The 684,722-nt window shown below is 36.9% G+C and carries 570 protein-coding genes, 2 tRNA genes and 2 pseudogenes (1 of these 574 running past the window's edge); 272 read left to right on the top strand and 302 right to left on the bottom strand.

Annotation, left to right across the window (positions count from 1 at the left end; all coding sequences use genetic code 11):
• The first annotated feature begins 846 nt into the window (after nt 1–846).
• The 14 genes from J0L69_07770 (at nt 847) to J0L69_07705 (ending at nt 12,750) form a co-directional block, all read left to right on the top strand.
• Nucleotides 847–1,359 carry a hypothetical protein gene (locus J0L69_07770; GenBank protein ID MBN8693081.1) on the top strand — a complete coding sequence of 171 codons (513 nt, stop codon included), beginning with the start codon at nt 847–849 and terminating at the stop codon, nt 1,357–1,359.
• 182 nt (nt 1,360–1,541) lie between these two features.
• Nucleotides 1,542–2,030: a hypothetical protein gene (locus J0L69_07765; GenBank protein ID MBN8693080.1), complete on the top strand. Its 489-nt coding sequence runs from the start codon at nt 1,542–1,544 to the stop codon at nt 2,028–2,030.
• A gap of 11 nt (nt 2,031–2,041) precedes the next feature.
• A complete protein-coding gene (locus J0L69_07760; protein MBN8693079.1) occupies nt 2,042–2,575 on the top strand; it encodes a hypothetical protein in 534 nt (177 codons plus the stop codon).
• A gap of 264 nt (nt 2,576–2,839) precedes the next feature.
• Nucleotides 2,840–3,145, top strand: coding sequence for a hypothetical protein (locus J0L69_07755; GenBank protein MBN8693078.1), 306 nt, complete (start codon nt 2,840–2,842; stop codon nt 3,143–3,145).
• A gap of 282 nt (nt 3,146–3,427) precedes the next feature.
• Nucleotides 3,428–4,165 (top strand): hypothetical protein, encoded by a 738-nt coding sequence (locus J0L69_07750; GenBank protein ID MBN8693077.1) that lies wholly within the window; start codon nt 3,428–3,430, stop codon nt 4,163–4,165.
• Nucleotide 4,166: 1 nt separating this feature from the next.
• On the top strand, nt 4,167–4,505 hold the full coding sequence (locus tag J0L69_07745) for an SWIM zinc finger family protein (GenBank protein MBN8693076.1): 339 nt from the start codon (nt 4,167–4,169) through the stop codon (nt 4,503–4,505).
• A gap of 200 nt (nt 4,506–4,705) precedes the next feature.
• On the top strand, nt 4,706–5,914 hold the full coding sequence (locus tag J0L69_07740; protein MBN8693075.1) for a hypothetical protein: 1,209 nt from the start codon (nt 4,706–4,708) through the stop codon (nt 5,912–5,914).
• Between the two features lie 182 nt (nt 5,915–6,096).
• Nucleotides 6,097–6,297 (top strand): hypothetical protein, encoded by a 201-nt coding sequence (locus J0L69_07735; GenBank protein ID MBN8693074.1) that lies wholly within the window; start codon nt 6,097–6,099, stop codon nt 6,295–6,297.
• 270 nt (nt 6,298–6,567) lie between these two features.
• Nucleotides 6,568–7,497 carry a hypothetical protein gene (locus J0L69_07730; protein ID MBN8693073.1) on the top strand — a complete coding sequence of 310 codons (930 nt, stop codon included), beginning with the start codon at nt 6,568–6,570 and terminating at the stop codon, nt 7,495–7,497.
• A gap of 265 nt (nt 7,498–7,762) precedes the next feature.
• The gene (locus tag J0L69_07725) at nt 7,763–8,440 is read left to right on the top strand and encodes a hypothetical protein (GenBank protein ID MBN8693072.1); all 678 of its coding nucleotides are present in this window, start codon (nt 7,763–7,765) and stop codon (nt 8,438–8,440) included.
• A gap of 347 nt (nt 8,441–8,787) precedes the next feature.
• Nucleotides 8,788–9,294: a hypothetical protein gene (locus tag J0L69_07720; protein MBN8693071.1), complete on the top strand. Its 507-nt coding sequence runs from the start codon at nt 8,788–8,790 to the stop codon at nt 9,292–9,294.
• 317 nt (nt 9,295–9,611) lie between these two features.
• Nucleotides 9,612–10,418, top strand: coding sequence for a hypothetical protein (locus J0L69_07715; protein ID MBN8693070.1), 807 nt, complete (start codon nt 9,612–9,614; stop codon nt 10,416–10,418).
• A 1,531-nt stretch (nt 10,419–11,949) separates the two neighbouring features.
• A complete protein-coding gene (locus J0L69_07710) occupies nt 11,950–12,150 on the top strand; it encodes a hypothetical protein (protein ID MBN8693069.1) in 201 nt (66 codons plus the stop codon).
• Nucleotides 12,151–12,501: 351 nt separating this feature from the next.
• Nucleotides 12,502–12,750 carry a hypothetical protein gene (locus J0L69_07705; protein ID MBN8693068.1) on the top strand — a complete coding sequence of 83 codons (249 nt, stop codon included), beginning with the start codon at nt 12,502–12,504 and terminating at the stop codon, nt 12,748–12,750.
• Nucleotides 12,751–12,794: 44 nt separating this feature from the next.
• Here the strand turns inward: J0L69_07705 and J0L69_07700 are convergent, their stop codons facing one another.
• A complete protein-coding gene (locus J0L69_07700) occupies nt 12,795–13,073 on the bottom strand; it encodes a hypothetical protein (protein ID MBN8693067.1) in 279 nt (92 codons plus the stop codon).
• Between J0L69_07700 and J0L69_07695 the strand changes: the two genes are divergently transcribed.
• The 3 genes from J0L69_07695 (at nt 13,074) to J0L69_07685 (ending at nt 14,764) form a co-directional block, all read left to right on the top strand.
• Nucleotides 13,074–13,682 carry a hypothetical protein gene (locus J0L69_07695; protein ID MBN8693066.1) on the top strand — a complete coding sequence of 203 codons (609 nt, stop codon included), beginning with the start codon at nt 13,074–13,076 and terminating at the stop codon, nt 13,680–13,682.
• Between the two features lie 409 nt (nt 13,683–14,091).
• Nucleotides 14,092–14,358 carry a hypothetical protein gene (locus J0L69_07690; GenBank protein MBN8693065.1) on the top strand — a complete coding sequence of 89 codons (267 nt, stop codon included), beginning with the start codon at nt 14,092–14,094 and terminating at the stop codon, nt 14,356–14,358.
• 13 nt (nt 14,359–14,371) lie between these two features.
• Nucleotides 14,372–14,764, top strand: a complete 393-nt coding sequence (locus J0L69_07685; protein MBN8693064.1) for a hypothetical protein — start codon at nt 14,372–14,374, stop codon at nt 14,762–14,764.
• Between the two features lie 880 nt (nt 14,765–15,644).
• Here J0L69_07685 and J0L69_07680 read toward each other — a convergent pair.
• Nucleotides 15,645–16,301, bottom strand: a complete 657-nt coding sequence (locus J0L69_07680) for a hypothetical protein (protein ID MBN8693063.1) — start codon at nt 16,299–16,301, stop codon at nt 15,645–15,647.
• Between the two features lie 275 nt (nt 16,302–16,576).
• On the opposite strand from J0L69_07680, the gene J0L69_07675 reads away from it, so the two are divergent.
• From J0L69_07675 to J0L69_07625, 11 genes are all read left to right on the top strand, one after another.
• A complete protein-coding gene (locus tag J0L69_07675; protein MBN8693062.1) occupies nt 16,577–17,512 on the top strand; it encodes an ATP-binding protein in 936 nt (311 codons plus the stop codon).
• Nucleotides 17,513–19,168: 1,656 nt separating this feature from the next.
• Nucleotides 19,169–19,915 carry a hypothetical protein gene (locus tag J0L69_07670; protein MBN8693061.1) on the top strand — a complete coding sequence of 249 codons (747 nt, stop codon included), beginning with the start codon at nt 19,169–19,171 and terminating at the stop codon, nt 19,913–19,915.
• 224 nt (nt 19,916–20,139) lie between these two features.
• Nucleotides 20,140–20,814 (top strand): hypothetical protein, encoded by a 675-nt coding sequence (locus tag J0L69_07665; GenBank protein MBN8693060.1) that lies wholly within the window; start codon nt 20,140–20,142, stop codon nt 20,812–20,814.
• Nucleotides 20,815–21,049: 235 nt separating this feature from the next.
• On the top strand, nt 21,050–21,844 hold the full coding sequence (locus J0L69_07660) for a cation transporter (protein MBN8693059.1): 795 nt from the start codon (nt 21,050–21,052) through the stop codon (nt 21,842–21,844).
• Nucleotides 21,845–22,081: 237 nt separating this feature from the next.
• On the top strand, nt 22,082–23,122 hold the full coding sequence (locus J0L69_07655) for a hypothetical protein (protein MBN8693058.1): 1,041 nt from the start codon (nt 22,082–22,084) through the stop codon (nt 23,120–23,122).
• 257 nt (nt 23,123–23,379) lie between these two features.
• A complete protein-coding gene (locus J0L69_07650) occupies nt 23,380–24,270 on the top strand; it encodes a hypothetical protein (GenBank protein ID MBN8693057.1) in 891 nt (296 codons plus the stop codon).
• Between the two features lie 296 nt (nt 24,271–24,566).
• Entirely contained in the window at nt 24,567–25,238 is a 672-nt protein-coding gene (locus J0L69_07645; GenBank protein ID MBN8693056.1) for a hypothetical protein, read from the top strand.
• Nucleotides 25,239–25,391: 153 nt separating this feature from the next.
• Nucleotides 25,392–25,991 (top strand): hypothetical protein, encoded by a 600-nt coding sequence (locus J0L69_07640; protein MBN8693055.1) that lies wholly within the window; start codon nt 25,392–25,394, stop codon nt 25,989–25,991.
• A gap of 12 nt (nt 25,992–26,003) precedes the next feature.
• A complete protein-coding gene (locus J0L69_07635; GenBank protein ID MBN8693054.1) occupies nt 26,004–26,726 on the top strand; it encodes a hypothetical protein in 723 nt (240 codons plus the stop codon).
• Between the two features lie 206 nt (nt 26,727–26,932).
• Nucleotides 26,933–27,409, top strand: a complete 477-nt coding sequence (locus J0L69_07630; protein MBN8693053.1) for a hypothetical protein — start codon at nt 26,933–26,935, stop codon at nt 27,407–27,409.
• Between the two features lie 47 nt (nt 27,410–27,456).
• The gene (locus tag J0L69_07625) at nt 27,457–27,639 is read left to right on the top strand and encodes a hypothetical protein (GenBank protein ID MBN8693052.1); all 183 of its coding nucleotides are present in this window, start codon (nt 27,457–27,459) and stop codon (nt 27,637–27,639) included.
• Nucleotides 27,640–27,665: 26 nt separating this feature from the next.
• Here the strand turns inward: J0L69_07625 and J0L69_07620 are convergent, their stop codons facing one another.
• The 5 genes from J0L69_07620 to rsgA are packed head-to-tail and all read right to left on the bottom strand — an operon-like array spanning nt 27,666 to nt 34,165.
• Nucleotides 27,666–29,288: an alkaline phosphatase family protein gene (locus J0L69_07620; GenBank protein MBN8693051.1), complete on the bottom strand. Its 1,623-nt coding sequence runs from the start codon at nt 29,286–29,288 to the stop codon at nt 27,666–27,668.
• Between the two features lie 42 nt (nt 29,289–29,330).
• On the bottom strand, nt 29,331–30,581 hold the full coding sequence (locus tag J0L69_07615) for a DEAD/DEAH box helicase (protein ID MBN8693050.1): 1,251 nt from the start codon (nt 30,579–30,581) through the stop codon (nt 29,331–29,333).
• A gap of 5 nt (nt 30,582–30,586) precedes the next feature.
• On the bottom strand, nt 30,587–32,476 hold the full coding sequence (locus tag J0L69_07610) for a polysaccharide biosynthesis protein (protein MBN8693049.1): 1,890 nt from the start codon (nt 32,474–32,476) through the stop codon (nt 30,587–30,589).
• Between the two features lie 13 nt (nt 32,477–32,489).
• Entirely contained in the window at nt 32,490–33,245 is a 756-nt protein-coding gene (locus J0L69_07605) for a hypothetical protein (protein MBN8693048.1), read from the bottom strand.
• Nucleotides 33,230–34,165, bottom strand: coding sequence for a ribosome small subunit-dependent GTPase A (rsgA, locus tag J0L69_07600; protein MBN8693047.1), 936 nt, complete (start codon nt 34,163–34,165; stop codon nt 33,230–33,232). The genes J0L69_07605 and rsgA overlap by 16 nt, the downstream gene beginning before the upstream one ends.
• A gap of 57 nt (nt 34,166–34,222) precedes the next feature.
• Between rsgA and gldA the strand changes: the two genes are divergently transcribed.
• Nucleotides 34,223–35,125 carry a gliding motility-associated ABC transporter ATP-binding subunit GldA gene (gene gldA, locus J0L69_07595; GenBank protein ID MBN8693046.1) on the top strand — a complete coding sequence of 301 codons (903 nt, stop codon included), beginning with the start codon at nt 34,223–34,225 and terminating at the stop codon, nt 35,123–35,125.
• 61 nt (nt 35,126–35,186) lie between these two features.
• Entirely contained in the window at nt 35,187–35,507 is a 321-nt protein-coding gene (locus J0L69_07590; protein ID MBN8693045.1) for a protein tyrosine phosphatase, read from the top strand.
• A gap of 37 nt (nt 35,508–35,544) precedes the next feature.
• On the opposite strand, the gene J0L69_07585 is transcribed toward J0L69_07590, so the two are convergent.
• Together J0L69_07585 and pfkA are read right to left on the bottom strand one after the other, a co-directional pair.
• A complete protein-coding gene (locus J0L69_07585) occupies nt 35,545–36,960 on the bottom strand; it encodes a tetratricopeptide repeat protein (GenBank protein ID MBN8693044.1) in 1,416 nt (471 codons plus the stop codon).
• Nucleotides 36,961–36,963: 3 nt separating this feature from the next.
• Complete coding sequence (gene pfkA / locus J0L69_07580) at nt 36,964–37,932, bottom strand: 6-phosphofructokinase (GenBank protein ID MBN8693043.1); 969 nt, start codon at nt 37,930–37,932, stop codon at nt 36,964–36,966.
• A gap of 58 nt (nt 37,933–37,990) precedes the next feature.
• Between pfkA and ruvX the strand changes: the two genes are divergently transcribed.
• The 10 genes from ruvX (at nt 37,991) to J0L69_07530 (ending at nt 46,778) form a co-directional block, all read left to right on the top strand.
• Nucleotides 37,991–38,407, top strand: coding sequence for a Holliday junction resolvase RuvX (ruvX, locus tag J0L69_07575; GenBank protein ID MBN8693042.1), 417 nt, complete (start codon nt 37,991–37,993; stop codon nt 38,405–38,407).
• Nucleotides 38,408–38,455: 48 nt separating this feature from the next.
• Nucleotides 38,456–39,169 (top strand): TIGR00730 family Rossman fold protein, encoded by a 714-nt coding sequence (locus J0L69_07570; protein ID MBN8693041.1) that lies wholly within the window; start codon nt 38,456–38,458, stop codon nt 39,167–39,169.
• A 12-nt stretch (nt 39,170–39,181) separates the two neighbouring features.
• Nucleotides 39,182–41,695, top strand: coding sequence for a YfhO family protein (locus J0L69_07565; GenBank protein MBN8693040.1), 2,514 nt, complete (start codon nt 39,182–39,184; stop codon nt 41,693–41,695).
• A gap of 108 nt (nt 41,696–41,803) precedes the next feature.
• Nucleotides 41,804–42,001, top strand: a complete 198-nt coding sequence (locus J0L69_07560; protein MBN8693039.1) for a 30S ribosomal protein S21 — start codon at nt 41,804–41,806, stop codon at nt 41,999–42,001.
• A 94-nt stretch (nt 42,002–42,095) separates the two neighbouring features.
• Nucleotides 42,096–42,989 carry a tyrosine-type recombinase/integrase gene (locus J0L69_07555; GenBank protein MBN8693038.1) on the top strand — a complete coding sequence of 298 codons (894 nt, stop codon included), beginning with the start codon at nt 42,096–42,098 and terminating at the stop codon, nt 42,987–42,989.
• Between the two features lie 26 nt (nt 42,990–43,015).
• Nucleotides 43,016–43,315, top strand: a complete 300-nt coding sequence (raiA, locus tag J0L69_07550) for a ribosome-associated translation inhibitor RaiA (GenBank protein ID MBN8693037.1) — start codon at nt 43,016–43,018, stop codon at nt 43,313–43,315.
• 86 nt (nt 43,316–43,401) lie between these two features.
• Nucleotides 43,402–44,574 (top strand): MFS transporter, encoded by a 1,173-nt coding sequence (locus tag J0L69_07545; protein MBN8693036.1) that lies wholly within the window; start codon nt 43,402–43,404, stop codon nt 44,572–44,574.
• A 1-nt stretch (nt 44,575) separates the two neighbouring features.
• Nucleotides 44,576–45,691: a chromate efflux transporter gene (gene chrA, locus J0L69_07540; protein MBN8693035.1), complete on the top strand. Its 1,116-nt coding sequence runs from the start codon at nt 44,576–44,578 to the stop codon at nt 45,689–45,691.
• Nucleotides 45,692–45,735: 44 nt separating this feature from the next.
• A complete protein-coding gene (locus tag J0L69_07535) occupies nt 45,736–46,209 on the top strand; it encodes a hypothetical protein (GenBank protein MBN8693034.1) in 474 nt (157 codons plus the stop codon).
• 2 nt (nt 46,210–46,211) lie between these two features.
• Nucleotides 46,212–46,778: a GNAT family N-acetyltransferase gene (locus tag J0L69_07530; GenBank protein ID MBN8693033.1), complete on the top strand. Its 567-nt coding sequence runs from the start codon at nt 46,212–46,214 to the stop codon at nt 46,776–46,778.
• A 1-nt stretch (nt 46,779) separates the two neighbouring features.
• On the opposite strand, the gene J0L69_07525 is transcribed toward J0L69_07530, so the two are convergent.
• Nucleotides 46,780–51,189, bottom strand: a complete 4,410-nt coding sequence (locus J0L69_07525) for a PKD domain-containing protein (GenBank protein MBN8693032.1) — start codon at nt 51,187–51,189, stop codon at nt 46,780–46,782.
• A 106-nt stretch (nt 51,190–51,295) separates the two neighbouring features.
• Between J0L69_07525 and J0L69_07520 the strand changes: the two genes are divergently transcribed.
• Complete coding sequence (locus J0L69_07520) at nt 51,296–52,147, top strand: hypothetical protein (protein MBN8693031.1); 852 nt, start codon at nt 51,296–51,298, stop codon at nt 52,145–52,147.
• A 297-nt stretch (nt 52,148–52,444) separates the two neighbouring features.
• On the opposite strand, the gene J0L69_07515 is transcribed toward J0L69_07520, so the two are convergent.
• The 4 genes from J0L69_07515 to J0L69_07500 form a co-directional block, all read right to left on the bottom strand.
• Nucleotides 52,445–54,778, bottom strand: coding sequence for a T9SS type A sorting domain-containing protein (locus J0L69_07515; protein MBN8693030.1), 2,334 nt, complete (start codon nt 54,776–54,778; stop codon nt 52,445–52,447).
• 109 nt (nt 54,779–54,887) lie between these two features.
• Complete coding sequence (locus J0L69_07510) at nt 54,888–55,601, bottom strand: response regulator (GenBank protein ID MBN8693029.1); 714 nt, start codon at nt 55,599–55,601, stop codon at nt 54,888–54,890.
• Between the two features lie 3 nt (nt 55,602–55,604).
• Nucleotides 55,605–56,585, bottom strand: coding sequence for a histidine kinase (locus J0L69_07505; GenBank protein ID MBN8693028.1), 981 nt, complete (start codon nt 56,583–56,585; stop codon nt 55,605–55,607).
• A gap of 82 nt (nt 56,586–56,667) precedes the next feature.
• On the bottom strand, nt 56,668–57,321 hold the full coding sequence (locus tag J0L69_07500; protein MBN8693027.1) for a 7-carboxy-7-deazaguanine synthase QueE: 654 nt from the start codon (nt 57,319–57,321) through the stop codon (nt 56,668–56,670).
• A gap of 40 nt (nt 57,322–57,361) precedes the next feature.
• Between J0L69_07500 and bshA the strand changes: the two genes are divergently transcribed.
• On the top strand, nt 57,362–58,492 hold the full coding sequence (gene bshA / locus J0L69_07495) for an N-acetyl-alpha-D-glucosaminyl L-malate synthase BshA (protein MBN8693026.1): 1,131 nt from the start codon (nt 57,362–57,364) through the stop codon (nt 58,490–58,492).
• Here bshA and J0L69_07490 read toward each other — a convergent pair whose 3' ends face one another.
• The 8 genes from J0L69_07490 to gatB form a co-directional block, all read right to left on the bottom strand.
• Nucleotides 58,493–59,329 carry an MBL fold metallo-hydrolase gene (locus tag J0L69_07490; protein MBN8693025.1) on the bottom strand — a complete coding sequence of 279 codons (837 nt, stop codon included), beginning with the start codon at nt 59,327–59,329 and terminating at the stop codon, nt 58,493–58,495. It abuts the gene before it with no gap.
• A 10-nt stretch (nt 59,330–59,339) separates the two neighbouring features.
• Nucleotides 59,340–60,251: a DUF2279 domain-containing protein gene (locus J0L69_07485; GenBank protein MBN8693024.1), complete on the bottom strand. Its 912-nt coding sequence runs from the start codon at nt 60,249–60,251 to the stop codon at nt 59,340–59,342.
• On the bottom strand, nt 60,248–61,216 hold the full coding sequence (locus J0L69_07480) for an alpha/beta hydrolase (protein MBN8693023.1): 969 nt from the start codon (nt 61,214–61,216) through the stop codon (nt 60,248–60,250). Before J0L69_07480 ends, J0L69_07485 begins: the two co-directional genes overlap by 4 nt.
• A gap of 4 nt (nt 61,217–61,220) precedes the next feature.
• A complete protein-coding gene (locus J0L69_07475; GenBank protein MBN8693022.1) occupies nt 61,221–61,973 on the bottom strand; it encodes a UDP-2,3-diacylglucosamine diphosphatase in 753 nt (250 codons plus the stop codon).
• Nucleotides 61,973–65,014: a M1 family metallopeptidase gene (locus J0L69_07470; GenBank protein MBN8693021.1), complete on the bottom strand. Its 3,042-nt coding sequence runs from the start codon at nt 65,012–65,014 to the stop codon at nt 61,973–61,975. The genes J0L69_07475 and J0L69_07470 overlap by 1 nt, the downstream gene beginning before the upstream one ends.
• Before the next feature lie 60 nt (nt 65,015–65,074).
• On the bottom strand, nt 65,075–66,205 hold the full coding sequence (locus J0L69_07465) for an AhpC/TSA family protein (protein ID MBN8693020.1): 1,131 nt from the start codon (nt 66,203–66,205) through the stop codon (nt 65,075–65,077).
• Between the two features lie 97 nt (nt 66,206–66,302).
• A complete protein-coding gene (gene tnpA, locus J0L69_07460) occupies nt 66,303–66,764 on the bottom strand; it encodes an IS200/IS605 family transposase (protein ID MBN8693019.1) in 462 nt (153 codons plus the stop codon).
• A 467-nt stretch (nt 66,765–67,231) separates the two neighbouring features.
• On the bottom strand, nt 67,232–68,683 hold the full coding sequence (gene gatB, locus J0L69_07455) for an Asp-tRNA(Asn)/Glu-tRNA(Gln) amidotransferase subunit GatB (GenBank protein ID MBN8693018.1): 1,452 nt from the start codon (nt 68,681–68,683) through the stop codon (nt 67,232–67,234).
• 33 nt (nt 68,684–68,716) lie between these two features.
• Here gatB and J0L69_07450 point away from each other — a divergent pair, with 33 nt between their 5' ends.
• The 16 genes from J0L69_07450 to J0L69_07375 all read left to right on the top strand — a co-directional run bounded on the left by J0L69_07450 (nt 68,717) and on the right by J0L69_07375 (nt 88,873).
• Nucleotides 68,717–70,633, top strand: a complete 1,917-nt coding sequence (locus J0L69_07450) for a hypothetical protein (GenBank protein ID MBN8693017.1) — start codon at nt 68,717–68,719, stop codon at nt 70,631–70,633.
• Nucleotides 70,634–71,161: 528 nt separating this feature from the next.
• Nucleotides 71,162–73,585: a UvrD-helicase domain-containing protein gene (locus J0L69_07445; GenBank protein MBN8693016.1), complete on the top strand. Its 2,424-nt coding sequence runs from the start codon at nt 71,162–71,164 to the stop codon at nt 73,583–73,585.
• A gap of 142 nt (nt 73,586–73,727) precedes the next feature.
• Nucleotides 73,728–74,570, top strand: coding sequence for an HNH endonuclease (locus J0L69_07440; GenBank protein MBN8693015.1), 843 nt, complete (start codon nt 73,728–73,730; stop codon nt 74,568–74,570).
• Between the two features lie 468 nt (nt 74,571–75,038).
• Nucleotides 75,039–75,434, top strand: coding sequence for a hypothetical protein (locus J0L69_07435; GenBank protein ID MBN8693014.1), 396 nt, complete (start codon nt 75,039–75,041; stop codon nt 75,432–75,434).
• A gap of 169 nt (nt 75,435–75,603) precedes the next feature.
• Entirely contained in the window at nt 75,604–76,176 is a 573-nt protein-coding gene (locus tag J0L69_07430; GenBank protein ID MBN8693013.1) for a Crp/Fnr family transcriptional regulator, read from the top strand.
• A gap of 76 nt (nt 76,177–76,252) precedes the next feature.
• A complete protein-coding gene (locus J0L69_07425) occupies nt 76,253–76,945 on the top strand; it encodes a hypothetical protein (GenBank protein MBN8693012.1) in 693 nt (230 codons plus the stop codon).
• A gap of 118 nt (nt 76,946–77,063) precedes the next feature.
• Entirely contained in the window at nt 77,064–77,573 is a 510-nt protein-coding gene (locus J0L69_07420; GenBank protein MBN8693011.1) for a phospholipase D family protein, read from the top strand.
• A 3-nt stretch (nt 77,574–77,576) separates the two neighbouring features.
• On the top strand, nt 77,577–77,882 hold the full coding sequence (locus J0L69_07415; protein ID MBN8693010.1) for a hypothetical protein: 306 nt from the start codon (nt 77,577–77,579) through the stop codon (nt 77,880–77,882).
• Between the two features lie 34 nt (nt 77,883–77,916).
• A complete protein-coding gene (locus J0L69_07410; protein ID MBN8693009.1) occupies nt 77,917–78,456 on the top strand; it encodes a hypothetical protein in 540 nt (179 codons plus the stop codon).
• A 328-nt stretch (nt 78,457–78,784) separates the two neighbouring features.
• A complete protein-coding gene (locus tag J0L69_07405) occupies nt 78,785–80,983 on the top strand; it encodes a tetratricopeptide repeat protein (GenBank protein MBN8693008.1) in 2,199 nt (732 codons plus the stop codon).
• 158 nt (nt 80,984–81,141) lie between these two features.
• Nucleotides 81,142–81,732 (top strand): HPP family protein, encoded by a 591-nt coding sequence (locus J0L69_07400; GenBank protein MBN8693007.1) that lies wholly within the window; start codon nt 81,142–81,144, stop codon nt 81,730–81,732.
• 143 nt (nt 81,733–81,875) lie between these two features.
• The gene (locus tag J0L69_07395; protein ID MBN8693006.1) at nt 81,876–84,737 is read left to right on the top strand and encodes a histidine kinase; all 2,862 of its coding nucleotides are present in this window, start codon (nt 81,876–81,878) and stop codon (nt 84,735–84,737) included.
• Nucleotides 84,738–84,758: 21 nt separating this feature from the next.
• Nucleotides 84,759–85,556 carry a response regulator transcription factor gene (locus J0L69_07390; protein ID MBN8693005.1) on the top strand — a complete coding sequence of 266 codons (798 nt, stop codon included), beginning with the start codon at nt 84,759–84,761 and terminating at the stop codon, nt 85,554–85,556.
• A 98-nt stretch (nt 85,557–85,654) separates the two neighbouring features.
• On the top strand, nt 85,655–86,590 hold the full coding sequence (locus J0L69_07385) for a hypothetical protein (protein MBN8693004.1): 936 nt from the start codon (nt 85,655–85,657) through the stop codon (nt 86,588–86,590).
• 58 nt (nt 86,591–86,648) lie between these two features.
• Nucleotides 86,649–88,334, top strand: a complete 1,686-nt coding sequence (locus J0L69_07380; protein MBN8693003.1) for an SBBP repeat-containing protein — start codon at nt 86,649–86,651, stop codon at nt 88,332–88,334.
• A 59-nt stretch (nt 88,335–88,393) separates the two neighbouring features.
• Entirely contained in the window at nt 88,394–88,873 is a 480-nt protein-coding gene (locus J0L69_07375; protein MBN8693002.1) for a GyrI-like domain-containing protein, read from the top strand.
• On the opposite strand, the gene J0L69_07370 is transcribed toward J0L69_07375, so the two are convergent.
• The 16 genes from J0L69_07370 to J0L69_07295 form a co-directional block, all read right to left on the bottom strand.
• Nucleotides 88,874–90,847: a PD40 domain-containing protein gene (locus J0L69_07370; protein MBN8693001.1), complete on the bottom strand. Its 1,974-nt coding sequence runs from the start codon at nt 90,845–90,847 to the stop codon at nt 88,874–88,876.
• 167 nt (nt 90,848–91,014) lie between these two features.
• The gene (locus tag J0L69_07365) at nt 91,015–92,097 is read right to left on the bottom strand and encodes an acyloxyacyl hydrolase (GenBank protein MBN8693000.1); all 1,083 of its coding nucleotides are present in this window, start codon (nt 92,095–92,097) and stop codon (nt 91,015–91,017) included.
• Nucleotides 92,098–92,117: 20 nt separating this feature from the next.
• Nucleotides 92,118–94,973, bottom strand: coding sequence for an excinuclease ABC subunit UvrA (gene uvrA / locus J0L69_07360; GenBank protein ID MBN8692999.1), 2,856 nt, complete (start codon nt 94,971–94,973; stop codon nt 92,118–92,120).
• A 10-nt stretch (nt 94,974–94,983) separates the two neighbouring features.
• On the bottom strand, nt 94,984–96,240 hold the full coding sequence (locus J0L69_07355) for a transglycosylase SLT domain-containing protein (GenBank protein ID MBN8692998.1): 1,257 nt from the start codon (nt 96,238–96,240) through the stop codon (nt 94,984–94,986).
• Entirely contained in the window at nt 96,237–97,304 is a 1,068-nt protein-coding gene (locus tag J0L69_07350) for an undecaprenyl/decaprenyl-phosphate alpha-N-acetylglucosaminyl 1-phosphate transferase (protein ID MBN8692997.1), read from the bottom strand. The genes J0L69_07355 and J0L69_07350 overlap by 4 nt, the downstream gene beginning before the upstream one ends.
• On the bottom strand, nt 97,304–97,846 hold the full coding sequence (gene rfbC / locus J0L69_07345) for a dTDP-4-dehydrorhamnose 3,5-epimerase (GenBank protein MBN8692996.1): 543 nt from the start codon (nt 97,844–97,846) through the stop codon (nt 97,304–97,306). Before rfbC ends, J0L69_07350 begins: the two co-directional genes overlap by 1 nt.
• Nucleotides 97,833–100,283, bottom strand: coding sequence for a polysaccharide biosynthesis tyrosine autokinase (locus J0L69_07340; GenBank protein MBN8692995.1), 2,451 nt, complete (start codon nt 100,281–100,283; stop codon nt 97,833–97,835). The genes rfbC and J0L69_07340 overlap by 14 nt, the downstream gene beginning before the upstream one ends.
• Nucleotides 100,284–100,289: 6 nt before the next feature.
• Entirely contained in the window at nt 100,290–101,039 is a 750-nt protein-coding gene (locus tag J0L69_07335; GenBank protein ID MBN8692994.1) for a polysaccharide biosynthesis/export family protein, read from the bottom strand.
• A gap of 55 nt (nt 101,040–101,094) precedes the next feature.
• Nucleotides 101,095–103,029 carry an HDIG domain-containing protein gene (locus J0L69_07330; protein ID MBN8692993.1) on the bottom strand — a complete coding sequence of 645 codons (1,935 nt, stop codon included), beginning with the start codon at nt 103,027–103,029 and terminating at the stop codon, nt 101,095–101,097.
• 143 nt (nt 103,030–103,172) lie between these two features.
• Nucleotides 103,173–105,602 carry a TonB-dependent receptor gene (locus J0L69_07325; protein ID MBN8692992.1) on the bottom strand — a complete coding sequence of 810 codons (2,430 nt, stop codon included), beginning with the start codon at nt 105,600–105,602 and terminating at the stop codon, nt 103,173–103,175.
• Nucleotides 105,603–105,661: 59 nt separating this feature from the next.
• Entirely contained in the window at nt 105,662–106,675 is a 1,014-nt protein-coding gene (locus J0L69_07320) for a PCMD domain-containing protein (GenBank protein MBN8692991.1), read from the bottom strand.
• Nucleotides 106,676–106,747: 72 nt separating this feature from the next.
• On the bottom strand, nt 106,748–108,913 hold the full coding sequence (locus tag J0L69_07315; GenBank protein ID MBN8692990.1) for an OmpA family protein: 2,166 nt from the start codon (nt 108,911–108,913) through the stop codon (nt 106,748–106,750).
• A gap of 3 nt (nt 108,914–108,916) precedes the next feature.
• A complete protein-coding gene (locus J0L69_07310) occupies nt 108,917–109,912 on the bottom strand; it encodes a PorP/SprF family type IX secretion system membrane protein (protein MBN8692989.1) in 996 nt (331 codons plus the stop codon).
• A gap of 4 nt (nt 109,913–109,916) precedes the next feature.
• Nucleotides 109,917–113,702, bottom strand: coding sequence for a PKD domain-containing protein (locus J0L69_07305; protein ID MBN8692988.1), 3,786 nt, complete (start codon nt 113,700–113,702; stop codon nt 109,917–109,919).
• A 21-nt stretch (nt 113,703–113,723) separates the two neighbouring features.
• On the bottom strand, nt 113,724–114,830 hold the full coding sequence (locus J0L69_07300; GenBank protein MBN8692987.1) for a type IX secretion system membrane protein PorP/SprF: 1,107 nt from the start codon (nt 114,828–114,830) through the stop codon (nt 113,724–113,726).
• Complete coding sequence (locus J0L69_07295; protein MBN8692986.1) at nt 114,830–118,273, bottom strand: gliding motility-associated C-terminal domain-containing protein; 3,444 nt, start codon at nt 118,271–118,273, stop codon at nt 114,830–114,832. Before J0L69_07295 ends, J0L69_07300 begins: the two co-directional genes overlap by 1 nt.
• A 97-nt stretch (nt 118,274–118,370) precedes the next feature.
• Here J0L69_07295 and J0L69_07290 point away from each other — a divergent pair, with 97 nt between their 5' ends.
• From J0L69_07290 to J0L69_07270, 5 genes are all read left to right on the top strand, one after another.
• Nucleotides 118,371–119,282, top strand: coding sequence for a DUF58 domain-containing protein (locus tag J0L69_07290; GenBank protein ID MBN8692985.1), 912 nt, complete (start codon nt 118,371–118,373; stop codon nt 119,280–119,282).
• 212 nt (nt 119,283–119,494) lie between these two features.
• Nucleotides 119,495–125,773 (top strand): PKD domain-containing protein, encoded by a 6,279-nt coding sequence (locus tag J0L69_07285; protein MBN8692984.1) that lies wholly within the window; start codon nt 119,495–119,497, stop codon nt 125,771–125,773.
• A 9-nt stretch (nt 125,774–125,782) separates the two neighbouring features.
• Entirely contained in the window at nt 125,783–126,775 is a 993-nt protein-coding gene (locus J0L69_07280) for a PorP/SprF family type IX secretion system membrane protein (GenBank protein MBN8692983.1), read from the top strand.
• A 4-nt stretch (nt 126,776–126,779) separates the two neighbouring features.
• The gene (locus J0L69_07275; protein ID MBN8692982.1) at nt 126,780–128,984 is read left to right on the top strand and encodes an OmpA family protein; all 2,205 of its coding nucleotides are present in this window, start codon (nt 126,780–126,782) and stop codon (nt 128,982–128,984) included.
• 80 nt (nt 128,985–129,064) lie between these two features.
• Nucleotides 129,065–129,724: a cation transporter gene (locus tag J0L69_07270; GenBank protein ID MBN8692981.1), complete on the top strand. Its 660-nt coding sequence runs from the start codon at nt 129,065–129,067 to the stop codon at nt 129,722–129,724.
• Between the two features lie 121 nt (nt 129,725–129,845).
• Here the strand turns inward: J0L69_07270 and J0L69_07265 are convergent, their stop codons facing one another.
• The 4 genes from J0L69_07265 to J0L69_07250 all read right to left on the bottom strand — a co-directional run bounded on the left by J0L69_07265 (nt 129,846) and on the right by J0L69_07250 (nt 136,651).
• Complete coding sequence (locus J0L69_07265) at nt 129,846–134,444, bottom strand: SBBP repeat-containing protein (protein ID MBN8692980.1); 4,599 nt, start codon at nt 134,442–134,444, stop codon at nt 129,846–129,848.
• A gap of 113 nt (nt 134,445–134,557) precedes the next feature.
• Entirely contained in the window at nt 134,558–135,265 is a 708-nt protein-coding gene (locus J0L69_07260) for an SAM-dependent methyltransferase (protein ID MBN8692979.1), read from the bottom strand.
• Between the two features lie 3 nt (nt 135,266–135,268).
• The gene (fbp, locus tag J0L69_07255; GenBank protein ID MBN8692978.1) at nt 135,269–136,288 is read right to left on the bottom strand and encodes a class 1 fructose-bisphosphatase; all 1,020 of its coding nucleotides are present in this window, start codon (nt 136,286–136,288) and stop codon (nt 135,269–135,271) included.
• An 87-nt stretch (nt 136,289–136,375) separates the two neighbouring features.
• Nucleotides 136,376–136,651, bottom strand: a complete 276-nt coding sequence (locus J0L69_07250) for a hypothetical protein (GenBank protein ID MBN8692977.1) — start codon at nt 136,649–136,651, stop codon at nt 136,376–136,378.
• Between the two features lie 272 nt (nt 136,652–136,923).
• On the opposite strand from J0L69_07250, the gene J0L69_07245 reads away from it, so the two are divergent.
• The gene (locus J0L69_07245; protein ID MBN8692976.1) at nt 136,924–137,349 is read left to right on the top strand and encodes a hypothetical protein; all 426 of its coding nucleotides are present in this window, start codon (nt 136,924–136,926) and stop codon (nt 137,347–137,349) included.
• Here the strand turns inward: J0L69_07245 and J0L69_07240 are convergent, their stop codons facing one another.
• The 5 genes from J0L69_07240 to J0L69_07220 all read right to left on the bottom strand — a co-directional run bounded on the left by J0L69_07240 (nt 137,350) and on the right by J0L69_07220 (nt 141,361).
• The gene (locus J0L69_07240) at nt 137,350–137,820 is read right to left on the bottom strand and encodes a GNAT family N-acetyltransferase (GenBank protein MBN8692975.1); all 471 of its coding nucleotides are present in this window, start codon (nt 137,818–137,820) and stop codon (nt 137,350–137,352) included. It abuts the gene before it with no gap.
• Nucleotides 137,817–138,173, bottom strand: a complete 357-nt coding sequence (locus J0L69_07235) for a hypothetical protein (GenBank protein MBN8692974.1) — start codon at nt 138,171–138,173, stop codon at nt 137,817–137,819. The genes J0L69_07240 and J0L69_07235 overlap by 4 nt, the downstream gene beginning before the upstream one ends.
• Nucleotides 138,173–138,481, bottom strand: a complete 309-nt coding sequence (locus tag J0L69_07230; GenBank protein ID MBN8692973.1) for a (2Fe-2S) ferredoxin domain-containing protein — start codon at nt 138,479–138,481, stop codon at nt 138,173–138,175. The genes J0L69_07235 and J0L69_07230 overlap by 1 nt, the downstream gene beginning before the upstream one ends.
• A 123-nt stretch (nt 138,482–138,604) precedes the next feature.
• Nucleotides 138,605–140,110 carry a hypothetical protein gene (locus J0L69_07225; protein MBN8692972.1) on the bottom strand — a complete coding sequence of 502 codons (1,506 nt, stop codon included), beginning with the start codon at nt 140,108–140,110 and terminating at the stop codon, nt 138,605–138,607.
• A gap of 18 nt (nt 140,111–140,128) precedes the next feature.
• Complete coding sequence (locus tag J0L69_07220) at nt 140,129–141,361, bottom strand: hypothetical protein (GenBank protein MBN8692971.1); 1,233 nt, start codon at nt 141,359–141,361, stop codon at nt 140,129–140,131.
• A gap of 165 nt (nt 141,362–141,526) precedes the next feature.
• Between J0L69_07220 and J0L69_07215 the strand changes: the two genes are divergently transcribed.
• Genes J0L69_07215 through J0L69_07205 form a run of 3 tightly spaced genes read left to right on the top strand, consistent with a single transcriptional unit; the run spans nt 141,527 to nt 144,679 of the window.
• The gene (locus tag J0L69_07215; protein ID MBN8692970.1) at nt 141,527–143,002 is read left to right on the top strand and encodes a proline--tRNA ligase; all 1,476 of its coding nucleotides are present in this window, start codon (nt 141,527–141,529) and stop codon (nt 143,000–143,002) included.
• A gap of 24 nt (nt 143,003–143,026) precedes the next feature.
• A complete protein-coding gene (locus J0L69_07210) occupies nt 143,027–143,734 on the top strand; it encodes a hypothetical protein (GenBank protein MBN8692969.1) in 708 nt (235 codons plus the stop codon).
• A 6-nt stretch (nt 143,735–143,740) separates the two neighbouring features.
• Nucleotides 143,741–144,679 (top strand): UDP-3-O-(3-hydroxymyristoyl)glucosamine N-acyltransferase, encoded by a 939-nt coding sequence (locus J0L69_07205; protein ID MBN8692968.1) that lies wholly within the window; start codon nt 143,741–143,743, stop codon nt 144,677–144,679.
• On the opposite strand, the gene J0L69_07200 is transcribed toward J0L69_07205, so the two are convergent.
• On the bottom strand, nt 144,676–145,752 hold the full coding sequence (locus J0L69_07200) for a glycosyltransferase family 4 protein (GenBank protein ID MBN8692967.1): 1,077 nt from the start codon (nt 145,750–145,752) through the stop codon (nt 144,676–144,678). The two genes, J0L69_07205 and J0L69_07200, sit on opposite strands and share 4 nt — an antisense overlap.
• A gap of 119 nt (nt 145,753–145,871) precedes the next feature.
• Between J0L69_07200 and J0L69_07195 the strand changes: the two genes are divergently transcribed.
• From J0L69_07195 to J0L69_07180, 4 genes are read left to right on the top strand one after another with little or no spacing between them, the layout of a single operon-like run.
• Nucleotides 145,872–147,311 carry an oligosaccharide flippase family protein gene (locus tag J0L69_07195; protein MBN8692966.1) on the top strand — a complete coding sequence of 480 codons (1,440 nt, stop codon included), beginning with the start codon at nt 145,872–145,874 and terminating at the stop codon, nt 147,309–147,311.
• Complete coding sequence (locus tag J0L69_07190) at nt 147,312–148,325, top strand: hypothetical protein (protein MBN8692965.1); 1,014 nt, start codon at nt 147,312–147,314, stop codon at nt 148,323–148,325.
• Between the two features lie 4 nt (nt 148,326–148,329).
• Nucleotides 148,330–149,256 (top strand): hypothetical protein, encoded by a 927-nt coding sequence (locus J0L69_07185; GenBank protein ID MBN8692964.1) that lies wholly within the window; start codon nt 148,330–148,332, stop codon nt 149,254–149,256.
• Nucleotides 149,249–150,715, top strand: coding sequence for an O-antigen ligase family protein (locus tag J0L69_07180; protein MBN8692963.1), 1,467 nt, complete (start codon nt 149,249–149,251; stop codon nt 150,713–150,715). The genes J0L69_07185 and J0L69_07180 overlap by 8 nt, the downstream gene beginning before the upstream one ends.
• Here J0L69_07180 and J0L69_07175 read toward each other — a convergent pair.
• Genes J0L69_07175 through J0L69_07155 form a run of 5 tightly spaced genes read right to left on the bottom strand, consistent with a single transcriptional unit; the run spans nt 150,702 to nt 154,863 of the window.
• Nucleotides 150,702–151,931, bottom strand: coding sequence for a SpoIIE family protein phosphatase (locus J0L69_07175; GenBank protein MBN8692962.1), 1,230 nt, complete (start codon nt 151,929–151,931; stop codon nt 150,702–150,704). The two genes, J0L69_07180 and J0L69_07175, sit on opposite strands and share 14 nt — an antisense overlap.
• A gap of 3 nt (nt 151,932–151,934) precedes the next feature.
• Nucleotides 151,935–152,438, bottom strand: coding sequence for a phosphoribosyltransferase (locus tag J0L69_07170; protein MBN8692961.1), 504 nt, complete (start codon nt 152,436–152,438; stop codon nt 151,935–151,937).
• Nucleotides 152,438–153,319: a 4-hydroxy-tetrahydrodipicolinate synthase gene (locus J0L69_07165; protein ID MBN8692960.1), complete on the bottom strand. Its 882-nt coding sequence runs from the start codon at nt 153,317–153,319 to the stop codon at nt 152,438–152,440. Before J0L69_07165 ends, J0L69_07170 begins: the two co-directional genes overlap by 1 nt.
• A 22-nt stretch (nt 153,320–153,341) precedes the next feature.
• Entirely contained in the window at nt 153,342–153,848 is a 507-nt protein-coding gene (locus tag J0L69_07160) for a hypothetical protein (protein ID MBN8692959.1), read from the bottom strand.
• Between the two features lie 4 nt (nt 153,849–153,852).
• On the bottom strand, nt 153,853–154,863 hold the full coding sequence (locus J0L69_07155; GenBank protein ID MBN8692958.1) for a bifunctional oligoribonuclease/PAP phosphatase NrnA: 1,011 nt from the start codon (nt 154,861–154,863) through the stop codon (nt 153,853–153,855).
• A 145-nt stretch (nt 154,864–155,008) separates the two neighbouring features.
• On the opposite strand from J0L69_07155, the gene J0L69_07150 reads away from it, so the two are divergent.
• Both J0L69_07150 and J0L69_07145 read left to right on the top strand, forming a co-directional pair.
• Nucleotides 155,009–155,428 (top strand): nucleoside-diphosphate kinase, encoded by a 420-nt coding sequence (locus tag J0L69_07150; GenBank protein MBN8692957.1) that lies wholly within the window; start codon nt 155,009–155,011, stop codon nt 155,426–155,428.
• Between the two features lie 111 nt (nt 155,429–155,539).
• Nucleotides 155,540–157,003, top strand: coding sequence for a glyceraldehyde-3-phosphate dehydrogenase (locus J0L69_07145; protein MBN8692956.1), 1,464 nt, complete (start codon nt 155,540–155,542; stop codon nt 157,001–157,003).
• 38 nt (nt 157,004–157,041) lie between these two features.
• On the opposite strand, the gene J0L69_07140 is transcribed toward J0L69_07145, so the two are convergent.
• Together J0L69_07140 and J0L69_07135 are read right to left on the bottom strand one after the other, a co-directional pair.
• Entirely contained in the window at nt 157,042–158,913 is a 1,872-nt protein-coding gene (locus J0L69_07140) for an Nramp family divalent metal transporter (GenBank protein MBN8692955.1), read from the bottom strand.
• Nucleotides 158,910–159,578 carry a metal-dependent transcriptional regulator gene (locus tag J0L69_07135; protein ID MBN8692954.1) on the bottom strand — a complete coding sequence of 223 codons (669 nt, stop codon included), beginning with the start codon at nt 159,576–159,578 and terminating at the stop codon, nt 158,910–158,912. The genes J0L69_07140 and J0L69_07135 overlap by 4 nt, the downstream gene beginning before the upstream one ends.
• 221 nt (nt 159,579–159,799) lie before the next feature.
• Here J0L69_07135 and J0L69_07130 point away from each other — a divergent pair, with 221 nt between their 5' ends.
• The 12 genes from J0L69_07130 (at nt 159,800) to argH (ending at nt 173,079) form a co-directional block, all read left to right on the top strand.
• On the top strand, nt 159,800–163,120 hold the full coding sequence (locus J0L69_07130) for a glycosyl hydrolase (GenBank protein ID MBN8692953.1): 3,321 nt from the start codon (nt 159,800–159,802) through the stop codon (nt 163,118–163,120).
• Nucleotide 163,121: 1 nt separating this feature from the next.
• Entirely contained in the window at nt 163,122–163,550 is a 429-nt protein-coding gene (locus tag J0L69_07125) for a DUF2147 domain-containing protein (protein ID MBN8692952.1), read from the top strand.
• Between the two features lie 27 nt (nt 163,551–163,577).
• On the top strand, nt 163,578–164,006 hold the full coding sequence (locus tag J0L69_07120) for a DUF2147 domain-containing protein (protein ID MBN8692951.1): 429 nt from the start codon (nt 163,578–163,580) through the stop codon (nt 164,004–164,006).
• A gap of 12 nt (nt 164,007–164,018) precedes the next feature.
• Nucleotides 164,019–164,441 (top strand): DUF2147 domain-containing protein, encoded by a 423-nt coding sequence (locus J0L69_07115; GenBank protein ID MBN8692950.1) that lies wholly within the window; start codon nt 164,019–164,021, stop codon nt 164,439–164,441.
• A gap of 378 nt (nt 164,442–164,819) precedes the next feature.
• Nucleotides 164,820–165,488, top strand: a complete 669-nt coding sequence (locus tag J0L69_07110) for a GNAT family N-acetyltransferase (protein ID MBN8692949.1) — start codon at nt 164,820–164,822, stop codon at nt 165,486–165,488.
• Nucleotide 165,489: 1 nt separating this feature from the next.
• Nucleotides 165,490–166,713 (top strand): argininosuccinate synthase, encoded by a 1,224-nt coding sequence (locus J0L69_07105; GenBank protein MBN8692948.1) that lies wholly within the window; start codon nt 165,490–165,492, stop codon nt 166,711–166,713.
• Nucleotides 166,706–167,683 (top strand): N-acetyl-gamma-glutamyl-phosphate reductase, encoded by a 978-nt coding sequence (locus J0L69_07100; GenBank protein ID MBN8692947.1) that lies wholly within the window; start codon nt 166,706–166,708, stop codon nt 167,681–167,683. Before J0L69_07105 ends, J0L69_07100 begins: the two co-directional genes overlap by 8 nt.
• Nucleotides 167,684–167,775: 92 nt before the next feature.
• Complete coding sequence (locus J0L69_07095) at nt 167,776–168,921, top strand: aminotransferase class III-fold pyridoxal phosphate-dependent enzyme (GenBank protein ID MBN8692946.1); 1,146 nt, start codon at nt 167,776–167,778, stop codon at nt 168,919–168,921.
• 55 nt (nt 168,922–168,976) lie between these two features.
• Nucleotides 168,977–169,975, top strand: a complete 999-nt coding sequence (locus J0L69_07090) for an acetylornithine carbamoyltransferase (protein ID MBN8692945.1) — start codon at nt 168,977–168,979, stop codon at nt 169,973–169,975.
• A complete protein-coding gene (argB, locus tag J0L69_07085; protein MBN8692944.1) occupies nt 169,972–170,748 on the top strand; it encodes an acetylglutamate kinase in 777 nt (258 codons plus the stop codon). The genes J0L69_07090 and argB overlap by 4 nt, the downstream gene beginning before the upstream one ends.
• On the top strand, nt 170,720–171,805 hold the full coding sequence (locus J0L69_07080; GenBank protein MBN8692943.1) for a M20 family metallo-hydrolase: 1,086 nt from the start codon (nt 170,720–170,722) through the stop codon (nt 171,803–171,805). Before argB ends, J0L69_07080 begins: the two co-directional genes overlap by 29 nt.
• 80 nt (nt 171,806–171,885) lie before the next feature.
• Complete coding sequence (gene argH, locus J0L69_07075; protein MBN8692942.1) at nt 171,886–173,079, top strand: argininosuccinate lyase; 1,194 nt, start codon at nt 171,886–171,888, stop codon at nt 173,077–173,079.
• Nucleotides 173,080–173,118: 39 nt separating this feature from the next.
• Here the strand turns inward: argH and clpB are convergent, their stop codons facing one another.
• From clpB to folK, 3 genes are all read right to left on the bottom strand, one after another.
• Entirely contained in the window at nt 173,119–175,716 is a 2,598-nt protein-coding gene (gene clpB, locus J0L69_07070; protein ID MBN8692941.1) for an ATP-dependent chaperone ClpB, read from the bottom strand.
• A 255-nt stretch (nt 175,717–175,971) separates the two neighbouring features.
• Nucleotides 175,972–176,586, bottom strand: a complete 615-nt coding sequence (locus J0L69_07065) for a deoxynucleoside kinase (protein MBN8692940.1) — start codon at nt 176,584–176,586, stop codon at nt 175,972–175,974.
• Nucleotide 176,587: 1 nt separating this feature from the next.
• The gene (gene folK / locus J0L69_07060; GenBank protein MBN8692939.1) at nt 176,588–177,070 is read right to left on the bottom strand and encodes a 2-amino-4-hydroxy-6-hydroxymethyldihydropteridine diphosphokinase; all 483 of its coding nucleotides are present in this window, start codon (nt 177,068–177,070) and stop codon (nt 176,588–176,590) included.
• Between the two features lie 71 nt (nt 177,071–177,141).
• On the opposite strand from folK, the gene sppA reads away from it, so the two are divergent.
• Both sppA and J0L69_07050 read left to right on the top strand, forming a co-directional pair.
• The gene (gene sppA / locus J0L69_07055) at nt 177,142–178,935 is read left to right on the top strand and encodes a signal peptide peptidase SppA (protein MBN8692938.1); all 1,794 of its coding nucleotides are present in this window, start codon (nt 177,142–177,144) and stop codon (nt 178,933–178,935) included.
• Nucleotides 178,936–179,245: 310 nt separating this feature from the next.
• Entirely contained in the window at nt 179,246–179,443 is a 198-nt protein-coding gene (locus tag J0L69_07050) for a hypothetical protein (protein ID MBN8692937.1), read from the top strand.
• Nucleotides 179,444–179,640: 197 nt separating this feature from the next.
• On the opposite strand, the gene J0L69_07045 is transcribed toward J0L69_07050, so the two are convergent.
• From J0L69_07045 to J0L69_07035, 3 genes are all read right to left on the bottom strand, one after another.
• Entirely contained in the window at nt 179,641–180,018 is a 378-nt protein-coding gene (locus J0L69_07045) for an endonuclease domain-containing protein (protein MBN8692936.1), read from the bottom strand.
• Between the two features lie 159 nt (nt 180,019–180,177).
• Nucleotides 180,178–182,178, bottom strand: a complete 2,001-nt coding sequence (locus J0L69_07040; GenBank protein MBN8692935.1) for an OmpA family protein — start codon at nt 182,176–182,178, stop codon at nt 180,178–180,180.
• Nucleotides 182,179–182,206: 28 nt separating this feature from the next.
• Entirely contained in the window at nt 182,207–183,214 is a 1,008-nt protein-coding gene (locus J0L69_07035) for a PorP/SprF family type IX secretion system membrane protein (protein MBN8692934.1), read from the bottom strand.
• 128 nt (nt 183,215–183,342) lie between these two features.
• Between J0L69_07035 and J0L69_07030 the strand changes: the two genes are divergently transcribed.
• Nucleotides 183,343–185,787: a carbohydrate binding family 9 domain-containing protein gene (locus J0L69_07030; protein ID MBN8692933.1), complete on the top strand. Its 2,445-nt coding sequence runs from the start codon at nt 183,343–183,345 to the stop codon at nt 185,785–185,787.
• Between the two features lie 43 nt (nt 185,788–185,830).
• Nucleotides 185,831–186,754 (top strand): tRNA epoxyqueuosine(34) reductase QueG, encoded by a 924-nt coding sequence (gene queG, locus J0L69_07025; protein MBN8692932.1) that lies wholly within the window; start codon nt 185,831–185,833, stop codon nt 186,752–186,754.
• Between the two features lie 42 nt (nt 186,755–186,796).
• On the opposite strand, the gene gldN is transcribed toward queG, so the two are convergent.
• The 12 genes from gldN to miaB form a co-directional block, all read right to left on the bottom strand.
• The gene (gldN, locus tag J0L69_07020; GenBank protein ID MBN8692931.1) at nt 186,797–187,651 is read right to left on the bottom strand and encodes a gliding motility protein GldN; all 855 of its coding nucleotides are present in this window, start codon (nt 187,649–187,651) and stop codon (nt 186,797–186,799) included.
• Between the two features lie 7 nt (nt 187,652–187,658).
• Nucleotides 187,659–189,314 carry a gliding motility protein GldM gene (gldM, locus tag J0L69_07015; GenBank protein ID MBN8692930.1) on the bottom strand — a complete coding sequence of 552 codons (1,656 nt, stop codon included), beginning with the start codon at nt 189,312–189,314 and terminating at the stop codon, nt 187,659–187,661.
• Nucleotides 189,315–189,407: 93 nt separating this feature from the next.
• On the bottom strand, nt 189,408–190,205 hold the full coding sequence (gldL, locus tag J0L69_07010) for a gliding motility protein GldL (GenBank protein ID MBN8692929.1): 798 nt from the start codon (nt 190,203–190,205) through the stop codon (nt 189,408–189,410).
• A 78-nt stretch (nt 190,206–190,283) separates the two neighbouring features.
• The gene (locus J0L69_07005; protein MBN8692928.1) at nt 190,284–191,828 is read right to left on the bottom strand and encodes an SUMF1/EgtB/PvdO family nonheme iron enzyme; all 1,545 of its coding nucleotides are present in this window, start codon (nt 191,826–191,828) and stop codon (nt 190,284–190,286) included.
• A 137-nt stretch (nt 191,829–191,965) separates the two neighbouring features.
• Nucleotides 191,966–192,928 carry a type IX secretion system membrane protein PorP/SprF gene (locus J0L69_07000; protein MBN8692927.1) on the bottom strand — a complete coding sequence of 321 codons (963 nt, stop codon included), beginning with the start codon at nt 192,926–192,928 and terminating at the stop codon, nt 191,966–191,968.
• Nucleotides 192,929–193,066: 138 nt separating this feature from the next.
• A complete protein-coding gene (locus tag J0L69_06995; GenBank protein MBN8692926.1) occupies nt 193,067–194,335 on the bottom strand; it encodes an aspartate kinase in 1,269 nt (422 codons plus the stop codon).
• 113 nt (nt 194,336–194,448) lie between these two features.
• Nucleotides 194,449–194,835: a preprotein translocase subunit SecG gene (secG, locus tag J0L69_06990; GenBank protein ID MBN8692925.1), complete on the bottom strand. Its 387-nt coding sequence runs from the start codon at nt 194,833–194,835 to the stop codon at nt 194,449–194,451.
• Between the two features lie 10 nt (nt 194,836–194,845).
• A complete protein-coding gene (locus tag J0L69_06985) occupies nt 194,846–195,829 on the bottom strand; it encodes a hypothetical protein (protein ID MBN8692924.1) in 984 nt (327 codons plus the stop codon).
• A gap of 32 nt (nt 195,830–195,861) precedes the next feature.
• Complete coding sequence (locus J0L69_06980; protein ID MBN8692923.1) at nt 195,862–196,365, bottom strand: LptE family protein; 504 nt, start codon at nt 196,363–196,365, stop codon at nt 195,862–195,864.
• Entirely contained in the window at nt 196,366–197,616 is a 1,251-nt protein-coding gene (locus J0L69_06975) for a sigma 54-interacting transcriptional regulator (protein MBN8692922.1), read from the bottom strand.
• 44 nt (nt 197,617–197,660) lie between these two features.
• On the bottom strand, nt 197,661–198,023 hold the full coding sequence (locus J0L69_06970) for a four helix bundle protein (GenBank protein ID MBN8692921.1): 363 nt from the start codon (nt 198,021–198,023) through the stop codon (nt 197,661–197,663).
• A gap of 71 nt (nt 198,024–198,094) precedes the next feature.
• Nucleotides 198,095–199,528: a tRNA (N6-isopentenyl adenosine(37)-C2)-methylthiotransferase MiaB gene (gene miaB / locus J0L69_06965; protein MBN8692920.1), complete on the bottom strand. Its 1,434-nt coding sequence runs from the start codon at nt 199,526–199,528 to the stop codon at nt 198,095–198,097.
• Between the two features lie 284 nt (nt 199,529–199,812).
• On the opposite strand from miaB, the gene topA reads away from it, so the two are divergent.
• The 3 genes from topA to J0L69_06950 all read left to right on the top strand — a co-directional run bounded on the left by topA (nt 199,813) and on the right by J0L69_06950 (nt 204,278).
• Entirely contained in the window at nt 199,813–202,338 is a 2,526-nt protein-coding gene (topA, locus tag J0L69_06960) for a type I DNA topoisomerase (GenBank protein MBN8692919.1), read from the top strand.
• Between the two features lie 115 nt (nt 202,339–202,453).
• Nucleotides 202,454–203,806, top strand: coding sequence for a magnesium transporter (gene mgtE / locus J0L69_06955; protein ID MBN8692918.1), 1,353 nt, complete (start codon nt 202,454–202,456; stop codon nt 203,804–203,806).
• Nucleotides 203,796–204,278: a hypothetical protein gene (locus J0L69_06950; protein MBN8692917.1), complete on the top strand. Its 483-nt coding sequence runs from the start codon at nt 203,796–203,798 to the stop codon at nt 204,276–204,278. Before mgtE ends, J0L69_06950 begins: the two co-directional genes overlap by 11 nt.
• Here the strand turns inward: J0L69_06950 and J0L69_06945 are convergent.
• From J0L69_06945 to J0L69_06935, 3 genes are all read right to left on the bottom strand, one after another.
• Complete coding sequence (locus J0L69_06945; GenBank protein ID MBN8692916.1) at nt 204,275–205,543, bottom strand: adenylosuccinate synthase; 1,269 nt, start codon at nt 205,541–205,543, stop codon at nt 204,275–204,277. The genes J0L69_06950 and J0L69_06945 overlap by 4 nt on opposite strands.
• A 101-nt stretch (nt 205,544–205,644) precedes the next feature.
• Nucleotides 205,645–206,127 carry a 6,7-dimethyl-8-ribityllumazine synthase gene (locus J0L69_06940; GenBank protein MBN8692915.1) on the bottom strand — a complete coding sequence of 161 codons (483 nt, stop codon included), beginning with the start codon at nt 206,125–206,127 and terminating at the stop codon, nt 205,645–205,647.
• Between the two features lie 64 nt (nt 206,128–206,191).
• Nucleotides 206,192–206,965 carry a tetratricopeptide repeat protein gene (locus J0L69_06935; protein MBN8692914.1) on the bottom strand — a complete coding sequence of 258 codons (774 nt, stop codon included), beginning with the start codon at nt 206,963–206,965 and terminating at the stop codon, nt 206,192–206,194.
• A 109-nt stretch (nt 206,966–207,074) separates the two neighbouring features.
• Between J0L69_06935 and recF the strand changes: the two genes are divergently transcribed.
• From recF to J0L69_06915, 4 genes are read left to right on the top strand one after another with little or no spacing between them, the layout of a single operon-like run.
• On the top strand, nt 207,075–208,181 hold the full coding sequence (gene recF, locus J0L69_06930) for a DNA replication/repair protein RecF (protein MBN8692913.1): 1,107 nt from the start codon (nt 207,075–207,077) through the stop codon (nt 208,179–208,181).
• Complete coding sequence (locus J0L69_06925; protein MBN8692912.1) at nt 208,181–208,471, top strand: DUF721 domain-containing protein; 291 nt, start codon at nt 208,181–208,183, stop codon at nt 208,469–208,471. The genes recF and J0L69_06925 overlap by 1 nt, the downstream gene beginning before the upstream one ends.
• A gap of 6 nt (nt 208,472–208,477) precedes the next feature.
• On the top strand, nt 208,478–209,848 hold the full coding sequence (locus tag J0L69_06920; protein ID MBN8692911.1) for a M20/M25/M40 family metallo-hydrolase: 1,371 nt from the start codon (nt 208,478–208,480) through the stop codon (nt 209,846–209,848).
• Between the two features lies 1 nt (nt 209,849).
• Nucleotides 209,850–210,422, top strand: a complete 573-nt coding sequence (locus J0L69_06915) for a DUF1572 domain-containing protein (protein ID MBN8692910.1) — start codon at nt 209,850–209,852, stop codon at nt 210,420–210,422.
• Here the strand turns inward: J0L69_06915 and ung are convergent.
• Both ung and J0L69_06905 read right to left on the bottom strand, forming a co-directional pair.
• Complete coding sequence (gene ung, locus J0L69_06910; GenBank protein ID MBN8692909.1) at nt 210,419–211,093, bottom strand: uracil-DNA glycosylase; 675 nt, start codon at nt 211,091–211,093, stop codon at nt 210,419–210,421. The two genes, J0L69_06915 and ung, sit on opposite strands and share 4 nt — an antisense overlap.
• Nucleotides 211,094–211,389: 296 nt before the next feature.
• Nucleotides 211,390–211,797, bottom strand: a complete 408-nt coding sequence (locus J0L69_06905; GenBank protein ID MBN8692908.1) for an OsmC family protein — start codon at nt 211,795–211,797, stop codon at nt 211,390–211,392.
• Between the two features lie 65 nt (nt 211,798–211,862).
• Here J0L69_06905 and J0L69_06900 point away from each other — a divergent pair, with 65 nt between their 5' ends.
• From J0L69_06900 to J0L69_06890, 3 genes are read left to right on the top strand one after another with little or no spacing between them, the layout of a single operon-like run.
• Entirely contained in the window at nt 211,863–212,621 is a 759-nt protein-coding gene (locus J0L69_06900) for a hypothetical protein (GenBank protein ID MBN8692907.1), read from the top strand.
• Between the two features lie 2 nt (nt 212,622–212,623).
• Nucleotides 212,624–213,490, top strand: a complete 867-nt coding sequence (gene lipA, locus J0L69_06895; protein ID MBN8692906.1) for a lipoyl synthase — start codon at nt 212,624–212,626, stop codon at nt 213,488–213,490.
• Nucleotides 213,491–213,495: 5 nt separating this feature from the next.
• Complete coding sequence (locus tag J0L69_06890; protein ID MBN8692905.1) at nt 213,496–214,566, top strand: DUF4421 family protein; 1,071 nt, start codon at nt 213,496–213,498, stop codon at nt 214,564–214,566.
• Here the strand turns inward: J0L69_06890 and J0L69_06885 are convergent.
• Genes J0L69_06885 through J0L69_06870 form a run of 4 tightly spaced genes read right to left on the bottom strand, consistent with a single transcriptional unit; the run spans nt 214,563 to nt 217,519 of the window.
• Entirely contained in the window at nt 214,563–215,756 is a 1,194-nt protein-coding gene (locus J0L69_06885; protein MBN8692904.1) for a hypothetical protein, read from the bottom strand. The two genes, J0L69_06890 and J0L69_06885, sit on opposite strands and share 4 nt — an antisense overlap.
• A 2-nt stretch (nt 215,757–215,758) precedes the next feature.
• Nucleotides 215,759–216,181 (bottom strand): hypothetical protein, encoded by a 423-nt coding sequence (locus tag J0L69_06880; GenBank protein MBN8692903.1) that lies wholly within the window; start codon nt 216,179–216,181, stop codon nt 215,759–215,761.
• 1 nt (nt 216,182) lies between these two features.
• Nucleotides 216,183–216,971 carry a hypothetical protein gene (locus J0L69_06875; protein ID MBN8692902.1) on the bottom strand — a complete coding sequence of 263 codons (789 nt, stop codon included), beginning with the start codon at nt 216,969–216,971 and terminating at the stop codon, nt 216,183–216,185.
• Between the two features lie 32 nt (nt 216,972–217,003).
• Complete coding sequence (locus tag J0L69_06870) at nt 217,004–217,519, bottom strand: RNA polymerase sigma factor (GenBank protein ID MBN8692901.1); 516 nt, start codon at nt 217,517–217,519, stop codon at nt 217,004–217,006.
• Between the two features lie 112 nt (nt 217,520–217,631).
• Between J0L69_06870 and J0L69_06865 the strand changes: the two genes are divergently transcribed.
• Entirely contained in the window at nt 217,632–217,964 is a 333-nt protein-coding gene (locus tag J0L69_06865) for a hypothetical protein (GenBank protein MBN8692900.1), read from the top strand.
• On the opposite strand, the gene J0L69_06860 is transcribed toward J0L69_06865, so the two are convergent.
• Both J0L69_06860 and lpxK read right to left on the bottom strand, forming a co-directional pair.
• Nucleotides 217,947–218,762, bottom strand: coding sequence for a purine-nucleoside phosphorylase (locus tag J0L69_06860; GenBank protein MBN8692899.1), 816 nt, complete (start codon nt 218,760–218,762; stop codon nt 217,947–217,949). The genes J0L69_06865 and J0L69_06860 overlap by 18 nt on opposite strands.
• Nucleotides 218,710–219,807 (bottom strand): tetraacyldisaccharide 4'-kinase, encoded by a 1,098-nt coding sequence (lpxK, locus tag J0L69_06855; GenBank protein ID MBN8692898.1) that lies wholly within the window; start codon nt 219,805–219,807, stop codon nt 218,710–218,712. Before lpxK ends, J0L69_06860 begins: the two co-directional genes overlap by 53 nt.
• A gap of 130 nt (nt 219,808–219,937) precedes the next feature.
• Between lpxK and J0L69_06850 the strand changes: the two genes are divergently transcribed.
• The 5 genes from J0L69_06850 (at nt 219,938) to J0L69_06830 (ending at nt 224,241) form a co-directional block, all read left to right on the top strand.
• A complete protein-coding gene (locus tag J0L69_06850) occupies nt 219,938–220,555 on the top strand; it encodes a hypothetical protein (GenBank protein ID MBN8692897.1) in 618 nt (205 codons plus the stop codon).
• 67 nt (nt 220,556–220,622) lie between these two features.
• The gene (locus J0L69_06845; GenBank protein MBN8692896.1) at nt 220,623–221,717 is read left to right on the top strand and encodes a Nif3-like dinuclear metal center hexameric protein; all 1,095 of its coding nucleotides are present in this window, start codon (nt 220,623–220,625) and stop codon (nt 221,715–221,717) included.
• 26 nt (nt 221,718–221,743) lie between these two features.
• On the top strand, nt 221,744–222,484 hold the full coding sequence (locus tag J0L69_06840) for a hypothetical protein (protein ID MBN8692895.1): 741 nt from the start codon (nt 221,744–221,746) through the stop codon (nt 222,482–222,484).
• Nucleotides 222,485–222,577: 93 nt separating this feature from the next.
• A complete protein-coding gene (locus tag J0L69_06835) occupies nt 222,578–223,219 on the top strand; it encodes a class I SAM-dependent methyltransferase (protein ID MBN8692894.1) in 642 nt (213 codons plus the stop codon).
• A gap of 2 nt (nt 223,220–223,221) precedes the next feature.
• Nucleotides 223,222–224,241, top strand: a complete 1,020-nt coding sequence (locus tag J0L69_06830) for a threonine aldolase (GenBank protein MBN8692893.1) — start codon at nt 223,222–223,224, stop codon at nt 224,239–224,241.
• Here the strand turns inward: J0L69_06830 and J0L69_06825 are convergent.
• Nucleotides 224,231–225,640 (bottom strand): T9SS type A sorting domain-containing protein, encoded by a 1,410-nt coding sequence (locus tag J0L69_06825; GenBank protein ID MBN8692892.1) that lies wholly within the window; start codon nt 225,638–225,640, stop codon nt 224,231–224,233. The genes J0L69_06830 and J0L69_06825 overlap by 11 nt on opposite strands.
• Nucleotides 225,641–225,784: 144 nt before the next feature.
• Here J0L69_06825 and J0L69_06820 point away from each other — a divergent pair, with 144 nt between their 5' ends.
• The 5 genes from J0L69_06820 (at nt 225,785) to J0L69_06800 (ending at nt 234,474) form a co-directional block, all read left to right on the top strand.
• Nucleotides 225,785–227,392 carry a hypothetical protein gene (locus J0L69_06820; protein MBN8692891.1) on the top strand — a complete coding sequence of 536 codons (1,608 nt, stop codon included), beginning with the start codon at nt 225,785–225,787 and terminating at the stop codon, nt 227,390–227,392.
• A gap of 1 nt (nt 227,393) precedes the next feature.
• Nucleotides 227,394–228,650, top strand: a complete 1,257-nt coding sequence (locus J0L69_06815; protein MBN8692890.1) for a hypothetical protein — start codon at nt 227,394–227,396, stop codon at nt 228,648–228,650.
• A gap of 1 nt (nt 228,651) precedes the next feature.
• Complete coding sequence (locus tag J0L69_06810; GenBank protein ID MBN8692889.1) at nt 228,652–230,103, top strand: T9SS type A sorting domain-containing protein; 1,452 nt, start codon at nt 228,652–228,654, stop codon at nt 230,101–230,103.
• A 15-nt stretch (nt 230,104–230,118) separates the two neighbouring features.
• Nucleotides 230,119–232,377, top strand: a complete 2,259-nt coding sequence (locus J0L69_06805) for a hypothetical protein (GenBank protein MBN8692888.1) — start codon at nt 230,119–230,121, stop codon at nt 232,375–232,377.
• A 114-nt stretch (nt 232,378–232,491) separates the two neighbouring features.
• Nucleotides 232,492–234,474 carry a PD40 domain-containing protein gene (locus tag J0L69_06800; protein MBN8692887.1) on the top strand — a complete coding sequence of 661 codons (1,983 nt, stop codon included), beginning with the start codon at nt 232,492–232,494 and terminating at the stop codon, nt 234,472–234,474.
• 11 nt (nt 234,475–234,485) lie between these two features.
• Here J0L69_06800 and J0L69_06795 read toward each other — a convergent pair whose 3' ends face one another.
• Both J0L69_06795 and J0L69_06790 read right to left on the bottom strand, forming a co-directional pair.
• A complete protein-coding gene (locus J0L69_06795) occupies nt 234,486–235,178 on the bottom strand; it encodes an NAD-dependent deacylase (GenBank protein ID MBN8692886.1) in 693 nt (230 codons plus the stop codon).
• Between the two features lies 1 nt (nt 235,179).
• Nucleotides 235,180–237,351: a S9 family peptidase gene (locus J0L69_06790; protein MBN8692885.1), complete on the bottom strand. Its 2,172-nt coding sequence runs from the start codon at nt 237,349–237,351 to the stop codon at nt 235,180–235,182.
• Between the two features lie 162 nt (nt 237,352–237,513).
• Here J0L69_06790 and J0L69_06785 point away from each other — a divergent pair, with 162 nt between their 5' ends.
• The 3 genes from J0L69_06785 (at nt 237,514) to J0L69_06775 (ending at nt 242,180) form a co-directional block, all read left to right on the top strand.
• Entirely contained in the window at nt 237,514–238,257 is a 744-nt protein-coding gene (locus tag J0L69_06785) for a response regulator transcription factor (GenBank protein ID MBN8692884.1), read from the top strand.
• A gap of 34 nt (nt 238,258–238,291) precedes the next feature.
• The gene (locus tag J0L69_06780; GenBank protein MBN8692883.1) at nt 238,292–241,186 is read left to right on the top strand and encodes a histidine kinase; all 2,895 of its coding nucleotides are present in this window, start codon (nt 238,292–238,294) and stop codon (nt 241,184–241,186) included.
• 64 nt (nt 241,187–241,250) lie between these two features.
• Nucleotides 241,251–242,180 (top strand): gliding motility-associated C-terminal domain-containing protein, encoded by a 930-nt coding sequence (locus tag J0L69_06775; protein ID MBN8692882.1) that lies wholly within the window; start codon nt 241,251–241,253, stop codon nt 242,178–242,180.
• Here the strand turns inward: J0L69_06775 and J0L69_06770 are convergent.
• The 7 genes from J0L69_06770 to J0L69_06740 all read right to left on the bottom strand — a co-directional run bounded on the left by J0L69_06770 (nt 242,169) and on the right by J0L69_06740 (nt 247,532).
• A complete protein-coding gene (locus J0L69_06770; GenBank protein MBN8692881.1) occupies nt 242,169–242,738 on the bottom strand; it encodes a DUF2179 domain-containing protein in 570 nt (189 codons plus the stop codon). The two genes, J0L69_06775 and J0L69_06770, sit on opposite strands and share 12 nt — an antisense overlap.
• Before the next feature lie 71 nt (nt 242,739–242,809).
• A complete protein-coding gene (locus J0L69_06765; GenBank protein MBN8692880.1) occupies nt 242,810–243,082 on the bottom strand; it encodes an acylphosphatase in 273 nt (90 codons plus the stop codon).
• Between the two features lie 5 nt (nt 243,083–243,087).
• Nucleotides 243,088–243,627, bottom strand: coding sequence for a hypothetical protein (locus J0L69_06760; GenBank protein ID MBN8692879.1), 540 nt, complete (start codon nt 243,625–243,627; stop codon nt 243,088–243,090).
• The gene (locus J0L69_06755; protein ID MBN8692878.1) at nt 243,627–244,598 is read right to left on the bottom strand and encodes an SDR family oxidoreductase; all 972 of its coding nucleotides are present in this window, start codon (nt 244,596–244,598) and stop codon (nt 243,627–243,629) included. The genes J0L69_06760 and J0L69_06755 overlap by 1 nt, the downstream gene beginning before the upstream one ends.
• Nucleotides 244,599–244,603: 5 nt before the next feature.
• A complete protein-coding gene (locus tag J0L69_06750; GenBank protein MBN8692877.1) occupies nt 244,604–245,926 on the bottom strand; it encodes a UDP-glucose/GDP-mannose dehydrogenase family protein in 1,323 nt (440 codons plus the stop codon).
• A gap of 9 nt (nt 245,927–245,935) precedes the next feature.
• Nucleotides 245,936–247,051, bottom strand: coding sequence for a DegT/DnrJ/EryC1/StrS family aminotransferase (locus J0L69_06745; GenBank protein MBN8692876.1), 1,116 nt, complete (start codon nt 247,049–247,051; stop codon nt 245,936–245,938).
• 73 nt (nt 247,052–247,124) lie between these two features.
• Nucleotides 247,125–247,532 (bottom strand): acyl-CoA thioesterase, encoded by a 408-nt coding sequence (locus J0L69_06740; protein ID MBN8692875.1) that lies wholly within the window; start codon nt 247,530–247,532, stop codon nt 247,125–247,127.
• Between the two features lie 35 nt (nt 247,533–247,567).
• On the opposite strand from J0L69_06740, the gene J0L69_06735 reads away from it, so the two are divergent.
• The 3 genes from J0L69_06735 to dnaA all read left to right on the top strand — a co-directional run bounded on the left by J0L69_06735 (nt 247,568) and on the right by dnaA (nt 250,797).
• Entirely contained in the window at nt 247,568–248,314 is a 747-nt protein-coding gene (locus J0L69_06735) for a 5'-nucleotidase C-terminal domain-containing protein (GenBank protein MBN8692874.1), read from the top strand.
• A complete protein-coding gene (locus J0L69_06730) occupies nt 248,289–249,221 on the top strand; it encodes a metallophosphatase (protein ID MBN8692873.1) in 933 nt (310 codons plus the stop codon). Before J0L69_06735 ends, J0L69_06730 begins: the two co-directional genes overlap by 26 nt.
• A gap of 139 nt (nt 249,222–249,360) precedes the next feature.
• The gene (gene dnaA, locus J0L69_06725) at nt 249,361–250,797 is read left to right on the top strand and encodes a chromosomal replication initiator protein DnaA (protein ID MBN8692872.1); all 1,437 of its coding nucleotides are present in this window, start codon (nt 249,361–249,363) and stop codon (nt 250,795–250,797) included.
• A 30-nt stretch (nt 250,798–250,827) separates the two neighbouring features.
• On the opposite strand, the gene J0L69_06720 is transcribed toward dnaA, so the two are convergent.
• The 3 genes from J0L69_06720 to rbfA form a co-directional block, all read right to left on the bottom strand.
• Nucleotides 250,828–250,986: a hypothetical protein gene (locus J0L69_06720; protein ID MBN8692871.1), complete on the bottom strand. Its 159-nt coding sequence runs from the start codon at nt 250,984–250,986 to the stop codon at nt 250,828–250,830.
• Complete coding sequence (locus J0L69_06715) at nt 250,979–252,067, bottom strand: ABC transporter permease (protein ID MBN8692870.1); 1,089 nt, start codon at nt 252,065–252,067, stop codon at nt 250,979–250,981. Before J0L69_06715 ends, J0L69_06720 begins: the two co-directional genes overlap by 8 nt.
• Nucleotides 252,068–252,205: 138 nt before the next feature.
• Nucleotides 252,206–252,544 carry a 30S ribosome-binding factor RbfA gene (gene rbfA, locus J0L69_06710; protein ID MBN8692869.1) on the bottom strand — a complete coding sequence of 113 codons (339 nt, stop codon included), beginning with the start codon at nt 252,542–252,544 and terminating at the stop codon, nt 252,206–252,208.
• A 78-nt stretch (nt 252,545–252,622) separates the two neighbouring features.
• Between rbfA and J0L69_06705 the strand changes: the two genes are divergently transcribed.
• Nucleotides 252,623–254,470, top strand: coding sequence for an ATP-binding cassette domain-containing protein (locus tag J0L69_06705; GenBank protein MBN8692868.1), 1,848 nt, complete (start codon nt 252,623–252,625; stop codon nt 254,468–254,470).
• Nucleotides 254,471–254,485: 15 nt separating this feature from the next.
• Here J0L69_06705 and J0L69_06700 read toward each other — a convergent pair whose 3' ends face one another.
• Both J0L69_06700 and J0L69_06695 read right to left on the bottom strand, forming a co-directional pair.
• Complete coding sequence (locus J0L69_06700) at nt 254,486–255,817, bottom strand: MATE family efflux transporter (GenBank protein MBN8692867.1); 1,332 nt, start codon at nt 255,815–255,817, stop codon at nt 254,486–254,488.
• A 56-nt stretch (nt 255,818–255,873) separates the two neighbouring features.
• A complete protein-coding gene (locus J0L69_06695; protein MBN8692866.1) occupies nt 255,874–256,236 on the bottom strand; it encodes a cytochrome c in 363 nt (120 codons plus the stop codon).
• Nucleotides 256,237–256,269: 33 nt separating this feature from the next.
• On the opposite strand from J0L69_06695, the gene J0L69_06690 reads away from it, so the two are divergent.
• A complete protein-coding gene (locus J0L69_06690) occupies nt 256,270–256,872 on the top strand; it encodes a 2OG-Fe(II) oxygenase (GenBank protein MBN8692865.1) in 603 nt (200 codons plus the stop codon).
• Between the two features lie 30 nt (nt 256,873–256,902).
• Here J0L69_06690 and J0L69_06685 read toward each other — a convergent pair whose 3' ends face one another.
• The gene (locus J0L69_06685) at nt 256,903–257,253 is read right to left on the bottom strand and encodes a 4Fe-4S dicluster domain-containing protein (protein MBN8692864.1); all 351 of its coding nucleotides are present in this window, start codon (nt 257,251–257,253) and stop codon (nt 256,903–256,905) included.
• 48 nt (nt 257,254–257,301) lie between these two features.
• Here J0L69_06685 and J0L69_06680 point away from each other — a divergent pair, with 48 nt between their 5' ends.
• The 4 genes from J0L69_06680 (at nt 257,302) to J0L69_06665 (ending at nt 260,672) form a co-directional block, all read left to right on the top strand.
• The gene (locus tag J0L69_06680; protein MBN8692863.1) at nt 257,302–258,339 is read left to right on the top strand and encodes an acyl-CoA reductase; all 1,038 of its coding nucleotides are present in this window, start codon (nt 257,302–257,304) and stop codon (nt 258,337–258,339) included.
• Between the two features lies 1 nt (nt 258,340).
• On the top strand, nt 258,341–259,183 hold the full coding sequence (locus J0L69_06675; GenBank protein MBN8692862.1) for a gliding motility-associated C-terminal domain-containing protein: 843 nt from the start codon (nt 258,341–258,343) through the stop codon (nt 259,181–259,183).
• Between the two features lie 108 nt (nt 259,184–259,291).
• Nucleotides 259,292–260,161 carry an ABC transporter ATP-binding protein gene (locus J0L69_06670; GenBank protein MBN8692861.1) on the top strand — a complete coding sequence of 290 codons (870 nt, stop codon included), beginning with the start codon at nt 259,292–259,294 and terminating at the stop codon, nt 260,159–260,161.
• 79 nt (nt 260,162–260,240) lie between these two features.
• Nucleotides 260,241–260,672, top strand: coding sequence for a hypothetical protein (locus J0L69_06665; GenBank protein ID MBN8692860.1), 432 nt, complete (start codon nt 260,241–260,243; stop codon nt 260,670–260,672).
• A 67-nt stretch (nt 260,673–260,739) separates the two neighbouring features.
• On the opposite strand, the gene J0L69_06660 is transcribed toward J0L69_06665, so the two are convergent.
• The 3 genes from J0L69_06660 to J0L69_06650 are packed head-to-tail and all read right to left on the bottom strand — an operon-like array spanning nt 260,740 to nt 264,279.
• The gene (locus J0L69_06660; GenBank protein MBN8692859.1) at nt 260,740–262,221 is read right to left on the bottom strand and encodes an amino acid permease; all 1,482 of its coding nucleotides are present in this window, start codon (nt 262,219–262,221) and stop codon (nt 260,740–260,742) included.
• Between the two features lie 50 nt (nt 262,222–262,271).
• On the bottom strand, nt 262,272–263,234 hold the full coding sequence (locus tag J0L69_06655) for a site-2 protease family protein (GenBank protein ID MBN8692858.1): 963 nt from the start codon (nt 263,232–263,234) through the stop codon (nt 262,272–262,274).
• Nucleotides 263,218–264,279, bottom strand: a complete 1,062-nt coding sequence (locus J0L69_06650; protein MBN8692857.1) for a COX15/CtaA family protein — start codon at nt 264,277–264,279, stop codon at nt 263,218–263,220. The genes J0L69_06655 and J0L69_06650 overlap by 17 nt, the downstream gene beginning before the upstream one ends.
• A 278-nt stretch (nt 264,280–264,557) precedes the next feature.
• Between J0L69_06650 and J0L69_06645 the strand changes: the two genes are divergently transcribed.
• From J0L69_06645 to J0L69_06610, 8 genes are all read left to right on the top strand, one after another.
• Nucleotides 264,558–265,157 (top strand): hypothetical protein, encoded by a 600-nt coding sequence (locus J0L69_06645; GenBank protein MBN8692856.1) that lies wholly within the window; start codon nt 264,558–264,560, stop codon nt 265,155–265,157.
• A gap of 42 nt (nt 265,158–265,199) precedes the next feature.
• Nucleotides 265,200–266,060 carry a glucose-1-phosphate thymidylyltransferase RfbA gene (gene rfbA, locus J0L69_06640; GenBank protein ID MBN8692855.1) on the top strand — a complete coding sequence of 287 codons (861 nt, stop codon included), beginning with the start codon at nt 265,200–265,202 and terminating at the stop codon, nt 266,058–266,060.
• Nucleotides 266,061–266,084: 24 nt separating this feature from the next.
• Nucleotides 266,085–267,041, top strand: a complete 957-nt coding sequence (locus J0L69_06635; GenBank protein MBN8692854.1) for a polyprenyl synthetase family protein — start codon at nt 266,085–266,087, stop codon at nt 267,039–267,041.
• A 4-nt stretch (nt 267,042–267,045) separates the two neighbouring features.
• Nucleotides 267,046–267,468: an acyl-CoA thioesterase gene (locus J0L69_06630; GenBank protein ID MBN8692853.1), complete on the top strand. Its 423-nt coding sequence runs from the start codon at nt 267,046–267,048 to the stop codon at nt 267,466–267,468.
• A 203-nt stretch (nt 267,469–267,671) separates the two neighbouring features.
• Nucleotides 267,672–268,856 (top strand): class I SAM-dependent RNA methyltransferase, encoded by a 1,185-nt coding sequence (locus tag J0L69_06625; protein ID MBN8692852.1) that lies wholly within the window; start codon nt 267,672–267,674, stop codon nt 268,854–268,856.
• Between the two features lie 25 nt (nt 268,857–268,881).
• Nucleotides 268,882–270,066, top strand: coding sequence for a cation:proton antiporter (locus J0L69_06620; GenBank protein ID MBN8692851.1), 1,185 nt, complete (start codon nt 268,882–268,884; stop codon nt 270,064–270,066).
• 54 nt (nt 270,067–270,120) lie between these two features.
• Nucleotides 270,121–270,627: a hypothetical protein gene (locus J0L69_06615; protein ID MBN8692850.1), complete on the top strand. Its 507-nt coding sequence runs from the start codon at nt 270,121–270,123 to the stop codon at nt 270,625–270,627.
• A 20-nt stretch (nt 270,628–270,647) separates the two neighbouring features.
• Nucleotides 270,648–271,262, top strand: a complete 615-nt coding sequence (locus J0L69_06610; protein ID MBN8692849.1) for a hypothetical protein — start codon at nt 270,648–270,650, stop codon at nt 271,260–271,262.
• A gap of 20 nt (nt 271,263–271,282) precedes the next feature.
• On the opposite strand, the gene J0L69_06605 is transcribed toward J0L69_06610, so the two are convergent.
• The 4 genes from J0L69_06605 to J0L69_06590 form a co-directional block, all read right to left on the bottom strand.
• A complete protein-coding gene (locus J0L69_06605; GenBank protein MBN8692848.1) occupies nt 271,283–271,576 on the bottom strand; it encodes a hypothetical protein in 294 nt (97 codons plus the stop codon).
• A gap of 296 nt (nt 271,577–271,872) precedes the next feature.
• Nucleotides 271,873–272,361 carry a hypothetical protein gene (locus J0L69_06600; GenBank protein MBN8692847.1) on the bottom strand — a complete coding sequence of 163 codons (489 nt, stop codon included), beginning with the start codon at nt 272,359–272,361 and terminating at the stop codon, nt 271,873–271,875.
• A gap of 1 nt (nt 272,362) precedes the next feature.
• Nucleotides 272,363–273,022, bottom strand: a complete 660-nt coding sequence (locus J0L69_06595; protein ID MBN8692846.1) for a hypothetical protein — start codon at nt 273,020–273,022, stop codon at nt 272,363–272,365.
• Nucleotides 273,019–274,248 carry a hypothetical protein gene (locus tag J0L69_06590; protein MBN8692845.1) on the bottom strand — a complete coding sequence of 410 codons (1,230 nt, stop codon included), beginning with the start codon at nt 274,246–274,248 and terminating at the stop codon, nt 273,019–273,021. The genes J0L69_06595 and J0L69_06590 overlap by 4 nt, the downstream gene beginning before the upstream one ends.
• A 257-nt stretch (nt 274,249–274,505) precedes the next feature.
• Here J0L69_06590 and J0L69_06585 point away from each other — a divergent pair, with 257 nt between their 5' ends.
• The 7 genes from J0L69_06585 (at nt 274,506) to J0L69_06555 (ending at nt 279,810) form a co-directional block, all read left to right on the top strand.
• The gene (locus J0L69_06585) at nt 274,506–274,700 is read left to right on the top strand and encodes a hypothetical protein (GenBank protein ID MBN8692844.1); all 195 of its coding nucleotides are present in this window, start codon (nt 274,506–274,508) and stop codon (nt 274,698–274,700) included.
• A gap of 17 nt (nt 274,701–274,717) precedes the next feature.
• Complete coding sequence (locus J0L69_06580; GenBank protein MBN8692843.1) at nt 274,718–275,137, top strand: hypothetical protein; 420 nt, start codon at nt 274,718–274,720, stop codon at nt 275,135–275,137.
• Nucleotides 275,137–275,796 (top strand): hypothetical protein, encoded by a 660-nt coding sequence (locus J0L69_06575; protein MBN8692842.1) that lies wholly within the window; start codon nt 275,137–275,139, stop codon nt 275,794–275,796. Before J0L69_06580 ends, J0L69_06575 begins: the two co-directional genes overlap by 1 nt.
• 481 nt (nt 275,797–276,277) lie before the next feature.
• Entirely contained in the window at nt 276,278–277,804 is a 1,527-nt protein-coding gene (locus J0L69_06570) for a bifunctional GNAT family N-acetyltransferase/carbon-nitrogen hydrolase family protein (GenBank protein MBN8692841.1), read from the top strand.
• A 45-nt stretch (nt 277,805–277,849) separates the two neighbouring features.
• On the top strand, nt 277,850–278,785 hold the full coding sequence (locus tag J0L69_06565; GenBank protein MBN8692840.1) for a calcium/sodium antiporter: 936 nt from the start codon (nt 277,850–277,852) through the stop codon (nt 278,783–278,785).
• Nucleotides 278,786–278,938: 153 nt separating this feature from the next.
• Nucleotides 278,939–279,283 carry a DHCW motif cupin fold protein gene (locus tag J0L69_06560; protein MBN8692839.1) on the top strand — a complete coding sequence of 115 codons (345 nt, stop codon included), beginning with the start codon at nt 278,939–278,941 and terminating at the stop codon, nt 279,281–279,283.
• An 8-nt stretch (nt 279,284–279,291) separates the two neighbouring features.
• Nucleotides 279,292–279,810: a GNAT family N-acetyltransferase gene (locus J0L69_06555; GenBank protein MBN8692838.1), complete on the top strand. Its 519-nt coding sequence runs from the start codon at nt 279,292–279,294 to the stop codon at nt 279,808–279,810.
• Between the two features lie 147 nt (nt 279,811–279,957).
• Here the strand turns inward: J0L69_06555 and J0L69_06550 are convergent, their stop codons facing one another.
• Entirely contained in the window at nt 279,958–282,168 is a 2,211-nt protein-coding gene (locus J0L69_06550) for a tetratricopeptide repeat protein (protein MBN8692837.1), read from the bottom strand.
• Between the two features lie 116 nt (nt 282,169–282,284).
• Here J0L69_06550 and J0L69_06545 point away from each other — a divergent pair, with 116 nt between their 5' ends.
• Entirely contained in the window at nt 282,285–283,040 is a 756-nt protein-coding gene (locus J0L69_06545; protein ID MBN8692836.1) for a class I SAM-dependent methyltransferase, read from the top strand.
• A 4-nt stretch (nt 283,041–283,044) separates the two neighbouring features.
• On the opposite strand, the gene J0L69_06540 is transcribed toward J0L69_06545, so the two are convergent.
• The 3 genes from J0L69_06540 to J0L69_06530 all read right to left on the bottom strand — a co-directional run bounded on the left by J0L69_06540 (nt 283,045) and on the right by J0L69_06530 (nt 287,476).
• Entirely contained in the window at nt 283,045–283,641 is a 597-nt protein-coding gene (locus tag J0L69_06540; protein MBN8692835.1) for a pseudouridine synthase, read from the bottom strand.
• A complete protein-coding gene (locus J0L69_06535) occupies nt 283,641–284,825 on the bottom strand; it encodes a DUF2062 domain-containing protein (GenBank protein ID MBN8692834.1) in 1,185 nt (394 codons plus the stop codon). Before J0L69_06535 ends, J0L69_06540 begins: the two co-directional genes overlap by 1 nt.
• 440 nt (nt 284,826–285,265) lie before the next feature.
• Nucleotides 285,266–287,476: a bifunctional (p)ppGpp synthetase/guanosine-3',5'-bis(diphosphate) 3'-pyrophosphohydrolase gene (locus J0L69_06530; GenBank protein ID MBN8692833.1), complete on the bottom strand. Its 2,211-nt coding sequence runs from the start codon at nt 287,474–287,476 to the stop codon at nt 285,266–285,268.
• 112 nt (nt 287,477–287,588) lie between these two features.
• On the opposite strand from J0L69_06530, the gene J0L69_06525 reads away from it, so the two are divergent.
• The gene (locus J0L69_06525; protein ID MBN8692832.1) at nt 287,589–288,182 is read left to right on the top strand and encodes a class I SAM-dependent methyltransferase; all 594 of its coding nucleotides are present in this window, start codon (nt 287,589–287,591) and stop codon (nt 288,180–288,182) included.
• A gap of 85 nt (nt 288,183–288,267) precedes the next feature.
• On the top strand, nt 288,268–289,377 hold the full coding sequence (locus tag J0L69_06520) for an acyl-CoA desaturase (GenBank protein ID MBN8692831.1): 1,110 nt from the start codon (nt 288,268–288,270) through the stop codon (nt 289,375–289,377).
• Here the strand turns inward: J0L69_06520 and J0L69_06515 are convergent, their stop codons facing one another.
• The 4 genes from J0L69_06515 to J0L69_06500 all read right to left on the bottom strand — a co-directional run bounded on the left by J0L69_06515 (nt 289,378) and on the right by J0L69_06500 (nt 295,698).
• Complete coding sequence (locus J0L69_06515) at nt 289,378–291,390, bottom strand: OmpA family protein (GenBank protein MBN8692830.1); 2,013 nt, start codon at nt 291,388–291,390, stop codon at nt 289,378–289,380. It lies immediately after the preceding gene.
• A 122-nt stretch (nt 291,391–291,512) separates the two neighbouring features.
• On the bottom strand, nt 291,513–293,009 hold the full coding sequence (locus J0L69_06510; GenBank protein ID MBN8692829.1) for a DUF5106 domain-containing protein: 1,497 nt from the start codon (nt 293,007–293,009) through the stop codon (nt 291,513–291,515).
• Between the two features lie 49 nt (nt 293,010–293,058).
• Nucleotides 293,059–294,570, bottom strand: coding sequence for a DUF5106 domain-containing protein (locus J0L69_06505; GenBank protein ID MBN8692828.1), 1,512 nt, complete (start codon nt 294,568–294,570; stop codon nt 293,059–293,061).
• Between the two features lie 114 nt (nt 294,571–294,684).
• The gene (locus tag J0L69_06500) at nt 294,685–295,698 is read right to left on the bottom strand and encodes an aminopeptidase (protein MBN8692827.1); all 1,014 of its coding nucleotides are present in this window, start codon (nt 295,696–295,698) and stop codon (nt 294,685–294,687) included.
• A 27-nt stretch (nt 295,699–295,725) separates the two neighbouring features.
• On the opposite strand from J0L69_06500, the gene J0L69_06495 reads away from it, so the two are divergent.
• The 4 genes from J0L69_06495 to J0L69_06480 are packed head-to-tail and all read left to right on the top strand — an operon-like array spanning nt 295,726 to nt 298,700.
• Nucleotides 295,726–296,493, top strand: a complete 768-nt coding sequence (locus J0L69_06495; protein ID MBN8692826.1) for a YdcF family protein — start codon at nt 295,726–295,728, stop codon at nt 296,491–296,493.
• Nucleotides 296,493–297,761, top strand: a complete 1,269-nt coding sequence (locus J0L69_06490) for a DUF2851 family protein (protein ID MBN8692825.1) — start codon at nt 296,493–296,495, stop codon at nt 297,759–297,761. The genes J0L69_06495 and J0L69_06490 overlap by 1 nt, the downstream gene beginning before the upstream one ends.
• Before the next feature lie 20 nt (nt 297,762–297,781).
• Nucleotides 297,782–298,024, top strand: coding sequence for a PspC domain-containing protein (locus J0L69_06485; GenBank protein MBN8692824.1), 243 nt, complete (start codon nt 297,782–297,784; stop codon nt 298,022–298,024).
• A gap of 10 nt (nt 298,025–298,034) precedes the next feature.
• Entirely contained in the window at nt 298,035–298,700 is a 666-nt protein-coding gene (locus J0L69_06480; GenBank protein ID MBN8692823.1) for a hypothetical protein, read from the top strand.
• Here the strand turns inward: J0L69_06480 and J0L69_06475 are convergent.
• Entirely contained in the window at nt 298,697–299,509 is an 813-nt protein-coding gene (locus tag J0L69_06475) for a TerC family protein (GenBank protein MBN8692822.1), read from the bottom strand. The two genes, J0L69_06480 and J0L69_06475, sit on opposite strands and share 4 nt — an antisense overlap.
• 180 nt (nt 299,510–299,689) lie before the next feature.
• Between J0L69_06475 and J0L69_06470 the strand changes: the two genes are divergently transcribed.
• The 4 genes from J0L69_06470 to J0L69_06455 all read left to right on the top strand — a co-directional run bounded on the left by J0L69_06470 (nt 299,690) and on the right by J0L69_06455 (nt 304,678).
• Entirely contained in the window at nt 299,690–300,043 is a 354-nt protein-coding gene (locus J0L69_06470) for a hypothetical protein (GenBank protein ID MBN8692821.1), read from the top strand.
• Nucleotide 300,044: 1 nt separating this feature from the next.
• Nucleotides 300,045–300,386 (top strand): PadR family transcriptional regulator, encoded by a 342-nt coding sequence (locus tag J0L69_06465; protein ID MBN8692820.1) that lies wholly within the window; start codon nt 300,045–300,047, stop codon nt 300,384–300,386.
• Between the two features lie 27 nt (nt 300,387–300,413).
• The gene (locus J0L69_06460; GenBank protein ID MBN8692819.1) at nt 300,414–302,258 is read left to right on the top strand and encodes a PspC domain-containing protein; all 1,845 of its coding nucleotides are present in this window, start codon (nt 300,414–300,416) and stop codon (nt 302,256–302,258) included.
• Nucleotides 302,259–302,557: 299 nt separating this feature from the next.
• Nucleotides 302,558–304,678 (top strand): T9SS type A sorting domain-containing protein, encoded by a 2,121-nt coding sequence (locus tag J0L69_06455; protein ID MBN8692818.1) that lies wholly within the window; start codon nt 302,558–302,560, stop codon nt 304,676–304,678.
• Between the two features lie 56 nt (nt 304,679–304,734).
• Here the strand turns inward: J0L69_06455 and J0L69_06450 are convergent, their stop codons facing one another.
• Nucleotides 304,735–305,676 carry a hypothetical protein gene (locus J0L69_06450; GenBank protein ID MBN8692817.1) on the bottom strand — a complete coding sequence of 314 codons (942 nt, stop codon included), beginning with the start codon at nt 305,674–305,676 and terminating at the stop codon, nt 304,735–304,737.
• 104 nt (nt 305,677–305,780) lie between these two features.
• On the opposite strand from J0L69_06450, the gene accC (J0L69_06445) reads away from it, so the two are divergent.
• Nucleotides 305,781–307,259: an acetyl-CoA carboxylase biotin carboxylase subunit gene (gene accC, locus J0L69_06445; protein ID MBN8692816.1), complete on the top strand. Its 1,479-nt coding sequence runs from the start codon at nt 305,781–305,783 to the stop codon at nt 307,257–307,259.
• Nucleotides 307,260–307,314: 55 nt separating this feature from the next.
• Nucleotides 307,315–307,965 (top strand): DUF4294 domain-containing protein, encoded by a 651-nt coding sequence (locus J0L69_06440; protein MBN8692815.1) that lies wholly within the window; start codon nt 307,315–307,317, stop codon nt 307,963–307,965.
• On the opposite strand, the gene J0L69_06435 is transcribed toward J0L69_06440, so the two are convergent.
• From J0L69_06435 to J0L69_06415, 5 genes are read right to left on the bottom strand one after another with little or no spacing between them, the layout of a single operon-like run.
• Nucleotides 307,962–308,711 carry a DUF481 domain-containing protein gene (locus tag J0L69_06435; GenBank protein ID MBN8692814.1) on the bottom strand — a complete coding sequence of 250 codons (750 nt, stop codon included), beginning with the start codon at nt 308,709–308,711 and terminating at the stop codon, nt 307,962–307,964. The two genes, J0L69_06440 and J0L69_06435, sit on opposite strands and share 4 nt — an antisense overlap.
• A 4-nt stretch (nt 308,712–308,715) precedes the next feature.
• Nucleotides 308,716–310,197 (bottom strand): hypothetical protein, encoded by a 1,482-nt coding sequence (locus J0L69_06430; protein ID MBN8692813.1) that lies wholly within the window; start codon nt 310,195–310,197, stop codon nt 308,716–308,718.
• A 50-nt stretch (nt 310,198–310,247) separates the two neighbouring features.
• Nucleotides 310,248–311,378, bottom strand: coding sequence for a glycosyltransferase (locus J0L69_06425; protein MBN8692812.1), 1,131 nt, complete (start codon nt 311,376–311,378; stop codon nt 310,248–310,250).
• Between the two features lie 28 nt (nt 311,379–311,406).
• Nucleotides 311,407–312,612 carry a glycosyltransferase family 4 protein gene (locus tag J0L69_06420; protein MBN8692811.1) on the bottom strand — a complete coding sequence of 402 codons (1,206 nt, stop codon included), beginning with the start codon at nt 312,610–312,612 and terminating at the stop codon, nt 311,407–311,409.
• The gene (locus J0L69_06415) at nt 312,612–314,039 is read right to left on the bottom strand and encodes an LptF/LptG family permease (GenBank protein ID MBN8692810.1); all 1,428 of its coding nucleotides are present in this window, start codon (nt 314,037–314,039) and stop codon (nt 312,612–312,614) included. Before J0L69_06415 ends, J0L69_06420 begins: the two co-directional genes overlap by 1 nt.
• Before the next feature lie 82 nt (nt 314,040–314,121).
• Here J0L69_06415 and J0L69_06410 point away from each other — a divergent pair, with 82 nt between their 5' ends.
• Together J0L69_06410 and J0L69_06405 are read left to right on the top strand one after the other, a co-directional pair.
• Nucleotides 314,122–314,871, top strand: coding sequence for a glycosyltransferase family 2 protein (locus tag J0L69_06410; protein MBN8692809.1), 750 nt, complete (start codon nt 314,122–314,124; stop codon nt 314,869–314,871).
• A gap of 7 nt (nt 314,872–314,878) precedes the next feature.
• A complete protein-coding gene (locus tag J0L69_06405) occupies nt 314,879–315,595 on the top strand; it encodes a hypothetical protein (protein MBN8692808.1) in 717 nt (238 codons plus the stop codon).
• A 69-nt stretch (nt 315,596–315,664) separates the two neighbouring features.
• On the opposite strand, the gene J0L69_06400 is transcribed toward J0L69_06405, so the two are convergent.
• Together J0L69_06400 and J0L69_06395 are read right to left on the bottom strand one after the other, a co-directional pair.
• On the bottom strand, nt 315,665–316,024 hold the full coding sequence (locus J0L69_06400) for an HU family DNA-binding protein (protein MBN8692807.1): 360 nt from the start codon (nt 316,022–316,024) through the stop codon (nt 315,665–315,667).
• Nucleotides 316,025–316,167: 143 nt separating this feature from the next.
• Nucleotides 316,168–317,109 (bottom strand): methionyl-tRNA formyltransferase, encoded by a 942-nt coding sequence (locus J0L69_06395; protein MBN8692806.1) that lies wholly within the window; start codon nt 317,107–317,109, stop codon nt 316,168–316,170.
• 31 nt (nt 317,110–317,140) lie between these two features.
• Between J0L69_06395 and J0L69_06390 the strand changes: the two genes are divergently transcribed.
• A complete protein-coding gene (locus J0L69_06390; protein ID MBN8692805.1) occupies nt 317,141–318,604 on the top strand; it encodes an SLC13/DASS family transporter in 1,464 nt (487 codons plus the stop codon).
• A gap of 2 nt (nt 318,605–318,606) precedes the next feature.
• Entirely contained in the window at nt 318,607–319,260 is a 654-nt protein-coding gene (locus J0L69_06385) for an ABC transporter ATP-binding protein (protein ID MBN8692804.1), read from the top strand.
• Here the strand turns inward: J0L69_06385 and J0L69_06380 are convergent.
• Nucleotides 319,252–319,830 (bottom strand): DUF479 domain-containing protein, encoded by a 579-nt coding sequence (locus J0L69_06380; protein ID MBN8692803.1) that lies wholly within the window; start codon nt 319,828–319,830, stop codon nt 319,252–319,254. The genes J0L69_06385 and J0L69_06380 overlap by 9 nt on opposite strands.
• Nucleotides 319,831–319,909: 79 nt before the next feature.
• On the opposite strand from J0L69_06380, the gene J0L69_06375 reads away from it, so the two are divergent.
• The 3 genes from J0L69_06375 to J0L69_06365 are packed head-to-tail and all read left to right on the top strand — an operon-like array spanning nt 319,910 to nt 320,517.
• Entirely contained in the window at nt 319,910–320,119 is a 210-nt protein-coding gene (locus tag J0L69_06375; GenBank protein MBN8692802.1) for a hypothetical protein, read from the top strand.
• Between the two features lies 1 nt (nt 320,120).
• The gene (locus J0L69_06370; GenBank protein ID MBN8692801.1) at nt 320,121–320,321 is read left to right on the top strand and encodes a hypothetical protein; all 201 of its coding nucleotides are present in this window, start codon (nt 320,121–320,123) and stop codon (nt 320,319–320,321) included.
• Nucleotides 320,299–320,517, top strand: a complete 219-nt coding sequence (locus J0L69_06365) for a hypothetical protein (protein MBN8692800.1) — start codon at nt 320,299–320,301, stop codon at nt 320,515–320,517. Before J0L69_06370 ends, J0L69_06365 begins: the two co-directional genes overlap by 23 nt.
• 1 nt (nt 320,518) lies before the next feature.
• Here J0L69_06365 and J0L69_06360 read toward each other — a convergent pair whose 3' ends face one another.
• Both J0L69_06360 and J0L69_06355 read right to left on the bottom strand, forming a co-directional pair.
• Nucleotides 320,519–321,370 (bottom strand): DUF3108 domain-containing protein, encoded by an 852-nt coding sequence (locus J0L69_06360; protein ID MBN8692799.1) that lies wholly within the window; start codon nt 321,368–321,370, stop codon nt 320,519–320,521.
• A gap of 58 nt (nt 321,371–321,428) precedes the next feature.
• Complete coding sequence (locus J0L69_06355) at nt 321,429–322,727, bottom strand: 1-acyl-sn-glycerol-3-phosphate acyltransferase (GenBank protein MBN8692798.1); 1,299 nt, start codon at nt 322,725–322,727, stop codon at nt 321,429–321,431.
• 88 nt (nt 322,728–322,815) lie between these two features.
• Here J0L69_06355 and J0L69_06350 point away from each other — a divergent pair, with 88 nt between their 5' ends.
• The 7 genes from J0L69_06350 (at nt 322,816) to J0L69_06320 (ending at nt 332,720) form a co-directional block, all read left to right on the top strand.
• Entirely contained in the window at nt 322,816–324,552 is a 1,737-nt protein-coding gene (locus J0L69_06350) for an ABC transporter ATP-binding protein (GenBank protein MBN8692797.1), read from the top strand.
• Between the two features lie 11 nt (nt 324,553–324,563).
• Nucleotides 324,564–325,472 carry a heme o synthase gene (cyoE, locus tag J0L69_06345; protein MBN8692796.1) on the top strand — a complete coding sequence of 303 codons (909 nt, stop codon included), beginning with the start codon at nt 324,564–324,566 and terminating at the stop codon, nt 325,470–325,472.
• A gap of 4 nt (nt 325,473–325,476) precedes the next feature.
• A complete protein-coding gene (locus tag J0L69_06340) occupies nt 325,477–326,082 on the top strand; it encodes a cytochrome c oxidase subunit 3 (protein ID MBN8692795.1) in 606 nt (201 codons plus the stop codon).
• Nucleotides 326,083–326,120: 38 nt separating this feature from the next.
• Nucleotides 326,121–326,846, top strand: coding sequence for a cytochrome c oxidase subunit 3 (locus tag J0L69_06335; GenBank protein ID MBN8692794.1), 726 nt, complete (start codon nt 326,121–326,123; stop codon nt 326,844–326,846).
• Nucleotides 326,847–326,924: 78 nt separating this feature from the next.
• Nucleotides 326,925–327,359 carry a cytochrome C oxidase subunit IV family protein gene (locus tag J0L69_06330; protein ID MBN8692793.1) on the top strand — a complete coding sequence of 145 codons (435 nt, stop codon included), beginning with the start codon at nt 326,925–326,927 and terminating at the stop codon, nt 327,357–327,359.
• A gap of 105 nt (nt 327,360–327,464) precedes the next feature.
• Nucleotides 327,465–329,519 (top strand): PD40 domain-containing protein, encoded by a 2,055-nt coding sequence (locus tag J0L69_06325; protein ID MBN8692792.1) that lies wholly within the window; start codon nt 327,465–327,467, stop codon nt 329,517–329,519.
• Between the two features lie 60 nt (nt 329,520–329,579).
• On the top strand, nt 329,580–332,720 hold the full coding sequence (locus J0L69_06320; GenBank protein MBN8692791.1) for a UvrD-helicase domain-containing protein: 3,141 nt from the start codon (nt 329,580–329,582) through the stop codon (nt 332,718–332,720).
• Between the two features lie 50 nt (nt 332,721–332,770).
• On the opposite strand, the gene J0L69_06315 is transcribed toward J0L69_06320, so the two are convergent.
• The 4 genes from J0L69_06315 to eno all read right to left on the bottom strand — a co-directional run bounded on the left by J0L69_06315 (nt 332,771) and on the right by eno (nt 340,997).
• The gene (locus J0L69_06315) at nt 332,771–336,682 is read right to left on the bottom strand and encodes a T9SS type A sorting domain-containing protein (protein MBN8692790.1); all 3,912 of its coding nucleotides are present in this window, start codon (nt 336,680–336,682) and stop codon (nt 332,771–332,773) included.
• A gap of 112 nt (nt 336,683–336,794) precedes the next feature.
• Entirely contained in the window at nt 336,795–338,180 is a 1,386-nt protein-coding gene (gene mnmE, locus J0L69_06310; GenBank protein ID MBN8692789.1) for a tRNA uridine-5-carboxymethylaminomethyl(34) synthesis GTPase MnmE, read from the bottom strand.
• A gap of 56 nt (nt 338,181–338,236) precedes the next feature.
• On the bottom strand, nt 338,237–339,562 hold the full coding sequence (locus J0L69_06305) for a citrate (Si)-synthase, eukaryotic (GenBank protein ID MBN8692788.1): 1,326 nt from the start codon (nt 339,560–339,562) through the stop codon (nt 338,237–338,239).
• Between the two features lie 145 nt (nt 339,563–339,707).
• On the bottom strand, nt 339,708–340,997 hold the full coding sequence (gene eno, locus J0L69_06300; protein ID MBN8692787.1) for a phosphopyruvate hydratase: 1,290 nt from the start codon (nt 340,995–340,997) through the stop codon (nt 339,708–339,710).
• A 144-nt stretch (nt 340,998–341,141) separates the two neighbouring features.
• Between eno and J0L69_06295 the strand changes: the two genes are divergently transcribed.
• Entirely contained in the window at nt 341,142–342,113 is a 972-nt protein-coding gene (locus J0L69_06295; protein MBN8692786.1) for a hypothetical protein, read from the top strand.
• On the opposite strand, the gene J0L69_06290 is transcribed toward J0L69_06295, so the two are convergent.
• The 6 genes from J0L69_06290 to J0L69_06265 form a co-directional block, all read right to left on the bottom strand.
• Complete coding sequence (locus tag J0L69_06290) at nt 342,103–344,493, bottom strand: hypothetical protein (GenBank protein MBN8692785.1); 2,391 nt, start codon at nt 344,491–344,493, stop codon at nt 342,103–342,105. The two genes, J0L69_06295 and J0L69_06290, sit on opposite strands and share 11 nt — an antisense overlap.
• A gap of 112 nt (nt 344,494–344,605) precedes the next feature.
• A complete protein-coding gene (nusB, locus tag J0L69_06285; protein MBN8692784.1) occupies nt 344,606–345,541 on the bottom strand; it encodes a transcription antitermination factor NusB in 936 nt (311 codons plus the stop codon).
• 38 nt (nt 345,542–345,579) lie between these two features.
• Entirely contained in the window at nt 345,580–346,683 is a 1,104-nt protein-coding gene (locus J0L69_06280; GenBank protein ID MBN8692783.1) for a Glu/Leu/Phe/Val dehydrogenase, read from the bottom strand.
• A gap of 86 nt (nt 346,684–346,769) precedes the next feature.
• Nucleotides 346,770–347,630 (bottom strand): UbiA family prenyltransferase, encoded by an 861-nt coding sequence (locus tag J0L69_06275; protein ID MBN8692782.1) that lies wholly within the window; start codon nt 347,628–347,630, stop codon nt 346,770–346,772.
• On the bottom strand, nt 347,627–347,890 hold the full coding sequence (locus J0L69_06270) for a hypothetical protein (GenBank protein MBN8692781.1): 264 nt from the start codon (nt 347,888–347,890) through the stop codon (nt 347,627–347,629). The genes J0L69_06275 and J0L69_06270 overlap by 4 nt, the downstream gene beginning before the upstream one ends.
• A complete protein-coding gene (locus J0L69_06265; GenBank protein MBN8692780.1) occupies nt 347,891–349,399 on the bottom strand; it encodes a DEAD/DEAH box helicase in 1,509 nt (502 codons plus the stop codon).
• 131 nt (nt 349,400–349,530) lie between these two features.
• Between J0L69_06265 and J0L69_06260 the strand changes: the two genes are divergently transcribed.
• The 4 genes from J0L69_06260 (at nt 349,531) to J0L69_06245 (ending at nt 352,500) form a co-directional block, all read left to right on the top strand.
• The gene (locus tag J0L69_06260; GenBank protein ID MBN8692779.1) at nt 349,531–350,730 is read left to right on the top strand and encodes a pyridoxal phosphate-dependent aminotransferase; all 1,200 of its coding nucleotides are present in this window, start codon (nt 349,531–349,533) and stop codon (nt 350,728–350,730) included.
• A gap of 1 nt (nt 350,731) precedes the next feature.
• A complete protein-coding gene (locus J0L69_06255) occupies nt 350,732–351,343 on the top strand; it encodes a GyrI-like domain-containing protein (protein MBN8692778.1) in 612 nt (203 codons plus the stop codon).
• Nucleotides 351,344–351,406: 63 nt separating this feature from the next.
• Nucleotides 351,407–352,138: a rhomboid family intramembrane serine protease gene (locus J0L69_06250; GenBank protein ID MBN8692777.1), complete on the top strand. Its 732-nt coding sequence runs from the start codon at nt 351,407–351,409 to the stop codon at nt 352,136–352,138.
• Between the two features lie 14 nt (nt 352,139–352,152).
• Nucleotides 352,153–352,500, top strand: coding sequence for a Rieske 2Fe-2S domain-containing protein (locus J0L69_06245; GenBank protein MBN8692776.1), 348 nt, complete (start codon nt 352,153–352,155; stop codon nt 352,498–352,500).
• A gap of 2 nt (nt 352,501–352,502) precedes the next feature.
• Here the strand turns inward: J0L69_06245 and J0L69_06240 are convergent, their stop codons facing one another.
• From J0L69_06240 to folP, 3 genes are all read right to left on the bottom strand, one after another.
• Entirely contained in the window at nt 352,503–353,300 is a 798-nt protein-coding gene (locus J0L69_06240; protein ID MBN8692775.1) for a response regulator transcription factor, read from the bottom strand.
• Between the two features lie 24 nt (nt 353,301–353,324).
• Nucleotides 353,325–354,002, bottom strand: a complete 678-nt coding sequence (locus tag J0L69_06235) for a hypothetical protein (protein ID MBN8692774.1) — start codon at nt 354,000–354,002, stop codon at nt 353,325–353,327.
• A gap of 79 nt (nt 354,003–354,081) precedes the next feature.
• Nucleotides 354,082–354,939, bottom strand: coding sequence for a dihydropteroate synthase (gene folP, locus J0L69_06230; protein MBN8692773.1), 858 nt, complete (start codon nt 354,937–354,939; stop codon nt 354,082–354,084).
• On the opposite strand from folP, the gene J0L69_06225 reads away from it, so the two are divergent.
• Entirely contained in the window at nt 354,940–355,476 is a 537-nt protein-coding gene (locus J0L69_06225) for a DUF1599 domain-containing protein (protein ID MBN8692772.1), read from the top strand. It begins immediately after the preceding gene.
• 89 nt (nt 355,477–355,565) lie between these two features.
• Nucleotides 355,566–356,885 carry a DoxX family protein gene (locus J0L69_06220; protein MBN8692771.1) on the top strand — a complete coding sequence of 440 codons (1,320 nt, stop codon included), beginning with the start codon at nt 355,566–355,568 and terminating at the stop codon, nt 356,883–356,885.
• 28 nt (nt 356,886–356,913) lie between these two features.
• On the opposite strand, the gene J0L69_06215 is transcribed toward J0L69_06220, so the two are convergent.
• Nucleotides 356,914–358,326 (bottom strand): FAD-binding protein, encoded by a 1,413-nt coding sequence (locus J0L69_06215; GenBank protein MBN8692770.1) that lies wholly within the window; start codon nt 358,324–358,326, stop codon nt 356,914–356,916.
• A 70-nt stretch (nt 358,327–358,396) separates the two neighbouring features.
• On the opposite strand from J0L69_06215, the gene J0L69_06210 reads away from it, so the two are divergent.
• The gene (locus J0L69_06210) at nt 358,397–359,044 is read left to right on the top strand and encodes a TatD family hydrolase (protein MBN8692769.1); all 648 of its coding nucleotides are present in this window, start codon (nt 358,397–358,399) and stop codon (nt 359,042–359,044) included.
• A gap of 1 nt (nt 359,045) precedes the next feature.
• Entirely contained in the window at nt 359,046–359,780 is a 735-nt protein-coding gene (locus tag J0L69_06205; protein MBN8692768.1) for a tRNA threonylcarbamoyladenosine dehydratase, read from the top strand.
• Between the two features lie 12 nt (nt 359,781–359,792).
• Here J0L69_06205 and J0L69_06200 read toward each other — a convergent pair whose 3' ends face one another.
• On the bottom strand, nt 359,793–360,560 hold the full coding sequence (locus J0L69_06200) for a hypothetical protein (GenBank protein MBN8692767.1): 768 nt from the start codon (nt 360,558–360,560) through the stop codon (nt 359,793–359,795).
• A 74-nt stretch (nt 360,561–360,634) separates the two neighbouring features.
• On the opposite strand from J0L69_06200, the gene J0L69_06195 reads away from it, so the two are divergent.
• Nucleotides 360,635–362,215 carry a peptide chain release factor 3 gene (locus J0L69_06195; protein ID MBN8692766.1) on the top strand — a complete coding sequence of 527 codons (1,581 nt, stop codon included), beginning with the start codon at nt 360,635–360,637 and terminating at the stop codon, nt 362,213–362,215.
• A gap of 86 nt (nt 362,216–362,301) precedes the next feature.
• A complete protein-coding gene (locus tag J0L69_06190; protein ID MBN8692765.1) occupies nt 362,302–365,031 on the top strand; it encodes a gliding motility-associated C-terminal domain-containing protein in 2,730 nt (909 codons plus the stop codon).
• Here the strand turns inward: J0L69_06190 and recG are convergent.
• The gene (recG, locus tag J0L69_06185) at nt 365,028–367,136 is read right to left on the bottom strand and encodes an ATP-dependent DNA helicase RecG (GenBank protein MBN8692764.1); all 2,109 of its coding nucleotides are present in this window, start codon (nt 367,134–367,136) and stop codon (nt 365,028–365,030) included. The genes J0L69_06190 and recG overlap by 4 nt on opposite strands.
• An 88-nt stretch (nt 367,137–367,224) precedes the next feature.
• Here recG and J0L69_06180 point away from each other — a divergent pair, with 88 nt between their 5' ends.
• Nucleotides 367,225–367,905 carry a hypothetical protein gene (locus J0L69_06180; protein MBN8692763.1) on the top strand — a complete coding sequence of 227 codons (681 nt, stop codon included), beginning with the start codon at nt 367,225–367,227 and terminating at the stop codon, nt 367,903–367,905.
• A gap of 25 nt (nt 367,906–367,930) precedes the next feature.
• Here the strand turns inward: J0L69_06180 and J0L69_06175 are convergent, their stop codons facing one another.
• Nucleotides 367,931–368,476 (bottom strand): hypothetical protein, encoded by a 546-nt coding sequence (locus J0L69_06175; GenBank protein ID MBN8692762.1) that lies wholly within the window; start codon nt 368,474–368,476, stop codon nt 367,931–367,933.
• Between the two features lie 58 nt (nt 368,477–368,534).
• Here J0L69_06175 and J0L69_06170 point away from each other — a divergent pair, with 58 nt between their 5' ends.
• On the top strand, nt 368,535–369,977 hold the full coding sequence (locus tag J0L69_06170; GenBank protein MBN8692761.1) for an amino acid permease: 1,443 nt from the start codon (nt 368,535–368,537) through the stop codon (nt 369,975–369,977).
• Complete coding sequence (locus tag J0L69_06165; GenBank protein MBN8692760.1) at nt 369,974–370,855, top strand: helix-hairpin-helix domain-containing protein; 882 nt, start codon at nt 369,974–369,976, stop codon at nt 370,853–370,855. Before J0L69_06170 ends, J0L69_06165 begins: the two co-directional genes overlap by 4 nt.
• Before the next feature lie 2 nt (nt 370,856–370,857).
• Here J0L69_06165 and J0L69_06160 read toward each other — a convergent pair whose 3' ends face one another.
• From J0L69_06160 to J0L69_06145, 4 genes are all read right to left on the bottom strand, one after another.
• A complete protein-coding gene (locus tag J0L69_06160) occupies nt 370,858–371,145 on the bottom strand; it encodes a hypothetical protein (GenBank protein MBN8692759.1) in 288 nt (95 codons plus the stop codon).
• Nucleotides 371,146–371,198: 53 nt separating this feature from the next.
• Nucleotides 371,199–372,986, bottom strand: a complete 1,788-nt coding sequence (locus J0L69_06155; protein ID MBN8692758.1) for a tetratricopeptide repeat protein — start codon at nt 372,984–372,986, stop codon at nt 371,199–371,201.
• Between the two features lie 110 nt (nt 372,987–373,096).
• The gene (mdh, locus tag J0L69_06150; GenBank protein MBN8692757.1) at nt 373,097–374,035 is read right to left on the bottom strand and encodes a malate dehydrogenase; all 939 of its coding nucleotides are present in this window, start codon (nt 374,033–374,035) and stop codon (nt 373,097–373,099) included.
• Between the two features lie 80 nt (nt 374,036–374,115).
• Entirely contained in the window at nt 374,116–374,337 is a 222-nt protein-coding gene (locus tag J0L69_06145; protein ID MBN8692756.1) for a DUF4834 family protein, read from the bottom strand.
• Nucleotides 374,338–374,473: 136 nt separating this feature from the next.
• On the opposite strand from J0L69_06145, the gene J0L69_06140 reads away from it, so the two are divergent.
• On the top strand, nt 374,474–374,812 hold the full coding sequence (locus J0L69_06140; GenBank protein ID MBN8692755.1) for a hypothetical protein: 339 nt from the start codon (nt 374,474–374,476) through the stop codon (nt 374,810–374,812).
• Nucleotides 374,813–374,844: 32 nt separating this feature from the next.
• Here the strand turns inward: J0L69_06140 and carB are convergent, their stop codons facing one another.
• Both carB and ppsA read right to left on the bottom strand, forming a co-directional pair.
• Nucleotides 374,845–377,661: a carbamoyl-phosphate synthase large subunit gene (gene carB, locus J0L69_06135; GenBank protein ID MBN8692754.1), complete on the bottom strand. Its 2,817-nt coding sequence runs from the start codon at nt 377,659–377,661 to the stop codon at nt 374,845–374,847.
• Nucleotides 377,662–377,854: 193 nt separating this feature from the next.
• Nucleotides 377,855–380,245 carry a phosphoenolpyruvate synthase gene (gene ppsA, locus J0L69_06130; protein MBN8692753.1) on the bottom strand — a complete coding sequence of 797 codons (2,391 nt, stop codon included), beginning with the start codon at nt 380,243–380,245 and terminating at the stop codon, nt 377,855–377,857.
• A 302-nt stretch (nt 380,246–380,547) separates the two neighbouring features.
• Here ppsA and J0L69_06125 point away from each other — a divergent pair, with 302 nt between their 5' ends.
• The 7 genes from J0L69_06125 to J0L69_06095 all read left to right on the top strand — a co-directional run bounded on the left by J0L69_06125 (nt 380,548) and on the right by J0L69_06095 (nt 385,936).
• Entirely contained in the window at nt 380,548–381,867 is a 1,320-nt protein-coding gene (locus J0L69_06125) for an aspartate kinase (GenBank protein ID MBN8692752.1), read from the top strand.
• Nucleotides 381,868–381,873: 6 nt separating this feature from the next.
• Complete coding sequence (gene lysA, locus J0L69_06120) at nt 381,874–383,040, top strand: diaminopimelate decarboxylase (protein ID MBN8692751.1); 1,167 nt, start codon at nt 381,874–381,876, stop codon at nt 383,038–383,040.
• Nucleotides 383,041–383,142: 102 nt separating this feature from the next.
• Nucleotides 383,143–383,379: a 50S ribosomal protein L28 gene (locus J0L69_06115; protein MBN8692750.1), complete on the top strand. Its 237-nt coding sequence runs from the start codon at nt 383,143–383,145 to the stop codon at nt 383,377–383,379.
• Nucleotides 383,380–383,396: 17 nt separating this feature from the next.
• Nucleotides 383,397–383,579 (top strand): 50S ribosomal protein L33, encoded by a 183-nt coding sequence (rpmG, locus tag J0L69_06110; protein ID MBN8692749.1) that lies wholly within the window; start codon nt 383,397–383,399, stop codon nt 383,577–383,579.
• Between the two features lie 21 nt (nt 383,580–383,600).
• The gene (locus J0L69_06105) at nt 383,601–383,756 is read left to right on the top strand and encodes a DUF4295 domain-containing protein (protein MBN8692748.1); all 156 of its coding nucleotides are present in this window, start codon (nt 383,601–383,603) and stop codon (nt 383,754–383,756) included.
• A 73-nt stretch (nt 383,757–383,829) separates the two neighbouring features.
• Nucleotides 383,830–384,792, top strand: a complete 963-nt coding sequence (ftsY, locus tag J0L69_06100; protein ID MBN8692747.1) for a signal recognition particle-docking protein FtsY — start codon at nt 383,830–383,832, stop codon at nt 384,790–384,792.
• 43 nt (nt 384,793–384,835) lie between these two features.
• The gene (locus J0L69_06095) at nt 384,836–385,936 is read left to right on the top strand and encodes a hypothetical protein (protein MBN8692746.1); all 1,101 of its coding nucleotides are present in this window, start codon (nt 384,836–384,838) and stop codon (nt 385,934–385,936) included.
• Nucleotides 385,937–385,970: 34 nt separating this feature from the next.
• Here J0L69_06095 and J0L69_06090 read toward each other — a convergent pair whose 3' ends face one another.
• From J0L69_06090 to J0L69_06055, 8 genes are all read right to left on the bottom strand, one after another.
• Entirely contained in the window at nt 385,971–386,333 is a 363-nt protein-coding gene (locus tag J0L69_06090; protein MBN8692745.1) for a hypothetical protein, read from the bottom strand.
• 22 nt (nt 386,334–386,355) lie between these two features.
• On the bottom strand, nt 386,356–386,760 hold the full coding sequence (locus tag J0L69_06085; GenBank protein MBN8692744.1) for a four helix bundle protein: 405 nt from the start codon (nt 386,758–386,760) through the stop codon (nt 386,356–386,358).
• A 56-nt stretch (nt 386,761–386,816) separates the two neighbouring features.
• The gene (gene rfbB, locus J0L69_06080) at nt 386,817–387,869 is read right to left on the bottom strand and encodes a dTDP-glucose 4,6-dehydratase (GenBank protein MBN8692743.1); all 1,053 of its coding nucleotides are present in this window, start codon (nt 387,867–387,869) and stop codon (nt 386,817–386,819) included.
• A 70-nt stretch (nt 387,870–387,939) separates the two neighbouring features.
• On the bottom strand, nt 387,940–389,226 hold the full coding sequence (locus J0L69_06075; protein ID MBN8692742.1) for a nucleotide sugar dehydrogenase: 1,287 nt from the start codon (nt 389,224–389,226) through the stop codon (nt 387,940–387,942).
• A 16-nt stretch (nt 389,227–389,242) separates the two neighbouring features.
• Nucleotides 389,243–390,277, bottom strand: coding sequence for a Gfo/Idh/MocA family oxidoreductase (locus tag J0L69_06070; protein ID MBN8692741.1), 1,035 nt, complete (start codon nt 390,275–390,277; stop codon nt 389,243–389,245).
• Nucleotides 390,277–390,861 (bottom strand): N-acetyltransferase, encoded by a 585-nt coding sequence (locus J0L69_06065; GenBank protein MBN8692740.1) that lies wholly within the window; start codon nt 390,859–390,861, stop codon nt 390,277–390,279. The genes J0L69_06070 and J0L69_06065 overlap by 1 nt, the downstream gene beginning before the upstream one ends.
• Before the next feature lie 65 nt (nt 390,862–390,926).
• Nucleotides 390,927–391,337: a hypothetical protein gene (locus J0L69_06060; GenBank protein MBN8692739.1), complete on the bottom strand. Its 411-nt coding sequence runs from the start codon at nt 391,335–391,337 to the stop codon at nt 390,927–390,929.
• Nucleotides 391,288–391,536, bottom strand: coding sequence for a hypothetical protein (locus J0L69_06055; protein MBN8692738.1), 249 nt, complete (start codon nt 391,534–391,536; stop codon nt 391,288–391,290). The genes J0L69_06060 and J0L69_06055 overlap by 50 nt, the downstream gene beginning before the upstream one ends.
• Before the next feature lie 82 nt (nt 391,537–391,618).
• Here J0L69_06055 and J0L69_06050 point away from each other — a divergent pair, with 82 nt between their 5' ends.
• Entirely contained in the window at nt 391,619–395,182 is a 3,564-nt protein-coding gene (locus J0L69_06050) for a T9SS type A sorting domain-containing protein (protein ID MBN8692737.1), read from the top strand.
• A gap of 147 nt (nt 395,183–395,329) precedes the next feature.
• Here J0L69_06050 and J0L69_06045 read toward each other — a convergent pair whose 3' ends face one another.
• Genes J0L69_06045 through J0L69_06030 form a run of 4 tightly spaced genes read right to left on the bottom strand, consistent with a single transcriptional unit; the run spans nt 395,330 to nt 400,268 of the window.
• Nucleotides 395,330–395,818: a hypothetical protein gene (locus J0L69_06045; protein MBN8692736.1), complete on the bottom strand. Its 489-nt coding sequence runs from the start codon at nt 395,816–395,818 to the stop codon at nt 395,330–395,332.
• Nucleotides 395,818–399,003 carry a M1 family peptidase gene (locus J0L69_06040; GenBank protein MBN8692735.1) on the bottom strand — a complete coding sequence of 1,062 codons (3,186 nt, stop codon included), beginning with the start codon at nt 399,001–399,003 and terminating at the stop codon, nt 395,818–395,820. Before J0L69_06040 ends, J0L69_06045 begins: the two co-directional genes overlap by 1 nt.
• 31 nt (nt 399,004–399,034) lie before the next feature.
• On the bottom strand, nt 399,035–399,904 hold the full coding sequence (gene nadC / locus J0L69_06035; GenBank protein MBN8692734.1) for a carboxylating nicotinate-nucleotide diphosphorylase: 870 nt from the start codon (nt 399,902–399,904) through the stop codon (nt 399,035–399,037).
• The gene (locus J0L69_06030) at nt 399,897–400,268 is read right to left on the bottom strand and encodes a DUF4783 domain-containing protein (protein ID MBN8692733.1); all 372 of its coding nucleotides are present in this window, start codon (nt 400,266–400,268) and stop codon (nt 399,897–399,899) included. The genes nadC and J0L69_06030 overlap by 8 nt, the downstream gene beginning before the upstream one ends.
• A gap of 50 nt (nt 400,269–400,318) precedes the next feature.
• On the opposite strand from J0L69_06030, the gene J0L69_06025 reads away from it, so the two are divergent.
• Nucleotides 400,319–400,792, top strand: a complete 474-nt coding sequence (locus J0L69_06025; protein MBN8692732.1) for a 23S rRNA (pseudouridine(1915)-N(3))-methyltransferase RlmH — start codon at nt 400,319–400,321, stop codon at nt 400,790–400,792.
• A 135-nt stretch (nt 400,793–400,927) separates the two neighbouring features.
• On the top strand, nt 400,928–402,028 hold the full coding sequence (locus tag J0L69_06020) for an acyl-CoA desaturase (protein ID MBN8692731.1): 1,101 nt from the start codon (nt 400,928–400,930) through the stop codon (nt 402,026–402,028).
• On the opposite strand, the gene J0L69_06015 is transcribed toward J0L69_06020, so the two are convergent.
• The 3 genes from J0L69_06015 to J0L69_06005 form a co-directional block, all read right to left on the bottom strand.
• Nucleotides 402,025–404,631, bottom strand: a complete 2,607-nt coding sequence (locus J0L69_06015) for an AsmA-like C-terminal region-containing protein (protein MBN8692730.1) — start codon at nt 404,629–404,631, stop codon at nt 402,025–402,027. The genes J0L69_06020 and J0L69_06015 overlap by 4 nt on opposite strands.
• 88 nt (nt 404,632–404,719) lie before the next feature.
• Complete coding sequence (locus J0L69_06010; protein MBN8692729.1) at nt 404,720–405,166, bottom strand: hypothetical protein; 447 nt, start codon at nt 405,164–405,166, stop codon at nt 404,720–404,722.
• Nucleotides 405,166–406,350, bottom strand: coding sequence for a T9SS type A sorting domain-containing protein (locus J0L69_06005; protein MBN8692728.1), 1,185 nt, complete (start codon nt 406,348–406,350; stop codon nt 405,166–405,168). The genes J0L69_06010 and J0L69_06005 overlap by 1 nt, the downstream gene beginning before the upstream one ends.
• Before the next feature lie 232 nt (nt 406,351–406,582).
• Between J0L69_06005 and J0L69_06000 the strand changes: the two genes are divergently transcribed.
• Nucleotides 406,583–407,200, top strand: coding sequence for a redoxin family protein (locus J0L69_06000; protein ID MBN8692727.1), 618 nt, complete (start codon nt 406,583–406,585; stop codon nt 407,198–407,200).
• A gap of 56 nt (nt 407,201–407,256) precedes the next feature.
• Nucleotides 407,257–407,448 (top strand): hypothetical protein, encoded by a 192-nt coding sequence (locus J0L69_05995; GenBank protein ID MBN8692726.1) that lies wholly within the window; start codon nt 407,257–407,259, stop codon nt 407,446–407,448.
• Here J0L69_05995 and J0L69_05990 read toward each other — a convergent pair.
• Nucleotides 407,445–409,853, bottom strand: coding sequence for an LPS-assembly protein LptD (locus J0L69_05990; protein MBN8692725.1), 2,409 nt, complete (start codon nt 409,851–409,853; stop codon nt 407,445–407,447). The genes J0L69_05995 and J0L69_05990 overlap by 4 nt on opposite strands.
• A 172-nt stretch (nt 409,854–410,025) precedes the next feature.
• On the opposite strand from J0L69_05990, the gene J0L69_05985 reads away from it, so the two are divergent.
• Complete coding sequence (locus J0L69_05985) at nt 410,026–411,549, top strand: N-acetylmuramoyl-L-alanine amidase (GenBank protein MBN8692724.1); 1,524 nt, start codon at nt 410,026–410,028, stop codon at nt 411,547–411,549.
• 68 nt (nt 411,550–411,617) lie between these two features.
• Here the strand turns inward: J0L69_05985 and yidC are convergent, their stop codons facing one another.
• The 4 genes from yidC to J0L69_05965 all read right to left on the bottom strand — a co-directional run bounded on the left by yidC (nt 411,618) and on the right by J0L69_05965 (nt 417,100).
• Entirely contained in the window at nt 411,618–413,528 is a 1,911-nt protein-coding gene (gene yidC / locus J0L69_05980) for a membrane protein insertase YidC (GenBank protein MBN8692723.1), read from the bottom strand.
• A 149-nt stretch (nt 413,529–413,677) separates the two neighbouring features.
• On the bottom strand, nt 413,678–414,121 hold the full coding sequence (locus J0L69_05975; protein ID MBN8692722.1) for a DinB family protein: 444 nt from the start codon (nt 414,119–414,121) through the stop codon (nt 413,678–413,680).
• An 11-nt stretch (nt 414,122–414,132) separates the two neighbouring features.
• Nucleotides 414,133–415,668 carry a WG repeat-containing protein gene (locus tag J0L69_05970; protein ID MBN8692721.1) on the bottom strand — a complete coding sequence of 512 codons (1,536 nt, stop codon included), beginning with the start codon at nt 415,666–415,668 and terminating at the stop codon, nt 414,133–414,135.
• Between the two features lie 97 nt (nt 415,669–415,765).
• On the bottom strand, nt 415,766–417,100 hold the full coding sequence (locus tag J0L69_05965; GenBank protein ID MBN8692720.1) for a dicarboxylate/amino acid:cation symporter: 1,335 nt from the start codon (nt 417,098–417,100) through the stop codon (nt 415,766–415,768).
• 67 nt (nt 417,101–417,167) lie between these two features.
• Here J0L69_05965 and J0L69_05960 point away from each other — a divergent pair, with 67 nt between their 5' ends.
• Together J0L69_05960 and J0L69_05955 are read left to right on the top strand one after the other, a co-directional pair.
• A complete protein-coding gene (locus J0L69_05960) occupies nt 417,168–417,494 on the top strand; it encodes a nucleotide pyrophosphohydrolase (protein MBN8692719.1) in 327 nt (108 codons plus the stop codon).
• Between the two features lie 37 nt (nt 417,495–417,531).
• Nucleotides 417,532–418,398 (top strand): ChaN family lipoprotein, encoded by an 867-nt coding sequence (locus tag J0L69_05955; GenBank protein ID MBN8692718.1) that lies wholly within the window; start codon nt 417,532–417,534, stop codon nt 418,396–418,398.
• A 179-nt stretch (nt 418,399–418,577) separates the two neighbouring features.
• On the opposite strand, the gene J0L69_05950 is transcribed toward J0L69_05955, so the two are convergent.
• From J0L69_05950 to mtgA, 6 genes are all read right to left on the bottom strand, one after another.
• Nucleotides 418,578–418,817, bottom strand: coding sequence for a hypothetical protein (locus J0L69_05950; GenBank protein ID MBN8692717.1), 240 nt, complete (start codon nt 418,815–418,817; stop codon nt 418,578–418,580).
• Nucleotides 418,818–419,091: 274 nt separating this feature from the next.
• Nucleotides 419,092–420,795, bottom strand: coding sequence for a gliding motility-associated ABC transporter substrate-binding protein GldG (gene gldG / locus J0L69_05945; GenBank protein ID MBN8692716.1), 1,704 nt, complete (start codon nt 420,793–420,795; stop codon nt 419,092–419,094).
• Entirely contained in the window at nt 420,789–421,529 is a 741-nt protein-coding gene (gldF, locus tag J0L69_05940; protein MBN8692715.1) for a gliding motility-associated ABC transporter permease subunit GldF, read from the bottom strand. The genes gldG and gldF overlap by 7 nt, the downstream gene beginning before the upstream one ends.
• A 39-nt stretch (nt 421,530–421,568) precedes the next feature.
• A complete protein-coding gene (locus tag J0L69_05935; GenBank protein ID MBN8692714.1) occupies nt 421,569–422,243 on the bottom strand; it encodes an alpha/beta hydrolase in 675 nt (224 codons plus the stop codon).
• Between the two features lie 2 nt (nt 422,244–422,245).
• On the bottom strand, nt 422,246–423,409 hold the full coding sequence (locus J0L69_05930) for a beta-lactamase family protein (GenBank protein MBN8692713.1): 1,164 nt from the start codon (nt 423,407–423,409) through the stop codon (nt 422,246–422,248).
• 2 nt (nt 423,410–423,411) lie between these two features.
• Entirely contained in the window at nt 423,412–424,140 is a 729-nt protein-coding gene (gene mtgA / locus J0L69_05925; protein MBN8692712.1) for a monofunctional biosynthetic peptidoglycan transglycosylase, read from the bottom strand.
• Nucleotides 424,141–424,229: 89 nt separating this feature from the next.
• Between mtgA and J0L69_05920 the strand changes: the two genes are divergently transcribed.
• The gene (locus J0L69_05920; GenBank protein MBN8692711.1) at nt 424,230–424,718 is read left to right on the top strand and encodes a TlpA family protein disulfide reductase; all 489 of its coding nucleotides are present in this window, start codon (nt 424,230–424,232) and stop codon (nt 424,716–424,718) included.
• A 34-nt stretch (nt 424,719–424,752) separates the two neighbouring features.
• On the opposite strand, the gene J0L69_05915 is transcribed toward J0L69_05920, so the two are convergent.
• The 11 genes from J0L69_05915 to J0L69_05865 all read right to left on the bottom strand — a co-directional run bounded on the left by J0L69_05915 (nt 424,753) and on the right by J0L69_05865 (nt 436,306).
• On the bottom strand, nt 424,753–425,280 hold the full coding sequence (locus J0L69_05915; GenBank protein ID MBN8692710.1) for a hypothetical protein: 528 nt from the start codon (nt 425,278–425,280) through the stop codon (nt 424,753–424,755).
• An 18-nt stretch (nt 425,281–425,298) separates the two neighbouring features.
• A complete protein-coding gene (locus tag J0L69_05910; GenBank protein ID MBN8692709.1) occupies nt 425,299–425,814 on the bottom strand; it encodes a hypothetical protein in 516 nt (171 codons plus the stop codon).
• Nucleotides 425,815–425,891: 77 nt separating this feature from the next.
• A complete protein-coding gene (accC, locus tag J0L69_05905; protein ID MBN8692708.1) occupies nt 425,892–427,232 on the bottom strand; it encodes an acetyl-CoA carboxylase biotin carboxylase subunit in 1,341 nt (446 codons plus the stop codon).
• 67 nt (nt 427,233–427,299) lie between these two features.
• Nucleotides 427,300–427,800 carry an acetyl-CoA carboxylase biotin carboxyl carrier protein gene (gene accB / locus J0L69_05900; GenBank protein MBN8692707.1) on the bottom strand — a complete coding sequence of 167 codons (501 nt, stop codon included), beginning with the start codon at nt 427,798–427,800 and terminating at the stop codon, nt 427,300–427,302.
• A 158-nt stretch (nt 427,801–427,958) separates the two neighbouring features.
• On the bottom strand, nt 427,959–429,191 hold the full coding sequence (locus tag J0L69_05895) for an isocitrate dehydrogenase (NADP(+)) (GenBank protein MBN8692706.1): 1,233 nt from the start codon (nt 429,189–429,191) through the stop codon (nt 427,959–427,961).
• Nucleotides 429,192–429,308: 117 nt separating this feature from the next.
• The gene (locus J0L69_05890) at nt 429,309–429,590 is read right to left on the bottom strand and encodes a hypothetical protein (protein ID MBN8692705.1); all 282 of its coding nucleotides are present in this window, start codon (nt 429,588–429,590) and stop codon (nt 429,309–429,311) included.
• Nucleotides 429,591–429,663: 73 nt separating this feature from the next.
• Complete coding sequence (locus tag J0L69_05885) at nt 429,664–432,138, bottom strand: SPOR domain-containing protein (GenBank protein MBN8692704.1); 2,475 nt, start codon at nt 432,136–432,138, stop codon at nt 429,664–429,666.
• Nucleotides 432,139–432,167: 29 nt separating this feature from the next.
• Nucleotides 432,168–433,640 (bottom strand): hypothetical protein, encoded by a 1,473-nt coding sequence (locus tag J0L69_05880; protein MBN8692703.1) that lies wholly within the window; start codon nt 433,638–433,640, stop codon nt 432,168–432,170.
• 7 nt (nt 433,641–433,647) lie between these two features.
• Nucleotides 433,648–434,907: an outer membrane beta-barrel protein gene (locus J0L69_05875; GenBank protein ID MBN8692702.1), complete on the bottom strand. Its 1,260-nt coding sequence runs from the start codon at nt 434,905–434,907 to the stop codon at nt 433,648–433,650.
• A gap of 183 nt (nt 434,908–435,090) precedes the next feature.
• Nucleotides 435,091–435,879 carry an SDR family oxidoreductase gene (locus J0L69_05870; protein ID MBN8692701.1) on the bottom strand — a complete coding sequence of 263 codons (789 nt, stop codon included), beginning with the start codon at nt 435,877–435,879 and terminating at the stop codon, nt 435,091–435,093.
• Complete coding sequence (locus J0L69_05865; protein ID MBN8692700.1) at nt 435,869–436,306, bottom strand: regulatory protein RecX; 438 nt, start codon at nt 436,304–436,306, stop codon at nt 435,869–435,871. Before J0L69_05865 ends, J0L69_05870 begins: the two co-directional genes overlap by 11 nt.
• Before the next feature lie 106 nt (nt 436,307–436,412).
• Between J0L69_05865 and J0L69_05860 the strand changes: the two genes are divergently transcribed.
• Entirely contained in the window at nt 436,413–437,762 is a 1,350-nt protein-coding gene (locus tag J0L69_05860; protein MBN8692699.1) for an RNA methyltransferase, read from the top strand.
• On the opposite strand, the gene J0L69_05855 is transcribed toward J0L69_05860, so the two are convergent.
• Nucleotides 437,759–439,714 carry a glycosyltransferase gene (locus tag J0L69_05855; protein MBN8692698.1) on the bottom strand — a complete coding sequence of 652 codons (1,956 nt, stop codon included), beginning with the start codon at nt 439,712–439,714 and terminating at the stop codon, nt 437,759–437,761. The genes J0L69_05860 and J0L69_05855 overlap by 4 nt on opposite strands.
• A gap of 316 nt (nt 439,715–440,030) precedes the next feature.
• On the opposite strand from J0L69_05855, the gene J0L69_05850 reads away from it, so the two are divergent.
• Nucleotides 440,031–440,104: transfer RNA gene (locus J0L69_05850), tRNA-Arg, on the top strand.
• A 319-nt stretch (nt 440,105–440,423) separates the two neighbouring features.
• Nucleotides 440,424–443,093 carry a DNA translocase FtsK 4TM domain-containing protein gene (locus J0L69_05845; GenBank protein MBN8692697.1) on the top strand — a complete coding sequence of 890 codons (2,670 nt, stop codon included), beginning with the start codon at nt 440,424–440,426 and terminating at the stop codon, nt 443,091–443,093.
• On the opposite strand, the gene J0L69_05840 is transcribed toward J0L69_05845, so the two are convergent.
• Together J0L69_05840 and J0L69_05835 are read right to left on the bottom strand one after the other, a co-directional pair.
• A complete protein-coding gene (locus tag J0L69_05840) occupies nt 443,090–443,500 on the bottom strand; it encodes a hypothetical protein (protein MBN8692696.1) in 411 nt (136 codons plus the stop codon). The genes J0L69_05845 and J0L69_05840 overlap by 4 nt on opposite strands.
• Nucleotides 443,501–443,522: 22 nt before the next feature.
• Nucleotides 443,523–444,470: a threonylcarbamoyl-AMP synthase gene (locus J0L69_05835; GenBank protein MBN8692695.1), complete on the bottom strand. Its 948-nt coding sequence runs from the start codon at nt 444,468–444,470 to the stop codon at nt 443,523–443,525.
• Nucleotides 444,471–444,509: 39 nt separating this feature from the next.
• On the opposite strand from J0L69_05835, the pseudogene J0L69_05830 reads away from it, so the two are divergent.
• Together J0L69_05830 and obgE are read left to right on the top strand one after the other, a co-directional pair.
• A pseudogene (locus J0L69_05830) lies at nt 444,510–446,120 on the top strand (adenylate kinase).
• Between the two features lie 55 nt (nt 446,121–446,175).
• Nucleotides 446,176–447,183, top strand: a complete 1,008-nt coding sequence (gene obgE, locus J0L69_05825) for a GTPase ObgE (GenBank protein MBN8692694.1) — start codon at nt 446,176–446,178, stop codon at nt 447,181–447,183.
• A 49-nt stretch (nt 447,184–447,232) separates the two neighbouring features.
• Here obgE and J0L69_05820 read toward each other — a convergent pair whose 3' ends face one another.
• Nucleotides 447,233–448,951 (bottom strand): T9SS type A sorting domain-containing protein, encoded by a 1,719-nt coding sequence (locus tag J0L69_05820; protein MBN8692693.1) that lies wholly within the window; start codon nt 448,949–448,951, stop codon nt 447,233–447,235.
• Nucleotides 448,952–449,076: 125 nt separating this feature from the next.
• Entirely contained in the window at nt 449,077–449,694 is a 618-nt protein-coding gene (locus J0L69_05815) for a hypothetical protein (protein MBN8692692.1), read from the bottom strand.
• Nucleotides 449,695–449,862: 168 nt separating this feature from the next.
• Here J0L69_05815 and dusB point away from each other — a divergent pair, with 168 nt between their 5' ends.
• Both dusB and J0L69_05805 read left to right on the top strand, forming a co-directional pair.
• Complete coding sequence (dusB, locus tag J0L69_05810) at nt 449,863–450,855, top strand: tRNA dihydrouridine synthase DusB (GenBank protein ID MBN8692691.1); 993 nt, start codon at nt 449,863–449,865, stop codon at nt 450,853–450,855.
• Nucleotides 450,855–454,007 carry a CHAT domain-containing protein gene (locus J0L69_05805; protein MBN8692690.1) on the top strand — a complete coding sequence of 1,051 codons (3,153 nt, stop codon included), beginning with the start codon at nt 450,855–450,857 and terminating at the stop codon, nt 454,005–454,007. Before dusB ends, J0L69_05805 begins: the two co-directional genes overlap by 1 nt.
• Here the strand turns inward: J0L69_05805 and J0L69_05800 are convergent.
• The 8 genes from J0L69_05800 to mutL form a co-directional block, all read right to left on the bottom strand.
• Nucleotides 454,004–455,356, bottom strand: coding sequence for an insulinase family protein (locus J0L69_05800; protein MBN8692689.1), 1,353 nt, complete (start codon nt 455,354–455,356; stop codon nt 454,004–454,006). The two genes, J0L69_05805 and J0L69_05800, sit on opposite strands and share 4 nt — an antisense overlap.
• 1 nt (nt 455,357) lies before the next feature.
• The gene (locus J0L69_05795) at nt 455,358–456,674 is read right to left on the bottom strand and encodes an insulinase family protein (GenBank protein ID MBN8692688.1); all 1,317 of its coding nucleotides are present in this window, start codon (nt 456,672–456,674) and stop codon (nt 455,358–455,360) included.
• A gap of 100 nt (nt 456,675–456,774) precedes the next feature.
• Complete coding sequence (locus tag J0L69_05790; GenBank protein MBN8692687.1) at nt 456,775–459,237, bottom strand: carboxypeptidase-like regulatory domain-containing protein; 2,463 nt, start codon at nt 459,235–459,237, stop codon at nt 456,775–456,777.
• Nucleotides 459,238–459,331: 94 nt separating this feature from the next.
• Nucleotides 459,332–460,063, bottom strand: a complete 732-nt coding sequence (locus J0L69_05785; protein MBN8692686.1) for a DUF4159 domain-containing protein — start codon at nt 460,061–460,063, stop codon at nt 459,332–459,334.
• Nucleotides 460,023–461,597, bottom strand: coding sequence for a PD40 domain-containing protein (locus tag J0L69_05780; GenBank protein MBN8692685.1), 1,575 nt, complete (start codon nt 461,595–461,597; stop codon nt 460,023–460,025). The genes J0L69_05785 and J0L69_05780 overlap by 41 nt, the downstream gene beginning before the upstream one ends.
• A 42-nt stretch (nt 461,598–461,639) precedes the next feature.
• A complete protein-coding gene (locus J0L69_05775; GenBank protein MBN8692684.1) occupies nt 461,640–462,458 on the bottom strand; it encodes a rhomboid family intramembrane serine protease in 819 nt (272 codons plus the stop codon).
• Nucleotides 462,458–463,315 carry a rhomboid family intramembrane serine protease gene (locus J0L69_05770; protein ID MBN8692683.1) on the bottom strand — a complete coding sequence of 286 codons (858 nt, stop codon included), beginning with the start codon at nt 463,313–463,315 and terminating at the stop codon, nt 462,458–462,460. Before J0L69_05770 ends, J0L69_05775 begins: the two co-directional genes overlap by 1 nt.
• A gap of 2 nt (nt 463,316–463,317) precedes the next feature.
• Nucleotides 463,318–465,141, bottom strand: coding sequence for a DNA mismatch repair endonuclease MutL (gene mutL, locus J0L69_05765; protein MBN8692682.1), 1,824 nt, complete (start codon nt 465,139–465,141; stop codon nt 463,318–463,320).
• 267 nt (nt 465,142–465,408) lie between these two features.
• Between mutL and J0L69_05760 the strand changes: the two genes are divergently transcribed.
• The 10 genes from J0L69_05760 to J0L69_05715 all read left to right on the top strand — a co-directional run bounded on the left by J0L69_05760 (nt 465,409) and on the right by J0L69_05715 (nt 488,219).
• Nucleotides 465,409–465,876, top strand: coding sequence for a hypothetical protein (locus J0L69_05760; protein MBN8692681.1), 468 nt, complete (start codon nt 465,409–465,411; stop codon nt 465,874–465,876).
• Nucleotides 465,877–465,907: 31 nt separating this feature from the next.
• Nucleotides 465,908–476,062, top strand: coding sequence for a gliding motility-associated C-terminal domain-containing protein (locus tag J0L69_05755; protein ID MBN8692680.1), 10,155 nt, complete (start codon nt 465,908–465,910; stop codon nt 476,060–476,062).
• A gap of 20 nt (nt 476,063–476,082) precedes the next feature.
• Nucleotides 476,083–477,036 (top strand): type IX secretion system membrane protein PorP/SprF, encoded by a 954-nt coding sequence (locus J0L69_05750; GenBank protein MBN8692679.1) that lies wholly within the window; start codon nt 476,083–476,085, stop codon nt 477,034–477,036.
• An 8-nt stretch (nt 477,037–477,044) separates the two neighbouring features.
• Entirely contained in the window at nt 477,045–479,258 is a 2,214-nt protein-coding gene (locus tag J0L69_05745; GenBank protein ID MBN8692678.1) for an OmpA family protein, read from the top strand.
• A gap of 72 nt (nt 479,259–479,330) precedes the next feature.
• Nucleotides 479,331–480,362, top strand: a complete 1,032-nt coding sequence (locus tag J0L69_05740; GenBank protein MBN8692677.1) for a patatin-like phospholipase family protein — start codon at nt 479,331–479,333, stop codon at nt 480,360–480,362.
• An 11-nt stretch (nt 480,363–480,373) separates the two neighbouring features.
• A complete protein-coding gene (locus tag J0L69_05735; protein MBN8692676.1) occupies nt 480,374–482,263 on the top strand; it encodes a hypothetical protein in 1,890 nt (629 codons plus the stop codon).
• 440 nt (nt 482,264–482,703) lie between these two features.
• Nucleotides 482,704–485,604 (top strand): SBBP repeat-containing protein, encoded by a 2,901-nt coding sequence (locus J0L69_05730; protein ID MBN8692675.1) that lies wholly within the window; start codon nt 482,704–482,706, stop codon nt 485,602–485,604.
• Between the two features lie 413 nt (nt 485,605–486,017).
• Entirely contained in the window at nt 486,018–487,004 is a 987-nt protein-coding gene (locus J0L69_05725; GenBank protein MBN8692674.1) for a deoxyhypusine synthase family protein, read from the top strand.
• Nucleotides 487,005–487,213: 209 nt separating this feature from the next.
• On the top strand, nt 487,214–487,783 hold the full coding sequence (locus tag J0L69_05720) for a DUF502 domain-containing protein (GenBank protein ID MBN8692673.1): 570 nt from the start codon (nt 487,214–487,216) through the stop codon (nt 487,781–487,783).
• Between the two features lie 43 nt (nt 487,784–487,826).
• The gene (locus J0L69_05715; GenBank protein MBN8692672.1) at nt 487,827–488,219 is read left to right on the top strand and encodes a rhodanese-like domain-containing protein; all 393 of its coding nucleotides are present in this window, start codon (nt 487,827–487,829) and stop codon (nt 488,217–488,219) included.
• A gap of 114 nt (nt 488,220–488,333) precedes the next feature.
• On the opposite strand, the gene J0L69_05710 is transcribed toward J0L69_05715, so the two are convergent.
• Complete coding sequence (locus J0L69_05710) at nt 488,334–490,982, bottom strand: T9SS type A sorting domain-containing protein (protein ID MBN8692671.1); 2,649 nt, start codon at nt 490,980–490,982, stop codon at nt 488,334–488,336.
• A gap of 65 nt (nt 490,983–491,047) precedes the next feature.
• Nucleotides 491,048–493,315 carry an aconitate hydratase gene (locus tag J0L69_05705; GenBank protein MBN8692670.1) on the bottom strand — a complete coding sequence of 756 codons (2,268 nt, stop codon included), beginning with the start codon at nt 493,313–493,315 and terminating at the stop codon, nt 491,048–491,050.
• Between the two features lie 222 nt (nt 493,316–493,537).
• Between J0L69_05705 and J0L69_05700 the strand changes: the two genes are divergently transcribed.
• Nucleotides 493,538–494,701: an ABC transporter permease gene (locus J0L69_05700; protein MBN8692669.1), complete on the top strand. Its 1,164-nt coding sequence runs from the start codon at nt 493,538–493,540 to the stop codon at nt 494,699–494,701.
• On the opposite strand, the gene J0L69_05695 is transcribed toward J0L69_05700, so the two are convergent.
• Entirely contained in the window at nt 494,702–495,508 is an 807-nt protein-coding gene (locus J0L69_05695; protein MBN8692668.1) for a mechanosensitive ion channel, read from the bottom strand.
• A 38-nt stretch (nt 495,509–495,546) separates the two neighbouring features.
• On the opposite strand from J0L69_05695, the gene J0L69_05690 reads away from it, so the two are divergent.
• Nucleotides 495,547–496,653: a DUF4421 family protein gene (locus tag J0L69_05690; GenBank protein ID MBN8692667.1), complete on the top strand. Its 1,107-nt coding sequence runs from the start codon at nt 495,547–495,549 to the stop codon at nt 496,651–496,653.
• On the opposite strand, the gene J0L69_05685 is transcribed toward J0L69_05690, so the two are convergent.
• On the bottom strand, nt 496,654–497,019 hold the full coding sequence (locus J0L69_05685; protein ID MBN8692666.1) for a nuclear transport factor 2 family protein: 366 nt from the start codon (nt 497,017–497,019) through the stop codon (nt 496,654–496,656). It abuts the gene before it with no gap.
• A gap of 29 nt (nt 497,020–497,048) precedes the next feature.
• Here J0L69_05685 and J0L69_05680 point away from each other — a divergent pair, with 29 nt between their 5' ends.
• Nucleotides 497,049–498,728, top strand: a complete 1,680-nt coding sequence (locus J0L69_05680) for an amidohydrolase (protein ID MBN8692665.1) — start codon at nt 497,049–497,051, stop codon at nt 498,726–498,728.
• Between the two features lie 89 nt (nt 498,729–498,817).
• On the top strand, nt 498,818–500,656 hold the full coding sequence (locus tag J0L69_05675; protein MBN8692664.1) for a UbiD family decarboxylase: 1,839 nt from the start codon (nt 498,818–498,820) through the stop codon (nt 500,654–500,656).
• A gap of 145 nt (nt 500,657–500,801) precedes the next feature.
• Here the strand turns inward: J0L69_05675 and J0L69_05670 are convergent, their stop codons facing one another.
• Together J0L69_05670 and J0L69_05665 are read right to left on the bottom strand one after the other, a co-directional pair.
• Entirely contained in the window at nt 500,802–502,544 is a 1,743-nt protein-coding gene (locus J0L69_05670) for a caspase family protein (protein ID MBN8692663.1), read from the bottom strand.
• A gap of 102 nt (nt 502,545–502,646) precedes the next feature.
• Nucleotides 502,647–503,234 carry a hypothetical protein gene (locus J0L69_05665; protein MBN8692662.1) on the bottom strand — a complete coding sequence of 196 codons (588 nt, stop codon included), beginning with the start codon at nt 503,232–503,234 and terminating at the stop codon, nt 502,647–502,649.
• A 223-nt stretch (nt 503,235–503,457) separates the two neighbouring features.
• Here J0L69_05665 and J0L69_05660 point away from each other — a divergent pair, with 223 nt between their 5' ends.
• From J0L69_05660 to J0L69_05635, 6 genes are all read left to right on the top strand, one after another.
• Nucleotides 503,458–505,179, top strand: coding sequence for a DNA polymerase III subunit gamma/tau (locus J0L69_05660; protein ID MBN8692661.1), 1,722 nt, complete (start codon nt 503,458–503,460; stop codon nt 505,177–505,179).
• Between the two features lie 16 nt (nt 505,180–505,195).
• Complete coding sequence (locus J0L69_05655) at nt 505,196–508,159, top strand: insulinase family protein (GenBank protein ID MBN8692660.1); 2,964 nt, start codon at nt 505,196–505,198, stop codon at nt 508,157–508,159.
• A gap of 10 nt (nt 508,160–508,169) precedes the next feature.
• Nucleotides 508,170–509,573, top strand: coding sequence for an MBL fold metallo-hydrolase (locus tag J0L69_05650; protein MBN8692659.1), 1,404 nt, complete (start codon nt 508,170–508,172; stop codon nt 509,571–509,573).
• A 146-nt stretch (nt 509,574–509,719) separates the two neighbouring features.
• A complete protein-coding gene (locus tag J0L69_05645) occupies nt 509,720–510,934 on the top strand; it encodes a PAS domain-containing sensor histidine kinase (protein ID MBN8692658.1) in 1,215 nt (404 codons plus the stop codon).
• 14 nt (nt 510,935–510,948) lie between these two features.
• Nucleotides 510,949–512,007: a response regulator gene (locus J0L69_05640; GenBank protein ID MBN8692657.1), complete on the top strand. Its 1,059-nt coding sequence runs from the start codon at nt 510,949–510,951 to the stop codon at nt 512,005–512,007.
• 160 nt (nt 512,008–512,167) lie between these two features.
• Nucleotides 512,168–512,908 carry a nuclear transport factor 2 family protein gene (locus J0L69_05635; protein ID MBN8692656.1) on the top strand — a complete coding sequence of 247 codons (741 nt, stop codon included), beginning with the start codon at nt 512,168–512,170 and terminating at the stop codon, nt 512,906–512,908.
• Nucleotides 512,909–512,948: 40 nt separating this feature from the next.
• Here J0L69_05635 and J0L69_05630 read toward each other — a convergent pair whose 3' ends face one another.
• From J0L69_05630 to J0L69_05620, 3 genes are read right to left on the bottom strand one after another with little or no spacing between them, the layout of a single operon-like run.
• The gene (locus tag J0L69_05630) at nt 512,949–513,314 is read right to left on the bottom strand and encodes a hypothetical protein (protein MBN8692655.1); all 366 of its coding nucleotides are present in this window, start codon (nt 513,312–513,314) and stop codon (nt 512,949–512,951) included.
• Nucleotides 513,315–513,333: 19 nt separating this feature from the next.
• Nucleotides 513,334–514,155 (bottom strand): universal stress protein, encoded by an 822-nt coding sequence (locus tag J0L69_05625; GenBank protein ID MBN8692654.1) that lies wholly within the window; start codon nt 514,153–514,155, stop codon nt 513,334–513,336.
• 2 nt (nt 514,156–514,157) lie between these two features.
• Complete coding sequence (locus J0L69_05620; protein ID MBN8692653.1) at nt 514,158–514,586, bottom strand: DoxX family membrane protein; 429 nt, start codon at nt 514,584–514,586, stop codon at nt 514,158–514,160.
• A gap of 142 nt (nt 514,587–514,728) precedes the next feature.
• Here J0L69_05620 and J0L69_05615 point away from each other — a divergent pair, with 142 nt between their 5' ends.
• The 3 genes from J0L69_05615 (at nt 514,729) to J0L69_05605 (ending at nt 515,985) form a co-directional block, all read left to right on the top strand.
• Nucleotides 514,729–515,109, top strand: a complete 381-nt coding sequence (locus tag J0L69_05615) for a hypothetical protein (protein MBN8692652.1) — start codon at nt 514,729–514,731, stop codon at nt 515,107–515,109.
• Between the two features lie 64 nt (nt 515,110–515,173).
• The gene (locus J0L69_05610; GenBank protein MBN8692651.1) at nt 515,174–515,554 is read left to right on the top strand and encodes a lactoylglutathione lyase; all 381 of its coding nucleotides are present in this window, start codon (nt 515,174–515,176) and stop codon (nt 515,552–515,554) included.
• Nucleotides 515,555–515,664: 110 nt separating this feature from the next.
• Nucleotides 515,665–515,985: a hypothetical protein gene (locus tag J0L69_05605; GenBank protein ID MBN8692650.1), complete on the top strand. Its 321-nt coding sequence runs from the start codon at nt 515,665–515,667 to the stop codon at nt 515,983–515,985.
• Between the two features lie 71 nt (nt 515,986–516,056).
• On the opposite strand, the gene J0L69_05600 is transcribed toward J0L69_05605, so the two are convergent.
• The 15 genes from J0L69_05600 to paaA all read right to left on the bottom strand — a co-directional run bounded on the left by J0L69_05600 (nt 516,057) and on the right by paaA (nt 525,919).
• Nucleotides 516,057–517,022, bottom strand: coding sequence for a tryptophan 2,3-dioxygenase (locus J0L69_05600; protein ID MBN8692649.1), 966 nt, complete (start codon nt 517,020–517,022; stop codon nt 516,057–516,059).
• Nucleotides 517,023–517,031: 9 nt separating this feature from the next.
• Entirely contained in the window at nt 517,032–518,381 is a 1,350-nt protein-coding gene (locus J0L69_05595; GenBank protein MBN8692648.1) for an FAD-dependent monooxygenase, read from the bottom strand.
• Nucleotides 518,378–518,917 carry a 3-hydroxyanthranilate 3,4-dioxygenase gene (locus J0L69_05590; GenBank protein MBN8692647.1) on the bottom strand — a complete coding sequence of 180 codons (540 nt, stop codon included), beginning with the start codon at nt 518,915–518,917 and terminating at the stop codon, nt 518,378–518,380. The genes J0L69_05595 and J0L69_05590 overlap by 4 nt, the downstream gene beginning before the upstream one ends.
• A gap of 85 nt (nt 518,918–519,002) precedes the next feature.
• Complete coding sequence (gene hppD, locus J0L69_05585; protein ID MBN8692646.1) at nt 519,003–520,160, bottom strand: 4-hydroxyphenylpyruvate dioxygenase; 1,158 nt, start codon at nt 520,158–520,160, stop codon at nt 519,003–519,005.
• A 13-nt stretch (nt 520,161–520,173) separates the two neighbouring features.
• Nucleotides 520,174–521,349, bottom strand: coding sequence for a homogentisate 1,2-dioxygenase (locus tag J0L69_05580; GenBank protein ID MBN8692645.1), 1,176 nt, complete (start codon nt 521,347–521,349; stop codon nt 520,174–520,176).
• Nucleotides 521,350–521,427: 78 nt separating this feature from the next.
• Complete coding sequence (locus tag J0L69_05575; GenBank protein MBN8692644.1) at nt 521,428–521,829, bottom strand: thioredoxin family protein; 402 nt, start codon at nt 521,827–521,829, stop codon at nt 521,428–521,430.
• Between the two features lie 3 nt (nt 521,830–521,832).
• Nucleotides 521,833–522,126 (bottom strand): thioredoxin, encoded by a 294-nt coding sequence (trxA, locus tag J0L69_05570; protein MBN8692643.1) that lies wholly within the window; start codon nt 522,124–522,126, stop codon nt 521,833–521,835.
• A gap of 1 nt (nt 522,127) precedes the next feature.
• Nucleotides 522,128–522,349, bottom strand: a complete 222-nt coding sequence (locus tag J0L69_05565) for a hypothetical protein (GenBank protein MBN8692642.1) — start codon at nt 522,347–522,349, stop codon at nt 522,128–522,130.
• Nucleotides 522,350–522,352: 3 nt separating this feature from the next.
• Nucleotides 522,353–522,664, bottom strand: a complete 312-nt coding sequence (locus J0L69_05560; GenBank protein ID MBN8692641.1) for a rhodanese-like domain-containing protein — start codon at nt 522,662–522,664, stop codon at nt 522,353–522,355.
• Entirely contained in the window at nt 522,654–523,064 is a 411-nt protein-coding gene (locus J0L69_05555; GenBank protein ID MBN8692640.1) for a DUF983 domain-containing protein, read from the bottom strand. The genes J0L69_05560 and J0L69_05555 overlap by 11 nt, the downstream gene beginning before the upstream one ends.
• 11 nt (nt 523,065–523,075) lie before the next feature.
• Nucleotides 523,076–523,285, bottom strand: coding sequence for a hypothetical protein (locus tag J0L69_05550; GenBank protein MBN8692639.1), 210 nt, complete (start codon nt 523,283–523,285; stop codon nt 523,076–523,078).
• Nucleotides 523,286–523,418: 133 nt separating this feature from the next.
• Nucleotides 523,419–523,910, bottom strand: coding sequence for a phenylacetate-CoA oxygenase subunit PaaJ (gene paaJ / locus J0L69_05545; GenBank protein ID MBN8692638.1), 492 nt, complete (start codon nt 523,908–523,910; stop codon nt 523,419–523,421).
• On the bottom strand, nt 523,904–524,662 hold the full coding sequence (paaC, locus tag J0L69_05540) for a phenylacetate-CoA oxygenase subunit PaaC (protein MBN8692637.1): 759 nt from the start codon (nt 524,660–524,662) through the stop codon (nt 523,904–523,906). Before paaC ends, paaJ begins: the two co-directional genes overlap by 7 nt.
• Before the next feature lie 10 nt (nt 524,663–524,672).
• On the bottom strand, nt 524,673–524,963 hold the full coding sequence (paaB, locus tag J0L69_05535; protein ID MBN8692636.1) for a 1,2-phenylacetyl-CoA epoxidase subunit B: 291 nt from the start codon (nt 524,961–524,963) through the stop codon (nt 524,673–524,675).
• 11 nt (nt 524,964–524,974) lie between these two features.
• Nucleotides 524,975–525,919, bottom strand: a complete 945-nt coding sequence (paaA, locus tag J0L69_05530) for a 1,2-phenylacetyl-CoA epoxidase subunit A (GenBank protein ID MBN8692635.1) — start codon at nt 525,917–525,919, stop codon at nt 524,975–524,977.
• Nucleotides 525,920–526,080: 161 nt separating this feature from the next.
• On the opposite strand from paaA, the gene J0L69_05525 reads away from it, so the two are divergent.
• Nucleotides 526,081–526,299, top strand: a complete 219-nt coding sequence (locus tag J0L69_05525; protein ID MBN8692634.1) for a DUF2892 domain-containing protein — start codon at nt 526,081–526,083, stop codon at nt 526,297–526,299.
• Here J0L69_05525 and J0L69_05520 read toward each other — a convergent pair.
• Nucleotides 526,296–527,492, bottom strand: a complete 1,197-nt coding sequence (locus tag J0L69_05520; GenBank protein ID MBN8692633.1) for a TIGR03862 family flavoprotein — start codon at nt 527,490–527,492, stop codon at nt 526,296–526,298. The genes J0L69_05525 and J0L69_05520 overlap by 4 nt on opposite strands.
• A 103-nt stretch (nt 527,493–527,595) precedes the next feature.
• Here J0L69_05520 and J0L69_05515 point away from each other — a divergent pair, with 103 nt between their 5' ends.
• The 3 genes from J0L69_05515 (at nt 527,596) to J0L69_05505 (ending at nt 533,524) form a co-directional block, all read left to right on the top strand.
• Nucleotides 527,596–527,979: a hypothetical protein gene (locus tag J0L69_05515; GenBank protein ID MBN8692632.1), complete on the top strand. Its 384-nt coding sequence runs from the start codon at nt 527,596–527,598 to the stop codon at nt 527,977–527,979.
• A 72-nt stretch (nt 527,980–528,051) separates the two neighbouring features.
• On the top strand, nt 528,052–532,395 hold the full coding sequence (locus J0L69_05510) for a CusA/CzcA family heavy metal efflux RND transporter (protein MBN8692631.1): 4,344 nt from the start codon (nt 528,052–528,054) through the stop codon (nt 532,393–532,395).
• A 1-nt stretch (nt 532,396) separates the two neighbouring features.
• Entirely contained in the window at nt 532,397–533,524 is a 1,128-nt protein-coding gene (locus tag J0L69_05505; protein MBN8692630.1) for an efflux RND transporter periplasmic adaptor subunit, read from the top strand.
• 22 nt (nt 533,525–533,546) lie between these two features.
• Here J0L69_05505 and J0L69_05500 read toward each other — a convergent pair whose 3' ends face one another.
• The 12 genes from J0L69_05500 to J0L69_05445 all read right to left on the bottom strand — a co-directional run bounded on the left by J0L69_05500 (nt 533,547) and on the right by J0L69_05445 (nt 546,201).
• On the bottom strand, nt 533,547–535,136 hold the full coding sequence (locus J0L69_05500; protein MBN8692629.1) for a T9SS type A sorting domain-containing protein: 1,590 nt from the start codon (nt 535,134–535,136) through the stop codon (nt 533,547–533,549).
• Between the two features lie 42 nt (nt 535,137–535,178).
• On the bottom strand, nt 535,179–535,685 hold the full coding sequence (locus J0L69_05495; protein ID MBN8692628.1) for a carboxypeptidase regulatory-like domain-containing protein: 507 nt from the start codon (nt 535,683–535,685) through the stop codon (nt 535,179–535,181).
• Nucleotides 535,686–535,743: 58 nt separating this feature from the next.
• A complete protein-coding gene (gene hemN, locus J0L69_05490; protein MBN8692627.1) occupies nt 535,744–537,096 on the bottom strand; it encodes an oxygen-independent coproporphyrinogen III oxidase in 1,353 nt (450 codons plus the stop codon).
• Between the two features lie 4 nt (nt 537,097–537,100).
• Nucleotides 537,101–537,835: a sulfite exporter TauE/SafE family protein gene (locus tag J0L69_05485; GenBank protein ID MBN8692626.1), complete on the bottom strand. Its 735-nt coding sequence runs from the start codon at nt 537,833–537,835 to the stop codon at nt 537,101–537,103.
• Complete coding sequence (locus J0L69_05480; GenBank protein MBN8692625.1) at nt 537,835–538,272, bottom strand: FixH family protein; 438 nt, start codon at nt 538,270–538,272, stop codon at nt 537,835–537,837. Before J0L69_05480 ends, J0L69_05485 begins: the two co-directional genes overlap by 1 nt.
• A gap of 5 nt (nt 538,273–538,277) precedes the next feature.
• On the bottom strand, nt 538,278–539,723 hold the full coding sequence (ccoG, locus tag J0L69_05475) for a cytochrome c oxidase accessory protein CcoG (protein MBN8692624.1): 1,446 nt from the start codon (nt 539,721–539,723) through the stop codon (nt 538,278–538,280).
• A gap of 2 nt (nt 539,724–539,725) precedes the next feature.
• A complete protein-coding gene (locus J0L69_05470; GenBank protein ID MBN8692623.1) occupies nt 539,726–540,940 on the bottom strand; it encodes a c-type cytochrome in 1,215 nt (404 codons plus the stop codon).
• 11 nt (nt 540,941–540,951) lie between these two features.
• Entirely contained in the window at nt 540,952–541,122 is a 171-nt protein-coding gene (locus J0L69_05465; GenBank protein MBN8692622.1) for a CcoQ/FixQ family Cbb3-type cytochrome c oxidase assembly chaperone, read from the bottom strand.
• Nucleotides 541,123–541,133: 11 nt separating this feature from the next.
• Nucleotides 541,134–543,263, bottom strand: coding sequence for a cytochrome-c oxidase, cbb3-type subunit I (gene ccoN, locus J0L69_05460; protein ID MBN8692621.1), 2,130 nt, complete (start codon nt 543,261–543,263; stop codon nt 541,134–541,136).
• Nucleotides 543,264–543,274: 11 nt separating this feature from the next.
• A complete protein-coding gene (gene ccoS / locus J0L69_05455) occupies nt 543,275–543,445 on the bottom strand; it encodes a cbb3-type cytochrome oxidase assembly protein CcoS (protein MBN8692620.1) in 171 nt (56 codons plus the stop codon).
• A 127-nt stretch (nt 543,446–543,572) separates the two neighbouring features.
• On the bottom strand, nt 543,573–543,788 hold the full coding sequence (locus tag J0L69_05450; protein MBN8692619.1) for a heavy-metal-associated domain-containing protein: 216 nt from the start codon (nt 543,786–543,788) through the stop codon (nt 543,573–543,575).
• Complete coding sequence (locus tag J0L69_05445; GenBank protein ID MBN8692618.1) at nt 543,757–546,201, bottom strand: heavy metal translocating P-type ATPase metal-binding domain-containing protein; 2,445 nt, start codon at nt 546,199–546,201, stop codon at nt 543,757–543,759. The genes J0L69_05450 and J0L69_05445 overlap by 32 nt, the downstream gene beginning before the upstream one ends.
• Nucleotides 546,202–546,352: 151 nt before the next feature.
• Here J0L69_05445 and J0L69_05440 point away from each other — a divergent pair, with 151 nt between their 5' ends.
• A complete protein-coding gene (locus J0L69_05440) occupies nt 546,353–546,754 on the top strand; it encodes a TerB family tellurite resistance protein (protein MBN8692617.1) in 402 nt (133 codons plus the stop codon).
• 69 nt (nt 546,755–546,823) lie between these two features.
• Here the strand turns inward: J0L69_05440 and J0L69_05435 are convergent, their stop codons facing one another.
• The 3 genes from J0L69_05435 to nhaD form a co-directional block, all read right to left on the bottom strand.
• Nucleotides 546,824–547,255, bottom strand: a complete 432-nt coding sequence (locus J0L69_05435) for an Hsp20/alpha crystallin family protein (GenBank protein ID MBN8692616.1) — start codon at nt 547,253–547,255, stop codon at nt 546,824–546,826.
• Between the two features lie 42 nt (nt 547,256–547,297).
• Nucleotides 547,298–548,122: a universal stress protein gene (locus J0L69_05430; GenBank protein MBN8692615.1), complete on the bottom strand. Its 825-nt coding sequence runs from the start codon at nt 548,120–548,122 to the stop codon at nt 547,298–547,300.
• Between the two features lie 139 nt (nt 548,123–548,261).
• Nucleotides 548,262–549,524, bottom strand: a complete 1,263-nt coding sequence (gene nhaD, locus J0L69_05425; GenBank protein MBN8692614.1) for a sodium:proton antiporter NhaD — start codon at nt 549,522–549,524, stop codon at nt 548,262–548,264.
• A gap of 449 nt (nt 549,525–549,973) precedes the next feature.
• On the opposite strand from nhaD, the gene J0L69_05420 reads away from it, so the two are divergent.
• From J0L69_05420 to J0L69_05410, 3 genes are read left to right on the top strand one after another with little or no spacing between them, the layout of a single operon-like run.
• The gene (locus tag J0L69_05420; protein MBN8692613.1) at nt 549,974–550,555 is read left to right on the top strand and encodes a hypothetical protein; all 582 of its coding nucleotides are present in this window, start codon (nt 549,974–549,976) and stop codon (nt 550,553–550,555) included.
• Nucleotides 550,548–551,030, top strand: a complete 483-nt coding sequence (locus J0L69_05415; protein MBN8692612.1) for a helix-turn-helix domain-containing protein — start codon at nt 550,548–550,550, stop codon at nt 551,028–551,030. Before J0L69_05420 ends, J0L69_05415 begins: the two co-directional genes overlap by 8 nt.
• Nucleotides 551,031–551,035: 5 nt before the next feature.
• Nucleotides 551,036–551,491 (top strand): hypothetical protein, encoded by a 456-nt coding sequence (locus J0L69_05410; GenBank protein MBN8692611.1) that lies wholly within the window; start codon nt 551,036–551,038, stop codon nt 551,489–551,491.
• Nucleotides 551,492–551,672: 181 nt separating this feature from the next.
• Here J0L69_05410 and J0L69_05405 read toward each other — a convergent pair whose 3' ends face one another.
• Both J0L69_05405 and J0L69_05400 read right to left on the bottom strand, forming a co-directional pair.
• Nucleotides 551,673–552,905, bottom strand: coding sequence for a hypothetical protein (locus J0L69_05405; GenBank protein MBN8692610.1), 1,233 nt, complete (start codon nt 552,903–552,905; stop codon nt 551,673–551,675).
• A gap of 198 nt (nt 552,906–553,103) precedes the next feature.
• Nucleotides 553,104–553,175: transfer RNA gene (locus tag J0L69_05400), tRNA-Arg, on the bottom strand.
• A gap of 170 nt (nt 553,176–553,345) precedes the next feature.
• On the opposite strand from J0L69_05400, the gene J0L69_05395 reads away from it, so the two are divergent.
• The gene (locus J0L69_05395; GenBank protein MBN8692609.1) at nt 553,346–556,798 is read left to right on the top strand and encodes a SpoIIE family protein phosphatase; all 3,453 of its coding nucleotides are present in this window, start codon (nt 553,346–553,348) and stop codon (nt 556,796–556,798) included.
• Between the two features lie 14 nt (nt 556,799–556,812).
• On the opposite strand, the gene corA is transcribed toward J0L69_05395, so the two are convergent.
• The 6 genes from corA to J0L69_05365 form a co-directional block, all read right to left on the bottom strand.
• Complete coding sequence (gene corA / locus J0L69_05390) at nt 556,813–557,862, bottom strand: magnesium/cobalt transporter CorA (protein MBN8692608.1); 1,050 nt, start codon at nt 557,860–557,862, stop codon at nt 556,813–556,815.
• On the bottom strand, nt 557,859–558,536 hold the full coding sequence (gene rsmI, locus J0L69_05385) for a 16S rRNA (cytidine(1402)-2'-O)-methyltransferase (GenBank protein MBN8692607.1): 678 nt from the start codon (nt 558,534–558,536) through the stop codon (nt 557,859–557,861). Before rsmI ends, corA begins: the two co-directional genes overlap by 4 nt.
• Nucleotides 558,537–558,603: 67 nt before the next feature.
• Nucleotides 558,604–559,278, bottom strand: a complete 675-nt coding sequence (tsaB, locus tag J0L69_05380; protein MBN8692606.1) for a tRNA (adenosine(37)-N6)-threonylcarbamoyltransferase complex dimerization subunit type 1 TsaB — start codon at nt 559,276–559,278, stop codon at nt 558,604–558,606.
• Nucleotides 559,279–560,640, bottom strand: coding sequence for an efflux RND transporter periplasmic adaptor subunit (locus tag J0L69_05375; GenBank protein MBN8692605.1), 1,362 nt, complete (start codon nt 560,638–560,640; stop codon nt 559,279–559,281).
• 93 nt (nt 560,641–560,733) lie between these two features.
• Entirely contained in the window at nt 560,734–562,290 is a 1,557-nt protein-coding gene (locus J0L69_05370; protein MBN8692604.1) for a hypothetical protein, read from the bottom strand.
• An 8-nt stretch (nt 562,291–562,298) separates the two neighbouring features.
• The gene (locus tag J0L69_05365) at nt 562,299–563,303 is read right to left on the bottom strand and encodes a ketoacyl-ACP synthase III (protein MBN8692603.1); all 1,005 of its coding nucleotides are present in this window, start codon (nt 563,301–563,303) and stop codon (nt 562,299–562,301) included.
• 162 nt (nt 563,304–563,465) lie between these two features.
• Here J0L69_05365 and J0L69_05360 point away from each other — a divergent pair, with 162 nt between their 5' ends.
• Nucleotides 563,466–565,487, top strand: a complete 2,022-nt coding sequence (locus J0L69_05360; GenBank protein MBN8692602.1) for a thioredoxin domain-containing protein — start codon at nt 563,466–563,468, stop codon at nt 565,485–565,487.
• 160 nt (nt 565,488–565,647) lie between these two features.
• On the top strand, nt 565,648–566,448 hold the full coding sequence (locus J0L69_05355) for a hypothetical protein (GenBank protein ID MBN8692601.1): 801 nt from the start codon (nt 565,648–565,650) through the stop codon (nt 566,446–566,448).
• Here the strand turns inward: J0L69_05355 and J0L69_05350 are convergent, their stop codons facing one another.
• The 4 genes from J0L69_05350 to surE are packed head-to-tail and all read right to left on the bottom strand — an operon-like array spanning nt 566,449 to nt 569,803.
• Nucleotides 566,449–567,606: a SpoIID/LytB domain-containing protein gene (locus J0L69_05350; protein ID MBN8692600.1), complete on the bottom strand. Its 1,158-nt coding sequence runs from the start codon at nt 567,604–567,606 to the stop codon at nt 566,449–566,451.
• Nucleotides 567,607–567,609: 3 nt separating this feature from the next.
• Nucleotides 567,610–568,728: a lipid-A-disaccharide synthase gene (gene lpxB / locus J0L69_05345; GenBank protein ID MBN8692599.1), complete on the bottom strand. Its 1,119-nt coding sequence runs from the start codon at nt 568,726–568,728 to the stop codon at nt 567,610–567,612.
• Complete coding sequence (locus tag J0L69_05340; protein MBN8692598.1) at nt 568,725–569,039, bottom strand: hypothetical protein; 315 nt, start codon at nt 569,037–569,039, stop codon at nt 568,725–568,727. The genes lpxB and J0L69_05340 overlap by 4 nt, the downstream gene beginning before the upstream one ends.
• On the bottom strand, nt 569,036–569,803 hold the full coding sequence (gene surE / locus J0L69_05335; protein ID MBN8692597.1) for a 5'/3'-nucleotidase SurE: 768 nt from the start codon (nt 569,801–569,803) through the stop codon (nt 569,036–569,038). Before surE ends, J0L69_05340 begins: the two co-directional genes overlap by 4 nt.
• 219 nt (nt 569,804–570,022) lie before the next feature.
• Between surE and J0L69_05330 the strand changes: the two genes are divergently transcribed.
• The 5 genes from J0L69_05330 (at nt 570,023) to J0L69_05310 (ending at nt 578,511) form a co-directional block, all read left to right on the top strand.
• Nucleotides 570,023–570,727: a zinc metallopeptidase gene (locus tag J0L69_05330; GenBank protein ID MBN8692596.1), complete on the top strand. Its 705-nt coding sequence runs from the start codon at nt 570,023–570,025 to the stop codon at nt 570,725–570,727.
• 154 nt (nt 570,728–570,881) lie between these two features.
• Complete coding sequence (locus J0L69_05325; protein MBN8692595.1) at nt 570,882–571,262, top strand: RidA family protein; 381 nt, start codon at nt 570,882–570,884, stop codon at nt 571,260–571,262.
• An 84-nt stretch (nt 571,263–571,346) separates the two neighbouring features.
• Nucleotides 571,347–571,619, top strand: coding sequence for an RNA-binding protein (locus tag J0L69_05320; protein MBN8692594.1), 273 nt, complete (start codon nt 571,347–571,349; stop codon nt 571,617–571,619).
• A gap of 178 nt (nt 571,620–571,797) precedes the next feature.
• The gene (locus J0L69_05315) at nt 571,798–576,441 is read left to right on the top strand and encodes a fibronectin type III domain-containing protein (GenBank protein ID MBN8692593.1); all 4,644 of its coding nucleotides are present in this window, start codon (nt 571,798–571,800) and stop codon (nt 576,439–576,441) included.
• Between the two features lie 90 nt (nt 576,442–576,531).
• Nucleotides 576,532–578,511, top strand: a complete 1,980-nt coding sequence (locus J0L69_05310) for a DNA primase (GenBank protein ID MBN8692592.1) — start codon at nt 576,532–576,534, stop codon at nt 578,509–578,511.
• Nucleotides 578,512–578,555: 44 nt separating this feature from the next.
• Here the strand turns inward: J0L69_05310 and J0L69_05305 are convergent, their stop codons facing one another.
• The 6 genes from J0L69_05305 to ychF form a co-directional block, all read right to left on the bottom strand.
• Nucleotides 578,556–581,240 (bottom strand): DNA gyrase/topoisomerase IV subunit A, encoded by a 2,685-nt coding sequence (locus J0L69_05305; protein ID MBN8692591.1) that lies wholly within the window; start codon nt 581,238–581,240, stop codon nt 578,556–578,558.
• Between the two features lie 22 nt (nt 581,241–581,262).
• Complete coding sequence (locus J0L69_05300) at nt 581,263–583,125, bottom strand: type IIA DNA topoisomerase subunit B (GenBank protein MBN8692590.1); 1,863 nt, start codon at nt 583,123–583,125, stop codon at nt 581,263–581,265.
• A 3-nt stretch (nt 583,126–583,128) separates the two neighbouring features.
• Nucleotides 583,129–583,917, bottom strand: coding sequence for a tetratricopeptide repeat protein (locus tag J0L69_05295; GenBank protein ID MBN8692589.1), 789 nt, complete (start codon nt 583,915–583,917; stop codon nt 583,129–583,131).
• A 135-nt stretch (nt 583,918–584,052) separates the two neighbouring features.
• Entirely contained in the window at nt 584,053–584,844 is a 792-nt protein-coding gene (locus tag J0L69_05290; protein MBN8692588.1) for a TIGR00266 family protein, read from the bottom strand.
• A gap of 10 nt (nt 584,845–584,854) precedes the next feature.
• On the bottom strand, nt 584,855–585,298 hold the full coding sequence (locus J0L69_05285; protein ID MBN8692587.1) for a four helix bundle protein: 444 nt from the start codon (nt 585,296–585,298) through the stop codon (nt 584,855–584,857).
• Between the two features lie 68 nt (nt 585,299–585,366).
• On the bottom strand, nt 585,367–586,467 hold the full coding sequence (ychF, locus tag J0L69_05280) for a redox-regulated ATPase YchF (GenBank protein ID MBN8692586.1): 1,101 nt from the start codon (nt 586,465–586,467) through the stop codon (nt 585,367–585,369).
• 222 nt (nt 586,468–586,689) lie between these two features.
• Between ychF and J0L69_05275 the strand changes: the two genes are divergently transcribed.
• The 5 genes from J0L69_05275 (at nt 586,690) to J0L69_05255 (ending at nt 590,970) form a co-directional block, all read left to right on the top strand.
• The gene (locus J0L69_05275) at nt 586,690–587,538 is read left to right on the top strand and encodes a transketolase (GenBank protein ID MBN8692585.1); all 849 of its coding nucleotides are present in this window, start codon (nt 586,690–586,692) and stop codon (nt 587,536–587,538) included.
• A gap of 68 nt (nt 587,539–587,606) precedes the next feature.
• Nucleotides 587,607–588,974, top strand: coding sequence for a VWA domain-containing protein (locus J0L69_05270; protein ID MBN8692584.1), 1,368 nt, complete (start codon nt 587,607–587,609; stop codon nt 588,972–588,974).
• A gap of 6 nt (nt 588,975–588,980) precedes the next feature.
• Complete coding sequence (locus J0L69_05265) at nt 588,981–589,934, top strand: transketolase family protein (protein MBN8692583.1); 954 nt, start codon at nt 588,981–588,983, stop codon at nt 589,932–589,934.
• A gap of 9 nt (nt 589,935–589,943) precedes the next feature.
• On the top strand, nt 589,944–590,408 hold the full coding sequence (locus J0L69_05260; protein ID MBN8692582.1) for a hypothetical protein: 465 nt from the start codon (nt 589,944–589,946) through the stop codon (nt 590,406–590,408).
• Between the two features lies 1 nt (nt 590,409).
• Nucleotides 590,410–590,970 (top strand): tetratricopeptide repeat protein, encoded by a 561-nt coding sequence (locus tag J0L69_05255; protein MBN8692581.1) that lies wholly within the window; start codon nt 590,410–590,412, stop codon nt 590,968–590,970.
• Here the strand turns inward: J0L69_05255 and J0L69_05250 are convergent, their stop codons facing one another.
• From J0L69_05250 to J0L69_05235, 4 genes are all read right to left on the bottom strand, one after another.
• Nucleotides 590,971–591,522: a hypothetical protein gene (locus tag J0L69_05250; GenBank protein ID MBN8692580.1), complete on the bottom strand. Its 552-nt coding sequence runs from the start codon at nt 591,520–591,522 to the stop codon at nt 590,971–590,973.
• An 81-nt stretch (nt 591,523–591,603) separates the two neighbouring features.
• Nucleotides 591,604–592,047 carry a GatB/YqeY domain-containing protein gene (locus J0L69_05245; protein MBN8692579.1) on the bottom strand — a complete coding sequence of 148 codons (444 nt, stop codon included), beginning with the start codon at nt 592,045–592,047 and terminating at the stop codon, nt 591,604–591,606.
• A 141-nt stretch (nt 592,048–592,188) separates the two neighbouring features.
• On the bottom strand, nt 592,189–592,536 hold the full coding sequence (locus J0L69_05240; protein MBN8692578.1) for a HigA family addiction module antidote protein: 348 nt from the start codon (nt 592,534–592,536) through the stop codon (nt 592,189–592,191).
• Nucleotides 592,529–592,840 (bottom strand): type II toxin-antitoxin system RelE/ParE family toxin, encoded by a 312-nt coding sequence (locus J0L69_05235; GenBank protein ID MBN8692577.1) that lies wholly within the window; start codon nt 592,838–592,840, stop codon nt 592,529–592,531. Before J0L69_05235 ends, J0L69_05240 begins: the two co-directional genes overlap by 8 nt.
• 471 nt (nt 592,841–593,311) lie before the next feature.
• Between J0L69_05235 and J0L69_05230 the strand changes: the two genes are divergently transcribed.
• Nucleotides 593,312–593,644, top strand: a complete 333-nt coding sequence (locus tag J0L69_05230) for a type II toxin-antitoxin system HigB family toxin (GenBank protein ID MBN8692576.1) — start codon at nt 593,312–593,314, stop codon at nt 593,642–593,644.
• 9 nt (nt 593,645–593,653) lie between these two features.
• Nucleotides 593,654–594,088: a transcriptional regulator gene (locus tag J0L69_05225; GenBank protein MBN8692575.1), complete on the top strand. Its 435-nt coding sequence runs from the start codon at nt 593,654–593,656 to the stop codon at nt 594,086–594,088.
• Between the two features lie 309 nt (nt 594,089–594,397).
• Here J0L69_05225 and J0L69_05220 read toward each other — a convergent pair whose 3' ends face one another.
• From J0L69_05220 to mraZ, 15 genes are all read right to left on the bottom strand, one after another.
• Complete coding sequence (locus J0L69_05220) at nt 594,398–596,788, bottom strand: hypothetical protein (protein MBN8692574.1); 2,391 nt, start codon at nt 596,786–596,788, stop codon at nt 594,398–594,400.
• Nucleotides 596,789–596,982: 194 nt separating this feature from the next.
• Nucleotides 596,983–597,552, bottom strand: a complete 570-nt coding sequence (locus J0L69_05215) for a hypothetical protein (protein MBN8692573.1) — start codon at nt 597,550–597,552, stop codon at nt 596,983–596,985.
• 265 nt (nt 597,553–597,817) lie between these two features.
• A complete protein-coding gene (gene ftsZ, locus J0L69_05210; protein ID MBN8692572.1) occupies nt 597,818–599,395 on the bottom strand; it encodes a cell division protein FtsZ in 1,578 nt (525 codons plus the stop codon).
• A 94-nt stretch (nt 599,396–599,489) separates the two neighbouring features.
• Nucleotides 599,490–600,839 carry a cell division protein FtsA gene (ftsA, locus tag J0L69_05205; GenBank protein ID MBN8692571.1) on the bottom strand — a complete coding sequence of 450 codons (1,350 nt, stop codon included), beginning with the start codon at nt 600,837–600,839 and terminating at the stop codon, nt 599,490–599,492.
• 5 nt (nt 600,840–600,844) lie between these two features.
• The gene (locus J0L69_05200; protein MBN8692570.1) at nt 600,845–601,654 is read right to left on the bottom strand and encodes a hypothetical protein; all 810 of its coding nucleotides are present in this window, start codon (nt 601,652–601,654) and stop codon (nt 600,845–600,847) included.
• Nucleotides 601,651–603,042: a UDP-N-acetylmuramate--L-alanine ligase gene (locus J0L69_05195; protein MBN8692569.1), complete on the bottom strand. Its 1,392-nt coding sequence runs from the start codon at nt 603,040–603,042 to the stop codon at nt 601,651–601,653. Before J0L69_05195 ends, J0L69_05200 begins: the two co-directional genes overlap by 4 nt.
• 32 nt (nt 603,043–603,074) lie before the next feature.
• Entirely contained in the window at nt 603,075–604,202 is a 1,128-nt protein-coding gene (gene murG / locus J0L69_05190) for an undecaprenyldiphospho-muramoylpentapeptide beta-N-acetylglucosaminyltransferase (GenBank protein ID MBN8692568.1), read from the bottom strand.
• Nucleotides 604,171–605,271, bottom strand: a complete 1,101-nt coding sequence (locus J0L69_05185; GenBank protein ID MBN8692567.1) for an FtsW/RodA/SpoVE family cell cycle protein — start codon at nt 605,269–605,271, stop codon at nt 604,171–604,173. Before J0L69_05185 ends, murG begins: the two co-directional genes overlap by 32 nt.
• Nucleotides 605,272–605,375: 104 nt before the next feature.
• Nucleotides 605,376–606,725: a UDP-N-acetylmuramoyl-L-alanine--D-glutamate ligase gene (gene murD, locus J0L69_05180; GenBank protein MBN8692566.1), complete on the bottom strand. Its 1,350-nt coding sequence runs from the start codon at nt 606,723–606,725 to the stop codon at nt 605,376–605,378.
• Nucleotide 606,726: 1 nt separating this feature from the next.
• Entirely contained in the window at nt 606,727–607,986 is a 1,260-nt protein-coding gene (locus tag J0L69_05175) for a phospho-N-acetylmuramoyl-pentapeptide-transferase (GenBank protein MBN8692565.1), read from the bottom strand.
• 1 nt (nt 607,987) lies between these two features.
• The gene (locus J0L69_05170; GenBank protein MBN8692564.1) at nt 607,988–609,451 is read right to left on the bottom strand and encodes a UDP-N-acetylmuramoyl-L-alanyl-D-glutamate--2,6-diaminopimelate ligase; all 1,464 of its coding nucleotides are present in this window, start codon (nt 609,449–609,451) and stop codon (nt 607,988–607,990) included.
• Nucleotides 609,452–611,563, bottom strand: coding sequence for a transpeptidase family protein (locus J0L69_05165; GenBank protein ID MBN8692563.1), 2,112 nt, complete (start codon nt 611,561–611,563; stop codon nt 609,452–609,454). It lies immediately after the preceding gene.
• On the bottom strand, nt 611,564–612,019 hold the full coding sequence (locus tag J0L69_05160) for a hypothetical protein (GenBank protein ID MBN8692562.1): 456 nt from the start codon (nt 612,017–612,019) through the stop codon (nt 611,564–611,566).
• A gap of 28 nt (nt 612,020–612,047) precedes the next feature.
• The gene (rsmH, locus tag J0L69_05155; GenBank protein MBN8692561.1) at nt 612,048–612,956 is read right to left on the bottom strand and encodes a 16S rRNA (cytosine(1402)-N(4))-methyltransferase RsmH; all 909 of its coding nucleotides are present in this window, start codon (nt 612,954–612,956) and stop codon (nt 612,048–612,050) included.
• On the bottom strand, nt 612,949–613,419 hold the full coding sequence (gene mraZ, locus J0L69_05150) for a division/cell wall cluster transcriptional repressor MraZ (GenBank protein MBN8692560.1): 471 nt from the start codon (nt 613,417–613,419) through the stop codon (nt 612,949–612,951). The genes rsmH and mraZ overlap by 8 nt, the downstream gene beginning before the upstream one ends.
• Before the next feature lie 273 nt (nt 613,420–613,692).
• Between mraZ and J0L69_05145 the strand changes: the two genes are divergently transcribed.
• The gene (locus J0L69_05145; protein ID MBN8692559.1) at nt 613,693–614,544 is read left to right on the top strand and encodes a 1-acyl-sn-glycerol-3-phosphate acyltransferase; all 852 of its coding nucleotides are present in this window, start codon (nt 613,693–613,695) and stop codon (nt 614,542–614,544) included.
• A 71-nt stretch (nt 614,545–614,615) separates the two neighbouring features.
• Entirely contained in the window at nt 614,616–615,263 is a 648-nt protein-coding gene (locus J0L69_05140) for a SprT-like domain-containing protein (GenBank protein ID MBN8692558.1), read from the top strand.
• On the opposite strand, the gene J0L69_05135 is transcribed toward J0L69_05140, so the two are convergent.
• Complete coding sequence (locus J0L69_05135) at nt 615,246–616,256, bottom strand: LacI family DNA-binding transcriptional regulator (protein MBN8692557.1); 1,011 nt, start codon at nt 616,254–616,256, stop codon at nt 615,246–615,248. The genes J0L69_05140 and J0L69_05135 overlap by 18 nt on opposite strands.
• 376 nt (nt 616,257–616,632) lie before the next feature.
• Here J0L69_05135 and J0L69_05130 point away from each other — a divergent pair, with 376 nt between their 5' ends.
• On the top strand, nt 616,633–617,895 hold the full coding sequence (locus J0L69_05130) for a pyridoxal phosphate-dependent aminotransferase (GenBank protein ID MBN8692556.1): 1,263 nt from the start codon (nt 616,633–616,635) through the stop codon (nt 617,893–617,895).
• 69 nt (nt 617,896–617,964) lie between these two features.
• On the opposite strand, the gene secDF is transcribed toward J0L69_05130, so the two are convergent.
• From secDF to J0L69_05080, 10 genes are all read right to left on the bottom strand, one after another.
• Nucleotides 617,965–621,105 carry a protein translocase subunit SecDF gene (secDF, locus tag J0L69_05125; protein ID MBN8692555.1) on the bottom strand — a complete coding sequence of 1,047 codons (3,141 nt, stop codon included), beginning with the start codon at nt 621,103–621,105 and terminating at the stop codon, nt 617,965–617,967.
• Nucleotides 621,106–621,283: 178 nt separating this feature from the next.
• The gene (locus J0L69_05120; protein MBN8692554.1) at nt 621,284–622,654 is read right to left on the bottom strand and encodes a VWA domain-containing protein; all 1,371 of its coding nucleotides are present in this window, start codon (nt 622,652–622,654) and stop codon (nt 621,284–621,286) included.
• 78 nt (nt 622,655–622,732) lie between these two features.
• Nucleotides 622,733–624,745, bottom strand: coding sequence for a gliding motility-associated C-terminal domain-containing protein (locus J0L69_05115; GenBank protein MBN8692553.1), 2,013 nt, complete (start codon nt 624,743–624,745; stop codon nt 622,733–622,735).
• 157 nt (nt 624,746–624,902) lie between these two features.
• Nucleotides 624,903–625,931: a T9SS type A sorting domain-containing protein gene (locus J0L69_05110; GenBank protein ID MBN8692552.1), complete on the bottom strand. Its 1,029-nt coding sequence runs from the start codon at nt 625,929–625,931 to the stop codon at nt 624,903–624,905.
• Nucleotides 625,932–625,975: 44 nt separating this feature from the next.
• Nucleotides 625,976–627,034, bottom strand: coding sequence for a T9SS type A sorting domain-containing protein (locus J0L69_05105; GenBank protein ID MBN8692551.1), 1,059 nt, complete (start codon nt 627,032–627,034; stop codon nt 625,976–625,978).
• Between the two features lie 81 nt (nt 627,035–627,115).
• Nucleotides 627,116–627,814 carry a hypothetical protein gene (locus tag J0L69_05100; GenBank protein MBN8692550.1) on the bottom strand — a complete coding sequence of 233 codons (699 nt, stop codon included), beginning with the start codon at nt 627,812–627,814 and terminating at the stop codon, nt 627,116–627,118.
• Nucleotides 627,798–628,382 carry a sigma-70 family RNA polymerase sigma factor gene (locus J0L69_05095; protein MBN8692549.1) on the bottom strand — a complete coding sequence of 195 codons (585 nt, stop codon included), beginning with the start codon at nt 628,380–628,382 and terminating at the stop codon, nt 627,798–627,800. The genes J0L69_05100 and J0L69_05095 overlap by 17 nt, the downstream gene beginning before the upstream one ends.
• Before the next feature lie 79 nt (nt 628,383–628,461).
• Nucleotides 628,462–628,926, bottom strand: coding sequence for an LEA type 2 family protein (locus tag J0L69_05090; protein ID MBN8692548.1), 465 nt, complete (start codon nt 628,924–628,926; stop codon nt 628,462–628,464).
• Nucleotides 628,916–629,173, bottom strand: coding sequence for a hypothetical protein (locus J0L69_05085; GenBank protein ID MBN8692547.1), 258 nt, complete (start codon nt 629,171–629,173; stop codon nt 628,916–628,918). The genes J0L69_05090 and J0L69_05085 overlap by 11 nt, the downstream gene beginning before the upstream one ends.
• Nucleotides 629,173–630,567 (bottom strand): dipeptidase, encoded by a 1,395-nt coding sequence (locus J0L69_05080; protein MBN8692546.1) that lies wholly within the window; start codon nt 630,565–630,567, stop codon nt 629,173–629,175. Before J0L69_05080 ends, J0L69_05085 begins: the two co-directional genes overlap by 1 nt.
• A 177-nt stretch (nt 630,568–630,744) precedes the next feature.
• Between J0L69_05080 and J0L69_05075 the strand changes: the two genes are divergently transcribed.
• On the top strand, nt 630,745–631,344 hold the full coding sequence (locus J0L69_05075; protein ID MBN8692545.1) for a T9SS type A sorting domain-containing protein: 600 nt from the start codon (nt 630,745–630,747) through the stop codon (nt 631,342–631,344).
• Here J0L69_05075 and J0L69_05070 read toward each other — a convergent pair.
• Together J0L69_05070 and J0L69_05065 are read right to left on the bottom strand one after the other, a co-directional pair.
• Complete coding sequence (locus J0L69_05070) at nt 631,341–632,411, bottom strand: PA0069 family radical SAM protein (GenBank protein ID MBN8692544.1); 1,071 nt, start codon at nt 632,409–632,411, stop codon at nt 631,341–631,343. The two genes, J0L69_05075 and J0L69_05070, sit on opposite strands and share 4 nt — an antisense overlap.
• A 116-nt stretch (nt 632,412–632,527) precedes the next feature.
• Nucleotides 632,528–633,526, bottom strand: coding sequence for a hypothetical protein (locus J0L69_05065; protein MBN8692543.1), 999 nt, complete (start codon nt 633,524–633,526; stop codon nt 632,528–632,530).
• Between the two features lie 48 nt (nt 633,527–633,574).
• Here J0L69_05065 and J0L69_05060 point away from each other — a divergent pair, with 48 nt between their 5' ends.
• Entirely contained in the window at nt 633,575–634,027 is a 453-nt protein-coding gene (locus tag J0L69_05060) for a D-tyrosyl-tRNA(Tyr) deacylase (protein ID MBN8692542.1), read from the top strand.
• Here J0L69_05060 and J0L69_05055 read toward each other — a convergent pair whose 3' ends face one another.
• Nucleotides 634,028–634,894 (bottom strand): sigma-70 family RNA polymerase sigma factor, encoded by an 867-nt coding sequence (locus J0L69_05055; GenBank protein ID MBN8692541.1) that lies wholly within the window; start codon nt 634,892–634,894, stop codon nt 634,028–634,030.
• 180 nt (nt 634,895–635,074) lie between these two features.
• Between J0L69_05055 and recN the strand changes: the two genes are divergently transcribed.
• From recN to J0L69_05035, 4 genes are all read left to right on the top strand, one after another.
• Nucleotides 635,075–636,733, top strand: coding sequence for a DNA repair protein RecN (gene recN / locus J0L69_05050; GenBank protein MBN8692540.1), 1,659 nt, complete (start codon nt 635,075–635,077; stop codon nt 636,731–636,733).
• 57 nt (nt 636,734–636,790) lie between these two features.
• On the top strand, nt 636,791–637,603 hold the full coding sequence (locus J0L69_05045; protein ID MBN8692539.1) for an SDR family oxidoreductase: 813 nt from the start codon (nt 636,791–636,793) through the stop codon (nt 637,601–637,603).
• 124 nt (nt 637,604–637,727) lie between these two features.
• On the top strand, nt 637,728–639,236 hold the full coding sequence (locus J0L69_05040) for a HAMP domain-containing histidine kinase (GenBank protein ID MBN8692538.1): 1,509 nt from the start codon (nt 637,728–637,730) through the stop codon (nt 639,234–639,236).
• 89 nt (nt 639,237–639,325) lie between these two features.
• A complete protein-coding gene (locus tag J0L69_05035; protein MBN8692537.1) occupies nt 639,326–640,483 on the top strand; it encodes a GAF domain-containing protein in 1,158 nt (385 codons plus the stop codon).
• Here J0L69_05035 and J0L69_05030 read toward each other — a convergent pair.
• The 4 genes and pseudogenes from J0L69_05030 to J0L69_05015 form a co-directional block, all read right to left on the bottom strand.
• Nucleotides 640,480–641,229 (bottom strand): cyclase family protein, encoded by a 750-nt coding sequence (locus J0L69_05030; GenBank protein MBN8692536.1) that lies wholly within the window; start codon nt 641,227–641,229, stop codon nt 640,480–640,482. The genes J0L69_05035 and J0L69_05030 overlap by 4 nt on opposite strands.
• Nucleotides 641,229–642,545 carry a UDP-N-acetylmuramoyl-tripeptide--D-alanyl-D-alanine ligase gene (locus J0L69_05025; GenBank protein ID MBN8692535.1) on the bottom strand — a complete coding sequence of 439 codons (1,317 nt, stop codon included), beginning with the start codon at nt 642,543–642,545 and terminating at the stop codon, nt 641,229–641,231. The genes J0L69_05030 and J0L69_05025 overlap by 1 nt, the downstream gene beginning before the upstream one ends.
• 668 nt (nt 642,546–643,213) lie before the next feature.
• A pseudogene (locus J0L69_05020) lies at nt 643,214–644,290 on the bottom strand (SUMF1/EgtB/PvdO family nonheme iron enzyme).
• Nucleotides 644,291–644,349: 59 nt separating this feature from the next.
• Entirely contained in the window at nt 644,350–645,297 is a 948-nt protein-coding gene (locus J0L69_05015) for a type IX secretion system membrane protein PorP/SprF (protein MBN8692534.1), read from the bottom strand.
• Between the two features lie 115 nt (nt 645,298–645,412).
• Here J0L69_05015 and porU point away from each other — a divergent pair, with 115 nt between their 5' ends.
• Together porU and porV are read left to right on the top strand one after the other, a co-directional pair.
• Nucleotides 645,413–649,336, top strand: coding sequence for a type IX secretion system sortase PorU (gene porU / locus J0L69_05010; protein ID MBN8692533.1), 3,924 nt, complete (start codon nt 645,413–645,415; stop codon nt 649,334–649,336).
• Between the two features lie 35 nt (nt 649,337–649,371).
• The gene (gene porV / locus J0L69_05005) at nt 649,372–650,631 is read left to right on the top strand and encodes a type IX secretion system outer membrane channel protein PorV (protein MBN8692532.1); all 1,260 of its coding nucleotides are present in this window, start codon (nt 649,372–649,374) and stop codon (nt 650,629–650,631) included.
• Here the strand turns inward: porV and J0L69_05000 are convergent.
• The 3 genes from J0L69_05000 to J0L69_04990 form a co-directional block, all read right to left on the bottom strand.
• Complete coding sequence (locus J0L69_05000; GenBank protein MBN8692531.1) at nt 650,615–652,105, bottom strand: DUF2779 domain-containing protein; 1,491 nt, start codon at nt 652,103–652,105, stop codon at nt 650,615–650,617. The genes porV and J0L69_05000 overlap by 17 nt on opposite strands.
• Nucleotides 652,106–652,118: 13 nt before the next feature.
• Entirely contained in the window at nt 652,119–652,772 is a 654-nt protein-coding gene (locus tag J0L69_04995) for a ribulose-phosphate 3-epimerase (GenBank protein ID MBN8692530.1), read from the bottom strand.
• Between the two features lie 78 nt (nt 652,773–652,850).
• Complete coding sequence (locus tag J0L69_04990; protein ID MBN8692529.1) at nt 652,851–654,035, bottom strand: acyl-CoA dehydrogenase family protein; 1,185 nt, start codon at nt 654,033–654,035, stop codon at nt 652,851–652,853.
• 87 nt (nt 654,036–654,122) lie between these two features.
• Between J0L69_04990 and J0L69_04985 the strand changes: the two genes are divergently transcribed.
• From J0L69_04985 to J0L69_04960, 6 genes are all read left to right on the top strand, one after another.
• Nucleotides 654,123–655,145 (top strand): PorP/SprF family type IX secretion system membrane protein, encoded by a 1,023-nt coding sequence (locus J0L69_04985; GenBank protein MBN8692528.1) that lies wholly within the window; start codon nt 654,123–654,125, stop codon nt 655,143–655,145.
• A 2-nt stretch (nt 655,146–655,147) separates the two neighbouring features.
• Nucleotides 655,148–657,127 carry a hypothetical protein gene (locus tag J0L69_04980; GenBank protein ID MBN8692527.1) on the top strand — a complete coding sequence of 660 codons (1,980 nt, stop codon included), beginning with the start codon at nt 655,148–655,150 and terminating at the stop codon, nt 657,125–657,127.
• A gap of 57 nt (nt 657,128–657,184) precedes the next feature.
• On the top strand, nt 657,185–659,266 hold the full coding sequence (locus J0L69_04975) for a T9SS type A sorting domain-containing protein (GenBank protein ID MBN8692526.1): 2,082 nt from the start codon (nt 657,185–657,187) through the stop codon (nt 659,264–659,266).
• Between the two features lie 301 nt (nt 659,267–659,567).
• Nucleotides 659,568–661,640 (top strand): T9SS type A sorting domain-containing protein, encoded by a 2,073-nt coding sequence (locus tag J0L69_04970; GenBank protein ID MBN8692525.1) that lies wholly within the window; start codon nt 659,568–659,570, stop codon nt 661,638–661,640.
• Between the two features lie 149 nt (nt 661,641–661,789).
• On the top strand, nt 661,790–662,104 hold the full coding sequence (locus tag J0L69_04965) for a PUR family DNA/RNA-binding protein (protein ID MBN8692524.1): 315 nt from the start codon (nt 661,790–661,792) through the stop codon (nt 662,102–662,104).
• 261 nt (nt 662,105–662,365) lie between these two features.
• Nucleotides 662,366–662,989, top strand: a complete 624-nt coding sequence (locus J0L69_04960; protein MBN8692523.1) for a T9SS type A sorting domain-containing protein — start codon at nt 662,366–662,368, stop codon at nt 662,987–662,989.
• 67 nt (nt 662,990–663,056) lie between these two features.
• Here J0L69_04960 and J0L69_04955 read toward each other — a convergent pair whose 3' ends face one another.
• Nucleotides 663,057–665,258 (bottom strand): PD40 domain-containing protein, encoded by a 2,202-nt coding sequence (locus J0L69_04955; protein MBN8692522.1) that lies wholly within the window; start codon nt 665,256–665,258, stop codon nt 663,057–663,059.
• A gap of 98 nt (nt 665,259–665,356) precedes the next feature.
• Here J0L69_04955 and J0L69_04950 point away from each other — a divergent pair, with 98 nt between their 5' ends.
• Nucleotides 665,357–667,348: a SpoIIE family protein phosphatase gene (locus tag J0L69_04950; GenBank protein MBN8692521.1), complete on the top strand. Its 1,992-nt coding sequence runs from the start codon at nt 665,357–665,359 to the stop codon at nt 667,346–667,348.
• Here the strand turns inward: J0L69_04950 and J0L69_04945 are convergent.
• From J0L69_04945 to J0L69_04935, 3 genes are read right to left on the bottom strand one after another with little or no spacing between them, the layout of a single operon-like run.
• Entirely contained in the window at nt 667,345–670,137 is a 2,793-nt protein-coding gene (locus tag J0L69_04945) for a S8 family peptidase (protein MBN8692520.1), read from the bottom strand. The genes J0L69_04950 and J0L69_04945 overlap by 4 nt on opposite strands.
• Before the next feature lie 48 nt (nt 670,138–670,185).
• Complete coding sequence (locus J0L69_04940) at nt 670,186–670,767, bottom strand: leucine-rich repeat domain-containing protein (GenBank protein MBN8692519.1); 582 nt, start codon at nt 670,765–670,767, stop codon at nt 670,186–670,188.
• Nucleotides 670,768–670,769: 2 nt separating this feature from the next.
• Nucleotides 670,770–671,708, bottom strand: a complete 939-nt coding sequence (locus J0L69_04935; GenBank protein MBN8692518.1) for a bifunctional riboflavin kinase/FAD synthetase — start codon at nt 671,706–671,708, stop codon at nt 670,770–670,772.
• 109 nt (nt 671,709–671,817) lie between these two features.
• Between J0L69_04935 and J0L69_04930 the strand changes: the two genes are divergently transcribed.
• From J0L69_04930 to J0L69_04905, 6 genes are all read left to right on the top strand, one after another.
• A complete protein-coding gene (locus J0L69_04930) occupies nt 671,818–673,332 on the top strand; it encodes a F0F1 ATP synthase subunit beta (protein MBN8692517.1) in 1,515 nt (504 codons plus the stop codon).
• Nucleotides 673,332–673,568 (top strand): ATP synthase F1 subunit epsilon, encoded by a 237-nt coding sequence (gene atpC / locus J0L69_04925; protein ID MBN8692516.1) that lies wholly within the window; start codon nt 673,332–673,334, stop codon nt 673,566–673,568. The genes J0L69_04930 and atpC overlap by 1 nt, the downstream gene beginning before the upstream one ends.
• A 95-nt stretch (nt 673,569–673,663) precedes the next feature.
• On the top strand, nt 673,664–674,158 hold the full coding sequence (locus J0L69_04920) for a hypothetical protein (GenBank protein ID MBN8692515.1): 495 nt from the start codon (nt 673,664–673,666) through the stop codon (nt 674,156–674,158).
• Between the two features lie 10 nt (nt 674,159–674,168).
• On the top strand, nt 674,169–677,366 hold the full coding sequence (locus J0L69_04915; protein ID MBN8692514.1) for a gliding motility-associated C-terminal domain-containing protein: 3,198 nt from the start codon (nt 674,169–674,171) through the stop codon (nt 677,364–677,366).
• Between the two features lie 178 nt (nt 677,367–677,544).
• On the top strand, nt 677,545–681,429 hold the full coding sequence (locus tag J0L69_04910; GenBank protein MBN8692513.1) for a gliding motility-associated C-terminal domain-containing protein: 3,885 nt from the start codon (nt 677,545–677,547) through the stop codon (nt 681,427–681,429).
• 299 nt (nt 681,430–681,728) lie between these two features.
• Nucleotides 681,729–684,722, top strand: partial view of a gliding motility-associated C-terminal domain-containing protein gene (locus J0L69_04905; protein ID MBN8692512.1) — the 5' portion only. The gene runs 2,796 nt beyond the window's last position; 2,994 of the gene's 5,790 nt are visible here — the first part of the coding sequence; it begins with the start codon at nt 681,729–681,731; the stop codon falls past the right edge of the window.

Raw genomic sequence — 684,722 nt, 5'->3', positions numbered from 1 at the left:
CGCTAACAGCACCTAAAAAAAATGGCGGGCGAAGTGCGAATATAAACAGTTGTGCAACTAATAAACATTGTGCGTTTAGACAGTTTAGTGTTCCAAAGCCGCCACTTCTTTTAGCCGCAACCCGTTAGGTAAAATTTTAGGCGCGGCATTTGAGCGAACTCGGGGCAGTGTGCTTCTAAAGTTGGTTGTAGGTAGACGACAGAGAGGAAGAGGGTTAATTTCCATCGCCAAAAAAATCAATCAAGGTCAGGACAAAAGATTCTGGAAAGGTTTAACAACAGTTAGCTCCATAGAGCGTTTTGTTGTAAACAAAACAAACATTTGACTGTTTTTGATCGTTGCAAACCCGTGTTTGCATAAGAGAGAAAGCAGTTCAAATGTTTTAACTGTTGTTAAAGGTCTGGATTTTGGCTGACTTTTTCAAGACGGCTAGACCTATTGGTGTTATTTTTGAATCTTTTGTTCCTGTAATTTTTGTTCACTTTTTTTTGCGCGATGTCGCTTTTAAAACACTGCGACAATCTGGTGACATTGTCGACAATATTTCAACGCTAAATTAACCCTCTTTGGCAATAACTGCGCCTAAAACACGCTTTGCGAGGTGGCCGTTTTTTATGCCTGCGGCGCAAAGCTTTCACCTAACAGCTTATGGCCGGAGCGCTCTTACGCACAAGCCAAACCTAGCGCTGACAATAATTTAATGCGAACAGGGCATTAATCGGCGAGCGACCGCTTGGTTAATTCTTTTTTTGCTGCCGTAACATTTAGGCAGACAATTTAATTTGTATCTTTAAATAAACGTTTCGGTAGTTCGCATTAAATTACTGCGCCCATAAGCGGAACGTTATGCGTAAGTGGGCGGACGGACATTCCGTAAGACAAAAATATTTGGTTGACAAAATGCGACAACAGACTTTAATATTTCTCCTGACAATTTTCTCTACGACAATTTTCAGTCAGACAAATAGCATTCAAGACGACTCAACTCATAGCGACTGGAAAAGAATATTAGTTTATCATTCCTTTGACGTGACTAAACAGAAAGAAAATATTCCGACCTGGATTCTTAAAAATATTGTAGACACAATTTCGGACATTGCAAACCCAAAAGAAAAATGGAATTCAACTTGCAACGCTAGCGGATCTCTTCCACGGGCAAAACTCAATTGGGCTGCCTTCATACCCGACAAAATAGCGTGGGTGGTTTCAGTTACAAGAGGCGGCTATTCAGCAACGACAACTTACTATTTAATAGACCCAGACGGCGTCATAACAATTCGAAATTCTGGCTGGACAGGCGAAGAATTTAAAGGCTTTAAGAAAAAATATCTTAATGACACGCTCAAAAAAGGTCGGTAATTTGCAGACACGTCAACATGACGTATCTGCGTGCGCCCACCATACGCATAACAGCACCTACTTCCAATTTTTTGCGGGTTACGCTCAAATGCGTAACTTGACAAAGCAAAAAACTGTAAGTAGCTGCAAAACGTTAGTGGTAAGCGCTGCGCACAGATTTTGTACGACAAAGAACATTATAAATGACAAAAATACTTTCTCATACAATAACTTTTCTTGGGACAGTTTTATTACTTTTAAGTTGTGCGGACAGTACAGTAGAAAAAACAATAACGGGTGAATTTGCCATAACTAGTTTTCAATTTAAAGAGGACAACGATTTGTTATATTGCCTAACTCTAAATTACATAGAGTTTTACTCAAACGGAAGTGCAAAAATACCAGGAATCATAGATAGACAAAAGTGGGGAATAGTTCCTGACTCTAATACTAATGCAAAATGGCAATTATCAAAAAAAGACAATAAATATCTACTCACAATCATTTCAGATAATAAGTATTTTAATGGCGAATACGTTATTACTTTTGGTAAAAATGAAAAAGAAAAACATTTGATTTTAAATCTAAAAGGCAATACTACAATGTTCTCCGCGGAAAAAAGCTGGTTTAATTACTCAGAAAATAAGGTTGACGAACTAATTAAAATAACCAAACAAAGTAATTTAAAGTAATTTATTAGGCAGTGAAAAAACTTATATTTTATTTTGCAGTTATTGGTTGGGTGTTAGGACTTACCGTTCATTTACTTTCGCTTGCCGATTTTGACACAACGGCCAAATTTCCATTTGTTTGGCTTTTACATGTAGGTATTTTTGTTGTTTGGTTTCCTGCAGTTTATGGTTTGACCAAAAACGAAGAGCTAAAAGCATATCGACAATCAGCAACCTTAACTAATTCCTTCGGTTTTTATAAAATAATTTTCCGTAAAACACCTACTTGGTTGACAATAATTGCGGGCTTAGGCTTCTTCTATGCTATAATTAATTTCATGCTGTTTTTGACATCACAACATGGCTCACCAGACATTAGAGACGGACAATTTATTTTACGCGATCACGGAAAATTAATTAGAACCTTGACTGAACACGAATATCATCACTATCGAGCAAATGAAGTAAGAGGATTTTCGGGACACTGGTTAGCATTTTATGGCCTCGCTGCCGCAATATTGTTTCCATTTTCCAAAGACAAAGAAAATTATAAAGCAGACACTTAAACGAAACGTAGCTAAGTAGCATCGCCAACCACTAACACGGGGCGTAGCGGTCAGCGGGCAGAGCGGTATATCGCGGCGAGCAAATATTTTGGCCGCTGACGCGTTTTTTTTTGCTGCCGCTAATTTTGTTGAGTATCTTTAATAAAACATTTGGGGTTGTATTTCGGGACGAGCAATAAAGCCCGCCGAACGCCAGCCCCGAGAACGTTATAAGCAATAAGTGCGGACAATCCGTTAGACAAAAAACATTCTAATATAAATTAAATGGTTGCTCCAGACATCATCGGAAATGCAAAAGTTCTACTTTATACCACAATTGACGGCAGACATTCATTCACAAATAATACTAAGCATCTTATTGTAAATAAAACCCCCGGACAAATAAATTCACCCGAACCAATGCATGGACTTGCAATATGTAAGTATGACAATGAAAATAGCTTTTATTTATTCGGTTGCAATTCAAAATGGGAATCAATAACGGACACTTGCCACGACACAATTGAAGACGCAATCGACCAAGCAGAGTTTGAATATAAAGGCTCAATAAATACTTGGACAAAAAAATAAAACACGGCGGACACTTAAGCGTAACGCACCTTTGTGGCACTTACAGCTTATAACACCACATTTGCTCCAGCGGGGGGACGTGCAAGTTTTTTGCTTATAATTTGTCCGCCGACGGCGGAATGTTTATTTTTACTATAAGCAAAAAAAGAGGCAGCGTTTCGGCAGTTTATTTTGTTTGGCGGGTGCAGACAGGAAAGTGTTTCATAAACCCGCCGGACGCAAATCTGGAAAACGTTATAAGTAATAGGGCGGGACAATTCCCGTAGACAAAAACATATCGACATGGAAAATAAAATTGACGGCTTCAAATGGACTCTATCTCCTGCTTATAAAGACAGCGTTGCTCAATGCAAATTTGAGCAAGGTGACGTAATTTACAAGACAAGGACATCAGGAAAAAATTGGGGCGAAGAAATAAAAGAAATCGACTTTATGGTTCAAGTCAAAAGCCCGACCCGTGCAATTAACAGTACAAAAGGTGACATGGATGTGTTCGGTTCAAATTGGAATACTAAAATCATCTTTGAAAAAGTTTATCCAAATGACCTGACTTCAAATAAAGTAATAGAAACTACTCAAGGCGCTTTCTTTTCATTCCTATGGAAAGACGATGAATCCTTACTTTCAACAAACGATTTAAAACCTTGCTTGACTTCTATTCGACCAAAGTATATTAATTCTGACTTCATAAAATCAAAAGTTCCTGCTGGCTCGACTGGCTTCGCAATCATAACCGACAGCGTAAGTGATTTACTAATCTCAAAGAAATCGGATGTTATCAAAGTTCTTAAAGACAGTTTCACTTATCATTCCAAGACTTTTACTTGCGACGAAGCAATTCTTAAAAGTGCTTTAGACGAATCCCCTAACTCTGGTTTTAGTCCGACGCTTGGTGTTGAATTATTCGTTATCAATTCAACAGACACAAATAAAATAACCGAAGAAATAAAAAAGGTATTATTCAAAGGTAAAAAAGACCAGTTCAGTATTCAATCTCACGGTTTGCTAATCACCAATTAACATGGAATATAAATTTGACATTAAAAGCAGTAGCAGTGACGAAATTTATACTGTGGCTTTCAAGTTTGATAAACTGACATCTATAAGTTGTACCTGCCAAGCTGGCTTGAATAACTTGCTTTGCAAACATCGACTGAATCTTATGGACGGAGACATTACTGCTCTGGTAAATAAATCGGACGCTTCAATTCTTCCCGAGGTTCTTAATAAGATTGACAAAACAAAAGTGTCCGCTTTGTACACAGACCTAAATGCAATTGAAGCCGAACTTAAAACTCTCGAAGCGACAAGAAAAAAATTGAGAAAAGAAATAGGACTAAAGTTCTCTAAAGGTTTTTAACGGCGGACACCGACAGCAAAACGTACTGAGCTGTGTGCCGCCCTACTACTTATAACAGCACCTACTGGCAATTTTTTGCGGGTTAACGCTCAAATGTATAACTTGGATTTAGCAAAAAACTGCCAGTAGCTGCAAAACGTTAGCAGTAAGTGGCGGGACATTCCTCCGGACAAAAATCTCATCCAGACAAATAAATTAACGTGACAGAAATAACAGACGACAAGGGAGCCGAGGCTGAAAAATTTGCATACGACTTATCAAAAGACAAGTTGCTTGAAGAGTATTGCCTTTTAAATCCCTTCATTAAAAACTCGGACAACAAAGAGGTTTGCGACCTCTTAATACTATTCAAAGACAGTTGTATATTAGTTTCCGTAAAAAACTACGCTTTTACAGGCAACCAGGCACGGTTTGACAAAAAAGTATTTGGCAAATCAAAAGACCAATTATTAGGCGCAAAAAGAACTCTTCTACTGAAAAAAAAGTGCATTCTCGTTGACAAAAATGGGAAAGAAAAAGAATTTGATGCCGACATAATTAATAATTACATTCTTATTACGTTAAATTATGGTCACGACCCTGACGCATATAAAATAGTTGAATCGGAAAAAGACACAATCGTTCATAATTTTGACAAAGAAACATTTGAAACAATTTTATTTGAAATTGATTCTGTTCCTGAAATCATTGACTACTTAAAAAAGAAAGAGACTTTATACCGAAAAGATATCGCCATTAACTTAATTGGAAAGGAAAAAGATCTTTTGGCTTGGTTTGTAACAAACAAAAGAGAATTCCCGAAAGAGTGGTTTGAACACGACGCTAAACAAATGATGCTGGATATCGATGGTCGATGGGATTTTTACAATACCAACGACCAGACACTTTTAAAACGAAAGGCCGACAAAATAAGTTATTTCGTTGATGAAATGGTGAAAAATGACATTGCAAGTTTACCTCAATGCAAAATTATTGGCGACTATTTGATGAGCCTGAACAGAACAGAAAGGCGACTTTTTGCCCATACATTTTTCGAGCATTGTCATGCACACAAGAATAAATCTTCCAATTTCTTGAGCAGACGACTTATGCACAACGCATTTCACGATGCAAGTTGCTTAATGCTATTTTATAATTCAACACTGAAAGAAGAAGAGTTAGATGAGTTTATTAAATTGACTGCCGAAATTTATTTGTACAAAAAATTCAGTCCGCATAATAAGTTGATTGTAATTGGGACATCTAAAGAAATTTTTCCTTTCAAATATGGCTACCTTGAAAGAATAGACCCATATTCAGACGAAGAGATCGAATACTATGAAACTGTTATAAAAAATTTCGGCTGGTTCACGGACTTAAAATATACAAACATTGGAACAAAAGAATACCCCAATCAGGACAATCAGTAGACTAATCAACTGTGTGCCGCCACCATACTGCTAACAGCACCTACTTGCAATTTTTTGCGGGTTAGCGCTCAAATGCGTAACTTGACATAGCAAAAAACTGCAAGTAGCTGCAAAACGTTACTGGTAATTGCCGCGGGACAATTCTCCGTAGACAATTTTACAGTTGACAAAAACACAATCACATGAAAAATCTTTTAATAACAACTTTGACAATCTCTCTTTTGACTGCTTGCGAGAAAAATTATACTTGTGTATGCCAAAATCCTGGCGGCACAAACGAACAATGGACTGTCAAGACAACGAAACAGCAAGCAAAAAAAGATTGTGACAAACTTAACGAAACAAGTGAACCGTTTTCTGAGACAAGTTGCTATTTAAAATAATTTGTGCAGACACGCAATCTGCTCGCACCTGTGTGGCGGCAACAACCAGTAACACCACATTTACGCTATGCGGGCGGACGCGGGTTATCGCTTCAGCCGCAAAGCCTGCTACGCAGACTGAAAATTTGTTGCGGCTTTCGCTAAAAAGCATTTATCTTTAAATATAGTTTTTCGGGTATAGACTGTTGAGGGCAATAAAGCCGCACAGCGTAAATCTGGGGAACGTTAGCAGCAACAAAGGCGGACAGACATTACGTTAGATAAAACTTCATGAAATACGGACTGACTTTCATAATATTTGTTTTTCTGTCGGGTTGCGGACAACAAACTTCACAGACGACAGACTCAAACAAAGAAGACACCCTTTTTCATAAGGTCGTCTTTCTCGACAAATATTACACTGACTTTCTCACGACAGTAAAGTCCGACTTTCAAAATCGCGACAAGATTTACGCCGAAAAAATAAAAGACGCGATAATTAAAGACCATTTTTCAAACGCAGAATATCCAGACTTTGTAAGCGAAAATTTTTCACATCCCATTGCCGACACTTCAGGACTGACAATATTTATCGCAGACTTGAAAGCGCACAAAAATGAAATTGAAAAAATCATTTCATCGGCGTTTAACCTTTGTAACAAGCACCTTAAAAATAATAACGTAACATTTTACATTATCCCTTTGTCTTCCGACGATAAAGAAATAATAAACAAAATGGGAGGCGTTACTGGCCTCACTATTGGTAGCAAGCAAATATTCCTTACAATTGACTTTACAATAAATTCTTGGCAGGAAGTTCTTGAATATGCCGTTGCTCACGAATTTAACCATAGTTATCATTTTAGCATTAGTAGTAACGCTTTACTTGAGTTTACTTTGCTCAGAAACTTAATTTCCGAAGGCATGGCTGACTCATTTGCTCATTTATTATATCCTAAAGTAAGCGTGCCGTGGACTTCAGCATTAAGCAACAAAGAAAAAGCAGAGCTTTGGAGTAAAATAAAACCCGACCTACAAAGCGACGATCCAACTTTACTTAATTCAGTAATGTTTGGTTCTAAAGACTATCCTATTTGGGGCGGTTATACTTTAGGCTACGACATAATACAAACGGTGTCTAAAAATCGTCCCGACTTCTTCAAAACAAAGTTGACAATTTCAGACGACAAACAAATATTAGAACTGAGCGACTATAAGTAAGCTGGGTGCGCCTTTGCAGCTGCTAACAGCACCTACTGGCCATTGGGCGGAAGTATAAGTGCAGCGCGCGCTGACAATCGGTCGCTTCGCGAATTTTATTGCGGCGCTGCAAAAACATTTGTATCTTCATATAAACATTTGTGGTTATAGACAGTTGATGCTTCGAAAGCCCAACGGCCAGTAGCCGCCAAACGTTATGCGGCATGCGACTGCAGACGATTAAACACTTAAAAAAGACAATATGTATTTGGGCAACGACCTTACAATGGACTACGGACGCTTTCAGCAGTTAGCCAGACTTCAGTACGGCAATATCAACGACTACATAAAACAGCTTAAGACATTTCTTGAAGAAAAAGCTGAGCGTGTAAATAAAGCCTCAAACGAAGGAGAAGTTATTGCTTCAATAGACGTTACGGACAGCGACATGAATGACTTACTTAATGACTTAGTTAAATGGTCAGACGTCAATTCAAAACAGTTCATTTATAACGCACTTTTCATCAAAACAAATTCCTTCCTCGAATGGGGCTTAATTGAATCTTGTAGACTCGGTGCAATTTATATTGGCGACAAATTCATTGAATACAATAAAGACCGTGGAATTGATAAGGCTAAAAACTATCTGCAAGAAAAATTAAATATTACAATAAACTCAGGTAAGGAATGGAGCCGTTTCAAAGTAAATCAAGACGTAAGAAACATGATTGTACACAATGGCTCAAACATTGTTGTTGACTACACAAAAGACGTAAAAGATCAGCCAATATATAAAACAGTTATAACAAACAAAAAGGCTTTTTACCTGACAGAAACTGGCTTCGTGTACATAAACGACATGGACTACATTCAAGAAAGCCACAATTGGGCAGTAGACTTTGTACAACAGACATTGGACGCTGTAACCAACGAGCTAAAAAAAAGAGGAATTCGTTGGACCTAAACTGAAACGCACGACCGCATAACAGCACATTTACCCAATGCGGCGGACGAGGTAGCGCGCCGCGCGCCTGACAAGCGGCCCCTTCGGGACATTTTTGGCGGCGGCGCAAAAAACAGTTATCTTCGATATAACCATTTGTGGGTATAGACACAGGAAGCTCCGAAAGCCGCACTGGGTAAATCCGCAAAACGTTAGTACCAATGGGGGCGGACAAATCCTCATAAATAAAATTCGTCGGACAAAAAAGTATGCAGACATTCAAAAAATTGACAATAATACTTTTCCTCTCGACAAGACTTCACGGACAGGACGCGGAAATCGACAGACTTATTAAAAGCGAACTTAAAATGACTTTTCCAAGTATTCATTTTAAACACAAGTCGACTGACTATGCACCAATGCCTTATTCGACGGACTCCTGTTTTAAATTCATCGCAAATCATTTCAAGGACAACATTAATGGCCTTGTAATTTGGCGCGACACTCTAGAGAAAGAAGAGCTAACAAATAAACGTATTTCAATACTAAAAGCGGATTTGAGAAAATATATAAAGAATGGAAAAATTGAGATTCAATCTATGGATGGCGCACAAAAAGTTTCCAGACAGATAATCACAATGACTTCCGACAGTACAAAAATTAAATACTTATTGACTTTAAATAGTGTGTTTGACATTTCTAAAACTCGTTCTCCAAAAGACAAATCTACTGCACTGAATCATTATTTACGTCCGAAAATATGGTGCTGGAATTGCTGGATAACCGGATTCCACATGGATAAGACTAGTAGAAATTTACGTAAAATGGAAAGATATAAAAAGAAGAAATTAAAAACGCAAAACAAAGGTGAATAAAACTGAGTGCGCCCCCACAGGTACTAACAGCGTGCAGCCGTCACCTGCGGACAGCGACGCACAAGCCTTCCCTACTCTCACGCACGGACACATTAATGTTTGCGGCAGTCGGCGCGCGGCTTCGGGCTGACAAATTTATTGCCGGCGCCTAGCATCTAATATTGGGACGGAGGTAAAATTTTTATTTGTATCTTTAAGTAAACGTTTCGGTAGCCGCAATCATTAACGTCGGCTGCACGCGGAACGTTATGCCGCATGCGCCCCGGACGACAAACTAACGGTTGACATGCGCTCGGACTCATTACAAATAGTAGAATTTGGACATGCATATAAATTATGATAAAAAGTATATCGCGTTTATTGACGTTTTAGGATTTACTGAACTGGTCGGCAATCCTGCAGACACAAATAAACTTGAGAGCTATTTTGACTCTCTTGAAGAAATATTTAGAGTGCTCGAAGCAGACAAATCAAAGGCGGAATTGAAAATGCTATCAATCAGCGATTCGGTAATCCTTATGACACCCGGTTCGGAAGATGGCTTAAAAACACTTTTAAGAGCAATTCAAACACTACAATCTTCCCTTGCGCAAAAAGACATATGGATGCGCGGAGGGCTGGCTTTTGGTAGCGTATTTTATGATGAACAAAAAAGGATTATTGTTGGTCCAGGATTTATTCGTGCTTTCAAACTTGAAGGCCAGGCAATATTTCCAAGAGTAATAATTGACCCTATAATACTTCGGGAGTTAAACATGACTCTTCCTCAATTCAATAATCATTTTAATGGAAACATCGCTGACAAAAACTCACTTAAACTCGTACACAATTATGCAAATAACATTCCGCGATTAACTGACGACGATGCAATTTTTGTATGTTACGCCAACAAACTTATTCGGCGTTCAATGAATGATCAAGAAAATTCCGGCACAACAGTGATGGACAAGTTATGCAATGACCTAAACAATAGACTTTACGGAAAACACGAACATTACCATAAGTACCTCTGGACTAAAAAATACTTTGAAGAAGTCTTTAAAGAAGAGGCCGCTACTTTCGTAGACGACAATTCAGTAAAAAGTTTCCTAAAAAAGTATTGGGTAAAAATCAGTGACCTTTAAGGCACTATAACTATACTGACACCTCTGACGACAATGGAAAGGGCGCACGACTGCATAACAGCACCTACTGGCCATTGGGCGGAATCGGTCATCGTTCGCGCGCAGACAATAAGGTCACTTCGTGAAATTTATTTGCGGCTCACTAAAAACCTAAGTATCTTTAAATAAACATTTGAGGTTATAGACAGTTGATGCTTCGAAAGCCCAACGGCCAGTAGCCGCCAAACGTTAGTACCAATAGGGTCGGACATTCCGCACTTTAGACAAATGCTCATGACAAAAAACATTATCAGACAATTAATTTTCACTTTCATTGTATCTTTGACAACTTCATCAGTCTTCATTTGGACAAAATATAAGGGAAGTATTGGGTGTCTTGACGCAAGTCAAAGTTTCTATATACTTTGGTTTATAAACATTGGAATATGTTTGTTAAGCTTTCTTTTATCCTTAACTGCGCTCTTCAATTCTAAAAATACCGTCAGACAAAATTTCGGGACAAGCTTATTATCCTTTATTGGTTTACCTTTTTTAATACTTTTTTCAGTGCTAATTCTTTTCGTAGTAAAAAAAGACAATGACGACGGCGTTTCAGACTTTCTTGACATCGGACTTTCAACTTTAACGTTTTGTTTAATCTTACTTTATCAGTTTTACCGTTTCAGACAAAAAGTAAAATCTCTAGACGCGTAAGCTGTGTTTTATCTTTGTGCGCCCCTACTCGGTACTAACAACGTGCAGCCGTCACCTGCGGACAGCGACGCACAAGCCTTCCCTACTCTCACGCACGGACACATTAATGTTTGCGGCAGTCAGCGCGCGGCTTCGGGCTGACAAATTTATTGCCGGCGCCTAGCAACTAATGTTGGGACGGAGGTAAAATTTTTATTTGTATCTTTAAGTGAACGTTTCGGTAGCCGCAATCATTAACGTCGGCTGCACGCGGAACGTTAGCGGTCAGTTTGCGGACAGACCTCTCGGTAGACAAAAAACTTTTAGACAACGACAGACATGAAAAATTTTAACGCTTTGACCTTGCTGACATTTCTTGCGCTGACATCGTGCAAAAAAAATTATGACTGTCTTTGTTCAACACCGACACTCGAAACCTCGGCGACAATTAACGACACAAAGAAGAATTCGAAAAATAAGTGCGCAGACATCGAAAAAAATTCTCAGACACAACATCCGGACATGAAATGCACCTTACATTGACAAAAGACATACTACCAGATTTATTATCGGCGGACACGCAAGCAAGACGTAAACTGTGTACGCAAACCGAACCGCTAACAGCAAATTCGCGCAAGCGGGCGGACGAGGTCATCGCAAAGTAAATTTTTTGCGTGGCTGACGCCACAACTTTTTTAGTTTTACTTTGCTAAAAAACATTTATCTTTAAATAAACATTTGTTCGGGCAGACACATGAATTTTCAAAAGCCCGCCTGCGCAAATTCGCAAACCGTTACTGGTAATTGCCGCGGGACAATTCTCCGTAGACAATTTTACAGTTGACAAAAACACAATCACATGAAAAATCTTTTAATAACAACTTTGACAATCTCTCTTTTGACGGCTTGCGAGAAAAATTATACTTGTGTTTGCCAAAATCCTGGCGGCACAAACGAACAATGGACTGTCAAGACAACGAAACAGCAAGCAAAAAAAGATTGTGACAAACTTAACGAAACAAGTGAACCGTTTTCTGAGACAAGTTGCTATTTAAAATAATTTGTGCAGACACGCAATCTGCTCGCACCTGTGTGGCGGCAACAACCAGTAACAGCGTGCAGCCGTCATCTGCGGACAGCGACGCACAAGCCTTCCCTACTCTCACGCACGGACACATTAATGTTTGCGGCAGTCGGCGCGCGGCTTCGGGCTGACAAATTTATTGCCGGCGCCTAGCAAAAATATTGGGACGGAGGTAAAATTTTTATTTGTATCTTTAAGTGAACGTTTCGGTAGCCGCAATCATTAACGTCGGCTGCACGCGGAACGTTAGCACTCATAGCGGGGACAAATTCTCCGTAGACAATTAATCGGTAGACAAGAACATTTTGGTTTCTTTAAATTACAGACATGAAAACAAAAACAAATAATAACATTGTAACTGCGACAATTCTAATTTTATTCGCTTTGACAATTTATTCTTGCAAAAAACATACTTGTGAGTGCGTGGCAACCCGACCGACTTATAATCCCGGTGACGGACCTACCACTACAATCATTTATTTTAAAGGAAGAAAAGCCCGGGCAAAATCTTCATGTGAAAGTCTTTCTGAACCACCGGACACTTATGGTAACGAGACAAAGTGCGTTCTTAAATAAAGTTTTATCTGCGGACACGTAGCTGGGGTGAACCTGTGTGTCCGCTACGAAGTGCTAACACGGGTCAATGGCGCAATGCGAGCGGACGCGGTAGTTTTTTTGCTTTGCTTTTGTCCGCCGACGGCGGATCTTAATTTGTTTAAAGCAAAAAGAAAAACATTTGTATCTTTATATAAAGGTTTTAGGGTGCAGACAGGTGATTTTTCAAACCGCACTGCGCCAGCCCCGAAACCGTTAGCAGTAATAACGGCGGACATTAACAGTAAAAAAGAAACGACATGAAAAAACATTTTTTGACTTTGCTCATCGGACTTCTTTTCCAAATGACTTACGGACAAGACGCATCCGACAAGTTTGAGCTTGGCTCGACTTTGGTGACCGTTAATTCATTTAACGACCAACATTTCTATTATCGTGACAAACCTTCTGTCGAATATTTAAACGGACTTTTCTTACGGTACACACATAAGAGAATTGGTATTCGCGCTCAAGTTAGTTATTCAGAGAATTATCAATCCTATTCTTCACCTCCAGGGACGCGAGACGGCGGTGGTGGTGATGCGTTTAACAAAGACTTCCGACTTGGACTTGGCGGACAGTTTTCGATTTTTAAAAATAAGACGCTCCTATACCCTTTCGTTGACGCTTCATATAGAAATGTTTTTTCAACAGGGCATTATTACGGCGGTTTCGGCGGCGCAAACAACGCATTGACATCAATGACAACGGGACTATTGCTTAATATTGGTCTTGGTTCAAAAATAAAAATCTATAAAAGCGTTTATGTTTCTCCAGAAATTGGTTATAGCTATTTTAATGGTCTCAAGAAAGAAACATCGACGCATGTTCCAAACGGTAGTTCAATAAAATATAGCGACCCAACAGTTTACTGGAGCCCGTCAATTAAATTACATTTGACTGTTGCGTTTTAAAATATGCAGACACGCAAACAAGACGTAAGCTGGGTGTGCCGTTACAACTGCTAACAAGGGGTTAGCGTCTTTTCCTTCGTGGACAGACTTTCGCTTGACAAAAAGCCGTTCTTTTCTTTCAAGTTCTCGTTGGACGTCCATTTTTGCCTGCGCCCCGTTTGGCATCGCGGTGGACAAGCGGCCTGCAAGCAGACTTTTTAACGCTAGCCTCATAACGGGCCGACACAAACAAATTTTTTAGTACCTTCATTCAACGAATTTCTGGAAAGCGCAGGCAAAAACGGCGCTAACCCCGAAACCGTTAGTGGTAATAAGCGCAAGGACATCGAAATAAAAAATGACACCTCCAAAGACGACATTGACTTTTCTAAAAATTTGCTTGTACTTAAATGTTCTGGCTTATATAAATATGTTTATTCTTGTTCCGACAGCTTTTTCGAGCACACTTTCTCCACATGAATTTGTTGCCACGACGCAATATAAAGTTCTCGCCGGACTTAGTGCCTTCTTTTCACTTGGCGCAATGATCCTTTGGGGTTATTGCATTTATTACTATTACAAGTTTGACAAATACTATAAAGGCGGGCTTGGACTACTCTTTCTTCCTGGACTTATTTCACCGTTTTACTTCTATAAAGTTATCTGGAAACAAAAACGCGCTTTAACAAATAAATAAGATATTAATTACCATGGAGAATTTTGATAGAAATCTCGCAAAAGTTTCCCTTGAGACAGCAAGAATGTGCGTTAAAAAAGACGAGCTACTTGAGGCGTATATAAATTATACAATTGCTTTTTCAAACGCTGACATATATTCAGACAAGGTGTTTATCCTAAAAGAAATAATAAACTTCTCCGAAGAAAAATATCATCTTGACATGCCTTCAATCGAAAAATTATTTGACGACCTATTTGAAATCGAAGAGAATAACGCCGACGCTTTAGTTTTACTTTTAAAATATTTCAAGAAAAATAATGACGATAGAGTTAAGGAATTAGCCCTCGAAATCCACATAAAAGATTATGATGGTAAAATTAAACTGACACAAGAACAATATGAAGTTGTTTACGGCGGTTCTTAATATACTGTGTGGCGCTTACAACCACTAACAGCACATTTGCCTTATGCGGGGACAGCAGGTCATCGCAGCGAGCTAAATTATGGTCGCTGACGCGAAAGTTTTTTTGCTGCCGCTAATTTTGTTGAGTATCTTTAAATTAACTTTTGTAGGTGCAGACAGGTGAGGCTTCGAAATCCGCACAAGGCAAATCTGCAAAACGTTAGCACTAATTGCCGCGGACAGACTTTCGGCAGACAAAAGACATTTCGTTGGACGAATACCCTTTATAACCAACACAGGACAAAAACTTATTTTATGACCCGAATAAAAATAATTGGAACAATTGTAATATTACTTTCCGTTCTATCACCATATTTTTCTTTCTTCTTTTTTTCTGTTACAATTGAACCGCTCCTTCTTGCTATTCTCTTGCGGACAATTTGTGTTGCTATGAACTTGTCATTAATAGTTGGCATATTAACATTTACAAAGACAAAACTATCTGACAGTACCTTACTGTTGATAAATCGTGTCGCCTTGACTATTTTGATAATCGGTTATATTTTTGGGTTCATACTTATCTATGGGTTTGCAAACGATAAGCCTTAATAAAAAACAAAGCCCTTGGTTGGCGGACACTTAATCGCAACGTACCTGTGTGGCGGCAACAAGTGCTAACAGCACATTTACCCAATGCGGCGGACGAGGTAGCGCGCCGCGCGCCGGACAGTCGGCCCCTTCGGGACATTTTTGGCGGCGGCGCAAAAAACAGTTATCTTCGATATAACCATTTGTGGGTATAGACAGTGGATGCTCCGAAAGCCGCACTGGGTAAATCTGCAAACCGTTACTACCAATAGCGGGACGACATTCGGTTTGACAAACATTCAGACATTTAGAGTCAATTTGATTCGTAAGACATTGCAACTAAAAAGACCTTTCGCTCATTAAATTCGTTGTTCCTTAACCATTCAGACCCTTTATCTTTCGGCTTATTACCTAAGTGCGTTAGACACGAGTAATACCAATAATCTTTGTATGTTAAATCTTCTATAGCGAATTCAACATCAACTGGCAAACATTTACGTACACAATAGCTATCGTAATCATTTGCGACAATTCTTTTCAATTGTTCCCTATTCACAATTATCATACAATCAATATCGTTCGGTGCAGTGTTCTCTGCCTCGACAAAACTTCCACCGATCAAAACATTAAGAGTATTGACCTGAAATTCTTCCATTCGCGCTTTGACATAGCCAAGAAAGTGTTCATAAATCTCATTTCTTTTCCCATTAGTACAAAATCTATTTTTAAACTCCTCTGCTGACAACATTAAAACATTAGGTACTATTGGTTTATTTATTTCTACAGGGTATACAGACATATCATGAAAATTTAACCAACATAAATACTTATATCCTTGTTCTCGAATTTCATTTCCAGCGGACAATTCATCAATCAAATTCTTATAGATTTTTTGCTGCAGCTTGCTTGTTGCATCGTAGACCTTAAAGCGTTCCTTTAAAAATGAATCTATCTCGTCGTTATAAGTCATGACAACATAAAAATACTCAATATTTATGCGGACACCTAATCAGGACTTAGCTACGTGTCCGCTACTGGTAGTAACACCACATTTACGCTATGCGGGCGGACACGGGTTATCGCTTCAGCCGCAATGCCTGCTACGCAGACAGAATATTTGTTGCGGCTTTCGCTAAAAAACATTTATCTTTAAATATAGTTTTTCGGGTATAGACAGTTGACGGCAATAAGCCGCACAGCGTAAATCCGGGGAACGTTATGCGCAAGCTATAAAATGACAGACTAATGAGCTTTTTCGATCAAGACCAATACACTATTGCAGACATTCAGTCTCTTATTGACAATTCTATTGAAGAATCCATAAATCTTGACTTTAAAGCCGCAGACGCATTACAAAACACCGACGGTAAAAAGAAAGAAGTCGGCAAAGACATTTCTGCCCTTGCAAACTCAGACGGCGGAATTATTGTATACGGGCTTTCCGAACAAGGCCATGTTGCTCATGCTTTATCTTACATAAACGGAAATATATTTACAAAAGAATGGTTAGAACAAGTTATTAATACAAACATTCATAGAAGAATTTCTGATATAAAAATATTTCCTATTCGCAATAATGAAAATATAGCAGAAAGTATTTACGTTGTAAGAGTGCCCGCAAGTAAAAATGCGCCACATATGATGAAAGACAATCGCTTCTATAGGCGCTTTAATTTCGAGTCCGTTCCTATGGAAGAATACGAAGTTCGTTGGCTATACAATCAAAAAGAAAAAACAGACCTTGAAATATTAGATCCAATTATTACCGGTGGCGGAAGAGCAGGCGAATTAAATAGTTTAACCTTCATCGACTTTCATGTTTCTTTCCAAGTAAAAAATATTAGTAACGCTATTGAAGACAAATTCAAAGCTGAATTAAAGGTTCCTATTCTCGTTTATCTTTCTGCTGAAAACAATCCAAATTTAGGGGCTAATACAAGACGTGATGGCGACTTCATGATTTGTTCAATACCTTCGACTAGTTCTCTGTTTCAAGACGACCAGACAACCTGTTGTCAATTAAACGTTCGAATAAGAAATCATAACAAAGATGCTGCCTGTAATAATCCTGTTGTTCTCAAATTATATTATTCCAACGGGACAAAAACTAAGGAATTTAATCTTGGCGACATTTTACAATTTAGCGGACATACGGTTAGACAATTGGACTTTAGACAATAGCCAGCGCATAACAGCACATTTAACTTATGCGCGCGGACGTCGGTTATCGCTCAAGCCTTTTGCCCCTTCGGGACTTTTAAATTTGTTTCGGCTTTCGCTAAAAAACAGTTATCTTCGATATAGACTTTTGTCGGTTTAGACAGGTGATGCTTCGGAATGCGCACAAGTTAAATCTGCCAAACGTTAGCTGCAAGTGCCGCGACAGACCGGTAGACAAAACAATGACAACGACAAGACTCTTCATCATCCAGACAATTTTAGTCATTGCCTTCGTCATTTTCTTCCACTCGACCATTGTGCGTTTAGACGGCAATGTTCACGACAACTATTTTATTGACAGGTTTAATTTAGCTTCAATTATCTTCGTGACATACGGACTTGTTTTTTCAGTAGTTTATTACATCGTTAGACAAAGGACAAATAATAAACTCGGACTCGCTCACTTTGCACTGGGACTTCCGCTTTTCCTCTTGACATTCGCAGAACAATTGGGTTTTTATAATCACGACCCTCTTCCAAGACGTTATTACACAAACTATGAATCAAAGCTCCTCGACATCTTTCCTATTTTCGGTTCTGTAATTTACCAAGTGACGTTAGTGCTATTCATCTTGGGTATAGCGACCTTTATAATAAACCTGACAATAAAAAAACATCAAAAAGCGGACACGTAAGCGAAACGCACCTGTGGGGCGGCACCAGACAGCTAACAGCACATAGCACTTATGCGGGGGACGAGGTAGCGCGCCGCGCGCCAGGACAAGCGGTCGCTTCGCGGACATTTTTGGCGGCGGCGCAAAAAACAGTTATCTTCGATATAACCTTTGTAGGTAGTAGACAGTGGATGCTCCGAAAACCGCACAAGTGCTATCTGCGAAACGTTAGTACGCATTTTGGTGAGACAAAAATATTTCATACTTATTCTTTTCTTATTCTTGTTCCAGGACGACTTCGCCTTTCAACTATTACCTGCGACAAAAGACACTAGCTCAAACAGTGTGGTGGACAAAAATTCATCTTTCAAGACTAAAAAACTATTTGGTAAAGAAATAACACGTATCTATGACGGTGAAAATAGACTCGTCTATAAAAGCAAGAAAAGACATTTAGGGTCGGATTCATACAAAATCACTTATTTTAAAAAGCGATATAATTCTGACAATAAATTAATAAGCTATACTCGAAGTAAAGAAATAGTTACCGCTCAGACACGCTTTATTAAAAAGAAAAAGAATATTGAATACTTTAATAACGGCAAGTTACAATCAAAAAAAATTGTCAGAAACAAAGAAACTTCCATCCATAAGAAAATACGCAGAAATCATAAACGAAAACGTAAAGAGGACAAGCTAATTGCAAGGTAACAAAAAAACGCGTACTAACAGCGTGCAGCCGTCACCTGCGGACAGCGACGCACAAGCCTTCCCTACTCTCACGCACGGACTACATTAATGTTTGCGGCAGTCGGCGCGCGGCTTCGGGCTGACAAATTTATTGCCGGCGCCTAGCAACTAATGTTGGGACGGAGGTAAAATTTTTATTTGTATCTTTAAGTGAACGTTTCGGTAGCCGCAATCATTAACGTCGGCTGCACGCGGAACGTTAGTGGTCATAGGGCGGACCGACATTCTCGTCAGACAATGAAATAATTACAGCATGAAAAGATATATTGCTTACTTCGACTATCTCGGATATAAAGACTTTATATTCAATAATGACTCGACACATTTAAAAAGAAGAGTCGAACACATTCTCCGCGACATCGAAAGGGCTTTAGGACAAGGACAATTTCAAGAGCCACAAAATGGTATAATACTTGCCGACCTAAGTAGATCAACAATAAATTGTCTTAATGTTTCCGACACAGTTATTTTTTGGACACAAGACGACTCCGTTCAAAGCCTTGAGGAACTATTGTCGGTTGCTAACCAATTTAATTGGGAGCAAATGCGTTTTAATATGCCAGCAAGGGGTGTAATATATTTTGACGATTTTGAAATGATCTCTGGGCAACAAAGAAATCCTGGAGGTGCATTATACAGTGCAAATATAATTTACGGCAAGGGGCTTGCTCTTGCCCACATGAAAGGAGAAACTCAAAGCTGGGCGGGCTGCGTTATTGATCAAACTGTTATTGAACATATTCAAACCAAAGTGACCGTCGCGACTTTTTTAGCTCCCCATGCAAAATTATATAGGGTTCCATATAAAAAACCTGCTGCTGGCCAACAAGACGAATACGTTTTGACAATTGTAAAAGGAACTTTAAACGAACAGGCATTTAAAAGTTATCATGACAATATAGTTGCGACATTCAAGGCCGACAATAAATCAATTGAAGACCCAAGAGTCAAAACAATTCTTGACAACACTATAAAATTTCTCGAATCTTTTAAAGCGTAAACTGTGTGCGCCCTACGTCCACTAACAGCACCTACTGGCCATTGGGCGGAAGTATCTCATCGCCGCGCGCTATTAATAAGGTCGCTTCGCGAAATTTAATTTGCGGCGGCTAAAAAACTTGGGTATCTTTAAATAACCTTTGGTAGGTTAAAGAAAGTTGATGCTTCGAAAGCCCAACGGCCAGTAGCCGCCAAACGTTAGTGGTAAGCTGGCGGACATCGATAATGAAAAGACTATTTTATATATTAATCTTTAGTTCCTCCTTGACAATATTTGGGCAGACCCATGACATTTCCTCCAAAACAATTTTCGGCTCTGTTATTGACAGCTCGACCAGCAAGCCAATTGCTGGAGCAAGCATATGGGTCAATTTCTCCATTGAAGCAACAACCGATTCAATCGGACGGTTTAAACAAGTAGTGACGTCAGACAGTTTTCTTTTATGGGTATCAGCAAAAAACTACGAGAGAAAATATGTAAAGAATTATTCAATCAATAAACCAATGACTATTGGGCTAGTTCCTTATGATGTAGAAAAAGAATTTATTATCACTGGAAAGCCGCTTGACACGATTTACTTTAAAAACAAAACAATTTCCAAAATAATCTACCAATTTAAAGACGAAATAACATACTATCCAAATGGACAAATTAAATCCAAAACAGTTCGAGACTCTTATCGTGAATGGTATCAAAATGGGAAATTAAAATATCAATCGATTTCTAATTCACCTCACTTAAGGACTGAAACAGCATGGTACCAAAACGGACAAATAAAAGAGCAAGGTTCCGTTCATTGGGGCAATAATCCTAAGACAAATGCAGGCGACTGGTTTAAGTCAGCGGATTATAAATATTGGACTGAAGATGGAAAAGAAACAAAAAGGACGACGAAATAAACTGTGTGCGCCAGCCAACCACTAACAGCAAATAAACGTAAGCGGGCGGACTCGGTCATCGCTCGGTGCGGAAAAGTGGTCGCTAACGCGTTTTTATTTTGCACCTCTCTAATAAACATTTATCTTTAAATAACCCTTTGTGGGTATAGACACAGGAAGCTTCGAAAGCCCGCCTACGTCTATTCGCAAAACGTTAGCAGTAATGGTAGGACGACCCAACAGACAATGAAGTGATATGCAAAAAACGACATTTAAGATAACAAAAATGGACTGTCCATCCGAAGAACAAATGATTCGGATGAAACTTGACGATTTGACAAATATTCAATCGTTAGAATTTGACATACCCAACCGACTTTTACACGTTTTTCATATAGACAATAATGAACAAATTTTTCAGCGACTTGACACATTAAAATTTGACACTTCAATTCTCTCGACTGTTTCGGTTGACAATTTTACAGCAACTGACAATCAAAATGACGAAAGAAAAACCTTATGGACTGTTTTAATAATAAATTTTTTGTTTTTCGCCATTGAAATTGTAACAGGACTTATATCAAACTCAATGGGCTTGGTTGCCGACAGTTTAGATATGCTGGCTGACAGTATTGTTTATGGACTTGCATTAATTGCTGTTGGCGGAACAGTAGTCAGAAAAAAGAATATCGCAAAATTTGCAGGATACTTTCAAATCCTTCTTGCTGTAATTGGTTTTATAGAAGTAGTCAGACGATTTATTGGAGTCGAGAAAATGCCTGACTTTCAAACAATGATTTTCGTTTCGATTGTAGCGTTAATAGCTAATGTTATTTGTCTGTATTTATTGCAAAAGAGAAAAAGCAAAGAAGCTCATATGCAAGCAAGTATGATTTTTACTTCAAATGACATAATCATAAATTCGGGAGTAATTACAGCAGGACTTTTGGTTAATTGGCTCAATTCAGGTTATCCCGACTTAATTATTGGAGCAATTGTATTTGTCATTGTAGCGAGAGGAGCTTACAGAATTTTACAGCTATCAAAATGACGACTAACAAGACAACGGAAGAAACCACTACTGCTAACAGCACATTTACCTTATGCGCGGGGACGTCGGTCATCGCGGCGCACAAGTTTTAAGGCCCCTTCGGGACAATTTATTTGCGGCCGCTAAATTTGTTGAGTATCTTTAAATAAACGTTTGTGAGTACAGACAGGTGATGCTTCGTAAGCGCACAAGGTAAATCTGCGGAACGTTATAGGCAATAAGCGCGGACAGACCCGAATGAAAATAATTCTCTTCATAATATTCTTCTTGCCGTTAATATCACGTGGACAAACTTCGACTCTTCCTGCCGACAGCGTTCTTTATTTACAATATGACACAATCATAGGCAAAGACACTGTTTGGGTTTATCCTTATTATTTCGACAACATACATTATCAAGGCTTGTACATTGACAGCACAATGCCAGACGGACAATACAACGGATATCTTAATGACAGCGTGACCTTATTGGCTAAGTTCCGATATCAAAACTATCGACCTGAAGGAATCGTTTATTATTATCGAGACGGCAAAATCAGATCAACATATACTTACAAAAATGGAGAATGGGACGGACCTTATACTTATTACAATGACAGAGGGGAACTTGATGCTACTGGTTCACATGTTAACGGAAAAAAACACGGGTGGTCCTATGAGTTCTGGGATAATGGAAGATTAAAGCGTCTTGAATACTCCGACATGGGAACAACTACTGGTCCTTACAAATACTATCATTCAAATGGACAAATCGACACCGAAGGTAAATATGATAAAGCTGGAGAAGACCTTGGATATTGGACTGGATACAATGTTGGTAAATGGGTTTGGTATTATGAAAATGGACAAATAAAGGAAATACAACATTATGTAGACTCAATCGGTGCAAAAGAAAAAGTGCGAATTGCTGAATATCGAGCAGCAAAACACACAAGGCCTGACTTCCCAATAGACACCTCGTTTACTTTTGACAAAAACGGTAATAAAGTCTCCGAATTCATTTACAAGGACTATATGTTAGTGAAATCCGTAAAGTATTTTGCTAATGGCAAAGTAAAAGAGGTCTTGAATTACAACAACTTTCACCAAGGTTATTGTAGTCAAAATCCAAGCTATTACATTAAGGGCGGACAATATTTAGAGTATTATGAAAACGGTAACAAAAAAACTGAAGGCAATTATTTAAATAATGAAAAAGAAGGCGAATGGTTATCATGGTCGGACAACGGACAACTCGTTAAAAAAGAAAAATACAAGAACGGTAAATTAAAAAAATAACGTGCCGACACGGACAAAACAAACTGTGTGGCGCTTACAGCCTATAACAGCACCTACTGGCCATTGGGCGGAATCGGTCATCGTTCGCGCGCAGACATAAGGTCACTTCGTGAAATTTATTTGCGGCTCACTAAAAACCTAAGTACCTTTAAATAAACATTTGTGGTTAAAGACAGTTGAAGCTTCGAAAGCCCAACGGCCAGTAGCCGCCAAACGTTAGCGGTAATTTTAAAAGACAGACAGGAATTATGAAAAATATGACTTCAAAGATTATCGGACTCTTCGTATTGACATTACTAGGTTGCGCAGCGACTTATAAAAACAATGAAAAAATCACCGGCTACAATTTGAGTAAGCCTGATTTTACCTTCGTTCTTCCTGACACCTTAAGAGAAATTTCAGGCTTGACTGACATCGACAGCACAACCTTTGCTTGCATCCAAGACGAGAACGGAATACTTTTCATTTATGACATTGGAAAAAATAATATACAAAAACAGTATAGCTTCAATATTGATGGAGATTACGAAGGGATAACACGAGTTGACAGTTCAATGTATATCTTAAGGAGCGATGGAACCTTATTCGAAATTTCCAATTATCAATCCTCGAATTTCAAGCTAAATTCATTTACCACAGGTATTCCGGCTAATAATAACGAAGGGCTTTGTTACGACCCCGACAACAACAGACTGTTAATTGCAAGCAAAGGAAAAATTGCGAAAGGCCCTGAATACAAAGACAAAAGAGTAATATATGGGTTCGATTTGAAAGAGAAAAAATTGACGGAAAAACCTGTATTTGAATTTGACCTTCAAAACATTAAACAGTTTGCTACATCAAATAAAATTGACGTTCCCACCAAGACAAAAAAGAATGGTCAAATTACTGAACCATTTATTAAATTCATGACTTCTGCTATTGCAATTCATCCGATAACGAAAAAGCTATACTTACTTTCAGCATCTGACCATTTGTTCTTTATATTCAATATCAAAGGTGAAATTGAACATATGGAACCGATGAATCCAGACATTTTCAATAAAGCAGAAGGCATAACATTTTTAGACAATGGCGACATGATTATTACTAATGAAGGACAAAACAAAAAACCGACTTTATTGAGATTTAATTATAAAAATAAATAAAAACTACCGCTAACAGCGTGCAGCCGTCACCTGCGGACAGCGACGCACAAGCCTTCCCTACTCTCACGCACGGACTACATTAATGTTTGCGGCAGTCGGCGCGCGGCTTCGGGCTGACAAATTTATTGCCGGCGCCTAGCAACTAATTTTGGGACGGAGGTAAAATTTTTATTTGTATCTTTAAGTAAACGTTTCGGTAGCCGCAAAACATTAACGTCGGCTGCACGCGGAACGTTAGGGGCAAGTGGCGGACAGACATTTCGGTAGACAAAAGGCATTTAAATATATAGACAAATATGAATCCCATTTATATCAATTCCCTCGACGAAGACCACAGTTTTCAAAGCTTTTACGACAGACTCATTGACATATGTAATTCACATATTCGTGACAATCGCGCATTTTGCTTTTGTTTATTTCTTTACGACGAGACAAACGCCTCGTTTATAAAAGCAGTTACTGACAAAGTTTATTGGGACGCTTTACACCATACTTCTGGCGACTTGCTGACAATATTCAGCATTCATAAAAAGCATAGAGGACGAATGCGTGCAAACTCTTCACCTTATCAAACGATGCGCATTCAACTTCATTCGCATAAAGTATATTCTAAAGAAGAGTTGCCCAAAGAAAATCAAAAGCTCATTGAAAAATTCTTCAAAGACGTTGCGGACATCAATTATCCTTCTTTATTATTCTTCCAAATTGACGACGAAAAAATATCAGACCATTTAATCGTTGAATTAAGAGAGAAAAAGGCTGAAGAAACATATTTAGAATTAAAAGAAATAATTGATGCCGCTGTGACTGGTTTAAAGCGACTCGACAGGGCAAACAAAGAAAATCGACAAGGAGCTTTTGACCAAGTTGTTGGCGAATTGACAAAAATGCAAAACAAGTATACATTAATCAGACTTGCGAAAAAGTTTGTTAGTGCAAAGGAATTTATAGACTCATTTAAGGACTAAAACTGTGTGCCGCCACCAGACCCCTAACAGCACCTACTTGCAATTTTTTGCGGGTTAACGCTCAAATGCGTAACTTGACATAGCAAAAAACTGCAAGTAGCCGCAAAACGTTATAGGTAACCAGCCGGACGACATCCCGGTCGACAGACAGACATGAAACATTTAATATCGACAATAATTCTTTTATTTTGTTTTGGGTGTTCTAGCGACAAGACAACTGCTGACGATCAACAGTCCCTCGACTCTACAGCGGGAAATAAGTTAATCTCGGCCGACTTTCTACTTTATGCGGACAGCCTTAAAATCGACTCGTTGACAGAGCAAGTAAAAAAGTCGTTTTACATTTACGACGAGAGGAACCATAAAAATCTTCACATAGACGCTGAAGAATTAGCGGAATTTCAATTTGACTTTTTCTTGCCTCAGTTAAATTTAATTTTGAGTAAACGCAACTTTACATTGGACGTCAAAACAACCGACAATTATGAAACCTCAAATGAAATCTTTCTTAACGGCGAAAAAATACAACTCTACACAAAAGAAGAACTTGAAAAAAACGACTTCTGGGACAAAGCCTCAAGAACTTTTTTCAAAAAACTAAACGAGCTTCTAAAAAAGCAAAATATCCAAGAGTCATTCTTTCTAGTTTATGGTGGGAACGACCTACACGCTCTTCTTCTCACTGACAAACAATTCGACATTATCGCTGACAGGTACAAAAATGAACCCAAAGAAATTCCTTATAAACCTTAAGCGTACAGTTATATGGACAATCAAATTGATAGGCTTAGAAAAATGCTGGAATTGTGGTTAGACAAAAATGACCTAAACGGAGACTTACGTATTTATACCCCAAAAGAATGGCAAGCACGAAATGAGAAGTATTGTAAAAGTGCTGAGTTAGTAATCACAACGGAGGGACAGCTTTACTCCTTAATCACTTACAACAGTGATAACGAACTATATGAAGAATTCGAAGAATTATTGGAGTCGTTTAATTATTACTACGAAAAAGGGGAACATTGGTACTTTGGTCTATATAAAATAGACGAAACACAAAGACAAAATATCAAATCAACTTATTCGGAAAAACTAAAGGACGAAAGGTGGATTAAAAAACGTAACCTTGTTCGACAAAGAGCAGAAAACAAATGTGAAGACTGTGGAGAAAGTAGTAATGGTCTCGAAATTCATCACTGCTATTATCTTTACGGCTACGAGCCATGGGAATATCCTACGGGTTCGCTAAGGTGTCTTTGTAAAGCTTGCCATAAAAGCCGTGACCCTATTGAAAAAAAACTTCGAGGGCAATTAGCTCATTTAAAACAAAACGAACTAGAAACGTTAAATGAATTCTTAAGCAAAGCGACATATTGGTTTCCGCAAAAGGACGTTTTTGAATTTATTAAAACAATCGGTTACGACACTAAGGCAACAAAAAATGCTTTAGACAACCTACTGTCAAAGCAACGTGACTCGCATGATTAACTGTGTGCGGCTGGCAACCTATAACAGCACCTACTGGCCATTGGGCGGAAGAGGGTCATCGCCGCGCGCTATTAACAAGGTCGCTTCGCGAAATTTAATTTGCGGCGGCTAATAAAGTTGGGTATCTTTAAATAACCTTTGGTAGGTAAAGGAAAGTTGATGCTTCGAAAGCCCAACGGCCAGTAGCCGCCAAACGTTAATTTTATTTGAAAAAAACAATTCCGATACTCCTCCTTTTCATCCTTAGCTTTTATAATAAAGCTTTCGGACAAGTTGTTTGGACAGCAGGCCCCATGTTGCATTATAGTTTTGGTGGTGAAAAAAGGCATTTTTCTTTTGCTTTTGAAATTGCTTACTGGAATTTTAAAAATGTACCCTACAGTTTTGACGGTGGTATTGAGTTTAGCAAAAAACGCACCCGTCTTTACTGCGAAGCACAAACAGGCATTGGCTTTACCGGTGTCTCTGCCGGCCCTGTTATTGAATACAATAAAGAAGAGCGTAAATTACACGCAGGTTATCAAGCGACGTTCTGGATGAATTACTTTCTTGGTTTTGATTATCGTTACCGTCGTATTGATAAAACACATTTTAATTGCATCGGCACCTATGGTAAGCTTCCTGTTGCCACTAAAGACATGAAATCTTCCAATGGAAGTAATTATCATAGTTGGGATGATTAGGTTTTTATTTCTTTCTTCAACATATAATTTTAATCACTAAACGCGCCATGAAACAAATTTCAATTTTATTACTACTAATGAGTTTAATTTGCTGCGAAAACGAACCTTCTGTTACTGAAAGATTAAAACGCGTTGAAACAAAAGAGTTGATTTTATTGGATCAAAACGGGAAATCATATGAACTACGTGTTGATGATTCCGGAAATGTAAAGGCAATTCAAGTGAATTAGGAGAAATAAAAGATCAAACAACACAATTACTTATTAAACACCTCTTCAATTGGCTTACTGGTGCAACCATTTGGAAAAGGATTATTTAGTAAAATGCTTATTGTTGGAGCAACTTCCGTGATGTAATAATTTCTTACACTTTCTCCCTTTTTAATTCCTGCTCCATAAAATATTAATGGAACATGCGTATCATAAGTAAATTCAGAACCATGCGTTGTGCCGGTTTCGGGTATATCTAACCAACCAGGCATATAAGAGAATGCCACATTACCACTGCGCTTGTGATTATACCCATTCGCAATTAAGCTTTTAAAACTATCCCCCTTGTAACCTTCAAATTTCAAAACAGAAGAAGGATACGCTTCAGAAATACCTTCCATTTGAATTAATTTGCTCGCTAATGCCTTTTCAACTTCATCACTATTCAACTTCAACTCAGTTAATTTAATGGATGATAAGAACACTTGTTGATTGCTCATGTTCACTATTAAAGAATCGCTATAGATTTTCTTACAAAAAATTTTTAATTCCTTTTCAATGTTTTTTTCTTTCAGGTATCCCGCAGGAATCTTTAAATCTTTCAAATAAGCTGCTACATCAGCCGCACCGTGGTCAGCAGTTAAAAACACAACGTAATTCTCTTGTCCCACTTCAGCATCGAGTGTATTTAATAATTCTTCCAAATCTTTATCCAAGCGTAAATACACATCTTCCGTTTCAACAGCTCTTAATCCATATGAGTGACCTACGTAATCCGTACTGGAGAAACTGATGCATAACATATCACTGACTTCATCCTTGCCCATCGATTCATTCTTCAAGCATTCAATTGCAATATCCTTTGTAATGGTATTTCCCCAAGGTGTTGCTTTTAAAATTCCCCAAGAATTTTTCTCAATCTGACTTTTGTAATCATAGGGAAATACCGGTCTTTCTTTTTTGTTTGGGGCCTTCTCGTATTTATTATCATCGGCAATTGAACTTGTATATGTTTCAATACCGTATAAAGTATTCCATCCCTTTTCTAAATATGATTTTGGTAATTTTTTTGCGTTGAAATTATTCAACCACATAGGAAGTTCCTTCACATACCAATCGGAGCTAACAAAATTTCCGGTTTCTTCATCAAACCAAAAAGCCGCATTACCTGCATGTCCTACGGGAAGTACAGAGCTTCTATCTTTTAATGCAACGCCGTATACTTTCGATTTTCCATTGGTAAATAATTTTAATTCATCACCCAATGTTGTAGTCAACTGTTTGTGCGGCGACATCTTGCCGTTTTTGCTTGTAGTCCCGATTGGTTTTACTTTATCATCAGAAACACAGTAGGTTTCTCCGCCTGTTTCTTTCACAAACCAATCATTAGCGATGATACCATGTACATTTGGCGCGGCACCGGTATAAATACTGGAATGACCGGGTCCTGTATAGGTTGGCACATAATTGTAGTGAGTGTTTTTACAGAAAAATCCATCATTCACCAGACGTTTAAATCCACCTTCACCAAAACGGCTCCAATAACGATAAATATAATCTGTACGCATCTGGTCGACTACAATACCAACTACCAATTTCGGTTTCGAATTGTTTTGCGAAAAGCCAATTAAACTAAGGCTTAAAAAAAGTAAAACTAGTTTTGATTTCATCCTGCAATTTTATTCGTTTAGGATTAAATAAGTATTAAGAAATTATTTTCTTTTGTTTTTTTTACCGGGCTTTTTGAATTTCGGGTTATTCATTTCCTTCTCCGCTTCACGCATCAGGAGTTTCCAATTATCATTGGTATCCTCAGTAAATAATAAAGTTTCTTTATAATCGTCCTTAGCTACTTCCAACACCTTAATCGGATTATGTAAATACTTTTCAATCAACTTAAGCATTGGTTTTTCTTCTTCGCTGCAAAACGAAACAGCATTCCCGCGTTTGTTACCACGCCCCGTACGCCCTACTCTATGCACGTAATTTTCTTCTTTATCGGGCAAATCATAATTCACTACAAAATCTACATTATCGATATGCACACCGCGCGCAGAAACATCCGTTGCGATTAAAACATTTACTTCCCCTTCTTTAAAGGCTTTCATCACGTTTAACCTGTCGGCCTGCTCCTTGCCCCCATGCATCGTAATAGTTTTAATTTTCACGCGCTCCATAGCAGCAGCTACACGTTCGGCGCGTACTTTGGTTCTTACAAATACTAAAATACGTGTATCGGGATTTTCATTGATTAATCTTTCAAGAAAAAAGCGTTTATCATCCATACTCACAAACATCACCGAATGGTCAATGTTTTTTGATACAGGGTCTTTTGGTGAAATCTGAATACGAATAGCGTTTCTAACAATACTGTATGCTAAATCTTTAATTTTTTCACTGATGGTTGCCGAAAAGAACAAGGTTTGTCGCTCACGAGGAAGTCGCTTAATTAAATCGCGGATGTCGTTATAAAAGCCTAAGTCAAGCATATGATCGGCCTCATCCAAAATCAAAATTTCCACCTCACGCAAATTAATATGTCCCTGACTGGCTAAATCAAATAATCGTCCGGGTGTTGCAACCACCACATCGGCTCCGTCTTTCAATGCCATGATTTGAGGATCTTGCGCCACGCCACCAAAAATTCCAACTGTTCTAATATCTGTATGTTTGGCAATACTATCAAAAACACCAGAGATCTGTATTGCTAACTCATGTGTTGGCACCATCACTATACACTTCAATCCTTGCGGCTCACGTTGCTTACGGCGCAATAAAATATCAATCACAGGAATTGCAAATGCTGCTGTTTTACCGGTTCCTGTTTGCGCTATCGCTAAAACATCTTCACCCTTTAAAATACTGGGAATGGCTTTAAACTGAATATCTGTTGGGCGTTTAAAACCCAATTCATCCAAACTTTGCTTAATGTGAGGCGAGATATGATAAGATGCAAACTTCATGATTTTTATTTTGTCGCATCCAGTTGTTCGTACACCGAGTTGTTACTCTTAAACTCAGGTACTAATTCCTTCATGCATTGTACAATTTTTAAATTGTTTTGTGTATCAAACAATTTAATTAATTCATTGATTACTTTGGCTACATCCGCGTAATCGTATTCGCGTACTTTACCAATTAAAATTTGTGTGTGATGCGTTGGCAAGGTATTTTCACTGTCTGCCAAAAGTTCTTCGTATAATTTTTCACCCGGACGTAAACCCGTGTATACAATTTTTATATCACGACCTTCTTCCAATCCTGACAGCTTAATCATTTTACGGGCGAGGTCAATAATTTTTACCGACTTCCCCATATCAAATACAAAAATTTCGCCACCCTTGCCCATACTACCTGCCTCCAATACTAACTGACAAGCTTCAGGGATAGTCATGAAGTAACGGGTGATTTCAGGATGTGTGATGGTGATTGGTCCGCCCTGCTCTATTTGCTTTTTAAAGCGAGGAATTACCGAACCGTTAGATCCTAACACATTACCAAAACGTGTGGTCACAAATTTGGTGGACGATTGCTTACCTAAACTCTGAATGTAAATCTCAGCAATGCGTTTGGAAGCACCCATCACATTGGTTGGATTCACAGCTTTATCTGTACTCACAAAAACAAATTTGTTGACTTTATACTCTACACTTAAGTCGGCTGTGATTTTTGTACCGAGAATATTAGTAAGAATAGATTCAGAAGGATTATTCTCCATCATGGGAACATGCTTATAAGCTGCAGCATGGAAAACAATTTCCGGCTTAAAAGTGCGAAACACATTGTGCATACGATCTTCGTTACGCACGTCACCAATCACTGTTTCAAATTTATCTTTTGAAAATTTGTCACTGAATTCAAGTTCCACATCATGCAATGGACTCTCTGCCTGATCGAGTAAAATAATTTTCTTTGGAGCATACTTCATACATTGGCGTGATAATTCACTTCCAATAGAACCCGCAGCTCCTGTTATTAAAACTATTTTATCTTTTATTTGCGAAGAAATTAAATCGTTATCCAACTTAATCGGATCACGCTCGAGTAAATCTTCAATATTAATAGCACGAAGCTGATTGAAACTTAACTCGCCATTGATCCATTTTTTAGCCGGTGGCACATTCAATAAACGTACATTATGATTTAAACACCAGTCGGTGATGTCATTTAATTTTTGTGGCGGCAAGTTTTGAATACTGATGATGATTAGCTCAACCTCATTTTCCTTCACCAGACTTTCCATTTTGTCGGGCGTGTAAATGAATGCGCCTTCCAAACTACGACCTTTCTTTTTGTTATCATCATCAATAAATCCCACCACTTTGTATTTAATGGCAGCATCTCTGTCGAGTGTACGCTTGGTTATGATGCCGCTTTCTCCTGCGCCGTAAATCAAAACGTTAACTTTTCCACCTTCCGGATTTTTACTCTCAAAATAAATGGCTTTTACGGCGAGACGGGAGCAAATCATCAGGAACATAGTAACTAAAGCATCTATGATGATAATGGCTGTTGGAAAAATAAAATAGCCGATGGTAAAATAAGTAATTGCGTTAACGACAATTAAAGAAACGCTTCCTAAAATAACCACAGCCAGAATTCGCATGGCATCGCGCGTGCTGGTATAACGAACTACACCTTTGTAAGTTTTTGAAATAAAAAATGAAACGCCACGGATTAAAAGTAAAGCGGCATAATCAAGCGGTAAATTTTTTAAATCCGCATCCGGAATGTTTTCAAAATTAAATCGAAGGAAAAAAGCAAGGGTTAATGAAAAGGCACAAATCACCAAATCGATGATAAGAATTGACCATCTTGGCAAGTTGTATTTCCAGAAGAGGCTCAGTAACCTTGACATAGCGTAAAGTTAACTATTTTTTTGGAGTGGCAGTGTCGCGGGGAATGCTATTCGTTGGTGTAGTTACAGTCTTAGGTTTATCGGCTGCTTTAATGGGAGCTACGGGTTTCACGACCGTCTTAAAAGGTTTATCGGAGGCAACAATTTCACATTCGGTACAAATTTCTTTCAATTTCACACGCATTTCGCAGTCGGTGGGCTGAACATAAATTTTCTTTTTGGTGCTATCCGGCATGGTAAATTCCATATCGGTAGCCAGTGTTTTTGGTCCTTCGAAAACAAAAGGCTCTTTAAAATGATCTTCGAGGTGAATATCTTTAATGTGAATCTTCTTATCAAAAATAACCGTATACAACTCGAAAATAGCGCGTGAAATTTTAATGATGATTTCATTCTTCTTTGCATCATAACTCACTTTTACATTACCAATTACTTGAGTACTGTAGTTAAACGGACCCACTTCTACTTTTGCATCGCAGGTAAAATCGCTGCTATCCGGTTTGAGATTTATTTTAGGATTGATGATTTTCCAATAGTATTTCCCTTTTATAAGCATGACTTCATAATCACTGCTACCTTTTATTTCTCCAACTGCAGCAAATACCTTATTGATGGCCTCTTCGTGTAGTGAAACAGCAAAGTCGTTATACTTTTGAGGGAAGAGCGAGTTGCTGAAACATACAAAAAACAAAAACAACGCGCGTCCAATATTTCGGCCTGACGATTGTAACGGGAAACTCTTATTTGATATAATTACCTTAACTCCCATTCTTTCCAATCCATTTCTTCACCATTCAGAATTCCTAAATAACTATGATAGCGCTCCTCGGAAATTTCACCGTTTTCTACAGCCTCCTTAACAGCGCATTTAGGTTCATTCACATGTAAACAATTATTGAATTTGCAATTATTCATCACCTTTCTGATTTCAGGAAAGTAATGTCCTACCTCCTCCTTCTTCATTTCCACTAAACCCAATTCTTTTATTCCGGGCGTATCAATGATAAATCCTCCAAAACTTAAGGGATGAAGTTCAGCAAAAGTAGTGGTATGCATTCCTTTTAAATGAACCGATGAAATATCTCCGGTTTTTAAATCGAGCCGGGGCTCAATTGCATTTATTAAAGTGGATTTCCCTACACCGGAATGTCCCGAAATAAGAGTGGTTTTATCTTTCAATAAATCTTTTACTTCGTCCAGGTTTTGTTTTTTCAAACTACTAACTACAATACATTTGTAACCCGCATTTTCGTAAATAGAAATTATCTCTTGTTGAAGCCCCAGTAATTCTTCATCTAAAACATCTGATTTATTAAACACCAAAATAGCCGGAATGGAATAAGCTTCAGCGGTGATTAAAAATCGGTCAATAAATCCTAAACTGGTACGTGGTGCTACGAGGGTAACTACCAGCATGGCCTGATCGAGATTACTCGCTAAAATCTGTGCTTGTTTGGAAAGGTTAATAGACTTACGGATGATGTAATTTTTTCGCGGGTGAATGTTGGCAATCACATAATCGCCATTTTCATCACTTTCCACATCCACTACATCACCTACAGCCACCGGATTGGTTGTTTTGCGTCCGTCGAGACGTATTTTTCCCTTGAGTACACAATCAATTATTTCGCCATTGGGAAGTCTAACGAGATAACGACTGCCGGTGGATTTAGTAAGTATTCCAATCATTTCAACACAAATCTACAAAACGGTTTAATTTTATTAGATTTGTACAAGCAATAATTTATGTCAATAGTTGTTAATAATATCACCAAGTTATACGGCGAGCAAAAGGCTCTCAATAACGTATCATTTACCGTGAATACCGGTGAAATTGTTGGATTTCTTGGTCCGAATGGCGCCGGAAAGAGTACCATGATGAAAATTATTACCTGTTATATTCCGCCCACACACGGTGCAGTTAAAGTTTGTGGTTTTGATATCCTGGAGCAAAGCTTGGAAGTAAAAAAGCAAATTGGCTATTTACCGGAGCATAACCCACTTTACCTCGATATGTATGTAAAGGAATTTTTGGAATTTGTAGGCGGACTTTACAAAGTGGATAATATCAAAAAACGCGTGGCCGAAATGATTGAACTCACCGGCTTACAGGTGGAACAAAAGAAAAAAATCGGTGCTTTGTCAAAAGGTTACCGTCAGCGTGTTGGTTTAGCGCAAGCGATTATTCACGACCCAAAAGTGTTGATTATGGATGAGCCTACTACAGGATTAGACCCGAATCAATTGGAAGAAATCAGAGGGTTGATTAAAACTTTGGGCAAGGAAAAGACCGTTATGTTGAGCACACATATTATGCAGGAAGTAGAAGCTGTTTGTGATAAAGTCATCATCATTAACAAAGGAGAAATTGTTGCTAACGAAAGCACACAAAATTTACAGAAGAACACAAGCAAACAAGTTTATACAGTAGAGTTTGACGCAAGTGTTTCAAAAAATAGTTTAAAGACAATTAGTGGTGTTAGAGAAGTTGAACAAATTTCGGAGAACACCTGGAAGATAAGTTCAACTGAAGATAGAGACATCCGTAAAGAAATTTTCGACTTCGCGGTTCAGAATAAATTATCTGTACTTACACTTAATAAGGAAGAACAAAAGCTGGAAGATGTGTTTAAGCAGCTGACGAAGTAGTTTTACAGTTGGGAATTCGGGGTTGGGAGTTGATAGTATAAAAATCAAAAACTATAACTTAATGAATGTTCTTTTTGTATGTAGTCGAAATCTTTGGCGCAGTCCTACTGCTGAAGAAATCTATAAAAAACATAGCGGCATTCAAGTTCGTTCGGCAGGAACTGAATCCTCGGCGCGAATTAAATTATCTGCAAAAACCCTAAATTGGGCAGATCTAATCTTTGTGATGGAAAAAAAACACAAAGAAAAAATCAATGCAAATTTTCCACTAGAATCAGAAAATAAACGAATAATTATTCTCGAGATTTATGATGATTACAAGTTTATGGATCCGGAATTAATTGATGAAATTAGATCGAAGGTTGAGCCTTATTTTGTATAACGTTTAACTTCGAACTCCCCACTACGAACTCTTTCCTCTACTTACAAACCTCAGCCATTTTAACAGCGGCCTTTTCGTATTTGAAATCAATAGCTTTTTTAAAGTCTTTACAGCTTTCGTCTTTTTTACCCGAATAGTTTTCCGATAAAGCACGGTAGTAATAAGCCTCGCCGTAATCCGGTTTTATTTCAATCGCTTTGGTGAATTCCATAATCGCCATGTTATCGATTTGCTGTGTGTAATAACAAATCCCTCTCTCTAAAAATGCGCGCGCATACTTAGGATTTAACTTAATAGCCTCATCATAATCCAATAAAGCTCCGTTATAATCTTTCATTTGGTATTTGCTTAAACCGCGTTGCAAATAAGTATCGTAACTTTTGCGGTAACTAAGCGCAACATTACAATCATTAATCGCTCCCGTATCATTTACCAGCATGTATTTAATCATTGCGCGATAGTAATACGAACTCTCATAATCCTTTTTAATGGTAATGGATTTATTTAAATCAGCCAAAGCATCCTGATATTGTTTTAAATGATACAAAGCGGCACCACGGTAGGTATAAGCTTTATAAAACTTCGGACTCAAATCGATTGCGGCATTAAAATCTGTTATAGCATCCTTATACGATAACAAATAATATTTACAGAGCGCTCTATTGTGATATGCATCCGATTTAGTGGGATTAATTTCAATGGATTTATCAAAATCGAATTTTGCTTCTTCATATTTCTTTAAATCCAATTTACATAAACCGCGATTATACCATGCGTCGGCATCCTTTACATTATGTTTAATTACCGTATCATAATCTACGACTGATGCTTCGTAATTTTTTAATTCCAACTGTACAAATCCCCTCTGAAAATAAAACTCATTATTAGGCTTTATCTCTATTGATTTTTGCGCATCCGCTAAAGCACCTTTTAAATCATTGGTGTAAAATTTAATTTTACTTCTGTAAAAATAACCCCACTCGTATTTCGGATCTAATTCAATTCCTTTGTTTACGATTGGTAAAGCCTCTTTGTTTTTATCCTGAATATGCAAAGCAGCTGCTTTGAAAATATAAGATTTACCATGAGATGGATTAATAGCGAGAGATTTATCAAATTCTTTAATGGCATCATCATAATTCTTTAAATAAAACCAACACAATCCTTTTCCGTAAACAGCATCAAACTTTTTACGACCTTTTTCTATACTGGTATTATAATCAATGAGAGCATCTTTATAATCCGTCATCATGTATTTCGCCAAAGCGCGGTTGTAATACGCCGCCTCATCATCGGGATTCTTTACTAAATAGGTGCTGTATTCAATAATCGCATCCTGATATTTTCCAGATTCATACAAATCAAATGCCGTTTTAAAATGATCACGAACATCAGGAGTTTGTGCCGCTAAATTCAACGACAATAATAAACTAATTACAAAAATTTTCTTCATAGATTAACTTGATAATATTTCTATCATATTCAGTAAACCATCGTCTAATTTCTCGATATGTTTTACCGCTTTCTCAAATGGTGTGTAAGTGATTTTTTTATTGACAATTCCAATCATTTCGTTTTTATGTCCGTTCATTAATGCCAAAACCGCATTGTATCCTACCAAACTTGCGTTTACCCTTTCCATACAGGTTGGATTGCCTCCACGTTGAATGTGACCCAATACAGTCACACGCACGTCAAACTCCGGACATGTTTTTCTGATTAAGTCACCCACTTTATACGCACCACCAAATTCTTCGCCTTCCGCTACAATGACAATTTTACTCGACTTAGAACTTCGCCAATTTTTTATTTTGGTCATTAAAGTATTAATATCGTTTTTCATTTCCGGAACCAATAAAGCTTCCGCACCGCATGCAATCGCGCTTCTCAAGGCAATTAATCCTGCATCCCGCCCCATCACTTCAATTACAAAAACACGATCATGACTTTCAGCTGTATCGCGGATTTTATCCACAGCTTCCACAACTGTATTGATGGCAGTATCGTAACCAATCGTAAAATCCGTTCCAATTAAATCGTTATCAATTGTACCCGCACAACCCACAATTGGAATATTGATGTGTTTCGATAATTCGATAGCGCCTTTAAAGCTTCCATCACCGCCTATGATTACCATTCCTTCTATGCCGTTTTGCTTTAAATTATTTGCTGCTTGGTTTATCCCTTCCTCGGTCATGAAACGCTGACTACGCGCCGTTTTTAAAATGGTACCGCCGCGTTGAATAATACCGGAAACAGAAGTTGTATCGAGCTTCACAAAATTGTTATCAATAATTCCTTCATAACCCTTATAAAATCCCAGCACTTCGATATTTTGATGTACAGCAGTTCGCACAACAGCACGAATACAAGCGTTCATTCCGGGTGAGTCGCCGCCTGATGTTATGATTCCGATTTTTTTCATGGATTTTCTCTAGTCAAAGATAAACTTAATATCGCCAAAAAACACTTAAATTTACGGAATGCCGCGTATTTTAGCCATTGACTACGGAAGTAAACGTGTTGGATTAGCCGTTACCGATCCATTACAAATGATTGCGAGCGGACTTACAACTGTACACAGCAAAGATTTAATACAGTTTTTAGAAGACTATTTAAAAAAAGAAGCGGTTGAGTGTATTGTTGTGGGAGAACCTAAAACCTTAATGAATGAGGCTTCAAACAGTGCGCGTTTTATTGAACCTTTTGTGAAACATTTAACGAAGAAATTCCCTTCAATAAAAATTGAACGTTACGACGAAAGATTTACCTCAGCTCTTGCACAGCAGGCTATGTTGATGGGCGGTTTAAAGAAAAAAGACCGTCAAAACAAGGAAACGGTTGATATGGTGAGCGCAACCATCTTATTGCAGGATTATCTTGAATTTATTAAGCGATAAGTCCCTCCCTATTAGAATTAATTTTTGTACTTTTAAACTTAATTTTTTATGAGCGAAAAATCAGAAGAAAAAATACGTAAAGCCTTTGCAGAAAAGGATTGGAACGATATAAAAGCATCCGACAGCTGGCAGATTTTCAAAATCATGAGTGAGTTTGTAGAGGGTTTTGAAAAGATGAGTAAAATTGGACCGTGTGTATCCATTTTTGGATCTGCACGCACAAAGCCGGATAATAAGTATTTTCTTCTAGCCGAAGATATTGCTTACAAATTAACACAAGAAGGTTACGGTGTTATCACCGGTGGCGGTCCGGGTATTATGGAAGCCGCCAACAAAGGTGCAAAACGCGGGGGAGGAAAATCAGTAGGCTTGAATATTGAATTACCCTTCGAACAGAAGCCCAATGATTTTATCGACCGAGATAAGAGTATTGACTTTCATTATTTCTTTGTGCGCAAAACCATCTTCTTAAAATACTCACAAGGATTTATTGGTATGCCCGGAGGAATGGGAACCATGGATGAATTATTTGAAGCTTTAACCTTAGTACAAACACATAAAATCGCGCAGTTTCCTGTTGTTTTGGTAGGGAAAGAATATTGGACCGGATTAATTGAATGGATGAAACACACCATGCTGGAAAAGGAACATAACATTAATGCTGTCGATCTTGAATTGTTTAAAATTGTAGATACCGCTGATGAAGCTGTGAAGCATATTGTGGATTTCTACAGCAAATACTTATTGAAACCAAACTTCTAACTCTATTTTTTTATGGCTGTAAAAAAAGCAAATACAAATGCCACAACCAGCGAACCCGTTATAAACACCCCTGATTTTTTTGAGAATCTGGGAAGTAAAGCCATTTGGGTTTGTTTTGGTTTAATTTCACTGATTGCATTTTTTGTTTTTAAAGATTACTTACTTCAAAATAAAATATTCTTATTTAAGGATATTGGAAGTGATACCCTGAATGGTACTTTGCCTTACCACTATTACATGGCGAATTACTTCGCGCAAAACGGTGTACCAACCTGGTCGTTTGCAGAGGGAATGGGACAAAGTGTATTTGCAGGATTAACACGTGATCCGTTTATAATTATTTCGTATTTGTTCGGCACGAAGTACATTCCGCAATCCTTTATTTATTTAGAGTTAAGCAAACTTATTTTAGGCGGAGTGGTTTTCTTTATGTTTTTAAAAACATTAAAGGTTTCTAACTTCTCTGCGATTTTAGGCGGTGTTTTATTTTCATTCTGCGGCTTCATGATTATCGGCGCATGCTGGTATTTATTTACCTATGAAGCGTTAAACGTAGCGATGTTGTTATTAGGCTTCGAGTTATTTTATCAGAGAGGAAAATGGTTTTTATTTGTTCTAACCATCTTTTTAGTGGCGATTTCCATGCCATTTAACTTATACATTTTCGGATTATTCTTAGCCGTATACATTGCTTTCCGAATCATGCAAGACCCAACAAAAACCTACAAAGATTTATTAATCATGTACGGTAAACTTATTTTATTGGGAGGAGCAGGATTATTATTAAGCGGTCCGTTTTTATTGGAAACAATGATTCAGTTATTGGAGAGTCCGCGCGGTAGCGGCGGTAACTCTTACTTTGATAAACTGGCCGGACAATCCATTTTTCATTTAGCGGAAAAAGAACAATTCGGTGCTTCCATCATGCGATTATTTTCGAGTGATTTATTAGGAAGCGGGAATGATTATTCGATAAATGGTGTCGTTGAAAACGGACAATTTGTACAAAAAAATTGGGGTAATTTTTTGGAAGCCCCATTATCTTATTGCGGAATTATATCCCTTCTTTTGTTCCCGCAAGTATTTGGATTTATTGAAAAGAAAAAACGCACCTGGTATATTGTGTTAGCAGCGTTTGTCATTCTTCCAACCATTTTCCCTTATTTCCGTTATGCGATTTGGTTATTTACCGGTGATTACTACCGTGCTTATTCCTTCTTCATTTCCATTGTCTTCATTTTATTTTCTGTTTACTCGCTTGATATTATACTAAAACACAGAAAAATCAATTTAATGGTATTAGGCGGTACATTATTACTATGGTTAATTCTGGAAATGTATCCTTATTTTAAAGAATACCAACGCATGGCAGGCGGAAAACAATTGGTAGATGAAACTGTATCTACTGTTGTAAAAGTTTTATTGCTTGCGTACGCCGCTTTAATTTTTGTATTAGGAAAATCGAAAAACGTAAACAATTTAAAATATGTGATTCTGGCTGTTGTATCATTTGAAGCCATTTACATGGCAGGATTATCTGTGAATCGCCGTAATCCAATTTTAAAGCGTGAATTAACCGAGAAAGTGGGTTATAACGATTACTCTAAAGAAGCTGTAGCCTTTATCAAGAGTATCGAAAAATCACCATTCTACCGGATTGATAAAAGTTATTATTCTTCCGGTGCAATGCACGGTAGTTTAAATGATCACAAATACCATGGGTATTACAGTACCTCATCATATAACTCATGGTCTCAGATGCATTTCATTAATTACATGCGCTCCTATGGTGTGATTAACAAAGAAAATGAATATGAGTCGCGCTGGGTTCCTGGATTAATTAATAAGCCTTTCATGGAATCACTTAATAACGTGAAGTACATTATGACGAAAGTGACGAATAATCCAATGTGGAAAATGAGTCATGATTCTTTAAATAAATTTGGTGATGTAGTTGTATTGAAAAGCAAATTTGATTTACCATTCGGCTATACTTACGATACTTACATGACCCAAAGCGAATTCGAAAAAATCTCCATGGGACTACGTGAATTTGTAAGCTTTAGTACATGCGTGATTAAAGATGAAGAAGTAGCGAATGCTCCGGGATTAAAACATTATAATCTTGCCGATACCATGTTGGCACGAACTTTTAATTGGGATACTTATAGAGCAAGTTTAAATAATTTGAGAAAGGATTCGTTAAACGTTACTTTATTCAGCGAAAAGAAAATTACAGGAACAGCGAATGTATCCGAAAACAAAGTGATGTATTTATCGTTTCCATGGGATAAAGGATGGCATTTAATAGTGGATGGAAAAGAAGTAGAAAAGCTGTATTTGAACTGCGGCATGACCGGCATTTATCTAGCAAAAGGCAATCATCAGATTGAGTTAAACTATGAATTGAGATTAGCCGTAAAAGGCACCTATATGAGTATTGGCGGAATAGTGTTTTGCGGGATATTATTTGTGTTTTTCAGGAGGCTAAAACCGAAGGGATCACAAGAAAATGACAATCAATAAGTTAAGCATAGTGTAAGTTTTCAACTTTTTACCAAAAAACAGAGGAAAAATTCTTGCACTAATTCTTAATTTACTTATATTTGCAGTCCTAATTTAAAGGAGAAAATAATGTTAATAGTACAAGTTAAAGAAGGCGATACCATTGAAAAGGCCTTAAAAAAGTTTAAGAAGAAGTTTGAAAAAACCGGTGTTGTAAAGCAATTACGCGCTCGTCAAAAGTTTACTAAGCCTTCTGTTCGTCGCCGTGAAGAAATCATTAAAGCGGTTTACAAGCAAAAGCTTCAAAACGGAGAAATCGAAAAATAACAGTTAAAAACTGTTTAATATCATATTGCCTTTGGGCATTCTCATTGCATTCCTGAATTGAATTCTATAACTTCGATTCAGGAATTTTTATTTTATGGCCGATACGCTTCTACATAACTTTTTAGATTATATCGCGCACGAAAAGAAGTTCTCCAAGCACACCGCTCTCTCCTACCAAAACGATTTACAGCAATTTCAAGCATACTTAGAACGGGAAATTAATCCCGCCGATTTTACCCTTGTTTCCTATCTTAACATCAGAGCCTGGATTGCTGAACTCATTGATTCCGGACTAACAGCCCGCACCGTTAACCGTAAGATCTCTGCTTTAAAATCGTTCTACAAATTCTTACTCCGAAACAATCATATAAGCATCAATCCTTTACAAAAAATACAAGGACCAAAAACACCAAAAAAGCTCCCTGTTTTTGTGGATGAAAACCAAATGAGCGACCTGTTTTCCAAAATTTCTTTTGAAGAAGGCTTTGAAGGACAGCGTGATAAATTAGTATTGGATATTCTGTATCAAACCGGATTCAGAAGAGCTGAACTTTGTAGCCTTAAAGAGCAAGATATTGATTTTTACAACCTTACTATTAAGGTATTGGGGAAACGAAATAAAGAAAGAATTTTACCGGTTTCTTTAGAGCTAAAACGCAACCTGGAAGCCTATTTACAAGTAAAAAAGAATGAGGGTTTAGTGAACTCATTTCTATTTGTAACTAAAAAAGACAAGGCATTGAAAGAGGCAGAGGTTTATAAAATCGTAAACAAGTATTTAGGCACTGTGACTACCCTCGGTAAAAAAAGTCCTCACGTTTTGCGCCACACATTCGCTACACATTTATTGAATAACGGAGCCGATATTAATGCGGTGAAAGAATTATTGGGTCATAGTAACTTATCCGCTACTCAGATATACACACACAATTCGATTGACAAACTAAAAAAAACATACAAACAAGCGCACCCGCGTTCGGGTGATTAATTAAAAATAAAAGGAGGAAAAAAATCATGGAAACAAACATTCAATCAGTACACTTTGATGCAGACAAAAAATTAATTGCTCACGTTGAAGAAAAAGTAGGAAAACTTAAAACCTTTCATGAAGGCTTAATTAATTGTGATGTTATTTTACGATTAGATAAAGCAGATAACAGTAACAATAAAGTGGCGGAGATTAAATTGCACGCTCCGGGTCACGAATTATTCGCAAAGAAACAATGCTCAACATTTGAAGAAGCTGTAGACACGGCTTGTGATGCGCTTAAAACACAAATCAAAAAACATAAAGAAAAAGATTTCGCTAAATAATATATTCCGAAATTAAATTTTAAAGCCGTGATGAATTCGCGGCTTTTTTTATGCATTAAACATTACATTTGTAAAAATAGCAAGCATTGAAAGGCATTACTAGAACAGTTTGGATTTTATCGTTGGTAAGTTTATTTACTGATGTTGCCAGTGAAATGCTTTATCCCATTATGCCGGTGTATTTAAAAAGCATTGGCTTTTCGGTTGTACTCATTGGTGTTTTAGAAGGCATTGCAGAAGCAACTGCAGGATTAAGCAAAGGTTATTTCGGAAAACTATCCGACGTTACGGGAAAACGTATGCCTTTTGTTCAATTGGGATACGCCTTAAGTGGTATCTCGCGCCCAATGATGGCGATGTTTACGTTTCCGATTTGGATATTTTTTTCACGTACACTGGATCGTTTGGGAAAAGGAATACGAACCGCAGCGAGAGACGCTATTTTATCGGATGAATCCACCAAAGAAAACAAAGGAAAAGTTTTTGGCTTTCACCGGGCTATGGATACTACCGGCGCATTTATTGGTCCCTTATTAGCTTTACTCTATCTCTACTTTTTTCCGGAAGATTATATTACTTTATTTTACATTGCCTTTATTCCGGGCGTATTGGCCGTTGCCGCTTCTTTTTTACTAAAAGATAAACCAAAAGCTAAACATCCCGATAAACCCATTGTAAAATCACTTTCCTTTCTAAATTATTGGAAAACCGCACCTGATCAATACCGCAAATTAATTATTGGTCTTTTGGTTTTCACCTTATTCAACAGCTCTGATGTTTTTCTATTATTGAAAGCCAAAGAATCCGGATTAAGCGACACCATGGTGGTTGGGGTATATATTTTCTACAATTTAATTTATGCGCTGTTTGCTCTTCCGGCAGGAATCATTGCCGATAAACTGAATTTAAAAACGGTTTATATATTTGGTTTGTTTTTATTCACCATTGTTTATTTTGGTATGTCGATGAGTACTAATATTTACTTTACGCTGTCAATGTTTTTTGTTTACGGTGTTTACTCGGCCTCTACAGAAGGAATTTCCAAAGCCTGGATTACCAATATTGCCGATAAAAAAGATACCGCTACGGCGATTGGATTATATACAGGCTTTCAAAGTGTATGCACCATGCTGGCGAGTTCTATTACCGGTATTGTATGGTATAATTTTGGTGGTTTTGAAGCATTCTTGACAACCGCCTTAATGACCTTGATGGTTGCCCTTTATTTAATCATGAGCGTTCCAAAGCCTGAGAAATAAAATGCAAAACACAGCATTAAAAGAAATAGCAACACTTTTTTTAAAATTAGGTGTAACGGCTTTTGGTGGACCCGCAGCTCACATTGCCATGATGCGCGATGAAGTGGTACAAAAAAAGAAATGGATGAGTGATCAGCATTTCCTTGATTTACTCGGTGCTACCAATTTAATTCCCGGACCTAATAGTACTGAAATGGCCATTCATATTGGTCATGAGCGCGGCGGATTAAAAGGATTGCTTTTAGCAGGCCTTTGTTTTATTGTTCCGGCAGTTATTATCACCGGATTTTTTGCCTGGTTATATAAAACTTACGGTGTGCTCCCAGCGGTACAACAATTTATTTACGGAATAAAACCTGCCATCATTGCGGTTATCTTATCAGCCGTGTACCCAATGGCCAAAGCTTCACTCAAAAATGTTCAGCTCATTGTAATTGGATTGTTTGCTCTACTATTTTGTTTCTTAGGATTTAACGAAATACTGGTGCTCTTTTGCAGCGGAGCCGCGGCACTTTTACTGCACCGCTTTAAGAAAACCGAAAACATCAATGGCGTTGCACCTCTTTTACTTTTACAAACGAATGTTTGGTTTAGCGGCACAAACCTCAAATTATTTCTGAGCTTTTTAAAAATTGGTTCCATCTTATACGGAAGCGGCTATGTATTATTCGCGTTCTTGGATGAAGAATTAGTGAAGCAAGGTTTATTAACCAAACAGCAATTAATGGACGCAGTGGCAGTGGGACAATTTACGCCGGGTCCGGTTTTTTCGGCTGTCACATTTATCGGGTATCAAATCAACGGATTAAGCGGGGCCATTGTAAGCACAATCGGTATTTTCCTCCCCTCCTTTTTATTGGTGTGGTTATTAAATCCGCTAGTACCGAAAATGAGAAAGAGTAAACAATTAGCTGTTTTTTTAGATGCCGTGAATGTCGCTTCTGTTGCACTCATTGTTTTTGTATGTTTTGGCATGGCCAAAGAAAGTATTAGTGACTGGCGCACGATTGTAATTGCAGTGTTAAGTATTATAGTTTGTTTTGGTATCAAAAAAGTAAACTCTGCGTTTGTGGTGTTGGGCGGAGCGGTATTAGGTTATGTATTGGCCATGTTTTAAACTTGACATTGTCTTTTTTCCTTCTTAACTTGTAAATAAAAATCATGAAATCATTTTTGTCGGCGGTTTTTACGCTCATGCTATTGAATTGTTTTTCGCAAGCACAATCCTACGAACTAGGAGGGCCGGCAGGAAAAGACACCCTAAATCTAATTGATATAAATAATTGGAAGCAGGGGAAATGGATAACGAGAGGAATGAACCAACCCACCAAAGGATATAAAGGCGATCAAAATATCGAATCCGGAAGATATAAAGACAATCGAAAAGTGGGCGAGTGGATTTTCTACTACAACAATAGTAATATCAAAAACAAAATTATGTTCGTTAATGGGAGCATGAATGGCTCTTACATGGCCTATCACCGCGATGGCAGTGTGTTTTTAGAAGGTGAAAGAATCTCTACTCGTTGGAAAGGAAAACTAACTATTAATGATAAATTCGGAAATACATTAATAATTCATCACGATGAAAACGGAAATGAAATTTCCAAAGAATTCATCAAAGCCACCAAATAAGTATGATAGAAGTAAATTTCACACCCTTCCCCACTCTTAAAACTTCCCGTTTAATCTTACGCAATGTGAAATTAAGCGACGGACCTGAAATGCAATTCATGCGTAGCGATGAACGCGTGATGCGTTATATTGACAGAGAGCGCGCTAAAACAATTAAAGAGGCGGAAGATTTCATACACCTGATTAACAATCTCGAAAAAGAAAATAACGCAGTCACATGGGCGATTTGTACACCGGAAAACTCAAAACTTCAAGGAACCATTTGCTTATGGAATTTCAAAAAGCCACATTACAGAGCTGAAGTTGGTTATGCACTACATCCCGATTTACAAGGCAAAGGATTGATGAATGAAGCACTCAACGCAGTTTTGGATTACGGATTTAACTCATTAAAACTTCACTCTATAGAAGCGATTGTTAATCCTGCGAACGACGCATCGATTGGCATCTTACAGAGGAACAATTTTAAACAGGAAGCTTATTTCAAGGAAAACTTTTATTTCAACGGGAAATTTCTCGACTCAGCAGTTTACTCGCTTCTCGCGCGCGATTTTAAATTAAAACCCTAGACTAGCGTATTAATTTAAAGGTCCCTGTTTTAAAGATAGGTTCTTTATCCACATATGTTTCTACTGATACCTGATAAACATATGTTTCCATGTTTTGTGGTGCGCCATTATAATAACCGTCCCATCCGATTTTAATGTCGTTAGACTCAAATAATAATTGTCCCCAACGATTATAAATCCGGAAGTAATTCAATTTACGGATTCCCCAACCATCCACATAAATCACATCATTCACCCCATCACCATTCGGTGTAAAGGCTGTTGGAACATCTACACTGGATAATGGATCAATGTGTATGGAGAATGTATTAGTCACAGTAAAACATCCCATGCTATCTGCGATTAGAACAGTATAAACAATATCCACAGTTGTACTTGATACAGGAATCGGACACGTGGTACAATTCAGATCTGTGCCCGGCGTCCAGAAATAGGTGAAGCCGGTTCCGGCATAGCCCGGTACATTAACTTGTTGACCTATTACCACGCTGGTATCCCAATTTACAGATGGCGGTGGTTGTTGAATATATACCTGATGCGTTACCGCGGTTGTACAACCGTTAGGATCAGTTACCATCACCGTAAATGTAGTTGTATTACTAAATGTTCCTACAGGATTCGTTATTGTAGAATCATTTAAGTTTTTACCCGGATGCCAAACGTATGTATAACCGGGCTGACCAATTACACCCAATTGAGATGGTTTCCCTGCACAGGTATCCTGTCCTGTTACGGTAGCACTTGGTGGAGGTACAATTTGTATAGGTTTACGGATAGTATCCTTACAACCATATTGTGTATCGGAAATCGCTAATAAAACTGTATAAGTTCCAACTGAAGAATAAGTATGATTTGGGTTCACGGAAGTACTGGTGTTTCCATCACCAAAATTCCAATACCAACTCGTAGCATTGGTAGAAGTACTTGTAAATACATCCTGAATTCCTAAACAGTGAATAGTATCCGCTTTAATGCTTTCGCCATTCCTATCAAAATCAGCAATAATGTTTCTGATATTAATAGGCAATACAACCGAATATCTGCAAGCCGAATCACTTGTCCAGTAAGTTAACGAAGCATTGGTAGTTCCTCCCGGTGGATGGAAAGTATAAGAATGTGATGTAGGCGAAACCGGACCTCCATTTGTTCCATCACCAAAATCCCAACTCCATGTATAAACATTATTGGTATCCTTAATCGTAAATTGAATAGCTTCCCCTTTACAAACTGTATTTTTATCTATGGAGAAATCAGCATCTGCTCCCAATACAGTTATTGTTTGTGACACTGTAGCCGGACAACCAAACGAACTCGTCACAGTTAATGTTATCGGATAATTACCGGGTGAGGTATACGTGTTACCTACAGTAGCAGTACCTACAACCGGACCTCCGCTGGATAAATTCCAATTACGAGGACCAGGTACAGGATTAATAGATGTATCCTGAAATACAATAGCGCATCCTGAACAGGCAACCGTACTTGTTGCATTACATTGATTGGTATAGAAGAAACCGGGAACAGGATAATTCTGCACATATACCGGGAAAGTAGTGTTGCCCTTACATCCAAAAGCATCCGTTGTAGTTAAAGAAACTGTATAGGCTCCTGCATTTGTAAACGTATGAACCACAGAAGAAGTAGATAAAGTTTGTGTAGGAGAACTGTCATTAAAATTCCAAACATAACTCACGGCACCACCTGCATTATTTACATTTAACGTAATGCTACTATTTACACAAATTGAATTTGAAGCTGTAGGTAATACAAACGGATTTGGCGCGTTAACAGTTACTACTTTTCTAATTGTATCCTTACAGCCATTTGCATTGTTGGCTAACAAGGTAACTGTAAAATTCTGCGAAGGTGCGGTAGCGGCAGTGTAATTATGCGTGCCATTAACTGAAGTTGACGTATTATTTGAGCCAGAGCCGGGATCACCGAAATTCCACGTAAAAGTTATGGTTGTATCAGATGTGGATGTATTAGTGGTGGTCATAACGTATAACGGTAAGCAACCAACGGTTCCGGATGAAATACTAAAGTTAGCAGTAACGCTACTTATTTTAATAACACCACGAGCTGTATCAGCGCAATTATTGGTATCTCGCACAACCAACATGACATTATGCACACCGGCAGGCAAAGCATAAAACACAGAATCATTTGGTGTTACTACAGGTGGATAAGTGCCAAAAAACCAGTTGTAGCCGATACCACATCCTTTCATAACATCTTGCGACATTGAAGCATCATAAACCGTACTTACCGATTTACAGGCGATTGCCTGATTGGAAAACTGCGCTTTAATTTTTCTGACTGTTACAATTAAAGTATCTCTGAAAAGCGAACATCCTGTACTTGCATTGTACCCTGTTAATATTGCAGTATAGTTTCCTGATGCGGTATATGTATGCGCAGTTGTAAACGAGCCAACACCAGTTAACGTTTGAGTCGGAGATCCATCACCATAATCCCATGTGGCGTATTGTGTATCCATTAAATTAGCGGAGAACTTTACCTTATAAGAGGAATCGCACCTCGTATAATAACGTCCACGTGCAATCGGACCTCTAACTGTAACTGAAGAACTGGAAACCACATCGGCCTTACAACCGTTTGTGTAAGCTGTCATAGTAAATCCAAACACACCCGTATGATTAAATGTCCAAGAAGGATTCGGATCGGTTATACAGCCCGAGAAATAACCCGCATCACTTGTAATGTGCCAATGATTTACCGAATCGGCCGGATTGGTTGTATTAATAATTTGCACAGGTTGATTCCAACAGACGACTGATGGCGTGAATGTAAAACTAGGATTAGGAGGATTAACAACTTTAATAGTGTATTGAAATGAGGTATCCCTGCAACCCGGAACATTTTGTATAATGTGAATGACGGTATATGTTCCAACAGCGGTGTAGGTATGCACAACTGAAGTAGCAGTTGGACTTGCTACATTCGGTGAACCATCACCGAAATTCCATTGATAAAAATTAATAGGTGCTGAGGAAAAACTACTATCCGTGAATTTTACCGTTAAAGGCACACAACCTTCTTTTTTGTCTGTATAGAAATACGAGGTAATTTTCATTAACGAATCGAAAGCATTTGTTACTGTGTCTCTGCATCCGAAATTTGAAATGGCAATTAATGTAACAGGAGGTGCTATTGTATCATAAATAGTATATGGATTATTACTTCCTTGGGTAATGGAATAGGTAAAGGAGGCACCACTCGCGGTAAAAGTAGGTGGAGTTCCATTGGTAGGAATGGACCAAATAAAGGTACTTCCCCACGTGGATGTATTGTTTAAATTAATCTGAAACGGACTATTACAACTAAACGAAGGAGGGGTTGCCGTATAACTTGCAACAACTTTTTGTACATAAACAGCAAATGTTTGAGTAGAGACACAGCTACCTATATAGGCCGAAACAGTTATGGTTTGATTTCCCGGCGTATAAAAACCGTGCATGATGGTATCATTCGGCACATTAGTATTATTCGGCGTAGCATCTCCCCAATTCCATGTAGTATAATTGGCAATAGAGGTATCCTTAATTATAACTTTATATCCATAACAAATCGTATCCGGAATTTTAACTTTTACCTTCGGTTGTAAAAGATTAACCGTTGTACTAACGGTCTTCGCACAGCTGTTATTATCAGTTGCTGTCAAAGAAACTGTATAAGCACCATTGGTAGTATACGTAATAGCGGATGGATTCATTAAGGTGGATGTTTGTCCATTACCAAATCCCCAATTATAGGTTAGTGGTCCGCCACCCGGAGCGCCACTTACACAATTTGAACCGCTAAATGTGGCGGTAAACGGAACTGTACATGAATTAAGCGATAGCGGGTTACTATTTATCACCACAGTAGGTTGCGCAGATACTTTAATTATTCCTTTTGTCATTGCAGAGTCGCAACCATTGGCATCTTTTGCAATTAATGTTACACTAAAACTACCCGGAATAGTATAAACATAACTGGGGTTTTGTGTATTTCCTATCCCACCATCTCCAAATGCCCATTGCCAACTTGTAATAGGCGTTGTACCACTACCAACAGATAAATCGGTAAACGGAACTGTCATAGGAGCACAATGACTGGCCGGTATTGTAAAAGAAAAATTGGGTGTAGGTTTACCGAATACTTTTACCAATAAAGTATATGTAACAGGATTTCCTGAAACAATGGCATTATAAGTTACAGTAAAGTTACCGGCAGTAGCATAAGTGTGTGTTGGATTATTAATATTGGAGGAAGTGGCATCACCAAAACTCCACAATATGCTTGAAGCACCAGGCGCACCGGTAAAGCTTACCCCTACCAAAGGCACACAACCCGAGGTTGGTGTACAAGCAATCTGAGAAAATCCGTTTGAAAAGAAAAAGGACATCAGGAAAACGAAAAATAATTTGAGCCCTCTTTTAATCATTCAAAAAATTAATTAGATTTGATGTATATACAAATATAAAAAAATATTGTATTTATACTAAAACGTAATGAGGTTTAATTTTTATTTGTTGGTAATTTGCTGCTTACTTTCCATGAAAGTACTTTCTCAGAAAGAATGTGGAAGTGAACTAATGCCTAATTACGCGGCAGAAAAAACAAAGTACCAATCACTCTTAGCCAGCAATGCCTTATTACCGCACGATACCTGTCTTAAAAAAACTTTGTCAATTGTATTTTATGTTTTCTTAGACAGTCTCGGAAACCCCAATGTAACGGCGGCAAACATCAATGCCTGTATTAGCATACTTAACAAATACTTCGACCCTATTTGTTTGAAATTTCAAGCCTGTAGCACTAAATACATACCCGAACACGAGTATAATAAATGGGATAGGCCCAACCATGAATTCAAAATAGTGGGTAATTACAATTATTATACCGACAAGACCATAAATATTTATTTGGTAGATAATTTGATTGTGCCTGCTGCAAATGGTTATGCACACGGGCCGGGTGGAAAAGACATTATAGTTATGCGTAAATCGGCCTTTACAGGTATGACTGCCGTTCACGAAATGGGCCATTTTTTTGGCTTACCTCATACTTTTGCGGAAATTTCAACAGCCTCAGAGGATGGACCCAGCAGCGAATTGGTTTTAAGAAGCAATTGCACGACAATGGGTGATGGCTTTTGTGATACAGATGCCGACCCTTATCCTACAGGTATAGGAACCGCTCCTTGTGGTTTTGTTTACGGACCAAAGGATGCTGCCAATAATTATTATTTACCGCCTGTAGATAACATAATGAGTTACTGGAATTGCAGGTGCAGGTTTACACAAGAACAATATAACTGGATGGCTTATATTTACGTTACAATCCGTAATTACTTACACTAATCTAATCTCTTTCTATATCTGCTTTAGAAACGATAATTAAACACAACACTAGCTTTATTTTGGTTTGTATTTGACACGCAGGATTACGTATTCAATATATACATATAGGTATTTAAACTCGAGAAAGCACTTTTGCATTTCCACATCGTTAAACACCCTCGCTAAAACTTAATTCATCAATACTTTATAGTATTAGGTATATCATATTTCTTTAGCACTATCATGGGAGTCTTCACTCATATACAAACAAAAAGCCCCTCGCGTTTGCGAAGGGCTTTTATATGAATCAGTTTGTGATTACTTCGTTAAAATCACGCGCTTGGTAACTTTCTCACCACCGCTTGTAATGCTAATAAAGTACACACCATTTTCTTTACCTGTTAAATCAACGGTAAACGCGTTGTTTCTAACATTTGTAAAGCTGGTTTCAGAAATGATTTGACCTAATGCATTTGTAACTGTAATGTTCATATCAGCAACGTTAGGTAAAGTAGCTGCAACAGTTACTAACCCTGTAGTTGGATTTGGCATTAAAACAACATTGTTTTCTAAAGCCATTTCGTTAACTGAAGTTGCAGAACATGTCATAATAGGTAAAATAGCCATTGAAGCGTTGAATCCACCCCAGGTTGGAGATATATTGTACCATCCGCTAGGTGACCATAATTCCCAGTTTGTACCTGCAGTGTTTCCACCATCATCCATTACAACGATTGTGTCACCTGCTGCAGTAGGACATGTAATAGACGCAAAGAATCCATTTGTTGCAGGAGCATTAACAGCCGTCGCAAAGTTGAATTTATAAGGTAAAATGATTGGTAAAGAATAAACAATACCAGGAGCACCGCAATAGTTCACAGAAGTTGTAGTTACACCTGAAGTAATGTTACCTAAATTTGAAGCAGAAACACCTAATGGAGTTGTTGTTCCTGTCGGACCACCTGCCATTGTACCATTGTATAATTTTAATGATACCGGAGTTGAAGCATTACCACCTGTACCTTGTGAACCGTTCTTAAAGAACAATACGATTGCACTGGTGATTTTTGGAGTTGAAATTGTACTATACTTTGAAACAGGGAAAAACTCTGCTTTTTCTAAATCATCATAACAGTTAGATCCGAAGATATAACCTGCCTTTGGATTACAACCCGGAGTTGTTGTATCAGTCCCAGCTACACTTAAATCAAGAGTTGAAGTATTAGATACATTCATGATAGTGTCATTACAAATACCTGCACATGCTGTAATACTAATTACCTTATTACTTGAATTATTACCAACTGAGTTAGTAGCCACGCAAGAAATAGTATAAGTACCAGGATTTGCAAACGTAATACCAGGATTAGTAGCGGTATTATTTGGACTAAATGTTACACCGGTTGCAGGATTTGAAGACCATAAGTAAGTTGGTGCCGGAGTACCATTAGAGTTGTTAGTTGGAGTAATAACTGCACCTGTACAACCAGAAGTTGCCAAAGCAAAGTTAGATGTTGGTGTTGCTGCAGATAAAGTACATAAAGTAGCTGAACTTGTAGTTAACTGGCTACGGTAAGTACCGTTTGCCATAGCAGTTTGCATACGAGCTCTTTGATCTGTTGTAAACATATACATACAAGCATCATCAGTATAATCCATGAAGTTCATGAACATTTCGCCGTTTGGTGTATTACCGCTACACTGAGTTGTATGGTATGGGAAAGTTGGACATCCAAAGTGCAACTGATCTTGTGTAGGCGTATCATTACAGAAATCGTTGCTGCAATTAGCATCACCGTTAATGTGACGTAAACCTAACCAGTGACCAACTTCATGAGTTGTAGTACGACCTTTGTTATATGGAGCTGAACTTGCTGCAGAACCAATACTACCAAAATAGTTATGCCCCATTACAACACCATCAGTTGTAGCAGAACCACTTCCTGTGATACCTGTTAAACCTGTACCAATTGGAAATGTTGCATAACCCAATAAACCTCCACCTAATTGACAAACCCACATGTTGCAATAACGGGTTGGATCCCAAATAGTGTTAGGCTTAATTGTTCCATCAATAGTTCCTGAAGTGTATCCCGAACCCGGAGCAGATAACCCCGGAATTGTATTGTAATGACGACGATCAATACCCGGCTCTGCCAAGGTTACTCCTGAAGGATTTTTTGTAGCTAAACAAAAAGTAATGTTTACGTTAGCTTTTAAACCTGACCATACTGAAGGGACATTTGTAGCATTTAAACCTGTTCCGGCAAAGTCAGCATTTAAGATATTGATCTGATCTTGTACCTGAGCTGCTGAAATATTAGCACCGGAACCTACAGAGGTTCCCGAGTGAATAACGTGTACTACAACAGGAATAGTGTAATTAGGCATCTGAGTTTTGTTGGCATTCTGTGCCTTAAACTCTTCTACCTTTTGATTAAACCAAGCATCCCACTCTGCCGATGGCTGTGGTGTAGCACAACGAATATGTCCGCTAGGACTTCTCTCGCCTTCTGAGTGAGAATGAGAGTGACTGTTGATAGACTGAGTTTGCAATGGCGTTTTCACACCAGCCACTCGGCCTGTTTGCGCAGTTAAAGTGGCACATCCTAGAACAAATGCCATTGCTGCTAATTGTAGATTCTTTTTCATGTGTTTGTGTTTATTTTTAATTATCATAAAAATAGTTAATACACATGGCAAAAACAAAAAAAAGAAAAGAATTGAGGTCAATTTTAATTAACAAATTGAACTCCTAATGTTATAAACTCATGATGTCTTTTAGTTTAACCGCTTGTCGTCGCGAAATCTCAACTTCCTGCCCACCCTTTAATTTCACCATTAAACCACCATTAAACCAGGTTTCAATTGAATCAACCCATTTCAAATTAATAATGTGTTTACGGCTTGCTCTAAAGAATGATTTTTCAGGTAAACGGGTTTCTAAACTATTTAGACTTCTCAGAATCAAGGGTCTGAAATTATCGAAATACACTCTTACATAGTTTCCTTCCGATTCAAAGAGTCGAATATTGTTTAAAGAAACAAACCAACATTTCTCACCATCCTTAACAAATACCTGATCATTATCTTCTAAAGGTGTGTTGTTTTCCTTCTTCTCGCCCACCTCTTTATTCAGCAATTTTTTAACAGTTTCAGCTAATCGCTGGGGTTGAACCGGTTTTAATAAATAATCCAAAGCATTTATTTCAAATGCACGAATCGCATATTCATCGTAAGCCGTCACGAATACGACTTCCGGTAAAGCAGAAATTTCTTCCAATAACTCTAAACCTGTTTTACCCGGCATTTGAATGTCGAGAAAAATAACATCCGGACTAATCTCCGCGATTTTTGCTTTTGCCTCCTCCGCATTGGCACACTCGGCCACTACTTCAATTTCTTTGTGCACCGCCAATAAATTTTTTAATTCCTGGCGCGCTAATCTTTCGTCATCAATAATAATTGCTTTCATATTTTAATTATAAGATATTTTTATTCTAACGGTTACCTCATTACTATTTTCTTCACTAATCTCAATACTTGCCTTCCCTCCATATAAAAGATCCAATCGTTGTTTACTGTTAGCGAATCCAAAACCCGTATCGCTTTTTTCATTGCTCAATGAACCGGTATTCTTCACTTCCAACAATAAATTATTATCCTCCAATTTTGTTTTCACCTTCACTACTCCTCCACCCGGAATTTTCGAAATCCCATGCTTAATGGCATTCTCCACTTGCGCTTGAACAATTAGTGGGGGGACTAACTTAGTGACAGAGGATGGATCAATGTCCATCTCATAACGCAAGCGCTCTTCATAGCGTATCTGTTCCAAATCCAAATAATCCTTAACTATTCTTAACTCTTCCTCTAAAACAATTTCTTTGTTTTTATTCATAAGTAAAGTGTTTCGTAAAATATTACTCAACTGAGTTACGGCTTCCTTTGCCTTAGCCGGATTTTCATCAATTAATGCGCGGATACTATTCATACTGTTAAACATGAAATGAGGATTTAACTGCGACTTTAGCTTATTCAACTCTATATCCTTACTGGCAGCTTCCCATCTTAAATTTTGAATTTCTGTTTTCTTGTAATTTTCCAAATAATGAAAGCCAAAATAAATAATCGACCAAAACAAGAACGGAACGATGCCATTAATTACTTCTTCGAGTGACAAAACAAAAAAAACAGAGCCTGCCACACAAAAAATTACCGATAACATTAAACTCGAAACAGCAATAAAAAAAAGCTGATATACAATCTTTAATTTTAAAATCCTGAATTGCAATATCAAATAACGGTAGGCATGCGTGAGCGCAATTCCCACCACTAATAAGAACAAATAATTGAGTAGAATTTTTAAAGACGGCGTGTTAAACAAAAGATTAACAAGTACAAAAAACGACCATCCGCTTATTTGACACAACCAATATATTCTCTGTTTGTTTAACACCTAATAAAAGTACAGATTTTACTTTGTAGGCTAAAAAATTAATGATGGATGGTTATTAGCTTGTATACACAAACTATAAACCTTATGGAATATTCATGTATTTGTGAGTTTGTAAAGAAACCATCCAATTTTGATGCTCTTTTACAAAGTCTACAATAACAGGCGTCGTGCTTTCACGCTTACTCCATTCGGGTTGAAGGTATAAATAACACGACGACGAAACTTTGGAAGCTTGTTCTTGTGCCCATTCAAAATCATTCTTGTTGTACACAATAATTTTTAATTCATGGGCTACTGCATAAACCTCACTTAAAGGAGGCATTGTTTTCTTTGGCGATAAACAAATCCAATCCCAGTATCCGCTCAAAGGATAAGCGCCCGATGTTTCAATATAGGTTTCGATGCCTTTGGATTTAAAGGCTTCCGTGATATAATCTAAATTATATTGTAAAGGCTCACCGCCGGTAATTACTACAGCTTTAGCTTTCGACTCAACTACTTTCTGCACCACGTCGCTCACTTTAACAAGAGGATGTATCGATGCATCCCAGCTTTCTTTTACATCACACCAGTGACAACCCACATCGCATCCGCCAATACGAATGAAATAGGCTGCCTTCCCGGTATTAAATCCTTCTCCCTGAATGGTATAAAAATCTTCCATTACCGGCAACAATTCACCCTTATCCAGCAGTTCTTTATCTTCTTTATTTAAGCCCTGTACTTTGTAGTTCATGCGTGCGTAAAGGTAGCGGTTTAATTTGTAATTTTACCGAATGAACATTGGAATAGTTTGTTATCCTACTTTTGGCGGAAGCGGCGTTGTAGCAACTGAATTAGGAAAAGCTTTGGCAAAGAAAGGTCATCGCGTGCATTTTATGGCCTATAATCTTCCCTTTCGTTTGAATCCTTTTAACGAAAATTTATTTTACCATGAAGTAAGCGTGAATGATTATCCGCTTTTCGAGTACCAACCTTACGAGTCGGCTCTAGCCAGTAAAATTGTGGATGTGGCTACCTACGAAAAGTTAGATGTTCTCCATGTACATTATGCCATACCTCACGCCTCTGTGGCCTATTTGGCTCAGCAAATTTTAAAATCAAAAAAAATTACGCTTCCTTACATCACTACTTTGCACGGAACAGATATTACTTTGGTTGGACGTGACCCTTCCTTCGAACCGGTGATTCGTTTCTCACTTAACAACAGTAATGCCATCACATCTGTTTCTGAAAGTTTAAAGAAAGACACCCTCACTATTTTTAAAATCGACAATAAAATTGATGTGATTCCAAATTTTATCAATTTAGACGATTATGCTAAAACGGGTACGCATTGCGAAAAGAAACATTACGCGCCGAATGGCGAAAAAATAATGATTCACGTTTCCAATTTCCGTAAAGTAAAACGTGTGGAAGATGTTTTGAAAGTGTTTGACAAAGTACGAAAAGAAATTCCTTGCAAACTTATTTTGGTGGGTGATGGTCCGGAGCGCCCCGCTATTGAAAAATTATGCCGCGAACTTCAAACCTGTAACGATATTATCAGTTTAGGAAGAATTAATGATCCTACAGAAGTGCTCGGACTTGGTGATTTATTTATTTTACCGAGTGAAACCGAAAGTTTCGGATTGGCGGCTTTAGAAGCAATGGCCATGAAACTGCCTGTTATTTCAACCAACACCGGTGGTTTGCCGGAAGTAAATATAAACGGAGAAACCGGTTTTGTAAGTAATGTTGGTGATGTGGATGATATGGCTGCTAACAGTATTAAACTTTTAAGCGATGATAAATTGTATGCTGAATTTAGCAACAACGCTTACAAACAAGCTCTGAAATTCGACATAAATCATATTTTACCGATGTACGAAAAGCTGTATCAAAATGTAATTGCTAAATCACACTAATTACAGCTCACTCATTTTTATTACATCTTTCATTCGTACTCCGCGCTCTGTTTTTTGAAGAGAACACAATTCTACTTTAGGATCGTGTTCAAAAAACAAGAGCCAATTATTATCAACGGCTTTATTCAGCATTTCTTCCTTTTCATTGATGGTATTCAACGGACGCATATCATAACCCATTACGTATGGAATCGGAATATGTCCGGAAGAAGGAATTAAATCGGCCATGTAAGCAATGGTTGTATCCTTGTATTTTATCATCGGTAACATCATCGCTTCTGTGTGTCCGTACACTTCTTTAATTTCAAATCCCAATAAAGATTCGCCTTCTTTCGTGAATTTTAATTGTCCGCTCTCCTGAATTGGCATAATATTTTCTTTTAAGAAACTGGCCTTTTCGCGCGCGTTGGGCTTTACTGCCCAATCCCAATGCTTTTGATTGCTCCAATAGGTTGCGTTTTTAAATGCCGGCTCATATCCGGTTTTGTCTTTATTAAATTGTATACTGCCGCCACAATGATCGAAATGCAAATGCGTTAAAAAAACATCGGTGATATCATCCACACCAAAACCATGCTGCGCCAATGATTTTTCGAGGGTATCATTCCCGTGTAAATAATAAAATCCGAAAAACTTTTCACTCTGTTTATTACCCATGCCGTTATCTACCAATATCAAACGGTTGCCATCCTGAATTAACAAACAGCGCATGGCCCAACTGCACATATTATTTTCATCGGCCGGATTTAAATCTTTCCAAATGCTTTTCGGAACCACGCCAAACATAGCGCCACCGTCTAATTTAAAATAACCTGCATTGATCGAGTAAAGTTTCATAGTTCTGATTTTAAAAATAAAAGTAATAAAATTTAGTTTTCCCATTCTGGAATTCGAGCGTTGGCGCCGGAATTTTCAAAATATTAAACGCGTTTAGCACTGCATTCACAAATTTATATTTGGTTTTGATTTTTGATAAATCCACATCCAGCGATAAATAATATTGCCGCTCGCGATTCACCTTTTTTACAAAACCATTTGCATCTACTATGGCGATATCATTGTAAAAACCTCCAAGCATTCCATCCGCACCATAACCAATCGATAGTCCTAACCATTTCGGTAATTTTTTGTCGGATTTAATAAAGGTAAACGGACTCACCGTTAGCCAATATGTTTGTCCGTTATAATCTTTCAAAACCTGTTCACTTAAATTTTTCCCGAGGAGATCAGGATTATATTGTGCCCATTCGGTTTGGTGAAAAGAGATTTTCAAATTCAACCGCTGCTCCTTCCAGGCAGCATGCTGACCAATTGCTAAAGCCGTACCTAAAGTATTTGAGCCCATATCCGCCCATGAAAATCCCCAACCATTACTATAACCATCCATAATTTCGATAGCTGTCATGTAGGCATAGCCCATCGTTCCGCCAATGAACAAAGATTGTTTTTTAGTAAAGCCGGCCCAATCAAAAGCCTTCATTGTTAAATTGGCCATTTGAAAAGTACTATGAACATGCCCCGCTTTATCCATTTGCAACCATTCTTTTGAATCATCAAAAAAATGAAACTTTCCGGTGTTATACTGACTATACCAAACCTGATTAAGATAAATAATGGAACCTCCAGCTAATGCACCGCAGCCGCTGAGTAAAAATATTTTTTTGGGTTTATTGTTAGATAGAGAATCAGAAGAAGTTTGCGCCGTCGAATTCAGCATGAATGCTAAACCTAAAAACACATATGCGATTCGCTTGGTCAATTCCTTATAAAGTTAATCAAAATTTCACTTACCTCTTTTGGATGTGTTTCCTGCGGAATATGTCCGGCCGAGTCAATCATTTTGAACGTAATTGCATCGAAAGCCTTGATATTAAAATCTTCCTCATTAAAAGGAACCCATGTATCGTTTCGTCCCCAAATAACAAGTGTTGGCTTCTTATAAACTATATCCGGATTCACTTCGACACAAGGATCGGAAGATGCCCATTTAAAAACAGAAGATCCCGACTGCGCATATTCAAATGGTTTCTTGTACGCAGAAACTTCTTCTGCAGTGGCCTTGCGCCCGTAAGCCGACTCTAACAATTCAGCAAACTTCGCATCACTCAGATAATACTTTTCGAGTAACACATCAGACCCCTTCATCAAAGGAGGATACAAAGCGAATTTATTCCAATTACTTTTCGGATTACCAAAATAATAACCGTCGATATACACCTGCTTAGTAAACAAATCAGGATAGCGACTCACCATTTTCGCGACGTAATTAACACCTAAGCTGTGTCCGGCTATTATCCAGGGCTGTTCGGATTTAAGAGAGGAATCGGTTTGATTAATTATTTGGCGGATCATGGTTAAAATGAGCGTATCGGTATAGTGTAAATCGTTGTTCTTGACACTAAATCCGAATGGAGGAATATCAACGGCCAACACCATACAATGATTGCTGATTAACGAATCAAATAAATGATGATACGAAAAAGTACTGCCTGAAAATCCGGGCAATAAAATGATTTTATTTTTTACTTTTTCAGGATGGAATGTCCGATAATGTATAAAAAACTCATCCCTTATAAGGTACGCACTGTTATCATAAGGTTTTTCCTTTGTGGAAAGCTCTTTATTCTTTAACGAAAAAAAGTAAGGGACAAGCGTAACTAATAAAAAAACAAAAAGAAGGAGGTAAAAAACAAACTTGATGAGATTCTTCAGTAAAGTAAACATTCACTTATGATTTATAGTACTTTAATTCGAGTTTTTCGCCGTCAAATACAGCGTATGAATTGTATTGTAACCAATCGCCCAAATTAATATAGCGGGCTTTGTCATCTACATTTAAATCAAGTGGCAAATGACGGTGACCAAACACAAAATAATCGACTTTTTCTTTCGATAAAAAATCTTTGCAATAAGCATAAAGCCATTCCTTATCCTGACCTAAAAATATTTCGTCTTTATTGCCTGTAACAGCACGGCTTTTTAAACTGGAACCTCGCGCAATCCAAAATGATAAATTAGGATGTAAGCGGGAATACAACCACTGACAGGTTTTACTTCTGAAAATCCATTTTAAAATCTTGTACCAATTGTCACCAGGACCTAAACCATCACCGTGACCGATATGAAAGACTTTACCATTATAGGTTTTTGTAATCGGAACATGATTAACACTCACACCAATCTCCTTCTGGAAATAATCTTTCATCCACGTATCATGATTACCGGAGAAGAAATGTACAGGAATGCCGTTATCAACTAATTCGGCGATTTTTCCGAGTAATCTCACAAATCCTTTTGGAATTGTGTATTTGTGTTCGAACCAAAAATCAAAAATATCACCAACCAGATAAATTTCTTCAGCATCTGCTTTAATTTCATCCAGCCATTTACAAATTAAACGCTCACGCTCCGGACTCTTCGCATCGTTAGGAGCGCCTAAATGAAAATCAGAAGCAAAATATATTTTTTTACCGGCTTTCATTACATGAAATTACTAAATAATAAATCCTTAGGGCGAATTTTATTAATGTTAAACGTAAATCGTAAGGTTTCAAAAAATGTATCCTTACCATTTAACTTCAATGTGTTTTTTATGTCTTTACTGTAAACCAATGGCACGTACATTTCAAAGATATCTTTCCATAAACAAATTTCAAAACCCGCGCAGTACAATACTTTGTCGGTTACTAAGCTGTTCGCGTCGGTTAATACAACATCAGCAAACACTTTAATTGGCAACTTGAAAAACTTTGGTGATTTAATATTCAACGAAGTTAACCAGGTATTACTTTGTCCTAAAGGTGTCCACACTTTCATAGCGCCATCTTCATCTGCGAATTGCGCAAAGCTTACACCATCAAACTCACTTCTTCCCATGAAATTATAATCGTACATGTAATCGTGGTAGCCATTTAAACCGGAAGCTCTGAAACGATAAGGGCCTTTGTTGTTACCGCCAATAAATGTTCCGGCAAATAACCGAAACTCTGCTGAATAATTATTTTTGAAAGTGAGATAATAATGCGCTGTTAAACTTGCTTTTGAGAAATCATCGTTTTGCTGAAATTTTACATTAAACTTAAACGGATTGATGGCGCGTGTACAATTAAAATCATAAGACAATTCATTCACGTAATTAGTCACTTGCTTTTTATAAGGCGATTGCTGAATCGTGGTGAAAACCGTTGTGTATGTATGATCAACATCCATCTGCGTAATAACACTGCGTAACTTCACAGACTGAGAAATTTTACTGAGCGGGTCACGTTTTTTAATCGCAAAATTTAAAAACGGTTCCACCTTCATGTAATTGAAAGCAAAAAAGCTTGGGTCGCTAATACTTGAGTTGGGGAAAAATTTATCACGGTCGGAAAAATCGTAGGCAAAGGTTTTGAATTTAACACCGGGTGAAATCGTTTGAAATATTTTCTTTGGATGAAAATTAAATTGAAAATCAGCAAAACCAACCGGCGTGTTACTTCCAAAAGCATACATAGGGGCTATGGTATATTCAAACTTACGCTGCATTAAACTGTAATTGTAAAATGCCATACCCAACATAAATTTATTATACATGTTATATCCAACAATAGGCATGTAATTTATTTGTGTACGACGCGGGTCATCAATTTTAGCTATGAAATTTAATTGTAGCGGTTCCAGTTTTTTAAATAAACCTTTTGTTCTAAGCGTATTATTCTGCCTGTTAATCTCCGGCATGCAATTAAGTCCGTCAATTTCAAATTTATCCACGTCTGCAATTGGGAATTCCATTTTTTTAGTGCCATCAAAACCACTGTACCAAACATGTCCAACTGTTTTACCTTTGAAATACGCTGTTAAAACAACCGGACCTCTTACATCTCCAATATTCTTCACCAATACTTCATGTGCGCCGCTCGCTAGTTCTTTATGCTTTACAATCTTAAAATCGGCTTTATTATTTGTGAGAATTAAATCCTGAATAAACCAATCCATATCCATGGAACAATGATACTCGAGTGTGTTTTGTAAATCGGCGCTATTAGGATGTTTAAATTTCCAATTCTCGAAATAGAAACGCATCGCTTCATCAAAACGATCGGCACCCACCGAATTCAGCAAGTAATTAAACACCACAGCGGTTTTGCTATATACAATAGCGCCGTAATTATAACTCGTAAAAGCAGGCGATTCATTGGCAATGGCCTGATCGGTGTTTCTGGAGGCGGCAAGTAAATAAGCTAAGCGATAACTCTCTTCATGTTTAAATTTATTTAATCCCAGAAATTTGAAAGTGCTATCTTTTCCAATGTAAGAAGCTAAGGTTTTTTCGGGATACTTCGCTTTGATATAACGCATTTCGTACAAAGAGTTTAAACCTTCATCCAAAGCCGGGAAATCTCTTTCGTTAGTTCCCAAAATTCCATAAAACCAGTTATGCCCTACTTCATGCATGATGGTTGTCTCCAATGTAAAATCATTTCCACTCTCACCAATCACCGTAATGTTTGGATATTCCATTCCTCCACCCGCGGCAATAACTCCGTCGATAGCTGTAACATGATTGTAAGGATAATCACCAATCATATACGAATAATACAAAGTGGCATCATTGATATACTCCAATGATTTCTTCCAAAGCGAAGCTTCATTATCCGTAAAAAACACCCAGGTATCAACAGCTCTTGATGTATGTGGTAATTGCACTCTGTCTTTTAATACATGAAAACGTTTATCTGCAAACCAGGCAAAATCGTGTACGTTCGACTGACGGAAGCGCACTGTTTTGGTTTCTGTGGATGACTCCGGAAATTCCGCTTTTTTAGAAACCAATTTATTATTCATCATTAACTGCTCCGTCTCCTGAACTTTACGCATTAACCACTGCTCTTCTTCCTGCGCGTCTATCCTATCGCCGGTGGCCGCTAGCAAATAATTTTTAGGTAAAGTAATGCTTACGTCAAATGTTCCAAATTCACTGTAAAATTCACCTTGATTTAAATACGGCATGGGATGCCAACCTAAATTATCAAATACCGCCGGCTTCGGATACCATTGCGTAATGTAATACGCTTGTCCGCTATGACCTAAGCGTGAAAATTTTGCATCCGGTAATTTTACATGGAAGGGCGTTGTAATTGTAATTGTATCGTGTGATTTGAGCGGACTCGCTAAAATGAGTTTACAGATATCTTCGTTCTCCTTATCCCACTCTACTTTTACACTTTCACCGTTGACTTTAAAATCCAAACTATCAATAAATCCTCTCTCCTCCGGTTTGGAATAATAAAAATCCGTTTCACCTTGCTGTAATTTCTGCTTAGCTAAAGCTGTTTTATGATTTTTATACGCGTTTGGCCATAAGTGAAAATAGATATATGGCAAAGATGTGCTGGAGTTGTTGATGTATTGAATCTCTTCAAAAGCCGACAACTCATGTGTTTTATCATTTAAACGAACGTATATTTTATAATTGACTTCTTGCTGAAAATAGGGCGATTGTGCCTGAAGTCCGTTATAAAAACCGACGGCTAATAACATAAAAATCGCCACAAGTAAGTTGCGGCGATTCTTATTAAGTATGTTTACTTCGAAACTCAATTAATTCCCTAATACTTCCTTTAATTTCGCTTCCAATTCAGCACCACGTAAATTTTTCGCGATGATTTTACCTTCTTTATCCAATAGAACGGTGAACGGAATACTTTGAACATTGTATTGCTTAGCCGCTACACAGTCCCAAAACTTTAAATCGCTTACCTGTGGCCAGGTAATTCCATCCTTCTTCACGGCATCCATCCAGTCGCTTAATTCTCTATCTAGAGAAACGCCATAAATTTCAAAACCTTTTGATTTATATTTTTCGTAGGCTGCTTTCACATTCGGCATTTCTTTACGGCACGGACCGCACCAGCTTGCCCAAAAATCAACTAACACCACTTTACCTCTTAACGAAGAAAGCGCAATGTTCTTACCGTAAGGATCCGGCAAATTAATTTCAGGAGCAACTTCACCCGACTTTGTCGTTACCATTTGTGTTACCATTTGATGGAACATGCCTACATTTTCATTCCCCGGAAATTTCTTCACTAAACCTTGATCCAACGCGATGAACACATCACTGTATTTATCCGGATCTAAAGGCTGAATCGCCATAATAGAGCTAAACATATTTGTATTTCTCTTGATTTTCTCAGCTACCTGAGACGCATACGCATCAATGATTTTATTAAATACACCTTCAAACACTTTGCTTAACGAATCCATACGTAATGAATCCATTTGCACCATGGTCATCGCCATTTTGAAAGCCTCTTGTAAAGAGTCAACTCTGAAACGGTTGGCCTTTGCTAAATCATTATACTCTAAAAACAAAGTAGTTTCAGGTGATCCTTTTACTTTATAGGTATTTCCTAAATCCTTTGCACTTCCGGTAATTGAAATCTTATCGGTAGAATCCATCACCAACATACCGAAATTCTGTTCCGATAATTTGATGCGGTAAAAACCAATAGACGGTGTGTAGTTACTGAATTCGAAATTTCCGTTTTCATCAATCACACAACTGTCAACAACAACCGGACGTTGCGAAGCTAATTTTTCGAGCACTAAAGTCTCGCCATTAGCATCTTTTAATGTTCCTTTTAATTCGAAATTTGAATTTCCTTTTTTGTCACCATTACAAGCACTCAGAATAAGCGCTGCAAAAGCCAATTTTAATATCTGTTTCATTAATCTTTATAATAAAAGCTTAAAGATAACAAAAATGGAGGCTCTAAAGCCCTAATAATTGTGAATTATTCACAATGGAAAATGGATAAAGTACCCGCTATTCTATCTCCTCAAACAAATACTTTTCATCGTACTCGATATAAAACTCCTTGAGAAACTGAATATATTCTTCCCTGAAACTCTTCTTCTTATGATGTTCTTCCTGATTAAGAATGTAATTTATCACATTATCTAAAGACGACCCTGAATAAGAAAAGGCGCCATACCCCTCTTGCCAGCTGAATTTACCTTTTACCCATCCCTTTTCATTAATAAAACCGGATGATGATGCTTTAACATCTCGAACTAAATCGGAAACTGATTGTGTAGGCTTTAACCCAATGAAAATATGAACATGATCCGGATTACAATAAATAGCCAACATTTTATGTCCGCGATTTTGTACTATCCCTGTCATATACTTTTGTAGCTCTTCGCGATTCTCTTTCGCTATTAAACTCTTTCTTCCCTTAACCGCGAAAACAATTTGTATATATAACTGTGTGTATGAATTCGGCATGATAAATAGGTCGTCCCTACGGGACTTTTTTGTATTTATATTTTCTTCTTTAAATAGGTCGTCCCTACGGGACTTTTTGGATTGTTATTGTTTTTTTATCTATAAACAGGTCGTCCCTACGGGACTTTTTGGATTACATTTATCTTGTGTTTTATTTAGGTCGTCCCTACGGGACTTTTTGGATTACATTTATCTTGTGTTCTATTTAGGTCGTCGCTAAGGGACTTTTTGGATTGTGTTTTCTTGTGTTTTTTAGACCGTAATTGCAGGGCTATTTGTATAAATTTTTGTTCTGTTCAATTTAAATCCTCACTGCGGGACTTTTTAGAACTAATTCATTGCACGTATCCTCACCTCATTTCAACAAGCTCCGTAGGAGCGTCCTATCTATAACCCTAGAGCAACCTTCTTCTGTAGCCCCGGAGGGGCGACCTGTAAAACCATTAAGAAAAACTGTTTAAGAACTCTTACTTCTCCAACTGTTCTTTTACCAGCTGATTCACCACTTTTGGATCGGCTTTACCCTTGCTTAACTTCATCACTTCACCAACAAATAAGCCAAGTAAACCTACTTTCCCATTCTTGTATTCAGTGATTTTTTCAGGGAATTTGTTAACGGCTTGCTCTACCAAAGCCTGAATTTCGCCTGAGTTACTGTTTTGGATAATATCTAATTCGGTAGCCAGCGACTCCGGACTCTTCGTCGGATTGGCTACTAAAGCAGGGAATAATTTTTGAGAAGCCGCAGCATGACTGATTTTACCACTATCAATTAAATCGATAATCTGCGCTAATACCTTTGGCTGAATAGGAAAATCATTAATGTGCAAAGCATTCTCATTTAAAAATGACTTCACATTTACCATTACCCAATTGGCTGCCGACTTGTAATTTTTTGTACTTGAAATAAGCTCATTAAAGTAAAGAGCAATTTCCTTCGACTCCGTTAACACCGAAGCATCGTACTCACTTAATTTTAATTCGTTCACATATTTGTTATACAAATCATTTGGCAAAGGAGGTAAATTCTTTTTTACACCCTCAATATAATCTGCCGTTACAAACACCGGTTGTAAATCCGGCTCCGGAAAATAACGGTAATCATTCGCGCTTTCTTTACTACGCAAAGTAAAAGTGGTACCGTTTACCGCGTCGAAGCTGCGTGTTTCAACCGATATAGTTTCTCCCGCTTCAATTAAATCAATCTGACGTTTAATTTCAAAATCAATCGCGCGTTGTACGTTTCTGAAAGAGTTCATGTTTTTCACTTCCGTACGTCGGCCATATTCCTTCGCGCCTTTTAATCGTACAGAAATATTCGCATCACAACGTAAAGAACCTTCTTCCATGTTACCATCGCAAATATCTAAATAGCGAACCAGCTTACGCACCTCATTTAAGTAAGCATAGGCCTCTTCGCCGCTTCTGAAATCCGGTTGTGTTACAATCTCCAATAAAGGTGTTCCCGCGCGGTTTAAATCAATTAATGTTTCGAACGGATCAATATCATGCATACTCTTCCCCGCATCCTCTTCCATGTGAATACGAATCAAATTAATCTTCTTCTCTTGTCCGTCTTTTAATTTAAATCCAATATATCCGCCTGTGCAAATCGGCGTTTTGTCTTGCGTAATTTGATATCCTTTTGGTAAATCGGCATAAAAATAATTCTTACGGGCAAATTGATTTTCGGTGGTGATAGTACTCTTGGTAGCAATACCTAATTTCACCGCAAATTCAATGGCACGTTTGTTTACCCGCGGTAACGTTCCGGGGTGACCCAAAGTTACCACACTTACGTTCGTATTTGGCAAAGCACCGTATTCAGCCGCATCGTTACTGTACATTTTTGTTTTTGTAAGTAATTGTACGTGACACTCCAAACCTATTACTGCTTCGTATTTATCGTAAACACTCATTTTTTTGCTTTATTTTGCGTAAAATTACAAATAGTGGTGGATATTTTTAATAATAACAGGATAAATTACCTCATTTTATTCATCATTTCCATTGTTACACTCAATTATCAGGATCATAGCATCTATGGCGGCTTAGACGGCTCTTACTTCTGGGCCTTTAATTATATTGTGAGTCACCAACCACAAGACCTCGATAAAATCACCAATATTTACGGTCCCCTTGCCTTTTTGCACAACCCCGTACATTACGGCTATCTCATCATCATAGGAACCGTGTTTCAGATTTTGGTAAAATTCACGTATGGATTTGCCATTCTTAAAGCCGGCAAACAATTTGAGACAAGTACAAAAACCGCTTTAATTTTATTCGGATTAAGCAGTTTGGTTGTGTTTAGCACAGAAGCTTATTTCAGTTTGATTTGCATTTTGTTTTTACTGCTTTACCATAAAGAGAAGAAACAAAGTTATCTGGTGTTCATCGCGTTATTTACCATTTTAGGTTATTATTACAAATGCGCCATTGGATTATCCTGCGCACTCTATCAGGGATTGTATTATTTATACGCTGTATTCACCAACAAAAAACCGGAGTTAAAACTTTTCATCACCATTCTTGGCTACAATGTTTTGTTTTTTGTACTCATCGGACTGGCACTCTTCAGAAGCTTTACACCCATTGCCGATTCATTGGTGATTTATTTCCAAAACATCATCATGTTTAACGAAATCAGTTCGGTTTACAACCGCAATGAAAGTGCTTTCTTATTGATTTTATCTTTAGTGTCGGCTATTTCGGTGTTTTGGTTCAATAAAAACGCCGACTTCCGTTTATTCTGGCTCTTTGGCATTTTCTTTTTGTATACCGGCTATACACACAGCATTGTAAGAATGGATAACTCGCATTACATGGGATTCTTAGTGTGTTTAGCTATGCTCATCATTTGCTGCGGTTTGTTTTACAAACTCATTTCTAAATACACCTTCCCCTTATTAGCGGTTTCGTTTTTCAGTTATTATGGCAACCTCATTAACAAAAAAGATTACGGTGAATTTATTCTAAGCATTCCAAACGGACCGGCGTATTTTGTGAATGCGGTATTCAATCACGAACAACATGTTAAGTTGAACAGCAAAAAAACGTACAAGAATTTAAAATACCCTTACAAACTTTCGAATGTGATATTACACAAGATAGAAGATGGCAGCGTGGATTTCTTCCCTTGGGATTTTGGTTATGTGGAAGCCAATCATCTCAGCAATTGGAAGCCGCGTCCCTTTTTACAAAACTTAAACATGTCGGTTTACTTTGACAAAAAAACCGCCGAGTATTTTAATTCAGCGGAGGCACCGGATTTTCTAATATGGCACGATGGTTATTTTGCGGGACAGTTTTTAAGCGGCATCGACAATTCTTATTTACTCAGCAATGAAATCAACTCCATACAAGCCATCTTAAAAAACTACCATGTGATAAAAAAACAGGATAATTCATTGATCTTGGAAAAAAATAAAGAAGCCGTAAAAATCACCATCAGCGATTTAGCGGCCCCGCAGGAAATCAACAGTGCCGAATGGATTCCTTTACCGGAAGACAAAGACATTTTAGCCTGTAATGTGGTGTATGATTTCAATGCCTGGAGAGGGATAAAAAAACAAATTTACCGCGATGATGAATTTTTTATTGAATACCGTGATAAAAGCAAAAAGCGCATTCGTAAACGCATATGGCCAAGTGATGCCAAAGAATTTATCTGGTTAAATCCATATATTTCTAATCCCTTTGATTCTACTGCGTATAAAGACATTCAGGAAATACGTTTCATCAATACCAACAAATCCATTCATTCGGGTAAGCTGAAAATTCAGTTTAAATCTTTAAAGATTCATTCAGCAGATACTACTTCTACCACCACTTTTTTATATAAGTGGTTTAATGCGGGTCGTGAGTAGTTAACTCCCGAACCCCCTCGCCCTGCGGGCACTCCCCCTTAGCAGGGGGAGAGACTGTCCGTTGCTATAGAAACTTAATTACATCACGAAAAATTTCTCCCTTTAAAAACAAAAGCTAAACGTAATTAATACAGTTGAATTTGTTTACGAAAAATCTCTCCCCTGCCAAGGGGAGATGTCCGAAGGACAGAGGGGTTTTGTGATAGAGGGGATTGTAACAGAAGGTTGATTATAAAAAACCCCCTCCCGCTGCGCGGACTCCCCCTTAGCAGGGGGAGAGGCTGTCCGTTGCTAGAAACTTAAATACATCACGAAAAATTTCTCCTTTTAAAAACAGAATTTACACGTTGTATGTGTAGCTCAATTCTACCACGACTGATTTCTCCCCTGCTAAGGGGAGATGTCACGTAGTGACAGAGGGGTTTTCTGACAGAGGGGTTTGTGACAGAGGGGTTATAAACCGTCATTAAATTTTATCAACACCAAATCATCCCCCTCACAATTCCCGTATATTTGTAATCCCCAATTATGAGCTATATTAATGAACTAAATCCCGCGCAACGTGAAGCCGCCCTCGCCTCTGATGGTCCGGTGATGATTATTGCCGGTGCCGGTTCAGGAAAAACGCGGGTACTCACCTACCGCATCGCTCATTTAATTGATAAAGGTGTGGATCCCTTCAATATTCTGGCTTTAACTTTTACCAATAAAGCCGCCCGCGAAATGAAAGAACGTATCGCGAAAATTGTAGGCTCCCAAAATGCCAAAAATATCTGGATGGGGACCTTCCACTCTATCTTCGCGAAAATTTTACGCTACGAAGCAGAAAAAATCGGTTACCCCAATAACTTTACCATTTACGATACCGACGACAGCAAAAGCGTTATCAAAGAAATATTAAAACAATTTAATCTCGACGAGAAAGTATATAAACCATCCCTGGTTTTAAACCGCATCTCCGACGCGAAAAACAAACTCATCTCCGCACAGCAATACGCCAACAATCCCATTACCCAGGCCGAAGACCAATCGAGTAACAAACCATTACTCGGACAAATTTTTGTGGCGTATCAAAAAAGAAATTTCAAAGCCGGGGCCATGGACTTTGATGATTTGTTGTACAACACCAATGTGTTGTTGCGTGACTTTCCGGATGTGTTATTGAAATACCAGAATAAGTTCCGTTACATTTTGGTGGATGAGTATCAGGATACCAACTTCTCGCAATACGTTATCATCAAACAATTAGCCGCGCGCTTTCAGAACATTTGCGTGGTGGGCGACGATGCGCAGAGTATTTACGCCTTCCGTGGGGCGAACATTCAGAATATTTTAAATTTTGAAAAAGATTATCCGGATTTAAGAACCTTTAAGCTCGAGCAGAACTACAGAAGTACCAAAACCATTGTAGGCGCTGCCAATCACATTATCGCCAATAACAAAGAACAGTTTAAGAAAAACGTTTTTACCGAGAATGAACACGGCGAAAAAATAAAAGTGATACGCGCCAATACCGATAACGAAGAAGGACAAAAAGTGGTGAACAGCATTTTTGAAACCAAAATGCAATTACAGGCCCACAACCACGACTTCGCTATTTTGTACAGAACCAACGCGCAATCACGTTCGTTTGAGGAAGCCTTAAGACGTTTGAATTTACCATATAAAATTTACGGTGGCGTTTCCTTTTACCAGCGTAAAGAAATTAAAGATGCTCTAGCCTACTTCAGGTTAACGATTAACAATAACGACGATGAATCATTGCGCCGCATCATTAACTATCCGGCCAGAGGCATAGGACAAACCACCTTAGATAAAATTACCGTAGCCGCCGCGGAACACGACACCAGTATGTGGACCGTTATATCGAACCTCAAAGATTTTAATTTGGGGATTAGCGGAGGCATTGCGAGTAAGATAGGTGATTTTGTAACCGCGATTAAAAGCTATTGCTTACTGCTGCCGATTAAAGACGCCTTTGATTTAGCCAATCATATTTTAGTGAACTCTGGGCTGGTGCGTGAATTATACGCCGACAAAACGCCGGAAGGTGTGAGCCGTTATGAGAACATACAGGAATTATTAAACGGTATTAAAGATTTTACCGAGCAACCGCGCACGCCGCAGGAAGAAGAACTCAACGAAGTTACCAAACTGAGTTTACCTAAAGACGAGAGTAATTTATTTGCGGAAACAAGCGACAACAGCATAAAAACGCTGGACGAGTTTATGCAGGAAATTACCTTAATGACCGGCACCGACGAAGCCGATGAAGATGAAGACCAGGACAAAGTAAGCTTAATGACCATACATGCCGCCAAAGGATTGGAATTTCCTTATGTGTATGTGGTGGGATTGGAAGAAAATTTATTTCCATCGCAGTTGAGTTTAAATAGCAGAAGTGATTTGGAAGAAGAGCGCCGTTTGTTTTATGTAGCCGTAACACGCGCCGAGAAAAAAGCCACCTTGAGTTATGCCCTCACTCGTTACCGTTTTGGAAACATATTGTATTGTGAGCCCAGCCGCTTTATTGAAGAGATAGACCAGCAATATGTAGAATTACCCGAAAGCAACGAAGGCCTGTCATTTGAAGAAGATACTTTTAGCGCCTTAAGAAAAAACTTTAACGAGACCTCTAAGCGCGAAATAAAATTCAATAAAGGCAGCGGCACACCGAGCCCTAAGCAAACACCGCAGCAAGGCATCAACTTCCAGCCGGCAAAAAAATTAGTGAGCTTAAACTCACGCATTGTGAATACACCGCCTAAGCCCATTGATACCGAGTTAAACAAAAGTTTACAAAAAGGCGATGTAGTGCTGCACGAAAAATTTGGACAAGGCACCATTAGCGATATTGAAGGCAATTGGCCGGAAAGCAAAGCCACCATCCACTTCTCTCAAGCCGGAGAAAAGAAACTTCTCCTCAAATTTGCCAAGCTCATGAAGGTGTAAGATATAACACCCTTTTCTTATTTGGATATTAGCTAAATTTTTATATTTTTGAATAGTGCTTACAAGCGTTTTAAAATATTTGCTTTTGGCCCAAACACACTAATTACCTGCAAGCGTTGGACAGACAACACACAATGACATTATGGAATATATAACAAGTAGGGGCTACGAATTACCATCCGACAAAGACGAAATGGAAAATGCTGACTGGTTTAATATGTGGCGTAATAGAAATTTTCCTTACACCGAACTTTTAAGTGGCGACACTCTCTATTGGTTCGACACAATAAATCAAAAACTTGTTTGGAAAACCGAAGTTGTTTCCGTTGACCGCTATCCTTATGCAGATAAGAAGAAAATTTTCCACCGCTTTAAAAAATCTCTCGGACATGAATACTATGAGAGCAGACCAACAAAAGGATATTTTGTGGGTTATAAAATTAAAGTTGTCAAAAAAATCGACATCGACAAACCAAAGGGTTTTAAATTCCCGCAACTCGGTTGGCTAAGAGTAGACAATAGTGTTTCAAACCTTTGGTTTAACAGAAATCCTTTTGACGACAACCAGACACTTGACAACTATATTTCTTCAAACAATAAATCTATTATAGAACAACTGGCTGAAATAAACAAGCAAATGCAAAATGTTTCACCTGAGAGAATAAACAAACTTGTTTCGGTTACAATTCGCAAAGACACTAAAATGATAAACGCTCTGAAATTAGCAACTAATTTCAAGTGCCAGTTTCCCAACTGCAGGCAACAAATCAAAAAAAAGAACGGTGGATTTTATATTGAAGTAGCGCATATTAAACCAGTAAGCAAAGGCGGACAAAGTATTTTAGGTAATCTTTTAGTTCTTTGTCCAAATCATCATAAAGAATTTGACTTCGGTGACCTTCACATAACAGAACAGACAAATAACAAAGTAAAGGGGCAACTGAATAAAAATCATTTTGACATTGACGTTGCAAACTATGGGTGACAAAACGCCAGCTGGTAACAGCACCTTTCCGTTATGACGAGGGAAGTGCGGATATAAACAGTTGTGCGTTTAATAAATATTGTGCGAACAGACAGTTTAGTGTTTCAAATCCGCCACAACGCAAGGCTGCCAACCATTAGTGTCCATATGGCGACATTGCCGCAAGACAAGAAAATTACTTCAAAATAGAAATTATGACTATAGACGAAAAAATAAAGAATTAGCAATGTATGTTGCAAAATATCAGGGCAAAACAATCAAGAACAAATATAACGACGAGGCATTTGAAGTTCTTCTTGTCGGCGTTTTTACAAATGCTTTAAATGAGGATGATCAATACACTCTTTGTTGCATAGCAGACACTGCAAATAATAAGGACTTAAGGGCAACTCCATGTTGGGTAGACAAATACTTTGACATTATATAATTTTCAGACATCAAAGCCGAATAAAATTAATAACAGACAAAATGACTTTAAAACCAGAAAATGTAACCGGAAATATTGAATTATTAGAATCTAATTATTTTGAGAAAGTTACTGGGACATTTAATCCTATCTATGGTATTTTAATAACCGACGGAAACCCAATTACGATTTCCATATCAATTTCATTGTTAAACGAACACAAAGAAGTTAAAGCTAACGTTAGATTTAAATCAACCCACACATTAAAAGACAAGTTGAAAGGAAAATTTACTGCTGAAGAAACTGAATTTCTTATTAAAATAGCAATAACAAATACAAATGGCAAATTTATTAACTTCGTATTTGAGGACTCAAATAAAACTTTATTATTGACATTAGAATCAGCAGACATAATCTATTCAAATATGATATCAGAAAATCTTATTTCTTTAAATTAAAGTTTAAACTGCCCTACTTGACAACTCAAGATGTATCTGTGTGCGCCATACGAAACACTAACACAGGTCTTGCTCCATTTTTTGCATGCTAACGCTCAAATGCATAACTTGGACAAGCAAAAAACTAGCCCTGCTTGCAAAAAGAACTACACCCTCTCAAAAAACAAAAATGGAAAAGATTAAGCTCATTAATTTTATTTTAAGTATAGTACCGATTCCGTTGGAAGATGCAGAATACATTTCAAACTATTTTCATCATTTCAAAATAAAGAAAGGTGATTTTATATTGCAAAAAGGAAATGTAAGTGATGACTATATTTTTCTACAAGAAGGCTTAATCCGTTCTTACTTGCATGATTTGGAAGGCAATGAGGTAACCACTGATTTCTTTATTGAAAATAATGTTGCCTTTGAAATAACTTCCTTTTTTAACCGTACTCCTTCTGAAACAAACATGGAAGCGGTAACAGATTGTGTAGGTTATAAAATAAACTATTCTCATTTAAACGAATTGTTTCACAACAAACCTGCCTTTCGTGAATTCGGAAGATCAATTCTGGTCCGAGAATTTATTGCTACGAAAAAAAGGAACTACTCCATGATTAACCAAACAGCCGAAGATCGCTATAAAAATCTACTTTTAAATAAACCTCAAATCCTAAAACACGCTCCTTTAAAACAGATTGCTTCGTATTTAGGAATTACCGATAGCACTTTAAGTCGCATACGAGCCAAATTATAACCTAACTATTTCTTGCCTTTTGTCAAGTGTATCCGAATAAATGTTTTCCAAATTTGCATAAAAAACAAATTTAACCATGGAAAATTTACCTGCATACATTAGTGTTGTTTTCGGACTAACAACATTCTTAACCGTTGGACTTATTTATAGGGCAACGAATAATTCTAAAGCGACAATCGTAATTTTATTGAGTTGGTTGGCGTTACAGACACTCATTGCACTCTCCGGTTTTTATACAGTAACTGATACAATTCCCCCACGATTTTTGCTGTTGGTTCTACCCCCTATCCTTTTTATCATCGGACTATTTACTACTTCCAAAGGCAGACAATTCATTGATAGTTTAGATGTAAAGAGATTGACGTTTTTGCATATAATTAGAATTCCCGTTGAAATTGTTCTATTTTGGCTGTTCGTCAATAAAACCATTCCTGAACTTATGACTTTTGAAGGAAGAAACTTTGATATTTTATCCGGACTAACTGCTCCATTTATTTTTTACTTCGGTTTTATAAAAAAGCAATTAGATAGCCGAATTATCTTGATTTGGAATTTCATCTGTTTGGGACTTTTAATAAATATTATTGCAAATGCCGTTCTATCAGCACCATTCCCATTTCAAAAATTTGCGTTTGACCAGCCCAATATTGCTGTATTATACTTTCCTTTCAACTGGCTGCCATCTTGCGTAGTTCCCTTAGTTTTATTCTCACACTTGGTAACAATCAGACAATTAATTAATGTCAGGCGAAAGAAAAACAACAGCTAACAGCAATAAACCTAAGCGGTCGGAATCGGTCATGGCTCGGTGCAGAATAGCGGCCATTTCGTGAATTTATTTTACACCTCGCTAAAAACATTTATCTTTAAGTATATAATTAAGAAAAATGGCAAAGTTTTTAAAAGGCAATGAACTTAATACGGAAGTAGGCAAAATATTTGAGAATGCGGAACAAAAACTAATTCTTATTTCTCCTTACATTAAGCTTCATCATCGATATGCAGATGAACTAAAATCAAAGGTTAAAAATGATGATTTAGAAATCATTATCGTTTTTGGTAAAAACGAACAAGACATAACAAAAAGTTTAACTGCTGCTGATCTGGATTTCTTCAAACAGTTTCCTAAGATTGAAATCCGCTATGAAAAAAGATTGCATGCTAAATTCTATGCCAATGAATCTTCACAGATAATCACATCCATGAATCTCTATGATTTCTCACAAGATGAAAATATAGAAGTAGGAGTAAAAACGGAGTATAGCCTATTAAGTAACTTCACAAGCACCGTAATAATTGGTGAGAAAAATTTAGACCAAGATGCCTGGGATTATTTTGGTAAAGTCATTGAGAATAGCGAACTGCTTTTCAAGAACGTACCAGAGTATGAGGGTTGATTTTTGGGAATTGGCAAGAAATTTAAAGGTAATCAAAACATCAAAGATAATTTATCTGAACATTTTTCTAAATCCACGAATTCAAAAACACCTATTAACAAATCAGTTGAAAATCCCACATCTAACTTTGGCTATTGTATTAGAACAGGTGAAAGAATTCCATTTAATCCTTCAAAACCATATTCAGATAAAGCTTACAAAAGCTGGTCACAATATAAAAATTCAAATTATAAGGAAAAGTATTGTCACAAAACAGGTAAAGAATCAAATGGAAAAACATCAATGGCTAATCCAATATTAAATGATTAATTAACTATTTTACATTAGTTAGTAATCGTAAGCAATGAATTTTGAAGTCTTGGATATTAACAAAAAATATAGTTTTCGAACTATAAAAGGTATTTTAAGCTTAATCCTTCTTTCAAGCGTTGAACCTAATAATGGACGGATGCTTTATGAAGTATCTTTAATGCTCGATGATAAAGACGTAACTGCAACATATTTTGAAAACTGGCCACACATTAATTTTAATCTTAACAATTACAATCCTATGTCGGCCGATGGCAATTGGATTTATATACCAAAAGAAGGAGACCATTTTTTAATAAACAGTCAAACATTAGACAAAAGCATCCTTCCCTATTTATCGTTTTCAGCAGCTACTTTTATTGGCAATTACTTTATTGATAATTCCTTAATAGTATTAAGCTACGATGAAGTAATTCAAAAAGACTTAATTAATAAAACTACCAAGAAGATTAAGAAACCTAGCAATAATTTAAGTTTTCAAAGCATTCAATTTGAAAACAACAATACAGCAAAACTCATGTTTAGCGATGGTTCCCAAAAATCAGTCGATTTAGATACACTTGAATACCAATAAATTTTCAGAATAGAGAGACCTTTTAAAAAATAAAACATCACCCGCGAGGAGTTTAATCAATAAAACTTAGCACTATAGGCTTCGTTTACATTTAATTCGTATATTTAAGAAAATCAATTCTACTAATTAACGTAACTATTTGTACTGTACTTTATGTCCTCCCTTTCTCTCAGCTCGCTCTACTTCCTTCTTTTATTTTTATTCGGAATTGGGAAAGGTTCCTTAGAAATAGTTTATGTTAGAATAAACGAGTCTTTAAGTAGATATAGTAAAAATAATTATAGAAATTTAAGCGTTTTAATCTCACAACAATACTTATAGTAATTCAATGAAAAAGGAACTTATTCTGTATTATTTTGTTTGTTTTTGCTTATTAATAAACATACTTGTTGGTCAAAACAAAAAGCTGGACTCTCTTTTAAAACTTAATAATACCACTAAAGAGGATACTATTAAAGCCCGTAATTTATTTTTAATAGGTGAATATTATCGTTCAAACTACTCTTTCGATACTGCTCTGCAATTCTATAACCAAAGTTTAAAACTAAGTGAAAAGATAAATTCTAAAAGAGTAATTTCAAAATGCTTTAATAGCATCGGCGGTATTTATGAGGCGCAAGGTGATTATTCGAAAGCATTAGAATATTATTTCAATGCTTTAAAAATAAATGAAAAACTGAGGCATAAAAAGGGAATCGCTACTTGCTACTCCAATATTGGTATTATATATGAGAACCAAAGCAATTTTCCTAAAGCAGTTGAATATTATACAAAAGCCTTAAAAATAAATGAAGAGCTAAAGGATAAAAAAGAGATCGCGGCAAGTTATTCTGACATTGGTATTGTTTATGAAAATCAAAGTATCCTCCCCAAGGCTTTAGAATACTATTTTAAATCATTAAAAATTAATGAGGAGATTGGAAATAAAAAAGGAGCGTCTGCCTGCTATAATAACATTGGTAATATCTATGAAGATCAGGGTAATTACAGCAAGGCAATAGATTATTACAACAAAGCTCTAGCCATAAAACAAGAAATCGGAGACAAAAAAGGACTCTCGTTTTGCTATAATAATATTGGTGGTATTTATTATTTACAAAACAACTATCCAAATGCATTAGAATACTTCAACAAATCAATAAAAATAAAAGAGGAATTAGGGGATAAAAAAGGTATAGCAACAACATTATTAAACATTACTACCATCAATATTGAACTGTCAAACTATAAATTAGCTATAGAAGAAGCTAGAAAAATAATTTCGATTTCTAAAGAAATCAACAGTCTTGATCTTTTAAAGGATGGTTACAATCTTTTATCTGAAGCAGAATTTAATCTAGGTAATTTCAAATCTGCATATTTAAATTACAAAACATTTAAGCAAATAAACGACAGCATATTTAACGCAGAGAACAGCAAACAATTAGGAGATTTAATAACAAAATTTGAAGTTGAAAAAAAAGAAACGGAGTTGAAAGCTCAAGCACAGGAACAGGCCTTAATAAATTCGGAAGAAAAGAAAAGACAGCAATTAATAATTTACTCAATTGTAAGTCTTCTACTTATTGTTGTAATATTCTCCGCATTACTTTATAAACGCTTTATTCTTGCTAATAAACAGAAAGCCATTATTGAGTTAAAAGAAAAAGAAACGCACGCGCAAAAAGAAATCATTGAAGAAAAGCATAAGGAAATTACCGATAGTATTAACTATGCCGAGAGAATTCAACGGAGCTTCCTGGCCACTAAAGAATCATTAGATACTTATTTAAAACCTAACAATTACTTTATACTGTTTAAACCCAAAGATGTGGTAAGCGGTGACTTTTATTGGTCGCACACTTTGCTGAATGGAAATTTCGCTTTTGTAACGGCCGACAGCACAGGGCATGGTGTACCCGGTGCTATTATGAGTTTACTTAACATTACCAGTTTAGAAAAAGCCGTGGAGCAAACCTCCAACCCTGCCGAGATTTTGGATTTAACCCGCAGAAACATCATTAACCGTTTAAAAAAAGACGGTAGCGCCGAAGGTGGAAAAGACGGAATGGATTGCAGTTTAATTGTATTTGATAACAAGAACAAACAACTATTGGTTGCAGCCGCGCATAATCCGGTGTGGATAGTAAGACCGGTCACTGTCATTTCGAGCGAAGTCGAGAAAGACAGCGAAAACGGAAAAGGTCTCGACTTCGCTCGACCCGACAAGAGCTCCGCCTCCATTATTGAAATTAAAGCCGATAAAATGCCGGTAGGAAAACATGATCGCGATACGGAAGCCTTTACCTTACATACCATCGATTTACAAAGCGGAGACATGATTTACGCCTTAACAGATGGTTTCCCTGACCAATTTGGCGGACCAAAAGGCAAAAAGTTTATGAGCAAAAATCTGAAAGAACTTTTAGTAAACAACGCTCACCTTAGTCTAAGCGAACAACAAGCTTTACTGAATAAAACTTTCAGTGAATGGATAGGTAATATTGAGCAGGTAGATGACATTACTTTGGTTGGTATTAAGGTTTAATGTTTTACTCTCCAAAAACTGACGAAGAACTGGTAAATCGCTCAGCCCCAGACCTAAAAAAACCTACTCGTTGAGTTAGCACTCATAAATTAAGTTAGTTGTTAATTCTATGATTTAAATCATATTTTTGCTATTTTTACGCGAAATATTTCGTTTTTATGCCCAAAGAGACGCTTCAAAAAACGTACCGACGTACTAAATATATTGTGTACAAGGAAACCACCTGGAACTTTCAGGAAAAGCTCTTTGCCTTCATAGGCGCTTTCCTTTCCATAGGAATTGTTGCTTTTTTACAATCCACCATATTAGATCATCAAGAAAATTTCTTTTTAATCGGTTCTTTCGGCGCGTCCTGTGTTTTAGTTTTTGGCGCTGCTAAAAGTCCGCTTGCTCAAACAAGAAGTTTAGTTGGCGGGCATTTAATTTCCGCTCTGGTTGGTGTTACTATTTATAAACTCATACCAGATCCTTTATGGTTAAATGCTCCTTTGGCCGTGGCTTGCTCAATTGTTTTAATGCAATTCACCAAAACATTACATCCGCCGGGCGGCGCCACTGCTCTCATTGCAGTAATTGGTACCGAAAAAATAAAATCCCTTGGCTACTTATTTGTCCTCTCTCCCATTCTAAGCGGATGTTTAATTCTTACCTCAGTTGCTTTTCTTTGTAATTATGTTCCAAACATAAAAAGATATCCGTTATTACTTAAGAGACCAAAATTTCAAAACATGAGAATTACTAAATTCTGATGCTTTCATGTTTTTATTTACTCTATTTTCCACATAAAACTGTTTCAGATTCTCTAAATTCATTAGCATAGACTACTTAAGCAACAGCTATTTCAATTCAGCAACGGATTCATCCATTATCCCGATTAATTTTATCTTTGCTTGTGCGCTTAAAATTAGTCTTATTTACGCTTATTTGTTGTTGTCTCTCGCTTCGGGCACAACAGGCCGCTTATTTTATTTTAGGCGAAAATCAATTTAAAGGCATTCAGGTATACGATGTAGTGCAAGACAAGGATTTGAATTACTGGATTGCGACTAATGAAGGTCTGTTTTATTTTAACCATTATACCTATCAAAAAATAGAATGCGATAAAGCCAAGAGTAATGCCGTTTTTAATTTTGTCATAACAAAAAACGGAACTATTTATTGCCATAACCTCAATCATCAGGTTTTTCAAATAAATAACAAAACCTGCAGTTTATTTTATGAATTAAAAGAAGATGAAATAAATTCCGATATCAGTTTAAGTGTTACAAATGACAACTTACTTTTAATTGGCGCAAAAAAAATAATTCAGTTAAACGAAAAAGCTCAGGTACTTCAACGTTTCCCAATTAATAAACATTATTTAGGTCCGCCTTACTATGACGGAAAACAATACACCTTTTACCATTTAAATGGCGACGATTCGCTCTTGGTCATCGATAGTCATAAAGCAGAAAAGCATCCTTTAATTCTTAAAAACAACTCCTTGGAAAAAGATTTTGTTTTAAAATTCTTTGCCTTCAATAAAAAAAATTATGCTTTAAGTTTAAAAACAAAAGCCCTTTACGAATTTAACAGTGAAACCTTTGAACTAAATCCAATTCCACATAATCCTGCCTTTGAACATAGCCAATCCATTCGATTATATTTCACAGACAATGAAATGTGGATTGCCGGAACCTTGCCGGGCGTGGCCATGTTAAATAAAGATTTAGTGGTGCAGCAAGACAATTTATATTACGAAGACTACTACATTTCTGATGTTTATAAAGATGCGGAAGGAAATATATTACTCAGCACCTTTGATAAAGGTATTTTGGTAATTCCGGATATGCGCATCCCGGATGTGATTCACTCTTTTAAGGATGATCCCATTTCATCCCTTGTTTATGATGCAGAAAATGGTTTATGGATGGGTTCATCGAAAGGAAAACTGTTTAATTACACAAATAAAACATTAAGCATCATTAATGATCAGGGAAAACGTTCGATTGAAAAACTCTATCAGAAAAACGGATTTCCATTCGTGATATTTGATAATGGCAAAATCAGAGCCTACAATAAAAAATCGAAAGTTATCATTGATTTGGCAGATGCTTCCTTAAAAGATGCTGTGATCGTATCCGAAAATCTATTTTATCTTGGCACCAATCGCGGCATCATCAAATGTATGTGGAAAGGCGGTACTGAATTTAGCTGTGAGTACTTAAAAGATTTTATGTTCAGGATTTACGGCATGGCGTACAATACAAATAGCGGAGTGATGTATGCATCCACTTCCAATGGTTTGTTTGCCATTTATAATAACGGCGCTTCGCAAAAAGTCCTTTACAACAATGAAGCTGTATTCCCGAATACATTAGCATATAATAATGGTATAATTTATGCGGCTCATAAAAAAGGTGGTGCTCTACTAATTAAAAACACTACGATAAAACAGTCTTTACCACTTCTTCTGAATGGGGTTCCGGAAGCTTTCAGTAAAATGATTGTCTACGATAATAGTATAATTTCAAAATCATTAAAAGGTCTCTTTCAATTCGATTTAAAAGGGAATCTGATAAATGCGTTGAGTACTTCACAAGGTTTTTCAAGTAATCGCGTTATAGATTTCACCCTACATGAACATACTTTATGGGTAAGTCATACCCAAGGTGTGCAACAAATCAATTTAAATAAGTTGCAGCAAAAAACCGGTAAGCCTTCCGTTTATCTTTCACAAATAGCTGTGAACGATATTCAACAACCTGCTTCAACAAAAGATTTTTCCAATGCACAACGAAAAATTCAATTTACGCTAAGTTCACCCACCCTGCGTAATCGCGAGAGCATTCGTTATCATTATAAATTGGAAGGCAACGATGATAATTGGTCGGTCAATGATTATTCTTCCAATCAAATAATTTATAATGCGTTAGCGCCCGGCAATTATACTTTTTTAGCCAAAGCCGAAAAACAAGGTGTGTTTAGCGATACTGTTTCGTATTCGTTCAGCATTGCTTCGCCCTTTTACGCGCGCTGGTGGTTTATTTCAATTGCCGTACTGATTTTTTTAGGAAGTGTTTACAGCATTTACAAATGGCAATTAAGCATACAACGAAAAAAGTCGCAACGCATCAACGAATTAAATGCATCCAAACTTACCGCCATTCAGTCGCAGATGAATCCGCATTTTATTTTTAATTCGCTGAACTCCATTCAGGATTTAATTTTAAAAGGTGATGTGGAGCATTCGTATTCATACATTACCACCTTCTCTAATTTAGTACGAAGAACATTAAGTTACTCGGATAAAGATTTTATCGACTTTGAGCAGGAGATTAAACTCATAGAATTGTATTTATCACTGGAACAACTTCGCTTTAAAAAAGATTTTAGTTTCAGTATCGATACAAAGGATATTGTGGATATACAAATTCCGCCCATGCTGATTCAACCTTTTATTGAAAATGCCCTGGTGCACGGATTACTCCATAAAGAGGGTGAAAAGAAACTTAGCATAAAATTTGAATTGAAAGAGGTGTTGATTTGTACAATAGAAGACAACGGAATAGGCAGAGAAAAAGCCAAAGCCATTAAGTTACGTCAGCGTTCGGAGCATGAATCTTTTTCGGTGAAGGCTATTCGTAAACGTTTTGACATTTTAAGTGAAGTATTTGAAGGTGCCTTTGGTTTTACGTATACGGATTTAAAAAACGGAGAGGAAACGCTCGGCACACGCGTAACCTTAAACATACCGATAAAACATAAGTATTAATCTGTTAATGAATAAAAACAGGTGATTGCTGAAATCGACTTGCAGGAACCTGAGGCAAAAAGTAATTTTACACCCGTGAGTAAATTAAGAACCATATTAATTGATGATGAAGAAAGTGCGCGCGATGTGCTCGAAAATTTATTATTACGTTTTTGTCCGGAAGTTGAATTACTCGCCAAATGTGAAAATCTGACGAAAGCGGTAGAAGTGATTAACCAATACAAACCTGATGTTGTTTTTTCAGATATTGAAATGCCCAATTACGCGGGTTATGAAATTGTTAACTTTTTCAAGGAAATAAACTTTGAGCTCATTTTTGTGACGGCTTATGATCAGTATGCTATTCGTGCTTTTGAAGTAGCCGCTATCGATTATTTACTCAAGCCTATTGATATCGAGCGTTTAAAATCGTCGGTGAAACGTGTGCAGGAAAAACGCAATGTTTCACAACAAAATGAAAGACTATCACTGTTAAGCAACACTTTGGAAACAAAGCAACTTAAAAACATTGTCATTACCGATAAAGGTCAGCAAAACATTGTCGCCATTCATAGCATCATCGCCATTGAAGCGCAGGAATCCTATTGCGTGATTCATACCACCGATAAAAAATACGTGGCGAGTAAAAACTTAAAGCATTTTGAGACCGTTTTAGAAAGTTTACCACAGTTTTTTAGGGTACATAAATCCTGGTTGGTAAACAAGAATTTTATTAAAAATTACTCCAAATCCGATTTATCCATTCAGCTTTCCAACGGTTTAATCACCAAGCTTTCCAAATACAAAAAAGCCGAATTTGAAGCCGCTATCCTGGCTTGAATCATCCATTCCTGAACTTTATTGGCTGTTGCTGAGTTTTTACTGATTTATGAATGCAGTCTCAGTAATATTGTGCAATATTTATTTAAAACAACTTTATGAAAAAACTATTTGCAACAATTGCGCTTATTGCATGCTCTATTCAAATCACCTTTGCTCAAGTTAAAGGGCAGTTAACTTCGCTTGAAGAATTAGGTGAAGGTTCTGTATTTAAACAATATTGGGGCATCACAAAAGAAGGTAATACTTATTCGGCTCAAGCATCACAGCAGTGCGAACTGAAATTCGTGAATAACGTTAACAATAAACTTTCCGCCTTTCAATTAAATAAAGAAGGAAAAAGTGACCCGCTTATTAATTGTGGTTTCGGATTTTTAAAACCTAATCATTATACAGAGCCTTCTTTATTCCATTCGAAGACACATAGTTTGGCTTATGTATACATCAATGGTTTATTGTACTGCATTCAGAAAGTATCTAATCCTTTAGCTGTAGAGAGCATCGTATTAGAAAATGTGTACGTACTAATGAAGCCGGCCAAAGGCGAACATACCAGCGGTAAAGCAGCCTTAAAGGAATTAAAAACTCGTAATCATGAAGAGGCTATTAAAAATTATTTTAATGAAATGAAGGCTGTGCAGGAAAAAGCAACTGCCAATTTTACGGATGAAATTAAAGCAGAAATTGACGCGGTAGAAAATAAAGCCTCAGCCGATAAAGCAGCGATTAAAGCAAAAAATGATGCGTATTGGTTATCGGAGGAAGGTCAAAGAAAACTAGCTGAAATGAATAAAGATAAAGACGTGCCTTCAAAAATAACGATTAAAAATACAGGTACCGGAATTCTAACTGTGATTCGCGATAACGGTGCGACCAATCACATTAATGGTGGAAGTTCCAGTCAGTTTTCATGTAAAGACAATCTATACTACGCCGTAAAAGATAAGCATGGTAATTACACGCTGAAGGGTCAGCTTATTTCTGGCGCTAACAACAATTGTGGAGGAACCGTTTCAGCGGTGGGAGGTAATTAATTATCTGTTGCAGAAAAAAATATTAGAAATTTTTAGTCTAGAATAAAAAACACAAATCATGAAACACAAACTACTTTTAAGCGCATTATTACTGGGTGCATTAGCCACTCAGGCGCAAACTTTACAATGGGCACACGGCATTGGTTCAACCGGAATTGAAGAGGGAATTGCTGTAACAACCGACGCTACCGGCAACGTTTATAACACAGGAGGCTTTATGGGCACCGTTGATTTTGATCCAAGCAGCAATGTTGCTAACTTAAGCAACACTACGGGCATCGATATTTTTGTAAGTAAGTACGACGCGAATGGGAATTATCTTTGGGCAAAACAAATTGGCGGAAGTAATTTAGACAGCAAACCTCGCGCTATCGCGGTTGATGCAACAGGTAACGTTTATATTACAGGTTTCTTTATTGGGACTGTTGATTTCGACCCTAGTGCGGCCAGTTTTAATATGACTGCCACCAATCAGGATATTTTTGTTTGCAAGTTAGATGCCTCCGGAAATTTTGTTTGGGCAAAGGCAATGAGTGGCATATCATCAGAAGCAGGACAAGCGCTTACATTAGATGCGACAGGAAACATTTATCTAACCGGTTATTTTAATTCAACTGTTGATTTTGATCCGAATGCAGGTGTAGCTAATTTAAGTAACTCTACAGGCGCAGATATTTTTGTTGCGAAGTACGATAACAATGGAAACTATATTTGGGCAAAACAATTGGGTGGTTCAAGTTCTAACTGTTACGGAAATGGTATAGATGTTGATGGTAGTGGTAATGTTTATACAGTAGGATCGTTTCAAGGAAATGTAGATTTTGATCCGAGTGCCGCAAGCGCTCCACTTGGTTCAATAGGTTTTCAAGATGGTTTTATCAGCAAGTTAGATGCCGGTGGAAATTATGTTTGGGCTAATCGTATCGGCGGCTCAACAAGCGATGAAATTTTAGGTATAGATATGGATGCAAGTGGAAACATTCATATAACCGGTTTCTTTGAAGGAGCTTGCGATTTTGATCCAAGCGCAGGTATTGCCAACTTAACTAATTCTGCCGGTTTAGATATTTTCGTCGCGAAATATGATATTAACGGGATTTATTTATGGGCTAAACAAATTGGAGGAAGCAGTTTTGACGCGAATGGTAAATCAATAAAAGTAGATGCTTCAGGTAATGTTTACTCAAGCGGTTTCTTTGCAGGTACTGTAGATTTTGACCCAAGTGCAGGAACCAATAATTTAATTGCGTCAGGTCCCTCAGGAAATAACAACGCGTATGTTTCTAAATTAGACATGAACGGAAATTTTGTTTGGGCTGCTAATTTAGGTGGCACAGGTGGTGATATCGGCAACTGCGTTACTGTTGATGCAAGCGGGAACATCATTACAACAGGTAATTTCTCAGGCACCGCTGATTTCGATCCATATCCTGCTATTTATAATCTTACATCTGCCGGTTCAACAGATTTGTTTTTAGTAAAACTACATCCTGCCATTACATTAAACATTCAGGAAGCGGCTGCGGGATTTGAAGCTTTAGTTTATCCGAATCCGGCTACAAGTGAAATTACTATCAGAACAGCAGAAAACCTTGAAAGTGTTTTAGTGTATAATTTGTTGGGAGAATTGGTTCAGCAAGAAGGCACAAATACATTCTCAGTTGAACAATTACCTGCGGGAATTTACACCTTACAAATTAAAACCGTAAAAGGAATTGGCACCACACGTTTTGTAAAACATTAATTTCAAAACAATTTATAAAAAAGGGATGCAGTTGTGCATCCCTTTTTTATTTTTACAACATGGAATTTAAAACGATAACACTCCCAAAAAAATTATTTATTGGCCTGAGCAAAGAAATGAGTTTTGCTAACAATCAAATCCCTGAATTGTGGCGTAGTTTCATGCCAAGAAAAAAAGAAATTACCAATACTATTGGCATCGAGTTATATTCCGCCGAAATTTATCCAAGCGATTTTTTTAAAGCATTTAATCCCACTACTCCATTCATAAAATGGGCAGCGGTTGAAGTTGCTGATTTTGATTCTATTCCAGAAGGCATGCACACTTTAGTTTCTCCGGAAGGACAGTATGCAGTTTTTAATTACAAAGGAACAAGTGCCTCAGCTCCTGCTTTCTTTAATAAAATTTTTACGGAGTGCTTGCCACAAGCGGGACTTACAGTAGATAACCGTCCGCACTTTGCAGTTATGGGTGCCAAATACAAAAACAATAATCCGGAATCGGAAGAAGAGATTTGGATACCGGTAGGAAAAGTCTGATTACTTATATACACCCTCTTTAATTAAATCCACCAGATAACGGTATTTATTGCGATGGAACACAATGATGAATGCGTCTTTAATTCCCTGCCCCTTCAGAACTTTCAATTTTTCTTCAGCTTCATTAAAGGTTGAATAATTTCCCACAGTAAAACGGGTTACTAAATCATTGGAAGAACGACGGATTTTCATTCCTATACGCAGACAAGTTGAATAATCGTAATTCTCAATGAATTTATAGGCTGCAATCTGCACAAAATATGTGGTGCTGTCTAAAACCAAATTACCATACTTACTTCTAAAGTCATCGAAGTTTACCTTTTTGTTGGCTGCCAATGCTACGGCGTTTATACTATCGCGACTCTTTTCCATTTGCTTTAGCACAGCATCTGAATAAAAATCTGCAATAACAGTTAAATATTTGGTTGAATCAACTCCCTTAGTAATTAATACTTTTGTTTGCGGCTCTAAATTCTTGTATGTAAACTTCAACTCATATTCTTCATTCGCGGCTAAATTGGCTAAAAATTTTCCGTTACCCGAGTTCGAATAATAGATTAAAGGTTTAACCTCAGTCTTACTTATGTTTTTAACTTCAAGCTTTCCTCCCACCGGTTTATTATTATAGGTGATGTTCCCTGATACTTGTACTACTCTCACCGGTTTTTCGGGAATACCGGGTGTAATACAGTAAATATCCTGCTCACCATAACCTCCCGGCATCATGGATGAATAATATCCTTTTTTAGAGTCGGCAGTTACCATGTAAAATTTATCATCATTGGGGGTGTTCACCGGCTTTCCGATATTAAATGGAATTCCCCAACCTTTCTCACTTAAATCACTTCGTAAAATATCATAACCACCCGTACTTAACTTTCCGTTGCTGGCAAAGAATAAAATTTTACCGTCAGCTGTAATAAACGGTGCGTCTTCATCTGCGGAAGAATTAATTGTACTTCCCAAGTTTACAATATTCCCCCAGGTATTTTCCGCGATTTTTTCCGCCATATACAAATCCTTTCCTCCGAATCCGCCTTTACGCTCACTCGAGAAAACAATTTTATTATTGTCAGGAAAAAAAGCCGCGCTTCCATCCCACTTTTCTGAATTTAATCCGATTTGAATTACCGGAACACTCCAAGTAGTACCAACTAATTTACTTAAGTACAAATCTCCATTTCCCTTACCGGTATTTTTATAAATAAACAACAAAGTACCATCAGCAGATAGCGTTACCGCGGCATCGTGTAAAGCGGTATTGATGTTTTTAATGGGCTTTGGTTCACCCCAAACACTATCGTTTACTTTTTGTGAAATAAACACATCTTCAAAATAAATTTTCTCTTCTGCTTTGGCATTACTTATTCCCATTACTGCCGTTACATCCTGCTTACCTCCTTTAGAAAATTTGCCGCGATAGGTAAATATCATAAATGATTCATCGGATGGAACTAAGGGCACGTATTCGGAAGCATCTGTATTTAATGGATAACCCAAATTTTTTATACTCGCAAAATTGGAATAGTTTTTTAATTGCCCGGCTGCTTTGAGATTATCTAGACTCTTTTGAGCATTTTGAATCAACTCCTTCTCCTCTTGAGTTACAGCCTTCTTTTCATTGATAAATTTATTATAAAATAATGTAGCCTTGCTTATACTGTCATTTTTTTCGTAAGCACGCGCCAGCCAATAATTATAATCAGGTAATTCAACACTTCGTACAGCTGCCCTTTTAATCTCAATTAATCCCTGCTTCTTTTGAGACTCAATAAACGTTTTTGAAATTCCACTTAAAAAATTAAGACTACTTAAGTTGGGGTAGATTTTAAGTAAAGAATCGAGAGGCGCAACAGCTTCATTGTATTGTCTGGTTTCAATGGATAATTTTGCTTTGTTATAAAACGGTATGTGCTTTTCGGCTACGTTAATCTCGATTTCAGTAAGCACATAAGAGTTAAACTGCCCGCTCATAACCAACGAACCAGTCAAAAACAAAATTATTAAACCTGTAACTCTCAACACTAATTTCCTATCTTAAATTTAATATTTTAAATGATACCACAAAGAACAGATTATGAAATCTTAACAACTATCTAATTTAATTTAGACTAACACAATAGCTAGGAATGAGAAACGCATCACAATCTCATTCCTATTCCCCATGCTATTTCATCGGAAATTTCTAAATTATAAAATTTAGCGGTGAAGGTGGTGAAAAACACATCGTTTAAGTAATACTTGAATCCAAACTTTTGGTAAAAATTAGAATTAGAGGGAATCAGACTATAAACATAACATCCTAATTGAGTTAACAAGCCTACATTTCCTAGAAATAATTCATTTCCGACCGAAACGCCTATTCGCCTATAATCTTTTCCTTCATAAACCGCGTAACTCGATGCCACTTGCTTCTCGGCTCCATTCACATAAACATCCAAGCCAATATTTAATGCATTGACGCGCGTAAGCATTTTATCTGCGTACAAACTAAAAGTAAAAAGCTGGTATTTTACATTATCATTTCTGTTTTGTTGTTTAAATCCTACGCCGGGATTAATGTTGAATTTTATTCTTTTATCAAACTCGGGTTTTTCAGGATCCAGAAATTCAACAGCATTTCCATAACAATAAGAAACCCCTGCATTAAACATAAGTAAATTTAAACCGTCATTTGGCTGCGCCAGGGATCCATTAGAAAAATGAATGCCCGTTGCTCCAAGATTTATGGCTAATTTTTTAGTTGGATAAACGGTAATTCCTAAACCAATCTCCTCAGAGAAATTCACATACTGTCCGATGGCATTATTATAACGCTCATTCTTATCACTTCCTTTTTCATAAACACTCGTTGCAAACATAACGCCTTGCGCCAGTTTCAAATACATGTTAAAATACTTCCTACGTAAAAAAACGCAATGAATGTAACGGTTGAGGGCTATTGTGTGTTTAAGAAATTCGTTCCGATGATTAATCCACGAAACGGACCAACCTGTCTGCGGATAATTTAAATGCTTTTCCCAATACTTCTCGCCTATTCTTTGTTTATTAAATCGGAATTCAACACCGATTGGATTTGTTTCACCAAACTCTCTGTCGCCCGCTTTATTGATGTTTATTCCTTGAATATGAGATGCGCCAATATCAAATGAAGTTTGAGAAATAACCACTCCACAGGACGCTACGATGAAAAAAATAAAAATATTCAATTTTGTTTTTCTCATTGCTGTATCAATTAACCAATCTACATTTCCTTTTTAAGAAAAGCCGCCGTATGTCCGATTTTAGTTTTAATGAGCTGCTCCGGTGTTCCTTCAAATAGCACTTGTCCACCACCTTTACCGCCTTCCGGTCCCATATCAATTATATGATCTGCCATTTTAATTATATCCATATTATGCTCAATAACTAAAACTGTATTTCCATTATCCACCAAACGATTTAATACATCCAATAAAATACGTATATCTTCAAAATGTAATCCGGTGGTTGGTTCATCCAAAATATAGAATGTATTTCCGGTATCGCGTTTGCTTAATTCGGTAGCGAGTTTTACGCGTTGTGCTTCGCCTCCACTTAAGGTTGTTGCTTGTTGTCCGAGTGTAATATAACCCAACCCCACATCCTGCAATGTTTTAATTTGTCGGTATATGCTTGGAATGTTTTCAAAAAATTCACAAGCCTGATCGATGGTCATGTTTAATACATCACTGATGGATTTACCTTTAAATCTTACTTCTAATGTCTCGCGATTGTAGCGCTTGCCATTGCATTCATCACAATTCACATATACATCCGGCAGAAAATTCATTTCGATGGTTTTTACGCCTGCTCCACCACAGGTTTCGCATCTTCCACCCTTCACGTTAAATGAAAAGCGTCCGGGTTTGTATCCTCTAATTTTCGCTTCGGGAAGTTCTGAGAATAAATTCCTAATATCGGAGAACACGTTGGTATACGTTGCTGGATTGGAGCGCGGTGTTCTACCAATAGGCGATTGATCGATGTCAATTACTTTATCAATGTTATCGATACCTGTAATGGATTTATACGCTAAAGGTTTCTTTTCACTGTTATAAAAATGTGCTGATAAAACAGGATACAATGTTTCGTTGATTAAACTTGATTTTCCGCTGCCACTCACACCGGTTACACAAATAAATTTTCCGAGAGGTAAATCAACAGAAACATTTTTAAGGTTATGACCGCTACAGCCCTTAATGCTTATCTTTTTTCCATTCCCCGCACGGCGTTGCTTCGGCACTGCAATTTGTTTTTTACCGGTGATGTATTGCGATGTAATGGTATCAAACTTCAACATTTGCTTTGGCGTAGAAGCGGCTACCACTTTACCTCCGTGTACTCCTGCGCCTGGACCAATATCAATCACGTAATCACTTTCCACAATCATGTCTTTATCGTGCTCCACTACCAACACACTATTTCCCACATCACGTAAATTTTTTAAGGCTTCAATTAAACGGGCATTGTCGCGCTGATGTAATCCGATACTTGGTTCATCGAGAATATACAACACTCCAACCAATTGCGAACCGATTTGCGTAGCTAAACGAATACGCTGCGCTTCACCCCCGCTTAAGGAACGGGAAGAACGATTCAACGTTACATAATCCAATCCTACTTCCAATAAAAAACCGATGCGGGCACGTATTTCTTTTAAAACTTCTTTTGCAATAACGTTTTGATGTTTGCTTAATCGCTTTTCAATGTTCTTAAACCAATCGTTCAATACATTGATATCCATCTCCGATAATTCAGCAATGTTCTTCCCATCGATTTTAAAGTATAGTGCTTCCTTTTTGAGACGTGTGCCGTGGCATTGCGGACAATGAATTTTATTAGTGAATCCTTGCGCCCAACGTTGCGCGGCAGGAGACGGATTTTCTTCGGCATGCTTTACAATAAAATTAGCGATGCCTTCAAACGCTACATTATAAGCGCTGTTGTTATCGGTTTTTACTTTTATTAATTCATCGGTGCCGAATAAAATGACATTAACAGCATCATCCGTTAATTCACCAAACGGAGTATCCAAATCAAAATCATGAGTTTCTCCCAAGGCCTCTAATTGCTTAAAAATCCAACTTCCCTTGGCTTCACCTAACGGAACAATAGCTCCCTTCTTAATGGACAGTTTTTGATTAGGAACAATTTTATTAATATCAATCTCCGCAATTTCACCGAGTCCGTTACATTTACTGCAAGCGCCATATGGCGAGTTGAAAGAAAACAGATTTGGGGCCGGTTCATCGTAACTGATTCCGCTGGTAGGGCACATTAAAAAGCGACTGAAGAATCTCACTTTGCCAAATCCAAACTCCTGTGTTTTCTTTTTTGTTTTTGTTGTTTCTTCAGAATGCTCCATCACCATCATAGTTCCCTTACCATGTTTCATGGCTGTTTGCAATGACTGATTTAATCGTGTTTTTGAATTTGCATTCACTTCAATGCGATCAATGACAATTTCAATATCATGAATTTTGTATCGGTCGACTTGCATTTTTGCTACAATGTCTTTTATCTCACCATCTACTCTCACTTTGGTAAAACCCTTTTTACGGATTTCCTCAAACAATTCGCGGTAGTGACCTTTACGTCCCTTTACAACAGGCGCTAATAAATTTATTTTTTTGTTTTTGTATTGATCGGAAATTAAATCAACGATTTGTTCATCGCTGTAACGCACCATTTTCTCACCACTTACATAAGAGTAGGCATCTGAAGCGCGGGCAAACAACAAACGAAGGAAATCATAAATTTCGGTAATGGTGCCAACTGTAGAACGTGGATTTTTATTCACTGTTTTTTGTTCGATGGAAATAACCGGACTTAAACCTGAGATTTTATCGACGTCGGGGCGTTCGAGATTTCCTAAAAACTGACGGGCATAAGAAGAAAAACTTTCAATATAACGGCGTTGACCTTCAGCATAAATAGTATCAAATGCCAAAGAAGATTTTCCACTTCCACTCAAACCGGTAATCACTACCAATTGGTTTCGGGGAATGTTAATTGAAATATTTTTTAAGTTGTGCGCACGTGCGCCTATGACTTCAATGTTTTCTTCGGCCTCCGCCAAATAAACGTCTTCATTCTTGTTTTTCACTCTTAATCTCCTTCTTAGTGCGAATGGTTAGGAGTTGTCCGGGTTGAATGTCTTTCTCGCTTTTTAAATTATTCCAGTTTAAAATATTCACCACGGTAACACCGTATATCTCCGCTAACTCTTTTAATTTTTCACCTTCGCTGAAGTTGTGTAGAATTTCAACACCCTCTTCAGCTTTAATTTCTTTATTTGTTTCACTTTCGGAAGAAGATAAAGTATCAGAGTCCTCTTCCTCGGGTTTATTTTGTTCTAACAAATCTGCATAATAATTTGAATAATCTGCATTCAACTTTTTAGGAATTTTAAACTCAAATGTATGTCCGTTTGGGTTATCGAGATAATCATTTAACAACCAAGGATTAAATAATTTAACAATTGCCGTATTACATTTAATTACTTTAGCAAAGTCGCTGATATCACTGATGGCTGTATCTATTTTTATTACTTTAACCGGTATTTTTGGCAAATACTTCATTGTTTTTCTTTTTACACCAAAATGTTTGGGGTCGGAGAAAAGCGTTTTATAAGCCAGTATTCGGTAAACAAAGCTTCCTGTTTCTTTGTTCAGTAACAGGTCGTAATAATTATTACTTTTTTGTTTCGCCAGAGCGCGTTGTATACCGCCGATGCCCAAATTATATGCTGCTGCGCAGAGAGTCCAGTTATTAAAAATTTTATACGCATCTTTAATCAGCTTACAGGCCACCCGCGTCGATTTCTCCACATCTAATCTTTCATCCACATTATCATTCACGATTAATCCATAATTACGGGCAGTGGCAGGCACTAATTGCCAAAATCCGGCAGCCCCTTGTGAAGAGCGGGCATTTGAGAGATGACTTTCAATAACGGCTACATATTTAAAATCATCGGGTACACCTTCTTGTTTTAAAATAGGCTCAATGTAAGGAAACCACTTCTGTGCTTTACTGTAAAGGTAACCGGCACTTCTTTTCCATTGTTTGTTTTTGAAAAATTCCTTTTCCAGATTATCGCGCAGAGCATAATCGTTGGTTGGAATTTTTTCGCCACAAAAAGAAAGATTGCGCGGGATATTTAATCCAAATGCACTGAAATTATAATTGGTGTAGGAAGGATAGTTAAAAGTAATGGAATCCTCGGGAGACTTTAAATATTTAACAGTAATATGTAAGGCAAAAACAAGCACCAGAGCGATGATAATTCGCCAGTAATTACTTTTTAAGTAATTAATGAATGATTGTGAATACCGTGTAATCACTTACGTTTAATTATGGTATTCAGATACAGCCCCGCAAATACTAACGCAACAAAAGCAATACCGGTATAGAACAGCGTGGCTGTATAAGTTAATACCAGGTTATATGCTATTATTATACCGACAATTGACAGAAAAAGATACAAAATTGCTATTTTTTTTTCGGTTATACCCCTAAAAAAAAGATGGTGAGTGGTATGATCTTTGCCGCCAACAAAGGGAGATGCTCCGCGTAAAGTACGGTTAATCACTACGGTAGTTGTATCTACTAATGGAAGTAAAAACACCAAGCCCACAATTACAAAGTGATAAAAATAATCATCGGCCTGAATAAGATTATTCGGATAAACATTCCAGCAGAAGTGAATGGATATGGCACCTAAGAATGCGCCAAGAAATTGTGAACCGGTATCGCCCATAAACATTTTAGAGGGGTGAAAATTGTAGATCAGAAAGCCTAATAAGGAAGAAACAACACCAATAGCTAAAATAGAAAAGGGATGTAAGGTTTGATTAAGGGCAATATTAAGAAAGATTACAAAAGTGCATATACTGATTGAAATGATGGTTGTTATTCCATCCATATTATCCAGCATATTTATTGAATTCATAATACCCACCATCCAAATAATGGTAATGACGTAATTAAAAACTTCGTTGTCGAAAATCTTAATATAGGTACCTGTAAATAGCAGCACCAGCGCGCATGTGATTTGAGTGATGAACTTTAATAATGGTTGTGTATTAAATGCGTCGTCGGCCAATCCCATCAAGAAGGCCATGGTACAAGCCGCAAGCAATCCTGTTAAACGAACTCGGTAACCCGTATCCAGTGTTTCGAGAAGATTTAGAAATATGTAAGAGAAAAGGAAAACCACAAAAAAGGAAATACCTCCAAGTGATGGTTTGATATTTGGATTCCATCGTACCTGATTAATCTGCTTACCGCGTACTCCTAACGTTTGAGAAAATTTTAGAAGCAGGCTATTAATAAGAACAGAAAAAATGAAACAGATAAAAAAGAATACTGTTAGTACTAAAGGTGTATTATCTAAGAATTCAATCATCAAAATTGACTTATATACGAGGCGAATTCTTTTCCATTAAGGTCCTTTTCAGAAAGTAGCGGGTTTTCTACATTCCATTTAATTCCAATTGTTTTATCGTCCCATTTAATACAATCTTCTGAAGCCTTGTTATAAAGATTCGTACACTTATAAGAAAAAACGGTGTTATCGCGTAAGGTTAAAAAACCGTGAGCAAAACCTTCGGGAATGTACATCATAAGTTTGTTTTCTTCACTTAGTTCAGCACCAAAATATTTACCGTAGGTTGGTGAGTTTTTACGAATATCAACTGCCACATCATACACTGCTCCTGTAATAACGCGCACTAATTTGCCTTGTGCATACGGTGGATTTTGAAAATGGAGTCCACGCAAAACGCCTTTGTGCGACAATGATTGATTATCCTGAACAAAATTTAAATTGAGTCCGTTAGAGGCAAATAACTCTTTATTATAGCTCTCAAAAAAGTAACCGCGGGCATCTGCAAACACTTTAGGTTTTATTACCCATAAGTCGCTTATGCCTGTATTAATTAGCTCCATCTTTTTTACTTAAAAATTTTCTTTTCTTTTTTACAATATCATCACCGTAATAACCCGATCCGTATGTGTATCCATAGCCATAACCATAGCCATAGCCGTAATTATATCCGTAAATATTTTTCTTTAAATCCACACCATTAAGAACAATGGATAAATGTTGAATCTTGTTTTCGTTTTTTAATCTGTCAATGATTTGCGCAAAAGAACGCTTTGAATAATCAGCTCTGAAAACATAAATAGGATAGTCTGCCATTTGCAAAGTTGTTAAACCATCGGTAACCAAACCTACCGGAGGGTTATCTACAATCACATAGTCGAATTTCGTTTTCAAGTAATTAATCACTTCCTTAAGGGTATCACTCATTATTAATTCGGATGGATTTGGAGGGATGGGTCCGGCAGTAATATATTTTAATAAAGGTAAATTGCTATCACGGATACACTCATCGATTTCAGTCATGTGAGTTAAGATAGTACTCATACCTTTATTATTATCCACCTCAAATCCACGATGGATTTTTGGTTTACGCATATCCAAGTCGATAATAATTGTTTTTTTACCGGAGAAGGCTAAAATACCTGCGATATTAATAGCCACAAACGTTTTTCCTTCTCCGGAAATAGTGGAGGTAATGGAAATAATTTTTGGTCCGGGTTCATTATTAATAAACTGCAAATTAGAGCGAATAGCTCGGAATGATTCGGCAATCAATGATTTCGGACTTTTATCGATGATTAGCTGCGATACGGGAATGTTTTTATCAAATTTAGGCACTATACCGAGTGTATTGATATTTGCGCTGGTATGACGAATTACTTCATTTAAAGAAGAAATTTTATCATGCAAGAAATATTGTATAATTACAAGAAGTAAACTAAGAGCAAGAAAAGAAACGATTGAAATATAAACTGTGTTCTTTTTATTTGGAGACACAATGGAGCCTTTATTTACAGCCGTTTCCAAAATAATATTTTTAGAAACAAATCCTGCTTTAGAAATAGAGAACTCTGTTTTCTTTTCCAATAGCATGGTGTAATACTTCTCGCTAATTGAATAAACACGCATTAATCGAGACAACTCTACTTCATCTTCAGGATTCTGATCAAATTTGGCCTTGTAATCGACTGACTTCTCTAATAGATTTTTGTAACGTGTTTTATATTTCAATCGAACAGCATCCAAACTCTTTAAAAGTAAGTCTTTTTGAATTTCGATTTGATAATTTACCTGTTTTATGTTTTCGGAATTTGGTGTAACCGCATAAAGCATGTTTTCCTTTTCCACTAATAGCTTTTGAATATTCTCAACAATATCCTTCACCATACTTTCCTCTTCAGTTCCTGCCAACATCGATACGAGTTGATACACATCGATATTTTTGTTTGAAGTGATATTTTTCTGAATCTGATCCAGAATCTTCTCTTCCATTTCAACACGCATTAATTGCTCTTCAAGATTTCCGTATCTAAGCAGGTTTGAACTTAATATAACTTCATTATTATTAATGTTTTTATCCTTTTTAAAGGTTTCCAATTTAGTTTCAGCCAATTTAAGTTCATTGTATACTTCTGCCAACTGATCATCAATGAATTTTAAAATATTCAGTGAGCTTTCACTTTTATGTTCGCGGTCGAAATCTAAAAATTCGCTGCAAATAGCATTAACAATATCTTTTGATTTTTCGGGATTAACGTCCTTCACCATCAATAAAACTGTCATTGCTAACTCACTTAATACGCGGGTTTCAAGTTTGGTTTGTAATTCGGCTGTTACTTCATCGGAACTTTTGACAATAAAATATGATTTATTGCCATTAAGAATTGATCTGATTTGAGAAGTCTCAAATTCAGGATTAAGATAAATATTAACATCAAAGTCTTTTGTCTTAAGCCATGCTCCGGTTTTAAACTCAATGCTCACCGGTGTTGCGCCATTCATGTAAGTAATTTTACCTCCGGATAAATCATCTTTAAAATCTACTTGTTGCTTTACGCCTTGCAAATACGGTTTTTTAAGGTTGACTTTTGCAAAGTAAGGTGACGCTGTATAAAGCTCATTGCTCTTAAATGTTCCTTCCGTAAAATAACTTACTTCGATTGCTAGTTTTTCCACAACGCGTTTCAAAAACACCTTCGAACGAATTTGTTCAATGGCTTCCGCAATTTTATTTCCGTTAGCCTCTACCTGTCCGAATTGTAAAACCTTTGAAGCTGTATTATCACTTATAATTTGAATCTTTGATTTTGACTCATAGATTGGCTGACTATATCTCAAATAAAGAAAGGCTAATGAGAAAATGATAACAAAAAAAGCGACAATGACATATTTACTTTTAAGCAGTAAGTACAAAAAGAGACTAAAGTCAATACTGCTACTGAATCTTTCAACCCGCTCTTTGTAACGGTCAACTTCGCTATCTACCTTTGCATTTAGCATATCGAATTATTTGGCAAATAAACTATATAATAAAACGGTGGTTGAAACAAGCGTTACAATTGGTGTTAATTCGCTCACCAATGTTCTTGCCAAACGATAGCGAGGTTCAACATAGATTATATCATTAGCCAACACAATTGTATTAGCAGAAGCCAAACCTTCTATTTTAGACAAATCCATTAAAAAAACCTGTGGCTTCACATTTTTATAATTTCGAATCAATTTAACCTTGTAAGCTTTACCATCTTCAGTAATACCACCGGCTAGTGCAATCGCTTCCATAACTGTTGTATTGTTATTCGCTAAAGGCAACACTTTAGCAACTCCGTTGTTACCGGGAAAAACAATAACGCGCTTATTTGTTACTCGAATCGTAACAAACGGTTTTACATAAACATCCGAATATTTTTCTTGTAGCAAAGCCTCTGCCTCACGAATGGTTAAGCCTGCCAGTTTTGTATATCCTAACATTGGCATTTTCACATTACCATCACTCTCCACCAAAACGTCTAAATCATTTCGAAAAACCACATTCATTTGATTGGCTAAGTCTAATAGCTTGAAACCATCGTTCGTAAAAACACGATATTGCAACATGTCGTTCGGGGCAATTTTATAATCTAACAAGGTCAGAGAATCTGACAGTTTATCGTAAGGATAATCCTTTTTAGTCTGTAACATTAAATTCGACCGCATAATTTTGCAGGAAGATAAGCCCAGTAAAAGCACAGGAATCAGTAGTAAGAGTTTACGCATAATTATAATGATACAAAGTTAAAATTATTTACGAAAAATACTAAAAAACAGCACTTTACCTTGGATATTCAATCCGAACGTGATACATGTTCATCAGACGCTTTTTAAAGATCTTTTTCACCAGATTGATGTCCTTAAAGGTAATCTCCGCATTAATTAACTGATTCTCGCTGATCTTATACTCTATAATCCTGTCAACCAGCTCGTTTATGGCCAAAGCATCGTATTTTTTCAGCGACCTGGAAGCTGCTTCTACCCCATCCGCCATCATTAAAACAGCTGTTTCTTTGCTAAACGGAATGGGGCCGGGATACCTAAAATCATCCTCATTTACCAGCTCGCCCTTATGCTCTTTTTTAAAGTTATTTAAGAAAAAACCCGCTGTAGTAGTACCATGATGGGTGCGTATAAAATCAATAACCGATTCAGGCAAATTATTTTTTTTCGCAATCTCAATGCCTTTGATGACGTGTGAGATGATGATTTTCGCACTCTCTTCCGGTAAAATTTCGGTATGAGGATTGATTTCTCCAACTTGATTTTCGGTGAAATATCTGGAGTTTTCCATTTTACCTATATCATGGTACATAGCTCCTGCGCGCACCAACAAAGCATTTCCTCCGATATGAAAAATAGCTTCCTCCGCTAAATTAGCCACCTGCAAAGAGTGCTGGAAAGTGCCGGGAACTTTTAAAGATAATTCACGAAGCAGAGGCGTATTTAAATCACACAATTCCATCAATGTAAAATCTGACACAAAGCCAAATACTTTCTCCGCTAAAAACACAAACGGATAAGCTAATAAAATCAATAGCGAACTTATTATTATTGGAAGGTACAACGTTTTTTGAAGGAGAACTTTTTCATTACCGTTAACTAAATGGAAGGCGATGAATGCGAAAAGATAAAACACAAACACAACCAATGCCGAAGTTAAGAGTTCTTTTCTCCTTCGCATTTGAACAACGCTAAATACGGTGCCCATACCAACAATTAACTGTATAAATACAAATTGAAATTTATCGTTGGCGAAAAAAGACGAAAACAAAATGGTAATTAAAAAAGTAAACAAGGCTGTTCGGCTGTCAAAAAATATTCGGATTAAAACAGGTATTAACGCGAAAGGCAACGACCAAAAAAACAAAGTACCATAGGTAGAAACGATGGATGAAATAACAGCGGATAAAATCACCACTAAATAAATGAAACTGATTTGCTTGTTTTGTCCGAATATATTTCTTCTGAAAAACGCGAGGTACAACATCAGTATTCCAAATAACATTGCGGATATAATAAACCTTCCTGAAAAATTATAAAAATTGCTCTGCGTAATTTGTTTTGACGCCTGCAAATATGAAAGTAACAATGCCTTCTTTTCAGAAGAAAGGCTTTCCATTTGTTTCACCAATAAATCACCCGGAAGAAATGTGGACTTTATATGAGAAATTCCTGTTACCGCATCCGCTTTACTTTTTTCTGTTAAAGCTTTATCGTAACGAACTGTTAAGGCAAGATGCTTTATACACTCCTGAATTAATTCATCTTTATCTGCTTCACTTGATAATTTTTGATTGAAGTACCTGATGGCCTCCTGAATGGTAAAGAAGTCGAAACGGGAATTTTGTTCAGCAATTCCGTTAATAATAACAAATATGACCGATGAAGTATCGGCTCCTTCCACTCTTTCAATTACTCCCCTGGCATAAACCGAATCCAATACTTGCTGTATAAGAACATATTTTTTAGAAGAACCGGATGACTTCATCAATTCATCCAACATTCTAAGATTGTTATTTCTTTCTTCTAATGAAAGTCTGAAATACAATGGAGATTCCTTCAGTAATTTTTGTTTTTCGTTTTCAATTTCAATCGCTGACTTTTTAAAATCAAAAACAAACTCCGCATGCAAATCTTCATAAGGCCAAAAGTTAAGAGTGTACAGGGTCTTTTCTGAAATACGTTTATCGGAAGGAAGCAACCACGTTAACAAAAGGGTCGAAAACAAATACAAGCTCAGCTTAAAAACAAGCGCATGTTTGTCACGTATGAGATTCCATAAATTCACTTCTACAAAGTAAAAATACGCTTAGTCAGCTGTAACAACTCACTAGCTTTGTTATTAACAAAACTGTATTAATTAATGGTATAAACGTACTGAAGAGAAACCGTACGCGGGGCCTCAATTTTCATTGGGCGTAACGAATAAGCAGCGTTTAACAGATTGTTAACGATAAATGATACTTTATGACTCTTGCTTAATTTACAACCAATACGTAAATCCAAAATTTCAAATCCGTGATGCATTTTCCAATAGCGGGTTGCTTTGATTGGGTAAAAATAAGGACTCTCGGATGTAAGCACTTCCAAACTTTCAAAAGCTCTGTCAATATTTTGCATACGACTATAATAACGGTAACTAAACCCTACTGTAAATCCATAAATTTTCAGTTCAGCATCTGCTTTAAACATATGCTTGAAACGATACTTTAAAATATTATCGGTCGTATCCATACTGGCACTTTTGTAACTCAAATCCTGACCAATACCTCCAAGTGATTTATCTCTTGCGTAAACACTATCCGGAGTTAAACTTACCGGTTCAATGTATGTGTATCCTATCATAGCCTGAATGCCGATTTTTTTAGCTTCATCACTTGTCAAACCTAAAGAGCAATCGATACCTCTTACACGTGAATCCCCCGTGTTTACAAATTTAAATCCAATGATGGCGATTTCAGGATCCCAGGCACCAAACAAATATTCAATGGTATTTTTATATTTCTGATAAAATCCGGCCACATCCAAAAATCCTTTTACACCAAATAATCTAAATCCTTGTTTCAATCCCATTTCAAAACTTTTACTTTGCTCAGGTTGCAAATCCGGATTTGGAAACACACCAAAAATCCCGGCCTTTGTTGTAATATAACGCTCTGTAATAGTAGGGTAACGAAAACCTTGTCCGTATGACGCGCGCACCCATGTTCCTTTTAATACCTGTAAGCTGGCGCCTGCTCTAAAAATTGGAGCTACTACACTTTGGAGGTTATTCATTTTAAAATACTCATAGCGCACACCACCGGAAACGTTCAATACATCCCACAATTTTTTATCTAATTGAATAAAACCCGAAGCATTAACGATTTTGTTATTGGGCGTACCACTTGAAGCATATAATTTCGCGAAGGAAGAAGATATATTTCCTACTAATCCGCCGGTAAATACTAAATCAATGTTTTTAAAATCGCGCTGCAATTGATATTCGCCATAATACATGGTGCCGCGATTGGATTGATTATTGGAAATATAATTATCCGAATGAAAAATACGAGTCACTAAACTATGACTTACTCCTTTTCCTGGATTATACTTTATAAATGGGTCCACATTAAACAAGGTTTGGTTTTGCATAAACACAGCACCGGGGTAACCTCTGTAAATTCCCGTTGAATCATCCATCCATGCTAATACCATATTACCTTTACTGGCCATGAAATTTCCGTTAATGCCGGCATTGAGTCCAACTATTTTTTTGAAACGATAACGCAAATTAAAATTAACACGTCCTCTTAGTTTCATCATATCCTCATTGGTAAAAGTTGGAATTGTATCTGTTACTTTTAAAGCATTCTTTACATCAGATGGAATGTATTTTGCAGGGGGCGGCGGACCAATATAGCCTTGATCAGCATTTAAATTTCCACCAATAACCAAATCCAAATTATTCTTCACAATACGTGAGTGCAAAAAATTCAAATTCGTAAATCCGGGAATAGAACCATTATACCAACTTTGTGCAGGTTTATCCGGAATGCTATATTGTCCTAATGAATAATTTATGATTGTTTTAGGTTTACTTCGCGGATAAGCGGTGCGTACATTGATCACACCATTTAAGGCCGATGAACCATACAAAACAGAAGATGCTCCTTTAATGATTTCAACTTGCTCAATATTTTCTATTGGAATATAACTCCATTCAGGACGGCCTGCATCACCACTTAACAATGGAATTCCATCCACAACAATAGCCACACGACTCCCAACACCAAAAGTAAATCCACTTCCCCCGCGAATCTGAGGATCATTATCGATGATGGATAGTCCGGGTGCTTGCTCCAGAGCTGATTCAATACTTGTACTGTTTTTATTATGGATTAAATCCGGTTTAATGACCTCCATGGAAACAGTAAGCTCTTCTAACTTTTGTTCAAACTTTCCGCTCGACACAACGATAGTCTCTAGCATTTTTGCAATAGGCTTTAACATTACATCTTGATTCGTAGTTTGATTAGGAAATATAGTTACCTCAACGGTATCACTTTTTAAACCTACAAAGCCAAAAATAACAGCGTGACTACCTGAATCTAATTCGAGGATATAATTCCCATCAATATCAGATACTGTTCCTATCGAAAGATTGTGTAATAGTTGTATGGTGGCTCCGGGTAAGGTTTCCCCGGTTGATTTATCTTTTATTACACCCTTTAAAGTTCCTTTGTTTTGAGCAAAAGAATACACTGAGATAAGTAAAAGAAAAGAAAATAATCCGCGTTGAAGCATGGACAAAAATAAGAAAATCCGCCCCTTTGCAAGAGCGGATTTAAAATAATTACAAATTATTATTCAATAACTAATTTTCCGGTTTTAGAAACACCTGCACCTGAAAGTTCATATAAATATACACCTGCTGTCATAGCGCTAAAATCGATAGCGTTTAATTTATCGCCTTCAATTTTGTGACTAGCAACTTGCTTACCTGTAATGTCAAAAATATTTAAAGTTGATTCATTTGATTTTCTTGCAGTGAAATCAACGTAAATAATTTTATCGAATGAGTAAACACGGATGTTTCCTTCAGGCACCACTGATTCGTTTACACTGGTAGGATTATAAACTACTGCTAAATCATCTAACCATAATTTTGAACCGCTTCCTGAAGAACCAGGTGCAGATGTCATTTGATCAGCAGAAGAAGTTACATTTATCATGATGTAGGCCGGCATGGCCGCACTTGCGTATGTAAACGGAACACTGAAACGCTTCCATGTTGTATTATTAGCTTTTGCAGTTAAAAACAAAGCGTCACCAATTTTATTTGCAGATAAATTAGGATGATTGCTATTTACAGGAACTTCAGGATCGTAATAATGTCCGGTATGCAAAATAGCTCTTACTTTACCTTGCTCGTTGGTTGGGTTTGTACCGCTTGTTGCTTGCGTATATTGATACCATCCTACTAAACTATCCGGACGACCAACAAATGCCATTCGGCGAATATCTGTAGCGCTGTTTGGATTTAAAGTTCCGATGTAACCTTCAGCTTTGTTTGAACTGGGTGCGCAAACAATTCCGGTTGTCATATTTCCATTTACTACGGCTAAAAAAAAATATTTTGTTTCAATACGTGCAGAAGAAGTTCCTGTATTTTTAATGGTCATATCCTGATAACAGGTTTGCGGACCTGATGAGGCCAAGCCTGAACCTGATTTATTGGAATACCAATTATTTGGTTCTGTACTTACACCGGGAGATGGATTCCCTCCCCAAGTTTCAAAGCCGCCATTTAAAATTGTTGTTTGACCAAAAGCCAAAGTAGTAAGTGAAAATGATAAAAGAGTAAAGATTTTTTTCATGGGAGGATTATTAAAGTTTAACCAAAACTAATAAAAAAAGGCGGTCTTCCAAATGAAAACCGCCTTTTTTAATTACTTAGTCTTGTTAATAATGTTAATATCTGTCTCTCCTATAACCTTAAAGGCGGTTCGTCGGTTCTTCTGATGAGCCGCTTCAAACTCTTCACTCTTAGGCACCATTTTATCAATAGCATCCTGCTTAATCAACGGGTCTGTTTCACCCCAACCTTTAGCAATTAACCTTTCCTTTTTTATCCCTTTAGAGATCAAATAATCTACGCAAGATTGTGCACGCGCCTGTGATAAACGCAAGTTATAATCATCACTTCCACGAGAATCGGTATGTGAGTTAATCATGATGGAAAGGTTATCGTTCAAGTTTAAGAGATCAACAATTTTATCCATGTTTTCTTTTGATTTCGGACGAAGTGTTGCTTTGTCGAAATCATATTCAATACCTTCAATTTCAATTTCACTGTCAGGAATTTTATTTAAGAAGAAGTCTTGTTCAAAATGTGTTGTCTCCGATTTACCTTTTGTAGCCACGCTCGCCGCATCTGCAAAGTATTTGTTTTTCTGCGCCTTCATAAAATATTCTTTATCCGGCTTTAATTCAGAAAAATAATATCCCTTATCGTCCGACACTACAAAGAAAGGCTCATCTTCCCCATGTACATCGCGAATGGTAACTAAGGCTCCTTCTATCGGATCGTTTGTTTGCGCATCAAACACATAACCGCTGATATCAAAATGAATGGGCTCATTAACAAACTCATAAATATTATAACAATGCCCATTTTCACAATCTTTTCTATCACTGGCAAAGAAACCGCGTTGTTGTGTTCTCTCCATGATGAAGTAAGCATCATCCTTACTGGAGTTCACAGGACCTCCCATGTTTTTTGGAAATGTATATACAGAGTCGTCGGAATTAAAGTATGACTTAAACACATCTAATCCGCCCATGCCTGGTAATCCGCTTGAACTAAAGTATAAGGTGCTTGATACCGCGTGGAAGAAAGGCGACACCTCATCACCCGGTGTATTAATTGGCGCACCTAAATTCTTTGCAGGGCCGATAAATCCATTTTCATCAATTACACTGCACCAAATATCAAATCCTCCTAAACCACCCGGACGATTAGACGAGAAAAACAAATGAGTGCCATCGAAGTTAACGAATGGCTGCATGGATTTGTATCCGGCCACATTCACATTTTGATTGAGCTTAAATGCTTCGAAGAATTTACCATCAGTCATTTTAGCCATGTAAATAAACGTTTCCTCACGGTTGGCATCACTCCACCTCGTAAATAGCATCACATCATCAGGTGTTACATAACCAGCACCTTCATGCAGTGCAGAATTTACTGGGCGACCAAAATTCACCGGACGCTGCCAAATACTATCTAAACACTCTGAATAATAAAGGTCACATAAAAATTTAGAATCTTGCTTCTCCGGATCATTTACTACTCCATTACGTCGTGCGCTAGTGAAAATGATTTTATTCGGACTCAAATAATACATCGGCGCAAAGTTGGACGTTCCTTTATTAAAAATAAGGGTATCCATCAATTTTACCTTAACGGCACGTCGAACATTTGTCATAGAGTCTAAAGCAAAATAACAACTAGCTTCCTTCTTCTGCGCTACTTTCTTTAACGAATCGTTATCGGGATTAGATGTAACGAAAGCTTCAAATTCATCTAATGCTTCCTTGTGTTTTTTCACACTCATTAAAGAGAGGGCATGATAAAAACGAGCGTCCGGATAAGAATTTCGTTCAACGCATACCTTAAAAATTTTAGCTGCATGATTATAATCGGAATTTAAAAAGTATGAATGACCCAACTTATAATAAACATAATCGATACTATTCATTGGTTTATACTCCGTCTTCGGCTTCTTAGTGCTATCTGTAGTGTTTGTCACAGAGGTGCTATCCTTTTTGAAAGGATTTTTAAGTTTTAGTTCAGGAACCTTGATCAAATTCTTAATTCGAAGGTTCACCATCTGTGCCTCATAGGGTAAAACAAAAGTTTCGAGAATGGTTGTGTCGTCAAGTACTTTAGAATAAAAGTAAGCCGCCGAGGCGTAATCTTTTTTAGCATAGGCATTTTCACCTTCAATCATCCAAAGCTTTTTGGATTGACCATAAGAGTTCATACTAAAGAAAAAAAGCAATAATAAAGATGCCTTTAAACAACCAATGATATAACGGGGATAATATTTCATATACTATAAACGAGGACAGTTTTTAATTTCGGTTACACTTTTCTTACCGGCTAAATAGGTAAATGATAATTCAAACGCACCTCTGGTTTTTGAAGCTGTTTTTAATGTGGATGTATTAAAATCATAACCCAATTTAAAAATATAATTATCTTTTCTTAAGCCCGCATAAACTATGCTTGCATCTTTAGCTCGATAGGTAAATCCTGCTAATAAAAAGAATTTATCATTTTTAAAGAAATAACCTGCATCCAACGCATAGGTTTGTTCAAATGCTTTGCCTTGATTCATAATTAAAATTTTAGGAATCGCAAAAAGCAACTCACTTACATTAATACGTACACCCGCATGAGTGTAAACACGAATTGGTAAGTAGTTTGCTTGATCAAAAAAAGTTTCTTTAGGTCGGGTTAAATTAAAGCCGGAAACACCTAAAAACGGATTGATGCGCGACTGCTGCTTTGCATAATAATATAAAACGCCCGCATTTAATTGCGGTAACATTTGAGATTGACGCTTGAAGTTTTCATTACTGGAAACTTCTGTATTGAATGATCCTCCATTAGCACCGGTATATTGATTGTCCCAGGTATATAATTTGTATTCTACCGACTTTTGTGTAAAACCACCTTGCAATCCGAAAGATATATGATGTGATTTCTTTTTATCCAATGGCACTGTATACCCAGCAGACAGCATAGCCTGAAACACATTGTAATTTCCTATACCGGCACGCATATTGATTACCTGAATTCCGAAGCCCCATTTTCCTTTTGGCATATCTGCACTAATTAAAGCCGTATTAAAAGGTTTATATGCAACAGAGTTCCATTGATTTCTGTATTGAGCGTGCACACGGAATTTCGCATCAATAACACCCGTCATAGCCGGATTTAAAAATAATGGCGCGCAATCGTATAATGATAAATGAAAGTCCTGTGCCTTGGCTACATTGCCAAACGCTATTAGAAATACGAAGAATGCTTTTATAATTTTTTTCATACTATTATCTCAATAAGGTTACATCACCAGTTTTGCGTACCGATTTATTATTAAACATATCTACATCCAACACCCAAACATAAACACCGATTGGAGCGTCCTGACCTTTATACTTCCCATCCCATCCCACTTTTTGATCGGTAGTTTCAAATATTAATTCTCCCCAGTTATTGTAAATTCTAAAATTCATATTTTCAAACGGACCACCTTTCACAAATAATAAATCGTTGTTGTTATCGCCATTCGGAGAGAAGGCTGTTGGTACCAATGGTAATAAGGTTACAGAGATTTCCTTACGTGATGTATCAGAGCATCCGAAATTATCAGTAACAACTAAAGTAATTGTATAGTTACCTTGATTTTGATAGATGTTGGTTGGGTTTTGCGAACTCGCACCTCCTCCATCACCAAAATCCCAATTCCAATTTACAATGGTAGGCGCGGGCGTACTGAAATCGGTGAAGTAAACAAGTTCTTGCGCCAGAGTAGGATTATTGGTTAAAGCAAAAAATGCATTTGGTCGCGGTCTTACATTCACAGCTATATTAATTGAATCGGTGCACCCCTTGTCAGTAGTAACATTCAAGTTAACGTTATATATTCCTGATGCTGTATACGTATGAACCGGATTTGCAGAAGTGCTTATTCCTCCATCTGCAAAATTCCAATTCCAATTTGTAATCACGTCAACACCCGATAAAGAAGAATCTTGAAACTGTATAAGTTGTCCCTGACAAGCAGGTCCGTACGTAAAATTCGCATATGGTAAATTATAGACTGTTACGTTTTTCACAACGGTGTCTTTACATCCGTTGTTAGACGTAACAATAAACGTCACAGAATATGTATTTGCTAAGGTGTAACTGTGAAACGGATTTTGTGAAATCGCGGTACCGCCGTCTCCGAAATTCCAACTGTAGTTAGATACAGAGCCTACTGACAAATCTGTAAACTGTACAGGCTTTGTAGCACATGCCACTGAAAAACTAAAATTAGCCGTTGGTGATGGTATAAAAGTTACTGTTAAAGAATCTCGCTTCGGAGAACAGCCTTTATTATTAGTTGATTCTAATATAAACTTAACACTTCCGTTTATAACATCTGACGTACTCGGGAAATACGCTGCGTTTAAAGATGTATTATTTGGAACAAACGTTCCTGTTCCGGTTGAAATCCATTGCCCTGTTGTCGTAAATCCACTTACCAACCCATTCAATTGTACAATTCCATTGTTACAGAAACTTGTATCTGGTCCTGCAGCCACTAAAGGCGCTTTTAAAATAACATACGTAACAGTATCGCTTTCCGGCGGACAAATTCCGCCAGTAGAAGTTAAAATAAATTGTACAACACCAGCTAATGTATCCGCCCCGCTCATTGTGTAATTTGGATTTAAAATACCCGCGTTATTAAACGCACCTGTTCCGCTTGTTGTCCAAGTACCCGTTAAAGCGGAACCTGTGACAGTTCCCGTTAGCGCAATAACACCCGCACTTGCGCAAATAGTATCGTTATTACCCGCTAGCACCACAGGCTTTGGTGTAACAAACACAGTAATACTATCTTTTACCGCGTTACAATTACCATTATTTTGTGAGGTTAATGTAATTACTAATGAAGATTGAGTTAAATCATTCGGACTTAAAATATAGGTAGTTGACATTAAAGTATCGTTCGGAGAAAACGCGCCGGAGCCGAGTGTTGTCCATAAACCTGAACTAGTCGGTCCGCCTACCGAACCATTTAAATTTACAGTTGGGCTATTCGTACACACATTAATATCGGCGCCCGCATTAACTGTAGGAGGGTTGGTGAACGTAAGTAGTAAAGAATCATTCGTGTTTGGACAACCGAAAATACTACCGGCAGAAGTTAAAACCAATTTAACCGAACCCGCTGATAAATCAGAAGGAGAAGGTACATAGGTTGTTGTATACGAAGTTGGATTTCCAAAAACTCCGCTACCGGATGTTGTCCAATTTCCTCCTGTAGCGAATAAAACAGAACCTGTGATGTTTATTGTAGGAATATTGTTCTTACAAATAGTCATACCGGGACCGGCTTCAACGGCCGGCGATTTACGAATAAATAAGACCACTGTATCGGCCACATTATCGCAATTACCGGTCGATAATAAAACGAATTTTATTTGTGATTGAGTGGTATCAGTTGGAGTTAAAGTATAAGTAGCATTAATATTTGTAACAGTTGAAGTATATGCACTTGAAGGTAAACTAATGGCTGTTGTTCCATTCATAACCGACCATATACCGGTTGAAGCGCCACCATTAATTGCACCATTTAAAGTAATTACGCTATTTGTCCCGGTACAATAACTCATATCATTTCCTGCATAGGAATAAATCTTACGTTTAAATGAAGACATATAATGAAACAAACCTCCGGTAGAAGTATTACCGTTAATTACACCCATCGCAAACACATCTGTACTGTTTGAAAGAAGGTTTGCAGAGTTAACAGGAATTTGAGTAGTGTTGAATTGGATTTGTGCGCCTTGCCATGCTCCTCCTGTACCTGGTACTAGTGTAAATGCAGATGCCGGTACAAGTGTTGAAGATCCATTTAGTAAAAAATTAGCAGGAGTATTGATTGCACCATTAGTTTTACATAAAATGTTTAACAAAAACGGTTGATTATTATTACGTGTGAATGTAACAGAGTCGGAACCTGCACAGTTAATAGGAGGTAGAATCGCTGCGCCTGATTCGCAACCATAACCAGTAGTTTGCCATAAATACACATTCTTGTTAGCCGTAATATGAGTAAGCGGTTGCGTAATTGTATATCGCTGAACATCTCCTTTATTTATGCTATATGTTGTAGCAGTTCCGTCATCGATTGTGATTTGAGTAAAATTATCAGTAGCTACCACAAAAATACTTTCCTGAGATGCAGGAAACATAAACCCTTTATTGGCGATATACTCTTTACCCACTACATCAACCGGTACAATTTGATCACCGATTAGATCGTGGCAACCGCCACCCGGATTTCGGACTGAGTCGTCGGCAACTGTAACAGAAATTGGATTATTAGACACAACAATGGTTCCACCTAAATTTTGTCCGGCAACATTTGTTGCTCCGGTTACATTTTCAACTGTATACACATCGCCGGTATTCATGAGTACACTATAGGTAAGATTTGCCACATGTCCAACCACATTACATTTTGGAGTTATCCAAACAACCGTATTTGGTAAGGTAGCTACAATATTAATTTGCTGTCGCGGTTGAGTAATTACGCCATCACCATTTAAATCTCCTCCTAAAACCTGATTGAACCAGTTATTTTGAAATGGACAGACGAATTCGGTTCCTAAACCATTCCTTCCTTTCAAGGAAAAAGTTTCCGGATTGTAAAATGTATTTGCTCTAGTTACAACGTCATATACAATTGTAATTTCTCGTGAAGAAGTAACTTTTAATCCGTAAGGACGTACTGCATTTGCCGGTCGTGATTCTAAGGAATCATATCCAAAGTTAGTAACACCTGCAGCGGCATCTCTCCAAAAGGTATAATCAAAAAAACCTGAAGCAGGAATAGTAAATGTTGTATCATATTTATTTGGTAAAATAGCGGCTGGCTGTCGAATACGGACAGTAGTACCTGACGGACCTGAAATATGCATTTTTACCGCATCGCGCCAAGTGTGATCGGGAGTAACCCACGGTGCCGCAAACCAAAATACGGTGTCAATCTGTGCTAATGAAGTAAACGACTTCATTATAAAGATTAAAAATAATACGATGAGCTTAATTTTTTTCATTTTGATCTATTTATAAAAAGTTTATTCAGGTTTGTTTTCTTCTGTCTTAGGAGTTGTCTCTTCCGATTGTTTTTCCTCTTTTTTAACTTCCGGTTCTTTCTTTTCTTCTTTCTTAGGCGGTGCGCCCTGCGAATCATCTTTCTTCTCTTCCCCCAATACAGGCTTTTTATTCTTCAAGTTTTGTTTTACACTATTATCAATAATTTTAAATTCTTCTTCATCAACGGCAGTAATTGATTTCTTTTTAATGAAGTTGTAGCTAATAGAAATTTCGTGACTGCCTGAATTATAATTTCTAAGTTTAGAAGTTGTAAAATCATAGGCATAAGCTATGTTTAACTTTTTCATAAGCTTCGCACCAACCATTGCTGCTACGGCATCATTATTACGATACGATGCGCCTAACCAAATCCAGTTTTTATAGGTAACACGTAATGAATATTCCAATTGAACAGGAGCTGGTGCATTATATTTTACTAAGACAGATGGTGTTATTTCATAATCTGATTTTACTTTTATTTTATAACCTACCATTACGTAATAATGCGGGGTTAATCGACCTTTATCAGCTTGCCAATTCACACGATTATTCAACATATTCATGCTGGATAATCCCAGGAAGAATTTTTCTCCATGCAAATACAAACCGGCGTTCGCATCAAAAGTATTGGCTGTTAAAATTGTTCCTGTTAAATATTCGTCGCCCTGATCATACGTCCTGGCATCATATAATTTTACACGGTATTGTTTTAGTCCTCCGGATAAACCTAATGCCAGTTTGAGCTTTTTGTTTAACTTAACGCTATAGGCAAACGTAAGATATCCTGTATTTGAAGTCATTAATCCGGTTTGATCAGAGTTTATCATTCCTCCAATCGATGCATTTTTTAATTTTTTTAGCGGACCATACATAGAAAGCATATATGTTCTAGGAGAGCCTTCAAATCCAACCCATTGGTTGCGATAAAACAAATTGGCTTGAATATAATCTTGTGAACCTATGACTCCTGAATTGTATGCGTAAGCATTAAGTAAATAATTGGAGTATAAATTTTGTTGTTGCGCGCTTAATGAAGAAGCGCCGGTCGCTAACAAAACGATTGCTATAATTTTGTGTATCTTCTTCATTATTTCATTATTAAAATGGTTCCTTTAAAAATATTTTCTTCACGATTTGGATCGTTCAGATTAATGATGTAGTAATAAGTTGAGACGGGAAGTGGATTACCTAAGTAAGTTCCATCCCACGGTATTTCATATCCCTTCGAATAAAATAATCGTTCACCCCATCGGTTGTAAATTTCAATTTCCGCATTCGGATAAAACGCGTTAATGAAATCCAATCGCCAGATATCATTCTTCTGGTCGCCATTTGGTGAAATGGCATTTGGTATCAACTCATTAATTTCTTCTTTAATATTATTGATAGAAATTGTTTTGGAGCTTGTAGCCGGGCAACCAAACTGATCGAACACTGTTTGAACGATTGTATAGGTACCGTTTGCCATATATGTATTTACAGGATTTTGGTTTGTACTCGTATTTCCATCACCAAAATTCCAAGTCCAGGCCACGGAATTTTGAGAAACATCCGTAAAGGTTACAATGGTAGTTAAGTTAATTCCTGCATTATAATTTAAAATAAATCCTGCAACCGGTGGTGGTGTAATATTGATGGATTTGATAATTGTATCCTTACATCCGTTATTAGAGGTTACTATATGGAAAATCGAGTAAGAACCCGGACCACTAAATACTACGGATGGATTCGCTATAGATGAAGTTGGCAACGGTGGCGGTCCCGGATCATTAAAATTCCAGAAAAATGATTTTACAGTATCCGGAGATGCAATAGAAGAACTGTCTTTAAAATTAATTTGCAGGAATGACCCAAAACAAGAACGTGAATAAGTAAAATCTGAATTTGGCAAATGATTTACTTTAACCACTTTTGTTGTGGTATCATAACAGTTAAATGAATTTCTAACAATTAATTGTGCTGTATAAGTTCCTGAAGTTGTATAGGTATAAACCGGACCACTAACGGTTGACGTCCCTCCGTCACCAAAACTCCAGTTCCAGCCAGCTAAAGTACCTGCAATTGGCGCAGAGAAATCGATGAATGTTGTTGCCTGGTTTAAACACACTACATTAGAAGAAAAATTAGCAAAAGGTTTGTCTTTGAAATCAATTCTAACCTGATCGCTTACCGATAAACAATTACCATTGTTTGTAGACGTTAAGTTGAGTACAACAAAGCCTGCTGAAATTTCCGCAGGAGTGGGAATATACGTTGGTGTTAAAACACTGTTGGAAGGACTAAAACTTCCTCCTCCTCCACTCCATGTTCCGGTAGTAGTTGCACCGCCGATAATTCCGGTTAATTGAACAGCACTGTTGTTTTTACAACTAAATAAATCCGGACCTGCATTCACATTTGGTGAAGGAGTAAAGAACACTTGAATACTATCCTTCACAGGAAAACAATCTCCATTATTAGTAGAAATTAAATAGATATAAATACTGCCGCTTGCAATATCTAATGGGCTTGGTAAATAATTTGTGCTTAAAGCAATATTACTAGGATTAAATATTCCTGTACCCGAAGTTGTCCATTTTCCTGTAGAACTACTGCCGCTTACTGAACCTAATAAAGAAATGGTGGGATTATTTACACATAAACTCATGGTAGTTGGCCCTGCATTTACCAATGGAGGTTTTGTAAAGGTAATTTTAACCGTATCCGTTTCAGCCAAACAAATTCCATTATTAGTAGAAGTTAATACCAGATTTACAGAGCCCGCGGTTGTATCAGCAGAAGATGGTACATAAAAACCATTTAAAACTGTAGATGTAGGTGCAAAACTTCCACTACCTAAGGTAGCCCACTGACCTGTAGATGTTATACCGGATATACTTCCATTTAAACTAACGGTCGCGTTATTGCCGCACTTAATTTGATCAACAGATGCATTTACCAAAGGCTCCTGTAACACAACTAACCTAAGTGTATCAACACGTGAAGTACAGGGGCCTGTTGATGTCAAAATTAAATTTATATAGGGTTTTGAAGCTGTAGCAATATCAAGTAAGCTCGGTACATAGACGTTATTTAAGGAAGTGGTTGGCGATGAGAAAGTACCAAAACCATTATTGGTTGACCAAACACCGGTAACATTTCCTCCTCCTACAGTACCATTTAGTGATAGAGATGTGTTCGAACAAATGGTTGCATCCGGTCCTGCCGCAACCATCGGATAAGAAATCCATTCGGAATGATACGCATAAGAACTTCCAGATGGCGTTGAACCTTGATGCGTTCCGAAACCATAAATATCACCTGTATTTGTAATAATGTTATAAGAACCCACAGGCACTTGTGTTAAATTAAAATTCACACGAGCACCAACTACAGTACTTGATGTGCCGGGAACAATTGTAAACGCGGAAGCAGGAATTAACGAGGCATTTCCATTTAATTGAAAATTACCCTGAAATCCGTTTCTTGTAAACACATTAACAGCAAATGAATCTGCCGAAGTTCTGGTAAAGGAAGTTGAATATGTACCTGCGCAATAGAAATGAGGAACTTGCGCTCCGCTTAATTTACAACCATGACCTGTTACATGAATTACATAAACCGGCTTGGTTGATTTAATGTACGTTAATTCCTGCGTAATATTTGCGCTATATGTTTCTCCGGTATTAATTAAAGTGGAAACGGTTGAAGTTCCGTTTGTAAGTGTAATACTTGTTGAGTTTACAGTAGCCAAAATAAATACCTTATCGTTGCCTGTTTCACTTTTTGTAATGACAAAGTCATTACCGGCATGATTAGAGTTAGTAATTTGATCGGCAATTGTACTTGTACAACCACCATTTACTAATCCTGAAGAACTAACCGTAACAGCAATTGGTTTATCAGCCGATATAATAGAACCCGCTAATTTTGTAGGAGCAGTAGTGGATGTATCTTGACAACTAAAAGACTCTCCTGCATTTAAAATCACAGGGAAAGTAACATCTTTAACATGTCCGATAATATTGGCGCGGGGGGTAATTAATATCGTGGTGTTATTTTGAGAAGCGACAATATCAATCGCTGAAAAAGATTTTGGTGTTGTTGCAGCAGAACTGCGCCATTGATTTTGAAAAGGTGTATAAAAATCGGTACCTAATGATTTTTGACCTTTCAAGCTTATCATTTCTTTGTTGGTAGGAGACTTAATGCAATAAACTGCAGAAACATTTGAACTTGTACTGATATAAATCCCTCTTGTAAGAACCGAATTGGTTGGAGTACTTTCAATAGAAGAAATAAACGGAGTTAAATCAACCGAGTCGACTGAATTGGCAGGAATATTAATGGTTATAGGTGTGAATGCACCATTGGCGGGCTGACGTAGATAAACTGTACTTGCAGAACTATACGTTGTGAAGTACATTTTTATCGGACTTTGTCCAAGGCCTGCAGAAATATCCGGAGCAACAAACCAAAAGGAGGTATCAATTTGAGCATTAACAGATGTTAATCCAAGAACTAATAAAACGAGTAAGTATAGTTTTTTCATACTTTATGCCGTGGGTTTTTTAATTTTTCCCGAAGTTACTGAATTTTATAATTTTTTAACTGTAAGTTATTAAATTACCGTTAATTTTACAAACTTCATGCCAATTAATCGTCAATCCATCGAACCATTTAAGAACCTTGAATTGTTAGCAAAAAAGGTGGTTGAGGGCTTTATTACCGGCCTTCATAAAAGTCCTTTCCATGGTTTTTCGGTTGAATTTGCAGAACACCGTCTTTACAACACCGGTGAAAGCACGCGTCATATCGATTGGAAGTTGTTTGGAAGAACGGATAAATTATTTGTTAAACGTTATGAAGAAGAGACCAATTTGCGCTGCCAAATTGTAATTGACGTTTCCTCATCTATGCTCTTCCCTATTGAAACTGAGAATAATAAACTTCATTTTTCTATTCATGCGGCAGCGGCCTTAAACGAACTTTTAAAACAACAAAGAGACGCAGTTGGATTAACACTTTTCAGCGATAAAATTGAGCTTCATTTACCGGCAAAGGGAAGCCCGTCTCAACAAAAACTTATTTATTCGACATTAGAAGAATTACTTAATAGAAAAGAGCAAAACAAATCAAGTTTAACTGTGAATGCCCTTCATCAAATCGCAGAAATAATTCATAAGAGATCATTGGTAGTTATTTTTAGTGATATGTTTGACAATAATTCTGATAATGAAGAGTTATTTAGTGCTTTGCAACATCTTAAGTATAAGAAACATGAGGTTGTTTTATTTCATGTGAACGATAAATCAAAAGAATTAGATTTCGACTTCGAAAACAGACCATATCATTTTATTGATTTGGAAACAGGCGAACAAATCAAACTAAACCCGAAACAAATAAAGGATAATTATATTGCTACAGTTCAAAAATTCACAACGGCTTTAAAGCTTAAATGTGGCCAATACCACATTGATTTTGTGGAAGCTGACATAAATGAAGGGTTTAATAATATTCTTTTAACCTATTTAATTAAGCGGAACCTAATGTCAAAATAAGGAATTACTTTAGGTTATTTGACTTAAATATTTGATTTTCAAACAATTATTTAATAGACTACTAAACTATTTTAGGTCGAACTTGTCGATTTTTTTTATATTTTTAGAAACTTATTTTGAATCAAGTATATAACCAACTTATATCCGTTTTAAAACGTTCTGTTATTAAGAACGAATTATTATCATTAATTAACATTTAACAATCAAAAAATATGAAGTGTTTCTACCGTAACCTTGTTGTAGCTGTTTTGTTTTCGCTACTCGTTCCTTTCAAAGGTTTTGCAACTCACATTGTGGGTGGTACAATAACTTACACCTATAATGGTGGGAATAATTATACCATCATGCTAAAGCTTTATCGTGATTGTACCGGTATTGCTTTCCCTGGTTCTGCAACAATAAATGTTCTTCAGGCAAACGGTAGCGTCTTTGCTCCCAGTAGAAACTTTACATTACCCGGCGGAACTATCACTAACATCCCTGCCGTGTTACCTCCTTGTGCAACTTCACCAAGTGTAACGCCATGCGTTCAGGAACGTATCTATACCGCTACTGTTAACTTAGCGCCTTCACCGGGTGGTATGCACTTATACTACAGTTTATGCTGCCGTAATCCGAGTATCCTAAACATCAATACTCCAGGTGCTGTTGGAGAAACTTTCTACTGTTACATTCCTTGTTATTTCGATACTTGGAAAGAGGATTTTACATTACCTGCAGGAACAACTGTTGACGCGGGTGCAACTGCTTGGACTCGTTCTTTTGGTGCCATTGCCCCTGCTTCAGCTCAGGTTAATGCTGCCGGCGAATTCGAAGTTACCGGCGCTAATAATGGTCGTGCAATCTGGGCTTCTCAAGTAGTTAATATTTCTTCCTTCGCTAATGGTGTTAACATGAGCGTTAATACCAGAAGAGCAGGCACTATGGCTAATGGAGACTCTCTTAAAATATTTTATTCATTAAATGGTGGTCCTAAAACTTTATTCGCTGTTAATGGACAATTACTTGGAAACTTCGTTTCTCCGGTATTTTCTACTCAACCGGGTTTAATTGGAAATACTATTCAAGTGTTCATTCATTACACGTTTAATGGTACATCGCCGGCATCAAAAATTTACGCTAACGATATGGTTACTATTTACGACAATACGTTTGTTCCGAATAGTAATCCAAGTTTCGCCAACTTACCTCCATTATTCTTATGCTCAACCAACACGTTTTCTGTAAACCAAGCGGCAACCGATGGAGATGGTGACGTTTTAGTGTACTCAATGTATACGCCATATAACGATGCGCCTGCTCCCACTTTCCCAAATAATACGGCATTCATTCCCCCTGTAACATTTATCCCTAACTATAGTGCAAACAGTCCTTTTAACTCACCTGCTCCTGCTGTTACACTTAACTCATCAACCGGTTTAATGACAGGTGTGGCTAATACTAACGGACAATTCGTATTTGGTGTTAAGGTTCAAGAATACCGTGCCGGTAAATTATTAAGTGAAACGGTTCGTGATTATCAAATGAACATGGTTACTTGTCCGCCATTTGTTCCGCCACCACCAACTGCCGGTGCGAACACACCGTTATGTATCGGACAAACTTTAAGTTTAACAGCAAGTCCTGTTGCCGGCGCTACTTACACTTGGGCTGGTCCAAATGGATTTACTTCAACTTTACAAAATCCAACAATCTCTAACGTTACTGCATTAGCGGCCGGTGTATATACTGTTCAAGCCATTGTTGCGGGCTGTGTTGGTATTGCAGGAACCGTAACTGTAACAATTAATCCTAATCCAGCTGCACCAACAGCAGGCGGTACATCTCCTATTTGTGTGGGACAAACTTTAAGTTTAACTTCTAATACTGTAGCAGGTGCAACTTACAATTGGTCAGGGCCAAACTCATTTACTTCTTCTGTACAAAATCCAACTATTGGCGGCATCACTTTAGCAGGAGCCGGAACTTATTCCGCAACGGTTACTGTATTGGGTTGTACAAGTCCTCCGGGAACTGTCAACGTCGTTGTAAATAACACTCCAACCGTTTCTACTCTTACCTCTAATTCGCCTATTTGTGCAGGACAAACATTAAGTTTAACCGCGAATGCGGGAGGTGGAGCTACTTATTCATGGACAGGTCCAAACTCATTTACATCCACAACTCAAAATCCTACTATTGTAGGTACAACAACACTGGCAAGTGGTATATATTCAGTCACAGCAACAGCATTAGGTTGCGTGAGCGCCACCGGAACAATTAACGTTTTAGTAAATCCAATTCCTGCGTCACCTACACCCGGAAGCAATTCACCAATTTGTACAGGTCAAACGTTAAGCTTAACTGCTTCTTCAGTTGCTGGCGCTACTTACAATTGGTCAGGACCAAACTCATTCACTTCAACAACACAAAACCCAACAATACCGGGTGTTTCTGTTTTAAATGCAGGTACGTATTCTATCAGTGCAACATTAGCAGGTTGTACGAGCCCTGTTACAACCTTAAGTGTTACCATTAACAATCCTCCGATTGCACCAACAGCAACAGCGAATATTCCTGTTTGTATAGGTGGGAATTTAAATTTAGGTGCTTCGACAATTGCAGGTGCAACTTATAATTGGGTTGGACCAAATTCATTTACCTCATCTGTTCAAAATCCAACTATTACCGGTGTTACATTGCCTGCAACAGGAGTTTATTCGGTTAATGCCAATGTGATGGGTTGTATTGGACCAATGGGAACTGTTAACGTTGTAATTACTCCGTTACCTCCATCACCAACTGCCGGAAGTAACTCACCGTTATGTTCAGGACAAACATTATTCCTAACAGCTTCATCAATTGCCGGAGCCAGTTATAACTGGACAGGGCCAAATTCATTTACGGCTAACGTTCAGAATCCATCAATCGTATCAACATCTTCATTAGCTACAGGTGTATATTCTGTAAACGCTATTGTTGGTGGATGTGCAAGTCCGTCCGGTACTGTTAACGTATTAGTTAACCCAACTCCTCCTGCTCCAACACCAGGAAGTAATTCTCCATTATGTGAAGGCCAAACACTTTTGTTAACTGCTAATCCGATTTTATTTGCAAGTTATAACTGGACAGGACCAAACTCGTTTACTTCAACAGCTCAGAATCCTACGATTGCTGCAACAACAACACTTGCTGCCGGAGTATATTCGGTGAGTGCCTCTGTATCAGGTTGCGTTGGCCCAATAGGAACGGTAACCGTTGTAATTAATCCTACTCCTGCACCGGTGACTCCTTCAAGTAATTCACCTTTATGTTCTGGTGGTACTTTAAGCTTAACAGCAAATACAATTGTTGGTGGTGTTTACAGCTGGACCGGACCAAACACCTTTACATCAAGTGCGCAAAATCCAACTTTATCACCAGTATCCATTTCTGAAAGCGGAACTTACTCTGTAAACGTAACAGTTGCAGGTTGTACCGGATCTTCAGGAACAGTAAACGTGGTTGTAGACCCTCCTGTACCTGCACCAACTTTAGGAAGCAACTCTCCGGTTTGTGAAGGTCAAGATATTTTATTAACTGCTTCTAACATTACTGGCGCAACGTATAACTGGACAGGACCAAATAGCTTTACTGCTTCTGTACAAAACCCTACCGTTACGCCTACAACAACTTTATCGGCCGGTGTATATTCGGTGCAAGCTAACGTTTCCGGATGTAATAGTCCGGTTGCGACAATTACCGTAGCAGTGAATCCAACACCTGCAGCTCCAACTGCCACTGCTAACTCACCGTTATGTGAAGGTCAAACACTTTTATTAAGTGCTTCAACAGTTACAGGAACAACTTATAGCTGGACAGGCCCTAACTCATTTACTTCAACCGTTCAAAACCCAACCATTGTAGCTACAACTTCATTGGCTGCAGGTGTTTATTCAGTAAATGTAACTTCAGGTGGTTGTACAAGTTCAAATGCCTTAGTTACCGTTACAGTAAATCCTTTACCGGATCCTGTTATTGCCGGAAGCAACTCACCGTTATGCGTTGGTGCAACTTTAAGCTTAACGGCTTCAAATATTACAGGTGCCGTTTATAACTGGACTGGACCAAATTCATTTACTTCTTCTGTTCAGAATCCAACTATAACAAACGTGACTTTACTTGAATCGGGAACCTATTCTGTAAACGTAACAGTTGCAGGTTGTACCGGAACCAGTGGCACAGTAAGTGTATTGGTTAGTCCGCCAGTTGCTGCACCTACTGCAACCGCTACTTCACCAATTTGCGAAGGTCAAGACATTTATTTAACCGCTTCTACAATTACAGGAGCAACATACAATTGGACCGGACCGAATAGTTTTACGGCCGCTGTGCAAAATCCAACAGTTACTCCAACAACAACTTTATCAGCCGGTGTTTATTCAGTTCAGGCAACTGTTGCAGGTTGTACCGGTCCTTATGGAACTGTAAGTGTCACTGTTAATCCAACACCTGCTCCACCAACATTAGGTGCTAACTCTCCAATTTGTGCCGGACAAACATTAAGTTTAACTGCAACATCAGTTCCTGGTGGTACTTATAGCTGGACCGGCCCTAATAGTTTTACAGCCGCAACTCAAGATTCAACCATTATGAATGCGACTACAGCTGCTTCCGGTGATTACTCTTTAACGGTAACTTTAGGTGGATGTACCAGCACTGTTGCCATCATCAGTGTAACAGTTAACTCAACTCCTGCTGCTCCAACTGCCACTGCGAACTCACCGTTATGTGTAGGTGCAACAATTAATTTAGGAGCGTCTGCGGTTGGTGCCACTACGTATAGTTGGACCGGACCTAACTCATTTACATCATCAGTACAAAACCCAACCATAACAAACGCCTCAACTTTAACTGCCGGCGTTTATTCGGTTTATGCGACAATTGGATCATGTGATGGCGCAGCAACAACCATTACTGTAAATGTAACGGATCCTGCCGTTGTTTATGCAGGGCCAAATGACACTATTTGTGCAAGCGCATTAATTTTACCTTTATCAGGAACTGTGACACCAGGCTATAACACAACTTGGACCTCACTTGGTACAGGAACCATTGCCAATACAAGCAGTTTGATTACAACTTACACAATGAGTAGTAATGATACCATTTCAGGTAGTGTAACGTTTGTATTAACATCATCAGGTGGTGGATGTGCTAACACGTCAGATACAGTCACATTTATTGTATTAAAAGGACCTAATGTATTTGCGGGTGCCGATATAAATGTTTGTAAAAATGCGGTTATACCATTAAATGGAAATATTACCGGTGTAACTAATACTGGTTTCTGGACGACTACCGGAAGTGGAACATTTAACCCGAATAACACGACATTAAATGGATTCTATCAGCCAAGCTCAAGCGATACGGCAAGTACAGGTATACAACTTATATTAGAATCAACAAACAATAAAGGATGTGTACCGGCAAGGGATACCATTAATGTTAACTTCATTAATGCTCCATCCTCTGCATTTACGTTCACAAATGCCTGTGCAAACCAACCGGTATCATTTACTGATATTTCTACACCTGTAGGAACTGTAACATCGTATACTTGGAATTTTGGCGATGGCTCAGGTACATCAAACAATCAAAACCCAACCTATACATATACAGTAGGAAATACCTATACGGTTACATTAATCACTTCTAACTCTGCAGGCTGTACAGATACTGTTCAACAGCCTGTAACTGTATTTATAGCTCCGGTTGCCAACTTTACTTTTAGTAATGTTTGTGTAGGCACACTTGGTACATTTAACGATGCATCAACGGTTAGTACGGGAAGTATTACAAGCTGGTCGTGGACTTTTGGCGATGGCGGAAGTAGTACATTGCAAAACCCATCCCACACTTATACAACATCAGGAAGCTTTACCGTTAATTTAACTGTTGTTTCAAGTAATGGCTGTACAGGTACCATTACTCAAACAGTAACTGTAAACCCTAAACCTGTTGCTGACTTCTCGATGTCGGGTAATCCTGTTTACTCAACTGATGTAGTTACTTTTACGGATCTCAGTACACCAACAGGCTCTATCGTTGGCTGGAACTGGAACCTAGGTGACGGTACAACTTCAACCAATCAAAATCCTCAATATTATTACGATAACAATGGAGTATTTACAGTACAGTTAGCAATCACAGATGCTAGCGGCTGTATGGACACCGTTAGTAAGGAAATTATTGTTGTGTTATTACCTCAGGTACCAACAGCCTTTACACCTAACGGAGATGGTCATAATGACTTCTTATTTGTAAAAGGCGGACCATTCCAAACCTTATTCTTCCGTGTTTATAATAACTGGGGGCAACTTCTGTTTGAAACCACAGATCAAAAAGTGGGTTGGGATGGAACCTACAAAGGAGAGAAAGTTCAATTAGGTGTTTACGTTTGGGTATTGGATGTAGACATGTTTGATGGAACTCATATTAGAAAAACCGGAGATATTACAATTTTAAAATAATAAAGAACCATGAAGACACTTAAATTATTATTAGCCATCCTCGTATTATGGAGCAGCGGTATGAAGTCGCAAGACTTCCATTTATCGCTATACGATTCGGGACCTCTGTTTTTGAACCCTGCAATGACAGGTGTTGTAGACGCAACTGCACGTATTCACGCGCAATATCGTAACCAATGGAGTTCAGTTGCATACAAACCATTCACTACTGCCATGATAAGCGCAGATATGCCGCGCGACAAATGGGGCTATGGTATTCAAATCATGAATATGCGTGCCGGTATTGGTAATTATAATGCATTTCAGGCATTGGTATCGGCCGGTTATGCTTTACCGATTGACAAAGAAAAAGTGCACAACATCACTTTTGGTTTACAAGCCGGAATTACTCAAAAATCCATTCGCGATGATAAATTTTCATTTGATGAACAATACAACACAAAAAATGGAGGTTACTTTGACGAAACCTATTCTAATAACGAAAACTTCACACGTCAGTCACAAATACTTCCTCAGTTAAATGCAGGCTTTATGTATTTCTATACTAAACAACAATCATGGGTGAATCCATTCATTGGAGTTTCAGCATTTAACTTAACCAAACCTCGTGAAACTTTCTTTGATCAAAACAATCATTTACCTATGCGATTCAATATACATTTAGGTACACGCGTAAACATTACTGAAGTATTATACGTGTTACCAAAAGTATTAATCATGTCGCAAGGAAAAGCGTTTGAACAAACGTATGCCGTTGATGGTGGTTATTATTTAAAACAAGGTAAATTATACTTATTAGCAGGTTACGTTTTCCGCGCGAAAGATGCCAGTATTGCAAGTATTGGCGTTAGAAAAGAAAATTACATTTTAAAATTTGGTTACGACTTTAATACATCTTCATTAAAAACTGCCAGCAAAACCCGTGGCGCCATGGAAATAGCCTTCACCTACTTGTTAGCGAAAGAAAAAGTTGAAACCATTAAACATTGTCCGCGATTATAATTTTATGAATACAAAATCTTTTTATTTCATCCTGTTTTTTACAGGGCTGTTTTTTATTGAGTCGTTAGCTCAGTCTAATTTTGCAAAAATTGAGGCGGCCGATAAATTTTATAACCTACGAGATTATGCGAATGCTGCGTTATACTATTCAAAAGTGATTAACGATACAAACGTTAACCAGTCTCGTGTATTACCATACAAAATTCAAATGGTAAACCTCAGCATCATGCCTAAAGAGGAAAAGAAAAAAACTCAATCAGCAAAAACCGATAGCACTTCCAGCACAGGAAAAGATTCTTTAGCTGCATCGCAACCTGTAACTCCTGTTAAACAAGCGCCAATTGCTAACGATAGCACGAAGAAATCGTCGGCAAGCGCAACTACTATTGATCCGAAAAAAGTGTCTAAGTATGATTACGTTTTATATCGCTTAGGATTATCGCATCTTTATAACAATGATTACAACAACGCTTCATTATATCTAAAAAAATGTGTGGAGAGAAATATTTACACTGACGCTAATTATTTCTACGCACTATCATTAATGAATAATAAAAAATATCAGGAAGCTTTAGGTGCATTTGAAGCTTTTGTTTCATCTCCTAATTCCAACGATTCTTTAGTGAAAATTGCACGTAAAAAAGAGGCAGGATGCTATTTGGGCATGGATAGTGCTAAAGTGAGCAGAGAGATTAAAGTTAGCAAGATGGACACTTCAGTTTTCAATAATGGAAATTCCAGCTTCGCTCCTACTTTTTATTCTGCTTCCAATAAGGTTATTTTTACCAGTGCGCGTAAAGGAAATATTGTAATGGATCCAAAACGCCAAGACGCTTCTTATTTATGTGATTTGTATTACACAGAAAAAACGGATACCTCTTGGTCTCCTGCCGTGAATTTCCGCGGACCGGTGAATACAGACGCTCATGAAGGAGCTGCTTTCTACAGTGAAGATGGCTCAATCTATTACACACGCTGGAATGATGTGAATCCAAAAGAAGCATTCATTTATAAATCAAAATCAAACGGCACAATGTTCTTTCAAGGCATGAAGCTTGCCGATAATATAAATATGCCGGGGTATCGTACGATGCAACCGTGTCTAAGTCCGGATGGAAAACTACTTTACTTCTCTTCAAATCGTCCTGGTGGTATGGGTGGTTATGACATTTGGGTATCAACCATTGATGAAAATGGCGTAACCGGTGCGCCTAAAAACTTAGGAGCTCCATTCAACACATCGGGTGATGAAGTAACTCCATTTATTCATGCGGTGAGTGGTACGTTGTATTTTAGTTCTAATGGCTTACCAGGATTAGGTGGATTGGATATTTTTAAATGTGATTTTAACTCAACCGACGGATTATTTGGATTTCCACAAAATTTGAACGCACCATTTAACTCAAGTAAGGATGATGCCTATTTCGTTTTGGACAGAATTAGCGGTACAGGTTTCTTTGCCAGTGATCGAGAAGATTGTCCGGGCGGAAACTGTTATAAGATTTTTGAATTCATGAACAAGCCTATCAAATTTAGTATTGAAGGTATTGTATTTGACGCGCAAACCAATGAGCCATTAAAAGAAGCTTTGGTTAGTATTATTGACGCACATGGTGTTGATGAACCAATTTATGTGGCTACTGATGATCAAGGTAATTATTCGGCTGAATTAAAACCTAAGATGGAATACTTCTTAAAGGCACAAAAAAATAAATATTTTGGTGATGCCGCAAGCTTAAACACCCTTGAAAAAACAACATCTCAAGTGTTTCAGCAAGATTTCTTTTTAAATAAAATCCCGGCCGGTGAAATTGCTATTGACGGAATTGAATACGACTTTAACTCCGCTAAACTTCGTCCGAAAGGCATGGAGAACTTAGATAAGTTGGTAGATTTACTAAATCTAAACGACAATTTAAAAGTTTCCATCGAAGCTAACACGGATAGCCGTGGTAGTGATGCGTATAATTTAAAGCTTTCGATTGCACGTGCTCAATCATGTGTTGATTATGTCATTTCAAAAGGTATCAAGGCAGAGCGTTTAGTTTCTAAAGGCTGGGGAGAAACAAATCCTTTGATAACTGAAGCAGAAATTAAAAAGATGAAGCCAAAAAGTGAGGAGTGGGAAGCTGCTCATCAAAAGAACCGCCGTACAGCTTTAAAAGTATTGGGTGAGTCTGAGATTAAAATTATCAACTCAAGTAAATAAAACGTCACTTAAGAAACCCTCCACATCGGAGGGTTTTTGCTTTTAGTATAAATCGTTTCATTCGTTTGAATATATATGAAATGCTAAACAATCCATCGAAAAATAACCAACAGTATTATTTTAAAACTGCATTTGCACTTTCTGTATTCACCATCGTATATAACATTGCAGAAGGAGCCATTAGTACTTACCTAGGTTACAATGATGAAAGTCTTGCGCTTTTCGGTTTTGGAGCTGACAGTTTTATTGAAACAGTTTCCGGTTTTGGGATACTACATATGGTTATTCGAATTAAAAGAGACCCTGAAAGTAACCGCGATAAATATGAACGTACAGCCCTAAAAATAACCGGCTTCGCTTTTTACGCACTTGTACTTACATTAATTGTTACTAGCATCTATAATATTGTCACTAATCAACAACCGGAAACTACGCTCTGGGGAGTAATCATATCATGTATTTCTATCCTAGTAATGTTGTTGCTAGTGCAACAAAAAACTAAAGTTGGTAAAGCTTTAAACTCTCCGGCTATAATCGCCGATGCAGAATGTACTAAAGTTTGCATTTATATGTCGGTTGTCTTGCTTATTTCAAGTGGCCTTTATCAATTTGCAAAAACTCTATATATAGATAGTATTGGGGCAATCATACTAGCCTATTTATCTTTTAAAGAAGGTCGTGAATGTTTTGAAAAAGCTGAATCAGACAAACACTGTTCATGTGAAAGTGACTGTCATTGATAAAGTGGCTTGCCGGATAATAAATTATCGAACATAATTAAGTGGAAAAAGGTTGGAGAGTTTTATACGGTAATAAAAAAGGCGGTTTATACCGCCTTTTGTTTTAATAGTAATGAATTATTTATTGTTTGATCAACTTAACGCTTCGGGTGATATTGCCATAATCTACCCGCACAAAGTAAATTCCATTTGCACTTTCACTTAAATCTAAATTGTGTTTTCCTTCATTTAAATCGGCTTGATAAATTAATTTACCAACTACATCAGTCACGATTAACTTAGCCTCACGAGGCAATAAAACTGTGAACAATCCATTTGTTGGATTAGGATAAACATTAATGATTTCATCATTAGATCCCACAATAGCAATTCCTGTACATGGAGATACGTATTGCGTTACTGTATCTGTACTTGTACATCCATTCGCATCAGTACCTGATACAGTATAAGTAGTCGTTACAGTTGGAGATTCAACAATTGCTGCTGTATTGGCTGTGGTGTTCCAAGTATAAGTTAATGCACCGGTCGCCGTTAATGTAGCAGATTGTCCAATACAGATTAAAGTATTACTGCTTGTTGGCGCTAATACCGGAGGTGTATTCACAGTAAATGTTGCTACGGTAGCGTTAACACAACCGTTCGCGTCCGTACCTGTTACAGTGTAGTTAGTACTTACTGTTGGAGAAACTGCAATAGCCGCTGTTGTTGCGCTTGTATTCCATGTATATGTATTCGCACCGGTAGCTGTTAAAGTTCCTGTTTGACCAGGACATACCGAACCCGGAGTTTGCGCCACATTTAATGCAGGTAAAGCATTTACTGAAACCGTTGTTACTGCCGTATTTGTACAACCGTTAGCCGCAGTACCAATTACAGTATACGTCGTTTGAGAAGTTGGATTAGCGGTTGTGGATTGTGTAGTTGGCCCTGTATTCCATGTATATGAAGTAGCGCCAACAGCACTTAAAGATACAGTACTTCCGGCACAAACGGTGCCCGGCGAAGAAAACGCATTCACCACAGGCAATCCATTAACAGTAATGGAAGATGTTGCCGCGTTGACACAACCGTTAGAATTTGTCCCGAGTACTGTATAGGTGGTAGTGACTGAAGGGGTAACGATGATGTTACTCCCTGTTGGGCCTGTACTCCATGTATATGTAGAAGCCCCGGAAGCTGTTAAGCTTACCGAATTATTTAAACAGATTACACTGGATGCCGGAGCAACTGTGATAACAGGTAAAGGATTAACAACTGTAGTTAATGTGTTAGAGTTAGAACAGCCATAAGAATCTGTTCCGTATACCGTATATGTTGTTGTAACAGTTGGTGTCACTAAAATCGCCGGAGCCTGTGCACCGGTACTCCATGAATAGGTTGAAGCGCCGCTAGCCGTTAATGTTCCGCTTTGTCCTACACAAATTGCTGTTGGGGCCGACACCGCGGTCACAGTAGGCAATGGATTTACTGTCACTGTTTCTGTAGCTGACTTTCTGCACCCGTTACCATCCGTACCGGTAACCGTATATGTTGTAGTTACTGATGGAGAAACCGCTATAACCTGTGTGGTAGCTCCTGTATTCCACGTATAAGTTAAAGCGCCAATGGCAGTAATGTTTACGTTTTGTCCTGAACAAATTAAGCTCAAACTAGTGATGGCATTTACAACCGGTAAATTATAAACAGTAACACCGGATGTAACCGTATTAGAAATACAACCTGCGGCACTTGTACCCACTACACTATATGTTGTTGTTGAAGTTGGGCTCACTACAGCACTTCCGCCCTGGAAAGTATAAGTTGAAGCGCCGGATGGAGTCATTGTAAATGAACCACCCACACACATAGTTCCACTGTTAACAGAAATAGTTGGATTAGCTACCACCGAAACATTGGATGTTGCAAATGTTTGTGATACGCAACCGGAAGCATTGCTTCCAATTACAGTATAACTAGAAGTTGCAGTTGGTGTTACTACCGCACTTCCACCTTGGAATGTATAAGAAGTCGCGCCACTAGGACTCATCGTAAAAGATTTTCCTGCGCAGATACTTCCGCTATTTACAGATACTGTAGGGTTAGCTACCACTGTAACAACTGCCGTTGCATTTGAAGCGGCTAAACATCCATAGATACTACTTCCTGTAACGGAGTATGAAGTTGTAGTAGTCGGGCTCACTACAGTGCTTCCACCTTGAATAGTATATGTTGCGGCACCTGAAGGTGTCATTGTAAATGAACCACCGTTACAAATTGTTCCGCTATTTACTGAAATGATTGGATAGGCTTCAACGGTTACTGTAATTGGAGTACGACTCGCACTAACAGTACATGTATTTGCTTCCGCGTAATAAGTATAAGTTCCGGCTGATAAAACCGGTGTTACATAAGTTGCACCGGTTGCTAAAGCGGCTCCGCCTGTTGGATTGGCAAACCAACTTAAACTTCCCGTACCACTGATGGTAAGTGTAGTTGTACCACCGGCACATAAAGTTTGATTTGCAACAGGTGTTAAATTAGTTGGTGCATTAGGTACATTACATAATTTTACTAAAAACGCATCATCGTTTCCGCCTGCTGCAGCTTGATGACTTCCTGCGCTTGCAATTACGCCGGCAGCAGAAGAGTTTGTTCTACCGGATAAATAAACATAATTGGTCGCTTCAGCAATACATGATAATCCTGCATCTCCTCCAACTCCACCATAATAAGTACCCCACTGACGAACACCACTCGCATTAAATTTAGCTAAGAATGCATCATTACCACCACCATTGGAAGCTTGATAACTTCCCGGAGTCGCAATGCCGCTTCCCATAAATGTTGATGTTAATCCTGCCATATAAACGTTACCGCTTCCATCTGCGGATACACTTTGTCCTTCTTCATATCCGGAACCACCATAATATGTTCCCCACTGACGAACACCGGTATTATTGAATTTTGCTAAGAAAGCATCGTATCCACTATCATAAGACGGTTGATGACTACCAACTGTTGCAATAGCTGTTCCTCCGGTTGAGTTTGTTAATCCTGTAATCAGAACATTTCCGCTTCCATCCACCGTACAACCATACCCATAATCACTTCCACTTCCGTCACCGTAATAAGTACCGAACTGACGAACACCGGAAGTATTAAACTTTACTAAAAAAGCATCATCATTTCCGCCGTAAGTGGCTTGATGACTACCAACAGTTGAAATGCCGTTACTTGAATTAGTGAATCCTGTCACAAACAAATTACTACTAGCATCAGTAGCACAAGAATAAGCGTACTCTCCACCTGTTCCACCAATATATGTACCCCACTGACGAACACCGGCAGCATTAAATTTTGCAGCAAAAGCATCAAAACCTCCACCGATTGTTACTTGATGACTTCCTGCAGTTGATATAACATTTGCAGTTGATGTTGCAGAATATCCAACGATATAAACGTTACCTGCTGCATCTGTTGCACATGAATACGCAATATCACCACCAGTACCGCCATAATATGTTCCCCACTGACGAACGCCTGCAGAATTGAACTTTACTAAAAAGGCATCATTTGCACCACCACCAAATGCGGTTTGATGTGCTCCTGCAGGTGCGATTAGTGTACTTGTACCAGTTGTAGTGTAACCTGTTAAGAATACGTTTCCTGCTGCATCTGTTTTACATGAATAACCATAATCATTTCCGGTACCACCATAATAAGTTGCCCACTGGCGCACACCGTTAGAATTAAACTTAACAAGAAATGCATCAGCCGAACCACCACCAAATGTAGCTCGGTGACTTCCTGTTGTTGCAATGATAGTTCCGGCACTTGAATTAGTATAACCGGCCATATAAATATTACCCGCTGCGTCTAAACTAGTAGAGTGTCCGTAATCATTACCTGTACCACCATAATAGGTTCCCCACACACGTGTAGCCGGATCGATGATTAACTCTTTGGCAGGATTATAATTTTCGATTTCAAAAGATAAAACATTTTCTTCTACCACCCATTTCGCGTCTAATTGTTTCCCGTCTTGAAAAACAACAGGTGTTCCCTCTTGTATATTTCCTAAGGGCGTAGTTAGTGTTAAGGAGCCGTCCTTTTCTACTTTAATTTTATCTGCACCCTCTACTTCTAATTTAATTTTTTTGTAATCTGCTCCAGGCTTTACTATGTAATCGTACTTCAATGAATTTTCTTTCTGATAATAATGTAAATCAATGTTTGAATAAATATTTCTGTAATAAACATCTTCATACGAATGAACATTCTGAGTCTTCTCAGAACCATTCTCTAAATAATAATTATTTACCGCGGACTTTTGATTTTGCGTCTCTATTGTAAAATCCTTGTTAATCCCTTTCCAATTCATATCTAAGCGATACACCGTAGTTTGAAACGGAACCTTCACTTGAAAATTAGCCGGAGCGTTATTGGATCTTCCTTCCATTTCCGCTAAAGATTTCCAACTATCTACATGATTTAACTGATAGCTTACGCCATTGTTTCTTAAATGATAAACTAATCCATCGTTTGTTCCACTGAATAAAACATCAGGACGTAGGTTGTGGTTTTGATCACTCACCTGCCCCTTATTTTCGGTAAATACCAGCTCATCCTTTACTTTACCTTTTACATCATCAATAGATTTTTTACTATTGGAAGCAAAAGTACCTGTGGCTAAGGAAAAGGCCATTAAACCCAATACGGTTTTAGTGTAGATTTTAAGCATAATTTTCAGTTAAATTAACGGTATCTAATTTAATAAAAATCACCGAAATGACAAGAAGAAAAAAACCGTTTTTGTCGTCTAAAAATCTAAATAAATTGATGGAAGGGGATTTTTTACCTATAAATACCAAAAACCGCCGGGATTTTATGAAAATCAGGCTTAGGTGTCTGCTTCCACATTTTAACCGATTTTGATACAAGTTTTTCAGATGATGAAGTAAGGTTAATTCCAATAAATAAAAGCGTTTCTGGTTGCAAGGTTTGAATTAAATCATCGAAAAGTTGGCCGTTCCTATATGGCGTTTCAATAAAAAACTGCGCCTGATTACTTTTTAACGCCAAGCTTTCAAGTTCCTTTATTCTTTTGCTGCGTTGCGGTTTTTCAATGGGAAGATAACCCACAAAAGCGAAATTTTGTCCGTTAAAACCACTTGCCATAATACTCAAAACAATGGAGCTCGGACCTATTAACGGTTTAACAACAATGTTTTTCTGATGCGCTAATTTTACAACATCCGCTCCCGGATCAGCTATGCCCGGACACCCCGCATCACTGAGTAAACCAACATTTTTTCCCTCTATTAATGGCTTAATTAGTTCAGAAACTGAGTTAGATTTAGTGTGTTCATTCAGCTCCGCAATTTCAGCTTTAGAAATATCAGCGTAATTACATTGTTTTAAAAAACGACGGGCATTTTTTGCATCTTCTGCAATAAAATTGGTAAGAGAATTAACCAGCTCAGAATTATAATTTGGAACAACCAAACTTAAATCCGTTTCGCTGATGGGAACAGGTATAAGATATAAAGTGCCTGATGGCATGATTTACTTTTGCACGCTTTCTTCGGCGTATTTAGCCATAAATTCCATAGCCTTCTCAACCATTTCTGCGCTACCTAAAAACAACGGCGTGCGTTGATGCAATTCTTTAAGGTCCTTCTCCATGATGCGCGTTTTACCGTCGGTAGCTTTACCTCCCGCCTGCTCAACAATAAATGCTAATGGATTACACTCATACAACAAACGTAATTTTCCATTCGGAGATTTTGTAGTTGTAGGATAAATGTAAATACCGCCAGAAATTAAATTGCGGTGAATATCTGCAACGCCTGAACCAATGTATCGAGATGAATATGGACGATTGGTTGCTTTGTCTTCTTCCTGACAATACTTAATGTATTTTTTTACACCATCAGGGAAATGCAAATAATTTCCTTCATTAACGGAATAAATATTTGCGTTCGCCTTAGTTTTCATGTTTGGATGTGATAAACAAAATTCACCAATACTTGGATCTAAAGTAAATCCGTTAACACCCTTTCCGGTGGTATAAACCATCATACAAGATGAACCATAAATCACATAACCTGCGGCAACTTGCTCGGTTCCTCTTTGCATGAAATCTTCAATCGTACCGGGACCACTTAACGTAACACGACGGTAAATTGAGAAAATTGTACCAATGGAAACATTCACGTCAATATTCGAAGAACCATCTAAAGGATCGATAGCAACAACGTATTTTGCGTTTTTTGAAATCTCATTTTCAATTGGAATAATATCTTCATTTTCTTCGCTGGCAATGGCACAAACTTCACCGCCGGCTTTTAACGCCGCAATAAACTGTTCGTTCGCGAATACGTCTAGTTTTTTTACTTTTTCCCCTTGAACATTTGTATCGCCGGTTTCACCCAAGATTTCTGCCAATCCCGCTTTACTTACTTCACGGTTAACGATTTTGGAAGCAATACCTATATCTCTTAATAATCTGGAAAGTTCGCCTTTAGCGTAAGGAAAATCGGCCTGTTTTTCAATAATAAACTGACCTAAAGTTTTAACGTTCATAGAGGTTAATTTGAATTAATTCAAATGTATTAAAATACTTGGTAAACTGAAAAGGATTTAGATGAAAGTAGCAGAAAATAAGACTACTTATTTTGTGTATTCCTCTTTTAGAAACTCTCGCCAATCGCTAAGGTTAGCAATAACCTGTAACTGACGATATTGCTGGTGGAAATCAGCTTCATTTTCTTGCGCGTTTAAGATTTTTATTCGGTAATTATCAAAGGTAGAGAGAGCAAAACGCTCTTCAGGGCTTAATTTAGCTCCACTAAACTCCTTATCACGTAAATCATTAATACTCTCAACTAATCCGGAGCCAAGTTCCTTTGAAAAAATCTTTTTTAATAAATCGCCTTTGAATGACATATTTCACAAAAATAGCTATAATAGAAGGCTTCAAACTTTATGAAGAGATTGTATTATCAACATTTTTATGTTAATTCGTTTTGGGAAGACAATTGAGAAAAATTCTCACATATTATTTTTTGTTCGTTTTACTCTATTCGAGCGCACAATCCTTTGGTTCCAGATCGGCAGCCGAAAAAAAATGGGCCGTATTTCATCCCTTCGCTGCACTCAAAGTGCGGAAAATTTACAAAGAAGCGAAGCCAATTTATGAGCAGCTAAAACGCAAAAATATGCCGGACAGCTTTGATAATGGCGGGAAATTAGACGCATTCCGTCATATATTTTTCATGGCCGCTTTTGCCCAAAAAGTAAAAGCGAAAAAAGTCTTGAAACTCGGTATGGCGCACGAGAAAGGAAATTATAAGAACTTTTTGAAAGCAAAAAAAGAAGACGGCGAATTAGCGGATAGCCTGTCAAGCGTTATGGATTTACAAAATAATTATTTAGGTATTGAAACAGGAATAAAGTACAAAGAAAAAAATCCGGAAGAATTAAGTGCTATTTGTCTGACTGCTGTATTAGCCGGCAACGCGGTTTATTTTAAACGTGATAAAAATGGCAATTACCTCAAATGCAACGGCGAGTTGATTGATTTGAAACTCTACACTAAAAAATGGTTTATTCCGAAATGCTTAATTAATACGAATGAGAACTAATTACATTTTCTCTAAATGATGATTCGTTAGTTTGCAATTAATCCACTCATCATCCAATACAGAATTATATTTTTTATAGAAGTTAATCGCCGGTTCGTTCCATTCTAAAACTTGCCATTCCAATCGGCGTACCTTTTCGGCTTTGGCTACTTTAACAATTTCATCAAACAACAGCTTGCCTATACCCTTGCCTCGTTGTGACTCCGTTACAATGATATCTTCCAAAAACATGCACTTACCTTTCCAGGTTGAGTATTTGTAATAATATAAAGCAATTCCGATTATTATTCCGTTCTCTTCCGCCACAAAAAAATCAAACACCTTGTTTTTTCCAAAGCCCCAGTTTTTCATTTCTTCCACACTTACTTCTACCTCATCAGGCGCTTTTTCGTACGCTGCTAATTCCTTTACTAATCCAACTGCCGCGGAAATATCCGATTCGGTGCCTCTTCTTATAACAATGTTACTCATGATTTATAAAATTCTTTATACACTATTTTTTGCAGAATTCTTTTTATAATTAATTCAGCCATTATGGAAACTAGATCTTCCTCAGGCTTAAACGTACTCAACTTTTTTAATTGCTGTTCACTGATATCAATTCGATACAGTAATTCGTTGATTTTTGAAGACGTGGTTTTAGAAATTTGAGACAACTCTTTTACTAATCTCGCATGAATGGAATCATAATTGGCAGTAAGTGAAGCAGAAAATTCTCCATTCACACCGCAAGATTCAAAGTCTTTTTGTAATTGTTGTTTGAATTTCTCAAACAAATCGGGTTTTGATATCCCTGTAATTATATCCGGAACCTGATCACTCATTATTTTTTCAATAATAAACGCTCTACCGGTTTTTTATTTACGATGTGAGATTGTACAATTTCTGTTACATCTTCCTTTTTTACTCCTACATAAAAAATGCCTTCAGGATAAACAGCAACAGTTGGACCGAAATCACAAATTCCCAAACACCCAGCGCGTTGTGCCCGGATATTCAAGTTTACATTTAAGTCTTTAATTTGTTTTTTAAACTCTGTTACCAGATCTAATCCATGTGCTTCTCCGCAACTCAATCGTTCTGTTCCTGTGCGTTGATTGGTGCAAACAAAAATATGTACATCAAATACCATGCTTTAAAATTAAACAAATAAGCACGGATTGAAAACAAAAAATCCGGGCTAAACCCGGATTTCTGTTTCATTTATTTCCCATCCCCATGAGGTTTAAATGAAAGTTCTACTAACTAACAATCACTAGAACTTTAGTCCTACTGTACAAACAAAATTCGTGCCAGAAAATTTAATATCGCTCCTGTTTACGTATTTAGGATTATACATGTAATAATCTTCATTATACATTTGCCTTACTAATCCGAAATCAAAGGTCCAGTTATTACTTCTAAAACCAATTCCTCCACTATAAGAATTTCTTACAAATTTTCCGGTAAATGTATCGCCAAACGGACTACCAAGAGATGCGTAACCCAAACGAATTACAATTGGATTTAAATTAATTTCTGTTCCTACTCTAATGTTGTGAGCCGTTGTATACTTATCGCTAATGGTATTATTTACATCGCTAAATGCGCCGGCTTCCGAACCTAAGATGGTAGCTTGTCCGTAATTCACACCTTCATAATCCAATCCTACAACAAACATTTTCTTATAAATAAAACCTAAACTGGCGCCATAACGCATTGGCGTAATGATAACATACTTATACACGCCGCCATTTTCAGGAAAGGTAAAATCATACGAATCGCCTTCATCAAATTTTGTCGTCATTTTATAACTGTAAGTATCAGTCAGATTTAAAACAGTTGGTGTATGATAGTGTGCGCCCACACGAAGAAACTCATTGACACGATATAATATTCCAAGCTTCAAATTATAACCACGACCCGAAGTTTTATATGTTTCGTTGTACGACATGGATTCAAACCCTCCTAAACCGGGGTAATAATACACGTTATAATCATAAGACGTACTAAATGTTGAACCATTATAATTGATGTAAAGAGAATCTTTATCGTCACTTTCAGAATAAGTTGAAGAATGATTGTAACTGATGGATGGAATTCCCAAACTGGCGCCAATGTATAACTTGTCTTGATATCCATAAGCATATGCAAGGGCAAACTCATTCATTCGTCCTGTTGTTTGGATATACTTACGCTGATATAAATTAAATTTATCATTCGTGAACGAATAATATTGCCCGTCAATTGTATCCAGCAAATAGGTATTAAATGCAAGTCCGCTATAAGAAGGATCCAGATTATTTGGATTTGCATTTCCGGCATTAGCCAATAAATCGTTTGCAATAGATTTATTTTGAGAATATCCGCCAAGGGAAATATTCTGATTAAAATTGGCTAATTGATTAAACGCAAATCCAACGGAATGACGGTTATCTTTATTCTGTGTGCCTTCCCATGCCGCCACCATTCCTAAACCATTAAATAAGAAACCGGGTTTAAAGTTCTTCAACTCGTTTCCATTGTGAGTTCCGGTGATGGTGGTAAATCTGAGTCCCGGTGAAATATTCATCTCACCTTTACGATAAACACCAAGTCCGGCCGGATTCTGACTCATACAACTAATGTTAGCACCTAAGGCTCCGAACGCACCGCCCATGCTGATAAAGCGAGCAGTACCACCAATATTTGTTTGCGAATAACGCAAAGCATCCAAATCGTTTTGAGCAAAGCTGTAGCCGCTTAACAATGCCAGAGCAATTGCAAAATATTTTGTTTTCATAATAAAACCGAATTAAAATTAACGAGGTCTGTTACTTCCTCCTGAACCTCCGCTTGTGCGAGGTGTTGAACCACCACTGTTACTAGAACCGCCTGAATTGAATCCGCCACTGTTAAAGTTGGGTTGCGAATTATTTTCAAAGCTCTTCTTTGGCGGATCCATTTTTATTGGCTGCTGCTTTATAGGTTCACTTTTTACCGGAGGCTGTTTTACCGGCTGCGTTTCATAGGGTGTTTTTACCGGATTATTTTTTATCGGCTCCGGCGTATAAATTTCCGGACTTGTCGATTTCACATCACGCACCGGTTGCTTTTCCGGCTGATAGGCAGGATTAACTCTCGGTTTAATTTCACCGCTATTATTATTTTCAATTGGCGTTAATCCGGAAGGATTTGCATCGTATGACTTCACAGATTTAACCGGTTTTGAAACCTCAGTAAACTTCGGTGTGTTGGATTGATTCTCTAGTACGTTTTTAATGTATTGCGCCTTAAAACCGTCAGCATTATTCAAGCCGGGATTAGAAATTCGTCCGCTGTTTCCGCCACCATGAGAAGAACGAGGTGCATAGGTTGCCTTACTGTATCCGCTATTCGCGTCTAAACTATTGAAATAACCCCATCCTCCACCGTAGTACGGATTATTGTAACCATAATAAGGGTAGCCATAAAGTCCGTTATAAAAACCTTGATTATAACCGTTGTAATATCCCATCATGTATGGATCGTTGTATCCGAAATACGGACTGTATCCATAAGGATTATATCCATAACCATAGTACGGACTACCCCAGTTGTAACCCATTCCGAAACCGTAAGATGGGCCGCAATAAGATGGTCCCCACCAATTATAGCTCGAATAAATACTCGCTCCGTAATAAGCAGGATTATAGTTATACCAATAATAGTTAGTGTAATAATCGTCGTAGTAACCTAATCCATTCACCGAATTATTAAAACGACGTAAACGCGATGCGTATTGGTAATCGTAATAATCGTCTTTATCGTAAACAGGATCTTTATAAGCAGGATTTGCATCATCCTTCGCCTTTTGTGCAGCTAATTCCTCTTCTTTGCGTTTTTTCTCTTCTTCCTCTTGCTTTTTCTTGCGCTCCGCAGCCAAACGCTCCCGTTCTAACTTTTCTTCTTTAGGGTCAACATAAACATCATCGTTATAAGTCGCCTTTTTCATGTTAGTACAAGCGCCAAATACCAGTGAAGTAATGCCCGCTATGATTATAACCTTTTTCATGTGCTTAACGTGTAATAATAGGTTTAAAAAATTAACTTTGCGCGGAGATTTATTATGTAAATTTACAAAACTTATACCAAATCTCTTGTAATTCACAGATTTTATATAAGTGGTACTTTTAAACAGATTTAGTAACATTAGAATTAACATATTTAACAATACAGTATGAGTAAAGAACTCGCTACACGCGCCGAAGATTACAGTAAATGGTACAATGATTTAGTGGTAAAAGCAGATTTAGCCGACCATAGTGCCGTACGTGGTTGTATGGTAATTAAACCTTACGGTTATGGCATTTGGGAAAAAATGCAACAAACCTTGGATAAAATGTTTAAAGATACGGGGCATGTAAATGCCTATTTTCCTTTATTCATTCCAAAATCTTTTTTCAGCAAGGAAGCGTCTCACGTGGATGGCTTTGCTAAGGAATGTGCTGTTGTAACTCATTACCGTTTAAAAAATGATGCGAATGGTGGCGGCATAGTTGTGGATAGCGATGCTAAATTAGAAGAAGAACTTATTGTTCGTCCAACTTCCGAAACAATTATTTGGAATACCTACAAAGGATGGATTCAAAGCTATCGTGATCTTCCTATTTTAGTTAATCAATGGGCTAACGTTGTGCGTTGGGAAATGCGAACACGTTTGTTTTTACGTACAGCAGAATTTTTATGGCAAGAAGGTCATACTGCACACGCAACAGCTGAAGAAGCTATTGAAGAAACAAAAAAAATGTTGGATGTATACGCTGATTTTGTTGAGAATTGGATGGCTGTTCCGGTAATTAAAGGTGTAAAAACTGCCAACGAAAGATTTGCAGGCGCATTAGACACTTATTGTATTGAAGCTTTAATGCAAGATGGTAAAGCGTTACAAGCCGGCACTTCTCATTTCTTAGGACAAAATTTCGCTAAAGCATTTGACGTAAAGTTTGCTACCAAAGAGGGAAATCAAGATTATGTTTGGGCAACAAGCTGGGGTGTATCTACTCGTTTAATGGGTGCTTTAGTAATGAGCCATAGTGATGATAACGGTTTGGTACTTCCTCCAAAACTAGCACCGCACCAAGTGGTGATAGTGCCAATTTATAAAGGAGATGAGGGATTGAAAAAAGTATCTGAAACTGCGCTACAAATTGTTGCTAAACTTAAAGCAAAAGGTATTACCGTAAAATACGACGATCGTGATACTCAACGTCCGGGATGGAAATTTGCAGAATATGAATTAAAGGGTGTACCTGTTCGTGTAGCCATTGGAGAGCGTGATTTGGCTAATGGAACTGTTGAAGTGGCACGTCGCGATACCTTAAGCAAAGAAACCGTAAAAGCGGATGGCATTGAAAATTACATTGAACAACTCTTAAACGATATTCAAAGCAATCTGTACAAAATTGCTTTAGAACGTCGTACCGCAATGACACATGAGGCAAACAGTTATGATGAGTTTAAAAAACTTTTGGATGAAAAAGGCGGCTTCATTTACGCGCATTGGGACGGCTCAAGCGAAACAGAAGAAAAAATAAAAGAAGAAACTAAAGCTACGATTCGTTGCATTCCTCTAAATAATAAACAAGAGGCCGGCAAATGTATATACAGCGGCAAACCAAGTACGCAGCGTGTGATTTTTGCCCGTGCTTATTAATTTGTTTTTTGTTATCTTTATTTCATGAGCGACTTACTCAACAAACAGCGTCAGCAGATTATAGATTTACTGAAAGAAAAATCAGTAATGAAACAGGATGTGTTTCGTAACACCATTAATGCATTTGGAATGATGCGTGAAGTATGTCGCGAAATAAATAACGATTTAAAATCGGAAGTGGAAAAAATTGACAAGCGCGTATCACTGAATTTTTTTGAAGTGAATCAACAAGCTATGCAATTAAAAGTGGCGGGTGATTTGCTGGAGTTTTACATGCACACAAATGTATTCGAGTTTGATCGCTCGCATCCCATGTTTAAAACCGGTTACATTAAACAAAACGAATATAACTCCTATTGCGGCATTATAAATATTTACAATTTTCTAGCCGATTCATTTACTTTTAATCGTTATAATGATTTGGGCTACTTAGTAGCTAGGATTTTCGTGAACCGCGAAATGCGTTTTTTCATGGAGGCTAAAGGGCCGATCGGTCTAAAACATAATACCTTTTCGGAGGGTCCCTTAACCAAAGAAGTATTGAAAGAAATCATCAATGATTTAATTTTATTCGCAATTTCATTTGATTTATTTACACCTCCATTTGATGCAGTACGCGAAGTAACTGTGAATGAAATGCAGGAAAAAACAAGCAGTGTAAGTTTACGCACCGGTAAACGCTTAGGTTTCGGTTCAAGCGATGACAGTTATAACGAAGATTTAATGGTGTAAGACTCAATGAAAATCAAACCTACATCATTAAAAGAAATTGCAGCGATTATTCAAGCTAAATTTATTGGCACTGAATCGCATCTCATTACCGGCTTCAACGAAATACACCGTGTTGAAGCAGGAGATGTAGTGTTTGTCGATCATCCGAAATATTACGATAAAGCATTATCAAGCGCAGCCACAACCATTATTATTAATAAAGAAGTAGATTGTCCGTCAGGGAAAGCATTGATTCTGCACCCTGAACCATTTACTGCGTTTAATACTTTAACCAGACATTTCAATCCTCTCTCCTACTCTAACTCAAACATTAGTCCGACTGCTAAAATCGGCAGCCATGTTACCATTATGCCGGGTTGCTTTATTGGTAATAATGTAATCATTGGCGACAACACAGTTCTTCATCCTAATGTTGTTATTTATGATCAATGCGAAATAGGAAACAACGTTACCATTCATGCTAACACAACTATTGGTTCGCATGCTTTTTACTTTAAAAAACGCAGTGATGCATTTGAACAATTACAAACTGTTGGGCGTGTTTTGATAAAAGACCATGTTCACATTGGCTCCAATTGTACAATCGACAAAGGAGTCACTTCAGATACTATTATTGGGAAAGGAAGTATTCTGGACAATCAAGTGCATGTTGGACATGATACCACCATTGGAGAAATGTGTTTATTTGCTGCTCAAGTCGGTATTGCGGGTGCCTGTACGATTGGAAATAAAGTCACCATGTGGGGACAAGTCGGCATCTCCAGCGGTATAACTATAGAAGATGGTGCCGTTATTTTAGCTCAATCAGGATTGGGTGAAAATGTAAGTGCAGGACAAACGTATTTTGGTACACCGGCCGGAAAAGCAAAAGAGAAAATGCGCGAATTATTTGCAACGAAACAGTTGCCCGACCTTATCAAAAAACTTTACGATAAAAACGATTAGGCATTCGTTGCCTTTTCGATAGATTGCCATAACAAATCAGCCGATTTATCCCAGGAAAACAAATCTTTTCTCAGTTTTCCTTTCTCGATTAATTCTGATCTTAAGGCCTTGTCGGCGTATAATTTTAGCATGGCATTTTTAATCTCACTCACTTCATACGGATTAACAAAAATGGCCGCGTCTCCTGCGATTTCGGGCAAGCTGGTTACATTACTTGTTATGATTGGAATTTCGCTTTGCATCGCCTCTACTAACGGAATACCAAAGCCTTCAAAATATGGAACGAATGTTAAAGCTAAAGCTGATGCCATCACGTTTGCCAAATCTTCATTGCTTAAACGATTCGTAAAAATTATATCTTCTTTACAGGCCAGCGCATCAATGGATTTATAGATTTCACTCATGCCCCAATATTGCGGTCCTGCTAAAAGTAATTTGATTCCAGAATTTGATTCTTTTTTGAAGGCACCAAAAGCTTCGATTAAACGTGAGATATTTTTACGGGGATGTAATGAACCAACAAACAAAAAATAATCGCAACCCTTCGAAAATTTCGACTTTGTTTGCTTTTTAATTTCTTCATTAACCGATTTAAAATCTGAATTAATTCCGTTGTAAACCACATCAATTTTATCCGGATTGATTTTATAATTGTCTGCGATATCTTTTTTACTATACTCTGAAACCGTTGCAATTCGGGTTGCCTTTTTTGCAAAGCGAGGAAAAAAATAATTATAGTAACGGCGTGTTAATAGTTTTACGTCTTGCGGATTATGTAAAAAATTGATGTCGTGAATCACCGGTAATTGTTTGCATTTGGCACCTAAACTTAAAAAACCATCAGGCGATAGAAACAAATCGGGTTTTAAGCTATTAAGTGTATTCTTTACCGAAAACTCAAACCAGGCGTAATATAAAAACGGATGACGCGCCTGAGGACCAATAATGATTGGTGTAATGTTATCGCTAAAAAGAAATTCGGAGTCAAATGGACGATCAAATAAAAAGACAAAATGCACGTTAGAATGCTTAGTTGTTATACGTTTTAAGGTTTGATAAGAAAACCATCCCATTCCCTCTAACCTGTTTTTAATTAAAAGTCGCGTATTTACAGCTATTTGCACTTGGCAAAGCTATCAAAAAAAGGGTAAAAAAGAGCAAAAAAAAGTTATCTTTGACATCCTGTAAAAAAATGCAGCAAAGGAAGTTCATACTCAATTTAGCCCTGCTAATTATTCTCAACTTGCTTATTAAGCCATTTTGGATTTTAATTATCGATCCGGGTGTTCAATATCAGGTTGGGAATGCGCATTACGGAGAATACTCGGCGCTGTTTATGTTTTCTTTTTTACTTACCATTTTTCTTGATTTTGGGTTAACCAATTTCAACAACAAAAACATTGCACAAAACAATCATTTGTTAAGTAAACACTTCAGCAGCTTATTGTCACTGAAATTTGTATTAGGAATAATTTACATAATGTTAACCATGCTCTGCGCCTATATCGTTGGCTATGATGCACGTTACATGAAACTCCTTTTAATCCTTTGTATCAATCAATTTTTCATCAGCTTTATATTGTATTTGCGCTCGAATTTACAAGGCCTACACCTATTCAAAACCGACAGTATTGTGTCGGTATTGGATCGCTTAATCATGATTTTGATTTGCTTTGCTTTATTCTGGCATTGGTTTGGTCTGGAAGTTGACATCATGAATTATGTATATGCGCAAACCATTGGTTATGGTTTAACGGCACTCATTACATTTTGGATTGTTTTAAAAGAAACACACACGTTTAAATTAACCTGGAATTGGCGTTTCAGCTACATGATGCTGAAGAAAAGTTTTCCATTCGCCATCTTAGTATTATTGCAAACCTTTTATAATCGAATTGATTCGGTAATGATAGAAAGGATGTTACCTGCGGGCGTAGGAGCATCTGAAGCCGGCATTTATGCTAAAGGTTTTCGTTTATTGGAAGCGGCTATGATGATTGGTTTTTTATTCGCAACACAATTACTCCCGATATTCAGCCGAATGCTGGAGTTTAAAGAAGACGTCCAGAATTTAGTAAAACTATCTTTTTCACTCTTAATTACTCCTGCTATTATCGTATCCATGGGATGCGCCTTTTACAGCAACGAGTTATGCCTTCTTATTAATAAAAGCACCGATTCGGCTCCGGTATTCAGCACTTTAATGTTTTGTTTTACAGCAAGTTCCATTTCCTATATTTTTGGAACGCTCTTAACTGCCAACGGAAACTTAAAACAAATGAATATCATGGCCATTTGTGGCATTTTAATTAACGTGATTTTAAATGTGATTTTAATCCCTCAGTTTCACGCCTTTGGGAGTGCGATTGCCAGTGTTACAACACAGTTTATGACTGCTCTTATTCAGGTGTTTATAGCCGTAAAAATCTTCAAGTTTAAAACCAATAAACGCTTACTTATTGCCCTAGTTTTCTTTATATTTGGGGTAGCATGTATAAATTATCTTTCTCTACACCTTACCAAACAATGGATGCTTAATTTCGCCATCATGGTGGCTGCATCAGGACTTTGGGCCTTTGTAACAGGAATTATCAATATCAAATCAGTATTACGTTTTATAAAATACAAATAAGTGAATCAGGCAGACATTAATAATTCATCAGAGCAGCTTTTGATCAAAATCATTAAATGGCGTAAGCCTATTATGATTGCTTCTATCGCGGCTTTTATACTTTCAACCACGGTTGCTTTCTTACTGGCGCCACAGTATAAATCGGTAGCCACTATTTTTCCCACTCGCAGTTTCTCTGTATCAAAATTACTTATTGAACAAAACATAGGTAATCAGGAAGATTATATGCAGATTGGTGATGAAGATGACGCGGAAAAATTATTACAGATTCTTAATTCGGACCAATTAAAAAAACTGGTGGCAGAAAAACATAATCTCTGGCAGCGTTGGAAAATTGAAAAAGACAAATATGCTGAACACTATCTAAAACTTAAATGGGAGAACATGGTTCGTTACAAGCGTACCGATTTTAATTCTCTAAAAATTGAAGTGTATGATTATACCGCTAATGGCGCGGCAGAAGTTGCTAATACCATTACGGATTATGTAGATTCAATTAAAGATAACATGACGCGTGAAGTGGCGAAAAAAGCTTATGCTGTGATTAAAGAAGAATATGAAAATACCGTCTCTCGCATGAACGAATTAGAGGATAGCCTGCAAACACTTCGTCAGCTTGGTGTGCTTGATTATAAAAACGACGTAGAGGCATACACGAAAAGTTATGCCAAAGCCTTAGAAAAAGGAAATTCAACGGGAGCGAAATTATTGGAAGAGAAATTGAATGTTTTGAAAAAATTTGGAGGGGCCTATAATCAAATCAGTGAAAATTTAAGAAAATACCGTTTTAAATTTCCGGTTATAAAAGCTAAATACGATGAAGCGAACGTAAACTTAAACAAATCACTTCCATTTAAATTTGTAGTTGATAAAGCGACGCCAAACGAGTATAAAGCAAGACCTGTGAGATGGTTAATTATTTTACTCTCTACGCTTTCTACCTTCTTCTTAACAATTGTTGTTTTAGCATTAGGAGATAAGTACAAATCTGTTATTCATAAAATTAATTCTTAATACCGTGGAAAATTTCAATACTAAAGAATTGATCGCTGTTTTATTTAAAAATAAAAAAGCCATCATCATTGTCACCCTTCTTGCCATTGTTGCATCGGTAGCAGCTTCATTTATCATTAAACCTAAGTTTAAATCAACTGCGGTTGTGTTTCCTGTTAACTTAAGTCCGAGTTCAGAAGAATCAAACACTGAACAGTTATTGCAGTATTTCAATTCGGAAGAAGTAAAAAACAGAGTGGCTAAAAATTTCGATTTATATAAACATTACGACATCGATCCGAATTATAAAGAAGCTAAGAGTCTTTTTGATTTCTATTTCAAATCGAATGTGAGCATCAGCCCTACTCTTTACGAATCTATAGAAATTACGGTCCGAGATGAATCACCGGAAATGGCGCAGAAAGTGGCTCAGGGCATGATTGATGAGACTAATAAATTCATTATGGAACTTAAACGTGAACGTTTAGGCGAATACATTAAAAACTCACAAAAAGCTATCTCACGCGAAAGCAAAAACATTGACTCTATCAATTATCAAATTAATGAATTAAGAACGAAATATGACATTATAGATGTAGAAGCGCAAGCTAAATATTTAAGTAAAAAACTTTATAATGATAAGTCATTAACCGAATCACAAAAGACAACTTATGAAGGTATTAAAACTAAAAATGTTGAAATAAATAAACTTTGGTCAGTTTACACCGGACAAGCCAAAACAATTACCGATTTCATTGATCAATACGACCGTTATTTATTTGACTACAATAGCGACATCAGTTTCACAAACATTGTATCGAAGCCAAATTTACCTGATAAAAAATATTTTCCGGTGAGATGGATTATCGTTACCATTTCTACTTTATCCGCGTTCGCATTGGCTTGCTTATTCTTCATCTTAACTAACAAGTCGGTTCGAAAAGTTGATTAAACTGAGTAAAATAACCGTATTCTACGCACTTATTTTAACCTACATATTAGGTAACAGCTACGTATTGCTCTTTAAACGCGATATGTTCTATGCCTTTAATCTTTTGCCTATCGCGATTCTCATTTTTTACTGGGCTATTTTTAATATTGAGCGGGTTGTTTACTTGATGGTGTTTTGCACACCCTTAGCTGTTACTTTAAAAAACCTTGGCTTATCGGAAGGCATCGATTTAAGTTTACCAACCGAACCTTTAATGGCGGGATTAATGGTGATTTATTTACTCAATGAGCTGATGTATAAAATCACACCGAGAAATATCCTAAAGCATCCCATTACCATTTTAATTTTCATCCAGCTTTTATGGATGTTTATTACTACACTAAGCAGTGTTGACTTTACTGTATCCTTAAAATACTTGATTGCGCGCTTGTGGTTTGTGTTCAGTTGTTATTTTGTAGGTACGCAATTATTAAAAAACAAAAATAACATCCGTTCATTTATTCTTGCTTATGCAATTCCATTGGCAATTGTTTGTTTAATTACCATCTACCAACATGCCGCATTTAATTTTGACGATAAAATTGCCGATTGGATTGTTTCTCCTTTTTACAATGATCACACAGCCTATGGCGCTGCATTAGCGATGTACATACCGGTTATCATTGCCATGTTGTTTCAAAAAAACACCAGTAATTTAATGCGCATGCTTTATGCCGCTTTAGTTAGCATTTTTGTTTTGGCTATTATACTTTCATTTGCTCGCGCAGGATGGTTAAGTCTTGTTGCAGCAACCGGTGTATTTATCACATTAATGCTTCGTATTAAATTCAGAACACTTTTAATTACAACAATTACGCTTACCGTTTTATTCTTTTCCTTTCAGGAAGAAATTTTCATTGCCTTAGGAAGAAACAACACTGATTCAGAGGGCGATCTTTCAAAAAACATTTCGTCCATGACGAACATTTCAACAGATGCTTCAAACCTTGAGCGCATCAATCGTTGGAGTTGTGCGATGCGAATGTTTTATGAAAAACCATATTTCGGTTGGGGACCCGGCACGTATATGTTTAACTACGCGCCGTATCAAAAAAGCAGCGAACGAACGATTATCAGTACCAACTTTGGAACAAATGGTAATGCGCATAGCGAGTATTTAGGTCCGTTAACCGAACAAGGTGTTTTAGGATTATTAATTGTAGTAAGCATGTTGTTTTCAACCATGTTTATGGGCTATCGTTTAGTCTACACCGTAAAAGATAAAAACATAAAAGCAATTACCATTGGTGTTTTCCTTGGAATCTTCACCTACTTCGTTCACGGATTTTTAAATAACTTCCTCGATACCGATAAATTATCTGTGCCTTTCTGGGGCTTTATGGCTATTTTGGTTTGTATTGATGTGTATCACCGAAATGGTGAGCATACCGAGAGTAATACAGAAACTAACCGCATTTAATGGTTAGTAAAGCGATATCATCCACAAATAAATTCTCGCCTTTAAATTCTTCCGCATAATACATTACTGTATCATTAATAAAGGAAGGATCTGATTTGAGATTTTTACTTATTAATTTCTGCACACTGGTTTCTGTTAAATAATCACCGGCATCATTTAAGGTATCGGTGAGTCCGTCTGTGAAACAAAACAAAGTATATGCTTGAGGAATGTCTAAAATCTCAACTTCAATTTGCGGTATGGTTTCACTAATCCCTAACAAAGTGCATCCCTTAGCCAAGTTTGAAACTTTACCTGAGTTAAACAACATCGGGGGATTATGACCCGCATTAATATAAGTGAGCTGTTTACTCTTTGTGTTTATTTTTCCCAAAAACATGGAGACAAATTTTTCTCCTTTTGCATTATGCCAAACCCTTTTATTCAATTCAATAATAATATCCTTTAAGTTGTGTGTGTAATTCACCAAACTATGAAAGGTTGCCTGAATATTACTCATCAATAAAGCTGCCGCGATTCCTTTACCCGATACATCTGCTACACAAAACATAAATTCATGTAGGTTTAATTGAATGAAATCGTAATAATCGCCACTCACTTGTTGATGTGGAATGTATTTAGCCGCCGCTTTTAATGACTCCGTATTAGGTAATTTATCCGGGAACAACATTTGCTGCATCGTTTGCGCTAATTCCAATTCTTTTTGAATCTGTGCACGCTGAATAGTTTGCCGATACAGTTTTTTATTTTCAATAGATACAACAATAATATTGGTGAGTGTTTGAATGTAGGGCAAATGTTTTATGGCTGCACTCAACTCGAGCTTTTGCTCATTCACATCCCCTAATAAAACATAAGCCAACGGAATTTGCTTATGATAAACCGGGATTACAATTTCAAAACTCTTACTTAAGTTTCCTTTTGTAAAACTGATAGACTCAATTTCTTTGATCTCAAGTAACTCGTTTTCGAACTTGATGTGATTAAACTCTTTACTGATACCATACTTTAGAATACAGGTCCACTCCTTATCAAAACTAAAAAGGACAAGTTTCCCTACCTTGAGTCGGTTTTCTAAGATATCCTGGTAAAGATCGAGTAACTGAGAAGTAGAAAGATTGTTATTGATGGCCTTTGTAATTTCCAACAGCGCATTAAGTTTTAAATCCTTAACGGTTTTTGAAGTGTTGGAAATATGAATTTTTTTATTGGCCAATAGTTAAATGAGATAAACAGCTTCGTTACCTTTTTTTGAGAAATCAGCTTCGATGTGCTCTTGCATAGTTGTTGATAGTGACATTCCCACAAAATCTGCCTTTACTGGATAACGTGAATGACTTCTATCCACTAACACTAAAACATTTAATCGTTTAACAGACGAATCTAAAAACGGCTTAATAGCGTACATAACCGTCTTCCCGCTATTTAAAACATCATCTACAATAATTACCGACTTATTAATGTAATCCTTCTCTGAAAAATCCAACTTAGGTTCGCTGGTCCACGGCTCATTTTTATCGAGTTTAATTTTAGAGAGTTTAATTTTGATATTGGAAATTTTCGCAAGAATCTCTTGCAAACGTTGCGCTACTTTATATCCATTACCATCAATACCAACCAACAAAATTTCCTTTTCGCCGTAATTTTTTTCATAGACTTCATAAGCCATGCGGTTTAACTTACGGCTGATTTGTGTGTGATCTAATATTTTTGTTTTAGCCATTAATGCTTTTTTACAAATTCCTTAATTTTTTGTTTTACTTTATCGTTTGGTTCAACTAACGGTAAACGAACATAGGTTTCGGTAATTTTTAACGCGTTTAAAGCGCACTTGATACCACCAGGATTACCATCAGCAAACAACAAATCAGTAAAGTCCATTAATTTATAATGCAGTTTGCGCGCAGTATCTAAATCATCATTTAACGCAGCGCGCACCATGTCAGAAAAATCCTTTGGATAAGCATTCGCTACAACAGATATAACGCCATCACCACCACACGCAATAATAGGCAAGGTTAAATTATCATCGCCGCTAATCACCAGGAAGTTTTTCGGACGACCATTAATAATCTGCATACACTGCGCCAGATTTCCTGAAGCTTCTTTGATAGCAACAATATTTTTAAAATCCTTTGCTAAACGCAGAGTAGTGTCTGCCGAAATATTAGAAGAAGTTCTTCCCGGAACATTATAAAGAATGATTGGTAATTTGCTTGCTTTGGAAATTGCTTTATAATGCTGATAAATTCCTTCCTGAGACGGTTTATTGTAATAAGGAGAAACTGATAAAATCGCTGAGAAATTTTTCGAATCTACTTTTTCAATTTGTTTTACAATCTCAGTTGTATTGTTTCCACCAACACCAAGCACTAAAGGAACACGCTTTTTATTTTCTTTTACAACACAATCCATCACCTCTTGTTTCTCTTCCTTACTTAATGTAACCGATTCACCGGTAGTACCCATTACTACCAAATATTCAACCTTACCATTAATTAAATGATTAACCAATTTTTTTAAAGCCGGAAAATCAACGGTTCCATTTTTTTTAAAAGGTGTTACAATTGCAACACCTGTGCCTGTTAAATCTAAATTTGCCATATAACAAAAGTAATAAATTAGTTTAGTTGGTCTTAACTAAGCTCAAATATTTTAGAACTTGTTTTAAAAAGTTGCCAATACCATCTGAAGGCGACATAGCAATCGAAATAGTGAAATGTTTACTGTAATCTAAGCCTTCTAAGCCTACCCTGCATTTCGTCTTTATTAGAAGTGTAATTGCCCTCAATGTCGAGTCTCCTTGCAAATCGCCACAAATAACAATGTCGTAATTTTTCTGTTGTAATTTTGTCATTACTTCCTGAACAGGAATATCCAACCAATTCAAGCTTTTCTTATTCAACGAAAGATGCACTTGATTATTTACGGTTATCTTATCGTTAGTGTATGTTATAACATCTACCGGTTTTTGGCATTCGGTTTTAAAAACTTGGGCGGCAGATACTGATGCATTGTCATTAGGGATTACCAGGCAAATGTTTTTTACATCTGCCCAGTTTACCGACTGACTAGCGGAATTTACTTTTTTGAATTCGTTATTTAATACCCAGTTTTTAAAAAAGCCGGCCATAGCACTACACTACCTTAAAATCAGGTTTATTGATTATAGTTAGAAATTTGCTGATAGTTTCATTCATATTCAAATCACTTTTTCCACCGGCTGCATTGATATGTCCTCCTCCGCTAAAATATTCACGCGCGAATTTATTCACATCAAACTTTCCTTTGCTTCTGAAAGATACTTTAATTATCCCGTCCATCTCTGCGAAAAATCCTGAAAATTTAATTCCGTTAATGGATAAAGGATAGTTGACTAAACCTTCTGTGTCACCCTTCTGATAACTGAAATGATTCAATTCATCTTCCGTTAAGGAGATAAATGCTAAATGCTTTTCGGGCATTACCACCATTTTTTGTGATAATGAATGACCCAATAATTTTAAACGATTTGTTGCATAGGTATCATACACCGCTTCATGAATTTGATTTGGAACAGCGCCCTTCTCTAATAAATCAGCTAATATTAAATGTGTTTTGGCGGTAACCGATGAAAAGCGGAAAGAGCCGGTATCTGTCATTAATCCGGTGTATAAACACGAAGCGATTTTTTTATCGATGTGTTTTTTACCTCCCAAGGCTACAATCAAATCATACACCAATTCGCAAGTACTGCAGGCCTTTACGTCATGAAAAACAATTTGAGCAAAAGCATCCGGTTGTTGATGATGATCGATTAATATCTTTGTGGCTTTACTTTTTTCTACCAGTTCACCTAATTTTTCTAAGCGCTTAAATGAGTTAAAATCCAAGGTAAATACCGCATCTGCCTTTTCGATTAACCTGGCCACCTTTTCAGGTTCCGATTGATGATTCAAAACCTTAGCATCACCCGGCATCCAGTGCAAAAACTCGGGATATTCATTTGGCACCACTACGGTAGCCTTCTTTTTCATCTTGGTTAAATAATTAAACAGTGCCAGGGAGGAGCCCATGGCATCTCCATCCGGACTCCAATGTGTAACTATAACACTACTTTTAGCCTTTTTCAGAAGGACTTTCAGTTTATTTACTTCGGTTTTTTTCATTCTTATAACAGACCCTAAAATTACGTTTTATAGAGGGGATTTTAAAACTAAGATATCACCAAAAGAGGCTAAAACCGACTTATTTGGCATATTTGCACAGATACAAGGTAATAAGTATCTTTGCGCCCATTAATTTAAAACCAAAATGGCAGGAAAAATCACATTTACTATGCTTAAACCCGATGCGGTTGAAGCCAACAACATTGGTCCGATTTTAGCAAAAATCAACGAGGGCGGATTCCGCATTGTTGCTATGAAATATTTACGCCTTAGCCCTGAGCAGGCAGGCCAATTTTATGCGGTTCACAAAGAGCGTCCTTTTTACGGAGAGCTTGTTTCTTATATGAGCAGCGGTCCTATCGTTGCAGCTGTATTAACGAAAGATAACGCAGTAGCAGATTTCAGAAAATTAATTGGGGCAACGGATCCAACGAAAGCTGAAGAAGGCACTATTCGTAAAATGTTCGCTAAATCTATTGCTGCAAACGCTATTCACGGCTCTGACAGCGATGAAAACGCAGAAATCGAAGCTAACTTCTTCTTCTCGCAACTAGAACGATTTTAAATAGACTAAAAACCCCTCCAATTGAGGGGTTTTTTATTATACAGATATTAACACAAAACCGTCTAAACAAGACCTTTTTTTAACTTTGTTAACTCTAAATTCTTAACCTTCATGGAAACACTTGAAAAATTAAATGGCGATTATCAAACACAATTAAGTGATTGGATTCAGCATGAAAAAGCAGCGATTGATTTAATCAGCGCTATTGGTAAACTTTGGTTCGAGAAATCAATTGAATTGGTACTTTTCAGAAACCAATTAGTGGATCGCAGCGCCAGTGAAATCATGAACCTTCACTTGTATGCCAAAAATATCGTGAAAAAACCTATCACTGTTAAGGATACAGTTGCAATAGCAAACGAGTTATACAAATCAAATGTTGGACCAAGCAAAATCGATATCGGTCAATTAGCTTATGAATGGCACCAAGAACAAGCTAATTATAAATCCATAACGGATTTCATCAATGATAAATTGAAAAATTTCTTGGGTAATAAAAACAACATTACTCCAAAAGATGTTGTTCTTTTTGGATTTGGACGTATCGGCCGTTTAGCAGCACGCGAATTAATTGCACAAGCAGGTAAAGGTGAACAATTACGTTTAAAAGCGATTGTTACACGCGGAAACAGTGATGATGAAATTGTAAAACGCGCGGATTTATTACGTACTGATTCAGTACACGGTCCATTCCCGGGAACGGTTATCGAAGATTTAGCGAATAAAGCTTTAATCATTAACGGACACACCGTACACATGATTGATGCGAAAAATCCGGAAGATGTTGACTATACAAAATATGGAATTAAAGATGCTTTGTTAATTGATAACACCGGTGTTTTTCGTGATGATAAAGAGTTAAGTCGTCACTTACAAGCAAAAGGTATAGCAAAAGTTTTATTAACTGCGCCTGCAAAAGGAAGCGTTCCAAATGTTGTTTATGGTGTTAACCACGAAAAAGTAGATGTAAAAAAGGAAAATATTTTTTCTGCGGCATCTTGTACTACCAACGCAATCATGCCAATCCTTTATGTTATTGATAAAGAATTAGGCATTGAGAAAGGACACATTGAAACGGTACACTCTTATACTAACGATCAAAACTTACTCGACAATTATCATAAAAAATACCGTCGTGGCCGTTCTGCTGCCTTAAACATGGTAATTACTGAAACGGGTGCAGAAAGTGCTTTGAAAAAAGTATTACCACATTTATCCGGTAAGTTTACCGCTAACTCTGTACGAGTACCAACTCCAAATGTTTCGTTAGCGATTTTAAATTTAAACGTGAACAAAGAAGTGACTAAAGAACAAGTAAACGATATTATCAAGAAGTACGCTTTATCCGGAGGTTTAGTTGAACAGATTCAGTATGCATTTTCTAATGAATTAGTTTCTACAGACATTATCGGTTCTTCTTGTCCGAGTGTATTCGATAGTCAAGCTACTATCATTTCACCTGATAAAAAGAGCATTGTACTTTATGTATGGTATGATAACGAATACGGTTACACCCGTCAGGTTATCCGTTTCAGCAAACAAATTGCAGAAGTACGCAGACCGGTATATTACTAATATCAAAAAAGCCCCGATAAAATCGGGGCTTTTTATTTCTATACTAATACCAATGGCACTGAAATGTTATGACGCACATCTTCAATCGTTGTACCCAGCAAAATATCCTTAAATGTTTTGTGGCCGTGCGTTCCCATGACTAACATATCACATTGATGAGCGCTCACCGATTTAGGAATGGCAGTTTTCGGATTACCATAGGTTAATGCAAGATGACTCACAAACCCTTTTTCTGACAATTGATCTTGATATTTTTTCAAGTATTGATAATCCTGCTCACGCTCCATGTCAAACGAATCTTCACCATAAACCACAGCATTAGTACTTTCTAATACGTGTACGAGTACATACTCCGCATTCTTCCCTCCCAACATTATCGCTTTATTAATAGCCTTATTATCACTACTGCTGAAATCTACAGTAATCGCGATTTTTTTGTACGCGTTTACTTCAGTAAACTCTATTGGTTTAAAATCGCCATGAAAGGTATTTGTTTTAATGTTTTGTTTGCTGATAAATGGAACTATTATAATATATAAGAGCATTAAAAAACAAAACAAACATAAAGGCACCACAGTAAAACTTATCAGCAAAGGACTTTCAGAACCAACAATCCAATCCGTTAATTCATGAATGACCATTTTAATATTCAGACCAATAATAACAAGTGCCGCCACCCAGGAAATAATTTTTTGCCACATTGGAATCACAAATTCACCCATTTTGTTTTTATCGCTCACAAAATGAATCAAAGGAATAACCGCGAAGCCGAGTTGTAAACTCAAAATAACCTGACTTAAAATCAAAAGCTTTCCCGTACTGTGTTCACCCATAATTAAAATGGTGATAAATGCAGGAACAATTGCAATTAACCGCGTTAACAAACGACGAATCCATGGTTGCAAACGTAAATTCAAATACCCTTCCATCACCACTTGACCGGCTAATGTTCCGGTTACTGTTGAGCTTTGTCCCGCTGCAATTAAAGCTACAGCAAATAAAATCGGAGCCAAGGTACTTCCTAACATAGGTTCTAACAAATGATGGGCATCCTGAATATCGCTTACGTTATTCATTCCCTTAGTAAAAAACGAAGCTGCTGCAAGTATGAGAATAGCAGCATTTACAAATAGCGCCAGGTTTAAAGCAACAGCACTATCAATCACATTAAACTTTATGGCTTTCTTTATTCCAACCGGACTCCTTTCGATTTTTCGTGTTTGAACCAAGGAACTATGGAGGTATAAATTATGCGGCATTACTGTTGCTCCAATAATACCAATAGCGATATAAAGTGCTTCATCGTTGGCCAGACCGGGAATAATTCCCTTTACCACTTCCCCCATGTCAGGTTTAGCAATAAGTAATTGAATCAAAAAGGAAACACCAATTAACATAACAAGCGATAAAATGAATGCTTCCATCTTACGGATTCCCTTATTCAATAAAAACAAAAGCAAAAAACTGTCTAAAACAGTAATTACAACTGCCGTTAGGAGCGAAACGTTAGGAAATAACAAATGAATACCGATAGCCATTCCGATTACTTCGGCCATATCCGTTGCCGCTATAGCAATTTCAGCAAGAATATATAAAAAGAAATTAATGAATGAAGGATAACTCTCTCTGCTCGCTTGCGCTAAATCCTTTCCTGTAACTATTCCCAATCGTGCGCAATGGCTTTGTAATAAAATAGCAATAAGGTTACTCATTAGTAACACCCAAATTAAACTGTAACCAAATTGTGCACCACCGGCAATATCAGTAGCCCAGTTTCCCGGATCCATGTAACCAACACTTACCATGTAGGCCGGACCTAAAAATGCAAATAAGCTCTTCCAACGAGATTTTCCTGAAGTAACCACGCTGGCGTGTACTTCTTCTAATGATTTTCCGCTCGACTTTGTCATGATTTTACCTCCACCAAAATATTTAATGCCACTTTATGACTTAAAAATAAACCGTGATTCTTATTCACTTTTACTTTAAGCGATTGATCGTATGAATTCACTTCATCCACTTTTAAATGATCACCCAGTCCAATACCTGACTGCGACAAATATTGAAGAAACTGAGTGCTATGATCACTCACTCCGGTTACAATTAAAACTTGCTTTACTTTTGCCTCCGCCAGAGCAATTGATTTTTGAGCATAGAATTTTCCATTTGCATCCGGAATAGGATCTCCGTGCGGGTCATGCTTCGGGCGACCTAAAAACAAATCCAACTTCTCAATTAATTCGTCGCTGTTAATATGCTCCAATTGTTCGGCGATATCATGCACTTCATCCCATTTAAACTTCAACTTCTCCACTAAAAACACCTCCCATAAACGATGTTTACGCACAACTTTCACTGCAGTTTTACGTCCCTTTTCCGTTAACCTTACTCCCTTGTAAGGCTTGTAATCTATAAATTTCTTCTCTGCTAATCGCTTTAACATATCAGTCACAGAAGCTGCTTTGTTATTCAAATGCTCCGAAATCTGATTGGTACTCACCTCTGCATCGCCATACAAACGACTCAAAGAAAAAATAGCCTTCAGATAATTTTCTTCTGTGAATGAAATTTCCATGATGCAAATATACAAATATTTATATTAATCTAAATATTTTTTTAGACTAGTCTAAATTTAACCTCCTAAACATCCATCAAAGTCCTACTTTTCAAGCTGATAACATCATCTCCCCCATTTCGCGTGATTTTAATATTAAGGTCATTTCCCCCCTTAAATCCCCCTGTTTGCGATTTGGTGCTTTCACCTAAACCATTAGCTTTGTTAGGTAATTTTTTATCATGAAAAAAGTAACCTCTATTATCACTACCGCTGCGCTTTTTGCATCAGTGAGTTTGTTTTCTCAAAAAAAGGAAGAACCCAAAAAACCGGCTGAACCTACAGATCCATTATTAAAAGCTGAAACTTATTCTTCGCTTTCATTTAGAAGTATTGGCCCTGCAGTTACCTCCGGACGCATTGTCGACATTGCCGTTAATCCTAATAATAAAAGTGAATGGTACATTGTTGCCGCTGCGGGTGGTGTTTGGAAAACTACGAATGCCGGCGTTACTTTTAATCCGATTTTTGACGGACAAGGTGCTTATTCTATTGGCTGTATTTCAATTGACCCGAATAATTCAAATGTAATCTGGGTTGGAACCGGCGAAAACAATAATCAACGCGCTGTTGGTTATGGCGATGGTGTATATAAAAGTGAAGACGGCGGTAAAACCTGGAAGAATGTTGGCTTAGGAAAATCAGAGCACATTGGCATGATTGCCATTGACCCAACAAACAGTGATAATGTATTAGTAGCTGCGTATGGTCCGTTATGGAATTCAGGTGGTGAACGCGGCATTTATAAAACCACAGATGGCGGTAAAACCTGGAAACAAGTTTTAAATGTTAGCGATAATACAGGCTTTAATGAAGTACATATTGATAAAAAACGACCAAACATTGTATATGCAACAGCGCATCAGCGTCGTCGCCATGAATGGACCTACATCAGCGGTGGGCCGGAAAGTGCTTTATACAAAAGTACTGATGGCGGAAACACATGGAATAAACTAACTAACGGTCTGCCTGCAGGGGATGTAGGTCGTATTGCATTGGCCATTTCTCCTGTAAATACAGATATTGTTTACGCCATGGTTGAAGCCAATGACGATGCCGGTGGATTTTACAAAAGTACTGACAGAGGCGCTAGCTTTACACGCCAAGGTGGTCACCGCACAGCCGGTAATTATTACATGGAAATATTTGCTGACCCAAAAGACGTAAATAAAATTTACTCTATGGACACCTGGGCACAGGTAAGTGAAAATGGCGGAAAATCATTTCACGGCATGGGTGAAAAAAACAAGCACGTAGATAATCATGCCATTTATGTTGACCCTGATAACACAGATCATATATTAATGGGTTGTGATGGTGGTTTATATGAAACATTTGATGGTGCTGCTAACTGGAATTACAAAGCTAACTTACCTATTACGCAATTTTACCGTGTATGTGTGGATAATAGCAAACCATTCTATTATATCTATGGAGGTACACAAGATAACAATTCATTGGGTGGTCCAAGCAGAACAATTAGCGCAACAGGTGTAACCAATGCCGATTGGTTTGTAACAGTTGGAGGAGACGGTTTCCAATCACGTGTAGATCCAAACGAACCAAACATTGTTTACTCAGAATGGCAATATGGTGGTTTAATTCGTTACGATAGAAAATCAGGTGAAGCTGTTGATATTAAACCTCAGGAAAAACCGGGAGAGCCTGCTTATCGATATAACTGGGATGCTCCGTTAATCATCAGTGCATTTGACAACAAGAGAATTTATTTCGCTGCCAATAAGGTTTTCAGAAGTGATGACCGTGGTAATACCTGGCAAGTTATCAGCAATGATTTATCAAGAGGAATTGACCGTAACAAATTACCTGTGATGGGTAAAGTATGGAGCATGGATGCCGTAGCGAAAAATCAATCGACTTCTATTTACGGAAACATCACTGCTTTAGCTGAATCACCAAAAAATGAAAATATAATTTACGCTGGAACCGATGATGGTTTAATACAAGTTACAACAGATGGCGGTAAGAACTGGACCAAGTCATCAACATTCCCCGGCGTACCGGCTATTAATGTTGGAGGAGCTACATCCGGACCGTTAGTTAATTTCATCATGACATCACAACACGATGAAAACGTGGCGTATGCCGTGTTAAACAATCACCGTATGGGAGATTTCAAACCTTATTTAGTGAAAACAAGCGATAAAGGAAAAACATGGACGAATATTACAGGTAATCTTCCTGAAAAAGGAAGCACTTACAGCATGGCAGAAGATCACAAAAACAAAGATTTATTATTCTGCGGAACTGAGTTTGGCTTTTACTTTAGCAATAACGGTGGTAAAAACTGGATTGAAATTACTGCAGGTTTGCCACAAGCTATCTGTGTTAAAGATATAGCCATTCAAAAAAGAGAGAATGACATTGTAATTGCAACATTTGGTCGCGGTTTTTATATTATCGACGATTATAGTTTATTGCAGAATATCAAAAAAGAAGATTTAGATAAAAAAGCAACGATATTCCCTGTGAAAGACGGATTGGTTTATAACGAATCAACTCCATACGGACATAAAGGAAAATCATTTCAGGGAGCTTCATTTTACAATGTAAACAATCCACCGGTTGGTGCAACCATCACATGGTATTTAAAGGATTCTTACAAGACAATAAAAGACAAACGTAAAGAGGCGGAGAAAGAAAAAATCAAAGCGGGTAAAGACGTATTTTATCCATCAGCCGATAGCATCCGCTTAGAAGATAAAGAAGAAGCCGTTTATACTATACTCGTGATTACCGATGAGCAAGGGAATGAAGTGCGTAAAATTAAACAAGACGCTAAAAAAGGCATGAAGAAAGTAACTTGGAATGGCAGACACGAAATTACTTCAGCGGTGAATTTTTATACGCCGAATCCGGACAATCCTTATGAGAGTGAAGACTTAGGTGCGCCGGCTATTCCGGGAAAATATTTCGCTCAGATTTTTAAAGTAGAGAACGGTGTTACCGAAGCCTTATCAGAAAAACGCGATTTCAACTTAACTACATTGCAAAACTCTACGCTTCCATTACCGGATCAAAAACAAATGGTGGAATTAAACAAATCATTGGGGGAATTAAGACGAGTAATGGCCGGCAGTTCTAATTACACAGGCGGAATGAGCGAGCGTTTGAAATACTTGAAGAAAGGCATCCAAGAAGGCCCATCCAGCAGTTTAACGCTTTTAAAAGATGTAAAAGAACTTGAACAACAAATTGAAGCCATTAATTTTGTTTTACATGGTGATGGAAGTTTGGCTAAACGCGAATTTGAAACATTACCGGGTTTATATGGAAGCTTAGAAAATATAGTATGGGGAACCTGGAGTAATTCGTTAGGTGCAACTAATACTTACAAAGAAAAGCTAGCTGAGATAAAAGAAAAATTCAAACCGGTTTATAATCAGATTTCTGAAACTGCGAAAAAATTAGCAGATTTGGAAAACAAGGCAGAAGGCATGAAACTTCCGGCAACTCCGGGCCGTTTGCCTAAATGGGAATAAAATGAGAACACTTTTCGCAACTCTAATTTATTTTTTCATATCAACATTATCATTGGCGCAAAACAGCGCCAATGATATTTTAGGATACTACATGGACTCAAAAAGAGAAGCCATCCTAAAGATATTTGAGAAGAATAATAAATACTATGGCAAATTAGTATGGATGAATATTCCGGATCGCGAAGATTATCTTAATCCGGATACAACTAAGAGAAAAGAAAAAATACTCGGACAAATTATCATGAAAGGATTATCCTTTAATGGCACCGATACTTGGGAGGGAGGCACCATCTACAACTCAAGAACAGGAAAAACTTATAAATGCAAAATCACAAGAGAGCCAAGCGGGAACTTATTGTTTAGGGGATATATTGGCGTTTCATTGGTGGGTCAAACTGCTTATTTTGTGAAGGTAGATTTCAAGGAATAGTATTATATTTAATGTAAATATTACGCTATGAAAAAAATCATCTTTAGCACTAGTTTATTTTTATTTGCAATAGCATCACTTGCGCAAAACAAAGCCAATGATATTTTAGGTTATTATATGTCGCCAAGCGGCAAAAGCATATTGAAGATTTATGAAAATAACGGGAAGTATTATGGAAAGCCCGTTTGGATGAAAGAACCTGAGATGCTGGACTCAAAAAATCCTGATGTAAGTAAACGCAACCAAAAAGTATTTGGATCAAATGCAATTCGCGATTTTGTTTTCGATGGAAAAGATACTTGGGCAAAAGGATACATTTATGATCCCAATAATGGTAAAACATACGATTGCAAAATCACACGCGATGAAAAAGGAAACCTGAATGTTCGTGGCTATATTGGCATTTCCTTAATTGGCCGAACGGAATATTTTGTTAAAGTAGATTTTAAAGAATAAAAATATCTTCTCGTGAGAAGTTTAATTGCACTCATATTATTTCTCTCATTTCAATTCACTCTTCCTGCACAAAATCATGAGCACCTGGGTTACTTTATGTCGCCTCAGGAAAACAGTATTTTTAAATTTTATAAGCAAGGCGAAAAATACTTTGCGAAGATAGTATGGATGAAACTCCCCGAAAGAAAAGATACTTTGAATCCTGATTTAAATAAAAGAAGTTTAAAGATATTGGGCTCCATTCCCGTTTATGATTTTATTTTCGATGGCAAACATACGTGGTACAAAGGTCATGTTTATGATGCCAACACCGGTAAAACCTACAAAAGCAAAATCACACGCGATGAAAAGGGAAATCTAATTGTAAGAGGTTACATTGGCTTATCTATTCTCGGAAAAACAGAATATTTTGTGAAAGTAGATTTTAAGGAGTAAAATTTATTTCCCCTCTTACAACTCTTACTAAAAGGTTTTTATAAGCCGGCTAAAAAGCGCTTCAAAAAAAATAATTTTGGATTATTCAAAAATTATTTAAAATATTTGCCCCATTATTTAAAAAGCAAAACACAAGAGCAACACAACAAAAAAAAATGAAAACACTTAATTTCATTCTCTGCTCATCCCGCTTATCGGGAAAAATCAGCTCCTTGAGCAAGAGTGTGTTTTTTTCAACAGCTAACCTGTTGTTTGTTTTACCCGTACGCCCCGTGTTTTATATCCGACGTTGATTAGAGCCCGTACTCTGATTAAAAACTAATGCTGCCGGTCGGCAGTGTTATTACATTTCCATTTTTTTTAATTCTCAAATTCTATTTGAAAATGCAACATTTTGTTGTGCAAGTTGCCAATGAGCATCACTTGCATTATGCAGATCTTATCTGCAACGAAATGGAGTCGTCGGCAAAAGCCAGGGGAACCGGCATTGCCAAGCGTACTCCAGAATATATCCGGCTAAAAATGCTGGAAGGAAAAGCAGTCATCGCCCTTAGTAAAACAGGCGAATGGGCAGGTTTTTGTTACATCGAAACGTGGAGCCACGGTAACTATGTGGCTAACTCCGGCTTAATCGTGTCTCCAAATTTCAGAAAAAGCGGATTGGCTACTGAAATCAAGAAGAAAATTTTTGAGCTATCGAGAGCAAAATATCCTGAAGCTAAAATTTTCGGTCTGACTACCGGACTGGCTGTAATGAAAATAAATTCTGAACTAGGATACGAACCAGTCACCTACTCTGAATTGACACAAGACGAAGCCTTCTGGAAAGGTTGCCAGAGTTGTGTGAATTTCGAAATTCTAAAAAGCAAAGACAGAAAAAATTGCTTGTGCACCGCAATGCTTTACAATCCTGCAGAAAAAAATAAACCCCGATGGTTTGATTTTGTAAGCAAGCAAAAAGTAATGGAACGGTTAATAAGAATTAAACAAACCAACTTTTTAAAAAAATTAAAAATAAAAAAAGAAGAACCTATTAATAGTTTATAAAATGAAAAACAACAACGTTATACTAGCATTCAGTGGAGGATTAGACACCACATTTTGCGCCATTTATTTGAAAAACGAACTCAATCTTAATGTACATACCGTAACGGTTAATACAGGCGGATTTACAAATGAAGAAAAAGAAAAACTGGAACAACATGCCGAAGCATTAGGCGTAAGTTCATTTAAAATTATTGATGCCAAACCTGCGTATTACGAGAAAGTGATTAAGTATTTGGTATTTGCTAATGTATTAAAGAATAACACCTACCCGCTTTCAGTTAGTGCCGAACGGATAATCCAGGCATTAGCCATTGCTGATTACGCGAAACTCATGGGCGCAGAAAACATTGCTCATGGCAGCACCGGCGCAGGCAACGATCAGGTAAGATTTGACATGGCATTTCAAATCTTAACACCGGAAGTAAACATCATCACGCCAATCAGGGATCTTAAATTATCGAGACAACAAGAAATCGATTACCTGAAAAAACACGGAGTAAGCATGAATTTCGAAAAAGCCATTTACAGCATCAATAAAGGCATTTGGGGGAATTCGGTTGGCGGGAAAGAAACACTCACGTCCCATTTATACTTACCAGACCACGCCTGGCCTACTCCAATTTCAAAAACTCAACCTGAAAAATTAAAACTCGGTTTTGTTAAAGGGGAATTGAAAGAAGTAAATGGTATTTCGTTTTCCGATCCTGTAAAAGCTATTGAAGCGCTAAATCAAATCGCTTCTCCATTTGCGATTGGAAGAGACATACATGTTGGTGATACCATTATTGGAATTAAAGGCAGAGTTGGATTTGAAGCCGCAGTTGCGTTGCTGATTATTAAAGCGCATCATGCACTGGAAAAACACGTACTTACCAAATGGCAATTGTATTGGAAAGATCAATTAGCATTATGGTATGGTAATTGGCTGCACGAAGGTCAGTACCTCGATCCGGCCATGAGAGACATGGAAGCATTTTTTGAAAACACTCAGCAAAATGTTACCGGCGAAGTATTCATCACCTTAATGCCATACAGATTTGTTATTGACGGAATCCAGTCTGAACACGATTTAATGAATGATGCCTTTGGTGCTTACGGCGAAATGAATAAATCTTTTACCGGCGATGATGTAAAAGGATTCACGAAAATATTCGGTAATCAAACGGCGATTTATTACAAGGTAAATCAATTACAAAACCAATTAATACTCGATAAAAATGATTAAGGCAGGAATTATTGGAGGAGCCGGCTATACCGGCGGAGAAGTAATCAGATTACTATTAAATCATCCTGATGTGGAGCTCTCATTTGTACAAAGTGAAAGTCAGGCAGGCATGTTTGTGTACCAAACTCATACAGATTGTTACGGAGAAACGGATTTAAAATTCACCAAAGACTGGAATAATACTATTGATGTTATTTTTCTTTGTAAAGGACATGGAGAGGCCAAACAATTTTTATCACAACACGCCTTTCCTGATAACACAAAAGTTATTGATCTGAGTCAGGATTTCAGACACAAACACTCAAACTCGATTCAAAATAAAACTTTTGTGTATGGTTTACCTGAACTCAACAAATCAAAAATTGAAAATGCCAACTATGTAGCTAATCCCGGTTGTTTTGCAACGTGCATACAATTAGCATTATTACCCTTAGCGGCGCATAACCACTTACATTCTGATATCCACGTTACTGCTACAACAGGTTCGACCGGTGCAGGACAAACCTTATCTGCAACCAATCATTTTAGCTGGAGAAGTAATAACCACAGCGCTTATAAAACACTGATTCATCAACATGAAACCGAAATAAACGAATCCTTAGCACAATTACAGAATAATTATAAAGGTCGGATGTATTTTGTTCCTCAAAGAGGGGCATTTACCAGAGGGATTTATTCGGTAACCTATGTAAAAAATGATCAATCATTGGAGCAATCCATGAATTGGTATAAGGAATATTATGAAAACGCAACCTTCACTAGAATTGTTCCATTTGAGGTGGATGTGAAACAAGTGGTAAACACCAATAACTGCTTTATTTCACTTCATAAAGAAAAAGATCAACTCATCATTGTTTCGGCAATTGACAATTTATTGAAAGGCGCTGCCGGACAAGCTATTCAGAATATGAATCTGATGTTTGGAATAAATGAAAAACACGGATTAAAACTTAAACCATCTGCATTTTAAATTAAATTAATAACACATCCCATTTCGACTCCGCTCAATGTGACAGCAATGTCAGTTCGAGCGGAGTCGAGAACAAAAAGAAAAAGAAAAACATGAAACCATTTAATGTATACCCACTTCAAAATATCACACCTGTAAAAGCAAAAGGTTCGTGGTTGTGGGACAGTAACAACGAAAAATACTTGGATTTGTACGGCGGACATGCAGTTATCTCCATTGGGCACAGTCACCAATATTACGTTCAGAAAATAACGGAACAATTACAAAACATCGCTTTTTACTCCAATTCGGTAATAAATCCATTGCAGGAAGAATTAGCTCAAAAACTTGGAGAGATAAGCGGCTACACTGATTACAATTTATTCTTATGCAACTCAGGAGCCGAAGCCAATGAAAACGCATTAAAGTTGGCGTCATTCTACAATGGCAGAAAAAAAGTAATTGCCTTCAGTAAAAGTTTTCATGGCAGAACTTCCCTTGCTGTGGCCGCCACCAACGACGCAAGTATTCAGGCGAACATTAATTCACATGACGTAGTTTTTGTAGAATTAAATAACGAAGAAGCTTTTGTTGAAGCAATGGATGAAAGCGTTTGTGCTGTAATAATAGAAGGCATTCAGGGTGTGGCCGGAATTCAAATTCCTGACAACTCATTCTTACAACTGATTGAACAAAAATGCAAAGAGTTTGATGCAATTTTTATCGCAGATGAAGTTCAATCCGGTTATGGCAGAACAGGAAAGTTTTTCGCACATCAACACGCGGATGTAAAACCCGATTTAATAACTGTGGCTAAAGGTATGGGAAACGGATTTCCTATTGCCGGTGTACTTATCAATCCAAAATTCCAGGCTAAATACGGTTTACTGGGTACAACTTTTGGCGGTAATCATTTGGCTTGTGCGGCAGCCATCGCCGTTCTCGACGTGATAAAGAACGAACAACTAATTGAGAAGGCAAATGCGACAGGAGAAAAATGGATAAACGAATTAAAACAGATGGACGGCATAAAAGAAGTAAGAGGAAAAGGATTAATGATTGGATTGGAATTTGAATTTCCAATCAGTGAACTAAAAAACAATTTAACTTCTGAGCATCATCTTTTGGTAGGTACAGCGTCAAATAAAAATGTAATTCGTCTGTTGCCTGCTTTAACAATTTCGGAGAAAGAAATCGAATTATTCAATAAGGCTTTAGTTAAGAGCTTAGAAAACGCCAATATATTCTTAAAGTCATAACAAATAATCAAACACAAAACAACAAACATAAAACAACAAACATAAAACATCGAACATGAAACACTTTACTACCATATACGACGTAACAGACCCCAATGCACTCATTGAGGATGCTATTCAACTTAAGAAAACACCCTACGCCTATTCCGGCATAGGAAAAAATAAAACCTTAGGATTAATTTTTCTTAACCCAAGTTTAAGAACCAGACTAAGCACACAAAAAGCAGCACGCATGCTAGGCATGGAAGTGATGGTTATGAATCTCGATAAAGAAAGCTGGGCTATTGAATGGAACGATAATGTGGTGATGAATGGAAATACAGTTGAGCACATCAAAGATGCGGCAGCTGTATTAGGTTCTTACTGTGATATTATTGGCATGCGGGCTTTCCCTTCTTTAACCGATCAAAAATTGGATTACAGTGAAAAACTATTAGTGCAATTAATGAAATACAGCAATGTACCGGTTATAAGTTTGGAGTCGGCTACACTCCACCCTTTACAAAGTTTGGCAGATGCAATCACCATTAAAGAAAATTGGAAGGAGAAACACAAGCCAAAAGTTGTTTTAACCTGGGTACCACACATAAAAGCATTACCTCAAGCTGTACCTAATTCCTTTGCAGAATGGATGACAAAATTAGATGTAGATTTTACTATTACACATCCGGAAGGTTATGAATTGTGTGATGATTACACAAAAGGTGCCACCATAGAGTATAATCAGGAAGAAGCTCTTAAAAACGCAGACTTTGTTTATGTAAAAAACTGGTCATCGTTTACCAATTACGGTACTATGCCTGAAGTTAAAGGCAACTGGCTGCTGGATCTGAATAAATACCAATTCACTAATAATGCAGGAATAATGCATTGTTTACCGGTAAGAAGGGATGTTGAATTAAGCAGCAAACTGATTGAACACCCTAATAGTTTAATTCAGCAACAAGCTTCAAACAGAGTGGTTGCAGCACAAGTGGTTTTAAAAAACATCTTAAGTAAACTGCCTGCATCGGAATATAAATCAATTGAACACCTTGAATTGGAGGAAGCATGAAAACATTAACACTAGTAAAAATTGGCGGGAATGTTATTGACAATCAAAAATCCTTAAATAAATTTCTCAGTGATTTTTCCAAATTAAAAGGTGCAAAGATTTTGGTACACGGAGGCGGTAAACTAGCAACACAATTATCTCAACAATTAGGAATAGAAACTAAAATGATAGATGGCAGAAGAATAACAGATTCCGAGACTTTAATAATCACAACCATGGTTTATGCAGGATGGATCAACAAAAGTATCACGGCGCAATTAAACTCTAAAAAAACAAAAGCCATTGGTTTATGCGGTGCGGATGTGACATTAATTCCGGCTACTAAACGTAAAACAAAAAGCGTTGATTACGGTTTTGTGGGAGATATTATCGAAAACAAGATAAACACCGTGTTTATTTCATCACTGATAAATCAAAACATTGTTCCTGTCATTGCACCAATTACATCAAGCTATAAAGGACAATTATACAATACCAACGCTGATACGGTTACTTCGGGCTTGGCAACGGCATTAAGCAAAATTTATAAAGTAAAAATCATTTATTGTTTTGAAAAAAACGGTGTTTTAAATGGCAAAAAGGTCATAAGCAAATTAAATGCTCTCTTATACGCGGAATTAAAACAGAATAAAATCATTATTAATGGAATGATACCAAAACTTGACAACGCTTTTAATGCCTTAGAAAAAGGTGTTCATTCGGTAGTGATTGGTAATTCAAAACAATTACAAAAATTAAATCAAAATGGAGGCACAAACATTAGTATCAAATAGCACACTTCTAACCGAAGATGCAATTGAACTGTTAAAACAATTAATTGCGACTCCTTCCTTTAGCAAAGAGGAAAGTAAAACTGCGGAGATTATTTTTGATCTTTTGAAATCAAAAACCATTAAAGCAAACAAATACCTTAATAATGTTTGGGCTAGCAATTTGTATTTTGATGAAAGTAAACCCACTTTACTATTAAATTCTCATCACGATACAGTTAAACCTAACAAAGGATACACCGTAAATCCATTTGATCCCATTGAAAGCGATGGCAAACTTTATGGCTTAGGAAGTAACGATGCCGGTGGTTGTTTAGTGAGCTTACTGGCGACTTTTCTATATTTTTACAATAAGCAAAATTTAAAATACAACATTGTATTTGCCGCCAGTGCCGAGGAAGAAATATCCGGAAACAATGGTATTGAAGCACTTTTACCACATTTAGGCAACATTGATTTTGGTATTGTGGGCGAACCTACGCAAATGCATATGGCCATTGCCGAGAAAGGTTTGCTGGTACTGGATTGTATCAATTATGGTAAAGCCGGACATGCCGCCAGAAACGAAGGTGACAATGCGTTGTATCATGCCTTACAAGATATCAGTTGGTTTAAAAACTACGCATTCGATAAAGTATCAGAAGTATTAGGTCCTGTTAAAATGACCGCAACTTCCATTGAAACCGAGAACAAGGCGCATAATGTTGTCCCTGCTTCCTGCAAATTTGTGGTAGATATTCGGGTGAATGAATTATACACCTTCGATGAAATTCTGAGCATCATTAAACAAAATGTGAAGTGCGAAATTAATCCAAGAAGTTTAAGAATGCGTTCTTCTTCCATTTCATTAAACCATCCACTTGTTATTGGAGGAATAGAGTTGAATCGAAATTACTACGGCTCGCCAACCTCCAGCGACAAAGCTCTGATGCCCTTCCCTACTCTAAAAATGGGTCCGGGTGACAGCGCACGAAGCCATACAGCAGATGAATTTATTTATCTAAAGGAAATTGAAGAAGGAATTGAATTATATATAAAATTATTAGAGAAGATAATATAATGTCACGTCGAGTGAAGTCGAGACGTAAATACGCACGTAAGTTCTCGACTTCGTTCGAACTGACAAAAAATAAAAACAAAATGAAAACAAAACTTTGGGAGAAAGAAATAAAAACCGATCAACTGATTGAGAAATTCACAATAGGTAATGACAGAACAATGGACCTATTTATAGCGCCTTATGATGTAATGGCTTCGAAAGCGCATGCTAAAATGTTATGCAAAGTAGGATTAATAACAAAAGAAGAATCTGAGCAGCTTATTAAAGGATTAAACGAAATAGCCGAATTGATAGCTGAAGGTAAATTCAAAATAAACGAAGGCATTGAAGACATCCATTCGCAAATTGAATTTTATTTGACTGTAAGATTCGGCGAAACCGGAAAAAAAATTCACACAGCCCGTTCAAGAAACGACCAGGTTTTAACTGCTATTAAATTGTATTTAAAACACGAATTAGAGACTATAAAAAACAAGTGTATTGAATTACAGAATTTATTTAATGAATTAGCAGTTAAACATTCCGGTATAACATTACCCGGGTACACGCATTTTCAAGTGGCCATGCCTTCGTCATTTGAGGTGTGGTTAACAGCTTATGCTGAAAGTTTAGAGGATGATTTGGAATTGGTTCAAGCAGCTTACAATGTATGTAATAAAAATCCATTGGGTAGCGCTGCTGGTTATGGCACTAATTTTAAGATCGACAAAGAATTTACAACCAAAGAAATGGGATTTGCATCCTATCATAAAAGTGATGTATATGCTCAAATGACCAGAGGAAAATCAGAAAAAGTAACCGCAATGGCTATCTCAACGATTGCGCATACGATTTCAAAATTCGCTTATGATGTATGTTTATACATGTGTCAGAATTTCAATTTCATTTCCTTTCCCGAACAATTCACTACAGGTAGCAGTATTATGCCGCACAAAAAAAATCCGGATGTATTTGAATTAATCAGAGCTAAATGCAATATTCAGCAAGGTTTACCTATTCAGCTTACTTTACTCACAAATAATTTACCTAGCGGATATCACAGAGACATGCAAATAACTAAGGAATTAATTTTCCCTGCCATTGAACAATTAAAAGAATGTTTGGATGTACTGTTACATGTTTTGCCTTCACTCAAGGTGAATGTAAACAGCGCGGATGATGAAATTTACAAATACATGTATAGTGTAAATGAAGTTAATGACTTAGTCATGCAAGGCACATCATTCAGAGAGGCATATAACATAATTTCCAAAAAAATAAAATTAGCCAATTAAAAAAGGCCGGAATCCCGGCCTTTCTTTTCATTACAAACATTAATTATTCCTAAACACAAATCTATTCTCAAACATATCCAGAACAATTTCTTTGTCTTTATTAATACTACCTGATAAAATTTGTTTTGACAATTCGTTCAACACTTGCTTTTGCATTACACGTTTTACCGGCCTTGCTCCAAACTGAGGATCATATCCTAATTGTGCCAACCAATCAATGGCCTCCGGTGTTGCACTCATCTTAATCCCTTGCTCTGCCAACATCTTCGCTACGTTGTTGAATTGAATCTCCACAATCTTATTGATATCATCACGATTCAAAGGTTCAAACATTATGACTTCATCAATTCTATTCAAAAACTCCGGACGAATCGATTTCTTCAACATCTCGTACACCTCAGTCTTTGTTTTTGCCAAAACGGTATCCTTATTCTTCTCCGTCATCTTTTCAAAATTCTCCTGAATCAAATGAGAACCGATATTGGAGGTCATAATGATGATGGTGTTTTTAAAGTTCACTGTTCTACCTTTGTTATCGGTTAAACGTCCGTCGTCTAATACCTGCAACAGAATATTAAATACATCCGGATGAGCTTTTTCGATTTCATCCAACAACACTACACTATATGGTTTACGACGCACCGCTTCAGTTAATTGTCCGCCTTCATCATAGCCCACATATCCCGGAGGCGCTCCCACTAATCGGCTTACCGCATGACGCTCCTGGTATTCACTCATATCAATACGCGTCATTGAATTTTCGTTATTGAATAAAAATTCGGCCAAGGCTTTCGCTAACTCTGTCTTACCTACACCTGTTGTTCCTAAGAAAATGAACGAACCTATCGGACGTTTAGCATCTTGTAAACCGGCTCTGCTTCTGCGCACCGCATCCGCAATACTTTCAATTGCTTCTTGTTGTCCGACTACACGCTTATGCAATTCATCTTCGAGATGCAATAATTTTTCTCTCTCACTTTGCAACATTCGTGACACCGGAATTCCTGTCCACGCACTCACTACACTTGCAATATCTTCACTGTCTACTTCCTCCTTCACCATTTGTGAACCATTCTCTTTTGCTTCAGATAATTTAGCTTCCATTTCGGCCAACTTAGCTTCGGCCTCCTTAATTTTCCCATAACGGATTTCCGCTACTTTACCGTAATCGCCTGCCTTCTCAAAATTATTGGCTTGAACTTTTAAATCTTCAATCTCCAGTTTAATTTTCTGAACACCTTCAATCGCTTCCTTCTCGCCTTGCCATTTTGCACGCAACGCAGCACGTTTATCTTGTAACTCCGCAATTTCTTTATTCAATTCAGTCACCTTCTTATCTTCATTCTCACGCTTCATCGCCTCACGCTCGATTTCCAATTGCATAATTTCGCGTTCTACTTTATCCAACTCAATTGGCATGGAGTTAATTTGCATACGCAATTTAGAAGCCGCTTCATCCATTAAGTCAATGGCTTTATCCGGTAAGAAACGGTCACTGATATAACGTTGTGACAATTCAACAGCGGCAATAATCGCTTCATCTTTTATACGCACCTTGTGATGCGTTTCATATTTTTCTTTGATACCGCGCATGATGGAAATAGCATCTTCTGCACTTGGTTCATCCACCATTACTTTTTGGAAACGGCGTTCTAAAGCTTTATCCTTCTCAAAATATTTTTGGAATTCATTTAAAGTAGTTGCACCAATCGCTCTTAATTCACCGCGCGCCAAAGCAGGCTTTAAAATATTTGCCGCATCCATGGCACCCTCTCCGCCTCCACCTGCACCAACCAGCGTATGAATTTCGTCAATAAACAACACAATATCACCCTCACTGCCGATAACTTCTTTAATCACCGACTTCAATCTTTCTTCAAACTCACCTTTGTATTTTGCACCCGCAATAAGAGCACCCATATCCAAAGAATAGATTTGTTTCGACTTCAAATTCTCGGGTACGTCACCGCTGATGATGCGATGCGCTAATCCTTCCGCAATAGCTGTTTTACCTACACCGGGCTCACCAACCAAAATCGGATTGTTCTTACTTCTACGGGATAAAATTTGTAATACACGACGGATTTCTTCGTCTCTTCCGATTACAGGATCCAACTTACCATTTTGTGCCTGCTGATTTAAATTGATGGCGTATTTATTTAAGGCATTGTAGGTTTCTTCCTGACTTTGAGAAGTAACACTTGCACCTTTACGTAATTCTTTAATAGCAGCTTTTAAATCCTTTTCATTAAATCCGGAATCTTTCATCATACTCGCCACACTATCGCCACTTGCCAGTATGCCTAACAACAAATGTTCAATCGATACAAATTCATCTTTAAATTCTTTAAGGTATGTATTGGCTTTAGCAACAGTTTGATTGGCACCATTCGATAAATAGGGTTGCCCGCCACTCACCCTTGGATAGGATTTCACAATGCTTTCGAGTGTCTTTTCAAACACTTGTGCATTAATGCCAAGCTTCTTTAACAGGAATGGCGTTACGTTTTCATCCACTTCTAAAATGGCCTTTAATATATGGCCATTTTCTATAGCCTGATTGCCATTGATGGTTGCTAACTGCAAGCTTTGCTGAATAGCTTCCTGAGATTTGATGGTGAAATTGTTTAAATTCATAATGGTATTCTTTATTTATATACATAGCCGCTCAAATCCCGTTCCAAGCTATATTATCGGTAAAAAGGGCAGAATTATATGGAAAAAAGGACAAATTGACCTCTGAAACACAAAAAACGCGACAGTAAGTCGCATTAAAAATAAAAATATATTTTGCTTGACTATTAAACAGACTCACCCCGACCTCACTACGTTCGGTCACCCCCTCTCTGCGCACAGAGAGAGGAGAAACGCTATGCTAAAAACTTTGAATCACTAAAGGATTATCTTTGAATATGCTTTCTGATTTTTACTTGACAAAAACTTTCGGACACTAGCTACTAATGCCTCGTTTGTTTTGTTGTTGTATGCATCAACTTCAACTAACAATACCGGAATATCTAATTTCTTCAAACCACTTAAATAACTTTTGGTTACTGCTTGTAAGTATTTTTTATCAATGGATGTTTCAAAATTACGGCCACGCTTTTTAATGTTACTTAATAAATTAGTGTGATGCGTATGGATGTAAACAATTAAATCGGGCTTTTGAGCTACTTCCTCTATAGTCTTAAAATGCTTTTTATAAAGTGCGTATTCCTTTTTGGATAAATTAGTTTTGGCAAACCAAAGACATTTATACAAACTAAAATCCGCTACCGTGATTTTGCTCTTCCTTTTCTTAAAGTAATTATGTAATTGTGCGTGACGGTCAATTAAAAAACTATACTCGAGAGGGAAAGCCATTTTCTTTTTATCCTTGTAAAAAAGTGGCAGCAAGGGATTGTCCTCGTAATGTTCAGGTAAAAAATCCGCTTTTAATTTTTTCGCCAATGCAATTGCTAAAGTAGTTTTGCCGGCACCGATATTTCCTTCTATACAGATATACATTTTATAATCTTTTTACTGCAGATGTATCCTTGCATTCGATTAATAATTCATGAATTGTTTTATTCAGAACCGGATGAATTAATTCTGAAGCAATCTCATTTAAAGGTTCCAATACAAACCGACGCAAATGCAAACGTGGATGAGGCACTTCCAGTAATTCGGACTTAATGATCTCATTATTAAAAAACAAAATATCCATATCCATGGTACGAGACGCGTTACGATTATCGCTACGGATTCGCCCCATACTCTTTTCTATGTCCAATAAAGTTGTCATTAATTCAATTCCATTCTTCTCCGTTACTATCTTAAGCATTTGATTGTAATAATCCGGTGCTTCTTCAATACCCCAGGCCTTGGTTTGATAAATGCCTGATTCTGCCTCCATTTTACAACCCATACCTAATAATTGCCGTTTAGCCTCCAGTATATTGGCCAATCGGTCGCCCATATTTCCGCCCACACATAAAAAAGCTACGTTCATAAAGTTTATGGGTTTAGAAGCCCTTTAAAAGGTAATTTAGGTTAGAATTAATCACAAAATTACTATTTAAAATGAAACAATTTTTCGGTGCGTTTTTCGGTTCCATTGTGGGATTGCTAATAACAGGAGTTATTATGGCTTTAATTATCGGTGCATTTATTGCAGCCGGTTTAAAAGGAGCCTTATCGGGTATTGACGAAGAGAAAGTTATAACCGTTAAAGAAAACAGTGTTTTACATCTAAAATTAGAAGGGCCTATCAGCGAGCGCGGATTAGACAACCCTTTTGAAGAATTAGATTTAGGTCCGTTTATGCCGGAAGGAACTCTTGGCTTACGCGGTATTGTTAAAGCTATTGAAGCTGCTAAAACCGATGAAAAAATAAAAGGCATCTATTTAGATATAAAAGACCTTCAGGCAGGATTTGCTGCGACGCAAGAAATTCGTGATGCTATTTTGGATTTCAAAAAATCAGGCAAGTTTGTTTATTCTTATTCTGAGATATATTCTCAAAAAGCTTATTACTTAGCCAGCGCTGCCTCAAAATTATACATGAATCCGCAAGGCGGCATGGAATTAAAAGGTTTAAGTGTACAGTTGATGTTCTTCAAAAACATGTTAGAGAAAATGCAAGTGGAAGCGCAGATTTTCCGTCACGGTAAATTCAAAAGTGCCATTGAACCTTTCATGTTGGATAAAATGAGTGAAGCCAACCGCTTACAAACCGAAACGTATTTAAACAGCATGTGGGGTTCTATGCTACAAGGAATCAGTGAGCAAAGAGGAACAAGTATTGATAAATTGAACGAACTAGCCAATAATCTGAGCATTGCTTCTCCTGAAGATGCGTTGAATAATAAATTAGTGGATGGTTTATTGTATGAGGACGAAGTAATGAACTTATTAAAGAAAGATTTAAAATTAAAAGAAAAAGATAAAATTCAGTTTGCTGAAATCTCTAAATATGAAAAGAAAAACCGTGGCGGCAGCTTAAAAGGTAAATTAGGCAAGAAACCTAAGATGGCTTTGATTTACGCGGTAGGACAAATTCAAGGTGGCGAAGGAGATGATGAAACGATTGGAAGTGATCGTATTGCTAAAGCCATTCGTGATGCGCGTTTAGACACTACAATTAAAGCCATCGTAATGCGTGTGAATTCACCAGGTGGAAGCGCTTTAGCAAGTGATGTTATTTGGAGAGAAGTGGTGTTAGCGAAAAAAGTAAAGCCGGTTGTTGTATCAATGGGAGATGTTGCCGCAAGTGGTGGTTATTACATCAGTTGTGCAGCCGATAGAATTTTTGCGCAGCCAAATACTATTACTGGTTCCATTGGTGTATTTGGCATGTTGCCAAATGCTCAAAAAGCTTTTGCCGATAAATTAGGTATTAACATTGATACCGTAAATACGAATAAGCACAGTGATATCGGTACAATTTTCCGTCCGGTTAACCAACAAGAGTTTTTATACATTCAGAATAGCGTAGAAAAAGTGTACGAAACATTTATCGGACGTGTAGCGGAAGGAAGAAAAATAACCACTGCGCAAGTGGACAGTATTGGACAAGGTCGCGTTTGGAGTGGTACCGACGCTTTAAAAATAAATTTAGTGGATGAGTTAGGTGGAACTGATGATGCGATTGCTTACGCTGCTAAAATGGCTAAGATGAGTGATTATAAAATTGAGGAATTCCCTAAACGCAAAGATCCATTCAGTATGTTCTTAAACAAGGGAGAAGAAGGATTAGAAGAGCGCATTATACAAAAACAATTAGGTGAACAATACACCTACTTAAAATTCGTAAAACGTATTATGGAGTTTAAAGGTGTTCAAATGAGATTACCTTATGAAATGATTATAAACTAAATTGATATTGTCCCTCGGCAAGCTCGGGGAACAATAAATATTACTTAGAAAAGCGCGGAGAAATTCGCGCTTTTTTTATAGGATAATTTTGTACATTTAATATAAATTATACAACATGAATAAGCTGGTTTTACTACTCTAGTTGTTCCTTTCATTTAACGTTAAATCTCAGGAGATTTTAGAAAAACTTCAAGCAAACACGTGGTACGCTATAGGAGATATTTAAAGAGGAGAATCTTCGCAAATCTATTATACTAAACCCACTAATTACTCTGCTGATGTAAACTTTAGAAAGAACGGTGAATTAGAAATGCTAATTAAAGCAGCAGATGACATGAAATTTGTTTGTCTTTATGAAATAAATAAGGAAAAACTAAAAATGGTATATAGCGTTAATTTTCAAAGTGAGAACGCAAAGCGTGAAACAATGCTTTATTATAAAATAAAGGAATTACCGAATCAAAAAGGATATGAATTAATTCCGATAAATGAATCCGAGTACAATTAAATTTAATAAATTGTACATTCATAAAATCACTAGGGAATTTGCGTTCTTTTATTCACCAAGTAAACATTTTTGAATTTTGACTTATTAAACCCTCATCCCTGCCCTTCTCCCAAGGGAGAAGGAGTTGTAGTGTCGCTGCTTTACACCACCTAACTAGCTTTCCCCCTCTCCCTTGGGAGAGGGATTAAGGGTGAGGGTCAAACCGAATTCCTAATCTCAAGAATCCTTTCAGCGATAAAGTCAGCGTTAGAAAAAACCTGTTCGTTACTGAATCTAAGTACCTCTATTCCTAATTTTTTGATAGCCTTTTCACGCAATAAATCTCTTTCCTTTACCCAAGATATATCATGCACATCGCCGTCCAACTCAATTACAAGTTTTAATTCATGACAATAAAAATCGGCGATATAATTTGCTAAAGGCTGTTGTCTTCTGAATTTTAATCCTCCAATATTTCTGTTTCTTATAATTCTCCAAAGTAACTCTTCTGCTGTTGTCTGGTTTTTCCGCAGGTACCTAGCTCTAGCTTTTATAATATTGTTTGCCTTGTAATGATGCGTACTGTTTGTTTGCATTATTTGTGATTATTTTACCCTTATCCTTACCTTCTCCCAAGGGAGAAGGGATAATAAAGTCGCCGAACAAAATTACATAGCAATAAAATTAATCCTTGCTACAAAATATAGCTTTTCTAAAATTCATAATAAGGCAATTAACAAACTAACTGAGTAGAACTACTCGTCATCATAATCATTGATAACTTCAATATCGAGTTTACCAATGATTTTGAAATCGGTGCGACGGTTCTGAGCACGGCCTTCCGGATTATCAGAACCATCCGGTTTATCATTTGGTGCTACCGGTTTTGTTTCACCATAACCTTTTGCTTTCAATCGCTCAGCTTTTATACCTTTTGATACCAAATAATTCACCACGCTCTCTGCGCGTTTCTGCGAAAGTTTCATGTTATACAAATCATTCCCCTTACTATCAGTATGCGACATAATCTCCACTATAATTTGCGGATTGTCTTGCATTAAACGTAGTACCGTTGTATCCAACGCCATTTTAGATGCATCCAGAATATTGGCTTTATCAAACTCATACAACACATTCGGAATGCGAATTGGTTCCTTTGGCATAGGATCAAGTGGAATATCTTTTGCCAGTGTGGTTGATGTTGCAATAGCACGTGTACTAAAATCATAACTGTTGCTTAAGTAACCATCTTTTCTTACGAGAATCTGATAGTCACTCCCTGCCTCAATCTTTACATCATAATCGCCTTCCTTATTCGAGTTAATAGTTTTAATTAAAAAACGCTCACCGGTTAATTTATCTTTAGAATAAATTTCAATAATCGCGTCGCTTAAATTTTTATTAGTTCCATTCTCAACCGTGTAAATCACACCTTTGATATTAATATGAATGTACTGAGTGTATTTGTAAGAGTAAATATCATCACAACAAGTCTCATTCTTCAGTGCTACTCCACCCTTTCGGTTTGATACTAAAAATCCTTCTTCCCGATTTTTTGAAATGGTATAAAAGATATCATCCGCGCCCGAATTAATCGGCGCTCCTACATTCTCCGCACTCAACCATTTTTTTCCGTCGCCAATGGCTTTATAAACATCAAAACCTCCCAATCCCGGATGTCCTTGAGAGCTGAAGTATAAACTTCTGGTTTCATTATCAAAGTAAGGTGACATTTCATCTTTCTTTGTATTGACTTTTGGTCCGGCGTTTTTAGGAGCCTTATACATTTTCTTTTTTACATCATACGTAAAGTACCAAATATCCAATCCACCCTTTCCTTCCTTATTATTTGAAACGAAATATACAATCTCATTTTTCTTTACAGGATCAATGGAAACAGCAGGTTGTGTATTACTGAATTTTGGATTATTGATATTCTTTCCCAGTTTTAATGGCTCTGTCCATGTTCCATTTTCCAACTCCGAAACATAAATCGCGCAAATCATTTTACCTTGCCAGTTGGGTTTGCAACGCGTGAAATATATTTTTTTACCGTCGGGTGTGATGCTCGCGTTTCCTGTGTTGTACCCCTCTTCATTAAATGGGCCATCCCACTCACTCACAAATTTCCATTCATTATTCTCCTTTTTCGCGATATACATTTTACGAACCAGCGCGTTGTTTGTATCACCTTCATAGATGTATTCCTTTTTATCAGTACGTAAGGAGGAATAAATCATTATGTTTTCATCTAAACTTAACGGACTTGCTTCTACATGAACTTTATTGATATCACCTTCCAAATGGGTTACGATAATCTTTTTCTCTTTTGAAATAATATTTTTTGCAGAGTCGCAAAACTCTACCTCTTTAGCTGCTGATTTTTTTAAATCACGATCATCTCCTTTATATTCCTTTTTAAATTTTTGAAAATTCTCCTTTGCTTTATCATAATTACCGTTGGATTTTTGCATGTCGGCCAAATAGTATAATGACTCAGGATATTTTTTAGGCGCGCCTTTATAAACCGATTCATACATTTTTTCGGCACGCGCGTAATCTCGTGTCGCACGGTATGCCTCTGCCAACAGTAATTGTGTTTTGTAATCGCTTCTGTTTTTCCGATAAGCGAATTCTAAAAATGTAACCGCTGAATTTGCATCGTCTTGCAACATGGCGTTTACGCCTTGTTTGCGCAAATCTTTCGCTTCAATTTTTTTTAGCGCATTGGTGTCAATCTGTGCGTGTACAAACACAGAAAGAAATAATAAAATTATGCAATGCTTAATAACGGTCACAAGGAATTTGTTTTTTGATTAGGCGCGTGTTTTTGGAAGTATAAATTAATGCAAATTCAATAGCTCCGCGATAATCCGTTGCTGTATGTAAACTTGAAACATTAATATCATAACTAAATCCGAAAGTGTAATTCATATACTTGATTCCTGCAGTGGCAATAGCGGCATCAGAAATCCGTTTCAAACCATCACGCCACATAAAACCAACAAACACTGCATTATTAAAGAAGGGCGTTTTTTGCAAAACGTATTCAGCATTTAAACCGGTTACCCAATCACTGGCTTTTGTAGTAGCTCCTAACATAGAGTACAGGTTTAAAATTATTTTATCACTATGATGGTACTTCACATCGAAATTAAAAAGTTTACGCACCGTTAATCGATTGTTATTAGCGATAAATGTTTCTTTAGGTTTTGTAATATGAAACAAGGCAAAACCAATTCCGGTTTCTATTTTTCGGATTCTAACGGAGGCCAGCGCCCCGGCATTTAAATCAAAGTATGTTGTTCTTTGATCAACATTAGATTCGTAATTCGGTAGTGTATTATCGAACTGTCCTTTATTCCAATTTAACTGATTAGGAAAAGAATGCGCGTAGAAATCAATATTCTTCATCACAACTCCCGGCTGCACTCCAACATTTAAATTAAAACCGGCTATTTTTTTGTGCAATGCCCCGGAAAGAAAAATTTTATTGACTACTAAATTTCCCCCTGAGCGATCATTCAAAAAATATAATCCTGCAGAGGTTTGTTGATTCATTGGATAAAAGTTAGCATCACCACCTAACGATACGGTGCGATATGCTTTTTGAATTTCACGCCACTGACTTCTGTAATTAGCAGATATACGCCAGTCTCCCGAAAAATTACCGGTTTGTGCCGGATTCATGCTTAAAGGCGAAAAGTAATATTGAGAGAAATGAATATCCTGTGCCTTTAATACAGAAAGCGAAATAACACAAATAACAATATAGGCCTTAAATCTTAACATTTTTATGTCTCACTAATATACAAATTTATCGGTTTAAACAGCCAGAAATCATTAACATTTTACTATAATAATCCCGAACAGTGGGGGATTAAAGCTGCTTGATTTTTTGATAATTTGCCTGCGTTATTATGAGGAGTTTTTTCATATTCTTTTTAAGTTTTTTTCTGGGCTCTGTATCAGCACAAGAATTAAAAAACATTGAAGCAACTCGTATATCAAATCCACCTAAAATCGACGGTTTATTAAATGACAGTTGTTGGCTGAATGCGAAAATTGCCACGGATTTTATTCAGCGCGATTTACATCCCGGCCTTCCCTCCGAACAAAAAACAGAGGTTCGTTTAGTTTATGATGACGAGGCTATTTATATCAATGCCTTTTGTTACGAGGTTTCTTCAGATAGTGTTTTACATGAATTAAGCACACGTGATAACGAAGCCAACGCCGATTTGTTTGGCGTTTTTTTCGATACATATAACGACGATATTAACGCGTTTGGTTTTTTTGTAACAGCAGCCGGCACACAAATTGATGCGCGTTACAGTAGCGAAGGTCAAGATTTTGACTGGAATGCTGTATGGCTGAGTGCAGTGAACATTACCGCTACAGGATGGGCTATTGAAATGAAAATCCCCTACTCTGCTTTACGATTCAGCGCAAAGGAAGAACAAACCTGGGGATTTAATGCGTTAAGAAAAATTCGCCGTCTCAGAGAAATGTCGTTTTGGAGTCCGGTTTTACCAACCATCAATACTACAGTTGGTCAGTTTGGCGATCTAAAAGGTTTACGAAATATTAAACCGCCATTACGTTTATCTATCACGCCTTATGTTGCCGGAATTATAAACAACTACCCGTACAATCAACCCGGTATTGATAATACAACTTACAATGCAAGTGGTGGTTTGGATTTAAAATATGGGATTTCCGACGGTTTTACGCTTGACATGACTTTGGTACCGGATTTTAGTCAGGTACAATCAGATAACCAGGTATTAAATCTTTCGCCATTTGAGGTACAATTTCAGGAAAGAAGACCATTCTTTACTGAAGGAACAGAATTATTCAATAAAGGAGGTTTGTTTTACTCGAGACGTGTAGGTGGACAACCACTCCTATATTATGATGTTTACGGACAAACCAATGCGGATGAAAAAATAATTAAAAATCCGGGACAAGCTAATTTATACAATGCTACAAAATTATCAGGACGAACTTCTTCCAACTTAGGCATAGGTTTATTTAATGCCATTTCAGGAGATACTTATGCTACTGCTCAGGACACGCTTGGAAATACCAGAAAAATTTTATCATCTCCGTTGACGAATTACAATATTGTGGTGTTAGATCAGGCTTTAAAAAACAATTCTTTCGTAACACTTATTAATACGAACGTAACGCGCGATGGACATTTTTATGATGCGAATGTAACAGGTGCCGGTTTTGATTTCAATAACAAAACAAACACTTATGGCATTGGAGGTTTTGGCAAAATGAGTCAGCGCTTTTTTCCGGATAGTGCCAAACCATATAGAGGTTATAGCGCTAATTTCAATTTTGGAAAACGGGGTGGGAATTTTTTATGGTCAGCTTTTGGGAGTTTAAATACAGACACTTATAATCCGAATGATTTAGGAATTCAATTTATGAATAACAATGTAGATATGGGTATGGATATTGCCTATAACATTTACAAACCTTTCTGGAAATTGAATAATAGTTATAATGAATGGTCGGTTATTTACCAACGCATGTATAACCCTGACGTGTTCGCAAATTTCGGTATAAGTGGAAACCACGTAACCACATTCAGCAAACGTTTTTTAACGGTTGGGATTCGCTATGGTGCGGAGCCTATTATCACTTATGATTATTATGAACCGCGCGTTTTTGGAAGATTCTACACTTTCCCAACTAATTACAGAGGGGGTGGATTTATATCGAGTGATTACCGGAAAAAAGTAGCCATTGATATTTCTGTAAACCACAGGGTTTTTAATGAAAACAAAAGGCAGGAAACTGATTTATATATTGCGCCGCGATGGAGGGTAAATAATAAGTTGTCATTTATTTTTGAAAGTTACATTCAGGAAAAGTTAGACGACATCGGTTTTGTAAATTACGATTACGCGAGTGATTCCATTACATTTGGAAGACGTCATGTGCAAACCGTTAGTAATACATTATCCGGAGTATATAAATTCACAAATAAGATGTCGCTATCGATTCGTGGTCGCCATTACTGGTCGAAGGCCTACTATCATGGGTATTATCATTTAGAAAATAATGGCTATTTAAGCTCCTATTCTTATGGTGGCAATCATAATGTTAACTTTAACGCTTTCAATATTGATTTGGTTTTCTTTTGGCAATTTGCACCCGGCAGCGAATTAAACATAGTATGGAAAAATGCCGTTTTAAAGAGAGAAAACACGATTATTAACGATTACTATCTAAACATTGAAGGATCCATTAACTCTCCTCAAAACAACACCATTTCACTAAAGGTTCTCTATTACCTCGATTACGTAATGGTTAAAAAGGCGCTTAGCAAAAAGAGTAAAAGAAATTAATTTATTTTGCCCTGCTCCATAATAGGATTAAATTTGTTAAAGGGTGAACATAAAAAAACATACTGCCATTATTAAACAAGAATCCAAACGACTTGGTTTTGACTTTTGCGGTATCAGTAAAGCTACCTTTTTGGAAGAAGAAGCGCCACGATTAGAAAAATGGTTAAAAGAAAACCGCCACGGAAAAATGGATTACATGGCGAATCATTTTGATAAACGATTAGATCCACGCCTATTGGTAGATGGTGCAAAATCCGTTGTATCACTTTTATATAACTATTACCCAAGTCAACAACAAACGGAAGGCGCGCCAAAGCTATCCAAATACGCCTATGGTAACGATTATCATGAAGTGATAAAAAACAAGCTTAAAGAGCTTGTAAATTCACTACAAGAACAGATTGGCGAAATAAACGGTCGTGTTTTCACCGATTCAGCACCGGTAATGGATAAAGCCTGGGCAAGAAAAAGCGGATTAGGATGGATTGGCAAGAACAGCAACCTCATCAACAAGCAACAAGGTTCATTCTTTTTTATTGCTGAATTGATTATTGATTTGGAATTAGAATATGATGGTCCTATTGATGACTATTGCGGGACTTGTACTAAATGTATTGATGCATGTCCTACTGAAGCAATTATTTCGCCTTACGTTGTAGATGGCAGCAAATGTATTTCCTATCTTACCATAGAACTTAAAGAAAACATTCCGACTGAATTTAAAGGCAAAATGGATAACTGGGCCTTTGGTTGCGATGTGTGCCAAGATGTTTGTCCTTGGAACAGATTCAGCAAACCGCATAATGAGCCTTTGTTCAATAACACGAACGGTTTGCTATCCTACTCCACAAAAGAATGGAAAGAAATAACAGAAGAAGTTTTTGATAAACTATTCAGGAATTCTGCTGTCAAAAGAACGAAGTACTTCGGCCTTAAAAGAAACATTGATTTTATAAAAGCGGACTAAAACAAAAAACCCCGAATTGCTTCGGGGTTTTTTAATTTCATATTAGAAGTGCCACAAGTCGTGTTCCCATTTAAAGATGTCGTTTTTTACGCGATCTGACTCTAGAAGTAAATCGATACCGGCAGAGTATTCATTAAACTGACGATCGTAAACGTTTGTTTCTTTAAAAACATAACTAGAGAACTGACGTTTCCAGAAAATGTCTTCGAAAGTACGACGCTCAGAATCTGTTTTTGTATTAAATACTTCATGCTTTGCAAAGTAAGGACGGCATGCAGGGAAATAAACCCAAAATAATGCATTTAAACCACCTTTTTCTTCGTCACGCTTTAATACTTGAATACCTAAGATACGAACTTCTAAAACTGATTTCTGCTTATCGAAAAACCAATCTTCTTTCATACGCATTACATTCAAGTCTTTTAGAATAGAAGTTGAGTCACAACTCCATCTCGACGTAAAAATCTCTTCACCGTTTTCATCAAAGTTTGATTCCTTTACAGAGTCACAAACAACTAATTTGTTTTTAACTACTGATAATTCCATAGGAACAAGGAAATCTTCATCAGCGAAGGCAAGAATTTGACCCGTTTGAATATACTTAGATAAAACTCTGATTAACGACCATCTGCCATTGGTAGACGCATCATAAGTAATTGGATAATACAAAGGGTGATTGATCTTTTCTCTTAAATCAATCTCGCGCCAAACGCGCTTTTCCCAAGCCACATCTGCTTCACGAAGATGTGTGTAAGGAATAAAACGGCGATAATTCGCGTTTTCCTTATCATAGATACCATCTCTATAATCGCCCGGAGTAAATACGCCCGGTTGAGCATTTAGATTAGAGATCACCAGTAAAAAGGCAATGACTAATATGGATGTAGCTTTTTTCATATTTCTATTATTTAACTTTTAAGGACACAGTTGGCAAGGTACGGATAGTTCCATCCGGTGCTTTTACTTTAATGTTCTCAAAGAAAGCTTTACCTCCGGAGTTCAAACTCTGTAATACACCTTTTGCTTCAGCACTTAAGTTAGGACCATTACAAGGAAATTCCTTAATAATACCTTTTACGTTAGCTGAGAACAAGAAGCTTTGTACAGGGAATTTAACATCAAAGTCGAAGCCTGGAATTTCAGCACCCACACCACCGATCGCTGCTAATTCCATCTTTTTGAAATCCATGATACCCTGACATAATCTACCGCCCAATTTAGCTGATGGATCAGGAATTTTCTTCACACGGAATTTCTTAGGAGGGCCTTGTGCTTTAACGCCATCTTTAGTTTTAGCGGAAACGCTGATTTGACAAGTTCCCGGAGATGTTGCGCGAACAACAAACTTTCCACCTGAACCGCCAGTTTTTGTAGCTCCGCAACCAGTAATGCTAACATTTAAATCGGTAGGAGAAACACCAGCAGCTGAAACAACAATTGGATTATCTACACCAATATAAAGTACGTTCATCTTCTCAGGTTCAACCGCAACTGAAGGAGCAGCAACCATGTAAGTTGAAGAGAATGGATAAAAATCGTAAGTACCATCAGGTTTTTTAAACTTGATAACACCTTTGTAGGTTTGCTCACCTTGACCACCTGTCTGAACTTCATATTTACCTTGACCATCAACGATTGGTAATTTAGTTCCGCCTTGTCCGCCTGAAGCAGAGTCAGCACCAACTAATACTTCCATCATATCAGCAGTCATAGCGCTTGATGAAGCAGCTAAGAAAATATCAGCAGTATATGGTTGACCAGCTTGAATGTATGAAGAAGGAGCAATTACTTTTGCAGTTAAACGGTCGAACTTAATCGCTAATTTACCACTCGCACCACTGAATACCTGTAATAATTCAGCCTCGATGTTGTAAAGGTCAGCTTGCATTTTGTTCAAGTTTGTAACTACCGCAGCCATTGGTAAGTGATAGAAGTTTTCTACCGGCCAAGTTAATTTGATACCATCTTCCTCAGCACCACTGTCAACCGGCTTAATACTTCCTATTTTTTTCTTCAAACCCTGATAATCATCTTCAAGGATCTTAGTTTTCTTATCCTTTTGCATGTTATCAAGCATAGAGATTAACTTATTGTGTAAGCCATCCATTTTTGCTTGTAATTCTACAGCACTGTTTGGTTTATTTTCAGGAGAAGCCGCATCACTACCAATTAATAAATGAGTAGGAGCATCGTAGTCATCAATTTTACCTAAGTAACGTAATTTAGCAGTATCACCCTGGCCAATTTGCTCAGTAGTTTCAATAACTAAATTTCTAACACCGTCGATATACTTGATAACGTCCTTAATTGCTGATTGAGCTTCTTTAGCCTTATCGAAATAAGGCTTAGCAGCAGGGTTACCATTAATAGTGTGTTCAAACGATTCGTAAATACGCTTGTTATTCTCAGAAAGGTTTTTCTTACTCTTCTCCATACTCTCGTTCACCGTAATGTAACCTTTTAAGATTTGCTTGGATACGTTCATAGCAAGAAGTGCGGTAAGTACTAAGTACATCATACCAATCATCTTCTGCCTCGGGGTTTCTTTACCACCTGCCATTTTTTAATTTCTTTATATAAGATTAAACGTAAATTAATTTGAATAAAGATTAAATAACGCTAATGATGTAATCAAGTTACATCAATGCGAAATTTAGCCTTTGAAATTCATTGCATTTAACATATTGCCGTAAATAGTATTTAAGGCAGTTAAGTTATTTGACAAGCTAGACATTTCCTGACGATACTTACGAGTATCTTCAACTGAATCATGTAAGTTTTTCATTAAGTCAGCTAAGCCATCATAGAACTTGTTGGTAGCATCTAAATGATCTTTTGATCCTTGTAATTGTAATTCGTAAGTTGCATTTAATGCAGATAAATTCTTAGACACTTTATTCAATGATTCACCAATTGAATAACCGGCATCGTTTGAATTAGCTAAGTCAGACATTGACTGAGCAGCTTTTTGATATGTATCAGCTAATGTAGAAACATTTGATGAAGCTCTCTTTACGCTATCAACGTATTCGTTAGTAGCAACAGTTGCATTACTAATATCAGCAATTTTACTTGCGTTATCGCTTAATGAACGCATACCGTTTCCTAAACTTTCAATTAACTCAGGACCGATTTTTGCTTCTTCTAATAAATTATCTAATTGGTTTGCTACCGGAAGACCACTTCCTGCATGCTCCTCTTCACCATGTCCACCCATACCTGATAACTCAGGGTAAGCTAAAGACCAATCATATTCCTCATGTGGGATATCTGACGCGAATAATAAGAATAAGAACGCCTCTGTACCAAGACCTACGATAAGCATCGCAGACGCACCCGGCCAGTGCATGATTTTAAATAAAGCACCTAAGATTACAACGGATGCTCCAATACATGATGAAAGGTGTAAGAACCTTTTGAAACCTGTTACTTTCGGTAATTTGTGACTCATAGCTCTGTTTGTTTGTTAGTTAGTAATTGTTTTGTTTGTGTTTGTTTTTTGTGTTTATGTTGTGTTTGATTTTTTCAATTAAATATCGTCACCTTTTGAACGGCCTAAATAAGTCATTACGTTACGGAAACCAATATAACATTTCGCTGTATCCTGATATTCGTAAGTTCTAGTTGAATTTTGTAAGTAATATCCGATATCCTTCCAGCTTCCACCACGAATAACTTTACGCTTTAATACGTTTGCGTCTTTATCCTGAGCTTCGTATACATAATCAGGGTTCAAGTCATGTTCAAAATCATAAGCTGATTCATCAAATGCATTACTTGTCCACTCAGACACGTTCCCGGCCATACAATATAAACCGAAATCGTTAGGGTTATAAGAGTAGATATATACTGAATGGAAACCACCGTCATCAATATAAGAACCACGCATTGGCTTAAAGTTACCTAAGAAACATCCGCGAGCATTACGTAAATAAGGACCACCCCAAGGGTATGGAGATAAATCTAAATCACCACGAGCCGCTCTCTCCCACTCACTTTCAGTTGGTAAACGGAAATCGTTAACGATAGACTGACCAGTACCGATTAAGAAGTTGTTTAATAATAATGAACGCCAAATAGAGAATGCACGAGCTTGCTTCCAGGTTACACCAACAACTGGGTATTGGTCGTAAGCCGGATGCCAGAAATACATATTCGTCATTGGCTCATTGAAAGAGTACGTATAATCGTGTACCCATGCTAATGTATCAGGGTAAACGTTGATAATATCTTTAATGATAAATACAGAGCGGTCAACACCTTTACGTTCGCGCGGAACATAATTACCTTGACCTACAGAAACCTGATCAGATACATTATAGGTACCTAAAGTTTTTGGATCTTTACCAGGATCACCTACTGGAGTTGAAGGAGAACCGGGAGCACCATTTTGACCATCATTTAATACAACACCATTAATATAATCAGCTTTCTTATACTCATGAGCCGCATCCTGAATATCAGGTGACTTTTGAGGGCGGAAACGATTAGACTTAGAAGCTGCTAAACGAATATCGATACGGTAGTATTCGTAGTTTAATTTACGAGTATCGATTTCTTTACGGTTATAGAAACGTTCTACTTCCGGTAAATATAATGGTTGTAAATCGGCACGGTAATCTTCATCCGGACTGTCCCAGTTGATACGCTTTTCCCAGTTAATATATGGATCTTGAAGATTGTTATCACCTTTATATATAGGCCATACTTCTAAGAAGTCCTCTTGAGAGATCTGGAAGTCTTCGGCCTCAGGGTTAGAACCAAAAGCTAATAACTTACGAGCAATAGAGTCACGCACCCAATAAACGAATTGGCGGTACTCATTATTGGAGATTTCGGAATCATCAATATAGAACGCCTGAACCGAAACCATTTTAGATTTGGCAGTATGAGCCATAGTAACTTCTTCGTCACTTGGACCCATGTGATAGCTCCCCATTGGGATGTACAAGGTACCGTAAGGATCGGGCTGATACCAGGGTTCGCGGCCTCCTACACCAACCAACTCACCGGTTTTTTTATTACAACCGGTAACGACCGCAACAAATGAAGCTAATACCAATAGTTTTTTCATAATTGTTGTTTTAGTTTATAACCTTTTTACCAGATTTTAGTTACACTTTTGTGTTATTAACAAGTTTTGAACAAATATAACAAAAAGTCTGGTAAAGTGGTTTTAACGTAAGATTTTTGAAAAGGTTACAATTTTTATTATTCCAAGAATCGAACGTTACCATGTACGGTAGGTTTTGCGGTCTTCTTAACCATACAATAACCTAACATAATCTCATGAGTACCAGATGTATGGCCTTTGATTTTTGACATCGGAAGGTCATATGAGTACCCTATTTTTAATGATTTGTCTTTTAATAAACGTGCACCTAACATCGGAGCGATAGCATCTTCCATACGGTAAGAAACACCTAACCAGATGAATTTATCGTATTCATATGTTAAGTTAACGTCTAACTGAGTTGTAGCAGCATCAGACTTAACTTTAACGTTAGCGCTAACATCATTACGTGGATTAATTGGGAAAGTATAACCTCCAATTACGTAATAGTGACGTGCCATTTCAAAAGTGATTTTATCGCCACCTTTTAATGTTTGAGCCGGTAAGTGAGTAGATGATAAACCTACATACATTTTACCAGGGATATGAAAATACAAACCAAAACCTAAGTCGTAAGTAACTTTATTTAAACCAGGATTCGCTGTTCCGCCTGATGTAGCTGAATAACCAGGGATATAAGAATCAGCCTTCCCAGGCTCCGGAGCAATCCAATCATTATTAATTGACTTTTGTAAGATACCTACATCGATACCGGCACCTAAAGTACCGCTCATCATATCTTTATTGTAGGCTGCTGCTACACGGAAGAAGTTCGTTTTGTCTGCTCCGATAGCATCATTCATAAAATTAATACCAACACCTAAAGCCGGAATAACACGCATATCTGCACTTAATAATCCTGTAGATGGAGCACCAGGGAAATTAACCCACTGCTTACGATACAAAACGTTTGCACAAATGGCATTACTTGTTCCCGCATAACCTGGGTTATAGATTAACTTGCTATGCATGAACTGAGTGAATTGAGGATCTTGCTGAGCCATTAAAACACTTGAAAAGCCAGCTACTGCTACTACAACTTTAGTAAATAGTTTTTTCATTTTTTATTGGTTTAAATTTTAAATCAGCACTTTATGCTGAATATACTTAGGGCACTAAATTAGTTAAAGAATTTTAAAAAACAAACGCAGGCCCCTATTTTTTGTTAAAAAGATTACATTACAGACGCTTGCTATAACTTACTGAATATCAGTCATAACTAACTGTGCTGTGTTTCTGGATTTTAACTCCAGAAGTATATTCTTGTTTTCGGTAAGCTTATTTATGGTTTCCTGATCGTAATTACGGATTGTTAAGAGCTCAACCCCGGTGTTGTAAAGCACTTTAAATTGTTTTTGTAGATCATCGATTAACGGAACTGTTTTTTGTTCATCATAATCAGTACAAACGGTGAAGTTTATTGCAGAATTCTGCATCACGTGAATTTTCACACCGTATTTCGAAAACAATTCGAAGATGGAACTTAAATTATCTTCTGCAATAAATGAAAAATCCTTAGGCTGAATAGAAATCAGCATTTGATTTACTTTGAAAATGTATCCCGGAATTGGTAATCTTTTTCCTCCATCATGAATAATTGTTCCGCTCTTATCCGGATTCAAGAATGACTTAACATACAATGGGATGTTTTTATTCTGTAAAGGCTTGATTGTTTTTGGATGTATTACCGTTGCGCCGTAGTATGTTAACTCAATGGCGTCATAGTAACTTAGTTCGTCTATCTTTTTCGTGTTTTTGAACCATTTCGGATCGGCATTCAGTACTCCATCTACATCTTTCCAAATAGTTACACTTTCAGCATTGGTAAAATAGGCTAATAATGCAGCTGTATAATCAGAACCTTCGCGTCCTAACGTGGTCGTGAAATTTTCTGATGTTCCACCAATAAATCCTTGTGTAATCACAATCTTACTGTTGTCGAATTGCGGCATTAACTGCGACTTCACCAACGATTCACTTAATTCATAATTAACCTTTCCCTCACGATACGTATTATCCGTTTGAATAATTCCGCGCGCATCCATCCATTTATTCTTAACACCAATTTCATTCAGGTAAGCAGAAACAATTTTTGTAGAAATAATTTCGCCCATGCAAACAATTTGATCATACTCTTGATTATAATTTCCTACCGGTTCATCTTCAATAATCCAATTGAGTTCAACAAAAGTGTTTTCAATTTCATTATAAACCGGATGATTTTTAGCCGGAAATAATTCACCTATAATTTGAAAATGATAGTCTTTGATTTTTTGCAATTCAGAGTCGGCGTTTCCTGTTTTCTTAAAATAAGCATTCACTAAATTTTCCAAACCATTGGTTGTTTTTCCCATGGCTGAAATAACCACGACCGTTGGTTTATTAGCATACTTCTTTAAAACCTCAGCAACATTTTTTACTGCTGCTGCATCTTTTACCGATGCTCCTCCGAATTTAAAAACTTGCATAGAAATATTTGATTTCAAAAATAGGTATTTTGATTGTAAAGCGATGCATTGATACTTGTCACAATTACAACAAATAAAAAACCCCGGAAATCCGGGGTTTAATTTTTTAAAGATTAATGCTGATGTCCATCACCTTCGCTGTGTGCGGCACCATCACCTGCAGGAGGCGCCGGTGTATTAGCTTGTTGGGGTGCCTGCTGAGCAGGAGCTTGCTGAGGCATTACTGCACCAGCTGCTTTTTTACGAGTTACAGACTCAGTTGGCTTTGACGCAGCATCACTGGTATCACCCATCTTTGGAGTCATTAATAAACTTAAAACTAATAATGCTATTGCTAAGGTCCATGTTGCTTTTTCAATCACATCCGCTCCGCGACGAACACCCATAATTTGATTTGCACCACTGAACTGACTTGAAATTCCGCCACCTTTAGAGTTTTGCATCAACACCACTAAAATTAAAAGTGAGCAAACGATGATTAAAATAATTGATAAAAACATATTGTATTATTTATTGGTTCTGTTTCTTTAAATTCTGAATAAGGGTTGCAAAGTAAGCACTTTTTTGTGGAAATTTCAAACTTAATATTTCATAGGCTCGAACAGCTTTGGAAATATTTCCCTGAAGGGCATAAATCTTTGCAAGTGTTTCTGTTACAAGCTCTTCGTTTTCAATTAAGCTTTCCTTTGCCTTGGTATCCGCGGCAAAGAAACGCTGATTCGGGTCGAGACGAATCGTAGAAGGATTTACTTCAATGATTTTATCAATGATGGATTGTTGTTTCGCCTTCTTCTCAATTTTATCTTTTTCTGCAATAGGTTTAACTTCCGTTTTGAGCTTCTTTTCTAATTTTTCTTCTTCGCTTTTATCCTTCGTCACCGGCTTCTCTTCCACTCTATCGGCTTTCTTGAGTGCTTGCAACCAATCCGAAAAACTTCCGGAAGATATCTGTGGAGCTTCCTCCTCTTTTTTGCTTTCCGTTAAATGAGTAATTGGTTCCTTATCGTGCGTTGCTTCTTGCTTCTTATACCAGTCAGGGGTTTTTAAAACTTCCTTCTCTACAAATGCTGTTATAATATCCTTCTGAATTTCCTTCTCAACTAATTTGTTTAATTCTTCTTCCTTGGCTTCTGCAGATAATTCAATGGCTTTTAAGTGATCAATTTCCGAAACCTTTTCCTTGGCTTCCTTCTTTGTATCAATTATCGGTTGAATCGTTTCGTTTTTAACCTCATCTTTTATCTCAATGCTTGGCTTACTCACAAACTCATTAAGTAAAGAATGTAATCTCGCGCGATTTGGTATACTGATAGCTGTTTGTTTGAGTGTTTGCTGATACAGTCCGCTATCATATTTTCGAGAAACTAAGGTGAGCAACATGTGCGCCGAATGAAAAAACGGAAACTGCTTTTTCAATTCCTGCAAACTCGCCAAATCGTTTGAACCTGCATTGGCAGGATTGGACAATAGGTTTATGAATTCGTTTTGCTTCACCTTAACTCAAAGATACATTTTTAATGGAAGATTTACCAATTATTAAACGCACGGTTAAAAACGTCTTCTGTAATTTGTCTGAAAATTTCCTGAACTAATTCAGGCTCCATTGATTCAATGGATTTCTGACTGCTGTAATCCGCAAAACGGGTAAAAGATTGCTCGAAATTTTTGGTGGCTTCAAAACGGTTGCTGTATTTCACATTCACACTTATCGTTAATCTGTTTAAACTCGCTTGGTCGGTACTCTGAACTGCAACCGGTGCAATGTTATAATCGGCAATAAATCCTTCAAACTGCAAATCTCCATTCTGACTCATGAGTGCCAAGTTAGTTTGCGATGAAACCATGTCGCGCAATTTTTCCGTAAAGCGTTGAGATAAACTTGGGGCACCTAATGTTGTGTTATTGGCAAAGAAAGCAACCGAAATAGTTTTTGCTTCAGGCGGAATGGTTGCACCACTTAGTGAATACTTCACCTTACAGGACGCAATTCCCAAACTAACCAGTATCAATAAATAAATTATCTTCTTCACTTACTCGGCAATTTTATACTCGTTAATTTTTCTATACAATGTTCGCTCACTTATTCCTAATTCTTGTGCCGCGTATTTTCGTTTGCCTTTGTGTTTTTTCAAGGCACGTTTAATCATATCAATTTCTTTGTCTTGTAACGAAAGTGATTCTTCCACTTCAATCGGTAAATTAATTCCGTCGGCCTTTTTGTGAATGGTAACCGGATGTACAGAAACAGAAGGTGTCGTTACAGGCAATTCATTTTCTGCTGCTACTTCATTGTATAATCGATTTACTATCTGTACATCATCATTACTAATTCCGCTGATTTGTCCTTGTGAAGCCAATACAATATCATGCACCACTTTCTTCAAATCGTTTAAATCCTTTTTCATATCCACCAACACTTTATAAAAGATATCGCGCTCGTTGATATCGATGTTAGATTGTGCTGCTTCGTTTCGGCTCAACACAGGTAAATTGTTTACACCATAATTTGGTAAATAGGTAAGCAACACATCGGCATTAATCTCTCTGTTTTTTTCAATAATGGAAATTTGTTCGGTGATGTTTTTCAGCTGACGCACATTACCCGGCCAATAATAATTGATCAAAATCTGCTCTGCATCGGATGTCAATTTAATAACCGGCATTCGGTATTTCGCTGCAAAATCGCTTGCAAATTTTCTGAAGAGCAAGTGAATATCTTCTTTACGTTCTCTTAAGGGTGGTAAATAAATCGGAACGGTGTTTAATCGGTAATACAAATCCTCTCTGAACTTACCTTTTTCAATAGCTTTAAAAAAATTAATGTTTGTTGCGGCAATTACACGCACATCTGTTTTTTGAACTTTACTGCTACCAACTTTTATGTATTCACCGGTTTCTAAAATACGCAGCAAACGTGCTTGAGTAGCAAGTGGTAACTCACCAACCTCATCCAAGAAAATGGTTCCTCCGTTAGCTACTTCAAAGTAACCCTTGCGTGCTTCCGTTGCGCCGGTAAATGAACCTTTCTCGTGACCAAATAACTCACTGTCTATAGTTCCTTCGGGAATAGCACCGCAGTTCACAGCAATATATTGTCCGTGTTTACGCGAACTATTTTGATGAATGATTTGCGGAAATACTTCTTTACCGGTTCCGCTCTCTCCATTAATTAAAACATTTAAATCAGTAGGCGCCACCTGTCGGGCGATATCAATAGCTCTTTCAAGTAATTGATTAGAACCAATTATTCCAAATCGTTGTTTTATATCTTGAATGTTCATTTGTTATATTAATGCAAGAGTCATGACTGATAGAATCAAGACGCTTAATTTTTCAATATTGTTTCTCTAAAGTTATATATCATCTTTTGTAATTCGGAAACTGAATCCAAAATTTTATCTAATTTTTTCCTGTCACCATATTTTCTCCTTTGACAGATTAACAGTTGTGTTTCCATTTCATAGCTAGATGTTAAGGCTGTAGAAAGAAACTCCGCGAAATGATTTTTTGTTCTTTTTCCTGAACCTTCAGCAATGTTTGATGGAATAGAAACTGAACATCTGTTTAACTGATCAATTAGATTGAACCGTTCGTTATTTGGAAGCGTTGCACAATATTCGAATACCATATCACTTAAATCCATTCCTTTTTGCCAGATAACAAGTTTTTTAAAATTATGCTTATTCATGACCTCTCGATTCTTATAGTCTTGCTTCTTATTGTCCTGGTTCTTGTTTCCTTTTATCCTGATTCTTACCTCTAACTCTCTACTTCACCAATTAAAGTAGTAGCTGTACAACGATTCACTTTTACATTTACATAATCTCCCTTTTTGTGATTGCCTGCAGGAAAAACAATTACAGTGTTTTGAGAATTACGTCCGAACAATTCTTCTTTATTCTTCTTACTAACGCCTTCAACTAATACTTTAAATGTTTTACCAACCGCTTTATTTGTATGATAAGCGCTGTGTTCCATTTGCAGACTCACCACTTCCTGTAATCTTCTTTTCTTCACATCTTCAGGAATATCATCTTTAAATTTTCGTTCCGCCAGAGTTTTCGGACGCTCACTATACATAAACATATAGGCGAAATCGTACTTCACTTCTTTAATTAAAGAAACGGTATCTTGATGTTGCTCTTCGGTCTCTCCGCAAAATCCTGTAATTACATCTGTACTTATCCCACAATCCGGCATAATTGTACGGATAGCTTTTATTCTATCTAAATACCATTCGCGTGAATAACCTCTGTTCATTCTTTCAAGCACTACACTATTTCCGCTCTGAACAGGAAGATGAATGTATTTACAAATATTCTCGTACTTTGCCATGGTGTGCAATACCTCATCCGTCATATCTTTTGGGTGCGATGTAGAAAATCTCACACGTAAATCAGGATGAATTTTAGCGACCATTTCCAATAAATGAGCAAAGTTTACAGCGTTCGCCTTTTGCTCCTCCGTTAAAATTTCTTTTTTCAATCCTCCACCGGCCCACACATAGGAATCTACATTTTGTCCTAATAAAGTAACTTCTCTGTATCCTGCATCAAATGCTTCCTTTGCTTCTTTTACGATACTTTCAGGATTTCTGCTTCGTTCTCTTCCGCGTGTAAACGGCACTACACAAAAACTACACATGTTATCACAACCACGCATGATACTGATAAAAGCACTCACGCCATTTTTATCGAGGCGCATCGGACTAATATCCGCGTAAGTTTCTTCTTTACTTAATATAACATTAATTGCCTTCTGACCGCTCTCGGCTGTTTCAATCAGATTTGGTAAATCACGGTAAGCATCCGGCCCAACCACGATATCCACTAATTTTTCTTCTTCTAAAAATTGTGATTTTAAACGCTCAGCCATACAACCCAAAACACCTACTAAGGCATCTGGATTTTTCTGTTTTACCTTTTTATAATCTTGTAAACGCTGACGAACGCGCGATTCTGCATTTTCACGAATGGCACATGTATTTACAAAAATAATATCTGCCTCTTCATAATTTTGAGTGGTAGTATAACCCTTATCTATTAATATGGAAGCCACAATTTCGCTGTCGGCAAAATTCATCTGGCATCCATAACTTTCGAGGAATAGTTTTTTGCTTCCCTCATTGTTTCCATCTTTTATCAACGCCTCACCTTGCCTGCTTTCGTCGATTATTTTGTTCTCAAAGTCCATTTATCTTTACTAAAACCACAAAGTTACGACATTAATGTGTCATTTTGACATATTTTAGTTTTTTAACGGATTACCAGGCGGTTAAATAAACGATTTGGTGAATTCGGATTTTATTTTTTTTCTTTGCACACTTTTTAATGAAGCCCAAAAACTGATTTTTACGGTTTTTTACCGATAAAACACGAAAATTGAAATCATTAAAAACAGACTAATCAGCTGATTATTAAATTCTTGTAAAAATCAAGAGGAAAAAATCGGCACATACATTTCTATACATATATAATATGAGTAAAAACTTAGTTATTGTTGAGTCACCGGCCAAAGCAAAAACCATCGAAGGATTCTTAGGGAAGGACTTTACTGTAAAATCAAGTTTCGGACATATCCGCGATTTGGTGAAGAAGGGTTACGGGGTTGACATTGATAATAATTTTACTCCCACCTACGAGGTACAACCGGATAAAGAAAAAGTAATTGCCGAATTAAAGAAGCTTAGTAAAAATGCCGAAATGGTTTGGTTAGCATCCGATGAGGACCGCGAAGGAGAAGCTATATCATGGCATTTATTTGAAACTTTAGGTTTAGATAAAAAGAAAACCAAACGAATTGTTTTTCACGAAATCACAAAACCGGCCATTCAAAAAGCTATTCAAAATCCAAGATCAATCGATATTAATTTGGTAAATGCACAACAAGCTCGTCGTGTATTAGACCGATTAGTAGGTTTTGAATTATCACCGATTTTATGGCGTAAAGTTCGTCCGAGTTTATCTGCAGGCCGTGTTCAAAGTGTGGCGGTACGTTTAATTGTTGAAAGAGAAAGAGAAATTCAAAATTTCCAATCAACTTCAGCCTTTAAAGTAGTGGCTTTATTTAAAGTGGGTTCAGCTATTTTAAAAGCGGAATTAGACAAACGTTTCAATACAGAAAAAGAAGCGCAGGCATTTTTGGAAAAATGTAAAAACGCTAATTTTTCTATTGGCAGTTTAGAAACTAAACCTGCTAAACGTTCGCCTGCTGCTCCATTTACAACTTCTACTTTACAACAGGAAGCTGCACGTAAATTAGGCTATTCTGTAGCGCAAACCATGATGTTGGCGCAACGTTTATACGAAGCAGGGAAGATTACTTATATGCGTACCGACAGTGTGAATTTATCTGAAACCGCCATCGACCAGGCGCATAAAGCGATTCATGCTAATTACGGCGAAAAATATTACCAACCACGTCAGTATAAAAATAAAAGTAAAGGCGCGCAGGAGGCTCACGAAGCTATCCGTCCTACTTATATTTCTGTTACAGAAATTGAGGGCGAAAGAAATGAAGTGCGTTTATACGATTTAATTTGGAAACGTACTATTGCGTCGCAAATGAGTGATGCAGAATTAGAGAAAACTACAGCGAAAATCACGATTTCTACAACTACAGAAACGTTTGTAGCACAAGGAGAAGTGTTGAAATTCGACGGTTTCCTTAAAGTCTACATGGAGAGTACCGATGATGAAGAGAATGAAGAAAACTCATCGATGCTTCCTCCAATGAAAGTTGGAGATAAATTAATCAGTCAGGAAATTTCCGCAACGCAACGTTTCACGCATCACCCACCTCGCTATACAGAGGCAAGTTTGGTAAAAAAATTAGAAGAGTTAGGAATCGGCCGTCCTTCTACTTACGCTCCAACTATTTCTACTGTCCAAAAACGTAATTACGTTGAGAAAACCGATCGCGAAGGAACACCACGTAATTATGTGAACTTAACACTCGCGAAAAACACTATTCAAAAAGAAATTAAAACCGAAAATACCGGTGCTGAAAAATCAAAACTATTTCCTACGGATATAGGCATGGTAGTAAATGATTTTTTACTCCAATATTTCCCTGATATTTTAGATTTCCATTTCACCGCAAAAGTGGAAGAAGAGTTTGATGAAATTGCTGAAGGCAAATTGGATTGGACCAAAATGCTGAAGGAATTTTACAAACCATTCCATAAAACTGTTGAGAAGACAATTGATAATAGCGAGCGCCAAAGCGGTGAACGCGAGTTAGGAATTGATCCGGTGAGTAAGAAAAAAGTGATTGTGCGTATCGGACGATTTGGACCTTTAGCTCAAATTGGGGAAGCGAACGAAAAAACAGGAGAGAAACCACAATTTGCCAGCTTACGTAAAGATCAGCGCATGGAAACCATTACGCTGGAAGATGCTTTACTGTTATTTAAAATGCCTCGCATTGTTGGTGAATTTGAAGGTAAAGAAATGAAAGTTGGGATTGGGCGTTTCGGACCATATGTTGTACATAACAACGCCTTTACTTCGCTTACCAAAGAAGATGATCCGTATACTGTAACCGGTGATCGTTGCGTTGAATTAATTAAAGCGAAACGCGAAAAAGACGCTGCAAAAATCATCAAAACATTTGATGAAAATCCGGATTTAAAAGTCATTAATGGTCGTTGGGGACCATGCATTATATTAGGAAAAGCTTTCTTCAAAATTCCTAAAGACAAAGAACCTTCAAAACTAAAATTCGGTGATATTGTAGAAATTATCGGAGGTATTGATGCTTACGAACAGGCTGTAGAAAACAGCAAATTCAAAGCCGGTTTTAAAGGAAAAAGTAAAACTAAAGGGAAAGCCGCTGCCAAGGAAGAACCAAAAAAACTCAAGGTAGTAAAGAAAGGTTCCGCTAAAAAAGCAATAACTCCCGCAGTTAAAAAAGCAGCTGCCAAAAAAGCGAGTCCGAAAAAAGTGACCGCTAAAAAAACAGTTAAAAAATCAGCTCCTAAAAAGGCAGCGAAAAAGAAATAAAATAAAGCCGGACCAGTCCGGTTAAGGTCGGAAGATGCTTTCTTCCGACTTTTTTATTGATAGTAAGGTTAAATCGTTTTTACATTTATTTCCCTACTTTTGCAGAGCAATGTCGATGGAAATAGAAATAACATCCGAATACATTGATCAATTAAAAGAATCCATTGCTCAAAAAAACAGTGGCTACTTAAAAGATCAACTGCATGAATTGTATGCAGCCGATATTGCTATTGTAATCAATCAACTTGATTTAAATGAAGCCAGTTACCTCTATGATTTATTGGAAGAACAAGTTGCGGCGGATGTACTTACCGAATTAGAAGAAGAAAAACGTGAAGAGCTTTTAAGTACTTTCTCTACCAAAGAAATTGCAGAACAACTCGACAACATGGAGAGTGATGACGCGGCTGACGTTATCAATGAATTACCGGAAGAAATTCAGGAAGAAGTACTCTCACACATAGAAGATATTGATCAAGCCAGTGACATTGCTGACCTCCTCAGCTATGAAGAAGGGACAGCGGGCTCTTTAATGGCGAAAGAATTAGTTTGCGTTTACATTAATGATACTGTTGGCACTTGTATTGATGAAATACGTAAACAAACGGATAGCGTGGATGTAATGTATGCCGTTTATGTTATCGATGAAAATAAAAAACTCATCGGTATGCTTTCGCTTAAGAAATTAATTATTTCACACCCTCTCACTCGTCTCGATGAAATTGTAGAGCCGGATGTTCACTATGTAAAAACTTCCGCAACCAGTGAGGAAGTTTCTGAACTAATGCAGAAATATGACTTAGTTGTTCTTCCTGTTATTGATCAATTAGGAAGATTAGTAGGTAGAATTACGATTGACGATGTGGTAGACGTGATCCGTGAAGAAGCTGAGAAAGACATTCAAATCATGAGTGGTATCTCTGATGATGTAGATAGTAACGACCGCTTATGGCGTTTGTCACGCGCGCGTATTCCTTGGCTTTTGGTTGGTATGTGCGGCGGAATTATTGGCTCACGCATTATTGGTAATTACGAAAATCAAATTCAAATTCATCCGGAGATGGCATTTTTCATTCCGCTCATTGGTGCGATGGGAGGAAATGTTGGTGTACAATCTTCAGCCATAATTGTGCAAGGGCTTGCTAATAATACTTTGCTTGGCGACACCATCTCTAACAAACTTTTAAAAGAACTTGGTGTTGGTGTTATTAATGGATTGATTTGTTCTTCTCTTATTTGGGCTTACTCGTTTATGATCGAAAGTTGGAAATTAGCCGCAACAGTAAGCATCGCTTTATTCGCTGTTATTTTATGCGCTTCTTTCCTTGGCACATTTGTTCCTCTAACAATGAATCGCTTTAAAATTAATCCTGCATTAGCAACAGGCCCGTTTGTAACCACACTCAATGACATCATCGGAATAACTATTTATTTTTTAGTGGGCCGTTTATTATATCATGTATTATAAATCAAAAAGCACATTGGTATTCATAACACTGGTTATGATTGTTACCTTCTCAGGATGTAAAAAATATCCGGAGAATACACTTTGGTTTAAAAATGCAGAAAAGGTTTTTAAAGGAGGGCGCATCACTTCTTATACAGCTAATGGACAAGATTTAATGCCTTACTATAAAAATCTCTACAGTACATTTCCTTACAATTATTGCGGACAAAAACTGGATGATGCATTATCACTCCATTTTAACTACGACAACTCTAATAAAGAAATAAGCAGTGATTTAGGAGAGGGCTCCTTTACATTTTCGAAAACAAAAAAAGAAGTGGCAATCATCTTTCATCCCGTGAATGAAGATTTTGGCGCGGAAAATATTTTTCAGGCGCGCCTAAGCTGGAAAGTTTTAAAATTAACCAAAGACGGCCAATTAAAAATCAGAGCCGATTACAATTTTAAAACCTACGAAATTCAGTTCAATTAAAGCTTGATGGTTTGAGTTCTGTCAGGACCAATCGACACAATGGTGATTGGAGTTTTCACTGCATTCTCAATGTATTTCACATAATCAGCAAGTGCTTGCGGCATATCTTCCTTCTTAGTGATTTTAGTTAAGTCGCAATTCCAACCTTTCACCTCCTGATAAATTGGTGTTAAATAACGTGTATCTATATCGTAAGGTAAAAAGTCGATAACTTGTCCGTTATAATTATAGTGTGTACACACTTTTAGCGTATCAAAATCTGAAAGCACGTCCGCTTTCATCATCATCAACTCCGTAACACCATTAATCATAATCGCATATTTTAATGCCGGTAAATCTAACCAACCTGTACGACGTGCGCGACCGGTAGTAGAACCAAATTCGCGGCCTATCTGACGGATTTTTTCTCCGGTTTCATCGTTCAGCTCAGTTGGAAATGGTCCGCTGCCCACGCGTGTGCAATATGCCTTGAAAATACCTATTACATTACCTATGCGATTAGGCGCAATACCTAATCCGCTGCAAGCACCAGAGCAAACCGTGTTAGAAGAAGTTACAAAAGGATAAGAACCAAAATCAATATCCAATAAAGAACCCTGCGCGCCCTCTGCTAATATTTTTTTACCGGAAGCTAATGCATTGTTTAAAAAATGTTCGCTTTCGATAAATTGTAAGTTCTTTAATGCCTCAATACTTTCGAACCATGCCGGCTCCAGTTCTTGTAAATTATATTCGTAATTATAAAACGATAAAATTTGCTTATGCTTTTCTACAAGTGTGTTATACTTTTCTTTAAAATCCTTTGCTTCGATGTCACCTATACGTAAGCCATTACGTCCGGTTTTATCCATATAGGTTGGTCCAATTCCTTTTAAAGTAGAACCAATTTTATTTTTTCCTTTTGAAGCCTCGCTTGCCGCATCAATTAAACGGTGCGTTGGTAAAATTAAATGTGCGCGTTTAGAAATTAATAATTTTGTTTTTACATCGACACCTAACTTTAATAAAGCATCAATCTCTTTTTTAAAAATCACAGGATCAATTACAACACCATTCCCAACGATATTTTGCGCAGTCGGATGAAAAATCCCACTTGGAATTGTATGTAACACATGCTTTATTCCATTAAATTCAAGAGTATGCCCTGCGTTTGGTCCGCCTTGAAAGCGTGCAATAATATCATATTCAGGTGTTAGAACATCAACAATTTTTCCTTTTCCTTCATCGCCCCACTGAAGGCCTAACAATACATCAACATTTGGCATAGTATCAATTATTAAAGAGGTAAATTTATCATTAAAATTCCTCTTAAATCGTTGTTTTTAAATAAATGTTGAAAAGTTAAGACTTTGATTATAGCCAGAAACTATCTTCCAAAATGAAGCATTTTTATTGCTGTTATTGCAGCTTCATCTCCCTTATTACCATGCCTGCCTCCAGCTCTATCAATGGCTTGTTGGTGGTTATCCGGTGTTAAAACTCCGAATATAACCGGCTTGTTGAATTTTATATTAAGGCTCGTTATTCCATTTGCAACGGCATCGCAAATAAAATCAAAATGACGTGTTTCACCTTGAATAACGCAACCAATGGCAATAACTGCATCCACTTTTTTTTGCTCTGCTAACCATTGTGCTCCCAACGTAAGCTCAAAACTTCCCGGAACGGTTTTAGAAATGATATTCTCAGGCTTTGCTCCAAATTTCACCAAGGTATCGTAAGCGCCTTTATAAAGCGCGTATGTCACTTCATGATTCCATTCGGCCCATACAATTCCAAAAGTAAAATCGGCTGCGCTTTTTACTTCGCTGCCTTCTACACTCGATAAATTTCTATTCTGACTAGACATTACAATTTCCTTAAAATGAATCAGCCGCGGTAAAACCGCGGCTGACAATTGAGTTTCTTTTTGTTTATAAGTTACCTAAGGTTCTAACCTTAGCGATATACTTTTCAATTTCTTTTGCTTCACCACTGCGAGGGTATTCTCTTTTAATACGCTCGTAAACATTTAAAGCTTCAGTATAATTGCTTTTTAATTCGTAAGCAAATGCAGCTTTCTTTAAATAAATTGGTGTTGTAAAATTATTGCTGTTTTTCTCAGAAGCCTTTAAATAAAACTTTAACGCTTCATCCACACGATTCAATTCCATGTTAGCATCGCCAATAGCGCCTAAAGCAACCGGAGCAACCATTAAATCATCTCCGTTATATTGTTGCAAATGTTCAATAGCTTTTTCAAACTGTCCGGTACGTAAACAACAAATTCCTGCGTAATAGTGTGCAAGACTTCCAACTGAAGTAATGCTGTATTCATCCGCGATTTGCTCGAAACCCATCATGGTTTTATCACCATCAGCATTACGAACCATTACACCGCCTCTTAGGGCTAGATTGAAACTATCTCTTTCAAAATAATGTTGAGCGAAGAAAATCTCATTCGCTGCTTCTTTTTCTTTATCGGGTAACCAGTAAAATTTATAACCAACAAATAACGCGATGATGACAGCTAATCCGCCACCTACGTAATTGATCATTTTTTTGTTGCTCTCATAGAAAAACTGAAGTCCTTCCAAGGTAGGGTCTACTGCTTTGGATGATTTTTCCTCCGCAACCTCCTCATAAGCTACTTCGTTTTCGTTGGTCTCAACGTTTTCAACCTGGTTTTCGTCTTTAAGTTCGGCCATTTTATCCACTAAATTTAAGGTGCAAAAATAGATTTTTTATTTTTAATTCAGAAATTTATTTTAAAGCGGCTAATACCCGTAAAAATGGCTTAAATTTACCTGAAATTCAATGGTTTTAAAGCAACTCACACTCATCAATTTTAAGAACTATTCTGATATTACCCTCCATTTCAGTGAAAAAATGAACTGTTTAGTGGGTAACAACGGAATGGGTAAAACCAATATTTTAGACGCCATTCATTACCTCTCCTTTTGCAAGAGCTTTTTTAACAGCATCGATAGCCAGAACATTAAGCACGGGGAAGGCTTTTTTGTGATTCAGGGATTCTATAACCGTAACGGGGAAAATACGGAGGTTTATTGTGGTCAAAAAAGAAATCAAAAGAAAGTATTCAAACACGATAAAAAGGAGTACGAGCGCCTATCTGAACACATTGGAATGTATCCGCTGGTGATGATTTCACCGGCCGACGCCGAACTCATTAACGGAACCAGTGAAACTCGCCGGAAATTTATCGATGGCATCATTTCACAATACGATAAGGTTTATCTCGAAAAACTAATTGCTTATAACCAGGTACTAAAACAAAGAAACGCGCTCTTAAAACAGTTTTATGAATCCCGCGCTTTCGATTCAGTAACTCTGGAAATTTGGGACGAACAATTGATACTCCACGGAAAAAGTATTCTCGAAATACGTAAGGATTTTTTAAAGGAATTTATCCCTCTCTTTAACAAACATTACGCTCACATCAGCGAAAGTCGCGAAAATGTAACACTCGAATACGAATCTTCCATTGGTGAACGCGATTACAAAACTGCTGTTCTTACTTCACTTGAGCGCGACCGCATTTTGCATTACACAACGGTGGGTCCGCATAAAGATGATTTGGAATTTATGGTGAATGGTTTCAGTCTGAAAAAATTCGCGTCACAAGGACAACAAAAATCGTATTTATTGGCATTGAAACTGGCTCAATTCGAATTCATCAAAAACAAAAAACACACAAAACCTCTTCTTTTATTGGATGATGTTTATGATAAATTAGACGAAACAAGATTCAGAAAACTAATTGAATTGGTGAGTGGCGATGAATTCGGACAGATTTTTATAACAGATACTCACCCTGATCGAATCAGAGACTTATTTGCATTTAACACCATCGATAAGAAAATATTTTTAGTAGATAACGGCGTTGCAGAAGAAATTAAGTGATGAAAAAAAACAATCTTATACGTGTAGGCGATGCCATTAACGAATTTCTCAAACAGGAAAAGCTGGATGTAAAAATCAGTCGTTTTACTGTAAAAAATGGCTGGAAAGATATTGCAGGCGAGCACATCGCTTCACAAACTTTGGAAATTTCCTTTCACGAAACAACCATGTTTTTAACGCTTAAATCTGCCGCGTTAAAACAAGAGCTGGCTTTCAATAAACAACAACTCATTGATAATGTCAATCGCTTTTGCGGAAGCCGACTCATTAACGATATTGTATTTAAATAATTTTTTATGAAGTTTTTAAAGTTTTCTTTACTCCTTATTTCACTTTCATCATTTGGACAAAACAATGATTCATTGATGCTCCGGAAGATTTATGATTTCTACTTAACGGAAAGTAAATGTTATAAAAGTCTGGAAGTATTGTGCAAAACAATTGGACCGAGATTAAGCGGATCCAAGAATGCTGAACAAGCTGTGTACTGGGCTAAAAAAGCTATGTACAATGCAGGAGCCGATACGGTTTATTTACAACCCTGCATGGTTACACATTGGGAACGTGGTGAAAAAGAGAAATGCGAAATACGCTTTTCAAAACAAAAATCAATTTTACCTCTGAATCTTATTGCCTTGGGAGGTTCAGTTGCTACGCCTGTAAATGGACTAAACGCGCCTGTTATTGAAGTAAAAAGTTTTGAAGAACTTGAACAGCTGGGTGAGAAAAACATCAAAGGAAAAGTGGTTTTTTACAATGTATTCTTCAATCCCAAAAACATCCGCACAGGAACTTCTTATGGTGAAACTGTAAAGTACAGATACGATGGTCCGTCTAAAGCGGCGAAGTATGGCGCTGTAGCAACAGTTGTGAGAAGCATGAGCTCATCCGATAATGATTCGCCACACACCGGTGTCATGAAATACGACTCAACAGTGAGTCTTACAAAAATCCCTGCTTTTGCATTGAGCTTTAAAGCTGCGGATTTACTGAGTGAAAATTTAAAGAAAGACGCGCAGTTAAGTTTATATTTAAAATCCAACTGTAAATCATTCCCCGATGCACCTTCCTTTAATGTGATCGGTGAAATAAAAGGAAGTGAAAAACCAAATGAATACATTATAACTGGAGGTCACTTAGACAGTTGGGATAATGGTGAAGGTGCGCATGATGATGGTGCCGGCGTTGTACAATCGATTGAAGCTTTAGCCATGTTTAAAAAATTAGGTGTAAAACCTAAGCACAGTATTCGTGCAGTTGCATTTATGAATGAAGAAAATGGTTTAGGCGGCGGCAAGGCTTATGGAAAAGAAGCGGAAGTAAAAAAACTAAAACACATAGCTGCCATTGAAACCGATGCCGGAGGTTTTACTCCCCGTGGTTTTGGCGTAGACACAACTGCCGGGATGTACCAGACCGTTAGTAATTGGTTACCGTTATTTAAACCATACTTTATAACTTATATCAATCAAGGTGGCGGCGGTGCAGATATTGGTCCTTTGGAAAAACAAGGAGTTCCTTGCATTGGATACGAACCCGACGGACAGCGCTATTTTGATATTCATCACACAGCTGATGACACATTTGATAAAGTAAATAAACGTGAGTTAGAATTAGGAGCTGCTGCTATCGGAAGTTTAATGTATTTAATCGATAAATATCGTTAACATGAGCGCAAACTATTTAGAGAGTATTAAACGCCAGTTTTTGTATTACAAAGATTTAGGTGAAAAGGCCATTGAACAAATTCCGGAAGAAAAATTGCTTTGGCAATTCAATGCGGAAAGCAACAGTATTGCCACCCTCGTTAAACATTTAAGTGGCAATATGATTTCACGTTGGACAGATTTCCTGACGAGTGATGGTGAAAAAGAGTGGCGAAATCGTGATGGAGAATTTGAAAACGACATTAAAACCAAAGCCGAATTAATGGCTACCTGGAATAAAGGTTGGGATTGCTTTTTTAATACAATCAATAGTCTTACAGAAAACGATTTACAGAAAATTATTTACATCCGTAATCAAGGACATACAGTGATGGAGGCAATTAATCGTCAGTTAGCGCATTACCCCTATCATATCGGACAAATTGTTTTTGTTGCCAAGATGATTAAGAATGAAGACTGGAAAAGTTTATCGATTCCAAGAAATAAATCGAATGAATACAACACCGAAAAATTCAGTCAGGAAAAATCGGTGAAACATTTCACAGAGGAATATTTAAAAAAGAAGAAAGATTAAAAATCGAGACACCAGTTAATTGGTTTCTTTCCTTTTGCTCCCAGATACTCGTTCGCTTTACTAAAATGTTTACATCCAAAAAACGCGCCGCGCGCAAGCGGGGAGGGATGCGCCGCCGTTAAAACCAAATGTTTATTGACATCAATTAATTCAGCTTTGGCTTTGGCGTAATTTCCCCATAATAAAAACACTAAATTTTCCTTTTTATCGGATAATGTTTTGATGACTGAATCGGTGAATTGTTCCCAGCCTTTATTTTGATGACTTCCTGCGGTATTTGCTCTCACGGTTAAAGTCGCGTTTAACAAAAACACGCCCTGTTTGGCCCATTTTTCCAGATTACCGCTTAAAGGAATATCACAACCCACATCAGTTTTCAATTCTTTGAAAATATTCACCAACGATGGCGGCTGCCTCACCCCATCACTCACCGAAAAACACAAACCGTTGGCTTGTCCCGGTCCATGATAAGGATCCTGACCCAAAATAACCACCTCAACCTCCTCGAATGGTGTGTAATCAAAGGCCGCGAAAATTCGATTGCCTGGAGGGTAAACAGTAAACTGCTCTCGTTCCTTGACTAAAAAGGACTTTAAGTCTGAAAAATATGGCTTTTCGAATTCAGGCTTGAGAACATTTAACCAGCCTTCTTCTAATTTAGGTGCTATCATTCTTCGAATTTACCGGGGTTTTTAACAATGTGAAAAAGATTTTTTTTGAAGTTTTAAGCAAAAGTTTATATTTGCTATCTAAACACTAACAAAACCATGAAAAAAGTAATCATCTTCGCTTCTGCCTTCGTTTTAGCAGGTCTAACTTTAAGTTCTTGCAAATCACACGAAAAATGTCCAGCTTATTCTAAAGTTGATAACAGCTCATTATATAAAAAATCAGTTTAATTTTTTATTTCAAAGCTGATTTTGAAAACTTTTACAGCCCCCTCGCGGGGCTGTTTGCATTTAAGCCCTTACCAAATAAACTTAATTTCTTGCTTTATATCCGGATGTAAACTCTTCGCAACCGGACAGGTAAAAGCCGCGTGTTCATACATTTTCCTCTCTTTTTCCGAATAATTTAATTTAGGCATGGTTACCGTTACGTGTATTTCACCGATTCTTCTTGGGTCAGCGTACATTACTTTCGTTACCTCAGCAGTTGCTCCATCCGCTTTTGTAATGCCTTCCTTCATGGATACGATTCCCATTATTGATATCATGCAACTAGCCAATGCCGTTGCCACTAAATCGGTTGGCGAAAATGCCTCGCCCTTACCATGATTATCCGTTGGCGCATCAGTAATTATTGTTGTTCCACTCTTCACGTGAGTAGCTTCCGTTCTTAATTCACCCGGGTATTTTACTGTACTTGTTATCATTATTTAGCTTTTTTACACTCTAACAAATGTAGGATTAAACCCCAAAATTGTCTAACTTTGTTACAATGTATTTAAAGCGAATAGTCTTCATTTTCACCCTCATAACTTCGGTTAAAGCATTTTCACAAAGTGCACCGGAGGCTTTAAAACAAGGGCAAGACTTGAATGTATTATATCGTCACGAGGGCACTTTTAAAATTTTTGCTCACACACGTGGATATGGTATAGGATATCGCCGCGGCAAACACATTAGCGCTAAAACAAAATCATTACTAGAGTTTGAAGGTTTAAATCTCAGACATCCTAAAGAAATTAAAGTTAAAAGCAGTGATGAAGGTTCGAAGCGCTTTGTTTATGGAAAAATCAATAATGTAGCTTTACTCAGAATTGGAACCGGTATTCAGAATGTATTGTATAAAAGAGCCGATCGGAAATCCGTAGAAATTCGTTGTTCCTATATCATTGGTGGCGGATTAGCCGTTGCAAAACCTTATTATGTTTTAACTTTTCGTAACGACCCAACCGGATCTAGTCCTACTAAACAATCCGTGAAATACAATGAAGAAACATTTAATCAAGACAGTGTAATTGGTCGCGGTCCGTTTTTAGATGGCATTGATGAATTACAATTGTATCCTGTAATCCACGGAAAATTGAACATGAGTTTTGAGTATGCACCATATTCGCATTGGGTACGCGCCATCGAAACCGGTGTGTCTTGCGATTATTATCCGCGTGCTATTCCTATTATGGCTCGTAACCCGGCCGAAAACATTGTAGTTACATTATATGTTGGATTTGTATTTGGAAAGAAGTGGTTTTAAAAATGGAATCAGAAATTACCTCAACACCTAAAATAAAAAAACCGGATTGGTTACGTGTAAAACTTCCAATTGGTGAAGAATATCTTAAAGTACGTGGAATTGTAAGCAAACATAAACTGCATACCATTTGCGAAAGCGGAAACTGCCCAAATATGGGTGAGTGCTGGGGAGCCGGTACAGCCACTTTTATGATATTAGGAAATATCTGCACACGCTCTTGCGGATTTTGCGCGGTTGCAACCGGAAAACCAAAACCCGCGGATTGGGACGAACCTAAACGTGTTGCGAATTCCGTAAAATTAATGGGCGTAAAACATTGTGTGATTACTTCCGTTGACCGCGATGATTTAAAAGATGGCGGCTCTATTATATGGGCAGAAACCATTAAAGCCATTCGTGAAATTAGTCCTGAAACAAAATTTGAATGCTTAATTCCTGATTTCGCCGGAAAGTGGGAAAACTTACAACGCATCATCGATGTGAAACCCGACATCGTTTCTCATAACATTGAAACCGTAAGACGATTAACCGCGCAAGTTCGTATTCAAGCGAAATACGATAGAAGCTTAGAAGTGATTAAACGACTGAATGCTGCCGGTGTAAAAACAAAAAGCGGATTAATGGTTGGATTAGGAGAAACCGATCAGGAAGTGTATGAAACCATCGATGATTTACGTAACTCCAATTGCGATGTAATGACCATCGGACAATACCTTCAGCCAACACCAAAACATTTACCTGTAGCGCGTTTTGTGCATCCTGACGATTTTAAAAAATACAAAGACTACGCTTTAGAAAAAGGCTTCCGTTATGTTGAAAGCGGTCCGCTGGTACGTTCTTCTTACCACGCCGAAAAACACGTTTTTTAATTGAGATGAAAAAAATAATTTTCTTTCTTTTAATTGCATTCATGCCTTTTGGGAGTGTATTAGCTCAAACCAGAAACGAAAAGCAATTAGCGAAAGAAAAGGAAGCGAAAAGAAAGAGAGACGAGAAAGAGAGAAAGAAAAGAGAGAAGAAAGAGAAAAAAGAAAAAGCGAAAATTCCGGAAAACATTGAAGTGTTTCCTAAAAACTTTTTATTCAAACCAAAATTTGCTTACCCAAGCGTTATCTTTAATGTAAGCAGCCGCAAAAAAAACGGTGAAAATTTCAATTGGAAACCTTCCATTCCCGGCGTTGTTGGTGCAGCCATAAGAATTAAAAAAGTGTATGTTTCTGCCGCGTTTAAATTACCATCGGATAAAACACTCATCAAACAATATTGCGATACTAAATACACCGATATTTTCATTAACATTCAGGGACGAATTACCTCCTGGGGATTTTTTTACAGAGATTACAAAGGTTACTATCTGAAAGATTACGGTAAATTTTATTCGAATTGGAATGAAGATTCGTTGGGTTATCCCAAATCAAATAACCTTCATGTAATAGAAGGTGGACTAAACATTGGATTTAATTTCAACAAGAACTTTTCATTGAACGCTGCATTTGCTCAATCAGAAAGACAAAAGAAAAGTGCAGGTTCCTTCTTAATAAATATTTCGGAGCGCTATCAGAGAATAGAAACAGATACAAACATTGTTCCTCCCGGACAAAAAGACAACTATCCTAATCTTGACAGATTACAAGCGGGTGATTTCTTAACTACACTCATTAGTTTTGGTGCCGGCTATCAATTTGTAATGGGGAAATTTCACTTGACACCGGTTTTATTAGCGGGTACAGGAGTTCAGTTTCAAAGTTATGTACAAAGCAGCTTTAAACGATTCTGGATTAACGTTCCGACTTATGTAAACGGTCGCGCGCAATTTGGCTATAACGGCGATAACTTTTTTGCCAATGTTATTTATGGAATTGAATTTAACACCATTCCAATTAAAGAATCACGCATTCGATTGTACTACCAAAACATTGAATTTGGATTGGGTATACGATTCTAAAAATCGTAGATGTCGATTAAATCCTGAACCTCTGTTGGCTTTAAAGAATTACTTCCTTTTCGTTTATTAGGAATAACAATGTTTCCGTTGCCCGGATTTACATTATTCTCACCCGGATCTATTGTTCCATTAATATCAATAGCCTCGTAAATGTTTTGATTATTCAAGTATGATTTTGTTCTTCCGATTCTGAATACCAAGCCCAGGTTAAGAAAAATAGTTCCGCGAGGGTTGTTCGAATAAAATTCGCCCAAAGCATTTTTATTATTTTTATTATGCGTGTTAGAATAAAAAGCAACATAGTTACGTGTGCTAAATCCGGTAGCCACATAAAAATTAAACCATTTAGTTGGAACCACATCCAAACGCGCACCCGTTAACAATTCATAACGCCCAAAGTTGATGGTCTTATCATTATTTATTTTATAAATAGTGTCGTTATTGGAAAAATTAAACAATCCGCCTTGTGGTTTAGTGTAAATGGACATACGCACCACTTGACTAAAAGGAATATTTATACTTGCATTGCGTGGGAACTGTACGCTAAAATTAAATTTATCAATTTGTCCGAATCTTAATCCTACGAATGGCAACCAAAATTTATTACCATATAAAAATGATTTGGTAGCACCCAATCGTAAATTAAAATGTTTGGATGGAGAATAACTCCAAAGCAAGGTTCCGGCCATGCGATACGTTGCTTCACTTTGCGCTCCTTTTGTAATATCCTGCGTTATGAAAGGCGTACTTTCAACAAAGAAAATAGAACGCTTACCTGTATTATAAATCATTCGCAAACCAAAACCATATTTAGCTAAGGTATGTTGTGAAATGCCTTTAAATTTTGGTTGCAGATAATACGCGGTACCTGCCAATAATAAATGAAAATTGGAATTCACGCTACTGTCTTTGTTATACCAATTAGCGGTAGCAACAGGCGCGTAAAAATTCAAACAAGTTTGTGTGATACCGTACGATTTTAAATGCTTACTTACCTTGTTAGAATCCTTGAGATTTAAATCAACTTCCGGCTTATTGTAATAATCCATGATGCCGGTTGTATTAAAAAAATGACGCGGTTCCCTCCTCTTTTTAGTTGCTTTTGTACTTTGTGAAAAACAAGAAAAGTTGAATGCCATTAAGACAAACAACATCATCCAGTGCGTATGCTGTATCTGCTGCTTTTTCATAGCTAGTCGCCGCTATTTCCCTTAATGGTTTTTATAATTTCCTTTTTAAACTCTTCTTCCGCCTTTCGGAGTAATCCGGTTTTTTTAGGGCCAATTAATTTTTTAAACTTTTCGAAGTATTCCTTATGTAAATCTAATTCGGTTTGTTTCAGTTTCAATTCGGCATTCAAATAACTTTCTGCTTCCGCATCCGTTTTAAAATCCGGCACATCATTATAGGCGCGGCGGAAATTACGACGGGCAAATTTTATTTTGTCGGTATACTCATTATACACCGGCCAAAAGCTTTGCGCTTCTTGCGTTGTTAAGTTTACCTTTTGTGTTATAAAAGAAACCTTCAGTGCCTCTACTTTATCTTGTTTGCCGGGCTGTGCTAAAACCGGCAAGCCAAAAGCTAATAGAAGTATAACAAATATGTATTTCAAATTAAATTTCATCTGTTATATCATTTACGTCAACATTCTCCAGAATATAGCTTTCGGTATTTTCATCTTCTGAAGTTGTTGCATTTTGTTCAAGTACTTTATTTAAATTCTTCTGCAAATCATCGGTATTTACAGCTTCGATTAGAGCTTCTTCTTCAAAACTGTTTAATTGATTTGTTTTAATTATATCGTTTTTATCCAAACAAGCTACCGTGTTACAATCTGTACTAACCGTGCCGTTATCTAAATTAAAAACATAGATGCCTAAACTAATCACAAGCATGGCCGCAATCGCATAGGCTGTTTTCTTACTGAATACAATATGCAATACTTTTGTAAATACATCTTGCTCATTATTTTCATCAGTAATTGTTGCGCGTACTTTATGTGAGAAATTTTCAAAATAACCTGCAGGAACTTCGAACACATTTTGCTTATCTATAGAAGCAAGCGTTGGATAAACACTCATTTCTTCGGCAAGCATTACTTTCTCTTTTAAACGTACAGCTGCATCCTCAAAATAATTTTCAGGCACTACAAAAACAGACTTATTACGCAAAGCGCTTAATGACGGGTATTGCGCTAATTCTGATTTGGATTCAAAATAGCCCGAAGGGGTTACGAAAGGCAACTCCTTGCTTATCGAAGACAACAATTTGAACTCCTTCAACTCATCAGCCAGTTCGATTTTATGCATCATTTTTTGCGAAAATGAGCTAAAATAATCGCCGGGTACCGAGAAAGGATTATTCTCTTTATTTGACTTATTATTTTCTTCGTTCGGGTTCATTTATGGCTTTGACGCTAATATTCCTTTTAGGTTTAATGGTTCAGTAAATATTCTTCAATTTTTTTTGCGGCATGATGGTAAGAGGCCTTTAAAGCACCAACCGATGTTTCCAATACCTCCGACATTTGTTCATAGGGCATTTCATCATAATACCTCATATTAAACACAACTCGCTGTTTTTCAGGCAACGACAATATTGCTTGCTGTAATTTTAGCTGGATGGCGTCTCCTTTAAAATACTCATCAGATTCCAAGGTTTGGCTTAACTGATACTCAATTGGTTCTAAAGAAACGGTGTTTCTTTTTTGCTTCTGACGTAAAAAAGTAAGGGATTCATTCGTGGCAATACGATATAACCAGGTAAATAATTGAGATTCTTCTTTAAAATTCTCTAGCCCCTTCCACACTTTTATAAACGTATTCTGCATCACATCGTCAGCATCATCATGATCGATTACAATTTTTCGTATTTGCCAGTATATTTTTTGCTGATACTTCTCAATCAGATGATGTAAAGCCATGTTCCGGGAAGATTCCTCCCCATACATCTTTAATATTTCCTCATCAGATAAGTGCTTCACTTACGATTAGACGCTTAAAAAACGTCAAAGTTTAATTTAGCTTTTATAAAACTAAAAAAATTTATTCATTTGTAGTGTTATGTTCGACCTCCGTAAATGGGAAAATATGCACATTCCGCTTTGGCTGATTAAAGACACATGTTGGATGTTGGAATGGCGTTGGCTGGGAGTTGCTATGGTTTTGCCTACTGTAGCAATGGCCATCTATATTTTAATAAAATCAATTAAGATGGTAGAGTTTTACATCAATCTTGCCATCTGTTTTTGGATTGCCGCTAACTCATTTTGGATGTGTGCCGAGTTCTTCGACTTTATCGAATATAAAATGTATGCCGGAATTCCTTTCGGATTAGGGATGCTGTCCGTAGCAATATTCTACTACAAGCAAGCTCGTTTAAATGCGGGTAATTAATTCCTTTACAATAAAAGTCATTTTTGGCTCCTGCGCATTTGCTACTTGAAGTACCTCTTCATGACTAACGTTCTCCACCCTACCCTCAACGCCTAAGTCGGTTATAATACTTATACCAAAAACATTGATGCCGCTATGACGAGCTACTATTACTTCAGGTACGGTACTCATACCAACCGCATCAGCACCAATACGCCATAAGTAACGATACTCAGCAGGTGTTTCGAAGCATGGTCCGGTTAAACCCGCATACACACCTGTACTTACTTTAATATTATTTTCTTTCGCGATGTTAAGCGCAAGTTCGATGTACTTTTTGTTGTAAGCATCGCTCATGTCTAAAAAGCGAGGACCTAACTGATTGAGATTTTTTCCGATTAATGGATTATCCGGAAACAGATTGATATGATCATTAATAATCATGATTTCTCCAACCGCAAATTTCGGGTTCATGCCACCGCTTGCATTACTTACACAAAGTGTTTTAATACCCAAAGCTTTCATGACACGAATAGGAAACGTAATCTGTTTCATGTCGTAACCTTCATAATAATGGAAACGACCTTGCATTGCCATTACTTTTTTTCCGCCAATACTTCCGAAAATTAATTTACCGCTATGTCCTTCAACTGTAGATACAGGGAAATTTGGAATATCTTCATAAGGCAACACATGCTCAACAGTTATTTCTTTTACTAATCCACCCAATCCCGTGCCTAAAATAATTCCTACTTCAGGAGAAAAATTATTGGTTTTCTGGTGAATACTTTTCGTGGTAAATTCTATTTGCTCTAACATATTTTAAAATGGTATTATTAAACTCTTCCGCCTTGTCCTTAAATGTAACTTCAACCGGAAGTACAAAAATATTCATTCTTTCGGCAATTGGCCACAAATCGGGCTCTTTTAATCGCATTAAATCTTTTTCAGTAGTTACAAGAATTTTATTTCCCCCTTCAAAAGAATCATAATATTTCTGAATGTTATTTAAATCCTGTTGAGAATAATCGTGATGATCGGTAAACGGCAAGTGACTAATCCCCGCTGAGTATTCTTTCAAATAGGTAAGCATTGGTTGCGGATTGGCTATTCCTGCAAACACAATTAATTTGAATCGGAATAAATCATTTAATGTACTGATGATTTCATTGGCATTACTGATGGAATAAAGCTCACCATACTTAAGGTAACTAAAGAAAACTTGCTGATGCGCCAGTGGTTTTATGTCTTTCAAGATATTGCGCATATCAACAGCTGTAGCTTTCTCGTGCGTTTTCGTAATCACAATAACATCTGCTCGCTTCATACCTGAAATACTTTCACGTAAACGACCGGCAGGCATTAAGTAATCATTAAAATACAAATGATCGTATTCACTCAGCACGATGTTTAATCCGCATTTAATGGCGCGATGCTGAAATGCATCATCCAATAAAATCGCTTGTGTATCGGGATAGAGCGCCGTAATTTTCTTTACACCTTTCACTCGGTTTCCCTCTACAAATACATTTAAAAACGGGAATTTGCTTTTGTACAAAAGTGGCTCATCACCAATTTCGCGACTGGTACTATTTGAAGTTGCTTCAACAAATCCGGTCGTTTTACGCTTGTATCCTCTACTTAATGTGGCGAGTTTAAATTCATCTTTTAATAAGGTAACCAAATAATTCACCATCGGGGTTTTTCCGCTGCCGCCAACAGAAAGATTTCCTACACAAATGGTGTGTTTTTGAGGCGAATAACTTTTTAAAAAGCCCCAATCGTAAAATGCATTGCGCAATCCGGTGATGAATCTAAAAATCCATGCCAGCGGCAAAAAAGGTATTTTACTGAGATCTTTCAAACTTTTTAAATATGACTGATTTTTTTCAGATTATCAAACATTAATTTTAAATTATTTGTGATTTTTATTAGCAATGAAAGTTTTGCAGATGACTACCTTTTAAATAATTTTGAATTATAAATCTATTACAATGAAAAAAATTATAGCAGCAATTTTATTACTTGCAGGTTTTAGTACAAATGCGCAAGACAAAGAAAAAATCTTTTCCAGTACCGAATTAGTTTGGTTTGGTTTGGATTTTACCAAAGCCACTTTTGTCGGACAGTTTGATCAGGGAATGGGTGCCATGCCTGCCAATGGAACTGACATGAAAAACAAATGGATTCCGGGTTGGAATTCATTAATTGTTGCAGAACCACAAAACTTCGATTTCAGAAAAAATCTCAATAAGGAAAGTGTATACCTCGACATTGCGAGTGTTAATGAATTAAATTCTAAAATCGACCCAAATAAATGCATGGATATTAATCCGGGTAAACTAGAAGCAAAGGAAATAGATGCTATGGTAAAGAAGTACAACTCTAAAACCAAAAAGGAAGGGGTTGGTTTTTCTTTCATCGTTGAAAATTTTGATAAAGGCACACAAATGGCAAGCGTTTATGTTACTTTCTTTGATATTGCTACGAAAAAGGTGCTTCTGGTAAATAAAGTGGAAGGTAAAGCTGTGGGAATTGGAATGCGCAATTATTGGGCCGGTGCCATTAAAGCAATTATCAAAAAAACAGGGGCCGAATACAAGAAGTGGTAATTAAGAAAATTATGAAACTATTTACAAAACGGGTTGAATATTCAACCCGTTTTTTGTTCATTTGCTTATGAAGATTAAAGAACTTACATCCGAACTCGAAAAATTTGCTCCCCGCATCTATCAGGAGAGTTATGATAATTGCGGATTATTGGTAGGAAATTCCGATACTGAAATAACAGGCGTTTTATTGAGTCTCGACTGTACAGAAAATGTCATCGAAGAAGCCATTCAGCTAAAATGTAATTTAATCATCGCGCATCATCCCATAATTTTTGGCGGACTAAAAAAACTGACCGGCAGTAATTATGTGGAGCGTACCGTTATCAAAGCCATTCAAAACAATATTTCCATTTACGCGGCGCATACTAATCTTGATAATGTAAAGCATGGCGTGAATGCTAAAATTGCCTCTAAACTCGGATTAATCAATCTCAAAATATTAGCACCCAAAAAAGGTTTATTAAAGAAATTAGTGACTTACGTTCCGGCTACTCACGCTGATTTGGTTCGTGAAAGTTTGTTTGATGCCGGTGCAGGAAACATTGGTAATTATGACAGCTGCAGCTTTAATACTGAAGGCACTGGCACCTTTAGAGGGAATGAAAACTCCAACCCCTTTATTGGGAAAAAAGGTGAGTTATCCAAAGAAAATGAAGTGCGCATTGAAGTGATTTTTGAAGGCTACAAGGAGGCGGAATTACTAAAAAATCTTCTCTCTTCGCATCCCTATGAAGAAGTAGCTTTTGATGTCTATCCATTGGATAATACTTACCAAAATATTGGCAGCGGCATGACAGGCGAGTTTGAAACAGCCCTATCCGAAACCGAGTTTTTAAAGCGGGTAAAATCGGCTTTCAGTTGCCCGATTGTTAAACATACCTCTTTGTTAAACAAGCCGGTAAAAAAAGTAGCCTTTTGCGGAGGAAGCGGCAGTTTTTTAATCAAAAACGCAATAAATTCAGGATCAGATGCTTATATAAGCGGAGACATTAAATACCATGAGTTTTTTGACGCTGAAAGCAACATTTTAATTGTAGATACCGGACACTTTGAAAATGAGCAGTTTACACCCGAGATTTTTTATGAACTTATTCAGAAAAAATTTACTACATTTGCAACCTATTTATCGAAAGTTAATACCAACCCGGTAAATTATTTTTAACTATGTGCGCAAAAATTAAAGAAAAGATTGACGCTTCTGTAGAAGGCAAATTACGTTCACTTTACGAATTACAATTAATCGATTCAAAAATCGATCGTTTACGTACCGTTCGCGGTGAGTTACCATTAGAGGTGAGTGATTTAGAAGATATCGTTGCCGGCTTAGAAACACGTTTAAATAACGTAACTGAAGAAGTTCAGGAACTTGAAAATCAAATTAACGAGAAAAAACAAGCGATTAAAGATTTTCAGGCTAATATTAAGAAGTACGAAGCTCAGCAAAATAAAGTTCGTAACAATCGCGAATACGATGCGATCTCTAAAGAAATCGAATTCCAAAATTTGGAAATTCAATTGGCTGAAAAGCGTATGAAGGAAGCGAAAGCTGCTATCACTTTAAAACAAGATTTATTAGAAAAATCTAAAGTTGAATTCGAAGAGCGTTCAAAAGATTTAAAAGTGAAGAAAAGCGAACTTGATGAAATCATCGCTGAAACTGAAAAAGAAGAAAAAGATTTATTAGTTGAATCAGAAAGCGCTTCATCTAAAATTGAAGAGCGTTTATTCAATGCCTATAAGCGTATCCGTTCTAACACACGTAACGGCTTAGCAGTTGTTACTGTTGATCGTGATGCTTGTGGTGGTTGCTACAACAAAATCCCGCCTCAGCGTCAGTTAGACATTCGCACTAACAAGAAAATTATCGTTTGCGAACATTGCGGCCGTATTCTTGTTGATGGAACTATCATTCCTGATGAACAACAATAAAATTTAAATAATTATAATGAAGTCCGGACTAAACACCCGGACTTTTTTATTTCTGTACCTTGAGTTTATTAAATAAAAAATGTAGGTTTGATTATGGAATTCATTAGCGAAGCGCTTAGTCTTTATTGCGAAAATCATAGCGAAGCAGAGTCTGTACTTTTACAAGAACTGAATCGTGAAACGCATTTAAAGGTCTTATCTCCCCGAATGCTGAGCGGTCATCTTCAGGGACGTTTTCTTAGTTTTATTTCTCAATTAAAACAACCTAAATACATCCTCGAAATTGGTACTTATACCGGCTACTCTGCTCTCTGTTTAGCGGAAGGTTTACAAGAAGAAGGAATACTCATTACCATTGATCCTAACGAAGAAACGAATGCGGTGGCAAAACGTTACTTTGATAAATCGGCATACAAAAACAAAATTCATTTGATGCAAGGTCAAGCGGGTGAAATTATTCCCCAACTAAAACAAGAATTTGACATTGTATTTATAGATGCCGATAAACGTAATTATCCTTTGTATTTTGATTTGGTGATTGACAAAGTGAAGAAAGGCGGAATCATTATTGTGGATAATGTTTTATGGAGCGGGAAAGTTCTCCAAAACGAAAATGAAATGGACACCGACACTAAAGTCATTCACGCGTTCAATGAAAAAGTTAACGCAGATGCACGCGTAAAAACTTTACTATTACCCGTTCGCGACGGACTATTATTACTTATAAAAAACTAATTATGATTATAGATTTAAGAAGCGATACTGTTACAAAACCAACCAAAGCAATGTTGGAAGCCATGATGAATGCTCCATTGGGGGATGATGTTTTTGGTGAAGATCCAACTGTTATAGAATTAGAAAAAAAAGCAGCGGCTCTGTTTGGAAAAGAAGCCGGCTTATTTTGCCCGAGTGGTACTATGACAAATCAAATCGCTATTAAAGTACACACCCAGCCCGGAGATGAAGTATTATGCGATGTAAACTCACATATTTACAATTACGAAGGAGGAGGCATTTCTTTTAACAGCGGTGTGCAAGCGAAATTAATTCAGGGCGACAGAGGAAGAATAACGGCTCAACAAATTGAACAAAACATTAACGGTGATTTTGATTGGTTAACCAGAACCACATTGGTAAGTTTAGAGAACACTGTGAATCGCGCAGGAGGTTCATATTATACCATTGAAATGATTAAACCAATTCAGAAATTATGCGCGGATAAAAAATTAAATTTTCATTTAGACGGAGCAAGGATTTTCAACGCATTAACTGAAACCAAGGAAAATCCAAAAGACATTGGAAGTTTGTTCGACAGCATCTCTATTTGTTTATCGAAAGGATTGGGTACACCGGCCGGCTCTGTATTAATAGGCACCAAAGAATTTATAAAAAAAGCACGTCGCGTAAGAAAAGTTTTTGGTGGCGGTATGCGCCAGGCCGGAATATTAGCTGCGGCGGGTATTTATGCATTAAATAATAATGTAACGCGATTAAAAGAAGATCACATCCGCGCGAAAAAAATAGAGGGTATTTTAAAATCACTCCCTTATGTAACTTCCATTTTACCGGTAGATAGTAATATTGTGATATTTGATATTGATACAAAAATCAGTGGGGCAGACTTTGAAAAGAAATTATTGGAAAATAACATTAAGATTGCAGCCTTCGGAAAACAAACCATACGTTTTGTTACACACATGGATTTTACCGATGAAATGTTAGAGAAAACAGAAAAGGTTCTAAAATCTATTCAATAACCAGTTTTTGATTTTTCACCAAATTACCGGAAGTAATTTTCAGATTATAAAAACCGGCAGCGAAATCGGCTGTGGATAATTTTGTTTGCGGTAAAAACGATTTTTCGCTGTAAATAACTTTCCCGGACACATCCGTAATTTCTATTTCAAAACCTTCATTTAAATCGGTACTCACATAAAGCATTGCATTAACCGGATTTGGAAAAGCGACAATATTAAATGATTTTTCTAATTCATTTACCGAAGCGAACTGACTTAAACGATACCAAATCGGAGAAGATATAATACGATCCCCATCCGGTTGAATTACTTCTACAAAATAATACTTATTAGAACCCGGTGCTTGTCCGTTATCTGTAAAACTAATAGTATTATTTCCTGTTACACTCGTATGAACGGTTGAATACAGATTGCTTCCTTCCACGCCGGCCCACAACTTCAATGTATCTGCTATTTCACCATCATCATCACTAAAAGTAACATTAATGGTAGGATGTGTTAAACCGGAAGTCGAATCGCCCATTATTTTGGCATTGATCTTTAAATCAATTTTTGCGTTCCAATCATCGGTTGCATAAAAGTGCATGTTTTGCATAGCGGAATATAGATTAGCTCTTGTTAAAGATGGAGCTAAAATGGCTAATCGTCCGGCGTTATTTCTTCCGAATGTAAGATTGTGATTATCGTGATCGTAACCAATTCCTATGTGATAACCTAAGCTCAACATTTTACGGTAATACTGAAAAAAATTACTGGCCGGATAATCATCATAGGTTAATGATGTACTAAAAGCTAATCCGTTTCTGAAAGGTATTCCAACGATGGCTGAATCATACATCGCATTATAGGGATTGCTTACAAGATATCCGAAATCATTCCAGCTTGGATGTGCCAAATAACAAAATGTACCCGGCGTGTTCTTAATTAATCGAAATAAACTGTAATAATCGGTTTTATCTACGTAAATATCATAATTAGGTCCGACCAATCCAGGCACGGAAGCCTCCCATCCGATTAACTGATTAAAACCATATACAATAACATGTCCGTTTGTACTTGAACTCGTCCCCCACTCCATACCATACAAACATAAAAAAGTACCATCTTGATTTGCGGCATTGGCCTCGTTTATTCCTAAACCATAACTGGTTCTTACCATGCCCGGATTATTATTCGCTGTATAATGGTTGTGCTCAGATATTCCCAAAAAATCAAAATGAAGGGAGGCTTTCGCGAAGTTGTAATCACCGGTAGGCTTAGATATACCCGTAGTACTTGAATCCTTATTCCCATCCGAATAACCTGAATGTGAGTGTAAATTTCCGAAATAGTAATTATAGGTTTGGGATTGTACTCCTAATACAAACAATAATGATAAAAGTGAAAATAAATATCTCATGGTTTCAATTACATAAATTTACTAATAAACCACCGCAAATTCCTAACTATTTATGTTAAACCTATTTTAAATTATACCAAACCTTTTTAAAGTCCGACCAGTATTAGTTAATAGGTTTTATATCAAAAAGCTTATATTTGTATTATGCGCATTTTTAGCAAAATAGCTCTGAGTATGGCTGTTTTAGTACTCGTCATGATTTCTTGCCGGAAATCATTTGAAACAGCTTGGGACGTTGATATATCGGCACCAATTGCTCGAAGCTCGCTTAATATAAAGAATTTTTTTAGCGATACACTTTTTCAATCGGATCCAACAGGGTTATTGCATCTCTCTTTCTCGAAAAAAATTGCCGGTTTTCAGTTAGATTCATTGATTGAATTACCAGATACTGTGCTTAACTATGGGTTCTTCATGGCGCCCAATACAAATTTCTTTATTGCACCCGGCAGTAATATTCCGGGCTTTCCGCAAACACAAGAAATTAATTTCAACATCAGTAATGGCGCTGAATTACGCACCGCTATCATCAGTGATGGAAAATTAAAAGTAGATTACACTAACACCTACACGCAACCATTGGTGTTCGATATGATTTTACCTGGTACAACCAAGTATGGTGTACCGTTTAAAATTCATGAAGTGATTAATCCCGGTTTCAACAACACCTCACGCTATTATGATGTGAGTGGTTATACTGTAAAAATGGGTGGTCTATCCGGAAACAAAATCAACACCATTGTGCAAACCATCAGTGTATCCGTTTCACCAACTGCACAACCGGATACTATTCGTGGCGGACAAGGTGTAGCCACTAATATTTCATATACCAAATTAGTTCCCTATTATGTAGAAGGTTATTTTGGTCAGCAGAATATTGATTTACCATACGACTCTGTTTCCTTAAACATCAGTAATAATTTACAAGCGAGTAATTTTCAAATCAACTCAGCTTACATCAATTTTAAAATTGTAAACGAATTTGGTGTCGACATCAACGCGCAATTAAGCAATATAAAATCCGTAAATTCATTTAGCAATACATCAGTTACTTTAAATGCATCCGGACTCTCCAATTTAAACATCAACAAAGCAGGGAAAACAAATAATTTTTCCAATCCTGTATTTCCTTCGGTAAAAACCATTTCGGTTAATACCAGCAATTCGAATCTGAAACCATTCTTAGAAAACCTTCCTGATTATTTAACCTACCAAGGAAAAATTTCTATCAATCCATTTGGTAATATTTCAGGTTCCAATGATTTCGCCTTTTTAAACACCGGCATTAATATTTACGCGGATGTTGATATGCCCTTACAAATACGCACTGATTTCTTTAAGTTGATTTCAACCACCGCCATCGATCTTTCAACCGTTGAACAAATTGATAATATTAATTATGGTACCATAAATATTCAGGCCACCAACGGTTTTCCGTTTGAAGCTGTTTTGCAAGGTTATCTTTTAAACGAACAAAATCAAATTATCGATTCGTTGTTTGTTGTACCTAACAACGTTATAAAGCGAGGTATTATTGATGCTAATTATATAGTAACATCACCGGTGTATTCAAAAATTGAAGTTCCGGTAGATGACAAAAAACTGGAGAACCTTAAGCTATGTCGCTTCATCAAATTCGTTTCTCAATTTAACATGCCAACCCCACAACCACCGGATATTAAAATTATGGACAATTATAATTTAGACTTAATATTAAGTTTGGATGTCAATTACAGAGCCCGTAAAAAGTAGTATGCGCAACATTTCCTCACTTTTCATATTTATTTTTTTTCTGGCCTGTACACCGGTTTGCGTAGCGCAATACAACAGTGATTTCATGAACTATGAACACACCGGAAAAAGCGTATCCATTAATGCAGAATATGAAGCAGGCTCAAATGGCATACAAAATGCCATGGTGAACAAATTAATTTTTGGTGGCTTCATTGACCAAACCATGAAAGATGCCGCCTTAAATAAAATGCGTGGCTACAATCAAATGGGATTAAACTTGAACTATGACGTGAATGCTTTCTTCGGAAGAAAAAAGAATTATGCTTTCCTGATTGGAATAAAAAATCAAGAGATTCTAAATGCAACTTATACAAAAGATTTTTACCAACTCATGTTTTATGGTAATAAACCATTTCTCGACAAAACCGCCAACTTCACCGGCACTAATATCAATGCCTTAAGATTTCAGGAAATTAAATTCGGAGTGATGATGCATAAAGTAGACACTACCGCTAAAATTGGTGTTTCAGTTTCTTTCGTAAAAGGTGAGCAATTATTTTACATCCGCGCAAGAAATAATTCATCACTTTACACCAATGCCGACGGCACTGAATTAATCTTCCAATCAAATTTCAACATGGCCGTTAGCGATACGGGAAAAAAGAAAAATTTGTGGTCGTTTAACGGGATTGGTGCAAGTGCCGATATCTTTTTTGAAACACCTTACAAAAGCAAAATCGGCACACATAGTATTTTAACTGTTAACGCTAATAATATCGGATTTATCCATTGGTCGGAAAACAGTTTACAGTATAGCAGTGATTCGGTTATAAAGTTCGACGGTTATAAAGTAAATAATATTTTGGATTTGAAAGATTCAACACTTAATCAGATTAACACCGACAGTATTTTGCGTGAGGTTACGAATGCAAGAAAAGAATCATTCAATACAAACATTCCGACCAATTTAATTTTAATGAATAAAATATTTTTCAAGAAAGGTTATGCTGTGGCGGCCGGGTTCCGATACATGTTTCATTCTAATTACAAGCCTTACGTTTTCTTAGAACCGGAATATACAATCAAAAACAAATTAACTGTTACCGTGCACATAGGTTATGGAGGCTATACCCGTTTAAACACCGGACTTGCTCTCACTTATAATACAAAAGGCTGGTTTGTACGTTTAGGCAGTAATAGTTTGCAAGGGTATATTTTACCGAAGCAAACATTCGGACAAGGAGTTTATTTAAGCATTGCTAAAAAATTCAATTAAGATGAAGAAGGTTATAGCAGCATTTCTATTTCTTTTAAGCTTCGTGTTGAATGCACAAGCACCGAAGAAGTTTTATACACGTTTTGGCGGTTATGGTCATGATATTGGATACGGTGTCGTGCAAACTTTAAACGGACAATACGCTGTAACAGGCTCTACCAGCAGTTTTGGCAATGGAAATACGGATGTTTATTTGGCTTTAGTTGACAGCATGGGTTGGGTACGTTGGGAAAAATCCTACGGTGGATTTAACAATGATATTGGTCGTTCTATTATTCAATTAAAAGATTCAGGGTTTGTAATTGCAGGTTATACTAATTCATTTGGAAGCGGAGGTTATGATGTTTTTGCCGTAAGAACCGATAAAAACGGAAACCTTATTTGGCAAAAAGCATTTGGCGGGTTTGATTGGGATTTTGGTTATTGCGTGAAAGAAAGTAATGGTGGCGACAGTTTAATCATTTGCGGCAACACCTATAGTTTTGGTTATGGCAAATCAGACGGTTATATTATCAAAACAGATATCAACGGAAATTTTCAATGGCAAAAAACATATGGCGGAGCTGAAGATGACGAATTCAAATCATTTACACTAACCTATAACAACCAATATGCATTTGCAGGTACGACCAAAAGCATGGGTGATACAAAAGGCGATTGCTGGTTAATGAAAACGAATTTAGGAGGGGATTCTATATTGGGGGTTAAGCGTGGAGACAGTAAAATTCAGTTTTTAACCGACATAGTAGAGGCCAATAATTTCGATTTAGTTATGTCAGGGGCAAATGATATAGATGGCCGTGACACAACTTACGGTTACTTATTGTCGTTGGATAACAACGGTGGTTTTAAATATGAAAACACTTTTCCACGTTCAGAAAAATACAATGACTTTCAATTAACAACATTAACGAAAGGCTACGGAGGAAATAATTTTATTTATGTGTACAAAACATATGAAGCACCAATCAATTCGAAAATTGAGCCTTTATTTATGGATGTAAATGGAATGTGGCCCAGCATCTTTAATACGTATGGAAGTTTAGATAACGATAACATAGTTGACATATCTAATACAAAAGGAAAGGGATATATTGCTGTTGGCTCTACGAATGGATTCGGATCTCAATTAACTGATGTTTTCCTAGTAAAACTTGACTCTACGTTAGTTGGATCTCAAAAAATTGTAGGAATTAAGGAAAACAACGTAGAAACTTTGTCAGTAGAAGTATATCCAACCGTAACTAAGGATTTTGTATACGTAAATAATTCCACCAAATTAAATTCACTTGATATTTCAGTCATTTCAATAACAGGAAGTTTAATATATACTGTTCGACAAGATGAAAAATCTTATCGTTTAGACTTAACACAAGTGCCGGATGGTTTATATTTCGTACAAATTTCAAGCCCTAATCAACAAAGAACTTTCAAAGTGATTAAATCAAATTAATTGGTTTTATAAAGAATGAGTTTGCAGATAACAAAACAAAGACCTTACCTTGTATTATTTGCATTACTCCTGATATTCATTGCTTATTTCTATTCTCCAGTCTTTTTTCACCCAAACACTTACATTTTAAATGACAAAGGTGATGCCATTAAAAATTATTTTTGTTACGAATGGCATGTGCACCATGACTCGACATACTTAAATTACTCTGGCAGTAACTATCCTTATGGAGAAGATCATAGCTTTACAGATGGAAATCCATTACTTAGTAATTTCATTCGGCTTTTCTCTTTCTTAAAACCATTTTCAATTGCCATTTTTAACCTAACCTTAATTGGCTCCTTCTTATTATGTGGATGGCTCTTATTACGGATTTTTCTTTTATTAAATAATTCGGAGTACTTCTCAGTTATAGCGGCACTTGGTATAACAATATTATGTCCTCAATCCTTAAGACTGGCCGGTCACCTTGCCTTATCTTATAATTTTACTATTCCCTTAGTCATTTATCTTCTTTTAAAACATGAGATTCATGACAAAAAAACTAATTCTACAATTCTGCTATCGTTAGTAATTACACTTATTTTCTTCATACACCCATACCTTGGCATGATCAATGCGTCATTTATTCTAGTGTATTGGCTTATGAAAACTATAGTTTCATTTTCAAAAAACAATCTTATCAATTTTGCAATCCAAGGTATTACTCCGCTTTTATTCTATTTTGTATTTATTCAAATAACGGATACTAAAACTGACAGGCCACAAAATCCATATGGATTTTTGTATTTCACTTCAAACATTGAAACCGTTTTTATTTCTATATTCCCTCCTTTCCGTCATTTCTTATCTCAAATATACAAGATAAGAGGTCAAAACTGGGAAGGCGTCGCCTATGTTGGAGTAACTTCCATAATCGCATTATTCTTTATGATTTATTACTTTATTAGAAACAAATCAAAATGCATTAGTGTTTTAAAACAGCATAAGCAATTACGTCCTTTTTTATTACTGTTCATTTCAACAATTCCATTGCTTTTATTTTCAATGGGTATTCCATTTAAATGGGGTTTAGAATCTTTGTTGGATACATTCCCACTTATAAAGCAATTTAGAGCTCCCGGTCGTTTTGCCTGGCCATTTTTCTTTATGACAACCATTTTAAGCTCAATTATAATTTCAAGGCTATTCTTTGCAAGAATCAACAAAAATCTCAGATATATATTTTCAAGTCTGATTCTACTTTTATTCATTGCCGATGGAATTCCTTTTCACCATTCAATGAAAGGCTATCTTAACACAAAAAACCCATTTAATAAGACTGAGATTAATGAGGACATAAAAAAACTAATTTCTTCCATTCCAAAAAACGCACAGGCAATCCTGCCCCTACCATTCTTTCATTACGGTAGTGATTATTACTCCTTCGACGGTACTGAAAAAATTAAAAGAATGGCGGCTATTGTAAGCTTTCACACGAAACTACCACTCATGGCAAATTTCACGCCGCGAACATCATTTGTTGAAACAATTAATTTAGTTCATTTATTTGCAGATGATAAAATAGAAAAGTCTATTTTAAACGATTTGAATCAGTCAAAACCAATTACTGTATTATTTAGCAAAGAAGCTTTGTTAACCGAAGAACAAAATTTATTGAACAAATGCAAAATAATTTACGAAGGTAAAGACTATACAATTGCAGAAATCTCAGCTAATCGTCTAATAAATAATTCCAAGAAGCTTGAATTAGATTATTTTTTAAATAATAAATCAAAATTAATTCCGAATAATGGTCTATTTACTACTGACAGTTCTTTAGTTCTGTTTGATGACTTCAATAGAACTAAAAACAAAAGTTATGAAGGGATTTTAAATCAATCGAATATTTTAATAGAATTTTTACCAAACCCGTTACAAAACGGAAAAGAATATGAAATAAGCTTTTTATACAAGCCCGAGCATTTTGATGCTATGAATAATGTATTGAAAATAAAGACCCCCTCCAAAACAGGCGACAGTCTAACAACAATAACTTCTCGGAATTTAAATACAATGCCCAACTATGTTAATGGTATGGTGCTTGCCAGATTAACGTTTACGATCCAAGACTCAAATTTAAAACATATCATTATAATAGAAGGACTTAAGAAAAGTAAACCGCACATCTTCTCAATTGATAATTTGCTAATTAGGCAAGTAAACAACAATGTTTACAGAATATCAGGCGAACGCTCCGATAAGATCAACCTTAATAACTTTGACTTAAATTAGGGTTATTAACCGTCCCAATCTTAGTAAGTTTTACCCTTTTAGACGATTATTTGTCTAAAATATTGGTTATTTTAGACTGACTAAAACACCTCTAACCTGAACATCCCTCTCCATATGAAATACAAAGTATTAGTAGCTTTTTCTTTATTGGTAAGTTTTTCGTTTGCACAAATTACCAACACGCGTAAATGGCGTAAAACCGAAAGCGATTCGATGCAATATGCTCTTATCATGTATGATGAGAAAGAATATTTAGCGGCATTACCTATCTATGAAAAATTGTATTATGCGCATCCGGATGAAATCTTCTTAAAGTTCGTTTACGGACGTTGTTGCCTTTACCGCAGCGATAAACATGAAGAAGCCCTTAAATTAATCGGAGAGGTATACGCCAAAAACAAAAAAGCTGAAAACATTGAGTTTGATTTGGCTCGTGCATACCATTTAAATTACAAATTTGATGAAGCTATTACCATGGCGAATCAATACATCGCTAATAAACGTGCCATTCCTGAAGATAAAGAAGCCTCCAAACAAGTAATACGTTACTCTGAAAACGGAAAAATTCTTTATGCTAATCCTACTAATGCAAAAATCACACACGCAGGTAATATTTTAAACAGCGAAAACGAAGAGTACGTACCTGTAGTTTCTGCCGACGAATCAATTATGATTTTTACTTATGTTGGTAAAGAAAGTACCGGAGGTCGTCAAAATAAACTTATGCAGCCTTTTGAATATGGCGATTATTACGAAGATGTTTTTCAGTCGAAAAAAGTAAATGGAGAATGGACCAAACCAACGCCCATTACTAACATAAACACCAACACACACGATGCTGCTATTGCGATTAGTCCTGATGGCCAGAAATTATTTGTTTATCGCGATAATGGTGATGATCATGGCGATATCTACATCAGTTATTTAAAAGATACGACCTGGAGTGTACCGGTGAAATTAATTGGTGAAATTAACTCATTTGCATGGGAAGGAAGTTGCTCTTTAACATCCGACGGAAAAACACTCTATTTCTCAAGTGAAAGAAGTGGTGGAAAAGGCGGTCGCGATATTTACCGAGCACGTTTATTACCTGATAGTACCTGGGGAAAAGTAGAGAACTTAGGTGACTCTATAAATACGGCGCTTGACGATGACGCTCCTTTCATTCACCCTGATGGCGTTACTTTATATTACAGCTCGAAAGGAAAAAACAGCATGGGTGGCTACGATATTTTTGAAGCGAAAATGAAGGATTCAACCTTTAATGTAACGCCTCGTAATTTAGGTTACCCAATCAATACCACCGATGATGACATTTATTACGTTTTATCGGCAAGTGGAAAAACAGGTTACTATGCAAGTGGTAAAAAAGGCGGAGCCGGCTTAAAAGATTTGTATTTCGTAGATCCGGGTACTACCGAAAAGGCACCTGTTGTTTACTTAGTAAAAGGTAATATCACTTTCAACAAAGTTCCGGCAGAAGGCGACATTAAAGTTGAAATAACCTCCAATAACAACGAGGTGTATAACAAACTTAAATCTAATACTGCAACCGGAAATTATGTAACCACATTTCCGGCCGGTGCAAAATATAAGATTACCTACACCTATCAAAACTATTATCCGCGCACTTTAGAAATTGATGCGAGCGCGATTACTGAATACACTGAAAAAATATTTGATATTGATTTTAGCGTTCCGCCTGATACAGCGAAACCGGTTAAGAAAGATTCTTTATTAGCTGATAACTTCACTCCTAAAACTCCTGCTCAAACCAAAGCTAAAACTTTTGCAGGTCGATATGGTGACATTGAAGCAAAAGGATTAATTTTCAGAGTACAGATTGCAGCCTATAAAAAACCTCGTAACTATCGTTACAGTCACTTAAAAGGTTTAGGGAAGGTTGAGAAGCTTTTATTAAATGACGGAATTACTCGTATGACTATTGGTGGTAATTTCAAAACATTAAATAGCGCGTATGAGCATATGAAAAAAGTAATTGATGCCGGACAAAAAGACGCATTCGTTACTGCATTATACAATGGTAAACGTGTTTACCTCGATCAATTAGTGAGAATGGGAATCTTTAAGGATTAAGAAATTAATCCTTAAGATTTTTTTAATAATTCCGTTGAAAGATTTTTCATTCCCTCCGTTGCGGTTTTCTTGATGTGCTTCAAGTTAATGACGTAATCCAAATTAAAATCACCCGGATCAATTAACCACTTTTGAGCGCTTGGCTTTACGTAATTTAAAATACCGGCTGCCGGATATACGTTTAAAGAAGTTCCAATAACAACAAATAAATCTGCTTCTGCAGCGATACCAATTGCATTATCCATCTCAGGCACCATTTCTCCAAACCATACAATATGAGGTCTTAACTGAGAGCCTCGTTCACACATCTCTCCTATTTTGATTTCCCATTTATCAATGGGATAAACTAAATCAGGATACATGGAGCTTCTTACTTTCATAATTTCTCCATGTAAATGCAGTACTTTTTTACTGCCGGCTCTTTCGTGTAAATCGTCGATGTTTTGTGTTATTATACTAATATCATATATCGACTCAAGCTCTGCAATTAACTTATGCGCGTCGTTAGGTTGCGCTTCCATTACTTGCTTTCTTCTTAAATTATAGAATTCCGTAACCAAGGCCGGATTAGCAGCCCAAGCTTCAGGAGTTGCCACATCTTCAATACGGAATTCTTCCCATAAACCTCCGGTGTCCCTGAAAGTTTTGAGTCCGCTTTCGGCGCTTACGCCTGCACCACTAAATATGACAAGCTTTTTCTTCAAATTATAAATTCGTTTTTACAAAGTTCAGCATCTTATTAAATAAATGCAGACGCGTATTACCTCCGTAAATGCCGTGGTTTTTATTCGGATATGTCATGAATTCGAACGGAATGTTATGCATCACTAATGCTTTTGCCATTTCCATACTGTTTTGATAATGCACATTGTCATCCGCACTTCCGTGAATTAATAAAAATTTACCTTTAATCTGCTTCACGAAATTAACCGGTGAATTGTCTTCATAGCCACTTTTATTGTCTGCAGGCTTACGCAAGAATCGCTCTGTATAAATGTTATCGTAGTACTTCCAGTTTGTAACCGGTGCTACTGCAATCGCTGCTTTAAAATAATCAGCGCCTTTACTAATCAATAAAGATGCCATGTACCCGCCGTAACTCCATCCTTGGAATCCGATACGTGTTTTATCTACATAAGGCAAAGTACCCAAATATTTCGCTGCTTCAATTTGATCGATCGTTTCTAATTTCCCTAATTGTAAATACGTGCAGTGCTTAAATTGACTCCCGCGTCCTAAAGTTCCTCGGCCATCAACACAAACAACCATATATCCTTCTTGTGCGAGTAACTGATGCCACCAATATTCAAACGACTCCCACGAATTGTTACATTCATTTGAACCCGGACCATTATACGCGAACATGTAAACAGGGTATTTTTTATTCGGATCAAAATTATGCGGCTTAATCATAAATCCGTTCAATTCTACATTTTCAGACGTTTTGAAAGTAAAAAATGTTTTTGGTGACACAGTGTAAGACTTAATTTTCTCTTTCAGCTTTGCATTATCCTCTAAAACTTTAATCAATTTACCATCGGCACTGTGTAATTCGTAAATCGTTGGTGTATTGGCATTGCTATAACTGCTTACATAATATTTAAATCCATTCGTAAAATCAGCATCGGTAAATCCTTCAGCGGTAGATAACATTTTTTTACCGGTTCCATTTAATTTTACGCTAAATAAATCGCGATTGATAGCGCCACGTTCTGTAGAAGTATAAAACAAAGTTTTAGTTTTAGCATCGTAACCTTTAAAATCAATCACATCCCAATTTCCCTTAGTGATTTGATTGATCAACTTTCCTTCGTTCGAATAATAATACAAATGATTGAATTCATCCATCTCGCTACACCAAATAAATCCGCTGTTATCCGGCAAGAATGTAAGATAATCCGTAATATCTATATATGTTTTTGCTTCTTCGGTTAAAATAACTTTTGAACTTCCGTCTTTTGCATTCGCGTACAATAATTCGATTTTATTCTGCAAACGATTCATGCGTTGAATACACAATGAAGCGTCGTTGTTAGTCCAGGTAATGCGCGGAATGTAAATGTCCTTTTCCGAACCAATATCGGCGGTAATGGTGTTGCCCGACTTCACATCATACACATGAACGGAGACAATGGAATTATCTTCGCCGGCTTTGGGATATTTAAATGTTGTTTTATCAGGATAGAGCGCACCATTGTACATATCCATACTGTATTCCTTCACATTTGTTTCATTAAACTTTACGTAGGCCAAATAGGTTCCGTTGCTGCTCCACTCAAAATAATTCGCCTTTGAAAATTCTTCCTCATATACCCAATCTGCCCAACCATTTTTAATCTTATTGTATTCTCCGTCGGTAGTTACTTTCGTTTCCTCTAAAGTTTCGAGATTTTTAATGAATAAATTGTTGTCGCGCACAAATGCCACCTTCTTGCAATCCGGAGAAAACGTTGGAAACATTTGCTTACCACCGCTACTTAATTCAATTACCTTTTTATTCTTGATATCATAAATAAAATTAGCTGCTTTAGAAGAACGACGGTAAATGTGTTCTGATTCGTTAGTTAAAATAATTTTGGATTCATCCGGACTAAAACTATATCCACCCAATGAAATTGCCTTACCATTAAACTTAACATCATCGCCCTTTACTAAGACGCCAATTTTTTTGCCGGATTTAATTTCATACTTAACCAAATCATAGATTTCACCGGCTTGTTCCAAATCCGTGTAATGCACCCCATCATTCATAGCGTTATAACCATCGGGTGATGCCGGCATAAATGAATATTTTAACCAGATATCTTCAACTGTGATTTTATTTTGCGCGGCAAGCGTTGCGGCAAAAAGAACGAATAAAACAAGTAACTTTTTCATGCGTATTTATGATTTAAAAAATGTCCTTACTTTTTTGACAGGTTTATAGCTTGTGAATTTAAGCATTTAACTGATTTTACTCAATTAAACCTCGTATTCAATAAGTTTTTAATAAATATCTAAATTATTTTTTTAGATTAGCCTTGTAAATACCCCCAAATTATGCAAAAATATAAAGCTTTAATTATCGACGACGAAGAGAACAGCCGTAGTAACACTATTAATATGCTTAAGAATTACTGTCCTGAGATTGAGGTAGTAGGTGAAGCCGGCAGCGGGCCTGAGGGAAAAGTGAAAATTCAGGATTTGAAACCTCACGTTGTGTTTCTTGATATCAATATGCCGGGAATGAATGGTTTTCAAATGTTGGAGGGTATTTATAACCGCGATTTTTGTGTGGTATTTTTAACCGCTTATAGCGAGCATGGCATCAATGCGGTAAAAGCAGGAGCCATTGATTATTTAATGAAACCCCTCATGTTAAGTGAACTTCAGGGAGCCATTAAAAAAGTAGTGCAGCATTATGAAACCAAAGGTGCGCCGGTGGCAAAAGCAGAAACCGATAAAAATCTTGTATTAATTAACCATAGTAAAGGCTTTAACTTAATTGATTTTAAAGATATTATTTGGTTGGAAGCAAATGATAATTACACCACACTGTATTTAAATACCGGTAAAAAAATTGTAGCGTCAAAAACACTTAAAGAGTTTGAAGCTATTTTACCAACTACCGATTTTTTCCGTTCGCATCGTTCTACTCTTATCAACGTGAGTTACATTAAGGAGTATTCTAACAGCGAAGGCGGCGAAGTAATTTTGAGCGACGGCACGCACGTACAAATTTCAAAAGCGCGTGTGCAAGACTTTGCTGAATTCATTAAAAACCGCTCTGTTTCTCCTAAATAAATTGTATCTTTAAACTTATGCCCTTGGGCTTTTTGTGGTAAGTATCAGAACATATTTGCTGGCTATTTTATTTATTTTTTGCGTAACAGTCCATGCGCAACAAAAAGCCTTTAACTTTCAGCAATATGGTCCGGAAGACGGATTAAGCAGTAATAATATTTGGGCAGCAAAACAAGGACCGGACGGTCTTATTTATGTGGCTACACAAAATGGAGTTTATACATACGACGGCTACGAATTCTTAAAACTTAAAGCGAAAAACTTAAAATCGAATTATATTCGGAATATAAATTTCGATTTAAAAGATTTATATGTTGTAAACCGTGAAGAAGGGATTTTCAGTTACAATAAATCAAACGGCAGTGCAAAAAAAGAACAGGCTTTTAATTTCAGCAATAAAGTTGATGAATTAATTATTGCCGGCGATTTTGCCTATAGTTTAACAGATGAAATTGAAGTGTGCGCCGTTAATTTAAAAACCGGTGAAGTATTTAAAGACGATTTAAAGGGATTTACCAATCAGGCCTTCTGCATTTTTAAAAGTCAGGAAGGTAGAGTTTACATTGGAAGAAGTGCCGGACTTTATTGGTTTAATGGTGAGAAGCAGGAGAAAGTAAAAGAACTTGGTAACACGGCTGTTTACTCGATTTGCGCCGATAACAACGGGAATCTTGCCTTAGGAAGTACCAATAAAATTTTAGTCATCAATAAAAATTACAAAGTCGAAAAATCATACTACCCTAAATTCAAAGCCGCCAAAACTTTTTTTATCAATGGAGAGAAAGCGATTAATAAACTCTTAATCGATAAATACAATCGCATTTGGTTCTCTACTCCAACTGATAACAGCTTATTCCTTTACGAAAACAATCTCACCTATGATGTTTTTGAGATATTAAATATTTCACCAACTATCATTAATCATTTGGGGAAAGACAAGAATGAAAATATTTGGTTAAGTACTTTTAATGACGGTATTTACTTTATACAAAATCCCTTTCTTAATAATTTTTCGTTTGTTCTAGACAACAAAACGCTTGCGGTAAACGAAGCGGCCTTTACAAATAATTTAATTTTTGCCGCTACTGCAAACGGACTTTACGCCTTTAACCTTGCTGATTACTCTACAAAAACGCTTTCAAACCCTGATGCGGTTTTTGGTGAACCTATTTACAACATCAGCCATATCGGTAATAATTATTATTACTCTAAATCCTTTGGTTTTAATAATAATACTTCGCTTTATGTGTCAGGAAAGAACACATTTAAATTTAAACCGTTCAGTTCAAAATTTGTGTTGATGTTGAATGAAAAAGAAGCATTAACCGCCGAATCGGGAACCATTTACAAAATCAACATTGCGAACAATTCAGTAATTGATACGGTAGTTTCATATCCGGATTATCGTATTAAAATAAATTCTATTCTAGTTAAGGACGAGAAGGTATTCATTGGTACTTCGAACGGACTTACCATTGCCAATTTAAATGGCGGTAAATCTTATCAAGATACGTTATTCAGTTTTTCCATTCACCATATTTCATTGATTGACGGTAAAGTGTTTTTAGCGCATGAAGGAGGATTAAGTGTATATGACACTAAGAAAACGTACTCTCAATTAGGAGAAATTAAATTAACCTCAGTTAAACGTATAAAAGTTTACAGGAACAGCATTTGGCTGGCAACATTAAACGGATTATTTATTTGTGATCAGCAATTAAATCCTATAACGGAATATAATAAATCCTGTGGCTTATTATCCAACACCATCAATGATGTCACCTTTGAAGGAGATATGGCTTGCATTTCAACCGACAAAGGAATTTCCATTGCTAAAATTGAAGATCTAATCGCCAGAAAAAACAAACCGGATGCAATAAGCCTGGTTTCCTATGAAATTGATCAACAAGCTTATTATTCTGTTCCACAGAAATTATTTCTCAAAGCCGAGCAGAATAATTTAGCCATTTATTTTTCGAGTCCGGTTTTTAATAAGCCAAACAAACAATACTTTAAATACACCGATGAGACGGGAAAAGAAACGTTTTTAGAAAACAAACAAATACAAATCAACTCCATCAAAGGAGGTAAACACACTTATAAAATAACGGCTTCTCTGGATAAAATTAATTGGAGCGACCCGGTTGTTATTGAAATAGAGAAAGAAATCAGCTTTGGAGAAACTGCCTGGTTATATATTACAATAACCGTTGCCGCACTTTTACTGATTAGTATTGGCAGTTATTTCTGGGTGAAACGTGTAAAGAAAAAGGCCATCAAACGTTTGGGTGAAGAGCAGCAAATTAATTTATTAAAACATCAGGCTATGAACGCCTTGCTAAGTCCGCATTTTATATTCAATTCACTTACATCCATTCAAAACTATATTAATACAAATAATAGCTTAATGGCCAGTGAATATCTGGCAAAGTTTTCACGCTTAATCAGAATGATTATTGAAAAAGCTGCGCAAAGTCAGATTAGTTTGAAGGATGAAATTGTACGTTTAAATTATTATCTCGACTTGGAGAAAGAACGTTTTAAAAACAAATTTGATTTTATCATTGAGGTAGATCCGGACATCAATACCGATGAAATAAAAATCCCGAATATGATTATTCAACCCCATGCCGAAAACTCCATAATTCATGGCATTTTACCTAAGCATGAGCATGGTACCTTATGGATTCGATTTAAAAAACTTGGCACGGATTTGGTTATAACGATTGAAGATGACGGTATCGGATTAATAAAGGCTAAAGAACATGCAAAAAGCAGCCATAAATCTTTAGGTACCTCTACCATTTCAAGCATTTTAGAATTGAACTCGAAATTGTATAATAAAAAACAAAGTGTAGTAATGAAAGATAAGAGTGAAATTAACCCTTCACACCACGGCACGGTAATTACTATCACTTTAGAAATTTAATAAACTGAGAAAAGCACTTACATATTTAATTTTATTATTATCATTTGTAATAAAAGCGCAAAAGGTGAATTTACTGCCGGATACTATTGGTATGTGTAAAGGCGACAGTGCTTTATTGGAAATAAAGCCCGGCACCTTTCCTAAAACGGCTACTTACCAATGGAACACTCCGTACCGAATTATTTATAACACCAAACAGTTATATGTAAAAATGGAAGGTAAATACGCCATAATTGTCCGCTATAACAATAATCAATTTATTGATAGTTGTATTATTAAACATTATGCAAAGCCTCAAGTGAAATTAAGTGATACGCTAATTTGTAACAGCAGTGCTACCATTTTAGGATTACGTAACAATAACTATAAATATTTATGGAACACGGATGAAACCTCCGCGCGCATCCGAATTGAAACTCCGGGACAATATTGGGTAAAGGTTAACAACAGAGGTTGCGCGGTAACAGATACATTTAATGTAAACTTCTATAAGGGCGCGACATTAAACTTCGGGAATGAAGTCACCTTTTGTATGAGTGACGAAAATAAATCACTTAGTGTGAAGCCTGCGCCCGGCACCAAAGTTACCTGGAGTAATGGTTCAAATGCGGCGAGTATCGTTCCGTATAAAGAAGGAATTTATTGGGTAAAAACCGAAAGTAAAACCTGTGGCACTAGTATTGATAGCGTGAAAGTAAAATTAAAAGCATGTGATTGTGAAATCATGGTGCCAAACAGTTTTACACCGAATGAGGACGATAAAAACGACTATTTCTTTCCGGTGTTAACCTGCGAATACAGCTATTACAGCATGACTATTTATGATCGCTGGAATAACATTATTTTCACTACAAATAATGTTCATGGCAAATGGGATGGCCGATACAAAGGAAATTTATGTCCGGATGACATTTACGTTTACCGAATAGAAACCATTGAAAAGAATACGGAAAAGAAGACGGTTAGAAACGGGCAGATTTCCTTATTTAGATAGACTCAGCAAACGTTTTATAGCCGAAGTTTCGTTTTCGTTACTGAACACGCCGTGAGAAGAACCTTTCACATCTTCCACAGAATAAAAAGCGTCAGGCGTGTGTGTGTGAATGAGTTTAATGATATCCGCTTTATTCGTTCTCTTTACCACAGTAAAAATTAGTTTAACCGGCCCTACTGCGCCTTGTCCGTTTACAATTGTGACACCCTGATTATACTGCTTAAAAGCATCAATTAATGCATCTGTATTCTCATTGGTAATTATGCGAATGATTTGCATGCCGAGTGCCAGTTTTTCTTCGATACGCATGCCCAAATATGTGCCGGCACTAAATCCTCCGGCCCAGGCAATAAAACAGGCCACATTATTTACGTTATTAAATATTTGACGAATGGCTACTAACCAGATTAACACTTCAAAGAAACCTAAAACCGGAACAATTTTTTTAAATCCTTTTGATACGAAAATATGACGAAGTGTGGCGAGTGATACATCAGCCAAACGCGAAATAAAAATCAAAACAGGTAAGATAATCCAGCTAAAGTAATCGAAAGACATAGGACAAATTTACCTCCGACTCTCCTTTATTTTTTAAACGACAAGTAAAGTATTAAACAAAGAAGTTTTAATTACAGGCGCTTTAATTCAAAAGTACGGTATCCTTTCACTTCCGATTCAACGGCATCTACTTCGGTAACTTTGGACCGTGGAGGTCCCACATAACACCATTCGATTAGTTTATTGATTGCTTCCTCGTTTCCCTCTGCTTCAATATAAACACTCCCATCAGGCATGTTTTTCACAAGTCCGGCTAAACCAAGTTTAATCGCCTGTGCATGCGTTGAAAAACGAAAGGCTACACCTTGAACTTTTCCTTTAACCCTGATATTATAATGGCGCATGTAAATTACCTTAGAGTAGTTAACTCAGGCATGAGATACGATTTAGCGACATAGGTAATTATGTCCTTTAATTGTCCGTCAGATATATCGCGCTTTTTAACGATTACAGCTATGCCTTTAAATTTTGCCTTTGTTTTATAAAACTGAACAACCATCCATTGTCCTTCAGAATCACTTGCAATAACACGCCACTTACGATCAAAAACATCAAACGGACCAAGTCCTGTCCAAATAAAATTTAATTGTATTTGAGTTTTTTGAAGATTCATCCCCTTTTGAGTCATTCGGACTTTGTTCTTATAATAAACCAATGATTCTTTAAAGGTCATTCGCCCGTCTTTAATTTTAAAATCAGAAAAAATAAGCTTAACAGTATCGCGATCGGATTTCACCAATTCGTCACAATTAGTCGCAATAATATGCCAGGTACCATTTAGTAACTTTTTCGACTGTTTGAATAAATGCGGAGGAGGTTCTTCCTGAGCAGTTAAAGAAACCGCAAAGAAAACCGCAATAAATAATGTTATGTATCTTAACGACTTCATTAATTAAACTGCCTGTGTTCGGTTTTAAATAATTCTTCCTTAGGCAGATTTTTGAAGTAATTATACGTAATTTTTAAACCCTCTGCACGTTTTATTTTTGGCTCCCAGCCCAAAATTTGCTTTGCCTTGGTAATATCCGGTCGACGTTGTTTAGGATCATCCTTCGGTAAAGGCAAAGAAATCAGCTTTTGATTAGCGCCTGTTAATTTTAAAATTTCCTCCCCAAAATCCTTAATACTGATTTCTTCCGGGTTTCCAATATTTACAGGTAAATGATAATCGCTCATTAATAAACGATAAATTCCCTCTATCAAATCATCTACATAACAGAAACTACGAGTTTGGGAACCATCACCAAACATCGTTAAATCCTCACCACGTAATGCTTGTCCGATAAACGCCGGCAATACACGGCCATCATTCAGGCGCATTCGCGGGCCATAGGTGTTAAAAATACGAACGATGCGAGTTTCAACTCCATGCGCATTGTTATAAGCCATAGTCATAGCTTCCATAAAACGTTTTGCTTCATCGTAACAACCACGCGGACCAACCGTATTAACATGTCCCCAATACTCTTCAGGTTGCGGATGTACATGCGGATCGCCATACACTTCGCTGGTAGATGCTACCAATACGCGTGCATTTTTTACGCGAGCCAGTCCAAGTACATTATGCGTTCCCAATGAAGAAACTTTTAAAGTTTGGATTGGAATTTTTAAATAATCAATCGGACTTGCCGGAGAAGCAAAATGTAAAATATAATCGAGCTGACCCGGAACATGAATGAATTTACTTACATCATGATGATAAAATTCAAAATGCTCGAGCTTAAATAAATGTTCAATGTTTTTTAGATCACCGGTAATTAAATTATCCATGGCAATAACATGCATGCCTTCTTTAATAAAGCGGTCGCATAAATGTGAACCTAAGAATCCGGCTGCACCGGTAATGAGAACTCTTTTCATTTGTATTAATTTGTTTTTACACCGATGCAATAATATGAATAACCATTATTTTTCATGTCAACCGGATCAAAAATATTTCTTCCGTCGAACATTACTTTATTTTTCAGACGCTTATCGAGCTCATTAAAATCAGGTACTCTAAACTCCGGCCACTCAGTAATTATCAATAAAGCATCAGCACCATCCAAGGTCGTATACATTTCGTTAGAGTAAGAAATTTTATCTCCTAAAATGCGTTGCGCTTCGTGCATTGCAACGGGATCGTACGCCACAACAGAGGCACCTTCATTTAAAAGTTTCTCAATTATGACTAATGAAGGCGCTTCACGCATATCATCCGTTTTTGGTTTAAAGGATAAACCCCATAAAGCAAATTTCTTTCCTTTTAAATCTCCCTTAAAGTGAGATTTCACCTTACTGAATAACACTTCTTTTTGCGCTTCATTTACATCTTCAACAGAATTTAAGATGCGCATGTTATATCCATTTTCTTTTGCGGTTTTAATTAAAGCTTTAACATCTTTAGGGAAACAACTTCCGCCATAACCAACACCCGGATAAATAAATTTTGTACCAATACGCGTATCGCTGCCAATGCCTTTACGCACCATGTTCACATCTGCTCCCATGATTTCACATAAGTTTGCAACATCATTCATGAAACTGATTTTTGTGGCAAGCATCGCATTAGCTGCATATTTAGTCATTTCCGCAGAAGGGATATCCATCATGATAATAGGATGGCCATTCATTAAAAATGGTTTGTATAATTTACGCATGATTTCCTCTGCCTCTTTGCGATCGGTACCAACTACGATACGATCGGGCTTCATGAAATCTTCAATAGCTGCTCCTTCCTTAAGGAATTCAGGATTTGATGCCACGTAGAAATCTATTTTCGCGCCGCGCTTATCTAAGGAAGCCTGAACTGCTTTTCTTACTTTTTCCGCAGTTGTAACCGGAACTGTAGATTTAGTTACAACAACCAATGGATGATTCATGTGTTCTCCAATGGAGGATGCCACTCCCAATACATATTTTAAGTCGGCTGAGCCATCTTCATCCGGCGGAGTTCCAACAGCGATAAAAACAACTTCCACATTTTGAATGCTATCTTTTAAAGAAGTAGAAAAATGTAAACGATTTTTCTTTACGTTACGATCTACCATTTCTTCCAGGCCGGGCTCGTAAATAGGAAGAATTCCTTTATTTAAATTATCTATTTTCTTTTGGTCGATATCTACACAAGTAACGTCCACTCCTACTTCTGAGAAGCATGTTCCTGTAACCAATCCTACATAACCTGTTCCTACAATTGCTATCTTCATTTCTAATACTTATTTATTACAAAATTCTAAAACTGAATCACAAATATATTTTAATGTTTCTTCGTCTAATTCGGTATGCATTGGTAACGACAACACCGATGCGCATAATTTCTCCGTTACCGGGAAATCCCCTTCTTTATATCTTTCATCCTTATAAGCCTTTTGCATATGTAAAGGAATAGGATAATAAATCATTGCCGGAATGCCGCGTTGCGACAAAAATTCTCTCAAGGCAGTTCTATCAATACCATTTAATTGTAAAGTATATTGATGAAAAACATGTGTAGAATTTTTAACGCGCTTCGGAGTTTTTAATTTCGGATGATTGCCTAATGCTTTATCGTAATAAGCGGCTGCTTTGTTTCTGCCAGCTGCATACTCATCTAAATGCTTTAACTTAATTTTTAAAACGGCTGCCTGAATAGTGTCCAAACGCGAGTTTACGCCTAAAACATCGTGTACGTATTGCACACTTTGTCCGTGATGCGCAATCATTCTCAATTTTGAAGCGAGTGTATCATCATTTGTATAGATTGCGCCACCATCGCCGTAGCAACCTAAATTTTTACTTGGGAAAAAAGAAGTACAGCCAATCGTTCCGATAGTTCCTGCTTTTGCTTTTTTTCCATCGCTAAAAGTATAATCGGCACCAATCGCTTGCGCTACATCTTCAATAACAAACAAATTATATTTTTTAGCAAGCGCCATTATTCGCTCCATATCCGCGCATTGTCCGAATAAATGAACCGGAACAATCGCCTTCGTTTTTGGCGTAATATTTTTTTCTATTGCTTCAATGTTGATATCAAATGTATCCGGATATACATCCACCAATACCGGTTTCAGTCCTAACAAACCAATTACTTCGGCGGTTGCCACGTAAGTAAAGTTTGCTGTAATCACTTCGTCTCCGGGTTTTAAATCCAATGCCATCATGGCAATTTGCAAAGCATCTGTTCCATTAGCACAAGGAATAACATGTTTTACACCTAGGTATTTTTCAAGATCAGATTGAAATTCCTTAACGGCCGGACCATTAATAAACGCAGTGTTATCAATTACTTCCTGAATCGCTTTATCAACTTCTGATTTAATTTTTTGATACTGGCCTTTTAAGTCGACCATTTGGATTTTTTTGGTAGCTATGTTCATTTGAGATTTAAGACTTGCGAATTTAACAATTTTAGTGGATTTACACCTAAAAATGCTTCAATAATTCTTGCAAAAACCACTCGGGTGCCGCAACAGGCTTGTTTTTAGCTTTATCGATAAAAACCAAGGTAACTTTTCCGGTATTTAGCAGCTCATTATTCTGATTAAAACATTCATAATCGAAGATAATTCGAGCGCCTTTAGGTACTTCGTTAATTGTTGTAACAATGGTTAATTCGTCATCATAAAAAGCCGGTTTCTTATAGCTAATAGAATAATCTGTTACAGGCATTAAAATACCTTTTGCCTCTACATCTTTATAGCTAAATCCAAGTAATCTCATGGCTTCTACTCTTCCAACTTCATAGTATTGCGCATATACGCCGTAATAAGCATAACCCATCTGATCGGTTTCACCATAACGTACTCGTAATTTTGTTTTGGCTTTAATCATAAACTATTAATTTTAGCAAATATAATTTTAATTCGTTGAAGAGATTTTTAAAATACAGTGTAGTCTTATTAATTTTATTAAGTGCTTGTAAACAACACCTGCAGTTAACTAATACTCAAACTTCACATCACGAATTAAAATCTGTACTAGAAGATTCTTTAACTTCCGCAACAATTTCACCTTATAAAAACAAGATAGATGCGCAAATGAATGAGGTAATCGCCCTGTGTGATAGCACGCTAACGAAGGATGGATACGAATCAACACTGGCCAATTTTGTGATGCTGGCCATGGATCATTTTGTTGCGGAAAAGTCGCCAAATTACAAGGGAAAATCAATTGCTATGGTTAACCGCGGCGGATTAAGAATTAATTTACCTAAAGGTGAAATTAGTGTACGTACCATTTACGAATTAATGCCTTTTGATAATAATTTAGTAATACTTACCATCAGCGGTAAGGCACTGAAGGAGGCTTTAGTTTCATTTGGGGAGAATGGAAAATTATTTAGCAATAATATTGAGTTTTACCTCGATAAAAAAAATCCGATTAATATTCAGGTTTTTGGTAAAGATTGGAATGAAAATGAAAATTACATAATCATCACAACTGATTATTTAGCCAATGGCGGTGACAATTGTTTCTTCTTTGAAAATCCGGTAAAATCCGAAAGCACCGATGTGAAATTACGTGACGCGATTATTGATTATTGCAAATACTTAACTAATTTAAACAAGCGGATTGTACCTTATAAAAATGGGCGAATTACAGTTTCAAAATAGAAGGGATTTCCTGAAATATTTTTTGGGAAGCGCAGCCGTGCTGAGTGGATTTTCAGTTGGTGCCACTGAAATTGTAAGAGATGAAAAAGTAAAAAAATTAGTCATACTTTATACCAACGATCAACACAGTCGCATTGAACCTTTTCCGGACAACGATCCGAAATATGGCGGCCAAGGCGGATTTTCCAGACGAGCGGCATTTATAAAGCAATTAAGAAAAGAAAACGAAAACGTTCTGTTATTAGATGCCGGTGATATTTTTCAGGGTACACCTTATTTCAATTTTTATAAGGGAGAACTGGAATATAAACTGATGTCACAAATGGGATATGATGCTGTTACTTTGGGAAATCACGATTTTGATTTAGGTGTAGAAAACATCGTAACACAAATGCCCCATGCTAATTTTTCGTTCATCAATTGCAACTATAATTTCAGCGATACTGCATTAACGGGAAAAATATTACCTTATAAAATTTTCAAAAAGAACGGAATAAAAATTGGAGTGCTGGGCGTGGGTATTGAACTAGAAGGACTCGTAGAAAAAAAACTATTCGGCAGTATAAAATATAATAATCCTTTGGATTGTGCAAATAATACAGCACATCATTTAAAAAACAATTTACATTGTGATTATGTGATTTGCCTCAGTCACTTAGGTTACAAATACGAGAATAAAAAAGTGAGCGATATCATATTAGCTCAAGAATCTAAACACATCGATTTAGTAATTGGCGGACACACACATACATTTTTAGATGAGCCTGTAAAACTCACAAATTCAGAGGGAAAAGAAGTTTTAATTACACAAGTTGGTTGGGCCGGAATTTGGCTCGGAAAAATAGAAATATTTTTTTCTGACACGAATAAAAAAGTGTTTCACAACCCGAATAATCAAAAAATTTAAATAACCAAAAAAATTCAGAAAATTTTCTAAAATTTTTTTTTGGGCTTTTTTGTTGCGTAAATAAATAAAGACTGTATATTTACAAACAAATAAGAGTTAATTACTATAAACATCATAATATTAAAAACTAATTTTGACTATGAAGGAGAAGACAGCAGAACAGGTTTGGAACAATTGTCTAGAAGTTGTAAAAGATAATGTGAGCCCACAGAATTTTAAAACATGGTTCGAGCCAATTAAACCCGTTAAGCTTTCTGATACGACGTTAACCATTCAGGTTCCTTCTCAATTTTTTTACGAATGGCTCGAAGAGCACTACATCACTTTAATTAAAAAAGTTATTCGTAAAGAACTTGGTGCGGAAGGACGCTTAGAGTATAACATCGTAATGGATAATGGCACAGGGAAAACCGAAACACCAATTACTTTTAAATTACCAAACATCAGCACCAACTTAAAAAACCCTTCTGTATCTATGCCAATAGATACTAGCAATAACCCAATTAAAAATCCATTTGTAATTCCGGGTTTAAAAAAGGTACAAGTTGAATCGCAATTAAATCCAAACTACAGTTTTGAAAATTTCGTAGAAGGTGATTGTAACCGTTTAGCTCGCAGCGCGGGTTATGCAGTAGCGCAAAAACCCGGAGGCAACGCTTTCAACCCATTATTAATATATGGTGGTGTTGGTTTAGGAAAAACTCACTTAGCACAAGCAATTGGTATTGAAGTAAAGAAAAACTTCCCTAATAAAACTGTTCTTTATGTACAGTCGGAAAAATTCATTACTCAATTCATTGAATCTATTCGTAACAATAACCAAAACGATTTCATTCATTTTTATCAAATGATTGATGTATTGATTATTGACGATGTACAATATTTCGCAGGAAAAGACAAAACACAAGATGTGTTCTTCCATATCTTTAATCATTTACATCAATTAGGCAAGCAGGTTATCTTAACTGCTGATCGCGCACCGGTTGATATTCAAGGAATCGAGCAACGCTTATTAAGCCGCTTCAAGTGGGGATTAAGTGCCGATTTACAAGCTCCGGGATTAGAAACCCGTATCGCTATTCTTGAAAAGAAAATTTACAACGAAGGAATTCAACTACCAAAAGAAGTAATCGAATACTTAGCATACAGCATTACATCTAACGTTCGCGAATTAGAAGGTGCATTAATCTCTTTATTGGCTCAGTCTTCTTTAAATAAGAAAACAATCACTTTAGAGTTAGCTAAGAATATGATTGATAAGTTCGTGAAGAGTACTGCTCGCGAAGTTTCTATCGATTACATCCAAAAAGTGGTTTGCGACTATTTCGACTTAGCTATCGATACCATGAAATCTAAAACACGTAAGCGTGAAGTAGTTCAGGCTCGTCAGATTGCCATGTATTTCGCTAAGAATATGACTAAATCTTCTTTAGCTACCATTGGTATGCATTGCGGTGGTAAAGACCACGCTACAGTTTTACATGCTTGCCGTACGGTAAACAACCTAATGGACACCGATAAACGCTTTAAAGCTTATATCGAAGAATTAGAAAAGAAAATCAGCATTAGCAACTAAAAAAACAAACCTCGGTAAATCCGGGGTTTTTTATTTCCTTTTGTTTTTGTTCCATCCCCACCAAACTCTTAGTATAAGTAACAATAACACGCTGATTAAAATTATTTGCCAGGTTTTTGAAACACCCCATGTACTGTCGTAAGGAACAGTAAACTTACCACCTACCCTCAAAACAAACGACTTAATCATTACCATGCACAAAGTCGTTATGCGTAAACACACGTACCGGATAAAGCGCTGCAAAGAAGCCTATCAGCATAATAAGACCAATAATCCAGATAAAGTCCTTTAATTGCATATCTATCGGGTAATACGGAATAACATACTGATCGTCGAAGGTCACAAAATGATATTGAATCTGAAGTAAACAAACAGCCAAGCCCAAAACAAGTCCGATTGAGGCGCCAATAGCCGTTATTAAAAAACCTTCTCCCATAAAAATGTTCCTAATCAGTTTATTATCGGCACCCAAATAGTATAAAGTCTTTATATCCTTCTTTTTCTCAATAATAAGCATCGTAAGCGCCCCAATGATGTTAAAGGTGGCTATAATCAAAATAAACGCCAATATGATGAAGGTCCAGAGTTTTTCGGTCTCCAGAGTTTTAAATAAAACATCGTTTAACTGATAACGGTTTTTTACTGCAAAGCCTGGTCCCATTAATTCGGATATCTTTTCTTGTATTTCATCAGCATCGCCACCCGATAATGTACTTATCTCGATGGAAGAAGCCTCATTCGGGCAATCAAATAATTGACGCGCTAATTGAATATCCGTTATGATATATTTAAAATCGAAATCATCGTTCAACGAAAAGGTGCCTGAAGGGAAAACAAATTTCTGATTGAAATTATCATCCGGATTAATACTTTCTGTCCCTCCTCGCTTAGGACTATATATACTAATTTGTTCGATGAGGTTGTTTATGTTTATCTGTAACTGATTGGCAACTCCTCGCCCGAAAATCGCAAAATAGGTTTCTTTGTTTTTGAGAACATAACTTCCCTCCTTAATCACAGAATCAAACCGCGTTACATCAATAAAATTTTCATCTACGCCTTTAACCGTTACTATAGCCTGTTTGTCGTTTGCTTTGATAAGCGCATTGTCACTTAAACATATTGATACTTTATCTACGCCTTCAATTTCCTTAATCTTACCAACAAGCGCATCACTGTAACTGAAAAATTTACCCTTCACCGGCATTACTTTAATATCCGGTTCTATCGCATTGTATAAATCTGCCACCACGCCGGTAAGTCCGTTCATGGCTGAAAGAATAATAACAAGAGCTGCAGTAGTAAAGGCAATAGCAATGATACTTATCCAACTGATGATATTAATGGCATTGTTGGATTTCTTGGAAATAAGATACCTCTTTGCTATTTGAAATGATAAATTCAGAATTTATTTTTTTAATAATTCTTCAATCTTCATGGCATAGTCCAGTGAATCGTCGAGGAAAAACTGTAATTCCGGAACTACCCTTAATTGCTTCCCGATAATCATACCTAGGCGTTTACGGATAAGATAGTTCTGTTCATTCACCAACTTAAATATGGCAGCTTTATCCTTCGTTGCCATGATGCTAAGATATACTTTTGCAGTACCTAAATCCGGACTTACACGTACGACGGTAACAGTAATAAACGCGCCGCCAAACATGGCACGGGCTTCACTTCTGAAAATTTCTGCCAGCTCCTTTTGAAGCAGTTTATTTACCTTTTGTTGCCTAACACTTTCCATGCTTATAAAGGTAGTGAGATTTTAGGGAAATTTAACCGGAAGCTTGTAATAATTTGTTGCTATCTTCGTTAACGCAATATGCTTAGGCTTTTTTCGGCACTAAAATACATTAACGGATATTGGCGCTACGCCTTTCTGAATATATTTTTCAATATAATTCAATCTGTATTGAGCGTATTTTCCATTGCGCTTGTTATTCCGTTTTTAAAATTGCTGTTCGAAAAAGGAAGCTCAGAATACGTTAGTATTTTATCCAAAGGTATCCCGCATTTTTCACTTTCGATTGATTATTTTATGGGATACTTTGATTTTACCATGGCATTTTACATTGTAACGTACGGTAAAGTTTACGCCTTAACATTCATATGTACCGCGGTAATAATTATGACTGTCATTAAAAACTTCTCACGCTATATGGCTATGTATTTTTTAGCCCCAATAAGAAATGGTGTTGTGAGGGATTTAAGAAACAAAATATTTTCTAAATCGTTAGATCTTCCACTTTCCTATTATAGTAATGAACGTAAAGGAGATATAATTAGCCGTATGACTAGCGATGTTCAGGAAATTGAATGGAGTATCATGCAGACTCTTGAATTGATTTTCCGTGAACCTATTGTGATTATTTTCTCATTGATTATGCTCATCTCCATTAGCGGATACTTAACACTTTATGTGTTACTTTTTTTACCTGTAGCAGGAATTGTAGTGGCAATCATTGGGAAAAGCTTAAAAAGAAATGCGCAAAAAAGTAAGGAATTACTTGGTCATCTTTTTTCCATCATGGAAGAAACACTTGGCGGATTAAAAATAATTAAAGCTTTTACAGGAGAGAATTTTGTGAATTCGCGTTTTCAAAAAATGAACAACGACTATTACAATCAATCGGTGAAAGTATACCGTAAAACAGACCTTACCTCGCCTATCAGTGAATCGGTTGTGGTTTGTATTCTTATGCTTATAATGTTTATTGGCGGTAAAATGGTGTTGAGTGGTGATGGCACTTTAAGCGCCGCTGCTTTCATTGGTTATTTTGCTGTTGCTTCTCAAATCGTTCCTCCTATCAAACAAATTACTCAGGCGTACAACAATATTCAAAAAGGTGTTGCTTCGGAAGAACGTATCAATAAAATTTTAGACGCTGAAATAAACATCACCGAGAAAAAAGACGCGAAAACTATTCCGTCATTTAATACCGGTGTTGAATTTAAAAATGTTTCTTTTGCCTACCATAAAGGGGATGCCGGTTATGTTCTTAGAAACATTAACCTCAGCATACCAAAAGGAAAAACAATTGCATTAGTCGGGCAAAGCGGAAGCGGAAAAACAACATTAGCCGATATGGTTCCGCGCTTTTATGATGTGGATGAGGGTGAATTATTAATTGACGGAACCAATGTAAAAGATCTTCGAATAAAAAATTTACGTGAGCAAATCGGAATGGTTTCTCAGGAAAGTATTTTATTTAATGATACTGTCTTTAACAACATTGCTTTTGGTATTCCTAATGCAACTAAAGAAGACGTTATTAATGCTGCTAAAATAGCTAATGCGCATGATTTTATTGTTGCAATGCCGGATGGCTATGAAACTAATATTGGCGACCGCGGAGGCAAATTAAGTGGTGGACAACGTCAGCGTATAAGTATTGCGAGAGCGGTTTTAAAAAATCCCCCGATATTAATCTTAGATGAAGCCACTTCAGCATTAGATACTGAAAGCGAAAAATTGGTACAAGATGCCTTGTCGAACCTTATGCAAAACAGAACCAGTATTGTAATTGCGCATCGTTTAAGTACAATTGCTAACGCTGATGAAATCATCGTGATGCAACAAGGACAAATTGCCGAGCGCGGCACACATACTCAGCTCATCGCGCAAAATGGCATATACAAAAAACTCTGCGACATGCAGAGCTTTAAGTAATTCAATCTTATTTTTTTATTTTTTCATGAGGTGCCAAAAGCGCCAATACAACGCAATACCAACAAATACTAAACTGAAGGTAAGCGCCCACCAAATTCCTATTACCTCCATTTTATAGGTAAATCCTAACAAGTACGCGAGAGGTAAGGCCAAAACCCAATAGCCTATTAAAGTAATGTAGGTCGGGAACTTCACATCTTCAATGCCGCGTAAAATTCCAATTGAGGTAACTTGCAATCCATCGAACAATTGAAAGAAGGCCGCTATAATCAACAAACTCGAGGTTACTTTTAAAATCTCTGCGTCGGCTGTAAAAATCTTAGGGAGTACATCACTCAGTAAAGCGAACACGATTGCGAAAAAACCCATGCAAATTAACACTAACATTACCGCAATATTTCCCGCACGCCTGGTTTCATTTTTATTTTTCTCCGCGGCAAAGTTACTTACCCTAATAGTGGCCGCACTGCTGAGTCCGCTTGCAAACATATAAGTACCGGAAGCTATTGTAATTGCAATACCATGCGCGTCTATAGCTTCTTTTCCAAACTTACCTGCCATAAATAAGGCCACCACAAAAGCAGCTACTTCAAATGTAAACTGAAATGCTGAATTGATTCCTATTTTCCAAATTGGCTTAATGGCCGTTAAATTTATCTTTACCTTTTTTAACTGCGGAACAATTTCTCTTGTTCTTTTATTCTTAAAAATATACCAAACAAAAGAAGCTCCCATGAAACATCTGGCTATGAAAGTCGCCCAGGCGGAACCCATGTAACCCATTTCAGGCAAACCCCATTTCCCATATATTAAGGCATAGTTCAAAACAATATTAAGCAAATTGCCTGTTATGCTAATATACATGGCAGCGCGTGTATTACTTAATCCTTCGGTGTACTGTTTACAGGTAAAGAAAAACGATATAGGAATCATAGAAAAAATCAACACATTAAAAAATGGTTTTGATAACTCAACTACATCGGCAGGCTGCTGCATATAATCCATCAAGGGACTCATAAAAAACAAAATGATGAATGCGATTATTGCAACACCGGTATTTAAAAACATGGAGTTTTTAAATAATGAGGCTTTTTCTTTAACATCATCATTTACATGGGCCGAGGATACCAAAGGTGTTGAAGCGTAACTCATTCCAATCATAAACACCAGTAACAAAACAAATATTCCATTCGCTGAAATACCTGCTGCTTGTTCTGTTTTTCCAATCTGCCCTAAAAAATAATTATCTACCATTCCGGTAAATACATGACCTATCTGCGTTGCTATTAATGGCAACGAGAGGAGAATTGTTTCTTTTATATGTTGTCTTTTATTTAACGTTTTCATAAAAAAAATGCGGGCCAATATAAAGCCCGCACTTCTGTTTCTTTATAATTGACCTTTTATTTAGTTTGATTTGGGCGGGCAGCTTTCATCGCTAAAACATATTTCCATAATGCGTCCTTCTGTACATCGGTTATTTTTGCCTTTGGTGCCATACGGTTAATCGCTTTCTCCCACTCTTGCTCCGTACGCGAAAAAATATTTTTTTGTCCGTGACACTTGGTGCATGGTCCTGAATAAACAGCATAACCTTCATTCAGAGTTTGCAATGTTACATCAGCGTATTTACCCTGTATTGCTTTCACCTCAGCATCGCCGGGCGTTAAAGAAGCTTCGGCACTGGAACCGGCTTTCTTTGATGAACCACAAGAGGACGCCATGAAGACGACTATAGATGCAACGGTAAATATTTGTAATTTCATACTTTCTAATTTTCGCCAAAATTAATTTATATTTTGAAAACTGCAATTGAAAAAATTGTTAATGATGTTTACGAACAACGCTATTGCGTGATAGATAACTTTATTTCCGCGAATGAAATCGCAACATTAGTTCGGAAAATAAATTTACTTTCTGAAAATAAACAATTGAAACAAGCCGGCATCGGAAAAAACGCTGAACACTTAACAAACACAGACATACGTAGTGATTTTATTTATTGGGTGGGCGAAAATGATACCGAGTTACAATCCTTATTCTTCCATTTTATGCCTGAATTAACTCAAGCGCTTAATCGCCGTTTTTATTTAGGATTAAAGGAGCATGAATTTCATTTGGCTTTGTATCCTCCGGGAAGCTTTTACAAAAAACACAGAGATGCCTTTAAAAGTGATGACGCCCGAAAAATAACCGTGTTACTTTATCTTAACCAAAATTGGAAACAAGAAGACGGCGGCGAATTAATACTTTATAAAGACGATAACTCTTCATTCACCATTGAGCCCTTAGGTGGCCGACTTCTCGTATTTGAAAGCGAAATGGAACATGAGGTACTCTTGAGCAAAGCCAATCGTTATAGTTTAACGGGTTGGATAAAAAACAAAAGCCGTCTGATTTAGACGGCTTTTAGTGTGAGGAAACACAATTAATTATAAGTGCAAAGAGGCTTTCTTTTCTAATAATTCAGCTTCTTGCTCCACATTATCTCCATCCTTAATACAGCAATCAACCGGACAAACAGCCGCGCATTGTGGTTCGTCGTGGAAACCAACACACTCTGTACATTTATCGGTAACAATAAAATATACATCCATAGAACCAGGCGTTTGCGGACTTTCAGCATCAACTTCCAATCCTGAGTTTTTTCCTTTAAACATCCCTTTTAAGCTCGTTCCATCAGAAAAACGCCACTCAGCGCCCCCCTCATAGATAGCATTATTTGGACATTCAGGTTCACAGGCGCCGCAATTAATACACTCATCTGTAATTTTAATAGCCATTTTAACTAGTTTTGCATTTAAATTTAAGTTGCAAATATACGGGGTTATATGGAAATAAAACAAAGAATAAATGCATTTGTTCAAAGCGGACTGTTCATTAAACGACACTTTAATCCGAACGAATGGATTGAAAATGAGAAAGGTTTGCATCAAGGCCTCGAAAAGTTAATGGAATCAGCTTACATTTATAATGGTTGGTTTATCAAACAATTTATTCATGAAAGTCTAGCCAACAATGCTCTTATGCTCACGAAAGAAGCTCTGGAAGCTTTCTGCAAAAACATTCCTGAGCCTAAGCAACAAAAAACGGTGGCAATTATTATGGCGGGAAATATTCCGTTGGTAGGCTTACACGATTTAATGTGTGTGATCTTGAGTGGACATAAAGCGTTGGTAAAGTTGTCGTCGGATGACAATGTATTAATGCCATTCTTCATAAAACTATTGGAGCACTATGAACCGGAAATTACACAACAAATTAGTTTTAGTACAGGGAAACTGAACGATTTTAACGCTGTGATTGCAACCGGCAGTAATAATACATCCAAGCACTTCGAATATTACTTCAGTAAGTATCCAAATATCATCAGGAAAGGACGTACCTCTATTGCCGTTTTAACAGGAAATGAAACCAAAGAAGACCTTAAGAATTTAGGCAAAGACATTTTTCTTTATTTTGGCTTGGGTTGTCGCAATGTTTCCAAGGTATTAGTACCGGAAGGCTACGTTTTTGATACCTTATTTGAAGCCGTTTACGATTATAAATTTGTGGTCGACAATAAAAAATACGGTAATAATTACGATTATAACCGTGCCATTTATCTTTTAGGAGGAGAGAAATTCCTCGACAATAATTTCTTAATGATTAAGCCCGACAAAGGCTTATTTTCGCCGGTTTCGGTTCTTTACAGCGAAGAATACTCCAATGAAAACCAACTAAAAAACTACCTAAACGAGAATAAAGAGAATTTGCAATGCATAGTTGGAAACGGTAAGGGAATGATACCTTTCGGTTATTCACAACAGCCTGTTATTACTGATTATGCCGATGGGGTAAATACGATGGAATTTTTAGTAAATTTATGAGGTGTTAAAAAAGCTGTTTTTCATAGCCTTTTCAATCGTTGGTAGTTTCGCGCTGGCGCAAGTTCCAACCGCTAATATTATTGTTCCAAGTAATACCATTTGTACCGGACAAACAGTTATTTTCACCTCTATTACAACCAATACACCCACTTCTTTTAGCTGGACGGTTAATCCGAGTATTGAAATCGCTTATTTGAGCAGTATTAACCAAGCAAGTACTGCCTTAGGATTTACCTATCCGGGCGTTTATACTGTTTCTTTAACAGTAGCGAATGCATCAGGTAGTTTCACGGCGGCTCAATCGATAACAATTAGCGCTACCCCTCGTGCCAGTTTTTCTGCCAGTTTAAATACAATTGGTTTTCCAAATCAAATTGTACTCACTAACTTTTCGAGTAACGCTACCAATTACGTATGGTTATTTAGCGATACCCCTGCTGTAGATACAAATACCAATACAACCCACGATTATACAAGTAGCGGCGCGTACACCGTTAGTTTAGTGGCGTATAATTCCAATGGATGCAGCGACACATCAGATTACAGCTTCTTTATTTCAGACACATCAGGTATTACATTACCTAATGTTTTTACACCTAACGCGGATGGTGTAAATGATGTATTCAAACCGATTGCACGTGGTATAAAAACCATGAAAGTAAATATTTACAGTCGCTATGGTAACTTAGTAGCGAGCTGGGAAACCATTAACGGACACTGGGACGGATATACACCAAGCGGGATGTTATGCGAAAGCGGAACTTATTTTTGTGTGGTGGAAGCTACCGGCTTCGATGGAAAAGATTACAAGCTTAAAGGTTACATCTCTTTATTCCGAAACTAAAGCGCTATTCTAAAGGTTAAAAACATATCCTTTAATTATCACAATCAAAACGTATTTACGGGCATTAAAAACTTATCGTTTGAAGTAAACGATGGGGAAATTCTCGCTATGCTAGGTCCTAGCGGTGAAGGAAAATCTACACTCATTAAATGTATTTATGGATTAGTGGATTTAGATGAAGGCGAAATTTGGTTTAATAAACATAAAGTACTTGGCCCCTCGTATAATTTAATTCCGGGTTATCCCGACATGAAACTGGTAAGTCAGGATTACTATGTTTTAGACAATCATACGGTAGAAGAAAATATTAAAGACATGTTGATTGGTTTGAGTGATGAGTATAAAGAAAAGCGTAGTCATAAAATCCTGAAGCTCCTCGAACTTGAGTCGATTAAACATTTACAGGCAAAAAATTTATCATCAGGACAAAAACAACGTGTGGCTATTGCAAGAGCCTTGGCTTTATTTCCAAAACTAATTTTGCTGGATGAACCTTTTAGCAATCTCGATAAAATTTTAAAAGATAAATTATTTGCTTTCATTATACACGAGGCGAAAAAGAAACACAGCGGTGTAATTCTGATTACACATCAGGCAGAGGAAGCTTTAAAGTATGCCGATAGAATAGCAGTTTTAGTAAATGGAAATATTGCGCAGATTGGTGATAAAAACAAAGTGTATTACGAACCACGTAATTTAAAAGTGGCAAAGATATTAGGAGATTATAATGTGTTTGATCATAAAGATTTTGAAAAAGACTCTGATCATTATAAATCCAAAAAAAGAATTTTACTTCGTCCAAATCAGTTCAAATTATCCGACAAAAAAAACGGTGATTTGTTCGCGATTTATTTGAATCACTTTTTTAATGGTAAATGCTTCGAGCTTTTACTGCAAACAAAAAGCGGAAAAGAGGTTATCATTTACACGTCCCAAGCCCCTAAACACAACGGTGACTTCTACTTTAAAGTAGTTTAGATTATTGTATTACAATAAGTTACAAGCATTTAGTTGGACTTCAACTAACCTTTTGTTAACTTTACACGTTGTAACTTATATGCGTTTCACGGTACGATTTTTTATTAGTTGGATTCTAGGCGCGATTGCCATGTACTCGGCTTTTTACGTGTGGCATGGTATTTTCTTAAACGACTTCAAACAAATTCAATTTCCATTCGTTTGGTTCGTATTGTTATCAGCAATAGCATACTTAGTTATTTCATTTATCATTTACCGTGTTTTTGAAACCAACTGGATAAAAAACATTCACAGTGTGGTATTACGTGGATTTTTAAGCGGATTAATTGTAGCCGTGAGTTTATTCGCGATTATGACAGTGCTTCATATTTCCTTTACAAAAAATATGACGAGTACTTATTTAATCACCGATTTTTTTTGGCAAATTATTGAGCAAAGTATTGGAGCTACCATTATTATTTTAGGTAAACAATTTATTTACGAACCAGAACCTGAATTCGAAGAAATTTAATTCAAAAATAAAAGTCAATAAAAAACCCCGATGAAGTATCGGGGTTTTTTGTTTTTATATTCTTCAATTATAAAGTTTCCTCGTGATCCAACTTATTGAGATTACTGTTTCGCTTACTGTAAATGAAGTAAACAATAATTCCGATTACGCCCCAAATTACGAATGCAATCCAAGTTTCTTTACGTACGAAACACATCAAGAAAATATTGAAGGCAACACCCAAAGTTCCAACCAAATAAACCGCAGGCGTTCTATATGGGCGCTCTAATTCAGGTTTTTTATAACGTAAAATCATCACCGCAACACAAACCATGGCAAATGCTAATAACGTTCCCATACTGCACATCTCACTTACTTTATCAATCGGTGTTAAGGCAGCTACTAAAGAAATAATTAACCCAACAAGAATTGTACTCTTATGTGGTGTTTTAAAATCAGCGTGTAAAGTACGGAAGAACTTAGGCAATAAACCATCTTTTGCCATGCCTAAGAAAATACGTGTTTGTCCGAGCATCATTACTAACATTACCGACGTTAATCCCGCCGTTGCGGCAAGCGTGATAATGAACACCGCCCAATTGATACCAATACCTGAGAATGCTGAAGCAACAGGAGCAGCCTTGTCTAATTGATCGTATTTTACCATTCCTGTTAACACCAATGAAACTAAAATGTAAAGCACTGTACAAATAACTAAGGAAGCCACAATTGCGAATGGCACATCCTTCTTTGGATTGATAGCTTCTCCTGCTTGAGTAGATACTGCATCAAATCCGATGTAAGCAAAGAAAACTATAGTTGCAGCAGTTAATACACCACCGAATCCGAACTTAAATGTTTCCTTACCATCTTCACCAATTACGCTAACTTTCTCAGGAATAAATGGCGACCAATTATCTGTGTTAATATAAAATGCTCCAACAATAATTACGAATAATACAACCGCAATCTTAACTACCACAATAATATTATTTGTGCTGGCTGCTTCCTTAATACCCTTAACTAAAATAGCGGTTACGACCCAGGTAATTAAGAAAGCAGGAAGATTAAATGCAAATGAAGGCGCTGCTAATCCGGCCGCCAAACACTTCTCAGTTGCAGTCGCTAAATCATTACATAAATAAATGGGAATATCGATATGAAAAAGATGCAGGAGCTTCACAAAATAGCCACTCCAGGCTACTGCTACTGTGGTTGCTCCCATCATATATTCCAGAATCAGATTCCAACCGATAAACCACGCGAATAATTCGCCAACGGTACCATATGCATAAGCATAGGCCGAACCTTCTACAGGTAACACCGATGCAAACTCAGCGTAACATAACGATGCAAATAAACAGCCTATACCTGCAATAACAAATGATAAGGCTAATGCCGGACCCGCGTAATCATGCGCTGCAATTCCTGTTAATGTAAAAATACCTCCACCAATAATAGCGCCAATACCTAACGAGGTTAATCCCCATTTGGTAAGCACGCGCTTTAAATCACTTTTTTTCATATCGGCCTCAAATGCCGATACCGGTTTAATTCGCCAAACTGACATATATAGATTTTAAATGTTTGAAACCAAATATAATTATTTTTTCGAGAAAACTAGGCTTCTAAAAAAAACAAGATATAAGATAATAAAGGTAATCCTATGAGAGAGAAGATGTAGAGAAGAATGAAGGCAATTTTACCAAAGGCGCTTAAATCGGTTTTGAAATCAGGTTTTAATATGGCTGATATTTGCTGAACTAAAATCGGCTCCAACTCACTGTAACGGTATAAGCCCGGAGGTACCCCCGCAAATTTCTTTTGATAAGAAAACAAAACCGCGTCGCGAATCACCCAATAACTTTTGTCGGGTAAATCAGCATACTCACATCGATAGGCAATTCTTTCCTGATCTAAAAACTCTCTGATCTTCTGATTTCGGTTTTCATTGATCAATTCGTATACCATCATAGCAGGAATGATTAACATCAAAAAACTACCGGTAAGCAAAATAATACTAACCAATAACAAAACTGATATGATTGTAAACACCAAACGAATACCATAATTGTTTTTAAGAAATAAATTTTCAAGGAATCGTCCACCGTCTAACGGATAAATAGGCAACAAATTAAACAGATTCAAAAAAATAAAAACATTAGCCAACATTTTTATCGAATCGTTTTGCATACTCTTGTTTAAAAAGTAAAGTGCAAAACCAATGAATAATCCCGGTAACGGACCGGCCAGCACAATAACACTCATTTGCTTTTGCGAAACCGTACTTTTTTTACCACTTACAAAAGCGCCTAATAACGGGACAATAAACAATTTTACATTTTGGTAGTTATACAATTTCATGGCAAAAAAATGCCCGAATTCGTGCACCAATAAAGCCAACAACACCGCCGCGATGTAAGCGATATTCTGATCAAAAATAACGTAGAACAAAAAAGCGTAAATAAACAAACTGATTAAAGAGCGCGTTAGATTATTCCCCTTGTTCTCGGCAACAATTGGCTTTGGCGGATAAATAATTCCGCTTCCCTCTTCAGGTGAAGGATTATTTATTGTCTCCATTCTGAACCGGTTTTAAATTAAGATGGAACAATAAATAAATACAAACGGTAAATAAAAAGAAAGCACCGGTTTGATGTAATACACCTAATACTACGGGCACTTGATATAACAACGTATAAATTCCCAATATAAATTGCGCGGTTACTCCGTAAATCAATAATGTAATGCCCAAATTTTGCTGCTTTGTTAAATTTAATTTGTCTGATTTATTCCAAAGTATGGCTACACAAATTACCACTAAAACAGCAATAGTACGATGCATGAATTGAACACCAGCCCCTATCTCCAGAAAATTTCTCCACCATTGTTCTTCAATCATAATCGTTTCGCTCGGAAACCAACTGTCACCCATCTTCGGCCAGGTTGGATAAAACAAACCTGCCTTTAATCCCGCCACAAATGCACCGTAAATAATCTGGATGATTAAAACCACAAATAACACAATAGCAGTTGTCTTCAGTTTTTTTCCGTCACTTTCTACAGCCTCTGTTTTAGGATACATCAATTGCAATGCGTACCAAAATGTAAATGCGAAAACAGTAAATGCACTCATTAAATGCGTTGCTAATCTATAATGAGAAACCGCAGGATCCTTTACTAATCCACTCTTTACCATCCACCAGCCGATTAATCCTTGAAGTCCGCCTAACGCAAATAACAAAAGCATTTTTGGCAATGTTTCCTTTCTGAATTTTTTCTTTATCAAAAACCAGGCAAATCCGGCTAAAAAAACAAAACCAATGGTTCTGCCAATCATTCGGTGAATATACTCCCACCAGAAAATGGATTTAAACTCATCCATAGTCATGGAGTTGTTTTTGTAAATAAACTCAGGACTTGTTTGATACTTAGCAAATCGTTCTTGCCAATGTTCTTGTGTAATCGGTGGCAATGAACCCATGAAATTCCAATCAGTTATGCTAAGTCCGGAATGTGTTAACCGTGTAATGCAACCCACTACCACCATTACATACACTAACACACAACCTGTTAAGAGCCATTTGATAACCGGTTTATCGCTGTTTTGAAGTGGACTTGTATTCATTTGAGGTACAAATTTACTCAGCATTTACTTACCAAAAAAATTTGTTTTCCAAGCCTTGGTTTTTACTTAACTTCACTCTCCATAATTGCTTAAAGAGTTTGTTGCTTGCATTTTATACACGTTCATTTATAAGACCCGTACTCATTGGTTTACTTCTTTCTTTTAACATTACTTTGTTCTCGCAAAAAATTCGCACACAACAACGATTAGATTCCCTTAAGCTACAATTTCAGAAAGATTCCAGCCGTATTTACCGCTTTCAAAAATTTCGTTTTCGTGTGGCGTTAGATCGCCGCAATTCCTGGATTAAAAACCAACGTGCCACAAAGCAAATTCCTGTTTCAATTAATGGGTTTCAATTAGGTGCTGTACTTTTTGAAAAACATTCGGTGGGATTTGGCCTTTACAACATCGCTGCTGAATCAAAACGTCCGGCAAAAATCAACGACCAACTCAATACGATTCGCTACGAGGAATTATTCATGAATTATTTTACCGGCTATTATGAATATGTTTTACTAAATAAACGATTTTTTGAAATTGATATACCGATTGAGTTGGGATTAGGTCGTTATGTTTACAACCTCAAAGACGAAACACAAAGTAAATTACTATGGCACGAACAAGGCCCCATTAAACTCAGCAGCGCCGGATTACAAGTTATTTTCAAACCTTTAAAATGGATTGGTTTGGTAGGGATGGGTGGTTACCGCTTTGTACGATTCAATGAAAAAACGAACTTGAATTTTAATAACTTCTATTATAGCTATGGTGTGTGGGTGGATATCAGGCAAATCCATCGCGACCTTCGCTTTTACGCCTTTAAACGGCCTAAATACCGAAAAAAAGTTAAGGCCATTTTAGCATCTGAACCTTAATTTGTATCTTGTTCTACATTTTATCGACTACATTAAATGCCTATGAAAGGAATTATATTAGCCGGAGGTTCCGGTACCCGTTTACACCCATTAACGCTTGCCATGAGTAAGCAAATGATGCCTGTATATGATAAACCAATGATTTATTATCCGCTTTCGGTGTTAATGATGTCGGGTATCAATGAAATACTCATCATTTCTACACCACATGATTTGCCAAACTTTCAAAAGCTATTAGGAACAGGCGAACAAATTGGCTGTAAGTTTTCTTATGTAGTGCAGGAAGTTCCGAATGGATTAGCACAAGCATTTGTATTAGGAGAAAAATTTATAGGTAAAGATAAAGTGGCGCTCATTTTAGGTGATAATATTTTCTATGGTGTTGGATTAGGTGGCGCATTACGTCAGATTAATAATCCGGATGGTGGTGTGGTATTCGCGTATCACGTAAGCGACCCGGAGCGTTATGGTGTAGTTGAATTTGATGAGAACAACAAAGTGCTTTCCATTGAAGAAAAACCGAAAGTACCAAAATCGAATTACGCCGTTCCCGGTTTATATTTTTACGATAATGATGTTGTAGACATCGCTAAAAATTTAAAACCTAGTCCGCGCGGCGAGTATGAAATTACCGATGTAAACAAAGAATATTTAAAACGCGGCAAGTTAAAAGTTAGTATCATGGATCGCGGAACAGCCTGGTTAGATACAGGAACTTTTAAATCGTTAATGCAAGCCGGACAATTTGTGGAAGTGATTGAAGAGCGTCAGGGTTTAAAAATCGGATGTATCGAAGAAGTAGCTTACAACATGGGCTATATCAATAAAGAACAATTGCGTAAAATAGCAGAGCCTCTTACAAAAAGCGGTTATGGAAATTATTTGTTAGGCCTATTGGATTAAAGCGTGGAAAACTACAAACCTTTACTGGAATTATTTAACGCGCATCTCAACTCCTATTTGAAAGAGTTAGACAAGAAACAACCGCGCGAATTATACGATCCCGAAAATTATATTTTATCATTGGGAGGAAAACGTATTCGTCCTTTACTTGCTCTTATCGGATGTGATTTGTTTGATAAAAACCCATCGCATTCATTGAATGCCGCATTAAGCGTGGAGCTGTTTCATAATTTCTCTCTTATTCACGACGATATTTTAGATAAAGCACCTTTACGCCGCGGCATGCCAACCGTTCACAGTAAATGGAATACCGATATTGCGATTTTAAGTGGTGATGTCATGCTGGTTAAAGCCTTCGATGTTTTAAAAAACCACGAAACAACAAAATTATCTTCCCTGTTAAGTTTATTTGCAACTACCTCAATTGAAGTTTGCGAAGGTCAGCAAATGGACATGAATTTTGAAACCCAACAGAACGTGAGCGTAAATGATTATCTGCAGATGATTACTTACAAAACCGCCGTGTTACTAGGTTGCAGTTTGAAAATGGGAGCTATTTGTGCAGAGGCTGATACTGAAAACCAAAATCACCTCTATGAATTCGGAAAACATTTAGGTATTGCTTTTCAATTAATGGATGATGTATTAGATGCCTATGCTGATGACGGAAAATTTGGCAAACAGGTAGGCGGTGATATTATCGCGAATAAAAAAACATTCTTGTTACTGAAAGCCTTCGAATTGGCGGATGCTTCACAAAAAAATAATTTAACCGCTCTCTTAAACGAAAAAGACAGCACGTTAAAAGTGAAAGGCGTCCTCTCCGTTTATGATCAGTTAAATATTAAAAACATCAGTGAAAAGGAAGCGGACATACATACACAAGAAGCTTTAAAACATTTGAAAGCGGTAACTGCCTCCGAAAGCAAGAAGAAAGAGTTGGAGCGCTTAGCCATGCAATTGCTAAATCGTCAATCGTAATGCCATGAACCTTCACGATTTTAAACACAAGCAAAAAATTCAAATCCGTTATAAGGACATTGATAAGCAAGGGCACGTTAACAATGCCAATCACATTACCTATTTCGAAACCGCGCGTGTAGAATACTTTAAAGATGTATTTACACAACAAATCGATTGGATTAAAACAGGAATGATATTAGCGCGCACGGAAATCAATTACATGGAACCGATTTTTTTGGAAGACACAGCATTTTGTTACACCAAAATTACATCCTTCGGAACCAAAAGTTTTGAAATCACCAATGTCATCACCAAATTAAAAAACGACAAAGAAGTACTTTGTGCCGAGGGCAAAAGCGTGATTGTTTGTTTCAATTACGAAATCAATTCTACCGTTGAGATACCACCGCATTGGAAAGATGCGGTGAATAAATTTGAGGCTTAACCCCCTCGCCCTTTGGGCACTCCCCCTTCGCAGGGGGAGAAGCTGTCCGTTGCTATAACGGCTTAATTACCACGACTGATTTCTCCCCTGCTAAGAGCCTGTCCCGCGTCCCGATAGCTATCGGGATAATCGGGAGGAGAGGTCCGTAGGACAGAGGGGTTTAAACACTAAAAGAACACAATAATAATCCATACCTTTACCCTATGAACTACACCTTTTCACATACCGGCGATTTTGAAATGAAAGCAACTACCTTCTTTGGTTTAGAGGAAGTATTGGCAGCGGAATTGCGTAAACTCGGCGCTAAAGATGTAGAACCTTTTAAACGCGGCGTTTCTTTTACCGGCGATTTGGGCTTTATGTACAAAGCTAATTTTTGTCTGCGTACCGCTCTGAGAATTTTAGTTCCCATTTACAAATTTGAAGCCTATAACGAACATCAGTTATACGATGGAATTAAAAAATTCGATTGGTCGCAGTTTATGGGAGTGGATGATACATTGGCGATTGAAGCCGTTGCCAACTCCGATAACTTCACACACAGTTTATACATAGAACAAAAAACCAAAGACGCCATATGTGATCAGTTCAGAGAGAAAACAGGAAAGCGTCCGAGTGTGGATTTAAAAACACCAACACTCCGTATATACGTGCATATTTTCAGAGATGAAGTAAGTGTAAGTTTAGACAGCAGTGGCGATATTTTATACAAGCGTGGTTACCGCGAAGACATTGTTGACGCGCCCATTAAAGAAGTGTTAGCGGCAGGAATCGTATTAATTAGTGATTGGCAACCGCATTTACCTTTGATTGATGGTATGTGTGGCAGTGGTACACTCGCTATCGAAGCCGCTTTGTATGCCAATAATGTACCTGCCGGAATTTTCAGAAAAGATTTTGGATTCATGCGCTGGAAAAATTACGATGAAAAATTATTCGAAACCATTACCGAAAGTGCCATTGGCAGAATTAAAGACGGAGATGTAAACATTTTAGCCAACGACATCAGAGATAAAAGTTTAAACATAACCAAACACAATGTTGAAGTAGCCAAAGTAGATGATGTTATTAGCTTCAGCAGAAAATCATTCTTTGATGTTAAAGTAGAAAAACCCATGGGAACCATTCTTTTGAATCCGCCTTATGATGAGCGTATGAAGAAAGAAGACATTGTGAGTTTTTACAAGCAGATTGGCGATAAATTAAAAAAAGATTTTGCCGGCTGGACCTGTTGGATCATTACTTCCAATTTAGATGCCGCAAAATTTATTGGCCTTCGTCCCACACGTAAGATAACATTATTTAACGGCTCACTTGAGTGCAGATTGTTTAAATTTGAAATGTACGCAGGTACCAAAAAAATCCACAAATTAACTCCTAAAGAGTAAAAAGCAGCTCTGCGATTAAATCAATATGAATGTTATTATTGCGATATGTGTATTAATTTTAGTTGCCTATGTTTTTGATTTAACATCATCGTTTACTAAAATCCCTTCCGTTATACTTTTACTGATATTAGGTTGGGGCGTTCGGCAAGCGACTAATTTCTTAGGCTATAATTTCACTGAACTCTCCACTGTATTACCCATACTTGGAACAGTTGGCTTAATATTAATCGTATTAGAAGGCGCGCTCGAATTAGAACTTAATAAATCAAAATTGAAATTAGTGACGAAATCATTTTTTGGCGCACTATTTCCCATACTTGCAATTGCATTCAGTTTGGTTTATATTTTTCATGAAACAGGTTCAGTATCCAACAGATTAAATCTTTTAAACGCTTTGCCTTTGTGCATCATCAGCAGTGCCATTGCCATACCAAGCGTAAGAAACCTGAATAAAAATATGAAAGAATATGTTGTTTATGAAAGCAGCATGTCGGATATCATTGGCGTTATATTGTTCAATTTTGTTGTAAGCAATGAGTTTGTAAATTCCTCCTCTATTAGTACTTTCTTTCTCCAACTGCTAAGCATGGTAGTAATTTCATTTATCAGTACGCTGGCCTTATCTTTCTTACTCAGTAAAATCGAACATCACATTAAATTCATTCCCATTATTTTATTGATTATTTTAATTTACACCATTTCAAAAATATACCATTTACCGGCTCTTTTGTTCATTTTAATTTTTGGATTATCGCTTGGAAATCTGGATGAATTAAGGCGCTTCAAGTGGTTAAAAGTATTTCATACAGAAGAGATGGACACAGAAGTACATAAATTTAAAGAACTAACTGTAGAGGCAACCTTCCTCATACGTACTTTGTTTTTTATACTCTTTGGTTATTTAATGGAAACAAGTGACATACTAAATATTGAAACATTGCCGCTGGCTTTATTAATCAGCGTATTCATTTTCACTTTCAGAGCCGTACAGTTGAAAGTATCCGGCATGTCTTTTAGTCCGCTGCTATTTATTGCGCCACGCGGACTCATCACCATTTTATTATTTTTAAGCATTGAGCCGGCGCAGAGAATTATTTCGGTCAACAATTCATTAATAGTTCAGGTAATTATCATTACAGCTATTGTTATGATGTTGGGAATAATGTTTAGTCCTAAAGAACAGGGCGCAGAAAAAAATCTGAATAGCTAAAAATTCCAAATTCTAAACTAAGAACCACAATAATTTTGTATATTTATTTGTTACATGAAAGCAAATAATAACTACTTCAATTTTGATGGCGGCTATTTTGGTTATGTACCGAATATGTGGTTCCTTCCATTTGACCTAGGGTTTGAAGATCGATTCAAAGGAAACTATGGAATTAAAGAATCAGCTAACTTGATTGGCTTTTACTTTAATTATGACTCAATAAAAGGCAACTACTATTTAAATTATAGGATACACCACCATCCAAATACTCAAATATTTTCCAGACAAATAATTTATTCAAACCTGTTTCAATTTGTAGATTCTGTGCTGGATAAAAAATCTTGGCATCCAGAAATTGCGATAAGAGTAGATTTTATAAAGGAAAATGGCCTTGATTCAACATTTACATTTAAACACAGTGGATGTGAATTTATTGGTAGATTTGCTTCAGATAACAAAGATATTCTAGCTATAAGAAAAGTTGATAAAGAAGATTTTTATATTAACTATACAGAATATGTCTTTAGAATAATTCCGTCTCATATAACAAATTTAATTTAACAACTAGGAAATAAATTAATATGAAAACATTATTGTTATTATTATGCACTTACTTTGTGTCTATACCTAATACTTTTTTCAGTCAAAGTTTAACTGAAAGCTATGTCAAAAACTATTTTGATAGCATTATTAAAAATGACTTTCCTAAAAAATCAGACGTTGTCAAAACAGAATATGACATTGTTAAATTAATCAACATCACACCAAAAAAAGCCATACTTATTGAAATTCAAAAATACCAGAATAAAATTTCACAATTAGAAAGTAATGACTTTACAAACCGTGAAAAAACGCCTTTAGGACAAGAACAAATCAAGAAACTTAGGAGTCAAAGCAAAGAAGTTCTTAGAACAACTTTAATTAGTTTAAAAGAAGATAAATCTTACTACACTAATCCAGAAATAAATTATAAAATGGACTTAATACAAAAAGTCTTGTACGAAAAAAGCATTGATAGTACCAAAATAGAATTATATAAATCCGAAGACGATAACACGACAATATATTACATCGCACAAATAAAAGTTAAAAACTATTACCTTAATGGCAAGATAATAGAGAAGAAACTCTCTATCATATTTGATTTACATAAACAATTTCGCAAGGAATTAACATTTGAAGGGTTTGTTTTTTAATACTCAAAAACAAATTAGAATCATGAATTAATTAATTCTCTTTCAATCTCTTTCAATATATCTATGGCATCAAATTTTACTTTATTAAAGTACAAGTAATTCTCAAAACTAGCATGATAAAGATTATCTCGTACTTCATTTTCATACTTTTTTAAATGAAGTGCGTGTTCCGAATAGAATGTATCATACAAAAACGAGGCAATAAAATCAATTTCACTCAGCAATGACGTAAAACTATCATCTGGAAAATTAAGCTGATCTATCTTTCCTATTGAATCTTTCATCTCCTCAAGAATATTTTCAATTGTTTGCATATACAAATATACGTATAAGTATTGTTATTTAGAATCATTCTAAATAAATATATTAACAAAAAAACCTTTAATAGTGTTAATAACAACCTACATGCATATTAAAGATAACCAAACGCCCTTTCAACTATTTCTTTCATTTCACCATTTTCAAATACAGTCTTTGTTATCCAGTTTCCTTTGGCATCGTACGTATAATCATAATGTATTTCGTGGCTTCCTATAAAAATAGTATTTAAATTCACTTTACTTTCCGGTGTAACCTTTTCACAATAATCAATTTCTCCATCATGGTAAATTCAATACTCCAGCTCATTTCCTTCATCATCTAAAAAAGTTTCAATTTTATGCTCAACTTCATCATAGGGTTCTACATATATTTCCGTAATTAAGTTTTTCTCATAAATGTAATTAATCACCTCCGGCTCCTCATCAGGATCATTCCTACCACTAGAAATAATCTCCTTTATTAATCGTCCTTGCTCGTCGTAATAAAAAATTGAAACGCTCTTCATTTCATGGCTTGGGAAATATACGGTCTGTATGTTTATCAATCTGCCCTTATAATAAGCAAACTTGTTTAACTCGGAGGCTCCTTGCCTGTTGTAATGATAACTATATAAAAGCAATCCCTTTTTATTAAAGTACAAGTCATAATTCTCAAAGCCGGGTTTTAATTTTGGAAGCAAGCCTTCATTATACAAAGTCCATTTATAAGTTCTCACTTTAATATACGTAACTCCTTCAATGGCCTCTGATTGATATCTTTTATGGCTACAATATCTCATACTATAACTGACAAAACATATTTTTAATTTCTAAATGCTGCAAGTATAGAAAGCTATGTTTATCAATCCATTCATGAAATTCGGAAGGTCGTTCCATTTTAAATTTTCGTAAATAGTCCATGTATTTGTATTCCGGTATCATTTCAAAAGAAGGAACATATGTAGTTGCAAATACTTTTATCACATCAATATTATTGGTCTCCTGCTTTATGTAAGGCAACAAAATCGTGCAGGCATCAAAAGCTCTACCGTAATAGTTATAAATCAAAGCCAATTTAACTGCCTCCTCTGCGCTTAATTTAGCCGGTTTATAATACACGCTTACATTATGTAACCATATTGGAATATCATTATAGAAATGATAATAGTTTGCATCATATAATCCGAGTAAACTATAATTTAAAAGCATATTGTTCACAAGCATGGTATCTTCTGCGGTACTTATGTTCTTATAACAATAATTCATCTTTTGTTCCAGTTTTTTGGTTGGTATAATCTTTTCATTATACTTCTCAAAATACCTTAGAGCCAAAATGCAAAAGTTAAATTGGAGATATTTATCAGTAGAATCAATTTTGATTGCTCTAAGAGCTGTGTCCTTTACATGATACGAATAACTATCCTCGCTATTTGTACAAGCTAAAGCCAAATAGTTAGTCATAGTTGTGTAAATATTTTTTTTCTGGGTACAGTTACACTTAACAAGTCCATTCGACTCAAATTTCTTTTAAACACATCATCCATTAATCTGTTTTGCGCCCTAAATGCCTTTAAAGTATCATCATTGTCAATGGCGTTTTTGTAAGAACCCAATATCAATTCAGGAGGTGAATCATCACTAACAGCCGCAGCGAATGTGACTTCTAATGTTGCCATCCTTGAACGGTATAGCTCATATTCTAAAAATTTCCGAATGGATTTGTTATCCAATTGTTTCTTTACTTCCTCTTTACTGTATCCCATCAAATGAGCAAATGGAGTATTCTTAATTAATGCGTTAAACGCATCCCAGTTTTCACTCATTTCAGTATTATATTTTACTTCTTTATCAGTAGTCAGCTTAACTAATCGTACCAATTCTTCTGCTCGCGCTTTTTGCAAAGCAATATTCTTCTCCAGCGATCCTTCTACTGAACTATGGGTGCTAATCCGAACCTTAGATAAATAAGGCGCATATATTTTCATTTTCCTTAAAAAATCTTCTTTGCTTGCTTTATCCAATTTAGTTTCATCTCGCTCGAAACCAAATTCGAATTTTAAAGTTGTTGAAAACGAATCACGGATTATTTGCTTATCGGTATTTGTTATATACTTTGGAAACAGATACAGTGTTGGCATATTCTTCGCTAAGAGCTCTTTTACTTCTCTGTAATGAAAAGCTGTGCCACTATAAATGTAGCCAATGTTTGTTATGTATTGTTTATACTTTAAACTAGGCGGTAAATAAGCTATAGGATAATGTAAGTTGTTCTTAAGCTTTACTCGGTTATGCGTATAAATCTCCGGAAAGTAAACAGGTTTCAACATAATGCCGTTAGATATATTATTAATATCATAATCACTTTGTTTTTCACAACTAAATCTGTCACGAAAAACTATATCAATATAAACACCGTCTCTTGCGCCGGAAAAGAATCGTTGAACAGCTTCCAAATTTGCCGACCATAGATAAACAGTATCATTTTGAATTCTAATGTGTAGATTATCGATGGCTTCTTTTGCCTGAGAAGTAAAGGCTTGAGGTTTGTTTGAATTTTTCTTTCGTACACCATAATAATTAGATGTAGTTGGATTACCTTTTTCGCTTATTTCAGTCTTAGCTAGCAGTGATTGGTAGCAGATAGTTTCTAAAACTATCACAGCCAGTAACGCAGTTTTACTTTTCATAGATATGTGTGTTAACTTAAAAAGTAAAGACGCGCATAACGGGGATGGTTAGGGGTTACATTTTTAACGGGATTATTTTTAAAAGGATACTGATATCAATTATTTTTTACATTGTTTAACAACTAAAGAAAAGTGACAATTTTCGCAATCCTTCTTTACAATATCTACTCAATTAGAGTTCATTCAGGAATTAAATTGTGCAACTTCGAAAACATTTGTATCTTTAAATAACGCTATTAATCTACATACCCAACAAAATGGAGGAAATGAATAACAACCCTGATAATTGGAAAGCCTGGGGGATTATTTATTTTAATCATAAAGACAAAAGATTACTTGTACCAAAAAAGAATCTCAATGGTCTTACTTTGAATTTTGCACATCCGCTTTCAATTCTTATTACTGCAGGTTTAATTCTTATTATCGGTTTTACAATTCGCCATGGTCAATAAAGAAATTTTTAGCTCAAATGAAAAGTATCAAGCTCATCCTTTTAGTATTCTTTACAAAAATCTGTTATTGCCAGGACTATAATGAAGCTAATTGGCGAAGAGATAATGTAAAAATAGCCGTATTAAAAGAACATCTTCTCAAAGAAAAAATAATAATAAACGGTATCTCGTATAATTACTCTCGCTTATACCCTGATACAAAATTCACTGAATACGGAAACGTTACTGATGATCTAAAAGCTAACGGTCAATGGTTATATATAAATAACAAAGGAGCTATGTTCCTAAGTGGTAATTCACAAAATGGATTAAAAACGGGCAGTTGGAAACTTACACTCGGAAAAAAATTAGATTACCACAAACTACTCATCTACGATTGGCTTCCTGATAGCAGCTCAACTTACCTGCTAAGAACAAAAAATAGTGATCATAAATAATGAGGTCGAATTTTAATAACCTGCTATCTGCCCTACTCCTTGTTGCAAATGTTCTCTTTTCGCAAAACAATGATTTGAATCGCTTGCCCGATAAGGAACTCCAAATGACCTTTCCGAGCATTTACTTTAAACATAATTCTACCGATTATGCAGAGATGCCTTACAAAGTAGATTCATGTTTCAAATACATTGCTCTTCATTTTGATCAAAACATAAATAGCTTAGTGATATGGCGCGATAGTCTGGAAACGGAAGCCCTCACGAAAGCCCGTATTAAAAAACTATCCACTCAACTAAAAAAACACCTCCGGAAAAATAATTTTGAAATTATTTCTATGGCGGATCAACAGAAAATATCACGTTACACTTTGCAAAAAACCGTTGAGCAAATAAATCGTGATTATTTATTATCACTCAATAGTTGCTTTGATTTTTCAAAAACAAAAGTTGCACTTAAAACCACAAATTCTCATATCATTCGTCCCAAAACATGGTGCAAGGATTGCTGGAAGAACGGCTTTCACCTCGATAAAAAATCAAGAACACTTCGTAAAATGGCACGAAAAAACAAATCATCCACAGGTCAAAAAAAAGAACGTCGTAAATTGGTTTGGACCGGATGGAAAACGGGCTTTCATTGGAGTACACCGAATAAATAGGTTGTCCCTTCGGGACTTTTGGAAAAACAAATATAATATACGCCTTGATTCAGGTCGTCCCTCCGGGACTTTTTGGAATAACAATTATATTCTATGCACAAGTATTCACTCCAGGACTCTTGGAATAATTATAATCTACAATAATCCAGTTTGTCTATAAAGGACATGACGCGAAATAATACTTATACTCTTTTAAACTTGAAACGAAAAGCTCCGTAGGAGCGACCTATCGCTAACAGAAAAATAACAATCCATTAAGCCCCGGAGGGGCGACCTGTTTCGCTACTAAAGAAACCTTCACAACTTAGTTTAACGAGCTCATACTAGCTTATCTAATACAAAACAATAAAATAACTACTACACAAAGCTTTTAGTAGCGAAGCCATACGCCTCATAACACTTCTTAACATTTTTTTATTGCCTAATTTTCAGAATTACTTAACTTCATAAAGTACCTTATTATTAACTTAAACTAAAACTCATGAAGAAAATCAGAGTTCGTCGCCTTCGTCAGGAAGATTATGAAGCAGTAATACAAATTCAGTTAAAGTGCTTTCCCAACATGAAACCATGGAGCCGGGAACAGTATAATAGTTTGCTGGGACATTTTAAAGAAGGTCAAATCGGTGTTGAGTTGGATGGAAAACTAGTAGCTTCATCGTCAAGTCTTATTTTAAACTTCAACAACTATGATGAGTCACAATCGTGGTCGGAACTGACGGATAACGGAATGATTACAAACCACGATCCGCAAGGAGAAACTTTATATGGCATCGAAATTATGGTAGACCCGGATTTCAGAGGTATGAAATTATCGAGGCGGCTTTATGAAGCAAGGCAAAAGTTGGCAAAGGACAAAAATTTAGAGCGCATTGCCATTGGTGGAAGGATTCCGAACTATTATAAATATGAGAAAAAAATGACAGCCGAACAGTACGTTGAAAAAGTGATGGATCGGAAAATATATGACCCTGTATTAACTGCTCAGATTGCTAACGGTTTTGCATTGAAACGTTTACTTCCCAATTATTTTCCGAATGATAAAGAATCGTGTGGATATGCCACTTTTTTGGAATGGAGTAATGTAAATTATACGCTTGATAAAAAACAAAAAAACAAAACCCCTTATGTAAGAGCTTGTGCGGTTCAATATCAGATGCGAATGATAAAAAACTTTGAAGAATTTGCTCATAACTGCGAATACTTCGTTGACGTTGCTTCCGACTATCGCTGTGATATTGTTCTCTTTCCTGAAATGCTTACAATGCAATTGCTATCTTTTTTACCTAATAAATCACCGGGAAGTGCTATCAGACAGTTAGATCAATTTACTAAACAATATGAAGCATTATTTTCAAACCTGGCCATAAAATACAACATTAACATTATTGGAGGTTCGCATTTCGTTATAGAAAATGATGACTTATACAATGTTTCGTACTTATTCGAACGAAATGGGAAAATCAGCAAACAATATAAAATTCATATTACACCACATGAAAAAAAATGGTGGGGTGTAAAACCCGGAAACACAGTTGAAGTTTTTGATACAGATATCGGTAAAATTTCCATTCTAATTTGTTATGATGTTGAGTTTCCGGAAATTTCACGAATAGCAGTTAGCAAAGGGGCACAAATTTTATTTGTGCCTTTTAACACTGATGAACGAAGAGGATATTTGAGAGTTAGATATTGTGCACAAGCCCGTGCGGTTGAAAATCAGGTTTACATTGTTATGGCAGGGTGTGTAGGTAATTTACCACAGGTAGAAAACCTTGATATTCATTTTGCTCAATCCGCTATATTAACCCCTTCGGATGTTGAATTTCACCGTGAAGGCATTGCTACTGAAGCTCCTGCTAATTCGGAAACTTTGATATTCCAAGATCTAGATATTAATTTAATTATGCGTAATCGCGAATTTGGAAGTGTTCAGACCTGGAAGGATAGAAGACTTGATTTATATAATGTTAGATATTATTCAAATGGGAAAGGTCATAATGCATAGTTATAATTTGATGTAATAATATATCTTAAATTAACTGAATTTATTATGAGTGTTTTTTTAATAACCATAGGCTTAATCGGTCTCTGGCTTGGAACTAAGTGGGTCATTAATGCTGCATTAGGAATCGCTAATTTATTTAAACTGTCCCACGGTTTTGTTGGTGTAGCAATTTTAGCAGTAGGTACAGATTTGCCTGAAGTATTTGTTACACTAAAAGCTTCTTTACTTCAATTATCCGGAGTAGAATCGTCAGGCATTATAACAGGTAATGCCATTGGTAGCAGCATCAGTCAGATTACCGTAATTTTAGGAATAGCGGCTTTACTACTCACATTTAAAATGCCTAAAAGTGAACTTATTTTAAACGGTATTTTTCTTTTACTTTCCGTTGCCCTCGTTTATGTATTTGGTCACGATGGAAATATTACCAGAGTAGAAGGAATTCTTTTAATCATCACGTATTTACTCTACTATTATTTACTCCTTAGAAACAACAAAGATGAAACCGCGGCCGAAAATGAAGGCGCACCCGATAGCATTCCGAAAATTATTTTACTTCTTATAGCAGGTTTAATTGTGCTTATAGGTTCTTCTCATCTTGTTGTTGAAAACGCGATGGAATTAGCGAAAGCCTGGGGCGTAGAACAATCTTTCGTTGGGATTGCCGTTATTGGTTTAGGCACAAGCTTACCAGAGTTGGCCGTTTCCATTGGTGCAGCCATGAAAAAATCAGCGGCCATGTCGGTGGGAAATGTTATTGGCAGTAATATATTCGACGGACTCATTCCGATTGGTTTAGGAGCAAGCATTACCGATGTGAAATTAGAATCGGGATTTTTGAAAATAGATTTACCGCTTTTGTTTTTTTCAAGCTTACTAGTGATTATTTTTTTATTGACAAAAAAAGGAATGTCGCGACTTGAAGGAATTACACTCATTCTTGTTTATCTGGCATACATTACCCTTAAAATGTATTTATAAAACGGAATTACAGGTCGTCCCTACGGGACTCATAAAAGCTCCGTTGGAGCGGCCTATCACTAACAGGAAAATAAAAAACATTAAGCCCCGGAGGGGCGACCTGTTTCACTCCTCGGAATTAATGCGTAAATTCATACTTAAACAAATCTAATTATGCAGAATATTCCGTTTACCACCATTGACTGGACTTCGATACCAAAAACCGAACATAAAGGCGAGAACAGCACTTCTTATTGGCAAACCATTCAGTTTTCAGGCTTACGCATTCGCATTGTAGAATACTTGCCGGGTTACTTAGCTGATCATTGGTGTGAAAAAGGTCACGTTGTGCATTGTTTGGAAGGAGATTTCATTACCGAATTAAAAACCGGAGAAAAAACAAAATTAAAAAAAGGAGAAAGTTATGTGGTATCGGATGAATTAAGTTCACATCGCTCCTATTCCGAACATGGAACGAAATTATTAATTATTGACGGAGATTTTTTAAAGAAAGTATAGTGTACTTTATGTTTGATTTACAACCCATACTTCAAAATGAAATTATTAAGCTGATTCCGCTCAAGGAAACTGATTTTGAATTACTCTACAATATTGCCAAAGACCCGCTGATATGGGAACAACATCCCAATAAGAACCGCTGGCAACGCGATGTGTTTCAAAATTTCTTTGAAGGAGCCATAAAATCTAAAGGTGCTTTTGTGATTTACGATGCGCAAACCAATGAAGCTATTGGCAGCACACGCTTTTATGATTATAAACCGGAGGAAAGTGAAGTGAGTATTGGTTATACATTTTACGCAAAAAGTCATTGGGGAGGGAAATACAATCCCTCAGCCAAAAAGTTAATGATAGAACATGCGTTCCAATTTGTAGACAATGTGGTTTTTCATATTGGGGCGCAAAACATTCGTTCGCAAAAAGCCATAGAAAAATTAGGCGCTGTAAAAATCAGAGAAGAGGAAATTGCTTACTATGGTGAAGAATCAAAGTTGAATTTTATTTATCGCATTCAACGAAAATCGTAGATTCTAAAGTTTTATACCGATGATACACGCGTCGCGATCCCGAGGTTCGTCCCTCACTCGCGATCTCCTCCGGTGCTAAAGTTTAATTCCTATAATACACACGTCACGATCCCGAGGTTCGTCCCTCACTCGCGATCTCCTCCGGTGCTAAAGTTTAATTCCTATAATACACACGTCGTCGACCTGTTCGAGATTTCCTTTCCAATTCATAAAAGAATGATTGATGGCTTGAAATTGATTTACCATGGAGTTTGAATGCATGCTCACTAAAAGCTCCTTTAATTGCTTGTACTTGTATTTTTTTCCGTTGGCACCACCAAACTGATCAGCATAACCATCGGTAATTAGAAATAACATATCGCCACGTTTCAACTCTAACTCGTGCGTCACAAAAGGCTTTGGATTATCTACCTTTCCGATCGGTTGTTTATTTGCGGTTATTTCCTGTAACTCACCTGAACTAATGTACCACAAAGGATTATTGGCGCCAGACCATTTAACATACACTGAGTCGCTATTAGACTTTTTTACACTCAATAAAGAAATATCCATTCCATCTTTAACATCCGCCCCGCTTCTTGAAAATGTTTCTAAAACTAATTCTCTCGACTTGTCTAAAATTTCGCCGGGTACTGTTTTGCCAAATTCTACCACCGAACGATTCAAAGCATTTGAACAAACCACACTTACCATCGCGCCAGGCACACCATGTCCGGTACAATCTGCTGCTGCAATTAATGTTTCGTTATTCAATACATGCAGCCAGTAAAAATCACCCGCTACAATGTCCTTGGGTTTATAATACACAAAGTTCTCCTTGAATTGCTCATTTATTTGTTCCAAAGGCGGCAAAATAGCTTCTTGTAATTTCTTTGCGTAATTAATCGAATCTAAAATTTCCTTATTCTTTTCTTCCACTATGTGTTTTTGTTCCTCCACTACCGCTTTTTGTTGCGAAATAATTTCATTGTCGCGCTTCTTAACTCGATAACCTCTGTAAGCAATAACCAATACAACCAACACCAACACCAAACCAACTCCGTAAAACATTTTTATAGTTTGCTGTCGTGACAGCTCAATATCCTTTAATTCCCTTTCTGTTTTTAAATTATCAATTTGTAATTGCTTTTTCTCATTTTGATATTTAGCTTCCACTTCGGAAATACTCTTCGCGTTTTCCTCATTAAAAATAGAATCGTTTAGCGCAATATATAGTTTTTGATAAGTTGCCGCATTCTTATAATCCTTTAGCTCAAGATAAACATCGCCATACAAACTATACACATTGTTAAGCGTAACATTATCTCCCGTTTCTTTAGCGATTGTTTCAGCCAGCTTTAAATATTTCAATGCTTCCTGAAATTTCCCGATATTATAATGAACGCCCGCTAAATTTATATAAGCGGCATCCAATCCATCCTGATCCGTGTACTTTTGCTTTAGTTCAATTGATTTTTTGTAATAATAAATGGCGCTATCCGGCTTTTCATCTTCATAAACCAATCCTAAATTATTACATGTTACTGCCAAACCGGATTCCATTCCAATATCTGAATACAATTGATAACACTTAAGCATGTAAGCTTTGGCATTTTTCAAATCATTCATTTGTCCGTATATATTACCGAGTGTAGTATAAGAAACACCCATCGCTAAATCATCTCCTAATTGCTCACGTAATTTGAGTGCTTCAAATGCATAATCTAAAGCCTTTTTATAATCCCCTTTCTGGCGCATAACATTGGCTACTTCATTTAATGCACGTGCTTTTCTCTCCGGCTTATCGCATTTCTCAAATAAATCGATGGCCTTAAAAAGTAATTTAATAGCTACATCAAACTCTCCTTTTGTATCATAAATATCCGCCATGTTTGAATAACACATTCCTTCTTGCTCTACAAACTTCTCTTTCTTATAAAATACAGAGAGAGAGTCTAACTCTTTTAATGCTTCATCAATTTGTCCCATATTGCTCTTCGAAGTAGCAATATTAAAACTCATGTTCGCCGCGTTCTTGTAATTCTGTAATTCCAGAAAAAGTTCACGTGCCTTATTAAAGAAAATTATGGATGTATCGTGTACATCAATCTTCTTAAAGAACACACCTTTTTTCATGTAAGCCTGAGCTAACTTAGGCTTTAAGTTATTTTTCATTGCTAATTGTATGGCTGCATTCACATACTTTTCAGCTTCAAAGGGATCCTTTTTTAAATAAAAGTCGAAAATAGAAAGCGCTGCGTTATATTTAACCGTGTCGTGTCTTGCAGAATTAAAAACTGCTAACAACGAATCTGACTTTTGCGAAACGCCGATTAAACACTTGAATAGAAAAAGTGTAAATAAAATCTTTTTTAGCATAGTTAAATATAGCAATTTTTCGTAAACAACATAAGCCTTACTTACTTGTTAATATTCCTATGAAAACACTGTAAACTTGGCTACTTAATTTTATTACATTTACTAAAATTCAATCTATGAACGAAGAAAAAGTTTGGGACAACATCGGCAACAATTACAAAGAGGAAATCTTCAGTGTACTACACGCCGACCGCAATGCCCTTGTTAAAAAAACTATTTTCAAACACCGAAATAAAAACAAATTCGCCATTGATTTCGGCTGTGGAGTTGGTCATGCCCTACCGTATTTATCAGCATCATTTAAAACGGTACTGGCTCTAGATATCTCACAAAAATTATTAGACCAAATTAAAAAACGTAATTACCCCAATGTGGATTTACAAAAAATGGATTTGGCTAAAGTAAAACTCAATTTACCAAAAGCTGATTTTGCTTATTGTTGTAATGTTGCTATCTGTGACGATAACAAAAAGAATTATCAGATTCTCCATAACGTTATTCATTCGCTCAAAAAAGGCGGTACAGCTCTCATCGTCATTCCAAGTTTTGAATCTGCTTCTAATACACTCTATCATATGATAAAGTTGTATGAGAAAGACGGCAAGAAAATAAACCGCATTCCTAAAGATGAATTGAATCCTAAACAAAACACTTTACAACAAGTATCGGAAGGCATTCATTTCATCGATGATCATCCTACCAAACATTATCACATACAAGAAATCTATACATTATTTAATCAAAAAGGATTTTCAATAGAGTCAATTGATAAAATTGAATACGATTGGAAAACTGAAATCACCAATCCACCTAAAAATTTACAAGAGCCTTATCCATGGGATTGGATGGTGGTGGTGAAACGTACCAGTTAATTTACTAATCTTCTATTGAAAGTTTCAATTTTGTAAACAACTCTTCCCTGCTGATTTCTTTTACCTCACCGGGTTGCATACCGATTATATTTACATCTTCAATGTGTGTTCTGATTAATCGCTTACAATCGTGCCTTACTGCACTGCACATTTTTCGTATCTGACGGTTCTTCCCTTCTTTTAAAACAAACTCTAACCAAGTCTGCGGTAAATCAGCTCTGAATTCATGACCGCGTGGCGGTAAATAAGAAGGCTTTTCAATAATATTTACTTCACATTCTTTTGTATGATACTCTCCCTTTCCCTTTACTAAAATATCCACACCTGTTCTGAGGATTTGTAATTTTTCGGGTGTCACTACTTTTTCAACTTGCACAACATACCGTTTCGCTACTTTCCTGTCGGGATGCATCAACCTTCCTACCAAACTTTTATCATTCGTTAAAATCAATAAACCTTCGCTGTCATTATCTAATCTTCCGACTGCATTGGTCCCCTCAGGAAAATCGTATTCTAAATCGCATAACAATCGTAATTTATGCGGACTCACAAATTGTGATACCATTTTATAAGGTTTGTAAATTATAAAATAGCTATGCATTAAGCTTGATGTGGCTTGTATCTGAAAGCCTTTAAGGAAATAAGGGTAATCAAAAATCCGGCTACTGCAACAACAACAGATAACACTGTTGCACCCACAGTATAAACGTAAACATTCTTAAGTGCGTCAACAGTGAGGATTTTATTTAAATCAAGATTTACTTTTTCAGAAAGAACTAATTCGCCGGTTTTTACGCTGGCATATAATATAAATGGTATCATAGGCGGAACGCTTATCTGCGCCACTAATCCAACAACCACTTTGTTAAGTTTCAAAAAATGTGCGAGCAGAAGCGCTGTTGCAAATTGAAATCCCCAAATAGGAACAATTCCAAAAAATAATCCGAGTGCTACTGAACTGGCTTTCTTCATCGGACTTTCATGACGCGCTACAATTTCTTCACGCCATACTTTTTTCAGGTTGCTCAACGTAAATTTCCTAAGCAACATGACAGGCCTCCAAAATAACGCGGCCAAAATGCACAGATACGTATTTAAAAAACTGATGCGGGTGAAATCCTTACCAGGACGAAAATGTGTGACACGTTCTCCTTGCGGTGCATAATACACTTTTACAGGAACAGAAATCACCGGAATTCCTCTCCAGGCTGCTTTCACAATAACCTCAATCTCCAATTCAAACTTGGTAGTAAATAACCAAATATTGCGCATGCGCTTTACAGGATACAAACGATATCCGCTTTGTGTATCCGGTAATTTGATTCCGGTCTCTACCCAAAACCAAAAATTACTGAACTTGTTACCGAAGGTACTTTTGCCCGGCACATTATCCACCGCCATATTGCGGGCACCAATTATCAAACTATTCGGAACTTCCTCCACCTTGTTTAAGAAAGTGATGAAATCTTCCGGATAATGCTGCCCGTCGCTGTCGATTGTTATTACATAATCAAATCCTAACTCTAATGCCTTTTTAAATCCGTTACGCAAAGCCATTCCTTTGCCTTTGTTTACTTCGTGTTTAAATACGGTAATGTTGCTGAATTTTGAAATGATAACCGGCGTTGAATCGGTAGCGCCGTCATTCACAACAATAACATCATCACAATATTCCAGTGTTGTTGAAATAACGGCTTCTAAAGTCTTAGCGTTATTATAGGTGGGAATAAGAACACAAGCTCTTAAAGCTTTGAATTTGGATTTTGTTATTTCCTGCAATGACATGTTTAGTATGCAAAAATACTAAAGAATAAGGAATTTACTTCTTTTCAGGGCTAAAGCCCTATGTGTTATTTATTCATGAACCCTGACCTTCAGGTCAGGGTTTATGCTATCTACGCTTAGTCCGTATCAAATCTCACTCTTGGAAATACAAGACCACAACCCAATTAACAATTTTCATAAACCATATCATTGGCGCCTTCATTTTGATTAGACAAAACGTGATTATGAGTTTCTATTTATTATTAGCACAAAGCAACTAGGCTAAAGGTCAGACTACTAAATATTATAAAAAACGTATGATACCTGATTAAGTACAAAGCCCAATTGAAATTATTGCTTAATGAAAAATAGTTCCTTTTCATTTATTCTCGCTATAAAACAACCCCGGCCTTTAGGTCAGGGTTGTTGAATTGGAGCATGAAAGGGCTTTAGCCCTGAAATTATTTCTCCTGCTTTTCATCAATACGAATCACATTGGTAACACCCTTCACCTTTTTAAGGTTTTCCATCAAGTGATTTAAGTGCTTTGTATCATGAACGTAGACCATGATAGTTCCTTCGAAAATTCCATCATCGGTATCAAAACTGATGGAACGCATATTGATATTATTTTCATTCGAAATAACCTTTGTGATATTATTTACAATACCGAGTTCATCTGTTCCGATGATTTTAATACCGGCTAAGAATGAAATCAAATGTTCATTCATCCACTTCGCTTTTACTACACGATATGAATAATTGGAAAGCATTTTAACTGCATTCGGACAATTCACGCGATGAATTTTGATACCTTCACCAACAGTAATAAAACCAAACACATCATCGCCGGGAATTGGATTGCAACAAGCCGATAATTTATAATCCAGCTTTTGCATATCATCGCCAATCACCAACATATCGCTGCTTCCGCGAGCACTGGTCACCAACTGCTCAATTTTTTGTCCCGAACCTTTACGATGCGCGCCTTTCTCCGGCTTTTCTTTGAACTTTAAATAATCTTTAATCTCATTATTATCCACGTTACCCAAGGCCACACGATAAAATAATTCCTGAGAGTTAGGTAAGCGTAAATAATTGGCGAAATCATTCACGTTTTGTAGAGTGAAGTCAAGTTTGTTTTTATAAAACTTCTTCTCCAGTATTTCGCGACCACCTTCCGCAATTTTTTTGCGTTGCTCCTTTAAAGCGTTTTTTATCTTTGATTTCGCCCGAGCCGTGATAACATATCCAATCCAATCCTCTTTCGGTGTTTGTTTTCCTGAAGTTAAAATTTCAATCTGATCGCCACTTTTAATTTCATAACTCAACGGTACCAACTTATGATTTACCTTAGCACCAATACACTGCTCTCCAATTTTAGTATGAATATCAAAAGCAAAATCGAGAGCCGTTGCGCCACTCGGTAATGTTTTCATATCACCCTTTGGCGTAAACACAAAAATTTCATCCGAGAAAAGGTTGAGTTTAAAGTCATCCATAAACTCCAACGCATTTGCATCCGGATTCTCTAATAACTCGCGAATACGTTTAAGCCATCCTTCCAGATTATTTTCCTTCTCCTGTGCCGACTCTTTATATTTCCAATGGGCAGCATAACCTTTCTCAGCTAATTCATCCATACGAACCGTACGGATCTGTACTTCTACCCATTTTCCTTCCGGTCCCATTACCGTCGTGTGCAAACTTTCGTAACCATTACTTTTCGGAGTGGAAATCCAATCGCGTAAACGTTCTGGAGATGGATGATAGAAATCGGTGATAATCGAATATACTTTCCAGCAATCTGATTTTTCTTGTTCAAAAGGTGTATCAATTACAATTCGAATGGCGAATAAATCGTAAATCTCCTCGAACTTTACCCCTTTTGTTTTAATCTTATTAAAAATAGAATAAATAGATTTCGGTCGACCGAACATTTTAAATTTAAAACCTTGCTCTTGTAAAATCTCTTTGAGGGGTTCGATAAATTTTTGAATGAATTTCTTGCGCTGTGGTTCAGTTTCCGCTAATTTTTCTGCAATTTCCTTATAAGCTTCATCATCGGTATACTTTAAAGACAAATCTTCCAACTCCGATTTAATAGCATTTAATCCGAGACGATGCGCCAAAGGAGCGTATAAATACAAAGTTTCGCTGGCAATCTTCATTTGCTTATCGCGCTTCATATGCTCTAATGTGCGCATGTTATGAAGTCGGTCGGCAATTTTAATCAAGATAACCCTCACATCCTCCGCCATGGTGAGTAACACCTTACGGAAGTTCTCTGCCTGAATAGAAGATGTATTATCAATTACACCTGAAATTTTTGTTAAGCCATCAATGATTTGCGCAATTTTATTTCCGAATAAGCCACGAACATCTTCAAGCGTTAAGTCAGTATCTTCAACTGTATCGTGTAACAGAGCACAAACGATAGCAGTGGCACCTAATCCGATTTCCTCGGCACAAATATGCGCAACAGCAATAGGATGATAAATATAAGGTTCGCCGGATTTACGACGCATTTCCTTATGCGATTCAACAGCCACTTCAAAAGCCTTACGAATCATTTCCTTATCACCCTTTTCTAAACGGTGTTTACAGGCCTTGATGAGTGCTTTGTAGCGGTTCAGAATTTCTTTTCGTTCGGCAACAAGATCAATTTGCATAGTGCGGGTACGTATTTGATTTACTAAATTTACAATCAATTATAAAAATACAAAACTGAAAACACTGTTTATACATATTTTCTATTTTTTTCGCTCAGTTTATTACCGCGGATTGTTCAATACTTTAGCTATTGGCAAAAGTGAAAGCCACTATGAAATTGAACTTGGTATATCTACATCCGGAATTGTAAAATCCGACGATAAAGATAATTTTCACTATCAAGGGGCGGGTTATTTGGCGCTTATACGCGTGTTTAATGAATTACCATCAGAACTTAAAAATAAAACGCTCATTGATTATGGCAGCGGGAAAGGCCGCGCTCTTTTTTGCGCTGAATTTTGTGGGTTTAATCGCCTCATTGGCGTGGAGCTCGATGCGGATTTATGTTCCGAAGCCCGAAAAAACGCGATGAATTACCGAAAAAAAAGACCGGAGAGCACCTTCGAATTTGTGCATCAAAATGCCCTTGACTATACTATTCCCGCAGACACAGGCACTTTTTATTTCTTTAATCCCTTCTCTGATGTTATTATGGAAAAAGTAGCTGATAACATCATAAAACACTCTGTAAAAAATAACATGTCTGTATATGTTGCGTATTTAAATCCTACCTACAAAAAACTTTGGGAGGCAAAAGGATTCGTAGTTTATAAGACTATTCAAACAAAGCGATACACCGAGGCCATTATATATAAATTCGGTTAATCGATATTTAATGCTTATATTTACTTTATTATTCCTCTTTTAATTTGTTTTTTAGTTGAGTAATGCTTAACTAAATATAACATACATGCAATTAAAAGCTAACCTCCGGTTTACAAATAACGAACAAGCCGAATTTTTCTCTACACTTCGTAGAAGAGTTGATACTTACTTCAGAGATAACAAAATTTCTCCGTATGCCAATGCGCAAATGATTATTAAAAGTATCGTGCTGCTATCAGCTTATTTTGTTCCATTTTTTTTCATTGTATTTGTGCCACTCCCCTTCTGGCTTCTTGTTACAATGTGGTCGGTAATGGGTTTCGCTTTAGCCGGTGTAGGCATGAGTGTGATGCATGATGCGAATCACGGCTCTTACTCTTCCAACAAAACCATCAACGGTATAATGGGTTATACACTTAATGTACTTGGCGGAGCGGTATTTAACTGGAAACTTCAGCATAATGTTTTACACCATACTTACACCAACATTGTACATATGGATGAAGACATAGAAGATAAATTAATAATGCGTTTCTCTCCGCACACCGAGCTTAAATGGTATCATAAATTCCAATGGGTTTATGCGTTTTTCTTTTATGGTATACTTACCTTATATTGGGCTTTAATTAAAGATTTTGTTCAATTTGTACAATACAAAAGAAACGGCGTAAACAAAAACACCGCTAAACAAAACCGTATCGTATTATTGAAAATTATTGGGCATAAGGTAATTTACTTTAGTTACTTTTTCCTAATTCCTTGTCTGGTTTTTAAGGTTGCTTTCCTGCCGCATTTATATGGCTTCTTGTGGATGCAATTTATAGCAGGAATCATTTTAACCACTGTATTTCAATTAGCACATACTGTAGAAGGAACTACTTATCCATTACCGAATGAAGGTGGTACCATCGAAAACAACTGGGCTATTCATCAAATGAATACCACCGTTAACTTTTCCCGAAAAAATAAATTCATTTCCTGGTATGTTGGCGGATTAAACTTTCAGGTGGAACATCACTTGTTTCCCCGTATTTGTCATGTACATTATCCTGCCATTTCAGAAATTGTAAAGACAACCGCTGAAGAGTATAACATTCCTTATTTGGAAAATAAATCGCTTACGGACGCGCTGAATGCGCATGTGAGGGCGTTAAAAAAACTGGGACTGCCTTCTATCAATGAAGCAATAGCCTAATTAATCTTCCGTAATTAAAAATTCGGTGCGGCGATTTTTCGCACGCCCTGCTTCGGATGAATTATCAATGAGTGGTTTTGAAGAACCAAATCCTTTTGCTGTTATTCGATTTCCATCAATGCCATAAGATTCAATTAAAGCTTTCACAGTAAATGCACGATTGGCAGATAAGGCCTGATTAGCGCTTGCGTTACCAACATTATCGGTATGACCTTGAATCTCTATTTTCACCTTAGGGTGCTCTTTGAGATAATCCGCAAAAGCTTGCAATACCACTTTTGATTCCTCTTTTAAATCAGCACTGTTGGTGTTATAATAGATGTTATTAATCACAAACGAACTTCCCACTTTCACAGAATCTGTGATTAATTCAACCGGTTTTGGAGGCATGCTAAAACTTGCTTCTTTAGTACTGATTAAAGCTGAGGAGAATGCCAGTTCTTTATTCTTTATTGTTAAGATATAATCATCCTTTTTATCTACAACAACGGCTGCCATAAACTTACCGGTGGTAGAGTCTACTAAGGCATTTGTTTTTTGTTTGGTTTTCACGTTTTGTAATTCAACCGTTGCTCCCCAAACCGGATCCCCTTCTTTAGTTTTAATTTCTCCACTCATGAAAGTCGTTTCCTTAGGTCTTGCCGCTTCATATAATGGGAAAGAATACAAATCATAACGGCCCACGCCTTTACCATTTACCTTACCGCCTTCATCCGAAAAGAAATAACCGCTCTTCGCATCCGTACTTACAAAAAAGCCGGTATCGTCACCACCCGAGTTAATTGGCTTTCCAATATTTTCAGCATCACCCCACTCTCCTTTTTCATTCTTACGGATGTAAAATATATCCAATCCTCCAAAACCAAAATGTCCGTCGCTGCTGAAATATAAAGTTTGACTATCACTATGCAAAAACGGCGTTTTCTCATTGCCGCTGGTATTAATTTTATTACCCATGTTAACAGCAGGTCCCCATACATGTGTTACAGGATCGCGCTTGCTAATATATAAATCTATTCCTCCAAAACCTCCGGGACGATCACTCGCAAAAATTAAAGTATTACCATCAGCAGAAATAGTAGGCTGCGAATCCCAATAAACAGGGTGATTAATTTGTGGTCCTAATTTTTGAAAGGGTTTCCATTCATCATCCACATTACGACTCATGTAAATATCGCAATTCGCTTGCGCGCCACCTTCATGACGCATCATGGCAAAGTATAAATATTTGTTATCAATACTGATGGTACAACCGCCCTGATTATCGGAGGTTTCATTAAACGGATACGGCATTTCATCGCCGGCATTAAACACACCTGTTTTATCACGCACGGCAAACATAAATGCTTCGCGTTCTTTATCGGTTTGATAGACTACATTTTTATTATTGATGGGTAATCTTCTAACGTAAAAACAAATTTTATCATCAGGAGATATGTACGCAAGATATTCATCACGTGGTGTAGAAACTCCCAATACAACTTTAGGATCGAAAGGCACAACTTTTTTATTCAATTCATTCTCCTTCTTAGCCGATTTAATCATTTCCTTCGCCTGAGAGAGCTCTGCTTCATAATCCTTACCGTATTTCTTCTCATTATCGTCTTTAAACTTGATGAATTTATCGAGGTATTTTATGGCCGAATCATTTTTTAATTGCTCGTAATAATCAAATCCGATGTAGTAATAAGGCTCAGAATGAATTTGCGGACAATTCGCAATCGCTTTTAAAAAGAATGGAACCGCCGGTGTAAATGCTTTTCCTTCCAGTTTACAATGTACGATGATTTCGAGTCCCATTGATAAGTTAGCTTCTGCAAAATCAGGATCTTCCTGCAAACATTCTCTCAGATATTTTAAACGTTCGGGTTTCGGCGTTTTTCTATCCGTTCCTTTTAAATACAGTTTCTCCAGCTTTTTATCAATTTCCTTACAATAGGTTTTGTCTCCGTCTTCTTGCGAAAAAAACGGCACACTTAAAACCATCCCTAAAATGAGTAGAATATTACGCATACGAAACAATATGTTATAAGTAAATTTAAGCTAAAGGTTACGTGTTTAGTTTAAATTTTTGAATGTTTATGTACTATTAAATGTTAAAAACAAAACCCCTCGGAGGGAGGGGCTTTATTGACTTATTTTTCTTGCTTATCAAACACTTTTATCATTTCCACTGCTTGATCCACCGAGAGGCGCTTCGCCTTAATCTTTTTGTCTTTATCTAACAGATAGATGACCGGAGTGGAGAAAATATCGTATTTAGTTTTAATGTTATTAATATGCACCGGATCATACACGTTCATGAAGTCGAGTTTGTTTTCAATCAAATACTTTCTCCATTTATCGTATTCGTGTTGTGTATAAACGGCGAAAATTTTTAAATCGTACTTGCTTTTCATTTCAGCATAGGCTTCTTTTAACTTTGGCATTTCGGTTTTACAATGACCGCAATCTACATCCCAGAATACTAATAAGGTCCACTTAGCTTTAACTGAATAAAGTGTTGTGAATAATGCAGTGAGTTTTTGCGCGTTATCGTAATACAACTTGGTAACACTAGAACTTGTTTTAGCAGTGTCAAATCCCATTTTATTGGTGATTTTTGCATTCACCGTATCAATCATCAATAAATCCGGAGCCTGAGACCCCAATAAAAGTGGCCGCAAAATATCAACTCTCTCGGCTATCTTTTTACTTGTAGTTTCATCGTAAACACCTTTAGCCATTCCGGTTCTTATGTATGTATCAACTAAATCACAAAACACTTTATCAAAACCCATGATTTTACTTTGCTCATACGTTGGCATAAAGTAAGCCAACAAAAATTTAAACATATCACTCTCAGGATTACACTGCTTCATTATTTTATTAATTTCGGTAGTAATGGTATCAGGCATTTGAATAATTACGTTATTGAAATAACGCTTTAAACGATCCGCGAAAAATGGTGTACGCAAAACACGATCGTCTTTAAAGTTCACCCCATCCCAAAAATGGGTTTTATAATATTTGTAAACGGCGATGCTATCCGGACGACCATTACTGGCTTTAGGAATTTCCTTTAGTTCCTTCTCGGTTTTCAAGTTTAAAACATCGTATAAAAATGTTCCGGTATGTGAGTTCATGAATTCCTGATCAAACTTCATCACGGCCTTATTCAATTCAGCTGATTTTTCTTTCATGAAGTTTGTTGAATCTTCCTTTGATTTACCTTTAGTTTGCTCTCTTAATTTCCCAAACTCCTGATTGCGTTCTGTGATATAATTGATGTATTTAAAAAATTCTTCATTCTCCTTAGAGCCCGGCGCTTTTAAATTTTTTACAAAATCAGCCGCATCCGTTGTAATGCTGAGTTTAGAAGATTCATTTATAAAAAAGTCAAAATACCTCACCTTTTCCTGACTAACTAAAAAGTAAACGCCTTTATCGAGGTCCTTTTTACCTTTAAATACAATATTTCCCTTGTTTACTTTTTTGCAAGTATCTACAATATATGGTTTATCGAAGGTATACTTTGCCAGATAAGCTACGGTATCTGTATTTCCCTTAATAGAAATTTTAATATCGTAACCACCTTGCGCAACAAGTTGTGATGATAAAAGAGCGGAGAATGCTATTAATAGTTTTTTCATAATTCGGATTTGCATTACAAATTTAACAAAACATTAAACTTTGACGTCATTAATTGGTTTTAAATTTCTTTTCGTGAATTTCTATCAATTCCGGTATTTTATCTACCGGCATATGCTTAGCGATTATCGTTTTCTTTTCATCCAGAATAAACACCTTTGGTGTAGAGAAAATGTCGTACTTGTTTTTCATGTTATTTATGTAAACCGGATCATAAAGATTGATGAAATCAAGCTTTTTAGAAATTAGATATTTGCGCCATTTTTCAAATTCCTGCAAGGTATACACCGCTACAACTTGTACATCGGTCTTTTTCTTTAACTCATGATAAACCTCCACCAATTTAGGCATCTCCGTCTGGCAATGACCGCACTCCACATCCCAAAAAATAAGCACCGTATACTTCGCTTTTATAGACGAAAGCGGTTTATACATGGGAGTGATTTTTTGCATGTTAGCATAATATAATTTTGTTACCGACTCAGAAGTTTGTGCCGTATCAAATCCCATTTTATTTACAATTTTACCATTGATAGTATCAATCAACATTAACTCCGGCGCAATGGAGCCAATCAATAATGGTTTTATTTTATCTGATTTCTCAATGATCTTCTCAACTGTTTTTTCATCGTAAATGCCTCCGGCCTTTTTAGTTCTGATGTAATTGTCTACCAAATGAACAAACACTTTATCGAATCCCATCAGTTTATGATTTTCGTAATTCACCATAAAATAAACGAACATGTATTTAAACATTTCGCTCTGTGGTGGACACATTTTTAAGATTTTGTCCATCTCAACGATAACCGAATCCGGACCTAACTGCTGAATGAGCTGATCAAAATATTTATTTACGCGGGTTTCCAAAAACTGAGTACGTAACAAACGATCATCCGAAAAATTAATCCCATCCCAATAATGATTCTTATAATAATTAAAACGGTAAAAAGCTGAGTCGGTAGCGTTTTTTAAACGTGGCATATCAGCATCTTTTACTTCCTTTTCGGCTTTTAAATTCAACCAGTCACCAAAAAACTTTCCTTTTTGGGCAGCTGTTACATCCTTCTCAAATTTGGCCACTTCATCGGAAAACACTTTTACCTTTTCACTGATAAATTTCGTTGAATCTTCCTTACTCATACCCTTCGTTTTCTCTCTTAATTCAGCGAAAGCTTTGTTTTTATCCATGTAAAAACGTGTATACGCAAAGAAATCTTCATTTTCCTTAGAGCCGACAGATTTCAAATTATACTGCAAATCGGCCATGTCAGAAGTGAAATTAAGCTTGGTATTCTCGTTCAAGAGAAAATCAAACATATGTCCTTTTTGCTGGTTCACCAGGAAGTAAACGCCTTTGTCGAGATCCATTTTCCCTTTAAAAACAATCGTTCCCTTTTGTACTTTTTTGCAGGTGTCAACTAAGTATTGCTTTCCGAAATTATACTTCGCCAGATAAGCCACGGAATCCGTAAAATTTTTTATGGACACTTTGATTTCATATCCGCCTTGCGAAAAAACATTTGTCAAAGTAAAAAAGGATAAAATTGTAAGAGCTTTTTTCATATATAAAAATTTGTTCTTAAAAGGCCATATGGTATACCTCTGTTATTTTGTTGGCTTTGGCGTTTTGGAAACAGGGGTATTTCATGGAGTTAAAGTTATAAAGATGCGTATTTTTTATTTCAAAGATTGTACCATTTCCCGGAGGTTGGATTTATAAATTTTGTTAAAATCCCTCTCTAGAGAATCCTGCAAAGCATTATACTGTTCAAAATCAACGAACCAAGCATTACCCGAGGATTTAATCTGCTCACATATCCTGTTAACCTTATCCTTTCCTTCAATTGGTAAATCACGGTATCCATTGAGTAAATGAAATATCTTTTGCTGTTTTAGAATTAATCTGCTGCCATTTGATACATTCGAAATACTATCATAAAACCGATTGAGAGAAGTAATAACATGAGTTGTATAATCATCAATGATTTTGTTGTCGGAGTATGACTTTTGGTAGGCATTTAAGGCTGCAGTATCAGTAATTAAAAATTGCAAGGTGGCTTTATGCGCAATAAACGAAGCTAAATTCTCATTGTAATCTACAGAGCTCGGTGCGTAATAAGTGGCGTGAAATAATTCATGAAAAATTAAATTGCACAACCAACCTTTACTTCTGCTTAACATGCCGCTTAAAACCGGGTCGCTAAACCAACCTAGGGTTGACCAAGCTGAAACCGGACGAACATCTACATCATATCCAAGACAAATCAGTCTGTTTTTTTCAATCAATGCTTTTTCCTTTGTAAAGAAACCTTTGTATGAAACTTCGCCAACAATTGGAAAAGACCAGTAAAAAGCTTTGATAGAATACTTTTCGGAGGCTGAAACAACCCATAACAAAGGGTCATTGTTGTGGTTGTAGATTTGTGTAAAATTTTTGGTTGGTTTAAATCCCAATGAATCCTCGGAGTAGCGCTTAATCTCCATGATTAAATTTAAATTATCGAGTTCCTTTTTATCCGGATTTACTTCTTTAATATAATCTTCAAAACTTTGCTTTCCATTAAGAATCTTTATTTGACCGATGGCTTGATTTGCCAAATAAACACCGGTTGAATGAAATAAGGATGCTAAAAACATCATGAGCCAAAGCAATAGGTGTATGGATATTTTCAAAATGGCTTTAAAAGACATATATAAAATCACTAATTTCGGGGTATTATGTTTTTCTTTTTATCCAAAGTATTAACATTCCTGTTTTCACCGCTGGTTTGGTTTTTTTTCCTGATTATATGGGCTTTTAAAACTAAAGTGGAAGGCCGTCGCAAAAAGCTATTTATTACAAGTTTATCCATACTCTACATTTGTTCTAATTCGTTTATAATCGATGAACTGGCACGTGCCTGGGAACCGGTTACTCCCGATTATTACATGACTGAAGAAAAGTACGATGTAGCCATTGTATTGGGGGGGATAGGCCGCATTGATGAGCGTCAGCAACGCTTCGATTTTGGTTATTCGGGCGACAGACTGTTTCAAACCTTGGAATTGTACCATAGAGGAAGAGTTAAACAGATTTTGTTTTCAGGAGGCAGTGGCAGTATTCGCTTTCCCGAACATAAAGAAGCCTTATATGTAAAAAAATATCTAAACACCATTCATATTCCTGATTCTGCACTTATAATAGAATCACAATCCAAAAACACTTATGAGAATGCCGTTTTTAGCAAAAAGATACTGGATAGCTTAAAATTTAATGGAAATATCCTATTGGTGACCTCCGGTTATCATATGCCACGTTCGATGGCTACATTTGAAAAAGCAGGATATACAAACATTACGCCATACATCACGAATCGCATTAGCGGACTAAGACGTTTTGATTGGGATCATTGCTTAATTCCAAATCCGGAAGCACTACAAACTCTAAATTTCTTAATTCATGAGTGGATTGGTTACTTAGTTTATAAACTAAAAGGCTATGCGTAATGAAAGAGGATTTATTGCAATTTATATGGCAATATAAATTATTTGATCACACGAACCTGCTTACGGTTAACAAGCAACCCATACATATTCTGAATCCCGGTGAGTTAAATAAGGATTCGGGGCCTGATTTCTTTAATGCTAAAATTCAAATCGGTGACATTATTCTAGCCGGTAATGTGGAAGTTCATGTAAATGCCGGCGATTGGAATAAACATGGTCATCAAGATGACCCTGCATATAAAAATATCATCTTACATGTGGTTTATAACAACGATTCTGAAATAAAATCCATTCAAAACATTGAAGTACTTGAATTAAAAAATCATATTAGTTACAATCTGATTAAAAAATATGAATCACTGGTTAATTCAAAAAAAGCATTGGCGTGTGCGGGACAAATCGGGAAACTAGACTCTTTAAAAATTCAAAGCTGGTTAAACAGAATGCTCATCGAAAGGCTAGAGAAAAAAACCGAATACATTCAAAAGCAATTTGAGCAATGTAAAAACGATTACTCACAAACCTTTTACTTAACGCTTGCCAAAAACTTTGGTTTTAAAACTAACGCAGAACCATTCGAGAATTTAGCACGTCACTTACCCTTAAGTTTACTGCTAAAACATTCTGATAATCTATTTCAGATAGAGGCCTTGCTATTTGGAACGGCCGGACTACTCGACAAGAGTTACAAGGATAAATACCTGCAACGATTACAAAACGAGTTTGAGTTTTTAAAAAACAAATATGGTTTAGTGCCTTTAAATGCCGGCGTTTGGAAATTCATGCGCATGCGCCCGGCCAATTTTCCAAGTGTTCGAATGTGGCAACTGGCAAAATTGATTCATCATTCTCCAAACTTGTTTTCTGAACCACAACACTTCAATTCAATTAAAAAACTAAGCGAAGTATTGCAACATGAACCGGAAGGTTATTGGCAAACGCATTACAATCCGGGGGGAAAGCCGCAACAAAAAATCGGCGCGATGGGTCTTCAATCAATAGAAAATATTTTAATTAATACCATTGCACCGTTTTTATTCTTCTACGGCAAACAAAGCGCGAATGAATATTTAAAACAAGCTGCGTTGGAAAGTTTTGAAGGCACTGATTTTGAATCGAATGTTAAAACACGTTATTTCACCAAAGAAGGTTTAAACTTCAACAGCTCAGGAGAAAGTCAGGCTTTAATTAACTTATTTGATAATTATTGTAAAAATAAACAGTGCTTAAAGTGTGGAATTGCCTCACAACTCTTGATAAAACCCTAAATTTTTTTATATTTGTAAGTATGATAAAAGGAATTGTATCTTGGTTTGAAGAACAAGCGTTTGGAGTGTGTGAATGGTGGGGCAAAAAACTTGGCATTAAAACCACAAAAATCAGAATGTACTTTATCTACCTTTCGTTTTTTACGTTTGGGAGTCCGGTTATAATTTATTTTATAATGGCATTTATACTGGAACACAAAAATTATTTTAAGCCGTTATATACACGCAACAAGAGAAGAAGCGTGTGGGATTTGGAATTTTAAAAAAAGTAACATGAAAAAAATTATCACCATCAGTTTGGGCGTAGTGGCTCTAAGTTTAAACGCACAGGAAGTTAAAGTTAAAGACAGCAACGAAAAATTTTCATCGGGTAGTCACGAATGTTTAAAAACGACCATTTATTATGTTGATAAAGACAAAGTGATGAGCGAATGGAAAAGTAAATTAAATGATTTTAAAGATGAGAAAGTAAGTCGTAAAGGCGATGAAATATTTGGTGACAATGTTTTGATAAAAGATTGGGGCAATAATCCGGTAGATATATACAGTGTATTTGAAGAAGATAAAGACAAAAAGACGGTAACTATGGCTGTTGCAGTTGATTTAGGTGGGGCATATCTAAGCGGTTCCGACAAGGATAAACATAATTACATGGAAAAGTTAATTAAAGACTTTGCTGTTAAGATTTCCAAGAAGGCTGTAGAAGAAGAATTAAATACTACCGAAAAAGCATTAAGTAAATTAGAAGGTGAACAAAAAGATTTAGAATCGGAGAATAAAAAACTGAAAGACGATATTGAAGATTATAAGAAAAAAATCAGCAAAGCAGAGAGTGATATAAAAGACAATGAAGGCAAGCAGGGTAAGAAAAAAGGCGAAGTGGAAGCTCAGAAAAAAGTAGTTGACGAAGTGAAGAAAAAACTGAACGGGATTAATTAATCCTGTTTATTCTCACTTACTTTATCGGGATCAAAATCTTTCTCGCGTTTAATGCGTTTTTCACGCATATTAAATAACTCTACCATTAAAGCAAAGCCAAGCGCTACATAGGCGTAATTCTTATTAATTTCAACATGGTGATCGTGTGTTACTGTAAAATTATAAGCATCCGCTACTGCCTCCGCAACAAGAATTCCTCCAATAACTAATAAGAAAGACAAGGCGATAGTTTTGATACCGGGATTTCGATTAATGAACTCAGCTACTACACCTGAAAACAACATCATTAAAATCATCGCGATAATAACAGCAGTAATCATAATCAAAATATTGCCTGATAATCCAACAGCCGTTAATATAGAATCGAAAGAAAAAACTATATCAATTAATACAATTTGAAATACCACCGATTTAAACGTAGCACTTCCTTTTTTCGAAGTTATTTCATGATCCTCGCCTTCCACCTTCTCATTAATTTCCATCCAGGTTTTATAGAGTAGAAATAAACCTCCTAAAAATAAAATCAATCCCCTACCCGATACACCATAAATTCCTAAATGAAATAATGGATCTTTTAAAGAAGCAATCCATCCTATAGAAAATAACAATATACATCTCACAATAAGCGCTAGTGCTAAACCTATACGGCGGGCTTTTTGCTGATGAATCTTCGGAAGTCGGTCGGCAGTAATGGATATGAAAATGATATTATCTATACCGAGTACAATTTCTAGAACCGATAAAGTAAGTAATGAAATAAGGCCTTTTAGGCTTAATAAGGCATTTAAATCCTGTGAGTAATCGTGCATTTTTCAGTTTGACTTTACAAAGTTAAGGGTATTTTAAGACTTTCATAAAAAATTATTCTTATTGATTTACAGTACTTTACATAATTTTACAGTACTATGTTTTGCATAATACCTTTATTTGCACTTATCTTTGTATCACCAAATAACTGATATAGCATACTAACATTAAAAAAATAAAAAATGAGAAAATTAATTCAAAACCCCGTAGGCCTAATAAAATTCACAGGTATTGTGGCATTTAGCTTCGGTACTCTATTTACTCAGGCCCGCAACTTAAACAACGCCGGCGAAGAGGCTGAGAAAACTGTAAAAGAACATGTGAAATTCCCGAAACTGATTTTACCGGTTCAACAAAATGAAAAGGTAGAAGTTGTTTTTACAACGGCTGAAAACGGAAAAGTGAATTTCGTTTTAGCAAAAACCGATAACAAGGTTTTAAAAACTGAATTAGAAAAACAATTTCAGGATTTAACCTTTAATAAATTAAAAGCAAACGTTGCTTATAGTATAGTGTTTAATTTCAAAACTCTTTAAGATGTCAGTAAATTCAGAGAACACAAGAGCGCAAATGCGAAAAGGTGTTCTTGAACTATGCATACTTTCTATCCTTTCTAAAGGTGATGCGTATCCAACCGAAATCATCGATAAATTAAAGGAAACAAAGTTAGTTGTAGTTGAAGGCACCCTCTACCCGCTGCTCACCCGATTAAAAAATACAGGACTGCTTGCTTACCGATGGGAAGAAAGCACCTCCGGACCACCACGCAAATACTACAAACTCACCGAAATCGGAGAGCAGTATTTAAAAGAAGTTCAGCAATCGTGGTTTGAACTGGTAGACATAGTAAATAAAACAATTGATCAACAAAAAAATTAAATAATAAAATATTAAATCATCATCACAATGAATAAGACAGTAACCATCAATATAAGCGGCATCATTTTTCATATTGAAGAAGACGCTTATGATAAACTCAGTAAATACCTGAGTACAATAAAAGGATACTTCAGTAAAACGGATGGCGGAAACGAAATTATGTCCGACATTGAAGCCCGTATCGCAGAAATGCTTCAAAGCAAAACAAGCGCGGTTAAGCAAGTAGTTTTAATGGCCGATGTAGATTCAGTTATTGAAGCTATGGGGAAACCCGAAGAATTTGCTGAAGGTCATACTGAAAAGGAAGAACAAGAAGAAGAATCTTTCCAATCATCCGAACCAATTAAAAAACGTTTGTTCCGTGATCCGGATAACAAAGCAGTGGGTGGTGTATGCTCCGGTATTGCTGCTTACTTTGATGTGGATATTGTTTGGATCCGTTTGGCGATGTTCTTATTAGTATTCTTCGGAGGACTTTCTTTATGGGTTTACATCATCCTTTGGATTGTTATTCCTGAAGCGAAAACTACTGCTGAAAAATTAGCGATGCGCGGTGAAAAAATTGATATTAATAATATCAGTAAAACCGTTAAGGAAGAAGCTGAGCAATTAAAACAACGTGCCAAAAAATACGGTAACGATTTAAAAAATAATAGTCAGGATTTTCGCAACGATTCACGTAACTTTTTTGACAAGCTGGGCGATTTCATTAAAGACTTTCTTATCATCTTTTCGAAGTTTTTTGCGCGCATCATAGGATTGGTTCTTTTAATTTTTGGTGTGATTTTTATGTTGGGATTAATGTCGAGTGTGTTCGGGTTTTCAATTGCAGGAACCAACACTGAATTTAACGACTGGGTAAACATTTTCTTCATGGATAGAAGTCATTATACCATGGGCTTAATAGGTGTGTCCTTATTCTTCGGTATACCTTTTATAATGATGATTTACGGTGGTGTAAAATTATTGTTCAAAATCCATTACAGTAACCGTTGGTTAAACATTTCGGCGGGATTAATTTGGTTCGTTGGTTTTATCATTGTATTGTTTGTTGGGATTAAAACAGGAAAAGATTTCGGTGAAGCAGGAAAAGTAAAAGAACCTATTAAAATTGAAACTGAGCGCGATACTTTATTCTTAACGCTTACAAAAAGCAAAGAACTTTACACTCGCCTGAATTTAAATGAGGAAGATTACGATGATTACGATCATGAAGGAAATCATGTGAGAATTCACAGACGTCACAGCGACTACGTGGTAGCAAACAGTGATAAAAACAAATTGATAGTTGGTTATGCTTCTTTAAATATTTTACCGGCCAGTGGAGATAACTTTGAGCTGTATGTAATTAAAAAAGCGCGCGGTGAAGATAAACGTGCAGCTGTTGCAAGAGCGAAAAGCATACGTTATAACATCACACAAAACGACAGCATCCTTTCCTTCGATGAAATTTTCACAGTAGATGCATCAAATGAAAAATTCAGAATGCAAGACATTCAGGTTATTTTAAAAGTGCCGCGCGGTAAAGTTGTACACCTCGATAAAAGTTTAGATGGCTTTATTTATGATGTGGAAAATGTTACCAATACTTACGATGGTGACATGGTTGGTCGTCGCTGGATAATGAATATAAACGGGTTGGAGTGTGTGGATTGCGAAGGTATAATGTTTGATGATGAACATGATCTCCCAAAACCTCCGGCACCACCTGCTCCTCCCATCAATGTGGAAGCTTCTGAAGCAAACGTAAATATCGGTAAGGATGGAATAAAAATTAACTCGAAAGATGCGAATGTTCACATTAATGATAAAGGAATAAACATCGATACCAAAGGCGATAAAGGTAACAAAGGTGATAAGGGTGAAAAATAATCCAATCCTGTAACTTTTAAACGCCATTAAGCGTTATATTAAAAAACTAAACACCTGAACTTTCATGTTTGTTGGGTGTACAAGTAAAATAAAAGTAAAGTGTGTGTGATTTATTTTTATTTAAACAGCAAACCCCCGAAAAACAGATTCGGGGGTTTTGTTTTTAGTATCTAAAATTAATCGCATGATTTTAGGTTACTTAAACGATTTAAATTAACATTTCCAATCATTTTCTAATCTGTAAAACAAGGATTGTCGAGCAACAATTCACTACCTTTGCGCCACTAAAAACCTATTTCATGAAAAAACAACTACTTTATTCTTTCACATTTATCGCGCTGATGCTGGCTAATTTCAGCTTCGCGCAACAAAACAGAACTTCTGTTAGTCCTGCTCCGGCAAAAGCATTGTCAAAAAATGGCGTTACTCCTAAAAAAGGAACACAAGCTGTTATCACCACAACAACCAGCACTTGTATGTCAATTAACTTACCGGCACCAGCAACTTGGTCGTTAGTAAATTACGGTACAGGTACACCTATCTTCGCAGATGGTTTCGTAAATGGTCCGAATATTTACGGCGACCGAGAAAAAGCCATGTACTTTGATGTATCTGCTACAGCTAATACAATGATTACTCAGGTTTATGTTGGCTTCGATCACGCCTACTCTGCAACACCAACAAAAACCGTAGCTGTTAAATTCTACGATGGTACCTCATTATCTCCAGGTGCTGCATTAGGCTCCGGAACTTTGAGTATGGGTACAATTATGACGGATGTGAGTAACAACCAATACTCTTTAATTATTTTCCCAACTCCTATTTTATTACCGGCTTCAAAGCGTTTCTTCGCAAGTGTTGATATTTCGGCTCTACAATGGACCTCAACTGTAAAAGATTCGTTAAGCATAATCAGCAACTCCGATAATCAAACTATTCCTTCTGCTGCTTGGGAAAAATGGAGCACGAATGCATGGCACAATATGGGAAGCACCACCACATGGACTTTAGACATCTCTTTATTAATTCATCCGTTCTTAACTCAAGCGCCAATTACTGCAACATTTTCAACACCTAGCAACACAGTTTGTACAGGACAAAGCGTAACTTATAACTCAGCAGGTTCAACTAGCCCGGGTACTTACGAATGGTATTATGCCGCCATTACAGCTACACCAAACGCAACCGGTGTAACGGCCACAACTTCATACAGTGTTCCGGGTACATATACAACTACTATGATTATGGAGGATGCCTGTGGATCGTTAGGTGCTGTTCAAAAAACTATTTCTGTAATTCCATCACCAACGGTTAGCGCCACTCCGTCTTCTACTACAGTTTGTAGCGGAAAATCGGTTACCTTAAATGGAAATGGTGCTTCAACTTATGCATGGACCGGTGGTGTAACCAATAACGTTGCATTTGTTCCTGCATCAAGCGGAAATTATACTGTAACAGGAACGGCAGCTAACGGTTGTACAAATTCTGCCGTTGCATCTGTTGTTGTAAATACGACTCCTACAGTTACAGCAAATACATCTACCACATCCGTTTGTAGCGGTAATAATGTGACTTTAACCGGAGGTGGTGCGTCTACATATGCTTGGACTGGTGGTGTTACTAATAACGTTGCGTTTGCACCAAGTTCAACATCATCTTATACAGTAACAGGTACCGCAGCTAACAGTTGTACAAATACTGCTGTAGTATCAGTAACGGTTAATCCTACTCCATCTGTGAGCGCTACACCTTCTGCAACTAGTATTTGTCAGGGTGACACCGTTATCTTAAATGGAAATGGCGCTTCTACTTATGCCTGGACCGGCGGTGTAACTAATAACACTGCATTTACTCCAAGTGCAACAACTGCTTATACTGTAACGGGAACAAACACTATTGGTTGTTCAGCTACTGCAGTATCAAACGTTATCGTTAATTCTAATCCGAGTGTAACTGCTAATACTACTTCAACTTTAATTTGTACAGGTAACACTGTAACTTTAAATGGTGGTGGTGCTAATGTTTATGTTTGGAGCAGCGGCGTAAACAACAACGTGCCTTTCAGTCCAACTACTACAGCAACTTATACTGTGACAGGTTTTGACGCAAACAATTGTAAAAATACAGCTACAGTAAGCGTTGTGGTTTCTGCATGTACAGACATTGCTAACATAGAGCAAACCAAGGCACAGTTTATTGTATATCCAAATCCAAACAATGGTAATTTCGTTATAGAATTAAACGGATTTAACGGCACATCATCTATTGAAATCTATAACAGTATCGGTAAATTAGTATACAGCCAGGATTTAACTACCGAGAAAAATAATTTAACTACAAATTTATCTTCAGGTATTTACTTTGTAAACGTAATTGAAAACGGAAAAGTAATTGCCGTACAGAAATTAATTTGTGAATAATACATTTCACATCCCCAACAAAAAAGGCTGCTAAAATTAGCAGCCTTTTTTAATTATTACTTTTTCGGTTTGTACATCTCTTTCTGTTTTCGAGGATCAGGCTTCTTCACATTATCATTCTTGCTTTTGTCGTTTCTTATATCAACATCTTCTTTTAATACCCATCTGTCTTTGTGTTGTTCATAAGCATCGAAACTTCCATCCGGACCATAATACTGATATTGTCCCTCCAAAACACTTCCTTCATCTTTAGGCGCTAAATGACTCAATACAATCTGATTTCTTTTATCATTCCACTTCAAAGACATCGCCACTTCGGATGAATATTGAAACATAATTCGCTTCGGACTTTTCTTTGGAACTTTAAAAACATCCTTACCAAAAATTGGTGTGCCATCCGATTTGAAATATAAAATGTCAATGAATTTTTTCTGAATTAAATTATCGTTTCCATCCCAACCAACTAAAGTATAGTAACCATCGCATGAAATAATTTTATCGTAATATAACATGCCAAACCATTTAGCCGCTGAACCTACATGCGTTTCAGGAGATTTTACCGTACCTGAAACATCAATAAGTTGAAACAAATCATATTCATTGGTGACCGATTTCTTAAATAAACCTTGCTTATGAACCTTCGTATTATTGACCTGAATAAATCCAAAATAAGCGTGTGTTCCGTCATTTTTAAAAACATTCCAGGTAATTATTCTGAACTTGCCATCATCCGATTTTAATTTAGAAACGCCTTTAATGCTATCGAAACCAAAATCCATGGATTCTTTTTGTCGAAGTGCCTGCTCCCATAATTTGATGAATTTTTTATTGGCATCAAACCGCTCTTCCTCTTTCTTAGATTTGAACACAACAGTCTCCAAATCCTTTAACTCATATTCTAATCGATAAATGTTAGCCCCGCTTACAGTATCTTTCTTCTGCGAAAAAGCAGTACTAAAAACTAAAAAGCCTATTAAGAAATGAATTGTTTTACGCATTGGCTGTAATAACGCAAATATCGACAATAAGTTACATAATTTAAAAAGATATAAAACCCGTGGTTTTAAAGCCTTGTAATAGTTATATTTGAGCGTATTTTACTATGAAAAAGATTTTAATTGCCAACCGAGGAGAAATTGCGTTACGCGTTATGCGCAGCGCTAAAGAAATGGGTATTAAAACCGTTGCCGTTTATTCGGAAGCCGATCGTAATGCGCCTTTTGTGCGTTATGCCGATGAAGCTTTTTTATTAGGCCCGCCTCCAAGTTCTCAATCCTATTTATTGGGAGATAAAATCATTCAGATTTGTAAAGAAAATAAGGTTGATGGAATTCATCCCGGTTACGGATTCTTAAGTGAAAATGCCGAGTTCGCCCGCAAAGTGCGCGAAGCCGGAATTACATTTATTGGTCCGAGTCCTGAAGCAATGGATATGATGGGTGATAAACTCAGCGCGAAAGCCACTGCTAAAAAACAAAAAGTGCCCATGATTCCCGGTTCCGATGGGGCCATAAGCGATATACATGAAGCTATTAAACTGGCGAAAGAAATCGGCTTCCCATTATTAATTAAGGCATCAGCCGGCGGTGGTGGAAAAGGAATGCGTTTGGTGGAGAAAGAAAGTGAAGTGGAAGAACAAATGAAAATGGCCATTTCAGAAGCAATCTCAGCTTTTGGAAATGGTGCTGTATTTATTGAAAAATATGCCAGCGGTCCGCGCCATATCGAAATTCAAGTATTAGCGGACAATCACGGTAATTGTGTTTATTTATTCGAGCGCGAATGTAGTATTCAGCGCCGTCACCAAAAGGTAATTGAAGAAGCACCTTCTTCCGTTCTTACTCCTGAATTAAGAAAAGCAATGGGTGAATGCGCGGTTGCTGTAGCAAAAGCATGCGGATACAGTGGTGCAGGTACAGTTGAATTTTTAGTGGATGATAAATTGAATTTCTACTTCCTTGAAATGAATACGCGTTTACAAGTTGAGCATCCTGTTACAGAAATGATAACAGGACTTGATTTAGTGAAAGAACAAATAAAAGTAGCACGCGGAGAAAAATTAGCCTTTAAGCAAGAAGATTTAAAAATAAACGGCCATTCTTTAGAAGTACGTGTTTGTGCCGAAGATCCTGCAAACAATTTCCTTCCGGATATCGGTAAATTAATCATGTACCGTACGCCAAGCGGACCCGGTGTGCGTGTTGATGATGGATTTGAAGAAGGCATGGATATTCCAATTTATTACGATCCGATGATTGCTAAATTGGTGGTTCACGGAAAAGATAGAAAAGACGCGATTGACAAAATGTTACGCGCCATTAACGATTATAAAATTATTGGCGTTGAAACCACGTTGGATTTTTGCACTTATGTATTAAAGCATGAAGCCTTTGTGTCCGGAAAATTCGATACCGGCTTTATTAAAAAATATTTCACGCCGGAGTGCTTAGTGAACAATACTGATGAATTTGATGAGGCTATTGCTTTAGCTTCTTCCTATATTTTTGACACCAAAAAAACACAAAGTCAGTCGGTTGAAAGCGGCACTGTTAAAAAAAGTAAATGGCGTCAAAACCGTTAAAAAACGGACTGTAACTTTAGGTTACTTTTTGCGTATAATGTAATAAAAGGATAGAATGAGTGCTTACTTAAATATCCGTTTACCCAAAGTATTTTACAGGTTTAAAACTCCTGCAACAGCACTGCTTACCGCTTTCATTTTCGTATTTAGCTTTAGTCCTGCACAAGATATAAGTGTGCCACAAGCCAAAACATCTTACACACTAAGAGCTGAAGTGGTGGACAATGATACTGTTCCTGTGGTTGACCTCTACCCTGTTTATGTTTATACCGATTACATTTATAAAAACAAAAAGCAATACGAGCAGTGGACTCGCATCAAGTATAACGTAAAAAAAGTTTATCCTTATGCTATTATCGCTGCAGCTAAATTAAAAGAGTATGATGTGATTTTGGAGAAGATGCCAAATGAACGAATGAAGAAAGCTTACATCCGTGTTTGCGAGAAAGATTTAAAAAATGAATTTGAAGATGAATTGAAAGATTTATCCATCAATCAGGGCAGAATTTTAATGAAACTCATCGACCGCGAAACAGGTAAAACAACTTATCAGATAGTAAAAGAAATGCGCGGTGGATTTGAAGCAGTCATGTGGCAAGCGGTAGCACGCATATTTGGCAACAATATGAAGACAGAATATGATGCTAATACAGAAGACATCATGATTGAACGTGCGGTTAAACTGGTAGAATCAGGTCAGTTTTAAAACTTATAACTTATTCCGCTCCGAATCGTGTAAACCAAATCAGGAACACGCAAAGGTTGTCGCGTATCGTACAACAAAACCAATTCAGATTTTAAATTGAGATGCTTGGTAAGAATTAATTCCAGCATCGAATTATTAGCAATGCGATAATCATTGAAGTCGGCAAAGTTCGGCTGATAAAAGGTGGTGCTCGTAAATTCAAACTTTCCAAACGAAACATTAAAACTTAGGTAGGCGCTTAATCGGTTACTGTATCTTTCCAAACTATCATTATTCTGTGCCTGATATTCGTACATATAGAGGGTGGCGGTATATATTCGCAAATGTTCTCGTTTAACTAATTTAAAACGCGGACCTGTTCCGCCAAGATATCTTCTATCAAGTAACAATACTCTGTTATATTGCGCTTGAACAAATGCCTCCCAGGTAAGCCATTTATTAAGCTTGTAATTGTAACGCAAATGCTGATAGCCTGAGTTCATGAAGTCGGTATTACCCGCTTTAATAAAAGCTAAATCCCCAATCGCCAAAACTCTTGACTTTCCCTTCTGATATTGGGTATGAATGTTCAAACCGAAAGTAATAACCTCCTGAATATTTTTCACCGCACTGAAATTACCATCAATCTTTCCAACCCATTGTGAAGAATCGTTATGAAAACGTTTGGATTCAATATTAATAACCTGAGAAAAACAAAATACAGAAAAAAGCAAAAAGGTGATTAATGCTAAAGCTATTCTATTCATTGCATTAATTCTTAAAATCGGGAACCAGACTAAATTTTGAGAGAGGTCTTCTTGATTCGAACCAGTTGAAACCTTTTAAACGCGCCTCATCGATATTCACATCTTTCATTGGAGTAGTCACACTTTCCGGCTTTTTTATAAATGATACCTTATCAAAATCGCCTTCCTTAAACCAAACAACAATATCACTGCATAGTGATTTATTTAAACCTACCAGTTTGGTTTTATTTTTAGGATAATATAAAATCTGCGCGTTACCCTTCACTGTAATTTTTCGGATACTATCGTCTTTAAAATACCCGACAATGTTCTTTCCTGTTATTTGATTATATGCATTATTGATTAAAGAATCAGCTTGCTGCACCACAAAACCATTCGTTGTAAGAGAGAAACTATGAATACCGTTCTTGCCAACACAGACATCGATAAACTTCGCCGTGGCTTGTCCTTTTTGCGCCCACACAATTGGCATATAAAACATATGCATCAATGAATCTACCGTGCTGTATGCTAAAGAGTCGCAAACTCCTTGCAAATCATTTTTGTAAAACTTCACCTTATGGTAAGCTTTAATCAAATTATTAACCGAATCAATATCCTGATGAAATAAAGTATCAGCCGTTAAATACAAAGAATCTTTATCAAACATACGCACGTACATAGCGCGCTTAGTCACTAAAGCCTTTGAAGCCTTTTCATGATATTCGGCGTAATCGCCATAAAGCACGGATTTGTTTGTTGTATCGATAAGTTTAATGTTTTTAAACGCGCGACCGATTCCCAATTTACGATCGTAGGTTAAACTATCACCGGTTAGCTTTTGTTCCTTGGTAACCAACAACGCGTTTTTACTGAATTGTGATTTTTCATTTTCCGTATCATACCAACCGTTCTCACAATAGATATAATCATCCTTACTAATAATAATACTCGGACCTAAAAAATAAGAAGTCTTATTCGATGTATTATAAAGCAGAGTATCTCCCTTCATTTTGTACTCGGGATTTGTAAGTTCTACATCGTATTTAAAAGCCACGGTTTTTGAAGACGAATAATAATGTCCGTTTTTACTTACCAAAGTATTATCCTTATTCACTAAAGTACCTCCGTTATAATAGTTCGCGATAGAATTCTTCACATCAAAAGTGAGGATCGGGGTTGTAAGCGTCATGTCTTTTTCAATGCAACGCACATTTCCCTCCAGTGTTGCCAATTTACTGGCGCCATCATAATACAGCTTATCACCATACACAAAAATACTGTCGCCCTTGATAATGGAGATATGACCAAATGCTTCGAGTTTGTTGGAATCGTATAAGTAAGCGCTATCGCAATTCATCACGGCGCCCTCATGTGCACAAATAACATTCCCGATTAATCGCTTTGCGCTAATTCCTTTATCGTATCGAAACACTCCGGCATGGCGAATTTCGATTTGTTTCGCCTTATCAGGTGCAGGCTTCGTGCTTTTCTTTTGCTGGGCCAAAGCAGAACTGCAAATTAAGACGAAGAAAAATAATATGTTTACGAATACTCTCAATTCACTTCACGTTTTGTAGGTTGCCACACATTACTTTCAACACCCTTCATATATATGATAAAGCCACGTAACAGGGCAAGATTCATAAGATAAAAATGGCTGACAAACCGCATGAGAGGAATATTGATCCGCAATAACCAATCCAGAACCGGTGTTACGAATCCGAATAATTGTAAGAGGAATAAAATTTTAAAATAAGCATCGTGAAACATCAGAAAATAAGTGCTGACAAAAGCTGTGATGAGTAAAAACGGCGTTAACCAGCGTAATACTTTATGCGACCAAAACGCGAAGGAAATGCCGTTAAAACTAAGCAGTAAAGATTTATATCGCATTAGATTTTGGAAATTGCCTATTGAGATTCTTACCTTTCTTTTAAATTCTTCCGCTGATTTAGTTGGTACATCTTCATTACAAACAGCTTCCTTATCAAAAACAATTTGTTTCCCTTGCTCAATTACATTCATGGTGATGTAAAAGTCATCCATGAAAAATTTAGGTGGCACTTTTGAAAAACTTACTTTACGAATCGCATAACAACCGCCCTCTGCTCCCATCACCACATTCCAACGCAAACTTTCCTGATGCTTTATTTTATTCTCGATGGCTATGTACGATTTCTCTTGTGACGCGATACCTTTATTATTGGGCGACACCTTAATAATATTAGCCGCCACCTGCGCCACACTTTCATTTTTAAAATGACGAATCAAATTGAAAATAGTATCCTCTTTAAAAATAACATTCGCATCTGTTAGGATGAAAATTTCCTGCGTCGCTTTATCTGATAAATCGTTGATAATACCCGACTTTCCTGTTCTTCCGCCAAAACGTATTAAATTAATTTGAGGATATTTCCTTTGCCATTCCTGGATAATTTCATCTGTTTTATCAGTAGACGCATCAGAACCAATATAGAAATGAATTTTCTGTAAGGGATAACTTGTTTTGAAAACAGATGCAATTTTATCTCCTATCACTTTCTCTTCGTTATAAGCTGCCATTAAAATAGCCACCTCAGGCAACTCTTCATCCAACTTAAACAACTGTTTCTCGTTACTCTCTCTTTTAGAAAAAATCAATAGCCATAATGGATAAATAGCATAAGTGTGTAAAATTAAATACACAGAGAGAACAAATATGACGAGCCAAACACTATGCATTTAATTCCGAATTATAGAACTGAACCAAGCCCTCCACTACTTTCTTATTATCGAATTGTTGCTCGGCCAGCAATTGCGCTTCATTTTCAAGAAGCTTTCTTTTCTCATCGTTTTGTAATAACCCAATAACAGCCTCTGAAAATTCGGAAGGTGAATTTGCAATGAGAATATTTTTTCCGTGAGTATACTTTATTCCTTCGGCACCAATAGCAGTGGAAACAATTGGCTTTCCGTAGGCCATACCTTCAATTATTTTTATTCTTAATCCGCTACCCGACAACAATGGCACTAACATGATTTCATGCTCATTGTAAAATGTTTTTGAGTCTGCAACCTTTTCAATCACCATCACATTGGGCAAATTCAATTTTCTGAATTTTTCCGGCATATCTCTTCCTGCCAAAACTAATTTAGCTTCAGGCACAGTTTTATGTACCTTCTCCCAGCAATTCTCAAGAAACCATTCCACCGCTTCCATATTTGGCATCCAATCCATAGAAGCAAAATGAAAAATAGTCTTTGGTTTTTTATTGTTTGACTTTTTCTCCTTATATGAGTTTACGTTTACACCTGTAATGCAGGTATAAATTGGTTTCTTAAATCCAAGTTCAAGAAAAAAATCTTTATCGATATCCGTAATTGTTACAATAGCATCCAATTGCGGCAACACTTCGAGTTCAAACTTTTTTAAACGTGAGGTTTGTAAAGACAAATACCACTTTTTTAGTGCAGATTTTTCATGCAGCAAATGTCTTTCCCAAATTAAAAACTCCACATTATGCGCACGTAAAACAATTTTTGCTTTTGAGTATTTTTTTATAACCGAAATATAGGTAGCAACAAAGAGACCTTCTAATTGAATAATATCAAAAACATTCTTCTTTAAAATTTCTATTAAAGAGTTTTCAAACGCGTTGAAATAAAAACGTGAGACAAAATATGATTGAGAAGAAAACAAATTAGCAAATGCGCCCCATGGCGTCACGCTGGCGTCGCGATAAACAGATTGATAATGCGATTTTTCTTTGTAATCACTTGGAATTTGATCGTCGGGTTTAAAATGCTTTTTTGTATTAATGGTTAATACATGTAATTCAACATTATTGGCAATAAATCCCTCTCCCATATTGTAAATAGCAATGGAACTTCCGTCATTTGGCGGATAAGGAGCTTTATTACAGATTTGAAGTACGCGCATCAGGAACTTTTACGTTTAAACAATTTTTTAATTGGTTGTAAATACACATCAATATCAAACAACGCCGAATCAGTAGCGGCTTTATAGGTTAAAAAGACTCCTAAAGGAAGGAATATTAATAGTGGTAACCACATACCAAACCACGCATGCACGATACCTTCGCTGGTTAATCCTTTGAAAGCTTCAGTAAGAATAAAGTAAGCAAGAAAGAAAATTACCGCCATTACAACCGGCAGACCCATTCCTCCTTTACGAATAATCGCTCCTAGAGGTGCGCCCACAAAAAACAAAACGATACAAGCGAAACAAACATTAATTTTTTCGTGCCAACCCATTTCGAATTGCGCTTCACGGTACAAATCATCTCTGCTTCCATCATTCAGTGAATCAATAAATCCGCTCGAATTACGTGCAAGATTTAAAGCGTTCTCTATGGCGCGATTGTAATCAGGTGCACTCAAACTGCCATAAAATTTGCGAATGTTTACCGGTTTTTCTACAGGCTTCTTAATAAAATTAGATGTGCGATAGTAGAAAGAGTTTTTTGCCTGCGTATTTAAATTTGTACGCTTTCTTTCCAGTTGAGTTCTGATAGTATCCAGTTCGTTATCAATTTGCCAAATATTCATCATTTCATAATGATGCTTAAATAAATTTTCATCGGTACGTTTTAATTTAAAATCGGTAAGCTCAATATTTACTTCCAATTCTTTAAAATTAAGTTGCGAGAATTGCTTTGCCTTCTTGCTCACTTCCCTATTTTCAATTTCCTCGTAACGGTTGCCTTTAAATAATTTTATGATTAAATAATTCGTATCGGCACTCATATTCATGTAACCGCTATCCGCATACAATTGAACATTATTTCCAATACCTGCTGTGTGATCGTAAATCAAAACATCCTGAATACTATTTCCATCCTTTCCCTTTTTCCCGACACGCAGACTATAATCCTCAATCTTGTTATAAAAAATTCCTTCCTTTATGTTCATGGCTGGTTTTGCCTGACGAATATCCCATAAAAGTGATTGTGATTTCCAGGTAACGACGGGTAAAATGTAGTTATTAAACACAAAAGTGAGCGCCGCTAAAATAACCACAGTATAAAAAACCGGTTTAATTATTTTGAATAAAGACAATCCGGCTGATTTCAAAGCTGCTAATTCATAATTCTCAGCTAAACTTCCAAATGTCATAATGGATGCTAATAAAACAGCAAGCGGAATACACTGCGGAATGATGGCTATCCAAGCATAAGTAAAAAGCTGGGTGAGCGTCCAGAAAGAAAGGCCTTTACCTATTAAATCGTCGAGATAAGTAATTACAATTTGCACAAGGAAAAACAAAAACACGCTGACAAACAGGGTAATTACAAAAGGCGGTAAAAACGACTTTATGAGCAGGGTATGTAATTTCTTTAGGGGCACTTATAAGCCTTAAAGATACAGGATAATTAAAAATTTACATACCCTTTTTATCAATCAAAATTGTTATTTTTGTTTAAATATTATGATTAATAACAAGAAATTAGTGGTGGTATTGCCTGCGTATAACGCAGCTTTAACCCTTGAACGTACTTATAACGAAATACCATTTGACATTGTTGACGATGTGGTGTTGGTAGATGATTGCAGTAAGGATAACACTGTAGAAGTAGCGCGTCAAATCGGTATTAAACACGTTATTTCCCATGAGAAAAACAAAGGTTATGGCGGTAATCAAAAAACTTGCTATGATAAAGCTTTGAGTTTAGGAGCTGATATTGTGGTGATGTTACATCCCGATTACCAATATACCCCAAAATTAATTCAGAGTTTAACGTATCTGATTGCAAACGATTTGTACCCTGTTGCGTTTGGTTCCCGTATTTTAGGTAAAGGCGCATTAAAAGGCGGTATGCCAATGTACAAATACATCTTTAACCGTTTCTTAACCTTCAGTCAAAACGTATTAATTAATCAGAAATTATCAGAATACCATACAGGTTACCGTGCCTTTTCTAAAGAAGTATTGGTTACCATAAATTACCATGCCAATTCGGATGATTTCGTGTTCGATAATCAAATGATTTCTCAGATTTTTTATGCCGGATTTGATATTGCAGAAGTGACCTGTCCTACTAAGTATTTTCCGGAAGCCAGCTCCATTAATTTCAGTCGTAGTATGAAATACGGAATGGGTGTACTCGGAACATCTTTCGTTCATTTCTTTAACCGACTTGGTATTATGAAATCGGAGATTTATAAATCCAACAAATAATTTCCACATGGCTGTTTATAAATTCAAAGTTGTATACGAAGATAACGACGACGTGTACCGCGATATTGAAATTAAATCTGGGCAAACATTTGAAGACTTCCACAATGCCATTCAGGATGCCATAAAGTTTGATAAAAAACACGCGGCTTCATTTTTCGTGAGTGATGATTTCTGGCGAAAAGGTCAGGAAATTACTTTGCGTAAAGAAGATTTAAAACTTGATGCGGAAGAAATTCGCAAAAAAGTGGATCCTAAAAAACTGATGTCGGAAACCAAAATTGCAAAATTCATTGAGCAACCGCATCAACGATTTGTCTACATTTTTGACCCGGAAGTACAATGGAGTTTTTTGATCGAGTTGATGAAAATTGATGTTGAAAATCCAAAAACAAAATATCCTATTTGCGTAAAATCGGTTGGAAAAGAACCTAAACAATACAAGCAAGCCCTTATTAAAGAAGAGCCTACTGGAGAAGATGCATTATTAGCAGCGATTTTAGGTGGTGGTAAAAAGAAAGCCAAAGAAGAAGAGGATGATGTGGAAGAAAATGAAATTTACAAAGCCTTAAATACGGAAGGTATTGAAGAAGACGATTTAGAAAGTTTGGAAGGCGAAGAAGGTGAAGAAAAAACTGAGGACGAGGAAGGCGAAGATGAGTTTAATGAAGAAGGAGGAGATGATGATTATGGCTTCTCTGATAACATGGATGAGGATGACAGATAATTATATTTATCGCATAAAATAAAAAAACCGAGACTAACATCTCGGTTTTTTATTTTCTGTAAACTAAACTTATTTTTTGTTTACGTTACCAGCTAATTCAGCACCTGCTTTAAATTTCACCACCTTCTTAGCGGCAATCTTAATTTCTTTTCCGGTTTGAGGATTACGACCTGTACGTGCAGCGCGTTTTGCTACTGAAAAAGATCCGAAACCAACTAAACCAATACGATCACCTTTTTTTAAGGCTTTGTTGATTGAATCGATAGTTGCATCTAATGCGCGACCTGCATCTGCTTTTGATAATTTTGCACTGGCTGCAATTGCATCAATTAATTCTGCTTTGTTCATTTTAATTTTTTTAATGGGTTTAACAATAAATGTTTTTGCTCTAACAAATTTATAAGATGAAGTCTTTTTATCAAGTGACAAAGATTAGAAACAAGGGTTTTTGTTGAAAAATCAAGTCTTTGTTCATAATTCAAGCGCCTGAAACGCTCTGATAGCGCGGGATACAGAAGATTCCTTTTTTAACAAAACAAGAAATGAAATTTGTAAAGCAAAAACGCAGATGCTTACTTACACAATGTGTTTTCAGGAAATTTATACCCACGCAAAAATTCCTCGGTACTCATCCTTTTTTTTCCTTGCAGTTGTAATTCCTTCACATTTATATAACCTCCCTTAGAGGCAATTTTAATAAATGTTTTATTGTCGGTTAGCAGCGAACCGTTAGTTTCTTTTACTGCCCCCTCCTCTACAGTTGTTTTAAATAATTTAAAAGAAGTGAGTGTGCCTTTACTATCCGTAAATTCCGTGTAAGCGGCCGGATATGGTGATAACCCCCGAATTAAATTGTACACCGACTTCACTTCTTTTGTCCAGTCGATTTTGCAAGTGTCTTTAAAAATTTTCGGCGCATGTATGGCAACAGCATCATTTTGTGGCTTTAATTCATAGTTTCCACTCTCAATCGCTTTTACACTTTTTAAAATCAACTCGCTCCCCACTTTCATTAACGTATCGTGCAATTCACCGGCTGTTGTAGTGTCGGATAATGGCACCTTCTCCTGAAACAAAACATTTCCTGTATCAATTTCATGCTTTAATTTAAATGTGGTGACTCCGCTCTCGCTCTCTCCATTAATAACAGCCCAATTTATTGGAGCAGCACCTCTGTACTTTGGCAATAAAGATGCGTGTAAATTATACGTTCCCAAAGGAGGCATATTCCAAACCTCTTCCGGCAACATTCTAAAAGCTACAACAATTTGTAAATCGGGCTTTAGTTCCTTTAACTCTGCAATAAAAGCAGGATCTTTTAGTTTAAGCGGTTGTAAAATTTTAATTCCTTTTTCCTTAGCGTATACCTTTACCGCACTCTCACTAAGTTGTTGTCCGCGCCCTGCAGGTTTATCCGGCACCGTAACCACAGCCACCACATTGTAATTATTTCTAATTAATATATCCAAACAAGGTACCGCGAATTCGGGAGTACCCATAAATACTATACGCATAGTACAAATGTAAAATGTTACATTTGTATTAATGCCAAATCTTTTCAAAAAATATATACCAATATTTGCGGGGCCCATGCTTGCCTCTCTTATTTGGCTGTTTTTTGATTTACAACCCGGCTCCCCTAAGGTAACATACATGGCAGGAATTGCGGTTTGGATGGCCACTTGGTGGTTTACCGAAGCCGTTGATTTAGCTGTTACCGCTCTCTTACCGATGATACTTCTTCCTGTTTTTGGATTGGGTGATGCAAAAAGTGTAGCTCAACAATATACCGACAGTATTATATTTTTATTCTTAGGTGGATTTATGCTCGCTTTTGCCATAGAGAAATGGGATTTACATAAACGCATTGCCATTAAAATATTATCTGTAGTTGGTACAAAGCCTACCAACATTTTATTTGGTATCATGATAAGCTCTTATCTTATCAGTAATTGGATTAGCAATACCGCTACTTGCATGATGTTATTTAGTGCGGTTCTGGCATTGATATTGGAAACCGAGCAATTTATTGAAGGAACCAAAAACAGAAATAAATTTGCTGCCGCATTATTATTAGGACTTGCCTTCTCTGCAACTATTGGCGGATTGGCAACACCGGTTGGGACTCCACCGAATATGTATTTCTTTAAAGCCTTTAAAGAAGCTTATCCTGATGACACGCAACTTAATTTTTTAAAGTGGGCTTCAATCGGCTTTCCTTTATCCTTTACTTTCTTAATCGTTACGTTCTTTGTACTATCGAAATATTATTTCAGAAAAGGACTTGAAATAAATTTAAGCAAGAGTTTTTTTAAAACGAATTACACCAATCTCGGAAAAACAAGTTATGAAGAGCGCTGGGTTTTTATCATTTTCATTACTTGCGCTGTATTATGGTTTACACGTGCGGATGTTGATTTTGGCACATTTAAATATAAAGGCTGGGCTAATTTATTTCAGGTTCCGAAATTTATTGATGATTCATTAGTTGCTGTCGTTGCCGCTTTATTATTATTCTTAATTCCATCGAAGAAAAGTCCGAATGAAGCCTTATTAACATGGAATGACGCTAAAAAAATCCGTTACGACATTATTCTGATGTTTGGCAGTGGATTTGCTTTAGCTTACGGATTTGAAGTGTCCGGATTAAGCGAATGGCTCGCCGGTTCATTGGCTGTATTAAAAGGTGTTAATCCTGTTTTAGTTATTCTGGGAATATGCGGCATTGTTACGTTAATCAGTGAATTTGCTTCTAACATTGCCAGTATTCAATTAGCCATACCGGTGATGATTGCATTACAGAAAAATCTGGATTTACCTCCCTTAATGCTCATGATTCCGGCCACTTTTGCTGCCTCTTTAGGATTTATGTTACCTGTTGCAACGGCAGCAAATACAATTGTATTTGGAACGAAACGCATAGAAATAAAAGATATGTTCAAAGTAGGAATAGTGCTGGATGTTTTAGGAATTTTATTGATTACATTGTTTTGTTACTTACTTTTGTAGAGATGATAAAAGCACGCGACATACATAAAACATACGGACAACTGGAGATTTTAAAAGGTGTGAATGTTGACATTAACGAAGGTGAAGTTGTTTCCATTGTAGGTTCGTCGGGTGCAGGTAAAACCACCTTGCTAACTATTTTAGGAACTCTTGATCGTCCCACATCAGGCACATTAAATATTGGAGGCATTGATGTTTACAGTTTAAACGACAGCAAACTTGCGGCATTCAGAAACAAACACATTGGTTTTGTTTTTCAATTTCATCATTTGTTACCTGAATTTACAGCCATCGAAAATATTTGCATGCCCGCTCTTATTGCTAAAACCGCTAAAAAAGAAGCTGAAAAAAAAGCAGAAGAATTACTCGACTATTTAGGATTAAGCGCGCGCAAAAATCATAAGCCATCTGAATTATCAGGTGGCGAACAACAACGCGTAGCTGTTGCGCGTGCATTGATTAATTCGCCAAAAGTTGTTTTTGCCGATGAACCCTCCGGAAATCTAGACAGTAATTCAGCTAAAGAACTGCATCAGCTTTTCTTTAATTTAAGAAAAACATACAATCAAACTTTTGTGATTGTAACGCATAATAACGAATTGGCAGATATGGCCGATAGAAAATTAGTGATGAAAGACGGCAACTTCTTAGGCTGATTGCTTTTTTACGTCTTCAGTTAAATCATTCATAAATTCAAAAAAGTCGGGCTCGATTTTGGATTCATTTTCAATAAACAACGGAAGTGATTCGTTTAAAAAAACACCATGATTGATTCGGTAGGAAAGATGTTTGAGCACCAGTTCAATTCCTTCAATTTTAGAATATTCGAAAAAAGTATTGTTCTGAAGAACATAATCTAAAAACCGTTGAGAGGAATCGGGCAAGTGAATTCGGTTGTTATTTAAAGTAGTGTAAAGATTTTGGGTATAATCAGGTAAAGTAACATCTGAAAAGCGATGGAAATTTTTAGCCAAAAGGTAATCGAAATAAATATCCATCAATACTCCGCTGTACCTTTCAAATCCATCGTAAAAATGCCGCTTGCTTTTAATGAACAACGGATGACTATCGGTGAACATATCGATTTTTCGATGAATGGTAATTCCCTTTTGAATTCTTTCCGGCAAATGCTTCGATTGATTAAGGCGCACATGATCCGCAATAAAATTGCCGATAAGTATTTCCTCATCATTAAACGACAAAAGAGAATGCGCCAAATAGTTCATTTTATCCTTACAACTAAATATTTAGTCTTATTTTGAAATATAAATTTAAAAATTACTTTTGTAGTAATAGTTAATTCCGATGAATAAAAAAACCATACTAACAGGTGTTGCGCTAATCAGCTTATTCTGTTCTTGCCGAAAAGACAGAAATTGTGTTTGTTCGCAAGACGGTAAAGAAATTTACAAAGCAACTTACACCCGTGTTAAGAAAAGTGAGGCTAACACTTACTGTCAGGCCTTGCAAAACACCTATACACCCGGTTCAAACGTTAGCTGTATCGTTCAATAAAATGAAAAAAATAATCCTGATACTTGTTTCTGTTCTTCTGTTAGGCGCCTGTGTGAAATCGCGTTTGTGCGAATGCTATGAAAACACAGCAGGTGTAACAGATACCATGCCGGAAAAAATTTATATAAACGGCAATAAAAAAGATTCAAAAAAAGCGTGTACTAATTTAGCCGACAGCAATGAAGTTTGTAACCTTAAATAAACTCAAAACAATTTTTGTTTTATCGCTGGTAGCGATTTTTATGCATTCGTGTTTAAAACCTTACGCATGTGAATGCGATCACCCATATACGAAACAGAAATCTCACGTTTTAGTGTATTCCACAAAAAACAACAAAGAGAATGCTTGCGCAAAAAACAGTAAAGACACCACTGTTGTATGCAGTGTTAAAGAATAAATTAATTCACTTTTGATGTTGCGTTAGCTAAATTGCTTGCGCCAATAATATCGAGCTTAATTGAACCAATTAAGATTTTGGCTTGTGCGCGTAATGGAACATGGTTTTTATCGTCCGTAATCCAAACGTTTAAGTCTTCTTCGTTTTTAAAGATGCGTCCTTTTTGCACAATGGGACGAAACTTTAAACATTTAAAAGTTCCTAATTCACACTCTATTGTTTCCTTTCCAATATAACGGATATTCATTGGCCATAATTCCTTATCAACGAAACTTTTTATCGTATACACATCCCCTTCTTTTGCATTTGTAAAATCTAGATTCCGCGCGGCATAAAACGAAGAAAGCATATCTTGAACGCCTTGTGGAACGTCTATTTTTTCGCCTCCGCCAACATCTACCTTTTTCGTGTAATGATTAAATGTATAATCCTGACTAAACTTATACCCCCCCTCATCTACTCTTCTAACAAACATCCAGGGAACCATGGCATCTTTATCAATAAATGTTTCGTAACGATCACGCACTTTAAAAAACCAATCGAAAGTACCTTTTGAATAACCATTCCCAACAATGTGATAAACCTTACGTCCGGCTACTTCCATAATCGAAGGCTTTACTTCCAAAACCGCTACGCCAGCATCCATCACGCCATAATGCAAACGATAGGTTAATACCTCTCCCTCTTTAAAAGCAGTATTCGGCTGAACAGGCAAAGCATCTTTCGAAGTATTATTTTCAATAATAATCTGACTTAATTCTGCTTTTTTTGAAGTAAAAAAACCGGCTGATGACATTAACAAAACGCCACCAACTGCACTTGCTGCGATGATAGTATGTTTAATGACTTTCATAATAATGTGTGGTAATAGTATAACGTAAACACTTCAATTTACGTGCCAAACTAAATTACTAATTTTTGTTAATTAAGGCAAATAACTCAACGATTTGAGCGCGTTCCTCACTAAGATTTCTTAATCCGATTTTGTTCGTTAATGCTTTCATTATCCCTTTAGTTTTTAAAATAAAAGGGTAAAAATTCAAGGTGAACTTACCGGTTAGGAAAGACACCAAAACTATCAGGAGCGGCCATCCAATATGCGGCGCAATAACGTAGGCGATTATAAATTGAATAATATAGAAGAATAAAGTCAGAAAAGTACCAATGCCTAAATTAAAGGAAGAATTAAATTCAATATGCTTTACTTTTTTCTTTACGATGAATTCGGATATTTTATATGGCAGATAGTTCCCTAACATTCCGCGAATAATAATTGGTAAAACAGCTACGATTAAAAGCAATCTTAAAATCACATGCATCCAACTTAATTGCCATTTGTTGGAAGGATTCACCACCCAATCTTTTACCCCCATCAAATTTAAATGCTTAAAATACTTTTCGCATCTGGCGTTAAGTTCTACAATCGTTTCTTTTTGTTCCTGATCTGCTGTATTAACTTTTTCAGTTATCTTTTTTGTGATGATGAACTCATGTTCTGGATCTTTGAATTTTAACTTTTGCTGTTTACATAAATCGCGCATGAATATTTTTTCGAGCCATGGAACCAACTTGTCGTTTTCAGGATTTTCGATATGTGTAATCAAGTCCTTCATCCGGGGTTCCAAAACCTTAATAAACTTATTGTATGTCTTGGATGGATGCTCTTTATATTCTTCATAGAAGTCAGCCACTCGAATTGGCTCTCCTATGTTGTAAAACATTGAGCTTCCGACCTTACTTGCTTCACTATAATTAATTCCAACCGGTACCACTACAAAATCGGGATTCTGGATTGCATCCATAGCTCCAAAAACCATTCGCGGCACTCCTTTTTTAATTGGGCGCAAACGACGTTCCTGAATACAAAGACCTTCCGCAAATACGATTATTTTTGCGCGTTTACGTAAAAAGTAGTTGACGCGGTCATAGGTTTCACTATTCTTTTGAAGACCTTCTTTACCACCATCTTGTATGCGATAAATAGGCGCAAGCCCTAAGGTTTCCAGCAAATAAGCCGCTATGCCTGGCTTAAAAGCATCGCCTCTGGCCAGATATTTAAACTTTGGAGGGTAAACCACTAAAGAGAAAACAACAGGATCCATAAAGGCATTCGGATGATTTAATGCTAAAATCATGGGTGCATCAGCTTCAAGCACACGCTTGTTCTTCACCTTAATACGTTTATAAAAACTGTTAAGGCTTAAACTCATGATTATCCTGAGGAACATTAAAATCATTGGTGTAAAAATACAAACTATTCCAGCATAACCAGTTTAAATTAAAGCGTAAATTTGCAATGTGAAATCTTTACTCAGCCTTAATCACTATTTTGTAAAATATAAGTGGCTTCTCCTTTTGGGAATTTTGTTTGTATCCCTTTCTACCATTTTTGGCACCTATCAGGCTGTTATTGTACGTAAAGGCACTAACACTTTACTTAAATTAATTGACGATAAGAATTTTGGTGATAATTCAGTATTTATCTATTACGGATTAACTATTATCGGGCTTGCACTTATAAGTGGTTTGTTTATGTTTTTAATGCGACAAACCATCATTGTGATGAGCCGACATATCGAATACGATCAGAAAAACGAAATTTACGATCACTACCAAAAACTCGACATTTCCTTTTACAAACAAAACAGTACCGGCGATTTAATGAATAGGATTACGGAAGATGTTGGTAAAGTGCGTATGTATACCGGACCCGCTGTGATGTACATGGTAAATACCGTTGTAACCATTATAACAGTTGTTGCATTTATGTTAAGTGTAAATGTTCAATTAACTCTGATGGTGTTTATACCGTTGCCGATATTGTCGTTTATCATTTATAAAGTTTCTAATTTAATTAATCAACGAAGTAATAAGGTACAGCAAGAATTATCGAATTTAACTTCTCATGCGCAGGAGAGCTTTGCCTCCATTCGTGTTGTAAAAGCATATGCCCGCGAAAAGTTTTTTAGTGAAACTATCAATGAAAAAGGCGAAAATTATAAAAAAGAGAACCTAAAACTCGCAACCATCGAATCCTACTTTCAACCGACCATGGTTTTAATGATTGGCATGAGTGTGTTGATTACTGTGTGGTATGGCGGATATCTGGTAACTCAGAATAAAATTGAAGCTGGAAATATTCCTGAATTTATTATGAATGTATTCCGACTAACCTGGCCATTTGCATCTTTAGGCTGGGTAACATCGTTGGTTCAACGAGCCGCGGCTTCGCAAGAAAGAATAAATGAGTTTTTAAGTGTCAAGCCGACTATTGTAAATCCTGTAAATGAAAAAACGGATGTTGCCGGCGATATTGAGTTTAAAAATGTCACATTTACCTATCCTGAAACAGGAATCAAGGCACTCGATAATGTATCTTTTGAACTTAAGAAAGGAGAAGTTTTAGGAATTACCGGTCCGGTTGGCTCCGGAAAATCTACCATTGCTCAATTATTAAGCCGTATTTATGATTGTGATAACGGAGAAATTTCCGTGAATAATAAAAACATTAAACAACATCATTTGTATCATTTAAGAAATAATATGGGTATTGTACCGCAGGAAGTTTTCTTGTTTAGTGATACAATTGCCAATAATATTTCATTTGCAGGCAACAATAATTTCACCAAAACAGATATTGAAGAAGCTGCCAAAAAAGCTTCGGTATACGACAATATCATGTCTTTTCCTGAAAAATTTGAGACCATGGTTGGAGAACGGGGAATTACTTTATCGGGGGGGCAAAAGCAACGTGTTTCCATTGCAAGAGCCATTATCAAGAATCCGGAAATTTTAATTTTTGATGACTGTTTATCGGCTGTTGATACCGAAACGGAAGCTCAAATATTAAACAACCTTAAACAAATTATGCATGGTAAAACATGTATCATTATAAGCCCTCGTATTTCAAGTATAAAAGCTGCAAATAAAATTCTTTATTTGAGTGATGGACGGATCGCGGAAAGCGGAACTCATCAGGATCTGTTAAATTTAAAAGGAAAATACTACGATTTATTTGAGTTACAGAAGAACTAATCATTACCTTTGTGGCGCCCTTGAACACAGCCGAAAAAGATATTAAAACAGAACTTGCCGATTATTCAAAATTTCAGGCTTTTGTTAAGCTTACAAAATACCGCTTAGCTGCATTGGTAGTGTTTTCTGCAGTGGTTACTTATTTCACTGTAGCTGAAAATGTAAGCGCAAAACAAATCATAGCCCTATCCGTTGGCGGTTTTATGGTAACTGCAGCAGCGAATGGTTTTAATCAAGTTATCGAAAAAGACCTCGACAAACTAATGGATCGTACTAAAAATCGTCCGATGCCAACCAATAAATTAAGTAATGCTGAGTCTCTTTTATTTTGTTCTATTTTTGGAATAGGCGGAACCATTATGTTATGGGTATATACTAATCCTTTAAGTGGAATTTTAGGATTTGTTTCCATTATATTATACGCCTTGGCATACACCCCTTTAAAAAGAGTTACACCGTTCTCTGTATTTGTTGGCGCTTTTCCGGGAGCCTTACCAACTTTAATAGGCGCAGTGGCAGCAACAGAAGGATTTGGTAACATTTCGTTTTTCGCCTTTCTATTATTTATCATTCAGTTTTTCTGGCAATTTCCTCATTTTTGGTCGTTAGCTTGGTTTAATCACGATGATTATCAAAAAGCGGGTTTTTTAATGTTGCCTTCATCTGGCGGAAGAGATAATGTTTCAAAAACTCAGATTTTGGTTTATTCCATCTTTTTAATCCCAATCAGTTTACTTCCGTATGCATTTAATTATGTTGGCTGGTTAACAGCACTCATAGTATTTGTTTGTGGACTTACTCTTGTAATACAAGCCTATAATTTTTACAGAATAACAACGATTGAATCGGCTAAAAAATTATTTGTTGTGGCAATAATTTATTTACCGGTAGTTCAATTAGCATTAATGACAAAAGCGTAATACCATGGCTGAAGAAATTAAATACAAACCAAGTCCCGATTTGCAAATCGATTTAAAAGCGGCTCATAAAAAATCTGCCAAAGCATTATTATGGATTGCAATTATTAGTATGCTAATGTTTTGGGCGGGCTTAACCAGCGCATATATTGTTAGACAAGGTGCCGGAAATTGGCTTCAATTTGAAGTCCCATCCATGTTTATTATTAGTACCGCCGTGATTGTAACAAGCAGTATTACATTTATTTACGCTCAAAAAGCCGTAAAAAAAGGAAACAATAAAGGCGTGTTTTTGGGGGCACTTATTACGTTCGCTTTAGCACTTGTTTTTACGGGTTTACAATACTCCGGATGGAAGGATCTTTTTGATAACCGCATCGTTTTTGGTGGGAAACACAGCAACCCTTCAGGTTCTTTTTTCATCCTTTTTATTTGGGCACATTGGGCGCATTTAGCAGGCGGATTAATTTCCCTCATTTTTGTGTTGATAAATTCTTTACGGAAGAAATATAGCTCTGAAAACGCCTTGGGAGTTGAGCTCTGTGCCATTTATTGGCATTTTTTGAGCGTTTTATGGGTATATTTATTTTTGTTTTTATATTTTATTCGTTAAAATTGCAGTCGTAATAAACTCTAAATTTTGTTAAAACTATGGCTCACTCTGTAGAAATCGATCAAAAAGAAGCTTGGAGCGGCGGTCAGTCGCCTTTCAGAATCAGTTACGGAAAAATCTTTATGTGGTTCTTCCTTATTTCCGATGCTTTAACTTTTGGTGGATTACTTTGCGCTTACGGCTTTATCAGACATAAATATGCTGAAGTATGGCCTAAAGCTGAAAACGTATTTACTCACTTTCCTTTTGTAGAACAACATTTGCCATTAGCCTATGTAGGTTTAATGACATTTATATTAATCATGTCTTCTGTTACTATGGTATTAGCTGTAGAAGCCGGACACAGAAACGATAAAAAAGGCGTTATTATTTGGATGTTATGGACTATCATTGGTGGTTTAGCATTCGTAGGCTCTCAAGCTTGGGAGTGGTACCACTTTATTGTAGGAACTAGTGAAGGTGCTATGCGTAATGTGTGGGACCAAGAACAAGGTAAATATGTTTTAGAACGCATTTACGGTGCTAATATGACTGTTAATGAATACGGCGTTCCTCAATTTGCCAATTTCTTCTTCTTTATTACAGGTTTCCATGGTACCCACGTATTTTCCGGAGTAGTTATCAATTTTGTGATCTTTATGAATGTATTAAAAGGAACCTACGAACGTCGCGGCCATTATGAAATGGTTGAGAAGGTAGGTTTATACTGGCACTTTGTAGATTTAGTGTGGGTATTCGTATTTACATTCTTTTATTTATTATAATCACTCAAAAAAACAATTGCTTAACTTAAAAATTGATTAAACATGGAATTTCACGATGATTATCCTCAATATGAGCTAATGGCTCACCATAGCGAAGAAGAAGGCAAAAAAGCCCGTCGTAAGCTTTGGAATGTGTTTTGGATTATGTTAGTAATCACAATTTTCGAATTAATTATAGGTTTTTTGGCGCCGGGTCAAGGTTGGTCAGGAACAACTTGGTTAAAAGTGCTTTTCATCACTTTAACAATTGCTAAAGCGGGTTATATCGTAATACAGTTCATGCACTTAGGTCATGAAGTAAAGTTCTTTAAATACGCCATTTTGGTTCCCTATACCATTTTTATGGCTTATACCATCTTTATTTGCTTAAACGAAGGAACCTACTCTAGTCGCCCTGAAAACCGTACTAAATTAGATCCAATTTTGGTAAAACAGCAGGAAGACTTAAGATCAGGAGCTCATCACGGTGGAGGCCACGAAAATTCGGCGGAACACGGTGCTGAACACCATTAATATTGAAAAACTGTCGCTGAACAGCCTGTTTTTTATAAAAATTTTTGCACAAATAAATAAATTAGTATTTTAGCAAACTATATAAATAAGGTAATAAGTATAAATATGAAACAATTTACTAAAATTACATTACTCGCCGGCGCATTTTTTTGCTTGGCAATGAGTTCATTAGCTCAAAAAAAGCTGCAACAAGCTGATTTAGCTTTTGAAAATCGCCAGTACTTTAAAGCAATTGAAGATTACAAAAGCGCTTACACTTCAGTTAAGAAACCTGAAATGAAGGCAAAAGTATTGTATCGTACAGGCTACGCATATCATGAAATTAATGATATGAAGAGTGCTGAAACTTATTATCAAAAAGCTATCACAGCAAAATACCCTGATCCGGTTGCTGTTTTACGTTTAGCTGATTGCTTAAAGGCTCAAGGTAAATACCCTGAAGCTATCACAGAATATAATAATTATAAGAAACTTAACCCATCTGACCCGCGTGGTGATAAAGGCGTTAAGTCCTGTGAATTAGCTCAGCAATGGAAAGATCAACCGGCTCGTTACAAGGTTGAGAATATGGCATTAATTAACTCTAAAGAGTCTGATTTCAGCCCTACTTTTTCTGATAAAAAATACAAGACCTTAGTCTTCACTTCAACTCGTGAAGGCGTTAATAACAAACAAGATAATACTACCGGTCAAAACCACTCTGCTCTCTACGAAACACGATTAGATAAAAATGGTAAGTGGTCAACACCAGTATCTCTTGCTCCAACAGTTAGTAGTCCTTTTAATCAGGGTGCTGCATGTGTATCTAAAAAAGGAGATTATATGTTATTAACTCGTTGCCCTGAAGTAAAATCTGCAGTTTCCGGTTGTCAAATATTTATTGCCAAAAAGCAAGGTTCTGGTTGGGCTGCCCCAGAAAGACTTCCATTTAATATAGATTCTGTTAACTTTGGTCATCCTGCAATTTCTGCTGATGGCAAAACTGTTTACTTCGTTTCAAGAATGAAAGGTGGTTACGGTGGTGCTGACATTTGGAAAAGTGTTTATGATCCAAAAGGCAATACCTGGACTGCTCCACTTAACCTTGGTCCACAAATTAACACTGCAGGTGATGAAATGTATCCTAGCGTATCTTATAATGGTAAATTGTTATATTTCTCTTCAAATTATCATCCGGGTATGGGAGGATTAGATTTATTTAAGGCTGAAATTGGTCCTGATGGTAAATTTTCAAAAGCTCCTGAAAACATGAAAGCCCCTTTAAACTCAGGTGCAGATGATTTCGGAATCGTATTTGAAGGAAACAAACAACGTGGTTACTTCTCTTCTAACCGTGAAGGGGGTAAAGGAAGTGATGATATTTGGTCGTTCTTCTTACCGCCTTTAAACTTTAACTTAAAAGGTAAAGTTGTTTCTAGCGGTGGTAACAAAGGGATTAATAAAGGTGAGCCCGTTGCGAATGCTAAAATTAAATTAGCAGGTAGCGATGGAGCTTTAAATGACGCTGTTACTTCTAATGATGGTTCTTATTCATTTAAATTAAAAGAAAATGTTTCTTACACAGTAACAATTGAAACAAGCAAACAAACGATATCTGCTACTTATAAAGATGGTTACTTAGCAAGTAAAGATATGGGGGCTTTAACCACTGCCGGAGAATCAGTTTCAAAAGATTTCGTGAAGGATTTTGAATTAACACCGGTTGAACGTGAGATTCGCTTCCCTGCTGTTTTATACGAATTGGGTAAAGCAGATTTAAAACCTGAATCAAAAGACTCATTAAACTTCTTATACCAAACTTTAGTTGATAACCCAACTATTATCATCCAATTAAGCGCACACACTGATAGCCGCGGTTCGGATGCTAAAAACCAGGTATTATCTCAAGCACGTGCTCAATCTTGTGTTGATTATTTAGCAAATGAAAAGAAAATTCCTTTAGCTCGTTTACAAGCAAAAGGTTTTGGTGAAACTCGTTTATTAGTAACGGATGATGTAATCAATAAAGCTAAAACAAAAGAAGAGAAAGAAGCTTTACATCAGAAAAACCGTCGTACGGTATTCGGAATTGTAAGTTGGGATTATGTTGATCCAAATGCTCCTAAAACTGCCCCTACAAACAAACCTAAAGTTTCAGGTGACGAAGAGGAAGAAGAATAAGATTGATATTTTCTAATAAAACCCCCGAATTATGATTCGGGGGTTTTTTATTTTTACCAGGTGGATAAAAAGTTTTTAATTTATAAATCATCGGCAGGAAGTGGAAAAACATACACGCTTGTTAAAGAGTATCTCTTACTTGCCCTTTCAGATTCATCCACCAAACCATTTCATTATAAAAAAATACTGGCCCTCACTTTTACGAATAAGGCGGCGGCAGAAATGAAACACCGGATTCTGGAAGCCCTTAAAAACATTTCTACGCATAGCAGCAAAACCAAAGATCTTAGTTCTACCATCTCCTATTCATTAAAAATAAGCCCTGAGGAACTACAACAACGGTCTAAATTATTGCTCAGTGAAATATTACATAATTATACCGATTTTGCAATTGGCACGATAGATAGTTTTACACACAAAATTGTAAAGACATTCGCTTACGATCTTAAATTGCCTGTCAATTTTAATATCGAAACAAACACATCCGAGTTCTATGAGAAGGTCGTTAGCTCCCTCCTATCTAAAATTGGAGAAAACGATGAATTAACTAAACTATTAATCCGATACTCCTCCGAAAATGCTGCCGATAATTCCTCCTGGGATCCACAAGCGCGACTCCTTGAATTTACAAATTTGATACAAAAGGAAGATGCCGGAATTAATATTGAAAAGCTTAAAGATTTTTCCTCCGACGAACTTAACAAAGTGCAGGTAAAAGTATCCACCTATCTTTCTGAATTCACTAAAAAAATCAACGAGGCCGGAAATGCAGGTATTCATTTAATAAAAACAAACAAACTGCAAACTTCAAATTTTAATTATGGGAACACCGGACCACAAAAAATATTCTATAAATGGGCAGCCTTTAAAAAAAACAAAATTGAAGATATATTAAGTAAACGAACAGTGGACGCTATTGAAAAAAACAAATGGCATAATGATAAGGCGGATTCTCGTTCCATAGATACGATTTTTAACATCACACCACAACTCAATCATTTGGCTGCAGAAACCTTAAATTACATTGAAGCCAATAAAGAAAAGTATAGTCTCTTCCAACTTATTCAAAAAAACATTTACGCATTAATTCTGCTCAACGAGATTCAAAAACTGAGCAACGATTTAAGGGAGGAAGAGCAGATTGTTTTTATTTCAGATTTTAATAATAAAATTGCGAAAATCGTAGCGGATGAGCCTACTCCATTCATATACGAACGTCTGGGTGAACGCTATAATCATTATTTACTGGATGAATTTCAAGATACCTCTACTCTTCAGTGGCATAATTTGTTACCCTTAATTGATAATTCCTTAGCCTCCAACAATTTTAATTTGATAGTTGGTGATGGAAAACAAAGCATTTATCGCTGGAGAAACGCGAACGTAAAGCAATTTCAACAACTCCCTTTTATTGAAAATCCGGAATCAAATCCGAATTTAAGTGAACGTGAATCTACTTTAATCAGTCAGTTTGAAGGAAAATTTCTTGATACAAATTACAGAAGCTGCGAAAAAATTGTTGCTTTCAACAATACAGCCTTCGAATATTTACCAAAACTATTGTTGTCGGAGGAATTTCAGAAAATATATGACCATCAATCACAAAAAATTAAAAAGGAAAATGGCGGTTATGTAAGCATCAACTACGGTGAAAGCACGAAGGAAGAAGTAGACACAACAAACTTCACATGCATTTTAGATAAAATAACTCTAGCCTTAAAAGATGGATTTAACTATAACGATATCTGTATTATTGTAAGAAACAACTATCACGGAAACGCTATCGCAAATCATCTGATACAAAATAACATTCCTGTCATCTCCTCAGATTCCTTACTATTAAAAAACAATCAGGAAATTAACTGTATACTAAATTTTTTAAAGCATTTAAATAACAACAACGATATAATCAGCGCTGCTGCAGTTATTGCATATTGTACCTCAAATCTCACCAATACGGAACTTCATCTTCATAAACTTCATTTGACAAAGAATCTTTATCAAGTATTAAATGAGTTAGGAATTAAGTTAACCAGCGAGATTTTTGCCAAGAAAAATATTTTTGACAGTTGTATCGAGATAATTTCAGCTTTACAGCTCAATAAAAAAAACGCGCAATACATTCGTTTCTTTTTGGATGAAGTGAACGAATACCTCGTAAATAAAACCGGCTCAATCAATGATTTTTTAATCTGGTGGGAGAAAAGAGAGACTCAAGCTTCCCTCATTATTCCGGAAGGAACGAATGCGGTTAAAGTTATGACCATCCATAAATCAAAAGGACTTGAATTTCCGGTAGTAATTCTGCCATATTTGAATTGGGAGGTTTTCAAATCTGACAATGCTTGGGTAAATCTTGAAAATGAGAATACCGAATTGCCTGTAGCCGTATTTAAAATTAGCAATGCCATCGCTGATGCCGGCTTAAAAGCTGTTTTTGAAAAAGAAAAAAACGAACAATATCTCGATAATATAAATTTATTATATGTTGCGTTTACTCGTGCTGTTGAACGCCTTCATATTATTTCATTCAAATCTGATTCTCAGAAAAAAGAAAATATTTCTTCGTGGGTAAAAAAATTAATTGAGACGGAATTTCCTCAACACACCTCAGGATTTCTGGAAATTGGTAGTCTGTCTCGTAAACTTGATTCACAAGAAGAGAAAAATAAAATACCAAACTTCAATTTACCAACTCTTCATTTTAACGACAACAATAACCTTGTTAGAATTAAAGGAAGTCATCTTTTAAAACTTAAAGAAGCTTCAGAAACAGCAATTGAAAATGGCATAAAAACCCATTACGTTTTATCCACTATTCACTCACCGGAAGATTTGAATTCAGCGCTTGATGATTTATTGGTATCTGGAGTTATTACTCAAAATGAAAAGCCTGAATTAGAAAGCAAAATTCACAACATTCTTCATCACCCTATAATACATGATTACTTTAAGAAAGGAGTTCAGGCAAAGAATGAAGCAGAAATCATCACTGAATCCGGCGAAATTTTAAGACCCGATCGCGTAATTTTAGAAGACACTACTGCCACCGTTATTGACTACAAAACCGGACAGCCCAACACAAAAAAATACGCAGCTCAAATGCTAAAGTATAGCGACGCCTTATCAAAAATGGGTTATAGTTCCGTTAAAAAAATAATTGTTTACATCGATGAGAATAAAGTTGAAGAACTTGTATAAATAAAAAATCCCGGATATACCGGGATTTTTTATTGAATCTAAGCTTATAATTACTCTTTTACAATTCTGATTGTTTGCGATTTATTTTCAGCATTCTTAAGGTTTATGAAGTATAAACCATTAGCTAAAGAAGCCATGTTAATGCTCTGAGTGTTTTCTCCTGCATTGAAATTAAGCGTTTGCTTCAGCACAACTTTTCCTAATGCATCAACAACCTCAGCATTAATGACTGTTTGGCTATTAACATTAAATTGGATGCTAAGTTTTCCTGTTGTAGGATTAGGGAAAATAGTATATCCACCTGCATTTACAATTTGTTCTATACCTGTACATGCTGAAACAGAAAGCGTATACATGGCCGTATTGTTACAACCGTTAGATCCGGTACCGGAAACACTATATGTAGTATTTACTGTAGGCGAAACAGCAGTGCTTGCACCGGTTGCTCCACCAGGATTCCATGTATAGGTAACTGCACCTGTAGCGTTTAAGGTAGCTGTTTGTCCGGTACAAATTAATGAAGAACTTGAGCCTGCATTAATTGTTGGAAGAGGATTAACAGTCACAGAGCGAATTGCAGTATTACTACATCCGTTTGCATTTCTTCCTGTTACTGTATAAACAGTAGTGGAAGTTGGATTTACAACAATGGGACTTCCTGTAACACCACCAGGATTCCATGTATAAGTGGAAGCACCGGATGCCGTTAATGTAGTTGATTGTCCCGCACAAATTACACTGTTAGTTACACTCGTATTAACTGTTGGAAGAGGATTAACTGTTACAGAACGAACAGCAGTATTAGTACATCCTGCAGTACTGGTTCCGGTTACAGTATAAGTTGTATTTGTCGTAGGACTAGCCACAACAGCGGCACCTACTAATGAGCCCGGCATCCAAGTATACGTTGAAGCACCGGATGCATTAAGATTAGCAGTTTGACCTAAGCAAACTACAGATGAACTTGTAGAAACGTTAATAGTTGGCAGTGGATTTACAGTTATTGTTCTCACCGCTGTATTTGTACAGCCAGTTGCTGCAGTTCCTATTACGGTATACGTTGTAGTAACTGTCGGACTCACGCTAATTGAAGTTGTAGTAGCTGATGTACTCCAGGTATAAGTATTAGCTCCTGCAGCTGTTAAAGCAGCAGAACCACCCGGACAAATTGAACTTCCGCCGGTAATACTTACAGTAGGTAAGTTGTTAACTGTAACACTTGCTGTACGCTGAGAAGAACATCCGCTTGTTGTTCCTGTAACAGTATAAACGGTTGAAGATGCAGGCGTATATGTGTTCACCGCTGCAGATCCTCCTCCACTCCACGCATACGTTGTAGCACCGGAAGCAGTATAAGTAACAGGTGACCCCACGCAAATCGTTTGAGAGTTATTCGCAACTGTAATAGTTGGTGTTGCTACAACAGTAATAGTTTGAGAAGAAACTGTACCCGGACCAATAATATTAGTTGATTGTAATGAAACTACATATGAACCTCCTGTTGTAAAGTTAATAGTTGGGTTTTGAGATGTTGAAGTGTTAATGGTTACGCCGACAGACGGAGTTACACTCCAACTCCAACTAGTTGGCGCATTAGTTGAGTTATCGTTGAATTGTAAGTTAGTTCCTGTACACAATGATGCAGCAGCTACAGAGAAACTAGAGGTTGGAGGAGCTGCAGTTACAACATCCACCTTCCATGCACCACGACCATAAGTTGCAGCGAATAATTTACCCGGATTAGCAGGAGACATTTCTAAATCACTGATTGGTGTGTTTGGTAAACCTGTATTATATAAAGTCCAGTTGGTTGTTGAATTATCTTTATAATAAACGCCAACATCCATACCTACATAAATTCTATCGCTAGTGCCCGGTTCGTAAACAATACAATTAGCAGGTAAATTTGGTAAATTACTTGAAACGTTAGTCCAGCTGGTTCCTCCGTTTGTAGTCATAAATACTTTGCTACCTGCTGTATAACCACTCACAGTAACCCATGCGTTATTCGCATCTGTTGGATCAATTGCTATATACGTTTTGTTACCAGGCAAACCGGTGTTTATGTTGGTCCAGCTAGTACCGCCATTCGTAGTTTTAAATAATGTTGTTCCGTGAATAACATAAATTACTTGATTGTTTGATGGGGCGATTGCAAATTCAATAATGGTTCCTGAACCACCGGTTGCAGTTAATTGTGTCCAGTTAGCACCTGAATTCGTTGATCTAAACATTTGGCTTCTTCCTGCATATAATGTAGAAGCTGTAACCGGATCCTGATGCCATGGTGCAACCCATCCCGCACCACCACTCATGCCGGTTTGTGCACTTCCCCAAGTATTGCCACCATCTGTTGACCGTATGAAGCCACCTTGCGGAGTCGCACCAAATAAATTGTTGTTATTTGTTCTATCAATAAAACAATCCATACCATCACCACAATATCTTGCCGCATAGGTTGTACCATTAAACAAGTTAGTTCCGTTATCCTGATGTCCGGTAATAAAATAGTTAGCAGTTAAAGCAGATAATCCAATTCTGTATTGCTGCGCAATATTTCTAGGGTTTGATTTATCTGTCCACGCTGTCCCTGTATAACGATAAACACCTCCATCATTCGTTGAATATAAAACACCTGCGGGAGTATATTCTAATTCATGAACATCCGCATGGATGTAAGGTGGATTAGCAGCCGTACTATTCCAGCATCCAATGTTGGTCCATGTAGAACCACCGTTTGTACTGCGCCAGTGATTCACACCACCAACAACAACTTCATTAGCATTTAATGGAGATGCTGCGCATGCTAAATCGTACCAACCCTGTCCGTTTCCACTTGTTCCTGCGCATGAATTAGCTAAAATATCCGGCGTGGTTGACATCTGAGTAAATACAGTACCGCTTGCTGTTGACTGATGCATACTTGCAAAACCATAAGAAGTATTTACACGCAGAACGTAAACGTAATTTGGATTCGCAGGAGTTACCGCAATATTGATGCGAGTACATCCTGTTGTAGGAATACCGTTAGAAATAATTCCGAAGGAAGTTCCTCCGTTAGTTGACAAGTAAAAACTATGTGTTGTACCTGTAGCGCCACCGCCTGCATAAACTGTATTAGGATCGCCGGGCTTAAATTCAACATCGTAGGCATTAATTGTACTTACTTGAGTCCACGTTGTGCCACCGTTGGCCGTACGCCAAATACCTGCACTTGATGCGGCGATTAAAACCTGTGGATTCAGTGGGTTAATAATCAATCGACGCATCGCTCTTTGTTGATTGACTGTCCAGGTTAATCCTGTTGTATTCCATGTATTACCACCATCGGTTGATTTCAATACACCAATACAGTAGGTATCGCCTGCATTACCATCTCCGGTGGCTAGGTACATGATATTAGTATTTGTTGGATCAATTGCTAAATCAGAACAACCTATAACAGACAAATTATCAGTATTAGTCGTCCATGAAGCACCATCATTGGTGGTTTTCCATAAACCTCCGGCGGGAGCTCCCACCCAATAAGTAGTTGGAGTAGTTGGATGGAATGTGATAAAATTATCACGACCTGCCTTACGAGGTAATCCGCAAGCTGAACCTGTCATGGCTCCAAATGGCCCCATTGGTGTCCAGGTTGAAGAAGCAATCATGTTGTTGCCTTGCTTTGCAGTAGACGCATTTTGATTTAAAAATGTTTCGTAATTAGCCCAAGTTTGACTCGCTAAATACATGTTTCCAGAAGGATAAACACGAGGCTCCATAAAAGCTTCCCAACGTTTGTATGGTTTATAACCGCTACCTTTTTCGTCTTTATCGTGTGTACTCCAATAAGCATCCGCTGCTTTTTTGATATCATAGAAATTGGCATTAGGATCTTGCATCATTTCGCGCCAATCTTGTTGAGCGATTAAAGATGTAATAGCTAAAGCACTAATTAATGTTAGTATTGATTTTTTCATTACTAAAGGGGTTTAAATTTATAGTAATGATACAAAAACGAGCTTCGAAAGTCAAGAGGGTAATAAATTAATTCGTCGAATTATAGAGAATTTAAGCGATTAAAACTGATGCTTATTTCCCTATACAGAAACGTGTAAATATCGAATCCAGGAGGTCTTCATTCGTTACCTCACCGGTTATACTGCCTAACTCATCCAAAGCATACCTTATCTCAACAGCCAGTAAATCGCCCGCAATTCCGGAATCTAAACCGGCTATTACTTTTTTTAGGGCCGAGTTTGCCCGTTTTAATGAATCTACATGGCGGGCGTTGGTTACAATGGTTTCAGTAGTATTCACTGTTCTGGCATCAAAAAGCCCTACCAGTTTTTGTTTTAATTCATTGATATTTTTATGCTCTTTGGCAGAAATATAAATAACATCATATGATGCAAACTCTTTTTTCAAATCCCCGAGATTCTCAACATCGATTTTATTGGCAACAATTACCAATTGAGAATTACCGATATGCTCTTTAATTAAATCGATTTCTAATTTTAAATCGCCGCTGCTGATTTCATGCGCATCAAATAAATAAATAACAATGGCAGATTTTTTTATGGCATCAAAAGCTTTATTTACTCCTATTTGCTCAATCACATCGGTCGTGGTTCTGATGCCTGCAGTGTCAATGAATCTAAACAAAACGCCATCAATAATCATTTCATCTTCGATGGTATCGCGTGTGGTTCCCGGAATATCGCTTACAATTGCTCTGTCGTCTTCTAATAAAACATTTAATAAAGTCGACTTACCTGCATTGGGTTTTCCAACAATGGCTACCGGAATTCCATTCTTAATTACATTCCCCACTTCAAAACTCATCACCAACTTCTCAATAATTCCGATAATACTGTGAACTAATTTTTTTAAATCTGCTCTATCAGCAAATTCAACATCCTCCTCGCTAAAATCTAATTCTAACTCTACCAGCGAGGCAAAGTTTACCAAATGATCGCGCAGTATTTTTATCTTATTTGAAAAACCTCCACGCATTTGTTGCATGGCTACCTGATGGGATAATCCTGAATTACTCGCTATCAAATCGGCAACCGCTTCCGCTTGCGACAAATCAAATTTCCCATTCAGAAAAGCACGCAAAGTAAACTCACCCGGATTGGCCATTCTTGCACCATGCTTTAACAACAATTGCAAAATCTGCTGCTGAATGTACACGGAGCCGTGACAAGAAATTTCAACACTATCTTCCCCTGTATAAGAATGCGGATTTCTAAACACACTTACCAATACCTCATCAATTACAATATCGCTTTCGGCAATAATTCCAAAATGAATGGTATATCCTTTTTGCTCTGCAACCTTTTTTGATTTAAATTCTTTATCGAAAAAAACCTTATCAATGATTTCAAACGATTTTTTCCCGCTTAAACGAATAACAGCGATAGCACCACTTCCATGCGGAGTGGCGAGGGCCGTTATGGTATCGTTCAAAATAATTTTCATTTATAAGTATTCCTTCAATCAAAAAACCCCGACCTAAGCCGGGGTTTGTATTATGCTTTTTTTGCTTCTTGAGCTGCTTTTATTTTTGCTTTAATTGCTTCGGTAGTTGTAGAACCCGGACGCTCAATTGGAGAACCGGTTGCGCGATCCCAAATCAAACTCGCTAACACACCTAAAGCGCGACTCACACCAAATAACACAGTGTAGAAATCATATTCGTACATACCATAGTGAACTAACAACGCACCTGAATGCGCATCTACGTTTGGCCATGGATTTTTGATTTTACCTGTTGCTTCTAAAATCGGAGGAGCCACTTCGTAAATCATTTGTACGATTTCACAAATATCATCATGTTTTATATATGTACGATAGAAATCTTGTTGCGCTGAAAAACGAGGATCGGTTTTACGTAAAACTGCATGACCATAACCTGGTACAACTTTTCCTTCTGTTAATGTTTTCTTGATGTATTCCGCAATTTGTTCTTTAGTTGGTAAACCACCACCTAAAGTTTCTTTTAATTCCATGATCCACGCTAATACTTCCTGATTTGCTAAACCGTGTAACGGACCTGCTAATCCATTCATACCGGCTGCGAAAGCTAAATAAGGATCGCTTAAAGCCGAACCAACCAAGTGAGTAGTGTGCGCAGAAACGTTTCCTCCTTCATGGTCAACGTGAATAGTTAAATACAAACGCATCAAACGTTTCATATCAAATGCTTCGTATCCTAACATATGAGCAAAGTTTGCTGCCCAATCTAATTTCGGATCCGGTTCAATATGTACGCCGCCTTTATATTTACGACGATAAATATAAGCTGCAATGCGAGGTAAACGCGCAATCAGATTCATTGAATCTTCATACACGTAATCCCAATAATCTTTTTTATTAATACCTTTTGCATACGCTTTTGCAAATACACTTTCGGTTTGCATAGCCATAATACCCACTACAAATTGTGTCATTGGATGCGTATCCACAGGTAATTTTTCGATAACATCAAAAACATGTTTAGGAACGTGACTACGTTTCATCCATTCGTTAGTGATGAAGCTAACATCTTCCTGAGTTGGTAATTCGCCAACTAACATTAAATAAAATATTCCTTCCGGTAATGGTTCAGTTCCACCCGGAGCTTTTGGTAATTGTTTACGTAATTCAGGAATAGAATATCCTCTGAAACGGATACCTTCTTCCGGATCCAATTTAGAAGTTTCGGTAACCATGCCTAACATACCGCGCATACCTTGGTAAACTTGCGCAACGGTAATCTCTCCTATTTTAAGGTCTCCGTGATTTTTAATAATATCTTTTATGTCTGCTGAAAGCACTGTAGCTTTCTCACGGAATTTTTCCTTTAATCTGTCCATTTTTTGAAGTTTTAACTACGTAAATTTAGCTACTGAGAAAGAATAAACAAATAAATTTATCTTAAATAATCCTTTTTTTGAGTGAAGTGATTTTTAAGCTTCCATAAACAAAAAACCCCTTCGATTTGAAGGGGTTTTAAATGAATTATTTTGCAAATCTAAAGGCACTTCCTAAATAACGTGCCGAATCGCCTAATTGTTCTTCAATTCTTAATAATTGATTGTATTTTGCGATCCTATCACTGCGTGAAGCAGAACCCGTTTTAATTTGTCCGCAACCCAATGCCACCGCCAAATCAGCAATAGTAGTATCTTCTGTTTCACCGCTTCTGTGACTCATAACTGAGGTATAAGAATGCATATGAGCCATGGTGACTGCCTGAATAGTTTCGGTTAAAGTACCGATTTGGTTCACTTTCACAAGGATTGAATTAGCCACACCCTCGTTGATACCTTTTGCAAGACGTTGAGAGTTAGTTACAAACAAATCATCACCCACCAATTGGATTTTATCACCCATTGCTTGAGTCATTTTTGACCAGCCGGCCCAATCATCTTCAGCAAATCCATCCTCAATTGAAATGATAGGGTATTTTTTGCACCATTCAGCCCAATAACTCACCATTTGCTCACTGGTTAATTTATCGCCGGTTGATTTTTTAAAATGATAAACTTTTTCTTTCGCATCGTAAAATTCTGAAGAAGCCGCATCCATCGCAATATAAATATCTTCTCCGGGCTTATATCCTGCTTTTTCAATAGCTTGCATTACCGCCTTAATCGCATCTTCATTACTCTTAAAATCAGGAGCAAATCCACCTTCATCACCCACATTGGTTGCCAATTTTTGTGACTTAAGTACCGCTTTTAAATGATGGAAGATTTCGGTTCCCATACGTAATCCCTCACTAAATGACTCAGCGCCAACCGGCATAATCATAAATTCCTGAAAATCGATACCATTATCAGCATGCGCACCACCATTTAATATGTTCATCATCGGTATCGGTAATAAGTTGGCATTAACACCTCCTACATAACGATACAAAGGCATACCGGTTTCCTGAGCCGCCGCTTTTGCCGCTGCCAATGAAACACCTAAAATGGCATTGGCTCCTAAATTCGCTTTGTTCTCACTACCGTCTAATTCAATTAAACGAGCATCTATATCCGATTGATCCAATACATAAGCACCTTTTAAGCTTTCATTGATAACCGTGTTTACATTATTCACGGCGCGATTAACGCTTTTGCCCATGTACTGAGTTTTATCGTTATCACGTAATTCAACGGCTTCATGTGTTCCTGTAGAGGCTCCTGATGGAACCGCTGCACGACCCACAACTCCATTTTCGGTAATAACATCAACTTCAACTGTTGGATTTCCCCTCGAATCTAATATTTGACGGGCTGTAATTGAATGGATATATGACATAGTTTGATTTTTAAGATGCGCAAAGATAGGGAAATATGAAAAAGCCCCACCTTTCTGTAAATAAATGGTTAAAAAATACCTCCTTTTATTTAAAGTGCATTATGCTTAAATTGCAGTGCCTTCCCGCAACAATACCAAATTAATATGATTCAATTCAGACACTTATTCGCGGGATTTCTGCTTTTTAGCTTACTTATTTTTAACTCCTGTAGTTTATTGAAACATAACCGTTTCAAAAATGGTCAGCAACATGGTTATTGGGTTACTTATGCCGATGCGGATAAAAAAATAATTCTAACGAAGGGCCGGTTTAAAAAAGGAGTACAAAAAGGCAAATGGGTATACAATACCATGAAAGGTGAAAAAGAACGGATTGAATATTACAAAAAAGACAAAATCAGAATTAATTATTTTCACCCCAATGGCAAACAAGCCGTTAAAGGACGCGCGCGTATCGTCAATGACAGCATAAAACTTCATTTTTATTATTATGGTCCCTGGTATTTTTATAATGAAGCCGGACAATTACAAAAGATAAGTTACTTTGAAAACGGAACGTTAATGCGAGAGGATATCAAATTAAAATCCGGAACCGAAGTTTATGATTCGTTAGCCGCCGAACTTATTAAACTGGATCGTGATTTTCATAAATATAGAGATACTTTACAAACGACTTATAACAAATACGGTGTTAAATCAGAGGAATACAAAAGTGTTTTAAGACTCCAAAAAGAAAATGATTCGCTTATTTATGCTCGCATTGATGGAATCACCACACGCTTTGGTTATCCTGAAAAAAAATTGGTGGGCGAAAACAACGGTGTTATTTTTTATATCATCAGTTTTGCGCCTGCTCACATTAAAGAAAAACACATTGAACTTTTTAGGAGCGCGGCTTTAAAAGGAGAAATTACTTTACGTGACTTTGCTTTTTTTGAAGATAAATATTTGGTAGCTAAATACGGTTATCAACTATACGGTACCCAATTTAAAACAGGGAAGGATTATAAACCCATTTATTACCCTGTAAAAAAACTATCCGATTTAAACGACCGAAGAAAGTTGATGAATCTGGAACCTGTCAATTTATTGGAGTACAAAGAAATTACTGATTAGGTTTACAACCCGATTCCATATATTCTTTTTTAATCACCGGGTTATCTAATACCTGAAAACTCATGTAAGGTTCTCCGAATAATTTACAATAACGATCCGGATTGCGACTCTTTGCATAACTCAAAGCGTTGGCAAAACTGCGAGAGTAAAATTTCTCAGGTAAATGCGAAGCGATGCTGATGTAAGCAAAAATTAAATTTTCATCGGCACGTTCGTTCACGTAAGGCTCTAAAACATTAGATGCGTATTTATAATCTTTAGCTCTGGCAAAAACATAACCTAACTTAAGTGCGTTTTGCCAGCTGGCAGATTTAATATCATAAAAAGCTTTAATCCGTTCGATACAAGCTGCAATTGCGGCCTCTGCAACCGGAGATTCCGACGTATCCAACACATCCATTAATTTAAATTGCCATTCGATGTTTAAACCGTCAATGTATTTTTTATCAATTTTAGTTTTATACAACTCATCAATATTTTGCTGCATTTTGGCTTGATCTTCCGGCTTAACAATAGCGCTATCCAACTTAATAGAACAATACATTTTATTGTATTTTAAAATTTCATTATCCGGAGCCATTGCCAACAAACGATTAATCTCGTCGTAATCTTCATCCTCCACATTCCTTCCATTCAACAGGAAAAGATAATGAACCTTATTATTCATCATGTTCACATACTTAGCTTCATTCGGAATCTCTAAACTATCCAAAGCTCCCGCTGAATATTTTTTATCATTAACTTGTTTATGGATATACTCCATAATTTTGTAAGCTTTGTTTTGATCATTGCTTTTTAATGAGCGGTTAAAAGTAACCGTACTATATTTTTGTTCTTTATTACCACTCACATCATAAGTAACATCCATGATAATTTGAGCGAAACGTTCACGCGCTAAAATCGGCTCCAATTCGTCCATTAATTTTTTATCGCCATTAATTTTGTCGATGCACTTTTTCTTACCCATCGCCACTAAATCGGCATACTTGCCATCTTCATTTTCCAGCATGAATAAATTCCAACTGTCGCGTGTTTCAATCACCGGTGTGATTTTTAAACTCTGACGTTGCTGCAATACATTAGACACACTCTCTGCTCTCTTACGTTGCAACTTCGCGTTGGAAACGGAGTCGCCCTCGATTGAAGAATAGGCATAAATGTATAAACCTTCAATAATAAAATCAGGCTCGTTTAAAGCGTTGATTAATGGCTGGATGTCTTCCGGTTTAAATTCATATTTATTTTTTGCGAACGGAATTGTGAAATTGATAATAGAACTTTCGGAGCGAGGCACAAAAGGCGGTTTCAATCCTTTCGTATCAGGCGCAGGTAAAATTCCGATTGGTGTGTTACTCTCCGGATCTCCGTCTTCTAAATAAGCACGCGTTACCGTTCGGCAAATTTTTCCATCCTGAACAATAATTAAATTAAACTCAAACGGACCTTTAATATTCTTGTTAAACTTACCAAGTTCCACTTCGATACTGGTCACACGCTTTTTCTTCTTATTAGTTGGATCGGGCTTCACTAAATTTTTCTTGAAGAACTTATCCTTGTATACAACTTTAGTCATTACACCTTTGTTGTAAAGATTGTTATCCACAATATTGTATTCAGGCTTTTCATATTGAGCGCGCTGTACGACATCAATCGCAATTCCATCTTTAGGTTTTTTGAGCAGGCGCTTTAATTCCTTAATGCTATGATATTTCACGTAAATTTTTCCGTTATTCTCATAAACACCACGTTGAAGCAAATCGTAATTTTTCCATTTATCGCAATTCTTACATGCCTTTTGATCGGGCGCCTTCATCTTTTTTGATTTCGTATTATAAGGCACCTTCAACTCTTTCTTATGCTCTACCCCGGTGTTCACAATATCATAGCCGCCTAATATGGCACTGGCATAAACCTTTTTACCATCATCACTAATAAGGTAACTGATTCCCGCATAAACATATTTCGGATTTAGCACCACCGGTAAATCCTTCTTATTATTTTCCCATCGTGTGTAAATTACCTTAGCCACGTCGGCTGTAGAATAATTATCACGGCCCTTACTTACAGGGGCATTCATTAATAATTCTTCGCCTTTGTTCGTTGCGCCAACACTTTTTAAATTTTTCTTTGTTTTCTTTGGATCTACTTTTGGTTGTCCGCCTCCCTCAAATGATTCGACACTGGAAGCAGCCGCTTCTGATAACATCTGACTGTATTCAAGCGTATCTAATCCTTTTTCTTTACGGAAACGGTTTATTTCTGTGAGTAAAACCTTTGGTAAGTCTTCGAACATTGCATCTGTAATCGGTTGCTTGTCTTTTTGAGCATTAACCAAATTACATACAAAAGCAAAAAACAGAATGATTAAAAATTTCTTCATAATTATAAATAACTAAAGCAAAACACTTGCTGTTTAGTCAAGGATAATATTAGAAAAAATAAATTTTAAGCGGAATTTTAGTGTTAACAATGTATCAACACTTTAAGTAAAATTATTCTTGTAAACCTCTACCTGCCTTCTCAATTTTATTGTCGCGTTTTAATTCGGCAATAATTTTATCAAGTACACCATTCACAAACGTTTTGCTGTTAGGTGTGCTGTATTCTTTGGAGATATCGATGTATTCGTTCAGAGAAACTTTTACAGGAACACTTGGAATATGCAAGATTTCAGCAATTGCCATTTTCATCAGCAACATATCCATGCTGGCGATACGATCCATTTCCCAATTCTTGGTGTGATTTTTAATTAACTCTTCGTAAGAGCTGTTATACTGAATTGTTTTACGGAAAAGCGATGAAACAAATTTCGTATCGTCTTCTCCGTCTTTCAGTAAAGGCATCAATACAAACTTACCTTCAAAAGTTTCAAATGTTCTTATTACAGAATTAAAGGCTAAAAAGGTATCGTCGGCCCAATGAATATTTTTATCTTCAAACAAATGATTCAATAAATCATGCTCACCCAAATGATTTAAAATTAGATTCACTAAAAAATCGCGATCTTCTTTAACGGTATTCTCGCCGCCCGCCATGTAAGACTTATAATCTTCCGAATTACGAATTTCAGTAAATAGCTTTCTTACCAAATCAAAATCTGTTTGCCATGAAATTTTTTGTCTTTCTAATTCTTTTTTAAGCGTTGCGCTTTCTGAAAGAGCTACAAGCAAAGTATTATTTACAAACTTGAGATTAGGATTTAAGTCTTCCTTTGAAGGCAAGCGTTTATTCTTATTCTCATCGATCACTAAATAAGCAGTGTGATGCAAGTCGGTAAATAAAGCCAGAATAGTGAGGTACAAACTATATACTTTATCTAAACTTTTAAATAATTCCTTTTCAAATGCAGCCATATCGGCATTTTCATGCTGATAATAAGAATACAGCATTTGCATTACTTTAATACGGAGGAAACGACGGTTTAGCATAAAGAACGGTTTAAATAAATTAAGTTCGGTTATTTCAATTAGAGTACGGCATTAATTCGTGCAATAGCTTCTATTCTCTTCTCAGCTAAAACATTTGCAGCCATGTAAGTTGGAATTCCTTCAGCCTTTGCAGTCTGAATAACATTCCATGTATTTTCATAAATTTTTTCGGCATGTGCCATTGCTCTCTCACGGTTATATCCTTCCAATTCATAATACACATTGATGATTCCACCGGCGTTTACAACATAGTCAGGCGCATACAAAATTCCCTTTTTGCCAACAGCCTCGCCGTGTTTTTTCTCATCAGCCAATTGGTTATTTGCAGCACCGCAAATCACCTTACATTTTAAACGATTTAAAGTATCATCATTCACAGTAGCACCTAAAGCACAAGGAGCATAAATATCAATATCCAAATCAAACATTGTATCGGCGCTAACAGCTTCCGCTTTGTATTTTTTTACAGCATCCTTCACGCGCTCTTCGCTGATATCGTTAATATAAACTTTTGCGCCTTCTTTAGTTAAATGACTCACTAAACTTTCTCCAACATGTCCGATACCTTGCACTAATACTTTTTTTCCTGATAAACTATCACTTCCCCAAGTTTCTTTCGCACTAGCCTTCATACTCACATAAACACCATAGGCTGTTACAGGTGAAGGATCTCCACTACCTCCCATATTCTCAGGTAAACCGCTTACAAATTCTGTTTCCATGTGAATAATTTCCATATCGCGGCTGCTCATGGCAACATCCTCTGCGGTTATGTATTTACCGCCAAGGCTATCCACAAACTTACCGAAGCGACGCAATAAAGCTTCGTTTTTTACTTTTTTTGCATCACCAATAATAACAGCTTTTCCACCGCCTAAATTTAATCCCGCTACTGAAGACTTATACGTCATCCCACGCGATAAACGAAGTACATCATTCAACGCCTCCATTTCGTTATTGTAATTCCACATACGGGTACCGCCTAATGACGGACCTAATACAGTATTGTGAATGGCAATAATGGCTTTAAGGCCTGTTGCATTATCATTACAAAAAACAATTTGCTCATGATTGTTTAACATCATTTGAGCAATTACGGGGTTTTGAACCAGATTGGTTTCTTTGATATCTTTTACTTCCATAAATGAAGATTGAGCAACAAATTTAGGGTTATTTTTAATGTGAGGAAAAATAATTGAGGGCGAAAAAAGGCGATTTAATCGAATATTTACAGAAGGAAAATATCGAGACAAACGAATACCCCGAAAATAACACTGGCAATGCCATTACTGGTGCCAAATGCCAAATTCACACGGCTTAAATCATTAGGCTTAACAATTAAATGCTGATAGATTAATAAGCCGATAAACACCAATGCACCACAGATATAAAGCCAGGAAAAACCACCGAAATTGTAGGCTAAAATCACCAAAACCGCCGAAACAACATGCATGGCTTCCGATAAACGCAAAGCCTTTGCCTTACCCATTAAAACGGGGATTGATTTTAAACCCTGACTCCGATCAAACTCCTCGTCCTGCAACGCAAAAATGATATCAAATCCACCTACCCAAAAGAACACTAATACCGAAAAAAGTATTGGCAATACATCAAATTGCTCCGTTAAGGCCAAATAGGCTCCGATGGGCGCTAAACCTAAACCTAAGCCTAAAATTAAATGACACAAAGGGGTGAAACGTTTAGTGTAGCTGTAACCCAGAACAACGAACAATGCCACCGGCGATAAATAAAAACAAAGAGGATTGATAAAATATGCACTCACCATAAAAAGCACTGAACTATTGATGGTGAAAATTAGTGCTGAACTCGCTTTAATTTGTCCTGCCGGTATTTCACGAATAGCGGTGCGCGGATTTTTAGAATCAAAATGCCTGTCGATATAACGGTTAAATGCCATAGCGGCACTTCGTGCTGTAACCATACACAACAAGACTAATCCTAATTTCCCCCAACTGAACTCGGCTTTACCGGAATAAATTGCCAGGCAAAAACCAATGATAGCAAAGGGTAGTGCAAAAACCGTATGGCTAAATTTTATGAGTGATAAATATTTATTGACAGTTTTCAGCGGCGCAGAAAAATAAACGCTAGTAAAAATAAAACAGGCAGCGAACTTAAAATCATTCCTATATAACCCAAGGGAAATTTCCGATCATGGATTTCATATTTAGCATCAATAAAAATATTAATGCCTGCAAAAATAAATCCCGTAACAGCCAATAATAACGCAGCCGGCACCGTACGGATGTTTACCAAACATACAGCACCCAATACACCGAACACAATACTCAACATGCCGGCTATTTTATACAATTTGAAAGGATTCATTTACTCAGCGTAAAAATTCATGATACGACGGCGCAACTTACTCGAATAAGATTGATATTGCCAGTCGGTATAATTATTTGTTGCATTTATACACTTACCGAATTGTTTAACACGGTACTTCATTTCCTCGGTAAGCAAATTATACAATTCAAAAGCTTCATCAAACTCTGAAGCATTATCCTTAATGCGTGCAAAATGATCTTCAATGGATTCGTCAATCACCACCTGCGGCTTTAAGCCCTTGCGCAAACAATTCAAATAGCGGTCGCGAACGATAAAAGACTCTTGTGATGAATTAAGAAAACGTTCCTTGATTTCAGGAGGCATATCATAATCATTCTCCAATTCATAATCCCATTCATCTTTATAACGATGTTCGAGATATAAATGTGGAGCAACAAAAACATGTTTCCAATCAATTGGATATTGCCACAAATTAAAACGTCGTGAATTATTTCCTAAATCGAGAATTTTAAATTGCTTTTTAGTAGGCAACACACGACTACCGCGACCAATCATTTGGTGATAAAGTGTTAAGGATTTAGTAGCGCGGTTTAGCATGATAGTTTCAACCGCAGGCTCATCAAAACCGGTTGTTAAAATACTAACAGAACTAAGTACTCCATCGGGTGTATTTCTGAACCACTCCAAAGTTTCGGCCCTCTCACGGTCGCTAAAGGTACTGTCTAAATGACGAACGGGATATCCCTTCTTCTTAAATGTTTCGTAAACAGCGCGGCTCGTTAAAATACCTGCATTAAAAATGAGTGTTTTAGTACCCTTCGCAAATTCCTCATAAGCCTCCAACAATTTACTTTGCATGATGGCTTGTGTATAAAGCAATTCATGAGAACCTACGGTAAACTCACCATTATTCCCAATTCGCAAAGAGCTTAAGTTTACATCATAAGAATAAGTGACACCTTCACATAAATAACCTTGCTCAATTAAATTCGGAATACTTTGTCCGATGATTAAATCGCTGTAAGTTTGATAGAGCGGTAATTTTTTATTGCTGCTTAAAGGCGTTGCTGTAACACCCAGAATATTAATATCATTAAAGTAATGGAATATTTTTCGGAATGAATTGTTATGCGCTTCATCCACTATCACTAATCCGATATCCTCCAAAAACTGATCGTTTTCCTGTAGGCGATTATTCAAGGTTTCAACTAATGCTGTAAAACATTGATAATCGCTTTGGCGTGGCAAATCCTTAACTTCTGAATTGATGATTTTGTTGGAAATTCCCAAATCACTTAATACGTCAGCGGTTTGTCGGCTTAACTCAATGCGATGCGTTAAGATTAAAACCTTACGCTTATATTTTTCAATAAAACGACGCGCTATTTCGGAAAAGATAATGGTCTTTCCTCCGCCTGTTGGCAATTGAAATAATAAATTAGCATTCGGCGGTAAATCTTGAAGTCGGGAAAAAATATTTTCAACGGCTTCTGCCTGGTATGGATATAATTGCCTTGGTTCGGCTGCGATTGGTGCTTCAGTCATAAAAAATCAACCTTCAAATATACGGTTTTATTGAGGGCCTAAGGCAAATTATTTCAACAATTAACTAAAATTATAAGCTGTGGGCAGCCATTTATTATGCTTATATTTGAGGTTTTTTAATTCATAATTACATGCCAGTAATATCCAATAAAGCAAACGAAATGCCGGCATCGCCCATTCGTAAGTTAGTTCCTTATGCCGAAGCGGCGAAGAAAAAAGGTATTAAAATTTATCACTTAAATATCGGACAACCGGATATCGTTACGCCGGATACTTTTTTAAAGGCTATTAAAAGTGCCGATATAAAAGTTTTAGAGTATAGTCACAGTGCAGGTAACGAAAGTTACCGTAAAAAACTTTGTAACTATTACAAAGGCTATAACATCAATATTGAACCAAGTGAAGTAATCATCACCAATGGCGGCTCTGAAGCCATTTCAATTGCTATGATGACTTGCTTTAATCCCGGTGATGAAATTATTATCCCTGAACCTTTCTATGCGAATTATAACGGATTTTCAGTAGCAGCTAATGTTACGGTTAAACCAATTAAGAGCAGCATTGAAAGTGGGTTTGCATTACCTCCTATTTCTGATTTCGAAAAACTAATCACGCCTAAAACAAAAGGCATCATGATTTGTAATCCGGGAAATCCAACCGGATACTTATATACAAAAGCTGAATTAGAAGCCTTGAAAGACTTAGTAAAAAAATACGATTTGTTTTTATTAAGTGACGAGGTGTATCGCGAATTTTGCTATGACGGAAAGGAATACGTTTCTGTTATGCATTTAAGCGGCATCGAAAACAATGTTATTTTATTAGACTCCATTTCTAAACGTTACAGTGCCTGTGGCGCACGCATTGGCGCTATGATAAGTAAAAACAAAGAGGTGATGAGTGCTGCATTAAAATTTGCGCAGGCAAGGTTAAGTCCGCCTTCATACGGACAAATCGGAGCAGAAGCTGCATTAGACACACCGGCTTCGTATTTCGCTGAAGTAAAAAAAGAATACATTGCACGTCGCGATTTTGTGATTGATGCTTTGAATAAAATCCCGGGTGTATTTTGTCCTAAACCAAGCGGTGCTTTTTATTGCATTGCACGATTACCTATTGACAACGCCGACAAGTTTTGTCAGTGGTTATTGGAAGATTTTAATTTCAACCAACAAACTGTAATGTTAGCTCCTGCTACCGGATTTTACTCAACACCGGGCTCAGGAATTAACGAAGTGCGTTTAGCTTACGTTTTAAATCTTAATGATTTAAATAACGCTATGATTTGTTTAAAAGAAGCATTGGCAAAATATCCGGGTAAAACCAATTAAGATGAAAAAAATTCTTTTTGCATTAACGATTTCAGGCCTATTAGCGTCGTGTAAAAACGATACCGATGAAAAAGGCGCTTCATCCAACAATACAACATCCGTTGCAAATACAATCACAACTCCTCCTGCACAGGTTGTAGAGGAAACTCCGGGTATTATTGGTGTGTTTGATATTCCTGAAATTTTAACCCTTGCTATACTCGATTCAGCGAAACAAGAAGATATTGGTTTTAAAATTGGGAAAGCTTACAGCGCTATTGAAGTCGATATCAATAATCTGGGCTTAAGCACAGAAGGCTTACCTCCCGGTGCGATTTATTACAATAATAATCCTGAAAATTTTGTTTTCGAATGCGTTGTTCCAATCAATAAAACACCAAAGGTACAACCAAAAAATTCCACCATTGTTATTCTGGAAGCTACACGCGCGGTAGTTTACAATTATTATGGGCCATATGATAAAATGTTTAACGCTTACGCCGAACTGAAAACTTACCTCGAAAAAAACAAACTGGAGCAATCAGGTGCAGCTCGTGAGTTTTACATTAGCGATGCTACAGTCGAAAAAGACCCTAATAAGTGGTTAAGCAAAATTTACATTCCTGTTAAATAAACTAAATTTTAAAATTTAATTTTTTATTTCCCTTTTTCCATCGGAACTTTATATAACATTCCGATGAAAAATTTCATTTCAAAATCTTTATTGAAAGTTGGAGCTTTTCCGCTCTTATTTGTCGTGTTGATGTGGGCTGTTTTCTTTATTGATCACGCTTTTAATTTACATCTTACACAATTAGGTACTGCTCCTAGAACGATTAAAGGTTTAAGCGGAATTATCTTCTCTCCTTTTTTACACTCCGATCTGGAACATTTAGCATCGAACAGTTTACCGATGCTGGTATTAGGAATGCTCACGTTTTACTTTTACAAACCAATTGCATGGCCTTCGTTCATCTGGATTTATATCATGTCGGGCGTTTGGTTGTGGGTTGGCGGAAGAAACACTCCTACCGGCGATATGTATCACATTGGCGCCAGCGGATTAATTTATGGCGCTGCTGTTTTTTTATTTTTTAGTGGTGTATTTAGAAAACACAAACCTCTTATGGTAATATCCGCTCTTGTTTTGTTTTTATATGGCGGTATGATGTGGGGAATTTTTCCAATTAAACAGGAAATTTCCTGGGAGGCGCATTTGTTTGGTGCCATATCCGGATTAATGGTTGCTTATAATTACCGTAAAGAAGGTCCGCAACGTAAAGAATACGAATGGGAAAATGAAGACGATGACGAAAATGAAATTATTCCTGAAGAAGAAATTTCAGAAATAAATGAAACGCCAACCATCACCTATTATTTCATTCCGAAACAGGAAGAGAATAAGGAAGATGAAAACAAAAAAGAGTAAATTTACTTCTAAGCATGAGTTATCACTGGATTAAAATTTTCGAGAATGAAGATGCAATGCACAACAATTTAATGTTGGGCAAACCTCAATCCATGGTGATAAAAGGAAATAAAATTTGCGTTGCCCGCACCAATGAAGGTGTTTATGCTGTTGCAGATCGTTGTCCGCACAATGGAGCTTCGCTTTCACACGGACAATGCACAGAAAAAGGAGAAATAGTTTGTCCGATGCACCGATATCCCTTTGATTTAAAAACCGGACGAACAACTTCCGGTTTGACCATGAATGTTTTAACTTATCCTATCAAGATTGAGGAAAATGGTGTGTTTGTTGGTATTAAAGCGAAATGGTGGGAGTTGTAGTTTTAATCAACTAGTTTGTTTTTTATCGCGTACGTGATTAACTCCGCGATGTTTTTTGTTTTTGTTTTCTCGAAAATATTTTGCTTATGATTTTCAACTGTATTTTTAGATATCCCTAATAGATGGGCTATTTCCTTGCTTATTAATCCTTTTGCCAACAATTTCACCACTTCAGTTTCGCGTTGCGTAAGTGGCTTTTTTTCATGAAAACGCTTCAGTTCAACCGTTTCTTCATTACAGAAGTATAAAACACTCTCCTTATCATTATTATCAAACACAAACATTGTGCTTTCAGGTTCATTAACTAAATGAGAGCAATCACTTATCAAACAAAAAATATATCGAGGTAAATTATTCTCATATTTAATTTTCGGATAAGATAAAATACGCCAGGTATATTCATTTTTGGAATTCAGCATTCTAAAGAGCATACTGACTTTCACATTATTAATTTCTTTTTGCGTTCGTCGTGCAAAATAATCTGAAATGAACACTGTAAAGGCTTGCATTTTTGCTACGTCCAAAGGATGGAACATTTTTCCAATTTCCATTGGCGAAATCCCAACCCATTCATTTTTATGAAGAGGCGTGGCAACTTCCAGCTCGCCGCCGGCCATAACAATTTTGGACGTCGCAAAATCTCCTATATACCAAAAGCTATCACTCGTAATAAACGAATTGAAACCATCTATCTCGCTTTTGAAAATCTCCCTCCAATTCTTTTTTCCGTCTCTAATTTTCTTCTTGTAAATAGAATCAAAATCATCTTGCGTAACAGTCTCTATTCGTTTCTTCTTCATTTAACTAATCTACAAATACGCATTTTATTCTCCAATTTTCATCAAATCCTGAACGTCTCCCACACTATCCGTTTTAGGCATTGGCGCAATTTTATCTGAAGTTACTATTTTAACAGAAGCTACCTTTGATAAGGTGACGGCAGGACCATACTTAGCAACATTTTGATATTCACCATTTAAATCCTTTTCACGAACATACCCCACAAACTTGTAGCCATTCACATATCCTGTTAAAATATACTCATCTTTACTTACAGAATTTGAGTAATCGGTTCCTTTTTTTGAAAGAAAAAAATCCGCTCCCATTTTCTTATTAAAATCCACAGAGAAAAAATTACTTTCCCCTGTTTCAGGAAAATCCCGATAATTCACAACCTTTGGATAAATTATTTTATTTCCTTTCTTTAAAGGATCATCGCCGGCGTTCGTTAAAAAATAGGACGTAGTCATTGTAAACACCAGCTTCTCGCCTCCATCGCGTATCATAATAATTTCCAAATTATCAAGACCTTCGATACTCTTTGGATCAAGACTAACGGCAAAACTGATCATATAGGCATCATCTGCTCTAATTTTAGCAGGGCTCTCAATCACCTTTTCCTGATCGCTTTTTAAACGAGTTGAAAAACTTACCGAATTATTTTGTTGAGCATACACAGAAACACCCAATACCAATAAGGAACTAAAAAAAAGATTTTTCATGTGACTTAATTTTAAATGATATACCGAAATAACACCATCGGCACTTAAATCACAATAGTAATAAGTTACTATATCAGGACTACACTCGGGAGTACTCTTTTAGTAATTCTATCGCTTGAATTGCTTCCACTACATCATGTACTCGCAATATTTTAGCGCCGTTTAAAAGAGCGATTGTATTTAAAACAGTCGTACCATTTAAGGCGGTAACCGGACTAGTTCCGATTACTTTATTAATCATGCTTTTTCTTGAGAGTCCGGCCAAAACAGGAAAATCTAATTCTGTAAATTGCGAGAGTTGTTTTAAAAGCTGATAATTATGTTCTGTTGTTTTTCCAAAACCAAAACCCGGGTCGATAATAATTTTTGAGAAACCTTTTTCTTTAAGGTTAGAAATTTTCTTTTCAAATTCAGACTTCACTTCATATACTACATCACCATACTCCGGATTTACCTGCATGGTTTGTGGTGTTCCTTTCATGTGCATCATAACATAGGCTACATTCAACTTAGCAATAGTATCGAACATAGAAGCATCCATGTTACCGCCTGAAATATCATTAATAATATCAGCGCCACATTCAGCGGCACGCCGTGCAATTTCTGCCCGGTAAGTATCCACCGAAATAAAAATCTCATTAAATTTTTTACGTAATTCCAGTAAGGGTTGCTGCAAACGCTTCCACTCTTCGTCTTCGCTTATTTCTTTCGATCCGGAACGAGAAGATGCCGCACCAATATCTAAAATCAGGGCACCCTGCTTTACCTTTTCCTCCGCGTCCCTTAAAACATCATTTATTTCGCCATACTTACCGCCATCGTAAAAGCTATCAGGAGTTAAGTTAATAATTGCCATTACCATAGGCTTTTCAAAACTCAGGCTTTTACCATTTATTTGGTATACAATTGGGTTATTTTCTTTAATTTTAGAGCTCATATGCAAACTACAGGAACACAATATGACAAGGCCATAAAGCTATGCAAAGATATCTTTTTAAAGAAAATGAAAGATTATGGCACCGCTTGGCGCAATTTAAGACCAACTTCGTTAACCGATCAGATATTTATTAAAGCGCAACGCATTAAAAGCATCGAGAATAAAGGCACCCAAAAAGTGGGTGATGATATTAAAGGCGAATACATTGGCATCATCAATTATTGTGTTATTTCTTTAATTCAGTTGGAACTTGAAAATGATTCGCGGGTTGATTTACCGTATGATGAAGTAGAAAAACTTTACGATAAATATGTAGCGCAAACCAAGAAATTAATGGAAGATAAAAATCACGATTACGGTGAGGCTTGGCGCGATATGCGAATCAGCTCTTTAACCGATTTGATTTTGATGAAAATTTTCCGTGTTAAACAAATTGAGGATAATAAAGGGAAAACCATTATTTCCGAAGGTGTTGATGCAAATTATATGGATATGTTAAATTATTCGGTGTTTGCTTTGATTAAACTCGACAATTAACAAATATGTTCGTTAAAAAAAATTAAAGACTTTCTTGTTTTTAGTAATTGGTCTAATTTTAGCTATACGATTGCCACAAAACCCATACTATGAAAAACTTTTTATCCTCTAAATTATTTCGCGCCATTTGGTCGATAGGCCTGGCTGCCTTATTTTATTTTATTTGTCCGCCTTGCTTTAGCAAATCTACTTTAGCAATTATTTTAGGTATTTTAGTTTTATTGGTAAATGGCACTCCTATTATCAGTAAATGGCCCTGGTTAACGCACATCGCGCGCATCTTAGTAGGATGTTTATTTATTTTTTCTGGGTTTATAAAAGCCAACGACCCTCTTGGTTTCTCTTATAAATTAGAAGAATACTTTGAAGTATTTAAAGCTGATACAGGTTTAGGTATGTTTGAATGGTTCGCGCACATTGCTCTTCCGTTAGCGATTATTATTTGTGTGAGTGAAATGTTATTAGGTGTAATGCTTTTGATTGGCTACAAACGTGATTTAACATTATGGTTATTGTTCGCGCAAATCGCCTTTTTCACATTCTTGACATTCTACTCGGCTTGCTACAACAAAGTAACACACTGCGGTTGTTTTGGCGATTTCTTAAAATTAAAACCGTGGGAAAGCTTTTGGAAGGATATTGCACTCATGATTTTGATTACACTTTTATTTGCAGGTAAAGAACACATCAATGATTTAACTTTCCCTTCATTACAAGTAACCATCTTTATCATTGGAGCTATTGCTTCTTTTGCCTTCCCGATTTACGCGTACCGCAATTTACCTCCATTAGATTTCCGTGCTTATGCCATCGGAATGAACATTAAAGAAAACATGAAGCCCGGGGCCGATTACCAACCACCTGTCTACGAAACACGCTTTAAATACGAGAATTTGAAAACACATGAGGTAAAAGAATTTGATTTGAAAAATTATCCTTGGGAAGATACCTTAACATGGAAATGGGTTGCGACTGATAACGTATTAACCAAAGAAGCTGTGAATCCACCAAAAATTACAGACTTTACCGTTAACGATGCGAATGGAAATCCTATTACCGATTCATTGCTAAACAATAAAGACTATAGCTTCCTATTGGTTTGTTATGATTTAAAGAAAACGGAAGAAGATGAAAGTTTACACGCAAAAATCAATGACTTCTATACTTTAGCAACGAAAGAAAATAAAAAAATCATTGGCTTAACAGCATCGAGTGCCGAAGAAATCAATGCCTATAAACATGCACATCAAGCCTTGTATGATTTCGCGAGTGTAGATGCAATTGTTTTAAAAACTATGGTACGTAGTAATCCGGGTTTAATTTTAATTAAAGACGGAACCGTCATCATGAACTGGCATCATAACAATTTCCCAAGTTATAGTGAAGTCAAACAGAAATACATGAATTAAAAAAAAGCCCTCATAAGAGGGCTTTTTTTTATTCGAAAATTTTACCGGGATTTAATATCATGTGCGGATCGAAAACTTTTTTGATGTTTTTCATCAAGGCTAACTGATGTTTCGGAAACACTATAGGCATGTATTTTTTCTGTACCAATCCAATTCCATGCTCACCACTGATAGTTCCGCCCAATTCTTTACACAACTGAAATATTTCTGTGATACCCTTTGGTAATTTCATGTTCCAGTCATTATCACTCATGTTTCCTTTAATAATATTCACATGCAAATTTCCATCACCGGCATGTCCGTAACACACCGAATTAAATCCATACTTTTTTCCAATTTCTTTTACGCCACGCAATAATTTCGGAAGTTCAGCGCGCTTCACCACAGTATCTTCTTCCTTATAAACTGAATTACTTTTTACTGCTTCTCCTACTTTGCGTCTTATTTTCCAAAGCGCCGCTTTTTGATCAGCTGTATCGGCAAATAATATTTCGTCGCATTCATGTTGTTGCATTACATTACTGATAACCTCACAATCGGCATACAACACATCCATATTATTACCATCCACTTCCACTAACAACAAAGCTTCCCATTCAGGTTTAATGGTAAAATTAACTTCGCCGGCATATTTGATACTCCAGGCAATGGCATCACGTTCCATAAACTCCATCGCGCTTGGTGTAATGCCCGCTTTAAACACGGCCCCTACAGCTTCACAGGCTTTTTCTGCACTATGAAAAGGAACCAGCATTAACAAGTCGTGCTTTGGTAAAGGAATTAATTTGAAAACAATTTTGGTCACCACGCCTAATGTTCCTTCACTTCCCACAAACAAATGCGTTAAATTGTATCCGGTCGAATATTTTAATGTGTCAGCTCCTGTCCAAATGATCTCACCATTCGCCAATACCACTTCCAAATTCAAAACATAATCACGGGTGGTTCCGTACTTCACTGCTTTTGGTCCACCACTGCTATGCGCGATATTTCCACCTAAACTACAACTTCCCCAGCTGGCAGGATCGGGCGGATAAAACAATCCATGTTTCTTAACTTCTTCCTGAAAAATATAATTAATTACGCCCGGCTCAACGGTACCTTGAAGATTTCTTGTATCGATATCAAGTATGCGATTAAACTTTTCCATACTCAATAATACACCACCTTTTATTGGAAGTGCACCGCCACTTAAACCGGTTCCTGCACCGCGTGTTGTAACCGGAATGCGATGGTGATGGCAATATTTCATCAACTCAGAAACTTGCTCCACATTATAAGGTTTAACAACCACTTCGGGATGGTAACATAAATCCTCCGTTTCGTCTTGTCCGTATTTATCGAGTTGCTCTTTATCTACAGTTACAGCATCCGATCCCAGCATTTCTTCCAGTTCGGCCAGGGTTATTGACGTCACGCTGTTATAAGAAAGTTCAGTCATATTTTATACACTTAATCAAAGTTACTAATATTGTACCGCCGTAATTTTGGACTTAAAGCTAAATTTAAACGTGTTTATTAACATACATACGCATTCGGAAATTTTTGATGCTAAGGTTGAATTAGTGAGCCTAGATGTTGAAGCTACTTCAAAACCCAGTTTATACTCGTATGGCATCCACCCTTGGAAAGTAAATTCGCAATCTGACTTTTTATTTGATGAACTGGAAAGAGTGAGCAGAAACAGGCGATGCATGGCCGTGGGTGAATGTGGCTTAGACAAAAGCATTGATGTAGATTTTGATTTGCAGGAAAAGATATTCATTGAACAAGTGAGATTAGCCAATGAAATTGAAAAGCCTTTAATTATACATTGTGTAAAAGCATTTAATGAGTTAATTGCTATATTGAAAAAGGAAAAAAACAATGTTCCTGTCATCATACACGGTTTCAACAATAATTTGAATATTGCTGAGACTTTACTTAAAGAAGATTATTATTTGTCGTTCGGAAAAGCATTATTAACAGAACAATCGAATGCATCGGAAGTGATTAAACATGTTGGCCGTAAAAGACTATTTTTAGAAACCGATGATGCTAAAGTTTCTATTAAATATATTTACAAAAAGGCTTCCGAATTATTAGGTATTGATGAAGCCATACTACAAGATCAATTAAGAAACAATTATCAAAGTGTGTTTAAGGAGGAAATAATGTAACATGGAAACTGCCTGGATGGAACGTACCCAACTTTTAGTGGGTAAAAAAGGAATCGAAAAATTATTGAACGCCGATGTTTTGGTGGTTGGCTTGGGTGGCGTTGGCTCTTATGCTGCTGAAGCGATTGCACGAGCCGGAGTTGGCAACATGACTATTATTGATGGTGACATGGTTGACCCAACTAACCGTAACCGTCAGTTACAAGCACTCTCCACAACACATGGAATGAGCAAGGCCGAATTAATGGAACAACGCATTAAGGCTATTAATCCTGAAATTAATCTAACAGCGATTAAAGAATTTCAAACACCTGAAATGATGAAGGAAATTTTGAAAAAGAAATACACTTACATCATTGATGCCATTGATAGTATTTCTCCAAAACTTCATCTGATTCAACACGCTTATTACAATGGTCGTCGCATTATTTCTTCGATGGGTGCCGGCGGCAAAATGGATCCTACAAAATTGCTGGTCGACGATATTTCTAAAACTGATATTTGTCCGCTTGCGCAATACGTAAGAAAACGTTTGAAATACATGGGGATTTACAAAGGTGTAAAATGCGTTTATTCAAAAGAATTACCGGCAAAATATTCTATTATGCGAACAGACGGCAGTAATTTTAAAAAATCGGCATACGGAACTATTTCTTATTTACCGGCTGTATTCGGGTTTACCTGCGCTTCAGTGGTTATTCGCGATATTGTAGAATGGAAAGAGATTAAGTACTAATCTTTCAAGACCTTATTGAATATTCACTCTGTAAGAAGAGCTGATACTTCCAACCATATAATATTTTCTGCTCGCTACGGCATTCGCATTAATTTTATAAGAGATAAAATTAATGTATGGAAAAGATGTAGATCCTTGCTTTTTTACCGCGTTGATTTGCGATGATGTAAAATTACAAATACCGCTTGTTGCTCCTACTGTTTGCTTTTGAATCGCCGTTGAATCACCGCTTAACATAACCACTACCGAATCTGCGTTTAATGCTCCGCTAAACGTAACGTTATATGGATTGTTTTTTGGAATCATGGTATTACTTGTTAAAGCTGCAATAGTAGGAAAGGTCGTACTTGTATAGGTAAATGCCGGTACATTTGTGTTTCCCGAAACATTCCAAACAAACCCGCTTCCGTATTGAATTCCGGAAATTGGCTGACCATTTATCGGTTTCCCATTATATAAATATGAACCGGAACCCTGTTTAATCAATACAGAATCGTTGCATTTAACCACGCCTGCATCCACATAATTATAGTTTCCGGGAGCTGTGTAAAAAAAAGCAGAAGCTTTCCCTAATTGCGTTATGTAAAAATTAGTGAATTCATGATCAGTTACCGTTGCCATCAAAACACCATCTGCATCAGAAGGAATATTGATAAAAAAAACGGGAGCAGCCGGATTTGTTGTAGGAGGTGTAACAGGCGTTTCATCCTCTTTTGTTTCTTTCTTTTTACAGGCAAATCCTGCTAACAAAACCAGTGCTATTAAGGCTAAATTTTTCATGCAAAGTAAATTTAGTAATTTTTTAATTACACTCTGAAATCCCGTTTTATTATTTATCTTTGCCCCTTCGAAAAATGACCACACAAGAGGAAATAAACCGCCGACGCACCTTTGCCATCATCGCTCACCCCGATGCCGGTAAAACAACTTTAACCGAGAAATTATTATTGTTTGGAGGGGCTATTCAGTCGGCCGGAGCTGTTAAGTCAAATAAGATTAAAAAGTCAACGACTTCCGATTTCATGGAAATCGAGAAACAAAGAGGTATTTCGGTATCCACTTCCGTAATGGCTTTTGATTATAAAAACTATAAAGTAAATATTTTAGATACACCGGGGCACGAAGATTTTGCTGAAGACACTTACCGTACTTTATCGGCAGTAGACAGTGTTATTATGGTTATTGATTGCGTAAAGGGTGTTGAGCCGCAAACGCGAAAACTTCTGGAAGTTTGCCGCATGCGCAATACACCGGTGATTGTTTTCATTAACAAATTAGACCGCGAAGGACAAAATCCATTCGATTTATTGGATGAGATTGAAAAAGAATTAAAGATTAAGGTTTGTCCGCTTACCTGGCCAATCGGTATTGGAAAATCATTTAAAGGTGTTTATGATCTTTATAACAAATCATTGAATTTATTTCAGGGAGAGAGCAAAACAAAAGTTGAAGACACCATTGAAATTAAAGATTTACACACCGGAGAAATTGAGAAACATATCGGACAAGATTTCTCCGAACAATTGCGTGCTGATGTAGAATTGTTAGACGGTGTATATGACAAACTGGATAAAGGAAACTATTTAAAAGGACAGATTAGTCCGGTGTTTTTTGGTAGCGCGGTAAATAACTTTGGTATTAAAGAGTTGTTAGATTGTTTTGTGGAAGTAGCGCCATCGCCCAAAGAAAGAGAAACAGATAAGGGAATTGTAAAACCGGAAGATCCTAAGTTTAGCGGATTCATTTTTAAAATTCACGCGAACCTTGATCCAAAGCACCGCGATCGCATTGCCTTCTTAAGAATTTGTTCAGGTAAGTTCGAAAGGAATAAATATTACACGCTTGTAAGAGGTAAAAAAGAACTTCGCTTCAGTAATCCTACCGCTTTCATGGCGCAGCAAAAATCGATTATCGACGAAGCATTTCCGGGTGATGTGATTGGATTGTATGATGCCGGTAATTTCAAAATCGGAGATACCTTAACCGAAGGCGCTGAATTTAATTTTAAAGGCATTCCTAGTTTCTCTCCAGAATTATTTCGTTACGTTACCAATCTGGACCCGATGAAAACCAAACAACTTCAAAAGGGATTAGAGCAATTAACGGATGAAGGTGTGGCGCAATTATTTACACGCAAAGTAGACGGAAGAAAAATCGTTGGTACGGTTGGTGCATTACAATTTGAAGTTATCCAACATCGATTAAAAGCCGAATACAATGCAACGGCCAGCTTCGATCAAATTAATCTATACAAGGCCCTTTGGATTAGTTGCCCTGATAAGAAAAAACTGGAAGCTTTTATTCAAGACAGAGCTGCCCACATTGGTATAGATAAAGAAGAAAGACCGGTCTTTTTAGCCGAATCGGCCTGGTTATTACAAATGGCGCAAGAAAAATTCCCGGATATACAATTCCACGTCAAAAGTGAATTTTAGGTGATTTAGATTACCACTTATTGAACCAGGGCTGCCGCCTATTAAAACACTACCTTTTCCATTCATAAAAGCTTATCTTTGATAGAGTGAAAATCGGTTCGGATTCATACTTAAAAAAGAATATTAAAAGCCTTAGAGTGTTATTTCTTTTACTAAGCTTTTTATTTGCCTTAAAACCTACGTATTCTCAATGTTTAGGTTTGTCAATGCAGGCATCTAACCAACCTCTGAATTGCTTAACTGGCTTAACAAGCGGAACTGTAACATTGAATAACGGCACTCCACCTTTCACGTATACTTGGTTGCCTTCCGGAGGGAATTCATCCGTAGCTGTTAATTTGTCTCCTAACACTTATACCATATTAGCAAAAGACGCATTAGGCTGCACAGGCTTTACTCAACTCATCATCATAAACAGTACCGGAATAACTGTACAAATGAATCCTATTCCATTCATGTTGAATTGTAATGGAGATTCAAATGCGCAGATAATTGCGAACGTCATAAATGCAACACCACCTCTGTCTTATTCTTGGACACCGGCTGCACCGAATTCAGCAACCATAACGAATCTTAGTGCCGGGGTATACAGCTTAATAGTTACAGATGGAATTGGATGCAAACACACCGCAGCTACTACCATTGCCGAACCACCGCCAACAACGCTTAGCATAAATAGTACCGCATCGGGTTGTACCCTTATAAGCACAAACGCTACAGTAAGCGCAACCGGTGGAACTCCACCTTTTACTTACACATGGATGCCTTCTCCTATTACAAATTCTGTTTACAACAATATTCCAACAGGTAATTATACTGTAACATCAAAAGATGCTAATGGGTGTTTAAATAGTCTTACTACAAGTATTAATCCTCCTGCACCCTTGCAAAATAGTTTTACGCTTGGACACGTTTCATGTCATTCTTTTTCAAATGGTGTAGCTGTTTCCAATGTTACAGGTGGAAGTCCGGCATATTCCTATACCTGGCTCCCCATGAACACAAATGCTTCCAGTACATCAGGACTAACGGCCGGCAACTATACCCTCATTGTAAAAGATGTAAAAAACTGCAGCATTACCCAAACCTTTGCTATTACTCAACCTCCTCCCATCTCTTTAAGTATTTCTCATACCGATGAGTTTTGTATTAATGCCGATGGTAGTGCCACCGTTACTGTAAATGGCGGCACAGCACCCTATTCTTATACTTGGACAACAAGTCCTGTACAATCCTCTTCGGTTGCTACCAATCTATCTACAGGAAATTATACGGTTTTGGTTAAAGATTCTAAAGGTTGTACCGGACAAGGTTTTGTAACAGTTGGAAATACCAGTAACATGACCGCCTCCTTTACAAACATTTCTAATGTAACCTGTAATGGAACCTGTAACGGTTCGGTTACCGCGGCAATTACAGGCGGAACAGGCCCTTATACTTACAGCTGGACCGGCGTAAGTAATGGAACAACGCAAGCTGTGAGCGGATTATGCAGCGGAACCTATAGTGTTAAAGTTACCGACTCCGGTGGATGTTATACAACCGGTACAGTAAACATTACCGAACCTAGCGCGTTGAGTTACTCGGTTAGTGGCATCAATAGTATTTGCTCCGGTAGCAACACAATTTTGAGTGCCAGCGTTACCGGTGGTAGTCCTGGGTATACTTACAACTGGCAACCCGGAAATTTAAACACAGCAAGTGTAACCGTAAACCCGATTGTTACAACCGCCTATACCTTAACCGTAAGTGATTCTAAGGGCTGTACCGGAACTCCCAAAACCTATTCTGTTATTGTAAGCGCTCCATTAACTTTAAATACCGGCGCCACCTCACTTACTGTTTGTCCGAATGTAAATACCTCGATCACAGTGAATGCTAATGGAGGAGATGGCAACTATCAATACTTATGGTTACCTGGAAATATTACCACAAATACATTAAGCGTTAATCTATCGGGAAGTAATGTTTATACCATAACCATTAAAGATGGTTGTGGCTCTACTCCTGTAAGTAGCACAGTAAGTGTAAATGTATTTCCGATTGCTAATCCGAATTTCACGGTAAATAATACAAGTGGCTGCGAACCCTACTGCGTGCAATTTAATAATCTAACGACCGGCACCACTACGGCATTATGGACATTCGGTGATTTTTCTCCTCCTGTGCAAGGACCTGCCGTGACGCATTGTTATCAAAAAGGTGGAGTGTATAGTGTGATGTTAACCGTAACCAATCAGTTTGGCTGTAAAAGTTCTGTTATCAAAAATAATTACATAACCGTTTATGACAGACCATTGGCAGATTTTGTTCAGAAGCCTGAAGAAATTACACTTAACAACAACGATGCGCTTTTTGAAAATGCGTCCTTAAATGCAACAGGATTTATTTGGAGTATAGATAGTGTATTTATTAGTTCACAAAAAGATTTGCAATATACATTTACGCAAGAAGGATGCTATCAAATTCAATTAATAGCAGGCAATGGAAACGCTTGCAGAGATACAACAACGCGATTAGTTTGTGTAACAAGTGGGTTTAATTTCTGGATGCCCAAAGCATTTTCACCTGATGAAGATGGGATAAACGATTTTTTATTACCGCAAGGAACCGGATGGGTAACGGATGGTTATACCTTTGAAATTATCAGTCGTTGGGGCATGAGTGTTTTTAAAACAAATGATGTGAATGCCGCGTGGGATGGGAAAATGGGAGGCGCTCCTGTTACGGATGACATTTACACCTGGCGTGTTTTTGTTAAAGATATTTATGATAAAGAACATGAATTCATGGGGCATATATTAATTATGCGCTAACCCACCTTTGCCCAACTCGGACGATTCTTCGCGTTAAGTATCAAATTCTTTTCTAATACTTTATTCTTCTCCAATTTCAAATCAGCATCTTCATTCAAAACAGTTTGCGCTGCGGCTCTGGCCATTTGGAGTATTTGTCCGTCGTGAACCAAATCCGCAATTTTTAAATCTAACACGCCGCTTTGTTGTGTGCCTTCTATATCGCCGGGACCGCGCAATTTTAAATCCACTTCACTAATTTCAAAACCATCATTTGTTCGTACCATTGTTTCCATACGCGTACGGCTATCGGCTCCTAATTTATAAGAGGTCATTAAAATACAGAAAGATTGTTCGGCACCGCGACCTACTCGGCCGCGTAACTGATGTAATTGAGATAAACCAAAACGTTCAGCACTTTCAATAACCATAACGGAAGCATTCGGTACGTTCACACCTACTTCGATAACTGTTGTAGCTACCATGATTTGTGTTTCGCCCTTTACAAACCGTTGCATCTCAAAATCCTTTTGCTCCGATTTTAATTTTCCATGCACAATACTGACTTGAAATTGCGGCGGTGGAAATTCTTTTACGATATCATCATATCCCTTTTGTAAATTTTGTAAATCGAGTTTTTCACTCTCTTTAATCAACGGATAAACAACGTATACCTGTCGGCCCAAAGCGATTTGTTCCCGCATAAAACCAATCATACGCAAACGTTGCGGCTCCATAAAATGCATAGTTTTTATTGGCTTTCTACCGGGCGGCATTTCATCAATTACCGAGGTATCCAAATCACCGTAAAATGTCATTGCCAAAGTGCGGGGAATTGGCGTTGCTGTCATAATCAGAATATGTGGAGGCACTTTCCCCTTCTCTCTTAATTTAGCGCGTTGTGCTACACCAAAACGATGTTGCTCATCAATTACAACCAATCCTAAATTTTTAAACTGCACAACATCTTCTATCAGCGCATGCGTTCCTATTAAAATTTGCAAATCGCCGCTTTGCAATTGAGCTAACAATTCTCTTCTTTCCTTTTGAGTTGAAGAACCGGTGAGCAGAGCAACTTTAATTCCTAATGGAAATACCAATTCGCTAATAGTAACAAAATGCTGATTAGCTAAAATTTCAGTAGGTGCCATTAAACAAGCCTGATAATTATTATCGAGCGCAAGCAACATACTTAAGAGTGCCACTAAAGTTTTTCCACTGCCAACATCCCCTTGCAACAAACGATTCATCTGATGACCGCTTCCCATATCGGTCCGAATTTCCTTCACCACACGTTTCTGCGCATTTGTGAGTTGAAATGGAAGATGCTTGTTGTAAAAACCATTGAAATAATCACCAACCTTCGAAAAAACTGCACCGGGTACAGTTTTGACTGTTTGATGATGCAATCGCAATAATTTTAACTGCACATAAAACAACTCTTCGAATTTTAATCGGTATTGCGCTTTTTGTAATTGTAAATTATTATCCGGAAAATGAATTTGTTTGACCGCCTCGTTTTTCGACAACAGCTTGTAATCATTCATTACTTCCGCCGAAAGAGATTCTTCAATGGCATCGCCCGGAATTTGCGCCATTAGTTGCTTCATTAGTTTACGAATGCCTTCGCTGTCGAAACCTTTTGTTTTTAATTTTTCTGTCGAAGAATATACCGCTTGAAAAGCCGACTTAAGTGCCATGTTTTCCTGATTGGCCAATTCAATTTCAGGATGTGCGATATTGAAACGACCTCCGAATCGTGTTGGCTTTCCAAAAATAATGTACTCGGTTTGGGTTTTTAATTTATCGGCCATCCATTTGTGACCCTGAAACCAAACTAGTTCGATGATACCTGTATTATCTCTGAAAACGGCCACTAAACGCTGAGCACGCTTTACACCCACCGTGGTTAAACTCTCAATAACTCCTCGTAATTGAACATATGGCAAATCTTCACTTAAATCCTTTACGCTTTGAAATTTGGTTCGATCGACATAACGAAACGGGTAATGCGTAATTAAATCGCGGAATGTAAACACACCCAATTCGGTTTTTAACACATCAGCTCGCTGCGGACCTATTCCTTTCAGGTATTCGATGGGAGTATCTAAAAACGCACTTGCCATTAGTAGCTTAAAATTACTACAAGTGTATTGTTAATACAATTATCCGTTATTTAATTATAAACATTGTTTTAGCAAGTAATTTTGATTTGTGAAGCGCATTTTTTGGATAATTATTTTAACTGTTACAACTGCTTTCATCAATAAAAGCAAAGCTCAGCTCTTTGACAGTCTTCAACAAATTATCAAAAGCAAAGCCTCAATTGATTTGCGTTTAGAATCACGCTATTCATTTATAAATAACGAACTGGCAGCCATTAACGGCATTAGAATTGGTGCTTCATTCAGAAGAAAACTTCGCTTTGGCGGTGGCATTAGCTGGCTGAAAAGCGATTTGTACGACGATATCTATATGCCAAACTCCAATGGTGATTTAATTTCAAATAGAAAATTTCTACGATTAGGTTATGTTTGCTTGTACGCCGACGTAGTATTTTACAAAACAAAAAGATGGCAGGTTAGCGTTCCAATTCAAACCGGTTTAGGCTTATCCTGGTATCAGTTTAATGACAGCTACAATTTAAATAGTCAGCCAAAATATTTCTTATGGATTTACGAGCCCGGAATTTCCACACATTTCAAAATTTTCAAATGGCTTGGCTTAGGTATGGACGTCAATTACAGATTTACTCTTAAGAATAATAAAAACATCAGTGAGCAATTTAGCAGTCCGACCTATGCCTTAAAGTTTTTATTTTGGGCGGATCAATTGTTTTACGATTTGTTTCCGAATTCAAAAATCACAGAAAAACGCGGACCCGCACACTGGTAGAAAATAATGTATGACCGATACTACTTTAACCTCTCTTTAAATAGGATTTAATTTCGCGAATAACTTCATACGCTTCTTTATCGCTTAATTGCATTCCGAAAGTAATTGTTTTTGCCATGTATTGAAATTGAATGCGCTCTCCGCCCTTAATCCAAAAGCTTTGATTAATAGTATCGGCAAAACTGGCGTGACTTAATTCAATCAATTTCACTTCATTTACTAAATCAAGTTCATACTCCTTGATTTTTCCTTTTCCGTTAATCTCCTTTTGTAAAAATAACTTTCCGCTCTTTAACCATACCTTTTCGCGACCAAACTTCTTCCAAATCCAGGCTCTGGCAATTTTATATTCGAAATAAAACCAGAAAGACAAATAAATGATGATAAACAACTTTGCGTCTTGATTATTCAATTTAAAGTAATTCATGAATACAATCACACCACAGCCTGTCCATGCCAATAACCACAACAACATTAAATTCAATTTTTTCTTGTCGGTAGTAGGCAACATCACAACGCTTAACACATTGTCTTTTTCCTGAACACTTACCCTTTCACTAATTAATTTCATTGGGTTTTATATAATAAAAATTATTTGTTTCTTTAGGTTGACAAATTTACGGCAATTAATGAATAACCCACAAAGAACCCTTAATTTATTTGATACCATTATGCTGGTATCAGGATCCATGATTGGCTCCGGTATTTTCATTGTGAGTTCCGACATGAGCAGGAGTTTAGGTTCGCCTATGTGGCTATTACTTTGCTGGGTGCTTTCGGGCGTAATTACATTATTCGCCGCCTTAAGTTATGGGGAATTGGCAGGCATGATGCCGGAAGCAGGCGGACAATTTGTGTACTTAAAACGAGCATTTGGCAGAATGACAGCCTTTGTATACGGCTGGACCGTTTTCCTGGTCATACAAACCGGAGTGATTGCAGCAGTTGCCGTTGCCTTCGCTAAATTCACCGGTGTATTTATTGATTTCTTTGACGAGAAAAACGTGTTAATGGAATTGGGTAATTTTAAAATTACCAGCGCCCAATTATTAGCCATTGTTTCAATTGCCTTTCTAACCTGGCTAAATACAAGAGGTATACAAAACGGGAAGATGATTCAACGATTTTTTACTTCAGCTAAACTCATTGCCTTATTCGGCTTAATTGTATTGGGAATTATTTTTGGTGTGAAAAGCGGAATGCTTTCAACAAATTTTGAAAATGCAGGTTATGCTTTCTCAACGACTGTAACAGATTCGGGAATAACCACCTCTCCACTTCAGGGATTCGGATTAATTGCCGCCTTGGGTGTGGCCATGATTGGTTCATTATTTAGCAGTGACGCATGGAACAATGTAACATTTATAGCCGGAGAAATTAAAGAACCGCAACGTAACATTCCTATGGGGTTATTTATTGGCACCACATTAGTTACTATTATTTATGTTCTTGCCAATGTAGCTTATTTAATGTTGCTACCTGTGAATGGAAATCCTGAAGCTGAAGATGTAATAGGCAAAGGAATCATGTTTGCACAAAACGACCGCGTTGGAACTGCTGCTTTATTTACTGTTTTCGGAAGCACCTCGCAATATATTATGGCGGCACTTATTATGGTTTCAACTTTTGGTTGTAATAATGGTTTGATTTTAGCCGGCTCGCGTTTATTTCAGTCGATGGCTGCAAACGGATTGTTTTTTGAAAAAGCAAAAGAATTAAACTCTAACGGTGTTCCTGCCAAGGCATTAATTTACCAGGCAATTTGGGCAAGCGTATTATGTTTAAGCGGGTCTTATGGCGATTTATTGGATTACTGTACTTTTGCATCATTGATATTTTACATTGTAACGATTGCCGGTATTTTTGTTTTACGTAAAAAAGAACCCGATGCGCCTCGTCCTTATAAAGCTTTTGGCTATCCTTTTATTCCGTTATTGTATATTTTACTGGCTGGATTCATCTGCATTGATTTATTGATGTTTAAAACCTTTAACACCGGGATGGGTGTACTCATTATTTTATTAGGCATTCCGGTTTTTTATATTTTTGACAGAAAGAATAAAGCGGCATGAATTTAATTCATCGTTTTTTGAGTACTTGGTTTGGTTTCAACAAACAACAGCGCAATGGGGTGATGGTATTGTGCGCCATTATTCTTTTATTATTCATTGTTCGACTTTCCCTTAATTATTTTATTGCACCTCAATCGGCATTAGTGGCAGATTTTAGCAAAACAGATTTGTCAAAATTAAAAAGTGTTAGTCCGGCTCACGATAGCGTTTTAAAGGAAAATAAAGCAACAGTTCTATTCGTATTCAATCCGAATAGCGTAAATAAAGAACAGTTATTGCAACTAGGATTTAGTAACAAAACAGCCAATACTTTTTTAAAATACAGAAGCAAAGGCGCCGTTTTTAAATCCAAAGAAGATGTAAAAAAAGTTTATGGTATCAGTCCTGAATTATACGCTTCCATTGAACCTTACATTTTTATTGAAGTCGAAAATAAGAATGAAAACAAATTAGCGTCAGCTGAAAAACCGATTGCGAAAAAGGAAATTAAAGTCATAGAATTAAACAGTGCCGACAGCATAAGTTTACTTCCTTTACCCGGAATTGGCGGAGGCTATGCGAAACGGATTTTAAAATACAGAAGTTTACTGGGAGGATTTTACAGTACAGAACAATTGAAAGAAGTGTATGGCTTTACCGATACTTTGTATTTATCTATAAAGAACCATGTTAAAGTTGATGCAGCATTAGTTTCCAAACTAAATTTGAATACCGAAAATTTTAAAGAGCTGAATGCCCATCCATACATTAGTTACGAAGAAACCAAAGCCATATTTAACTGGCGTAGAAAAAACGGAGCCATTAAAAGTAAAGAGCAAGTGATCGAAATTGTTGGCGAAGAAACATTCAAAAAGATTGAAGCTTATTTGGGATTTTAATCCTACTTCACCAACACCAGCTGGGCATCCTCTACACCTTCCACCAAGTGCTTAACGTTGGCTTCAATATTTACGAAATCACCGGATGACAAATTATATTCTTCTCCCTTTTCGCTTTTAAAAATAGCTTTTCCATTTATGCAAATTAATAAGGCCGGTATAGTTGTAATATGTTCCTTTAACAGACCACCTGCTTTTAATTGTATAGAAACTACACTCCCTTCGCCTCCCGAGAATATTTTTTTAGTGCTTAGCGACTTTTCTTCTGTGTGAATTGAGTTTAAATTCATCTGTTGTTTGTTTATATTTTACAAAATTGTATACAAAGCCATAATAAAATAACTTATTGGCTCACTCTGGATTTAAGTTCTTCTAATAGTGCCGCATCTACTGCTTCTCCTAATTGATATGCTAAAATTAAATCATTGTAGGCTTTAGTGAATTCAGATAGTTTATAATAGCTTAAGCCTCTTAAAACAATTGCTTTTGAATTTTTCGGATTCATTCTTAGAACTATATCCAGATCCACAACAGCATTTGGAAATTGATTGATGGTATGCCAATTGAGAGCGCGGTAATAATAAGCATCCGCTATATTTGGATTAAGCTTTAATACGGCTGTATAATCATTGATTGCATCCATATAGCCGCCTGAATAAGTATAAGCCAAGGCTCTATTCATTAAAACTGAAACAACATCTCTCGGATTGTTATTCAACACATACGTAAAATCAGGCAAGGCTTCCTTATAGCGATTAAACTTCATTAATATCAATCCACGATTGTAATGGGATGACACATGCCACGGACTTAGCTGTAAAGCTGTATTAAAATCCGCAAGGGCACTTTCTAAATTTCCCTTTTGAAAAGACAATACGCCCCTGTTGCAATAAGGCAGCGCAGCCTGAGGATTCTTTTTAATTGTATCATCCCACAGGGATTGACTATCCTTCCATACCTTAGTGCGACTATAGCTAACATACCCTGAAAAAACCATAAACAAAATGGAAGTCATGTAAACTATTTTCTTTAAAAGCTCATTGCAATAAGTTAATACCTGATTCAAAATCACACCCAATAATATGAAAAGTCCTAAATACGGCAGATAAGTATAACGGTCTGCCAAATTAACATTCCCTGCAGGCACTAATTGCAATACAGGGAATATAGTTATTACAAAAAAACCAATGCAGAACCACAGAAAATGCTTATTCCATTTAGATAAAAATAGCAAAAGCATTAGAGCTATTGGAACCAATACTGCTAAATAATAAATTAACGGCAACTTAGCATCATTTATTAAGGGGTAATTGTAAAACGCGGATAAACCTCCAAACCAAACCAATTTTACAAGGTACATCATCAGAGCATAGCTGGCGAAGCAAATTCTGAAGTAAAACGGAATTGAACCCATCTCACCAAGGGCATTAGAACTTTTTTGTGAAAGAACAGACAAATAAGCGAATAGTACTGACAACAAAATCATTGGAGTCTTTGCTAAAATAGCGCTCATTACTATTTTCCTTTCCTTATAGAAATCATATAAAATCAAAACAAATGGCATTGTAATCGCCATTGACTTACTTAACAAAGCAAGGAAAAACAAAACGAAAACCTTTGATTTTGATTTCAAATTAGGTTGGTTATAATTTTTAACATAAACATATAAACCGGAAACATAAAATAATGTACACAACAAATCTTTTAAATCGGATATCCAAGCTACGGATTCAACATGCATAGGGTGAATTGCAAACAGTAAAGAGACAAAAAAAGCGATAAATGCGTTTTCCAGCAGCAATCTCACAAAAAAATAAATCAATAAAGAGTTTAATAAATGAATTAACAAGCTTAATACATGATAAGCGATTGGATTTAGCCCAAACATCTTATACACTACTCCATAGACTAATGTTGTTATTGGATGATAATGTCCATTAGAGAAACCTGTAAAAGCCTTTTTAGCGAATGTACCAAACCCGCTATGATCGATAGATTTTAATTCAACGTTGTCCAAAAGATAAATACCATCATCCCAATTGCTAACAAAACCATTACTTAAAGAACCAAAGTAAACTACAAGAGTAAACAATAGAATAACCGTTGGCAGAATGAAATGAATATTTTTCATCCTTTCTATTCTTTGAATAATCGTGTAATTCTCAACCAAGGTGTAAACAATTAATTAATATTAATAAAAAAGGGAAGCAATTGCTTCCCTTTTATTGATATTCTGAATTATTAAGATACTTTGATTTCACTTAATACATTGTTCATTGCACGAACTGCATCTGCGCTCTTAGCGAATGCTGCCTTCTCTTCATCATTTAAGTTGAAGTCAACGATTTTTTCCCAACCATTTTTACCAATAACAACTGGAACACCTAAGCAAATATCTTTTTGTCCGTATTCTCCATCTAAGGCAACGCAGCAAGTGTATAATTTTTTGTGATCGTTTACGATGCTGTCAACTAATGCAGCCACAGAAGCTCCCGGTGCATACCATGCAGAAGTACCTAACATGCCGGTTAAAGTTGCACCACCTACCATTGTATCAGCAGCTACTTTCTTTAATTTTTCAGCATCCATGTATTTTGAAACCGAAGTTCCATTATATGTAGCTAAACGAGTTAAAGGAATCATGGTTGTATCTCCGTGTCCGCCTACAACATAACCTTGCACATCACTAGCAGGCACATTTAATGCTGTAGATAAATAATATTTAAAGCGAGAGCTATCTAAAATTCCACCCATACCGATAACACGTTGCTTAGGCAATTTGCTTGACTTAAGTGCTAAGTAAGTCATCGTATCCATTGGATTACTTACAACGATGATAATTGCATTCGGTGAATTTTTTAATACGTTTTCAGTTACTGTTTTTACAATACCAGCGTTGATGCCGATTAATTCTTCACGCGTCATGCCCGGCTTACGAGGAATACCACTTGTGATAACAACAACATCACTGTTTGCAGTTTTAGTATAATCGTTTGTACTTCCGCTGATACGTGTATTGAATCCATTTAATGTTGCGGTTTGCATTAAGTCTAAAGCTTTACCTTCAGCGAAATTTTCTTTGATATCTAAAATTACTACTTCGCTTGCAATACGATTTAATGCAATATACTCTGCACATGATGCGCCTACGTTTCCTGCGCCAATAACTGATACTTTCATTTTATATAAGAATTAATGATTAATAATTTTGTTTAAATATAAATGATTTGAAGGAATTAACGGTGAATTTTTACTCAAAATTATTTCACCTCTTCATAATCTACGTACTCTCCGGCATCGGGCTTTAATTCACCTTTTTTTGGCGAATGATTTTGCTGCTGATTAGTTGTATTATAATTGTACGAGGTACGGTTATTATTTGCAGTACTTCCCTGAGTGCTTTTTGCTGAGTAACTTCTGAAAGCATCTATTAACTTCCAAACAACCCAAATTGCAATGATGGTCCAAATTAAATCGCGCATGGCTTAAATCTACTCCTCAAATATCCGAATTATTGAGCTTCTTTGATAGTTAAATTTACTTAAGACCCGAAGCTGAGAAAAATCATAAATCGGGTATCGGAATTTTAATATATTTATCTAATTATTAAGTAATTATATGCTAAACGAAGAAAAATACGAGGAATTGCATCACAAAGCTATTATTTGGGTACAACAACACAAAACGTTCTCCGACATTCATGATGACTTAATTAAAGAAGGGTGTGATGATCTGGAAGCGGCGGAAATTGTAAAGGAAGTAAAGCTGATACACTATGCGCAAAAACGCCAAAAAGGAGGAATGATCATCTTAGTTGGATCGATATTATTATTGATTGGTTTTCTGCTAACCGTTTCCAATTTTTACGCCAACACTTCCTTTGCCTACGTCATGTACGGCTTTACAAGCGTTGGATTACTCGTTATATTTTACGGATTATATGAAGTGTTTGGTTAAGCCCTGCATTTATCCCGACCTGAAGGTCGGGGTTATTTGCTCAGGTATAGATTTCTCTCGCTGTAAATGTTCTGAAAATATTCATCGTATAAATCATCGATGAAATAAATCGCCTCACCTGTACTCTTCATTTCAGGACCTAACTCCTTCTGAATATCAGGGAATTTTTCATAGCTGAATACAGGAATCTTTATCGCATATCCTTTTTTACGTGGATTGAATTTGAAGTCTTTCACCATTTTATCACGTAACATCACCTTTGTTGCGTAATTCACATAAGGCTCATCGTAAGCTTTAGCAATAAACGGTACTGTACGACTTGCACGCGGATTCGCTTCAATGATGTAAACGATTTCATCCTTCACTGCAAACTGAATGTTAATTAAACCAACTGTATTTAAAGCTAAAGCGATGGTTTTTGTGTGTTGTTCAATTTGCTTAATGACGTTTTCGCTCAAATCAAACGGAGGCAATACAGCATAAGAATCTCCGGAGTGAATACCTGCCGGCTCAATATGCTCCATGATGCCGATGATGTAAACATCTTTTCCGTCGCAAATAGCATCCGCTTCCGCTTCGATAGCTCCATCGAGGAAGTGATCCAGTAAAACTTTATTATCCGGCAAATCGTTCAATAATTTTACAACATGTTGTTCCAGCTCTTCTTCATTAATCACAATCTTCATGCTTTGTCCGCCTAACACGTAGCTCGGACGAACCAACAATGGGAAACCTAATTCCTTAGAGAGATTAATTGCTTCCTCCGCATCAGTGATTACACCAAATTTAGGATATGGAATATTGTTTTCTTTTAATAAAGTAGAGAAGCTTCCTCTGTCTTCCGCCAAATCCAAAGATTTGAAATCGGTACCGATGATTTTAATTCCGTATTTATCTAATTTCTCTGCGAGCTTTAATGCGGTTTGTCCGCCTAATTGCACAATTACGCCTTCCGGTTTTTCGTGCTGAATGATGTCGTAAATATGTTCCCAGAATACCGGTTCAAAATATAATTTATCTGCAGTACTGAAATCGGTACTAACGGTTTCCGGATTACAGTTAATCATAATCGTTTCATAACCGCATTCTTTAGCTGCCAATACGCCATGCACACAACTGTAATCAAATTCGATACCTTGTCCGATACGGTTAGGACCGCTTCCTAAAATCACTACTTTCTTTCTTTCACTGCGAACACTTTCATTTTCATCTTCAAAAGTTGAATAGTAGTAAGGTGTTTTTGCTTCAAACTCGGCAGCACAGGTATCTACTAATTTATATACACGCTTAATACCGAATTCATTTCTCTTTTTATAAACTTCACTTTCGAGGCAACGCAACAAATGCGCTATCTGACGATCGGCATATCCTTTTTGTTTTGCTTCGTACAATAAATCTTTTGGAAGACTAGAAAGATTGTGTTTCTCAATCTCTTTCTCCATGGCAATCATTTGTTCGATTTGCTCAAGGAACCACATATCAATTTGCGTCAGCTTCTGAATAGTTTTGATGGAGATGCCTAATTTCATGGCATCATAAATCATAAACAATCGATTCCAGCTTGGGCGTTCTAACCCTTTTAATAATTCTGCCTGATTCGTGTTTTCTTTTCCATCAGCACCCAAACCATTACGTTTAATCTCTAAACTCTGACAGGCTTTTTGCAATGCTTCCTGGAAACTTCTTCCAATAGCCATTACCTCACCTACCGATTTCATCTGGAAACCTAACTCACGGTTGGTGCCTTTAAATTTATCAAAGTTCCAACGAGGGATTTTTACGATTACGTAATCCAAAGTTGGCTCGAAATATGCCGAAGTAGATTTTGTAATTTGATTAATCAATTCATCCAAATGATAACCAATGGCTAATTTAGAAGCAATGCGCGCAATTGGATAACCGGTGGCTTTACTTGCTAAAGCAGATGAACGAGATACACGTGGATTAATTTCAATCGCGATGATTTCTTCTTTTTCATCATTACTTACCGCAAACTGCACATTACATCCTCCGGCGAAATTTCCGATACTGCGCATCATTTTGATAGCCATCGTACGCATCTTTTGATATGTACTATCACTTAAAGTCATAGCCGGCGCAACAGTGATACTGTCGCCTGTATGCACGCCCATCGGATCAAAGTTTTCAATGGAACAGATAATAGCAACGTTATCGTTTTTATCGCGCAATAATTCTAACTCATATTCCTTCCAACCCAAAACCGCTTTATCAATCAATACTTCATGAATAGGTGAAGTTTGTAAACCACGGTTTAATAGTGTATCAAAATTTTCCTTTTCGTATACAACTGAACCTCCGCTTCCTCCTAAAGTAAATGAAGGACGAATTACCAAAGGGAAACCAAACTCCTGTGCAATAGATTTACCCTCTAAGAAACTTTTTGCAATTTTACTTGGTGCCATGCCTACTCCGATTTCTTCCATGCGTGCACGGAATAAATCACGGTCTTCAGTGACTTTAATAGCATCAATATCCACACCAATCATCTTTACACCATACTTCTTCCAAATACCCATATCATCGCATTTCAACGCGAGATTCAATGCGGTTTGTCCGCCCATAGTTGGAAGTACAGCGTCAATTTTGCGTTCTTCTAAAATCTTAACGATAGATTTTACTTCTAACGGCCACAAGTATACATGATCAGCAGTTACTTTGTCTGTCATGATAGTCGCCGGATTACTATTGATAAGCGACACTTCAATTCCTTCTTCACGTAAACTTCTGGCGGCTTGAGAACCGGAATAATCAAATTCACAAGCTTGTCCGATAATAATCGGACCGGAACCTATAATTAAAACTGACTTTATTGAGCTATCTTTTGGCATATCTACGAGTTGATAGTTTAGAGTTCATAGTTCGTAGTCGGGTTCTAGAAGAAATTTCTACGATCTACTAACTACAAACTCCGAACAAATTAAATCGCGTAAAGATAGGCTCTCAGCCCCTGTTAGGAAAAACAAGATATTAACGAATTATTAATAAAATAATTCTCAGGCGCTTAGTCAGATTCTAAATGGATTAATGCTTTGTCTTTAGTTTCTCCTCGGCCTTTACCATATTTTCTATTCCTTTCAAGAGCGCATCCGGATTATATGAAATGCTGTTGATGCCCTGCTCCACTAAAAATTGTGCAAACTCCGGATAATCGCTTGGCGCTTGTCCGCATAATCCAATTTTTGCGCCATTTTCCTTAGCAGATTTAATAACAGTGGCAATCATAGTTTTTACCGCTTTATTATTCTCGTCAAACAAATCACTCACAATGGCAGAATCTCTGTCTAAACCTAGAGTTAACTGGGTTAAATCGTTGGAGCCGATAGAAAATCCATCAAACACTTCCGAGAATTCCTTTGCCAGAATAACATTACTTGGAATTTCAGCCATCACATAAACTTCTAATCCATTATCGCCGCGTTTTAAACCATAAGTATTCATCAATTCCACAACTTTCTTTCCTTCTTCAACCGTTCTGCAAAACGGAATCATCAATTTCACATTGGTTAAGCCCATTTCATTTCGCACCCGTTTCATGGCTTCGCACTCTAATTTAAAACCTTCGCGGTAACGCTCGTTATAATAACGCGAAGCCCCTCTGAAACCAATCATAGGATTTTCCTCTTCCGGCTCAAACTCTTTTCCACCAATCAAATTCGCATATTCGTTGGTTTTGAAATCGCTCATTCGCACAATCACATCCTTGGGATAAAACGCTGCTGCAATTGTACCAACAGCTTGCGATAATTTATCAATAAAATACTCCTTCTTGTCAGAGTATTGATAGGTAATTTCATCTATATGTTTTTTGGCTTCATTATCTTTTAAATTCGGATAGTTCACCAAAGCCATCGGGTGAATTTTAATGGCACCATTAATGATAAACTCCAAGCGCATAAGTCCAATTCCCTTGTTCGGATAAAACGAATATCCATAGGCTTTCTCAGGATCACCTAATATCATCATTGGCTGCGTTTCTGGCATGGTCATGTTTTTAAAATCCAGATTTTGCTCAGTCCAGTTTAATTTTCCATTGTATACAAAACCTGTTTTTCCCTGTGCGCAACTAACGGTCACAATCATACCATCCTTTATTTTTTCGGTAGCATCACCTGTTCCAACTACAGCCACCGCACCTACTTCGCGCGCCACAATGGCTGCATGAGAAGTTCTTCCTCCTTTATTGGTGATAATTGCCGCTGCTTTTTTAAGAATAGGATCCCAGTCCGGATTTGTAATATCCGTCACAAGCACTTCACCCTCCTGCAATTTATCTGCATCAGCACTCGACATAATAATACGCGCTTTGCCGGAAGCAATTCCGGAGCCAATGGCATTACCCTTAGTTAAAATTGTTCCTTTTTCTTTTACAATGTATTCAGTCTTTAAATACGGGTCCTTTTTAGAATGTACTGTTTCGGGGCGTGCTTGCACTATGAAAAGTTTTCCTGTCATTCCATCTTTAGCCCATTCAATATCCATAGGCATTTTATAATGTTGCTCAATGGTGTAACTCCAGCTCGCCAATTGAGTAATTTCTTCATCATTTAACACCCATTGCTTTCTTTTTTCTTCAGGCGTATCTGTATTCACAATACTTGATTTATCAGTGGTAGAATACACCATTGTTTTCGCCTTCGTTCCCAGTTTTTTGGAGATAATAGCATTCTTGTTTTGCTGTAACGTTGTTTTGAAAACATGAAATTCATCGGGAGTTACTGCGCCTTGTACAATGTTTTCTCCTAAGCCCCATACACCGGATATGACAATAACATCTTTAAATCCCGATTCGGGTTCTAGCGTAAATATTACACCGGCCGAAGATAAATCGGAACGTACCATCAATTGCACACCTGCCGATAAATACACTTTCATTTGTTCGAATCCGTTATCCTCACGGTATTTGATGGCACGGTTGTTAAACAAAGAAACAAAACAGCGATGAACTGCGTTTACTACATCTTCAGCTCCGCTAATATTTAAAAACGAATCGTGTTGACCGGCAAAACTAGCCGTTGGCAAATCTTCAGCGGTGGCACTGCTCCTGACAGCTACATCCACCTCACGACCTTCGTTTCCGCAAAGCTCTTTATAGGCAGAGATAATTTCCGATTTAAAATCTGAAGGAATTTCCGCGTTCCTAACAAGCATTCGTGCCTGTTCTCCTATTTGCGACAGATTAGAAAAATCTTTGGTATCTAACCTTAAAAACAAATCGTATAAAGGTTGATTAAGCTTATTGTATTGTAAAAAGTATTGAAATGCAGAAGCTGTTGTTGCAAAACCATTGGGAACGTGAATTCCCTTCGACTTTAAATTATTAGCCATTTCGCCAAGAGAGGCATTCTTACCTCCAACAAGAGCCACATCGTTTTTACCCAATGCGTCAAATGAAATTATAAAGTTTGTTTTCATAGTAAAAAAGTAAGACATAGTTATCACATTATCAAACACAGAAGACTGATGAATACAATTAAAAAGAATGAGTTTAATCAGTGTTTTTGTTAACGATTAGTGAATTACTTTTTTGCGTACGCTGGAAAATCTTTGTTTCTTTGTCACCGTTAATGAAACACATCATTACCATAAAACGAAAATGTAAGGCCGGCATGGCCATTCAATAGTTCTGAGAGCTACGCGCTTTCGTGTTTTCGTAAATTCAATTTAGTATTCACATTAATTTATAAATTTGACATCCCTTAAGGGGAAATACAATTATGAAAATTTTAAAATTTGGCGGTACCAGCGTAGGCAGCGCAGAACGCATTCAGGCACTTGTAAAATTAGTCGTTAACAATGAACCTAAAATTGTGGTGTTATCGGCTATGAGCGGCACAACAAATTCTTTAGTTGAAATTAGTGAGGCTTTATATAAAAAGGATACGGCTAAAGCCAACGAGTTAATTAATAAACTCGAGGAAAAGTACCGTAAAGAAATTACCTTATTGTATAAATCGGAGGAGTTTTTAAGAAAAGCAGGTGACTTAATTACCAATCATTTTAATTATTTGCGTGCTTTCACTTTAGATATGTTCACCGCTAATGAGGAAAAAGCCGTTTTAGCACAAGGTGAATTGTTAAGCACTGCCATGTTTCATTTTTATTTATCGGAAATAAACGTGAAATCTGTTTTATTACCGGCTCTCAACTTCATGCGCATCGATGAAAACGAAGAACCGGATATAAAATATATTGAAACCAATTTACAGACTGAATTAAAAAAATATCCAGGAGAAATTTTATTTATCACGCAAGGTTACATCTGCAGAAACGCCTTTGGTGAAATTGATAATTTAAAACGTGGCGGAAGTGATTACACGGCTTCGATTATTGGTGCTGCATTATACAGTGAAGAAGTTCAAATTTGGACTGATATTGATGGGATGCACAATAATGATCCGCGCTTCGTTAACAAAACACATCCAATCAACGAATTGAGTTTTGATGAAGCGGCTGAGTTGGCTTACTTCGGGGCAAAAATTTTACATCCTACCTGTATTTTACCGGCGCAGAAAAGAAACATTCCGGTACGCTTAAAAAACACGATGCAACCGGAGGCAGAAGGAACTTTAATTGCCAATATTCAAACCAAAGAAGGCATAAAGGCAGTTGCCGCAAAAGATGGCATTGTAGCTATTAATATTAAAAGCGACCGAATGCTTTTAGCGCATGGTTTCTTACGTGCCGTGTTTGAAATTTTTGAGCGTTACAAAACACCAATTGATATGATTACGACTTCGGAGGTGGCTGTTTCACTCACAATTGATAACACTAAATACTTAAAAGAAATCCGTAAAGAGTTGGAAGAAATTGCCAATGTTGAAATAGACGAAAATCAAACGATTATTTGCGTTGTTGGTAGTGTACCAAAAGATGCGGCCGGTTATGGATACAAAGTTTTAGCTGCACTGAAAGATATTCCTGTGCGTATGGTTTCTTATGGTGGAAGTGCTAATAATATTTCGGTTTTGATTGATTCAAAATTAAAGAAAGAAGCATTGCAGGCATTAAATAAAGGATTGTTTAATTATAACTAAGTAAACATGTTTACCAAAGAGACAATCCAAAAATTCGAAAGACTTTCAACGCCGTTTTATTATTATGATTTAGCGGTATTGAAAAAAACATTGAGTGAAGTTCAATCGCTCAGTAAGGCAAACAACTTTCATGTTCATTACGCTTTAAAAGCTAATTCAAATCCTGAAATATTAAAACTCATTCAGTCGTATGGTTTGGGTGCTGATTGTGTAAGTGGTGGTGAAGTAAAGCGTGCTGTTGAAACAGGATACAAGTCCGCTAAAATTGTTTTTGCCGGCGTAGGAAAAAGCGATGCGGAAATTAATTATGCCTTGGATCAAAATATTTTATGTTTCAATGTGGAAAGTACAATGGAACTGGAAGTTATCAATGAACTGGCACAAAAGAAAAATAAGATAGCTCCAGTAGCCTTGCGTATTAATCCGAATGTGGATGCTTATACTCATAAGTACATTACAACCGGTTTGGAAGAAAATAAGTTTGGTATAAATCCGTATGAGTTCGATACCGTTATTGATTTGATTAAAAAACTTCCAAACATCCAACTTATCGGATTGCATTTTCATATCGGATCGCAGATTACAGATTTGAGTCCGTTTAAAAAATTATGTCAGCGTGTGAATGAAATCAACACCTGGTTTTTACACAAAGGTTTTGATTTGCAAATTTTAAATGTAGGTGGCGGTTTAGGCATCAATTATAAAGAGCCCGACAAAGAAAGCATTGTAGATTTTAAATCCTTCTTTACCGTTTTTAAAGAATTTTTAGAAGTTCGTCCCGGACAGGAAGTGCACTTCGAATTGGGCCGTGCCATTGTAGCGCAATGCGGAAGTTTGATAAGCCGTGTATTATATATTAAGAAAGCCATCAATACCAATTTTGCCATTTTGGATGCGGGTATGACCGAATTAATAAGACCGGCCTTGTACCAAGCCTACCATAAAATCGAAAATTTGAGCGGTAGCCTGAGAAGTTCGTCGTCAGGACAATTATTTAAATATGATGTGGTAGGACCCATTTGTGAAAGCAGTGATTGCTTTGGAAAATCAATGGAACTTACTGAAACACAAAGAGGTGACTTAATCGCCATAAGAAGTACCGGGGCTTATGGGGAGGTGATGGCATCGGGGTATAATTTGCGGGAAGAGGCTCCAAAAGTGTTTTCAGAATAATTATTCCCATTTATTAAGATATTTGGGTTTATAATTTTGCAGGTTCTGGTTAATGTTGTATATTTGCGTCCCTTTTTAAGGGGAAATTTAAGATTTTAAGTCATGTCACGTATTTGTCAGATAACAGGAAAAAAGGCGATGGGCGGTAACAAAGTATCGCACTCTAATGCAAAATCTCGCCGTCAGTTTAAAGTAAACTTAAAGCGTAAGCGCTTTTTTGTACCTGAAACAGGTGAGTGGGTTACACTTCGTGTATCTACTTCAGCATTAAAAAACATTAACAAGTTAGGTATTTACGCCTGCTTAAAAGATGCCAAAGAAAACGGCATTTTAGCATAATATAAAAAATAGAAAAAATGGCACGTAGTAAAAATAGAATACAGGTTATTTTAGAGTGTACCGAGCATAAAGAAAGCGGTAAACCGGGAACTTCTCGTTATATCACTACTAAAAACAAAAAGAATACGCCTGATCGTATAGAGTTGAAAAAATACAACCCTATCTTAAAGCGTATGACTGTTCACAAAGAAATTAAGTAATAACCTTAAAAATAAAGAACAATGGCAAAGAAGGTAGTTGCAACATTAAAAACCGGAAAAGGTAAAGATTTTACCAAGGTTATTAAAATGGTTAAATCCGGCAAAAGCGGAGCTTACACATTTAAAGAAGAAATCGTTCATAACGATCACATTGCAGATTTTTTAAAATCTAAATAATTTATTAATCGATTGCATTAAAATTTCTTTCCCCCAACAAGGAAAGAAATTTTTATTTTAGGACGTTTCTATAATGGGATTTTTCTCGAAATTATTCAGCAAAGAAGAAAAGCAGAGCCTCGATGAAGGCTTGTCGAAAACCAAAGAGAGTTTTTTTGGCAAAATAGCAAAAGCTATTGCCGGAAAAAGCACGGTGGATGCTGATGTTCTGGATAATCTGGAAGAAGTATTAATTAGCGGCGATGTTGGCGTTAACACCACCATTAAAATCATTAAACGTATTGAAGAACGCGTAGCGCGTGATAAATACGTTTCAACCAACGAGCTCAATACCATTCTTCGTGATGAAATTGCAGCGCTTCTCAAAGAAAACAATTCTGCCAACAATGCTTTCGATTTTACCGCACCGCTTACAAAAAAACCATATGTCATAATGGTGGTGGGCGTTAATGGTGTAGGAAAAACAACTACTATTGGCAAACTTTCTCATCAATTTAAACAAGCCGGAAAGAGTGTTGTACTTGGTGCAGCGGATACTTTCAGAGCTGCGGCTGTTGACCAGTTAATTATCTGGAGTGAACGTGTTGGTGTTCCTATTGTATCGCAAGGAATGGGTGCCGACCCGGCGAGTGTTGCCTTTGATACATTAAGTAGCGCGGTTTCAAAAAATGCCGATGTAGTTATTATTGATACAGCAGGGCGTTTACATAACAAGGTTAATTTGATGAACGAATTAACCAAAATTAAAAATGTTATGAAAAAAGTGGTTCCTGACGCGCCACACGAAGTTTTATTGGTTTTAGATGGTAGTACAGGGCAAAACGCCATCGAGCAATGTCGTCAGTTTACTGCTGCCACCGATGTAAATGCTTTAGCCGTTACAAAACTCGACGGTACCGCTAAGGGCGGAGTTGTAATAGGCATTAGCGATGAATTTAAAATTCCGGTTAAATACATAGGAGTTGGTGAAAAAATGACCGACCTCCAGCTATTTAATGCACCCGAGTTTGTGGATAGCCTTTTTAACAGGGCTTGATAATATCACTTTTATTTTTATAATTTGGAGTAAAATTAACCTGATGAAAAAACTTATTGGATTTTTACTCCTTTGCCTTTTTGCAATTAATGTGAATGCACAAGAAATTCTTTATGACGATTTGATTTTCGAATCTGATTCTATTACCAAAGCTTATAAAGCGAAAAATAAAAACTACGCGTTCATTCGATCTAAACGTGGCACCGAAGGTGTTGGTAAAACCTCAACCGGCGACTCAATTATTAATCTGCCAATTAATGATATTGTGTTAGTTTTTACAGAAAACGAAGCTAGTGACCTTGCCAAACGTGAAACTGCTAACCGAGAGCGCTGGGAAAATCTAATTAAAACCTACCCGCAATTTTTTCAGGATAATACCAACTTGTATAATATTTGTCAGTGCAGTACCACAGGTGATGCTGAAGCATTTAAACAAGTGCAAGGTTTTTATATTTATTACGCCGGAAAAGAAGAACCAAAGGCTCCTGAACCTGTAGCTGCTCCACCGGTGAAAGAAGAAAAATCTGCAAAAGCAGAAAAACCAAAGAAAGAAAAAGAAGAAAAGGTAAAGGAAGAAAAGGTTAAAGAGGAAAAAGCAGCGAAAGCCGAAAAACCGAAAAAAGAAAAAGAGGTAAAAGAAGAAGTTGCAGCAGAACCTAAAAAGTCTAAGAAAGAAGAAGAAGCTCCGGTAGTAAAAGCACCTATTCAAAAACGTGAAGGTTATGCTACTCCGAAAAAATCTAAAGACGTGAAGGCTTGTCGCCCTCCATGTTATGAAAGTGGCGGCGAAGAAATTTATGATTTCTTCAAAGAGAATTTACCGTTAAACAAAAAACAAAAGAAGGCCGTAAAAGATTTAACTACTATTGTTCGTTTACAATTGAATTTCGATGGAACTATTAAAAAGATTTTTGTTCAAGGTGGCGATCCTGATATAAATAAACTGATTGAGGAAACCATTAAGAATAACATGAATACCTGGTATCCGGCGGTGAAAGGTGGCGTAACGATTAAATCGGAAGTTAGACTAACATTAAAGTATGATAACTCTACTAAGGCTTTACGTCCATCTGAAATAAACTATCTGCCTAAGCCGGCACCAAAGTGCACCTGTGTTCCGGATAGTCAATTATTCGATAATTAAAAAATTAGTCTCTATAAAAAAGAAGCCTATTAAATTAATCGGCTTCTTTTTTGCTCTTTACTAAGAGAATTTTTTCGTTTTCCAGGGGTAAATAACCAAATTCATAACAGAAGTAATACAACTTACTTTCTTTCGTTTTCACGAGATTGGTGAAATAATTAAAATTAAATCCTGCTGATGATAGTTTTTGTTTGGAAACCGTCACCGTAGTTCCGGTTAATAAATCCTCCATGATCCTTCTGTTTTTACGAAGGATGTTATTAATGTTTCGAACGTGATTGTTGGTATCGCTATTAAGTTTATTGTTATAGGAATTCCGGCAAATATCATTGCAGAATTTTTTGTCTGCCCTACCTTTAATCGGCTCACCGCAATCTAAACAAACTTTCTTTTCCATATTATAGGTTAACTGTTTTTGGTTATTTGTTACTTGTTGCAGGAGCTGACTTCTTTGCTTTTTCGGCCTTTTGCAAATAATTGATATAACCGTTTAATATCCTGATGCACTTATTGGTCTCAGTTTTCAATTCGACTAATTCTTCCATCGTGATATAACCCTCTTCTTCGGCCAAAATAAGATGATCTATTATCTCAGTCAAAGAACCACGTGAGTTTCTGCAAAATTTTGAATTTTCTAAATAATGAAATCTACCATAACCTTCAGCTATATTTGCAGTAACTGACCGCGATGCTCTTACTAGCTGATCTGTTAATTTATATTTTTCATCGGCCGGAAATGATTTAGTTATTGTACGAATTCTTTTTCTCAACACCACTGCTTCCTTCCAACATTCCAACTCCTCAAAAGAATTTATACTTGCCATACTATAAATTTGTTTTCCTTAACACTAATAAGAGTTAACTGACACCCTATAACCGATCACCTCTTTACGTATTGTTGCTCGTAGTATTTTTGATAATCGCCTGAAGTTACATTTTGCAACCATTCCTCATTCGCCAAATACCAATCTACTGTTCTTTCAAGTCCTTCTTCAAACTGTAAGCTTGGTTTCCATCCTAATTCGTTTTGCAATTTTGTAGAATCTATAGCATAACGTAAATCGTGACCGGCACGATCTTTTACAAATGTGATTAGTTTTTCATTGGTACCTTCTGCTCTACCCAACTTCTTATCCATAATTTTACATAGCAAACGAATTACATCAATGTTTGTCCATTCGTTATGTCCACCTATGTTATAAGTACTTCCTGCCTTTGCGTTATGAAATATTACATCAATCGCACGCGCATGATCTTCTACAAATAGCCAGTCACGCACATTTTCACCTTTACCATAAATAGGCAATGGCTTGTTGTTTTTAATATTACTGATACAAAGCGGAATTAATTTCTCAGGAAAATGATTTGGACCGTAATTATTAGAGCAATTTGAAATTAGTGCAGGCAATCCGTAAGTATCATGATAAGCTCTTACAAAATGATCGGAGCTTGCTTTTGAAGCTGAATACGGGCTATGAGGATCGTAAGAAGTTGTTTCGGTAAACATGCCTGTTTCGCCTAAAGAACCATACACCTCATCGGTACTTACATGATAAAATAACTTAAATGCTGCGTTGTTTTCTTTGTAAATTGTTTTTGCGGCGTTAAGTAAGTTAACGGTTCCAATTACATTTGTATAAACGAACTCCAATGGATTCGTAATACTTCTATCGACATGGCTTTCGGCCGCTAAATGAATTACTGCGCCAAATTTATGTTCAGCAAAAAGTTTATTGATAAAATCTGCATCAACAATATCTCCCTTTACAAATTTGTAATTCGGTTTGCTTTCAATATCTTTTAGATTAGCCAGATTGCCTGCATAAGTTAACTTATCTAAATTATAAATGGTGTAAGAAGGATATTTATTTACAAATAATCTCACGACGTGAGAACCAATAAAGCCTGCGCCACCTGTTATTAAAATTTTCATTTTCGTTTTTTTATTTAGTTAATGTGCAGGATGAAATTTTATTGTTTAAAACCTCTATCCTTAACATTAATTATAAACTCCAATAAGTAAGATTTTTAACCTTGCCCTTATACATACCTTTAACATCCACTAAAATTCCTTTTTTACTTAAAATAGAGTTAAAGTATTTTTCATCCAAGGCCTTATACTCTTTATGATTTACGGCAACAATAACTCCATCATATCCTTTGCCTAATTTATTTAAACCAAAACCATATTCGTGTTTAAGTTCGTCACTGTCTGCATGCGGATCTACAATTTCAACTTTAACGCCAAATGATTTTAATTCCTTCACGATATCAGCCACTTTACTGTTACGAATGTCACTAACATCTTCTTTAAATGTGGCACCCATCACTAATACTTTTGACTTAGAAATATTTTTACCGGCAGCTATAATTTTCTTCACACAGGTTTTAGCAACGTAGAAACCCATGCTGTCATTTACATAACGACCACTGTTGATGACGCGTGCATGATAACCCATTTCTTCCGCCTTGTAAGTCAAGTAGTATGGATCAACACCAATACAATGTCCGCCAACTAAGCCTGGAGAAAATTTTAAGAAATTCCATTTAGTACCTGCTGCTTCCAATACTTCATATGTATTAATTCCAATGCGTGAGAAAATAATTGAAAGCTCATTCATTAAAGCAATGTTTACGTCGCGTTGCGTGTTCTCAATAATTTTTGCTGCTTCAGCAACCTTTATAGAAGAAGCTTTATGTGTACCCGGCTCAACAATAATTTCGTAAACTTTAGAAATATTCTCTAAGCTTTCTTTATCGCAGCCCGAAACAATTTTTAAAATTTTAGTGATAGTATGTTCCTTATCACCCGGATTGATGCGCTCAGGTGAATATCCAACTTTAAAATCCTTCACAAATTTTAATCCTGATTCCTTTTCCAAAACAGGGATACAGTCCTCTTCGGTACAACCCGGATAAACAGTTGATTCATAAACAACGTAATCGCCTTTCTTCAATACTTTTCCTACAGTTGTTGAAGCGCCGATTAATGGTTTTAAGTCCGGTAAATTATGCTCATCAATTGGTGTTGGCACTGCAACAATAAAGAAGTTGGCCTTCTTTAAATCTTCCAATTTATGTGTGAACGTAATATCTGAATTAGCAAAATCCTTCTTAGTCAATTCCTGACTTGGGTCGATGCCCTTCTTCATCATATTAACGCGTTTCTCATTAATATCGAATCCAATTACTTTTACCTTTTTAGCAAAGGCAAGCGCAATTGGTAAACCAACGTAACCTAAACCTATTACTGCAATTCTCGCGTCTTTGTCTAAAATTCTTTTATAGATACTCATATAGAAATTATTACATGTTTTTAATTACTGAATCGGGACGTAAAGCGTAAATACGCTCAATGATATCAACCACTTTTAATCCTTCTAAGGCATTCGTGGTGATTTTATTTTTACCGGTTAAAGTTTCAACTACATTATCAATAACATAATTATGATTATTAGCCGAGCCTTTGTATGCTCCATAATCATTTGCAGGATTTGTGGCGTCCAACTTTGGCATAGTGTAATCTTTAATGTTACACACTTCAATTTGATCCATGTATTGTCCGCCCACCTTTACACTTCCTTTGCTTCCAACAATAGTTAATGAAGATTCTAAATTTTTGTCCCACACAGCTGTGCTGTAATTGATACAACCCATGCCGCCATTTACAAAATCGAAACTCACAAATCCGCTGTCTTCGAATGCCGTTGATTTTTGATGATTGAAATCGGCGAATTTTGCTTGTATGTTTTGTATGTCGCCGAATAACCAATACATAATATCAATCCAATGTGAGAACTGAGTGAATAAAGTGCCTCCATCCAATGCTTGCGTACCTTTCCATCCACCAGGTTTATAATAACGCTCATCACGATTCCAGTAACAATTTAACTGAACCATGTATATATCGCCTATGATTTTCTTCTCTACCACTTCCTTTAACCAAACACTTGGAGGTGAATAACGGTTTTGCATTACACAGAAAACTGTTTTATGTTGGTGTAGTGCTTTGTAAATTATTTTTTCGCAATCGGATTTAGAGAGAGCCATTGGTTTTTCAACTACAACATTCTTTCCCGACTCCAATGCTTTTAATGAATGCTCTGCATGCAGACCGTTAGGAGTACAAACATTTACTACCTCAACTTCAGGATGATTTTTTAAAAGATCGTCTACATTAGAGTAAAACTTTTCCTTTAAATCATCAAGGCCTAATTTTTCCTTTGGTAAAATATCACATACCGCTATTAGTTCGCATGCTTCATTTCTTCGAACCATTTCCGCATGACGCTTACCAATATGCCCTTGCCCTATTACCGCGAATTTTATTTTTGTCATAATTAAGAGATGCGCTTAACAGAATTATTTTCCAATTTATATTTTTGTCCGCTTTCCTTACAAGTTGCAAAACCATCTTTATCAAATTCCAAACGATGGCCAAATTCACTCATCCATCCCATTTGACGTCCTGGATTTCCAACAATAAGAGCATATGCAGGAACCGTTTTAGTAACTACTGTGCCAGCACCGATGAAAGCAAACTCTCCGATATCATGTCCGCATACAATAGTTGCATTAGCGCCAATAGAAGCGCCCTTGCCTACATGCGTTTTTGCATATTCAGATTTACGATTCACTGCGCTTCTTGGATTAATTACATTTGTAAAAACCATGCTAGGACCAAGAAAAACATCATCGTCGCAAGTAACACCGGTGTAAATTGAAACGTTATTTTGAACCTTCACATTTTTACCTAGAACAACATCGGGAGAAATAACCACATTTTGACCTATGTTACAGTTATCTCCTAAAACACAATTGGGCATGATATGTGAAAAGTGCCAAATTTTAACACCCTTTCCTATTTTACAACCATCATCGATCACAGCTGTTGGATGCGCAAAATATTCTTTAACAATTTCCATAAAAGACAAACAACAAACATAAGAAAACTGTACATAATCAACAAATTACAAATGAGTAATTAAAGCTAGAACCTGTAAATAAAATAAAGATTGGAAGGACTCACGGATAATGCCACCTGTTGTTGATTGGCCTTTACTTTTTTTCTCAGTTTTTTATTCATCTGATACATGAACGCATCAAAAAATAATAAGGCGGTGCCCTGAACGATGAATGATTTACCAAATCCACGATACATTTCTTTTTCTTTAATATTTTGGCGGGTTTTCGCGAATTCCATGGCTCCGATTCCTGCTCCAATGTAAACGACATCCAATCCGGCATTAATCAAAAATATTTTTTCTGTCCTCTTAAGGTCAGTTGATAATTGCTGAGTATTTGAATAGGTTTTGGGGTTAGCAACTAGTGAAGGAACCGCAATTATTAAATTAACGAGTCCCCATCCTGAATTCATCGCATAAAAAGCATTTTTCCTCATGGGAGTGAGTGATTAAAACTGCTGTTCCGGATGCAATATTTACTGATGCCCAAGAGGTTAAATAAACCATCCCACGCTTATTTAATTGATGCTTTTCAAGAGCCAGTTTTTTAACTAAAACGGTATCTTGTGCCTCTAAATCAGCCACTAATAAAGAAAATGCGACCACTTTTAAAATGTTGAGTACTTTTTGAATCATTTATTTCCATTTATTTTTATATTTGACAAAATTTAGTCAGATTTGTTAAAATAATCTAAATATTAAAATTACATAGATTGATATGATTTCAAAATTTATTAAAAATCAATTGAAAAATGCGCTTCTTTTAGGTGCTTTATTTGTAGGCGGAAATGCTTTGGCGCAATTAGGTTTAACCTGGTCGGAAATGGGTCCAAATGATATTTCGGGAAGAACTCGTTCTATCTTAATCGATCGCCAAGATCCGACAAACAAGACAGTTTACGCTGCGGGTGTTTCAGGTGGAATCTTCAAATCTACGAATAGTGGTGGAACCTGGTTGCCGATGAATGATCAATCAACCTCATTGATTGTTAGCACTATGGCTCAAGCTTCTGACGGAACTATATTTTTTGGGACAGGGGAAACTTTTGGTCGCGGTGGCGATGGTGCTGGCTCTTCCGGATTTATTGGAACCGGATTGTATAAAATGAATTCAGCGGGTACAGTTACATTAGTGAAAGATTCTTCGCTTTTTGGTAATGTAAATGAATTAGCTATCGACCAATCTGGAACAATTTATGTTGCGGCGAATAAAGGATTTTTCTTCTCAACTGACGCAGGGGCAAATTTCACTCAGGTTACCGAATCAGGTTCTTTACCCGGTATGGATGTTAAAATCAACACATTAGGTGATGTGTTTTTCTCTGCAGGTTCAAAAGATATCAAAACTTCTAAAGTGTTTTTTAAACCAGCATCTGGTTCAACATATACCGATATCACACCAACTAATATTACAGATCGTGGCCGGATTGAGATTGCTGTTGCTCCTTCCGACCCTAACTATGTTTACTTAAGTATTGCCAAACAAAAAACAGTAACAACTACCTCAGGCAATATGGGTGGTATCTTAGTATCAGATAATAAAGGAACTACATGGGCAACAATTACGCCTCCAACATCACAAGTTGATCCAATGGTATTTGGAACAACCGGATTTGGAGATTATGCTAACACTATTGCTGTGGATCCGGCTAATAAAACCATGTTGTATTTAGGTAGTGAATCTTTTTATGGCTGGAATCAAATTGTCGGAAATCCTTTAGGACAAGGAAATTGGACTCAAATTGCCTTTACTTCAGCTCCATTACCATTGGCTGTTTATGTTCACTCTAAAATACACGACTTTAAATTTGATGGTGTAAACAATGTATTATATGTAGCTACAGATGCCGGAGTTTATAAATCAGTTTCCAGTAATGCCGGATTTTTACCGTTCAATAATGGTTTAAATATCTCGCAATTCAACTCTGTTACTTTCCCTATTTATCCGCGTAACAACCCGGGAACTCCAACTAACGTAGTTGTACCTTATGCCGGTATTGCGGGTGGTTCAATTGGAAATAGTTTAACATACTTGCCTGGAAATCTTAATACGATACAAAATTCAAATAGTTTTGGATCATCAGACGCTTTCCAATCTGACTTTTCAAAATTATCTCCTAAAGTTATGTTCTATTCAGGCGCTTATGGAACAATCTTCAGAACAAGTGATATCAGTCTCTCTCCTTTTTCTACTTTTTACGACATCCAGTATCGCTTAAAAGGTGGTGCAGGAACTCCGGGCGGAACAGGTTTTGCTAATGAAAACACTCCAATGCGTTTATGGGAAAATTACAAAACGCTCGACTCTGCCATATTCATGAACGAGATTTCGTCTTTGGTTTTCCAAAACACAATTAATTCCAAATCAACTTTTACTGTTGGTAATACTCGCCCTCAAGCAAGTGCTAAATACGATACAGTTGCTATTACAACTACCAGTTTAAAAAAGACCGGTCAATCATTAGTTGCTACACAGGCTTTCACTAATACAAATGTATCTGCTACAACTTTTACGGTACCTAACACTCGCTCTAAAGCAACTGCTAAATATGATTCAGTTATTGTAAAAATGACCAGCTTCAAGTTATTGTCACCTCCTGCTGCTCAGAGTTTCTCAATGACACTAGCCTATACCGGTTCTGTAGTAACAGGATATAGAATTGTAGGCGCGGGTGCAAATACATTAACTGCTACTAATAATATGGTTTTCCCAAACAGCAGTTTAAATGACAGTATTCGATTTACTTTTAACAATGCTCCAAATGATTCATCTGTCATCTCTATTAGAATTCGTTACAAATACTCTCAGAATTTAAAATTAGTTCCTACATATTCGGGTTCATCTATCACAGCTGTTAATGTAATTGGTGAAGGAAATACATCTTCTGTAAGTAATAATACTGTTTTCATAAATAGCAATAAGGTTGACAGTGTGCGTTTTTCTTTCGCTAACAACCCCGGCGATTCTTGTAATATATTTGTAACAACAAAACTTCGTTACGATATTGGTGACGTTATTGAATTAGAAAATACCGACATCAGTGGTCAACCGTTCACAACTACAGTAAGTTTAACCTCACCATTAAACTCTACAGCAAACGCTACCATTATGCCAATCGTGAAATTACCGCTTAAGCGTTCTGCACGTTTAGCTGTAGGAACTAGTGCAAGCGGAACCACCGAAAGTCCTAATGTGTTTATTGTAAAACGTCCGCTAAACTTTGGTACAAATCCTGATTGGTTTAAAGTTGCCGGTAAAAACTCTCGTATGGATGGTCCCGGTGGCGTACCTTCAACTACAATATCTCCTGTTATTGGAACAACAATCACGCGTTTAGAATGGGCTAATAATGGTAATTATATCTATTTCACAACTAAACAAAACGACACTACATATTATGTTTACAGAGTTTCTCACTTAGAAGTTCTTGGAGATTCTTCAAGTGCTGATTATAGCGGTACTTTCTCGTCTGATATTGACTCTGCATCAACCTATAGCCGTAAAGCACTTACAAGAACAACTGCTTTAGGTCGCTTTAAATATCCGGTTACAGGTATAGCGATTTCTAACGATGACAAGACTCTTATGATTACTTGTGGTGGTTATAAAAACAAATCTGCTACGGTTTATACAAGCAATAGCGATATCACTACTATGAATATGAATAACACAGATGCTTCAAACTTTACCGCTAAGAACGGAACCGGTTTACCATTAATTCCTGCGTACACCGGTTTATTTGAAGTAAGTGATAACAAGGTTGCTTTAGTGGGAACTGAGAACGGTATCTATAGTACTTCAGATATTACGATTGCCTCTCCAACTTGGGTAAAAGAGAATGGCGGTAATTTCCCTAACGTTCCTGTGTTCCAATTACGCCAGCAAACTTTCCCTTCTTATCAGTGTTATAACCACGGTGTCATCTATGCTGCAACACACGGTCGTGGTTTATGGTCTACAGATAAATATGCTATTCCTTACGCAATCGGTATAGAAGAAAATGAAGTTAAATTATCTGCAAATGAAAATTTAAAATTATATCCAAATCCTGCTAGCGATGCAACCAACGTGTTATTTACTGCACAAGGCGATGCAAGCTACAAAGTAACTGTATATGACATCAGTGGTCGTATCTTAATTCAAGAAACTACAGCTAAGTTAATGGGTGGAGAAAATACATTAACATTAAATACCTCAGCATTAAACAGCGGCGTTTACTTTGTTACCATTAACGGTAGCAATAATTTTAACGGCACTAGCAAATTAGTGATTACACGCTAATCATAACATCTAAATCAATAAAAAAGCCCCTGAGAATATCAGGGGCTTTTTTATTGATTATAAATGAAGTCTAGTTACTCTAATTAATAATCCTTTTGATTATATCTTATAGAATCAATTTAATCATAAACAGCCAAACATATAAAACTAAAAAGGATATTGAAATAATTTTAGTATTGAATCTATCTCTTCTGGCTGCTGTGTGCCAATCATTACAGTTTTACCATTACTAAGAGTTAGTTTTAATCCCTTATCTCCTGCTACATTGTAGCACCAACCTCGTTTGGAGCTATAGCGTAATCCCCAGCCACCATAATGCCAAAGTGGATCATAGGTAACGATCTCAGCTTTCAAAATTTTTGATTTAGGAAATTGTTTTTTAGTGAAGAGACCTTTATAATGAATACTAATTCCCTCTGCTGTTATTACTGTTTCAAGAACCATTCGCTTGAACCAAATAATTAAAATCGTAAACACGAGAATGAGGAAGGGGAAAGCAATAATTTCTTCGGTCTTAAACTCCTCCTTGCCTGTTATGACAATCGCTAACTGCGAAAACACCATTACCATTGGAGCAATTAAAATAGCCCATACCCAAATTTGATTAAAACGTTGTTCTTCCTTGAATTCCTTCATTAAAAGGCTTTATTGATTCCTATCATCCAACGGAATTGAAGATAGTCTGTTTCTTGATAAGGCAAACGGCTAATGAAAATCGGCATATCAAAACGAATCGTTAATGGAGCGATGCCATATAGTGATCCCCAACGAACAATGCTGAATGTTGTACCAACGCCAGCATCATACATTATCTCACTAAACTTGTAAGGTTCAAATGTGTAATTTGTATTGATGAGTCCTGCATCGGCAAATAAATAAGGTTGCATTTTGATGCTGTTCTTTAAAAACTTGAAATTCATAAATCGGAATAATTCTCCAAATTCAATCTCTGTATTAAACGCCGCTCCGCTTGTTCCTTTATAATTATATCTCACAATACCATCGCTACCCTTCTCTGCCAACAAATAGCCCGAATAACCTCTTAAATTCAAGCCACCGCCGGCAGTAAAATGATTCGTTATGTTTCCATGACCTGCCCAATCGGATGGAAAAATTCCCATTGAACGCGTGTATTTATTATCCATTAATTCCTCATTATTGGCTCCTGCTACATACAAGGCTGATTCGGAAGGAATATTATTACCGAATCCCATTTGCGCAAAAACACGTGTATTGATATTAATTCTTCCTAAATCATTTTTATTTACAACATTTAAAGTAACAGCAGAGTAATCGTAATCCTTGGTAAATGCTGACGCACGGAAATTAAGTAAAATATTTCCTACGCCACGTTTATACTTATAGTTGTGCTCCATACCCAAATGAAACGCTCCATTAAACTTTTGATACCCCCACTCTTTATCATTGAGTAAATAAATCATGTCTTGCGGTAGATCTCGCAGCATCGCTTTATAATGAGCATAAAAACGAGTTTTGTCACTATTGTTTTTTCTTTCTAGTCCAATTGTACCGCCATCTAATCCATCTAAGGATTTCAATTGCAAATAGAAATTACTACGTTTCAAGTATCGATTTAAACTTGTTTTATAATTAAACAAAAAAGAAATCTGATTGTAACTGTTAGTACTTACCGTACTATCGAAAGGAGCTTGACCTAATCCTGTACTAAACCATGCGGTTAAATCAAAAACATGTTTAACATTCATGTAATTTCCATTCAGATGCGCACCAATTTTTATTCCATCATATCCATTATACCATAAAGCAGGTCTAACGCGCATATCGTATTGTTTCCAATTTGGAGGATTATAAATTTTTGAATCGAATTTTAAATCAATTTTATTTCGCTTTACATTGTTAACCATATCCACATCCGCCAAGCGATAACTAGGATCAATGATAATATTTTTGATTTTTTCCTTAATTGTTACTGTTGCCGTGTAGGTAGTTTTTAGTTTTGGACCCCATCCAATCCAACGCGGCAAGGTATTAGCGCCAGTAGGTTTTTGAAACCACGTATTAGGAATAGAATAATGATGTGCCGAATCATTCTTATCGATAATGGTAAAATCAACCGGCATTTGCATAGAACCTTTACGCTTAAACGTAATCTCATAAACACTTCCCTTTTTCTTTTTTATTTTTCCAATTGAGTAATCAATAGTTTTTCCGGTTTCTAACCATTGATCAAAAAACCAATTTAAATCAACACCGGTATATTGAATGATAGAGTTTCTGAAATCTTCGGGATACGGATGACATACCTTCCATTGATTAAAATAATGTTGCATAGCCTTGTCAAAAAAGGCGCGCCCCAAAACATACTCCAAATTTTTTAGCATGGTTGCAGTTTTAAAATAAACACTGCTGTAACCTCCACCATGACGGATACCTCCATTAAAATCATCACTATGTGTATTTAACGAAACTTCTTCGCCACGTGTAACCACTGAGCCATAATAGCCATTGTAAATTTGTTCATCAATGACACGAACAGATGATGTGAATTTTTGTGCATACTTGCCTTTTGGCGGAATACGTTTTGATAAAGGCCCATCAATAAACTGATAAGTATCGGCAGTGTAAAATTGCGTAAAACCTTCATCTAAAAAAGCCCGGTATGTTTCGTTACTTCCCACCATCCCGAAAAACCAGTTGTGCGTCATTTCGTGAATAAAAAGTGATCGATAATCCGGATCATAGCCACCGTTTAAGGTAATCATTGGATATTCCATCCCATCGTTGGCATCCGCACAAATCATTTTAGGATAATGATAAACACCAATATTGTAATTATTAACCTCAATAATTTTAGTCATGTATTGTGCCGCATTTCGCCAACCTGCGGCATGCGGCTCTTGCACAAGCGCAATACAACGCACGCCATTTTCAGCAATGGCTTCACCAATTCTATAATTTGGGTCCGCAGTGTAAGCAACATCATGAACATTTATCGAACTGAATTTCCAGGTTTTTTTGGTTCCGTTTTTTGCAATGATTTTACTTGGAGGAGAATTCCATTTTTTATTGAAGAAGTTACTGATATCAAGTTTAGCGCGTAATGTGTCAGGCAACATTTCGTTCTCATTCACCATCGTTCCGGTACCGTCAACAATGTAATAATTCGGCATGGTTAACTCCACATAAAACGAACCATAGTCACCATAAAACTCATGGTCCATGTGTTGATCTGTATCCCAATTAAACTTACGATCAAATACAGAAATACGAGGGTACCAATGCACCAAATCATAATGTTTACTTCCAAACGAGTTAAACATTTTCATTCGGTTACGAATTACTTCCTGATCAAAATAAGTTTTAAAATCAATTTCAAAAGTTACTGATTCGCCGGAAGGAATAGGCTTAGGCAAATACACTTTTAAAATGGTGTTATCCAATTCGGTTTTTAACTCCTTTCCGTTTAAGGAAATTGTTTCAACCACGGTTCCCAAATTTTTCTCTCTGTATTTGCTATACTTTAATTTGTACCCGTTATTTTTATACAGATCGGATAAATAAGAATCTTTGTTTTGCGCATTACTATATAAATGAAAATAAACGAAGCTTAAATCATTAGGAGAGTTATTCCAGTAGGTTAATGATTCATGTCCGCTTACAATATCAGTACTATCATTAATTTCGGCTTTGATTGTATAATGTACATCCTGCTGCCAATAGGCGGCATGTGGTTTACGGTTTTTCCAATAAAGAGGGTTGGTAACAGAACGGTAATCGATATATTCAGTTTGAGCTAATAAGCAAAAAGGAAATATCAAAGCTAAAAGAATTAACCTCATAAGATGGAATAATAATGATTAAAGATAAAAGTTATTTAAGTGCTTTCAAACTTAAATCCAAACTTTTAATATGATGAGTAAGGGCTCCTATGGATATAAAATCAACCCCGGCTTGCGCGTATTTAGCAATGTTCTTTTCAGTAATACCACCTGAAGACTCCACTTCTACCCGGCCATTGATGAGCTGAACGGCTCTTTTAGTTTGCGCAGGTGTATAATTATCGAGCATAATTCGGTGTACACCTCCATGTTTCAATACTTTTTTTACATCCTCTATGGTGCGTGTTTCAACTTCTATCTTCAGCTTTTTTCTTTTCGATTTCAGATAAGCATTTGCCGCATCAATTGCTTGTGTAATTCCACCTGCAAAATCAACATGATTATCCTTAATTAAAATCATATCAAACAAGCCGTAACGATGATTGGCACCACCACCAATAACAACGGCCCACTTTTCAAAAAAACGAAATCCTGGAGTTGTTTTACGTGTATCAATCACTTTTGCTTTGGTTCCACTGCAGAGAATTTGTAAGTGTGCTGTTTTAGTTGCAATACCACTCATGCGTTGCATCACATTTAACACTAATCGTTCAGCCGTGAGCAGACTTTGTGTTTTACCCTCTACAAAGAAAGCGACATCACCTTTTTTTACACGCGTGCCGTCTTTCAAAAGTAACTTTACCTTAATGGTCTTATCGATGATTTTAAAAATCTGAAGAGCTGCTTCTACACCTGCTAAAATACCATCTTCCTTCACCAATAACTGCATTTTGCCTTTATGCTGAGAGGGAATTGTTGAAAGAGAAGTATGATCGCCATCACCTACATCTTCTTGTAGACAAGACAATACAAATTTTTTAAAATCAAAGTGCTTACTGTGCAGCTGAATGTAATTACTCATTCTCGTTCTCGATTCTGAATTGCGAAATTAAATTACGTCGGATTAAAACAGATACTCTGTATTTTCCGGCTGATGTTTCGAGCGTACCGGTGATAAATTGAACATTAGCATTTACCGAATTAGAGTGAGAAACAATAAAGTTTTTTACTGCATGCTTTTCGAAAAAGAATTTAATATTAGCCTCGGCCTGCGATTTACTTAATAAGTCTTCCTGATTTAAAATTTTCACTGAAAGTTTTTCATCAAAAAACTTAACTAATTCGGAAGACTTACCCGATTTGATGGCCGCTACCACATCATCCGTCACATCAAATGCATTGAAGAAAGTAGAAACAAAAAGTGCTATAGATATGATGAGTTTCATTTATTGGTGCTAAATTTACTAAATCTTAATTTTTTATACGTTTAATATCAATGAAAGTTTCTCTACTGCAAATTGACAAAACCACCGAAAACTATTTAATTGAGGGTATAGAGATTTATAACAAACGATTAAAAAATTATGCGGCGTTTGAAATAACCACAATAAATGTGCCAAAAGCCGTGAGAATGAGGCCGGAAGCTGAACAAAAACGTGAGGAAGCCAAGCTTATTCTGAAATCATTGAAAGATAACGATTATTTAATTCTCTTAGATGAGGGCGGAAAAATGTTAAATTCGGTTGATTTCAGTAAATTTTTGGACAAAAAAGCCCTTGAAAATGTTAAAAATATGGTTTTCTTAATTGGAGGCCCTTATGGCTTTGATGAGAGTATTTATCAAAGAGCGAATTATAAATTATCCTTATCAGCGATGACTTTCTCTCATCAAATGGTAAGATTATTCTTTACAGAGCAATTATACCGTGCATTTACAATTTCAAAAGGTGAGAAATATCATCACCAATAAGCCATTTGGCAATCAAGTATTTAAACTAATCTAAAATTCACAATGCCAATGTTTGATAAATAAACATTGCCTTAGCAGATTTAGGTCATTTATGAGCTATATTTGTACAATTAAAAATTAAAACAGAATACCCCAATGAGTACCAACGCCATTCGATTCAACAACAGCAATCGTCAGTTCTATATGACTGTTAAGAAAAGAGTTGACGATTATTTCCGTCAGAACAACATTTCAAAATACGGTAACTACAAGATGGTCATAAAATCCATCGCTATGTTCGCCTTCTATTTAACTCCTTACTTTCTTCTTGTAACTAATACTTTTAGTAATGGTTATATTTTAATTGGTTTATGTATTGCCATGGGCATCGGCATGAGCGGCATCGGCCTCTCAGTTATGCATGACGCAGTTCACGGAAGCTATTCTCAAAAACAAGGAATTAATAAATTGATGAGCTTAAGCATGGCTTTTATCGGCGGAAGCTCTTTAAACTGGCATCTACAGCACAACAATCTTCACCATACTTTCACTAACATTGAAGGTCATGATGAAGACATTGCTCCACTTGGCTTTCTTCGTTTTTCGCCACATGCCGAGTACAGAAAAATTCACAAGTTCCAGTTTATCTATGCTTGGTTCTTTTATGGTTTAATGACTTTAATGTGGGCAACCACGAAAGATTTCAATCAATTATCCCGCTATAACAAAATGGGGTTATTAAAAACTCATAACACAACTTACAGAAAAGAATTTCTACGTTTATTGATGTATAAGTTTTTTTATTGGACTTTCACCATCATCATTCCTATTATTTTCGTGAATTTGGTTTGGTGGAAAGTTCTTCTTGGCTTCGCAATCATGCACTTTACTTGCGGATTAATTCTTGCCTTAATTTTCCAACCGGCACACGTTGTTGAAATGACCGAATTCCCAACGCCAAGTGAAGAAACACACCAAATGCAAGACGATTGGGCGTCTCACCAAATGAAAACGACTGCTAATTTTGCACCAAATGCAAGAATCTTATCTTGGTTTGTTGGCGGATTAAATTACCAGGTTGAGCATCATTTATTCCCTAATATTTGTCACGTGCACTACAAAAACATCGCGCCAATTATTAAGGAAACTGCTAAAGAGTTTAATTTACCTTATCACAGCAAGAAAACGTTTTTAGGTGCTGTTGCTTCACACGCTAAGCTTTTGTACCAATTAGGTCAACAACCTAAAATGGCTTAAAAGTCATCATCGTCTTCTTCTTTTTTCTTAGGTTGTAATGGCTTTGGCTTGTTCTCCTTGTTATCGCCATAGTCGATTTTAAACTTTTCCTCAGCTTTTGGTTTCTCGTTCTTAAGGAGTGTGCTGTCCTTTTTAAACAAACCAAACTCTTCCTTCAGTATTTGTTTCAAGGTTTGCTTTTCAGCTTTAATATCCTCACCTATTTTTTGCTTCAAGCCTTTTCTGTCGTATTTAATAATAGGATTGTCAACTGTTCCAGTCATCACAATAAAAACACTTCTTCTGTTTTCGGGATCATTTTCCATCACCTCCATTTCTTCATCCAATTGCTTGTTCGCTCTCTTCTTATTCGCTAATAATTCGCTTAACAAAAGCTGGATATGATAATCAATTTCGTTTTTAAATGTATGCTTACCCCATAAATCAATATTCATGGCTGAATTTTTAATGGTTGTTTTTGGAATGGAAATAACCTGATTCGCAATATCAAAATGACTCTGCAAAGCCTGAAATTTTATATCACGCAACTCATTTACTTCAATATATTTTGACAAACTCAACAAGGGCTTAAAATCAACTAACCTTCCTTGTTCTATACTTAAGTTTCCGGTTGCAGCTACACTATTCAAATCAGCATTCAACGCTTTGCTCCAGTCGCCCGAAAAATTTATAGTTGCCGTAGCAAAACCATTCAAATGTTTTTCATTAAGTGTGTTTTGTCCGAAGTTATTGCATTGATAAAATAATTTCGAAATATTAATCTTGCTTAAATCCGACGCAGCTTTGATATGAATGTTTTCACCGGAAGCATCTGCACTGGCATTTAAGACTGCGTGCCCATCCATTGTATTCAACGACAAATCACTTAATAGAATCTTTTGATTAGCAATTACCACATCACCTTTTAGATTTGTGGCTTCAAATTTCGAAAAACTCAATTTCTCGATAACAGCAGCCAATTTAAAATTCAAATTAGAAGGAATATTTATTTGTTGTGATTCTCCTTTGCTTTCTCCTCCATACATTACATCCTCTAAAATTAAATTTCCTGATTTTAAACTCGCATCAATCACTAACGGTGCATTTTGATCGGTTAAATAATTAATGAAACCTGGTAATTCGCCATTCAATTCTACATCAGATTTACCAATGATAATTTTAAAATCATTCAGCTTCACGCTGCGGTTGGCCATTTCGAAATGACCAGTACTAATATTTATTTCGTTGGGTTTATCTTTGAATTTAGTTTTGATTTCCTTTAAGTCTGCTTTTCCTTGCGCAATCACATCATTAGAGAAAGCAGACTTTTTTATTTCACTGAGTTTACCTTTTACAGAGGCGTTTAAATGAATGGAACCACTTATATATTCTAATGTGTCAATTGGCCAAAAGGAATTTAATTCTGCTAAATCAGTATTCACTTCTGCATTCATGTTTAAATAAGGATCACTTAAATTACTCAGAAGGCAAAAACCGGATATAGAATTCTTTCCCATGTTTGCCGATACATTGGCAAAATTCAGATAACTGTCATTCTCATTGCTCACAAGTTTTCCTTCAACAATTAATTCCTTTAATTGAGTATTGTTAGGCTTGTAGGTTACTGTCGCGTTTTTTATTCCAAAATCGGCCGTAATGTTCGGTGCAAAACCGGATTTATAGTTTATTTTCCCTTTGCCGTAAAACTGACCGTCGCTCTCATAATCTTTTATTCTGTTGGAATGTTCGTCAGGCAACAACGATAAGACGGAAGCTATGTCCAGATTTTTACCGCTGAACGTTAAATCGGCTTTTTCTAAACTATCGGAATATTTACAATTACCTTCCAGCGCAAAATACATTTCATTAAGCGCAAGCTCTGCCTTATTGATATTGTAATTAGAGCCTGTAACATTCAACTCTAAGTCGTATCGAATTTTTTTATTTCGCAGGTAATTGGTTTTATTTCCTGTGATGTAATTCACATCCGCTTTCCCTTTGGCGACTAAGGCAAATTCCTTATCGCTAAAATTTCCTGTAAACTCCGAATTATGAAAATGCAATGAGGTTTTAAATCTGTTTTTTGCATTCTTAAACCGAAGGCGGATATCGCTCAGTGAAATTTCTTCTAATTTAAAACTTACCTTTTCATTTCCTTTTGTTTCAGTCGATTTCCAGAAAATATAATTTGGGTTTCCTCTTTTATCAATGGCGGGATAAAAATTCGCTTTGTTTAATTTAATTTTATTGATGGTATAATTCTTATTCCAGATATCCTGTAAACTAAACATTAATAAAATATCATTCGCGTAGATTAAAGTATCACGCTCCTTTTTTTCCAATGCTTCCAGAATCAATACATCCTTAAACTCCAAGGCGCATTTTGGGAATGATTTTATAAAAGTTATATCAATGTTTTTGGGATCAACTCGCACTTCCGATTTTAAATTTTTATTCAGCTCACCAATAATTGCTTGCTTAACTTCATCTTCATAAAAAAATACTAAGGCTATGGCTGATCCAATTAAAAAGACAGTGATAAATAATAGCCATGCAAAAAACTTAAAAATCCTTTTTATCGGACCACTTGATTTTTTCTCCGGTATTGTAACGTTATTTTCCACTGAAATAAAATTGCAGAAAATTGAGCCACGCAAATTTGATACGTGCGACTTAATTTAAACAATAACGTCTTGATAATTAAAAGATACTTTAAGGCAAGCGCTTAAAGTTAAACCGAACTGTATCGCTGCCACCCGCAATAAATGCTTCCAGTTTTACGGGGGATACTAATGAATAATGAATATACTTCGGAAAATCATGCTGTTGGTTCTCGAAACTAACTTGGGTTTCGTTGAGTAGTACTTCTGTAAACGCAACCGACTTACCGGCGTTTTGTCCGCTTACCAATGGCTCAAACACCCACTTCGACTTTTCGTTTTTATAAATTTTAACAGTTTCGCTAAAAGTTGTATCGCCATCCTTGACTTTAAACATGGCCGAGAAAAATGTACCATCGTTGTTTTTAGTCCATTGCTCAAATTCATTTTCCCCTTCAATCTGCCAAACTCCAACTAACTTTTCAAACACAGGTTGGTGTGCCGATTCAGAACAAGCGAAAAACAAGAAAGATGAAATTATATAAATGAATAATCGCATTAATAAATAATCACTTTGCTAAATTTAAAACTTTTATTGGAAGTGGCTCGCAAATTGTACAAACCCTTTGCTAGATTTTGTTTGCTCAGCACAGCCAGTCCATTTGAAAACACAAACGTATTAATCAATCGTCCGGAAACATCATATAATTCTACCGTTTCGTTTTGACTTAGTGCGCCGGCATGTAAAATCAATTCGTCTTTATTTTGCTCTAACCAAAACGGCATTGTTTCCCTTGAAAAATTGACCATAATTACCCGCGAATCTCCTCTATCGCCATTCTTATCCAAATTATTCAAACGATAATAATTAATTCCTGTTTGCGGATAATAATCCCAGGTTTGGTAAGTTTGATTGACACCAAAGGTTTCGCTATTGGATGGAATTCGGGAAATCTCCATCCAATCGACACCGTTGAAACTTTTTTCAATGATGTAATAGGCCACATTAAGTTCGCTCGCAACTTTCCATTGGAGATTCACTTTATTTTCGTCGGGAACTCCATAAAAAGAAACCAATTCTATAGGCAACACATTACTGCAAGATGGTCCGCAAGTACCGGAAAGATTAATAGTAAAGGTTATTATTTCATCAGCACGGTTGGATGCGCCTCCTACGGTAAATGTACCTCCGGTTAATACCATCCTTACATAACCATCTGCGTTATTACATCCAGGAGAAATAGTAGCAACAGCAGTAGTGTAGGAACCCAATGCACCGTATGCGCCACAAGTTCCGACATTCACATCTATTTGAGAAAATTGAGAAATAATGGTGCCTCCCGACTGAGTAATCGTTAATCCATCCGGAGAACCATCCATTCCGCTATTACTGCAACCTGTTGCCGTAGCTCCTACTCCTAAATAATTTCTTTTTTTAAATTCGGCTTCAATTGTGGCTGTACACCCGGCAGGCAAAGTGTAAATTGTTCCCTTCACATGATTAACTCCACTCGAACTAGTAAATGTACCACAAGCAGTTGGCGTAAAAGCCGGCACATACAAAGAAGCTAAGTTGCAATAATTATTTGTTCCACTGTTGCCACATCCTGCAGTAGAACCCGGGTCGATTAATGCACCACTGATATAACAACCGGAAAAAGAAACCTGAGCTTTAAAAAGTATAGGCAAAAGAAAAAATCCTGCAATTAAACTGAATTGTGATATGACTTTACTTTTTTTCATTTACCATTTTATAGTAGCTGAAAAAAGCGGTTAAGGATTCTTTTAACGAAGGATTGCGAATGTTAAAATTCCTTTAGGGTGATCACTTTTTTACCAATTCCGGGCACCAAAATTAGTATATGAAGGTAGTATTTTCAGTACTACCTTCATTAACAAATTATTAAATTTAACACACGTTATGCCCCCATTTATGGTATGAATTTTGTACATTTATGAATATAAACCCTATGTCATGAAGAAATTACTTTCAATCGGTGCCTTAGCCCTAGCCGGAGTTTTATCATTAGCTTTTGTAAAACCTGCTCCTACATTCGAGGAATTAGCCCTCAATAAGCCTATGCCTGAAGCTGCCTATAAGATGAAGGATGTAAGCGGTAAAGAAGTGGCACTTAATGACGCTAAGACAGAAAAAGGCTTATTGGTTATTTTCTCATGTAATACTTGTCCTTATGTTAAACTCAGCGAAACCCGTATTAAAGAGTATAGCGACTACTGTTTAGCAAACGGGATTGGCTGTATTATTGTTAATAGTAATGAAGCGCAACGTAGCGAAGAAGATAGCTTCGATGCCATGGTGAAATACCATCAAGCACAAAATTTGAAATGTTTATATACCGTTGACGCCTCCTCTAAATTGGCGAACGCCTTCGGCGCTACACGTACACCACAATGTTTTTTATTCAATAATAAAGGACTTGTTTATAAAGGAGCCATTGATGATAACGTAAAAGATCCGGCTGCCGTAAAAGCACCTTACTTAAAAGACGCTTTAACTGCAGTGGCCAAAGGAGCTGTTCCTGCAACTCAGGAAACCAAATCAATTGGTTGTACAATAAAGCGCGTTGAATAACGTTTTATTTTAAACCAAGACTTTTTCTAATGAAATCTATTTTAATACCTGCTGTTTTGCTGACAGCCTTGACTTTAATTGCCTGCAAAAAAAGCTATACATGCTCATGCACTAGCCCTGGTGGTACTGAAAAAGTATTTACCACGCATAGTTCCAAAACAAAGGCAAAAGAGAAATGCGATCAATACTACGAAGACCATTGGGGCGATATTCCCTGGAGCGAAACGTACTGCAGTATCGAAGATTAGAAGTTATCGTACCAGTTACGCTGACGAGGAATTTTGAAATCGCTGAGCATACTGGTTTTGATATTGATGGTTAAGCTGTAACTTTTTCTAAAGCCAAAGGGCACCCAATCGATACGAGCCTCCCAACACTTTAAATCGCGGTACACATTCACACTCGTATAACTTAATTTTTTATTCGTGAAATCATATCCGCTCGTCACACCAAGTTTCCAGAATTTAGTGACGCTTATATCACCATTAAAGTTTAAAGATTGTACAAACTTTGGTTTAACAGTGATGGATTTATCAATGGTTAAATTATAATACACATTTAAATTCCAAGGCAATCTTTCTTGAGGTGATGCTTTTTGCTCTGCGCCACGCTCTGCAGCATTCGTCATATTAGGCGGCTTACGTGCATTACGCATCGCCTCTACCATGTTTGAACTAAAGGAAGCGTTTACCGCTATGTTCGCTACGGTTAATCGTGCTATTTCTCCGTTATACTCTTTGGCTAATACGCTGATTCGTTTTTTAGTCGTGTAGTTATAACCATACGGATCAAATGTCGCGCTTCCTACCAAATCAAAAAACTTCCAAAGTTTATTTCGCGCACTTACCGAAACATTGCTCCACTGAAAACTATCTGCCGCAAAATTATAACTCACTCCTGCACTTAAATTTTGTAATACAGTTACCTTTTTATAGGTAATTCCTGTATCGGATTTCTGGCGAACCTTGGCTTCAATGTTATTACTCAAATTTAAACTCAAAGAATTTTGTTCACCCAATGCCGGACCCCCAAAAATATTTTGCTCAAATACGCTGTAATATTGCTGATTGCCTAAGGTATCTACTTGTACCTTCTTCCAGAATCCATATTGTTCTTCACCGAAATCAGGACGATACAAATAAGTTAAGGATGGAATTAATAAATGACGGATTTGTTTTACACGCTTCGATTTAAAAATGTAATCCATGAACAATTTGGTTGAGGCGCTGGTGCTAAAATTAGCATCATATCCTGCAATGAAAGCTTTGACGGTATCTGTATTAACTTTGTAATCGGAATACAAAAATTCCTTTCTGGTAGACTTAGTATACATCACCGAACTTAAATTTAAGGCCGGTGTAACCGTGATATATTTAAACACATTAAAATTAGTGGAGATAGGTAAACTATGTTTAATACCGTAGCGCAAACGGTCGGCAATATTACCTTTAAACAAGACTGAATCAAATCCTGTTAAAGTATTTCTTGCTTCGAGCAAATAACTAATTCCGATTTTGTCTAATACATTTTGCTTAACCGCATTTTCTCGTTTAAAAGGAAAAAAACGATTCACGTTAAAGGTGAGTTGAGGAAATGATAAATCAACCAAGCCCGTAATGGTATTTTGACTTCCGGTGGCATTCACACTTAAAGAACTGCGACGAAAACTTTTTGTGAAATTGATGTTCGATTGAAAGGTGTTTGCTAAGTATTGTCCGGAATTCAGCGCATTAAATTTATTATACTTCTGATTAATGTAATTTACATTGGATGTAAATCGAACCGATGGATTGTTTTTATTATCCTGCGTGTGAAGCCAACCAATATTATAAGATTGCTGCTTACTAAAACTCGACGGCACATCTTTATCTCCAATCACAAATTCAGAAAAACCTAAATTCAAAGCACCGCTGTATTTATACAAAACATTATACGAATTCGTTGTACGTAAGCCCCAACTTCCATTCGAATAAATATCGCCACGAATTACCATATCGGTTTTATCACTTATTCCCCAATAAAAACCACCATCCTTCAGGAAATAACCTTGTCCGGGTGAATTACCAACAAATGGCAATAAAACGCCATTGTGACGACGCTTCGAATTAGGAAAATATCCAAAAGGCAATACCAGCGGTGTTGGCACGCCTCCTACTTCCAGATACATCGGACCGGTAACAATTTTATCATCGGGAATAATTTTAGCTTTAGTAGCACGAAAAACAGTGCGCGCATCATCATACTGACAAGGAATACATTTTAAATTTCGCATGTAAACAATGTCGGTACTATCTTTTTTAATTTCATTTCCAAACACCAATAAATCGCCTTGTTTGGTGAGTACATTGTAAATCTTTCCCTTTTTGGTTTTAAGATTGTACATGATTTTTTCGGCGTTAAACTCCTCATTGGCATCCTTAAAAACAGGAGTTCCTGTTTTTTTACCGGTAGAGTCAACCCTTCCGTAAGCAGTTACCAGGTTCTTTTCGTAATCAACCTCAATGAACTCAGCCTTTAAATTCATGTTATCATACTCCACATAAGCCTCCCCAAACAAATAAAGCTTCTTCCCATCCGCTTCAAAACGACTCGAATCACGTGCGTTGGTAATCACCTTATGCTCGAGAGTTTCTTCCTCTTTAAGGGTATCCAAATTAACAGTTTTAACACTATCCTTGGGTAACGTAGTCTGCGCAGAGGCGTTATTAGGGGCAGATATTAACAAAGCCCATAAGAAAACTAATATAACGCGGCCGGTAAGGGTCAAACCTTTAAAAGTAATTTTGATAAGATACAAATCTACTAAATACTTGTATTTAGCTACAGTGCTCAATAAGAAGATATTAATAAAAAACCTTAAAAAAATAGGCATTTTACTCTCAGTTTGCCTGTTTTCCCTTGTGTTATTTGCCTCCTTTGGCAAGGATGAACCGAAAGGTATCAAAGTGGTGGTTATTGACCCCGGACATGGCGGAAAAGACCCCGGTTGTAATGGCGTCACGCATAAGGAAAAAGACATTTCGCTAGCTGTAGGATTAAGGTTAGGGAAACTGATAGAAGAGCATTGCAAAGATGTAAAAGTCATTTACACGCGGACTACCGATGTATTTGTTGAACTGGAAGATCGTGCTCAGATTGCCAATAAAAATAAAGCGGATTTATTCATCTCCATACACTGTAACGCAGCCGGTAAACCGGTTATGATTCGTGATAAGAAAACAGGAAAATTGCGTGCTAAGACTTACAAAAACAAAAAAGGAAAAATTGTAGTGGTGGAAACGACCAATCCTGTTCCGTTTGGCTCTGAAACTTATGTGATGGGATTGAAAAATGAAGAGGGGAAGATGAAAGTGGCGCAACGTGAGAACTCCGTAATCTTATTAGAAGACAACTACGAACAAAAGTACGCGGGCTTTGACCCTGAAAGCGAAGAAAGTTACATCATCATGAGTAATTACACGTCTGCTTACGTGATTCAAAGTGCTAATCTGGCTTTAAAAATTCAGTCGGAGTACGCCAGTAAAGCCGGACGCGTTGATAAAGGGGTGCATCGTCAGAGTATTTGGGTATTGTGGCGGACAGCCATGCCGAGTGTATTAACCGAAATAGGTTTCTTAACGAATCCATTAGAAGAACAATTTTTAGGTTCGGAGAAAGGACAAAAATATGTGGCTGCTTCTATTTTCAATGGCTTCAGAAAGTTTAAAGATGAAGTAGAAGGAAAAAAGAAAGAATACAATGATGAATACGCGAATCTGGAGCCACTCGAAAATGAAAATTTAAAAGCGGGAAATACCGGTAAACCGGTGAAAGAAGAAAAAGACGACTATGCCGTTGAAGAAGAAAATGGAAATGGTAACGGTAAGGAAACCGCGGCAAAACCCGATAGTGCAAAAACAAAAACTCCTGAGAAAGAAATTGACCCGGCAGATTCAACCACCAAAGAAGAAACCGTAAAACAAGAACCGAAAGAAGACAAGAAACCGGAACCTGAAAAAACACCTGCTAAAGAAGTTGTAGTGAATGACCCTGATGAAAAACCGGAAAGCACACCGGTAAAAATGGAAGGTAACACTGAAGATAAAATTGAATTTAAAGTGCAATTTGCCAGCAGCGATGTGGAACTGAACTTAAAAGATGCCAAGTTTTCCGCGATTGAAAATGGCAGTTACTACAAGGTAGGAAGCTTTTATAAATACACTTCAGGTAATTTTAATAACGCGAACGATGCGTTTAAACATCAGGCTAAATTGAGAGATGCCGGGTTTAAAGATTGTTTTGCGGTGGCTTTCAAAAACGGCACACGCATTGATTTAAAAGAAGCTAAAACTCTTACTGAAAAGAAATAAATCAAACATAAATTATTTTTTACAAAAAAAGCCCCTCATTTCTGAAGGGCTTTTTTATTTGAGAAATATTATTTCTTCTTTCGTTGCTCTTGCTGTAATTGCTGCTGACGCTTTGCCATTTCTTCCAATTTCTTAGAGAAACTGGAAACCTTTACAGGCTTCTTCATATTCGCATCAATTTCTGCACGCACTTTTTCATCTGATACAATTTTCTTGATAACCCAGTTTTGTAAGAAGGTAAACATGTTCGCTAAGAAATAATACCAGCTTAAACCGGCCGCATAACTATTCATAACCGCTAAGAAAATTACCGGCATAAAATACATCATGAATTTCATGCCAGGCATTTGAGTACCTTGTTGTGGCGCCATCATACTGCTGTTCATATACGTATACACAAGCGTAGACACGAACATTAATAAAGCAAATAAACTAACATGGTCGCCGTAAATGCTATTAATGATAGCTACTTTACCGAATGTCCAGATACTATCGTAAGTTGATAAGTCATCGGCCCATAAAAATCCTTTTTGACGTAACTCAATCGCTGCAGGAATAAAGGCGAATAAGGCAATTAAAATAGGAAACTGTAATAACAAAGGCACACAACCTGAAAGCGGATTAACACCGGCTTTACGGTATAAAGCCATTGTTTCTTGTTGCTTCTTCATTGGGTCACCATCCTTAAACTTAGCATTAATTGCTTCCGTTTCCGGTTTTAAAACACGCATACGCGCACCCGACATGTAAGTTTTGTACGCGATTGGTAACAAAATAATTTTTACAATTAAGGTGAGTATCAAAATCACAATACCCATGTTCATGCTCCCTAACCAATCGAATAAAGGAATAACCATCCACTTATTAATGTAGCTGAAAATGCTCCATCCGGTTGGAATGATTTGCTCTAATTCGTTACCGTATTCTTTTAAAGTCTTGTAATCATTCGGTCCGAAATAAAACTTCATCGCGAACTTTTCACTTGGCGTATGATTAAATGGAATTCCTAAATCTGAATTAATCACTTTAACCACGTTACTGGTATTAGTACGACTACCGGTTTTTACAAAACTACCGTCTTTCAAGAATTCAGTCTCAGCAATTAAAGTAGAGTTAAAGAATTGTTGTTTAAAGCTTATCCATTTGATAGGCGCATCGTTCAACGGTTTGTCTTCATCCGTACGTGGATTAATATAATCCGGTTCGTCTACTGTGAACTTATAATAAGCAGTTGCTACTTCACGCTCTTTCTCCACGTATTTCTCTTGCTGAGGCAAAGTCATACGCCAGTTAAGTGTCATTTGATCGACATTTGAAGAAATGATTTTATCCATGCCTACGAATTTGATATCGTAACCAAGCATATAATCATTACCCTTTAAAGAATATACATACTCAATATAAGAACCGGGCTTTGAAGTTTCGAGTTTGAAAGAAACCGATTTTGACGTAGTGCCGCTAACCGTTATGTTCTTTTCAGATGGTTTGAAGTAAAAGCTATCCGTTGAAAGTATGCGGGAACGTTCATAGGCATCTAATTTTAAAGCGAATTGCAAACTATCATTATCAAATAAAACCAATGGCTCTGTTTTACCTGAACGCGAGAATTTTTTCAATTCAACTTTTATTACCTGTGCTCCTTTAGTGGAGACATAAGCTTTGAGTAATTCGTTTTCGATGGTAACGATTTCTTCAGTGCCTTGTGCAGCCACCGCAAAATCTTTGTAAGCATCCACTTTTAAAGCGTTCATTGCTGAATCGCTTAAAACAGTTGCGGGCTTTAAAGTATCCTGAATGGTTTGAGTTTGTTGTACAATTTTCTTCGCTTCTTCTTCAGCTAACTTCTTTTGTACATTAGTTATTGAATCTTGCTTTTGTTTATTACGGGCAATCTGTTCTTTACTGGGGCCGCTCATAAAAAGCCATACACCCAAAATAACTGCAATTAAACCCAGACCTATTAACGATTTCTTATCCACTTGTGCTTAAATTTTGAAGGGCAAATTTAGCATTTTTGCTGGGAACGGCATAACCTATGTAATAGACTAAACGTTAATGATTTACAAAACCAACACGTAGGGTTAGGAGCCAATTTAGAAGATTGACTTAGCAATGAAATAGAGCTACTTTACGCGTATTTCAATATCAATCCCACCTGCCCTACGTGATAACCCGTATGCGAAATGATTCTCGAAAGTGCTTCTGCTTTTGTTACAGTACCGAATTCAGCTGTGGTAATATTATTCTTCCAATCTTCATCCGTTGTTTTTAAAATCGCTTGCTCCATAACGGATGCCGCTTCGTTCAGAAATTCTAACTCCTTTGAAAGGTCTACAAATTTACCGCTATCATGAATTCCTTTACCTACAGTTTGTAATGTCACCTTTATATCCAATCCAAATACATTTTTTGCGAAGAGGTGTTCAACTTCGGCTATATGTCGTAACAAAAAACCAATAGAATTAGAATTCGGATGCAGCTTTTTGCTTAGATCAGTTTCTTTAATATTTGGTAGTTGATTGGTTAAACGGGTACGTCCCATTTTGTACATTTTTAATAATTGTTCAGTCATAATTTGTAGTATTATTTTACTAGAGGCTCTTCAAAATATTCTCTCCCCTGCAAATCTATCAATCCCACCTTTTCATTATAGATCACGCGAATCAAACCTTGTTTCAGCAATTCGTATGGAGCATAATAATCCATTAACGTTTTGTATTTGTAACGCGGATAATTACACCCGAAAGGTTTGGGCATATTTAATTCCTCATATTTAATTTCGCCGATTACTTTTCCGCCTGCATCGATTAAACCTTCTTTACCGTTTACAATCACTTTACAAACGCCATTGGTAAATCGACCAACACTGTCGTATTCACATGGACTAATAATTTGTCCTTTGCCATTAACGAATCCGAATTTTTCATTGTATTGAAACGTGGATGTTTCACTCATTTCTTCAGCCTTCTTTGAAAATTTACGTTTCACTTTTAAAAGTCCGCCTTGCATGACAATATTTTCAACCGGACCTAAATACTCTGTACAACACTCTGCCGGAATCTCGAGATTACTCTCTAATGGTACTTTATTACTTTGTATATCGATGTAATAAAATTTATTGGCACTATCCTTTACAACAGCATAACCCTGATAAAATGAAGTAGCGTTTTTATACTGAGCACGAATGGCATACTCGCCCTTTGTGTTTAAATAACCAAACTTATCGCGCTTATAGGAAGCTGACTCATTCTTATTAATTTCCTTAGCACAAATTAAACCATCATGAAATTCTCCGGTTAAAATGCCTTTATCATACACAAACAATTCATTACCCTTCTTATCTAAGGCAATAAATTTCTCACCCAATTGTGCGATTGCAATGCCCTCACTGAAACTTCCGGTGTAATCGTATTTTAAATCTACTTTAAGTGTGCCGGAAGTATCCGCGTATCCCCACTTACCGTTTTTCTTCACCGAGACTAAACCTTCGCCTGCAGTTAAAAAAACATCATAGCCTTTTGTATTCGGTGGCGGATTTTCAATGTGCTCTACTCTTACAATTTCTTTACCTAATAATTTTGTCGAGTAATTTTTCTTCCCATCAGGATAATTAATTTCATAATCAACTCGCTCAATATTTTTTCCTTTACCGTTTATGATAAAAACATACTCCAACACGCAGGGAGAAGATTTCACCAGCATATCTCTATACTCGGAAGTTAATTCAGGATTGGCAATTGTAGCATCAAACGTTCCGCATTCTTTTAAATTATCTTTTTTACTTCCTCCACCCTTTGGGGTTTTCTTAATAAGCTCAACAACTTTAGCATTGTCGTAATTATCGCCGTAAAAATCAGAAACCCAATAATACTTTATCGGAATTACCAACTTTCCTTTTTTATTGATGTAGCCCCAGTAAATTCCTATTCTCACTGCCGCCTTATCCCCCGCAAATAAACGCACTTCATCGTACTTTGCAGAAATAACCATTTCCTTATTTGAATTACAATAGCCCCATTTTTTTCCGATGCGATAGGGAATTAAATCGGGTAATTGCTGAGCAAAGGATAGCATCACTATCCAAAAAAATAGAATCGTGTATTTTATTTTCTTTTTCATATTTGTTGGACTCACCCCTGACCTCACTTTGTTCGGCCACCCCCTCTCTACGCGTAGAGAGGGGGAAAGGCAAGCGAAGCGAGACTAGGGGTGAGTTCTAAAATTTCTCTCCTTCTAATCGGGCTACAACTGCAGAGGCCACTGCATTACCGACTACGTTGGTTGCACTACGGCCCATGTCTAAAATTTGATCCACGGCCAATAAAAGTAATAAGCCTTCGCCGGGAATATTAAACATACCCAACATACCGGCAATCACCACTAAGGATGCACGCGGCACACCGGCCATTCCTTTACTTGTAACTAACAAGATTAACATCATCTTAATTTGATCGGTCATTCCGATTTCTATTCCGTACGACTGCGCAATGAACACGGTTGCAAAAGTCATATACATAATAGAACCATCTAAATTAAATGAATAACCTAAAGGCAATACAAAACTCACAATACGGTTACTGATTCCGTGTTTCTCCAATGCCTCAATGGTTTTTGGCATGGCACTTTCAGAACTTGCTGTACTAAAAGCCAACAAAATGGGTTCCTTAATATGTGAAAGTAATTTGTAGAATTTAATTTTGAATAGCATTGAAATAAACCACAACACTACAAACACAAAAAACAACAAGCCTCCGAAAAAACACACAATTAAATAAACATATCCACTTAATACATCCAGTCCTTGCTGAATAACAACAGCCGTGATAGCGCCAAAAATACCAATGGGTGCAAAATTCATGACGTAATTTGTCACCTTAAACATAATATGAGCTAATCCATCACATGCTTTCACTAATGAATCGCCTTGCTTGCCAACCGAAGCAGCAGCCACACCAAAGAATAAAGCAAACACAACAATAGGCAACACATCATTTTTTGCCATGGCATCAAAAATACTTTCAGGAATGACGTGGGAAATAAAATTCTTTGCGTCTTGCGCATTCGACTTTACACCGGTATCGGCGTTTGCTTCCGGCAAATCCAGATGCATGACTTTACCCGGCTCAAAGGTGTTAACAATCACCAAACCTAAACTCAAAGCAATTAATGTGGCAACCGTAAAATAAACAATTGTTTTAAGTCCTATCCTTCCTACCGACTTAAAATCGCCCACTTTGGCTACACCTAAAACCAAAACTGCAAACACCAATGGTGCAATAATCATTTTGATCAGTCGGAGAAAAATATCACTTAAAATAGAGAAACGAGAAGCAATCTTCTTTTTATAATCCTTGTAAAACTTAGCACTTTGCTTATCCAAAGCAGCTTGTGTGGTTTTAATTATTTCAGGATTCCCGCTTTTCACTAAAACGGTTTTGCTGAAATCCGGTTTTTCGGAAGTGATTGATTTATTTATAATAAAGCCACAAAAGATGCCTACAATCATGGCAATAATTATACTTGTAATAAGTCGGTTTTTCTTAGAAAACATCAGATAGTTTTATGTACTTCAAACTTAATAATTATATTTAAGGTAACATAAAGAAAAAGCATCTATTATGACGATTTCAGAAGCACAAAATCAAGTCGATAATTGGATTAAAACTTACGGTGTACGCTACTTCAGCGAACTCACAAACATGTCAATCCTTACTGAGGAGGTTGGAGAAGTAGCACGAATTATGTCACGACGCTATGGTGAACAATCCGAAAAAGAAAGTGACAAAAACAAAGACCTTGGGGATGAACTCGCCGATGTAATGTTTGTACTTATTTGCATCGCCAATCAAACCGGAATTAATTTGGAAGAAGCCATGCGGAAAAACTTAGATAAAAAAACTCAACGCGATGCTTCGCGACATATCAACAACAATAAATTACAATAATCAGCTCAAACAATTCTCTTAAAACTAAAAAACAATCATGAAAAAATTATTACTCTTCGCCTTCACACTTGCTCTGATGAGCTTTACTTTGGTTACTGATACCCGAAACGCTTATGCACTTTACGACGCTAAAGGAAAAGTCACCGATTACACTGCCATGCTTACCGAAGCTAAAAAAGCCGATATCGTATTATTCGGTGAATTACATGACAACCCGATTATTCACTGGCTACAAAAAGAATTAACTCGCGATGTACATGCCGAGAAAAAAGACAAATTAGTTTTAGGTGCCGAAATGTTTGAAGCTGACGATCAAATTGCATTAAATGAATATTTAGCAGGAAGAATCAGTGAAAAAACACTTAAAGATGAAGTGAAATTATGGAACAACTTCGCCACTGATTACAAACCATTATTAGACTTTGCTAAAAAAAACAATTTAAAATTTGTGGCAGCAAATATTCCGCGCCGCTATGCCAACATGGTTTACTCACGCGGAACTGCATGTTTAGACAGTATTGATGCAGAAGCAAAAAAATGGATTGCTCCACTACCCTTTAAGTATGATGGTAGTGTAAAGGCCTATAAAGATATTTTTGAAAATGGTGGCGGACATGGCGGGGAAAACTTACCAAAATCACAAGCCATTAAAGATGCGACCATGGCGCATTTCATTATGAAGAACTGGACAAAAGGACAAACCTTTATTCATTACAATGGTGCCTATCACAGCAATCATCATTCAGCTATTGAATGGTATTTAAAACAACAAAATCCGAATTTAAAAGTGATGGTGATTTCTTCTACCGAACAAGATGATATTACAAAATTAAATCAGGATGCTGTCGATTCAGGTGATTTCATTATTGTGACACCAAGCAATATGACAAAAACTTATAAATAAGTTAAGATTTAGTCGCTGGATTTTAGAAAATACAAATAGAATCCGGCGTTCCCCAAGCTAGGCGTCTGTTTTTTGCTTTGTCAAGTTACACAGTCAAGCATTAACCTGTAAAAAATCGTCGCTTGCTTGGTATTAGAAGGTTGTAACCTCTACACAGATACGTCTTTCTTATGTGTCCACTATTTTTTCTTGCGTGTAAATGTAAGTAATAGACAATCCTTGTCTTTTAGCACAAGATTATCTGGACTGCCGGTACCTAAAGAAATGAACTTGTAAGTTTTTTGCTTGTATTGAAATTCAATCTCATTAGTTTCTTTGTCCCAAGAATATTTTATAGATTTTCTTCCTTCACTATTTTTTAAATAAAGACTGTCTCTATCGATTTTTGTGTCGAAGCCATATACAATTTTACCCATCATTTTGTTGGTTGAGATTTCGGATTCACATAGATCACAATATTTTGTCACTTTACCTTCAACTACTTCCATTGGGCAAAACACTTCCCATTCACCATATAATTGAGTTTGTCCGATAGTTGTCTGAATAGAGACAATTAACGAGAATAATAGGATTATTAAGAGTCTAAATTTTGTCATAAGGTTAAAATTACGTCCATATAACGGGAAATTCTTTTTTGGTTACAAGGCTTTTGTCTAATGAAATGCGTCTCTCGCTATGCCTACTAACGACTTTCTATGAAGCGTATTTCTTTTTACGTAAGTAAAATTGAATTAATCCGAATACAATAATGATACCCAATGGTAAGGCAATGTTTATGAGTTGCCATTTGGTTTCGTGATTGGCAATTTTCTTTTTATCCAATAAACGTAATTTCACTTCTCTTGCACGTAATTGCAACAAACCTTCATCATCCACCAGGTAATTGATACAATTCAATAAAAACGTTTTGTTAGCGAAAGTTTGTCCTGTATTTCTATCAAAACCTAATGCTAACGGACCAACACCCGGACGGATATCATTCTTCGCTACATCTCCGTCTGCAATCACAATCATTTTTGTTGGAACACCTTTATCGCGAAACGCTATTGTAGAATCATTTAAAATAGCACTTGGTAAGCGATTACTAAATACCGAGCTAAAAGAACCTTCTAATAAACACGCTACCGATTGATAAGAATTATGAAACTGATCTTCCTTTGGTGTAAACTTAACCATAGCTAATCCAATGCGTGCAGGTGTAGGTTGCGTTTTGGTATAGCGCGAACTGCGTAATAAAATGGTTTTCTTAATTCCTTTAGCGGAAACAGTATCCAGTGTGCTCAGGAACTCAAACTTAATTAAATCAAGATTTTTCACTACTGGATGATCAACATCGGATAATATTAAAGGATGATAAAGCCAAGGAAACAATTGAAAGTTGGGTTGTCCGTTTTTAAATCCAACATTGATATTTAAAAAACCGCATTGCATATCCTGAACTAAAACAGGATTTAAGCGCACACCGTATTTAAACAACATATCATCCAGATTCAAATCGTTGTTTAATCCTAATGTAAATCCCTTTATTCTGAGTGTATCATAATTAATGTACACCGGATCAATCATCCATAAAACCTTTCCACCTTTCATAATGAATTGATCAATGATGAACTTATCCTTATCATCAAAAGCTGAATCCGGTTGTGAAATAACAATAGCACTGCTTCCTTTTAAAGCTTCTAAATTGTGATTAATCGCCACGCGGCTCACACTGTAGTATTCGCCAATCGAGCGCATGAAATCATACTGACGCAGTGTATCCAGCTCGCCATGACCTTCTAAAAAGGTAATTTCTGTTTTTCCTTTCGCTTGTAGTTTACGAATGGAGTTGGTTAATCCGTATTCTAAATCCTGCACCGAGTTATTGATAGCTACCTCCGGCGAAATACCCAATTGACGTTTAAAAATTTGCCAAGGAATTTCCTTGCCTTTGTAAGTTACCAGAGCAGCAGGATAAATATATGACTTGGTTGTTTTTTTATTCTTACGGTCGGTGACTTCCTCCGGTATTACACCTTTTTCATATAATTGTTTTTCTATCTTTTCCGTTTCATCCTTGTTCGGATTTTCCAAAGGATTGATAAACTCGTATTCGATTTGATTATCTGAATATGCTCTGAAAACATCGAGCAACTCTTTTGTCTCGTTACGCAAGCGTGTAAAATCAGGATTTAAATCACCATCCAAATACACTTTAAAAAACACTACATCATCGAGGTTTTTTAATAGCTTCATCGTAGACGGAGCCAGCGTGTATCTCTTTTCGGCTGTTAAATCAAATCGTTTAAAATAGAATGAGAAAACGAAATTTGCGAGCACAACGATAGCTGCCACCATTAAAAAATTGGTGATATCACGTTTTTTATTTGTGCCTGTATGTTTTTTCTCGTTTACCATTTACGACTTTGTAAAACTAATTTAGTAGACACGTTAAACAAGGCGATAACACTTACGAAATAAATCACATCGCGTGAATCAACCACCCCACGACTCATGCTTAAATAATGTTCATTAATCCCCAATGATTTTACCAAGGCATCATACTTACCGAACAAACCCGAGGCTGCAATAAAATCGAAACCGGTATACGTAAAAAAACAAAGCAGCATGGCGATGATAAACGCAATCACCTGATTTTCTGAAACAGCCGAAGCAAAAATTCCAACAGACACAAACCCTGCACCTAAAAAAAGTAAACCAATATAAGAACCCCACATAGCTCCCGTATCAATATTTCCTTTAGGATATCCCAATTGATGTACAGAATAATAATAAATAAGAGTTGGAAGTAATGACACAATCACCAACGTAAATCCGGCAAAATATTTTGCTAAAACAATTTGTAAATCGGTTAGTGGGCGGGTTAAAAGAAGTTCGATGGTGCCGGTTTTTTTCTCTTCTGAAAATGTACGCATGGTGATGGCTGGAATTAAAAACAAATACACCCATGGAGCCAACATAAATAAGGAATCAATATTGGCAAAACCATTCTCCAACACATTGGTACCCGTGCTTTCTGATGGTATTAACCACATAAACACACCAATGAGGGTGATGAATACACCAATGGCTACATAACCAATAAGAGAACTTAAGAAACTGCGTATTTCTTTGAGATAAAGTGTAAACATTAAGGCAAAAATAAGATTAAAGCAAATTACAACGATAGTTTACATTCGCTTTTTAACACATTTTTGAGTTAATAACCTCAGCGGTTCCTCTATTATATCGTGTCCTCCCTGATAAAAGACGGTTTCAGGATGTATATTATACTTTTTCAACTCTTCCAATTGCGCATTTTGTTGCTCATGACTCAGAAATTCATCCTTGTCGCCCGCAACATAAATCCATTGTCCGATGTTGTTTTTGGAAAGAAATTTTTCCCTGCCTACAGTTATAGGAACCATATCCGGCGGAATAACCGATCCCCAAATTATTAAATTATCAATTTTATATTCCGTTGACGAGGCCCATCGGCAAACGGTGGCTCCTCCTTGCGAAAAGCCTAAAACATTAATTATAATTTTATCACTTAACGGAAGAATGAATTGCTTATATACTTCATCCAGATAATTACAGTAATCCGCAATATCATGCTCCCTTTCTTCCTTTGTCATCCAACTGGCGCCCACTCTTCCGCTCACACCATTTAAATAATAGCGATGCAAACCTTCAGGAACAATCACTAAATTTTCTTCATTCAAAATAGGTTTCAATTTATTAATGAAGTAAGAAGCGAGATGTCCGTAACCATGCGCAACCAGCCAAACCGATTTCAGTTTTGGACTTACTTCACCTTCAACAACTACTTTGGCGGTTTTTTGTGTTTGAAAATAATGTATCATGCTTACTCTTCGTCAACCATGGTACTATCAGAAGCAGGTTTAGAATCTAAAACTTCATAAATTTTCCAGGTTTGGTAGGCTGTTTTATTCAATTGATTACTCAGTACTACAATTGTTACCTTGTCGCTTAATCGTCGGTGAAAGGCCGTACGATAACCATGCCACCAACCATTATGAAACACTTCTTTCTTTTCATCCGAACGGAAATCGCGCATGCGCCAACCTAATCCATAATTACTTTGTTTTAATTCACGACTCATCGCTGTGTAAGCCAATTGTTGCGACTCAGGATTTAATAATTTCCCCTGATACAAAGCTTCGCTGAATAAAAACATATCGTAAGCCGTAGAATATACACTCTTATCACCAACAACATAATCGGCAGCTTCCACATCAATTGGCTTCCAACGCAAATCATATGGTTTTGATACGGCCTTTTCAAATTTATCCAAGCTCAGAATTGTTCCGGAATGCTTCATGCCTAATGGTCTGAAAATTTCCTCATATAAAAAATTAGAATAAGTTTTCCTGCTTACTTTTTCAATTAGTAAAGCAAGCATGGCGTAATTGGTGTTGCAATAATTGAATGCTTTATTCGGACGTAAATACGGTTTTGGTTTTCGTTCTGCCATTAATCGTAATACTTCCTGATTTGTAAGCACAGTAGTTTTATTGGAAACAACATCATTTAAGAAATATAAATAGTTGGGAAGACCTGAACGATGCGCTAATAATTGCTTGATGGTTATTGTTTCATAAGGAAATTCAGGGAAATAAGAAGCAAATGTATCTTCCAATTTAACCAATCCTTTTTCGACCAACATCATTACAGCTGTAGCTGTAATTACTTTTGAAACTGAAGCTAATTGAAAAGAAGTGGTATCTGTTACAGGCATACGATTTTCTTTGTCAGCAATTCCGAAGGCTTTGTGATAAATGATTTCTCCTTCTTTAGCCACGATCACAGAACCATTAAATGCCTTCAAACTTACCAAATGATTAAAAAACTCATCCAGCTTATTTACAGTTTCGCGATACTTGGCATTTACTTCATCTTTAACTTCAGGTTCTCCCTTTTCGAGTAAACGATATAATTCTGCTCCGGAGTTGGATTGTCCGCAGCTGAGGCAAGTGAGCCAAAAGATGATGAATACAAGGCGCTTCATAATTATTTTTCAGATGGTTTTTCGGGTTCGTCTTCGTCTTTGTACTTGTTGTAATCCAATTTATTTCCCCAATAATTCATCTGTTGTTTAATCCATACTTTTCGTTTTGTTATATAATTTGTTGGAGGATTCGCTTTGTATTTTCGCGGATTAGGTAACACCGCTGCTATACCTGCTGCATCATCCTTCGTTAGCTTTATCGCTTTCTTCTTATACCAATGTTGAGCCGCCGCTTCCGCACCGTACACACCATCACCCATTTCAATGCTATTCAAGTACACTTCCATGATGCGCTCTTTACTCCAAAAAATTTCAATCAACAGTGTAAACCAAACTTCAAATGCCTTTCTTATATAACTTCGACCCGGCCATAAAAATACATTTTTGGCAGTCTGCTGTGTAATAGTGCTGGCTCCTCTCATGCGCTTTCCCTCTTCATTTTCTTTCATCGCCTTTTCTATTGCACCCCAATCAAATCCAAAATGCTTCAAATAATTTTGGTCTTCACTGCACACTACCGCGAGCTGTAATTTTGGAGAAATTTCTTCTAACGGTACCCAGTCATGCTCCATCTTCATTTTCTTGCCATCCATCTTTTGTTCTATGCTCCTTATCACCATTAATGGTGTAATTGGTACCGGAACCCAGCGAAAAATAATCACCGACACCACCGATAAAATCACAAAACCTAACACCAATCGCCAAATGATGCCCAATATTTTACGCAAAATTTTCATCCGCAAAACACAAATCTATTCGTAATTTTGTACTAAAATCGACCTAAACCAATAATCAATTAACCATCGGTTTTTAATTTCTTATGTCAAAAAAGCTAATTAACCTGTTTTTGCTGATTATTGCGGCTTTAGCTGCGATTTATTTCTACAACAAATACCGGGTTGCGCCCGATCTAAAATTAAACGAGTTAGGTTTAGTTGACGAAAACGGAGCTGTTTTTGATATCAATACTCTCAAAGGTAAAAAAGTGGTGATTTCCTTTTATGCCAGCTGGTGCGGCAATTGTTTGGAGGAATTAGAAGTAATCAATAAAATAAAAGAAAAGGAATTAAGTGATGTGGAAATTGTGTGTATTACAGATGAATCATTGGAAAAACTGAATAATTTTAAATCAAACACCGGATATCCGTTTAAATTTCTGAAACTAAACAAACGCTTTCCGGATATAGGCATACATTCGATACCGGTTACATATATCGTCAATACAGATTTACAAATCGTTAAAGAGCAAGTAGGTTATCTGCATTGGGATGATCCTTCCACGCTCAATCACATTAAAGGATTATTTTAAAACAAAACCCCGAATTTTCATCGGGGTTTTTTATTTATCTATTCTCTTTTGGGTCGCGGATAACAGCGGGTTTTCCCATTAATTTTTTAGGTTCATCCTTAGGTTTATCAGGAATAAAACGCGGCCCACCCATGATATGGTGATCTTCCGGTTTTGGTGTAATTGTTTTTGTCGATGTGGATTTTATTTTTGATGTGTCTTTAGGAACATAGGCGATTTCACCTTTAATCATCACATGTTTGGTTGGAGGATTTTGCGCATGACCGAATAAACTCATTCCAAAAACCAAAAACAACACCACCGCCATTTTATTCATCAGTTTCCATCCTACAAACTGATTGGCAAAATGCTCGAAGCTTAATTCTTCCAATTGACTCTCTTTAAATCGACCACATACTTTGTTTGACTTTGGAAGATTCGAGAAAAAATCCTTAATCTCATCCAAGGTTTGTTTACTGAAGTCAATGACGTTTTTAGTACAAACTAAACAAAAAGCGCCCTTTTCATTGGGTGTCATTGCATCCCAATTTTCGTGACAAGGTTTATTGATTTCGATTTTCATACTCTTATATTTTAAATTTTACTGACGTTTATCTTCTACCATTACATCTCCCATAATTTTTGGAGGACGATTATTTGATTTTTGCTTAGGCCTATCGGGAGTAACTTTTACTTTGCTTTTAATCGGCGCGTGAACTGTATCCCTTTTAGAAATCTTTTTTGTTGTATCTACCGGAGGAACATAAGCAACCGCTCCCATGACGATTTCAGGTGTTTTTGGGTGTGACTGTGCACAACCAAACAAACTAAATCCGAAAACAAAAAACACGATTAAAGCCAAACGCTGCACCGGCTTCCAACTTTTAAAACGCTCGAAAAAATGATCAAAACTTAAAGCTTGCAATTGTGTTTCTTCAAATCGTCCGCATACTTTTTCATTAGAAGAAATCTCACTAAAAAAATCTTTGATTTCGCTTAACGTTTTCTGACTAAAGTCTACAACATTCTTTTTGCATAAAGAACAAAAAGCGCCCTTTTCATTGGGTGTCATCGCATCCCAATTTTCGTGACAAGGTTTATTGATTTCTATTTTCATAATCCGTTTTCTATTTAGATGCAAACGGATTTGAAATTCCATAAAAGAAAAAAGCCGCTTTTCAGCGGCCTTTTTAATTAGCTTTTAAAATCCCAGGTTTCCAGGAACTTAGTTGTATAATTTCCTTTCTTAAAGTCTTCATTTTGCATAAGCTTTAAGTGGAATGGAATCGTAGTTTTAATACCTTCAATCACATATTCGCTCAGAGCACGGTGCATTTTTGCCAATGCTTCTTCGCGTGTTTGTGCAACAGTAATTAATTTACCAATCATACTATCGTAATTCGGTGGAATTGAATAACCACTGTAAACATGCGAATCTACACGAACTCCATGTCCGCCCGGTGTATGTAAAGTAGTTATTTTACCAGGTGAAGGAACGAAATTCATAAATGGATTTTCGGCATTGATACGGCATTCGATGGCGTGTAACTGCGGATAATAATTTTTACCCGAAATAGGAACGCCTGCTGCCACTAGGATTTGTTCGCGGATTAAATCGTAATCAATTACTTCTTCGGTGATAGGATGTTCTACCTGAATACGTGTATTCATTTCCATGAAGTAAAAGTTGCGGTGCTTATCCACTAAAAACTCAACTGTACCAACACCTTCGTATCCGATAGACAAGGCTGCCTTAATTGCAGCTTCACCCATGGCATCACGCAATTCAGGCGTCATGAAAGGAGAAGGAGTTTCTTCTACTAATTTCTGGTGACGACGCTGAATACTGCAATCACGCTCACTTAGGTGACATGCTTTACCGTATTGATCACCTACAATTTGAATTTCGATATGGCGCGGCTCTTCGATAAATTTCTCCATATACATGGCTCCATTTCCGAAAGCTGCTTCAGCCTCCTTACTTGCTGATTCAAATTGAGTGTCTAAATCTTCTTCTTTCCAAATGATACGCATACCACGACCACCACCACCTGCAGTTGCTTTAATGATAACAGGGTATCCTATACCTTTGGCGGTTTCTTTAGCTTCTGCTAAATCTTTCAATAATCCTTCAGAACCGGGAACACAAGGAACGCCGGCTTTAATCATAGTTGATTTAGCATTACTTTTATCACCCATCTGATTAATCATTTCGGGTGAAGCACCAATAAATTTTATTTTATTCTGGCGACAGATTTCAGAAAACTTCGCGTTTTCACTTAAAAAACCATAACCCGGATGAATAGCATCAGCATTTGTAATTTCGGCAGCCGCGATAATGTTAGCCATATTAAGGTAACTTTCCTTACTTGGCGGCGGACCAATACAAACTGCTTCATCAGCAAATTTTACGTGCAAGGATTCTTTATCGGCCGTTGAATAAACAGCAACCGTTTTGATACCCATTTCACGACAGGTTCTGATAATGCGCAAGGCAATCTCTCCCCTATTGGCAATTAATATCTTTTTAAACATAATGTTAGGTTTAAAGTTTAAAATTTAAGGTTCAAGGTTTATCCAAGAACATGAAACATTAAACTAATTAATTTGGATCTACTAAGAATAAAGGCTGATCGTATTCTACCGGAGTAGCGTCGTTAACCAATACCTTAACAATTTTACCTTTGATGTCGCTTTCGATTTCATTGAACAACTTCATAGCTTCAATGATACAAACAGTCTTTCCTGCGTTTACCTCATCGCCAACGTTTACGAATGAAGGTTTATCAGGACCCGGTGAGCGATAGAAAGTACCAATCATTGGGGATTTAATGGTAATGTACTTTGATTCGTCGGCACCTGTGTTAGTAGGTGTTGGTGTAGCTTTTGTTTCTGTAACAGGAGTTGGGTTAGCAACAGGGGCTGCAGTTACCATTTGAGTTGGAGCTGCCTGCATCATTTGAGGAGCTGCCTGAACCATTACCGGTCCGTTTTGCTTTCCTGTTTTAATAACGATTTTAATCTCCTTCGTTTCCAGTTCTACTTCGTTTACGCCGCTTTTGGAAACAAACTTAATGAGATCTTGAATTTCGTTTAATTTCATAGTTAGTGTTTTTAGTTAGTGGGGTCAAAAATAGAATTAATTTTATTAGCAAAAAACTATATTTTCGGGCATTTTTGACCAAAAAATCAACAAAATCGACGGATTTTCATAAAAAAAGCCCCAAATCGGGGCTTTTTTTGATGAATTTCAGAAATTACTTATTTACCTAATTTCTTTTTTAAGGCATTATCTAATTCGGTTAAGAATTCTTCGGTATATAAATAGTGTTTGCCGTGCTCAACCTTATTGCCATGTACACAAACCGCTAAATCTTTCGTCATTTTGCCGCTTTCAACAACTTCAACGCAAACTTGCTCTAATGCTTGAGCAAAATTCATTAATTCCTTGTTACCATCTAATTTACCACGGAACTCTAAACCGCGAGTCCAGGCAAAAATACTGGCAATTGGATTAGTTGATGTTGGTTTACCTGCTTGGTGATCGCGGTAGTGACGGGTTACGGTACCGTGAGCCGCTTCAGCTTCCATGATTTTTCCATCCGGAGTTACAAGCACAGAAGTCATTAATCCTAATGAACCAAAACCTTGAGCTACTGAATCAGATTGAACGTCGCCATCATAATTTTTACAAGCCCAAACGAAACTTCCGTTCCATTTTAAAGCAGAAGCCACCATGTCATCAATCAAACGGTGTTCGTAAACGATACCGGCTGCTTCAAATTTAGCTTTGTATTCCTTTTGGTAAATTTCTTCGAAAATATCTTTAAAGAAACCATCGTATTTTTTAAGGATGGTATTTTTTGTAGATAAATATAAAGGCCATTTTTTATTTAACGCTACATTAAAACATGAGTGTGCGAAACCACGGATAGACTCTTCCGTATTATACATACCCATTGCCACACCGTTACCTTTGAAATTATAAACCTCATGAACAACCGGAGCAGAACCGTCTTCCGGAGTGAAGGTCATAGTTAATTTGCCTTTCCCTTTGATAACTGTATCGGTTGCGCGGTATTGATCACCAAAAGCGTGACGACCAACAATAATTGGAGAAGTCCAGTTAGTCACTAAACGCGGAACATTTTTACAAACGATAGGCTCGCGGAAAACTGTCCCATCAAGAATGTTACGAATAGTTCCGTTAGGAGACTTCCACATTTGCTTTAAATTAAATTCTTTTACACGCGCTTCATCAGGTGTGATGGTTGCGCATTTAATACCTACCTGGTATTTTTTAATTGCTTCAGCAGCATCGATAGTAACTTGATCATTTGTTTGATCGCGGTACTCAATACCTAAGTCATAATATTTAATATCTATATCAAGGTAAGGAAGAATTAATTTATCCTTAATGAATTTCCAGATAATACGGGTCATTTCATCGCCATCAAGCTCTACAACGGGATTGGCTACTTTTATTTTGCTCATAACAATTGATTTAAATTTTAAGAGCTCCAAATATATAAATTCAGATTTAAATTGCGAATTATATCCAATAAAAAAGCCCTTCCGGTTGGAAAGGCTTTAAATCTAAATGATAATAAATTATTTATGCTCCTCTTTCTTAGGCTCTTCCTTTTTGGTAGTACCTGAGTTTGAAGTTTTGCTGCTTTCGTTATTATTCTTTTTGGGGCTATTTTTTCCGGGTAATCCCTTTTCGTTAATAGCCATACGTGTTTTCGGCGCTGAACTCTCTTCTTTCTTTTCTTCCTTCTTTTGTTCTTTTTTAGGCTCTTGTTTAGTGTCCTGTTTTTTATCGTCTTGTGCATTCACTGAAAATGCAAACATCAAAGATAAAGCTAAGGTGGTAAGTATTGTTTTTTTCATGCTTCAGAATTTTAATTAAAAGTACAAATATTATGATGGAGATAGCTAAAACAATGGATAAAAAATGTTAAGTCTATTTCAACAATTCCATGGCCTCTTGCAAGGAAATAATTTCATCCTTAAAGATTGCGATTATGAATGCTTCAGGGAAACCTTTGTCTTCAAGCTGCTTACGTGCTTCTTCGGCTTTTTGATACTCTTTATAAGAACCAATGCTGTAACGAATCATGCCTGTTGAAGTGGTTTGTTTTTCTACACCTTGTAAGTCTTTGGTTTTTTCATCCATATCCGCCGAAGCAGCAGGCCGTTTTAATGCTCCAATTTGTAGTTTGAAACTGATTAATGATTTATCAATTGTGCTGAATGTTTTGCTTTCGTTCAAGTCCTCTTTTTGCTTTGTTTCCATGGTAGCGCCTGCCTTCTCCATTGCAATTCGTTTTCCATCTTTATATGCAGTTACAAACGCATCTGTATATCCTAATAACACTAAATCTGCACGTTTAGAAGCTGCTTCTTGCAATGTTTTATAACCATTGGTAACGTAACGGAAATAATTGTCTTCAGTTTTTAACTCTACTACATCCGAATTTTTAAATGCAGCGGTTGAAATTTTATTCTTGTACGCGCCTAATTGCACACGATAAACAACCGATCCTTTTTCGAAGTTAGCGGAACCTGAAGATGTACCTGTTTCATTTCCGCCTGAACTTGCAGTTGTAGTTCCGCTTGCATTTGCGGTATTGTTTCCTGTAGTGTTGCCGGTTTCGTTACCTTGATTGTTATTGGCATTATTTACATTATTACCGGTTTCATTGCCTTGATTATTATTCGCGTTATTACCGGTTTCGTTACCCTGATTGTTATTCTGGTTGTTTTGATTATTGTTGTTTGCTGCTATTGTACCGCTTGTAACTGCAGTTTGAGTTGCGTTATTCGCAGCTTCTAAATCCGACTCTTTAATTGCGGCCTGCAATTCTTCCTCGGTCATCGTAGAGTATTTGTCGTTTTTAAAATAACCTACCATGGCCTTTTTGTTTCCTTCCGCCATAAACTCATCTCTACGTTTTGCCGCTTGTTTCACTTCTTCATATGTACCGGCCGTATAAACAACTGTTGTTCCATCGTCTAAAACAGTCGACTTCATATCGCCAATACTTAATAAATAAGCCATCTCATCACTTGGCACACCGCCTGCATAACGCGCCAATTCAACTGTATAGCTTCTTTGCTCTTTCTTCTTTTTCTTATTTGTCTTTGGCATCACTAAGTCAAATGCATTTCCAATTTGCTCTGTAGTTCTGTCAATGCCTACCGAATCAAAATAATGGTCGTACCAATCTTGCCAGAATTCATCCGTTAAGGCAATACCTTTAAGATTAACCTCAAAACCTTTTGGCGAAGGCAGTTCTTCATCTCGGTAATCCGGAACACCGTCCATATCTTCATCTAAAGGACACCCAAATTTATCCACTTTTACACCTTCCGGAGTTCCCTGGCAATTATCGTCCCAATCGCGAACACCGTCTTTATCATAATCCGCATTATCAATCGCCAACCAATCTAAATTATCATAATACTCAGCAGGTAAAGTGTCTTTCTTCTTTCTGTTTAGAACTAAATCATATTGCAATGATACCGATGTATAAACAAATTTATCCATGGCTTTTGTTCCGGCACGATTTCCCACACTCTTATTGGTAATTCCATCAATATAATCGGTATTGGTGAAATAATACTGAACCCCCATTTTGAAATCAAAACGCTCGGTAATATGCATGATGGCGCCGAATCCGAACGGAACAGCCCATGCGCGTTCAGGATATTTTCCAAATCCATCCGCGTTAAGTTCGCGTATATCCGTTTCGTATCTGTAATCCCTCACTAAATCCTTCGCAAATTGCGAGCCCGCGCTTCCTTCTTCCATATTCTTAATAGATCCATCGCTCCAATAATGATACTTTTCTCCGTTACGATCATACAAATCCGTTTTAGATAAAAATTCGAAACTTGTAATTCCTAAACTTACAAACGGACGAATACGGTATCTGTCAGGAATAAAATTTCCGAAGTCATAAAGTAAATTAATTCCGCCTGCTCTTATTTCGGATTGGAAATTTTCGTGACGATTCGGAAGATTTTCATAGGCTCCTAATTTACCAAACAGCAAATTGAAGTTAATCATCAGGTAACGATTTAAACGGTGCGATACATTTAAATCATAACCCACGCGAGATGTCCATGGAGACTGATAATGCTTTTTATAAAGGTCACCATAAAAAGATAACATTCCTGTTCCTAAAGAAATTTTAGGATTAAAAACAGGCATTCCCGGACCGTAATCAAATTCTTCGTAAGCCGGAAAAATACTTTTTTTAGCAGTATCAGGTCCGAGGAAAAAATTAATATCATAAGGCGGTACCATTGGCGCCTTCGGATTAAGAAAAACGGAGGTTGTATCTTCAGGAGTAGAAGCAGCAGTACTGTCGGTTTGCGAGAACGATAAAACCGGTAACAGTAAAAATATTAAGCAACCAAGTAACTGCTTCATAAATTATTAATACGTTAAAGATACAAAAATTACTTGTACCATTTTTGGTTGGAAATCATCAAGGCTTCCTGAACCGTAATGCGGGTTGGACCGTTATAAGCGGCCACAAAAGCGCCATTTACACCTTTTCCTTTAGTTGTTTCACGGTGATCGCGAGCCTGTTTGTATTCGCCGTGTTTTCCAATCATAAATTTAGTAAAGCCGCCTGCCATTTCGCTGCGTATGCTTTCTGAAATTTTGTACATGGCCGCCAATTTTGAAGACGTTACATTAACATTTGTGTAGGCTCCGATTTGCACACAATAAGAAATATTACTGTTTGTTTTTGCAGTTTCCGTTGGAGTGGTAGTAGCAGACGGTGTTTCGGTTTTTGTTTCGGTAGTTACCACGGGAGTTTCGGTTTTAGTCTCGGTAGTTACAGGCGTTTCTGTTTTAGTTTCCGTAGTTACTACAGGTGCTTCGGTTTTTGTTTCGGTTGTAACCGGAGTGGTAGTTTCTTCAAATGCCGGTAATTTTTCGAATGGTAATTTATAGAACTTAGATTGATTGCTTTCTAAATAAGAAAATTCACCTTCCATCATTACATCTGTTTTAAGAGTTCCGCTTAACACATAAGAGATTTCTAATTCTTCTGTTTCAGGAACATTTACCCATACAAATTTGATACGATTATCAGCAACTGAGAATGAGCTACCATTTGTTTTATCTGATTTAGCAGAAAAACCTTCCGGTAAATTATCGCTGTAGCGAGCGAATCCTTTGATACCGTCTTTTTTGATTTTCACATTCACATTCCATTCGCCATTATTTGCACCTTTAGTTATAGTTCTTACAGCACTCACTAAACTATTTGGTTCTTCGGCCGAAACAGGTTCAGGAGTTTTTGTTGTTTCAGGAGCCTTTGTTTCGGTTTTAGCAGTTTCAGTGGTTTTAGTTTCTGTTGGAGTTTCTGTTTTTGCAGTTTCTGTTGGAGTTTCTGTTTTAGCAGGCTCTGTTGTTTTTGGTGTTTCCGTTACTGCCGGAGTTTCGGTTTTTGTTTCTGTAGGCGTTTCGGTTTTTGCCACAGCATTTCCATCACCAACCATCACTTCCACGGCCGGCATTTCTACCACTTGCTTATTATTGTTTTCGATATAGGAGAATTTTGCAGCAATAGACTTAGCTCCGCTGGCAGCGGCATCGGCCACTAATACAAATTTGATAGTAAATTCGGCATCGGATGGCACTCCTGTCCAGATCCATTTACCAATACCGGAAGCAAAAGAGAAAGTTGCTCCTTTATTGTCGGATTCTTTTACTGACATGCCTTCCGGCACTTCTACCTGCAGCTTAGCAAAGCCGCCAAGGCTACCTTTGTTTACAATCAGTTCGGCTGTTACTTCCGTTCCTGGTTTCATACTTGCCGGGAAGTTTCCCTTAACTGTTACCGGCCCGTTTTCAAAAAAGATGCTGTAAAAAAACAGCGCTATTGAATTGATTGCTACTAAAAGGTATTTTATCATAGTTTATTTATTGTTCAAAGAAGAAATCGATCAATCGATTTATTCTCTCAACATTGAAGTCGGATTCTCCCTCGAAGAACATATCGATTGTTTTTCGAATTTCATCCGCCGAGATGTACCCGTCATTATTGACGTCGGCCGATTTCAATTCGGCAGGTATAGACGCTGTCTTACCTGACTTTTCTTTTATTTCCTTTCCCTTCGTTTCAACTTGCTTTAAATAATCTAAACTTGGCATTTCATTAAACCCTCCGCTACGTGAAGTAGCTAAAGAATCCCATTCTAACTGACGCGCAGCATAATCTTCTTCATTAATCGTTACACCATAACCATCTGTAAGTGCACCCGGTTTTGTGTTTGGTTCGTTGTCCATGTAATCCGGAGTTCCATCCATATCCGTATCTACTGCACAACCCTCGTTACCTACCTTCGCTCCTTTTGGTGTTCCTAAACAATTATCTTTTAAGTCAACGATTCCATCGGTATCATAATCACTATTGTCAATCGCCTTAAAATCTACACCATCGTAAGGAGATTTAGGTTTTTTGTTTAACGAATAGTTTACCGATACATTCGCTCCCATCCAACTATCGTTACCGCCGTTTTTATAATTATCGATGTAATCAGTAAATGCCAAATTATAATTCATAGCCACTTTTACACTGATGCGATAATCTACATTAAACTTAATTCCTAAATTGATTGGCAAATACAAGGTGTTGCGTTTGTAGTTTACTGCCGAATCGGTTAATTGTGTTTCATAGGTATAATCACGTTGCATAACGATAGCGTAAGGATCGTTTGCAGGCGATTCGGGCAAATCACGAATAGAACCATCTGACCAATAATTATATTTTATTCCGTTAGCATCCGTTATATCGCCTTTCGGATCAAACTTTAAGAAGCCTAAACCAACCGAGATAAATGGCGAAGCTACCGGCGATGTGTCTTTCATGCGATCGAAATAAGCCGTCACATTAAGTTCTCCGCCAATAACAGTTGACATAAAATTGCGGTGAGATTCCTTACTGAAGTCGCTACCCTGCAACTTACCATACATTCCATTCAGGCCAACACCCAAAATTTTTCCGACACGATATTCAGCACCGAGATTATAACCCATGCGTGCATCGTTAAAGAAATGCGTGTTACGTTGTTTACCAACGTCGCCTGTAAATTTTAATGCATTCACTCCTGCATTAATACCGAATTGAGCCGTTGCCGCAACTGCAACGCACATCAAACTAGAAAATAATACTGTTTTCATTTAGTATTGTTTAAATTGTTTTTACGCTATTTTACCGCTAAATACTTATTTAGCAGTAACCTCGTCTCAGATGAAACGAGATGTTAAAATAGTGCAAAATTCGGTACTAGCAAAACTAAATCAAAAAAGAAACCGCCTCTGATGGGCGGTTTGAACTTGTAAACAAGTGAATGTTAAAAGCATTTAAAGTGAAGGAGTTCGGCCGCCATCCACCGGTAAATTTATGCCGTTAATGTAAGATGCTGCCGGTGAGGCCAGGAATGCAACCGCGTTCGCAATTTCACTTGCTTCAGCAAATCGGCCCATCGGAATTTCATGTATCATTTCCTCTTCAACCGACTTAACCTCTAAATGGTTTTTGGTTGCTTTATTAGTTATAATTGTTTTTAAACGTTGGGTGTTAGTAGCCCCTGGCAACACATTATTGACAGTGATATTAAACTTACCTAACTCATTAGCCATGGTTTTAGACCAACTAGCAACTGCTGCTCGAATGGTATTTGACACGCCTAAATTTGGTAACGGTGCTTTTACTGAAGTGGAAATAATATTTATGACTCTACCGTAACCCGCCATTTTCATTCCATCAACGCAAGCCTGTGTCATAATGTGATTACACAAAAGATGATTCGTAAATGCCGATTCAAACTCTTCGGTTTTAGCAGAAACAATCGGACCAGAAGGCGGACCACCGGTATTGTTTACTAAAATATGAATGGGATTGTTACGCTGCATAAACGCATTCATCAAATCGCGTAATTTATTCGGTTCCGAAAAATCCACACACATATAAGAATGTATTTGTCCGGCCGATGTATTCAACTCCGATTTGGTTTGTTTTAAAGCGGCTTCATTTCTTGCAACTAAAGTAACGCTTGCGCCCAAATTAGCTAATTCAACTGCAACTGCTTTTCCGATTCCTTGTGTACTTCCGCACACAATGGCTTTTTTACCTTTTAAATCAAGATTCATTGTTTTCTAATTTTTTTATTGCGTCCATTATTATATCCTGCTCATAGCCTCGCGACATGGCATACTTAATAATTTTATATTGCTTTTTAATTTTATTTGACTCTCTTATTTCTTTGGTTTTCTTTTCAATAATTTTTTCTAAGGTAGCAAAATATTCGTTGCCGTCGATTTGCTTTAAGGCTTTACTAATACAGTATTCGCTAACCTTATGCTGTTTGAGTTCCAATTTTATTTTTATTCTGCCCCAACGCTTAATTCTGAATTTTCCTCTGGCGAATGCTAAAGCAAAACGCTCTTCGTTTAAGAAATTTTCCTGTATTAATTGAGAAATTATATTTTCAGCTTCCTCATTAAATATCCCATACTCAAATAATTTATTTCTTACCTCAAATTGTGAGCGCTCCTGATAGGCACACCAATTTTTCATTTTTTCCAAGGCAACAAGTGGTGTTAACTTTTTTGGGGATATTTTTTGAATGTCAGAGTTCACACTGCTAAATTATTCATTACACTTGTAGCACAAAAATTAAACCTTGAAATTACCTGCACTTTTTTTAAACAGCATCAAAAACGCTAAGGGATTCGACGAAAGCTCCTTTGTGAACACGCATGAGAGCGGAGAAAAAATCACCTCCATTCGGATGAATCCATTTAAAAAGTCAAGCCTGGATTTTGAGACTAACCATCGAGTGGACTGGTGCGAAACCGGATTTTACTTAAACGAAAGACCTTCTTTCACTTTTGATCCGCTCTTCCACGCAGGTAGTTATTATGTACAAGAGGCGGGTTCCATGTTTTTGGAGTTCGCTTTAAAAAATACCGTTGACCTTAACCAATCTTTAGCTGTTTTAGATTTATGTGCAGCTCCCGGTGGAAAATCTACCTTAATAAACAGTTTAATAAACGATGATAGCTTTTTGATAAGTAATGAAGTTATTAAAAACAGAGCTGATGTATTAGCCTACAACCTCAGCAAATGGGGTACATGCAATACTGCTGTGACGAATTGCGACCCATCCGTTATCGGGAAATTAGAAAATGTTTTTGATGTGGTAGTAGCTGATGTTCCATGCAGCGGTTCCGGATTATTCAGAAAGCAACCGGAAGCTATCCAAGAATGGAGTTTAGATAATGTGAATCTCTGCAGCACACGCCAGAAGAGAATTATGGCCGACAGTATTTCCTGTTTGAAACCGGGTGGTATTTTAATTTATTCTACTTGCTCTTATTCGGTTGAAGAAGATGAGGCGGTTGTTGAATGGATGATGAAGGAATTTGAACTCGAATATGTTTCTTTGCCGGTAAATAAGGCATGGAACATCATAGAATCATCGCCAGGTTACCGTTTCTATCCTAATCGTGTGAAGAGTGAAGGATTCTTTTGTGCCGTGCTTCGTAAAACAGGGGTGTCGCATGGACATCCTAACAAATCGAAAAAAAATATATTTGAACAAGCGAGCAAAAAGGAACTGACTGAATTACAAAATCAGTTTGAATACCACGATTTTCATACTGTATTTAAATTCCAAAGTAATTTTAAATTAGTAAATACCGCTCTCTATAATTTTTTAAATGCCTTCGGTTCTCACTTATACTTTAAAAAAACAGGAACAACTTTAGGGGAATTTAAACACCGTGATTTTTTGCCCGATCATGAATTGGCATTAAGTCTTTATACTAATAAAAATACGCCCAAGATTGAACTAAACCGCGAACAAGCCATTGCTTTTCTTAAAAAAGAAAATCTGCAATTAGAAGCTCAGAAAGGAATTCAATTAATGTGTTATAAAAATCTGGGATTAGGTTGGGCAAAAATATTAGACAAACGCGTCAATAATTATTTACCTAAGGAATTCAGAATACTCAGCAGCGAAGAAAATTAGTTCCCCAACAAACGAATGCTGGTCCACATAATTTTCACATCTTTTTCTATTGTATAATCTTTTGAGTAGGATAAAAACAACAGATTAATCTTATCATCAGAAAGCACTCCATTTTGAGCATCCGCCGGTGTTAACACAGAGGGTTTAATTTCCGGCAAATCTTTGCGCGGTGCTTTACCGTACCCAACCCACGAATAAATTCCTAACCACACCTTAAAACAATTAGCGATAAAATTGAGTTTGTTCTTCTGGAAAAAAATAAAAACAGGTGATAAGATAAACAGAACCGATGAAGCCATTAAATCATACAAACGTTTTTTACGTTTATTCTCAGGCTTACCCACATTATTGACATCAATGACGTATAAATCGCCCGCGGTATCGATACTATTACTTCCGATAATGGATAAACTTTCGGGTGGAGCAATTTTAAAATCAACGCCCTTTGTTACAAGCGTTAACATTTTTTCAATGATATTTTGCGAAGAGATATTCTTAGCACAAAAAATAATTTCATTAATAACATGTACATCTACAATTTCATTCACTTGATTAAAATTGCCAATGTAATACGGATGTTTAACTCCATTATCGTTATTGCTTACAAAACCAACAAACCCGGCATTAATTCGTGTTTCTTTAAGTAATCCGAATACACGATCAAACTCCTCCTCACTTCCAATAATAATGATACGTTTACTTTTTTCTTCGGTTTTAAATTTAAACTGCTTTAAGTTAGCCGCGTTGTAGATGATTCGGGTAATCAAGTATAATACTACAGTGTAAGCTGTTCCTAATAAAATTAACGCACGTGAGAAACGATAATCTTCCGGTAATAAGGAATAAACGATCAAAATAAAACCGGTGCCAACTAAAACACCACGCATCATTTTTATAATTTTAAACGGACGATCATAACCTCCGCTTAAAAAATTAAAGAACATCCAAATCAGTGTATAAACCGGGAAAGCAAAATTTGTAAGCCGCTCTGAATAGTAACCTTCCGTAAATTTAAATTCCGATTCGTAGATATCTTTAATAAAATATAAACCTGCCAGGATTAAAGCGAAATCGATAGCCGGGAAAAAAATCTGTTTAATAAAACGAGCTATGATTGCCATTCCGGCTCGCAGGAAAATGGCTAAATGAATCAAGAAATCGAACAATCTCGCGTTACCCGAACTAAAATGTTTCTTAGCGAAAATTGCCATCGCTTTGTAAAACACGATAACGTAGTTAACACTGCTCTTTTTAGTACTCTCGCCCTTATAATGAATAATGCTCGAATCGGCGAAATAATAATTTTTATAACCACCTTGCGTTATACGATAGGATAAATCAATGTCCTCACCATACATAAAAAATGTTTCATCCAGTAATCCAACTTTATCTAAAGCTTCTTTACGCATGAGCATAAAGGCACCACTTAAAACATCTATCTGATGGTTTTTATTTTTATCTAAATAGGTCAGGTGGTATTGTCCGAATTTTTTTGAGTTAGGAAATAACTTTGATAAACCGAAAATCTTATAGAATGCTACAGCCGGTGTTGGTAAACCACGTTTCGATTCCGGTAAAAAATTTCCTTTTCCATCCACCATTTTTATTCCTAATCCGCCGGCATCAGGATGCTGTTCCATAAACGCAAAGGTTTTATCGAACGTATCTTCTTGCACAACGGTATCAGGATTTAGCAATAAAACATACTTACCTGAGCACTGCTTTATAGCCTGGTTGTTAGCCACCGAAAAACCGGTATTAACTTTATTTTCAATGAGCTTAACCTGAGGAAATTTTTGCTTAATAAAGGGTACGGAGCCATCCACAGAATTATTATCGACCACAAACACCTCTACCTTCAGATTTTTAGAGGCATTCAATACCGAATGCAGGCATTGCTCAACGAAATGCTTAACGTTATAATTGACAATTATGACGGAAAGATCAAACACTTTATAAAAACGCCTAAAATACCAAATAATTGTGGTGTAGAGTATTAAATTTAAGCTGATTATAAATTGGCTGGTAAAATACTTTTGCTAAATTTGTGCCCCCATAATAGTTAGGAGTTAGGAGTTAGGAGTTAGGAGTTAGGAGTTAGGAGTTAGGAGTTAGGAGTTAGGAGTTAGGAGTTAGGAGTTAAGGTTAAGGGAAAAAGTTCTTTATACAAATTGGTCCCGTAGTCGCGAGGTGTACTCGCGATGGCGAGTGAAACCTCGCCACTCAACTGAGTATTCTTAAATGCCGGTTGTACGAGATAAATATAATGGTCCCGTAGCTCAACTGGATAGAGCATCAGCCTTCTAAGCTGACGGTTCCGCGTTCGAGTCGCGGCGGGATCACTGGTGCCAAACCAAAGAACCCCCACAGTTTTTTACCATGTAAAATTCGGGCTGGGGGTTTTGTTTTTTTACTGGTGTCGCGAGGTGTTACTCGCGATGGCGAGCGCGCCTCGCCACCAAACCAAAAAACCCTCACAGATTAAAAAAATTCCGTTTTTTAGTTGGGTCCCGAGGTAGCAAATCCAACCGGGATGGCGAGTCTATTGGACCTCGCCACTATAGGGTTTATTTTTACCCTTACTCTTCAACAAACCACGGTTAAAAACATTCATTTTAGTAACTCAAAGCATGCGCTGCTGCTGGCTACCTTTATGGGATAATGGCCGCTGAACGCAAAAATAAATTCAGGGATAATCCCGTGTTTGAAGTTACCACACCCGAGGAGGAAAATCCCCTACATGATATTGAAGAACCTAAGCTCGAAAAAAAGCCAAGCACTAGAAAAAATAAACCTCGCAAAACCGAAGAAGAGGAAGAAGAAACAGTAGCGGAAGAAACCGTTAAACCAAAAGCCAAGAAAAAAGAAAAAGCACCGAAAATTACTTTAGCCGACCGCTTTCAAAAAGTGGTGGATGTTTATCAAAACGAACGCACAAAAAAAATCTTAGGACTCAGCCTTATTCTTTTCGCTTCTTATCTCTGCATTGCTTTTATTTCTTATTTCTTTACCTGGGATGTGGATCAGGATAAAGTAATGGGACCATTATCCGAATTATTTAACCCGGATACTAAAATCAAAAACTGGCTGGGAAAATTAGGCGCACTGGTTTCTCATCAATTCATGCATAAATGGTTTGGCGCGCCTTCATTTATTTTTGTACCGGTACTAACGATTTACGGTTTAGAAAAATTATTAAGCAAATCGTACATCAAACCACAAGCATTCAATGCTAAATGGTTGTTTTTAATGGTATGGTCATCTCTGGTGTTAGCTTTCATTTTTCACGATAAATGGTTTTTCCTTGGCGGAGGATTTGGTTATGTGCTAAATCAAGAAATTTCAAACTATGTTGGCAGCGTTGGATTATTAGCCCTGTTAGGATTTTCCATGCTTACGTTTTTAGTTTTAAGCATTAACCTCAACTTTAATTTACCAAAGAAAACACAGGAAGAAGTTCAGAATGATATCGAAAAAGAAAATGAAATTCAGGAAGAAGTAAAAGGACCTGTTTTTTCGGTGGTAGAAAATAAAGAAGAGCAACTTTCTGCAGAGGAAGAAGCTGAAATGCTCAACTTCGAAATTAAGAAGCCTGTTGAAGAAAAAATTGCAGAGCCTGTTAAAGCAGATGAAAAAATAGCTGAACCTGTAGTTGAGGAATTAAAAGAAGAAGTTAAAGCAATTGAATTAAATACCGAATCTTCTGAAATCATCACGCCCGAAAAAGAAGGAGAGCCGGAGTTTGCGATTCAAACCGGACCGAAAGAAGAAATTCTGGAAGATGAAAATAAAGCGGCTCAACTGGTAGAAGAGTTTGGGGAATATGATCCCACTTTAGATTTAGGACATTATCAATTCCCGCATTACGATTTATTAAACGATTACGGCAATCAGCATTCAAAAGTTAATCAGGAAGAATTAGTCGCCAACAAAGACCGCATCATCGCTACACTTAAAAATTACGGAATTGAGATTGATAAAATCATGGCAACCGTTGGTCCTACTGTTACCTTATATGAAATCATTCCTGCTGCCGGGGTACGTATTTCTAAAATTAAAAACTTAGAAGATGACATCGCATTAAGTTTGGCTGCATTGGGCATTCGTATCATTGCCCCTATTCCGGGAAAAGGAACCATTGGTATTGAAGTACCAAATCAAAATCCGGAGATGGTACCGATGCGTAACATTTTAGCTTCCGAGAAATTCAATAATTCCACTTTTGATTTACCAATCGCGTTAGGAAAAACCATCAGTAACGAAATCTTCATTGCCGACTTAGCTAAAATGCCGCACTTATTAATGGCGGGAGCTACCGGCCAGGGTAAATCAGTTGGACTGAACGCAGTATTGGTTTCTTTACTTTATAAAAAACACCCGGCTCAAATTAAATTTGTATTAGTAGATCCGAAAAAAGTAGAGTTAACCCTCTTCAATAAAATTGAACGTCATTTCTTAGCGAAACTTCCAAATTCGGAAGATGCGATTATCACCGATAACACAAAAGTAATTCACACTTTAAATTCCTTGTGTATCGAAATGGATAACCGTTATGCTTTATTGCAGGATGCGCAAGTAAGAAACATTAAGGAGTACAATGCTAAATTCATTCAGCGCAAATTAAATCCAAACGACGGCCATAAATATTTACCATACATCGTTCTTGTCGTAGATGAATTTGCGGATTTAATCATGACGGCCGGTAAAGAGGTGGAAACGCCTATTGCACGTTTGGCTCAACTAGCACGTGCGATTGGAATTCATTTAATCATCGCAACACAACGTCCGAGTGTAAATATTATTACAGGAACTATCAAAGCTAACTTCCCGGCACGAATTGCATTTAGAGTAACCAGCAAAATCGATTCACGTACAATTTTAGATGCAGGCGGAGCCGAACAATTAATCGGACGAGGTGATATGCTCTTAAGTACAGGAAATGATTTAATCCGTATACAGTGTGCATTTGTAGATACACCGGAAGTAGAAAAAATTACAGAGTTTATCGGTAATCAGCGTGCTTACCCTAGCGCCTTTATGTTACCTGAATATGTGGGCGAAGAAGGCGATGGCGGAAAAGAAGATGTAGACTTAAGTGAAAGAGATAAAATGTTTGATGAAGCCGCCAAATTAGTAGTGCAGTTTCAGCAAGGCAGCGCTTCTTTCTTACAACGTAAATTAAAACTAGGTTATAACCGCGCGGGACGAATTGTTGATCAATTGGAAGCTGCAGGAATAATTGGTCCGTTTGAAGGCTCCAAAGCCCGTGAAGTATTGTGTAAAGACATGGCACAATTAGAACAGATCATGCAGAAGATTAAGGGCAATTAAACTGTATTGTTTTTCTTCTCCGACTTAGCTAAGCCCTCCAGCCACTTCACCGCTTCTTTTTCATCAGTAAAAAGTTTAGTATTCACTTTCGGTTTGTTAACCTTAATGAAAAAGTTGGCCATGATGCGTACGCCAAGCGATTGAACTAAAAACGCATCTGCTATACGCCACTTATTAATGTATGGAGAATCTGCATACGCCTTTCTCGCCTCAGGGGATGATGAAAGGTTACCGCCAAAATCTATCACCGCGTAATGATGTTTTGGTCCCATAAATTCCTCAACATACTTTAGCATTTCCTTTATTTCGTATTCTTCAACTACCTGATCTTGCTCTACCCTATAATACAAAATATTTTTTTGCTCATCGTATTCAAGTGTAGCTAATGGATATTTTTTTACTTTCAATTCCACTTAATTAAGAAAAAAATTATTTTACGGAAGCTCTTTTCAATCTATCATTAATAGCACGGCCTAATCCTTCTTCAGGCAACAACTCGCATAAAATAACATCTGCTTTACTTTCATCCATCATGCGTAATGCAGAAAATAAATTAGCAGCTGCTTCTTTTAAATTTTTTGTTGGCGATAAATTGTAATCGGCATGCGCACTCTCAAAATTTTTCTCTCCAAAATAAATTACCGCTGCGTTTTTATATAATTTTAGATTCTCTTTCACACTTCCCAAAATCAATTGCTTCATGGGCGCATAATGACTTTTTAATTGTCCGGGTGCAGCAGGATTACTTGATGAATTTATTTTCAATTTCACTTCTCCTACAATTCTCTCAATCTCTTCTATAGCCAAGCCTCCTAAGCGATACACACACACTTCATTTTCTTCCTTTCCTATAATCGTCGATTCAATTCCTACTTCACACGGACCTCCATCCAAAATATAAGCAACTTTATCACCTAATTGTTTGTTGACATGTTCAGGTGTAGTTGGACTCACATAACCAAAAGGATTGGCACTTGGTGCAGCCAAAGGAAAATCAATAGATCTTAATAACTCCAATGTTAAAGCATGATTCGGAACACGAATAGCCACGCGATCTAAACCTGAAGTTACCAAATCAGGAACCAGCGCTTTTTTCTCCAATAACAGAGTTAAAGGGCCGGGCCAAAAAGCATTTGCCAATTTTAAAAGCGGTTCAGGTATCGACTTCACATAATCATGAGCCTTTAAAACCGAATGAGTATGCACTATAAGTGGGTCGAAAACAGGGCGGTTTTTAGCCTCAAAAACCCCTGCAACCGCCGTGGAATCAAGGGCGTTAGCTGCTAAACCGTATACCGTTTCGGTGGGAATGGCTACCAATTGCGCCTTTTTTAGAAAATCAGAGGCAGTTTCTATGCTTTTACCAATGGAAGCCATGGCGCAAAATTAGCAAAAAAGCCTATATTTGTTACCCCTATGTCGATAGTGACCTTAAAAGATAAGCAGTTTAAGCCCTATATTAATTCGGAACAAATTGAAGTGGCCGTTAAAAGAGTGGCGCAACAAATTAATACCGATTTAAAAAACGAACTGCCATTGTTTATTGCAGTATTGAACGGCTCCTTTATGTTTGCTGCTGATTTAATGAAACAGATTGAAATTCCTTGTGAAATTTCATTTGTAAAAATGGCTTCGTATCATGGCACCGAAAGCACCGGAAAAGTAAATGAGTTAATCGGATTAAATCAGAATATAGAAGGAAGAACGGTTGTTGTTATTGAAGATATCGTGGATACCGGTAACACTATTGAAAAACTAACTTCCATGTTAAAAGATAAAAAAGTAAAGAGTTTCAAAATTGCTACAGCACTTTTCAAACCAAGCGTATATAAAAAAGATATAAAAATAGATTATGTGGGAATAGAGATCGCGAATGATTTTGTTGTAGGATACGGATTAGATTACGACGGATTAGGAAGAAATTTAAAAGACATTTTAGTAATTGCATAAATAATTTAAAACCCAAACACCATGTTAAACATCGTTTTATTTGGCCCTCCGGGCGCAGGCAAAGGCACTCAATCACAAAACTTAATCAATAAGTACGGATTGGTTCACTTATCTACCGGTGATTTATTGCGTAATGAAATCAGTAATGGCACGCAGCTTGGTTTGCAGGCCAAAGCAATAATGGATCGTGGTGAATTAGTAAGCGATGAAATTGTAATTGGCATGATTGAAAACAAAGTGGATGCGAATCCGAATGCCAATGGATTTATTTTTGACGGATTTCCCCGTACAAAAGCACAGGCTGAAGCTTTGGATGATTTGCTACAGAAAAAAGGCACAGCCATTAGCGCAATGATTGCTTTAGAAGTAAACGATGAAGAATTAACCAAACGTTTATTAGAGCGTGGTAAACAATCCGGACGTGCGGATGATCAAAATGAAAGTATTATTCGTAATCGCATTAACGAATACAACAACAAAACTTTACCGTTAAAAGAATATTATTCGGAGCAAGGAAAGTTTCACTCCATCAATGGAATCGGAACGATTGACGGAATTTTTAACGATATCGTAACGCGCTTGGTATTTATTGAAGCGGAAATTGAATTAACGCAATTGGAAAACGACATTGAGCATTTGGATTTAACCGTGAATGATTTTGAAGAAGCCACAGAAATTTCTCCGGAATTAGCACGCGATATTGAAGAAGTAAGAAAAACGTCAGGACAAGACGAAGCCGAAACTAAACCGGTGAAAGTTGTTACAAAAGCTCCGGCTAAATCAAAACCGGCTGCTAAACCGGCTAAAAAATCAACCGCAAAACCGGCGAAGAAAAAGACTGCAGCAAAACCGGCTAAAAAAGCAAAACCAGCTAAGAAGAAGGCTGCAAAGAAAGTGGTGAAGAAATCAGCACCAAAGAAAAAAGCGGCAAAAAAGCCTATCGCTAAAAAGAAAGCTGCTAAACCTGCAAAAAAGAGCAATAAGAAGACCGTTAGTAAAAAGAAAGTCGCGCCTAAAGCAAAAAAGAAAACAGCTCCTAAAAAAGCAGCGAAGAAAAAATCGGGAAAGAAAAAATAATTGAGAAAGAGGGATACTAATTCTTCGAACTAAGAACTAATAACTACGAACTACCTTGGATACTAACTTTGTTGATTACGTAAAAATTTGTTGTCGCAGCGGAAAAGGCGGAGCAGGCTCTGTGCATTTTCACCGTGATAAATTTACTGCATTCGGCGGACCGGATGGCGGTGATGGCGGACGTGGCGGACACATCATTTTACGGGGCAACAAACAACTCTGGACTTTAATTCACTTAAAATACCGCAAGCATGTTATTGCTGAAGAAGGTCAGAATGGTTCGAGTGCCAATTCATTTGGAAAACAAGGTAAAGACGAAATTTTGGAAGTTCCTTTAGGAACAGTGGCGCGTGATGCGGAAACCGGTGAGATAGAATTTGAAATCACTGAAGACGGACAAGAAGTAATTATTGTTCCCGGAGGAAGAGGCGGATTGGGGAATGCGCATTTTAAAACCTCCACCAAACAAACACCACGTTATGCGCAACCGGGTGAAGAAGGAAGATCAGAGTGGAAAATTTTAGAATTAAAAGTATTAGCTGATGTAGGTTTAGTTGGATTTCCGAACGCTGGTAAATCAACTTTGCTTTCTGTAGTATCAGCCGCTAAACCTGAGATTGCCGATTATCCGTTTACTACGCTTGTTCCGAATTTAGGAATTGTAAAATACCGCGATTACAAAAGTTTTGTGATGGCCGATATTCCGGGAATTATTGAAGGAGCACACGAAGGAAAAGGTTTAGGCTTACGCTTTTTACGACACATTGAGCGTAACTCTATTCTGTTATTTATGGTAAGTTGTCAGAGTAACAATATTTACGAAGAGTATAAAATTCTTTTAAATGAATTAGAAGAATTCAATCCGGAGTTATTATACAAAAAACGCGTTTTAGGCATTACCAAATGCGACACCATCGATGATGAATTGATTGAGGAGTTGGAAAAAGACTTAAAGAAACGCATGAAAGGCAAACACAAAGTGCCTTATATTTTCTTCTCTTCAGCCAGTGGCAAGAACATTCAGGAATTGAAAGACTTGTTGTGGAAAGAAATTAATGGATAACAAAAAAGCCCCTGCAATATTGCGGGGGCTTTTTTTATTCTGTACTTTTCTAATTAGCTGCTTTCACTAATTTCTTGCTTACGCTAGTTTTTTCTGAAGTTAATTTAACAATGTAAACTCCGTTTGCTAAGTCGTCAATATTGATGGTTTTCACCTCTGCATTAGAACCAAGGTTATTGTACACTTCTTGTTTCATTAACTGGCCTTTTGCATCGTAAATTTCCATAGTTACATCATTCGCATTTTTCAATTGTAATGACAAATTAAATGATGAAGACGCAGGGTTTGGATAAATATCGCTGGTAATTACCGGCTCGTATACATCTTTAAAAGCAGTTACTAAGTATTCTGCGTCAAATAATGCCACACCTTTACCTGCCGCACCTTCTGAGTTCCAGACGTGAACAGTTTTAACCGCAGGAGGGCTAATATCTACACGAGGCCATGCTTGCTTTAAATTGGTTGTTAAATCATTGTATTGTCCGGTTACAGTTCCCCATGTATTAGGAGCAGACATATTCATGCTATTTACTTTATATGGTAATTTACTTCCTGTTGAGTCGTAATAAACTGCAAGGAAATTATTGTTACCCGGATCAAATACAACATGAGGTTGCATATCATAAGTTGCTCCAGTGTTTACCACATCAAAGCGTGCCCAGTTCGAGTTAGTTGCGGCTCTATGATTATGGAATCCTAAAATATCATAATCTGTTCCTGATCCACCGAAATCACGCTCAACTAAAACAATTGCAGCTACGTTTCCGCTATCATTATTTACGTTATTATGTTGCACTGCAATTACCGGTCGGCGACAAACACCTAACATTCCAGAATTCAGAGAGTCAAGATTTTTTGGCGCAGTCCAAGTACCATTAATAGTAGACACGTTTCTAGCCACATAAATATTCGCATTGCGTGCATTGGTTGTTGCTAAACGCTCCCATGTTGCGAAGTAACGTCCATTATTGTAAGAGGAACTTCTGCCATAATCTAAAGAAACATGGCGACCGAAACCACTCGTCGCAAATAATGGCTGACGAACATTTAAACTTGTTCCTCCATTGGTAGAACAAACGAAAATAACAGAATCTCTAGGGCTGCCATAAACAGAATAAACTACTCCGATGCTATAAGGCGATGCTCCAAAAGCCGGGAACTTATAGTCTGATGCAATAGCAGCATCATAAACTTTACGTGTACCATAATTTATTCCTGTTCCCCAATTACCTAGGAACGTACCGGTAGTTGCATTATACTTATCAAAAAACAAAAAATGCGTACCGGAAGTTACGTTATTATTTACACCAACATTAAATAATACTAGATTGTTTGTGTCTGTTCCTGCCACTACTATATCGAACACATTGTAACGAACGTTGCTTACAGTGTATTGAGAAATGGTAGTCCAGGTAACTCCTCCGTTTTTAGAACGTCGGAATGTAATACCTCCTGAGTTATTAGTTGAATTATAAGTTGAATATGCGCTGTACAACCAACCGTTAAAGGCTGCTGTAATTCTTACATTTCTTTGATCCAATGTAGAGTTCTCAATGATAACATCATTAAAATACTGTGGTGATTCTGTTTTGTTATTGGCGTGCAAATCAACTTGCTCGCTATTCCGATTTTCAACACCACCAGGTGCCACTTTTACATTTTTAGTGGCTTTGCTTGCTTGTTGTTCATTAACTGCTGCTCGTGAATCCATCTGCGCATGCGCAGTGATTGTGAAGGCAGCCATTAGGGATAGTAGATACTTTTTCATAGTTGTGGGTTTTAATTTGGTTCAAATGTACCCGACAAGCTTGAACTCAACTATCTAATCAATCATGATTTTCCTTGATTAATATCATAAAGAATGAATGAAAAAAAAGATAACATTGTAAAAAATTACCAGTTGAAACATCTATCTACTTTCAACCTTAGTTTCTTCTTCCCTTCCAATTTTGTACACCATTTTCGATTTGCCTTCTTGATTTTATTTTTAATTAGAACTATTTTCTTTTTTGAATGATGAGAAGAGCCTGACTTTACTTTCTTTCTACTCACCCCTAAATTCACTTTCGGTAGTTTTAATTCCATTCCGGCATTACCCATTTGAGGAATTGCGGGAACCGCAACATTTGACAAGTGCTGAATTTGTATCACTTCAAAATTATTTAATTCATTCCCCACATTATTATCGGAAACATTCGTTTGAATTTGAATGTCCTCATTTTGAATTTGAACAGGCGGATTCACATTTCTCTGCGCATTTTGCTGCACCGGTCTTCGTTGTACAGTTTGATTAGCAGTTGTTCTTTTATTTGAATTGGTAACGTTCACCTTTACCGCATTCGCTTTATTGATATTAGAAACATTGGATGCTAAAACTGGATTTGCTCGCTGCTGAACATAGGCCTGATTGGCTAAATTCGTATTCGAATAAAACTGTTGCACCTGATTTTGAGCGGCCGCATTCAATACAACGCTACTCAGTAAACAAACTATTCCCTTTTTTACCATCATTCAAAGATTTATCTTTTTATCCTTTGTCTTTAAATAGAGATGTTAAGGAAGCTTAATTTCCATACGGGATTAACAAATTTTTAATCGTTCCCGCGGATTTTGCTGATTTTCGCAGACTTAACCCTGTTCCTCTGCGCAATCTGCGGCTTATTTTGTACCTTTACAGCCTTGGTTAAAATCGGAAATATTGAACTGGGAGAATTCCCTCTCCTACTCGCTCCCATGGAAGATGTGAGTGACCCGCCCTTTCGCTATGTGTGTAAACAATATGGGGCCGATTTAATGTACACCGAATTTATAAGCAGCGAAGGTTTAATCCGCGACGCTATAAAAAGCAAAAAGAAACTCGATATTTTTGAATACGAACGCCCCATTGGTATACAAATTTTTGGCGGCGACGAAGAAGCGATGGCGCTATCCGCGAAAATAGTCGACGCTACCAATCCCGATATCGTCGATATCAATTTTGGTTGTCCGGTTAAAAAAGTGGTATGCAAAGGCGCAGGCGCCGGTGTATTAAAAGACATTGACTTAATGGTGCGTTTAACGAAAGCGGTGGTTAATTCTACCAAACTTCCGGTAACGGTAAAAACACGCTTAGGTTGGGATGACAGCATGATTAATATTATGGAGGTGGCCGAACGCTTACAGGATGTTGGTATACAAGCACTCACTATTCACGGTCGTACACGCGCACAAATGTATAAGGGCTCCGCTAACTGGAAATATATTGCAGAAGTAAAAAACAATCAACGCATCAAAATTCCCATCTTCGGAAATGGTGATATTGATTCGCCGGAGAAAGCGTTGGAATACCGCAACACCTACGGAGTAGACGGCATCATGATAGGCCGCGCCAGCATTGGTTATCCTTGGATTTTTAACGAGATCAAACATTACTTTAAAACCGGCTCTCACCTACCCGCTCCAACCATTCACAATCGTGTTGAAGTGTGTAAAACACATTTATTAAAATCGGTTGAATGGAAAGGCGAGCGACAAGGTATCCTAGAAATGCGTCCGCATTACACCAATTATTTTAAAGGCATACCGCACTTTAAAGACACACGCATGAAACTCGTTACCACCGATGCACTCAATGACATACTTGAAATATTAGAATCTGTTCCTGCAAAATTTGAATTACAAAATCAGGAGTAATGAATAAGATTATCTTTTTTCTAATTACTTTTTTATCACTCAATGCTTACACGCAGAATTTCGCGAAAGCTTGGGAACCTATTCAAAAAAGAATTGATAACGGTGAATCGTTTTCTAACGAAGAATTAAATTCCTTTTTAAAGAAACATGAAAAAGATTTAGAGTCAAATAAAATCGAGAAGTCGATTATATACGATTATTTAGGCTCTAATGCTTTTAAGGAAGAGAAATACCCTGAGGCCATTCAACTCTTCAACAAAGCGATTGATATCACCAAGGAAATTAACGACACCATTTACCGTGCCTTCTACCAGTATGATTTAGCTTGTTTATATAATCATGTCGGATACTACACAACAGCGGAACCGCTTTTCATAAAATCTTTACCAACCTTAGCGGCTGTATACGGACAAAGCAGTATACAATACACCATGCGGTTTAAAGTGCTCGCAGAAATGTATGTGGAAATGGGGAAATACAACGAAGCGAAAATGTATAACGATGCTTTATTGTATTACTTCAAAACCATGAATGGCGAGAAAGACCGCGAATATCTTATCTGTCTGAATAACGATGCGCGCATCAATGAGGGTTACGGTGATTACACTAAAGCACTTGAAATATTTGAGAAACTAATGAAAATCCACGCTTCTTTAAATCCAATTGATACAGCCGATTATATTACCATTATTAATAATACAGCGGAAGCACACCGACATTTAGCCAATTACGATGAAGCTATTAAACTTCAGAATAAAGCACTTGAACTTTCAAAAAAATTCAGCAGGAATGATGATTTATCCTCAGCGACTATTTACAATAACCTTGGACTTTGCTATAAAGCTATTTCTGAATTTCAGAAAGCTGAAGAGTCTTTTGATAATTGCACGGCCATTTACAAAAAACTGAAACTAGATTTTGTGCCTGACTACACGAACTCACTAAGCAACAAAGCTGATTTGTACCGGATGCTCGGAAGGTATAAACAAGCTTTCGATTTATTATTGGAAGTAATTGAAATCAGAAAAAACTCAGTAGGCACCAAACACGTTAATTATGCCAATGCTTTAAGTAATATGGCTTTGGTGCATATTGACCAATACGATTACGATGGCGGCGAAAAATATTTGCTTGAGGCAAAAGATATTTATAAGGAGGTATTAGGCGAATACCATCCTTACTACGCTAATTGCATTAACAGCTTAGGAACTGTTTACGCTGAACAAAAGCGTTATAAAGAAGCGGAAAAAATAAAATTGCGTTCACTGGAAATCATGAAGCAAATGACCGGAGAAGACAACGAACGTTACGCTTACTATTTACGTAGTCTCGGTATTGTTTATTTCCGTCAGAATAATTACAAGCAAGCGATTGAGTGCATTGAAAAATCAAATGACATTCTAAAAAAGAAATTTGGTGAAAAACACATTGATTATACGGATGGCGTGTATAATCTTGCGGTGGTAAAATGGAAGATGAATGATTTTCAAAATTCGAAAGGCCTCTTTATTCAATCCCTTGATAATTATAAAGAGCAATTCGACAAATTTTTTGAAAGCATGAGTGAGGATGAACAAAATTCCTATTACCAACTACTGGAAGGGCGTTTTGATGAATTCACCAGTTTTGTATTCGCTTTCATTAAAGCTTTCCCAAATGAAAACCACAGTGCCCTCTTAACAGCATGTTATGATTATCAATTATTCATCAAATCATTGCCGCTAAATCGCAGCATCAACACACGCAAAGCTATCTTAAGCAGTAATGATACGGCTCTCGTTAACACCTATAATAAATGGCTTAATACCAAACAACTTTTATCCGGTGCGTTTCGCGATCTGGATTTTCAAAACAGCTATTGGAACATGGCTGAGTTGGAACAACAAGCGGCTAAGCTGGAGCAAGAACTAAAAAGCAAAACCAATTTATTTACCGAAAGGAAACAAATACGTTTTAAAGACATTAAAGACAAATTACAAAACAACGAAGGTGCCCTAAGCATACTCCGCCGTTACAATAATACATCCGATACAACAAGTGTTCTTGAATATGTAGCGTTGTTTGTCAACAAAAATTCTACGGCACCAATCGCTATTACTTTTAAAAACTCGGAGTTATTTGAATCAGACTATATTGATTTTTACAGAGAGCAAATAGAGAACAGAAAAGAAGATTTAAAGTCATATGAACGCTTTTGGAAACCGATTGCCTCTCATTTAACAAGCATCGCTAAACTTTATGTTTCAACTGATGGCGTATTTAATCAGATTAATTTATACTCGTTACAGGAGCCAATAACCAGATCCTATGTGTTAGATCAGGTAAACCTTACCTTAGTTCCGAATCTTAGCAATATTCTGGATAAAGCTAGTATTAACAAAACTAATTCCGCTATTTTGTTTGGTAACCCTGATTATGAGTATGATTTTAAATCAGAAAAAACACAAGTAAAAATTTCCACACCATTAGCTGTGAACCGATTTGGTTTTTCGGAATTACCCGCACTTCCGGGAACTCAAACCGAAGTAGATAATATCTCGTCTTCCTTGAAAGAAAACAAATGGCAAACAAAAGTTTACATTGATAAATTCGCCACGGAGGCGCAATTGAAAAAAGTACAATCGCCCAAAGTATTGCACATCGCTACACACGGTTTCTTTTTAAAGGATGTCATGGATAACGTAGATAAAAGCATCTTAGGATTTGAAACAACAAAATTAAAAACCAATCCACTTCTACGCTCAGGTATCATGATGGCCGGTGCGTCAGTGGTAGCACGCGATACCGTAAACATTTACAAAGATCAAGATGGTATTTTTACGGCGTACGAAGCTTCTTTACTTAATTTATACAATACAGATTTAGTGGTACTCTCTGCCTGCGAAACGGGATTAGGGGTTGACATGAATAACCAGGGTGTATTTGGATTGCAGCGCGCTTTTTACATTGCAGGTGCAAAAAATCTCATCATGAGTTTATGGGTAGTGGATGATGAAGCTACTCAAATACTGATGAGTGAGTTTTATAAAAACTGGTCAATGAATCCAAGTCGCGAAAACATTTCTCCGGCCTTCAAAAAAGCACAAGCGGAGGTGCGTAAAAAATATCCACACCCTTATTATTGGGCCGCATTTGTGTTACTAGGGAATTAATTATCTTTTTCTATGTCGGAAGGCTTCAATTTAATTAAGCCGCTTATAGACGATAATTGCGATGCCACAACAGTTTCATCTCCCGCAATAACTAACTTATAAGAATCTGATGTATAGTACTTCTTTATAACCTTTTGTACATCTTCCATTTTAACCGCATCCAAATCCGTCAGATAATTCTTACGCTTATTAAAATCGTAAATCACAGGATTATATAACGATGAAACATTAGCCGGCATCTCCGCGCTCATGATGTCAATTTTAATGGCTCGTACGGCTCTTTCAAATTCTTCTTGAGTAACAGCAGCCTGATTAAAATTTAGCAATGTCTTATCGAATAAATTAATCGTATTCAGCATCTCATCGCTTCTTACTGAACAACCTACTTGAAACAAATTTGAAAAGCGAGAGGTTTCATGCGAGCTGCCTATGGAATAGGTTTTTCCGCCCTTCTCACGGATTTCAGAAAACAACACCACATTAAAAATGCGATTGGCAACAGTAAACGCAATTAAATCCTTATCCTTTACAGAAGGTGCAATTTTCGTCCAGCTTAAAGCGCATTGCGTCGCGCGACTTCTATTTATAAAAGCCATTTCCTTCTTCTTTATTTGCGGAAAATCCAACGCTACACCATTTACCTCACCAAAAGTTGATTGCCAGCCGCCAAAATATTTTTCTACAATTGCTTTAACATTAGTTGCATCAAATTTGCCACACACAATTACTGATGAGTTTTTTGGCGTGAAATTAAAAGCATGAAACTCTTTTATTTTATCCGGAGTAACGAGCTGCAACTGTGCTTTGTAATAATTTCTTCCTAGCGGATTAGAAATTCCATATACGAAATAATCACTAAACACATCCGCTAAATCAGAAATATCCATTTTAGCCGGCATGTTATAATCGATTAAACCGGAAATCATCATATCTAATTTTTCTTTATCAAACTTTGGTAACATAATCGCCGCGCTGAATAAATCCATCATGGCATCAAAATTTTTACTCAAGCAATTCGCGTTAACGGTTGTATAATCTTTACCTGAAGCCGCGGATAACTCACCTCCTAATTTAAAGGCCATATCACTTTGTTGCTGCTGCGTATACTTAGCGTTTCCGCGCAATAACATCTCCGCTGTAATTTCAGCGTATCCTTGCTGCCCCGGCACTTCATTTTTTTCACCGGTATTCACCATCAACTTCACATTAATTGCGTCAATCTTCCCGTATTGCATTAAATATATTTTGAGTCCGTTCTTTAATGTATAGGTCTCCAGTGTTGGAATTTCCTGTCCGAACATTTGAACGGAAATCAATATTATTGTCAGTATAGATAAAATCCTTTTCATATTATTCCATTATAGGTTTGATATTAATAACTTTCAGTTTCTCGGGATTAAAATACGTTTGCGCGATAATTTTTAAATCATCTGCCTTTATCTTTTTATACGCCTCCATTTTAGCATTGTACTTAGTATAATCTTCATAATAATATTCGGCGAAACCCAATTCATAAGCAATACTGTTGTTCGAGTACTTGGCAAATGCTTCTTGTGCCTCCAAGTTTGAAATATAGTTATCGATTATTTCTTGCTCCGGACCATCCACTATAATGTCGTTAATTTCTTTATTAATAACCTTTTTCACTTTCGCATTTCCCATGGCGGCTTGCATTACCACATCAAATGTGGCGTAGTTATTATACATTCTAGATTCATCGGCTGAAGGAACAATCTGGTAAGCAAGATTCCCTTCACTTACTACGCTTGTATTTACTAATGAATTTGAATTACTAAATAATAATTCCGTTAATAAATTAAACGCATAATAGTCTTTATGTCCGAATGCCGGTGATGGAATGATATAAGAATAAATTTGCACCGGAAAATCCACCGACATTTCTTCCTTTTCAATAACGTGATTAAAAATATCCGGCTCCGGCTTTTTATCGTTTAACGGCAATTGTTTTTTGATGCTCCCAAAATGTTTTTTAGCATAAGCAAAAACATCTTCTGCTTTTACATTACCGGTAACAACAATGAAAGCATTATTAGGACTGTAATACTTATCATAGAAATCCTGACATTGTTTTGTTGTAAACGCTGTAATTTCATTTAGATTTCCAATCACATCAATTTGGTAAGGATGGTTCTTAGGATATAAATATTTGTATCGCTCCGACATCATTCGCTGATACCAATTATTCTGACCTAACCTCAACTCTTCACCAACGACTTCACGCTCGGTATCCAATACTTTTTGGTCTAAAATTAAATTCGCCATGCGATCGGCTTCCATTTCCAAAACCTTATCTACATGTTGCGATTGCACTTCTTGGTGATAAACTGTTCTGTCAAAAGTGGTATAGGCATTTACATTTCCTCCCATCTTTTCAATGAGTTTGATGTAAATATCACCTTCGCCGCTAAAATTCTTTGAACCTCTAAACATCATGTGTTCGAACATGTGAGCCATGCCGCGTACTCCATCCCACTCGTCTTTACTTCCAACACGATACCAAACTTCCACTTGTGCCATTTGATTGGTGTTTTTCTCACACACAATTACTTTTAATCCGTTATCCAATACAGTCGATTTTATTGGATAGTCGATTGCCTTTGCCTTCAAAGTCAATACTGTAATAATTAATAAAAATAGTTTTTTCATATTCTTCTTTTTGTCAGATCGAGCGTAGTCGAGACCTTATTTGTATTTTATTCACTTCTCAACTCCTCCCGATAGCTATCGGGACGAAGTGACACGTTAATTAAAATTCTGCGTCAATTCCTATTAAGAACCCGTGATTAAATTTACCGTATGGTCCGTAACCCAATGCATAATCAAAACGAATGATTTGCAATATTTTTTCGATACCAAAATTCAATTCGTAATACTGATCCATTTTATCATTAAATAAAACATGTCCGCCAACCACTTCTTGTATACGCGCCTTTTTTAGCAAAGGGATTTTATTAAAGATAAATCCGTTAAAGTGGTGTTCGCCATGCGCTTCGGCAAACCAATTTTTTGTACTATAGGTATAGTATGGCAATAATTTAAATGAACTCAAATAACTTTGGTTGGCCAATACCGTTTGATTACCATTAAAGTGTTTGTAATCCATAAAGTACATGGTTTTATTATTGAGGAAGTAACCCGCCATAGCGCGATATGAGAACGTTCCAAACAACCCTAACTGAATGTTATCATCCATTTGAATACTTGCTAAATCATAATCGGCTGAAGTATTTAAACCCGGTATTGCTTTTTTATACCCAATATTAATGCGCGGATATTTAGAACCGGAAATAACTTTACGATAAGGAACTGTATAATATTTTTGTTTAAAACGGATTCTGAAAACCAAATCAACCACCAAAGAATTGTTTACGGTAAAAGATGAGTCATCGGAAGTTATGTGCAAAGGATCGTTGCTGGTAAATAATTTCTCTGTGTTATCCTTGATTAATAAATCAGATGTGTTTCGTAATGGAGCGCGCTCTGCATATTCAATTGTTCCGTAAAAATAAAGACCATTAATTAATTCTCGTCTGTAATAAAGCTGCAAAGACGTTTTCTTATACAACTTCATGAAGTTATCGTTTAAGTACAAGGAGTAAATGGAGTTCATGGATTCCGAAATCGGATTAGAACCATTAAACTGATTTACCATTGATTGAGCATATACAGCAAACTGCTGAAACTTGCGCGGATCCTGCAAATAACTCCAGCCTACTTTTCCTCCCCACAACAAATTGGTAAATCCATAACGTATACTCGCAGAAATAGTATGATTCTTAAAGTTTTCGTATTCCTTTGAAAAATTAAAATTCATGCTGGCATTAACGCCTTCTACTGTGTTATATTGAACACCACTGGTAAGTAAGCCTGTAGTACTAAAATTAATTTTCTTAAATGTGTTCCGGTAATTATAACCGAGAATCAATGATTGAATTTTAAACTTATTAAACTGTTTATCAACCGAATCTTTGTACTGCTTTGATCCAGTAACTTTAGATATACTGTCTTTCTTTCTATAATCATCTATTTCTTCCTTTGTTAGAGGAATAGGACGGTTATCTTTCCAATAAGAAGTATCTTTCTTATTAGCATCATCTTCCACTTTTAAAATTTCATTTTTGAAAAACTTTTTAGGGAAGGTTGGATTAATCTCATAATCTGAAACGACTGCATTGTAATAACCGTTACCTCTGAAACCTAAAAACTTAAACTTAAATCCGAAATTAAAAGATACCGGCATCCATATACTATCACCGCGCACCGGAGCGTGTAATTGTTTTATTTCAAGTGTATCTACAAAATCTATTTTGGCATCCTTGGTTAAATACATATCGGCACTATGAATACGCCAGGTATTCTCAACTATGTAAATAACACCATGAAAACAAGGATCTGTTTTCCGTTTTGGAATCACTTCAATTTTATTAATCATCTTACCATCTTCGAACATAGTTCCAAGCAATTTATAGCGGTAGGATAAAAATGCGTTTTCGTTAATAGGTGAAATAAATGGTCGGTCGCTCAAGCCGTCAATCGAAACCAAATTTTCGTAAAAATTAAATTTCATATCGCTAAGCTGATTAAAACTAAACGCTTTGTTATCGCCGCTCACTTTACTGGAGTACATAATTTCTTTTTCGTCCGACGGTTTACGGTAATGGTACTTACTCTCGCTCTCACTTAAATATATAACACCGAGCATGGAGGAGTCGATAGGATTTTCGCCCATGGTGATTTTTAAAAGCTTACCAAGATTTTTTGGAATTTCATTTAAACGCTGCAAACCTTTAATGTAAGCGCGACAGGTATATGAATTGATTTGATTAAGGTAAAACTTTCTTTTCTTAATAGCTTGACGTATCACTTCGTAAGCCGGATCTTCACCAGCTTTAATCTGAACTTCTTTTAATTCGTAATTATCTGCCGGCAAAACAATGTTTAAAGTGAGATCGGAATTCATCTCCACAGTCTTGATTACTTTTTTGTAACCGATGGATTGAAAAATAATTTCGTAAGACCCTTTATTTAATCTTAAGGTGAATAATCCGTTGGCATTACTATTCGTGCCAATAGTAGTTCCTTTAATGATAACTGAAGCAAATGGCAATGCAGCGCCTTTCGAATCGGTAAGCTTACCGGAAAGTGTATAAGATTGAGCGTGCCCAATAACTACAGCAAAGAAAAATAAAATCTTAAAAAATTGGCGCATCCTACATACAACGTTTTAACCAAAGCTAAAGTTACAGCTTATCATAAATATATTTTGAGAAAATGGCTGACGGATTATTAACGACATGAGCGGGTTAATTCTTAAGCGTAAAGGCGTAAGAAATTATATTGGCGCCCATCTTGAGTGCTTTTTGTCGTGTTTCCTCACTATCCTTGTGCACTTCGAAACTTTCCCAACCATCACCCAAGTCACACTCCACATCATAAAAGCAAACGAGACGACCATTATAAATTAATCCAAATCCCTTTGGTGCTTTGTCGTCATGCTCATGAATTTTAGGAAGACCCTTATCAAAACTAAATTTCTGATGATAGATTGGGTGATTGAATGGTAATTCGATAAAATCCAATTCGGGAAATACTTTTTTCATTTGCGTACGCACGAATTGATCCATGCCGTAATTATCACTAATGTGTAAAAATCCACCGGCCAATAAATAATTACGTAAATTTTCAGCTTCCTGCGTTGAAAAAATAACATTGCCATGACCGGTCATGTGTACGAAGGGATAATTAAAAATTTCCTGACTTCCGACTTCCACGATGGCTTGTTCGGGATTTATGTTGGTTTTTAAATTCTCATTACAGAACTTAATTAAATTTGGTAAAGACGTCTCAAGATTTGAGTACCAGTCACCACCGCCATTATATTTCAGCAACGCAATTTGATAAGCATAAGGAGGGATTTTTACTGCAGGAGGATTGAAAGAAAAAACAGTAAAAGAATAAAAGAATAAAAGCGATATTTTAATTAACCTACCCAAGCTACTTTTTGGCCTTTCGCGTGAGGACGTAATTCTTATCATTTTTCTCAATTTCAATTTTTCCGATATCGGAAATAACCATCTCTTCGGTTAAAACTTCGTAGCCGATTGCATGAATAGACAATTTATACGTTCCCGCACCTAAAGCCACAACATATTTTCCTGTTTTAGAATTAGGCACAAAAGTAAACTCTTCGTTATTGGCAACGTTTTTTGCAATGATAGTTACAATCGTTGAAGTACGTTTATAAATAGTATCGCTTAACGAAATTTTTCCGGTAAAAATCCTAACGATTTGTTCGTTGTCGTTAAAACGAATTCGGTAAATATCTAAATCACCAAAACTTCCCGGTCTCCACGTGCTAATATAAGCGGCACGGTTATCGGAAGTAATACTAATGCTTCTATCATCCGTCGTTGAATTGATTGGAAAACCCAAATTCACAGCTTTACTCCAAGTATTGTTTTCCGGATTATAAGTTGATTTAAACAAATCATAACCACCCATGCTGTTATGTCCTTCAGATGCAAAATACAGCGTTAAACCATCCGGAGAAAGTGAAGGGAAATCCTCATTATAAGGTGTATTAATTTCATCCGGTAATTTGTAAGGCATACCCCATTTACCGTTTGGTAATTTACGGCATGAATAAATATCGTTTTTAGATTCTACTTTGTCGCGGCGCGCAAAAAAGATAACGTTACCATCCGGACCAAAACAACCGGATGTTTCAATTTTTTCATTAATCAATTCTGCATTTGGTAATGGTTTCCATTTCATGAAATCACCACCGGCATTTCTTTTCGATAGATACAAATCACCAAATTTTTCGATGTGATCTAAATAGACCATCATTTCAGAACCATCCGGCTTCATCCAAACAGCTTGTTCATCTAAAGCACCATTAATAATGTTTCCGGGATTTGTTGCTTTGGTCCATTTACCGGCTTCCACTTTACTAAACCAAATATCACTTGGATGATAGCCGTCAACCTCCACTTTCTTTCCGCCTATATTTTCTTTGCGACGTGAAGTAAACACCATAAATGTTTCATCAGAACTTACGAATGGATAATAATCCGGATCTTCAGAATTAATTTCCTTACCTAAATTCGTAAACGCAACATTTACCGGATTCTCCATAAAAATCTTCGCGTTGTTGCACATCTCTAAATTTCGTGCAACCTCTTCCACAAATTTTTTAGGAGCTAATTGCTTAAATTTATTAAATGCTATGATTGCATCATCTACCTTTCCTGCTTGGTGATAAGCGCGACCTAATTGAAACCAAGCCTCTTCATCACACTTGGGATCTTCAGTAATTGATTCCAAATGTTTGATCGCTTCGGTACGATTGTAATTGGTATTTAAATAACACATGGCCAGTTTAAACTGAACCTTGCGATTGTTTTTTTCTTTCTTTAAAATATCTCGATAAATTGGCAAAGCCATAATGTAATTGCCATGCTTATAATGCTCATCAGCATCTTCTACATCGGCCTTACCTTGCTGACTGAAAACAGAAAGTGAAAATCCAAATAAAACCAGAATGATATATAAAGTTCTCTTCCTCATAAAGGGGGTATTAAATTAGAAAAAAACTTTTAATATCAAAAGCTATTTTTTGTTGGATAGCTTAAATAATTCGTCTCTTTCCTGCTTGGTTAAGCTGTCGTATCCACTTTTAGAAATCTTATCTAAAAGTTTGTTGAGCGCTGCTTCATCGGATTGTCCTGATTTCGTGCTAGTTTGCTGAGACCGATGCACAACTTTTAGATTTTTATTGCTCCTTTTGAAGACAGAAAGATTGAATAAATCGTTGCCTTTTTTTAGAGAATATCCATAAAACAAGCCAAATAAAGCACCGCCGATGTGAGAAATTTTTCCGCCGGTATTAATCGAAAAATCAATTAAAGTGCTTAAGACAAATACGATAATTGCGAAGTACTTATACGGAATTTCTATCAGCATAAACACATTAACCGGCAAGTTAGGGGCGTAAATGGCAACCACTGCAACAACTCCCATGACAGCGGCTGAGGCACCAATTAGAATATGTCCAAATAACGCTTCGGGTGCCAAGAAACCTAAAAGCATAAAGATTAATCCGCCGGCTAAACCGCTCATTATATAAACATATATAAGCCTTTTTTCGCCAAGGATGGAATAAAAAATTTGTCCGGAAAAGAATAATAAGATCAAATTATACACAACATGCATCAAGCCTTCATGAGTAAACATATAAGTGAATAAAGTCCAGAATTTATAGATAAACTCCTCGGCAATTGCGTTAAGTCCTAAATAAGGGAGCAGATTAATGTGCGCAATGTGTATACCTAAATTTACAGTGAGAAAAATAGCGACATTCAGTACAATTAGTACCGTTAATTTACTCTGCTGTTCGAAGGTGCTTTTTATGTTGCTCCAAAAAGTCATTAATAAAAGTGGTTACGGTTCTTTTTCCAAATCATGATCATAATGAAACCAAATAACATTCCGCCTAAATGTGCAAAATGGGCTACGTTGTCGCCAGGATTATTAGATATTCCCCTAAACAGTTCCATAGCACCATATCCTATTACAAACCACTTAGCTTTAACAGGAAAAATAAAGTAAAGACTTATCATCGTATTCGGGAATAACATACCAAAAGCTATCAAAATTCCGAAAAGAGAACCTGATGCTCCGATTACAACATGAGAATTCAAATATTGGTGTTTGAAATCAATTAAAAACTGAGAGGCTAAACTCAAAGCTTTAGCCGGATTATCCTGTAGAGCTATATTATACTCGCGGGCAAATGCATCATACTGAAACATGAACTCATATGAGAATTTACTTTGAAAACTTGATGTATTAACCAACTCTTCGAAAGTATTAACCGTTAAATTGCTCTGCACCAAATTTAAAGTATCCAGAAAGGGTGCCATTTGAAGATAAAAAACAAGGTATTGAATTAATCCGGCGCCAAATCCTGTAATTAAATAATAAATCAAAAAACGTTTTTGTCCCCATACATTTTCAAGAATTGAACCAAACATCCACACCGCGAACATATTAAAGAACAAGTGCGCTAAATTACCGTGCATAAATAAATAAGTAACGAATTGATAAGGTTTGAAATCGGGCGCGGTGATGAAATGCAATCCAAGTATCTTAACCAAATCAATTCCTAAACTCTCACGAAAAACCTGAGTGGCAATAAACATTAAAATATTAATGAAAAGCAGATTTTTTATGACAGGCGGAAGCGTATTAAAACTACGCGGCCTGAATTCTTGAGAATAAATCATAATTACCGTTTAAAAAACTTTTCAATTTCTTCCTTTTCAACTTCCATCATCACCGGTTTTCCATTAGGACTGTACAAAGGTTCGTTACAATTCAACAGATGTGAAATGATGGTTTGCATTTCTGTATCGTCAAGAAACTTTCCGTATTTAATGCACGTGTTTTTTGCTAAAGCGCGGCATAAATTATCGTGCATGTCAATTTTTTTATCGAGCAAATTAAGCTTGTAACTTTCTAAAATACCTTCAATCATTTGTTGGGCATTTAGCTCGCCTAATTCTGCCGGCGTTCCGTTAATGACAATATTGTTTTTCCCGAATGGCTCCAAATCGAAACCCAAAACATTAAACTCAGATTTTAATCCTTGTATTAAAACAAAATCGTTATTACTTAACTCCATGTGAATAGGAAACAACATTTGTTGAACGGAGTTAGGATTTTGTTCTTTAATATTCAGGAAATGCTCGTATAAAATGCGTTCGTGCGCTCTTTGTTGATCAATCAACACAGCGTTTTGTCCGAATGATGTTACAATATATTTACCCGACAACTGAAACGCTTTATAGATTACTGTTTCATTATTCAATTCGGCCGTTTCATTGCTAAATGTGGTTTGTTCGGGTAACTCTTCATTTGAATTTTTAAATCCGTCGTACAAGGCTTCCCAATTTTTTTTATTGGAAGTATTTACAGATGAATTACCACCGGAAAAGGATTTTGTTTTAAATGGATTATAGTCCGGATTAACACTCACGGTTGGTTGCGTAATTGTTTTGTTATGTGTTGGCGCATCGAGATTAAAACTCATCTCCGCTTCAAAATCCAAACTTGGTCCTACATTCGCTTTACCCAAGGCACGTTTCACTGAACTGTGTAATAAAGCATAAATAGTTTTATCGTCGATAAATTTAATTTCTGTTTTTGTAGGATGAATATTTACATCAATTGTTTTAGGATCTACCTCTAAAAAAATATAATACGTCGGGTGAGCATCACTTGCAATTAACTCGCGGTAAGCTTCATAAACTGCATGGTTTAAATACGGACTTTTTATAAATCGGTTATTTACAAAAAAGTATTGTTCGCCTCTTTTCTTTTTGGCTGTTTCCGGTTTTCCAACATAGCCCGAAATTTTCACCACATCTGTACTTTGCTCAATTGGAACTAACTTTTGATTGAGATTATGACTAAATAATCCCATGATGCGTTGAATTAAACCTGCAGCCGGTAAATTAAACAACTCATTATTATTACTGTATAATATAAAATGAATGTTGTAATGTGGTAGCGCAACACGTTCAAATTCTTCAATGATATGACGGAGTTCGGTGCTATCTTCCTTTAAAAAATTTCGTCGTGCCGGAATATTAAAAAACAAATTCTTAATGCTGAATGAAGTACCAACCGGCGCCTGACATTCACTTTGCTGAACAAATTTTCCGCCGTCGATTTCGATTAACTGCGCAACAGCATCCAGTTGTTGGCGGGTTTTAAGTTCAACTTGAGCAACAGCAGCAATACTAGCCAAGGCTTCACCTCTAAATCCTTTAGTATGAATATTAAAAAGGTCATCAGCATTCTTAATTTTAGACGTAGCATGCCGCTCAAAACATAAACGCGCATCAAAAGGACTCATTCCCTTTCCGTTATCAATAACCTGAATAAGGCTTTTACCGGCATCTTTTACAATGAGTTTTATTTGGGTAGCACCGGCATCTATGGCATTTTCGAGCAATTCCTTAACCACCGAAGCCGGTCGTTGCACGACCTCACCGGCTGCAATCTGATTAGCTACATGATCGGGTAAAAGGGAAATAATATTGCTCATAAACCGCAAATGTACAATTAAAATAACGCTAAGTTTTTAGACATTATACGAATTAAAATTTATTGGCTAAACCTATCTTTTAGACCCCGACGCAACAAATCAACCTTTATATGGTACACTTCCCTAATTTATTCTGGTTCTAAAAACAACCTATGCACCTAAATATCAGTAATTTGTAATTCAGGCAATTTATTTAATACTTTACTTCCCTTGTTTAATTTTTTTATTAACAAAAAAATGTTAATTTTTGCATTCTATTTTTTAAATATGAAGAAGTTAGTGCAGTTTTTTACAACCGGTTTTTTTCTGGTTTTTGCTTTTAACCTTAAATCTCAGGATGCTTCTATTCTGAAATCATTTATAAACGAGAATGACATTGCCATTCGAAGTGTTCAAAAGCACGGTATTAATTTAACTGACGTAGCTGCAGAAACAACAATTAAGGAATTGTTAATGCTTCAAATAGCTTCGGTTGCGTCGTTCGAAACCGATCCTAAAAAAAGTGCCGATTTAGCGTTTGCAATAAGAAAAAAATGTACAGACTTTCTAAAAACTAATTCAAAAACATCTCTTGAATATTTGATTTTTACTGAGAAAGAAAGAAAATTCTTCCAATCTCCACAACCTATTAACGAAGCGGATACTTACCTGAGCAATACTGAAAATCAAAAAGTAAAAGCACTTAACACAAAAGACCCACACCTTTTTGACAATCTTGAAACTCGCCTAAAATAAAAGCATTTATTTCATTTAAATCATAGTCGCTATGAATCGTTTTTTTAAGTTTTATTTTTTATTTTTTGTGTTGCTTCTTTTGCTTCCAAAATTTGGAGCTTCTCAATGTATTAACCCAAGTATTAACGCTCAAGTTGCAACCGGTCCGTCAACCACCGTTTGCTCGGGCAACTGTGCTAACTTAACAGCCAGCGTTGTGGCGCCGGGTAATGCTACTACCAGTTATTCTGTTGCCTCGGTAAGTTATTCAACCCATCCTTATGTTGGAGGTTCCAACGTTTTTGCAACGTCTTCTGATGATTTGTGGAGTGATTCTATCAGTATTGGTTTTGACTTCTGTTTTTACGGACAAACCTATAAAAAATTATGTGTTGGATCGAATGGAGAAATTACTTTTGATCTTTCCCGAGCTAATACGTTTGAATCATGGGTTACAACCCAAATTCTCCCGAATCTTGTTGAGCATCCTGGTAGAACGATTTGTGGTGCTTATCGCGATTATGATCCATTTCCGGGAGGAGTTGTTCGTACTTATACGACAGGTGTTGCGCCATGCCGCGCTTTCGTTGTTTATTGGAGTGGTGTCACTTTATTTTCATGCGGATCTCCGGTTTCTTCTTTTCAGATTGCTCTTTATGAAGGTTCTAATCAAATAGCTGTAAACATTGTAAACAGTACCGCGTGTATGTCATGGAATAATGGTCGCGGATTAATTGGTATTCAAAACGCCAATGCTACAGTATTTACTGCACCACCTACTCGTAATACATTAACTGCATGGACCGCTATTAACGAATCATGGCGATTTGTTCCAACAGCTGCACCAAGCTTTAGCGTTAACTGGGCAGGCCCCGGTGGATTCACCGCATCCGGATTAACAGCCGCGCCATGTCCGACCACTACCAGTACCTATACTGCATCATTAAATTATTGCGGAGGAACAAGAACATCAACTGTTCAAGTAGTGGTTGGGAATCCTACTGTTACTGCATCTGCTTCTTCCAGTACTTTTTGTGCTCCAGGATCTGTAACATTAACCGGTTCAGGTGCCACATCCTATACATGGCAGACTCCATCCGGAAACTTTACGGGTTCAACTTTAGCGGTTTCACCTACAGTAAGCACAACTTATACTTTATTCGGATTAAGCGGAGCTTGTACAGCATCAACAACCATTGGTATAACGGTCGGCACAGCCCCTACTATTAATGCGTTTAATCTTTCGGGAACAATTTGTCCGGGCAACTCTGCAAACGCAGTCGCCACCGGTGCATTAACTTATACGTGGAATCCCGGCGGAATAGCGGGAGGTGTAGTTGCATTGAGTCCTACGACAACCACGACCTATACGATTCTCGGTTCAACCGGTGGATGTATAGGACAAACCACATTAACCATTCCGGTTGGACCAACACCAACGATTACAGCATTGAGTTCTCCAACCTCAATTTGCGTTGGCGGAAGCGCCACCTTAACAGCTTCCGGCGCATCAACCTATACATGGAATCCCGGTGCATTAACAGGTAGCGCAGTGGTAGTTTCTCCATCATCAACCACCACATATACAGTAATTGGATCGAACACTTTATCCTGTACCGGAACACGCACACTTCAGTTAGTAGTCAACACAACTCCAACTGTTAACGCCACAAGTAGTCCAACTGCCATTTGCGTTGGAAGTACGGCAACATTATCCGCAACAGGCGCTACTACTTATACTTGGATGCCGGGTTCTTTAACCGGTGCTAACGTTTCAGTTTCGCCAACTGTAACAACGGTATATACCGTTACAGGATCTAATGGATCGTGTACTAATACGCGTACTATTTCTCTAACGGTTAACAGCACTCCTACAGTTACAGCTTCTGTTTCTCCAACAGTAATTTGTGCAGGAAGCAGCGCTACTTTATCGGCATCAGGCGCAACCACCTATACATGGATGCCGGGTTCTTTAACCGGTGCTAACGTATCTGTTTCGCCAACTATTACCACAACTTATTCAGTAACCGGATCAAATGGCGGTTGTACAAATACCAGAACTGTAACCTTATTAGTAAATCCGACACCAACAATTAATGCTACAGCTACGCCAACATCAATTTGTTCAGGTAGTGGTGCTACAGTTGCGTTGAGTGCATCTGGCGCATCAACCTATACCTGGAACCCAGGAGGATTAACAGGATCGGCCGTAACAGTTACACCGGGTGTAACAACAACATATACAGTTAACGGAACAAGTGCTGCAGGTTGTTCATCAAGTCGCACTATAACCGTAAACGTAGTAACAACACCTACCGTAGCTGCTTCTGCCAGCTCATTAATTATTTGTAGCGGCAACTCAACCACTTTAAGTGCGAGTGGAGCTACAACTTATACATGGAATCCCGGCTCTTTAACAGGTGCCAACGTTTCTGTTTCTCCGGCATCTACAACAACTTATACTTTAACAGGAGCTAACGGTTCTTGTACTGATACAGAAACAATAACTATTACTGTTAATCCATCACCAACAGTTATTGCGACTGCCTCTCCAACTTCAATCTGTTCAGGAGCTTCTTCTACCTTATCTGCAAGTGGTGCTACAAGCTATACTTGGATGCCGGGTTCTTTAACCACTTCTTCCATTGTTGTGAATCCTACTTCAACAACAGTATATTCTGTAACCGGATCCAGTGGTAGTTGTTCGGTTACACGCACTGTTAATCTAACGGTTAACACCACTCCTACCGTTAACGTAAGCAGTACCGCAACAACAGTTTGTAGTGGAAATAACGCTACCCTAACAGCAACAGGTGCAACTACATATACATGGATGCCGGGCTCTCTAACAGGAAGCGCAGTTGTTGTTTCTCCGGCAGTACCTACAACATATACAGTTACCGGCGCCAATGGAACTTGTATTGATACAGAAACTATTTCAGTAACGGTTGGCAGCACTCCTACATTAGTAGCAAGCGCCAGCTCATCCAGCATTTGTTCCGGCAACTCAAGTACCTTAACGGTAACTGGAGCAACTTCTTATACATGGAATCCAGGCTCTTTAACCGGTGGTACTATAACAGTAAGTCCAACAACTACTACTTCTTATACAGTAACCGGATTAACCGGTTCATGTTCTAATACAGCTGTTGTGACTGTAACAGTTACTACAACTCCTACCATAACAGCTACTTCATCGCCTACAGCTATATGTTCGGGTCAAACCGCAACACTTTCTTCAAGCGGCGCAACAACTTATACTTGGAATCCGGGAGGATTAAGCGGAGCCACAACAACAGTGAGTCCATCTTCAACAACTGTTTATACAGTTACCGGCGCGAATGGTTCTTGTACCAACACAAGAACTGTTTCTCTTACCGTAAACACAACTCCTACAGTTTTAGCATCAGCTTCTTCGAATACAATCTGCGCCGGCCAATCTGTTTCATTAACTGCAACAGGCGCTACAACATATACTTGGAATCCGGGTGCATTAACTGGTTCTCTAACGGTTGTGAACCCTACCCTAACAACTACTTATACTGTTACAGGTACGAGCGGAAGCTGTTCAGGAACCAATACGATCACAATTACAGTTAACCCACGACCAACAATAACAGCTACCGCTTCTCCTTCCGGAATTTGCTTAGGAGTCACAACAACATTGACTGCCTCAGGTGCTGTTTCCTATACTTGGAATCCTGGTACAATATTAACGAATCCGGCAGTTGTGAGTCCGGGTGCAACTACCACCTACTCTGTAAGAGGTGTTGACGCATTAGGCTGTTCAAATAATACAACATTAACTGTAACTGTTAGTCCGACACCTACCGTTAACATCACTGCTTCTTCATCATCGATATGCGTTGGAAGTACTTCATCGTTAACTGCAAGCGGCGCCACAACCTATTCATGGATGCCGGGAAGTTTAACCGGAAGTTTAGTAGCCGTATCGCCTACAATCACCACAACTTATACAGTTACCGGAGATAACACAGGATGTACTTCAACTAATACGATTACTATTACAGTAAATAACAATCCTACTGTTACAGCTTCTGCATCACCAACAAATATTTGTTCAGGCACAAGTTCAACTTTAAGCGCGAGCGGTGCAACTTCGTACACTTGGATGCCAGGATCTTTATCTGGCGGAACAGTTACAGTAACTCCGGCATCAACTACTATTTACACTGTAACCGGCTTTAACGGATTCTGTAGTTCTAACACAACAGTTAATTTAGTGGTAACAACCACACCAACAATTTCCGCTGCAAGTTCACCAACCGCAGTTTGTGCAGGAAATTCAGCAACACTAACAGTTACCGGCGCTACCACTTATACTTGGTTACCTGGAAATGTAACCGGAGGCACTATTGTAGTTACCCCAACCGCTACAACAATATATACTGTAACAGGAGCCAACGGAAATTGTACCAATACAAATACGGTTTCTTTAACAGTTAATCCAAACCCAACTTTGGTTGCCACTTCCAGTTCAACTGCAATTTGTTCAGGACAAAGCGCTACGCTTTCTGCTAGTGGTGCAACCAGCTACACTTGGAATCCTGGAGGTTTCACAACATCAAGCGTTGTTGTGAGTCCTACTTCAAACACAACATATACTTTAATAGGAACAAATGGAACTTGTTCATCAAGCACTACGCTTTCATTAATTGTAAATCCTACTCCAACCGTTACAGCTTCTGGAAGTCCGACTTTGATTTGCGGAACAGGTACAGCAACATTAACTGCATCAGGGGCTGCATCATATACTTGGAATCCGGGCGGATTAAATGGCTCAACTGTAACAGTTACTCCTGGTACGACCACTACCTATACTGTTAGAGGTGCCATCGGAACTTGTAGCAACACGCGCACATTAACTGTAACTGTGGCTCCAATTCCAACAATAAACATTGCAGCTACTTCAACAGCTGTTTGCTCTGGCAACTCTGCAACCTTAACAGGAAGCGGTGCTACCACTTATACATGGATGCCGGGTTCATTAACCACATCGAGTATAGTTATTACACCAACTACAAACACAACCTATACCTTAACAGGTTCTAATGGCTCTTGTGTAGGAACTAACACCATTGATATTACTGTATTTACAGGGCCTACCGTGTTAGCAAGCGCAAGCAGAACGAATATTTGTATTGGAGACACTATTACGCTGAGTGCTGTGGGCGCATCATCATACACATGGAATCCGGGCAACTTAACTACAAATCCTGTGGTTGTAACTCCTACAGGTAACACAACATATACAGTAACCGGCAGTAACGGAATCTGTAGTTCAACGGGAACGGTTTCAATTATTGCAAACCCTACTCCAACTCTATTCGCAACCAGTACACCAACTGCTCTTTGTATTGGAAACAGTGCTACCTTAACTGCGTTTGGTGCTACTAATTATACTTGGATACCGGGAGGTTCTACCAGCTCAACTGTTGTTGTGACTCCTACTGTATCTACTACTTATACATTAACCGGTGCTAACGGTGCTTGTGCAGTTACTCGTACAATTACCCTAAACGTTAATCCTAATCCAACCATAACGGTTAGTAGCCCTACTACAACAATCTGTCGCTTCACTACAACTACCCTTACAGCTAACGGTGCTTCATCATATACCTGGATGCCGGGAAGTTTAACAGGTTCTGCTGTTGCAGTTTCTCCAACAGTAACAACTATATATACAGTTACCGGAACTTCTGCCGCGGGATGTAGCGCAACAAGAACATATACTATAAATGTTATTGCAGGTCCAAACTTTAACGCTGTTGCTAATCCAACTGCAATGTGTAGTGGTTCAACTGCCACTTTAGTTGCATTCGCATTCGGACCACCTTTAAGTTATACCTGGATGCCGCCGGCAGTTACAGGAAACACAGTGATTGTTTCTCCAAGTGTTACTACGGTTTATTCTGTTACTGCAGCTAACGGTGCAGGATGTACTACAACACGCACTGTTAATTTAATCGTTAACACAACTCCTACAGTGGTAGCTTCTACTTCTTCTAGCACCTTATGTTCAGGAACATCAGCTACCTTAACTGCTACCGGCGCAACGAACTATACTTGGACACCAGGACCACTAACAGGAGGAACTGTTGTTGTTACTCCAACAACAAGTACAACCTATACTGTTCGCGGAGCGAATGGAAATTGCTTTAATACGCAAACAATTAGTATTACTGTTTTACCTTCGCCTACTATTACTGCGATTGCTTCTCCTACAACAATTTGTGCAGGAGGTCAAACAACATTATCCGCAAGTGGCGCTACAACATATACATGGATGCCTGGTTCATTAACTGGAGCTACAGTTGTTGCCAGTCCTACCGCTACAACTATCTATACGGTGACCGGAAACAACGGCGGCTTATGTAATGCTACCCGAACCGTACTTTTAAACGTAAACACCCCAACTATAAATGCAACTGCTACTCCAACTACTATTTGTAGCGGCAGCACAGCAACACTTACAGCAAGCGGTGCTTTAACATATACATGGATGCCGATTGCTACAACAGGAAGTAACGCGATAGTTAGTCCGAGCACCACAACAACTTATACCGTAAGTGGAATTAACGCCGCGGGTTGTATTGGTACAAAAACAGTAACTGTTAATGTAACCACAACTCCTACTGTTACTGTTGCAAGTTCATCAAGTACAATATGTGGTGGAACATCTGCTACTCTAACGGCAACCGGTGCTACTACTTACACATGGCAGCCCGGTGCATTATCTGGCGGAACAGTTGTAGTAACCCCAAGTGTGAATACTACTTATACTGTTTCAGGAGCTAATGGATCTTGTACAAATACAAGAACAATTAGCATAACTGTTCTTCCATCTCCAACGATCAATGCAACGGCAAGCCCAACAATATTATGTGCCGGCGGATTAACAACTTTAACGGCTACAGGAGCTACTTCCTATACTTGGATGCCAATGGCGGTTACCGGAGGAACAGTAGTTGCCTCTCCTACCGTTACAACAATTTATACAGTAACCGGAACAAATGGAGGCATTTGCGCAGGAACAAGAACCGTACTGGTTAATGTAAATACACCGACAATTACAGCTATTGCATCTCCAACTTCAATTTGTATTGGCGGAACGGCAACACTTACCGCGTCTGGTGCTAACACTTATACCTGGTTACCAATTGCAACAACAGGAAGTACTGCAGTGGTGAATCCTACTGTTACAACTACCTATACAATTGCAGGTACAAATACTTTAGGTTGTACAGGAGCAGGAACAATCACTCTTAACGTATTAAACATCCCAACTGTATCAGCTGTTGGTTCAGCTACAGCAGTTTGTGCCGGAAGCTCGGCTACCTTAACAGGAAACGGCGCTACCACTTATACATGGATGCCTGGTACCTTAACAGGAACATCAGTTGTTGTTACACCAACTTCTACAACTATTTATACTGTAACAGGAAGTAATGGCGCTTGTACAAACACAGGAACTGTTTCTCTAACGGTTAACACCTTACCTACAGTTACGGCAGTTAGTTCACCAACTGCAATTTGTAGTGGCGCTTCAGCTACCTTAACCGGATCAGGTGCTTTAACTTATTCGTGGATGCCTGGCTCATTAACAGGAACAACAGTTGTTGTAAATCCAACTTTAACTACAACTTATACGATAAGTGGTACTGACGTAAATGGTTGTTCAAATTCAGGAACCCTATCACTTGTGGTTAATACACCTACAATTACAGCAAGCGCAACGCCTACTTCAATTTGTGTTGTAGGAAACGTAACATTGACTGCAAATGGCGCATCAACGTATACATGGAATCCTGGTGCACTTAGCGGTTCTACAACTGTAGTATCTCCAACTGTAACTACAACTTATACTGTTGATGGTACAAATTCATTTGGATGTACATCTAATGCGATAATTACAGTTAGCGTATTAACTAACCCAACTGTTACCGCTGTAGCTTCAAGCAATACATTGTGTAGCGGATACAGTGCTACGTTGACATCTGCAGGCGCATTGTCTTACACTTGGATTCCCGGAGGATTAACAGGAGCTACTGTAGTTGTTACGCCAACAACAACCACTACTTATTCTGTAATCGGTGTAAATGGAAGTTGTTCGCCTGACACTGCATTTGTAACAATCAATGTTTCTCCAAGTCCTGCTGGCGTAGTAGCAAGCAGCACCGGTACAATTACTTGCTTAACAACTACCGCAAGTTTAACCGGAGTTTCCACTTCTACGAACATTAGCTACTTCTGGAACGGCCCTGCTTCATATACGTCTAACGTGCAAAATCCAACCGGAATTACTGCAGGTGGCGTTTATACTTTATCTGTAACCGATTTATCTAACGGTTGTATAACTACAGCAACTACATCAGTTGCTACTAACACAGCTGGTCCAACTTTAACATTAACTTCAACGGGAACAATCACCTGTTTAAGTAATACAGTTACAATTGCAGTTACTTCAACTGTGAGTGGTGTAACCTATACCTGGACCGGCCCATCAAGCTTTACTTCAAACGCGACTAGCTTCACAGTAACAACAGGTGGTTGGTATTATGTAAACGCATTTGATCCATTATCAGGTTGTACCAAATTAGATTCGGTAGCAGCTATTACAGATACGTTTGTACCTGTTACTGCAACTATCACTCCTGCAACTTGTACCGGCTCTGTAACCAACAACGATGGAACAATAACTTTAGGAAACTTTGTAATCACGGATAAATATGATTTTGTTGCAGGTGTTACATATACAGGAACCGCAAGTTATGCAACTGCAACAGTTATACCTGTATCCGGAATTATTACAAATACATTATCGAATCCATTAGTAAACACACCGTATACAATAAGAATATTTGGCATTAACGGATGCTTCAAAGACACTACATTAGTATTAATTCCAATTGATTGCTCAGTAAACAACTCATTAGGAATTGCTAAAGCTGTAAGCTCAACTACCTTAAACGCGAATGGTTCTTACGACGTAGCTTATAAAGTAGTAGTGAAGAACACCGGGTTTTCTCAATTAAACAATGTATTATTGACTGAGAATTTAAGTGCTACCTTCCCCGCACCGACTGCATTCTCCGTAGTTTCGGCACCGGTAATTACAAGCACAGGTTCGAGTTTAACAATAGACCCTGCATTTAACGGATCTACTTCAACAGCCTTAACAAATACATTGACCAGTGTATTACCAATCGGACAAACAGACACAATTGTGTTTACTGTTAATGTGATTCCAAATGGCGTATTCGGAACATTTAACAACAGTGTTCTAGGTGCGGCTGTTGGTGGAACAGCTTCAACAATTGTTACAGACTCATCTCAAGTTGGATTAGATACAGATCCTGACTTAGACGGAGATCCTACTAACAACAACGTTCCTACTCCTTTAAACTTAGCTCCATTCCAATTCTTTGGATTAACAAAAGAAGGAAGTTTAAATGGTCCGTTAGGCGATGGCAGTTACGATATTACTTACACAATTACTGTTCATAATCTAGGAAACGATACATTGAAGAATGTTGTAGTGAAGGATAGTTTATTCGGAACCACTATTAAAAATCCTGCTACTTACACAATCAAGAGTGGTCCAACTGCATCAGGTAGCTTAACTGCCAACAGTGCTTACAACGGAAACTCAGATGCGAATCTGATCATACCGGCAAGCAGCGTAATGGCACCTGGCACAACAAGTAACATTATCTTCACAATTAATGTATTCCCTGATACTGTGACCGTAATCAGTAACTACGCCATCGGATCCGCACTTGGCAGTAATTCGGTAGCCGTTAGTGACACTTCTAATTCAGGCAACAATCCTGACACGAATAGTAATGGTGTTTGGAACGAGCCGGTTGACAATAAACCAACCGTATTAATTATTGAAGATACTGAGTTATTCATCCCTGAAGGTTTCACACCGGATGACGATGGTAAAAACGACTTATTCGTTATTAAAGGTTTAAAAGGTAAGGAAGCCACCTTAACCGTATTTAACCGTTGGGGTAATAAAGTTTACGTAAAAGATAATTATGATAATACATGGAACGGTACGCCAAACGTTAACGGAACTTTAGGCAATCAAAAATTACCTCAAGGAACTTACTATTACATTCTTGAGTTCAAGAATGGTGACATAAAACCTGTCAATGGATTTGTTGTATTACAGTATTAATAAAAAAGATATTTAAAAATATGAAAGCAAGTAAAAATATCATCAAAGCAGCATGTGTTGGTTTACTTTTGTTAACTAACGTTGTGGACACCAAGGCACAATACGATGCCATGTTTACACAGTACATGTTTAACGAAATGTTTATCAATCCGGGCTATGCCGGCAGTCGCGATGCTTTATCAGCAACAGCCTTACATCGTCAGCAATGGCTTAATTTTCCGGGAAGACCAATAACAACTACATTCTCCATGCACGGACCAATGATGGGAAATAAAATGGGTATTGGATTAAGCTTCCTGAATGAAAAGATCGGAGTACTTAACCGTAATTTAGTTTATTTAAGCTATGCGTACCGCATTAAAACAAGCGCCAACAGTAATTTGGCATTAGGTTTAATGGGTGGTATTCACAACCAGGTAAATAAGTTTTCCGAGTTAAAAACAACAGAGTCAGGTGACATTCAGCTTTCACAAAACTCACCGAGTATGTTAGCACCAAATTTTGGTTTCGGCGCTTATTGGAGTGATAAAAAAATGTATGCAGGCATTTCCATTCCTCGTATGATTGATGATCGTGTTTTATTTGATGCTTCAGGTAATGCTACTAAAATTGTAAAAATGGATCCTTCCAAATTCCATTATTATTTAACTGTAGGTCGCCTATTTGATTTAGCTGAAAGCTTAAAACTAAAAGGGCAATTAATGGTAAAAGCCGTACAAAATGCACCGGTTGAATTTGACATTAATGCGAACTTTTTAATAAAAGAAATGATTTGGGCAGGATTGTCTTACCGAAGTAACTCTGATGCTTCAATTTTGCTTGGCGTTCAATTAGGTCCTCAATTTGTTTTCTCTTATTCGTATGATTACGCTTTAACTAAAATCCAAAAGTATTCACAGGGTTCACACGAGATTGCATTAGGATATACTTTTACTTATAAAGGAAAGAAAATTGTTACACCACGTTATTTTTAATTAATAATATGAAAAAAATATTTTTAGCATTATCAGCCGTTGCATTTTCCTCTTTCGTTATTGCGCAAGAAGGGTTAATGCTTAAAGCCAATAAACTTTACGATAGTCAATCGTACGCTGAAGCGATTCCTAAATACGAAAAAGTATTTAAGAAAGACAGTAACAACACGATTGTATTAGCAAAACTGGGCGACTGTTATCGATTAACCAACAATACGAAGGGAAAAGCGTTATGCTATGGTAAATTAGTTGAAAAAGGAAACGCTGACGCCAATCAGAAATTCTATTATGGACAAGCCTTAATGGAATTAGGTCGTTACGAAGAAGCCAAAAAATTATTCGAAGAATATTCGGCTGATGAACGTGGAAAAATTTTGGTAAAGGCAATTACCAATATGCAGACTTATGCAAAAAATGCTGATGCCTATAAAATTGATTCGGTAAACTTTAACTCACCTGAAAACGATTTTTCACCTGCTTTTTTTGCACAAGGTATTTTAGTATTTACCTCATCTCGCAATAATACCCAATGGATCCGACACGAACACGGTTGGACAGATAAAAACTATTACACTATTTATGCCACAGAACGTGATGGAAATGGTCAATACATGAAACCGCAAAAATTCATGCGTGATTTAGATTCTAAGTTTAATAATGGTCCGATTTGTTTTAGTAAAGACAAAATGACTTTAATTTTTACGAGAAACGCATCGAAACAAAATGCCGGTGGAGATAAAAATTACAAACTAGAAATTTACGAAGCTGTTTTAAATATTGACGGATTCGAACGTGTTTCGCCAATGCCATTCAACAATAACACGTATAACTGCGCACATCCTTCTTTATCGGATGACGGCAGCACATTGTATTTTGCATCTGATATGCCGGGTGGATTTGGCGGATTAGATATTTGGTATAGTAAAAAAGACGCTTCAGGCGTTTGGGGAACTCCAGTTAACATGGGCGAAAAAGTAAATACTAAAGGCAACGAAATGTTCCCTTACATTGCACCAAATAACTTATTTTATTTTTCATCAAACGGACATGACGGAATTGGCGGATTAGATATTTATGAAATTAAAATTAAGACTGATGGTTCATTAGGTAAGGTATACAATATGGGTATACCAATGAATAGCTCTTATGATGATTTCGGAATTGTATTCAGCGATGACATGAAAACCGGCTTTATCAGTTCAAACCGAAAAAGTGGAAATATGGACGATGACATTTACGCCTTTACAGTTTTACGGGAAGTGAAGCGTGGAAAAGATGTCATCATCAAAACCCGCGACAAAGATTCCGACACAACCATTGTTCCTTATGCAAAAGTTAAAATCAATAACGACTCCATCACTACAAATGAAAAAGGTGAATACACTTATTTCATCGAAGAAGACACTCAATATAATTTGTTAGCGAGTAAAGAAAAATATTTTGACGCGAACGATTCTTTATCAACCAAAATGTCAGACAAAGATGAGTTTGACAAAGTTATGTTAATGGAAAAAGATCCTGATTTATCTTTATTAGCTTTTGTTTTGGATGCTAAAACGAAAGAAGCATTAGGAGATGTGAAAATCACCATCAAAAACACAAACACGAATAGCGACTTCGACACATACACAACAGCGGCGACCGGTGATTACAGGAAACCACTTAAAGGAAACAAGGTTGGGGACAAGTTAAATTTCAAAATCACGTTGGAAAAAACCGGTTATGTTACAAAAACCATTGATTTCAATCATACCATTTCTAAACCGGGCGAGATTAAATTAAACGAACTTATTGACTTAAACATTGGAAAAGTAATGGTGGGTATGGATTTAGCAAAATTAATCGATATCAAACCAATATACTTTGATTTAGGAAAATCAAAAATCACACCGGTGGCGGCTGCCGAATTAAATAAAGTTGTAGCCATTATGAAGGAATATCCGGGAATGACTGTTGAGTTAGGCTCACATACAGATTGTCGCGCTGCTGCAAAATCTAACATGGCTCTTTCTATGGCGCGTGCAAAAGCAAGCGCAAGCTATATCGCCAGCAAAGGAATTCCTCGAACCCGCATTACAGGTAAAGGATATGGTGAGACCAAACTTTTAAATGGCTGTGCTTGTGAAGGTAAATTAACCTCTAATTGTACAGAAGAGGATCATGCTTTAAACAGAAGAACTGAATTTATCGTAACAAAATTTAAAGAAATTCCCAAAAAATAGTTAACAGAAAAGGCTAACTCCATTTTATTAGCTTTTATACTGTATATTTGACCATGTACTGAACTCGTTGGAATGACTAAAAAAATCAAAAACGTTGGAATTGCTTTACAAGGCGGAGGCGCTCATGGCGCCTTTACCTGGGGTGTACTCGATCGCTTATTAGAAGTTGATGAAATTGTTGCTGATGCTATGTGCGGGACTAGTGCAGGTGCAGTAAATGCCGTTGTGTGTGCTTATGGATTACATGTAGGCGGTCCGCCAAAAGCAAAAGAATTGATGGAACAGTTGTGGCTTAAGATTGCTAACAGCGGAAGCTTTTTATTTAAGCCGGGTGTGATGGATCAATTTTTTGGTAAAGGAGACATTTACAATTCTCCTGGGTACTTATGGTTTAATGCCATGACCCAGTTTATGTCGCCTTACAATTTCAATCCCTTCAATTATAATCCGCTTCGTGATATATTGAATGATTTAGTTGACTTTGAAGAGTTGCATTTATATAACAAAAAGAAATTATTTATTTGCGCTACCAACGTAAAAACAAATCGCGCTAAAATTTTTACAAATAAAGATATTACCGTTGATTCGGTTTTAGCATCCGCTTGTTTACCATTCTTATTTCAAGCTGTAGAAATTAATGGTGAGTATTATTGGGACGGTGGTTATATGGGTAACCCTCCCATTTTTCCTCTTATTACCAACACAAACATTCATGATGTGGTATTAATTAAAATTAATTCTATCAATATTAATTCGGTGCCTACAACCGCTCGCGACATTGCTGACAGGGTGAATGAAATTTCATTTAACAGTAGTTTAATTAACGAAATGAAATTAATTCACTACCGAAACGAACTGCTGCGTAATGGTATTTTACGAATTGACGATAAAGCCAACCGCGAGATTTTTGTTCACACCATTTCGGGGTATGATGCATTAAGTCAGCTTAGCTACAGTAGCAAGATGAATACGTCTTGGGAATTTCTATTGCAGTTAAAAGAAAAAGGAAGAGAAATCGCATCGCAGTGGTTAGAAACAGATTTCAAACAAGTTGGTTTAAAATCCACTTTTGATGTAGAAGAACATTTCTTTGATAAGTTTTAAAATCACATCCTTTGTATCGTAAAGGCATAAAACAATTACTGATAGTGATAAGCAGTTTGCTTGCACATTTCATATTGCCTGCACAAACCAAATACAGTACCGACAAAGAATACATCTCATCAAAATCAAACGGTGAAAACTTACTGAGCAAAGATTTTAGCAGCGCCTATCCCGATACCTCAGCCACTAATCTTCATAACTATACACCAAGAAACTATTCGGGCAATTTAGGATTACCGCAACCCAATTATTTATTGCAATATCAGCAAAGAGACTTAGGCTTGCATTATTATCAAATGCCGTTTGGTATCAGTGTGATTTCGCCACAGCAAGTGAATTACTATGTAAGCAAAGGCCCATTTGCCTCCTTATCAGGATTTGCAGGAAGCAAACAAGAACAAACATTCCGTTTATTGTTCTCGCATACAACTAAAAAGAATTTAAATATTACAGTAAAGTTTAACCGCTTTGGATCGTTAGGTTTTTACAACAAACAACAAACTTTCGTTAATAATTTTTACAGCTCTACACATTATACCAACGCGAAAAAACGCTTTGGATTTTATTCTTACTTCCTCTATAACAAAGTAAAGAATCAGGAAAACGGCGGTATCAAATACGATACACTCATTGAAGAAAATATTTTAATCGGAAAAGATTTGTTGGATGTGAACCTCAGCAATGCCAAACGCGAAAATAAAACAGCCGATTTTAATTTCAATCCCTGGTTTCGTTTAAATAAAAGAGATTCTACAAAAATATCGCATTACATCGATTATAAATTTAACTACACCGGAAACTATTATTGGTATCTGGATAACGGAATTGGCTATGAAAACTTCTACAATACTGTATATTTAGATACGGTACAAACTAACGACAGCACACATTTAAGAAAATTCAATAACCGCATTAATTACACATTTAAATTAAATGAAGTCGGGCTGAGTGCTTCGATTGGATATAGCAACGAGTATGCCGTACTACATCAATTCTTCGATAGCATATTTCAAAATAATTTGGCACACGTTTCATTGTACTTCAACAAAACCATCAAACACAAAGACAGTACGGCATTTAACAGAAACAAAAAAATAAACTCAGAATTAAATTATTCAAGTGTTGTAAGTGGTGTTTATCAGAGTGACTATAAAGCAGAGTGGATATCTTCTCTTACTTTACGCGCCGATGACAATGGAAATGCAACCAACAAAAGCACACACCTCTTTTTAAAAATCGCTTCTGAACTTCGCCATCCGGATTATTTATACAATTACAATTACAGCAACAACTTCAGATGGAACAACAACTTTAAACAAACAGGATTGTTTCAAACCAAACTTGGTTTTAAAAACGAAATAAGCGGATTAGGACTTTCCATTTTATGGCAAAACACCTCTCATTTAATTTATATGGATAGCACCATGCTTCCTAAACAAGCCAATGTTGAAATTAGTAATTGGGCTTACAATTTAAATTTTTCTAAAGTGTTATTTAAGCACTTAGGCATTGGTTTAAATCTTACTTACCAAACAACCAATAAAGAATCGATTGTACGATTAGCGCCTTTACGTGCCTTAGGTAGTTTGTATTACACCGGCAATCTCTTTAAAAACAATTTACAATTACAAATTGGTGCGCAAGCCGAGTACTTCACTTCGTTTAAAGCCTATGCTTATATGCCGGCGTATAATATGTACTATTTGCAAAACCGCGAATCAGTGGGCGAATATCCTTTTGTAGATGTATTCTTAAACGCGCGTATTCGTCCGGTACAATTTTTTGTAAAAGTGGAGAATGCATTGTACGGACTCATGGGTAGCAATTACAATTTTGTGCCCGGCTACTACCAACCCGACAGAGCGTTTAGATTTGGATTGACTTGGTTGTTTTTTGATTAGACTCACCCCCTGCCCCTCCCTACGGTAGAGAGGGGGGAGGTAGATTGCCACGACTGAGAATCTGCGGTATACCCCAGATTGGCATTCAGAAAAAGCGGAGAATTACGTATATTTGATTATGATTGAATCTGTTAAATCGAGTTCGATTCCACGTAGTATCCTTGGCTCGATTCATGGAAATAATATATCTCTTTATAGTTTATTAGGATCACTTATTTATCAATCAAAAATTGAAAATAACAAAATACAAATAAATCTAAGTAAAGAAAAGTCATGAGTTTATTTTGTGCAGATTAGATCACTTATAAAAAAGATAATCATAGAATAAAACAAAACGCTTTCTAAAAATGGAATATAAATACTTTTACAGCCAAAGATTTTTTCCTTACTATTTCTTATTTTTTATTTTTTTAAACCCTTCATTGTTTTGTCAAGTTACTATGCAATGGGCTAAGAAAATTAGTGGTCCATCAACAGAACAAGCCTGGGGCATAGCTGTAGACGCATCAGGTAATGTGTATTCAGCTGGATCTTTTAGTGGTACTGTTGATTTTGATCCAGGACCCGGAACATATACAATGAATGGAGGCACAACAGGTGATGCTTATATTAATAAACTTGACGGGGCCGGAAATTTTATTTGGTCAAAACAACTTGGCGGAACTTCTAATGATAAAGCTCTGGATTGCGCGGTCGATGCCGCGGGAAACATTTATGCAACAGGGACATTTAGCGGTACTGCAGATTTTGATCCAGGACCCGGAACATATACAATGACTTCATTTGGAAGTTATGATGTTTTTGTGGTTAAACTTGATGCTTCCGGAAATTTTGTTTGGGCAAACCAAATGGGCGGAACTGGTTACGATAAAGCCAATTCGATCATTATAGATGGTTCAGGAAATGTTTTGACTACAGGAGCTTTTTTAAACACCGCAGACTTTGATCCAGGGCCATCTGTATATACATTAACAGCAAGTATCAATTCGAGTACATTTGTTTCTAAGTTAGACCCTTCAGGAATTTTTTTATTAGCTACATCGATTGGTGCATCCCCTGGAACTACTGAAGCTTATACAATTCGAAATGATGCGACGGGCAATGTTTTTCTTTCAGGAATTATAACACAAACTGTTGATCTTGATCCAGGACCGGGAACTTACACTTTAGCTTCGGCCGGGCAATTCGACGCTTTTATTATGAAATTGGATCCAGGTTTAAATTTTCTATGGGCTCGAAAATTTGGTTCAACGAATTGGGACGTACCTTTCGGAATGGATGTTGATGCTGCGGGTTGTGTTTATACCTGTGGATATGTTGAGTTGATTGTTGATATGGATCCGGGGCCGGGCGTTTATACCCCTACTCAATTTGGAGCACAGGATTATTACGTGAACAAATTAGATGGGAATGGAAATTTCATTTGGGCTAAAAGAATGGGCTCACCTGGTTCGGAATGTGGTAATGCTGTTTGGCTCGATGCAAATGCAAATCTATATCTAACAGGACAATTTACAAGCACTATAGATTTTGATCCGGGACCAGGAGTCAATAATATGATAAGTGCAGGATTTGCTGATATATTTATTCACAAACTTGATTCATCCGGAGCTTTCGTATGGTCTAAAAGAATTGGAAGCACATCTAATGAACATGGACAAGATATAACCGCTGATCCATCTGGAAATATTTATCTGACCGGAATATTTACATCTCCTGTTGTGGATTTTGATCCAAGTCCGGCAGTTTTTAATTATTCTGTTTCCGGTAGCTCGGATGTTTATGTCGAAAAATTTAATGTATGTTCTCTACCCTTAATTGGTAGCATAACTGGCCCTTCTGTAAGTTGTTTTGGGAGCGGCATACAATCCTTTAGCGTTGCGCCAGTTGCTGGCGCTTTCGATTATACCTGGACCGCGCCAGGTGGATGGACGGGTACAAGTACCGTAAATGTTGTGAATTATACACCAAGTAATAATTCAGGAAGTATTACAGTAAATGTCACTGATGCATGTGGTACAAGTCAAACGTCTGTTTTTAATGTTACCATAAATCCAACACCAACTATTGTTGTCAGCAGCGGTACAATTTGTGCCGGTCAAACTTTTACTTTTGTTCCTTCAGGAGCTAATACTTACACTTTTTCCGGCGGCTCCGCAATTGTATCGCCAAGTATTACAACTTCCTATTTTGTATCAGGTACCAGTAGTTTAGGTTGCGTAAGCACTTCTTCAGCTGTAGCAAGCTTAACCGTTAGACCAACTCCGACAATTACCGCCACTAATGGAAATATTTGCATTGGTTCAAGTTTTACTATTACGCCTGGCGGTGCGGCTTCTTATACTTTTTCAAGTGGTAGTAATATAGTAACACCAACTGTTAATACAACCTATTCAATTAGTGGAACAAGCGCTTTTGGTTGCGTTTCTAATACACCTGCGATATCGAGTATAAGCGTAAATCCTTTGCCTGTTATTTCTGTAAATAGCGGCACAATTTGTCAAGGAAAAAGTTTCACACTTACTCCTTCCGGCGCCATTACTTATACATACTCTTCTGGAAGCTCAATCGTATCTCCAATAATCACTAGCTCTTATTCTGTAACAGGATCATCGGCCTTAGGATGTAAATCTTCAACGCCTGCAATCAGTAATGTGGTTGTGAATTCAGCACCATCAATTAGTGCAAATAGCGGTAGTATTTGTACTGGAAAGAGTTTTACTATTGTACCATCAGGTGCGAATACGTATACTATATCCGGTGGTAATTTTATTGTATCACCTTCGGGTACTTCTTCATATTCGGTTTTTGGCACAAGTGTCTTGGGGTGTGATGCGCTAGTACCCGCCATTTCTGCCGTTACAGTTTATTCATTGCCTATATTGAGCGTCTATTCTACAAATTCTGTTATTTGCGGGCCGCCATTTCAAGGTACAGCTAATTTACCTGCTAACGGTGCAAGCACTTATACCTGGAATACAGGTGACACTATCGATAATCTTCCAGTTTCTCCAAGCGTCACAACTGTTTACACCGTGACCGGAACAAGTCTACAAGGCTGTGTAAATACAGCGACTGTAATTCAATATGTTGATCCTTGTATTGGAATAAAAGAGATGAATACTGATTTTAAAAGTCAAATTTATCCTAACCCAACTAATGGAAAACTAGTGGTTGTTTCGAAAACCAAAAAACACTTAAAAGTTATAAATTCAATAGGAGAAGTTATTTTAGAAAAGAATAATATTGAAGAAAAAAATGAAATTGATCTTTCTTCTTACGCTAATGGAATTTATTTTTTGAAGATTGACGAGACCGTCACAAAGATAATCAAACAGTAGTTTCACTTGCCAGAGAACAACTCTGCGAGCAGAACCCTATCCGCTTTGTAAAAAGATTCAGATTCTTGGGTTTGTGGGTACTAAAATCGCTTTTAGTCCTTCCAGTGGTAGGGAGAGTGATTCGAACAAATATTTAATTCTTTAATACAAATCATTCTTTCACTTTCTCCTTTTGCCAAATATATAATCCTCCGATTTTTCTGAATGCTTTTTTGCGGTCTACCATAAATTATTAATATAAACCCGGCTACTACCAACCCGACAGAGCGTTTAGATTTGGATTGACCTGGTTGTTTTTTGATTAGTTTGGTCAGTTTTCTTCATTTACTCTTAATTATTTGTTAATTCTTCCCACTCTCAAATCTCCCCTATTTTATTAGCTTTGTACCTCAAAATTTATCTATTTTATCATTATGAGTACAGCAGCAAATAAAGGTCCGATTTCGAAGTTTATCGAACACCACTATAAGCATTTTAATGCCGCAGCCCTTGTGGATGCCGCTAAAGGATATGAATTACATTTAACCGAAGGCGGTAAAATGATGGTTACCCTTGCCGGTGCCATGAGTACTGCCGAGTTAGGCAAATCATTAGCGGAAATGATCCGCCAGGGAAAAATCGATATTATCTCTTGCACAGGCGCTAACCTGGAGGAAGATATTATGAATTTAGTGGCGCATAGCCATTATAAACGTGTTCCAAATTACCGCGATTTGTCACCACAAGATGAGTGGGATTTATTGGAAAATCATTACAACCGTGTAACAGATACTTGTATTCCGGAAGAAGAAGCGTTTCGTCGTTTACAAAAACATATTCATAAAATTTGGAGTGACGCCGATAAAAAAGGAGAGCGTTATTTCCCTCACGAATACATGTACAAGATTTTAAATAGCGGCGAATTAAAACAGTATTACGAAATCGACCCTAAAGACAGCTGGATGTTAGCAGCAGCTGAGAAGAATTTACCAATTGTAGTACCGGGATGGGAAGATAGTACTATGGGAAATATTTTCGCTTCTTATGTAATTAAAGGTGAAATTAAAGCAACCACCATGAAGAGTGGTATCGAATACATGGCATGGTTAGCAGATTGGTATGTAAAAAATTCAGAAGGTAAAGGTGTTGGTTTCTTCCAAATTGGCGGTGGTATTGCCGGTGACTTCCCGATTTGTGTAGTGCCAATGTTATATCAGGATATGGAAATGGAAAACATTCCATTCTGGTCGTATTTCTGTCAGATTTCTGACTCTACTACCTCATACGGTTCTTATTCAGGTGCTGTTCCGAATGAAAAAATAACCTGGGGAAAACTAGACATCCATACACCTAAATTCATTGTAGAAAGTGATGCTACCATTGTGGCGCCGCTAATTTTTAGCTGGATACTTGGATGGTAAAAATGTCGCTTTAAAACCAGATGTCACTTCGTCTCGATAGCTATCGGGAGGAGTCGAGAAGTGAGGCTAAGTGGTCTCGACTTCGCTCGACCTGACAACAGCTTGTTTATAATTCATCCCCGCTCCTCTAAAGCGGGGATTTTTGTTTGGTAACTTTACTATATGTAATAGCTAAGCTATTACACGTGACACAAAAGAAAAACAGCAACATGAAACGTTTTCTATCTTACTTCATACAGGGATTGATTTTATTCATTCCATTCATCATAACGGTTACAATTGTGGTGAAGATTTTTGATTTCTTCACGGCTATCTTTTCACAAATCGGAATTACAGATTATCCGGCACTGAACACATTTCTCGGATTGCTTTTTACTTTAGCTTTTATTTTTTTGATGGGCGTTCTTGCTTCTTCTTTCGTATTTAAAGGATTTTTTAGTTACGTGGAAGATAAATTAGAACACGCGCCCTTTATTCGTCATATTTATTCTCCGCTAAAAGATTTCACCAACGCGTTTATGGGGAATAAAAAGAAATTTAATAAACCTGTTTTGGTTATGACCAATCCACAGGCAAACATCGAGGAGATTGGTTTCGTAACGCATGAAGATTTAAAAGACCTCGGCATTCAGGATAAAGTTTCTGTTTATTTACCTTACTCTTATTCTCTTTCCGGTCGCTTAGTAATAGTTTCTCCTTCGCAGATCAAACCTATACATGCTGATGCTGCTGAAACTATGAAATTTATCGTGAGCGGTGGGGTTACGGATGTAGATTGATGTAAATCATTCTCTATTTAATTGAATGCCTCTATTTTTGCGTATGCGAATTTTTATTCTGCTTTTCATTTTTATTCTGACTTCCTGCAACGCCTGGAAGCACGGCAAAAACTTTTCGTATAATGAATTAAGTTGTGAAGAGTTTCAGTCATCACTTCAATCCGCTTCCGATTATTTGCTAGTGGATGTACGTACACCCAAAGAATACCGCAACGGCCACGTGTCAAATGCGATTAACGTAAGTTATTTTCATTCCTGGTTTAACGATAGTATCCGAAAATTGGATCACAATAAAACCATTTACATGTATTGCGAAACGCAACATCGCAGCCCTTTAGCTTCGCGCAAAATGAAAAAAATGGGCTTCAAAAAAATTATTGATCTAAAAGGCGGTTTTATGAAGTGGGAAAAGAATGAAATGCCTATTGTAAAGTAATTTTTATCACAGAGACTCGGAGAAATTCAATTCCAAGAGGATGTCATGTCGAGCGTAGTCGAGACATCTATTTACGTAAATGAAGTGTCTGCGAAATCTGCGGGAAATAAATAGTTACTGTACAATAAATTTCTTTACGCCCACTTTTTCTCCTTGTGTTATTCTTGCGTAATAAGCGCCGGCCAGTAAATTCAGACTTAAAGAAGTTTCCTGATTTTGTAATTGCTTTTGGAAAACAACTTGTCCCATTACGTTGATGATTTCAACTTTTGCTTCTTCTGCTTTTTCATTCAGGCTTAAAGTAAAGTTTCCATTGTTTACCGATGGAAATAAATTGAAGGATAGAATATTCTCTTCAAAAGATTTTACGCCCGTTAAAATACTTAAGCTCGTTTCCCAAATACCCCTTCCGAATGTTGACACATAGGCTTTATTGATTGCAGGATTAAACTCGATATCACTAACGATTACGTTTGGCAAACCTGCACTGTTATTCACCCAGGTTGTTGTACCGTTATATAAAACATAAACTCCAATATCACTCGCTACCATGATATTTCCTGTCCCCGGAATTTGCTTAATGCAATTCAGCGGTAAATTTGGTAGGTTATAGGAAATATTTGTCCATGTACTGCCACCGTTAGTTGTCATGTACACTTTTCTTCCGGCACTAAATCCTGCTAAACATAAATAAGCTATGTTACTATTGGTTTCATTAACTTCAATTCCCGTGTAATACAAACTATCAGGAACACCTGCAGTGATGTTAGTCCAGGATGTACCACCATTTGTTGTTTTGAAAATCGCACCGGGAACCGAAAACTCATAACGCACTCTTCTCGCCGCATACAATACTAAACTATTTGTTTTAGAAACTGCCAAGGCAGAAATCTCAGAAGAGTTTGTGCCGGGCATGCTTGTCAAGGTATTCCAGGTTTGTCCGTTATCGGTCGATTTCACAACGTTTTCATTCCCGATATACAATACACCAGGATTGGAATAATCAGCTACTATCGGCGTTACCCACTCAGCTGCTTCACTATTCGGATTTGTGTTTGGATAACTACTTGAATTACCATTATTACTACTCTCCCAGAAATTACCATACTGACTTGCACCAAAAACATTATTATTATTATTCGGATCTAAATAATTATCCATTCCATCGCCACCGAAAATAGTTGTCCATGCTCCACTCTTATAATAAAATGTAGCATTATCTTGCGCACCAGCACATAAACGTCCTGCCACGTTTTTTGAACTGGATAAACGATAGAAGGAAGTTATCTGCATACCGTTATTTAAGTTCGCCCAATTAGTAGTGAAGCTAGTGGAGAAATTTCCCATCACCATATTTGATGTTCTATAAACACCACCATCACTACATACAAAATATCTTCCGGTTGACGCTTGTCTGTCTATATAATGAATATCACCATGAATAGTTGGTCCGTATGATGTTGTCCAATGAGCTATAGGGTCAAAACTTACTGCACCATCCGTTGAACCCCATAAATTAATTCCACCCACATAAACGGTATTTCTATTCGTTGCATTCACAACAAAACCTAAATCGTAATTTCCTTGCCCGCCACTACCGGTACCTTGATTTCCATCCAATACATTCAATGAAGGAGGAATATACGTCCAGCTTGTACCGGCATTGGTACTTTTATAAAATCCATATAAACCATTTTGATTATCGACACACAAAGCATAGATATAATTATTATCACTTGGAGCAATAGCCAATTTTACACGTTGCACACTTCCTGTTGCGGGAATACCTGTATTTAATTTCACCCATGTATTTCCAAAGTTGGTAGATTTATAAACTGCCGCATCGCCCTGATTGGAGTTCAACACCCATCCGGTAGCAGCGTAAACAACATTCGGATTAATTGGATCTTGCACCATATCCCAAAACAAAGAGTCCAGTAATTTTGTCCATGTTGTACCACCGTTAGTTGATTTGTGCATACCGTTTACTCCACACGCTAATAACTCAGATGTGTTTGTAGGATTAATTAAAATTTTTCGGATAAGAGATTCATCACCATTTGTTAACTGATACGTTAAGCCGGTTGGCGACCAGGTTAAACCTCCATCGGTTGTTTTATATACACCCAATCCATAATGCGTATGACGTTTACGTCCATTCAAGAATAAACCGAAACCAATGTATTCAAAATCGCAAACAGAAATATACATGGTGTTCGGATTGGAAGGATCGATACTTATATCGCTGATGCGTGTTATTGGAAGATTATCGGTTAATGGCGTCCAGCTTGCGCCATCATTGGTTGTTTTCCATAATCCGCCTTGAGCTACTCCTACAAAATAGGTAGAGGTATTTGTTGGATGAAATGCGATGCAATTAATTCGCCCGATACCGTTTTCCATATAGCCTGTTAAGTTATTGGGCAAAACATTCGGACCGGATGGCGACCAAACAGACGGAGCAGATAAAGCTTGTTGTTCCTTTAAATTCGCTTCATTCACAATTTCGTTCACATAGGTATCGAAATGGGAAGGCTCACCATTACTACCGGTATGCAGTTGCATTTCATTTTCCCAACGCTTAAAATTTTTCCAACCCTTTACCTTACTTAAATCGTTTTTCTTTTTGTAGTCATCAAATTGCAATTGCATTTCCTTAAATGATAAAGGACGCTGCTGTGTGTTTTTAATAAATGATTGAGAAAACGCTTGTAAACCAAATCCTGCTACAAAGCATAAAATAATTGCAATTCTGATTTTCATAATATAAATATACTAAAAAAGCCGCCCTTGTTCAAGGCGGCTTTCAAGATTATAGTAATCTTATATTAAGCTTTTACACTTGCACGAATGATATTTAAAGCTCCTCCCGCCTTAAACCACTCAATTTGCTGAGCGTTGTAGCTATGATTTACTTTAAACTCATCTTTACTGCCGTCAGCATGCGTTAATGTGATAGTTAACGGTACACCCGGAGCAAAAGACGTTAATCCTGTGATATCAATTACATCATCTTCTTTAATCTTATCGTAATCGGCAGTATTTGCAAACGTTAATGCCAACATACCTTGTTTCTTAAGATTAGTTTCGTGAATACGCGCGAAAGATTTTACTAATACAGCACGTACACCTAAATGACGAGGCTCCATAGCGGCATGTTCACGTGAAGAACCTTCTCCGTAATTCTCATCACCTACTACAATACTTCCGATACCTTTTGCTTTGTACTGACGTTGAACTTTTGGAACGCCTTCATAAGCACCGGTTAACTGATTCTTCACTGAATCTGTTTTTTCATTGAATGCATTCACCGCACCAATCAACATGTTATCCGAAATATTATCTAAGTGTCCACGGAATTTTAACCATGGTCCGGCCATTGAGATATGATCGGTTGTACACTTACCTTTTGCTTTAATTAATAACTTCAAACCTTTTAAATCCACACCTTCCCAAGCTGAGAATGGATCTAACAATTGTAAACGCTTAGATGCAGCATCCACAAGAACTTTTACTCCACTTCCATCAGCAGCCGGAGCTTGATATCCTGCATCTTCAACAGCGAATCCTTTTGAAGGTAATTCATCACCGGTTGGTGGATCTAATTTTACTTTTTCTCCTTTTTCATTGGTTAAAGTATCAGTGATTGGATTGAATCCTAAATCACCTGCAATAGCTAATGCTGAAACGATTTCAGGAGACGCAACGAATGCATAGGTATTTGGATTACCATCAGCACGCTTAGCGAAGTTACGGTTGAAAGAGTGAACGATTGTATTTTTCTCTTGCTTCTCAGCGCCCATACGATCCCACATACCGATACATGGTCCGCAAGCATTTGTAAATACTACAGCACCGCACTCATCGAATACATTCAAGAAACCATCGCGCTCAATTGTATAACGGATTTGCTCTGAGCCCGGATTAATCATAAATCCTGCTTTAGACTTTAATCCTTTTGCCTTTACTTGTTTTGCGATAGAAACTGCGCGTGCGATATCTTCATAAGAAGAGTTAGTACAAGAACCGATTAATCCCGCTTCTACTTTTAATGGCCAACCATTTTTTACAGCCTCTTCTTTTAATTTAGAAATTGGAGTTGCTAAATCCGGCGTAAACGGACCATTTACATGCGGCTCTAATTCCGATAAATTAATTTCAATTACTTCATCAAAATATTTTTTAGGATCAGCATACACTTCAGGATCGCCTGTTAAGTGTTGTTTAATGCCGTCTGCTAAAGCAGCCACATCAGCACGACCTGTAGCTTTTAAATAGCGACTCATGCTATCATCATAACCAAATGTAGAAGTAGTTGCACCAACTTCAGCACCCATGTTACAAATTGTTCCTTTTCCGGTACAACTTAAGTTAATCGCACCTTCACCGAAATACTCAATAATTTTATCTGTACCACCCTTAACGGTGAGGATACCTGCTACTTTTAAAATAACATCTTTTGCACTTGCCCAACCATTCAATTTACCGGTTAACTTAACACCAATTAATTTTGGCATTTTTAATTCCCATGGTAAGCCTGCCATTACATCACAAGCATCTGCTCCACCAACACCAATCGCAATCATACCTAAACCACCGGCATTCACCGTGTGAGAGTCTGTACCAATCATCATACCACCCGGAAACGCATAATTTTCCAATACAATCTGGTGAATAATACCTGCTCCCGGTTTCCAGAAACCGATGCCGTATTTATTAGATACTGAAGCTAAAAAGTTAAACACTTCTTCACTTTCAGTTTTAGCTCTGTCTAAATCGGCTTTTGCACCTGCTTTAGCCTGAATTAAGTGATCGCAATGTACTGAAGAAGGAACAGCTACCTTCGGACGACCGGCTTGCATGAATTGCAATAATGCCATCTGAGCTGTTGCATCTTGCATCGCAACACGATCCGGATTAAAATCCACATAATCTTTACCACGTTGGTAGTTTTTTACTTCGAACGCTGCATCTAAGTGCGAGTAAAGAATTTTTTCTGCTAAAGTTAAAGGGCGACCCAAAGTTTTGCGGGCGGCTTCAATACGTGAAGGCATATTTGCATAAACCTTCTTAATCATATCAATGTCAAAAGCCATAGGATATTGTTTTTTGGTTAGTTAATAATCGTTTAAAGAGAGGTACGAATTTATAAAAAATAGAGGATAATCCATTGAAAAAAACTCCCTTTTTTTGATAAACGGTTAATAAATATGGCGAGCTAAGCTTACCTTTGCTTTGCTGTGGCCTTATTACTGAGAGAAAATACCGAAATAGCCTTAAATGCTATCAAATCCAATAAACTGCGGGCTATCATCACCATGTTGATTATTGCCATCGGAATTATGGCATTAGTTGGTATTCTATCTGCCATTGACGCCATCAAATCAAGCATTAACAGCAATTTTACCAGTATGGGCGCCAATACCTTTACCATTCGTAACAGAGGTACCAGTATGCGGGTTGGCAAAGGCGGAAAACGACCAAAAGTTTTTAGGTCGATAACCTTTAAGGAGGCAATGCGGTTTAAGGAAGAATTTGATTTTCCCGGCATTACTTCGGTTTCTACCATGGCTTCCTTTAATGCCCGCTTAAAATATGCTTCCAAAAAAACCAATCCAAACATTCAGGTGTTTGGAGCCGATGAAAATTATTTGGAAACTTCAGGTTATGAATTACAGGAAGGAAGGAATTTTACGGCGCAGGAAATTTTAAGTGGCAGCAGTCTGGTATTGCTGGGCAGTGAAGTGGCCCATACTTTATTTCCAAAAGGAATTAAAGGATTAGATAAAACCATTTCTATTGGCGGAGGAAAATATAAAGTGATTGGCATTTTAAAAAGTAAAGGCAGCAGCATGGGCTTTGGCGGTGATAAAGTTTGTATTATCCCTATTATGAATGCGCGTCAATATTTCGGTCGACCGGATATGAGTTTTACTATCAGTGTTATTTCAAAATTTCCATGGCTTATGGAAATTGCCATTGGAGAAGCAACAGGATTATTCAGAAAAGTGAGGAAAGTAAGTGCTACGGAGGAAGAAGATTTTGAAATCACCAAATCGGATGGATTGGCAACTATGCTAATTGATAATTTACAAACCGTGACACTTGGCGCAACGATTATTGGTATTATCACTTTACTGGGTGCTGCGATTGGTTTAATGAATATCATGCTGGTATCCGTTACAGAACGTACGCGAGAAATCGGTATCCGAAAGGCATTAGGCGCAACACCATCCGCCATTAAAAATCAATTCTTAATTGAGAGTGTTGTGATTTGCGTGATGGGCGGATTAATAGGAATTATCCTTGGAATTATAATAGGCAATGTGATAGGCATGGCACTCGACACAGGATTTTTTGTACCATGGTTTTGGATCATCAGCGGTGTAATAATTTGTATTTTCGTTGGCTTAGTAAGCGGGTTTTTTCCTGCAAAACGCGCCTCAAAACTGGATCCTATCGAAAGCTTGCGCTTCGAATAATTAAATGTTATGAATAAATCTGGTTTGAATGGCACCGGAAATACTATTCTTCTTGAACTCTTCCTTTAATGCCTCATTCGTTTGAGAAATCACAATCGTACTGTTATCATAACTGCAATATGGTCTTACCTGAATGTGTACCGCTCCCTCTGCAATACGTTGTGTTAAAATAATAGGCGAAGGCGATTTTAAAACCATATCGTTTTTGTCGAGCACATTATAAATAATAGAACGTACTTTTTCAATATCATTTTCCATTGCTACACTTACCGGAATATCCAAACGTATAAAACCATTGCGTGTAATGTTAACTATAGTACCGTTCGATAAAGCGCCATTTGGTAATATGACTGTTCTTCCATCGGTTGTAATCATTATTGTATTAAAAATCTGTATCTCTGTAACCTCTCCCGTTTGTCCTTGCGCTTCTATAGTATCTCCTACTTTATAAGGTTTAAAAATCAAAATTAAAACTCCACCTGCAAAATTAGATAGTGAACCTTGCAAGGCTAAACCAACAGCTAAACCGGCAGCACCTAATATAGTGACAAAAGAAGCGGTTCCGATTCCTAACATACCAGCCACCGTCACAATTAAAATAATCTTTAAGCCAATTGAAATTAAACTGCGCAAAAAAGTACGAAGTGATACGTCCAAATCTCGCTTTTCAAAAGCTCTTTGAGAAAAAATAGCAATACGTTTAATGACCCATAAACCAATTAGCAATACCAATAAGGCCGATATTACCACAGGGGTAAATTCAGCCAACACATGTATGATCCTATCAATATATTTATCCAAATTCATTGAAATATTTTTTATCTTGGTACAAAATTAAATTAAAATTGCGACAACTACTTTTAATAGTTTTAACTCTTTGTTCATTCATTGCCGTTTCCCAAACTAAAAAGGAAGAGAAACCCAAACCTGCAGCTAAAGAAAAAAAGCCTCAAGAAAAAAGAGCCCGCACACCCGATTCATTATACTTTTCCAAATACAATTCCAGTATCATCGTTGGTTACTACGGTTCTACGAAAGGGTATAATGTAGACATGGTGCAATACCTTACAAAAGACACTTTGCGCAAATCTAACTTAAATTACATTGGAGAATCGAATTGGGTAGATGGTATAGAAATCAGTTATGATAAACTGTCACTTTCTTTCGGATACAAAAGCACACCGCCAAAAGACAAAGACAAAAAGGGCGAAACTAAATTCTTAAATTTTGGATTTAATATTGGAGGTAATAAATGGATTGTGGAGGGTTCTTACCGTCGCTATCAGGGTTTTTACGAAAAGAATACGCTTAATTACGACACAACTTTTAGACAAACCGGAAAATACTATAACGATCCGTCTATACGAAGCACTTTGCATAAAGTGAAGTTTCTCTATTTCTCCAATAACAAACGCTTTGCCTTTAAATCTTGCTATGGCTCGAGCTATCGCCAAATCAAATCTTCTTTTACCTGGATAGTTACTGCTAATGCTTATTACAATACATTAAAAGGAGATAGCAGTATCATTCCACAACCCGTTCGCTCCTATTATGGTGATCAGGCAGGATTGAGAAATCTGAATGTATTTGGTTTTTCAATTTATGGAGGTGCGTCGCTTAATCTTGTATTATGGAAACATTTGCTGATTAACACCACCTTTATGTTAGGTCCGGAAGATCAATTCAGAACTTACCGATACGATAGCTTGCCAACCCGTGATTTAAACTATATCAATTTCACCGGTGATGTTCGTGCCGCCATTGGATTAAACTACCGTAAGTTTTACACGTTTGTATCTTTCATTGGTGACATTATGCCTTACAAAAGCGGACAAATGGAAATTAAGTCCACGTATTACAGCGTCAATTTCACGATGGGATTCCGTGTGCACACAGGCTATCCGAAATTCTATCAGAAATTTCAGCGAACAAAACTGTATCAGTTAATGTAATTAGGCGTGATACACGCGTGATGCAACAATTTTCCCATTAGAAATTTCCAACACTTCACCAACACTCAGTGCTTCCTCTCCGTCCACAAAACGTGTATACTCCATGAAGACTTGCTCTTCATCAGCCGTTAATTTAATTACCTCGTATTTCAGACTTGGTAACCGATCAAACGCATCCTTCCACCAGGCACGCAATGCATTTTTCCCTTGTATGAGTCCGCGTGTTTCGGGCTGACGAATTTTTAATTTGGGACTGTAATGCTGCGCGTTGTCATCATACAGACTTAATAAATTTTCAAGGTTATGCTCGTTGAATGCCTTAAACCACTTCAGTGCTATTTCCTTATTTTGCTTTGCAATTTCCATTGTATACCTTTAAACTATATCTTTATATTATGCTTAAAAAAATAATTTTTCTACTCGTTGTTTCTTGCTTGTTATCCTGCAATACAGCAAAGCAAGAAGCCGATTTAATTATTCATTCTGCAACTATTTATACCGTTGATTTTTCATTTAGTATTTGTGAATCGATGGTTATCAAAGATGGTAAAATTATTGAAACAGGAACGAATGAAGTTATTTTAAAAAAATACACAGCTAAAGAAACAATTGATGCTAAAGGAAAATTTGTGTTTCCTGGATTCATTGATGCCCATTGTCATTTTTACGGTTACGGAAAGGGTTTGCAGGAAGTTGACTTGGTTGGCAGTAAATCATTTGATGAAGTGATTGAACGGGTGAAAGAGTTCACGATTCAACACGATCAAACACCAATTCTTCTTCCCACAGGAGATGGACGATACATTCAAGAAATTGACTGGATTATTGGCCGAGGCTGGGATCAGAACGATTGGGAAGTAAAAGAATTTCCTGATAAAAAGAAACTCGATAGCATTTTCCCGAATACACCGGTCATACTTACTCGCATCGACGGGCACGCGGCATTAGTGAATCAAGAAGCTTTGGATATTGCAGGGTTCTCGGTTAATACTAAAATAAGTGGTGGTGAAGTAGAAATAAAAAATGGGAAACTAACAGGAATACTTATTGATAATGCGGAAGACTCCCTTAAAAAATCAATTTCAAAAGCTTCTTATAAGACTATAAAAACCGCTTTACTTAATGCGCAAGAAAACTGTTTAGCTATGGGAATCACAAGCGTAAGCGATGCGGGTCTAGATAAAAGTGTGGTGGATGCCATTGAGAAATTGCAGAAAGAAAATGAGTTATTCATGCGTGTGTATGCCATGCTCACACCTAACAAGGAAAATCTGGAATACTACTTAAAGAATGGAACACTTAAAACGGATAAGCTCACTGTTTGTTCATTTAAATTTTATGGTGATGGTGCGCTTGGTTCCAGAGGAGCTTGTTTATGCCACGAATATGCCGACAAAACCAATTGGAAAGGATTTTTATTAAACGATGCCGCTTATTTTGAAAAGCATGCCGAACTCATGAACAAACACGGCTTCCAGATGAACACACATTGTATTGGTGACTCAGCTGCGAAAGTTATACTCAACATCTACAAAAAATACTGCAGTGGTAACGATAACAAACGTTGGCGCATTGAACATGCACAAGTTTTATTGAAAGACAATTTCAAAGACTTTAGTAAAAATATTATTCCTTCTGTTCAATCCACGCACGCCACTAGTGATATGTATTGGGCAGCCGATCGTTTAGGAAAAGATCGCGTTAAATTGGCCTATGCTTATAAAGATTTATTGAACGCAGCCGGAATCGTCGCATTAGGCACTGATTTTCCAGTAGAGGATATTAGTCCGTTTAAAACATTTTACGCTTCCGTAGCGCGTAAAGACAGCAAAGGATTTCCGGATGGTGGATTCCAAAAAGAAAATGCTTTAACGCGAGAAGAAACCATTAAAGGAATGACCGTTTGGGCAGCTTACGCTAATTTCGAAGAAAAAGAAAAAGGCAGTCTCGAAAAAAACAAATTCGCCGACTTTGTTGTTATAGATACAGACTTAATGAAATGTCCTGAAGATAAAATTTTACAATCTCAGGTTTTAGAGACTTATATAGATGGGAAATTAGTTTATAAAAGGTAACTTCGCATGTCAGTTCGAGCTTAGTCGAGAACTGAATTAATAGATAAAAAACACGCCTCGCTCGGCTCGGCGTCACAAATGAAAAAGAAATGGGCTACAGCAGCTTAAAAGATTGTTTACTCGACCTCGAAAAAAACGGACAACTCATTCGTATTAAAGAAGAAGTTGATCCTGAATTAGAGATGGCTGCCATTCATTTACGTGTTTACGAAATGGGAGGCCCTGCCCTGCTATTTGAAAACGTAAAAGGCTGCGAATTTCAATGCGCTTCCAATATCTTTGGGACACTGGAAAGAAGTAAATTTATTTTCAGAGACACATTTGAAAAAATCCAAAAGCTGGTAGAGGTAAAACAAAATCCTTTAAACGCGCTAAAAAACCCTTTTAAATACAGTGATGTTTTTTTTACGGGTTTATCCGCACTTCCTAAAAAGAATCCATTTGTAAAACCTGTTTTATTTAAGGAAACAACCATTGATAAATTACCCTTAATTAAACATTGGCCCATGGATGGCGGCGCTTTTGTGACGCTTCCTCAGGTGTACAGCGAAGACATTGATAAACCCGGTGTAATGAATGCCAATTTAGGCATGTATCGCATTCAATTAAACGGCAACAATTATCTATTAAATAAAGAAATTGGTGTGCATTATCAAATTCACCGAGGTATAGGCGTTCATCAAAGTAAAGCCAATAAAAAAGGACAACCTTTAAAAGTTTCGGTTTTTATTGGCGGACCACCAAGCCACAGCCTGTCGGCCGTTATGCCTTTACCGGAAGGATTAAGTGAATTAACTTTTGCCGGCGCCTTAGGCAATAAACGTTTTGGCTATACTTACATTGACGGCTATTGTATCAGTACGGATGCTGATTTTGTTATTACCGGAGAAATTTATCCGAATGAAAACAAACCCGAAGGTCCGTTTGGTGATCACTTAGGCTACTATAGTTTAACGCACGATTTTCCGGTGATGAAAGTACATAAAGTGTATCACCGTTACGATGCCATTTGGCCTTTCACTGTTGTGGGCCGACCACCACAAGAGGACACCAGTTTCGGCGCCTTGATTCATGAATTAACCGGTAAAGCCATTCCGAATGAAATTCCGGGAATTAAAGAAGTAAATGCAGTAGATGCCGCAGGGGTGCATCCGCTATTACTAGCTATCGGTAGTGAACGCTATACACCTTATTCTCCCACCAAACATCCTGCAGAGTTACTGACGCAAGCCAATCATATTTTAGGAAAAGGACAATTAAGTTTAGCGAAGTTCTTGTTTATAACAGCTGATGATAGTAATCAGCTCAGCACACATAACATTCCCGGGTACTTCAAATTTTTATTGGAGAGAATTGACCTTACGCGTGATTTACATTTTTACACCAACACGACCATTGATACATTAGATTACAGTGGTAGTGGTTTAAACAGCGGCAGTAAAGTTGTATTTGCTGCATATGGTGATAAAAAACGCGAATTAGCTACAAGTATCACCAATGAAATCATGGAATTAAAAACCTTTAATCATCCGTTTTTAGCATTACCCGGCGTTTTAGTATTGCAAGCAAATAAATTTGTAAGCCACGAAAAAACAGAAGAAGAAGTTTCCGAATTTAATATTGAATTAATCCGAAACCGGATTGATACACATAATTATCCTCTTATCGTAATTTGTGACGACAGTGATTTTACATCTGCCACTTTAAACAATTGGCTTTGGGTAAGTTTTACACGTTGCAATCCAAGTCATGATATATATGGCGTAAATCCATTTACACGCTTTAAACATTTTGGTTGCGACAGCGTTATTATTGATGCGCGTGTAAAACCACATCACGCGCCCGCATTAATAAAAGATCCTGCTATAGAGAAAAGAGTAGATAAACTTTTTGAAAAAGGCGGTAGCTTGGAGAAGTTGAGGAAATAGGATTTAGAAGATAGGATTTAGAGAGCCACGAATTTCACTAATAAGCACTAATTAAAATCTGCAGGAAATTTCAACACAGAGAAACGGAGAAACAGAGTAATGTTTTAAAACAAACCTCACTTAGTGCCTCACTGGTAAATCAAAATTATTTCCTAATAAAAATAAAATCTCCACCCTCATCCCCTACGTTATTAATTACACCGTATTGCGGTAAGCTAGTGCTGTTGTTTCCAACAGGTGCCTCGAGGTTTTGATACAGTGTACTTGCTGCCATGTATTTGTCTTTGTTCTTTTCCAAACGATCTAACAAATACTTGATGAATACACTTTTGTTTGGAACGGTTTTTAAAGTTCCGCTGGTAATGGCTTTACGGCTTGGTAACTGATATTTTTTCTTAATTACATCCGATGAACCTGTCAAACTAATACTTCTGTTTTTGAAAATACTACCACTAAAGCAAGCATCTGAAATTAATAATGTATGTAATGATTTTATTTTACGAATAGAAGCCGTTAATTGATCATTATACAACCAATTCGCAGAGTTACTGACTTCCGCATCTGTAGGCAACCAATATCCAATATCGCTGTCATCTTCATAATGACCATGACCCGCATAAAAAATCAATACATTATCCTGACTCGTTACTTTCTTGCTTAAATCATCCAATGCAATTACAATTTCACGGCGACTTGGATTCTTTAGTACCTTAATGTTTTCTTCCGCGAAAGTATAATTGGTTTGTAAAACTTTCCCTAACGCTATTGCATCATTAACAGGAAGATTATCCAAATCAGGAATGTTTGGATCCGTATAGTCACTGCTGCCAATTAATAAAGCATAATACTTTCCACCAGCATCACCAAAATTCACATCCGCCGCATGTAATTCACTCATTTCACCTTCTGAAGCTATCGTCTCGGCACGTGTTGTCTCCGGTTTCTTTACTTGTGTTTTATCTTGTGGTGTTGGATTTGGTTTTGCCTTCACCGGTTTTGTATTCTCCTTTTTAGTTTCGCTCTTCTTTTGGGAGCGAGTATCATTCATTGCAATATTTTTATCTTCTATAGCATCTACTTTTTTCTTAGGAATAGGCGCCATGAAATATTTATAATTGCTTAATAAATCCGGACTCGTCGCAAAGCCGATTTCAACAGGATCCATTGGTAATAATGTTGCGCTCACGAAAGCGTCGTTCCAATTTATTTTTTTGGTTGATTTTTGTCCGGTAGTCTGATAAATCATGGCGATCATCTGCGATTCACCTTTGCGCAACATGATGCTGTTAGAACGTTTACGAATATTATTTAAAACATTACCATCTTCGCTCAACTCTACAATTCCGGAATTCACAATTAAAATATCGTTGCCGGTATTGGTTACCTTCACGCGTACATGAAACTTTTGCGCCTTATCATAATCCACATCATCAATTGCAATTTCCACACCACCGGCTGATGTTTTTTGTTTACGGTCTGCCACTAATTCAGGCATGTTTACCATTTTTTCGTTGCCAGTCTTTGTAAAGCCGTCTAATACCAACGATAAAGCTTGTACAGAATTTAAATTCGGTCCTTTTACATCAAATACTTTTGTCTTTTTTGTACCGGGAGGTAAAACAATCTCTCTCTCTTTACACATGGATTTATTTCCATTGATGTAAAAAAATGATTTGTTGGGGTCTAATAGAATGAAAAAATCGTTTTTATTTTCAAAGCGAAACTTTGCTTTCACATAAGCATCCGTTGAGAAAACATCGTCTGATTGTATTTTCAAATCTCCAACATTAACAACTGTATCCCGGTATTTCGTTTTGTCGTCCTTACCGATAGCACTCATGTTTAGAGCAATGAAAAGAGATGTGAAAAGAATAATAAACTTTTTCATAGTAGTTTTTTTATTAGACGTTTAAACAAGCGAAATGTTTAATTAACCAATCAAATATAAGAAAAAAGCGTGAATTCAGCCTTATTTTAGTCGTGCTAATCCCTATCGGCCTTCGTCTTTCCATCGATAATAACACTCCATCACTTTGTAATAGAGGTCATATCCATCATGGTTGAGAATATAGTAATCGGTGAGACTGAAACAATACTTTCTGAATTTCTCATAATCTATTGTTTCATCCCCTGTTAGCTTTCTTAAAATTTCGGGATTTAATTTTTGATTCACTTGCTCATCGATGAAAACCTGCTCAAATATAGCAGCCAATTTTCTCTGTTCTTTTCCGCGCTTACTGAATTGATCATATAAAGCAGTAATCGGACTGCTCATGGCGTTAACGGGCTTAATTTTAGCATCCTCAATCACTTTCTGCATTTTCTCTCTCTCATAAGGTTTGATTTTGAAAGTTGTAACCGTAATCGGACCTAAAGCATAAGCGATACGCTTCATCACGATTTTCACTTCGCCATTCGCATCCAACTTCAATTGAGAAACAGGCAATTTTAAGCGTACATAACCAACAAACGAAACCATCAAGGTATCATTTACATTTGTTCTCAAATAAAAATTTCCGGAATTATCACTCATAGTTCCGTTACCGGAGCTTTTATTGATAATATAAACAAACGGCATAACGGTGGAGCTGTCGCCCTCTACCACCTTACCTTTAATGAGTTGCTGGGAAAACGCGGTTGAAAAACCAACTAAAAAAACGGTTATGAATTTTAAATACTTCAGTCTCCGCTAAATTAAGCTTTAGTGAATTATTTATTAACTTTTTGTGGATAATTTAACCTTTTTTAATCCTCCCTTTCACCTCATTTATTAGCGGTTAAATAGTATTTTTATAATCCTGATGGAAGCATTTATTGTATCGGCCCGAAAGTATCGTCCACAACATTTTAATACTGTTGTAGGTCAATCTCATATTACCAATACTTTAAAAAATGCCATTGCTCATAAACAATTAGCTCAGGCTTATTTGTTTTGCGGTCCGCGTGGTGTAGGAAAAACAACCTGTGCCCGTATTTTCGCAAAAACCATCAATTGCTTCAATATAACTCCGGAAGGAGAAGCTTGTGATAAGTGCGAATCGTGTCAATCGTTTAACAGCGGACAATCCTTAAACGTTTACGAATTAGATGCTGCTTCGAATAACTCGGTAGAAGATATCCGTAACCTCGTAGATCAGGTTCGTTTCGCGCCACAATTAGGCGAATACAAGGTGTATATCATCGACGAGGTGCACATGTTATCTACCGCGGCTTTTAATGCGTTTCTGAAAACATTAGAGGAACCGCCCAAGCACGCTAAATTTATTTTAGCGACTACTGAGAAGCATAAAATTATTCCAACTATTCTTTCACGCTGTCAGGTTTTTAATTTTAACCGAATTAAGAATGAAGATATCTCGAACCACTTAGCGCATATTGCAAAAACCGAGAATGTATCTTTTGAACCTGAGGCTTTACATGTGATTGCACAAAAAGCGGATGGAGGTTTGCGCGATGCTTGTTCTATATTTGATCAAATGGTTGCCTTTACCGGAAATCATTTAACGTATAAAACAGTTGTTGAGAATTTACACGTTCTTGATTTCGATTATTATTTTAAGATCACTGATTTTCTACTGAATCAAAAACTTCCTGAGATTATGCTCACGTTCGATGACATTCTTAAAAAAGGATTCGACGCGCATAACTTTTTAATTGGCTTAGGAGAACATTTACGTAATGTAATGGTAAGCCGAGATTCACAAACAGTGCAGTTGCTTGAAATCAGCGACAATCTTAAACCAAAATATGCCGAACAAGCTACGCGATGCTCTTTACCGTTTTTGCTAAAGTGTTTGGCGCTTATCAGTAAAACAGATGTAAATTATAAGTCGGCAAAAAATCCACGTCTCTTAGTAGAGATGACTTTAATGCAAATGGCTTATATCAACACCGCACAAAATATGGATGCGGAAAAAAAAAATGAGTTAGAGCCCGTATTTCAGCAAAATGTCACGGTTAACAATGCTGCTACCACGAAGCCTGTATTAAGTGCAAGCCCTGAAAAAATCGTCAAAACCACCGATAAACCGGTTGTTCCTTTTTCAGAATTAAAAATAAAAGCTCAGTTTAGCTTAAGTGAAGCCATTAAGAATAATTCGGTAGTTGCTACCGACAGCGGCGGCAATACGGCAGAAGTAGCTTTTGAAAACAAATCGTTCAATTTTGAAGAGCTTCAAAAAGCTATTCATGAATTTGCAAATGCAAAAAATGCCGCGGGTAACCGACAGTTATACACAACATTAACAACGGCCCGAATTGAACTTACGGATACCAATTTGGCTATCATGTTTATTCATAATGAAGCGCAAAAAGAAATTCTTACCAATGTGCGTCAGGAATTTTTAGATAACATTCGTCAGCAGTTATCAAACAATACGGTTGGGCTTGATATTCGTATAGAAGAAGCGCCGGTAAGCACCGCCAAAGTTTACAAACCAAGCGACAAATTCAAATTCCTTGCCGAGAAAAATCCGGCTTTATTGGAATTAAAAAAACGCTTTGATTTAGAACTCGATTATTAATCCATATTTAACTAGTATGAAAAATAAATTTAATTTACTACTCGCGTTTGTTTTATGCGTTGGAATTAATTACGCACAAAAAAAACCATTAAATACGCCTCCCGCTGTAATCGTAAATGATGCGCCGGCAGAAAAAGAAGTAGTTACCAATTACGAAAGTGTACCCAATGATCCTTTAAAAACACGCATCTACACTTTAAGTAACGGCATGAAGGTATACATGTCGGTTTACAAAAATGCACCTCGCATTCAAACGATGATTGCGGTAAAAGCAGGAAGTAAAAACGATCCGGCCAATGCTACCGGTCTTGCGCATTATCTCGAACACATGCTATTTAAAGGCACCGACAAATTCGGTACAAAAGATTTTGCAAAAGAAGGCGCACTTATCAAACAAGTAGAAGATTTATACGAAGTATATCGCGTGACAAAAGACGAAAAGAAGCGTAAAGAAATTTACCATCAAATTGACAGTATTTCGGGATTAGCGGCGAAATATGCCATTGCCAATGAATATGACAAAATGGTGGCAGGCATCGGCGCTCAAAACACAAACGCATTTACTTCCTTTGATGAAACGGTATACATTAACGATATCCCGAATAATCAAATCGAAAATTGGCTGAAGATTGAAGCAGAGCGCTTCAGAAAACCGGTTTTGAGATTATTTCACACGGAATTAGAAGCGGTTTACGAAGAAAAAAATCGTGGCCTGGATAATGACAATGATAAAGCCTGGGAAGCCATGATGTCGAGTTTATTTCAAAAACACACATATGGAACTCAAACACCCATTGGTACAATCGATCATTTGAAGAATCCTTCAATGAAAGAAATTATGAAGTACTACAATAAAAATTATGTTCCGAATAACATGGCCATCATCATGTCGGGTGATTTTGATCCGGATCAAACGATAAAAGATATCGAAAAACACTTTAATGTTTTTGCAAGTAAACCGGTAGAGCCCTATAAATATGTTAAGGAGGCTCCCATTACGTCTAAAATAGTTAAGGAAGTTTACGGACCCGAAGCAGAAAATTTAGCAATGGCCTGGCGTTTTGACGGAGCAGGCACTCGTGATGCCGACATGATTACTATTGTCAACTCTATTCTTAGTAATGGAAAAGCAGGTTTATTTGATTTAAATTTAAATCAGGCACAGAAAGTAATTGGTTCCGGAGGGTTTCCTTATATACTAAAAGACTATGCTACACATATCCTATATGGCAATCCAAAGGAAGGTCAATCTTTAGAAGAAGTTGAGCGTTTGATTTTAGAACAACTGGAGAAATTAAAGAAAGGCCAATTCAGTGATTGGTTATTAAAAGCTATCATCACCGATTATAAACTTCAAAAGACGAAAGAACTCGAGAACAATATGTCGCGTTCGTTTACTATGTTGAATGCATTTAAAAACAATATCAAATGGCAACAAGCAGTGAATACAACCGAGCGCTTATCCAAAATTACTAAGCAAGAGGTGATGGATTTCGTAAAGAAAAACTACAACACTAACAATTATGTGGTTGTTTTCAAACGTAAAGGCGAAGATAAGAATGTGGAGAAAGTAGAGAAGCCTGCTATTACACCTGTTGAAGTAGACAGAGATAATTCCTCTCCATTTGTCAATTCGATTTTAACAAGCCCAACCAAACCAATTGAACCCCGCTATATTGATTACGATAAAGACATCCAAAAAACTAAATTAAACTCGGGTATTCCGGTTTTTTATAATAAGAATACCGAGAACCTTACGTTTGAAATGTATTATGCTTTTGACATGGGCAGTAATCACGATAAAAATTTACGCATTACGGTAGAGAGTGTTCCTTTTTGCGGAACAAAAGATTTAACTGCTGCTCAAGTTAAAGAAGAGCTGTACAAACTAGGTTGTTCGTTTGATATTTATGTAAGCGAAGATCAAATGTGGGTAAGCCTAAACGGATTGAGTGAAAATTTCGAGAAGGCCGTGAAACTATTTGAAGACGTTCTGATGAATCCGGTTTTAAAACAAGAATCGCTTGACAATCTGGTATCTGACATAATTAAGAAACGCGAAGATGCTAAATCTAATAAAATGGTAATTTTAAGAGAAGGTCTTTACAATTATGCAGTTAATGGTCCCATTAATCGTTTCACTTATAAATTAAGTCCTGACGAAATGAGAAAAGTGACGGTTGACCAAGTAACAGATAATATAAAAAACCTCACTAGCTTTAGTCATCGCGTTTTATATTATGGGCCGGATGAAATGCAATCTGTAAGCAACAAATTGAACTCACTTCATAAAGTACCGGCAACATTAAAGCCTATTCCATCTGAGGTAGTTTTTAAAGAAGAAGAATTAGGTAATAAAGTTTATTTTGTTGATTTTGACATGAAGCAAGCAGAAATTGTAATGATTAGCAAAGGTGAAAATTACGATGCTTCCAAATTACCTCAGATAACATTATACAATAACTACTTCGGTGGTGGAATGAGTAGTGTTGTGTTCCAGGATTTAAGAGAATCTAAAGCCTTGGCTTATTCAGCATACTCCACCTATTTAAAACCAAACACACCTAAACGTCGCTATGTAAATTATTCTTACATCGGCTCACAGGCAGATAAATTAGCTGAAGCTTTAAAAGGCATGAGCGATTTACTGAATGAAATGCCAAAAGCGGATGTATCCTTTAATTCAGCTAAAGAAGTTGTGCTTCAGGAAATACGTTCGGAAAGAATTACCAAATCAGGAATTCTATTCAACTATGAAGAAGCTGTGAAGTTTGGCAATAAGACTGACGTTCGGAAAGAAATTTTCGAAAAAGTTAGTAATATGAGTTTTGATGAAATGGCTAAATTTCAGGAAACAATTATCAAAAACAAACCCGTAACTGTATTAGTTGTTGGAAGAAAAGATAAAATCGATTTTCAAACTCTAAGTAAATATGGTGAAGTAAAAGAACTCACCCTAAAAGACATTTTTGGTTATTAATATCTGTACTATGCAAATTCAATTTTTTGGAGCTACTGAAACCGTAACGGGCAGCAAACATTTACTAACTACCACTAAAGGAGTTCAGATATTATTAGACTGCGGATTATATCAGGGCTTAGGAAAAGAAACGGGTGATTTAAATACACACTTTGGTTTTGATCCGGCGCAAGTTGATACAGTTATTTTATCACACGCGCATATCGACCACTCCGGCAATTTGCCTTTGTTGGTTAAACAGGGGTTTAACGGGAGTATTTATTGTACACCTGCAACCATTGATATTTGTGAAGTATTGTTGATGGATAGCGCAAAGATTCAAGAAAACGATATTGCTTTTGTAAATAAACGCAGAGCTAAGGAAGGAAAACCATTATTGAAGCCAAGCTATACTACAAAGGATGTTGAAAAATGCATGCGTCATTTTAAATCGGTTCCGTATAATTCAGAATATAATTTGAATGATGAAGTCAGCTTTATGTTTACGGATGCCGGTCACATTTTAGGAAGTGCTGTTGTAAATATTAAACTTCAGGATGGCGAAAGAACAACGCGACTTACATTCAGCGGTGATGTTGGTCGTTACAATGATTTATTAATGCACGACCCGCAACCGTTTCCGCAGACAGATTATTTAATTTGTGAAAGCACTTACGGAAGTAAATTACACGATAAAATAGACGATGCTCAATTACGTTTGTTGAATTGCGTACGCTATACCTGCATTGAGAAAAAAGGAAAATTGATTATTCCGGCCTTTAGCTTGGGGAGAACTCAGGAAATTGTGTATGCCCTCGATAAAATGTATGATAAAGGATTGCTACCGAAAATTAAAGTGTATGTGGATAGTCCGTTATCAACAAGTGCAACGAATATCATGCGTCGTTATGTAAAAAGTTTGAATAATCAAGTGCAGGAACATTTGAAAACCGATGAAGATCCGTTTGGATTTGAAGGTTTAAAATATGTTACCGATAAAGAAGATTCGATAGCTTTAAATGAATCATCTGAACCATGTATTATTATCTCTGCTTCCGGAATGATGGATGCCGGAAGAATCAAACACCATTTAAAACACACATTACCTTATAAAAAGAACACACTCTTAATTGTTGGTTATTGTCCGCCTTATACTTTAGGTGGTAAGCTAATAGACGGAAATAAACAAGTTAGAATATTTGGCGATGACATTACCGTAAATGCGGATGTTGAAGTAATTTCTTCCTATAGCGCGCATGCCGATTATGAAGAACTTATTAATTTCATGTCTTGCCAGGATAAATCAAAAATTAAAACCTTGTTTTTAGTGCATGGCGAAGAAGATTCAAAAGTTGAATTTAAAAAGACTTTGATGGAGAGAGGTTTCCCCTTGGTAATTATACCCCGTAAATCGGAAGGTTTTACCTTAGTTTAATACTAGCATTAGGCATAGAAAACATTCGCTCCAACATTTTTATCTCGTTTTATTACAATTACTTATACTTCAATACAGGCATTCCTGACCTAAATCATTTTTGAGATTAACTAATCCGGTTACCTTGCTTAGTTAATTTTAAAAAAATGCCTATCTTGAATTCGGATAAGAAAAAAGAAATGGAAAGCCTTAATGCTTTATTTGAATTTGCTACTGAAGGCATTATCATCACCGATAAAAAAGGTGTTATTACCAAAGCCAATCCGAGTTCCGAACGTTTGTTTGGATATAATAAAGGAGAGTTAATTGGTAAAACAGTTGAAAATTTGATACCGGATCATTTAACACACAGACATCAGGGTCATCGCGAAAAGTTCAACAAAAATCCTCACTCACGATCAATGGGTCAGGATATAGCCTTAATGGCGAAAAGAAAAGATGGCACTGAGTTTCCTGTAGAGATTAGTTTAACCCACTTTGTTCAAGATAATGAAATGCGTGTTGTCGCTTTCATCATTGATATTTCTGAGCGACTTGCTGCTCAAGAAAAAATTAAAAGAGTTAACATTGAGCTGGAACAAAAGGTAAGTGAACGAACTAAAGTATTGCAGGAAGCGCTCAAAGAACTTGAGCAATCGAAAGAACAATTAAGCAAAGCTTTAGAAAAAGAAAAAGAACTGAATGATTTGAAGTCGCGATTTGTTACTATGGCTTCGCACGAGTTTCGCACTCCTTTAAGTACTATTCTCTCATCTGTATCGCTAATTAGTAAGTACAAAACAGAAGATGAGGATCAAAAAAGAAATAAACATGTTGATCGCGTTAAATCGGCCGTAACCAACATGACCCTTATACTTAATGATTTTTTATCGGCCGAAAAACTGGAAGCAGGAAAGGTTGCAGCTTCACCGGTAGAATTTGATTTAAAACAACTCGTTAATGAAATCATTAATGAATTAAGCGGTTTATTAAAGCCAAACCAAAAAATTGACTTTACTTTTTTGGGTAGTGAAATTGTGTATCTTGATAAGCAAATGATGCGTAACATCTTCATTAACCTTATTTCAAATGCTATCAAATTTTCATTAGAAGACAAAATTATTTCGGTTTTCATCTCCAATGAAAATAACGCTGTTCACATTGAAGTAAAAGATCAGGGCATAGGAATCCCTAAAGAAGAACAAAACAATCTATTTGAACGTTTCTACCGCGCAAAAAACGCTACAAACATTCAGGGTACCGGCTTAGGATTGAGTATCGTTGCCAAATATATTGAAGAAATGAAAGGTAAGATTGATTTCAATAGCGAATTAAATATCGGAACAACATTTATAATCGACATACCGTATCAAAAAATATAAAACACAAAATAATTATGAAAACCATTTTATTAATTGAAGATAACGTTGAAGTAAGAGAAAATACAGCTGAAATTCTGGAACTCGCTAATTTCAAAGTATTACAAGCGGAAAACGGTAAAATTGGTGTGGAATTAGCGCAGGCTAACAAACCCGATTTAATTATTTGTGACATTATGATGCCTGTATTAGATGGTTATGGCGTAATTCATATGTTATCTAAAAACACAGAAACATCAACCATTCCATTTATATTTTTAACAGCAAAAACCGAACGTGGTGATTTCAGAAAAGGTATGGAGATGGGGGCTGATGATTATATCACCAAACCTTTTGATGATGTAGAGTTATTACGTGCTGTAGAAAGTCGCCTGAAAAAAGCCGAGCTTCTTAAGAATGAATTTTCTAATAATGTAGATGGCGTTAACAAATTCTTCGACGACATTAAAAACATTGAAGAATTAAAAAAATTATCAAATGACCGTCGTATAAAATCCTTCAAGAAAAAAGAAATTATTTTTAACGAAGGTAGCTCCCCTAATTTTCTTTACTTCCTGGCAAAAGGGAAAGTAAAAACTTTCAAATCGCACGAATACGGAAAGGAATTTATAACAAACTTATATAAGGAAGGTGATTTCTTTGGTTACATTGCCTTATTGGAGGATTTACCTTTTGCTGAAAATGCTGAGGCATTGGAAGACAGTGATGTATTATTAATTCCGAAGGAAGATTTTTATTCTCTGATTTATAATAACGCCGGTGTGATGAAGAAATTCATCAAAATGTTGAGTGATAATATTATTGAAAAAGAAAATCAACTGGTAAACCTGGCCTATAGCTCGGTTAGAAAACGTGTTGCCAACGCGCTTGTAACTCTTTACGACCGCTACAATAAACAACCGGAAGAGAAATTCAATATTTCCATTTCGCGTGAAGATTTAGCGAACATAGTTGGAACAGCTACGGAGTCTTTAATCAGAACTTTAAGTGATTTTAAAGAAGAAAAATTAATTGAAGTGAAAAGCAGTAATATCACTATTACGAACTATGAAAAGCTAAAGAAATTAAAGGCTTAGCAAAGCAATACTGTAATAAGTACCATAACATCCAACCTTTATCATTTATACCGAAATTTGGGGTAGCCCACTTTGGGGTATTTATTTCCGTTAAAAAACAAATCACCCAAAAAGGGTGTTAACCTGTCTTTTAATCAAAACTACATTTGAAAAAAAGACGATGAGAAAAATAATTAAACCTTTGAGCGCTCTATTTCCTTTATTTATTACTCTGAGCACACTAGCATCAAACGACACCGACAGTACGATTCTTGCAACTATGATTACAGAATTGGAAACTGCAGTTACCACTGGTGATAAAAGTATTTGGATGAAGTATATGAACGTAGATGGTGTAATGATAAATCGCGATGGTAAGCTTTACTCACGAGAAGAGCTTGTATCAGAATTACACCCGCCAAGCACAGGCAGAGAATTCAGCATTGATGTAAAGGATTTAAAGATCTATATAAATGGAAATTCAGCATTTGCAACATTCATAGCTGATGAACATCTTAAAATTTTCGGACAGATTATGGATACAAAATTCAGAACTACCAACTATTTTGAAAAAATAAATAAGGTTTGGAAGCTTAAAGTTTTTGAATATTACGAAATTCCCATCGACCCGGCTGTTTGTGTCGTTTATGCAGAATTACTTAAACAATATGAAGGTACTTATCAATTATCAGAAAATTCTTATATAAAAATTTACTTAGACAACAATAAATTAATGAGCCACAAAAATGGTGGTATTCCACGTCAAATGTTTCCTATTGATAAAAACGGAAGGTTCTTCTTCAAAGATGAAGAGGGAGAACGTTTCTTCTTGTTAAACAAAGATGGCGCTTATGATTTGATTCAAAGAAGAAACTATAAAGATTTGATTTGGAGAAATACTAAAACTAAACTTAATGAATAAAAACTATTACAATTTTTTTAGGTAGAAAACCTGTTAAGGACTAAATTTCAAGTACACTTAATTCCTTGCCTTCATCATTTTGTTTTCTTAGTGTCCAGTTATCGGTTACAGTAGTTTCCAACCAGCTTCTTCCTGATTTACGGAATACTTGTACATTTAATCCAAGCTTTTGTTTGAACATAGTCTCAAGATCACTTACCGTCATATTATCGCTTATCTCAATAGCACCATTATGATGTTTTAATGCGCCAATAGTAGTACTGATAGGAATTAATTCCTTTTTATCGCTGCCCTTAAACATCTTATGACTATGCTTAAAAAACTGAATCTTCAAGTATGGGAATTCATTATTGAAATCCGCTTGCAACTCTTCTATTGTTTTGTTATTGGTGATATTTATAATCATAGTTCTTTTATTTTATAAATTAATCGTGTATTGACATTATTGGCACTTTAGTTTTAAATGCTATTTGTTTAGTATTTGACTCGTTAAATAAATTATACATCAGTGAATGTGAATGACTGATAAGGGTTATTAAATCTACTTTGTTGCTTTTCACATAAGCAAATAAACCGCTTTCAAAATCCTTTGCTTCCACCGTGTTAACTTTCCATTTTTTGTTTGCGTTCTCAGATTTCTTATGTGGAATGAGCATGAACTCATTTTCTGTTTTTACATGTAAGGCACTCAAATCAGCTTTGAAGTTTTTCGAAAAGTCCTTTACCTTTTGCATCAACTTGGTTTCAAGTGTTTTTTGATTATCAATAGCCAACACCATTTTATTTAAGCGATGATCCTTGTATCGCTCCGGTACTATAATAACCGGACAACTGATTTTTCCTGCTACTTCCAATCCGGTAGTGCCATAAATAAATTTAGAGAACTTAGATTTTGACTCGAGTCCGAGTACAACGTAATGTACTTTCCTGCTTTTAATCAAATCACTTACCCCTGCCTTAAAAGACTTATAGGTTGAAAAGGTTTCAAATGTAATGCCAGGATGCTTTTCTTCCACCTTCGATTTATACTTATTCAAACGAGCCATATTAAATCCCTGCATCTCTTTATAAGAAATAAAATAAGCTCCTGAATAAGTATGAATAACCGGCGTTTCATAAATATGGAAAAGCATTATGGAAGCCTTATTTCGTTTTGCTAAAAGGGCAGCATAATTTAATGCGTTGTCGGATGATTTGGTATAATCAATACCCACTAAAATCGTTTTTGTACTTTTTATCTTTTTCATACTTATTTAGCTAATAATATTCTTAATAAATGATCTAAACTAAAATAAGCCCACCGTGTTGGTAATATCAATAGGATACTTACCAGAATTATTCTCGGAAAAACAAATCGCATATCCCACATTGGTTTCAAATAGGAAAATGCGATGGCTACCATTACTAAATCTAATCCTAATAAACTTAATGCGTAATTTTTAAACAAACCCAGAATTAACAACAGTCCGCCGAAAAACTCTACATAGGAAGTATAATAAGCTGAAAACGTCAACAAAAAAGAAGGTATGTTCTTTTGCTGCGCTTCATATCGGAATGTTTCAATCACACCCCGAATTTTTACATTAAATATTTTATCGTATCCCTGAAACATAAAAATAACCCCGCAAAAAACGCGGAGAATTAACTCTACTGCATAATATTTTATACTAATTTCCATTGGTAAAGGTTTTACAAAGTTGATTTATTAAATATACAAAAAGCGTGAGCATAATCAAACTAAAAGGTGATCTTTATCATAAGTTCAGCGTCCATTATGTTGCAGATTTGTGGAGTAGTTAATAACCTAAAAACAATATAGAATGGAAACGAAAAAAATCTATGAACTTCATGAAGAGCATAAAGAATGGTTAAATAATTTGGCCTTTTATAAAGACGAAATTAAAGTAATGCAAAACCGTATTTCTGAAGTAGCTTCTAAAAATTCATCTCCCGAAGTGTTAAAACAAATCGAACATTTCCAGAACCAACTTATTATTCAACGTAATAACATTGACGAACTATGCCATAGCATTAAAGATCATGAAAACTATTTAGAAAACAGGGTCAATGAAAACCCAACGGCTGTTGACCACCGTAAGGTAAACGACCATCCAAAAATGCGCGATAGTTATACATCTTTTGATAAGGTATTTAATGAATTGCGTAAGGAACTGAATGCTTTTTTAGCTAAGTGGATGTAATTTATTATGTGGTTTATTTGGATAGAGGGCTGCGATTATTCGCGGCCCTTTTTTATATTTAAACATGGAAACAGAATTCATCTTATATGTTAGTAATCTTGAGAAAAGCAAAACCTTCTACAGTTTTGCGTTAAACCAATTACCTTCCTTAGACGTGCCTGGAATGGTTGAATTTGAATTGGGTGAATCTACGAAACTTGGATTAATGCCCGACTCGGGAATTGCTAAAATAATTTGTCCGATAATGCCTCATCCATCTTTAGCCAAGGGTGTACCACGCTGTGAACTCTATCTCAAAGACCCGGCCTATCAGGAATATTTTAATCGCGCTATAACTGCCGGCGCTCTACTGATTAGCCTTCCCAAGGTTCGTGATTGGGGACATGTAGTCGGCTATGTTGCTGATTCAGATGGACATGTTTTGGCTTTTGCGGGTGACGTATAGAAAACTGACAAAAATCAGTTTCCTGAACTGACCTCCATCATTCTTCATCGCGTTGCTATTGGTGACATTTGTATTAGGAAAATAATACAAACCTATAAAAACACAATACTATGGCAACAATCACAAAATCTTACAGCGAAAGCATCAGCGAATCTAAAACTCAAGGTGCATACGATGCTTTTTTAAAGAAATTAAACTTTAGCTATTTTGGTTTAATCAGTATGACGATTACTATCGGAAGTATTTTAGGCGGTTTAACCGCTATGCAGATTTTTGAAAATGATGCTCCAATTTGGCAATTAGCCGTTTGTATGTCGGCTGCTATGGCAAATAACGTTGCCGCTATCGGACAAGCTCCTATTAAATGGTTGTTTAATACTTTCTGTATTACAACCGTGTTAAACGCTTTACTTTTATTAGTGAATCTATAATATAAATTAAAATCATAAAAAAAGCCCCGAGTGCAAACCTCGGGGCTTTTTGTTTCTTATAGTATAATAATTTATTTTTTAATTGGAGAACTTAACTTTGCTATCGATTCCAAATTATCCACGCCCCAATTTTTCATTTCTTCTTCTGTCCATAAATCCGGGAAGAAAATTCTACGCTGGTAACGCGGATGCATATACTTTTTCCAATCACTTCCACCTGTTGCCTCTGCTTTCTTTCCTCCACTCTCTAAATAATGCTCAGCCGCATGATAGTGCGCCATAACCCAACGAACATTCACTGTATGATCATAATGTCGCATAGCGTTTATCAAGCCTACATCATTCTTTACCGCGTCAGGAAGCTTTTTATAAACGGTATATAAATTAGTCGTATTGTACTCCTCCATTTTACGTATGAAGAAGTCCTTGTATTTTTTCTCAAAATTAGTAATTAGAGTATTCTTCTTTCCGGTAGCGTGATCTTTACCTGCAGCCTGCCAGTATAAATGATTATAGGCATGCTCATAAGGCGTATTACGATCGATTGTAGCGCGGAAACGGTAATCGATAAGGTTAATTAACTCCGTAGATGCAAACTCAATTAAACGGTATTGTGCGCTTTGGAAACCGCTAGCCGGCGTAAGCGTATTACGGAATTTCATATATTGCTCTACCTCCATACCATGCTGCATAATGCTAAATGAAGAAGAAAGCATGTCGAAATAACGGCTGATGCGCATTAATTTCTCAGAGAAGAAGGCTGCAGAGATATTTTCACCGGAACATACCTGATCGGCTTCCCATAAAATCATCTTAAATAACAATTCGTTAATCTGATGATACATGATAAACACCATTTCATCCGGTAAAGTCGTACGCTGGATTTGTAAACCCAATAAAGCTTCCGTTTGAATATAATCCCAATAGGTAATTGGTTTGGCCCAAACCAAACCTTCCAAATGCACATCGGTGTCCTGATCGATGGCCTTAAACTTGGCCTCCATCCGGTTTAATATTTCTTCTCTCTTCTGACTCATAAAAAATTTTTATTTGACTTTAACATTAAAAAATTGATGAATCATCGCATCAATTTCTTCCTGTGAAGATGAGGAATTAATTTTAAATTTCACCATTTGTTCGGCAATAATTTTATCCTGTTCCTGTCCCTTTTTCAAAGCGGTCTGATACTCAATATCTCTAAACGATACCATGGAATACATCGGAAAATATTTATCCGGATATAATTCATTCATACGCCTTTCCACTTTCTGTTGTAGCAAATATTGCGGATCGGCCACTTTATCGCGCATCACAATATAATTAAGTAGAGATAAATCCTGAACTGCGTCTCCATTCGGCTTACGCAACTTCTCATATTCTTTAAATACCTCCTCCCAATTTTCTCCATGCTTTTTCATCAATCCATACATCACTGAACAATCTTCAAAGCCACAATTCATACCTTGTCCGAAAAAAGGTACAGTAGCATGCGCCGCATCGCCCATTAAAGCCGTTTTACCGTGCGTCCAAGGGAAACAACGAACAATGGCCAATGAAGACAAAGGATGATCTTCCCAGGCATCCGCTATATTTGGCATCAATTTGAAAAAATCAGGGAATACAGTTTTAAAAAAGTCTTCTACTTTATGTTTACTGGTTAAATTATTGAAGCAATGCTTGTGCCCATCAAAAGGCATAAACAAGGTACAAGTAAACGAACCATCAAAATTCGGTAAGGCAATGAGCATAAAACGACCACGTGGCCAAATATGCAGTGTGTTCTTTTCTAATTTATAACTTCCATCCTTATTTGCGGGCAATAAAATTTCGCGATAACCATCTTCAATGTATTTCTGACTGTAATCAAACTTATCCAGTTTCTGCATTGCGTTATAACGAATGGATGAAAAAGCACCATCCGTCCCAAACACCACATCCGATTTTACTTCTGAAACTTTTCCTGTTTCAGAATTCTTTAAATACACAATACCGTTTTTCAAATCAGCGCCCGTACATTCTTCATTAAAAAATATCTCCGCACCTTTTTGTTCGGCAATATCCATGAGCTTAGCATTAATTTCCCCTCTGGAAACTGAAAATATCGCTTGTTCATTAATACCGTAAGGCTGATAGGTTTTTTCGCCATCATCATTATGCATAGTTCTTCCGTACATCGGAATTGCTATTTTTCTGATCTCATCTCCTATACCAACTTCATCCAAAGCTTTCCAGCCGCGGTAGGAAGTGGCGAGGTTGATAGACTTACCGGCAGAAATATTCGCTTTACGTAAATCGCTTCTTCTTTCAAATACTTTTACTTTATATCCGGCGCGGGAAAGATATATGGCCCATAAAGAGCCCACTAAACCCGAACCAATGATGGTTGCTTGTTTCATGCGTGTTGTTTTTCTTCTTTAAGTTTTGGTATTTCCATGACAGTGCCACATTTTTTACAGGTCCGCAATGAAATATCATCATAATATTTTTGCATCAACTGCGGGAGTTGGTCAACAATATCTCCCAAATGAAACTGTGCTTTAAATAATTCATTATTGCATTTCTCGCAATACCAGGTGCAGGCATCCAGTTCATGCGGCTTTCTTTGTCTTTCAATAACTAATCCAACTGTATTAGGATAACGCTGCGGAGAGTGCTCCACACGAGGTGGTAATAAAAATATTTCTCCCTCCTTTATTTCAATATTTCTCACCTTACCGTTTTCACGGATAGGCAGTGTCATATCGCCTTCGATTTGATAAAAGAACTCTTCTCCTTCATTGTAATGAAATTCTTTGCGGGCATTCGGACCGCCAACAACCATGACAATAAATTCACTGTCTTTATACACCACCTGGTTTCCTACAGGCGGTTTTAACAGATGACGGTTTTCATCAATCCATTTTTTAAAATTAATTGGTGGAATAACATTCATAGCTTAAAATAAAAACGTCATTGCTTAATAAACCCAACACACACTAACAAATCGGATTTATCTCGCAATGACGCAGATGATTAAATTACAGAGTGCCTCTTCTTGCTTGCTCTGCTTCTATGGATTCAAATAAAGCCTGGAAGTTTCCTTTTCCAAAGGATTTTGCTCCCTTACGTTGTATAATTTCAAAGAATAAAGTCGGGCGGTCTTCTACAGGTTTTGTGAAAATCTGTAACAGATATCCGTCTTCGTCTCTATCTACCATAATTCCCCATTTCTTCAACACTTCCATGTCTTCTTCAATAATTCCTACACGGTCTTTTACAGTATCGTAATAAGTTCCGGGAACATATAAAAATTCAACACCGCGTTTACGCATTTCTGAAATCGTAAATACAATATCATCTGTTGCTACAGCAATGTGCTGGCAACCCGGACCGTGATAAAAATCCAGGTACTCTTCTACCTGTGATTTCTTTTTTCCTTTTGCCGGTTCATTGATAGGGAATTTAATTCTTCCGTTACCGTTTGTCATTACTTTACTCATGAGCGCGGTATATTCGGTAGAAATATCCTTATCATCGAATGTGATTAAATTCGCGAAGCCCATTACATCAGCATAAAATGTCGACCATTTATTCATGGCACCTAACTCCACATTACCTACCATGTGATCGATGTATTTTAATCCGGTTGGTGTTGGATGGTATTCTGTTTCCCATTTTACATAACCCGGCATAAATACACCTTTATAATTTTTTCGCTCCACAAAAACGTGCACTGTTTCACCGTAAGTATGAATACCTGAACGAACAATTTCTCCGTTCTCATCCTTTGTAACAATTGGTTCCATATATGGCTTTGCACCGCGCTTCGTGGTTTCTTCAAAAGCTTTGCGCGCATCATCCACCCAAAGTGCGATTACTTTTACACCATCACCATGCATGCGGATATGATGAGAAATTTCACTGTTAGGATCGAATGGTGAGGTTAACACCAAGCGAATTTTATCTTGCACCAGTACGTAAGACACTCTGTCCCGAGAACCGGTTTCTAATCCGGCATAAGCTAATTCCTGAAAACCTAAAGCTGTTTTATAAAAATGAGCTGCTTGCTTAGCGTTACCAACATACAGTTCAACGTAGTCTGTTCCATTAATCGGTAAAAAGTCTTGTGCCTTCTCAAATACTTTTTCTCCCGAATAATCGTAATTTTTTACTTTGGTTAAATCTTTTGTGATCATCGTAATAAATTTTTTAGTGAGTTAATTGAGGTTTTGTCATCCAGGATTTATAATAATCCTTTACTTCATATTTCATGGCTTCAGTAGTAATTTTTAACGGATTAAACGGATCAATCATTACTGCCAGCTCTTTTGTTTCCTTCTTTCCAATGCTTCTTTCAATTGCACCAGGGTGCGGACCGTGAGGAATACCTGCAGGATGCAAGGTGAATTGTCCTTGCTGAATATTATTGCGGCTCATGAAATCACCATCCACATAATAAAGAATTTCATCAGCATCAATATTACTGTGGTGATAAGGCGCAGGAATAGCCTCCGGATGATAATCATATAAACGAGGCACAAACGAACAAATCACAAAATTTCTTCCTTCAAATTGCTGATGAATTGGAGGAGGCATGTGAATTCGTCCGGTAATTGGCTCAAAATTAAAAATGGAGAATGCATAAGGATAACTGTATCCATCCCATCCTACCAAATCAAAAGGATGCGTTTCGTATACATAAGGATAAATCAATCCGCGCTTCTTAATCATGATTTTAAAATCACCATGCTCATCATGGGTTTCAAAATTGTAAGGCAATTTAAAATCGCGCTCGCAGAATGGAGAGTGCTCTAAAAGTTGACCGAATTCATTGCGGTAACGTTTAGGCGTTCTGATCGGACTGTGTGATTCAACAAATAATATCTTATTCTCGTTGGTATCAAATTCCAATTTATAAACCGTACCGCGTGGGATAATTACATAATCTCCGTACTCAAAATCAACTGTACCGTACATGGTTTTACAACGGCCGCTTCCCTTATGAATAAACAACATCTCATCCGAATCTGCGTTTTTGAAGAAATAATCATTCATGCTTTCGCTCGGACAAGCCATTCCAATTTGCATGTCATCGTTGAAGAAAAATGTTTTTCTGCTCTGTAAATAATCCTTCTCTGGTTCCACATCATAACCCATGAAGCTCAACGCCTTCAAGTTGTCTTCTATGGCGGCTTCAGGTCTTGCCCAATGCGGCTTGCCTAATTCCTTCACCATAGTTGGCGGATTTAAATGATATACCAATGAAGAAGTGCTAGAAAAACCTTCCGTCCCGAAAAGCTCTTCATGGTATAAATCACCCTTTTTGCTACGAAATACAACGTGGCGTTTATTTGGGATAATACCGTGTTTTTGATAGATAGGCATAATGCTAAATTTTACCTATCAAAGGTGAATTAATCGCCAATAAATAAAAATGATTTAGATCAGTACCGGCAAATAAAATTACTGATACTTGTAAAGATTAATCTTGTCAGATAATTCCTTTTTGTTCAAGATACCTGTATACTGCCAGGCTATTTTACCGTTTCGGTAAATGTAAAATTGCGGGAGGGTATTTATCTCGAAATGCGTAGCGATATCCTTATTATCATCTACATTTAACTTTAAAATAACTGCTCTTTCCTTTTCTTCCGATTCAATTTGCTCTATAATAGGTTTGAGTTTAATACAAGGCACGCACCAATCGGCGTTAAAATAAACCAAAACGATTTTCTCCTTGTTGGCAACCTTTTCATTGTATTGCTCAAGAGTTAATCCTTTTTCTTCCTGCGTATTGGAAGAAAGAATAAACGATGAAGTGATAACTGCCACTAGAATGAAGCTTAATACTATTATCTTTTTCATACATTAAATATACGAATTTAAAACGTTAACCAACTGGTCGGGACCAACCACACCGGATTGACGCCAAACAATTTGTCCGTTTTTAAATACGATAAGGGTAGGAACCCCACTCACTTGGTAGGCCTGTGCCGCCGAAGGATTTTGGTCAACATCCACTTTAATGATATTAGCCTTATCTCCCATTTTCGTCTTCACCTGACTTAAAATAGGAGTCATGGTTTTACATGGTCCGCACCAGGTTGCAAAAAAATCAACCAAAACGGGTTTATCTGATTTTATTAATTCTGAAAACGACATTTTATTTTGATTTTACTTTTTCATATTTCACTTCACAAGATCCATCCGCGCAATTACCCATTGCGCAACAACCGGTATTAAATAAGGCCTGAAAGAAAATAAATCCTCCACCGGCTGCTAAAAAATAATCCGCGTTCATAAACCCAGCCACCACAAACACAATGGATAATACCAAACGGATGATTCTCCAGGCATTCCAATTATTTAAAATCATATCCTTCATTATTTAAATTTTATTTTGCAAGCTATACCATCCGCCGCCATTATGAACCTCTTCAAAACCCAAAGATTTCAATTGCGCTTTCGCTGAAGCGCTTCTCATACCACTGGCACAGCATGTGATGATAGCTTTATCTTTTTTTAATTTTTTTATTTGCGTGCTTAATTCATTCAACGGGATATTAATACTTCCTTTTATATGTCCGGATGCATATTCACCACGTGTTCTTACATCAATTATTTGTGCGCCGTTTTCAATAAGCTCCCTGTAATTCGCTTTCGGACCCAAACCTAAAAAACTTTTAATACTATCTATCATAACTCAATTGATTTGCGTTTATTTTTTTGCTGTACTTTTTATCGTATTTATAAAAGAAATTTAACCAAATTAAACGCGACCAACGTAAACTTAAAGGACTAAGTGCAATGATAGTTGCTACCATAAAAATGGCAAAATTCAGCAAATCCCAATTTAAAACATAGTTCTGCAGAACAAACCAAACAATAAACCATCCGGATGTTAATGCGTAAGAAACATACATGGCCCCGTAAAAAAAGCTTGGTTCCTTTTGATATTTTAAACCACAATGAGAACAGGTCTCATGCATTTCAAACATCGAAGTTAAATCATAAGGATTTTTTGATTTAAACACATCACCTTGGTGACAACGCGCACATTTGTTTAGCGCCATCGAATAAACTGTTTCTGCTATTTTCATAAAAAATGGTTTTAAGCTTTTTTGACTTCTTCCTTTTTTACTATACCGGCCATTAAGAGCCCCATGACAGCGCCATACGGAACGGCAATTTGCCAATTCGAGGCAATTGCACAGGAGCCACTACTACAACCTATAAAATAGTAGTAAGCCCAACCGGCAATTGCCCCAATGGCCATACCTATCAAACTTCCTTTGTATTTTCTAATTATCTCCGCTTTCACAGTACAAATGTCGGAAGCAAACAAGGTAAATTGTGTGACAAAGGTCACACAACTCTTAAAAATTGTGTTAAAATTTACAAGCACCTAAATAAAAAAGGCGGGCAAAACCCACCTTTTACACAAACACTAATAGCTAATGGCATTTAAAATGCTCAAAGGGCTCTTTACAATCTACACATTTATAAAGCGATTTACATGCCGTAGAACCGAAACGGCTAATCATTTCGGTGTGTTTAGAATTACAACGCGGACAAACAACTGTTTCGGCAGTACTAAATAATTTACTGCAAGAACTATGTTGCGGAGGGGCAATACCGTAATTTTTCATTTTCAGTTTTGCTTCCTCAGTTAACCAATCAGTTGTCCATGCCGGTTCATACGTTAACTTAACCTTTACATTATCGATGTTATGTTGATGAAGTTTCTCGAGAATTTCGTCCTCAATCATCTTCATGGCAGGACAAGCCGTATAAGTAGGTGTAATCGTAACAACATAGTTATTGCTATCGTACTCCACATGTCTGAGCATTCCAAGATCTTTAATAGAAATAACAGGTATTTCGGGATCCGGAATATCCGAAATCCAATCAAACACCTGTTGTGTATCTACTTGCTGAGTTACCATTTCGCGTCGGGATATGCTCTTTGTAAATATTGCATTTCGGATAAAATATGTCCGAGATTTTCGGTATGAATTCCTTTGCGGCTTCCGGTTTGCATGTAATCTTCCTCCGGCATATTTAATGTAGCCTCGGTTAATACTTGTTTAATATGATTCGACCATAATGCTTTAATCGGAATCAAGTCAACGGCAATACCATCTTTTAACAATGAATTTTCTACTTCATCCATTTCAAACAATTCGCCAGACCACATCCACAAATCGCTAATTGCCTTTTGCATGCGGTTACGACTCTCCTCTGTTCCATCTCCTAAACGGATAGTCCAGTCGGCGGCATGCTGCAAATGATATTTCACTTCCTTAATAGCCTTTGAAGCTATAGCCGCCAAAGTTTTGTCTTTGCTTTTCTCTAAATCCGAATAGAAATAATATTCGAAAGTTGAAATATACAATTGACGCGCGATGGTGTGCGCAAAATCACCATTAGGTTGTTCTGTAATTAAATGATTAAAATATTTTGGCTCAGGACGGCGATACGCTAAATCATCTTCTGTTTTACCACTGCCTTCCACTTCTGCGGCATACTTTAATAATGCTTGAGCGCGACCAATCATATCCAAAGACATATTGGTTAATGCTAAATCCTCCTCGATAAACGGCGCGCGACTGCACCATTCTGATAAACGATGTCCAAGTATTAAGGCATTATCCCCTAATCTTAAACAATATTGAAATAAAGCTTCTTTCTGTGTCATAATAATGAGTTTAAATATTTTTTGCGCCTTCCGGCATTACGTAAAAAGTCGGGTGACGGTATACCTTATCATTGGATGGATCGAATAACATTTCGTTATCATCCGGATTTGAGGCTACTATGTTTTTTGAAGGCAATAACCAAATACTTGTTCCTTCACCTCTTCTTGTATAAGTATCGCGCGCATTTTGCATTGCCATTTTTGCATCCGAAGCATGTACGCTTCCTGCATGCACATATGGGAGACCTGATTTACTTTGAATAAACACTTCCCATAAATCTAATTGTGTATCTTTTGCCATTGTAATTCTTTTTAAGCGATTTCTAATTGTTTGGCTAATCTTTTCTTTTTATGTGCTTCAGCAGCTTCGCGCACCCATGCACCTTCATTGTGATATTTAATGTGATGCTCCATACGCTGCTTATTACAAGGGCCATTACCATTAATCACACGATGAAATTCATCCCAATTAATTTTTCCAATATCATAATGACCTGTCTTTTCGTTAAACTTTAAATCCTTATCAGGAATAGTTAAACCGATAATCTCAGCTTGTTGAACCGTTTTATCAATAAACTTCTGACGTAATTCATCATTTGTTTCACGTTTGATTTTCCATTTAACGGCATCGCTTGAATGTGGAGAATCCGTATCATGCGGACCAAACATCATTAAAGCCGGCCACCACCAACGATTCATAGCGTCCTGCGCCATCTCGCGTTGTTCCTTAGTTCCCTTCATCATGTTCGCCATGATTTCATAACCCTGACGCTGATGAAAACTTTCTTCCTTACAAATACGCACCATTGCCCTACTATACGGACCGTAAGATGTACGTTGCAAGGAAACCTGATTAACAATAGCGGCTCCATCCACTAACCAACCAATAGCGCCTATATCAGCCCAGTTTAATGCCGGATAATTAAATATGTTTGAATATTTTGCTTTACCTGAATGTAATTGATCAATCAATTCAACGCGCGAAATCCCTAATGTTTCAGCCGCCGAATAAAGATAAAGACCATGTCCACCTTCATCCTGAATTTTTGCTAATAGAATTTGTTTAGAACGCAAACTTGGTGCGCGTGTAATCCAATTACCCTCCGGCTGCATGCCAATTACTTCTGAATGGGCGTGCTGTGAAATTTGACGGATTAAATGCTTGCGATAGCCATCAGGCATGTAATCTTTTGCTTCAATATGTTCACCATTATCAATTCTAAACTGAAAATGCTGATCGGTATGTTCGTTATGCATAAGCGATTTTTTTTGTAAATGTATTTTTTGATGCGTATGAATAACATGACCTAAGTCAGAAAGTGGGAAAGGCTGACAAAAATCATAATCGTGTGTAACCTAAGTCACAGAATAGACTGCAAAGAAAACTGACATTTGTTGCAACATTTAAAATTTAACCTATGAAAAAGAATATGGGAAACATGGACCGCATGATCCGATTGATTTTAGCGGCCGTATTAATGATTGTAGTTTTCGCTACTAATCTAACAGATGGCGTTTTAAGCTATGTTTTACTTGGGCTTTCTGCAATCTTTATTCTAACCAGCCTGATTAGTTTTTGTCCGCTTTATCCCTTACTTGGAATTAACACTTGCCCGAGAGAAGAAAAGAAAGCTTAATTTTTATTTAAGTAATGTGCAAGGTTGTTTCCCATACTGAAACAAGCTTGTAAAAGATACCCTCCGGTAGGCGCATCCCAATCGAGCATTTCCCCAATTACAAAATGATTGGGGATTTTTTTTAACTGGTAATGATCATCAATCTCTTTTAATGAAACTCCGCCAACGGTAGAAATAGCTTCGTCAATTGGTGCAAGTCCCGAAATTTCAAGCGGCAGATTTTTGATTTTTACTGCAAGCGCGTTACTATCTGTAAAATTTTCTTTTGACAAAAGTGCTTTTAATAAAAGTGTTTTTGTTTCACCCAAATTCATATCCTTCTCGAGGTAACGGGTTAGCGAAACATTCTTTCGATTCGCTAATTTCAGTCTGATTTCTTCCGAGGTGTTTTGCGGCTTTAAATCAATGAGTAATTCCGCTTTGTTTTTTTCAGATAACTGTTTTCTTATTTCATAACCTAAAGGATACACACCGCTGCCTTCAATTCCTAAAGAAGTTATTACGGCTTCACCGGCATGAAAAGTTAAACCGGATTTGAACTGACAGTTTTTTAAAGCCTTTCCCTCTATCTTATCCAAAATTATTGAAGGCCAATTAACCTTATAGCCGCAATTAGATGCTTCAAACGGCAAGCAAGTAATACCGCGTTTCATAAAATAATCCAGCCAGGTGCCATCAGAACCTGTTATTTTCCAACTCGCGCCGCCTAATGCAAATACTACAATATCAGAATCAACATTCTTAATTTGATTTTTGCTTTCAAACATTAACGAATTATCATTGGCAAATCCTATCCATTTATAACCTGTATAAATGTTTACCTTATTATTTTCCATTTGCGAAAGTATCGCATTCAATACTTCAACAGGTTTGGTTCCTTTTACAGGAAAAATTCTGTTACTGGTACCTGCATAAGTTTCAATACCTAATTCTTTCAGCCATTTTTGTAAATCAATATTAGAAAAATCTGTCACTGCCTGCTTTAAAAAATAATTGAGATGATACCGACCTACAAACACTTCCAATTCCTCGCCATGGGTTAAATTAAATCCACCTTTGCCTGCTACTAAAAATTTTCTTCCTAATGCTTTATTCTTCTCATAAACAGATACGTTATATTTTTCAGTATCCAACTTTGCGGCTAACATCATTGCTGCCGGACCTCCACCTATTATACTAACTGACTTTTTCATAAATACAGTATTTACGAGAGTAAAGTTGCGCAATTATTCTAATCCTTTCTCATGAAATTTATCATTTACATTTCACTTTTAATTGCTTATATTTGTTTATCTAATGAAAAAGGTTTTAAGTTTAGTATTAATCCTTCAATTCTTCACTAACCATGAAGCTTTTGCCGAATTGGTGAAAATTCCTTTTTTATTCCATCATTATAACGAAACCGGATCACATCATCATAGTTTCGCTGATTTTATTAAAGACCATTATACCGATAATCATCACGCTAATAGCGATCATGATCACGGTAAATTACCTTTTAAGCATTCCAACGACGGATGTTCCAATCATCCGAGCCCGAATATTTCTGTGGTGATTACTCATGAACATCATTATACCATTAAACCTTTGGTGTTCCATTCACAAAAAATGTCACACAGTAACGAAAGCATTTATAACTCTTTCGTAGGTTCCATCTGGCAACCGCCTAAACTAGGTTAATTTATTTCGTGTTTTTGTATAACGGTTAGCGTTATACCGTACTCATTCGTTTAAATTAATTAAGCAACATTTATGCTGAATAAAATAATTGCGTTCTCAGTCAAGAACAAACTTATCATTGGACTTTTCACTCTAATTCTAATTACCCTCGGTATTTATGAATTAAGGAAACTTCCTATCGACGCCGTGCCTGACATCACTAACAATCAGGTTCAGGTTATCACAGTAGCACCTTCCTATGGCGCTACGGATATCGAGCGTCTCATCACCTTTCCAATAGAACAGGCGAATAACAATTTACCGGGACTCATCGAAATCCGGAGTTTCTCGCGGTTTGGCCTCTCTCTTGTTACTATCGTGTTTGAAGACGATATCGACATCTATTGGGCAAGACAACAAGTTGCAGAACGTCTGCAAAAAGTAAAAGATCAAATACCTAAAGGAATTGGTTCACCTGAACTCGGACCGGTTACTACAGGTTTAGGTGAGATATACCAATATGTGGTGAGGCCTGCCGACGGTTATGAAGGTAAGTTCTCCGACATGGAGCTACGCACCATTCAGGATTGGATCGTTCGTCGCCAGTTACTCGGCGTAAAAGGTGTTGCTGAAGTGAGCAGCTTTGGCGGGAAACTAAAACAATATGAAATCGCCGTTGATCCGAATAAACTTAATGCCTATAACATCACCATTAACGATGTATTCAATGCTTTAGAAAGCAACAACGAAAACACGGGAGGTGCTTATATAGAAAAAGGGCCTACCGTTTTATACATACGCACCGAAGGATTGATCAGCAACATCGATAATATTAAAAACATTGCGGTGAAATCCAACGAGGATGGTACCCCATTATTTATTAAAGATATTGCTGAAGTACGTTTTGGTTACTCTACACGATTTGGCGCGATGTGCTATAACGACAAAGGTGAAGTTGCCGGCGCTGTTGTCATGATGTTGAAAGGCGAGAATAGCAATGAAGTAATTGAAAACATCAAAACAAGGATTGCGCAAATCCAAAAAACATTACCTGAAGGCGTCGTGATTGAACCTTTCTTAGACCGCACCAAAATGGTGAACAACGCGATTGGCACGGTGGAAAAGAATTTATTGGAAGGAGCACTCATCGTTGTATTCATTCTTGTTTTATTCCTCGGTAATTTGCGCGCGGGATTACTAGTGGCCTCCGTTATCCCCTTAGCGATGTTATTCGCCATCATCATGATGAATTTATTTGGCGTGAGTGGTAACCTGATGAGCTTAGGCGCGCTTGATTTCGGTTTGATTGTCGACGGCGCCGTGATTATCGTAGAAGCTGTGATGCATCAGCTCACGCATGGCAAGCGTTTCTTCACTACCAATAAGATTGACCAGACAACGATGGATGAGCAAGTGAATCATTCAGCCGGAAAAATGATGAACAGCGCTGTATTCGGACAAATTATTATTCTTGTTGTTTACCTTCCAATATTCTCATTACAAGGCATCGAAGGAAAAATGTTTAAACCCATGGCACAAACCGTAGCCTTCGCTTTATTAGGAGCGTTTATTCTTTCCCTCACGTACATTCCGATGATGAGTGCATTTTTCCTCAGCAAAAAAATCAATCACAACAAAACTTTCTCCGATAAGCTGATGGAAAAAGTAGAACAGTTTTACACTTCCTCACTATTTAAAGTTATAAGCAAACCAAAAATTGTTCTAAGTATTGTTATAGGTATGTTTGGCCTCTCAATTTTTGCTTTATTGTCATTAGGCGGAGAATTTATTCCTGCTCTCGAAGAAGGCGACTTTGCCGTGGAGACGCGGGTATTAACCGGAAGTAATTTGAAAACGGGCATTGAGAATACGCAAAAGGCGGTGAAGATTTTACTGGCGAAATTTCCTGAAATAGAAAAAGTAGTCACCAAAATCGGAAGCGGGGAAGTTCCTACCGATCCTATGCCCATGGATGCCGCTGATATGATGGTGATATTAAAAGATAAATCCGAATGGACCAGCGCAAGTACGTTTAATGAACTCGCCGAAAAAATGAATGAAGCTTTATCCGAAGTACCTGGTGTTACTTACAGTTTTCAATATCCCGTACAAATGCGTTTTAATGAACTTATGACCGGCGCGAAACAGGATGTAGTATGCAAAATTTTCGGTGAGAATCTGGATACTTTAGCGGCTTATGCCGCGCGTCTGGGTAAAATTGTAAATACTGTAGATGGTGCTAAGGATATATACATTGAAGCGGTAACAGGAATGCCGCAAGTGATTATAGATTATAACCGCAATGCCATAGCACAATACGGATTAAATATCGGTGATGTGAACAAAATCATTAATACTGCCTTTGCGGGACAAAGCAGCGGATTGGTATTTGAAGGCGAACGCCGTTTTGATTTAGTAGTGCGCTTGAATCAAAACAACCGTAGTAATCTGGATGACATTAAAAATCTCCTCATTCCTGTAAAAGAAGGACAACAAATTCCGCTCTATCAATTAGCGAATGTGGAAATAAAGGACGGTCCTAATCAAATACAACGTGAGGATGCTAAACGCAGAATCATTGTTGGATTTAACGTGCGTGGTCGTGATGTACAAAGCATAGTTCATGAACTACAAGACAAAGTAGAGAAGCAAATCAAATTTCCGGCAGGATATTATCCTACATACGGCGGTGCTTTTGAAAATTTAAATCAGGCCAAGAAACGTTTATCAATTGCAGTGCCTGTTTCTTTGATTTTAATTTTCTTCCTGCTTTATTTCGCCTTTAACTCCGTTAAACACGGCCTGCTGATTTATTCGGCCATTCCGCTTTCGGCTATTGGCGGCATCTTCGCTTTATACTCGCGCGGCATGCCATTTAGCATCAGCGCGGGTGTTGGCTTCATCGCTCTATTTGGCGTGGCTGTATTAAATGGGATTGTACTGATTGCGGAATTCAATCGCTTGAGAAAAGAAGGTTATAAAAACAATTTACGAATCATCATGAAAGGAACACGCATGCGTTTACGCCCTGTATTAATGACAGCCTTTGTGGCTTCATTAGGCTTTTTACCAATGGCAGTCAGCAATGGTGCCGGCGCGGAAGTTCAACGACCATTGGCCACCGTTGTAATAGGCGGTTTATTAATTGCAACCTTCTTAACGTTGTTCGTCTTACCCATTTTATATATGCTGTTCGAAAGAAAACTGAATGTCAAATTATTCATCGGTAAAACCACCATGGCTTTGCTGTTAATGGTTAGCGCGGCATCATTCGGACAAAAAACAATTTCGTTGCAGTCTGCCATTGATATGGGATTGAAAAATAATCTGCAGGTAAAAAACGAACAGTTAAAAGCGGAGTACCAGAAAAAGATGGTGAAGACCGGACTGGATTTACCAGCTACATCCCTTAATGGAGAATACGGACAAATCAACAGTGCTTATTACGACAACCGCATTTCTGTTTCGCAAAGCATGAATTTCCCGACGGTGTATGCCAAACAGAAATCATTGCTGAATGAAGAATGGAAAAGCAGCGTATTGAATGTGGCCGTTAAGGAATCGGAACTCAAACGTAACATTAGTTTAGCCTATTATGAATTGTTGTTGTTGCAGGAAAGATTAAAACTGCTGCAGAATATTGATTCGGTGTACGAAAAGGTAGTAAGTGCTGCGCAATTGCGCTTTGAAAAAGGAGAGAATAATATTTTAGAGAAAGCTGCCGCTGAAAGTCAGCGCGGACAAATACTCACCCAAACCAATCAGGTAAAACAAGATTTGGAGATGGCTGCTCTTGAATTTCAATTGTTGCTCAATAGCAATGAAAAAGTATTACCGGAAAGCGGAACTCTTTTCATGGAAGCCAATGTATCTGCAGACACATCTGCCATCAAGCAGCATCCATTTATCCGTCAGCTTGAGCAACAAAACCGCATCAGCCGAATGAATACCAAATTGGAAAAATCTAAACTGCTTCCGGATTTAAATTTTGCTTATAACAACATGAGCATGATTGGCAATGGTGCCGACAATATTACCTATACCGGCTCCGCAAGATTTCAGTCGGCGCAGATTGGCTTAGGAATACCGCTCTTTTTCGGTGCGCAAAAAGCACGCATCCATTCAGCGCGCGGTTTGCAATTGCTTAACGAAAATAATTACCGCCTGCAATTAAAAGGCATGCAGAATGAATATCTGAAAACCGTAAACAGCATTCAGAATTTAAAGAGCACCTTGAATTATTTTGAAACAAAAGGCAACAAGAATGCTCAACTGATAGACGAAGCCGCTAACGCCCGTTATCAAAAAGGTGAAATCAATTATCTTGAATGGGCCATGCTGATGAATCAATCTTTAAACATGAAGAGCGATTACCTCAATACGGTGAAACAATACAACGAAGCTGTTATTTACTTAAACTATTTATTATCCAAATAATATGAAAAACTCATTAATCTTATTAAGTCTTGCCTTACTGTTAAACGCGTGCAACTCGGCACCGGAAGTAAAGGAAGAAGAAAAATCAGGCACACCCTCCATGGTAAGCCTTAACGAAAAACAAATGGCCAATGCGGGCATCAGCAGCGCAATGGGAGAGCGCCGCTCCATCTCTTCCGTTTTAAAAGTTAATGGTAAAATTGAAGTGCCGCCGCAAAACATTGTCTCGGTAAGCATACCGTTAGGAGGTTATTTAAAATCAACGCATCTTTTACCGGGCACAAAAATCAAAAAGGGTGAAGTGATTGCAGTAATTGAAGATCCGCAGTACATACAAATTCAGCAGGATTATCTCACCTCTGTGGCCAAATTGAATTACTTAGAAAAAGAATTTGCGCGTCAGAAAGAATTAAACCAGAGCAAAGCCAGCAGCGATAAAGTAATGCAACAAGCCGAAGCTGATTTCAAATCGCAAAAGATTGCCACCAAGTCTTTGTACGAAAAACTAAAACTCATTGGTGTAAATCCGGAGACTTTGGATGAAAATACCATTTCGAGAAGCGTTAATGTGTATTCGCCGATTGAAGGTTTTGTATCGAAGGTGAATGTCAATATTGGAAAATATGTGAATCCTTCCGATGTGATTTTTGAACTGATTAATCCGACGGATATACATTTGGGTTTAACAGTTTTTGAAAAGGATGTGAATAAGCTATTTATTGGCCAGAAATTAATGGCGTATACCAATAATGAACCGGAGAAAAAACATCCGGCTGAAATCATTTTAATCAGTCAGGACTTGTCGCCGGAGCGCAGCGTGATGGTGCATTGCCATTTTAACGATTACGATAAAACCTTATTGCCGGGTATGTACATGAATGCCGAGTTGGAAGTGGTAACTAATAACGCCTTTGTGATTACAGAAGAAGCCATCGTGAATTTTGAAAACAAGACTTACGTGTTTATCGATAACGGAAAAGGTAATTACGAAATGAAAGAGATTAAAATAGGCTTAACTGAAAACGGCTTTACCGAAATCACCAATAGCGAAACCTTAAATAACAAACCTATTGTTACCAAAGGCGCTTACAGTTTATTGATGAGCTTGAAGAATACAGCGGATGAGTAAGCTCTCTCCTGCGAGAGAGAGTTTACCTCACCACAACAATTTTATTTTTAACAATGGTACCACTTAATTTATCTTTCAAGCAATACACTCCATCAGCTAAACCTGTAATGTTAGTTTGATGATTATTGCTCGCGTCTAATTTTATATTTCTAACCACTTGACCCAATTCATTTACAATTTCTAAAACAACATCTCCTTTGGTTTGTATAGTGAAAGAACCGGAGTTGGGGTTAGGGTAAATGACTGCGTTTAAACCATTAGTATATTCATTTATGCCGAGTAAATTTTGAATATACTTAATTAATACAAATTGAGACCTATAATTTGAATTAACCACATACTGTATGCCAAACGCATAAACAGAACCATCAGGACTAACCTTTACTTTATATCCCTCTTCACTATTTACATTTTGATATCTACTTTTCCAATTTACATTTCCATTTTGGTCATACCTTAAAGTTACAATATCGTTATCGGTACTGTCATCACAACTCAAGCCTGTTACATAAATATTATTTGAGCCATCAGTGGCAATATCATAGGCCATATCCCAATTTAAACAGCTATCAGTATGATTTTTTATCCAAATGTTGTTTCCAATCGAATTTGTTTTAATTGTACAAAACGCATCAAGCCCGCCATACCATGGATAAACAGTTCCTGTTTGAAAAACATTATCATTTCCATCAATTGCCATTGCACTTGGTAAACAGGAATTGATAAAAACACTTGAAGTATCATTGTCATATTTACTAATCCAATTTAAACCACCGTTGTTCGAATATTTTACCACAACATATCCTATCTTTCTGTCATAAACTTGAACAAGTACATTGCTGTTATTATCAATTTGTACATCTACAGGAGTAGCACCGGATAAAAGATTTGATCCCAAATAAATTTGTTCCCATTGTTTAGTTCCCGCAGTGTTATACTTGATAGTTTTACATGCATAATACAAAGTATCGAATGAGCGGAATAACACAAAAACGTTATTGTATTTATCTAAAGTCAGATGGGACAATCCGTAACCTCCGGCTACATTAAACGTATCGTTTACCATCCACAGCATATTGCCTGACGAGTTATATTTAAGGGTGGTGTGAAGACAAGTTATCCCGTTGTAATCTGAAATGCCGGTTGTATACACATTTCCTGAATTATCAACTTCAAGATCATGAGCTTCATTTAGATTAGCTGAGGCATATGACTTATCCCAAATCAAATTACCCACCGAACTATACTTTAAGGTTAACATTCCAAAGGTTGAAACCCCTGCTACGTAGACATTTCCCGCGCTATCTATTTTTATTGAATTGGGTTTATTAAATGTACTTGTGCCGCCCTTATTAAAGCGGTTAACCCATTTTTGATTCCCTTGAGAATCATATTTCACTATTACAATATCCGTTGTATTCGGAATATTACTACAACCCAATCCGGTAATATATATAGCGCCGCTATCGTCTATTGCCATATCAATAGCTCGCATTACTGTATCGGTAGTACCATTACTGTATGTTTTTACCCAATCTATGTTAACTTGCGATTGCGAAAAAATAGTAACACTAAGAATAATAAAAATTATGATATATAATTTGCGTAACATTTAGACTAGCTAACAGATAATATTAGGCCTCCGATTGACAGTTCATTTTTGTCCAGACTTTTGCTTTTCAAATTCTTCAATCTGAGAATTAAAGTCAACCCTTTTCACCTCGGTTTTATTGCAACAATATTCTCCCACATCAATGAGTAAATTTCTTTTATCACCAGGGGAAAATTTAAGATTATTTACAACAAGGTCTGGATAACCAAAAGCATTAACACTTAATGTATAAACACCAGGCTCGACAACTAATTTAAAATGTCCTAAAGAGTCCGTCAATGTCATATGCTTATTCTTACTGCCCTCACCTATTAACGTAAAAATAGTATATCCAAGTTTCTTTTCAGTAATATCAGTAAATTGCCCTTCAAGATATACTACCGTCTTCTCTCCAATACCATACTTTTCATTAGTGATTATTTTCCCAGTCTTGCAGTTTTTTTTCATCTCAGCACAAACTGTAATTGTAGTTGGCGGGTTAGATAATCTTGTTTGAGATATTACTCTATCAAACAAAAATATCAATATTATAACTATTATAATTCTCATTTATTATACATATTTAGTGTATAACAAATATATAAAATTTTAGAATTTATCCAAATAATTAAACCGCCGAGCTGAATATTTTAGCTTCCGGGGTTTTGCGCCAGTAACGGGCATCGATGCACATGCAGATATTGCGTAAAAAAGCTTTACCTGTTTCGGTCACTTTTAAATGATACGGATGCACTTCCACCAAACCGTCTTTTTGCAATTCAGTTAATCGTTCGATGCCTTGGTACAAGGCTTCGCATTGCGTTTCGGGCTTATCCCATTTGGTTTCCAAATGGCACATGATGTTTAAAATATGCTTGCGTAAAATTAAATCCTCTTCATTCAACACATGTCCGCGGGTAACGGCCAGCTCACCGCTGTTAATGCATTCCTGATATTCTTCTACGGTTTTAATGTTCTGCGCAAAGCCGGTCCAAGTATCGCTGATGGATGAAACACCTAATCCGATTAACAGAGCGGTATAATTCGCGGTATAGCCCATGAAATTGCGGTGTAATTTTTTGTTCTTCATCGCCGCAAACAATTCATCATTCTCCAAAGCGAAATGGTCCATCCCTACTTCCTTATAGGCATTTTGTAAAAATAGTTCCTTACCTAATTCATACAATTTCCGTTTATCATCGTCCACCGGTAAATCCTTCTCGGTGAATTTTCGTTGTCCGGGTTTTATCCAGGGCACATGCGCGTAGCTGTAAAATGCAATGCGGTCGGGTTTTAAAGCAATCACCTTCTCTACCGTATCCTGCATGCTGGCATAGGTCTGAAAAGGCAAACCATATACTAAATCAAAATTCACGGATGTATATCCTACCGCGCGGCATTGATCAACAATTGATTTTACTTCCTCAAAAGATTGATAGCGGTTAATGGCGTCTTGTACTTTATCATCAAAATCCTGAATACCGAAACTGATGCGTTTAAATCCTAATTGGTATAAAGTAATTAAATGTCCAATGGTCGTATTAGCAGGATGCGCTTCAAAACTGAATTCTGCATTAGATGCTACGTTGGATTTATCCAAAATGCCCTGGATTAATTTCTTTAAATTTTCAGCTGTGAAAAATGTTGGCGTTCCACCACCTAAATGTATTTCCCTGATGAGAGGTTTTTCATTAAAAAGCTCCAGATATAAATCCCATTCTTTTAGTACGGTGTTGATATAAGGCTCTTCTACTTTGTGATTAACTGTGATGCGTGTATTGCAGGCGCAATACGTACATAAACTTTCACAAAAAGGTAAATGAATGTAAAGACTTATTCCGTCTTTACTGTTGGTTGAGTTAAAACAATCCTTTACTAAATCTTTCCATTCTTCTAATGAAGGCGATTTATCCCAGAACGGAACAGTGGGATAACTGGTGTATCTTGGAACGGGAATATTATATTTTGAAATTAAATTCACCGGATTACTCTTTATGACAGCATTCTACTTTAGGTGTTGTATGACAACTCACTGCAGTGTTTTGTTCCGCCATTTTAGGGCTAATATACGGAATCCCTAAATTCATTCCGCGCAATATCAATAACACAGCCATCACAGAAACTACATACGGCATGGCTTTGGTAATGCTTGCCCTGAATTTTACTGAAATTAAATTACTGAACCAAGCCACAGAAAACATAGCCGGTACGGTTCCTAATCCAAACATCGCCATGAAGAGCGCGCCCTGAATCACAGAACCGCTGGCTAAAGCGCCTGTGATGGCCATATAAATTAAGCCGCAGGGTAGCAGACCGTTAAGAAGTCCGATATAAAACAATGCTTTGGTACTGCGGTTTTGAAATAAATTCCCTAATGAAGATTTAAGACGGGCGAAAAGCTGATGTAATTTTGAAGTGAAAGAAAATTGCGCGAAAATATCGCCCGGCAATAAAACAGATAAAAGAATGATAACGCCTAATACAATAGAAAGAATTTGTTGCAAGCCAAAAATCGCGAAGCCTTGGCCGAGTAAACCAAACAAAGCGCCTAATGCAGAATACGTCATGATTCGCCCTGCATTATACACCAGGATGGCGATGAAGCGGGAAGATTGCGAGCGGCCGTGCACAGGTAAAGAAAGGGCAATAGGACCACACATGCCTACGCAGTGTAAGCTACCCAATAAACCTAACGATATGGCTGCCCATAGCATTAACATTACTTAATGGTAATTACTTGTTCTTTAAAATAATTTTTGCCACCCGACTCCCAAGATAATTGCATCTTATATAAACCCCTTTCAAGTTTATCGGCAGAAATCATTTGTTTTCCCTCAGCATCGAATTTAATCTCAGTACTAAAATCTTTTGAAGAATCGCTTGGACGAAAAAAATTAACTGTGCCTGTAAATCCCGCTTGCATAAATTCTGCACTTGCCGTTAATAAAACACCGTTTGCTTCCACTGCGTGATTAATAGTGTGCGTAGCAGCATTGGCGTTGTTGATAGCATCTATTCTGTCCTGATATTGCAATTCTTGCCTATAGTAATCTTTCGATACTAATTCTACTTTTTGTCCGTAACACAGCACTACCAGTGTTACAATTAAAGCCACAAAGCTTAAATACAAAATTGTTATTCTAAAACCCCAGCTCATGATATTTATTTTTTACCGTTATAACTAATTGGACCTAAAAAATTAGTCTTGACTGTTTTTATTTTTTTACCGTTAGAGTACACACCGATTTCCAGCTTTGTTTTTCTTTCCTTCACCTCTTTCCTATTCAAGTACACAAAAAATTCTCCTGAACTAATATCCTCTTGTTTTACATGTAAATCCTTGCCAATTATTTTAATATTTGCGTTCTCAAAATTTTCTACCTTTAGTTCAACAGGCAATTCCTTACGTGTTTTATTCACTAGCTTGATGGTATATAAATTACTAATTTGATCATTCGGCTGATCTTGATACAACATACCTTTAGCTCTTAAAATTGTTGCATCGTAATCAGAGCGCGTTGCCAATAAGAAAGTTTCAACACCAATCAACAATAACAATACAGCAGAGTAAGCTTTCATACGAGTGGTGAAGGCTAACTTAACTTTATTCTTAATGCCGTTTTCAGAATCGTAACGAATCAAACCTTTCGGTAAACCAACGCTCTCCATCATGTGATCGCAGGCATCAATACAAGCGGTACAGTTTACACATTCTAATTGCGTACCGTTACGAATATCAATACCGGTAGGACAAACCTTTACACATAAATTACAGTCGATGCAATCACCGCCGGTACGCACTTCATTCTTTTTGAATTTATGACGTTCTTCGCCGCGTACATAATCATACGCCACTACCACTGAATTTTTATCGAGGAGAACACCCTGCATACGACCGTAAGGACACACAATTAAACATACCTGCTCACGGAACCAGGAATACACAAAGAAGAAAACACCGGTAAACAACATTAAAGAAATAAATCCGCCCATGTGTTGAGAGATGGGCTCTGTTGCATTTTTTATTACTTCATCCACTCCAATGATGTAAGCCAACAAAGTATTGGCAATGATGAATGAAAGCAGAAAAAATAAAGTAAACTTAGATACGCGTTTAATGATTTTGTCTGTAGTCCAAGGTGCATGCTTTAAGGCTTTTTGATAATTCGCGTCGCCTTCAATCCAGTATTCGATACGGCGGAACAACATTTCCATGAATATAGTTTGCGGACAAGCCCATCCGCAAAAAACACGCCCGAATACCACTGTAAAGAGGGCGATAAACACAATGAAAATAAGCATGCCCAGCATGAAGATGAAAAAGTCCTGAGGCCAGAATATCATTCCGAAGAGAATGAACTTTTTCTCAACAACATTCAGCATAAAAAGCGGAACATCATTAATCTTAATGAATGGAATAGCAAAAAAAAGTACGAGATAAATGTAACTTAAGTATTTTCTCCAGTTGTAGAATTTACCCGATGGTTTTGTCGGGTAAATCCAAACGCGCTTACCTTCCTTATCTACGGTAGCTATACTGTCTCGGAATGATTCGTTGTCAGTATTATTAGAATTTTGTTTGTTCTTTATATCAGAATCAGAGTCCATAATTATTTTTTCACTTCAGCACTTGGCTTTGCTAAGCTATCCACAGGCACAACAACCTTCAACGAATCTGCAATTACTGTAGTAGAATCACTTGCGGCCGGCGCACCATCTTCCTTATACAAATCACCTTGAGGAGCTTTACCGTTCGGAGGATTAGTGCCTTTTAAAGTACGAATGAAAGAAGTTACCTGAGCGATTTGCATTGGAGATAAATCTTCTTTCCATGCTTTCATTCCTTTATCGGCAAAACCATATTTAACTGTTTTAAAAATATCCTGAATACTTCCACCGTGGATCCAATATTCATCGGCGAAATTAGGACCAACTCCACCCTCACCTAATTTACCATGACAAGCCGCGCAGTTTGCCTGATACACTTGCTTACCGCTTTCAAGGTCAGAAGCGCCATCCAGCATTTTCACTGTTGTTTCATCCACATTATTAGCGGCAGTTTTCATATAGGCTTCCACTTCAGCTTTAGCTTTCGCAATTTCTTTATTGTACTCAACAGCTTGTAAATCGCCTGTACCTGAAATATGATAATGAATTAAGTAAAATACAGATATTACAATTGTTAAATAGAAACCATACTTCCACCAAGGCGGTAAATCATTATCCAGCTCTTTAATACCATCGTAATCGTGATCAAGCATGATTTCTTCTTCACGTTCTACTTCTACTGCAGCATTTAATTTATCAAAAATTGTTTTCTCAACCGGTTTTGTTTTTGCGGCGGCCGCCTCAGCAGCTAATTCTTCCGCATCTGGTGCAAGCATGCCTTTTAACGCATAATACAAACCAACTACAAAACACAATTCAAGAAAAATGATTCCTACCATGAAGTAGAACGTAAACATATCGAGTCCGCCAATTAACCAATCGTTTTTCTCAATAGCCACCGGTGCTTCTTGCGCGTTAGCATATAAAGCAGAAAACATAAATAAAGTAATTGCTCCCGCTTTGGCTGAACCTGAATTACTTTCTTTCGCCTTCTTTATTTTCTCCTGAAAATAATCGCTTTGTGATAAATTTTTTACCACATTAGCCATTCCTGCAATTACAATCACTAAAAGGAAGATAATCGCGAGCAATGTATTAAATAGAGCGTTTGAAAAATAGGTTGATTGACTTGCCTGAGCTTCCTGGGCAAAATTGATCAGAGGCATACCGACAAACATCAGTAACCACATTTTACTATTTAGAGTTTTAGTTTTCATAAACCGACTTTTTATTGTAATTCGTTATTGACAGGAATGTTTTTAACCTTGTTGATATATGATTTATCTGCCTTAATAACTGAATATGTAACCAAAGCAAAAAAGATAAAGAAAATCATAAGGGAGACTAAGGGATATATTCCGATGCCTGTTATCGATTCTAAATAATTGATGAATTTCATGGCTTTATATTTTATTTGTTAGCTACTTCTTTATTTTCTGCTTTAATATCTTTACCCATACGCTGTAAGTAGGCTATCAGCGCGATGATTTCTTTGTTAGAAGCTGTTTCAATTCCATCTTTCTTTAAGTTAGCAGTGATTTCTTCTGCTTGCTTATTTAAATCATCAATGGCTTTGTCTTCGTAACCTTCCGGATATGGAACACCTAAAGTTTTCATGGCATTAATTTTTCCACTTAACAGAGATGTATTTAAATCATCATCTAATAACCAAGAGTAAGGTGGCATAATAGAGTTAGGTGACATACTGGTTGGGTCTAACATATGATTATAATGCCAGCTGTCGGGATACTTTCCACCAATGCGTGCTAAATCCGGACCTGTACGCTTAGAGCCCCATTGGAATGGATGATCATAAACAAATTCACCTGCTTTTGAATATTCGCCATAACGTGCAGTTTCACTTCTGAACGGACGAATCATTTGTGAATGACATACGTAACAACCTTCACGCACATATATATCACGACCTTCTAATTCAAGCGGTGTATATGGTTTTACACTGGAGATAGTTGGAATATTTGATTTCACTAAGAAAGCCGGAACAAATTCGATGATACCGCCAATGGCAACCACTACTAAACTCAACACCATTAATTGCACCGGCTTGCGTTCAATCCAACGGTGCCAGTGATCTTTAGCGTGTGAATGATATTCACCACTTAATGCTGGTGCTTCTGCTTCTTCCACTTCAAGGAAGTTACCCATCTTAACTGTTTTAATTAAGTTGTAAGTCATAACGATGGCGCCGATTAAATATAACGTTCCGCCAATAGCTCTCGCGATGTAGAATGGCATCATCTTAGTAATCGTATCCATGAACTGCCATTTTAATTGTCCTTCAGGAGTGAAGTCTTTCCACATAGAACTTTGCATGAAACCAGCCCAATATAAAGGCACTGCATAAACTACAATTCCTAAAGTTCCAATCCAAAAGTGCATGTTCGCTAATTTATCGGAGTATAATTTTGTTTGAAATAATCGTGGTATTAACCAATATAAAATACCGAAGGTTAAGAAACCATTCCATCCTAAAGCACCAACGTGAACGTGAGCAATGGTCCAATCAGTAAAGTGACTAATTGCGTTTACATTTTTAAGAGATAACATCGGACCTTCAAACGTTGCCATACCATATGCAGTAACAGCCACCACTAAAAACTTCAACACAACACTATCACGCACGCGATCCCATGCGCCGCGCAAGGTTAATAAACCATTAATCATACCACCCCAACTTGGAGCAATTAACATTACAGAGAATACAACACCGAGAGATTGTGCCCAATCAGGCGTTGCTGTGTATAATAAGTGGTGAGGTCCAGCCCAAATGTAAATGAAAATTAAAGCCCAGAAGTGAATAATAGATAATCTATAAGAGAACACCGGACGGTTTGCGGCTTTTGGTAAGAAGTAATACATTAAACCTAAATATGGTGTTGTTAAGAAAAACGCTACCGCATTATGTCCGTACCACCATTGCACCAATGCATCTTGTACACCGGCATACCATGAATAAGATTTAGTTAATGAAACCGGAATTTCAATTGAGTTAACAATGTGTAACATTGCAACAGTGACGAAAGTGGCTATATAAAACCAAATGGCAACATATAAATGGCGTTCACGACGACGCAAGATTGTACCAAACATATTCCATCCGAACACTACCCACACCAAGGTGATTAAAATATCAATTGGCCACTCTAGTTCAGCGTATTCTTTACCGGTAGTATAACCTAATACTAATGTTAGAGCTGCTAACACGATAATTAATTGCCATCCCCAGAAGTGAATTTTACTAAGCATATCGCTAAACATGCGTGCTTTTAATAAGCGTTGCATCGAGTAATAAACGCCCATAAAAATTCCATTTCCAACAAACGCGAAAATAATAGCATTCGTGTGAATTGGTCTTACGCGCCCGAAAGACGTGTAAGGAAGGTCAAAATTTAAAGCCGGTAAAACTAATTGCAAGGCGGCGAGTAAACCTGCCAGCATACCTACCAAACTCCATAAGATGGTTGCATAGGCAAACATCTTAACTATTTTGTTGTCGTATCTAAATTTTTCCAGTTCCATAGATGTGTGTTTTATTTGTTTGTTTTATGTTGGTTTTGCTTATTTTCTTCGTCGAAGAGCATACGTACTGAAGGCGTGTAATCATCTTCGTATTGTCCGCTTTTTACCGACCAGATAAAGGCGATTAAAAAGCCGATGGCTACTATTAAACTTGCTATTATCAGTACGAAAACTACGCTCATAATTCGATAACAAATGTATTTGTGCTTAAATTGGTTTAGTTTGAGAATCGTCAGTTAGAAGTATGACTTTTCTCATGTTTTGTTTTCTTAACAGTTATTTTGATGTAAATCACCGTATTATACAGGCTTATTTTATTTCAATCACCTTTTCGGGATAACCGATTTCTTTCAATTTATTTTTTACAGTATTTAAATCAATACTTGCATCGTATTCGATTGTAATTTCATTTGTTGGAATATCTACATTGACTGCTTTAATCCCTTGAATCTGTGTTAGAGCTTTGGTGATAGTACTTACGCACCCTCCACACTTAATATTGCTCGATTGAATTTTTGTTTCCATTCATTCTTGATTTAAGTCTCATATAATAAAACGAACTCATTCCTGTTGTAAATAAGACAATGCTGATAGAACTTGCGGGCATTAGTATAGCTGCAATAACCGGCTCAAGCGTGCCTTGAACCGCGAAAAACAATCCCACTATGTTATATAGAATAGATATAATAAAGCTTCCATAAATGATTTGCTTTTCCTTCTTACAATAATTTATCAAACCATTTAACCATTTGAATTTTTCTCCGGATAAGATAGCATCGCAAGCCGGTGAAAAATTATTGATATTATCGGTGATAGCAATTCCTACATCACTTTGCTTTAAGGCACCGGCATCGTTTAATCCATCACCTATCATAATGGTTTTATGACCTTGCTGTTGCAGAGATTTAATGAACTCCAATTTATCTTCCGGCTTTTGATTGAACAACATGTGTGTTTCCTTGCCAAATATTGCTTCGAGTTTAGCTTTCTCATTATCGTTATCACCCGAAATAATTGCCAGTTTGTAATTCTGACGGAGAGAATCTGCCACTTCAATTAAGCCTTCACGATAGACGTTTTTGATAACAAAGCAACCGTTGATCTCACCATCTATCATAACATACACATTACTTCCGTCATCGCTATGAATTGATTTACCAATGTTCATAAAGCCGGCAGAGCCCAACTTAATTTCAACACCATTAACAACGCCACTTACTCCTTTTCCCTTCTCCTCCTTAAAATTTTTCACACTCAATGTTTTACTAAAAGGTAAAAAACTAACAATTGATTTACTTAGAGGGTGGTTCGATTGATTAGCCAAAGACCTTACCAACTGTTGTTCTGCTTCCGTCAGATCCGGACCATTATAAATAATTTGCGCTTCTTGCTGACGGGTGATTGTTCCTGTTTTGTCAAATACAACTGTATCAGCTTCAGAAATACGTTCAATGACATTAGCGTTCTTTACATAAAGATTTAATTTGCCCAATAATCGAATTAAACTTCCATTCGTAAAAGTGGCGCTTAATAATAAGGCGCAAGGACAAGCCACAATTAAAACAGCGGTTAAAGCGTTCCAAACTTTCGATGAATCATAAACAGACCAATAAATAACAGCCGCTGCGGCCACCGAAAACAAAGCCACCGTAAAATAACGGCTCACGGAATGGATAAACGATTCCTTTTTCTCTTCCTGATTTTCTTTAAATACATCGTTATTCCATAATTTGGTAAGATAACTTTGCGAAACTTCTTTTACTACTTCCAATTCAATTGCTCCGCCAATTTGTTTTCCGCCGGCGTAAATTATTTCACCGATGTTTTTTTCAACCGGAAGAGATTCACCGGTTACAAAACTGTAATCGATATTAGCTTTACCTAAAAACAAAATTGAATCTGCGGGAATAATTTCATGACTATGAATTTTAATTCGCTGTCCGATTTTTAAATTAGACACCGGGATTTGCGTTTCATTTCCATTTTCATTCAATACTGTAACACCTATTGGAAAGTACGAAGTATAATCGCGCTCAAAGGAAAGCGTATCGTACGTTTTTCCCTGGAAATAGCGTCCGATTAGCATAAAAAACACAATACCGGTCATAGAGTCGAAATAACCTGCACCGGTACCGGAAACTACTTCGTAGAAAGAGCGACCAAAAGTAATAAGAACTGCCAATGCAATAGGCGCATCAATGTTTACTATCTTTTGTTTGAATCCCTTCCACGCTGAAATAAAAAATTCAGAGGCTGAATAAAAGAAAACAGGAAGGGCCAAAATAAGATTGAAATATCCTAAAAACTCACGCATACCTTCTTCTTCAAAAGTTCCGAGAGAAAAATATTCCGGAAAGCTCATCATCATGATATTACCGAATGCAAATCCGGAAACACCAATTTTAAAAATGCGGCTTTTATCGTATTTACTTATTTTTTTACTGTTAACGTGGCTTAAATTGATATGTGGTTCATAGCCTATAGAAGTAAGTGTTTCTGCTATCTTTCGTAGTCCGGTTTGCTCATGATCAAACACCACTACAATCTCCTTCTTCAAAAAATCAACCTGAGATTTTATAATTCCCGGTTGTAATTTATTCAGGTGTTCCAGAATCCAAATACAGGAACTGCAATGCATTTGAGGTAAATAAAACTGGACATGACTTTGATTGCCTTGGGTAAAATGAATTAAACTAGTCTGAATTGATTTATCATCCAGGAATGCGAATTTACCCTCACGAACTTTATGTTTTTGTGAAATGCCTGGATTCTTTTCGAGGTCGTAATAATTACAGAGGTTGTTTTGATTAATAATTTCATACACCATTTTACAACCTTCGCAACAAAAATTTTTGTCCTCGTGCTTAATGGTTTTATTAATAACCGCTTCTCCACAGTGGTAGCAAAGTAATTTCTCGTTGATTTTATTTTCTATAATCACAGGGTTCTATTTTACCGTTGTAAACTTAACTCGAGTATGGGCATTCAAAAGTGACCAATATCAGCAGTTAAACTAACAAAAATTATCTTAGTTACATAAATATTGTTGAAAAACCTGAATTATTTTTCTATATCTTTAAAAGAAAAACATGACACCTATTGAAAGTTTACATTACGCCATTGGCGAATTAGCCTATGCCGTGGCGAAAGCCGATGGCAAAATACAAAAGGAAGAAAAAGAAAAATTTCAAAGCATTGTGGCGGCTGAGTTACGTTCTAAGGATTACAACTTTGATGTGTCTGATATAATATTTCAATTAATGTCTAAAGACAGTATGGACAGTGAAACCACTTATAATTGGGCCATGAAAGAGATTCGTACCAACAGTCATTATTTGAGTCCGCAAATGAAAGAAACCTTTATAAAAGTTATGGAGAAAATCGCCAAAGCCTTTGCGCCGGTGGCTCCAAAAGAACAAGCCATATTGGATAAATTTTTTCAGGAGATAGCCGGCATCAATGGCGATCCGGTGTATTACAACCAGAAATAAAATCTCACTCCATAAAATTAAAAAGCCCCCGCGCAATTGCAGGGGCTTTTTTGTTGAGGGACGATTACTCTATCCAATGGATATTTCTTTACGTCCTTGTTTTATGGCTTCGTCCTTTTTAGCTACTTCCAGCTTTAAAAGTCCGTTCTCATACTTTGCATCAATTTTATCGGAATTAGCCGTTTTTGGCAGCTGAAATGAGCGTGAAAACGTATTATACGAGAATTCCTTTCGGGTATATTTTTCGTTCTTATCCTCTTTTTCAGCTTTAGTTTCAGCACTGATGGTAAGCACTTCATTTTCTAAATTCACTTTAACATCTTCCTTTTTAAATCCCGGAATTGCAAGCTCAATCTTATAAGACTTTTCGCCTTCTATAACATTTGCAGCCGGCAAGTTGGATTCAAATCCTTTGAAAAAATCGTTACCGAAAAATTTATCATAGTCTAATAAATCGGTAAACACTGATGGAAATTTTGGGTTGTTCTTTACAAGTGACATGTTGACCTCCTTTTTTGATTATTTGTTTTTATTTTGATTATGTTATTCGTGGATTGTTAAAATTGGAATTGGCGAATGAAAAGCTAACCTCTTTGTATGGCTTTCTTTAAATAAACTATAGAAGAAATTATGCTTTTTCGGGCTTGTAATAATTAATTCGCATTTATTGTTTTCTAAAAACTCAAGGATGCCCCTATCCACATTCTCCTCATAAATGAAAAATGTTTTGTGGCGAGTATTCTGTAATTTTTCTTCGATGTATAAATCGGTAGCTGCTTTTTCAACACTGATTTCTTCTTTCGGATCCATTACATTTAAGATTTCGAGCTCTGCATCAAATAGAGAAACGAAATATTTTATTTTTAGTAGTGTAGTATTCGTTTCCAATTTTTTATCGAAATCACAGGCGAAAGCGATGTTCTTTACTTTCGTGTATTTACAATGTTCAGGTACAATTAAAACAGGGATTTTACTATCTTGTGCAATTTGAGTTGCCACACTTCCCACTAAATGTTCTTTGATGACGCTATTTTGTCCGGCGATGCCCATCACAATTAAATCAGCTTTATTTGCAACGGCATTTTCTTCAACAATATCAGCTGCCAAGCCCATATCCAAGCGTGTCTCTATTTCAATCCCTTTAAAGCGCGATTCAAGGTCTGACTTGAATTTATTTATCTCAAGTTCCGATTCCTCCTTCATATCTGTTATCGGTGGAATGTAACCCGTTTCGAAATTAGTGATGGGTGCATGGTAAGAATGGAACAAAGTTAATTTCGAACCGAAGTAACCCGCTAAATTTGCAGCGTATTCAGCCGCATTTTTCGAGGCACTTGTAAAATCGATGGCTAAAAAGATATTTTCCATGTGTTTAAATTTTAAATCAAAACTATTGCGTATTTAAATGAATAACTTTGGTATTCATCAGTTAAAATACTGATTTACGTCAGGAAAACACAATCGAGTTGCAGATAAAACGATTCAGAAACGATTTAATAAAGTAAACTTAAACCAAAAGAAAGAAAATGGCGCCTGCAGTATAACCAAGCAACGCTATCAGAGATATTTTCTTCAGATACCAAACAAAACTTATTTTTTCTATGCCCATTGCTGCTACACCTGCAGCCGAACCGATTATTAAAGCACTACCTCCGGTTCCGGCACAATAAGCTAAGAAGGTCCAGAATATACTATCCGTTGGAAAAGTTTGCAAGTCATACATACCAATAGATGCTGCAACAAGAGGTACGTTATCGACAATCGCCGATAATAATCCGATGACATAAGCAATTGCTTCGCTGCTGCTAAACAAAGTTCCGAGCCAGGCAGAAAGCTGATGTAATTGTCCGCCAATTTCTAATACCGCAATTGATAATAAGATGCCTAAAAAGAACAATATACTTGGTGTGTCAATTTTTTCGAGTGCGCGTACCACCGAGAAATTAGTTTTTAAAGCATCATCCTTTTTCTTGTGTAGTAATTCCGATATAAACCAAAGCATAGCAAGTCCAAGCAACATTCCCATAAAAGGAGGAAGGTGCGTGATTGTTTTAAAAACAGGAACAAACAATAAAATACATATGCCTGAAAAAAAGATGATATTTCTATCTTTCAAGGAGGCTACTTTCAAATCTTCAGCTGTTTCTTTAGGTCTTTGAATATTTCCTTTAAATCTGATACTTAAAATCAAAACAGGTACAATCAAGCATACTAGGCTTGGGAGGAAAAGCTCTGTGATAATATGATTGGTAGTAATTTGTCCGCCAATCCAAAGCATTGTTGTGGTAACATCACCAATGGGCGACCATGCACCGCCGGCATTTGCAGCGATAACCACTAAACCAACAAAATAAAGTCGTTTATTTTGATCGGAAATTAATTTTCGTAACAAAGAAACCATTACAATAGTGGTGGTAAGGTTATCGAGTACAGCAGAGAGGAAGAAGGAAATCAACCCTACAATCCACAATAATTTTCGGGCATTGGTAGTTGTGATAAATTTCGTAATGAGTGTAAATCCATCGTGCGCATCAATCAGTTCAACAACCGTCATCGCTCCTAATAAAAAAAACAGAATGCCGGCTATATCACCAAGATGCTCCGTAAGTTTATTCACCGTTTCATGTGTGTCTGATGAATCCATTATGAATAGAGTCCAACACAAAACACCTGTAAACAAAGCCGTAGCTGCCTTATTAATGTTAAGGTTATGTTCAAAGGCTATTAATATATAACCGATGATAAAAACGAATATGATAGCAGTACTCATGAATGAATATGCTAATTTACGTAATTAGATAGTAAAAAACAGGAAAATCGTCTGATATGCTACTCGGATTTTAAGAGTAGACGAAGAGTAAAAATTGAATTTTTGTAGCCACGCCGAGAATCGACGACTCCAGTTCCCCTGGGTCACATTTTGAAATAATAAGATAAAGTAAAAAAGCATTCTTAATTAATGAAGTATATACTAAGAATTACTTTTTTAACTGTAATAAGTTAACCACTTAAAAAGGTTTTTGTAAATGCTATTTTTTTGTAGCCATCAATGATCAGACTTAGTTTATTCAGAGAGTTTGCTATATTTGATTATTAAATGTAATGGATTATGAAATAATATTTTTTATAGTTTCAGCAACTTTACAGACACTTAATTTTAACAAAATATGTTAATATACTGTATTTAAATAACTTAAAATTAACTTATAAGTAAATAATTTGGAAATAATACCTATATTTGTTGATGAAAATAATCCAATTCTTTCGTCTTCATGTTATGAGGAAGATGGTGTAGGAGAATTTATTAAGTTATTTGACCGATGGGATGACATTGAATTTTTAAAGAACTATTTTACCAAACATTCAAAATTATTAAACAATAATGGCACCAATTTTACAATTGAAGAGGCTATTGTAAGAACACTAAAGGAAGCAAAAAAGTTAAGGCAAAAATTTATTCAACTTGCAAAAAGCACCACAACGGATAACACTCAGGGATTAGATGAAATATTTGCACCTCTCCATAAATTAAAACACACAGTTGAGTTAACACCTTCTAAAGCCTATGGGATATCAGAAATAGAATATGAAACTAGTTGGTTAAGGATATATGCTATTAAGCTTGAAGAAAATGTATATATCGTTACAGGTGGATACATCAAACTTTCAGATAAAATACAAGACACCGATGAGGGCAAAAATGAACTGGATAAAATAAAAAGAACCATAACATATTTAAAAATAAACAACTTAATAGAAAAAGAAGATTTAGTTGATTTTCTAAAAGAAGAAGATGAGTAAAAAAATAGATAAACTTAAACAGATAATTGCTAAACCTAAACGGTCTTGGTTAGAAGAAGCTATTGCAAGAGAAGAGAATGATTTGTGGATTCAAAAATCTCAAAAAATTGCAATGAAAATTCTTTTTGAATTAGACAATCAAGGTATCACTCAGTCCGCATTAGCAACCAAATTGTTTGTTTCTGCATCTCAGATTAACAGAATAGTTAAAGGGCATGAGAATTTGACTTTAGAAACTATTTGTAAATTAGAAAGAGCCCTAGGGATTGAATTAATTGGAGTTTCTAAGTCAATTAATGTGGAGAGTGAGCCGGTTATTCAGAAACCTACAATTTTAAGAATGATTCAAGAAAGTAAATTTGCATATTTAAGCGAGACTCAACATGATTACAAAGAACTAGACAAAATTGGCATACCCAACCTGAATTCCATTTTAACAGAAGACAATAATGAACCAATTGTAAATGTGGCATAGTATTTATGGAAGAAAAGAAATTAATTAAATATTCATTAAAAGCAATAGAAGATATAAAATTCAACTTCCAGCAACCAAAAATTCCTGTTAAGGAAGGTGAGCTAGTAAAAGTAAATTATACCATTACTCCAAATGTTAAGTTTTCAGTAAAAGAGTCAATTATTCTAGTAAGAATAAATGTTATCGGCACTGTATCAAATACAAATGAAACGGTATTAGATACCGAAAATCTATTTGTTTTTGGAATTGAAAATTTAAATGAATATTTAGAAACTAATGAAAAGTCAAAAGAATACAAGTTCAAGAACCCCAACGATGAGGGCATACTCATCACTTTTGTAAGCATTTCAACATCCACAATGCGAGGAATAATTTTTTCTAAAACAACAGGTACTTTATTACAAATAAACCCTCTACCTATTGTTAACCCAAGTGGTTTCTTCAAGAAAAAGTCAGATTAATTTCTATCTTTCTACATCAGCTTAACATCTTATTATAATTGCTGAGCAAATAACAAACCTATTGAATGAATACAAGATTGAGCCATTCTTTATAAATAAAATTAGTTATTTGTCATGGTTAATGCAACAACAAGGGAATTGACTAACCAATAATTCAATACTTCTCCCTTATTAGAAAGAATCAAGGCGTATACTCCCAAATATCTACTTTATCAGCACTCGTTGTTGCGCTTTTTGGTTTAACATAAACTCCAATACAATACAATTTATTGTTGTATGGCAACATAATTTTACTATTCAAATTTGTTAGCGAACAATCTGTTTGCGGAGTTCGAAAAGTTGCAGTACTTGGATTATATACAATACAGTCTAATCCATTACCAAATAAATATATTTCGTCTTTTACAACCAAAGCTTGAGTATCATAATAAATAAATGAAGTACCAACTACCGTGTGATAAGTAAATGTCGTTGTGTTTAAATCAAGTATTACAACATAATAACCTCCATTATACGGCGGGATTTCTTGAGCAGCTGCGCAAAAAATATACAACTTGTCATTATAAGCTATTTGATTGAAAACTTTAATATTATAATCCATACTTCCAAAGACAGAACTAATGCTAAGAGTTGTGGTAACTGCTCCGTTTGTAGCATCAAAAACTATAAGGTCCTTATAATAAGTAAAGCCTGGTGCAGGGGCATTCGATTTGTTGCCGAATCCCCAGTAAAATTTGTGCTTATAAGCATAACGCACCTCGTCATACCTTTCCGTATAAAGATTAGAAAACCCATTTGGAGTAAGATATGTATGATTAATAGTATCAATTAACAATCTATATAAGTTTGAACCAGCACCCCCTTGCTTATGACCAATTATATAATTATCATTTTGCCAATAATAATATCCATTAGTAGTTCCAGTTAATAACATAACGTTTGAAAGTGATTTCGTAGTAAAATCAAAATCCGCGTGCAAATTGTCACCCATCAGCTTCACCTTACCGCTACCCTTAATCATCCTATCATACTTAGGATTAAAATTTAATTGAGTCATATCATAATTTGTAGTTCCAATTTTTCTGAATTCTGATATTTGACCAATCGAAATAGGATAAACCTTTTCAGCAGTACCTCCATCCTCAAATGTTTGCTTTACTTTGAAATTAAAAGTTCCAGTTGAATTATATTGATGATAACCAATATTGCTGTTCGAAACAGGGCTGCCGTCTCCAAAATCTATTTCTGTTGATAAAGTTGGCTTATTATTGGTTGTAATGTTGTAATAATACATATTAGTACAGTATACCTGATTAACAAATCCTTCTACTTCATATGTTTTTGGTGTGTTTGTTTTATTCTTTTTACAACCTAGAAGTGCAAGTAATAAACATAATATATAAGCTATTCTCATTTTGAAATTTCTTTATATAAAATTATTTAATTTATTGAATTAAACAAGGTACAAAGTTTAAATTGCTGTAAATTTTCAAGTAACAATAGGGTAACAAAAGGCTAATGAAATCAGAAAATAAGGTAAAACAAAGAAAGTCATGAAAAACAAAACCCCCTGTTTTATAGGGGATTTAGCATTTTTTAGCATTGGGTTGTGTAGCCCCGCCCAGAATCGAACTGGGATTTAGCGTTTAGGAAACGCTCGTTCTATCCATTGAACTACAGGGCCAATTATATTTCAAATAACTTTTAACAAATACAAAGTAAGGTCACAAATTTAATTTAAATTTTAGAATAACTTATGTATTTGCGCCTGCAAACCATCCACGCTAGCAATAAATTGACTTTACAGCACAGTAATTTTACAGGTAAATTAGAAAATTAGTATATTTATATCATATGTGTAAATCGGGTCTCGTTCTTACATATTCTTATTTAAAACCTTACCGCCTTAAATGGCTCCTTACATGTCTTCTATTTATTTTCTTCGCTAATTCATTCGCACAGAAAATCAATCAGCCGGTTTTTCAAAATTTAGACCCGGAACACTTTGGTGTGAAGGCCATACGAGGCGTTCTTTACAGTGCTGCACACGAAAAAATGTGGATGATTACCAATAAAGGCTTGGGTATTTACAATGGCTTTACAACAAAACATTTTTCGCATATCGATAGCAATGAAAACACACCGCTTTCCAATAATATACTGGAGTTGTTTGAAGATAAATCCGGAATACTTTGGTTTGGTTACGAAGATCAAGCCTGTCTCACTAGCTTCAATTTAAAAACAGGTCAATTTCGCCATTATGCTTATAACAAAGATGATAAAAACTCTTTCCCTGAATCAGTTGTTTCTCGTTTCTTAGAAGCTGCCGACGGAAAACTTTATGTGACTACCTGGGGTGGCGGTATTTTTGTACTCGATAAAAGCCGCGAAAAATATTTTACCCTTAATGAAAAATGTTTCCCTAGCCGTGAACAAGGCTTGCGTACTCTTGCTACCCGAGCCATGCTTGAATTGGAACCCGGTAAATTATTAATCACTTATTTTCACGAACAACCCATTGGATATCCCGGCATTTATGATGTTACCAAAAACATTATTACACCCTTTCCTATCGAAGAATACAGAGGAAATTTAAGTGAAGCTGCTTTCGAAGAAATAAAACACATTTTAAGTATCTGTCATTTTGTTTACCTCGATAAATCAGAAAAGCTATGGGTTGGCACTTATAGCGGCCTCGTATATATTGATCTAAAAAACAAATTATGCAAGCGAGTTTCAGCAAAAATTTTTGAAGCGGGTCAGATATTGAATCTGGACAACACAGGCAATTTTATTGTGGATGATCAAGAACGATTATGGACCAGCACCGCTAATTCAGGTATTATGATTGTGGATCTTAAAACCACCAAAGCTTTTTATCACATGCAAGGCAACAGCTGTTCAAATTGCATCAGCGATAATCGCATTGGGAATTTCACTAAAGATAATGATGGTAATATTTGGGTAACAAATGGTAGTCGGGGTATTGGAATTTATAGCCCTTATAAACAATATATGAAACTAAAAGGCTGGGATGAATTAAAAGTTGAATTTTGTAATTCATCAGCACAGTCCATTCCGCTTTCAAATTTTTTAGTAAGAAATAATAAGAATATCTACCTTCTTAGCTTTAATGGTATCAGTGTTTATAATTATAACTCAGATACGATCGTAGAGATTATCCATCCCACCAAAACAAAAAACGAAACCAACATTTTATTCCGGTTGGCACCAAATTTCAGATTACTTAATGGTAAATTTTATTTCCCTGCTACATTCAACATTAATAATCATTTTGGTATACCTGCTATATATGATCATAAGAGCAAAAAATTTACGTTTGCAAAAAACAAAGAACATTCGCATGGTGCACTTTTTCCAAAAGATACGCTATCACAGCCTGTTTATGTATTGAGTGGTAAAAATCACTGTATACAAAAATATAATAACGCCGGCGAATTAGATACTTTTCATGTATTTGACAAAAAACATACTCCATACCCCTATCACAGTGAATTGCTTAGTAATGGTAAATGGCTACTTTCCGCAGGTCCTTACAAATTCGTTGTCTTTGATCCTCAAACAAAAAAAACAATTTTATACGGTTCACGTAAAGGGGAATACGATAAATTATTTAACGATAGTTTAATTGAAAGTTACTATTACGCCGGGAAAAATACAGTTTGGATTTCTACCCGCAACGGTATTAACTCGTATGACATAGTAACAGGCGAAGTGACTAATCGCAATAAAGAAATAGGTATAGAACAAATGCTGGTTTCGGGGATAGTTGAAGACGAAGAAGGTAATTTATGGTTTACTTCTGCGCGCGATTTTTACCGTTATAATTTCAAAACAAAAACGCTTACTTGTTTTAATAAAGCTTTAGGTTTTCAGCCCAATGGCTTCGATCATCGCGGAACTATTCCGTCTATGGTTACAGACGGCCAGACCATTTTCTTTCCTACTGTAAAAGGATTACTATACTTCAACATCAATAAAATAAAGTTGCCTGAACGTGTGCCTGAATTAAGCATTGATAAAGTTTTAGCAAACGACAGTATATTAACTGAAGCTGATTTGAACTTATTATTGAATAAAAATTTAAAACTGGCTTATAACAAAAATTCGTTGATATTTGAAGTTAACACCAATCAGCTTTACACTCCTTCACCCAGTAAATTCAGATACAAATTAATTGGGCTTGATGATAAATGGATTGATAACGAAACTTCTCCTAAAATCAAGTTGCAGAATTTACCTGCCGGCCAGTATACCTTAATCATAGAAAGCATTAATAGTTATAACGTTTCGTCAAAGCCTCTGCAAATTTCATTTGAAATAAAAAATCCATTCTGGAAAACATGGTGGTTTATATTGATTGTCATAGGATGTTTAATTTTTGTTGTCGTCAGAATTATCAAATCAAGAGAAAAAGCTTTGCAAAAACGACAAGCAGAATTAGAAAAAATAGTTGATGAAAGAACACAAGAGGTTGTAAGTAAAGCACAGGAAATCCGTCACCAAAAGGAACTAATTGAAGAAAAGCAAAAAGAAATTGTTGATTCGATTAAATATGCACAGCGCATTCAAAAAGCATTGTTGGCAAGTAAAACGCTCCTCGATCAACACTTAAGTCATTATTTCATTTTCTTTAACCCGAAAGATTTGGTAAGCGGAGATTTTTATTGGGCTACCTTCATCAATAACAAATTCTATTTTATAGTTGCTGACAGCACAGGGCACGGTGTTCCCGGTGCATTTATGAGTTTACTCAATATTAGTTTTTTAAATGAAGCTATTAATGAGCGTGAAATTGAGAAGCCCGGCGAGATTTTAAATTACGTGCGACAACGTCTTATTCATAGTTTAGCAGAAGACGGAAGCAGTGAAGGTGGAAAAGACGGAATGGATTGCAGTTTATTGCGCTTTGATTTTGAAACAAAAACGCTTGAGTACGCCTGCGCTCATAATCCTGTTGTTGTAATTAGAAACAATGAATTAATTGAATTGAATAACGACCGAATGCCGGTTGGAAAATCCCCTAAAGAAAACATCGGGTTTAATACCTATGAATTTAAACTTGAAAAAGGAGACACTTTATATGTATTAACCGATGGTTATGCCGATCAGTTTGGCGGAGAATCGGGTAAGAAGTTAAAATTAAAAAATCTTAAAAATTACCTTCTCACTAATTCCGGCGTAGAAATGCAACAACAAGAACAAATACTTTCTGAATTATTTTATAAATGGAAGGGTAATCTTGAGCAAATTGACGACGTCACCATTGTCGGTATTAAATTATAAGTTGAGAGAACAGTTTACATCCACTTCTTTCGCTTAAAGTAAATGATGAGTCCGATCATAACAGATAACATCACGCCCCATGTTATTGCGTATCCATAAGGAGACTTCAACTCCGGCATAAACTCAAAGTTCATGCCATAAACGCCGGCAATAAAAGTAACCGGAATAAAAATGGAAGACATGATGGTTAAAACTTTCATCACTTCATTCATTTTATTAGCGTTTGTACTTAAATAAATATCCATAATACCCGATAATAAATCGCGGTATGTTTCAACAGTATCTATTACTCGCGTTACGTGATCTTGTAAATCGCGTAAATAAATATCCGTACTCGGATTAATCAGTTTGGTTTCGGAACGCACCATGTTACTAATCATATCACGCATGGGCCAAACTTGCTTGCGAAGAAAAATCATTTCACGTTTTAATTCGTGCAATTGTATAAGAGAGCTTTTGGAAGAATGTGAAATAATATGCTCTTCTATTTTTTCAACGGAATCACCAATTTTTTCGATCACATGAAAATAGCAATCAATAACCGCGTCCATTAAAGCATAAGCTAAATAATCGGCTCCACATTTTCGGATTCTTCCTTTGGCTTGTCTTAAGCGGTTACGGATAATTTCAAACGCATCACCTCCTTGTGGCTCCTGAAATGAAATAACCATATTATCGAATAATACGATTGATAATTGTTCGGCATGTATTTTGGTGTCGTAGTTAATCATTTTCATGATAGCTACCACATAATTATCATAGTCTTCAAATTTAGGACGCTGATCCACGTGCACAATGTCTTCAAGTGTTAATGAATGTATGTCATATAGTTTTCCAATCTTCTCAATCACTTCCGTTTTATGAATGCCTTCCACATTAATCCATTTCACTAAATGTGGCTTTACATGTGAAATGCACTCCGACAAATCGTAAAATTCTTGTTCAATAAATTCATTCTCATTATACTCTATTAAAGAAATCTTTATTCTTTCTGTTTTAGAATCGCCGGTATACACAAGTGTTCCCGGAGGAATACCAATATCATGTGATTTTCTTTTTCTCATTCTTTTTTTCCTCCTAAAACAATTACAATTTCACCTTTTACCTGTTTAGTATTAAAATGAGCGAGTACTTCATCTACCGTTCCTCTGAAATTTTCTTCATGTAATTTTGTAAGCTCCCTGGAAACAGCAACCAATCTATCTCCACCGTAATGCTCTTTAAACTCTTCCAAAGCTTTCACCAATCGGAATGGTGATTCATAAAAAACCATGGTTCTGGTTTCTTCCTTCAATGAAAGTAGTTTTGTTTGTCTTCCTTTTTTTTGCGGTAAAAACCCTACAAATACAAATGAATCACAAGGCAAACCACTGTTCACTAATGCCGGCACAAAGGCTGTAGCACCGGGTAAGGTTTCTATCGAAATTCCGGCCTTTATACTTTCACGCACCAATAAAAATCCGGGGTCAGAGATACCGGGCGTACCGGCATCACTAATTAGCGCAATGGTTTTTCCTGACTGAATGGTATCCACAATATATTGCACCGTTTGATGCTCGTTGTGCTGATGATAGGATTTTAAAGGCTTATCGATTTGATAATGCTTGAGTAAAAAAATACTCGTGCGTGTATCTTCCGCTAAAATCAAATCACATTCCTTTAATATGCGAAGTGCCCTAAGCGTAATATCTTCCAAATTACCAATAGGCGTAGGAACTATGTACAATTTACCTGACATGCGATACATCACGAATTTAAACAAAAATGTGAATCAGGAAATAAAGTAAATTCAAAGTTATTGAACATTACTTAGGACCAATCATAAAGTCCTTCAAGTAAAAGGGTTCAAAATAAGCTACATCTTCGAATTGCTGCAGCTTAAATTTTTCATAGGATAACTTTGCCAATTGCTTGGATGAAGGCACAACCCCCTCCACAAAAGAAGCTCCCGGTAAATTCTGCAAGAAACTTTTGCATTTTGGCATTCCATCACCAAAAAAAGTCATGGGTTTATTCACAGCAAAATAATTCAGATTTTCCTCAGTTATTATTTGAGCAGAGGTCTCTTTAATGGTATTTAAATCCTTATCAAAAATAGCACAATACACTTCCATTCGCCGTGCATCCAACATTGGACAAAGGAGCGTGTCGCTATTTAATTTTTCTTTAGCTGCTAAAGCCATCGAACATAAGGTATTTACAGCAATCAATGACTTTTGAAGAGAATATGCAAGTCCTTTCGCGGTAGACACACCGATTCTCAATCCCGTATAAGAACCCGGACCACTTCCTACAGCAATGGCATCTAACCTGGATGGCATCACCTTTTCCTGAATCAATAAGTCGTTAATGAAGACATGCAGATTTTCAGCATGCGTATAACCGTTATCAATTTCTTTACAAGCAATAAGTTCGCCATTGTTTGCCAAAGAAACCGAACACATGGTAGTGGCCGTTTCAATATTTAAAATGATAGCCAATTATTTTTTCTCGGTTGTGCTAAAAAGCTTATCCTTATCTACCACTTTCACTTTTGTACCTTTACGAAGTGTACGCGCAACAGCACCGTAAGGCCCTGTAATAACTTCCTGGCCATCGGAAACACCACTCACAATCTCAATGTAATCATTATCCTGAATACCGGTTTTTACTGTAAGCATATCCGCTTTTCCATCCTTAATGACAAAAACATATTCCTTCAGTTCATCGGTAGTTTTTTCTTTCTCCTTAGCCTTCTCACTTTCTTCGTTAGTTACTTTTGTGCCGTAATCATCTTCATCATCCATCTTCTTCACCTTGGTTGAATCGGCATTACGTGTGGTTACCGCCATGATTGGAATAGAAATAACATTGGTTACGCGCTTCGTTTGAATATCCACACTGGCACTCATACCCGGACGAAAAGGAGCCGGATTCGCTTCTGAAACCAGACTCGTATACGACTCACGCAAAATTCTGATTTTTACAACGAAGTTTGTTACCTGATCGGCGGTGATGCCGGTTGTATTAGCAGAGTTCGCGATTTCAGTAACTATTCCCTTAAATTTTTTATCCATATACGCATCCACCTCAATTAATGCGGTATCATTTTTATGCACGCGAATAATATCGTTTTCGTTTACCTCCACACTCACTTCCATCTCATTCAAATTTGCCAGGCGTAAAATCTCTGTGCCTTGTAAACCTGTAACACCAACCACACGCTCACCTTTCTCCACATTTAATTTTGATACGGTTCCATCAACAGGCGCGTAGATATATGTTTTATCCAAATTTGTGCTCGCCTCTTTTAGAGAAGCTTCCATTCCCTTTACATTAAACTCAGACGCTTTTATATTTTCCTGTAAGCCTTCTACGTTTGCTTTAGCGGCTTCATACTGCGCTTTAGATGCATCAAACTCTTGTTGAGAAATAGCGTTTTGATCAAATAATTTCTTGTTACGTGCGTGCGTTGCTTCTGCATTCGCTAGATTTGCTTTTGCTTGTTCCAACTGCGCTATATTTGTTTTTAAATTTGCTTTTGTGCTATTCACGGAGGCTTCTACACGCTCAATAGTACTTTCATAAATATCGGGCTTGATGCGGCAAAGGAGTTGTCCCTTTTTAACCTGATCACCTTCCTTTACCAGCATATCAACAATCTCACCACTCACATCGGAAGTAATTTTTAATTCTGTTTCAGGTTGAATTTTACCATTAGCGGATACAATTTCAACAATATTACGCTTAATGGCCTTTTCGGTAATGACCTCTGTAGGTTTACTACCCTGTAATGCTTTTACGATAATAACCGTTAAAATGAGGGCTATCCCAATTCCAATTATCCAATATACTTTTTTCATATGCGGTATTTAGTGCTTTACAAATGTATAAACTTAACAGAAATGAGCGCTTCCATTCTTCATTAATAACAACCGAATGTCATTAAATTAGGCTTAATCATTTATAATACGCGACTTACTGAGTGCCTTTTCACGTATGACATCCTGAATGCTGCGGTTCTCGATTTTACAGGTTAACCAGGAGATGATGTCGAGATACAAGAAGGCGCGTTTTTCATATGGATCCTGCTGAAGTTTGATAAGGCTACCTCTCAGTTTTACGAACTCCTTTTTTACACTAATTGCATCCATCACCGGAACCTTCCGTAAGAAGTTGATGATCTGCTGCTGCACCTGATTAAGTTCTTCCAATTTGTATAGGAAACGGTAAACCGATTTTACCTGGTACTCTACCATCTCTGTATCCCCCATTTCATAATGGGCTATTAACTTTAGAATGCGCGAAAAGCTATGAATATCACCCCTTATTTGGGCAGGATGATTAATTACTTTATTGAGGTATTTTATTGCGTTTGTGTTGTCGCCACTCCCAAAATATAAACAGCCAATTTTATAATAGAAGTTTAAGATACGGTTATCATCAATCTTCTTATGGAATCGTTCAATACCCGATTCAATTTCATTTACCAAATACAATCCACCCGAAAAATTACCCTTCATGAAATGATAATTGATTTTATTAATGTACAGATATTGAAATAACAAAACCGAGTTATTTTCGTTATTCAAAATGAACTCCTCATTACCCAACTTCTCGAGTTTATTTAATACTTCATTGAACTTTGTTTTATGATTCACAAAAAACAAGGCTGCCATTAAATTATGTAATCCTTTTAAATACAAATCGGCATAAACCGGTGTTAAATGTTCATTTTCGGTAAATAAGTCTACCCATTTAGTGGCGTATTTATAACAGGTTAAGAAATCCTGAATGATGTAATTATACCAGACATAAGACTGATAGAGATATAATTTTTCAAAGAAACTTAATTCATCAACATTATAAGCCGGCAAATTGGATTTGAAAAATTCGCTTACAAATAAAAAATCTTTTTCATTACGAACATGACTTGTTTTCAAATACAAACCATACAAACGCAAACCCAAATTTGAAAACACATTGGTGCCTGATATTTTCTTATTAAGCGCATTCGCACTTTTGGTAATTTCTTCGGCAGTGGTATCGATACTTCGTGTGATATACTGACTTTCGATATGTTTTTCAAAGTCATAAATCTCGAGCAAAATGGCGTTCTTTTCGTATTCAAAGGCCGAAACTTTTGCTTTATCGAGCATTTTTAAACTTTGAGTGTACAAGCCTTTGTTATAAAGCAATTTCGCGTAATCAATTTGTTCACGCAGATAAATATCCAAATCCTGATTAGAGGCATTCATTCGCAAACTTTGTAAAATCTGCTTATACAAATGCGCCTTTAAGTTGGACAATTGCGCTTTCGTGATATCACTTGTTTTCTGGAAAATTTTTTCTTCGCTATACTCATTTTGTTTATCAAGAACATCGAAAAGCACCATAAACTTACTATCCTCATTGCTCTGTAAACGGTTTACAAACAGCTTAAAGTTTCGCTTCTCACTCTTGCTAAGTGATTTTATTAATAAATATAACGGATCGTTACTGCTGTTTGGCATAGCTAAATTTACACATTTTCTTCCAATCCTGAATTCCAGGTTACGAGAGTAGAACCATAGGTGTAGCCGGCTCCAAAAGCACATAAGATTAACTTATCACCATGTTTAAATTTAGAGCTCCATTCATCCAAACAAATCGGGATACTTGCGCAGGTTGTGTTTCCATACTTATGAATGTTAAGGGCTACTTTTTCCATCTGCATTTCAAGATAATCAGCCGTTGCTGTAATAATTCGTTTGTTAGCTTGATGAGGAATTAAATAATCAATTTCAGATTTTTGAATCCGGTGCTTTTCCAATAAATTTTTGCAACACCCCACCATATTTTCTACTGCCATTTTAAATACAGCTGGACCATTCATAGAGATTGAATGTTCTTTATTTAACACTGTTTCTGCCGTGGCCGGGAATAAACTTCCACCTGCCTTTTGATACAGATTTTGATAACCCGAACCGTCGGTTTCCAATAGCGACTCGCCTATTCCAAATCCATTATGGGTAGGCTTAAGCACTACAGCTCCTGCGCCATCACCAAACAAAACACAGGTATTTCTATTGGTATAATCCATGATACTCGACATTTTATCCGAACCAATTACCAAAACAGATTTATACGCATTCGACTCAATTAATCTGGCTCCAATATTCAGAGCATACAAAAATCCGGAGCATGCTGCGGAGACATCAAAACAAAACGCACGTTTTATGCCTAGCATTTCCGAAACAATAGAAGCCGTTGAAGGAAAAGGATGCTCAGGTGTAGCCGTTGCCACAATTATCACTTCAATGTCATCTTTGCTGATTCCGCCTTTTTGTAATGCTTTCTTTGCCGCTTCCGCAGCCATATAAGCCGTGGCCTTATCTTTATCCCTTAGTATTCTTCTCTCTTTCACGCCACATCTTTCCTGAATCCATTCATCACTAGTATCCACCATCTCACAGATCATTTCATTCGATAAAATGGATTCAGGTAAATAACTTCCTGTTGACGTTATATAGGCTTTTCTTTTCATGTGAGCGCAAAACTATAGCGTTGATTTAACCATTCAAAAACGATTTTAACTCTTATTACAATAACCAAAGAATGAAATTTCAAACTAAACAACTGATAGCTTGTTGATTAATAAAGCTCATTTTATTACAGCCAGTTTGTTTTTGAGTACTAACTTTACCATATGCATAGCAACGCCCTTATAAACGAAAGCAGTCCTTATCTTATACAACACGCTCACAATCCTGTTAACTGGGTACCGTGGAGTGATAATGCCTTTGAAACAGCCCGCAAAGAAAACAAACTTGTGTTGGTGAGTATTGGTTACAGTGCTTGTCATTGGTGTCATGTAATGGAGCACGAAAGTTTTGAAAATACGGAAGTGGCCGCCATCATGAATAAATACTTTGTAAATATTAAGGTAGATCGCGAAGAAAGACCCGATGTGGATATGCTTTACATGAGTGCTGTGCAATTGATGACAGGACATGGCGGATGGCCATTAAATTGTTTTGTACTTCCGGATGGCCGACCTATTTACGGAGGAACCTATTTTCAGAAGGAACGTTGGATAAATATTCTGAACAACCTTCACAATTTATATACAAATGATTATGAAAAGGTTTTACAATATGCAACGGATTTAACCAATGGAATCAAGCAAGCGGAATTAATTTACTCTAAAAAAAATGAGGGAAGTTCATTCAGTTGGAACACGCTTGAAAAATGCATTTCAAATTGGAAAACGCGCTTTGATAATGATTTGGGCGGACCTAACCGTGCGCCTAAATTTCCAATGCCAAACAACTATAGCTTCTTATTAAAATACGCTTATACTAAAGGTGATGCGGAAGTGATGAAGCATGTTGATTTAACCTTGAAAACAATGGCATTAGGCGGCATCTATGATCAATTAGGTGGGGGATTTGCGCGCTATAGTGTAGATATGCAATGGAAGGTGCCTCACTTTGAAAAAATGTTGTACGACAACGCTCAACTAATTACACTTTATTGTGAGGCGTATCGCTACACTAATAACAATTTGTATAAGCAAACTGCGCAACATACCATTGCGTTTGTATTAAGAGAATGGTTGACGAAAGAGAATGGTTTTTATTCGGCTTTGGATGCGGATAGCGAAGGTGAAGAGGGAAAATATTACGTTTGGCAAACCGAAGAACTTAGCCGGTTATTAAACGACGACTACGACCTATTCTGCGATTACTATTGCGTTAACGACATTGGTTATTGGGAGCATGACAATTATATTTTGATGCGCAATCACGAAACTGCTTCTATACTGCAGAAGTACAATCTGAATGAAAAGACTTTGAATGAAAAAATTCAAAACTGCAATGCTGTGCTTTTAGCAGCGAGAGAAAAACGCGTAAAACCGGGGCTCGATAATAAAATCTTAACAGCGTGGAACGGACTTATGTGCCGTGCGCTCTGCGAAGCCTATCTGACTTTTGGAGAAAAGAAGTACAAAAACATTGCCTTATCCAATGCTTCATTCATAAAAAGTAATTTAATGCAAGCAGATGGTTCATTAAAGCGCTCTTTCAGTAATGGCGCTGCAAAAATCTCAGGTTTTTTAGATGATTATGCATTTGTTATTGATGCCTTCATTCATGTTTACTATATCAGTCAGGATGAATTATGGTTAAATTTAGCTGAGAAATTAAGCAATTATAGCCTGGAACATTTCTACGATACGAATAGAAATTTGTTTTATTACACTGCCGGTACATCCGAACAGTTAGCCGTAAGAACAAGTGAAGTAAGTGATAATGTGATACCGTCTTCCAATTCGCAAATGGCCATTAATCTTTTTAAGCTTTACAAAATAAAAGGCGGCGAAAACCATCTCAAAATTGTGTCTGAAATGCTTAAGAACTTAACGGAAGAAATAGCGCATTACGGAGCCGGATACAGTAATTGGGCTTCACTTTATATGGATTTGTTAAATGATCCGGCTGAAGTGTGCATTGTTGGTAAAGATGTTGAAGAAAAATTATTGGAGCTATACAAACATTACCTTCCAAATGCCATTTTTGTTGTTACGGCATCTCCCTCGGAGTTGGACATACTGAAAGGCCGCTACGTAAACGACAAAACATTGATTTACGTATGCAAGAATAAAAGCTGTCAGATGCCAACCTCCGTTATAAAAGAGGCTGTTGAACTGATTGAAAAACATAGTTAGTATACTGATATTACTCTTGACTTTTAATTTAAAAAGTCAATCACTTCTAATTCCCACCCATTCCTCTGCGTTTGCGCCGATTTTAGAATTCAACAACCCTTTTATCAAGTCACATAAAATAAAAACGATTGTTTTTGACATCATCGACAAAAGGGATTTCATGGTAGCAGAGGATAAAAACCTCATCAACTATTACGAGTTCAACCAGGAAGGCCAGTTAACCCGTTTCTATTACACGAATATTATTAAAACCATCGAAAAGGAAATACACGTACCTCCAGTTTACCGAAAGAAAAGAATCGTTGCCAAAGGATACACCTATACAAAAAACGAATATGTGTACGATACCATTTCAACAGTCTACAGATACGATAAAAACAATCTCATCATGAAGCGTTTTAACGATGGAACTTATTACGAAACCCGTTATTACAGTTATGATTCGAAAGGTCGCATAACTAAAGAAAAACGCTTCAAAGAAACCAACAATAGTCAAACACCCAACAATTTTGTATTAGGTAATCAAACTTTAATTAGCGCGGATAGTTTTCAGTATGTTGACATAACACCGCTACAATACAAACAAATTTGTTTAAACAGCGAAAATCGTCCTTATAAAGAAATCATTATCAACAAAGATTCAACCGGTAAAATAATTTCATCGAATGAACATTATACAGTTGCCTGGATCATGCAGAGTTCAGAGTTTAAATATGAAAATGGCATTCTGACTTCCGCGGAATTTAAGGGAAATGCCAATGGCGATGTGGTATTGAAATCTACTTACGAATGCGATTCTACCAATTGCATTTATACCGAGAAACAGTTTAAAAATGATTTAATGCTAAAGGAAATAAGTTACATTACCGAGAGAGAAAACAAAATGCTGAACTCTTTTATTGCACGTGATCCGATTAACAAGACCATGCGCATTGTAAAATTGCATTACACTTATTATTGATTATTCATCTCTGAAAAATGCGAGCTTTCGCATATCAATAATCTGAATGTTTCGATAATAAAAATTTAAAACATCCGAATAGGTATAACCCAATCGTGTCATTCGCATAGCGCCCTCCTGCGACATACCTAAACTATGACCATAACCTTTTCCTTTAAACACAACTGTATCGCCGGCATTATAAATACTGAAATAAGTTGATTTTAATTGCAGATCTTGACGAACATTTTTTAATGGCACTTTAATGTTGCTTGCTTCCAAAAACACCTTACGGGAATCCTGTTTGAAATTTAGCGCCATTTCCTTCGCGTAAGGTTCATCAACCGGATAATTGTGTTTTATCTTTAAATAACTTAACCAATCATCAACCGGCATTTTACGTTCCCATTTATAATTTGGCATGCGTGTACTAAAAGTATCATTTACACTGCGCAAATAGGAAGTACGTGCGCCCCACACATCTTCCGAATTTGCAGTTTGTCCGCCACTGTTACTATGAAAAGCAGCTACAATTAAATTCAGATTCTCATCCACCACCACTTTGCCTTTAGTGTCATTTACAGAATTAAAAATATCGGCAAAGCGAGGTTTTCCGTAATAAGCCTGACAATGCACCTGATCACACAATGAAAATCCCTCCGTAACATGTTTGCTTAAATGCGCTAAGGCAAACGTACGCGCTAAAATTGCCTGAACTTTATAATATTCCTGAAGTGAGCGAGTACCGGATTCCGCCTCTACAACACCGGCAATGTAATTATCCAGTTTAACTTCATTCAGCATTTTTAATAATCCATTTTCATTGGTGATAATGTAATTATCCTGATAGATGCGCGGTTTTCTATCCGGACTGATGAGTTTTACCTTCATTTCACCATTACCATTTAAATCGGTGAAACGAACTGTTTTAAACTTTCCATAAACCGTTTCAAACGACTTTACTTCAATGCTATCATTTACAGCTGATAGTTTAATGATTATTTCGCCATCATTTTTAAGAAGCAGCTTTTCGTCTCCTGTTAGCTGATAACTGCTTTTATCGATGGTGAATGTAACCGCATTAATTTTTAGATGCGCAAACGTTCGGATGTATACAACATCCTCACTAAAAGCGAAAAAAGAAATAAAAGTGAAAATGTATGTAATAATTTGCTTCATAGTTTAATTAAGTGCTTCATGTATTTCTTTAGCCATTCGTTTAGACGCGCCGAGTCCACCCAGGTTTTTCTTCAATTCGGCATAATCATCCTTGATACGCTTACGATAAGTCTCGTCGTGTAGTAAAAGATTTAATTCAGTTTTAATATTTTCGGCGGTCATTTCTTCCTGAATCAATTCCTTCACCATAGGTTTATCCATAATGAGATTAGGCAAGGAAATATACTTTGTATTAATTATTTTTTTGGCGATGTAAAAGGAAAAAGAACCGGCCTTGTAACAAACAACCTCCGGCAAATCAAACAAAGCGCTCTCGAGAGTTGATGTGCCTGATTTAATAACTCCGGCTTTAGCATACTGCATTAATTCATACGTTTGATTGTATACCACTTTAATACCCTTTGCCCGCGCCTTATCATAAGCCGAATCAGGCAAATTATGTGTTCCGCCGATTACGAACTGATACTCTTTAAAATCATCCATTATCGCAAGCATGGTATCAAACATATAATTGATTTCTTGTTTTCGGCTTCCTGGCAAAACAGCGATAATTGGTTTTTCTGATAAACTATTTTTCTTTCTGAATTCAGACTCAGATAGCATTGTTTTTCTTCTTTGCTCTATCGCGTCGAGTAATGGATGACCAACAAAACTCACATCGTAATTATGCTTTTTGTAAAATGTTTTTTCAAATGGTAAAATCACAAACATTCGGTCGACGTATTTTTTGATCGTTTGTACGCGACCTTCTTTCCATGCCCAAACGGTAGGAGAAATATAAAAAAACACTTTATAACCCTTTTCCTTTGCCCATTTAGCCATTCTTAAATTGAACCCGGGATAATCCACTAAAATAACCACATCCGGTTTCTGTAATTCAATATCCTGTTTTACGATTTTGAAATTCTGTTTAATTTTTCCAAGATTCTTAGCAACATCCACAAACCCCATAAACGCCATCTGGCGGATATGAATAGTTGGCTTACGGTTCGCGACTTGCTCCATTAAATCACCTCCTAAAAAATAAAAATCGGCAGAATGATCCAACGCCTTTAACTCACGCATAAAATTAGACGCGTGTAAATCGCCCGAAGGCTCTCCGGCTATTACATAATACTTCAAAATGCCTCCTCGTGAAAATACATGACATAAAATACAAGAGCCGCGTATATAACTACACTTGTAATAATTCCTTTTGTCGCATTATTTAATCCTTTATTCAGAAAGAAATAAAAAATCAGCAAATTACCCAAGGCGCACATTTTTATTGTGTTACTGAGCATTTGTCCGAACATCAGATACTTTATAAATTTTACAGGGAAAGCCATATAGCTATGCATGAACAGCCAGTAACAGAAAAAACACAACAACGGAAATAAAATTCCAATTGCCAACCCTTTCCAGAATGTGTCTAACTTTTCTATCCAGCTCATAGTAAATAGGATTTAATTGTTTCTAAATTTTGGTAAGATGTTAAATCAGATTGAGTGGGCACCACAGAAACATAACCGTTACTCAACGCCCATTCATCCGTATCATTTGACTCTGGTTCAAAATTGACAAACTTACCGGTAAGCCAATAATACGCTCTTCCGTATGGATCGAAGCGTTCTTCAAACTCTTCTACCCAATTTGCACGCGCTTGTCGGCATACTTTAATTCCTTTTATTTCGTCTGCTTTTAATTTTGGAATATTCACATTCAAACAAACACCCTTAGGCATTTTATTTTTTATAGATTCTGAAATTATTTTTTCGATAATGGATTTTGCCTGACTAAAATCCGCATCAATACTATAATCGCATAAAGAAAAACCAATGGAAGGCGCGCTTTCGAGAGCTCCTTCAATTGCTGCCGACATAGTTCCGGAGTAAATAACATTAATAGAACTATTGCTGCCATGATTAATACCTGATAGAACAAGATCCGCCTTACGAGGTAATAATTTATTCACGGCCATTTTCACACAATCAACCGGCGTACCGGTGCAACTATATTCGAGTAAGGCGTTATGATAATTTGTTTTTTGAATGCGTAAAGTTGAGTTAATGGTAATGGCATGACCCATTCCAGATTGTGGTTTATCAGGCGCAATAACTGCTACATCACCAAACTGTTTTGCAACAGATGACAAAAATAAAATTCCCGGTGCGCTAATGCCATCGTCGTTTGTTACAAGTATAAGTGGTTTTTGCATTAATTTAAATTATCAAAAACATAAAGCTAAGCAGTATGCACCTATGAACGGACAAAACTGCATTTACTTACTAAAAGAGGCTTGTTAATTTATGTTAGAACGAAGCATATAGGCTGCTATTTTGACAAACGGCGTGTTTTGGAGGTATTCCGACTTGTAAATTTGTCACATAAATCAAGAAGGCATCCTTTTTGATACCGATTTATAAAAAGAAAAAATATGTTTGATCCGTTTTTATTGTTAATAGGCATAGTATTCATGCTTATTGGCTTTTTGGTAAGCTCCAGGTTGAAATCAAAATTTGCGCATTATTCGCAGGAACGATTAACCAGCGGCTTAAGTGGTAAAGAAGTCGCAGAAAGAATGCTTCGTGAATCCGGAATTTACGATGTAAAAGTTGTTTCGGTAGAGGGAGAATTAACAGATCATTACAATCCCTTAACGAAAACAGTTAATTTAAGCAACGATGTGTATCACGGTCGGCATGTAGCGGCAGCTGCCGTTTCGGCTCACGAATGCGGACATGCCGTTCAGCACGCTACTGCTTATACATGGCTAACCATGAGAAGCAAATTAGTTCCTGCCGTACAAATCAGTTCAACCATAATGAACTTCCTGGTAATTGGTATGGCTTTGCTGGGTGCAGTAATGCCACGAATGGGAAATACCATGCTTTTAATTTTTATTGTTCTTCAAGGAATTCTAACGCTGTTTAGTATTATTACTTTACCAGTGGAAGTAGACGCCAGCAAACGTGCCTTGGTATGGTTAAACTCTGCGGGAATTACCTATGGAAGTGAACATGAGGATGCAAAAGATGCATTAAAATGGGCAGCCTATACTTATTTTGTTTCCGCTTTAGCCTCCATTACTACGTTGATATACTATATTATGAGATTTGTTGGTAATAACAGAGAAGATTAAAATTGTTATTAAAAGCCACTCATCGCGAGCGGCTTTTTGTTATATTTGTTAAGCAAATTCAATTTATCATGAAATAACCATGCTTCTTTAGATAAATTTTAATGACAACAAAATGGTTATTTAAATGGCCTTGTAAAAACAAATTATTTAACATATGAAAAAGATAGTGAATACTTCAAATGCACCGGCGCCAATTGGCCCTTATAATCAGGCTGTTATAGTTGGGGATTCGGTTTATATTTCAGGAACCATTGCCATGGATCTTCAATCGAAGCAATTGGTAAAGGCACATATTAAAGAAGAGACTAAATTGGTGATGGAATACATTGAGGCTATTTTAAAAGAAGCCGGCTGTACATTTGATAACGTAGTGAAAACCACCATCTTCCTTAACGACATGAATAACTTTGTGCATGTAAATGAGGTATATAGCTCATACTTTAAGAAGGATTTTCCGGCTCGTGCCACCATACAGGCTCAACGGTTACCAAAAGATGCCAATGTTGAAATCAGCATGGAGGCAAAAATCTTTTAATCGGGCTTTTTTGACGACCAATACTAAAAATTTGGAGATTGAATTATTTTTATTATTTTTACTAACATAATAAATATCATTTCTATGAACATTTTTGTTAGTAACATCAGTTTTAAAGTAAGAGAGCAAGCTTTAAAAGAATTATTTGAGCAATACGGCGAAGTATCGAATGTACGTATCATTAAAGACAAGGAAACGCGTCGCAGTAAAGGATATGGTTTTGTTGAAATGCCAAATGATTCTGAAGGCAATGCAGCGATCAACGGTTTAAATGGTAGCGATCATAACGAAAGGAAAATTGTGGTTGCTGAAGCTAAAGGTAAAAGAGAGACCTCATCTACTGAATCAGCAGAATAAGCTATATCATTAACTCATACTTAAGGCCGGACTAAAATACCCGGCCTTTTTCATTGACTAACAATGAGTTAATTTAAATCTACAAAAAAACAGTGTTCATCTAATTTTTTCCATCTCTCTATTACAATATTGTAATTTTATAATTAAATCCTTTTAGGAGTTTTACTAAACGCATTTGATGAGAAAAATTTTACCTCTTATTCTGCAAATAATAGCAGTTACCTGCATTAATTCGCAAACATTACAAAACTACACCTCTGTAAGAAACACAGGTGTAAGTTATCCATCTATAAGTACAACAGGAAATGCCTTTAGCACATGGCGAAATACCGGAACATTTCCTCAGGACGATAACCGAAGTGATTTTCAAGATATCGGTTTTGACTTTTGGTACAACGGAATTCGTTACACAAAGATCTCTGCTTCTACGAATGGATTTATAGATTTCTCAGCTTCAACAGACGACGGTGGCCCTACAGCTGATGATTTCGGTTATCAAAACACTGCCTTCACTAACTCTAATCCTGCTAATTCAACCAATCCTGCTATTGCACCTTTTTATGATGATTTAACGGCACAAGGTGGTGTTGATCCACTCGGAACAAGTATTAAATATTCTTTAACAGGAACTGCACCAAGCAGAACTTTTACTATTGAATGGATTAATATGGCTGTTTATTTAAACACAACTCCCAGCTTAAATTTTCAAGTGCAACTTATAGAAAACACCGGTGTTATTAAAATTAATTATGGCACCATGACTCAGGGCACACAAAATTTTTCTTATAGCATGGGTTTAAACAGCGCTACTATTAGTGCAGTTCCCACACTCGCTCAATTAAAAATGTTACAAACCGCAAATGCGAACACGTTTAATAACACTGTCCAGAATAATCTTACAGCAATGCCTGCTGCTAACTCCCAGTACATTTTTACTCCTCCGGTTCCTGCTAATCCTGTTGGCGGTTTAACTTTTAGCGGCGTAACTTCAAGTGCAATGACGCTTAATTGGACTAATTGGGCCACTAACGAAGTTGGTTATGTAATCTATAATTCGGATGATGGCGTTAATTTCAATTTCGTTACTCAAACTGCCGCTAACGCAACTTCAGCTAATATTACAGGCTTGATTCCTTCTACAAGTTATCAGTGGCGCGTTTATGCGGTAACTGAAGGGTGTTTGAGTACAGCACTTACAGGCACACAAGCTACTCTATCTAATGGAAATAAAATCTCTAACCAGTCAGGTAATTGGAGTAACGCGCTTACTTGGACACCTAACGGTGTGCCTGCCGCGGGTGAAGATGTTACGATAGCAAATGGGCACACTGTAACCATCAATGTAAGCGGAGCTTGTAATAACTTAACTATTGGTCAAGGAGCTGCGGCAAAATTAGAATTTGGAGGCGGTACTGCTCGTATACTAAATGTTGGAAATAACATTACTATTAATTCACTTGCCTCCTTCAGTGTAAACGGTGGCTCTAATGTTACTCACACCGTCATTGCAAAAAGAAATATCATCAATAATGGAACTCTTAACTTTTCAACCGATGCTAATAGCTTATGTAGAATAATTTTTAATAAAAACGGAAGTCAAACTATAAGCGGCACCGGTACGTATAGTTTCAACACTATTACGCTCGACATGGGCTCTACTTCAAATAACATTTTAGAAGTAGCCTCAAGTAATTTTACTGCAAACGCAAATTTTCTAACCTTATCAAACGGTACATTCAAACTTTCTCAAACAAACACTTCTAACCTCACCCCATTTACTGCTGCAACTACTATCGGACAAACTTGTGGCATTTGGTTAAATTCAAACAATGCCACTATCAATACAGGTGCGGGCATAACTCTAATTGGAAAACTTACGATTACAAACGGAACTGCTAATATTGGGAATGCAGCTAATGAAGATATTTTATCGAGCGGAGGCTCTGTTACTATGAATGGCGGCGCTTTAAACATCGCCGGTAAATATTACAATGTTGGCATCAATAATCTTTCTTATTTCAGCATTAGTAATGGAACCGTGACAGTTCCTTCTATTGGATCAACCAACACAAATTATGCTCCGTTTCATATCACGGGAGTAGGTTCACAATTCAATCAAACCGGAGGATTAATAATTATTCCGCGTGAAGGTGGCGGTGGCGCACAAAATTACGGCTTTACGAATACAGGTTCAATTGGAGGAACCGTTACGGGAGGTACGCTACAAATAGGAAGTACTGCAACACCTGCAGGACAAACAATGATTTTAAACACAAGCTATCCTATTGGTAATTTATCGGTAAGCAGCGCGAATGCTACAGCTTCGCTTGTAACAAGCCCTTTAACCGTTATACGTAATGTAAATATTAACAGTGGTAGTTTGAGAACAACTACTTTAAATATTAATGTTGGTGGAAATTGGTTTGATGCAGGAACTTTTGTACCAGGTAATTCAACTGTAACATTTAACTCCACTTCAGCGCAAAGTATTTTTAAAGCCGGAGGAGAAACTTTTAATAACCTTACATTTTCAAACAGCGGCGTAAAAACTTTTTCTAGCGCTATTACCGCCAGTATAGTTACAATTAACTCCGGAGCTACTGTTGATGTTGGAACTACCAACAATCAGCTTACGCTCAGAAGTCACTTCTTAAACAGCGGAACATTTAATGCACGAAGCGGATTAGTTTTCTTTAATGGAACTATATCTCAAAGTATTGGAGGAACCAGCACTACTGATTTTTTTGACATTACTTTAAATAATAATGCAGGTGCCATTTTAAATAATTCCGAAAACCTCATTGGAACTTTAACACTCAACAATGGCACTTTCAACACCAATGCGCAAGTATTTACGATGGTGTCTACTGCAACCAATACCGCACGCATTGCACAAATTACAGGTTCAGGAAACATCATTGGTAATGTTACCGTACAACGGTTTGCACCCGGAGGCTTTACCGGCTGGACGCTTTTAGGAGCGCCAATCACTTCTGCACTTACCTATCAAGATTGGGATGATGATATCTATATCAGCTGTCCTTCTTGTCCTGATGGAAGTGCTTCCGGTTTTCTATCTATCTATACTTATGATGAAACAGTAGGTGGTGCTTATGATAACCCAAGTGCTTATGTACCATTAAGTGGTATTACAGATCCTATCACTCCGAATACAGGTTATTGGGTTTACTTGGGTACCGGTTCAGTTACTACAACTAACATTACCATGGATGTAACAGGTTCTGTTGGAAAATTCAACACAAATATTCCGCTTAAATACACTAATACCGGTACACCGGCTAACGATGGCTGGAATTTAATTACGAATCCTTACCCCTCTCCTGTTCGTTGGAGTTTATTAAAAGGCACTGCTGCAAACTTAGACAACGCCATTTATGCTTACAATCCGGATTTAAATGCCGGATCAGGCTCTCATGCAACTTACGTTAACAACATTAGTAGTCCCGCAATTGGTGCCGGTGGAATTGGCGATACTATACCAATGGGGCAAGGATTTTATGTGCATGTTACAGGTACAAGCACTATTGTTGCACAAGAAGCCAATAAAGTTGGCGGTAATCCAACATTTTTGAAAGTGAATCAAAGCGCCAGTGTAGCTAGCAGTACACCGTTACTTCGTTTACATTTAAAAAGTGTGATGGGACATGATGATGAAACCGTATTGTATTTACAGAGTGGTGCCAACGATACTTTTGATGATAGTTACGATGCTTACAAAATGCGCGGACAAGACCCATACGCGCCTACACTTGCACTTGAAAAAAACAATGTTCAGTTTCAAATCAATGGTGTGGCGCCAATTAGCGGGAATTTCAGCATGCCATTAAAAGCGCTTACAGGTTACTCCGGAACTTATACGATTAGTCCTGAAAACATTTCTTCTTTCCCTGCAGGAGCATGTATCAATTTATATGATGTGTTCACCAACACGACTACCAATTTAAAAACTAACAGTTATGTATTCACATTAGCCGACACAACAAGTGTGGCTCGTTTCCGATTGAACATTACAATGAATCCGCTCACCATCAACAGTAATATTAATCAACCAAATTGCGCAGCGCCAACATCCGGTGAAATTATCGCGCAAGGTGCAAATAGTGGTCCTTGGAATTACTATTGGAAAAACTCTATTGGAAATACCATACAAACTTCCTTAAATAAATCGACTGCCGATACTTTAAAAAATTTATCCGGTAGCACATTCACAGTTGAAGTAAATACAGTTGGCATGTGTGACAATAACACAACCGGCTTTGTTATTAATAACGTTATGCTTCCGGTGTCTCAATTCATGTGTGAAGACACAACCTATTTAAGCGCGGGTGCATTGATTACATGTACAAATACTTCTTCGAGCGCAAGTTCATATTATTGGGATTTTGGTGATGGATTAGGATTTTCATCTGCGATGAATCCTACTTACAACTATTCTTCACCCGGTATTTATACAGTTACTTTAATTAGCACCAGCAGTACGGGATGTAATGATACAACCACACAAATTGTTGTTGTGAGCAACGCCATTACTACAGGCATAAACAATTTAGCTAATGCATCCGGCTTACTCATCAAAACCATTCGTGCGAATGAGTTCGTGTTAGAGAAAAATCTTGATGTGGAAAAAGAATGCAGCTTTACACTCTATGATGAATTGGGAAGATTATTAATTAATTACGGGAAAATCATCACACGGAAAATTTACTTACCACTCGATTTAAAGGAATACAGCTCCGGAATTTACTTCCTCCATTTAACGATTAACGGAGAGCCGGAAGTAATTAAATTACCCGTGCAATAGGAGAATAACCCTTTAATAGTCTGTATTTTATCGATTCGGAGAGGGAATTTGGCATTTTTATGCTTAAATTTAATTCCCTTTTCCGTTTAATTGATACCAAAAGAAACCATAGACAAAATTATTGATGCCGCCCGTGTTGAGGAGGTTGTTGGCGATTTTATTACGCTGAAAAAACGCGGCGCCAATTATCTTGGTCTATGTCCCTTTCATGGTGAAAAAACGCCTTCCTTTACTGTCTCTCCGGCAAAAGGAATTTACAAATGTTTCGGTTGCGGTAAAGCCGGCACCTCTGTCAATTTTATTATGGACAGTCAGCAACTAAGTTACCCGGAGGCATTAAAATGGCTGGCTAAAAAATATAATATCGAGGTTGTTGAACGCGAGATTAGTCCTGAAGAAAAAGCATTACAAAACGAAAAGGAAAGCTTATACATTGTGATGCAATACGCGCAACGTTACTTCACCCATAATTTATACAATAGCGATGAAGGCAAATCAATTGGTTTAAGCTATTTTATTGAGCGCGGATTTCGTCACGATATTATTGAAAAATTTCAATTAGGATATAGTTTTGAAGAACGACGTGCACTCAGTCATGATGCCGTAAAAAACGGATACAAAGCAGAATATTTGGTAAAAACCGGATTAAGCATCTTAAGTAACCAACACGTTGAAGGAAACCCTATCACCGAACAAGATATTTTTGATCGATATACCTCACGTGTAATGTTTCCTATTCACGATGTCGGCGGACGTGTTATTGGATTTGGCGGTAGAATCTTAGGCAGTGATAAAAAGTTAGCGAAATACATCAACTCTCCGCAAACTGACATTTACGATAAAAGTAAAGTTCTGTACGGATTGTGGTTTGCGAAGAAAGCCATACAGGAAAAAGACAATTGTTATTTAGTAGAAGGATATACCGATGTTATTTCCATGCATCAGTCGGGTATCGAAAACGTAGTTGCTTCGTCCGGAACATCTTTAACAGTTGAACAGATAAAAGCCATTCACCGTTTCACCAATAACATTACGGTTTTATATGATGGCGACAGTGCCGGCGAAAAAGCAAGCGTGCGTGCTATTGATTTATTATTGGAAGAAGGCATGAATGTAAAAGTGTTGATGTTTCCGGATAATGACGATCCGGATTCATTCAGCAAAAAAGTGACGGCCGATGAATTTAAAACATACATAGAAAATAACACTCAGGACTTCTTAGCTTATAAAACCCGTTCACTTTTCAATGAAACTAAAAATGACCCGATTAAGAAAGCAACTGTAATTAAAGATATCGTTCAAAGTATTTCCTTAATTCCGGATGCCATTATCCGTTCGGTTTACATTAAAGAATGTGCTTCCATTATGGAATTGCAGGAGAATGTTCTGCAAATGGAGGTTACCAAGTTAAGGAGAAACAAAGCATCAAAAGGTGAAAATAAACCTGTTCAACCGGAAGTAAATGAAGCGCTCACAGAGGCATTAACAGGAACAGAGGAAAAACAGGAAAATCTTATTGTAGCGGAAAGCGAAGAGAAGGAATTATTGCGACTCATCCTTAACTACGGAAATGTTATTATAGAAGTAGAAGCTGAGAACGAAGATAAAGAACATCATGATTTTGAATTATCTGTTTCTGAATATGTACTGTTTGAATTAATGCGTGATGGTATTGATTTCCTTAATCCAATACATCAAATGGTATTAGACGAATACATGCACCAGCTTCAGGAAAATAAATTACCTGATTTTAATTATTTCAAAAACCATTTAAATCCAGCTATATCTACATTCGCTATTGATTTAGCATCTGCAACCGAAGAGCTCAGCGAAAAATGGAATGCTTTCGGTGTTTTGGTAGAACGAGAAATTTATCATCTTAAAAAAGCTACTCAACATACCATTTACAGTTTAAAAGAAAAACGCTTGAGTAAAATGATTCATGACATGCAGGAGGAATTAAAAACCGCTCCCGGAGAAACACATGAAGAAATTTTAAAAGATATTTTGCGCTTAACGCAAATCAAAATGCAAGTGAATAAACTACTCGGACGAATAGTAGTAAAATAAAAATCCCCGATCAAATTGACCGGGGATTTTTTTATTAGTGAAATTTAGAATTCAAAGCTTATTTGTCCTTCTCCTCCTAATAAATCTTTCGATTTCATTTTTTCCATGGCTCTTCGGTGTAACTCCATTGGCGATAAACCACTGTCGTCATCGTTTCCCAAGAACTTCTTCGCGTCTTTAATTTCCTGTGGTTCCAATAAAGTAATGTCTTTTACTTTATACGAAGATAATTTCTTACCCTTCGCTTTCATATTGGTTGGTGGAGCAAATTCAACCAAATTAATTTTCTCATTCTTTATATTGTTGCCCTTTTCCTTATAGAAACTAACTTCGATGGTTGGATTTACCTGCGGCGTAACCAATTCCATTCGCGATTCAGGATGCTCGGTAACCAATAGAGATTTACTTGAAATATTTTCCGGCAGGAATCGTTTCGTGAAATACGACTTACTCTCACCATCATAATAAATACAAGTTAAAGTTTGACTCGGGAAATATTTTTCAATTAAAATAATATCCTCATCAAAGTGGTTTAACACATCGTAAGTATACAATTTATAGAAGCCCTTGCTGGTAATAGTTAAAATCTTATCATCTCCACTGAACTTTCCTAAGTAAGTTCCTCTTCCGTCCTTATTCAAACGGTGCACAGTATCATCGAACCAAAAATCTTCGGCGCCAACAATCGCCACACCCTTCTTAAGGAGCTCAACTTTTCTAACGCTGTATTTTGTAACGATATTACCAACTGAGCCTCTGCCCTTCACTTCCATTTCAGAAAAATCGATATCAATTTCCAATTTACGTAATCCGGAAGCCTGACGCAACAACACGCGTACTTTTTCAGCCTCACCATTTGGATTTACGGTAAACCAATACACGTGAGAATCTTTGGTGCCCTTCGTTAAATCATATTCCTTATCGCGGGTTACACCACCCACATTAAAACGTTTCATGAAGGTAATACCTTTTGGTCCGTCGCGATAAATCATATTATATGTAGTACGATCATCATCACGTTTAAATATCGCCACATGAAGAATATCCTTTCCAACAAACACTTTGTCGGCTACTTTAAATACTTTCATCTTACCTTCTGCTGAGAAGGCAATGATTTCATCCAGTACAGAGCAATCGCAAACAAATTCGTCTTTTCTTAAACTTGTACCAACGAAACCTTCCGCGCGATTTACATACAACTTCTCAGTAGCCATGATAACCTGAGTGGCTACAATGGTTTCTAATTGCTTAGATTCCGTTCTGCGTTCTTTTCCTTTACCGTATTTAACTTTTAGGTTTTTGAAGTATTCGATGGCGTAATCCGTCAGATTCGCTAAATGATGTTTCACCTGAGCGATTTTTGCCTCTAAATCTTTCATAAACTCTTCCGCCTTAATGGTATCAAAACGTGTGATACGAATCATCGGAATTTGAGTCAGTTTATGTAAATCATCATCATTAATCTCGCGTAATAATTTTTTGCGATGTGGCTTAAAGCAACCATGTAAGTATTCGTATAAAGATTCTTTATTCGAGTACTTCTTGAAATCGATGTACATTTCTTCCTTGATGAAGATTTTCTCCAAAGAAGAGAAATGCCATTTTTCTTCCAGCTCATGTTTTTCAATTTCCAATTCACGCTTCAGTAACTCAACTGTTGCGAATGTGCTTGCTTTAAGAATTTCTGTAACACCAATAAACTTCGGTGTTTCGTTTTCGATAATACAGGCGTTCGGAGAAATACTCATCTCACAATTCGTGAACGCATATAAAGCATCTATTGTTTTATCAGGAGAAATACCCGGTTGTAAGTGAATTAAGATTTCAACCTCTTCCGCCGTATTATCTTCCACTTTCTTAATCTTAATTTTCCCTTTATCGTTAGCCGCTAAAATTGAATCAATTAAAGAGCCGGTTGTTGTTCCGAAAGGAATTTCAGTGATCGCTAAAGTTTTCGAATTTACTTCCTTTATGCGCGCGCGAATTTTAATCTTTCCACCACGTAAACCATCATTGTATTCACTAAAGTCGGCAATACCGCCTGTTTGAAAATCCGGATACAAATGTGGCTTCTTACCTTTTAACACCATGATGGAGGCGTCAATCAACTCAATAAAGTTGTGTGGTAAAATCTTACACGCCAATCCAACCGCAATACCTTCTACACCATGCGCTAATAACAATGGGAATTTTACAGGCAAGTTAATAGGCTCTTTATTACGGCCATCATAGCTTAATCCCCAATTGGTTGTTTTCGGGTTGAAAAGCACTTCCAATCCAAACTTAGACAAACGCGCTTCAATATAACGTGGTGCCGCAGCACTGTCGCCCGTTAGAATGTTACCCCAGTTACCCTGACAATCGATTAATAAATCTTTTTGCCCCATGGTTACCAAAGCATCACCGATACTTGCATCACCATGCGGGTGATACTTCATGGTGTTACCAATAAGATTCGCTACCTTATTGTAACGACCATCTTCCAGTTCCCACATGCTATGTAAGATACGGCGTTGTACCGGTTTTAGTCCATCCTCAATGGCGGGTACAGCACGTTCCAGAATTACATAAGATGCATAGTCGATGAACCAATTCTTAAACATTCCTGATACGTGTCTAATGCTATCCACATTATTGTGCGTATCGATTGGCTCAGCACCGGGAATAGGCATCAAGGGCAGTTCGTTATTCTCTTTTTCTTTATCCTTATTATCTTTTTTCTTTGCCATAATTATCCTAAAGTTCTTTTACTTATTTCACTAGCTCTTCTTCAACATCCAATTCAACGCGTAAGTTTTCAATAATGAATTCCTGACGCTCCTGGGTATTTTTACCCATATAATAATTTAATAATTGCTGAATGGAAGCTTGTTGATCTAACAACACCGGTTCCAAACGAATATCTTTTCCGATAAAATGCTTGAATTCATCCGGAGAAATTTCTCCCAAACCTTTAAATCGGGTGATCTCAGGTTTTGGTCCGAGTTTTGCAATGGCCGCCTTACGCTCTTCATCACTATAGCAATAAGCTGTTTCTTTTTTATTACGTACGCGGAACAATGGTGTTTGTAAAATATAAACGTGACCGTTTTTAACTAAATCAGGGAAGAACTGTAAGAAGAACGTTAAAAGCAATAAGCGAATATGCATACCATCCACATCGGCATCGGTTGCAATAACCACATTATTGTAACGTAAATCATCCAATCCTTCTTCAATATTTAAAGCGGCCTGAAGTAAATTAAATTCTTCATTCTCATAAACTACTTTCTTACCCAAACCAAAACAATTTAAAGGCTTACCCTTTAAACTAAACACCGCTTGTGTATTTACATCACGGGTTTTCGTAATAGAACCGCTCGCTGAATCTCCCTCACAAATGAAAATAGTGGTTTCGTGTGCACGAGGATTTTTAATATCATCCAAATGTATACGACAGTCGCGTAATTTTTTATTGTGTAAGCTTGATTTTTTAGCGCGCTCGCGTGCTAATTTTTGAATTCCCGAAAGTTCCTTACGTTCACGCTCGTTCGCTAAAATCTTTGCCTCTATAGCTCGTGCGGTTTCAGGATTTTTATGCAAGTAATTATCTAATTGTTGCTTGATAAAATCGCCAACAAACGAACGCATCGATTGTCCGCCAGGTGCAATTTCCTGTGAACCCAATTTAGTTTTAGTTTGCGATTCGAATACAGGCTCCTGAACTTTTACTGAAATAGCAGCGATGATAGATTTACGAACATCCGTTGGGTCAAAATCCTTCTTAAAGAATTCACGAATAGTTTTCACTACCGCTTCGCGATAAGCCGCTTGATGCGTACCGCCTTGCGTTGTATACTGACCATTAACATAACTGTAATATTCTTCAGAGAAATGCTCATTACTGTGCGTCATGGCAATTTCAATATCCTCTCCCTTTAAGTGAATAATAGGATATAAAATTTCTCCGGAAATATTTTTCTCTAATAAATCCTTTAAACCATTTTCTGATTTGTATTCGGCACCGTTAAAATAAAGCGTTAATCCAGTATTTAAGAACGCGTAATTCCAAATCATACGATCGATATACTCGTGTACGAAATGGTATTTTTTAAAGATGGTATCATCCGGTCTGAATTCAACATAAGTTCCATTCGGTTCATCAGACTTAGAAAGTTTGTGTTCTTTAATTATTTCACCGCGAGTAAACTCAACCGTTTTACATTGTCCGTCACGATAAGACGTCACTTTGAAAGAAGTTGATAAAGCGTTCACCGCTTTTGTACCTACTCCATTTAATCCGATTGATTTCTTAAATGCTTCGCTATCGTACTTACCTCCGGTGTTTATTTTGGAAACTACATCCACTACTTTTCCCAATGGAATTCCACGACCATAATCTCGGATAGAAACAATACCTTCCTTCACATTTACCTCAATTTTCTTGCCGGCACCCATCATAAATTCATCGATGGAGTTATCCATTACCTCTTTGATAAGAACATAAATTCCATCGTCAAAAGCTGAACCGTCTCCTAACTTCCCGATGTACATACCGGGACGCATACGAATATGCTCTTTCCAGTCGAGCGACTTAATACTATCTTCGTTATAACTTCCTGCTTGTTTTGCCATAGTCTAATTGCAATATTTATTTATTTCTGTTTGCACTTCTTTATCACCCAATTCTAAACACTTATTCCAATGATAACACGCCTTTTGTTGATCCTTTAATTTCAGATAACATGTTGCGAGATTATAGTGGGCATCTATATCCTTTGGGTAATATTTTATAGCTTCTACAAAATAAGCTTTTGCCAACAGTGTTCTTTTTATAGAAAATTTTCGTACACCATAATTATACAAATCCTTTTTAACCAAGAGTGAAGCTGGGCTTCCTAATTCGATATTCTTTGGTGCCGTATTACCTTTTGTATTAAAATATGCATTATCTGCATTCTTATTGAGTTTATTATACCCATCACTGATATAAAAAATCTTATACTTTATTTCCCCTTTGCATTTCAATGAGTCAGAAAACCATAATCCGTCCGTCGCCATAATTAATCTTTGTGTCTCCTTTTCAAAAAACAACTTAAGCGAATCATAATACTTGTAATCATTCATTACTACGTTCTTTGGAAACACAATATCGGTATAATAATTCTTAAGCGAGTTGATATTGTTTTTAGCATCAACTTTAAATCCAACATGTGCTTCACATTTAACTCCATATATCTCTGCTGTTACTGGTATTACTCTATTCAGGGCGATAAAGGTATCGAGCTCAGCCTTTTCATATAAAAAAAACGGCAAGCTGTCAACCTTACTGTAATAATCAGTAACACTTTCATTAAAGACATGCTTTTTTTGTCCAAATGAAACGAATACTACAAAACAGAATAAGTATATGATTAATTTTCTCATCAAAGACTATCTTCGTTATAACTTCCTGCTTGTTTTGCCATGTTCTATTTCAAGTTTCTTGTTTTTAATTTCTAGTTGATTTCTGTTCGATTTAAAGTTCATGGTTAAGAAACCAGAAACTTCAAACCGAAATAATTAAATTCCATCCCCATCTAATAAATTCCCTAATCCGCCCAGGATACTTCCTTCTTCACGTTTTCTTCCCATACCACCGCCGTAAGATAAAATTCTACCTGCTAAACGACTAATTGGTAATGACTGAAGCCATACCTTACCCGGACCGCGAAGCGTTGCATAAAACAAACCTTCTCCACCGAATATAACGTTCTTCACCCCTTTCACAAATTGAATATCGTAATCGACAGTTTGAGTAAAGGCAACTAAACATCCTGTGTCTACTTTTATTAATTCGCCGGGTTGCAAATCCTTTTCTATAATGTAACCTCCACTATGAACGAAAGCCATTCCATCGCCTTCTAATTTTTGCATAATGAATCCTTCACCACCAAACAATCCGGTTCCTAATTTCTTTTGAAATTCAATTCCGATATCTACGCCTTTTGCCGCGCATAAAAAACTATCCTTCTGACAAATAATTTTTCCGCCGAGCTGTGCTAAATTCATCGGAATGATTTTTCCGGTATAGGGTCCTGCAAATGTTACCTGACGTTTTTGATTTGAAACATTCGAATACACTGTCATGAATAAATTTTCGCCGGTTAACAAACGCTTACCGGCTGTAAATAATTTACCCATGAAACCACCTTGATTACTACCGTCACCAAACATGGTTTGCATTTCGATGCCTTCTGTCATCATCATAAAACTTCCGGGCTCCGCAATAACTGCTTCTTGTGGATCTAATTCAATCTCCACACATTGTAATTCTTCGCCTGAAATCTTGTAATCTATTTCGTGATTTTTCATTTGTTATTGTTTATTTCGAGTTTGTTATTTCGGGTTTGTTATTCGAAGAAAGAATTTCTTTTGGTTTTAAAAACTTCTTTCCTTGAATATTTGAATTATTAAGATAAGTCATAAAACGTCCAATTTGATTCGCAAGTTCCAGACATTTATTATTATACTCATCAAACTGTTTCTGATCAATAAAATTTCTATCTAACACTCTGTATAATTGCGACCTTACTTCACCTAAGGAAGCCTTTGCTATTGATAAAAAATGGATGAATTCTCTATTCCCATCTCTTTCAAACCCTTCGGCAATATTATCCATAACAGAACCTGCCGAACGATCTAACTGTTCCTTTAATCCATAACTTTTGCTTTCGCTTAGCTGCAGTAACACAGGAATTAATTCCGTATTTAGCTTTCTAGCTACTTGCCAAACTTCCAAATCTTCAAATCTTCGTATCGTTCCCATTATAACTTGTACTTCTTTATTTACTCAAATCCACTCGAAATAAATAACCCGAAATAATAAATAATTAACTAAACATTAAATCTAAAATGCATCACATCTCCGTCTGCAACTACATACTCCTTACCTTCAATTCTTAATTTACCGGCATCCCTGCAAGCTGCTTCTGAACCGAGTGTAATGAAATCATTGTAACCGATTACTTCTGCCTTGATAAAACCCTTTGTAAAATCTGTATGAATTACGCCGGCTGCTTCCGGTGCTTTCATTCCCTTTGTGATTGTCCAAGCACGTACTTCTTTCACGCCTGCCGTAAAGTAAGTTTGAAGATTTAAAAGTTTATATGCCGACTTAATTAATTTATTTACGCCCGGCTCATCCAAACCCATCTCCTGTAAGAACATTTGTTTTTCTTCATACGTTTCAAGCGCAGCAATCTCACTTTCCATTTGTGCGGTTATCACTAAAATTTCAGCATTCTCATCTTTCACAGCCTCTCTAACTTGGTCAACGTATTTATTCCCGCTCTTTGCAGACGCTTCATCAACATTACATACATACATCACCGGTTTAATAGTGAGCAGATGTAAATCCTCAACATATGGCAATTCATTATCTTCAAGATTAGCAGCACGAGCCGATTTTCCACTCTCTAAAGTAGCTTTCACTTTTAAAAGCGTGTTATACGTTTTTACAGCTTCCTTATCACTACCAGTTTTTGCTTGCTTCTCAAACTTTTTGATTTTCACATCAACACTTTCCAAATCTTTCAACTGTAACTCGGTGTCGATAATTTCTTTATCACGTACCGGATTCACTGAACCATCCACGTGTACTACATTTGGATCATCGAAACAACGCAACACATGCAAAATAGCATTACACTCACGAATGTTTGCTAAAAACTTATTTCCTAAACCTTCGCCTTTGCTGGCGCCCTTTACCAAGCCAGCAATGTCTACAATCTCAACAGTAGTTGGTAAAATATTTTGTGGTTTTACAAATTCAGCCAACTTGTTCAAACGCTCATCAGGCACTGTAATCGTACCTACGTTTGGATCAATCGTACAAAACGGAAAATTCGCCGCTTGCGCCTTTGCATTACTTAAACAATTAAAAAGGGTCGATTTTCCTACATTCGGTAACCCTACAATTCCACACTTTAAAGCCATTTTATTTAAATTCAGATTTTTAGAACTCAGCTAGTTAGGTATTTTCTATACTTTTCTCTCTGAATCCCCTAGTTCAACAAACCTGCAAATATAGCAATTGCAGGGGCCATCGTCAATTTACCTTCTCTCTATACTCTCTATAGTTTTTAACATACTTCCTATATTTTCAACATTACTGAATAGTGGCCTAGGCAAATAGTATTTTTGCCCAAATTGCTTATTATGGCCAATATTTCCGAATTAAAAAAATTAAGTTCACAAGTAAGAAGAGACATCGTACGTATGGTGCATGCTGTAAATTCAGGGCATCCAGGCGGTTCTCTCGGCTGCGTTGAGTTTTTTGTAGCTCTATACAATGATATTTTAAAACATAATCCGAAAAACTTTACAATCGATGGTAAAGGTGAAGATTTGTTTTTCCTGAGTAACGGTCATATTTCTCCTGTTTACTATAGTGTTCTCTCTCGTGCAGGTTATTTTCCTGTTTCAGAATTAAAAACATTCAGAAAATTAAATACACGTTTACAAGGACATCCTACAACACATGAAAATTTACCGGGCGTGCGTATTGCAAGTGGTTCACTCGGACAAGGAATGAGTGTTGCTGTTGGTGCAGCTTTGAGTAAAAAATTAAACAAAGATAATTCGGTTGTGTATAGCTTACACGGTGATGGCGAATTACAAGAAGGACAGATTTGGGAAGCTGCTTTATATGCAGCCGCTAACAAAATCGACAATTACATTGCTACTGTAGATTATAATGGTCGCCAGATTGATGGTGATGTAGATAATGTACTTTCATTAGGAAATTTGAAAGCTAAATTTGAAGCTTTCGGTTGGACCACCTTAGAAATTGCAAATGGCAATGATATGGAACAAGTGATTTCAGGAATTAAGAATGCACAAACGTATCTTGGCAAAGGAAAACCCGTTATTATCTTAATGCGCACCGAAATGGGTTTCGGCGTTGATTACATGATGGGCACTCACAAATGGCATGGCAAAGCTCCTAATGACGATCAATTAAAAGCTGCTCTCGGACAATTAGAAGAAACCTTAGGCGATTATTAATTTTTGAATGAATGAACTGTAGGATTTTAGAAATGAAAGGCATGTTTTTTGGACTAGTTTCAAAAAGTATGAATTTCAAAAAGTCTAAAATTTTAAGTTTTGTTTTTGCATTTTTCTTCTTCTCATTTTTCGCTCAACCAACCAATCGCATTCTTTTTATTTTCGATGACTCATATAGCATGTATGCGCCATGGAACAGCAACATCAAAATTGAAGTAGCGAAAAAAGTAATGGCTGAATTCCTTGACAGCCTAAAATCCATTCCAAATTTAGAATTAGCGCTTCGCTGTTACGGACATACTACTTTTTTTAAAGAGAAAAACTGTAAGGATACCAAGCTCGAAGTTCCTTTTGCTTCTGCTACTACCAATTCTGAAAAAATAAAGCAACGTATTAAGAAATTGGAACCGATGGGTACAACACCTATTGCGCTTTCTTTGGGAGAATCAATTGCTGATTTCACACCTTGCTCTAATTGTCGCAACATTGTTATTTTAATTACCGATGGCATTGAAGAATGTGAAGGAAATCCGTGTAAGGTCTCCATGGAATTACAGAAAAAAGGAATTTTTCTTCGTCCTTTTGTGATTGGGATTGGATTGGATGTAAAGTTTGCTGACGTGTTTGGTTGCATGGGTAAATTTTATGATGTGAGTAACGAAGCTAATTTTGGCGATGTATTAAAACTGGTTTTAACCGAGGCCATTTCTCAAACAACAGTGCAGGTAGATTTACTGGATATTACCAAAAAGCCAACCGAAACGGACGTGAATATGACGTTTTACGATGCATCAAACGGACAAATAAAATACAACTATTTGCACACTATCAATCACCGTGGTAATCCGGATACTCTTGTTTTGGATCCCGATTTGAAATATAACCTAACGGTTCATACCATCCCTCCGGTAGAAAAGAAAAACATAACTATCATAAAAGGAAAACACAATGTAATTCCTGTTGACGCACCACAAGGTTTTTTAAAATTGGAGATTGAAGGAACCTTATCGAAATACTTTCCAACCACCATTGTTCGACAAGCAGGAAATATGAAAACGTTAAACGTTCATGAATTCGGAAAAAGTGAAAAATACATTGTAGGTAAATACGATCTTGAAATTTTAACCCTGCCGCGTATCAAATTAAATGATGTGGAAATAAAACAAAGCACCACCAACTCTATTAAAATTCCAGCTTCCGGTAATGTATACGTGAGCCGCGGTACACTTGGTTATGGCAGCATTTATCTCGACGACGGCAAACAAGTAACCTGGGTATGTAATTTAAATAGCAATATTCAAAGTGAAATTATTTATCTTCAACCCGGTAATTATAAGTTGGAATTCAGAGGAGAAAACACCAAAGAAACAATTAAAACACAAGAGAAAAAATTTACAGTTACATCAGGACAAACAACCAACATACGATTGAATTAATTTATTATGACAAAATATAGTTTTACAGAAAAGAAAGACACACGCTCAGGATTTGGAGCGGGATTACTAGAAATCGGAAAACAAGATGCCAATGTAGTGGCATTGTGTGCCGACTTAACTGAATCATTAAAAATGGATGCTTTCGCTAAAGAATTTCCTGACAGATTTTTTCAGGTGGGAATTGCTGAAGCGAATATGATTGGTATGGCAGCCGGTTTAACCATTGGCGGAAAAATTCCGTTTACAGGAACTTTTGCAAATTTCAGCACAGGTCGTGTGTATGATCAAATTCGTCAGAGTGTTGCTTACTCTGATAAGAACGTGAAGATTTGCGCTTCGCACGCCGGATTAACATTGGGCGAAGATGGCGCAACGCATCAAATCTTAGAAGATATTGGTTTAATGAAAATGTTACCAAACATGACTGTCATTAACACCTGTGATTTTAATCAAACAAAGGCCGCTACCATTGCTGTTGCTAAACATCATGGTCCGGTTTATTTACGTTTTGGTCGCCCTGCAGTACCAAACTTTACTGCACCTGATCAAAAGTTTGAAATTGGAAAAGCTGTTGTATTAACTGAAGGAAAAGATGTAACCATCATTGCTACCGGACATTTAGTTTGGAAAGCCATTGAAGCCGAAGCTAAATTAGCGGAAGCAGGAATAAGCGCGGAAGTGATCAATATTCACACGATTAAACCATTGGATGAAGATGCTATTTTAAAATCCATCGCTAAAACTAAATGCGTTGTAACTGCTGAAGAACATCAGATGAATGGCGGATTAGGTGACAGTGTTGCTCAGTTATTATCTCGCAAATCACCAACACCTCAAGAATTTGTTGCAGTGAATGATAGTTTTGGTGAGAGCGGAACACCGGATGAGTTAATGAAGAAATACGGTTTGGAAACAGATAATATAATTGAAGCTGCCAAAAAAGTAATTAAACGCAAATAAAATCTATAAATGAAAAAACTATTTTTAGCACTATTGGTTTTCGGCTTAGTGAGCTGCGAACAAATTGAGAAACTCGACGCTCAGATGGAGCCCGATTCAACCGATATCGCTAATGAAATAGCTGATGTAAAAAAGGAAATGGCTATTGTGGAACAATTAGCCAAAGAGGGAGAATCAAAGTTATTATTCAAAGCATTTGGAACAGAGCCGGGTTGGTACATGGAAATTTATTCGGGACACATGAAAGTGTTATTGAACTATGGCAAGGATAGTTTGTGGATTAGCGATGATTTTTATAAAGCTGCTGATGCAGGAGGATTTGAATACGAAGCTGAAAACGATGGTAGTAAATTAACTCTAAAAATTAAAGACGAAAAATGCACCGACGACGCGAAAGGTGATACACACAATCGCAAAGTAGAATTAAAAGTACAAAACAAAACATACACCGGCTGGGGTGATACACAGAATTAAAATGAACTTTAAGAACGAAGAATTATTGGATAATGCCGATCTTTTAATTAAAGACGGAAAAATCAACGATGCTATTGATGTATTGAATGAGATTTTAGCGGATGATCCTTTATTTGGGAAAGCACACAATCATTTAGGATACATTTACGAAACAAAAATTCGCGATTACGCGAAGGCAGAAGAGCATTATAAAATTTGCTTGAAAACAAATCCTGAATACAGTGCGGTTTATTATAACGCTGCCATTCTTTTTTCTACGCTTAAAAAACTTGATGAACTAAAAGATTTACTGACAAAAGCAGAAAATGTTCCGGGCATTAATAAAGCCACCATTAATAACGAATGGGCTATTATGTATGAAGCTCAGGGCGATTTTGATAAAGCTATTCAGTATTATAGAAACGTAATTACACAAACTTACGACAACAAAACATTGGACATTGCGATGGAAAGTGTAAGACGCTGCGAGAAGAAAAAGAACTTTCTGAGTGGGAATACTGATTCTACAATGAATACCGTGAATTCAGGCAAACCACCTGCAGATTTACCACCGGGTATGTAATTAGTAACTGATACCAACTGAAATTCCGAACCAGAATTTATTTTTTGGCGGGAATTCCGTACCACAATCATCTTTCTTATAAGGAATACCTAACAATCCGGCGCGGAAGAAAAAACCGTCTTCTTGTTTTTGGTATCTGTAACCAACTCGTAACATACCATACCAAAGACTTTCCCAAATAAAATTTGTACTGTCTCGGCAGGAAGCCTGATATTTTCGTTGAAGAGTTATTCCGGGACCTAACTCTAAATGATGGGGATTACGAAATAAAATATAATTGTTTTCAAAAACGTAAGCTTGCTCAATGTGATAACCATTGGGAAAAATAGCGAATCCTAATCGTCCGGCTACTTTAAATTCCTCACGATACAAAAATATTTCATCGAAATTTATGGAGTATAAACTGCCGTTACCGCCTATTTCAAAATACGTAGCCGTACGAGCCGGATCTTTATCGTAATCGTGCGGCTTTTCTAAAACATACTCTGTTTCTTTAACCTGCGCTTGTGCCGCAGTTATAATAAAGAAAAAGAATATGATGAGTTTTTTCAAATGTTAGATAGATGAATCGGCGCCTCGACAAGCTCGGCGACCGATACCGCTCGGTCATTGAGCTCGTCGAAGTGTCCGAGTTTATTTTGCTAAAAGATCCTTTACTAACTGAGAAACAATTTTGTTATCCGCTTTGCCGGCAAAAGCTTTTGATGCTGCACCCATCACCTTACCCATGTCGGCCGCAGAAGAAGCGCCAACCTGTGCAATTATCTTTACTAACTCTGCCTTAATCTCATCTTCACCCATTTGTTTAGGCAAGTACTCTTCCATAACGGATGCCTGATATAATTCCACCTCAGCCAAATCAGCACGGTTTTGTTGTTTAAATATATCTGCCGACTCTTTACGCTTCTTAACCTCTTTCTGTATAGATTTCATTATAGCATCATCAGAAATTCCTTCAGGTGATGTTTTTAATATAATAACCACGTTTTTAATAGCTCTTAAAACTTCCAGTTTTTTGCTATCCTTAGCCAGCATGGCGGTTTTGATATCGCCGTTTATTTTATCTTCAAATGACATGATTGTAAATTTTAAGCTAAGTTAAAGGAATTTTGGGAATATTATGACTCACCCCCGGGCCTGTTTTTATATGGACTCACCCCCGGCCCCTCTCTGTAAACAGAGAGGGGGGAGTACAAAAACCTAAAATGCCTATTAATTTTAAGCTGCTCGCACCAAACGTTTGAGTCCGGCTTTTTTTGATGAAGGTAATTTAGATTTATTAATAGATTTTTGTATTTTATGTTTCAGCTTATCAATATCATATTTTACTTGGAGATTCATCCAGAGTTCCGCATCAATACCTAAAGCTTTCTCCAATAAAACAGCGAGTTTAATATTAATACCGCGATGACCGTGCACAACGAGACTAATTTCAGTTTTACTCACTTTCATTTTATCAGCTAATTGCTGTTGACTTAAACCACGTGACTCAAGCTCATCCTTTATAAATTCTCCCGGATGAAAAATATCACCGGGCATCAGGTTATTGGCTATTTTTTTATTCATAATGCTTTGATATTTCCTTTATCAGTACAATAGAAATTTCTTTATCATTTTTTTGTTCAAACAGTAAACGATACTGGTTGTTTAACCGAATGGAGCACTCCCCATTCCTTGTACCTTTTAAATATTCAAAGTTTAATCCTCTGAACTGTTTCAATTGTGTTACATTGTTAACAACAATCATTAACTGAATTTTCTTCTTGTATTGTTTTATTATTTCTCTCGAAAATACATGTTTGCCTTTAATTTCATCTATGGGAGTCCTATACAAATATGAAAGGTACTCTGTTTTAAACTCTACCTTCATATTTATACGTAAATATAATTATAAAAGTTTACATTTTTGTAAACTTCATTAAATTTAACTCTTTTCATACTCGTTTAATAGAACGGCAAAGTTAGAACGCCAATGATACCGGTATTGCTACAGATTATAGCTTTTAGGAAAATTGAACTTATTGTACATGGGTTTTGAGTTCGAGAAAGTGCAAGATTTTTCGTGGGACTCACCCCTGCCCCTCTCTGTAAACAGAGAGGGGGGAGTACAAAAACCTAAATTAATTATTACACCTCTGCCTGCCTCTTCCCTCCTCTCTACCTGTAGAGAGGGGTTGGGGGTGAGTCTAAACTTAACACTGTACAATAAGTTCAATCTGTACAAATGCTATAAACCATAGCAAGACCTTTTATTTATCCTATTTAGTTTTAACCTTTCTAAAATTTTACAAATAAATCTTCACTTTTTGTGAACTTTTTATTTTTTTAACCGTATACTTGTATGAGAATAAACCTTATAAAAAAGCAAACCATAAAAAATTACTCGCTTAGGTATCCGAACAGCAAAAACTCTTTGGAAGATTGGCTGAGCAAGGTAAAAGTAGCAAACTGGGAAAAACCCGGTGATATAAAGAGCACTTTTAATACGGCAGACTTTTTGGGTAAAAACTCTCACCGCGTTGTATTTGATATCGGAGGAAACAATTATCGCATGATATGTAAGTACGCGTTCGGTGAAAATGAAGTGCATATATTTGTTTTATGGATTGGCACACATGCGCAGTACGACGCGATTTGTGCGAGAAACGAACAATACACAGTAAGTATATATTAAAAACAGTTTATGGAAACACTGAAATATAAAATCATTACCTCTGAGAAGCAGTACTTCAACTATTGTAAAGTTTTGGAAGAATTAGTTTTTACTTCTCAAAAAAACAAACAAATTAAGGAAGAAATAGCCTTGCTTAACTTATTGATAAAAAAATGGGATGATGAACACTCCGATTTTACAGAGTTAAATCCTGTTGAGCTTTTAAAATCTTTAATGAAAGATCATAAAATGAAAGCTTATCAATTGGCCAATCTTTTAGAGGTAAGTGAAGGTTTGGTTTCGGATATGCTCAGTTATAAAAAAGGTTTATCAAAAGAAAGCATACGTATACTTGCTTTACATTTTAAACTAAAACAAGAAGCCTTTAACCGACCTTATAAATTAAAAGCCGCAACTGCTAAAAAAACAATCATACACCGTAAACGTAAGCCGGTAAGGGCATGAACACTGTATACCTATGTAAAAATCTACGGTGTAGCAGGGCCGAGCGTTAAGAAAAAGCCCGGTGGGCTTTTTTAGAGACGAGCCAGCTTGTATGAGAGCGCGGTATACCGATACTAAAAATCTACGGTATACCGCAGAACTCCATTCAGAAAAAGCGGAGGATTATGTATATTTGATAAAAGGAGAGAGTGAAAATAGCTTGTATAAAAGAGTTGAAAGCGAGTTCGAATCCCAGCGCGTCCACCTTCTTTAGCTGACGTAACGTAGAAATATCCAGGGAAAGGAATTTACATTGCCTTGCTAAAGCAATTAGCCACGCTTTCTAACCGGAATAGTTTTAAAGTCAAATTCGACATATTTCTTAAATTGTGTTTTCTCAAATTTTTCAAAGAATGTTTTGAATTCATCTAGTTTTTCAGAAGTAATATTTAGAGAATAAATAAAATCTTTAAATGATTGCCAAGAATCCCAAACTTGCCTCACCGTATCGCTTACTGCAAATTGACTATTATCATCATCACCACGCCAATTATGTTCAATAATTGCAACTAAAAAACCTTCTAAGTCTTTAGTTAAAACAAATTCCTTTACAATTTCCTTGGCTTTATCAAATACTGTTTTATAACCATCGCGGGTACCCGAATTGTCTCTTGGAACCCATTTGGTGTATTTGCAGCAATGGAAAAAATACCAAAAGGATCTATCCATTTTTTCCATTTTTCTAATATGTCGCGCGAAATAATAACACACTAAACGTTCACCGTAATCGAACGGAAGTACAAAGTCATCGGGCCAATGTGATAACCAGTCGTTAATAATAGCCGCTTCAATTTCATACGGTGGGTTTTTTAAGAATTGGTGAAGAACAAATTTTTTGAAATCTTTACCCCCGTCCGTATAATTATAGTATTTTTTTTGTGACGATTGACCTAGCTTACTTTGCAAATCATTAGAGTCATAACCAATTAAAGTCGAGTAAGATTTATCCTTTTTCGTTTCCTTACGAGCAAAATAGAGAATCAAGGAAATGATTTTTTCAAAATCTTCTTTATCATCAAATTCACTTATGTTTGCAAAGCGTTCTCTAATTAAATACTCCAGTCCTTGTTCAACCCATTCGTCAATTTTATTCTTAAATATTGAGTAACTAGATTTTCTTGCTTTACTAAAATCAACCTCAGACAAATCCTCTTTAAGAAGCTCAAAATTAAAATACCTTGAAAAATTGCTAGGATAAACTACGGACAAGAAATCTGTGCTCGAACTCCAAGCGTAATTATCATCAGGGAACAAGCCTTTTATCAATGATAATACATCTTGTATTTCGCATTTGTTAACACCGTCTTCGTCACATTCATTACTTAGAAAGGATTCTATTGCGTATTGAGTAGGTTTGTTTTGTTCATTTATTTTTCGAAGTACATAAGTTCTCTTCTGACTTTTATCCTTAGTGTCAAGCATTTCATCTTTTCTTCGGAATAAAGCTTCGTAAATGGTTGGATAATTGAGATGAAGAATTTCAAGGCGTAAAAACTCATCAAATTCAACTTCGCCTTGTAGTTTCCCATAATTAATCACCAACGAATTAGCCAAACGGGTCACATCTCTCATACTTGTTAGCCATTTATCTAAATAAGCTGGTTTCGTAATTGCTGTACCTACAATACTTTCTTCAACTGATTTATGGAACTCGTCTCGAATATGTGGTTTGATTAAATCCACTAACTTTCTTCTAAATATAATTTTGTCAAATTGAGGAAGTGTAACTTCTATTTGGAAAATTTTTTCAAGAAAGTGTTGAGGCTTATGAATTTCTAAACCTTTCAAAGAGTTCACAACATAATTACGGTCATAGGCAACAATAAAGAAAGTATTGTAAAAATTGGCCGTATTTCTAATAAGTTTTAGTACTTCGGTTATTTCTTTAAAATCTAAGCGATCAAGATCATCAATAATTACTATTACTTTTTTGTTAATCTGTTTTAAGGCTTCATTTATTTTTTTGTATAAACTTTCAATGGAATCAATACCGTTAAGAGCAGAAGTTGCAATATGGAGAGTATTCGTTATTGAATTCTCTTGAGATTTTACTAATCGACTTGAGTACTTAAGTAATTGTCTTGCTAGGGACGAGTGATAAGGGCGGATAGATTCTTGAAATGTTTCAAAAAAATCTTGAATTATTGCATCTGGTGTTTTGCAGTCCCATGGATTAAACTCTACGAATACTTTATCTTCAGTTTTTAAATTTTTTCTAAGTAAATTGATAAAAGAAGTTTTTCCAATACCCCAGTAACCATTAATTCCAATTGCAAATGATTTATCAAATGTACTGGCTTCAATTTTTGAGGCCAACGAGATGGCATATTTGTTATACCCTAATAGATCATTATTCTCTTGCTCAATTGGGCTATCATCAAATAGTGAATTTTTTGACTTATCAGTTTTTTTCTCACACTTGACCCAATGCGCGACCCAAATGAAGCAATTACAAATCGGAATCAATGCAATTACGTCAAGATATTTAGCTTTAGGAAGATAAACAAACGGAGTGAACTCCCATACATGATTGTAAAGGCGATAGTACGAGTAAAACAGCAGATATAATAGAAGTAGCGAGGTAATCGTTCCGGAAGGAATGTATTCCCACTTTTTTAATCTGTAATAACTTATAATCGCCAAGAAAATTGTTATAAACAAAAAATCCTTAAATGTAGTTGGATAAACGTAACCTATTGTTTTAAAAAATAAATTATTAATGACGTTTACAATAACATTATTTAATATGAAAAATAATAGAATTGTAAAACAGAAAAGAAAATTATTTCGTTTGAATAGCCACTTAGCGGGAGATTCGATATGTAGGGAATTGCACATTAAAAACTAGCCTAAGTTTATTCGCATTTCTTGCAATCTGCGTATTTTTTCTCACCGTCTATTTTGTATTTTATTGCGTCAGTGTTAGTGGGCAATTTTCTGCATTCCTTTGATAAATCTATGATTTGAATTCGAGCATGTACCCTTTTTTGAACATTACTAAGTGAGTCGTCTAATATTTTCCTTTCAGTCTCTCCAATTCCTTTTATTAAATAGTACTCTTTTCTTTTTCTTCGGAATACATAAACATCTACTTCTGCTTCTTTAAGTTTATCGAATGCTTTTGCAGCTAGGTCATCGTCATCATATGAATCTCCAATTTGATAAACCCAGATATGAGGTTCTTTAGAATCTCTTATACTGTCTTTTTTTTGCCAAGCATCTATAGCGTTTGTGGTTGTACTCAATGCTAGTTTGGCTAGTTTTTCTTCTTTACTTTCTGACTCAGAAGAATCACTGTCTTCGGTTGTATTATTCGTTGTGGTATTTATTGTGTTAACAGATACTTCATTTGTGGTTTCTGAAGAATCGCAGGCGAACCCAAAAAAGGTTAGTCCTAAAATGAAAAGTAACGAGGTTTTTTTCATAGAGGTAAATTTGTAAGTAAAATAAAGCAAAATAAACGAGAGAGGCAATACGTAAAAACACCTAATCTAACATCACCTTACAGTAGTAGCCCGTACGGGAATCGAACCCATATTCCAATATATAATTACTATAATATACAACATTTTCAGCTTTTTCCGAAAGCAAATTCATAGTCTACCGTAGATATATAACTTTCCTCCCATCTTTCCTACAAAAAAAGCCGCTTCTTACAGGAAGCGGCTTTTTATCTTAGGACTTGTTTAATTAATCCACATTATCATGCAGAAAAGAGTTATTCGGACGAATCTCGATTTTTTTGTCGTCACCTTCTGATAAAGTGAAACGAGATACTTGTGATTCAGATGACGGCGTTTTGTTCTCCAATTGGATGTTCTTACGCGCAAAGGCTGTCTCTTTTTCTAATTGCGCTAAACCATCCGGGCTTTTCATCTTTAAGGTAATTTCTTTCAGCTTGCGTATACGCTCTTGCGCTAAACGAATTTGCTCTTCACGAGAAACTGTTTCAGTATGACTTTCTTCAGAAGTTGTATCCGTTGTTTCGCTATTTACTGTATGGAAAGTAAATTCAGTAGTAGTTGTACTTTCAGAAACTGTTTCTTCTGTTTTGCTTTCAATAGTAGTTTCGGTTGTATTAACGGTATAGGTAATTTCCTCCTGCTTTGTTTCAATTACAGTTGGCACTACATTCACAACAACCGGCTCTTCTACTTTCTCTTCTGTTTTAGTATACACAAACGGTTCAGCTTTTTGAACTTCGTCAACAATACTGGTTTGCTTTACTTCTGCAACCGGCTTCACTTCCGGCTGATCTAAACTTACCACCTTACGGTCTTTATTTAAAATCGGCGGCTCATAACCAAATGATTTTGTATTAAATCCGGTTGCGATAATTGTTACCGATACGCTATCACCTAATGAAGGATCAGTACCATAACCTGTAATTAATTCTGCTGTACCACCAGCAGCTTCCTGAATGAAGTCAGTGATTTCTCCAAATTCATCCATATCGATATCATCAGAACCACTCATGATATTTAATAACACATGACGTGCGCCGCGGATATCATTATCATTTAATAATGGTGAATTTAATGATTCTTCTACGGCACGCAATGCACGCCGTTCTCCGCTCGCTATCGCAGAACCCATGATAGCCACACCACTGTCTTTCATTACTGTTTTCACATCGTTGAAGTCAACGTTGATATGCATGTGTAAGCTGATGATTTCAGCGATACTTTTTGCAGCACCGGTTAATACATCATCGGCATGAGCAAAAGCTTCACTCATTTTTAAGTTGCCGTATATTTCACGCAATTTATCATTACCAATAACTAATAAAGTATCTACATACTTTTTCATTTCTTCCAAACCTTGCTCGGCTTGAGCACGACGTTTCTTACCTTCAAAGGCGAAAGGAATAGTAACTATACCAACAGTTAAAATACCTAATTCTCTCGCCACTGAAGCAATCACAGGCGCCGCACCGGTACCCGTACCACCACCTAAACCGGCAGTGATGAACACCATTTGCGTGTTATCTTCTAAATATTTGCGAATCTCTTCTACTGATTCAATAGCCGCTTCACGACCTACTTCAGGAATTGAGCCTGCGCCTAATCCTTTTGTTAAGTGTGAACCTAACTGAATTTTATGAGGAACCGGACTTTTTTCCAAAGCCTGGTGATCCGTATTACAAATGATAAAATCTACTCCTTTAATACCTAAGCGGTACATATGGTTAACGGCGTTACTTCCGCCTCCACCTACACCAATTACTTTGATAATTGAGTGTTCGTCTTTTGGTAATTCAAATTGCATCATGTTGGTATATTTATTAGTTATTAGTTTTTAGTTATTAGTTTTTAATATTTAGTGTTTCATCTATTAAAAACTCAACACTTAACATTCATCATTATTCAATATCGTCGCTCATCCAATCTTTGGCTCTGGTAATTAAAGTATCAAAGAATGTTCCTGCTTTTTTCTTGGAATGATCGACCACTTTCTTTTCTTCCTTCTTTTTTTCTTCTTGTGTTACTTCAGCCACTTTCATGGTATTGTTTCCTCGCTTCGCTTCGCGCTCGTATTTCTCAATACCCTTCATTACTAAACCAACACCGGTTGCATATAATGGATTTTTTAATTCATCATCAGCAGCTGCTAAATGTTCGTTTGGTGTTCCAATGCGGCAATCCATTCCTGTCGTTAACATCACTAATTGAGGTAAGTGCTTTAACATAGAACCACCACCGGTTACTACAATTCCTGCTGATAATTTACGCTCGTAACCTGAGTTTTTAATTTCAAATAAAACGAACTCTAAAATTTCTTCCATACGCGCCTGAATAATCTGCGCTAAGAATTTCACTGAAATTTCTTTGTGCGGACGACCGCGTAAACCAGGAATAGAAATAATTTCATTTTCCTGATTTTCCTGCGCTAACGCAGAACCAAATCTGATTTTTAATTGCTCCGCTTGTGTTTTAATAATACTGCAACCTTCTTTAATATCATCTGTAATAATATTACCTCCGAAAGGAATTACAGCAGTATGACGAATAATGCCATCATAGAAAATAGCCACATCGGTTGTTCCACCACCAATGTCAACTAAAACAACACCGGCTTCTTTTTCTTCATCACTTAAAACCGCATCAGCACTTGCTAATGGCTCTAAGTGTAAATCCACTGTTTCTAATCCTGCTCTGTTAACGCATTTAAAAATATTTTTAACCGCAGAAACTTGTCCGGTAATGATATGGAAATTTCCTTCCAGACGAATACCTGCATGTCCGATTGGGTTTTTAATTCCGATTTCGCTGTCGATGATATACTCCTGAGGAATCACATGGATAATTTCTTCACCCGGACTCATTACTAAACGGTGCATGTTATCGATCAAAGTATCTACATCCTTTTGATTAACTTCATCATCTAAAGACTGACGTGTAATCATTCCACGGTGTTGAACACTCTTAATGTGTTGCCCGGCAATACCTACGATTACTTCGCCAATATCAACGTTTGCTTTATCTGCAGCAATGGCAACAGCAGCTTTAATAGAAGCTACAGTTTGCTCAATATTAACAACAACGCCACGAGTAACGCCTAATGATTCAGCCTTACCAATGCCTAGAATTTCTACTTTGCCGAATTCATTTTTACGGCCTACAATTGCAGCAATTTTAGTTGTACCAATATCCAATCCAACCACTAAATCAGATCCCTGGTTTTGATTGCTTGAGTTAACTGCGTTTTCCATAAATTTTACTTTTTGGTGCAAACCACCTGGTTTTTATATTTTAAATTTACTATAGCGTATTTATTCCAATTATCGGTTTTGTTTAAGCCTTCGTTGTAAAACAATTTCAGTTTTTCAAATTTTTCAGCAATATCTTTTGCTTCTCCAAAAATTATTTTGTGTCCGCCTACTGAAGGATACATTTCAAATTCACGCTCCTCATTTATACTCAATTGCTGAATCAAGGGATTAAGAATTGAGTCGTTAGTGATGTAAGTTGCCATTTCATAAATATCATCCAACATACTTACTTCGCTAAAAATTTCGTTTTTAGCGATTTCCTTCACTGAATACATGTTGCGGCGAATAAAAGGCTCGTAAATATGTCCGTTTACAACCAGTACTCTTGCTGTGAATTTGTCGCTCAATGGCATTAGTTTACTTTGTGAATCGATGTAGTAACTTTCTCCACTCATGGTAATCACTCTAACAAGTGGGGTGCGTTGAAGCACATCAATTTTTACATCACCATTCACCGAAACACTTAAGTCAGCGTTTTCGATGGCGGGATGTGCATTTAATGCTTTTTCGAGTGAATTGATATCGATGTTTTTTAATTCAGCATTCAGAATAACATCGTTGCGCTCTTCAAAATAACGCTTAATATCATCTTCATCCACAAAATCATTTTCACCGGTTTGGTTAACATTAATCTCCAATTGTTTTGCAACAATTTTGGTTTCCTTTTTGCTAACAAAAGCCAGCGAAGCCATTAAGCCCGATAATGCAATAATCCAAAGAACTGTAATTAATATTTTTTTATAGTTTACTTTCACTTTATACGTTGCTTTAGCAACTCTTCAATTGGTGTAACCAGTTTATCGATATCCCCTGCTCCCATCGTCATTAACACTTCTGTATTTTTATTTTTCAAAAATTCCAGAACATTTTCTTTTTGTACCAAATGCTTATTCGACGATTTCATTTTGTCTAACAACATTTGTGAGTTGACACCCTCAATCGGTAATTCGCGTGCCGGATAAATTTCAAGCAGTATGCACTCATCCAGCATGTCCAAACTTTTTGCAAAATCATCCGCAAAATCGCGGGTGCGTGTAAATAAGTGTGGTTGAAATATGCCGGTGATTTTTTTATCGGGATAAAGTTGTTTGGCTGCTCCAATGGATGCTTTCAACTCTTCCGGATGATGTGCATAATCGTCAATGTAAATTACATTTTCTGATTTCACTCTGTAATCGAACCTGCGTTTAACACCTTGAAAAGAACGTAATGCTTGTTTTATAGTTTCGCCTTTTATTCCTAACTGTTGTGCTATGGTAACTGCAGCTATGGAATTCTCTACATTGTGTAAACCGGGTAAGCCAATTACCACATCAGTAATTTTCTCAACCGGACTTACAATATCGTAATGAAAGGCGCCGTCTTTAACCTGCACCGATTCAGCACAATATTCCGTATTTAAATTTAGCGAGTAGATAAGCCTCTTATTGGTGAGCTTCAATTCGTTATCAACATTCTTTTTAACAATCAAACACCCATCGGATTTAACCTGTTTTGAGAAGAGAAAATAGCCTTCCAGTACGCTGTTTTTATCGCCGTAAATATCCAAATGATCCGCGTCTACACTGGTAATAACGGCAATGTGCGGACTAAGTGTCAGGAAAGAACGGTCGTATTCATCGGCCTCCACCACCACGTAAGCGTTGGCATCGCTCGGGTTTCCTAAAAGCAAATTGGTTCCGTAATTTTTTGAAATTCCACCCATAAATGAGTAGCAATTAATGCCCGCTGTTTTTAAGAGATGAGTAACCAAGGTAGTTGTAGTTGTTTTGCCATGCGTTCCGGCAATCGCAATGGTTTTGAATGATTGTGTTATTTCACCTAGAACCTGCGAACGCTTTTTAATGTTAAATCCGTTACTTTCCAAATAAACATACTCAGCATGATTTTTTGGAACGGCCGGCGTATACACAATTAAAACCTCCTCGGGTTTAAATCCGGAGAGAATGGATTTAAGCAGTTCAACATCTTCATTATAGTGGCACTTTATATTTTCCCCTTCTAATTCCTTGGTAAGTACAGTTTGAGTTTTATCATACCCCTGAACATTCTTACCATAATGATTAAAGAAACGGGCCAATGCGCTCATGCCTATTCCGCCTACACCTAAGAAATAATATAATTTATAATCGAGTATCTTCATTCGTATTACGTTCGTAATTCAGAGAATAGATTTTACAAGTTGTACTTTGCCAGCTTTAAAACTTCCTTGGCAATTACATTAGCCGAATTATGATAAGCTAATGGCGCCATGTTATTTTCTAATTCGCTCTTCAATGATTCATTATTAATTAAGGCTACCGCTTCTTTCACTAACTTTTCTTTACACTCTGTGTCCTTCACTAAAATTGCCGCTTTCTTATTCACTAATGCCATGGCATTTTGCGTTTGATGGTCCTCAGCTGCGGTTGGAAGCGGAACTAAAATAGAAGCCTTTTTCACGATACACAATTCTGAAACCGCACCTGCACCTGCACGTGAAACAACAGCATCGGCAATCGCGTAGGCTAAATCCATTCGCGAAATAAAATCTACCGCTTTAATATTTTTGGATTGGAATGGACTTGCTTGTTGTTTGGCCTTTTCGAAATATACTTTTCCTGTCTGCCAAATTAGCTGAATGTTATTATCAGCTAAAACCTGTAAGCCTTCGCCTATTCCTTCGTTGATTCCCTTCGCTCCCAAACTTCCACCAATCACCAATAAAGTTTTTTGAGCAGGATTTAATCCGAAAAACTTTTGTCCTTCTTCTCTTAAATGTGAAACATCTTTTATATCCTGACGAACCGGATTGCCCGTAAGCATAATTTTTTCTTTCGGAAAGAATTTCTCCATGCCATCATATGCCACACAAATCTTTGCCGCCTTTTTTGCCAACCATTTATTCGTTACACCCGCGTATGAATTTTGTTCTTGGATTAAAGCCGGTACATCCATTGAAGTAGCTGCACGTAATAACGGTCCGCTTGCATACCCGCCTGTTCCTACCACCACATCCGGTTTAAATTCTTTTACTATGGAACGTGCTTTTAAAATACTTTGAATTAACAGAAAAGGGAATTTCAGATTGGCTAATGTTAATTTACGTTGAATACCAGCAATGGGTAATCCGATAATTTTATAGCCGGCAGCTGGAACCTTTTCCATTTCCATTTTCCCCAGAGCGCCAACAAACAAAATCTCAGCTTCAGGAACTAATTTTTTTATTTCATTAGCGATAGATACTGCAGGGAAGATATGTCCGCCCGTTCCGCCACCACTCAATATAACTTTAAGCTTCTTCAAGGTTCTCTGTTGTTTTATCGTCACTACTTCTGCTAACACTTAAAATAATTCCTATGGCTATACAAGTAAACCAAATGGAAGTACCACCCATACTTACTAATGGTAATGGCTGACCAGTAACCGGAAACAAATTAACAGCCACCGCCATATTAATTAAAGCTTGAAAGACTAAACTGAATGCAAGACCCGAAGCTAAATAGCCGCCGAATGTTTTGTCTGTATCTCGCATAATGCGAATACCTCGAAATAAAAATATCATATAGAGAAAGAGCATTACAAAACCAATTAACAAACCATACTCTTCTATAATAATTGCATAAATAAAATCCGAAGAGGCTTGCGGCAAAAATGCGCGTTGCGTACTGTTACCCGGACCTTTTCCAATAACTCCACCGGTTGCAATGGCAATTTTAGCCTGCTCTGATTGATAATTACTTTTTGAATCGCCTTTAGAAAAATTTTCAATACGCGCTTTCCAAGTAGCTCCGCGTGGAATTGCGTTTGGAAATTGATAAATCACAACGCCCAATAATAAAGCAAAGGCGATACAAAATCCGAGGATGTAAAGTAAAAAACGAATTTTTACACGACCTACAAACATTAAAAACAAACAGTTTACGAAAAGCAATGCTGCCGTAGAAAAGTTGGCGGGTAATATTAAGGCGCAAACTAGTCCGATTGGTATTAATAAATACTTGAACAACGATTTGAAATCGCCTAGCTCTTCTTGCTTTGTTGTTAATACGCGTGCAACATACATTAGCAACATTAATTTAGCAATATCGGAAGTTTGGAAGGTAAGTCCGATTCCCGGAATTTCTAACCAGCGGCTTGCCTCGCCTGCGCTTACACCGCGCAATAATGTATATAATAATAATGGGATGGAAAGTATAAAACCGATTTGCGCGACTTTTGAGAATACCGTGTATTTAATTTTATGAAACACATACGTTAAACCAAATCCCAAGGTGATAATCACCATGTGTTTAAATAAATAATACTCGGTATTACCTTGCTTGAATTTATGTGCCAAAGTAACAATGGCGCTATAAACAACCAAGATGGAAATGAGTGATAGCAAGAGCATGATAGCCCATATCACCTTATCTCCTTTTAAATAATTAAAAAGTTTCACGCATTACCTCCTGTCTCCCTTTTTGAGGAAGACGATTTAATTGATCGGTTAATTTTTTACAAACTTCTTACAGCAGCTTTAAATTGCATACCGCGGTCTTCGTAGTTTTGAAATAAGTCAAAACTTGCGCATGCCGGCGATAACAATACTGCTTCACCTTTCTTAGCTAACTTGTAAGATGCAGCTACTGCTTCTGCTGCCGATTTAGTTTCAACGATAGTATCCACTACGCCTTCAAATGCTTTCAGGATTTTTTTGTTGTCAACTCCTAAGCAAACGATGGCTTTTACTTTGTGCTTTACAAGGTCTAACAATTCGTTGTAATCATTTCCTTTGTCTTGTCCGCCGCAAATCCAAACAGTTGGTTTTTGCATACTTTCAAGTGCATACCATGCCGAGTTAACGTTAGTAGCTTTTGAATCGTTGATGAACTCAACACCATTGATAGAAGCTACGAATTCCAAACGATGTTCAACATTTTGGAAATCCTGTAAGCTTTCGCGGATGGTTTCTTTGCGTACATCTACGATACGAGCTGCTAATGAAGCGGCCATTGAATTGTAAACATTGTGTTTACCTTGCAGAGCTAATTGTTCGATTGTCATAATTAAGGGATTTTGGTTTTGGTTTTTATAATTAAGGGTTATTTGGTTCTCATTTAAGTAAGCGCCATCGCCTTCAATTTTATGCTTGATGCTGAATGGCACTTTTTCTGCTTTGATTTGGTGATGCTTCATAAACTCACTCATCACTGCATCATCATCACAATAAACAAAAGCATCAGTTTCTGTTTGGTTTTGTGTAATCCGGAATTTTGATTTTACATAATTCTCGAATTTGTAATCATAACGGTCGAGATGGTCAGGCGTGATATTCAACAACACCGCCACATCGGCCTTAAACTTGTACATATCGTCTAATTGGAAACTACTTAACTCCAATACGTAGTAGTCGAAGTTTTCAGTAGCCACCTGATAGGCGAAACTTTTTCCCACATTACCACCTAAACCAACATTATATCCTGCTTTTTTAAGGATGTGGTAAGTAAGCATGGTGGTGGTGGTTTTTCCATTACTACCTGTGATGCAAATTTTCTTGGCATTGGTATAACGGCCCGCAAATTCTATTTCAGAAACAACCGGAATATTTTTCTCACGTAACTTTTTTACTAAATCGGCCTTTTCAGGAATACCGGGACTTTTAATTACTTCCGTTGCATTTAAAACTAAATCTTCTGTATGCATTCCTTCTTCAAAAGCAATTCCGTTTTCCTGCAATGGCTTTTTGTATTTATCCTTAATAAGACCTTTATCGGATACAAATACGTCATAGCCCTTCTGTTTAGCCAGAATGGCGCTCCCTACTCCGCTTTCGCCGCTACCTAATATGACAATTCTTTGTTTCAATTTATCTTAACTTAAGTGTTACAATAGTTAATACCGCCAATGCTAATCCAATAATGAAAAAGCGCATTACAATCTTCGACTCGTGAAAACCAACTTTTTGATAATGGTGATGCAATGGAGCCATTTTAAACAAGCGATGTGTTTGTGCGTATTCCAATCCGCGTTTTTTCTTTTGATACTTGAAGTAAAATACTTGCATGATGACCGAAAGATTTTCCACCAAGAACACACCGCATAAAATCGGAATCAAAAGTTCTTTGCGAATGGCGATAGCAAATACAGCAATGATTCCACCTATTGCTAAAGAGCCTGTGTCGCCCATGAATACTTGTGCCGGATAAGCATTGTACCATAAGAAACCAACGCATGCACCAACGAAAGCAGCGATGAATACCACCAACTCCGCTGTGTTTGGCAAATACATGATGTTCAAATAATCTGCAAACACCATATTACCGGAAACGTATGCTAAAATTCCAAGAGTAACTCCAATGATGGCACTCGTTCCTGCAGCCAAACCATCTATACCGTCGGTTATATTTGCACCATTAGATACAGCGGTAACAATTAATATTACCATTGGAATAAAAATGATCCAGCCGTATTTAGCGCAATCATCGCATAGCCATGAAATAAATTTGCCATAATCCAACTCGTTATTTTTTAGAAACGGAATGGTTGTTTTTAAGGTTTTAATTGGCGTACTAGCATACTTTGGTGCATGTAATTTCATTTCTGTTTGTCCGGAAATTTTTCCAATATCAGCACCGGTACTTTCAATGCGTTCCTTTATCACTACATCCGGATGGAAATACAATACGCTTCCTACTATCAATCCAATTCCGATTTGTCCGATTACTTTAAACTTGCCTTGTAAACCTTCTTTGTTCTTCTTAAATACTTTGATATAATCGTCTAAGAAACCGATGCCACCTAACCACACTGTTGAGATAAGCATTAAGATGATGTAAACATTAAGAACTTTAGTAAATAATAAAGTAGGAATGATAATGGCCAGAATGATAATTAAACCACCCATCGTTGGCGTGCCGGTTTTTTGTACTTGTCCTTCTAATCCTAACTCACGTATTGTTTCTCCGATTTGTTTGCGGCGGATAAATTCGATGATGCGCTTACCAAACACTAATGAAATCAATAGCGAAGTGATTAAAGCCAATGCTGCGCGGAAAGAGATGTATTGAAACACACCCGCTCCCGGAAAATCAAGTTTATCTAAATATTGAAATAAGTAATACAGCATATTAAATTCCCATTGCTTTAATCGTTTCTTTTAAAATTTCTAAATCATCAAATGGATGTTTCACGCCTTTTATCTCCTGATATTTCTCGTGACCTTTTCCGGCAATTAAAATGATATCGCCTTTTTGTGCTAAGGTGCAAGCTGTTTTAATCGCTTCTCTTCTATCGCTGATGCGTAATGTTTTTTTGAAATCACTTGCATCAACACCAGCTTGCATTTGATTTAAAATCTCCTCCGGATCTTCGCTGCGCGGATTATCAGAAGTTAAAATTACCTTGTTGCTATACTGACAAGCGATATTTGCCATCACCGGACGTTTTGCCGCATCACGGTCACCACCACAACCCACCAACGTAATTACATTTTCATTTCCTGAACGAATGTCTTTGATTGTTTCTAATACATTTTTCAATGCATCCGGTGTATGCGCATAATCTACAATACCAATAATTCCGGTTTCCGATTTCACATATTGGAAACGTCCTTCTACCGAATTTAAATTGCTTAATGTGGTAAGAATATTAATGACATCCTGCTTTAATAAATGTGCTGCTGCGAAAACAGCTAAAACATTATACGCATTAAATGTTCCGATCAACTTCACCCAAACTTCATGATTATTAATATTCAATAACAATCCGTTCAGATGATTTTCGATAATCTTACATTTATAATCGGCTACATTTTTAATGCTGTAGGAGTATTTATGCGCTTTAGTGTTTTGCAACATCACCATCCCGTTTTTATCATCTTTGTTAGTGATTGCAAAAGCTTCTTCAGGAAGATTATCAAAAAATCTTTTCTTAGCCTTAATGTACTCGTCAAATGTTTTGTGGTAATCTAAATGGTCGTGCGTGATGTTTGTGAATATGGCACCGGTAAACTGAACACCTGCAATTCTGTTCTGTACAACCGCATGAGAACTCACTTCCATAAAAGCGTAATCACATCCTTGTTCCACCATTACCGATAACAATTCATTTAAGGATAATGCATCCGGTGTTGTATGGGTTGAAGGAATAACAGTGTTATTGATTTTGTTTTGAACAGTAGAAAGCAATCCTACATTGTATCCAAGTGTTCTGAATAAATTAAATAATAAAGTAACCGTGGTTGTCTTACCGTTAGTTCCGGTAACGCCAACCAGTTTTAATTTCGTAGAAGGATTGTCGAAATAGTTACAGGCAATAAATCCTAGAGCGTGTGTTGAATCCGTTACTTTAATGTATGTTACATTTTCCTTTCTTGTTTCCGGAAGATCCTCACATACAATAGCAACAGCACCCGCTTCAATGGCTTTATCAATGTATGCATGTCCGTCGGTTGCAGTTCCGCGAGTTGCCACAAACAATGTATCCTTCTTTACTTTGCGTGAATCAAACGTAACAGAAGAAATAGCCATGTGTGTTGAACCAATCACTTCCTCCAAACGGGTTTTATATAATATGTCGCTTAATAATTTCACTTAGCTGAGTATTAAACTGATTTTATCACCTTTATTAAATTTCTTTCCGGCTTCCAGAGATTGTTTTTTTACGGTACCAACACCGAACAACTTTACATTTAATCCGTTATTCTCCAATAAAAACAAAGCGTCCTTCGCTGATAATCCTTGCAGATTTGGCATCAATCCTTTTTTCAAGGTGCTTTCGATGTTTGTTTCTACCAAAACAACTTTAGTTGAATCGCCGGTGCTTTTTGCAACGTACTTATTTCCATCAATGCCATTCTTTTTTGGTAAAGCAAATGCGTCGCATACTTTCTCTAATTCTTCTCCTTTAGATTTGATAACCTCAGGCGCTTTGGTTAGTAGGTTTTGTTTTGTATTAATTGGCTGAATGAAATCAAGGCTTCCTGAATATACTTTTTCAGCAATTTCTTTAAACACCGGTCCTGCTACTAAGCCTCCATAATAAACGCCATTACTTGGCGTATTAATTAGAACAATGCAAGTATAAAGTGGATTATCAGCCGGGAAATACCCAACGAATGAGGCCTGATATGTTTTTTCGTAAATACCGTTCTTGGAAATTTTTGCAGTACCTGTTTTTCCGGCAACCGGGAACGCGCTCACATTTAATCCTTTTCCTGAACCATTCTTAACCACACCTTCCATTAATTTTTTTGCCTTCGCTACAGTCTCCTTTTTTACAATTTGTTCGGCAATCACTTCGGCTTCAAATTTCTTTACTGTTTTTCCGTTGCGTTGAATCTCTTTTACGAAGCGTGGCTTAATCATTTTACCATCATTAGCAATGGCGTTATAAAGGGTTAAAGTTTGAATTGGTGTTACTAAACTTTCGTAACCGTGACTAATCCAGGGCAATGAAGTTCCGTACCAATCTTTATTCTTTGTTTGCTTGATACGTGGCGTTGCTTCACCCGGAATGGTGATTCCTAATTTTCTATCCAGATGAAATGAATTTAATTTATCAATGAATTTTTGTGGTTCTTTCGAAAAATATTTTGTTACCAATTTAGCGACGCCTACATTCGATGAAGTTTCAAAAATACGCTGTACAGTTAAGGTTGGCGTTTCCGGCGCATGAGAATCTTTCATCTCCAAATTAGAGAACATAGCTTTACCATCACCTACAAACACTTTTTCCTCCAATGAAATATTGTACTCATCAATTACCGCCAACATAGAAGCCAACTTAAATGTTGAACCCGGCTCCGTGGCATAACCAATTGCATAATTTAAATTTTCAGAGTAAGAAGTCGAATCCTTTTGATTGCGTGTTAAGTTGGCAATGGCTTTAATTTCTCCGGTCTTCACTTCCATCAACACCACACATCCATATGACGCATTATTTTTAACTAAGGTTTTTAATAATGCATGGGATGCCACATCTTGTATGTTTACATCGATGGTTGTATACAAATCACTTCCGTCTTTTGGCTCAACTTCAAACTCATCATTAATAGGACGCCATACATCACCTGCAATTTTTTGCATTAAACGTTTTCCGGGTGTACCTAATAAAATAGTATCAAATGCGCCTTCGAGTCCAACCGGTTTAACTCCCTGACGGGATAATCCGATGGTACGTGCTGCTAACATTTTAAAAGGGCGTTCACGCTTATTCGTTTGCAACGTAACTAAACCGCCGCGGCGACCACGACGAAGAATCGGGAATTTTTTGAGCGCTTGTAAATCTTTGTATGGAACATTTCGTTTTAATACCACGTAATTATCACCTGAAGAACGGGCACTTTTTAAGATGCGCAAGTACTCGCGTTTGCTTTTATCTTTGAATAAATCGCTTAAGCATTGTGCCAAAGAATCCTTTTTACTGTTAAACAATTTATCATCGATGCCCGGTGCATTGATATCTACTGCCACTTCGTAATAAGGTAAAGAAGTCGCTAACAGATTTCCATTAGCATCAAAAATATTTCCGCGTACCGCTTCAATCTCAACTAATTTTGTAGTTAAGGATTCGGCACGCGCTTTCCAATGTTCACCTTCCTTAAATTGGATAACACAAATTCTGTAAAGAATAGTTACAGCAAACACACACATGAGTATGTATACAATGTAAGCGCGACTTAATATGTCTTTTTTATTCTCCACTTATTTAATTGCAACTGTTGAATCCACTTTAATCTTCATTGGCGGTACAATGGGTTCTTTTATTCCCAATGGTTCCGCGGCTTTTGCCACTTCACTTTGCTTACTCACAAACATTAAATCTGATTTTGTAGAAATGTATTCCGACCTCAACTCCTTTAATTCATTGGTGATTTTATTTACCTCACGCAATTTGTCATCGGCATAATAACCGTTAGCGATGTACAGAATTGCGATTAAAGCGAGGAACAAGATGAAAGGCACATGCTTAAGTGTGCTTTCATTAGTTAAAAATGTACCGCTGAATACAGCCGAAAGACCTTTGGCTAATACTCCTTTTTTGCGTCCGCCGCGGCGGATAGGGGGAGGGGTGTCCGTTGTTGATTTTTTTGAATCAACGTTTTCAACTTCTTTCTCTATAATTTCCTTTACAGGAACTTCTCTGAATTTGTTGGACACTTAGGTTTTTAGTTATATAATTAGTACTCTATATTTTTTCAGCCACCCGAAGTTTTGCGCTACGGGCTCTGCTGTTATTTTTAATTTCATCTTCGCTCGGAATAATTGGTTTGGAACCTAAAAGCTTAAATACTTTTTTACTTGTTCCGAAAACAATATCCTTTTCTTCAATGCCTTCAATATTTCCTGTCTTCATAATGTTCTTCACCAAACGATCTTCCAAACTGTGATAAGACATAATCACTAATCTCCCACCCGGTTTCAGCACTTCCACACATTGTGATAAACATTCTTTGAGTGCTTCCATCTCCTGGTTCACTTCCATTCTTATTGCCTGAAACACTTTCGCGAGGTAACGGCTCTCTTCAAATTTTGGCGTACAGGATTTAATCGCTTTTTTTAAATCATCGGTGGTTTCAATGGTTTCTTCATTTCGTTTTTCGATAATGAGTTTTACCAAGCGAAACGCGTTATCGATTTCACCATAATTTTTAAAAATGAAGAGCAGTTGCTTTTCATCATAATTATTAATGACTTCACGAGCCGACAAATCACTTTGTTGATTCATTCGCATATCCAATTTGGAATCAAAACGAATGGAAAAACCTCTTTCGGCAACATCGAACTGATGAGAAGAAACGCCTAAATCTCCCAAAATACCATCCACGCTGTTAAAACCATTTATACGTAAATAGTTTTTCAGAAAACGAAAATTTTGCGGAACAAAAATTAAACGATCGTCTTGAGGAACATTAGCAGCAGCATCCTTATCCTGATCGAAAGCAATGAGCTTACCGTTAGGTCCGAGATGTTTCAAAATTTCTTTTGAATGCCCTCCTCCACCGAAAGTGATATCAACGTATACACCATCAGGTTTAATATTAAGGCCTTGAATACATGCTTGTAAAAGAACGGGAATGTGATAATGATTACTCATCATCTCCATCATTAAAGTTTAATCCACCCAACACATCTTCAGCTAATTTTTCAATATTGACATCCTGGTTTAAGAAGTCCTCATACATTTTCTTATCCCAGATTTCAATCACATTATTACTACCTAAAACTTTGATATCTGTTTTAATATCAGCGTACTCAGTTAAAGCTTTCGGCAAAAGAATACGTCCGGTTGTATCGGCATCGCAAGCGGTAGCACCACCTGTAAACTTTCTTACAAAAACATCGTTGGCTTTTATTAGGCGGTTGAGTTTGCTCAATTTTTTGTTGAGCTTATTCCATTCGGCCACCGGATATAAAACCAAACATTTTTGGTGAAGATTTCGGTTAATCACAAAGCCTTGATCGAAGGCAGCCTCCAGTTGCTTCCGTAGATTAACCGGAAACATGATGCGGCCTTTGACATCCATCTTACAATCGTATTCTCCTATCAAACTGTTCATTACAAGGGTTTTCCTGTGATATGGGTCAAAAATACCCAAATTTTTACCACCTTTTACCACTTTAACCCATTTTTTACCACTTTTGTTGAAAACTTGGTTTCTGTTAATATTTTTGAAAGGAAAAAATGATTAATAAATAAAATTTGAAAGTGGCTTAAAACACAGAATTGGCGCGGCTTTCAAGGTCTTTGGGTCAGCGCTCGGATTTGAAAAAAGCCTTAATTTTTGATGCACAGATATTAACAAGTAATGTTAACTTTGCTGTCCCGTAATATGTCGGATCCTAAATTCATAGATGTTTCTAAAATTTTAAAGGAAAAGGTGCCACACATTGAAAAGTGGTTACCGGGTTTTACCATCAATTGGTTAAAACGCAAACTTCATGAAGAAGAGATTAATGACGCGATGGTGATTTTGAAAGATCTTTGCGGTTTGGAGTTTAACGCGAAGGGACTTGATTTACTGGGTGCTAAAATTGAATCAGTAAATGCGCATCATGTTCCAACTGATAAACGTATTATTGTTGCATCTAATCATCCACTTGGCGGACTAGACGGTATGGCTTTAATACGAGCTGTTGGCGAGATTCGTCCGGATGTTCGTTTTCTTGTAAACGATGTATTAAAGAATCTCAAAAATTTTGGCGATGTGTTTGTTGGTGTCAATAAAATTGGAGCGAATTCAGCAAAATCATTACGTAGTATGGATGAAGTATTGCGTTCAAATGACGCGGTATTAATATTTCCGGCAGGTTTGGTTTCCAGAAAACAAGACGGGCTCATCCGGGATTTAGAATGGAAAAAAAGTTTTGTTACACAGGCCATCGATCATAAACGTTTGATTGTCCCTACATTTATTGAGGGAGAAAATTCAAAATTCTTTTACCGTTTTGCCAATGCCCGCAAACGTTTAGGCATTAAAGGCAATATTGAGATGCTGTTTCTTCCGGATGAAATGTTTAAGCAGCGCGGACAAACCGTGCGTATCCATTTCAGTAAACCATTCGACGCGGCTATATTACACGATAAAAAATCACATCGCGAATGGGCAGCTCATTTAAAGCAATTTATTTACTCCAAAGAATTTCATCAGGGTATTCCGTTTGAGGAATACATGCACTTATAATCCAGTTTGTATTGTTGAAAATTTAATTTTTGCAGGAATCCACTCTGTGATGGATTCCGTAACTTTATTTTATGACAGCGCGCGAATTGCAATTTCAAAAAAACTGTGAAGTACTGAAAAAGTACATTCCGGAAGGCGCTGTTGAAACCATTGCACGATGGATTGTAGATTATGATTTCAAATTAAAAATCAAAAAAGAACGCAGCACCAAATTGGGCGATTACTCTTCCCCTCAAAACGGAATGAACCATGTGATTACGATTAATCACAACCTCAATAAATATTCCTTTTTGGTAACGCTCGTACATGAAGTGGCGCACTTAAGTACATTTAATAAATTTAAAAATACGGTGGCGCCGCACGGACAAGAATGGAAAAATGAATTTAAAATTTTGATGCAGCCTTTTTTGATAACTGAAATTTTTCCGGCGGATGTACTTTATGCTATTCGGAAATACTTGCAAAATCCGGCCGCTTCCAGTTGTACGGATACCAATTTATTACGGACGCTAAAACTTTACGACGAAAATTCACAGCAAATATTCTTAGAATATCTCCCGTATAAAAGTGTGTTTTTGTACAATGGGAATAAAGTTTTCGAAAAAGGAGAGCGCATACGAAAACGGTTCCGCTGCATTGAAATAGCAACCGGAACCGTCTATCTTTTTAATCCCTTAACTGAGGTCGAACTGTTCGAAGAACTAGCGAACAATCAATGAAGTTGGTAATACCAACATTGATTTGTTTTCCTTTTTACCGTCAATAATATCCAACATCAATAAACTAGCGTTTCTGCCGATATCATCCACCGGTTGTGATACCGATAATACAGGTTTATCAACGAGGTTAAACAAATCGATATCATCGAAACAAGCTAATTTCACTTTATCGTAATATTTGCTGAGCGATTTATCTTTGAAGGCCTTTAAAGTAGCTGTTCCTAAATGGTTATTCAATGAATACACCGCATCAATATCCGGATGCAGGTAGAACATTTTCTTTAAAGTTGTTAAAGTATCTTCCTGAATTTTATTGAAATTAATTGGTGCGATAAATTCAGAACCTAAATTTAAGTTGTGCTTTTCAGTTGCATCCACAAAACCCTTAATACGATCGTCGATGGTACTGATGTAAGAAGGCGTTACCGATAAACATAAAATTTTCTTGCAGCCTTTTTTAATTAAAGCTTCCACAATTTCTTTAGAGCCGCCATAGTTATCGGTTACCACAAAATTGCCATTAAATAAAGGCAGGATACGGTCGATAAATACAAGAGGTGTGCGTTGAAAACGCGGACTATTAAAATAATCGGAGTTCTTTAAAGTAGAAGCAATGATAATTCCATCTACACCTTGTTGATTAATGAGCATGTCGATTAATTTTTTCTCGCGCTCTTCATCTTCTTCAGTGCTACACACCATTAAATTATACCCACGGTCAAACAAAGTCGTTTCAATATTTTTAGCGATGGTAGAATAAAATGGGTTAGAGATGTCGGCCACAATCAAACCAATGAAATTACTTTTACCTGTACGAAGTGCTTTTGCAAACTTGTTAGGTGTGTAATCCAGTTTAGCAACGGCATCCAAAACAATCGCCTGCGTTTTTTTACTAATGCCATACTGATCGGCTTTTCCGTTCAGTACCATTGAGATTAAGGTTTTTGAATACCCTAATTGTTTCGAAAGATCTTCAAGTTGTAATCTTTTCATAGGCTTTGTTTTATTAGTCTAAATTATTTAGAATATTTAGATTGTTATTATATAAGTAAATATTGTAATTTAAATTGATTTAGTCAATAGATGCCCCCTGATTTTCGACGAATTAGGGGGAAAAATGCATAAAATACTAAATCTTTTTAGCTGAATTTAGGGATTTTAAAGACGAATTTAGGTGCCTGTTTAGCGATTTTAGATGGGTGGTTCATGGGGTCGCTTTTCAACTTCGCTTTCTGCTTTCGCAATTCTTCACTATTTGTTCTTCCTGTTGATAGTAAATCATTAGTTTTTACACCACCGGCTTTTAATTATTTGAGATTTACTTTACGTTTGCCCAAACTTTTTTACAATGAGTACCGCACAAAAACCAATGGATTTAAAAGTATCCAAATTAGCCGAAAACATTATCGGCTCAGAAATTATTAAACTCGCCGGCGAAGTCAACGAGAAAATTAAAAACGGCGAGAAGATTTATAATCTTACCATTGGTGATTTTAATCCGAAGGTATTCCCTATTCCAACCGAATTAAAACAAGCGATCGTTGATGCTTATTTTGATGATCAAACGAATTATCCTGCAGCCGACGGTATGCTCGAATTGCGTGAAGCAGTTTCTAAATTATTAAAAGAGCGTGGAGGTTTAAATTATTCGGCAGGTGAAATTTTAATTGCCGGAGGGGCGCGCCCCGTTATCTACAGTATTTTCCGCGCTATCGTGGATGCTAATGATACTGTGATCTTCGCTGTGCCATCCTGGAATAACAACCACTATACTTATTTAAATGGCGCTAAACCTGTAGTGATTGAGGCTACTCCTGAAAATAATTTCATGCCGAAAGCTTCAGATATCAAACCATTCATTCAACAAGCTTCTTTAGTGGCGCTATGCTCACCGCAAAATCCAACCGGTACTGTATTTAGTAAAGAAGGTTTGGAAGAAATTTGCGATATGATTCTTGCGGAGAACATTCGTCGCGGACCGGATGCAAAGCCTGTATACTTAATGTACGATCAAATTTATTGGGCTTTAACTCACGGCAACACGAAACACTACGATCCTGTTAGTTTGCGCCCTGAAATGAAAAATTACACGGTGTTTGTTGACGGTATCTCCAAATCATTAGCCGCTACCGGTGTACGTGTGGGCTGGAGCATGGGTCCGAAAAAATTAATTGATAAAATGAAAGCCATTTTAACGCACGTAGGTGCATGGGCTCCTAAAGCGGAACAAATGGCGAGTGCAAAATATTTGAGCGACCTCAGCAAGTATGATGTTTTCTTAGCGGAGCAAAAACAAAAAATCAGCGATCGCCTCGAAGGATTTTACAAAGGCTTCCAGCAATTAAAAGCGGAAGGCCATAAAGTAGATGCAATTGCACCACAAGCTGCGATTTACTTAACCATTAAATTTTCGTTGCACGGACAAAAAACAGCAGACGGAAAAGTTTTATCGACCACCAAAGATGTGACTAAATATATTTTGGATGAGGCAAAAGTGGCTGTGGTTCCTTTCTACGCATTTGGTGCAAGTGAAGACTCAGCCTGGTACCGTTTATCGGTGGGAACTTGTAAAATGGAAGATGTAGATGGAATTATTTCTAATCTTCGTGCAGCGTTAAAGAAGTTGTCTTAGTCACAACATATCTCAGTCAATAAAAAAACCCCGCGATTGCGGGGTTTTTTATTTTAAGTATATTTCAAATTACTTCTTCTTTTCTGTATCGAAGTCAACTACAATTGGAGTTGAGATACATAATGAAGAGTAAGTACCAATTACACGACCAATTAATAAGGCGAAGATAAATCCGCGGATACTTTCTCCACCCCAAATAAAGATTACCAATAACACGAAGAACACAGTTAATGATGTTAAAATGGTACGGCTTAAGGTACTGTTCAACGCGAAGTTGATTAACTTGTTACGCTCTTCACCTTGTACATCCGATTTTCCACTTTCTGCTAAACGCTCACGGATACGGTCAAACACAACCACCGTTTCAGTCATGGTGTAACCCATTACCGTTAAAATCGCCGCGATGAAATCCTGACCAATTTCTAAAGAGAATGGAAGGATACCGTCGAAAATCGTATAGAATGATAATACGATAAGCACGTCGTGGAATAAAGCCACAACCGAACCTAAACCGTATTGCCATTTTTTGAATCGGATAACGATATAAATAAACATTAATAAACATGAGAACAAGATGGAACCATAAGCACCATACACGATATCCGTTGCAATGGTTGGTCCCACTTTTTGCTGCTGCATGATTTCATACTTAGTGCCTAAAGTTTTTAAACCTGTATTTAAAGCTTCTTCCACTTCCTGATCAGCTGTTGCTGCATTATCAGATACACGGTAAGTAGTTGTGATTTTAACCTGGTTCGCGCTTCCTAAAGTTTTTACTTCCGGAGCTGATTCAAAAGGAGTCGCTAACGATTTTTTCACGTCTTCTGTATTCATGTCCTTTTCAAAACGAACTTGGTAAGTACGTCCACCTTTGAAATCAACACCTAAATTGAAACCACCGTTTTTAAAGTAGAATACAACACCAACAACAATTACCAAAGTTGAAATAGCGTAATATACTTTACGTTTTGCAACGAAATCGATACTTACATTTTTGAAGGCGTTACGTGTAGCGTTGTTGTCAAATGGAATTTCCATTTTACGCTCTAACATCCAATCGAAAATTAAACGGGTAATTAAAATCGCAGAGAATAAAGATGCGCCGATACCAATTAATAATGTAGTAGCAAAACCTTGAACCGGTCCTGTACCAAACACCATTAAGATAACCGCTAAGATGGCAAGTGTTACGTTAGAGTCAATGATAGAACTCATCGCATGCTTGAAACCTTCTTTAATAGATTGTGACGTTGATTTTCCTAATGCTAATTCCTCACGAACACGTTCGAAGATAAGGATGTTCGCATCCACTGCTAAACCGATGGTTAATACGATACCCGCAATACCCGGTAAGGTTAACACCGCACCAAGGGAAGTTAAGATACCCATGATGAAGAACATATTTGCGATCAATGCAACGTTAGCAACAACACCGGCTTTGTTGTAATACATCGCCATGAAAACTAAAATCACTAATAAGGCAATTACGAATGAAATTAATCCGGAATTAATTGCTTCTAAACCTAAAGTCGGACCAACAATATTTTCTTCAACGATACGAGCAGGAGCAGGTAATTTACCGGCACTTAAAATCGCTACTAAAGCGTCTGCTTCTTCGTTGGTGAAATCACCTGTAATTTGAGATTGACCACCTGCAATTTCAGATTGTACACGTGGTGCAGAGAACACCATGTTATCCATTACTACGGCGATACAACGACCTTGCTTATTACCTGAAGGCATGTTAGCCTTTGTTAAGTTCTTCCATTTAATAGCAGCTTCAGAGTTCATGCTCATGCTGATGTATGGATGCGCACCGCTCTTTTGATCGTAATCTTTACGAGCGTCGGTAATAATATCTCCGAATAAAGCAGCTTTACCGTTACGGTCTGTAATTTTAATTGCATACAATTCAAAGTATGAACCAACTACTTCACCACTTTGGTTTTTGCTCTCCTTCGCTTTTGAACTCCACATGAATTTCATTTTTGAAGGGAAGGCAGAACGTACTTTTTCGTTACGTAAGTATTCGTTTGCTTTTGCGGTATCTTCTTTGCTGTAAGCTAAACCAACAATAGGGCCCGGGGTGAAATACTGTTGTTTTCCATCGCTGTATAAGCTTGGCTTAATTGGAGCTAATTGAGAATATAATGGGTAACGCTTAATGAAGTTTTTGTAAGCAGTATCCTGAGCGTTTACAGAATTTGTGTTAGCAGCCAAAGCGGCTTTTGCAATACTATCTGCAGTACGGGAAGAATCACCAACTAAAGAATCTGCTTTTGCAACGTTAGCCGATAAGCTATCGGTTTTAGTTGAATCAGCAACAACAGGTGCTTCATCCGGATTCAATACTAAACGTAATTTTTCGTTTGCTTTTTCGAAATACTGAGCTACTTCCTGATTTTCGTAAGTTTCCCAGAACTCTAAGTTTGCAGTACCTTGTAATAATTCACGTACACGTGCTTTATCTTTTACACCAGGTAATTCAACTAAGATACGTCCGCTTGATTCTAATTTTTGGATATTTGGTTGTGCTACACCAAAACGGTCGATACGGGAACGGAATGTTTTTTCAGCGTTTGTAATTGACTCATCCACTTGCTGACGGATAAATTTGATTACTTGCTCATTGGTAGCGTTGTATTCGATTTTTCCTTTATTCTCGATAGTAGTGAAAATAGGAGCTAATTTTCCGTTTGGAGCAACTTGCTTATACGTTTTCTCGAATAAAGTAATGAAATCATCATTGTTTGCTTTACCTAAATTCTTTTGAGTTTCATCTAATGCTTTGTTGAAGTTTGCATCAGCACTGTTATTAGATAAATTCTTGATGATATCGATAACCGAAACTTCTAAAGTAACGTTCATACCACCACGTAAATCTAATCCTAAGTTGATTTCGCGTTTCTTACACTCTTCGTAAGTGTAGCTCGCAAATCCTAAACTGTAAGCTGGTAAATTCTTTACAGAATCTAAGTAACGATCAGCAACTTTCGTTTTTACCGAATCGATATAGCTTAATTCTTTTGTTGAATTTCCCTTAGCATAATCTTTTGCTTGTTGCATCACCTTTGGAGATGAAGCTAATCCTTCAGCGTAAGCTAATGCTTCTTGTTCAACACCTCTTGTAACCCATGTAAACGACAAATAGAAGATACAAGCCAGACCTAATAAGATTGCGAAAACTTTAATCGCGCCTTTGTTTTGCATAATGTTTTAAAATTTGATAAATATCCTAAAATAAGGGTGCAAATATATGATTTATGGTCGGAATTAGCAATTTAAGTTTAATAAATTGTAATACAGTAATTTACAAGGGTTTTGAGAGGCTTTTTTGATGCTTTTTTCGGCCTTGATAATCAGTAAGTTTTGGCCTTAAAATGAAGGCTTATTTATACAAATCAACCTTGGTTTCCTGATCGGAACGGATGTTGAATTTTTTTTCGATGGTATAGATGCTGCCTCTTAAACTTTTCGAACGCCATTCGATACGATAGTTGCCGGGCTGCAAATAAAAAGATTGCTGGGTGGCCGTTGTTAAATTACACACCCACTCTACTTTGTTGTTTTTTTCTTGCATGATACAACCATCACCGCTCTCTAATGATTTTACAGAGAGTAATCCGGCACTGGCAATATCTACACTTTTAGTTTTGGATTGTTCAATTTGATTGGAGGAAATGTACGTGCGCGGGAGCGTTAAGATTTCCAAATCATAATTTCCTACAATGTATTTTTCGGTTGTGTTGAGTTGTTGTACATGAATGGTTTGCATATCGCCTCCCTTCCGTACAACACATTTAATTTTTTCGTTGTAGTTATATACGCCCACCGCGCGGTTGACTTGCAAAAACCCTTGCGGCGCATCGATCGGAATAAGGGTATGTTTGCCAACCGTTAGTTTAATTTCTTTACTTTCGGTAGGCGGAATGGTATGGGCTACTACTTTATACGTTGGATAATCATCAATGTATAAAGTATCCGGGTTCCCGATGTAATTAAGTGTATGAATGTAATTATAAACGTACTGCTTTTTATTGACGTCGTAGAAAGTCATGTTGACATTTGTCTCGCTCGGCTTTGAAGTGATATCCAGTAAATTTACCTGCGCACTTGTTTTATTAAGCTTTTGCTTGATGATGATATCACTGATACTGGAAAAGGTATTGGCGTTATCATAATCATAATAACTTCCCACACATTCAAATGTTTTTATTTGTTCCGGGGTTAATCCTATGCCGATAATAAACGGCTTAAAAACGATTCCTTTTTCCATTAACTTCTGTCGTGCTTTGCATGGATCTCCGCCACATTCTTCGATACCATCCGTAATTATGATAATCATATTCACGGCTTTGTTATCCGAAAAATCATTGGCAGCTTGCGTTAAAGAATGTTCAATGGGCGTAATACCGGTAGGCTTTGCTTCACTCACTTTTTGCTTTATGAGTGCCAAATTATTTTTTCCAAATGGAACTATCAATTTCGAATCGTTGCAATTGCCGGGAGGATATTTTACGGTATGTCCGTACATACGCAAAGCGAATTGCATGTTTTTTTGTTTCGAGAGACTATCAACGAATTTGTAAAATAATTTTTTGGCGCCTTCCATACGTGTAAGCGGACCATGTGTATTAACCATGCTGCGGCTGGCATCAAACACAAACAAGATGCGGGTTAGTTGCTCGGGCTTTTTCACCTGCGCCACTAAACTAAAGTTCAGCAACAAGAATAGAGGTATAAAACGCAGTAAACGCATCTCAACAAAATTAGCCTTAGAGTAGTAATGAAATTTGACCGAGAAAGATACTTTTAAACCAAACTAATGTTTAAAAGATTAGCGAATCATAACGATGGTGCCCTTTTTTTCAATGAATTCGCCACGGGCATTTTTGTATTGAAGAATATAAACATAAGTATTGTCTTCCATACCGGAACCATCCCACCCTTCGTTTTCGTCGGTAGTTTCAAATACTTTTGTTCCCCAACGATTTAAAACAGTAACCTTATAATCGGTTTTTTCTACAAATTGTGTTACAGGTTTCCAGATACGGTTATCGCCCTTTGGTGCAAAAGCACCAGGCACAAATACGCCACCTTCCACATAAGCTTCCGCGATATTGGAAGCACTTGAGCCGGTTAATCCGTATACATTACCAAAATTTTCAACTGCAGTAACGATGTAACCTACCTTGCCGCTGTTTTGAACGATGTCTTCTACATTATCGGTGTATGTATTGATGCCAACAGGAATAAAAGTAACCGGTGAAGATTGTAGCTGTTCATCCACCACTCTGTAAATGTTATAACCGGCTACTCCACCCGACCAATTTGTATAGTGATCCCAACTCAAGTTATTATTAAAAATCTTTTCGCCATCGTTCTTTACTTTTAGTAAAATTGTTTTTCCGATGTTACTAACGTAGCGCACATTGCCGCAACTATCCAACAACTCCACTTTATAATAATAAGGCTTTTCACTTGCCTTGATATCCATGTCTTTATAAGTGACAAATAAATTTCCGGTATATGGAGCAAAACCTATCAGATTAAAATTCACCGCGTCTTCAGAGCGAAGAATGTTATATCCCCTGCAGGATTTGGTTGTATCGCAATAGATACTCAATAAAGCGGCTTGATCTAAATCAACACTCGCATAATGTAAATAGGCGAAAGCTGATGACGGTGGTGCCGTAGCTACCAAACATGTTCGGTTAGATGTAGAGGTAATTACGCCGGGAACATTCACCACACGCACAATGTAACAATACGTTTTCCCCGGCTCTAATCCGGAATGCTTAAATGTAGTGGAGGTGGTATTACCGATTAGATTGTAAACACCGCCATTTACAGAGCAATAAATTTTATATTGCAAAACTCCCAATGGTAAATTGGTATATGCAATCCATGTTAGATTGGCTGACCTACCGCAAACATCATAAGTGTTTTTTAAATTGATACTGTTGTGACTGGTGCCAAGCGGACTAATGTTTCCACAACTATCGATGGCTGCAATGCAATGTGTAACGCTGTTACTGCTCGCGCTTAAAGTGCTTGTGTAACTTGTATTATTTTTTCCTAATACGGTATCGATGTTCGACCAGGATGAACCATTGAAATAATAAATCACGTACCCAATACAATCGTTGGAGGAAGATGCATTCCATCCCATAGTTGTATTTCCGGATGCGTTTACACTTACTGAATCCAAAACTCCATTTTGAGGAGGAATTAAATCTTTAAAGTTTTGTCCGGATACATTAGACGTAGAAATACATCCGCTGGCATCGGCCAACTGAATCTGATAATTATAAAACACATTACATACAGTGATTGTATCGCGATAATTTAAAGCGCCTGTGTTTTTTATATTCACCCAGGATGGCGTTGGATTCTCGCGATAAATATTAAACACATTGGCTGAAGTTAAAAGTTTTGGTGTGTGGATATTGTTATACATTAACGAAGCCGTTCCGTCATTGGGATTGGTAAGATTTAAATATATAGAGCGAAGCGTATCTGAAGCAATAGACGTATTTGTACCCGCAGCGCCCCAACGCGTTTTAATGTAATAATATTTGCTTTGGGTATTTCCTCCTGCACCTACATCAGTAAATGAAGTAATGGTACGCGTGTTTACCGTTCCAATGTTGATGTATGGTCCGGTTAAAACATTTGCCTTAAAAATTTCGTAACTAAAAAATTGTGATGACGGATCGTTAGGGCTAATCCACGTAAGTGTTAAATCACCGCTTGCGTTACAAGCAATGCAACGTAATGATGGCGGTGCCACCTGCGCTTTGATTAAAACAAAGGCAAAAAAGAATATGAGCAGAAATCTGTTTTTCAATTAACTGAAATACATCTGTTTAACGTACAAATTTAGCGTTTATTTTGCGGGTGTGTAAATAAAATTAGTCAGGTGGCCAGGTAATTACTACAAGTGGTGTTTTATTGAGCAAAAAAGGCGGACCAAAGCCCGCCTTTAACAATTTATTCGATTAAAATTATTGAACGTTAATCTTTTGTACAGCTGATTTTTCGCCAACGATTAAACGAACGAAATACATACCGCTGCTTAATCCGTTTAAGCTGATAGATTGCTTATTGAAACCGTTAGAAGAATTTACTTTTTCTGATTTCACTAATTGACCGTTTGTATTAATTACTTCATAAGAAACTTCTTCGTTAGAAGGATTGTTGTAAGAAACATTTACAACATCAGAAGCAGGATTAGGGAATACTTCAAAACCTAAAGCAATTTGATCTTGCTGTTCTTTCACCCCTAATACTAAATAATTAGAGTTAATAGTTGCGAATGTTTGTATAGAATTTCCTAATGGAGATGCTAAAGTTGAAGATGCAATTGAGAACATTGGTGCCTTAGAACCTGCCGGAGAATAGTAATCAGTTGTTACCATGTTTAAAGTACCAGCAACGATAATAGTAAAGTTGATTGACTGAACGGTTACAACTTTAATGACACTTGGGAAAGTCATTGAAGGTAAATTCAATGTACCGGTTCCTGTAGCCGTAACAGTTGCATTACCGGTAAAAGTACCGTTATTGCTGAACGCAGAAATAGAACCTGCAATAGAAGAAGTTGTAGCATTTGTAATCGCCATTGGATAACGAGCAGCAGCCAAAGGTGAAGAATAGTTTAAAACAACGGCATTAGTTCCAACCATTACATCGCCACCGTAATATTTGTAATCGGTAGAGTTTGATGAATAAAAACTATTTTGGTTAGCACCGGCGCTTACAGCAACACTTGCTGAAGGATATGCTGCTGCACTTCCTGTAGAAGCAACAGTTACCGCATTATAGTTTTTTAAAGTTGAGTTATGGATTGCCATAGTAGAAAAATTCCAGGTTTGTCCAGGACCGTTTCCACCCGGAGTAACACCGGTTGAATCACATTGCTTAGTTGCATAAGAATCACCAACCACCATCGCGTGATTAGCTTGAGTTAAAGTTTGTGCATAAGCACCTGCGCTTAATAAAGCTGCTGAAATAAATAAGTAGATTTTTTTCATTGTTTGGTTTTTAAATACAATAATGCAATTACATTATTGATGGGTTAATTATTAATGGTTAATTTTTTTACAGATGATTTGGTTCCAACCGTGGTTTTCACGAAATAAATTCCGGAATGTAAACCTTCAGTTTCGATGTAGTACTCCGATTTACCTTTCTGCGAATTTAATTTTTCGCTTTTTATGGTTTGTCCGAGCGCGTTTATGATTTCATACGAAGCAGGTAAATTGTTTTCGTTGATGAAACTGATTTTAAAATCAGATTGCGCCGGATTTGGGAAGACTTTGAAAGCCGAAACCTCCTTTGATACTTCCTCCACACCAATTGCTAAATAATCAGCATTCACATAAGCGAAAAACTGAATAGAGGGCGGACCGAATGAAGAAGTGATGGTTGATGCAGCAACAGAAAAAAGCGGATGCTTTGAATTAACTAAAGAATAATAATCGTAGTTTTCAAAAGTGACAGTACCATTAACGCCGGCAGTGTATTGGAAATAGGTGCGAGTTTTTAAACGAACTACATTCCCAAAACTGCGACCAGGTAAATTTAATACTCCCACACCGTCGTAGGTTACAACAGCACTACCGTTAGAGATTGACCCCATAACAAAAGATGCAATCGTTCCTGTAAAGGCAGACGTTGTAGCAGAACCACCGTAAACCATTGGATATGCAGCGTGGGTAACGCCTGTCGATAAGAGAAAGTCGGCCGCAACGGTTGCAATAGTTATTTTACCACCCCAAAACTCCAATCCGGAAGAAGAAGTAGTGTAAAATGATTTATCATTCGCATTCACTTTTGCAATGGAAGAGGCCGGATAGGTTAAAGCCGTTGAAGTATTGGCCGCTGTTCCCGGCGAATAAGTATTTACAGCATTATACCAGCCTGAAGTTACCGTACGCGTAATTGGCGTTGTGAAAGTCCAAACAGCTGTACTTCCTGTAATAGACGCTAAAGCTGCCGCACCGGTTGAATCCACTTGAGTGCTAGTATAAGAATCACCAATAACAGGCGCGTGATTGGCAGAGGTTATCAGCGGATTTTGCGCCGAACCAATTACAACTAATAATGTAAATAAAGAAAAGTAAAGTTTTTTCATTCGTAAACAGTTTAATGATTGTACCAAATATAGTAATATTTAGCATTTATCCTTTACGGTTTACAATAAAATAAGGTTGGGTTAATCCAGCTTAATTTCCAGTTCCGGTTCAGCCTCAGCGGTTTCGGTTTCCACTTGCATTAAATCGGGCGCCTTAATGGTTTCAATTTGCTCGGCCGGCACCTTTTCTTTTTTCTTACGGCGAATACGTGGTACAGTAGTTTGAGCTGTTAAACTGTCGGAAGCAGGTTTGATAATCGGATTGTTAGTGGATGGCATTACTCGGGCCGCGTTAGCATCTGAAACCGCTAAACTAGCAGGAGGAACTGAAGTGACAATCGGTGTGTTCAAGTTTGCAGGTGTCGAAACAATACTGTCTTTTTTTACCGCTATGGTCTTAGGTTCCGGCTTAGAGACAACCTCTTGTTTTGTTTCCTTTTTTTCAGGAGCAATCGTTGCTTTGAAGTTGTTCGGATTCGGATCCAATTTTTTTTCAACCTGCTCTTGATCCGGCTTGAAATCAATGAAACTTAAAAGAATTGCCGAAACACCCACCAATGCCAGAATAAAAAAGATAGGTAAAATAATGTTACGGTTAATGTTTAAATTAATTTCCGGGAGTTTAATGAAGGAAAGAGTGGAGTTTTTATTACACACTTCTTTGCAATAGTTTTCTTCAAAATCGCGCCATGCAGCTTCGGAAAACTCGGCATGCTTTGCATTCAGCAAAGATGAACGAATATTCTTTTCGTCTAATTCGTAATTAAACAGACTGCTCATTTTTTTGCGACTTAAAATTCTTATCTATATTTTTTTGAAGGTTATAACGCGCCTTCTCCAAATTCGCTTTTACCGTTTGTTCGCTGGCTTCTAAAATATCGGCCGCCTTTCTCAAATCATACTCTTCCACCACATGTAAATTATAAATTAAACGTTGTGATGGAACCAATTGATGCAACGACTCTATCAATACATCATACTCTACATTTTTAAAATCGGTGAGAACAGTATCCACAAACAAATCATAATTTTTAGCAGGCGTATCCGTTACACGAACCGTACTGGCCACATAATACTCGCTGCGGATGTTTCTTATAAACTCTACACAAAATTTAATAAACTCATTACGCGCCCAATCGCTTAAAATCAAATTGGTATTCGACTTAAAATTACTAATGTTAGAGAGCAAATGAGCCATTCCGTTTTGCAACAATTCATTGCTTTGTGCTTTATTCTTTGCGTAACGGATAGAAATCCCTGATAAAACCGGATAATAGGTTTCATAGAACTGCTTCTTGGCAGAGATATCATTTTTAGAGATAGCAGTTATAAGTTCAGAATCAGTCACAATACAAGGGATTTTGTTCCTTGTACGTTAGCTTATTAACAAAGGTTACGGATTTGTTAGAATAATTTTAGATTTTAGATTATCTACTCATCTTGTAATCAGAGGTCTTATAATCTATTGGGAACTTCTTTTTTACCCACATTTTCCCGGCTTTTAGGTCGCCTTTAACTTGCATAGTGCCTAATTTTGAACCACTTAGCATTTTTGTAATATCCATAAAGTTAAACTCCTTAAAAGAGGAATTGAGTTCAAATGTGTAGGCCTTTTCGCAATTGGCATCTATATGCACTCGCTTCTTCAATTTTGCTTTCCCTAAATTCATTCCGCTGAAAATAATATCAAACTCAGATGGATAAATGGAGAAACCCATGTTGTTTGGGTTCTTAATGTTAAGCTCAATCAATGCCTCAATGCCTTCCAAACCAATTTTCTTTAATTTAAAATCCTTAACGCCCACTACTTCAACTTCTTTAAATTCTTTACAAGAAGAAAACGTAACAGCGATTAATAAAATAAATATTTGAAAAATGCTTTTAAACTTCATTTGGTTTTTTTCGATCATTTATTTTTTTCATCAAGGCAAACAGCGACACGAGCATCCACACCAATTCTAAAATCACAAATGGAACATAGTTTATGAGAATGGATGCAAGTCCTGCCAACAATGCACCCATAACGTTAAAAACCAAATAGAGATACGAATCGGCTTTAATTAATTTTAAGAGATTAAGTCCGAATGCCAATAACAACAAACTAACGCCAATGGTGCCAATCCAATCCGGAACTGTCATTACTTAGTTAACTCGCTAAAGTGTTTATAGAATAAAGGAATAGTTTCAATACCCTTGTAGTAATTAAACAAACCATAATGTTCGTTTGGAGAATGTAAAGCATCAGTGTCTAAACCAAATCCAAATAAAATACTATCTAAACCTAATTCCTTTTTAAACAATGCTACAATTGGAATACTTCCTCCTCCTCTAGTCGGAACCGGCTTTTTACCGAATGATTCTGTCATTGCCAAACTTGCTGCTTTAAATCCTGGTGAGTCAGGTGTAACTACAACAGGTTCGCCGCCATGATGCGGTGTAACTTTCACCTTCACTGATTTTGGCGCTACACTCTCAAAATATTTTTGGAACAACTTACTAATCACATCCGAATTTTGATTTGGTACTAAGCGCATACTTATTTTCGCAAATGCTTTAGAAGGTAAAACCGTTTTTGCACCCTCACCAATATAACCTCCCCAAATTCCATTCACATCTAAAGTCGGACGGATACCTGTTCTTTCCATGGTAGTATAACCCTTCTCGCCTTGCTCCTGCTCTATATTTAAATCCTTTTTAAATTCATTAATGTCGAATGGTGCTAAATTTAACTCTGCGCGCTCGGCATTCGTTAGTTCAACTACCTCATCATAAAATCCCGGAATCGTGATGTGATTATTTTCATCATGACATGAAGCAATTAACTTGCACAATACATTAACAGGATTTGCAACTGCACCTCCATAAACGCCACTGTGCAAATCACGATTTGGTCCTGTAACTTCTACTTCCATATAAGCTAATCCGCGTAAGCCTGTATCAATACTTGGAATATCCTTAGCAATCATGGATGTATCTGAAATTAAAATTACATCCCCTTTTAAACGCGCTTTATTTTTGATAATCCAATCTCCCAAATTCGCGGAACCTACTTCTTCCTCACCTTCAATCATAAACTTTACATTACAAGGCAATGTTCCGGTTTTCATCATCAGTTCAAATGCCTTTACATGCATGTACATTTGTCCTTTATCATCGCAAGCACCACGCGCGAAAATGGCGCCATCCGGATGAACTTCTGTTTTCTTAATTACCGGTTCGAAGGGTGGAGAATGCCATAAATTAATTGGGTCGGCAGGCTGCACATCGTAATGCCCGTAAACAATAACAGTTGGTTTTTTAGGATCAATTATTTTTTCGCCGTAAACAACAGGATAACCTTTTGTTGGAGAAACTTCCACATTATCAACGCCGGCCTCTATCAAACGTTGTTTAACCACCTCTGCCGTTTTATTTACATCTCCTGCATATTTTGGGTCGGCACTCACCGAAGGAATACGTAACAAATCTAAAAGTTCATTTAAAAATCGCTCTTTGTTAGCGTTGATATAATTCGTAATTGCACTGCGTTCCATAAAAATAATTTGCGCTAATGTAAGGTTTTAGGTGTAATTGTTAAAATGAGCATAGACTAAAGCCTCCGAATTTTCGTTTAATATCGAAAGGCTATTGACACTTATTAACTTTTGTCTCTTAAAATTAATACGGCCAATGCTTGAAATAAGCTGTTGGATAGATTAACTTTATACATTATGAAACGTTGGTTGTCGGCATTACTTCTCTTCTTCGTCTTTATTGGCGCACATGCACAAAGCCGCATCATCTATTTTAAAGCAACAGCCTTGGGCGATTCGGTTCGTTTAAATTTTACCATTTCTTCAGGTACAGCTTGTGCCGGATATAATGTTTTAAAAGGATCTGATTCTTTAAACTTAAATCCTGTTTACGTCTATCCCGGAATTTGCGGAAATAATTCTTCCAACGAAACTTATGCTTATACTGATTTTTCACCCAATAAAACCACGCCTAATTTTTACAGGATATTAATTCCTCCCGGAGATTACTCGAATATGTTGCGTGTTGATGTGGCTGCCTCATTCACCGATATGATTATTTTTCCGCAACCCACCGAAGATATACTCAATATTAAATTTCTGAATAAAAGCTATTTCTATTATGAAATGAAAATTTATGATCGTTTCGGTAGAAAAATGGGAGAGACAAACGGCAATTCATCCGACAGAATAACAGTGAATGTTTCCGGTTTACCAATCGGACTTTATGCCTTTATGATTATTGATATCAACGGCAACGCTTACCGCGGGAAGTTCATTAAAACAAATTCAAACTAGAACAAACTCATTTGAATGTCTCCGGCTTTATAATTAAAAGCGGAAGTGTTGAATTCAAATTTTAATTCTTCTTTCATAAATCTCAGTTTAGACAAACGAAACAATTGTCTCACACTTTCCGCCATATGGCCTTGTCCGCGCATGCGAACACCAAATCTTGAATCCTTCACATCACCATCGTGCGCTTCACAAATCTGATTCCACACTTTATCGGCGCGGTCAGGAAAATTTTTAATAAGCCAGTCTTTAAATACAGGACCAATAGCACCATTTAATCTCACCATGGTGTAACCTGCAAACTTTGCGCCTGATTTTGCAGCGAGCTCCATCACTTCAGGAATACAATGATTATTGATGCCCGGAATAACAGGAGCAATCATCACTCCACAAGGAATGTTGTGTGCACTTAAAGCCGCTAAAGCTTTAAAACGATTTTTATAGGTTGATGTTCTTGGTTCTAATTTTTGTCGGATGGATTCATCGGTTCCAGTAATCGAAATCATTACGGATACAAGATTATGCTTTGCCAGTTCGGAAAGAATATCCAAATCGCGCAACACTAATGCGTTTTTGGTTATGATTCCAACCGGATGTTTAAACTTTAAACAAGTCTGCAAAATGCGACGTGTAATTTCCAATTCCTTTTCGATAGGCTGATAACAATCTGTATTCCCTGAAAGCATAATGGCAGAAGGCTTCCATTTTTTGCTGCTGAATTGTTTTTCCAGAACCTCAACCGCATTTTGTTTCACAATGATTTTCTGCTCAAAATCCAATCCCGCGCTATAGCCCCAATACTCATGCGTGTTGCGCGCGTAACAATACACGCAGCCATGCTCACAACCCTGATATGGATTTAGAGAATATTCACCCGGAATATCCGGACTATCGACTTTATTAATGATGGTTTTAGGATGCGTGTAAATAATTTCAGTTTTATGATTCACTAAAAATTCTTCATCCAGAACCTCTTTATATTCCTGAACGTATTGATGGCGGTTAAACTTATTATGTGTGTTCAGTTGTGAGCCGCGGCCTTTGAAATATGTATCGGTAAGTTCCATCATAAGCAATAATTGATGAAACAAAGTTAGCACGTAACATAGCAATTGATGGCTACAAATTGTAGCAAAACAAAAAAGCCCTTCGAACTGAAAGGGCTTTTAGGAATTTGATTAAAAAATTAATACTTCGGTATCATACCGCGTATACCCATATCCACCGGAAATTCTCCGGCATCAGGTTGGAAATATCCATCCAATACCATTTCCTTCCATTCGAAACTTTTGTTGGTAGATAATGATACTGTAATGATAACGTCGCTGGTTTCTGTTCCTGTTATGGTTAATGGCATTGTTAATCCGCCTACGCTATTAAAAAACTCACCGGTTACCAAACAACTTCCTGCCGGAATCGGAGAGGTGGCGCTGATTGGATTTACAACTGTTGTGCCTGCCGCTTGTCCGTCGGTTGTATAACTAATGCTCGACATTTCAAATCCCCAATAACCTTGCTTGTAATTACCATTAATGCCTAAGCTGGCAGTTGGCGTCATGGTCATGTTTTTAATTTTATACTGCGACATGTTAGTTTGAAATCCTACAAATGACGCGATAGTTCCCCACTGTGTTCCGGGTAAGGATGTTGACTTAAAAGCTATATCATAATTTTGATACGCTAAAGAAACACGTAACCACTGATAACTTCCCGGTGTAATCTGACTGATTGGAACTTTATAAAAAATTTCACCATCACCTACTTGTATCGACTGACAATAAATGATTGACGCACTCGGAGAGTTCGCTGAGGTTAGTCCGCAGTTAGTTTCAGGTGCTCTATATAAAACTTGTCCGCCGCCTACTTGAGTTGTACTGTTAGGAGCAATCTCAATATAGTGTGCCGACATTTTATTAAACACAGGCGAAAAAGCTGCATTACCTGAAGGTATACTTGAAGGATTTCCAAAATTATCTAATCGTGCCTGCGTGGAATCAAATTTAAATTTAAATACCAGGAATGGTCCGCTTTGCGAAGTGGTAAAAACCGTACTTGGTGAAGTACAAGACGGAGGAGGACAATTACTCGTAGGTGGTTCAGGAGTAGGCTCCGGTTCACTCTTGGTATCTTTTTTACAGGAAACAATGGCCAAAGCCAAAAGGGAAAACAAAAGAATTTTTTTCATTTTAAAAGTATAATTGAATAAACGTAAATTTAACCAAATTTTTTGATTATGCGATTAGTCATTCAGAGAGTCAGTAAAGCTTCCGTAACTATAAACGGCGCTATATATTCTTCCATTCAAAACGGCTTAATGGTTTTAGTGGGGATTGAAGATGCCGATGACGACAAAGACATCGAATGGCTGGTTCAGAAAATGGTGAACATGCGCATCTTTTCGGATGCAGAAGGTAAAATGAACTTAAGTGTGAAAGATGTGAGTGGTGATATTTTATTAGTGAGTCAGTTTACTTTACACGCTTCTACGCAAAAAGGAAATAGACCTTCCTTTATCAAAGCGGCGCGTCCTGAAAAAGCGATTCCACTTTACGAAGCCTTCATTAAAAAAACGGAAAATGAATTAGGAAAAAAATGCGCAACCGGTGAATTCGGTGCCGACATGAAAGTAGAATTAATCAATGATGGTCCGGTGACTATAATAATTGATAGTAAGAGTAAAGAATAATTATCCCAAATAAGCCTTTAGTAATTTACTTCTGGAACCGTGCTTTAATCTGCGTACTGCTTTTTCTTTAATCTGACGCACACGTTCACGTGTTAAATCAAATTTTTCGCCAATCTCTTCCAAAGAATGTGCATGGCCACCGCTCAATCCAAAATATAATCTTACTACATCAGCTTCTCTTCCTGTTAAAGTAGATAAAGCACGCTCAATTTCTTTACGTAAACTCTCGCCTATTAATTCCTTATCCGGACTAATCACGCTTGGATTTTCCAACAAATCATACATGGTACCGCCATCTTCGCCGTTACTTAAAGGAGCATCCATGCTTAAATGACGGTTGTTGTTTTTAAGCGTATCCATAATATCTCCCGGTAACATATCTAATGCCTCTGCCACTTCATCATAACTTGGTTCGCGCTCCAAGTCCTGCTCTAACTTTGAATACGTTTTATTGATTTTATTGATGGCACCAATTTTATTCAAAGGTAAACGCACAATACGGCTTTGTTCAGCCAATGCCTGTAAAATACTCTGGCGAATCCACCACACCGCGTAAGAAATAAATTTAAATCCGCGTGTTTCATCAAAACGTTGCGCCGCTTTTATTAAACCTAAATTTCCTTCGTTAATTAAATCAGGCAGACTTAATCCCTGGTTTTGGTATTGCTTAGAAACCGATACTACGAAACGCAGATTGGATTTTACCAATTTATCCAATGCTCTTTGATCACCCGCCTTGATTTTTCGAGCCAAATCCACCTCTTCATCGGCCGTTATTAATTCAACTTTGCCAATATCCTGTAAATACATATCAAGGGATGCAGTTTCACGATTCGTGATTTGCTTGGTAATCTTAAGCTGACGCATTTGGTTTGATTTTTATAGGTTTAACTCTATTTATTACGTTAAAATCGGGCGATGGTTACATAAATAATTAACCGGTTTTTAACAAAATGAGCCAAACCCTACCTTATCTGAGTAAAATAAAACCTTCTGTTAATAATATCCCTTGCCGAAAATGGCTAATATTTCTGAACTTTAGCCGAAATGCTTAAGAAATTAAACATCAGTAATTACGCTCTCATTGAAGAGGTAAAAGTGAATTTTCCTGTAAATCTGGCTATTGTAACCGGCGAAACCGGAGCCGGTAAATCCATTTTTCTGGAAGCCTTATCGCTTGTTTTGGGTGCCCGTGCCGATGTTGGGGTTTTGCAGGATAAGAAAAAGAAATGTGTTGTTGAGGCGGAGTTCGACTTACAAAATTACAAGCTCAATGATTTTTTTGAAAGCAATGAGCTCGATTACGAAGATATCTCCATTTTAAGAAGAGAAATAAATCCGGAAGGAAAATCGCGTGCCTTCATTAATGACACACCGGTAAATATTACTGTTTTAAAACAGTTAGGAGAAAAATTGGTGGATGTTCATTCGCAACATGAAACATTGATGTTGAATGAAAGCGTTTTTCAGTTTGATGTTATCGACAGCGTAGCCGGAACTCATTCCATTTTTCAGCAATACAAAAAACAATTCGCGGCTTTTAATCAGAAGAAAAAACAATTAAATACGTTAGAAGAGCAGGAAGCGCAAGCCAAAAAAGATTTGGATTACTATCAGTTTCTTTTTAATGAATTAGAAGAAATCACCATTGAGGTAGGTGATTTAAAAAAATTAGAAGAGGAAAGTGCTTCACTTGAAAACGCTGAAAACATCAAGTCCGGACTTTTAAAATCAGCGGCACTTATTTCGGAAGAAGAAAGTAATATATTGTCGGCACTTGCTTTAGTGAAACAACAACTCAATCAGTTGTCGAAATTTGGCGATACGTATAAAACCTTGTTTGAAAAAGCGAATGGTTTATATCTGGAATTGAAAGAATTTTCGAATGACATTTTAGATACTGAATCCGGAATCAATTATAACCCGGCTAAACTGGAAGAAGTAAATTCCAAACTCGATAAACTTAACCGTCTTCTTAAAAAACATAACGCCAAATCAGAAGAGGAATTAATCAGCATTAAATCTGAGATAGAAGAAAAACTTCAAAGGTTCGGATCACTGGAGCATGAAATAGAAAAAGTGCGTAAAGAAATTGATTTGCTGAAAAAAGATTTACAGCAAATTGCCGCTGACTTAAACAAAAAACGCAACGCCTCTATTCCATCGCTTGAAAAAGAAATTAAATCCATACTTTCCAATTTAAGTATGCCCAATGCAAATTTTAAAATGGAATTAGAGCTTACGAACGATTTCAATGCCTACGGACTAAATCAGATTAAATTTTTATTCAGCGCCAATAAAGGAAGTGATTTCAAAGAATTACATAAGGTAGCTTCCGGCGGGGAATTATCGCGTTTAATGTTGAGTATTAAGTCTATCATGGCAGCGAAAAAAGCATTACCAACAATTATTTTTGACGAAATCGACACAGGCGTAAGTGGTGATGTGGCTGATAAAATCGGACAAATTTTAGTGGAGATGAGTGAAAAAATGCAAGTGATAAGCATTACACATTTACCACAAATTGCGAGTAAAGGACAATTCCATTTGTTTGTATATAAGAATGACCAAAAAGATAAAACCATCTCTCACATTAAACAATTAAGTAAAGATGAGCGTGTGGTTGAAATCGCGAAGATGTTGAGCACAAGCAATCCGAGTGCATCGGCCATTAAGAATGCAAAAGACCTCTTGAATCAGAACTAAAATCATCTTTTAAGGAATCAGAATAATAGTATATTTGTACAACTAAAAAAACACATTATGGCATACAATTTATTAAAAGGCAAACGTGGTATCATTACCGGTGCATTAGACGAAAACTCCATTGCTTGGAAAGTTGCACAACGTTGTCACGAAGAAGGCGCCACCTTTACTTTAACCAATGCTCCAATTGCGATGCGTATGGGTGAGATTAATAAACTGGCGGAAAAAACCGGTTCAAAAATCATTCCTGCAGATGCAACCAATATGGATGATTTAAATAAACTTTATACTGAGAGTATGGATGTTTTAGGCGGGAAAATTGACTTTGTACTCCACTCTATCGGTATGAGCGTAAACATCCGAAAAAACATTCCGTATACCGAATTGAATTACGATTTTTATAATAAAGGTATTGATGTATCGGCTTTATCATTCCATAAAATGTTAGCTGCTGCTCACAAATTAGATGCCTTAAATGAACACGCATCAGTTGTTGCGTTAAGTTATATCGCGGCACAAAAAGCCTATCCGTTTTATACTGACATGGCTGACATTAAAGCAATGTTAGAAAGTATTGCACGCACATTTGGCTACCACTATGGTAAACAAAAGAAAGTTCGCGTGAACACAGTTTCTCAATCTCCTACTAAAACAACAGCGGGCAGCGGTATTAAAGGATTCAGCGAATTCTATGATTTTGCAGAAGCGCAATCACCATTAGGAAATGCAAGCGCTGATGACTGTGCTAATTTCTGCGTAAGCTTATTCTCTGATTTAACCCGTATGGTTACCATGCAAAACTTATACCACGATGGCGGTTACAGCACCACCGGTGTTAGTCAGGAACAATTAAACATGATAAGTAAATAATTACCGACCCCATAAATTAAGAAGACCCCGTTTATACGGGGTTTTTTTATATACTAAATCTTTGATTTGTACGTTAAGCTTTTTGAGAGTACATTTATATTAACTTGTTTGAGTTTATCGAACTATGAATATCTATTCGCAGAAACAAAAATGGAAGTGGCTACTTTTTGTAGTGGCTATCCTCATTGTTTTTACCTCCTTGTGGTACACGAATAACCTGGTGCGGAGAATTGCGGATGATGAAAAAGCCAAAGTGAAATTGTGGGCGCAGGCCGTTGAGAAAAAAGCGAACCTTTATCGTTTCACCAATGATTTATTCACAAAAATTAAATTAGAAGAAAGAAAAAAAGCAGAGTTATATGCAGAGGCGACAAAGCAATTAGCCGGCATGAATTATAACAGTGATATTTCTTTTGTATTAAAAGTTCTGCAAGATAACACCACTGTTCCTGTTATTTTAACTGATGAAGAGGGCAGAATCTCTGCCAGCAGAAATTTAGATTCTCTCAGAGAAAACGACACCGCTTACGTCAGAGAACAATTAAATTTAATGAAAGAAAGTTATGCGCCGGTTGTCATTAACACTTACAAAACGCACAAGAATTTTCTTTACTACAAAGACAGTAAAGTATTCTCGGATATTAAATTGGTGTTTGACAAATTAACTTTATCATTTCTGGATGAAGTAACGGTAAACACTGCGGATGTGCCGGTCATTTTCACTGATTCCAGCAAAACAGTGGTGTTACAAAAAAACAACAAAATTGATTCCATTTCCATTTTACCACAAAATTTAAAAGCTACTCTTGATAAACTATCTCAACAAAATCCGCCAATTGCCATTGACCTCGGCGATGGTTACACAAAATATGTGTTCTACGCCGAATCGGAGTTGCTTACTACGTTGAAATATTATCCATACGTACAGTTTGGAGTCATCGGCTTATTCTTATTAATTGCCTACATATTATTCAGCACCGCACGCAAAGCAGAACAAGATCAGGTATGGGTTGGTATGAGTAAAGAAACCGCGCATCAATTAGGAACGCCTTTATCCTCTTTAATCGGCTGGAATGAACATTTACGGAGTATTGGTGTCGACGAAAGTATCGTGAATGAAATGAATCGTGATATCAGGCGATTAAACACGATTACTGATCGCTTTTCAAAAATCGGTTCTCAACCAACGCTGCAAGATGAAAACATCTGTACGGTTATTCAGAACGCCACTGACTATTTAAAACAACGTACTTCTAAAAATGTAAAGTATGAAGTTATTGTGCCGCAGAAAGAAGTGCATGTACAATTATCTGTTCCTTTATTTGAATGGGTCATTGAAAATCTCTGTAAAAATGCGGTTGATGCCATGGATGGTAAGGGACAAATTACCGTACTGGTGGAAGAAATTCCGGAAGGTATTGCCATTGATATTTCTGATACAGGTAAAGGTATTCCAAAATCAAAATTCAAAACAGTTTTTGAACCGGGCTATACAACTAAACAACGTGGTTGGGGACTTGGGCTTTCCTTATGTAAACGAATAATCGAAAACTATCATAAAGGTAAAATTTACGTTTTACGCAGTGAACCAAACAGCGGGACTACTTTTAGAATTCTCCTAAACAGATTTTAGTGCTGTTAAAATGTAAAGTTTATCTTGCATTTCATTCGAATTTTCTTATTTTTGATTAGCCTCTCGTTGAATTATTTCATCATTTTTTTATGCTTGATAAGTCGGTCAACTTATTAGAGGAACTCGATAGCATTTCGAAAATACATTTTTTGAAACGCGATGATATTGATGATATCATGATTGAGTTTTCCAAGCGCATACTCGTGGCTTTAAAAATTGAGCGTATAAGTGTTTGGTTATTCAATGCCGATAAAACCGCTATCATTTCCGTTGGAGAATACGATTTAAGAAGTCGCGCCTTTAAAAAAAATTCAGTATTAACAGAAGCGGAACACCCACACTATTTTAAAGCTATTAATCATAATAAAATTCTTTTAGTGCCAAATACGTATGAACATGTGAGTACTGAAGAGTTTACAGATGATTATCTTAAACCGAATGACATTATTTCTCTTATGGATATTCCACTTCGAATTGAAGGTGAGCTCATAGGAGTTATGTGTTTCGAAAAAACCGGAAAAACAGAAAAGGAATTTACCGATAAAGAACAAGCTTTTGCATTCAGTATTGCTTTGGTATTTACTTCCAACATGGAAGCACGCCATCGTCGTGCCGCTCAACACAAATTAGAACAAGCTCTCCACGAAAAAGACTTGCTCATCAAAGAAATCAATCATCGTGTTAAAAATAATTTTTCGATTTTAATTAGTCTTCTTCGCATTCGTAAAAACCAAAGTCATTCACTCGAATTACGAAACATTCTTGAAGAATACGAACAAAGAATTTTCTCCATGATGAAGATTCAAGATTTGTTGTCACATTCAGAAAACTATACTTCAGTAAATGTATCCGACTATTTGAATGAGTTAATAAAGGAATTTAAATCTACACACCCTGAAATAGCCTCCCATATTGAAAGTAATATTATCCGAACGGAACATTCATTGCCAACCAAAACCGCTATTCACTTAGGTCTGTTGGTGACCGAGATTTTTATTAATTCATTTAAGTATGCGCATTCAGGCAGCAAAAATTATAAATTCTCCATAGGATTGAGCGCAAATAAAAATCAGGTAAGCTTGATGATTGGTGATAATGGCAATGGATTTGACTTCAAGAAGCTCTCAACAGGAAATACGTTAGGATTGCCTTTAATAAAAGATCTTTCTGAAAACATCGATGCTAAAAGCGATTTCCCCACAAAAGGAAACGGGTTCTATAAATTTTTAATTCAAACAACAATTTAAACCACTTTGTATAATACCGGTTTGCTTGGACTGGCATCATTTTCAAAACTGGCAATCTGAATATTTAAAATATATGTCCCGTCAAAAACATCATTGGGCACATAAATCATTTCTGTAATTGTTTTCTGTAATTGAGTATTATGTGGATATTGCCAGAAAATGTGATGCGCTGCTAATGTACCGCCATCTACTTCCTTGTCTACGCTTGGCATATCAAATAATAAATGCTCCACTCCAATATCATTTAAATACTGCATCGCTTCAGCGGTTATGTAGGGAGGATTAGTATTTGAATATTGCATTTTCATTTTTGCGGGACCGTTCGTTAAGGTTCTAATTACGATAGCTTCCGGCTTACTGTTTTCTAGTGCCATTTCGAGTTGTTTTTTACTCACCACAAAATCACCATTCTCTAATTGATCCGGCAAAATTGTAACCAGTTCAGCAATAAAAACAAATCGCTTTAAACATTGATTAATCGTAATGAACTCTTTACTGATATGTCCAACGCATTCGGTATGTGTTCCGTTACCATGCGGATTAAAAGTTACATTTCTGAAATTCACACTTCCACCCTGATTAACATCACCAACCCAATCACCCATTCTAACCGGTTCTATTTGCATTGGTTTTACATACCACGCACTTACACAATCGGCACCCGAATGTAGTGGCAAGGAAATGTCTATTGGATGAAAAAAATCTGTTTTATATTCTTTCCCTCTGTGAAAAATGCTTGCTATCATTATAATGTATCCTTTAATAATTCCAGTTTCATGCCCCTGGAACCTTTGATTAAAATGGTTCTATTTTTTTGAATATTTGCTTTCAAATGTTGAAGAGCTTCATTGGTTGTTTTGAAAGTTTTGAAATTTGAAGGAGCTACTTTACAGAATTCAGGTCCAACCAAAATAACATCTTCTATTTTTTTATCAGCAATTAAATCGACAATTTTTTTATGCTCCTCTTCTGCGTACTCACCTAACTCAAACATATCGCCAATAATTAATAGCTTGCTTGCAGATGAAAGAGCCGCGAAATTCTCGATAGCTACTTTCATACTGGAAGGATTAGCGTTATAGGCATCAAGTATCAAAGTATTATTGGTTGTTTTCTCTAACTGGGAACGATTCATGTTAGGCGTATACTCAGACAAAGCTTCATTTATCTTCAAATCTTCCACTTTAAAATAATTTCCCACGCTAACAGCACAGAGTAAATTAATAAAATTGTAATGCCCTATAATATTTGTTTTAACCAATGGTAACTTACTCCAATCCTTTTCGCCGTATCGTGTTGTCCATTTAAAACTCACAAATTCATCTGTATTGCTCGCCTGCCCTATTACATCAAACAACCGTGTTGTTCCATAAGTTATTTTATCATTAGCGTCAGCTAAAGACTGAAGAACCTCATCATCTCCATTAATAAAAATCTTACCGCCTTTCGTTGCGATAAACTTATACATTTCACTCTTACCTTTTTTAACGCCTTCAATACCGCCAAAACCTTCCAGGTGAGCCTTACCAATATTTGTAATTAATCCGAAATCAGGCTCTGCTATTTTACACAGAGCATCAATTTCTCCTTGGTGATTTGCCCCCATTTCAATAATAGCAAATTCGTGTTCTTTGGTAATTGATAAAATAGTTAACGGAACACCAATATGATTATTTAAATTTCCAATTGTAGAGAGGGTTTTATATTTCTTTGATAATACAGCGTTGATTAATTCCTTGTTTGTTGTTTTTCCATTGCTGCCTGTTATGGCAAGAAACGGTATTGATAATTGCTTACGATGGTAGTTCGCTAATTGTTGAAGTGCCGTTAAAACATCACGAACAAAAAAAGTTTTTGGATTAGTCACATACTTTTCTTCATCAACAACCACATAAGAGCAACCGCCATCAAGTGCTTTTGGTGCAAATTCATTCGCATTGAAGTTTGCTCCTTTTAAACAAAAGAAAATACTTCCTTCAATTAATTTTCTGGTATCTGTACAAATTTTCTGATTGCATTGAAGAAAGGCATCATAAATTTTTTCGATAGGAGTTTCTTGCATACTGCAAATTAAAAACCCCCGGCTTTGCAACCGAGGGTTTAATATTTATTTTATTAACAGAATTATTTACCCATTCCAACCGGACTACCCACTCGAGTCATCGCACAACGGAAACCTAACCAAGCGGCAGTTTGACGTTGATCTAAATAACGACGGGTACCTGGATTTAAGAAGTAAGCACGGTCTCTCCAGCTACCACCTTTATAAACGTGTGCTTTATCATTCACTAATGAAGATTTTGCATACTCATACATTAATTTATCTGCCATATCCGTATAAGCATCTTCACCTAAGTTGTAATAAATACTAGACTGAACGTCACCATCTAAATAGTTGATATAATCAGCAGTTTTGTAGTTACGTCTTTCATCTAAGTTATCGGCAGCAATAGCAGAAGAAACTTCACGCCATTGAACACGACCCGGGATATCTGATTTGCCTTCAGCAGTAACGTTTTTATTACCGTTCATGTCATCAGCATTCGGAGCAGCACCGGTCATACGTGTTAAAACGCTATCCACAGCTTCAGTCACTTCACCACTCACACCGTGCGGAGTTGGAGTACTTACTTTATGTTTGAATTTTTGGTAAACCGGGCCATCTACGTTAGTTAAGATGTCGCCACCTAATCCACCAACTAAAGTTGTACTATCACGTTGTTGAGTTACGAATACGTTACCACGGAAAGGACGGAATTCATCTGCATCACCGATTGTTTGTGCACGATAAACATCCATTACCCATTCTGATACGTTACCGGCCATGTTATATAAACCGTAATCATTTGGCCAATATGAATAAACAGGGGCAGTTACGTCGGCGTTATCATTTAAGAAACCTGCAGTACCCATGTAGTCACCTGCACCACGAACAAAGTTCGCATTGATTTGACCCATGTATTCATCAACTGCATTACGCACACCGTGACCATTCCAAGGGTAGATACGACGCTCAGTGATACGCTCACCAATTGTGTTACCAATTAAACCATAAGCAGCATATTCCCACTCAGCTTCTGTTGGGAGACGATATTTTGGTAAAAAGATACCGTCTTCCATGCGTACATCACGCTCAGGGTTTTGCTCATCAAATGAAGGTAATTTTTGTTTTAATTGTCCTTGCCATTTACCCGCTAAGTAAGCTTCAGTACTGAAATAATCTTGATCAGAAGGATTTGGAACGTGTTCCAATAAACCTTCACGAATTAAGATAAACTCATTAACGCGGTCGGTACGCCAAGCACAAAACTCATTAGCTTGTAACCAGTTTACACCTACTACCGGATAATCGCGGTATGCCGGGTGACGTAAATAATATTCAACATAAGGCTCGTTGTAAGCTAATTTTTCACGCCATACTAAAGTATCAGGTAAGGCTTTATAATAGATATCCGGGAAAGTTGGTCCGAATACACGAGCAGTCCAATATAGATATTCCAAATAAGAGAAATTGCTAACCTCAGTTTCATCCATGTAGAAAGAAGAAACGGTTACACGGCGCGGAACGTTATTCCACTCATAAGTAACATCGTGTTCAACGCGACCCATAGTAAAGGTACCACCCTCAATTAGTACAAGTCCGGGACCGGTTTCTTGTTCTTCATAAGGAACTTTTTCAAAACCGCCATTGGTTGGGTCATTGTAGGCCCAGCCTGTAACCGGAGAGCGCTCTTCGGCACAAGAAACCAAAATCATAGCCAATATGGCTGTTAAGGTTTTACGGTTCTTTATCATATTTATTCTCATAGTTTTTGAGCTTAATGTAAGGCTATAACGAAAAAAAGTTAATAAGGTTACAAATATTGTTAGAAAGATGGACAGCTGATGGTTCTGTATTTCTTCTTTTTAGGTTTACACTCGAACTGTATTTGCAAGGATACTTCATGCGAACCGGCAGTGTTACCTGCTAATTTTGAAACAGTTACGTCATAGCTGTATCCAAATTTAAAGGCTTTAGTTTGAACTCCCACTAAGGCGATTACAGCATCTAAATTTCTATACCATAAACCGGCAACGAAAGCTCCTTTAACATAATAAAGGCCTAAATTAAGCTGGGTAAATTTTTGTTGAGCCTGAAATAAAACGTTTGGTGATAAGTAACTAGCTCCACCTTTTTCCAATTCAATAATAGCACCACCATGTACGGTAAACTTAGCCGGTAATTTAGAAACTCCTAATAAACCTTCATCAGGCTGAGTAATATGGTGTGCTGCAAATCCGAAGAAATAACGCTTGCTATAACCTAAAACACCTGCAGAGAAATCGGCGTTACGTTTAGTTTGAGAAGGCACGATTTCGTTTGTATTCCATACAAAACCACGGCGAGGATCAATCATATCCCCGAAATTCAACTTTGTTCGATCTAAGGTTTTTTGGAAGTAAGTTGCTTGTAATCCGAATTTTAGAGAGAATTCGCGGTTAACAGCCAAATGGTAAGAATACATACCACTCGCGGTTGTAGTTTTAAGCGTCCCCTTAGCTTGGTCATCAGTAGTAACTAATAATCCAAATCCACCACCAATTGCATCGTAATGTTGATCATAAGAAGCACTGTAAGTAACATATGTACCAGATAAGTTGGGCCATTGATTACGATAGTTTAAGCAAATACGCGGACAACGTGCTGTACCTGCGAATGCAGGATTAAGATACGTTGGATTAGCGTAAAACTGCGTAAACTGCGGATCCTGAGCCTTAGAATCGACGAAAATCCCAAGGATTAAAAATAAAAATAATCCAAATCTCTTAGTCATACAAGAAGTTAAGTGCCACTTAGGGCTAGACAAATTTAATAATCTATTTTTAAATACAAAAAATTTATTTGAACAATATTTTGGCATATCAATCGTTATTTTTGCAATAATCAACATGAAAAACGCTAATTTCTTATATACTATTACGTTAGTTTTGGCAATAGGGTTGCTTTATAGTCAAAAACAAGCTAACGGCTTGACTACCACGGTTCGTCCGGGAAATGCTTTTAAAAGCAAGTTATCCGACAATACAAAATTCCCAATTCAACTTGAAAACGCACATTATGATGTGGCTTCAAATAATTGTCCTTATTTCGCGGTAAATAAAAGTGTACGATTAAATGAAGATTTAAATGCTACTTTAACGGATATCAAAACTTCGGTTGTTTCATCTGAAATAGCTCAAAAAATCCTCACTGCTTTTGGTAAAAACATTTCTTCAGATTTCAATACAAAAATAATTACCGTTCAGGAAAAGCAACAGAAAACAGGAACTTTAAAAATAACGCCTTATCGCATTAATAATGCCGGACAAGTTGAAGAACTTTTATCTTACAAAGTTAATTGGACAACCATTGAATCTCCGAATACTCAAAAGCTTCAGTCTTCATCTTCCTTTACAAATAACTCTGTCTTATCCTCCGGAAACTGGTATAAAATTGGCATAACAAAATCGGGGGTTCACAAAATTGACAAAAACTTTCTTCTTTCAATTGGAGTTGATGTGACAGCCGTTAATCCTAAAAACATTCGCATCTACGGAAACGGTGGTTATATGTTACCGGAATTAAATTCTGCTTACCGACATGATGATTTAAAAGAAAATGCCATTATTGTTGCCGGAGAAAACGATAATTCATTCGATGTAAGTGATTATATTTTGTTTTATGGTCAGGCTACAAATCAATGGTTACTTGATAAAACGCATGCGAATTCTTGTCTTAACTTCTTTAATAAATTAAATTATTACTCTGATACAACATACTATTATTTAACGACTGATCTTGGTCCCGGAAAAAGAATTATTGACAGACCGTCTTCTACAGAAACTTCATTAAACACTTCCAGTACCTATGATTATTACGATTATCATGAAGTAAATTCTACTAACTTCATTAAATCAGGAACTGAATTTTACGGCGAATATTATGATTTTAATACTTCTTACGGTTTCAATTTTCCTATACCTAATTTAGTGATTGGTGATACTGTAAGAGCCTTTGTGAAAATTGCCGCAAGAGGTTTAAGTAACTCAACTTATAATGTTTCTTTTAGCGGCTCTGCTTTTTCTTTTACCTCACCTGCTGTAAATGTAAATGATTATTTAGGTGATTATGCATCACGAGGTTCGATGTGTAATTACGCGCTTTGTAATAGTACTTCATTATTAAACTTCACAGTAAGTAAACAAACTCCAGGCGTAGTTGGATGGCTTGATAAAATTATTTTTAATTGTCGTCGTAACCTCGTTTTTAATAATTCACAATTTAGTTTCCGTGATCTAAGAACCGTTGGTGCTGGTAATGTGACTAAATACAGTATTAACACGAACAATAATTCAAATATTTCCGTTTGGGATGTCACCAATATTTTCGATGTAAACAACCAACAATATTCTTTAAGCGGCTCAACACTTGAGTTTGTTTTCAAAAACGATTCGCTTCGAGAGTTCGTTATCCATAACGGAGCCGACTATCTCACGCCTAAGTTTGTAAAGAAAATCGCGAATCAAAATTTACACAATGTTGCACAAGCTGATTATGTCATTGTAACCTATCCGGGGTATTTGCCATACGCGCAAAAACTCGCGCAATTACATCAGCAATATGATACTTTAACCACATCGGTTGTTACAGCTGATGAAGTTTACAATGAGTTTTCTTCAGGCAAACCCGATCCTACTGCCATTCGTGATTTCGTACGGATGCTTTACAACAAAAATTTATCAACCGGAAAACAAGTAAAGTATTTACTTTTATTTGGCGATGGCTCATATAGAGTGAAAGACAGATATGCCTCAGGAAATAGTTCTATGTTGCCGGTTTACGAAACCGGATACCCAAAAGATAATTCATGGAATCCTACGCTATCAACAGTGTGTGATGACTTCTTTGGATGGATGGATGATGCTGAGGGTGATGAATGGGGAATGGCCATGGTTGATGTAGGCGTTGGACGCTTTCCTGTTAAAACAAACAACGAAGCTTATGCCGCCATTGATAAAGTAGAAGCTTATTATAAAAAGAATTTTAATTACTCTGTTACAGCCGATGAGAATCTTTGTAATACCACTTCTTGCTTTCCTCAGGGAGATTGGAGAAACTGGGTTTCATTTATTGCTGATGACGAAGATTATCAAACACACTTGACCGATGCAGATGCATTAGCGAATAAGGTTAAAGTAAATCATCCTGAATACAACATCGATAAAATATATTCGGATGCTTACTTACAATATTCTAGTCCGGGAGGTCAGCGTTATTATGATGTTAATACCGCAATTGATCAGCGTATTGCGAAGGGATGTTTGGTTATAAATTATACCGGACATGGCGGGGAGGTTGGATTAGGTCACGAGCGTTACCTTGAAATTGGACAAATACAATCTTACACCAATAAGTGCAACATGCCTTTGTTTATTACGGCCACTTGCGAATTCAGCCGATTTGATGATCCTGACCGTACATCTGCAGGAGAACTTTGCTTCTTGAATCCTAACGGTGCGGTCATTGCTCTTTTAACAACTGTACGTCTTGCTTTCTCAAATACAAACTTTACGCTTAACTCTGTGTTATACGATTATATTTTTGATACACTTCCTGGAGGGAAAATGCCGGCGCTTGGAGATGTGGTGCGTTTAACAAAAAGAAATGCCGGATTTAGTTTTTATTATCTCAACTTTCACTTACTTGGAGATCCTGCATTACGACTGGCTTATCCGCAACAAAAAGTTTATACTACACACATAAATAACAATCCTGTAACAGTTACCAGCAGCGACACTTTAAAAGCTTTAGCTAAGGTTACCATTAAGGGCTATGTAGGAAACATTGGCGGTGCAAAACTAACCTCCTTTAATGGCGTACTTAATCCCACGGTATTTGACAAAGAACAAGAAATTACTTGTTTAGGAAACGACCCCGGCTCTGTTACTTCATTAGGTCCGTTTAAATTCAAACAACAAAAAAACATTATTTATAAAGGTAAAGTACAAGTTAAAAATGGTGATTTCGAATTTTCCTTTATTGTTCCAAAAGATATTTCATATAATTTCGATTTCGGAAAGTTAAGTTATTACGCACATAATGGTGTACAGGATGCTCATGGTTATAACAATAATTTTTATGTAGGCGGCTCGGCTTCAAATGTTATTCCTGATAATGCCGGACCAACTTTAAACCTCTATATGAATGATAAAAAGTTTGTATCAGGAGGCACTACGAATGAACGGCCAAACATTTATGCCGAAGTGTCTGACTCGAGTGGTATTAATACTGTAGGAACCGGAATTGGACATGACATTACTGCTATTTTAGATGAGAATTCAAGTAAACCAATTATCCTTAATGATTATTATGAGGCTGATTTAAACTCATATCAAAGCGGAAAAATTAAATATCCATTTACGGAACTATCTGAAGGCTCACACCGTTTAAGTTTAAAAGTTTGGGATGTGCAAAATAATTCCTCTACTTCTTACACCGATTTTGTGGTTGCAAAATCCGCAGATATGGCTTTAACTCATGTTCTAAATTATCCAAATCCATTTACTACAAAAACACAATTCTTTTTCGAGAACAATCAGTGCTGTCAATCTGTTAAAGTAAATATTCAAATCTTCACAATTAGCGGGAAAATGGTAAAAACAATTAGTGAGAATGTTTATAACGAAGGATTTAGGTCGCCCGGAATTGAATGGGACGGTAAAGATGAATATGGCGACAAACTTGCAAAAGGGGTTTATATTTATAAGATAAGTGTTTTAGGCTCAGAGAATAAAAAAGCCGAAAAAACTGAAAAATTAGTAATTTTAAATTAGTACATTTGAGGTTCACTCGAAGTGAACAGGATTTTATGAAGATTAAGAATTTTGTTGTTATTATTTTTTGTTTGTCGCTTTTGTTTTCTGCTAAAGCACAAATTAGCACTCAGCAATTAAGCGGTGGTATTAATCCTATTACCACATCTGTTCCATTTTTATTAATTGCTCCGGATTCGCGTCAGGGAGGAATGGGCGAAGTTGGCGCTGCTACCCCGGCAGATGTGAATTCTATTCATTGGAATTGCTCAAAGTTGGCTTTTGCGGAAAAAAACATGGGCTTTGGTATTTCCTATACACCATGGTTACGTCAATTAGTTCCTGACATCAGTTTATCGTATGTGAGTTTTTATAAAAAGGTAAGTAAGCTAGGCGCAGTTGGTGCATCATTACGATACTTTTCTCTTGGTAATATTACATTTACCGATATCATGGGTAACACAACCGGACAATTTAAACCAAACGAATTTGCTGTTGATGTAGCTTACTCGCAAAAACTATCTGAAACTTTTGCAGTTGGTATCGCGTTCCGTTATATCAACTCTAACTTAACTGGTGGTGTTACCTTAAGTAACGGTCAGTCTACCAAGGCAGGTCAAACCGTTGCAACCGATGTAACCATGACTTACAAAACCAAAAAAGGTTGGGAATTAGCAGATAAAAAAGCAACCGGTACAATTGGTTTAGCCTTTACAAACATTGGCGGTAAAATTTCTTATACAACCGTTAAAAATTACATTCCTATTAATTTACGTTTAGGTGGTGGATTGAAATTTGATATTGATGATTACAACACTTTTGGCATGTATGCTGATTTAAATAAACTTTTAGTGCCTACTCCACCGGTTTACCAAAAAATGAAAACGGTGAATGGTACCGATTCAACTGCGGTGGCCATTGATCAAGCTACCGGCGCTCCGATTATTGAAAGTGGTAAAGATCCAAACCGTCCGGTAATGGCCGGTATTTTCGGTTCGTTTAATGATGCGCCAGGAGGATTTAAAGAAGAATTAAGAGAGATTAATATCGCTGCAGGTTTCGAATATTGGTATGCCAAACAATTTGCTGTACGTGCGGGCTATTTCTTCGAACATAAAAGCAAAGGAGCTCGTCAGTTTTTTAATATTGGCTTAGGTGTACGTTACAGTGTTTTTGGTTTAGATATGGCATACTTAATTCCAACTACTTTACGTAACCCGCTTCAAAACACCTTGCGTTTCACTTTAACATTCGACTTTGATGCATTTAAGAGTCAGAATAAAGAAAGCGGTGCTGCTACTACTCCTGCTCCCTAATTTTCTCGAGTAAATACTCGTAAAACTTCAAACAAGTTAAGGTATCGAGATTACAGTAATCTATTAACTGTTGTTTATAGGTTTCCTTAATAATTGGATTTGGTTCATTCAACAAAGCTTCATATTTATACATGGCCGTAATACCGCTTTGAATTTCCAACTTGTTATAATCAGCTGTTTCATCCAGAATATCAGCAACGGCTTTCAGAGAAAAGTTCCCATTAAATTTAGGATTGTAGTAATAGAAATTTTGTACCAAATCGGATAAGTCAATGATCTTCCTTCGTATTTTTTCAAAATCTTTTGAGAATTCGGGATACATCGATTCAATTTTCGCGATGACTTGCAGCTCCAGGTTTTTATCGTAAACAACAACGTTATCGAATTTCTCCAAAGCGTAAATTAAAGCTACAGCAAATGCTTTAATGTCATTACTTCCTTCCGAAATCAAATGATGGTAATAATTCAGTTCACTATTCTTACGATGACAAACAGAAAACAAAAAAGGCAATTGCTCAAATGGTTTATGTCCTTTGTATTTTGGAACAGCCGGCGACCACACTTCCATATCCATAAAACAGCTGTTGATACCAATGTTTTTCAGGAGTTTTTTTATCTCCATTGAATTGAAATATTCTTTATTCTCCTTTATGCATTCAATCTGAATTCTTATGTGAGGTTTTATTTCATTAGTCAGTTCAATTTTATCTACTGTGTCTTGTCCGCTTTTATACCAATTAAACAATGTATCTCGGTCTGACTTCCCGATTTTAAAAACTGATTTTTCGTTGGAAATATTTTTCCAGCAGGTTCCGGTAAAATCGCAGGCATAGGGTGAAAAACAATGCTTTCCGATCGCAATTTCCGGTGTCACATTTTTTTCAAGCATTAAATTTATTTCTGAAACTTTGTGGGTGAAAAATTCCAGATTTTTCTCAGCATCAGAACTTATATTGCGTTTCTTAAACAACTTATTTAATTCCAACTCATCTCCTCTAACATAATCCCCATTTAAAGTCACTAAAAACAAATCTGAGAAATCAGGCAATGCATTTTTTAAAACATAATATTGCAGGCAAGCATCTTTCACGTACACTTCACTAATTTTCAAAGAACTTTTCACCTCGTAGGCATTCCATTTTGTTCCGTCGAAATGCAAAATATCCACCATTATCAATACACTATTGAAAACAAAAGTAGCTTCATAGATGGTAGTTATGTTGTTTTGTAATAATTGCTGTGTTTTTAGTGCAACATCATTTGCACCTTTAGCATCAACAGATGCATCCACGCCTCCGGGAAATAATTGCTGCGCCAAATGTCCCACTTCATGGCCGCGATTAAACGTCAATTGTTTTTCCTTTGAAATAGGATCACGTAAATAAGGAAACTTCTTATAGAGAAAAAACGCTTTCGGACATTGGTCATACTTTAAAAAACCTGATTTACTGATTTTATAAAGTTCCTGCGACATCAAAAAAATAAAATTAAGCCAGCTTTAACTGCTTAATGGTTTCGGTTGGATTAGAACTTGCAAAAACTGTATTGCCCGCAACAAGAACATCTGCCCCCGCTTGCAATAATTTTTTGTAATTATTTAAATCAACACCACCGTCGATTTCAATTAAGGTGTGTGCTTTTTTATTCTTAATCATGGCTTTTAGAACCGCCACTTTATGATAAGTATTCTCAATGAATTTTTGTCCGCCAAACCCGGGATTCACACTCATTAAACACACCAAATCCACATCGCAAATAACATCTTCAAGCGTATGAATATTTGTGTGAGGATTTAAAGCAACACCGGCCTTCATGCCATTTGCCTTAATACTTTGTAAAGTACGATGTAAGTGTGTACAAGCTTCCATATGAACCGTTAAAACATCTGCACCTGCTTCTTTAAAAGTAGTAATGTAACGATCCGGATCAACAATCATTAAATGCACATCCAATGGTTTTTTTGCATGCTTTTTAATGGCTTTTATAACAGGAAAACCAAAAGAAATATTAGGAACAAAAAAACCATCCATCACATCCACATGAAACCAATCCGCTTCACTTTTATTAATCATTTCAACATCGCGCTGAATGTTTGCGAAGTCGGCCGATAAAATAGATGGTGCCACTAGATGTGCCATGATGTGAATTTTAATACAAATTTAAAACAAAAACGGATTGCAGTTTTTGCAATCCGTTGATATTATCAAAAATAGTAAACATTAATTAAACGCATTGAAGCCTGTAACATCCATTCCGGTAATTAATAAATGAATGTCGTGAGTTCCTTCGTACGTAATTACTGATTCCAAATTCATCATGTGACGCATAATAGGATACTCACCGGTAATTCCCATTCCGCCATGAATCTGACGCGCCTCACGTGCAATGGTTAAAGCCATATGCACATTGTTACGTTTTGCCATAGAGATTTGCGCAGGGGTTGCACGATTCTCATTTTTCAATTGCCCTAAACGATACGTTAATAATTGTGCTTTGGTAATTTCGGTTATCATCTCCGCCAATTTTTTCTGTGTTAACTGAAATGCGCCAATTGGTTTACCAAACTGAATACGTTCTTTACTATAACGTAAAGCACTGTCATAGCAATCCATCGCAGCACCAATTACACCCCAAGCAATACCATAGCGCGCGCTGTTTAAACAACCTAATGGACCTTTTAATCCTTTTATGTTTGGGAAAATATTTTCTTTCGGAACTTTTACGTTATCAAAAACTAACTCGCCGGTTGCACTTGCGCGTAAACTCCATTTGCCATGCGTTTCAGGCGTTGTAAATCCCGGCATGCCACGCTCAACAATTAAGCCGCGAATTTCTCCGTTATCATCCTTCGCCCAAACAACAGCGATGTCAGCAAAAGGTGAATTACTAATCCACATTTTTGCGCCATTTAAAATCACATTTTTACCGTCACCCGCATCTTTAAAGTTAGTTAACATGCCTGCAGGATTACTTCCGTGATCCGGTTCTGTTAAACCAAAACAACCCATCATCTCACCGGCTGCTAATTTTGGTAAATATTTTTTCTTTTGTTCTTCACTTCCGTAAGCGTAAATCGGATACATCACCAAAGAACTTTGAACTGAAGCTGTAGAACGCAAGCCACTATCACCACGCTCAATTTCTTGCATTAAAATACCGTAAGAAATCTGATCTAAACCAGGCCCCCCATACTCTGTAGGAATATACGGACCAAAAGCACCAATCTCTGCTAAACCTTTAATCCAGTGTTTAGGAAACTCAGCCTTTTGAGCGAAATCTTCCACTGTTGGAGTTACTTCTTTCTTTACCCATGCGCGGGCCGTTTCACGAATTAATTTATGTTCATCGGATAATAACTCATCCATTAAATAATAATCGTGTGCCTGAAAATTATCTGTAGCCATTGTTTAAAAATTTGAGCAAATGTACTAAAATACACTCAGCAATAAAGCATTTTTATATAAGATTTTGTTTAAGTATATTTGTTATGAATGGGGTTTAAATACAAACTGTTATCGATTCTTATTTGCGCTTTATTTTTAAATGGTAAAGCTCAGGACATCCATTTTTCTCAATACAATGGTTCTCTCTTAAATTTAAACCCTGCATTTACCGGGTTGTTTGATGGCGATTATCGTGTTAACGGAATATACCGGAGTCAATGGCAGAGCGTTCCTGTACCTTATCGTACCGTTTCGTTTGCTGGTGATATGCGCTATAAACCCAAACAATTATTTTCGGATTGCTTTGGTATTGGTATTTTATTTAATAACGATAAAGCAGGGGACGCGTTTTACACCAACAATCAATTTTACATTAATTTATCTTACATACATAAATTAAAACGCGACTCATCTCTACTTATTAGTATTGGATTAAACACCGGATTGAATGCCGCTAATTTTAATTATAACGAAATGACTTTTGACAGTCAGTTTGATGGTTATGCTTATAACAGTTCCCTTGGTACAGGAGAAAATTTTCAAAAAACGAAAACCACCTTTGGTGATTTTAATCTGGGTTTTGCCGCGCAATATTCATTCTCACAGTTTACGCGATTGATCTATGGATTTTCATTTAATCATTTGTCAAATCCCGTTATCAGTTATCAGGGTAATCCAACCAGTAAGCTGGATAGCAAATTAGGTAACTATTTAAGTTTTGAAATGCCTGTAACTGCTAACAATAAATTTTTATGGCAAACCGAAATTTTATTTTCGCATCAGGGAAAATACAATGAGTTTGTTCCCGGAACCAACATTAAATATGTTTTCGACAGCAATATAAATAACACAGCTTCTTTAGGTTTTTATTTAAGAACAAGAGACGCGTTTATTGCCCGATTAGGCTATACTTTTAAAACAACAACTGCCGGAATTAGTTACGATTTAAACACCAGTAAGTTTTTAGCAGCCACCAATCGTAGAGGCGCATTTGAAATATTTATAACACATATCATTAAAAAGAGCCGACCATTCATTGCTAAAAAACGCGTATGTCCTGTATTCATGTAAATGTGAAAAAATCTCTCTATACAACATATCAATTTGTTTTATTAGTGATGACTTTAATGTTGTCGCTGTCTCTTTCTGCCCAAAATAAAAAACAATTGTACTCAAGTGGGGTAAAGAGCATGGATGAGAAAGATTATTTTTCAGCCGCACAATATTTTAATCGTTTAATATTATTGGATTCTACTCAGGCTTTATACCAATTTAAATACGCCGAAGCTTCCCGACTCAATTATGATTTTGACATCGCCTATCACTGGTATGATAAAATCATGAAAGAGGACAATGGTAAAATGTTTCCTGAAACACCACTTTGGATGGGAATGATTTTAAAAAGCAAAGGAAAGTATAAAGACGCGAAAAAGTATTTTGACAAATACGCCAAGAAAAACCGGAACAGTAAAGACGCGCAGCGAAAATTATATGTTTTAAAAGCCGAGCAAGAAGCAAAAGCATGCGATGAGGCCTTAATTATAATGGCAAATCCTCTCAATGTTATTATTGAACACCTGGATACGAATGTAAACAGCAAAGTAAGTGAATACGGACCAATAGAAATTGATACAGCGTTGATTTTTTCATCGCTACGAAGTACCGCTAACTCCAAAAGGGATATTAATAATGTAGGTTTCAATAAACTGTACGTGTCTAAAAAGCAAAATGAAAACTGGGCGAAAGCAAAAGCACTGGATAGTTTGTTTAATGCATCTAACATTCATAATGCCAATACAAGTTTTAACGAAGACTTCACAAAAGTATTTGTATCCCGTTGCAATGCGGTTAATTCGGTTGAATACAATTGTCAGATTTACTTTTCTCAATACATTGATGGCAAATGGACACAATTAGCAGCACTACCTCCGCCCATTAACATTTATCAATCCAACAACACGCAACCGCATGTTGCAAAGTTGAGTGGAAAAAACGTTTTGTTCTTCAGCAGTAAGCGCGAAGGCGGTGAAGGTGGTTTTGATATTTGGTACAGTTATTTCGATAAAAACATGGAGTTTAGCGCGCCTAAAAATGCCGGCAAAAAAATTAATTCGACAGAAGACGAAATTACACCGTGGTATGTACAAGAACAAAACACTTTATATTTTAGCAGCACCTGGCATAAAGGACTTGGCGGCTTTGATATTTTTAAAAGTGAGTTTAAAGATGGTGCATTTGGCGAACCTGTGAATGTCGGCTCTCCTATTAATACCAGCTATAATGATATTTATTACAGCATCAACGCTAAAAAGAACAAAGCTTATATTTCCTCTAATCGTATTGGTTCCTATTTTGAAGAAAAACAAAGTTGCTGTAATGATATTTACAGCTTTGCCATTACACCATTAAGCGAGCCGCCTAAACCGGTTGACACTACCAAATACATTATGGATCAGCTGAAAGTATTGTGTCCGCTTACATTGTATTTTCATAATGATGAACCGGATCCTAAAACAAAAAACATCACCACTACAAAAAGCTATAAAAAGACCTATGAAGACTACATAATTCTTAAACCAAAGTACTTTCAAGAATATCCCTCCGGTTTAAAAGGCGATGATAAACAGCAGGCAGAAGACAGATTGACTAATTTTTTTGAAGACAGTGTAGATGCAGGCATGCAGGACCTTGAAAAATTTGCGAAATTAATGGAAGAAGTTTTAGCACGCGGGGAGAAGGTAAAAATAACAATGAAAGGTTATTGCAGTCCTTTAGCGAGCACCGATTACAATGTAAATTTAGCCAAGCGAAGAATAAGTAGTTTGAGAAATTACTTTGCAGAATACAAAGATGGTGTATTCAAAAAATACATTAGTGCAGAAAATCCTTCTGCTGCCACTTTACTGTTAACGGATGTTGAAATTGGAGAATTACCTTTAAGTAAAGTGAGTGATGATGTGAAAGACGTAAAAAACTCGGTGTATAGTCCGTATGCGGCGCGTGAGCGAAAAATTCAAATCATTGCGGTGAGTAGCTTTGCGGATATTAAATAATTTACTATCTTTATTATATCTCCCCGCTGAAAAATCATCTAATTTAAATTTTTTAGCATGAAAAAACTTCTACTCTTATTATTCGGAATTTACTTCTCGTTAACTCTCTTTTCGCAGAACTCTGCCATCACCAAAAAAGCGACCGGCTTTAAGAATGGACAATCACAATATATTCCGGAGGAAAACATCAGTACGATTACTGGTGTAAATACTCCTGTTAGAATTTCCGGAGCAAAGCACCAAGTAATAACAGAGAATACAATGAAGGTAGCTGCTGCAGCCACAAAGTTTACTTCTTCCATGAACGTTTTTGGTGTTTTGAATTCTACTTCCAAACCATTACAATTTACGCCGAACGTGAATATCATTTCTTTTATTCATCGTAAGAGTCCAACGTATGTGACAAGCCCCTTCAGTAATTCAGGAAGTGTTGTTGGAATGATCTCAAGTAACAACGGTATAAGTTGGGATTCAACATGTGTTTGGACGAATACAACAAGCATTGCCGCTAGATATCCGCAAGGCGGAATTTATAATCCATTAGGGAATACAAATAAAAACAATGCGTATTTAATTGGTTGTGGTCCACTAATGGATCCTGCTATTGGCTGGACTGGAAATTTCTATTCGAGCAAATCTCTGAATGGAGCCGGAACTCCAACGCCAGGAATCGACCAACAAGCGCACTTAAACGCATCGCCAACAATTAAAAAACATTCTTTATCGATGCATTCATTCTCTAGTATTGAAGGTGGATTCGTTCGCTCTATGGGATTAATATTAAATGACCCTAACAGTAACAACCCCGCAATATTTGGATTGAGAGGCGCCGCTATGACTAAAGGTCAATTTAATGCAGGTGCATTTGTTTGGAGTGTTGATTCGTTTATACCCTGTGTAATGTCAAAACCGGGAGGAGGAAAATATTTAAACGAGAAAGTTTTACAGGCATGGGATGAAAGTGGAACCATTGGATATGTTGTTTTATTAGGGGTATCCTGCGGTGCCAATCCATGTCAGCAAAGCTATCAGCCCATTGTGTATAAGACTACTAACTCCGGTTCAACGTGGGCTCTTCTTCCACAAACAACATTTCTTTCCCCTGTAATCAGAAATCGAATTGCAACTGTGAATACAAACAGTAATTTGGCCGTGCCCTATTTTGATGTGCAGGAAGGTTGGGATGCAACCGTAGATAACTCAGGTGCTTTACATATCGCAGCTACTGTAGTTGGCGCATATAGTTCGCATCCGGATTCTTTAGACTACATCTATACATTTGGACCACAACAATACAAGCATGCTTATGGAGGATCCTTTGGTTACCCAACTTTATATGACTTCAAATGCAATTCGATTGGGAGCTGGGGAGTAATGACTGTTGACTCGATGGGCACTGAATTTGTACCCGCAACAGAGCCTTCTAACCCATGGATAAATGGGATGTTCGGAAAATTTGAATTAGGCACAAGAATTCAAATGAGCCGAAGTGTAGATGGAAAAAGAATATTTTATAGTTGGACAGAATCCGACAGTACAATTGTAGGTGCAAAATGGAATATTTATCCTGATATAAAAATGAAATCTTTTGATAATACAACATTTCTATCAACCAATCGTTTTAATGTTACAACGGGCACTAATGCCGACCAGCAATCTTACTTTCACTTTATGAGCCCAAAAGCAAGCGGTAATAGTTCAAGTTGCAATAATGTTCCTCTCACAATAACCACCAATCCTATAGCTGACGGATCACTACCTGTTCAACATTATTACATAGACCATGCAAGCTTTTGTAGTTCGACTTATACAGTACCTACTAGTTCTACATTATACCCTGCTTATTACCCACTTACATCGGGCTGTAATGTTATTGGATTAACTGAAGATTTTGATGGAAAATCTCAAATCTCAGTTTACCCAAATCCAAGTAATGGATTATTTTTCATTCAGAGTGAAAAAGAAAAAATAAATCAAATAACAATTATGGATAACTTAGGTAGAAAAGTTTTCAAAGAAGCAAATTTTTCAAATGACAATTCAATGACAATTAACCTGGATAATTTCACGCGAGGTGTATATTATATTACTGTTCGTTTAGATAATAATGTGATAACGGAAAAATTAATTCTTCAATAATTTGGATATTCATGTTTTTTGTATTAACTTAGTGCTAATTCCCGCAAGCCATGTTACAATGGCTTTACAACAATTACCCTTTTATAGTTAAATCATTCAAAATCAAAAGCTATTTTTGCATTAGCGAAAAGCTAAAAGGTTTTTAGTTTCTATTTTAACAAAACTCCTTCGAACAGTAGCAATTAATGTTTGTTATTGTATTAAGGTGAAATTAAAAAATTGTAAAATTTAATTTTGGTACTTTATATAAGTTTGGTATTTTTAAACGTTTAATTAATTAAATAAATAAATCACACAAATCATGAATAAACATCTACTCCTAGGGTCGGCGCTTTTAGCAGCTATCAGCGCGTACCCGCAAAACGGAAGACTCGCAAAACCGAATGGTGCTATTGAACGCATCATCCGTACCGAGTACAACGAAAACCCTAACCAAATCAGTTCTACTGTTGTTGGTCCGGTTAAACAAATTAAACATAACATTAACCAAACAGGTAAAGTTATGGCAGCTACTAAATTCACAGGTTCAATGAACGTGTTTGGATATTTAGTATCTTCTTCAAAACCTCTAACGTACAACAAAGCAGTAAACACTGTTTCGTTCATTCATCGCAAGAGCGCTACCTATAACGCTGCATCAAACGGCAACTCAGGTACAATCGTAGCCATGATTGGTACAGGATGGCCTTCTATCGTATGGGATTCTACTTGTATCTGGACAAGCGCCGCTAACTTAGGCCGTTATCCTCAAGGTGGTATTTATAACCCACTTGGTAACACTGACAAAAATAACGCCTACGTTGTAGGTATGGGTCCTGTAACAGGTGGTTCAGGATGGTTAGGAAACTGGTATGCGTCAAAATCATTAAATGGAGCCGGTACTAATGCTCCTGGTTCAGATCAGCAAGCTCATTTAGATGCTGCTCCAACTATTAAGAAGCACTATATGTCTCGTACTTCATTCGCTTCAATCGAAGGTGGTTTAGTGCGTTCAATGGCAATGATTGTTAACGATCCAAACAACACTTCTTCAAATTTAGGTTTTGGTTTACGTGGTGCAGCAATGGTTAAAGGCCAATTTAATGCAGGTGCGTTTGTATGGTCAGTTGACTCATTCGTTCCTCCTGTTAATACACGTACCGATGGAAGTGCTTTAATTTCCGGTTCTGGTCCATTACAAGCTTGGAGTGAAGATGGAACTATTGGATACGTAATTATATTAGGTTCCCGTGCAGGAAATCCTATTCACATGAGTGGTTACCAACCAATTGTTTATAAAACAACTAATAGTGGTTCAAGCTGGACTTTATTACCATCTGCTGATTATACAACAGGTTGGTTTAAAGCTTTTGTAGATCGTACTTATCCAATTACTACTAACTCTAACGTTATCGTTCCTAACTTCCAAGGAAGTGAAGGTGCTGACGCGACAGTTGATGCGAATGGAAACTTACACTTCGTAAGTATGGCTTATGGTCACTATAGCCCGCATGTTGACTCTTTAGGATATCGTTTCGTATTTGGTACTGAGCAATATTCTTATGGTAACAACGGTCCTTTCAACTACCCAATGATTTACGATTGGACTTTAGGTAACTCTGGAACTTGGGGATATCATGTAGTTGACTCAATGGGTACTGAAGGTCCTTCAGGAACTAGCGGTCAGCCAGGTTATGGTACTAACCCATGGTCTGATGGTTCTGGTGCTAAAATGGACTTAGATGCTCGTATCCAAGTAAGCCGTTCAGCTGATGGTCGTAAGTTATTCTATAGCTGGACTGAATCAGATTCAACTATCGTAGGTTTAAAATGGAATATCTATCCTGACATCAAAATGAAAGGTTATGATGTTACTGTTAACTTAATGACTCCACGTATCAACGTGTCTACCGGTGTAACTAATGCAGATCAACAGTCTTACTATCATTATATGAGTGATAGAGCTCAAGGATCTAGCTTTAACTGTATGACTGTACCATTTACTATTACTTATAACAGTACTAATGATGGTAGTACAAATGTTAATACTTATTACTTAGATCATGCGCAATTATGTCCGTCTTCATTTACAGTGCCGGTAATGGCTCCTGTAAGTGTTGGAAACGTTGCTAAATCTGAGGTTAGCTTTGATGTAATGAACTTCCCTAACCCGGCTAGCGATGCTTCAACTATCGTAGTTGGTTTAAAAGAAGCTTCAAACTTTGAAGTTGCAGTTTATAACTCAGTTGGTCAGTTAATCGACACTTATAAAGTTAACGGACACGTTGGTTCTAACGAAATTCATATTGATTTAAGCAACTTTGCTTCTGGAGTTTATGTTTACAATGTAAAAGTTGGAAACTCTTCAGTTACTAAGAAGTTAATCGTTGAATAATTAATATTCTAAGTGATTTAAAACCCCGGGCTCAGGTTCGGGGTTTTTTATTTACTGAAATTAACAAAAGAACCGAATTATTAACAGTTATTTTAAACTGCTGTTTTTTTACCAATATTTGCTCTGAACTAATTTAGAACACACAAACTATGTCGGAAGAAATAGAAAAAAATGAAAATGGAGATTTGTTTTCAAAATCAGTAAGAGCAGGAAAGCGTACTTATTTTTTTGATGTAAAATCAACACGCGGTAATGATTACTATTTAACCATTACTGAAAGCAAAAAGAGATTTGGTGAAGACGGAAAGTTCTTTTATGAAAAACACAAAATTTTCTTGTATAAAGAAGATTTTGAAAAATTCCTGGAAGGCTTAAATGAAGCAGTCAGCCACATTAAAGAAAATGCTCCTGCCATTTCTTCCAATAATGATAAAGATATCAATTTTGAAGATTTAGGTAATTAAAAAATCCCCTCCAAGGAGGGGATTTTTTTATGATAATCTTTCAGAAACACTTCTTTCGTTTAATAAATAACCATTCTATCCGTTATCTGAAACTAATTTGTTAAGTAAATTAGGGTTGCAATCTGTGTTTAACACTAAATTAATTGCGTGCTTAAGCTTTCTGCATACAAAGCTTGGTTTGGCTTTAAAAATTCTCATTAATAGTCTTGATTTTTCACAAAAAAATGACTTACTTTTGATTAAACCTATAAAACATATATTATGAAAAAAATCTACTCTCTGTTTTTATTGCTCTCCGTTGCCTTTGTAACAAAAGCAGCTTCTTACACAGTGACTATCTCGGGCTTCTCTTATTCACCGGCAACATTAACCGTAAATATTGGTGATGTTGTTACAATACAAGCTTCCGGCGGTCACCCTTTAGCGGAAGTTGATCAAACCACCTGGAATGCAAATGGTACTGCCACTCTATCTACCGGTTTTGGCGTTAAAACTGCCAATCATACCTTCACGGTTACTTCTAACAACACCATGTATTATGTGTGTACTGCTCACGTTACTATGGGAATGAAAGGTCAAATTGTTGTAAACAGTGTTGGTGTTAATGAACAAAAAATTACTTTTAATAACGTTAGTGTGTTTCCTAATCCCGCTGCAAACAAAGTGCAAATTACTTTCAGTTCAATTGGAAACAATTTAATGAATGCAGTTTTGTTTGATATTACAGGAAGAAAAATCGAAAACATTCAATCGAATTTTGAAGCTGTTAACGGAACCAATGTTATTACTTACCATATTCCTCACTATTTAAATTCGGGTAACTACTTTATTGAAATCTCAGCCGGAAATCAAAAAACCAGCAGAAAACTAATTATTGTAGAATAACTGCAATAGCTCCAAAAGGAAAGGGTGAACAAATGTTCACCCTTTTTTATTCCACTGATTCGATTTCTTAATTCACCGATTTACCTAAGAAGTCGAGAGCAATTAATTCTTCAAGCGTGTAACGCTTCCCATCCACGAAGCCAACAATCCATGCGTCTTTTTGTCCTTTAGAAATCGCTTTCTGTCGTTGTACCTCCGCTTCCTTAATTGTTTTAAATTCTAATTGGGTAAAGCGAGTAATACCATCAGGATAATTCACTACTTCCGGTTTACCGTATTGTTTTAAATGCTCATATTTATAATTCTCAGGGTGACGATAGGCAGCGATTTGTACTTTAAATATCATACTGCCGGCACAATGATTTCCGGCAATACTCAGTAATTGTTTATACACTGCAGGATCGTTCAATGATTTTCCCTTTAATGGCGTAAAATCAGGAAGTGGTGCACCTGGATTACAAGGTTCTTTAGAAGGATTTTCAGTTGTAGTTACATCTGTCTGAGTGGTGGTGGTTGTAGTTGTAGGATTATTGACAGAAGTTATTGCTGTAGTACTTGTAGTCGTGTTCGCTACGGCAGTAGCTGTTGACGCGTTTGGCGAAGCGGTATTTGTACCTTCAGAATATAAATAAAAGTCTTTGCGGACTTCTAAGAACTTCTCCAAATTCTCAATATCCAACTCCTCTACAGCCGACTCGTACCCTGGAGCGGATGCTTTAATTTTATAAACAGAACCCGGACTTAAAGCAACAAGGTACTTTCCGGAACTGGAATTAGATAAATAATCGCCAATATTTACATTGCCTGCCGGCGTTATTCCCTGAGCCTGCATGGCTGCCTTTTCTTCTTCACTTAATTTTTCACCTACGTTTAAGCGGATAACAGAAATTGTTCCCTGAATTGGTTTATCATTACCGTAAACAGTTCCCTTTAACATGGCAATAATAGGCTTCTCACCTAAAATACCCGGCGTTACCATATAAATATCTTGTTTCCCTTTACCTCCTGCTCCTCCTCTATCAGAAGAGAAAAAACCTTTATCTCCCTTTGCATTGATTACATAATAGCGATCATCTTCTGTTGTATTGAGTGGAATACCCATGTTACGTGGCTCTAACCATTCGCCATCCTTCTGCACAGAAAACATAATGTCGTAACCACCAATACTGCTGTGACCCTTTGAACTGAAAAATAAAGTAATACCATCCGGGTGGATAAACGGTGCGTCTTCATCATTTGGTGTATTGATTTTTGGTCCCATATTTACTGCCGGTCCCCAATCACCATTCACCTTTTGAGACACATAAATATCTCTTCCACCTAAGCCGCCTTTACGTTCAGAAGCAAAATACAAGAAACGCTCATCCGCCGACATGGAACAACTTCCTTCCCATGCTTCAGAGTTAATGTTTTTATTTAGTTTTTCAGGCTTCGACCATTCTGTACCGTTCAATACACTCATATACAAATCACCCAAGTCGTTATTACTCGCAAACGAGAAGAGTTTTGTTCCGTCTGGAGAGATTGCGATGGCCGCGTCATTTCCATTGGTATTAACCGAAGTTACAGGTGTTGGTTCGCTCCATAAAGAGTCGTTGGTTTTAACACTCATAAATACATCTTCACGGTATTCCCCATTTGGATCCGGTTTCAACTCTTCATTTAATTTACCCCCCATACTTTTGCTTCCTGCGTAGGTAAAAATCATCATTGACTCATCGGCAGTAATTACCGGAACACCTTCTACTTCATCAGTATTAATTGGAGGGCCGATATTAATGATTTCGGCTTGAATCTTTTTATCGATTAACTCAATACCGTTATTGCAGTTTTTAATCACATTCTTCGCATCCTCAATAAAAAATTTATCGTCTTCTTTTGCTTTTGAGCCAACCGAAGAAATATAAGTCTCTAACGTTTTAATGGCGTCCTGAAAACGATAATTTACATGGTAAGCCTTACCCAGATAATAATCAATGTCTTTTAAATCCTTTATCTTACCTGTCTTCTTCATGTCCTCAAAAATTTCAATCGCACGTGATTTTTTTTCGGGATAATATAAACAGCAATAACCTAATTTAAACTTATAATCAATTTCTTTAGGGTTTTTGGCACTGAGCTTATCGTACAGTTCATAAGCTTTTTTGTAATCCTTATTACTGAAAAAGTAAAAGGCTTCTTCCTCAATTTCTTTGCTCGACTGTGCTTTTACTAAAAAAGTAAAACACATCACAAATAAAAATGACAGCAAATAACGGCCGTTTTGCATAAATTTAAATTTTAACACTTTAGCTAAAGGTCTGTTTAAAAACAATGAGGATTCGTAACTACCTGAACAACTTATTAAAAGCCTCTTGTTAAAAATACATGGGTTTACTGGATTTTATTTATTTTGAAGCAGATTTGATGCTACTTCTATTTACTTCATACCTGATTTTTTTTTCCGATGCGGCTTACTTATCGGTTATTTTAGCATTGACTGCAGGCTGCTGTTATTTATTGATATTACTCAAAGCATCGAAAGCTAAAAAAGCACCGGAATCCGAAAAAAGTATAGCCGAAGAAAAGCTAAGGCAGCATAATAACGACCTTAAAGTAATAAACAACGTAAAGGAAATCATTTTAACCTCTAATGAAACTTCCAATATGTATGTGAAAATTCTTCTGTTACTTGGAGCCAATTCAGACAAAACGAATTGTTTCAGCATAAACATATTCGATAAATACAATCCCAGCCTGCATATTTATTCATTAAACACGAGCGATCAGTCTGTTCAAAACACCAATAATACTATAGCTAAAAACTCAATCGAACAACTGAAACGAATTGTTTTTTCAATTATTGATTTTAATAATCATTCAAAAGAAGCGGAACTTTTAAAAGGCTTGCATCAACCGGTTGATGCTTATAAATGCGCCATCATTACCCCTATTGAAACAGCTAATAAAACTTATGGCTTTGTTGGTTTTTACTCGAAGACGGAAAACGCCTACCAAGAAGATCATGTTATCATGGTGAAAGATATTTGCACCAGCTTGAGCAGTTTCTTTGTTAAGTATGACCAGAGACAATTAATCAATGATTATTCTAAACAATTGGAGATATTAAATGCTTCTAAAACAAAACTTATTTCATATAATAACCTCACTGATGTATATAATGGAATCATTGATTTGTTGTATCAAGAAATAAAAAATGTGTATAGAGTAAGTATTCTGGTTCATGATTTAGATAAAAAAATTGGCAACCTCATTTACAAAGACAATAAATCGCCGTCAATTTCGAGTAAAATAATTAATACCTCTAATGTGCCAACTATTGCTCCACATCTTAAAGGTGAAATTTTTGAGAAACAAGATTTAGATTCCGACAACAATCTTACAGATGAAGATAAGCTTTGGCAAAGCCGGGGTATCAAATCAATTATTAGTTTGCCTATCATGATAAATGATAAGCCTTACGCGTCTGTTAATCTTCTTTCAACACTTCCAAATAATTTCACCGAGCAACAAAAAGCTTTAATCAAAGAAATTAATGAATCGGCAGCCATCGTTATTGAACAATTAATGTTTAAGGAAATTATCTCGGAAAAAAATAAAGATATTTCCGACAATATTAATTACGCTAAACGCATTCAAAATGCTTTGATGCCTGCTGAAGATTACCTCAACAAACTGTTACCTGAATCATTTTTAATTTTTAGTCAGAGGGATTCATTGGGCGGGGATTTTTACTGGTACGATCAGTTAGAGGATAATATTTTTATGGCAGTTGGTGATTGCACGGGTCATGGAGTATCCGGTTCATTGCTTACCATTTTAGCAAGTGACTATTTAATGCAAGCTATTGAAGTAAAAAAATTTACAGACCCCGGATTAGTACTTGAACACCTTCGCGACTCGATGCATGCCACTTTAAACAAATACAATTCAGGTGATGAAATTATGGATGGTTTAGATATTTCACTTGGTGTTTATAATATAAAAACCAAAACTTTTATGTACGCTTCCGCTATGCAGTATTTTTATTTAGTGCGTAATAATGAACTCATGGAGTATAAAGGTAATCGTAAACCTATTGGCGGAACAGCGGCGATGGAAAGCAGCTACTATTTCACTACTCATTTATTTCAACTGCAAGATGGGGATATGATTTACTTTACCACCGATGGTTATATCGACCAATTACAGCAAACTTCTGAAAAGCGATTTGGAAAAGTGCGATTCAAACAACTTCTTTTACTGATAAGCGATTTGCCTACAAATGAACAAAAGAAAAATCTCCTGGAGCAGCACACAAAATGGAGAGGCAACCTTCCACAAACGGATGATATCTGCTTGCTTGGCTTTAGAGTTTAGTTGAGTACCGCTTTAAAGCTAAACACCTCACCATTACTTTTTACTTTCACAAAATATACTCCACGACTCCAATCGGAAGTATTAATAGTAAATGAATTTTTCTTTACAGCTTTCAATACTATTCTGCCAATAGCATCATACACTTCGATAGATGATTCAACATTTTCCTTCAGTTCAAAATTCAAGCTGTTAGTAGCAGGATTCGGATACATTTTCACAAAATTAATTTCCTCATTCGATTCATTAATTCCGGAAAAAATTTCATTGTACTTTATTTGTGCATTAACAGCACCTGCTTGCAAATCACTTAAGTCATCACCGGCAATTAAAGCAAAAGCAACTGTAACACTTTGTGCAGGCGCTAAGGCGTGCGGACCACTGCTCATCACATTGATTACATCATTACCTGTCCCCGCTCCACCTGCTGTTAAACGGTTTGTTCGCAACGTATTATACTTTACATCGGTAGGATATCCTGAGGAATAAATATCATATCCGCCACCGCCGCCTGCTATATTATCAATAGCGTGAAACACCGGAGCTCCTGTTGAAGTAAGTAATTTAATACCCGCGTATTTTCCGGCCGCATTAGTACACCAGGAATAACCCATTTTATTGGTTGCATCATACGCTGATTTGTTATTCGCGAAGGTTGTAGCATCAATATCCCAGTCGGCACAAATACCGGTGTATAAATTGTTATATGTAACAGAACTGTTGTTTTTAATGACATATTCCCAAATCACAAATTTTTTATTTGGAGCTGTACTCCAGGCATAATTACGTTGTTCTACCTCAACACCGATTGGAGAAGCGGAAGCATTGTCGTTATACTTAGAATAGGTATCAAAATTACTTTTTGCGCCTGTTGTAATTCGGCTGATTGTATTCATAACTGTAAAATCGGCGTCACTGCTTGCTGAAGTTCCGCGCACCACATCAGATACTTTCGTAGAATCAACGCCAATTAACAAGCCTGCATCCCATAATAAATTTACACCCTGATAAATAAATCCTAATCCCTGCGCCTGATTATCCTGGTTGTACCCGATTTTACCTTTACTGGTGGCCGTTGTTCCCACATCATTGATGTAAATATTTAAATAATCGGCATTCGCATATACGGTAAAAAACTGAGAGGCTGTATAACTTACGTCTTTCATATCCAATCTAAATGTAAGAGGCGCGTTGGAAGCAAAACTACCCGATAAAACAAATTTGTATGGCGTTGATGTGTTACTTACAGATGCTAAAGTATTTATTACACCTAAAGCCTGAGTATTATTAATAGCCGTTGCCTGAGCAGATAAAGAAACTAACGTAGCGCCCAGTGCGGCAGTTGGCGCAAGATAATTTGTAAATAATCCTCCGATCGATAAAGTATCACCTCCAATATAAAATTCATCGTTATTATCGGTGACTTGTATATTTTGAAACAAAACCGAAGGGGCAGCAGGATCGTTGAATGCTCTGAATAAATTTATACGCCCTGTGCCTAATTTATTTAAACGACCGTTATTTATCGGTAAACTGTAAATGTTATCCGCTGTTATTTTTAAACGCTCGCCGGCCTGCATTGCAGTGTAAGCCGGAAAATAAGAACGTACTATTGCAATTGCTCCAGCTACAACGGGCGACGACATGGAGGTTCCTGTTTGTGCACTATAACCACTACTGGTCCAGGTTGCGTTGACATTTGTTCCAGGCGCGCATACATCAATAAAATAACCATAATTAGAACTTGGATTTACAATGTCATTTGCTTGCGTATTTGCAACGGCCAATACATAATCATAAGCAGCCGGATAAAACAATTGATCTAAACCATTATTACCTGCCGCGGCAACTACCAATGCGTCTTTGTTAATTGTCGCGTAAGTACAAATATCCTGACCGTATTGACCGCCACCGGCACCACCCCAGGAACAATTAATAACTTTACATCCGTGATCGGCTGCATATTTAATTCCTTCATAAGCTGAAACTAAATTACCGCCTCCATCCGCAATTTTCACCGGTAAAAATTTACACTTAAAACCAATTCCCGCAACACCAACTGAATTATCAGTTGCAGCAGCAGCAATACCTGAAACGTGCACGCCATGCGGATTACCTTGCCATGTCGGATCATTATCGTTCATACCTACATCCCAACCTCTGAAATTATCTACATAAGTATCGCCATCGTTATCAATGCCATCAATAAGATCGGCGTAATTATATTTAATATTAGTTTGCAAATCGGAGTGAGTTAATTCAACTCCGGTATCTGTAATTCCAATCACAACATTGGTATCCCCTTTACTTAAATTCCATGCATTGTAAGCGTTAATACGATTAATATGATACTGCTGAGAAACCGTAGCCTGCGGATCGTTAGGATTGTAAGCAGGCTTTGGAATAAAATGTGGTTCGGCATACTCCAACACGTTTGAAGCAAGTAAGGTATTAATAGCTTTTTGAAGAGAAACGTTTGAAGAAAATTTACATTCATAAATTAACGACAAATCTGCCATTGGAATTCCATCTCTGTTATACAGACTTCTGGGAGCTTGCTCACCTTTAAATTTTTTTGAGTTAGTTGTAACGCCAATAGCGCTGAAACTTTTTTGCAAGGAAGCAAGATTCACACCGGTCTCCGTACAAAAATTTCTGAAAACACCTTTTACCTTAAAGATAATGGTGTTCGACATGTAATCTGAAGGTGAAATGTTTTCAGGTAACTGATATTTAGTTTGAGCTGTAATTGAAAAGGCAAAGCCCAAAAAAAGCGTAGTAAGTTTTTTCATGTAAAAAATTTAATCTATTAAAGTTAAAGAAATTTAATGGAAATGCAATTACCATTTACACTTACAAGAAGGCGACATATGCACCGTTGTGTTTGGCATGAGCTCCTGAATATAACGCTGCTGTTCGTCGGTAAATAAAATGTTTCTCAGGTCAAGGACTTTCAAATTTCTTAGTTTACCCATGGTGGCCGGCAATTCATTTAAGTTATTACTCCATAGGTCGGCAATTTCCAGTTTCTCCATATCGCCAAATTGTGGCGGTAACAACACCAATTCATTCTGATTAAGATTAATGTATTTCAAGTTTTTTAATTTTCCGATTTCAGGCGCAACACGATCTAATCCGGTTTTACTTACAGCTAAATATTGTAATTGTGTAAGCTCGCCTATTCCTTCCGGGATTTCACGAATATTGTTTTTACTTAAATCAAGGTATTGAAGATTTTTAAGTTTGAAAATTTGTTCAGGAAACTTTTTAAGTTTTTGTTTACGCAAAACCAACTTAATAATTTTATCAGGATGTTTTAAAGCCGAATCTAAACTGGTACATTCATCGGCATGCGCCAACTCTAATGAATCTAATAATTGTGCCTTGCCATTAAAAGCAAAGAACAAAACCGCAAAAATCAAGATTAACCGATTTGTTGTATTAATTGCCTGCATAAAATTTCGTCTGACTTGATTTTATTTTTTAGTTCTTCAATAGAGTTAAATTTTTCTTCATCGCGAATTCGTTCTAATAATTTAACCGCAATTGGTTCTCCATAAATGTCTCTATCAAAGTTAAAAATATTTACTTCCAACTTCAATTTATTATCTGAATCGGTGGTAGGATTATAGCCAATGTTCATCATTCCGTAATAATCCGCGCCTCTAACAGTTACTTCTGTTAAATAAACTCCGGTTTTAGGAATCAATTTCTCTGAATCAAATAGTTGAATGTTAGCTGTCGGATAACCAATGGTACGTCCCAACTTTTTTCCTTGCACCACTTTCCCATGCAAAGAATAGAAATAACCTAAATATTTAGTTGCGTCTTTAATATTTCCGTCAAATAAAGCTTTTCGGATTTTTGTGGAGCTGATATTAATATCATCAATTTCCTGAGCCGGAATTTCTTCAACAGAGTAATTGTATTTAGAGGCTTGTTCTTTAAAGGTTTGAAGGTTGCCTTCCCGATTTTTACCAAACTTATGGTCGTAACCAATTACGAGTTTTTTAACATGAAGTTTTTTAACCAGAATCTCAGAAATGAAATCAAGTGGTTCAATTTGAGAGAACTCCAAAGAAAAAGGGAACTCAATTAAAATATCAGTACCGAGATTTTCAATTAACTTTATTTTCTCCTCCCTTGAGGTAAGCATCTGTAAATCTGTTTGTTCGGGGAAAAGTACTTTACGAGGATGCGGATTAAATGTAAAAACGATGGTCTTGTGATTTTCCTCAGTTTTTAGCTCATTTAATCGGGTTAAAATGCGTTTATGTCCGAAATGAACGCCATCGAAAGTACCGATAGTAATGATCCCATCCCCTCTGAAATTCCATTTATTGATATCGGTAATTAACTCCATCCAATTAATTTAAAGTGCACAAAAATAAAGTATATAAAATTATTAACACCAATTTTAGCGGATTTAAAAAAAACACTACATTTGCACCCGAATTTTGAGACCAATTATAATGTCAAAACAAACAGGAAAAATCACTCAAGTTATCGGTCCGGTAGTTGACGTGAGATTCGATTTAACAGGCGGACAATTACCAAACATTTTAGATGCTTTGGAAATCGTTCGTAATAATGGCCAAAAGTTAATTCTTGAGGTACAAAAACACGTAGGAGAAGATACTATTCGTGCCATTGCCATGGATACCACTGACGGTTTAAGTCGTGGAACAGAGGTAATTGCATTAGGAAGAGCTATCACCATGCCAACCGGCGAAAAAATTAAAGGCCGCTTATTTAATGTGGTTGGTGAAGCTATCGATGGTATCAATACAGTATCTAACGAAAATGGATACAGCATTCACCGTGCTTCTCCTAAATTCGAAGATTTATCAACTTCGACTGAAGTTTTATTTACAGGTATTAAAGTAATCGACTTAATTGAGCCATACGCAAAGGGTGGTAAAATTGGATTGTTTGGTGGTGCCGGTGTAGGTAAAACCGTATTAATTCAGGAGTTGATTAACAATATTGCTAAAGGACACTCGGGTTACTCTGTATTTGCAGGTGTAGGTGAGCGTTCTCGTGAAGGAAACGACTTATTACGTGAGATGATTGAATCAGGTATCGTGAAATACGGTGAAGATTTCAAGCATTCCATGGAAAAAGGCGGCTGGGATTTATCAAAAGTTGATTTGAAAGAATTAGCGAAATCTCAAGCTACTTTCGTGTTTGGTCAGATGAATGAGCCTCCGGGAGCACGTGCTCGCGTGGCTTTATCAGGATTAACCATGGCAGAATATTTCCGTGATGGTGGAGATGATCCTAGCCAGGGTGGTAAAGATATCTTATTCTTTATTGATAACATTTTCCGCTTTACTCAGGCCGGTTCCGAAGTATCAGCGTTATTAGGACGTATGCCATCTGCGGTAGGTTACCAACCTACATTAGCAACCGAAATGGGTGCTATGCAAGAGCGTATTACCTCTACTAAGAAGGGGTCAATTACATCGGTACAAGCGGTATACGTACCTGCCGATGACTTAACTGACCCTGCTCCGGCAACAACATTTGCTCACTTAGATGCTACTACCGTATTAAGCCGTAAAATTGCTGAGTTAGGTATTTACCCTGCGGTGGATCCATTAGATTCTACTTCTCGTATTTTAACTCCAACAGTTTTAGGTGAAGCGCATTATAACTGTGCTCAACGAGTAAAAGGAATTTTACAACGTTATAAAGAGTTACAAGATATCATCGCCATCTTAGGTATGGACGAATTAAGTGAAGAAGATAAATTAGTTGTACACCGCGCTCGTCGTGTTCAACGTTTCTTATCACAGCCATTCCACGTTGCTGAACAATTTACCGGATTAAAAGGTGTATTTGTAAGTATTGAAGATACTATCAAAGGCTTTAACATGATATTAGATGGTAAGGTTGATGAGTATCCTGAAGCAGCTTTCAACTTAGTTGGTACTATTGAAGATGCAATTGAAAAAGGTAAAAAGATTTTAGCTGAATCTAAATAATGAAAATCGAAATCATAACCCCCGATAAAAAACTTTTCGAAGGAAATGTAAAATCAGCTACATTTCCCGGATCTGAAGGCTCTTTCGGTCTCTTAAACAATCATGCTTCCATGATTGCAACATTAAAAGCCGGCGAAATAGAACTTATCGAGGATTCTAATAACACTTTGAAATTTCCTGTAAAAGGAGGAGTTGTTGAAGTGTTAAAAAACAAGGTTATCGTACTGGCCGAGTAGTTTTGGCATTATGTTTGTAATATTAAAGGGAGTTCGAAAGTTCTCCCTTTTTTTATTGTTCTTTTTTATATATTGTGTAACCAATCAAATAGATTATGAAAAAACATTTTATCCCTTTATTAATGAGTTTTATCCTCTTAGCCGGATTTAATTCACTAAATGCTCAGGTGAGCGGTAACGATTACCGGAAAGTAGTGCTTGATTTGCTTCCTGAAGTTAATCTAGATAACAAAATTTTATTTATCAATGTATGGCAATCGTCAGACATTAATTCGCGTGAAAACAATAAAGAGTTTTTACGTGTAAGTAACATTTACAGCTCTGCCAAACTTAAAAACGGTTCTAAGGGAGTTGCTTATGTTAACTTATCCCTTGATAAAGATTTATACATGTGGATGATGAGTGTTAAGAAAGACTCTGTTTCTTCTCCATCCACCTTAGATAATACCACTGCAAAATACGAAGCTATTACTAAATTATTCGGTGATTTTACCGGTAACGTTATTGTTGGCGCTGATGGAAACATTATTGCTAAAGACATTAAAAAAGAAAATTGCTTCAACATCTTCCGTTCATTAATAACCCGCTAAAAACAACATCATGAAAAAAATATTATACTTTATAATTGCTGTTCTGTTTTTTGCGAATGATATTTTTTCGCAAGTGGTAACGGCTTCCGATTGTACAACCGCAGTAAACGTGTGTACAAGTAACTCTTTTACTGTATCGCCGGCCGGATCAGGCTTTGTTGATTTCACTACAGGTAGTAACGTATCTAATCCAACTAATAATCCTGCGGGTATTGTTCCTCCCGGTGGAAGCGGTTGCTTAAAATCAGGCGAGTTAAATCCAACCTGGATGATTATTAATATACAAACTCCGGGAACACTAGAATTTTCGATGGGTGCGGGTACCGGTCCTGGTGCTCAATCGGGTTGTTATGACTGGATTATGTGGCCATATAACGCTACTACTTGTGCCGGTATTAATGCGAACACACAAGCTCCTATTCGCTGCTGCTGGAACAATCATTGTTCAGGTGGTACAGGATTAGCTGCCCCTGCCAATATTCCGGCTGGTGGTTTTCCTGATGATTACGGAGCGCCAATCAACGTGAATTGCGGTGATCGTTTCATTCTTTGTTTTTCTAATTATAGCAGTGTAAGTACTTCCGTTCCGCTTAATTTTTTCGGAACAGCGGTAGTTTCTTGCTCCCCATTATCAAGTACTTTATCCATAGCAAGTCAATCTATTTGTCCGGGTTCTGTGGCTACTTTATCAGTTCCAAGTTCAGCAGGTACAACTTATACCTGGCAACCTGGTAACGTTTCGGGCAATACTTTCACTACTTCCCCTATCACCACTTCAACGTATACTTTATTCGCCAGCAACTCGTGTGGCACTTTCAGCGGAACAGCAACTGTATTTGTTTCTCCGGCTATCAATATTTCATTTGCAAATACAAATGGTAACTGCTCCCCTCCATCACTTGGTTCATCAACTGTAACCGCAACAGGAGGAATCGGCTCTTTAAGTTATTCTTGGTCGCCTGTAGGTGGCACTTCTACTGTTGCAAATAACTTAACAACGAATGTTTACTCTATGACGGTAACCGACGCTCTTGGTTGTAAAGCTACATCAACAACTTCCATTGTAGCCCCTGCTCCATTATCATTCTCATTAAATACAAGCACAGGTGGAACTGTATTAGCTTGTAACCCTAGCTCAATGACAATTAATGCTGTAAACACATCGACGCTTTCAAACGTTACCTACACCTGGAATCCGGGTAACTTTAATGGTAGTTCATTGAATATTACAGCTCCGGGAGTTTATACTGTTGTGGGTCAGGACCAAACCGTTGGCTCATGTGTGGCAACACAAACAATTGCCATCTCTCAAAACACAACTGCTCCAACAATTACTGTAAATCCAACTTCAGGCAATATAGCTTGTAATGGGGCGCCTATTTCCTTTACTGCTATTACAACTACCACCACAAATATTGTTGGACAATGGTTCGGGCCTCCTGGTGTTCCTTTAACTGGTGTATCAGGCACGCCATTGAATGTAGTGGTAAATGCTCCGGGTACTTATACGGTAGTTTTCACCAATGTAGCTACCGGTTGTGCAAGTTCTCAAACAGTATCCGTTACATCTAACTCGCAAGTTCCAACCATGTCTGTAACTGCTAATTTAGGATATACAATTACTTGTTCTGTACCGTGCGTGAGTTTAGCTATTTCATCCACATCAACAGTTGCTCCGATTTCGTATTCATGGACTAACGTAACTACAAGCGCAATTTCTACACCTGCGAATGGAGGTTACTCTGTTTGCGTTCCCGGAAATTACATTGCAGCGTTTAAAGATGGTTTCGGTTGTACTGTAACACAAACTGTAACTGTAATGATTGATACTGCTCGTATCTTCCCTACAGCAATTACTAATTTACCAAGCAATAGCTATACATTAACTTGTACTAATAACACTTTATTGGCTACTGCAATCTCTAATCCTATGTTGTCTGCTAATAATTACAGCTGGACAGTTCCGCCAAATCTAACCACATTTACAAATCAGGTGATTGTTAATTTAGCGAATATCACTTCAAGTACATCACCAACTAACTACACGGTATTATGTACCAATCCTGTTAATGGTTGTGTTGGCAGACAACGCGTGCAGTTTTATAAAGACGTATTTGTACCTAGATATAACGCGGTATTCACGCCAAGTGCTATTACCTGTGCGAATCAGTGTGTGCAATTTTCACCTCAATTAGCAACCGGTACGTCAACCATTCCTATTACATTTACATTTACCTCACCTGCGCCTACTACAACTAATAATATACCTGGTTCTACTTTCTGCGCTCCGGGTACTTATACAATGGATTACACAAATAGTTTAAATGGATGTTCATCTGTAACTACAGCGGTTGTTCCGTTAAACACAGTTCCGCCATCTACCGTTCCTTTGGCTCCGGTACAAATTCCATGCGGACAAACAACAACTATTATTACAGCCGGAACTACAACAACATCGACAAGTTATTCTTATACATGGGCGGGTCCTCCGGGTGCAGGATTTAGTTGTGCTTCATGTTACAGCACCAGTGTGAATGCTCCCGGAACATACTTTGTGACTATTTATAATACTATTAATGGTTGCCGAACATTTAATACAATTGATGTAACATCAGGTAGTCTAAGCGTAAGTTTAACCCCTAATCCGGCGGAGGGCTATGCACCGTTAGGAGTTAACTTCTCCAATAATTCTCCGTTTACCAGTAGTTCGGGAACAATTACCACTGTTTGGAGTTATGGAAACGGTCAAACAGCAACTACTACCAGTTTAGCAAACACTTATACCGGTAGCGCTACGCCATATCCAAGTGGCAATACTACTTATACTGCTCCAGGAACTTATACTGTTTTTTTAATGATGACGCAAACAACAGGCACCGCATCTTGCGTCGGAACTGCAACAGCTCTTGTTACAGTTGACATTCCATCTGATTTAACAGTTCCAAATGTGTTTACACCAAATGGAGACGGAGTTAACGATAACTTCACTTTATTAACCACTAACATTACCGACATTACTTTCACCGTATTTGATCGTTGGGGAGTGAAGATGTATGATGTGAAATCTGAATCAGGAAATGTTTCTTGGGATGGGAAAAACTTTGGAGGAAAAGAAGTTCCTGCAGGAACGTACTTCTATGTCTTAAAGGCAAAAGGTAAAGACGGAGAAGAATATGAACAAAAAGGAAGTATGAGTTTGTTCAGATAACGAATATGTTTACTTTATTAATACTAAAGCCCTGGAAAATTTCAGGGCTTTTTTTATGGAAGTTTTTAACAAAATCTTGTTGTTAAAATTCTTAAAATGAGTGAATGGTAGCAATGGGTTAGTGCAGGAATTGAAGTTTCTAATACGATTTAAGAACTTTATGCAATATATTAACCGCATGAGAAGTATTAAACTGTTTTTTGCTCTATTTATTACGCTATTTTCATTCCATCGCGTTAACGCTGGTCACGGAATGGCACTTGTAAATCCATCATTTACTGTTGGTGCTACTGCATTAACCTTTACAGCAAGTTCTAACGCTGCTACGTGTGGTGGCGGTCCGTATTGGTTACAAGTGGAATTACGTTGTACTTCCGGTCAATTAACAGGAACTCCTCCAGCTACCATGCAAACAAACTTATTGAACTGGACAGGACCGGGTGTAACCTATGCAAATTTTCCTTGGTATAACGCATTGCTTAATGTGCCTAATTACACCTTAGGTAATTCCTGGCCCGATAACTGCACAACAGAACCTTACCATCCTGTTAATATTCCTTTCACAGGATTATGCCCTGGACAAACCTATTTCTTTTCTGCTCGCGAGTGGGTAAGCGGTACCAATACAGTTGGTCCTTGGACAACCCCAAGCTCTTTTGTTGTTCCCGGAGTTTTCGTTCCTCTTAACTTTAACGTAGTTGCAACTCCTTCTGTTTTCTGTGCACCCGGTTCTTCTACTTTAAATGTAAATAGCATCACAGGAGGTTGTGGACAAACTAGCACCTTATGGTCGCCAGGCGGTTCCACCTTAAATACTATAGTCGTCTCGCCCGCAGCCACCACAACTTACACGGCACTCGTCAGTACACCTTGTAATACCTTAACAAAAGTCGTCACAGTAAGTGTTGTGCCCAATGTATCTGCGGCATTTACACCGGTGAACTCAGCAACATGTACCGGATCCACTGTTCAATTTAATCATACCGGAACAGCAGGTGTTTCTCATACTTGGTCTGCAGCTCCGGCAGCAGGTGTTACAATTAACACAGTCAATTCAGCAAGTCCTTCAATAACGTTTGCTAATCCTGGTAACTATGTCATTTCACATACAGTTTCCGCCGGCAGCTGTACTAATGTTGTGACTACAAACATCACCGTATCGGGTGTGGCAGTAACATTTAGCACTCCTAATTACACACAGTGTTTGCAAGGAAATAGTTTTACTTTCAACTCGTCTTCGGCTGTAGGTACCCACACTTATGCTTTCAATCCAACGGTCGGCGCACCTCCAACAGGAAGTACAGGCACGTACGGACCGGTTAGTTTTACGGCTCCCGGAACATATACTGTAACTTACTCCAATAATAACGGTGGATGTACCGCAACCAGTTCTTCTGTTGTAGTCATTAATCCACAACCAACTGTTACAGCTAATAATAACGGGCCAATTTGTACCACAAATACTGCAAGTTTAACCGGAACCGGTGGTGGTACTTATAACTGGTCGGGCCCTGGAGGATTTACATCTGCTTTGCAAAACCCAAGCATACCAAATGTTGCTTTAACTAACGCCGGAGTTTATTCGTTAACTGTTACCTTGAACGGCTGTGTAGGAACTGCTACTACTAACTTAGCAATTTCAACAACCACTGCAGCTGCAAATAATACCGGACCATATTGCGCTGGTGCAACCATTCAGTTAAATGGTACTGCGGGAACAAGTTATACTTGGAGTGGTCCGGGTGGATTTACTTCTAATTTACAAAACCCTACCATTGCTAATTCAACAACTGCCATGAGTGGCACTTATAGCTTAGTTGTAAATACCGGGGGTTGTATTGCTTTAGCAACGACTTCAATTACCGTAAATGCTAGCCCAACACCTACAGCAAGTAATACAGGAGCGTATTGCGCCGGTTCAACCATTCAGTTGAATGTTGGCGCGTTTGCCACTTATACCTGGAGCGGACCTGCTGCATTTACATCTAACGGTCAGAACCCAACGGTAACAAATGCACAAGCTACAAACGGCGGTGTATATACTGTTTCTGTAACTGCTGCCGGTGGATGTATTGGTACATCAACAACAAATGTTGTAATTAATCCTTCTCCGAATCCTATTGCGGGAAGTAACAGTCCGGTTTGTTTAGGAAATGTAATTAACTTGACATCTAACGGTGGCGGGACCTACTCCTGGAGTGGACCAAATGGCTTTACCTCAGCTCTACAAAATCCGGTGATTGGTTCATCCACTGCATTAAATGCCGGCGTGTATAGTGTAACAGTTACTAACTTAGGTTGTACAGGTACATCATCTGTGAACGTATCGGTAATCAGCCCTACAGCTTCAGCTGCAAACACAGGACCTTATTGTGCGGGTTCAACCATTCAATTAAGCACTAGTGGTGCTTTGACCTATACATGGACAGGACCAGGTGGTTATACTGCCAATACACAAAACCCAACTATTGCTGCATCTACTACTGCTATGAGTGGCGTTTATAACGTAACATTAAGTGCAGGTACTTGTACAGCCACTGCCTCTACAACTATCGTGGTGAATCCTCTTCCATTACCTACAATTTCAGCAAATGATCCTATTTGTGAAGGCGTTGCTTTAAACTTATCCGGAACCGGCGGCGTGACTTATAGTTGGACAGGACCAAATGGATTTGTTTCAAATTCACAAAATCCAAGTATTCTTGTTTCGTCTGTAAACAACTCAGGTAACTATGTATTAACTGTAACTGACGCGAATGGATGTACAAATACAACAAATACAATAGTAACTATAAACGCATTACCAACACCCGGAGCTACCGGTGGGGCTGCCTGTGAAAACAACAATATTCAGTTGAACGCTAATGGCGGATCAACTTATAGTTGGAGTGGCCCGAATGGATTTACATCCAACATACAAAATCCGGTAATTGTAAATGCGCCATTTGCTGCAAGCGGACAATACACTGTTGTTGTAACAACCGCTGCAGGTTGTTCCGGCACTACTTTTGTAAATGTAAATGTTACAGCTGCTCCTGCGGTTCAAATAAATGTGAATGGTCCGATTTGCGAAAACAATAATCTAAGTTTTACTGCCAATGGTGGTAGCACATATCAATGGACTGGGCCAAACGGATTTATTTCATCACAACAAAATCCGGCAATTACTGCGGCCAATGCTAACATGAGCGGTATATATACTGTAATAGTAACAGATGCTAACGGTTGTTCAACCACGGCAACGGTAAATGCTGTTGTTAATCCAAACCCAACAGGAACAATATTATCAGGAAATGTCAAGGGATGTACACCTGTATGTGCTACTTTTTCACTTTCTTCAAATCCGGTTGTTACAAGCGCAGATTGGAATTTAGGTGATGGAAATTCGGAGAATGGAGTTACGTCAATTAATCATTGTTATACGAGTACAGGTGTGTATACCTTAACAGCATTATTTACTGATTTAAATGGCTGTAATGGATATGCTACAAGTACCGTCGAAGTAGTACCTAGTCCGGTTGCGGATTTTAATTTTGCTCCGCTTAAACCAATTATTAATCAAGATCAAATTGTAACATTTACGGATGCTTCACATGGCGGAAATATTGTTAGTTGGAATTGGTTTTTCATGAGTAATGCAAGTGCTACATCCAATATGCAGAATCCAACTTACATGTATACAGAACCCGGCACTTATGCAGTTGCATTAGTTGTAAAAAATGACATTGGATGTACAGACACTTTAATTAGACCGATTGTTGTTGGTGAAGATTTTGGAATTTATGTACCGAATGCGTTCACGCCAAACAACGATGGTATTAATGACATCTTCCAGCCAAAAGGTTTCGGAATTGTAGATTATGAATTACAAATTTTTGACCGCTGGGGTGAGAAAATTTTTGGCACAAAAACTTTTGAAGAAGGATGGAACGGAACGCGTCAATCGAAAAACGATGTTAAATACGGAATACTCATGGATGGCACTTACACATGGTTAATCAATGTGAAAGATGTATTTGGAAAAGCACATGAGTTAAAAGGACACGTTACGTTAATTAAATAATTTCAATATTTTTTCAATTTAAAGCCAATCGACTGATTGGCTTTTTTTTTCTATATAATTCAATTTAGATAAGACTAATTGGATTTAGCAACAGATTAATTATAAACTACTTATAATCAATCATTTAATCGAATCGTCTTTCTGTAACAAAAATTATTTAACTGATAATCATTAAATTGTAGAAACAGCTCCTGTTTAGGAATCTCATTTTAGTTCGTGAAAGTAATCTTATATCGAGTAAAGAAATTGACAAAAGTCAATGTTAAAAATACATTTACTACAACTAACAACTACCCAACATGAAAAATAAAATCACAAAATTTTTCTTTAGTGCATTAGCACTTGTTTTTTTATCCAATCTTACCTTGGCACAAGCGCCATTTAAGTATTTAACTTATGTTTTTCCTGCAGATTCGTTAAAAGGTTTTGATGAAGAAGCAGCAAAACAAGAAGCGTTAAGCAGAGGAATGGTAGGTTCGGAATATTACGTAATCATGTATAGCATGAAGCGTGATTTCATTAATAAAAAATATGGATATTATACAGGATCAAACTCCAATGCTAAGGGAAGTAATCCTGTTATTAATGCAGCACCTTGCGTGAATGAAGATTTCGAAGCATCTCCTTCTACAACTTCTACCAACACTGTAGGTACTATTGGTACTAGCTTGCTTGGCTGGCAAGCCTCATGGGGACAAAACTCAGGTATAAACGGATCATGTACACAAAATGGTTGTTGCCCAAACGCAAACGTAACGGATGCTTGGATTCGTACAACTCCATGGACGGCACCTGCACCACTTGGTGTTATTCCTACTTCACCTTTTGGTGGAACAAAAGTTATTCAGATGAATGATAACATTACTGCTAAAGGGGAAGTGGTGCGTATCCAACAAACTTTTCCAGTAACTCCTACAAATGCATTATTTCAATTTGCTTATAAAGCTTGCTTAAACGGTTCCGGGCACGCCTGTTGCGATCAACCATACATTCGCGTTGAGTTGTTAGATTGTATGAATAATATTTTGGCTTGTCCTCAAGTAAGTATTACGGCTCCCGGTCCCTCATGCGCTACGGTAAGTGCTACGGGTTGGGCAACAAATGCTTCAAATATTTCATATACTCCCAACTGGATTATTAAAGCAATAGATTTATCTCCATACTTAGGATCATGTGTTACAATTAAAGTTACCGTTGGTGATTGTGATGGTTGGGCGCATTATGGTTATGCTTTCTTCGATTTTCAATGTTTACCAATGACAGTAACAGTTAATAACATTCAATTCCCTGCAGGTTCAGCAGCGGTTTCCGTTGCAGCTTGTGGTGTTTCTACAGCTACCATGGTAGCACCTCCCGGATTAGCACCATATACGTGGAATGGTCCTCCCGGCAGTGGTGTAACTAATAATCCAAATCAAACTGTTACAACAACCATGGCTGGTAATTACACGCTCGTAATGAATCCTCCCGGAATTTGTACACCAATTACTAAAACAGTGAACTTACAATTTGGTACTTTCCCTACTGCCGGATTTACGGTCAATAATAGTTGTACAACTTATACTATAACAAATACAGGAACCGCTGCGCCATCTATACAAACTTATACTTTTGTTGGGCCCGGAGCTCCATCATCGTTTACAACAACATCACCAACATCCGTCGTCAATTTCCCACCAAGTACAACATTTACTATTCACCAAACAGTCACGAACCCTCAGAATTGTCCGTCTACATTTACCATGGTGATTACAACACCTCCCGGACCTTCTCCGGCATTTACAGCGGCACCGTCATTTACACAATGTTTGCAAGGAAACTCATTTACATTTAATCCTGCTGTAGCCGCGGGAACTCACGCTTGGTCATTCTCTCCTGCCGCAGGCGCACCTGCTCCAGGTACCGGCAGCCCATATGGACCTGTTAACTTTACCTCAGCAGGAACTTATACAGTTGTACATACAATCAATAACGCTGGCTGTGTTTCTTCAACTCAATCATTAGTTTTAGTAAACTCCGCTCCTACTGCATCTATTTTAACTGCATCCGCGCCACCATGTGCCGGAGCAACCGGCTCTTTAAGTGGTGCCGGCGGGCCGGGAACATTATCATGGGCAGGGCCGAACGGTTGGACCGGTGTTGGATTAAGTGCAACAGTTCCAAATTGGCAGACCGTTAATAATGGGATTTATACGCTTACTGTAAACAACTTCGGTTGTGTAACAACAAGAACGGTACAATTAAGCATGGGAGTTGTTGCCTCTCCAACCATTTCGAATTCCGGTCCTGTTTGTATTGGACAAACACTCACTTTAACTGCAATCCCTCCAGGTGGAACATCTTGGTTTTACTGGTACAGACCAACTCCATACTATTATGGAGGCTATAACATACCATCTCCAACTATTGCTGTGACCTCAACCACTCAAGGAGGAAATTACATTTTCTACATGGGCTTCACCGGATGTCCAACTCAAACCTTTGCGACTAATGTTCAAATTATTTCTCCTACAACTCCAACTGTATCAAATACGGGACCTTATTGCGCCGGACAAACCATACAGTTAAATGCAGTTGGTAATAGTGGCACTGTTGTGCCAACGTTTACTTGGACGGGACCTGCAACCTTTACTGGAAACATATCTAATCCAACCCGTCCAAATGCAACAACAACAATGGGCGGTATATACACGGTTACTATGTCAATCGGAAGTTGTAAATCTTCCGGTACAACAAACGTAGTTATCAATCCTATACCAAATCCTATTGCAGGAAGTAATAGTCCGGTTTGTGCCGGAAACACATTAAATTTAACTTCTTCCGGCGGTACAACCTATACGTGGAGTGGTCCGGGTGGCTACACTTCCACTACACAGAATCCTTCAATTACAAACGTTTCTTCTACTAATGCCGGTGTTTATACCGTCACAGTATCTAATGCGCAAGGTTGTAAAAACACAGCAACAGTTAATGTAACGGTTACTACCCCTACTACAACTGCAGCTAACACAGGTCCGTATTGTGCAGGCACTACGATTCAATTGAGTACTCCTGCAGCAACTACTTACACGTGGACAGGACCGGGTGGATTTACTTCAGCGGTACAAAATCCTAATATTGTAAATTCAACAGCTGCAATGTCTGGTGTTTACACAGTATCTGCTACAACCAGCGGTTGTAAGTCAACTGCAACTACAAATGTTATTGTAAATCCTTTACCAACACCTGCTGCTGCAAACACAGGGCCGTATTGTCCGGGTAATACCATACAGTTAAACGTTGGTGCATTTACA

It is taken from the genome of Bacteroidota bacterium (genome assembly GCA_017303905.1).
GTDB lineage: Bacteria > Bacteroidota > Bacteroidia > B-17B0 > Aurantibacillaceae > JAHEYG01.
Note: the sequence above shows the minus strand (reverse complement) of the source record. Positions and strands in the feature narration are given on the sequence as shown.

Bases quoted from the DNA above. Each gene is read 5' to 3' on its own strand.
- J0L69_05890 (MBN8692705.1), bottom strand. From the start codon at position 429,590: ATGAAAAAAACAATACTTACCACCTTAGCTTTATCTTTGATGTTTGCA.
- J0L69_04955 (MBN8692522.1), bottom strand. From the start codon at position 665,258: ATGCAAAACGGCCGTTATTTGCTGTCATTTTTATTTGTGATGTGTTTT.
- J0L69_07215 (MBN8692970.1), top strand. From the start codon at position 141,527: ATGAGTAAAGAACTCGCTACACGCGCCGAAGATTACAGTAAATGGTAC.
- eno (MBN8692787.1), bottom strand. From the start codon at position 340,997: ATGTCATATATCCATTCAATTACAGCCCGTCAAATATTAGATTCGAGG.
- J0L69_05885 (MBN8692704.1), bottom strand. From the start codon at position 432,138: ATGAAGCAGTTACTTGGTTGCTTAATATTTTTACTGTTACCGGTTTTA.
- J0L69_06335 (MBN8692794.1), top strand. From the start codon at position 326,121: ATGGCTCACTCTGTAGAAATCGATCAAAAAGAAGCTTGGAGCGGCGGT.
- J0L69_05805 (MBN8692690.1), top strand. From the start codon at position 450,855: ATGAATAAGATTATCTTTTTTCTAATTACTTTTTTATCACTCAATGCT.
- J0L69_05625 (MBN8692654.1), bottom strand. From the start codon at position 514,155: ATGAAAAAGATAAAAAGTACAAAAACGATTTTAGTGGGTATTGATTAT.
- J0L69_05265 (MBN8692583.1), top strand. From the start codon at position 588,981: ATGACAAAATATAGTTTTACAGAAAAGAAAGACACACGCTCAGGATTT.
- J0L69_07340 (MBN8692995.1), bottom strand. From the start codon at position 100,283: ATGCTAAATGCAAAGGTAGATAGCGAAGTTGACCGTTACAAAGAGCGG.
- J0L69_05465 (MBN8692622.1), bottom strand. From the start codon at position 541,122: ATGAAATTCATCAATTATTTAGAATCGATAACAGGCATCGGAATATAT.
- J0L69_06665 (MBN8692860.1), top strand. From the start codon at position 260,241: ATGCGTTTCACGGTACGATTTTTTATTAGTTGGATTCTAGGCGCGATT.
- lipA (MBN8692906.1), top strand. From the start codon at position 212,624: ATGGAATCAGAAATTACCTCAACACCTAAAATAAAAAAACCGGATTGG.
- J0L69_06700 (MBN8692867.1), bottom strand. From the start codon at position 255,817: ATGAAAACGTTAAATAAAAGACAACATATAAAAGAAACAATTCTCCTC.
- corA (MBN8692608.1), bottom strand. From the start codon at position 557,862: ATGAGAAAAAGAAAATCACATGATATTGGTATTCCTCCGGGAACACTT.
- J0L69_06605 (MBN8692848.1), bottom strand. From the start codon at position 271,576: ATGCAAACAATTGAAAATATTCTTGAGGAGATGAAAGATTCAATAGGA.
- J0L69_07605 (MBN8693048.1), bottom strand. From the start codon at position 33,245: ATGGGAGTTAAGGTAATTATATCAAATAAGAGTTTCCCGTTACAATCG.
- J0L69_06515 (MBN8692830.1), bottom strand. From the start codon at position 291,390: ATGCGTAATATTCTACTCATTTTAGGGATGGTTTTAAGTGTGCCGTTT.
- folK (MBN8692939.1), bottom strand. From the start codon at position 177,070: ATGAACGTAGCTTTTTTATGTGTGGGCGGAAATATGGGCGACCGATTG.
- J0L69_07170 (MBN8692961.1), bottom strand. From the start codon at position 152,438: ATGGCTAAAACAAAAATATTAGATCACACACAAATCAGCCGTAAGTTA.
- J0L69_07435 (MBN8693014.1), top strand. From the start codon at position 75,039: ATGACTTTAAAACCAGAAAATGTAACCGGAAATATTGAATTATTAGAA.
- J0L69_06355 (MBN8692798.1), bottom strand. From the start codon at position 322,727: ATGAGTTTAAGCCTTAACAGTTTTTATAAACGTATTAAGGTGAAGAAC.
- J0L69_07510 (MBN8693029.1), bottom strand. From the start codon at position 55,601: ATGAAAGCAATTATTATTGATGACGAAAGATTAGCGCGCCAGGAATTA.
- chrA (MBN8693035.1), top strand. From the start codon at position 44,576: ATGCAAAACACAGCATTAAAAGAAATAGCAACACTTTTTTTAAAATTA.
- J0L69_07610 (MBN8693049.1), bottom strand. From the start codon at position 32,476: ATGTCAAGGTTACTGAGCCTCTTCTGGAAATACAACTTGCCAAGATGG.
- J0L69_05405 (MBN8692610.1), bottom strand. From the start codon at position 552,905: ATGAGAATAGCTTATATATTATGTTTATTACTTGCACTTCTAGGTTGT.
- surE (MBN8692597.1), bottom strand. From the start codon at position 569,803: ATGCAAAAACCACTTATACTTGTAACAAACGACGATGGCATTAGCGCA.
- J0L69_06260 (MBN8692779.1), top strand. From the start codon at position 349,531: ATGCCAGTAATATCCAATAAAGCAAACGAAATGCCGGCATCGCCCATT.
- J0L69_06660 (MBN8692859.1), bottom strand. From the start codon at position 262,221: ATGTCAGTTTGGCGAATTAAACCGGTATCGGCATTTGAGGCCGATATG.
- J0L69_06370 (MBN8692801.1), top strand. From the start codon at position 320,121: ATGAAAAAAATAATCCTGATACTTGTTTCTGTTCTTCTGTTAGGCGCC.
- J0L69_05785 (MBN8692686.1), bottom strand. From the start codon at position 460,063: ATGATAAGAATTACGTCCTCACGCGAAAGGCCAAAAAGTAGCTTGGGT.
- J0L69_06920 (MBN8692911.1), top strand. From the start codon at position 208,478: ATGAAGTTTTTAAAGTTTTCTTTACTCCTTATTTCACTTTCATCATTT.
- gldN (MBN8692931.1), bottom strand. From the start codon at position 187,651: ATGAAAAAAGCTACATCCATATTAGTCATTGCCTTTTTACTGGTGATC.
- J0L69_07195 (MBN8692966.1), top strand. From the start codon at position 145,872: ATGCAGCAAAGGAAGTTCATACTCAATTTAGCCCTGCTAATTATTCTC.
- J0L69_06555 (MBN8692838.1), top strand. From the start codon at position 279,292: ATGTTTGATTTACAACCCATACTTCAAAATGAAATTATTAAGCTGATT.
- J0L69_07155 (MBN8692958.1), bottom strand. From the start codon at position 154,863: ATGAAAAAAACCGAAGTAAATAAACTGAAAGTCCTTCTGAAAAAGGCT.
- J0L69_07035 (MBN8692934.1), bottom strand. From the start codon at position 183,214: ATGTTAAGATTTAAGGCCTATATTGTTATTTGTGTTATTTCGCTTTCT.
- J0L69_05355 (MBN8692601.1), top strand. From the start codon at position 565,648: ATGGTAGCAGAGGATAAAAACCTCATCAACTATTACGAGTTCAACCAG.
- J0L69_07620 (MBN8693051.1), bottom strand. From the start codon at position 29,288: ATGAAATCAAAACTAGTTTTACTTTTTTTAAGCCTTAGTTTAATTGGC.
- J0L69_04945 (MBN8692520.1), bottom strand. From the start codon at position 670,137: ATGAAAAAACTTACTACGCTTTTTTTGGGCTTTGCCTTTTCAATTACA.
- J0L69_06495 (MBN8692826.1), top strand. From the start codon at position 295,726: ATGTTTTTCTTTTTATCCAAAGTATTAACATTCCTGTTTTCACCGCTG.
- J0L69_07225 (MBN8692972.1), bottom strand. From the start codon at position 140,110: ATGAAAACAAAATATTTTGCAATTGCTCTGGCATTGTTAAGCGGCTAC.
- J0L69_07535 (MBN8693034.1), top strand. From the start codon at position 45,736: ATGAAATCATTTTTGTCGGCGGTTTTTACGCTCATGCTATTGAATTGT.
- J0L69_06875 (MBN8692902.1), bottom strand. From the start codon at position 216,971: ATGAACCCGAACGAAGAAAATAATAAGTCAAATAAAGAGAATAATCCT.
- J0L69_05325 (MBN8692595.1), top strand. From the start codon at position 570,882: ATGAAAAAGATAGTGAATACTTCAAATGCACCGGCGCCAATTGGCCCT.
- J0L69_07555 (MBN8693038.1), top strand. From the start codon at position 42,096: ATGGCCGATACGCTTCTACATAACTTTTTAGATTATATCGCGCACGAA.
- J0L69_05710 (MBN8692671.1), bottom strand. From the start codon at position 490,982: ATGAAAATCAGAATTGCAATTATTTTATGCTTTGTAGCAGGATTTGGT.
- J0L69_05510 (MBN8692631.1), top strand. From the start codon at position 528,052: ATGCTGAATAAAATAATTGCGTTCTCAGTCAAGAACAAACTTATCATT.
- J0L69_05755 (MBN8692680.1), top strand. From the start codon at position 465,908: ATGAATCGTTTTTTTAAGTTTTATTTTTTATTTTTTGTGTTGCTTCTT.
- J0L69_06010 (MBN8692729.1), bottom strand. From the start codon at position 405,166: ATGCGATTATTCATTTATATAATTTCATCTTTCTTGTTTTTCGCTTGT.
- J0L69_05630 (MBN8692655.1), bottom strand. From the start codon at position 513,314: ATGATTATAAATATCACCAATAACAAAACAATAGAAGAGTTGCAAGCG.
- J0L69_06740 (MBN8692875.1), bottom strand. From the start codon at position 247,532: ATGATTAAAGCCAAAACAAAATTACGAGTACGTTATGGTGAAACCGAT.
- J0L69_06860 (MBN8692899.1), bottom strand. From the start codon at position 218,762: ATGTTAGAGCAAATAGAATTTACCACGAAAAGTATTCACCAGAAAACC.
- J0L69_05560 (MBN8692641.1), bottom strand. From the start codon at position 522,664: ATGATAGATAGTATTAAAAGTTTTTTAGGTTTGGGTCCGAAAGCGAAT.
- J0L69_05520 (MBN8692633.1), bottom strand. From the start codon at position 527,492: ATGAAAAAGTCAGTTAGTATAATAGGTGGAGGTCCGGCAGCAATGATG.
- J0L69_05145 (MBN8692559.1), top strand. From the start codon at position 613,693: ATGTCGGATCCTAAATTCATAGATGTTTCTAAAATTTTAAAGGAAAAG.
- J0L69_05105 (MBN8692551.1), bottom strand. From the start codon at position 627,034: ATGAAAAAACTTTACTTTTCTTTATTTACATTATTAGTTGTAATTGGT.
- dnaA (MBN8692872.1), top strand. From the start codon at position 249,361: ATGAAGGAGAAGACAGCAGAACAGGTTTGGAACAATTGTCTAGAAGTT.
- J0L69_05780 (MBN8692685.1), bottom strand. From the start codon at position 461,597: ATGAGGAAGAGAACTTTATATATCATTCTGGTTTTATTTGGATTTTCA.
- J0L69_07585 (MBN8693044.1), bottom strand. From the start codon at position 36,960: ATGAAGAAAATTTTTGTAATTAGTTTATTATTGTCGTTGAATTTAGCG.
- J0L69_06615 (MBN8692850.1), top strand. From the start codon at position 270,121: ATGAAAGCAAATAATAACTACTTCAATTTTGATGGCGGCTATTTTGGT.
- J0L69_05295 (MBN8692589.1), bottom strand. From the start codon at position 583,917: ATGAGAAAATTAATCATATACTTATTCTGTTTTGTAGTATTCGTTTCA.
- J0L69_07320 (MBN8692991.1), bottom strand. From the start codon at position 106,675: ATGAAAAAAATCTTTACTCTTTTATCATTTTCACTTACTACTTTGGCT.
- J0L69_05670 (MBN8692663.1), bottom strand. From the start codon at position 502,544: ATGAAAAAGTTTATTATTCTTTTCACATCTCTTTTCATTGCTCTAAAC.
- J0L69_07210 (MBN8692969.1), top strand. From the start codon at position 143,027: ATGAGCGACTTACTCAACAAACAGCGTCAGCAGATTATAGATTTACTG.
- gatB (MBN8693018.1), bottom strand. From the start codon at position 68,683: ATGAGTGTTTACGATAAATACGAAGCAGTAATAGGTTTGGAGTGTCAC.
- J0L69_05680 (MBN8692665.1), top strand. From the start codon at position 497,049: ATGCTTAAAAAAATAATTTTTCTACTCGTTGTTTCTTGCTTGTTATCC.
- J0L69_06385 (MBN8692804.1), top strand. From the start codon at position 318,607: ATGATAAAAGCACGCGACATACATAAAACATACGGACAACTGGAGATT.
- J0L69_06085 (MBN8692744.1), bottom strand. From the start codon at position 386,760: ATGGCAAGTATAAATTCTTTTGAGGAGTTGGAATGTTGGAAGGAAGCA.
- J0L69_06160 (MBN8692759.1), bottom strand. From the start codon at position 371,145: ATGAATTTAAACTCAATTCACACAGAAGAAAAGTCGCTAAGCACTAAA.
- J0L69_06455 (MBN8692818.1), top strand. From the start codon at position 302,558: ATGAAAAAACAACTACTTTATTCTTTCACATTTATCGCGCTGATGCTG.
- J0L69_05430 (MBN8692615.1), bottom strand. From the start codon at position 548,122: ATGGAAAATATCTTTTTAGCCATCGATTTTACAAGTGCCTCGAAAAAT.
- J0L69_06655 (MBN8692858.1), bottom strand. From the start codon at position 263,234: ATGGAGACAATAAATAATCCTTCACCTGAAGAGGGAAGCGGAATTATT.
- J0L69_05075 (MBN8692545.1), top strand. From the start codon at position 630,745: ATGAAACGTTGGTTGTCGGCATTACTTCTCTTCTTCGTCTTTATTGGC.
- J0L69_06810 (MBN8692889.1), top strand. From the start codon at position 228,652: ATGAAGAAGGTTATAGCAGCATTTCTATTTCTTTTAAGCTTCGTGTTG.
- J0L69_07720 (MBN8693071.1), top strand. From the start codon at position 8,788: ATGACTTTTCCAAGTATTCATTTTAAACACAAGTCGACTGACTATGCA.
- J0L69_05495 (MBN8692628.1), bottom strand. From the start codon at position 535,685: ATGAGAATTATAATAGTTATAATATTGATATTTTTGTTTGATAGAGTA.
- J0L69_07530 (MBN8693033.1), top strand. From the start codon at position 46,212: ATGATAGAAGTAAATTTCACACCCTTCCCCACTCTTAAAACTTCCCGT.
- J0L69_07570 (MBN8693041.1), top strand. From the start codon at position 38,456: ATGAGCGAAAAATCAGAAGAAAAAATACGTAAAGCCTTTGCAGAAAAG.
- rfbC (MBN8692996.1), bottom strand. From the start codon at position 97,846: ATGGAGCTAATTAATACAGGCATAAGCGACTTATGGGTAATAAAACCT.
- raiA (MBN8693037.1), top strand. From the start codon at position 43,016: ATGGAAACAAACATTCAATCAGTACACTTTGATGCAGACAAAAAATTA.
- J0L69_06570 (MBN8692841.1), top strand. From the start codon at position 276,278: ATGAAGAAAATCAGAGTTCGTCGCCTTCGTCAGGAAGATTATGAAGCA.
- J0L69_05305 (MBN8692591.1), bottom strand. From the start codon at position 581,240: ATGGCAAAGAAAAAAGATAATAAGGATAAAGAAAAAGAGAATAACGAA.
- J0L69_06325 (MBN8692792.1), top strand. From the start codon at position 327,465: ATGAAACAATTTACTAAAATTACATTACTCGCCGGCGCATTTTTTTGC.
- J0L69_05015 (MBN8692534.1), bottom strand. From the start codon at position 645,297: ATGACTAAGAGATTTGGATTATTTTTATTTTTAATCCTTGGGATTTTC.
- J0L69_05865 (MBN8692700.1), bottom strand. From the start codon at position 436,306: ATGAAAAATTGGTGTGCCTATCAGGAGCGCTCACAATTTGAGGTAAGA.
- rfbB (MBN8692743.1), bottom strand. From the start codon at position 387,869: ATGAAAATTTTAATAACAGGTGGCGCAGGCTTTATTGGTTCTCACGTC.
- J0L69_07105 (MBN8692948.1), top strand. From the start codon at position 165,490: ATGAAAAACAACAACGTTATACTAGCATTCAGTGGAGGATTAGACACC.
- J0L69_06240 (MBN8692775.1), bottom strand. From the start codon at position 353,300: ATGAAGAAGAAACGAATAGAGACTGTTACGCAAGATGATTTTGATTCT.
- J0L69_06975 (MBN8692922.1), bottom strand. From the start codon at position 197,616: ATGAACATTCAAGATATAAAACAACGATTTGGAATAATTGGTTCTAAT.
- J0L69_06890 (MBN8692905.1), top strand. From the start codon at position 213,496: ATGAAAAAAATAATTTTCTTTCTTTTAATTGCATTCATGCCTTTTGGG.
- J0L69_05415 (MBN8692612.1), top strand. From the start codon at position 550,548: ATGAGTAAAAAAATAGATAAACTTAAACAGATAATTGCTAAACCTAAA.
- J0L69_06850 (MBN8692897.1), top strand. From the start codon at position 219,938: ATGAAAAAAATTATAGCAGCAATTTTATTACTTGCAGGTTTTAGTACA.
- J0L69_05350 (MBN8692600.1), bottom strand. From the start codon at position 567,606: ATGAAGCAAATTATTACATACATTTTCACTTTTATTTCTTTTTTCGCT.
- J0L69_07560 (MBN8693039.1), top strand. From the start codon at position 41,804: ATGTTAATAGTACAAGTTAAAGAAGGCGATACCATTGAAAAGGCCTTA.
- J0L69_06565 (MBN8692840.1), top strand. From the start codon at position 277,850: ATGAGTGTTTTTTTAATAACCATAGGCTTAATCGGTCTCTGGCTTGGA.
- J0L69_05195 (MBN8692569.1), bottom strand. From the start codon at position 603,042: ATGAAGATACTCGATTATAAATTATATTATTTCTTAGGTGTAGGCGGA.
- J0L69_05365 (MBN8692603.1), bottom strand. From the start codon at position 563,303: ATGAAAAGAAAAGCCTATATAACGTCAACAGGAAGTTATTTACCTGAA.
- J0L69_06270 (MBN8692781.1), bottom strand. From the start codon at position 347,890: ATGAATCCTTTCAAATTGTATAAAATAGCCGGCATGTTGAGTATTGTG.
- J0L69_05440 (MBN8692617.1), top strand. From the start codon at position 546,353: ATGACACCTATTGAAAGTTTACATTACGCCATTGGCGAATTAGCCTAT.
- J0L69_07050 (MBN8692937.1), top strand. From the start codon at position 179,246: ATGCTAATTAAAGCAGCAGATGACATGAAATTTGTTTGTCTTTATGAA.
- J0L69_05775 (MBN8692684.1), bottom strand. From the start codon at position 462,458: ATGACTTTTTGGAGCAACATAAAAAGCACCTTCGAACAGCAGAGTAAA.
- J0L69_07150 (MBN8692957.1), top strand. From the start codon at position 155,009: ATGGCAGGAAAAATCACATTTACTATGCTTAAACCCGATGCGGTTGAA.
- ccoG (MBN8692624.1), bottom strand. From the start codon at position 539,723: ATGGACTCTGATTCTGATATAAAGAACAAACAAAATTCTAATAATACT.
- J0L69_06650 (MBN8692857.1), bottom strand. From the start codon at position 264,279: ATGAATACAAGTCCACTTCAAAACAGCGATAAACCGGTTATCAAATGG.
- J0L69_06870 (MBN8692901.1), bottom strand. From the start codon at position 217,519: ATGTATGGGGAGGAATCTTCCCGGAACATGGCTTTACATCATCTGATT.
- J0L69_05935 (MBN8692714.1), bottom strand. From the start codon at position 422,243: ATGATACATTATTTTCAAACACAAAAAACCGCCAAAGTAGTTGTTGAA.
- J0L69_07425 (MBN8693012.1), top strand. From the start codon at position 76,253: ATGGAAAATTTACCTGCATACATTAGTGTTGTTTTCGGACTAACAACA.
- J0L69_07290 (MBN8692985.1), top strand. From the start codon at position 118,371: ATGCCAATTAATCGTCAATCCATCGAACCATTTAAGAACCTTGAATTG.
- paaC (MBN8692637.1), bottom strand. From the start codon at position 524,662: ATGACACAGAAAGAAGCTTTATTTCAATATTGTTTAAGATTAGGGGAT.
- J0L69_07500 (MBN8693027.1), bottom strand. From the start codon at position 57,321: ATGAACTACAAAGTACAGGGCTTAAATAAAGAAGATAAAGAACTGCTG.
- J0L69_06865 (MBN8692900.1), top strand. From the start codon at position 217,632: ATGTTCGACCTCCGTAAATGGGAAAATATGCACATTCCGCTTTGGCTG.
- J0L69_06730 (MBN8692873.1), top strand. From the start codon at position 248,289: ATGGGCGAATTACAGTTTCAAAATAGAAGGGATTTCCTGAAATATTTT.
- pfkA (MBN8693043.1), bottom strand. From the start codon at position 37,932: ATGAAAAAAATCGGAATCATAACATCAGGCGGCGACTCACCCGGAATG.
- J0L69_05970 (MBN8692721.1), bottom strand. From the start codon at position 415,668: ATGAAAAAGAAAATAAAATACACGATTCTATTTTTTTGGATAGTGATG.
- J0L69_05080 (MBN8692546.1), bottom strand. From the start codon at position 630,567: ATGGAACGCAGTGCAATTACGAATTATATCAACGCTAACAAAGAGCGA.
- atpC (MBN8692516.1), top strand. From the start codon at position 673,332: ATGAAAATCGAAATCATAACCCCCGATAAAAAACTTTTCGAAGGAAAT.
- J0L69_06000 (MBN8692727.1), top strand. From the start codon at position 406,583: ATGAAGAAATTACTTTCAATCGGTGCCTTAGCCCTAGCCGGAGTTTTA.
- J0L69_05025 (MBN8692535.1), bottom strand. From the start codon at position 642,545: ATGCAAGAAACTCCTATCGAAAAAATTTATGATGCCTTTCTTCAATGC.
- argB (MBN8692944.1), top strand. From the start codon at position 169,972: ATGAAAACATTAACACTAGTAAAAATTGGCGGGAATGTTATTGACAAT.
- J0L69_05040 (MBN8692538.1), top strand. From the start codon at position 637,728: ATGAATATCTATTCGCAGAAACAAAAATGGAAGTGGCTACTTTTTGTA.
- J0L69_07625 (MBN8693052.1), top strand. From the start codon at position 27,457: ATGAAACAAATTTCAATTTTATTACTACTAATGAGTTTAATTTGCTGC.
- J0L69_07165 (MBN8692960.1), bottom strand. From the start codon at position 153,319: ATGGCAAATTTAGATTTAACAGGCACAGGTGTTGCAATTGTAACACCT.
- J0L69_07730 (MBN8693073.1), top strand. From the start codon at position 6,568: ATGAAATACGGACTGACTTTCATAATATTTGTTTTTCTGTCGGGTTGC.
- J0L69_06715 (MBN8692870.1), bottom strand. From the start codon at position 252,067: ATGAACGGACTTACCGGCGTGGTGGCAGATTTATACAATGCGATAGAA.
- J0L69_06760 (MBN8692879.1), bottom strand. From the start codon at position 243,627: ATGAAGTCGTTAAGATACATAACATTATTTATTGCGGTTTTCTTTGCG.
- J0L69_06820 (MBN8692891.1), top strand. From the start codon at position 225,785: ATGCGCATTTTTAGCAAAATAGCTCTGAGTATGGCTGTTTTAGTACTC.
- J0L69_06835 (MBN8692894.1), top strand. From the start codon at position 222,578: ATGGAATTCATTAGCGAAGCGCTTAGTCTTTATTGCGAAAATCATAGC.
- J0L69_05110 (MBN8692552.1), bottom strand. From the start codon at position 625,931: ATGAAAAAAATCTACTTATTTATTTCAGCAGCTTTATTAAGCGCAGGT.
- J0L69_05505 (MBN8692630.1), top strand. From the start codon at position 532,397: ATGAAAAACTCATTAATCTTATTAAGTCTTGCCTTACTGTTAAACGCG.
- J0L69_05240 (MBN8692578.1), bottom strand. From the start codon at position 592,536: ATGAATAAAAAAATAGCCAATAACCTGATGCCCGGTGATATTTTTCAT.
- J0L69_06470 (MBN8692821.1), top strand. From the start codon at position 299,690: ATGAGAAAATTAATTCAAAACCCCGTAGGCCTAATAAAATTCACAGGT.
- J0L69_05235 (MBN8692577.1), bottom strand. From the start codon at position 592,840: ATGAAGGTAGAGTTTAAAACAGAGTACCTTTCATATTTGTATAGGACT.
- J0L69_06155 (MBN8692758.1), bottom strand. From the start codon at position 372,986: ATGAAAAATATTCATTTCATTCTGCCAACGGTTATTCTATTGTTTACT.
- J0L69_06145 (MBN8692756.1), bottom strand. From the start codon at position 374,337: ATGCGCGATTTAATTTGGACCATCATTGCAATTTGGGTTGTTTGGAAG.
- J0L69_07400 (MBN8693007.1), top strand. From the start codon at position 81,142: ATGCCCAAAGAGACGCTTCAAAAAACGTACCGACGTACTAAATATATT.
- J0L69_05880 (MBN8692703.1), bottom strand. From the start codon at position 433,640: ATGATAAAATACCTTTTAGTAGCAATCAATTCAATAGCGCTGTTTTTT.
- rbfA (MBN8692869.1), bottom strand. From the start codon at position 252,544: ATGGAAAGTGTTAGGCAACAAAAGGTAAATAAACTGCTTCAAAAGGAG.
- nhaD (MBN8692614.1), bottom strand. From the start codon at position 549,524: ATGAGTACTGCTATCATATTCGTTTTTATCATCGGTTATATATTAATA.
- J0L69_07770 (MBN8693081.1), top strand. From the start codon at position 847: ATGCGTAAGTGGGCGGACGGACATTCCGTAAGACAAAAATATTTGGTT.
- J0L69_07565 (MBN8693040.1), top strand. From the start codon at position 39,182: ATGGCTGTAAAAAAAGCAAATACAAATGCCACAACCAGCGAACCCGTT.
- J0L69_05795 (MBN8692688.1), bottom strand. From the start codon at position 456,674: ATGAAAAAACTATTTTTATTAATTATTACAGTATTGACTTTGAAGGCA.
- J0L69_06625 (MBN8692852.1), top strand. From the start codon at position 267,672: ATGAACTACACCTTTTCACATACCGGCGATTTTGAAATGAAAGCAACT.
- J0L69_07005 (MBN8692928.1), bottom strand. From the start codon at position 191,828: ATGAAAAAACTATTGGTATTAGCTTCATTTGTTGCGGTCGTTACCGGT.
- J0L69_07140 (MBN8692955.1), bottom strand. From the start codon at position 158,913: ATGACAAAGTCGAGCGGAAAATCATTAGAAGAAGTACACGCCAGCGTG.
- J0L69_07525 (MBN8693032.1), bottom strand. From the start codon at position 51,189: ATGTCCTTTTTCTTTTCAAACGGATTTTCTCAGATTGCTTGTACACCA.
- J0L69_07480 (MBN8693023.1), bottom strand. From the start codon at position 61,216: ATGTTTACTTTACTGAAGAATCTCATCAAGTTTGTTTTTTACCTCCTT.
- J0L69_05285 (MBN8692587.1), bottom strand. From the start codon at position 585,298: ATGGGAACGATACGAAGATTTGAAGATTTGGAAGTTTGGCAAGTAGCT.
- gldL (MBN8692929.1), bottom strand. From the start codon at position 190,205: ATGAGTCACAAATTACCGAAAGTAACAGGTTTCAAAAGGTTCTTACAC.
- J0L69_07675 (MBN8693062.1), top strand. From the start codon at position 16,577: ATGAGCTTTTTCGATCAAGACCAATACACTATTGCAGACATTCAGTCT.
- J0L69_05740 (MBN8692677.1), top strand. From the start codon at position 479,331: ATGACTAAAAAAATCAAAAACGTTGGAATTGCTTTACAAGGCGGAGGC.
- J0L69_07590 (MBN8693045.1), top strand. From the start codon at position 35,187: ATGAATGTTCTTTTTGTATGTAGTCGAAATCTTTGGCGCAGTCCTACT.
- J0L69_05090 (MBN8692548.1), bottom strand. From the start codon at position 628,926: ATGAAGTTTAAAAGCATTTTTCAAATATTTATTTTATTAATCGCTGTT.
- J0L69_06125 (MBN8692752.1), top strand. From the start codon at position 380,548: ATGAAAATTTTAAAATTTGGCGGTACCAGCGTAGGCAGCGCAGAACGC.
- J0L69_05975 (MBN8692722.1), bottom strand. From the start codon at position 414,121: ATGACTGAACAATTATTAAAAATGTACAAAATGGGACGTACCCGTTTA.
- J0L69_05030 (MBN8692536.1), bottom strand. From the start codon at position 641,229: ATGATAGCAAGCATTTTTCACAGAGGGAAAGAATATAAAACAGATTTT.
- J0L69_06005 (MBN8692728.1), bottom strand. From the start codon at position 406,350: ATGAAAAAAAGTAAAGTCATATCACAATTCAGTTTAATTGCAGGATTT.
- J0L69_05845 (MBN8692697.1), top strand. From the start codon at position 440,424: ATGGCCGCTGAACGCAAAAATAAATTCAGGGATAATCCCGTGTTTGAA.
- J0L69_06205 (MBN8692768.1), top strand. From the start codon at position 359,046: ATGGAAACTGCCTGGATGGAACGTACCCAACTTTTAGTGGGTAAAAAA.
- J0L69_06340 (MBN8692795.1), top strand. From the start codon at position 325,477: ATGGCTGAAGAAATTAAATACAAACCAAGTCCCGATTTGCAAATCGAT.
- hppD (MBN8692646.1), bottom strand. From the start codon at position 520,160: ATGATCACAAAAGATTTAACCAAAGTAAAAAATTACGATTATTCGGGA.
- J0L69_07235 (MBN8692974.1), bottom strand. From the start codon at position 138,173: ATGAGTGATCAGGTTCCGGATATAATTACAGGGATATCAAAACCCGAT.
- J0L69_07030 (MBN8692933.1), top strand. From the start codon at position 183,343: ATGAGGAGTTTTTTCATATTCTTTTTAAGTTTTTTTCTGGGCTCTGTA.
- J0L69_06305 (MBN8692788.1), bottom strand. From the start codon at position 339,562: ATGGACAGATTAAAGGAAAAATTCCGTGAGAAAGCTACAGTGCTTTCA.
- carB (MBN8692754.1), bottom strand. From the start codon at position 377,661: ATGCCAAAAGATAGCTCAATAAAGTCAGTTTTAATTATAGGTTCCGGT.
- J0L69_05525 (MBN8692634.1), top strand. From the start codon at position 526,081: ATGAAAAAGAATATGGGAAACATGGACCGCATGATCCGATTGATTTTA.
- J0L69_06535 (MBN8692834.1), bottom strand. From the start codon at position 284,825: ATGTCATTGCAGGAAATAACAAAATCCAAATTCAAAGCTTTAAGAGCT.
- J0L69_05065 (MBN8692543.1), bottom strand. From the start codon at position 633,526: ATGAAAAAAATTCTTTTGTTTTCCCTTTTGGCTTTGGCCATTGTTTCC.
- J0L69_07265 (MBN8692980.1), bottom strand. From the start codon at position 134,444: ATGCTTAAAATCTACACTAAAACCGTATTGGGTTTAATGGCCTTTTCC.
- J0L69_06475 (MBN8692822.1), bottom strand. From the start codon at position 299,509: ATGCACGATTACTCACAGGATTTAAATGCCTTATTAAGCCTAAAAGGC.
- J0L69_05360 (MBN8692602.1), top strand. From the start codon at position 563,466: ATGCATAGCAACGCCCTTATAAACGAAAGCAGTCCTTATCTTATACAA.
- J0L69_06935 (MBN8692914.1), bottom strand. From the start codon at position 206,965: ATGGCCGAACTTAAAGACGAAAACCAGGTTGAAAACGTTGAGACCAAC.
- J0L69_07375 (MBN8693002.1), top strand. From the start codon at position 88,394: ATGGAATTTAAAACGATAACACTCCCAAAAAAATTATTTATTGGCCTG.
- J0L69_05000 (MBN8692531.1), bottom strand. From the start codon at position 652,105: ATGTCGCAGGAACTTTATAAAATCAGTAAATCAGGTTTTTTAAAGTAT.
- J0L69_06450 (MBN8692817.1), bottom strand. From the start codon at position 305,676: ATGCGTAAAACAATTCATTTCTTAATAGGCTTTTTAGTTTTTAGTACT.
- J0L69_06050 (MBN8692737.1), top strand. From the start codon at position 391,619: ATGATTTCAAAATTTATTAAAAATCAATTGAAAAATGCGCTTCTTTTA.
- J0L69_06195 (MBN8692766.1), top strand. From the start codon at position 360,635: ATGACCACACAAGAGGAAATAAACCGCCGACGCACCTTTGCCATCATC.
- J0L69_04990 (MBN8692529.1), bottom strand. From the start codon at position 654,035: ATGGCTACAGATAATTTTCAGGCACACGATTATTATTTAATGGATGAG.
- J0L69_05395 (MBN8692609.1), top strand. From the start codon at position 553,346: ATGTGTAAATCGGGTCTCGTTCTTACATATTCTTATTTAAAACCTTAC.
- J0L69_05645 (MBN8692658.1), top strand. From the start codon at position 509,720: ATGCCTATCTTGAATTCGGATAAGAAAAAAGAAATGGAAAGCCTTAAT.
- J0L69_07160 (MBN8692959.1), bottom strand. From the start codon at position 153,848: ATGGCCGGCTTTTTTAAAAACTGGGTATTAAATAACGAATTCAAAAAA.
- J0L69_06140 (MBN8692755.1), top strand. From the start codon at position 374,474: ATGCTAAACGAAGAAAAATACGAGGAATTGCATCACAAAGCTATTATT.
- J0L69_07090 (MBN8692945.1), top strand. From the start codon at position 168,977: ATGAAACACTTTACTACCATATACGACGTAACAGACCCCAATGCACTC.
- J0L69_05375 (MBN8692605.1), bottom strand. From the start codon at position 560,640: ATGAAAAAAGTATATTGGATAATTGGAATTGGGATAGCCCTCATTTTA.
- J0L69_05960 (MBN8692719.1), top strand. From the start codon at position 417,168: ATGACGATTTCAGAAGCACAAAATCAAGTCGATAATTGGATTAAAACT.
- mutL (MBN8692682.1), bottom strand. From the start codon at position 465,141: ATGAGCAATATTATTTCCCTTTTACCCGATCATGTAGCTAATCAGATT.
- J0L69_05330 (MBN8692596.1), top strand. From the start codon at position 570,023: ATGTTTGATCCGTTTTTATTGTTAATAGGCATAGTATTCATGCTTATT.
- J0L69_05725 (MBN8692674.1), top strand. From the start codon at position 486,018: ATGAGTACAGCAGCAAATAAAGGTCCGATTTCGAAGTTTATCGAACAC.
- J0L69_06580 (MBN8692843.1), top strand. From the start codon at position 274,718: ATGAAAAGTATCAAGCTCATCCTTTTAGTATTCTTTACAAAAATCTGT.
- J0L69_05800 (MBN8692689.1), bottom strand. From the start codon at position 455,356: ATGAAAAGGATTTTATCTATACTGACAATAATATTGATTTCCGTTCAA.
- gldM (MBN8692930.1), bottom strand. From the start codon at position 189,314: ATGGCAGGTGGTAAAGAAACCCCGAGGCAGAAGATGATTGGTATGATG.
- J0L69_06250 (MBN8692777.1), top strand. From the start codon at position 351,407: ATGAAAAATTTCATTTCAAAATCTTTATTGAAAGTTGGAGCTTTTCCG.
- J0L69_07365 (MBN8693000.1), bottom strand. From the start codon at position 92,097: ATGAGAAAAACAAAATTGAATATTTTTATTTTTTTCATCGTAGCGTCC.
- J0L69_04975 (MBN8692526.1), top strand. From the start codon at position 657,185: ATGAAAAAACTTCTACTCTTATTATTCGGAATTTACTTCTCGTTAACT.
- J0L69_05300 (MBN8692590.1), bottom strand. From the start codon at position 583,125: ATGGCAAAACAAGCAGGAAGTTATAACGAAGATAGTATTAAGTCGCTC.
- J0L69_06800 (MBN8692887.1), top strand. From the start codon at position 232,492: ATGAAATACAAAGTATTAGTAGCTTTTTCTTTATTGGTAAGTTTTTCG.
- J0L69_05435 (MBN8692616.1), bottom strand. From the start codon at position 547,255: ATGTCACTTGTAAAGAACAACCCAAAATTTCCATCAGTGTTTACCGAT.
- J0L69_06925 (MBN8692912.1), top strand. From the start codon at position 208,181: ATGAAAAAAAACAATCTTATACGTGTAGGCGATGCCATTAACGAATTT.
- J0L69_05575 (MBN8692644.1), bottom strand. From the start codon at position 521,829: ATGAAAAAGATAATAGTATTAAGCTTCATTCTAGTGGCAGTTATCACT.
- J0L69_05130 (MBN8692556.1), top strand. From the start codon at position 616,633: ATGGATTTAAAAGTATCCAAATTAGCCGAAAACATTATCGGCTCAGAA.
- bshA (MBN8693026.1), top strand. From the start codon at position 57,362: ATGAACATTGGAATAGTTTGTTATCCTACTTTTGGCGGAAGCGGCGTT.
- J0L69_07650 (MBN8693057.1), top strand. From the start codon at position 23,380: ATGACTTCAAAGATTATCGGACTCTTCGTATTGACATTACTAGGTTGC.
- J0L69_06545 (MBN8692836.1), top strand. From the start codon at position 282,285: ATGAACGAAGAAAAAGTTTGGGACAACATCGGCAACAATTACAAAGAG.
- J0L69_05715 (MBN8692672.1), top strand. From the start codon at position 487,827: ATGCGAATTTTTATTCTGCTTTTCATTTTTATTCTGACTTCCTGCAAC.
- J0L69_05675 (MBN8692664.1), top strand. From the start codon at position 498,818: ATGGGCTACAGCAGCTTAAAAGATTGTTTACTCGACCTCGAAAAAAAC.
- J0L69_07385 (MBN8693004.1), top strand. From the start codon at position 85,655: ATGAAAAAACTATTTGCAACAATTGCGCTTATTGCATGCTCTATTCAA.
- J0L69_05635 (MBN8692656.1), top strand. From the start codon at position 512,168: ATGAGAAAAATAATTAAACCTTTGAGCGCTCTATTTCCTTTATTTATT.
- J0L69_06685 (MBN8692864.1), bottom strand. From the start codon at position 257,253: ATGGCTATTAAAATTACAGATGAGTGTATTAATTGCGGCGCCTGTGAA.
- J0L69_06510 (MBN8692829.1), bottom strand. From the start codon at position 293,009: ATGAAAAAACTATTAATAGCATTCTCCGCTCTTTTATCATCACAACTT.
- J0L69_04960 (MBN8692523.1), top strand. From the start codon at position 662,366: ATGAAAAAAATCTACTCTCTGTTTTTATTGCTCTCCGTTGCCTTTGTA.
- J0L69_05605 (MBN8692650.1), top strand. From the start codon at position 515,665: ATGGCAACAATCACAAAATCTTACAGCGAAAGCATCAGCGAATCTAAA.
- J0L69_05610 (MBN8692651.1), top strand. From the start codon at position 515,174: ATGGAAACAGAATTCATCTTATATGTTAGTAATCTTGAGAAAAGCAAA.
- J0L69_06750 (MBN8692877.1), bottom strand. From the start codon at position 245,926: ATGAAGATAGCAATTGTAGGAACAGGTTATGTAGGATTGGTTACAGGA.
- J0L69_07325 (MBN8692992.1), bottom strand. From the start codon at position 105,602: ATGCTTCAACGCGGATTATTTTCTTTTCTTTTACTTATCTCAGTGTAT.
- J0L69_05260 (MBN8692582.1), top strand. From the start codon at position 589,944: ATGAAAAAACTATTTTTAGCACTATTGGTTTTCGGCTTAGTGAGCTGC.
- J0L69_05275 (MBN8692585.1), top strand. From the start codon at position 586,690: ATGGCCAATATTTCCGAATTAAAAAAATTAAGTTCACAAGTAAGAAGA.
- J0L69_06405 (MBN8692808.1), top strand. From the start codon at position 314,879: ATGGCTGTTTATAAATTCAAAGTTGTATACGAAGATAACGACGACGTG.
- J0L69_07685 (MBN8693064.1), top strand. From the start codon at position 14,372: ATGGAGAATTTTGATAGAAATCTCGCAAAAGTTTCCCTTGAGACAGCA.
- J0L69_07735 (MBN8693074.1), top strand. From the start codon at position 6,097: ATGAAAAATCTTTTAATAACAACTTTGACAATCTCTCTTTTGACTGCT.
- J0L69_05565 (MBN8692642.1), bottom strand. From the start codon at position 522,349: ATGAAGGATATGATTTTAAATAATTGGAATGCCTGGAGAATCATCCGT.
- J0L69_07310 (MBN8692989.1), bottom strand. From the start codon at position 109,912: ATGAAAAAAATTATAAAAGCATTCTTCGTATTTCTAATAGCGTTTGGC.
- J0L69_07465 (MBN8693020.1), bottom strand. From the start codon at position 66,205: ATGAAACAGATATTAAAATTGGCTTTTGCAGCGCTTATTCTGAGTGCT.
- J0L69_05685 (MBN8692666.1), bottom strand. From the start codon at position 497,019: ATGGAAATTGCAAAGCAAAATAAGGAAATAGCACTGAAGTGGTTTAAG.
- J0L69_07335 (MBN8692994.1), bottom strand. From the start codon at position 101,039: ATGCGTAAACTCTTACTACTGATTCCTGTGCTTTTACTGGGCTTATCT.
- J0L69_05920 (MBN8692711.1), top strand. From the start codon at position 424,230: ATGTCAAAAAAGCTAATTAACCTGTTTTTGCTGATTATTGCGGCTTTA.
- accC (MBN8692816.1), top strand. From the start codon at position 305,781: ATGAAAAAGATTTTAATTGCCAACCGAGGAGAAATTGCGTTACGCGTT.
- J0L69_06360 (MBN8692799.1), bottom strand. From the start codon at position 321,370: ATGAAAGTCATTAAACATACTATCATCGCAGCAAGTGCAGTTGGTGGC.
- J0L69_07475 (MBN8693022.1), bottom strand. From the start codon at position 61,973: ATGAAAGCCGGTAAAAAAATATATTTTGCTTCTGATTTTCATTTAGGC.
- J0L69_07145 (MBN8692956.1), top strand. From the start codon at position 155,540: ATGGAAACACTTGAAAAATTAAATGGCGATTATCAAACACAATTAAGT.
- J0L69_05640 (MBN8692657.1), top strand. From the start codon at position 510,949: ATGAAAACCATTTTATTAATTGAAGATAACGTTGAAGTAAGAGAAAAT.
- J0L69_05870 (MBN8692701.1), bottom strand. From the start codon at position 435,879: ATGAATCTTGATTTAAAAGGTAAAAAAGCCATTGTGTGCGGAAGTACA.
- J0L69_06375 (MBN8692802.1), top strand. From the start codon at position 319,910: ATGAATAAAAAAACCATACTAACAGGTGTTGCGCTAATCAGCTTATTC.
- J0L69_07615 (MBN8693050.1), bottom strand. From the start codon at position 30,581: ATGAAGTTTGCATCTTATCATATCTCGCCTCACATTAAGCAAAGTTTG.
- J0L69_06170 (MBN8692761.1), top strand. From the start codon at position 368,535: ATGAATAACCCACAAAGAACCCTTAATTTATTTGATACCATTATGCTG.
- J0L69_06255 (MBN8692778.1), top strand. From the start codon at position 350,732: ATGAAAAAAATTCTTTTTGCATTAACGATTTCAGGCCTATTAGCGTCG.
- J0L69_06610 (MBN8692849.1), top strand. From the start codon at position 270,648: ATGAAAACATTATTGTTATTATTATGCACTTACTTTGTGTCTATACCT.
- J0L69_07490 (MBN8693025.1), bottom strand. From the start codon at position 59,329: ATGAAACTTTACTCGATCAATGCAGGTTATTTTAAATTAGACGGTGGC.
- rfbA (MBN8692855.1), top strand. From the start codon at position 265,200: ATGAAAGGAATTATATTAGCCGGAGGTTCCGGTACCCGTTTACACCCA.
- lysA (MBN8692751.1), top strand. From the start codon at position 381,874: ATGTTTACCAAAGAGACAATCCAAAAATTCGAAAGACTTTCAACGCCG.
- J0L69_06435 (MBN8692814.1), bottom strand. From the start codon at position 308,711: ATGAATAGAATAGCTTTAGCATTAATCACCTTTTTGCTTTTTTCTGTA.
- J0L69_06065 (MBN8692740.1), bottom strand. From the start codon at position 390,861: ATGGAAATTGTTAAAGAATATTTTGCGCATCCAACAGCTGTGATCGAT.
- J0L69_06830 (MBN8692893.1), top strand. From the start codon at position 223,222: ATGATTATAGATTTAAGAAGCGATACTGTTACAAAACCAACCAAAGCA.
- J0L69_07660 (MBN8693059.1), top strand. From the start codon at position 21,050: ATGCAAAAAACGACATTTAAGATAACAAAAATGGACTGTCCATCCGAA.
- mraZ (MBN8692560.1), bottom strand. From the start codon at position 613,419: ATGAACAGTTTGATAGGAGAATACGATTGTAAGATGGATGTCAAAGGC.
- J0L69_06290 (MBN8692785.1), bottom strand. From the start codon at position 344,493: ATGAAGAAATTTTTAATCATTCTGTTTTTTGCTTTTGTATGTAATTTG.
- J0L69_05700 (MBN8692669.1), top strand. From the start codon at position 493,538: ATGTTGATTATTGCCATCGGAATTATGGCATTAGTTGGTATTCTATCT.
- J0L69_06600 (MBN8692847.1), bottom strand. From the start codon at position 272,361: ATGAGATATTGTAGCCATAAAAGATATCAATCAGAGGCCATTGAAGGA.
- J0L69_07300 (MBN8692987.1), bottom strand. From the start codon at position 114,830: ATGAAGAAGATACACAAAATTATAGCAATCGTTTTGTTAGCGACCGGC.
- J0L69_05660 (MBN8692661.1), top strand. From the start codon at position 503,458: ATGGAAGCATTTATTGTATCGGCCCGAAAGTATCGTCCACAACATTTT.
- J0L69_07045 (MBN8692936.1), bottom strand. From the start codon at position 180,018: ATGCAAACAAACAGTACGCATCATTACAAGGCAAACAATATTATAAAA.
- J0L69_06550 (MBN8692837.1), bottom strand. From the start codon at position 282,168: ATGCTAAAAAAGATTTTATTTACACTTTTTCTATTCAAGTGTTTAATC.
- J0L69_06460 (MBN8692819.1), top strand. From the start codon at position 300,414: ATGAATAAGACAGTAACCATCAATATAAGCGGCATCATTTTTCATATT.
- J0L69_06680 (MBN8692863.1), top strand. From the start codon at position 257,302: ATGGAAATAAAACAAAGAATAAATGCATTTGTTCAAAGCGGACTGTTC.
- J0L69_07410 (MBN8693009.1), top strand. From the start codon at position 77,917: ATGAATTTTGAAGTCTTGGATATTAACAAAAAATATAGTTTTCGAACT.
- J0L69_07745 (MBN8693076.1), top strand. From the start codon at position 4,167: ATGGAATATAAATTTGACATTAAAAGCAGTAGCAGTGACGAAATTTAT.
- J0L69_05410 (MBN8692611.1), top strand. From the start codon at position 551,036: ATGGAAGAAAAGAAATTAATTAAATATTCATTAAAAGCAATAGAAGAT.
- J0L69_07635 (MBN8693054.1), top strand. From the start codon at position 26,004: ATGGACAATCAAATTGATAGGCTTAGAAAAATGCTGGAATTGTGGTTA.
- J0L69_06025 (MBN8692732.1), top strand. From the start codon at position 400,319: ATGAAAGTTTCTCTACTGCAAATTGACAAAACCACCGAAAACTATTTA.
- trxA (MBN8692643.1), bottom strand. From the start codon at position 522,126: ATGTCGTTTTCAGAATTAATAAAATCAGATAAACCCGTTTTGGTTGAT.
- J0L69_04915 (MBN8692514.1), top strand. From the start codon at position 674,169: ATGAAAAAAATATTATACTTTATAATTGCTGTTCTGTTTTTTGCGAAT.
- J0L69_06805 (MBN8692888.1), top strand. From the start codon at position 230,119: ATGAGTTTGCAGATAACAAAACAAAGACCTTACCTTGTATTATTTGCA.
- ruvX (MBN8693042.1), top strand. From the start codon at position 37,991: ATGCCGCGTATTTTAGCCATTGACTACGGAAGTAAACGTGTTGGATTA.
- J0L69_06200 (MBN8692767.1), bottom strand. From the start codon at position 360,560: ATGAAAAATTTAGCCTTAATAGCACTGGTTTTGTTAGCAGGATTTGCC.
- J0L69_05470 (MBN8692623.1), bottom strand. From the start codon at position 540,940: ATGAAAACTAAAACTCTAAATAGTAAAATGTGGTTACTGATGTTTGTC.
- J0L69_04970 (MBN8692525.1), top strand. From the start codon at position 659,568: ATGAATAAACATCTACTCCTAGGGTCGGCGCTTTTAGCAGCTATCAGC.
- accB (MBN8692707.1), bottom strand. From the start codon at position 427,800: ATGAAATTAAACGAAATTCAAGATCTCATTAAGTTTGTTTCCAAAAGC.
- J0L69_07680 (MBN8693063.1), bottom strand. From the start codon at position 16,301: ATGACTTATAACGACGAGATAGATTCATTTTTAAAGGAACGCTTTAAG.
- J0L69_07280 (MBN8692983.1), top strand. From the start codon at position 125,783: ATGAAGACACTTAAATTATTATTAGCCATCCTCGTATTATGGAGCAGC.
- J0L69_05790 (MBN8692687.1), bottom strand. From the start codon at position 459,237: ATGCGCCAATTTTTTAAGATTTTATTTTTCTTTGCTGTAGTTATTGGG.
- J0L69_06670 (MBN8692861.1), top strand. From the start codon at position 259,292: ATGCTAGGTCCTAGCGGTGAAGGAAAATCTACACTCATTAAATGTATT.
- J0L69_05055 (MBN8692541.1), bottom strand. From the start codon at position 634,894: ATGCGTCAGCTTAAGATTACCAAGCAAATCACGAATCGTGAAACTGCA.
- J0L69_05245 (MBN8692579.1), bottom strand. From the start codon at position 592,047: ATGTCATTTGAAGATAAAATAAACGGCGATATCAAAACCGCCATGCTG.
- J0L69_06105 (MBN8692748.1), top strand. From the start codon at position 383,601: ATGGCAAAGAAGGTAGTTGCAACATTAAAAACCGGAAAAGGTAAAGAT.
- J0L69_06695 (MBN8692866.1), bottom strand. From the start codon at position 256,236: ATGAAATTACAAATATTTACCGTTGCATCTATAGTCGTCTTCATGGCG.
- J0L69_06020 (MBN8692731.1), top strand. From the start codon at position 400,928: ATGAGTACCAACGCCATTCGATTCAACAACAGCAATCGTCAGTTCTAT.
- J0L69_06090 (MBN8692745.1), bottom strand. From the start codon at position 386,333: ATGGAAAAGAAAGTTTGTTTAGATTGCGGTGAGCCGATTAAAGGTAGG.
- J0L69_06575 (MBN8692842.1), top strand. From the start codon at position 275,137: ATGAGGTCGAATTTTAATAACCTGCTATCTGCCCTACTCCTTGTTGCA.
- J0L69_07755 (MBN8693078.1), top strand. From the start codon at position 2,840: ATGGTTGCTCCAGACATCATCGGAAATGCAAAAGTTCTACTTTATACC.
- J0L69_07080 (MBN8692943.1), top strand. From the start codon at position 170,720: ATGGAGGCACAAACATTAGTATCAAATAGCACACTTCTAACCGAAGAT.
- J0L69_05060 (MBN8692542.1), top strand. From the start codon at position 633,575: ATGCGATTAGTCATTCAGAGAGTCAGTAAAGCTTCCGTAACTATAAAC.
- topA (MBN8692919.1), top strand. From the start codon at position 199,813: ATGAGTAAAAACTTAGTTATTGTTGAGTCACCGGCCAAAGCAAAAACC.
- J0L69_05895 (MBN8692706.1), bottom strand. From the start codon at position 429,191: ATGAGCAAAATAAAAGTAGCCAATCCCGTTGTAGAGCTTGATGGCGAT.
- J0L69_05590 (MBN8692647.1), bottom strand. From the start codon at position 518,917: ATGAATGTTATTCCACCAATTAATTTTAAAAAATGGATTGATGAAAAC.
- ccoN (MBN8692621.1), bottom strand. From the start codon at position 543,263: ATGGAACTGGAAAAATTTAGATACGACAACAAAATAGTTAAGATGTTT.
- J0L69_05760 (MBN8692681.1), top strand. From the start codon at position 465,409: ATGAAGAAGTTAGTGCAGTTTTTTACAACCGGTTTTTTTCTGGTTTTT.
- J0L69_07440 (MBN8693015.1), top strand. From the start codon at position 73,728: ATGGAATATATAACAAGTAGGGGCTACGAATTACCATCCGACAAAGAC.
- J0L69_07275 (MBN8692982.1), top strand. From the start codon at position 126,780: ATGAATACAAAATCTTTTTATTTCATCCTGTTTTTTACAGGGCTGTTT.
- J0L69_06440 (MBN8692815.1), top strand. From the start codon at position 307,315: ATGAGTGCTTACTTAAATATCCGTTTACCCAAAGTATTTTACAGGTTT.
- J0L69_05315 (MBN8692593.1), top strand. From the start codon at position 571,798: ATGAGAAAAATTTTACCTCTTATTCTGCAAATAATAGCAGTTACCTGC.
- J0L69_06745 (MBN8692876.1), bottom strand. From the start codon at position 247,051: ATGGTCGACTTAAAAGGCCAGTATCAAAAAATTAAATCAGAAGTTGAT.
- J0L69_05175 (MBN8692565.1), bottom strand. From the start codon at position 607,986: ATGCTGTATTACTTATTTCAATATTTAGATAAACTTGATTTTCCGGGA.
- J0L69_07670 (MBN8693061.1), top strand. From the start codon at position 19,169: ATGAAAAGATATATTGCTTACTTCGACTATCTCGGATATAAAGACTTT.
- J0L69_07765 (MBN8693080.1), top strand. From the start codon at position 1,542: ATGACAAAAATACTTTCTCATACAATAACTTTTCTTGGGACAGTTTTA.
- J0L69_07200 (MBN8692967.1), bottom strand. From the start codon at position 145,752: ATGGGATGGTTTTCTTATCAAACCTTAAAACGTATAACAACTAAGCAT.
- J0L69_05955 (MBN8692718.1), top strand. From the start codon at position 417,532: ATGAAAAAATTATTACTCTTCGCCTTCACACTTGCTCTGATGAGCTTT.
- J0L69_06845 (MBN8692896.1), top strand. From the start codon at position 220,623: ATGAAGATTAAAGAACTTACATCCGAACTCGAAAAATTTGCTCCCCGC.
- J0L69_05820 (MBN8692693.1), bottom strand. From the start codon at position 448,951: ATGAAAAAGTATCTACTATCCCTAATGGCTGCCTTCACAATCACTGCG.
- J0L69_05650 (MBN8692659.1), top strand. From the start codon at position 508,170: ATGCAAATTCAATTTTTTGGAGCTACTGAAACCGTAACGGGCAGCAAA.
- J0L69_05835 (MBN8692695.1), bottom strand. From the start codon at position 444,470: ATGGCTTCCATTGGTAAAAGCATAGAAACTGCCTCTGATTTTCTAAAA.
- J0L69_06220 (MBN8692771.1), top strand. From the start codon at position 355,566: ATGAAAAACTTTTTATCCTCTAAATTATTTCGCGCCATTTGGTCGATA.
- porU (MBN8692533.1), top strand. From the start codon at position 645,413: ATGAAAAACGCTAATTTCTTATATACTATTACGTTAGTTTTGGCAATA.
- secG (MBN8692925.1), bottom strand. From the start codon at position 194,835: ATGTTTTTATCAATTATTTTAATCATCGTTTGCTCACTTTTAATTTTA.
- J0L69_05595 (MBN8692648.1), bottom strand. From the start codon at position 518,381: ATGAAACAAGCAACCATCATTGGTTCGGGTTTAGTGGGCTCTTTATGG.
- J0L69_05140 (MBN8692558.1), top strand. From the start codon at position 614,616: ATGACAGCGCGCGAATTGCAATTTCAAAAAAACTGTGAAGTACTGAAA.
- J0L69_05045 (MBN8692539.1), top strand. From the start codon at position 636,791: ATGGCATACAATTTATTAAAAGGCAAACGTGGTATCATTACCGGTGCA.
- J0L69_06885 (MBN8692904.1), bottom strand. From the start codon at position 215,756: ATGAAAAAGCAGCAGATACAGCATACGCACTGGATGATGTTGTTTGTC.
- nadC (MBN8692734.1), bottom strand. From the start codon at position 399,904: ATGAGTAATTACATTCAGCTGCACAGTAAGCACTTTGATTTTAAAAAA.
- J0L69_06520 (MBN8692831.1), top strand. From the start codon at position 288,268: ATGCAATTAAAAGCTAACCTCCGGTTTACAAATAACGAACAAGCCGAA.
- J0L69_07645 (MBN8693056.1), top strand. From the start codon at position 24,567: ATGAATCCCATTTATATCAATTCCCTCGACGAAGACCACAGTTTTCAA.
- J0L69_04950 (MBN8692521.1), top strand. From the start codon at position 665,357: ATGGGTTTACTGGATTTTATTTATTTTGAAGCAGATTTGATGCTACTT.
- ftsA (MBN8692571.1), bottom strand. From the start codon at position 600,839: ATGGAAAACGCAGTTAACTCAAGCAATCAAAACCAGGGATCTGATTTA.
- J0L69_05620 (MBN8692653.1), bottom strand. From the start codon at position 514,586: ATGGAAATTAGTATAAAATATTATGCAGTAGAGTTAATTCTCCGCGTT.
- J0L69_06765 (MBN8692880.1), bottom strand. From the start codon at position 243,082: ATGCGCCATTATAATATCAGGGTTAAAGGAAAAGTTCAAGGTGTAGCC.
- J0L69_07220 (MBN8692971.1), bottom strand. From the start codon at position 141,361: ATGAAAAAGGTTATAATCATAGCGGGCATTACTTCACTGGTATTTGGC.
- J0L69_07240 (MBN8692975.1), bottom strand. From the start codon at position 137,820: ATGAGTAACATTGTTATAAGAAGAGGCACCGAATCGGATATTTCCGCG.
- J0L69_06380 (MBN8692803.1), bottom strand. From the start codon at position 319,830: ATGAACTATTTGGCGCATTCTCTTTTGTCGTTTAATGATGAGGAAATA.
- paaJ (MBN8692638.1), bottom strand. From the start codon at position 523,910: ATGGTAACTCAGCAAGTAGATACACAACAGGTGTTTGATTGGATTTCG.
- J0L69_07230 (MBN8692973.1), bottom strand. From the start codon at position 138,481: ATGGTATTTGATGTACATATTTTTGTTTGCACCAATCAACGCACAGGA.
- J0L69_05070 (MBN8692544.1), bottom strand. From the start codon at position 632,411: ATGATGGAACTTACCGATACATATTTCAAAGGCCGCGGCTCACAACTG.
- J0L69_05910 (MBN8692709.1), bottom strand. From the start codon at position 425,814: ATGAAAATAGAAATCAATAAACCTTGTCACGAAAATTGGGATGCGATG.
- gldF (MBN8692715.1), bottom strand. From the start codon at position 421,529: ATGTTTACACTTTATCTCAAAGAAATACGCAGTTTCTTAAGTTCTCTT.
- J0L69_07100 (MBN8692947.1), top strand. From the start codon at position 166,706: ATGATTAAGGCAGGAATTATTGGAGGAGCCGGCTATACCGGCGGAGAA.
- J0L69_05225 (MBN8692575.1), top strand. From the start codon at position 593,654: ATGGAAACACTGAAATATAAAATCATTACCTCTGAGAAGCAGTACTTC.
- J0L69_04935 (MBN8692518.1), bottom strand. From the start codon at position 671,708: ATGGAGTTAATTACCGATATCAATAAATGGAATTTCAGAGGGGATGGG.
- J0L69_06480 (MBN8692823.1), top strand. From the start codon at position 298,035: ATGAAAAAAATTATCACCATCAGTTTGGGCGTAGTGGCTCTAAGTTTA.
- J0L69_07295 (MBN8692986.1), bottom strand. From the start codon at position 118,273: ATGAAAAAACTATACTTACTCGTTTTATTAGTTCTTGGATTAACATCT.
- J0L69_06165 (MBN8692760.1), top strand. From the start codon at position 369,974: ATGAATTTAATTCATCGTTTTTTGAGTACTTGGTTTGGTTTCAACAAA.
- J0L69_06500 (MBN8692827.1), bottom strand. From the start codon at position 295,698: ATGTCTTTTAAAGCCATTTTGAAAATATCCATACACCTATTGCTTTGG.
- J0L69_06410 (MBN8692809.1), top strand. From the start codon at position 314,122: ATGATTAATAACAAGAAATTAGTGGTGGTATTGCCTGCGTATAACGCA.
- J0L69_07710 (MBN8693069.1), top strand. From the start codon at position 11,950: ATGAAAAATCTTTTAATAACAACTTTGACAATCTCTCTTTTGACGGCT.
- J0L69_06315 (MBN8692790.1), bottom strand. From the start codon at position 336,682: ATGAAAAAATCAATACTAACATTAATTAGTGCTTTAGCTATTACATCT.
- J0L69_06915 (MBN8692910.1), top strand. From the start codon at position 209,850: ATGAGCGCAAACTATTTAGAGAGTATTAAACGCCAGTTTTTGTATTAC.
- J0L69_06215 (MBN8692770.1), bottom strand. From the start codon at position 358,326: ATGACTGAACTTTCTTATAACAGCGTGACGTCAATAACCCTGGCCGAA.
- J0L69_05035 (MBN8692537.1), top strand. From the start codon at position 639,326: ATGCTTGATAAGTCGGTCAACTTATTAGAGGAACTCGATAGCATTTCG.
- mdh (MBN8692757.1), bottom strand. From the start codon at position 374,035: ATGAAAGTATCAGTTATTGGCGCAGGAAACGTAGGCGCATCATGTGCA.
- J0L69_07470 (MBN8693021.1), bottom strand. From the start codon at position 65,014: ATGTTATTAGCCGTCGGTTTTTATAACGGACTTCAGGCACAATCGCCC.
- J0L69_07640 (MBN8693055.1), top strand. From the start codon at position 25,392: ATGAAACATTTAATATCGACAATAATTCTTTTATTTTGTTTTGGGTGT.
- J0L69_04920 (MBN8692515.1), top strand. From the start codon at position 673,664: ATGAAAAAACATTTTATCCCTTTATTAATGAGTTTTATCCTCTTAGCC.
- paaB (MBN8692636.1), bottom strand. From the start codon at position 524,963: ATGGCAAAAGATACACAATTAGATTTATGGGAAGTGTTTATTCAAAGT.
- J0L69_07000 (MBN8692927.1), bottom strand. From the start codon at position 192,928: ATGAAAAAACTATTTACTAAAGTTGTAGTAGCAGTAGCTGGCTTTTCA.
- J0L69_06970 (MBN8692921.1), bottom strand. From the start codon at position 198,023: ATGAATAAGCATAATTTTAAAAAACTTGTTATCTGGCAAAAAGGAATG.
- J0L69_05555 (MBN8692640.1), bottom strand. From the start codon at position 523,064: ATGAAAATAGCAGAAACAGTTTATTCGATGGCGCTAAACAAATGTGCG.
- J0L69_05770 (MBN8692683.1), bottom strand. From the start codon at position 463,315: ATGATTTATTCTCAAGAATTCAGGCCGCGTAGTTTTAATACGCTTCCG.
- J0L69_07380 (MBN8693003.1), top strand. From the start codon at position 86,649: ATGAAACACAAACTACTTTTAAGCGCATTATTACTGGGTGCATTAGCC.
- J0L69_07445 (MBN8693016.1), top strand. From the start codon at position 71,162: ATGAGCTATATTAATGAACTAAATCCCGCGCAACGTGAAGCCGCCCTC.
- J0L69_05730 (MBN8692675.1), top strand. From the start codon at position 482,704: ATGCAATGGGCTAAGAAAATTAGTGGTCCATCAACAGAACAAGCCTGG.
- miaB (MBN8692920.1), bottom strand. From the start codon at position 199,528: ATGGACTTTGAGAACAAAATAATCGACGAAAGCAGGCAAGGTGAGGCG.
- J0L69_06245 (MBN8692776.1), top strand. From the start codon at position 352,153: ATGAGTTATCACTGGATTAAAATTTTCGAGAATGAAGATGCAATGCAC.
- J0L69_07750 (MBN8693077.1), top strand. From the start codon at position 3,428: ATGGAAAATAAAATTGACGGCTTCAAATGGACTCTATCTCCTGCTTAT.
- J0L69_05750 (MBN8692679.1), top strand. From the start codon at position 476,083: ATGAAAGCAAGTAAAAATATCATCAAAGCAGCATGTGTTGGTTTACTT.
- J0L69_06900 (MBN8692907.1), top strand. From the start codon at position 211,863: ATGTATTTAAAGCGAATAGTCTTCATTTTCACCCTCATAACTTCGGTT.
- J0L69_06630 (MBN8692853.1), top strand. From the start codon at position 267,046: ATGAACCTTCACGATTTTAAACACAAGCAAAAAATTCAAATCCGTTAT.
- J0L69_05215 (MBN8692573.1), bottom strand. From the start codon at position 597,552: ATGAAAAAAACCTCGTTACTTTTCATTTTAGGACTAACCTTTTTTGGG.
- J0L69_05950 (MBN8692717.1), bottom strand. From the start codon at position 418,817: ATGATGGGTAAAATTGTATATGGCTTCGACACAAAAATCGATAGAGAC.
- J0L69_06055 (MBN8692738.1), bottom strand. From the start codon at position 391,536: ATGATTCAAAAAGTACTCAACATTTTAAAAGTGGTCGCATTTTCTTTA.
- J0L69_05615 (MBN8692652.1), top strand. From the start codon at position 514,729: ATGGAAACGAAAAAAATCTATGAACTTCATGAAGAGCATAAAGAATGG.
- J0L69_06175 (MBN8692762.1), bottom strand. From the start codon at position 368,476: ATGAAATTAATTAGTGAAAGGGTAAGTGTTCAGGAAAAAGACAATGTG.
- J0L69_07370 (MBN8693001.1), bottom strand. From the start codon at position 90,847: ATGAGCGGGCAGTTTAACTCTTATGTGCTTACTGAAATCGAGATTAAC.
- J0L69_07430 (MBN8693013.1), top strand. From the start codon at position 75,604: ATGGAAAAGATTAAGCTCATTAATTTTATTTTAAGTATAGTACCGATT.
- J0L69_06395 (MBN8692806.1), bottom strand. From the start codon at position 317,109: ATGCGTATAGTATTTATGGGTACTCCCGAATTCGCGGTACCTTGTTTG.
- clpB (MBN8692941.1), bottom strand. From the start codon at position 175,716: ATGAATTTAAACAATTTCACCATCAAATCTCAGGAAGCTATTCAGCAA.
- J0L69_06040 (MBN8692735.1), bottom strand. From the start codon at position 399,003: ATGAGGTTAATTCTTTTAGCTTTGATATTTCCTTTTTGCTTATTAGCT.
- fbp (MBN8692978.1), bottom strand. From the start codon at position 136,288: ATGAACGTTAAAACTTTAGGTCAGTTTATTATTGAAAAACAGGCCGAT.
- J0L69_06905 (MBN8692908.1), bottom strand. From the start codon at position 211,797: ATGATAACAAGTACAGTAAAATACCCGGGTGAATTAAGAACGGAAGCT.
- J0L69_06825 (MBN8692892.1), bottom strand. From the start codon at position 225,640: ATGAGATATTTATTTTCACTTTTATCATTATTGTTTGTATTAGGAGTA.
- J0L69_06705 (MBN8692868.1), top strand. From the start codon at position 252,623: ATGCTTAGGCTTTTTTCGGCACTAAAATACATTAACGGATATTGGCGC.
- secDF (MBN8692555.1), bottom strand. From the start codon at position 621,105: ATGCAAAACAAAGGCGCGATTAAAGTTTTCGCAATCTTATTAGGTCTG.
- J0L69_06235 (MBN8692774.1), bottom strand. From the start codon at position 354,002: ATGAAAAATCTTTTTTTTAGTTCCTTATTGGTATTGGGTGTTTCTGTG.
- J0L69_05665 (MBN8692662.1), bottom strand. From the start codon at position 503,234: ATGCCGTTTGTTTATATTATCAATAAAAGCTCCGGTAACGGAACTATG.
- J0L69_06940 (MBN8692915.1), bottom strand. From the start codon at position 206,127: ATGTCTAGTCAGAATAGAAATTTATCGAGTGTAGAAGGCAGCGAAGTA.
- J0L69_07315 (MBN8692990.1), bottom strand. From the start codon at position 108,913: ATGAAATATTATCCCCGTTATATCATTGGTTGTTTAAAGGCATCTTTA.
- J0L69_05600 (MBN8692649.1), bottom strand. From the start codon at position 517,022: ATGAGTCAGAAGAGAGAAGAAATATTAAACCGGATGGAGGCCAAGTTT.
- J0L69_06280 (MBN8692783.1), bottom strand. From the start codon at position 346,683: ATGGAAGTAAAAGATATCAAAGAAACCAATCTGGTTCAAAACCCCGTA.
- sppA (MBN8692938.1), top strand. From the start codon at position 177,142: ATGAAACAATTTTTCGGTGCGTTTTTCGGTTCCATTGTGGGATTGCTA.
- J0L69_04985 (MBN8692528.1), top strand. From the start codon at position 654,123: ATGGGGTTTAAATACAAACTGTTATCGATTCTTATTTGCGCTTTATTT.
- J0L69_06585 (MBN8692844.1), top strand. From the start codon at position 274,506: ATGGAGGAAATGAATAACAACCCTGATAATTGGAAAGCCTGGGGGATT.
- J0L69_07690 (MBN8693065.1), top strand. From the start codon at position 14,092: ATGTTTATTCTTGTTCCGACAGCTTTTTCGAGCACACTTTCTCCACAT.
- mgtE (MBN8692918.1), top strand. From the start codon at position 202,454: ATGGAAATAGAAATAACATCCGAATACATTGATCAATTAAAAGAATCC.
- J0L69_06790 (MBN8692885.1), bottom strand. From the start codon at position 237,351: ATGAAAAAGTTACTTGTTTTATTCGTTCTTTTTGCCGCAACGCTTGCC.
- J0L69_06115 (MBN8692750.1), top strand. From the start codon at position 383,143: ATGTCACGTATTTGTCAGATAACAGGAAAAAAGGCGATGGGCGGTAAC.
- accC (MBN8692708.1), bottom strand. From the start codon at position 427,232: ATGTTTAAAAAGATATTAATTGCCAATAGGGGAGAGATTGCCTTGCGC.
- J0L69_06530 (MBN8692833.1), bottom strand. From the start codon at position 287,476: ATGCAAATTGATCTTGTTGCCGAACGAAAAGAAATTCTGAACCGCTAC.
- J0L69_05185 (MBN8692567.1), bottom strand. From the start codon at position 605,271: ATGCTCTTGCTATCACTCATTTCCATCTTGGTTGTTTATAGCGCCATT.
- J0L69_06755 (MBN8692878.1), bottom strand. From the start codon at position 244,598: ATGAAAAGAGTTCTCATTACCGGTGCAGCCGGATTCTTAGGTTCACAT.
- J0L69_07705 (MBN8693068.1), top strand. From the start codon at position 12,502: ATGAAAACAAAAACAAATAATAACATTGTAACTGCGACAATTCTAATT.
- J0L69_05230 (MBN8692576.1), top strand. From the start codon at position 593,312: ATGAGAATAAACCTTATAAAAAAGCAAACCATAAAAAATTACTCGCTT.
- J0L69_07420 (MBN8693011.1), top strand. From the start codon at position 77,064: ATGGCAAAGTTTTTAAAAGGCAATGAACTTAATACGGAAGTAGGCAAA.
- J0L69_05340 (MBN8692598.1), bottom strand. From the start codon at position 569,039: ATGAGCTGGATAGAAAAGTTAGACACATTCTGGAAAGGGTTGGCAATT.
- J0L69_04930 (MBN8692517.1), top strand. From the start codon at position 671,818: ATGTCAAAACAAACAGGAAAAATCACTCAAGTTATCGGTCCGGTAGTT.
- J0L69_06095 (MBN8692746.1), top strand. From the start codon at position 384,836: ATGAAAAAACTTATTGGATTTTTACTCCTTTGCCTTTTTGCAATTAAT.
- J0L69_05815 (MBN8692692.1), bottom strand. From the start codon at position 449,694: ATGATGGTAAAAAAGGGAATAGTTTGTTTACTGAGTAGCGTTGTATTG.
- J0L69_06720 (MBN8692871.1), bottom strand. From the start codon at position 250,986: ATGATTAAGTCGTTTGTTTTGAGGGTAGGTGGTAAGTTTACTGTTCCT.
- porV (MBN8692532.1), top strand. From the start codon at position 649,372: ATGAAGATTAAGAATTTTGTTGTTATTATTTTTTGTTTGTCGCTTTTG.
- J0L69_05135 (MBN8692557.1), bottom strand. From the start codon at position 616,256: ATGAAAAGATTACAACTTGAAGATCTTTCGAAACAATTAGGGTATTCA.
- gldA (MBN8693046.1), top strand. From the start codon at position 34,223: ATGTCAATAGTTGTTAATAATATCACCAAGTTATACGGCGAGCAAAAG.
- J0L69_04910 (MBN8692513.1), top strand. From the start codon at position 677,545: ATGAGAAGTATTAAACTGTTTTTTGCTCTATTTATTACGCTATTTTCA.
- J0L69_05705 (MBN8692670.1), bottom strand. From the start codon at position 493,315: ATGGCTTTTGACATTGATATGATTAAGAAGGTTTATGCAAATATGCCT.
- J0L69_07405 (MBN8693008.1), top strand. From the start codon at position 78,785: ATGAAAAAGGAACTTATTCTGTATTATTTTGTTTGTTTTTGCTTATTA.
- recN (MBN8692540.1), top strand. From the start codon at position 635,075: ATGCTTAAGAAATTAAACATCAGTAATTACGCTCTCATTGAAGAGGTA.
- tnpA (MBN8693019.1), bottom strand. From the start codon at position 66,764: ATGCCGAATTCATACACACAGTTATATATACAAATTGTTTTCGCGGTT.
- J0L69_06490 (MBN8692825.1), top strand. From the start codon at position 296,493: ATGAAAGAGGATTTATTGCAATTTATATGGCAATATAAATTATTTGAT.
- J0L69_05500 (MBN8692629.1), bottom strand. From the start codon at position 535,136: ATGTTACGCAAATTATATATCATAATTTTTATTATTCTTAGTGTTACT.
- J0L69_06505 (MBN8692828.1), bottom strand. From the start codon at position 294,570: ATGAAAAAAGCTCTTACAATTTTATCCTTTTTTACTTTGACAAATGTT.
- J0L69_05100 (MBN8692550.1), bottom strand. From the start codon at position 627,814: ATGAGCAGTCTGTTTAATTACGAATTAGACGAAAAGAATATTCGTTCA.
- argH (MBN8692942.1), top strand. From the start codon at position 171,886: ATGAAAACAAAACTTTGGGAGAAAGAAATAAAAACCGATCAACTGATT.
- J0L69_05965 (MBN8692720.1), bottom strand. From the start codon at position 417,100: ATGTTTTCTAAGAAAAACCGACTTATTACAAGTATAATTATTGCCATG.
- J0L69_06390 (MBN8692805.1), top strand. From the start codon at position 317,141: ATGCCAAATCTTTTCAAAAAATATATACCAATATTTGCGGGGCCCATG.
- J0L69_05875 (MBN8692702.1), bottom strand. From the start codon at position 434,907: ATGAAAACAGTATTATTTTCTAGTTTGATGTGCGTTGCAGTTGCGGCA.
- J0L69_05085 (MBN8692547.1), bottom strand. From the start codon at position 629,173: ATGACAGTTCCGGATTGGATTGGCACCATTGGCGTTAGTTTGTTGTTA.
- rsgA (MBN8693047.1), bottom strand. From the start codon at position 34,165: ATGATTGGAATACTTACTAAATCCACCGGCAGTCGTTATCTCGTTAGA.
- rsmH (MBN8692561.1), bottom strand. From the start codon at position 612,956: ATGAGTAATCATTATCACATTCCCGTTCTTTTACAAGCATGTATTCAA.
- J0L69_06950 (MBN8692917.1), top strand. From the start codon at position 203,796: ATGTATTATAAATCAAAAAGCACATTGGTATTCATAACACTGGTTATG.
- J0L69_06815 (MBN8692890.1), top strand. From the start codon at position 227,394: ATGCGCAACATTTCCTCACTTTTCATATTTATTTTTTTTCTGGCCTGT.
- ung (MBN8692909.1), bottom strand. From the start codon at position 211,093: ATGATAGCACCTAAATTAGAAGAAGGCTGGTTAAATGTTCTCAAGCCT.
- J0L69_06485 (MBN8692824.1), top strand. From the start codon at position 297,782: ATGATAAAAGGAATTGTATCTTGGTTTGAAGAACAAGCGTTTGGAGTG.
- J0L69_05720 (MBN8692673.1), top strand. From the start codon at position 487,214: ATGAAACGTTTTCTATCTTACTTCATACAGGGATTGATTTTATTCATT.
- rpmG (MBN8692749.1), top strand. From the start codon at position 383,397: ATGGCACGTAGTAAAAATAGAATACAGGTTATTTTAGAGTGTACCGAG.
- J0L69_05580 (MBN8692645.1), bottom strand. From the start codon at position 521,349: ATGCCTATCTATCAAAAACACGGTATTATCCCAAATAAACGCCACGTT.
- J0L69_07095 (MBN8692946.1), top strand. From the start codon at position 167,776: ATGAAACCATTTAATGTATACCCACTTCAAAATATCACACCTGTAAAA.
- paaA (MBN8692635.1), bottom strand. From the start codon at position 525,919: ATGCATAACGAACATACCGATCAGCATTTTCAGTTTAGAATTGATAAT.
- J0L69_05270 (MBN8692584.1), top strand. From the start codon at position 587,607: ATGAATTTCAAAAAGTCTAAAATTTTAAGTTTTGTTTTTGCATTTTTC.
- J0L69_07665 (MBN8693060.1), top strand. From the start codon at position 20,140: ATGAAAAGACTATTTTATATATTAATCTTTAGTTCCTCCTTGACAATA.
- J0L69_06465 (MBN8692820.1), top strand. From the start codon at position 300,045: ATGTCAGTAAATTCAGAGAACACAAGAGCGCAAATGCGAAAAGGTGTT.
- J0L69_06060 (MBN8692739.1), bottom strand. From the start codon at position 391,337: ATGAGGAAAAATGCTTTTTATGCGATGAATTCAGGATGGGGACTCGTT.
- ppsA (MBN8692753.1), bottom strand. From the start codon at position 380,245: ATGAAAACAAACTTTATAATTTCATTTGACGCATTGGGTAAAAACGAT.
- ftsZ (MBN8692572.1), bottom strand. From the start codon at position 599,395: ATGCAATTTGAATTACCAAAAGACGAACACTCAATTATCAAAGTAATT.
- J0L69_05515 (MBN8692632.1), top strand. From the start codon at position 527,596: ATGAAAAAGGTTTTAAGTTTAGTATTAATCCTTCAATTCTTCACTAAC.
- J0L69_06365 (MBN8692800.1), top strand. From the start codon at position 320,299: ATGAAGTTTGTAACCTTAAATAAACTCAAAACAATTTTTGTTTTATCG.
- J0L69_05655 (MBN8692660.1), top strand. From the start codon at position 505,196: ATGAAAAATAAATTTAATTTACTACTCGCGTTTGTTTTATGCGTTGGA.
- J0L69_06420 (MBN8692811.1), bottom strand. From the start codon at position 312,612: ATGCGCGTACTTCAAATCTGTAATAAAGCTCCTTATCCGCCAAATGAC.
- J0L69_07245 (MBN8692976.1), top strand. From the start codon at position 136,924: ATGCCGGACAGCTTTGATAATGGCGGGAAATTAGACGCATTCCGTCAT.
- J0L69_05290 (MBN8692588.1), bottom strand. From the start codon at position 584,844: ATGAAAAATCACGAAATAGATTACAAGATTTCAGGCGAAGAATTACAA.
- J0L69_06560 (MBN8692839.1), top strand. From the start codon at position 278,939: ATGCAGAATATTCCGTTTACCACCATTGACTGGACTTCGATACCAAAA.
- folP (MBN8692773.1), bottom strand. From the start codon at position 354,939: ATGAGCTCTAAAATTAAAGAAAATAACCCAATTGTATACCAAATAAAT.
- J0L69_06265 (MBN8692780.1), bottom strand. From the start codon at position 349,399: ATGACTGAAGCACCAATCGCAGCCGAACCAAGGCAATTATATCCATAC.
- J0L69_05695 (MBN8692668.1), bottom strand. From the start codon at position 495,508: ATGAATTTGGATAAATATATTGATAGGATCATACATGTGTTGGCTGAA.
- J0L69_06590 (MBN8692845.1), bottom strand. From the start codon at position 274,248: ATGAAAAGTAAAACTGCGTTACTGGCTGTGATAGTTTTAGAAACTATC.
- J0L69_05120 (MBN8692554.1), bottom strand. From the start codon at position 622,654: ATGCGTTTACTGCGTTTTATACCTCTATTCTTGTTGCTGAACTTTAGT.
- J0L69_06785 (MBN8692884.1), top strand. From the start codon at position 237,514: ATGCAAAAATATAAAGCTTTAATTATCGACGACGAAGAGAACAGCCGT.
- J0L69_07260 (MBN8692979.1), bottom strand. From the start codon at position 135,265: ATGCCATCAGGCACTTTATATCTTATACCTGTTCCCATCAGCGAAACG.
- ftsY (MBN8692747.1), top strand. From the start codon at position 383,830: ATGGGATTTTTCTCGAAATTATTCAGCAAAGAAGAAAAGCAGAGCCTC.
- J0L69_07350 (MBN8692997.1), bottom strand. From the start codon at position 97,304: ATGATTGAATTCTTAGATAATACACCTTTAGTACTAACAGTATTCTTT.
- J0L69_06995 (MBN8692926.1), bottom strand. From the start codon at position 194,335: ATGCAAGTTTTTAAATTCGGAGGAGCATCGGTAAAAGATGCAGCAGCA.
- J0L69_07120 (MBN8692951.1), top strand. From the start codon at position 163,578: ATGAAAAAAATCATCTTTAGCACTAGTTTATTTTTATTTGCAATAGCA.
- J0L69_06045 (MBN8692736.1), bottom strand. From the start codon at position 395,818: ATGAAGGAATTCAAGGAAGAACAACGTTTTAATCAAATTTGGGTATGG.
- J0L69_07695 (MBN8693066.1), top strand. From the start codon at position 13,074: ATGACTTACGGACAAGACGCATCCGACAAGTTTGAGCTTGGCTCGACT.
- ccoS (MBN8692620.1), bottom strand. From the start codon at position 543,445: ATGAGCGTAGTTTTCGTACTGATAATAGCAAGTTTAATAGTAGCCATC.
- recF (MBN8692913.1), top strand. From the start codon at position 207,075: ATGGTTTTAAAGCAACTCACACTCATCAATTTTAAGAACTATTCTGAT.
- gldG (MBN8692716.1), bottom strand. From the start codon at position 420,795: ATGGTAAACGAGAAAAAACATACAGGCACAAATAAAAAACGTGATATC.
- J0L69_07135 (MBN8692954.1), bottom strand. From the start codon at position 159,578: ATGGAAATTTCATTCACAGAAGAAAATTATCTGAAGGCTATTTTTTCT.
- J0L69_05745 (MBN8692678.1), top strand. From the start codon at position 477,045: ATGAAAAAAATATTTTTAGCATTATCAGCCGTTGCATTTTCCTCTTTC.
- nusB (MBN8692784.1), bottom strand. From the start codon at position 345,541: ATGCTAAACCGTCGTTTCCTCCGTATTAAAGTAATGCAAATGCTGTAT.
- J0L69_05255 (MBN8692581.1), top strand. From the start codon at position 590,410: ATGAACTTTAAGAACGAAGAATTATTGGATAATGCCGATCTTTTAATT.
- J0L69_07285 (MBN8692984.1), top strand. From the start codon at position 119,495: ATGAAGTGTTTCTACCGTAACCTTGTTGTAGCTGTTTTGTTTTCGCTA.
- J0L69_07520 (MBN8693031.1), top strand. From the start codon at position 51,296: ATGAGGTTTAATTTTTATTTGTTGGTAATTTGCTGCTTACTTTCCATG.
- J0L69_06770 (MBN8692881.1), bottom strand. From the start codon at position 242,738: ATGTCTTTCGATTACTTTAGCTGGATTATCTTACCTGTTTTGATTTTT.
- J0L69_06330 (MBN8692793.1), top strand. From the start codon at position 326,925: ATGGCTCACCATAGCGAAGAAGAAGGCAAAAAAGCCCGTCGTAAGCTT.
- J0L69_06595 (MBN8692846.1), bottom strand. From the start codon at position 273,022: ATGACTAACTATTTGGCTTTAGCTTGTACAAATAGCGAGGATAGTTAT.
- J0L69_04965 (MBN8692524.1), top strand. From the start codon at position 661,790: ATGTCGGAAGAAATAGAAAAAAATGAAAATGGAGATTTGTTTTCAAAA.
- recG (MBN8692764.1), bottom strand. From the start codon at position 367,136: ATGGCAAGTGCGTTTTTAGATACTCCCATCGAATACCTGAAAGGAATA.
- ychF (MBN8692586.1), bottom strand. From the start codon at position 586,467: ATGGCTTTAAAGTGTGGAATTGTAGGGTTACCGAATGTAGGAAAATCG.
- J0L69_07065 (MBN8692940.1), bottom strand. From the start codon at position 176,586: ATGTATATCTGTATAGAAGGAAATATCGGTGCCGGCAAAACTACTTTA.
- J0L69_06225 (MBN8692772.1), top strand. From the start codon at position 354,940: ATGCAAACTACAGGAACACAATATGACAAGGCCATAAAGCTATGCAAA.
- J0L69_07270 (MBN8692981.1), top strand. From the start codon at position 129,065: ATGCTAAACAATCCATCGAAAAATAACCAACAGTATTATTTTAAAACT.
- J0L69_05480 (MBN8692625.1), bottom strand. From the start codon at position 538,272: ATGAGCTGGGGTTTTAGAATAACAATTTTGTATTTAAGCTTTGTGGCT.
- J0L69_07655 (MBN8693058.1), top strand. From the start codon at position 22,082: ATGAAAATAATTCTCTTCATAATATTCTTCTTGCCGTTAATATCACGT.
- J0L69_07515 (MBN8693030.1), bottom strand. From the start codon at position 54,778: ATGAAAAAGAATCTACAATTAGCAGCAATGGCATTTGTTCTAGGATGT.
- J0L69_07125 (MBN8692952.1), top strand. From the start codon at position 163,122: ATGAGAACACTTTTCGCAACTCTAATTTATTTTTTCATATCAACATTA.
- rsmI (MBN8692607.1), bottom strand. From the start codon at position 558,536: ATGTCAGGTAAATTGTACATAGTTCCTACGCCTATTGGTAATTTGGAA.
- J0L69_06620 (MBN8692851.1), top strand. From the start codon at position 268,882: ATGAATGTTATTATTGCGATATGTGTATTAATTTTAGTTGCCTATGTT.
- J0L69_07305 (MBN8692988.1), bottom strand. From the start codon at position 113,702: ATGAAAAAAATTAAGCTCATCGTATTATTTTTAATCTTTATAATGAAG.
- J0L69_05320 (MBN8692594.1), top strand. From the start codon at position 571,347: ATGAACATTTTTGTTAGTAACATCAGTTTTAAAGTAAGAGAGCAAGCT.
- J0L69_05930 (MBN8692713.1), bottom strand. From the start codon at position 423,409: ATGAAGCGCCTTGTATTCATCATCTTTTGGCTCACTTGCCTCAGCTGC.
- J0L69_06295 (MBN8692786.1), top strand. From the start codon at position 341,142: ATGATTCAATTCAGACACTTATTCGCGGGATTTCTGCTTTTTAGCTTA.
- J0L69_05370 (MBN8692604.1), bottom strand. From the start codon at position 562,290: ATGCCAAACAGCAGTAACGATCCGTTATATTTATTAATAAAATCACTT.
- J0L69_05915 (MBN8692710.1), bottom strand. From the start codon at position 425,280: ATGAAAATCGAAATCAATAAACCTTGTCACGAAAATTGGGATGCAATG.
- J0L69_05485 (MBN8692626.1), bottom strand. From the start codon at position 537,835: ATGTTAATGCTATGGGCAGCCATATCGTTAGGTTTATTGGGTAGCTTA.
- J0L69_06945 (MBN8692916.1), bottom strand. From the start codon at position 205,543: ATGCCAAATGTTGATGTATTGTTAGGCCTTCAGTGGGGCGATGAAGGA.
- J0L69_07130 (MBN8692953.1), top strand. From the start codon at position 159,800: ATGAAAAAAGTAACCTCTATTATCACTACCGCTGCGCTTTTTGCATCA.
- J0L69_06540 (MBN8692835.1), bottom strand. From the start codon at position 283,641: ATGCATAGCTATTTTATAATTTACAAACCTTATAAAATGGTATCACAA.
- J0L69_07250 (MBN8692977.1), bottom strand. From the start codon at position 136,651: ATGTCATTCAAAGGCGATTTATTAAAAAAGATTTTTTCAAAGGAACTT.
- J0L69_07205 (MBN8692968.1), top strand. From the start codon at position 143,741: ATGAAAATCAAACCTACATCATTAAAAGAAATTGCAGCGATTATTCAA.
- J0L69_06030 (MBN8692733.1), bottom strand. From the start codon at position 400,268: ATGAAACTCATCATATCTATAGCACTTTTTGTTTCTACTTTCTTCAAT.
- J0L69_05450 (MBN8692619.1), bottom strand. From the start codon at position 543,788: ATGGAAACAAAAATTCAATCGAGCAATATTAAGTGTGGAGGGTGCGTA.
- J0L69_07725 (MBN8693072.1), top strand. From the start codon at position 7,763: ATGGACTACGGACGCTTTCAGCAGTTAGCCAGACTTCAGTACGGCAAT.